Here is a 922,746-nt window from a genome sequence, read left to right as displayed (position 1 = left end):
TGCAAATACGGAATGACTGATACTGTAGGGCTATTAATTAATTCTTCTCGTGGAGTTATTTATGCTTCTAACGGAACTAATTTCGCTGAAGCTGCTACTACAAAAGCTGAGGAGCTACAACAACAAATGGAAACTATCCTAAAATAAAAGAAAGCCAAGGTTAATGACTCCTTGGCTTATAATTAATTCAAATAACTACATCAAATGAAAACAAAAATTTAATGTAATTAGCTTCTTATTCTATTCACAACTCTTTTAATTTTGATCACTTGGTGTTATGTTTGGATTTGCATTAATTTCTGCTTGAGGAATTTTAAAAATCCAATCATCATTTAAAGAAGGTTTTTCTATCTGATAAGCTCCCTGATAAAGTACCGCTGAAGCACCTGAACCTCCATTAGCTCCATGATCTATCCCTTCATCCCAACGGATTTTATCTGTGTATCCAAACCCTTCTCCCCATAATTCTACTCCTCTTTGAAACTTAATATGATCCATTAAAGATTCTTGTGTATTATAAACTGTTACATCATAAGCACTATCACGCTCTTCACCTAATGGTTTTAAAGCATTTTGTGCTCCTGTAATATCATTCATCATTGCTTTTGCTTCAGCTTCAATTAAATACATTTCTGAGGCACGCATATAAATTATATCATCAGGATCAATAGATCCAGGATTCTTATTCTTCAATTTAAAATGCATATAAGGATGTTGGTTAAAACTATTCGTAATACCATACTCTGAATTTATTTCTGCTCTTCTGGCATTATATGCATCTAGATCACTTGCATAATTAGGGTCTCTTGGCAATCCAGTATCTGAATCAAGCCCTCCTTCATTGTTTGCCGCAGAAAAATTCGTATTAGGTGCGTCAATTATGAATACATCTTTTCTATAATCTGTATCAGGAATTGCATCAACCAACCTTCTGTCAGCTATTTTTGGATTATTTCTAATTTGACTTCCATTAAAAGTATTACTAGCTAGATAAAAGTATGAACGGAAAAATGTTGTTTCTGTTTGAATAACATTACTTCCCCAAATAACTTCCGAAAGGTCATTTGAATTAAATCCTGCTTTCCATTCTGACTCATTCATTAACGGATAATTTTGACGTGCGGCCACAGCAGCATCAGCAGCTGTTTGCCAATCTCCTTTAGAAAGAGCCCATCTAGCTTTCAATCCATAAGCTACATCTATATTCAACTGGGATTTTACTTCTGGGCCTCCTGATGGTCTTGTTGATCCATTTTCAAAAGCACTAATAGCAGCATCTAAATCTAGCTCTATTTGATTATAAATCTCTTCAACTGTTGATCTTGGTTCGCTAGTAAACGGTGACTCTGAAGAAAAAAGTAAAGGCACGCCTGGGTCACTACTAGGATTACCTATTAAATACCCTCTAGCATAATGCTGCACCAAAGATAAATATGCATAAGCTCTATACGTATAAGCTTGCCCTAAAATTGAATTTAATGCCGGGGTTTCTGTTAAGTTTCCTTCTAGAATACCATTAATCAACAAATTTGCATGTAGAATAATATTATATCGATGATACCATAATAATTCGTTCGTTAGTGATGTTGGTTGTGTATGTGAATTCCACTGCATTTCTGTTCTCCAACCTAAATTATTAGCATTAGCACTATGAATTAATCCTCCAGATAAATTATCTCCTAATGGAACCCAATAATGATTTCCTGCTCTTTGAGAGTCTCCTCCTGGGAATATTGTTTGTGACTGAGAGTATAAGCCCCTATGCACTCCATCCAGTACTAACTGCATATTTGTTTCGTTCGCTAGTGCATCAGATGCAGAAATAGCATCTGTTGGAGTTCTCTCAAGAAAGTCTTCTTTACAAGATGTTATCGAAATAAGTATAACAGCTATTGATAAGTATTTTAATTTATTTAACATAATGATTTTTTTTAGAATGAAACATTTATACCAAAAGAAATAATTCTTGGAGGAGAGAAATCATCACCAGATGGCGTTCCTGCTAAATTATATTGAGGATCTAATCCTTTTCTCTTACTTTTTAAGAATAAATTTTCTCCTGATAAATTGAATCTTATATTATCCATTTTAAGTGATTCAACAACCTTTTTATCTAATGTATAACCTATGTTGACATTTTTTAATGCCCAAAAAGAAGCATCAGTTAAAAACCTGTCTGATTGAGTTCTAACCAAATCAGGATTTCCGTTTTCCAATCTTGGAACATTTGTTATATCTCCAGGTTGTTTCCAGGCATTCAATATATCTGGATGTAAAGATCTTCCATAACTACCACTATGCATCATTGATGAATATGCGTTATCCAATACTTTTCCTCCTACACCATAAGTTACTAAAAAATCAAAAGTGATATCTTTGTATGTAATCTTACTTAAAACTGAACCTAAAAGATCAGGTACTGAAGAGTCTCCTGTATATGCTCTTTCTGTATCCTGCCAATCATTTGTTGTTTCATGATTTCCATTCGCATCTAAGACAGGAACACTTTCTCCATTTTCATCTTGCTCATACATATAAAATAACTGATCTCCATTATCAGGATCTACACCAGCAGTTCTTAATAGAAAGTAATCAAATCTTGACCTACCTTCAGCCCAACGTTTTGATCCATTTATAAACGGGTCTGGTAACTTTGTTATCTCATTTTTAAATGTAGAAGCCTGTAGTGTTAAATCCCACTTAAAATTCTCTTTGTTGAAAAGATGAGTTGTTAAGCCCAGCTCCCAACCAGAGTTAAACATATCACCTGCATTTACTGGAACTTCATTTAACCCATTACTTGGCGCAATTGGTAAGAGGTAAAGTAAATCTGTTGAATTTTTCTTATAATATTCAATAGAACCATCTAAAAAATTATCGAACAAGGCAAACTCTAGTGCTACATCAAAGTTCTCTATGGTCTCCCATTGTAAATTCGCATTCCCTATATCTGTAAAAATAATTGCTGGATTAGCTGCATTGGATGTAATTGAAAATCGAGCTTGTGAAAGATAAGAATCTAGCAAATCATCATTTCCTACTTCCCCGTAAGATGCTCTTAATTTTAATCCATTTATGAAAGAGACATCTTTCATAAAACTTTCTTGGTCGATACGCCAAGAAGCTCCTACGGAATAAAAAGTACCCCATCTTTTATCCATATCAAACACAGAAGATCCATCACGTCGAACAGAACCGCTTAGATAATATTTATTATCATAATTGTAGTTAGCTCTAAAAAAGTATCCTTCAATTGCCTTATCAAAAGTTGCTCCATCCAAATCTACAATATTTGAAAAATTAGCAAATTCAAAAATTCCATTAGCTGCTTGTATTGTAGCAAGTCCTTCAATATTAGAGATAGACCTTTCAAAGCTCTCATGTCCTGCAAGTAAGTCTAAATTGTGGCTACCAAAACTTTTAACATAAGTTAAAATTTGATTAAAGTTTTCTACTTCTCTTCTTCCTCTATCTTCACTCAGTCTTCCATCTGGTTGAGCATCACCAATAATTGCATTTTCATATTCTCTTTCAAATAATTCATTAATATCTCTACCGTAAGTTACTTTTAAATTAAGCCCTTCTAAAAGCTTTATATCTCCATAAAACCTAAATCCATAAGTATTATCCTTATCGCTTTCATTATTAAGTAACAATTCTTGAAGTGCGTGACGCCCTTGGTTAGTTGGTCTAGAACCTATATTATACTCCGGGAAACCTTCACCTGAGTCAAAAACTGGATTTCCAAATTCGTCTCTTACAATATTCCCTTGCAAATCATTTACATATACTGGGTAAACTGACCCCATACCTAATGCAAAACTAAATGGGTTTACAATGCTTCCTGTTCCTGCAGAACTAGGTCCTCTTGCTTCTGTAAGAGCAATATTAGCACTTCCTCCTATTTTTATACTTTCACTCACATCAAAATCAGCATTCAATCTTGCTGTTATACGCTCAAAACCTGAAGTAACTACATAACTCTCCTCATCCAAATATGAAGCCGAAAAAAACACTGTATGATCTTCACCTCCTGCAGATATACCAACATTATAGTTATTTCTAAAGCCTGTTTGCTGCAATTCATCAAACCAATCAAGGCTCTTATATATAACTCTCGCACTAGGATTTAACCTACCGTCTGCTCCAACAATTTCATCGTTTGGTACATTAAATGGGTTGTAACCTAATTGATTATAAATATTTGCACTAGCAAATGCTGGATCTCCTCCTCCAGCACTAGAGTTTTTTAGAGCTTCCCACATTACCTCATAGTACTGACCAGGTGACACCTGATCGTATGTGCGGACTCCATTTGCTACAACTCCAGATTGAGCTGTCAGATTAACTTTTACTCCTCCTTTTTTTCCTTTCTTGGTCGTAATAATTACAACTCCATTAGCTGCTCTGGAACCATATAATGATGTAGAAGATGCATCTTTAAGCACAGTAAAAGACTCTATATCTTCTTGATTTATTGTATTTAACTCACCTTCATATTGAATACCATCAACTATAAATAATGGGTCAGTATCTCCATTTAATGTACCTACACCACGAATTACAATATCTGGTGATGCTCCTGGGCCTGATGATGATGTGAATTGAACTCCAGTTGCACGACCTTCAATAGCTGCGATAGGTGATGTTACATTACGTGTAGCTAAATCTTTAACTCCTAAAACACTTGCTGAACCTGTAAATGCTTCTTTAGTCGTCGTACCATAAGCTACAACTACTACTTCATCTAACAAGTTAGCATCTTCCTCCATTTTAATATTTAAAACAGAAATAGCTCCAACTATTCTTTCAACAGTTTTGAGCCCCACAAAACTAAAAACAAGTATATCTCCTTGATTTACTTTTATGGTATATTTACCATCAAAATCTGTTTCAACACCTCGATTAGTACCTTTAATAACAATACTAACACCTGGCAATGCCCCCGTTTGGTCGGTTACAGTTCCAGTAACCGTTTTTTCTTGTGCTAAAATTGACATACTTATAAGTATGAACATTAGCAATAGGTAGTTTTTTAATTTCATAAACTAAATCTTTTAGACTTAAAACTCTTATAACAAGAGCCTTAAAATTGATATCTTATAAAATTAACAAAACATTAAAACAAACACTACAAAACAACTATTTTAACATATAAAAAGTTAAATAATTAACAAAAAAACATTAAAAACACTAAAAGACAACAAAAAAACAATTAACTAAACAATAACTGGTGCTTAAAAAAGAAAAAAGTCAAGGTTAATGACTCCTTGACTTATATAATTAATTCAAATAATTACACCAATGAAAACAAAGTTGGTATAAGTTAGCACAAATGTATTAAGCTTAACTCTTCGTTATTATAACTTTGATTTGAATTACCTTTTTTTTGAATTGAAAAACAATTTCTTTAATATGAAAAGGGCTGAGTTTTAAAACTCAGCCCTTTCTTTTTTAGGGGAATGTCTATTCCTGTAAGAAAAAATTGTTTTCCCTAAAGAAATTAATTTATAAATGGATTATTCTGAACTTCAGATTGTGGAATTTCTAAGGTAATTCTATTATCATTATACTCAATCGATTCACCTGCTAAATACACGTGGTTTTCTCCTCTTGTTAATGTTTCTTTATTACGCTTTAAAGCCAAATAGCTTTTACCTTCTCCCCATAATTCTATACGAGTTTGTAAGTAAATTTCATCTAAAAGATCTTGACCAGATAGCGCATCTATGTATGCATAATCAGCTGCATTGTCAAATCTTTGAGCTAATATATCTTTCAAACGATTTTTAGCATCGGCTTCTAAGCCTTCTTTTGCTGCCATTTCAGCTGATAAAAGATACATTTCGTCAACTCTCATGTAAATATAATCTGCCTCAATATTTCTTTGACCTCTGAATTGTTTATTGGCGTCATAAAACTTATTAATTGGCATTAAATAGCTACCAGATGTAGGGTCATTATCAAATTGGGTTTTTCTTACATCATTTTCTTTAATCACATCATATAAACCTTTATCTATTTGTTTTTTGTCACCAAAAGACTGATAACTGAATGTATAATAATCCATTTGTCCCCACCATGATACTAAGTCTAATCCGTTATCTAAAGTAATATCTACTCCCCACATCCAACTTGGGTTAGTATAAACATCATTAAAACCTCCAACTACTTGAGTTTTTGAAGTAATAGGGTATTTACCAGAGTTAATAACATTTTCTGCCAATTCTCTTGCTCTTGTAATATCTGTGGCCTCACCTCTTGCTGCATATACATAAGCTAATAAACCTTCTGCTACTTGTTTGTTAATTTGATATTTTCCATTTGAGTTAAAAGAATCTAATAAAACTACAGCTTCTTCTAAGTCTTTAATCATTTGCTCATAAACTTCAGCTGTAGTACTTTGCTCTTTTGCACTTGAGTTTGCTACTGTATATATTGGTAAAACTTTAGAGTTTGGTTCATACTCTTTAATATACAATTGACTTAAATAAAAATATGCATAAGCTCTCAATGCTTTAGCTTGTCCCATAGCATCTCTATTAGCATCAGTGATAGCAGCATCATTTCCACCTAAAGACCTTATAACAAGATTACTACTATTGATTATCCTGTAATAATATCTCCATGCTATATAATTGGGAGTATTAAAAGTAAAGTCTTCGGTAGCCAATAACTGAGCAACATTACTATATCTGTTGTATACATTAGCTGCTAAAGCAAGATCACCTGATAACATATCAGACACCACATCATATCCTTTTTGCCCATAATCTTCATGAGCTTCAGTCCCACCAGTCTCAGTTTGAAACATTGTTTCGTACACACCTCTAAGCGCTCCTTCAAGAACATTAGGATAGATTTCACCTGTTTCTGCAACATCTTCAACAGAAATATCTTCTGATGGTGTTTCTATTAAAAGTTCTTCGCCACAGCTAGATATTGTAAAGGCTAAAGCTGTTATAGCAACTGATTTTATATATTTTTTTAGTATCATATTTCTATTTTTTAAAATTTAGCTCTTACTCCAAAAGTTATTGTCGTTAATGGTTGATAACGGTAAACATCTGAAGAACCAGTTTCTGATGTAGTTGGATTAAAACCATCTCTTTCACTCAATAAGAATAAATTATCTCCAGATACCCAAAAGTTTAATGACTTAACTCCAGATTTTTCTATTAGGTTAGAAGGAATTGTATATCCTAACCTAACATTACTTAAAGACAAATAGTCTGTAGATGTAATAAATCTTGAAGAACGAGAATTTACTTGTACATTTCTATCACTAATTAATCTTGGAACATCAGTAACATCTCCTGGATTCTTCCAACTATTTCTAATATCTGTATGCCAGTTGTTTGCTCCTATTTGATCATTATCCATTAAACCAGCGTACACATTATCATAAGAATATCCTCCTAAACTATAACCAAATAATGTACTAAGTGTAAAGTTGTGATATTTAGCATTGAATCTAAACGCACCTCTTATTGTTGGAATGATAGATTTATCTAGATACTTTTGAGTAGCATCACTATATTTACTCGTTGTTGTTTTACTTATAGACTTATCTGGGTTTAATGCTTTGTATTCATATAAACTTCCAATACCTTCTCCATCGTCTACAGTTCCATTATTGTTAGCATCATGATAATATTGTGTCCATAAAGGATTACCTGTTTGAGAATCAACTCCAGCCCATTCTCTCATGTAGAAATCGTAAATCCCTCTACCTTTAGCTCTACCGTAAGCTCCAGAGATATCTAATAATTTTCTTTCATTATTAGCTGGATCAATCGGCATTTGTGTTAACTCGTTGTCATACATTTCTCCGTTAACCCCAAAATTTAATTTAAAGTTTTCTTTTTCTACTAAACGAGCAGTGATATCAAACTCTAAACCTGAGTTTCTTAATTTACCATCATTTACATCTAAAATAGCATTACCTGTAGATGGAGCTAACCTAGTTTCAAAAATTAAATCTTCTGTATTTTTAATATAATAATCTACAGAACCATCAATAATATCGTTAAATAATGTAAACTCTAAACCTGTTTGAAACATTTTTGATGTTTCCCAAGTTAAGCTAGGGTTTTGAATTGCGTTTGGACGTAAAGAGATTTCTCCTCCTAAGTTACCAATTGTATAAGTATCTTGACCTGAATAAATATCAACACCTGCTTGATCTCCTAAAATACCATAACTCGCTTTTAACTTTAAGAAATTAACGAACTCAACATTATTCATGAAATTTTCCTCAGACACTACCCATGAAGCTCCTACAGAACCAAATGTACCCCATTTTTTCTGAAAGAATCTAGATGAACCGTCTCTACGAATAGCTCCAGATAAATAGTATTTTCTTAAATAATTATAAGAAACTTGACCAAAATAACTTTCTAAAGCTGTTTTTGTTTTGTATCCTGTTGGCGGAGAAGATACATTAATATAATTATTCGCATCTGTTATCCCATTTTGTAAATTAACTATAGTGTTTTTACTTAATGTACTTATCTCATACTCTCTTTGATTAGTTTCATGAGCTGCTAATGCTGAAATGTTATGATCTCCAAATGATTTATTATATCTAAAAATATTTAAAAAGTTCTGTGTTAAAGCACTTGACTTCGTTTGATAAAGAGTACCATTTTGTTTAACTGCAAAACCATAAAAAGGATTTTGAACATTATTATAAATTCTACTGTAATGTTGAGCTCCATACTGAGTTTCAAACTCCAAACCTTCAGCTAAATCTACTTTAAAAGAGAAATTTCCGTTTAAAGAGTGACGTTCAGCTCCAACATAGTTGTACATGGCATCACCAATAGCATTGGTACCTCCACCAAAACCTCTATCTCTGTAGTCATATTGATTACCACCATATTTAGAATCCTCTATAAAATCTCCATTAGCATCACGTTTAAACAAAGGATAAATAGAAGGAATGTTATCTGCATACCAGAAAATACTTCCAGAATCTTCTGATTGTCCATTCTGAATACTTTTACTTAAAGTATAACCTACATTGGCCTTGGCTGTTAACCACTCTGCAGGCTTATGTGTTAAATTTAACCTTGCAGCATATCTCTTATAACCAGAGTTTACAGAATAACCTTTATCGTCCAAGTATCCAAAAGAACTAAAGTATTTAGTTTTATCATCTCCTCCACTCATTTTAATGTTAGCCTCTGTTCTTATAGAAGGTTGAAAAGCATAATCATTCCAATCTTCAGGAGTATATTTTCTAGTTAAACCTGGCCTAACTTTACCTGTAAGTGGGTCTATTATTTGAGACACATCTGTTGTGTTAAAATAATTAAAAGCAGCAGGTATTCCTATTTTATCAGAAAATAGATTTGTATTTGCATAAGCTACTGCATCTGTAGTAGGATCTATATCTAAACCTCTATTAGCCATTGCTTGCCATGATAACTCTAAATACTCATCTGGCGATTTAATTACATCATATCTTGGTAAAAACTGAAAATTCACACCTGTTTTTAAATCAACCTCTACAGAAGTAGCTCCTGATTTACCAGACTTAGTTGTAATCATAATTACCCCATTTGCACCTCTAGAACCATAAATAGCAGTTGCAGAAGCATCTTTCAATACAGTAGTAGATGCAATATCTGATGGGTTAATAGAGTTTATTGAACCTGAAAAAGGTACTCCATCTACTACATATAAAGGATCTCTATTTCCATTAACCGAGCCAAAACCTCTAATACGAATAGTCGCTACAGTTCCTGGTTGACCAGATGTATTGATTACATTAACACCTGCCACCTCTCCAGCTAATGCTTGAGAAACATTAGATACACTTTTTGCCTCTAAATCTTCAGTCTTTACAACTTTAGCTGTTCCCGTAAAAGATTGTTTTGTAGTTGTTCCATAACCAACAACTACTATTTCGTCCAATATGTTAGTGTCCTCTTTCATCAAAATATTTAGTTCTGAAGCTGCTCCTACAACTCTTTCAGTAACTTGCATTCCAACGAAACTAAAAACTAAAACATCTCCTGTCTTTGCTTTTAATGAATACTTACCATCAAAGTCTGTTTCAGTACCTATGGTCGTACCCTTTAAAATTACATTTACACCAGGTAAAGGTCCTGCACTATCAGACACCACACCAGTGATTTTTTTCTCCTGCGCGTTCATATTTAACATAAAGCTAAAAAAGAACAATACACAGATCACATTTTTAAAATGTAGATTCATAAATTATTAAATTTTTATTAATTAACAGTTGTAAATCTAAAGGCTATAAGTTTTTGTTAACACCCATTTGAAGCTAACACCCTTTAATTTGATGTGAAAAAACATTTTTAAGAAGTCAGCAACAAACCATCCAAAAACAACCAAATGTTAATTAGTGTTAATTTTTTTTTAAACCTCTTATTTTAATTGAATTTTAGAAAGGTTCTTCTTTATTTTTGCGGTTCGTTTTTATTTAAATAATAAGTAAATCCCCCTTCTATTTACTAATTATAATCAGACTATAAGCTTTAACAAATAATTAAAGTTTTAATATTCATTTAACTAAACTTTAATAAATTAAAAGTTAGGGTATCCCCTAGTTTAAGCTGTTATAGCTACAAGAAAACAAAATGTATATGAAAATATCAATTCTAATCGTTGACAACGAAAAAGCTGCTCGATCTAGATTTAAAAAATTAGTGAGTGACTATAATTTCGTAGAAATTGTTGGTGAATGTTCCAATGGTTTGGACGCTATTAAAAAAATAAATAATTCATCCCCTGATGTTGTCTATCTTGATACAAAGATTAATAATATGACAGGATTTGATATTATTGAAAAAATAACCTTACCAAAAAAGCCTATTTTTATCTTCACTGCTTCTTCTAACGAGCATGCTGTAAAAGCCTTTGATTATTTTGCTTTTGACTATCTTTTAAAACCTCTAAAAGAAGATAGATTTTATGCTTCTATTAAAAAGGTAATAGATTATAAAAAAATAGAAAAGCTTTCTAGTTTAGATAACATCTTAGATCTTGTAAAAGAAAAAACTCCTATCGAAATGCCTGTGAAAGGGACTAAGATTAATATCAAATCTGGGAACAAAATAATTTTCTTAGAACGAAACGCTATTAAGTATATATCTGCCTCGGGGTACTATGTAGAAATTTTCACTACAGACAACAAAAAGTATTTACTACGTGAATCTTTATCTAGTATAATTAAAAGGCTAAACTCTAACCTTTTTATTAGAATCCATAGATCTACTATAATTAATTCTAATTTTATTGATGAGATCATCACTTCCAATTATGGTGAAACAGATGTAAAAATCAACGATAATAAAACTTTTAGAGTAAGTAAGAGTTATAAAAAAGATTTTCAAGAGCTAATGGGAGTTAAATAATAACTCTTTCTTTTCTGAATTCTTATTTTTGCTTAATGAGCATTGATAAAAAACACGAAAGAATAATTTCATTAGTCCCAAGTCAAACAGAACTTTTAGTTGATTTGGGACTTGAAGAGAATATAGTCGGGGTAACTAAGTTCTGTATTCATCCCAAACATCTTTTAAAAACCAAAACTATTGTTGGTGGTACAAAAAACATAAAAATTGATAGAATTAAAAATCTTCAACCTGATATTATATTGTGTAATAAAGAAGAAAACACAAAAGAAATAGTTGAAGCTTGTCAACAAATAGCATTTACACATGTCTCTGATATTTTTACCCTTAGCGATTCCTTAGAATTAATTTCTTTATATGGAAGTTTTTTTGAGAAGCAAGTTGAAGCTGAAAAGATGATCAATAACTTAGAGTCAAAAATAATTGACTTTAAGAAGTTTATTGAAAATAAAAAAAGTAGAAAAGTAGCTTATTTTATTTGGAGAAACCCTTGGATGGTTGCAGCAAGTAATACGTTTATAAACCACCTGTTAGAATTAAACAAGTTTGACAATGTTTATGCTAACGCAAAAAGGTATCCAGAAGTTAATATAAAAGATATTCTTAAGAAAAAACCAGAATTAATTTTACTTTCTTCTGAACCTTTTCCTTTCAAAGAAAAACACATTACTGAAATTAAAGAACATACCAGTAACTCAACGCCTATATTAGTTGACGGTGAATACTTCTCTTGGTATGGTAGCAGACTGTTAAAAGCTTTTGATTACTTTAAGGAATTACACAGCAGGACTTGACATATCTTCATCTAAATATTTTATTCTATTTAGCTTTTCTAATATCTTCATTGCTTTGAATGCTGAGCGATCACTTTTACACTCATCTTCATATTTATAATCGTTAGCTGTCTCAACCAATCTACGATATCTCTCTTCAAGATGTTTTCTATATCTACGTAATTGATTAATTCTTGACATTTCTAATTGGGTTAACACGGATTATAAATATACATATTTATTTGATTTACAACTATATAAAAAAATAAATTAAATATAAAATGGGGAAAATTCCTATTTTTAATATTATTAATAACAAAAAAAAGCTCTTGATTTCTCAAGAGCTCTTTAATTCTATTTATTATCCTGCAAAGCAAAAACCTGTCGTAATAACGCTGTATCACGCAATCCTACTTTATTACGTATACCTTTCTCTTCAACAGCAATCATTGTAAATACTCCTTCCAATGCTTCAGTAGTTACATAGTCTGTTAAATCTGGATTTACTTTTTTTACAAATGGAATACTATTGTATTTTGATATTAAGTTTGACCAAATTTTATCAGCTCCAACCTTAGCAAATGAGTTTTTAATTACTGGATTAAACTCACTATATAAAGCTGTTGTTGTTTTTCCTTCTAAATAAGAAGTTGCAGCATTATCTGCCCCTAATAGAATATTTTTGGCATCTGCAAACGTAATTTCCTTAACAGCATTTACAAAAATTGGTGTAGCCGTTTTTACAGCATCTTCAGCAGTTCTGTTGATTGCCTTTAAACCTTCATCAGCTAAATTACCTAAACCTATTTTTCTCAAACCTTTATCAACTGCTTGTAGTTCCTCTGGCAATAAAATTTTCACCAAATCATTTTTATAAAAACCATCTTTTGAAGTTAACTTGGTTACTTGATGCTGAATACCATTATCTAATGCTTGACGTAGACCATTACCAATTTGTTCTTGTGTTAATAATCCACCTTGTGGTAATTGATTTACTACTTTTTGCAACTCTGCACATCCCATAAAAGTAAGTGCAATAAAGAATACTGTAATTTTTTTCATGTTTACTTGTTTGATTTTATCTATACTTTAGAAACAATAAACTAATTATTGTCACATTTATTTGAAGCTGTCAGTATTTTTATCATATCCATACGGACAATGTTTACATCCACTTTTACAACAATACCCACGTCGTAAATGGTATGCTTCTTTAAAAACCCTATACCCTTGTTCATTCGTATAATACTCATCGGGCGTAGGCTTTAATATCTTATTTCTCATGTTACAAATATCATAAAAAAATACGTTAAACAGACTTTGTATTTCTGCCTAACGTATTTACATTTATCTTAAAAAACTAAATCTTACTTTTTAGCATTAGGAGGATACTCCGCCATTATCTCTGCTACAAACTCTTTAATACGAGCTTCTTTTCTTTCTACACTACTTGTACTCAAAGCTCCTGTCCCTATTCCTTGCCAAACTAACTCTTTTTTATCAGCATCTAACAAATCAATAAATAATGTTCCTTCTGTATATTGAGAAACCGTTACTGGACTCGGACCATAATACCATGGATAGTAAAAACCTCCATAATAATTATCATTTACATTAATACGCTCACGAGACTTAGTAAATAAACTCACTAAAACATCTGGCGTTGCTGATTTGGTCATTCCCTTAGCCATTAATTCAGCTTCAATAGCACGCATAATACGTTTCTTATCTAAATCAGAAATTGGAGCTTTATCTATTCCAGTTTTGTAAAACGCAAATGTTTTATATTGATTAAAATCAGTTTGAGTATCATAATCAGTAACTACTCTTACCGAACTACATGAAGTAATTAGTAAAGCTACGATTGGCCAAAAAAGTAATTTTAAATTTTTCATTTTCTTAGGATTTACATGTTTTCTAATAATGCATCATCTACTAAGTTAGGAAGTGTTACTTTTAGTTTCTTTTCAACTTCCATGGCACGTTTAATAGCAAAAACAGCTTCGTCATTTCGTGCCCAACTACGTCTTGCTATTCCGTTATTCACATCCCAGAAAAGCATTGATTTTAAACGTCTTGATGCATCTTTAGAACCATCAAGAAGCATGCCAAATCCACCGTTAATTACTTCTCCCCAGCCTACACCACCTCCGTTGTGGATAGAAACCCAAGTAGCTCCTCTAAAACTATCTCCAATTACATTATGAATCGCCATATCTGCTGTAAAACGAGAACCATCATAAATGTTTGAAGTTTCACGATAAGGTGAGTCAGTTCCAGAAACATCGTGATGGTCACGTCCTAATACTACAGGTCCTATTTTTCCTTTCTTAATTGCTTTATTAAAAGCTTCGGCTATTTTCATACGTCCTTCAGCATCTGCATATAGAATACGTGCTTGTGAACCCACTACTAATTTATTTTCTTGCGCTCCTTTAATCCACTGAATGTTATCCGCCATTTGCTGTTGGATTTCTTCAGGAGATTTTTTCATGATTTTCTCTAACACCTTGCAAGCAATAGCATCCGTTTTAGCTAAATCTTCTGGTTTTCCTGAAGTACATACCCAACGGAAAGGACCAAAACCATAATCAAAACACATAGGCCCCATAATATCTTGTACATAACTAGGGTATTTGAACTCTCTTCCTAAAGTTGGATTTGGATTCATTACATCAGCTCCTGCTCTACTTGCTTCTAATAAAAAGGCATTTCCATAATCAAAGAAATAAGTTCCTTTTGCTGTGTGCTTATTAATTGCTTTTGCATGACGACGTAAGGTTTCTTGCACTTTCTCTTTAAACAATTCAGGATTGTTTGCCATCATTTCGTTTGATTCTTCAAACGACATATCTACAGGATAGTATCCTCCTGCCCAAGGATTATGTAACGACGTCTGATCTGAACCTAAATCAATATACACATCTTCTTCTGCAAACTTCTCCCAAACATCCACTACATTTCCTAAGTATGCTAATGAAATAACTTCTTCATTCTCTTTTGCTTTTCGAACACGTGCTACTAACTCATCTAAATCAGTAATCTTCTCATCAATCCACCCTTGATCTAAACGAACCTGTGTTATTTTTGGGTTCACCTCAGCACAAACTGTAATACAACCTGCAATGTTTCCTGCTTTTGGTTGCGCTCCACTCATTCCTCCTAAACCAGCAGTTACAAATAAGTTTCCTTTTGGTAATTTACCTATTTTTCTAAATCCGTTTAACACAGTAATGGTTGTTCCATGCACAATTCCTTGTGGACCGATATACATGTAACTTCCTGCAGTCATTTGCCCATATTGTGTTACTCCTAAGGCATTAAACTTCTCCCAATCATCTGGTTTTGAATAATTAGGAATCATCATTCCGTTCGTTACTACTACTCTTGGCGCATCTTTATGCGATGGAAATAACCCCATCGGATGTCCTGAATACATTACTAAGGTTTGTTTATTTGTCATTTCAGACAAGTATTTCATGGTTAATAAGTACTGTGCCCAGTTAGAAAATACTGCTCCATTACCACCGTAAGTAATTAATTCGTGAGGATGTTGTGCTACAGCATAATCTAAATTATTTTGAATCATTACCATAATAGCTTTTGCTTGCTCAGATTTCCCTGGATATTCTTCAATAGGACGCGCGTACATTTTATAATCAGGACGGAAGCGATACATATAAATTCGTCCGTACTTCTCTAGTTCTTCAGTAAATTCAGGTAATAATTCTTCGTGATGTTCTTTATCAAAATAACGCAACGCATTACGTAAAGCTAACTTCTTTTCTTCTTCAGTTAAAATTTCCTTACGTTTTGGTGCGTGGTTTATCGTAGTATCATACTCCTTTTTTGGAGGTAATGCAGTTGGTATTCCTTGTTTTATTTGTTCTTTAAAAGTCATTTTATACGGTTTTTAGTTTCCAGTAAAAGATGAAAACTTATTAATTTTAAATCTGTTGATAATCGTAAAAATGAAGAAACTATGGATAACGGATATCTGCTCTGTGATACTGAGCTTCAATCCTCTTTTTATATTTTAAAGTTAAAAAATCCATCTTCTTTGAAGTTTGCACAAATATAAGTTTATACTGTTAAAAACTGCATCTTTAAAAAGTATAAATTTTTCTTCTTTTTGTATTTTTTCTGTTGTGCTAACAATAAATTGTACCTTTGGTAAGTTTATTGCATGAACGGGTTTATGATATTTATTTCAAAACATATAATACCAAAAGGATTTTCTGGAATGACATTGTATCCTTTTATCTTTTTAAAAAGAGAAGATTTAAAAGGTGATCCTGTTTTAATAAACCATGAAAAAATTCATTTAAAACAACAATTAGAATTATTGATTGTTTTCTTCTATCTATTTTATTTTTTAGAATGGTTTATCAAGCTATTAATTTACCGTAATACCTCAAAAGCTTATAGTAATTTAAGTTTTGAACGTGAGGCCTACCAAAACGAACATAATTTAGATTATATCACTACTCGAAAAAGGTGGGCGTTCCTATCCTATTTATAATTGTTAAAACATCCCGCTATTTTTTAAGATTTCCGTAAATTGCGTACCCGAAAATTAAGACAATTTACGAATGGAACAAACAACTCCCTATAAACCTAAACACAAAGTACGAATTGTAACCGCAGCTTCCTTATTTGACGGACACGATGCTGCCATTAATATTATGCGCCGAATTATTCAATCTACAGGGGTTGAAGTTATTCACTTAGGGCATGATAGAAGTGTGGAAGAAGTGGTTAACTGTGCTATTCAAGAGGATGCGAATGCTATTGCTATGACTTCGTATCAAGGTGGACATAATGAGTACTTTAAGTACATGTACGATTTATTGCAAGAAAAAGGAGCTGGACATATTAAAATATTTGGTGGTGGTGGCGGAGTAATTCTACCTGAGGAAATCAAAGAATTGATGGACTACGGAATTACTCGTATTTATTCACCTGATGATGGTCGTGAATTAGGACTACAAGGAATGATTAACGATTTAGTTCAACAATCTGACTTTGCTATCGGAGATTCACTAAATGGTGAAGTAAACAAATTAGCAGATAAAGAAGTTGGTAGTATTGCACGTGTAATTTCTGCTGCAGAAAACTTCCCAGAAGTTGCTAAAGACGCTTTAGATGCTATTCACGAAAAAAATAAAAATTCTAAAACCCCTGTTTTAGGAATTACAGGTACAGGTGGTGCTGGTAAATCGAGTTTAGTGGACGAATTAGTTCGTCGTTTCTTAATTGATTTTCCAGAAAAAACTATCGGATTAATTTCTGTAGATCCATCAAAAAGAAAAACAGGTGGAGCTTTGTTAGGTGACCGTATTCGTATGAATGCGATTAACAATGAACGTGTATACATGCGTTCTTTAGCAACTCGTCAATCGAACTTGGCTTTATCTAAATATGTAAATGAAGCAGTTGAAGTTTTAAAAGCTGCAGAATTTGATTTAATTATTTTAGAAACTTCAGGTATTGGACAATCAGACACTGAAATTATTGAGCACTCTGATACCTCTTTATATGTAATGACACCTGAATTTGGTGCGGCTACACAGTTAGAAAAAATCGACATGCTTGATTTTGCTGATTTAGTAGCTATTAACAAATTTGATAAAAGAGGAGCTTTAGATGCTTTACGTGATGTAAAAAAGCAATACATGCGTAACAACAATTTATGGGATGTTCATATGGATGACATGCCTGTTTTTGGTACGATTGCATCTCAATTCAACGATCCAGGAATGAATTCGCTATACAAAGCGATTATGGATAAGTTAGTTGAAAAAGCAGGAGCTGATTTACAATCTACTTTTGAAATTACAAAAGAAATGTCTGAAAAGATTTTTGTAATTCCACCAAGTAGAACGCGTTATTTATCTGAAATTTCTGAAAACAACCGTGCTTACGATAAAAAAGTTGATGAGCAAGAAAAAGTAGCTCAGAAATTATATGGAATCTATCAAACCATCTTATCTGTTATTCCAAACGAAGTAACAGAATCATTCCTTACCAAAAACGGAATTGACCAAGATGAAATTCAGAAACAAGTTCAAGAAGAAGAGCAACCATTTGTAAAATTATTATTTGCTCAATTTGATAAAGTAAAACTAAATCTTGACCCACATAACTGGGAAGTTATTTTAAATTGGCAAGACAAAGTAAAAAAATACAAAGATCCTATTTACTCGTTCAAAGTACGTGATAAGGAGATTAAAATAGAAACACACACAGAATCACTTTCACACACACAAATTCCGAAAGTAGCTTTACCTAAATATCAAGCTTGGGGAGATTTGTTACGTTGGAATTTACAAGAAAACGTACCAGGTGAGTTTCCATATGCTTCAGGATTATACCCATTTAAGCGTACTGGAGAAGATCCTACACGTATGTTTGCTGGTGAAGGTGGACCAGAGCGTACCAACCGTCGTTTCCACTATGTGAGTTTAGGGATGCCTGCAAAGCGTTTATCTACTGCTTTTGATTCGGTTACTTTATATGGTAATGATCCAGGACACAGACCTGATATTTATGGTAAAATTGGTAACGCAGGTGTATCTATTTGTTGTTTAGATGATGCTAAAAAATTATATTCTGGTTTCGATTTAAGTCATGCTATGACTTCTGTTTCTATGACTATTAACGGTCCCGCTCCTATGTTATTAGGATTCTTTATGAATGCTGCGATTGATCAGAATTGTGAGAAATACATCAAAGAACACAAGTTAGAGAAAAAGGTAGAAGCAAAACTTAAAGAATTATACGACGATAAAGGTTTAGAGCGTCCAAGATATAACGGCGAACTTCCTGAAGGTAATGATGGGTTAGGATTGTTATTATTAGGTATTACCGGTGATCAAATTTTACCTGCGGATGTTTATGCTGAAATTAAAGCAAACACTTTAGCACAAGTACGTGGTACGGTTCAAGCAGATATTTTAAAAGAAGATCAAGCACAAAATACGTGTATTTTCTCTACGGAATTTGCATTACGTTTAATGGGTGATGTACAAGAATATTTTATTGAGAAAAATGTCCGTAATTTCTACTCTGTATCTATCTCAGGGTATCATATTGCGGAAGCTGGTGCTAATCCAATTACACAATTAGCCTTAACCTTAGCAAACGGATTTACCTACGTAGAATACTACTTATCAAGAGGAATGGATATTAATAAGTTTGGACCAAACTTATCATTCTTCTTCTCTAATGGTATCGATCCTGAATATGCTGTAATTGGTCGTGTGGCACGTAAAATATGGGCAAAAGCTTTAAAACACAAATACGGAGCGAACCCAAGAGCACAAATGCTAAAGTATCATATTCAAACTTCTGGACGTTCTTTACATGCTCAGGAAATTGATTTTAATGATATTCGTACAACATTGCAGGCGTTGTATGCAATTTACGATAACTGTAACTCGTTACATACAAATGCTTACGACGAAGCAATTACAACACCTACAGAAGAATCTGTACGTCGTGCGATGGCAATTCAGTTAATCATCAATAAAGAATTAGGATTGGCTAAAAATGAAAACCCAATTCAAGGTTCATTTATTATTGAAGAATTAACTGATTTAGTTGAGGAAGCAGTATTAACGGAATTCGATAGAATTACGGAACGTGGTGGTGTTTTAGGAGCGATGGAAACCATGTACCAACGTTCTAAAATTCAAGAAGAGAGTTTATATTACGAAACGTTGAAACATACGGGTGAGTTCCCTATTATTGGAGTAAACACCTTCTTAAGTTCTAAAGGTTCTCCAACGGTTACTCCACAAGAAGTTATTCGTGCTACCGAAGAGGAAAAACAATTCCAAATCAAAACGAAAGAAAACTTAAACAAAGCACATGAAGATAAAATAGAACAACTTTTATCTGAAATGCAATCTGCTGCTATTAACAATCAAAACCTTTTTGAAAAATTAATGGATGCTACTAAAGTTTGTTCGTTAGGTCAAATTACTTCTGCTTTATTTGAAGTAGGAGGTCAATATAGACGAAACATGTAGCAAACAATGTTTACAGATAAATATTCAAAGCCTCACAGAGATTTCTGTGAGGCTTTTTTTGTTTATAAAACTGTTTTGTTTTCAACACTAATTTCAGAACCTTCTAGTAAAAATACAGAGCTAGGTTTTTGACTCTGTAAAAAAGAAAAATGCTCTCCATAAGTAGCAGGAAAATCAACATCTATTTTGTAATCTGTCACTGGATAATACTTCCAAGTTGGATGTTTCACTTCGTACTCAGTTGTTCCATTTTTATCCTTAGCATATCCCCAATAATGCTCTGCTATGAATTCAATTTCAGTATAGGGTTTAATCGGAGCTGATTTAGATTCACTTTCAACTGAAACCGAATTCCTCTTTTTATTTATATCCCATTGATAAGACACTTTAAACTTATCATCTTTCTCAGTCCAACTATGTTTCATAGGTAATGTTTGGTAATTTTCCTTATAAATTGTGTTTGCTACTAATGTGATTGCCGGTTTTGGTACTATCTCTTTTATAAAGACTACTCCTCTTTTACCTTCTCTTTTCACATAAAACCGAAGATTCACTTCTTCAAAATTTACATGAAAAGGAATTTTTACCCCTAATAATTTTGTATTTAAAAACATGAAACCAACAACACTTATATAACATTTGTTTTCATAAAAATCTAATTCAGTTCCTTTAGGTATATAATCTTTTAGTACTTCTGGATTTACCTCATAATTCACCATGACCAATTTTCGCCATTCTGCTTTTAAAAAACTCATATAATACTATTTTAATTAAACCATATATTCCAAGTTATTGCACTTATATATACCCAAAAACATGTAAAAAAAATGTGAACAACAGTTTCAAAATTTTTACCTTTCCATAATTGTGGAGAATACACGAATAATTGTATAAATAATCTAATAGACCAAAAAATCGCAAAACAAAGTATGATTTTTCTTCCCAAATTTGTCTCTATCAATTCTTTACTTTCTAACACTAAAATACTTCCCATTAAAAACACTGTTAGTGCAATAAAAAAAGTATGAACCATCATCATTTGTCTATTCATTAGACTAAGATCCTTTAATTCATCTTTCCAATTGAAATATTTTGGAAAAACAACATGTATTAAAGCCAAAAACATTAACAAATATCCTATAATCTTTAAATGAACTTCCATAGTAATTTTTATTTTTCATTATTTTTTTCAAGAACAAAAACCGACATAAACGGTGTGAATTTTATCTCTTCTTCTAGTTTGAGGTTACCTTTACCAAATACACTCATCCAAGTTTTTCTTGAAAAAAAATGCATAAACCCTACTGTAAAAGCTAAAAAATTAGGTAAATCTCTAAGATGCTCTACGACCAAAGCTTTCCCTCCATTTTTTAAAACCCTAGAACATTCATTAAAAAAAAGTTCTTTCTCCTCATTAGATCTAACCTCATGAGCTGCAGAGAGTAAAAACAAAATGTCTATAGATGAATCTTTTAATGGAATTTTATCTGTACTAATCGATTTAGTTTCTGGATATACCCTACTCACTTTCCTTGCTCTTTTTATGGCCTGTTCAGTATGTCTTGTTTGGTCGTAAAAATCAAAAACCTGCAAATTTGATGATTGAAACTTATTTTTTAAAATGAAACTAGTCTCATCAAAACCTGCATTAATATTTACAAGGTTATTATTACCTTTTAAGTTGATATTATCTACCCACTTAAAATCATAGTATTTCGAAAAATCATATACATAAGCAGACACTAGCAAGGGAGTTAACAATCCATATATAATAATTACAACTAAAAACCACTTCAGGTAATCATTATAGCTAAATAAATAGTGTCCCAAAAAAACCGTTAATAAAGCTATTAAGCCAATGTAATAAAAATGCCTATTAAAACTAAGTATGTTTAATACTCCTTGAAACTTTCTTCTTCTTATTTCCATAATTCAATTTTCCCTTTTTTCCAGTAGTATGGAACATTTTTAATAATAAATGAGTTAGCAACTCTCACATTTTTTAATCCAAGGTCTTTTATAAATGAAAAATTATAATCGACAATTTCAATAGGCTTTGGTTTCCAATTATTTCTTACTCCTTCAATTATTAATACTTCTTTTTTAGGCTTATTATATGTAAAAGTAAATGGTAAAGGCCCCGCAAAGCGCCTTGCTTCTTTCCAATCAGAAAAAGGCGAAAACTTTGGTAATGACACACCACTTCCTTGATCCTTAAACACTATTTTAAAATCTGATTTTTTTGAGCTAACACTTATTTTACTATCTAGTTTAGTCTGCTCAATATCAGAAGTTGTGTAGTTATAATGAGTAAATAAGTTACCTGCGATTTCCATTCTTTTACTATTCGTTTCGGATTTTAAAATATACAGTCCCCTTAATTTTCTTCCTTTTGAATTGGTATATCTCACAAAAATGCGATAGCCAATTAAAAAGAAATCATTCCCTAAAATTTTCGGAAACCCTTTTGGTCTCAAATTTTTAGTTTGCACCATAGCTACTGCTAAAAAAGCCCACTTATTATTAAAAGTGTCTAAGTCCAAACATTCAGGAATAAAGTCTTCTAAATGTTCCTTTGGTACTGCAAAAGCTGTAACAATTGAAGTTTCAAAAAATGCTTCAACAGCAAATGGATGGTTTTTTAGTATCTCCTTCATATTACTGTATTTTAGGGTTTAGCTTAAATTCATTTACATAAACTATAAATACAAACAAAGCAGCAAAAACTAAATTAAGCTTACCCCAGAGTAGTAAGTCTGAAGCAATCATAAACTCAATTATATTCATTATTGAAACAATTGCAATCTGTATTATTGCATTTAACTTTGACCTATAGCTTGATATAATCCATATAACCATTATTACTTCTGACACACCTATCATTAGCGTTAACTCTCTTGAATAGTCATTACTTACAATTTCTCCTACTATTTGTTGATGCCTTGGAACTAGATTAAAAACTTTACAAAAGAGTCCATTAATCAACCAAACACAAGCAATTAAAAAAGTTAGTACTGTATAAATAAATCTTCTGTACATATTAAATTTTCAGAAATTATTGAAAGTTTGTGTTTAAATTTTTTTACTTTTTTATCATTTTGGTAAAGTTAGATAACAACCAATGCTCATCAGCTTTAATTGCTTTCTCCAAAATACCATTTACTGTTTTAGTGACTGATGATAAATCATTCATCACTTTTTTAAAGGCTTCTGCCTCTTCAGAGTTTTCTTTAACATCCTCTTGTAGTTCATCTAACACTTTTAAAACAGGTTCAATTTCCCTTTTCTTACGCTCTTTCGTTACCTGCTTAAATAGCTCCCAGATATCCTTATCTGCCACAAAAAATTCTTTTCGCTCCCCAACTACAAACTCTTTACTTACAATTCCCCAATCAATTAAAGCACGAACATTCATGTTTACATTTCCTCTAGAAATTTTTAAGGTTTCCATAATTTCATCGGCAGAAAGAGGCTTTGTAGACACTAACAGCAACGCATGTACTTGTGCCATGGTCTTATTAATACCCCAGCTGGTAGCTAAACTACCCCAGGTATGAATGTATTTTAATTTTGCGTCTTCTAATTTCATGTCACAAATATATAATAAAATATTAAACTTTCAATAATTACTGAAAATAAAATATTTTAAATTTTTATTTAATCTCTTGTAATAATTTTACTTTTCAGAATACATATCAAGAAAACCAAATTTTGAGTAACGATTTTTATATAACATCCATTTTACCACATGCTGGTATTATTATTAAAATATGTAGAGCTTATACGGACTCTCAAGAAGATTTTGAAGACTTTTATCAAGAGGCTTGTTTACAAATATGGAAGAGTAGAGATGCTTTCCAGCACAAGTCAAAATGGTCCACTTGGATATACAGGATTACGCTAAATGTTTGTTTAACCTTAGCGAAGAGAAATGCTAAAAAAGAATATTCTTTAGAGAAAACTCCTAATTTATCAGAAGATAATAAAGCTTTTCAAAACGAAGATTTAAACTTGTTATACGATGCTATTAAAAAATTATCTGAAGTCGACAGAGCGATAATTTTACTGCATTTAGAAGAAAATCCTTACAAAGAAATTGCTGCAATTATTGGAACTAGCGCTAACAATATTGCAGTACGCATTAACAGAATTAAAAAACAATTAAAAATATTATTAGATGGAAAAATCAATTGAAAAAAGATGGAATGAAGCTTTTGTTGACGAACAATCATTAATAGCTCCAAAAATTAACGATATATACAACAAGAAGTCTAAATCGGTCATTAACAAGATTAGAAGAACCTACGAGTTTGACAATAAAGGGTTACTACCTATGGCAGGAATTGCAGTTATTGGGGGTATCCTTTTATCTGAAACTATTATTGGTGCATACGGTGCTTTTTTAATCTTAAGCTTGTACTTTTTTAATACAAGATTATTGAAAAGGTTTAAGACTATTGATGTTAAATCTGACAACCTAACGTATTTAAAAAATTACAGGAGTGTAATTAACTCGGTATCTAAAGCCACAAAAAAGTTATTTATTTTTGCAATTCCTCTAGCCATTGTATCAATTTTCGCATTGGCCTATGGGGTAAAAGAGCAAAGCTTTTTATCTAATTATATTTCTAGCGAAACTTCCTTCTTAGGCATCTTAGGAGTTGGACTTATGGTGGCTATAGCTACTGCAATGATTGGTTATTTTGTATATACCATTTCAACCAAAGTTTTATATCACAGCCTTATTTCAAAGCTCGATGATATTATTAAAGAATTGGAAGAATTAAAAAATTCTTAATCAATTATAAACCAGAGTTGTTATTAACAATTCTGGTTTATTTTTTTGTTCTTGTTCGCTTACGAAGTTTAAAAATTCTATCATCGTAATAGGCTTTCAATTCGGCTACAAATGACATTGGATTTTCATAGGTTGTTAAAACTTTATACGTATAACTCTCCAATAAATCATTCAATACTTTTTCTAATCGCTCAACTTCTTTTACTAAATATGAAGTACTATTGGTTGTTTTTTGAATTAGCGAAATATCTTTATCAAAACATATAGTCGTATTACCTCCAAAAATATGCGCATGAAAAGCTTCTAACTCTTCTAAACTTCCGTTCTGGTATATTTCAATAAGTTTTGTGGTGGTTTCAGTTGCTTTCTCTTGTTCGTTTTCTTGCATCGAAAATTTATCAGGGTGTACATACAACATTGCCTCTTTATACAATCTTTTCTTCTCTTTTTGATGCTCTCTTTCTTGTGTTACTCGTTCTTTTGAAACAGGAACGACTTGAGTAACTTCCTTATAATTTTTACCTTTTCTTTTTTGTGCTAACCTTTTCTCTTTTTTAGCTTTCTTTTGTTGCTTAAACAACATTACCAACTCCCTTTCTTCTACAATTAAATCAGAAATCTCATTACGTAATGATTGTTCAAAAGGAAACAACTTAGTTTCAACGGAAATAATTTCAGTCTCAAGGTTTTTAACTCTCTCTTCCAGTCTTGAAACTTCATCTGACTTAGATTCTGTAGGAAAGTTTTCTTTACTCATGTGTAATAAACTTATCGCTTCCTTTGTAAAATAGTTAATCCTACTCGTATTTTTTCATACGGAACTTGTTCTCCTAAGAACTCAAAATATGGTTTTAAAGCGGTTTCATTTTTCAAAACTTTTTTTGCGTTTGCTACTAACGCTAAGGTATCCGCTTCTATAAATTCGTCTAAACTCACATCTTTTCCTTCTAAATATAGCTTGGATAAATGAGAAAAAATGGTGGTAGGTTTTAATCCGCGGTTTTCGGCTATTTCATCAACCGTAAATCCTTCTTTATACAACTTAAACGTTTCTAAAGTAGTGTCTTTTTTAGTTCGTTTCTTTTCGTTTAAAAAAGTTTTAATCTCTTCCATAAACTCAGCCCCATAAACTTCTAGTTTTCGTTGCCCTACTCCACTAATTGCTAAAAACTCTTCGTCAGATTCTGGTCTTTCATTTTCTATTTCTCTAAGAGTCGCATCATTAAACACCAAATAGGCTGCAATATCTTCTTCTTGAGCAATGCGATAACGTAGCTTTCGCAAACGTTCAAATAACGTATCCTTAACTGCTTTTTTCTTTTTCTCTTTTGTTACCGTTTTTACTTCTTTTGTAAGCTCTACTGGTGTTGTTAATTGTACTTTTTCACCCTCAAAAAGCACTTTATTTGAAAACTCAGTTAGTTGCAAACTATTATTTAAATGAAAAGCAATTTGACAATACCCTTGATTGGTTAACTGAATTAAATAATGTTGCCAATCTCTCCAAGAAATATCATTCCCTACACCATAGGTTTTTAGCTTATCGTAATTCTTATCTAAGACAGTCGCATTTTTGGCTCCTCTTAATACATCAATTACGGTTCCCATAGCTTCTTTTCCTTGTAATCGATAAATAGCCGAGAGTCCTTTTTGCGCAATAACAGTTCCATCAAAAAACTGAGGCGGGTTTTTACACACGTCACAGTTTCCACAATTTTCTTCTATCAGTTCACCAAAATAACTCAACAGTATCTTTCTTCGGCAAACTGTAGCTTCTGCAAACTGCTTCATACGTTCTAATTTTGCCTCTTGCACTTCTTTATTTCCTGTATTTTCTATAAACTGGCGTAACTGAATAACATCTGCATAACTATGAAATAATAAAGCCTTTGCTGGTAATCCATCACGACCTGAACGTCCAATTTCTTGATAATAGCCTTCTATATTTTTAGGCATGTTATAATGAATTACCCAACGAACATTCGATTTGTCAATTCCCATTCCAAAAGCAATGGTAGCACAAATTACCTCGCAATCATCTTTGATAAAATCTTCTTGTGTTTGAGCTCTTTCTTCAAATGATAATCCAGCATGATACGCTTTTGCATCGATGTTATTTTGTTGTAATTTACTAGCTAGTTGCTCTGTAGCCTTTCTACTCAAACAATAAATAATTCCTGCTTCATTAGGTCTTCTCTGAATAAATTTGATGATCTGCTGCACTCTATCGTTCGCAGGACGCACTTCTAGAGCGATGTTCTCTCTATTAAAAGAACTAATAAACTGTGTAGCATATGGTACAGCTAACTGTTCTAAAATATCTTGTTGCGTAGCTTTATCAGCCGTTGCTGTTAAGGCTACAATTGGAGTTTCTGGTAGCGACTTTTTCAAAAATGCTAATTGTTTGTAGGAAGGACGGAAATCGTGTCCCCAAGCAGAAATACAGTGTGCCTCATCGACTGCTATGCAACTTATATACGATTGGTTTAGTACGTTTTGGAGTAATGATAAACTTTCTGGTGCTACATATAATAGTTTTATGCTTTTTGAAGCTATTGCATCGAACACTTCTTGCTGTTCTTGGGTAGATTGACTACTATTAAAAAAAGTTGCGGGAATTCCGTTTGCTTTTAAACTATCTACTTGATCTTTCATCAAGGCTATTAACGGAGAAATAACTAAAGTAACACCTTCAAAAAATAAGGCTGGTAGTTGATAACAAATAGACTTCCCTCCCCCTGTTGGCATAATAACCAACGTATCTTTTTTTGCTAATATATTTTCGATAATAGCTTGTTGCTCTAAACGAAAACTATCGTATCCAAAATTTACCTTTAATTTTTCTAACAATTCTTGTTCTGTAATCTGCATCATTTGGCAAAAATAGGAATAAAAAAGGCTTAAACTTGCTCCTTATTTTTAATCAAATATAAAAAACAATACAACTCGCCTAATTTTTTATTTATTTTTTTATATATTACACCATTAAAACACAAATTTTATGAAAAAAATTACATTTTTATTAATTGCTATAATCACTTTTAATTTCTCTGTTAACTCTCAGACAAAAAAATTAACCATTAAAGTTACAGATGAGAACAATAAGCCTATACCTGGAGCTATTATTCTTTTTGATAATGTGAGGCAAAAAAGTTGGACTAATTCAAAAGGTATATTTAAAACAAAAATAAAAGAACACCCAAAGGAAATAACTGCCTTCTCTCCTAAAATAGGAATAAAAAAAATTAGGTATGCTGGTCAAGATGCTGTTTATCTAAAAATATTAAAAGGTAAGGACAAAAACCTTATTTCTGTTGATAATGACCATAATACGGTTACAGCTAATGCTTTTCAATATAGAAACATATATGACTATCTTAGAGGAAAAGTGCCCGGTGTTAATATTGTAGGTAGCACAATTACTATACGAGGAATCAATACAGTAAATGGTAACTCTACTCCTTTATTTGTTTTTAACGAAATTATTATTAGTCAAGATAATTTTTCACAAATTGTTCCCACAGATATAAAATCTGTAAGAATACTTAAAGGTCCTGAATCTGCTAAGTACGGTATAAGAGGTGCTAATGGAGTTATAGAGGTTACCAGTAAATAAAAGACTACTAAGAAAATAAAAAAACTGAGTTTTATTAACTCAGTTTTTTATTATTACAAATCCTTTAACAACACCTCAACTGCTTTTTTTAATTGAGCATCTTCTCCTCTATCCTTCCATCCTGGTGCATTTTTTACTAAATAATCTGGTACTGCTGGGGCTTCGTTCTCCATATTCTTTCCTGATTTTTTTACATACCACGCTCTAAATGGCATACGAATCATTCCGTTTTGCAAACGTTTACCTCCTGTAGAAATTACTGCTCCAAAAGTTGGTTGTCCTACTAATTTCCCTAAGCCTAAATTTTTGAACGCGTGCGAGAAAATCTCTGCATTTGAATAACTATTTTCATTACATAAAGCTACCATAGGCTTTGTATTTACTGATAAAATAGCTCGCTCATTAAATGGATAATTTCCTTTAAATTTTTGATGATTTTTTAAACTTTTTGCTGCTCCTCTTGGTACTGTATATGCATGTTGATCTACATTTAACACAGCCATTAATCGGTCTGTAGTCCAACCACCACCGTTATAACGTACATCAATTACAATTCCTTTTTTACCATACCCACTTGCTTTTAGTTCACGTTCAAAACGTTCAAAACTTGGCATGTTCATTCCTTGAATGTGAATATATCCTAATTGACCATTTGAATACTCATCTACCAATTTCTTTCTAGAATTTACCCATTCTTCATATTGCAGCTTTCTTAACGATCTTTCTGGACGTAACACTAAATCTTTACCATTATCTAAACTCAATAAAATCTCTTTTGATTGTGTATTCTTTAGTAAACTATAAAAATTCGTATTCTTTTTAATTTCTTGTCCGTTAACAACTGTAATAATATCTCCTACTTTTAATTTACTTGTAGATTTATCTGCTACTGAATTTGGTAACACATAAGAAACCTTAACTCCTTTTTTAGTATTTTCTACTTCTAAACCTAATACTCCAACCTTATCATTTGTATTTCTTGGCGCACTTCCACGGTAGCCCATGTGACTCGCGTTTAATTGTCCTAGCAACAAATTAAACATATATGTGTAATCTTGTTGTGTAGTTGCTGACAATACCCATGGCTTATATTTTTTCACCAAGGCATTCCAATTATAACCATGAAATTCTGGATCGTAAAAACCAGCGGTTAATGCTCGTATACCTTCTTCAAAAACCTGCTCAAAAACTTCGTCTCTATGGGTAGTATACGTAGCACTGTGAGGTAAATTTGTTACTTTATCTGACTTAGTGTTTAATTCAGCTAATCTTCCTTTTAAAGTAAAGTAAATTTTCCCTTTGTTTTCAGTAAAGTTTCTTGCGTTGGCTACACCTTTAACTAATTTTGGTTTGCTACCGTCCCATTTAACTTTATATGTACTTCTTTTTTCTGTAGCAGGGTTAGTTGCTGAAAAATAAATAAAATCACTATCAGCACTAAATACTGGACTATACTCATCATCTTGTAAAGAAGTAACCTGTACTAAACGATTATAAATTTTGTCCTCATCTATTTTTACTACTACTTCTTTTTTCTTCTTTTTCTTTCCTTTTTTTGCATCTTTCTCTTTAGAGGATTCTTCTTTCTTCTCAGGATAATAAGCTCCTTCTTCGTGATCTAATTTTGACTTTTCCCAATCTGACTTTTCTAACCAAACCATCCATACATCATAATTAATTCCGCTTCTGTTTGATAAAAATGCTAACTTTTTTCCGTCAGCACTCCAAACTGGATTGCGGTCACTTCTTGGATGCATCGACACATTCATTTTGGTAGATGGTTTTTCAATTGACTGAATAAAAATTTCACTATCAAAATTTAAATCTTCTTGAGAATACGCTACGTACTTACTATCTGGACTCCATGAAACTCCCTCTGCTGCTGCCCATGAGTTAGAGTATTCTTTAGCATTTGTTATTTTACCTTTTTTAACATCAGCAATCATTAAAATTCCTCTTCCTACCTGGTAAGCTATCTTCTTTCCATCAGGAGAAACTAAGGAATATTCTATATCTTCTTTATTATTGGTAAGCTTAGTAATTTTTGTTTTTAAACTACGGTGTAATCCTACTAAAGTATCTGTAGAAACGGCACTATACAATTGATAAACTCCATCTCTATCAGAAGAAAAAACAACTGTTTTATCGTCTAACCACTGTGGATTAATATCTCTATAAGGATGCTTGCTTACATTGTTTGAACGCTTCTTTTCCTTATTGTTTTCCTTAACAAAGATTTCTCCTTTAATTTCTAAAGCTACATTTTTACCATTTGGTGAAACCGCATAATTACTGATGTCTCCTGAAACTGTTTTGGTTTCTTCTTCTTCAAAACGATTGTCTGAAACAATATCTAAATTAACTTTTTGAGTTTTCCCATTTACTAATTTGAACGTATCAGCTCCACTAGTATAAACAATTACCCCGCTGTTACTTACCGAAAATGTCTGTACACCATCTTTAGTTTGTCTCGTTAATTGAGTAGCTGTTCCATCAGCAGTTCCATTTGATGAAATTACTTGCTTATAAATATTATAACGTCCACTTTTTGCACCTATATAATATAAATTTCCGGCTGCATCCCAAGCTGGAGAATGATCGTTCTTATTACTTGTTGTTATTTGGTGATATTTTTTTGTTTCTGTATTGTATATCCAAATGTCACGTTGTGCAGAACCAGTATAATCTTCACGTGCAATACGACATGCTCCTTTGGTAAAAGCAATTAATTTTCCACTTGGTGATACGGAAGCCATTTCTCCATAAGCAGTTAATAAACGACGTGGTGTTTCTCCTTTTTCATTAACTACATACATTTGTTTATCCCACTCTGGACCTCTTAATACACGGCCTGTAGTAAATACAACATCTCCTTCTTTTGTCCAATCCGTAGGTGTATTTGTTGTTGGATAATATGTTAACTGTTTAGGAACTCCTCCTTTTACTGAAGTTACAAATACATTATCATTTCCTTTTCTATTTGATGAAAATGCAATTTCAGTTCCATCTGTACTCCAAACAGGGTTGCTTTCGTAACCTTTATGAATGGTCAACCTTTTTGTTTGCTGATTGTTAAAGTTATATAGCCAAATATCGCCATAATAACTGAATGCCATTTGAGAAGCATCAGGGCTTATCACAGGCTTACGAATTAACGTATGTTGCGCAAATAAAAAATTACTTGCTATTAAAGCCACCCCTAAGAATATCTTTTTAGTCATGTTGTTTGATTTTTTAAATCCCCAAATTACTTCATTATGACTAAAACTCTAATAAAATTAGGAATATATTAACAGTTCTTAACAGTTTTCACAAAATCACCAATTCCTTCAACTCCCTTTTTTTCTAGCTCTTTTATAAAAGCTGAACCAATAATTGCTCCGTTTGCATATTCACAGGCAGTAGAGAATGTTTTATGATCTGAAATACCAAAACCAACAATAAGCTTACTTTGTAAATTCATCGCTTTAATTCTTTTAAAGTAGTTGATTTGTGCTGATGAAACTTCGCCTTTAGCACCTGTAATAGATGCTGAAGCAACTACATAAATAAAAGCATCTGATAAAGAGTCTATCTTACGGATACGTTCATATGATGTATGCGGTGTAATTAAAAACACATTCGTAATTCCGTAGTTTTTGAATAACTGCTGATAATGATTTTCGTATTCAACCATTGGTAAGTCTGGAATAATTACCGTATCAATGCCACAGTCCTTTACTTTTTGACAGAATTTATCTTCTCCATATTTAATAATCTGATTCAAATAGCCCATTAATACCAAAGGAGTTGTATTTGAATCTTTAATCGACTTTAATTGCTTAAAAACAACATCGAGATTCATACCATTTTTTAAAGCGACATCACTACTATGCTGAATGGTTGGACCATCAGCCAATGGATCAGAATATGGCAAACCTACCTCAATAAAATCTACACTGCTTTTACCTAACTCTTCAATAATTTTTGTGGTATCGTCTAATTTTGGAAAACCTGCTGTAAAGAAAATTGATAATAGATCGTTTTCTTTTTGATTGAATATATGTTGAATTGAGTTCATTTCTAATAGCTTTTAGCCATTAGCCAAAGGCTATTAGCTTAAATGTTTTATATACGTTTCTAAATCTTTATCTCCTCTTCCTGATAAATTTATCACCACAACTTGATCTTTTTGTAAACTCATTTTTGGTAATACCGCTAAAGCATGTGCACTCTCTAACGCAGGAATAATTCCTTCTATTTTTGTTAGTTCGTAGGCTGCATCTAAAGCTTCCTTATCAGTAGCATTCATAAACGTTGCGCGTTCTGTTTCATGTAAATAGGCATGTAAAGGACCAACTCCTGGATAATCCAATCCTGCTGAAATCGAATACGGTTCTACAATTTGTCCGTACTCATCTTGCATTAAAATGGTTTTACTTCCATGAATAACTCCTACTTCTCCTAATTGTGATGTCGCAGCACTTTCTCCAGAATTCACTCCTAATCCTGCTGCTTCAACTGCAATTAATTCAACTTCTTCATCCTCTAAATAATGATAAAAAGCACCAGCAGCATTACTTCCTCCTCCTACACATGCTATAATGGTATCTGGATTCTCTTTCCCTGTTTGCTCCTTTAATTGGATTTTCATTTCTTCTGAAATTACTGCTTGTAAGCGTGCTACCATATCTGGGTATGGATGTGGGCCCACTACAGAACCTATTAAATAATACGTGTCTGGGTGTTGAATCCAATAACGAATCGCTTCATTGGTGGCGTCTTTTAAGGTTTTACTTCCACTCGTTGCAGCGACTACTGTTGCTCCTAGCATTTTCATACGTGCTACATTGGGTGCTTGACGTTTAATATCGGTTTCTCCCATAAAAACAACACACTCTAAGCCCATTAATGCACACACTGTTGCTGTAGCCACTCCATGCTGGCCTGCCCCAGTTTCTGCTAAAATTTTAGTCTTCCCTAAATGTTTTGCTATTAAAATCTGACCAATGGTGTTATTTACTTTATGCGCTCCTGTATGATTTAAATCTTCTCGCTTTAAATAAATAGTCGCTCCGTACTTCTCTGATAATCGTTTTGCTAAATACAACGGACTCGGACGACCAACATAGTGTTTTAATAAGTCTTTATATTCTTGCTGAAAAGCTTCAGACTCTATAATTTGTATATAATTGTCTTCTAACTCTTTTACATTTGGGTATAACAATTCCGGAATAAATGCTCCTCCAAATTGCCCATAATACCCGTTATTATCTGGTTGAAATTTCATATGATTAGCTTTTAGCTGTTAGCTTTTGGCAATAAGCCTTAAACTGTTCTATTTTTTTTACTGATTTTATTCCTGGTTTTGTTTCAAACTTGCTGTTCACATCAATGGCATAGCAATACTTAGATGCTGACGTTTTAAAAAACATGGTTAACTCATCCACTTCTTCCAAACCTATTCCACCGCTTAAAAAGTACCCTTTTGTTGAATTATAATCTTTTAAAACTTGCCAATTAAATGTTATCCCATTTCCTCCTCGCTCTTTTCCTTTAGTATCAAACAAAAAGTAATCGACTATTTCTTCGTACGGTTTTAAAAGCTCAAAATTGAATTCTCCTTTAATTCCAAATACTTTGATGATTTCTACTTTTGGTAGATATTGTTTTAACTCTTTAATATACGCTACAGATTCATCTCCATGTAACTGAACTGCTTCTAACTGATATTCTTCAACTAATGAAACTACTATTTCTACATATTCATTTACAAAAACGCCTACTTTTTTGATTCCTTTGGGTAGTTTCGGAATGATACCTTCAAAATTTCTTGGAGATTTTTCATAGAAAATAAAACCTAAATAGTCAGGTTGTAATTCAGCTACTTGCTGAATATTTTCTACGAACTTCATCCCGCAAACTTTTAATTTCATATTATCTAATTTGATCGATAAATTCTTGACAGGCTTGTCCAGGGTTATCTGTTTTCATAAAATTTTCTCCTATTAAAAAACCATGAAAACCATGTTCTTTTAACCCCGTAATAATTCTTGGATCAGAAATTCCACTTTCAGAAACCTTCACAACAGTATCAGGAATTTGATTTGCTAAGTTGATAGAATGTTCTAAATCAACTTCAAATGTTTTTAAGTTTCTATTGTTAATTCCTATAATTTTATTGTCTAAATCTCCAATTTTATCTAAATCTTCTTGGGTATGTACTTCGTACAATACCTCTAAACCTAAATCATTTGCTAATTGTCCATAGTTTTTTAATTCTTGTACTGTTAAACAAGTAGCTATTAACAAAACAATATCGGCTCCAATAGCTTTTGCTTCCACGATTTGAAATCCGTCAACAATAAAGTCTTTTCTCAAAATTGGTTTTTGTTGGTTAGTAACTCTCGCTTCCATCAAATCTGCCATGGTTCCTCCGAAGAAAGAAGTATCGGTTAAAATAGATTGCGCTGCTACATTGGCATCTAAATACCCGTTGGTTACTTCAGCAACTGTTGACTTATCGTTGATAATTCCTTTGGAAGGTGATTGACGTTTAAACTCGGCTATAATTCCTGTTGAATATGGCTCTAACAATGATTTTTTTAACGAGATTGGTTGTCTTTTAAAATTTGGACTCTCCACCAGTTTTTTAACTGCAACCTCAGCTTTTATTTTTGCTACTTCTTGTTTTTTAAAGGCTATTATTTTATCTAGTATTGTCATATAATCAATTATGATTTTTTAATATTTTGTCATTTCGAGTGATTTTCTACTTTAGTAGGAAATTGTATCGAGAAATACTTGTTCTCAGTACTAATTTATTCGTTCCTTATAAATTCAATCGAACTGACACTCTTCAGTCTTAGTTTACTAATTTCTCTAACGATTCTTTCGCTTTTAACCCTAATAAAGATTCTTTTGCTTCTTCAAAAGCAGTTTCAAAACTCTTCTCTTTATCAAAGGTTTTTAAAGCAAAAGCAGCATTGGTTAATACCACATTGTTTTGTGCTTCAGTTCCTTTTCCATTTATAATATTCACAAATATTTCGGCAGCTTCTTTCACTGTGTTTCCTCCAAAAATGGCAGATGGTGCAATTTGTTGTTGTCCTAAATCGGACGGGGAAACTTGTTGCTCTGCTTCTTTTGTAAATAATTTAAAATCTCCTGTGAGTGAAATTTCATCATACCCGTCTAGTGCGTGTACCACCCCATAATTCACATTTGATAGCTGTAACATATAATTGTATACTCTGGCCACTTCTAAATTGAACACGCCTACCAACTGGTTTTGTGGTCGACTTGGATTTACCAACGGTCCTAACATGTTAAAAAATGTTTTTACTCCTAATTCTCTTCGGATGGGAGCCACTACTTTCATCGCTGGATGAAATAATGGGGCGTGTAAAAAACAAATGTTCGCTTCTTCTAACTGTCGTTTCAAAGTAGTTTCGTCATTCGTAAAATTATACCCTAAAAACTCCAGCATATTAGAAGATCCTGAAGCTGAAGAAACTCCATAGTTCCCATGTTTAGCCACTTTATGTCCTGTTCCTGCTACGATAAATGAGGTTAATGTTGAAATGTTAAACGTGTTTTTTCCATCACCTCCTGTTCCACATAAATCAATGGTGTTAAAATCTGATAAATCCACTTTTATTGCTAATTCCAACAAAGCTTCTCTAAACCCTGACAATTCATCAACTGAAACTGGACGCATTAAAAACACTGTAATAAATGCAGCTATTTGTGAAGCATTGTATTTTTCTTGAGCAATGTTCATCAACACTTCTTTAGATTGTTCTTTCGTTAATCGTTTTTGTTCAAATAAGGTGTTTAGTATTTTTTTCATGTGAATAGCTTTAAGCTTTTGGTTTTTGGCTTTTCGCCAGATCAATAAAATTCTGAATCATCTTTTTTCCTTCTGGAGTTAAAATACTTTCTGGATGAAACTGTACTGCTTCAATAGCAAACTCTTTATGGCGTAACGCCATAATACTTCCGTCTTCATCAATTGCAGTTACTTCAAGTTCCTCTGGAAAATTAGTATGAGAAGCTATCCAAGAATGATAGCGTGCTGCTTCAAATGTTTCTGGAATACCTTTAAAGGTTGTAGTGTCTTTTTTAGTCACTTTCATTTCAGTAGCAACTCCATGAAATACATCGTTTAAGTTTTCTAACTCCCCACCAAAAACTTCAGTAATTGCTTGTAAGCCCAAACACACACCAAAAATTGGAGTTTTACCTGCATAGGTTTGTATAGTTTCCTTTAATATACCTGCTTCATCAGGAATTCCTGGTCCTGGTGACAGAATAATAGCATCGTATTTTTTAATTTCTTCTACTGAAATTTCGTCGTTACGATATACATCAGGTAACTTCCCTGTGATATCTTCTACATAATGTACCAGGTTGTAGGTAAATGAATCGTAGTTATCTAAAATTAGTATATCCATCTTATATGTTTTCTGCCAACACTAATGCTTTTTTTAGTGCTGCTAATTTGTTATTTACTTCTTGTAGTTCGTTTTCTTCTTTTGAATTGATAACAATTCCTGCACCTGCTTGATAAAATAAAGTATTATTCTTACTTACAAAAGAACGAATTGCTATGGCTTGATTTACATTCCCGTTCAACCCGATAAATCCAACACAACCTCCATAAAACCCACGAGTTTGATTTTCATACCTATCAATCAACTCCATCGCTTTATATTTAGGTGCTCCACTTAGCGTTCCTGCAGGAAATGTATCGCCTACAATTTCTATCGGATTTCCTGTAATCTTTCCTGTTACTGTAGAAACTAAATGAATTACATGACTAAAATACTGCACTTCTTTATAAGTTTCAACCGTTACATTAGTAGCATGCTTGCTTAAATCATTTCTGGCTAAATCCACCAACATTACATGTTCAGCATTTTCTTTTGGGTCGTTTGCTAATTCTTTAGCCAACTCCCTATCTTTCTCATCATCTCCAGTTCTCCTAAAAGTTCCCGCAATTGGGTTAATAATTGCCTGACCTTCTTCTATTTTAATTTGTGCTTCTGGTGAAGACCCCATTAACTTAAAACTTCCGTAATCAAAATAGAATAAATAAGGTGAAGGGTTTATAGAACGTAATGCTCTATATACATTAAATTCATCACCTTTAAACTGTTGCTGAAATTGACGTGACAATACTAATTGAAAAACATCTCCTCTTTTACAATGTTCCTTTGCTTTGGTTACACTTTCCTTAAATTCTTCATCTGTTATATTCGAAGTTTCTTCCCCTTGAAAAGCAAAGTCGTATTTTGCAAAAGATTGAGAATTTACCAAATTTTCAATTTCTGATAATCTAGACTCTTCTCCTTCAGGAATATTTTCTATCAATATCATTTCGTTCTTAAAATGATTGATTGCTACTATAAATCGAAAAAAACTATATTGTAATAATGGAATTTCAGAAGGTGCTTTTTTAGAACTAAATCGAATAGTTTCAAAATATTGTACAGCATCAAAAGTAGTATAACCATACAATCCATTAAATGATTTAATCTCCTCTGAACATTCTACCGAAATAACATTACTATAGGCATCAAACTTCTCATAAAAATCTCTTTGAATAGCTACTCTTTCTAATTCTTCTTTTTGGTAAGACAATACTAACTGATCATTTTCAGCTTTGATTATTACTAAAGGTTCTATACATAAAAATGAATAGCTATTTTCTTTACTATGATAATCTGAACTTTCTAACAGCAAACTATTTGCATATTTATCTCTTGTTCTTAAATACAAGCTAACTGGCGTAACCATATCTGCCAATTGTTTTTTTGCTATTGTTTTAAAAGTAATTTTTTTCATTTCATTTAATTTGTAAAAACAAAAAAGGCTTATCATGAGATAAGCCTTTTCGTTGTATTATAGATATAACAGTATGGTCTCACTAACGTAAGTTATGAGTTTTCCACCACCAGTTATTTAATTGTTGATTCATCATTATGCTACAAATGTATAAAGTGATTTTGATTTTACAAACTTTTCTTTCAAATTATTTATTACAACTAAAAAACAGTAAGCTTATTTGAGCAAACTAGCAACAACAAGTTTCATTTTAACACAAAAACAACATTTATAGTTTTAATTTATAATTATATTTAATTTTTACCTTACAATTAAAAAACATTCCTCTGTTATTTGTACCAGAAATAAACCAAAAAGAATAGAATTAAAAAATATTATTATGTGTGGAATTGTATGTGCGTTTGATTTAAAACAACCTTCAGATAAACTGAGACCTCAATTATTAGAAATGGCTAAAAAAATTCGCCATAGAGGTCCAGATTGGAGCGGGATTTATAGTGATGAAAAGACAATTATGGCACATGAGCGATTAGCAATTGTTGACCCTGCCTCTGGACAACAGCCTCTATTTAGCCATGACCGTAGATTTGTTTTAGCTGCTAATGGAGAAATATACAATCATAAAGAAATAAGAAAACAACTTAAAGAACAACATGAGTTCTTAACAAAATCTGACTGTGAGGTGATTCTTGCACTTTATAAAGAAAAAGGTGTGGAGTTTTTGGATGATTTGAACGGAATTTTTGGTTTTGCCGTATACGATTCTATAACCGACGAATATCTAGTAGCTCGAGATCACATGGGAATCATTCCTTTATACATGGGATGGGACATGCATGGTACTTTCTATGTAGCTTCTGAATTAAAAGCTTTAGAAGGAGTTTGTAACAAAATTGAAGTATTTCCTCCGGGTCATTATTACACACGTGAAGATGGTTTACAAAAATGGTATTCTCGTGACTGGATGGAATATGAAGCTGTTAAAGACAACCAAACTTCTATTGATGAAGTTCGTGATGCGTTAGAAGCTGCTGTACATCGTCAATTAATGAGCGATGTCCCTTATGGAGTATTATTATCTGGAGGCTTAGATTCTTCTATTACCTCTGCTATTGCTAAAAAATATGCTGCTAAACGTGTAGAATCTGGTGATAAAGATGCTGCTTGGTACCCTCAATTACACTCATTCTCTATTGGTTTAGAAGGATCTCCTGATTTAGCTGCTGCTAAAAAAGTTTCTGAATATATTGACACTATTCATCATGAAATCACTTTTACCATTCAAGAAGGTTTAGACGCCATTCGTGATGTAATTTACAACTTAGAAACCTACGATATAACTACAGTTCGTGCTTCTACACCTATGTATTTAATGGCACGTGTTATTAAATCTATGGGAATAAAAATGGTACTATCTGGTGAAGGTGCTGATGAACTTTTTGGAGGATACTTATACTTCCATAAAGCTCCAAACTCAGAAGAATTTCACAAAGAAACAGTTAGAAAATTAGATAAGCTATATCAATACGATTGTTTACGTGCTAACAAAAGCTTAATGGCTTGGGGAATTGAAGGTCGTGTTCCATTCTTAGATAAAGAGTTCATGGATGTTGCAATGCGTATTAATCCAGAAGACAAGATGATTAACGGTGAGCGCATGGAAAAATGGGTATTACGAAAAGCCTTTGAAAGTTACTTACCTAAAGAAGTAGCTTGGAGACAAAAAGAGCAGTTCTCTGACGGTGTTGGCTACAACTGGATTGATACCTTAAAAGAAGTTGTTGAAGCTGCTGTTACTGATGAAATGATGGCAAATGCTTCACATCGTTTTCCCATCCAAACACCAATAGCAAAAGAAGAATATTATTATCGTTCAATATTTGAAGAACATTTTCCTAGTGAAACAGCTGCTTTAACAGTACCGTCTGTTCCTTCAATTGCATGTAGTACACCTACTGCATTAGCCTGGGATAAAAGTTTTCAAAATCAAAACGAACCTTCTGGTAGAGCTATAAAAGCTGTACATGAAGACGCATACTAAGAAAAATTCTTAGTTTTTTTCAAATTTTAGTTGTGAATAAAATCTCGCTTTTTGCGGGATTTTTTTATACAAAAACTTAAAACTTTGTTAAACTAAATTCTCTGAATCATTTTTTATAGTAATAAGAACAATTTTGATAACACTTTTATTTTTTTGACAGTAATTTTGTTCTTCCTCAAAACCGAATTATTACTCATACTCCTCGTTTTATTTAACAACCACTAAAACTTAGTATTATGAAGAAATTTGTATTTGGTTTACTTTTCCTAGGTCTAACCAGCCTGGTACATTCCCAAAGTAATGGAGTCGCTAAAAATATTATTTTAGAGCCCGTTACCATTAAACCTTTAAACCTAAGCTATCTTAACGAAGTTCAACACAAGGACACACCTGAACTAGTCAAAAATCTAGAAAATGAAGCCGCTAGATATGACATTACAGAAGACCCTATTTTTGATAGAGAGTTTGAAGCTTATGAAGTTATTTTCAGAACAAAAAAAGAAGGAGGAACAACTGGACTAATAACAGCTACTTACGACTCTAATGGTAAAATTATGAGTTCTATTGAACGTTATAAGAACATACTACTACCTAAAGTAGTGAGAACAGCTATTTTAAACAAGTATCCTGGCTGGATAATACATAAAGATGTTTACCTTGTTACCTACAGAAACAACAGTAAATCAAAAAAAGTATTTAAAGTTCAAATTAGAAAAGACGGAAAACGAAAAAATTTAAAATTAGATTATGATGGTAATATTCATTAAGAAATAAGTTTCCTTTATAACGACATAAAAAAGTATTTTACTAAATTGTAAAATACTTTTTTTTAGTGTTTTTCCCCTTTTATTTGGGATTTTCCTTCTTTCCTTTAAAGCTAGCAACTTTTCAAGTTACTATTTATTAACTTTACATATGTCGGTTTATTTAATACAACATATAACGAATAACAGCACTGCTATTGACTTAGCTATTGCTTTTTATTCCAAACTGCAACAAACTCTTCTTAAAAGATGTATTAACTGTTGGATTGACCGTAAAAAAAATAGTGTTTTTTACCTTATAAAAGCTTCTGATAAAAGATCAATACAAAAACTATACTATAAATCTATTAATTTACGTCCCTACAAAATTACCTCAGTTAACAACCATTTAGTTTATGCTTTCTTAAAGAGTGTACAGCAGCTTAAAGCAATACAATCTAAGTCATTCTACCCTCCCAAAAAACATTCAGTTATTTTTTTAGCTAAAACATTCAATAAAAAAACATTCTTACTAAACAAAGCAAAAGCCCTTGAGTCCATATCATTTAAAAAATCTATTATTCAAAACTTAATCACCTCTTACAAAGGGAATCAAATAGAGGACAATGAATACATTACAGCTTCATTTCACTCTTTTAAAAATGCTTTAGGCTGCACTGTTTCTATATTAGATAAACTAAATAAAAGAGCAGATAACACTTCCACTAAAATCATTTTATACACATCATTACACAACAATAAAGAAACTACCTTTACTCAAACAATTCCTAAGCTTACAAAACTACTCTACCTTATAAAAAAGAAAGAACAACTTATTATTTCTTCAAAAACAACAAACATGCATCCTTCACTTTCTAACTTAAAAAAAATCTACTGGCTAACACCCGAAAAAGAATCCTTTATATTGTCATTAATAGAAATACTTTCAAAAAACTATCATAAACCAAAATTTAAAGTTTCTGACATTTGTAATTTAATGATGATGTCTAAAACTAAACTGTACAGAAACTGTAAAGACATTACTGGAAAATCTATTAACCAACTACTGAAAGAATTTAGACTCTTAAAATCTATAGACTCTATAACAATGAGTTCATCTGCTATAGGCCAAATTTCGACAGATGTAGGCTTTAACAGCAACTCTTACTTTTCTAATTGTTTTAAGAAAAAGTTCGGCATGTCTCCAAAAGAGCTTTCAAAACAAAAAAACTCTCTAGGTTTTCCTCACAACATACAACTATCATAATCAAAACATTTTAAAATAAAAAAAGCACCCTGAAAATTCAGAATGCTCTTTCATTTACTTATCCTTTACTTTTTAATTTGGCGCAACATAAAAAGGAGATAAGTTTACCTTAGCATTTCTTCTAGCACCATAATAATTATAGTAACTCTTATTTTTTTCAATTGTATAAAATGAATCTACATAATCATCATTATTAGTATACCAACTATCTGGCATGGCTTGAAGTATAGCTCCTGCAACTTGGCCTAAAACACTAACCCAAGGCTGGGTTGAAACTGCTCCTATAATTTGAAAAACTCCATTTACAATAGCAGAAACTAAATCTTTATAATTTGTGTTATCATCTTTTTCAAACAGCTGAATATTTGCAGCTTGATATTGATAATCATCCCAAAACAATAATATTTGATTTGGATAATAATCAGTGTCATCATGATCTAAATAATACATAGGTATTACCTTTATTTCTGGATTATTTTGATCATCTTTAATCCCTGATGTTACTGCATATACCTCAGCAGCACCACTAATCCATGGCTCTTCATCGTCATTTAATCTTATTTTATCTAGTTTTGTAGTTTCTAACCCTACATTTCTAGCAGATTTAGCACTTAAATCTAATGAAGAGTTTGAAAATCTGTTATTTTGAACTCCATTTTCTTGAAGGTACTTATTCATATAAATCACCTCTCTTTTTAAAGTTTCAAAACCATCAGTTTCTATAACTATAACTGTTTGACTAGGAGCTTCTTTTGGATCAAGATAAACTACTTCTTTATCTATCGTATAAGCTTCAACTCTTTTCCAAGTTTCCTCTTCTCCTTCTGGAGCAAAAGAAAACAACACATTAGAAAAATTTTCTACCCTTTCTCCATTGTGCATCCAAACTTCTAAAATCTCTATCTTTTCTGGAGCATCTTCTTTAGATGCCCTACCTTCCAACATCGTTGTTTTAGACCTTAGTTTTTTATACGATTCTTCATTACTCACAAAATCAGAAGTCTGTTCTAAAATTTTAGCCATACCTACACTTGGTTGTTGATTATTCAACAATTCAAGAGTCTTTTCTTTAAAGCTTTGATTTTTCATCAAATCAATAAACTGCATTGTAATTTCTTTCTTGTTTACTGAGTTTGATAACTCTTCTTGAACAATATTCTCAGAGTTTCCAATTAACTCTTCTGAATTGTTACAGCTCATAAACAGCATTGAAACAAACAATGCTCCTAATAAAATTCGGGGGTTTTTCATTTTTAAAAAAATTTAAATTTATTAATACTAGATTCAATATTAACAAAAAACACAATAAAAAACTTAAAAAATGTTAATTTTTTACATAAAAAAAACATAACCAAATAAAATACATATATAAATGTATTTTTTTAACACTAAATAAATAACTTAATAACTTACCGCTAACAAAAACGTATTTAAAGACCTGTAAGCTACTTTACTAAAGAAAAATTTACTACAGTTACTCCGTTTTCTCCAAAATTTAATTTAAGGAGGTTTTTAGCCTTTTTAAGAGCTTTTTATTTTTCAAAGCAATGTTGATAAATCCTAGCAAAAACCTCTTAAAAACTTTATTTTAAGGTTTAAAAATTGTAAATTTGTATGATACAAATAGTCGCTTTCGAGCGATTTTTTTATGATAAAGATTTTAATTTAACTCTCTTTATAATGAGCGAAGAAAAAAAACATAATTATTCTGCCGATAGTATTCAGGCACTAGAAGGAATGGAGCATGTACGTATGCGTCCTTCCATGTATATTGGAGATGTTGGAGTGCGTGGTTTACACCATTTAGTATACGAAGTTGTAGATAACTCTATTGATGAAGCTTTAGCAGGTCACTGTGATGAAATATCTGTAGACATCAATGAAGACAACTCAATCACCGTAAAAGATAACGGACGTGGTATTCCTGTAGGAATCCACAAAAAAGAAGGAGTTTCTGCACTACAAGTAGTAATGACCAAAATTGGTGCTGGTGGTAAATTCGACAAAGACTCTTATAAAGTTTCTGGAGGATTACACGGTGTTGGGGTTTCTTGTGTTAATGCACTTTCTGACCATTTAACTGCAACCGTACACAAAGAAGGGAAAATTTGGCAACAAGAATATGAGCGAGGAAAGACTTTATATCCAGTAAAAACTATTGGTGATACTGATTTTACAGGAACCATTGTTACTTTTTTACCAGACAGATCAATCTTCCAACAAACTACCGAATACAACTACGATACCTTAGCTACTCGTATGCGTGAGTTAGCATACTTAAACAAGGGTATTACTATTACTTTGACAGACAAACGTAATAAAGATGATGAAGGTAATGATATTGTTGAAACATTTCACTCTGAAGAAGGTTTATCTGAATTTGTTAAGTTCTTAGATGGGACAAGAACTCAGATTATTCAAGATGTAATTTCTATGGAAGGTGAAAAAAACGGCATCCCTGTAGAAGTTGCAATGGTTTATAATGATTCATATGCTGAGAACTTACATTCATACGTAAACAACATTAACACACACGAAGGAGGTACACACTTATCAGGTTTCCGCCGTGGTTTAACACATACATTAAAAAAGTATGCTGATGAGTCTGGTTTACTTAAAAATGTAAAATTCGAAATTGCTGGTGATGATTTCCGTGAAGGACTTACTGCAATTGTTTCTGTAAAAGTAGCAGAACCTCAATTCGAAGGTCAAACAAAAACAAAGTTAGGTAACCGTGAAGTAAGTGCTGCTGTATCACAAGCAGTTTCTGAAATGTTAACAGATTACTTAGAGGAAAACCCTAATGACGCTAAAACCATTGTTCAAAAGGTAATCTTAGCAGCACAAGCACGTCATGCAGCACGTAAAGCTCGTGAAATGGTGCAACGTAAAACAGTAATGAGTATTGGTGGTTTACCTGGTAAATTATCTGACTGTTCAGAAACTGACCCTAAAGAATGTGAAATCTTCCTTGTAGAGGGTGACTCGGCAGGTGGTACTGCAAAACAAGGGCGTGATCGTAACTTTCAAGCAATTCTTCCTTTAAGAGGTAAAATCTTAAATGTAGAGAAAGCAATGCAACACAAAGTTTTTGAAAACGAAGAAATCAAAAACATGTTTACCGCATTAGGAGTTACTATAGGTACAGAAGACGATCCTCGCGAGTTAAACTTATCTAAGTTACGTTACCATAAAGTAGTTATTATGTGTGATGCCGATGTTGATGGTTCTCACATTGCTACTTTAATTTTAACATTCTTCTTCCGTTACATGCGTGAAATGGTTGAACAAGGGTATATTTACATCGCTACTCCTCCTTTATATTTAGTTAAAAAAGGACAAAAACGTGAGTACGCATGGGATGACAATCAACGTGATTTAATAGCTCAAAAAATGGGTGGATCAGTAACTATTCAACGTTATAAAGGTCTTGGAGAGATGAATGCAGAACAATTATGGGACACTACCATGAACCCTGAGTTTAGAACATTACGACAAGTTACTATTGAGAACTTAACAGAAGCAGATAGAATTTTCTCTATGTTAATGGGAGATGAAGTTCCGCCACGTAGAGATTTCATAGAAAAGAATGCAAAGTATGCTAATATTGATGCATAAAATATTTTCTTAACTTTAAAAAAGCTCAATAATATTATTGAGCTTTTTTTTATTTTATATTTTTACCCCTTAAAACAACACCCTCATAATTATGAAAAAAATTCTTTTACCTCTTTTAACTTTAATGGTAAGCTTTAGTCTTAAAGCTCAGGAGTTAGAAACTATTTTATTAGCAAAAGAAGATGCTTCTAAACTTACACAAGCATATATTAACCCCACAATGAAAGGTTTAATATACAGCTCTAATAGCGGTTGGTATCATACAGCTAAAGTTCATAAAAAATTTGGTTTTGATATTACTATAGGGGCTAGTGGTTCATTTGCCCCTTCTAAAGATGACATCTTTGATTTAACAAAATTAGGTTTATCAAATAAAACAACTTACTCAAACAATACATCTCCTTCTATTTCAGCAGAAGAAAGTATCCCTGCAACTACCGTAACATTTAACAGCACTGTTGCTGGTCAAAATGTTTCTGCTAATTTTACAATGCCAGGAGGAGAATCTTTTGATATAACACCTTCTCCAATGGTTCAAGTTGGATTAGGACTTCCTTTTAAATTAGAAGCTATGTTACGTTTTGTACCTAAGGTTGGTTCAGACGATGTAAAAGCTGGTTTATTTGGTATTGGTCTTAAAAAAGAAATTACAGATTGGTTTGGACCTATGGATAAAACACCTTTACATATATCTTTATTAGCTGCTTATACCAATATGAGTGTTGACTATACAATAGGTACAGCAACAGGGCAAGTATCAACAAATAATGGTTTAACTGAGTTTAAGCTTAACTCCTACACTATTCAAGCAATTGCTTCTTTGAACTTACCTATCATAAATTTTTATGGAGGAGTAGGTTACAATGGAGGTAACACAAAATTAAACGTATTAGGTGATTACACACTAACATACCAAACAAATACAACACCTTCTATTCCTGTTCAAGAAACTGTCAAAGACCCACTATCTCTTTCAAACAATACAGGTGGTTTTAATGCTACACTAGGTACCCGACTAAGCCTAGGCTTCTTTAAAATTTTTGGAAGCTACACTTTACAAGAGCAAAACACTTTAAATGCAGGTATTGCTTTTAGCTTTAGATAAGACTCACTTTATAAAATGCATAATAAAAAATCCTATTTATCTAAATAGGGTTTTTTTAATGTTTATATTCGCACCTAATTTTTATTTTAATAAAATTTTAACCTCTCAATTTTTAAGCGTTATGAAAACAAAAATTATTTCATTCTTTTTATTATTAACTACTATATTAAGCTATAGTCAAGAAGAAGAAAAAGAAAAATCAGGAAACGGAAAAGATTTATTCAGTAAAGTTTATACACATTATTCTGAAAAAAGAATTTCTTACATCACTTTAAAAGACGGTACTGAAATTATAGGCCACAAAAGAGATGTAGACAGAAAAAAAGGCCAAATTTACTACATCAAAATAAAGAATAAGGAAACTGGTAAAAAATTAAAATTCGATTCAGACCAAATAAAAGAAATGTATTTATACCCTAGTGGAATTCAAAAAGCTTTTAAAACATTAAACCATGTTTATGATGCTAGACAATGGGAACGCTCTGACCTTAACAATGATGTATTAAGACAAGGATATATATATTTTCAAAACAATAAAGTTTCTCTTAAAAATCGAAAAAAAAGTAAAGAATATTTAATGCAATTGGTAAACCCTGCTTTCGCTAAGTATATTGAAGTATATGGTGATCCAAGGGCAAAATCAACCACAAGGCTTGGAATTGGTCCTATAAGTGTCGCTGGTGGATTAGCTAAATCTTATTATGTTAAAAAAAATGATGAAATTTTTTGGTTACAAAAAAAGAATTTAAAAGACAATTATGATAACCTATTCGGTGACTGTGAAGAGTTTAAAAAGAAATACCCAAAAAAGAAGTTAAAATGGAGATACTTTAGTGAATACATTTCAGAATACACTAAAATGAAATCAAAAGCATAAAAACATTTATTCAAAAACCCGTTGAAATATCAACGGGTTTTTCTTTTATATCCATAGCCAAATCGCTATTTTTGTGCATCTTGTGCGGATTCCGCACTTATAAACATAATTAATTACAAAAAAACATATATAAAATGAAAGTAACGGTTGTAGGAGCAGGTGCTGTAGGTGCAAGTTGTGCTGAGTACATTGCTATTAAAAATTTCGCTTCTGAAGTTGTTTTAGTTGATATTAAAGAAGGTTTTGCTGAAGGTAAAGCAATGGACTTAATGCAAACTGCTTCTTTAAATGGTTTCGATACTAAAATTACAGGAACTACAGGAGATTATAGTAAAACTGCTGGATCAGACATTTGTGTAATTACTTCAGGAATCGCTCGTAAACCAGGAATGTCTCGTGATGAATTATTAGGAATCAATGCTGGTATCGTAAAATCAGTAGCTGCTAGTTTAGTTGAACAATCTCCTAATACAATTATCATCGTAGTATCTAACCCAATGGATACAATGACGTATTTAGTACACAAAGCAACTGGATTACCTAAAAACAGAATTATTGGTATGGGTGGTGCTTTAGACTCTGCTCGTTTTAAGTACCGTTTAGCAGAAGCTTTAGAAGCTCCAATTTCTGATGTTGACGGAATGGTTATTGGTGGTCACTCTGACAAAGGAATGGTACCTTTAACTCGTTTAGCTACTCGTAACTCTGTTCCTGTATCTGAATTCTTATCTGAAGAAAGATTAGAACAAGTAAAACAAGACACAAAAGTGGGTGGTGCTACCTTAACAGGTTTATTAGGCACTTCTGCTTGGTATGCTCCAGGTGCTGCTGTATCTGGTTTAGTACAAGCAATTGCTTGTGACCAAAAGAAAATATACCCTTGTTCTGCTTTATTAGAAGGAGAATATGGTTTATCTGACTTATGCATCGGAGTTCCTGTTGTGTTAGGAAGAAACGGAATTGAAAAAATCGTTGAAATCAACTTAAGCGAAGAAGAAAAAGCTGCTTTAACTTCTTCAGCTGAAGCTGTTAAAAACAACAATACTGCTTTAACTTTCTAAGAAGTTAGCACTGTATAATATAAAAATCCTGAGTAGTCTTATTACTCAGGATTTTTTTATAAACTTTTGTTAAAATTCCGATAACTGTGTAAGATTTTGCCAATATAAACGTCTTTATAGTAGAGAAGCATTAGTAGTGTTTCTTTTCATAGTTTTTCATAGCAATTTTCCCACTTCATCCTTGAAGTGGGTTTGTTTTTTATACTATTAAACTGCTTGTTGTACTACTTCAAACAATTCTCCACCTTCACATTTAATTACTTTTTGTTTAAACTTTACAATCAACTGATAATCGTGTGTAGCCATTAAAATTGTCTTTCCACTTTGGTGAATTTCATTTAACAATTCCATTACCTCTAGTGAAGTTTTTGGATCCAAGTTCCCAGTTGGCTCATCTGCTAAAATTAATTCAGGATCATTTAATAACGCTCTGGCAATTGCTACACGTTGTTGCTCACCTCCTGATAACTCAAAAGTTTTTTTATAGTACTTCTCCTTCATTCCAACCTTATCTAAAACCTCATGAATTTTATCTTTCATTTCATTTTTGTCTTTCCAACCAGTAGCCTTTAATACAAACTCTAAATTCTCAAAAACATTTCTATCATTTAATAATTTAAAATCCTGAAAAACAATTCCAAGCTTCCTTCTTAAAAAAGGAATATCCTTCTCCTTCATTTGCTTCAAGTCAAAATCAACTATACTACCCAAACCACGTTGCAAACGTAAATCTCCATACAAGGTTTTTAACAAACTACTTTTCCCACTCCCTGTTTTACCAATTAAATAATAAAAGTCCCCTTTATTCAAGGTAAAATTTACTTTTGACAACACTAAATTGTCTTGTTGATAAATATCTGCATTTTCAAGGTGTAAAACAGGATTTTCCATGGAGTATAGTTTTTTACAAATCTAAAATTTTATAACGTAATTCTGTAACATTTCTTACTTTTGATAAAAAGTCTCCCAACAAAAATAAAAAACTAACGTTATAGTTTCTAGATAACTAAAAAATATGAGATTTAACTGTTTCAAAAAAAGCTGCTACTTATTTCTTTTTTTAACCATTACAACAGCGGTAATAGCGCAAGAGTCGGCTGTAAATACTGATGCAAATGCCGATTTTCATAAAGCAATACGTTTATACAATAATAAAGCATACGCTGCTTCTCAAGAAGTTTTCCGTAGAGTTTCTCTAAACTCTGAAAAACATCATAACTTAAAAGCTGATGCTGATTATTACGATGCTATGTGTGCCATTAAACTGCAACAAGACGATGCTGATTATAGAGTTAATCAATTTGTAGAAAATTACCCATACAATAATAAAAAAGAGAAAGCATTTTTAAATGTTGGTAATTATTACTTTGCTAATAGAAAAGCTGCCCATGCCCTAAAATGGTATCAAAAAGTAAACGAAAAACTATTGAGTCCAGAAGAAAAAAATGAACTCAATTATAAAATGGGATATGCACTTTTAGTTTCTAATTATCTAAGAGATGCCAAATCTCGTTTTCAAACCTTGTTAGGAAATCCCATTTATGGTAACGATGCTCGTTATTACTACGGTTATATTGCCTACAAACAAGAAAACTTTGGAGAAGCAGAAGACAATTTAAGTCAACTAGCAAACGATGCTACCTACCAAGCTAAAGCAAACTATTACATTTTAGATATTAGTTTTAAAGCTGGGCGATTCGATAAATCAATTCAAATTGGAGAGCAATTATTAAAAACTACAAAGGACAAAAAAGAGATTTCTGAAATTTCTAAAATTGTAGGGGAAAGTTATTTCAACCTTAAAAAATATGAAAAAGCTATTCCATACTTAAAAGCCTATAAAGGTAAAAATGGTCGTTGGACAAACACCGATTACTATTATTTAGGTTATGCTTATTATCAACAAAAAGATTACGAAACTGCTGTTAGTAATTTCAATAAAATTATTGGAGGAAATAATAAAGTAGCACAAAATGCTTACTACCATTTAGGAGAATGTTATTTAGAACTAGATAAAAAAACGGAAGCATTAAACGCATTTAAAAATGCTAGCGAAATGGATTTTGATGCTCTAATTACACAAAGTTCTTCTTTAAATTACGCTAAATTAAGTTATGAAGAAGGAAACCCATATGAAAGTGTTCCAGATGTTTTAAAAGGTTTTTTAGCTAAATACCCTACATCTCCTAACGCTGCTGAAATTAGCAATTTGTTAGTTACTTCATACTTACACCAGAGAGATTACCAAGGTGCTCTAGACTTTTTAAATACTTCAGAAACTCCAGAAAGTAAAAGTATTATAAATGAAGTTTCTTTATACAGAGGTATTCAGTTATACAATGAAAACAAGATAACCAAAGCAAAACCATACTTTATAAATGCAACACAATCAGAAAACATGACTGTGAGTAATAAAGGGGCATATTGGTTAGCTGAAACTGAATATTCTTTAGGGAATTATCAAGACGCTCTTAAACACTTCTTATCCGTTACTGATAAAGATATTAAAGAGGCTAAAATGTTAAATTACCAAATTGGATACACAAACTTCAAACTAAAAAGCTACCCTAATGCTGCAAAATATTTTCAGCAATTTTTAGAACAGAATCTTGATGATAACGATTTGAATGATGATGCTTCAAATCGTTTAGGAGACTCTTTTTACGCCTCAAAAAGTTATACAAACGCTATTAAAGCATACAATAAAGTAATTCAAGAAGGAGGTGTAGGATCAGATTATGCACAATATCAAACAGCTATGAGTAATGGTTTCTTAGGTAAAAACGATGTAAAAGTTCAAAACCTTCAAACCCTAATTAGTGATTATGATGGTTCTCAGTTAAAAGATGACGCTTTATTCCAATTAGCAACAACTTACACAACTATGAACAATGCTTCAAAAGCTCAAAAAACTTATGAAAATCTACTAACCAATCACCCAAAAAGCAACTACGTTCCAAACGTACTGTTACGTCAAGGGTTATTATACTATAGCAACAACAATAATAGAAAAGCCATTGAAAAGTACAAAGAAGTCGTTGCGAAACACCCAAATTCAAACGAAGCAAAACAAGCAGTAAGTAATGTTAAAAACGTATATATTGATATAGGTAAAGTTGATGAATATGCTGCTTGGGTTAAAAATGTAAGTTTTGCCAATGTTACCAATGCTGAACTAGATAATGCCACTTATCAATCTGCTGAAAACAAATTCTTAGAAAACAACAACAATAAAGCTATTGAAGGCTTTAATAAATATTTACAGCAATTCCCTAACGGAATTAATGCTTTAAAAGCTCATTTTTACTTAGCACAAGCCTATAACAACTCTAAGCTATTCGATAAAGCTATTCCTCATTATACTTATGTAAACAAGCAAACTAAAAGTGAGTTTACAGAAGAATCTTTAACCAAGTTAGCTAATATCTATTTACAAAAAGAAGATTGGAACAACGGTATTTTAGTACTTCAACAATTGGAAAAAGAAGCTAACTATCCGCAAAACATCATTTTTGCTCAAAGTAATTTAATGAAAGGATATTACAAAAAAGAAGATTATACAAATGCTATTGCCTATGCTGAAAAAGTATTAGTTAAAGGAAAGGTAGACACAAACATTGCTGAAGATGCTAAAATCATTTTAGCTCGCTCTTCGTTTAAAAACAATGACTTTTTAACTGCTGAAGAATATTTTAACGAAGCTAGTAAAAAAGCTACTGGTGAACTGAAAGCTGAATGTTTATACTACAATGCTTTCTTTTTACATGAGAATAAAGAATATGAAGCTTCTACCAAAGCTGTACAAGATTTAATTGCCAATTATTCATCATACAAATACTGGGGAGTAAAAAGCTATATAATTATGGCAAAAAATTATTATGCCTTAAAAGATGCGTATCAAGCAACATATATCTTGGAAAATATCATCAAAAACTTTACACAGTATAAAGATGTAATTGAAGAAGCAAAAAATGAGCTTCGTACCATTAAAAATAAAGAAGCAAAAACAAACGAATCAGTAACTACCCAAAACTAAAATTTGTTAATAACAAACGAAAGTTAAATGACTAGATCGATGAAAAAGCACTTAAGTTTACTTGTTTTATTTGTAATAGCATATACAAATGCACAAGAAAAAAATGTTACCAATAAAGCTAAAGACACTATTATAAAAACAGAAGTTGTAAATGTTGTAACTTCATATGTTCCAAAAATTACTGATGCCTTTAAAATAAAACAAAAACCAGTAATTGAACACACAAAAGAAACTCAGAAAAAAGCTTTAGAATACCAAATATTTTCAGTTCCTGTTGCTTCTACCTTTATTCCTAAAAGCGGAACAATGAAAAAGGTAGACTTGGGTAAAAGAGAAAAGCTATACCCTAACTACGTATCGGTTGGATTTGGAAACGTCCTTTCTCCTTTTTTAGAAGCCTATGTAAGACGTAGCGAAAGCTACAATAGCGAATTGGGGGCTCATTTAAAATTCTTATTATCATCTGACCCCGTAGCAAATACTGAATTAAGTAGTACTTTTTATAATATTGACTTAAACTTAAACTACACTCAACAAGAACGTTATTTTCAATGGTCAGCAGGTTTAGATGCTGAAAAAGACAAATACAACTGGTACGGTTTACCTACAAATATTACGTTTACAGAAGCTACTTTAAGTGCTATTGAAGAAGCACAAAGTTATAATCACATAAAAATATTTGGTCAAATAAAACCTGATGATTCTTTTTTAGAAGAAGCTAATGGATCAATCGCTTTTTTCTCTGACTCATTTGAAACTGCTGAATTTTTAGTTGATGGTAATGCACAATTTCGTTTTCCTTTAGATAATTTTCATCGCCAATTAAACGATTTGTATGTAAACACAACAGTTAACTACTTAGGAGGCTCTTATGCCTATGCATATGACGCAATTACTCCTATAGATTATAACTTCATTACACTAGGAGTACATCCAACTTACAAATTCAATGTACAAGATTTAGCTATTCAATTAGGAGCAAAAAGCTATTTTTCAATGGATACAGAGAATAGCGAAAACAACTTTTTTATCTATCCTGATGTAGAGATTTCATATCCTATCATTAAAGAATTAGCAAATGTATTTGTTGGAGCATCTGGTGATTTAACCACAAACATGTATCAATCTTTTACAGATGACAACCCATACTTATCTCCTACTCTTGACATGAGACAAACTAATAAAAAGTTTGATGCTTTTGGAGGGATTAGAGGTAAACTAAACCATCAATTTAGTTATAATGCAAAGGTAAGTTATGCTGATATTGAAAATAATCCATTTTTTGTATTGAATCAATCAAAATCAGATGGTTCTAATATTGCTGGAACTAACGGATTTACATTCTACGGATATGAATATGGAAACTCTTTTAAAGTTGTGTATGACGATATTAAACTGATGACCTTCTTTGGTGAAGTTGCCTTTGATGGTATTAAAAACCTTACTATTGGAGCTAATGCTCAGTTCAATAAATTTACCTTAACCAATGAAACAGAAGCTTGGAATACCCCTGAAATAAAAGGTGAAATCTTCGGAACTTATAAAACCAACAAATGGTTTGCAGGCGCTAACTTATACTTTGTTGGAAGCCGTAAAGGAAGAGCCTATGATGTTTTACCTGCCGATACTTTTACTTCTACAGATTTGAAAAGTTATTTTGATGTGAATTTTAATGGTGGATATCATTTTGACGATTCGTTCTCTGTTTTCTTAAACTTAAATAATGTTCTAAACAACAGCTACCAACGATTCAATAACTTTAACGTACAAGGATTTCAGGCAATGGGAGGTTTAACTTGGAAGTTTGATACGTTATTCTAAGAATTAAAATATAAAACTTACATTTAGGGTGTTAAAAACTAATACCCTAAATGAAAAAACTAACCTTTTTATTATTTACAAGTATTGCTTTTGTTACTTGTAAAACAGAACAAAAACAGGCTACAACTACTTCGAAAAACTATACTGAAGTAAACTACCAACAAGATTCTACACAAATAAAAAAACTATTTAGCACAGCACTTACCGAAGGTAAATCATACGAATGGTTACGCGATTTAACACAAAACATTGGAAGTCGTTTATCAGGATCAGAAGGAGCAGCTAAGTCTGTTATCTGGGGAGAAAAGCTAATGAAAGAAGTTGGTTTAGACTCTGTTTGGTTACAACCTGTAATGGTACCACATTGGGTTCGTGGAGAAAAAGAAGTAGCCAACTACAAATTTAAAGGAGAGGAAATTAATGTTCCTATCTGTGCTTTAGGAGGCTCTATTGCAACCCCAAATGAAGGAGTTACTGCAGAGATTATTGAAGTAAAAAACATAGAGGAAGCTAAAAAACTAGGAGATAAAGCCAACGGAAAAATTGTGTTTTTTAACGGTGCTTTTGACAATACACTCATCAATACCTTCCAAGCTTATGGTGGTTGTGTAGGACAACGTTATGGGGGAGCCGCTATAGTTGGTAAATTTGGTGCTAAAGCAGTTATCGTACGATCTATGACTAACGGAATCGATGATTATCCGCACACAGGTTCTATGGGCTATGGGGATATTCCTGAAGAAGAATATATTCCTGCTGCTGCTATTAGTTCTCGTGCTGCTGAAAATCTGAGCAAGCATTTAAAAGAAAAACCAACTTTACAATTTCACTTTAAACAAAGTTGTAAAAACTTACCTGATGCCCCTTCACATAATGTCGTAGGAGAAATTAAAGGAAGTGAATATCCTAATAAAATTATGGTCATAGGTGGACATTTAGATTCATGGGATTTAGGTGACGGTGCTCATGATGACGGAACAGGGATTGTACAATCTTTAGAAGTAGCATATCTATTAAAAAAGAATAATATTCAACCAAAAAATACAATCCGTATTGTATTTTTCATGAATGAAGAAAATGGTTTACGTGGTGCAACTGAATATGCTCGTTTAGCCAAGGAAAATAACGAATTTCATATTGGAGCTTTAGAATCTGATGCAGGTGGACACACACCTAGAGGTTTTTCTATTGATGCTAATGAAAGAAACTTACAGCTTGTACAAAGTTGGAAAAAATTATTAGCTCCTTACGGTTTACACGATATTACTGCTGGAGGCGGAGGTGCAGACATCGGGCCTTTAAAAGACGACCATGTTACCTTGGTAGGCTATCGTCCAGACTCACAACGCTATTTCGACTATCATCATGCTGCTACTGATACATTTGATAAGGTAAATAAACGCGAATTAGAATTAGGTAGTGCATCTATGACCAGTATTGTGTATTTAATGGATAAATACTTATACAATGAAGAAGCTTTAAAGCCTTAAAAAAGTATAAGATGAGTGGTAGATTAAACAAAGAGTACTTTGAAACTAAAAGAAAGTACAAAGAGGATTATAGAAAAAAGAAATTTACTTTAAAAAAGCCATCTTTAATTTAATTATCACCTTTGTTATAATTGTCTTATATAATCTTTTTAATAACTATTTATCTAAGAAGACTGAACAGAATAAAAAAGAAAACTCTTCATACTTATATATTAATCCAGTAATAAACTCAGTTAATGAATACATTAATATTAGTTCTTAGAATTATATTCGGAATATTTTTTGCTTTTGCAGGAATTATGCACTTTATAAAGCCTAAAATTTTCAATCGATTTATACCTAATTTCCTACCCAAATTAGTTGTAAATTATATAGCTGGCTTATTAGAGTTAGCTATTGGTATTGGATTATTAATTAATCAAACTACAAAACAGGCAGCTCTAGCAATGTTTATACTAATGTTGATTTTTTTACCAATCCACATTTGGGATGTTTTCAGAGACAAACCTGCAATTGGATCTAAGAAAATAGCCATTATTAGAGTACCTCTCCAATTTTTATTATTATACATTGCTTATTTAATTTACACATACTAATGAAAAAAACACTGCTCCCTCTACTTGCTTTCAGTTTATTATTCTCTTGCAAACCGCAAGAAAAAGTAGATACTATTGTTATTAATGCTCAAGCTTATACCGTAAACTCTAATTTTGATACAACAGAAAGTTTTGCTGTAAAAAACGGAAAATTTGTGGCTCTAGGAACCAACAAAGAAATACAAGAAAAATACACAGCAACGAATCTTATCGATGCAAAAAACAAACCTGTCTACCCTGGATTTATCGATGCACATTGTCATTTTTACGGATTAGGATTACAACAACAAAAAGCCGATTTAGTTGGAACAGAAAGTTATGACGAAGTACTTCAACGTTTAGTTGATTTTCAAAAAGAAAAGAACACTACTTACATAACTGGGCGTGGTTGGGATCAAAACGATTGGGAAGTAAAAGAATTCCCTACCAAAGAAAAACTAGACAGCATATTTCCTAATATACCTGTAGCTATTCGTAGAATTGATGGCCACGCAATGTTAGTAAACCAAGCTGCAATTAATTTAGCAGGAATTACTACTGAATCAAAAATTGATGGTGGTGAATTTATAAAAAAAGATGGAAAATTAACTGGAGTGCTTATTGATAATGCAATGAACTTTATCAATAATCCGAAACCATCGAAAAGAGAGCAGATTCAAGCGTTAAAAGATGCTGAAAAAATCTGTTTTGATTTAGGATTAACCACAGTTGACGATGCAGGGTTAAACAAAGAGGTTATTGAACTAATCGATAGCTTACAACAATCTGGCGATTTAAAAATGCGTGTATATGCGATGATTTCTAATAATCAAAAAAATCTTGATTATTATCTTAATAAAGGAATCATTAAAACAGATAGATTAAATATTCGCTCTGTAAAAGTATATGCTGATGGCGCATTAGGTTCACGAGGAGCTGCTCTTAAAGACGAATATTCTGATAAAAAAGGGCATTTTGGTGCTTTGGTTAATTCGTATGAAAATCTACAAAAATTAGCGAAAAGAATTGCTGCCTCTGAGTATCAAATGAACACACACGCTATTGGCGACTCTGCAAATTATATAATGCTAAAAACTTATAATGAAGTATTGAAAAACAAAAATGATAGACGTTGGCGTATTGAGCACGCTCAAATAGTAGATACAAAAGACTTTAATCTATTTAAAAATGTGCTTCCATCTATTCAACCAACGCATGCTACTTCAGATATGTATTGGGCAGAAGACCGTGTAGGATCAGATAGAATTAAAGGAGCTTATGCTTATAATGACTTATTAAAAGAATACGGAAAAGTTGCCTTAGGAACTGACTTTCCTATTGAACACGTAAGTCCATTATATACATTTTATGCAGCAACCATCAGAAAAGATTTAAAAGGATATCCTGGAAAAGGCTATCAAATGGAAAATTCTTTATCTAGAGAAAATGCTTTAAAAGGAATGACCATTTGGAACGCTTATGCAAACTTTGAAGAACAAGAAAAAGGAAGTATCGAAGTTGGTAAGGTAGCTGATTTTATCATCTTAGATAAAGATATCATGACGATTGATGGAAAAGAAATTCCAAATACAAAGGTTTTAGCAACCTATATAAACGGAGAAAAAGTAAATTAAAAATGCATCTTTTTCTATTCGTTGTAGTCTGATTTATAAAATCAACAAATAATGACACAACTACAGCGAAAACAACAATTTTACAAACAATTAACTTTAGCTAAAAAGGCACTTAAAAGTAAACACTTTCAGGTGTCTTTTTATCATTTAGAGAATGCTCACATTTTAGGACAAAAACATGTTTACAGGCACACTTTATCTCATTACTGGATGTTAGTTTACGGAATAAAAACATATAGTCTTAAAGAAATTGTTGGCCAATTTTTCAGAATTATAGCTTCAATTTTATTTACTTTAGTTTGGGTACCTATAGGAAATACAGGCGGTTCTAACATATCTGCAATTAAACCTATTCCTATTAGAAAAGAACTTCAAAAATATTTTTGACAATAAATGCATCTTTTTACACTTTTTTTTGTCTGTTATATGAAAACAAAAAACAGATAATATCATGAAAAATAAAAATCAATGTACTTGTACTTGCGAAGGATGTAAAACAGGTGACTGCTCAAATTGCACATGTGAAAACTGCACATGTAACAACTGTAACTGTTAATTAAATCAACTTTTAAAATTCTTGTCACTCTGAATACAATGAAAACAAAATATTCTTTTTATTCAGCGTGGCATTTTTCGTAAATTTATACTATGACAACGCAACAAGTTTGGAAAAAATACGCAGATGATGTAAAGCACTTTATTTTAAGTAAAGTGAAAGACATTACTGTGACTGATGATTTGCTACAAGAAACATTTATTAAAGTTCATACGAAACTTCATACCCTAAAGGATATTACTAAATTAAAACCGTGGATTTTTACAATTGCTCGTAATACTATGATGGATTACTTCAAAAGCACTAATCAAACAGTTGAATTAAACAATTTTGAAACTCAAATAGATGAAAAAGAGCACGAACATACCGAAAAAGATTGCTTGCGCGGTATCTTACAAAGCTTACCCAAAAAATATAGAGATCCACTGTTTTTATCAGACATAAAAGGCTTAAAACAACAAGAAGTCGCTAATACTTTAAAACAAAATTTACCTACTACAAAATCTCAAATTCAACGTGCTCGTAAATTGATTGCACAAGGTTTTATGGATTGCTGTGGATTTTCACTTAACGAAGAAGGAAAGTTAGTAGGTGAAATTCAAGACAAAGAAGATTGTAAAGTTTGTAAGTAAGTTATATATTCAACTTTTCTTCTAACTTATTTTTTAATTATGATTTCGTTCTTTATCAACTTTTATCGCTTTTGCAAACTTGTTTTTATAGGTATTAAAAAAGATACTGAATTTAGATATTTATTCTTTTTCCTTTCTATTCTACTAACGAGTTCTACCATATTTTATAACAAAATTGAACATTGGGAAGTTGTAGACTCCTTATACTTTTCTGTAATGACGATGGCAACCGTAGGTTATGGAGATTTTGTCCCTACTCATAATATTAGTAAAATATTTACAATAATATATACCTTTTTGTCTATCGGAACATTTGTTGCTTTTACTGCTAAAATTGTTCAGTTTACTCTACAAAAAGACAATCAAAAAACACCTTTAGGTAAGCTAACTTCAAAGTTTAAAAATAAGAATCAGTAGTTTTTTAAAACTTTCGTAACTTTGTGTAAATTCAACACTAAATGAAGATATCACAAAATATAAAAGTTGCTGTAGATGCTGTTGTTTTTGGCTATCAACAAAAAGAACTCTCTGTTTTATTAATAAAAAGAGGCATTGAACCTTTTAAAGGAGCTTGGGCATTACCTGGTGGATTAGTTTTAGAAAACGAATCACTAGAACATGCTGTTGAAAGAGAACTATTGGAAGAAACTGGAGTAACTATTGATTATCTTGAACAGCTGTATACTTTTGGAACTCCAAAAAGAGACCCAAGAAATAGAGTTATTTCTGTTACTTATTTTGGATTAGTGAGCCCCAATCATTTTAAAATCAGTGCGAATACAGACGCTGCTGAAGTGCAATGGTTCCCTATTCATGAATTGCCCAAATTAGCGTTTGACCACAATCTTATTTTAACCACAGCTTTACAAAGACTTCAAAACAAAATAAACTACCAACCTATTGGTTTTGAACTACTAAAAAAAGAATTCCCTTTTTCTGATTTAGAAAACCTTTATCAAACTATTCTTGATCAGAAAATTGACCGACGTAATTTCAGAAAGAAAATTATGAGCTTCGGAATACTTACTGAAACAGACAAAATACACCAACCATCTAGTGGTAGACCTGCGAAACTTTTTAAGTTTAATGCTAAAAAATACAAAGAACTAGAAAAGAAAGGATTCCACTTCGAAATTAAGTTTGCGTAAAAAAAACACTAAAACATTTTTTATTTTAAAAAACTGAATTATATTTGTGTAAAAATTACGCAATATGATTTTAAACTTAGATAAAAACTTTACTCCTTACGGAACAGAAAACAATATAGACTATAATTTCTTTACTTTTTCAGGAGGGGAACCGCATATTAAAATCATTTCTAAACTAGAAAAGGTAGCAGAAGTAACGATTACACATCGCATTCAATCTTTTAATGACATGGGTACGTTATTATTGGCTACCAATGCGCTCAAAAATATGGGAATAAAAAAACTACATGTTGTACTTCCTTATTTTCCTGCTGCACGTCAAGATAGATTAATGGTATCAGGTGAACCTTTATCGGTAAAAGTATATGCAGATATTATAAATGCACAAAACTTTGAGTCGGTAATTGTTTTAGACCCCCATTCTGAAGTAACTCCTGCCCTATTGAATAACTGTAAAGTTATCGATAACCACAAGTTCATAGAGCATATTACAAAACAATTATCAGACAACTTACTTCTAATTTCACCAGACGGAGGCGCTTTAAAAAAGATTTATAAAGTTGCTGCTTATCTTCAAAATTATGAAGTAGTAGAGTGTTCAAAAAGTCGAAATGTTAAGACTGGTCAACTAACAGGTTTCAAAGTATATGCTGATGACCTACAAGGAAAAGATTGTTTAATTGTGGATGATATTTGTGATGGAGGGGGTACTTTTTTAGGGCTAGCTAAAGAACTAAAAGCTAAGAATGCAGGAAACTTATACTTAGCGATAAGTCACGGAATATTTAGTAAAGGTTTTGATGAACTTGAAAAACACTTCACCAAAATTTTTACAACAGATAGTTTTAAAACTATAGAAAACGATAATTGTATACAGATTAAACTGGGAAAATTGCTATAAAAACCAAAAAAATTGATATGAAAATTAAAATTATAAAAGGTGATATTACCAAAATAGAAACTGATGCAATAGTTAATGCTGCTAATTCAAGTTTATTGGGTGGAAGTGGTGTTGATGGTGCTATACATAGAGCTGGTGGTTCAGCTATTTTAGAAGAATGCCAACAAATAAGAAACAAGCAAGGCAAATGTAAAACAGGAGAAGCTGTAATTACAACCGCTGGAAACCTTCCTGCTAAAAAAGTTATATATACAATAGGTCCCGTGTATCAAAAGGGAGAAAATAAAGAAAAAGAATTACTAGCAAATTGCTACAAGAACAGCATGTTACTTGCTAAGAAAAATCATTTACAATCTATCGCTTTTCCTAACATTAGTACAGGAATTTATCGTTTTCCTAAACAAATAGCAGCTGAAATTGCTATTAAAACAGTTAAAAGTAATCCTATTTTAGAGGAGGTAAATTTTGTTTGTTTTGATAACGAAAACTATACGATATATAAAAAATTATTAAATAATGAATAATATCAACTATATAAAAGGAGACGCAACCCTACCAAAACAAGAAGGTAATAAAATTATTGCTCATGTTTGTAATGATATTGGTGGCTGGGGAAAAGGTTTTGTTATGGCCATTTCAAAAAGATGGAAAACTCCAGAAAAAGCGTATCGTAACTGGTATAAAACTAAAGAAAATTTTAATTTAGGAGAAGTTCAATTTATACAAGTTGAAGACGATCTATGGATTACAAATCTTATAGGGCAACACAAAATTAGAAAAGATGAAAATGGTAATCCTCCAATTCGTTATGAAGCTATTCAACAAGGATTACAAAAAGTATATAATAAGGCTAAAGAGTTAAATGCATCCGTTCATATGCCAAGAATTGGCTGTGGATTAGCTGGCGGAACATGGGATAAAATAGAACCATTAATAACAAAAGAACTGATAAAAAAATCCATTTCCACCACAGTATATGATTTTGACTAAAAATCTAAATTATGAATGAGAAAAATACAAAAAGAATAAGTAAGTTTTTAAGCCTTATACTAAGGCATCAACCTGAAAAAATTGGTTTAAAATTAGATAGCAGCGGATGGGCTTCAATAGAAGAACTTTTGAACAAATCAAGTAACAACGGAGTTACTTTTACAAAAGAAGAATTGGGGTTTATCGTAAAAAACAACGACAAACAACGATTTTCATTAAATGAAAATCAAACAAAAATAAGAGCAAATCAAGGACACTCTTTAAAAAATGTAACAATAGTAACTGAAATAAAGACTCCTCCTCCATATTTATATCACGGAACAGTAGCTAAGTTTATTCCTTCAATAAAAGAAAACGGATTACAAAAAATGAGTAGGCAACATGTTCATTTGAGTTCTGACTCAGAAACTGCTAAAAAAGTAGGTAGCAGAAGAGGTAAACCTATAATTTTGACTGTTCAATCTGGTGATATGCATAAAAAAGGATATGAGTTCTTTTTATCTGATAATGGAGTTTGGCTAACTAATCTTGTTCCTACTGAGTTCATTGATTTTGAAGATTTATAATAGATATGAGAACATTAGTCATTGGTGATATTCATGGAGGCTTAAAAGCCTTACCCCAAGTTTTAAAAAAAACCAAAATCACTATAGAAGATACCTTAATTTTTCTTGGTGATTATGTAGATGGTTGGAGTGAGTCTGCACAAGTCATTGATTTTTTAATAGAGTTAAACAAAAAGCATAAATGTATTTTCATTAAAGGAAATCATGATTTGTGGTGTGAAGATTGGTTGAGAACTGGTGAAGGTGAAACCATTTGGCTAGTACATGGTGGAGAAGAAACCAAAAAGAGTTATGAATCTTATTCAGAAGAACAAAAACATGAACATCTAGCATTTTTTCAACAAATGAAACCTTACCATATCGATAGTAAAAATCGTTTGTTTATTCATGCTGGTTTTACCTCTATGCATGGAGTTGAAAAAGAAACTTTCAAATTAAATTATCATTTTGATAGAACCTTATGGGAAACTGCTTTAGCTACTGATAAAGATTTGCCTAAAGAATCAGAGTTATACCCTGAGAGGTTCACACACTATTCAGAAATATACATTGGTCACACACCAACTATACGCTATAATTCATCAACACCTATAAACGCTTTAAACCTATGGAATATTGATACTGGCGCTGCATTTACAGGATATTTAACAATTATGGATATTGACAGTAAAAAGTTTTGGCAAAGTGATCAAGTAAAAACTTTGTATTCAAACGAAAAAGGAAGGAATTAAAATAAAAATTAAGAAAAATTTTTGCTTATAATTTAATTTGCGTAAATTTGACGCAAATAAAATAACAAACTATGAATCCATTATTATATACAGACGGTTATAAAGTAGACCACAGAAGACAATACCCTAACAATACCACGTTAGTATATTCAAACTGGACCCCAAGAAAAAGTAGAATTCAAGGAGTTGAAAAAGTAGTTTTTTTCGGACTACAATACTTCATTAAAAAATATATAATTGAAGATTTTCAAACCAACTTTTTTAACAAACCAAAAGAAGAAATTTGCAAACAATACAGTAGAAGAATTAATAACTATTTAGGTGAAAACTCTGTAGGTATTGAACACATTGCTGCTTTACATGATTTAGGATACATTCCAATGGTTTTTAAAGCATTACCAGAGGGTGTTGAAGTTCCTATCAGAGTACCAATGTTTACTATGTATAATACATTACCAGAATTCTTTTGGTTAACCAATTACTTTGAAACTTTATTATCTACCACTGTTTGGTTACCATGTAATTCAGCAACCATTGCAAAACAGTACAGAAAAATATTAGACAAATACGCACAAGAAACCTCATCTGTTCCTGAAATGGTAGATTGGCAAGGGCACGACTTTTCTATGAGAGGAATGGCTGGTTTAGAAGCTGCTGAAATGAGTGCTGCTGGTCACCTATTAAGTTTTACTGGAACAGATACTATACCAGCCGTAGACTTTTTAGAAAAGTATTACAATGCAGATTCTGACAACGAATTAATTGGAGGTTCCGTTGCGGCAACTGAACACTCTGTAATGTGTATGGGAACTAACAGTGGTGAGGAAGAAACTTTTAAAAGATTAATTACTGAAGTATATCCAAACGGTATTGTTTCAATAGTTTCTGATACTTGGGATTTATGGAAGGTTCTTACCGAATATTTACCGAATCTAAAAGAAGAAGTATTGGCTAGAGATGGGAAAGTAGTAATTAGACCAGATAGCGGGGATCCAGTGGATATTATTTGTGGAAATCCTAACGGTAAAACTGAAGCAGCACAAAAAGGAGTTATACAACTACTTTGGGAAGTTTTTGGAGGAACAACCAATACAAAAGGATATAAAGAACTTGATAGCCATATCGGAGCTATTTATGGCGATAGTATTACCCTTGAAAGAGCAACACAAATTTGTGAACGCTTAAAACAAAAAGGATTTGCTTCTACTAATGTAGTGCTAGGAATTGGTTCTTTCACTTATCAATACAACACCAGAGATACTTTTGGATTTGCTATGAAAGCTACCTACGGAGAAGTAGATGGAGAGGGAAGAGAAATTTTTAAAGATCCAATTACCGATGACGGAACTAAAAAATCTGCCAAAGGATTATTAAAAATAACTTTAGAAGATGGAGAATACAAACTCAACGATCAGGTAAGCTGGGATGAAGAACAAAAAGGCGAGTTACGAGAAGTTTTTAAAGACGGAAAATTGTTAGTTGATGAAAAACTAAGTGAAATAAGACTTCGTACAAAAAACAGTGTGTTAGAGCTTACAGAGTAGTATTAAAAAGCAGGAGTTAAACTCCTGCTTTTTTTATTAGAACGCCCACTAAAAACACTATATATCAACACATTAAAAACCATTCAATTTGCTTAACTCTTGATTTTTTCATATCTTAAATGCAACTAAAAAAGAAACTTATGACAGATCAAGAACAGAAAAGATTAGATACAATGAATTCCGTTTTAGTTAAGATGGAAGACATTAAAAACACGCAAAAAAGTTTAATTGAAAAAATTGGTATGGTTGAAGTTCAACTATTCGATATTCAGTCAAAAGATTTAGACAAAGAACTCGAAAATGTAATGGTAAGAGCTTCTGACACCTTAAAGATTATAAAACAAGCTACCGAAGCTTTTGAAATGAAACGAAATCGTTTAGAAAACGAAGCATAAAAAAAATCCGCTTAATAGCGGATTTTTTATTTTATCGTCTCTTCTTTTTAAAACCTTTATTCTTTCTTCTAGAAGGTTTTGATGGTTTATACGTTACAGTATCATCAAATGTATTTTTAGTTTTTCCTGCTTTATTTTTTCTCCAAGAAGTGTCTTCTGGAAGTAATTTTTTCAATAAATCAGTACGACCAACTTTGTTCAATGTATCTTTAATCCACTTTTTGTTTTCCTTTTTATACCAAAAGAAAAATTTATGTTGATCTTCCTTCTCCTTTTTAGTTTTCGGAGTTTTTACTTCTTTTAAAGTATAAGGATGGTATCCACTGTAATAAATTACCGTAGCAACCGTCATCGGTGTTGGTGTAAACCCTTGTACTTGCTCTAACTGGAAGCCCATATCTTTGGTCTCAGCAGCTAAATTTGCCATATCTTCCGCCTCACAAGCAGGATGACTAGATATAAAGTAAGGTATTAACTGAAGTTTTAATTTCTTTTTAATATTAATACGATCGAACCTATCTTTAAATAAGTGAAAATACTTAAACGAAGGCTTACGCATTAACTTTAATACTGGATCAGATGTATGCTCAGGAGCAACTTTAAGTCTACCTGAAACGTGTTTAGTCATTACCTCTTCAGTATATGCATCTAACTCTTTTGGATCAGCATTTTTATTGAATTCAGGCACTAACATATCGTGTCGAATTCCACTACCAATAAATGATTTTTTCACCTTCGGATGTGCATCAACAGCTTGATATAACTCAGTTAATGGTTTATGTGAGGTATCTAAATTACTACAAATTACGGGTGAAATACAAGACGGAGCAACACATTTGTCACAAATCGATTGTACTTTACCTTTCATTTTGTACATATTCGCCGATGGTCCTCCAATATCAGATAAGTACCCTTTAAAGTCATCCATTTGGGCAACTTGATCCACTTCCTTTAAAACAGACTCTTGACTTCTACTCGCAATAAATTTTCCTTGGTGCGCTGAAATAGTACAAAAACTACACCCTCCAAAACATCCACGGTGAATATTAATAGAAAACTTAATCATTTCAAACGCGGGTATTGGTCCACGTTTATTATACTTTGGATGTGGTAATCGTGTAAAAGGTAAATCGAATGAAGCATCAATTTCTTCCTCTGTCATTGTTGGAAACGGCGGATTAATCATCAGCTTTTTATTCCCTACCTTTTGAAAAATACGACGTGCATATAATTTGTTCGACTCCTGCTCTATCACTTTAAAGTTAGAAGCATAAGCTTTCTTATCTTTCAAACAAACTTCATGCGAACTAATTTCTACATCGTCCCAGTTCTTATTTTTCGGAGTTTTCTCATCTTCTTCTAATAAAACAGCAGTCTGCTTAATAGTTTTTAAACTCGAAAATGGCACTCCTTTTTGCAACAACTCCACAATTTCTCTTAGTGGCTGCTCACCCATTCCATATACCAACATATCGGCTTTAGAAGTTTCTAAAATCGTTGGTAATAATTTATCAGACCAGTAATCGTAATGTGTAACACGACGTAGCGAAGCTTCTATTCCTCCAATTAACACAGGAACTTCTGGAAACTTTTCTTTTAAAATTTTAGAATATACTGAAGTTGCATAATCAGGTCTGAACCCTTTATCTCCATTAGGAGTGTAGGCATCTTTATCACGACGACGTTTACTAGCCGTGTAATTACTTACCATCGGATCCATACAACCACCTGTTACTGCAAAGAATAACCTTGGAGTTCCTAACTTCTCAAAATCTTGCAAATTGTCATGTACACTTGGTTGCGGAACAATTGCCACACGCAAGCCATAACTCTCTAAAATACGCCCAATTACTGCAGGACCAAATGATGGATGATCTACGTATGCATCTCCACTGAATAGGATTACATCTAATTCATCCCATCCTCTTAACTTCACCTCCTTTTTTGTAGTCGGTAACCAATCTGAAAGTCGTCTTATTCTCATGCCGCTGCAAAGGTACGGGGTTTTATTTACACTACAATACAGTAAAAAACTGAAAACTACATTATAAACACAACTAACAAGAAAAATAAACTCATAATTTTTAACTAGATTTATTCCCTAATTAATTTAAATAAAAACCCAAAATGAAAAAAAACATTACTTTTCTATTACTATTATTTTTATCACTTCAAGCCTTTTCTCAAATACAAACTGAAAAAATTATCCCTCCTGCTAAAGGAAAGTCTGTAATTTACTTTCTAAGAACGACTGGTTTAGGAGCTTTAATGAACATTAGGTATTTTGATAAAGAAGATTATCTAGGAAGATTTAATGGTGTTAACTATTTACGTTATGAATGTGATCCAGGAGAAAAAGTATTTTGGATTAAAGCTGAAAACATTGATGTGTTAGAAGCTAATTTAGAAGCTGACAAAGTTTATTTAGTTGAAACTAATGCTGTAATGGGAGCTTTTTCTGCAGGTGCGAAATTTAAACTAGTTGATTTCAACAAAAAGAATCAAGTTAAAAGAATTAATAAGCTTTTAGAAAAAAAAGAACCTAAAACTTTTACTCAAGAAACTCTAAATGAACAATTACAGAAAATGAAAGATGTTGTAAACAAGGGGTTAAAAAAAGTAAGAAAAAAAATAGAGCGTAAAAAAACGACTAAGTTATCACCTAATATGAATTATGAAGTATAAACTACTCACACCATTTAGTTTAACTTCCCTTTAACAATTAATTAAGATAATACCGAAAGTAGTTTTACTAATTTCCGCCCTTATTTATTCAATTAATTTTTACAATGACTAAAAAAATACTTTCAACTATTTTAATGGTATTTCTTGCTTTAGGAGTTTCTTTGAATGCAGAAGCACAACGAAAGAAGAAAAAAAACGCAAAAAAAGAGACTACCACTAAAAAAGACAAACCTAAAAAGGGCGGTATACAACCTTACGAAAAAGTTGTTACCAAAAAACACAAAACAGACGAAGGTTTGTTTAAAGTTCACTCAAAAGACTCTAAATATTTATTTGAAATTCCAGATTCTCTTCTAAACCGAGAAATGCTAATGGTTACCAGAATAGCCAAAACAGCTAGCGGAATTGGTTTTGGAGGTGGAAAACAAAATACACAAGTGTTACGTTGGGTAAAAAACAAGAAACAAATTTTACTAAAAGTAGTTTCTCACAATGTTGTAGCAGACACTATTTTACCAGTACACGAAGCCGTTGTAAACTCTAATTTTGAACCTATCTTATATGCTTTTCCAATCAAAGCATTTAGCAAAGACTCAACAGCTACTGTAATTGATGCTAGTCCACTTTTTGAAGGTGATGTAAAAGCAATTGCTTTCCCTCAAAGAAGTAGAAAACGCTATAAGATTTCTAAAATGGATAAAAGCAGGTCTTATATAGATAGAATTAGTAGTTATCCTCAAAACATAGAAGTTAGAAACGTTAAAACATACATTGCAGGAAATCCGCCTTCAAATTCAAGTGTAGGTTCTGTAACTATGGAGTTAAGTAACTCTATGATTTTACTTCCTAAAACCCCTATGAAAAGACGTTATTTTGATGAGCGTGTTGGGTGGTTTACTAGTTCTCAAACAGATTATGGTTTAGATGCTCAGAAAAGTAAATCAGTTACCTACTTAGACAGATGGCGTTTAGAAGTAAAAGATGAAGACCTTGAAAAATTTAAAAGAGGTGAATTAGTAGAACCTAAGAAACAAATTGTATACTACATTGACAGAGCTACACCAAAAAAGTGGCGTAAATATATTAAACAAGGTATTGAAGATTGGCAAGTTGCTTTTGAGGCTGCTGGATTTAAAAATGCAATTATAGCTAAAGATGCACCTAGTAAAGAAGAAAACCCAGATTGGAGTCCTGAAGATGTACGTTATTCTGTAGTTCGCTATTTAGCATCTCCAATTCCAAATGCAAACGGACCTCACGTTAGTGATCCTCGTTCTGGAGAAATTTTAGAATCAGACATTAACTGGTACCACAATGTAATGACCTTATTACACAACTGGTATTTTGTACAAACAGCAGCTATTAATCCAGAAGCAAGAACAAATAAGTTTAAAGATGAAATTATGGGACGTCTTATTCGTTTCGTTTCTTCTCACGAAGTTGGACATACACTAGGACTCCCTCATAACATGGGAAGCTCAGTTGCTTATCCTGTAGACTCTTTACGTTCAGCTGAATTCACTAAGAAAAATGGAACTGCTCCTTCAATTATGGATTATGCTCGTTTTAACTACGTAGCACAACCAGAAGACAAAGGTGTGGCATTAATGCCTAATATTGGTCCTTACGACAAGTATGCTATCAATTGGGGGTACAGACCAATCTTATATAAATCTGCTAAGGAAGAAAAATCTGTATTAAATAAGTGGATTAAAGACAAAGCTGGAAATCCTGTTTACAGATTCGGACACCAACAAGTTCGTAACATTATTGATCCTAGTTCACAAACAGAAGACTTAGGAGATGACGCTATGAAAGCGAGTGCTTATGGTATTAAAAACCTACAACGTATTTTACCTCGTTTAGAAGAGTGGACTACCGAAGATGGTGAAACCTACGAAGAACTTAAAACTATGTACGGACAAGTAGTTGGACAGTTTAACAGATACATGGGACACGTAAGTTCTAATATTGGTGGTGTATATGAATACTTTAAAACTGCCGATCAAGATGGTGCTGTATACATTCACGTTCCAAAAGAACACCAAAAAAGAGCGTTACAATTTGTAAATGATGAGTTATTTAAAACTCCAAATTGGTTAATTGACGAAAATATTATTAGTAAAACACAACACTCAGGTGTTATTGAGCGTATTAGAGGTTTACAAGTACGAACGTTAAATAGAGTTTTAAAAACTGGAAGATTAACACGTATGATTGAAAACGAAACACTGAATGGTAATAAAGCTTACACACTTCTTCAAATGATGGGAGATTTACGCAAAGGTATTTGGAGTGAAGTATATGCTAACAAAACTATAGATCCGTATCGTAGAAACCTACAACGTGCACATTTAGACAGATTAGACTTTTTACTAAATAAAGCGAAAGATCAAAAAGCTGCTAAAAGCGACAGAGGTTACTTTAAGCAAACAGCCGTTACTATTAATCAATCAGATATTAAACCTGTAGTAAGAGGAGAATTAAAACGTTTACAAAGAGATATTAAAAGAAGTATTCCTTCTGCTCGTAACACCATAACTCGTTACCACTTACAAGATGCGGTAGATAGAATAGACACTATTCTAAATCCAAATAAATAATTTTTCTTAAATAACAGCAATCTAATAGGTTGCTGTTATTTTTTTTACATTTACCTTCCATCTACTAAAAAACTATAATGAAAAAAAACTTACTTCTATTATTTATACTAGCAATCTCATTTGCTAGCTGCACAAAAAAAACAACAGCAAAGAAAGCTGAAAAGACAGAAAACACTTACGTAAAAGACCATTACACTAAAAAAGAGGTAAAAATTACAATGAGAGATGGCGTAAAACTTCATGCCACTATCTACTCACCAAAAGACACTAGTAAAACCTACCCTATTTTGTTACAACGTACTCCGTATAGTTGTCAACCTTATGGAGAAGATAAATTCAGAAAAAAAATTGGTCCAAACCCAGTTTTAATGAAAGAGGGTAACATTATCGTATATCAAGATGTTCGCGGACGTTGGATGAGTGAAGGAGTATACGACAACATGCGTGCATACATTCCAAATAAAACAGAAAAACAAACCGATGAAACTACAGATACCTATGACACTATTGATTGGTTAGTTAATAACGTAGCAAACAATAATGGTAAGGTAGGTACATGGGGAATTTCATATCCTGGTCACTACGCTACTGTTTCAACCATTGATGCGCATCCAGCTTTAAAAGCTGCTTCACCACAAGCTTGTATTGGAGATTTCTTTTTTGATGATTTCCACCATAACGGAGCTTTCTTATTGAGCTACTTTAAAGCCATTTCTTTATTTGGTACATACAAAGATCAACCTACCGATTCTGCTTGGTACTCATTTCCTGATATGAAAACTCAAGACCAATATCAGTTTTTCTTAGATAAAGGACCTCTTAAAAACTTAAACGAATATTTTCAGTACGATAAGTTAGATACCAAAGTTGTTGAAAATAAAGAGCGTATTGATGATTTCTTTTGGAAAGAAATTGTAGAGCACCCTAATTACGACTCAGTATGGCAAAGTAAAGGAATCATTCAACATTTAGATAAAGTCCCTTCTACTGTAGCCACGATGATTGTTGGAGGTGAATTTGATGCTGAAGACTTGTATGGTCCATTAGAAACCTACAAAAACATTGAAAAAAATCAACCAAACAACTATAATACAATCGTTTTCGGACCTTGGGATCATGGCGGATGGTCTAGAAATAAAGTAGCTAACAAAGTTGGTAACTATTACTTTGGAGATTCAATCTCTTTAAAATTTCAAAAAGAGGTAGAAACAAAATTCTTCAATCATTTCTTAAAAGGTGATGGTTCTAAAAACTCAGGATTACCAGAAGCCTATGTTTTTGATACAGGTAAAAAAACGTGGAAATCTTACGATGCATGGCCACCAAAAAATGCTCAAAAACAAACATTTTTCCTTTCAGAAAACCAAGAATTAACAGCAACTCAAAAAGGAAATAACAAGGTTAGTTTTATTAGTGACATTAAGCGACCTGTACCTTATTCAGAAGACATAAAAACGGTATTCACTCCACGTAAATATATGACAGACGATCAGCGTTTTGCTGCACGTAGACCTGATGTTTTGGTATATGAAACAGATGTATTAACCGAAGACTTTACACTTGCGGGTGATATTTTAGCAAAACTACAAGTAGCTACCACTGGTTCTGCTGCCGATTGGATTGTTAAAGTTGTTGATGTGCATCCTGCTGATCTAAAAAATGACAACAAAGAAATGCAACCACATTTAAAATTGAGCAACTATCATTTAATGGTACGTAGTGAAGTAATGCGTGGACGTTTTAGAAACAGTTTTTCAAGTCCAGAACCATTTACTCCAAATAATAAAACAGCTGTAAATATTAAACTACAAGATGTTTTCCATACGTTTAAAAAGGGACACAAAGTACAAATACAAGTGCAAAGCACTTGGTTTCCTTTAATTGACTTGAATCCTCAAACCTATGTAGACAATATTTACAAAGCAGATGAAAAAGACTTTAAAACACAAACACATTCTGTATTTACTGACTCTAGTATAGAGTTTACAGTCTTAAAATAATAGCAAACTTTTTCTATTTAAAAACTTACAATACCTAAGAGTATTGTGAGTTTTTTTATGCTCTTTTAGCTATTTCTGTCTTAAAATTTAATTCTACTACCTCTAATAACAAACCTCTAAGCTCAAAATGAAAAAAATAATAATTCTAACAATTTTCATTCTTTTTAATAGTTGTAATTCAAAAAAGACTAAGCCTTTAACTACAGAAGAAATAAACAACATTGTAAACAAAGAGGTGAATAATTTTTTAAAACCTCCATATACCTCTTTATCTTGTGTTCTATACATAAATGGAGTATCACATCAATTTCACTTCGGTGAGTTAATTGATAAAAGTAAAGCAACCAATGAAACCCTATATGAAATAGGGTCTTTAACCAAAACCTATACAGGGTTATTACTTTCTCAAGCTGTTTATGATAAAAAAGTTAATCTTGAAAATAACATACAAACATATCTACATGACAGTTACCCTAACTTAAAACTACACAATAATGCTCCTATAACCTTACGTCATTTAATAACTCATACTTCTGGACTTCCTCTCAACATTAATTGTACAGACAACAATGCTCCTGTAGAAGAACAAATTAAATGTTTTGAGTCTTTTACCAAAGAAGATTTCTTTACCAAATTAAAAAACATAAAACTAACTCACGCAACCGGAAAAGATTATAACTATTCAAATGCCGGAGTACAACTTGTTGGATATATATTAGAAAACGTTTATCAGTTATCTTTTCAAGAACTATTAGAAAAATACGTTTTCTCTCGTTCAAAAGAACAACAAACAAGCTATAACACAAACAACAAGCTTCCTGTTTTAAAAGGTATGAATAATGAACAACAACCTATGCCTTTAATAAACAGTTTTTACAAGCATGCAGGAAGTTTGGTTTCCTCTACAAGCTCAATACAAAACTACCTTAAAATGTATTTAGAAAGTAATGACCCAGTTATAAAACAAGCCATGAATAAGTTAGCTGGTAACAACCAACATGGTAGAGCCTATGCTTGGAATACTTATAATTATGATAGCCACAAAAAAATGCTTTATCATAATGGCGGAACTTTTGGTCATTCTTCTTGGGCTGCTCTTTACCCTAACCAGAAAGTTGGCATTTTTTTAGTAACAAATAGTATTAATAATCAATCTCAAGGTGATTTAAACGAGCTTTCTAACAAAATAATTGATAAAGTTATAGAGTAACGCAACCTTTTTACAATCTATACATCTATTTTAAAATATATAGACTATAAAGCAAATAAACCTCTCACTCAACTAACACATAAACAACTGAACAACAACACAAAAACACTAAAAACATCAATATTTACCAATTACAAATATTAAAATATTCCCCTATATTTAACATACTATAAAACAAGCTTACTTATGAAAAACCTTATACCTATACTTCTTAGTGCCTGCATAGCAATTTCAGCATGTTCTAATAAAAAAGATAAAAAAACTCCTATAAACAAAACAGTTACTACTGATTCTGTTCAAAAAATATCAACTGTAACTTCGAAAAAAACAATTACTGATGCTTATTTCAAAGCACATGGAGTTGAACCTTTTTGGAACTTAACCATTTCTGATAACATGATTAAGCTAAAAACACTTCATGATTCAGACTCTATTCTTACACCGCATACAGAACCTATCTATGCTCAAGACAGTAATGTAAAAATGTATAATTTACAAACTGAATTAGCTGAGGTTCGTATTCAAATTAATCAAATGGAATGTATCAATGCTATGTCTGGTAAATCATTCCCTTACTCGGTAACTATTAACTATAAAAAAAGAAAAGATACTGATTACACTACCTTAGAAGGGTGTGGGCAATACATCACTAACTATCGATTGCACGATATCTGGGCATTAGAAGAATTGAATGGCGTAAAAGTTAGTAAAGAAGATTTCGGAAAAGAATTACCATATATAGAAATAAACACTACTAAAAACACCTTTATGGGAACTTCAGGGTGTAACAGAGTTACAGGTAAACTTTTTTCTGAAAGAGAAAGAATTCGATTTACCAATATTGCCTCAACAGAAATGTTATGCCTTAAAGGAGGTGAAAAAGAACAAGAATTTACTAAAGCCCTAGCAAGTACCATTTCTTATAAAATAGCAAACAACCGACTAACGCTTTTAAATCCTGATAAAACCTTATTAGTATTCAAAAAAGTAGACTAACTAATTAAACTATAAAAAATGAAAAAGATAGGATTAGTAGGAGGTATTAGTTGGACCTCAACCTTAGATTATTACAAATACATAAATGAGGGAATCAACCAAAGGTTAGGTGGCTTAAGTTCTGCCGAATGTTTAATTTACTCACTAAACTTTTCAGATGTTCAAAACAAAGGGTGGACAAACTCTTTTGATCTAATTTATAATGCCTGTACAAACTTAGCATCTAGTAATGTAGATGCTATAGTTTTAGGCGCAAATACAGCACATTTATTTGCTGATGAAATTCAATCAAAAATTAATATTCCAATTATCCATATTGCAGAAGCAACTGCTAAAGAAATAAAAAAAGAAAAGCTGAGTAAAGTAGGGTTATTAGGAACAAAGTTCACAATGGAAATGGACTTCTATAAAAACAAACTAAAAGAAAACAATATTGAAACCATTATTCCATCTGAAAAAAAAGACATCGAAGAAATACAGCATATTGTAAAAAATGAGCTTGGGAAAGGAATTGTAACCAGCCAGTCTAAGCTAAAATTTAGACGATACGCAAATGATTTAATAGAACAAGGAGCAGAAGGAATTATTTTAGGTTGCACTGAAATCCCTATGTTAATTGAACAAAACTATTTTGAATTTCCTGTATTTGACACCACCAAAATACACGTTAAAAATATTATTGATTTTGCTTTAACATAGCTTACTAATCATTATAAGAAAAAGCTATAAAAGACAATAAAATAACTATGCTATTACCTCCCTAATAGGCATAATTTTCAATAGGTTTGATACACTAACACTTTATAAATCTAACCGATAATGAAAACTGGAATAATAACTGGGTGCAGTAGAGGAATTGGATTTGCTATTGCTAACCTATTAACTGAAAACCTCAACTATAAAATTATTGGAACCTCTACTTCAGGAACTTCTCCTATTACAAAGTCAAATTTTGAAGCCTATCAGCTAAATCTTTCAAAAAGTGATTCCATAGATAATTTTATAAAAAAAATTGAAAACACCAAGATTGACTTTCTTATTAACAATGCTGGTATCTTATTAGAAAACTGGAACGATGCATCCATAAACATTGAACAATTAAAACAAACGTTTAATGTAAATTTATTTGGAACAATTGAAATAACCGAAAAATTAATTCCTAACTTTAAAAAAGATGGACAAATAGTTAATATTACATCTGACTGGGGTTCTTTTAGCGAAAAGAATTTTGATGAATTTCAACCTCATTATAAAATGTCAAAAGCTGCTTTGAATATGTACACAAAGCTATTAGCTAAAAGACTCGAAAAACAACAGATAATTGTTTCTGCTCTTGACCCTGGATGGACACAAACCGATATGGGAGGAAATGAAGCTTCTAGAAAACCTAATGATGTTGCAACAGATGTTAGAAATTTAATAACTAACAATTCTAAGAGTGGATATTTTTGGCATCAAGGAAATATCAGAGAATGGTAAAACACTAATTAAAGTTAATTCAAAATTTAAAAGCTACCAAGATGACACTAAACGAGATTGAAATTAAAACATCTGATATAAAACCTGTTAAAGCTTTTTATAAAAATATCATGGAGCTTCCAACTACACAGATTGATAGCAAATCGATATGTGTCAAAGCTGGTAAATCCTATTTAAAATTCATAGAAGACTCTGAAAAAAACTTACCCGCATATCATTTAGCTTTTAACATCCCCAAAAACAAATTGCAAGAAGCTATAAACTGGTCAACAAACAAGTTTGAATTTATAAAAAAAGAAAATGAGGAATTCATTACCAACTTCGAGAATTGGAACGCCTATTCAGTATATTTTTTTGATGCCGTTGGAAATATATTAGAGTTTATTGCTAGACACGATTTGGATAATGCTACTACAACGCAGTTCAATAGCAATCAAATCTTAAATATAAGTGAGTTTGGAATTGTTAAAGACCAACCTGATGTTTATGGAAAATATTTAATTGACACCTATGGACTACATATATTCGAAAAAAATCATAATAGTGAAACATTTACAGCTATTGGCGATGACAACGGATTATTAATCATCGTTAAAACTAACAGAAACTGGTATCCTACACAAACCCCTTCTAAAGCTAGTTGGGCAAACATTAAATTGAGCTACTCAGGCACCGAAACAATTTTAAAGATAAGAGAGTAAAGTTCGTTTAAATATTAAAAAACCTCTTAAAAGCATTATTTATAGGATTCTTGTACTCTTTTTATTTTTATATTTGGATAAAAAAGTGTTCTTATACTTCCATATCGTTAGTATAAAAACACTAAAAACATTTATATAAATAAGTTATAGGTAAATTGATTACACAATACAGAGCCGAGCAAAAAACAAAAAAAATGTTAGTCTAATGAAAAGAACAACAAAGAAAATCAAGAAAATTAAAAAAGATTTAAGCGATCGATCATACCATTCTCGACATAAAAGACAAGCCTTAAAGATTTTAAAAGACATTGAATCTGTTAAGGGTAAAACCGATAGTAAAATAATTGAGTTAGCAGATAAATATGCCAAAGATGTACTAGGTTCAAAAAAATTTGCCCCTTGGCTATATGTTTACAGTGCTATAAAGGGAGAATTTGTGGAAGGCTGGATACCTGATAATTATTATGGCAGAGTATTAGTACCCAAACTTAAAGGGAATTATGGTAAAATTGCAGATTATAATTCTCTAACAAATAAATTTTTTAACTGTTCCAATTTCCCCAATATAGTTTATTTTTCAAATGGACTTTGGTTATCTACCAGGTATGATGTTCTATCTAAAACTGAAGCTTTAAATATTATTAGTAATGAAGATTCAATGTTATTGTTTAAAACGGACAACTCTAGTCAAGGTAAAGGAGTACATTTTCTAAAAAAAGAGGACTTAACTATTGAATATTTAGAGTCCCTAGGTAATGGTGTATTGCAAAGATATATAAATCAACATCCTTTTTTCCGAGAAATATCTCCTAATTCTGTGGCCACTGTAAGAATTACTAGTGTAATCAATAATCGTGGTGAGGTTTCAATAAATGCTTGCTATTTACGAGTAGGTAGAAATTTTGATACACACGTTAAATCTAGTTCCCATATTAGAATTCCTATAAATCTAATCACCGGAGAATTAGACGAATATGGTTATTCAACAAAATGGCTTAAAATAAATGAGCATCCTGATACCAAATTTATTTTTAAAGACAAAAAGATACCTCACTTTGATAAATTTCTTTCAACTGCAGTTAAGTTTCATAAAATGGTTCCATTTGCAATTTGTATTGGCTGGGATATGATAATAGATACTAATAATGAAATACAAATTATGGAATGGAATGGATCACATAACGATATTAAGTTTTCAGAAGCTACACAAGGTCCTTGTTTTTCAAATTTAGGGTGGGATAAATTATGGAAGAAAAACTAGAATAATAAACCTATTCATAACAATACCAATAGTTCAACGTGACAAACGAATATAAAGCAAAACATATTAACCCTTGCGTGATTTCTTTGTATAACTGGAATTACCAGTGGGTTCTTATCTATTCGAATCCACTCATAATTATACTCTAATACTACTACACTAAAATAGTAGCTTTAATCTTTTTACTGATAGCTATAAGAGAGTAGTAACATTCATTTGAAAAAATCATAATAGTGAAACATTCACAGCTATTGGCGATGACAACGGATTATTAATCATCGTTAAAACTAACAGAAACGGGTATCCTACCCCCCTTCTAAAGCTAGTTGGGCAAACATTAAATTGAGCAACTTAGGCACCGAAACAATTTTAAAGATAAGAGAGTAACGTATATTTAAATAACATAAACATCACCTATAAACAATATAAACAGGCTAAAAGCCCATTTGTATATGTCCTCTTGCATAAGCAATTATTGGTATTTAAAAATTAAAGCGACGTTCCACCATCAACTATAATCTTCTCATTTCTTAAAACTTGTGATTTATCTGAAAGTAGAAATTCAACAATTGGAGCAATATCTGTTGGCTGAACAATTCTACCAATAGGAGAAGTACTTGAAAAATGTTCTAAAAGATTATCAATAGCCTCATCACTCATCCCTGATTTTTTCTGAATTGGACTCTCTGTAACACCAGGGCTCACAACATTTACTCTAATTCCTTTATCTGCAAGTTCAATATTTAAAACTCTTGCTATACTTTCCAAAGCAGCTTTACTAGCTGTATATACACTTGTATTAGAAAAAGATTTAAAAACAACAATAGAAGTATTTAAAACAACACTTGAAGGATTTTTAAGAATTGGAATAAATTTTTGAACTGTAAAAAAAGCTCCTTTAAAATTAATGTTCATTGTTTCATCAAATAGTTGTTCAGAAGTTTCTTCAAAACTAGAAGCTTTAAAAATACCTGCGTTTACAAACAATCCATCAATCTTTCCAAACTCATTTTTAACTTTAGCTACTAAATTATCAATCTCAACTAATGAAGATGTGTCTGATAAAATACCTACTGAATTATTTCCTAATTCAGCAACAGCTTTATCTAAATTCTCTTTCGTTCTTCCTGTTATTATTACTCTATAATTTAAATTTAACAAGTATTCTGCACAAGCAAAACCAATCCCTGATGTTCCTCCTGTAATTACTATAATTTTATTATTCATCATATGTTTTTTTTGCAAAATTGGCGAATAACTTTACATTTGACAAGTACTTACCTTTTGGTAAGTAACTGACCTGCAAGTCGGAAAAATGTATTTTTATATGAAAACAGAAGAAAAAATAATTGAAAAAAAATATCAGCAAGCTAAAGAGTGTCCAATAACCATATTTATGGAACAAATTGGAGGAAAATGGAAACCTGTAATCATTTGGCTTTTACTTTTAAACGAAGTAATGAGGTTTAACGAACTAGATAAAGCTATTGATGGTATTAGTCAAAAAATGTTATCTCAACAATTAAAAGACCTCGAAAAATTAAACATAGTAAATAGGAAAGTATATCCTGTAATCCCTCCTAAAGTTGAATACAGCCTAACTAAAAAAGGAAAATCTTTAAAAGAAAACTTAACTATGATAATGGAGTGGAGTAATAAAAACCTAAGATAAACTTCACAAACTAAAATACTATTAGTCAAGCTACCACAGCTCTTATTTTTCTGTGTTAAAAACACATTCATTATAATAACTTCTATACAATAAAAGCCTTAGTTAAGAAAATTATCCATTCATTAACGATAATTATCCATTTTAAACCATTGCTTTCTTCATCAACTTTGTAACGTCAATATTGACATACAATTTTAATAATAGAAAAAATGGAAAATATAACTGCAACAGGATTTAACGTTCCTACAAGAAATGAAGTATCTCAAACCAATAAAGAGATATTTGACAGTTTAAACAACGCATTAGGTTTTGTACCAAACTTATATGCAACCATAGGGTATTCAAACAATGGTTTAAAAAGATTTTTAGACTATCAAAATGCTAAAACATCTTTAACCAATAAAGAAAAAGAAGCTGTAAACCTTATTGTAAGTCAAGTAAATGAGTGTATCTATTGTCAAAGTGCACATTTAGTACTGGGGAAAATGAATGGATTTAATGATGAACAATTATTAAATATCAGAAAAGGAGGAAGTGAAAACGCGAAACTAAATGCATTGGTAAAATTAGCGGCTGATATTACTCAAAACAGAGGTAGAGCTAAAAATGAAAATGTAGAAGACTTCTTTGCTCAAGGGTATACTAAAGAAAACCTTGTAGATCTAATACTACAAGTGAGTGATAAGACAGCTATGAACTATTTACACAACCTTACTAAGGTACCTGTAGATTTTCCTTTAGCTGAAACTATTTAAATAAAATAAGGAAATATGATTTTCATATTTCCTTCATTTTCAACCTTTAACCTATTTAGAAATGAATAAAGAAGAAAAAAAATATCCGCTCCCACCATTTACTTTTGAATCTGCACTTGAAAAAGTACAAAAAGCAGAAGACGCATGGAACTCCAAAGATCCAATACAGGTATCAAAAGCATACACCATAGATTCTGAATGGAGAAACAGAACACAATTTATTAATGGACGAGAAGAAATTGTTACCTTTTTAACCAAAAAATGGGAAGAAGAAAAGCATTATAAACTAAAAAAAGAGCTTTGGGGTTTTAGAGGAAATAGAATGGCTGTTAGATTCGAGTATGAATTTCAAGATAAAAACGACCAATGGTACAGAGCATACGGTAACGAAATTTGGGAGTTTAATGAAAATGGACTTATGCAAAAACGCTATGCCAGTATAAACGATTTAAAAATTGCAGAAAACGAAAGAAAACTTATATAAAACATTCTATCATGATGCAAAACAACAACTTCACCCTCATTAATTCGCAAACGGGTAATCTTGCATTTAAAATATATCATTTAGAAAAAGGAAATCCTTTTGATCATATTCAAAGACTAAATTATTATTCGCTTATTTGGATACAAAAGGGTAAAGGAATACTCAAAGCTGATTTTTCCGAATACGATTTTAATGAGAACACGTTGTTGTCTTTTTCACCTTATCAACCGTTTATGCTTTCTCCTAAAACAGATATCAGTGGCGTAATAATTCATTTTCATCCTGATTTTTTCTGTATTCACAAACATCATAAAGACGTTGCTTGTCATGGAGTCCTATTTAATAATATTTACAGTTCACCAATGGTTCAAGTTGAAGAAAAAACTACTGCTAATTTTGAAATGATAATAGAACAGTTCAAAGACGAAATAAAAAAGTCTGCTTTAGCCCAATATGAATTATTAATCTCCTATTTAAAAATATTTTTAATAACAGCCTCAAGACTAAAAACGGCACAACAAACCAAAGAAAACACAGCAACAAATAATACCGAAGAACCTCCTTTCATTTTACAGAATTTAAAAAACTACATTGAAACACATTACAAAACAAAACATTCTGCTAATGAATATGCTAAAATGCTAGCAATTACACCAAAAGCTTTAACAAAACTCACCAAAACCCACTTCAACAAAACTTTAACCAACTTAATCTCAGAACGCATCATTATTGAAGCTAAAAGAGAGTTATACCTAACCAATAAAACTATCAAAGAAATTGCATATGAGTTAGGCTATGATGACCAATACTATTTCAGTAGGTTTTTCAAAAAAAATGTAGATATATCTCCACAACTTTACAGAGAAACCGTTGGCTTTAATAAAGCTTCAGCTGGTTAAAAGAATCAAACTGCTTAAGCTTTTATTTTATACTTTAAAAAAGCACTTTTATTCCTTAATATTACTACATAAGAACATCAATAGTACATATATAAATTAGTTATTAGTAATTTGAAAATGTTTTGCTATTAAACTCACGTGTTAGAATCTACTGACAATTTAATCGCTAAAACAATTTTTTCAACATTAAAACTAACTAAAGCTATGTCTAATCAAACCACTATTAAAGGAGATGTATCGTTTAACCAATCTAATAATGTTACTGCAATTGTAAAATTGTGGGAGGCAAATAATAAAGAAGCAATTGGTGAGCATATCATTTCATCTGAAGCAAAAGGTAAATTCACCATAAAAGCAACTCCTAAAGCAAAAGACACTGTTCTCTACATCACTGCCGAACTACAAAATTCTAAAGTAGTGCTACTCTCTGTACTGTCACCTAATTTTGAAGAAGACATTACAAAAAAAGGCATTGTTGTAAATGAGTTAACTACAGTAGCCTCTGCTTTTACCTGTGCTCAATTTTTTAACGGACTTCAGTTAACTGGGAGTCTACATGGAATAAGAATTGCCGCTAAAAACACTCCTAACCTTATCAATCCTGTAACAGGCAGTTATGGAGAAGTCTTAATGGATCCTTTTAACATCACACAAAACGAAACACTAGCGCGATTAAATACATTAGCAGCATTAATCGCAGCCTACGGAACGGTAGAGATTGAAGGATACAATTGGAAGGAAAATTTCTTGAAGCACACAACTCCATTAGGAGGTAAAAAACCACAAAATACTGCCGAAGCTATAATTGGTGTCGCCCAATCTCCTTGGCTGTATCCAGCAGATTTATTTCATCTTTTTGACAAAGCCTATCCATCACCAGAAGATGGTTTCCCTGCCAAACCCAATAGCAAAGTTCCTACAAGTCGACGCAATGCTCCTTTTGTACCATATTTAAGTTTTGCTCCAGAAGATTTCGCCATGATTTTAGCTTTTGGTCAAGGGGGAATCTGCGCTCCAGGAAAACTTTCTCTTGATAAAGAAGGAAACTTATGGACAGGTCTAAACTGGATGCCAGGAGCTCAAAATGGTGTATACCAAGGTATCGGTGGCGGACTTGTAAAGTTGGACTCTACAGGAAAACTACTATCTCCACCTGTAACTGGTTACACAGGTATGAATGTTGATGGTGCAGGTTGGGGTACAGCTGTTACCAAAGATGGCACTTGTTGGGTAACAAGTTTTAACGGAGCTATTGGTGTGTATAAACTAGAAGACGGTTCACCAATCGTTGAAAAAGTCCCTGAACACTTAGCTGAAGCCTTAAATGAAATTGGAGGCTTGCAAGGTATTGGAGTAGCTCCGAATGGTGATATTTGGATTGTTGGAACCTCATCTAACATCATGCTACATTTTCCTGAAGGAGACCTTACCAAAGGTAGAGTTGTTATAAATGAAAAACTCAATGAATCACTTTCTGCTCCGTTTGCGGCTTCCATAGACACTAACAATCGTGTATGGATTAGTAATACCAATGGTGTATCGTTGGTTCGTTATTCTCCTTCTGAAAAAAACAGACCTGTAGAACGTTTTATTCTTGCAGGTGGCGGACGCGGTGTTGCTTTAGATTCCAAAGGAAATTGTTGGGTAGCCTGTAATACGAGTCCAGACTTTCCTCATACCACTACTACAGACGGTGTTTCTATTATTGAAGGGTTTGCACTTGGATATCCGCATTTACAACAAACAGTGGGACGCAAACATAAAACAGGTTCCGTTTTTATGATTCCTGCGGATGCTACACCTATAGACACGATTGATAAAATTACCCACAAATCTAATTTAACACCTTACGGAGATGGGGAACTAAACGCACCTTGGGGAGTATCTATTGATGGAAATGATGATGTTTGGGTTGCCAACTTTATGGGGAGAGGTGTATCGTTTATGGCAGGTGCTTCTCCAACTGGACGTACCGAAGATTTTACTACAGGAGAGGTGATTCACACCATTCATTCGGGGAGTATACAAATGCTGACCGATGTAGTTGTTGACCAAGCAGGAAACCTTTGGTGTGCCAATAACTGGAACTTACCTCAAACGGTAATGGAAGCAAAACCTGACCCTGCCTATTCTACTTGGGGTGGTGGCTCTGGGGTCGTAGTTGTTTACGGAATAGCCAAACCTGCTCAAACTCCACTTGCTGGTCCTGTGAGTGCTGTTTAAAACCTATAATACTAAATAAGCGTCTTTAAAACAGACGCTTATTTAGTATTTCTTCAACACTTTTTTTAGATTCTTCTTCTCTTTTATCTTTATATTTGGATAAAATAGCACGTATATAAACAACTTATGTACAATTCAAACCAATCGAAATAGAATTAAAACTCAATGAAGATCTTTTTGAAACCTGCCTTGTCAATCCTGACACTTTTAATATTGAATCTTAACAATACTGTCTTTGCACAGAATCAAAGCATTAAAAATCTAACTACCGATGATATAATCGAGAACACCATTTCTACTGAGGAGCAGCACACTTATGCTGTTCAATTAGAAAATGGTATGGCAATCACCGGAAAGGTTGTTCAAAAAGGGATAGATTTGGTTATCGATGTATATTCCCCTACAGGTGAGCTTTTATATCAAGTTGACAGTCCAAACGGAAAAGAAGGAGAAGAACCGATTGACCTTACTGCGAATCAATCTGGTTTATACAAGTTTATAGTTCATTCTCTCGATAAAGATGCTAAAAAAGGTAACTACACTTTAGAAGTAGAACAGATTTTGAGCTTTCCAGAAAACACTAAACGTATTACCAAAAAGGAGCTTCCAACAGAAACACTATACAAGCTATGGGAATCTACACTTAACGATAACAACGCTATTGATAAATTTGTAGCCAGCCATACTGAAAGGCATATTATTGAACCAATTGAAGGTGATAATGTAAATATGTTAGTCACCTATTTCTGTGTGCCAGATAATAATACAGAATATGTAATGTTGAGCGGTGGCCCTGATTTTTTGGGACTTCGATTTCAACGATTACCAAACACAAAACTCCATTTTGTTACGCAAAAAGTTCCTAATGATGCTCGCTTCAATTATGGTTTCAATTATTTTAATTTAGATAAATATGGTCCAAACAAGGAAATTGAATCTAGAAGTGTTAAACACGCTTATGATGGAACTATTGAAATGCCAAATGCCCCTGAACAAACTTACATTTCAAAAAGAGAAAATATTAGCAGAGGAATATTGTATCCAACATTAATTAAAAGTAAAATTTTAAATCAAGAACGAAAAATATCTATTCACACACCTGCTAATTACGATTCAAAGAAGCCTCATAATTTATTAATAGTTTTTGACGGAGAATCATACGGATCAAGACCAAATCGTAGGTCAAGAATACCTACTCCAACTATAATTGACAATCTAATAGCGGACAAAAAAATCTCACCTACTATCACTGTTTTAGTATGGTCAATGGGTAGCCGTAGTAAAGATTTGGTAAACGAAAAATTTGGAGACTTTATTGCAACTGAACTCATTCCTTGGGCACGTGCAGAATACAACATTCATCCTAAATCAAGCAAAGTTATTTTAGCTGGTTCAAGTCGTGGTGGCTTTGCAGCTAGTTATATCGCGTTTAGATATTCAGATGTAATAGGGAATGTTCTTTCCCAATCAGGATCTTATTGGATTAAAGGAACTAAAGATGAAAATCATTGGATATATCCAGAAAATAATGGAAAACTAATCAATTTATACAAACAGAGTAAACGATTACCTATTAAATTCTATATGGATATAGGTTTATATGATGCTGGTGCATCAATGCTAGGAATGAATAGACAGTTTCGAGATATCCTTGAAATAAAAGGTTATGAAGTAGATTATCATGAATTTAAAGGAGGACACAATTACTTGAATTGGCGAGGAACACTTTCAGATGGGTTAATATCCTTAATTGGAATAGAGTAAAACATAAAACTAAAACAGAAATATGATACCATTTAATGATTTATTACTATTTGGATTAGCAGCATTAATAATGGTGCTTTCACCTGGACCGAATATGATTTATTTAATCTCAAGGTCTTTGTCACAAGGAAAAAAAGCTGGAATCGTTTCTCTTTTGGGAGTAATGTGTGGGTTTTTATTCCATATACTTATGGTGTCTTTTGGACTTACTGCAATATTTTTTGCTGTCCCTTATGCTTTTGTAGTAGTTAAGTTTCTTGGAGTAGGATACTTATTATATTTAGCTTATAATACCGCTAAATCTAAAAATAAAATTTTTGACGCTGACCAAAACTTGAAATCGGACAAACCTCTTAAGCTATTTAATATTGGACTTTTGACAAATATCCTAAATCCAAAAATGGCTGTATTTTATCTTTCTTTTTTTCCTCAATTTATAAAGCCTGAACATGGTTCTATCTTAGGTCAAAGTTTTCAACTCGGAATTACACAAATACTAATAAGTTTTTTAGTTAATTTTTTGATTGTTATATCTGCTGCTAAAATGGCAAATTGGTTCTCGAAAAAGCCAATTTGGTTAAGAATACAGAAGTGGTTTATGACTTCAGTATTAACTGGACTTGCTGTAAAAATGGCTTTGACAAAAGCGAAATAAAAAAGCCAGTATGTAACATACTATAAAATTAATTGCTAAACTACTTCACTATTCATAGCTGAAACCAATTACAACCACTTCAAAAACTCCTCTCTAGGAATTTCTTACCCCTATACCTAAATGTATTTATTATACTCTTTTTATTTTTTTTATATTTGGATGAAAAAGTGCTATTATACCTCCATATCATTCGTATAAAAACACTAAAAGTACTTATATAAACAAGTTGGCAATAATTGAAAATAAATGAAATTTGAATTAATTGGAAAATATAAATCCTTAACTGATTTCAAAACACCTTCTTTAGGAGATTTTTGTGTGGTAACAGGGTTAAATGGGACTGGAAAATCTCAGCTTCTTGAACTTTTTAATCAACTTCAAAACAAAGTTGAATTCACCCAAAATTCGGGTCAATTAAATTATACAATTCGCTTGCTTTCTGATGATTATTCCCCGGGGGTAATTAAATACATTGCATACAATGGTCTAAATCCATCAAACCTTGGGTCAATGAACAAACAATCTTATTACCAAATAAAACGGCAAATAACTCAAGGACTTAAACAAGGCAGAAATAGGAATTTTCAACGAAAAAATATAGCAGAAAAAATTGCTAAAAATTTAGGAAAAGAGTTTTCGGAACTTAACGAGAAGGACATTCTAGACTATTCCTTTTCTCATGAAGATTTAGGAATTGCAGATATTTTTCAAACCAATCTGGGACAACTATTCTACAACTACGCCTATAACAGAGAAAAGAATAACTATAGAAAATATAGGAATTCACAAGGTGCAACTTATGATGTGCTTACAGACGAAGAATTCAATGAAAAAAACATTAATCCATGGGAACTAATTAATAGGTTTCTAATAAAATCTAAATCAGACTATTTTGTTGAAGGAATCAAAGAAGAGAATTTTGATGAAAGCATGACTATAACTCCAGAGTTCATAAACCGTATTACAAATGACCGTGTTCAAGTAAACGCTTTGTCTAGTGGAGAACGAGTTATTGTTTCTTTAGCTTTCTGCTTATTTAATATTGAACTAGCTGAAAGCAATATTTATCCTAAAATTCTTTTGCTTGATGAGCCAGATGCGCCACTTCACCCTTCAATGTCAAAGGAATTTTTAGATGTTATTTATGATGAATTGGTTATAAATAAAGGTATTAAAGTAATACTAACTACTCATTCTCCATCAACGGTTGCGCTTGCAAGAGAAGATAGTATATTCTGCATGTCCAAAGTTGGAGAAAGATTTGAACAAGTTGACAAAGACAAAGCCTTGAGTGTATTAACAGAAGGCTTAAACACAATTAGTATTCATTACGAAAACAGGCGTCAAGTATTTGTTGAAAGTCCTTATGATGTTGTTTTTTATGAAAAATTACATCATAAACTAAACACACATTTAACACCTGAGATATCTTTGACTTTTATTTCCTCTGGGGAAAGTAGAACAGATAAACATGGGCAGAAAGTATCAAATTGTGAACAAGTAAAAAATATTTGTAAAACCCTTAATGAAGCAGGTAATAAATCAGTCTGGGGAATTATAGATTGGGATAATGAAAATGAACCAGAAGAATATTCATATATAAAAGTTTTAGGGGACAAAACTAGATATGCAATTGAGAATTACATATTTGACCCTATCCTTTTAGCAGCATTACTGTTAAGAGAAAAACTTATAGAAAAATCTGATTTGGGGTTGACTGATGAGCAAAACTATATGGATATAGGCCACATGGATAATACTCAGCTTCAAAGTATATCAAATGTTATAGTGTCCAAAATTGGAGAACAAGTTAATCCAACTGAGAATTTAGATGAAATTGCTATTACTTATGTAGGTGGATCGGAAATTAAAATTCCTAACTGGTATCTAATACATCATGGGCATGAACTTGAAGGTAAAATTCTGACAGCGTTCCCAGGATTGAATAAGTTAAAAAAAGACAAGGAAGAGTTACTAAAACTTGAAATGATTGATAAAATAATAGATGATATGCCAGGTATGATACCAATGGACATTTTGGAAGCTTTGAAATTTATTCAATCATGATAAAAACTATTGCCAACAATATGTATAGTGCATAGCACCCTGCGGGATGCTACGACACCATACATGAAACGTTGTAACCAATTTCGTCCATACACATGACTAAGGAACTAAAAAATGATTTAATAGTAATAATTATATTATTTATCGGAGCATTGTATTTGTTTCTAAACCCTGGAAAAATAAATGAAACCGAACTTAAACAAATCGCAGGAATATTAGAAAAAAAACCTGAATTATGTGAGGATTGTGGAAATATGGGAGACAATAATATTCGATTCAAATTAAAAACACATCCATTTGAATTTGACATTGAGGGTTATTCTTATGACAATATTAATAACAAAGAAAAATTTCTATCATTAAAAAAAGGAGAACCACTAATAATTTTAGTTAGAAAAGAAAGAACAACAAGAGAGAAAATCAATCGTGATATTGATTGTTTTGATATTCGCTCTCCAAATGGTTTAATTTATTTAAAAGTATCAGAAGTCAACAAATACTACAATAACTCTTGGAAATTAATTCTATCTATTGGTTTTCTGTTTATAATAATTGTATTGTTAAAGAAAATAAAAATAAAAAAAATTGAAAACTAAATATCATTTATAACCACCTCAAAAACTCCTCCCTAGGAATTTCTCTCGCGCCTAAACTTGCTAGATGGTCGTTATATACTTGACAATCGATGAGTTTGTAGCCTCCATTTTTCGCTAAATGGATAAACGCAACTTTGCTCATATTACTTACTTTGCTAAACATACTTTCACCACAAAACACACCGTTTCCTAAATCTACTCCATACAAACCTGCAACCAGTTTGTCATCTATCCATACCTCAATAGATTTTGCATAGCCTTTGTCGTGTAAGTTTATATAAGCATCTTCCATTTCATCGGTAATCCAAGTACCTAATTGATCAAAACGATTGATGTGTCGACAATTAAAAATAACATCATCAAAAGCTTTATTTTCCGTTATCGTAAAACCGCCTTTTCGCAATACCTGTTTCATCGATTTGGAAATCTTCACTTCCTCAGGAAACAACACCATACGCTCCCATGGAGAATACCAAACAATGGGCTCCCCTTCATTAAACCACGGGAAAATTCCATGTTGGTAGGCATACACCAATCGTTCAGCCGATAAATCACCGCCCAAAGCCAGTAAACCATCATCAGTAGCCAACTCATACGGAGGAAACTCTATTTTTTCAGAAAGCCAAATCATTCGTTACATTCTTTTTTACAAAAATACTATATCCGTGAATTCAACATAAAAGTTTTATTAATAAAAACGTGGTATAGTCGCCATCAGCGAAGTTCGTTGGCATTTCCTCAACACAACGGAGCCATCAGCGAAGTTCGCTGACATTTCCTCAACACAACGAAACCATCAGCGAAGTTCGCTGGCGTTTCCTCAACACAATGAAACCATCAGCGAAGTTCGCTGGCGTTTCCTCAACACAATGAAACCATCAGCGAAGTTCGCTGGCGTTTCCTCAACACAACGAAACCATCAGCGAAGCTCGCTGGCGTTTCCTCAACATAACGGAACCATCAGCGAAGCTCGCTGGCGTTTCCTCAACACAACGGAGCCATCAGCGTAACGCGCTGACGTTTCCTCAATAAACTCTTAAAACAAGGTAAGTCCTAACAAATAAATTACGCTACCTACCACCATTGCAATTAACGTGTAGGGTAAAATTTCTTTTGCTTTTAGTTTTGTAATTCCTAATAAGGGTAATGCCCAAAAAGGCTGTAACATGTTAGTTATTTGATCTCCATATGCTAGTGCCATAATTGCTTTAGGTAACGGAACCCCTAATTTTAATGCACTTTCTACCACAATAGGACCTTGTACAACCCACTGTCCTCCCCCACTCGGTACAAAAATATTGACCAAACCAGCACTAAAAAAGGTAAATATGGGTAAGGTCGTTGCCGTTGCTATAGACACGAAAAAATCAGAAATTAAAGTAACCATTCCCGTACTTTTCATCACACCCATAATACCAAAATACAATGGAAACTGAATTAAAATTCCAGAAACATCACTAATTGACTCTCCCACAGCATTGGTAAACTTTTTAAAACTTCCGTGTAGCATAATTCCTAATCCTAACATAAAAAAGTTAATTAGGTTAGGTGTAATTTTCAACTGCTGAATGTCTGCCCAATAACGATAACCAAACGCTACTAAAATCAACACACCAAAAGCAATAGCTAACCACTGAGAACTATCTAGTTTTTCTGCTTGAGTGCTAACCTTTTCATCGGTATGCATTTTATATTCTGGTAAATTAATCGCTGTAGGAGTTGCTTTCTTCCCTAAAAAATAAAAGGTTGCCGATACCGCAGCTACTACCACGAAAAAAATCAGCAAATTCCACCAACTAAAAATCGTTTGAGAATAATCAATCACATCAGGTATTTGAGCTAAAACCTCATCCGAAGAAACCGATTGCATAATACTTTTTATATGCCCACTCTCATTAATTTTTATGGGTGCCGACCCAGAAATTCCACCATGCCAAACCATCAAACCCATATAACCCGCCGCTCCAATAATTGGATAATTTAATTTGATATTCTGTTGTTGCGCATGTTCTGCTACTTTACGTGCCAATAAAGCACCAAAAATGAGTCCTAACCCCCAATTAAAGAAAGCTACCAACATAGTAGTACAACTTACAATGGCTGCACTATTTGCTGTGTTGGTACAGAATTTTGTTACTTTTAAAATTAAATTACTCACAGGCTTACTCAACACCAATACATGCCCTAATACCAAAATCAACATCATTTGATAGGCAAAAACGAGTAATCCGTTAGACCAAATTCCGTTTTCCCAAAATTGTAAAACTTCTAAAGAATAGGTAACTACAGAGCTTTCTTCTGGTTTTGTAAAAAACAGTGCTAATAAAAGAGTTACCAGTGTTAATAATATAGCGATGGTAAAAGGTGAGGGTAAATATTTTTTAAAAACATTTTCTATAACCTGCGTAATTTTCATAGTATAGGGTTTGATTTGCTAAAATAATTAAATAGACTGAATCTTATTTTAACTAGTTTTGCAGTATGGTAAAAGAACTTCAATTACGTGTTAATTTAGTAGAAGAACGCAAAGACAATATTTTACAGCTAAAAGCTGCTAAGAAGCTAGGTATTAATATAGCTGATATTACTAGCGTAAAAGTGTTACGTAAATCGATAGATGCACGTAAAAAAGAAGTTATTTTTAACTATAAAGTAGCGGTATACATTAACGAACCACAGCCAGATACTCCTGATTATATTTTTGAATATCAAGATGTATCAAATGCGAAAGAAATTCATATTGTAGGTTTTGGTCCTGCAGGAATGTATGCAGCACTTCGTTGTATTGAGTTAGGATACAAGCCTATTGTGTTAGAGCGTGGTAAGAATGTACAAGATCGTCGTAGAGATTTACGTGCTATTAATCAATTTCATGAGGTAAACCCAGACTCTAACTATTGTTTTGGTGAAGGTGGTGCAGGAACGTATTCTGACGGAAAGTTATATACAAGAAGTTTAAAGCGTGGTGATGTTCGTAAAATATTTGAAAACTTAGTATATCATGGTGCTACCGATCAAATTTTAGTCGATGCACATCCGCACATAGGAACTAACAAACTTCCGAAGATTATTCAAAATATTCGTGAAACGATTTTAAAACACGGTGGAGAAGTTCATTTTGAAACTCGTGTTACTGATTTTATCGTTAAAAACAACAAGCTACAAGCTATACAACTCCAAAACGGAACGGAAATGGCTGTGAATGCTGTTGTTTTGGCTACTGGGCATTCTGCAAGAGATATATACGAGCTATTGCATAAAAAAGACATTTTACTGAAAGCAAAGTCGTTTGCTATGGGAGTTCGTGTAGAGCATCCGCAAGAAATTATTGATCAAATTCAGTATAGTTGTTCAGGTCAACGTGATGAGTTATTACCTGCTGCTGCATATAGTTTAGTTCATCAAGTTGGAAACCGTGGAGTGTATTCATTCTGTATGTGTCCTGGTGGATTCATTGTTCCTGCGGCAACTGCCAATGGTGAGGTAGTAGTAAACGGAATGTCGCCTTCGCGTCGTAATAACAAGTTTGCAAATTCGGGTATTGTAGTTGAAATTAATGTTGATAAAGACTTACCGAAGTATGAGAAATACGGAGTTTTAAAAGGCTTACAATATCAAAAAGATTTAGAAAAGTTAGCCTTTAACGCAGGTGGAAGAAGTCAAGTTGCCCCAGCACAACGTTTAACTGACTTTGTGGAAGGTAGATTATCTTCTTCTTTAAATGATTGTTCGTATCAACCCGGATTGAATTCTTCTCCGCTACATTCGTTACTTCCTAAATTGATTGGAAGTAGATTACGTAAAGGTTTTGCTGCTTTCGGGCAAAAGATGCACGGTTATTATACTGCGGAAGCCAACATTGTTGGGGTGGAGTCTAGAACCTCATCACCAGTAAATATTCCGAGAAAAGAAAACCTTGAACATCCACAAATTGAAGGGCTCTTTCCTTGTGGTGAAGGTGGTGGTTATGCGGGTGGTATTATTTCGGCTGCTATGGACGGTGAACGCTGTGCTGAGGCTGTCATTGCAAACCTGTAATAATTAACAAATATTTGTTGGTGTAATTTCCAATTACCTCGTACTTTTGCTATTCCTAAAAATTAGAGGCTTTTTTAGCGATGAGTAAAAAGAATAAAAAAAATAACAAAAAGAAAATAGATAAGCCGCATTATAAACGTTTACACAACTACTATAATCGCACTGGTTTTTACATGTTCATTTGGATTAGCTTGAAAAAAGCTTTTTGGCCAATTGTTGGAGCTGTTGTTGGTATATTATTATTTAACAAGTATGTTTATAATATTAACGATGGTTTACAACATATGACCGAAACTTTTTCTAGAACGGGAGTTTTAGTTACTTTTTTTATTTCTGAAACAATTTTAGGATTAATTCCGCCAGAGATTTTTATCGCATGGTCTAAGAAAACAGCCGACCCTATTGTAAATATTTCTTTGTTAGCTACCTTATCTTATTTAGGAGGTTTGTGTGCTTATTTTATAGGTAGGGCTTCTTTAAAGATAGATTCTGTAAGAAATTACTTAGAAGTTAAAATGGCTAAAAACCTTAAAAACACTAGTAAATGGGGTGGATTTTTAATTTTAGTAGGTGCACTATTACCACTACCTTTTGCTATTAGCTGTTTAACTGCTGGTATGATTAAATACCCTTTTAAAAATGTAGTTTTTGTAGGCTTATTTCGTTTTGCTCGTTTTGCTATTTATGCATGGGCTATTTTTTCGGTAGTAAATTAACTTAAAACAATTATGGGACTAACTAACAACGACATTTTTAAAAAGCTACGAGTAGCACATAAATTAAGAGATACTGATATTATTGAAATCTGCGCTTTAGTTGATTTTAAAGTTTCTAAATCGGAAATCAACGCAATCTTTAGAAAAGAAGATCATCCTAAGTATGTGGAATGCGGAGATCAGTTTTTACGTAACTTTTTAAACGGATTAATTATTCATTTAAGAGGTCCGATGCCAGAAAAAAAGCCAACAAAAAAGTAACCACACCACTAACACTTATATAATTAAAAAACCTTCTGATTGAATCAGAAGGTTTTTATTTTCCCCTTAAATTTCTCAATCAATAATTATTTATTGAATGATTATGATACAAATATATAACTGTCTTTTGGTACATTAAAAGGGATATCCGTAAGTATAAATGTAGTTTTCCGCAAAACAAAAAAAGAGCGCAAATTTTGCGCTCTTTTTGTATTCATAGTTTTCTAAATATTCTTAGAATGGTAAATCATCTGGTTCGTTAGCAGATAAATCTGGAGCTGGCTCAAACTGGTCAGCTGGTGGAATGTTTTGTGAAGCAGCTTGTGCTAAGTTTTCAATTCTCCATCCTTGAATAGAGTTGAAGTATTTAGCTTCTCCTTGTGGGTTAATCCATTCTCTTCCTCTTAAATTAATAGAAACCTTTACATCTTGCCCTACCTGATAACTGTTTAATAAATCACATTTATCTTGAATAAATTCAATTAATAACATTTGAGGATATTGCTCATCAGTAGTTACTACTAGTTCACGCTTTCTAAATCCGTTAGACCCAAATGTTTGTGTCTCGTTAATTAATTTAATTTTTCCTATTACTTCCATTTCTTATCTATTTAATTAAAAGTACCTTCCAAGCACTTTCTACATCATTGTTTTGTAAATACTCTTGTGCAAAAGTATGTTTTTTTTCAGTTGAAATACCCACAAATTGTGAATGTTCTTTCGCAAAGTTATTAACAGCTTCTTCTGTAGGTAGCTGTTCTACATTGCCTAACATACCTAAATTGTTTCCTGTTAATACTGTACTGTTTTTTATTTCAGCAGGTATTTGGTCTACTCCAATTCCTAAGGTAGTTAATGGTTTTGGAATTTCAAAAAAACCATCTCTAGCTCTACTGTAATAATTCCCTCCTGCTCTGGCTACTAAGTCTATTTTATGTTGGTCTATACTACCATCTTCTGCTAACACATCTTCGTTTACATGTAGTTTTACTACCTCACAAACAATTAAGTTTCCTGCTCCACCTTCTTCACCTGTGTAAATAATGTCTTTTACTTTACACTCAAATTGTACAGGAGACTCCGCTACTCTAAACGGCTTTACCTCATCTGAAGGTAACATTGTAAAACCAGCTTTTATAAACTCATTTACTCCTTTTGGGTACATGGTACTACTCAACGACATTTGCTGAACAATATCGTAATTTACAATATTAATAACCACTTCTCTGGTTGCTTCAGCATTGTCTAACGTATGTTTGGTTTTATTTCCTCGTACACTACGTGCTGGAGAAAAAATCATAATTGGTGGGTTTGCCCCAAATACATTAAAAAAACTAAATGGTGATAAATTTGGGTTTCCATCTGCATCTACAGTACTTGCAAAAGCAATAGGTCTTGGAGCTACAGCTCCTAATAAATATCCATGAAGTTTAGAAGTTGGTATATCTTTAGGGTTTATTGATAACATTCTGTATAATTTTAGTGTAAATATACTACCTATTTATAAATTTAGTTATTCTAGATAATAGTTTATATTTGATTGATGGTTTTTTTTAGAAACACTTATTGGGTAAAACGTATTGCTATTAGTATTTCATTACTTATCGTTTTATTTATTTTATGGAATACCTACGTGTTTTTTCAAAAATTTAAAAAAGATGAACGTGCTAAGATGGAGATTTATGCCACTGCTATTAAAGAAGTGGTATCTAACCCAAACTCAGATGGTAACTTTAACTTAGTAAACAAAGTTTATGAAACCATAGAGAATATTCCTTCTATTTTAGTTGATAAAGATGGACAGATAAAGCAGTTCCATAACTTAGATTCTATAAAATCTACAGACCCAAAGTATCTTCAACAGCAATTGAGCATTATGAAAAAACAGAATGAACCAATTGCTATAGAGTACTTAGGTATTAAAGAACATATTTACTACAGAAACTCTGATCTTTTATACAAACTTAAATACTACCCGCTCGCCTTAGTACTAATTTTAGGGTTATTCCTTACTATTATTTACATGGTGTACAAGTCTAACAAAGTTGCTGAACAAAATAAGTTGTGGACAGGAATGGCTAAAGAAACTGCGCATCAAATAGGAACACCGCTTTCTTCTTTATTAGGTTGGATAGCTATTTTACGTGCTGAGGATGTTAGCAGTGATTATGTTGATGAAATTGAAAAAGATGTGCGACGCTTAAATACCATCGCAAATCGTTTTTCTAAAATAGGATCTCTACCAGAGTTAAAACCTTACAACGTTGTATCCATTACTAAAGCTGCTTATGACTACTTAGAAAATAGAAGTTCTAAACAAATTTCTTTTTCTTTTACTACCGAAGCAGAAGAAATTCGCGCCAACCTAAATACCGAGTTATATGGTTGGGTAATAGAAAACTTAATTAAAAATGCTATTGATGCTATGCAAGGTAAAGGGAGTTTATCTGTTAGCATTAGTAAAAGTTCTAAGAATGTAAAAATTCTAATTACTGATACTGGTAAAGGAATTCCTAAAACACAGTTTTCACAAATATTCAACCCAGGGTTTACCACAAAAAAACGTGGTTGGGGACTTGGTTTATCGCTCTCTAAACGTATTATTGAAGATTACCACAACGGAAAAATACACGTATTAAAATCTGAAATAGGAAAAGGAACTACTTTTGAAATTTTATTGAATAAGGTTTAGTAATTCCTTCTCTCCTATTTAATGTTACCTTAATTAATAACCAACTCTGTTGTTACTGTAATTTCTTTTGATGAATTCTCATCTTTTAACTTAGCTACCAACTTACATGGATTGCTAATTTTCCCCTTAGAGAAACTAATTTTTGCTGTTAATTGGTTTTCTAAAGCTTTAGGGTCAACTCCTTCCTTATAAGCACTCAATAGGTTCGGGTTAGAAATGATCTTACCTCCTTTATTATCTGAAAGTTCAAGTGAAAAAACAGGAAAAACTTTGTTATCGCTTAATTCTAATCCTTTTGCCCCTTCAATTATTAAAATAAATAAGTGTTCAGGACTTATATTTTTATCGAAAACTGGTTGTTTAAGCGTCTCATTCCACAAATAAATATTTGTATACTCAATATCATTATTTGTTATTTTAAGTAAATCGTTTTCCTTTATAGTAAATGGTAATTCATAGTTGAATTTCCCTTCTCCTTTTTTATCCCATATTTGTAAATAAGCCTTATACTTTTCGTTATTTTGATATGCTAATGCTGCTCTAAAATTAGCTTGTAACTTAAGAGGAGAAAGCGCTGTTCCATCAGTTATATTCCCTAATAAATCAGGATTAGATAGCACAGTATCTTTTTCATTTTTAACAATATACATTGAAAGTCCTGGATAAGTCTTTTCATCCAGTTTTGTTAATCCAGTAACATTGTTAAAAACTAAATTTACTTTTTCGCCAAAAACAAATTCATTTCTCTTTTCAACTTTACCATTAACTTCTATAAGTACATCATCAGACCCTAATCCGTCTCCTCTTGAATATGCTCCTGTTATTAAATCTTTATTTGCTGATTGATTAAATTGACAAGAACTAAATAGTATAGTAAATGTTAATAAAATTAGTATGATAGTTTTCTGCATTAATTTTTCTTATTTGGTTATTTTATCTTTTATATTTATAATCTCGCTGAAATAAATAATGACTCAATTATTCAAAACTCTTAGCAATTTCTTCTGCTACTGCTACAAACTCTTCATTTGTTAATTTTTCTTTCTTTACAAATCGGATGTCCTCCATGGTTTGTAATGGAATTAAATGCACATGTACATGAGGTACTTCTAAACCAATTACACTCATTCCCACACGTTCACATGGAATGGTTTTCTCAATCGCTTTGGCTACTCTATAAGAAAAAGACATTAATCCATCGTACTCTTCTTTCGATAAGTCAAATAATTTATCTTCCTCTCGTTTAGGAATAACCAATGTATGTCCTTTTGCATTTGGGTTGATATCTAAAAAAGCAAAATAGTTATCGTCTTCTGCTATTTTGTATGATGGAATTTCTCCGTTTATAATCTTTGTAAAAATACTTGCCATGTTTTTTTATTTAATTTTACAGTAAAAATAAAAAAGAAATCGGGTTCTAGCGAAGCTAAAACCCGAATAAATCTTTACTCTTTTATATTTGTTCTTTTCTCTTATCGAGAAATCTCCATAACTTCAAACTTCATAATTCCGTTAGGTACTTGTATTTCGGCTACATCACCTACTTTTTTACCTAACAAACCTTTACCTATTGGTGAGTTTACAGATAATTTTCCGTTTCTTACATCACTTTCACTATCTGCAACAAGTGTGTAGGTGAACTCCATTCCGTTAACCGTATTTTTAATCTTAACTATTGAGTGAATTAAGATTTTAGACATGTCCAACTGACTTTCATCAATAACACGAGCATTAGCTACTACATTTTTTAGCTTAGCTATTTTTGTTTCTAATAATGATTGCTCTTCTTTAGCAGCATGGTATTCTGCATTCTCACTCAAATCTCCTTTATCACGAGCATCCGCTATTTCTTGAGAAACACGTGGTCTTTCTACTTGCTCTAAATGTGCTAACTCTTCTTTAAGTTTCTTTAATCCTTCTTCCGTATAATATGATACATTACTCATCTCTTCTCTCTTTTTAAAATCAACAAACTTTTATACGCTTTCCTTAACGTTTTATAAGAAGCATATAACTTTTCTTCCTAGAACCCTGAGGGTTAAATTTAAAAATCCCACGCCGTTAGGAATGAGATTGTCTTACAAATGTACAAAATATTTGTAACTTCGTTGCGTTACAATAACAACTTCTATACTAAAAAATGAAAAAAATATTTTATTTATTTCTTGTTATAATTTGTTTTAGCTGTAGTGATAACACTCCTATTAACAATTGCTTTTCTGGAATAAAAATGAATGCTATTATCGATTTATCGCTTCCAGAATTTAGCGGTTTATTAGTTCCTGGAGGAGAATCTCAAAATGTAATACAAGGGAGAAATGTTTTTATTTTTAGAACAGGAACCTCTGGTTACAGAGCTTTTGACCAGCAATGCCCAGAGCAAAACTGTAACTCTTTAATGACTTTTAACGGAGTAGAGATTACCTGCCCTTGCGATGATAAAAAATACAACTACCTTTCTGGTGGTGCTCCTTTAGACGGTGAAGGTTGTAATGCATTAATGTATTTTGTTACTCCCATTAGTAACAATCAGTTAAGAATATCTCGTTAATACTATTTGTACTAACAATTAGATTCTTATTTTTGCAGCAACAACAACACAATTAACACATTTATCGTGAAAAACTACTTTTCTTCAAACTTTAAATTGGGTGTTCTAGGAGGCGGCCAATTAGGAAGAATGTTACTTACCGAAACGCAAAAATTCGATATCTATACTGTTATTTTAGACGGAAACGCTGACGCTCCTTGCGCTCAGATATGTAACGAATTTCATCAAGGAGATTTATTGGATTATGATACTGTTTACAATTTTGGAAAACAAGTAGATTTGTTAACCATAGAAATTGAAAACGTAAATATTGATGCTTTAGATGCTTTAGAAGCTGAAGGGTTAACTATTTTTCCAAAGCCTAAAAACTTAAGAACTATTCAAAATAAAGCACATCAAAAGGTGTTTTATCACGACAACAATATCCCTACTGCTGACTTTTCTAGGTTTACTTCTTTAGAAGAGTTAAAACACGCTATTAGCAACGAAGCGGTTACGTTTCCTTTTGTATGGAAATCTGCTCGATTTGGATATGATGGTAATGGGGTAAAAATTGTTCGTGCCATCAGCGATTTAAAAAATCTCCCTACTGGTGAGTGTATTTCTGAAAAACTAGTTCCTTTTAAAAATGAATTAGCTGTTATTGTTGCAAGAAATGCAAGCGGGGAAACCAAAACCTATCCTGTAGTTGAAATGGAATTTCACCCAGAAGCTAATCAAGTAGAATATGTAATTTGTCCTGCAAGAATTGAGGATACAGTTGCCAAAAAAGCGCGCGAAGTTGCTTTAAAAGTTGCTGATGCTTTTGACTTTGTTGGGTTATTAGCTGTGGAAATGTTTCAAACTGAAGATGACAACATCTTAGTAAACGAAGCTGCTCCAAGAACTCACAATTCAGGGCATTATTCAATTGAAGCAAGTTATACCAATCAATTTGAACAACATTTACGTAGTATTTTAAACCTTCCTTTAGGAAATACCGAAAGTAAAGTAGCCGGAATTATGGTGAACTTAGTTGGTGCTGAAGGCTATACTGGTGATGTAGTATATGAAAACATCGAAGAAATTTTAAAGATTGACGGAGTTACCCCTCACATCTACGGAAAAAAGACAACCAAACCTTTCCGTAAAATGGGACACGTAACTATTGTTAATGAAGATATAAATGAAGCGAGAAAAGTCGCTCAACAAGTAAAAGAAACTATTAAGGTAATAGCAAAATAACCTCTCGACTACGCTCGAGATGACAAAAACATAAATTTATGGTAGGAATTATCATGGGAAGCGATTCAGATCTTCCAATTATGCAAGAAGCAATTGATATTTTAGAGAGTTTTGATATTCAAGTAGAAGTAGATATCGTATCTGCACACAGAACTCCTGAAAAATTATTCGATTATGCTAATAATGCACACAAGCGTGGTGTACAAGTTATTGTTGCTGGTGCTGGTGGTGCTGCTCATTTACCTGGAATGGTAGCTAGTATGAGTCCGTTACCTGTAATTGGAGTTCCTGTAAAAAGTAGAAACTCTATTGATGGTTGGGATTCTGTTTTATCTATTCTTCAAATGCCAGGAGGTGTTCCTGTGGCTACTGTAGCTTTAGATGGAGCAAAAAATGCGGGTATCTTAGCTGCTCAAATTATTGGAGCTTCTGACAAATGTGTGTTAGACAAAATAATCGCTTATAAAGAAGGCTTAAAACTGAAAGTTGAAAAAGCTTCTGAAAGAGTAAAAAAATAAGTACCTTAGTACAATATTAACTTGAAGACCTCACAGATTTTTTATTTGTGAGGTTTCTTCAATTTTTTAAACTAAATTTTCATGACTAAAAATCCACTTTTACAAGATTTTAATACGCCCCCTTTTTCTCAAATTAAAGAAGAAAATTATAAACCTGCTATAAAGGAAGCTATACAAATAGCAACAAATGAAATTAATGCTATTGTAGAGAATCCTGAAGCTCCTACTTTTGAAAACACTACGGTTGCTTTAGATAATACAGGTAATACGTTAGATAGAGCTACTTCTATCTTTTTCAACTTAAACTCTGCTGAAACAAATGAAGAAATTCAAAAAATAGCGAAAGATATTTCGCCTTGGTTAAGTGAGTTTAGAAACGACATGATTTTAAATGAAGAATTGTTTAAACGTGTAAAAACCGTATACGATCAATTGTCTGATTTAAACCTGACTCCTGAACAAGAAATGTTGTTAGATAAGCAATACAAAAGTTTTGCGCGTAACGGAGCAAATTTAAATGAAGCTGACAAAGCTGAGCTTCGTAAAATTGATGCTGAGTTAGCAAAATTATCATTACAGTTTGGAGAGCATGTATTGGCTGAAACCAATGCTTTTGAATTATTAATTACCAATGAAGATGATTTAGCAGGCTTACCAGAAAGTGCTAAAGAAGCTGCTAAAGAACTTGCCAATTCAAAAGGTAAAGAGGGTTGGATGATTACCTTAGATTATCCAAGTTATATTCCTTTTATGACCTATGCTGATAATAGAGAATTGAGAAAAAAGTTATCCATCGCTTTTGGTAAAAAAGGATTTCAACAAAATGAATATAACAATGAACAAGTTGTAAAAGACATTGTAACCCTACGTCATAAACGAGCTAACCTATTAGGTTATAAAACCCACGCTCATTTTGTATTAGAAGAGCGTATGGCTGAAACTCCTGAAAAAGTTATGGAGTTTTTAAATGAGCTATTAGAAAAGGCCAAACCTGCTGCACAACGTGAGTTTAAAAACTTAGAAGCGTATGCTAAAAAATTGGATGGAATTGACCAACTGCAAAAATGGGACGGTGCTTACTATTCTGAAAAACTAAAAAAAGAGTTATTTAACTTAGATCAAGAGTTACTAAAACCTTACTTTAAGTTAGAAAATGTAATTGATGGTGTGTTTACTGTTGCTAACAAATTGTATAATTTACAGTTTGAAGAAATAGACACTATTGACAAGTATCATGAAGATGTAAAAACGTATGCTGTAACAGATACCGATGGTAATTTTGTTTCGTATTTCTATGCAGATTTTCATCCAAGACCAGGAAAACGTAATGGTGCGTGGATGACTTCTTATAAATCACAATACATTAGTAACGATACTAACGAAAGACCTCAAGTATCTATCGTTTGTAACTTTACCAAACCTACGCAAACTAAGCCTTCTTTATTAACTTTTAACGAGGTTACTACCTTATTCCACGAGTTTGGTCACGCCTTACACGGAATGCTTGCCAATACGACTTATAAAAGCTTATCAGGGACTTCTGTTTCTTGGGATTTTGTAGAGTTACCTAGCCAAGTTTTAGAAAACTGGTGTTACGAAAAAGAAGCGTTGGAGTTATTTGCAAAACATTATGAGACAGGTGAGGTTATTCCTATGGAATATGTTGAGAAAATTAAAGAATCTGCAAGTTTCCATGAAGGAATGCAAACCCTGCGTCAATTAAGCTTCGGATTATTAGATATGTCTTGGCACTCTGGAGATTCTCCTGAAACAATTACTAATGTTAAAGAATTTGAAACGAATGCTTTTGCAGAAACTAAATTATATCCTGATGTAGCAGAAAACTGTATGAGTACTTCTTTTTCTCATATTTTTCAAGGCGGATACTCAGCTGGATATTACTCTTACAAATGGGCAGAAGTGTTAGATGCTGATGCTTTTGAATATTTTAAAGAGGAAGGTATTTTTAACAAAGAGGTTGCTGATAAATTTAAAAACAATGTATTATCTAAAGGAGGAACAGAAGAGCCTATGGAATTATACAAACGTTTTAGAGGAAGAGAGCCAAAACCAGATGCTTTATTAAGACGCGCTGGATTGATTGACAAGAATTAATACAATTACATTTCAATATTTAAAATAGTCCTTTTTTATAAGAAAGGGACTATTTTTTTTAGAAAAAATTAACACAATTTCACATATAAAAAGTTTGCTCAGCCCTTACTTTTGTTTCCCTACAGTTATAAAAAATGAGCTTGAATAAAAATAGCATATTTAGTAAAATCGCCTCTTTGTCTTTGGTGGTTCTTCTTATGCTTCCTATTCTTATAAAAGCTGCCCATCATCATGAAAATGAAGCACACCATCATAACTGTAAAGAAAAATCTACTCACTTACACGAATCGGTAAACGACCATTGTGATATTTGTTATTTTTCTTTTGCTTCATTTGATGTACCTACACAAAATTTCTCACAAGCTTTAGCTATTCTTCCTAGTAAGGCAATAATAGATAATTACAAATCAATTATCTTACCTTCTTACCACTCTCTGAATAGAAAGCTTAGAGGACCTCCTACAAACTTGTAACATATTATTTTTAGAACATTTATACTCTTTTTATAAGAGTGTGTATTTATGTAACCCTAAAACTAGGTTTTGCACTGTAATTACATATACTTACTCCTATTTATAGTCGTGTGTTCTAAATTTATTTAATCAATAGTCGATTTTTTCTATTTCGGCTAACACAATTCGTTTTTAAATTCTGTTTACAATGACAAAACAAAGCTTAGGTGCTTTATTTTGTGTATTGTTTCATGCAATTCTTTTTAGTCAGAATACCAGTTCTGTTACTATTAAGGTAATTGATGGAACAACACAAAGTGAGTTACCCAATGCTCACGTGAGTATTGGTTCAAAGCACGCGTACACAAATACTAAAGGAAATAGTAGTTTTTACAAACTTTTAAACAAAGAGTATCTCTTAACTGTTACTCATGTTGGGTATGTTACTTATCAAAAAAACATATCTCCTACTAACTCAGTAATAATTATCCCTTTAACACAAGACAATTCAGTGTTAAATGAGGTGGTTATTGCACAAAACCCTAAAAAAACACTAACAAAGTTCTCCAGTAATACACAAAGAATTGATGTTGGTTTTTTAGAGAAAAATAGAGATAATAGTTTAATGCAAACCCTTAAAGATATTCCAGGGGTTAGCACAATTACTATTGGTTCTGGTCAATCCAAACCTACTATTAGAGGTTTAGGTTTTAATAGAGTTGTTGTTGTTGAAAATGGTATAAAACACGAAGCACAACAATGGGGAGCTGATCATGGTTTAGAAATAGACCAATATAATATTGATAATATTGAAGTTACTAAAGGAGCCGCTTCTCTGCTCTATGGTTCTGATGCAATATCTGGTGTAATTAGCCTGAAAAATAACTTACTACCTGATGTTAATTCTTTTTCAGGTGAACTAAACCTTACTAACAGAAGTAACAACGATTTTTATGGAGTTTCTTTGGGAGTTAAACAACGTTATAATCATTGGTATTACAAAGCTAGAATAACTCATGAAGATTATGGCGACTATAAAGTTCCTACCAAAAAAATCACGTACGATAATTACATTTTTGACTTGCATAAAAATTACTTACGTAACACAGCAGGATACAATCATAATGTTGGAGTTTCTATAGGTTATGTATCAGATAATATTAGCTCTATAACTTCTTTTAGTAATGTAAATTCTAAAAATGGTTTTTTCGCTAATGCACATGGTCTTGAAGTGAGAACTTCTAAAATAGAGTACGATGCTGACCATAGAGATATTGATTTACCCCATCATAAAGTCAATCATTTTAAAATAACGAATAATACCAGTTTTCTATTCCCCAATTACACGTTAGATGTTGAGCTTGGGCTTCAAAATAATCATCGTGAAGAACACTCAGAACCTGTTCCGCATGGTTATATGCCCAAGCCGTCATCTACAATGGAACGCTTGTTTAAGAAGAACACTTACAGTCTTAATGCAAAAAGTCAATTACACTATTTTGAAAAACATAAAGTTACCACGGGTATAAACTTAGAGTATCAAGATAATACTATTGATGGCTGGGGATTTCTTATTCCTGAATATACTCGTTTTACAGTTGGGGCTTTTGTGTACGATCAAATAAAACTCAACAACAATTTATATTTAGATGGTGGTGTACGCTACGATTATGGCGTAATAAAAACACAACCCTATTACGAATGGTTTTTATCTCCTGTTACTGACGAAAACGGAAATACTACTCAGCAACAACTACAGCGTTCAGAAAGAAAGAATTTAACTTTTGGAAGTTTTAGTGCTTCAGCTGGATTAAGTTATGGACTTAAAAGCACATCATATAAAATAAATATAGGTAAGAGTTTTAGAATTCCACTAGCAAACGAATTGGCTTCAGACGGAGTAAATTATCACATGTACCGATATGAAGAAGGAAACCTTGATTTAGAGCCTGAAAGTTCTTATCAAATAGATGGAGAATTTAAAGCAAATTATAATAAAGCCTCTATTCAAATCACACCTTTTGTCAATTATTTTGATAATTATATTTATTTAAGTCCAACCCCTGAGTATTACGAAACACTTCAAAAGTACCAATACAGTCAAAGTCGTGTTTTTAGATATGGTGGTGAAATTATGATTCAATATGAACCTACTGATAAATTATCGATTACGGGTTCTTTAGAATATGTAAAAGCAAGGCAGTTAAGTGGAAAAAAGAAAAACTTCACACTTCCTTTTTCTCCTCCGTTAACAGGAGTTGTTTCGCTTGAGTATACATTGAATCCTTGGTTAACTTTTGGCGGCACTAAACTATTCTCAAGTATACGATTGGTTTCGGATCAAAACAATATTGTACCCCCTGAAAAAACGACAGAAGGGTATTCTTTAATAAATATTGGTTTGCATACGAGTGTAGATCTTTTCTCAAAAAAACAACCTCTTAAAATTCAAGGGAGGTTAAATAACATTTTAAACAACAAAGTATTCGACCACACGAGTTTCTATAGACTTATAGAAGTTCCTGAGCCTGGAAGAAACTTTTCAATAACAATTATACAAACATTTTAATCATTTAATTTTTTTAATCATGAAAAACACATTTAAAACAGCAATCTTATTTTTTGTAAGCCTTTTAATTATTTCTTGTAGTGATGAAGATAACATACCAGAAACTTTTGATGAAAACATCAATACAGAACGTTTTAAAAGCATGGAGTTAGGTAATTCTGATTTTGTTTTACCACAATCAAACGTAGATGTTCATATTGAATTTGACTACGAAGGAACTAGTAAGGTTTCTAAAATTTATTTTGATGTTGAAGCTTTTGATGTTCCTAAAGTCAAGACAGGTGAGTTAATTTGGGAATTAAAGAATCATTTAGTTCCTGTTGATAGTTATGAAGGTCAATTAAACCCTCATATACATTACCATGTATATTTTGATGAAGAGAACAAATACACTCCTTCTTTTACACCTGCTGAAGGAGTTTATAAGTTTAAAATTACAGTTGAACATGAAGACGGAACTAAAAGTGCCATTACTAAAAAGTTACACATTATTCAAAAATTTAAAGACTTAGAAATTGGTGATAACAACTCAATCGCCTTTGGAAAAGATGAGTTACATACCGAATTTGAATATGTTTCTGGTAATAATACTGTTACTGAAATTAAATACGAATTTTGGTTCAAAGAATGGAGAGAAGGTCAAAATGTTGAAGTTGGTAAGTGGGATAAAGTAATTAATGTTTTACCTAAAGAATTGTATGAAGGAGTTAAAAACCCGCACATACATTATCACTACGATTTAATTTCTGGAGCTCCTGTAGGAAGCTACTGGTTAAACATCTATGCGAAAGAAAGTGGTGAAAGCGAAACTGTAAAATTGTCTATTCCAATCGAAATTAAATAATTATAACAAAAAGGCTACTTGTTTCTCAAGTAGTCTTTTGTAACAATAAACTATTATGAAATTATTAAAAATAACAAGTGCTTTTCTTCTATTAATCTTATTAAATATAGGTTGTAGTAGTGAATCTGAAGAACCAGATACAGAAAAGCCAACTATTACCATAAATTACAACGAAGGTTTTCCCAAGTCGTGTACTGTATTAGAAAAAGGGAAAGAATATACCATACGCGTAAAAGTGTCTGATAACATTGCATTGGCTACTTACGCTATAGACATTCATCATAATTTTGATCATCATACACACGATGATCAAGGCTCTAGTTGTGAGTTATCTCCTATAAAAGATCCTGTTTCTCCTTTAATTTTTATGGAAAACTATACTATTGATAACAATCGTAAAGAATATGAGGTAGTGCAAAACATTACAATTCCTACTGATATTGATTCTGGCGATTACCATTGTCAAATTTCTGTAATTGATGTTACTGGATGGCAAAGTAGAACCTCAGTAGATATTAAAATTAAATAAGTTCTATTTCTTATTCTTTTCTTCAATCCACTTGCTCATAAATTTTGTAGCCTGTAAGGTTTGATGTTGCAACAAACTTCCAAGAAAATTTTGTGTACGATGTGTTTCAAGGTTTTCTTGGATTTCTTTTATTTTGTTTACAAAAGAAAAAGCTATTTTTTCTTTATCATATATCGAATTGATAATTGCAATTCCTTTTTGTTGAGACTTTTTCCAAAGAATATCATAAGTATACAGCTCTATAGCTTTGTTGGCAAACTTCACAAAATCATCTTCTATAAATCCGTTCCAAGGTAAATTTCCATGCATGCCTTCTGCACCTATTGAAGTAGTAACACTTGGAGTACCACATTCCATTGCTTCTGTTAATTTCCCTTTAATCCCAGCTCCAAAACGAATTGGCGCTAACACTACTCTAGCACTTTTAACTACTTCGAGTGCATCTTCTGCAAAACCTTTTATAATAAATCCTTCTTTTGGTTTATGCAATTGCTGAATTTGCTGCGTAGCATAGGCTCCGTAGATATGCAATTCTGCCTCTGGTAATTGCTTTCTTATCGTTTTCCAAATTGTTTTTAATTGTAAAACAGCATCGACATTTGGAGCATGAAAAAAGTTTCCTATAAATACAAAATGTTTTCGTTCTTCAAACGACTTCCATTTTTTTACTACTTTTTCGTCAATTGAACTCAATAAAAAAGGTAAATGATATAGTAAAGATTCATCAACTTTAAAAACGTCTTTCAATAACTGCATTTCGTAGGTTGAAATAATCAAACTCATATCACAACGTAAAATAGCAGCGATTTCTCGTTTTGCTTCATCCGACTTCAATAATGCTTCTGTAGAAAATTGTTTTCTTTTTTTTAATTGTTGATGACGTGTTTTACGTAAAAAATGTAAATCTTCTGTATCTAAAACTCGTAAAGCTTTCGGGCAATATTCTGCTACACGCCAACCAAATTGTTCTTCCATCATAAAACGATCGAACAACACAACATCTGGTTGCTGTTCTTTTATAAAATCATCAAAAGAACTTGAATTTAATTCAATCGATTTCTCCTCAACTCCTAACTCTACTAAGTTTAAAGAGTTTTCAGTTTTTTGGGCAGGTGTTGCAAAAGTAATGGTATAGTTTTGGTCTTTAAAAACATTAAGTAACTGTAACATTCGGTTACCAGCTCCTGTAGTTTTTTCTATCCAAACATATCCAATTATTAAAAGTTGTTGCATTAATTTAGTTCGCTAGCTGCATTTTGTAATCTCCTTGTACACTTTTAGCCCAGTTAATTACTTGCTCAACTTCTTCTTTAGTTAAACGAGCATCAGCGTGTGTCCAAGTATAAGAATCTAATGGCATTTTTCCTTTTTCTACTTCCTCCCAAACTTCTTCCATTTTATGTTCTTTTCTTTTTAAGGAATAAGTAGTCCATTCAGAAAAATTCAATTCTTCTTTTCCATGGTTTACGTGGTCAGCTAACCAATAGTTAACTGGTGTAATACTACTATACCAAGGATAACGAGTTGAATTACTGTGACAATCAAAACATGCTGTTTTTAATATTTTGTGCACCTGATCATTTGGTTTGGTTTCTTTTATAAAAGCTTCAACTGTAGTTATTTCTCCTTGATTTTTTTCTGGTTGAAAAAACTGCGCTATTACCAATAGTATTAATAAGAATCCTATAATTTTTTTGAAAATTTTCATACAACGAATTTAAGTTTTAAAGATATGAAAACTAATTTTATCGACAAATAATTGTATTTTTGTGCTTCATTATTTATGAAAAAATAAAACACAACTCATGAAATACGATTTAATCGTTATTGGTTCTGGTCCAGGAGGGTACATTGCTGCTATCAGAGCCGCTCAATTAGGTTCTAAAGTTGCTATTATCGAAAAATACTCGACTTTAGGTGGAACTTGTTTAAATGTTGGATGTATTCCTTCAAAAGCTTTATTAGATTCTTCTCATCATTACTATGATGCAGTAAATCATTTCGAAGAGCATGGTATCTCTGTTGAGAAGCCTTCTTTTGACTTCGGAAAAATGGTAGCTCGTAAAGCAAATGTAGTAGAAACTACTACTGGAGGTATCAAATATTTAATGGATAAAAACAATATTGAGGTTTACGAAGGTTTAGGTTCTTTTGAAGATGCTACTCACGTAAAAATCACTAAAAATGATGGTACTGAAGAAGTAATTGAAGGTACTAACATTATAATAGCTACTGGTTCTAAACCATCTTCTTTACCTTTTATTACTATTGATAAAGAGCGTGTAATAACTTCTACTGAAGCTTTAAAACTTCCTGAAGTTCCTAAGCACTTATTAGTTATTGGTGGTGGTGTTATTGGTTTAGAGTTAGGTTCAGTTTATAAGCGTTTAGGTGCTGATGTAACTGTTATCGAGTATGCTCCAACAATTACTCCAACTATGGATAAAGATGTTTCTAAAGAACTTACTAAGGTTTTAAAGAAACAAGGTATGAAAATTAATGCTAGCCACGGTGTAACTTCTGTTGAAAGAAATGGTAACGAAGTTGTGGTAAAAGCTACTAATAAAAAAGGTGAAGAGGTTACTTTTACTGGTGATTACTGTTTAGTTTCAGTAGGTCGTCGTCCGTATACTGAAGGATTAGCTTTAGAAAAAGCGGGTGTTAAAGTTACTGAAAGAGGAATGGTTGAAGTAAATGATCATTTACAAACGAACGTTTCTAACATTTATGCTATTGGTGATGTAGTTCGTGGAGCTATGTTAGCACATAAAGCAGAAGAAGAAGGTGTGGTTGTAGCTGAATATTTAGCTGGACAAAAACCTCACATCGACTATAACTTAATTCCTGGTATTGTTTACACTTGGCCAGAAGTAGCGGCTGTTGGTAAAACTGAACAAGAATTAAAAGATGCTGGTGTTGATTACAAGTCTGGAAAATTCTCTATGCGTGCATTAGGACGTTCTCGTGCAAGTGGAGATACTGATGGATTTGTAAAAGTATTGGCTGATAAAAATACAGATGAAGTATTAGGAGTTCATATGGTAGGTGCTCGTGTAGCTGACTTAATTATGGAAGCAGCTGTAGCGATGGAATACAGAGCTTCTGCGGAAGATTTAGCTCGTATTTGTCATGGACACCCAACATACTCTGAAGCTGTAAAAGAAGCAGCTAAAGCAGCTTGGGATGGACAACCATTAAATGCTTAATAAAAAGCTTTAAAATATACTTAAAAAAGCAATCTCGTTTGAGGTTGCTTTTTTGTTTTCGTTTGATTCTTAACCTTTTTTAAATTAACTTCGTTAACGTTAAATATAAACCATTAAACTGGGTTTATATACCTAAACTATTAGCTCATGGCTGAAATAGCAAAATGTTGGATTTGTAATAAAAAAGCAGACTCTGGTGAGCATAAATTTAAAGCTTCAGATTTAAAAAGAACTTATGGAAAAAAAATTAATGGAATATACTATAGAGGTGAGCCTCACGAAATAAATAGCTTTAAAGATTCTTTTCTAAAGTTTGAAAAAGTCATTTGTAAAAACTGCAATGAATCTAGGACAAGACCACATGACGATGCTTATGATGAATTTATAAAATACACAGATTCTAACTATGAAAAACTTTTTCATGATAAAACTATAGATTTTAAAGATATTTATGGTGTTAATTGGTTTGAATCTAAAAAGAATTTATATAGGTATTTTTCCAAACACGCAGGTTGTAAATTAGAAACTGGTGAATTAGACACAAACACATTAACAAAAAAACTAGCAAACTTTATTAATGGGGATAGCAAAATGGATAGTTTAGTAATTCAGTTCGAAATTAAGCCATTTGTAAAAGAATATGTTACTCAGTTTAATAAAATAAACAGGTATACTCACTTATTCAATGGAAGTACACTTTTTTTTGGTGAATCTTTCGAGCAAATAAATTATGGTGGATGGTTATCAAAAAACTGGATTACTACAAATTGGATTGTTGGTAATTTTAAAAATTCTCAGATAATTAATAAGCAAATTGAAAATTTAATAGTGAAAAAAGACTACTCAAAATCATTTGAAACTTGTAAAGATTTTAACGAACTTATTACCTATTTAGAATACGGTGATATGTCAACAATTAATAGTCAAATTAAACATTTTAAAAGTATTTTAAAAATAAATACTGGCAACACATAAACTTTTCATACTTTTAAAAATATAATAAAAAATCCCGAACTAAATAGTTCAGGATTTTTATTTGTATGACTTTATTTCTTATTGAATTCCGTAGAAAGAACTCATGTTATCTTCAATATCAGACGCTTTTTTAACCGCCTCATACATCTGGAAGGTTTTGTTCTGTCTTTCGTTAGCAATACGCTTTCTGTACGTATCGTAGTTTGGTAATGCTGTTGGTAATTCTTTCTTTTCAACAACAAAAGCAAACACCCCTTTATCTCCTACTACATTTTTAACTATTTCGTTCTCTTTTGCGTTAATCATTGCTCCTACTACTTTTGGTTCGAAACCTACACCTGAAATTGTTGGTGATTGTAAGTTTACATCTGTAGCAGTTCTAACTGTTTGACTTACTGATTTAGCAATTTCATCTAATGTTGAACCACTAACTTTATCTTCAATCATTTTTGCTTTACGCTCGTTTGTTAAGATAGGGCGCACACTTGCAGTTGCTTTGTCTACTGGCATTAATCCTTTTTCAGTTTTTGCAGTTAATACAGCTACTACATATCCACCTTCTACATCAAAACGTTTAAAGTCTCCTTCGTTTACTTCTTTTTCAAATGCCCAAGTAATGATTTGTCTTTCACGACCTACACCTGGTACATTTTCATCTAAAGACTTTAATCCTACCGCTGGTAAAGAAGTTAAGTTCTTTTCTTTTACAGCTTCTTCAAAATCTTTTCCATTTGCTAATTCTAACGCTAATGTTTCAGCATTTTGGAATACTGTATTTTCTGTTTCTTCTGAAGCTTCTATCTTACGTCCAAAAGTAGCTAACTTTACTACTGGTTGGAAGTTCTTTTGACCATCTATTTTAATTACGTGAAATCCGAATTGAGATTTTACAACTCCCATATCGCCTTCTTTTCCTTCAAAAACAAAGTCTCTGAATGATGGTACCATTCTATTATAAGCAAACCAATCATAGAATCCACCTTTTTCAGCAGAACCTTGGTCTGATGACATTTCTTTAGCTAAATCTGCAAACTTAGATTTATCAGCTTTAACAACAGCTAATAAACTATCTGCAGTCTTCTTAGCTTCTTCTTCAGTTTGAACAACTGTTGCATCAGCACTTGCAGAACCAACAAAAGGAATTAAAATATGACTTGCTTGTGCAGAATCTGGTAATTGTTTTACTTCTGTAATTTTAGATAATTTAAAGAATCCTGCATCTTTATATGGTCCAAAAACATCTCCTTCTTTACCATTGAAAACTTCTTCGGCAATTACTTGAGGGACTTGAATTTTAAACTTGTAGTTATTATCTAATCTTAAATCAGATTCGTTTTCTTCTAAAAACTCACTATAGTTTGTAGTATTTTTTAATCCTTTTACAGGAGTGTTGTTTATTACTGAATCATCAATTAATTTTGCTACGTTAGCTTTAATAGCTTCTTCATCTTCTGTAGTAGGCTCTATATTAAACTTTACAAAGTTAATATCTCTTGAAGCTTCTACTTGAAAAGCGTCTTGATGCTGGTTTATATAATTTTGAACATCACTTTTCTTTAATGTTACTAAACTATCTGCAATTGTAGTATATGGTACATATACATACTTGCCTGATACTTTTGTGTTTTCAGTGAAATACTTAGATTCTCCCTCTTTTAAAGAAGCTCCTAAGCCAGCAGCAACTAAGTTATCGTATGTTGTTTTTTCTATATTGCTTTTTATAGAAGCCATATATTTTTGCCAAGCACCCCATTCTTGTCCATTTTCTTCTTTAATGGTAGCTAAGTGCTCTTTTAACTTATTTTTATCAAAAATCCCTGAAGTTTGGAATCTAGCGTCGTTTTGAATTACTGGAGTTTCGTATAAGGCATTTAAGATATCTGCATCCCCAACTGTGATTCCTGCTTCTTCTAATTGCTTTTTGTATATTTTTTGACGGATTAAGTTATTCCATACTGCTTTTGCAGCCTGCATCTCAGACATATTATTTCCTGTTTGTGCTTTGTAAGCATCTAGAGCTTCAGCAAACTCTTGACGAGAAATGGCTTCGCCATCAACTTGTCCTATTTCGTTTACTTTGCTTGCGCTAAAAAAGTCTGATATTGTAGAAGGGTCTAATACAAAAGCAAAAAGTGCTAAACCAATTACAAGAATTAAGAACATTGAGCGTTCTCTAATTTTCGATAAAATTGCCATACGTAATTTATTTTATTAACAGTGTGCGAAAATACAATTTCACATTAAATAATGCAATGTTTTTTTACGCTGTTTTTGAGGGAGTTCTAGGCAAAAGAAGGAAAATTAATCTTCTTTACCAGTTACTTTAAAATAAATGTCATCAATCTTGGTTGCACTTACTTTTAAGATTTTAATTTGAAAGTTTTCTATATATAAAACCTCGTCTTGTAGTGGTATTGTTTCAGTATGGTTTAAAATAAAACCTCCAATTGTTTCATAGGCTTCTTCCTTTGGAATGCCTAGGTTATACTCTTCATTAAGGTAGTCAACTTCTAAACGAGCTGAAAAATTAAACTCATTTTCACTGATTCTTTCTTCTAATAATTGTTGTGTATCGTGTTCATCTTCAATTTCACCAAATAATTCCTCAACAATATCTTCAACAGTAATAATACCTGAAGTACCACCATATTCATCAACTACAACGGCTATACTTTTACGTTTTTTTATTAAATTATTAAGTACATCGTTAATAATCATAGATTCTGGCACAAACTCTACTGGTAACAAAATTGCCTTAATAGTTCGTGGTTTCTTAAAAAGCTCAAAAGCATTTACATAACCTAAAATATCATCTAACGAGTTTTTATAAACCAAAATTTTTGATAAACCTGTTGTTATGAATATTTTTTTTAGATTACTTACTGTCTCGTGTAAATCAACCGCTACAATTTCAGTTCTAGGCACCATAATTTCACGAGATTTTACCTTGTGAAACTCTAAAGCATTTTGGAATATTTGAATTTCAGAGTCTACCTGTTCTTCATCATTTCCTGCATCTAATTGTTCTGAAATATAGTTTCCAAGCTCCTCTTTACTAAATTCGGTTTGAATTTCATCTTCTTTTGTACGGAAAAAAACATGCAAGAAAAAATCTGAAATTTTAGTAATTACCCATGTAACTCCATAAAAAACAACATAAAAAACATAAGCAGGTATAGCAAAAAACTTAAGCATTTCATTTGCATAAATTCTAAAGATAGCCTTAGGCAAAAACTCAGCTGTTACCAAGATAATTACTGTTGAAATAAGTGTTTGTGTTAGTAAGCTTATATCAGATAATACATAATTTACAACTGTATAGTCTGAAGGTAAAAAGGATTGGAACCATCCCATCAACAGCTCTCCCATGAAGTAACTATAAATTACTAAAGCTACATTATTACCTACTAGCATAGTGGTAATAAACTTTGAAGATTTTTCAGTTAACTTGGTTAGAATTTTAGAAAGTATTCCATCCCCTTTTTTCTCTAACTCTATGTGAAGTTTATTTGCTGAAATAAAAGCTATTTCCATACCAGAAAAAAAGGCTGAAAATAAAATAGAAGTAAGAATAATTAAGAGTTCGGGTTGCATTAACGTTCTTTGTTTCTTTTTTCTACTTTTCTTCTAAAATGTCGTTTAAAGAAGAAAATTAATATGATAAAGATAGCAAATCCAAACATAATAAACGCTTCTTGTCTATCAGAATTCCATTTCAAAATTCCTTCAACAAAAAAGATTACTCCTATAATTAAGTATCCGTATTGTAAATATTTCCAAAGTGCGTTCATTATATATCTTTTTGTGTTGTTTCTATATCTCCTGTAATATCTTTAGCTATCCACTTACTCAAATCTTCGCTCGACTCAAATCCAAAGCCATTAATTTCAGATTCTGGAGTTGTAAACCGAAAACCATCTTCTGTAAAAAAGTAGTGTTCATTTTGGTCCCAGAATAATTGATTAGTTTCTAGTTTTGTTTGATTCGTATGATTTGTAATAACCACATTTCCTCTTATTTCAGATACTTTTGTTTTGTTGTAGGTTAAAGCATAGTTTCCTGAAATTGTTGTTGAGTCTGTCCCTGTTTTATCAATTGTTACAATTTCAATTCCTTTAGGAAACTCACTATATGGGTGTTCTTTTCTATTAGAGTAATCATAAAAAACAGGTGCTTTTGTTTTTGAACTTATTCTTCCTGAATCTTTATGAACATGATAGATATTTATTGCCGAACCTACTGGTAAATTTTTATCAGCCAAAAAATCTCGCACCTCTTTTTTTGAATTGGTACAAGAAAAAAACATTGCCACCAAAAAAATGGTAGCAATGCTATTGTATATATGTTTTGCTCTTTTAAGCATTAACTTCTATTAAGGTACACGAACAGTTTCTCCAATCCAACATCCAACTCTATAACTAGCTCCTGAAGACATTCCTTTTTGGAAAATTAACTTTTTAGATGGTACATTCTTTTTGTAACTAGAAATATATCTTCCAGCTCCACATCCTGGGTCAACTTTTTTAGCTTTTAAAGCCTTATTTAAAGCTGCTACATACACCATTCTTTTTTCAAACTCATCGCTACCACAAGAGTTAGCACTTCTTTGGTATAAACTTGCAATGAATAAATATGCTTTACCCATATTAGGGTTGTACTTTAATGCTTCGTAAGCTAAAGCTCTAGCTCTACTTCCTCCAGCACTTTGAGCTTCTCTTAACTTGTACTTAGCCTTTTTAAACGGATCTGTTTCTAAGTCAAACGCTTTCTTTCTCATTTTAGCTGCACCAGCATTATCTCCATTTTTGGCTAAAACTCCTGCTAAGAAGTTATATGCATCTGCAGACTGAGTTACCTTAGCATACTCATTTGCTAACTTTTCAAATAAAGGGTCTGTTTGACATTCTTTATTATACATTCTTGATACTGCTCTTTTTAACCAAACACCATCAGTTTTGTTTTCTTCGAAATCTCTAGAGTAAATAGGTATTAATCTTTCACATGTTGCTATCTTAGAGATTTTTGCATCTAAACCTCCTTCAACTTTACCTAATAATCCTGAGTTAATTGTATAAGCTCTTAAGTTTCTTTTCTCTCTAGAAGTAATTGTTCCTACAGAATCTTTCTCCTGTAATTTTGCAATCTTCTTACTGTAATCTTCTAACTTTTCTTCTACAGATTCCATTACATCATCATAGGTATCAAAAACTTTTTGAGGATTAGAGTCTTGATATTTATCCGATATCATTTGGAAGTATAAAAAGATATTTTTTACTCCCATATCTTTTGGAGAGATATCGTAAGCCTTCTTTAAGATTTCAAAAACTTCATCATCTGAAGCTAATTTATTTTCTATTAAAAAATCAGCATAATCACTATGTGCTTTTGCTGGGTCTTTATCTGGAAAATTAGCCAACCTTGTTTCATATACTTTCTTAGCTAAAACAGGATCTTTCAAGTTTTCAGCAACTTTAGCTCCATATTTATAGATATTAATAGATAATGAAGCACAATTATCTAACAAGTACTCTAAATTAGGTTTTGCTTGGGCATATTTCTTAGTTGTAGCATCTCCTTTAAAAAGGTTATACTTGATATGACATTCTTGGCTTGCTTGCGCTTTCGCTCCATTTACGGCTACAAACAAAAATAATCCTGTTAGTAAATACGTAATTTTTTTCATCGTTCTCAGTTTTTGTTAATCTATTTTATTCTTATGGAACCACTTAAGACTATTCAAAGATAAACTTAATCTTACATTAAAGTAGTTTTCTTTTATTAAGTTATTGTTAGTCGTTCCTCTTTGCCCGTACTCAAATCCAACATTTACGTTTGATAATTGTCTCGGTAATGGCAATCCTAATCCAACATTTATGCCAAAGTCTTTTACAGAAGTAAAATTATCAGTAGTTTTCACTAATAATCCTGTATCTTCAAAACGCAAACCAGCTCTATAGGTTACTCTATCCCAATAACTTGATATTGAATTAATTTTTGGAATAAAATATCCTCCTATTGCAAACTTACTTGAGTCATCGTATTTATGTGATGATCCATTAGCTATGAAAACACTATTACTTCCTAAAGCACTCTGGAACTCTTGATTCACTTCTACATACCATTTATTTTCTTTTCCTAGACCAAAACCATAAGCACTTTTTAGAGGTACATTTATATTTCCGTCTAGAGATCTATTAAATAATTCGTCTCTTGGAATCTCTTGCCCAGATCCACTAAACGATAATGAGTACATCTTCTCTGATCCTCTTGCAGATAAATCTGTAGTCATTGTGAATGATGCACCTGTAGATAGTTGTAATTTATTTTTTAGTTCTGTTTTATATTGTAACCCTAACTTAAATTGCCCTCCTCTAATATTGAAAGACTCTTCATGTTTAGTTGCTAAAGCTACATTAGCTCTCTGATTTAAAACACTATTTTCTATGTTTCCAAAAATAAAACTTGCTTCTGCTCCTACAGACAAGCCTTTGTATGCATACATACCAAAACTTGCATATATCTTGTTAGCCCCTCCTTCTCCTGTAAATAAAGTAACGTCATCGGCGTTAGCATCATCTAACAAAGAATACCCCACAGATGAAAAAGGTTGTAAACCGACAGATAATCCTGCTTTTTTTCCAATAGGAAATCCTAATGAAATATATCTTAAACTTGTTGAGTTTCCTGTTTGAGAAGCATCTTGTTCCTTAACAGTTAAAAAAGTTAAGCTACCTCCTATTGCATAGGTTGCAGCCCTTAAATCAGCATTTGACGCTGGGTTTGTAAAATTTAGGTGATGATAATCTTTCATTGCAACACCAATACCTCCCATAGAAGCTTGTTCTACTGTTACTGCCTCAAAATTTTCACCAATACCAAAATAAGAATATGGTGAAGCACTGTTTCTTTGTGCTAATATTGCCGACGTAGTTAGTACAAAAACTCCTAATATAAATCTCTTAATCATTCGCTAAATTGTGTATCAAAATAGTATGTAACCCCTCCAAAACAAAATTTGGATGGGCAAATATGACACTTTTTAATTGTTTTGACAAAAAATATGTATCCCCTCCTGTTAAAACTACTGTTAAATCTGGATATTTTTTTTGATATTGTGCTATAATTCCGTCTATTTCATTACAAACTCCATTGATAACTCCTGAATGAATTGAACTTTCTGTATCAACACCAATAAAGTTTTCTACTTCTCTTGTTTCTAGTAACGGTAACTTTGAAGTAAAATTATGTAATGCTTTATACCTCATAGCTATCCCTGGCGAAATAGCGCCTCCTAAGTACGCTCCTTCTTTTATAATAAAATCGTAGGTTATGCATGTACCTGCATCTAACACTAACACATTTTTATTTGGAAATGCATTTATAGCTGCTGATGCCAATGCAATTCTATCAACTCCTAATGTTTTTGGCGTTTTATATAAATTTTTAAATGGAACTTTTGTGTTTGAATCCAAAAAAACTGGATTCAAAAGTTCTGCTATTTTTTTCGTTTCCTCATCTGTAAAATTAGCTACAGATGACACAATACTATGCGAAATTGAAAAATTTGAAATTATTTTTTTTAGTTCTGGAATTATATTTACTTTTTCAAAAGTAAAGACTTCTTTAATAGTATCTGTTTCAAAAACAGCTACTTTAACTCTTGTATTGCCTACATCAATAATTAAGTACATATTTCATTTCTTAGAGCTTGTAAATTTACGGCACATTTTTTTAAAGCTTTTACTTTGTATAATTAAAAAACGATTGTATATTTGCATCCGCTTAACGAAAGTAGCAACTGGTGCCTTAGCTCAGTTGGTAGAGCAAAGGACTGAAAATCCTTGTGTCCCTGGTTCGATTCCTGGAGGCACCACAATAAAACTCGTAGCGCTTGTTACGAGTTTTATTTTAAAGATGTTACTTTTTTAAGCTATGACTGGTGCCTTAGCTCAGTTGGTAGAGCAAAGGACTGAAAATCCTTGTGTCCCTGGTTCGATTCCTGGAGGCACCACGATAAAAACCCGAACAAATTTGTTCGGGTTTTTTAGTTAAAAAAAGTAAAACATCCATAGCTACAACACTTATCACTACAATTATTTTAAACATCAATTCTTGCTCCTATCATCAAAGGAGTGTAAACTTTTATTTCAATTTTAGCAGTTTCAGTACACATAAAACTAAAGGGTTCTTGTTAAAACCTTTATTAAATATAGCTTATAAGTACTTGCTTTTTTAAAAGCTTATATATAATCAAATTTTCTTTAATCATTTTTGTAGTTATATATTTGTTTATTTTTAAATTGGTCATGTTAAAACAAGACCTATTAACACTTTTGTAAGGCCTTATCATATCTTAAAGATAACAATGAAACACGAAACACGCTATTTATGTATCTCTCAACATTGTTGAGTATTGATGCTTCTCTTATGAGTAAGGTTGAAAGAAAAAAATTGCAAAACATGAAAATATTAATCAACTCATTAAGTTTTTTGCGCTACATGCAGTAAACGTTATAACGCTTTGGTTAACAGATCAAATCTATACTCTTGCTGTTAATGTTAATCAGAGTTAAGCATTAAGCGTTTTAAAAGTTGTGATAAATGAGTTAAAATAAAACAAGAATGAATAACACCAAATCTCGCTGGTTACAAGATTTCAGAAGGTTTGTCCCCTTAAAAAGTCAATTTTTCCTTTCAGGTAATATTAAGGATTTTCAGTTACTGAAAAACGATTTTGGCACCTACAGTTGGCATCGATTAGAAAATGTAATAGACTCGGAATTAAAAAGCATGGGCTATGCACATGTGATTTACTACAATCCATTGACTGGTTTTGATATTCCTTTTTTTACAGAAACCCCAGAAGACAAAAAAGCTCTTTTTCAAAAACTTCAAATCCCACTTCAACAAGAAGGTGTCTATAACGACTTACAAACCTTTAATACCGTATTACAAAGGATTATTCACTATCCTGATGAACCCATTGGCTTGATTGTCGATTTCGCCTCTCAGTTTTTAATGAACCCTGAAAATCTGGTAAAAGCAGAGCACGATTCATTTAGTATGGCTCATATTTTATCTCAAACTACAGAAACCAGACCTTACGGCAACCCTCCAAATCCTTATTATAATATCGTAATTTGGATAGTAGATAAAGAAGGTGATTTGCCCGATTGGATGGTAGTTAACAACCCAAAAATAAGACATATACCTATTGGAAAACCCAATCATATTGCTCGTAGAAGATTAGTGCATCCAATTATAGAGAGCTTAAGTAAAGACAAAAACAATGTAGATGCTATAGTTACTGAATTTGTAGACGAAACCGAAGGCTTATTACTGTTAGACTTAGTAGCAATTATAGAGTTAGCTAGGTCAGAAACTATACCAATTTCCATGATTGCAGATGCAGTACGACGATACAAAGTGGGTGTAACTGAAGACCCTTGGATGAAAATTGAACGTAGCAAAATTGAAAACGGTGAAGCTTATATCAAAGAACGTGTAAAGGGGCAAAACCATTCCGTACAACATATTATGGATATTGTAAAACGGGCCATCACTGGAGTGGGTAACTCTAAAAAAAATAACCGTCCAAGAGGTGTGGTTTTCTTAGCAGGACCTACTGGTGTTGGGAAAACCGAATTGGCTAAGACCTTGACCAGTTTATTATTTGGTGATGAAAGTGCTTATATTCGGTTTGATATGTCCGAGTTTAGCGCTGAACATTCAGATCAACGGTTAATTGGTGCTCCTCCAGGATATGTTGGTTATAATGTTGGTGGCGAACTCACCAATGCTATCAGAGAAAAACCATTTAGTGTAGTCTTATTTGACGAAATTGAAAAAGCACACCCTAGAATATTAGATAAATTTCTTCAAATTCTAGACGACGGAGTACTTACGAGTGGACGAGGTGACACCGTTTATTTTTCTGAAGCACTGATTATTTTCACTTCAAACCTAGGGATTTATAAAAATTCGACTACAGGTGAACGATTACCAAATGTAACTTATGAAGATAGTTTTGAAACAGTTGAAAAGAAAGTACGACATGAAATCGAAAGCTATTTTAAGTTTGAACTCAATCGACCTGAACTACTCAATAGAATTGGAGACAACATTATTATTTTTGATTATATACGTAAAGATGTTGGTGAAATGATTTTTGATATGATGATGAAAAATAATATTAAAGGGATTCAAAAACAATTGGGTATTATACTACATATTCATCCCGAAGTAATGCAAACGCTAAAAGAATTATCTGTTGCTGATTTGAATAATGGCGGTAGAGGTATTAGAAATAAAATTGAATATCATTTTATCTCACCTTTTTCCAGAGCTTTATTCACATTAAATCCAAGTAAAGGAGAAACGATAGAAGCAACTTCTATTTCTTTTGAAAACCGAAGCACTACCATTCATCTAAATAAAAAATAATCGAATGGATATAAGAATCTCACGTTTACATTTTCCAGTAACTACACTTGGCCCAGGACAAAGAATTGGCATCTGGTTCCAAGGGTGTTCTATACATTGTGAAGGCTGTATTTCAGCAGATACCTGGCAGTTCAACAGCAATTCGATAAATATAAAAGAAGTGACAAATCTACTAAAAAAGTGGCTTCCAAAATGTGATGGCATTACTATTTCTGGCGGCGAACCTTTTGATCAAGAGCCTGCTTTAGAAGAGTTACTAAAATTTCTTAAGTCTTATAAGCTTTCCGTTCTAGTATATAGCGGATATTCTTTTCAGAAGTTAAAAAATAAAAAAGTTATACAAGAAGAATTGATTGATGTGTTGATTTCTGAACCTTATGACTATACAAAAACTCAAACCCAAGCCTTATTAGGAAGTGATAATCAACAAATTCATTTTCTTACTGATTTAGGAGAACAAAGCTTTACTAAATACTTGGGCAAAAAACCCGATAAGAAATTGGACATACAGTTTGATGATCAGACACTTTGGATGGCGGGTATACCTATTAATGGAATGAATAAAATAACGGAAAGCTTTCGGAAAAATGAAGTTGAAATAACTGACACACAATCGGTAATAAAGCAAAACAAGAAATGAAATACGTACGACTTTGCCCTGCATGTAATAGTGAACGACCAGTAACTGAAATGTATTGTCAAAATTTAATCGGTAATTCACCTTGTAGTTGGTTATTGATGAATGTGCCCCAAACTCCAGTTGGCGGCCGAGTCGAAATTCAACATGAAGCTGAAGAATCAATCAAACGATTTTGTAAAAACGAGCATGAAGTTGGAGAAGACGATTTTATGTGCATGGAATGTGGTGCTGATATTCAAGAGTTAACAGTTCAGGAAGAAGAAACTATTAAACAAATAGATTCATATACCATTATTGAATCTGTCGAGATTTCAGGAGCTACTAAAGAATGTTTTTTAGTTAAGGATACTGATGGTAAACGCTTTTTTTTAACTTATTATCATGAAAATTCTGAACCTGATAAAGCAATTTATGATGTACTACACCGAGCAGATGTGGATCATATTGCACAATTGGTTAAAACAGGCTATTGTAACAATCGCTTTTTTGAAGTTTCAGAACATATCCAAGGAGGATCTCTCAATGATTTAGGATATATCAAAGAAAATAGAATTGAAACTCTGGTAAATGAAATTAGTCGAGCACTTCGAGATTTCTCAGAAGCGGGCTTTAGGCATCGTAATCTATGTCCCAAAAACATTCTCATCCGTGACAATGAAACCTTTGATTTGGTGATTATCGATTACAGTTCTGCAAGATTATCAGATTATGACCTCGATACCGATACACCTTTACAATTAACCAGATATACAGCTCCGGAAGCTATAATTGGTGGAGTAAGTCCTGCTTCGGATTGGTGGAGTTTAGGAATGATAGTTTTAGAGCAAACTACCAAAGGAACATTCTTTCAAGGTATCAATGACAAAGCATTTATGATCCATTTGGTAACCAGAGGTGTTCAAATTCCAGAAGGCATTGATGAACGTATACTTTTATTACTAAAAGGTTTGTTGTGTAGAGACCCTCTAAAACGATGGCGTTGGGAACAAGTGGAAAAATGGTTGAATAAAGAATACGTTGCACCTCCTATAGAAGTTACTCTTGAGGTTGATCATAAAAACGAAAAAACTATACAACTCGGAGATACATTCTATACCAATGTAAGCTATTTTGCACTTGCAGCAGCTGAGGAGAATAATTGGGAAGAAGGTTTGGCTTTATTTACTTCGGGTGAAATTTCAAATTGGATAAAAGAAACCCTTGGCGAAGGTAAAATAACTGCTACTATCAGAAATTTGCGTTCTAAAGAGAATATTGATTTAGAATGGCGATTTTCATTAGCTTTAATGCACCTCAATGAAGCTTTACCGCTTACTTGGCGAGGACAAATTATTATTCCTGCTTGGTTGCTTAGCAACCCTACACTCGCTTCAGAACTTATAGCAGGAGACATTCCTGATTATTTGGATACTCTTTCACGCGAAAAATGGTTGGTCAACCTTAAAAGTAGAAAGCAAAATGTATTACATAAAGCAAAGAGTTTGGATATTGAATTAGATTGTGATAAGTTCAAGATCAATTCTCTAAGCACTTCTAGGGTGCGATTAAAATCTGAATTAAATCTTTTACGTCAAATTTATCCTGATGCCAAAAACATCAGTCTATCGGATTTAATGGGAGACATCCGACTCAGTGAAGAAGATTTAATACTAGTTTTAAGCGCCCAACAGGATCAATTTATCCCCTTAGAGCAATTGATTAAAGATGCCTCTAATTTGGCGATAAAAATAAAAATTGAGTCTAATGAAAGCTTTTTCCGAGAGGTTCTAATAAAACCCAGATTAGAGATTTACGAATCACTACATGAACATTTAGAGGGCTTTTCGCAGAGTAATAACGACCACTTAAATCGTTGGGCAGATCGTTTCAGAATAGAAAGGCGACTACCAATATTGCAATCGATTTTGTGTTTATCAATTCCCAAAGAAGAATGGGTCATCCCACCTAAGCATGAATACGCGTCTAGCTTATTGAATTTTTTTGAAAGAAAGATTATTCATACTGCCTCCAGAGGACCTTTGGTAAGGTTAATTATTTCTAAACATTCCCCTCGTTTAGATTTAAAAGCATTAGGTACACCCTTAAAACCTTCTGAAAAACTACTCAATAGTATTATTAATCGCTCATCAAGTACGGAAAAAATAGACCCACTAAGTTTCAGTCAAGACCCATTACTTAGTTACCGAACAAGAAGATTAGCTTTACGAACAGCAAACTTTAAGCGCGATACAGGTTTGGATTCTTTGTATTTAGGATTTCCTTTTTTAATTAATCAGTTCAAAAAAAACAATCGCCCCCGAATCTTGCCTATTATCCTATGGCCAATTACACTGGATTTTAAAAACCGTTCAAATCCTACATTAGAAATTGGTTTTGACAAGGTTCGTGAAGAAATCCGACTGAATCCAGCACTTTCAAGTTCCTTAGAGGCTGAGGAATACAAAAGAATAACACAAATTTATCAAGAGATTTTAAGTAGACAATCTTTAAGTATTTCAGAGGTTATAGATGCTTTCGGTTCATTTGTCAAATCTAAGGCTTCAAAGCTTGTTACTCATCCAGAAATCACTTATATGATGGAAAATACAGGTTTGGAACTACATGGCTCTGGAGTGATTTTTAATGCTAATTTTACAGGTCAATCAATTAGTGAAGATTTGCGTTTGCTTCAAAAACTACCACATTCGGGAACGGCTATGGAACCAATTTTAAGAATCCACACACCACAAATACCCGAATATGAGCCTATACAATCAGAAAACAATCGCTTTACTGTAGTAAATGTAGACCCTTCACAAGAACGCGCAGTAATACATAGTCGGTTAAAACCTGGTATTGTGATTGAAGGTCCTCCAGGTACAGGGAAAAGTCAGACAATTGTCAATATTATTTCCGATTGTATTGGAAGGAAAGAAAAAGTATTAGTAGTCTCTCAAAAAAGAGCAGCAATTCAGGTAATTATGAAGCGCCTGGAAGCCGTAGGCCTAGACAAAAGAGCACTCTCTATCACTGATATTACCAAAGACAGGCAAGAAATTATTCGGAGTATTCGCGAACAGGTTTCTTTAGATTTAAACGAATCCGAACAACAAAATATACTTAAAAAAATTACATTTAAACGAAATGATCTAACCAAACAAATAGACAGACTGGAATCGGAATTAAATACAATCTCTAAGGAGATTCATGTACCTGATGAGCAAGCAGGCGCAAGTTATCGAAACATTTTATCTGAACTCATTGAAATTCAAGACAATGATTATATTGATATTCCTGAAGCACGGAATTTTTTAGAAAACATTTCAGCAGATGAATTGAATATTCTTGAAACAGAAATCAGCACGTTAATACATGATTGGCTACCTTCGAAATATGAAGATAATGCACTCTCTAATTTAAAAATTACACAATATGATGACGCTACAAAAAAAGTAATTAAACAAAATATAGAACGATTTAATGAGGTTGAAACAAAAAGAGTAGACTGTATAAAACAAACCACAGGTGTCTATGATAATGAACACGCTCAATTCTATAGAACATGGTTGTATAAAAACGAACAAAAACTCCTAAATATTACTGATAAAGAGGCCAAAAATACTAAAATTTGGTTTGATTTGATTTGGGATGAATTCAATGAAAAATCCATTGGCGATGATATTCTTAATGATTTGAAAAGATTATTGGAAGATCTCAAAAATTTGATTTTCAACTATAAAAAAGTCAATTTTTCTATTTTTTTAATACAATCTGGAGATGAAACTCTAGAAAAAATAATTCAAGCTTGTGATAATCACCTAAACAAGTCCATTTTTAAGTTTCTTAACCCTTTAACATGGAAACATCAGTTTCGATTGAAAAAAATTCTCAAAAAATTTAAACTTAATACTAATAAAGAAAGTATAAACCGACTAAAAACAAATTCGGAATACGAAATTACTTTTAGAGCATATCGAAATCACTTTAATAATGTATTAAGAAAATTAAACAACACAGTAGAGCCTAATACCGAACCCAAGTTTCTTGCTGTAAAAATTAGTGGTAAAATTAACGAACTATTGGAAACGATTGTTTTAGCAAAAGCACTAAAACAATGCCCTCTAAAAGACGAAGCTAAAAAAGTTTTGAAATCTGGTAAGAAAGTCGAGTTTCAGAACTTTATAAGAGAGTTGAACAATGCCAATAAACGTTTTGAAAAAAGACAAGAATCATACGAAAAACTGACAGACCTAAAACAATGGTTAGAAGATTCTAGTTTTAAAACTTTCCTTTCAAACATAAAAAATAACGATGTAGATTTGTCGGTTATTCAGATGATGTCTCAGGACATTAACCACTTTATTCCATATCAAAAATTCAGGATAAGACTAGGAGGTAAACCTCAACAAGACATCACTTTACACCTTTTAACTATTCTTAGAAATTACGAAGAGCAAATTGCTCAATATACTTCAGAACATTGGTCTAAAATTATCCGAAAAACAATACGACGAGAAGGTTTGTTGGGTTGGAAACAACGTATTGAAAAGCAAACACCAGCCTTACTAATGGCTGATAGTGATATTGACCAAAATGTACAATTACTGGAAAATAATTTGGCTGAAATAAAAGCATTAAACAAAGAATTACTTACCCTAAACTATGATTTTGAAAAAATTGGCTCAAAATCACGATGGCACAGCATTACGCGACTACGAGGACAGAACTATAAAAAACTTCGAGAATTTATTCATTTAGGTGACGATTTAGGTTTAATGGATATTCGTCCAATTTGGTTGATGAGTCCAGAGGTAGTTTCGCAAGCCTTACCATTACAAGCAGGGTTGTTTGATGTGGTAATTTTTGATGAAGCCTCTCAAATGTTAATCGATCATTCTATTCCCTCACTTTATCGTGCAAAACGTGTAATTATAAGTGGTGATGAAAAGCAAATGCCTCCGGCAAATTTCTTTGGTCATAAAATGGATGATGACGAAGGTGAAGGTTTAAATATCGAACTCAGTGAGGATAATTCAGAAGAAGAGTTAACACTATACGAAGAGGCTTGGAATAAAAAAGAAGTCAAAGATTGTCCAGATTTATTGACATTAGCCAAAACGGTTCTTCCCACCACAACACTTCAAATTCATTATCGTTCTCAATACAAAGCACTTATCAACTTTTCCAATCATGCCTTTTATTCTGGTCAATTACACATTCCTGCTTATCATCCCAAAAACGTAATTGAAAAAACAAAACCACTAGAAGTCATTCGAGTAAATGGTATTTATAATGAACAAACCAACGAAACTGAAGCTGAAGTACTAATTGAATACTTATCTAACCATTGGCAGTTGCCCGAAAATGAAATTTTAAGCACAGGTATTGTAACCTTCAATAAAAAGCAGGCAGATCTTATAGAAGATAAAATTGAAGAAAAAGCACTTTCAGATGAAGTCTTTATGGAAGCTTTAAATCGTGAACGTAACAAACAACAAGAAGGTGAAGCCATGGGCTTTTTTGTTAAGAACGTAGAAAATGTTCAAGGAGATGAACGCGATATGATTTTGTTTAGCACTACATTTGGTTTTAATAAACAAGGAGTTTTCCGCCGCAATTTTGGAGCCCTCGGTCATCGTGGAGGAGAAAGGAGACTCAATGTAGCTATTACAAGGGCAAGACATAAAGTTGTTATTGCCACTTCAATGCCCATTAAAGATATTTCTGACATGCTTTCCACAGGACGATCTCCATCAAAACCAAGAGATTATATTCAGGGTTATTTGAAATATACTGAAACACATTTTGATAATCAGATAGAAGTTGCTAATCAATCATTAAAAAGACTTTCATTAAGAAAAACCAAAGAAAGCAAAGCATTAAAAAATGATGGTTTTAAAAATACTGTTAAAAACTACATTCACAGTTTGGGCTATGAAACCGTAGAAAATAATGATAACAATGTTTTTTATTTGGATTTAGCCATTGAAGACAAAAAAACAGGAAGGTTTGTAATTGGGGTTGAATGCGATGTACCTCACAATCCATTACTTAAAAATGCAAGACATCGTGAAATATGGCGTCCATTGATTTTGAAGAAATCGATTCCTCATATACATAGAACTACCTCTTATAAGTGGTTACAAGATACAGAAAATGAAAAATTAAGGCTGAAACACGCCATAGAAAATGCTTTAAACATAACACCATGAGCGGACCAAAAGTTATACGAATCGTTACCCCAGCAGAGCGAAAATTGATAAAGCAAAGGTGGTTAACTCGATTAAAAAACAAAATAGAACAAGTGAAGGCTTATGCCATCAAACACAATATGTTTACAGAAGAACTTCAAGCTGCTTTGAATGAAACATTGGAATATTACCAAAATATTTCAGAAGATGATTATAGAAAAATAGAGCGAGAAGTTTCTGGGCAAATTGAGTTTCTAGATAAGGAAAAGAAGAATTTGGTAAAAAAAGTAGTTAAAATTAGAACATCTAAATGGGAATCATTTAAGAACCTAAAGAGTACACATAACGAATTACGTTTCTTACTTAAAAAGAAAAGTATTGATTTTCAAGATTTCGACACTCCATCAAATATAAATGAAATAAAAGAATACCGTGAAAAAGTAGATTATTTGTACAGCCTTTTAAAAGAAGCTTATTTTGACTCTCAAACATTAACAGATGAACAAAAAGCTATTCAAGAACGATTATCTTCTGGTGAAAGCTTGCTATCTGTGCAAAAATGGCGTTCCGATCGTCCTAAAGTGGTTTCCAGACTAAAAAAGTTGGAAAACGCATTGAAGAAAATGTATATTTCTGAAATTTCTCAGAACAAAATACAGGAGTTTATGGATCGTTGTACCGAATTAGATGAAGAAGCCCCTAATTACGATTTGTTATTGGATTCATTAACTATCCAGGTAGCCGAATTCAGTAAAAATCAATTAGCATTACGAGAAGCTAAAGAAAAACTTAAAACAGCCGTTGACCAATTGGAATCTTTAGAATTGAACCTGAATTTTATTGATAAATGGATGGTATTACTTAATTCAAATAATCTAGATGATATAAAAAATGCCTTCGAAAAAGCTAAATATTTATATGCTGAAATTTCGGAGAAAATCATTGTTGAAACCCGACGAAAGGCTATTAAAAAGGCATTGCAAAATGCAGGTTATGAAGTTAATGACACAATGGAAACTGCATGGGTTGAAAACGGAAGTTTAGTAGTAAAGAAAGCAAAAAGTTCGTTATATGGCGTAGAGTTTATGAGCCCCAAAAACCTAAGTCGTATCCAAGCACGAGTTGTTGCCGATAAAAACAGAAGTCACGAACGTAGCCCAAACCTCGATAAAAACCAAGAGGAAGTTTGGTGTGATGAATTTCATGATATCAAAGCTATTTTAGAAAGTCAGAATTTGTCTATTGTTATAGATAAGGCTGAAGAAACAGGCTTAGTAAAATTAAAAGAAGTTACTCTAGGTGGTAGTTATGTAAAAAAAGAAGTTAAAACAAAGAAAAGAAAAAAGCTTTAAATTTAATAAATCGATGCTCAAACCTTTATACAGCATTGTGACAACATATTACTATTTTAGAGAAAAAATAGAACGATAATGAAACTCGGTAAATTACCGAGTTTCATTATTTATTTTAACTTAAATTTCATTTCTACTGGCAAATGATCTGATGCTTGTCCGAACTCATTTAACACACTTCCTTCTACATACTCTATAGAATCTTCAGTATAAAAAATATAATCAATACGTTCTACTGGATTTTTTGTATCAAATGTATTTTCAGGATTTTCAACAAAAAAGGCTGCATTTCCTACTCCATTCATTGCAAACATTTTTCTAACAATAGCCTCTTTATCTCTTGCTTTTGAATTAAAGTCTCCTAACAAAATAGTTGGATATTCTTTTTTATACTTATTAAAAAGATTCAATACATATTCAAATTGACGTACTCGTGTTGTTTTGTCAAAAGCTTCTAAGTGTAGATTTATAACAACTACTTCTTTTCCTCCTAAAATAACTTTTACCACTTGTACCAATCTATCTAAATACAACGCATCTCTATAAAATGGGTTGTCAGCTACTCGCTCTAAAACTATGCGCTGATAATCTTTTAATTCGTATTTACTCAAAATTGATTGACCTGAAACTATTTTACCAAAATGCATGCTTGGCGGCCAATATGGAAACGGCACATAGTGTTCATCCCAATTTATACCTCTTGCCACATAATTATAACCTAATTCTGCTAATTTTTCTTCTTGGTTTACTTCATAAGATCTTGCTGCATTATAATCGACTTCTTGAAGAGCAATAATGTCTGGATTCACTTTTTTAACCTCTGTAAGCACCTTTCTTAAGTTTGAATCAAATAATTCTTTAGGTTTTGCTATTGCTCTGTTATTTGTCATTCCGCTTAAATAACCAATATTATAAGTTACTATGCTGTAGATAGAATCATTATCAGTCGTATTAGTGTAGTCATGTGTAATAACTTTGGCATATTCTGCTTCATCCATTGTTGGGGACGATGCCCAGAAAAAAAAGATTGCAAACAATCCTACAGCTAGTAGTAAAAACCTTAAAACAATTCTAAAAAATGACTTCATAAAAAATTAAAAAAGTGTTAAAAACGATTTCAAATTTAAACTTTTTTAATCTGGAAAGGTCTTAGAAGCGTAAATAATTAAAGAACCTTAAAATTTAATAACATGCATAAATTACTAACAATATTAATTTTAGCAGTAGGTTTTACTGTTACCACTCAAGCACAAAAGAGCGATAAGGCTAAACATGAAGAATTAAGTACTGAGCAAAAAACAGAACTAGCTGTAAAAAAAATGACGCTACAACTTGATTTAACCGAAGCTCAACAAAAGCAAATTAAACCTTTAATAGCAAAACAAGTTGCTGAAAAACAAAAAATGTGGGCTAAAAGAAAAGCCATGAAACAAAGCGGTAAAAAGGCTACAGCTGATGAACGTTATGCTATGAAAAGTAAAATGTTAGATAAGCAAATTGCTCATAAAAGTGAAATGAAACGTATTTTAAACGAGCAACAATATGAACGTTATGAGAAAATGACTTCAAGAAAAATGAAAAGACATCAAAAAAAGGGTGATCATAAAAAGTTCAGAAAAGGAGAACACCATAAAAAGCATCAAGAGGAAAAATAAGCTAAACCTCTTAATAAATTAGTTTTTGATTGAAAAAAGCTCGGTTTTGGAAACAGAACCGGGCTTTTTACTTTTCAATTACTCTTTAAACCAACCTGAATATTTAACATAATTATTAGCAATCCTGTCAATTTCTCCTGAAATAAGTTCTTTAGAAATATCTTTTACTTTTTTTGCTGGTACTCCTGCATAAATGCTCCCACTTTCAATATGCGTATTTTTAGTTACAACTGCCCCTGCTGCTATTATAGAGTTTGACTCTACTATACAATCGTCCATTATAATACTTCCCATACCCACCAACACATTGTCGTGAATAGTACATCCATGCACTAAAGCATTATGACCAATGGAAACATTATTTCCGATAGTAGTTGGTGATTTTTGATAGGTTGCATGTATTACTGCTCCGTCTTGTACATTTACTTTATCTCCCATTTTTATATAATGTACATCTCCACGAATTACTGCATTGAACCATACACTACACTCTTTTCCCATTTGTACATCACCTACAATAGTTGCGTTTTCTGCGATGTAACAATCTTCTGGAATTTGTGGGTGTTTTCCTCTTACTGATTTTATAATTGGCATAGTTTTATTTAAAATATGATAATAAATTTGCTTTTTTAGATGCGGAAACCATAATCTCTTTTCCGTTTGACAATATTACGCTTCCTCCTTTTCCTTTTTTATATTTTGAAATTTCATTCACATTCACTAAAAACGATTTATGTACCCTCACAAAAGAGTTATCTTTTAAGGCTTCTTCAAAATATTTTAGTGTTTTACTCACTAATTTTTTAGAGTTCTCAAAATATATTTCAGTATAGTTATCATCTGCTTTACAAAATAAAATTTCATTTACTGCTACTACTTCAAATCCATCTTGCTGCGGAATGGTTATCTTTCCATTTACTTGATGTATGGCTTTTGGCATTAACACAGTAGTTTCTAACTCATTTTCTTTTTCTTTAATTTCTGTTACAATGCTTACTGCCTTAATTAGCTCATCTATAGAAATTGGCTTTAACAAATAATAGGTTGCTTGATTATTTAACGCCTCAATGGCATAATGATCGTAAGCAGTTACGAATACAGTTTCAAAGGTTTGGTTTTCTACTTTTTCTAACAAATCAAAAGCATTTCCAAAAGGCATTTCTACATCTAAAAATACCAAGTCTAACTCGTGTTTTTCAATTAACTTTTGTGCTTCTTCAATATTGCTTGCTTCTCCTAACAATTCAACATTAGGACAGTATTTAGCTATATAATTTCGTAGAATATCTCTACTTATTTTCTCGTCTTCAACTATAATTGCTTTTATTTTCATCGCTAATTTTCGTCTTTTTTTAGTGTCAATTCAACCTTAGTCCCACTTCCGTCCTCAAAAACATTAGAAACCATCACAGATATTTTATCTTGATACATATCGTTCAGAATAGCAATTCTATTTTTAATAGTACTCATTCCTTTTGATTTCTGTTTGAGTTGATTTTTTGTCTTCATTTCTATTGATTTCTCCCTTCCTATTCCATCATCTTCTATCAAAATTGTGATAGACTCATTATTTTTAGGAAACATAGAAATTTGAAGTTTTCCTTTTTCTTTTTTATATCGAAGCCCATGCCAAATAGCATTTTCTATATACGGTTGTAGTAACATTGGTGGAATAGAGTATTGCTCCAGCGGTATACTTTCTTCAATATGGATGTTGTAGTCGAACTTATCCTTAAAACGGTTATGTTCTAATTTAACGTACAATTCTAACAACTCAATTTCTTTAGTCAATGGTATAAAATCTTCATCTGAATTTTCTAATACAGAACGCATCAACACTGAAAATTCTGATAAATATCGATTTGCACTTCGTTCATCATTTACCGCTATAAAACTATTTACTGAGTTTAATGCATTGAAAATAAAATGCGGATTCATTTGTGAGCGCATCGATTTTAATGCCAATAAATTGTTTGCTAATTTTTGTTGCTTGTTGGTTCTAAACATAAAATACACTAACAGAATCATCAATAAAAAACCTCCTATTAATGAATAAATAATCCATTTTTGGCGTTTATTACTTTCTTGGATTAATTGTTGGTCTTTATATGCTAAATTAATTTTACTGTCTGCTAATTTTTTGTCTTTTTCTAAACTCGCTATTCTGTTCTGATTATCAGAAATTCGCTTACTAAAACGTTTTACCTGCTGAATTTCCTGCTCTTTTCTCGAATACAACGTATCTACCAGCGTTACATAATTTTGATAAGTTTTTAAGGCTTCTGTATAATCTCCTACTGTTGCGTATACTTCTGATAAGCGCTTAGTAGCATCTTTTTGAATGATTAAATCTTTGTTTTTATCAGCATCTGCAATACTCTTTTTTAAATATGGAATTGCTTCTTCATATTCAGATTTTTGCATATATGCATTACCTATTTTATAGTTGATTTTTTGTGAGGTAATTGAATCAACTAACGATTCGTTACTCTCCGCCTCTACAACTATATCATCTGCTTCTTTTAAGCTCTCTTTTCTCAACTGAATTTCTTCGTCGTATCGTTGAGATTTGTTATAAAAATCGGCTACTTTTTGCTGTTCCTTTAACGAACGTTTCTTGTTCTCTTCAGATGCTAATTTTAAAGAATTCTTAAAATATCCATCAGCTTTTTGTGTATTTCCTTGAGCGGCAAAAACTTCTGCTAGTTTAGAATTTAAATCTGTTATTTTAGGAGTGATTAAGTTCTTTTTCGCAATTTCTAATGCTTTTTCATAGTTTGTTTTAGCCTTGTTATAGTTTTTTTGAACTAAATACACGTCTCCTAACCCCTGATATGCAGTTAAACGCAAGTAATTATTTAATACTCCGCTTTGTAAACTTTGCAAATAGTTTTGTTCACTACTACTATAATCTTCAGATAAAAATGCTGCTTTAGCCAATTTCAGACGAATTCTGGGCGAATTCACTTCTTGTAAAGAAATTTGATAATTCTCAACCGCTAAATCGTACTGTTTCCAGTAAAAATATACATCTGCTAATTCTTTGAATACATTTGCTCTTTGGCTTTTATTAGGGTTTGTCAACAACGTTTTTTCAACAAAAGACAAACTTTTATCAATATTTTTCTTTTTATAAAACTCAACTGAGTCTAAATATTGTGAGTATAAGCTTACTTGCTTTCTTTTACTATAAGAACTTAGTTTTGATTTTCTTTTGGATGTAAATCCTTCAACTTCTACTTTTATATCTTCATCATCTTTAATTGTATAAAAAACACGATTAAAATTAGGATGTGACACTTCCAATTGGCTTCCTGCTGTTGCTTTTACAGTATAGTTTCCCGTTATTTCAGAAAACCGGAAAGTTCGTCCGTTTACTTCTACTCTCGCATCTTTAATGGGACGATTTGTTTCCTTACTCACCACTTGAACTTTTACTGAAAATTCTTTCGATAGTTCTTTGCCTACTTGAGAGTATACTTCTGAAAACCTCAGTAAAAGTATAGGGAGTAATAGTATGTAAAAAAGTTTCTTCATTCTTTATTTCTTACTGTAAACATACTCACAAAATACCATACAAAAAAACGGTTAACTCTCTAAAACACTATAAAAAGTAGTTAAAAAATGAGGCTTACTCATTTAACTTATCATTTCCCTAAACAAAATAGCTTGTTCACTCATTCTTGATTTTTTAAGAAAAAAGTTGGGGGTAGTTTTGAATAGAAATTAACACCAATCAAACTTTTTACCAATTAATAACTAAAAACAAAAATTATGAAAACGCACGCATTCAAAGTATTTTTCTTTTGCTTAGTACTACTAACAACAACTACGTTTGCTAATGAAAATCAACGTACAAGAAAAGTAAAAAAACAAACCGTTAAAGTTGCATTATTACTAGATACAAGTAATAGTATGGATGGACTTATCAATCAGGCAAAAGCACAATTATGGGAAATTGTAAACGAACTATCGTATGCTAAATGTAACGATACCACACCTAACTTAGAAATAGCTTTGTACGAATATGGAAACTCAAATTTATCTTCTAGAGAAGGTTATATCCGACAAGTTTTACAGTTTACTAGTGATTTAGATGAGATTTCTGAGCATCTTTTTTCTTTGAGTACTAATGGTGGTAGCGAATATTGTGGTCAAGTAATACAAACGTCACTAGATGAATTAGATTGGGGAGCTAATAAACGTGATTTAAAAATGATTTTTATTGCAGGAAATGAACCTTTTACTCAAGGAAAAATTAATTACAGAGATGCTATTACAAATGCTAAAGAAAAAGATGTTACCATAAATACTATTTTTTGTGGTGATTATAACCAAGGTATTACTGGAAGATGGCAAGACGGAGCTATTTATGGAGGTGGTGATTATATGACTATTAATCAAAACAAGCATATTGTACATATTGTAACTCCATACGATAACGATATTATTATTTTAAACAAACGCTTAAATGACACCTACATTCACTATGGTTCTTATGGATATTCTAAACATAGCAATCAAGCAAAACAAGACATGAATGCTGAAAGTTTAGATGAAGCTGTAGTAGTTAAACGTGCCGTAACCAAAAGTTCTAAATTATATAAAAATGCAGAATGGGATTTGGTAGATGCTTCAGAAGAAAAAGAAATTGATTATAGTTCTTTAAAAAAGAAGCAACTTCCTAAACAGTTACAAAACAAATCTGCCAAGGAAATTAAAGTGTATGTTGAAAAGAAACGTAAAGAACGTGCTGAAATTCAGCAAAAAATTCAAGAGTTAAATAAAAAAAGAAAGTCTTATGTAGCAAAAAAACAACGCGAAAGTTCTAAAAAAAATGAATTAGAAAGTGTTATGATTAAAGCTATAAAAAAACAAGCAAAAAAGAAAAATTACTCTTGGTAGTTTTGATTGGGTTTGGTTAAGTTGAAGCGGAGTTTTACTCCGCTTTTTTATGTCGTCATTCCTACCAACGAGAGGAATCTCATTCAAAGAAACAGTAAATATTTTTTATAAACAGAATCAAAGCCCTTCAGATTTCTCACTTCCGTTACATTACAGTTCGAAATAATATTTCGTTTATTTTACTAGCAAATCTTGACCAATACTAATGTTATTGTCACTTAGTCCATTTACTTCTTTTAATCGTTGTACCGAAATATTATATCGTCTCGATATAGAATACAACGTATCTCCTTTTTGAACTTTATGAGAACTTGTTTTATAAGTTGGTGTTTTCGCTGCTAGAGAACCATCTCGTCTTACTCTATCGTATTTATCTAGATTGTACTTTCTAATAATAGATATTAATTTTTGAGGATATTTTCTGTCCGTTGCATATCCTGCTCTTTTTAACCCATAAGCCCAACCTTTGTAATCTGTATGTCTCAACCTGAATAAGCTTGCATACCTTTTACGAGTTAATAAAAACTGAGAGTGATCTTCATACGATGTTTCTGGATATTTATATTTTCTAAAACATTCTCCTTTTTCATCATCATCGTGAGTTACACTATGCCCTTGCCAACCTCTATGACATTTAATTCCAAAATGATTGTTTGATCTAAGAGCTAATGCACTTCTACCACTTCCTGATTCTAATACTCCTTGTGCTAAGGTGATACTAGCAGGAATACCATGTTCGTGCATTTTCTTAACCGCAATTGGCGCAAATTTTTGAATATATGCTTCGGTATGATTTGTAGTAGTTGATATTGGTTTTTGTATTTGCTCTAACTGTGGTAACTCAGGCATTTTTTCTTCTCTAGGTTCTAAAACCACCTCATTTGGTGTACTCTTTACTACATTTTTACCTGATCCACAACTTGTCAATATTACAGTACACACTGCTAAAAAAACTACCTTTATTCTCATTAAACCTTTATTAACTCTTGATTTTTATTCTTTAATTTTTGATTTACTCCTGCTATTCCTTGTAAACCTCCTGTATGAATTGCCAGTATTTTACTGTTTTTCGGAAATGTATCTTTTGCTACTAAATCTAATATTCCAAATAACATTTTTCCTGTATAAATAGGATCTAGTAAAATACCAGTTTGCTCTTTAAATTCATTTATAAAACGGATTAACTCCTCTGTATATTTTCCGTAGCCTCCAAAATGATACTCATTTTGCAAACTCCAATACTCATTCTTGTTTATAAAAGGTTTGATTTCATCTACTAAAAAATCACCTTTTAATGCAGGAAATCCTATTATTTTTTGATGTTTTTTAGCTGAATTTATCAATCCTGAAATTGTTCCGCCAGTACCTACTGCACAACAAATATAATCGAATTTTTCATCTTCATTTGTTAAAATTTCTTCACAGCCTTGTACCGCTAAAGCATTCGTTCCTCCTTCAGGAACCAAATAAAAATCACCAAACTCATTTTTTAACTGATTGATGAATTCTTCAGAAGTTTTGTTTCGGTAGGTTTCTCTTGTAATAAACTTAAACTGCATACCATTCTCGTATGCATTTCTCAAAGTTTCATTTTGAGAAAGCGTCTTAACTAAGTCTTTACCTAATTCATCCCCTCTAATAATTCCAATGGTTTTGAATCCTGCTATTTTTCCTGCGGCAGCAGTAGCTGCAATATGATTAGAATAGGCACCTCCAAAGGTTAACAAGGTTTCTTTTCCTTGTCGTTTTGCTTCTTCAATATTGTACTTCAGTTTTCTGAATTTATTCCCTGAAACAAATGGGTGGATAGTGTCTTCCCTTTTTACAAAAAGTTCAATTCCTTTTGTTTTTAAAATAGTCAAATGAATTTGTTGATTCTCTGGTATGGAAATTTCTAGTTGAAACAGCATTTTAAAAAGTTATCAACGCAAAAATAAGCCTTTAATCTATTTCTAGTTTATATCCTACTCCATGAATGTTGGTTATTTTTATGGATGTGTCTTCTTTTAACTTTTTACGAAGTTTAGAGATATACGTATCTAAACTTCTTCCGACTACTACCCCGTTATCTTCCCAAACTCTTTTGGTTAACTCTTCACGTTTTATAATTTCATTAGGTCTACTGATAAGAATTTCTAGCAGCTCACATTCTTTTTTAGATAAACTGATTTCTGTAGCCTGCTTTACTAACTTGTTCTGTTCTGGGTAAAACTCAAAAATTCCTAAGCTTACTACATTCATTAAGTTATTAGTTGTCGCTGTTTTATTTTTCCTCTTTTTTTGATACACAACACCTACAAATACAATTATTAAAACCAGTAATCCATAAAAAATAAACTGATTATTATTTGACGTGCTTATTTTAAGAAATTGAACTTCTATAAAATAACAGTTAGTAGGCAACACCCTTCCTTTGCAAGGGATTATTGCTTTTTCTTCTTTTTTCTGCATTTCGTAGCTATACCCTACTTCCTCATTATCACAATTTTTAACCTCTAGAATGTAATTTGTTGGAAAACTTGACTTTTTAAAACTTCTATTCACTAAAGTTACCAAACCATCTGGTTCAATCCTCAAATTGTTTTGAAAACTTAGCTTAAAGGTTGATTCACTCAACTGTTGTACAGGTAAAACTAATGAAGTAGTATCTTCATTGCTTAGCAATAACTGATGTCCTACATTTCGAAGTGAAACTTTTACACGTTGTGAAAAATTTTCCTTGGTTGTACACGAAGTAAACAGCATTATTACAGTAAATAGGGTTAACCCTATTTTGGATATTATTAAATTAAAGCTCTTACTCATACTATTTACAAATATCCTACTTTTCAATTGCTTTAGACGAGAGTTGACATTTCTTTTACACTTTTTTGACATTTTTTATCTCTCGTCATTGTGACCAGAGGGAAAACACTTACTGTCATTTCGACTGCAAGGAGAAATCTCATTAATAAAAGTAACTCAAAACCTTAAGATTTCTCAGTCGCTCATAAAATCGCTTATTCGAAATGACATTATTTTACTATATTGAAACTCGAAAATTGAAATGTATAAAATTGCTGAAATCTCCACTTATCACATCATAACGCAGGGATAACAGAACTTTTATTTCTTTTATGACATGTTGTGCGTAATATTGACCATCAAAATTTATCAGAATGCAAGAAAGAGATTGGCTAGAAAAACTTTTCCAAAAATCGCTAGAAAAAGCTAGACCTGGTTTCGAATATACTGATGAAAATATTGAGAAATTATCTGAAATCATTGAAGAATCAATGCCCTCGATAATTACAATGTTTGAAAAACAAGTTCACAAGAAATCAAAAACGATTCTCAAACAAAACAGAAAGGATATTTCAAAATTCAGGAAGAGACTAAATAAGACTTGGAAATCTGCAATTGACCAATTAGAAATCTTCATCTCATTTAATTTAGAATATGGAGTTATAGTGTCCGATTCATACAGACAAGAAAATCCAAACGATGTTAAATTTGAAACTCTTTTAAGATTACACGCAAGGTCATGTCAAATAGCTTGTGAAATACTGGAATTAATTAAAGGAGGTTTTGCTGATGGAGCAATGGCTAGATGGAGAAGTCTGTATGAAATATCAGTTCTCGCAAACTTTTTAGAAAAAGGAACAGAAGAACTTTGTCAAAGATACTTGGACTACTATTTCGTAGAAAATTATTTTGAGACATTAGAGTATCAAAAAAATTGTGAACGACTTGGATATGAACCGCTTTCAGAAGAAGAAATAGAAGAATCTAAAAATTTGGTCGAAGCACAAAAGGAGAAATATGGAAATGATTTTGGAAAACTTTATGGCTGGGTTGGAGATATTCTTCCTAAAAGAAAATGGAATTTTGCTGGCATAGAAGAAACAATAGAGTTTAAATATATGCGCTCATTCTATAAAATGGCCAATAATTCTGTACATTCTGGCGCAAAAGGATTTATATTCACACTTGGACAGTACGACAGTAATGAAGTAATGTTAGCCGGACCGAGTAATTATGGTTTTGCTGACCCTGGACAAAATACAGCGTTTTCTCTTTTTCAGACTACTTTAACATTATCAGAATTCGATACTTATTTGGAAGACTCTTTATATATAAAAATCGGAATGAATATGTTAGATGAGTTAAGTGAAGAATTTGTTAGAATACAGAAGAAAATAGAAGCAGAAGAAGATGAATTAAGAAATACTACGCACAACAACGTATATAAAAAATAGCGGTTTAATCGCTTAATTGGAAGAAAATAAATAAATTAAAGGTCAGTTATAAACTAAAAATTAGTGCATAAAATCCGTTACTTTTCATATACAAGACCGTTGTACACCATTTGAAAAAATATGAAAACCACAAAAACATACTTTTCGATTATTTCTATATTCTTAACAATAAATCTATGTGCAGCTCAAACTGAAAGTCATTTTAAACACTACCCTTTTGAATCAATTCAAGTTCAAGCTGATTCAATACATCAATTTGTACTTAAAGCAATATCAGGAAACACTAGTAATAAAAATGAATGGGAAAGTAAATTTTTTGATGCTTTTCCAAGCTCATACGCAATTATGGACTCTATTTTCGGCTATAAAAATAAACCAGCACCTCTATATCTTTCGAAAATTCCTCGAAAAGTTAAATCTTATGTAAGCTCAGACTCACACATAGGATTTTTCTGTCAATTAAAATCAATTCCTACCGACAAATACTATAATAAATATGTTAACATCTGTATTGATGGATATTGGCAGGCTGACAAAATAAGAGAAGCATTTGGTTTTGGACTACATTTGTACTATAATTCCAAACCTGCTTGTAAAGCTCTTTCAAAAAAGTCTGATTCGGAAATAAAAAGTGTCTTTAGATTCATCTTTGATGGACCATATCCTGACAATGAACAGAATAAACACTTTTATAAAATGCTTCTACCAGTAGTAAAAGCTGAAAATGAAAGGTTATCCAAACTGTTGACACTCTCTTTTAACGAATTGATAAAAGAAAATCACGAGCATTAAATAAAAAACGGTGTACAACAAAATGTATAATTAATTGCGGCTGAATTTCCTAATCGGAAATTCAATCTTATTAATTATCTTTCCACATCAACGTAAAACGACTCGCGTCCTTTTCACGCAAAAAATCATACACAAATACGTTAAAAACCAGCTACCTGCTCCTCTACTTGCTCCCACTCTTCCATCAGTTCGTCTACTTTTGCTTTTTTAGCTTTGTAGTTTTCAAAGAAATTAGGACGTGAAGACACTTCATCATAGTTTTGAGCTAACTCTAAATCTATTTTTTCTATTTCAGCTTCTAAATCTGCGATTTGTGTTTCAATTTTATTCAGCCTATTTTTTAACTTTTTAAGCTCCTTTTCTTGTTCTTTAGATAGTTGATAGGCTTCTTTTTTAGAAGTATCCTTTTCTGCCTTTACTACAGTTTTTTTCTCAGCATCACGTAAACTTTCCATTTTGTGTTGCTCTAAGAAATAATCAATATCGCCTAAATATTCTTTTATTTCTCGGTCTTTAAATCCGTAAACAGTAGTGGTTAATCCTTGTAAGAAATCACGGTCGTGAGATACAACGATTAAGGTTCCATCAAAATTTTGTAGTGCTTTTTTCAGTACATTTTTTGAGGCAATATCTAAGTGGTTGGTAGGCTCATCCATTATTAGCACATTAAAAGGCGACAATAACAGCTTGCACAATGCTAAACGATTCCTTTCTCCCCCTGATAGTACCTTTGCTTTTTTGTCTACTGCTTCTCCACCAAACAAAAAGGCTCCTAACATGTCTCTCACCTTTACACGATTGGTATCATTCGCAGCATCTTCCATAATTTCCAACACTGTCTTCTCAGGTGGTAATTCTTCCGATTGATTCTGAGCAAAATATCCTATTTCAACATTATGTCCTAGCTTAAGATTTCCTTCAAATGGAATTTCTCCTACCATCATTTTGGCTAAAGTAGATTTTCCTTGTCCGTTTTGACCAACAAAAGCAATTCTGCTATTACGCTCAATCAATAAGTTAACATCCTTCAACACCTCTTTTTCGCCGTAGCTTTTAGCTAAATCCTCTGCTTCAACTATAATTTTACCAGGTTCTTTCGAAATAGCAAAGCGGACATTCATTACTGCATTATCGTCCTGATCTACTTCAATACGTTCAACCTTATCAAGTTTTTTAATAAGGGATTGTGCCATGGAAGCTTTGTTGGCTTTAGCTCTAAACTTCTCAATCAGCTTTTCAGTGTGTTCTATTTCTTTTTGTTGATTTTTTTGCGCTTGTAATTGCTTTTCTTTGATTTCAGCTCGTAACTTTAAAAACTCTGTATATGGCTTTTTATAATCGTAAATTTGTCCTAAAGAAATTTCTATAGTACGGTTGGTTACATTATCCAAAAACATTTTATCATGCGACACTAGTACGATGGCTCCTGCATAGTTTTTTAAGAAGTTCTCTAACCAAATAATAGATTCAATATCTAAGTGGTTAGTGGGCTCATCAAGTAATAAAATATCATTATTTTGTAAAAGTAATTTTGCTAACTCAATACGCATACGCCAACCTCCAGAAAACGTATCTGTTAGTTTATCAAAATCTTCTCGTTGAAATCCTAGTCCTTGTAAAATCTTTTCAGTTTCACCCTGATAGTTGTATCCTCCTAGTAATTCGTAACGTTCAGTTTTTTCATTTAAATCAATAATTAACTGATTGTATGCTTCACTTTCATAATCGGTTCTTTCAGCTAATTGTCTGTTTATCTCGTCTAACTCTAACTCAATTTCTTTTATTTCAGTAAATGCTTGGTAAGCTTCTTCTAAAATAGTTCTTCCGTGTACAAAATCAATATCCTGACGTAAAAAACCAATACGTACATCTTTATCAAACGCTAACGTCCCTCCACTGCTCTCAATATCTTTTGATAGCACTTTTAGTAAAGTAGATTTTCCTGCTCCATTTTTTCCTATCAATCCTATTCTATCTCCTTTTGTTAGTTTAAAGGTGATTCCTGAGAACAAATCTGTTCCCATAAATGAAACTGATACATCGTGTACGTTTAACATATTTTTAGCAAATTACTTTGGTTTTGTAACTAGAGTTACAAACGAGAGTTTTATTTTTGTTGAAATTTGTGCAAACTTACAAAAAGCAAATAGTTAATTGAACTTAATACCTAGAAGAAATGTTTGGAAAAGGAAGTAAACTGTATAGTATTTTTAATAATAAATGTCCTCGTTGCCATGAGGGAAATTTTTTTAAATACAAGCTTAACTTCAACCCGAAAAAAGTTACAACTTTACACGAAAATTGTCCTAAATGTAATTTAAAATATATGATGGAACCTTCTTTTTTCTTTGGTGCCATGTACGTAAATTATGCACTTGCCGTGGCTCTTTTTGTTGCTATTTTTATTATTGCTAAAATGTTTATTGGCTTATCAATTTTGCATAGTTTTATAGCTATAATAGTTGTTTCATTAATATTAACACCTATTACACTAAGACTTTCAAGAATTATTTGGATAAACCTTTTTGTGAGTTATAAAAAGGACGCTAAAGAATTACAATCAGAAAAATAATTCTACGAGGAATAATCTTACTATTTCCTAAAATATAACAATATAAAAAGGTTCGTTATTCAACGAACCTTTTTATATTTATTTCTTTATCCAATTCTTCACCCTTTTCTAGATGATTGAACAAGTTTTCGGCAACTGTTGGTGCAATCATTACACCTCTCGTTCCTAAACCGTTTAAAACAGCTAATTTAGGGTATTGTGGATGTTTTCCTACTAGAGGTCGTCTGTCTTTTACCGTAGGACGTATTCCTGCTGATTGTTCGATAACGGTATATGGAACCGATATTATTTTTTGTAGTTTTTCTTTTAATTCTTTTCTACCCTCTACAGTTGGAATAGAAGTTTTGTCTGTCCAATTAAAAGTTGCTCCTACTTTATAAGTATCATTACCTAATGGCATAACAAAAACACTTCCTTTTAATAAAAAATCTATTTGTAGTTCGGGAGCATGAATTGTTATGGTTTCTCCTTTAGTTCCATTTAGAGGCAAATAATTAAAAAATGGATTTTTCTTCAAACCAAACCCTTCACTAAACACTATTCTTTTTGCCGTGATGTTATCATAGCTGACTTTATCTTCTAAAATCTCTACTTTTGAATAGTCAAAAGCTTTCTCTACGAGACTTTTTAATAATTTGATATATTCTTTATAGACTTTCACTAATAAAGGCGTGTCAACTCTCCCTGTACCCTTTAGTTCTCCAAATCCATAGTCTCCTATAACTCCTTTGATTTTTTCTTTTGAAATTTTTGGATTCATATAGTAAGACAACATAGGTTTATCAGAAGCTATGAACCAATTATTTTCATCTCCTACACTGGTGAATACTTTTTTAGTGGTAAATTTATAATCTAAAGTAACTTGTAACTTTTCTTCTAATTCTTGATAAAAAGGAATTGCTTTTTCTAATTGTTCATGCCCATTCCAAACCGGTGTAAATCGTTTTAAAATTACAGGATTGTATACTCCACCAGCAACTACAGAAGAAACTTGTGAGTTGTTTTCAAAAACTATAAAGCTTTTATTATTTTTAATTAATTGTTCTGCAAAAGCTATTCCTGATAAGCCTAAACCAACAATAATATAATCTACCTCTTTATTCATAGTTCAAAAGTACTATTATTACAACAAAAAAGAGCTTGCAATGCAAGCTCTTTTTTGTTTATATAGAAAGGAATATTAATAATTCCACATATCCATTTCTCTATTACGGATACCTTCTTTAATTCTATTTGCTTCTAACAACTGGAATAAAGAGTTTCCACGAACATAATCTTTTATAGATCTATCTCCATAAATATTCTCTTCTTTCAAAATAGTTGAGTTAAAGCGTCTTGCATTTAACAAGTTATCATAAGAAAGTGGTTGTGCTGAATTTTCTGGATTAAATACTTTTGATTCATGTAATGTTTGTCTAGCTGCTGGGAAAAACACCCAAAATAGCTCATATACATTTTCACTATCATCAATTTCTTCTACTCCCATTACCTGTACATCTGGCCCCATAGGTGCTAATGCTAATAAACGATACTTTAATTCACCTTGACGTTTGTCAAAATACCAAATACCTTTTAGCATATATCCTTTGATATCTTCAGATTTTACAAAATAAGGATCTATATAATCTCCATTTTGACGTTCGTTATACGTCATCATTTTAACCTCTTCCATTCCTATTTTAGTAGTAAAATAAGAGTCATTATAAACCTCTGTTATTTCACCATTTTTAATACCTTTTAAAAGAGTATCAAATAGAGAACGTCTAGTTAACCCAGCATTCATAGTATCAATTGGGTAGTAATAAGGAAGATTTATTTTTTGGTTTAAATCTACATACTCCCACACCACTTTAGACCACAATACATCTCTATCACTAATATAGCCATAAGGAAGTGGTTTGTCATCTTCTGAAGCGATTTGAGCTTCAGATTTAACTCCAATTTCATCTACCTTTTTAGCATTTAAAAGGTTAGCTTGTGCACTTGCATAGCTTGTTGCCGCAAACGCGAATAAAACCATATAAAAACGCTTCCAATTCATACTTTCTTATTTTACTTATTAATTTGTAATTTCTACACTAACAGGCAATACTTTCTTGATTCTATAATTAGATCCAGAAACTGATGCTTTGATATCAAAAATCGTAATAACATCATGTCTTCTTGCCTTACTAATTGCTGCTTTTGCTCTAGAGTTTAAACCTCTTCCGCTTACAGGGATTGCAACTTGACCTGGTACTTTAATTTTAAAGCTAGATACGTTTAGTTTTAAATCGAATAAGAAATCTGGTAAACCTGCAGCAACACTTATTCTTCCTAAACTTGCTTTGGGCATTTTTACAGTACCATATTGACCTCTTACCATACCTACAGCTGGTGGTATGTCTTTAATTCTAAATTTCTTAACAGAACGTACACCTTTTGATGCTCCAGTTGGAGTTCCTGTAACTACGATGTTAACTTCACTTCCTTTACCTGGATACATAGTATACTTATCTCCTCTAACTCTTTTTAATCCTGGAGCTCTTGCAGAAACTTTGTTTCCTGGTACTCCTGGAATAGAGATAGTTAACGGGTTAGCTAAACCACGATATACCACGTTCATTTTATCTGCAGAAACTAAAGCCTCATTTGGTCTAGGAATTACTGCATAAGCTCCTTTGATATCTATCTTTACAATAGAATCTCCTTCTTTAAATTGGAACTCTCCTTTTAACTCCTTATCTCCAACATTTCCTGCTGGTCCATCTAAAATTACCTGCCCTGCTTGAATTTTTTCTTGCTCAACTTCTTCATCGTTGATAATAACTTTTTCTGCAGTTAAATTAGGGTCTTTTTTACCTAATACAATTCTACCAGATAAGTTTTCTCCTGGATAATAAGCACTCTTGTCAAAAACAACCATTGCTTCATACTTGGTCATAGACACAGCACTTTGTAACTCTCCTTGTAATAAAGCTGTTAAAGCATCAGATTCAGTAGCTTTAATATCTGCTTGAATTTGAGTTAACTTAGTTAAAGATGCAATTAAAGGAAATCCTTCAAAATGATATTTTAACCAGTCAATTTTCTTACCATCTTTATTTTCTACTTTATCAGTATTAAAACGAGCAGCTATAACACCTGCTACTTCTGTACCTTCTAAAGCAGTTACTGCATCATTTCTGAAAGCATCTATCTTAGCAACAAACTCTTGTCCTGCTTTTGATATTTTACCCCCTTTAAAGAATAGCTCATCTAAAAACTTAGACTTATCCATTGTTTCATATGCTTGCTTATCTTCTAAATCACCAGTCATCTGGCTTTTTAAATCTCCTACATAAGCATATAATTCATCTGCAGCTACTTTTAACTTATCAGTTTTCTCTTTAGCTTCACCATATTGTTTAGCTTGTTCAGCTGCTTTTTGAGCTAACGTTTCGTAAGCTGTTTTATTTTTCTCAGTAGCCTTTTCGTTTGCTACTGTTAACTTTTCATTCATTAATCCAAAGGCTGATAATACCTCTTTACTCATGTTCATTGCTAACATTGCAATAAACACTAAGTACATAAGGTTAATCATCTTCTGCCTTGGTGATAGTTGTCCTCCTGCCATATTAATTAGTTTGTTTAGTTAATAAATTAGATAAACTAATTAATTATTTGTTAGACATTGCAGTTAACATTCCTCCATAAACTCCATTTAATGAAGATAAGTTTGTTGCTAATGACTGCATTTGCTCTTGTAAACGTTGAGAATTTTCTACCATAGCAGAATTTAAATCAGCTTGTTTACTAGCATTTTCTACTTGTGTTTGATATAAACTATTTAAAGACTCCATTTGAGCTGCTGCTCTAGACATTTGCTCATTATAGCTATTAGTAGCTGAAATTGATTGAGAAGCTGAAGCTAATGGCTCTACTGCTCCTTGGAAGTTTTTAATGCTATCTCCTAAACGAGATACTAATTGAGCATCTAATTTAGCTTCACTTAAGATATTATCTAATTTTTGAGATAACATGCTTTGTGCTTCTTCTGGAGATGCTTCTTTACCTTTTTTACCTCCTAATGATTGACCATCTGCTAACTCTGGGTATACTTTTGTCCAATCTAAATCGTCTTCAACTGCTTCAAACGCTGACAATGCGAAAACTGCTGCTTCAACAATCATACCTACCATTAATACTTCATTTCCAAAAGGCCAGTGTAAAATTTTAAATAATGCTCCAATGATAACTACTGCGGCTCCTAAACCGTAAGCCATATTGAACATTTTCTTCGTTGATTTTGATTGTGCCATAATTCTTGATTTTTAAATTTTGGGGATTAATATTTATTCTTGTTTTCTTGTTAATTACTTTTATTGGTACCTAAATAATCTTGTACTGTTCTAAACCCGATATAACTTCTTGCTGTATCTGCATATTCCCAATCACGAGAACTTACTTCTAAAAAGTATGCTACATCTTTCCAAGATCCTCCACGGATAATCTTTCTTCTGTTTTCTTTTATCTCTACGTTAGGGTTCATTGTAGATCCCATGTAGTAAGACATTTGGTTATAAGCTGTATTTGTCCATTCAGAAACATTACCTGCCATATTAAACAGTCCGTACTCATTAGGGTTGTATGACATAGCTTCAACTGTATATAAAGCACCATCTGCAGCATAATCACCACGAACTGGCTTAAAGTTGGCTAAGAAACATCCTCTATCGCTTGTTGTACTTGGTCCCCCCCAAGGGTATTTACCATAGTCTAAACCACCACGGGCAGCATATTCCCATTCAGCTTCAGTTGGTAATCTGAATGCTGGTACTAAACCTAATTTTTTTCTTGATCTTTGGAAGTTGTTTTTTGTTTGAGTTCTCCAGTGACAAAATGCTTTTGCTTGATTCCATGTCACTCCAACCACAGGATAGTTTTCATATGCCTTGTGTCCAAAGTATTCTTGATGCATTGGATCATTATATGAATAGTTAAAATCTTTAATCCATACTGTTGTATCTGGGTAAACATTAATAACCTCGTCTCTTAAGAAGTCTTTTCTATTTTTACCTGTTCTAGCTGCAGCTTCATTATCGAACCAGTAGTATCTATAGTTTAATAACTTTGTATTGAATGTTCTAATTCCATTTAAAGCTTCATCTTTCTTTATATACAGAGAATCCATTACTTCTACATAATCTGCATCAGGATACTCTTGAGAATCCCAAATAAGTTCCTCTTCCCAATTTAATGGCTTCAAAGAGTCTAACCCTTCTCCTAACTCGTAGTAATTTTCACGCATATATTTTTCATACGGAGTTTCATTTACTGTATCTTTTGATCCAAAAGCGTATAATTGAATTCCTTGTGCGTTTTTACCTGTACTAGCTACATCATCTCCTCCTAAAGAAGCAAACTCTGCCTGGTAGGCTAATTTAGTTCTTGTAATAGAGTCTCTTACCCAATGAACAAATGCTTTATACTCACTATTCGTTATTTCTGTTTCATCCATATAAAATGGTTGTACAGTAACAGTCTTAGTTGGGGCGTTCATAGCTCCCATAGGATCTTCATCTTGTTTACCCATAGTAAAAGATCCTCCTGGGATTTTAGCCATTCCATATGGTTTCTCCGCAAACCATTTTCTTTTAGACTTTACTCCTACCAATTCTCCTCTATCTCCACTTGAACCACAAGAGTAGATGATAGATGCTAACAATGCAAGTACTGTTATTTTTTTCATATTATATCTTTCTTATAAAAGAGGCGTAAACCTATTATTTTTTTTATTAAAAAACAATTACGAGTTATTATTTTTTACAGAACATACAACTTTCTCCTAAACAAGCTTTTGTAATGCTTTATACCACCTCTCTGGTGTTTTTTGCTGCAACGCTTGTTCATAATCTCGATAGTTACATGGTATTAACGCATGTCTTTTGTGTTTATTATTCGATATTAAATTTATTTCCATCCACCAACGACCACTTTTATCACTTTTATAAAAGTTTATTGGGTCGTCATCATTCAAAAGCACCGTAAATTTCTGATAACTTTCTTTTGTTGCAAATGGGTAATCTTTAGCTCTTGAATTCACTCCTTCTATGAAGTACCAAATTATTTGAGCTATTAAATTTGCTGTTTGACTATTTGAGTCTAAATTACTGTTATACTCATATATACCAAAAGATGTTACTTTATCACTAATTCCTGCATAACGTGCAATGGCACATATTTCCTCTCCATAAAACCCATTAGGTGAGGCATTTTGATTAGCAGGGGCTTCACTTTGTCGAACACTACCTATGTCTATACTTACAACATCTGCATCACGCATTATAGGTTCAACCAACGTCACATCTTTCACCTGTCCTAACCTATAAGCATCGAAATACAACTTATCTAGTAAGTTAATTTCTTCTTGTGAGTTAAAGTATGTTTGATAACCAATATTACTAAAATTAAATAAATTGTTTGGTTCTTCCATAACAATTCTACTCACATATGATCTTGAACTTAGCTCTTCTTCTATAGTACCTAAATCAAATCGACTGTCTACAGCTACTAAATTCACTGTTTGCTCTAACTCATCATAAGCTCTATAATTCGCATAAGTTAAATCTTGTCCTCCACCAATTATTACTGGAAGTATATTTTTTTTCAGTAAGGATGCTACTGATGATTTAACAGCAAAATAGGTATCTTCTAAAGTATTACCTTTTTCTATATTCCCTAAATCAACTATTGTTGTATGCCAATTCCCAGGAAATAGTTGATACAAGTGCTTACGAATTTCATGTAGTTCTTTACCACTACCAAAATTATTTACTGCACCTCTATCATCTTTTACCCCTAAAATAGCTATAGAAACCTCTGTCAAATCTGGAAAACCATCTTGAACAGTATGAAGTTGAATATTTCTTCCCAACGCAGAAGATGGCTGTAAAACTACGTGAGCAGCTACAGAATCTTCAATAGGTGTAAAGAAGTCTATATTCATTATAAGGGGGAATTTAAGTGTCGCAATATACTAAACTATTTTTTTTCTGAAAGCTTCTTTATTTTTTTTTGGCAGCTTTCTTTTTGGTTGCTTTTTTCTTTGGCATTTTTGCCTCTATTATTTTAACAGCCTCTTCTTGTGTTAGTTTTTCTATTTCTGTGGTTTTAGGGAGCTCTACTTTTATCTTTCCTTTTATCACATTAAAACGTCCCCAACGTGCTTTCTCTACGCGAATACCAACTTCTTCAAAGTTGTGAATTAGCTTTTCACGCTCTTTTCGTTTTTTATCTTCTATTAATTCTTCTAAATCTGCCTGACTTAAATTATCAAAATCGTATTTTTTATTTACGTTGATAAAAATAGAATTCCATTTAATAAAAGGTCCAAAACGTCCAACTCCTTTTTGAATTGGCATACCCTCATATTCTCCAATAGGAGCATCTGCTTTCCTTTTTGCTTCAATTAACTCAATAGCTCTATCCATGTCTACAGACATTGGATTTTCACCTTTATCTAACGATACATATTTACCGTCAAATTTAATATAAGGCCCAAATCTTCCATTAGCTACAACAACCTCTTTCTCTTCGTAGTCTCCTAATGTTTTTGGTAACTTAAACAAATCCATCGCTTCTTCATAGGTTATGGAATTCATTGTTTGATCTCCTTGTAAACTTGCAAAACGAGGCTTTTCTTCATCCGTTGCTTCTCCTATCTGCACCATTGCTCCGTAACGTCCTAAACGCACATAAACATTCTTACCACTCTCTGGATCAACCCCTAATAAACGCTCTCCTTTTGCTCTTTCTGCATTTGCGGCAACATCTTCTACAACAACATGAAAGTTTTTATAGAAATCTTTAATCATTGCTGTCCAGTCTTCTTTTCCTTCAGCAATTTCATCAAATTCATTTTCTACTTTAGCTGTAAACCCGTAGTCTAAAATAGTATCGAAATTAGCAACTAGGAAATCATTTACAATATTTCCAATATCTGTTGGAACTAACTTTCCTTTATCAGAACCTACCTTCTCAGTTAAAACTTGCTCTGATACTTCTTGATTTGCTAAACTTAACTGCGTATAATTTCTTTCTTTTCCTTCTACGGTGCCTTTCTCAATATAATCTCTTCTTTGAATAGTTGAAATGGTTGGTGCGTATGTAGAAGGACGACCTATACCTAACTCTTCTAAACGCTTTACTAAAGCTGCTTCTGAAAATCTTGCTGGTGGTCGTGTATATCGTTCAGTTGCTGTAATTAACTCATTAATTAATGGCTCTTTAACCTCCATTCTAGGTAACATTCCTGCTTGTTCCTCTTCTTCATTATCGGTACCTTCTAAATATACTTTTAAGAAACCTTCAAAAGTGATTACCTCTCCGTTTGCAGTAAACTGTTTCTTATTCTTATCGTTGTCTATTTTTACCACGGTACGCTCTAACTGAGCTTCGCTCATTTGTGAAGCTAACGTACGTTTCCAAATTAAGCTATACAATCTTGTTTGATCATACTCACCTGTAATTTCGTGATTCTCCATATTTGTTGGACGAATCGCCTCGTGAGCTTCCTGTGCTCCTTTTGATTTTGTTGCATAATTACGTGGCTTACTATATTCTTCCCCATAAGAAGCTATAATTTCTGCTTGAGCTGCATTCTTTGCATCATCAGATAAATTTACACTATCTGTTCTCATGTAGGTTATTAACCCCGCTTCATACAAACGTTGCGCTACCATCATAGTTTTAGCAACAGGAAAGCCTAATTTCCTTGATGCTTCTTGCTGTAACGTAGATGTTGTAAATGGCGGTGCCGGAGATTTTTTTGCAGGTTTTTTTTGTAAATCAGCTACAGAGAATTCTGCTCCTAAACAAGAGTTTAAGAAATCTTCTGCTTCTTTTTTTGTTGAGAAATTTTTTGCAAGCTTTGCTTTAAACTTTTTCCCTTCTGCATTTATAAATTCTGCGTCAACTCTGTAAGAAGCTACTGGTGTAAAATCTTCAATCTCTCTTTCACGCTCCACAATTAAACGTACAGCTACCGATTGCACTCTACCTGCTGACAGACCTGGTTTAACTTTTCTCCATAAAACAGGAGACAATTCATACCCCACTATTCTATCTAACACACGTCGTGCTTGTTGTGCATCAACTAAGTTATAATTAATTGTGCGTGGATTTTCTATTGCTTTTAAAATTGCATTTTTAGTAATAGAGTTAAAAACAATACGTTTAGTGTTTTCATCTTTCAACTTTAATTGTTCCGCTAAGTGCCATGCTATAGCCTCTCCCTCGCGGTCTTCATCGGATGCTAACCAAACAGTTTCTGCTTTCTTTGCTAAGTCTTTAAGTTTCTTTACCACCGCTTTTTTATCAGTAGAAACTATATACTTCGGTTTGAAATCTCCTTCTACATCTACACCTAACTCTTTAGATGGTAAGTCTGCAATGTGTCCGAAACTCGATTCAACCTGAAAGTCCTTTCCTAAAAACTTCTCTATCGTTTTTGCTTTAGCAGGTGACTCAACTATTACTAAATTTTTTGCCATACGTCTTATATCTCTTATCTCATTTTACACCTTATTAATATAGGCATAATTCGGTTTGCAAAAGTATATAGTTTTTTTTTAATGGGTTATTTTTAACAAAATTTTACTTTTTCTTAAAAAAACTATCCATGTCAATTTGTCACAAATTACACTTTTTGGTTGTATCTTTGCAGCCTATTTTAGTACGATTTAAGGATTTATGGAACACGTAGAGAAAGTAATTGATGAGAAAAAACAAGGAAAAGCCCTTGTTACAGAACACAAAGAAGGAAACAGCAAAAAGCTTTTTATAGAAAGCTATGGTTGTCAAATGAATATGAACGATAGCGAAATTGTGGCGTCAATTTTAGCTGAACAAGGTTTTAACACCACACAAAACTTGGAAGATGCAGATCTTGTACTGGTTAACACCTGCTCTATTCGTGAAAAAGCTGAAACCACAGTTCGTAATAGACTTCAAAAATACAACGCTGTTAAAAAAACAAACCCAACGATGAAAGTTGGTGTGTTGGGTTGTATGGCTGAACGATTGAAAGAGAAATTTTTAGAGGAAGAAAAAATCGTTGATTTAGTTGTAGGCCCTGATGCATATAGAGACTTACCTAACTTAATTGAAGAAGTTGATGCTGGTCGTGATGCTGTAAATGTAATTTTATCAAAGGAAGAAACATATGCCGATGTTTCTCCTGTTCGTTTAAACTCTAATGGAGTTTCTGCATTTGTTTCAATTACTCGTGGTTGTGATAATATGTGTACATTCTGTGTGGTTCCTTTTACTCGTGGTCGTGAGCGTAGCCGTGACCCAAAGAGTATTATTGAAGAAATCCGTAGTATGCAAGAAAAGAACTTCAAAGAAATTACTTTACTAGGTCAGAATGTAGATTCTTACTTATGGTATGGTGGCGGATTGAAAAAAGATTTTAAAAAGGCTTCGGAATTAGCACAAGCTTCTGCTGTAGATTTTGCACAATTATTAGATATGTGTGCTACTGAATTTCCAAAAATGCGTTTTCGTTTTTCTACATCGAATCCGCAAGATATGACTCTGGATGTAATTCATGTTATGGCTAAACACCAAAACATTTGTAAATATATTCACTTACCTGTTCAAAGTGGAAGTAACAATATGTTAGAAGCTATGAATCGTCAACATACTCGTGAAGAATACATGGAGTTGGTTGACAATATCTACAAAATTGTTCCTGAAATGGCTTTAAGTCAAGATATGATTGCTGGTTTCTGTGGAGAAACAGAAGAAGACCATCTTGACACCTTAGACATGATGAACTATGTAAAATATAGCTTCGGATTTATGTTTGCATATTCAGAAAGACCGGGAACCTTAGCTGCTAAAAAAATGGAAGATGATGTTCCATTAGCTATCAAAAAACGTCGTTTACAAGAAATTATCGACCTACAACAAGAACATAGTTTATACAGAGCTAAAGAACATGTAGGAAAAATTCAGGAAGTTTTAATTGAAGGAACTTCAAAAAGAAACGAAAATGAATGGAAAGGTCGTAATACACAAAATACCGTTGTTGTTTTCCCTAAGGAACATTATAAAATGGGAGATTTTGTAAATGTAAAGATTGAAGATTGTACTTCTACAACCTTAAAAGGTAAGGCTGTTGGGTACTCAGACAATAATTAATTTTTAGAAAAAAGAGTCTAAAGGAAAGAAAAAAAGACACAATCTTTTCTCTCTATTCTTTTTTTTCTATTCTAAAGAAAGAAATGGAAAATTTACAAGCTATAAAACAACGCTTTGGCATTATCGGTAACGATGTGCAACTAAATCGCGCTATTGAAAAAGCGATTCGTGTTGCCCCTACCGATATTTCAGTACTTGTTACTGGTGAAAGTGGTGTTGGAAAAGAAAATATCCCAAGAATTATTCACCAATTATCACACAGAAAACATGCAAAATATATTGCTGTAAACTGTGGAGCAATTCCTGAAGGAACTATTGATAGTGAATTATTCGGGCATGAAAAAGGAGCTTTTACAGGAGCTACACAAACAAGGAAAGGCTATTTTGAAGTTGCTGATGGTGGTACCATCTTTTTAGATGAAGTTGGTGAATTACCTTTAACTACTCAAGTACGTTTATTACGTGTATTAGAAAATGGAGAATTTATAAAAGTAGGCTCTTCTCAAGTACAAAAAACAAATGTTCGTATTGTAGCTGCAACCAACGTAAATATGCACGAAGCTATTTCTAAAGAGAAGTTTCGTGAAGATTTATATTACCGTTTAAGTACTATAGAAATTCCGCTACCTCCTTTAAGAGAACGTGGAGAAGACATTCACTTATTATTTAGAAAATTTGCTGCGGATTTCGCGCAAAAATATCGAATGCCTACTATAAGACTTGATGAAAATGCAGTAAAAGTTTTATTGAACTATCATTTTCCTGGTAACATTCGTCAATTAAAAAACATTGCTGAACAAGTATCAATAGTTGAAGAAGATAGGCTAATTACACCTGAAAAACTAATTCAATATTTACCTGAAAACCGTAGTAATCTACCTGCTGTTGTAGGTGGCAGAACTACAAGTCAATCAGACTTTGCTAACGAACGAGATATCATGTATAAAATCTTGTTTGATATGCGTAATGACATTAATGATCTAAAAAAGCTAACGCTAGATTTAATGCAAAACGGAGACTCTGAACAAGTACAAGAAGATAATCATCGTTTAATCGAACGCATATATCAAGATCAAGATTTATCGGAAGCTTCTAACATAGAGGTTGTACAAATACCAAAATCTACGTCTCACCAAAGTGAGTATGATTATGCAGAGACCATTGAAGAAGATGAAAGCTTATCATTACAAGAAAAAGAAATTGAAATGATAAAAAAGTCTCTTGAAAAAAATAACGGAAAGCGTAAATTAGCTGCTAAGGAGCTAGGAATATCTGAAAGAACTCTATACAGAAAAATTAAACAATATGATTTATAATCTATTTGTTTACTTTTACAACTCATCCAATTTTAAATGAAAAAAACTCTTTATATAATATCGTTATTTATTGGTTTAACAACTATTATTGGTTGTGGAGCATATTCTTTTACAGGAGGTAATACTGGTAATGCAAAAACAATTCAGGTTGATTTTTTCCCTAACCAAGCTCCTTTAGTAGAACCAATACTTAGTCAAAAATTCACACAAGACTTACAAGATTTATTCACTCGTCAAACTAATTTAACCTTGGTTAATTCTGGTGGTGATCTACATTTTTCTGGTGAAATTGTTGATTATCGTATAACACCTATGAGTGCAACAGCTCAACAAACAGCTGCTCAAAACCGATTAACAATTACAGTAAATGTAAACTTTATAAACGCTTTAGAAGAGAAAGATAATTTTGAAAAACGTTTTTCTTTTTACTACGATTACGGAGCAAACCAACAACTAACTGGAGGAGTTTTAGAAACTGCCTTGGATGAGATTCTAGAGCGTATTACACAAGATATTTTTAATGCCTCAGTGGCAAAATGGTAATTTTTGAATAAGGATACATACATACAGTTATTAGAAAAGCCTGAATTGATTTCGCAAGAACATCTTTCGGACATCTCTGCAATTATTCAAGAATATCCTTATTTTCAATCTGCTAAAGCGCTACGTTTAAAGATTTTAAAAAATCAAGAAAGTTATAAATACAACAACGAGTTAAAAATAACGGCATCTCACACCAGTGATAGAACTGTTTTATTTGATTTTATTACTTCAAAAGCTTTTAAAGAAACTCCTAAAAAAGAAGAAAAAACCAGTTTAAAAGATAAAATTCTTCCAAAAAGAAAACAAACAAAAGTTTCAGCTGTGGAGGAAGATTTAGCTATTGGAAAACCACTTTCTTTCACACAAAACGAAACTTTTTCTTTCAATCAATGGTTACAACTTTCATCAAAGAAAGCTATTGTAAGAACTTTAGACAATCAACCTTCAGAAAAGCAAATAAAAGAAGTACCTGTTAAATCTGAACATGAAGCTATTATTGATCGTTTTATTGAAACTGCTCCAAAGATTTCTCGTCCTAGCAAAACAAATACCTCAGATATTAAGATATCCGAAAATCAACAAAGTAACCAATTAGCTACCGAAACCTTAGCTAAGGTATATTTAGAACAAAAGAAATATGACAGTGCTATTCAAGCATATAAAATATTAAGTTTGAAATATCCAGAAAAAAGTGGTTTCTTTGCAGACCAAATTAAAAGAATACAAATTTTACAAAACAATAAATAGATGACAACGTATACTTTACTTTTAGTTTTAATATTGATTGTTGCAATAGCATTAATCTTAATTGTAATGGTTCAAAATCCTAAAGGTGGAGGATTATCTTCATCATTTGGAGGCGGTGGAGCTCAAAATATTGGAGGTGTACAAAATACAAATAGCTTTTTAGACAGAACTACTTGGACATTAGCTATTACTATGTTTGCTTTAATTTTATTAGCAAACTTCGCTATTCCAAGAGGTAATGCAGCTGACGCTCCTCAATTAAATGAAACTTTAAACAATATTGAAACTACAACTACGCCTGCTACACCAGCAGCAACAGATACTGCTAAAGATAGCGCTCAGTAGTTTTTCACAAAAAAAATATAAAATGCCAACGTAAATGACACGTTGGCATTTTTTTTATGCATTAGCCTAATCTATTAGAAAAATTGTCAGCTAAAATCTAATGGCATAATTTCTGACAAAACTTAACCAGTAAAAATTAATTTAATCAATCAAAATATATAAAATGGGATTAAACATTAAACCTTTAGCAGACAGAGTTCTTGTTGAACCAGCTGCAGCAGAAACTACTACAGCATCAGGAATCATCATCCCTGACAACGCAAAGGAAAAACCACAAAAAGGTACTGTCGTAGCCGTAGGAAACGGAACAAAAGAAGAGCCTTTAACTGTAAAAGTTGGTGATACTGTTTTATACGGAAAGTACGCTGGTACTGAGCTTAAATTAGAAGGAAAAGATTATTTAATTATGAGAGAAAGCGACATATTCGCTATTATCTAAAATTTCTTTGCTATTAGCTTTTCGCTACTAGCCAATTAAACAAAATTTAAAAACTAAGCCAAAAGCTATATGCTAACGGCTAAAAAACTTAAACAAACATGGCAAAAGATATAAAATTTGATGTAGACGCTCGCGACGGATTAAAACGTGGTGTAGATGCATTAGCTAATGCAGTAAAAGTAACTTTAGGACCTAAAGGACGTAACGTTATTATTTCTAAATCTTTCGGAGCTCCTCACGTAACAAAAGATGGAGTTTCTGTTGCAAAAGAAGTAGAGCTAGAAGACGAGTTAGAAAACATGGGGGCTCAAATGGTAAAAGAAGTAGCTTCTAAAACTAACGATTTAGCAGGTGACGGTACTACTACTGCGACTGTATTAGCACAAGCTATTGTAAAAGAAGGTTTAAAAAACGTAGCTGCGGGTGCTAATCCTATGGATTTAAAACGTGGTATTGATAAAGCTGTAGCTGCTATTACTGAAGATTTAGCAAAGCAATCAAAAGAAGTTGGTGATTCATCAGAAAAAATTAAGCAAGTAGCTTCAATTTCATCTAATAACGATGCTGTAATTGGTAATTTAATTGCTGAAGCATTTGGTAAAGTTGGAAAAGAAGGTGTTATTACTGTTGAAGAAGCTAAAGGAACTGACACGTATGTTGATGTTGTTGAAGGAATGCAGTTTGACCGTGGATATTTATCTCCATACTTCGTAACAGACGCTGATAAAATGATTGCTGATTTAGACAATCCTTATATTTTATTATTTGACAAAAAGATTTCTAACTTACAAGAAATTCTTCCAATTTTAGAACCTGTTGCTCAATCAGGAAAGCCATTATTAATCATTGCCGAAGATGTTGACGGACAAGCTTTAGCTACTTTGGTAGTTAACAAATTACGTGGTGGATTAAAAATTGCTGCTGTAAAAGCTCCAGGGTTTGGTGATCGTAGAAAAGCAATGTTAGAAGATATCGCTATTTTAACTGGTGGTACTGTGATTTCTGAAGAAAGAGGTTTCTCTTTAGAAAATGCAACTTTAGATTTATTAGGTACTGCTGAAACAGTAACTATTGATAAAGATAATACTACAATTGTTAACGGTTCTGGTGACGAAGCACAAATCAAGGCTCGTGTAAACCAAATTAAAGCACAAATTGAGACTACTACTTCTGATTACGATCGTGAAAAATTACAAGAGCGTTTAGCGAAATTAGCTGGTGGTGTTGCTGTATTATATGTTGGTGCTGCTTCTGAAGTAGAAATGAAAGAAAAGAAAGACCGTGTTGATGATGCTTTACATGCTACAAGAGCTGCTGTAGAAGAAGGAATTGTTGCTGGTGGTGGTGTTGCCTTAGTGCGTGCTAAAAAAGTATTAGAAACAATTACTACAGAGAATTTAGATGAAACTACAGGTATTCAAATTGTAAATAGAGCTATCGAATCTCCTTTACGTACTATTGTTGAAAATGCTGGTGGTGAAGGTTCTGTTGTAATTAATAAAGTTTTAGAAGAAAACCAAAACTTTGGATATGACGCTAAGTCTGAACAATATGTAGACATGTTAGAAGCTGGTATCATCGATCCGAAAAAAGTAACTCGTGTGGCTTTAGAAAATGCTGCTTCAGTAGCAGGAATGATCTTAACTACTGAGTGTGCTTTAGTAGATATTAAAGAAGATGCTCCTGCTGGTGGCGGAATGCCTCCAATGGGTGGTGGAATGCCAGGAATGATGTAATGGCGAATCTCCATAGATAGATATAAGAAACCTCGAGACATGTCTCGAGGTTTTTTTTGGAGCGATTTTTGATGCTAAATATTTAAATATTAAAATTTATACTATGAAAACAAAAAATTATTTATTACTATTTATTACTTTATTATCTTTAAACTTATTTGCTCAAGAAGGAAAAGAATCAAAGAAAAAACCAAAAGAATCAATTGAAATTATAATTGACAACAATCAAGTCAAATCAAACCAGTTACTTTTAGATTTTTTAAAAAGCAACTCAAGAGTTAGTAGTCGTAAGTTGAAAAAGTTAATTAACACACAGTTAAACTCTAACTTTACTCGTATTGACAATTCAAGTACATTAAATGTATCTAGAAAATTTGGACAAAATTCTCCTGTGACTTCATCTACAGTAACAAAGATTTTTCTAGATAATGAACTCGTACTAGGAAATGGTATTAACAGACTTTACCGTCTACAAGATATCAGAATGAGTAAAGTTAAAAAAATCACTAGGTCAGTTATGGTTGATAAAGAAATACACATTTATAAGTTATAATAAAAATAGTAGATCTGTTAACATTATAAAACTCGAGAAATTCTCGAGTTTTTATTTTTGTACATATTTATATTTTTCTCTCCACAACATAATCAATCATTTGTAATAAAGAGTCTTTATAATCTGAATCAGGGTAATTATTGAGAATAGCCAATGCTTTGTTTTTATAATCGTGCATTTTGGCAGTAGTATATTCTAGTCCACCATTTTCTTTTACAAAAGCAATAACTTCTTTTACTCTTTTTTTGTTTTTATTATGCTTTTTAACCGAATTGATTAACCACGATTTTTCTTTTTGTGAACAAGTATTCAATGTATAAATTAATGGAAGTGTCATCTTTTGTTCTTTGATATCAATTCCTGTTGGCTTTCCTATTTTATCCTCTGTATAATCAAACAAATCATCTTTAATTTGAAAGGCAATACCAATATACTCTCCAAACTTTCTCATTTGTTGAACAGTTTCATTATTTGCTCCAACCGATGCGGCACCTATACCACAACAAGCTGCTATTAACGTAGCTGTCTTTTGACGGATGATTTCAAAATAAACCTCCTCTGTAATATCAAGTTTACGAGCTTTTTCAATTTGTAATAATTCTCCTTCGCTCATTTCTCGAACAGCTATAGAAATCAGTTTTAACAAATCGAAATCTTCATTATCTATAGACAACAATAGTCCTTTAGAAAGTAAATAGTCACCTACTAAAACGGCTATTTTATTTTTCCAAAGCGCATTAATTGAGAAAAAACCTCTGCGTCGATTACTATCATCAACTACATCATCATGCACTAAGGTTGCTGTGTGAATTAACTCCACCACAGATGCTCCTCTATATGTACGCTCATCAAAACCGCCGTTAGAAACCATTTTTGCAACTAAAAACACAAACATAGGTCGCATTTGTTTTCCTTTTCTACGAACTATATAATAAGTTATTCTATTTAATAATGGAACTTTAGACAACATCGAGTCTTTGAACTTAGTTTCAAAGAGTTCCATTTCTTTAGCAATCGGAAGTTTTATTTGCTCTACTGGCTTCATATTAGTGAACAAAAATAAGAATAAATAATGTTTACTTTTGATTTTAAAAAAAATATGAAACATTTAAAGACAAGAGGACTTATTTTTCTTATAATCTGTATCTCTTTTATATCATTTGGTATTTATATTTCTGACAGTAATCAGCGTTCTTGTTTAGGTAACCCAATTATTTTACCATATACTTTTTTAGGTGTTCCTTCTATATTTTTATTGGGAATATTAGATGTAATTGTATTAGCTTTCTCAAAAAAACTAAAACTTTACAAAGCTATCTTTAACTTAAGTTTAATGCTACTCTCTTTTCTTATCGTTTTTTTGTTTATGTAAGCCTAAGATTTATTTGCTAATTGCCCACAAGCTGCATCAATATCTTTTCCTCTAGAACGACGTACATTTACTACAATATCGTTCATTTCTAAATTAGAAATATAATTATTTAAAGCTCTATCTGAAGCTTGCTGAAACTCTCCATCATCTATTGGGTTATATTCAATTAAATTGACTTTACAAGGAACATAACTACAGAATCGAACCAATGCATCAATATCTTCTTTTCTATCGTTAATTCCATTCCAAACAACATATTCATACGTTATTTTTCGTTTTGTTTTTTCATACCAATATTCTAATGATTCTTTTAAGTCTTTTAACGGAAAAGTAGAGTTAAATGGCATTATAGATGTTCGAACTTCATCAATAGCAGAATGTAAAGAAACAGCTAAATTAAAACGCACCTCATCATCTGCCATCTTTTTAATCATTTTAGGTACACCAGAAGTTGATACTGTAATCCTACGAGCTGCCATTCCTAAGCCTTCTTCTGAAGTTATTTTATCAATAGCTTTAATTACATTATTGTAATTCATTAAAGGTTCTCCCATTCCCATAAAAACAATATTTGATAATTTATGGTTATGGTATAATCTGCTCTGTTTATCAATTGCTACAACTTGATCGTAAATTTCATCTGCATTCAAATTACGCATACGTTTTAAACGAGCTGTTGCACAAAACTTACAGTCCAAACTACAACCTACTTGACTAGATACACAAGCAGTAGTACGTTTTTCAGTAGGAATTAAAACTGACTCTACAATTAACCCGTCATGAAGTTTAATTGCATTTTTAATAGTACCATCATTACTACGCTGCATTGTATCAACTTCAATATGATTGATTACAAAGTTTTCATCAAGCATTTTTCTTGTTGCTTTAGATAAACTTGTCATATCATCAAACGAATGTGCTGCTTTATGCCATAACCATTCATATACTTGGTTACCACGAAAAGCTTTATCTCCGTTTTCAACAAAAAAATCACGAAGCTGTTCTTTGGTTAATGCGCGTATGTCTTTCTTCTTTAGTGTCATCTAGTACAAAAATACACAAAACCTCACAAGTAACTTGTGAGGTTTTGTTAATGGTTTAAAAAACTATTTTATAAAATTAACATCGCATCTCCGTACGAGTAAAATTTATATTTTTCTTTTATTGCTTCTTGGTATGCTTCCATAACAAAATCGTGCCCTGCAAATGCAGATACCATCATTAACAATGTTGATTTTGGTGTGTGGAAGTTTGTCACCATACAATTAGCTATACTAAAATCATATGGAGGGAAAATAAACTTGTTAGTCCACCCTTCAAAAGCGTTTAATTGGTTGCTTGAAGACACTGATGATTCAATCGTTCTCATCACTGTAGTACCTACTGCACATACTCTTTTCTTATTAGCAATAGCATTATTCACCATATCTGCACTAGCTTGTGGAATAACAATTTGCTCAGAATCCATCTTATGCTTTGATAAGTCTTCAACCTCAACTGGGTTAAAGGTACCTAAACCTACATGTAACGTTGTTTCAGCAAAATCTACACCTTTAATTTCTAAACGTTTCATTAAGTGTTTAGAGAAGTGTAAACCTGCAGTTGGTGCTGCTACTGCTCCTTCGTGCTTTGCAAAGATCGTTTGGTAACGGTCTTCATCTTCTGGCTCTACCTCACGTTTAATGTATTTTGGTAATGGAGTTTCTCCTAACTCGATTAATTTCTTTCTGAATTCCTCATAAGGACCATCAAATAAGAAGCGTAATGTTCTACCACGTGAAGTAGTATTATCAATAACCTCAGCTACTAAACTCTCATCGTCTCCAAAGAATAACTTATTACCTATTCTTATTTTTCTTGCTGGGTCTACTAATACATCCCACAAACGATTTTCAGCATTTAACTCACGTAATAAAAATACTTCAATACGAGCTCCTGTTTTTTCCTTGTTTCCGTACATACGGGCAGGAAATACTTTCGTATTGTTTAACATCATTACATCTCCTTCATCAAAATAATCGATTAAATCTTTAAATAGTTTATGCTCGATTTTTTGTGTGTCACGGTGCAATACCATTAATCGTGCTTCGTCTCTGTGCTCTGAAGGATATTCTGCCAATAATTCTTTTGGCAATTCAAAATTAAAATTTGATAATTTCATTTGTAAAATTTTCTTAACGATGGCAAATATACAATTTCAACATAGGGGTTGTCAAGCGATTGCCGTATTATTTTATGGTAACATTCTGAATTCCTACACTAAGCATATCTTTCCAAAAATTTCTATATGATTTTGTTACTACTTCAGCTTCTAAAATTTCAATAGGAACTTTTAATGCTAGTGGTGCAAATGCCATCGCCATTCGGTGATCATTATAGGTAGCTATTTGAATGCTTTCTTTAATTTCTGAAGATGATTTTAAATGTAAACTTTCATTCGTTACAGAAATATCAGCTCCTAATTTTGTTAACTCCTCACGTAATGCTTCTAAGCGATCGGTTTCTTTAATTTTTAACGTATGTAATCCTGACAAATCACAAGCAATTCCTAACCCGAAACAAGTAACTGCAATAGTTTGCGCTATATCTGGTGCATTTTTTAAATCTTGCTCTAATACTTCTGAGTTATGCTTTTTTTCTTTTGTTAAAAGAATTGAATTTTCTTCAAAAACAGTAGTTACTCCAAAATGTTTATATATTTCTGACAAACAACTATCTCCTTGTAGACTATCTTTTTTATAAGCTGATAATTTCACAGAAGAACCTACTTCGCTCAACGCTATAATCGAATAAAAATAAGATGCCGAACTCCAATCAGACTCTACAACTACTGTTTGCTTTTTTACAGCTGATTTTGGTTTGATTTTTATAAGCTGTCCTTCAAATTCAGCCTTAATTTCTAATTGATGTAGTAACTGTAAAGTCATGTTGATATAAGGAACCGAAGTAATTTCTCCTATCAATTCAATTTCCAATCCTTTTTCCAGGCTTGGAGCAATTAGCATTAATGCTGAAATGTATTGACTACTTACATTTCCATTAATTGAAACTTTATCCTTTGTTAGTTTTTTCCCTGATATTTTGAGTGGCGGGTATCCTTCTTTTTCAACGTACTCTATATCTGCTCCTAAATTGCGTAAAGCATCAACTAAAATTTGTATTGGTCTGTTGTGCATACGGTCTGAACCCTGCAATATTTTTGTAACACCTTCTTGTGTTGCGAAAAAAGCAGTTAAAAAACGCATCGCAGTTCCTGCATGTCCAATGTCTGCAACTGTATCATCAGAAGTTAACGCTCCTTGTAAATGGTGTGTATCATCAGAATCTGATAAATTTTCTATCTGTAAATCGGGATATAATTGCTGTAAAATCAGTAATCTATTTGATTCACTTTTTGACCCTGAAATCGTTATATGAGTACCCGAATTAAACTCTTCGGTTTTTAATCTTAAATCCATAAAAAACTACTTCGTTTTTTTATTTACAATGTATATACTGTAAATAAGTGCGATTACAACTTTACTTAACCAAAAGCGAATCCACTGTTTATTTGCGAAATGTACATTGTATACAGTTTCAAAGTCTCCTGAAAAAATAGCTCCTCCTGTTTTGAATAATAAAGAAAAGACAGCTACTATTATCAAAAATGGGGTTCCTACTTTTAAAACATTAATCCAAAAACTTCCTTTTTGTATATTTTTTATGAGACTCATTTATTGTAGTTTTTTGTTATTATGATGACGATCGTGATCTCTCTTAGTTTTTATATCTAGCTTCTTATCAAATGCCTCTTGTAAGTTTACTCCTGTTTGATTTGCTAAACACAATACCACAAACATCACATCTGCTAACTCTTCTCCTAAATCTTTGTTTTTATCACTTTCTTTTTCGCTTTGCTCTCCATAACGACGCGCAATAATTCTAGCTACCTCTCCAACTTCTTCTGTTAGTTGCGCCATATTTGTTAACTCATTAAAGTAACGTACTCCGTGATTTTTAATCCAATCATCTACTTGTTTTTGTGCGTCTTGTATATTCATGCTTTCTACTTTCTTATTAAATATTCAAAGATAAAAACTTCTATTTCTTATTTGATTCGCCAAGGCGGATTTTTTCTGTATTCGTCTGCTTTATACAGAATTAATTTATTTCCATCAGGATCTAACAAATGAGCTTCTCTCCATAACCATCGTTGGTCTATTGGTAACTGAGTGAACTGAATTCCTTTTTGTTGTAATTCTTCTACTAACTCATCTAAATTATCATCTTCAAAATAGAGAGTAACTCCTTCTCCCTTGGATAATTTTCCTACTTGATGAATTGAAAACGTTGCTTCTCCATCTGGTACTTCAAAACGAACATATCTAGGGCTTGCATCTACGATAAGATGCAAGCCTAGTTTTTTATAGAACTCTACAGATATATTCACATCAATAGAAGGTATCGTTACTTGATTTAAGTTCATGCGATTACTTTTTCTCTTTTTACAATTCTTACTAACATTAACAAGAACAATACTCCAATGGCTGATAACACAATCATAAAATTCCAAGTATTATCAAAACCAATATTATCTATTAATTGCATACCTGAATTATGCCCAAAAATATGTGACATTGAGAACGCAATGCTATAATATGCCATGTATTCTCCTTGATTTCCTTTTTTTGCACGCTCCATCACAAAAGCATTTGAAAAAGGAAATGCAATCATTTCTCCTATAGTCATCAGTAACATTCCTACAATTAAAATTCCTACCCAACCTGTTAAGTTTATTACTACAAAACTTAGTCCTGTTAGTAACAGTCCAAAAAACATTAAAAACTCTTTGGTATACTTACTTTCTTCTAACCATTTAATAAGTGGCATTTCTAATAAGAATATAAAGAACCCGTTAAGCCCCATTAACAAACCTATTTCTAACTCTGTTAAATGATGAACGTCTTTATAATATAAAGGCATTGTAGAAAAGTATTGCAGGAAAATAAATCCGAAAACAAACATTCCTACAAAAAACACCCAAAAAGCCTTATCTGAAAATACTGATTGTGGATTCTCTACTTTTGTTTCATCTAACGCTTTTGCTTTCTTAGGATTTAATACATTTACCAGTAAAACTGTTGCCAAAATACAGGTAACTCCATCTACCCAAAACAATCCACTATAATCTAACGAGGTTATAATTAATCCTCCAACGGCAGGACCTGCTGAAAAACCTAAGTTAATTGCTAAACGAATTAGAGTTACTGAACGTGTTTTATTTTCTGGTTTACTGTAAGTACTTAATGCAACAAACATAGCTGGTCTAAATGTATCTGCTACTAACATTACTAAGAAAATACCTAAACAAAAACCTGCAAAAGTATTTACGAATTGTAACGCTATAAAAAGGATTCCTGTCAAAAACAGGCTAGTTTTCATCACCTTATAAAAACCTATTTTATCCGTTAGCTTACCTCCTAACCAAGACCCCAATACAGACCCTAACCCGAAACAAGTCATAATCCAGCCCACATCTTTTAAAGTAAAATTTAAGCTTTTTGTTAGGTACAATGATAAAAACGGAATTACCATAGTTCCTGCTCTGTTTATCAGAGTTATTAATGAAAGCCACCAAACTTCGTTTGAGAGCCCTTTAAAGGTGTTTAAATAGTTAAAGTAGAGTTTTTTCATATAATTAAAGTTTAGTGGTTGTTTTAGTTATAAAAGTAAAAAGTCCGACTTTTCAGTCGGACTTTTTGTAATCATTATATTTTATATAAACATAGCTATAATACATACATTGCCCGATCGTTTCTGTGTCTTACCACAGTCGATTTACATTGCTTATATGTATTAAAAATTGTCATTGTTGTAATTTTATGGTCGTAAATCTATAAAAAAAACAAATAGGTTTTACAAAAGACTCTATATTTTATTTTTCTTACAATTATCGATACTCTTAAAAGCTTTATTTTAACCGTTCATCTACAGTAACTTTCATTTAATCTTAATTTTTGTTTTTCTTTCAACATCTACTTTATCTTTGATAATGTAAATGAAACATAAAGTAAATCTCGCCGAACGAATAGAGATCCCTAAAAAGAAACATTTACTGAGTTATATCAACAAAACATTACAGAATTTTAGATAAGTATGCTTACCTAAAATTCTGTAATAGTTTTTTATCATAATAACTAAAGTATTTCGTAAAGAATAGGTTTACTAGGTGTAGCATCGTTTTCAAACGGCGCTACCATCAAGTTTAAAAAGTAAGTTCCATCCTTTATTTTATTGGATACATATATAAATTCAGTTATAGTTGACTGCATTCTAATTTCTCCTTGTGTATTCCAAAAAGCATTATGTGCTAACAATTTTCCTTCGTCTTTTTCTTTGTCTACCGATGGTAAATCTATTAATAAGTGCTCAATTCCTTTTTCTCGAAGATAAATCGCTGCTTCTTCTAACAAATAAGTTGGATTTGTATTTGAATAACGCATCGATTTTTTGTCTGATAAGTTCGGTAAAGTTCTGATGACTATTGCATCACGCTTTTTATTTCCTATAACATTTTGTAATTGTTTTTTTGAAATTACAAAATCCTTATTTTTTAATTGTTCTGGAGCGATAGTCACTACTTCTGCTAAAAAGAAAAATTTTGATAGCTCTTTATTTACTGAATAAACTTCTTCTGTTATATGGCCAACACATTCGGTATGTGTAATATGTGAATGCGGATTAAACTGTATATTATTAAAATTTACATCAGCGCCTTTTTGTACACTTCCTACCCAATCTCCATCGGAAACGGGGAAAATTTTCGGATCATCTAAATACCAAGCATTTACATTTTCCTTAGAAGTGTCAATAGCTATGGATATATCTAACGGTTTTGATAAATCTATTTTGTGTTTTCTTGAGTTGTATTCAATTGTTGCTATCATACTCAAATATACCTAAATTATGAATAACTCACTAGCCAACCCATCTGCTAAGAACTTTCCTTTTGAAGTTGTTTTCAAAACCTTCTTAACATTGTTATCAGAATCAGGTTGGTTCAACTCATTCTCTATAACCAATAGACCTTGATTAATAAATTTCTCGGCATTTTTAAGGAGACTCTTTCTGAATTCTTCTCCAAATTCTTGCGTGACTTTTTCTAACGACACTCCCCAAATGGTTCTTAACCCTGTCATTAAATATTCATTAAACTGATCTTCCTTAGTGAGTTTCTCTTGCTCTAAAGGGAGTTTTCCTTCTTGAATTGCTTTGATATATTTTGCATTGTTGGCTACATTCCAACTACGATGTGTTTTATTGAACGAATGTGCTGACGGACCAATTCCTATATACTTTTTCCCTAACCAGTAACTTGTATTGTGTTTTGAAAAATAATTAGGTTTTCCAAAGTTGGAAATTTCGTAGTGAACAAATCCATTTTTAGCGGTTTCTGCTACCAGAATATCAAAATGTTCTTTGGCTACAGCTTCATCAACATCTGGATATTTTCCTTGTTTGATAAAGGAGTCTAAGGCTGTTTTAGGCTCTACTGTTAATGCATAAGATGAAATATGATTGATTCCAAAATCAAAAGCAATTTGTAAGTTTTCTCTCCAACGTTCATTACTCATATTCGGGACTCCGTAAATCAAATCAATGGTAATATTATCAAAGTAGCGTGTCGCTAAAGACAAACAGTTTTTTGCTTCTTTTGCATTATGAGCACGATTCATGAGTTGTAAGTCTTCTTCAAAAAAAGATTGAATTCCAATACTTAATCGGTTAATTAAAGTCTTAGATAATTCAATTATTTTTTCTTCTGATAAATCATCTGGATTAGCTTCTAAGGTAATTTCTGGATTTTCTAAAACGGTATAATTTTGATAAATTATATCAATCAACAATTGTAACTCGTCAATCGACAACAGGCTCGGTGTTCCTCCTCCAAAATAGATAGTTTTTATGGTTTCATTTAGAAGTTCTTCTTTTCTTGACTCCAATTCTTTTACCAAGCAAGATACCAACTCTTCTTTCTTTTTTAAAGAGGTAGAAAAGTGAAAATCGCAATAATAACACGCTTGCTTACAAAACGGGATATGTAGATAAATTCCTGCCAAATTATTTCACTTTTCCTGGGTTCTGCTTTACAAACGCTGCCCAACCTGTATAGTTCTTACCTCCTACTTTAGTTCCTGAATTATAGAAATGGCACACCGCTGCTGCTAATCCATCTGTCGCATCTAGGTTTTTAGGGAGTTCTTTTAAGTTCAATAACGACTTTAACATCAAGGCTACTTGTTCTTTACTCGCTGTCCCTTTTCCTGTAATTGCCATTTTAATTTTCTTAGGTGCGTATTCGGTTACAGGAATTTGTCTTGACAATCCTGCTGCCATGGCAACACCTTGCGCACGTCCTAATTTTAACATTGATTGTACATTTTTACCAAAAAAAGGAGCTTCTAAAGCTATTTCATCTGGATGATAAGTATCAATCAATTCAATAGTACGTTCAAAAATAATTTTGAGTTTTAAATAATGATCATCATACTTTTTTAAAAGTAGTTCATTCATCTGCACAAACTCCATCTTTTTCCCTACTACCTTTATAATTCCAAACCCCATAATGGAAGTTCCTGGGTCAATCCCTAATATAATTTTTTCTGTCTTCAAACTTCAGGTTATTTAACCTCTAAAGAGGTAAATTTAAATGTGTTTCCATCAAACAGTCCTTTGTCTGATAGCTTTAAAGATGGAATTACCAACAATGCCATAAAAGATAAGGTCATATACGGAGCTCGTAATTTACTACCTAATTGTTTTGCCATTACATCCAATTCTGCATAGGCTTTCCCTATTTCAACCGCTGGTTTATCTGACATAATTCCTGCTACTGGAAGAGGAACTACTTTTTCTTCGGATTCAGTTACCGCACAAACTCCTCCTTTATTCTCTATCAATAAGTTTACTGCCTTACAAATCAATTCATCGGATACTCCTACTGCAATAATATTATGTGAGTCATGACCAACAGAACTTGCTATGGCTCCTTCTTTTAGTCCGAAGTTTTTAATAAAGGCTATGGATGGTTCTGCACTTTCATAACGGTTTACTACCGTCATTTTCAATACATCATTCTCTACATCTGAAACTAAATTTCCATCTTTTATTAAAGAATCCGCCTCTATTTCATTCGTCACTAATTCTCCATCTAAGGCTTCAATCACTCGAATTTTTTCAGATGCTGAATGAAACTCAAAATCAGCAATATTTTTTTTATCAGTATCAAAATTATTTAGTAATTCAAAGTCTACATGTTGTACGAATGATTCTCCTTTTTCGGCTACTAATTTCCCATTGATATAGGTTTGTAACACCTTAAACTTTTGTAAGTCTTTTACTACTATAAAATCAGCATCATCTCCTTCGTTTAAAGTTCCTACATCCAAATTATAATGTTTTACTGGATTGATACAAGCAGCTTGTAATACTTTAAAAACATCTATTCCTTTCGCTACTGCACGCTCACATAATTGGTTGATATGTCCTAATAACAAATCATCTGGGTGCTTATCATCAGAACAAAACATCATGTTCTCATAATATTTAGGAAGTAAATCAATCAGTGCTTCGAAGTTTTTTGCAGCACTTCCTTCTCTAATGATGACTTTCATTCCTTTTTGTAATTTTTCTAATCCTTCTTCATAAGTGAAACATTCATGATCGGTATAAATTCCTACTGCTATGTATTTATCTAGATCCTCTCCTCTTAATCCCGGTGCATGTCCATCTACTGGTTTGTTATAATGTTTTGCCCAAGCTATTTTTTTCAAAACTTCTTCATCTTGATAAATTACTCCTGGATAGTTCATCATCTCTGCTAAATATTTGATATCAGGATTCTGCATCATTTTTTTGATGTCTTCTGAATCAATTACCGCTCCTGCACTTTCAAAAGAAGTTGCTGGCACGCATGATGGCGCTCCAAAATTGAATTTTAACGGAACTTTCTTTCCGTTTTCAACCATAAAGTCAACTCCTTTCACACCTAGCACATTGGCTATTTCATGTGGGTCAGATACCGTAGCTACGGTACCGTGAGTTACCGCTATTTTTGCAAACTCCGATGGCACTAACATCGAGCTTTCAATATGAATATGTGCATCTATAAATCCAGGTAAAATATAATTTTCTGAAGTGTTTTCTACCTCTCTAATTTGTATAATCTTTCCTTCTTTAACCTCAACTTCTCCTTTAAAGATTCGTTTATTTTGTATATCGACTATATTTCCCTGTACAATCATGCTAAAATTTATTTACTGCTAAAATACTGAGTATTTTTCATAAAAAAAGCATCCATAGTGGATGCTTTCTTAGTATTTATGTTTTAAAGGTTACGCTATTGGTCCACCTTTAATAATTTCCTCACTTGCCATTTCTTCAAACTGAGCAAAGTTCTTTCTGAATGAATTAGCTAACTCCATAGCTTTTGCATCATAAGCATCTTTATCTGCCCATGTTTGCTTTGGATTTAACACTTCATCAGGAACATTTTCACAAGTAGTTGGCATTGATAATCCAAAAATTGGGTGTTGTACAAATTCAACGTTTTCTAAATTACCTTGTAAAGCTTCAGTAATCATAGCACGAGTGTACTTTAATTTCATTCTGCTACCAGTACCGTAAGCACCACCTGTCCATCCAGTATTAATTAACCAAACGTTTACTCCTGCTTCTTGCATTTTCTTGCTTAACATTTCAGCGTAACGTGTTGGGTGTAATGGCATAAATGGAGCTCCAAAACAAGCTGAAAAACTTGGTAATGGCTCATTAATTCCAGCCTCAGTACCTGCTACTTTTGCTGTGTATCCAGAAATAAAGTGATATGCTGCTTGACCTGGTGTTAATTTAGATATTGGAGGCAATACTCCAAAAGCATCTGCTGTTAAGAAGAAGATGTTCTTTGGGTTTGCACCTTTAGATGGTGTTTGAATATTTTCAATGTGATAAATTGGATAACTTACACGTGTATTTTGTGTAATTGATGTATCAGCAAAATCCACATTTCCTTTATCATCCATCACAATATTTTCAAGGATTGCTCCTCTTTTAATTGCTCCGTAAATTTCTGGTTCTTTCTCTTGAGATAAGTCGATTACTTTTGCATAACAACCACCTTCAAAGTTAAAGATTGTGTTTTCAGCAGTCCAACCATGCTCATCATCACCAATTAAACTACGATTTGGATCCGTAGATAAAGTAGTTTTACCTGTACCTGATAACCCGAAGAAGATAGCTGTATCACCATCTTTACCAACGTTTGCAGAACAGTGCATTGGTAATGTGTTTTTAAATACTGGTAAAATAAAGTTTAACGCAGAAAAAATTCCTTTCTTAATTTCTCCTGTGTACCCTGTACCTCCAATTAATGCTACTTTTCTAGTAAAATTTAAGATAGCAAAGTTGTGTTGGCGTGTTCCATCTACTTCTGGATCAGCCATAAAACCTGGAGCGTTTACTACTGTCCATTCTGGAGAAAAGTTTTTTAACTCCTCTGCTGTAGGACGTAAAAACATGTTGTGTGCAAACATGTTACTCCAAGGATATTCGTTTACAACACGAATGTTTAGTTTGTAATCTTCATCTGCACATGCATAACTATCACGTACAAATACCTCTTTATTTGATAAATAGTTTGTTACTTTATCGTATAGCTTGTCAAATTTTTCTGAATCGAAAGGGATGTTTATATCTCCCCACCAAACTTGGTCTTTAGTTATATCGTCTTTAACGATAAAACGATCCATTGGAGAACGACCTGTAAACTCACCTGTTTTAACAGCCAATGCTCCAAAACTAGTTTCTACTCCTTGTTCTTTTTCAATAGTGATGTCGTGTAACTCGTCTGAAGTTAATTGATAACGAACCGTAGCGTCTTTTATTCCTAAGTTATCTAACGATATCGTTTTCGTATCAAGATTTGTCATCTTAAAAGATTTTAGTTGTGTTTAATTTTGGACAAAAATAGTTCTTTTTGATTAAAAAGATGAATGATACAAAGATTTTATCAACTTTAACTTTTAATAACTTTTTTTAAAAAGCTATATGTTAATAGGCTCCAACCCACAATTAATAGTATTCCTCCTAAAGGTGTTATAAACCAAATTGCTTTTGCAGGAACATTAGCTAAGTAAATTAAATATATCGATCCTGAAAACAATAAAATCCCTGCTATCAAGAAATAACTAATTCTGTTCTTTTCTTTGTTTGTAAACTCAGTAAACATGTTTACAAAAAGTAATAATAGTACATGAAAAAACTGATAGCGTACAGCGGTTTCAAAACTCTCTAAAGCTTCTGGTGTTAATTTCGTTTTTAAAGTGTGGGCTCCAAAAGCTCCTAAAATAACAGCAACGACTCCTAAAACCCCTGCTATTGTTAAATTTTTATACATTTTTATAGTTTTTGTTTAAATTTAAACTTTTTTAGCGATATTGTCGCCTCAAAATTTATTGATAACAAAAATACATTATAATGAGAAATATATTGATAATTGGTGCTGGTAGGTCAAGCTCTTCACTTATAAAATATTTATTAGATAAATCTTCAGAAGAGAACCTACATATAACTATTGGTGATGTTTCATTAGAAAGTGCTCAATCTAAAGTTAACAATCATTCAAACGCTACAGCAATTCAATTAGATGTTTTTAATGCAGAAGAACGCTCAAATGCAATTCAAAAAGCAGACATTGTTATTTCAATGTTACCCGCTCGTTTTCATATTGAAGTAGCTAAAGATTGCATTACTTATGGTAAACACATGGTTACTGCCTCATATATTTCTGATGAAATGAAAGCTTTAGATGAACAGGCTAAAGCTAAAGGGTTAGTGTTTATGAATGAAATTGGTCTTGATCCAGGAATTGACCACATGAGTGCTATGCAAGTTATTGATCGTATAAAGGAACAAGGAGGAAAAATGTTATTATTTGAATCTTTTTGTGGTGGATTGGTTGCTCCTGAAAGTGATACTAATTTATGGAACTATAAATTTACTTGGAATCCTAGAAACGTTGTATTAGCAGGTCAAGGTGGAGCTTCAATGTTTATTCAAGAAGGAACCTATAAGTATATCCCATATCAAAAACTATTTAGAAGGACTGAATTTTTAACTATTAATGGTAGTGGCAAGTTTGAAGCCTATGCTAACCGAGACTCTTTAAAGTATAGAAGCATTTATGGTCTAGAAGATATTAAAACCATGTATCGTGGAACTATTCGTAAAGTTGGTTTTTCTCGTGCTTGGAATGTATTTGTTCAATTAGGAATGACTGATGACACGTATACTATTGAAGACTCTGAGAATATGAGCTATCGCGATTTCACAAATCTTTTCTTAGCTTATTCTCCTTCTGATTCTGTAGAGTTGAAATTCCGTTCATATGCAAAGATTGATCAAGATGATTTAATGTGGGATAAATTTTTGGAGTTAGACATCTTCAACCCAAATAAAAAAGTAGGATTGAAAAACGCAACTCCTGCTGAAATTTTACAAAAAATATTGATGGATTCTTGGACCCTTGAAGCCGAAGATAAAGACATGATTGTAATGCACCATATTTTTGGATACCAATACAAAGAAGACAAGTTCCAAATAGAAAGTAGTATGGTTATTAAAGGTGATGATCAAACCTATACTGCAATGGCAAAAACGGTTGGTTTACCTGTAGCCATGGCTACCGTACGTATTTTAAATAATGATATTACAACTCCCGGTGTACAATTACCAATCAACAAAGAAGTATACGAGCCAATTTTAAAAGAGTTGGAAGATTACGGAATTAATTTTGTTGAAAAAGAAGTACCTTATTTAGGATATAATCCTGAAAGCATAAAAGGGTAAAACCTTTCTAAACTAACACAAAAGGCATCAATGTATTTGGTGCCTTTTTCTTTTAAAACTAAATAGAGTCTTTATAAAGTTAGTATTTTTACCTTTAAATACTACACTAGGATATGGCTGAAAGCATTTTAAAAAATCATATTAAAAGTTACACAAATCTTTCAGAAGAAGAATTAACTGAAGTACTTTCATTTTTTGACTGTCAGTCCTACAAGAAAAAAGAAGCTTTATTACCAACAAGTAACCGTTGTGATAAACTATTTTTTGTTGCTAAAGGTTGTTTACAATTATATTTTATTGATGATTTAGGCCACAAAAAAACTACACAATTTGCTTTGGAGAATTGGTGGCTAACTGATTTTTTAGCTTTTCAAAATCAAAAACGCTCTAACTTTACTATAGAGGCAGTTGAAAACTCTATAGTTTTATCAATCTCCTTTTCGAAATACAATGAATTATTAAGCAAATTCCCATTACTAGAAAAATATTTTAGAAGCATCTATGAAACAGCTTACGGAGCTGCTTTAATGCGCTTAAAATACATAAACAGCTACTCTAAGGAAGAAATGTTTTTTAGATTTAGAGAAGACTTCCCAGAGTTTGTACAACGAGTTCCTCAATATTCATTAGCCAGCTTTTTAGGGTTAACCCCTGAATACTTAAGTGAAATTAAAAGAAAGTAACATTTCTTAAGCTAGTTTATTTTTTACTGAAATCTTCTTAACTACCTTTGTACTTATATTAATTTAAGGGCATAATAGCATTATGAAAAATATGAAAAAAATCGTCGTTGTTGGCGGCGGTTTTGCTGGATTAGAACTTATAAAAGGATTAGGAAATTCAGAAAATTATCAGATTATTCTAGTAGATAGTAACAACTACAATTTCTTTCCTCCTTTAATCTACCAAGTATCCACAGGTTTTATGGAGCCATCTGCAATTAGCTATCCATTCAGAAAAATTTTAAGAAAATTTAAAAACGCCCGTTTTCGACTTGGCACCCTTGAAAAAGTTGTCCCAGAAGAAAACAAAATTGTGGTAAGTAATGGAGATATAGAGTATGATATCTTAGTAATGGCTACCGGTACAGAGACTAATTTTTTTGGAAATAAAAGCATTCAAAAGTATAGTTTACCTATGAAAACTATTAGTGATGCCTTATCTCTTAGAAATGTAATTTTAACTCGATTTGACCGTGCTACTAGAATCCACAATCCAGAGGAAAGAAAAAAGTGTTTAACTTTTGTAATTGCAGGAGCTGGACCTACTGGAGTTGAACTTTCAGGAATTTTGTCTGAAATAAAAACTTCTATCATCATAAAAGATTACCCCGAACTAGACAAAAATGACTTTGGAGAAATACATCTTATTGATGGCCAAAATTCTGTTTTAGCTCCAATGTCTAAAAAAGCACAAGAATACACTTCTAAAAAATTAAGTGAATTAGGTGTTAAGCTAACAATGAATACAATGGTTAATGACTTTGATGGCGAAACCGTGTATTTATCAAACGGAGAAGAAATACATACTAAAAACCTTATATGGGCAGCTGGTGTATCTGCAAAAACATTTGATGGCTTTTCAGAAGAAAGCTTTGGTCCTGGTAGAAGACTAAAAACAAATCAGTTTAACCTTGTACACTCATATGATAACATCTATGCTTTAGGTGACTGCGCCTTAATCTTAGGTGATAAAAACTATCCTAACGGACACCCACAATTAGCGCAACCAGCATTACAGCAGGCAAAGAACTTAGCTAAAAACCTTAAAAGGAAAGATGATAACTGGAAAACTTTCCAGTACAACGACAAAGGATCTTTAGCTATCATTGGACGAAATAAGGCTGTACTTGACTTCCCTGGTCAAAAACAATCCTTAAAAGGTTTTGTTGCTTGGCTAATTTGGATTTTTGTACATATCATGGGGCTTGTAAATTTTAAAAACAAAGTAAGAACTCTATACAACTGGTTAGGCTACTACATATACAAAGACCAATATTTTAGAATGATTATTAAACCTACTCAAAGAGATACTAAATAAAGTACGCATGAAAAATTTAAGTATTATCACACTACTAATTTTTACAATTATTACTGTTAGTTGTAATTCAGAAAAATCGAAAACAGATAACAAAGCTGAAAAAGTTGAACAAGTTCTATCTCCAAATGATACACTAACTAAGCACCTAAAACCATTTAATCCTGATCTACCAACTATTGGACTTTTAATGTTTAACGGAGTTTTACAAGGAGAAGTTATAGCAACGTCTGATGTTTTTGGTAAAGTAGACAAAAAAGGCAAACAACTTTTTAATGTAGTTACTATAGCTGAAACAGCTAAACCAATTACTACTGAAGAAGGAATGCATTTTGTTCCTGACTATACTTTTGATAATTGCCCTAAACTAGCAGCTTTATTTGTACCAAGTGCTTACGACATGTACGCACAAGTACACAACAATAAAGTTGTAGATTTTATAAAAACAAAAAATCAAGAGACCCAATACACTGTTAGTAATTGTGCTGGTGCTAATTTAATTGGTAAATCTGGCATAGCTGATGGTCATAAAATTGTAACATGGATTGGTGGTGGTGAGCAACTACAAAAAGATTACCCTAATTTAAAAGTTCAAAACGACAGTTTGGTAACTTTTATTAAAGATGGTAAATTTTTATCTTCAAACGGAAATTTAGCAAGTTATATTTCAGCTTTAGAACTACTCGAAATTATGACAAATACTGAACATAGAAAATTTATTGAAAGCTACTTATATCTGGATCAACTTAAAAACTGGGAAAAATAACAAAATTTAAAATCTTGTTAAAACTCAAGAAGCATCAGTATACTGATGCTTTTTTTATTACCAGTTCTAAAAAAATAATACATACATTTACCCCGATAAGTTCTTTACATACTTCATCAACCGGAAAGGTTTTACTTAGCTGTAGATTAATAGGGAATCGTGTGCAAATCACGAACTGTCGCGCAACTGTAAGTAACACACCAAAGGTTTTTATCCTAGAGTATCCACTGCCAAAAGCGGGAAGGATGATAAAAACTGTTATAAGTCAGGAGACCTGCCTATTCGGATATTGACAATGCTTTCGCGATTTGAAGCTTTTGGGTCATACCAATGATATATTTTAACGCACACTTTCTTCTATGAAATGCTGTGCTTTTTGGTATGTCATTATTTTTCCTCAAACATCACATCGTTTTTTAGCATTGCGAAGCATCTAAAAGAGCTTTTAAAATTAATGTTTAATTATAAAAGTTAAAAAGAAATGCAAACGCACATTCTTGGCTATCCGCGTATAGGTAGCAACAGAGAACTCAAAAAAGCCTGCGAGCAATATTGGTCGGGCAAAACTAGTTTACAGGAACTTCTTGAAACAGGAAAAAACATCTGTCAACAAAACTGGAAAACACAACAAGAAGCAGGAATAGACCTTATTCCTTGTAATGATTTTTCTTATTACGATCAAGTGTTAGATATGACACTTACTGTTGGCGCAATTCCTAAACGTTACAATGAAGTAGCTTTAAAAACTTCAAACCCGGAATTGGATCTTTATTTTGCCATGGCAAGAGGATATCAAAAAGATGATCTTGATATCACTGCTATGGAAATGACTAAATGGTTTGACACAAACTACCATTACATCGTTCCAGAGTTTTATAAAAATCAGGAATTTAAACTATTTTCTAACAAAATTATTAATGAGTTTGCTGGAGCCAAACAAGCAGGTGTTAATGCTAAACCTGTAATTATTGGTTTAGTTAGTTACCTCCTTTTAGGTAAAGAAAAAGAGGACGGTTTTGATAAATTAGATTTAGCCTCAAAACTACTTCCTGTATATATTGAAATTTTACAAGAGCTTCAAGTACAAGGTGCTGAATGGATTCAATTTGACGAACCTTTTTTAGCATTAGATTTAAACGAAAAAGCCAAAGAAACATATCAATTTGTCTATAATGAGATTAGGAAAAAGTTTCCTAATCTAAAGTTTATAGTCACTACCTACTTTGAAGGTTTAAAAGATAATCTCTCATTAGCTAATACACTTCCTATAGACGCTTTACACATCGATTTAGTTCGTTGTGAAGAACAATTAGATGATGTATTGAACACAATTACTGAAAACAAAACTTTATCATTAGGTATTGTAGATGGTAGAAATATTTGGAAAAATGATTTTGAAAAGTCCTTGCAACTCATTCAAAAAACTACAGATAAATTAGGTTCTGACAGAGTTTTTATAGCTCCTTCTTGTTCCTTATTACATTCTCCATGTGATTTAGATTTAGAGACATCTTTAGACAGCCAAATTAAACAATGGCTTGCTTTCGCTAAACAAAAACTCACAGAGGTAAGTTTGTTAAAAAAGTTATCTGAAAGTACGAATGATGAAACTGTTTTAACTGCTTTTGAAGAAAACAAAAAAGCTATAGCTAGTAGAAAGTCTTCTACATTAATTCACCACAATGATGTAAAACAGCGTGTTAATGCCGTTACTAAATTAGATTCTCAAAGAAAAAATGACTTTTCGGTTCGTAAAGAAGCACAAGAAAAAGTATTAAACTTACCTTTATTTCCTACCACAACTATTGGTTCATTCCCTCAAACCAAAGAGGTTAGAAGCTGGAGGGCTCAGTATAAAAAGGGAAATTTAAGTAGTGAGGAATATAGATATTTACTTAAAAAGGAAACTCAAAAAACCATTCAATGGCAAGAAAAAATAGATCTTGATGTATTAGTTCATGGTGAATATGAACGAAATGACATGGTAGAGTATTTTGGAGAACAGCTTGCTGGGGTTACTTTCACTAAAAAAGGTTGGGTTCAAAGTTATGGTAGTCGTTGTGTAAAACCTCCTATTATTTATGGCGATGTATACAGACCTCATCCAATGACTGTTTATTGGTCGCAATATGCTCAATCTTTAACTGACAAATGGGTTAAAGGTATGTTAACTGGCCCAGTTACTATTTTACAATGGTCGTTTGTTCGTAATGATCAACCTCGCTCAGTTACTTGTAAACAAATTGCGTTAGCTATTCGCGATGAAGTTGCTGATCTTGAAAAAGCAGGTATCCGAATTATTCAAATTGATGAACCAGCTATAAGAGAAGGACTTCCTTTACGAAAATCAGGCTGGGAAAATTATTTAAGATGGGCTGTTGAAGCTTTTAAAATTTCATCTTGCGGTGTAGATGACGCTACGCAAATACATACTCATATGTGCTATTCTGAATTTAACGATATTATTCAGAACATTGCTGATATGGATGCTGATGTTATTACTATTGAATGTTCACGCTCTCAAATGGAGTTACTAAACGCCTTTGCTGATTTTAAATATCCAAATGAAATTGGTCCTGGTGTTTATGACATTCATTCTCCTAGAGTTCCTTCTACCAAAGAAATGGTTGAACTCTTACACAAAGCTCAAAAAGTTATTCCAGCTTCTCTACTTTGGGTAAATCCAGATTGCGGTCTTAAAACTAGGCATTGGGATGAAACTGAAAAAGCATTACTTGCTATGGTTTCAGCTGCAAAAGAAGCTTCATTAAACTACAATACTAACACCTTAGAAACTGTAAACTAATAACGGTTTAAAAAGTGCCTGAATACTATCATGTTCGGGCACTAATCATACTAAAGAAATAAAAAATGACCACTGAAGAAAAAATAACACAATCGGAAACACGAATTTTCAAAGCCGTATTTCCAAATACAACCAATCATTATGATACACTGTTCGGAGGAACTGCCATGCAATTAATGGATGAAGTTGCTTTTATTACTGCAACACGATTTTGCAGACAAAAAGTTGTAACCGTAAGTAGTGATAAAATTGATTTTAAAAAACCTATTCCTGCTGGAACTATTATTGAGTTAACAGGAAAAGTGAGTTATATTGGTAATAAAAGTTTAAAAGTTACCGTTAAAATTTTTACTGAACAGATGTACTCTCAACATAGAGAAAAAGCCATCGAAGGTGAGTTCACTTTTGTTGCGATTGATGAAAATAAAAACCCAATAGCAGTTATAAAAACAGATACAGAGGAACTACATTGTTCACAACAAGAACAAAATTAAAGCTTCGAAAATGTAACCATACAAAAGGTTACATTTTCAAATAAAAATCTTTTGTAAGATTTATATAGGCATCAGTATACTGGTGCCTTTGTGTTTCTATAATTAATTCTTCTTCTTGTATAGAACTTTCAGTAAACGACAGCTCTAATAAACTACGTTTAACTTCAGTGGTAGGAGTTCCTTTTACTCGACAAACTCTGTTTAAGTATAAATTATACTTTTTAGCTAGCTTGATAAAATCCGCTTCTTCTTTGAATGGTATAATCGTTGAAAATCTTCCATTTTCGGACAATATTTCACTCACTCCTTTTAATAAGTCTTCAAAAGACAACGAACTCGTAAATCGTGCTTTATTTCTCGCAACATCTTCTGTTTCGTAGTTATCGGTATAAAATGGTGGGTTGGATACAATTATATCATACTCTTCTTCTTCCTCAGACATTTCTTCTGCAAATTCCACAAAAGAAGCATTGTAACAAAAGAGCCTATCCCCCCAATCTGATTGCTCAAAATTCTCTACAGTTTGTTCATAAGCATCTCCATCCACCTCTACCGCATCAATCGTCATGGCGTCACTTCGTTGTGCTAACATTAATGAAATAACACCTGTACCAGAACCAACATCTAGCATTGTATCTGGATAATCTCCTAAATTACACCATGCACCTAACAATACTGCATCGGTACCAACTTTCATTGCAGTTTTATCTTGATGTACCGCAAACTCTTTAAATTGAAATGGTTTCATTTATAAAAATCTTCCAAGGATTTTTTCTGCATTGAAAAACAAATACAATACAATAATTAATAAAATTACTAAGAACAATCCTCTTTTAGGATTTCCTCTTTTTCGATTACCGAAACGTCTTTTAAACTCCATCTGTTTGTTTTCTAATTTTTACCCCGATTACTTAAAGTATTACTTCCTAACTTTAGTTCTACAAAGCTTTTAGCTGCGCTGAATATTACTCGCCTACTTTCGTAGCTCGTAACATTTCTCTTTTTCCTGGAGGCCCAGGTAAGCGCTCTACATCAAACCCTACTGCTTGCATTGCTCGTCGTACACTTCCTTTAGCTGAGTAAGTTACTAAAACCCCTTCTGGTTTTAACGCAGCAAACATAATTCTAAAAATATCTTCTGTCCACAAGTCAGGTTGTACTCTTGCTCCAAAGGCATCAAAATAAATCAAATCAAATTGATTTTCATCAGTAATTTCAGCAAAAAACTGTTTACGCTTAGTCAATGAAAAATTAGGAGTAATATTGTGCTTTTCTTCCCAAGAAACTTCGTGAATTTTATCAAAAAGGTCTTGTTTGTCTCCTGCCTCTAACTCTGAAACATAATTTAGTTTCTCTACTTCTTCCTTGGCTACTGGATAAGCTTCAACCCCAACGTAATCAATATTTATATCTGCTTCTAAAAGCGTAATAAAACAATTGAGTCCTGTACCAAAACCTATTTCTAAAATAGAAACACTTTTAGTATCTACATACTTTAGTCCATTTCTAATAAATACATGATATGCCTCTTGTATTGCGCCATGCTTAGAATGATATTGCTCATTCCAATCTGGTAAATGAATGGTTGTAGAACCATCAGACGTTATGATAATTTCTCGTTTTATAACTAAACTATTTAATCAGTAACTTTTTAATTCTTGGTATTGGTCCTGTGCAAGTTGTTTTATGACAAGCAATACAACTGTTTACTGCTTGGTTAAAATTTTGTTTTAAAGAATCTTTTGATCCCGAATACACTTGCTGTAAATTTTGAATATACTGTTTTGAAAAAGCTTCAAAACTTACATTCCTATCTGCTGGATCAGTTAAAACTGCAGAGTGAATATTCAAGTAATTTTCAGGAAATTCACCTATTGATTCTCCTTCTAGAATCTTATTCTTAATTGTCATATTTCCTTCATACATAGCATTCATTAAAGCTGCCATTTCTGAAGATTGATACATAATAAGTTCTTCTTTTTGTTCTTCCTTTTTCTCTTTACAAGAAAAAAGCGCCAAAGACATCAATAAAACAATAATTAATTGTTTCATTATTTCTTCATTAATACTCCATCTGCCTCAAAAGCATAGGTATATTTTGGTTCTGTAATTTTTGCTATTTCTTCTTCCGATTTTCCAGCGTCTTTGGCATAATGTTGTAATTCATCTACAGAAATCTCAGTAACAAAAGCTTTACCATTTACTATCACCTCTTTATTATCTGCATTTAAAGGCATAAAAAAACCGTAATCTTTAAAACGTACCATTGATTCTTGTTTTTCACCCAAATCTAACTTCATCCAACATCCCTTTTTCTTACATACCTCATTAATTGTTGAAGTGAATTTTATGTTTAGGGTATCTCCTTTTTTTAAATTTTTGAATTTAGTTCGCATTTCTTCAGCAGAAATAGCATCTGCATCTGAAATTTCTTCTCCAAATGATGCATATTCTACTTTTTGTTCTTTAGCATTGTTTACATCAGGTTTTTCATTCTTTTTTTCAACCTTACAAGAAATAAATGCTATGCTCAAAACCATAGCAAAAACTAGTAGTCTTTTCATTTTCAAAATTTTAAAATTAACATTCAACAAATATACTTATATTTCTTCTAGCAAGGTGCTAAACTTAAAATATACCACTAGATTTCGTATCTTCGTGGCACTTCTAAAAACAACAACACAATGAATATTGATATTGAGCTTATAAAAGAGTCAAAAATAGATAAGATAGATTTTAACAACTTAGCATTTGGTCGCACTTTTACTGACCATATGTTAGTCTGTGATTTTGCCGACGGAGAATGGAAAACACCAAAGATTATGCCTTACGGGCCTTTATCTTTCGAACCTTCGGCTAGAGTTTTTCATTACGGACAAGCTGTTTTTGAAGGAATGAAAGCTTACAAGGATGATAATGATGATGTGTTTTTATTTCGTCCAGATGAAAACTTTCATAGAATTAATAAATCTGGCGCTCGCTTAGCGATGCCTCCAGTTCCTGAAAATGTATTTTTTGAAGGGTTAAAAAAACTTCTTGAGTTAGACAATGCTTGGATTAAAAAGGGTATTGGAAACTCATTATATATCCGTCCATTTATTATTGCTTCTGAAGGTGCAATCGCTGCTTCTCCTGCTGAGGAATACAAGTTTATTATTATTTGTTCGCCTGCTCAAGCATATTACGCTGGTGAGGTTCGTGTTCTTTTTGCTGAAAAGTATAGTCGTTCTGCTGATGGAGGTGTTGGATTCGCAAAAGCTGCTGGTAACTATGCAGCACAATTTTATCCTACCAGTTTAGCACATAAAGAAGGGTATCAACAAATTGTTTGGACAGATGCTAATACACATGAGTATCTTGAAGAAGCTGGTACTATGAATATCTTTTTTAGAATAGGAGACAAACTTGTAACTGCCCCAACTAATGATCGCATTTTAGATGGAGTTACTCGTAAATCAATCATTCAGCTTGCTAAAGATTATGATATAGACACTGAAGTAAGAAGAGTGTCGGTTGCTGAAATTAAAGAAGCAGCAAAAAAAGGGGAGCTAAAAGAAATTTTTGGTTCTGGTACTGCTGCTGTAATTAACCCTATAAAAGGTTTTAAACATCAAAATGATTCTTTTGAACTACCTGAAATAAGTGATTCTTATGCTTCTTTCTTTAAAGAAAAACTACTTAATATTCAGTACAACAAATTAGAGGACAAGCATAACTGGAGAGTTAAAATTTAATCATTTCATTTAAAAAAGCTATATTAGTAAACAGAATTAGGTTATTTTAACAAAAAATTCTAAAGAAATGAGAAATATTATACCTGCTTTATTATCGATAGGAGTTGGTTTTGCTATTTCATTTTTTGGATTAGATTTTTATTCTGATTCATTAGAAAATGAAAATAATATCATAGCTCAAAGTAGTGAGGTTACTGCTCCTGTAGAAACTTCTTCTGAGGAAGAAGAGGAAGCTCCTGTAGAAAACTTAACTGTTAATGAATCTTCAGCTAACTCAGGTTCAATTGACACTGAAAATATTCAGAAAAGTTTTGACAACTGGGAATCTTACACAAAGGAAAACATTGATTTAATGTCTACTTTTATTCCTTTAGATGATGAGGGAGCTGTTATGGAAAAAGGAATCTTTTTAACCTTGCTTCGTACTGGTGCTTACATCCCTGTTAAATCTGAAAAAGATGGTAAAGTACAATATCAACTTACAGGTATTGATAATTCTGCAGACGAAAAAATTAAGAAATCAATTGTTAGTAAAGCTTCAATAGCACATCAGTATTTTAAAATGGAGGGTAAAAAACTTCCTGATTACAATTTTGTTGATTTAAAAGGTAAAGCACACAATAAAGCGGATACAAAAGGAAAATTGTTAGTAATTAAATGTTGGTTTATTACTTGTAAAGTATGTGTTGAAGAGTTTCCTCAATTAAATGAACTTGTAGACAAGTACAAAGATGATAAAATAGAGTTTGTTAGTTTGGCTTTTGATAAAAAAGATGAGCTTGTTGAGTTTTTAGAAACTAAAGAGTTTAAATATCCAACTATTCCTGAACAAAAGGATTATATGGCCAAAAAACTAAAAGTAAAACAATATCCTACTCATTTAATTGTAGATGCTAATGGTATTATTATTAAAATGGTTAGTAATGTAAAAACATTAACATCAGAATTAGAAAGAATTATGGGTAAATAAATAGAAAAACAAAATGTAAAAAAGCTCCTCAATGAGGAGCTTTTTTTATTTATTTAAAATTTCTTTAATGTTTGGCTTAAAGTAATTAGGTCCTTTCAACACTTTTCCATCTTCACGATAAATAGGCTTACCATCTTCCCCTAACTTGCTCATATTACTTCGTTGAATTTCATTGAATACTTCTTCAATTTTATGTTGCATTCCATGTTCTATTATAGTTCCACATAAAATATACAGCATATCTCCTAAAGCATCTGCTACCTCAACCAAATCATTATTTTGAGCAGCCTCTAAATACTCTTCATTTTCTTCTTTCATTAAATTAAAACGAAGTAAGTTTCGTTCTTCTCCAATATTCGCTGTTGGCTCATTTTTTATTCCTAACCCAAATGCTGAATGAAATTCATGTACTGCTTCAATTCTTTTTTTCATTTCTTATAACTTATATGATTTGTAACTCTGTTTTTACTTTTTGAAAATTAAATCTCGTCCAATCTTCAATATGACTCTTAATCCCTTCTTGTTTAAAGTCTGATAGATTTTTATTTCTAATTCCTAGGAAATTTACTCCTAAGTTTTTGGCAGTTCTTAAATCCCAAATACCATCCCCTACCGAAATAATATTTTTAAATTCTTGAACTTGAAAATAGTCTCTTGCTTTGTTAATTGCTGAGTTTACTATTTCTTCTCTTGTAAACAAATTATTTGAGGCTTCTACTAAATTTGGTACAAAATTTATATTTGCTTGTTCTAATTTAATCAGCGCTGGTTTTAATAAAGATCCCGTTGCAAAACAAATAGCATAATCGGTTTCTTTCATAAAGAAATCAACTATTTCTCCCGCTCCTTGTATCTCTTCTGTTTTTGTGAAGGACAATAATAATTCTGTCATTTTTTCCTCAAACTCAGGAATGAAAGAAAAATTAAACGTTGAATTAAAATTAACTTCGTAATTCTTTTTTAAAATATAACTATCAGTCACATTCTCATAGCTTTTCCAGTCTTGATTAACCTTAGTTATCCCAAAACTTTTCATTGCTTCTACATATGCTTCTTGATGATGGTTTTCACTTTTAGTTAATGTATCATCAATATCAAACACTATTAAGTTTTCTTTCTTCATTATGTTGCCATTTTTAAAACTCTTGCTGGCACAACTTTTAGCACCCAAGCTATCAAGCTCCATCTTTTTGAGATATAAGCTACTCGTTTTTTTCGTTTTATTGCTGAATATATTTGATTAACCGCTTTTTCTAGAGGTACCATCCAAAAAATACCATCGCCTAACGCCATTGCTGTATCCACAAATCCTGGACGTACATCCGTAATAAACACTTTCTTTGTTTTGATCGATTTTGTTTTAATATACAGGCTCTCTAAATATGCTTTTTGATACGCTTTTGATGAGAAATAATCTGGAGCTGCTCTATTTCCTCTAATAGATGCTATAGATGAGATTCCCACTAAATGACCAAAACCTTGTTTTTTAAATAATTTATAAGCTAAAGCATATAGTTTTGTTACTCCTAAAACATTCGTGTTTATGGTTTGTTCTTGTTTATCCCAGTTCAACTTTGGGTTTACAAAACCAACTCCTGAAGACTGTATCACTAAATGAACTTCTCCTAATTCTTCTACTATCTCATTAAACACTTTTTCAACCTCATCTACTTGCTGTATATCATTTTGCTTAATGAGTACTTGACTTGGATGTTTTTTCTTCAGCTCTTCTAGTTTTTCGAACCTTCTACCTGTTACCGCTACAATATAATTTTCTTGTATTAGTTTTTCTACAAGCCCTTTTCCAATACCTGAAGTACCTCCAAAAATAATTGCTGTTTTAGTTTTCTTCATTCTAAAATCATTCTTTAACTTTGCTAAAAATACAATTTTATGTTTATACTTATTGCTGCTAAAATGTTTACTACGGGCAGAATCATTTTTGCTAGTTTATTTGTAATAGCTTTTATTATTTTGATGTTTTTTAGCTACAAAAAGGATGCTAAAAACAATAAGAAATATTATCAAAATGCAGCTATTTATGTGGCAATAGGAATTGCAGTAGTAATTGCATTATTATTCTTATCAAAACTACTAACAAGGTAATTCTAATTCATTTTTGATATTTCACTTAATTTTGAGTGGTCTAATACAGTATTACCTTCTTCATCGAAATAAAATGATGATGTATACTTCACATCTACTTCAAGAGAAGAGAAATTGTACGAAGTAATTTGATATACTTTTTGCCCAAAAGATTCTTCATGATATTGCATTAAAACATAAAGAACTCCGTTTAATTCACTTATTTCTTTGTTTGAATATTTATGTAACGGACTTTTCTCATCTATTTCATGTACAACTGTCCATACGGTAGGCAAATACATAATTTTACTTCTTTCCAGTTTGAGCTCATAAAATTGTCGTTTGTATTCTCCATTCATTTTTTTTTCAGATAGTGATAAGGTTACTGTTATTTCAGGCTCTATCATTACTGTTTTACGACGATTCATTAACCTAAACATTAATGCTCTTCCTTCTTTAAAATCTCTTAAAATTAAATTTTCACTAAAACGGATAGATGCTTTTGCTTTTGAAAAACGCCCATATAACAATCCTGTAATAAAAGAAAAACTTAACAAACCAATCATTGCCTCAAAAGCTGCAATAACATTTGCTGCAATACCTTTAGGAGCGATTCCTCCATACCCTACTGTTGTTAGGGTTTGTGCACTAAAGAAAAATCCATTTAAAAGATCGTCCAAAAAATTGCCTTTTGAAGGTGTTATTTGTTCTATCCCAATAAACACATATACAAATGCAAAAAGAATATTCAATAGCGAATACCCAATGAGGATAAATACAAAAAATTGCCACCACGGTAATTCTATAAAAAAAGCATACAAGTCATCAGCTCCAAACCTTCTGTTTGCATGAACAACATTAGAACTACCATCTGCATTTATTATTCTTTGAGCATTACTACTGGAGCTATAACCTAAACCAGGATCTTTTACTTTTTTTGCCATTTATCTTTTATTAATCTCTCTAAAAATACAAAACCGATTCTAATCAGAATCGGTTTTGATATTTTCAACTATTTTAAAACTTAATTTCTTAGTTTTTTACTGGTAAGAAGTTATAGTTTTTAGCATAGAAGTTCATTTGCTCTTCAAAAGTTTCTGGTTGCTTGATTTTAATATCAGTGATGTTTCCATCAGCATCTGTTACTGGCTCTAATACAGGATTTACAAATCCGCTGTAAGGAGCAGATGTAAACTGTGCATTACGATCTAAAACTTCTTTATGAATATCTTGATCTACTTTTACTCCGTAACCTTCTACTAATGCTTTTGCCGCTTCAAAATCTCCTTCTGATTTAATTCTTTGCGCTTCTTTTAATAAACGTCCAAATATCTCACGAAGTTTCTCATAATCGTTGATATTATAAAAAGTTTTTCCATCTCTGGTAACTTTTTCAATTACATTATCTTTTGCTCCTTGCTCAAAAGCCCAAGCTGAAACCCATTGACGGTTTACCATGTGGTCTTCTTCAATATCATCTCCTAAGTTAATTCTGATTAACTGAGTCATTAATCCATTTCTGATATACCCGTCATAAGCAGCTTTACCAACTTTTTGCCAGTCATCAACTAATCCTAATTCTTGTAATTTAGGATCCATTAAATAATACAGCCCAACTAAATCTGCTCTACCCTCTTCCATTGTAGAAGCATAATTTTTTAAAGTTTCTTTTGGCTGCCCAATTCCTTCATTAATTACACCTGAAGCATGTCCAATCACCTCGTGTAATGCTGTGTGTAATTTATCTGCTAACTTACCATACTTAATTTCTAAATCGATTTCTTCTTGATCGTTAGCAAATTCTTTTAAACGTCCAGTTCCTCCAGCATTATTATATGAACCTATAATATTTCCTAACGATACTGATTTAGAACCGTGTTGTTGACGAATCCAGTTATTGTTTGGTAAATTCACTCCAATTGGAGTACTTGGCGACGCATCTCCTGCTTCACCTGCAACATTTACTGTTTTATATGAAACTCCTACAACATCTTTCTTTTTGTGACTTGGATCTAACGGAGAATTATCTTCAAACCACTGTGCGTTATCCGATAATACTTTCATTTTTTTAGACATATCAAAGTCTTTGATTTGTACGATTGTTTCGTACGAACCTCTATACCCTTTAGGATCATTATAAACTTCAATAAAACCATTAATCCAATCAATGTTTCCTTCTGTAGATTCTACCCAAGCAATTGCATATTCATCCCAAGTATGTAAATCTCCTGTTTTATAGTATTGGATTAACAACTCTAATGTTCTGGCTTGCTTTTCGTTTTCTGCTACTTCTTTTGCTTTTTCTAACCAATAAATAATTTTATCGATTGCTTGTCCGTACATTCCACCAGACTTCCACACTTTTTCAACTAGCTTTCCATCTTCACGAACTAATTTAGAATTTAATCCAGCCTCAATTGGTTGCCCTTCTGGTCCTTTATCAGCTTTCGCATAAAACTCTTCTACATCTTTACTAGTAATATCAGCTCCGTAAAAATTTACTGCTGATGCTAATACATTATCTACTCCTGCTTTTTTGTTTACTTTTTTAACATCTTTATCATTGAAAATAACGTCTAATGCTTCAGCAGATAACTCAGTATTAGTTTCTTTTAATAACGTTTCTAAGTATTCTTTAGAAAACGTAGGCTTTAACTTATCGTTAGAATAATGATGATGGATTCCGTTTGAAAACCATACTCTTTTTAAATAAGTTGTAAACGCTTTAAAATCTTCGCTTTCTTTATCTCCTTTAAAGTTACTATTGATGTTTTCTAAAGCTGCTCTAATTTCAAGGTTATGACGGTAGTTTTGATCCCACATAATGTCACGTCCAGATAAACCAGCCTGAGTTAAATAGTACACTAACTTCTTTTCTTTTAGTGTTAACTCATCAAACCCTGGAATTTGATAGCGTAATACTTTTATATCAGCAAATTGCTCAACAACATACTCAAACTCTTTTGCCTTTTTTTCTACTACTTTAGGCTCTTTTTTTGCATCTACACCACAAGAAGTTAATACTCCTGCTGCTGCAAATACACAAAGCATTTGTTTTAGTTTCATTTATATAGTTTTTAATTTATTTTTTTGAATGCTAAAATTACGAAATTTAAACTTCATGGTATCTAAAACAGTCCGTTGTATGGTCATTTACCATTCCTGTTGCTTGCATATGCGCATAAATTACAGTTGAGCCAACAAACTTAAATCCTCGCTTTTTTAAATCTTTTGAAATAGCGTCAGAAAGCTCTGTGGTAGCCGGAACCTCTTCTTTCTTTTCAAACTTATTTGTTATTGGTTTACCGTTTGTAAAATCCCAAATATATTTTGAGAACGACCCAAACTCCTCTTGCACTTTTATAAACAATTGTGCATTAGTTATTGTAGCTTTTATCTTTAATTTATTCCTTATAATCCCTGCATCTTGAAGCAACTCTTCATATTTATCTTCAGAGTATTTTGCTATTTTTTTGTAGTCGAAATTATCAAACGCCTTTCTAAAGTTTTCTCTTTTCTTTAAAATCGTAATCCAACTTAAACCTGCTTGAAAGGTTTCTAATATTAAAAACTCAAACAATTTATCATCATCATATACGGGTACCCCCCATTCATTATCATGATACTCAATATATAATGGGTCATCACTAACCCAAAAACACCTTTTCTTCATTTTCTATTATTTAATGCAGAAAATTACTGTTAAACAAGTTAAAAATCAATTAAAAATGGAATAATTTTTGCACTTTTATAATTACAAATCATACTGATTATGAAAACCTTACAACGCATTATATTTCTTAGCATTATCGGAATTTTGTTATGGTCTTGTAGTTCTACTCCTATAAAAAATGCTTCAAACACTCAACAAAAAGAGGAACCTGTTGTAATTGCTAATGATAGTTTAGAATATGAAATTATAATTATAGACCCTGGTTTTACTACCTATTTAAACAGTATTGCTAAACCAGAAGGCTTTTATTCACAACAATATCTCGAAAATAAAAACCGCCTTTATGTAAATACATGGAATTATCGAGCTAGAAATCCTCTACAGTTTAATTCAAACATTTATGAAAATATAATTGATTATAGTCCACACGTTGATTATGGTTATGAGGTAAACTATAAACTTTTTAATTATTTTGAGTTCGCACAACGAAAATATCGCATGAATTTAGGTGTAGGAATAAATCGCTGGAACTAGCAAAATCTTAGTAAAAAGGCGTCTTTCTAAAAACTGTATATTTGCTCAAAAAAATTAACCATACAACATGAAGTTTTTAAGAAATTTACTTGCCTCTATTCTTGGCTTTTTTATTGCCATTTTTTTACTTTTTGTATTCTTTTTTGCTATAGCTTCTATCGTTGGAGCTGAAGAAAAAGTTGTTGTAAAATCAAACTCGGTTTTAGAATTAGATTTATCAACTCCTATTAAAGATTATGCTCCAAAAGAAAACAACCCTATTGCAGAAGCTTTAGAATTAACAGATGAAAAGTTAGCTTTAAACAAGATTATAAATGCTATTGAAAATGCAAAAACAGATGATAAAATAAAAGGAATAAGTATTAAAACACCTTTTATAAATGCTGGTATTGCACAAATACAAGCTATACGAAACAAAATTGAAGAGTTTAAAGAGAGTGGAAAATTTGTATATGCCTACAATGATATTTATACTCAAAAAAATTACTACCTAAGTTCTGTTGCTGATAGTTTATTTTTAAACCCTATTGGTGTTATTGATTTTAGAGGTTTATCTACCGAAATTTTATATTTTAAAGATTTTGAAGATAAGTATGGGATTAAAATGGAAGTTGTTCGCCACGGAAAATATAAAAGTGCTGTAGAGCCATTTTTAGAAAATGAAATGAGTGAAGCTAATCGTGAACAAACTACTTCATTTTTAAAATCTATTTGGTCAGAAATTACAGATGACATTAGTAAAAGTAGAAACATTTCTATTGAAAAACTAAATCTTATTGCCGATAATTATAATGGAAGAAACGTTACCGTAGCTAAAGAAAACAACTTAATTGATGCTTCTATTTACGAAGATGAGTACAAAGAAAAGTTGGCTATGGGTTCTGATAAAAAAGTAAATACAATTTCTATTGAAGACTATATTAGCTCTGGTAAAGGAAGGATTTCTTCAACCGCTAAAGATAAAATTGCCGTAATCTATGCACAAGGAGACATTATTTACGGAGAAGGTAGTAAAGATTTTATCGGTCAAGGAATTATTAATAAAGCCATTAGAAAAGCTAGAAAAGATACTAATGTAAAAGCTATTGTACTACGTGTAAACTCTCCTGGAGGTAATGCATTAGCTTCTGAACTAATATGGCGCGAATTAGAACTTACTAAAAAAGAAAAACCTATAGTTGTTTCTATGGGGAATTATGCTGCTTCTGGAGGTTATTACATTGCTTGTAACGCAAGCAAAATTTTTGCAGAACCAACTACAATTACTGGATCTATTGGAGTTTTTGGAGCAATTCCTAACTTTAGTCAATTTACAGATAAAATAGGTATTAACGCAGAACAAGTTTCAACCAACAACAGTCCTTCTTACAGTGTTTTTGAACCAATGAATAAGAAGTTTTACGATGTTACAAAAGAAGGAATTGAGGAGATGTACACTACATTTGTAAACCGTGTTTCAGCTGGACGTAATATGACCTTTGAACAAGTTAATGAAATAGCACAAGGAAGAGTTTGGACTGGTAAAGAGTCTATTAAAAATGGCTTAGTAGATCAATTAGGGGGATTAAATGACGCAATTAAAGCTGCTGCTGAATTAGCAGAACTTGAAAACTACAAAGTTCGTAATTATCCTAATTACAAAACTGATTTAAAAGAAACTCTAAAGTTCTCTCCATTTATGAAAGCTTCAAAAGAAGAAATACTTAAAGAAACTTTGGGTGATGAGAACTACCAATTATACTATAATATTCACAAAATGAAAAACCTAAAAGGAATTCAAGCTAGAATACCCTTTATATTTCAAATGAAGTAAAAAACTAAAAAGCCTCGACAATGTCGAGGCTTTTTAGTTTTAATAGTTTAATTTACTCATAACTATAAGTTGTGTTTATAGCAATTGACTCCTCTCCACCAACTGCTAATCCTTTTCCCGTTAATGGGTAACCATCTGAATCATAAGTATAATCTATTGTTAAGGTACCTACAACTTTATCATCTGCATCTTTATAAATAATTTTCGTTACGTTATTTAATGGTAATAATTTCCTAGCTTTTATTATTTCTGAAGCTTGAGGGTTTACACCGAAACTAACATCAACCCCATCTAAAATCTCTATAACTCCTGCGGCCTCTAAAGTAGAAAAATACATATTTGGCTTATTGTCATAAAACATTTCAGCTGTATAACTTTCAATAACATTCATTTCAGTTTCCCAGTCATAAACCTCTACTTGAAATAAAACTTTACTAGGATTTTTGTTAGAATCATATTCTAATGTTATTCCTGTGTCATAAATATTATATGGTGATTGATACAACTCTTCTATTGAAAGACTTTCTGATGGATCGCTATCTGCAGTTACTTTGATAGTATTCCCATCATTGTTATAGTTTATTAAAGTAGCATCTGTTCCGTTTGTTCCAGAAACGCTTACTAATTCCTTTTCAGCATTATACATAAACTGAGTAGTAATTGTTTCGCTTTCTTGGTTAGTGGCAGCAATACTTTTTAATCTTTTCTTTTTAGCTTCCCCGTTGATTTCATCAAAATCATCAGAAGCAGAGCTACTACATGAGGTTAATAATGCCATTCCTAATCCAATTGCAAAAACATACTTTAATTTTTTCATTTTTTGTAATTTTTAATGAACTCATTTTTATTATTCAAGCAAAAACTAAGCACCTCCCCTTACATACATAAAGTCCTTTAAGACAATAAAAATGAGTAAACGAAAAAACAGCAATTTTTAGCAATTTGAAAAATATAAAAACAAGTTCGGTTTATATTGTTTTTAAATTTCATACAAAAATAACTGTATAAAAAAATACCTGCAATAAAAATTACAGGTATTTTCAAATTATATTTTGTATTATTTCTTACAAACCGAAATTCTCTTTTACTTTAGAAACATAATCTAATTTTTCCCAAGTAAACAATTCAACATCTAAGGTTACACTTTCACCATTCGGCTGCGTAAACGTTTTAGAAACTACTTCATTAGTTCTTCCCATATGTCCATAAGCTGCTGTTTCGCTATACATTGGATTACGTAACTTTAAACGATCTTCAATAGCGTGTGGACGCATGTCAAAAATTTCAGAAACTTTTTGAGCAATCTCTCCGTCAGTTAAGTCAACTTTTGATGTTCCGTAAGTATCCACAAAGATCCCCATTGGCTCCACTACCCCAATTGCATATGATACTTGAACTAGTACCTCATCAGCAACTCCAGCAGCCACTAAATTCTTAGCTATATGACGTGTTGCGTATGCAGCAGAACGATCTACCTTACTTGGATCTTTTCCTGAAAAAGCTCCACCACCATGTGCTCCTTTTCCTCCATAGGTATCTACAATAATTTTACGACCTGTTAACCCAGTATCTCCGTGTGGTCCTCCAATTACAAACTTTCCTGTTGGATTGATATGATACTTGATATCATCATTAAACAATGCTTGAATTTCTGGAGTTAATTGTGCTTTAACTCTAGGAATTAAAATCTCTACAATATCTTTTCTAATTTTTGCTAACATAGTTTCGTCATCAGCAAAATCATCGTGCTGTGTAGAAACAACGATTGCTTCAATACGTTGCGGCACATTATCATCAGAATATTCAATTGTTACCTGACTCTTAGCATCTGGACGTAAATAAGTAATTTCCTTATTTTCTCTACGTATCGCTGCTAATTCTTTTAAAATTATATGTGATAAGTCTAACGCTAATGGCATATAATGCTCAGTTTCGTTTGTCGCATACCCAAACATCATTCCTTGGTCTCCAGCACCTTGCTCTTCTCTAGATTCTCTATCTACTCCACGACTAATATCATCTGACTGTTCATGAATTGCAGATAACACTCCACAAGAATTTCCATCGAACATATATTCACCTTTAGTATATCCAATTTTGTTAATTACTTCACGAGCAATTTTTTGAACATCTAAATAAGTAGAAGACTTCACCTCCCCAGCTAATACTACTTGTCCCGTTGTTACCAATGTTTCACATGCTACTTTAGAATCTGAATCAAAAGCTAAAAAATTGTCTATTAAAGCATCAGATATTTGATCTGCTACCTTATCTGGATGTCCTTCAGAAACACTTTCCGAAGTAAAAAAATATGACATAAATACTTCTTTTTAAAATTTAACTATAAAGAAAAAACTTGGATTGCTGAGTCGCTAAAAGGAGTAGAAAATTACTGCTTTAGCATTTTTTATTCTGAACTCTTGTTCCATGAGGTTGCAATCAGTCAAATTTTTCCTCAAAAATATTCGGCAAAGTTATAGATTATTTTACACACTTAAAAACAAACTTACAAGTAAATAGAAAGTATTGATATTATGATAATAAAAAGTAATTTTTGTAAAATTGTATTGGTAAAATATTTGTTTACATTTGTACTGTACAAATAAGAAAGTAACTTAGATAAAAACATAAATAAAATGGCATTAGAAATTACAGATGCTTCTTTTGAAGAAGTAGTATTAAAATCTGACAAACCAGTATTAGTAGATTTTTGGGCAGCTTGGTGTGGACCTTGTAGAATGGTATCTCCTATCGTTGATGAAATTAGTAATGAATACGACGGTAAAGCTGTAGTTGGTAAGGTAGATGTAGATGCAAATCAAGAGTTTGCTGCTAAATACGGTGTAAGAAACATCCCTACTGTATTAATTTTCAAGAATGGTGAAGTTGTTGACAAACAAGTAGGTGCCGCTCCTAAAAAAGCATATACTGATAAAATTGATGCTGCTTTATAATATATAAATAGTATTTTAATTTGATATTATAGAAAAGGTTTGGCTATTGCTAAACCTTTTTTTTATCTTCGAAATTATATGATTGATCTTAAAAATACGACTTCTGAACTAAAAAACCTCGAATTACTGGCTAAGCAAGTAGTAGAAGGTTTTATAACAGGTATGCACAAAAGTCCGTTTCATGGATTTTCGGTTGAATTTTCTGAACACAAACTTTATAATAAAGGAGAAAGCACTCGACATATTGACTGGAAGTTGTTTGCTAAAACTGAAAAACTATACACCAAAAAATATGAAGAAGAAACGAATCTTAGGTGTCATTTAATCATCGATAACTCAGCTTCTATGCATTATCCTATCAGTAAAAATCAATCCGTCGATAATTTAAATAAAATTGGTTTTTCTACAGTTGCTGCAGCTTCTTTAATGGATATTTTAAAAAGACAACGCGATGCTGTTGGGTTAAGTATTTACTCAGACACTTATGAGTATTATGCTCCTGAAAAAGGAAGTGAACGTCACCGTAAGATGTTATTACACCAATTAGAGCAATTACTGTCGTCTGAATCTACCTCTTCTACAGAAACCTACCAATACTTGCATGAAATAGCTGAAAAGATCCACAGGAGGTCTTTAATCTTTTTATTTACGGATATGTTTCAAACAACCAAAAATGAAGAAGAGCTTTTTAATGCTTTACGACATTTAAAATTTAATAAACATGAAGTAATCTTGTTTCATACCTACGATAAAAAAACAGAGTTTTTATTCGATTTTGACAATACACCAAAAAAATTTGTGGATGTTGAAACTGGAGAAGAAATAAATTTATATACTGAAAATGTACAGCAAAAATATCAAGAATTAAGCAGCACTTTTTTCAATAACCTAAAAAACAAATGCTTACAATACAAGATAGACTATGTTCCTGTAGACATAAATGAGGGCTATGATAAAGTACTTACCTCTTACCTTATCAGTAGACAGAATTTTTTATGAAATAACTCTTTTTTATTTAAAAAAAGGTTATATATTTGCATCCGCTTAGAGCAACGGTCTGGTAGTTCAGCTGGTTAGAATACATGCCTGTCACGCATGGGGTCGCGGGTTCGAGTCCCGTCCAGACCGCTAAAGTTTCTCTAAAAACATACAATATATTGCTTCAAGCAACGGTCTGGTAGTTCAGCTGGTTAGAATACATGCCTGTCACGCATGGGGTCGCGGGTTCGAGTCCCGTCCAGACCGCAAAAGCTTCTCTTTTTAGAGGAGCTTTTTTCTTTTTTACATTTTTTCAAAAAAAAGTTTGGTTTAGTTAAATTTATTTCTAAGATTTGTCCTGTACAAAGAACACAAATACAATGATGTTACAAAACGTATGGCAAGGTTTCTATTTTTACTTTTACTTTTTTAGTAAGAGACGAGACTTTGTATCATATTGTTAACCTAACAAAAAAACATATACCCAATCAAAGTCTCGAATTTATCGAGGCTTTTTTTTTGATTAAAAATGAAAGAAATAGCCATTCAAGGAATACAAGGAAGCAACCACCATATTGTTGCGAACAACTACTACGGAGAAAACATCAACCTACACGAATGTTTATCTTTTGATATATTAGTTGATAGTCTTTTAAGCTTAAAAAGTGAGCAAGCAGTTATGGCGCTAGAGAACACTATTGCAGGTTCAATCATACCAAATTATGCTTTAATTGATAAACATGATTTACATATTTCTGGAGAGTATTATCTACCTATACATCATCATTTGATGGCGCTACCTAACCAAAAAATTGAAGATATTACTGAAGTTTGCTCACACCCAATGGCTTTACTACAATGTAAAGAGTTTTTCAAACAGCATAAACATATAAAACTTGTTGAAGACGTTGACACCTCTGCAGTCGCAAAAAGAATTGCAGAAAATCAATTAAAAGGTGTTGCTGCAATTGCACCAAAAATGGCAGCTAATATTTTTGGTTTATCAATTATTGAAGATGAAATTCAAACTATTAAAAATAACGCAACTCGCTTTGTATTTCTTCAAACAAGCCTTCCTAAAAACGGTAAAAATGAAATTAACAAAGCTTCATTAAAATTTGAATTAGACCATAAAAGAGGAAGTTTAGCAGCAATGTTAAACGTAATGAGTGATTGTAAATTAAACCTTACCAAAATACAATCATTACCAAAAATTGAAACACCATGGAAATATGCTTTTTTTGTTGATGTAACCTTTGGCAAATATGAAGATTATGAAAAAGCAAAGACTATAATTCAAATTATGGCAGAAGAATTTAAAATATTAGGTGAATATAAAAACGGAAGATCATGATACAGTTTGCTAATCGATTACAAACCGTACAAGAGTACTACTTCTCAAAAAAATTACAAGAAGTACGTCAATTAATTTCAGAAGGTAAACCAATTATAAACATTGGTATTGGTAGCCCTGATTTACAACCTCCAACATCAGTATTAAAAGCTATTCAAGATAGTTTACAAGATACTGGAGCACATAGCTATCAGAGTTATCAAGGTTTACCAGAGTTTAAACAAGCGGTTGCTAACTTTTATCAGAATAACTATAAAGTTTCCATAAATCCTGCCAACGAAGTACTTCCTTTAATGGGAAGTAAAGAAGGGATTATGCATATTTCATTAGCCTTTTTAAACGAAGGAGATCAGGTATTGATTCCTAACCCAGGATATCCAACCTACAGTTCTGTAACCAATTTATTGGGAGGAGAACCTATTTTTTACGATTTGGAAGAAGCTACTAACTGGCAACCTAACTTTGATGCCTTAGAAAAACTAGACACTTCAAAAATAAAGTTAATGTGGGTAAATTATCCGCATATGCCAACTGGTGCAGATGCAACCAAAGAAACTTTTAAAAAGTTAATTGACTTTGGAAAGAAGCACAATATTGTTATTGTAAATGACAATCCATATAGCTTTATACTGAATGAACACCCTCAAAGTATTTTACACATTGAAGGAGCTAAAGACATTGCTATTGAATTAAATTCGGTTAGTAAATCATTCAATATGGCGGGATGGCGTGTTGGAATGCTACTTGGAAAACCTGAATTCTTAACTGAAATTTTAAAAGTAAAAACTCAAATGGATTCAGGGATGTTTTACGGAATCCAAAAAGGAGCAACAAAAGCTTTAGAGTTAGACAAGAATTGGTTTGTACAATTAAACAACACCTATAAAAAGAGACAAAAACTAGTATTTGAACTAGCAGAAAAACTAGGATGCACCTACGATAAAAACACCTCAGGAATGTTTGTTTGGTGTAAACTTCCTGAAGGAAAAACGTCTGAAGAAATGATTGATGAGTTATTATATAACAAGCACATTTTTACGGCTCCAGGAACCATCTTTGGCAGCCAAGGTGAAGGATACATCCGTTTTTCATTATGCGTACCAGAAGAAAAAATAAAAGAAGCAATCAACAGAATATAATGAATGTATTTATCATAGGTTTAGGATTAATCGGCGGAAGTTTTGCCCTAGATATTCAGCAAGCATTTAAAAATGCAACTATCTACGGAATTGACTCCAATGAAGAACATGGAGATCTTTCTTTAGAAAGAGGGATCATCCATCAAAAAGCGGTATTTTCAGAATTATCAAATGCAGACATTGTTATTATCGCCATTCCTGTAGATGTTTCACAAGAAGTAATTTTGAAAACATTGGATATTATTTCAGATGATTGTTTGGTGTTTGATGTAGGCTCGACTAAAGAACAAATTTGCAATGTTATTAAAAATCACCCGAAGAGAAGAAATTTTTTAGCTACGCATCCGATTGCTGGAACAGAGTTTTCAGGACCCAATGCAGCTTTGATAAATTTATTTAGAAACAAGACTAATATTATTTGTGAGGTAGAAAAAACTGCATTCAAATTACAAGAAAAAGCATTAGACATATTCTCAAAATTAGGAATGCGTATTCGATATATGGATCCAAAATCGCACGATAAACATATTGCATATGTATCACATTTATCACATATCAGTTCTTTTATGTTAGGTAAAACTGTCATCGAAAAAGAGAAAAACGAACGTGATATTTTTGATATGGCTGGTAGCGGATTTGCCTCAACAGTACGATTAGCTAAAAGTTCACCAACAATGTGGACTCCTATTTTTGAACAAAACAAAGAAAATGTTATTGAGTCTTTAAATGAATATATTCATAACTTACAACAATTCAAAACCTTATTAGAAGAAAAGAATTTTCCAGAAATCTACACAGAAATGGAAAACACAAATTATATAAAACAGATTTTAAACGGAATTTTAGAGGGAGTACCTCAACAATAGAAACTCAAATGGAGAATACAAAAGAATTAAGAACGTGGTTAGATGCCTTCGGATTAGGACACCCACTAGTAATTGCAGGGCCTTGTAGCGCTGAAACTGAAGAACAAGTATTACAAATTGCACACGAATTAAAAAATACTGATGCTACTGTATTAAGAGCTGGTATTTGGAAACCTCGTACCAGACCTGGAAATTTTGAAGGTGTAGGCGCTTTAGGGTTAAAATGGTTACAAAAAGCCAAACAAGAAACGGGAATGTTAATTGCTACTGAAGTAGCTAACAAAGATCACGTAAAGTTAGCTTTAGAACACGATGTAGATATTTTATGGATTGGTGCTCGTACCACCGTAAGCCCATTTATCGTTCAAGAAATTGCAGATGCTTTAGAAGGAACTGATAAAATTGTATTAGTAAAAAACCCTGTAAACCCAGATTTACCATTATGGTTAGGTGCTATTGAACGTTTATATGCTAAAAACATTAAAAAATTAGGGGTTATTCATAGAGGATTCTCTACATATGAAAAAACTAGATACCGTAACAACCCTGAATGGCAAATCCCCATTGAATTACAAAATCGCTTTCCAGATTTACCACTAATTTGTGACCCTTCACATATTGCTGGTCGTCGTGATATTATTTTTGATGTTTGTCAAACTGCTCTTGATTTAAACTTTGATGGTTTAATGGTTGAGACTCATTACGATCCTGATAATGCTTGGAGCGATGCCGCACAACAAATTACACCTAAATCATTAATTCAAATGATGATTGATTTAAAAGTTAGAAAAGCTACCGATACTGAAACTGAGTACAGAAACGCTTTAAATACCCTACGTACTCAAATTGATGTAGTTGATCATCAATTAATTGAAATGTTAGGTAAACGTATGAAAATAGCAGATTCAATTGGTAAATTGAAAAAAGAGAAAAACGTTGCTATTTTACAAACCAAGCGATGGAATGAGATACTAGGCAAAATGATTTTAGAAGGTGATGAACGTGGCTTAAGTGAAGAATTTGTACTTAAAATGTTCAAAGCAATACACCAAGAAAGTATCAATCACCAAGAGAAAATTATTAACAGTTAAATATCTAAAAGACCGCTAACAAAATAGCGGTCTTTTTTATTCTATTTATTGTATTTTCATCCGACCAAACTTAAAAGAATGAAACCTATCCATACTATTGATGATGTAATAAACATATTACAAGACATCATTAATGAATCTATAGAAAACAAAAGTCCATTAGGCTATTTTGCTGCTTTATACCAAAAAGTAACAATAAAAGTAAAAGAAGGCATACAAAGCGACTATTTTGATGATAACCAACGAATGGAAAAACTCGATATAATTTTTGCTAAAAGATACATAGATGCCTATTACAATTACAAAAATAATACACCTATCACTTCTTCTTGGGAAAAAGCTTTTAGCATAGCTAATAAGTATTGGTATATAGTCTTACAACACTTATTAGTTGGTATGAACGCACATATTAATTTAGATTTAGGAATAGCAGCAGCAGAAGTTTCCAAAGGGCAAAACATCCAAAACTTACATGGTGACTTTAATAAGATTAATGAAATTTTATCCTCTTTAGTTAATGATGTTCAAGATGATTTAGCCAAAGTATATCCTTTTTTAAAGAAAATTCTTATCTGGACTAAAGATGTTGATGATTTTTTAGTTGATTTCAGCATGGAGTTAGCAAGAAATGGTGCTTGGGATTTTGCTGTAGAATTAGCCAACACACCAACTAGTAATTTTGAAAACACTATACATAAAAGAGATATTAAAATAACTGAAAAAGCTGATTTAGTTATTTCTCCTGGTTTCATACCTAAAATAATTTTCATGATTATTAGAATCTCAGAAAGAGGAACAGTAGCTCAGAAAATTAACGATTTAACAGATTAAACAATACTAAAACATTCAATTTTTATTCTCATCTTTGTTCTATGACAGGAACGGTTTATAAATCTACAGGAAGTTGGTATTGGGTAAAGTCTGAAGGCGAACTATATAAGTGTCGCATTAAGGGAAAGTTTCGAATCAAAGGAATTAAAAGTACCAATCCTATCTCAGTGGGTGATATTGTTGATTTTTCATTAGAAACCAAAAATGATGAGGAAACAGGCTTAATTACCAATATCCACGAACGAAAAAATTATATAGTTCGCAAATCGGTAAACTTATCTAAGCAAACTCATGTAATTGCTTCTAATATTGATCAAGTATTTTTATTAATTACTATTGACAACCCTCCTACTTTTACCACATTCATCGATCGTTTTTTAGTTACCGCTGAAGCCTATTCAATTAAAACTATATTAGTTTTTAATAAGATTGACTCTTACGAAATTGAGCAACGAGCAGAAATTATGTATCTAAAAGACATTTATGAAGCTATTGGTTACGAATGTATAGAAGTTTCTGCTACTCAAAACATCAATATTGATAAAATCAAAGCATTAATGACTGGTAAAGTAAGTATGTTTGCGGGGCATTCTGGTGTTGGAAAAACCACCTTAGTAAATGCTATTGAACCTTCCTTAGACCTAAAAACAAAAGAAATTTCTGAACAACATAAGCAAGGACAACATACTACAACGTTTGCAGAAATGTTTGATTTAAGTTTTGATGCTCGTATTATAGACACTCCCGGAATTAAAGGTTTTGGTGTAGTTGACATGGATAAAGATGAATTAGGTGATTATTTTCCTGAGTTTTTTGCTTTAAAACAAAACTGTAAATTCAATAATTGTATTCATGTAAACGAACCACAGTGTGCTGTTAAAGAAGCTCTAGAAAATGAGGAAATTGCTTGGTCTCGTTATAAAAGTTATCTACAAATTTTAGAAGGAGAAGACGAACACTACAGAACTGATATTTGGGAATAACACTATTAAATTAGTCTACCATATCCAAAAATCTACAACCTCCAACAATCTATATAAAATGAAAATTGTAATTCAACGCGTTTCAAAAGCTAGCGTTACTATTGAAAATAAAAAAGTAGCCGAAATACAAAGTGGTCTTTTAATTTTACTTGGAATTGTTAATGAAGATACTCAAGAAGATATTAAGTGGTTATCAAACAAAATAACTAACCTCCGTATTTTCAATGATGATGAAGGTGTTATGAATAAATCAATTAAAGATATCAATGGAGATATAGTTGCTGTGAGTCAATTCACCCTACATGCTTCTACTAAAAAAGGAAATCGTCCTAGTTATATTAAAGCTGCTAAACCTGATATTGCTATTCCTTTATATGAAAAATTTGTTCAACAGGTTGAAGTTGATTTAGGAAAAAAAGTACAAACTGGTCAATTTGGAGCTGACATGAAAGTGGAATTACTAAATGATGGTCCTGTAACTATCATTATAGATTCCAAAGATAAAAAATAATTTCCATGGGAATTATTTTTAATTATATTTGTACCTGATTAATAATCATTATTAAAAACACAAAAATGAAAAAAACAATTTTAGCTATTGCTTTTATTGCAATTGGAGCAGTTTCTTGTAAGACAGAAAAAAACAAAGCTGCTGTTAGCGACGAAGTTAAAGAAGTTGCAAAAACAGAAAACATCATCAATACTTATAAAGCTAATGTTGCAGAATCAACTGTAACTTGGAAAGGAAGCAAGCCTACTGGTTCTCACAACGGTGTAGTAAGTTTAGAAAAAGGAACTTTAGAGGTTGAAAACGGAAACGTAAAATCTGGAGAGTTCATTATCGACATGACTACTATTGTTTGTGAAGATTTAGAAGCTGGAAATGGTAAAGAAAAATTAGAAGGTCACTTAAAAGCAGGTGATTTCTTTGATGTTGAGAAATTCCCAACTGCTAAATTTGAAGTAGCAAGTTCTGAATTAAAAGACGGAAAAGTACACGTTACTGGAAACTTAACTCTTAAAGATGTTACTAAGAGCATTACTATTCCTGCTACTGTTACAGAAGCTGACGATATGGTAACTTTTAAAAGTGATGTTTTTTCTATTGACAGAACTGACTTTGGTGTTACATACAAGTCTAAGAAAATTGACGCTGCTTTAAAAGATAAGTTTATCAACGACTTAATGGAAATTTCTTTTGATATTAAAGCTAAAAAATAATTTTAGTTTTTAAGAATTAAAAAGGGTTGACAATTGTCAACCCTTTTTTTATGATTTTATAAATTCTTCCACTTCAAATAATTCTTTAAAGTGTTTTAGAATTTTTTCTTTCACTTCTTCCTCTGAAACCTTTTTACCTAATTCTGCTTCCATTGAAGTTACAGCCTTACCACGTATTCCACAAGGAATAATATTATCAAAATAACCTAAATTGGCATTTACATTCAAAGCAAAACCATGCATAGTAACCCACCTACTTGCTCTAATTCCCATAGCGCAAATTTTTCTTGCAAATGGTGTACCTACACCTAGCCAAACACCAGTTTCGCCTTCACTTCTTTCTCCTTCTAACCCATATTCAGCAATTGTTAAAATAATTGATTCTTCTAACAAACGCAAATACTTATGAATATCAGTAAAAAAGTTTTCTAAATCTAAAATTGGATAGCCTACAATTTGCCCTGGACCGTGATAAGTTATATCTCCTCCTCTATTAATTTTATAAAAAGTTGCTTCTTTTTCTTTAAGCTTCTCTTCATTCAATAATAAATTATTAATATCTCCTGACTTACCAAGGGTATAGACATGCGGATGCTCAACAAACAAAAAGTGATTTGGCGTTTCTATTTCACTACCACCACTTCTTCTTTCTCTTTTTAGTGACACTATTTCATCTAAAAGGTTAGTTTGGTAATCCCACGTTTCTTTGTAATCTTTTCTTCCTAGATCACTAATTCTTATTTTTTTATTCATAAATTGTACCGCTAAACTACCTTACAAAGGTAGGGAAATTTAAAGTTTTACTGTTATAAACTAAACGTATATCAATTACAAAAATCATGTTTAAAAAAAGTACCCTTCCTTTTTTATTTGCTTTCTATTTTTCAATAGCTAATTTGTTTTCTCAACAACTATGGACAAGAATTCAAAAAGATGCTATTGCTCAACAGAAGAAAGAAGTTTTCAATACTAATTCTTTGCCTAAAGAATATATTTTGATGAGTTTAGATTTAGATAACTTTAAAAATATATTACCAAACTCTTTATCTAAAAACACCTCTAATTCAAAAATCATTCAACTTCCTAATGCTAATGGAAAGTTAGAAAGATTTTCTATAAAAGAAACCTCTTATTTAGCTTCAGGATTGGCTGAAAAATTCCCTATGATTAAGTCTTTTTCTGCACAAGGTGTTGACAACCCTTCTTCTTCTGCTAAAGTAAGTATTGGGAAAGATGGGGTTCATGCTATTATTTTTTCTGCAAATGAAGGCACTTCATACATAACCCCTTATACAAAAGATTATAGAGAGTATATTGTTTACAAGAAAAGTAGCTTAACACCTTCTAAAGATGAATTTTTGTGTAAAGTTGAAGACGTTATACAAGACGAAAATATATCGCCACGCCAAAGAAGGAATGCTAATGATGGTAACTTAAGAACTTATAGAATGGCTATAGCTTGTACTGGTGAATATGCTCAATTCCATATAAACAATCAAGGAGTATCACCAACAGCTAGTAACGCAGAAAAAAAAGCGGCTGTATTATCTGCTATGAACACTACTATGACTCGTGTAAATAGTGTTTATGAAAGAGATTTAGCAGTAAGAATGATTATCGTAGATAATAATGATTCCTTAATTTTCTTAGATGCTGACACAGATGGATTAACAAATGATAGTGCTGGAACCTTGATTGATGAAAGTCAAGCAAAATGTGATGATATTATTGGAAATGCTAATTATGATATTGGACATACATTTAGTACTGGTGCTGGAGGGCTAGCTCAATTAAATTCTGTTTGTGTTACAAACTTCAAGGCTCAAGGGGTTACAGGTAGAAGTCAGCCAATTGGTGACACCTTTGATATAGATTATGTTGCACATGAAGTTGGACATCAATTTGGAGCAACTCATACATTTAACAATTCTTGTGACGGAAATAGAAGTACTAATACAGCTGTTGAACCTGGGAGTGGTTCTACAATTATGGCTTATGCCGGTATTTGCTCACCTAACGTACAAAGTGTGAGTGACGATTATTTTCACGCTGTTAGTATAGCTCAAATGTGGAGTCATGTACAAGGATCTGGAAGTTGTGCTACCTCAACAAGTACAGGAAATAATGCTCCTACTGCTAATGCAGGAAACAATGTAAGTATTCCTAAATCTACTCCATTTATTTTAAAAGGACAAGCTACAGATGCTGACGGAACATCTTCATTAACGTACTCTTGGGAGCAAATCGACAATGAAACAGCAACAATGTCTCCATTATCTACTAATACTGGTGGACCAATGTTCAGGTCATTACCTCCTTCTTCATCTTCTGACAGATACATGCCTGCACTTTCTACCGTATTGAGCGGTAATACTTCTACAACATGGGAAGTTTTACCTTCTGTGGCAAGAGAGCTAGACTTTGCATTAACGGTAAGAGATAATAATTCTGGTGGTGGTAGTTCGGATAGAGATGATATGAGAGTAACAGTTACTGATGCTGAAGCTTTTACCATAACAAGCCCTAATTCTACTGTAGATTGGGGAGCAGGTTCTACACAAACCATTACTTGGAGCAAAGGAACATCTGACCAAGATCCTATTAACTGTGCTAATGTTAATATAAAACTTTCAACAGATGGTGGTCTTACATTCCCTATTACCTTAAAAAGTAACACACCTAATGACGGTTCAGAGGATATTGTTATACCTGACAACCCTACTACAAGTGCTAGAATATTAGTAGAGGCAGCAGATAATATTTTTTATAACATAAACAACGCCAACTTAACAATTTCCCCTACTTCTCCTACTTATTCAATAGTTAATAACACAGGAGACATGTCCGTATGTAACATAGGTACAAATGAACTAGTTTTTGATTTTGACTATAATACCTTATACGGTTTTAACGATACCGTAAATTTATCTTACTCAGGAGCTCCTGCGAATTCTGTAGTAGCATTAAGTAACTCTACAATTAATAGCAGTGGAAAATTCACCTTAACTGTAACAGATCTTACAAAGGTTACTAAAGGAGATTACACAATTACTGTTACTGCGACATCAGGCTCAATAACTAAATCTGTAGACATACTATTAAACGTAAATGATGGTCTTTGTAATTCTTCTGGTAATATTGTATCTCAATTGAGTATAACCAACGTTACCTTTAATAGCATTAATAACAACTCAAATAAAACAAATGGATATTCAGACTTTACTAGTCAAAACACAGACGTTGTTAGAGGTGAAAACTATAATTTAACTACCTCTATCAATACTGATGGAAATAGTAATATAAAAACATTTGCTTGGATTGATTGGAACCAAAATTGTGTATTTGATATTGATGAAACTTATAATTTAACCTCATCTAGCAGTCTCTTAATTACAGTTCCTGAAGGAATTCCTACAGGTTCTACAATTATGAGAGTTTCTACAAAGTTAGACAGTGACCCAAATTCTTGTGAACTGAGTTTTAATGGTGAAGTAGAAGATTACACTATTACAGTTTTAGAACCTACTTTCTCTATTTCAAATACTACTGGAGACTTATCTGTATGTAATCAATCTACAAACGAAATAAGTTTTGATTTTGATTATACCGCTTTATATGGTTTTAATGAAACTGTTAATCTTTCTTATTCAGGAGCACCTACAAACTCTACTGTAACAGTGAACCCTACTAGTATGAGTAGTAATGGAAAATTTACCTTAACAGTAACTAACTTAACGGATGTTGCTACAGGAGATTATACAATTACTGTTACCGCTAATAGTACCTCAATGACCAAATCGGTAAATACACTTTTAAATGTAAACAATAGTCTTTGTAATTCTTCTGGTAATACTGAATCTCAATTAAGTATTACAAATGTTACTTTTAACGGCATCAATAATAATTCTGATAAAACAAATGGGTATTCAGATTTTAAGTCAACAACGACTCAAATAGTTAGAGGTGAAACCTACGATTTAACAACCACTATCAATACAGCAGGAAACGATAACATAAATACATTTGCTTGGATAGATTGGAATCATAATTGTACATTTGATACTGATGAAACTTATGAAATAGTATCTAACAGCGTTTCTATAAGGGTTCCAGAAAATGCTCCACTAGGGGCTACAACTATGAGAGTTTCTACAAAACAAGATAGCAATCCGAATTCTTGTGGGTTAAACTTTAATGGTGAGGTAGAAGATTATACTGTAATGGTTGAAGAGAGTTTTGCCACCGATAATACTTTATTTGATGATTTACTTACATATCCTATCCCTTCAAACGGAGAATTTACAGTAAGTTTCAAGGTAAAAGATAAAGAATTAACAGTTATTAGACTTTTTGACTTTAGAGGTAGATTAATAGAAACTCAAAAGTTCTCAACCATCTCTAGTCAATTTAATGAAATAGTGCAACTTACAAAAGCTGCTAGCGGACTATATCTTTTACAAATTGAAAATGCAGGAAAGCTAGTAACTAGAAAAATAGCTATTAGATAATTTTTTAAAAACTAAATAAAAAAAGCAGTCAAATTTGACTGCTTTTTTTTTGTTGTATTACAAGTTATACTTTACTGTAAACATGGCGACTCTAGGCTGAATTACATACGAAGAATTACTTACATAAATATCATTACTACTATTCTGATTTAGCCCTCTTGAATTTAATAGATTTGTTATCCCTATTTTATACTCCCATTTACTATCTTTCTTTTGATACGTTAAATCTGCTCTTAAAAAACTATAATTATCAATTGTTTCTCCATTATTAAGTACTCTGTTATATGTATATTTTGATGTAAAAATAAATTCTTTTAAGAAAAAAGCATCGAAATTTATATATGGACTATGTGTTGTAAAAGTATTTTCTACCCCTCCAATATCTGAGTTATTGATAGACACATTATAACCTACATCAAAATTCGGAGCTTCTTTAAAGTTTGTACTAAATTTTGAGGTATATGTTTGTGAAAATGTTTTAGCTAATCGATTTCTTGTTTCATTCGTTTGACGATCAGTAATTAAACTATTCGATTTTCCATAAGATACATTTCCTCCTAATCGCAGCTTAAACTTTCTAAAGCTCTTTTGAAAGTTTGCTCTTGCTGAAATAGACTCATCAGGAAAAGCAGAGTTTACCGAAGTTCTTACTTGATTAACATCAATAAACTCTGTATTACTCTTAATTTCTTTAATACGTTTACTATAGTTAATTGACCCAAAAACATTGGTGTAATTAAACATATTAAAACTAAAATAATTCAAATTTATGTTATGGTATAATGAGTTTTCAAGAGTTCTATTTCCTGAATATAAGCTATTGTAATTATTAAAAACATAACCTTCTGCTAACTTATTTACATCAGTAAAACTAGTTTGCATAGCATAGTTTAAACGTAGTGTTTCAGATTTTTTTAAGTTAATTTTCACAGAAGCATCTGGCAAAAATTTAGTGAAACTATTTTCATAAACCGACCCTAACTGAGTGTTTTTTGACACATAGTTATGTAATGTAAAACCTTGATTAAAGGTAAATATTCCAGTAATAAACTTATAATGTAAACCAACATACAAATCATCAAAAGAAAAATCAACGTTATTTATTGTTGAGGGTTCTAAAACTTCATTTTTATTACCGTCTAAAACCTCAAAAATGGTAGAGTTAAATTGCTGATTACTCAAAGTAGATCCTAGTGTAACATTTAAATTACTTTTTGAGTTTAACACATAATAGTAATCTAGTTTTGCATCCAGTTTATTTGTTTTTATTCTTTTATTCTGACCTACATTAAATAAATTATGATCTCCTGGATTAGGATTAACATTGGTTAATGACAACAAGTTATAAAAAGATAACTTTTCCAGTTCAGCATTATAAAACGGATCTTCATTTTGCCATAAATGCTGTGCTTCAAAAGCAAAAATATTTTTATCGTTTAGCGTATAATAGTAGTTTAAATTTTGATTAATAGAAAAAGGACTTTGCTCTGAAATTTGATTAATCGGTACAATTTCATCATCTGCATTTAAATATGTTCTTGATGACATTGTTGATTGCAATTGTTCTTGTTTAGATACTTTTGCAAAAATATCGTAATCTAATTGATTATTTGCATTAGGCTTATAACTAGAACTCAACTTAAACAATCCTAAATCACTTATTTGATTTATTTGATCCTTTGTTTTTTCTGTATTAATATATTTTATTGAAGATGGATTGTTTTGATCATATTCAGATATACTATTTTTATCAATCCCTGCATTGGAATATAAACGCTCGGTGGTTTCTTCCATATCTGTTTCATTTCCTGAGTAGATGGCAAACCCACTAATATCCCAAGTTTTTTTTGGAGAATAGCTAAAGTTTAAGGCTCCAAATTTTGATTCAATTTCTTTCGCTCTATTATTTCTTAAGGTTAAAAAAGCAATATCATTAGATCCTACATTAAAGTTTGTTCCGTTATTATCTCCAAATTGCCTAAAACCTCCAGTAAATTTAAAATAGTCTCTCATTGTAAAAGGTACTTCTCCAATATTATTTACATCAGTTATAATATTTAAACTGTACTTCGGACTATAATAAAACAACTTTGGATGAGCTATATATCGACTATCTTCCATAGCCAATCCTAAACCAGCCGAAATTTCACCAAACCAAAAGTTCTTTTTTCCTTCTTTTAACTTAATATTTATAACTACGTTATCCTCATTATCGGTAACACGACTCATTTGCCCTACTTCACTATGGTTTTTGAGTACTTGGACTTTATCTACTGCATTTGCAGGAATGTTTTTAGTAGCTAATTTAGAATCTCCGTCAAAAAAGTCTTTTCCTTCCACCATTACCTTTTTTACAGTTTTCCCCTCTACTTCAATTTCACCATCGTCGTTTACCTCAACTCCGGGTAACTTTTGAAGTACATCCCCTAGTTTTTTTTCCGTTCCACTTTTAAAACTATCTGCATCATATACTATTGTATCCCCTTTAACAGTTACAGGCATTTTATAAGTAATATTTACTTCATCTAAACTATCGTCTTCTTCTAAAACAAGGTCTTTAAATAAATTATTATCTTTTGTTTCTACATCAACTTCTTCTGTTTTCAAACCTATATAACTTACCTTTATGCTATAAGTAGTATTTTGAGCTAGGTTTAACTTATAATTGCCTTTAGCATCTGTAAAACCATAAGAGTCTAGTTTTTTAGTAGTTTTATTAATAGCAATTACATTCGCCATTTCTAGTGGAGTTCCAATACTATCTTTCACAACTCCTTTCAGTGTAACTTGGGCATTAGTAACCCATGTAGCTATGAATATAGCTATGAACAATATTTTTTTCATTACTTGATTTTATTATTAAGTAGGTTGTCTTTAAAACCATAACCCTACAGTAAATAAGAGCTAGAGTTTAAATTTAATACAGGAAGACTACCCTTGTATTTCTATTTGAAAAGAGTTTCCGTCTTTACTTTTTCGTCTGTTTTTAAAGCGTTCCATCATATCCTTAGTATGTTCATCCATTATATCATCAAACTCTTTTTGAGTAACTTTCTTCCCCTTTTTAGGCTCTTTTATTTCTACTTTTTCTGACGGATTTAAAACAATTTCTGTGCAGGCAATCGTTTGTTTTCCGTCTTGTACCTCTAAAATCAATCCTGGCAATCCCCAAAACTGCCCTGGGCCATTGCTAATAGGTATTTCAGGTGTATACCATGCTACGGTTTCAATAGTTACTTCTTCTTTTTTCTCTTCTGTTTCTCCATCTGTCATAGACATTGAAGTTCTGGTCTCTTTTCTAGTTTTAGTAGCTTTATAGCAAGTATAATTTCCAATGTTCTTAGTTTCCCCTGTCATTTTCCAATCAAAATTCTCTAACTTATCTTTTATTAAAAAACGTTTACCACTAATCTCCGTTTTGTTTATATAGCTTTTACTCTTTATGTTTTTATACAAAACATCAGTTCCACCTCCACTACCCATCACTTGAATTTGTATCCCTGCTACTTGAGCTTGTGGTGATGAAAGCTTTTTATTTTGTTTGTATGTAGATGTTGACTTATCGAAGTTTAACGTATATGTTTGCTGCAATTGCTTCATTAATTGTGCTTGTAATTTTTTTTGCATTTCAGAATTTGAAGCTCCTTTACCATTATCTATTTTAAGATCAACCTTTCGATGTGTCTTATAAATAGCTTTTCCTTGGAAGTTTTGTGAAAACATTGATGCACTTAGCAACAATATTAATAATGTGATATTTCTCATTTCTTTAGTTTTTATATTCAACACTACAAATATGCTTAGTGATATTATCTTTTTGAGTTAATGAGTGTTAACGAGTGTTAACCGATATTTTTTATTCACTATAACACTTTATCTTTGAAACATGAATACAAAAAAACACCGCTGGATATTATATTTAATTAGCGCTACAATTGTTGTTACAATTTTGATACAGTTTTACTGGAACTACAAAAATTACCAACAAAACAAGCAACGTGTTATAAATGAAATTCAATTAAGTTTAGACAATGCTGTTGAAGAGTATTACGCTGCTTTAACCAAGCAAAACTTTTTTGCAATAGTAGAATCTGATGAAACAACTTCTAAAAATAATTTGAGTGACAAAAACATTTGGAAAGAAGTTTTCTCTTCCCAGATCGATAAGAAAAAGGATAGTATACAATTTAAAGTTTCCTCTTTTGATATAAAAACTGACAGCCCCAAAGAATTCAAGAAGATGAACTCCTATTTTGTTGACTCGCTTCTTAATGACGTGAAGCTTGAGATTAATGACTCCACTACTAAAAAGTATTCTAAAATTACCCAGATTACTCAATTTAATAAAGACCATACATCTGGTATCCATCTTGATTCTTCAGGAAATAAAGAGGTAAAAGTTTTTAAAGGTAAAAAAGCTACAGACAGTCTTAAATTAATAAAAGGACTACAAACCATTTATATTTCTGTTCAAAATGACTCTTTAGATCATGTAAAATTGGATTCAATTATAAAAAAGCAATTAACAACTAAAGGCATTTCAACTCTTTTCTACTTAAACCATTTTAAACATGATACGTTATTTTACTCTTCAAAAAAAGAAGGAACACCTACTCTAGACCTACAAAGCAATGCTAAGTCTACTTATGTTAAAAGTGACGAAAAACTATCCCTTTTATACGATAATCCTTCAAATGAAATTCTTAAAAGGAGCTCAACAGGAATTATACTATCTCTTTTACTTTCACTGGCAGTTGTAACAAGCTTATTTTACCTATTAAAAGTTATCAATCAACAAAAAGAACTAGCTGAGATTAAAAATGATTTAATTAGCAATATTACTCACGAATTTAAAACACCTATAACTACTGTTTCAACCGCATTAGAAGCTATTAATAATTTTAATGCTATAAATGACAAAGAAAAAACAAAAAAATACATTTCTATTTCATCTGTACAGATAGAGAAATTACATTTAATGGTTGAAAAATTATTAGAAACCGCTACTCTTGATAGTGAAAAATTACTTTTAAAGAAGGAGTCTATTAATTTAGTTGAACTGATAGAAAACAATGCTAAAAAGCATCAGTTTACCAACTCAAAAAAAACAATTCAATTCTCTTCAAACAAACCTGAAATAATCACAGATATTGATATATTTCATTTTGAAAATGCTATTTCAAACTTATTGGATAATGCTATCAAATATGGCGGAAACAAAATAGAGGTACATATTAACCAAGTATTAAACGCTATTGAAATAACTGTAGCAGACAACGGTAAGGGAATTGACAAAAATCAACAAGAAAAGATATTCGATAAGTTTTATCGTATCCCAAAAGGAAACACCCATGACGTTAAAGGCTTTGGTATCGGTTTATATTACACTAAAAAAATTATTGAAAAGCATGGCGGGACCATAGCACTGACTTCAAAACCTAATAACACCCTTTTTAAAATTGTTCTAAGTTATGAGTAAGATTATCAAAGTTCTATTAGCAGAAGATGAGCCTAGTTTAGGACAAATTGTAAAAGAAAGTTTAGAAACTAGAAATTTTGAAGTTTTTCATGCACTTAATGGTGAAGAAGCTTATGAATTTTACCAAACTAACTCTCCTGATATTCTAGTTTTAGATGTAATGATGCCAAAAAAAGATGGTTTTACTCTTGCTAAAGAAATACGACAGGAAAACAAACACCTTCCTATTATTTTTTTAACTGCAAAATCGCAAGCTAAAGATGTTGTTGAAGGTTTTGAACACGGTGGAAATGACTACCTTAAAAAACCATTTTCAATGGAAGAACTGATTATTCGCATTCACTCACTGTTAAACAGGGTTGAATTAAAAAAGAACTACGATGCAATTAGCATTGGAAACTATACTTTTAATTACACGAAACAACTGTTGTCTTTTGATGATGATATTAAAAAACTAACACACCGTGAATCTGAATTACTATTCCATTTACTACAAAAGAAAAATGAAATTTTAGACAGATCTTTTATATTGAAAAAACTATGGGGAGATGACGATTTTTTTAATGCTCGAAGTATGGATGTCTTTATTTCTAAGTTACGAAAGAAACTAAAACACGATGAAAATATTCAAATTGTAAATGTAAGAGGTTATGGTTATAAATTGATCTGTTAAATTGTTTATGAATTCCTTTTTTTATGTAATTTTACCCTCCCCTAATCTGGCAGTGCCAGCGATATTAAAAAACATTTTACACAGACAATTATGCACGTAGCAATTGCCGGAAACATTGGCGCGGGTAAAACCACTTTAACAAAATTATTAGCAAAACACTACAATTGGGAAGCTCATTTTGAATCAGTTGACGAAAATCCATATTTAGACGATTTCTATGGCGAAATGGAACGTTGGTCTTTTAATTTACAAGTTTACTTTTTAAATAGTCGTTTTCGTCAGGTACTAGAGCTACGTAAATCTGGTAAGAAAATAATTCAAGACAGAACTATTTATGAGGATGCACATATTTTTGCTCCTAACTTACATGCCATGGGATTAATGACTAATAGAGATTATAGCAATTACTCTTCTCTATTTGAATTAATGGAAAACTTGGTAACCCCACCAGATTTATTAATTTATTTACGTGCTGATATTTCTACATTAGTAGGTCAAATTCATAAACGTGGTAGAGAATATGAAAACTCTATAAGTATTGATTACTTAAGCCGATTAAACGAACGTTATGAAGCTTGGATTAGTCAATATACCAAAGGAAAATTATTAATTATTGATGTTGACAATTTAGACTTTGTAGACAATCAAGAAGATTTAGGCTATATCATCGACAGAATAGACTCTCAAATAAACGGATTATTTTAAGTCTTAAAAACTTAAAGCTACAATAAACAAACCCTTTGCTTTCAAACTAAAGAAACAAAGGGTTTTCTATTATCTCTATACTTTTCGTAAAGCTTAAAAAAACTCTCTTTTAGAACAAACTAATTACTACTATTTAAAGACTGCTATAATTTTAAAATTGTACCTCCCTTTTTTATAAATAGTCACGTAGTCACCTTACTTTTTATTATCAAATAGCTAATATTTGCGACAATTCATTTAAGAAACTTGTTAAAAAACAAGCCTTTTAACTTCTATTAGTTTAATGATTTACAGGTAGCTGAAAATGTAATCTTTAAACTTAAAAAAAGAAATAGAGTAAGCAATTAATCTAAAATTAATAATTATGAAGAAAACATTTTTTTTACCAAAAGGATTAGAGAAGTTCTCAGACTTACAAACGGACAATTTAGACCTTATTAAAGGAGGTGCTATTTATGTTGAAGAAGAAGTTTATTACCCTACTAGTGGTGGAGGAAGAGTATGTCCTGACGGATTAGTTTGGAGTGATAAGCAACAAAAGTGTGTTAGATTTATAGAAATGGATGCTGAAAAAGAAGTATCTAAACTATAGAACAACTTATAATAATCTTTTCAAGGAAATTGTATCTCTATATAATTTCCTTGTTTTAATCAACATCATTTCAAATTATGAACTTTAATTCTTTAGCCATAAAAATTGCTAGCAGGTGCAATCTTAATTGCTCATACTGTTTCATGTACAACCTAGGAGATACTACCTACAAAAACCAGCCTAAATTTATGTCTACTGAAGTAGTTGATAATATCATTGAAAAAACCAAAAACTACATAAAAAAATATCAGAAAAAAGAGTTTTCTTTTATTTTTCATGGAGGAGAGCCTCTACTTGCTTCCAAAGATTTTTATATAAAATTTGTTAACAAGGTGAAAGAAATTCAAAACGAGCTTACCGATGTTTCTTTTTCATACGATTTACAAACAAATGGTGTTCTTTTAGATAAAAGTTGGATAGAACTATTTAAAAAACTAGACATTTACCCTAGTGTAAGTGTTGATGGAACAAAAAAAGCACACGATATGTATCGAGTAGATCATAAAGGAAATGGCAGCTACGATACAGTTTTTGAAAGTGTTAAATTATTAAAAAATGAAATGAATTTTGCTGATATAGCTTGTGTAATTAACATTAAAGAAAACCCAAAAGATATTTATGATAGCTTTAAAGAAATGAATGTTAGTTATGTAAATTTTTTAATTCCTGACTACACACATGACAATTTCCCTTTCGATAAAGACAAAACCTTAATGGCTGATTGGTTAATTAATTTATTTGACATTTGGATTAAAGATACGAAGCGATTTAAAATCCCATTATTTTTAGGCTTGTTAAACTCTCTAATGAGAGTTAATGAAAAAGCAAAAAACGAATCAACCGTTTTAGTTATCGAAACTAATGGAGAAATAGAGGCTATTGACTCTCTTAAAGCTTGTGGTCACGGTTTTACTAAAACGGGACTCAATATTAAAAAGAACAATTTTCAAGATATACAACATACCTCTTTAGGTAAATTATACTTTAACGATTTCAACACAAAGCTTTGTACACAATGCTTAGAATGTCCATTAAATGAAATTTGTAAAGGAGGGAGATTAGTTCATCGTTATAGCAAAAAAAATGGTTTTAATAATCCTTCAGTTTATTGTAATGACTTAATTAAGCTAATAGCTCATATACAAAAGTTCTTTATATCTTGTTATCCAGAACTGCATAAAAAAGAGAATATCGAACCAATAAAACCAATTGAAATTACAAATTATCTTTCAACTTTTGCTCAAAGTACTGATACACCATACAAAGAAGAATTGGAAGCTTTCTCTAAGAAAAATAAAGCACTAGCTATCTAATTGTATTAAACCAAATTTCTTTTAAACTCACTTAGCAGTATAGCTGTAGCTGTGGCGACATTTAAACTTTCAGTTTTCTGTAAATCACCAAACCTTGGAATAGTTACACTATTCTTTACGATCTCTGCAACTTTAGGTGAAATTCCATTTGCCTCATTTCCCATTACTAAAACTGCTTTTTGAGGTAATGATGTAGTATATACATTATCTCCATGCATGTCTGCCGTATAAATAGGCAATGAAGTGTTTGTTAAAAACTCAGGCAAGTCAACATATGAAATCTTAACTCTTGTTAACGACCCCATACTAGATTGTACAACTTTTTGGTTATAACAATCAACTGTATTCTTAGAGCACACTAATTCAGAAACCCCAAACCAATCACATAAACGAATAATTGTTCCTAAGTTTCCAGGATCGTTAATTTCATCAAGAGCAACTATAAAATTACTCCTATCAATTTCTTTTTCTTTAGGAATCTTAAATACCCCTAAAACTTTATTTGGTGTTTTTAGGGTACTTATCTTTTTTAGTTCTTTTTCAGAAATCAAAGTAACCTCAACATTTTTAGAAGAAATAAATAACTCATCTGTAGTATACAGCTGTTCTAGTTCTAAAGAAGAGGCTAGTAATTCTTTAACTACCTTTACCCCTTCTGCAACAAATAATTGATGCTTTTGCCTATACTTTTTTTGCTGTAAACTAGTTATTAACTTTATATTGTTTTTAGATAAACTCATTAAATTGTTTTTAACACTCTAAAACCACTAAAAAATAGTATTTTTGATTCTTAATACGAGGCGTAAAGTTAATGAAAAAACTTTCTTTCTTCTTTTTATTAGTAGTCTTATTCAGCTCTTGTAGCACGATTAAATATGTTAAAGAAAACGAGTTATTGCTAGCCAAAAACACGGTATACATTGACAGTGTAAAAAACTCAAGCGAAAATATTACTGAGCTATTAATACAACGTCCTAATGCTAAGGCTCTAGGTATGCCTTTATCATTACATTTTTATAATTTAGGTAACCCAGAAGCTCCGAAAACACCAAGCGAATGGGCTAAAAAGCACCCAAAAACCTATAACTTTTATAAAAATGTTTTTTCCGAAAAACAGAGTATTGCTGTAGCTAAGACATTTATAGGATTTAATAATTGGTTTATAACTAGTGGACAAGCTCCAATTATAATTGATGACAAAAAAACCAATAGGACTGTAGATAACTTAAAAGCTTACTTCCAAACTGAAGGATATTTTAGAGCAAAAGTTTCTTCAAAAAAAGATACTATCGGTAAAAAGAAAGGAGAAATTAGTTACCATATTACAAAAGGAAATCCTTCTTACCTTGACACTATAAAAACCTTTATTACATCACCAGTTTTAGACTCTCTATATCAGATTTCAAAAAACAAAAGCTATTTAAAATCTGGAGACCATTATAAAAATGACAACTTTATAAAAGAGGCTAATCGACTTGTAAAACTTTTCAGAAACAAAGGAATATATCAATTCAATGAAAACTATATTTCATTTGAAAATGACACTTTAAAAAATTATGAAAAAACTGATGTAGATATTAATATTTCTGACAAAACTGTCCCTTTTCAAATTCAGAGAGTAAAAAAAGTAAATGTTTTTACCGATTATACCTACAACACAAGAAACTCTGAACACAATGATACTACCTCTTATAAAGGGATTAACTTTTATGCACTTAAGAAGTTAAAATATAACCCTAAGTATTTATCACAATCTCTATTTATAAAGCCCAATACAGTATATAGTGATTCATTAAGGAATTTAACTCGTACACATTTAAGAGGCCTGAAAAATTTCAAAGCCACTTCTATTCGATATAGTGAACTAAGTAAAAATGAGCTAGAAGCTAATGTGTATTTAACTCCCATTGAAAAATATACTTTAGGATTTGAAACTGAACTATCACGTTCAAACATCCGTAACTTTGATGTTTCTTTAAAGTTTTCATTAACAAATAGAAATACTTTCAAAGGAGCTGAACTTTTTAAATTATCAGCTTTTGGGTCTTACTTCAACTCCAATAATGGTCCTGGTTGGGAAATTGGTTCTGATATTTCATTAGAAGTACCTCGCTTTATGGCTCCTTTCGGGCTAAATAAACTAGTACCCAAAAGAATGTTTCCAAGAACTAAGTTTTATTCAGGAATTGGAATTCAAAAAAATATTGGTTTAGATAAACAAAACATATCTGTTGGAATAGATTACAAATGGGACTATGACAAGAAAAAGTCTATTCAATTGGAGTTATTAAACACTCAATATATCAGAAACTTAAACGTTGACAATTATTTTTCTATTTACAATTCAGAATATCGAAAATTAGCTGAAGTTGCCGAAATTTATGACCCTTCATATTCTTTTCCTGATAACACACCTAGTAGCTCTAATGAGATAATTAGTTTTGTTTCAAATGTGCTTACTGATGCTGATTTTGCAGCTTCAAACCCTACTGAATTTCAAAATGTTTTAAACCTTGCTAACAGGTATAACATTGTGACTTCTGACTTTTTAATCCCTGAGATAGCATACGGTTATACCTACAATAATCAAGAAAGCATTAAAGACGCTAGCTTTTCTTTTTTTAAGTTCCGAATCGCTAATTCAGGGAATATCATGGGGCTTCTATCTAAAAAAACAAACAGTTCCGGTCAAAAAACCGTATTCAAAATCCCTATCGCTCAATACTTTAAAACGGATATCGAATACAAAAAATATTGGGATTTAGGTGATAACAATGTATTAGCACACAGAACTTTTCTTGGAGCTATTTTTACTTACGACAATTCTGGTGTTCCTTTTTCTCGTAGTTATTTTGCAGGAGGTTCTAACGATATACGCGCCTGGAGAACATACGATTTAGGACCTGGTACAAGAGCACCTGTTCTTGAGTACAACATAGGAAGTTTAAAGTTTTTAACTAGTTTTGAGTACCGTTTTGATGTTTTTGGTTCCTTAAAATCTGCATTATTTGTAGATGCAGGAAATATCTGGGACATAACTAATACAGAATTTGTTGATGACCCAGCTAAATTTAATGGTTTTAAATCTTTAAAAGATATAGCTGTTGGAGCTGGTTTCGGACTTCGTTATGACTTTAAGTTTTTAATTGCTAGATTAGATTTAGGATTCAAAGCACACGAACCATACTTAACTAATAATAAGTGGTTTCAAAACTTCAATTTCTCTAACTCAGTACTAAATATAGGTATTAATTACCCCTTTTAACAAAGTACTTTCTGTTAAAAATTTATCGCAACTTGTATAAAAAAGTGTAGATTTGTTCCGTAATTTATGTAACACACTACTAAACAAATAAAAAATGATTAAACCTGGAGTTGCCACCGGAAAAGAAGTTCAAGAGATTTTTGAATTAGCAAAACAAAAAGGCTTTGCATTACCAGCTGTTAATGTTGTAGGATCAAACACTATTAATACTGTTTTAGAAACAGCTAAAGAACTTAACTCGCCTGTAATAATCCAGTTCTCAAATGGAGGTGCTCAATTCAATGCAGGTAAAGGCTTATCAAACGACAACGAAAAAGCTGCTATTGCAGGTGCAGTAGCTGGTGCAAAACATATACATTTATTAGCAGAAGCATACGGAGTTCCTGTTATTTTACATACCGATCATGCTGCTAAAAAATTATTACCTTGGATTGATGGTTTATTAGATGCTAGTGAGCAATTTTATAAGGAAACAGGGAAGCCTTTATATAGTTCTCACATGATTGATTTGAGTGAAGAACCTATAGAAGAAAATATCGAAATTTGTAAAGAATACCTTGCTCGTATGAGTAAAATGGGAATGACTTTAGAAATTGAATTAGGGATTACAGGTGGTGAAGAAGATGGTGTTGATAACTCTGATGTAGATGTATCTAAACTATATACTCAACCTGAAGAAGTAGCATACGCTTATGAAGAATTAATGAAAGTAAGCTCACAATTTACAATCGCTGCTGCTTTTGGTAATGTACATGGTGTATACAAACCAGGGAATGTAAAATTAACTCCTAAAATATTAAAGAACTCTCAAGAATATATTTCAGAAAAATATAACGTTCCTCATAATACGATTGATTTTGTATTCCATGGAGGATCAGGTTCTACTTTAGAAGAAATTCGTGAAGCTATTAGCTACGGAGTTATTAAAATGAATATTGATACAGATTTACAATATGCATTTACAGAAGGTGTTCGTGATTATATGAAAGAAAAATCTGCATATTTGCAATCACAAATAGGTAACCCAGAAGGTGATGATGTTCCTAATAAAAAATATTACGATCCTCGCAAATGGTTACGTGAAGGAGAACAAACTTTTAAAGCTAGATTAAAGAAAGCTTTTGAAGATTTAAATAATGTGAATACATTATAATATTCTTTGAAAAAGGAAAACCAAACAACTAAAGAATAAAAAACTAAATTATGGCTTGGTTTAAACGTACAGACAAAGGGATTCAAACCCCAACAGAAGAAAAAAAAGACACGCCTAAAGGCTTGTGGTATAAAACCCCTAGCGGAAAAATAATTGATACCGACGAATTAAAAAAGAATTTATACGTAAGTCCAGAAGACGGATACCACGTACGTATAGGTAGTAAAGAGTACTTTGAAATCTTTTTTGATGACAATAATTTCAAAGAGTTAGATCCAAAACTATCTGCTAAAGATCCTTTAAAATTTGAAGACACTAAAAAGTATCCTGAAAAACTAAAAGCAGCTCAGAAGAAAACAGGTTTAAAAGATGCTGCACGTGCTGCCGTTGGTAAATCAATGGGAAAAGATTTAGTAATTGCGTCGATGGATTTTGCTTTTATTGGTGGATCTATGGGAAGTGTTGTTGGTGAAAAAATAGCAAGAGCTATTGATTACTCTATCAAAAACAATATTCCTTTTTTAATGATTTCCAAATCAGGAGGAGCCCGCATGCAAGAAGCCTTACTTTCTTTAATGCAATTAGCCAAAACTTCTGCAAAACTAGCACAATTAGCAGAAGCTAAAATTCCATACATATCTTTATGTACCGATCCAACTACTGGAGGAACCACAGCTTCATTTGCCATGTTAGGAGACATTAACATTGCAGAACCAAATGCTTTAATTGGATTTGCAGGACCACGTGTAGTAAAAGATACAACTGGTAAGGATTTGCCAGAAGGTTTCCAACGTTCTGAATTTTTGTTAGAACATGGATTCTTAGATGCTATTTACGAACGAAAAGACTTAAAAAAACAGGTAAACCTATATTTAGATTTAATACAAAACCAACCTGTAAGAGCATAACAAAAAAGCTAGCGTTTGCTGGCTTTTTTGCTTTCTAACTTTTTCGTTATCATTCCAAAAAATAATCGTACATTTGCAACTTCAATGTAATAGCATTGAGTACATAATAATCATTTAAATAATATTGGCATGTATTTAACAAAAGAAGTTAAAGAACAAATCTTCGCAAAACACGGTAAAGGAGCAAATGATACTGGTACTGCTGAAGGACAAATCGCGTTATTTACGCACAGAATTAACCATTTAACTGAGCACTTAAAAAGAAATCGTAAAGATTTTAACACAGAGCGTTCATTAGTACGTATGGTAGGTAAGCGTAGAAGCTTATTAGATTATCTTAAGAAAAAAGAAATCAACAGATATCGTGCGATTATTAAAGAATTAGGAATTAGAAAATAATTCTACAGAAAAAGAGGCTCTATAAATGTGCCTCTTTTTTATTTTAAACTAAATAGTATTTCTGACTAACAACCAGAAATTTATATATAAAAAGCTCAAAATTACTAACAACAATTTTGATTTTCCATTGGAGCAACAACAACACAACAACAAAAAAACGAATTAAAATTTAGAAGAATTAATTTATGATTCCAAAAGTATTTAACCAAGTCATAGAGCTTGGAGATGGAAGAACCATCACATTAGAAACAGGAAAATTAGCAAAACAAGCAGATGGTTCTGTTGTTGTAAGAATGGGAGATACAATGTTATTAGCAACAGTTGTATCAGCAAGAACTGCAAACCCAGGTATTGACTTTTTACCATTAACGGTAGATTACCGTGAAAAATTTGCCGCTGCAGGTCGTTACCCTGGTGGATTTATGAAGCGTGAGGCACGCCCTTCAAACGAAGAAATTTTAACAATGCGTTTAGTAGACCGTGTATTACGTCCACTTTTCCCAAAAGATTATCACGCTGAAACTCAAGTGATGATTCAATTAATGTCTCATGACGAAGAAGTAATGCCAGACGCTTTAGCTGGTTTAGCTGCTTCTGCTGCTATTCAATTATCAGACATTCCTTTTGAAACACCTATCTCTGAAGTACGTGTAGCAAGAATTAACGGAGAATTTGTCATCAACCCAAGTTACACTCAATTACAAGAGGCTGACATTGATATGATGATTGGTGCTTCTGCTGACTCTGTAGCTATGGTAGAAGGTGAAATGAAAGAAATTTCAGAAGAAGAAATGGCTGACGCAATTAAGTTTGCACACGAAGCGATTAAAGTACAATGTGCTGCTCAAGTTGCTTTAGCAGAAGCTGCAGGTAAAAAAGAAACTCGTGAGTATGAAGGTGAAAGAGAAGATGAAGAATTAGCTCAAAAAATTCACGATGCGGCATATCAAAAATGTTATGATATTGCTAAAAAAGGTACTTCTAAACAAGAAAGAGGTTTAGCTTTTTCTGAAGTCAAAGAAGAAATTACCGCTACGTTTACCGAAGAAGAATTAGAAGACTTTGGAGATTTAGTTGGAAAATACTTTAACAAAGCACAAAAAGCTGCAGTTAGAGATTTAACTTTAAACGAAGGTTTACGTTTAGACGGACGTAAAACTACTGATATTAGACCTATTTGGTGTGAAGTAGATTATTTACCAAGAACTCATGGTTCTTCAATCTTTACACGTGGAGAAACTCAAGCGTTAGCTACTGTTACTTTAGGTACCTCTAGAGATGCTAACATGGTAGACTCTCCAACATTACAAGGTGAAGAAAAGTTCTACTTACACTATAACTTCCCTCCTTTTTCAACTGGTGAAGCACGTCCTTTAAGAGGAACGTCTCGTCGTGAAATTGGTCACGGAAACTTAGCTCAAAGAGCTTTAAAAGGAATGATTCCTGAAGATTGTCCATACACTGTTCGTGTTGTTTCTGAAGTATTAGAATCTAACGGTTCATCTTCAATGGCAACTGTTTGTTCTGGTACTATGGCATTAATGGATGCTGGTGTTCAAATGAAAAAACCAGTTTCTGGTATTGCAATGGGATTAATTTCTGATGGTGATCGTTATGCTGTATTATCTGATATTTTAGGTGATGAAGATCACTTAGGTGATATGGACTTTAAAGTAACAGGTACTGCTGACGGTATTACTGCTTGTCAAATGGATATTAAGATTAAAGGATTATCTTATGAAATCTTAGTAAATGCATTAAAACAAGCTCGTGATGGTCGTTTACACATCTTAGAGAAATTAACTGATACTATTGAAACTCCTAACGAAGATGTAAAAGCTCATGCACCTAAAATGGTGAATAGAGTAATTCCTAACGATTTAATTGGAGCATTTATTGGACCTGGTGGAAAACACATCCAAGAGTTACAAAAAGAAACAGAGACTACGATTGTTATTAACGAAGACCCTGTTACAGAAGAAGGAATCGTTGAGATTTTAGGAACAAACCAAGAAGGTATAGATAAAGTTATAGCTCGTATTGACTCTATGATGTTTAAACCTGAAAAAGGTTCTGTATACGAAGTAAAAGTTATAAAAATATTAGATTTTGGTGCTGTTGTTGAATATACAGAAGCTCCAGGAAACGAAGTTTTATTACACGTTAGCGAGTTAGCTTGGGAACGTACAAACAACGTTACAGATGTAGTGAACATTGGTGATGTTATTGATGTAAAATACTTTGGTGTTGATCCTAAAACTCGTAAAGAAAAAGTTTCTCGTAAGGCATTATTACCTAAACCTGAAGGTTATGTAGCTAGACCACCTAGAGACAATAACAGAGATAATAGAGGTCGTGATAATCGTAACCGCGATAATCGTCGTGATGATAGAAAACCTAGACAAGATAAAAAAGAGTCTTAAGATTCAATTTTTAGATATAAAAAAGCAACCTAATTAGGTTGCTTTTTTTTGTTTTTATATACGTCTTAAAAAGAAGAAAGGCTGCTAAAATTAGCAGCCTTTAACTTAGAGTTGTTTCAGATCATTCCCCAATAATCATATAAAAATCTTACTCTATAAAGAAATCCACTACTATAACAGTTAAAAAATAAAATACCCTACCCTTTTTTGAAAAATTTATTTAAATAAAAAATCTTTTTTTAGCTTTTGTTTTTTTAGTTTTAGTTTTCTTTGCATCCCATTCATGAAAATACAACGAATTACATATATTTCTATAGGAACCAATCAAGGTAATAAGCTTGATAATATTCAACAAGCAATTAACTTGATTGCCGATAAAGTAGGTGCTGTATTAAAAGTAGCGTCTGTATATGAAACTGCTTCATGGGGGTTTGACAGCAATAACTTTTATAACACTTGTATTAAAGTTTCAACATATTTACCACCAGAACAACTAATACTTAGGTTACTTTCTATAGAAAAAGAGCTTGGAAGGACTCGAAAAAACTCTGAAAGATATTCTGATAGGTTAATTGATTTAGATATTTTATTATTTGATGATGAAATTATCTTCTCTAAAACCTTAATCGTACCGCATCCAAGAATGTTAGAACGTAAATTCGCTTTAGTTCCATTGGTTGAAATTGCTCGTAATGTTATTCATCCAATAGAAAAAAAGCATTTATATATTTGTTTGGAAAATTGTGCAGACACTTCAGAAATTACAAAGCTTGATATAAAATTAGAAAGACCAATTCCTATTACTGAGAAGTATAATTATATCGCTATTGAAGGTAATATTGGGGCTGGTAAAACATCATTAGCCAATATGATGTCTGATGAATTTAATGCTAAAATTGTCTTAGAGCGTTTTGCAGACAATCCTTTTTTACCAAAATTTTATAACGATAATGAACGCTATGCTTTTCCTTTAGAAATGAGTTTTTTGGCAGATCGATACCAACAACTTTCTGATGATTTAGCGCAGTTTGATTTATTTAAAAACTTTATTGTTTCTGATTACTACATTTTTAAATCGCTCATTTTTGCACAAGTCACCTTGCATAGTGATGAATATAAATTGTATAGAAAAATGTTTGATTTAATGTACAAAGAAATCACAAAGCCTGATTTGTATGTGTACTTATACCAAAACACAGAACGTTTACTAGAAAACATTAAAAAGCGTGGACGCGATTACGAGCAAAATATAGAAGCGAGTTATTTACAAAAAATCCATGATGGGTATAGCAACTTTATCAAAACACAACCTGACTTAAATATTCTAATTGTTGATGTTTCTGATTTAGATTTTGTAAACAACCCAAATGACTATGAAACTATTATTAGTAAAATAAAAAATTATAACGCATAAAAAAAGCAGCTTTTAAAAGCTGCTTTTTTTATTTCTGAATTAATTCTAATTTTTCAGCAAAGTAGTCACAAAAATCACGCATGGTTGCACTCATTTTTTCATCGTTTGTAGCTCTTTCAAAAGAATTTGCCATAGACACTAAGGTTTGATGAAAAAACTGCTTCATTTCATCTACAGGCATATCTTTAGTCCATAAATCCATACGCAATGTATCTTTTTGTTTATGATCCCAAACAGATAGCATAATTGCTTTTGAAGCTTCATCTTTTATACCTCCGTCTTCTGCGTTCCAAGTAATTTCTTCTGGAATTCTGTTTTCGTCTAACCCTACTTTAAATGTTATTTTTGATGTATGCTCTATCGCCATTATCTTTTTGGTTTATATCTTGAGTTTTTGAAGATTTCCTCTTCACTTGTTTGTAATAATTTATGCAAAGATACATCATTCTTTTGCATGTACGAACGTACGATTTGCCAACCAATCCACTCTCCTATTCTTCCTGGTGATTGACTATCCTCTTCCATATAAAACTTAGAAAAAGGAGCTAAATCTAAAAAGCGTTTATCAACATCTTTGCTTGTACTGTACAACAAATCTTTTTCTACAAAATACATCCATATTTGTTCTTCATTTCTCTCTGCCCAATCTAATTTTGTTTGTGAGTATCCTATTTTCAAGGCATCTGATGTGTTTGGTAAATAAGCATCTAACAAATACATTTTTTTCCCTCTGTAAATCATTTTATCAATAAAACTCCTTGCCATACTAGGTAACATTTGTTTACCAACAATAGCTTTAGCAACATCAACTACGATGTGTTCTTTGGTATTATTTTGTTTTACATATGCTGGATAATCATTATAAAACTCATGTTCTTTTCCTAAGTAAGAATCTAAAGAAATCAACAATAAGCTATCCGTATATACAATTCTGTTATTATAATCGATGTTTGTTAGCATAGTAATCACTTTAGGACTTACAAATCTTGGATTGTAATATTTAACATGCTTAAAAAGAGATCTTAATTGCCCTTTTTCTTCTTCTATATCAGGAAAAACCTTTTGAGTTTCAGCAAATAACTCTCGTTCGTCTTTATTATTAATCTTGTTCACCCAAACACTATCAGGCTGTGGAGGAAAAAGCATCGGATACTTTTCTTTTGTTTTATTTAATTCGTTTGGTTTAGTTGTATAAAAATCAACATCAAAGCGTTCTAAATTAATATTCACATTAATATTAGACACATCTACACCTAACTTGTTACTTTCATCATTTTTACATGAAATATTTATAAAAACTAAGACAACTAGGGCTAAAATTTTTCTCATGAACTTTAGTATATTTACATTCTAAATTACAACGTCGAAATTACTAAATTAGTTTTTACCACTTAACTGTAAACTCTTAAAATATCACAAAAATGAACACTCCTAAGGTTGCTGAACATATTATAAATTGGTTAAAAGATTATGCTACTAATGCCAAAGTGAATGGTTTTGTTGTAGGAATTTCTGGTGGTATTGATAGTGCTGTTACCTCAACTTTGTGTGCAAAAACTGGTTTACCTACATTATGTATTGAGTTACCGATTCATCAAGCTAAAAATCAAGTAAGTAGAGCATTAGACCATATAGACTGGTTAAATAACAAATTTGATAATGTTTCAATGAAACAAATAAATTTAACTCCTGTATTTGATAGTTTAGTAAATTCATTACCTCCTGTTGAAAGTGAAGAAAAACGCTTTATGGCTTTAGCCAACACTAGAGCAAGATTGCGAATGACTTCTTTATATTATTTTGCTGGTTTACATGGTTTGTTGGTTGCTGGAACTGGAAATAAAGTAGAAGATTTTGGCGTAGGTTTTTATACAAAATATGGTGATGGAGGTGTTGATTTAAGTCCTATTGCTGACTTGGTAAAATCTGAAGTATATGAAATAGCAAAATATCTAGGTATAAATAATGATATTATAGTAGCTCCTCCAACTGATGGTTTATGGGGTGATGATAGAACAGACGAAGACCAAATTGGAGCTTCATACGATGAACTAGAATGGGCTATGGAAATGCAAGATGCAGGAAAAACTGAAAGTGATTTTTCTGGTAGAGAGTTAGAAGTGTATAAAATATACACTCGTCTCAACCGAATTAATCAGCATAAAATGATTCCTATTCCTATTTGTGAAATTCCTAAAGACTTAAAGTAAATTAACCGACATCATTTGTCGTTTAATTTTTTGGTAAGCACTTTTTTTGTGCCCGTTAGAAATATTAAAAGGTAATATAACTAGCAACCTAAGTAATTCTAGAATTTGTAGCAACTTTCTCATTTTTTCTTTTATTTCTTGTTCTTTTCGCTGGTAAAGTTACAAAAAAAATGTTAAGAATGTTAAAACCCTAAATAATTAGCAGTTTATAAACCTTAGATTACACGGTTTAGTTTTTCAAAAAGGCGCTTTTTTAATCCTGTATAATTACTGATTTCTTCTAGGTTAGGAACTGCTTTTTGTTCTTGACTTTCTTGCATAATCTCTTTAATTTTCTCTTCAATTAAAACTCTACGCAAGTTTAAAATAGCATCGGTAACTAGCTTTGGAAGAATTTTAACTGTCTCTGTTACAAAAACCTCTTTACGCTCCCAATCGCTTAAATTGTACTTTTCTTCATCCATTAAAATATTAGTTACTAAACTAGATATTTGAGGATTTTCATGCATTACCAAATGATCTACTTTTATTTTTTCATCTTGATTTAATTGATGAATTAACTCATAATAAGTTAATCTAAATATTTCATTGGTAAACTCTATTTCGTCTTCTTGTAAGTTTAAATACAGCTCGTTTGATACCGTATTCTGGTATTCTTCTTTTTCTAAAAACGGGCGTCCTCTTTCGTCAACTGCCTCTACCCAGTTTACAAAATCAACAATCTCGTTACCATATAACAACAAAATCCTGATTACTTCTTTTTCAAGGATATTTAATTGATTGATGTTTTGTTGCAACTTCCCTTTTCCTCCTTTTATAGCTTCCATTGAAGCTTGTCCTTGCTCTTGAAAATATTCTGGAGGTGGTTGATTAGCGTCTTGTCCTACACTGCTCTTTCTCGTTACTGTCGCACCTTTTTTTAGTAACTGTGCAAGCTCACTAAATAGTACTCTTTCAGAAATATCCATAATACGTGCGCATTCTTGCACATACACTTCTCTCTGAATACCATCAGGAATTTTAGAAATACTCGTAACAATATCTCTAATTAATCCTGCTTTTTTAACAGGGTCGTTCGCTGCTTCCTTCATTAATAAAGAAACTTTAAACTCTATAAAGTCTTGTGACTTCTCTTCTAAATACTGTTTTAATTCAGCATTTGAATGCGCTTTGGCAAAACTATCAGGATCTTCTCCTTCTGGAAAAGCCACTACCCTTACGTTCATTCCTTGCTCAAGAATTAAATCAATTCCTCGAATTGAAGCTCTAATTCCTGCTGCATCACCATCAAAAAGTACGGTTATATTTTGTGTTAATCGGTTTACTAAGCGAATTTGATCAGGTGTTAATGCTGTACCTGAAGACGCTACTACATTTTCAATACCAGATTGGTGAAACGAAATTACATCGGTATACCCTTCTACTAAAAAACAATTATCTTCTTTAGCTATTTCTTTTTTGGCCTGATATAGACCGTAAAGAATTTTACTCTTATGATAAATATCACTCTCAGGTGAATTCAGGTATTTTGCGGCCTTTTTATCGTTAGTAAGTATTCTACCTCCAAAACCTAAAATACGTCCAGACATACTGTGAATAGGAAACATCACACGCCCTTTAAATCGGTCGAACTTTCTATCTTCTGCTCCTCCTTCTTTTACAATCGTTAAACCAGTAGATTTTAAGTATTTTAAATCATAACCTTTAGCCAACGCTGCTTTGGTAAAATTATCCCATTCGTCTTTACAATATCCTAAATCGAACTTTTCAATAGTGTCTTCTCTAAATCCTCTTTCTTTAAAGTAAGATAAACCAATAGCTCTTCCGTTTTGTGTATTCATTAATACATCATGAAAGTAGTCTTTAGCAAACTTTGAGACCAAAAACATACTTTCTCGTTCATTCATTTGCTGCTTTTGCTCATCAGACTGCTCGGTTTCTTCTATTTCAATATTATACTTTTTGGCTAACCAACGTATCGCTTCAGGATAAGTATAATGCTCGTGTTCCATTAAAAATGAAATTGCATTTCCTCCTTTTCCTGTACTAAAGTCTTTCCAAATTTGTTTTACTGGCGATACCATAAACGAAGGGGTACGTTCGTCTGTAAAAGGACTTAAGCCTTTAAAGTTACTTCCCGACTTTTTTAATTGCACGAATTCTCCTATCACTTCCTCTACTCGGGCGCTCTCAAAAACTCTATCTATGGTTTGTTGGGTTATCATATACTATAAAATACGGCTAACAAATATACTACTAGTTTTAAAAGTTAGCTTATTGTTATAAAACTCTTGGCAAATTTAATTTGCTAAAAACATATAATTACATAATTTTGGCAAAAATTCCCCTTATGATGAAAACAATTATCCCCCTTTGTTTTGCAACACTTTTTGCATTTAACATTTATTCACAAGAAACTATTCGAATTCCTGATATTGGTTTAGAGGAATGTTTAATCAATTTAAAAATTGACTCTAACGGTTTAAACGGTAGTATTACAATTAGTGATGCAGAATATGTTACTAACTTAAATGTTAATGATCCTGTTACAAACAAAGACTTACCTAATGTTTATTCAAAAATTAAAGATTTAACTGGTTTAGAAAGCTTTCCTAATTTAAGACGTTTGGATTGTTTTGGTAACGAGATTAAAAAGATTGATTTATCTCAAAGCTCTTCAATAAGTTTCTTAAACTGTAGTGAAAACAAAATTGAGCGCTTAGATGTTAGTAAGAATCATAACTTAACCTATATAAGTTGCGATTATAACAAATTAACCTCTTTAATACTTGGTGAAAACCCAAATATTCAAAGCTTATATGCTAGTTACAATCAACTTACTACGTTAGACGTATCAAACTGTCCTAACTTAGAAAGTATGGATGTTACAGGTAACAAGATTAAAACTATTATTGTTAGTGAAGAGCAATTAGCTAACATTCCTCAAGGATGGTATAAAGACGAAAAAACCACTTATGCGACAAGTAATGGTGTTGTTGCTGACAACAAGGTTACAGAAGAGATTGTTGTAGAACAGGCAGAAAAAAAGATTGTAGAAACTGAAACTACAGAAAATGAGCCTAAAGAGGTTAAAAAACCTGTACAAAAGTATGCTGAAAGCTTTAAGCAACTAGTTATTTCTGAATATGAAAAAAGTGTTTTAAATGAAAAATACTTAAAGCAGATAAGAGAAGATCTTATGTATAAGTATGATATTAAAGATGAAGAAATTACTAAATGGATACAGCAATATAGTAAGCTTCATAAAGCAGAATAACACCTTAGTTTATAAAATAAAAAAGCCATCAAAATTTGATGGCTTTTTTATTTCTCTCAGTAAATATTTTTAAGATGCTGCTCTTAATTTTTTTAATGCTGACTTTGTTAATTTCGACTCTGCATATTCTTTTGTTACCTTAAATTCTTTTTCATCAGAACTTGGCATATCAAACATTGCATCTGTTAATATAGCTTCACATAACGAACGTAATCCACGTGCTCCTAACTTGTATTCTACTGCCTTATTAACAATAAACTGTAATGCCTCTTCGGTCATTGTAAACTCAACATCATCCATTGAAAACAACTTAGTATACTGTTTTATAATTGAGTTTTTAGGCTCTGTTAAAATAGCTCTAAGTGTTTTTTCATCTAACGGATTCATATAACTTAATACTGGTAAACGACCAATAATTTCTGGTATCAAGCCAAAAGATTTTAAATCTAAAGGTGTAATGTATTGTAATAAGTTATCGTGATCTATTTTATCTTCTTCTACCGAAGCACTATAACCAACCGCTTGCATATTTAAACGCTTGCTAATAAATCTATCTATTCCAGAAAAAGCTCCTCCGGCAATAAATAAAATATCTTTGGTATTTACTTCAATAAACTTTTGTTCAGGATGTTTTCTTCCTCCTTTAGGAGCTACATTTACAACTGCTCCTTCTAATAGTTTCAGTAAAGCTTGTTGCACTCCCTCACCAGAAACATCACGTGTAATTGATGGGTTATCTCCTTTACGAGCTATCTTATCTATTTCATCAATAAATACAATACCTCTTTCAGCTTTTTCAACATCGTAATCAGCAGCTTGTAACAAACGACTTAAGATACTTTCAACATCTTCCCCTACATAACCTGCTTGTGTTAACACGGTAGCATCTACAATAGAAAATGGTACGTTTAGCATTCTTGCAATTGTACGAGCTACTAAGGTTTTTCCTGTTCCTGTTTCTCCTACTAAAACGATGTTTGATTTTTCAATCTCTACCTCATCTTCATCATCTCTAGTTTGTAACAATCTTTTATAGTGATTGTACACTGCTACAGACATGGCTCTTTTAGTTTGATCTTGCCCTATGATATATTCATCTAAAAAAGCTTTAATTTCTCTTGGCTTTTTTAAGGTAAGATCTTTTGATAAATCACTTGTTTTAGCTTCAGCTATTTCCTCTTCTACTATTCCATGAGCTTGCTCTATACATTTATCACATATATGTGCATCTAAACCTGCGATTAATAAATCGGTTTCTGGTTTTTTACGCCCACAAAAGGAACATTGTAAATTTTCTTCTTTCGACATCTTATCAGCTTATTGCCAACAGCTCACTGCTATTAGCTGTTTTATTATTTTCTAGTTAAAATTTCGTCTACCATACCGTAAGCTTTTGCTTCTTCGGCTTTCATCCAATAATCTCTATCAGAATCTTGGTTTACTTTTTCTACTGTTTGACCTGAGTGCTTTGATATTATTTGGTACAACTCATCTTTTAATTTTAAAATTTCACGAGCTGTAATTTCAATATCAGAAGCTTGTCCTTGTGCTCCACCTAATGGTTGGTGAATCATGATACGAGAGTGTGGTAACGCTGAACGTTTTCCTTTTTCTCCTGCACACATTAACACAGCTCCCATAGAAGCGGCCATACCTGTACAAATTGTAGCTACGTCTGGCTTAATAAATTGCATGGTATCGTAAATACCTAAACCAGCGTATACTCCACCTCCTGGTGAGTTGATGTAAATTGATATATCTTTATTAGCATCTACACTTTCTAAGAATAATAATTGTGCTTGAATTACATTAGCTACTTGATCGTTAATTCCTGTACCTAAGAAGATAATTCTATCCATCATTAAACGAGAAAAAACATCCATTTGAGTAATATTCATTTGACGTTCTTCCATAATGTATGGAGTTAAGCTACTAGTAATTTTTCCTAAATAGCTGCTATTTATTCCGTGATGCTTTGTTGCGTATTTTTCGAACTCTTTTCCGTAATCCATTTTTAAAATGTTTTTGGGTTATAAAGATGTAAATATAAGAACTATTTCGTTAGTATTTTGTTACAGTTAATGGCTAAAAAAACCTGAATGTACATTCAGGTTTTTATTTATAACATCAGTAATTAACTGTTACTTGTATACTTCTTTAATGAAATCTTCGTAAGAAACTTCTTTTGTGTCAAAGCTCATGTTTTCTTTATAAAAAGCTAATAATTTTTGAGAAATTAATTGCTCTTGTAAACGACGTGCTTCATCTTGGTTTTGTAAGATTCTTCCTGCGATATCATCTAATTCTTTTTCTTCTGGATTCATGTTTCCAAACTGAGCCATTTGAGCTCTAATAAATCCTTTTGCATAGTCTACTAACTCTGCATAGTCTAATTTAATATCGTTATCCTTCATAATCTTTCCTTCGATTAATTGGTAACGTAATCCTTTTTCAGACTTGTTGTATTCTTCAACAGCTTGTTCAGCAGTTAACTCTTTTTCTCCAGCAGTTTGTAACCACTTTTGTAAGAACTCAACTGGTAAATCAAACTTAGTACTATCAACTAAGTTCTCAGTAATTGCATTTAACAATTGTTGATCTGCTTGTTGTTGGAACTGCTTTTCTGCGTCTTCTTTAATTTTGTCTTTTAATTCAGTTACAGTTTTTACACTTCCGTCAGCAAATAATTTATCAAATAACTCTTGGTCTAATTCTGCTGGCTCTATTTCAGTAATTTCTTCAATAGTAAATGTTACAGGAATGTCTAAATCGTGAACCTCATCGTGAGATACTCCTAAAGCTCCTTGTAACTTGTGCTCGTCTTCAAATAAGTTTTTAGTTTTTAATTCTAAAACGTCTCCTACTTTAGCACCTACAAACTTTTTTAAGTTTGTTTTTCCTTTAATATCTTTTACAGAAATTGTAGATTTTTTGTTGATTTCTTTCTCTTCGTTTACGAAAGTACCAGTAACGTTAGTTTCTTCTGTAGCTTCGTCTTTAGCTGACATTTTACCGTAACGAGATTGAATGTTTTCAACTTCTTTTTCGATTAACTCGTCAGTAGCAACAATGTTATATTGAGTTACTTTGTTTTTTGGCTTTAAGTTTACATCGAACTCAGGAGCTAATCCTAATTCGAACTCAAAAGAGAATTTATCAGCATCCCAATTGAAATCTTCTTGAACTCTTGGTAATGGATTACCTAAGATATCTAACTTCTCTTCAACTAAGAATTTGTTTAACGACTCTTGTAAAAGCTTGTTTACCTCATCAATCATTACTGATTTTCCGTATTGCTTCTTTACCATTCCCATTGGTACATGACCTTTTCTAAATCCAGGAATGTTCGCTGATTTACGGTAATCGTTTAATACTTTTGTTACTTTATCTTGATAATCTTCTGCAACAATATCAACTTTTACAACTGCATTTAATGCATCTACGTTTTCTTTTGTTATATTCATCTTAAAAATCTGTTTCTTAAAAAATCGGGTGCAAAATTACTACTTTATTTATTGATAACCAAGACTTTTAGCTATAAGAATATTATCTTTTTTACCTCCCTTATTTTCTAGTTTTTAATGTTTTAGGTTACTTATTCGTCTCCTTCTTTTAATAGCGAAAACATTAATGATCTGAAAATTGACAGCAATACACTGAACAAGAGCGCTGTAAAAAATCCGCTAACTGCAAATCCTGACACTAGTTTATCTGCCAATAATATAATTACTGCATTAATTACAAATAAGAATAATCCTAGTGTAACGATGGTTGCAGGCAATGTAAAAAACACTAGTAACGGACGCACAAATAGGTTTAACAAAGCAATTACTACCGCTACAATTACTGCGGTTGTATAACTTGCTACGGTTACTCCTGGTAAAATATTTGCCAAAACAATTACTGCCAATGCAGTTAATAATACTTTTAAAAATGTTTTCATTTTTCTTTTTTATTTAATTGGTTATGAATTATAAATTTACTCTTTTTCACTGAAACTATTAATTCGTAACACCTCATATACTTCACCACAACCATACCAAAAACAGAAACCTGCTGTTTTGGCAGGTTTAAAAACTTTTGTTTGACTCTTTTTATTAAGTAACTACTTTTGTTAACTACTAAAGTTTACACAAAAAACACCCTTAAGATGAAACAGAATAAATATAATGATAATGATTTTTTTGAGAGTTATGGCAAAATGCCTCGTTCAATTGACGGCCTAAACTCCGCTGGAGAATGGAGTGTTTTACAAAAAATGCTACCTGATTTTCTAAATAAAAATGTACTTGATCTTGGTTGTGGGTATGGGTGGCATTGTATTTATACCAAACAGCAAGGTGCCAAAAATGTAACTGGAGTTGATTTATCGAAAAAAATGATAGATAGAGCTATAGAAAATTCAAAAAAACTGGCAATTAATTATATACAAACAGCCATAGAAGACATTAACTTTAAATCAGAAGAATTCGATATTGTAATTAGTTCACTTGCATTCCACTATTTAAAAGATTTAAAACCTGTTTTTAACAAAATAAATAAAACTCTAAAAAAAGGAGGTAGTCTTATATTTTCTATGGAACACCCTTCATTTACATGTAAGCCAGAACAAAATTGGTTTTTAGATGAAAATGAAAATCGATTGCATTGGCCTTTAGACAACTATCAAGACGAAGGAGAAAGAAAAACTAATTTTCTAGGACATGAAGTAATTAAATATCACCGAACCTTAGAAACTATAATTAATACAGTAATTAAATCGGGTTTTGATATTCAAGAAATTTCTGAACCGAAACCTTCTGAGCTAGTTTTGGAAAAATACCCAGAAATGAAAGATGAAATGAGAAGACCTATTTTCATCATAATTTCTGCTGTAAAAAATAATTAAGCTACTTATTAGCCCATATAAAATGCTCAAAAAACACTTAGCCTCATATAACATTCTTACTAAAGAAGAAATAGACAACTTTGTAAATTTAGTTAGGTATAAAAAACTTAAGAAGGGAGATTTTTTTATTCAAGAAGGAAACACTTGTAAAGAAGTTGCTTTTATAGCTTCAGGTATTTTTAGATCCTTTTATCATTCGTCTGACGAAAAAGAAGCTACCTATTGTTTGTTATCAGAAAATTCGTTTGTTACTGCATATTCATCGTTCATCTCTCAAACAAAAACTAACGAGAACATTCAAGCGTTAACCGATGCTGAACTATACAGCATCTCCAAAGAGCAATTTGTTGCTCTAGAAAATTCAAGTACTAATTGGTTACGTCTTTTTAAAACATTTGCTGAGCAAGAATATATAAATCTTGAAAACAGAATTTTTGTGTTACAAAATGAAAGCGCTGAAAACCGTTATAAAAAACTACTAGAAACACACCCTAGCTATTTACAAACCATACCACTGCAATATCTTGCTTCTTATTTAGGAATTACACAACGGCATTTGAGCCGAATTAGAAAATCGGTTTTTTATTAGACAATTGTCCTTTTTAAGCTTGTAAAACCACCCGTACTTTGCTTCATAATCTTAACTATATTATGAAGAACATTTTATTAATAAACGGACACCCAGATAAAGAAAGTTTTAACCATGCACTAGCCGCTTCTTACAAAAAAGGTGCTTTGGAAACCAACGCTACAATTGAAGAAATTACTATTGCTGATTTAAACTTTAACCCAACTCTTAAATATGGTTACCGAAAAAGAACTGAACTTGAACCTGATTTATTAGCCTCTTTGGCTAAAATTAGAAAAGCCGATCATATTGTTTGGGTTTTTCCTATTTGGTGGGCAGGCTACCCTGCGATAATGAAAGGTTTTATTGACAGAGCTTTTTTACCAGGAATTACTTTTCAGCCTGTTGAAGGAAAACCTTTTCCTGAAAAGCTTTTAAAAGGTAAAACCTCTCGACTCATTATAACTTCAGACACACCTAGTTGGTATGATTATCTTTTTATGAAAAGACCTGCTATTAGACAGTTTAAAAAAGGAACATTGGAGTTTTGTGGTATTAAACCTGTTAAAACCACTTTCCTATCAGTAATAAAAGATTCAACCATAGAACAAAGAAATTTGTGGTTAAGTAAAGTATATACACTAGGTAAAAACCTACAGTAACAAACTTAACTCTACAAGCTAAAGAATGTTTTTAGCTTGTAGAGAATTAAAAGCTTCTTCTTTTTTAAATAACTTTGCTAAAACTTCAATTAAAAACCTAAAATGGATACTAGCAAAATTGTAACCTCAATAAAAGTTACCGACTTTAATCAAAATGAAGTTGATTTACTTGAAAAGTATGCTAACAAAATTCTATTATTGTTATTTTACAACAATGCTTGTTTAGGTTGTACAGGAAGAGCTATTCCATTAGCTTATAAATTTAAACAAACCTACAAGGATATTGAAGTTATTGGTATTCATAGTAATTTTAGCAGTAACAATGTTACTAAAGATGATATTCTAAGTATTTTTACTATAAACAAGCTCCCTTTTCCTATTTATATAGACAACAATCATAAAATGTATGATTTTTTTAACTCGGAAGGAACACCACAGTGGATATTGTTAACTCCTGACGGTGAAGTATATCGATCTATCTTTGGTTCGCAAGACAACGCGCAAAATAGATTGTATTATGCTTTGGAGAGTTTAACTGAAAACGAAGATTAACTTTTAAAGTAACCGTTAAGTTTTTATTTCCTTAAGACTTCTGAAACCTGTGTTGCTATCGCCTCTTTTACTTCTTTGTCTTCTAACAATAAATGTATTAGATTATCTTTTACCTTGCTTTTTATATCTAGCAAGTTATATTTAGATGCAGGTTCGTTAGCTTTATCTATATTGTTAAGAAACATTTCCTCTTTACCCGTAAGCAACCAAGTTGGATTTATCTCTGGAAAAGAATGTAGAATTTTGTTTAACACATTACTTTTAAATGACGATTTTCTTCTTATTGCTGTTCCAATAGAATTGTTAGACACATCAATAATCTCCTCAAAAGACCTAATATTTAACCTTTTATAGTTAATTATTTCTTCTACTCTCTTATAAGTTTCATCTACAAAATCGCTCATTGAAAAATAACTTTTTTCTAAATTTTATTTAATTTTGTTTTCGTATTTAGATTTTTGTTTGTATTTTTACTTCGTAATAAGTACAGGATACGTACAAATATAAATTAAAAAGTGCTATCAACTTCTAAAAAACAATTTGAGTTTTTATGATAACTGCTATACAACGAAAAGAATTAGAAAAAATAAAACCACCTAAATACCGTGAAAAGGTAAAAAACTACTTAAGCAAGAATGGTCATAATTTTTCTTTAGAAACTATACAAAAGGTATATTCTGGTAAAAGAAAAAATTTAACTATTGAAAAAGCTATTGTAGTTGTTTTCCATAGCTATATGAAAGACCAACAAGCTATAGATAGCAATATAAATAGCTTGATTAATGAAATAAACAGTGATTTCCCTTAATACATTTTTTGTTTTTCGCCGGGGGGCGAGTATTTTAAGCGAGGGACTAGGGATTAACAAATTCCTCCTCGCTTTTTATTTTAGAAAAGTTATAGCTTCTTTATAAAAATCCTTTGGATTTTCAGCATGTAGCCAGTGCCCAGCATTGGCTACAGTTTTTATTACTGCTTTTGGAAAGTGTGCTTGAATTAACGGCTCATCTTCTTTTGAAATATATCCTGAATTTGCTCCGCGTAAAAATAACGTATCTCCTTCAAAAACCGTAAAAGAAGGCAACGCTACCCCTACCTCACTGTTATTTTCTGTTAACGATTTTAAGTTAAAACGAAATGCTAATTCATCTTTTGTTTTTCTATAAACGTTTTTGGCTAAAAATTGACGAATTCCTTTTTCTGGAATTAACTCAGCCAGTTTTTCGTCTACCAACTTACGTGAGGTTTGCACTGAAAAATCTACAGAGTTTAGAGCTGCTAAAATCTCGTGATGATGTGGCGGATACATTCTTGGTGAAATATCTGCCACAATTAGTTTATTTACTAACTCAGGATATTCGGTTGCGAACAGCATTACTGTTTTTCCCCCCATAGAATGTCCTAACAAATCTACTTTTTCTAGATTATGATGTTGAATATAATTGTACAAATCACCAACTAACAATTCATAGTCAAAAGCATCTACATGGAAGCTCCTTCCATGATTTCGTTGATCTATTAAATGCACTTCAAAACCGTCTTCTGCAAATTTATTAGCATGTGATTTCCAATTATCACCCATACCAAAATATCCATGCAAAATAAGCAACGGCCGTCCTTCTCCAATTATTTTTGAGTGTAATACTTCCATAGTTATTGCAAACGATGTAAATACATATTCACTACATTTTCTAGACCTAAATACAAACTTTCTGAAATTAATGCATGTCCAATAGACACTTCAGCCAAATGAGGAATATTTTGTTTAAAAAATTGAATATTATCTAAACTTAAATCATGACCTGCATTAACTCCTAGCCCTACTTCATTTGCCAATATAGCTGCTTCTGCGTACACTTTTACAGCTTCTTTATTTCCTTTTTCGTACTGCGTTGCAAATTCTTCAGTATACAACTCAACTCTATCAGCTCCTGTTTTTGCAGCAGCTTCAATTAGTTTTAAATCGGTATCAATAAAAATTGATGTTCTAATTCCTGCTTCTTTAAACTCAGCAATCACATCTTTTAAATACGATTGATGTGTTATAGTATCCCAACCAGCATTAGACGTAAGTTGATCTACACTATCAGGAACCAATGTTACTTGTGTTGGCTTAATTTCTAACACCATTTGCTTAAACTTATCAATTGGATTTCCCTCAATATTATATTCAGTTGTTACAATTGATTTTAAATCATAAGCGTCTTGATAACGAATATGACGTTCATCTGGTCTTGGGTGAATTGTGATTCCTTCTGCCCCAAAATCTTGTATATCGGCTGCTACTTTTAGTAAATTAGGTACGTTTCCACCTCTAGAATTACGAAGTGTAGCTATTTTATTAATATTAACACTTAACTTTGTCATGCTATAAAATTAGGCTACAAAGGTAACGCATTCCAACATTTTAAACTATATTCGTAGTAATGAAAATCAACGATTTTATATTAAAAGAAATTAAAGCACTCTCACTAAACAGCACTGTAAAAAGTGCTCAAAGTCTGTGTAATGATTTGCCTATAACCCATATTCCTGTTGTTGAAAACAACAGACTGGTAGGTTGTTTGCCTGAAAGTGACATTCAGACTATAGAAAATAAAAATCGTACACTTAGAGAGTATTCGTACTTATTAGATCATTTTTACACAAATGAAAATGCTACTTTACTCGATTTAATTGCTTTGTTTGCTGATAATGATTCGAATTTAATTCCTGTTCTTGATAAGAACTTGCATTATGTAGGATATTATGAATTAAGTGATATTTTAGATGCTTTTGCAAACAGCCCTTTTTTACACAACGAAAGTGACACTTTGATTATTGATAAGAATAAAACAGATTATTCTATGAGTCAAGTAGCACAAATAGTTGAAGCTAGTAATGGCAAGCTATTAGGCGCATACATTTCTTCTGAAAATATAAATAGTGTTGAAGTTACTCTTAAAATTGTTTCAGAAGAGATGAATGAAATCATTCAAACATTTCGCAGGTACGGTTACAATGTTATCACTCAACATGAAGATGATTTTTATTTAGAAGAACTAAAAGATAGAGCTGCCTATCTAAGAAAGTACTTAGATATGTAATTTTTTCAATAACCAAACAAAACTCCAGAAGTGAAAAAAGTCGCTATTTACGGTCAAGCTTATACCACACTTGCAGAGAAAGAAGTAAAAATTCTTTTAACCATTTTAGAAAAACATAACATTGTTGTTTTTTTTGAACAACAGTTCTATAATTTATTTGTTGAAAATAATTCGCTTAACAAAAAGTACCCCACCTACGCACACTTTAATGACTTATCAAATACTTTTGATGTGATGTTTACCATTGGCGGAGACGGTACTATTTTAAGAGCTGTTACCTACATTAGAGATTTAGATATTCCTATTATGGGTATTAACACTGGACGTTTAGGTTTTTTGGCTACGATTCAAAAAGACCAGATTGAAGAAGCAATTAACTTAATGCTAAAAAAAGAGTACACACTTCAAGAACGTTCTTTATTACAAATAGAAACATCTCCTGCTACAGAAGATTTTACAGAACTTAACTTTGCACTTAATGAAGTTACTATTGCTAGAAGAAATACGACTTCTATGATTGGTATTAAAACCTCATTAAACACAGAGTATTTAACAAATTATTGGGCTGATGGATTAATTATAGCAACTCCAACGGGTTCTACAGGTTATTCGCTTAGCTGTGATGGGCCTGTTATTTTACCAAATTCAAAAAGTTTTGTTATTACTCCTATTGCACCGCATAATTTAAATGCGCGCCCAATGGTAATTCCTGATGATACTGATATTCTTCTGGAAGTTAGTGCTAGAGAAAAAGATTTTTTAATCTCCTTAGATTCTCGAATTACGACAGTTCCATTGGATACTAAAATAAAAATACAAAAAGCTCCATTTACCATAAAAAGTGTTTTACCAAAAAATCAATCTTATTTGAATACCTTGCGTGGGAAACTTTTATGGGGAGAAGATGTACGAAATGAATCGTTATAACGATAGTAATTACAATAAAAACGTAAAAAAAAAGTTAATCAAAAAGACGGATTATTAACTTTTTAAAGCAAATTCAATTCCCTATATTTGCACGCTATTTTACAATGAGAGGACTTATTTTATTAATATTATTGGCTTGTGTAGTAACACCATTACAATCACAAACACACGAAATTGGTTTTTTTGCCGGTGGTTCTAACTATGTTGGTGACATTGGTAGCACCAACTATATACAACCCAATGAGTTTGCAGGCGGACTTGTATACAAATACAATTTAAACCCTAGAATTGCCTTAAGAGGAACATATACATATATTCCTGTTTCTGGTAACGATAATGATGCCGATAATGCTTTTCGTCAAAATAGAGGTATTAGCTTCTCAAATACTATTCATGAGTTTGCTGCTGGAGTAGAATTTAATTTCTTTGATTACAATATCAACGATTACAGAACTACATTCACTCCTTACATATTAGCAGAAGTTGCTGCTTTTAATTATAAAAGCCCAGAACCAACTTCTTCTAGTAATACAATTCTTTTAAAAAATAAATTTTCTTATACTGTACCTGTAGGTATAGGACTTAAAGGAAGGTTAACAGATAATTTTGCTATTGCATTTGAAACAGGTGTACGATTTACATTTGTAGACGATATAGATTTTACAACAGATAGAATAAACTCATTAGACTTTGGAGGTAATGGAAACGACTGGTATGTATTCTCAGGAGTTTCTATTGTATATACCTTTGGAAGACCGCCTTGTTTTGGTGGAATAGCAGAATAATTATGGAAGAAAAACTACAGCGCATTAACTTACAAAAAGTACCAAACCACATTGCTATAATTATGGATGGTAATGGTAGATGGGCGAAAGGTAAAGGGATGCAACGTGTTTTTGGACATAGAAATGCTTTAACTGCCATTAGAGAAACTGCTGACACAGCTTCTGAACTGGGTATAGAGTTTTTAACTTTATATGCTTTTTCTACCGAAAACTGGAACCGTCCAAAGTTGGAAGTAGATGCTTTAATGAGCCTACTGGTAACTACCCTTAAAAAAGAACTCCCCGAATTTCAACGTAAAAATGTTAGAGTTAACGCTATTGGTAACTTAGCTAATTTACCAAGCAATGCTCAAAAAGTATTAAACAAAGTTATTGATGCAACTAAAAACAATACAAAAATTACTTTAACCTTTGCTTTAAGCTATGGTTCAAGAGAAGAAATTGTTAATGCAATCAAAAACATTTCAAAAAAAGTTGTTAATAACGAAATAGAAATTGAAAAAATTAACGAGAAAATTATAAATAATCATTTATATACGTTTAATTTGCCCGACGTTGATTTAATGATACGTACAAGTGGGGAACAAAGAATAAGCAATTATTTACTTTGGCAAATGGCTTATGCTGAACTGTATTTTACAGATGTATTATGGCCTGACTACAGAAAAGAACATCTTTATGATGCAATAATTGATTATCAAAACAGAGAAAGAAGATTTGGAAAAACCAGTGAACAGATTGAAACCAATGAATAAATATTCGTATTTACTAGTATTTTTTATCACCCTTTTTGCGGTGAGTACTCAAGCGCAAGACACAACTCCTAAAGACAGTATAACTTCAAATGTTATTTCCTATGAAAAAGGAAAAGAGTATATTTTAGGAGGTATAACCGTAACTGGCTTACAAAAATTTAGTGAACAAACAGTAAGAATATATACTGGTTTAGTAGAAGGTCAACCAATTAAGTTACCTGGTGACAAACTTACGAGTGCTATTAAAAAGTTATATGAAAGTAAACAGTTTAGTGAGGTAGATGTATACTTATCTAAACGTGATGGTGAAACTGTGTACCTTCAATTTGACGTAACTGAATTACCTCAGTTAACTACTGTTACTATTTCAGGAGTAAAAAAATCACAAATTAAAGAGATTAAAAAAGAAACTGAATTAAAAAAAGGAGCTATGGTTACAGACAATCTTATTGTAACCACTCGTAACTTTATTAAAAAGAAATATACTGATAAAGGTTTCTTAAAAACAAAAGTTTCACTAGACACAAAAAGAGACACTTCTGATGTTAATACTGTTAGCATGGCTATTTTTATTGACAGAGGTGACCGTATAAAAATTAAAGAAATTAATTTTACTGGTAATGAAGCTATGTCAGACGCTTCTTTACGAGGTGCTATGAAAAACACCAAACGTAAAATTTTTGGTCGTTTTTGGAAAGCATCTAAATATATTTTAGATGATTACAAAGAAGATTTAAAAAGTATTCTTGAAAAGTACAGCGAAAATGGATATCGTGATGCTAGAATTTTATCTGATAAAGTAGTTTGGAATGATGACAACACCATAAACCTTGAAATTGAGGTTGAAGAAGGTCGTCAATACCGTTTTGACGAAATAATTTTTATTGGTAATAAAGAATATACTGATGAATTCTTAAGTAACATTTTACGAATTGATAAAGGAGATATTTATAACGGAAAAGTTTTAAAAGAACGTATTTCTGGAGACGGTACACCTACTTCTCAAGACATTCAAACATTATATCATAATAACGGTTTCTTATTTTCTCAAGTAAATGCTGTAGAAACTAAAGTAGAAAATGACTCTATTACAGTTGAAGTCCGTATTAGAGAAGATGAACCTGCAACTATAAAGAAAGTTACAGTGACAGGAAATGATAAAACAAACGACCATGTAATCTACAGAGAACTACGTGTTAAGCCTGGTGACTTATTTAGTCGCCAAAACATTATTAGATCTATTCGTGAAATAGGACAATTAGGTTTCTTTGATACAAATGTAACTCCAGATGTTAAGCCAGATTACCAAAATAAAACAGCAGATATAGATTTTTCTGTAGTTGAAAAAGGAGGTAGTCAAATTGAATTACAAGGTGGTTATGGCGGTGGTTCCTTTATTGGTACCTTAGGGTTGTCTTTTAACAACTTCTCTGTTAGAAACATTTTCAACAAAGAAGCTTACAAACCTCTTCCTATGGGAGACGGACAAAAGCTATCTTTACGTTTACAAGCTAGTAGAACATACAATACCTATAGTTTCTCTTTTACAGAACCATGGTTAGGAGGTAAAACACCACAATCATTATCTTTTTCTGTATACTTATCAAACCAGTACCGTTTTGATTACACAACTTATGATGTAAACAAAGATGAAAGTTTAAGTATTATTGGTGCATCTATAGGTTTAGGAAAGCGTTTAAAGTGGCCTGATGATTATTTTACACTTTCTCAAAACATTAGTTACCAAAGAATTGAGTTGCAAGATTACGGATATAGAGTAGGTTCTTCAAACAATATACTTAGTCAAGGAGATTTAAATAATTTGGCATATACATTTGCACTGAGTCGTAATTCAGCTGGACCTAGTTTAATTTTCCCTACTTACGGTTCTGAATTTACAATAAAAGCTAAAGCTACTTTCCCTTACTCATTAGTAAACGGAAAAGACTATACTGAACCAACAAATCCAACACCTGATGAGCGTCAAGCTTATTTAGCTGATAAATATAAGTGGTTAGAGTACTACAAAATTTCTGCAAAAGGGAAGTGGTATACTTCTTTAGCTAATAAGTTAGTATTAATGTCTAATTTTGAGATGGGTTATTTAGGTTCTTATAATGATGAATTAGGTTTAACCCCGGTTGAAAGATATTTCGTTGGTGGTGATGGTATTGCTCAAGGACAATTGGATGGGCGTGAAACAATAGGTTTAAGAGGTTATGAGAACAATCGTATATCTTCTCTAGATGGAGGAGCTATTTATAATAAATTTCAGTTAGAATTACGTTACTCTATTACAGATAAACCCTCTGCTTCAATTTATACAGTAGGATTTTTAGAAGCGGGTAATTCTTATGACAATTTTAGCGAGTTTAATCCGTTTAAACTAAAACGTTCAGCTGGAGTAGGTGTTCGTATATTTATGCCTGCATTTGGATTATTAGGTATCGATTTTGCACATGGTTTCGATCCGTTACCTGGATTAAATGAAAAATCAGGTTGGCAAACGCATTTTATAATTGGAAGACAGTTCTAAAATCATGCATTTATAATGCGTCTAGGTTTTGGCACGGTTTTTTCTAAACACATTATACAAGATGAAAAAAAATATTTTATCAATCGTTCTTTTACTTGTTACAAGTATAACCGTTGCCCAAAAAAATCAACGTATCGCTTATATTGATATGGAGTATATTCTTCAAAGTATCCCTGCATATTTAGAAGCTCAAAACTCATTAGATGCTAAAGTTGAAAAATGGAAAGCTCGATTAGACAAAGAAGCTCGTGCTATTGAAGTTTTAAAAACTGATTTAACTAACGAAAAAGCCATTTTAACCAAAGATTTAATTGAAGAGCGAGAAGAAGATATTTCTATCAAACAAGAATCTTTGAGAAGATTAGAATCTTTATATTTTGGCCCAAATGGTGATATGTATAATTTAAGAAAACAATTAGTTAAGCCTGTACAAGACCAAGTATATAACGCTGTACAAACAATTGCTTCTAGAAAAAAGTACGACTTTGTTTTTGACAAATCTGGAGATTTAGTTATGCTATATTCCAACAAAAAACACGATATTAGCGACCTTGTTGTACAAATGATCAATATAGATCAAAGAAGGCAAGCTAAGAAAGATAAAATTGAAGCTAAAAAGTCTTTACTTAAGAATGACAATTTAAGTGACGAACAAAAAGAAAGAATAGCAAAAAGAGAAGAATTAAAAAAGAAAAAAGAAGCTGATAGACTTGCTAAGATTAAACAAATTGAAGAAAAAAGAAAGCAACGTTTAAAAGAGAGAGCTGATAAGAGAAAGCTTTTACAAGAGAAAAGAAAAGCCCTATTAAAAGCTCAAGAAGAAGCTAGAAAGAAAAAAGAAGAAGAAACAAAAGAGAACAAATAAATCAAGAATAAAATAACATTAATTAAATTAAACAAAGATGAAACATTTAAAAACGTTATTATTAGTTGCAATTTTTACGATTGGATTAGGTGGTGTGGCAAATGCACAAAAAACTGCACATATTAACACTGATAAATTATTAGCTGAAATGCCTGCTACAAAAGCTATGAAAGCAGAGTTAGAAAAGCTAAACAAAACATACCGTGACGACATTGAAACAATGTATAAGAAACTAGAGGCTAAAATGAAAAAATATGAAGCTGAAGGTAAAAGTCAAACACAAGAAGTGAACCAAAAAAGAGCTGTTGAAGTTCAACAAGAAAGATTAAGAATTAGTCAAGCTGAACAAGCTGCTGGTAAAGAAATGCAAAAGAAATACCAAGAGAAGACTATTCCTATTTTAAAGAAAGCTGAAGATGCTATTAAAGCTGTTGCTGCTGAAAAAGGAATTATCTATGTTTTAGATGCTGCTCCAGGTAAAGGTTTAATCGTTTACGATAAAGGAGAAGATATTTACGATGCTGTAAAAGCTAAATTAGGATTCTAAAAAAGAATACATATATTTATATAAAAATCCTGCTGTTTAAACAGCAGGATTTTTATTTTTGTTATAAGTATGAAAACTATTGCACAACAACCTATTGGTATTTTTGATTCTGGTATTGGTGGTACATCTATATGGAAAGAAATCCACCAACTTTTACCTCAAGAAAACACTATTTACTTATCAGATAGTAAAAATGCCCCGTATGGTCAAAAATCAACACAAGAAATAATCGACTTATCGATTAAAAACACTGAGTTTTTAATTCACAATGGAGCCAAAATTATTGTTGTTGCTTGCAATACAGCTACTACCAATGCTATTGAATACTTAAGGAGTAATTACAAGATTCCTTTTATAGGTATAGAGCCTGCTATTAAACCTGCTTCTTTAAATACAGAAACAGGTACTGTTGGCATACTTGCTACAAAAGGTACTTTAAATAGTGCCCTATTTGAAAAAACTACTTCTAGTCTAAATGATGAAATAAACATTATAGAACAAGTTGGTGAAGGGTTAGTTGAACTAATAGAAAATGGTAAAATATACTCTGATGAAATGACCTTTTTATTAAAAAAGTACATAACACCTATGTTAGAAAAAAAGTGTGATTATATTGTTTTAGGTTGTACGCATTACCCATATTTACTACCCCAAATACAAAAAATTACTGGAAATAAAGTTAAAATTATAGACTCAGGTGAAGCTGTTGCTAAACAGGTAAAAAATGTTTTATCACAAAATGGCTTACTAAACCTGAATAACGAGCTTCCTAGCAACACTTTTTATATTAATAAAGATAAAACTGTTTTAGAAACTATGCTTACAGAGTATAAAGAAAGTAAAATTAACTTCCTTGACTTTTAATATGTGAAACTTCCATTAATATTAGGACAAGCCGCAGCTCTTCTCTTTATACAGAATAAATTTATTCCCAAAGATAATTGGTGAAATCCGCCATTTGAAAAAACAATATCACCTGTTTGTTGTGTATATGTATAAGCAAACATCCAATTTTTGTAATTAACTCCTACTATAGGTGTTATATATTGAGAATCTCCAAAAACATTTCCACCAAAACTTCTTCTATAAGATAATGCGGCCCATAATTGAGCTGCACTTAAAGTTTTATATACTTTAAAGTTTATATCTGCTATCTTTTCTTCTGTTTGTTCTTTATATTGAAACATTAATGATGGTTCGAATTGTAGCTTTTCCTTATCTCCGAAGAAATAGCCAGCTCCTAAAATATAATTCCTAAGATTATACGATTCAAAATCAGGATTTAGATTATTTTTTGCTGATAAAAAAAGGTTTTTTACTGTAAGATAAGATGACAATCCGTTTTTATGATATGCCATACCAAAGTCAGCATTAAAATAAAAATCACTTTCTATAACTTGGCTCACAGCTGGATCATTTACAAAAGTTCTTTGGTCTCTCTCATTTTGAACTACAGAAAAAGATAATCCAAAGGATAATTGATTAAAAAGGTTTTCATTACCCATGTCAATATGGTACGCATAAGTTCCTTGTATACCTTTTTGTGAATGATATCCATTTTTATCATTAAAAAGAATTACTCCTAATCCTGTGTTAGAGTATTCTCCTAATTTAGTATGAAAACTCGCTGTTTGTAAAGCAGGAGCATCATCTACTCCTAACCATTGTTGTCGTGCAGTTAATCTTATTTTTCCACAATCACCAATACCTGCAGCAGCGGGATGCAATAAATACACATTGTCTGATAAATAATCAGCATAAATTGGTAGTGTTTCTTGTCCTGAAACTCTGAAAGTCACACATAATAATAAAAAAGCAATAGTAGCAATTCTTCCCCCCATAGATTTTTAATAATAGTAAAAGAACTCCAAATATAGTTAAGAGATATTATATTTTATGTTAAATTTTGTAAATAAGATATATTTAAGCTTAAATTCCCCTTGTATAATCAATTTTTTTTCTTAAATGTTGTAGGGCTAACATTTTTTACTTCTTTAAACTTCCTATTAAAGTTAGATAAATTATTAAAACCACATCTATACGCTACAGAACTAATTGGCAAACTCTTATCTGAAGTTAATAATTTGCATGCATTCTCTATACGTAACTCATTTAAAAAAGTGAAATACGTTTTATTTGTTCGTTGTTTAAAATATCTACAAAAAGCATTAGGTGTCATGTTAGCCTTTTCTGCAATCTTGTATAAATCTATATTCTTATCAAAGTTATTTATTGTGTAGTCCATTACATTTTGCATTCTCTTACCTTCATTATCAGTGTATCTCCTTGGATATACAAAACTTGCCAGCTCAGTTGTTTTTGAGTTTACTACTATTTTTAAAACTTCAAGCAGCCCTATAAATCGATTAAGATTCGTAGATTTTTGTAAACCTAAAAATATCTTCATCACTTCACTTCTATTTTCAACAAGTTTAAATCCTGATATTGATTTTTCAAAAAAAGTGATTAACTCTTTAAAGTCATCCAATAAAAAAAAGTCTTTCCCAAAAGAACTCTTTGTAAAGAATAATGAAATCATGAAAGATTCTTTTATAACAGAAGCATCACTTTTAAAAACATGTGGCAAGTTACTTCCTATAACTAGAACATCTCCCGATGAATATTTGTTTATTCTATCACCTACAATTAACGTTCCTTCTCCTTTTACAATAACACATAACTGAATTTCTTCATGTTGATGGAACTTATCATAAAAATACTTCTCTCTATCTTCTTGATAAATTAGTCCAATGTTTTGAGTTTTTGGTATTTTAAAGGGTAAAACTTTCATTGATAAATTGCTATTCTTATTCAAAAATATGCAAATACTATTAATATAATAAAACAAATACATTATATAGGTTAATATAGTATTGCTATATGGTAATTTCAAGTTAAAACTCTCTTTATCTTACACATAACTTTGTAATGAAAAAACAATATTACAATGAGTATAAATTGGAAAGGTGTAATGCCAGCGGTTACTACAAAGTTTACAAATGATGATACTTTAGACTTAAATATGTTTGAAGTAAATATTAAAGCACAATTGGAAGCAGGCGTGCATGGAATTGTTTTAGGAGGCACCCTAGGGGAAGCCAGTACATTATCTGATGATGAAAAAAGAACACTAACTAGAACAACCGTTAACTTAGTTAACAATCAAGTTCCTGTTTTAATGAATATTGCTGAACAAACTACCAAAGGAGCTATTGAAGCTGCTCAAAAAGCGGAAGAAGATGGTGCTAAAGGTTTGATGATGCTTCCTCCTATGCGCTATAAAGCAGGAGATAGAGAAACTGTTGAATATTTTAAAGCAGTAGCTAACAATTCATCACTACCAATTATGGTATACAATAATCCTGTAGATTATAAGATTGAAGTTACATTAGATATGTTTGATGAGCTTTTAAAATGCAATAATATAGAAGCTGTTAAAGAATCAACCAGAGATATATCAAACGTTACAAGAATTAAAAACCGTTTTGGAGATCGTTTAAAAATAATGACGGGTGTTGATACTTTGGCTTTAGAAAGCTTATTGATGGGTGCTGATGGTTGGATTGCTGGTTTGGTTTGTGCTTTCCCAAAAGAAACTGTGGCTATTTATGAATTGCAAAAAGCAGGCCGCATACAAGAAGCATTAGAAATATATCGTTGGTTTTTACCATTGTTAGAATTAGATATAAATCCTAAATTAGTACAAAATATTAAGTTAGCAGAAGTGGCTACAGGTATTGGAACTGAAAATGTACGAGCTCCACGATTACCTTTAATAGGTGAGGAACGTGAACATGTTTTAAATGTAATAGAAGCTGGATTAAAAAACAGACCAACACTACCTGATTATAAAGCTTTAGCTACTTACTAATTAACTCTCTACCTCATTAAAATATGATTACAGGAAAAAACTATATAGGAAATCAATTATCAGCCTTAGGAAACAAAACTTATAAAACTTTCAACCCTGAATTAAATCAGGAAAATAAACATATCTTTTCAGAAGCAACTCAAGAAGAAATTAACCAAGCTGTCAATTTAGCCTCAAAAGCGTTTGAAGAGTATAGAACTGTTTCAGGTGAAAGAAAAGCTGAGTTTTTAAATGCTATTGCTGATGAAATTTTAGCCTTAGACGATAAGTTAATACAGACTTATTGTTCTGAATCTAGTTTACCAGAAGGGCGCGCTAAAGGAGAACGAGGAAGAACCGTATTTCAATTACGTTCATTTGCTGATTTAGTTAAAGATGGTTCATGGGTAGAAGCTACTATTGATACTGCTATACCTAATAGAGAACCAAACCCTAAATCAGATTTACGTAAAATGAATATTCCGTTAGGTCCTGTAGTAGTTTTTGGGGCTAGTAATTTCCCTCTTGCTTATTCTACAGCAGGTGGAGATACTGCAGCTGCTTTGGCTGCTGGTTGTCCTGTAATAGTAAAATCACATCCAATGCATGCTGGTACTGGTGAACTTATAGCTTCAGCTATTATTAAGGCCGCAGAAAAAACTGGAACGCCTAATGGTGTTTTTTCTAACTTAAATTCAAGTGGCATTGAAGTGGGGCAGCAATTAGTTTCTCATCCAATTATAAAAGCTGTTGGTTTTACTGGAAGTATTAGGGGTGGTAGAGCTTTGTTAGACTTAGCAGCAAAACGTGAAGAACCAATTCCTGTATTTGCAGAAATGGGCAGTATTAACCCAGTAATTATGCTTCCAAAAGCATTACAAAACAGAGCAGAAAGTTTAGCAAGTACTTATGCGAATTCTATTACTCTCGGGACAGGGCAATTTTGCACCAACCCTGGGTTAATTCTAGGAATAAAGAGCGATAGTTTAGATAGTTTTATTAACTCATTAGCTCATAAAATTGTAGAGATTAACCCTAGTTGTATGCTGCATCCAAATATTATTGGAGCATATGAGAATAATAAAACCAAAGCTCTTACTCAAGAAGGCTTAACTATAGTAGCTAAATATAAAGAAAAAACTCAACCTAACTATGCTTCGCAAGTAGTTACAACTGTTGAAGGAAAAACATTTTTAAATAATCCAACCTTACATCAGGAGGTATTTGGACCATACTCTATAGTTGTGCAATGTGAGAATGAAGAACAATTAGAAGAAATTATTTCAAATTTAGAAGGACAACTTACTGGAACTGTAATTTCAGATGATAATGAAGTAGTAAACTACCCTACTGTAATTGCTACCTTACAAAACAGGGTTGGAAGAATTATTTTTAACGGTGTCCCTACAGGAGTAGAAGTTTGTCCATCAATGGTACATGGAGGCCCTTATCCAGCATCTACAGATAGTAGGTTTACAGCTGTAGGAGTTAATTCAATTAAACGTTGGGTACGTCCTTTTAGTTATCAAGATTGGCCCAACCATATATTACCTCAAGAACTAAAAAATGAAAACCCTTTACATATTTTACGTTCTGTTAACGGTACACTAACAAAAGGAGAAATAATATAACAAAATTTAATAATTTCTTTAGAAAATATCTGACTCCAAAGCCTTACTTTTGGAGCATCTAAAGAAATTGAAATAAAGCCAGCTTCGTCTTTCCAAATAGAAAAATTTGAAGGGTTTTTTCTACTACAGAATACAAGCTGGCGATTCAATTTTAAGATGAAAAAAACTTTTTTTTGCGTTGACGCACATACTTGCGGAAACCCTGTTAGGGTGGTTGCTGGTGGAGGTCCTAATTTAATAGGAAGCAACATGAGCGAAAAACGTCAACACTTCCTAAAAGAATATGATTGGATTCGAAAAGGTTTAATGTTTGAGCCTCGCGGTCATGATATGATGAGTGGTTCAATTTTGTTTCCTCCTCATAATCCAGATAATAATTTTGCTATTTTATTTATTGAAACTTCTGGATGTTTACCTATGTGTGGACATGGAACTATTGGTACAATAACCATTGCTATTGAGGAAGGATTAATTACACCTAAAGTTCCTGGAAAAATTAAAATGGAAGCTCCCGCTGGTTTGGTTGAAATTGAATACCAACAAACTGGTAAAAAGGTAGATTGGGTTCGTTTAACGAATGTAAAAAGCTATTTAGCTGCTGAAGAACTCACCATAGATTGTCCTGAATTAGGAGAAATCACTTTTGACGTTGCTTATGGCGGAAATTATTACGCAATTGTAGACCCTCAAAAAAACTTTTCAGGAGTTCATGATTTTACTGCTTCTAAAATTATTCAATACTCTCAAATTGTTAGAGATCGTATTAATAAAAAGTATTCTAATATGTTTATCCATCCTGAAAATGATACAATTAGAGATGTAACACATATGTTATGGACAGGAAATCCAATTGATCCAACCTCATCAGGAAGAAATGCGGTTTTTTATGGTGATAAGGCAATTGACAGAAGTCCGTGTGGTACAGGGACCTCAGCACGTTTAGCTCAGTTATATGCTAAAGGAAAGCTACAACTTGATGAAGAGTTTATTCATGAAAGTTTTATTGGAAGCAAATTTATTGGTAGGGTAGAAAAAGAAACTACTTTAGATGGTAGGTTAGCAATTGTTCCGAGTATTCAAGGATGGGCTAAAGTATATGGATACAATACTATTATTATTGATGACGAAGACGATCCTTATGCTCATGGTTTTCAAGTCATCTAATATTTTATAAGCAACGAAATGTCATCTTGAGCGTAGTCGAGAGATCTTTTATGAGTAAAGAAATTATAATTATCGGTGGTGGAATTATAGGTTTAAATTCCGCATATTACCTTCAAAAAGAAGGACACAAAGTAACTGTAATTGAAAAATCGGATTTTTCATCAGGAGCTTCATTTGCTAATGCAGGTATTATTACTCCTAGTCATATAGTTTCTTTAGCAGCTCCAGGGATGATTTCCAAAGGGCTAAAATGGATGCTTAGTTCTACTAGTCCATTATCTATTAAACCTCGTTTAGATTATGATTTCTTACAATGGGCTTGGTTTTTTAAAAAATCTGCAACACATACTAAAGTTGCTGCTTCTATTCCTGTTATTAAAGACATTAATTTATTCAGTAGAGAATTATACGAAGAAATAAAGGCTTCAAAAGATTTTGACTTTCATTATCAGCATAAAGGATTGATGATGTATTATAAAACTGATAAAATGGGAGAAGAAGAATGGAATGTTGGAAAGCTTGGCATAAAAGAAGGGTTGAAAGTTGAACATTTAACTAAAGAAGAAACTCAAAAACTCGAACCTAATATTCAATTGAATATTAAAGGAGCTGTATATTACCATTCTGATGCTCACATGACTCCAAGTGAATATATGAAGCAATTAAAAATGTATCTAGAACAAAATAATGTTACCTTTTTGTCTAATGAAGAAGTTCTAGATTTTCATGTTTCTAACAATACAATAAAATCAATCAATACAAAAAACAACACGATTGTTGCTGATGAATTTATTTTAACCACTGGGTCTTGGACACAGAAACTAGCTAAAAAATTAGGAATCAATATTCCTGTGCAAGCTGGTAAAGGTTATCGGATTAATGTAAAAAACGATACTGGCATTACAATTCCTGCCATTTTAACGGAAGCTAAAGTTGCAGTAACTCCAATGAATGGATTTACACGTTTTGGAGGTATGATGGAAATTACTGGCATCAATAACAAAATAAACAAGAAGAGAGTAAATGCTATCGTTAACGCTAGTAAAAGTTATTACAACAATTTAAACATCAGTCAAAAAGAAATAGATAATGTTGAGAGTGGCTTACGTCCTTGCTCCCCTGATGGTTTACCTTACATTGGTAAGATTTCAAATCTTAAAAATGTAACTATAGCTGCAGGACATGCAATGATGGGCTGGAGCCTAGGGCCTGCTACTGGTAAATTAGTTTCTGAAATTATCGATGATAAAAAAACAAGCCTAAATATTACTCCTTTTAATGTTGAACGTTTTAACTAAATTAAAAACTCAAGAAACTAAAATAATAGCTCTTGAGTTTTTTTAAAACAAACAATAAAAAAACAGATTTTTAAATGTCTTTTACGTATACTTTATCTATAAACTTAGAAATCAAAAGTCTAGCAACTCCCATGTAACTAAGCTTAAACTTAACCTTATCACCTACTTTATACTTTATTTTTCCTGATTCATCTTTATTCAATCCTACATCAATTACTAACATATCGGAAGTTATCCCAACAAAAGAAATGTCTTTATCTTCAACTTCAATATCATCTTTATCTACATCTAACAAACCAAAATCTAAGATAGCCTTGTAAGATGTTTCTTGTATATCACTTTCATCATATTCTGAGGTATGACCAATACTAGCTTCACTAATAATACCATCAGGCACTATTTTCTTTTTTTCTAACTCTATTACGTTGGCATAAAACTCAAATGTTTCCGTGTGTAAATCTTGAAATCGTTTATTTTCTAAAGGGCTTACACCGAAAAAGGCAGCTTCTCCAATTCTAAAATGATTAATGTCTTTCGGAACAACTTTATTTTCTACCAATGGTAATGTAATTGATGTTCCTCCTGAAACATATTTTAGCTCTTTATTAAATTTTGCTGATATAAGTTCTTTATATAACGATAATTGTAATAGCTTATCATATGTAGGTTCTACTCCATACATACACCCTAAATTCGATCCTATACCTATTACTTCAATATTAGACAACTCAAAAACCTGCTCATAAAAATCAAGTATATCTACTCTCTTCACTCCTTCTCTCAACTCTCCGAGTTCAATCATAATAATAATTTTATGAATCTTGCCTTTCTTTTTTGCAGCCTTATTTAAGTTCTTAATAGTAGATAGTGAACTATTTAAAGAAATATCTGCATACTCTACCACATCATCTGCATAAATATTGGCTGGAGGCTTTATATATATCGTTCGTAAATCTGGGTTTACTTCTCTTAGATTACGTAAACTGGTTAATCTAGAGTCTCCGATTGAGTTTATTTTTTCGGTTACATCTGGAGTTAAAATTGCTTTTAAAAATGTTTTATCCCCTGAGAAAACTTTTGTTACCAAACTCCATTCTATATGGTTTTTCTCAAAAAAGTTACTTAGTTTTTTTATGTTGTCCTTTATTCTTTCAGAATATATAATTAATTCTGCCATAATTATTTTGTTATTATTCTTGGTAAATTCTCAGGAAGTCGTGTTAATAATTCATAATTAATGATTTGTATTGAATCGTTGAATGATGAAACTGTTATTTCAACATCACCTTGACTTCCAATTAATACAACCTCATCTCCTTTTTCAATAGTATCGGCATGTGTTATATCCACCGCCATCATATTCATATTAATAGTTCCTATTATTTTATGTCGTTGTCCTCTTATTAAAACTTTTCCTTTATTACTTAAAGAACGACTGTATCCTGAGGAATATCCCACAGGTATAATTGCTATCTTAGTTTCTTGATTTGTAAAGTACGATGTACCATAACCTATAAATTGACCTGCCTTTATAGTTTTAACATCCATTACTTCTGTTTTCCAAGATATAATTCTTTTTAGCGGGTTTTCTACAATTTTCTCTTTGGTTAAATAATGGACCAATATTTCTTTTGTTGGAAAAAAACCAAACTGTAAAATACCAACTCTTACCAAGTCTAACCTTGTAGTTGGATATCTTATTGTAGCTGCTGAACTTGCTAAATGATATGTTGGATTAAATAAATCAAGTTCTTTTATTCTCTTTCTTACATTTTTAAATTTTTTCTTTTGATCAGTTATCCTTTTGTAATTTGATATACTTTCTGCTCCAGCTAAATGAGAACAAACTCCTTTTACATCAATAAACTCATTTTCCTTTTCTATATACTTAAGAACTCTTGTTGCCTCTTTTGGAATAAATCCAGTTCTATTCATTCCTGTTTCTATTTCTAAATGAATTTTAGCTCTTCTTTTTACTTTTTTTGCCGCTTCTATTGCTTTCTGAAGTCTATTTTCTTCAAAAACAAAAAACTCTATACCGTTTTCCACTGCCCATGGCAATTGACTGTTTTCAATCATACCCATTATCATAATGGTTACATCTTCAAAAGGTAGTGTTTTTTTTACATCAAAAGCCTCATTTGCATCAGAAACACTAAAATGTCTTACGCCATACTTATATGCTAACATGCAGTAAGTTTTAATACCATGACCGTAAGCATTACCTTTTACTACCGATGAAAAAACAGTTGTCTCTCCTATTATTCCACGTATAAAATTGATATTATTTTTTATAGCTGATTCAGATAATTCTAAATACGATGTATGAGTCATTATTGTTGAATTTCTTTTAAAATATTATAAAATAATTGTGCTCCTATTACTGTTATTTCATCAGGAAAATCATAATCTGGATTATGCAACGCTGGTGTATCTTTTCCAGCTCCTAGTCCAAATATGGCTCCTTTAAACTGTTGCGTAAACAGTCCGAAGTCTTCTCCCCATTTAAACGGAGTATTTATTTCATTAATTAATAAATCTTGTTTTTTTGCAGCCTTTTTAATGTACTCAACAGCTTCTTTATTATTTTTATTTGCGTAAAATTCTTCAAACCAAGAAGTATTGATACTCAATCTTTCTTTCTCTTCGAGTTTTTGAAGTAATTGTTCAAGGTTATTCTGTTTTTCTTTCATTAAACTTGTACTCCAACTTCGTAATGTAAGGTGTACTTCTCCATATCCAGCTGATACTCCATAAGCTTTTTCTCCCATAGTTACGTGCACGGGAGTAGCTAAAAAGAAATCGGAATCTTCTGGTATATTTTTAGTTTCTTGTCTTACAAAATGAAGAATTTCAGCAATAGCATTAGCTGGATTGTATCCTTTTTCTGGTTCTGCTGCATGCGCTGTTTTTCCTTCTAAAGTAATTACAACACTTTTTACATTGCTAGTAAACTCGTTCCCTTTTACAACTATTTCTTGTTTAGTAAAACCTGGTAAATTGTGTAATGCAAAAGCATAGTCTATATTGAGTTTTTTAAAAGAAGAATCTTCTAAAACTGATTGTGCTCCCCTTCCATTTTCTTCTGAAGGTTGAAATAGCAATACTACTTTTCCTTTAGACAGTGGTTTTTCTGTAAGAAGCTTTGCTACTCCTAGTAATATTGCTGTATGCCCATCGTGTCCACATTTATGTGAGACTCCTTCATTTAAAGATTTATGTTCAAAACTATTTATTTCTTGAATAGGCAACGCATCAATGTCTGCCCTAAGCATAACTGTTTTTCCCTCTTTATTTCCATTAAAAATTGCTAACAGTCCTGTTTTAGCTACTGGTAATACATCACAAGAGGTATGCTTTTTTAAAAAAGCTTGTATTCTTTTCTTAGTTTCATATTCTTCTTCAGAAACTTCAGGAAACTTATGCAATTCTTTTCTAATCTTCTCTAAAGTATCCTTTAGGCTTTCCATGTTTTTTGGTTGTTAATTAACTGAATTATTGAAAATACGATGGCAGATAGTGTAATTCCAAAGAAATTTGCATCTAAGCCAAAAGGTAATTTTACTTCTATAATAATTAATAACAAAGTGGTCAACCCTCCTGAAATCATAGCATAAAAGGCTGCTATAGGCGAAGGTTTTTTTAACAATAATGTTCCTAAAACAGGAACTAATAAACCTGATACCATAAAAGCATAGGAATACAACATCAACTCTAATACATTTTGCATTTTTGTTGCTAATACAATGGCTAAACCTCCTATTAAAAAAGTTATAAGTTGTGAGTTTTTTATACTAATACTCTTCTTGAAATACCCAAAAATGTCTGTTGTTAGGTTTCCTGATGCTGCCATTAAACAACTATCTGCTGTAGACATAATTGCTGAAAAATAAGCTGACATCATTAAGCCCATTAAACCTACTGGTAAAATACTTCTTAATAACAACGGAAGCCCTAACTCTGCATCTAGTTCTACTCCTGGTGCATAACCTATACTAGCAAACATTCCTTGTTCGTAAGCTACTCTTGAAAATAATCCTAAAGCAACTCCCATAAATGCCATTATTGGATATTCAAACAGCCCTGCAACTCTCCATGCCTTTTTAGCTGTTTTTTCATCTTTACAGGCATAAATTCGTTGATACAAAGTCATTCCAACAAACCAAATAGGTACAATGGTAATTATCCAGTTAAACATATCTATAAACGAAACGTTTGTTAGTGATAAAAAACTGGCTGGTAAAATTCCTTTTATTCCGCTCCATCCTCCTACTTCTATATAACCAATAGGTATTCCAATGCCTATTAATCCTACCATTAGGATTATCCACTGAATTGTATCTGTATAAATTACAGCCTTAATTCCTCCTATAACTGTATACACAACAGCTATAACTCCCATAATTAAAACTGCTTTTGTTATAGATATTGATGGAAATGTGGCCGATGCTAGTTTTGCTCCTGCTAAAATTTGTGAACTTGTGAAGCCGATATAACCTATTAGCGAGATAATTCCTGCCATTAGTGCCACTTTCGCATTGTAGTGAAATGCTAATGATTCTGGAAATGTTAAAAAGTGATGTTTCTTAGCGATAGGGTATACTTTAGGGATCAAAAAAACGGCGCTTATCCAAGCACCTAATAACCCTGTAAAAAGCATCCAGCTACCGGAGAGTCCCATTAAAAAACCAAGACCTCCTAAGCCAATAGAAAAACCTCCTCCAACATCAGTTGCGACAACAGATAGTCCTATATGACCTGCTGACATATTTCTTCCTCCTACATAGTAATCGTCTTTTGATTTGTTTTTATTCATGAAGTAAACTCCTACTCCAAGCATAAAAACCAGATATAACACAAATATTAATAGATCAATAAAATGTATATCCATATCTTACTTTTCCTGCTCTAATAAAAACTGCTCTTTGTACTGAGCCTTTTTTAATTGCTCCCTTCTACTTACAGATGGTTTTGTATATTCTTTTCTTTCTCTTATTTCTTGTAATACTTTTGTATTTCTATATTTTCTTCTATAGCGTTTAATCGCTCTGTCGATGTTCTCACCTTCTTTTACCTGTATTATTAACATATTATATATTTTTAAATTATTATCGCTGTTTTAATTCAATTAAATAAAGTCGAAACTATCCTAAATAAGTTTGTAACACTTTGGTTCTCGATCTTTGTTTAAGTCTTCTAAGCCCTTTTTCTTTAATTTGGCGTACACGCTCTCTTGTTAAGTCAAAAGTTTCTCCTATTTCAGTTAAACTCATAGGTCGGTAATTTTCCAAACCGTAAAATAACTTTATGATATCTGACTCTCTTGGAGATAGTGTTTCTAAACTTCTACTGATTTCTAATTGCAAAGATTCTTGCATTAAATCTTTATCTGGCTTAGGTGCTTCTGAAGCTCTTATAACATCATATAAATTTGATGTTTCTCCTTCTTTTAAAGGGGCGTCCATGGAAATATGTCTACCAGAGTTTTTCATAGACTGCTTTACGTCAGAAACTGTCATATCTAAAACTTTAGCTATTTCTTCTGGTGTTGGCATACGTTCATTACTTTGTTCAAGCTTAGAAACTGCCTTGTTAATTTTACTTATACTCCCTATTTTATTCAATGGCAAACGAACTACACGAGACTGTTCTGCTAAAGCTTGTAAAATAGATTGACGTATCCACCAAACTGCATACGATATAAATTTAAACCCGCGTGTTTCATCAAAACGTCTTGCTGCCTTCACTAATCCTATATTTCCTTCATTAATTAAGTCAGAAAGTCGTAAACCTTGGTTTTGGTATTGTTTTGCTACCGAAACAACAAAACGTAAATTCGCATTTACCAAAGTCTCTAATGCTCGTTGGTCTCCTGCCTTGATTTTTTGAGCTAATTCAACCTCTTCATCTGCAGTAATCAAATCAATCTTACCAATTTCTTGTAAGTACTTCTCAATAGATTTCGATTCTCTATTGGTAACTTGTTTTATTATTTTTAACTGTCTCATATTATCTCTTTAGTCTCATTTCTAAATACGGGGTAGTAAATCCTAGTTTCTCGTATAAAAACTTAGCTGGATTGTCTTTTTCTACATGTAAAGCAATATCTCCTTTACAGTTTTCAATAGCATGTGTCATTATTTTTCTTCCAATTCCTTTTCCTCTATATTCATTGTGCGTAGCTATGTATACTAAAATATTCTCTGGTATGTACTCATCCATTCCTGTTTTATTGATTACCACCGCACCTACAATTTCACCTTTATCTTCTATCGTAAAAACATACCCACCTAATCCTGTTCTCTCTTTTGCTGCATAATCTATTGCTTTACGAATTGCTGATTTTTCATCTCCATATTTTTCAAGGTGTTTGTATAAAAAGTTAGTTACTCTTTCTATTTCTAAAGGGGTTATACGATTAAATGCATCGTAAGTTTTTATTGTCATAATTTTATTTTTATAAAAAAGAATAGGTATGTAATAATTATAAGTTTCTTTAGTTCATTTTTATTGAAACTTAAATAGCAGTAAATACAAAACCTATTTTTTGGTGTTTGTCTTTTAATGCAGAATACTTTTTTTCGAAAAGTGTACGATTATCTATAAATCGATATTCGTAAGGTCAAAAAAAACATTTTATAAATCTATTTTTTACTGGCAAATAGTTCTACAAAGTGTTTTTAAATATATTAGAGAGTCTTCTCTCAAAAGGAGAAGCTATTATAAACTTAATTTAGAACCCTGGTGGGATAAATTTGTCCGATTGGTTGCGGAACACAAGGTAGTTGAATGTAAAAACTCGTTGATTTTTTTTCTCGTGTGTAGTATCTACCATATCGTACAAAGATACGAATTTTATGGATAATTTCAAAACAGCTACTGTAAAAGAACCTCTTACATTATTTTGTACGATTCTACCAAAACTTAACTTAACAAAAAAGCACCTTAGATTTTTCTAAAGTGCTTTTTGTTTATAATATAATTTTTAATTACTTTTTAAAATTGGTAATTCCATTTTCAAGCCAATTGTAGTACTCATCTACATCTGGTGTGTAGGCTATCGGATCAATTATATTTGATTCATCGTGATTCATTAATACATAAAATGGTTGTGAGTTTGCTTTATATTTAATGGTTTGCATTTCACTCCATTTTTGACCAATGTATTTTAATTTCTTTCCAGGATTTAACTTAGATTCAACCACTTCATCTTCTTCTAATGGTCTTTTGTCATCTACATATAAAGAAATTAACACTACTTTGTTTTTTAGCACATCTAAAACTTTTGGTTTTACCCAAACGTTTTGTTCCATTTTCCTACAATTTACACAAGCATGTCCTGTAAAATCTAGCATTACAGGTTTTCCTACTTTTTTAGCATAGGCTAATCCTTTATCATAATCATGAAACGACATGATATCATGCGGTGGCATTAAGTGTGCTCCTTCAGGTAAACTTTCATGTCCATTTTCTTGACCTCCTGAACTTACAACTGCTTGTTTAGTAAAACCAACTCCGTAAGGTGATTCACTGTAATGTTGTGGTGGTGGAAAAGCACTAATTAAGTTTAACGGTGCTCCCCATAGTCCTGGAACCATATATATAGTAAAAGACAATACTACCAGCCCTAAGCTTAATCTTCCAACCGAAATATGACTGATTGGGCTATCATGTGGTAACTGTATTTTTCCGAATAAGTAAAATGCTAAAGCTCCGAAAATAGCTATCCAAATAGCAATAAACACTTCTCTTTCTAATAAATGTAATTGTAATACTAAATCTGCATTTGATAAAAATTTAAATGCTAAAGCTAATTCTAAGAAACCTAAAACTACTTTTACAGTATTTAACCATCCTCCGGATTTTGGTAATGAATTTAGCCATCCTGGAAAAGCTGCAAACAATGCAAATGGTAGTGCAATAGCTGAAGAGAACCCTAACATTCCTATAATTGGAGCTACACCTCCTTTTGAGGCAGCTTCTACTAACAAAGTTCCTACAATTGGCCCAGTACATGAGAAAGAGACAATTGCTAAGGCTAATGCCATAAAAAAGATTCCGATTAATCCTCCTCTATCGGCTTGCGAATCTACTTTAGTCGCCCAAGAACTTGGTAAGGTGATTTCAAAAGCACCTAAGAAAGACACAGCAAAGATCACCAAGATTAAAAAGAAAATTATGTTAAACCAAATGTTAGTTGACAGTGCATTTAAAGCACTTGCTCCAAAAATAAAGGTAACTCCAGAACCTAACAATACATAGATTACGACAATGCATAATCCATAAATAATAGCATTTCTTATCCCTGCCGATTTACTTTTACTTTGTTTAGTAAAAAAGCTTACTGTCATCGGTATCATTGGAAATACACATGGAGTTAATAATGCGGCAAAGCCTGATAAAAAAGCAATAAAGAAAATAGCCCATAAACCTTTCTTTTCTTCTTTTTTAATTTCTTTTGAAGCTACTTTATCTGTTGTTTTTGTTTCATTTGCTGTACCTGTAGAAGCTTCAGTAGCCGTTGTTAAATCAAATGCCAAGTCTACTTCTTTTGGAGGTAAACACATCTCATCAGTACAAGCGATAAACTCCACAAAAGCGTTTATTTCTTTTACACTAGTATCTACTATCTCTATTTCTTGTTTAAAAACGGCTTTGTGTGCAAAGGATTTAATATTCATTCCTTCTTCACCAAAAAGTGTTGTAAACTTAATTTCTCCTTCAGGCTCTGTAGTATTTCCTACAATTTTAATTTTTCCTCCGTCATCATCATACGTAAAAGTTGTTGGAATAGGTCCTCCACTAGGAACTTGTTGTGCGTACAAATGCCAACTTCCTTGAATTGTTGCTGTACTAACTAGGTTATAATTTGTTTCAGAAACTTTCTCTACACTTGTTTTCCACTCTATTGGATTATGAATTTGGCTCATTGCCGAAAACCCAATGGTAAAACAAAGCAAAAATGCTAGTATTCTTTTCATCATATCAGGGGAAAAAGGATTAATTTACATTAAAAGTCAATTCTACTTCTTTTGGCGGCAGGCAATTCATTCCTGTACATACCATATATTCTACTGCTCCTTTAACAATAAACTTCTCTGTCGTTTTTAAACGAATTCTCTGAGTAAAAGTAGCTTTAGTGTCGAAATACTTTATTTTCATTTCAAAAACTGGATCATTTACTACATGTCCTGCTTCTTCTTTGGTATTTCCTTTTTTCAAGTATTTGGTATCTCCATCAAAAGTAAATAGAGTCGGAATTGGTCCTCCTTTTGGAATTTCTTGCGAATATAAATGCCAATCTTTTTGAATTGTTGCGGTAGCTACTAGCTCTGCTTCTTTATCGGATATCTTTTTTACAGAAGTAGTCCACTTTACTGGATCATGTACTTGAGCAAATGCAGAAGTGCAAACAACCAGCAACAGAGTTAAAAGTAATTTTCTCATTGTTTTTATTTAGTTGCGTTATCTTAAACCTGTAAATGTAATGCCTTTATTTGCTAAAACACAAAAGATTAAAAAAAGTTTAACATTAGCAACTAAATACAAAAACGAAAAAAGGCTTTCGATTTCTCGAAAGCCTTTGCTTAGTAGCGGGAACTGGACTCGAACCAGTGACCTTCGGGTTATGAGCCCGACGAGCTACCTACTGCTCTATCCCGCGATTTGCGATTGCAAAGATACGTATTTTTCTTTGTTCTATCCAAATAAAAAGCTAATAATCCTTAGTTTGATTCTAAAGAACTGATATACACCTTAACAAACTAAATAGAAAAAACAACAATACCCTAAAAACACTTCCTAATGAAATATTATAAAGGATATATAACTAGATTATGCTATAATAACAGAAGAAAAACTAATACTTATGTTAATACAATTCAGTAACATGTATTTTAACAAGAAGGAAGGTGGTTTTAGATTTTCTGAGACTATAAATAAAAAAAGCTTTCGATTTCTCGAAAGCTTTTACTTAGTAGCGGGAACTGGACTCGAACCAGTGACCTTCGGGTTATGAGCCCGACGAGCTACCTACTGCTCTATCCCGCGATTTGCGGTTGCAAATATACATTCTTTTTCTTGTTCTACCCAAATAAAAAAGCTTTTATTTTTACATGAATATATCCACCTAAATAACAAGCAGCTAAAAAATAAACACTTCTTGCATAAAACAACCTATCTTTGCACTATGACACATAAAGCAGGATTTGTAAATATTATTGGAAACCCAAACGTTGGTAAATCTACCTTAATGAATGCCTTAGTAGGTGAAAAGCTATCTATTATTACTTCAAAAGCGCAAACTACTAGACATCGTATTTTAGGTATTGTAAATGGAGATGATTATCAAATTATTTTTTCTGATACTCCAGGAATTATAAAACCTGCTTATCAGCTACAAGAATCTATGATGGATTTTGTAAAATCTGCTTTTGAAGATGCCGATGTACTTATTTACATGGTAGAGGTTGGTGAAACCGCCTTAAAAAATGAAGCTTTTTTCAATAAAATCATCCACAGTAAAATCCCAGTTATTTTACTACTAAACAAAGTTGACAAATCGACTCAAGAAGAAGTTGAAGCTAAAATTGAATATTGGAAAAAGAAAGTTCCAAACTCATTTGTATATGTAATTTCTGCTCTTGAAAACTTTAATGTAGATACCGTTTTTTATAAAATTATTGAGCTTTTACCAGACTCCCCTCCTTTTTACCCAAAAGATCAATTAACCGATAAACCTGAACGCTTTTTTGTGAATGAAAAAATTCGTGAAAAAATTCTTCAACACTATAAAAAAGAGATTCCTTATTCGGTGGAAGTTGAAACCGAAAGTTTTGTTGAAGAAGATAATATTATAAAGATCCGTTCTGTTATTATGGTAGAGCGTGAAACACAAAAAGGAATTATCATCGGACATAAAGGAAGTGCTATCAAACGTGTTGGAACAGAAGCCCGCAAAGACCTTCAACATTTTTTTGACAAAAAGGTTTTCTTAGATTTACATGTAAAAATTAATAAAAACTGGCGTTCTAATGAACGTCAATTAAAACGATTTGGATATAAAGATTAACTCTTTTTAATTGTTCGTAACAACTGTTTAGTATATTCTTTCAGTTCATCCATTTGTTTTTTTCCTGTAGCTTTACCTAAGCTACCAACTAAGTACAGTGCTACCCAAACAATGGGTAAAACAACCAACATTACTATAGGCAACATGGTGATTTTTTTTAACGACCAATTACTATATGCTATAATCGCAAAAATTACAAAAGCTGTCCCTACCAAAAAGTGCAAAAACATAAAAAAAGTCCAAACTTGAGGTTTAGGACCAAACAATCCTTTTATGTTTGATGAAGTTTCTGAAATCTCTTCTATTTCAATATGTAACTGTGGAGACCATAAATGTGATTCTTTTTCTGGCACATCAATTACTACATGATTATCTACAACCTTCATTTTATACTTAGAAACATCGTTTAAATGCTTCTTTATTTCTTCTAATAAAACCTGAGAACTTATCTCATATTCTAATTGAAAACGAGGTTTTAAAAAAATCTGATTATATAATTTATCATCCATTAAATAAAAGATTAGGTGCCAACAATATAGCAAAAACTATATACTATCTAAAAATCATTACAAATCATATACTAAATTGTATCTTTGCACAAATTTTTTGCAAAATGAGTATTATTGCGATTGTAGGAAGACCAAATGTAGGTAAATCCACTTTATTTAACCGACTAGTAAAACGTCGTGAAGCTATTGTTGATTCTGTTAGCGGAGTTACAAGAGATCGTCATTACGGAAAATCTGAATGGAATGGAAAAGAGTTTTCTGTAATTGATACTGGTGGTTACATTGTTGGTTCTGATGATATTTTTGAAGGAGAAATACGTAAACAAGTTCAGTTAGCTATTGATGAATCTGATATTATTGTTTTTGTAGTTGATGTTGAACAAGGTATTACACCTATGGATGCTGAAGTTGCTAAAATTTTACGTCAGGTTGAGAAACCGCTATTTATGGCTGTAAATAAAGTTGACAATGCAATGCGTGATGCTGATGCTGTTGAATTTTACAACCTTGGGCTAGGAGACTACTATACTATTTCTTCTATTAATGGAAGTGGAACCGGAGAATTATTAGACGCTATTGCGGAAGAAATTCCTGAGCCTGAAGAAGACGAAGAAAAACAAGACGAATTACCTCGTTTTGCTGTAGTTGGACGTCCAAACGCAGGAAAATCATCATTTATTAATGCTTTAATTGGTGAAGACAGAAACATTGTAACCAATATTGCAGGAACTACAAGAGATTCTATCGATACAAAGTATAATCGTTTTGGATTCGAATTTAATTTAGTCGACACAGCTGGAATTAGAAAAAAATCTAAAGTAAAAGAAGATTTAGAGTTTTACTCAGTAATGCGCGCTGTACGTGCAGTCGAACATTGTGATGTTGCTGTATTAGTTATTGATGCTACTCGTGGTTTTGAAGGACAAGACGAAAAAATATTTTGGTTGGCCGAAAAAAACCGAAAAGGAATTGTCATTTTAGTAAATAAATGGGATTTGGTTGAAAAAGAAACCAATACTATGCGTGATTTTGAGGCTAAAGTTCGTCAGGCAATTGCTCCTTTTACAGATGTTCCTATCGTATTTATTTCAGCATTAACAAAACAACGTATTTTCAAGGCTATTGAAACTGCTGTTGAAGTTTTTGAAAACAGAAAACGTCGTATTCAAACAAGTAAGTTAAATGAAACGATGTTGGAGATTATGGAACATAATCCGCCTCCAGCAACAAAAGGTAAATTTATAAAAATAAAGTACTGTATGCAGTTGCCAACACATACACCTCAGTTTGCTTTCTTTGCTAATTTACCTCAATATATTAGAGACCCTTACAAACGTTATATTGAAAATCAATTACGCGAACATTATAACTTTAATGGAGTGCCAATTAGTATTTATTTCAGGCAAAAATAATTTTTAACAATATTTAACTATCAGAAAGTAGTTTTTTCTTTTTATTTGTAGCTCTTTGAAAATCATATTGCTATAAACAATGAAAAAACTACTTTTTATTTTCACCCTATTACTTACAAGTTCTATTTTTTCTCAATCCTACCCGTTTAAAATTACTGGTACAATTAACTCTGAAAAAGACAAAACCGTTATAGAGGCTGCTACAGTTCATGTAGAGAAAGCTAGAGATAGCTCTATCGTTACCTATACCATTTCAAACGACAAAGGAAAGTTTTCTTTAGAAGGAAAGTCTTTTAGCAAAGATGTAAAACTCTTTATTTCTTATGTTGGTATGGATAGTTATTCTAAATCAATAGAACTAGACAAAACCTCTAACCTTAATTTAGGTACAATTTTTTTAAAGGAAGAAAGTAACTTACTTAGCGAGGTAGTTATACAATCAAGAGCACCAATTACAGTAAAAAAAGATACTTTAGAGTTTAATGTAAAATCTTTTAAAACTAAAAAAGATGCTAATGTTGAAGATCTTTTAAAGAAGCTTCCAGGTGTTGAAGTAGATGAAGATGGAAAAATTACTGTAAACGGAAAAGAAGTCAATAAAATTTTGGTTAACGGAAAGCCTTTCTTTGGAAACGACCCAAGCATTACCACTAAAAACTTAACCAAAGATATTATTGAAAAAGTTCAAATTACCGATACTAAATCTAAATCAGAAGCTTTTACTGGTGAAAAAGGAGATGCAAATAATAAAACCATTAACCTTACCATAAAAAAAGAAAATAATAAAGGTTGGTTTGGTAGAGTATCTGGTGGTGCTGGTACCGACAAACGTTTTGAAGGAGCTGCAATGGTAAATCGTTTTGACAACAACCAACGATTTAGCGTATTAGCCAGTACAAACAATATTAATTCCCCTGGTTTTAGCTTTGGAGAAATTCAAAAAATGTTTGGAGGTAGTAATATTTGGTTTGGAGGAGACGGCGGATTTAGCGTTAACGGAAGGCGTTTTGGTGGTGGTAGCGGTATTATAAAGTCAAAAACCGCTGGTGCAACTTATGCTGACGAATTTGGTAAAGGTTTAGACGTAAATGCTAATTATTTTTACTCTGGAAGCAACTCTAACAATGAATCAAAAAGCAATAGAGAATACACGCTTCCAGACAGGAAGTATTTTTCTAACTCCACTACTACTTCTGATGATGAAAATCACAATCATAGTTTTGACACTGATTTTGACATTGAAATAGATTCTACATTCTTAATCAACATTAAACCTACTTTTGTATTTAATAAAAGAGAAGGAAGTAGTCTTAGGCAAGAAGAATCCTTAGATAAAGACAATACCCTTACTAATAACTACGTGAGCTCTGCCTACTCTAAATCAGAAGCTAACAATTTTCAAAACAGATTAGATATTACTAAAAAATTAGGGGCAAAAGGTTCTTTTATTAAAGCCTCAATAACTAATCGTATCGATAAAGCAGATACCGAAGAAATTAACAAGTCTACCATTGAAACTTTTGGTAGCAATCCCGATATCGAAAATAGAGACCAAAAAAGTACTATTGAAAACAACTTGATAGGACTTACCACAAACTTAACCTATCGTTTCCCTTTGATTGCTAAAAAATTCTTTTTAGATACTAAATATAGTTATCAACGTGATGAACGAGAAAACAAGGAAAACACCTTTGACTTCAATTCAACAACACAACAGTACAGTGACTTTAATACAGGTTTGAGTTCTGACTTTACCTATAATGACATTACTAAAACACCATCATTAGAATTGGTATACAGAACTAAAAAATGGCGTTTAAATTTAGGTACTGGTTTTGTAAACAGAACATTAGAAAACAATGATAAATTACGTCCTGAGTTAAGTTTAAAAAAAGAATTTAATAATTTAGATTTAGACGCTAGTTTTAGATATCGATTTGACTCTAAAGCTTCTATTTATTTTGATTATCGTTTAAACAACAATGCCCCTAACATTAATCAAATACAGCCCTTTTCTGATGTAACCAATCCTTCTAACATTATTACAGGTAATCCAAATCTAAAACCCTCTCAAAATCACGGAGCATACATCAACTTTAACAAATTTAACTGGCAAGCTCGTACTGGTTTTTGGTTTTATTTAAGTGGTACTCTTTATCAAAACCAAGTAATAACTAATACTTTTATTGATGATGATTTAGTAAGAAACACTACTTATGAAAATACAGATGGTGGTTATGACTTTTGGGGAGGTGGTAGCTACAGTAAAAAAATAAAATTAGATTCTATTGTAAGCCTTCAACTTAGAGCTGGTACAAATATTAGAGCTAGTAAAAATTTCAACATTTTAAATGACATCAAGGAGGGAGCTAAAACAACTTCAATAAGTCCTGTTTTTAGAGCTACTTTAGATTGGAATAAGATCGCTTCTATTGAAGGAAACTATAATATTTCCTTTTCAAATACTAAATACGACATAAACACAAATCAAAATCAAAATTTCACTAGACATTCTGTTAACATAAGAACAAAAACTACTGTTCCTAAAAAATTAGAATGGAGAAATGATATTCGTTACACATACAATCCTAACGTAATTGGATTTAATAAATCTGCTTGGTTTTGGAATGCTACGCTTGCCTATTCGGTCTTAAAAGATCAAGGTACTATTAACCTAAAAGCTTATGATTTATTGAGTCAAAACACCAATGCTCAACGAAGAGCTACTTCAAATTATATAGAGGATTCTGAGAGCACCGTATTACAACAGTATTTTATGCTAGGCTTTAGTTGGAAATTTAATAGTTTAGGTAAAAAGGGGAAAATAAAAAATTACGATTTTCATTTTTAATCGATACAATGATAACCAAACAAAAAGCTACTATTAATGTTAATAGTAGCTTTTTGTTTTTTGAAAGGTAACAACAATAAAAACGACTACTTGCTTACAATTTTGTAAATTTGTATAGATTCATTTTTTTTCATTCTATGAACATAAGACGAACAAAAGACATTCAAAATATTGAGCTTCCTTTTAAACTTAAAATAAGTTTTGAAAAAATAGTTGCTTTGTTTCAAAAATATGCTGCTAAAGAACAAGAAAAGCATCCATATCATGAATCATCTAAAAAGATAGTTCGAGAAGCAAACAAAGCTCCTGAATTAATTAATGGTTTTTCTGATGAATCTACATTAGAAAAGTATCAAGACACTATTGAGATGTTACTTGAACCATTATTCCCAGAATTATTATTAGAGAATGAAATTAAAGCGGTTAGTATTCCGTTTACTTTTACATCTTTTAAATTTACTAGTCGATTTGAAAAGATTTTACAAAATGCTGGAGATGACTACGAATTAAAAGTTCGTAATTTTGAAAGTGATTTAATGTATAAATACGCTTGTAGTATTATATTAACTGAGGTATACAACTACTCTATCAACGTAAAACGTCCTTTCTATTTTGATATTCCTGATAAAACAACCAATACTATAAAGAATTATCGTGCTGCTTTTAATGCTGACTTCATGGAGATTTCACCAACCGAAAACGCTCCAAAAATAACAGAAGAAGACATTAAGTTTTTACTCGATAATTTTGATGATATTGATGTTTGGAAAGAAAAATTCCCTCCTGACTCATATATTTTTAAAGGGTTTGGGATAATGAATTTATTTGATGTTACAACCGATGAAATTATTTCAGAAATAAGAACCAGTCTTATAAAAAAGGATGATGACTTAGTTACTACATTACAAGAAATTTTTCGCAGATTCTTTGAAATAAATGACTTATCATTAGGATTTTCTATTTTCGAAACAGATTCAAACAACTTTAACTCATCTCACATAAACAAAGAAGAAAGCCTTGTTTTAAACTATGAAAAAGATGTTTCTTGTGATTGTATTTTTTGTAATTATGTTTTAGAAAAGCTTTTTATAAATAACGAAACCCTTGCTATTTCTGATGTAGAAAAGTATGGTAAACAAACTGAGAACAAAAATTTTTACCAACGTTTAAAAGACAAAAACATAGGTAGTATTATTTTAGTTCCAATACAAGCATCCACTAAAAATAGTCTCGCTATTATTGAGTTTGCTTCACCAAGACCTTTTGAATTAAACTCAATCAACCAAAATAAATTACAAGATTTAATTCCGTTATTTAAAATTGCTGTTGATCGTTTTTCTGAAGAACATCAAAATATATTAGAAGCCACAATTCAAGAAAACTACACTTCTATTCACCCAACAGTAAAATGGCGTTTTTATGAGGCTGCTGAAAGATTTCATATAGAATCATATGAAACTAAAGAAAAGGTTAAAATTGAAGATATTGTTTTTCCTGACGTACACCCTTTGTATGGTCAATCAGATATTAAAGGGTCATCTATTGCCCGAAATAAAGCTATTAAAGAAGATTTAACCACTCAACTTTCTTTAGCTATTTCCGTATTATTGGAAGCCTGTAAAGTTGAAAGCCTTCCTATTTATAAAGAATTACGATTTAGAGTTGAAGAATATTTGTCAGAAGTAAAAAAAGGATTAAAAGCTGGCGATGAAATAGCTATTTTAGACTTCTTAAAACGTGAAATCTATCCTGTTTTTAATCATATAAAAACGGTTAATAAAGACTTAAGTTCCTTAGTCGAATCATATATTAGTCGTTTAGATCCTAACTTACAAGTAGTATACGAAAAACGTAAAGCTTATGAAGATAGTGTTACTTTGCTAAATGATAAATTGGCTTCTTTTATTGATACTAGACAAAAAGAAGCACAACAAATGTTTCCTCATTATTTTGAACGTTATAAAACAGATGGTGTTGAGTATAACATGTACATAGGACAGTCATTAACAAGAGAGAAAAAATATGACGACTTATACTTATACAACCTTAGGTTATGGCAGTTACAAGTAATGTGTGAAATGGAGAATGTAGCCTTAAAAGCAGCTGAAAAGATGGAGCATAAACTTAGAGTAGCTTCGTTAATTTTAGTACATAGTAATCCATTAGCAATAAAATTTAGAATGGATGAAAAACAGTTTGATGTTGATGGTGCATACAATATTCGTTACGAAATAATTAAAAAACGTATTGATAAAGCTCACATTAAAGGAACCGAAGAACGACTGACAGTTCCTGGTAAAATAGCAATTGTATACTCTCAAGAAAAAGATGCTGAGGAGTATTATAAATACATCAAATACTTACAATCTAAAAACCTATTGGGTAATGTAGAGAAGTTAGATATTGAAGATTTACAAGGCGTTTCAGGATTAAAAGCATTACGTGCAGAGGTTATCTACAATAAAAACTTTGATACTGAAAAAACAATGACTATTGACGAGCTCATCCAAGAGTTTAAATAGTTTTTATAATAACACAGAAACTACTTCTGCTACTTTTGATGCTTGTTCTTGTATATAAAATGCAATTGCAAAAGCTACTACACTTACTAAAATACCAATCATAAAAACGGTATACGTAATTCGTAGTAACTTATATTTTCTATTTAAAACTAACCCTAAGAAATATAAATCTTTGGTAAGAGAACCATACAAATAATCGCGGTCTTTCATCATTTCACTCATTGCCCAATCAAAATCAGGCAACTGCATTTGATGAAAATTTCCGAAGAATAATAAATTTACTTTTTTATTTGCCACATCTTCCTTGGTAAACTTCCCTTCGGTAACATTGGGTCTCGTTGCCAAAACTGATAACACTATTGATATTACTGTGAAAAACACAAAAATTATGGTAGGTGTTATTAAGTAATGATTTGACGGGTTATCTAACTTTGGAATTAACGTAGACAATGTCATCGAAATTATAATCGCGTTTACAGACAGTAAAATATTTGCTTTCGTATCTGCAATGTCACTTAGCGTTATATGATTACGAAGCGCTACACGAAACATAGTTTCAATTCCTCTCTCCGGTAATTCAATCTTATTTTTTTTGTATGCTAATTCTTCTTTTTTCTGTTTTAGTTTAGCTGCTTCTTGTACTTCTTTTTGTTTTCTCTTCAAAAGCTGAGCTATATTTTTACTCTTCTGTTTTTCCCATAATTTAGAAGCCTTACTAGTATAAAAACGATGCTTTGTTAAAAAATCAAGATTAGAATCATCCCATTCAACAGTTTTTATCTTTCTCTCACTTACTAATTCTCTCTCCTTTCGTAATAACTCGTTAAAATCGGTATAATTTTTACTTCCAACATGAGAACAATCAGCATCTCTCAACACTTTTTCTAATTTGGTCACAGGCTTAGCTCCCATTTTTGTTGAAGCTATTAATTTAGACACTTCATCAATAACACCTTCTTTAACCTCTTTATTTTTTAAGAAATCAGCAGCTATTTTTGTACTCTCCTCTTCATGGTTTTCAGGATTAACTGTATATCCAACATCATGAAACCATGCTGCTAAAGTTAAAACTTGTTGCTGTTCTTCTGAAAAGCCTTCCCCTTCTATTAACTCAAGTGATTTTTCAACTACTCGTTGCGTGTGAGCTATATTATGATATACAAAGTTTTTATCTAATTTCTCACTTAGTAAATCAATTACAAACTGCTCTGTTTCTTGTATCAAACTATTCATGAAAAAGGTTTTTGCTAAAATAATAAATTATTAACCAGTATTAATTTTTAATAAAGTGATAAAAAAGTGTATTTTTAAAAGAGTTTTTTCACACAAAATGACACACGAACTTAAAGAAATTATAAGACAAGCTACCATAAATCAACAACAAGGCTTACAGAATGTTTTAGCAACGGTTGTAGATTTAGACGGCTCTTCTTATAGAAAGCCAGGAGTTAGAATGTTACTTTCTTCTGACGGAAAAATAATTGGAGCTATTAGTGGAGGCTGTGTTGAAAAAGAAGTACAACGTAGAGCTCAATCGGTTTTTGAAAACAACAAACCTAAGGTAATAACCTATGATGGTCGTTATCGTTTAGGTTGTGAAGGAATATTATATGTTCTTTTAGAACCTTTTAATCTTTCAACTAAATTTATTGAAGCTTTCTCAGAAAATAATATTCAAAGAGCATCGTATAACATTACATCTTTCTTTCTAAAAGAAGATGAAGCATACGGGAATTTTGGTTCTATAATTCAATTTAACAACCAACAAAGATTTTCTTTCAACAAAGATTTTTATTCTGAAAAAACAGACCATTTAACTACTTTTAAACAAACCTTACAACCACTATTTCGCCTGCTTATTATTGGTGGAGAACATGATGCTGTAAAACTATGTATGCAAGCAACTCAATTAGGATGGGAAGTTGATGTAGTTACCTCTATAAAAGATCCAAAAGAGTTAGCCGACTTTCCTGGTGCTAAATCGGTGGTTTCACAAACTCCAGAAGTAATTCAGCTTTCACATGTAAATAACAATACTGCAGTTGTTATTATGAATCATAATTTTACATACGATTTACGTTGGTTGATTAAATTACAAGAGCAAGACCCTGTTTACATTGGTATTTTAGGCGCTGCTAAACGACGAGAAAAACTATTTAATGAACTATTTGAATTTTCACCCGATATTACTGATGATTTTTTAGAAAAAATTCATACACCAGCTGGTTTAAACATTGGAGCTGAAACTCCTGAAGAAATTGCGTTATCAATCTTAGCAGAAATATTATCTGTAATTCGTAACAAAGAAGTGTTTTCTCTAAAAAAGATTACTGGACGAATCCATAACTAGTGCGATGCAAAAAACAGCAATTCTCATATTAGCTGCTGGAAGTGCTTCTCGAATGGGAAAAATGAAACAATTACTTCCTTATAAAAGCACTACGTTACTAGAATGGGTTATTCAACAAGCTCAAAAATCAATAGTTAAAAATGTATTTTGTGTATTAGGAGCTAATAAGGATACTATTGAAAAACAACTTACTTCAAATACCATTAAAATCATTTACAATCCTAATTATGAAAGCGGATTAAGTACTAGCATCGTAACAGGAATTGATTTCTTACAAAAACATAACTTTGACAATGCCTTAATAATGCTAGCAGATCAACCTCATGTTACTTCTGAGTACTTGAACTCGTTGATTGAAGTTTCAAAAAAGAACCCTTCTAAAATAATTACCTCTAACTACCAAGGTAGTGTTGGAGTCCCTGCCATTTTTCCGAAAAAATATTTTAATGACTTGTTAAATCTAGAAGGTGATAAAGGAGCTAAGAATTTCCTATTACAACATAACAGTAATGTTCTTAAAATTAATTCCCATCAAAACTTACTAGACATTGATACTCCTGAAGACTATCAGCATTTACTAAAGCAATAATTTTAGCTCAAAAAGCCTTATTTTTACATAACCAAAAAACAAAACATGAACTTAACCAAGTTTTGCATGTATCTAACTATAGCTGTTATAGTTAGTGGTTGTGCATCTTATAAAGCTAAGTACGCAGATAAAACTTCTCCAAGAACAATTCAAACAAATAAAGAATTGGTACACTCCTTTTATTTAATTGGAGATGCTGGTAATGCCGAAATGGGACAGACCACACCTACTCTAAAATATTTCCAAGAAAAGTTAGCTAAAGCAACTAAAAATGCTACTACCTTATTTTTAGGAGACAATATATACCCATACGGAATACCTAGTAAGAAACACAAAGATAGAGCCCTAGCTGAACATCGCTTACAAACACAAATTGATGCTTTGCAAGACTTTAAAGGAAAAACAATTTTTATTCCTGGAAACCATGACTGGTACAATGGTGTTGATGGCTTAAAGCGTCAAGAAAAAATGGTAGAGAAAGCTTTAGGTAAAAATTCGTTTTTACCTGAAGGAGGTTGCGGACTAGATAAAGTAAAGATTAATGAAGACCTAACTTTAATTCTTATTGATAGCCGTTGGTTTATTATGGACTGGGATAAAGAGCCTAAAATGAACGATAATTGCGATATTAAAACTCGTGAACGTTTTATTCAAGAGCTATCTAGTTTGTTCAAAAAAAACAGGTATAAAAATGTTGTAGTTGCAGTGCATCATCCTTTATATAGCAATGGTCCTCATGGTGGAAGCTTTTCAGTAAAAGACCACATGAAACCAGCACCAATTTTAGGTACATTGAAAAATGCATTACGCTCTCATGCAGGGATTCAAACTGATATTTTTAATAAAAACTACAGCGATTTTATTAATCAAATACAAGCAGTCTCTGATGATTTCACAGACAATATTGTATTTGTTTCTGGTCACGACCACAACTTACAATACATAGAACAAGACGGATTTAAACAAGTAATTAGCGGTTCGGGCTCAAAACAATCGGCAGCCTTAATTGGTTATGGTGCACAATTTACTTACGGTAATCACGGGTATGCTAGATTGAATTATTACAAAGACGGTTCAGCTGTTATTGAATACTACGCTGCCAATACCAAAGACGGACATAAACTCTTGTTTAGTAAAGAAATTGTAAAACCAAAACAAACAAAAAACTATTCAAATTTTCCTGAATACGAAGAACACAAGAAGTTTATAGAAACCTCTATTTACCCTCCTGAAGCTACTGATATTAGTGGTTTTCATAAATTTATGTGGGGAGATTTAAATAGAGACAAATACGGAAAAACAGTAAAAGTTCCTGTATTGGAATTAGAAAATGTTTTTGGAGGCTTAACTCCTATTCGACGAGGAGGTGGTAATCAAACAAATTCGTTACGATTAGAAAACCCTGAAGGTAAACAGTACGTATTACGTTCAATGATAAAAGACGGAAGTCGTATTATGGGAGGTATTTTAAAAGGAACGTTTTTAGTTGATGTGGTTCAAGATATTTTTACAATGTCTCACCCATATGCTGCTTTTGTACTTCCTGATATGGCAGACGCTGTAAGTATTTATCACACCAATCCAAAGCTATATTACATGCCTAAACAACCTGCTTTAGGAAAACATAACGACATCTTTGGAGGGCAGTTATACCTATTAGAAGAACGACCTGCTGGAGACCGTAGTGAATTAGACAACTTCGGAAATTCAGATGATATAATTAGCACATTTGATGTCTTAGAGAAAATCAGGAAAAACGGTAAACATTCAATCGACCAAGAATGGGTAATTCGTTCGCGTTTGTTTGATATGGTAATTGGTGATTGGGATAGGCACGAGGACCAATGGCGTTGGGCTTCTTTTAAAACTGAAGATGGTAAAAAATATTACCGTCCAATTCCTAGAGATAGAGATCAACCTTTTTCTAAGTTTGATGGAGTTATGATTCCTCTATTTCAACAATTTGCGCCCTTAGTAAAGAACATGCAAACTTTTGATAACGATATCAAAAACATGAAGTGGTATAATAACTATGCTCGCTTCTTTGATGCTGCCTTTTTAAATCAATTAACACTTGATGATTGGAATAAACAAGCTGAATATATTCAACAATATTTAACCGATGAAGTAATTGAAAAATCAATTCAACAATTACCAAAGGCTATTTATGATATTGATGGAAAAGAAACCATTGCTAAAATTAAGGCTAGAAGGAATAAATTAAAAGAAATTGCTAAACGTTACTACACCAAACTAAATAAAGTTGTACATGTAGTTGGTACAGATAAAGATGATAAATTTATCATCAAACGTTTAAATGATGAGGAAACTAGTGTTGTTGTTTTTAGAAAAGAAAATGAAATCTACAACCGTGTTTTCAAAACAAAAGAAACTAAAGAAATACAGATTTATGGTTTAAATGGAGATGATGAGTTTTTAATTTCTGGTGATGTACATGATGGAATTTTATTGCGAATCATAGGTGGTCAAAATCACGATGTGTATACCGATAAATCATCCGTTGCTGGCTGGGGGAAGAAAACTAAAATCTACGATTTTAAATCAAAGAAAAATACCATAAATCCGAGTTCTGAAACTGCGGATTTACGTTCGGATAGTTATTTAAAAAACACCTACGACGCACACGACATCAATAACAATACAACTATTGTTTTTCCTAGCTTAGGAAGTAACCCAGACGATGGTTTCTTTTTTGGTGCTTCGGTAACATATACACAACAAGGATTCAAAAAACGTCCTTTTGCAAACCAACATACTTTAGCAGCAAACTACTACTCTGCAACTGGTGGATACGATTTAGAGTACAATGGTGAATTCACTGAACTAATTGGTAGCTGGAGCTTGCATGTACGTGCTAAAGCCACAAGTGATAATTATTCTTTTAACTTCTTTGGATGGGGTAACGAAAGTGTTTACGATCAAACTTTTGATTTAGATCACTATCGTGTTAAAAAAGAAGAAATAAGTTTTTCTCCTTCGTTATTAAAACGATTACGAGGTGGAAGCATTTTTAAAATTTCAGGAATTATTGAATCGATTGAAGTGGAAGATACTCCCAATCGATTTATCAATAATTTTGATAACCAGCCTACCGCTATTTTTGATACTAATTATTTTTGGGGTGGTGAGTTTAACTTTAATCACAACCGAGTAGACAATAGCAGTTTCCCTACCAAAGGTATGAATTTCGATTTAACTGTTGGAGCTAAAGCCAACTTAGAAGATTTCGACAGACGTTTTGGTTACATTAAGAGTTCTTTGGCTATGTATCAAAACCTAGTATTCAACCGTTCATTAGTTTTTGCTTCTGAAGTAGGGACTCAAATCAATGTAGGAAATCGTTTTGAAGTTTACCAAGCGGCTACTTTAGGTGGTGAACGTAGTTTACGTGGATTTAATAGAGAACGTTTTTCTGGAACTCAAAGTTTTTATCATAGTAACGATTTACGTTTGCGTTTTGGACGTATTCGTACAGGAATTATTCCTATGAAAATTGGTGTTACTGGCGGATTTGATTATGGTCGTGTATGGTCTCCGTATTCTCCAAATTCAAAGAAATGGCATACCAGTTATGGTGGTTCTTTATGGTTAAGCGGAATCGACTTGTTCACAGCTAATATTTCATACTTTAAAGGAAACTCACAAGAAGACAGAGTAGCTTTAAGTATTGGTTTTTCTTTTTAATTCTTAAAAAAATATGACACAACAAATTGTATTAATTACAGGCGCTTTATTTGGTATGTTCGCTGTAATATTTGGTGCTTTTGGAGCACATGCTTTAAAGAAAGTTTTAAATGAAGAGCAATTAAAATCATTTGAAACAGGTGTAAAATATCAAATGTACCACGCATTGGTTTTATTATTTGTTGGAGGTTATTTTGACGCTCCTAGTTCGGCAATATATTACGCTTTTGTAGTTGGAATTATACTTTTTTCCTTTAGTATTTATGGCTTGGTATTATCAGGTGCAAAAGGTAAAAAAATGAAGTTTTTAGGTCCTATTACTCCTTTAGGAGGTTTACTACTAATTGTTGGGTGGGCACTTTTAATATATAACATAAGCCAAACCATACACGGTTAATATGTATGGTTTAGCTAACATGGATAAACAAAAATCATATTGTTAGTCAACACCCTGAGCGTCGCTGATTATTCTATCTATAAATTCAGTTTTTATATATAATTGTCTTGCTAAATTGTAAAGTACATCAACTTCAGAAGCATCTATACTTCCATCAGCATAAGAAATAATAGATAAATCTCTTAGAATATTTAGTTTTTGCATTACAGAAATTACAATATCTAGCTCTTTGGCTAACGCTATAATTTCATCAATAATGTCTTGCTCTGTTAATCCTTTAATGGTTAACATACATTGAGCAAAAACCGATGGTGACACAACACTACTCAAAGCTTGTATTTCAGAATCATCCACAACACCATCTGCCTTTGAAATCATATAACCTCCTAAGAACATAAAGCGTTGAATTTTTTCTGAATGTTCAGTTTCATTTCCTAAGTCTTCTGGCTCCATCAACGACATAATTCGCTGTATTTCTAACTCCATCGCTTCCTCTGTTATTTCTCCATTAATTGCTGGATTAAATAACTCATATGTCTTACTCTTATTGAATAACTCTAACGCTTTAATACGAAGTGGACTGAATGGGTGACTACTGTACCAATCTGAAGGATCGTGCGTGTCGTCATTTAAAACTTCTTCTAAATCTGAAAACTGATTAATGTATTCGTTCAATTTAAAATCTAAAGAATTAGAAGTTACTCCCGATGATAATTTAAAGAATGTTCTTGCAGCTGCTTCAAAACTCTTACAACATAATAAACCTGCTCTATCGGCACTAATTTCTGCGTTACGATTCCATGCATATAACTTCATGGCATGAATTGGTGCTAAATCGTTAGCTCCTTCGTCTAAAATATGTTTTACAGGATAGTTAAAGTGCTCAAATAATACATGCCCAATTTCATGCCCAATAACAAAAGCTAATTCGTCTTTACTAAAACGCTCTAAAATTCCTGAAGTTAAAATAATGTATAATTTATCTTCATCTGGCGGATAACACGATGCATTAAATTTATCTTCTTGATACACGAAAAACTCAATATCTGCTTTTAGTTTCAATACCTCTTTACAATGGTTCCCAATTTCATGAAGTACAGGAGCTAACATTTTTGTTAATCGTAAACTTGATTTTAGCAAGTGTCTTCTCGACTTAAAAACGGGGTTGTTTTCTTTTATTCTTTCTAAAGTTTTTTGAATCAACTCATCTTCTTGAAACTTTAAAACATAATCTCGATCACCGTCATAAACCAAAGCATTTAAATCAATTTCTGCTCTAGAATTATCGTATACCTCTTGAATGTTTTCAGTAACATTTTTAAGGTTTAACTCGTTAATTTCTTCAATACGCTTTGTGTATTGTTCTGCTAATTCTTTTGCTATATTTTGAAAATGAACACTTGCTTGATGGATTAAATCGTTGTCACCATTTTGTTGAGCAAGATTCAAATCCTCCATCATTTTATTTTGCGCCTGATTTAACGCTTCTTGATGTTCTTTTTCTAATTCTGATAATGTGGTAGATTGGTACATACTTTTTTCTTTTTTAAGCTCCTACTGGAACTATTGAGTTAGACAGTTTTAGTAATCTTCCTTTTAGGTCAAAAATTCCTAAAATTTGATCCTCTCCTTTTTTAGCAACAATATTGTTTCCTGATACCTCAACCTCATATCCTTTTTGAACTAAATAGCAAAACAATGCGTGCTTGTGTTCAAAATCCATACGAGTTATTGTTTTTGAGAAGTGTGAACAGATTAAAGCCGGAATATTTATCTCTTTTTCATCCACTACATCAGTATATAGTAATACATATACAGTTAGCCCTTTAAAAGGTAATGGAGCATAACAACTTGCTTGGTTTACCCCTGTTGCTACAAATGAGAAATAATGACCAGGATCGTGTTCTGTTTCTATTTTTGATGATAGTAAATCTTCTATTCCATGACGTTCACCAAGAGCTTTCATTTGTAATGAAGCTTCTAAAAATTGTTCTGGAATACCACTTTGTTTATTTGCCCAAGCCCACAACCATGATTGTTCATTATGAGAGTAGGTTCCTAATACTTGCATTTTAAAGGTAAGATCACCATAAGTTACCGTTCCTTGATGCATATCACAATTCCATGGTAAGTCTTCAACAATATCAGCTAAGTTATCTTGCTTTTCAAAAGCTAAAGCTACATATTGATTGTGCAACTGAGGTAAACTTAATTTTATAGTGTTATCTACCTTTCCTCCTACAATGTTATTAGGGTTTTCTGTACTTTCAACACTAGCTTCGCTTCCTGCAAATTCTTCTAAATGCGTTTCTAAAAGATGTACAATTCTTTCCGTTTTTTCTTCCACTTTGTCAGCATTCATAATTGGGCTGTGATTAATGGTTAATACCCCATCTACAAAAGTGATTGCTCTTTCTAAATTATGCTCGTTGTTTTCATTAACAATCTTTACTTCTTTTAATCCATTTTTTAGCAACTCTCCCCCAATTTCATCAATGTTAACTGCTTTGATAGCTTCTATTAACGGTTGGAAATATATTTTTGGAAACGTATCATTGTAAAGGTGAGAAAACTTATCTTCTACCAATGTATCCCAAACTATGTTTAACGATACGTTAAATCCTGCTTTATTATTTATTTCCGCTTCTAATGCTGGAAATGATTCGTTTTTAAATGTTTGAACTGCTCTTTTTTCTTTAAGACCCATTTTTTAATAATTTTATTATTCTACAATACTTTTTCTATCTTTTCAATAAAAAGATTCTCTAATTCTTTTGGCAATACTTTAGTAATTTCAATACCAATTTTTAATACACTTCCTTCTCTAGTTACCTGTAATGTTCCTGTATTAGTAATAGCAACTGTTTCTATTTCTTTCCATGCTGCTAACCCCATTTCATCCTCTACTATTAACTGTTTTGCTTTTAATAAGCTTGCAATAACATCTTTACAATTTAATCGAGCGTTTACTTCTTGTAATGCTGATTTTTCAAATGATAAATTAATCGTTGCCTCTAACAAAGGTTCTTGCTCAAGAGTCCATCTTTTTAATTGTAAAACACTTATGGGATCTTCTCCTAATGGACGACTAATATTTCCTTTAGATAATGAAACTGCTATTTTTTTAGGATGCTTAATTCGTAAAACAGATACCTCTTGAAGATCGAAAAACAATACTTCTTGTTCTTCGGTTTTTATACACACAAATGTTTGATATTCTTCTTTGGTAATGTCTACTATAAAGCCTTCTACATAAAGTCCGTTTTTTAGTGATAAAGCAATTTTTAATTGCTTTTTTTCTCTAAACAAACCCTGAATTATAGCTGCTGGCGATTGCGCTTTAAATTGATTGATATAATCTGTTTCCATAGCAATTTTATTTTTTTGGTATGAAATTACTAGACTATAAATTGTTTTCTAATAAATCAACAAGTGCATCTGTTCTATCTTGAACTTTATCTGCATTTAAAATTGGACTATGATTTACTTGTAAAACCCCTTCTTCAAAGGTGTAAGCATGTGTTGGATTGTGATGATCGTCTCTATTGGTAATAACCACTTTTTTTAACGATTCTGTCAATGCTTCTTTCCCCATATCATCTGTAGTTATGGTAGAAAAGGCATCAATAAGTGGTTGGAAGTAAATTTTAGGATAACTGTCATCATATAAGTGTAAAAACTTATCTTCAAACATGGTTTCCCACTCTACATCAATTGTTACATCAAAACCTGCTGCGTCGTTTATTTGTTGTTTTAAAGCAGGATATTTTTCTTCTTGAAAAGTTTTTGTGAATCTTTTTTCTTTAAGTCCCATATGATTGTTTTTTAAGGTTACTTTCAATTATTTACCTCAAAATTACATGGAACTTTAGCGCTATTTTAATGAGTTTTATATGTGTTACTTCTTATTTTGTATTCGTATTAAAATTCTCTAAAAACTGTTTTAAATATGTTTTTTTTCTTGATGATAAAGGAACATTTTCGCCACTTGATAACTTAACTGTATTGGCACTTACTGAAGCTAAATATTTTATATTAATTAAGTGAGATTGATGTACTCTAGCAAAGGCATGTGTACTTAAAATATTTTCGTAATACTTTAAGTTTCTAGCACTCATTATTTTTTTATCTGTGGTATAAAAAAGCGTGTAACTTCCGTCTGATTGACAACGTACAATATCATCTACATGTAAAAAATGTTGCTCTTCGGTAGTTTTAATAAGCAATGTTTTTTGAGCCTCTTTTTTATCAAACTCATTTATTTTACTTAGTGCTTGCGTGTACTTTTTCTCTTTTTCAAAGTCCGCTCTAAAACGTTCTATGCAAGCATTTAATTCGTCAGAATCTATAGGTTTCAATAAATAATCTACCGTATCAAACTTAATGGCTTTTATTGCAAATTCATCATACGCTGTGGTAAATATCATTTTAAAGTTTATGGTTTCTAAGGCTTCTAATATTTGAAAAGCATTTCCTCCAATCAACTCAATATCTATAAACACCAAGTCTAAATTATTGTTGCTTAAAAAATCTATAGCTTCATCTACATTATCAATTTTAGCTACAATTTCTATATCTTTTTGCGTGTATTGCAACAGTTTTGTTAATGTGTTTAGCGCATTAAACTCATCTTCTATTATAGCAGCTTTTATCATTTTATAACTTTAATTTAAATACAACTTTTGTTCCTGATGGGTGTCCATCCTTATCGTGTAAATCTTCTATGGTAAAAGATTTTTCTTCTCCTTTATTTCTTATCTGTAGTCTTTCAATAAAAATATCGGTAGCGTGTAAATCTTTTGCTATTTTTTCTTGACTCTTTTTTTGCTTCCTTCCTACTCCATTATCTTCAATTTCAAAAAACAGTTCTTCACCTGTTTTTCGAATGTTTAAGTTCAATATTCCTCCTGATTTCTTTTCTTTTAAACCATATTCAATAGCATTTTCAACAAAAGGCTGCAACAACATAGGCGGTACTTTTACTTGTTTTGTATCACAGTTTTCAGAAATATTTATATGATAACTAAAACTATTATTGAAACGTAGCTGTTGTGTGTCTATGTAATTAGAAATCATAGCTAGTTCTTCTTCTAAGCTAATTTCTTCTTTTCGAACATAATCAAAATTTTGTCGAATAAGTTTTGAAAACTTAGCTATATAGTTTGATGATTTTACTGGGTTTCCTTCTAAAGTTATATTCTGAATCGCCGCTAAGGTGTTGAATATAAAATGCGGATTCATTTGAGCTCTTAGCAAACGTTGTTCTAATTTTGAAGCTTTATTAGCCGCTCTTAGCTTATTATTATATCCAAAAAACAATGCTATAATTAAAATAAGTACTAACGATACAATTACACTAATTCCTAACCACCAATTTTGTTTGTTTATTTCTTTTTGATGGGTTAATGCTATTTCTTTTTCTTTAATTTTATAGTTCACATTAGCAAAATGAAGAAGTTTTTGGTTTTGCTTTTTACTCTTAACCACTTCTATACTATCTCGTATAATTTGATGGTTTAATGCTTTTTGGTACTGCTTTTTAAGAATTGCTATTGATATTAGCTTATCTCTTATTTCTAGTTCTTCAGAAAGGTTGTTTTTACTTTTGTAAATTGACATGGCCTTGTTGTAATTTACCGCTGCCGAATCTAACTTATTAGTTACTAAAAAAAGGGTTCCTAAACCTTTGTATGGAGCTCCGTTAATTGTTTTAATTTTTTGGTTAAGTTTTACTGCACCTCGTAAAAACTTCTCTGCTTCTTCAAAACGTTTTGCTTCCAAATACGTGTATCCAATATTATTAAGAACACTTACGATAGTTTTTGGGTCTTTCGCTGACTCACCCAAGGCTAATGCTTCTGAAAACTGCTCTAAGGCTTTGTTATATTGCTTTAACATTAAGTAAACACCAGCAATATTACTTTTAATTGCTATAATTGAATTAGGATCATTTGGGTCGGTAAATAATTCTTCAGACCTTTTTATGTAAAACAATGCCTGTTCGTAATCTTTTAATATAAAATGAAGATTAAATAGTTGATTATTTGCCTTTGCTTGTAGTCGGGTGTTTTCTATTTTTTCGCCTATTTCTAAAGCCTCTAACGCATACTTTTGAGCATCTTCTAGCTCATTTAGCTTCATACAAGTAGCACTTAATGTTATTAAGCTCCTTCCTTTATTATAATCATCTTTAAGGTTTGTAAATAATTTATAGGTTTCTAAGTGTATGTTTTTTGCCTCTATTAACTTATCGTTCAGGTAAAAAAGTTCTCCTTTGCTAAACAACAATAAAGCCCTGTTTTTAGAATTTTGTTTCTTTTCTAATAAACTATCTATTTTTCTTAATCCTTCTTTTGGTTTTTGTTGAGAAATACTATCAACAGCTAATAAATATTCTTGTAAATCTTTATCTACATCATTTCTTTTACAGGCTGAAAAAACTAAAAGGGTACAGACGATATATAAAAAGTAGCTTCTTTTAAACAATGGCATTTTTTTGTAAGTAATTAGCCAACTAAAATAATTATATATTTTCATTTCACCTCCTTATCCACCACTTTAACAAAACGTTTATAAAATAATAGTATGCGTTTATAAAACACCTAAAAGCCAGCCCCAAATTTCTAAGATATTTGACTAAAAAATTAAATTATTAATAATGAGTACAGTTGAAACTATAGAAGAAGTTATTAAAACAGGATCTTGTAATTTAACGAGTTTTGAAAAGATTGAGGAAATTTCTAAACCAAAGGTTAGTATTGATGGGGCTTATCTTTTAATTTATAATTGGCCAGACGATCCCAGTGGTGCTAACACTACTATTCACGTTGATCTTACCTATTTATTTATACATAACGACCAAGAATACAAAGCTGTAACAAGAACAAAGTTTTATGATTTTGATGTTGCTAAGTTTGAAAACTTACCTAAAAAATACTTTATAACCGAATATCATAAATTAGTAGAGCAAGCTTTGATATTATCTAAACAAAAAATAGAAGAAAAATTTGAAGAGCCTTTAAGCTCTATTATTCCATTTAGTTTTAACCGAGAAGATTCTATTTTATTAGCTATAAATGCAGGATATTCTAGACAGATTGATTACGTATAGGCACCCAAACTAGGTGTTGATGATTCCCCTAACTCTCTCAGTTATCAATGTGCATACATTGGTAACTGATTTTTTAGTCCTTTAATACAAATTCATACAGTTTACTGCTTCCTATTTTATCAGCTTCATCTGTTATATAAAGAGTTCTTTCATCTTTAAAAGTAACACCTTCTTTTTGAGAAATATGATTGAATGTGTGTTCTTTTACGTCTCCACTAAAAAAATCGTCTCCGTTAAAATTGGTAAATACTAATACAGATTGATGTGTTAGCAAAACCACTTTTTGTTTATCTGGTGATATTGCTGCTGCTGTTATTGCACAATGAACATCGTTACAGTTTACATACTCTGATATATACTGAGCTGTATAATCACCTTTTGTAGCTGGAACTTTGTATAACATTGTTTTTCCGTGCTTATTTTTAACTCTACTTTTTGTAAAAATATATAGAGCTCCATCTTTATAAATTAAAGACTCTGCATCAAAAAAACGGTCTTTCTTTTTAGGTGGAAACTTGGTTTGATTAGGGTATGAAAACTTTATTTTTTCTACCTCTATATTCTCTCCTTTTAACAAATCTTCTTCCTTAATTTTTAGAATTACTAAATTCTTTCTTTTGTTATTATTGTTTCCAAAATCGGCAATATATATGTTTCCATCGTCGTCAGAAGTTATGTCTTCCCAATCGTGGTTTTTTACTGCTAGTACTCTTTTTTGCAACATCTTACCTTGGTCACTAACTTTAAACACTTTAGCTGCATTACCACTATCGTTATGCATCCATAACATGTTTAAGTCGTTGCTTTTCTCTACTCCTGAAACTTCTTTTAAATCTCCCGATAAATACGACACTAGCTTCAGTTGTCCATAATTGGTACAACTGGTAATTAATAAAATGGTTAGAAACAGGAAGAGTAGCTTTTTCATAAAAATCAAATACTTTATTTGTAAAAATACTGAATTAGTAACTCTTTTTATATTTTCTTTTCTACAAAAAAGGCTCCTGAGTTATTCAGGAGCCTTTGATATGTTCTTATAATATATAATTAAAAGGTTACTGTTTTCCCTATACTATTTGAATAGGTTTTATTGGTAACAGTATCAACAAAGTTCCAATCAGTTTGTATACCTGCAGCTATTACTGTAAGTTTCATATATCCTCTTTGAGATAAATTACCGTATTGTAAATCGTCTATTAACAAGCATAATGCAGCTTCTAAATCTGTTGCAGACGCTCCTAAATAGGTTTCTAATCCTGGTGACGATACTGAGCTTGTAGCTACCTCTACTGCTACTTTTTCTCCTGAATTATCTTTTAAATCGCTATACCACGCATTGTGAGTATCTCCTGCTAGTACTACTACATTTTTACTTTTAAAGCTTGCTAAAATACGTTCTCTTTCCATAAAATAGCCATCCCAAGCATCTAAGTTATATGGTAATACCGTTTCTATTCTTGCTTTTTCTTCTGCTGTTAAAGTAGGATCGTTTTGTAAAGCTCTTGTTTTAATCGTTACCAACTCTGTAATAGAGGTTTTAAGCAAACTAAACGTTTCTTCACTTGCTGATCCTGTAGCAGATACTTCTGCCAATAGTTTAGCTAAGAGTGTTAATAGTTCGGCAGGAATTAACATTTTTCCCATTAAAACTTGCTGTCCTATAATTTGCCACGTACTATTACTAGCTGCTAATTCACTTTCTAACCATCCTAATTGGGTAGTTCCTAAAAGTGTACGTTGCGGATTTAACCATGCTTGTTGAAAAGCTGCTGAATCAAATGCTCCATTTTCACCGTAAAATGCTGAATATTCTAGCTGCTTATCTCTTCCAATAATACGCGTATCTAACATAATTAAATCTACCAAACTTCCAATTTTCAAGTTTCTGTAAATAATTGAATTATCTACAAGATTCGTCATGTTAGGTAAGTATTCGCTGTATGCTTTTAACGCACTTTGTTTTCTTGAAGTAAAGCTTCCTTCATCTTCTTGATGGTTTTCAGCTCCGTCTTTATAAGTATCGTTTGCTACTTCATGATCGTCCCAAACACAGATAAAAGGTTTTCTTCTATGTAACTCTTTTAATTGCTCGTCTGAACGATATTGACGGTAACGAGTACGATAATCATCTAACGAAATAATTTCTCCTTTAGGCTCAGGTGTTCTAAACGAACCGTAAGTGTTCTCACCATACTCATAGATATAATCTCCTAGATGGATTACAACATCTGCATCAGATTTTTTTATCTCTTCGTATACGTTAAAGTAACCGTAAGCAAAGTTTGCACAAGATGCTACTGCTAACTTTACTTCACTAATTGATTCGCTAAATGTTAGGGTTTCTCCTACTGGTGATGTTGCTTTATCGTCAGCACTTACAAAACGGTAGTATAATTTTTGTCCTGCATCTAAGTCTTTAATTTCAACAGCTACAGTAAAGTCTCTTGAAGCATCGGTAGTTACTTCTGCTTGACGAACAACATCTTTAAAATTTTTGTCTTTTGCTATTTGCCAAATTAAGGTTGCCGAAGTTTGTTTGGTGTTATAACGAGTCCAAATAATAACTTGTGAGTTTGTAGGATCAAAACTAGCAACGCCTTGCTCAAAGTTTTTCTCTGCTAAGTTATCTGGAATTGGTAATTCATCAATATCATCATCTTTACAACTAATAAAATTAGGGACTAAAAGTAGTCCTCCAGTTGCTAATAATGAGTTTCTTAAAAAGCTTCTTCTTTTAATGTTAGTCTTCATACGTAAGGGTCATTTAATTTCCCTGCATAAGTACTATTTCAACATTGCTTTAACGTTAACTAACCTTTACTAAATAAATGAAGTTACTACCAACCTCCAGTAGCGCCACCGCCGCCAAAGCCGCCGCCGCCGAAACCTCCTCCGAAGCCTCCACCACCTCCGAAGCCTCCTGACGATCCTCCACCGAAGCTTCCTCCGCCAAAACCGCCTCTTCCTGCGTTGCTTAAAATAATGGTTTCTAAAATACCTCTTGCAACATCTGATTTCCTGTAGCCTCTTCCACCACCACGGTTTCCTCTACTACCGCTTGAAATAATGATAAAAAATACTATAAGAATGATGATAAAGATAATAAAGCTAAAATCTGTTTTTTTAGATTGTTTTCTAGAGCCTTTATATTCACCACTCATTACCTTAAAAACAGCATCTACTCCACTGTTTAACCCAGCGTAATAATCGCCTTGTTTAAAGTAAGGGATGATGTCGTACTCTATAATTTGTCGAGAAACATAATCGGTTAATAAGTGTTCGGTTCCATAACCTGTTCTGATGGTTATTTTACGATCATCTTTTGCCAGTAACATGAACACTCCGTTATCCTGCTCTTTGCTTCCTCCTATTCCCCATTCATGCGCCCAATTGGTAGCTAAATACCCTATTTCTTCACCTTCGGTTGAACTTATAATTGCCACTACTACTTGTGTTGAAGTAGTATCAGCATATTTAATTAGCTTATTTTCTAAACTTTTCTTTTGATTGGGTGATAAAAGGTTGATATAATCGTAAACACTTGTTTGCTCTTTAGGTGTATCAGGAATTTGATACCCTTGTGAGAAAAGAGTGTGTCCGCTTAAAAATGCAATAAAAAAAAGAACAACTTTTAAGTTCTGCAACTTGTTTGTTCTTTTATATAATGACGTTAATTTTCTTATCATGTTTCTTCCTTCTGTGAAGGTTTTAGCCTTTTGATATTTCATTACTTAGCTCATCTTCATCATCGGTAGTCCAAGGGAAATGAGCCTTTAATTCTTTTCCTGCTTTCAGCACACCATCTATAATTCCTTGTTTAAAGTTTCCTTGTTTAAACTGATTTTGGATGGCTTCTTTAGTTGTTTCCCAAAAATTTGTAGGAACAACTGCATTAATACCTTCATCACCATAAATTACAAACTTATGATCATCAACAGCAATGTATATTAATACACCGTTTCGCTGTTGGGTATTAAACATTTTAAGCATTTGAAATACTTCTAGCGCTCGGTCATAATGAGAAACCTCGGTAGTTTTTTCAATATGTACACGAATTTCACCAGAAGTACTTCGTTCTGCTTGCCTAATAGCTTGAACGATTTCCTCTTCTTCTTTGGCAGTAAGAAAATCTTCTACTTTAGACATATTTTTTAGAATTTAAAATCTACATCAGGAGCATTTTCTGAACCTGCATCTGATTTGTAACGCGTCATTTCTGTTAAGTTAAACATACCTGCTAGCATGTTTCCTGGAAACATTTTAATGTGCTTATTGTAAACATTTACAGCTTCGTTGTAACGATCACGTGCTACATTAATTCTATTTTCTGTTCCTTCTAACTGACTTTGTAATTCTAAGAAGTTTTTGTTTGCTTTGATATCTGGATAACGTTCTACAGACACTAATAACTTAGATAAAGCTCCGCTTAACCCTGTTTGTGCTTGTTGAAACTGTGCCATTTTTTCTGGCGTTAAATCACCAGCATTAATATTTACTGAAGTTGCTTTTGCTCTTGCATTAATTACGTCTGTTAACGTGCTTTTTTCAAAATCGGCAGCTCCTTGTACAGTCTTAACTAAATTACCAATTAAATCGTTTCTTCGTTGGTAAGAACTCTCTACATTAGACCATGTAGTTTTAGCATCTTCTTGGTATGTTACTGCTGTATTATAAAATCCTTTCGCCCATGAATAAATTCCAAATACTAGAACTCCTATAATAATTAAAGGCACTAACCATTTTTTCATAATTTTTGATTTTTTGTAATTATAATTGATTTTTGATTTTTATTAACTCTGCTTTTACAGTTTCTAATCTACTAATAATTTCCTGATTATTTAAGACTCCCTCTGGGTTTTTCTTTAGTTTTTGTTTTGCTCCATCTAAAGTAAATCCTCTTTCTTTTACAAGGTTGTAAATAATTTTAAAGTTTTTTACGTCCTCTTGTGTAAACAACCGATCGCCTTTGGCATTTTTTTTAGGATTGATAATTTCAAACTCTTTATCCCAAAATCGTATAAGTGAGCTATTCACCCCAAAAGCTTTTGCAACTTCTCCTATTTTGTAATATCGTTTATCGGGTAAGTCTACATACATTTTTCACAGCTTGTTACGTGTTTAGTCATACGACTGACCTTTTTGTTGTGAAGCTTTTTGCATGGCTGCAAACTCTTCTGGAGTTAAATCTCCGTAATAATAGTAAATAGGGTTTACAGGTCTTCCGTTTTTATGCACTTCGTAGTGTAGGTGTGGTGCTGCCGAACGACCAGTGTTTCCTACATAACCTATTAAATCACCACGTTTTACTTTTTGTCCTCTTCTGGCTAAAATTTTACTCATGTGAGCATAAATGGTTTGGTATCCATATCCATGATCTATATAAACCACTTTACCAAAAGTAGAACTTCTGTGCGCTTTTTTAACAATACCATTTCCTGATGCAAAAATTGGTGTACCTGTTGGCGCAGTAAAATCCATTCCGTTATGCATACGCCACGACTTTAATATAGGGTGTAAACGCATTCCATAACCTGATGCCATTCTTTTTAAGTCTTGGTTTTTTACAGGCTGAATAGCAGGTATTGAAGCTAACATTTTTTCTTTTTCTTTGGCTAGCTCAACAATCTCATCCAACGATTTTGATTGTACTACCATTTGTTTTGATAAAATGTCTAACTCCTTAGTTACTTTCTTTACCATTGAACTATTATCAAAACCGTCTAAGTGTTTATATCTGTTAACACCTCCAAAACCAGCTTTTCTTTGCTCTTCTGGTATTGGGCTAGCCTCAAAATATGTTCGGTAAATATTGTTATCTCTTTCTTGTAAATCGGTTAAGATTTCAGCGCTTTCTTCCATTTTTTTTGAAAGTAACTCATAATGTAATTTTAAGTTTTCTAATTCTCTCTTTTGAGCTCGCTCTTTTGGAGACATTAAAAACTGGCTAAAACCTATAAAACCAAAAAAAGCAATTAATAAAAAACTAAGTAGCCCAAAAAAAGTTTTCTTATACTTTTCACTTCTTTTAACCTCTATCTTTCTATATGATAAAGTGTCTGGGTCATAATAATATTTTACTTTTGCCATAATGCTAAATGTACTATTTTTGTGCTTTTTAAATTAAGCATCCTTAGAGGGGATGTACAATTTGAAAACTCACAAATTTACAAAATCTTTTAAAACTTCTTTTTATAAGCAGTTTTTTAAACATATTTTAACAAAATCCAGATACCCAGAGTTGTATGAAATCTCAAGATATTAGAGCTAAATTTTTAGATTTTTTTAAATCAAAACAACACGAAATAGTTCCTTCAGCACCAATGGTGTTAAAGAACGACCCTACTTTAATGTTTACCAACGCTGGTATGGTGCCATTTAAAGAGTTTTTCTTAGGAAACTCAACTCCTAAAAATGGTAGAGTTTCTGATAGCCAAAAATGTTTACGTGTTTCTGGTAAACATAATGACTTGGAAGAGGTTGGTTACGATACTTACCACCACACCATGTTTGAAATGTTAGGTAACTGGAGTTTTGGTGATTACTTTAAGAAAGAAGCTATTGCTTGGGCCTGGGAATTATTAACTGAAGTTTACAAAGTAGATAAAGACATTTTGTACGTAACTGTTTTTGAAGGTGATGAAAAGGACGGTACAAAAATGGATCAAGAGGCATACGATATTTGGAAGCAATACATTGCTGAAGATCGTATCTTAATGGGTAATAAAAAGGATAACTTCTGGGAAATGGGCGAGCAAGGTCCTTGTGGTCCGTGTTCTGAGATCCATGTAGATATTCGTTCTGCTGAAGAAAAAGCTAAAATTGATGGTAAATCATTAGTAAACGAAGATCACCCTCAGGTTGTTGAAATCTGGAACTTAGTATTCATGCAATACAATCGTAAAGCAGATGGTTCTTTAGTTGAACTTCCTGCGAAACATATTGATACTGGTATGGGATTTGAGCGTTTATGTATGGTTTTACAAGGTGTTCAATCTAATTACGATACTGATGTATTTACTCCTTTAATTCGTGAGATAGGAACAATTACTGGTGCTAAGTACGGAAAAGATGAAAAAATTGACATTGCTATTCGTGTAATTGCCGACCACGTTCGTGCTGTTGCTTTTGCTATTGCAGACGGTCAATTACCAAGTAATAATGGTGCTGGTTATGTAATACGTAGAATTTTACGTCGTGCTATTCGTTATGGTTTTACTTTCTTAAACCAAAAAGAGCCTTTTATTTATAAGTTAGTAGAAACTTTAGCATACCAAATGGGAGGTGCATTTCCTGAAATTAGAAAACAAAATACTTTAGTACACAATGTAATTAAAGAAGAAGAAACTTCTTTCTTACGCACATTAGATCAAGGGTTATTATTATTAGACCAAGTTATAGCAACTACTAATGGTAAAACTGTATCTGGTAAACGTGCTTTTGAATTATATGACACCTATGGGTTCCCTTTAGATTTAACGCAGTTAATTGCTCGTGAAAAGGGGTATGAAATTAATGAAGAGGAATTTAATGCAGGTATGAAAGCTCAAAAAGAGCGTTCTCGTGCAGCTTCTGCAAGTGAAACTGGTGATTGGGTTGTTTTACTAGACGATGATGTTGAAGAATTTATTGGATACGACATACTAGCTACTAACGTAAAACTTACTCGTTACAGAAAAGTTAGTACCAAAAAAGGTGGTGACCAATATCAACTGGTATTCAACATGACTCCTTTTTATCCAGAAGGTGGTGGACAGGTTGGTGACAAAGGATATATTGAATCTCCTAATGGTGATATTATTTACGTGCTTGACACCAAAAAAGAGAACAATGTTATCATTCACTTTACTAAGAATTTACCTAAAAACTTAAACGAAACTTTTAAGGCTGTTGTAAATAAAGAACATAGAAGTTTAGCTGCTAGTAATCACTCGGCTACTCACTTATTACACCAAGCTTTACGTACTATTTTAGGAGATCATGTAGAACAAAAAGGTTCGTTGGTTAGTCCTGATTATTTACGTTTTGATTTTTCTCACTTCTCTAAAGTAGACAATGATCAATTAGAGGCTGTTGAGGAATTTGTAAATGCTCGTATTCGTGAAAATCTTCCATTACAAGAGCAAAGGAATATACCAATGCAACAAGCTATTGACGAAGGTGCTGTAGCTTTATTTGGTGAAAAATATGGTGATAGTGTTCGTACCATTCGTTTTGGGCAATCGATGGAATTATGTGGAGGTACGCACGTACAACAAACTGGTGATATTTGGTATTTCAAAATAAAATCGGAAGGTGCTGTTGCTGCAGGAATTAGAAGGATTGAAGCAATTACTAATGTAGCTGTTGGTAATTATTTTGAAGATGTTGAGCGTAATTACGATGCTGTAAAACAGTTATTAAAGAATCCTAAAGATGTAACCAAATCAGTTAGTAGCTTACAAGACGAAAATGCTGCTTTAAAAAAGCAAGTTGAGCAACTATTAAAAGATAAAGCTAAAAACATGAAAGGCGAACTTAAAAACCAATTACAAGAGGTAAATGGAGTTCAGTTTTTAGCAACTAAAGTAGATTTAGACCCTAACAGCATTAAAAACTTATTATTTGAGTTAGGTGGAGAAATTAACAATTTATTTGTGGTATTTGCTACTGCCCCTTCTGCTGAAAAGGCTATGTTAACTTGTTATATTTCTAAAGACTTGGCTAATGAAAAAGGATACGATGCTGGAAAGGTTGTTAGAGAATTAGGAAAACTAATCCACGGTGGTGGTGGTGGACAAAATTTCTTTGCAACCGCTGGTGGTAAAAACCCTGGAGGCATACCAAAAGCATTAGAGAGAGCAAAAGACTATATCGCTTAATACATACTAAAAAAGGTTCAGAAAATTCTGAACCTTTTTTATTGCAGTGCATTTTTATATGTACTTATCGCTCGTTCTCTAGCAAACTTGTGTTCTACCATTGGTTGCGGATAGGTTAGCTCATCAAAGTCTTTTACCCACTTTCTAACATATTGTAAGTCTTTATCAAACTTTTTTAACTGTGATTCTGGGTTGAATACTCTAAAATATGGGGCTGCATCGCAACCCGTACCTGCTGCCCATTGCCAATTCCCATTATTTGCTGACAAGTCATAATCCAACAGCTTTTCTGCAAAATACGCTTCTCCCCAACGCCAATCTATTAATAAATGTTTGCATAAAAACCCAGCAGTAATCATTCGTACTCTGTTATGCATGTATCCTGTTTCATTTAACTCTCGCATGCCTGCATCTACCATAGGATACCCTGTGTTACCTTCACACCATTTTTTAAACTCTTCTTCGTTGTTCCTCCAAGGAACTGCATCGTACTTTTGTTTGAAGTTCTGGGTAACTACTTTTGGAAAGTGATATAAAATCTGCATAAAAAATTCACGCCAAATCAGTTCACTTAAAAAAGTTTGGTTGGTTTTTAAAGCAAATCGAACCATTTTTCGAGTACTTACCAATCCGAAACGCAGATATGGCGACAAGTATGAAGTTTTATCTTCAGCAGGAAAATCTCTCACCTCATCATACGAATCCAAATTAGATAAGTTATATTGTTTTACTTTAATTGTACTTTCTTCAAAACCTATGGAAGCTAATGATGAAAATTCAGATGAAAACTGATAAAAGTTAACAAAGTCGATCGTAAAATCTTGTGTATCTTTCTTTTCAGAAAAGTTTTGCAACCATTTGTTTTTATAGGGAGTAAAGACCGTATACGGAGTTCCATCGTTTTTCAAAACTTCGTTTTCTTCAAAAATTACTTGATCTTTAAAAGCATTAAATATTATTCCTTTTGATGTTAAAAAGTCAGCTATTTCCTTGTCTCTTTTAATTGCGTAAGGTTCGTAATCTTTATTTGTGTAAACTCCCTGAATCGTATATTCTTCTAGAAGTTCCCCCCAAACTTCTAAAGGCTTTCCTTTTTTTATTATAAGAGATGATTGATGTTTTCTTAACTCTTTATCTATCTTTTGTAGCGTTTGATAAATAAACGTTACACGCGCATCATTTTTAGGAAGATTTTCTAAAATATCTTCATCAAAAATAAATAATGGTATTACCTTATGACCTGATTGTAGGGCTTCATGTAGTCCTTTGTTGTCTTCTAAACGTAAATCTCGACGAAACCAAAAAAACGATACTTTATTTTCCATTAAATAATTTTTCTAACGTACTGTAACGATGTTCAAAAATTCCTTTTAACTGCCTTTTTATAAAGATTGACTGGGCTATGTGTCCTAAAAAACCAAAAGGTATTTTGTATGATATTTTGTCTTTCATCAATGTTTTTCCATTTGGCAACTCTTCAAACCAGTGTTCGTGATGCCACATGCTATAAGGACCGAATCGCTGTTCATCTATAAAAAACTGTTGTTCTTTTACTTGTGTTATTTCAGTAACCCAACTAGACTTAATGCCTGGTAAAATCCCTACTTTGTAGGTAATTATTTGCCCTGCATACGCTTTTTTATCAACTTCAGAAGTAATTTGAAACCCCATATGTGAAGGAGTTATTTTTTGTAAGTTTCCTGGAGAACTAAAAAAACCCCACGCTTGCTGTAACGGAACGTTTAAAGTTTGCTCTGTTGATAAAGTATAAATTCCTGAATGTTTTTTGAAATGAATCATTATAACAGTTTGGTGATTTTCTTACTCATTGGTTTGGTGATTGAATAAAAAACATCAATTAGCCTTCCTTCTTCATCTACCAAATATTTTTGAAAATTCCATTTTACTGAAGAACTCATTTTTCCATTTTTCTCTTTTTGTGTTAACCATTGATACAACGGGTGTTGATTTTCTCCTTTAACCTCAATTTTTTCTGTCATAGGAAAATCTACTCCATAGGTTACACTACAAAATGATTGAATTTCTTTTATTGTTCCTGGTTCTTGCCCTCCAAATTGATTACATGGTAAACCTACAATTACTAACTTATCTTTGTGTTTTGAGTATAGTTCTTGTAAACCTTCATACTGATTTGTAAAGCCACATTTTGATGCTACATTTACAAATAGTATTTTCTTTCCTTTAAATTGATTAAGGTCTAATTTTTTTCCATCAATTCCCTCTATTTTTATATCGTATAACGATTCTTTAGGAGCAACTGTTTGTGCTTTTCCTGAAAAACTAAATAATGCCATGATTAAGAATATTTTTACTGTGTTCATTTTATTGAATTGCTATTTTTATTATTTCTAACGAAAATTTTTCGTCTTTTTTGTTTCCTATTAAAACTGCTACTTCTTTTATTTGGTTAGCAGAAAAATTACCAAAGCTTAACTTTCTACCTCTAAAAGCGGGATAAAATCCTTTTAGTGGTAGTACAATTTCTTGTTCTTGTTTGTTGGTTCTGAATGCTTGCACATAAGAATAACGTTGAGATTCGTCTGACTTTAATCGTAATTGATATTGCTTATCATCTCCTTTTACTCTTAATATAATTTTTGAATGTTGGTTATTTAAATTTATAGCTGTTGACATTTTGGTCATAGCAAACCCTCCATTATTCTCAGTTGAAACTCTTCCTGAGAAAACAAGATTTCCTTCATTATTAATCTTAACGGATGAATTAGAAACGCCGCCCATTACAGTATCGTTAGTGATATACCACTTTTGTGTGTTGTTGTCTTTGTCAAAAATTATAATTTCATCATTCAAACACATAAGAAAACTTAGAATTAAAAACCATTTCATTTTCTACATTTTTACACTTACAATTCCAGCATCAATGGGAATTATTTGTCCTGTCATTGACGCAGCTCCGTCTGAAAGTAAAAAGGTTACTAATCCTGCTACTTCTTCTGCTTTTAAATATTTTTTTAGCGGATGCCTGTTTTGTAAACTTTCTTGTTGTTTTTCATTTCGTAATAAACGAGCAGCCAATGGTGTATCGGTTACTGTAGGAGCAACGGCATTAAATCGGATTTTAGTTGCATATTCTGCCGCTAATGATTTTGTTAGTCCTTCAATTGCTGATTTACTAGTTGCGATACTTGCATGAAAAGGCATTCCTAAAAACGAAGCTACAGTACTAAACAACACAACGCTTCCATTATTTTTTGTCAAAGCCCCTTCATAAGCTTTCAGTGTTTTAATTGCTCCTATTACGTTTATTTCTAAATCAGCTTGAAAATCAGCTATTTTTAATCTTGAAAATGATTTTAAATTAATGCTTCCTGGGCAATATACCAATCCATGTACTTCCTCTAACTCTGGAAGTTCATCTTTTGTTATATCACAAGTGTAATGTGTTATATGTTGATGAGTTTCTGGTTGGGTTCTACTTATATTGATAATTTTATGAGTGTCTTTTAAATCATCAATAATTGCTTTACCAATGCCGCTACTGCCTCCTACTACTACAATTGTTTTCATAATTACGCTTTTATTAAATGATTAATCATTCCTTTAAATACAAATGCGTGAAAAGGTAAAACGCTATACCAATACATTCTCCCCCAAATTCCTTTGGGTCTAAAAATGGCTCTTTGATGTAGCTTACCTTTTTCTATTTTAAATTCTAACCATGCTTCACCAGGCAACTTCATTTCAGCAAATAAAATCAATCGTTTATTTTTTTTATCTGCTAACAATACTCTCCAAAAATCGAGTGGGTCTCCTGGTTCTAATTCTGTGGGATGTCTTCTACCTCTTCGCAATCCAACACCTCCAAAAAGTTTATCCACGTATCCTCTTATCTTCCAAAGAGAATTAAACTTGTACCACCCTGTTTCTCCTCCGATGCTCCAAATTTTGTGTAATGTATTCTCCTCGTTTTGTATTTCTCTAACTCTTATATCTTTAAAACAACCGTATTGAGGTATTTGTATATGTTTTGCCAATTGATCGTGAAAAACTCCACTACTCATGGCATCTTTCCAACTAGAAATTACTTCGTTTTGCTCTATTTTTTGAAATGCTAATGCTACTGCTTCTTTATAGGTTATGGGCTCTACATTAAGTAACGTATTAATGCTACTTGGTTTGGCGATTACTTCAACCTTCATACTATCCACTAGGGCTTGTGCTAGGTTAAAAGATGTGGATGTTACAAAATACAACCAATAAGAAGATAGTTTTGGTGTTAATACTGGAAGTGTATAAATGTATCTTTTAAACCCTCTTATCTCTGCAAACTGTAACAACATTTCCTTATAAGTTAATATCTCAGGACCGCAGATGTCAAAAGATTTATTGTAGACCTCTTTAACTTGTAAACTATTTTCTAAAAAGGCTAATACATCTCTAACTGCAATAGGTTGTGTTTTCGTTTTTAACCATTTTGGTGTTACCATTACAGGAAGCTTTTCTACAATATCTCTTATAATTTCAAAAGAAGCACTTCCACTTCCTACAATAATTCCTGCTCTAAAGGTCGTTAAGGCATAACTATTTGATTGTAATTCTTTTTCTACTTCGTATCTTGATTTTAGGTGCTTGGACAGCGAATTGTCATTAACTATTCCGCTTAAATACACCACTTGCTTACAATTAGTAGGTTCTACTAGTTTTTTAAAATTCTGTGCACAGGTTAATTCTAAGTTTTCAAAATTTTCTGATGTCGTCGCCATCGAATGAATTAAATAGTACGCAGCATCAATATCTTTGGGAAAAACTGTATTTTCTGTATTTAAAAAATCTACTTTTATAAAAGTAACATTCGGATTATTTTCAAACTCATCTGGTATTCTATCTAAATCACGAACACAACAGACTAATTGATGGTTATTTTCTAGCAACCTAACAATTAATCGTTTTCCTATATAACCTGTTGTGCCTGTAACTAAGATTTTCATTCCTTTGGTCTTTGATATGATAATCTTGTATAGTTTTCTGCAACCATATAGGTATCTAATCCATTAATTGCAGCTACTTTTTCTTTGGATAGATTTAAAAAACCATCTTCTGAAAGCATATTGTCGTTAAAATACAAATCAGTAACTTCTCCCAGAACTAAAATAGTTCCGTTAGCTTTTATATGATGTTCTTCTAAAAACTTCATTCCTATTTGTAAGGGTGACTCTGCTACAAATGGAGCATGAAAGTTATTTTTAAATTCTTCCGAAAGTGTTGTTTTATCAAATTCTGAAATTTCTGACGGATATTTAGCTGAGGTATGATGTGCCTCTTCTATCATTACTTCATTAATAGCATTAATTGTGTAGTAACCCGTTTCTTTGATATTGTTATATGTGTTCCTCACAACGGTTGTAGGACGCAATACAAAACCTAGTATTGCTGGACTTGAACCATAATGCACTACAGAGCTAAACACCGCTACATTGGTAATATCGTCATTAGATTTTGTCGCAATAAGATTTGCTGGTTTATAACCAGAAATACTATTCATCAAATTTATTTTATAAAGATGAGGAAACTCGTCTATTTCTTGACGCGTAATGTGCATTATATCGTATTAAAGTTATCAATTTTTACCTTATTCGCCTTTAAGTCATGCATTAAGTTATACAGACCAAAAAATGTTCGATTGATGTAAATAAAGTGTTTTGACCCTCTATTTCCGTTCATCTTTTTTAGTTCTGTACTCTTGGCATATTTTTGACCTAAATCAGCTATTTTTCCGAAGAAAATCTCATCAGAAAAATCAAATTCTTCTTGCTGAAAAGGTTGTGTAAAGAGTGATAACATCTCATAAAAAAGCGACTTAAAAAAGGTTATTTCTTCTGGAGTATCGTCTTTTCTTAAAATTTCTAACTCATACAGTTTGCTTTCAAAGAAGGCTGGATTATCTATATTCTCTCGTTTTGCTAATTCAAAATAAGGCACATAAAAACTTTCAGGAACTTCTTTCATGCATCCAAAATCAATTACAATAAGTTTGTTTGATTTGGATACTAAAAAGTTTCCTGGATGCGGGTCTGCATGTACTTTTTTTAACTTGTGCATTTGGTACATATAAAAATCCCACAAAGCCTGCCCTAGTTTATTTGCAACATCTTCAGTTTGTTCTTCTTTAGTAAATTCTGACAAGTGAACCCCATCCATCCAGTCCATCGTTAAAATTCTATCTGATGACAAGTCTGGATAGTAGCTTGGGAATTTTAAATTTGGAATATGTTTACATGCATCAGCAATTTCATTACTCTGAGCTAGCTCTAATTCATAATTAGTTTCCTCTAAAAGTTTGTCTTCAACTTCTTTGAAATATTCGTCAGAGCCTTCACCTTTAATGTTAAACATTTTCATTGCAATGGGTTTTACCATCGCTAAATCGGTTGAAATACTATCCGCTACTCCAGGGTACTGAATTTTTACAGCTAACTTTTTTCCGTCTTTCGTCGCTTTATGAACTTGTCCTATACTTGCTGCATTTACTGATTCTGCTGTAAACGTATCAAAAACTTCATTAGGTGTTTTGCTGAAGTATTTTTTAAATGTTTTGGTTACCAAAGGTCCTGATAATGGTGGTACTGAAAACTGAGATAATGAGAATTTTTCTACATAAGCATTGGGTAAAATATTTTTTTCCATGCTTAGCATTTGCGCTACTTTTAATGCTGATCCTTTTAATTCTTTTAATCCATCGTAAATATCTGTAGCATTATCTTCGTTGAGCTGCTTTTTAGCTTCCTCTTCTGATTTAGTGATTTTGTTACCGTAATATTTAGCATAATTTACACCTACTTTTACTCCTGTTGAAACTAGTTTTGTAGCTCGTTCTATTTTTGAGGTTGGTATTTTATTTAGCGTTTTCATACCATTGGTGATTTTTCTTTCCACAAAAACTTTGCTAAATCAATCACACTTTTCACAGGTGCTATTTGCTGAATATCAAAACTTGCTTTGACTGATTTTTCTATAAAAAGATCTGTTTTTTCAAAATTAGGTGATTCATCATCTATCCAAAATTTTAAGATCATTAATAACTGCATCCAATATCCTTCTGCAACAGTTTTATCTTGAATTTTATTTACTTTTTCATTTTTAAAGTCAATTTTTTCAAGATCTAATCCGTTTACAAAATCAATAAATTCTACTCGCAACTCTTTCAATACAGATAATCTTGAAAAGTCGGTTTTCATTTCCTTGAATTGTAACAACACGTACGATCTGTTAGCTGTTAACAGTTCAAAAAAAGTAAAGTAAAAACTTAATAGTTTATCTTTTGATGAATAGTCTTTGTATGCCTCTGTTTTATGCAATAAGTGAATAGTTTCTTTAGCAAAAACTCCGAAAATAGCTTTTTCTAAACTTTCAAAACTTGAAAAATGTTTGTAAAAATCTGCCTCTTCAAAGTTGTTTTCTTGCGCGAAAGAAAATATGGAGTTTGGTTTACCTGCTGATAGTACAGCGTTCATATACCATTCTATTATTTTTTCTTGAGTTATGTTCTTTTTTTTTGCCATGATTTAATTGTTTAATACGATGTATGCGTTGAGACTAGTTGCAATCGTCATCCATATTAGATATGGAAGAATAAATAGTGTGTACCATTTTACTTTTTTTAAATACTCAAAAGTGAAATAACCTACGAGTATCCACAATAAAGCGATTACTACTAAACCTAGTTTTGTTAAATGTTGATTGAAGAAAATATAATTCCAGCTTACATTTAAAACCCATTGGTCTATATATAAAATGAGTACTTTTTTGTTTAAAAATTCATGTTGAAAACTCACTCTAGTCATATATACAGAAAACAATACCATAATGGTTGTCCATGCTGCTCCAAAAACCCATCCTGCCGGTGTCCATGGAGCTTTGTTTAAAGATAAATACCAATCTGTTCTTGGCCCTTCGTTCATTAACCAAACTCCAATAGCTAAAGCTGAAAAATTAGCTATTAGGAATATTAAAAATCGTATGTATTTATTTTCTTTCAAGTTTTTTTCTTTTTAAAGAATTGAAGATTAACTGCACTGAAAACAACATTGTAAATGCATAAAAAATGTCTTCAAAGGGTATGGTGAAAATTCTAAATCCTAAGTTTTCTGAATTGTTATACCAAACAACTGGTTCTTCTATAAAACTTCCTGTTAAAATTCCATTAACGATTAAGAAAGGAACTAATATTACCAAGAAGCTTGGGTAATATTCTTGTAACGTATTCAAATGATATTTTAACGCATAGCCCAACAGCAATAAGAATAGTATAAAGTTAACTGTTGTATACCATTTTCCGAAGTTAAAAATCAATAATAAACTCACTAAAACTATGAGTAAAAAGCTTATGATTACTGTCATTGACTTTGACATTTTAAACTTTGGAAATAAAAATTTTAATGCTTCATGTGTAAATAAACACGCATAGGGTATACAAAAGAAGAACATCCATTCTTCTATTGGCATGTGCAGTAATTTTAAGGATAAATGGTAATCTGAGTTAAATCCCCACACTCCTATTTGCGTAAACCAACTGTCCCAAATCAAAAAAAACAAGGCGACTAATAAAATACTAAGCGCTGCTTGTTTAAAATATTGTATAAAGTGTAATTTTTTTTCAAAAACACTATATAATAGCGGAATACTTAAACTACCTAGGTTTAATATTAGATACAAATACTGACTCACTGTCTTTTATTAAAGTATTTAAAGGGCACAAACAACATACCGAAACATTCTCCGTCGTGTTTTCCCAAATGTTTGTGATGAATTTTATGTGCTTTTCGTAATCCTTTTAAGTATTGGTTATTTGTTTTGTCAAACCACTTAAACCTTCTGTGAATTAATACATCGTGTACCAAGAAATAAGCTATACCATAAAATAATATCCCCAGACCTATAAAGAACAAAACATTTAATTCTGGATGAATTCCAAAGTAAAAAAGCGACATACTAGGAATAGCAAAAACCACAAAAAAGGCATCGTTCTTTTCAAACACATGTGGATATCCTGGTTGATGGTGATCTTCATGTAAATACCATCCAAAACCATGCATTACATATTTATGAGTACACCAAGTAACTCCTTCCATAACAATAAATGTTAGTGCAGTAACTGCTATGTAAATTGCTATATTCATAATGATGTATTGTTAATTATATATGTATGTAAATAATTTGTACTGTCTTTTTTTTGGAGTTCTTCTTTTAAAAACTGTTTATCTTTTTTTATAGAAGATTTATATCCTAAAATACTTGGTGTATTTTCTTGTATTACTAAACGAACATATCTTAAATGAATGTTGTTAGGATTCTTTGAAATTAGTGTTTCTAGTTTATGCTTTTCTGTATTAAAAACTTTCAATTTACTCCACGGCATCATTTTATATTTTGCCTGTTTCATTTGTAAAGAAATTACGTAGGCTTGTATACTTACTTCTTTACTGTTTTTATATTTTTTTATGTAAGATAACTCTGCTTCTTTTGTAGCTAATTCATGGTACTCTATAACAAAATTAGGTGCATTATTGAAGCCTATAATCGACATAAAAAACAGTACTCCTAAGATACCACTTTTTATCATATTAAATTCAATTTATACCTTACATAACTTCTTGCTAGAAGATTAATTTTCATAGGGTTTGAAATTCGAATTCTAGTATCCATAATTTTTGTTGAAGGCGTATCTTGTAGCTTCTTTAACAACTTTTTATAATATCTATACGCCATGTAAACTCCGAATTTTGCTTCAACTGGCAGCTTTAAAATACCGTTTTTATAAGCAAAGTCAAAATCGTCTTCTATTTCTTTAATAATCGTATTTTTTCCTTCCGCACTTAAATCCCCAAAATTGATATTTGGAAAATAAGACCTATTCAATTCATTAAAATCTTCTTTTAGATCTCTTAGAAAATTCACTTTTTGAAATGCTGATCCTAAACGCATTGCAGGCTCTTTTAGCTCCTCGTATTTTTGCTGATTTCCATTTACAAAAACCTTTAAACACATTAATCCAACAACATCTGCAGAACCGTATATATATTCATTATACTCTTCTGTAGTTGTATATTCTGTTTTGTACAAATCAGCTTTCATGCTTTTTAAAAACGACTGTACTAAATCATCAGAAATTTTATATTTATTTACAGTATGTATGAAAGAGTTTAGAATAGGGTTTAAACTAATTCCTCTATTCTTCGACTCGTAATAATCTCTTTCAAATTTTAGTAATAATTGTTCTTTATCATACTCATGGAAAGAGTCTACTATTTCATCCGCAAAGCGTACAAAACCGTAGATATTATAAATATCAGCACGTATTTTTAGTGATAACATCTTCGTGGCTAACGAAAACGAGGTACTATACTTTTGAGTTACTAACTTACTACATGCGTAAGAAACCTCATCAAACAATTGTTTCATCTTTGTACGTTTTTAAAATTAAATCTGAAGCTATTTTTCCTGAAATTAAAGACGGGGGAACTCCTGGTCCTGGTACTGTTAACTGCCCCGTAAAGAACAAATTCTTTACTTTTTTACTTTTTATTTTTGGTCTTAAAAATGCTGTTTGTGTTAAAATATTCGCCAATCCGTATGCATTTCCTTTGTAAGAATTGTATTCCTTAACAAAGTCATTCACACAAAAGCTTTCTTTAAAAAGCACATGCTCTTTTACTGATTGATTTGTTAATTTCTCTAACCTTTCTATTATAATATTAAAATAGCGCTCTCTTAGCTCTGGAGTATCTTCTATACCAGGTGCTAATGGAATTAAAAAAGTAGCAGCTTCTTTTCCATTGGGCGCAAAAGAACCATCTGTTACTGAAGGAAAGCTCGCATAAAACAATGGTTCTTTTGGCCAACTAGGAACATCATATATTGTTTTTGCATGCACATCAAAATCTGTATCAAAAAAAAGAGTATGATGGCATACATTTTTTAATTTCTTATCAAAACCTACATAAAAGAGTAATGATGATGGTGCAAATATTTTTTTATCCCAGTAACTTTCAGAATATTGTCTTAAATATTTAGGAAGTAGTGTTTCTGTATGATGGTAATCTGCCCCGCTTAACACTACATCAGATTCCATTAGTTTTCCATCTACCGCAACACCAATTGTTTCTCCCTTGTCATTTACTACAATTTCTTCAACATTTGCATTGGTTTGAAATTTCACACCTAAGCTCGTAGCTAAGGTAGTCATGGCCTCAATTACTTTGTACATTCCTCCTTTAGGATGCCATGTACCTAAGCCAAAATCAGCATAATTCATAAAATTGTAAAAAGCAGGTGTATTACTAGGCTTTGCACCTAAAAACAATACTGGAAACTCTAAAATTTGAATCAGCTTCTTACTTTTAATTTTCTTTCTTACTTCATGTCTAATGGTAGAAAAAAACTGAAATATTTTACCCATAGTAACTGGAGTTACTAATTCTAAAGGAGAAACACCAGGTTTATAAACTAAATCATTTATAGAAACATCATAATTGTATTTTGCTGATTTTAAAAAAGACTTCAGGTGTTTTGAACTTCCCTTTTCTTCTTTTTCAAAAACCTCATAAATCTCATCTAATGTTCCTGGAATTATAATTGAATCTTTTTCTCCAAAGTACACTTCATAAGCCGGATTTAATCTTTCTAATTTGTAGTAATCTGATGGCTTCTTACCAAAATCTGCAAAAAACTTTTCAAAAACATCTGGCATCCAATACCATGTAGGACCTATGTCAAAAGTAAACCCTTCTCTCAACAATTGTCTTGCTCTCCCACCAATGGTAGCATTTTTTTCTAACACAGTTACTTCATACCCAGCCTTGGCTAAATAACATGATGCCGACAAAGAAGAGAATCCTGAACCTATTATGTATACTTTTTTTTTCAAATTATTTCTTATAAATATAATTAAATTAACTACGAGTGAAAATATTTTTTCACTCGTAATCAACACATTACTATAAAACTAAGGTAAAAGAACACTATCTACTACATGGATTACTCCATTAGTTCCTTGCACATCGGTTAAAGAGATTACAACAGATTGCCCTGAACTTGTATCTAATTTAGCTCCGCTAGATAAATCAACTGTAACTATACTGCCATCAAACATTGTGATTTCTTGATTATCACTTAATTCATCTGACTGTACATTTCCTCCCGCAAACACATGATACTTTAATACTGCTTCTAATGTTGCAATAGGAATATCTGCTAATGAATTCCAAGAATCATTACTATCTAACAATGCTTGAAATGCATCATTTGTAGGAGCAAAGATTGTATATGGTCCATCCTCTTTTAATAAAGAAACAAAATCTGTAGTATGACGGCTATCTGTTAACGCTGCTACCAAAGAAGTAAAACCACTATTATTTAACGCTAAGGTCACTACATTAGCTGGCAACATTACTTTATCTATTGTGTGTATAACTCCGTTTGAGGCCATAACATCTGTAGCAATTGGTTTTGAATCTCCATTGAACTCCACTGCCCCATCAACTTCTACTTGTAATGACAACATCTCATCATTTGGACCTGTTGATAAGGTATTCACATAAGTGTTAGATAAATCTGCCGCTTTTACTTCACCACTTATCACATGAAATAACAATACCGACTTTAATGTTTCTACTGGAATATCATCTAATGAATTCCATGAGTCATTACTATCTAACAACGCCTGAAATGCTGCATCAGTTGGAGCAAAAACAGTAAAAGATCCATCAGCTTGTAATGCTGATACTAAATCAGCTTTTTGCAAAGCTGCAACCAAAACACTTAAATTGGAATCTGCAACTGCTACATCAACTATATTCTTTGTTTTTTCTATTACTGGGTCATCATCACTACATGATGTTAATAAACCAAAACTTAAAAACAAACCCAAAAACAACACCGAGGTCAAATTCTTTACTTTCATAATTTCACACTTTAAATTATTGCTTACTCTTATTTTTTATAGTCTACTTTTCAGCTTCGGTAGACTTTGTTTATTTTATATTAAAAAACATTAAACAAAATTAGTTTCATTAAAAAAATATGTCTTGAAAATCAAAACATTAGTCAAAATTACATTTTTTGTTTAACAAAAACAAATAAAAGATAAACAAAATTAAGTTACTCAAAAAAAATTAGAACTGATTTAAAAATATTTTAAGAGAAGAATACACTGTTATTTTAGCTTTAAAATCTATACTATCAACAGCCATCGCTTTGTTTCCTATAGCTATCAATTCATGGTTAGTGTTTTCAAGTACAGCTTCAATTTCTGAAAAATATTCTTCTATTTTATCATCATAAGGCTGAACTGTCATAGATGTAATAAAACAAACTTTCGATTTACTTTTAAAAAAACAATCTAAATTATCTAAAGGTAGACTTTGCCCTAAATAAATCGTGTTATACCCTCTTAGTATAAGCTCATAATTTAGGTACATTAACCCTAATTCATGAATCTCATTTTCAGGTAGGAACAACACATAACTCGTTTCTGAATTATTATTAGAATACTCTAATTTCTCTATGTTAATTTGAATTTTTTGGACAATTAAATTCGAAATAAAATGCTCATGCGCTGGCAACAACGTGTCTGTTTGCCACAACAACCCTATATGATTCAAGAAAGGTACAAAAACATCTTTGAAGATTTCTCTAAACGTTTTTCTTTTAAGCAACCTATTGTAAGCATTGTTAAATAACGTTTTATCAAATTGAAACATTGCCAACTTAAAAGAGTTTATTGCTTCGTCATTTACAGCCATTTTAAAAGCCAACTCTCTAGCCTTTAAAACAATTGTATCATCAGACATTTCAGCAATCTTAGAAATCTTTATATTGTTTTTATTCAACAACACTACATTAAGCAACTTCTGTAAGTTCTCAGAAGAATAATAACGAATATTTGTATCTGTCCTATCAGGTGATAACAGATTATATCGTTTCTCCCAAATTCGAATAGTATGGGCCTTAATTCCTGAAATGTTTTCCAGGTCTTTAATTGTGAAAGTAGATTTTATATTGTTCAATTTATTCTAAATTCTTTTGAACAAAGATACAAATTTTCATAAACTACAAACTTATAGTGCTTCTTATGAATATTTTATACTTATTTTTGATGGTTATTTTTCTCAAAAATCATGAATTTTCAGACACAAGTACCACTTACAAAACAAAAACATAATCAAATTAATTATCAATCCAAATTATTATTACTTGGTTCTTGTTTCTCTGAAAATATTGGTAATAAACTTGATTATTATAAGTTTCAGTCAAAACAAAATCCTTTTGGTATTTTATTCCATCCTAAGGCTATTGAAAATTTAATTATAAAAACCCTAAACAAAGAAAAATATACTGACAAAGATGTTTTTTTTCATAATGAACGCTGGCACTCTTTTGAAGCACATTCAAGTTTAAGCGCTATAAATAAAAATGAATTATTAAACAGCTTAAACTTATCCATACAACAAACTTTTGAACAATTACAAAACACTACACACCTCATTATTACACTAGGTACCGCATGGGTATATCGAGAAATTATTTCGGATACTTTAGTTGCTAATTGTCATAAAGTTCCTCAGAAAAAATTTTTAAAAGAATTATTAAGTGTTGACGAAATTTCTGAAAGCTTACAAGCTATTAGTTCTCTTGTAAAATCAGTTAATAAAAACATATCGGTTATTTATACAGTATCACCTGTTCGTCATCTTAAAGATGGTTTTATAGAGAATCAACGAAGTAAAGCACATTTACTTTCAGCTATTCATGAAGTAGTAGAACCAAGAAGTGCTATTTACTATTTTCCTTCGTATGAAATTATGATGGACGAGTTACGTGATTATCGTTTTTACAATGAAGATATGATTCATCCTAATAAAACAGCTATTAATTATATCTGGAAAAAGTTTAAAGAGGTTTGGATTATGGAAGATTCATATCAAACCATGCAACAAGTTGATACCATTCAAAGAGGATTAAACCATAAACCCTTTAATCCAAACTCTGAAGCACATCAGTTGTTTTTAAAAAAGCTACAACAAAAAAAGGAAACACTTTTACAAGCATTTCCTTTTATAAATTTTTAATCTTTATATATTTATTTTACTAAATATTGATCTACATTTTGCCATGGACCACCGTTGATTACATCAACCCCATGGTTTTGTAAAAACTGTGCTGCTTGCCCGCTTCTACCTCCACTTCTACATACTGCTATTACTGGCTTATCCCACGATTTAATTTCCTCTACATTTGTAGGAATCGTAGCTAACACAATATGCTTAGCTCCTTCGCTATGCCCTTCATTCCATTCCGCTAAAGTTCTCACATCTAACACAATCGCTCCTTTAGCTAAATATTCCTGTATTTCGTTACTCATATTCTTCTTTCTAAATAAATTAAATAATCCCATGTTATACTTCTTGGTAATTTTCCAACAAAAGTAAACCGTTTTCTATTAACGTAGTGTAACTCTTGTTACTTTTCATGTTTTCAAGATATTCACGTAACGTTTGTTTTATTGAAAAATTGTTTAGCGTTGCCAATTCTAACAATTCTAACGGCAACAACCAATCATTTTTAAACTTCGATTTTACTTCTGTAAAAATTCCCTCAATATCTTCTTCAGAAACCATGCCACCCTCTCTTAACTCTCTTACTCTGTCATACAAACCATACAACTTTCTATCTGAATCAGAATATTGAATTTTATGCGTTTTAGTTTCCGATACTTTTCCTACATCTCCAAATGAAGCTACATCAGCAGATCCAGCAAAAGCCGACACTACCTCAACACCAACTGCCATATCGTACACTCCCCAATCTGGGTGAAATAATAATGTGTCACCATGAGTTACAGTACAGTTTTTAAAGGAAATCAATAAAATTCTACCTCTTAAATCTCTTGTTCCTGTTATAACTTCTCCAACTACTTTTACCCCTCCTTCAAATTCTAACGTAACTTGTTCTCCTTCGTAAATTCCATACGCTTTTAAATCACGCGGACTCATATTTTCTATCGGAATATTAATTCCTTTTAACTTTCCTATTGGACTACCAAAACCTTCAGCATGATAATTTATACCGTGACTTATTAACTCTTTATCTCTATTTGCTAAGGCAGTAGGTCCTGTAGTTTGTACATATATAGCTTTGTTATTCTCTTCTGTTATTACATTTGTAAAAACACCTGATATCTGAATACCAGTACTCAACTCAATAGTTCCTAAATTTTTAGAGTCTATTAGTTTTTCTATTCCTTTTAATCCTCCAGTTCGTATCGCCATTTTATTAGCAAACTGCTCCAACACCAAACTTAAATGAGCAAAATCTGGCGTAACAAATAATTGAGGTTGAGGTTTTGTAATATCAAAGCTTACATTAGCAGCATCTAATGTATATGGAACTTTTTCTACTTCATCTTTCATACACCATTTGCTTTCTCCTATAGAAGATAACAATCCAGCTCCATAAATTTTCGGATCATCAAGAGTTCCTATCAATCCATACTCAACTGTCCACCAATGTAGATTTCTTATTTGAGCCATTTCTGAAAGCTCTCCCATATTATCTTGCAACCACTCCACTTTTTCTTGCGCTTCATCAATTTCTTTTTGAGTAGAATTTGGATCTTCTTTTAAGATAGATAACAAACGAATGGCTTCATACATTTCGTAATCTTTTGCTGAAGAAATCGCTTTCGCTCCAATTTCTCCGAAACGACGTAAATACTCAGCATATTCTGGGTTTGCTATAATTGGCGCATGCCCTGCAGCTTCATGAATAATATCAGGAGCAGGCGTGTATTCAATATGATCTATAGTACGCATGTCAGACGCAATCACTAACACATTGTATGCTTGGAACTCCATAAAAGCATTTGGTGGTATAAAACCATCAACAGATACTGCTGCCCAACCTATTTCTTTTAAAATACGGTTCATTCCTTGCATATGAGGAATTTTCTCTACTGAAATACCTGTTTTTTTCAATCCATCTAAGTACGAAGCATGCGCTACTTTCCCTAAATAATCTACGTTCATACGCATTACATAACGCCATACTGCTTGGTTCTGAGCAGTATATTCATCGTACGGTTGTTTTACCACAAATTTATGTAAGTGTTTGGGTAACTTCTTAGTAACTTCGTTTAATTCAAAGTGAGGCTCCATAATGTTGTTTGTTTTGCTGTGTAAATTTAAGTTTTTTATAGTTCACAAAAAATTGATATCCGTTAAATTATATATTTTGTACTTTTACTTTCGGGACTAATAAAACAACTTATTGATGAAAATTAAAGGAGGCTTAAAAACTCGTTTACTTATAGGCATAGCTATAGTTGCTTTTGCTTATTTACGTAAATGCAGTCAACAAGAGGTAAACCCTTACACAGGAAAAACACAAGCAGTTAGCTTATCTCCAGAACAAGAAATCGCTATCGGACTACAACAAGCTCCTGTAATGGCTCAACAGCATGGAGGTTTATATCCTAACGAAAATGCTCAAGCACTTGTAGACAAAGTTGGTGCAAAACTTGTAAACAACACGGTAGCTAAAAAATCTGGTTATCAGTTCGATTTTCATTTATTAAGAGACGAAAAAACTATTAATGCTTTTGCTTTACCAGGCGGACAGGTTTTCATTACTCATGCTCTGTTTTCTCAACTAAAAAACGAAGATCAATTAGCAGGAGTTTTAGGACATGAAATTGGTCATGTTTTAGGAAAACATTCTAATGAACGAATTACTGATGCAAATTTTTGGAAACTTTTAACCATGGGAGCTTCTGTTGGTGCTGATTTAGGACAATTAGCTAATAATATTGGACAACAAACTTTGTTAAAGAACGGTCGTGGTGATGAACTAGAAAGTGATGAATTAGGCGTAAAATTAATGATTGATGCGGGTTATAATCCTGAAAACTTAATTGGAGTAATGGAAATTTTAAAAGCTGCAGCAGGACCAAATAGAATTCCTGAGTTTCAAAGTACGCATCCTGATCCTGAAAACAGAATTGAGAAAATTAAAGAGGCTATTCGTAAGTATAAAAAGTAATGTTGTTATTGTAACGTTTCATTAATTAAATATACTAATAATTACATCTTAAAATTATTTGCTATGAGTTTTGGTTTTGGCCCTGCATCAGATATGAACAAAACTGTTCAATACCTTAAAAGAAACAAACCTAATACATTAAAAAAATTAGGTCAACTTACCAATGAAAATAATTACACTATAACGGATAAAAAAGCCTCTCAAAAACAACTTAATGAAATAAGAAAAAAAGTAAAGAAAGAAAACCAGAAAGCTTTACTTAAAAAAATATTGTTTTTCACTCTTTTTCTTATTTTTTTAATTTACTTTATATACTTTTAAAAAATTTGCTATGAGTTTTGGTGGAGCGGTATCTGCAATGATAACCAGTTTAAAAAACAATAAAAGAAAAAGAGTTAGTGCTTTTGATAAACTAGAACGATTTCAAAAAGAAAACAGTGATAAATTATATTTTGATAGGTGTGCTAACAAAAAGGAACTTGATAAAATACGCCTACAAACCTTAAAGAAAAATAAAACTCAATACATTAAAAATAGCATTGGCATCCTCATAATCTTCTCTATACTAATATACATTGCTTTTGTTTTTGTGAATTCCTAAAATATTCCCCAAAAATCTTTCTTACTTTTGCAGTGCAACACACAACAAATGAACAAGAAAGTAATTTTAATGATTTTGGATGGATGGGGAATTACCCAAGATCCAAAAGTATCGGCCATATACAACGCTAAAACCCCATTTATAAATTCGTTATACGATAAATTCCCACATGCACAGTTAAGAACTGATGGCGAACATGTTGGTTTACCTGTAGGACAAATGGGAAATTCTGAAGTTGGGCATATGAATTTAGGTGCTGGTAGAATTGTATATCAAAACTTAGCTAAAATCAACAAGGCTGTAAAAGATGGAACTTTAGCACGAGAAAAGGAACTTCTAAACGCTTTTGAATATGCAAAGGCCAACAGTAAAAATGTTCATTTTTTAGGATTGGTTTCCAATGGAGGAATTCACTCTCATATTGACCATCTAAAAGGGTTGCTGTCTGCAGCTAACAATATTGGTTTAGATAACGTATACCTACATGCTTTTACTGACGGACGTGATTGCGATCCAAAATCAGGAAAATATTTCATCAACGACATTCAAGAACATATGCAAGAAACTACGGGTGAATTAGCTACAATCACTGGTCGTTACTATGCTATGGATCGTGATAATCGTTGGGAACGTGTACAGCTTGCTTACGATGCTTTAGTGAATGGAGAAGGCTCTTTTTCTTCGGATGCTTCAACTAGCATTCAACAAAGTTATGATTCTGATGTTACTGACGAATTCATCAAGCCTATAATTATGATTGATGAAAACAACCAACCAAAAACTACAATTAAAGAAGACGACGTTGTTATTTTCTTCAATTTTAGAACCGATAGAGGACGTCAATTAACAGAAGCTTTAAGTCAAAAAGATTTTCCTGAGTTCAACATGAAGAAATTACCATTGTATTTTGTTACTATGACAAATTATGATGACACGTTTAACAATATTCATGTTATTTACGACGGAAAAAACATTGAAAACACCTTGGGTGAAGTATTAGAATCAGCAGGAAAAAGTCAAATTAGAATTGCTGAAACAGAAAAGTATCCACACGTAACTTTCTTTTTCTCTGGCGGAAGAGAAGAAGAATTTAAAGGAGAAAAACGTTTATTATGTCCGTCACCAAAAGTAGCTACTTATGATTTAAAACCTGAGATGAGTGCTTATGAGATTCGAGATGCTATTGTTCCTGAACTACAAAGCGGTGATGTAGATTTTGTGTGTTTAAACTTTGCAAATGGTGATATGGTAGGACATACAGGAGTTTTTGAAGCTGCTGTTAAAGCCTGTGAAGCTGTTGACGACTGTGTAAAAGATGTAATAACCACAGCACTAGATAATGACTACACTACTATTTTAATTGCAGATCACGGAAACTGTGAAACAATGATTAACCCAGACGGAACACCACATACAGCACACACCACCAACCCTGTTCCTATGATTTTAATTGACAAGGAGTTAAAATCAATAAAAAGTGGTATTTTAGGCGATGTTGCTCCAACTATTTTAAAACTGATGGGCGTTGAGCAACCTGAAGAAATGACACAACATTCGCTTATTTAAAAATAAATTTTATGAAAAAAATCGTATACTTTTTTGTAACCTTACTTATTGTTTCTTGTGCATCGACACCTAAGAACCTAGCAACAAAAAACGAAAATGGAAATTTAGTTGGTATTGCCACTAAAAAAGACTTTCAGCAAGAACCATATGGGAGTGATTGGTTCAACGATTTTTATTCATATTACGAAACAGACAAAAGTACCGTAGAAAAACTAAAACCATACTTAAAAGACATAAAAATAAAAGGGTTTATGGGAACTTGGTGTGGAGACAGCAAAAGAGAAATTCCTAACTTTTACAAAATTTTAGACGAAGCAGAATTCGACTATAAGAACCTTGAATTGGTTACTGTAAACCGTCAGAAAAAAGCCAACGGATTAGAAGAAGGCTTTAATGTAATTCGAGTTCCAACCTTTATCTTTTATAAAGACGGAAAAGAAATTGGTCGTTTTGTAGAACACGCTATTGAAGATAGCTCTGTTGAAGAAGATTTCTTAAAAATACTATCTGGTCAAGAATACAAACATCCATATCAAAAATAACTGTAAATTTGCGCCTCAATATTTTTACCATGATTAAACCAAAAACTAGAGAAGAAATTGAATTAATGCGCGAAAGTGCTTTAGTAGTATCAAAAACTTTAGGTATGCTTGCTAAAGAAGTAAAACCTGGAGTTACTACATTGTATCTTGATAAACTTGCCGAAGACTTTATTCGTGAGCAAGGTGCCATTCCTGGTTTTTTAGGCTTGTATGATTTCCCAAACACTCTTTGCATGAGTCCAAACTCACAAGTAGTTCACGGAATCCCAAATAACACACCTTTACAAGAAGGTGATATCATTTCTATTGATTGTGGCGCTATAAAAAATGATTTTTATGGAGATCATGCCTATACGTTTGCTGTAGGTGAAATTGCTCCTGAAACTCAAAAACTACTTGACGTTACTAAAGAGAGTTTATATGTAGGTATTCGTGAATTTAAAGTAGGAAACCGTGTTGGAGATGTAGGATTTGCTATTCAAAACTTCACTGAAAAGCATGGCTATGGTGTTGTTCGTGAATTAGTAGGTCACGGATTAGGACGTAAAATGCACGAAGATCCTGAAATGCCTAACTATGGACGCAGAGGACGAGGTAAAAAATTTATTGAAGGTATGGTAGTTGCCATTGAGCCTATGACAAACTTAGGAACACAAAAAATTCGCCAACACAGTGACGGATGGACCATCACTACTTTAGACAACAAACCTTCTGCCCACTTTGAGCACGATGTAGCTATTATTGATGGTAAACCTGAGTTATTATCTACCTTTAAGTATATATACGATGCGTTAGGTATTGAAAGTAATGAGGAAGACGAATTCAGACAACAACCATTAGTCTTATAATTTGTGTCTTTATTTAAAGTAATATTAAATACAATTCCAAGACCAATTTTAATTAAAGTTAGCTATATAGCTAGACCTGTAATTGCTTGGTGGTTAAAAGGGGATAACTTTACAGATCCAATTGACGGAAAATCATTCAAGAAATTTTTACCTTACGGATATGGAATTCAACGTAAAAATGCACTTTCTCCTTCCACCCTTTCACTAGAAAGACATCGTTTAATGTGGCTTTTTTTACAACAGGAAAGCAACTTCTTTACTTCCGATAAAAAGTTAAAAGTATTACACATCGCTCCTGAGCAATGTTTTTTAGATCTTTTTAGAAAACAGCAAAATTTAGAGTACACAACATCCGATTTAGAATCACCTATAGCAGATGTAAAAGCAGATATTTGCGATCTTCCTTTTGAAGACAACTCTTTTGATGTGGTGTTTTGCAATCATGTATTAGAACACATTTCTGACGATACGAAAGCAATGCAAGAATTGTATCGTGTAATGAAAGTTGGTGGGTTTGGTATTTTTCAAATTCCTCAAGATTTAAGTAGAGAAGTTACTTTTGAAGACAATTCGATTACAGACCCCAAAGAGCGTGCAAAAATATTTGGCCAGTATGACCATGTTCGCGTATACGGTCGTGATTACTTTAACAAACTACGTTCTATAGGTTTTACAGTTGATGAAATAGACTACACAAAAAAAATCGCTCCAGAAAAACTAGAACGATTTGCTTTAATGAAAGGCGAAATTTTGCCTGTATGTTATAAAAATTAATTAGCATACTCTGCTAACTCATTTGCTTCATTATGATATAGTAACACCACCTTTAACTCTGGGTGTTCTTCTAAAAATACTTTTGTTTTCTCTAGACCCATTGCTAAAAAAGCAGTAGCATAAGCATCTACATCAGCGCAATCTCCTTTTAAACGAACTGACACGCTTAATAAGTTACTTTCCTCTGCCAATCCTGTCTTTGCATTTACCGTATGTACTATTTTTTTCCCTTCAGCATTTACCTTGTATTTTCTATAATTTCCAGAAGTTGCCATTGACTCGTTATCCAATTCAATTACTTTTTGAATAGAGCGTGTTCCGTCAACATTTGGTTTCTCAATGGCTACTTTCCATAATTTTCCATCTTTTGTCCCTCTAGCTCTAATCTCACCTCCTATTTCTACTAAATAATCATGAATATTTTTTGATTCTAAAAACCTTCCTACCACATCAACACCATAACCTTTAGCAAAAGCATTTACATTAAACTCTATATCTGAGCTTTCTCTATAAACTTTTCTATCCTTTAAAGAAACTTTATCAAACCCCACATGTTCCATTAAGGCTGAAATTTCCTCAGTAGTTAGATTCTTTTTCTCCTTACCTGACCCAAATCCATATGCATCAATCAACCTTCCTATAGTTGGATCAAAATACCCATCAGTTTCATTATAAATTCTTTTAGCTTTTTCAAACACTTCAACAAACATATCATCAACAACTATTGTACTATCTCCTTGATTAATTTTTGAGATATCAGAAGTAGGCATATACGTTGACAATGATTTATTTACCAAAACAAACAGACTATCAATGGTTTTTTGATAGTCTTCACTACTCACATAAGTAATATGGTAAGTCGTTCCAAAAACAGCTCCTTGAAGCTTCGTTATATTTTGTTTTTTTTCTTCTTTACAAGCTATTACTAACAATAATAAAACTAATAAAAGCGTTATCCTTTTAATCATCTTTAAAAATTTAGTCACAAAAATAATGCTTTCACACTTCATAAAAGATTGTTAATTCTCTTTTTTGTGTCTTCATTTTTATAAATTTGCTTAACTATTAATAAATACATCTAAAAAAAATCAGAATAAAATGAGAAAAATATTTTTATTCCTTACTGCTTCAATTTTACTAGCATCATGTGCTTCAACAAAAGAGTTAGAAGCTATTAAAGCTAAACATGAACAAACGAAAGAAGAGTTATTAGCTGTAAAAGCTAACTTAACAAAATGTTTAGTTGAAAAAGAAAATTGTGAAGACAAAGCATTTTCTTTAGAGTCTAGAGTAACAGAATTAAAGAAAGATAAAGAAAATACGTTACAACAAGTTGAGAATTTAACTGTATTAACTCAAGGTGCTAATGACAACATTAAGGAAACACTAGCTCAATTAAGTAAAAAAGATAAATACATCAACAAAATTAGAGAAGCTGCTTCTAAGAAAGATTCTTTAAACTTAGTAGTTGCATTCCACTTAAAAAGAGAATTACAAGACGGTATTGATGATGAAGACATCGAAGTTAATGTTGAAAAAACAGTAGTATTTATTTCAATTTCTGACAAGTTATTATTTAAAAGCGGAAGTTACACTATTAACGACAAAGCTTCTAAGGTGTTAGAAAAAGTTGCAACTGTAGTTAACGGACAACCTCAAATGGATGTAATGGTTGAAGGGCATACAGACAACACTCCTGTTTCAGCTGGATCAGCATTGAAAGATAACTGGGGCTTAAGTGTTTTACGTTCTACTGCTATTGTTCGTGAGTTACAAGGAAAATATAATGTAGCTCCTGAAAGGTTAATCGCAGCTGGTAGAAGTAGCTATGTTCCTTTAGTAGAAAACAACAGTCCTGCTAACAAAGCTAAAAACAGACGTACAAAAATCATTATTTTACCAAGGCTAAATCAATTCTTTGATTTATTAGATCAAAAAGTAGAATAGTTTTTAAACATATAGATTAAAAAGCGTGCCATGTGCACGCTTTTTTTATACGTTTTGCTTAGCTAAAATAAATAGTAAAAAAATTAAACTAACACGCTATTTGTCAATCAAATAATTAATCGTACATTTGCAGACCTTTTTAAAGGATAAAATTAAATTATTAATAAACAAAAACTAATCGTGTAATTATGAACACATTAAGTTACAAAACAGTATCAGCTAATAAAGCTACCGTAAACAAAGAGTGGGTTTTAGTTGATGCGGACGGGCAAACATTGGGTCGTCTAGCTTCTAAAGTTGCAAAACTTATTAGAGGTAAGTACAAGCCAAATTATACTCCTCACGTAGATTGTGGAGACAACGTTGTTATTATCAACGCTGAAAAAATCAACCTAACTGGTAAAAAGTGGACAGATAAGTCTTACATCCGTCACACAGGTTACCCAGGAGGACAAAGATCATTAACTGCTACAGAAATGTTCGAAAAAGATCCTACAAGATTAATCGAAAAAGCAGTAAAAGGTATGTTACCTAAAAACCGTTTAGGTAGCGCGTTATTCAAAAATTTATATGTTTACGCAGGTACAGAGCATGGTCAAGAAGCTCAAAAGCCTAAAACTATTAACCTTAACGATCTTAAATAATTATGGAAACTGTACACAAAATAGGTAGAAGAAAAACAGCTGTTGCACGTGTTTATGTTTCTCAAGGAAGTGGAAACATCACTATCAACAAAAGAGAGTTTAAAAACTATTTCACTACTCCAACTTTACAATACAAAGTTCAACAACCTTTAATGTTAACTGAAAACTTAGAGGCTTACGACATTAAAGTAAACGTATATGGTGGTGGTGTTACTGGTCAAGCTGAAGCTATTCGTTTAGCAATTACTAGAGCATTAGTATCAATTAACGAAGAAAACAAAGCTGTATTAAAACCAGAAGGATTATTAACTCGTGATCCAAGAATGGTTGAACGTAAGAAATTCGGTCAGAAGAAAGCACGTAAGAAATTCCAGTTCTCTAAACGTTAATATTTTACTGAACTTGTTTCAGTATTTAAATGTTTCGAGACTGTTATTTATAAATCAATTTTTAACAGTTTAGTATCTAAATATTTCAGACTTAATAACTACTGAAATATTGCGAAAACAGAACGTAAACACATTTATTAAAATGGCAAACATTCAAGAATTATTAGAAAGTGGTGTTCACTTTGGACACTTAACTAGAAAGTGGAACCCTAACATGGCTCCATACATTTATACAGAGCGTAATGGTGTTCACATCATCGATTTGTACAAAACTTCAGCTAAAATTGACGAAGCTTCTGCTGCGTTACAAAAAATAGCTAACTCAGGACGTAAAATCTTATTCGTTGCAACTAAAAAGCAAGCTAAAGATATCGTTGCTGAAAAAGCTAAAGCTGTAAACATGCCTTACATTACTGAGCGTTGGCCAGGTGGTATGTTAACAAACTTCGTTACTATTCGTAAAGCCGTTAAGAAAATGACTGCTATTGATAGAATGAAGACTGATGGTTCTTTTGATGCATTATCTAAAAGAGAAAAATTACAAATTACTCGTCAACGTGAAAAATTAGAAAAGAACTTAGGTTCAATTTCTGATATGACTCGTTTACCAGGAGCTTTATTTGTAATTGATGTAAAGAAAGAACACATTGCTGTTGCTGAAGCACAAAAATTAAACATTCCAATCTTTGCAATGGTTGATACAAACTCTGATCCAAGACCAATCGATTTTGTAATTCCTGCAAATGATGATGCTTCTAAATCTATCGATAAAGTATTATCGTATGTAACTGATGCAATTGCTGAAGGCTTAACTGAAAGAAAAGCTGACAAAGAAAAAGCTAAAGCTGAAAAAGCAGCTGACGCTCCAGCAAAAGAAGAAGCAAAATAATTTTTAATTTAAAGGTTTCATTACATTGAAACCTTTAAATTTTTACAACTTTGTACAACAATATATTTACAACTAAAAAATAACGATAGAAATGTCAGTAAAAATTAGCGCTGCAGACGTAAAGAAATTAAGAGAAACTACCGGAGCTGGTATGATGGATTGTAAAAAAGCATTAGTAGAAGCTGAAGGTGATTTTGATAAAGCTATTGAAATTTTACGTAAAAAAGGACAAAAGATTGCTGCTAAAAGAGCGGATCGTGAGTCTACTGAAGGTGTAGCAATCACTAAAATTAGCGATGACAACACATATGGTGTTGCTATCGTATTAGCATGTGAAACAGATTTCGTAGCTAAAAACGATTCATTCAAAGCTTTAGCGCAAGAATTTGTTGACATCGCTTTTAACCACAAAACAAAAGAGGAGTTTTTAGCTGCTGATTTTGGTGGTGTAACTGTTGCTGAAAAATTAATCGAGCAAACAGGAGTTATCGGTGAAAAAATCGATATCACTGCTTTCGAAAGAATTGAAGCACCATACGTAGGAGCTTATACTCACGTTGGAAAAATTGCTGCAATGGTAGGTTTAACTGCTGTTGTAGATAACGCTGCTGAGTTAACTAAAGACTTAGCTATGCAAGCTGCTTCAATGGGAGCAACTTCTTTATCTTACAAAGATTTTGATCCTGCTTATGTAGCTTCTGAAACTGAAGCTAGAATTGCTGCGATTAAAAAGGACAACGAAGAATTAGTACGTTTAGGTAAAACTTTAAAGAACGTTCCTCAATTTGTTTCTCGTTTACAATTAACAGATGAAGCTTTAGCGAAAGCTGAAGAAGAAGCTAAAGAGCAATTAAAAGCTGAAGGTAAACCAGAACAAATCTGGGACAAAATCTTACCAGGTAAAATGGAAAGATTTATCTCTGACAATACAACTTTAGATCAAGAACAATGTTTATTAGATCAAAAGTTTATTAAAGACGAAAAGAAAACTGTTGCAGAATATGTTTCTACTTACGGTGACGTTGAAGTTAAAAACTTCGTAAGAGTTACTTTAGGATAATTCTCAACAACAATTTTATATTAAACCATCCAATTTTCGGATGGTTTTTTTTTATGTCTTAAAATTAGAATAAAAAAAATATGTAGCTTTGCACAACTTTCAACAAAACAAATGCAATACAAAAGAATTCTTTTAAAATTAAGTGGTGAGGCACTGATGGGTGAACGTCAATATGGTATTGACCCAAACAGACTTAAAGAGTATGCCCAAGAGATAAAACAAGTTATAGATAAAGGAGTAGAAGTAGCCATTGTTATTGGTGGTGGAAATATTTTTAGAGGAGTTGCTGGTGCTAGTCAAGGTATGGACCGTGTACAGGGTGACCATATGGGAATGTTAGCTACTTGTATTAATGGATTGGCTTTACAAAGTGCCTTAGAAGATCAAGGAATTCACACACGTTTACAAACTGCTATTGAAATTAAAGAAATTGCAGAACCTTATATAAAACGTCGAGCTAATCGTCACTTAGAAAAAGGACGTGTAGTAATTTTTGGTGGAGGAACAGGAAATCCGTATTTTACAACCGATACAGCAGCTGTTTTAAGAGCTATTGAAATTAACGCTGATGCTATTTTAAAAGGTACACGTGTTGATGGTATTTATACAGCCGATCCCGAAAAAGATAAAGATGCTGTTAAATATGAAAACATTACCTTTAAAGACGTTATTGAAAAAGGTCTGAAAGTAATGGACATGACAGCTTTTACATTAAGTGAAGAAAACAAATTACCAATTATTGTTTTTGATATGAACAAGCAAGGAAATCTTTTAAAGCTTGTTTCTGGAGAAAACATTGGAACAATAGTTGATAACGAATAAACCGAAAAGTTACCCTCAACCTATTTGAGGTTTTTAAATACGAACAAAATGAACGAAGAGATTGATTTTATTTTAGATTCGACTAAAGAGGCAATGGACAAAGCTATTAGCCACTTAGAAAAAGAGTTAGTAGGAATTAGAGCCGGTAGAGCAACTCCTGCTATGCTAAGCACAATTATGGTTGATTACTACGGTTCTCAAACACCATTATCGCAAGTAGCAAACGTAAATACTCCTGATGCTAGAACTATATCCGTTCAACCATGGGAAAAAAATATGTTACAAGAGATCGAAAAAGCTATTATGCTTGCAAATATCGGTTTCAATCCTATGAATAATGGAGAAAACATTATAATTAATGTGCCACCGTTAACTGAAGAGCGTCGTAAAGGCTTAGCTAAACAAGCTAAAGCAGAAGCTGAACACGCAAAAGTTGGAATTCGTAATGCTCGTAAAGATGCTAACAACGAAATTAAAAAAGTTGATATTTCTGACGATATGAAGAAAAATTCTGAAGCTGAAGTTCAGAAATTAACTGATGATTATGTGAAAATAATCGACGAAAAGTATGCTGTTAAAGAAAAAGAAATTATGACTGTATAATTTCTTTTAAGAAATAGTTAAAAAAGAGCATCATATGACGCTCTTTTTTTCGTTTAATTCATTCATTTAGCATAACTTTGCTGAAATTTTTTTTGGATGACTTTTTGGACTAAAATCGCAGGGTTCTTATTGCGAAATCGTTACTTAGTTTTAATTACTATTGCTATAATTACAGGACTTTTAGTCACTCAGATGAAATATATGCGCTTCTCCTATACAGAAGCCAACTTACTTCCTACCGATCATGAGGTAAACATTGAATACAACAAATTCTTAGAGATTTTTGGAGAAGAAGGTAATCTCATCATTTTAGGCGTAAAAGATTCTACAATATTTACACCTGCTAAATTTAATGCATGGAATAAACTTGTTAAAGATTTAGACAGTTTACCACAAGTAGATTTTACTGTTTCTGTTGCTGATGTTCAGCAATTAAAGGCCGATAGAAAAGAAAGAAAATTTGTCGTTGAGCCACTGTTTGAAGAAGCTCCATCTACTGATGAAGAAATTAAAAACATAAAGAAGCAACTTTTTGAGAAACTTCCTTTTTATAACAACTTATTATACAATGACAAAGGTACTTTACAAACAGCCATTTATTTAAATAAGGATATTGTAAACACTCCTATTCGTAAAGATTTTGTTTTTGATGTTTTAATACCAACTATAAAATCTTTTGAAAAAGACAATAAAATAGATGTTCGTGTTTCTGGTATGCCTTACATAAGAACTCTAAATTCTCAGAACATTACTGATGAAATGGGAATTTTTGTTATTGGTGCATTATTAATAACAGCTATTATCTTTTTCTTCTTTTTTCGTTCGTTTAGAGCTACATTTATTACGCTACTCGTAGTAAGTATTGGAGTAACTTGGGCTTTTGGTTTCATGGGATTATTCCGTTATGAAATTACCGTGCTATCAGCGTTAATTCCGCCTTTAATTATCGTAATTGGTGTACCGAATGCGGTTTTCTTAATAAACAAGTATCAACAAGAAGTAAAAAAACACGGAAATCAAGCAAAATCATTACAACGTGTAATTTCTAAAGTTGGTAATGCTACATTAATGACCAACATTACTACTGCTTCAGGTTTTGCAACTTTTATATTTGTTAAAAGCAGGCTAATGCGTGAGTTTGGTGTTTTAGCATCTGTAAATATCATTAGTATTTTTATTCTAGCATTATTAATCATTCCGATTATATACAGTTTTATGCCACTACCGGAAAAAAAGCATTTAAACCATCTAGAGAAAAAATGGATGGGTAATGTTGTTTCTTGGATGGAACGTATGGTAAAAAAACAACGAATTGCTATTTACATTACTACAGTTTCAATAATCATTTTTAGTATGATTGGCCTATACATGATTCGTGTATCAGGAAGCTTGATTGAAGATATGCCTAAAGGAAAGCAGTTTTATAAGGATATTAAGTTCTTTGAATATGAATTTGGAGGAATTATGCCTTTAGAAATTTTAATTGACACTAAGAGAGAAAAAGGTGTTATGAAGCTTTCTACATTAAAAAAGATGGAAAAGCTTAATGAAACTATTGAAACTTTTCCTGAATTATCAAAACCTATATCTGTTACAAATCTTGTAAAATACTCTAAGCAAGCCTACTATAACGGAAATCCTAAGTATTATCAACTACCAACAAGTCAAGAGAAGAGTTATATTTTCTCATATACTAAAAACTCTGATAGTAACTCTGGTATGCTGAAGAACTTTGTAGATAGCACAGGACGTTACGCTCGCATAACTACGTTTATGAAGGATATTGGTACCGATAAAATGGACATTATCCAGGATCGATTACAGGCTGTAATTAACAAGCAATTTCCAGGTGAAAAATTTGACGTTTCATTAACAGGTAAAGCATTAGTATTTTTAAAAGGAACTAACTATTTAATTAAAAACTTGGTTATATCTCTATCGTTAGCGATTATATTAATCTCAATATTTATGGCATGGATGTTCCGTTCGCCACAAATGATATTAATCTCACTAATACCTAATATGCTTCCACTACTAATTACAGGTGGGTTAATGGGATTCTTTGATATCCCTATAAAACCTTCAACTATTTTGGTGTTTAGTATAGCCTTTGGTATTTCGGTAGACGACACTATTCACTTCTTAGCAAAATATAGACAAGAATTGCTAGCAAATAACTGGAAAATAAAACCCGCTGTATACTCAGCTTTAAGAGAAACAGGAGTTAGTATGTTCTATACTTCAATAGTCCTTTTCTTTGGCTTTTTAGTCTTTACAGTTTCTAGCTTTGGTGGTACTATTGCATTGGGAGGTTTAGTTTCTATTACATTATTGTTAGCCATGGTTTCAAACTTACTATTGTTACCTTCTCTCCTACTTTCATTCGAGAAAAAGATAGCGAACAAAAAAGTTTTAAAGGAAACTAAATTCAAAATATTACCTCCAAAAGAAGATAAACAAGACTAGTATTAGGATAATTATACTTAGTTTACAAATGCTTGCTTTTCTATTAAATTTAATGAATAAAAGTTAACTCTTTATTCTTGTGTCTCTTTATTGCTAATTAACAGCAAAAAAGTATCTTTGCTTGATTTTATTGAAGATATAAAGACATGAAAAGAAGTAGCGTTAAAGATTTATTACAATCTGACAAATTTTTACAAGAAGTACACGTAAAAGGATGGGTAAGAACTTTTAGAAGCAATCGTTTTATTGCTCTAAATGATGGTTCTACTATAAATAATATTCAGTGTGTTGTAGATTTTGAAAATACCGACGAAACTTTATTAAAAAGAATAAATACTGGAGCTGCTGTTAGTATCCAAGGTACTTTAGTAGAAAGTCAAGGTAAAGGTCAAACAGTAGAAGTTCAAGTAAAAAATTTAGAAATTTTAGGAGATTCAAATCCTGATGAATATCCAATTCAGCCTAAAAAACATAGTTTAGAGTTTTTACGTGAAAATGCACATTTACGTGTAAGAACTAACACTTTTAGTGCTGTAATGCGCTTACGTTCTGCATTATCATTTGCAGTACATCAGTACTTCCAACAAAACGGATTTTACTATGTAAATACTCCTATTATTACTGGTTCTGATGCTGAAGGTGCTGGTGAAATGTTTAAAGTAACTCAATTTGAAGCAAACAAAGCTCCTGTAAACGAAGAAGGTGAAATAGACTACTCTAAAGATTTCTTTGGAAAAGAAACTAACTTAACTGTTTCTGGTCAATTAGAAGGTGAAACCTATGCGATGGCATTAGGTAAAATATATACTTTCGGGCCTACTTTTAGAGCTGAGAACTCAAATACAACACGTCACTTAGCAGAATTCTGGATGATTGAGCCAGAAGTAGCGTTTAATGATTTAGATGCTAATATGGATTTATCTGAAGACTTTATTAAGTACGTATTACAATATGTGCTAGATAACTGTAAAGATGATTTAGCTTTCTTAGATAATCGTTTAGCACAAGAGGGAAAAACAAAGCCTCAAGCGCAACGTAGTGAAATGGGCTTAATTGAAAAATTACGATTTGTTGTAGACAACAACTTTAAGCGTGTAAGCTATACAGAGGCTATTGACATTTTAAGAAACTCTAAGCCTAACAAAAAGAAAAAATTTCAATTCCCTGTTAACGAATGGGGGGTTGATTTACAATCTGAACACGAACGCTATTTAGTAGAAAAGCACTTTAAGTGTCCTGTAATTTTATTTGATTATCCAGCAAATATAAAAGCGTTTTACATGCGTTTGAATGAAGATGGTAAAACCGTTCGTGCCATGGATGTTTTATTCCCTGGAATAGGTGAAATGGTAGGAGGTTCAGAAAGAGAAGAACGTTTAGATGTTTTAAAAGAAAAAATGGCTGAACTAAATATTCCTGAAGAAGAGTTATGGTGGTATTTAGATACTCGTAAGTTTGGTACCGCAGTACATTCTGGTTTTGGTTTAGGTTTTGAACGTTTAGTTTTATTTGCAACAGGAATGAGCAATATTCGTGATGTTATTCCTTTTCCAAGAACACCACAAAACGCTGAGTTTTAAAAAAATCATAAAACTTATAAATATCAATCGTCATTCCTTTACGAATGACGATTTTTTTTGTCCTATTTCATATCTTTGTATATATGCTAAAACAAAGTTTACATCAAAAATTACTTCAAAAATTATCTCCACAACAAATACAGTTGATGAAGTTAATTCAGTTGCCTACGCAAGCTTTTGAAGAACGTTTGAAACAAGAAATTGAAGAAAACCCCGCATTAGATACTGGTAAAGACGAGCCCGAAAATTTTGAGGATAGTTTAGCCAATGATGTTGATTATGACGATTCGGGTAATGAAAAAATAGATGCTGAAGATATAAACATTGATGAGTATTTAAGCGATGATGAATATCCTAGTTATAAAACACAAACCAACAACTATTCTTCAGACGATGATGATAAACAAATTCCTTATGCAGCAGGTACTAGCTTTCATCAATCATTAAAAAATCAATTAAACACTTTTAGAATCGATGAAGAAGAACGTGCTATTGCTGAATTTTTAGTGGGTAGTATAGATGATAGCGGATATATTCGTAGAGATATTATTGATTTAGTTGATGACCTAGCCTTTACTCAAAATGTTTTTACTACTGAAGAAAAAGTACAAGATGTTTTGGTAAATGTTGTTCAAAAGTTAGATCCTACTGGTGTTGGTGCTTTAAACTTGAAAGAATGTTTAATTATTCAATTAAAAGCTAAATCTGAGAATGAAAGTAGAGCATTAGCTATAAGAGTTTTAGAAGAAGCTTTTGATCATTTTGTTAAAAAACACTACAAGAAACTTTTAGAAAAATTCAGTATTTCTGAAGAACAATTAAAAGATGTTATTAGCGAAATAAGCAAACTAAACCCAAAACCAGGAAGTTCATACGCTGGAAATAATAAAATTGCAGAGCAAATAGTTCCTGATTTTTCAATAAAAATTATTGATGGCAACTTAGATTTAACTTTAAATGCTCGTAATGCTCCAGAATTACATGTTTCTAGAGAGTATAATAACATGCTAAAAGGGTATCAAGACTCTAAAGAGAAAACTAAATCTCAAAAAGATGCTGTACTCTTTATAAAGCAAAAGTTAGATGCTGCAAAATGGTTTATTGATGCGATAAAACAACGTCAACAGACACTTTTAGTAACCATGAATGCTATTATGCATCGTCAGGAAGAATATTTTTTAACAGGAGATGAGCGTAAGCTTAAGCCTATGATCTTAAAAGATATTGCCGATGAAATTAGCATGGATGTATCAACAGTTTCTCGTGTTGCTAGTAGCAAATATGTTTCTACACCTTATGGTACAAAATTGATTAAGGAATTCTTTTCTGAATCGATGAAAAATGACCAGGGAGAAGATGTATCAACTAGAGAAATTAAGAAAATATTAGAAACTGTAATTAAAGAGGAAGACAAACGAAAACCTCTTACTGACGAAAAATTATCTAAAATTTTAAAAGAAAAGGGGTATCCTATTGCAAGAAGGACTGTTGCAAAATACCGTGAACAATTAGACATTCCTGTCGCAAGATTACGTAAAGAGATTTAATGCGTTGGCATAAATTCATATCAACTATTCTTCATCCTATTGTAATGCCTACTATTGGGATTATTCTGTATTTCCTACTTTCACCAATAAATTTAAACAAACAGCAGCAATACACAATATTAGCAATAGTTTTTGTTGCTACATATCTTATACCAATGCTTCTACTTGTTTTCTTAAAGTCTATTGGCTATATAAAGTCTTTTCGAGTACACAGCATCAACGAACGAAAATTCCCTATTTTTTTTATGATGACTTTATTTTTGATTTTAGGAAAAATGTTTGCTAGCATGGGTATTGTAAAAGACATTAGCTACCTGTTTTACGGAACTGTATTTGGTTTAGGCTTTATTTACTTGCTATTTCCTTTTAAAATTAAAGGAAGCCTTCATTTATTATCCATGGGTGTTGCAGTTGGATATTTCTTATTGTTTCAACAAATACAAGCTGTTTATATACTCCATATAATTATATCGTTTATTTTCTTGTCTGGTCTTCTAGCAAGCTCAAGGCTGCATTTAAAAGCTCATACTGTTAGAGAAGTGTATCTTGGTTTTTTTATTGGCTTAATAGCTCCTTTTATGGCTTATTATGTGTTATAGAAGATAAAAACTTAAACCAAGTTTAACTATTTTACTATTTATTGGCTTTCCATTCAAGCTAACATCTTTAAACATTGGTGATAAACCATAATATACATGAAAATTAAATGTACCGTAACCTGCGGATAAAGTTAAACCTGTTTGCCATTTATTATATTTCTCAGCATTTGAAAAACTAACCTGACCTGTTGGAGAATCATATCTAAAGCTATTACTTATATTATAAGAGACTTTAAAACCTGCATAAAAACGCCAAAATGAGTATGTATTTGCATCTGAAGATCGCCATCTAAATTGGATAGGCACCTCTAAATTGTGTAGCTTTATTTTATTAGATGTAATATCAGGGTCAGTTTCATACTCTTTTACATTTCCATCTAATACTTTTAATTCATGACTAAATGAATCATAGTTATACCCTAATCCAATGGCAATAGCTGTTTTACCTTTTCTATTTAAAGGAATGTCTTTCATATAACCTAACGCCAACCCGTATGAGAATCCCGTTCTGCCAAGTTCTTCGGGTTGATCTTGTAATAAGTTGTATGTAATATCAATATACAGTTGATCTTCCCAATATTTGTCACCCAACTGTAAAGAATCTTTCTGACTAAAAATATTTAGAGACAGAATAAAAACAAAAAAACTTAAAATGTACTTCATAGATAATTATCTAACGATAAATATACCTTTTTTGTATAAAAAAAGAGCAATCATTAGATTGCTCTTTTTGTTTTATTTAAAAGTAATTACTTCTTAATAACATCTCCTTTATGCGTAGATAAACTTAATTTAAGAGCGTTAACATCTCTTAACTTTTCACGAATATCGGCTAATGTACCTACACTCGATTCTCTATCTGCTTTTATAGAAGTTGTCATAAAAGGTACTTCTGCTTCAGAAACATTATCTCTTTCAAGATATATAAACGAAGGTACTTCATCTGGAGTAGCTATTTTATCGTTTAATTGTATTCTGTTATATCCTGTACCATACTTTGGGTCTTTAGCTTTACCAACATAAATTGTACTCACTAAACTTTTACGCTCAAGCTTTTTTACTTCACTTGCACTTGGTAAACGAGGTGAATCAATTTGTAAATCTGTTTCTCTCATGGTAGTAGTTACCATGAAGAAGAATAATAACATAAAAACAATATCTGGTAAAGATGCCGTAGATACTGCTGGCAATCCTTTTTTCTTCTTTTTAAATTTAGACATACTCTATTGTTTTACTATTATTGAACATTTGTTGGGTCTGTATCAGAAATAATTTGAGGGTAACTCGCCTTAATATCTTCAACTTTCTTTCTTAATGACTCATCTTTTCTTGCACTGTCTTTAAAAGCTTGTTCTAACTCAGTAAAGCTCATACCATATTTTTCTTGGCATAATCTGTTACGTAATTCAGTATAAGCTCTTAACAACTCATTTTGTACAGCTACATACGTACCATACTCAGTACCTCTATCACTCTCAACAGAGATTACTGCTTTAGTTGGATGATCTGATGATTCTGGATCTTTATCACCTTTACAGTAATTACAAGTAGTTCCTACTTCCATTCCTGGCATTGGGTTACCAATACCACCACCGTTATCAATAAATTTAATAGCAGCATCTTTTAAGTCTTTCAACTCCATCGCCTGATCTTCAACTAAAAGTTGATTATTTCGGTTGATGCTAACTTGAAAAATATTTTTTTCTTTAATAATTGGTGGCTTCACATCAGTTTTTTCAGCTAACTTTTTAGGGATACCTGAATCAACATCCATTGTAGTTGTTACAAGGAAAAAGATAAGTAGCAAGAAGGCAATATCTGCCATCGAACCTGCATTAATTTCTGGGTTTTCTCTTCTTGCCATATTAACTTACGATTTAACGATTCCTTTTAATAAATCCCAAACAAAGAATGCACCAGCAATTCCTCCTAGGATAATGCTATATGTAATTCCTGTTCCTACCCATTTAGATGTACTTCCTTGAGCTGCTAATTCTCCTCCATCTGCTCCTATTACTTGTGCATCTGAAGACAAGAAATAAGATACAGCAAAAAGAACTGCTAATGCTAAAACACCTAATAATACCTTTTTTAATGCTGCAGGGTTTTTAAACATCCCCCACATTGAGGCTGCAACTGCTGTTACTACCACTCCAATCAATAACCAGTAAGAATAAGTTACTAAAGGAGAAACAGCACTTGATACTGCTTCTACATCTTCTTTATCTATTCTTGCTACATTTAAGAACAATGCAGCACCGATTAGTGAAATTGCAGCTACTAGTAATGTTAATATTTTACTATTCATATTGATTGATTATTTTTTATACTTAGCTAATAAATCGATTAAAGAGATAGATGCGTCTTCCATGTTGTTAACGATACTATCAATCTTCGAAATAATGTAGTTATAGAAAATTTGTAAAATAATCGCTACGATAAGACCAAATACTGTTGTTAATAATGCAATTTTAATACCACCTGCTACTACTGCTGGAGAGATATCGTTTGCTACTGCAATTTTATCAAACGCTTCAATCATACCAATTACAGTACCCATGAATCCTAACATTGGTGCTAATGCGATAAATAAAGATAACCAAGAAACGTTTTTCTCTAATAATCCCATTTGTACTCCACCGTATCCTACTACAGCTTTTTCAGCAGCATCTAATCCTTCATCAGCTCTTTCTAAACCTTGGTAAAAGATAGAAGCAACAGGACCTTTTGTATTTCTACAAACTTCTTTAGCAGCTTCTACACCACCTGAACTTAATGCTTCGTCAACGCTAGCTACTAATTTTTTAGTATTAGTTGTAGCCATGTTTAAATAAATAATTCTTTCAATTGCAATAGCTAAACCTAATATTAAGGCTACCAATACAATTCCCATAAACTTAGGGTCTCCTTCAATAAAACGTTGCTTTAACTCTTGGTGAAAAGTTTTCTCAGCTTCTTGAGCATAAGTTGATTGAATAGCTCCTAAAAACATAAATCCTGTAATAGTTAGGATATTTACTACTTTTTTCATTTTGTTATAATTAATTTTAAATAGTTAACGGGTTAAAAATACAAATTTTACCATGAAAAACTTAATTTTTTATAAATAAGTGATTCTTTACTTGTACTTATTACGCTTTTAATTTTACAGAGTGGCAAGTAACAAAAAAATGTTGGTACATTAAAAAAAATCTATAGGATTTCTATTAACCACACCTTTTTTAACTCTTTTCTATAGTATTTCAAGCAGTTACAAACACAAAATTAACGATTTATTTACAAACTACGCCATTTCTCCTCTTAGTGGTGTTTGAAAATAATGCGTAAATTCTTCTTTTGAAAGCTTTTCTCCTAACAAATACATCATTTTAGCAATGGCTGTTTCTGTTGTAATATCCTTACCATCAACAATACCAATACGTTTTAATTCTGAACTTGTTTCATAATGTCCTAAAATTACACTTCCTCCTTTACATTGAGTTACATTGACAATATAAATTCCTTTGCTTACCGATTCCTCTAATAAATCAACAAACCATTTTTCGGTTGGTGCATTTCCTGATCCGTAAGTTTCTAAAATAATACCTTTTAAATCCGGAATATTCATAAAACTTCTCACTACAGACTCTGTAATACCAGGAAATAACTTTAAAATAGCTACGTGATTATCAAGGTTCTTTCTTACTACTAAATCACTTTGATTTTCTTTAGGTTTAAGTAATAATGAATAATTAAAGTTTAAATGCACTCCGCTTTCTGCTAGAGGTGGATAATTCATAGAAGCAAACGCTTCAAATTGTTCAGCATTTATTTTTGTAGTTCTATTAGCTCTGTATAGTTTATACTCAAAATATAACCCTACTTCCTGAATAACAGGTTTACCATTTTCATAGGCTGATGCAACTTGTATAGATGTAATTAAATTTTCTTTAGCATCTGTACGTAAATCTCCTATGGGTAATTGTGATCCCGTAAAAATCACAGGTTTTTGTAAATTTTCAAACATAAAGCTTATTGCTGACGACGTATACGACATGGTGTCTGAACCTGTTAGGACTACAAATCCATCAAACTTGTCATAATTATCAGAGATTATTTCTGCTATTTGTATATAATAAACTACACTCATATTAGAAGAATCAATAGGTTCGTCAAAAGATATCGTATTAATTTCACAATTAAGCTGCTGTAATTCTGGAATTTTACTTGATATTTGACTAAAATCAAACGCTTTTAATGCGCCCGTATTATAATCTTTAACCATACCAATAGTTCCGCCTGTGTAAACTATTAAAATTTTAGGTTGATTTGCCATTTTGACATTTTTTTATACCGTTAATAATTTGGAATAATTTATGTTGTAAATTTAACCAACAAAAATGACACAAAATTTTAAAACTATATAGATTATGATAGGATTTTATATTCTAATTGGTATTATATCTCTTTTCAGTTGGTTAGTGAGTAATACGTTAAAAAGCAAGTTTAAAAAATACTCTCAAGTTCATTTACGAAACGGAATGAGTGGTGCCGAAATTGCTCAAAAAATGCTAGTTGACCATGGAATTTCTGATGTACAAGTAATTTCTACACCAGGTAGGTTAACAGATCATTATAACCCACAAAACAAAACTGTAAACTTAAGTGAAGCTGTATACAACCAACGAAATGCTGCCGCTGCCGCAGTTGCTGCACACGAGGTTGGACATGCAGTACAACATGCTAGAGCTTATCAATACTTACAAATGCGTTCTAAGCTAGTACCTATGGTAAGCATTACCTCACGTTTTTCTCAATGGATGGTAATTGGTGGTATTGCTTTTGGTGCTGCTTCTGGTAGTACGGGTATTGGTTTTTATATAGCACTAGCTGGTTTAGCTTTTATGGCTTTAGGTACTATTTTCAGCTTTATAACCTTACCTGTTGAATATGATGCAAGTAATAGAGCCTTAGCTTGGTTAGAGAATAAAAACATGGTTACTCGTGAAGAATTAGCTGGATCTAAAGACGCTTTAAAATGGGCGGCAAGAACATATTTAGTAGCTGCTCTAGGTTCTTTAGCTATGTTATTATATTGGGCTTTACAAGTTTTAGGTAATAGAGATTAATTTTCAGTGTATTATATACAGCTTGAAAATGTAACAACAATTAAAAAACCATTTTGATAAAATCAAAATGGGTTTTTATTATTCTCTTCTCTACGATCTTTACTCTAAAGACTAGTCATTCAGCTTCAATACTGCCATAAACGCTTGCTGTGGAATTTCTACGTTTCCTACTTGACGCATACGTTTCTTACCTTTTTTCTGCTTTTCTAATAATTTACGTTTACGAGAAATATCTCCTCCGTAACATTTAGCCGTAACATCCTTACGTAAAGCTTTTACCGTTTCACGAGCAATAATTTTTGCTCCAATTGCTGCTTGAATAGGAATATCAAATTGTTGTCTTGGAATCAGTTCTTTTAACTTCTCACAGATACGTTTTCCTATTGAATACGCATTACTATCATGTAATAAAGCTGAAAGTGCATCAACAATTTGTCCGTTAAGTAACATATCTACACGAACTAATTTCGATTTTTGCATTCCTATTGGATGGTAGTCAAACGATGCATAACCTTTAGACACCGTTTTTAATCTATCATAAAAATCAAAAACGATTTCTGCCAATGGCATATCAAAAATTAATTCAACTCGCTCTGGAGTTAAATAGGTTTGATTTACAATCTGTCCTCTTTTTTCAATACAAAGTGACATTACTTGTCCTACAAAATCAGCCTTGGTAATAATTGAAGCTTTAATAAATGGTTCTTCTACTCTATCTAATTTTGATGGATCTGGTAAATCTGATGGGTTATTTACGATAATAACTTCATCTGGATTTTTCTTCGTAAATGCATGGTAACTTACGTTAGGTACTGTAGTAATTACCGTCATATTAAATTCACGCTCTAAACGCTCTTGAATAATTTCCATGTGTAACATTCCTAAGAATCCACATCGGAAACCAAAACCAAGTGCTGCTGAACTTTCTGGTTGAAATACCAATGAAGCATCATTTAACTGGAGTTTTTCCATCGAAGCACGAAGCTCTTCATAATCTTCAGTATCTACTGGATAAATTCCAGCGAATACCATTGGTTTCACATCCTCAAACCCTTCAATTCTATCTGTAGTTGGATTTGCAAAATCTGTAATAGTATCACCTACTTTTACTTCTTTTGCTGCTTTAATTCCTGTTATTAAATACCCAACATCACCTGTTTTTATTTCGTTTTTTACAACTTGACTTAATTTCAAAGTTCCTACCTCATCTGCTCCATACTGTCTACCAGTAGCCATAAACTTTATTTGTTGATTCTTTTTGATAGAACCATCAATTACTCTAAAGTAAGTTTCAATCCCTCTATATGAATTGTATACTGAATCAAAAATCAATGCTTTTAAAGGTGCATCAGGATTTCCACTAGGCGCAGGAATTTTTTCAATAATCGCTTTTAAAATATTATCTACTCCAAAACCTGTTTTTCCACTTGCGTGAATTACATCTTCTGGCTCACACCCTAACAAATCAACAATATCATCTGTTACTTCTTCAGGGTTAGCTGAAGGCAGATCTACTTTATTTAATACTGGAATAATTTCCAAGTCATTTTCTAACGCTAAATACAGGTTAGAAATAGTTTGTGCTTGGATACTTTGTGCCGCATCTACAATTAATAATGCTCCTTCACATGCTGCAATAGAACGAGAAACCTCATAAGAAAAGTCTACGTGACCTGGAGTGTCAATTAGGTTTAGTATATAATCTTCACCTTCATAAACATAATCCATTTGAATGGCGTGTGACTTAATGGTAATTCCACGCTCACGTTCTAAATCCATGTTATCAAGTAACTGATTTTGTTTTTCACGCTCAGTAACTGACCCCGTATAGTCTAACAATCTATCTGCAAGGGTACTTTTACCATGGTCAATATGTGCAATAATGCAAAAATTTCTAATGTTCTTCATCAATATAAAGTTTCTCAAGCCATTTCTAGATATGCAACATAAACTTTTGTTTACTCAATACCTATCATGGATTCATTCGTCGTAATTCTAACTACTTGTAATTTGCAAAGATACTTTATTTGCAGGCTACTACAAACAAAATAAATAGCGAAAATTAAACATCATTTTTAACTTATTTAACTAAGTATACCACCACATATACCTAATCCGATTATCAGATATAAAACTGCTAGTATGTAAAATATTTTTGAGGCTGTTTTACTTTTTTTTCTAATAGCTGCTCCAATAACAGCTAGTAACACGGGTGGACCAAACATAATTAAACCTATAATTACGAATAAGCCTGAAAGATCGCCTACTTCTAAAAATACCATATCCTTTTTCTTATATTTCTTGTCTTAACTTTTCTAAATATTCTTTTTTATCATCTCTATAAAAGAGATTCATTGTCTCAAAAGGAATAATTTTATTGTCTTTATCTACTATGTGTACACATGATTTCTTTACCGCTCGTACATCAAAATTATAAGCATCAATAAATTGCATGATTATAACTCTAAATAAATTGTCATATCCTAACTCTGGCGCATCAATATTTGGTAAACAACACATTATTGATTTTAAATTTTCTTCTGCTACTTCAACAGAATTCCCTGTACTAAATAAATCTATCATTTTTCCATGCAAGGCTTCATCTTGCTCGTAAATAATCGTGTTTTTACTATTATCTAATAAGTCGTTTGGATTAATATAGCGTGTTAACGGAAACACTTCTCCTCCCAACTTAAGAGCATACCCCATTACCAAAGCATCAGGGTTACAAGGTACTGGAATTAAATCGTCAGTATTGAAAACATCAGTTTGTTCCATGATTTTTCTTCTGACTTCTGTAAGCGTCATTCTATCTGTTTCTGGATTAAAACTTTCTAACCTTCCAGCTATTTGTATTGGTTGAAAAGTAACTCCTCTCACACATTTTTGCTGCAAGGCATAATCGATAATTTTCCCTATTTCGTGATCATTTAACCCTTTCTGAAGAGTTACTACTAAAGTTGTTGATAAATTTAACTTATTTAAGTTATCAAGTGCTTGCTTACGAATACTATTTAAATCTGCTCCTCTTAATTCTTTCAGCACATTATCTTCAAAAGAATCGAACTGTAAGTATACTTCAAAATCTGGTGTATACGTTTTCAAACGTTCTGCAAAAGCAAGATTTTTAGCTATTTTTATTCCGTTTGTATTTAACATTAAATGCCTAATTGGAAGCGATTTTGCGTAATCTAAAATTTCCCAAAACTGTGGATGTATAGTTGGTTCTCCTCCGCTAATTTGTACCACATCGGGTTCTTTCTCATTTTTCACCACAGCATCTAACATCGCTTTTACTTCTTCTAAAGTTCGGTGGCGTCCATAAGTAGGTGATGAGACAGCGTAACAAGTAGGGCAAGTTAAGTTACACCTGTCCGTAACCTCAACAACAGTCAAGCACGAATGTTGTTCATGATCTGGACACAAACCACAATCGTAAGGACATCCATAATCTGTTTTTGTGTTAAACGTATAAGGCATCTCACTAGGTTTGTTGTAATTTCTGATATTTTTATAATACTCAATATCATCAGCTATTAACACTTTTGAATTTCCATGTTCTCTACAGCGTTTAAGCATATAAACCTTGTCATCTTCAAAAACAATTTTTGCATCTACTCTTTTTAAACATTCAGGGCACAAGCTCAATGTAAAATCATAGTAGTTATATTTTCTTTCTGGCATTTTTTATTTTTAGAATTATAAATTTTGTGTAATATACATAACAAACTATACATAGTATTTGAATAGTACTTAACCCTAACACAAAAAAGGTATTGGGTTTTAAAAACTCTATACAAAAGCGAAAACCAAAGTATGCCAACATAAAAATCTTAAAAAGTTCTCCTGATTGTAATTGGCATTTCCTTTGTATGTATTTTAAACTGATAAACAACATTATTAAAAACACTAATTCATATAATGCAACTGGATGCCTTAACACTCCATCCCCTAAATCCATACCTAAAAAAGAAGTAGTTTCAATTCCATAGGTAAACTCATTAATTCCTGAAAGAAAACACCCTATTCTCCCTATAAAAATTCCAGTAATTATTGGCAATACAAACAAGTCACCAGATGATTTCGTTTCTCCTATTATTTTTTTCGCAATTTCTACACCTAATAAACCTCCAAATAAACCTCCCATAATAGTTTTTACATTCAATAATTGAATGATGTTTCTTGCTGAAAAAGTTACTAAAGGATTTTCTAATACTCCTACTATACGAGAACCAATAAAAGCTCCTACAGCAGCTCCTAAAATAATTGACAATCTGTTATTAGAAGAAATATAATCTTTCCTTTTTTTACGTAAAAAAACATAATAACGAAAAGCTAAAAAGAATGCTAAATATTCTAAAATAAGATGAATATTAACCGTGTGACCGAACAAAATGGGCTCAAAAGGTAGTTTCAATAAAAAAGTTTGTGAGTTAAAAGACGAAATATACGTAATTACTCAAAAAAAAGTAACTTTGCAGCATGATAAAAATAGGTAACATAGAACTTCCTGATTTTCCGCTATTGTTAGCGCCAATGGAAGATGTGAGTGATCCACCGTTTAGAGCTTTATGTAAAGAAAACGGTGCTGATGTAGTGTATACTGAATTTATTTCTTCGGAAGGATTAATTCGCGATGCTGCTAAAAGCGTAATGAAATTAGATATCTACGAAAAAGAACGTCCTGTTGGAATTCAAATTTTTGGTGCTAATCTAGACTCGATGTTACGTTCTGTAGAGATTGTTGAAAAAACAAATCCGGATATTATTGATATTAATTTTGGTTGTCCTGTTAAGAAAGTAGTTTCTAAAGGTGCTGGAGCTGGAATTTTAAAAGATATTGATTTAATGGTTTCTCTTACTGAGGCCATGGTTAAACACACAAACTTACCTATTACTGTAAAAACTCGTTTAGGTTGGGATCATGATTCTATTAGAATTGTTGAAGTTGCCGAACGTTTGCAAGATGTGGGATGTAAAGCTATCTCTATCCATGGACGTACACGTGCTCAAATGTATAAAGGTAATGCTGACTGGGCTCCTATTGCTGAAGTGAAAAATAATCCTAGAATGCATATTCCTGTATTTGGAAATGGTGATGTTGATTCTCCTGAAAGAGCTATGGAAATGCGTGACAAATATGGACTAGATGGTTGTATGATTGGTCGTGCTTCTATTGGATACCCTTGGTTTTTTAATGAAGTAAAACATTATTTTAAAACTGGTGAACATTTATCTAAACCAACTATTTCTGAACGTGTTGATATGGCACGCCGTCATTTAGAAATGGCTATAGATTGGAAAGGTGAACATTTAGGTGTTGTAGAAACGAGAAGACACTACACAAACTATTTTAAGGGAATTCCACATTTTAAAGAGCACAGAATGAAAATGGTTACTTCTGATGATCCTAAAGATGTTTTTGCTGCGTTTGACGAGGTACAAACTAAGTTTGGAAATGCAACAATTCCTGAAATAGGATAAGTTAACGTTTTATCGTTCAATAAAACTTTTTGAAATTCTAGAACTTGCAATTTTTGCTGCTAAATATCCTAAAGCTGAAATTGTAACAACTACTACTAGTAAGTTTAACCACTTAAACTCTACTGGGTATGCTAAATTTTGTGTAATCATTAACAACTCAAAGCGTTGTTGCATTAATACAATAATTACACCTAGAACAATTCCTATCCCCATTCCCACGAGTGTTAACAAGAAACCTTGTAATACAAATATCTTTTTTATATCCTCTATACTACTTCCTAAGTTAAAGAGAGTTTTTAGATTTTGACGTTTATCAATAATCATCATGATAATTGACCCTATCACATTAAACAAAGCAATAGCTACAATTAACGTAAAAATTAAATATGAGATAAAGTTTTCAGTATTTATTACTTTATAATACAACGTATTTAACTGTGTACGTGTTTGTACCTTTAACTTATCTCCTAAAATCTTTTGTAAATCCTCTTGGAATGTATCGAGATTTACACCTTCTTTTAAGCGTAACTCAACTCCTGTTATTTGGTTATTATCGTAACCTAATAACTCTTGTGCAAGTGATGCCTCAGTAAATACATATTTATTTTGAAATTCTTCAGATCCTGTATACACACCTACTATTTGTGTTGAAACCGATCGAAAAGCATTATTTGCATTGATAAATCCTTTTCCTGGTTTTGGCACTAAAATTTGAAGTGCTTCACCAAAATTAAAAATACCCAACGATAGTTTATAAGATATTCCATATCCTACTACTGCCGTATTTTTATATTCTTCATCAATCCAAGTACCTACTGTTAGCAAAGAATCTGTCGGAATAATTTTTGAGTAATTTGAATCAACCCCTTTAATTTGGGCAATATGCTCTTTATCTTTATACTTTAAAAAAACACGTTCTTCTACTACTTTTGAAGCAGCATCTATCTCTTCATTTTGTTTTAAAACATTATCTATTTCTTGTGTATATTGGAAAGATTTTCCTTTAGAAGCCGTAATTTTTATATCTGGATCTGATGCATTAAGTAATGAATCACTAAAAGTTTTTAATCCTGAAAAACCAGACAATACAACAAACAAAGCCAAGGTACCTACTACAACACCAAAAACAGCTATTGCTGTAATAATATTAATTGCGTTGGTACTTGTTTTAGAAAACAAGTATCGTTTAGCTATGTATAAAGAAAAGTTCAAGCATTAATAAATTTAGCTAGCCAATGTAACAAAAATTATTAACGTTTTTGACGACGAGGCAAAACATCTGGATTTTTTATTGGGTCGACATCTTCTCCTTTTAAAGACTTGTCAATATCCTCAATATAATCCAAACTATCATCTCCAAAGAACAGCAATTCTGGCATTCTTCGTAATTGATTTTTTGTTCGTTGTGCTAATTCATGACGAATTAAAGGTGTATTAGATTTTACTCCTTCAATAATTTCGTCTCTTTTTTCTGAAGGGAATACACTTAAGTATACTTTTGCCACTCCCAAATCGGCAGTAACCGAAACTTTAGAAACCGATATAATCACTCCCTTCATTCCATCTTGAGCAGCACGTTGTAAAACGTCTACTAAATCCTGTTGCAACACTCCTGCTATTTTTCGCTGTCTATTTGTTTCTTCCATGTTGCAAATTTAAGCATAAAATTACGGAGTGTAAATTTTATTTTTTATCGCATACATAACCAAGCCTACTCTATTTCTTACATTTAACTTTGTAAATAGACTGTCTCGATAACCATCGATTGTTTTTGGACTTAAAAACATTTTTTCAGCTATTTCTTTATACGTCAATTCCGAGCATGCAAGCTTCATAAAAGTTATTTCATTGTCTTTAAAGGCAAAGTTATTCCTTGAATTTTTCCCTGAAACGGAATCTAACAATAGCGTGGTAACATTTTTGGTGTGATAAAATCCGTTATCCATCATTTCTAACAACGCTTTCTCTAGGATTTCTTTTTTGGTATCTTTTAACAAGTACCCTACAGCACCAGCTTTTAACATTTTTAAAATAGTACCATCAGCATCTTCTACAGACAATGCCATAACATGTACTTGTGGGTAGTTATTCACTATCCACTCTGTAGTTTCAATACCGTTCATCACTGGCATATTTACATCTACTAAAACTAAATCTGGTATGTTTTTAGGCGATGCCAAAAACTTTTCTTCGACTTCTTTACCATTTTTGCAAGTGTAAAGCACCTTAAATTTATCAAAAGTATTTACCATACCTTCAATAGCTTGTGACAATAACGTATGATCATCTACAACAACAACTGAGTATTTCATAATTTTGTGGGTTATATTGGTTATTAGTTGTTGGGGAAATACACTAAGGTTCTTTAAATATAGTAATTTATTATTAAACTTGTGCCTTTTTGGGGCTCTGACATAAACTTAGTCTCTGCGTTAATTAGCTTGGCTCTGGCTTTTATGTTTTGTAATCCTAAACCTTTTAACCTCACTCTTTCCATGTCAAAACCTACCCCATTATCTTGAGCTTTTACCTCTATTGATTCTTCTTTATAAGTTAAAAAAACTTCCAGTTTAGATGCTTTAGAATGTTTTATAGTATTAGAAAAAAACTCTTGAAGAATTCTAAAAATAACTATTCCATGTTTTTGGTTAACCTCTTGCTCTTCTCCTGTAATTGTTAATTTAGCATCAATATAGTTTAACCTATTAAACCGCTCTACTTCTAAATTTAATGCATCTTTTAATTTTATATTATTAATAAAATCTGGGTTAATTATTTTTGACAACGCTCTTACTTCCGTTAAGCTTTTTGCTATAATTTCAGAGATTTCTTCCATACTTTCAGGAGAAGCGTGTTGTAACTGTATTTTAGCTAAAGTTAGGAGTTGCCCTATATTATCATGCAACTCCCAACTAATATTCCTTAAAGTCTCTTCTCTTATTTCTATTTGAGTCTCAGCAATTTCTCTTTCGTATCGTTTTTTATTTTTATCTCGTTCTTGTAGCAACTTGTTTTTTCTATTTTGGAAAACCGTAAACAATGTCACTAAAAAAACAATTATTATTATTATTACAATTGTTGTAACTATTAATATCCTACCTTCCTGCTGCTCCATATTAAACCAAAAGATATAATAATATTCATTAAAACAATTAACGCATGTAAGATAGGTACTAGATCTCTATTTTTCATATAACTCCAAAAGCTAAAAAATGGAATGGCTGGTAAATGAAAAACAAGAAATCCTACTGAAACCCAAAATGGTAACAGCTTTTTATAATTTACAATCTCATTTGATAATAATAACTCCCTTAAGTACAAAAAAATCAAACCTCCTATACACAGAGATCCTAACATAGCAGTATAATGCATATAATTTTTATCAAAAAAAGTCAATCCCCATAGAATTACAAGTAATACTAGTAATACATAGACAATTTTCAAATATTTTTTTTCTTTTAAAACGCTCCTAAATAGAATAAATACTGTAAAGTAAGAAAAGATAGCATAATAATGGTAAAGCCTAAAATTTGCTCCTCTAATACTACTCAAATACGTCCCTATTAATTCAACAACAAAAGTAATAACTAGATATAATGTTAATACCTTTATAAAAAATGTTCTTTTTTTCAATAAAAGAATACTGCTTAATAAAGCTGCTAATAATTGTGAATATAAAGGTGCGTCAAATAGATGCATAAAATAATTATTTATTAATTGGCGTAAGGTGGTTCTAAATGCCCATAATTACCTGCCCCACTTAACAACTCATCATCTTGAGGTGAAGCAAACATAAACCCAGCTTTATTTTCTCTCACTGTTTTTACTCTATAGTTATAATCATCTCTCTTCCCTTTTTCAAACTCTTCTCTAGTATTATATATCCATTTATATCCATGCTTTGCCAGCATTTCTTTAAACGTTACTAATTTTCCTTGTTTTGCGGATTGCACAGGGTCAAAAGCTATTTGCTTTCCATCAATTGTAGTCGTAGGAATATAAATTAGACTGCTATAGCTTTTACCTGTATCCTTATGATTTTCTTTAGCTGTAGATATAAAACTGATTCCTGTTATTTTAATTTTTGCTTTTTTACTTAGGTTTTCTACGTGCCCCAAATACTTTTTAAATTGCACAAAGTCAAATGTGTTAGCACGTGTATCTTCATATCCTAAAGCTTCTTCTAGTGGCGCAATTCTTGTTCTATCATAACTTGATAGCATTTGAATAACTTCCTTATAGTTTAGCATTTCTTTTGTTCTTCCTTCATCAGAGTAACAAAAAGTACCTTCTGGCACTTGAGACTGCCAATCGTCACAATCACATTTATTGCCATTTATCTTATCACATGAAATAGCAAAACTCATTACAAGAGTTAACAATAATAATTTAAGTTGGTTAGTGTTTTTCATAATAAAATTGATTTTTTGATTTTCTAAATATAACGGCTTATTTCTTAATAAAAAAAACGGAATTACTCAGAAACCCTTTAAAACCTGAGTTATCAACTAGTTATTTATCCTTCCATAACCCACAAACAGGAAAAACCCCTAAACCATACAAATGTTTTAACTCTTGTTTTTTCATGGCATATACTCTTGTTTTTTTCTTTTTAAAAGTTCAAAACCTTCTACATATAGTTACGATGTAGAAGGCTTTATTATTATCTAATAAAAATCTTTTATTAATCTGCGTATGGTGGCTCTAAACTGCCCCAGTTACCAGCTCCACTTTCAGTATCTCCTTTCTGTTCTCTGTTTAGCAAATTTGATTTTAACTCTTTAGTTATAGTATTACGGTTTTCATAATCTTCTTTACTGTCATATACCCAATTGTAACCATAGCTTCCTAGCATTTCTTTCATGGTTACAATTTTATTTTCAGAAGAAACTTCAGGAGCAAAAGCTATATTTCTACCGTTAATTTCAGTCGTAGGCATAAACATTGTTGTTTGATAATTTGGAGTTCCATGGCTTGTTGATTCTGGATACGACGCCGATACTATATTAATACCTGTTAGTTTTATTCCTTTTTCTTCAGATACTTTTTTCATATATGCTAAATATGTTTCTAAAGTTTCAATAGTATAAAAGTTAATGCGAGTATCTTCATATCCCAATGCTTTTTCCAAAACAGGCTTTCTTGTTTCATCATAATGTTCCAACATAGCCACCATTTCTTTATACATAAGCAAATTTTGTGGTTTTGCAGTTTTTACTGTTTTTTCTACCAATACGTCTTCTGTTTTATCTTGACTACAAGATACTAGGCATAAAATTGCACTCGCCATTAATGGCAATACATAATTTTTCATTTTTATAAATTTTTAAATTAAACTTTTGTGCTATTGATACTTTGACAAAAACCGGTGTACCTTCGGAAATACATAAAACAACCTGTAATACAAGATTGTAGAGAAGTGATTTTTATTAAATTTTTCATAGCATTTCAAATCTAATAATAATAATAATAATAACTATACAAAACAAAAACTTTTATTCCCTAAAATACACAGGAGAAAAATCTCCTTTAAAACCTAGGGCTATCACAACACTTTTACAGTTCTACTCCTCGAAAATCTACTCTAAATTTCATTCAACTTTGCCTTCAGTTATTTCGAAATACTAGGCGAACACCGAAAAGCCTAATTATAAACAGAGTAGGTACACAAAATAAAAAATATGCCAAATTTAGTTCCAGAATTAAACAGTTTAGACTTCAACGTATATGTTGGAGGTCCTTTACAGGCTGCAATACAAGCACAAACAGCAGCTTCTATGGCCACTGTAAATTTTATTAAAGAAGTAGGTTTTGAAAAAGACAATAACCCTGCTAATCCAGATTCATTACGTTATGTTGATTTTCAATATGAAAAATCAGTACCTAACCCTGATTATGATTCAAGTGAAGCCATTGGTCCTGAAAATCAAAAATTCATAAAAAGTGAAATTGAAATCAAAGTACCATTTTTAACAATGCTTACCATTCCATCAATTCGTATTGATGAAGTAAACATTGATTTTAATGCGCGCTTGAGTTCTACTGAAACAAGAAACGTATCGTCTGAGTTTGCAGCTAGTGCAGAACTAGGAATCAATTACAAAATTGTAAACTTTAAAGCTTCTGCATCTTACAAAAGAAACACATCTCAAGGCGTTAAGGTTGATAAAACATATAATCTTGGGGTAAAAGTTCGTGCCGTAAACGACGAATTACCTGAAGGGTTAAGTAGAATTTTAAATATGCTAGAGGACAGTATTGCTGCTGTAGCTTAACATTGATAACGAGGTTGTACCGTACCAAACCGTACAACCTCTTTTTAAAAATTTTTATTATGATAAATTTAAATGAATATTTAGGGGGAATCGCCACCAGCATTGCAGAAGCACGTTTAATGTCTGATTTGAAATCTTTAGAGATTGCTGAGAAGTTTTCACGTCATGAACTCTTGAAACATTTTTCTATTCCTCGTTTTAAAGCACAAAATATTGAACTCACCATTCCTGTAGCAATTGGAGAATTAGAAGAGGCTTATGAAGCCGATTACGAACCTATTGATAATGTTGCTTTCAATTCACAAACCTATACAATTTTAAAAGATGCTTCAAAAATTACTTCTTTTGACAGAAAAACGTCTACTATACTTCGTTCAGTAATAGCACAAAGAACAGATGAACTTGAAAAAAATATAAAAGCAACTGGTGAAATCGATCCTGTATTATCAAGATTTTCACAACAATTATCTGAAGAGTTTATCTCTATTTATAATGAAAAAGTTAGTTACGATGTATTGGTTAAAAAACTTAATTCAGAATTAAGACCATCTATTAAAAGTAGACAAATAACACAAAAAAACACGAAAGTTATTGTAGAAGCTCATAAACTAAACGAAATCAAACCTGAAAATATAGTTCAGATTAAAATGACTTTAAATGAAGAAGGTATGGAGTGGTATACTTCAGAAAATGAAGATGGTGTAAGAGAAACCAAACTATTACCAGAATAGTTATGAGAAAATCAATTACAAAAATAACCAATCAACTCAAAACTCAATTGAATGAAATACATGAATTGGCGAATCAAATTGAGAAAAAAAATACACAAAGCACTAAAAATATTCGCAATTGGTTGTTAGCTACTGAAGAAGTTTTAAAAGCACTCAACTTACCAGAGTCATCAAAATTTGCAGTTAAAAGAGCCATGTTAAGTTCATTTATCCCTGATAGTAGAAATAAGAAAAAAGAGACTCTACAATTAGGAGCATCAACATTAACAGAAGCTCAACAAGACTTATGGGAAGTATACACTCCCTATGCTACCATTTTAGATAATTCAACAACCTTGATAGAGCAACTTTTAGCAGTAATTTACCAAACCAAGCAGTTTAAATACGATACAAATGAAGATTTTACGCAATTTCTAGAACAAGTTTGGAGGTTTTGCTGCAATCATGAACAACTTAAAGGAATTAGCTCACAAATACTTTCAATGATAAATCAATCAGACGTACTTATTATTATGGCTGAAAAAATAGCAATAGAAAGTTTATAGATAGTTCGCTATATTTTTTACTTTTACGTTATGAACAAAATTGAACATATTGGTATAGCCGTTAAAGATTTAGAAAAATCTAACTCGTTATTTGCTTCTCTTTTTGGAGAATCTCATTATAAAATTGAAGAAGTTGCTAGCGAAGGTGTAAAAACTTCATTTTTTAAATCTGGCCCTAATAAAATTGAATTATTAGAAGCTACAAAGCCCGAGAGCCCTATAGCAAAGTTTATAGAAAAAAAAGGAGAAGGAATTCATCACATTGCTTTTGCAGTTGATAACATAAAAGAAGAAATTAAACGTTTACAAGGTGAAGGTTTTACTGTTTTGAATGAAACTCCTAAAAAAGGAGCCGATAATAAACTAGTAGCTTTTTTGCATCCTAAAACTACCAATGGTGTACTTATTGAGTTATGCCAAGAGATAGAAGAATAGGAACAGTTTAAAAATTAAATATTTGTATCTTGCAACGCCTTAAAATCAGTATTTACTAATGACAACCTCTTTTGATTCTTTTCAAAAACGCCGATTACAATCTTCATACATATCAGTAGTAGTAAGTATTGCTTTAGTACTTTTTATGATTGGTGTTTTAGGTTTAGTTCTTTTAAAATCAACAAAAGTTGCGAATCACTTTAAGGAAAAAGTAGTTATGACGCTTTTCTTAAAAGATGAAGTAGCTGATAAAAACATTAAAAGTCTTAAGGAATCAATTAAAAAAGAGACGTTTGTTAACAAGGTTGTTTATATTTCTAAAGAAGACGCTGCCAAAGAGTATAAAAAAGATTTAGGTGAAGATTTTTTACAGTTTTTGGGAGATAATCCCTTAAAAAATGGAATTGACATTTATCTAAAAGCAGATTTTGTGACTCCTGAAAAAATGAGTGAACTTGAAAAATCTTTTGATAAAAACAAGTTTGTTGCAGAAGTAAGCTATGATAAACCATTAGTGCAATTACTTACCAAAAACATCCAACGCATTAGTTTTTGGCTGTTAGTATTGAGTGGTTTTTTCGGGTTAGTTGCTATTATTTTAATAAACAGTTCCATCCGATTGTCAATTTACTCAAAACGATTCAACATAAAAACCATGCAAATGGTTGGTGCTACTAAGAGCTTTATTCGTAAACCTTTTATTTGGCAAAGTATTAAGCTAGGATTATTAGGTGCTTTTATAGCAATAAGTGGATTAGGTATTTTAATTTATTATGTAGATAAATACATCCCTACATTAGAACTACTTACAGACTATGTTGCTTTAGGTTATGTAGCTGGAGGAGTTATACTTGTTGCTTTTTTTATTACATGGATTAGCACTTTCTTTGCTACACAACGATTCTTAAATTTACAAACCAACGATTTGTACTACTAAAATATTTATGAAAAAAGACAATTCACCAAAACAAGAATTTCTATTCGGTAAACGAAACTATATCATTATGCTTATTGGTATTGCTGTAATTGCCTTAGGGTTTATTTTAATGGCAGGCGGCGGTAGTGATGATCCTAATGTATTTAATCCAGAAATATATAGTTGGCGTAGAATTCGTTTAGCTCCTACCTTAGTAATTATCGGATTGGGTATAGAAATTTATGCTATTTTTGCCAATCCTAAAAAATAAGCATGGATTTATTAGAAGCAATTATTCTTGGAATTATCCAGGGTCTTACTGAATTTTTACCCGTTTCCTCTAGTGGTCATTTAGAATTAGCAAAAGCTTTATTTGGAGATACTTCTGTACCTCAAGAAAGTTTGACATTTACTGTGGTTTTACATGCTGCAACAGCATTAAGTACTATTGTAGTATTTAGAAAAGAAATTGCTGAGATTTTTAGAGGTTTATTTCAGTTTAAATGGAATGAGGAAATGCAATTTTCTGTAAAAATTATTCTTTCTATGATTCCTGCTGTAGTAATTGGGTTAACCTTTGAAAAAGAATTGGAAAGCTTTTTTGGAGGGAAAGTTTTATTAGTAGGTTTTATGCTTTTAGTAACTGCTGTACTACTTTTATTAGCTGATAAAGCTAAGAACACTAACAAAAGTGTTTCTTTTAAAAGTTCAGTAATTATAGGAATCTCTCAAGCAATTGCCATGTTACCTGGAATTTCACGTTCAGGAGCTACTATTTCAACATCTGTATTATTAGGTGTAGACCGAACTAAAGCGGCTCGTTTTTCATTTTTAATGGTGGTACCTTTAATTTTAGGCAAAGTTGCTAAAGATATTTTAAGTGGTGATATTAATTTTCAGAGCTCAGAGATCGTTCCATTATCTGCTGGATTTGTTGCTGCTTTTATCTCAGGATTATTAGCGTGTACTTGGATGATAGCCTTAGTTAAAAAGAGTAAATTATCATACTTCTCATTATACTGCGCTATTGTAGGTTTAATTGCCATTGGCTATTCTTTATTTTTCTAGATGACTGCAGAAGATTACAAAAACGGACAAGTTTTATTGATTGACAAACCTTTAGAATGGACTTCTTTTCAAGTAGTGAATAAGCTACGCTGGCATATCCGTAAACGTTTTGATATTAAAAAAATTAAAGTAGGACATGCTGGAACGCTTGACCCTTTGGCAACTGGTTTGTTAATTATTTGTACTGGTAAACAAACTAAAAACATCAACGAGTATCAGGGACAAGTAAAAGAATATACAGGTACGTTTGTTGTGGGGGCTACAACGCCAAGTTACGATTTAGAAACAGAAATCAACGAAACGTTTCCTATAGAACATATAACAGAAGAGTTACTGCATAAAACTACGGAGCAATTCACAGGAAAAATTCAGCAAAAACCACCAATTTTTTCTGCCATTAAAAAGGATGGAAAACGTTTATACGAGTTGGCTCGTAAAGGTGAAACTACAGAAATTAAAGCTCGTGAAGTAGAAATCAATGAGTTTGAAATCACAAAGATTGATTTACCAAATGTTGAATTCAGAATTGTATGTAGTAAAGGAACTTATATTCGTTCTATTGCCAACGACTATGGAGTTGCACTAAATTCTGGAGCACATTTATCTGTATTACGAAGAACCAAGATTGGAGATTTTTCTGTAGATAATGCTCAGAGTGTTGATGAGTTTATAGAAAACTTATAAAAATCGGCTATACCAACTTTCTGTAATAGGTACTTCCCAGTAATTTTCTAATTCTATTTTAGTTTGTACTAAATTATCAAAAACTATTGTTTTAGCTGATACAGACTTCTTTTTAAGCAACTTTTTAAATTCTTTGACGTCTTTGTACTGAATAAATTCTCCTTGCTTAAAACACACATTCATTTTGTCTAACAACTCTACTCTATATTCTTGTTGTAGTTGTAAAATAAATGCTACTTGTTTATCAATATCTGCATTCGTTAATATTGAACCTTCTTCGACAGAAAAAATAATAAAACGATTATATTTCAGCTCAAAAGAAGCTTTGAAGTCAGTATCTTCAGACTTCCATCCATCAATAAAGCCTTGTAACTTTTCTTTTAGCCCGTCAATTTCTTGCGGATAAAATTTTCGACTTGATGGATATACCCAAACTTTTGCCTCTTCTGATAAACTACTGAATTCTACAAACATATTTATTCCTTATGGACGCAAAGATACAGAAAACAATTCCCCTTTTTGACAAAAACAAAAAGGGGAATTTCTAGCTTTTTTATGCACTATATTACTGAAGCATTGACACTAAATCTTCTTGTGTATTTTCTCCTTTATTTTTGTTATACCAAACTTGTAAATCTGTTTTAAAGTCAGCATCCAAACTACCATGTTTTTCTTTATAATCAACAACCATTTTAGTTGCTGTGGTAGGTCTTGGTCCCCATGTGTTGATTACTTCGTTCTCCTGATTTAAAGCAATTAACTTAGGTATTGATCTTCCTCCATTCGTTAAAAATTTATCCATCAACTCTAAATTTTCATCTCGTAAAACTAGTTTTAAATTGATGTTTGGATTTTCTTCTGCTATTTTATTAATTACAGGTAAGTTTTGTGCTGCATCACCACACCATCCTTCAGTTAATACTAACCAAGTTTGTGGTTCTTTTACATCTTTAATTTTAGCAAGTGTCTCTTTAGTAAGTTTTACGGTTTTATCTAAACGTTTCATACGTTTATCATTTAACTTACTATAGTTTAATAAATCATCTGATTGATTAGGTCCTGTAGATTTTCCTTGCGACAATAAATCACTTACTAAGTCTCTATATTCATTATAAGACAGTGCCTTTTCTAAGCTATTTTGAATAATTTTTTTCATCGTAAATATATTGTTATTACAAAAGTATTTTATCTATAGTGAACCTTAGGTAACCTAAGTTACAATTCACTATAAAACTTGAATAACATAGACGAAAACACAAATACAACCTTACACTTCAGCTGACTCTTGAGCTTTTGCTTGTAAATTGGTAATAATATCTTTAGTCATAGAAGCTAAATCAAACTGATGTCTCCATCCCCAATCTTTTCTTGCTGCTGAATCATCAATTACTTGAGGCCAACTGTCAGCAATTGCTTGTCTAAAGTCTGGATTATACGTAATGGTAAACTCTGGAATGTATTTTTTAATTTCAGTAGCTATTTCAGCTGGTGTAAAACTAATTGCCGCTAAGTTGTATGAAGTTCTTGTTTTAATATTCTTCTCATCTGCTTGCATTAATTGGATAGTCGCATTAATAGCATCGTCCATATACATCATTGGCAAACGTGTATTTTCTGATAAAAAGCACTCAAAAGTTCCTTTTTTCAATGCATCAAAGTAAATATCAACAGCATAATCAGTCGTTCCTCCACCTGGCAAAGTTTTCCAGCTTATAATTCCTGGATAACGGATGCTTCGTACATCTACCCCATATTTATCGTGGTAATAATTACACCAATGCTCTCCTGCTACTTTACTTATTCCATAAACTGTAGAAGGCTCCATGATTGTTTGCTGTGGTGTATTCATTTTTGGTGATGTTGGTCCAAAAGCAGCCATTGAACTAGGCCAATATATTTTTTGAATATGCTTTTCTCTAGCTAATTCCAATACCGCTAACAACGAAGTCATGTTTAAATCCCAACCTTTTAATGGATATTTTTCTGCTGTTGCAGATAACATTGCCGCCATTAAATACACTTGGGTTACTTTATATTTTTGAACAACACTTAAAATTTGCTCTTGGTTGGTAGCATCGATGATTTCAAAAGGTCCAGAACTCATCATTTCTGCATTTCCTTCTCTAATATCGGAAGCTATTACATTATCTGCTCCATAAATAGAACGCAATTTTTGGGTTAATTCTGTTCCTATTTGCCCGCAAGCTCCTAAAATTAATATCGTTTCACTCATTTTAAATTATTCAAAAATAGATGTTTGCAAAGTTATTAAATTTAAGATTTCGCAAAAAGTATTTATTCTTTTTTAACTATCTACAAAAGAGACTGCTAATCTACTGATTTCAAACTTCTAATTTAATTCTACAAAGAATGCCAAGTAAAATATGTACTTTTATCGCTTAATTATTTTATTAAAATGAGTCGTTTTTTATTTGTTATTGCTTCATTCTTTGTTTTAGTTACTTCTTGTAAAAAAAAGAGTGAGCAAAAAGAAGAGTTACCAACTAAAACTGAAATGAATATTTCGGTTAAGCATACTGATTACTCTAAAATAAATGAAAAATATGTTAATGAAATTAAACCTTGGAAAGAGTATTTTATAGTTGAAGATTTTTTACAAGAATTACAAAACACAACTCCTACAGAAGCTTTAAACAATGCTTTAGAACTAAAAACACTTACCAAGCAATTTAAGGATAGTTTAAATATAGAATCGCTTAAAACACCTGCTTTTAAAGCACGTATTAATGTTTTTGAAAATGAGACTTTACGTTTAGCAGACATGACTTTTATTCCGTCAATATCTGCGAATCAGGTTAACAGTCAGGTTGAAAAAATTATGATGCTTTTTAGTAGTGTTAACGATAAGATTAATACAGTTTACACTAAGAAAAAGTTTGACAGTGAAATAAATCTTGATAGCCTATTTAAGAATCAATAGTTTTTAAGGCTTCGTATATTAAACTACTTTCAAACCCTCTGTATAAAAGATAATCAGCAATTTTCTTTTTTCTTTTGAAATGGTTTGTTTCAGAAACTGATGCATTCTTTTTTTCGACCAAATTATATAAGGTTTTGATATACTCCTCTTCGTCGATTTCTTTCAGAGCTGATTTTATGTTATAAGCGGAAATATCTCTAAATTTCAATTCTCTAACGATTCGGTCTTTTCCCCATTTTTTAATTCTGAATTTCCCTCTAGCAAAACTTTTTGAAAATCGTTCCTCATTCAGGAAATTGTGTTCTAATAAGTGTAATAAAATATGTTCTCTTGCTTCTGGAATTAAGTTATAATCTTTAAGTTTTTTCTCTACTTCTTTATGACATCGATCTTGGTAAACACAATACTGCTCAATCTTCCTTTTTATTTCTTCAACTGTAAAAACCGGTTTGCTCATAGCACGAAAATATAAATTCTATTTCCATTGATTCAAAAAAGAGACTACCTTTTCTTTATAACTAGCGCCTATTGGAATTTCTTTTGAATTTATTTCAATATCGTTAATTGTAAAAGCAGATATTTTATTCGTATTGATAATATAAGATCTGTGTACTCTTAAAAAATTACTATTTAATTTTTCTTCAATATCGCTTATCTTATACTTAGTTACAACACGTTTATCATTAACTGTATGAACTTTTACATAATCTTTTAAGCTCTCTATAAATAATATATCTCCAATAAAGACTTTGTGGTACTTACTTCCTGATTTCAGTAACAAAAACTCTTCTGTGTTTTCGTTTTCTTTGGTTATAGACATATCACTCTCCTTTATTGACCTCAAAAAGCGATCTACAGCTTTAAAAAAACGCTCAAAAGTTATTGGTTTTAATAAGTAGTCTAGCACTTCCAAATCATAACTTTCAAGAGCATAATCTCTGTAGGCTGTTGTAAAAATTGTTTTTGGTGGGTTTTTAATTGTTTTTAAAAAGTCTATTCCTGTAATATTAGGCATTTTTATATCTAAAAACAGTAAATCTATTTCTTGAGAACTTATAACTTCAAATGCTTTAAGTGCATTGTCACAGCTCCCCACTATTTCTAGTGCCGGTATTTTTGAGATGTGATTCTCTATTAATTCTCTTGCTAAAGGCTCATCATCAACCACTAAACATTTTACTTTCATCAACTACTTAATTTGAATAAATCTTTAAAACTACCTTAAATTCATTTTCTTCATTCTCTATTATCAAACTATATTGGTCTTGATAGATTAAATCTAATTGTTTTCTAACGTTTGACAAACCTATACTCTCTTTTTTGAGAATATAATCTTTGGAAACTGTATTAGAAATTTTAAAGTTAAAACTATTCTCTATGCTTAAAAGCTCAATTTTAATTTCCGGCGACCCACTATCTTCTCCTGCACCATGTTTAAAAGCATTTTCAACTAACGATAACAATATCAATGGTGGTATTTTGATGTCTTCTTCTACATTATTTATCAAAGAAACTTTTAAACGTGAGTCGTACCTTAGTTTTTCTAACTCTATATAATTTTCTATCAATTGTATTTCATTAGAAAGTAACACAAACTTAGTATTACATCTATACAAGACATAATCTAACATTTCTGATAGTTTACCTATTGAGGTTGGTGTTTTGGGCGAGTTACTCAAAGACAAACTATAAATATTATTAAGAGTATTGAATAAGAAATGTGGGTTTAATTGTGCTTTTAATGTTTTTAATTCTGCTTCCGTTTTTTCTTTTTCAAATACTAGTTCTTTTTCTTTAACTCTTTTATAATCCAGAAAATATTTTACAGAAAGGAAAACCAAAGTTGTTAAATACATATTTGGAATATAACCAAACAACAACTTTTTCCAATCAGTTAAAATCTCCAAAAGGGGCTCTTGTGTAAAAACTCCTTTTCTTATTAATGTTTCTCCTACATGCACAACCAAAACCCTGTTGAACGCTGCTAATAAATATGTTCCTATTAAAAACAAAACAACTGTAATTATATATTTTTTCTTCAATAAAAACTTCGGAATAACATAATAAGCTATGAAATAGGATATAATTATCTTGGGAATCAAATGACATAGAGACATTACAAAGGTTCCTAAAAAAGAAAACTCTTCTTGATATATAAGTGAATCTTTAGGAAAATCTAAAACAAGGAACACACACCAAAATAGTATATGTTGTAATACTCTACTCTTTGAAAAAAAAGTAATAATGGCTGTTCTTATCATCATAGTTCGTAAAGATATAAATAGCTTTAGTATTTATAGTACCAAATCGACAAACTAGAGCTTTTACATCCTGAATAAAGCTTTTTCAAGCCTTAATTTGCTTTTCTATTAAATAATCCTCAATACGTCGATTATTTGTAGTACTTCATCTATTATGGCAAACCCGCATGCCTTTTAAATTCATCTTTGCTACATAATTCAAATATTAAGTAATAATGAAAAAGCCTTTATTTACTCTTCTACTATTTATTTCTATTCAGTTATCTGCTCAAATAACACTTACAGGTAAAGTTGTAGAAAGAAACACCAAACAACCTTTAGAATTTGCCACTATAATTTTAACCAATCCAACAACAAACAAAGTTGTTGCTGGAGAATCTACTAATAGCCAAGGAGAATTTTTAATGAATATTAAAAAAGGTCAGTATAATATTAAAGTGGAGTTTATTGGTTTTAAAAATCATTCAATAAACAATATTTCACTAACCAAAAACCAATCACTTCAAACTATCCTTCTTCAAGAAGACTTACAAGCCTTAGATGAAATAGAAATTACAGCCGAAAAATCTACCACGGAGTACAAACTAGATAAACGTGTATTCAATGTTGGTAAAGATTTAGTTTCTAAAGGTGGTTCTGTTAATGATGTTTTAAATAACGTTCCGTCAGTAAGTGTAGATATTGAAGGAGGTATAAGCTTACGTGGCAATCCGAATGTTCGTATTTTAATTAACGGAAAACCTTCTGTTTTAACAGCAAACAACGGCTTAGAGTCAATTCCTTCCGAAAACATAGAAAAAGTTGAAGTAGTTACCAACCCTTCCGCTAAGTATGATGCTAGTGGAACAGCTGGAATCATCAATATTATCTTAAAAAAAAATAAAAGTGGTGGTTTTGGTAGCTCTTTACAGCTAACTACTGGAATTCCTGATAATCATAATATCAACTACAATATGAACTACAAAAAAGAGAAATTTAATTTATTTTCTAATATTGGATATCGTTATATGTCTTTCGATGGAAATGGGTACTTGAACAGAACTAACCTCGATAATGGGACAGTAACCTCTTACTCTAACAGAGTTACAAATACTACTAGAAGCCGTAGTACTTTTAATCTTTATTTTGGAAGTGATTATTACATTAATGATAAAAACACCCTTACTCTAAGTTACTACCATAGAAACAATACAAGTAAAAACAAAGTTGATTATACTTTTAATTTTTTAGACAACACGCAACAAACAGATAGCATTCTTACTACACAAGAATCATATAGAGAGCCCCAAAAGGCAAATCAAATTGAACTAAATTACGTAAAAACGTTCGCCAAAAAAGGACAAAAATTTACTGCTAATTTTCAATATGATTTTTGGAATGATGACGAAAATGAATTAGTTAAAGAACAACAACAATTTCCTACAACTTCGGCTATAAATATTCTACGAAGTAGAGATATAGAAAGTAGTAAAGATTTTTTATTCCAATCTGACTTTAAACTACCTATTATTGAAAAATCACATTTAGAAATGGGAATAAAAGGAGAAATTAGAAACATTGATAGTGATTATAAAGTTTGGGATAATGCTGTTATAATTGATAGTTTAAACAACTTATTAAAATATAATGAGCGTATTTATGGAGCTTATATTCAATATGGAAACAAAAAAAATAAACTTCAATACTTATTAGGCTTACGTGCTGAACATGCCAATACTGGAAGTACCGATAGAAACAATCAATTTAAAACTAGTAAAAAGTATACTGATTTATTTCCTACTGCCCATTTTACATACAGCTTTAATCAAGCTACTAATTTGCAATTAAGTTATAGTAGAAGAATTAGACGCCCTAGTTTTTGGCACTTAAACCCTTTTGGTGGAATTTCTGATCGAAGAAACATACGCGTAGGTAATCCTGATTTAAACCCAATGTATACAAACTCTTTCGAATTAGGTTTATTAAAAAGATGGAGTAAATTCACCTTAAACCCTTCTATATATTACCAACGAACTACTAATGTGTTTGAAACTTTGGTTGTAACAAACTCTTTTGGAGCTTTAATTTCCAAACCTATTAACTCAGGAACTGAAAAAAGATTTGGTGCTGAATTAGCCATTCGATATTCTCCTTATAAATGGTGGAGACTATCTAGTGAATTCAACTATTATTCTTTCGACCAAAGAGGAATATATACTGTTGATGACAACACATGGTCTACTCGTTTAAACTCTAGAATGAAGTTTTCAAGATTAACTATTCAATCTAGCATAAATTATCTTGGAGAAAGACAGAGCGGACAAATATTTTCTGAAGCTCAGTATAGAGCTAACATCGGAGTAAGTAAAGACTTTTGGAATGACAAAGCTACACTTACTTTAAACATGAACAATATTTTTGATTCTAGAGTAAGTAAACAGTTAATTACTGGTGAAAACTACATCGCAACAAGGTATAACAAACCTGTTGGTAGATACTCTTCTGTAACTTTTACTTATCGATTTAACAGAACAAAAAAGGACAGAGATCGATTACCTGATTAATTATTGTTCTACACAATTAAAAAAGGGTTAAAAGTAATTTACTTTTAACCCTTTTTACAGTTAACAAAAAATCAATTATAAAACGCTACGTAACCACATTTTAAACTTAGTGATTAGGTAGAATAATATCGGTACTACAATTAATGTCAAGAAAGTTGCTATGAATAATCCATAAATAACAGTCCATGCTAATGGACCCCAGAAAATTACATTATCCCCTCCAACATATATATGTGGATTCAACTCACTAGCTAAGGTAAAGAAATTAATATTTAAACCTGTTGCTAATGGAATTAACCCTAAAATGGTTGTGATTGCCGTTAAAAGTACTGGACGTAAACGTGCTTTTCCTCCTCTAATAATAGCTTCTCCTAAAGTATGTACATCTACAAACTCATCAGAAGACAATCCATGTTCTACTTTTTTACGATCAATTAATAACTGAGTATAATCGAGCAGTACTACCCCGTTGTTTACCACAATACCTGCCAACGAAATAATTCCCATCATAGTCATCATAATTACGAATGGTTTTGCCGTAATAATTAATCCTCCAAATACTCCTATTAAACTCAAGAAGATTGCTAGCATGATGATTGCTGGCTTAGAAACTGAGTTAAACTGGAAAATTAAAATCAAGAAAATTAATCCTAAACCTCCAAAAAATGCTTTCATTAAGAATGCCATCTGTTTGTTTTGCTCTTCAATTTGTCCTGTATAGTCAACTTTTACCGAATCTGGTTTTTCAGTAAATGTCTTCATTTCATTTTGAATTTTTGAAACAATCGCTGCAGCATCTGTATACCCTGGTGCTAAAGCAGAATATACGGTTACCACTCTTTTTACATCTTTATGCTTAATTGCACTAAATCCTGAGGTATTTGTTTGTTTGGCTACTGCCGATACAGGAATTTCTTTGATCGTTCCTGAAGACATATCTCTAAAAGTAATTTTCTGATTAAAAATTGCACTTTTATTATACCTGTTTTCTTTATTAAAACGAACATAAATATCATAGTCATCACCATCTTCTTTGTAAATACCCGCTTTAGAACCAAAAATAGCATTACGCAATTGGTTTCCTACTTGCGATGAACTTACTCCTAATTCTCCTGCTTTTTTACGATCAACATTTACCAACATTGATGGTTTAGATTTGTTTACATCAATCTTTAATTCATCAATACCTGCAATACTTTTTGAGTTGATGAAATCTCTCATCTTTTCTGCAGTATTGATTAATTCTGCATAATCATTTCCTTCTAGCTCAATATTAATAGGATATCCTGCTGGTGGACCTACCGCTTCTTTTTCTACTGAAATTTCTAATCCAGGGTAAATCCCTCTTAATGCTTCAGTAACTTTTCTTTGTAACTCTTTACTATCAGCTCCTCTACGGTATTTGTATTCACGCATTGAAGCAGTTATTTTTCCTTTATGAGGCATTTCTGCAGTTGAACCTCCATCTGTTTGTGGATTTCCAGAACCAGCTCCCACCTGAGACACTACACTCTCTACTAAGAAATTATAACCATTATCAACATATTCTGGTGAGTTTAATACTTTATACACACGTTCTTCCAAATCTTTCATTATCAGATTTGTCTTTTCAATATCAGTTCCTTGTGGATATTCGATATAAACAATAATCTGGTTTGGTGTGTTATCTGGGAAAAATTCAACTTTTGTACGTTGACTTCCTATTGAAGCTCCAAAACCTCCAAAAGCGATAAACAATAAGACTAAAGTGCCTAAAGAAATAATGTATGGTCTCCAGCCTCTTAGAGCTCCTCTTAACATTTTTTCATAAAAACGCTCCCAACGTGGCAACACTGTATTTTGAAAACGATTTGCCCAAGGGCGTAGAGCTAATCTGTAAATCCACAACATAATCGCTGTAAAAATCATTACAGTTCCCAATGCTCTATAAGTTCCCCCTAATAGCGCTATTAACAATCCTATCACTGCCATTACTGACGATAAGATAATAATACGTCTTAATGGCATATTTTTATCTTCAACACTCATAAACTGTGACACTAACACTGAGTTAAAAAATATTGCCACAAATAATGATGAACCTAATACCACAGATAATGTTACAGGGAAATAAATCATAAACTGCCCCATAGTTCCTGGCCACATTCCTAACGGAATAAAAGCTGCTACTGTTGTTGCTGTAGAAATAATAATTGGAAATGCAATTTCTCCAATTCCTTTTTTAGCAGCTTCAATTCTAGGCATACCTTCATCCATTAAACGGTATACGTTTTCAACAACCACAATACCATTATCTACCAACATTCCCAGTCCCATAATTAATCCAAAAAGAATCATGGTATTCATGGTATATCCTAGCCAACTCAATATCATTAATGACATAAACATTGACATTGGTATCGCAAATCCAACAAATAAGGCATTTTTAAACCCTAAGAAGAACATTAGTACTAATACTACTAAAATTACCCCAAAGATGATGTTATTTACCAAATCATCTACCTGACCAATAGTTTTTGAAGATTGATCGTTAGCTATGGTTACTTTTAAATTACTCGGAAATATATTGGCTTTGGTATCTTCTACTATTTTCTGAATTTTTTCAGCAGCCTCTACCATGTTTTTCCCTGAACGTTTTTTTACATCCAGCATTACTACTGCTTCTCCAAACTCACGAGCATAGGTAGTTTTATCTTTATCTTTAAAAGAAACCTTTGCTATGTCTTTAAGGTAAATTGAATTTCCTTTTTCTGATTTTACTACAAAATCTTGTAATTCTTGTGGATCTTCAATTTCTCCTAAAATTCTAACAGTACGTCGTTGTCCACTAGCAATTAAATTACCTGCAGACATTGTTAAGTTTCCTCCATTAATTGCATTAATTACATCTTGGAAACTTACTTGCGCTGCCATCATTTTGTAAATATCAACTGCTACCTCAACTTCTTTTTCTTCAGCACCACGGATATCTACTTTTTTTATTTCTTGTAAATCTTCAATTTCGTCCTCCAAATACTCACCAAATTCTTTTAATTTATCTACTGGGTAATCTCCCGAGATATTGATATTTAGAATTGGCATTTCTTCAGAAATACTTAGTTCAAAAACATTTGGTTCTACTTTAGCTCCGTTAAACGTAGGCCAATCTTCTCCAGACGTTTCTTGATCTATTTCATCTTTTACTTTTTGTTTAGCTTGATCTACTGATATGTTTTCATCAAACTCAACAACCACCATTGAATAGTCTTCTTGAGATGTAGAGGTTATTTCTACTACATTACTTACCGTTTTAAGTCTATCTTCTAACGGATCGGTAATTAACTTCTCTATGTCTTCAGCTGTATTTCCTGGATACAGAGAACTTATATAAATTTTGGTTTCTCTAATTTCTGGGAAATTTTCTCTTGGCATACTTAAAAAGGCAGAAATACCTGTTATAAGTATCATAACCATCATTACGTAGATAGTTGTTTTATTATTTATTGCCCAAGAGGATAAACCAAACTCTTTATCTACTTGTTTTTTTTGTTTTTCAGTCATTAGACGGATAATTTTTGGTGTCTTATTTTGCTTCTTCTGAAAGAGTTAATACCTTAACCTCTTGTCCGTTTTTTACACTACGAGCTCCTTCTTCAATAATTTTTGTTCCGTTTTCAATTCCGCTTAGAACTTCAATAATATCTCCTTGTGTTTTTCCTGTAGTTATAATTGTTTGTTTAGCGGTTCCTACCTGATCTTTTAAGTCTTCTACCACATACACATATTGTTCTCCATTAGCATTTTCTGAAATAATACTTTGAGGAATTAAAATTGCTTTCTCATTTGAGTAATCATTGATTTTTAACTTAGCTGTTAAGTTTGGTTTTATGCTTCCATCTTTATTTGGAACTTCAACTTCTACTTTAAAAGTTCTGTTTGCTGGATTAATAAAGTTACCTGCTTGACGAATTTTAGAAGTTAACTTTTCTCCTAATACTGGAAACTCAACCTCAACATTTTTTCCTTTCTTAATAGAAGTAATATAGCTTTCAGGTACATCTGTTTCGATATACATGTTTTTTAAGTTTACAATTCTGAAAACTTCAGACCCCATTCCTGGTGCTACTACTGTTCCTTGCTCTTTTATTACATCATCAATTACTCCTGAAAAAGGTGCTGTAATTACCGATTTTGCTAACTGTCTTCTTAATTGACTAACCGCGTTGGTTTGTGCTTCATAGTTAGTTTTAGCTTGTAAAAACTGAATTTCAGATCCTATTTTTTGTTCCCACAAACGTTTTTGACGTTTATATGTTGTTTCTGCTAGTGCTGCTTGTGCTTCTATTTGAGCTAATTGATTAGCTAAACCTCCATCATCAATTTTCGCTAAAGTTTGTCCCTTTTTAACATACTGCCCTTCTTTTACGTAAATACGTGTTAAAAGCCCTGGCATTTCAGGATAGATAAGTACATTTTGCTTTGTTTGTACTGCTCCTTGTAATTCTAAATAGTGATCAAAAACCTCTTCCTTAGCAGAAAGCACTGTAATTAATGGAACTTTTTTATTGGTATCTAACTCAGAAATTTTATCGTTTAAAACCTTAATTTCATCAGATAGTGTTTGCATTTGTGTGTCTAACGATGCTTTTTTCTCTCTAATTTTCGCTAAATCATTAGATGCTATTACGTCTTGTACAGACTGCTCTTTTTTACCTCCACATGAGGCTAAAAGCAATGTAATTGCGAATAGTGAATATATTTTTCTCATTATAGTTGATTTTATTTTAGTGGTATGTTTAATGCGTTTTCTAATTGTGCTTTTTTAGCAATTACGTTTAACATTGATTGTACGTAATTGTTTTGCTGCGTGTATAACTGATTTTGTGCTTGTAGCAAATCAAAACTTGAAGAAATTCCTTCAAAAAACTTTACTTGTTGCTTTTTTTCTATTCGCTCAGCTAACGCTAAATTTTTCTTAGCTGTTTCGTAGTTTTCAATTCCTAATTGATACTCACTTTTAGCTCTCTCTACCTGTAAGTTTAGCTTCTGCTTTGCTTCTTCTAATCGTATATCTGCATTTTCTAATGCTATTTTTGCTTGTGCTGTTCTAGAGCTTCTTCCAAAAGAACTGAAAATAGGCACATTTAATGTAACTCCAAATAACGAATAGTCAAACCATTTTTGATTACTGTCTAAAAAGTTAAAATCGTCTGAGTTAGCATTAGCACCATAGTTTATAAATGCTGATAAACTAGGTAAAGCTTTACTTTGTTCTAACTTCATTAATAAACGCTTACTTTCCCTGTCGTTTTGAGCTATTTTAAAATCAATATGGTTATCGATATTAAATTGGGTAGCTAACAAACTTAAGTCGGTGTTATCAATAACTAAATTATCTAATGTAGAGGTTAATGTTAATTTAGTTTCAATTGAGTTTCCTAAAGAAACATTCAACATTTGATATGCTATTTCCTTTAGTCGTTCAGCATTTCTTAAGTTACTTTCTACATTACCTAAAGTGATTTGTAATTGTTCTACATTTTCTAACTCTGTTAACCCATTATCATAAGTCTTTTGAGTTTCATTCAAGTTTTTCTCTAGTACTTTTTTATTGTTCTCTAAAATCTCAATTGATTTTTCAGTAACCAATACATTTCCATAAGCATTAATAACAGCTTCGCGTGTTGCTAATTCTGTTTTTTCTTTTGCTTGCTCAGAGATTTTCAAATATGTTTTTGCTGATTGTAACCCTACCAAATACGAACCATCAAAAATTAACTGAGATAACGTTACCGATGCATTCATTGTTTGTTTTGTTCCAAATCTTAAAGGAATAAAACCTGTTGGTGTTGTTACCTCATTACCATTTCTTACAACCCCATCAAAATATTCTTCAACAATATCTATTGTACTTTGAGTATTATCAAAAGCTGCAACAGGCAGTAAAGACACTTGCTGTTTTATCCAGTTTTGATACTCTACTTTACCATTAATTTGTGGCAAACCAATAGTGGTAGTTTCCCACTTTTTCTTTTTAGCTGCTTCTATATCATTTAAGGACACTTTATTGTCGTAACTGTTTTTTATAGCATAATCAATTGCTTCTTGCATTGACAAACTCATTTCTTTTTCTTGAGCAATGATATACCCTGTAAAAAAGAACACAAATACACCATATATGTATTTCCTCATTGTTTTTAGTTTTTATTTATTTTTCTTAATTGTTTTTCTAATTCTTCTACTCCTTTTTGAGTTGCTATTGCTCTAATATGATATTCTAAAATTTCATATTCAATTTCCATAACCTCTTGCATGTCGTTACTATACAATTCGCTTTCAAACACACCAAAAACAAGTGTGAAATAAAAATTGACTAAAAGCTCACCTTTTATGTTTGCTCTATACAAACCTTGTTCAACTCCTTTTTTTAAGTTGTCTACATTACAATCTCTAAACATACACACCTCTCGTTCTATTAGTTTTGTATACGTTTCCGGATAGTATTTTTTTAATTGATACATTGGTGAAGTTTTTGCATTTTTAAACATTTCTTTAAAAATTGCTTTCACTGCAAACTCTTCTTCAACTGCATTATAGTTTTGGCTTTTCACTGTATCAATCGTTTCGCTAATTGTATTATGAACCGATTCTGTACTAGCATCTACCAAAGCTGTTTTATTTGAAAAGTACTTGTACAATGTTTTTTTAGACATCCCAAGTTCTTTCGCAATATCATCCATCGTTGTGCTTTTAAACCCAAGGGTTAAAAACATTTCTCCTGCTTTATTAATTATTTTATCTCTCATAATTGTTTGCAAATGTACAACAGGAAACTCTAGAAACAAAAAAAGTTTCCAGAGTTTTAATCTTTTTTTAACATTACGTTATAGTTAAAATTTATCTTTACCTTATTTTTACAAAAAATTTCAAATTTGGACATATTATCATATCAATCAGACTTTATAACTTTTTTAGAATCTCAAAAATTTTCAAGAGAGCCTAAAAACCTTTATGAACCAGTAGACTACATACTAAGATTAGGCGGTAAAAGAATTAGACCAATCTTAACCTTAATTGCTGCTGATGTTTTTTCAAACGATTATGAGAAAGCATTACCAGCTGCATTTGCTGTAGAAGTTTTTCATAACTTTACTTTAGTACACGATGATATAATGGATGATGCTCCTTTAAGGAGAGGAAAGGAAACTGTACATGAAAAATGGAATATAAACACAGGGATATTATCGGGGGATGCTATGCTTATTTTAGCATATCAATACTTTGAAAACTATGAACCTGAAATTTTCCAAAAACTAGCACAATTATTTAGTAAAACTGCTTTAGAGGTTTGTGATGGTCAGCAATTAGATGTTGATTTTGAAACCAGAAATGATGTAACTATTGATGAATACATTAAGATGATTACATTAAAAACTTCTGTTTTAGTTGCAGCTGCTTTAAAAATGGGTGCTATTGTTGCGAAAGCTGATGAAGAACAAGCTCAACACTTATACAACTATGGATTAAACCTAGGAATTGCTTTTCAGTTACAAGATGATTACTTAGACACTTTTGGCGATCCTGAATCTTTTGGTAAACAAGTTGGTGGAGATATTATAGAAAACAAGAAAACATACCTTTATTTAAAGGCTTTAGAAGTAGCAAATGGTACTGACAAAGACGATTTATTAAATCTTTATAACGGAAAACAAAAAAATAACACTGAAAAAATAGCTACAGTTTCAACTATTTTTAAGGAGAATAACATACCAGAAGAAACACACAAACTTATTGAGTACTATACAGATAAGTCTTTCGAAAGCTTAAATTACCTTAACATTTCTGATAAGCACAAAGAAGGCTTACGTGCTTTTGGTAAAAATTTAATGAGCAGAAAAGTGTAAAAAAATAGGTTTTTATTTAAAAAAGTTTTTATTTTTGCAATCCAAATTTAACGGGTCCTATAGCTCAGTTGGTTAGAGCACCTGACTCATAATCAGGGGGTCCATGGTTCGAGCCCATGTGGGACCACCTTTAAAGCATCAACATTTAGTTGGTGCTTTTTTGTTTTTACTAATTACTTAAAAAAAGGATTCTATTAATTTTTAATTCATCTTTTTTTCAATCATTCACCAAACCAAAAACTACAGACAACTCATTTTCAACACCAAAAAAATAAAAACACATATTTTTTTCGTATCTTTAAGTCACTCCTCGAATTTTTTTTTCTAAGAATAAATTATCAATTTACTAGCGATTTAATTTTACAGTATAACCAACGTGTTGAATTAATCAACAACAAACAGACAGAATGAAACAAAACTAACACTTACAACTCTTCATTAGTTATAGCACTCTCAGTAAATCTTTATCGCACAAACTTTATAGAGATGACTACTAAAGAAACCGAACTTAAAGAAAGTATAGGCTTATTTGCTACAAAAAAAGAGCCTAGGAAATCTTTCGCTACTTATCAAAGAAATCAAAATAAATTCTACCTCAGCACTCTAAACTTAATTGATAGAAAAGCAGCAATTATGCTAAAAGTAAACGCTACAATACTTTCAGCATCTGTTATTTTCTTTAACTATATTACCGAAATTCACTTCGGTATTAAAATTGCAGTTATTCTAATTATAACATCGTTTACTTCTTTAATATTCTCCATATTAGCTTCTAAACCTAATAGTTTAGCCTTTTACAAGAGGTTTAAAAGAGATGTTGTTTCTAAATACAAGAAAAGAGAAGAAAACCTTTTTATGATTGGTATGTCTAGCGGTAAAACTTTAGAAGAGTATGAAAAAGCTTACAACAAAGTTTTAAATAGTCAAGAATTACAAATAGGGAATCAAGTTCGAACCATGTTTTTATTAGAAAAAGAAATGAAACGTGGTTATTTTTATTTAGAACTAGCCTATAGTAGTTTTTTAATAGGACTTCTTATTTTAATTATAGTACTCTTTTTTGCTAATGTTTAAGTTTTTTCAATAAAAGCTTCTATTCTTTCATTATCAATAAAAACTCAAGCCCCTATATTAAACTCACTATTTAAAAATGACAAATATCATTGAAAACAAACCTATTAATCAATATTTTAGATTAAACTCAACTAATTATTTTTATCATGAAAGTACTTGTATATAGTTCCAAAAGCTTTGAAATACCTCACTTAAAAAAAGCTAATAAAGAAAAGCTTCAGCTAACATTCTTAAAAGAAGCTTTATCATTAAAAACAGTGACATTAGCTAAAGGATATGATGCAGTATCTATATTTGCAGCAGATGAAGCTGACTCCACTATCATAACAAAATTGGATAGCTTAGGAATTAAGTATATAACTTTAAGATCGGCAGGATACGACAATGTAGATCTAAAAACTGCCTCCAACCTCAATATTAAGGTAGCTAATGTACCTGCTTATTCTCCTTATGCTATTGCTGAACACGCTACTGCACTTTTGCTAGCTTTAGATAGAAAGTTGATTGAGTCTAACAAGCGTATAAGTAATTTTAACTTTGCTCAAGAGAACCTTATTGGTTTTGATTTAAACAACAAGACAATTGGTATTGTTGGAACGGGAAAAATAGGCTCTATTATGTGTAAAATTATGCATGGTTTTGGATGTAAATTATTAGGACACGATATTAAAGAGAATAAAGAGCTTGTTGATACTTATCAGTTACAATATGTATCTTTAAAAACTTTATGCAAAAAGGCTGATGTTATTTCTTTACACACACCTTTAACTAAAGAAACCTATCATCTAATTAACAGTGACTTGATTTTTGAAATGAAAAAAGGTGTTATTATTATCAACACAGCCAGAGGTGCCGTTATTAATACAGAACATATAATAGTAGGATTAGAAAACGGAAAAATTGGAGCTTTAGGCATTGATGTATACGAAAAAGAAAAAGGTATTTTTTTTAGTAATGACTCTCAAAAAGCTCATGAGGATAAGCTTTTAGTAAAATTAATAGCTATGCCAAATGTACTTATTACTGGCCACCATGCCTTTTTAACCAATGAAGCAATAACCAATATTGCTAGCACTACTATTTACAATCTAAATTGTTGGAATAACAAAAAAGCAACAGAAAACGAACTCAGTTACAAAGTTTTTAAATAAGAACCTTATTTCTTATAAATATTATTAAAATATTTTTTTTGCCTGTCTTTATCTAAGATTTCCAAATCGTATCTTATCTTTATTTTTGTACCAATTGGCGCATAATAATAAATAACCCAAGCATCTGCCTCCCTTGTTCCAATACAACCATGAGAATACGCTTTTCCTAAAGTTATAGGGTTTGTTGTTGGATGTATCATTTGCCCATTACGTATACCATTTATTTCTGTTTCAATAAAAGGAATTTGAGGTAGCTCAGTTCTTTTATCATCATCTCTTTTAGTAGTAAAATACTCATGATTATTAACTGGATTTACATAACGTGGTTTTCGAACATAATTCACAATAAAACCTTTACCTGTCTTCGTTTTTAAATCCTCTATCCTGTCAGACATTTTTAAGTATTTTTTTTCATTTCTTCCTACTCTTATAGGAAAGTCATATAACTTTAGAGAATCTTCATATATTCTAAGTTTAAATTCAGGAATATTAATATCTATACTTGTCTTTTGAAAAGAATTAAGCACCTTTTTTGCTGCCGTAGAATCAGGGATTACTATTAATGATCCCATAGGCAAGACAATCATTTTTTTCTGACTAAAAACAAAAGAATCCATAGCTTTCATCCTATAATAATCAGTATTTTGAAGTGTATCTATAACCCAAGGGTTTGACCTAACTAAGAGATGCTCTGTCAACGTATAAGGAACTAATGAATCATACTTTTTGACAATAGAATCTATATACTCAAAATAATTTTCTACAATAATGTTGTTACAAACTTTAACCATAATTGGTAATGTAGATTGAGCTATAGCTTTATCATCAATTGCTTTTCCCTTTGAAATAGTGTTTTCATCTCTTAAAAGACAAACCTTTAAGGTAATCATGAATGCAAGGGTAAAAGTAATTTTTAATATCTTAGACATGCTTTGTTGTTGACCTTTATACTTATCGTTGTTATTTAATAAAGATAAGTTCTCTAGTAACTTTGTTAAATGATAATTATCAATTTATAGCTTTCTTTAAACTTGCCGCTTGTTTAAGTATAAATTGATTGGTAAGCACCTCTCTCGCTTTATCATAACCAATAGTGAAAATTTCATCAAGATGTTTTTTATCAAAAATACCATACTTACTTATTTTTTTTGATGAAATTACCAGAGTACAATCATTAAATTTTGCATAATCATCCTTAAAATATTTAAGTCTAAAAGCACGCTTCATAACGTTATGAGAATATTTTAATTCTTTAATGGTTACAGGACTGAAACCATTTACATAACTCCCTATTATTATATCGCATTGCGGTTTTAATAACCCTACTGGAAAATTATTAAGTGTTCCTCCATCTATATAATAAGAATTGTTAATTTTTACGGGAGCAAAAACACCAGGAAAAGCTGCAGATGCCAATACAGGTCTTATAAGCTCTCCTGCGTTAAATGTTTTTAGAATTCCTTTTAAAATATCTGTTGCTGTAATTACTAATGATTTTTCAAGATGGTTAAAATTATCTTCCTTTAAATAAGCATTAAACTGTTTATAAAACTTTTCAGTATCAATAAGCCCAGGCTTTCTATATGCATATTTTTTAATATCTAATATTTGAACACTTTTAAAAAACTCTAACATATCTTTCCAGTCATAACCATAAGCATATAATGAGCCGACTACAGCTCCTACACTAGACCCTGAAATATGTGTTGGAAAAAGCCCAAACTCTTCTAAAGCTTTTATCGCTCCAACATGAGCAATACCTCTACTACCTCCACCTGAAAGAACTAACCCTATACTCATAACACATTTACTTAAAATTTATACTTAAATTTATAATCAAAATATTTTATTTGAAATGATATCTATCAGTTTCTTAATATGATTTTTATCATTTTAAACACCTTTTGATCAATATATATTTAATAATAACATTAAACTTAACTTATGCTACGCTTTGATATCTTAACTAAGCAGCTAAAGTCATTTTTTATAGAAATTGGAGAATTAGTATTTTTTACAGCTCGTTTCTTTAAAGAAGCTTTTAAACGTCCTTTTGAATTAAAGGAACTAATGTTACAATGTTATCAAATAGGTTATCGTTCGTTACTATTAGTTAGTATTACTGGTTTTATAATAGGTTTAGTTCTTACTTTGCAAACTCGCCCAACTTTAATGGAGTTTGGTGCTGTATCTTGGATGCCTTCTATGGTTGGTATTTCAATTATAAGAGAAATAGGCCCTATAATCACTGCTTTAGTATGTGCAGGTAAAATAGGTTCTGGTATTAGCGCCGAATTAGGTTCTATGCGTGTTACCGAACAAATAGATGCTATGGAAGTTTCTGGCATAAATCCTTTTAAATATCTAGTAGTTACCCGAGTTTTAGCCGTTACTCTCATGCTCCCTTTACTAGTAATTATAGCTGATACTGTTGCTTTGCTTGGGTCTTTTTTAGTTGAAAGCACAAAAGGAGATGTCTCTTTTATTTTGTATTTTAATCAAGTATTTGATGCTATAAAGTTTGGAGACGTAGTTCCAGCTACAATAAAGTCCTTTTTCTTTGGAGCTGCAATAGGAATTATTGGTTGCTTTAAGGGGTATAACTGTAAAAAAGGAACTGCTGGTGTTGGTAAAGCTACAAACACAGCTGTTGTAACTGCTTCTTTATTACTTTTTATTATTGATTTTATAGCCGTTTTTGTAACTGATATCTTTTTTGAATTATGACAAATACCCTTAACAAAAAAGTAGTTCTAGAAATTAAAGACTTATACAAAGCTTTTGGAGACAACCATGTGCTTAATGGATTTAACATGAGCCTTTATGAAGGTGAAAATTTAGTAGTCATGGGAAAATCAGGGTCTGGAAAATCGGTTATGATTAAATGTTTAGTAGGTTTAATGGAAGCTGATGAAGGGATTATTTCAGTGATGCATCACGATATAACCAAACTAGACCAAGAGGCTTTAGATATTTTACGAACCGACATAGGTTTTCTATTTCAAGGTAGCGCACTATATGACTCTATGACTGTCCGTGAAAATTTAGAATTTCCATTGCGAGGTCGTACAAGAAAGAATAAAAAATTAATTAACACAGAAAAACTGGTTGTTGAAGCTTTAAAAAATGTTGGATTAGTCCACACAATAGACATGATGCCTTCTGAATTGTCTGGAGGTATGAAACGACGAATTGCTTTAGCACGAACCCTTATTCTACAGCCAAAAATTATTTTATATGACGAACCTACAAGTGGACTGGACCCTATTACTGCGAAAGAAATTATTATCTTAATGCAAGATATTCAAAAGAAATACAACACATCATCGCTAATTATTACCCACGATGTAGATTGTGCACGTGTTATTTCAGATAGAATGATCTTACTTATTGACGGTATTGATTATGCTACAGGAACATTTAAAGAATTATCTAACTCTGAAGATCCTAAGATTAAAGCTTTTTTTAAATAAAAATTATGAAAACAACAAACTCACAAAAATTTAGGTTAGGATTATTTGTATCTATAGGTACAATTCTTTTTGTTTTTGCTATATACCTCATCGGGCAACGTCAAAGTATGTTTCAAGAAAACTTTACTATTAGTGCTTACTTTCAAAATGTTAATGGATTACAAAACGGAAATAATGTTCGTTACTCAGGAATAAACATAGGGACTGTAAAAGACATAACTATGATTAATGATTCTACCATAAAAGTAAATATGGTAATTGATAAAAAAATAGCCATTCATATAAAGAAAAATGCTGTTGCAACTATAGGTTCTGACGGGTTAGTTGGGAATATGATTGTAAATATCGTTCCAGGAAAAAAAACAGAAGCTTTAATTAAAAATGGAGATGTCATTAGGTCTTATAACAAAATTGGAACAGATGATATTTTAAACACCTTAAGTGTTACCAATAAAAATGCAGCAATACTTACTGCCGATCTCTTAAAAATAACCGACAAACTATTAGAAGGTAAAGGTACTTTAGGAGTTTTACTGAACGATACCATTATGGCAAAAGACATGAAACAGTCTGTTAGCAACTTAAAGAAAATAAGTTACCAAGCATCTAGTACAATTAATGAATTAAACCAAGTTATAACTTCGTTAAAAACAGACGACGACACCGTTTTAGGGGTGTTAATTAATGATTCTATTTCAGGTAAAAAATTAAAATCTATCTTAAATAACATTGATGCATCAAGTGTAAAAATTGATAGCCTTGTAGAAAATATTAATGTTTTGGTTGATGATTTTAACTCAAGTAAAGGAGCTTTTAACTACATCACTAAAGACACCTCTTTGGTTAACAGTTTAAAATCCACACTTCAAAATATAAACGAAGGAACAGAAAAATTTAATGAAAATATGGAAGCTTTTAAGCACAACTTTTTAACAAGAGGATATTTTAGAAAATTAGAAAGACAAAAGAAAAAAGCCGAAAAGAATAAATAACTTGTTCTGCCCCCTTCAAGCAATATTATTCTTTCTTTTTTGAATCATCTTTTTTAAAACCAATTTTCCTTCTTGATTCTTGGTCTTTTCTTTTTAACTCCGCTTCTAACCTTTTATACCTACTTATATCTTTAATCGTTACAACCACAGCGGCAATATAATTTTCATTATCAATTATAGGTCTTCCACTCAACAAAACCCTTCTAACTTCATTCGTTTCTTTGTTCATTAATAACACATCAATATCGTTAGTTATTTTACCTTCTAAGGCTAGTTCAGCTGGTAGGCTTTGAACAGGAAAAACCTTTCCATCATATGAGTTTAGCACTTTAAAATGATCCGAAAAGTCAACAGATATTTTTGAATCATCTTCTATACCAAAAAGCTCATTAGCAACCTCGTTAGCCAATATAACCTGCTTATCAGTATTGGCAACTAACACACCATCACTAATGTTTTCTATAATCATATTCAACTTTTGCTGATTCTCATACAACTCATTAATTCTTTTTTCACTCTCTTCTTGAAGTAATAAATCTTTAGTAATATCTCTAGCTACAGCATACAAGGTTCCTGTGCTTGTATCTGAAGTGGCATTCCAAGACAACCATTTAATACTTTTATCCTTGCAAATCCATCTATTATTAAAACTTACTAAGTTCGCGCCTTCTTCTAACTTTTTAATTGCCTTTTCAGTCTTTTCAAGATCTTCAGGAAAAATATAGGTAGCAAACGGAGTATTCAAAAGTTCTTCAGCTGTATACCCTAAAAGATTACTTAAAGAAGAATTAACTTTTAAAAACTTCTCATTAGATGCTATAACTAAGCTATCTGTAGAAATATTGAAAAAAGTATCCGCCTCCTTTTGCGATTCCATAATTGTCTTTCTTTCTGTAATATCTGTAGAGATACTTCCAATAGCATATACCCTATTAGAAATATCAAACAAAGGAAATTTTACTGATAAATATGTATGCTTTCCGTCTGACTGCTCAATCTCCTCCTCCATTTGAATTTCTTTTCCCAGCTTCAAAGCCTCCAGGTCAGCGTCAAGATACCTATCTGCTAATTCTTTTGGTAAAATGTCGTGGTCCGTTTTTCCTATTAAATCTTTATCATATACTTCAAAAATTGACTGATACTTCTTATTCACCAGCATATACTCGCCATTTATCTTTTTTACTGATATAGCATTTGTTGTATTGTCAATTATTGAGTGTAATAGTTTTTGACTTTTTAAAAGTTCTTCTTCCGATTTTTTTTTGGCTTTTAGTTGCTCTTTTAAAATAAAAAAAACTGTTGTTAACATTCCCAAAATAACAACTATCAACCCTAATGAAACCCAATTCCAAAAACCATTATCAGTAGTAAAATTTATTAAATAAACAACACCTAAAGCTATAACCATAATACTATTTATGATATAGCCATATAAATTTTTTCTTTCCATTGGGATCTTCATTTACATATGACATTTAACATACTAATATATTGAATTTTAAAAACATAAAAAATGACAACCATCAATTAAACCACTATTTTTAGTAAACTTAATCCCTTTTTCCCAATTTTATTAGTCTGATATATATCATTTCAAACAACTAAAATTCTTTTTACTTTTCAACATCCTTCTTTTACTGATTTACAGTATAAAATAATTATTAATGAATTTTTAATATCATGAAAAAATCAATATTTCTTTTACTCGCTCTAGGAATACAAATATTAGTTAGTTGTAACTCTAAACCTGATGTAGAAAAGCTACTTAAAGAGCGTGAAACAAAATCTGAAATATTCAAAGCTATTACAGAAAATCATGACTATATGACTGAGTTTATGGAAACAGCACATAATAATGAGCACGCTATGCAAATGATGATGAATAAAGGAGTGATGATGAATAATATGCACGGAAATAAAAATATGATGCATCAAATAATGAATGATAGCACTCAAGTGGATAAAATGTTACAAATGATGCTTCAAAGGGGAATGATTAATTATGAATGTATACAATCTTGCATGAAAAAGATGAACTCCAAAGAGGTTATGGATGAATAAAAAATAGTAAACTTTAAAATAACAATCATGCTTCATTATAAATACACCTTTGACATACATGTTATATGGTGGTTCATATGGATTATTTTCATTATAGGACTTTTCATAGTATCATATAGCACTCAGAAAACAAAAAAAGATAATCCGTTAAATATTTTAAAAAAGCGTTTTGCAAAAGGTGAAATATCAAAAGAAGCCTACGAAGAATATAAGAGAATATTAGGGTCTGACCAATAAAGTAAAATTAAACTAATTGACAAAGCAGATGAAAAATACTAAAATAAATTATCAGCAACGAGAGTTTCACATCTTTGTAGCACAAGCATTTCCTCTCCTTATTAAGTCAAAAGAAGAAGGAGATAAAGAAACTTTCAACACATTAATACTAAAAATTTTACCAAGTATTAAAAAGTATGTTAATCAAAGACTAGTTGCTGCGATTAGCAAGGGACACTTTCCTAAAAACAAATACAATGCTAATGATTTTATCGACCAGTTATTTGTAGAAGTCTATGAAAACATTAATGAAGTAAAAAAAGCAGATAATTTTTATTTATGGCTATTTAAAAAAGCAGACCAATTACTTGAAAACACCATTGAAGAAGAAGAATTTGATGAACTTTTTTTTAAGAACATTGACGATTTCTCTAAACCTGAATGGAATGAGATGGAAGAAAAGTTTAGTGCTGACGCTGAAGGTGATTTATTAATGATGGATGAACTTGACGACAGTTCTTACCATAAAAATAATTATACATTAAATCATGTTTTTGTTAAAGATGAAGAACAAAACTATATTGATAAGCTTGATAAAGAATTGGATGAAACTACAACCCAAAGACATATACAGATGATTCTGCATAAATTACCAACAAACATGCAGTCAGTCTTTGAACTTTCTTCTAAATACAAGTTTAACCTAGACGAAATATCTACAATTAAGGGAATTACTAAAGAAAAAATTAGTAAATTAATAGAAGACACTAGGAGTAAATTACGCAAAAGTTTTTTCAGCAGATACTTAAGTTAATTTCAAAAAAAATAATCTTTTAGTAAGAGATATCTATTTTCTATTAAAGTTTAGCTTTTGCTTTTATATCGCTTTGTTTTCACAGTTAATCCGCATTAGTAAACTTACAAGCCAAATAAAAATCTACATATTAAACAAAACCACCTAACTCTTACCTCGAAAGAATCTTGACTTTTACTTTAATTTTAAGTAATTTAATACCTTTAAAAGCTAACTTAACTTACAATGTTCCAACAAGGTAAAGATATTTTTGAAGTTCTTCTGGGTTCAATTTCTGAAGGTGTTATAGTAGTTGATAGCCATCAAAACATTGTTGAAGTAAATGATGCTACTAAAAAAATGTTTGGCTATGACAAAGAAGAACTCATAAGACAACCTCTTAACATTTTAATTCCCAAAAACTACCATAAAGAGCACCAGAACCATGTTAAAAACTTTATGAAACAACAAGAATCAAGACAAATGGGTCAGGGCAGGGATATTTTTGGTGTTCGTAAAAATGGTAGTGTATTTCCTGTTGAAGCAGGACTTAATCCTTTTTCTGTTTATGAAGAGAAATATGTCATGGCATTGGTGATAGATATTTCAACTCGTAAAGAACAAGAACAAAAAATTAGATCATTAAATGAAAATTTAGAAGAAAAAGTTTCAAAAAGAACTCATGAATTAAAAAACATGGTTCTTGCTTTAGAAGCAGAAAATAAAAAACGTATTAAAGCTGAAGCGAAAACTAAGTTAGCTCTAAAAAAAGAAAAAGAACTTAACGAATTAAAAACAGGCTTTTTATCACTAGTTTCCCATGAATTCAAAACTCCATTAAGCGGTATTTTAACATCTGCTATATTATTAAGTAAGTACAAATTAACAGAACAGCAAGATAAACGCGATAAACATATTAAAATTATATCTGACAAAGTACACTACCTCAATAACATTTTAAATGATTTCTTAACAATCGACAAACTAGAAAAAGGTAAAATTAGATACTCTCCAAGCACTTTTAAATTAAGTAAAATAGTAAATGAAGTGGTTTACAATGCTAATATGATCTTAAAAGAAGGACAAAAAATAAATTACCCAGAAAACATTGATTCTTTCTCTTTATATCAAGATGAAAAAATTGTAGAATTGGCTTTATCTAATTTAGTACATAATGCTATAAAATATTCTTCCGAAAATACTCAAATAGATATTAGTATCACTCAAGATAATACCAAAACCACATTCAAAGTAAAAGATAACGGCATAGGTATTCCTGCTAAAGATCAAAAAAACATATTTAACCGTTATTTCAGAGCTGAAAATGCTCTACTAACTCAAGGAACTGGTATTGGGCTAAATATTGTTAAAAACCATATGGAAAATTTAAATGGTAAAATTTACTTTGATAGTACAGAACTAAACGGAACTATTTTTACAATAGAACTACCTAACACTGTTAAACTATGAAAAAAGTCTTACTAATAGAAGATGATGCTACTTTAAGAGAAAACACCTCTGAGTTACTAAAGCTCTCAAACTATGAGGTAATTACAGCTTCTAACGGAAAAACTGGTATAGACAAAGCAATTGAAACACTTCCTGATATAATTATTTGTGATATTTTAATGCCAGAAGTAGATGGTTATAGTGTACTTCAAGAGCTAGCAAAACAAAGCAATACTAAATATATTCCTTTTGTTTTTTTATCTGCAAAGACAGAACGACAAGACATAAGAAAGGGCATGAATATGGGAGCTGACGACTATCTTACTAAACCTTTTAATGAAGACGAGCTTATAAACACAATAGAAAGTCGTATAGCAAAAGCTGCAATATTAAAAGACAAAAGAAAAGTACTTAAGGGGGGGGGGTAATATGTAATAAAGAAGAAATACAAAATTTAAATGATTTAAAGTTTTTTTTAAAAAACAATGGCACTACCTTTAATTATAAACAAGACGACATTATTTACAGAGAAGGAGATAATTCAAACTTAATTTTTTTAGTTATAAAAGGGGTTGTCAAATCTTATAAGTTTGATGAACGAGGTAAAGAGCTAACTATGGCGCTTTACAAAGAAAATGACTTATTCGGTTACACTTCTTTTACTCATAATATTCCATATCAAGAAACAGCAACAGCTATAAAAGACACCCAAATAATAGGCCTCACTAAAAGTAAACTTAAAGATATTCTAAATAAAAATCATAAAGTTACTTTAGAACTCATGGAACTTTTAACAAATGATCTTAAAGGAATGAAAAGTCAATTATTACAAATGGCATATAGCTCTGTGCAAAAAAAAACCGCTTTAACTATTCTTAAATTTGCTGAAAAACTAAACAACAAAACAGAAGATCCTATAAACATTTCTCGAAGCGACTTAGCCAGTGTTGCTGGAATCGCTACCGAAACCTTAATTAGAGCAATGTCAAACTTTAAAAAACAAGGTATAATTAAAATTGAAGGACGAAACATTAAAATTATAGATCTACAAAAGCTCCAACATATTTTAAAATCTTTTTAACCTCTACACAGTTATGACCAATATCATTTCCTATGAGTATTTTTCCTTTTAGGTTTGTTTAGGCTAAGAGAGGTTTAAAATGAAAAATATCTTATTTCTAACAGATTTTTCCGAAAACTCATGGAATGCATTAAAATACGGAATTAGTTTTTTTGCTGAAAGAAACTGTAGTTTTTACATACTACATGTTAACAACAACATTCTTGACTTTCAAAAAGACAACATCCTACCTTTATCCAAACAAAATGACATAGAGGAATTATATACAAGACCAACAAAAAAACGCTTAAAAGAAATATTAAAACGAATTTCCAGAGAGCTATTTCATAATAAAAACCATAAGTTTTATACACTTACCAACTACGGTTTTTTTGTAGAATCTGTTCGCAAACATGTTTTAGAAAAAAAAATAGATTTAATAATTATGGGAGCTCAAGGAGCTTCTGTTTTAAAAGAATATATTGTTGGAAGTAATACAGGCGATGTTATTACTAAAGTAAAATGTTCTACGCTAATAATTCCTAAAAACGCAACATATTCAGGATTAAAAGAAATTGCCTTTCCAACAGATTTTGCTATTTCTTATGAAATAAGTGTTTTACAGCCTATTTTAGATATTCTAAAGAACAACAACTCTTCCTTACGAATCTTACATATCGGTCAAAAAGAAGAACAATTAAATACAGATCAAAAAACACATAAAGACCTTATAAGTGATTTTTTTTATGGTTTCAATTACACATATCATTATTTAACCAATACAAAGGTAGAAAAAGGAATACAGTGTTTTGTTGAGAGCAGAAATACAAACCTTATTGCAATGGTAGCAAAGAATTTAAACTATTTCCAACAAATTCTATTTCATTCTAAAACAGAACATATTAGTTACCATACTAATATTCCTTTTCTTGTTCTTCACGAAGAATAAACAAAAGTTAAACACTTAAAAAACTAGAAAAACACTATTATTTGAACTGATATTTATCATTCTTTATACTACATAAAATAAATATCTTTAGCTACCTAGTATTAAAAGTAAACTTTTACATGGATGCACTTACAAAAAATGCTATTCAAATCCTTAAAAGTCGTTATCTTTTAAGAAACAAAAAAGGAGAGTTAATAGAAACTCCTGATGAAATGTTTATGCGGGTAGCACAATGTATTTCAAGTTGTGAAAAAAAAAGTACTTTTTACAGAAAGCAATTTTATCATCTTCTAAAAAGCTTAAAGTTTCTACCCAATTCTCCAACACTTATGAATGCCGGAACTAAGCAAGGACAATTAAGTGCCTGTTTTGTCTTACCTATTGAAGATAACTTAGATAGTATTTTTACTACTTTAAAAAATGCTGCTTTAATCCATCAAAGTGGTGGTGGAACAGGCTTTAACTTCTCTAAACTGCGTCCTAAAAAAGATTTAGTAAGCTCTAATAGTGGAACCTCTTCAGGTCCTATCGCTTTTATAAAAATGTACGACACCGCTACAGAATATGTAAAACAAGGAGGCAAACGAAGAGGAGCTAATATGGGGATTCTTAATATTAATCATCCTGATATTGAAAAATTCATAACATCAAAGTCTTCAAAAAAAGCAATTGAAAACTTTAATATTTCAGTAGGAGTTACTGATGCTTTTATGCATGCTCTAAAGAACAATCAAAGTTGGGAATTAATTAACCCTAGAACAAACAAAGTTACCAAAACAGTACCTACACAGTTTCTTTGGAATCTTATTATAAAAGAAGCTTGGAAAACAGGAGACCCTGGAATCATTTTTTTAGACACAATAAATAAACATAACCCAACTCCATCTATTGGACCTATAGAAGCTACTAATCCCTGCGGAGAAGTACCTTTATTAAGTTTTGAAAGTTGCAATTTAGGTTCTATTAACCTTTCTAAAATGGTTATTAAAAAAAATAGTTATTACACTTTAGATTGGAATAGTTTATCAAAAACCATTCAACTTGCCATTCGTTTTCTAGACAATGTTATTACAACTAATTATTATTTACTCCCTGAAATTGAATCTATTGTAAAAAACAATAGAAAAATTGGCTTAGGCATCATGGGATGGGCTGAACTCTTAATTTTACTAGAAATTCCTTATGCTTCAGAAAAAGCATTAAATTTAGCAGATTCACTTATGCTCTTCATTAAGAAGGAAAGCTACCAAGCTTCTGAAAATTTAGCGAAAGAAAAAGGTGTATTCCCTAATTGGAGTAAAAGTACTTTTAGCAACATTCCCTTAAGAAATGCTACCTGTAATAGCATTGCTCCAACTGGCACTATTTCTGTAATTGCTAATACATCGTACTCTATTGAACCTTTATTTGCTTTGGCATACAAAAGAGTTGGTATTCTTGATAATCAAACTCAAATTGAAATAAACGAGCTATTTATTCAAAAAATGAAAAAATCAGGGCTTTGGAACAATGAACTAAAAAATGAAGTTTTAAACAATGGAAGTATTCAAAATACAGACACAATTCCTCTACAAATTAAAGCTATTTTTCAAACTAGCTTAGATATTCCTTGGCAATACCATTTAAAACATCAAAAAAAATTTCAAGAACACACCGATAATGCTGTATCTAAAACTATTAATTTACCTGAACAAACTACTGTTAATGAGATTTCAAAAATTTATAAAACAGCTTGGGAATATGAACTTAAAGGTATTACCATTTATCGGTACGGATCTAAGAGCAATCAAGTATTACAAAAATGTAATTTAAACACAAGTAAAAACTGTTAGTGTAGTTAATCTGATATATATCATTGCCTACATTCATTTTATGATATATTTTTAGTAAAATAACTTAAAAATGATGTCATGAAAAAAATATTAATTCCTACAGATTTTTCAGAAAATGCGTGGAATGCCATAGTATATTCCTTACAATTATTTAAGGACGAAACCTGTACTTTTCATTTATTAAACACATATACTCCAATTATTTTTCAATACGACTATACAACTGTAAGCTCATCTCAGTATAAGTTAGTTGATACCATGAAAAAAGTATCCGAAACTAAACTCAAAGAAGTTTTAAAAAGAATTCAAAATCAATTTAATAACCCTAAACATCATTTTTTATCCTCTTCAGCATTTAACACACTTCCCTTAGAAGTTAATGAGCTTAGTAGTGATAATACAATAGATATGATTGTTATGGGGACTAAAGGTGCCTCTGGGGTCAAGGAGGTTTTGTTTGGTTCTAACACAATACATGTTTTAAAAAACGCTAAATGCCCTGTACTAGCAATCCCTAGTGAGTTCTCTTTCGAAACTCCTCATGAAATATTATTCCCTTCAGATTATGAAATTAATTTTCAAGAAAAACACATACAACCTATAGTAAATATTGCTTCTATATATCATTCTAGAGTTAATATCTTAAACGTAAGATATGACAGTAATTTATCAGAAGAACAAGAACGAAATCGCAAAATGCTAGAACCTTTTTTTGAGCATATAGCTCTCCTTTTTCATGACATAAAAAATCAAAGTGTAACAGGAGCCATTGAAAACTTCCAATTAAAAACACGCGTAAACTTATTGGTAATGATTAATAATAAGCATTCATTTTTTGAAAATTTATTTTTCAAATCAAAAATTAACCAGATAGGGTTTCATTTAAACATTCCTCTTTTAGTTATTCCTAGTTAAAAAACACATCCTACACTAACAAACCACCTCTTAACACACATAACAAACTGACAATTATCATTTTAAAAAAAACATTTGATACGTAATTTAGTTGTCCAAATTAAGTTTAACACAAAAATTAACGATTATGTCACTTATTAAATTTAACGAAAAAAGAAGAGGGTTACCTTTATGGACTAACGGAGGTTTAAGAAACTTTCTAGACATTGATGATTTTTTTAACACTAACTTCTTTGAAGAAGATAGTTTAATGCCCGCTATGAATGTTAAGGAACAGGATGACAACTTCGAAATCGAGTTTGCCGCTCCAGGATTCTCAAAAAAAGACTTTGAAATAACTATTGATAACAATGTACTTAACGTTTGCGGAGAGAAAAAACATGAGGTTGAAGAAAAAGAAGAAGACTTTACACGTAAAGAGTTTAGTTACAATTCATTTAAAAGATCTTTAAGCTTACCTGAATCTATCAACACAGATCAAGATATTAAGGCTAGTTACGAAAATGGTATTTTAAAACTAAACCTTCATAAAAAAGAAGGAACAAAGCAAAAACCTAAAAAAATTATTGAAATCCAATAAAAAAAAACAAAAGTAGTATTAATACTACTTTTGTTTTTTTATCATATTCTAAAAATAGGATTAAGTATGAGAACCACTAATTCTTATTTTAGTTAAAGAATTCAACACTCAAAAGCTCTTCTTTTTTGAAAACCCCTTTTTAATCAGTATCTTTGCACTCTTATGATAAAAAAACTCAAAGACAAAAAGAATAAACGAGTATTCAGTTTTAACTTTTTAGTTTTTAGGAATCAATCAGATAAATTCATTCCTCCTTCAAAATAATTACCATTTTTTTAAGCTAGAAAGAGTTTTCTCTTATCCTTTCACTTGAAAATGTGCTTTTACGAGTACACTTTCTTCACACTTATTAATATCAACAATGAATTTCACAAAAAAAAGCCTAGTCTTAGTTGCTTTTTCTTTTGTTACAGTTATGTTTTCACAAGAAAAGCCTGAGGTTAAAATTGGCGGAGCACTTCGATTTAACTACAACCTATCTTCTTGGAAAGACGGTCAAAAAAAACGTGGAGGCGATTTCGGTTTCGACGTCTTTAGAATTAATGCTAAAGCAAAATACAAAGGAATAAAGCTAAATGCTGAATATCGCTTTTACTCACAAAGTTTTGGAGGTGGCATGCTTAAACAAGGCTGGTTAGGGTATGACTTTAACGAAAAAGACAACATTCAATTAGGATTAACACAAGTGCCTTTTGGTATTACTCAATACAATTCTCATAGTTGGTTTTTTGGTATTAATTATTACCTAGGACTAGAAGATGACCATGATATGGGGGTAAAGTTTACCCATAAGGGAAAAAAATGGGAATACGCCTTAGCTTTTTTTAAAAATGCTGAAGAACTTAATTTTGGAAGCAACTCTGATGTTTCTGATAGCCGATACTCTTACGATGTTGCATCAATAGACATTGATGGGGATGGGAATCTAGATTTAAGATACAAGGAAACAAACCAACTAAATGGTAAGGTAAATTATCACTTCGGTAACAAAAGTATTCAACATAAAATAGGATTTTCTGTACAATATGGAGGTCTTTATAATTTAGATACTGAAGATACATCTAGCCATCATGCTTTTGCCTTACACTATCAACTAAACGCAAAAAACTTTGATGCTAAAGCACAAGTATCTACCTACAAATACAATACAAAGAATACTACTTATAACGATCTTATAGCCTTAACTGCTTATGGAGCTCCTTACCTTACTGCAACAGAAGCTACCACATATACTTTAGGCGCTGCTTATACCTTCCCTGTAAAATGGAAACCTATTTCTAGTATACAAGTTTATAACGACTTTGGTTACATGGATAAAGCAGCTGTTGATTTTGAAGACAGTTTAATGAATGTATTTGGTTTCTTAGTAACTGCTGGTAATGTTTATACTTATATAGATTTTGCCGCAGGAAAAGATCATCCTTGGTTAGGCCCAGTATGGACAAATGCTTTAGCAAACGGAACACCTAATGCTGATTGGGACATGAGATTTAACATAAATATCGGATACTATTTTTAATAGCATAAAACATTAACACATGAAAAAAGCAAAAAAAATAATTAGAAGTGACGAGCGGAAATCAATCTTTGGACTCGAGGTTAACGGTCCTGTATTCTTTACTTCTTCTATAGTAATAATACTAAGTGTAGCTTTAACTTTACTTTTTAAAGAAAGAGCCCAATCATATTTTGATACAGCGCAGAGTTTTATAGCCAACAAAACTGGCTGGTTATTTATCTTAGCCGTTAACATCTTTGTTGCCTTTATGCTTTATTTAGCTTTTAGTAAATATGGAACTTTACGTATTGGTGGGGCTAAAGCAAAACCTGAATTTTCAACTACCTCTTGGTTTTCTATGCTCTTTAGTGCTGGTATGGGTATCGGATTACTTTTTTGGAGTATTGCTGAACCTGTTTATCATTTATCTTCACCTCCTCTAGCTGACCCTAATACCGCTGCTGCTGCTAAAGAAGCTATGAATGTTACTTTTTTACACTGGGGGCTACATGCTTGGGGAATTTATGCTTTGGTTGGTTTGTCTTTAGCTTATTTTACATACTCTAGAGGACTCCCATTAACAATTCGCTCTGTATTCTACCCTTTTTTAGGAGATAGAATTTATGGTAGAATTGGTGATGTTATAGATATTTTTGCTGTTTTGGCTACTGTTTTTGGACTAGCAACGTCTCTTGGACTAGGTGTTAAACAAGTTGCTGCTGGTTTAGAGCATGTTTTTGGTTTAGATTCAGGTATTTCATTACAAATATGGCTAATTGTCGGAATTACATTAATAGCCACCATTTCAGTAGTTTCAGGAGTTGACAAAGGAGTAAAGTTTTTAAGTGAAATGAATATGCGTATCGCTGTACTTTTATTACTTGCTGTAGTAATTTTAGGCCCTACTATTTTCATCTTAAAATCATTTGTACAAAACACTGGTAGTTATGCAAACGACTTAATCAATCTTTCTACATGGGCTGAAGCCTATACTGGAACGGAATGGCAAAACTCATGGACTATTTTTTACTGGGGATGGTGGATTGCTTGGTCTCCTTTCGTAGGTATGTTTATAGCTCGTGTATCTAAAGGAAGAACTATTAGAGAATTTATTCTTGGAGTATTGATTGTTCCTACATTAATTACCTTATTTTGGATTACGGCTTTTGGAGCAACTTCGTTACATGAAATTTTAGGAGGAGACCCTACTATTGCAGAAGGGGTGAATGATAATGTTGCTACCGCTCTTTTTGTGTTTTTAGAAGACTTCCCATTTTCAATGGCTTTAAATATTATCGCTATTATACTTATTGCTAGTTTCTTTGTTACCTCATCAGATTCTGGTTCTTTGGTAGTTGACAGTTTAACTTCTGGTGGTAAAATTGACGCTCCTGTAGGTCAAAGAATATTTTGGGCTCTTGCAGAAGGTGCTGTAGCCGCTGTATTATTATTAGGCGGAGGTTTAAAAGCTCTTCAAACAGCTTCTATTGCTACAGGTCTTCCTTTTACCTTACTTTTGTTATTAATGTGTTACTCTCTTTTTAAAGGATTAAGAGAAGATTATAAGGAATACCTTAAACGCTTAAACCAAAAAGAAAAGGAAGAATATCAGGAAACTGTAAAAAGATTAATAGATTCGAAAAAACAAAAATCTTAAATTATGAAAATTAAAAATATACTAGTAGCCTTAGACCTTTCTGAACTAGATGTTACACTTATTAAGTACTGTAGCATGCTCGCTAAAAACCATGAAACAGAAAATGTATATTTTATTCATAATGTAAAAAAGTATGAAATAAGTAATTTATTTTCTGAACAGTTAGAAAACATAAGTATTGAAGACATTATTGAGGAAGAGTTAGATAATAGTATTAGCAAGCACTTTGATAGTGATTGTAATTACGAATTATTAGTTTCTGACGATGCTTACACAGAAAGTTTAATTAGTTATGTTGCCAATAAATACCACGCTGATTTAATTATTTTAGGTAATAAAAACACCTATAAAGGTTCTGGGTCTGTTTCAGGAAAGTTATTACGAATGGCAAAGTGTAACATTCTTTCTATTCCTAAAGAAGCTAACCTTAATCCAGAAAACCTAATGGTTGCAACCGACTTTTCTTCAGCTTCTCTTAAAGCTTTTAATACAGCTTCATCTATCAACAACAAGAAAAAATCTATTTTAAAAGCATTAAATGTTTTTAAAATTCCTCAGCTATTTTTCCCTTACATAAAAGTAGATAAGGCTCGTGAGAAAGTAGAAAGACATGTTGATTTACAGTTTGAAAAACTACTTCATAAAACAAAAGCCTCAAACATAGAAACTATTAAAGCTTCAGCAGGTGAAGATAGCATTCCTGAAAAAATAAGGGCAATTGCTGAAAAAGACAAAACTGATATTTTGTTTGTTGCAGACAAAGGTCATAACAACTTTACTTCTCTTTTAGTAGGAAGTGTTACAGAAGAGTTGTTTACTCATGATTTACATGTCCCTTTATGGGTAGTAAAGCGTTACATCGCTTAAATTATAAAATAAAAACGGAGTTCAATATTGAACTCCGTTTTTATTTATTATTGATTTAATCCTTTTTTTTCTGACTTGGCTATCTTTTTTACGGTAGTAAAAAGCGTTTGTTTTAAATTTTTATATTCTTTTAAAAATTCACTAAACATTACTATTAACTTTCTATGTTCATTCTTGTACACTTCTTCCTCTACTACTTCATCAACTCCATCTACCATTACTTCTAAACCTCTTTCATGAGCTTCAACAAGTTTGATTAACTCTTCCGTTTTTTTTCTTGAACTACTCAACAGTTCTACTATTTTAGTTGTTTTTTTAAATTGGTCTGGTGCTATAAGCTCAAAAATATATTTTCGTATTAAGTCCTCAAAAAAGAGTTGTTCATCTTTTAAAAATGAAAGTTCAGACAACCATTGTTTTGACGTTAAATGCATATCTTCTGCACTTAACCATTCTACATATTTTAAGTGTGTTTTTGTTGTTTTCATCGAGTTAGTTTTTAGGTTAAACTTCTATATCATTAACTCTTTTATAGCATGTAATTTTGGAATACATACATTCCAATTGTTTTCTCTTTGTATTTTCAATCTAAAAGCATCTAAAGCCGTTTGTTCACCATGTATAAGAAACACTTCTTCAGGTATGTTTTTAATATCACTTAACCAATTTAACAAGTCTCCTTGGTCTGCATGTGCAGATAAACTTTCTATGCTCTCTACTCTTGCTTTAACAGGAAAGTACCTTCCATAAAACTTTATTTCATGACATCCTTCTTGCAACTGCCTTCCTCTTGTTCCTTCTGCTTGATACCCTACTAATAAAACTGTTGTTGTTGGTTCATCTATTAGTTGTTGTAAATAAGTTAAAACTCTACCTCCTGTTACCATTCCACTTCCAGCAATTATTATTTTCGACCTAGGGTCATCAATAGTTTCCCATGTTTCTCTATAAGATTCAATAATATTTATATGGTTACACATTGCTTCGTATTCATTCATGGGTAGTTTATGCCATTGTGGATACCTTTTAAAAACCTCCAAAACATTATTTCCCATTGGGCTATCAACAAAAATTGGTATGCTTGGTATTTTATTTTTCTTATACAGCTTCCATAAAACATACATTAGCATTTGTAATCGCTCAACAGCAAAACTAGGAATGATTAAATTTCCTTTATTTACAATTGTTTCTCTGATTAACGCTGATAAAATTTCTTCTATATTTTCTTTTGGATGTAACTTATGACCATAGGTACTCTCTATAAAAAGATAATCTGCCCATACTGGTTTTTTGGGAGCTTCTAGCAGATAATCATTCACTCTTCCTACATCTCCAGAAAACACAAATCTTTTTTCATTGATATTTAATTCTATAAAAGTAGCCCCTATAATATGCCCATTGTATTGAAATCTGTAAGAGATTTTTTCAGAAAAAGAAACCCATTTCCCTTCTTCTTCAACTTGAAATAAGCTCATGGTGTTTTCTGCTTCAGTAACTGTGTAAAAAGGTAATACTGGATTATGTTTACTATAATTTTCTTCGGCAGCTTTTTGCGCTTCTTCTTCATGGATTTTAGCACTATCTCTTAAAATAATTCCTGCAATAGCCAATGTTGGAGCTGTTCCTATAATTCTACCTCTAAACCCTTGCTTATATAACCGTGGTAAAAACCCCACATGATCTAAATGTCCATGAGTTAATAACACAACATCTATTTTTTCAACATCAATAGGAAGTTCAGCCCAGTTTAATTCTCTAAGCTCTTTCAGACCTTGAAACATGCCGCAATCAATCATAATTTGCTTTCCGCAAGCTTCAATCAAAAACTTTGAACCTGTAACTGTACCTGCTGCCCCTAAAAAATGAACTTTTGCAAAATTTAGCATATTACTTCCTTTTTAAGCACTACACAATTGTTGTATTTCAGATAAAATTCTAGTTTTTCTCGTATCTGAAACACCTAAATGATCTAAATAAAAGCTATCTTTTATCAACTCTCTACAAAGCACTACATCTCTATTCAATAAAAACTGTTTCTCCCTTTTAGTTAAGAGTGTAGAAACTGTTATTGGATATAATCCTAGCCTATCAATTATATCTTTTAGGCTATTTTCTTTCGGGTAGTCCCAACTTAACAGATACAACCCTGCACAATTACCATATTGTGTAGCGTCTTCTGTAAATCGGGTATTTGTTACAACCCAACCTTGAGTTAGCGTTGTTTTATGCTTATTAAAAGTATTCCAATAATTTCTAACATCATTATATCTGGAATGTATATATAAAGGAACTTTTACATTACACACAAAGCCTTGTTCACTATGAAACTTACACTCTACAACAGTAGTTTCATTATTCTTATGAGCTAACACATCAACCTCGTGTTGTACACACTCACCTTGCAAAATTTCTCCTACTTTTACCTTATACCCTGAGTATTTTAAAACTGCTGCTATAAAATATTCAAAGGGATAACCTGTAGGTCCAAGTTCGTATATTGCTTTTTTAAGTTTATACTTTGAAGCAAATACATTCTTTTTTTTCTTTAGTAAAGCAAAGGCTCTATTATAAATTTCTTTAGTTGTTATTCCTTCGTACAATTCACCTTGAACTATTTCTATAATTTCTGAAACTAAAGTATCATCTGCCCCAGTTCTTTTAAGTGACTTTTTTAATTTAGCTAAAGAAAACTCTACAACTTCACCAGAAGCTTTTACTATTGTTATTTTATTCGGACTAGTTTCCATTTTTAAAGAAATCTCTAACTAAAGCCTTTACTTGGTTGTCTGTCATACTATCAACTCTTTGCACTTTTTTAACCTTTGCATTTAATTCTTTATGAGAGTTTTCTAACTCTTTCTTAAATTTTTCAAAAGTTTCAGCAGGACCAAAAATGGCTAATGAATCAGCATTGTTAACTTCTTCTGCTAGCTCATTAAAATATCTTTTTGTTTGATGCTTTTCTCTTTCTAAATACTTACTATCCTGAACCACGTCTTGCGGACCTCCCTTAAATCGAGTTCCAGAGCCTCCGTGAATACGAAACGTTTCTATATTAGAAGGTATCGTTTTCATGTTTTCTGTTCCATTTTCAATGGTTACAACAAGAGCTTTCTCTTTATCTAACCAAACTCCTATGTTTTTCATTGTTTTGTTTTTTAGTTTCTTAAATCATGTAACACCAACACAGGTACCTTTAACTTATACCCTATTTCCTTTACTAATGGTTTAGAAAATATAGTATCAAAAAATGCGTGCTTTTTATTTATAAAAGCTACCATATCGCTTTCTCTACTTTCTACAAAACATTTTATTGCTGTAGACACTGTTACACAAGATAATGTATGAAATGAAAATTTTAACCCTTCAAAATATTCACTCAGCATTTCTTTGTGTTCTTTTTGATTTTCATCTATATCTCCATTATTAGTATTATGTAATACTCTTAAAGATGCATTACAAGCTCCAACTATATCTATTAAATACTCTAATTCTCTTTTTTTATAATGTGTTCTGTAACTCGTAGGAAAAACAATTTCTTTGGGTATTTGCTTCTTAGCTTTTTTTGGTACTACTAAAACAGGACAATTACGAATCTTCTCCATTACCTGTATTGCATTACTACCAAATACAGAACTACTATCATTAGTTAATCCTTTCGTTGCCATTACAACCATTTCTATATCTTTTTGTTCCACTATTTCCTCAGTTGCACTCAATAGTGATTTATTTTCCAGAGAGATATAATCAAACTCATGAAAAGGATTTCCTTCTTCTTTTGACGCTATTAATTTTGATATTTTATTCAGTCCTTCTAATGATTTTTTCTTTGGCTCATCGTACCCTTTCTCTCCTGGCTGAGGAGGAACCAAATCCTCTATTAAATTATATGTTGTTTTAAAAACATTTAACACATAAAAGCTACATCTTTCAGTTCTAAAAAGCTCTAAAGCATATGCGATTGCATTATATGATGCTTCAGAAAAATCGGTTAGTAGTAAAATCTTTTTTTTCATTTCGATTAAAATTCAGTTAAAAAGGAACCATACCATAAGCCTCATTCAACAAAAACAACCCTAAGAAAAACAACAACACATATATGGCCTGTATAAACTTTAAATTGGTTTGTTTTAGCAGCTTAATAGTTTGCTTAGGAAAAGTAAATAGGATAACACCTTTAATTAAAGCCAACCAACCAAATAGAGTTACTAACAATTTAATATTCGCCTCCCATATATTATGAGCCAATACATTAAGTAAGCCTATTATAATTGCAAACAATGAAAGAATAATTAAAAACCGAGCATCCTGTAAATTATCAACTATTTGTTTTACTCTTTTAGGATTAAAACTTAGTACAAAGAAGAAAATAATACAGTACCATCCCCAGAACTTTAGTAAAAAGACTGATACATCCATAACTTATTAATTTACACCTTACCCAAAGATACAAATATAACTTGTTGATTTTCATGACTTTTATCATGAAAACAATTAATAATCATATATTAAAGTGCTTATTCCTGAAAAACACTTCTTTTTTCTGGGTGTTTTTTCCCTTTATACATGATTCGTAAAGTATTAAATTTACTAGCTTTAAAAATTAACCTAACTTATAAAATGAAAAACAACAAACCCTTCTTTATTTTAATGCTTATTACTGCTTTTATTTCTTCTTGCAGTATTCTCAAAACAGCTCCTTACGATCAATACTCATTTCAAAAAACTATTGAAATAAAAATAGACGCTAACCAACTCATAGAAAAAGCTGAAAACTCTTACCAAGACAATATTAAAGAGATTGAAGAGCTACAAAACGAGATTGCCAAAATTGTTGAGTACGAAAAGTACAAACCTAACAACGAGATAACCCATAAAATGTGGTTATTATTAGCAGACCAAGACAAAAACTTACTTGCTGGCTTTTTAAAACGATGGAAAGAAAAAGACAAGCTTTCACCTTTTTTTATTACTGAGGCTAAAGGACAAATAACTGAAGCTCTCAACCTTTTACTACAGTATGAAAGTAAAAAAGAGCCTGCTACTAAAAATCAATTATTACAACTTCTTTCAAACAATTAATCTGCTATGGATTTCGAAAAAATATTACAAGAATTAAAAAAATCATTAGTCTCATTATTTAGTGAAAAGTTTGGTGAGTTTTCACAAGAGTCAAAAAAAGACATTGAACTATTTTTAAATGAATCAAAAGACAAACTAGAAAGATGGGCCTCTTTATTAGCACAAGGTAAACTTACCTTAGAAGATTTTGAATGGCTAGTAGAAAGTCAAAAAGATTTATTTAAAATGAAAACTTTACAAGCTGCTGGGATATCAAAAATAAGCTTAGGACATTTTAAAAACAAAGTTGTTAAAACTATTGTTAGCACTATAAAAACCTTAGTTTTTTAAACATAAAAAGACCATGAATATTTATTTGTTCATGGTCTTTATTTTTCCTTGACGTTCTTCAACTAAAAATTTGGGGTTTTCTTGAAATTTCTTCCATAGAGATAGTAATTCTTTAAAAATAGGCATTTCAGTAGCTCTATCTCCGTATTGAATAATTAGATATGACAACAAGTTATAACAGGCTGTATACTCTCCACAAGCAATAACAGTGTTTAACATATCATTTACTTTATCTTTTTTCGTAAACCATAAAGTAGTACCAAATGATGTACTTTTATGTGAATTTTTAATAATTGCTTCACTTATTTCTCCTGTATGCTTCATTATCTCATCCCAACCTCTCTCATTCTCTGGTCGAGTTGTTTGATTTCCTGAAGCATCTTTACATCGTAACTCATACACTGTAGATGTAATTATTTTATTAGGAAAAGTACTATAAATAGCATTTGCGTGTTGTCTTCTATCATTTTTAAGAAAAACCACACTTGCCATGCGAACCAAAGACTTCGCTCTGTTAAGTATATAAAAGCCTACTCTTCTTGGTGGTAAATACAATCTTTGATCTACACCTGTTTCATTTTGCATTAATTTAGATAATGAGAAAAACAAAAAATGAATAAATACCAAAAAAGCTAATATTACAACGCTTATCGTATACCAAACCATCATTTTTTGCACTCCAAAAAATACAGTAGCTATCAACACAAACAATAAAGTAAAAGCACTAGATACATAAGACACATATTTACTAAACCATGAATCGGAAGCAAACTTAAAGCCTTCTCCAGGATATGGTGAAGAAACATCGCACAAGAAATATAAATCATAACGTTCGGGTTTCCCTTCACATTGATTCTGTGCTTCTGACACAAAAACAGAAGCTCCTTGATTATCTACAATACCACCATCCATCAAACCTACCTCTTCTAAATCATTGTGCTTTGGAGTAAAGTCATACGGAAACCCCATCGGCTCAAATCCTCCTGGAAAAGCTGTGGAAGCTGCGATTACATCTCCTAACTTTATATCATCTATTACTCCTTTATATTTGCTATGTACCTTTCCGTTTCCAAACCTTTTTTGATTCCCTTTAATATTTTGAAATCTAAACTGATGTGTACTATCAAAGTCCGTAGCATTAAAAACGACTCTTTCTAAGTGTGTTTTACCTTGACTTATTACATCTTGAACTTGCCCTAACGTTGCTTGATTTGTTAGTTTATTATATTCTATAGCAAAGGCATTAATCGGATTCTTTCTCTTGTGCTTATTCTCTGGCTGATTCCAAATTAACTGCCATCTTAAATGACTCAATGCATTACTTGTCAACTCATCTTTTGCTAACCATTTATAGTATTCATCAAAAAAAACTTGAAAATATTTTCCTTCAATCTGTGATTGTGCGTACTTAACCCCAGTAATTGTCCCTCCAGAAACTGTAGAAATTGCTTTTACATTTTCTAGCAATCCTACTTTTTCTAATAACGATAATGTTCCTAAAGAAAAACAAGCTGCTCTATATCCTCCTCCAGAAAAACATAAGGCTATAGACTTAAATACCTCCATAGTTTTAATGCAATTTTATTCTTTTTATAATTTCAATCTATTCTCTTAAACTATGAAGTCTAGCAACGTATTTACCAATTACATCAAATTCCAAATTAACTTTAGTACCTATTTTAAAGGTTTTAAAGGTTGTATGTTCATATGTATATGGAATAATAGCTACACTAAACTCATCCTTTTTAGAATTTACCACCGTTAAACTCACCCCATTAATTGTAATTGAACCTTTTTCAATAGTAACATTTGTACAATCAAAATCATATGAAAAAGTAAACACTGTACTTCCTTCTGCATCTTCTATGCTTTTACATCTACCTGTTCCATCTACATGACCTTGTACAATGTGTCCATCTAATCGAGCTCCTAACTTCATTGCTCTCTCAAGATTTACTTCATCTCCTACTTGTAAATCACCAATATTCGTTTTGTCTAACGTTTCTTTAATCGCTGTAACAGTATACTCATCCTTATCAATTGCTACAACTGTTAAACAAACACCGTTATGTGCTACACTCTGATCTATTTTTAATTCATTGGTTATTGTACTTTTTATTGTGAGGTGTAAATTTTCTTTTTCACGCTCAATACCTTTAACAATTCCAAGAGTTTCTATTATTCCGGTAAACATTCTATAAAAATTTAGTTACTTTTGTTAGCATCAAAAATACAACTTTACCTACGAAAGTAAACTATGGATAAAGCTAACAAAATTATTGTCGGAATTTCGGTTGGGGACATCAACGGAATTGGTATCGAAATTATCTTAAAAACATTTGAAGACAAACGAATGCTTGATTTTTGTACTCCTGTTTTATTCGCTTCAAACAAACTAATTTCATATCATAAAAAGGCTTTAAGACTTAATACTAATATCCATGGAATTGCTTCTTTAGACAAACTTGTACATGGAAAGGTTAATTTATTAAATAGCTGGAAAGAAGAAGTTAAAATAGATTTAGGTAAGATTACTGAAGATGGAGGTAAATTCGCCTTAAAATCATTACAAGCCGCTGTTGGAGCTTTAAAAAAGAATCAAATAGATCTTATTGTTACCGCCCCTATTAACAAAGAGAATATTCAATCTGAAGAATTTAAATTCCCAGGTCACACAGAGTATTTAGAAGAAAACTTTGATGGAAAAAGCTTAATGATTTTAATGACTGATGAATTACGTATTGGTTTAATTACGGGTCATATTCCTGTATCTAAAGTCGCAGAAGCAATTACTCCAGAACTGATTAAGTCTAAAGTTGAGATTATGTACAACTCATTAAAACAAGATTTCAACATTAGTAAACCTAAAATTGCAATATTAGGGTTAAATCCACACTGTGGTGATAATGGAATAATTGGTACTGAAGACGACGAAATTATCCGCCCAACGATTACAGAAATTAAAGAATCAGGTAAGTTAGTTTTTGGTCCGTATGCATCCGATGGTTTTTTTGGTTCAAAAACCTATGAACAATTTGACGGAGTTTTAGCCATGTATCACGATCAAGGTTTAGCTCCTTTTAAAGCTTTATCGTTTGGAAATGGTGTAAATTTCACTGCTGGTTTGAGCAAGATAAGAACCTCTCCTGACCATGGAACTGGATTTGATATTGCTGGTAAAAATAAAGCCAACCCTACGTCTTTTAAAGAAGCCTTATTTACCTCATTACAAATATTTAAGAACAGAAAAGAGTATCAAGAACTTACAAAAAACGCATTAAAAGCAAAATAGTTCATTTTTTTTACTCAAAACATAAAAGTAAAAACATTTTTTATATCTTTGCACGCTCAAATTGATAGTTGTAGATGAAAGACTTAAAACAATTCAACATACCTTTTGTAGGTTTAAAAGAAGGAAGTCATTTGTTTGAATATCAAATTGACAAAACGTTCTTTGAAGCATTTCAGTTTGACGAGTTTAACAACACCAACGTAAAAGCTGATATTACATTTGTTAAAAAAAGTACTTTATTGGAACTATCTTTTAACATAAACGGAACAGTTAATGTTCCTTGTGATATTACTAACGAGTTATTTGATTTACCAATTAATGGTAATTTAAATTTAGTTGTTAAGTTTGGACCTGAGTTTAATGATGAACACGATGAAATTTTGATACTTCCACACGAAGCTTATCAAGTAAATGTATCTCAATACATATATGAGTTAATTGTGTTATCAGTACCTAGCAAAAGGATACATCCAGATGTTGTTGATGGTACTATGCAGTCAGATGCTTTAAGAAAATTAGAAGAATTAAGAATAAACGAAGAAAAAACTGTTGAGGAAGAATCAACAGACCCTAGATGGGATAAATTAAAGGATTTACTAACAGATAAATAAGACATAAAATGGCACATCCAAAGAGAAAAATATCTAAAACTAGAAGAGATAAGAGAAGAACTCACTATAAAGCTTCTGTACCTCAAATAGCTGTTGATCCTACAACTGGAGAAGCTCATTTATACCACAGAGCTCACTGGCATGAAGGAAAACTTTATTACAGAGGTCAAGTAGTATTAGAAAGTGCTGCTGCTGAGGCTTAAAAACTAGTTTAAAAAATTAAAAAACCCTCTACTTTGAGGGTTTTTTTATGTTTTTACATCAAAAAATACTCTTTTTGATGTTTTTTTCTATAAAAAAGTGAAATAATTTTCATTACTTTGAAAACTCGTTTTACTACAAAACAAACAACTATGACTAAAATAACTGCAGCTATAACAGCGGTAGGAAAATATATTCCAGAATATGCTCTAACCAATAAAGAGCTAGAAACAATGGTGGACACCAATGATGAATGGATAACTACCAGAACAGGAATCAAAGAAAGAAGGATTTTAAAAGGTGAAGGTCTTGGAACTTCTTTCATGGCTATAAAAGCAGCAGAAGATTTACTTCAAAAATCAAACACAAAACCTGAAGATATCGACATGGTAATTGTAGCAACCGCTACTCCAGATATGCCTGTAGCTTCAACAGCTGCTTATACTGCATCTAAGATAGGAGCAGTAAATGCTTTTTCTTACGATTTACAAGCTGCTTGTTCTAGTTTTTTATATGGTATGTCTACTGCCTCAAGTTATATTGAAAGTGGTCGATATAAAAAAGTATTGTTAATTGGTGCCGATAAAATGTCATCAATTATTGATTATAGCGATAGAGCTACTTGTATCATATTTGGTGATGGTGCAGGTGCTGTTTTATTTGAGCCTAATAACGACGGTTTAGGGTTACAAGATGAGTATTTAAGAAGCGACGGAATTGGTCGTGAATTCTTAAAGATTGATGCAGGTGGATCAATTTTGCCAGCATCAGAAGACACTGTTAAAAATAAACAACACTTTGTTCACCAAGAAGGGAGAACTGTATTTAAGTTTGCTGTTTCTAACATGGCTGATGTTTCTGAAAAAATGTTAACCAGAAACAACTTAACAAAAGATGACATTCAGTGGTTAGTACCACATCAAGCTAATAAAAGAATCATCGAAGCTACTGCGAATAGAGTTGGCTTAGAAGATGATAAAGTAATGATGAATATTCATAAGTACGGAAATACTACTTCTGCTACTTTACCGTTATTGCTTGCTGACTATGAAAAAGAGTTGAAAAAAGGAGATAATTTAATTTTTGCTGCATTTGGTGGTGGCTTCACATGGGGAGCGATCTACTTAAAATGGGCATATAACTCATAACTAAACAACTAAAATTTAGGAAAATGGACATTAAAGAAATTCAAAGTCTTATAAAATTTGTAGCTAAGTCAGGTGCAAGTGAAGTAAAGCTAGAAATGGAAGATATTAAAATCACCATTAAAACTGGAAGTGATACTCCTGAAACTACTATTATTCAAGCTCCTGCTCCTGCAGCAGCTCCACAAATGATAGCCCCTGCTCCTGCTGCACAGCCAGCTACTCCAGCTGCAGCCCCAGTAGCAGCTGAAACTACAGACGACTCAAAATATGTAACTATAAAATCACCTATCATTGGTACTTTCTACAGAAAACCTTCTCCAGACAAGCCTAATTTTGCTGAAGTAGGAACAGAAGTAAAAGTTGGTGATACTGTTTGTATCATTGAAGCAATGAAGTTATTTAACGAAATTGAATCAGAAGTATCTGGTAAAATCGTTAAAGTATTAGTGGATGATTCTTCTCCTGTAGAATTTGATCAACCATTATTTTTAGTAGACCCATCATAATTTTTGGTTTAGAAGTTTTAAGTTTAGAAGTTTAGTTAAATGCTAAACTCTTAAACAACTAAACCCAATAAACTCATAAACTAAAAGACATGTTTAAAAAGATATTAATTGCCAATAGAGGCGAAATCGCGCTACGTGTAATTAGAACCTGTAAAGAGATGGGTATTAAAACAGTAGCTGTATATTCTAAAGCAGATGCTGAAAGTTTACACGTACGATTTGCTGATGAAGCTGTTTGTATTGGACCTGCTCCAAGTAGCGAGTCTTATTTAAAAATGGATCGTATCATTGCTGCGGCAGAAATCACAAACGCTGACGGAATTCACCCAGGATATGGTTTCTTAGCTGAAAATGCTAAATTCTCAAAATTATGCGAAGAGCACGAAATTAAATTTATCGGAGCTTCTCCTGAGATGATTGATAGAATGGGAGATAAAGCAAACGCTAAAGCTACCATGAAAGCTGCTGGTGTACCATGTGTACCAGGTAGTGATGGTGTAATCACTACTTTTGAAGAGTGTGAGAAAATCGCTGTAGAAACAGGATACCCTGTAATGTTAAAAGCTTCTGCTGGAGGTGGAGGTAAAGGAATGCGTGCTGTTTGGAAAGCTGAAGATTTAAAAGATGCTTGGGATTCTGCGAGACAAGAATCTAAAGCAGCATTTGGAAACGATGATATGTATATGGAGAAGTTAATTGAAGAGCCTCGCCATATCGAAATTCAAGTAGTAGGTGATGCTTACGGTAAAGCTTGTCACTTATCTGAAAGAGATTGTTCAGTACAACGTCGTCACCAAAAATTAACTGAAGAAACTCCTTCTCCATTCATGACAGAAGAATTACGTGATGCTATGGGAGCTGCTGCTGTTAAAGCTGCTGAGTACATTAAATATGAAGGTGCTGGTACGGTTGAGTTCTTAGTAGATAAACATCGTAATTTCTACTTTATGGAAATGAATACTCGTATTCAGGTAGAGCACCCTATTACAGAAGAAGTTGTTGATTACGATTTAATTCGTGAGCAAATTTTAGTTGCAGCTGGTGTGCCAATTTCTGGCAAAAACTACAAGCCACAATTACACTCTATTGAATGTAGAATTAATGCAGAAGATCCATATAATGGATTTAGACCTGCGCCAGGAAAAATAACCTCTTATCATGCGCCAGGTGGTCATGGTGTTCGTATCGATACTCACGTATATGCAGGGTATATGATTCCACCAAACTACGATTCAATGATTTCTAAGTTAATTGTTACTGCACAAACTCGTGAAGAAGCGATTAACAAAATGAAACGTGCATTAGATGAGTATGTTATTGAAGGTGTAAAAACAACTATTCCTTTCCACAGACAATTAATGGATCATCCAGATTACGTAGCTGGTAATTATACCACTAAGTTCATGGAAGATTTTGAAATGGAAAAATAACATATTTCAACATAGAATAAAAAAATCAGTGAGTAACTTCACTGATTTTTTTATTTCATAAATTCGCATAATGAATTTTTTATACAATTTACTTCTTGCCTTAGTATCTATCTTACTTCCAATTGTAGCTTTGTTCAACAAAAAAATAAAGCTGTTTTACCAAGGGAGAAAGGAAACATTTTCTAAACTCGAAAGTATTTCTAAAACTGATAAAGTAGTTTGGTTTCATGCTGCTTCTTTAGGAGAATTTGAACAAGGTAGACCTATTATTGAGGAGTTGAAAGAACTCTATTCAGACTATAAAATTGTGGTTACATTTTTTTCTCCTTCAGGATATGAGATCAGAAAAAATTATCCATTAGCCGATGTTATTTGCTATTTACCTTTGGACACTAAATCGAACGTTAAAAAATTCATCAAACTAGTGCATCCTGATGTAGCTATCATGATTAAATATGAGTTTTGGCCTAACCTCCTTTCTGAATTAAAAAAGCATGGTGCTCCTACAATTTTAATTTCAGGAATTTTTAGAAAAAAACAATCCTTCTTTAAGTGGTATGGAGGTTTTATGCGTGAAAAATTGACAGCGTTTAATCACTTTTTTGTGCAAAACGAAACTTCTAAAAACCTATTAAATTCTATTGATTTTCAAAATGCAACCATTGCTGGTGATACTCGGTTTGATCGTGTATATGATATTTTACAACAAGACAACTCTTTAGATTTTATTTCTGAGTTTAAAAACAATCAGTATACCGTAATTGCTGGAAGCACTTGGAAAGAAGATGAAGAATTGATTATCAATTACATTAATAATAACGCTACCGATGACGAAAAGTTTATTATTGCTCCACACAACATCAACCAAAAACAGATTAAAGAACTACAGAGCTTAATCAATAAGAAAACGATTCTTTTTTCTGAAAAAGAAGGAAAACTGCTATCCAATTATCAAGTTTTTATAATTGACACAATTGGGTTGCTTACCAAAATTTACTCTTATGCTGATGTAGCTTACGTAGGCGGTGGACTCGCTACTGGTTTACATAATATTTTAGAACCAGCGACATATGGTGTTCCTGTTATTTTTGGTGGTAATAAATACAATAAGTTTCAAGAAGCAATTGATTTACTTGAAATAGGAGGTGCAAAGACCGTTACAAATACTAACGAATTTTCTAGTAATTTTGCTTTATTGAAATCAGGCAAAAAACTAAGAGAGCAAATGGGGAATGTTAACCACAATTACATTTTAAAAAATGTGGGGGCAACAAAAACCATTATCACTTATTTAAAAAACATATTATAATGGATTTTATATTACAACCATGGCCTTGGTATGTATCTGGGCCACTTATTGCTATAGTACTTTTTTTGTTTTTTTACTTCGGAAAAAATTTTGGGGTATCAACCAATTTAGAAACTATTTGTACCATGGTTGGTGCAGGTAAAGTTTCTGATTATTTTAAGAAAGATTGGAAAGAACGTGATTGGGCTATTGTCTTTTTAGTTGGTTTATTAATTGGAGGTTATATCGCTATTAATTATTTATCTGCTACACCAGGAGTTCATTTAAACCCTACCACCGTTAACGAATTAGCGGAACTAGGTTTTGCTGATGCTGGAAAAACGTATGTTCCAAACGAGATTTATAGTATAGAAAACATGTTGACTTTAAAAGGTTTCGCAATTTTATTGGTTGCAGGAATTTTAATTGGTTTTGGAACGCGTTATGCTGATGGTTGTACTTCTGGACATGCTATTACAGGGTTAAGCAGCTTTCAATTGCCTTCTTTAATTGCTGTAATTGGTTTTTTTATTGGTGGTTTAATTATGATTTGGGTGCTATTCCCTTTAATATTTGGTTAAGATGAAGAATTTGAAATTTTTAGTTATAGGTATAGTTTTCGGAATTATTTTGTCTAAATCTGAAGCAGTTTCTTGGTATCGAATTTATGAAATGTTCAAGTTTCAATCTTTCCACATGTATGGTATTATTGGTTCTGCTGTAGTTATCTCTGCTATATTTATGTATTTCTTTAAAAGTGGAAAAATTAAAGATTACTTAGGAAACCAAATTAACATCAAAGAGAAAAAGAAAGGTTTTATTAGAACTTTAGTTGGTGGTACTATCTTTGGATTAGGTTGGGCATTAGCAGGCGCTTGTCCTGCTCCTATTTTTGTTTTGATTGGACAAGGAATACTCCCAATGATTATTGTACTCTTAGGAGCTCTTATAGGAGCTTTTATTTATGGTGTAATAAGTAAAAAATTACCTCATTAAGCTTTAATCTTTCAATAGTAAAGGTTCAAAGACACCAGAATTAGTATTATCCACCACTTTCCAATTATAAATTTTAGAGAGTTGGTAAATCTTTGATAATTCTTCAAACAAACGAGTTTTAGCATCCTTTTGTAGTTGAGAAACTGTTATTGTCGATTTAATCTTTTCAATAGCTTTAGCGTTCAGCTTATTTAGCTCTTGTTTAGAGAAGGTATTGAACTGACTTTGTTGCAAATCGAAATATTTAATGTCTGGAGAAATTAGAACTTCTTCTTTAGGAATTTTATTGATGATAATTTGTTTACCAACACTATCTATTTGAATTTCTAGTTCCGATAAATCATACCCCACCTCAACCTTAGCGTTTACTGAGAGCATTGCTTTCTTTTCAAAGGTAACGTATCCATAGAAATACTTTTTTGCATCAGTAAAGCTATACATTTCAGAAAAATTCCCTTCTGAAACCACCAACTTACTTAGATTCTGAATTCCGTTTAAAACCACCTGAATTTCTTCTTCCTCATATTTTTTTTCCTTTTTTTCGTACCAGAATTTAGCAATTAAAAACCCTAGTGCAAAAACAGCAAGATATTTTAGTAAACGCATTAATTTCTTTTTCTATAAATATAGGAAAAGTATTTAAAGTGTTTTTATGAAGCTTGTTTTGTTTCTTTTTCTTCTTTAGGAAATGCTTGCTTATTAAATAAAAATAGTAAAGCTACTCCTATAGTAATCCAAGAGTCTGCTCCGTTAAAAATAGCATTGAAAAAGGTAAAACTTTCTCCTTCATAAATAGGAAAATATAGCATGTCTACTACTTTTCCGTGAAACAATTCTCCATATGGATTATCTGAAAAAAGTGTAGCAACATTATGGTAAGAAGAATCGAAAATTACACCATAAAAAACAGAATCGATAATATTACCTACTGCTCCTGCTAAAATTAGCGCTATCGCAATAATAACGGCTGTATGCGCTTTTTTCTTGATAGATTGCCACAACCAATACACAATACCTGTAACGGCAACAACTCTAAATAAAGTTAAGAATAATTTTCCTGCTTTACCACCAAATTCAAAGCCCCACGCCATTCCGTTATTTTCTGTAAAATGAATTCTAAACCAATCATTGAAAACAATAACTTCTTCTCCTAATTGGAAATGTGTTTTGATATAAATTTTACTGATTTGATCAATTAAAATTGCCAAAATTACGGTAAGTATTGCGATGTGTTTTTTAGACATTTTTTTTATTTAATGGAAACAAAAATAAGAAAACTATTTTTATGTTTTTCTTCTGATTTATAGAAAGAAAAAGACCAATAGTCTTTGAGGCATATTGGTCTTAAACTTATTGATTAAAAAAGGAAATTACCCTTTTAACCAAGCTTTTCTTAATTCTTTTTGCTTTTGTGTTGCATTAGGATCATCCTTTAAACTAGTTCCTTTGGTGTATGATTGAGTTAAAGTTGTTTTAATAATTACCTCTTTACCATCTCTTTCTAGTTTTACCTCAACTTCGTTTCCTGGTTGCCACATAAACATTTTCGTAAAAATCTGGTTTGCACTTTCCTTTGTTACTGCTACTCCATCAACCTCTTTAATTGCATCGTTAGGTTGTGCTCCATTTTCAGCCCAAAAGCTATTATCTTTTACTGCTTCTGAAAATCTGATTGTTTTTGTCGCTTGGTCTGCTCTAACAATCATAGCTCCATCATTTTGGATATAATTTGTTTTTACTTTTGATTCATTCAACACTAATCCTGCCTTTGCAAAAAACTCATTATAATTAATTGGTGTGCCTTCTACTACGTGTGTGTTCAAAAACGCTCCTATTGAAGGGTATGTCATTTCTGTAATTTCTTCAATTAACTTATCATCCTCGAATGGTTTATTTTTTCCATATTTTAATGATAATTCTTTCATTAATGACAACACGCCTCTATTTCCATTACTTTCTTCACGCATTAAAATATCAATACACATACCGATTAAAGCTCCCTTTTGGTAAACATTATAATACTGAGAAGCATAAGGCTCATCTAATACATTTTCACTCATTTTAGTAAAACTCATAGAATCATTCATAGAAGATGCTGTTTTAATTTTACCCATAATTTTACTGTAAAATTCATCTTCTGTTACTAAACCTTGATTTACTTGAAATAATGTAGCAAAGTATTCTGTAATTCCTTCATACATCCATAAATGTTTAGAGAATGTTGGTTGATTGTAATCGAAATAATGTACGTCTTCTGAATGCACACTTAACGGAGTTACGATATGGAAAAACTCATGAGATACTACATCTATCATACTTTTTGCTAATGCTTCATCTGGCATTGCTTCTGGTAATACTACTACGGTTGATGTATGATGTTCTAAAGCTCCAAATCCTTTAGGTGCTTTTTCAGTTCCATCAGATAGATATAAATAAATATCGTAACGAGCAGTACTGTTAACACTTCCTAAGTATGCTTTTTGTGCTTGCATCATTTTCTCCATAACTTTTTTAAGCTTTTCTGCTGAGTGCTTTTTGTTTGGAGAGTATACACTTAATACAATTTTAATATCACCTACTTTGAACTCTTCTACATCTAGTTCTCCGTAAAACATCGGGTTGTCTGTAATATCAAAATAACGTGGAGCAAAATAGCTTGAAGTTAAAGTTGAACCATCTTCGCTTGTTTTTGTTCCTACTTCTTGTAATGCAGAAGTTCTTTTAAAATTAGTAGGCGAAACAACATCTAACTTATATTGATTATTTTTTAATGAATCAAAATACCCTACAAACCCGTGAAGATTTAATACATAGTTAGTAGATTCTATATTGGTTCCTGCTGGTGAAAATGGGGTTTCTCCTCCAATTCCTCCTGAAACTTCCATATCAAAAGTATCGTTTACCAAATAGGTTACTTTATCTAATTTTTGGGCATTGGTAATTTCCCATGTATTGGTGTCAACTTTTGTTGCTTCTAATTCGTTTCCTTCATAATCTAAAGCCTTAAAACTATCTACATATTTACCAAAATCACTTACAGAATAAGTTCCTTGAACTACTCTTGGTAACCTATATGTTACTTTTTCAACTGTAAATCTACCTGGATTGACTGTTACAGGTACTTTATCATTGTCAACCTTTGTTAAATCTAAGGTTGTTGCTATTGGGGTTTGAACAGCTAAATCGTTTGTTGCTTTTTTTGTGGAATTACAGCTTATTAATAATAATGCTGCAATGGCTGCGGTTAGTATGCTTTTGTTCATTTCTTAGTTTTTAATTAACCATTAGACAAAGTAACTTATGTTTTGTTACGTGTAATTATTATAAAATTTTGTTAATTACTCTAATTCTATGTTTATGTTGGCATGAATTGAGTTTATGGTAAGTTTTTTAGAAGTTGATGGAGTTTCTTGAGAGAACGGAGATTCTTTTTTCTCTCCATTTATAAGAATTGTTCCGTTATTGGTTTTTAAGTTTAACGTACTTTTTGAAGTTGTTTTTGCAAATACATTTCCTTGAAAAAGACGCACATTTACGTTCCTTTCAATAGTATTCAGTTTTATATTTCCTCTTTCAATATAAACATCTAAATCTCCAGCGTAACTTTTTGAATTAATTCCAATAGTTTTTCCATAAATACTTATATGTTTGTTTTTAGGAACTTTTATAATAGCCCTAGCTCTTTCTAGTCTTCTTGTTATATATTTTCGAAAAACTTCATTTTTTAGTGTTGGAATATTTAACTCAAATGCTATTGTAATGACTTCTCCTTCTTTTTTGAACAGTATATTATGTGTATGTGGGTTTTCATCAAGTAAAATTACTTCTAACTCGTTACTCTTTGAATTTTCTATTACAATATCGTCTAACCCGTGAGTAACTACTTCGAGTTCGTTTACTAACATTTTTCTCTTCTGTATTATTTTTTCTTGACAGTAAAGAAATTGAACACTTATTAGAGTATATAATAATAGATATTTTTTCATACAAAAAAAGCCTCTAAAAGAGGCTCTATTTATTTTAACTTTAAAAGTTATTGTTTTCGTTTTGCTTCGATACTTAAAGTAGCGTGTGGCACTAGCTTTAAGCGTTCTTTTTGAATTAGCTTACCTGTAACTCTACAAATACCGTACGTTTTATTTTCAATACGAACTAAGGCATTTTTTAAATCACGAATAAACTTTTCTTGACGAATAGCTAGCTGCATATTTGCTTCTTTAGCCATTGTATCTGAACCTTCTTCAAAAGATTTAAATGTTGGCGATGTATCATCGGTTCCATTATCTGAACCATTTTTATACGATGCTTGTAACAGTTTTAAGTCTTCTTCAGCTTTTTCAATTTTCTTTTGAATGATTTCCTTAAACTCTAGTAAATCACTATCTGAATATCTTATTTTAACATCATCCATAATGCTATATTTTTTCAATTAACATTCTACTTTTAATGGCATCAAACTCAATTTCTGTACCATTTTTTAAATCATCAACAAAAACTAATTCATTTGTTAATGTTTCTGCTTTAATGTAGTTTTCATTTGCCAATACCGATTCTCTTAAATCATCAGCTTGTAAAATGGTTAATTTTATTTTATCGGTTACTTCTAAACCTGTGTCTTTTCGTGCGTTTTGAATTCTATTAACTAATTCTCTTGCCACACCTTCTTTGCGTAATTCGTCGTTTATTGTAACATCTAAAGCAACTGTTAACCCTTCTGCATTGGCTACTAACCACCCTTCGATATCTTTCGATGAAATCTCCACATCAGCGGTTCCTAAAGTAATCAATTTATCGTTAATTTCCACAGAAATTTCACCTTCTTTTTCTATCTTGATGATATCATCTTGTGTAAATCCTTGTATCTTATTAGCTATCAACTTCATATCTTTACCAAACTTAGGCCCTAAAGCTTTAAAATTTGGTTTGATTTGTTTTACTAAAATCCCTGAAGCATCGTCTAATAACTCTATCTCCTTAACGTTAACTTCTGATTTTATTAAGTCTGCTACTGCTAAAATTTCTTCCTTCTGCGTTGCATCCAATACAGGAATCATAATTTTTTGTAACGGTTGACGTACTTTAATTTTTTCTTTAGCTCTTAAAGATAGTACTAATGAAGATATTGTTTGTGCATTTTCCATTTTACGCTCTAACGACTTATCTACTAAATCAGCATTATATTTAGGAAACTCTGCTATATGTACGCTTTCAAAACTTTCTTTTCCTGTAGCTTTTATTAAATCTTTATACAAACGATCCATAAAGAAAGGTGCTACTGGAGAACCTAATTTAGCTACCGTTAACATACAAGTGTATAACGTTTGATATGCTGAAATTTTATCTTGTGCATATTCTCCTTTCCAGAAACGTCTTCTACATAAACGTACATACCAGTTACTTAAATGATCTTGTACAAAATCAGAAATAGCTCTAGTTGCCTTGGTTGGTTCGTATTCTGCATAGAATTTATCTACCTTTTGAACTAACGTGTTTAATTCAGATAAAATCCAACGGTCTATCTCCGGTCTTTCATTAATAGCTATTTCAGCTTCACTATAGGTAAAGTTATCAATGTTTGCATATAAAGAGAAGAATGAATACGTATTATATAAAGTTCCAAAGAACTTACGTTTTACTTCTTCTATTCCTGCTAAATCAAATTTTAAGTTATCCCAAGGATTTGCATTCGAAATCATGTACCAACGCGTTGCATCTGGACCAAATTCAGATAATGTAGTAAATGGGTCTACTGCATTTCCTAAACGCTTTGACATTTTTTGTCCGTTCTTATCTAACACTAATCCGTTAGACACTACATTTTTATATGCTACTGAATCGAATACCATTGTTCCGATAGCATGTAATGTATAGAACCATCCACGAGTTTGGTCTACTCCCTCTGCAATAAAGTTAGCTGGATAACTTTCTTTATTATCAATTAATTCTTTGTTTTCAAATGGATAATGCCATTGTGCATATGGCATAGAACCAGAATCAAACCAAACATCAATTAAATCGCTTTCACGCTTCATTGGTTTTCCTGAAGCAGAAACTAAGATAATTTTATCTACTACATTTTTGTGTAAGTCAATTTTATCATAGTTATCTTCTGACATATTTCCTACTTCAAAATCAGCAAAAATATCTTCAGACATTACGCCAGCATTAACTGACTTTTGAATCTCTTCTTTTAATTCAGCTACAGAACCGATACAGATTTGCTCTGTTCCGCCTTCAGTACGCCAAATTGGTAATGGAATTCCCCAAAAACGAGAACGTGATAAGTTCCAATCATTCGCATTTTTTAACCAGTTACCAAAACGTCCTTCTCCTGTTGATTTTGGCTTCCAGTTAATAGTTTCGTTTAAATCGAACATTTTATCCTTTACATCGGTTACCTTGATAAACCAAGAATCTAATGGATAATATAAAATTGGTTTATCCGTACGCCAACAGTTTGGATAACTGTGCACATATTTTTCAACTTTAAAGGCTTTGTTTTCTGTTTTTAGTTGAATTGCTAATTCTACATCTACCGATTTTTCTGGAGCCTCACCATCTGTATAGTATTCATTCTTTACATATTTACCTGCATATTCTCCCATTTCTGGGCGAAATTTCCCTTGTAAATCTACTAGTGGAACTGGGTTTTCATTTTCATCTAACACCAACATTGGCGGCACTTCTGGAGTTGCTTGTTTTGCAACTAAAGCATCATCAGCACCAAATGTTGGGGCTGTATGTACGATACCTGTACCATCTTCGGTAGTTACAAAATCTCCTGAAATTACTCTAAAAGCATTTTCTGGATTTTGATATGGTAAAGCAAATGGTAATAATTGCTCGTATTTAATACCTACTAAATCTTTTCCTATAAATTCTTTTACAACTGCATATGGAATTTGCTTATCTCCTTCAGCATAATTTGCTAATTCCGCTACATCTTCTACTTGATTAAACTTCTTCCCAGCAAATTGTTTTGATACTAAGTTTTTAGCCAACACCACTTGAATTGGCTCAAATGTATATTGGTTGAATGTTTTAACTAAAACGTATTCTATTTTTGGCCCAACCGTTAATGCTGTATTCGATGGAAGTGTCCATGGTGTAGTTGTCCAAGCTAAAAAGTGTACATCTCCATCAACTTGTAAAAAGTCTGGTAATGTTTCTTTTATCGTTTTAAACTGAGCTACTACTGTAGTATCTGTAACATCTTGATAAGTTCCTGGTTGGTTTAACTCATGTGAGCTTAATCCTGTTCCAGCTTTTGGTGAATATGGCTGGATTGTATACCCCTTATATAATAAATCTTTATTATAGATTTGTTTTAACAACCACCAAACCGATTCCATATATTTTGGTTTATAGGTTATATATGGATCTTCCATATCTACCCAATATCCCATTTTTTGAGTTAGGTCGTTCCAAATATCGGTATAACGCATTACAGCTTTTTTACATGCTTCGTTATATTCTTCAACCGTAATTTTGGTTCCGATATCTTCTTTAGTGATTCCTAATTCTTTTTCAACTCCCAATTCTACAGGCAAACCATGCGTATCCCAACCTGCTTTACGCTTAACTTGGTATCCTTTTTGGGTTTTATAACGACAAAAAATATCTTTAATGGCACGTGCCATTACGTGATGAATTCCTGGTAAACCGTTTGCTGAAGGTGGTCCTTCAAAAAACACAAATGGTTCGTTTCCTTCACGTGTAGTAATACTTTTTTCAAAGATGTTGTTTTCCTCCCAATAGTTTAATATTTCTTCTGCTACTTTTGGTAAATCCAATCCTTTGTATTCAGTAAACTTCTTACTCATTTTGTCGGTTTATTAATTGAATGTGCGAAATTACGTATTTTCTTGTAATTGTTGAATTTGAGACATAAAAAAACACCTCAAATTTGAGGTGTTTTTTACATAATTCTTAATTTTATCTGAACATATTAACTAATCCCACGTTCTTTTTTAATTTGTTCGTAAGCTGCTTGAATTTTTTGAAATTTCTCGTTAGCTCCTTTTTTATGCTCTTCTCCTAAGTTTTGTAACTTATCTGGGTGATGTTTTTTAGCCATTCTTCTGTAGGCTTTTTTTACTTCATCGTTAGTCGATTCTTTCGTTATCTCTAGCATTTTATAAGCTCCATCAGACTCATCATAAAACATTGCTTTTATTGATGAGTAATCATATTCATTGATATATAAATAGCTTGCTATTTTTCTAATTTCTTCTTCCTCTACACTAGTTACTTGCCCATCTGCTTTTGCTATTCCAAACAAAAAATGTAATAATTGTAATCGCGTAGCATGCGACATATACTGACGTATTTGTAAGCAAACTTGGCGTGTAGATATTTGTTTTTTTATAATTCCATTGAATAGCTTGAATGCGTGATTTGCTCGTTCTTTACCATACATTTTCACAAAGTAAGCACGAACATAATCTAACTCTCTCTTATCTATTTTTCCATCAGATTTTATAACTACTGATGCTAATATTAGCAAGCTTATTTCGAAATCACCTGATGTAGCTCTTCCTCTTCTTGGTTGACCTCCAGTCTTTTTTTGAAATTCTTGCTGTTCTTGTACAAAATCTTCTACAGAAATTCCATCAATAAAACTTCCTACAGCAAACCCAATTATTGCTCCTATTGGCCCTCCTAATGTAAAGCCAGCTCCAGCTCCAAGCCATTTTGCAAATTTTCCCATTGTTTGTTTTTTAGAGGCTACAAAGATAAAACATTACCAATCTATCTCCATACTTATTTCGGGTTGATTGTTGGCACGAAAAGAAGTATCTTTGCCTTAAATTTTTAATTCAAAAATATGTATCCAGAAGAATTAGTAAAACCAATGCGCGATCAATTAATCGATGCCGGTTTTGAAGCTTTATATACTGCTGAAGATGTTGACAATGCTTTAGCCAAAGAAGGAACTACGTTAGTAATGGTAAACTCTGTTTGTGGGTGTGCTGCAGGTACTGCAAGACCTGGTGCTATCGCTTCTTTAGGAGCAGATAAAACTCCTACGAACTTAACTACAGTTTTTGCAGGTGTAGAGAAAGAATCTACAGCGAAGGCAAGAGAATATATGATTCCTTTCCCTCCATCATCTCCTGCAATTGCTTTATTTAAAGATGGTAATTTAGTACACATGTTAGAGCGTCATCATATTGAAGGACGTTCAGCACAAGCTATTGCTCAGAATTTAGCCGCTGCTTACGAAGAGTTTTGTTAATCTTTTTTAAGACACAAGATTTTTAGAATAAAGACAAAAAATCCAGCTATTTGCTGGATTTTTTTATTTTGAGATTCTTCATACAAAATTCAGATTGACTCTTTGATCTTTCTAAAAAAATGTCTTGATTCTTCTATCTAACAGCAAAGCGGTCTTGTTTCTCCGCTACACCTTCTTAATCACATTAGTTACAACTCCCCAAATAATAAAGTTGTTTTCTTCAGTGATTTTTATAATTGGATAATCTGGATTTTCAGGTTGTAGCCAAACTTCACTACCTTCAACTCGCAGACGCTTTACAGTAAACTCACCATCTAAAAAACATACTGCAATTTTATTATTGGTTGGAGGAATACTTCTATCAATTACTAGCAAGTCATTGTCGTCCAAACCTGCACCAATCATCGATTGTCCGCTTACTCGAGCAAAAAAAGTAGCTTCTTTATTTCTAATAAGTTCTTCATCTAACGAAATACGCGTTTCCCTGAAATCATCAGCAGGAGAAGGAAACCCTGCAGAAATACCTGTATCCATTAAAATAGCTCCTTCGCTTTCATTTAACTCTTTTGGCAAGAAAAAAGTCAATGCTTCTGATGCTTTTACTGGCTTTAATTTTCGTAACATCTTATTGTTTGTTATTTAACTAAACTTATTTTACCTTAATAATATCGTTAATATTTGTAGTGTATTTGGGCGATAATCGTTCTTGACGCATCTTCCAAGTACGTTGTAAATCTTGATTGGCTAATTTAATCTTATCTGCTTTATAAGTCTGATTAATTTTATCAATCGCACTCATTAAAGAGGCATGCTTCGGATTTTCTCTTGCAAACATATCTATCTGATAATTATCTGAAGGAACCAATCCTGTTACAATTACTCCTGCTCTTTTATACTTTATTCCTTCTTTAAAAATAGTTGTTACCGCTTGTACTGCACTTTTACTTATTGTTAATGTGGAATTTGTTGGATATGGAAACACAACTGTTTTACTCACTCGATGTTGTTCAGTATCTTTTTTATGATAATCACTTCGTAGCAAAACAATCACCATATGACAACTAGAGTTTTGTTTGCGTAATTTTTCTGCACAACTCACTGCAAAGGTTGAAATTCTTTCTTTAATATTATCTAAGTCAGAAAATGTATATTCAAAACTTCGGGTTGTTGCTATTGCTTTCTTATTAGTAGGTTCATCTAATTCTATTTTCGAATCTCCTTCTAAATCTTTTTTTAACTTCCAGCCTGTTATAGAAAGATTTTTCAATACCCAATTATCATCTAACTGGGTAAAATCGTATGCCTTTTTACATCCTTTGGCGAGCAACCTCTTCTGTATACCTCTACCAATTCCCCAAACACTTTCTATAGGAGTCCACTGTAATGCTTTGATTCTTTTTTCTTCGGAATTTATTACATACACTCCTCCTGTTTCTTTTGGAAATTTACGAGCTATTTTATTGGCTACTTTACTTAACGCTTTTGTTGGTGCAATTCCTACACAGGTTGGAATCCCTGTCCACTTCAATAGTCTTTCTCTAATTTCTTTTCCGTAGGAATTAAAATCATACTCATCAAAACCTTTGAATTGTAAAAAAGCTTCATCAATAGAGTATACTTCTACATCTGGAGAAAATTGCTCTAGAATTTTCATCACTCTAGCACTCATATCGCCATACAGTGGGTAGTTTGAAGACAACACTGAGATATTGTTGTTTTTACAAAATTGATCCCACTTAAAAATTGGTGCCCCAAATGGAAGTTGTAACTTTTTTGCTTCATCACTCATTGAAATAACGCAGCCATCATTATTACTTAAAATGGCTACTGGTTTTCCTTGCAAATTCGGATTAAAAACCCGTTCGCAAGAAGCATAAAAGTTATTACAATCTACCAACGCATACATAACTGTAAAGGTACAGAATATTGAAAAAATGAACTCTAACTAACTTTCCTTATTTTTGTTTCATGGTTAGAAAATTAAAAATTGATGGAATTGATAAAATCATTATCAAACGCCTTGTTAAAGATGCACGTACTCCTATTTTAAGCATTGCTCGAGAAGTGGGTATATCTGGTGCTGCTATTCATCAACGGTTACGAAAATTAGACGAATCGGATTTAATTGATGGTTACAAAATGATATTAAACCCAAAAGCATTAGGGTACACTACTACCGCTTTTGTTGGTGTTTTTTTAGATTCTTCTAGCCTATACTCTTCAGCAATTAAACGTTTAAAAGAAATTCCTGAGATTGTAGAAAGTCACTACACTACTGGTAACTATGCTATTTTCATTAAAATACTATGTAAAAACAATGAAGACTTAATGCATTTGTTAAATAAGGATATTCAAACCATAAAAGGGGTTTCAAGAACCGAAACTTTTATATCTTTAGACCAACAAATAGATCGACAAATAAAAATTTAAAAACCCCGAATGAACGATTTTATCTTCTACTTTAAAACAGGCTTGTTTCATGTACTAGATTTTAAAGCCTATGACCATATTTTATTCTTAATTGTATTAGCTGTTGTATATCAATTTAAGCAGTGGACAAAAGTTTTATGGTTAATCACTTTATTTACTATTGGACACTCGATAACCTTAGCACTTTCAGCTTATGGAATATTAAATGTCCGAGCAGATTTAATTGAATTTCTAATTCCATTAACCATTTTTATTACTGGATTAATGAATGTATTAACTGCTAAAAAGGCATCAGTAGGAAAAGAAAATCAGAATTTATTTTTTGCTTTATTTTTCGGATTAATTCACGGACTTGGTTTTTCCAACTATTTTAAAATTATGATTGGAAAAACTTCTGATAAGTTTTTACCATTATTAGAATTTGCATTAGGTGTAGAAGTAGCACAAATTATCATTGTATTAGGAATTTTATTAATTGGTGCTTTAGTACAATCAATCTTTAGTGTAAACCGTCGCGATTGGATTTTAATCATGTCTTCTATCGTTATAGGGTTTGCTTTACAAATGATGTTTGACCGAGTTTTTTGGTAAAAAATTAACGACTAACTAACTCAAATCTAACTACCTTAGCTTATCTAAGAAAAACCACACTGAAAATTTTGAAGAAAAAACAATTAAAATATGACATTGCCTATTTAAAAATGGCAAATGAATGGGGACAACTTTCTCACTGTATTCGTAAAAAAGTAGGAGCCTTAATTGTTAAAGATCGAATGATTATTTCTGATGGTTATAATGGTACTCCTTCTGGTTTTGAAAATTATTGTGAAGATGAAGAAGGATACACCAAATGGTATGTACTACATGCCGAAGCCAATGCTATTTTAAAAGTAGCTTCTTCCACACAATCGTGTAAAGGTGCTACTTTATATATTACTCTTTCTCCTTGCCAGCAATGTAGTAAATTAATACATCAAGCAGGAATAAAACGTGTAGTATACGCCCAAGCATACAAAGATCGATCTGGATTGGATTTTTTAGAAAAAGCAGGTGTTGAACTGACGTATTTACCTTATGAACAAGAATAATCTACCTATATATTTATCTATTGCTGTAATTTTCGGTATTCTTATCGGAACCTTTTTTAGCAACGGGAATTCAAGTAACCTTATTGGAAAAAGCTCATCAAGCGAACGTAAAATAAAACGCTTGATAGACTATATTCAAAGTGATTATGTTGATGATGTAAATACTGATGAATTACTAGATGGAGCGATTGCCGAAATGCTAGGTAAATTAGATCCACATTCAGTATATATTCCAAAGGAAAACTTACAACTGGTTACTGAAAACATGCAAGGTAACTTTGTTGGTATTGGTGTTCAATTTAGGATGATTGGTGATACCATAACAGTTATTGAACCTATTAAAGGCGGACCAAGTATTGAGGCTGGTATTAAAGCAGGTGACAGAATTTTGCTTGCAGATAAAGATACGCTGTACGGAAAAAAATTACAAACTTCCCAAATAATGAAAGCTTTAAAAGGGAAGCCAAACACCAAAGTAAACTTACAGGTTTACAGGAAAACCAACGATAGTATTTTTGACATTACTATTAATCGAGGTAAGGTAAATATTAAAAGTGTTGATGTTGCTTATATGCTAAACGATAGTATTGGTTATATAAAGTTAGATCGTTTTGCTCGTAACACTTATATTGAGTTTAAGTCTTCTCTAAACAAACTACTAACCAAAGGAATGACAGATTTAGTTCTAGATCTTCGTGGAAATGGTGGTGGCTTTATTGATATTGCTAATGATATTGTTGATGAGTTTTTGGAGGATGAAAAGCTGATTGTATTTACAAAAAATAATAAAGGTGATATTGTAGAATCTTTCGCTACTGATAAAGGAGATTTTGAAAATGGCGGATTGTATGTTCTGATTGACGAAAATTCTGCTTCTGCTTCTGAAATTGTGGCTGGTGCTTTACAGGATAACGATAAAGGTATTATTATTGGCCGTCGTTCTTTTGGAAAAGGATTGGTGCAACAAGAAATGGATTTAGGAGATGGTTCTGCGGTGCGATTAACTACTGCTAGGTATTACACTCCAACAGGGCGATCTATTCAAAAACCTTATAAAAAAGACACAGATTCAGAAGAATACAGTCACGATTTTGAACTTCGATTAGAAAATGGGGAGTTATTTACCAAGGATAGTATTAAAACTGTTGATAGCTTAAAATACACAACTCCTAAAGGAAAAGTAGTATATGGTGGTGGTGGAATTATTCCTGATTATTTTGTAGCAGTAGACACCTCAGCATATATTCCTACAATATTCTTCCGTCCTTTAAATGATTTTGCTTTTTCGTATGTGGACGATAATCGTAAAAAATTGGCTTCACTAACTGTTGAAGATTTTATTAGCAATTTTGATGAAGACAATAAAGTTTCTAACAAATTCTTAGCAGAACTTAAAGACTTCAGACTTTCTGAAAGAACAAAAAATCAGCTTCGTATTAACTTAAAAGTATTGATAGCTCGTGAACTTTTTAGCGATGAAGGTTTATATAAAGTAGACCAACAAGATGATAAAATGTTACAAAAAGTGTTTGAGTTAGAGCAAAAACAAAATGAATAAAAGTATACTTAAACTCATCGGGGGTATTACTTCAATAATATTGACTTATGAATTCTTTAGTTTTATTATAGAGAACTTCATCCATGGATGGAATACCCCTAACTAAAATCTCTTTTTAACCTAAATTTTAGTTTTAGCATTACTTTGTTATATACATAATAGTAAATTTGTACTACATGTAAATTAATAAAGAGTACGCTACAACGAATGAAAAAATCTGCGAACACAAGAGCAACTATTTTACAACAAGCTTTTGAACTTATTTATAAAAAAGGATATCAATCTACCAGCATCGATGAAATAATAGCTACTACTAAAGTTACAAAAGGTGCTTTTTATTATCATTTCAAGAATAAAAAGCAAATGGGAATTGCTGTTATTAAAGAGATAATACAACCAAAAACCATTGACTTATCTATTTGCTCTCTTTCTTCTTCTCCTAGTTTATGCGATTCTCTATACGTAATGATTGAAGAATTACTTTTACACAACTCTTTTCTTACTATAGAATATGGTTGCCCTCTAGCCAACTTAACTCAAGAAATGTCTCCATTAGACAATGACTTTAAACAGGCTCTTAACGAAGTAAAATCGCTATGGACAGATGCTATTTCTAGTTCTATAATCAAAGAACAACAAAATAACACCTTAAACCCAAGTATTAACGCTGAAGAAGTTGCTGATTTTATTATAGCTAGCTATTGGGGAGCTAGAGCTTTAGGAAAATTAAGCAATAAGACAGATACTTATACCCATCATTTAAAGCAATTAAAACTTTACTTAACTGGTTTAAAATAATATTAGACTTAAAAAACATACTAGTTAGTATGTTTTTATTTTATATTTGCTTTTTTCGAAAAAAATAAGCAATGCAAATACATAATAACCATAGTCCTTCTGTACTCAACAGAAAAGAAGTTCAACAATTTAAAAAACTCTTAATTACTTCTAAATTAAAAGAAACTTATGCTAAGTTTTTATATAAAACTGGCATTAAGTCTAAACTAGATTTTGACATTAACACTATTGGAATTCCAGACTCTAAACTATCTAAACTAGCTTTAGAAGAGGCAAATGAGTTATGTAACCCGATACTTTTATACCATTCTTATAGAACCTTTTTTTGGTCGGCCGGAATTGCTCTTTCAGAAAAATTACATTACGATAAAGAATTACTTTTTGTATCATCAATGCTGCATGATATTGGTTTGACTGATTCTCACAACCATGTATGTAGTCAACAATGTTTTGCTAATTATGGCGGTTCTTATGCTGATGATTTTGTAAAGAAAAATGACACTGAAAATAAAGCTACTATTATTAAAACGGCTATTGATATGCACTTATATCCTTCAGTAGACAAAAAGAAGTTTGGTAACGAAGCTTATTTACTATCAAAAGGGGCAGCTATGGATGTGATTGGTTCACACTGTTTCCAAGTTCCCACTCCTTTTATTAAAGAAGTTCATAAAACTTATCATAGAAATGGTTTCAAAAAGGATATAATAGAAACTATGGAAACACTGAATCATAAAGAAAATACCAGAGCTGATATTTTGTACAAAATGGGGTTTGCCTCTATGGCTTCAAAAAACATTTTAGATTCTAAAAAGTTTAGTTCTTAGGTTTAAACTTCGCTTCCCTCTTACTCTTATACACTTCTTCAATGGTTGGGTTTTGAGGGCAGCTTTTAACCTGTTCAAACTCATCTCCAGCTTTTACAAAACCTGTTTGTAGTATTTTAAAATAGACTCCTGGTAAATTTTGTTGCCAAAACTGTTTTACAATTTTCATATCATTGAAACGCACACCAAGTTTCATGCATGGTTGACGCGGCTTCGTTACTTCAATAATAACTTCTCCCACTTTAAAAGTATCTCCCACGTGCAATTGACTTTCCTCTAAATCCGAAACAGTCAAGTTTTCACCAAACATTCCAAGTTCCCAATCTAAATTTGGATATAACTCTTTCCAATATGCATAATGTTTCTCTGAATAAGCATACACTGCTTGGTCTATTCCTCCATGATACTTTCTATCACAAATAGCATCATCTTTTACTTTTTCTACATCTAAAAAAATAGGAGTTTCAACAGGAAACTTAAAAATACCTGTCGTTACAGTTTTTCCTTTCCAATCAATTTCTTTTCTTTCTCCAATGTTAGTAGCTACAATCTTCATTTTATTTTTTTTATTCAATTAAGAAATCTTCTAATACATCCGCTATTTTTCTATTGTCTGATAGCTGTGGGATTTTATTCTGACCTCCGAACTTCCCTATGGATTTCATATACTCGTGGAAACCTCCTTTTTTCACTTTTCTAATGATTAGAGGACGTAAAATTTTACCTTCAATTAAATCGAAGTAATATACATTTTGCTCTTGCATAGAAGCATCAATTTTAGATGCTAACTCATCCAAATTCTCTGGTTCATTTTCAAACTCAATAAACCACTCATGATATGGTAATCCACTTTCAGGGTTTACTTGAGGAGCAACTGTAAACTCACTCACATTAACCTCTGTTCCTTTTATAGCGTCGTTTAATGCTTTTTCAACCTCTTTACCTATTACATGCTCCCCAAAAGCAGAAATAAAGTGTTTTATACGTCCTGTTACTTTTATTCTGTAAGGCTTTAACGAAGTAAATTCAACAGTATCACCAATATTATACCCCCATAAACCAGCAGAAGTGTTTAAGATAATAACATAGTTTACTCCTAACTGAACGTCTTTTAACGATATTCTTGTTGGGTTCTCATCAAAAAATTCATTTGCTGGAATAAATTCATAAAACATTCCTGAATTTAATTGTAGCAACATACCTTTTTCAGTTTGCGAATCTTGATATGCAATAAATCCTTCGGATGCAGGGTATAACTCTACATAGTCTATTTTTTTTCCTATCAACGCTTCAAACTTATTCTTGTATGGTTCAAAGTTTACTCCACCATACACAAAGAAATTAAAGTTAGGGAAGAGTTCGGAAACATTCTTACCTGTTTTCTCCTTCAAACGTTCAAAATACATTTGTACCCACGACGGAATTCCGCTTATCACCGTCATATTCTCTGGTAATGTTTCCTCAACTACTTTATCTACTTTTGTATCCCAATCTTCAATACAGTTGGTTTCCCAACTCGGTAAACGGTTTTTTAAGAGGTAATTTGGAACATAATGTGCTGCTATTCCACTTAAACGTCCTAATTTTACTCCGTTTTTATCTTCCAAAACTGGACTTCCTTGTAAAAAAATCATCTTCCCATCAACAAAACTAGCATCGTTTGTTTCTGTTATATAAAACAACAAAGCATTTCGAGCTGCTTTAATGTGTGTTGGCATGGATTCTTTACTTATAGGAATGTATTTTGCTCCTGAAGTTGTTCCTGAAGTTTTAGCAAAATACAATGGTTTTCCTTTCCATAAAACATTTTCTTCTCCTGCTACAACTCTATCTACATAATGACGTAAACCTTCATAATCGTTAATTGGAACTCTTTTTTTAAAATCTTCATAATTATTGATTGATATAAAATCGTGATCTTTCCCAAATGCTGTTTTACACCCTTCAGTAACCAAATATTCAAAAACTTTTTCTTGAGTTTTGTGTGGGTTGTTTGCCCATTTATATACTTGTTTACGAACAATTTTCGCAAATGGAATTGCTAGTATTGATTTTATGCTCATTCTCTTTTTTCTTTTTTACTGAAAATCTATATAGTTTGTTGGATTTACTGGAAACCCGTTATTCCACAACTCAAAATGTAAATGAGGGCCAGTGGTTAGTTCTCCTGTAGAACCTACGCTTGCGATTGCTTCTCCCGATTTTACAACATCTCCTTGTTGTTTTAATAAGGTTCCGTTATGCTTATAAACTGAAATAAACTCGTTAGAATGTTGTATGGTTATTACATATCCTGTTTCTGCTGTCCATTCTGCTAAAATAACCGTACCATCTGCTACTGCTTTTACTGGTGTACCTGTTTTTGCTACAATATCAATAGCATAATGTTTATCATTAACATCAAATGGTTGCGAAATGCTTCCTGTTAATGGGGAAAAGAATACATTTTTAACTCTATTTGCTCCTCCATTATACAAAGGAAATAAGTCTTTACTCTCAACTTTTTCTCTAAACAAAGAATCCTCCTTTGATGCTTGTAATTTACTTTCATCAAAAGCTATCGTTTTCATTTCTTTTGTTATAGAATCTATTTTTTCCGGCTCTATTTCTCCTGTTAAAACAGGTTTTAAAGCTTTAGTATAACCTTCAAGAACTGATAACCTAGTTTTTAGCGAATCTGTCTCATATGTTAATCGAGTGGCTTTCTTTTTTAAAGCTGTTGAAGAATATCCTGGTATATATTCTCGTATACCTGTAAATGCAATTAACAAAGTAGTAAGTACAATAAGAAGTATAGAAAACACTCCTCCAAATACAAAAACGTTTAATCGTGATAATTTTAAAGAAAACCGTTCTTGAAACGTATCTTCATTTATAATTACTAAGCGATATTTATCCGTAAGTTTTTGTTTAAGCTTTCGCTTTTTTATTTTTTTTGCCACGTTTTATACTTGTTTGGATTTCAAATATACAACGAAAAAACGGCGAAACTATTTTTTATAAAAATTCATCTCATCTATATACTTCCACACCTTATCAGACAACAAAGGTTTGCAGTTTTTTCCTTCATTTATAGCATTGCGAATCATGGTTGAAGATATTTGTACAATGGGAGCTTCTACTCTATGAATTTTTTTGTGATCTTTAAATTGATTCTCTACCACGCCGTTTGAAACTCTGGGGTAAACATAAATATCATAATCTTCTAAAATAACTTCATAGTTCTTCCATTTGTGTAAACTTTTCAGATTGTCTTCTCCCATAATTAAGCTAAACTTATAATTAGGAAATTTCTCTGAAATATGAACTAACGTATTTATCGTATAGTTTGGTTGCGGTAGCTTAAACTCAATATCCGATGGTTGAATTTTCTCATATTCCTCAGTTGCTAAATACACCATTTCTAAACGATGATGATTATCTAGCAAAGAACTTTTCTTTTTAAAAGGGTTATGAGGCGTCACTACCATCCAGATTTCATCTAAATCTGAGTTTTCAACTAGGTGATTGGCTATAATTAAGTGCCCAATATGAATTGGATTAAAAGTTCCGAAGTATAATCCGATGTTTTTCATATTAATAGATACTAGACTTATTCTTTATCCGTTTTTCACTTCCTTTTCTATTCCTAAAAAATCATCTACTAAATCTTCTGCCTCTTGTAAAGCTACAGGTAAATCGTAGTTTTTGATGATTTTATCAAATTGTGGTGCTGTTGCTAACTCTACTGATGCTTTAGCAATACGCATGTTAATTTTATCTTCGCTTTCAGTACTTCTTTTCTTTAAACGAATTTTCAATTCATCAACACTAGGTGGTTTTACAAAAACGGCTAAGGTTTCTTCAGGAAATTTCTTCTTAATACGTAAACCTCCAACTACATCAATATCAAAAATTACATGTTTTCCTTGTGACCAAATTCGTTCAACTTCAGTTTTTAACGTTCCATAAAAATTATCTCTATAAACCTCTTCCCACTCTAAAAACTCATCGTTTTTTATTTTTTGCTTGAACTCTTTTGCTGATATAAAATAATAATCTTTTCCATCTACTTCTTCTCCTCTTGGTGCTCTAGATGTAGCAGAGATAGAAAACTCTAAATTAAAACGTTCTTGTGCCAACAAATGGCGTACAATAGTGGTTTTACCTGAACCTGATGGTGCTGAAAACACAAATAATTTCCCTTTAAACTCTTTCGACATTCTTATAAAACGTTTAAAATTTGCTCTTTTATTTTTTCTAACTCGTCTTTCATTTGGATGACTAATTTTTGCATTGGTGCAAAATTAGCTTTTGATCCTGTTGTATTGATTTCTCTTCCAATTTCCTGTACAATAAACCCTAATTTTTTTCCATTAGAATCTTGAGTAGCTAATTGTTGTAAGAAATATTCTAAGTGATTAGCTAAACGAACTTTTTCTTCGTTAATATCTAACTTTTCTAAATAGTAGATTAATTCTTGTTCAAAACGATTTTCATCAACCTCAACTTTTAAATCAGTCAACGCTTTTTGTAAACGCTCCTTAACATGCTCAATTCTATCACCGTCTAACTTTTTTACCTCTTCTAAAGCTGTTTGAATATTTAATATTCTTATTTTAAAGTCTTCTTCTAACGATTTTGCTTCGTCAGTTCTATATTGGATAATTTCTTTTAAAGCTTCATCAATATGGGCTTCAATTTGCTTCCATTCTTCTTCATCTAACTCTTCACGTTCAGTTTTTAATGCGTCTGGCATTCTAACAGCCATTTTCATCAACTCAACATCATCAGAAGTTCCTACTTGAGTTACATTTCTTAATTGTTGCATGTACTCTCGTACCACACCTGTATTTACAGTAGTTGAAGTTTCATCTGCAGTCATTTCTACATAAATAGAAAAATCTACTTTACCTCGTACTAAATTGCTTGCTAGTTTTTTTCGAACACTTAGCTCCTTTTCTCTGTAATATGAAGGAATTCTTGTATTTAAATCTAAATTTTTACTGTTTAAAGATTTAATTTCGATTGTTACTTTTTTAGAGGGTAAATGTAGTACGGATTTACCGTAACCCGTCATTGACTGTATCATAACTTCGGTTTAATAATCCGCAAAGATACGTTTATTTATTGGGAGTTTCTGTTGGGCGTTTAGTTACTAAAAACACTCCTAAAAAGATTAATAGTGCTGCCCCTATTTTAACCATATCTAGATGATCGCTTCCTACTATTAATGCATAAATAGCCGCTACTACAGGTTGCAAATACATAAAAACACTTACTGTAGTTGGTTTAAGTTTTGATAATGCAAATAAGTTAAACAAGTACGTAATACAAGTTGTAAATAATACCACAAAACCTGCTTTTAAGAAAATTGATATTGGCATTGTTTGCCATTGTACTTCTAACAATTCAAAAAAGCCAAAAGGAAGTACCATTATTAACCCGAAAAGATATAACCACTTTACAAAAACAATTGGATTATACTTTGCTATTAGTTTTTTGGTAACAACTAAATACATACCATACGATGCTGCATTAATAAATACTAAAAAATTTCCTAAAACCATGTTAGTTGCATCACCTTTAAGTGGGTTTCCATAAGCTATTAAAATTATAGCTCCTACCATACCAACAACAACACCTACAATTTTTCTTAAAATAAGTTTCTCTTTTAAAAGAATACTCGCAAAAATTAGCACTAAAATAGGCGTAGTTACCATCATTACCGATGCATTGATTGGTGTAGTATAACTTAGTCCTTTAAAAAAGGTTAGCATGTTAAAAGCAATTCCAAAAAAAGCAGCCATTGCCACTCTTTTATAATCTTCTTTTTCAATAGACGGTGCTTTTACAAAAAGTCCTAATAACCAAAAAATTATAGCAGCTCCCCCAACACGAAGTAATATAAAACCAAAAGGTTGAATATACCCTTCCATTACTTCTTTGGCTACTGTAAATGTAACTCCGTAGATAAGTGTCGCAATAGATGCCGCAGTAAGTGCTAACGCTCTTTGGTTCATTTTTATGGTTTTAAAAACAGGTGCAAAGATGATGATAATTTTATTCTTTTTTACTACTATTTTATCCTACACTCTTCTTTAAATACCTACTTATATAAATTAAAAAAGCACTGCAAATGCAGTGCTTTTCCCTTTGGTTGATTAACTTTTGATTAGTCCACTAAAGGTGGTATTCTTAATACTTGTCCTGGATAAATTTTATCAGGATGAGTAAGCATTGGTTTGTTTGCTTCAAAAATTACTGGGTACTTCATAGCATCACCATAAAATTCTTTTGCAATTTTACTTAATGAATCTCCACTTACTACTGTATGGAACTGAGCCATAGCAGCTTCTTCGATAACCTCAACCTCTTTAACTGTCATGTTATCTTCTACAGAAGCAATACCTTCTGTATTTCCTACTACTAAAACTACTTTTTCTTTAGTAGCTAAATCTTCTGCTACTCCTGCTACTGTAGCTTTATCATCATCTACATTAATAGCTAAATTTTCAACAGAAAGCTCCAGTTTATTTACAGCATCTACTAATTTTGCAGCTTTATCAGCAGCTTCTTCTTCAGTTGTTTTTCCGATACCGAAAACTTTTGCTCCGGCATTTTTAATAAATGAAAAAATTCCCATTCTCTTTTTTGATTTTTGTTAATATTCTTTTTACTATCTGACTAATATACAATTTTTATACCAGCTTTTTTATTCTACAATAATTTTAAAAGAGTCTTTTTAAAACTAAAAAAGCACCCAAATTTGGGTGCTTATTCTATTATGTTTATTGTCTACTCTTTACTAAAAGAATTCCAACCTTGTGCTTTTAACTCAATTTCCTGATTAGCACGTGTTACCAAATTCATTCCTTCGTTTTCCTCGGTAATATGACCAATAACTGTTAAGTTAGGATTTCCCTTTATTTTATCATAATCATCTATAGAAACCGTAAATAATAACTCATAATCTTCTCCACCACTTAAAGCTATCATCGTACTATCCATATTAAACTCTTCAGAAGTAGAAATTACTTGAGGGTCTAATGGCAACTTGTCTTCATAAATCTTACATCCTGTTTTACTCTGTGTACAGATATGCATAATTTCAGAAGATAATCCATCAGAAATATCAATCATAGAAGTCGGTTTTACTTCTAACTCCTCCAATAACTTAGGAATATCTTTACGCGCCTCTGGCTTTAACTGACGTTCTATTATATAGGTATATTTATCTAAGTCTGGTTGATTTTGAGGGTTTACTTGGAAAACTTGCTTTTCACGCTCCAATACTTGTAAACCTAAATACGCACCTCCTAAATCTCCCGAAACAACAATTAAATCAGTAGCCTTAGCTCCATTTCTATATACAATATCTTCTTTGTTCGCTTTACCAATAGCTGTAACAGAAATTAAAATTCCTTTTGTTGAAGATGTAGTATCTCCTCCAACTAAATCTACTTTATATGTATCACACGCTAATTGTATTCCTGCATATAATTCTTCTATAGCTTCTAATGGAAAACGATTAGAAACTGCTATTGACACTGTAATTTGTTCTGCATCAGCATTCATAGCATATACATCTGATAAATTGACCATTACCGCTTTGTATCCTAAATGCTTCAAAGGCATATAACTCAAATCGAAATGTACACCTTCTACTAATAAATCAGTAGTTATTACAGTTTCTTTATCTGACGCACTAATTACAGCTGCATCGTCTCCCACACCTTTAACTGTTGAAGAATGATACATTTTAAAATGCTTTGTTAAATGGTTAATTAACCCAAACTCTCCAAGCTCAGCTAACGAAGTTCTTTCTTGATTTTTATCTTCTAACATGCTGCAAAGATAACGACTAACTAACAAAAAGAACTATTTTGCTTAAGGTAATCTATACAAAATAAAAATAGGGTTTTGCAGTTTTTGTATGTTATATAAATAGTTAATTACTTAATTTAGTGTTTTTAAACCCCGATTTATGAAAAACTTTAAAATTCTATTTGTTTTAGCTGGAATGTTGTTTTTAACATCATGTTCTTCTTCTTCAAATGAAGATCCTGTAAAGGATCAGGATAACGACGGTATTGTGGATACTCAAGACAACTGTCCAGCAACCGCAAATCCAAACCAAGAAGACGCAGATGGTGATGGCATTGGTGATGTATGTGATGATAATACCCCTACTAATAAAAAACCTTGTGAAAATGGAATGGCAGATGGTTTTCCTTGTAATGGTTACGACCTCCTATTAAATATCCCTGTAAACACGTTTAATGCAGCAGAAGTAAATGATAGCTGGGGATGGACAGACCCAACAAGTAATAAAGAATACGCTATTGTAGGTTTAGATAATGGAACTGCTTTTATTGACATAACTGACACTGAAAACCCAGTATATTTAGGCAAACTTCCTACTCCTACTATTAGCAGTGATTGGAGAGATGTGAAAGTATATAATAATCATGCGTTTATCGTTGCCGACAATAACCAAGGAGATACTGGACATGGCATGCAAGTGTTTGATTTAACTAGATTAAGAAACGTTACCAATCCTCCCAACACATTTACAGCAGATACACATTTTACCGATTTTGGAAAAGCGCACAATATTGTAATTAATGAAGATACTGGTTATGCATATCCTGTAGGTACTGATAGAACTGGAACGTATAAAGGAGGCCCTTTATTCATCAATATCCAAGACCCTAAAAACCCTGTAAGTGAAGGCGGTTGGGGAACTGATAATTATAGTCACGATGCTCAGGTAATTACTTATAATGGACCTGACACCGATTATACTGGTAAAGAAATTTTGATAGGAAGTAATGAAAATGAAGTTGTAATTGTTAACATTACCGATAAATCAAACCCTGTAACTATTTCTAAAATTTCATATGCAAATGTAGGATACACCCATCAAGGTTGGTTTACTCAAAATCAACAATATTTTATCTTAGGAGATGAGTTAGATGAACAAAAGTTTGGTAACAATACAAGAACAATTATTTTTGATTTTTCCGATTTAGATAATCCTAAACAACATTTTACTTATAATGGACCTACCAAAGCAATCGACCATAATTTATACGTGAGTGGAACTACTCTTTATTTAGCTAATTATACTTCGGGTATTCGTTTTATTGATATTTCAAACATTGAAAGTAAAAGTATTACTGAAGTAGCTTATTTTGATACCCATCCAGAAAATGACAATGCTAATTTTAATGGAGCTTGGAATGTATACCCTTTCTTTAAAAGTGGTAAAATTGTTGTAAGTGATATTAACAGAGGTTTATTTATTCTTAAAAAACAATAAATGCTCAAGCAACTTTCAGTATTACTTTTCGTATTAACCATTATTTGTAGTTGTAGCAAAGATGATGGCATACATTTTAATTCCTCATCAAAAGCCCCTGAAGTTAGCTTAATTAAAACTCTTGGAGGTTCTGTAAACGAAAGTGGCAGAAGTGTAATAAGTACTTCCGATGGCGGTTATATTGTCGCTGGATATACTCAGAGCATTGATGGAGATATAGAAACCACCCAAAATACAATTCAATATGATTTTTGGGTTTTAAAATTCAATGTAAGCGATAACCTTCAATGGCAAAAGACTTACGGAGGTTCAAAAGACGACAAAGCATTTAAAATTATTCAAACAAATGATAATGGCTTTGCTATTGTTGGCTACGGAAAAAGTGATGACGGAGACGTAGATTCAAACGAAGGGTTTGATGATGTTTGGATTTTAAAACTAGATAGCAATGGTACAATAGTTTGGAGAAAAACTATTGGTTTCTCTGGAGCTGATCAAGGTTTTTCAATCATTCAAACTTCTGATGGAGGCTATTTTATCGGGAGTATTCTAGACGTAACAGCATCTGGAGGTTTAGGAAATTCAAAACAAGCAGCAAAGCATGCTGGGGGTGACTACTGGGGGATTAAGCTTAATCCTAGTGGAGATATTGAATGGAGAAAATATTTTGGAGGAACAAACACTGATACTTGCTACGATGTAGCAGAAGCTACTAACGGCTATCTATTAATTGGCTCTTCTGACAGCAATGATGTAGACATAAAAAACAACAAAGGCTCTTACGACTTTTGGATTGTTAAAACTGACAAAAGCGGAAATTTACTTTGGGAAAAATCTTTTGGTGGTACAGAAATTGATGAAGCTAGAGCAATAACAAAAACTAATGATGGGAACTTTATTATTGTTGGGGATACACGTAGCTCTGATAAAGATATTTCCCAAAACAATGGTGGTGCTGATTTATGGGTAATCAAAATAACAAGTCAAGGTGAATTACTTTGGCAAAGAAGTTATGGAGGTTCTAGTTTTGATGTTGGTCGATCAATTAAAAAAACATTAAACGGAGATTTTTTAATATCTGGAAGTTCTAGAAGTGCTGACAACAGCTTTATCAATAAAGGTCAAAATGACGCATTAATTATGAAAATTGATTCAAATGGAGACCTTCTATGGCAAACAACAGTTGGAGGTACAGAAATAGATTTTTGTTACGATGCTGTTGAATTAACAAACGGAAATATTATTGCTGTGGGTGAAAGCAGTAGTAATAATCAAGATATAACAACAAACAAAGGTTTTTCAGACCTATTAATTATCAAACTAAAATAATAAATGAAATATTTTTTAACTTTCTTTCTTAGTGCATTACTTTTTTCTTGTAGCTCAGATAATGATGAGTCTATCAAAGAAGTTTCAGTAAAACTAAAATTTAGTCAAAACTGGGATGGAACTGTAATTGAAAAATCTGATTTAGAGAACACCGAGTTCACCAACAAAACAGGAAGTAAACTTTCTATAAGCAGACTACGCTATTTAATATCACGCATTAGTCTTGTTAATGGAGCAGGAGACACAACCAAATTTGATAGTTATAAATTAATAGATGTAAGTAAACCAGACAGTATAACCTATGCTCTTTCTAAAAAAGTATCAGAAGGAAGTTATAAGCTACTTTTTACTTTCGGTTTCAATAATGATGATAATAAAAGCGGAGTATATCCAGACCTAAACTCTGCTGATTGGAATGTACCAGATATGATGGGTGGAGGATATCACTTCATGCAACTAGATGGTAAATACAAAGACACTTTAGGGGTAGAAAATCCGTACAATTTTCACGCTGTAAGAGCTTACGACAAAGAAAAAGACTCTATCCTAGATACTTCTTTTGGAGTTGAAACTGGTTCTATTCTCTTAAAAAGCAATGCTACTATAGAAGTTAAAATGAATGTAGCAGGGTGGTTTAAAAGTCCTAATGACTGGAATTTAAACGACAAAAGCATTAATTTAATGCCTGATTTTGAAGCTCAGAAAGAAATATCAGAGAACGGTAAAAGCGGTGTATTTAGTTTAGGAGCTATTTCTCAATAAAAATAAAATGACACAAAAAAGTATATATCTTTCTTTATTGCTACTCCTTTTAATCAGTTGTTCTTCAAAAGGAGAAGAAGAAAGTATATACACTCCTGTTCCCGCTAGTTTAGAAATCCCTGAATTATTTCAACAAAAATTAATCGCTCCTGTTATTCCAACTAACAACCCTTTAACAGAAGAAGGCATAACACTTGGTAAAAAACTTTTTTTTGATCCAATTTTATCTAGAGACAACACACAATCTTGCGCTAGTTGTCACAATCCAAAAAATGCTTTTACAGATGACGCTCGTTTTAGTGAAGGGATTGACGGTAAATTTGGAACACGAAACTCAATGCCGCTATTTAATTTAGCTTGGAACTTTGACGAACGTTTTATGTGGGATGGAAAAGAACTCAGTATAGAGCGTCAAGCATTCTCACCTGTTCGTAATCCAATTGAAATGCATAGCGATTGGAAAAATGTAGCTAAAAAATTACTAGAACACGCTGAATACCCCACACTTTTTCAACAAGCTTTTGGAACATCTAAAATAGATTCAACCTTAGTTACCAAAGCAATTGCTCAGTTTGAAAGAACCTTAATTTCAGGAAACTCAAAGTTTGATCAATACCTTTTAAGCAAAGTAGAACTAACACCTGAAGAACAAAATGGATTTAATGTGTTTATGGATGAAACCAGAGGAGACTGTTTTCATTGCCATGGGAGTGATAACAATCCTTTATGGACAGACAATAACTTCCATAACAACGGTTTAGACGAAACTTTTGCCGACTTAGGTTTAGGTGCTGTTACTGGTGACCCTAACGATAATGGAAAATTTAGGAGTCCATCCTTACGAAACTTAAAATTCACAGCACCATATATGCACGATGGACGATTTGCTACTTTAGAAGAGGTAATTAACCACTACTCTGAAGGATTAAAAATATCTTCTACAATCGATCCTCTAATGAAAAAAGCGAATCAGGGAGGAGTACAACTTTCAGATAAAGATAAAGCAGACTTAAAAGCTTTTCTTTTGAGTCTTTCTGATGCTAATTTTGTAAACAATCCTGATTTCCAACAATAATCTTCTAACAATCAGTTAGTAGAATTATAGTATAGACAATTTTTATCGCTTAATAACTATATTCATTTCAAAAAATGATATAAATCATATTTTGTCATTATCTTTGCAGTCACTTAGATTTAATCTATTTAAACGATGATAAAAGTTTCAGACACAGCAAAAAAGAAAGTCATTGAACTAATGACTGATGACGGATTTGATACTACAACCGACTTTGTTCGTGTTGGAGTGAAAAGTGGCGGTTGTTCAGGATTATCATACGACTTAACTTTTGACAAAACCCAACAAGAAAACGATAAGGTTTTTGAAGATAACGATGTAAAAATTGTTGTTGACAAAAAGAGTTTTTTATACTTAGTTGGAACAACTTTAGAATATTCTGGAGGTTTAAATGGTAAAGGATTTGTATTTAACAATCCTAATGCTAACAGAACTTGTGGTTGCGGAGAGAGTTTCTCTCTATAAGCCTATACATCACAAAAAGAATACAAAAAACTGATGAGTAAATACACCGAGGACGATTTAAGAGAAGAATTAAAAACCAAAGAGTACGAATATGGTTTTTATACTGATATTGAAAGTGAAAAGTTTCCTAATGGGATAAACGAGGATATCGTTCGTGCCATTTCTAAAAAGAAAAATGAGCCAGAATGGATGACTGAATGGCGTTTAGAAGCTTTTAGAATTTGGGAACAAATGGAAGAACCAGAGTGGGCTAATGTTACCTATAAAAAACCGAGTTTTCAAGATATTTCTTATTACTCAGCACCTAAAAAGAAACCTAAATTAAACAGTTTAGATGAGGTAGACCCTGATTTGTTGGCTACTTTTGAAAAGTTAGGAATTTCTTTAGAAGAACAAAAAAGATTAGCTAATGTAGCAGTTGATATTGTAATGGATTCTGTTTCTGTAGCTACTACTTTTAAAGAAACGTTAGCTGAAAAAGGAATTATTTTCATGCCTATTTCTGAAGCGATTCAAGAGCATCCAGAATTAGTGAAAAAATATATAGGTTCTGTTGTACCTCCAACAGACAACTTTTATGCCGCATTAAACTCAGCAGTATTTTCTGACGGATCTTTCTGTTACATTCCAAAAGGAGTTCGTTGTCCAATGGAATTATCTACTTACTTCCGTATCAACGAAGGAGGAACTGGTCAATTCGAACGTACCTTAGTTGTTGCTGATGAAAGCAGTTATGTTTCTTATTTAGAAGGATGTACTGCTCCGCAACGTGACGAAAACCAATTACACGCAGCAGTAGTAGAACTAATTGCTTTAGACGATGCTGAAATAAAATATTCAACAGTTCAAAACTGGTTCCCTGGTGATTCAGAAGGAAAAGGTGGAGTTTTTAACTTTGTAACCAAAAGAGGTTTATGTGAAACCAACGCTAAGATTTCTTGGACACAAGTTGAAACAGGTTCAGCAATTACGTGGAAATACCCTAGTTGTATTCTTAAAGGAAATAATTCAGTAGGTGAATTTTATTCAATTGCAGTAACTAACAACCATCAACAAGCCGATACTGGTACCAAGATGATTCACTTAGGAAAGAATACTAAGTCAACCATTATTTCTAAAGGAATTTCAGCAGGTAAATCACAAAATAGTTACCGTGGTTTAGTACAAGTAAACACTAGAGCTGAAAATGCTCGTAACTTCTCTCAATGTGATTCTTTATTAATGGGTAATGAGTGTGGTGCACATACTTTCCCTTATATCGAAGCTAAAAATAAATCAGCTCAAATAGAACACGAAGCTACTACAAGTAAAATTGGTGAAGACCAATTATTCTATTGTAATCAACGTGGTATTGATACTGAAAAAGCTATTGCATTAATTGTAAACGGATTTAGTAAAGAAGTACTAAACAAGTTACCAATGGAATTTGCTGTAGAAGCACAAAAACTACTAGAAATTAGTTTAGAAGGAAGTGTAGGCTAACCAAAACCGCAATAAAATGAAAAAAATATTTTTATTAGCTCTTATAACTATTGTTACATTTAGTTGTAAAAATGCTAAAAAAGAACAAACCACAGAAGAAAAAACAGTTGAAAAGCCTCAAGTAAAACTTCATGTTTTAGATGGTGGTTCAATTTTAGTTAACAAACTTGAAGTTTTTTCTCAAGATACAACATACACAGGGCAGTCTAAACAATTTTCAGATGCTTACTATGTAATATCTCATCCTAAAGGAAATTTAATGTGGGATGCTGGTTTACCTGAAACCTTAATTGTAGACGAACCTTTTACAGAGCCTTCTGGTACTTTTACTTTACAACGTAAAGATTCATTAAAAAACCAGTTAAAATCTATAGGATTAACTATTAACGATTTTAAATACTTTGCACTATCTCATCCTCATTTCGATCATACTGGTCATGCAAATTACTTTAAAAATGCAACGTGGTTGGTTCAAGGGAATGAATATGATTTTATAACTAATGACTCTGCAAAAGTTAAAGACCCTGACACCTATAACTCTATTAAGGAATTAAAGAATGTTGAAAAAATTAATGGTGATTATGATGTTTTTGGAGATGGTACAGTAGTTATCAAATATATGCCAGGTCATACAATTGGTCATCAAGCTTTATATATTGAAGCTGGTTTGGAAAAACCAATTTTATTAACAGGTGATTTATATCACTTTGAAGAAAATAGAGAAACTAAAGGTGTTCCTTCATTTAATTACAATGTTGAACAAACTCTAGAAAGCATGAAAAAATTTGAAGCTTTCGCTAAAGAAAAGAATGCTGAGGTGATTATTCAACACTCACCAAAAGATTTCAAAAAATTACAAAATCTATTAAAAAAGTAACTATACAGTAATGTTAAAAATAGAAAACTTACACGCACAGGTAGAAGATAAAGATATTCTTAAAGGAATTAACTTAGAAGTAAAAGCAGGAGAGGTTCATGCGATTATGGGACCAAACGGTGCAGGTAAAAGTACCTTATCATCTGTAATTGCTGGTAATGAAACTTATGAAGTAACTTCTGGTTCTATTGAGTTAGAAGGTGAAGATATTAGCGAATTAGCTCCTGAAGAAAGAGCTCATGCTGGTGTATTCTTATCTTTTCAATATCCAGTAGAAATACCTGGTGTTACTGTTACAAACTTTATTAAAACAGCAATTAACGAATCACGTAAAGCTCAAGGTTTAGAAGAAATGCCTGCTAAAGATATGCTTAAGAAGATTCGTGAAAAATCAGAATTATTAGAAATCGATCGTAAATTCTTATCTCGTTCTTTAAACGAAGGATTTTCTGGTGGAGAGAAAAAACGTAATGAGATTTTTCAAATGGCAATGTTAGAACCTAAATTAGCTATTTTAGATGAAACTGATTCTGGTTTAGATATCGATGCTTTACGTATTGTTGCTAATGGAGTTAATAAATTAAAATCTAAAGATAACGCTGTAGTAGTTATTACTCACTATCAACGTTTATTAGATTATATCGTTCCTGATTATGTACATGTTTTACACGATGGAAAAATCGTTAAAACTGGTGACGCTTCTCTTGCTTTAGAGCTAGAAGAAAAAGGATACGATTGGATTAAAGAAGAGGCTAATAGTTAGAAAAGTTGAAAAGTAAAAAGTGAAAAGTTGCCTATAAAACAAGCTTCTTTTCAGCTTTACAAACTTTTATACTTTATAAACTTTACAACTAAAAACAATGGAGTTGAGAGAAAAAATATTATCATCATACGTAGCTTTTGAAGACAGTGTAAACATCAATTCAGATTTACACGAAATAAGAACAAAAGCACTACAAAATTTTGAAAAACTAGGCTTTCCTACTAAAAAGTTAGAAGCTTGGAAATACACTTCTTTAAATTCAATTTTAAAAGAAGATTATAGTATATTTCCTGATAGAGATGCTTCTGTAGAGTTTGCTGATGTGAAAAAGTATTTCATTCACGAGATAGACAGCTATAAAATAGTTTTTGTAGATGGAAAATACAGCTCTTTTTTATCAACTACTACCCATGATGGAAAAGATGTTTGTTTATTATCTGCTGCTTTTTCAAAAGAAAAGTACAAACCTGTTGTTGAAAAATACTTTAACAAAATAGCAAAACAAGATAATTTAACATCATTAAATACTGCATTTGCTACTGAGGGTGCTTTTATTCACATTCCAAAAAATGTTGAAGTTGAAAAACCTATTCAAATAATTAACTTTACTACCGGTAAAGAACATGCAACTATGTTACAACCACGTAACTTAATTGTAGTTGAACAAAATGCACATGTTCAAATTATTGAACGCCACCAAAATCTTAATAACAATGCTGTTTTAACAAATGCTGTAACTGAAATTTATACAGATACACATGCTACAGTAGATTATTATAAGATTCAAAACGACAATAATGATGCTTCTTTAGTTGACAATACATATATTGAACAACAAAAAGAAAGTACTTGTTCTGTACATACATTTTCTTTTGGTGGAAATATTACTAGAAACAACTTAAACTTCTACCAAAAAGGAGAACATATAAACTCTATTTTAAAAGGAATTACTATTATTGAAGGAAAACAACATGTTGACCATCATACATTAGTGAATCATATAGAGCCTAACTGTGAAAGCCACCAAGATTACAAAGGTATTTATGCTGATCGTTCTACTGGTGTATTTAACGGTAAAGTTATTGTTGAAAAAGAGGCCCAAAAAACTAATGCTTACCAGCAAAACAATAATGTTTTAATTAGTGATAAAGCAACGATAAATGCAAAACCTCAATTAGAAATTTTTGCTGACGACGTAAAATGTTCTCATGGTTGTACTATCGGTCAATTAGATGATCAAGCATTATTTTATATGCAACAAAGAGGTATTCCTAAAAAGGAAGCAAAAGCGCTATTAATGTATGCCTTTGCTAATACTGTTTTAGAAAGTGTTAAAATACCAGAGGTTAAAAAAAGAATTACCAAATTAATTGCCAACAAATTAGGTGTTAACATTGGTTTTGAACTATAAAACAAATAAAAAGGCATTATTAACATAATGCCTTTTTAATTCTTTAAATGTTATGAAATCTAAGTTTTTTAAAAACTTATCAATTCCCTACCCTTATTTATTTCATACCAAAAGAAACCTTATTATTGCTTGTGTATTAAGCATAATTATATTCTTAATTAATTATTACTCGCCGCAAAACACAAGTATTAGCAATGTATTTTTAGTAAACAAACTTTATGCTTGTTTATCTGCTAGCTTCGTTACTTTTTTAAGCATCTTATTTTTTACTGAACTTGTCCCTAAAGTTTTTTTTACTGCTGAAGTTAAAGAAAGCTGGAACACTGTTAGAGAGTTTTTCTTTACGCTAGGAATACTTATTTCTATCGCTCTTTTTCAAAACAGTTTTTTATATCCATTAAAAAATGTTTCTAATAGTAACTTTTTTTTAAGCTTAGTTAATACTTTTATTTATGTTATTTTAATAGGTACCGTACCTATATTTATCATTATTTGGGTAAACTATGTTATCATCTTAAAAGAGAATTTAAGAAGTGTTAAAGCATACAATAAAGAGCTAGAAAAAGAATTAAAACAGAAAGACAAAAATGTTGTTTTATCGATAAAAACGAATAATGTAAATGAAACATTAATTCTTGATTTGACTACTTTCTTATTTGCTAAATCTGAGGGGAACTATGTAGACATTTACACTAAAAATATTAATTCGGTAGATGTTAAACCTTATAGAATATCTATTCAAAAACTACTTAATAGTTTGTCCGATTACTCTTTTATTTTAAGTACACATCGTTCTTATATAATCAATATTAAAAACATAAGAAGAACCTCTGGAAACGCAAGAAACTATAAAATTTCATTTCCCGATGTTTCACATGAGGTTCCTGTATCAAGAAGTAAGTTTAAATTATTTAAAGAGGAGTTTGACAAGTATTATAAATAGATATGTTTTTATAACATATACCCTACTCCCATACCAAAAAACAACCTTGAATCAAAGTCTCCAGGCCTAAACCTTCCACTATCAGTAATTCCTTTTAACGAGCTCCAAATATCAAAAGTTACTGTTACCCTATTAAAAGTATAGCCTAAAGAATTTACCATTCCGTAATTAAAATAAGAATATGAGTTTTTAAACTTCTCATAAACGTTTAAATGGTCTATATATAAACTCCCTTTAGATTTTAAATTTGTATACCCTAAAAAAGGTTGAACCGACATATAAAACCTCCTTTTATTAAATGGATAAAAACTAAAGTCAAACAAACCAACAAAAGATATATCTCTTGTATAGCCACCTACATGGTTTGTGAACATGTTTTCTTCTTCATTTATAAAACTATTTTGATACCCTGCACCGACCATTAAAGTTATTTTTTTACTTTCTAAAATCTTTCTTTTTGCCTTAAAAACTAAACCATAATGTTCTCCAAAACTTGCATTGATTATATCAGTTGTGTAACCTAATTCTAATTTCCACTTTCTAGTAGTATTAGATTCTTGAGCATTCATCATAAAACAACTCAATAATAGTATATATAAGATATTCTTCATTTTATTATTCAATAATTTGTAATCCTTTTTTAAATCCTTGTATTGGGCTATTTCTATGTGAAGTATCTTCAAACCTTTCATAACTAAAATTAAAATCATTATAGTTACTAAGCTCAAGTTGTTTTGTTAAAGCTTGAAAAGATGCATTCATACCAACTCCTTCTAAGTCTCCCATAGACATATAAATACCTTTTCCGTTTAATAAATTCAATTCCTTAGCATTGATCTCTAAATCGAAAATAAAAGAGTTATACCACATTAAATTTGGGCTTATCACTATAGCATTATTAAAAGGATTTTCTTGCTCCTCTTGCATCATTACATACAAAGCGAAATATCCTCCAAGGGAATGTCCATAGATTGTTTTTGTTAAACTCATTATTTGGTAATCTTCCTCAATTTTAGGTATTAACTCAGAGTTTATAAAGTCTATAAATCTCTTTGCTCCCCCTGAATCTCCATCAAAATCTCTATCATACGGATAAGAATAGTCAGTTCCCCTTTCATTATCATCAGCATAACCAATGCTTATAATAATAATATTCTCTTTGTTTTCTGAACTTATTATTTGCATACACTCATTGTAATAATCGTCACCATCTAGCAAATAAACTACATGATAATTTTTGTTTACATCAACTTCTTTAAGGCTTCCTATTTTAACATCATATTTAAAATTTGTTGACTTTGATTTTATTGTGAAGTTTTGCTGTTTTATGTTAGAAGGTAAATCTTCTTCAATACAACTAGCAAAGAAAAAGAGTATAAAACTTAAAAATAAGATTGGTCTTTTTGTGTAAGAATACGTAATCATTTTTGATATTTTTATTTATTAATCCACATCAAAAATATCTGACCTGTATCCTCTCATATACAATGAAAGCTCCTATGGTATGAAATGCTCCCTATTTGTGACAAAAGGACTCTTTTATGACAAATAACACTAACTAAAATCATTCATTTAGCTGTATAATTTGTTTTTCTTATCTTTAAAAGAAACAATTCTATTATGAACAACTCACTTAAAACAATTGCTTTTATTTCTGGAATAGTAATTTTAGCATACGGAGTATACACTCTTTTTAAACCTGAAACTCAAATTTCTATCGGTGATGTAGATCTAATAGAAGCACAAGACAACACCAACTCATATATTACTATTGCTGTTGGTATTATTATTGTTGCTTTAAGTTCAATTATAGGAAAAAAATAAAATTTCTATTTTCTTAAATCAAAAACCACCTTTTTCAGGTGGTTTTTTACTTCTATAAAATTTTATGTAATGAATTAAATCAGTCTACGTCAAAAGTACCGTAAACTAATTTATTTACTTAAAATTTAAAAAATGCGAAAAACAATTACCCTCACTTTAACATGTTTACTACTTTTCGTAAGCATCCAATCACATGCACAGACTGATGTATATGATGCTCTTTTAAAAACCTACGTTAGCTCTGAAGGAGATGTAGATTACAAAGGGCTGAGAAAAAACCGTGCTCTATTGGATATCTATATCAAGCATTTAGAAAATACTATACCTAGTGACAAATGGTCTTCAAATGAAGCTAAAGCTTTCTGGATAAACGCCTACAATGCATATACTATTAAATTAATTTTAGATAGTTATCCTTTAAAGAAAATCACTGACATAAAGCGTAAAGGAAGAAATGCATGGAAAATTCCATTTGCATCAGTTGGTAAAAAATTGTACTCACTTGACTACATTGAACATAAGATACTTAGAAGATGGTATGACGACCCAAGAATTCATGTTGCGTTGAACGCCGCTTCTAAATCTGGTCCTAGGTTTGTAAACTTTGCTTTTACCAAAAACAATGTAGAAAATGAGTTAAAGAACCTAATGAAAGCTTTTATAAATGACTCTACAAAAAATAAAATAACCTTAACCAAGGTTGAAGTATCAAAAATATTTCAATGGTACCAAGAAGATTTTACTTCTCGTAATACCTTAGTTGATTATATTAATAAATACTCTGATATTAAAGCTAATGATAATGCTGAAGTTGTGTATTTAGAATACGATTGGAACTTAAATAGTAAAGAATAATTTCCCTTATTACACATATTAAAAGCAATGAAAACAATAATTGTTTTCGTTGCTTTTTACACATGTTGATCTATTAAAATTGTATTTCCATCAGGATCAAAGAAAACGATACTTGCAGGCCCTTTAGTATCTTTATCTACTTCTCTTTTTAACTTGATATGGTTTTCTCTTAAATGCTTTTGAATGTCTCTTACATCATCAAAATCATCTAACGTGTTTGCATTTTCATCCCAACCCGGATTGAAAGTGAGAATATTGTTTTCAAACATTCCTTGAAACAACCCAATTAATGAGTTTCCGTTTTTCATAATCAAATAATTCTTCTCTAACTCACCTGCAAAAACAGTAAACCCAAGCATTTCATAAAAATCTTTGGATTTATCTATGTCTTTAACTGATAGACTGATTGAAAAAGCCCCTAATTTCATAATCTTATATTTTTAATTTCTCTCTTCAAAAGGTATAATAATTCCTTTTTCCACATAATTTTTAAGTCCATTTAATAACAATGCCCAACAATAAGAGGAATGCTTAAAATGATTGTTTTGTTCTACCCAACCTTTATGAAAAAAATGCACCCAAGTTACTCCTTCATCTTTTTCAAACAAGTCAAAACCGAAAGTTGTTGGATTCCAGTCTTCATCCGACTTTGTCATTTTTATATAAAAAGATTCATTTTTTTTATACTTAACTACTTCTCCGTACCAATTATATGGTTCTCCAAAGAAAAAATTATATTCTGCTCCTAACTCAGGTACTCCACTACATTTTAATGGCCACCAATGAACCAAATCACCTGGGTTAGTAATTGCTTTAAAAACCTTATTAGATAACTCTTTTATAGGAAAGTTATGGTAAACAGTAAACCCTTCTTCAGTAACTTTCATAATCAGTTGATTTTATAGCTATTAAAGTTACTAAAAATTTAAACAAAAAAAATCCTGCACTTTAGTACAGGATTTCATATCTATAAAACCAAATTTTGGTTTACATTTCTAAAGCTTTCTTAGGATTGTTATCCATTAATAATTCTACTGGGTTTTCTAATGCTTCTTTTACAGCTACTAAGAAACCAACAGATTCTTTACCATCGATAATTCTATGGTCGTAAGATAATGCTACATACATAATTGGCTGAATCACTACTTCTCCATTCACCGCCATTGGACGATTTACAATATTATGCATTCCTAAAATTCCACTTTGTGGAGGGTTGATAATTGGTGTAGATAACATAGAACCGAATACTCCACCGTTTGTGATTGTAAACGTACCACCTGTCATTTCATCAACCGTAATTTGTCCATCACGAGCACGTAATGCTAAACGTTTTACTTCACTTTCAACTCCTCTAAATGTTAAGTTTTCAGCATTTCTAATTACTGGTACCATTAATCCTTTAGGACCCGATACAGCAATAGAAATATCTTGGAAATCGTGACTTACTTTGTAATCTCCATCAATCATAGAGTTTACATCTGGATACATTTCTAAAGCTCTTACTACAGCTAATGTAAAGAAAGACATAAATCCTAAACCTACACCGTGTTTTGCTTTAAACTCTTCTTTATACTCGTTACGTAAGTCAAAAATTGGCTGCATGTTTACTTCGTTAAACGTAGTTAACATCGCAGTTTCGTTCTTTACAGAAACTAAACGTTGTGCCACTTTACGACGTAACATAGATAATTTTTTACGCTCTGTACCACGAGACCCCATTCCAGGAGTTCCCATTGAAGGCACTGCTTTTACAGCATCTTCTTTTGTTACACGACCGTCTTTACCTGTTCCTTTAACATCAGATGCACTAATTCCTTTTTCAGCTAATACTTTTTTAGCTGCTGGAGACGCTGTACCTGTAGCATATGTTTCTTTAGCTGGTTCAGCTTTAGGTGCTTCTTTTTTCTCTTCAGTTTTTGGTGCTGCTGCTTTAGGTGCTCCTGCTCCTTCTGGTTTTGCAGCATCCATATCAATATGACAAACTACTGCACCTACTGCTACTGCATCACCTTCTTCAGCTTTTAAAGTGATTATTCCACTTTCTTCCGCAGGCAATTCTAACGTTGCTTTGTCAGAATCTACTTCAGCAATTGGTTGATCTTTCTCAACGTAATCACCATCTTCAACTAACCAAGTTGCAATTTCTACTTCTGTAATTGATTCCCCCGGAGAAGGAACTTTCATTTCTAAAACCATCAGTTCTAAATTTTATATATCTGAATTATTTTATTTCTTTTATTTGGGCGTTCCCTATCGGGTCGGGCTTTTCGCGCTACACGGTAGCTTACTTCAATCCCTAACGCGTTTATTTTTTAATCAAAAACCTTATCTATAATAGCTTGATGACGTCTTTTAAAACGTGCACTTGAACCCGCTGCTGGTGCCGAACGATACTCTTCCGAAGCACATTCTAACCTAGCTAATTCAAAACGTTCTAACATATAACCCCAAGCTCCCATATTTTTTGGTTCTTCTTGTGCCCAAACGTAACGCTCTACATTTGGATACTTATCCATTACCTCTTTGATTTTATCATTGTGTAATGGGAATAATTGCTCTATACGAACTAAAGCTACATCTTCTCTTCCTAATTTTTCACGCTCAGCTAATAAATCGTAATAGAATTTACCTGTACAGAACACCATTTTCTTAGCTTTTGATGTATCGATAGTATCATCAATTACTTCTTGGAAAGTTCCATTAGCTAAATCTTCAATAGGATTTACAGCTTTTGGTAGACGTAATAAACTTTTTGGTGTGAAAACAATTAATGGTTTTCTAAAATCACGCTTCATCTGACGACGCAAAATATGGTACATGTTTGCTGGTGTAGAACAGTTTGCTATTGTCCAGTTATCAGTTGATGATGATTGTAAGAAACGTTCTATTCTACCTGATGAATGCTCTGGCCCTTGACCTTCGTATCCATGAGGTAATAACATTACTAATCCATTTTGTAACTTCCATTTATCTTCTGCCGAAGAAATATATTGGTCGAACATGATTTGTGCTCCGTTGGCAAAATCACCAAATTGAGCTTCCCAAATAGTTAAAGTATTTGGAGCTGCCATTGCATATCCGTAATCAAAACCTAACACCCCGTATTCTGATAAGTGAGAGTTATAAATTGTCATCTCTCCTTTATTCTTAGGGTTCGTATTTAATAAATTAACACGCTCTAAAGTTTCTTCATCACGCATAATTGCATGACGGTGAGAGAATGTTCCTCTTTCTACATCTTCTCCAGAAATACGAACATCATATCCTTCTTCTAATAACGTACCGTATGCTAAGTTTTCAGCTGTTCCCCAATCTAACAAATTATCTTCAAAAACCATTTTTTCACGTCCCTTTAAGATACGTTCTGCCTTACGAACAAATTTATGTCCTTCTGGTGTTTTTGAAATAACTCTTGCAATTCCTTTTAAGTCTTCTACCGAATAAGTTGTATCTACAGGTTGTAACATTTCTTGCAATTGCTTGCGTACAAACCCTTCCCATACATCAGGCATGAACTCTTGAATCTTAGACGTTTCTTTCTTTTTAGACTCTGTAAATTCAGCTTCTAAGTGCGCCTTAAATTCATCTGTAATCTTTTGTAAGTAGTCCGCTGTTATACTTCCTTCTTCAATTAATTTATTAGCATAAATTTCTCTTGCATTTTTGTGCTTAGAAATTGCTTTATATAGTTTTGGCTGTGTAAAACGTGGTTCATCACCTTCGTTATGACCATACTTTCGATACCCTAATAAGTCAATAAAAATATCTTTATTGAATTTCATACGATATTCAACTGCCATTTCCATTGCGTGGCATACCGCTTCTGCATCGTCTGCATTTACATGTAGCACTGGAGATAACGTTACTTTTGCTACATCAGTACAATATGTACTTGAACGTGCGTCTAAGTAATTAGTTGTAAAACCAACTTGGTTATTTACCACAATATGAATAGTACCTCCTGTTTTGTAACCATTTAATTGTGCCATTTGCACAACTTCATATACTATTCCTTGAGCCGCTACTGCCGCATCACCATGTACTAAAATTGGAAGTACTTTATTTTCGTTCCCTTCGTAATCTTTATCTATTTTAGCCCTAACAATTCCTTCTGCAACTGCATCAACTGTTTCTAAGTGAGATGGATTTGGAACTAAATTCATCTTCATCTTTTGTCCTCCTTGATATGCTTTGCTTAAAGTTAAACCTAAGTGATATTTAACATCTCCATCAATTTCTTGATCTTCAAAATCTTTCCCTTCAAACTCACTAAATAAATCGCGAATTGGCTTTTTGAAAATGTTTACCAAAGTATTTAAGCGTCCACGGTGTGCCATTCCTAACACACACTCTTCTACTCCGTATTCTTCAGCTGCGTCTCTTAACGCTACACTTACTCCTGGGATTAACGTTTCACCTCCTTCTACAGAGAATCGTTTCTGCCCAACATATTTAGTTTGTAAAAAGCTTTCGAAAGTTGATGCTTGATTAAGCTTCGTAAGAATGTATTTCTTAGACTCTACATCATAACTAGGGTGGTTTGCATTTTTATTCAAACGCTCGTTCCACCATTTTAACTCTTCAGGGTTTCGTACATACATGTACTCTACTCCAATACTTTCACAGAAAACAGATTTTAAATAATTTATAATTTCTGCTAAACTTTTAGGTCCTATACCTAAAATTTCTCCTGCACTAAAAACAGTGGATAAATCTGATTGATTTAGTCCAAAGTTCTCAATATCTAATGTTGGAGTGTATGTTCTTCTATTTCGTACTGGGTTTGTTTTGGTAAACAAATGACCACGGGTACGGTAACCATTGATTAAATCGATTACTAAAAACTCTTTACGTACTTCTTCAGGGACTTCTACCGAAACTTCTTCATCTGTTAATGAGTAATTCTCGTTAGCCAAATCATATCCTTGAAAAAAACTTCTCCAACTTGGTTCTATCGCATCAGGATTTTTTTGATATTGTTCATACAAATCACCTATAAAACCTGCATGTGCTGCGTTTAAGAACGAAAACTTGTCCATATATTTTGTTATACTTTTCTATCTATAAGAATAATGGTGACAAAAGTACAACTTTTACGAAAAATACCATTCCTTTTTAGTCTAATTTTAAACTCTTTAACGAGTATTAGCTTTTTGTTAAATTTCAGTTAAAAGGATAATTTTTAAAAAATAAATTACTGAAATTCAGAAATAAAAGATTTTACTTGTACTTTTTATCAAAAATAATTTGCAGATATAAAAAAAGCACTTAAATTTGCACTCGCATTTTAAGACAAGCATGTTTTAAATTCCTCCTTAGCTCAGTTGGTTAGAGCATCTGACTGTTAATCAGAGGGTCCTTGGTTCGAGCCCAAGAGGGGGAGCAAAGGCAACGTAGAAGCCGATAATTTCTACAATACATATATATTGTTCTATACGAACATTCCTCCTTAGCTCAGTTGGTTAGAGCATCTGACTGTTAATCAGAGGGTCCTTGGTTCGAGCCCAAGAGGGGGAGCAGAAAAGCAAAAGCCAATCTATAAATAGATTGGCTTTTTGTTTTAACTAAACTTAAACTTCACGCAGCTGCCTTGTCTACTTAAAAAATAAATTTGACCGCTGTGTTCTTACATATTCAAAAATTAAAGAAACAATAGTTTTTAATGTTATTGAGCACTCCAACCCCCATCTAAGGCAAATGAGGTTCCTGTTATGGTTGAAGAACTGTCTTTTGCTAACAACAAAGCCATATCTGTAATTGTTTCCAACGAAACAAATTCTTTTACCGCTTGTTTTTTTAGCATTACTTTCTCTACAACTTCCTCGGCAGACATATTATGTGCTTTAGCTTGGTCTTTTATTTGACCTTCTACTAAAGGCGTTTTTACATATCCTGGACAAATTGCATTACACGTTATGTTATATTCAGCTCCTTCTAAGGCTAATACCTTAGTCATACCTATTACACCATGTTTTGAAGCCACATACGCTGTTTTAAACTCAGATGCTCTTAAACCATGAACAGACGAGACATTAATAATTCTACCAAAATTCTGGTTTTTCATAAATTCCCATGCTTTTTTAGAAGCATAGAAAGCAGCATTCATATTAATAGCAATGATATTTTCGTACTTATTATTTGGAAAATCTTCTATTGGGGCAACATACTGTATTCCTGCATTGTTAACAAGTATATGCAACATTCCGAACTTCTTTATTGTTTGCTCAATTAATTTCTCAACCTCATCTGCAACGAGTAAATTTGCATTTGAAAAAGAAACTTCTACACTATACTTATCTCCTACTTCTTTAGCTATGCTAGCCCCATTAGCCTCTAAGCCATGAAACATAATACTGTAACCTGCTTTGGCAAAACCTTCTGCAATACCTAAACCGATACCACTAGTACTACCCGTTATTAATGCTACTTTATTCATAGTTTAAAAAATTTTCGAGTATTTTATTAAATTCCTTTGGCTGATCTATAACTGTTCCATGTCTTGAGTTTTTAATGATACTCAATTCTGCATTAGGCATCCTTTTAACGTATTCTTCTTTAAACGAAACGGGAGTATAGTCCATATCGGAAGCTACAATTAGTGTTCTAGTTTTAATTTCTTTTAATTTATCTCCCAAGCCCCAATTCATTAGTGTAACAAATGAATTATAATACGCATCATAATCATTCTTCTTACATCGTTCTTCAAATTCATTTCTCATATTAACCTGAGTATCTTCAGGAAACATATTATAAGCTATTTCTTTTGCTAAAGCGCTTAGTCCTTTTGTTTTTAAAAACTCCGTTCTGTTATTCAATAGATCTTCTCCTATCTTTCCCATATTGTTAAAATCTGGACCACTATTTACAATCACCAAGTTCTTTATTTTTTCAGGGCAATCGTACGCTAATTGAAAGGCAACAGCTCCTCCCATAGAAAACCCTACAATACTAGTTTCTTCTATTTTTAAAACATCCAACAACTGCTTAATATCCTCAGTCATAAACCTTACTCCATAATCCTTAGAAGGAATGGATGTTTTTCCATGCCCCCTAAGATCTACTACCACAACACGATATTTTTTTGAAAAGAAAGGAACTTGCGCATCCCAATCTGCCTGGGTAGAACCTAACCCATGAAGAAACAAAAGAACTTCGCCTTTTCCATATTCTTCATAATTAAGCTCTATTTTATTTACTTTTATTTTTGACATACTCTATAGGCTTAATTGATTGGCTTTATTTTTTCTTAAACGCATTGAAATTATATTTCAACTCGAATGAAATTAACCTTCCTATTTCTGGTGAAGCAACAAACTCTCTTATACTCGCATCAAAAATATTACTAACATTAACCCCAACTGAAACGTTATCGTTTAGATTATATCCTAGGTTTGCATCTACAGTAAAGCCACCTAACGGACCATAGTTCCAAGTTCTTCCTACACGAGCATTTTCCACAATTTCGTTTACACCATCCCCATCCAAATCTTGTGTTTTTGAGGCTACATTAATCCCTGAAAAGAAGTCATAATCTTGCACCCAACGACCAAAAAGAGCTCCGTATAGCTTCTTCCCTCCATAATGCAAGCCTAAGCTAAGTTTATTTTCTGGTGTATTAATAGGTAGTTCACTTTCTAAGACAACTCCATCCAAATTACCATCATTCCCTAGGTCATCTTTATCTAAACTTCTTCCGAAGTATGAGTAATTTAACGACGTTCTAATCGCATCAGTGAAATAATAATTCAAACCTAGATCAACCCCATAAGTATCTACATTTCCAAAATTACTATACGTTAATAAAAACGGTGAAGCACTAGCCCCTGCTGAAACCTCATCAATAGGTTGTTCCCCCATATGAGTTACGTAATTTCCATTAGCCGCATCAACTATATTACGTAACGGACTAATGAAATTTTCTGACATATTGTAGTAGGCACTAGCATCGATAAAAAACTTATCCGACAGCTTTCCATTAAATCCAAATTCAAAAGAATTAATAGTTTCTACTTCTAACTTATCTATTTTAGTACCGTCCGTTAATGTAAATCCTTCACCGTTTCCTAACACTAACCCCCCAAATAAATTCCCCTTTAAGTTTAATATTGAAGGTACAGCCATACCTCTACCATAGGTTAACCTAAACGTACCCGCATCAATAGTTTTTGTTATTGCTGCTTTTGGTAAAAAGTTGGTTCCGTATAAATCATGGTTATCCAATCTTACCCCTGCTAGAAATTTCCAACCTGAATCTAATTTATATTCAAATTGACCGTACACTCCTTTTTGGGCTATATCTATAGATCCCTCTTGATCCAACAAATAAGTCCCTTTAGAGTCAGCCATATCCAATTGATACTGCACTCCAGTTGTTAAGTAAAAATCACCCCAATTATTATTATACTGCGCCTCTGCATTAAACCTCTCTGAAGCATCTTTAAACAACGCTCCTCTTGGTATAGCTACCCCATATGCAGGCACCCATTGTTCATATAATGCTCTACTCCAAGATTCTTCTTCAGAAAACCCATTTTCAATAAACGATACATAGTTTTGTGTACGTTGATTAATTGCGTATGTATCATCCGTTTTACTCCATGTATAGTATGCATTAGCAAAGAAGTTCTTAGACACATACTTCAGTTGAGCAATATCTAATGTCCAGTCTTTAATTTGGTTACGTCCTGCGTTGGTTACAGCTAAATTGGTATTATTACTATGCCCATAATATGCTGTTATTTCAGAACTTGTATTAGGTCTAAAATACAGAGAAGCTCCATATTTTAAAGCATTAAAATCACGATCTAGGTTTTTCTCTCCATATGCTTTAGTTCCCACATAAACACTATCTACATACTCAAACTCTGTTCCTTGTGTACTTTCTAAATGAATTTTATATGCAAACTTATCACTTAACACCTGTGCGTGGCGTAATCTTCCTGTAATTACATTTTGACTTCCTGCTCCAAATGCAATTGTTGTTCCTTCTGAAGTTCTTGGGTTTTTAGTTATTGTACTTACTAAACCATTGTGCGCATTTGGACCATATAATGTACCATTAGGGCCTAATAAAATCTCAACACGCTCAACATCATCTTTGGTTACTGTTGAAAAAGAACCATAAGGCAACCCTGTAGCTATTAACATAGAAACTCTATCATCAGTCATTTGTAAGTTTTTGGAGTTAAAAGCAGAGTTAAATCCGCGAATATTTATTCCTGTTCCTAAAACTCCACTACGTACAAAGTCAACCCCTTTTTGTCTTGCTGCTAATTCTCCAATATTAAAACTTGGAAAGTCTTGAATATCTTTAGCATTAATAACACTAACTGTAGCTGGAACTTCTGTCCTTTTTTGCGGTTTTTTATTTGCAGTTAAGATGACTTCATCTAAAACACTACTTGCTTCTTTTAAAGAAGCATTTAATTCTACTTTCTTTCCACTTTCAACAGCAACTGTTTTTACTACACTTTCAAAGCCTACAAATGAAATAGACACATTATAAGTTCCTTTTTTTATATTTTCAATTGCAAATTTCCCATCAAAATCTGTATCAATTCCCTTATCTATACTTTTAATATATACTGTGGCACCACCCAAAGGAACTCCGTTAACATCTGTAATTACCCCTTCAATACTCCCTGTACTTTGAGCTTTAACAGCTAAGGAAGTTATTAAGACTAAAAAGAAAAATAGTTTTTTCATAAGTTTAGATTGTTATTAAGTTTGTTTCTCTCGCAATCTATTGGTAAATAGAGAATAAACTATTTTAAAAACAAAAACTACAAAGTGTGACTTTTTACTTTACTAAAGTTTTTTCTTTCAAAAACAAACAAAATTTCCTTTTTTAAAAGAGATTTACTCAATATGTGACTTTAGTTTAAAAAATGCTTCAGGTAAATTATCTGAAAGCTTATTTATCACCTTAAACATTAGTTGTTTTTGGTTGATTGTAGGTTGAATATTTTCTAAAGGTTTCTTTATTTCCTCTAGCAAACGACTAGAGTTTATCTTTCCTTCCATATATCTTGATAGTGAAATACTCCATGATATATTAGGAACGTAATTATTTTTCTTTTGACGTTCTTTCTCTTTTTCTATCAAGTTAAATTTTGAAGCTAATTTTAATACTTCTTCGTATTTTTCTTCTGTGACTAATACATTTATATAGGACGTAAAAAAGTGATGCCAACGATGTTTTAATACTTCATTTTTATGCTTTCTTAAAAATGTTCTTGCAGTAGCTTCTGCTTGTTTATACTTATGAAGTTCGGAAAGTACACGTACTTTATAAGAACAGTACCCTATTTTTTGATGATAGTTATGTATTTCTTTATACAAACTTTCATACTTATGAAGTAAATCGAAAGCTTCTTCTGGGTTATTATTTCTTAGTAAGATAGCCACCAAGTTATTCAAATACATGAGTGTATCATTATTATTCTGTCGAATTGATAAGTATCCATAAAACTCTGCTTCTTTAAACTCATTTTGTTTAGAATGTAACAAAACCCTACTAGCGTAATAGTTAGAAAGTAAACGTCTGGAATACATTTTACCTTGACTGAAGTATTCATCAATTTGATCAAAGAGCAACTTTAACTTATCATTCTCGTTGTAATTTGTATACATAAAAGCGAGTAAAACAAAGGATTGATACCGATTTTTACCGTCAATAGACTCATCTTTAAATACCTGTAAAAGCCATTTTTCTAAATGCTTTGTTTCAATATTATTTAATGTATACTGATTGGTAATATCTGTAGTTGCTTCATACAGTTTTTCATGTATTTCTTTTGAAGTTTTATAATGCGTTTCGTATTCTTTTAAGAAGTTTGCCACAATTTTATGGTCTTTATAACGCATTCGAACTAAGAGGTAAGATTTATACTCTTTGGCTAATGTGTATAAGCTTTGAAAATTATACTCTATTGTTTTATATGTTACTATATATTGAAGGAATTCTTTTTCTTCTTGAGATGTAATTGCATCGGTTAAAATTTTCTTTTTTAAAGACATTAACCAATCTATTGTAACATCAACATCTATGCTTGCTAACTTTTTCTGTGTCCAATTTTTTATATATGAATACTTACGTTTATCAATAGAAGTATTAAAGGCTATAGTCTTATGTTTAGATAGTGCATTTTTAACTATCAGATTACTTATTTCTTGTTTTTCTTTGCCCTTAAATTGATAAACTGTTTGAAGATATTTCGCCTCATTTGGCAAAATAGTTTTACTAAATTCAGTAAATTTCTTAAGTTTTGTTTTCATTAATCACTTTCTACAAATTCCTGTATGAGCAAGTTAACTTTTTCAGGCTTTTCAAACTGAGCAAAATGCCCACAATTTTCTACATACTTAACAGTAACGTTTTTAATTTTATCCACAGCTATATTTCCTACATCTTGAATAGTTAATTTAGGATGTAAATATCTATTCGGAATTAACATATCTTTATTTCCAAAAACAACTAAAGTTTTTTGAAATATTTTCTCCAAATCTTTATGTACAGGATCATCTAACATTCCGTACACGCTTTTTACAATTGCTTCACAATGTGCATTAAAGTCTGACGCTTGTTTAATTCGAATACGATCTTCAATCATTTTTGAAACCTCTTTTGGTTGCTCATAAAAGTTTAGTGCATAATTTTTCATTATCTGATCATCTGTCGTGTTTTTAATCACTTCAGCTGTATAAACACTTTTAAGAATATTTCCTTGTGCTTCTGAAAACTGCTCTAATCCTGCTGGAGCTATTAACACCAGCTTTTCAATAACCTCTGGATGCATCAATACTAACTTCATACTTGCTTGTCCTCCCATAGAATGCCCAACTAAAATTATATTTTTAAGCCTTTTCTTTTTAATAAACTTATATATTATATCTGCAAAAAACGTAGGAGTGTAAATACCTTGAGGTTTTGAAGATTTTCCATGCCCAGGTAAATCGACTGCAATACAGGTGTACGTTTCTTTAAGAGCTTCTATATTTTTGAACCAAGCATCAGCATTACTACTTAAACCATGTAAAAAAAGTAAGGTTTTGTCTCCCTTACCTTCTTTAAGATAAGTCATTTCTATATCATCAACTTTTACACATCGAGTTTTAAATTCATATGCTGAAAGAAGCTTTTTCATTGATTTTTTTGGGTTTTGTGCAAGCACTATAATAGTACTTGTTAATATAAAAATTAGTGCTAAACCTAACTGTTTCATTTTTTTTATATTTTTATTGAGTTATAATAACGTAACAAGTCTTTTCTTGAAACTTTCCCCACACTGGTTAAAGGTATCTCATCTAAAAAGAAAATATACTTTGGGTGCTTATAAGATGCTAATGTTTTTTTTAGTTGAAGTCTCACTTTTTCTACTGTAATATTTTTATTTATAACAGTAACAAAAGCAATTCCTGTTTCACCCCATTTCTTATCTTTAACACTCAGAACTACTGCTTTTTTTATCTCATTTAAAGACTCTAAGTGCGCTTCTATTTCTTGCGGATAAATATTTTCTCCACCCGATATATACATATCGTTTTTTCTTCCCTTTACATATAAATACCCATCTTCATCCTTATAAACATAATCTCCTGTAAACAACCACCCTTTTTTAATATTATTACTTGTTTTCACTGAGTTATTCCAATAACCTGGGGTCACAATCTCTCCTCGAATACACAATTCACCAACTTCATTTACTCCTACTTCTTTTCCTTTCTCATCAACAATTTTTGTATCTAGGTAAAAATTAGGTTTTCCGATAGAATTAGGTTTCAATGCGGCCATTTTATGATGCAGTGAGGTAATACTAGGACCAGCTTCAGTTAAACCATATCCCGGTCGAATATAAATATTCTTTTTTTGCTTCCAATATGACACTAATTCAGGTGGTACTTTTTCTCCTCCTGAAATAATATATCTTAGTTCCTGAAGTCCAACTTTTTTAAAAACAGCTGTTTTTTGCATCATTAACAGCATGGTGGGAAGAGCTAAAAATAGACTCATTTTATTCAACTCTAACAAACACAACACCTTTTCTGCATCAAATTTTTCTAACATTCCTATATGTCCTCCTTTGTGCAACAGCGGTGTTACAAAAACATTCCATCCTGAAGTATGGTAAGGAGGTAATGTGTTTAGCGTAGAGTCTCTAAAAGTAATTCCTAATTGCATAGAGGTGTTCAAGCTATTCCAAAACAACATTTTATTAGTATATACAACACCTTTAGGGTCTCCTGTTGTTCCTGACGTATAAAATATAAAGAGTGGGCTATCTTCTTTAATTTTATATCCTCTTTTTAAAATTTTTATTGTTTTACTCTGATAAAAATATTTTACATCATTCATTAAAAGAGTAGAAGTTTCACCTAATTCCAACCCTTCAACCTTATCTGTAAAACTCTTACTATATATAAATAGACTTGGAGTACAGTCAGACACTAATCTTTGAAGTTCACTTATAGAAAGACGATAATTTAAAGGTACTAAGACAACTCCCATTCGTTGACAAGCAACAAAAAGCACAATAAATGCTAAACCATGCTCTGCTAAAACAGCAACTCTATCTCCTTCTTCTAACCCCATTTTTGTAAACTTAACAACTAACTTATCAGCATATGTATCTAAGCTACTATATGTGTAACTTTCATTAGTGTCATACGATGTCAGTGCTATCTTACTAGGTGTATAATCTGCCCACTTAGCTATCCAGTTTAACATATTTTAGAGTTTTTTCAAATCCAATTTATAAAAAATAAAACCAACAATAAGTGATGCTACTATGCCAAAAGCTGCAGATACTCCTGGGTTATTCACTGGTTCTTGCATGTAAGGAGTGATTCTTCCGTAGTAAATACCAAAATGTACCACAATAGCAGTTATACTTGCTATAAAAACGGATCTTGTTGACACGTTTTTCAAAAAAGTCCCGAACAAAACAGGTACAAAGGCTGCTGCAAAATAAGCGTACACTCCATTTTGAGCAAAAATAGCTACACTTACATCTGGACTTTTAATTTGCTGCCAACTCAATAAAAAACTTACAACTCCTAAGAGAATAATTACAATCTTGTTTATTGTTATTGTATTGTTGCTAATTTGATCTTTAAATATTGGTTTTAGTATATCTGATGTAATTGTTATTGACAACGATTGTATTAGACTCTCCAAAGTAGAAAGTCCTGCAGAAATAAGTCCCACAACTATAATTAGGCCTACTCCTACAGAAAACTTACTCACAACATACGTTGGTATAATTTCATCCATTTTTATTGGCCTCCCATCAACAGTTAAATCAGGGAAACTAATTCTCGCATATAGACCTACAATTACCACTAAAAAAAACACAACCATAAAGACAATTCCACTAAACAAGTATTTATTAATTTTTGAAGCATCTTTAAGCAAAAGTGATTTAGTTATGATATGGGGTTGACAAACAATTGCTACTCCAATAACTATTTGTGCTACTATAATTTCAAAATAATCACGAAATAGAAAACTCGTTGTGTTGGTTGTTTTGGTTAGGTTTGGATCTATACTAGATAATTTATCCATAAACCCTCCTATTCCTTCATCAAAAAAATGATATCCCGAACCTATTAAAATCAGAGCTACTATAAACATAATAATAGCCTGAATTGTATTCGTATATACCATAGAGTTAGCTCCTCCAAACATCATATACCCAAAAACAAATATTGTGATTGCCATTAACACATAAAAAGGATCAGTATTTAAAGCTTTTGAAATAACTTGTGTAAGCCCTACATTAATCAACACAATAAACGTAATTAACAACAGCGCTATAATTCCGAAGAAAAAAGCATAACTTTTACTATCATATCGCTTTCCTATCCATTGAGCCATGGTAGTTGCTTTTACCGTACTACCATACTTTGCAAATCCTTTTGTAAAAACAATTAACGAAATAAATGCTGCTATTGGCAGAACGATTGCAAAAGAAATTACTCCTGAAATACCATATAATGCAATAAACCCAGGATTGATAATAAAGGTGGCTGCACTCGTCATAGAAGCCGCTAATGACAACCCTACAACCCAAGATGGAAATCCTAAATTACCAACAGCATAATCTTTTATGTTCGTGTTTTTTCGCGCTCCTCTTATTACAAAATATAAAATTACAGCAGCATACACCGCCAACAAAACATACATGTAAGTTACTAACCTTTCTGATGCTATCATAAATTATAAAATCTGTTTAAAAACAAATAAAAAAACTTTAAACTAGTAATGTTGATAAATTTAACTTTATTCAAGTGAGACTTTTAACTAAAAAAGAACTTTAACATTTAATTTTTATTTAAAAATAAGCAAATAAAATAGTGAGACTATTAAAAATAAACATTCTAAGCACAAAACTTTTCTAGCTAAATAAATACAATATTAAAAAAGGCTTCTTTATTTTTACACTATGCAATTTCCTAAGAAACTACAGCAAAAAATTTCACAACGAGTAGCACAAAACTCTCTAAGAAAGCTCGGTAAAGAAAACTCGCTTATCGATTTTTCTTCAAATGATTATTTAGGGTTTGCTAAATCTGAAGTTATTTTTAATAAAACACATCAATTTCTAGTTGATAACAACAGTAAAGTTAATGGCGCAACGGGTTCTCGCCTACTTTCAGGAAATCATAAACTCTATACTGAAGTTGAAAAACAACTAGCAAAGCTTCATAATTCTGAAACAGCTTTAGTTTTTAACTCTGGTTATGATGCTAATATTGGCTTTTTTGCTTCTGTACCTCAACGTGGTGACATTATTTTATATGATGAATTTATTCATGCTTCAATACGAGACGGCATACAACTATCTAATGCGAAATCATTTAAGTTTAAGCATAACGATTTAACTCATCTTGAAGAGCTACTAAAACGAATTCATCAGAATGACTTAGAAGTTTATGTGATTACTGAATCTGTTTTTTCTATGGACGGAGATTCTCCTGATTTAGTAACCATATCACAGATAACCAATAAACATACTAATGTACATTTAGTTATAGATGAAGCGCATGCCTTAGGTGTTTTTGGTTTTGGATTAATTCAAAAACTGCAATTAGAAAATGCTGTTTTCGCAACAATTATTACCTTCGGAAAAAGTTTAGGGTGTCATGGAGCAGCTATTTTAGGAAGTGAACAATTACAACAATATCTTGTAAATTTTGCCCGTAGCTTTATTTACACCACAGGGTTATCACCTCATGCTTTAGCTACTATAAAAATTGCTTACGACGAATTATCTATCAGCAATTCCAAAGAACAACTGCAACAAAACATTCAGCATTTCATTTCAGAATCAAACAGACTACAATTAAGTTTTATTGAAAGTTCTTCTGCCATTCATTGTTGTATTATTTCTGGAAATGAGCGCGTAAAGAACATCGCTCTACAATTACAACAAAACGCATTTGATGTAAAACCTATTTTATCGCCTACCGTTCCTTTAAATCAAGAACGTTTACGTTTTTGTTTACACGCATATAATTCTAAAGAAGAAATTACCGATGTTTTAGAGAAGCTTGCTACTTTTGTTTAAAAAATAAGATGCAAGATAATTACACCATTTTGGCAGTTTTCGAATACTCATCCGAAGCACAAGTAGCAAAGGCTAAATTAGATTCGGAAGATATTAGAACTATGTTAATGGATGAAAAAACAATAGATTCTGACCCGTTGATTAGTCAAGCTATTGGTGGAGTAAAATTACTGGTACACAACAATGATTTAGAAAAAGCTGCTACTGTTTATAATGAAATAAGAGAATACACAAAGGATGAAAATGGAAATAACATTCATTGTCCTAAATGTAATTCAACAAAAATATTAGTTGCCGATTTACAACGTAAAAATATCTTTTTTATGCTCTTTCCTTTTTTTGAAAGCAAAAAATTAATCTGCAACGATTGTAAAACAATTTTCAAATGAAAAAAAAATATTTTATTACAGGAATTTCAACTGAAGTAGGAAAAACCGTGGCTTCTGCCATCATAACTGAAGCTCTAGAAGCTGATTATTGGAAACCTATTCAGTCGGGAGATTTAGAATTTTCTGACACTCATAAAGTTGAAAAACTCATTTCAAATTCAAAAACTGTTTTTCATCCAAACTCATATGCTTTACAAACACCTATGAGTCCACATGCAGCTGCAGAAATTGATGGAATTACCATTGATGTCGACAACATAAAAGAACCTTCAACAAAAAATCATTTAGTTATTGAAGGTGCGGGTGGACTATTGGTTCCTTTGAATGATAAAAACACCTTGTTAGATGTTATAAAACCAGATTATAAAGTAATCGTTGTTTCTCGTCATTATTTAGGAAGCATTAATCATACCTTACTAACAGTTAACTTACTGAAAGAAAAAGGCTTTGATGTTGCTTTGGTTTTTTCTGGAAACGAACACAAAACCACCGAAGATATTATCAAGAAAATGACTAAGATTCCTGTAATTGGGCGTATTGAAGAAGAACCTTATTTTGATAAAAATGTGATTAAAGAATACGCTGAACTATTTAAAGATAAGCTATAAATGAAACCTGCTACTGCAAAACATCTTTGGTCTTTCCCTCTTATCTTTGGTTTTTTAGGAGCTATCATAGGGTTGATCTTGCGGTATGCTTTTACAGGAGGCATTGCTAATTTCCCATTTAAGTTTGTATTACACTCCCATTCTCATATTATGTTATTGGGATTTGTTTTCAATGCTTTAATTGTATTACTTTTTACACGATTTACTAACGGAATTGATAAAATTTCTTACCGACTCTATCTTGCATTACAAATTTGTGTAGCTATCTTGTTAATTGGGTTTATCATTCAAGGCTATGCTTTGGTTACCATTATTTTTTCTACCCTACACTTATGGATTAGCTATTGGTTGCTACTACGATTATGGAAACGTTTGCAGGGTAAAGAATCAGATTTAACATTAATTAAAACAGGAATTGTTTTTCATTTTATTTCATCAATTGGCCCTTATGCTTTAGGTCCGCTAATGGCTATGAAAATGCAAACTTCTCCTTGGTATCAACAAGCTATCTTTTTTTATTTACACTTCCAGTATTTTGGTTCACTCTTTCTTTGGATGCTTGCAGTACTTTTTCAAAAAACAACAATTAAGATTTCAAGAAATCAAATTACTTTAATTACTACTTCCTTAGTATTATTGTATACTCATTCATTAAAATACAACTTTAATCATTTAGCTATTCAAATTACAGAAAGCATTGGTGCAGGAATTTTAATCATAACAGTTTTCAAGCTTAAAAGTTCATATTTACAGCAAAAACTACAATACCGATTGTTTTTTGGCATTTTATTACTTGTTGGTATTTTAAACTGTTTCGGTAGCATTCCTTATTTTTCAAATTTGGTAATAACCAACAGATATATGCTCATAGCTTGGTTACATCTCCTTTTTTTAGGAATGTACCTACCTTTTATTTGGATAGAATTAGGTCAGAGCATTCATAAAACCGTCTGGATTCTTTACGCCTTTTTTATACTCACTTCAGAACTTTTTTTAGTTTTTCCAGCATTTTTCTCTGAGTTGTTTTCAACCCCAATTATGTGGCTATTGTTTATTGCCTATTTCGGAGTAGTTTTATCTATTTCTATTGTACATTTGACAACTCTTTTTCAAAAGAACAAAACGTATGAACTTACAAGAACGCGATAAAAAACATTTGTGGCATCCACTAAAACAACACCAAACACACCCTGATAGTTTAGGAATTGTAAAAGCAAAAGGGTGCATATTAACTGATGAGCACGGCAATGAATATATCGACGCAATTTCCTCTTGGTACACCTGCATGTTTGGTCACTGTAACAATTTCATCACCAGTCGTGTTTACCAACAAATGCAAACCTTAGATCAGATTATGTTTAGTGATTTTACTCATGAACCTGCGGTAAAATTATCAGAAGAATTGATCAAAATTCTTCCTGAGAATCAAAATAGAATCTTTTTTAATGATAATGGGTCTACTGCTGTAGAGGCGGGAATTAAAATGGCTTTGCAATACTATTTTAATAAGGGAGAAAAACGCAACACTTTTATTGCTTTTGAAGACGGGTTTCATGGCGATACATTTGGAGCCATGTCTGTTTCTGGTTTATCTGTGTATAATGGACCTTTTGAAGATTTTTTGATGGATATTCAACGAATTCCTGTTCCGAATGGAGAAAACAATGAGGCTATTGCACAAAAATTACAAGAAATCATTTCAGAAAATAAAGTCGCTGGATTTATTTACGAGCCTTTAGTTCAAGGAGCAGCTGGGATGAAAATTCATAAGGCCAAAGACCTAAACAACATCTTGGAAGTTTGCAAAAGCAATAATATTCTTACCATCGCTGATGAAGTAATGACTGGTTTTGGAAAAACAGGCAACAATTTTGCTTCTGATGAAATTACTACCAAACCAGATATTATATGTTTAAGTAAAGCCTTAACAGCTGGTTTAGTTCCAATGTCTATCACTTCTTGTACTGAAGAAATTTACACTGCTTTTTTGGATAATGATATTTCTAAAGGTTTTTTTCATTGCCATACTTATTCTGCAAATCCAATAGCTTGTAGTGCTGCACTAGCGAGTATTGAGCTATTGAAAACTCAAGAAATCCAGGACAATATTCAGTTTATTGAAAAGTCTAATAAAACTTTTGCCAAAAAGATAGAAAGTCATCAAAAAGTAAATTCAACAAGAGGTAAAGGAGTTATTTTAGCTATTGATTTAAACACCAATTCTGGTCGTTATGGAACGTTGCGTGACCAGCTTTTAAAATCTTTTATGAATGAAGGAGTTTTTTTACGACCATTAGGAAACACCGTTTACATTCAACCTCCCTATGTTATCACAAAGGAACAACTTAACAAAATATATACAACCATAGAAAAGGTTCTAGATAGTCTCTAGAACTTTTTCCTTTTCTAATAAGTTAATTTCTTCTTGAGTTTCTTTAATGTGAACGTATAAATCTTCATAAATCCATTCACCATCTACTTTAATACCTCTAACAATTAAAGTACCTTCTCCTTTATCACCTCTTATAGAAATAGAAAAATCTACATTTCCATCGTCGTTAGTAAGAGAAATATTTCCAGAGGGAATTCCGTATTGTTCAATCGGTTCTCCTAAATTCTCTATAACCAGTTTGTTTTTAGATGCTTGTTCAATAGCATATTCAACAGGGGTTGAATTTGTCATTATTTTTGACACTCCAAAAAATGCCGCCCCTACACCTAAAACAATTAATAAAATAAAGCCTAAACATCCTGTTAATGGTATAAACCACAACCAATTTCTTCCAAACCAACTTTTTTGTCTTTGTTCACTCATAACCTTAATAATTTTATACCAAGATAAATATTTTTATTTTCTTTAGAATACTTGATTTTACCTTTATTTTTGCTGAAATTTTATCGTGTTGAAAGAACTCATCTCAATAACATCATTTGCTTCTGTTTCTGCCTTAGGAAGTACTCCTGAGAAAATTTGGGAGCACTATCTAAATAATCAACATTTTTTAAGTTTTAAAGACTTTGAAGATTCCAAAGCATGGGTAGCACAATTATCTGATGAAGATAAACATGCTATTGAAGATGTTAGAAACTCTGACAATAAATACAAAAATTTAGATCCGTCTGTTTTGTACACCCTTTTTGTTGCTAGAAAAGCAATGGAAAAAACCGATTGGAAAGCTTCTGACAACTTCGGAATTAATATAGGTTCTTCTAGAGGAGCAACTTCTTTGTTTGAGAAATATTATAAGGAGTTTTTAGCTACAGGCAAATCATCTACCTTAAGTTCTCCAACCACTACTTTAGGGAATATTTCTTCTTGGATAGCACATGATTTACAAAGTAACGGTCCTGAAATTTCACATTCTATAACTTGTTCAACAGGATTACATTCTTTGTTAAATGGAGTCGCTTGGTTACAATCAGGAATGTCAGAAAAATTTATGATTGGTGCTAGCGAAGCTTCACTAACTGATTTTACTATTGCCCAAATGCAGGCATTAAAAGTGTACTCTAAAGAAATTAATGAATACCCTTGTAAAGCTTTCGACCTTAACAAAACTAAAAACACCATGGTGTTGGGAGAAGGTGCTTCGGTATTTTGTTTAGAGAAAGGAACTAAAAAAAATGCTCTAGCTTTTATTGAAGGTGTAGGATATGCTACTGAAGTTTTGAAACATAATACTTCTGTAACAACAGATGCAGAATGTTTTCAAAAATCAATGAAAATGGCTTTAGGAACAACCTCTCCTGATGAAGTGGATGCTATCGTAATGCATGCCCCAGGAACCATTAAAGGAGATCAGTCAGAAATTAATGCGATTCAAAAAGTATTCTGTAACAAAACTCCTTTTTTAACTACTAATAAATGGAAACTCGGTCACACTTTTGGTGCTTCTGGCTTGTTAAGTTTAGAGTTAGCAATGTTAATGATACAACATCAACAAGTAATTGAAGTTCCTTTTGCTGAACCTCAACAAACTCCAAAAAAACTCAATAAAATACTAGTAAATGCTGTTGGTTTTGGAGGAAATGCTGTTTCCGTTTTAATAACATCAAAAAACACATAAAACTAATTGAAGAAGACAATTCTTCTTCCAAAGAAAAATAAGACTCATAAAATTCCGCTTTCGAAGCGGAATTTTTTATTTTTACCACCACAAACAACTCGAATTTATGACTGATATTAGACACGATTGGACGAAAGAGGAAATTCTAGAAGTATACAATAAGCCTTTAATGGAGCTTTTGTACGAGGCTTCAACTATGCATAGAAAATACCACGACCCAAATACAGTACAAGTAAGTACATTAATTTCTATAAAAACTGGTGGGTGTTCTGAAGACTGTGGATACTGTCCGCAAGCAGCACGTTATCACACCAATGTTGAAGGAAATGATTTGATGACTGTAAACCAAGTTAAGGCACAAGCTTTACGTGCTAAAGAAGGTGGATCATCAAGAGTTTGTATGGGTGCAGCTTGGAGAAATGTAAAAGACGGACCAGAATTTGACCAAGTGTTAGAAATGGTGCGTACTATTAACAAGCTAGACATGGAAGTTTGTTGTACGTTAGGAATGGTAACTGAAAACCAAGCAAATCGTTTAGCTGAAGCTGGTTTATATGCTTACAACCACAATATTGATACTTCTGAAGATTATTACGATGATGTAATTTCTACACGTGCTTTTAAAGATAGAGTAGACACTATTGAAAACGTGCGTAAAACAAATGTAACTGTTTGTTCTGGAGGTATTATTGGTATGGGAGAATCGTTAGAAGATAGAGCTGGAATGCTTGAAACTTTAACTCGTTTTTCTCCACACCCTGAGTCTGTGCCTATTAACGCATTAGTGGCTGTAGAGGGTACTCCGTTAGAGGAGCAACCTCCTGTTAACATTTTTGAAATGGTTCGTATGGTAGCTACTGCTCGTATTGTATTGCCAGACTCACAAGTACGTTTATCTGCAGGTAGAACGCAAATGAGTAGAGAAGGTCAAGCAATGTGTTTCTTTGCTGGAGCTAACTCAATTTTTGCAGGTGATAAGTTATTAACTACTCCAAATCCTGACATCAACGAGGATATGAAAATGTTTGAAGATTTAGGTTTAAATACACAGAAGCCTTTCTTTAAACATGAACAAAGAGAGTCTGTTGAAGCTAAAGATTCTCAATATGAAGCTTTAGGTGAAAAACCAAAATGGACGAGACCAGATCATAAGATTGAGCGTAACGAACAAAAAAAGCAAGAGGCTAAAGAAGTAAGAGCCTAATTAGATAAAAATAACCGTCAAATTAATTTGACGGTTATTTTTTTATCATTTTAATAAATAGTTCCATTCCTTGTCGGCTTCCATAAGAATTGTGACAAATCTCCATACTTCCTTTAAAATACGGTGTAAAATATTCTTCATATTCTCTTTTACTCCCTCCAAAAGGTGGATGGTCTTCATTTAGTACTGCATCAAACAGCAAACCTATTAACTTTCCTCCATCATTTAGTAATTCATGTACTTTTTGTGCATACTTTGACCGTAGTTTAGGATTTATAGCGCAGAAAAAAGTTTGCTCAATTATCACATCAAAAGTTCCTTTTAAATCAAAAAAATCAGCGTGAATTAAATTTTCCTTTGGGAAGTTAGGAACTCTATTTTGTATTCTTTTTAAAGGTTCTTCAGCAATATCAACTACAAAAACATTCTTAAATCCTTTGTTGAATAAATATTCCGCTTCGTATGAATTACCTCCCCCAGGTATTAAAATTCGATGATTTTTATCTTCTAATTGATTAAAATATTCTTTTAACGGATTTGATATTTCTCCTAAATCCCATCCTGTTTTATTATGTAGGTACTTATTGTTCCAAAATACTTCTGATAGCTCTATCATTTCTTCTTACTTTCATTTTCACAAATTTAGAAATAATATCATGTTTTATGATAAAAGAGCTTGATTGTAGAAAAAAAGCGATGTTTAAAACATCGCTTTTTATTAGAAGTCAAACCCTATGTAAAACTGCCAGACTCTATTTTTGGGTTTATCTTCATCATAAATATCATTTAATCCTAAATGGTATCTTACTCCTAAACTTACTCCACTATTTGTTTTAAAACCTCCACCAAAATTCAATCCCCAATCAAAATTCCTAGGATCAAACTCTTTTGAAGTATCATACAGAATAAAGCCACTATCAAAAGTTTCTTTGTGTGCTATTGAAAGTCCTATTTGAGGTCCTGCTTCTAAAAAAAAGTTTTCGGAAGGATATAGTTTCATCATTAATGGAAAATTAATATAGTCTAACTCTTGCTTATAAGTACCACTTCCATCTATAATTTTATACCCTTGTTGTGAATACAGTAATTCTAATTGTAGTGAAACATTACTCCTTATGAATGACTCTCCATAAAAACCTATATGGAATCCGTGTAGCTGTTCCGTTTCAGAATCTCCATTAAAACTCACTGCAGACAAGTTATACCCTCCTTTAATACCTGCCTTGGACTTTTTACTACTATCTTGTGCAACTACTGATGCACTAATCATTGCTATAAATAATATTACTAACTGAATTTTTTTCATCTTTAATCGATTTAATTTTACAATCTATCTTCCTCCATTAGCTTGTAAATCTGCTATACATTGACTATCTAGTTTTGGGATTTGATTTGATGAGAATAAATTTCCAATACCTTGACTAGTTTCTGCTGCCCAATACATTAAACAGCTTTCTTCATTACAGTGTTTTGGATGGTCTGCATCTTCATGATCTGTTTGTAAAGGAGTTCCTAAATTTGTAAGTCCTAGAATATGACCAAATTCATGATGAATTACACTAGATTCTAATAAGCTTCTTTCTGGTTCAAATGTACCATTACTTAGTTCTCTTATAGTTTCTTCAAAAATTACAAATGACGTATTATAATATGCAGTACCTAAAATAAAAGAAGAATCAGAATCTTTTGAAGATTTACCATTTACAAACAATACCCAAACTGCTATAGTATTTTGTGTATTATAATAAGTTCTGTACTGGTTTTCTATAGCTACAATGTCATTAATTGTATACACCTCTTTTCCTGTTACAGGTATTGATTTTACATGTAACTCTACTCCATTTGATTTAAAAGTTCTTTCTTCAATAAAACTCTTAAAATTGTTCTTTGCTTCTTCAGTAGGTTCAAAGCCTTCCACATAAGCTAGCTCTACGATCGTTTTTTTATAAGTATTATCTGATAACAAATCATTTGCTGAAGCTCCCGTGGATTTCCTGTTCTCTTTTACAACCTCAACACCATTATTAATTATTGATTCACTTTCTGTAGAACATGCCCAAAATAGAACACTTAATAGTAAAACTATAAAAAACTCTTTTCTCATTATTATTCCTTTATCTTACTTACGTAATTTTAATATCAATGGTTTTTAAAACCTTAGGCCACTACTAGAGCAGCCATAAAGTTTCAAAATCAACGAATTTAAGAGGTCTTTATATCTTTTTAAATGTTAACGTTACTGAACTGTCTGTTTTACTTTGTAGTGTTAGTAAAGTACTTGTATAAGTAGTTACTACCCACTCATTATTTAAAGCACTTATAGCTGTTCCGGTTCCAAACTGAACCTCTAAAAGAACTCTTGTATCTGATTCTACATCATACTCCCCTTCAATGTTTTCTAAAGTTGTGTTTACAATATTTCTTGCTATTAATTTCCCTTCATTTGTAAACTCTATAGTATATGCAGCGTATTCTTCTGCCTTTTCTACTCCAGCTTCTATAAAGCTTTCTACCTTAAATTTAGCTTTACTGATAATGGTTTCTAATTCGTCAGCTGCTTCTTCTGCTGCTTCCTCTTCCTCTTCATAAGTAGTACACTCTTCAACAGCATCTTCAAATTCAGAATCGCTATTTATTTCCATAGAACTACCGTTGCTTAGAGTTACAATTATTGGGTACTTCACAGAGAATAACTCATTTGAGCCTAAATCATCTACAAAATTGTACAATTGTTTTTCTGATTCAATTACAACAGTACCTGTTTGTTCTAAATTAATATCGTAGGTTAACATTGATATTGGAAATTCTATTTCTGCACAAGAGATAGCATCTTCCATTTCATCTGATGCTTCATCACATTTTCTATTTAATTCTTCCAATTCTGTTTGTGAAGTAATAGTTACTTCTGTATAGTTATTTAACTTTACTGTAATTGGAAAATTAAAAACTACTGTATCATCATCATCATTAAATTCGTCCATTATTTCAAGAACCAAATTATAATCTAATTCATTTATTATAGTTACCTCTTTTCCGTTTATGGTTGCTGTTATAGGAAACAATAACTCAGCACATGAATTTCCATCTAAAAAATCATCTTCTGATCCATCGTTCATACCTGTTCTTTTATACTTCTTTGCGGTTTCAGATGTTGGGGTATTTGCATTTGGATTTGTACCTATTTGTTCGTTTTCTTCAGATTGACATGAAGTAAGAATTGTCAAAGTAGTTAATGCTATTATGGTTAATATTTTTATCGTTTTCATCTTAATTAGTTTTAATTTTTTAAACATTTATTTTTTGAGCTCTTTCTGTCCTTTAGAAAACTATAAATCGTTTTACCCTACCTTTGTTTTCGATTTTTTTTCTATTTTAACTCTATAAAAGCATTCATATGACTAAAAAATCACTGTGTAACGAGGAAGACTTTAACGAGTTTTATAAAACTAATATTCAATTCGTTACCAACTTCTCATCTTATAAATCCAATGATAAAGATACTGCCCTAGATTTAATACAAGAAGCTTTTTTAAAAATGTGGGAAAAATGTTCAGAAATATCATATGAAAAAGCAAAATCATACTTATTTACCAGTGTAAACAACCTTTTTTTAAATAAATTAAAGCATGAAAAAGTTGTTTTAAACTATGCTAAAAACGCTCCTTATTTAGATATAAATAATCAAAGTCCGGAATACTTACTAGAAGAAGAAGAATTTAAAAACAAACTAAAAAATGCTATTGAAAATTTAACAGAGGCTGAACGAGAGGTTTTTTTAATGAATAGAATAGATGGTAAAAAATATAGAGAAATTGCTGAGTTACTAAATATCTCACAAAAAGCCGTTGAAAAAAGGATGTCTTCAGCTTTAAAAAAATTAAGGTCAAAAATAGAATTATTGTAAGGGTAGGGAAATTTACTTCTTTATTGTCTAAAAGTTAGTTAAGCATAAAATGAAAGATGAACAATACATATTAAAATGGTTAAACGGAGAAATCTCTGATGAAGAGCTGTCTCTATTAAAACAAGATAAAAGTTTTAAAAATCTTGAAAAAATAGCACATTATTCTTCTCACATAAAAACTCCTAAAGTAGATATTGATAAAGCTCTTAAAGAGTTTGAACTAAAAAAAGCTACTTCTAAAAAAAGCAAGGTTATTCCATTAAGTTATAAGAATTTTTATAAGTATGCAGCAGCTATTATTGTTTTATTGGTTTCTTCTTATTTTTTATTCTTTAATAACGCAGTGAACTTTAGTACGCAATATGCGGAAACAAAAACCTTTAATTTACCAGATGATTCTGAAGTTGTTTTAAACGCTAACTCTACCATATCTTTCAACAAAAAGGATTGGAAAAGTAGTAGAAATTTACAACTTAAAGGAGAAGCATTTTTTAAAGTTAAAAAAGGAGAGTCTTTTACCGTAAATACTTCTGTTGGAAAAGTTACAGTTTTAGGAACTCAATTTAACGTTAAAGAAAGAAATAATTATTTTGAAGTAAAAACCTACGAAGGTTTAGTTAGTGTAAACTATAACAACTCACTTATTAAATTAGCTAAAGGAAAAATATTTAAAGTTACAAATGGTAAAATTGACACTGTAAACACCTTTAACATTAATAATAAATCTTGGTTACAAGATGAGTCTAATTTTAAAAGTACTCCTTTACAATTTGTGCTAAATGACATACAAAACCAATATGGTTATGTTATAAAAACTAAAGATGTAAATTTAGAGCAGCTTTATACTGGTGGTTTTACTCATAAAGACATAAATGTAGCTCTGCAAGCAGTTACAATTCCTTTGCAATTATCGTATAAAATAGAAGGAAAAAACATTACTATATACAAGAATGGTCAATAAAAAAACTACTTTTTTATTTCTTTTCCTATTTACCTTTGCTATCAAAGCACAGGATGTTATTACCAAAACTTTATTAAAAGACGTCTTAATTGAAATTGAAAAAAAACATCAGGTAACTTTTACTTATTCCGATAAGGATTTAGAAAGTGTATACATTACAAAACCTGATAATACTTTATCATTATCTGAAACTATAAGTTACTTAGAGTCTGTTACCATCTTTAATTTTAAAATTTTAGATAATCGGTTTATTACTATATCATACTTAGAAAAGAAAATTCCTATTTGTGGAACAATAGTAGACAGTAACACACTTGAACCATTAGTTTTAGCAACTATTTTAGTTAATAATACTCATAATGGAACTACATCTAATAGTAACGGAAAATTCAATATCAACTCAGTTTCTGTAAATGCAAATGTTTCTATTTCTTACGTTGGATACAAATCTATTATACTACCAGCAAAAGATTTATTCTCTCAAAACTTATGTAAAGAAATACACCTAGAAAGTTTGTCAGAAGAGTTATCAGAAGTAATTATTCCTAACTTTTTAACCACTGGTCTCCAAAAAAACATTGATGGAAGTACTGTTTTAAAAACTAAAAAATTCGGAATTCTTCCAGGTTTAATAGAACCTGATATTTTAAAAACGATTAAAGTACTTCCTGGTGTGGAAAGTGTTAATGAAAGTGTATCGAATATAAATGTTCGAGGTGGAACAAACGATCAAAATTTAATGCTTTGGGATGGAATTAAGATGTACCACACAAGTCATTTTTTTGGTCTAATCTCTGCATATAACCCGTATTTAACAGAAAAAGCTACTGTAACTAAAAACGGTACTAGTACAAAGTTTAGCGACGGTGTTTCTAGTACTGTTAATATGCAAACAAACAATAAAGTTACTGATACGTTTTCCGGCGGCGCTGGTTTTAATTTATTAAGTGCTGATGCTTTTGTACAAATTCCTTTAACTAAAAAACTTGGAGTTCACGCTTCGGTAAGAAGGTCTTATACAGATTTTTTTGATACCCCTACCTATGACAAGTATTTTAGTAGAAGCTTTCAAGAAAACTCTATAGCTTCCAACAAAGAAAATGAAGCCTCAACTGATTTCTATTTCTATGATTATTCTTTTAAAGTCTTATACGATATTAATCAAAATCATTTATTAAGAGCTAACTTAATAAATATAAAAAACAATTTAGAATACACAGAAGAATACACTAACAATGGAACTACAATAGAAGAAAACAGTAATTTAAAACAAGAGAATCTTGGTGCTAATATTAGCTGGAATGCCACTTGGTCACCCGAATTTTCTACAGAACTCTCTACTTTTATTTCTGATTATAAAATAAATTCGGCAGATTTTAACAAAGAGACTGATCAATTTCAAACACAGTTTAACAATGTTTTAGAAACTGAAATTAAATTTATTATAAATCATTGTTTTTCAGACACTTTTCAACTTACTAATGGTGCTATTTTTAATGAAATAGGTATTGCTAATAAAACAACTGTTAATGCTCCTGACTTTTCTAAATCTGTAAAAGAAGTTTTACTTAAATCTGCATTTTTTTCTGAAATAACGTATAATAAAAATAACACTTATGCTAGAGTTGGTTTTCGTGCCAATTATTTTCACGATTTCAATAAACTCATCATTGAACCAAGAATTAATCTGAGACAACAGCTTAGTAATAGTATTTTTTTTAAGTTGGAAGGAGAATTCAAAAACCAAACAACTACGCAAAAAATAGATTTTCAAGATAATTTTTTAGGTATTGAAAAAAGAAGATGGGTACTGGCTGACAATGATAAAACTCCTATAATTAAAAGTAAACAATTATCTTTTGGAACTGAGTACTCTAAAAACAACCTACAAATTGATGTTACAGGGTTTTATAAATTTGTTAATGGTATAACTGTTGCCAATCAAGGTTTTTATAACAATGTGCAAACACTAAACTCTATAGGAGACTACAAAATAAAAGGCGTTGAATTTTTAATTAATAAAAAAACTAAAAAGTTTAGCAGCTGGCTGAGTTACACCTTTGCTGAAAACAACTATACTTTTAAAACCTTTACTCCTGATACTTTTCCTAGTAGTTTAGATATTACACACTCTTTTAGTAGTGCTATAAACTATGATATTACAAATAACATCAAACTATCTTTAGGTGCTGTTTTACGATCTGGCACACCATATACAAAACCTGTTGTAGATAATGAAACCATACAAGATGGAAATAGAATTATAGTAAATTACGATACTCCAAATAAAGAAAGACACTCAAACTTCTTTAGGGTTAATGCTTCTGGAAGTTATAATTTTAATATTTCAAAAGGCCTAAAATCAACTGTAAGAATTGGCTTTACCAATATTACCAACAGAAGAAACATTATAAACACCTACTATGTTGTTGATGAAAATAATACTGATAATGCTAAAGAGATAAATACCTATTCATTACCTTTTACACCAAATATTAGCTTCAGAATTAACTTTTAAAACCCACTCAGGTTTGAGTTAATTTTTTAACACTGTTAACTCAAAAAAACATCATAACATTTTCTTAACTTTGCTTCTCGAAAAAATTGAATGTATGGGATTACAGTTGCAACAAATAGACAGAGTAGAAACCATTACTAAAGAAGACTTTATTAAAAATTACTTCAAACCTCAAAAGCCTGTAGTTATTGAGCGTTTTATTGAGGATTGGCCAGCATATTCTAAATGGTCTTTAGAATATATGAAGGAAATAGCAGGTGATAAAACTGTTCCTTTATATGATGACAGACCTGTGGATTATAAAGATGGGTTTAATGAGCCTCATGCAACCATGAAAATGAGTGAATATGTAGATTTACTAAAACGTGAGCCTACTAAGTTCAGAATTTTCTTGTGGAATATTTTAAAGGAAGTTCCTCAATTACAGAAAGACTTTACTTTTCCTGACTTTGGTTTGCGCTTAATGAAAGGATTACCAATGTTATTTTTTGGTGGACGTGATTCATATACATTTATGCATTATGACATTGATTTAGCCAATATTTTCCACTTTCATTTTGAAGGAAAAAAGAAATGTATTTTGTTTGACCAAAAACAGAATAAATTCTTGTATAAAATTCCGCATTCGTTAATTACTCGTGAAGATATTGATTTTAACAACCCAGATTTTGAAAAGTGGCCTGCACTAAAAAATGCAAAAGGTCATGTTGCTGAACTTGAGCATGGTAATGTTTTGTATATGCCTGAAGGTTATTGGCACTATATGCGTTATGTTACTCCTGGTTTTTCAATGAGTTTACGTGCTATTGCTCGTAATCCTAAAAATTTAGGAAAGGCCGTTTACAATGTTTTTATTATGCGTACGATAGATAATGTTATGCGCCGTATTAAAGGTCAAAAATGGATTGACTGGAAAAACGAACAAGCTGTTGTTAGAACAAATAAAGCTAATAATATAGCATCATAAAAAAAGCGCCGACTGGCGCTTTTCTTTTATCTTTATTTTCCAAAGAGTCTTTGAAAAAAACTTTTAGTTTTGGTTTTAGTCTCTTGAAATTCTTCGTTAGCATCTTCTGCAAAATCGGCTATATGTTCACCAGCTTCTCCTGCAACTTCTGAAGCTTTTTCAGTTATCTTTTCTAATACTTCTTTAGCTTCGTTAGTTAATTCGTTCGCCTTTTCCTTACTTTTTTGAATTGATTCGTCGGAAATAATTTCTTCAACTTTTTCTTTTACATCTTCAACTATATCTACCAAGTGTTCACTTGTTTCTCCAGCCAACTCACTAGCTTTCTCTGTTATGTTATCCATAACTTCTTTAGCTTTATCTAAGTTATCCTTTGAATTTTTATCGTTAGACATAGTGTAAGTATTAAAAAAAGAATGTTTAGAACCAACCTTTTTGATTTACTTGATAAGTTTCAATAAACTCTTCGTCAGATTTTGTTAAATAGATGATTCCTTCTATTAAGCCAATAATACTTGTTATAAAACCTCCAAAACCACAAGTCAACACTGTTAATAAAAGCATTATAACTCCTTCCTTTGTATATCCTAGTACAAATTTATGAATACCTAGTGATCCCAATAAGATTCCTAAAACACCAGCAATAACCCTTTTACTTTCTTGATTAGGAACAGTATTCCCATTTTCATCAATTACATTCATTTTTTTATCTTTTTATTTATTAGACGGTGCTAAATTTATAAAAAAGCTTCGTCTTTTGGCTCCCATAACTCAATTTTATTTCCATCTAAATCTACAATCCATCCAAACTTTCCATAATCGTACTCTTCTACTTTGTCCATAACCGTAACACCACTTTCTTTTAACTCTTCCAACAATTCTTCTAAATTTTCTACTCGATAGTTAAACATAAAGTCTTTTTTAGACGGTTCAAAATAGTTAGTATCTTCTGCAAACGGACTCCATTGGGTAGACGCTTTTTTTCCTTCATTATCTTTCCACCAAAAGGTACAACCCCAATCATCTGTATTAAAACCTAGGTTATTTTTATACCATTCTTTTGTTGCTTTTGGATCTTCTGTTTTAAAAAAAACACCTCCTATTCCTAGTACTTTACCTTTTTTCTTCATTTTATTTCTTTTTTACGACTGATTCATAAATAGAAATCCATTCATCTACAGTCATTTTTGTACATAATTCAGTAATTAATTCATACGGAATATCATCTAACTTTTTAAAACGAATACAGCTCTTCCCCATATCTAGTTTTCTTTTTGAATATTTAGGATATTCAGATACAAACCAATCGTGTAACTCTTTTTTAGCATAAATCCCGCTATGATATAAGTTGATTGAGTTTTTTTGTGAGGCTAAATTTATAAAAGGAAGTGGTAATTTAGGATCGCAATGATAGCCTTCAGGATATTTTGAATGTGGAACATAATACCCAATCATATTATAATTGATTCCTTCTTCAAATCCTTCTGGCAAGTTTTCCTTAATAAGATTACTAAGCTTTTGTAAAATTTCTTGGCGTTCTTCAGGAACTTGAGAAATGTATTCTTTTATTGATGATGCTTCATATTTCATGTAACATGAATTTGAAGCATCAAGTTAGCAAAATTTTTCTCGATAATCGAGTATTAAAAACCTTTAGCTATTATAACTTATAAAAACATTAAGTTCTTATTCTCTTTTTTAAAATTTCTCAATGCGATAGTTTTCTTTGATTTTATCTACAATAGTTTGCGCTAGCTTTTCTTTACTTTCTACGGTCCAACCAGCAACGTGTGGAGAAAGCAATACATTTTCTGCATTTATTAAATACTGAAATGCCTCAGGCATTTTTTGATTAGTAAATAGATTTTCGAAAGATTTTTTCTCATACTCCAATACATCTAAACCTGCTCCTAAAACTTTTCCTGATTGTAAAGCCCCAACCAAATCTTTTGTCACTACTGATTTTCCTCTGGCTGTATTTAACAACCAAAAAGGTTTAGAAAAATTATTGATAAAATCTGAGCTCACCATTTTCATGGTAAGTTCTGTTTGTGGGGTGTGTAAACTTAAAACATCAACCCTTTTTTGAAGCTCATCTAAAGAAACTTGTTGAGCATTTTCATCACCTACATTTGGTTTAATATCGTAGCAAATCACTTCAACATCAAAGCCTCTAAGTTTTTTAGCAAAGGCTTTTCCCATATTACCATAACCTATGATTCCAACAGTTTTTCCATCTAATTCTATTCCTCTATTTTCTTCTCTCAACCATTTTCCTTCTCGTACTTCTTTATCTGCTTTATTAAGCTTATTAAATAAAGAAAGTAGCATTCCTAAGGTATGTTCTCCGACTGCATTTCGATTTCCCTCTGGTGCTGATATTAAACGTACTCCTTTCTTTTCTGCATAATCACAATCAATATTTTCTAAACCAGCTCCTACTCGCCCTATAAATTTAAGGTTTGTTGCTTTATCTAAAAATTGTTTGTCTATGGTAAATCGACTACGAATAATAATTCCGTCATACTCGTGAATTTTATCTTCAATTTCTGATTTTGAAGAAGTATAGTCCTCATAATTTTCAAAACCTAAACTCTTTAGTTGATTTATTAAAAGAGGATGATTCGTATCTAAATGAAGTATTTTCATTAAAATAGATTATTAGATGGTTGGATATTTAGAATTTTTGATAGTTATATTTAGCTTAATGTTGAATTGAATTTAGACATCATTTTCACTACACTCATTAAAGTTTCTGTATAATTTTCTAAATCAGTTTTAGAGATAAAACCCAAATCATAACTAAGTAATAATTGAGTTTCAACCTCATAGCATGAGCCTAATGCAATTACCAGAAACCTAGCAAAATCTTTATTGGATGTTCTTGAGCAACCTTCAGCTATATTTGAGGGAATAGATACTGAAGCTCTTCTCAATTGAGAAACTAATCCGTACTTTTCATCTTCAGGAAATTTTGATGTGAGTAAATAAATGTCTTTGCAAAAAGATCTACTCACTTGCCAAAATTTAAAATCCTTATATCTATGCATCTCTTAACTTCTAGAAATCGAATAATCCAACTATCTAAAAATCTAAATTAATATTGTTCTTCTTCGTTTGGAAAGTCTTGATTTTTCACATCAGTAATATACTGCTCAAAAGCATTAGTCATTTCTGTATGTAAATCTAAATACCTACGTAAAAAACGAGGATTAAACTCATGTGTCATTCCTAACATATCATGCATCACTAACACTTGTCCATCAACACCTCCTCCTGCTCCAATTCCTATTACTGGAATTGTTAAAGCTTCTGCTACTTTTTGTGCTAACTTTGCTGGAACTTTTTCTAATACAATAGCAAAACATCCTAACCTTTCTAGCATTAAAGCATCTTTCATTAATTTTTCTGCTTCTTCTTCCTCTTTTGCTCTTACTGTATAAGTTCCAAACTTATAAATAGACTGTGGAGTTAATCCTAGGTGTCCCATTACAGGAATACCTGCATTTAAAATTCGTTTGATAGAGTCTTTTATCTCTTTACCTCCTTCTAATTTTATTGAGTGCGCTCCACTTTCTTTCATGATTCGAATAGCTGAGCGTAATGCTTCTTTAGGATCTGATTGATAGCTACCAAAAGGTAAATCAACCACTACTAAGCAACGATCAATTCCTCTTACTACAGAACTTGCATGATAAATCATTTGGTCTAATGTAATAGGTAATGTAGTTTCATGACCCGCCATTACATTTGACGCTGAATCTCCCACTAAAATTACATCTATTCCTGCACCATCAACAATTTTTGCCATGGTATAGTCATAAGCTGTAAGCATTGAGATTTTCTCTCCATTTGCTTTCATTTCAACAAGAGATTTAGTGGTAATTCTTTTATATTGTTTTTTTGCTACTGACATTTCTTTTGTTTTATGGATTGTAAAAATACATAATTATTTAGTGGTTTTATTTATTATGAACCTTTAAGCCTTTCGTTTTTTACTTTTTTAACCTCGTTAATCTTCTGTTAATTATACTTTATCCGTTTATTTTTTTAATAGTTTTACCTAGCTAAACTAAACTAACATGCAAAAGATTTTTACTTTACTAATCGTTTTTGTTCTTACAACTATGGTAAGTGCACAAGAAAACTCAGAAAAAAAAGCCATTAAAAATACTATTGAAACCTTTTTTGAAGGATTACATAAAGGTGACAGTACATTAGTAAGTTCTACTCTTAATTCTACAATTAACATTCAAACTACTTTTACAAATAAAGAAGGCAAAAAAGTTTTAGTTACCGAAAGTAAAACCAAACTACTTACTAATATTGCTAATAAAAAACCTGAACATACTTATTTAGAAAAATTATTATCATGGGATATTAAAGTAGATGGTAATTTAGCTTCTGTTTGGACACCTTATGAGTTTTATTTAAACGATAAGTTTAGTCATTGTGGAGCAAATTCTTTTCAGCTTTTCAATAATAATGGAAAATGGGAAATCATATACTTAGTTGATATGAGACGTAAAGATAATTGTGAAGCTCTTAAGCAGTAATCTTTATGAAAAAAATTGGATTTCTTTTTTTATTTATTTCCTGTTTTGGTTTTGCACAAAAACCTGAATTATTCCTTCCTGAATTATTTAATGGACTACCTAATATCAGGGATTTTTCGATGAGTAAAAACCAAAATGAATTTTATTTTACTGTTGAAAGTTATTTAAAAGAATACTCTTTTATAGCCTATTCAAAAAAAGTAAATGGAGAATGGAAAAAACCCGAGGTGGTTAGTTTTTCCGGACAATACAAGGACTTAGAACCATTTTTATCTCCTGACGGATTAAAACTTTTTTTTGCTTCTAATAGAAAGAACAATGATTCAGGAGAGGTAAAAAAAGATATGGATATTTGGTATGTAACACGAAAATCTTTGTCTGATAGTTGGTCTAATCCTATAAATGTTGGTTCAATAATTAATACTTCTGCCAACGAATTTTATCCTTCAGTAACAGAAAAAGGTGATTTATTTTTCACAGCAGAGTATGAAAATTCTAAAGGCAAAGAAGATATTTATGTAAGTAAGCTTGTGGATGGAAAATATACTACGCCTGTTTCTCTTGGCTCTGGAGTAAACTCTGATAAATACGAGTTTAATGCCTTCGTCGCTCCAGATGAAAGCTTTATAATTTTTACTTCTTACGGAAGAAAAGACGATTTAGGTAGAGGTGATTTATACTTAAGTAAAAAAGGAAATAATAACAAATGGTTGCCTGCTAAACACTTAACTAACCTCAATTCAAAAAAACTGGATTATTGTCCTTTTGTAGATTTTACAAATAATAAAATTTACTATACAACTAGCAAAAGTGCTATCACAAATAAATTAAATGAAAAGAAAAGCTTTGAAGAAATAATTGATTTTATTAAAAACGCCCCCAATGGACTAAGTAGAATTTACGTTACTTATTTCCCCAAAAAATAACTTATCTTTGATTTAATGAATCTAACAAATCCATCAAATACTTTATCTCCTGATAAATGGGTAGACAATTATGCTGATTACCTGTTTAATTATGCTGTTGTGCGTGTAAATAACTCTAATGTTGCTAAAGATTTAGTGCAAGAAACTTTTTTTGCAGGATTAAAGTCTGCAAAGAATTTTGAAGGAAAATCCACTGAACGAACATGGTTAGTTTCAATTTTAAAAAGAAAAATAATAGATTACTATCGAAAAATAAACTCAAAAAAAGGACAAGCTGAAGTTAGAATGAGTTTTTATGATAGTGGTGAAAATCAAGGTAGTTGGATTGAAGAACGAGTACCACAAACTTGGGGTAATGATGCTGATAAGGATATTGAAAATGAAGAATTAAAAGATCAATTAGATAAATGTATTGATAACCTTCCTGAAAAATATGCCATGGTTTTTAAAATGAAAACCATACAACAGTTTGAAACTGAAGATATTTGTAAGGAGCTAAATATTTCTCCGTCAAACCTATGGGTTATCATTCATAGAGCTAGAACACAATTGAGAAGCTGTATGGAAAAAAATTGGTTTAATAAGTAAAAATACAATGTTTAAATTTTTTAAAATTACATGTGATGAAGCCACAACCATTTGCGATAAAAGTCAATATGGAGAAGCCTCAGTATATGAAAAATTACAACTTAATTGGCATTTGTTTGTGTGTAAAGTATGTGCTTTATACTCTAAACAAAACAAGAAGATGTCACAAATTTTGAAAGTAAAAACTAATAACTGTAATAAAGATAAAGCTTGTTTGTCAAGCAAAGACAAGCAGGAATTAAAAGAACAATTAAGTAAACTTAATTAAACAATTTTGGTTTTTTAAAAAAACCATTTTTTGATTTTTTGTTAGATTGAAACGGAATTTATTATAGCAATAAATTCCGTTTTTTTAATTTTGCGCATTAAAAACAACCCACATGCATTTTTTACCTGAAGAATTAGATAATTATGTTGTTAAACATTCTCAAGCTGAACCAAAAATACTACAAGAATTAGGTAGAGAGACTTGGCAAAAGGTTTTAAACCCTCGTATGTTAAGTGGAGCTTTTCAAGGAAGGGTTTTATCTATGATTTCAAAATTAATTCAGCCCAAATCAATTTTAGAAATTGGTACTTACACTGGGTATTCTGCTTTATGTTTAGCTGAAGGATTATCTAAAGAAGGAAAACTTTATACAATTGATAAAAATGAAGAATTGGAAGAACTTCAATATAAGTACTTTCAAAAATCTGATTACAAAGACCAAATAACACAATATGTTGGTAATGCTATAGATATTATTCCCACTATCGATTCTAAATTTGATTTAGTATTTATAGATGCTGACAAGTCTAATTATGTAAATTATTTTCATCTAATTATTGAAAAAATGAATAAAGGAGGAGTAATTTTATCTGACAATGTCTTATGGAGTGGAAAAGTTGTTGAAGAACTAGACCCTAAAGATACAGATACTAAAATTCTTTTAGAGTATAATAGAGTTTTAAATGAAGATAGTCGCTTAGAAACAGTATTACTACCCATACGAGACGGATTAACTATTAGTAGAGTTATTTAAAAAGAAAGAGTAAACCAAAAAGGTTTACTCTTTCTTTTTAAAATATGTTTTTAATTATAAGTTAATCTTTCAGCTACAAATAATTCTTTTTCGTAATCTTTAATAAAAGCATCTATTTGTTCTTTTTTTGTACCAGGAACACAAATAATATGTGCCATTTTGTTTTCTGATGCTAATTGATACTTTTTACATAAAGCTTCAGAAGGTTTCTCTAAAACTACTGTAAGCGCCTCATTATTTCTCCATGTTTTAACTCCTATCTCTTTTAACCTTTGCTCTGTATACGCTGCTAATTCTTGAGACTTTCTAGCTCTTGTAATTAGACCATCTTTCCCGTATTTTTCAATAAAAGACCATAATAATAATGGAGTTAAACCATTTCTTGAACCTGTAATGGTTGTGTCTAAAGTTCCAACATAAGAAACTGAGTTTACAATTCTATCTCTATGCTTTCTTTTTGCTAAAACAATTCCACAGGGTATTGGTCCACCAATAAATTTATGTCCAGATATAGAAATACTATCAATCCCTTCTGCAAAATCAAACTTTGGTTTAGGGTCGACAAAAGGAGCAATACATCCTAAAAATGCTGCATCACAATGGATATAATAATCTTTAATAGCATATTTTTTGATAATACCTTTAATTTTATCTAAATCATCTACAGCTTCAGTCATTGTTGTACCTATGTTTAAAAAGAAAACTGCTGGTTTATCTCTATGAAGAGTTATAAGACTTTCTAGATCATCATAATCTATCTCACCATTATCTTGACTTCTCACTACTATATTCTTTAAATTTAGTAGGTGTAAATTCTTTTTAACACTATAATGTGTAGACTCGCTATAATATACTACAGGATTATTAAAACTTTCTCTAGCCAAATACAGGCCATAAAGATTTCCTTCTGTTCCTCCATTCGTAACATATCCCCATACATCATTAGTTGAAGATGATAATATATCAGCGAAAAAACTAATGACTTCTCTTTCTATATCCTTCGTGTCTATTGATAAAGTTGAAGGAGATTCTGGGTCCCCGACATTATTGATACATAAATTTAAAAAAGGTGCAAATTCACTGTAGTTAAAATCTTTTGCTAAAGGATAACCTAAAAAATTAGATGAAGCCTCATTAATTCTGTTATAAATTTCATTTATTCTACTCATATCTACCTGTTTTAAATGTTATTAAATCACTTAACAAATATACTTTTAAAGAATAAAAACCTACTTAAAACACTTAAACAAAGAAAAAAATAACTATTTTTAACTATTAAACAGCAATTAAAACTATTAACAACATTAAAAGTGTTTTAAAACAGAAAAACTTACCATGGAACAACTAGATAATGTGGATAAAAAACTATTAGATGAGCTGCAAAAAGACTGCAAACAATCCATTAAACAACTAGCAAGTAAAGTAAACCTGTCTATTACTCCAACTCATGAGCGAATAAAAAAGATGGAATTAAATGGGATTATAGATAAGTATGTTGCCTTATTAAATTTAGAAACCATTGATAAAAATTTAATTGTGTATTGTCAAGTAACACTTGTTAAACATCAAGAAACTGCTTTTAAAGAGTTTGAGGATTATATGTCTAAAATAGATGAAATAGTAGAAGTATCTTATATAGCTGGAGTCTATGATTTTTTACTAAAAGTTGTTTTAAAAGATATGAACGAATATCAAGATTTTGTGTTAAAAAAATTATCGCAGTTAGAAGTTATTTCAAATATTCAAAGTTCATTTGTCATGAAACAGGTAAAGAACACCACAAAAATAGAAATGGTGTAGTTTGCAAACTACACCATTTCTATTTTTTAACGATTCCTTTTTATAGGACCTGTAAAATCATCTATATTGTCTTTAACTTCGTTCACTTCCTTATTAATATCTCTCACAAAATCCGTATCTATACCTTGATTTTTTGCACTATCATTAATTTCTTTTTTAATGTCATTAGTAGCATCTTTAATTTGACGCATACCTTTTCCAAGCCCTCTTGCTATTTCCGGAATTTTATCCGCTCCAAATAACATGACTACTATCAACAGGATTACAAAAATCTCTGGTCCTCCAATAAATAAAAATATTCCATTCATCACTGCAAAGATAATTAAATTCAATCTGGTATTCTTTACTGAATAAAAAAAAGCCAAACAATATTTGCTTGGCTTTTTATTTTTATACTTAAAACGAATTAATCTGCAAGAATAATCGCTTTATTGTCTTTCATTTCTATGGTTCCAGACTTAATTTTTAAAGTCAAAATTTTATCATCTTCTGGTAACCTTTCGATGCTTCCATGTAAATCATCAAAAACTAAATGCTCTTGAGTATGTACATGTACTTTTACTCTTCCTTCATTTAAAATAGACACCACTGGTGCGTGATTATTTAACATTTGGAATTCTCCATTTACACCTGGCACTACTACAGAATCAACTTCAGATGAAAATAAGATAGCTTCTGGTGTTACAATTTCTAAATACATACTTTAATGCTTTAGGCTTTAAGCTTTTGCTTAAGGCAATTAATTACGCTTCTGCTAACATTTTCTCTCCAGCATCAATTGCTTCTTGAATTGATCCTTTTAAGTTGAATGCAGCTTCAGGATACTTGTCTAATTCTCCATCCATAATCATGTTGAATCCTTTGATAGTATCTTTAATATCTACTAATACACCTGGTATCCCTGTAAACTGCTCTGCTACGTGGAATGGTTGAGATAAGAAACGTTGTACACGACGAGCTCTGTGAACTACTAATTTATCTTCTTCAGATAATTCTTCCATACCTAAAATTGCGATAATATCTTGTAATTCTTTATAACGTTGTAAAATTTCTTTTACTCTTTGTGCACAGTTATAGTGTTCATTTCCTAAAATATCAGCAGTTAAAATTCTTGAAGTAGAATCTAATGGATCTACTGCTGGGTAAATACCTAACTCTGCAATCTTACGAGATAATACAGTAGTAGCATCTAAGTGAGCAAATGTTGTTGCTGGTGCTGGATCCGTTAAATCATCTGCAGGTACATAAACTGCTTGTACAGATGTAATAGAACCTTTTTTAGTAGAAGTAATACGCTCTTGCATTGCTCCCATTTCTGTTGCTAATGTTGGTTGATAACCCACCGCTGATGGCATACGACCTAATAAAGCCGATACCTCAGAACCTGCTTGAGTAAAACGGAAGATATTATCAACGAAGAATAATACGTCTTTTCCTTGAGCTTCACCAGCTCCATCACGGAAATACTCAGCAATTGTTAATCCAGATAAAGCTACACGAGCACGTGCTCCAGGTGGCTCATTCATCTGACCGAATACGAAAGTTGCCTTTGAATCTCTCATTCCTGGTTTATCTACTTTAGATAAATCCCATCCACCATCTTCCATAGAGTGCATGAAATCATCACCATATTTGATAATTCCAGACTCTAACATCTCACGTAATAAATCGTTTCCTTCACGAGTTCTTTCTCCAACTCCTGCAAATACAGATAAACCTCCGTGTCCTTTTGCAATGTTGTTAATTAACTCCTGAATTAATACTGTTTTTCCTACTCCTGCTCCACCAAATAATCCAATCTTACCTCCTTTTGCATAAGGCTCAATTAAATCAATTACTTTAATTCCAGTAAATAACACTTCGGTAGAAGTTGATAATTCTTCAAATTTTGGAGCTTGACGGTGAATTGGTAAACCAGCTTCACCTTCTTTAGGTAAATCTCCTAATCCATCAATAGCATCACCTGTTACATTAAATAAACGACCGTAGATATCATTACCTATTGGCATTTGAATTGGGTTACCAGTAGCAACTACTTCTTGCCCTCTTTGTAAACCATCAGTTGCATCCATAGAAATGGTACGAACTGTATCTTCACCAATGTGTTGTTGAACTTCTAAAACTAAAGTTGAACCGTCTGCTTTTTTAATTTCTAACGAATCATAAATCTTTGGTAATTCAGCATTTTCTGTATTAAACTCAACATCGATTACTGGACCAATAATTTGAGAAACTTTACCTGTTATTGTAGACATTACTATATGTAATTAAAGTTATTTTATTTACTATATGAGTTTTAACTCATTTTTTCAAGGTGCAAAGGTAATTTTTTTAGTGGAATTTAAAAAACCTTTCGAAGTATTTTTCCATAAAAAAAAGCCTCACGAATGTGAGGCCTTTATTGATGTTATAATTGTAATTAAATTACTTTACTAATTTAATCTCAACACGTCTGTTTTCAGCTCTACCAGCTCTTGTCTTGTTATCAGCAATTGGGTAGTCTTCACCAAATCCAGCAGAAGTTAATCTTTTTGAATCGATTCCTCCTTTAGTGATTAAGTAATCTAAAACAGCTTTAGCTCTTTTTTCAGATAATCTTTGGTTTAAAGTGTTAGATCCTGAACTATCAGTGTGACCTTGAATGCTAAAGTTAGCTTTAGGGTACTCCTTCATAATTCCTGCGATTAAATCTAATTTACCAGTAACTCCTTTTCTGAATGAAGTTTTACCTGAGTTAAAGTAGATAGCTCTTGCGAACTCGTTTAATTTCTTAACAGCTTCTTCTTTGATTACTACTTCAGGACATCCGTTGTTAGATGCTACACCTGCTTCGTTTGGACATTTATCATCTTTGTCTAATACTCCGTCTCCGTCAGTATCTGGCCAAGGACATCCGTTGTTAGCAGCTGGACCAGCTTCGTTTGGACACTTATCTTTTCCGTCTACAACACCGTCTCCGTCAGCATCAGGACATCCGTTGTTAGCTTTAGTTCCTTTTTCAGTTGGACAAGCATCATCTTTATCAGCGATACCATCACCATCAGCATCAGGACAACCATTTAAAGCAGCTAAACCAGCAACTTCTGGACAAGCATCGTCAGAATCTTTGATTCCGTCTCCGTCAGTATCAGGACATCCGTTGAATTCTTTTAATCCAGCAACTTCTGGACAAGCATCATCTTTATCATATACTCCGTCTCCGTCAGTATCTTTTCCTCCGAACTTAAATACTAAACCAATTGAGTGTTGGAAGTGATCTCTTACTTTATCAGCAAATTCTTTCTTTCCTCCTGTTTGGAAATTTAAACCTAAGTTATCGTTAAACCAAACGTTGAATCCAGCACCAGCATTTAACATACCTTCACCTTCATCAGCTAAAGAAGTATAACCTCCACCAACGTATACATAAGGATCCCACCAACCAGTGTTACCTACTAAGTTGTTTAAGTCATACTTTACGTTAGCATCGATAGCCCAGTAAAGCTCATCCATATCATCTTTTGTACGGAAAGTCTCAATCTTGTTTAAAGACCCTGCTAATTGTAAAGTAAAACCATCGTTTAAATATCTATCAACAGTTACTCTTGAAATTGATGGTAAGATATTCCAGTCACTAGTACCGATATAATCTTTAGCATAATCTCCAAAATCTGAAGGGATCCTAACGTCTACTGCGTTAACCCCGAAACCAACCGCCCAAGGGTTGTCTGAATCCTGTGCGCTAACGTTTACAGCAGCAAACGCAAATAAAGCCATCACAGCTAATTTTAATTGTTTCATTATTAAAAATTTAAATTAAAAGTTCGTTTATATATTACGCAAATGTAAGTTGTTCAAACTTATTTACAAAAACAAATCTACAAAAACTTACAATAAAAGCAAGTTTTTGAACGACTATTTTATATCACTTTCAACTCTTTTCCAACCTTGATAAATGCGTTTATTGCCTTATCTAAATGTTCTTTTTCATGAGCTGCTGATAATTGAACTCGAATTCTTGCTTGCTCTTTTGGAACTACAGGATAAAAGAAACCTATTACATAAATTCCTTCTTCTAATAACTTATTTGCCATAGTTTGCGACAGTTTTGCATCATACAACATCACTGGCACAATTGCTGCATCAGCTCCTACTAAATCAAAACCTGCTTTTTCCATTTCTTCACGGAAATAGTTTGTATTCCATTCTAATTTATCACGTAATGTAGTATCATTAGATAATAAATCAAATACTTTTAATGAAGCTCCTACTATTGCTGGTGCTAATGAGTTTGAAAATAAATACGGACGTGAACGTTGACGTAAAATTTCAATAATTTCTTTTTTACCTGTAGTATATCCTCCCATGGCTCCTCCAAGTGCTTTTCCTAAGGTTCCTGTAACAATATCTACACGATCCATTACATTTTTCAATTCTACAGTTCCACGCCCTGTTTTTCCGATAAACCCAGCCGCATGACATTCATCCACCATCACCATAGCATCATATTTATCTGCTAAATCACAAATTTCATCAAGCTTTGCTACAATTCCGTCCATAGAAAAAACACCATCAGTTACAATAATTTTAAAACGATGCCCTTGTTTGTTTGCTTCAATTAACTGTTCCTCTAAAGAAGCCATGTCATTGTTATTATAACGATAACGTGCTGCCTTACACAAACGAACTCCATCAATGATAGATGCATGATTTAAACTATCAGAAATAATAGCATCCTCTTTAGTTAACAAAGGCTCAAAAACTCCTCCGTTTGCATCAAAAGCTGCAGCATATAAAATGGTATCTTCTGTAGTATAGAAATCAGCTATTTTTTGTTCTAATTGTTTGTGAATATCTTGTGTTCCACAAATGAAACGTACAGACGACATTCCAAAACCATGTGTATCCATGATATCTTTTGCCGCTTGAATTACTTCTGGATGATTTGACAATCCTAAATAGTTGTTAGCACAAAAATTAACTACTTCTTCTCCTGTAGATATTTTAATCACTGCATCTTGTGATGAAGTAATTATACGCTCTGACTTATATAATCCAGCATCTTTTATATCCTGAATTTCTTGTTGTAATTGTTCTTTTATTTTTCCGTACATAATTTATGTTTGAAAGTTGTTTGCTATAAAAGTTCAAAGTTAGTTGTTATACTTCTTCAACCAAAATTTCTTCGTCAATATATATAAGTAGTTTTTTCAATACCTTAAAATTCAACGTTTGTAATACTCTTCCATATCGCAATAATTGCTGATGATATGCTTTAGACGGTTTTCCTGTTTTATAATCAATAATTACTGCTTCGTTACCTTGATTAAAGATCAACCTGTCTGGGATTACTATTTGCCCATCAACATCTACAATTTCTCTCTCGTTAAACACTACAACTTCTTCAGAAAAGTATTCTTTTAATTTAGAATGATTTACTATTTGCTGTATGCTTTTTATTACTTCAGATAATTTTTCTTGAGGCAAAATCCCTTGTTGTTCATAACGATAAACAACCTTTTCAATATCATCTTTTGTAATAATTTCTGCCATCATTTCATGAATCAAATTACCAAACTCAATAGCTTTACCTTGCTCGGTATCCCACAATTTTGATGCACTTGCTAACATGTGAATATTATGTTCTTTCCACGGTGTGGATATAAAACCTTCTTGTATTTGAACTCCTGATGTTTTCTCCTTTAAAACACTTACCCTTTCTTTATTCCCAAAGGAATATTCTAAAACCTCATCACTCCATTCACCAACCTTTTTTAGATAGTTAATAAATACTCCTGAGTAAAAATTCGTGTTTTCTTCACCTTTGGATGAAATTTTCCTTTCTGTTACAATATATAATTGCTCCACAGCTCTTGTAAGTGCTACATATAATAAGTTGAAATTATCTAGCTCTAACTCTTCTCTTTGTTGCTGGTAAATCTCAGAACCTCTATCATTCACATAACTCAAATCTTTATTGAAAGGAACGAGTAATTCTTTAAATTTGTCATAATTCCCTGGCAATTCATTTAACCAAACTTTAGGATTTATTTGTCTATAAACATCTAAATCATACGGAAAAATAACTACTGGAAACTCTAGCCCTTTTGATTTATGAATTGTCATTACTTGTACAGCATTCCCACTTTCTGGAGCTACAATACTTAATTTATCTTTTTTCTCTGACCAATAATCTAAAAATTCTTGAATACTTGTTCCTTTTCGTTGTTGTTCCAGAACTACATCTAAAAAAAATTGTACATAAGCATCTGAATAAGTGACTAATTGAAATCCTCTAATAATTTCCTCTATTTTTTCGTAAAAAGGTAACTGATGAAACATCGACAATTCAAAGGATGTTTCATAATCTTTTAATTCTTGAAAAATAGCTTTATTAGACTGATGTATTAACTTAGCTATAAACGAATGCTTGTCTTCCAAGACCTTTAAATGCTCATGTAAAAAATACAACATTTCTAAACAGGTTTCTTTATCGTTTGGATGCTGAATTATCTGTAGCGTGTTTACTATAAAGTTGACTTTTGAACTGTTTTCTAATAGTAATGTTTCTGAAGAAACTATATCAATTCCATTTTCAGATAAGTAATTCGCTACTGTAATTCCATCTTTCTTTTTACGAACTAGAATACAAATTTCATCTAGCGAAAATTCAGTCTCTAAACTTTTAACAAGTTCTAAAATCTTCTTCGGGTATTTATTTTTCTCTTGCTCCTTATCTTCTTCTTTTTCTAAAAAAGATAGTGAGACAAAGCCTCCTTTTTTAGTTGTTGTTAATTGTTTATTTCCTTCAACAAACAATTGTTTGTAAGAGTCATTCTGTAAGAAATTTGCAGTATGTTGAAAAAACTGATTATTAAAGTTAATCACCTCAGCATAACTTCTAAAATTGGTTTCTAAGGTTTTTACTTCTTTAGAAATTTGAAATGGGTTATCTTTTTCTGAACCTAATCCTATAAATTGTTCTGATTTACCTCCACGCCAACGATAAATTGCTTGTTTTCCATCACCTACCAATAACAAATTACTATTTTCTTGTGCTAATGCATTATCTATTAGCGGAATTAAATTTTGCCATTGCAAGGTTGATGTATCTTGCATTTCATCAATAAAATAATGCATAAAACGCTGCCCAATTCGCTCATAAATAAAAGGTGCAGGTTGGTCTTTAATATTTTCCGAAATTAGCTGATTAAATTCAGCATTCAATCTTAAATTATTTTCTTCTTTTAAATGTGTTAATTCTTGATTGATATTGTTTAAAACCGCTAACGGAATAATACTTTTCAATGCTAGTTTATTCATTGAAAACTGTTGATATAATTGTTCCGATTCTGTATACATCTTTAGTAGTTCTGGTAAAACTCCTTCAATAGCAGATTTTACATCTTCTGGTTTTGACTTGGAATAAAAATTACTCTCCTCAATTCGCTCTCTTAATTTGCTTTGATCAAAAAACTTTGCTTTTTCAGGATTACTGGCTAGTGCTACAAAATGATTTGGCAACATCGATCGATAAAAATCTTTATGATCTAACTTTACTGATTCAATCACTCTCAATGCTTCATCTCCAACCTCTTTCCATCTGTTTTTTATATGTATTTGGTGTTTTGAAATCTTGGTTTTTAAATCGGTAAAATCAGCAAGTTGTTTATCAGCTAGTTTTTTAAAGTGCTTAGTATCATCTTCATTCAATAAAATTTTGGAAAACTCGTTTAATTCACGAGAAATATCCCAAGATTTATCGTCATCTGCCTTATCAAGCGAAAAATCTATCAATAATTTAGTCAATGTTTCATCACTTCCTATTTTTGAAATTAGCACATCTACTGCTTCATTTAATAAAGAAACAGCATCCATTTCCACTTCAAAATTTAAAGGCAATCCTAAATCGTAGGCAAAACTTTTAATTATTTTATGTGTAAAACTATCAATTGTTGTGATTGAAAACGCAGAATAATTCCGAAGAATTTCATTCAATATCTTCTTACTTCGATCTTTCACTACGGTTCTATCAAGTGAATTTTCTTCTAGGATAATTTCTAGCAAGTCATTGCTTTTTCCATCAGCAAAATCTTGTAGATTGTCCAACACACGCTCTTTCATTTCTCCTGCTGCCTTGTTGGTAAACGTAATTGCCAATATTTTTTGAAAACGGAAAATATCTTCAGACCTTAGTAAAACTTTTAGGTACTCTTTTACTAGAGTAAATGTTTTACCACTACCCGCAGAGGCGTTGTATACTTGAAAAATAGATGGTTGCTGCACTAATTAAATTTTATGCAAAATACAAAAAGCTAAACAGGATTTGTTTAGCTTTTTAAGTTTATTATTATTTAATCTCTACCCTAAACCAACGTCTAAAGACATCATTACTATAAATCCACCTATAAAACCTAGAGTTGCAATGTCGGTATATTTGTCTCGTTGGGTTTCTGGAATTACTTCTTCTACCACTACAAAAATCATTGCTCCTGCAGCAAACGCCAAAGCATATGGTAAAATAGGTGTAAAAAACGATACTGCTACTGCTCCTAAAACTGCTGCTACTGGCTCTACAATAGCTGACAGTTGTCCGAACCAAAAACTTTTAAAACGACTTATTCCCTGTCTTCTCAAAGGCATAGCTACCGCAAATCCTTCTGGAAAATTTTGAATTCCGATACCAATAGCTAATGAAATGGCAGCAATAATCATTTCTGTTTGCTCAACTCCTACCATTGTTGAAGCAGCTCCAAACAAAACACCTACAGCTAATCCTTCTGGAATGTTGTGTAAAGTTATTGCCAAAACTAGCAAAGTGGTTTTATGCCAATCTGTTTTTACACCTTCCACTTCATGCTCTTTAAAGTTTATATGCAAGTGAGGCAACAACTTATCCATCCCAAATAAAGCCAACGCTCCCAGAGCAAAACCTATTGCTGAAGGTAATACTTTTACAAATCCTTCTCCTGGACTGTTATCAATTGCTGGTGCTAACAAACTCCAAAAACTTGCCGCAACCATCACTCCTCCTGTAAAACCAAGCATTCCATCTAAAACGGCTCGGTTCATTTTTTTAAAAAAGAAAACTAATGCTGCTCCTAAAGCAGTTAAACCCCAAGTAAATAATGAAGCATATAACGCTGCTTGAATAGGGTGTTCTTTCCCAAAACTAACTAATTGATTAAATAAATCCATTTATAAAAATATTGTCTCTTTAACGTGGTTTTTGAATATATAAGTTACTTGCTATTTTGTTAGATACAGAAAGTGTTTTACCATCCATCTCTATGACTAAAGAACCATCAAAAGGTTCTTTTTCGACTACTTTTATTTGTTTTCCTAAGGCGATTTCTTGTTTATCTAGAAAACGCAAAAATTCTGAAGAGCTATCGTCAACTCCAACACAAACTCCTATTTCATTTTTCTTTAAAGTAGACAACAAGCTTTTTTCTATTATTTGCAGGTTTCCTTCTTTATCTGGAATAGGGTCTCCATGCGGATCTCTTTTTGGATAATCTAAAAAAGCATCCAGCTCATTAATTAATTTTGGAGACTTTATATGCTCTAATTGTTCCGCTACTTCATGCACTTCATCCCAAGAAAAGTTTAGTTTATCTACTAAAAAAACTTCCCATAATCTATGTTTACGAACAATATTCGCAGCTGTTTTTTTTCCAAAATCAGTTAACGTTACTCCCTGATACTTTTTATAACTAACAACATTTTTCTCTGATAGTTTTTTAACCATATCAGTTACTGAAGACGCTTTTGTATCTAGCTTTTTTGCTATTGCATTTGTACTGATTCCTTTTTTATAATCAGCCGCTAAATGATACATTGTTTTTATGTAGTTTTCTTCAGATTGACTAAACATTATGATTTTTTTAGGTATACAAATATATAGTTTTTGATTTAATTAAACATATTTTTAGTCTAGACTAAAAAATAATTTATATTTGCATAAAATTTTAATTTAAAAACTGTTCAACAGGAAACCATTTTCAACATGAGAAATCATATTGCCATAGCAATTATATTATTATCAAGCATTGTAAACGGACAAGTAATTAAAGGAAAAGTTACTTCTTCTTCAGGAGAAACCATTCCTTTTGTTAATGTATTTATAAAAGGAACAGATATTGGGACCACCACAGATGAGTCTGGAAACTATACATTAGAAACAACGAAAAATAAATTCGTTTTAGTTTCTTCAATGATTGGTTTTATATCAGAAAGAAAAACTGTTACCCTACACTCTTCTCAAGAAAAAATAGTCAATTTCACATTGATTGAAACTGCAGAAATTTTAGATCAAGTTACTGTCACCGGGACTCGTACCGATAAACGCAGAACTAATAGCCCAGTTATAGTTAATGTAATTAATAGTCAAACCTTGGCTGATGTACAAGCATGTAATTTATCAGAAGGTTTAAAGTTTCAAACTGGTTTACGTGTAGAAACCGATTGTCAGACTTGTAACTACACGCAACTTCGTATGAATGGATTAGCTGGCGGATATTCTCAAATTTTAATTAATGGGCGCCCCATCTTTAGTCCACTAACTGGATTATACGGATTAGAACAAGTCCCTACAAATATGATTGAACGAATAGAAGTTGTTCGTGGTGGTGGGTCTGCTTTATATGGCTCGAGCGCTATTGGAGGTACAGTAAATGTTATTACGAAAATTCCGAAAAAAAACAATTACAGTATCGGCTATACCTATCAAAACATTAAAGGAGCTTCAGATCACATAATTTCTGGAAATGCTACTATAGTAAATGAAGACAGAAACGCTGGTGCTTCATTTTTTATTAATAATAGAAAAAAAGAATTGTACGATGCTAACGGTGATAACTTTTCTGAATTACCTGAATTAAAGAATAATTCATTTGGAACTAACTTATTTTTCCTTCCGACAGATAATCAAAAGATAGAAGTGAATTTTAGTAAAATGAATGAATACCGTTATGGTGGAGAAATGGTTTATAAAGCCCCTCATTTTGCAATGCAATCGGAAGAACGTGTTCATGATGTTTATGTAGGAAATATTGATTATCAAATTAACTTTAATGATGACAAAAGCTCTATAATTTCTTATTTCGCTACACAATATACCGACAGAGAACACTATACTGGAATTCGACCAGACGTTGGCACTGATGAAGATACTAAGCACTTGGCTAAACCTCCTTATGGTAACTCAACAACTACTACTTTTCAAGGAGGGTTACAATTCAATCATCAATTAGAGAAGTTTTTAGGAGGAAACAATGTACTAACTTTAGGTGGTGAATTTGTACAAGATGATGTTTTTGATGTTATTGATGCATACGAATACAAAGTAGATCAATTAACTCAGAACTTTGGATTCTTTTTCCAAAGCGATTGGGAAATAAACAAACAATTAAATTTACTAACAGGTATTCGTTACGATAATCACAAATTAAATGCTTTGAAGCAAAACGGGACTGAAAAAGCTATTGTAAATAATGTTGCTAGTCCACGAGTATCTTTACTGTTTAAACCTTTTGAAAACACACAAATTAGAGGAACTTGGGGAACTGGCTTTAGAGCTCCACAAGCTTTTGACACCGATTTACATATTGCTTTTGCTGGTGGTGGAATTTCACGGGTACTACTATCTGACGACTTAAAAAGAGAACGTTCTAATAGTTATACCTTATCTTTTAATTATGATAAACCTACCGAACATTATATTTACGGATTCACTTTCGAGAGTTTTTATACTAACCTAAAGGATGCTTTTTACTTAGAATCTATTGGAGAGGATGAATTTGGTGAAGTTTTTGAAAAAAGAAATGGTGATGGCGCCGTAGTTAAAGGAATTACTTTAGAAACACGCTTCAACTATGATGGTATTTTACAATTAGATGCAGGTTTCACCTATCAGTCTAGTAAGTACAATTCAGCTGTTAACAATTCTGACGAACTTCCTTTAAAAGAAGAGTTTTTACGCACTCCTAATACCTATGGATATACTACAGCAACCTATACACCAAACCAAAAATTTAAGACAGCTTTAAATTTAGTATATACAGGTAGTATGGAAGTACTGCATTTAGCTTCTCCCCAAAACCTAACAGCAGATGAATACTTCAACTCTCCTTCTTTTTTTAATTTAGGGATTAACAGTAGCTATACTTTTAATATAGAAAAATTAAATACTAACCTAGAGTTTACCGCTGGTATTAAAAATATTTTTGATGCATATCAATCAAATTTTGACGTAGGTAAAGAACGTGACAGTAATTTTATCTACGGTCCCGCTACACCAAGAACCTTCGTTTTCGGCTTAAAACTCTCTAGTAATTAATATTTAGGTAACATACATTTCTTTGGTTAACATTTAAGAAACATTCTAATAATACAATAGTAATTTCTAACTAACATTAGGTTTACAATACCACATCACTTTTGCAGGGTATTTAAGAACACAAGTTAGTTAGAATGAAAAAAATAATAATTATTACTCTTTTAAGCCTTTGCAACTTTGCTTTTTCGCAAAGTAAAGGAACTGTAACGGGGACTGTAACAGATAAAGAGATGAGTGGCGAGGCATTACCTTTTGCTAATGTCTTTATTAAGGGAACTTCAATCGGGGGGACAACCGATATGGACGGTAAGTACACGCTTAGTGTACCTGCAGGAAATCAAACTATTGTTTTTAGTTTTGTTGGTTATCAAACAGTTGAAAAATCAATATTAGTAAAAGCAAATGAAACAATTACAATTAATCAGGACTTAGGTGCAAATGAAGGGGTTGCATTAGATGAAGTTGAGATTAAGGCTTCTACTAGTAAAGATAAGGCTAGTGCTTTATTATTAGAACAAAAGAAGGCAACAGTAATAAAAGAAAGTATAGGAGCAGAAGAGCTTTCTTCAAAAGGTATTTCTGATGCTGCAGGTGCTGTTTCAAAAATATCTGGTGTTTCTAAACAAGAAGGTTCAAGTAATGTATATGTACGTGGTTTAGGAGATAGGTATTTAAACACAACGATGAACGGTCTTTCATTACCTTCTAATGATATTGCCAAGAAAAACATAGACCTAAACTTATTTCCATCTGACATCATTCAAAACGTATCAATTAGCAAAGCATATTCATCAAACTTTTACGGAGACTTTGCTGCTGGTAATATTGACATTTCTTCTAAAGAATATAGAGGTAATGGATTTGTAGAAGTTAGCATTGGATCTGGTGTTAATTCTAGAGCTATGGGAGAAGACTTCAGAAAAAGTGAAGGGACTGGTAATTTTGGTTATTACAATCGTTTTAAGCATAACCCTTTTGCTGTAGTTCTTTCACACGGTGTTGACCCTGTAAATGCGGGGAGTCCAATTAACAATTCTATTGGTCTGAACGCTGGTAAGTCATTCGATTTTGAAAACGGTAGTAGATTAAGTCTTTTTGGTACTGCTTCATTCAGCAGAGACTTTGAATACAGAGAAGGACCTGTCGTAGACTTTACAAATGTATTTAAGAAAGAATATCCTAATGCAAAAGAATACGAGTATTCTACTTCAACAACTGCAATGCTAAGTGCTTTATATAGAATTGACGACAATAATAAAGTTAAGTTTACATCTTTATTTTTAAATAACTCTGGCGATGAAGTAGGTTATTATGGGTTTAAAGGCTTAGGTAAAAACAGGGACGCTTTGAATAATACTGATGAAGGTTTTTATCAAATGAACGTTCAATACAATCAGGACTTAGTTTTTGTTAACCAATTAACTGGAGAACATAAGTTCGAAGACAATAAACTTAAGTTAAGCTGGGGAATTGGTTATAACAATGTATTTGCTCATGAACCAGATAGAAAGAGAATAAGCTTAGAAAATTTTCAAAATACTTTAGATAACGATCCTAATACAAATGCCATATTTTATACAAATAACTCATTTGACAACCAACGTTATTTCCAAAAAATTATTGATGAAGAATTAAACAGTCGAGTTAATTTAGCTTACCAAGCTACTGACAACCTAACTTTAAATTTTGGTTATAATGGTAGAATTAAAGAAAGAGACTTTAATAATATTAGGTATGGTTATGATATTTTAGATTCAAAATATGAAGTTTCTGATGTAAATAATTTTAACAGTATTTTCAATATTAATAATGCTCAAATTTTTAAAAACCAAACAGGAAAAATCTTTAAACTAGATGTTTTCAGAAAGTTACCTGGTTTTGAAAACAGCAACATCGCTAGTTTACCTGGTTTATATGAAAACACTTACAATGGTACATTAAAAATACATGCAGGATATATTTCAGGAGAAATTAAGTCTGGTGAAAAATGGGTGTTTGTTCCTGGTATTAGAATAGAGTCTTTTAACCAAGAAGTTACCTACGACGTAATCAACATTAACCCTAATGACCCTGGTTTTAGAAATGCATCAGAAACATTTTTCTTACCTAGCTTAAACGTAAAATATGCTGTAAACGAAGATCAAAACTTACGTTTCAATTTCAGTCAAACTGTATCTGTGCCAGAATTTAAAGAAGTTGCTCCTTTTATTTACGAAGGAATTGGACAAAGAATTGGAGGTAATCCAGATTTATTAGATAACCCTTCATTTTCAAAAATCTTCAACTTAGATTTAAAATACGAATGGTTTATTTCAAGAGATGAATTATTATCCATCGGAGCTTTCGGTAAACAAATCAACGACCCAGTAAACTTAGTAATTGCAAATAGTGCCGCTGGTAACCAACGTTACTTCAGAACTGGAGATAAGGCTACTGTAGCAGGTATTGAAATTGAAATGCGTAAAAACTTAGTTAAAGACGAAGATGATGATACTGTAATGTCTGCAGGTGTTAACTTCACCTACATGCATACTGATCAGGACTTAAAAAAAGAAATTAAAGGAGTATCAGGATACGCTACAACATTTAACAGAGATAGTGATGAGTTACAAGGAGCCTCTCCTTTCTTAGTTAATGCTAACTTAAACTACACTCCAACTCAGTTTAAAAACTACAAACCTATCACATCATTAGTGTTTTCTTACTTCTCAGATAGAATTCATGCTTTAGGAGCTGGTGAATTAGGGAATATTATTGAAAAAGGAGTGCCTACAGTGGATTTTGTTTGGAAAAACAAATTCGGTGAAAACTGGGAAGTTGACTTAAAGGCTAAAAACTTACTAGATCCATCTATAAAAAGAGTTAGAGAAAATACTTCAATTGGAGATGTAACTCTATCTGAATACAAAAGAGGAACTAATATAAGCTTAGGACTTAAATACAAATTTTAACAAAAATAAACTCAATAAAAGAATACAATTAAACTTTAAAACAATGAAAAATAATTTTTTATTAGGATTAGCTTTAGCAGCTACGTTATTTGCTTCATGTGGGGATGATGATACAGCAGATATTATTATTAATGATAACAGTGTTACAAATAACACAAATAATAGTGGAGGTGACTCAGACAATGACAATGTTGTTGAATTGAAAGGAAACTATACTACTGATTTAACATTAGATGCTTCTAAATCATACACAATAACAGGACCAACTATATTTGAAGATGGTACTACTTTAACAATTCCTGCTGGAACAGTTATTAAAGCTGCAGCTACTGGTGCAGATGTTTATTTAGCTATTTCTCAAGGAGCAAAGATTATGGCCGATGGAACTTCTAGCCAACCAATTATCTTTACTTCTAGCGCTACTACTCCTAATGCAGGTGACTGGGGAGGATTAATCTTATTAGGTAAAGCTCCTATTAACTCTGTAGCTGGTGGTACTGCTACTTCAACTTCTGAAATCGCAAGTTTACCTTACGGTGGTGATACAGCTGATGACAACTCTGGAACTTTACGTTACGTAAGAGTTGAATATTCAGGGGGAAAAGCTGATGGACAATCAGAAAACAATGGATTCTCTTTCTACGGAGTTGGTAATGGAACAACTGTAGAGTACATCCAAATGTTTGAAGGAAAAGATGATGGTGTAGAGTTCTTTGGAGGAACTGTAAATGTGAACAATGTATCTGTTGTTAATGCTGAAGATGATTCTATCGACTGGACTGAAGGATACTCTGGTACTATTACAGACGCCTATGTAAAGCATGGTACTGATCACGATAAAGGAATTGAAGCTGACGGTTACAATACTGATATAGGAAACTTATCTAGCCCTAAGTTTTTCTCTAAGCCAACAGTAACTAACTTAACTATTGAAGGATTAGGTTCTGGAACTGCAAATGAAGCTATCCGTTTAAGAGCAGGTACTCAAGGTATTTTTAACAATATTTTATTAATCGGTTTTGCTGAAGGATTTGATTTAGATGGTGATGCTGCTGACAACCCAACTGGTAATGGTGTTACTTCTGGTGACTTAAAAGCTACTGATGTAAAATTTGAAGATGTTACTGTTAAAGTAAAAAATGATACAGGTGTTACTTTTACTGATGCTGATTTCGTTACTGAAAATGCTACTGCAACTGGTACAGACTATGCTACCTGGGGAGCTGGATGGACTAGACAATAAAACTTACATCCCCTAACAATAAAAAAACCGAGCATGTTGCTCGGTTTTTTGTTTTATAGTTTATTTACTTTTTAGTAATCTGTTGTTAACTCATAAACAAGGAAAAATCTTGATTTTTATAAGTGATTAATTATAAAATATATAAACTATGAAAAAAAAATTATTCCTTTTAGCATGCTTATTGTCACTACAAGTTTTTTCTCAATCTTATAATTCTCACGTTTTCTATTCAAGCTCTAGAGCTTTAGGAGATTTCAATAAAGAAATGGTTGAAAACATTCCTTGTGAAGAGACATTTGATTTTCAAGATTTAATTGGTAGGTTTTATGTGAACATTCAAGACTCAACACCTTTAGAACCTAACAAGTTCTACTTTTTAGATTTCGGTCAGGGCTTCAATTACTATTATTTAACATCTTCAAGAGTTGGTGAACATTCAGATGAAGATTACAGATTAAGCCTTCCTCATTCAATAACTCAAGTATCATGTAGAAGCACTCCTTTGCCAAAACAAATAAAAAGTTTTAAAGTAAATCAAGCACACTATAAAAATTTTTCAAGAAATACTACTTTTGAATACGAATACGAAATTCAAGGTGATTATAGAGGTAAAAATAATAGTGGTAATAATGATATTACTATCTCTATATACTACAACAGTGTCAATCAAAGTAACCTGATAACAAAAACTGTATGGGAAATGGATGAAGAGTTCTTCCCCATTTTAACCAAAAGAGAACCATGGGGAACTAGCTTTATTGACTATGACACCGACCCTGAAAGAAAATTTTATTTGAAATTTGAATATGCTGGTAATTCAGAGATACTTACTTATACGGTTCCTAAAGATACTAGAGATTTTGATGGTGATGGGGTACAAAACTGGCAGGACAACTGCCCTAACCAAGCAGGTCCTTCTTCTAACAATGGGTGTCCTCTTGGTAATCCTGATTTTGTAATTGTAAGCATATCTATTGATGCAGGTGGTTTAACCACAAATACCAACGATGATAATTCATTAACTCTTAGAGAAAATCAAGACCATAAATTCTGTGTGAATATTAAAAACACAGGTGCTGTAACTGGCACAATCAACAATACAGCTTTAATCTTAACAAATAATTCCGACTTAAGTAAAGCTAGTATTGTATCAAACCTCCCATATCCTAATTCATCTTTAACTATCTCTCCTAACCAAACAAAAGAAATGTGTTCAGAAACATATATAACAAATACTTATTTAGGAAATAATCTCACCAATTTTTATTATTTACATGCTATAGCTGACTATGATAATAACACCTCTGAATCTAATGAAGACAACAACCAAGTCTATGCTAGTGTTAACTCCTCTTCTTCTAAATCCCCTACCCAGTTGACTATCCATGATGTAAACGGGAATAAGGTTAAAGAAACTACTATCAACAACAAAACAGAAGAAACTGATGTTATTAAAAGCCTATCTGAAGGTTTCTATTTTATTGATAAAGACGGTAAAAAAAGTAAAATTTATAAAAAGAACTAATATCCTTTCTTTAAACAAAAAAACCGAGCAAATTGCTCGGTTTTTTTTATTTATTCTTTTACATCGGAAAGCTTATATAAAAAATCTTCTAGCTTTTTTAATTCTTTTGGTGGGTTACCTGCATCAAATGTGCTTGACCTATATTCCTTATCAGCTATTTTAATAGTGAATTCAGCATGCAAAGCCCCATCTGTTATTCTTTTTTCACTTGGCGCCTTTAAATCGCTTATTTTATCTAAATTCAACTCATTAACTATCCTTTTTAGCTCTTCTAACTGTTCTTTAGTTACTTCTTTAGTTCCTTCCTTTTGATACGTTTTGTATGATAATTTATTTCCTTCAATAGTTAACTGCACCAAACTTCCCCTTGTTTGAGCTTCATAAGCTATTTTATCAAACTCTTTTGTTTTATTCTGTGCTGCACAATTCATCATTAATAAAAACACTACTGGTATTATTATTTTTAAGTATTTCATCTATTCTTACTCTTTAGTTTATGATAATAAAAAGACGCTCTTTTAAATAAAGAACGTCTTAATATATGAATTTCGTATTAAAACAGACTAGTCTGCCATAGTAGCTCTAAATCCTCCTGGAGCAAATACTGCATCCATTCTAGCTTTTTGACCTTCTGTAAACATATACATACAGCTATCGTCAGAATAATCCATAAAGTTCATCGTCATATTAGCACTACCACACTCAATTACAGGGTAAGTAGGACATCCTCTACTATTTCCATCAGCGTCTGGAGTATCAGCAACAAAATCGCTAGCACCACATCCACCATCACCCCAAATGTGACGTAAGTTTAAATAGTGACCAACTTCATGCGTAGCCGTTCTTTGGTTACGACCAACAAAACTATGTGCTAAAACTACACCGTCTGTAGACCAGCTACCTCCTGGAAATTGTGCGTACCCTAAAATTTGCCCTCCTCTATATGGCATAACGTTTACAATCCAGATATTTAAAAACTCTTGTGGATTTACAACATCACTACCTCCTGAAGAAGTAAATTTCATTGAATCATCTGGTCTCCAGCTTCTCTTTTTTGTATTTTGAACTCTAACTACATCCTCAATAACAAAATCGATATTTACATTTGCTTCAACTCCTGCAAACTCAGCAGGCATTGCTCCTCTGTTAGGATTCTGCATATTAAAGTCTTCGTTCAATGCATCAATTTGGTCTTGCAATACCGATAATGATAAATTTTCACTTGCTTGACGATAAATTACATGATAAACTACTGGTATTTGTATTTTTCCATTTACTAACCTAGCTTGGACATCTCCAGATTTAACTTTTTGTAAGTAAGATGCTGTAAAGTTTTCAATGCTTTCCATTTTGCTCTTTAAACCAGGGTCATTAGCCATATTTGCTTCTAGAACATCGTTAGCAAAACATTGCTTTTCTGCTTTTTGCAGCGTTGTTACATCTGCTTCAGGTTCTAAATCTGGGTTTTGTTCATTTGTTTGACAACCTACTAAAATTCCAGCAGCGATTGCCATGGTAAGAAAAATTCTTTTCATGTTGTGAATGTTTAAAAATTAGTATTAGAAACACTAAAAAGTGTTGTTTGTTTTGTTAAAAAACTACAAACAAAATTCTTTTAAAGAAGATAAATTGTTAATATTTTATTATTTAAATAATAATTTGAAGGGTTTTTTAACGATACGCAATATATAATTTTCAACACACAATTAAAATTTTTTTTTCTTACTCATTTACAACACCTTAGTCCCTTTAAACATCACTTGCGAGAAATAAAAGACAATGCTCTCTTTTTTTAAACATCTAATAATGAAAACAGTAAAAAAAGTCATTTTTAATCATCAAGTACAAAAAAAGGTGCCCAATTGGGCACCTTTTTATTTTATATTTAAAGTAAGCGATTACTTAAGTTTCTTCTTAACTGCAACTTCAGTGTAAGCTTCTAATGTATCCCCTTCTTTAATATCGTTATATCCTTTTATTTGAAGACCACAATCGTATCCTTTAGTTACTTCCTTAACATCGTCTTTAAAACGCTTTAATGAAGCTAATACGCCATCATGAACTACAATTCCATCTCTAATTACACGAACTTTAGAATCTCTTGTAATTTTTCCTGTCATTACCATACATCCTGCAATGTTACCAATCTTAGAAATTTTATAAACTTCTCTTATTTCTACATTACCAAGAACTTCTTCTTTCATTTCAGGAGATAACATTCCTTCCATTGCATCTTTCAGGTCATTGATAGCGTCATAGATGATTGAATAAGTTCTGATATCAACTTCCTCTCTATCTGCTACCGAACGTGCATTTCCTTGCGGACGTACGTTAAATCCAACGATAATTGCATCTGAAGCTGTTGCTAACAATACATCAGATTCTGTAATTGCTCCAACTCCTTTATGAATTATATTTACTTGAATTTCTTCTGTAGATAATTTTTGGAATGAATCTGTTAAAGCTTCTACCGAACCATCCACATCTCCTTTTAAGATAATATTTAATTCTTTGAAGTCTCCTAACGCAATACGACGACCAATTTCTGCAAGTGTTAGTGTTTTTTGTGTTCTAACTGATTGCTCACGTTGTAATTGAGAACGTTTAGCTGCTATTTGCTTGGCTTCACGCTCATCTTCAAATACATTGAACTTATCACCTGCTTGTGGCGCTCCATCTAATCCTAAAATTGATACTGGTGTAGAAGGTCCTGCTTCTTTTACTTTTCTTCCTTTATCATCAAACATAGCTCTTACTTTACCACTATGCTTTCCTGCTAAGATATAATCTCCAATTTTTAATGTACCTGCTTGTACTAATATTGTAGATACATATCCTCTACCTTTATCTAATAAAGCTTCTACAACAGCCCCGTTTGCATTCTTATTAGGGTTTGCTTTTAACTCTAATACTTCAGCTTCTAATAATACTTTTTCTAATAATTCATCAACCCCTTGTCCTGTTTTAGCAGAAATTTCTTGTGATTGAATATTACCACCCCAATCTTCAACTAATAAGTTCATAGAAGAAAGTTGTGTTTTAATATTATCTGGATTTGCGTTAGGCTTATCTATCTTGTTTATTGCGAAAATAATTGGAACTCCTGCTGCTTGTGCGTGAGAAATTGCCTCTTTTGTTTGTGGCATTACATCATCATCGGCAGCTACTACGATAATTACTAAATCGGTTACTTGAGCTCCACGAGCACGCATTGCTGTAAAGGCTTCGTGACCTGGTGTATCTAAGAAGGCAATTTTTTGATCTCCAACATTTACAGCATAAGCTCCAATGTGCTGAGTAATACCTCCTGATTCCCCTTCAATTACATTCGCATTACGAATATAATCTAATAATGATGTTTTACCGTGATCTACGTGACCCATTACTGTAATAATTGGAGCACGAGTAACTAAATCTTCTGGTTTATCTTCTGTTTCTTCAATAGATTCCTCTACTTCAGCTCCAACAAACTCTACTGTATAGTTAAATTCTTCAGCAACAATTTGTAATGTTTCAGCATCTAGACGTTGATTCATTGTTACCATCATTCCTAGCATCATACAACTAGAAATAATTTGAGTAACTGGAACGTCCATCATCGTAGCTACTTCACTTACTGTAACAAATTCTGTTACTTTTAACACCTTACTTTCAGCTTGTGCTGCTTGTAATTCGGCTTCACTTTGCTGACGGTGAGCATCTCTTTTATCTCTACGGTATTTTGCACCTTTTCCTTTTTTAGATTTTCCTTGAAGTTTTTCTAAGGTTTCTCTAACTTGTTTTTGGATTTGTGCTTCTGTTAACTCTTCTTTTGGAGCGGTATTTTGTCTTCTACCTCTTTGACCTCCTCGGTTTCCACCTCTTTGGCCTCCGCGGTTTTGACCTCCTCTATTATTTCCTTGAGGTTTTGCTCCTGAACCTGGGGCTCCTGGTTTGCTAATTCTCTTACGTTTCTTCTTATCTCCGTCTGTCTTAGCTTCTGGTTTTTTCTTTTTTGGTCTTTCGAATTGTTTTAAATCAATTTTTTGACCTGTAAAGTTAGGACCATCTAATTTCTTGTACTGAGTTTTAATTTTCTCAGCATTTTCTGGAGTAACCTCAGTTTCTTTTTCTGATTGCTTCACCTCTTTAACCTTTTTTTCAACAGTCTTTTTTACTTCTTTAGGCTGTTCTTTTTTCTCTTCCTTTTTAGGAGTATTAACTGTTTTTGCTTTTGGCTTTTCTATTTTTGGAGGCTCTGGCTTTTTCTCTTCTACCTTTACTGGTTCTTCAACTTTTTTAGTTTCTTGAACTGGTTGAACAGGTTCTTCTTTCTTAGGTTCTTCTACCTTTTGCTCCTCTTTTTTTGCAGGTTCAGATTTTGCTTCTTCTGGTTTTTCTTCTACAGCTTTACCAGTTTCAACATCTATTTTACCTACAGTTTTAAGTTCTAACTTTTCTGCTTTGGCTTTTAAAACTTCTTGTTTTTTAGCTTCTTCTTCTAATCGTTTTCTTTCTTGCTCTTGCTCTAATTGCTGACGAATTGCCTCTTTCTCTTTTTTCTTTTCTTCGCTAACTTCTTTAGAGGCCACCTTTTTAGATTTATCAGTTTGAAAACCATCAAATAAAATTTGATATTCTTTATCTGATATTTTGGTAGTAGGGCGAGCTTCTATCTCATAGCCATTTTTAGCTAGGTGTTCTACAGCTCTATCTAAAGAAATGTTTAGTTCTCTTAAAACCTTATTTAGTCTTAATTTTTTGCCTTCAGCCATATATTGTTTTATACTTTTTATTGAAAAAACACACTTTACACGTAATACGCATAGTTATGCTTTTTTTCTACTTTTTGCTAGATTTTATATGGATTTCCCACAAAGGAAACTAGCTTCCTTACTATATTTAGTCTTCGAATTCTTCTCTTAAAATTCGTTGAACATCTAAAATTGTTTCTTCTTCTAAATCGGTTCTCTGTACTAGCATTGACACGTCTTTTTCTAAAACACTCTTTGCTGTATCTAAACCAATTTTCTTGAATTCTTCAATTACCCAAGCTTCGATTTCATCTGAGAATTCTGTTAACTCTACATCTTCTTCTTCTATTCCTTCTCTTTGAACATCTATTTCGTAACCTGTTAATTCACTTGCTAAACGAATATTAACACCAGCTCTACCAATTGCTTTTGATACTTCTTCTGGTTTTAATAAAACATTTACACGTCCTTTTTTACCATTCTTCTCTTCTTCATACATTTCAATGTCTACAGAAGTTACTTTTGCTGGACTTAATGCTCTTGCTACAAATAACTGCTCGTTCTTTGTATAATTGATTACATCAATATTTTCGTTTCCTAATTCACGAACAATACCGTGAATACGAGAACCTTTTACACCAACACAAGCTCCAACAGGGTCAATTCTATCATCATAAGAATCTACTGCTATTTTTGCTTTGTCTCCAGGAATTCTTGCAACACCTTCAATAGTAATTAAACCGTCGAAAACTTCAGGAATTTCTTGTTCAAATAATTTTACTAAGAACGCTGGCGAAGTTCTTGATAAAATAATAGCTGGTTTATTACCTCTTAACTCTACTGATTTTATCACTCCTCTAACTGCATCTCCTTTTCTAAAGAAGTCAGAACGAATTTGTTCACTCTTAGGTAAAACAATCTCATTTCCTTCGTCATCCAACAAAATTACAGCATTATGACGAATATGGTGCACTTCTGCACTATAAATTTCTCCTTCTAAGTCTTTAAATTGCTTGAAAACGTTTGTACTATCGTGTTCATGAATTTTAGAAATTAGGTTTTGACGCAATGCTAAGATAGCACGTCTACCTAAATCTACAAGCTTTACTTCTTCAGAAACATCTTCACCAATTTCAAAATCTGGCTCTATTTTTCTTGCTTCTGATAGTTCAATTTCCTCATTATCGTCTTCAGACATTCCATCTGCTACCACCACTCGGTTTCTCCAAATCTCTAAATCTCCTTTATCTGGGTTGATAATGATATCAAAGTTTTCGTCAGACCCAAACCTACGTTTTAAGGCTGCACGAAATACTTCTTCTAGGATAGACATTAATGTTACTCTGTCTATACTTTTATTATCTTTAAACTCCGAAAATGATTCTATTAACGCAATATTTTCCATTTCATTCTCTAATTAAAATATGATCTTCACTTTTGCTTCTTTAATATCTTGATACGCTAGTGTCTTTGTTTTCTCTACCGTATGCTTCCCTTTACCTATTGGTTTAGGTTCTCTTGCTTTCCAAAACAAGGTAATAGTATCTTCTGTTACCTCTGTTAAGGTTCCTTCAAATTCTTCAGTTGCTGTTTTAACTTTTAGAATTCTGTTTATGTTCTTTTTATACTGACGCTTAACTGTTAATGGTTGAGCTATATCAGGGGTTGTAACTTCTAACGAAAAATCTTCTTCTTCTCTATCTAAATTATGCTCTATATTTCTACTAATACGAATACACTCACTTAGAGGTACACCTGAGTCACCATCTACTATTACTTTTATTTTATTGTCTGCCAAAAACTGTAAATCTATTAAATATAATGATTCGTTTTCTTGTAAGGCTTCTTGTAATAATTCTTTAACTCGTTCTTGATTCATCTTAGGTATAAAAAGAGGGGACTCTCGTCCCCTTCATCTATCTGATTAATAAATTTGCTGCAAATATAGTAAGTTATTCATTAACACACAAATATCTTTTATTTGTTAATTGTTTTTTCGTATATTTAAGAAACTATCTCTCTTTAAATCTTCTTATTATGAAAAAAATACTAGTCCCAATCGATTTTTCAAAACCTTCGGAATACGCTTCGAAGCTAGCCTCGACAATAGCTAAAAAAGCTAATAGCGAAGTTCATCTACTTCATATGGTTGAACTTCCTACTGGATTTGTAGACATGGGCTCAGGAACTAACTTTAGTATCCCTGAAAGCATGTTGTATATTAGAAAAGTTCGTGACAGAATGCTTGATTACAAAAAACAGTTTTTTCCAAAAAACAACAATATCAAGCATGCTATCAGGTTTCAAACTCCCTTTGATGGAATTCAAGATTACTCTAAAAAAATTGGAACAGATCTTATTATTATGGGAGCCAAAGGTCACACAAACTTAGAAGAGATTCTTATAGGTTCTAACACTGAAAAAGTTGTAAGAAATTCTGAAGCCCCTGTTATTGTTACTAAAAAAAATGGGGATCATTTCGTTCCTAAGAATCTTGTTTTTGCTTCAAGCTTTAAACCTGATAAAACCAAAGCTTTTGAACGGTTTTTAGACTTTGCTCAAAATTTTGATAGTAAAATTAACTTATTAAAAGTAAACACACCTCAAAAATTTGAAAACACTCAAGAAACCAATAAACGAATTAAAAAATTTATCGAAAAGTATGATTTAAAAAACTACACTATTAATGTTTATAACGATTCTTCAATCGAAAAAGGAATTTTAAATTTTTCAAACAAAATAAATGCAGATATTATTGCTTTAGCTACTCATGGAAGAAGTGGTTTGTCTCATATTTTTAATGGAAGTATTACAAAGCATTTGTCTAAAAAGTCAATAAAGCCAATGCTTACTTTCAAGGTTTAAAAAAACTTTTAATAAAGAAGAAACGCTAAGATAATTATCTTAGCGTTTCTTTTGTTTGGTTAGTTCAAGTTTCAAAAGGTATGTTTAGAGAAGCCTTTTAGTCAACCTCTCTAAACAATTCCTACTCATAATTCAGATTACTTTCTTTTCTTAGGTCGCATTGCTATAATTTTCTTATTAACAACACCTCTACTTGTAATCATTCTAACAATTAAAGCTTGATTTTGAACATTTGACAAGTCAATGATCATTTGCTCTTTAGTTCCTTTGATATAAGAATTATTTTCAACTCTTTTTATCATAATACCATTCATAGTATAAATCTCGATAGCCACATTGGTATCAAACTTATAACTATACTCTACTGTTAGCTCATTTTCAAATGGTACTGGGTAAGCACTAAAGCTTAGTGGCTCCTGAATTTGCTCTTCAACAGGTGCATCACATGGTGCTACAGAACCACCTGGAGTATAAGTTCCTCCATCATCTTCAGATGGAACACATCTACAAACTTCTTCACAAGTTACCGCATGTGCAATTACATATATTGGTCCACTAGCTTCTATAGGTCCTACTGTATAATTGGATACATAATCTAACTTTTTAGTATTAAAATTATATTGTCCAGGCGCTACAGTTTCTTTACCATTCTTCGCAGGATATTTCTCACACCCTATATACACATGTGCTACGCTCATTACATAACCTTCAAATAGATTATACTCCACCGATACATAACCATCTAAGTAAGTAACCGTTACTTCTCCTGTTTGATCACCTTTTGATGGATCACATTGTGCTGCTCCAGTATATAACGGTATAGTATATATGCCCTCTTCAGCAAAATAATTTGTCCAACCCCAACGGTTAAAGCCATCATCTAAGAAACATGTATAATTATCAGCTCTCGCAAATGCAGTTCCACAATTTTCAAACAAATCTGTTTTGTTTGACATTGTAACGGTTTCCGTAACTTTATTACCACAATCGTCTGTAGCAGTAAATACATAATCTGCATATGTAACACAACTTTCTTCTCTTATATTAGTCGGATACGCTACTAAATCACCACCAGCTGAACAATTGTCTGTCCATCTCGCATTCAACACTTCTGGTAATTCACCATTACATAACTCCAAACTTTCTGGTAAATCAACTATTACAGGATCAGTTTCATCGTACATTCTAGTTACACGGATTACTACTTCTGCTGCTGGGTTGCCACAATCATCTGTTGCATTGAACGTGTAGTCTCTGTATTGTGTACAGCCGTCTTCGCCTGTCATTACTTCTCCGGCTACTCCGTTTAGGCTTCCTGATTTCTCGCCTCCGATGCCACAGTTGTCTGTCCAAGTAGTACTTACCACTTCTGGCCATGCTTGGTTACATTCTTCTAGCATGATATCGTCTTGGTCGGCAATCACTGGCGCGGTCTCATCGTACATTCTGGTTACACGGATTACTACTTCTGCTGCTGGGTTGCCACAATCATCTGTTGCATTGAACGTGTAGTCTCTGTATTGTGTACAGCCGTCTTCGCCTGTCATTACTTCTCCGGCTACTCCGTTTAGGCTTCCTGATTTCTCGCCTCCGATGCCACAGTTGTCTGTCCAAGTAGTACTTACCACTTCTGGCCATGCTTGGTTACATTCTTCTAGCATGATATCGTCTTGGTCGGCAATTACTGGAGCGGTTTCATCGTACATTCTAGTTACACGGATTACTACTTCTGCTGCTGGGTTGCCACAATCATCTGTTGCATTGAACGTGTAGTCTCTGTATTGTGTACAGCCGTCTTCGCCTGTCATTACTTCTCCAGCTACTCCGTTTAAACTTCCTGATTTCTCTCCACCGATGCCACAGTTGTCTGTCCAAGTAGTACTCACCACTTCTGGCCATGCTTGGTTACATTCTTCTAGCATGATATCGTCTTGGTCGGCAATTACTGGCGCGGTTTCATCGTACATTCTGGTTACACGGATTACTACTTCTGCTGCTGGGTTGCCACAATCATCTGTTGCATTGAACGTGTAGTCTCTGTATTGTGTACAGCCGTCTTCGCCTGTCATTACTTCTCCGGCTACTCCGTTTAGGCTTCCTGATTTCTCTCCACCGATGCCACAGTTGTCTGCCCAAGTAGTACTCACCACTTCTGGCCATGCTTGGTTACATTCTTCTAGCATGATATCGTCTTGGTCAGCAATTACTGGCGCGGTCTCATCGTACATTCTGGTTACACGGATTACTACTTCTGCTGCTGGGTTGCCACAATCATCTGTTGCATTGAACGTGTAGTCTCTGTATTGTGTACAGCCGTCTTCGCCTGTCATTACTTCTCCGGCTACTCCGTTTAGGATTCCTGATTTCTCTCCACCGATGCCACAGTTGTCTGTCCAAGTAGTACTCACCACTTCTGGCCATGCTTGGTTACATTCTTCTAGCATGATATCGTCTTGGTCGGCAATTACTGGCGCGGTTTCATCGTACATTCTGGTTACACGGATTACTACTTCTGCTGCTGGGTTGCCACAATCATCTGTTGCATTGAACGTGTAGTCTCTGTATTGTGTACAGCCGTCTTCGCCTGTCATTACTTCTCCGGCTACTCCGTTTAGGCTTCCTGATTTCTCTCCACCGATGCCACAGTTGTCTGTCCAAGTAGTACTCACCACTTCTGGCCATGCTTGGTTACATTCTTCTAGCATGATATCGTCTTGGTCGGCAATTACTGGAGCGGTTTCATCGTACATTCTAGTTACACGGATTACTACTTCTGCTGCTGGGTTGCCACAATCATCTGTTGCATTGAACGTGTAGTCTCTGTATTGTGTACAGCCGTCTTCGCCTGTCATTACTTCTCCAGCTACTCCGTTTAAACTTCCTGATTTCTCTCCGCCGATTCCACAGTTGTCTGTCCAAGTAGTGCTTACCACTTCTGGCCATGCTTGGTTACATTCTTCTAGCATGATATCGTCTTGGTCGGCAATCACTGGCGCGGTCTCATCGTACATTCTGGTTACACGGATTACTACTTCTGCTGCTGGGTTGCCACAATCATCTGTTGCATTGAACGTGTAGTCTCTGTATTGTGTACAGCCGTCTTCGCCTGTCATTACTTCTCCGGCTACTCCGTTTAGGCTTCCTGATTTCTCGCCTCCGATGCCACAGTTGTCTGTCCAAGTAGTACTTACCACTTCTGGCCATGCTTGGTTACATTCTTCTAGCATGATATCGTCTTGGTCGGCAATTACTGGAGCGGTTTCATCGTACATTCTGGTTACACGGATTACTACTTCTGCTGCTGGGTTGCCACAATCATCTGTTGCATTGAACGTGTAGTCTCTGTATTGTGTACAGCCGTCTTCGCCTGTCATTACTTCTCCGGCTACTCCGTTTAAACTTCCTGATTTCTCGCCTCCGATGCCACAATTATCTGTCCAAGTAGTGCTTACCACTTCTGGCCATGCTTGGTTACATTCTTCTAGCATGATATCGTCTTGGTCGGCAATTACTGGAGCGGTTTCATCGTACATTCTGGTTACACGGATTACTACTTCTGCTGCTGGGTTGCCACAATCATCTGTTGCATTGAACGTGTAGTCTCTGTATTGTGTACAGCCGTCTTCGCCTGTCATTACTTCTCCGGCTACTCCGTTTAGGCTTCCTGATTTCTCGCCTCCGATTCCACAGTTGTCTGTCCAAGTAGTGCTTACCACTTCTGGCCATGCTTGGTTACATTCTTCTAGCATGATATCGTCTTGGTCGGCAATCACTGGGGCAGTCTCATCGTACATTCTAGTTACACGGATTACTACTTCTGCTGCTGGGTTGCCACAATCATCTGTTGCATTGAACGTGTAGTCTCTGTATTGTGTACAGCCGTCTTCGCCTGTCATTACTTCTCCGGCTACTCCGTTTAAACTTCCTGATTTCTCTCCGCCGATTCCACAGTTGTCTGTCCAAGTAGTACTTACCACTTCTGGCCATGCTTGGTTACATTCTTCTAGCATGATATCGTCTTGGTCGGCAATTACTGGAGCGGTCTCATCGTACATTCTGGTTACACGGATTACTACTTCTGCTGCTGGGTTGCCACAATCATCTGTTGCATTGAACGTGTAGTCTCTGTATTGTGTACAGCCGTCTTCGCCTGTCATTACTTCTCCGGCTACTCCGTTTAGGCTTCCTGATTTCTCGCCTCCGATGCCACAGTTGTCTGTCCAAGTAGTACTTACCACTTCTGGCCATGCTTGGTTACATTCTTCTAGCATGATATCGTCTTGGTCGGCAATTACTGGCGCGGTTTCATCGTACATTCTGGTTACACGGATTACTACTTCTGCTGCTGGGTTGCCACAATCATCTGTTGCATTGAACGTGTAGTCTCTGTATTGTGTACAGCCGTCTTCGCCTGTCATTACTTCTCCGGCTACTCCGTTTAAACTTCCTGATTTCTCGCCTCCGATGCCACAATTATCTGTCCAAGTAGTGCTTACCACTTCTGGCCATGCTTGGTTACATTCTTCTAGCATGATATCGTCTTGGTCGGCAATTACTGGCGCGGTTTCATCGTACATTCTGGTTACACGGATTACTACTTCTGCTGCTGGGTTGCCACAATCATCTGTTGCATTGAACGTGTAGTCTCTGTATTGTGTACAGCCGTCTTCGCCTGTCATTACTTCTCCGGCTACTCCGTTTAGGCTTCCTGATTTCTCGCCTCCGATTCCACAGTTGTCTGTCCAAGTAGTGCTTACCACTTCTGGCCATGCTTGGTTACATTCTTCTAGCATGATATCGTCTTGGTCGGCAATCACTGGGGCAGTCTCATCGTACATTCTAGTTACACGGATTACTACTTCTGCTGCTGGGTTGCCACAATCATCTGTTGCATTGAACGTGTAGTCTCTGTATTGTGTACAGCCGTCTTCGCCTGTCATTACTTCTCCGGCTACTCCGTTTAAACTTCCTGATTTCTCTCCGCCGATTCCACAGTTGTCTGTCCAAGTAGTACTTACCACTTCTGGCCATGCTTGGTTACATTCTTCTAGCATGATATCGTCTTGGTCGGCAATTACTGGAGCGGTTTCATCGTACATTCTGGTTACACGGATTACTACTTCTGCTGCTGGGTTGCCACAATCATCTGTTGCATTGAACGTGTAGTCTCTGTATTGTGTACAGCCGTCTTCGCCTGTCATTACTTCTCCGGCTACTCCGTTTAAACTTCCTGATTTCTCGCCTCCGATGCCACAATTATCTGTCCAAGTAGTGCTTACCACTTCTGGCCATGCTTGGTTACATTCTTCTAGCATGATATCGTCTTGGTCGGCAATTACTGGCGCTTCATCATCTGCTGTAACTGTAAATGTTCTTTCACAAGAAACTACTTGTTCACATTCATCAGAGACTTCATATCTTAAAACAATACTTCCCCCACAAGTATCTGGCGCTTCAAGAGTATTTACATCAACTTCATTTTCTCCTATATAATATTTCTCTACTACTGTTCCATTTCCTCCTGAAGTTGAAAATCCAGATAACCAAGTAGTAAAAGCACTATTAATATCTTCTTGTGAAGTACATTCTGGTATTGTTTGGTTTTCTGGACAAACTTGATTCAAAGGAATTAAAGGCTCTCCATTCACCTCAAAATCATCTTCTGCCGTACAACCAAAAACTCCTGGAGCAAACTCTAAGGTTGCTGCTACACTATACGTCCCTGCTTCAGTTACTTCTAAAGTGTTTCCTGTTTCTCCTTCTAATTCTTCTCCGTTTTTATACCACACATACGTAAAGGTATTTCCTTCTGGAGTTGCAGTTGCTGTTAATGTAATACTGTCTTCTGTACATCCTAAATCTTCACCTTCAATTTCTACTGTTACTTCAGGTGTATCTGCTAAACTAAATGGCCCCGCTAAATCTTTTAACTCTGCGGTAAATGAATCTGAAGACCTTGTTTTTACAATTACACTTCCTAACGGACTTATACAATCTATTCCAGGAGTACTACTTGAATCAAAACCTAATGCTGATGCATTAATTGCTATTTCTGCAAAAGTAGTTTGAGAGTAGTCAGACACTATATTTCCTCCTTTATTAATTGTTCCCCAAGGCCCTGCTGGCACAGGACCAGCGTCATTTACCTGAGAAAATACTGCATCTGGTGCTCCTTGTCTTAATTGTATTTCTGCATATCCATAATTTCCTGCTCCATCACCACCATCATACTGTATATACCCATTATTGTCTTGTTTAAACTCAAATGGTCTAAAAGGCAACGTGTTATGTGTATCAAAATAAGAATCTGGAACCCCTACTAATTCAACCCAAACAAATAGTTTGATTATTGCGTTAGCTCCTCCATTAGCATAATTAACAGAAAGGATGATATCTCCATGTTGTAGTACTGAACCATCTGGATTAAATACATATGGAGTTCTTCCTCCTGTAGCTGATAAGTCCACCTCTGATTGAATAGTTCCACCTACTAAGTTTACTTTTTCTCTAAAATATTCGAAGTCTAAATAGCTATCTCCACTATCATTTCTTGTTGAGGCTCCTAAAAAAGCCCATTCATCTGTTCCCACAGTAGCTCCTTCTCTTCTTAAGTGTCCAAAAACATCTATAATATCATTTTTTTGAGGTACTGAGGCATCAGTAATTGTCCAAGTATTTGGGTTATCATTGTTTTTATCTGACCCTCCTGTAAATACATTTGAATCTGTATTATTACCTTGAGCATTCTGATCCCTGATAAATACAGCATCTATCCACAACCTTCCATCTACAACTGTGTAAATAGGAACACTCATTCTTATTTCAGCAGAAGCATTATCGTCTACTAATAGATTTGCTGTAACTGCTGTTGGTGTTTCGTCTATCACCCCTTTTCCTGAGTCTCCTAAAAACCAATCGTCTGTTCCAAATGGGAAGACTGCTCCATTTGGAAAGGATACTATTCCTGAATACACATCAGCATCAACACCAAAGTTGGCCTGAACCGTTGTTTCTGTATTTACTAATTGTGCATTTACTGCATTTGTTGAAAACAAAAAAAGCACGACAAGAAAACCCGTCATACTATATAGGTACCTTTTAAAACCTTCATCAATGCAGTTTTTTAACGTTTTTAACCCTCTCCTTTTACAGGCAGGTTCTGTATCATTAAGCAACATATTGTAATATTTTACATGGTATTATTCTTTAATTTTATGTTATTAAAGGGGTTACACATCTAGCTGACATAAGAAGCAAATCAGCTGTAAAACATCTATTAAAGAGGTTGTTAAATAACTAAAAGTATTAATCTTTCGTTTTAAGAGAGGTTACAATATAAAGAGGTTAAAAGGGATTTTTTGTTGAGAGGTTACAAAAACTCATGTAAGAAATATGAGTTAGGAGAGCAAAGTTAATCAATTAACACTTATTTAACAACTTCACTTACAGACACTAAAAAGAAAAAGGGGTTTTCCCCCTATATCTAAAATCACTCCTTTAAAGTCATTTAATAGCTACGGAGCTATTGTTTATTGAATTAAAAAGCTTGATCTTTTTTCAGGTAAAATACTTAATTACTAAGGTTTTTTATTGATTTCTTTGTACATTTCAACCAAACCTTCAGCTTCTTTTCGAGCACTCCAATTTTCTTCAATTTCTTTTCTAGCACTACTTCCTAAACTAGGAAGCTTATCATTTATTAGGTTCGTAATTATTTCTTGAAGTTCTGCTGTATTTCCTGAAGTAAACAAGTATCCTGACTTTAAATTTGTTATTAGTTCAGAATGTACTCCAACATTTTTTGTTGCTACTACTGTATTTCCGCACGCCATTGCTTCAGCACAAACTAAAGAAAACCCTTCTGTAAAAGATGGTACTACCGAAATTTTAGCTGCTTGATAATAAGAAACAATATCTAAAGTTTCATCAATAAAATAAACCTGATTTTCTACTTTATTTTTTTTTGCTATAGCTTTTAATTCTTCTAAAAATGGTGGTTTATCTACTTTCCCTACAACAACCAATGCCCAGTCTTTATTTTTTTGTAATTCAGGTGCTACGGCTTCTAATAATACTATTTGTCCTTTCGCCTTTCTCACTCTTCCTGCGCAAAGGATAATATTCTTTTGAGCAATGTTACTTAACTTTTTTTCTGGATTAGGAATAAAAAGGTTTGTATCTACACCATGCGGTACCTTTACGTTAGATATCCCTAAACTCTTATGCATTGAATTTGTTAACGTAACAATCTCATCTGATTTCTTAAGTAAAAACTTAGTAAAACCAGACGGTTCTGTTTCAGCATGTCTTGTAGCTACTAGTTTGAATTTTGCTCCTAAAGCTCTATACCATAGCATTTTTAAAATCTCATTGTTACGATGACAATGAACGACTATATTTTCTTTGGAAAACAGTAACTTTTTTAACTGAGAAACTGTAATTTTTTCTCCTTCTATACCATACCCATACAAATAAGTCGTACACAACCTCTTTAATTCAGGAAGTATATTTTCAATACTTCTTGTTACACCTGTTCTTCGTTTATGAAAGTGAGTATGTATAACTATGAGATTAGAATTCATTTAAGCAAATCTTCTTTCAATGATTTCCAACAACCTATTTTCATATTCTTCCTTCTCCGACCAGTCATAATCTGGTTTTATCATTTTATTGATAAACTTTTTCGCTTCTTTTTCTGTTTTAATAGTATTTAATTGAGATACTACTCTGTTAAAATCGTTTTGATCTCCATTAAACAAATGTTTAACAAAAGCAATTCTATCATTCAAATCAATTTGAATTGTAGTTTGAAAATGGTCATTTAATGATTTCTTAGGAGCTGCCTTAGTGAATAAGTCTGTCATAACATCAACCGAAATGGTATCTTGTAACTCATCTTCTAAAGTTGGAGTTTTTCTTTCCCCAACATCTTTTACATCATTTTTTACATCATCAGCATCTCCATGTAATAGTTCTTCTAACTCATCAAAAGGCTGCTCAATAATTTCATTAGTAATTATTTCTTCATTAATTCCTTCTATTACTTTTTCAGCTATTTCATCTGCTTCTTGCTCAAACTTTTCTTTTAAGTCTTCTTCTAAGTGATGTACTTTTCTATCTTCTAAAGGTTCTTCCTTTTGTACCTTTTCTTCTACAGACTTTTCTACTTTTTCTTCTTCTTGAATTGATTGAATTGGTTGTTCCGTCTTTTCTATATCAGCACCTAAATCACCTATAACCTCTTCCTCTACACTTACCTCTTCTACTTTAGGCAAAATTTCTTCCATCGTTTCTGCCTGCTTTTTTTCTTCAGCAAGTAAAACTTCTTTTAACAGCTCTTCTTTGGTTTTTGTTGGATTTGGAGTGTTATTTATATATTCTTCTACATACGCTAAAACCGAAAGTTTTTCGTAAACCTCATATGCTTTTTGTTTTAACTCAAACACATCTTCTCTATTTTTCATCTGTAAGATACTGTGTGCTAAACTGGTTAAATCCGATGCTAGTTTTTTGTGCATAAGTTGTTGTTTGAATTTAATTTTTGCTGTTAAATTTTAATAAATTTGTTCCTCATTCGAAAGTAATACAAAAATCAATAATTAGAGCTTAAAATTACAAAATGTTTCTTGAAAATACAGTAAATCATACAGAACAATTTGGTTGGATTGAGGTAATTTGTGGCTCAATGTTTTCGGGGAAAACCGAAGAATTAATTCGTAGACTTAAACGTGCGCAGTTTGCTAAACAACGTGTTGAGATTTTTAAACCTTCTGTTGACACAAGGTACGATGATGAGGAAGTAGTATCTCATAATGAAAATAGAATTCGCTCTACACCAGTTCCTGCATCTTCAAACATTAGACTATTAGCTAATGATGTTGATGTTATTGGAATAGACGAAGCACAGTTTTTTGACGACGAAATCGTAGCTGTCTGTAACGATTTAGCCAATAGAGGAATTCGTGTTATAGTAGCTGGTTTAGATATGGATTTTAAAGGAAAGCCGTTTGGACCTATGCCTGCATTAATGGCTACCGCAGAATATGTTACTAAAGTTCATGCTGTATGTACACGTACAGGAAATTTAGCCCACTATAGTTATAGAAAAGCTCAAAGTGATGACTTAGTACTTTTAGGCGAAACTCAAGAATACGAACCACTAAGTAGAGCTGCTTATTATAAGGCTATGAAGGAACACGAAATGCATAATAAAAAAGAACGTAATAATGAACAGTAATCACGTAACCGTATTAGAAATTGATGCTAAAGCTGTACTACACAACTTAGCCTATTTTAAACAGAAGCTACAGCCTACAACAAAAATATTAGTTGTTGTTAAAGCTTTTGGTTACGGAAGTGAGTCTACAGAGGTTGCCAAAATCGTACAAGATCATGTTGATTATTTTGCTGTTGCTTATTCAAGTGAAGGAATAGCTTTGCGCGAAGCTGGAATTTCAACTCCTATTTTAGTTCTAAATCCACAAATTCAAAACTTAAAAGATATTGTAAAATATCGACTTGAACCTAGTTTGTATAGTTTCAAAATATTTGATGCTTTTTTAAAACTTGCTGATGAAGAACCTTTAATGAACTACCCTATACACTTAAAATTTAATACAGGGTTAAATCGATTAGGGTTTTGGCATACTGATGTTCCTACCATTGTAGCAGAGCTAAAAAAATCAAATAACGTAAAAGTTGAGTCTATATTTTCTCATTTAGCCGCTAGTGAAGACCCTCGTGAGCAAGAGTTTACTATTGGACAAATCAACAACTTTGCTTACATAGTAAAACAAGTTTATGAGCACTTAGGATATCAACCTATGATACACATCTTGAATACATCAGGAATTATCAATTACCCACAAGCTCAATTTGATATGGTACGCCTAGGAATAGGTTTATATGGTTTTGGAAATAATGAACAAGAAACCGCTCAACTTAAAAACACACACACGCTTAAGTCTATAATTTCTCAAATCAATATAGTTCAACCAGGAGAAACAGTTGGATACAATAGAGCTTTTGTAGCTAGTCAACCTACACGAAGTGCAACAATCCCTATAGGACATGCTGATGGTATTTCAAGAAAACTAGGAAATAAAAATGGATTCGTTTTCATTAACAATCAACCAGCACCTATCATTGGGAATGTATGTATGGATATGATTATGGTAGATGTTACTAAAATTGATTGTAAAGAAGGTGATGAAGTTATTATTTTCAATCATCAACAACATGTAGAATATATGGCTCATAAATGTGAAACTATTTCATACGAAATACTTACTGCCTTATCTCAACGTATAAAAAGATTGGTGAAAAGTTAATTTTTTTATACTTTTCAATTCAATTAACTATTTAAAATTCAAAAATATGGGAATGCTCAAAGAGTTTAAAGACTTTGCAATGAAAGGAAATTTAGTAGACATTGCAGTAGGTTTTGTAATGGGTGCTGCTTTTAAACAAGTAGTAACTTCTTTTACTGGAGGAATTGTTTCTCCTTTAATTGGACTTATTTTCAAGGCTGATTTTAAAGACGTAAAATACATTCTTAAAGAAGGTGTAGCTGATGAGGCTGGTAAAATAACAGGAGAAGTTGCTATAATGTATGGTGAGTTTTTAACCAATGTTATCGACTTTATTATTGTAGCTTTTGTAATGTTTATGGTTGTAAAAGCTGTAAATGCTATGAAGAAAAAAGAAGAACCTGCACCAGAAGCTCCAAAGGGACCTAGCCAAGAAGAGTTATTGGCAGAAATTAGAGATTTATTAAAAAAATAATCAATTAAATACTTAATAAAAAAGCTCGCAATTGCGAGCTTTTTTATTTTTGATAATTTCATTTATACATGCTTTCCTTTATTCCAACCATGTTTTCCTAAATATTGTTCTCCACTTTCCACTGCACCATCTTCTATACTTGTTCCCATAGAATCATTCCAACGGTTTAAATACCCAAAGAGAGAAATTACGCCTAACATTTCAACAATTTCACCTTCTTCCCAGTATTTATATAATTCTTCTTTAATTTTTTCATCCACCATATTCGGAACCATAGAAGCTGCTAATGAAAAATCTAATGCTGCACGCTCCGCATCAGAAAAAGCTGGATGTGTTTTATATTCCCAAATATTATCTAGTTGTTCTTGTTCTGCACCATAACGTTCTGCGGCACGAATTGCATGAGCTTGACAATAACGACAACCCGTAGCATTACTACTTACCCAAGCAATCATTCTTTTTAATGCTGAAGTTACACGACCATGATTTGCCATAACTGCCTTATTTAAATTGATAAAAGCTTTGGAAATTTCTGGACGTCGTTGCATGGTTAACACTGAATTAGGGCAAAAACCTAATGTTTCATTATAAAAATCGGATAGTTGTTTGGTTTCAACATCGTGGTTTGGATCTAAAGGAGTTACTAAAGGCATAGATTTATTTTTTAAGTTTTTAATACTAACTTTTTACTGTAAGTTTGTGTTACTATTTAAATGTATTAAGTCGAAATATACATTGACTTACTTACGCAATAAACAAAAAATTATCAAGATATGGCAATAAACACAGTTACAACCGTTTGGAAAGAAAACATGCAATTTGAAAGTGATAACCCTAGTGGACATCCAATAGTTATTGATACTTCTGAAGAGCATGGAGGAAATAATACTGGTTTACGACCTAAAGCTATGATGCTTTCTTCTTTAGCTGGTTGTTCAGGTTTAGACATTGTTCCTATGTTAGAAAAAATGCGTGTTAAAATTGATGATTTTAAAATTGTTGTTACTGGTGAATTAACCGAAGAACACCCAAAATATTATCATAAAGTATTAGTAGATTATCATTTTTACGGAAGTGATTTAGATGAGAAAAAAATTAATAAAGCAGTAGATTTATCTATAGAGAAATATTGTGGTGTTATGGAAATGTTTAGAAAATTTGCTGATGTAACTACAGCTATTCATTTACATAACAACTAATTTATTTTTGATAAAATTGCTATGCGCTGGACATTAAAACCGCAACCAGACACCATTAAAGTAAAACAATTAGCTAAAGAATTAGCTATCGATACAACCTTGGCTAAAATTTTGGTACAACGTGGTATTGAAACATTTGATGAAGCTAAACATTTCTTTCGCCCTTCGTTGAGTGATTTACACAATCCTTTTTTAATGAAGGATATGGAAATCGCAGTACAACGCATTGAAACAGCTATTGCAAACAACGAAAACATTTTAGTTTTTGGTGATTACGATGTTGACGGAACTACAGCTGTTTCTTTGATGTCATCATACCTAAAAACAATTCATCCTAATATTGCAACCTATATTCCAGATCGATATGAAGAGGGATATGGTGTTTCCTTTCAGGGAATTGATTTTGCCGAAGATAACGGGTTTTCTCTTATCATAGCTTTAGACTGCGGAATTAAAGCTATTGATAAAGTTGCCTATGCTACCGAAAAAGGTATTGACTTTATTATTTGTGACCACCACAAACCTGGGAGTGAAATTCCTAAAGCAGTTGCCGTTTTAAATCCTAAGCAAATAGATTGTAACTATCCATATGATGAATTGTGTGGCTGTGGCGTTGGTTTTAAATTGATTCAAGCATTAGCTTCAAAAAGAAATCAAACTATTGAAGATTTAATTCCGTATTTAGATTTAGTAGCTACTGCAATTGCAGCTGATATTGTTCCTATGACCGGTGAAAATAGAGTGTTAGCTTATCACGGATTACAAGTTATCAATTCTCAACCTCGAAATGGTATCAAAGCCATTATTCATCAGTTACAAAAAAAAGAACTCACTATTACCGATGTTGTTTTCATAATCGCTCCGCGGATAAATGCTGCGGGACGTATGAAACATGGAAATTATGCTGTTGAATTGTTAACTGAAATGGATTTTGACTCGGCAATTGAATTTGCTTCAGCAATAGAAAAATTTAATTCAGATAGAAAAGAACTAGATAGAGCAATTACCCAAGAAGCTTTATTACAAATTGAAAATAACAACGAACAAGAAAATTACACCACAGTGGTTTTTGATGAAAACTGGCACAAAGGTGTTATTGGTATTGTAGCCTCTCGTTTAACAGAAACCTACTACAGACCTACTTTGGTCTTTACTAAAAGCGGTGATAAATTAGCTGCTTCTGCTCGTTCAGTAAAAGGATTTGATGTATATAATGCTTTAGAAGCATGTTCTGAGTTTATAGAACAATTTGGAGGACATAAATATGCTGCAGGTTTAACGCTCTTACCCGAACAATATGAAAATTTTAAAAATAAGTTCGAAGAAGTTGTTTCCGCTACTATCGAAAAAAGCTTATTAACACCTGAAATTACTATTGATGCTGAGATAGACCTTTCAGAGATTACCCCAAAATTCTTCCGTATTATTCAACAAATGGCTCCATTTGGCCCACTAAATATGAAGCCTGTTTTTACCACTACAGCTTTGAGAGACAATGGTTACGGAAAACAAGTTGGTGCTGATTCTAGTCATTTAAAATTAAATCTTATCTATGGTTCAGATCAAAAAACATATAATGCTATTGGATTTGGTTTAGGTAATAAAATATCTACCATTCAAAATGATTTTGATATTGCTTACACGTTAGATGAAAACACATGGAATGGTTATACTTCAATTCAACTAATGTTAAAAGATTTAAAGTAGCAAAAGCCCCTCTGTTTTTTTTATTTAGAATAATTCCAAATAAACTCATATATTTGTTATCGAAATAAATATAGTTATGGACGGAATTACTAAAATATACAACAACAACATAGGTATTTCTTTTCATTGGAAAGAAAACGATTCAAACTTAGTTCAATTAATATTTAGAGACACAGGCTTTCATTTAACTGAGCAAGAAATAGAGTTATTTTTAGACAAAGTAACTGATTCTAAGCTTCAAAAAAATTGCGCCACTTGTAGTAAAGGTAGAGATTGTAGATCCATCCTACTTCAAACCCCCTCAAATAAAGTTAGCATGGCAGTATCATCAGTTGAATTATGGCAAATAGACGACCTTTTAAAAGGGACTTTGTTCCAACTTAGAATGAATAATTATTTAAATGATATATGTAAAAATTAAAGAGGCTTGCAAAATTTGCAAGCCTCTTTAATTATTTATCTTCTTTAATCAAATACATATATACTGGGTAATGATCACTATACCCTCCTGTATACCTTCCATAAGAAAAGCTTCTGAAAGGATACCCTTTATAACGTCCACTCTTTTGGGTTAAAAAACGCTTATTAAAAATTCCTGACTTAAACATTTTGTATGTTGAAAAATCTTTTTTTCCATTGTCTAATAAAGGAGAGGTGAACATAATTTGATCGAACAGGTTGATATTATCTCTGTATCCAAGCGTATTAAATCCACGACGAAACATATCTTCATACGGATTATAAATATCACCTTCTTTTACATTCTTCTTTTTACTTTTAGTTTGCAAAACAGTTTTAAAGCTAGAGTTGATAGGATCATCGTTAAAGTCACCCATAATTAACACTTTTGGATTCGGATCGTTCAGCTTAATTTTTTCTATAATTTGCTTCACTTTATAAGCTGCTTTTTCACGCAATGGTCTACTTTTTGCCTCCCCCCCTCTTCGAGATGGCCAGTGATTTACAATAACATGTATTAATTCATCATCTAAATAACCTGAGACTAATAAAATATCACGTGTATAAACTTTTCTGTTTTCATCATAAATATTAGGGTTGAACGCCTCAAAATGAATTGGTTTGAAATAACGTGGTTGGTACAGCAACCCTACATCAATTCCTCTTTTGTCTGGAGAATCAAAATGGATAATACTATATCGCTTCTTTTTTAACCTTTCTGACGCTACTAAATCTTCTAAAACTTTTTTATTCTCAACTTCTGCTACACCTAAAATTGCAGGACTGGTCTTAGCCTTTTCTGCTCCTAATTGTAGGATAACCTCTCCCAGTTTATCAATTTTATCTATATAAACCTCTTCTTTATCTCCTTTCATCTCCATAATTGGACTTGCTTCATCATTCTTTTCAGGATCATTCTTAGTATCAAAAAGGTTTTCTAAATTATAAAAACCAACAGTTCTTATTTTATATTTTTTTGCTCCTTGTTGTGCATATGAAGAAAAAACAACAAGAGTTAAGACTAAAAGTAAAGCTATATTTCTCATTTAATAAATTTTACGCGACAAAAGTAAAAACAATTTTCAAGCCAAAACCTATAATTTACACAAAACTAGCTTTCATAACTTTAACTTAATATTAACATAACCATAATTTTCGTAATTTTGCCTCCCTTTTGCCGTAATTTCGGCTCTGGGAATTAATATATTCAAATATTTTATAAACAATCATTTATGAGAAATTTTACGATAACAATGTTATTGCTTTTTTCAGGTTTATTTGGCTTGAATGCGCAGAATATTGTAAAGGGGATCGTAATAAACGGCGATTCTGAACATCCTATGCAAGGTGTTTCTGTAAGTGTAAAAGAAGCTAACGTCACTAGTACTACAGACGCTAGTGGTGCTTTTATACTAAATGGTTTACCAAACGGAAGACAAATTGTAACGGTATCATTAAACGGGTATGAAACCCAAAACTTTCCAGTTGAACTATCTGGAAAAACATTAGATTTAGGCACAATCTTTATGTATGAAGATTTATCTGAAGATCAAGATTTAAGCACCATCACTATTACAGATGATGAGTTAAATGATGATACAAGTGCTGCTGATAACATTTCTGGTTTACTACAAGCTTCCAGAGATGTGTATTTACGTACTGCTGCTTTTGAGTGGAGTGGTTCATTCTACAGAGTACGTGGTTTAGATTCTGAAAACGGTAAAGTTTTAATTAATGGAATTGAAATGAACAAACTATACAACGGTAGACCTCAATGGAGTAACTGGGGAGGTTTAAACGATGTATTACGTAATCAAGAATTTAGTAATGGACTAACTCCTTCAAACTATGCTTTTGGTGGTGTTTTAGGTTCTACAAATATTAATACAAGAGCTTCTGAATATAGTGAAGGAGGACGTATTTCTTACGCTTCTTCTAATAGAAGTTACAACCACCGTCTAATGGCAACATATTCTTCAGGTTTATTAGCTAATGGATGGGCTATAACTGTTTCTGGTAGCAGAAGAGCTGGTAATGAAGGGTATGTTGATGGTACTTTTTACGATGCTAACTCTATCTTTTTATCTCTTGAAAAACAAATTAACGATGCTCACAGCTTAAACTTAACAGTGATTGCTGCAGAAAACGAAAGAGGTAAATCTTCACCAAATACTCAAGAAGTTTTTGATATTAAAGGAATTCGTTATAACTCTTACTGGGGAAATCAAAAAGGAAAAATGAGAAACTCTAGAGTTAAGAGATTATATGAACCAATTGTTATGTTGAACCACTATTGGAACCTTTCTGAAAATACTACATTAAACACTAATATTGGTTTTCAGTTTGGAGAAATAGGTAACAGTCGTTTAGATTATAATGGAGCCAACAATCCTGATCCAACATACTATAGGAAATTACCTAGCTGGTATTTATCAGATCCTAATGGACCTGATTATGAAAACGCATATAAATCATTAACTGGTTTCCAAAACGATGGTCAAATTGATTGGGATGAATTATATATTGGAAACGAAGGAAGCCCAGATAATGCTCGTGTAATTTTATATGAAGATAGAAACGATGATCAACAATTAACTGCTAACATGATTTTCTCTTCTGAATTAAACGAAAACATTGTATTAACTGCTAGTGGTGAATATAGAAAGTTAAAGTCTGAAAACTTTGCTTCTCCTATAGATATGCTTGGAGCCACAAGTTATTTAGATGTAAACACTTTTGGTAATACTTTTGAACAACAACAAAGTAACCTTTTAACTCCTAACAGAACAATTGGATTAGGAGATCGCTTTAAGTATAACTACATATTTAATTCTGAAGTATATGGTGGTTTTGCTCAATTACAATTCAAATACAATAAAGTTGATTTTTATTTAGCAGGACAAGCAAACAATACAACACACCAAAGAGAAGGTTTATTTCAAAACGGATATTTCCCAACTAACTCTTATGGCAAATCAGATAAATTAGATTTCTTTAACTATGGTGCTAAAGGAGGGCTAACCTATAAAATTTCTGGTCGTCATTTAATTGATGTAAATGGTGGTTACATTACAAAAGCACCATCTTTACGTAATTCTTTTGCAAACTCAAGAGCAAACAATGTTACTGTTGCTGATGTTGCTGAATTAAATAGCGAGAAAATATTATCTGGAGATCTTAGCTATATTTTCAGAAGTCCATTAATCACCTCAAGAGTTACAGGTTACTATACTGACATTAAAGATGCTACTGAAATTTCATTCTTCTTTGCTGATGGTATTGGAGGAGATACTTCAGCTTTTATCCAAGAAATATTAACTGGTATTGATAAGAGGCACTTTGGTGTTGAGTTCGGAATTGAAGCGCAAGTTACTCCTACAATTAAATTAAAAGGAGCAGCTAACGTTGGTCAATATACTTACAACAACAACCCAAATTTAGTTATTACAACCGAAAATGCCTCTACACCTGGATTTATCAATGGAAAAAGAGACATGGGAGCTGCTTCTCTTAAAGATTATAAAATCGCTGCAGGACCTCATAAAGCATACTCTTTTGGTTTTGAGTATAGAGATCCAGATTATTGGTTTGTTAGTGTTACTGCAAACTATATGGATGAAGCATATGTAGATGTTTCTCCTATTAGAAGAACTGCTAACTTTGTTAGTGATGCAGATGGAGCTGCTTTTGCAGATTACGACCCTATATTAGCGAGACAATTATTAACTCAAGAACAATTTGATGATTATATGGTTGTAAATGCTATTGGAGGTAAATCATGGAAAGTAGGAGATGGTAAATACATTGGTTTATTTGCTAGTGTTAGTAACTTATTCAACGAAGAATACAAAACAGGGGGTTTCGAACAAGGAAGAAATGCTAACTATCGTGAGCTACGCGACGATAATGCTAACGGAACACCAACTTTTGGAAATAAATATTGGTACGGTAGAGGTACTACTTATTTCTTAAACTTAAATTATAGATTCTAAAAAACACTCAAAATGAAAAAAATAAATTTATACAAGATTTTTGCAATACTTTTTATTGCAATTTCTGCTTCATGTGTTGACAATAACGATTTTGAATTACCAACTATTGGACCAGATAAACAATACGAAAACTTAAAGTCTTTAGACGAAATTATTGCTCAGTACAATGGTGATCCTGTAGAGTTTGTAGAGGACATTACTGTATATGGTTACGTAGTTTCTGATGACAGAGAAGGTAACTTTTTTAAATCAATCATTATTCAAGATAAACCAGAAAACCCAACTGTTGGTTTAGAAGTAAGAATAGATGACACTAATTTAGGGGCTCGCTACAATGTAGGTAGAAAAGTATATATCAAACTAAAAGGGCTTGCTTTAAGTAAATACTTTGCTTCTTTCCAAATAGGTGTTTTAAACGGAAATAGTACGGATAGAATTGACGCAAACGATTATATCGACTTTATTGATAGATCTTCTGAAATTGCTGAAATAGTACCAACCAACTTAACAATTGGAGAGTTAACTGATGCTCACATCAATACATTAGTTAAAATTGAAGGGTTACAATCTGAAGAAAAAGGTTTAACCTATGCTGACCCAGATCCTGATAATACTTTTTCAGTAAACAGGTACTTTACAAGTTGTGAAACTTTTGAATCTATTATCATGAGAACAAGTGGTTTTTCAACTTTTAAATCATATCCTATTCCTGACAAAAAAGGAAGTGTTACTGCTATTTTAGGAAAGTTTAGTAGCGACTATCAATTATACATTAGAGATACAAATGACGTTAACTTTACTGAAGAGTATGGTTGCAATAACAATCCTACTGATGCTTCTTTAGCTGAAGTAAAGGCATTATATACTGGTAGTGAAACTACTGTTACTCAAAACTTAAAGTTAAAGCTTGTAATTACTTCAGATCTTTCTACAGATAATATTTCAAATCAAAATGCATTTGCTCAAGATGCAACAGCTGGTATTGCTTTACGTTTTAGTGATGCTTACGATTTAAAATTAGGAGACGAAATAGAAATTACAGTTGGCGGAGCTAAATTAAGTGAGTATAATGGCTTATTACAATTAAATGTTTCTCCATCTAATATTCTTAGTACAACAGCTGGAACATTACCTACTCCTGAAGTAATTACTATAGCACAGGCTTTAACTGGTGATTATCAAGGAAAGTTAGTACAAATTGAAGGTGTGCAGTTCAAAGACAACACTAAAAATTATGACGGTAGTAATCTGCTAATTTCTGAATGTGACGGAGATGAATTAACAACTTTTGTTAGAGGTCAAGCTACTTTTGCTAACAACCCTGTGAGTGACAAAAGAGGAACTATTACAGGAGTAATGTCTGATTTTAATGGAGTTCAAATCTATTTAAGAAATGAAAGTGATGTAAACTTTACAGAAGACTATACTACTTGTGGTGGAGGTGGTAGTAGTACTACCAATACTGTTTTCTTTTCAGAATTAGCAGATCCTAACAATAATGCTAATGCTAGATTTATAGAATTATATAATTCTGGAACTGATGCCATAGATTTAACAGGATGGGTAATTAGAAGATACACTAATGGTAATCCTGAATCTACTTCATCAATAGATTTAACCGGTAGTACAATTAACGCTGGACAAGCATTTGTTATTGCTGCACAAAAAACTGCGTTTGAAACTGCGTTTGGTTTTGCTCCTGATTTAGCTGCTGACACTGGTGGTCCTGCTGATTCAAATGGTGACGACAACATAGAACTAGTTGACCCAAGCGGTAATGTAGTAGATGTTTTTGGTGTACCTGGTGAAGATGGTTCAGATACAAATCACGAATTTGAAGATGGTAGAGCTTATCGTAAAGCTTCTGTAACACAAGGAAATCCAACATATACATTCTCTGAATGGGATATATGGAATGACACTGGTGCAGCTGGTACAACTAACGCTCCTCAAGACGCTCCTGGTAATTTTACACCTGGAGTAAGATAATCTCTTTATCATAAAAAACAAAAAGCCCAAGTTTTTAAAACTTGGGCTTTTTTATTCTATGTTTAAAATTACTTTTTAACTAATTGTTTAGTATACGTTTTTCCTGTACTATCTAAAGACACAAAATAGATTCCTGCTGATAATTTTGAAACATCTACATTATTACTTCTAGAGCTCATTTTTATTTTTTTCAACAACCTTCCATTTGCATTATAAATAGCAACTTCTTTATTTTTCCACAACTCGTTATTTATCTGCAAAGTGATTGAGTTGTTTTCAACAGGGTTCGGAGAAAAAATAATTACATCTTTATCATTTACTAAAACTTGCCTTACATTTAAATTATCGGTTTTAGCACCACCACAGTTTCCAATATTATTCCATCCACTTGAAGTTCTCTCATACAAAACATTAAAATAAACAACTCTATCACCAACCTGATAGTTTTGAGAAGAATCATATTGAGGTACACCATCACAAATATCTGTGCTAGTACCTCCATCTCCTTCAATAATATTTAGAGTATAATCTTCAACCTCTCCATAATCAAATGAACCACAAGAAGAAGGAGTATTATTGTATCGCATAGACACTCTCATTCTTGTTACTCCTAATTTTGCAGTATTAGGTACAGTAAAGCTACCACTAACTGAATTATCAGTAGATGCACTTTTAATCCACACTTGCTCTCCGTTATCTTCAAAATCAGAATCCTGATTATAATCTATCCAAACAGCATATCCTTCTTTATAAACCGTCCCTGTCCATTTAGGTGTAACAGTTATTGTATTGGAACTTCCTTGCTCTATATCAGTTGAAATATTAGTAAAATCTTCATATCCATTTGTCGCTCCTGAATTATTATTAATTGACCCAAGTGTTACATTCTGAATATATTCATCATTTACATTATTTCCTTTTGAATCGCAATAAGTTGGTACACTTACACTTCCTTTACTTTTAGCTACCTCAATTAAGTACTCTAAACCAAGTTTAGCAAATTTTGCCGCATGCGTAGCATTAGCAGTTGGAAATCGATCAGATGTATCATTTACTGTATGAATATAAGGACTTGAACCATTAAATGATGCTTCAAAAGGGAAAGCTGCATCATATCCTTGTTGTGCCCAACTATAATGATCAGAACAACCGTAGTTACATCGTGTATAATCGTAAGTAAATTGATGACTTCCTGAAGTATTATAATGATCCATAAGACTTGCTAAAAAAGCATTAAGAGTACTGCTATTATAGCTATCATCAGAAATGTAGACATCTTTAGGTGATCCTTTATAATTTGTCATATCAAATTGCACGTATGATAACACATTAACATTTCTATTTTTATAATCTTGTGCAATCTCTTTTGAACCTCTTAAACCAACTTCTTCAGCAGCAAATGCCATAAACTCAATAGTTCGTTTTGGCTGAAAATCCATTTGAAAGAGTACTCTAGCCATTTCTGTAATTGTAGCAATACCAGAAGCATTGTCATCAGCACCAGGTGCATTTGTTTCTCTTTCTGGACTAACAGAATCGATATGACCTCCTATTATTACGTATTCATTTGGAAGATCACTTCCTTGAATTGTCATAACTACAGAAGGCATTGTAGTGCTACTATGGTTAACTATTCTAACACTAACGTCAGACCTACCGCTAGCCATTGTTTCCCATTTTTGCTTTAAATCTTGAACAGCTTGTGTAGCTTTTTGGGTTGTGTGATATCTAGTCCCATAATTTTCAAGTTCTACTATATGATTAGCAATATTTGTATTATTCACCAAACCTATGCTTTGATTTACAAGTTGATCTTCACTAATAGTATACGATGCTCTCTGCTGATGAGTTTTTTTACTTTGAAGTTTCTGAATGGTTTGTAAAGCTTCTTTTTCAGAAGATTCATAAATAAACCCGGGACCATGAGTTAAAATCATATGATGTAATTTTTCAGCTGCATGATGACTTAACTTTACAGCACTAAAACCATTTGTGGAGGAAAGAATCTTAATATCGGTAGGAGCAACTTTTTGTAGTTTTAAGGCATCTTTGGTTTCAATAGTACCATAAAACATTTTTTCTTGGCCGTGAACAATAGAAAAACTAAGGCACAGCAATAGTAACGAAAGTAGTAAATACTTTTTTTTCATTTTTGAAGGGTATTAATGTTAATTATAAATTTTCTTGTAAGTTATTAAAAATTAACATTATAGAACTAAAATATTTTTCACCTTCTTATTTAATCATAAACTTAACTTAATAGCTTACCTATTTTAACACTCAATAAATTTTGTTGTATATTTCATTTTTTTGCACCTTTATATGCGCATAAACTTCTACTACCAATGTCTTCAAATCATAGAATAAACAGAGCTTTTAAAAGAGCAAAGGAGCTACCATTAAATGAGAGTTCTAAATATATTTTATTTTCTGATTGCCATAGAGGTGACAACAGTTTTGCTGATGACTTTGCTCGTAATAGAAAAATATATCACTATGCCTTATCTCAATATTTACAAAAAGAATTCACTTATATAGAGTTGGGGGATGGTGATGAACTTTGGGAAAATAAATTTGTAAATATTTTCAATGCCAATAAATACATCTACCTATTACTTCAAAAGTTTCACCAACAAAACAGGTTATATTTTATCTGGGGAAACCATGATATGAATTATCGAAAGCCTAAAAATGTTGCTAAAAACTTTAATTCTTATTACGACACTATTGACGGAAAGAAAAAAGAGTTAATGCCAAATGCTTCTTTTTCTGAAGCAATTAAACTGGTACAAGAAGATGGTAAATCTATCTTCTTACTCCACGGTCATCAAGCAGATTGGTTTAATTATACTTTTTGGAAATTCAGCAGGTTTTTAGTTCGTGTTTTATGGCGACCTTTACAAATACATGGAATTAAAGACCCCACAAGTCCTGCTCAAAATTTTAAAGGATTAATAAAGGTAGAACGCCGTTTAGAAAAATGGATTATGAGTAATAATAACCAAATGATTATTACAGGGCATACACATCGCCCCAGATTTCCATCAAAAAACAAACTTCCACATTTTAATGATGGTAGCTGTGTACACCCTAGATGCATAACTGGTTTAGAAATTGAGAATAATGAAATAACTCTTATTAAGTGGCATGTAGTAACTAAAGAAGATGGTACTATGCAAATTACAAGATCTGTTCTTGAGGGGCCTAAAAAAATAACCGACTACATTTAACTTCGTAACTTTTTATTAACTCAAAACCCCACATCACATAACAGTTTATTAAATTATACTTAATATTTATATTAAAAAAAGAGAATACTTTTGATTCACCTCTAAAAGAGGAGTAGTCATTATAAATTTATTAGTTTTTGTCGACTATTTATTTGACTCACTATATACTGCCTTGAAAACAAGGCAGTTTTTTAATATTAGATTAACACTAAGTTAACATAAGGGTTAGTTATTTGCCGCGACAAAAACTAATAAACAACATCTAATGAACTATAAAACAGTACTTACGTCTGTAAGTATGTTTGTGTTACTCTACACACATGCACAACAAACAAACGCACCAAAATTTGGAAAGGGTATATTTAATCTAGTAGGAAAAGACAGTACTTGGTCTATGAATATGGGTGCTAGAATGCAATTTTTAGCAACAGCAGAATGGGATTCCAACAAAGATGGTTTATATAACCCAACATCTTCAATGTTAGTAAGAAGAGCTCGATTAAAATTTAAAGGATTTGCTTTTTCTCCTAAATTAAAATATAAAATGGAACTTGGATTATCTAATAGAGATATTAGTGGCGCTTCAGAACATACAGGAAACGCCCCAAGATATATTTTAGATGCAGTTCTAAAGTGGAACTTCCATCAAAATTTTGAATTATGGTTTGGACAAACCAAACTACCTGGAAACCGTGAACGTGTTATTTCTTCTGCTAATATGCAATTAGTAGATCGTTCTTTATTAAACAAACGTTTTAATATTGATAGAGATATGGGAATACAGTTAAGACATCATTTTAATTTATCTGATAAGTTTATTGTTAGAGAAGCTTTAGCTTTTTCGCAAGGTGAAGGAAGAAATGTTACCATAGGAAACCTAGGCGGACATCAATATACTGCTCATCTAGAATTTTTACCTTTTGGAAAGTTTGAAGGCAAAGGAGATTATATAGGTGGAGACTTAAAAAGAGAAAAAACTCCTAAGCTTGCCATTGGTATGAGTTATGACTTTAATGACAATGCCGTAAAAACCAGAAGTAACCAAGGTACTTATATGGTTAATGATGAAGGATACTATCAAACAAACATATCAACCTTTTTTATGGATGCTATGTTTAAATATAAAGGATTCTCTTTTATGGGAGAATATTCATACCGAGACGCCAAAGATCCTTTCGCAAAAAACTCAGATGGAACTCTTACTGGAGAAATTGTACAAGTAGGAAGTGGTTTAAACCTTCAATCAGGGTATTTATTTGCCAAAGACTGGGAAGTATCTGGTCGTTTTACTAACATTTCTTTAGACGAAAACATTACAGGAAAAGGAACTGAAAATCAATACACAATAGGATTATCAAAGTACATTGTTGGTCATAAATTAAAAGTACAAACCGATATTAGTTACTTAGATATAGCAACAGCTACAAATCAATTGATGTATAGATTACAGGTAGACATACACTTTTAAATGATAACATAAACATAACATGAGAGCGTTCTTGTGTAACTAAATTTGCAAAACTTAATTAAAAACTAAAAAATGGGAGATCCATATATTTTGATGCTAGTCGCTTTAGCTGTTTTAGCTATTGTAGACTTGGTTGTGGGAGTTAGTAACGATGCTGTTAACTTTTTAAATTCAGCAATTGGTTCTAAAGCAATTAAAGTAAGAAATATTATGATAATTGCGAGCGTTGGGGTGTTTTTTGGAGCAGTTACCTCAAGCGGTATGATGGAAGTAGCACGTAAGGGGATTTTTAACCCTAGCATGTTTATGTTCCAAGACATCATGTTTATTTTTATGGCTGTTATGATTACTGATATCTTACTATTAGATATCTTTAACTCATTAGGAATGCCTACCTCAACAACAGTTTCTATTGTATTTGAATTATTAGGGGCAGCTGTTTGTGTGTCATTAATTAAAATTGCAGCTAACGAAGCTCAATCAATTTCAGACATTTGGAACTACATTAATCATAAAAAAGCTATTCAGATTATAAATGGTATTCTACTCTCCGTAGTAGTTGCTTTTTCTGTTGGTGCAATTGTACAGTTCTTTTCTCGTTTAATTTATTCGTTTAATTTTGAAAAAAGAGCTAGTTACATCAATGCTTTATTTGGTGGTTTCGCAATTACGGCTATTACATATTTTATCTTTGTTAAAGGAATGAAAGGAACTCCTTTTTATAAAGATATAAAACATTTAGTTGAAGGAAACACACTTGTTATAATTGCTGGAGGCTTTGTTTTTTGGAGTGCTATATCTCAAGTATTAATCCATTTTTTCAAAGTCAATATCTTAAAATTGATTATTGGTGTAGGTACCTTCTCTTTAGCAATGGCCTTTTCTGGTAACGATTTAGTAAACTTTATTGGTGTACCAATTGCTGCTTGGAACTCATACCAAGCTTGGGAAGTATCTGGTGTTGCACCTGATGCATTCTCTATGGGAATTTTAGCTAAGAAAGTACCTTCTAACGTATGGTTATTATTATTAGCAGGAGCAGTAATGGTTGTCACTTTATGGACTTCTAGCAAAGCTAGAAATGTAATTAAAACTGGTATTGATTTATCTCGCCAAGGAGACGGACATGAAAAATTTCAACCGAACCCATTATCTAGAGTTGTAGTTAGAGCAGCTATGGGAGTAAACCTAGGTATTAGTGCTATTATACCTAAAAAGACTTTAAACTTTATCGATTCAAAGTTTCAAAAACCTGTAATTGAATTACCTAAAGACAAAACTTACGAAATGCCTGCTTTCGATTTAGTAAGAGCATCTGTAAACTTAATTGTTGCTGGTATTTTAATTTCTATTGCAACTTCAATGAAATTACCATTATCTACCACTTATGTAACATTTATGGTTGCAATGGGTACCTCTTTAGCTGATAGAGCTTGGGGACGTGAAAGTGCTGTTTATAGAGTTGCTGGTGTAATTAATGTTATTGGTGGATGGTTCTTAACAGCGATTACAGCTTTCTTAACTGCAGCTTTAGTAGCTTACTTAATTAGCTGGGATATGGTAATGATTCCTGTATTGTTATTAGTGGTTGCTCTTTTAATTGCAAGAAACACTTTACAACACAGAAAAAAATCTAAAGAAGAGAAGAAACAAGTACATATGGAGAGAGCAGAATTAATCACCATTAACGGTGTGATTGAAGAAAGCTCAGATCATATTGCTGGTGTTGCTCATCGTATTAATAAATTATACTCAAGCGTTGTAAAAGACCTTGCCACACACGATTTAGTTAAATTACGTAAAACTGATAAACACGTTACAAAACTAAATGATGAAATTGATAACTTAAAAGACGGTGTATTCTACTTTATTAAGTCTTTAGACGATACTTCGGTACAAGCAAGTAGATTCTATATTTTAATTTTAGGGTATTTACAAGACGTTGCTCAGTCTATTAGCTACATCTCTAGAGCTACTTACAAGCACGTTAATAACAACCATAAGAACCTTAAAAAAGGACAAATTAAAGATCTTAAAAGTATTGACAATACACTTTCTAAGCTATTAGCTGATATTGGTGATACTTTTGAAAATAGAAGTTTTGATAATTTAGGACATATTATCAACGAAAAGAAAGAGTTATTAAAAGATGTATCTAAATCTATAGAAAAACAAGTAGAACGTATTAGAACAGATGAAACAAGTCCAAAGAATACTACATTATACTTTAGTATTTTAATTGAGACACAAGATTTAGTATCTGGATTAATGAGTTTACTAGAAACATATGAAGAGTTTCATATCAGTACAAAAACAGCTGAAATAGAAGCTTAATCAAACAAAAAAAGCCGAGTTAATTAACTCGGCTTTTTTTATTTCTTATCTATATTAACTATTACTTCTTCTTCATAGGGCGCATCAAACCTTCTTGCGCAACTGAAGCTATTAATTTACCATCTCTAGTATAAATATTTCCACAAGCAAAACCTCTTGCTCCATTAGTATTAGGACTTTCAACAGAGAACAACATCCAATCATTAAAATCAAAATCACGGTAAAACCACATGGAGTGATCTAAACTTGCCATTTGTGTATTTCCAAAGTTGGCTACACTTGCATTTGGGTTTAAACAAGCTGTTAAAATATTATAGTCCGATATATAAGTTAATATTTGTTGTTTAATTCCTAGTGGTAAATCAGATGCTTCTCCTTTTAATTTAAACCAAACATCAACTACGGGTGGTAAATCCTTTCGGTCTAACGGATTTACAATTTGTACTGGTTTAAAATCAATAGGACGCTCAATACTTAAAAAGTCTTTCATTTTCTTTGGTAAAAAAGCTCCAAACTGATCCAACATATCTGTCCAACTCAACAACTCTTCTGGTTGTTTTAAGTCCTTTTTTATTGGCATTTGATGCTCATAACCATCTTCTTTTTTATGAAATGAACAGGACAAAATAAAAATTGTTTTATCATTTTGATGTGCTGTTACTCTACGCGTAGAAAAACTACCTCCATCACGGATGGTTTGTACGTTATATGTTATAGGTAACTCTAAATTCCCTGCTTCTAAAAAATATGAATGTAACGAGTGTAAAATACGTTCCTTTGGTGTTGTTCTATAAGCTGCATTTAAAGCTTGTGCTAATACTTGACCACCAAAAACATTTGGGCTTCCTATATCTCTACTTACTCCGTTAAAGTTCCCTTCACCTAAATCGTCAAGGGTAAGTATATTTAATAATTCTTGTGTGTTTTTCATTTGTTAATACAGTAAAGAGGATTTAATTCTTTATACTTTTTTTATTTTAAAAGGTTTTATTAACCTAAATTCTGTTGGCTGAATTCTATTCAAAAATAAACTTAAAATACGGTTTGGAATACTTTTTCTATGTCGTAAATAAATTGTTAGGTCTTGAGGTACTGCACCCACTGAACTTTTTATTTCACTAGCTGTTCTTCCAAAGTTTATGGCTTTTATATTTCTATCAATAGCCAATGAAATATAATCATACAACATTCTTTGATAAATTGCATAGGTTCTATTAACTGTATAATCAATCCCCACAAAATGCGCATCTAACGAGTTTTGATTTACCATTCCTGACAAAAATCCAACTAACTTATCTCCTAACCAATATACCTTAATAACATAATCATCTTTTAAGTTTTCTTTTAAACACATGTACGTTTCAATATTAAAGTACCCTAAATTAAAACTCGCCTTATTTGATACGTTCTTATATAGTAACGCCATTTCGGGCAATAATTGTTTTAAAGATTCAATTGTTATCTCTTCAGTTTGTATACCTGTACTCATTTTCAAAGCCTTTTTAGCTTTTACTCTATACTTTGTTTTTAATGCCGCTAAATAATCTTCAAAAGTATTCCAATTACTGTCTAATGTTAATACCATATTAGGGTCCACATTAAAAGAGTTATAACCAACATTATGTAGTGCATCAGTAATAAAAAGAGATTCGTTCACAAAATCTTTCAGCATAAAAGCATCTATTGTTTCTTTTGAAATGTCTTTTTCAAAGGCTATAATAGCTTTAGCTAATTGTTTTACTACTTCTTTCTTATCTTGATTAGGTTTTATAAAAATCCCATGTTCACCACTTACAAAAGTATTACCACATGTAAGTATTTTAAAGGGTTTTTGAGAAGACAATAAGTGTAATTTCCTCCCCATACAACGCATCCATTCTACAATCGATTGTAAATCGTTTTGAACACTATCTAAATAAAAATCAACTAACTTAATGGTAGCAAAAGCTATCGCTTCTTGCTTTTCATCAAACAATAAAATATAAGAAAACTGTATTTGTTTATTGTTCTTTTCTAGAGCCTCCAAATATTCTGGCTGAAGATATAAGTTATTTGTACACTGAAGCTCTTTCCAAACATTTTCAGGTATCTCCCTTACTGAAGAAAAGTAACATGTATTGGATGATTTTTTTTTACAGGATAAAATAATGTCAGCTTTTACGATTTGTATTTGTGTAAATTAGTAAAAGTTTGTCAAATACCTATAAATTATTTTAAGCTACTCCATTATTCCAAACAGGTACTTTTAAAAACCTACTTATTTTTACCATATCACTTAACAAATATTCTTTATCACCGTGATTCAGTAAGTTATGACGCTCTCCATTTTGAGTAACTAAATTAACTTCATAACAATAATAACCTCCTGACTTATTTCCTTCAACAAATTTTGACAATACTTGTAATGCATACACTTGTTGAAAAGGTATTATTTCACCATCAACTAATACTTTCCTTTTTTGTGAGTATAAAAATGCTTTGGCTCCAAAAGAAAATAATAAGAAAACACCTACTAATAAAAAAGGACCGCCTGAAGTAAAAAACATCTTTCCTCCATGCATAAATGTTAAAGGTTCTTTTGAAAATTCAAAAAATTCTATAAAAGACCAAACCACATAGTTTAACCCCATTAAAAGGAAACTCCAAGCTGCAAATTTCAAATAAGAGCTAGAGGTAATTTTATAACCAAAAGCTGTTTTTTGTAAGCGTTCACTTAAAAAATTACTTCCTGAGCCTTTAACAGCACTCCAAGAAATGTTTTGCCCAATAGCATCGGTTGTAAAGTCACCAAAAGAAAACTCTATTTGTTTATTGGTTGGTGAGTTTTTCTTTCTTTTTGCCCAATAACTAGAACCAAACATACCTATAAGCATAAAAGCTAATACCGCTAACATCCCACCAGTTTTATAGTAAGTATATCGTTGTTTACTTATACTTAACTTATGAACTGGAACAGTAATTTCAAGACGTTTTATATCATTTAAATCTTTTCTTGTGGGATTTGTAAGCTGTTGTAATGAGTCTAGTTCTCGTACACTTTGCTGTACTTCAATTTCTCTTTTATGAAACGCTTCGTACACGTTTTGTAACTGTGGAAATGCTACAAAAATGAAAATACCAATTGGAATTATTGCAAAAATCCAAGAATTGTTAAGGGATACTTTTTTCATATTTTATTTTTTTGGAAAGCAAATTTGAGAAAAGTTTTTGACTTTCTCACATAAAAAGAAAGCCTTTACATGCATGTAAAGGCTTTCTTTTAAACAATATTTTTAACTATTATTCACAAAAAGGAACTGTAAAAAATCCTTCTATTGAATTATCAGCACTTGAATTTGCTTTTATTTTTATGGTTAGTTCATTATTTGTAAATCTTACTACCTCCGCAACTCCTTGAAAAAAGTTTAAAGGGTTAGATCCTTTCTTACTAAAAACTACATTCACATTATCATAAGTTCCTAACTCTGCTTTCACATAAGTTGAAATCTCTAATTCATAATCAAAAATATCTGAACTACAATCTGCTTGTATATTGGTAATATGTACTGAAAGTTCATTATTTCCAGACATAAATGCTTTACCTCCTTCTGCCGTAAAACTTGTTCCAAATACGTTTCCTGATAATTTTGTGTTTGCAATTCCAGCTGGATCATTATCACTATCAGAACAGCTACTCATTACTAAAGTTAGGCACATCAAAACCGCATAACTAATTTTAAAAATCTTTTTCATTCGTTTAAATTTTAATTTGTTTTTACAAGGCGCGAATTTAGTTTAAAAATAAAAACCCACAAACAAATTAATTGCTTGTGGGCTTTTTATATTTATAAGGTTAGCTTACCCTACAATATTTATAATTTTCCCTGGGACAATAATTACTTTTTTAGGCTCTCTTCCTTGTAATTGTTGTTGTGTTTTTTCATGTGCCATGACCGTTTTTTCAATTTCGTCTTTACTCATATCTAACGGTAACTCTAAGGTAAAACGCATTTTACCATTGAAAGAAACTGGATAGTTCTTAGAACTTTCAACTAAATGCTTCTCTTCAAATTTTGGAAAAGCTACGGTTGCAATAGACTCATCATGTCCTAACTGACTCCATAATTCTTCTGCAATATGTGGTGCATACGGAGAAATTAACACTAACAATGGTTCTAAAATAGCTCGTTTGTTACATTTTAACGCTGTTAACTCATTTACTGCAATCATGAAAGTAGAAACGGATGTGTTGAACGAGAAGTTCTCAATATCTTCTTCTACTTTTTTAATCGTTTTATGTAAGGTCTTTAATTCGTCTTTCGTTGGTTCAGCATCAGAAACATTGATTCCATTTTCATCTGTAAATAATTTCCATAATTTCTTTAGGAAAGAATATACTCCTGAAATCCCTGAAGTTTTCCAAGGTTTTGTTTGTTCTAACGGTCCTAAGAACATTTCGAATAAACGTAAACTGTCTGCTCCGTATTCTTCACAAATTAAATCTGGATTTACAACATTGTATTTCGATTTTGACATTTTTTCAACCTCGCGTCCTACGATGTATTTACCATCTTCTAAAATGAATTCTGCATCTTTAAAATCAACATTTAATGGATGCTTTTTAAACGCTTCAATATCTAACTCATCAGAAGAATTTACTAAAGAAACATCGGCATGAATAGGTTGTACTATTTTGTCTCCTATTAACCCTTTAGAAACAAATGTATTTGTGCCTTCTACTCTATAAACAAAAGCAGAAGTTCCTAAAATCATTCCTTGGTTGATTAGTTTTTTAGCAAACTCATCTACTGGTAACAATCCTCTATCAAATAAGAATTTTTGCCAAAAACGCGCATATAATAAGTGTCCTGTAGCGTGTTCTGAACCTCCAATATATAAATCTATTTGTTTCCAATAGTCAACCGCTTCTTTACTTACAAACTCTCCTTCGTTATTCGAGTCCATATAACGGTTAAAATACCAAGAACTTCCTGCCCACCCTGGCATAGTATTCAGTTCTAACGGGAAAACAGTTTCGTTGTCAATCTTGCTATTTTCAACAACAGTATTTGTTGTTGTATCCCATGCCCAAACCTCTGCGTTTCCTAATGGTGGTTTTCCATCTTCAGTAGGTAAATATTTTTCTACTTCTGGTAATACAATTGGTAAATGCTTCGCATCAATCATTTGTGGCATTCCGTCTTTGTAATATACAGGGAATGGTTCTCCCCAATAACGTTGACGACTGAATACTGCATCACGTAAACGATAGTTTATTTTTCCGTAACCAAATCCACGTTTTTCTAATTCGTAGATTACGGTTTTCATTCCTTTTTTATAGTTTAAACCATCTAAGAAATCAGAGTTAGCTAATTTAATTCCATCTTTAGCATCGTTTGCTTTTTCAGAAATATCAACATTCGCAAAAATATTCGGAATCTCTAATCCGAAATGTTTTGCAAAATCGTAATCACGTTGGTCACCACATGGTACCGCCATCACCGCTCCTGTACCGTAGCTTGCTAATACATAATCACCAATCCAAATAGGTACTTGTTTTCCTGTAAACGGATGCAACGCATACGCACCAGTAAACACACCCGAAATGGTTTTTACATCTGCCATACGATCACGCTCAGAACGTTTTGCTGTAGCTTCAACATAGGCTTCTACCTCTTCTTTTTGCTCAGCAGTTGTAATTTTCGCCACTAAATCGTGCTCTGGAGCTAAGGTCATAAAAGACACTCCAAAAATAGTATCAGGACGTGTTGTGAATACGTCTATTTTAGCATCATGTCCATCAACATCAAAAGCAACCATCGCTCCTTGCGAACGACCGATCCAGTTAGTTTGGCTATCTTTTAATGGCTGTGGCCAATCAATATTTTGTAATCCGTCTAATAAACGTTGTGCATACGCAGAAATTCGCATAGACCATTGGGTCATTTTTTTACGAACTACAGGATGCCCTCCACGTTCTGAAACTCCGTTTACAATTTCATCGTTTGCTAATACTGTTCCTAGTGCCGGACACCAGTTTACTTCAGTATCAGATAAAAATGTTAAACGGTATTGTAATAGTACTTCTTGTTGTTCTTTGTCAGAGAAGTTTTTCCATTCTTCCGCAGAAAAAATAGTTATATCTTCATCAGAAACTGCATTTACATTCGTATTTCCTTCTGCTTCAAACTTTGCTACTAAGGTTGCAATATCTTCTGCTTTATCTGTGTCTTTATTGTACCAAGAATTGAACAGTTGAATAAAAATCCACTGTGTCCATTTATAATATTCTGGATTTGAAGTACGTACTTCACGAGACCAATCGAACGAAAACCCAATATTATCTAACTGACGACGGTAAGTTTTAATATTCGTTTCTGTAGTAATTGCTGGATGCTGCCCTGTTTGAATCGCATATTGTTCAGCAGGCAGCCCGAAAGAGTCATATCCTTGTGGATGCAATACATTAAACCCTTTATGACGCTTGTAACGTGCATAAATATCTGAGGCGATATACCCTAATGGATGCCCAACATGTAACCCTGCTCCTGATGGATAAGGAAACATATCTAACACATAATATTTTGGTTTATCAGAATTATTTTCAGCTTTAAATGTACCTTGATCTGCCCAGTACTTTTGCCACTTTTTTTCTATCTCTTGATGATTGTATTGCATTTGTAATCGCTTGTTTTAAAGGATGCAAATTTACAGTTATTGTTGATAAGTAAAAAGTTTAGTTCTTTTAATACTTTATAAAGACTTAAATAAACAAAAAACCTCACAAGCATTTAAGCTTTGTAAGGTTTAAAATTGAAATAAGAGAGTTTTTATATTGTACTAATGTGCTATGTACATCAAAATTACTTTTAACGTTACTACATACACATCATGATTATTAAACGCTATGTGCTTTTACTAATTCTTTTATTTGGTGTTATTCGCAAAATATTAATTGAGTTATTATAAAAACTGAAAAATATCCTTACTGCCTATTTTTGAGTAATAAGTGATTTAATTTCAGCCTCTAAAACTGTTAACATAACTTCATTAGCTTCTTTTTTAACTAGTTCTATTTTTCTAATTTAGGGAACTCAACAACTAACCTACTTATGAGCGAAAATATAACGACTTTAGATATTAAAGAAAAAGTATCTATCTTACTTAAAGACTCTATTGAACAATCTGAAATTGAAAATTTAATAAACGAAATACACACTTACTTTAAAGAATTAATTTTGCTCACTGGATTCGACAATCATATAGAGCACTTAGCCGCCATAACAACTGCAAAAGGAAAAGCTTTAGGATTAAATCATGCTGCACAATGTTTGCTAGATTACAAACGAACTGTAAAGTTTTTAAAAGCTATGGTAATGGCGATTAAAGAAAAACAACAAAATTACCCTAATGAAACGATCCGTGTTTTTTATGCTGGTTGTGGACCCTATGCTCCGTTTATTACTCTAATTGCTCCACTTTTTAGACCTGAAGAAATACAATTTTCTTTACTAGAAATTAATGATAAATCTTTAGAGTATGCTAAAAACCTTATAAAAAAACTGAAGCTTACTAATTATGTAACAAACTACTATACTGCTGATGCTGTTACTTTCAAAATACCTGAACCTGAAAAGTATCATATACTCTTTAGTGAAACGTTGGATGCTTTGTTATATAGAGAGTGCTATGTTCCTATTTTATTCAACTTGCTTCCTCAACTACCAAAAGATACCGCTGTAATTCCAGAAAATGTATTGATAAAAATGAGTTTAGCTACCGATCTTATTGCTGACACTAAGCATACACCTGTTGAAGTTGATACCATTTTAAATGTCAGAGAAGCTATTTCATTAAATATAGTAAACACAATAGTTCCTACTCAACTACCTGATAAAAAAGTAGCTGTAAAATCATTAAACATAGAACAGTACAATTACTTACTATTGGATACATTGGTACATGTTTATGGTGATATTTGGCTGACAAGAAATGAGTCTTCTCTAACAATTCCTCTTGAAATGGGAATTGAGCATCCTTTTCACTTTAATTCAATTATTTACACTTACCAAATGGATCCAGACATTGAGCTAAAGTACTCTTTAGAAAAGTAAAGTACTACTTAATAAAAAACCTCTCAAAAGAGAGGCTTTTATATTGTTAAAACTGATATCCAACAGAAATTTGAAAAGACCCGTTTTTAATATCAGGGTTTTCTTGAATTGCTGTTAGTCCTAAATTATATCGTGTTTGCAAAAATAAGCCTTGTTTAAATTGGTAACCTAAACCAAGGTTTGCACTCAAATCATAGTTTTCTACATCTGGATCTAAGCTTGTACCATCATTTGTTTTTAAAACATCATCTACTAAAAATGATATTTGAGGACCTACCTCAAGGGAAAAACCATCAACAATATAGTATTTAGCCATGACTGGTAACGAAATGTAATCTATTTTTAATTTATTTGCATCGTTTTCTGTCCCCATTTGTGAGTACAAAACTTCTGGTTGAATAGAAAATGAATCTGATAATTTCAATTCTACTAATCCCCCTGCATGAAGCCCCAATCTAGAATCGGTATTTAAATTATCTCCATGGATTGTAGCAACATTTAACCCTGCTTTAACTCCAAATTTAACTTGTTGAGCTTTAACTCCTGAAAATGCGATTATACATAAAATTACAAGTACTGTTTTTTTCATCATAATAGTTTTTAGTTTATACAGAGAAGTTTTGAAACAATCATCATGCCAATTTTCTTAATATTTTGTTGAAGCTTTTGTTATCCTTCTTTGTAAATTTCAACATAACCCACAAAAAAACAGGCATCTAAAATGCCTGTTCTTTTTTATATTTAATTATAATTATCCTTTTATAGGAACAGTAACAATAACGTTATCCCAACCAATGTACATGTTAAATGTATCGTCTTCTCCTTCAAAAACAATAGAAAAAGCTTCGATTGTTTCATCTGACTTAGTAGTAGGTGCAATAATTCTAGCTACATCTTCACTTTCACTATAAAAGTAAGACCCCCAAACATTCTTGGCTGTATTTAAAATAAGAGTCCATTCTTTTTCTCCAGGAATAGTAAATAATGTATATGTTCCTGCTTTTACTTTTTTATCTCCAAAAGTTACATCTTTATAAAATGTGATTTCTGCAGCTTCGTTTGCTCCTGTTCTCCAAACTTTTCCCATAGGAGCTAGTTTTGCTAAAGATCTTCCCTTTAATTGTGGACGACTATAAACAACTTTTACTTTCTTATCTGAAACTCTGTAACTACTTGGATAAGCAGCTGCATCCATTGGACTTTTATCTAAGCTTGCAAATTTTTGAGCCGCTACATCGTTTGTAAACACAAGTGCTACAGCAAATACGATAATTGATAAAATTGATTTTTTCATGTTCTTCTTTATTAATTGTTAATTGAGGATTTGTCACCAAATTTAAGAATCCTTACGTAAAATTTGCTCTTTTTTTAAAAACAATACTACTTTTAATCCTTAACAAAGCGGGAGTATATCTTCTTAAAAATTGTAATTCAAGTAAATAGCAGATCTGTATTTTACATCTATAGTTCCTTGTGCTAAATTTTGCTGTATGGGGTACATCGCCAAGGCTCCTACTGTTATTTTTTTTGCATTATACTCAGCTCCTAAACTAGAAAACAATGCATATCCTTCTGTATTTTTCACTTTTAATCCGAGCGTTCTATTACTTGCAAAGAACTCTCCTGAAACCCCTACCGAAGGTACAAAGCTATTTTGCTTATTATCTTTAAACATATAAAAAAAGGTACTATTAAAGTTAAATTGATTTCCAAATCGATATTCTTCCTTATTTGTTGTTTTTATATAATAATTAAGATAGTTTGTAATTCCAAAGTTATTTCTCTTATATACATACTGAATGTTGGTAATTACATCAGTACTCCCTGTTCCTAATTGAAAACTAGGGTTTATTGAATTATTAATTGCTTCATTATAAGTTCCTGTAGGCAACTTTAATCCTCCTCCTATTTTCAATATATGACTAGAAGAGATAACCTTGTCTTTTTCTTCTTTATAATTTCCTGTATTTTTATTTAAAACAGTATAGTTAATTAAAAAAGAAATATCTCCCAAACCTTCAATAGCTGTTGTTTTCTCCACATATTCTCTTGAATGAAAATGGAAAGGAACAAAAACTTGGGCTTCTAAATACTCTTTAATAATTGGAATTCTAGACCACACTTGTACTGTATTAAAATACTCATTTATAATTGGAGAGTTATTAAAAATTCCGTCTTTAGACTGGTATTTTTGATGTAAGTAACGTACTCCAATAAAATTATTATCTATAACTCCTCCCATTCCTAAACTACCTCCACTGTTACTACAACCACAAGCATCACAATCTAAAAATAGTTCGTAACGCTCAGGAAATGGGTTGATTGCTTGTATTTGTACTGAAATTAATACTATTAATATTGGTATTACTCTACTCAGCAAATCTTTTATCTGTGATAAACTCTTCATCTGTTAATGTTTTTAAAAAAGCTATAATATCTTCCTTCTCTTGTTCGTTTAATGATATTCCTGTTGTTCCATCCTCTTTTTTAAGAATTGGATCTAAGTTTTGAGTTTCTTGAACTCCTGTTGCATAAAAATTTAATACTGATTTTAGTGACCCAAATCGACCATCATGCATATATGGAGCGGTAAGTTCAATATTTCTAAGGCTTGGTACTTTAAACTTGTATTTATCATCTTCTAATAAGGTTACAGTCATTCTACCCAAATCGTTTATTTCTGGATTAACTGGTAAACCATTGTTTCTAAAAGCATCATCTGTAAATAAATCTGAAGTATGGCAAGAAGCACATTTTGCCTTAAAAAGCTCTAAGCCTTTTTTCTCTTGTTCAGAAAACTCTCCTCCTTTTTCAACCCGAACATATTTATCATACTTTGAGTTTGCTGAGACCATCATTAACATAAATTGAGACATCGCCTTAAATGTATTATCAGCGTTAACCTGCCCATCCTCAAAAGCTTGACTAAATAATTTTCGATAAGCTGCGTCTTGTCGTAGTTTTTCCAAAATATTGGTTACGGTTTCATCCATTTCAACAGGATTTGTAATAGGTATTATTGGAAATACATCTAAATGAAAAGCTGCTCCATCCCATGAAAACTGTTTGTGGAATGCCATATTTTGGACTGGTGGTGCATTTCTAGTTCCTTCTCTATCTTCTACTCCATGACTTAATTGATGTCCATGGTGTGTAAACGCAAACTTTTGCTGATGACAAAAAGCACAAGAAACCACTCCGTCTGAAGAAAGTTTTCCTTCATAAAAAAGTTTCTTTCCTAATTCAAAACCTTTTTCAGTTATTGGGTTTGAACTTAAATTATAATGTGGCTCAGGAAAATTGCTTGGTTTTTCAAAAGCTAGTTCTACATTAGTATACACCTCTTCTTTTTTACAACTAAAGAAAGAGCATACTAACAATACAATCATTAATTTTTTCATTACATAGGGTATTAGTAGCTAATTGAAAACAATTAGCCTATTACACTTAAAAAAAATCTAAAGAATAGAGCTCTCACTCTATTCTTTAGATTTAAATATTATTAATGATGATTTGTGTGGTGTACATGGTGAACCATAAACATCTCAGTATAATTCTCCGCAATTAAAGAAGCTTTATCTCCTCCCATAATAGTTGCTTCTTCTGAAAGTTTAATTTTAGATTTACCATCTAACATTGTATTAGCATCTACTTTAATATGTAATTGTGGTGATTGCTCATTGCTTACAATAACAACATCCATAGGTAATGTTACCTCTTTGTATAAGTCAACTGTCGTTCCTCTACTTGCAATATGAAGCATAAAAGGATTATCCGTTGCATTTTCTTTATAATTTCCTTCTAAAACTACGAACTTATACCCGGCTTGCCAGCTCCAAGTTAAATTGTAGCTTTCTGCTAAAGTCCAAAAGTCTTGTTGTACTGCTTGTCCTTCTATAAATCGTTCTTGATCTACACCAATTCCGAATTTAATTTTTGTATACTTTCCAGCAGGTACATCTTTAAGTGATATTTGAATTTTCTTAGGTTTATCTCCTCCTCCTTCACTTATTATAAAGTAACTTTCTTCTTTAGGATATACAAATTCCTCACCTTCTTCTGTTACAAGTACAAAGTTACTTACGATATAATCGAAAGAATTTATTGTTAATGTTTCTCCGTTTCCATTGGTGTAAGTTGAAGTACCTAACAAAAGTTTGTCTTCAGAAAAACCATTATCAAACTCTATTACTACTTCATTTTTCCCTTCTAATTTATCATTGATTATTTCATTATCACTACAAGAAGTGAACGCTATAGCCAAAGCTATGAAAGCAAATATTTTTTTCATCTTTTAAATTTTATGTACTACAGTACTTCTTTAACAATGCTGAGCATCATTAAAGATTTTACTTGTAAATTGTGTTTTTAATCTTGTTTTTATTTTACAATAGTCTACCATTTTGATTACGTTATTTGTAACCAATTAGTAGTAATTATAGCTAATTATGAAGATTAAATAATAGGAGGATGAAATACTTCTTGATTAAATAAGTAGTAATAATTTTTCTTATAAGAAAATGTTCCTTTCTCTTTTATAAACTGCTTTTCTTCTAAGTCTATGTTTAAGATAGAAACAAACCCAATAGGGTATTCTTCCATTGAAATTCGTAGTGATTTAAAATCGTCGTCTTGTTGTTTTTCAAGTTCCATCATTAACTGACACTTACCGTTACAGTTTAATTCTGGTTTATCTTTATTGATACATAAAACCTTTGATATATAATCATAATTTATTGCATACTCAACAAAAGGAGCTATTGGGCGCAACATGGCTATCATGTATAATGCAACAAAAAAATATATGCTTAGTTTCTTCAACAACAAAGAGGGCTTTTACTAGCGCAAAGATACTACTATCCCTACTGATAACCAACAATAAAATTTCACGTTTTTTGTTTTATTTTAATTTATTCTAAATAAAAAACTTATATTTGCACGGATTTTACGAAAAGATAATGATTGTTTTTTATACTGAAACCAAGAACGTTAGCTCTAAAACTTCTGTTAAGACATTACAGAAAACTACTACTTGTAGTTCTTCATGTGCAAGTAATTGTATTAAACCTAAAAGTAAATGCTGCAATAAGTATCAAAAGAAAGGAATTAATTGTAAAAGATGTCCTTTAACGTTTGATTTAAAAGCTGTCTCATAATTATAACGATTTCCCCCGTTTGTTTATATATCACAAACAAAAAGCCCTTAAAAGAAATTTCTTTTAAGGGCTTTTAATTTTATATACTATATTCTTTATGCTACTTTTAACAAAAAGTAATTTTTCTTACCTCTTTGTAGTAACACATATTTATCAGCAATAAGGTCTTTTGAAGTGATAACAAAGTCTTCACCCACTTTTTCCTTATTTACTGATATTGAGTTCTCTTTTAATGCTCTTCTTGCATCTCCATTTGATTTTAAGAAACCTGTTTTAGCGGCTAAAGCTGCAATCATGTCTAAGCCTTCAGCTATGTCTTCTGAAGTAACCTCAGCTTGTGGTACCCCATCAAACACATCTAAAAAAGTTTGTTCATCTAAGTTTTTTAAATCCTCAGCTGTTGACTTTCCAAATAAAATATTTGAGGCAGCTATTGCTTTATCTAACTCTTCTTTAGAGTGTACGAAAATTGTTACTTCCTCAGCTAATTTCTTTTGTAAAACTCTTTGATGCGGAGCTTCTTTATGCTCAGCAATTAAAGCATCTATAGTATCTTTATCTAAAAATGTAAATATTTTAATATACTTTTCTGCGTCTTCATCCGAAGTATTTAACCAAAACTGGTAAAATTTGTAAACTGATGTTTTATCTGCATCTAACCAAACATTTCCTCCTTCTGATTTTCCAAATTTTGAACCATCAGCTTTTGTAATTAATGGGCACGTAGCTGCAAATGCTTTTGCATCTTCACCAGGTGTCATTCTACGAACTAGTTCTGTACCTGTGGTAATATTACCCCATTGGTCAGAACCTCCCATTTGTAATTTACAGTTTAAGGTTTTATATAAGTGATAGAAGTCATACCCTTGAATTAATTGATACGTAAACTCTGTAAAGCTCATTCCGTTACCTGCTTCTCCTGTAATACGTTTTTTTACAGAATCTTTTGCCATCATGTAGTTTACAGTGATTCTCTTACCAACATCTCGTACAAATTCGATAAATGAAAAATCTTTCATCCAATCGTAATTGTTAACTAATAAAGGAGAGTTTTTAGCTCCGTTATCAAAATCTAAAAAGCGACCTAACGTTCTTTTTAAACCCGCAACATTTTTTGCTAAAGCTTCTTCATTTAATAAATTACGTTCATCTGATTTTCCTGTTGGATCACCGATCATACCAGTTGCACCTCCTACTAAAGCTATTGGTTGATGCCCTGCTTTTTCAATGTGAACTAGTAAAATAATTGGAACTAAACTACCAATGTGTAACGAATCTGCAGTTGGATCAAAACCAATATAAACCGATGTCATTTCTTTTTGAAGTTGTTCTTCGGTTCCTGGCATAATGTCGTGAATCATTCCACGCCATTGTAATTCTTCTACTAAATTCTTGGTCATTTTATTCTATTTTTAAAGAAGCAAAGATAAGTTTATCAACCAAAATAAACTAAATTCGCTTTATGATTTTAGTTACAGGAGGAACAGGTTTAGTAGGCTCACATTTATTATATCATTTAAGCCAAAAAAACGACAAGATTCGAGCTATTTTTAGAACTGAAAAAAAGCGTGAACATGTTAAAAAAATCTTTTCTTTTTATACCGATAATGTACAACAGTATTTTTCAAAAATTGAATGGGTACAAGCTGACATTACCGATACCCCTTCACTAGAGCCTGTATTTAATAACGTTACACAAGTTTATCATTGTGCTGCATTAGTTTCTTTTAATCCAAAGGATTATAGGAAAATGCGCCAAGTGAATATTGAAGGAACTGCTAACCTTATTAATTTTGCTATTAATGCTAATGTAGATAAATTCTGTTTTGTAAGCTCTATCGCTGCGGTTGGTAATGCTATTAATGGAAAACCTATTAATGAAGAAAATGAGTGGGTAGATGATGATGAAAATCATGGATATGCTATTACCAAGTATGGTGCTGAAATGGAAGTTTGGAGAGGTAGCCAAGAAGATTTAAATGTAGTAATTGTGAATCCTGGAGTAATTCTGGGTGGTGGCTTTTGGAATGAAGGTTCTGGGAAAATGTTTACCCAAATAAATAATGGCTTAACGTTTTACACAGAAGGCATTACTGGTTTTGTTGGAGTATATGATGTCGTAAAAGCAATGATAAACCTAATGGACTCTGATATAAAAAATGAACGTTTTATTCTTGTTTCGGAAAACAAATCGTTTAAAGATGTTCTATTAAGTATTGCTGATAATCTGAATAAAAAAAGACCTTCAAAGAAAGTTGGAAAACTGATTACTTCAATATTTTGGAGAGTGGATTGGCTTTTAACAAAACTTACAGGTAAAGAACCTTTGTTAACTAAAAACTCTGCTAAATCTGCACATAATAAATCGTTCTATACTTCTAAAAAAATTACAGAACAACTTGATTTTGAATTTGAGCCTATTAATAATGTAATTACTAGAGTTTCTAAAGAGTTTAAAAAGTAAATTACTTAATCTTCTTTAAGCCTTTTTTTTCAAACTCTCTATCTTCTCTTTTTATTAACTCTTTAGGAGCATCATCCAACAATAGTTCCTTATCTAAAACTGTATCTCTTTTTAGTTTGTCTCCTTTTTTAATTCCTTTTATTGAGTCTTGAACTTCCTGCTTTTTTCTGTATAAACTGTCTAATAAATCAATATTATTTTTTACTTTTTTTAAGATTTCTGCATACTCATCAACCTTAGAAGTATAATATGTATTACTAGCATCAAAACGAGTACTATCAATTCTATACTTTTCGTATACCAAAAACATATAGTTCTTTTCTCGTTTTAAAAATTTGTTTTTTTGATTTTTAGCAGAAGAGGCTATATACATATCAGTTAATAACGAAACCATAGAATCTTTCGGAATTAAGTTTTCAGGCTTTTTGTATATCGTATTACTAGTACACGACACCAAAAGCAAACCAATACATATGTAAAAAAAAGACTTCATTTATCTGTTAAATAATAATCGTTTTCCTTTAATTTCTTCGTTAAAAACTCCCTCGTTATACATTAAGTTTCCGTTTACAAATGTATGTGTTATTTGATTTGAAAACTCAACTCCTTCAAACGGTGACCATCCACATTTATACAGTAAACTTTCTTTATCTACTGTCCATTTTTTATCAGCGTCAACTAAAACTAAATCAGCATAAAAACCTTCTTTTATAAAACCTCTTTTTTCAATTTTGAAGATTTTTGCTGGGTTGTGACTCATCTTCTCTACCGCTTTTTCTATTGGCAACACTCCTTCTTTCACCTTTTCTAAAACAGCTGTAACTGCATGTTGTACTAACGGTCCTCCACTAGGTGCTTTTGTATATACGTTATCTTTTTCTTCTAAAGTATGTGGTGCATGGTCAGTTGCAATGATATCAATTCTATCATCTAACAAGGCTTTCCATAAACCATCTTTATCTTTTTGTGTTTTCACAGCAGGATTCCACTTAATGTGTGTTCCTTTTTTGTCATAATCAGCATCTGTAAACCATAAGTGATGTACACAAACCTCAGCAGTAATTTGCTTTTCTTCTAATGGAATATCATTTCTAAATAAATGCGTTTCTTTTTCTGTAGATAAGTGGAAAATATGTAAACGTGCACCTGTTTTCTTTGCTAATTCAATTGCTCTTGAAGAAGATAAATAACAAGCTTCTTCACTACGAATTAACGGGTGATATTTTACAGGAATATCATCTCCATATTTTGCTTTATACTCTTCTGTGTTTTTTCTAATAGTTGCTTCATCTTCACAATGTACAGAGATTAACATTTTAGTTGAAGAAAATATTTTCTCTAGAACCTCTTCATTATCTACCAACATGTTTCCTGTTGAAGAACCTAAAAACAACTTGATACCCGCAACATCTTTAGGGTTTGTTTTTAACAATTCTTCTAAATTATCATTCGTTCCACCAAACATAAACGAATAGTTTGCGTATGATGTTTTACTTGCAATATCAAACTTATCTGCTAATAATTCTTGAGTTGTGGCTTGAGGTACCGTATTCGGCATTTCTATAAACGATGTAATTCCTCCAGCAATTGCTGCCTTACTTTCTGTAGCAATATTAGCTTTATGTGTTAAACCTGGTTCACGAAAATGTACTTGGTCATCAATCATACCAGGAATTAAGAACTTTCCTTCCGCATCAACCATTAATACATCATCGGTAGGAATTATGTTTTCTCCTACCTCCTTAATAAATTCTCCTTCTATTAAAACATCGCCTTTAAAAACCTTGTTTTCGTTAACGATTTGTGCGTTTTTAATTAAATATGATTGCATGTTGTTATTTTGGTAATCCGTTAATTCTCATTTTTATCACACCGAAGACAGCTTCTTTAATGATTCCTTTGCTTAGCTTTGACTTTCCTAGGACTCTATCAGTAAAAATAACTGAAACCTCTTTAATGTTAAATTTATGCTTCCATGCCTTGTATTTCATTTCTATTTGAAATGCATAGCCTACAAACTTAACTTTATCTAACTTGATTGTTTCTAGCACTTTTCTTTTATAGCATACAAACCCTGCAGTAGTATCATGAATAGGCATTCTGGTGATTAGTCGTACATACTTTGATGCAAAATATGATAATAGAACCCTGCTCATTGGCCAGTTAACTACATTAACTCCCACCGAATACCTTGACCCAATAGCTACATCTACTCCTTCATTAGCGCATTCATTATACAGTCGAATTAAATCGTTAGGGTTATGTGAAAAATCGGCATCCATTTCTATGATATAATCATATTTATTAGAAATTGCCCATTTAAATCCATGAATGTATGCAGTACCTAAACCGCTTTTTCCTTCTCTTTTTTCAATAAAAAGTTGACTTGGAAATTCATTTTGTAAGTTTTCTACTATTGTTGCTGTTCCATCAGGAGAATTATCATCAACAACCAATACATGAAATACCTTTTCTTGACTAAAAGTTGCTCGAATAATAGCTTCGATATTTTCTTTCTCGTTATACGTAGGAATTATGACTAAAGCGTCTGACTTCATGTAATTTTCATATAAATCTGGGCAAAGATACACTTATTTATTACTAATTTTGTGTTAATTAAAAAGTATAAAAGCAATTGCAAGCAATAGAACGAATTACAAACCATGATAGTTGGATTACTTTAGTTATTGTATTGGCTATTGTTTTATTGGCTATGATGAAAGCGTTAAAACCTACTAAGTTATACGGGTATACTATTGCTTTTATAACTCCTGGTTTTTTTCATAAAAGAACCGAAGAAGGAGCTTCTTTTTTCACCCCTTTTAAATTGCTCTTATTTTCTTTTTCATCAATTGTTATTTCTCTGTTTCTATTCTTAATTTTAGTATCAGAGATATACTCTCATAGCTTTTTAGCTTTTTTAGGGTTACTACTATTTGTTATTCTGTATTTTTTACTTCGTTTTTTAATAGATTATGCTTTAGCAAACACTTTAGGTTTATCATCAATTGTTAGCTATTTTTTACATACAAAATCAGGTTATTTATATGTTCTTAGCATATGGTTACTTCCATTTATTATACTGTACCAATACACTTTTACAAACAAACTTTTTTTAGTTTATTCTTTCGGTATCTTGCTTATTTTTAGGGCTTTTTTAATTTTAACAAATAATAAAAAGCTTGTAATTAGCAAGTTGTTTTATTTTATTTTGTACTTTTGCACCCTTGAAATAGCACCGCTATTAATTCTTTATAAAACAACAACTACGTAATAAAGAGAAAGTTTATGAAAGTTAAAACTATTTTAGTCTCTCAACCTAAACCGAAAACAGAAACATCGCCATATTTTGATTTGGCGGAAAAGCAAAAGGTTAAGGTTGACTTTCGATCGTTTATTCATGTCGAGGGAATTCCTGTTAAAGAGGTTAGAGCTCAAAAGGTTGATTTAAACAATTACACAGCAATCATACTTACAAGTAGAAATGCTGTTGATCATTTTTTTAGAATTGCTGAAGAAATGCGCTTTACAGTTCCTGATGATATGAAGTATTTCTGCCAGTCTGAAGCTGTCGCTTATTATTTGCAGAAATACGTTGTGTACCGTAAACGTAAAATTTATGTTGGTAACAGAACGTTTCCTGAATTAACTAAATTAATTAAGAAACATAAAGATGAAAAGTTTTTACTTCCTTCTTCGGATAAGTTAAAACCTTTAATTCCTGATGAACTAGATAAACTAGGTGTAGATTGGAAACGAGCAGATTTATACCGTACTGTTGTAAGTGATTTATCTGACTTAGAAGATGTTTTTTATGATATTTTAGTATTCTTTAGCCCGTCTGGAATTGATAGTTTATTTAAAAACTTTCCTGACTTCAAACAAAATAATACTCGAATAGCCGTGTTTGGTAACACTACCATTAAAGCTGTTGAAGATAGAGGGTTACGTGTAGATATTGCTGCACCAACACCTGAAACACCTTCAATGACAATGGCTTTAGAAAAATATATTAAAGAAGCTAACAAGAAGTAATTTATTTGTTTTTAGCAACTTAAACAGCCATCAAAAATACTTTGATGGCTGTTTAAGTTTACACATGTAAGTTTAATTTAACTCTACCGTCAAAGGAGTCATACTTAAATTAAACTTATGATTTTTTTACTACTTTTTTTAGCTGCTAGTTTTCTTGCATATAGTAATGGAGCAAATGACAATTTTAAAGGTGTTGCTACGCTATTTGGATCAGGGACAACCAATTTCAAGAAAGCTATTAATTGGGCTACCTTAACTACCCTTTCTGGTTCTGTAGCAGCAATTTTTTTGGCAGATGAATTAGTAAAAAACTTCTCAGGAAAGGGTTTAGTTCCAAATGATTTGATTCAAACACCAATATTTGCCATATCCATCGCTATGGGAGCAGCTATCACCGTATTTTTAGCTACAAAAATAGGAATGCCTATTTCTACTACACATAGTTTAGTTGGAGCTTTATTTGGCACAGGAATTATAGCTGTAGGTAATACTTTTAATTTTAAATTACTGATTAGTACTTTTCTTTTCCCTTTAATTGTTAGTCCTTTAATAGCTACCATTTTAAGCCTAATCGTTTATCTTATTTTTAAGTTTATACGAAAACAAATTCCAAGCTTAAATAAAAATAACCCAACTTTATTTAGCTTTTCTTCTGTAAAGATCTTAAATAGTTTACATTATTTGAGTTCGGGTGTTGTTAGTTTTGCTAGAGGATTAAATGATACTCCGAAAATTGTAGGTTTGTTAATTATTGCCAATAGCATTGACTTAAAATGGAGTATGATATTAATTGCAGTAACTATGGCTTTGGGCGGATTGTTAAACGCAAAAAATGTAGGTGAAACTATGAGTAAAAAAATTACTAAAATGAATTCTGGTCAAGGGTTTACTGCTAATATTGTTACTGGGCTACTTGCAACTACTGCCAGTATACATGGCTTACCTGTTTCCACTACACATGTATCCGTTGGCTCTTTGTTTGGTATAGGAACTGTTACCAAAAAAGCTAATTACAAAGTGATTACTAACATTTTACTATCGTGGATACTTACTTTACCCATAGCAGCTATTATAAGCGCGGTAATTTTTAAAATCTTAGAAATAATTTAACTAATTTATATTTTGTAATTGCTACTTTTAGATTCTTTATGGACAAGTACATAGACATTATAAAAAACTCATATACTGGTTACTGGAATTACATTAAGCAGTCAGTACTTATGGAGTTAAACTGGGAGAATTATTTTTATGGTTTAATCATAATTTCTCTTGTTGTTTGGGCATTAGAAATTGTGTTTCCTTGGCGTAAAAACCAACCTTTATTTCGTAAAGATTTTTGGCTGGATACTTTTTACATGTTTTTCAATTTCTTTTTATTAAATCTTATAGTCCTTATTGCTTTATCAAACACAGCAGAGCAGTTATTTAATGATATCCTTGGTCTAGTTGGTTTATCAGTTGCTAGTTTTCAATTGTTTGATATTAATACATTTCCCTATTGGGCAAGAATCACCGTATTTTTTATCATTATTGATTTTGTACAGTGGTTCACACATACTTTACTCCACAGATATGAATTTTTATGGAACTTTCACAAAGTACATCATTCCGTAAAACAAATGGGGTTTGCAGCACACCTTCGTTATCACTGGATGGAACCTGTGGTATACAACTCAATGAAATATATTCCGCTAGCTATTATGGGCGGATTCACAGCACAAGACGTTGCTATTGTTCACTTTTTCAACATTACTATTGGACACTTAAATCACGCCAATATTAATTGGGATTATGGTTGGTTAAAGTATATTTTAAATAATCCTAGAATGCATATTTGGCATCATGCTAAAGAGCTTCCACCAGAAAGAAGAATGGGTGTTAACTTTGGTATTACACTAAGTATATGGGACTACATTTTTAAAACCAACTACATTCCTTACAATGGACGTGATATTGAGTTAGGTTTTGACGGGGATGAAAAATTCCCAAAAGACTTCATCCACCAAGAACTCTATCCTATAGGAAAGAAATAATGTTTTAAGTCTTTTTTAACCTATTACTTCATACTTTCAATAAGCTATTTTACTACCAATTTGTATCTTTAGCTTTTTAAAAACAAACAAATGAAGTACATAAAAATTCTATTCTTATTTATTGTCGTTCAAGTTACTGCACAACAAGGTGGCATGTGGATTCCTTCGCTTTTAGAAGGAATGAACGAACAAGAAATGACCTCTTTAGGAAGTAAACTTACCGCAAAAGACATTTACGATGTAAACAACTCAAGTTTAAAAGATGCTATTGGGCACTTTAATGGAGGTTGTACTAGTGAAGTAGTTTCTCCTGAAGGATTAATTTTAACCAATCACCACTGTGGTTTCGGACAAATTCAATCACACTCATCTTTAGAAAACGATTATTTAAAAGATGGTTTTTGGGCAATGAGTAAAAAAGAAGAATTGCCTAACAAAGGTTTATATGTTGAGTTTATTGTTCGTATTGACGATGTAACTACCAAAGCTTTAAATGGAGTTAACAACGCAATGACTGAACGTGAAAAACAATCCACTATTGATAAAAACATCAATGAAATTACTAAATCAGTAAAAAAAGAGACTTGGCAAAATAGTAAGGTAAAGCCTTTTTACAAAGGAAATCAATATTTCTTATTTGTTACTGAAAAATTTGAAGATGTTCGTTTAGTAGGAGCACCACCAAGTAGTATTGGAAAATTTGGTAGTGATACAGATAACTGGGTTTTCCCACGTCATACGGGAGATTTTTCATTATTCAGAATTTATGCTGATAAAAACAATCGTCCTGCTAAATACAGTAAAGACAACGTTCCTTACAAACCAAAGCACTTTTTACCAGTTTCTTTAGACGGAATTGAAGAAGGTGATTTTACTATGGTTTTTGGATTTCCAGGTCGTACTAATGAATATTTACCAGCCGTTGCTATTAAGCATATTACACAAGAATTTAACCCAAGTAATATTGCTATTCGTGAAGCTGCATTGAAAGAAATTGATGCACAAATGAAAGCGAGCGATGCTGTTCGTATTAAATACGCTTCAAAGCAAGCACGTATTGCAAACGCTTGGAAAAAATGGATTGGTGAAAACTTAGGTATTAAAAAAAGTAATGCTATTGCAGAGCGTCAAGCTTTTGAAGCTACTTTCAAAAAAGCATTAAAAGAAAAAGGGTTAGAAAAAAACTACGGAAATATTCTTCCTGAGTTTGAAAAGTTATATGCCGATTTTGCTGATATCAATATTAAAAGAAGAAATTTTATTGAAGTTTTCTTGGTGACTAACGAGTTAATGCAAATGACTTTTAGAGCGTATCAATTAGAACAGGTAGCCTTAAATAAACCTGAAAAATTTGAAGATGCAAAAACTTCATTAATCAATAGAATTAAAGGAATTCATAAAAACTTTGATGTAAATGTAGACAAAGGTGTGTTTAAAAATGTGATGCCTTTATACAATCCTACTAATGTAGATGCTTCTATTTACGACAAAACAAGTTTTATTGATTTAGACAAAGCTTTACAATTATTAGAAGGTGATGCTAAAAAGGTGGTTAAAAACTTAAACAAGGATGCTGCTTACCAATATGCAAAACCTATGATTGAAGAGTTTTATACTAAAATCAATCCTGAGTTTCAGCAAAAAAATCAGCCAATTACAACCTTACAAAAAACATACATGAAAGCATTAATGGAAGCGTTACCTAATGCACGCTATTTTCCAGATGCTAACAGTACTTTGCGTGTTACTTACGGTCAAGTTCGTGGATACTCGCCTAGAGATGCTGTATACTATAATCCTGTAAGTTATTTAGACGGAGTTATTGAAAAGTATGTTCCTGGAGATTATGAATTTGATGTTCCAAAAAAATTACGTGATTTATACGACGCTAAAGACTTTGGGCAATACACTGATAAAAACGGAAAAGTACCTGTATGTTTCTTAGGAACTAACCATACCACAGGCGGTAACTCAGGAAGTCCTGCTATTGATGCACATGGAAACTTGATTGGTTTAAACTTTGACCGTGTATGGGAAGGAACGATGAGTGACATGAATTACGATCCAGAAATTTGTAGAAATATTATGGTAGATGTTCGTTATGTATTATTTATTGTTGATAAATATGCAGGAGCAAAGCACTTAATTGAAGAAATGAAATTAGTACACCCTAAGAAAAAATAAACTATTTTTCTACGTAGAAATAACTCAAAAAGCGAGGTTTGTATTTTACAACCTCGTTTTTTTATACAAATAAACAAACCTTGGAGATTGGACTCTTGGCTATCGTCCTGCGATTAAAAATATTGACCTATCCCAAATACAAATCCTTTTGATGCATTCTTTGTAAGTCCATGTCCATAATCAATTCTAAAAACTGCATTGAATATTTTTTTATTAATAAAACGCAAACCAATACCAGAATACATTCTAACATTATCACTATTTACAAAATCGCTTAACGCTCCTCCAGGCTTTCGCCAAGTTCCAACATCAGTAAAGACATTTCCTTGCAAAACAAACCATTTTTTTTCATACAAAGTATAGCGATACTCTGTATTTAAAACAATGCTTCCTGTACCTCTATCAACTAAAATACCAACGCCTCTTAAATTTAAATTATTATCTAAAGCGAATGGAGCAAATGGAGTATCATTATTAGATGACAAACCAACTCGTAATCTATTTGCCCAATTTCCTTTTTCACCTAGTCTTTTAAAGTAAAATAAGTCATTCCAAAAAATTAAAAAGTCATTTTGATATTTATTCTCCGATGTTACATATTGTCCATGAAACTCATTTTTAAACCCGTTGATGTATTGATAATGATAATCTAAATTATCAAAAGTATAAATTAGCTTCAACAGTTTTTTATCTATGTTTAACTCAGTTGGAACATCCGATGAAGTACTTCCGTTTAAATAATTATACTTTTCCTTAAAAAAGTTAATTCCAAATTGGAACTGATTTTTAAAATCGTGCTGATATAAAGCCAAAGCTTCATAAGAGATATTCTGATATTTATAATTAGCTGATTCATCATCAAAATACAATGGTTCTTCACTTGTCCAGTTTTGATGATTTAATGCTAACCCCCATTTTGCTGAAAACAATGTGGGAGCTCTAAAGTTAACTCCGTAAGAATCAAATCCGTTGTATTGATAAAACCCACCTAAAACAATATTTCTTCCTAAAAAATTATACTCACCAACTCCAATTCTGTAAGCCAGTTTTTGATTAATTGTTTTGTGAAAGTTAATTTCAGGAATTATTGTAAAGTTCTCTTCTACCGTTACAACAACATTACATTTATTATCAGAACATGATGCTTTAAAATATGCATTAGAAATTGCTGGTAAGCGCTTTAAGCGAGTCATATCATTCTTCAGTACAATTGAATCAAGTACATTATTTTCTTTTGAACTCAATATCCTCCTTAAAACATGTTTTTTAGTTTTTTTGGCTCCTAAAAAAGTGATTTTTTCTATTCTTCTTTCTTGTGAATAGCTGTTTACAGACAACCAAAACACTGCAAAAATTATTGTTTTTAGAAGAAATAAGTGTTGCTTATCATACTTCTTACCTACTACTTTCATACATCTTTTTTATAGTCAATTCTGCTGGTTTGTTTTGTGGTGTAAACCGATTGTTCTCTTGACCTCCTACTTCTTTATGATTATGAAACCATTTCCAAACAAAACCGCCAGCAAACCAATCTTCTTTCCAAAACTGATTATACAGAGCTTGTAATGCTTTTTGTTGATTTTCTAAATTTACATCTCCTTTAATTCTTCCTGAGTTCCATGGTTCTTTCCCTGTAAAATTTACACTTCTATACCCGTACTCAGTGAATAGAACAGGTTTCTTGAACTTACTTTGTACCTGAATAACTTCATTTTTGTGCGGTTGCCATCCTCTTTCTAAATCTGTTATACTTGGAGATTTCTGATCACTTAACGGAAAATAAGCATCAATTCCTATAAAGTCTAAATCTTTCCAAAAACTTACTCGCTTAAACTCATCCCAGTTTGCAGCATAAGTCAATTTCCCTGAATATACTTTTCTGATTTTTTTTATGAGTTTTTGCCAATACTGAGGTCTGTTTTTCACAAACTGCTCCAATTCTGTACCAATACAAAAAATTTCTGCATTTATTTCTTCTGCTACTTTGGCAAAAGCAAGAATGAAATTCTCATAAGACTCCTCTAACTCCATCCATTTAGCTTCAGAATTCATTTTTATAGCTCCTGTATAAACACCATTCCAAACCCAAATTTGTGGTTTCAACATAATCTTTATCTTACTTTGTTGAAACTCTCTAGCATATTGTTTTACGCCTTCTTTTGTTTCTCCAAACCATTGATTTTTGGAATTGTAAATTACTTTAGGAGATGATAAATTTTTAACAAAACCAAAAGGCATTAGTGTAACATAATTTGCTGATACCTTTTTTACATCATCAATATGTTGGTTTGTTATTTCTTTTGAAGAAGCAACAAAACTAATTCCGTTTATCTTTTTTGACTGACTCGTACAAGAGCTACAAAAAATGATTAAACTTAATAAAAAGAGTTTTAGAGTTTTCATTACTCCTCTAATTTACTATTTTTAAAATAATGCTCGGATTCCTAAATTAAAACTTTGTCCTAAGCCATTGTTTGTTCCTCTAACAAAATTACTATACAATACTTCTAAGTTTAAAGTCTTAGTGATTTGATATTTTCCTCCTAAACCTAAAGCTGTATAATCTTGTGTAAAATCTCCAAACCTTTGTGAATGCTGTGTAAAAGCCAAAACTGTAGACTTTTCATTTGGAAAATAACTAAAGAAGATTCCTGGAGCTAATAAAAAAGTATTGTTGGCAAAACTATCCTCATCCCCAAAATTATACTCTGTATTTAACTCTGTAAACAACTGCCATTTTCCATTAGAAAAAGTATAATCATAAAAGAATCGATTTTGAAAAGTCCAAGCTGTTTGATCCAAAAACACACCATTTTCTGTTTCATTGCTAACTAAAGGAATATGTACTGCTGATTGAACTGAAAAGTTTCCTACATTTTTTAATGGTTGGAACTTAATAGCTGGTGCAAATGATGTAATTCCTTTTCTCTCTGTATTTGGATTGTCTTTTAAACTGAATACTGATAATGCTTGGCGACCACCAATTGTATTAGAACGAAACTCAATAATTGCTCCTATATTAATACGATTGTTTTCCGAAATTCCTGTAAAGGCTTCCAACGTTGAAGTAAAGTAGTTTTCTCTTAACTTTGATTTATTATTACCATTGGCATCAGCAAATTTTGTTTCTGTATACAAGTTATTAAACCATTTAATATCCCATTGTCCATTGTTTAAAAGCTTAGATGGTGTATACGTTTGAATGTTTGATTTTTCTACTTTATCTTCTTGAGCATTTGAAATTTGCACTACCAAAAAGAATAAAATTGAAAAGCTTATTAACTGTCGTTTCATATGATGAATTTTATATAAATCATAGGTCGCCTTAAAAAAACTCCACTTACAAAACCCTTTTATTTAAAATGATTCTAAATTTAACTCCTTCATTAAGTTCTTAACTTTAGCAACGACCTAAACTGCAAATCAACATTTATGGAGCACGTTGTTATTATTGGTAATGGAATTTCTGGAGTTACAGCCGCAAGGCATATCAGAAAATTATCAGACAAAAAAATTACCATTATTTCTTCTGAGACTGATGAGTTCTTTTCAAGAACTGCTTTAATGTATGTGTACATGGGACACATGAAGTTTGAACATACACAGCCATACGAATCTTGGTTTTGGAAGAAAAACAGAATCAACCTTAAAAATGGTTTTATTTCAAAAGTATATTCATCAGAAAAGGAGGTAGAGTTTAGTACCGGAGAGAAATTGTCTTACGATAAATTAATTATTGCTACCGGTTCAAAGCCTAACAAATTTGGTTGGCCTGGTCAAGATTTAAAAGGTGTTATGGGAATGTATCATAAACAAGATTTAGATGCTCTTGAAAAATACGCCCCAAATAATGATGTGTGTAAAAGAGCTGTAATTGTTGGTGGAGGTTTAATTGGTATTGAACTTGCCGAAATGCTTCATAGTAGAAATATTCCTGTTACCTTTCTAGTTCGTGAAAATAGTTTTTGGGACAAAGTGTTACCCAAAGAAGAATCTGCCATGATAAATCGTGAAATTACAGAAAATCATATCGATTTACGATTAGGCGTAAACTTGAAGGAGATAAAATCAGATGAAAACGGACAAGTTGAATCTGTAATTATTGAAGAAACCGGTGAAGAAATACCTTGTAATGTTGTTGGTTTGACTGCTGGTGTTTCTCCAAATGTTGATTTTTTAAAAGGCTCGGAAATTGAGCTTGGTAGGGGAGTTAAAGTCAATCGTTTTTTAGAAACCAACATCAAAGATGTGTATGCTATAGGTGATTGTGCAGAACAACACGAAGCAATTGGTTTACGTCGTCCTATTGAAGCTGTTTGGTATACTGGTAGAATGATGGGGGAAACTGTTGCGCAAACTATTTGTGGCAACCGAATTGAATACAAACCAGGTCATTGGTTTAACTCTGCAAAATTTATTGATATTGAATACCAAACCTATGGTTGGGTATGGCCGCAACCTAAAGAAAATGAAGCTCATTTTTACTGGGAACACGAGAGTGGTAAAAAATGTATTCGAATTAACTATGATAAAAACACGCAAGAATTCCTTGGTATAAATACATTAGGAATACGAATGCGTCATGAGTTTTTTGACAAAGTTTTGAATGAGAAGCAATCTGTAAACTATGTTTTAGAGCATTTAGCAGATGCCAACTTCGACCCTGAATTTTACAAACTTCATGAGTCAGAAATTGTGGCAAAATTCAACAAAGAAAACAACACCAATATTCAATTAAAAAAGAAAAGCTGGAAAAGAATTTTCAGTAGAGTTTAAAATGAGAATAATAAAGCAAACAGGGTTACTACTATTCTTAATAGGGTTAATCATTTTTTCAGGAGTAATTTTTACAGGCTCTTTTAATTTAAGTCAATCAAAATTAGACTCATTCATTACTGAAAAAGGGTATAAAAGTGAAATTATAAAAGATGAACTTAGCAAAGCCATCGTTACCGATGAAAGCTTAAATATTTTTGAGTTTTCTAGCCGAGTTAGAAATGCTTACGAAGCATCTAACAATCATTACAATACTCTAATTACTAAATACGATACTGAAAAGAACTGGGATAAAAAAGGTGAACAATACCAATATTTAATTTATGGCAAACCCCATACGTTGAGTTATGAATTAGCTAAAAAATCAGGTAATGGTTTTGTTAAAAACAACTCTGGCTTGTTATGGTTACTCACTTTTGGTTTAGGTATTTTCGGAGCGCTATTATTTATACTTCCTAATTTCATTTTACTAGGGCCTAAAGGAATAAAAAACAACGGCATTTATTTAGAAGCAAGCACAAACCGTGGTTGGATAGCTTGGTTAGTTTTAATTTATCTGGTAGTATTTTACTTATTACTTTATTTTTTTCCTGACTATGTTGTTAACTGGACCTTTATATTAGATCCTATTAGTAAGTTTTTAAACGGTGGAGAAGCAAGTCAGTGGTTCGTATATGGTTTTTTATACTGTGTAATTATGCTTACCATGGGAGTAAGAATGTATATAAAATACAGACACAATAAATATCAAGTTATTAGAACAACTTCTGTATTATTCTTCCAAATTGTATTTGCCTTCCTTATTCCAGAAATAATGACCAGTTTAAATATGCCTGGATATGATTTTAAAAATGCTTTTCCGTTAGACTATGATTTCTTTTTTGAGTGGAATTTAGATAGCTTAAGAAACAGTGGAGCTATTGGTTTATTTATTTTAGTTTGGGGTATAGTACTTACACTTATCATTGTTCCTGTAATGGTATATTTCTTCGGAAAAAGATGGTATTGTTCTTGGGTTTGTGGTTGTGGTGGTTTAGCAGAAACTTTGGGTGACCCATATCGCCAGCACTCTAACAAAAGTTTGAATGCATGGAAGCTAGAACGTTGGTTAATACATAGTGTTTTGGTATTTTCTTTAGTAATGACCATTGTAACGTTATACTGTTACTTTACTGGAGCACAATCTTTCCTTGGAATTAATTCTCAATGGATTAAAGACACGTATAGCTTTTTAATAGGTGCTTGGTTTGCAGGAGTTATTGGTACTGGATTTTATCCAATTTTTGGGAATCGTGTTTGGTGTCGTTTTGGTTGTCCGTTGGCCGCTTATTTAGGAATTGTTCAACGTTTTAAATCTCGTTTCAGAATTACTACTAATGGAGGACAATGTATTTCTTGCGGAAATTGTTCTACGTATTGTGAGCAAGGTATTGATGTGCGAGCATACGCCCAAAAAGGAGAAAATATTGTTCGTGCAAGTTGTGTTGGATGTGGAATTTGTTCGGCGGTATGTCCTCGTGGAGTTTTAAAGCTAGAAAATGGTCCAGAAAAAGGGCGTATTAATCCAACAGAAATTTTATTAGGTAACGATGTAGATTTAATGAAATTAGTGAATGAAAAATAATGTTTTCATAGTATGCTTTTTTGTTACTTTCTCTTTAGTAGGACAGAAAATATATCATAAATCATTCTATGAAAACGGAACATTAAAGAAAGAAGGTTGGCTTGAAAATAATCAGAAAACCGATTATTGGATCTTCTATTATAAAAATGGAAACATAAAAAAAGAAGGTAGATTTAAAAGTAATCTTCCTGTAAAATACTGGTACTTTTATCGTGAAAATTCTTCTAGAGAAAAGGAAGGGCACTTTGTTAATGGTATTCAAAGCAAATGGTGGATTTTTTATAGTAAAAAAGAAAACACTTATCAAAAGTGTCAAATCAAAAACAATAAAAAAAACGGATACTGCTTATTATACAAGAAACATAAATTAACAAAAGCTGTAAAGTTTAAAGAAGGAGTAAAGTTAAAAGAATGGAATAATTTGTCTTCTTTTGCAGAAGAAAACAATCTCAACGACTTAAAATAATAAATGAATCCACTTATAAAAGTTATCATCCCCGCATATAACGAACAAGATTCAATTGTACATGTAATTAATGATATTCCCTCTTTGGTAAACGAGGTAATTGTTATTAGTAACAATTCAACAGATAACACTGAAGTTAATGCTAAAAATGCAGGAGCTACTGTACTCACCGAAGATAGAAAAGGCTACGGTTACGCTTGCTTAAAAGGAATGGAGTACATAGCTTCATCTTCTATAAAAAACCCAAACAACAAACCTGATATTATTGTTTTTTTAGATGGTGATTATTCTGATTACCCTGAACAACTCACCGAACTTATAGCTCCAATAATAAATGATGATATTGATTTTGTAATTGGTGCTCGTGTACAACGACTACGAGAAAAGGGTTCTATGACTCCTCAACAAGTTTTTGGTAATTGGCTAGCAACCTTTTTAATGAGATTATTTTTTGGTGCAACTTTTACAGATTTAGGTCCTTTTAGAGCCATTAAGTACGATAAATTACTTGCTTTAAACATGGAAGATAAAACGTATGGTTGGACAGTAGAGATGCAATTAAAGGCTTTAAAACAAAAATTATCTTATACAGAAATTCCAATGAAATATAGAAATAGAATTGGCGTTTCAAAGGTTTCAGGAACTGTAAAAGGTAGTATATTAGCCGGCATAAAAATTTTAGGTTGGATCTTTAAATATAGCTTTAAATAATGGTCTTAGAATACATAATAATTACGCTATACACTATATCACTAGTACTTATACTGCTATACGCTATAGCACAGTTAAATCTACTTATCAATTATTTAAAAGCTCAGAAAAAAAAAGAAAACATCCCTACATTAGATGTATCTGATATTAACAAAGTTCCGTATGTAACAATACAGTTACCTGTTTATAATGAACTTTATGTAATGGAGCGTTTATTAAACAACATTGCCAAGTTAGATTATCCACACGAAAGGTTAGAAATTCAAGTATTAGATGATTCTACTGATGAATCAGTTGAGAGTACAGCTGCACAAATTAAAGAGCTTCAAAAAACAGGTTTAGACATTCAACATATTCGACGTGAAAATCGTCAAGGTTTCAAAGCTGGTGCTCTAAAAGAAGGACTTAAAACGGCTAAAGGAGAATTCATTGCTATTTTTGATGCTGACTTTTTACCTAAAGAAAATTGGTTACTGGAAACCGTTCCATATTTTAAAGATCCTGAAATAGGGGTAGTACAAACTCGTTGGGGACACATTAATAGAAACTATTCAACCTTAACAAAAATTCAGGCCTTTGCTTTAGATGCACATTTTACACTGGAGCAAGTAGGTAGAAACAGTCAAGGACATTTTATCAATTTTAATGGTACTGCGGGTATTTGGCGTAAAGAATGTATATATGATGCTGGAAACTGGGAGGGTGATACATTAACTGAGGATTTAGATTTAAGCTACCGAGCTCAATTAAAAAACTGGAAGTTTAAATATTTAGAGAATGTAGTTACTCCTGCTGAATTACCTGTAGTTATTAGTGCTGCTCGCTCTCAGCAGTTTAGATGGAATAAAGGAGGGGCAGAGAATTTTCAGAAAATGTTAAAGAGGATTATTACAAGTTCTAATATTCCTTTTAAAACAAAACTTCATGGAACGCTACACTTACTAAATAGCTCTATGTTTACTTGCATATTTTTAGTTGCTGTTTTAAGTATACCTATGCTATATATTAAAAATGAATACGCTCATTTAAAAATTTACTTTTTAGTAATGAGTTTTTTCATTGTAAGTACCTTTATTTTCTTTATTTGTTACTGGTTTATGTATAAAAGAACTTATGGTGGCGGCTTTTGGAATTTTATCAAATATATTGGTGCCTTTTTTGCTTTTTTCTCTATTGCTATGGGCTTCTCTTTACACAATACGATTGCTGTATTGGAAGGTCATTTAGGTAAAAAAAGTGAATTTGTAAGAACACCTAAATTCAATATTAACTCTTTAAAAGATAGTTGGAAAAACAATAAATACATTCGTAAAAGGCCTTCTTTACATGTAATTATAGAAGGTTTGTTAGCTTTATACTTTGCTTTTGGTATGTATAGTGCTTTTACGGTTGGTGATCAGGGTGGAGATTTTGGTTTGTTCCCTTTTCACCTGATGTTATTTGTTGGCTTTGGATACGTCTTTTTTAAATCCATTTTCTCAAAAGCTTAGATGCCTTTTTTAAAAAAATATAGCTCAATTATGCTAACATTTGTTAGTGTAGTGCTGTATTTTTTATTTGCTTATACAATTGAACGTACTGAGTTTAATAAGTTACTTTTTATATGGGTTGCCTTATTTACTTGTTATTTTGGTCTTTTACAAAATAAGCAGTTATCCTTTGTACATTTAGCTGGTATTGCTGTTTTATTTCGATTGGCTTTCTTTTTTGCTATCCCTAATTTATCACAAGATTTCTATCGCTTTATCTGGGATGGTCGTATGATTTTAGAAGGGTTAAACCCTTATTTATCCTTGCCTCAAACATTTATTGAACAAAACAGCTATCCCATAAACCAAGCTAAGGAGTTATATGGAGGAATGGGGGCTTTGAATGGTAGTCATTATACCAACTACCCTCCAATTAATCAACTTTGTTTTTTAATAGCTGCTCTTTTGGCTAAAAATAGCATTATTGGAAGTGTTGTTGTAATGAGAGTATTGATTATTTTAGCTGATATAGGTATTTTATACTTCGGAAAAAAAATTTTAGAAAGGCTACAGTTACCTGTTAAAAACATTTTTCTATATATTTTAAATCCTTTTGTGATAATTGAACTTACTGGAAACTTACATTTTGAACCTGTAATGTTATTTTTTTTGGTTTGGAGCATTTATCAGTTACAGCAACAAAAATGGTTTTCAGCAGCTATATTACTAGCTTGTTCTATTTCAGTTAAATTAATTCCTTTACTCTTTTTACCCTTATATTTTCAATGGTTTGTAAAGAATGATTTCTCATTCCTTAGAGGTTTCAAAAAATTAGTATCCTTCTACGTAACTGTAATTTTTACAGTCATTTTACTTTTTCTTCCATTTTATTCTTCTGAATTAGTTTCAAACTACATGAACTCTGTTGGCTTATGGTTCAGAAATTTTGAGTTTAATGCTAGTTTTTACTACTTAGCGAGAGAAATTGGTTATTTATTTAGAGGCTATAATGAAATAGCTATTATTGGTAAGATTATACCTATTGTTACTATTTTCTTTTTATTGATTCTTACTTTTTTCAAAAAAAACAAGTCTGTAAAACAGTTAATTGTAAGCATGCTATTTGCTTTATCATTCTATTATTTTTTAACAACAACAATGCATCCTTGGTATATAGCAACGCTTTTAATTATATCGATGTTTACCCAATATCGTTATACTGTTTTGTGGAGTTTAGTAATTATATTAAGTTATCAAGCATACGCTAACTCTCCATGGAAAGAAAATCTTTGGTTAATTACTTTGGAGTATCTAATTCTGTATACTTACTTTATTTGGGAAGTTTTTATAAAAAGAAAACCCACTCAAAATTGAGTGGGAAAAATTGCTATGAAAAAGAAAAAGAAAGTGGTTTTAAAACCACTGTTCAAATATAAATAAGATTTTTCTTTTCACAAATGTTTTTTTTATTTTTTTTACTTTTTTAAAACTTTACCTTAAAGTTTTCTTAACTCATTGTCTTCCAACATGTATTTTTCTCCACTTTCTGGACATATAGCCAAACCATCTTTATCAAAAGTTAAACGATGTCCGTATTCGCTAATCCATCCTATTTGTTTCGATGGATTTCCTACAACTAAAGCGTAGGGTTGCACTTCTTTAGTTACCACAGCTCCTGCCCCTATAAAAGCATACTCTCCAATATTATTACCGCACACAATTGTTGCATTTGCTCCTATACTTGCGCCTTTTTTAACAATTGTTTCTAAATACTGATCTTGTCTTTTTATTGCACTACGTGGATTAATTACATTTGTAAAAACCATAGAGGGCCCTAAAAAAACATCGTCTTCGCATGTTACTCCTGTATATATGGAAACATTATTTTGAACCTTAACATTATTTCCTAAAACAACTTTTGGTGACACCACAACATTTTGTCCAATATTACAGTTGTTTCCAATAATACAATTAGGCATAATATGGCTAAAGTGCCATATTTTTGTTCCATTTCCAATTTTACAACCGTCATCTATAACTGCTGTTTCGTGTGCAAAAAAAGTTTTGTCTGTATCCATATATAACAAAAATAAAAAAAACTCAACCAGTTGGTTGAGTTTTTAATTTTTATTCTACCCTAAAAGTAATAGGCAAAGTATATTTTACTTTTACTTCTTTATTATTCTATTTACCTGGAATAAATTTTGGTATTTTATTTACAACCCTATCAGTTTCATTTTTTAATTTGTAATGTGGAGCTCTAATTTTAACATCAACTACATCTCCTTTTTTATCAATAATAAATTGAGTTATTATTTTATACTTTCCTGAGTTTAATCCTACTTCTTGTGCTAATTCAGAATTAAAATTACGTTGTATATGCTGTTGTATTTTTCTTTCAAAACATTTTATGTTTTCTTCTTCTGATAGTCCTTCACATCCTTTAAAAACAGGTGTATTTTGAACATTGTTAATTGAAACTGGATCATCGTCTTTATCAACTACCTCTTCTTCTTTTACCTGACTTAGTGTTGCAACATCTATAGAACCATTATCTACAGGTAAATCTATTACAGTGGTGTTTTCCGTATTATTATCTACCACTTCTGGTTTAAATACTTCTTTAATTACGCGCTCTTGCTTTGGCTTTTCTATTTCTTTTACTTCTCTTTTTACAATAACGGGAGTGTCAAAAGTATAAACTTTCTCATAAACTTTTGCATTCGTAGGTTCAACTATTGCTACATCTTTAGGTGTTTCGTGTTCTAAAACAAGAAAAACTACAAACAAAGTTAGCACCAAACCTAACTGTGTAAAAATAGTTGAGAATTTTTCTAATTGCTTTTTAGCATGTTTCTTAGGTGTTTTCATAGTATTAAATTTTTATGTTAATACTATGTTAAAAACAAGAAACATGCCAATAAAAAAGGCAATCCATATGGATTGCCTTTTTTTATATTTTATTAAAGTTATTACTACTCTACATTAAATGTAATTGGTAAAGTATAACCTACTCTTACTGCTCTACCTCTTTGTCTACCAGGTTTCATTTTTGGTATCTTTCTAGCAACTCTTTCTGCTTCCTTCTTTAATCTTGGATGCGGAGCTCTAGCCATTACGTTTGTGATAGAACCATCTTTATCAATCTTAAATTGAACATAGATTCTTTTCTTTCCTGGAGATAAACCTAACTCATTAGCAAGCTCTGCATTAAAGTTACGTTGAATATGCTTTTGTAACTTTTTGTTTAAACATGCTTTCTTTTGAGCCTTTGTTCCACTACAACCTGGAAATACAGGAACTTCCTCAATAATAGCAAATGGTACATCTTCTACTACCTCTTCTACTTCTTCTACTTCTTGAATATCTTCTACCTCTACAGCTTCAGATTCATCAGTTTCAGTTGATTCAATAATAGTTTCTTCAATCTCTTCCTCGTCTTCTACTACTTCAATTTTTTCAGGAGCTGGTGGTGGAGGTGTATTTGGTTTTGGTTTTGGTGGCTCAATTTGAAGCTCGATAGTTTCCTCTTCAATATCAGAAGCCATGTTAGCCATACCTAACTCTCCATACTCTTTATCATATGTCTTATTCTCAATAGCAACATACGTTACAAATAAAGCTAAAACCAAACCTATTTGCATAAATAGTTTACTATAGTTCTCTAAGTTTGATTTTGGATTTTTCTTGATTTCCATCCTAAATGTTTTTAATAGTTCGCTAATTTAATTAATTTATTTCAACTTTTACAAGCTTAATCTTTAAATAGCTTTATTTTTCTTAAAAAAAGAGTTGTAAACTATGAAAGCTATTAAAATACCAGTCGTATTTGCCACTATATCTAAAATCTCTCCTGATCTATATGACGTGGTTGTACCTTGTAAAACCTCAATAATTATGCCGTAAAAAAAACAACAAAAAACAATTATATATTTATTAATTTTTGTTGTTCTTGAAGCTAGCAACCATACTAAACTTAACACAAAATAAGCGAAAGCATGTTCTAACTTATCTATATGGTTAATTTGTATAGGAGCCTTTCCTAGTTTGATTAAACTAATAATAGCAATACTTATGGTTATTAGTATTGCTATTATAATTATTAGTTTATCCTTTAATAAGTTCTTGATATGCTTCAGCACTTAATAAGTCTGCTACTTGTGAATCGTCTGATAATTTTACCTTTATCATCCATCCATTTCCATAAGGATCTGAATTTACTAATTCTGGCTCATCTTCTAACGCTTCATTAAACTCTACTACTTCTCCTGATAAAGGCATAAAAAGGTCTGAAACTGTTTTTACTGCTTCTACAGAACCGAAAACTTCTTCAGCATCTAATTCCTCATCTAATGTATCAACATCAACGTATACGATATCTCCTAACTCTCCTTGTGCAAAATCAGTAATACCAATAGTTGCTACACCGTTTTCTACTTTAACCCATTCGTGGTCTTTGGTGTACTTTAATTCTGATGGAATGTTCATTGTAATGATTTTTTATTGTGTTTGTTTTAATTTCCTAAGTTGTATACTAAATTAATTCCTGCATTAATAGATTGTCTTGGGAAAGTTGTAGAAACTGCGTATTCAAACGTTTGGTGATTATAATAAAAAGATGCTGTTAAATTGCTACTTAAATTATAGTCGGCAATAAATTTTAATCCAAATAATTTCTCGCCTCCAGTAATCTGACTATTCTCTTCATCTACACTTCTTATCAACGTTAAATTGTCTCTTAACGAAATATCAGCTCTTAAATTTATATCTCCTTTTAAGGTTTCTTTCTTTCCTGTAAATCTGGTGACAAATTTAACATCTCTAATCTTATATCCAAATCCTAAAACATATTCTGTTCCTTTAATATCTGTTAAAGTATTGTTGTTAAAATTTAATGTTAAAGATCTGTCTCTTCTTATCTCTCCTTTGAATGAAACTGAATTTTTCATTCTAAAATCAACTTTTATTAATGGTGAAAACTCATCAATTAAAGTTGCCGACGAAATTAAGAGTTCTGATTGATAATTACCAGAAGTATTTGTATTTGTTGGTGTATTTGAATCGTACTGTAAATTATTGGTATAATTACCTATTGTATACGAAGACTTATAGCCATGCGATAAGGTAAACGAAGTAAAGTTTTTCTTAAACCACTTATACTTCATAAATCCATTATAACGTAGTGTCCAGTTAGGAATTGGTATGTTTTTAAAGATTCCTGTACTTACTGAATTTGGACTATTTCCTGAATATGCTGCAATAAATGCTGGTAACATTGCTTGTTGTCCATTTTCCTTAAACCCAGGATTATTATTGTTTCGATCAGAATCGTTTGCTGCTATTCCTCTTTCGGTAGCTATTCTATCTGAAATTGTCCTTCTATAATCTAAGAAATTTTGATACAACGCTTCATTATCGGTAAAAATAGTTCCTAACATAAAATGACTAATACTATAATTACCAGTTTCAAAAGGTTTAATATTTGGGTCTTGTTCAAAACCTCCGCTACCATTTGAAACTACATCTAACTGTTGCGTTAAATTACTAGTCTGAATTCTATTCCCGCGTAAATCAATAGTTAAATCTCTAAATGGTTTTACAGATACATTATAGTCTAGCTTTTTATATCTCGTTTTTGAGTAATTCTTACTATAATATTCATCTCCAGCATTTCTAGTAATCAACCATCCATTCTCTATAGCCGTATTTAAAATATCTGTTTGACTACCAAATACAAATCCTAATGTTGGTGCTAAACCTCCGTCAAAGCCATTTCTTCCTAAGAACCCAACTGAAGGTTTATATCCTTGTAATAACGTTCCGTTGTTTTGAGAATAACTAATCTTTGCTCTTTTTACAGAAGTTAACACATCATATACTCCCTTTCCTAATTTCTGTCCAAAAGTAGCTTTCTTTTTAAGTTTTGCTTTTTGGGCTACTTGACTTCCTCCTAATGTAGCTGTTCCTTTTTGAGTAGGTTGTTTTTTAGTTCCCTTTAACAAAAGTTTATCTACACCTATAATTTTATAAAAACGACCAAAATCTATATTTGTATTTAAGTTGTGTGTGTTGGCATTTTGAATCATGTTTCCAACTTGCTCAATATAACTTTGCGATCCAGCCTTCCAATCAAAATCAGCGGTATAACCATAATCTGCATTGATAAAATTCAAGAACGGGAACTTATCTAATGGTAGCTTATAAGTTGCGTTTAACTTCTGATGATAATTATCGGGTCTTCCTATACTGAAAAATTGATCGTAAACTTCTAATTGTTCATCTTCACCAAAACTATCATATATATAATTGTTTGTTGCATTAAAGTTTAATTGTAGCGATTTGGTTAAATCAAAACCAATTGTATAATCCCAATTAAATAAAAATCTTCGTTGAATTAACTCAGGCTGTGCAGGTAAAGGGTTTACAGGGTCAATAATTAGATTTCTAGATTGCTGACTATTATAGTTTCTGTTAATTCTTGAGTTTAATGCTATTGTTTTTGGTACTGGATTAAAGTTTAGATCTCTTATAAATTGTAAGTATCTACTTTTAAATCCTTCTGATTTTTTAAATGGTTCTATATTAAAAGGAACGAATGTAAAATTATAACTAGCACCAGCCATTACATTTTTATTTACATAACTTTCAATATTATAATCTTTATGAAACTCTTCACTATGTGCATAAGAAGCAGAGAAATTCTCTACATCATAAAACTTAGGTTTCTTCTTACTTTCTGGATTTCTATTCTTTTTTACATTGATAAAACTAATGCTTTTTCTTCTTGTATAATCTTGAGCATTTTTACTATTTGGGTTTTTATCAATTGCGTCTTCTAATTCTACGTCTTGGAATTGTGGATCGTATTTTGGATCTCTAAATTCTTCTCCATAGCTGTAATTCATCGGCACTTGCATGTTCCATTTTTTAGGCATCATTTTACCTAACTGAATATTTGTAGCTACGCTATATTGTTTTATTTCTTCAATACTTCTTTGTTGTACACGGTCTTCTACATTACCAAAACCTATAGTTGACATTCTTCCTGCTAAAGACACATCCATCACATCGGCCATATTAGCATCTGCATTTACCACAGCTGCCCATCCTCCTTTATTATCAAAACCAACAGCACGTAATTCATTAAACCAAACTTCAACAGTTTTGTCATCGGCTACAGTATTTTTCACCCCTAACATTACAGTTCTTACTTGTGCTAATGTTGGATTACCTCTTACAGAAATTTTTAACCCATTAGAACTTGTTGACGAATATACATCAGTAAGATTACTGCCCGTAGGTCTTTCAATTTTTAAGTTAGCTAATTCTTCTAACGGAATATCTAAATTATTTTCTTTAGGCCAAACATCTAAAGATGATGCATTTGATGTAGATATTTTTAATGGCTTTTCTACTTGGTAATAGTTATCGTTTAAATCTGTACCTAAACGTATAATAGCAACCATTTCATCATCATTAGCTCCTGTTGCGCTATTTTGGTTTTCAGCATGTAAAAACATACGTAGTTTTTTATACCTACGCATATCAATACTAATATTTTTATAAATCGTCCTTACTTCATCTGCTTCTAAGTCAGTTACCTTTAAAGTTACTGATTGCTCATTTTGACGTTGAATTCTATTTGTTCCTTGTAAACGTTCTCTTTGAATTCCTGGTGGTAACTTATAACGATCTTGATTTTGCTCAATACTTACTACACCTACCTCAAACTTGTTTAATTCATCTGCGTCTAAATCCTCAGAAGGAATACTTGTATCTGGTAATGTTTTTGTGTAACGTCTCCAGTCTCCTCTTACCAATTCTAATTCTCCAAAACGTAATACTACTGGCATTTTGAATTGTGTTAAAAACATTCGTATAAAACGGATACTATTAAAATCTGTAATTCCATTAATTTTCTGAGCATCAGTAACATTTCTAACTGGTATTCTAAATTGATACCATTTAGTGCTTCTTGTTGCTCCGTTTAAAAGTGTTACATTTTGTGTTTTAACATCAATAATATGATTTTGTCCTAATACTAAATCTGTTTTATTTAAAGAAACCTCATACTCAAAGTAACTATTTACAGGATTCATTGTTTGATCCTTATTAATATCTTCTGTATCTGGGTAAGTGGTAGATGATGTCGGATAAGATTCTCCTGATTGACTTGCTGTGGGTGAGTTACCTTCAGTTCCGTTAAAGTTTTTATATCTAGATAAAACTGATGGGTTGGTACTTTCAATAGCTCCACCTCTGAAAAACTGGAAGTTATCTCCAGCAGGGTCATCTAATCCTGCAAATGCAGGGTACTTTGCTCTTTCCTCCTCATCGTTTAATCCATCTAAACCAATATCTTGATTTGTTCTTGCATCATTACTAGAGTCAAAAGCATACAAAATAGAAGGGTTTATAGGTGTATCTCCCCAAATAGATGTTTGAATGTTACCTCCGTCTGCCTTTTGTCCATCAGCAGGTAGTCCGTTTTCATACTGCTTTCTACCATCTTTTAATATATCTTCAGAAACATTACCTAAATTAATGAATAATTTACCTACTTGGTTTGTTGGATCATTTGGATTAATTCCAGCTGGTAGACCTTCTTCAGTTGTAATTGAGTAATTTTCATACGGATCCATTAACCAAAACTGGATATACTCAACATTTGCTTGTTCAAAATTGTTTGTAGTTAACGATCGCATAATACCTCCCCAACGCTCCTCTGCTGTAACAATATTTGCATTCTCATTATAGTTATACGGACCTCTTTCTGCTGGGTAATAAGCTAAATCTAAGGTTCTAACTAAATTTTGCTGCGTAATATCAAGATCTGTATTCGGAAATAATTCATTATAGCGAATTTGACGTACCTCGTCTCTAGACAGTTCATTTTCATCAATATTATCTGGTCTATTTCCACTACCATAAAATAGTTGATCAATATTATACCAAGCTAATTTTCCTCTTTTATAATTGTACTCTAAACCAAAGGTTCCTCCATCAAACCCTTGTGATTCTGGTGTACTTGCCAAAAACCATTGTTGTGGTGAATTTAAATTGATGGGAATTTGTGAAGCTTCAAAATCATCTAAATACGAAGTTGCAGTACCATCTACATTAATTCCACTAGGAGATCCTGGTAATAAATAAGCCATATCTGCTCTAACCGAAACATTCGACAGAGCTTCAGTTTCAACGAAAGGTAATTTATTTGCTAGTTTTGTTAAATATGGTACTTCAGAAGAGTAATCTAAGTTTAAACCTAACATGATATTATCTATAGGTTCTCCTCCTAAATTAACTTTTGGCGTAATTGGTTTTTCACTAACATTTAAAAAAGTTCCACCTAAAATAAAATCTTCAGAAAAACGGTGTTCAACATCTATTCCTATAAATGTTTTTCTTTGCTGATTAAAAAATGTATTGTTTTCTACAGATGCATTAATTGGTATTCCAGATGCTTCTAAGCCCGGGTCTAAAATTTGTACACGACCTAACTGATAATCTACCACATAATCTATTCCTTCAACCAATTGTCTTCCTCCAGCAGTAACTCTCACCGAACCTCTAGGTACATTAAAAGCTCCAAGAGAAATTCCTCTACTAGTTTCTGACTTAAAATACCCTTTTAAGAAGAATTTGTCTAAATTCTGATACTCATTTTTTGCTTGAATTTTTGTAGTTAAATACAACTCTTCAAACACATATTTATCTTGATCTGCTGGATTGGTAAGTTCATCTTTTAAATCATTACCAAATGGCTCTGGCTCTGGAAATAGAATATAACCTCTTTCAGAATTTACTGTAATTCCCTCAACATAATCAAAGAAACCATCTCCATTGGGAACTGCATATTCACTTTGGTCTAATTTATCTAAGTTTAAAATACGTAATAATGGCTTGTCTGTTACCCCCGGCGTTTGTGCTTTTTGCAGAGTATTTTGTAACGTACCAGTTTCGTCATCACGATACAATAACTCAAAACGAAATCCATCGCGCTGTAATGGAAAAGCCCCTAAAGCGTATACGTTTTTCATCATCAGCCTCCAAGTTGGAAAAGCTTCTGTATCATCTCCTGGCCTTGTTGTATTTAATATTTCACTTCTTAATAACTTAACTGCAATATTTGCTGGTGCTACAACTCCATCGTTTGAAAACTCTCCTACTTTAAATACTGTTTCTCCATTAGAAGCTCCAACTACAGTATACTCAAAAGCTACCGCTAAAACTTCTCCATCGTTTAACCTTCTGTTTAAAGAGATAAAACCTAATTGTGAGTGCAATTTAAATTCGTTGGGTTGTAATCTACGAGCATTTTGCAAATATGTGTAGTTAAATCCTTGTCGTGCTGGTACTCCTATACCGTTAATAGCAGCATCAATAGTTGCTACATCTCTAATTCCTCCTGAGTTTGCAGCTAGTAATGAACTTAAGTTATTCACTCCATTATATGGTATAATTTCAGAGTTAACAGATATAGCTCCTGGTGTTGTTGTTATTTCAGCTGGATTTACCTCATTTGCATCTTCTGATTCTCCTAAATCGGCAAGAGCTACAATACTACGATAATCGCTTACATTTTGGTTTCTATTTGTTACCCAAACTTCAACTCTTGTTATATTTATAGGGCTATTAATTAATGGATAATTCTCTAAAGCCTCTTTATAATTTTCTCTAAAGTATTGTGATAAAAAGAAGTGTCGATCATTGTCATAATCTGAAGCTCTTAATTCAAATGGTTCAATTGTTGCCCCCCCTTCTGCTACTACTGTTTTTGATTGTGAATTTTGTTGCGAAAAAGCAGCAGTTACATATGTTTTACCGAACTGTAATTCTGTTTTTACCCCAAATAACGATTGTGCTCCATTAATAAGCGAGTTTTTAATTGGCATACTAATATTACCCGCCTCTATATTTCTAATAATATCATCTTCAGTAGGAGTATATTCTAGCTTTATAATATTTTGAAAATCGAAAGTTGATTGAGTATCATAGTTTGCTGTTACTGTTAATCGTTTACCTACTTTAGCCTGTAAACTTGCACTAATTTGTTGATCAAAATCAAATGTAAAACTGCTTTGATTCTCTACAGAAATTTGAGGGTTTTCATTATTTTGATATACTCCTCCAAGTTTAATATTAATCTGCCCTGTTGGGTTTACCTCAACAGTGTTACCTCCAAAAACGGATTCAAAAAACTTAGAGTTTACATAGTATTTAGGTAATAAATTTTTACGTGCTGCTTCGTTTCCTTTCTTTTTAGGATTAGTAGCATCTACTTTTTCTTTGAAGTAATCTTTTAAATCATTTTTTAAACGGTACTCATTATACTCTTTAGGAGTCATAAAAATAGGTGTACCTACATAATAGTCTCCTATTTTTTCAACAATCATAAATTTATTTAACGCCTTGTCATAAGTAACTACTTTTTGAGTAGGGTTATTTAAGTAAAGTGTTCCGTTTTGATTGTATTTAAAATTATATTTAAGGGGAGTTACAGTATCTTTTTTAACAGCGTTAGTGCTATCTTTTTGAGTATTTTGCGAAAACGAAACAACACTTACTAAAACAGTAAGCACCGTAAGTAATCTATTCATAACTGCTTTTTCCAACCTTTTTTATAAGTTTTTTAACGCCTGTTTTATAAGTTTTTCAACACTTGCATCAGGTGTTTCTTTTAATATATTCCCTATTACCTTGTCAGCTTGCTTTCTTGCAAACCCAAGAACCTCTAAAGCAGATAACGCTTCTTCTTTATTTGTATTGTTCTGTACCACAGAAACTTCGTCAACGTCAAAGGTTTTTAATACCTTATCTTTTAAATCAACAATAACTCGTTGTGCAGTTTTAGCTCCAATACCTTTAACTGTTTGAATCAGTTTTACATTTTCAGAAGCTATTGCTTGCGAGACTTCTTGTGAAGTCATTGAAGAAAGCATTGTTCGTGCAGTACTTGGACCTACACCTGAAACCGAAGTTAGTAACCTAAAAACTTCTCGTTCAATTTTTGTTGAAAACCCAAATAAAGTATGAGCGTCTTCTCTAATAGATAAGTGTGTATACAACAACACATATTCATCGTTTGGTAATGATGAATATGTGTTTAAAGAAATATGCATTAAGTATCCTACTCCATTGCAATCTACAACAGCGTATGTAGGATTTTTTTCCACAAGTTTTCCCCTTATTTGTGTTATCATCCAGCTATTTTTTCTATTTGTCTAAAATAGACAAAATTATCTTTTAAAAAAATTTCTCTTAACCTATTGAGAAACTTTGTTTTTAGCTTTCATTTCCTTGTTTTGAGCATCTACAACTGCTACTGCAGCCATATTTACCATTTCATCTACACTTGCCCCCAATTGCAAGATGTGTACTGGCTTGCTCATTCCTAATAAAATAGGTCCTATAGTTTCTACTTCATCAACAGCTTTCATTAACTTATAAGTTATGTTGGCTGACTCTAAATTAGGGAAAATTAGCACATTTGCTCTTTTACCATTTAATTTAGAGAATGGAAATTCTTTTGCTAATAATTCTGGATTCAAAGCAAAATCTGCTTGCAACTCCCCATCTACCAAAACATTAGGATAATGGCGGTGAATGTAAGAAACTGCTTCTCTAATCTTAGTTGAACTTTCGGCTTTTGATGATCCAAAATTTGAAAACCCTAACATTGCAACATTTGGTTTCATTCCAAACATTTTAGCTAATACAGATGTTAACTGTGTAATTTTAGCTAAATCTTTTGCCGTTGGATTAATATTAATTGTTGTATCTGCTAAGAACATAGGTCCCTGCTTTGTTAACATCATGTTTGTTGCCGCAACCCTTGTTACTCCTTGATCTTTTTCAATCAATTCTAACATTGGCTTCACTACAGAAGGATATGGTCTTGAATATCCTGTAATTAACGCATCTGCCTCACCAGAATTAACCATCATTGCAGCAAAATAATTACGTTCACGCATCCATTTTTGAGCTTCTAAAAAGGTAACCCCTTTACGCTGCCTTGATTTCCAAAATATTTCAGCATATCGGTTTCTTCTTTCTTCCTCTTCATCAGTTTTAGGATCAATAATCGGTACATCAGCATCAAATCCTAACTCCGTTTTCAACTCTAAAATAATTTCTCTTCTTCCTAATAAAATCGGTTTTCCAATTTTTTCTTCATACACTCTCTGTGCTGCTTTTAATACATCTAAATGATCTGCTTCAGCAAACACTAACCTCTTAGGGTTCTTTTTAGCTCTATTGTGTAGTAATCGTACTTCTTTACTTCCTGTTCCTGAACGATCCATCAACTCTTCACGGTACTTATCCCAGTCATCAATTGGTTCCTGAGCTACACCTGAATCCATCGCTGCTTTTGCAATTGCTGGTGGAATTTCATAGATTAATCTTGGATCAAACGGTTTTGGAATAATATATTCTTTCCCAAAAGAAAGGCTTACTTCATCGTATACAATATTTACTTGCTCTGGTACAGATTGCTTCGCTAAATCTGCTAATGCATGTACCGCTGCCATTTTCATTTCTTCATTAATCTTCTTAGCACGAACATCTAACGCTCCACGGAAAATAAAAGGAAAACCTAATACATTATTCACTTGGTTAGGATGGTCTGACCTTCCGGTTGCCATTATAATATCGTCTCTTGTCGCAATTGCTAAATCATATTCAATTTCTGGTTCTGGATTAGCCATTGCAAAGACAATAGGGTTTTTCGCCATTGATAACAACATCTCAGGAGATACCACATTTCCTTTTGACAAACCAATAAACACATCGGCATTTAACATTGCTTCTTCTAAAGTATTTACATCTTGATCTGTAGCAAATTCCGCTTTTTGTGATGTTAGGTTATCTCTATCTTTTCTGATAACACCTTTACTATCACACATAATTACGTTTTCTCGACTCGCTCCTAAGGCTAGATATAAACGTGTACATGAAATTGCTGCAGCTCCTGCTCCATTAACAACAATCTTTACATCCTTAATATCCTTTTCATTAATTTCTAATGCATTTTTTAAGGCTGCGGCAGAAATAATTGCTGTACCATGTTGATCATCGTGCATTACAGGAATGTCTAATTCCTCTTTTAATCTCCTCTCTATTTCAAACGCTTCAGGTGCTTTAATATCTTCTAAGTTAATCCCTCCAAAAGTTGGAGCTATAGCCTTAACAGTTTCCACAAATTTATCTACATCTGTAGCATCTACTTCAATATCAAAAACATCAATATCCGCAAAAATTTTAAATAGCAGTCCTTTACCTTCCATTACTGGTTTAGATGCTTCAGGACCAATATCTCCTAGTCCTAAAACCGCTGTTCCATTTGAAATAACAGCTACTAAGTTGCTTTTTGATGTATATTTATAAACGTTGTTTTTGTCTTTAGCTATTTCTAAACAAGGCTCTGCTACTCCTGGTGAATATGCTAACGATAGATCGTGTTGAGTTGCATATTTTTTGGTAGGTACTACTGCTATTTTTCCCGGCTTCGGCTTAGCATGATAAAGTAGTGCTTCATGCCTTTTTCTAGAATCTCTCATAGGTTCGTTCTTGTTTGTTTGAACTTACAAATATACATTTTGTTATGAAGTAAAAAGAATTTGTAACCTGATAAAAGTCATATTTCGTCTTTAAAAATTTCCTGAATTTTGCTCTAACCTTAAACCAAATAAAAAATGGAAACTACACAAAGACACATTATTGACGAAGAAGTACAATGGGACAAAACAAAAACTATTGTAAGTAAAACTGATATTTATGGAACTATTTTATATGCTAACGATGTTTTTTCTAACACCTGTGAGTATAGTACTATTGAGTTAGTTGGTGAGCCTCATAACATTATTCGTCATCCAGACATGCCTAAAGTAGCCTTTAAAGTATTGTGGGATGCCCTTAAAAAAGGCGAAAACTTCCATGCTATTGTTAAAAACCTAACAAGAACAGGTAGATATTACTGGGTTATTACCGATTTTACTATTGATAAGGATGAGGATGGTAAAATTGTTGGATATACAGCCAGAAGAAAAGCTGTTCCAGATGGAGTTGTAAAAAAGATTGAGCCTATATACAAAACACTTTTAGATATTGAAAAACTAAAAGGTGAGAAAGCAAGTGAAATGTATTTTGATGCCTACTTAAAAGAAGAAGTTGGTAAAACTTATAATGAATTTGTGGTTGATCTTTTTAACGAAGAACTTTCTAAAGAAGAAGCTGAGAAAGTTAAAAACGAAACAAATCCTTTAAAGAAAGGTTTGAATTGGTTCTTCTTTGGAGAAACAAATCCAACATAAAATTTATTATTTCCCCTAAATAATCCTCTTAAAGAACTTTTAAATAGGGTTGAAACACTTGTTTCAACCCTATTTTATTTTAAAATAAAAAGTCTACATGATACTTTCTTTTAAAAAAATAACACTATCCTATTATTTTTAAGCAAAAAACAACACAATACAATCACTTAAAAACCAGTATTTTAGATTAAATAAAAATTACTTCTTTTTTACAGTTTTTAACCTAACTAAAACCTAAATCAAAACATCCTCCTGCTCCAAAAACCTTATATTTGCTGATTATTTTTAAGTAAACCACCCCGAATAACTATTAAAACAAAAAAAATGCACACAAACAATGCTCTAAGACCTTCCAAAGTTATAGATGAGGAAGTAAAATGGGACAAGTCTAAAACAATCATTAGTAAAACAGACCCTGCTGGAACTATTTTATACATGAACGATACTTTTGAAGAAGCTTCGGAATACAATAAAATAGAACTTATTGGAGAGCCTCACAACGTGATTAGGCATCCTGATATGCCTAAAGTAGTTTTTAAAGTATTATGGGACAACCTTAAACAAGGAAACAACTTCCATGCTATTGTTAAAAACTTAACAAGAACAGGTAGATACTACTGGGTTATTACTGATTTTGATGTAGAAAAAGATGATAACGGAAAAATCACTGGGTATACAGGAAGAAGGAAATCTTTACCTGAAAATGTTGTAAAAAAAATAGAGCCTTTATACAAAACGTTATTAGAAATTGAAAAAATTAAAGGTGAAAAGGCAAGTGAATTATATTTTAATTCATATTTACAAGAAGAAGTTAACTCTTCGTATGATGAATTTGTTGTAAACTTATTTGAAGGAGAAAGTGCTGACACAAAAGAGGCTGACAAGAAAGAAACTCCTGCAAAAGAAAGCGGAATGATTAAAAAGGGACTTAATTGGTTCTTCTTCGGAGAAACAAACCCTAAATAATTTTCAAAAAACATAAATAAAACCGCTTTTAAAAGCGGTTTTATTGTTTTATAAAGTCAATATTTCTTAATAATCCTGAAAACTTAGTACGCTTAACTGCCGATTTTTTGAACACTTTACTAAAGGTTTCTTGTGTTAACTCTTGCCAGTCACGTTTATTCATTTGTAACAAGTTTTCTTGAGGTGAAAATAGACTTTCTTCATGTGGTTGTGAAAAACGATTCCACGGACAAACATCTTGACACACATCACAACCAAACATCCAATCTTGCATTTCTCCTTTAAATTCTGACGGAATTGCATCTTTTAACTCAATTGTTAAGTACGAAATACATTTACTACCATCAACCGTATTGTTAGGTAAAATAGCTTGTGTTGGACACGCATCAATACAACGAGTACAGCTACCACAATGGTCTGTCTTAAAAGGTTTATCATATTCTAATTCTAAATCGATAATTAATTCAGCTAAAAAGAAAAACGACCCTTGTTGTTTTTGAATTAACAACGAATGTTTTCCATTCCAACCCAATCCTGACTTTTGCGCCCATGCTCGTTCCAAAACAGGTGCTGAGTCTACAAAACAACGACCAGAGACTTCTCCTATTTCATCATTTATTAACTGTAACAATTCACGTAATTTTCCTTTTATAATATGATGATAATCTTGACCGTAAGCATATTTCGAAATCTTATAACTTCCTTCTTCCTGAACTTCCGAAGGAAAATAGTTGTACGACAAAGAAATTACTGATTTTGCTCCATCAACCAATAAACGAGGGTCTAAACGTTTATCAAAATGATTTTCCATATAATGCATTTCACCATGATACCCATTTTGTAACCATTTTTCTAAACGAGGTGCTTCTTCTTCTAAAAAGTCAGCTTTTGCAATACCACAACCTAAAAAACCCAAACGTTTTGCTTGTGTTTTTATAAAATTTGAGTATTGCTGTTTCTTATTCAAAATACGTGTTTTTAACAGCGCAAAATTACCAAAAGAAAAATTATAATTTTATTCACTTTCTATTTACAAATAAATGTTGAAATTTGTTCGTTAGTATTACATGACAAACTTTATTCATAATGAAAAAGATATATAAAATATTATTAGGTATTGTAGTTTTTTTCTTCATCCTTTTGGTTAGTATCCCCCTACTATTTCAAGATAAAGTGATGAACTTGGTAAAAACTACCATTAACAACAACGTAAATGCGAAAGTTGATTTTAGTGATTCTAGCTTAAGCTTACTTAGAAATTTCCCAAATGCATCAGTTCAATTATCTAACCTTACGGTAATTAATAACGCTCCTTTTGAAGGTGATACTTTAGTATATGCCAAAGAGGTAAACTTAGCATTAAAACTTACTGAGCTTTTTAAGGCTTCATCCGAGCAGCTAAACATCAAATCATTTACTATCGATGATGCTTTAGTAAATGTATTAGTTGATAAAAAAGGAAATGCCAATTATGATATTGCTAAACCTTCTGAAACAGAAGACACAAAAGATGAAGAACCATCTACTTTCGGGCTATCTATTAATTCATACGCTATTAACAATGCTAGGATAAAATACAATGATGAGCAAGGTAAATTAAACCTTGAACTAACCGAATTAAATCATAGTGGAAGTGGTGATTTCTCTCAATCTAATACAGAGTTAGACACACAAACATCCACTTTAGTTTCTTTTGGAATGGACGGTAATTCTTATGCTAAGAATCAAAAAATAGAGTTAGATGCTATTTTGGGAATGGACTTAACTAACATGAAGTTTTCTTTCTTAAAAAATGAAGCTAAGTTAAATAACCTTCCATTGGTATTTGATGGTTTTGTTCAAATAAACGAAAAAAACCAAGAAGTTGACATTAACTTTAAGACTCCTTCGTCTGACTTTAAAAACTTCTTAGGGTTAATTCCTGAAGCCTACACTAAAAGTATTGCCGGTGTAAGTACCACAGGTAATTTCAGCGTAAACGGAAAAGTAAATGGAATTATTGACGATAATCATATTCCTAAGTTAGATATTTCTATGAAGTCAAGTAACGCTTCATTTAAATATCCTGATTTACCTAAAAGTGTTCAAAACATTAATATTGACGCACAAATAAAAAATACTACTGGTAAAACCGAAAATACGTTTGTTACTATTAATGGTCTTTCTTTTAAAGTTGATCAAGATACTTTTTCTGGAAAAGGAAATATTTATAACCTAACTACCAACCCTAAAGTAAATGCTAGTTTAAAAGGTGTTTTAAACCTAGCTAATATAAACAAAGCGTATCCTATTGATTTAGAAAATGAGTTAAGTGGGATTTTAAAAGCCGATTTACGCACAGAATTCGACATGAAAGCTATTGAAAACAATACTTTAAGTCGTATAAAAAATAACGGAAAAATGGAGGTAAGTGACTTTGTTTTTTCTTCAGAAGATGTTGTTAATCCACTTCATATTAAAAATACAATTGTCAACTTTACACCAGGTACCGTTAGCTTAACTAAGTTTGATGCTACTACTGGGAAAAGTGATTTAAATGCTACTGGAACACTTAAAAATTTACTAGGGTTTTTACTTTCAGATAAAAAGTTACAAGGGAACTTCAAGTTAAATTCTAACAAGTTTTATGTTAGTGACTTTATGCAAGAAAACCCTGAAGCTATTGAAAATAAAGAAAGTGATTCCAAAAAAGATACACCAACGGAATCTTTAAAGATTCCTGCATTTTTAGACTGTGCCGTTTCTGCAAACGCTAAAACTGTATATTACGATAATTTAACCCTACAAAATGTAAGAGGTACGCTTCTTTTAAAAGATGAAAAAGCCATATTACAAAATATGAATGCTGGTATTTTTAATGGTCAAATTGCTTTAAACGGAGAGGTTAACACACAACAAAAGAAACCTACTTTCGATATGAAATTAGGTATTAAGTCTTTCGATATAGCACAATCATTTACCAATTTAGATTTACTACAATCAATAAGTCCTATTGCTGGTGCTATGAACGGTAAATTAAATTCTGACATTGACTTAGCGGGGAGTTTAAATGATGATTTTACTCCTAACTTAGCTTCTGTTTCTGGTAAAGCACTTGCTGAATTATTAACAACCAGTATCAATCCACAAAAAACGAAAGCTTTAAGTTTATTAAATGATAAGTTATCTTTTATGGATTTATCAAAACTAGATTTATCTGATATTAAAACACACCTGTCTTTTAAAGAAGGTAAAGTGGTGGTAAAACCATTTGATTTAAAATATAATGATATTGGTATTACTGTTGGTGGTAGCCATGGTTTTGATAAAACAATGAACTATAATGTTACGTTGAATGTTCCTGCAAAATATTTAGGTAATGAAGCACAAGGACTACTTTCAAAATTAAGTGCTAAAGACCAACAAAACATTACTGTTCCTGTTACTGCTAGTATTGCTGGAAACATGACTAACCCTTCTGTAAAAACAGATTTGTCGTCATCAGTTACTAAGTTAAGTCAGCAATTAGTTCAGCTACAAAAAGACAAACTGGTTAACAATGCTATAGGTGGATTATTAGGGAATAAGAAGAAAGATAGTACTAGCACAACCAACAAAAAGGAAGAAACCGTTAAAAAAGTAACGGATGTTTTAGGTGGTTTGTTCGGAAAAAAGAAGAAAAAACAACAAAAAGACACTGTTAAATAGTCTTTTGTAACATTTTTTATTTTTCGTAGTCTTACATTATATTAAGAGAACTTTGTAAGTTATTTAACACTTCTTAAATACACTTTACAAAGTTCTTCTTTTATGTTTGTTACCAACAACTAACTGACTATGAAAATTATAACTACATTTTTATTTCTAATATGCTCTTCAATAACCTTTTCTCAAATTACAGGAAAGGTAACCAATACTAAAAACCAACCTATTTCTTTTGTAAGTGTCTATTTAGAAAATACTATAACAGGCACTACATCCAATACAAATGGTGACTATGAGTTAGCCTTTAACTCAATAGGACAGCACACAGTAATATTTCAAATGTTAGGTTATAAAACCATTAAAAAAACGGTTGAAATCAACTCTTTTCCTTTTATACTAAATGTTGTTTTGGCTGAAGAAGAGGTTACCTTAGATGAAGTGGTTGTTTCTTCTGAAGAAAACCCTGCTAACAAAATTATTAGAAATGCTATTGCTAATAAAGCTAAAAACACAGATAAGTTTGCTGAGTATACTGCCGATTTTTACTCTCGTGGTTTGTTTAAGGTAAAAGATTTACCGAAGAAGTTTTTAGGACAAGACATTGGTGATATGGGCGGTGGACTAGACTCTACCCGAAGTGGTGTGGTATACCTTTCTGAAACGGTCTCAAAAATCGCTTTCCAAAAAAGACCTAAAAACTTTAAAGAACATATTATAGCTTCAAAAGTTAGCGGACAAGACAACGGTATTAGTTTTAATCAAGCAGAAGAAGTAAATTTTAACTTTTATGAAAATTCTTTTGATTTGGCTGATGTTAAAGTTATTTCTCCTATTGCAAATGGTGCTTTTGGTTATTACAATTATAAACTAACGGGTGTTTTTTATGATAAAAACGGAACACTAATTAACAAAATTCAACTTTTACCAAAACGTAAAAATGATCGGGTTTTTAGTGGATTCATCTATATAGTTGAAGATGATTGGGCTGTTTATGGTGCAGATGTTATTGTTACTGGCGCACAAATAAGCTTGCCTATTGTAGATTCTCTACATATTAAACAGAACTATAATTTTTCTACTAAAAACAAAGCTTGGGTGCCCGTTACTCAAACCATAGATTTTAAAGCTGGGTTATTTGGGTTTCATTTTAACGGACGCTTTTCTGCTGCTTATTCTAACTATAATTTTAATCCTAATTTTACTAAAGATACTTTTGGTAACGAAGTGCTTTCGTTTGCAGAAAATGCTACTGAAAAGGATTCAGTATATTGGAATAAAATTCGCCCTGTAACTTTAACTTCTGAAGAAATATCGGATTACAAATTAAAAGACAGCATAAAAACCATTCGAAAATCGAAGAAATATTTAGATTCGATTGATACAAAAAACAATAAATTTAAACCCTTGGATATTCTTTCTGGTTACACTTATCAAAATTCTTATAATAAGTGGTCGATAAGCACTTCTTCTCCTGTTGAAAATCTTAACTTTAATACGGTGCAAGGATGGAATTCTTCTTTAGGTATTAACTACCGAAAATCACTTAACAAAAAAGGAAAACGTTTTAGTATTGGGGCTGATATTAATTATGGTTTTTCAGAGAAAAAAGTGCGTCCTACAGCCAACTTTAACTATCGCTGGAACAATACTACACGACCTGTTTTAACAATTTCTGGAGGAATAGCCACACCACAATTTAACCCAAAACAGCCTATTTCTAAGTTTTGGAACACAATAAGTTCTATTGGTTTTGAAAGAAACTATTTAAAAATTTACGAGAAAACGTTTGCTAAAGCATCCTTTTCTAAAGAAGTCACTAATGGAATACGTATGTTTTCTTCTTTAGAGTTTGCAGATAGGAAACCATTATTTAACACGACTAATTATGTAATGTTTCCACAAGATGATATAGATTATACTTCTAACAATCCGCAAAACCCTGCCGATTTTTCAACAGGTTTTACACCTCATCAAATGTGGACTTTTTCTTTAGGAGCGAACATTAATTTTGGACAAAAATATTTATCATATCCTGATGGAAAATACAACATTCCTAGTCGTAAGTACCCATCACTATACATTGGCTATCAAAAAAACTTCGGATCAGGAAATTCTGAGTGGAATTCAGATGTGGTTTTTTCTCAATTGTATCAACAAATAAATTTAGGCAACTGGGGTGAATTTGCTTACAAAACGAAAGGAGGTATGTTTTTAGAGAAAAAAGACATTCCGTTTATAGATTATGCTCATTTTAACGGAAATCGCTTGTTAATAGCTCCAAAAGACAACTATTTGAACAACTTTTATCTGCTTCCATATTATAAGTTAAGTTCTAATGATAAATACGCTGAGCTCCATGGAGAATATAACTTTAAAGGAGCATTATTAAGTAAGGTTCCTTTGTTAAACAAACTTAACTTTCATCTAGTTACTGGAGCAAAAGGATTATTTACTGCGGGTAACAAACCTTATTCTGAATTTGCTATTGGTTTAGATAATGTTGGTATTGGAAAGTGGCGTTTTTTACGTGTAGATTTTGCTCGCTCTTACTTTAACGGAAAACATGAAAACAGAGTTGTTTTCGGTATAAAATTGTAGATTTGTTATATGAAAATAAGCATTCTATTTTTCGGCATGGCAACAGATTTAGTTGATAGTTCTTCATTAGAAATTGAACTTCCTAACAAAAGTACTGTTGCTAACTTTAAAGAATTTCTTTTATCAGAATTCCCTGAGCTACAAAAAATGAGTTCGTATGCTGTAGCTATTAACGAAAGTTACGCTACAGACGATATACTCATAAAAGAAAATGATGTAATCGCAATTATTCCTCCAGTTAGCGGAGGATGATATTCAATGTAGTAATTTGAAAATTTGATAATGTCTCAATTTTACATTTATACATTGCTACATGAGAACGTTACCCCATTGTTGTTATACGGTTTCTTGTTTAAGATATTTTCCGACAAAAAATGTTCCGAAAGGTAAGATAGAAAGTAAACAAACAATTCCGAAAGTTTTACCATTCCAGTTTAGCTCATACTTTAACATGATTGCTAACACTATGTATCCTACAAATAATAATCCGTGAGGCATACCCAACATTTTTACATACTCTGGATTTCCTTGTAAATATTTAATTGGAACCGCTATAAAAAGTAATAAAATATAAGATATTCCTTCTAATAAACTTACTAACTTAAAAAAATTAATCATTGAATTTTTACTTAAAAATTGGTTAGCAAAGATACTGAAATATTACGTCCTGCAGCTGAAACTCCAGAAGCAAATTCCTTATAATGTTCATCAAATAAGTTAGACAATTGCGCTTGTAAAGCTATGTTTTTTGTGAACTGGAATTTACCGTATAATCCAACAGTCATCCAACTAGGACTTCCGTAGTATTTATCAATATCTTCGGTAGCATTCGCGTTAACAATTGGTGTTTGTTCATGGTTATCAATACCTTCAGTTATATTATAGTCTGAAATATCTTTTTTCGCATTAAAAACTAAATTAGCACCTCCTTCAAACTTGTTGTTTACATAACTTAAATCAAAACGACCAAATAACGGTGGAATAGACGACATTGGTTCGTTAGTATCATAAGTTTTACCATAAGTATAAGTAACAAACCCAGAAGTATTCCAGTTTCTATGTAGTTTACCTTGATAACTTACTGTGGCACCAGTAACATATGCTGTTCCTTTATTTACATTAGCAACAATGGCTCCGTCTTCTCCATCATATTCGATAGTTGAGCTTCCATTCAGCTCAAAACTCTCTCTATAGATGTAGTTATTCAATAAAGTATAATACACATTTGCCCCAACTCTAAATTTTCTATTATTAAAATATTTTTGAGCACCTATTTCAACATTATATGCATGTTCTGGTTTTAAACTAATATTTGGTATAGTTACTTTTCCGTTCTTCTCTCTTATCTTTCCTACATCATCAATGTTTGGTGATCTAAAACCAGAAGATAATACTGTATTTAACTGCCATGTTTTATTAGGCTTGTATACATACCCTATAGTTGCTGTTAATGATTGATTATCTAACTGAATATCATTTTGAGGAATATCAATAAAAGTTTCGTCCAACCACTTTGCTTTCAATACTGTATTTGTTCCTCTAATTCCTGTGTTTAATGTTGATTTGCTATTAATATTTTGACGGTAATCTACATAAAAAGCAGAGCTCAAATAACTACTTCCTCCATCAGGGTAACGCGACTGTACTGTAAAATCTCCATCAAAGCCAATTATGTTATTATCATTAACTCGTAACGTTTTTCCGTAAGAATTAGATTCCACATCATTGTAAGTTACTTCAATTCCATATCCTAAATTTCTATTTTCTGCTAACGGTACTGTAAAATCTCCATTCAAACTAAAAGCATCCACACTTTCTTTTCTGTAAGATCTATCTAGGCTTCCAAACTTTCGTTGAATACGACTTTCTTTTATATTTTGATAAGCTAAAGTGATGGTTCCATTATCCATCCACTTTTTCTTTGGGTTGATAATTAACTGCGGAGAAATCAACAAACGTTCTTGAGGTCCGTAATACCATTCAGCAAATTTTAAACTTCCTTTTTTCAATTCATTTAACTTATCAAAACGAGGTATATCAGAAGAAGTTGAATATTGAATGTTTAATTTAAAATCTGTATTTTTTGAAAAAGGCACATAAAACTTTTGCAATACATCTGTTTGACTGTAACCTGTATTTCTTTGTAAATTTTGGTCAGAGTTAGCAACTGGCGTATCACTATAAAAAGTGTTTGTATTATTGGAGTAATAAGGAACCTTTCCCCAATTATCAAAGCCATGAGAACGATTTTCTCCCATCTTTAAGTCTCCAAAATTACTATGAGCTATACTTGTAAAAGATGCCCATTTTTTAAATCTTAATTCAGCAGAAACCACATTGGTTACTTCATTATTTGCTGAACTATATCGCAAAAATGTATTTCCTTTAATTTCACTACCTTTTTCCGATAGTTTTGGGGTTTTGGTATAATAGTGAATAACCCCACCTAATGCATCAGAACCATAAATTACTGACGACGGACCAAAAACAACTTCTGTTCTGTCTAATAAATTTGGAGCTACTGTTATTGAGTTTTGTAAGTGTCCTTTTCGATAAATTGCATTGTTCATACGAACACCGTCAACTACCAAAAGAACTCGGTTACTTTCCATTCCGCGTAAAACAGGACTTCCTCCTCCGAACTGTGATTTCTGAACTTTTATCCCTGGAACACTCGCTAATAAATCTGCTGATGTTTGTGGTGATAATTTCTCTATTTCTTTTGAAGATACTACCGCAATTTGTTCTGCAATACGATTAGTTTTTTCTCTGTTTTTAAAAACAGAGACAACTACCTCATCTAATTGTTCTGAGTTTTTTGATAAATAAACATGGTAGTTATTCTTTTTTATTACTGATTTTTTTTCTTGATACTGAGCATATGACACATGGGTAAACGTAAGCAACTCATTTTTCTTAAAGTCAGAAATATCAATTTTTCCTAATTCATCACTTACCGCCGATGTTGTTTTATCTTTATTAAAAACAGCAACAGCCTCTACAGGCTTACCTGTTTCAGCATCAATAACAGTAATGGTTTGAGAAAAAATTGTGGTAACAAAAAGTAAAAAAAATACAGTAATTCTGTGTTTCATATTAATTAAATACGGTTTCTAAAATATCTAATGATTTAGGTTTTCTAAATCCCTCCAAGTGTAATTCATAATACTGAACTATAATTCGGAGAATAATTTGTCTTTCTTTTTTTGAATAAGAAATTGAGTTAATCACATCAAAATTTATGCCTAACAAGCTTTTAAACAGCATTATTTCTTTTCCTGAAATCGTTAATTTTTCATATTCAGTATCAGTAAAACTTCCTTCTAACAAATTAAATGCTGTTTTATCAATATTGGTTGTATCTGGATAAAAGCCTAAATACTTAGATAAATTTAATAAAAATAGTAAGTGAAAGTTTGCAACCTCATCATGTGTATCTAACCAAATTAAAGATGTTTCAATATAACTGTATAAAGGATTATTTTCTTCCTCTTCTTGTAAAATATATGATAACACTTCTGATAAAAACAGTACAATTGATTGTTTTACTATAGAGGTATAAATGGTTTCATACGGATGAATCACTTGCACTTCTTTAATAGAATGTAACGAGCTTTTATTGCTGTGATTTGCAGTAAGATTTAATTGTGTTAGTGGTTGAAAGTGCGCAGGCTTTAACTTTCCTTTTTTTGATTTTAGCACTCCTTTTATCATGTACGACTTTACTCCTTCTTGTAAAGTAAAACATTTTACAACCAAACTAGTATCTCCATATTTAAGAGAGCTTAAAACAATGGCTTTTGTAGTAATTACTGCCATTTAACCAAGTTTAACTATTAAAATCATTAATCAAAGATATACCAATAATATCAACAAAAATAGTACATTCGTGTAAAATTGATTCCTTTAGCATGGCAACAGAGATAGAGCGAAAATTCTTGGTAAAATCTACTGAGTTTAAACAAGAAGCTTTTCAAAAAAACTACATAAAACAAGGTTTTTTAAATTCAGATAAAGAAAGAGTAGTACGAGTTCGTTTAAAAGACGATACTGGTTTTTTAACCATTAAAGGACCATCAAATGCTAATGGAACTACTCGATTTGAATGGGAAAAAGAAATTGATAAAAAAGAAGCTGAAAGTCTTTTTGATTTATGTGAAAAAGGTAGTATTGAAAAGTATAGATATTTAGTAAAAATTGACAGTCATACTTTTGAAGTAGATGAGTTTTTAGGAGACAATAGTGGATTGCTTATTGCTGAAGTTGAATTAGAGAATGAAAATGAAAGTTTTACAAAACCTGAGTGGTTAGGTAAAGAGGTTACTGGAATTACCAAATACTACAACTCCAACCTAAGTAAATTACCTTATAATAAGTGGTAAAAAGCTGTTTGAAAAATTTTCAAACAGCTTTTACTCCCCTAATTAAAACTCTTTTCTTATTTTTTTAGAATACTAAGAGTTTTTACTTGTTTTTCTGACTGTATCTTTAACAAATACATACCTTCTTTCTTTAGTATACTTTCATCTATTAATATAAATGTAGAAGGGGATTGAATCTCTTTACTATGTACATGTCTTCCCAATAAATCATACACATCTAATCGAATAGCTCCATCTTTTGAAATACTGGAAATATCAATTTTTGTTTGTGTTACAAATGGGTTAGGTATTGCAGAGATAACTCCACTATTATTTAACTTTTCATCGTTAGGTCCTACAACTCCACTTCTTGTTACTGTTGTAATTGGCAAATTGGCCGTTTTATTGTAAGCATAATCTGTCAACGTATAAGATAATCCATCGTTTGCTACCAAAACATGAAACCATCCATAGTGTATGTTTCCGTTTATTTTAAAAGTAAACCCGATAAAACCAGTCTTTCCATTCCAAGATGTATAATTGGACGAGCTAATTGTATAAGGACTAGAGTTTGTTATAAAGTTACTTGGCGTTCCAACAGAAACCCCTTCTGCTAAATAAGACACGTTACTAGTTGTTCCTTCACAAACAATATTTTTATTGTAAGTTTCTAATCGCACTGAGTTGCTAGTATACCAAGCTCCATAATCTGCATCGTCTCCTACTTCAATTCTAAAAAACTTCCAAGGATCACTTGAGGTTACCGTTAGGTCATCTATATCAACATATACAATATCATCATTTGTACTACACGGTTCACAAGAACCTCCACAGTCAACTCCTGTTTCATCTCCATTTTGAATTCCATCACTACAGTTTCCATCACCAATAACAACCTTATAATCCTCTACCTCTCCATAACTAAACGATTCACAAGACGTAGGTATACTGTTATATTTCATAGACACTCTCATTCTAGTATCTCCTGAAATTGCTGAACTAGGCACAGTAAATTGCCCTGTTACTGAAGTATCTTTTGACGCTGCTTTACTCCAAACTTGCTCACCTGCATCTATAAAATCTCCGTCTTGATTATAATCAATCCAAACACTATATCCTTCAGAATAAACAGTACTACTCCAGCTTGGTGTTATGGTTATTGTATAATCTCCTCCTTTTGATAAGTTAGTTGATACTGTAGGTGTATAATCTTCATATCCGCCACTTGATCCTGACGAACTATTACTAATGCTATTTAATTCAACTTTACTAATGAATTCATCATTTACACTCTTTCCGTTGGAATCACAATATACCACTGCACAAGGCTCACAAGAACCACCACAGTCTACACCAGTTTCATCTCCATTTTGAATTCCATCGCTACAAGTAGCCCCTGTATTTCCATCCCACACTTTACTTCCAGCTTTGATTGCTCCAAAAGGTTCTGTACTATATGCATAATCTAGTAACGTATATGACGTGCCGTCATTGTTAACACTAACTCTGAACCAACCGTAATTAGTTTTTCCTGTGTATAATTCTAATTGAAAACCTATATAAGCAGTTTTACCATCCCAAGAGGTATAACTTGCATTTCTAATTACATGCAAATCAGGATATGCGCCTCCATCAACCCAAGAACTTTGTTGATCAATCACTGTATTCAACTCAATTGGTTTCACATTTCTAGTTCCGGATTGACATACTAATGCCTTTTTATATGTTTCTAATATTAATGAGTTATTCTCATAAAAAGTTCCAAACCAACTACTACTAGCGCCATCTATTGCAAAAAACGTCCATGTGTTTCCTGAATTAGCTATGTAATCTTGGTTATCAAAATACACCACTTTATAAGGATCATAAAAAGAAAAATCAAACGTTACTTTACTAGAGTTCAAAGAGGATGTTCCTCCAGAAATTGCAGCATCTTTAAACGTAATAGAACCAGTCGTATTATTTGATTTAGAATGATTTGTTACTTGTCCTATAAATTTTACACTTAATGTTTTATTATTAAGTACAGTTACTTGAGCTGACAACCCTTGAGGAAGATTAGCATCAAAATGAGTTCCAGAAGTTAAACTTCCTGAAGAAACTGAGAAAGTAGCTCCTTCAATAGATATGTTTTTGGTCTCATCAACTATTGAACCATCATTTGATAATGCTTCTTCTACCGTAGTAGAGTCTACTATTAGAGATGCTCCATTTAAATTTACTCCTGTAGCCGTTAGGTTTGCAGGTTGCCACAAAGGCTTACGGGCTGGATGCTGTAATGCTGTAAGCATTCTATCAATTTGTCCTTGTGTAAACATTTTTCCACAACCAGCAGCAGCATCGTACCCCATGTAGTTTTCATAATTAATTAAATTACCACAATCACTTGCTCCAACCGTACATCCATCATCTCCTGAATTAGAATCTTCTTTTGGAGTATCATCTACATAATCTCCATTTGGGTCATTACACCCACCTTCAAACGTATGTATAAGGTTTAACCAATGACCAAATTCATGCGTTAATACCGAAGCAAACTCTTTATCCGTATTCCCATGAATGTATCGTCCATTATAAACTACTCTAGCAGTATTATTATCAGACATTGCAGTATTTGGATACCATGCAACGCCAGAATTTGTTGCGCTTCCATCAGCATATAAGTCTCCCATAATGTATACATTCATATACTTATAGTTATCCCAAGCGTCTGCTGAAATTTGATCGTCATAACCACCTCCGTTTCCATATCCTGATTTTTCTGGATAAAAAACCACGCCATTAGTACTACCTCCGTTAGGATCTATCTTTGCTAAAGCAAATCTAATACTAAGAGTACCTCTTCTTCCTGAAAAAACAGGGTCAACGGTATTAAAGTCATCATTAAGTCCGTTAAAATCCTCATTCAATTTATCTAACGCAACTTTTATTTTATCATATGTTACAGTTTGTCCGTGCTGAACTGAACCATAAACATGTACAACCACTGGAATGGTATAAGTCTCTCCAACTTTATTAAAAAGTGAAGTTTGTTTTTTTCTAACTACATTTTTTGTGTAGCTGTTAAATTTGTCAAATTCTTTTTTTGATTCGGGGTATTTTAAAAATACCTTTTGATTTTCACTTGTAACCTTACAGTCTTGAGCTGGCGCAGTCTCAACACAGAAAAACAACAAAAAGAAGAAGGGTAACAAAATATTCTTTTGTCTCATAATTGATTGATTTTAAATTACTTAAAACAAACCTACAGTTATAAATCAAATCAATTTGATACAATACTAACCAATACAAACAATAAATTACCTATAACAAGTTTTTTAACTTTAATTTTACAGATATTTTATTTTTTTACCGTAAAAAGTTAGTCAATAAAGAAAATAGCTAAAAAATGACTCAAACTACCCAACAATACAAAAACATGGAAGGTTGCATGACTATACTTTATTTTTTTTAAGGAATAGAAAATAGCTCCAACGGTATAAAAAACTCCACCAAGAAAAAGATACGACAACCCTTCATTTGATAAATTTTCCATTAAAGGTTTTATTACAAAAACAACTTGCCATCCCATTAATAAGTACAACGCAGTTGATAGTTTATCAAACCGTCCTGTAAAAAATAACTTTAATACAACTCCGGTAATGGCAAATAACCAAACAAAAATAAACATATACCAACCTAATTTTGATGGTAATACAACTAAACAAAATGGAGTATATGTTCCAGCAATTAATACATAAATAGCTGCGTGATCAAAAATATTAAGTCTCCTCCTAAGCTTAGGTTTTTTTGCAGCATGATAAAAAGTAGATGCTGCATATAAAATTACTAAACTCAATCCGTAAATACAGAAACTAGCAGCTTTCCAAAAGTTATGATAACTTAGTGATTTTTGGATAAGAAAGGGAAGAGCTACTATACTTAGTAGCAAACCAAACCCGTGAGTAAGGATGTTTAATCTTTCTTCTTTTTCGCTATAAAAGTGATTTAAATTCTCGCTCATTGTTAGGTCGATTAGTATCCTTCATATACAACTCATCATTTATTAATTCATTGTATATCACATCATATGTTTCTTCTTTAAGTTTTTTCTTATCCTTAGCTTTTAAGTTATCCGTTTCAATAAATGCGCATTGTTTTACTCTAAGTATTCCTGGAGATCCTTTAAAAAAATCCCAAGAAAATAAACGTTTTCCATCATAATACACTTGAGGAACAATCGGTATTTGGTGCTCGATAGCTAAGCTAAATGCTCCGTTTTTAAACGGTGCTAAAACAATGTTTTCAGCAGGTACTAATCCTTCAGGAAAAATAGCAACACTTGTTCCATTCTTTAACCTACTATGAGCTTCTTCGTATACTCTTTTTCGGCTTTCTAAATCACTTCTATCAACTACAATAACCACTTTTTTGTAAAAGAAACCAAAAATTGGAAATTTTGCTAATTCTTTGTTCCCAACGAAAACTATTGGGTTTTTACTCATAGCTATTAGAATCCATGGATCTATAAATGACGCATGGTTAGCACAAAACATATAACTTTTGTTTCGATCAATTTCTTGCTCTTTTTCAACTTTTAATCGGAACCCCATTCCGTAGATTAAAAAATAAGCCCATGCTCTTACCACCTTCCAAAAAACTGGATAATACTTTTCATCTGAAGTTAAAACCAGCATAAAAGGCGCCATTATTAATATTGAAACTACAATTAGTGTGTAGAACCAAACACGCCAAATAAAACGAATAGGAAAAAATATATACTTCAATTCTTCTAAATTATAATCAACTAACTAACCTTGTACTTCTTCTATCAAAAAAATTTAGTATCAAGGTTCCCCTAATATGCGAATGTAGTAATTTCTTTTGTTTGATAAATTTTAAGCTTATTTTTGCTCACTTAAGCAAGCACTTATTTAAAAACATTTCAAAACAGACTTATGTCAAGAATTTTAACAGGAGTACAAAGTACAGGAACCCCACATTTAGGGAATTTATTAGGAGCAATTTTACCTGCAATTGAAATGGCAAATGATTCTAAAAACGAATCGTTTATTTTTATTGCCGACATGCATTCTTTAACACAGATTAAAGACGGAAACGAATTGCGAGAAAACACCTATAGTGTTGCGGCTACTTGGCTTGCCTGTGGTATTGACATTAATAAAACAGTATTTTATCGCCAAAGTGATATTCCTGAAGTTACTGAATTAACTTGGTATTTAAGCTGTTTTTTTCCATACCAACGTTTAACATTAGCACATGGTTTTAAAGATAAAGCTGATCGTTTAGCTGATGTAAATGCTGGGCTATTTACATACCCTATGTTAATGGCTGCGGATATTTTATTGTATGATGCTGAAGTTGTTCCTGTAGGAAAAGATCAATTGCAGCATTTAGAAATGACACGCGACGTTGCTAACAGGTTTAATAATATTGTGGGTGAAACTTTAGTTCCACCTCAAGCAAAGATAAATGAAAACACAAAATTAGTTCCTGGAACTGATGGTGAAAAAATGAGTAAATCACGAAATAATTTCATCAACATTTTCTTACCAGACAAGAAGTTACGTAAGCAAGTTATGGGGATTCAAACAGACAGTAAAGCTCTAGAAGATCCAAAAGATCCAGATACTGATAATGTTTTCGCTTTGTATAAATTATTAGCTTCTGAAGAGCAAATAGCTGAAATGCGTACTAATTATGAAAATGGAGGTTATGGCTACGGACATGCAAAACAAGCTTTATATGAATTGATTATCGATAAGTTTGCTGATGTACGTGCTAAGTATAATCACTATATGGAAAACCGTAATGAAATTGATGAAGCTTTAGCTGTAGGTGCAGAAAAAGCTCGTTTAATTGCCAAAGATGTACTACAGAGAGTTAGAGAAAAGATAGGATACTAATTATATATCATCTAGTAAATAAGTCATTTTATCCTTAAAAAATCAGGAGTATATCCCTATGAAAAAAAGGGAATAGGTAACCTTTGTTAGTTGTGTTTTTTGATAGTTTTACACTACTATTAACCTCAAACTAACATATTATGCCACATTATGCACAAGGAACTACAGGATGGACAAAATTGAAAGGTTATCAAGCTTTATGGGATCCTAAAATTGATTTGGGTAAGTTTTACTTTACGACATTTCAGGGGAAAAGACAAGAAACTCCATATATGACAGCTGATAATTTTGCTAGAGTAATTGATATTCTAAGAAATGAAACTCCAGTATATGGAAACGCAACTACTGGCTCTGTAACCACGCAAGGAGAACTTGTTGGTGAAGAGGAGAGCTAGGAGGTTTAAATATCATAATTAACTAAACCCAGAATAAATTTATTCTGGGTTTTTTATGCTTATTTTTATAAATTCACAACATGAAAAAATTATTAATTTTAGTATTCTTAGGAATCGTTGCCTGTAGTACTCCAAAAGAAAAAACACAAATAGTAGAAGCTTCATGCGGTCAATGTAAGTTTGGTTTAGATAGCCAACATGGCTGTGATTTAGCTGTAAAAATAGATGGACAAGCCTATTTTATTGATGGTGCACACATTGATGATTATGGTGATGCCCATGATAAAAATATCGGTTTTTGTAATGTTGTTAGAAAAGCAGAAGTTACTGGAAAAATTGAAAACGGAAGGTTCAAAGCTACCTCTTTTAAAATAATTGAAGAATAGTTTTAAACAAAAAAGATAAAAAAACCGAAGTAATTACTACTTCGGTTTTTTAATTTTAAATTCTATTCAAGTTATGGAGCTGGATTCGGAATAGCTTTGTGCACCGCTTCTATCTCTTCTAAAATAGTATCAGACAATTCAATATTAATAGAATTAATATTCTCTTTTAACTGACTCATTTTTGTAGCTCCAATAATATTGCTCGTTACAAATGGCAGCTGATTGATATATGCTAATGATAGTTCAGTTAACGTTAATCCGTGTTTATTCGCTATTTTTTGATACTCTAAAACTGCTTTTTCCGAGCCTTCATTTTTATATCGCGCAATAAAACGTGGAAATAAAGTTCCCCTTGCTCCTTCTGGAGTTTTTCCATCGATATATTTTCCTGTTAATACTCCTTGTGCTAATGGAGAGTACGCTAACAAACCTATATTTTCTCTCATCGAAACCTCAGACATTCCAACTTCATACCCTCTATGAATTAATGAGTATGAGTTTTGAATTGTCACCATTCTTGGTAAACCATGTTGTTCTGCAGTTTGTAAGTATTTCATCGTTCCCCAAGGTGTTTCGTTAGACAAACCAACGTGTTTAATCTTTCCTTGTTTCACAAAATCATTCAGCGTTTCTAAAATTTCTATATGCTTTTCAGCTTCTTCTGCAGAGGTTTTATACGGATAATCACGTACCCCAAAACAATTTACACCACGATCTGGCCAATGCAGTTGGTATAAGTCGATATAATCGGTTTGTAAGCGTTTTAAGCTACCTTCAATTGCTTCACTTATATTCTTTCTATTGAAACCACCTGTTCTAATATGAGCTGTGTAATCACCTCCACCTGCTATTTTAGACGCTAACACTACTTTCTCTCTATTTCCTGTTTTTTTGAACCAAGAACCTATAATTTTCTCAGTTGCCCCATATGTCTCTGGAGTCGCAGGTACAGAATACAATTCCGCAGTATCAAAAAAGTTCACCCCTTGTTCTAAGGCATAATCCATTTGTTCATGACCTTCGGCTTCTGTATTTTGTCGTCCCCATGTCATAGTTCCTAAACAAATTTTTGAAACTTTTACATCGGTATTGGGTAGTGTTGTATATTTCATATTATTCTGTAATTATTAAAGGCTTACTTTACTGCAAACCAATAGTCATTTCGAAAGAGTTTCGATTGAGAAATCTTTAACTTGAAAGTTACTTCCTTAATGAGATTTCTCGCTACCGCTCGAAATGACGAATTATTTTAAAATTGCTTCAATTCCTGGTAAGGTTTGTCCTTCTAACATTTCTAACATCGCTCCTCCACCTGTAGATACATAACTCACTTTATCCGCAAATCCGAATTGTTTTACAGCAGCAACCGAATCTCCTCCTCCTACTAACGAGAAAGCTCCATTTTTAGTAGCTTCCGCAATCGCATTTCCTAAACCAATAGTTCCTTGGGCAAATTTTTCCATTTCAAAAACACCTAAAGGCCCATTCCATAAAATCGTTTTAGACTTTGCGATAACTTCAGCAAACTTTTCAACAGTTTTAGTTCCACAATCTAACCCCATCCATCCATCAGGAATTTCATTCGTGTCTACTACTTGTGTATTGGCATCTTTTGAAAAAGCATCTGCAATAACTGCATCTACTGGTAAATGAATTTCTGTATTGTTTTCTTTTGCTTTGGCTAATATTTCCAAAGCCAACTCTAATTTATCGTCTTCAACTAATGAGTTTCCAATTTTTCCTCCTAAAGCTTTGATAAACGTAAATGTCATTCCTCCACCAACAATGATATGATCTACTTTTTCGATAATATTTTCAATCACTCCAATTTTAGACGACACTTTTGCTCCTCCTAAAATAGCCGTTACTGGTTTTTCTGAATTGTTTAATACTTTATCAATACTTTCAATCTCTGTTGCTAATAAGTTTCCGAAGCATTTATTTTCTGGAAAAAATTGTGCAATAATTGCAGTAGAAGCATGCGCTCTGTGTGCTGTACCAAAAGCATCATTTACATACACATCTCCCCATTTAGACAATTGTTCAGCGAAAGTAACATCTCCAGATTTTTCTTCTGAATAAAAACGTAAGTTTTCTAATAATAAAACCTCACCACTTTTTAAGTTTGTAACCACATCTTCAACAGTTGAACCAATACAGTCATCTACAAACTTAACTTGTACACCTAATACTTCTGTTACCTTACTAACAATATGACGTAACGAAAATTGATCTTCTTTTCCTTTTGGACGCCCTAAGTGAGACATTAAAACACAGCTACCACCATCTTCTAATATTTTTATAATAGTTGGTTTTGCTGCTTGAATTCTTGTATCGTCAGTTACTTCAAAAGTATCGTTTAATGGCACATTAAAATCTACACGGATTAATGCTTTTTTATTTTCAAAATTGAAATCGTTCAATGTTTTCATCTTAAGTTGTGTTCTGTTTCAGCTAACAAAAATAATTATTTAAATCTGATTGGTTTCTATTCTTTTTGAGCTTTCAATCTTATATCTTTGTTAAACTTACATACTGGAGATTATGAATACAACTTCTATAAAAATAACTTCGGATAAACTTAACCTACAAGATTGTTACAATTTTGTAGATGATCCTTCTTGCGGTGGAATTGCTGTTTTTGTAGGCACCGTTAGAAACGCTACGCAAAATAAGGAAGTGACTCAATTAGATTTCTCTACTTATAAACCAATGGCCATAAAAGAAATGCAAAAAATTGCAGATGCTGCCTTAGAAAAATTTGGTGTTACCAAAATTGCCATTCACCATGCAGAAGGTTTGTTAACTATTGGTGATATTCCTGTAATTATTACGGTTTCTTCTCCACACAGAAAAGCTGCTTTTGAAGCTTGCCAGTATGCTATTGACACCTTGAAAGAAACAGTTCCTATTTGGAAAAAAGAATTTTTTGAAGATGGTGAGGTTTGGGTAAATGCACATCCTTAAAAATGTTATATTTGAAATGAAGTCATTTCTAACAACGTAAAATGAATGTGAGAAGTTTTACATTGGGGCATTAGCTCAGTTGGCTAGAGCGTTTGACTGGCAGTCAAAAGGTCATCGGTTCGACTCCGATATGCTCCACTATTTTTTTTATCATGATTGAATTTACTACGGCTACTAACCAAAAAGATTTGCTTCAGATATTGGAATTGCAACAACAAAACTTACCCGAAAAATTATCAGAAACAGATAAAAAAAACAAGGTTTTGTTACCGTTCGTCATGATTTAGAAATACTACAAAAAATGAACGATGTACACCCGCATATCATTGCTAGAAATGATGGTAAAGTCATTGGCTATGCTCTTTCAATGTCTAAAGATTTTAGAAATGACATTCCTATTCTCATCCCTATGTTTGACGAGATAGATACAACTTCAAAAGGAGCTAAACCGTATATTTTAATGGGGCAAGTATGTATAAACAAAAACTTTCGTGGAAAAGGTGTTTTTAGAGGATTGTATACTAAAATGAAAGAAGAATTCACTGGAATATACCATTCTATTATTACTGAAGTAGATGAAGAAAATATGCGTTCAATGAATGCGCACAAAGCCATTGGTTTTAAAACGTTAAAAACCTACAGAAGTAACAATCATGACTGGGAAATTATTTATTTAGAGATTTAATAAGGTAAATCGGTAGGCTCAATAAAATTGATTGTCGGGTCGTATAATTCCGTTAACAGATTCTTTATTTCAGCCATAAATTCTTCTAATTTTTCTTGTGTAATGGAATTATCAGGCTTTCGGTAGTTGGATGAAAAATTCATTTGTAAAAAACCACTTTTTAAGTTTTTAAACGAAATTATTCCTGCTGCTAATGGTTTTTCAAAATTAAACTGTGTGTATTGCGTATACAAAAACGCATACAGCATCACCTGAATAGCTTTGTGGTACTTTAAATCTCGTATAGTTTCAAAATCGAGTACTTTTAAGTTTGTACTATCCACCATGCCTGTTTTATAATCGATAATTCTAGTAACTCCATTGAGCTCATCAATACGATCTACAATTCCTTTTATTTTTATAGGAAAGTTAATTCCTTCAACCATAATTTCTGAAGATAACTCTTGCTCAGTAGCCACTACTTTCAGTTCATTGTTTTCGTCTTTTAAGAGTTGTTTTTCTTTAGCTAAGAAATTCTCTACAAAACGATTCGCAACTTCAAAAATCAATCGATTCTTTCCTGTGGTTAAATCTCCATTTTTAAAATGTTTTGAGAAATAAAAAGTTACGAGTTCTTTTGTTTTTTTCTGCATATTCTCAACATCTCCTGCTTGCAGAAATTTACCTTCAAAGGGTTTATATAATTCTTCCAAGGTATCATGCACAACAGTTCCCATAGTATTTGCAGCAACCGTTTCTTCAACGTCGTCTAGTTCATTAATTTTTAAAATTTTCTGCTTGTAAAAAGCAATCGGATTATACAAATAATTAGTTAATGCTGATGGAGAAATTCCTTTTTGAGCTAATTCTTGTAAGCGTTCTAATACTTTTTCTTCTTTTTGAATTTCTTTTAACTGCACAGGTGATGTTACTACTTTAGGACTTATAATTTTTTCTGTAATATCATCTCGCATCATTTCTAACTGCGTTACAAAACGGCTTTTCTCTCCACTTCCAAACACATCATGCTCTGTATTATACAAAATGTAAATATTTTTTGCACGTTGTAGTAATCTAAAAAAGTGGTACGAGAAAAGTGCATCTTTTTCTCTATAGGTTGGCAATCCAAACTCTATTTTTACATCAAAAGGAATAAAAGTGTTTTGCTGTTGATTGGCTGGTAAAATCCCTTCATTTACTGAAGTTATGATTACATTTTCAAAATCTAACACACGTGTTTCTAACACTCCCATTAACTGTAATCCCTGTAATGGTTCTCCCTGAAAGGATAAACTTTCTGACTGGATTAATTGTCTAAAAAATTGATGCAAAGTTTTTAAGTCTTGTACATAACCAAATTCATTATGTAAGTTTTGCAGCTGAGTAAACGCGGTGTAAAAACGGAATAAATATTCTTTTTCTAGTTCATTCGCATTCTCTTTTAGCAAATTAATCAACTCTATTATTCTGTTTAAAAATTCACTAATTGATGAAAACGGATTAAAAACATTCTTTGTAATTTTCTTTATTTCTTCACTTACAGGGGATAAAAAAGTAACTATTTCTTCTTGACTAACAAATGTGTTATTTTCTTTGGCTACAGCTTCTGAAATTACATCTGCAATATTCTTTTCTTCATTTAACTGAAGTAGTGTATAAATTGTTGCGTCTTTTACTAACCTGACTACATCTTTATGATAAAAAAGGTTTTCTTCCTTCTTTTCTAACTTTTCTTGATTGATAAATAAATGAAAGATTGCAAAAACTAAACTTGTTGTAGGAATATCTTTTAGCGGATATCCCATTGTAATATTTACCGCATTTACGGTTTCTGGTAATGAATTTAAGGTAATCGGCAACAGTGTTTCATCTGCCAACACCAATGCTGTGTTATTATAATTAGGAAGTTTGGCTAAAATTTCACCTGCATATTTTATCTGTGTAATGTTTTTAGAGGCTCCAATTACTTCAATATGTTTCTCTTCTGAAAAGTACTCTTTAATAGTTTGAATTGGGTATTGTTGATAGTATTTCCAGCGAGTTTTGTACTTTCTTAAAAAACTTCCTGCTTGGTGTTGACTCTCATAAAACGTTTTATCAATATCCCAATAGGCTTCTGCTTTTCCGTTTAATAAGAATTGTTCAAACAAGAACTCTTCCGCAGCATTTAAAGCATTAAACCCTATAAAAAAGTACTTTTTTTTATGATTTTCACTAATGAAGTTTTCTACTTTTTTGGTTGCTTCTCTATACAAAACTCCTTGATATCCGATATTATTTTCAAGTAAAAACTGATAAAAAGCATCATAATATTTGTTCAACTTTTCCATGAAAGCAAAATGATCTTTCATCAGTTCAGTTTCTTGAAACTCTCCTTTTACCGACCATTTTCGTAAGCGATGTATATCGCGTAAATACACAAAGATTTCTCGTGTATTGATTAAATGCTGATCGATTTCATTAAAGTCTTGTAACACCGTAAATGCCCAAGATGAAAACACATCAAACGAATCAGGATTTTCTTCTTGCTCTTTGTAAATGGTATAAAAATGGAAAAGAAGTTGAACAGCATCTATCTTTTTCATTTCAGAAATTTCTTCAACGAAATCACCAATATTTATAATTTCTGGTAAGAAGCCTGCAGAAATTTTATTTTTAAACGTTTCTTTTACAAAAACTCCCGCCCTTTGTGAAGGCAGCACAAACACAACATTCTCAAACGATTTGGTGCTTTGTAAAATAGTATCTAACGTTTCTGAAATAAAAGACTGCATTTTTTATAAAATGATTTTAGCTTGAATCGAAAGTACAATTTTTATCCTATTTTTGAGAGTACAAATAGCCTATATTCATGAACACAACGAATCACTTAAGAGTAGCTTTGATTCAATCGGATTTAATTTGGGAAAATCCAACAGCAAACAGAAAACAATTTGAGGAAAAAATAAACAGTTTGACTGAAGATATCGACTTAGTTATTTTACCTGAAATGTTTACTACTGGTTTCACTATGAATGCTTCGGATATTGCTGAAACTATGGAAGGTGAAACAGTACAATGGCTACAAAATTTAGCTCAAAAAAAATCTATAGCTATTACTGGTAGTATTGTTATTCGTGAAAATGACCATTTTTACAATCGATTGTTATTCTTGCATCCTTCAGGAAAAATAGACACCTATGATAAAAAACATACGTTTACCCTAGCGGGTGAACATGAGGTTTTTTCTGCAGGAACTAATAGAATTATAGTTGACTATAAAGGCTGGAAGATTTGTCCGTTAATTTGTTATGATTTGCGCTTTCCTATATGGGCTAGAAATACTGAAAACTATGATTTATTGTTATATGTGGCGAGTTGGCCTAAACCGCGTATTGAAGCTTGGGATAGTTTATTAAAAGCACGTGCTATTGAAAACATGAGTTACACCATTGGTATGAATAGAGTAGGAGTAGACGCCAACGGTTATGAATATACTGGTAATACGGTTTGCTATGATACTTTAGGAAACTGTTTAGCTAAAAATAATAAAGGAGATGAAGAAATATTGGTTGTTGAATTAGATAAAGATGAACAAATAAAAACTCGTAATCGATTTCAATTCTTAGATGATAGAGACGAATTTATACTTCAATAAAAAAGCAACCTATTAGGTTGCTTTTTTATTTTTATGCAGGAATCATCCATTTAAAATTGAATTTTGTATCCGGTACTACGATACGTTCAGTGATTCGGTACATTCTGTCTGGTAATTTCATTAAGAAATCTCGTGCTTTTTCTGCTTCTGGAGTTAGATTAGTAATCTTATCTATTTCCCAAGCTTCATTTAGTTTTCTTACGATATCAACATAATCAAAACCAGTGTACACACCTATTCTTTGCGCAACGGTTGAAAAATCATCAAACAGACTTCCTTTCTCTCCAAATGACTCTCTTAAATGCATTGCAGGCATTACAATTTTATGCTTCATCATGTGTTGAAACGCTAACATCATTTCACTTGGATCAATCTTAAAGATTTCTTTTACAAACTCAGTATATGCTAAGTGGTGACGCATTTCATCTCCTGCAATAATTCGAGACATTTTTGCCAAGGCTTTGTGTCCTTTTTTCTTTGCTATTTTAGCAACGTTTAAGTGCGAAACATACGTTGCTAATTCCTGAAAACTTGTATACACAAAGTTTTTGTAAGGATCGGTAGCCGTACCAATATCAAATCCGTCAGCAATTAAGTGTTGTGTTGATACTTCTACCTCACGCATGTTTACTCTTCCAGATAGGTATAAGTACTTATTTAACACATCTCCATGACGGTTTTCTTCAGCGGTCCAAGCACGAATCCATTTTGCCCAACCATTATCTGGTTGTTGTGTTACTCCATCTAAGTCTAATAACCAAGATTCATAAGTTGGTAAAGCTTCTTCGGTAATAGTATCTCCTACTAAAACCACCCAAAAATCATCATCAAGCTCTTTTGATAGTTCTTGAATCTCTTTTACTTCTTCTATAAAAGAATCTTGTTGTGAATTGGGTAAAAAATCGGTTGGTTGCCAAATTTTTTCAATTGGCATTAAGAACTTGTCTACAAAACTGTCTATATTTTTTTCCAGCGTTTGCATTACTTCCTTTCGAATGTTTTGTATTGACATAATTTACTTTAAGGGTTTATATTTATTGTTGTTTGTTTTCGTTTAGTATATCCCAGACTTTACAGCTGTTTCTGTTTTCAAAATTAACTCATCAAACGGTAAACTGCCTACTTTTATTGGTTCGTGGGTTTTTATCTTTATCGGGCTTCCAATTCCTAACGGGAATTTTCCGTATTTAAATACTTTCCACGAGTTATTAATTGATATTGGAACAACATAAGCTTCTGGATTGTATTTAGCTATCATTTTAAGCCCATTAACAGAAAATGACTTAGGTTTTCCTGTTCTACTTCTTGTTCCTTCCGGAAAAATAGCCGCAGACCATTTATTCTCATTTATGCGTTTCGCAAATTTTCCTAATTCTGACAATGCTTGTTTGGCGTCTTTTCTATCAATTAAAGCCGCTCCTCCATGTTTTAAATTGAAGGAAATACTAGGGATTCCTTTTCCTAGCTCTTTTTTTGATACAAATTTTGGGTAGTGTTTCCTAAGATACCAAATAATTGGCGGAATATCAAATGTACTTTGATGATTTGCGACAAAAATTAAGGTTGTATTTTCTGGTAAATCCTGTTTATTTTCAAACTGAACTCTAATTCCTAATATCAATAATGATTTTATAAGGAACCAATTCATAATATTTACTACGTTCTGGTGTCCTTCTTGTCCAAAGAGCTTAAGACCTAACCATTGTAATGGATGAAAAATTAATAATAAAGAAAAAAACACCAATGCAAAGATTGATGAGAGTATATAACTTAAAACCTTCATTCTATTAGTTGTTTTGTTATTTGCTTAGTCTTTTATTTAATAAGTTAATCATACCGATTTCATTATTAAAACATTACTAGTGCGCAAAAATAGAAAATCCCGCGGAAGCGGGACTATAATTTTATCTTAAAACCAATTGCTCCAAGGAATTCTTGCGAGAATTAGTACTAAAGCTAAACCATAAAAGATGGTAAAGGTTTTAAACTTAGCTTCGCTTTTTACTTGTTTTTTATGTTTTGACCAACCTATAGTGATTAACACGATGGCAATTATCATGGTTAATGGGTGCTCAATAGCCAATAGTCTTGCCATTGGTTCTTTCATTACTTCTCCTCCATTAGCTTTTAAGGCCTTATACCAAGGGGACATAAAATACCATCCTAAACCTATTAATAGTTGAATATGAGTTGTAATTAAAGTAAACAACCCTAAACGAAACTCTTTATGGGTAAATTCTTTTTTTTGTACTAATCCTATAATAGCATTTACAACAGTAAAAATTAAAACTGCCAATACAATATATGCCCAATAAGAGTGCAAAGTTTTCATCATGATTTTATACATTTTTAGTTAGTGTAAAAATACTGAATTTTCTGCATAAAAAAACCACCTCAATTGAGGTGGTTTTTGAATTTATTTTTTCTTAAAGTTTGACATTAAAAAGTATAAGTCAACCCTAAGTTCCAAGTTCTACCATAACCAAAAAACACTCTGTTAGAAGTATTAATACCATTCCAAGTTGTATCTCCAGGACGAGCAGCATTATTTGTATCTGCTTCTGAAATGTATAACTCATCTGTTAAGTTATTTACGTTAAAACGTAACCCTAAAGAGTTATCATTCTTAAAAGTATACTTGTACGAAATTCCAGCATCAGTTAATGAATAACCAGGCAATTTTAATGATTCAGAATCCTGAGAAGTGAATCCATCTGCATCAATAGATCCATACAAGTTGGCTACATAGAACTGGCTGATATCAAACTTCAACCCTTCAGTGATTTTATAATCAAACCCTAGTCTGAAAGTAGTATGAGGTACATCTCCAACTTTTTTATCTTCCAAGTACAATGTTTTCTCTTGTTCCACTCCTCCTACAATAATTGGGTTATTAGATTCATCAAAATAAGTTGCAACAACATCAGAACCATACTCATAATTACCGATTGATCCCATTAAGTTAACTGTTAAGTTACCAAATTTAGCTGTTGCCTCTAACTCAACTCCCATATGAATTTGCTCAACTCCTTGTAAATTAGCTGTCCCTCTAATATCATCTCTATCATCACTAGGTGTATTATTAATATCAAATTCACCAGATGCTGTCAAAAATCTATCTTTCCAAGATGTTCTATATAAGTTAATGTTTACGTTATAGTTTTCGTGTCTAAAACCATACCCTACTTCAAGGCCTAAAATTTTTTCGTTGGTTAACCCCTCACTTACAGTATTAGAGTTATAATCTGGGAAAACAGCATCAAATAAAGGTTGCTTAGAATAATAACCTGCATTTGCAAACACATTGTGTTGTTCATTTATATTCCAATTAATTCCACCTTTAATATTACCTCCCCAAAGGTTTTGCCAATCCGATGCCTGCTCTGGGTCAGAATCTAAATAGTTAAAGTAATCTATTCTTTGGAATCCTTGACGAGAAACTGCTCCTTGAATAAATGCAGAGATATTATCTTTACTATACTCTAACTGAGTAAAAGCTCCCATCCAATTTACTTTTCCGTCATTATAATAATCTATTTTTTGTTCATCATCTACACTTTTGAAAACATTCCAAATATTTGAAATTTCTGGAGCGTATGTCTCAGTAATTACAGCTCCATCAGGGGTATTTATATTATCATAATCAACATAACTATCAGCTCCCATTAAATCAACTAACCTCCTATAGTGAATTCCTTTGTAAGTTCTTAAATCAACTCCAAAATCCAATGTTAACTCATCAGTTAGTTTAGTATTGAAGTTTGAAATTGCTCCAAACCAGTTATGAGAATTCATCGAAGATCTTTGAGAAATACCGTTATCACTTCCGTATTTACCTTCACCTGTAGGATGACCATCATTACCTGTATTAACATACGCTCCATTGAATTGACTTCTCATAGTAGGGTCGTTATATTGTCCTCCACCAAAATCAACTACCTCTTCTCCTCTGTTCCATCTTATAATATCATCAATGCGAACTAAACCATTTTCATCTTTTAATTTAGATCCAAAAGACTGATTTCCATTAATACGTCCAATAGACCCAACTGATCCTCCTCTCCCTAAAGAGGCATATAATACTGTAGACAATTTAGAATTATCGTTTATTCTCCAATCCCAGTTTAAAGAAGCAACAGGCTTGTGGTAAAAGTTCCCACTAAAAGTTTCTTCTTTACCGTTTCTATACCCCCAATCAGAGTTATACTTCCTGTTAGGGTCAACTCCATCACCATAATTAATATAATCATTTAATGAAGGTGCATAACCTCTACCGTTATGCCTTTGAGGAGCTCCTGTTACCGTGAACTGAAAGTCGTGATTTTCATTAGGTTTGTAACCTAAAGCTAAGTAGAAATTATATCCTTCAAACTCAGTACCATCAACATAACCATCTCCAGCCACTCTACCGAACAAAGCTGAAACAGATAAACCATTTTCTAACAAACCTGTATTGTAAGAAACGGTTGTTTTTAAATAATTATCATTTCCTACACTAGCATAAACTCTACCTCCTTCTTTTTTATCAGCAGAACTAGTTAATACGTTTATAGTACCACCAACAGAAGAAATAGCTAATTTAGAAGACCCTAAACCTCTTTGCACTTGCATAGCAGAAGTTACATCAGATAGACCAGCCCAATTAGACCAATATACCCAACCATTTTCCATATCATTAACAGGCATCCCGTTAATCATAACAGCTGTATTTCTTTGGTCAAAACCACGAATATTAATTCTTGAATCACCAAAACCACCACCTTGCTTTGTTGCATAAACAGAAGGAGTAGTATTTAAAATTTCTGGAAACTCCTTAGATCCAAGTTTTTCTTGAATTTCTTCAGATTTAATAGTAGATACAGCTACTGGAGTTTTTCTATCTTTTGCAATATCAACAACCCCAGTGATAATAACCTCTCCTAATACATTGGAAGGCTCTAAAGCAATAGTTCCTAAATCAGAAGCTCCAGAAAAAGACACTTCTTTGTTAGTATACCCAACAAACGATACTACTACTGCTCCTGTGTTTGAGCTAGCGTTTAGTATAAATTTTCCATCAAAGTCAGTTGCTGAACCGTTTGTAGTCCCTTTTACTACAACGTTAGCTCCTGGTAATGGTTCCCCCATTTCGTCAACTACTGTACCAGTAATTTTTGTTTGACCTAAAACTGTAGCTGTTACAAAGAACAAAGCTACAAGTAATACATTTTTAAATGTTTTCATTTTTTAATCTAATTGTTATTAAATGCAGGTGCAAATATCCTGCTTTTCATTAGTGCTAATATTAACTTAATGTTAAGTTTTAACAATAAATTAAGACCCTACAACATCTAAAAAAAGCTATTTAACACTGAAAAACAACACATTACACCCAACCTTAATTGTTAATAAAACCTATATATAGGTTAAAAAACGTAAAAGAGATACGATTAGGTAGAATTTAATCGTTTATAAGTTTTTTTTGGGCTAGTTCTTTTCCTAATTCAACACCAAATTGATCGTATGAGAATATATTCCATAAAACTCCTTGAGTAAAAATTTTATGTTCGTATATAGCTAAGAGCATTCCTAAAGAATAAGGTGTTAATTTTTTAAAAGTTATTGAATTACTAGGGTGGTTACCATTAAACACTTTATAAGGTAAAAGTGTATTTATTTGGTTTAGTTGATTATTAACCTTTAATTCTAAATGAGCTTCTTCTTTAGTTCTTCCAAAAGCTAAAGCCTCTTGTTGAGCAAAACAATTTGCGAGTAACTTTTCGTGATGTTCTTCTAAACTATGTAAAGACTCTTTAAATCCAATAAAATCAACTGGTATTAATTTTGTTCCATGATGCAATAGCTGCATAAAAGCATGTTGTGAATTCACTCCCGTTCCTCCCCAAACAATAGTTCCTGTTTGGTAATCAACTCTATTTCCATTTCTATCAACATCTTTACCATTGCTTTCCATCACAGCTTGTTGCAAGTAAGCTGGTAACCTCTCTAAGTACTCACTGTAAGGTAATACCATTTCTGTTTCTGAACCAAAGAAATTATTATACCAAACACTTAAAAAAGCTAATATAACTGGTATGTTTTTATCAAAGCTTGTAGTTCTAAAATGCTCATCAATTTTTTCAGCTCCTCTTAACAGTTTTTCAAAATTATCAAAACCTAAGGATAAAGAAATCGATAGACCTACAGTTGACCAAAGTGAAAATCGACCACCAACCCAATCCCACATAGGGAATATGTTCTTTTTGTCAATTCCAAAATTTTCAACAGCTTTAATATTACATGATACAGCTACAAAATGCTTAGAAACATCAAAAACAGTAGCTGATTTTAAAAACCAATCTCTTATTGTATTAGCATTATTAATTGTTTCTTGAGTTGTAAAACTCTTAGAAACTACAATAAAAAGCGTTGTCTCTGGATTTATCTTTTTTAAGACTTCAAAAACATGATCTCCATCAATATTTGACACAAAATGTGTGTTGAGTTTATTTTTGTAGAATTGTAATGCTTCTACAACCATTTTAGGTCCTAAATCTGATCCACCTACACCAATATTAACTACATCTGTGATGGGTTTTCCTGTATACCCTTTCCACTTTCCTGAAATAACTTTATTACTAAAGGCTTTCATCTTTCGTAAAGCTGTTTTAATTTTAGGCTTTACATCTTTACCATCTACAAAAATAGGAGCATCAGAACTACTTCTTAAAGCTGTGTGTAATACTGCTCTATTTTCCGTAACATTAATTTTATCTCCTGAAAAGTACTTTTCAATAGCATCTTTTAATTTGACCTCTTCAGCTAAGGAAACTAACAAATCAATTGTTTCTTGGGTTACTCTGTTTTTAGAATAATCCACAGACAATTCGTCTAAACAAATAGAAAACTCATCTTTTCTATTTTTATTCTTACGAAACAGTTCCTTTAACTCATAACCTTTCGCCTCATTAAAATGTTTTGTTAACCTCTCCCAAGCATTAGTTCTTGTAGGATTTATATTCTGTAATGGCATAATTAATGTGTAGCTAAAATTTCTTTTTCTTTAAATGAAAGTGGTTCTGGTTGTGGTAATTTTATACTGTCTAATTGTCTTTTTAATGGTTTTATATATTCTAAATATGTGGGTTTTATTTTAGGATCTAAAGGTTCTGCTGAGGGTAATTTTTCACGAAACGGATCCACTTGTCTTCCATTTTTCCAAAAACGGTAGCAGACATGCGGACCACTGGTGTTTCCTGTCATACCTACCCAACCAATAATATCTCCTTGTTTTACATAATCGCCAACACGCACATTACGCCTTTTCATGTGTAAATATTGTGTTGTATAAGTACCATTATGCTTTATTTTAACATAGTTTCCATTCCCTCCCCTTCTCGCAGATTCTACAACAGTACCATTTGCTGTAGACATAATTTCCGTTCCATACCTAGCTGCAAAATCAGTTCCTTTATGGGCCCTCACTCTGTTACCATAAAGTTTTATTCGCCTTCTTAAATTATAACGTGATGATATTCTGTATTGAAATTTAATTGGAGATTTTAAAAATGCTCTTCGTAGCATGTTTCCTTCTTGATCGTAATATTCAGGAATTTTTTTTATTGAATCGGCTACATATCTGTACGCATACAAATCTTCTCCATTATGCTTAAAAATAGCAGCTTTTACTTTACCATACCCAACAAAGGTTGTATCGTTTATAAACTTTTCTTCAAAAATTAATTTAAATGTATCTCCTTTTTGTAAACGATAAAAATCTAGTGTCCAAGCATAAATATCTGCTACTGTGTTGGTAAGTGTTGGTTTTAACTGTAAACTATCCATTGTTATGGATAAATTAGAGTAAATCTTACCTGCTATTTCTTTTTCAACAGTCTTAATCTTTTTTCTATGTTTATATGCAGATATTATAGAATCTTTAAAATCGATAATAGTAGCTTCTACTTTGTTGTGTTTATAAATAAAAACCTGTGCTTGATCTAAACTGTCTTTTGAAGCTAAAATTGTGTACGCTTTTCCTGATCGTATCCTTCTTACATCAAAAGTATCTTTAATTCTGGTTGCTATTTCGTTAATTTTAGGATACATTACATGATGTCTATCCATAATTACCCCAAAACTTTCTCCATTCTTTATAGTATCGTTAATAACCTTATAATTATCTAAATTAAAACCATAAGCTATAATAGGCTTTGGTTTTTCTATTTTGATAGGTTCTTGTACGACTACTTTCTTTTCTTTTTTACATGAAAAGAAAAGACATGAAATAATGAATGTAAGAATGAATTTTTTCAAAAAAAAGCTGCTTTAAATTTGAGTTTATGCGCAAAAGTACAAATAAATACTATTTTTCCTCCCACTTTAACAATTCTTAAACAGCTTATATAGTTTTTTTAATCTACAACTATTTCAAAAGGGTTTGCTAATCCTTTATAAGCATCTAATTCTGCACGTAATGATCCAACGGCTAAAGAAGCTTTCATTTTTATTGGTATTTTATTGTCATCTGCTGAAATCCAAATAGTAACACTTTCTTTTGCTTTAAAAACTCTACCGGCTTGAACCAATGGTCTAAATTTTTGTGTTTTAACCTTACCAAACTTTGTTTTTAATGTTTCGTGCCCCAAAAATCGTAATTTAAACGGGTAACTTTTATTATCGAAAAACATATCAAGCTTGATTTCATCTCCTTTTCTTAAGTTTTTGGTATTCTGACTTCTTAAAAAATAGAAAGTAGAAATCATGTCTTGAGGTGATCTAACAGAAATTAATGTATCTTTTTGCTTACGGAAATCTTGAACGTACGCTGTGTTTTTTTTATGATTAAAGGTTATATGACGATTCTTTTTATGACCTCCTTCATCTATTTTTCTTTTGAATAAATAAGGTTGCACTTTGTCAATTCCAAAATAACTTTCATACCTGTCTTCAACCTTAAAAAACCAACTTATAACACCCGTTGTTTTACCTGTTCCTACAGCATGTAGTACTTTTTGGTTATTTAAATTCTTTTCTTTTAACTGTAAAACTGCTGTTCCTGCTTTTAAAAACCCACTATAGCTCATATCAAAACGAAGCCATTCTCCGCTCTTATAAGCTGTTGGTTTACTTTGTGCAAAAAAACTTTGTGCAACTACTAAAAATGTAAAAAACAATATTCTTTTTCTCATAATGTTCAAACTTATGAAAATTGATAGACAATTACCGTTCCAAAAATTAAAAAAAGCTGTTTAACAGAATATTAAACAGCTTTTATCTTATAGTTACTAGAATTTAAAACGTTCCCCAGTTTTCTAATTCTTCTTGGCTCCATAGGTATGGAAAGAAAATTCTTCTTTGATATTTTGGGTGCAAATATTTACGCCAATTACTACCTCCTGTGGCTTCTAGGTCTCCATCGCTTCCTCCTAAATATTTCCCAGCTGCATTATAATGTGCCATTACCCATTTAACATTTACAGTATAATCGTAATGACGCATTGCTTTTATTAGCTCTTCATTTTCTTGAACTTCTTCAGGTAATTGCTTGAATTTTTTTGAAAGGTTACAGTCATTATAATCTTCCATAAAATCTATAAATTCACCCATATACTTTTTCTCAAACAAATTTAATAAAGTTGTTTTTTGACCTGTTGTATAATTTTTACCTGCTGCTTGCCAGTATAAGTGATCATAGGCATTTTTAAATGATGAATTTCTATCAATTGTATCTCGATAACGTGCATCTATCAAATTAATAAGGTCTGTAGAGGCAAATTCAATTTTACGGTATTGTGCACTTTGAAAACCACTTGCAGGCGTTAGTGTATTGCGGAATTTTAAGTATTGTTCTACATCCATTCCGTCACCCATAACTGTAAAAGAACTACATAACATATCAAAATAACGACTGATACGCATTAAGTGTTTTGAGAACTTATCTGCTGTAATTTCTTCTGCTTTTGCTACTTGGTCAATTTCCCACAAAATCATTTTAAACAACAATTCATTCACTTGATGATACATGATAAAAACCATTTCATCTGGCAACGTAGTTCTAGGAATTTGTAGTCCTAGTAGCGCATCTGTTTGTATATAATCCCAATAGGTTATAGGCTCACTCCAAAGCAACCCTTCTAACATTGCTTCAACAGGAACACCCAATTTATCGTATTTTTCTTCTATTGCTTTTAATATTTCTTCTTTACTCATTTGTTTGTTCTTTTATAATTGTTCTACATTCTTACTCTTTAGCTTAAGTAAGTTTTATGAGAAAGGAGATTTTATATTTAAATACCTATTTTGATTCATCATATAAATAATAAAAAACCAAGAAACAAGGCAATTTATACTGTCTTGAATCTTGGTTTTTGATTTGCTTTATCTTATAAAATAAATTTTTACAGAGTTCCTCTTAATTCTTGCTCTCTTTCAATCGACTCGAACAAAGCTTTAAAGTTCCCTGCTCCAAATCCGCGAGCTCCCATACGTTGAATGATTTCAAAGAACAAGGTCGGACGATCTTCTACAGGTTTTGTAAAGATTTGTAATAGATACCCTTCTTCATCAGCATCGATCATGATTCCTAAAGATTTTAGCCTTTCAATATCTTCTCTTAACTCGTGACTAAACTCTTCTAATCTTCCTGGAACTGCTTGATAATATGCTTCTGGTGGAGTTGACAAAAACTCTACTCCTTGAGATTTTAATTGACTTACTGTTTTTATAATATCATCAGTAGCCACAGCTATATGTTGTACTCCTGCACCTTCATAAAAATCTAAATATTCTTCAATTTGAGAACGTTTTTTCCCCTCAGCTGGTTCATTAATTGGAAATTTAATTCTTCCGTTTCCATTAGACATTACCTTACTCATTAAAGCCGAGTATTCTGTATGAATTTGTTTATCATCAAATGATAAGAAGTTTTCAAATCCCATCACATCTTCATACCACTTCACCCAAACGTCCATTTGGTTCCAACCAACATTACCTACCATATGATCGATATATTTTAAACCTGCTGCTGGTGGGTTATAATCTGATTCCCATTTTTTGAAACCTGGTAAAAACGTTCCGTTATAATTTTTACGCTCTACAAACATATGAACAGTTTCCCCATAAGTATAAATCCCTGCTCTTACAACTTCTCCGTGTTCGTCTGTTTCAACTGTTGGCTCCATGTATGATTTTGCTCCACGTGAAGTTGTTTCTTCATATGCTTTTCTTGCATCTTCAACCCAAAGTGCTACTACTTTAACTCCATCTCCATGTTTTACAATATGATCATTAATTGGAGATTTACTGTTTAATGGAGTTGTTAAAACTAATTTGATTTTATCTTGTTTTAACACATAACTTACTTCTTCTTTAGATCCTGTTTCTAATCCTTTGTATGCATATGATTGGAAACCGAATGCAGTTTTATAAAAGTGTGCTGCTTGCTTTGCATTTCCTACATAAAACTCTACATAATCTGTTCCTAAAAGTGGTAAGAAGTCTTGTGCTCCTTCAAATATTTTTTCTAAACCGTAGTTTACTGATTTTATTTCTTTTGACATTTCTCTCTATTTTGAAAATTTGATAATTAGTTAATTTGAAAATTGAATTGACACATTTTCAAATTGTCACATTGATATACTGAACTACTCTAACCAAGATTTATAATAATCTTCATCAGCTATTTTCATAGCTTCTTCAGTTACTTTTAATGGTTTAAAAGTATCTACCATTACCGCTAATTCTTCGGTTACTGTTTCTCCAATACTTCTTTCTGCTGCTCCTGGGTGTGGTCCGTGAGGAATTCCCGCTGGATGTAAAGAAATATGTCCTGCATCTATATCATTTCTACTCATAAAGTCTCCGTCTACATAATACAATACTTCGTCAGAATCAATATTACTATGATTGTATGGAGCTGGTATTGCTTCTGGATGATAATCGTATAAACGAGGTACAAAACTACAGATTACGAATGCATCTGTCTCAAATGTTTGGTGTACTGGAGGCGGTTGATGTATACGACCTGTTATTGGTTCAAAATCGTGAATTGAAAAAGCATATGGATAGTTATATCCATCATACCCAACAACATCAAAAGGGTGTGTTGCGTATACCATTTCAATAATTTCATTTTGTTTTTTCACATTAATAACGAAGTCTCCTTTTTCGTTATGTGTTTCTAGTTCTTCTGGTCTACGAATATCACGCTCACAAAATGGTGAGTGTTCTAATAATTGACCAAACCAGTTACGGTATCTTTTTGGAGTGTATACTGGACGATAAGATTCAACGATAAATAACCTGTTATCTTCTGTATCAAAATCCAATTTATAAATTACTCCGCGAGGAATTACTAAGTAATCACCGTATTTAAATTCTAAGTTACCTAACATAGTGCGTAATTTCCCAGTTCCTTTATGGATGAAAATTACCTCATCTGCATCTGTATTTTTGTAAAAGTATTCTTTGGTAGACTCTTTTGGAGCCGCTAAAATGATATTACAATCAGAGTTGGTAAGTACTACTTTTCTACTTTGTAAATAATCATTTTCTGGTGCTACTTGAAACCCTCTAAAACGATACGATTGAATATTGTTTTCTTTTGCTACCTTAGGCGCTATCGAATATTGCTTACGGATTTCTTTGACCATTGTTGGTCTATATTCATGGTAACTATTGGTAGACATCCCGTCAAAACCAATCGTACCAAATAATTGTTCGTAATATAAACTTCCGTCTTCTTTACGAAACTGAATATGTCGCTTGTGTGGAATTTTTCCTAATTTATGATAAAAAGGCATCTTTTCTTAATTTGATAATTCAACAATGTGTTAATCTAACAATTAACTCTCTTTCTTTATTAGTCTATTTATTCTACTCATTATAGTAATGACTAACTCCTAAAATCAATCAATGATAGCTACTCCGGATTCCGTTTTATCATGAACTTTAAATGCGCTAAAAGATCTTTCCAATGCATTTTAATAGGTTTTTAGTTGCGTTTTACAAATATACCAAATTTAAAAAGATGTTGATATCTCATTAAATTTCAAAATTTTAGATTTTTTTATTTAAAATTAATCTAAATAAATTTTGATACTTAACCTCTCTGAGATACATTTGCGATATTAAATAATTTTTATTAAATCTAAATAAGAAATAAATGAAGGGCTTTTTAACAACAGTCATCCTGTTTCTAGGAATATTAAATTCAGTAGCACAAGGGGGAAAGATTAGTGGTACTGTATTAGACAATAATAACGACCCTTTAATAGGTGTTAACATACTTATTGAAGGAACTCAAAAAGGGGTGCAAACCGACATTGATGGTAAATTTACAATCCCTATCTCCAAAAAAGGAGAAATAACATTGATAGTATCCTATATTGGTTTTAAAACTAAAAATGTAAAAACTAATAGCAATACACAAAACTTACAAATTACCTTATATGAAGGTAACGAAATACTTAACGAGGTAACTGTTGACACTCATAGAAAAAACAAGTTTTCTAGAAAAAAGACTGCTTATGTAGCAAAACTACCTTTAAAAAACATTGAAAATGCACAAGTATATAGCACAGTAACTAATCAGCTATTGGTTTCACAGTCTGTTACAAGCTTTGAAGAAGCCTTAAAAAACACGACTGGAGTTGAAAAATTATGGTCTTCAACTGGTAGAAGTGGAGATGGTGCTGGTTACTATTCTATTCGCGGTTTTTCTGTTCAACCACAATTAGTTAATGGTGTTCCTGGAATTACAAATGGTTTTATTAACCCTGATAATGTAGAAAGAATTGAGGTTATAAAGGGGCCTTCTGCCACTTTATACGGAAGCACTGTTACATCATATGGAGGTTTAATTAATATAGTTACCAAAAAACCTTATAAGGGAACTGGCGGAAATATTACTGTTGGTGGTGGTTCTTTTGGTTTTAAAAAACTAACGGTTGACCTTAATACTAACCTTGAAGAAAATGAAAATATCTCATTACGATTAAACGCAGGTTATCAAACACAAGATAGTTTTCAAGACGCTGGTTTTAGAAAAGCTTTATTCTTAGCTCCTGCTATATCTTATAAAGTAAATAATCGATTGACTTTGAATTTTAATTATGAATTGTCATCGACAGATCAAACAAATCAAACTTTTCTATTTTTAAACAGAGGAGCTCCTCTTACCGTTAAAAATTTAACAGAGCTAAATTACGACAGAGAGAAATCGTTAACAAACAACGACATTTCTATTAAGAACCCTAATCAAAATTATAGAGGTGAAGCTGCTTATAAAATTACCGATAACTGGTCTTCTCAAACAATTGTAGCTAGTAGTAACACAAAATCAAAAGGATATTACACCTACTTATATAATGTTCAAGATGATTTATTTGGATTATATGCTCAAAAAACAGACGCTTCTACTAATACTCTTAGTTTACAACAAAACTTTACAGGAGACTTTAAGCTAGGTTCTGTTAGAAATAGAGTAGTAGTTGGTGTTGATTATTTAGAGTCACAAATTATAGATAATGGTTCTGGTTATCGTGGAATTAATGTTGTAAACCCACAAGGACAACTAATTCCTGTACCTCCTGCTTTTGGCTTTGCTAATTTACCAACAACAAGAGCAAGTCTTGATACTGTTTTAGCTAATGTTGACAGGTCAAATTCTGATATAAATCAAAATGTTCTTAGTGGTTATCTTTCTGATGTAGTAAACATTTTACCTGAACTTTCTGTAATGGCTGGAGTTCGTTATGATCGATTCAATTATAGAGGTGATGCAAACGACTCAAGCGATGACGAAAAAGAATATACTAAATCAACCTTCTCACCTAAGTTCGGAATTGTTTACCAACCAATTTTAGATCAACTATCTGTTTTTGCTAATTATCAAAATGGATTTTCTTACGTGAATCCAGAAAGAGTTCCTGTAGATATTTCTAACCCTAATGGAGCTACTAAGATTCAATCATATGATCTAGAACAAGCTAATCAGTTAGAGTTTGGTGTAAAAACAAACTTACTTAATAATAAAATAGAAACCACTTTAAGTTATTATAACATAACTGTAAAAGATAAGGTTATGGGGACGGGGGCTAATAAACAACAAGATGCCACTGTTAAAAGTGAAGGTTTTGAACTAGAAGTAAACGCAAACCCAGTTAACGGATTAAACTTACGTGGAGGTATTAGTTATAATGACGCAAAAGTTACTGAGTCGAAATCAAGGCCTGATTTAGTAGATCAACGATTAGCTGAAGCAGGACCTGAAACTTCTTACAATTTTTGGGCTGATTATAAATTTCAAGACGGTTTTGTTAAAAACCTAGGGTTAGGTTTTGGATTTAACGGTGCTAGCAAATACAATACTATGGTAGGATACCCATCGGTAGGAGAATTTTACTTACCAGCCTATACTATTTTTAACGCTTCTATTTATTATGAAGTCGATAAATTTAGAATTAGTGTAAAAGGGAACAACTTAACAGACAAAGAGTACTATACAGGATGGAGTACTTTAACTCCTCAAGCTCCAAGAGCCTTCTTGGGTACTGTTAGTTATAAATTTTAAATATGAATAGCTATTTGAATTATTAAATGTTGCAAACACAAAACTCTGAACTTTTATGTTCAGGGTTTTGTTCTTTGATTAAACCACTATGAAAACAGTTACTTTTCTTATTATTTTCCTCGGATGTTATGCTTTGTATAACACTTCTGAAAAAGCTTATTTATCAAATACTTTTTCTTTGCAAAAATGGTTTCAGTCTCATAAACATTTTACTAATATAATTGGATTAATCTTCCTATTAGTAGGTTTATTATTATCAATCACTTTTTTTAGACTTTCAGCTGGAATTATTACTTGGATTGTAGCTATCTCTCTATTTTTAAGTCTTATCATTCTCATTACTCCTTTAAGAATGATAAACTATGCTTTTTTAACTGTCTTATTTACGTTAACTTTTTTAATAGAACTCATTTTTTAATATGCCTGCTAATTCTAAATATTTAAACCAATCACCTTGGCAGCAGTTCGCAAAAATCTCTGCTGGTCTCATTGGTGGATACATCATAAGTGCTCTACTACATATGTGTTTAGTTTTATGGCTACCCAATCCAAAAGAAGTACTAATAACCTCTATTTACACCATTTTTATTGTTTGGGGCGCTTTGTTAGTTGTTCCTTACTTGTTTAAAAATGGATGGAAAGTTTGGATTTTATATCTCATAATTTCAATAATCCTATATGTAATTTATTACTTCGGAAATCAACAAAATCCATTTGTATAATGAGTAACAGAAATTACAATGTATTTTTCAATACACATACGGTTAGCGGTATTGTTATAAGTGTAGCCTTATATGTTATCTTTTTTACAGGTGCTTTTGCTCTTTTTAAAGATGAAATTGAAGCTTGGGAAGACGGTAAACATTCACAAAATATTGCTAGAGAAAATATTGATTATGATTCTTTATTAAAAAAACTCTCAGAAAACCATCATTTAACGAGTAGAGATATTCGTTTTTACTTAGGGCATAAAAGCGACAACATCTATGTCTTAACCTCAGCTGCTAAAGACACAGTAAATATTCCTGATGAAGCAAAATATCAAAACTATCAAGCTATAAATATTCATACTGGTGAAACAGCTAGTTATGTAGAGAAATATGGTTTAGGAGAGTTTTTATACCGTTTACATTTCTTTACACAAATTCCTACTATTGGAATTTACCTTGCCGGTTTTGTATCCTTATTCTTTTTGTTTGCCATTGTTACTGGAGTGATTGTGCATTGGAAAAAAATTATTTCAAACTTTTACCAGTTCAATCCCAAAATTGCTTTAAAAAGAGTCTGGACAGACGCACATACAGCATTGGGAATTATTGGACTTCCTTTTCAGTTTATGTACGCTGTTACTGCTGCTTATTTCTGTTTAAGTTTATTTGTTTTACTTCCTGCAAACTTTTTATATGGTGGTGACCAAGATAAACTAATGGAAGATTTACGCCCCGACCGTACATCGTATGAATGGATTGCTAAAACAGACAAAGAAATTCCTAGTGTCAATAAATTTGTAAAAGAAAATGCTAACCGCTGGTCTCATTTTAATTCAAATTATGTTTTAATTAAAAACTATGGTGGTACTAATATGAAATACTGCTTGATTGGTGAGCTGGATTATAAAGAACGCTTTTTAAGTTCAGGGATGATATTTTATGATTTTGAGACTGATAAAACTTCGATTGTAAGAAACCCTAATGAAAGTAAGTATACAGATGACATCCAGCTTTCTGTAAGTCGCTTACATTATGGTAATTTTGGAGGTGTTGCTGTAAAAGTTATTTACTTTATTCTAGCACTTATTACTTGCTTTGTAATTATCACGGGGGTATTAATCTGGATTGAAGCTCGCAATAAAAAAAGCATGAGCTTAAAGCAACGCTTATACACAGCCAAGGTAGGACATATTTATCTTGCTATTTGCTTGTCATTATTTCCTGTTATCGCCTTATTTTTCTTGGTCGTAAAATTATTACCAGCAACTTATCAAACTCAAAAAATGAGCATTTTATATACTTGGTTTTTTGCTGTTTGGTTACTAGCAACCCTCTACTTTAGATTTAAGCGAAATAATTATTTCACAAACAAAACTACTTTGTTGGTAGGTGCTATTCTTGGTTTTTTAGTTCCGGTTGCTAGTGGTATTGTTTCCAATAACTGGATTTGGAACACCTATAAAGCTAAGCAATTTGATATTCTTACAGTTGATTTATTATGGATAGGTATTTCAGTTACTGCGCTATTCATCTACCTTAAAATTAAACCTGAAGCAAAAGCTAAAAGTGCTTTTACAAAACACCCTATAGATTATAAAAACCGTAAACAGTTATTAGCTGAAGAAGCACAAAAGACAGCTAAAGATTTAACTAACGAGAAAAAACAATTATTAAACAATAAAAACCACATACCTATGAGAACAAAAATTATAATCCTTTGGATATTTTTAGCAATTGGCTGGATAGTTCACCACATTTACGGACTGTTCAATATATACTACAATGAAACCTTAGTAATGGAAGGCGCAACTGGTGAAGCTCCTTTTATACATCACATATATCGTATCTTATTTGAAGGAATGTGTTTGCTTTTTGGTTTATTAACTATTGAAATTTCTAAGAAATGGTTTAAAGTAACTTCAATCGTATGGGCAAGTATTGCTGGTTTGTATAACGTATATCATTTCTTTGAGGCTATCTTACATGAGTCAAGTAATGTTTCTGAGATATTTATGCTTCTTCTGGTTGCTATTGCAAGTGTATTTTTAATTATTAATATTTATAAATGGATTAAAGATATTTAATATACAATAAGCTTAATCTACATTTCCTTAGTCCCCCAATTTTATGGAAATTGCTATAGCCAAAGATGAAACATTACAGTTACAAAAAATACTACAGTTACAAAATAAAAGTATAAACTGTGGTATAACAACCTATACCTATACAGTTAATGCTGCCTATGGTAATGGAATTATAACTAGTTACTATTTTGATGGTTTATTAATTACTATAATAAATGCTAAGTTTAAAAAAGATTTTCTTTTTACCTCAGATCATAACTTAAGTTCTTTAGAACTATCTGTTTTAATAGAAGGGGAAAAGATTATTCGTTTTTCTGATTTCAAAAACGACCTTATTCTTGAAAAAAATGAAAGCTGTCTTCTATACAATAACAATGAAGATAATAAAGCCTTTTTTTACAGAGACAAACCTATAAACGAAATTAAAATTAGCATGTATGATTCTTTCATACAAAAACATCAAATGCAAGCTCTTTTGTCCAATGATAAGGCGCTTGGTTTAAAAAAAACAGAAATCTTTACTCAACAATTAACTTCTAATATGGAGAAAGTTGTTAATGAAGTACTTCTTAATTCACAAAAAGGGTTACTTAAACGTCTTTTTTTAGAATCAAAAACTTTAGAATTACTACATCTTCAATTAGCTATTCGTACAAAAAAAGCGAGTAATTCTAATGAGAATATTCTTAAGAAAATATATAAAGTAGAAGCTATACTTCAAACGAACCTACATGAACAGATATCTATACAGCAACTTGCTCGTAAAGTATTACTGAATCAAAATGTTTTAAAAAATGAGTTTAAAAAATTGTTTGATGAAACTATTTTCAATTATGCTAAAAAATTAAGAATGGAGAAGGCTAAAAACCTATTGACTCATACTCAAAGACCTATTTATGAAGTAGCTGATATGGTAGGGTATAAAAACCCTACTCATTTTACAGCTGCTTTTAAAAAGTTTGAAAAAGTTACTCCTAAAGAGTTTAGAAAGAATTATTCTCCCCCTTAAAAGCTAGAATCTAATTTTATTATTCTTTTATTTATTAAGTTTATTTAACCAAGCTTCATTCCTGTACTCTCTTGCTTTTTTTCCTCCATCAATATGGTTCCAACCTGGAGGCATAAAAACATATTTTACTTTATCTATTAATCTCGGTGCTTTTTTAACATCTAACCATAATTCTTTCCATAGTAGAAACTGTACATCCCATAGGCTTTCACTATTCAATTTGTCATGCATAATTCCATATTCAATCTTTTCATTATCTAATTCTTTTTGAAAAGTTTTAAATAAGCGATCCCAAATACTAAAGGTTTCGCCATAATTTCTATCTAAATAGATATGATTTTTAGCATGATGAACCCTATGAACTGAAGGTGTAATTAATATCTTATCCAACTGTTTCTGCTTTCCAATAACTTTTTCGTTTATATGCGTTAGCGTAGCATATAATCTTGCTATGGGCTCAATTACAAAAATCATTAATGGATGAAATCCTACTATTGGAAGCCATATAAAATTAAACGGAGTAAAAAACACATCAAAGATTGATCCTCGAGCAACTACCGTTAAATTCATTTCTTCTGCTGTATGATGCACACCATGAATACACCATAAAACTCGAACTTTATGCCCTAATAAATGAATAAAAAACACTGTAAAATCGTACAATAAGTAAGCCGCAACCCAGACATACCATTGAAACCCCAAGGTAAACAATCTGTTTTCATACAACCAAAACATGCTAGCTACAATAAACACTTTTGATAATAAAAAATATGGAATACTTTGCACTAAATATGATACAATACTAACGACTCCTTCTTTGTTTTTTTCTACATAACTTGTTACTATAAGAATTCCCCATTCAACTAGCATTAAAACAAGTACTATTATACTCATATGTTCTAATTGACCTACAAGTACTTTTATAGATGATAAATCCATTTTTTAATTATTCTTATAAAAATTATTCTTTAAAAAAGCACACACTTGTGCTACTGCTGCTTTTGAAGCTTCGGTTTTTCTAAGAGCATTTAGTACTATAAAATCGTGTATTGTTCCTCCATATCTTGTTGATATAACTGGTACTTTAGCTGTTCTTAATTTTTTTGCATACGCTTCACCTTCGTCTCTTAGCACATCATATTCCGCCGTTATTAAAAAGGTTTTAGGTAAATTTTGAAGTTCTTCTAAACTTGCTTTTAAAGGAGTTACAGTTGCTAATGATTGCGTGCTTTTATCAGGAGCATATACTTCCCAAAACCATTTCATGGTAGCTCTAGTTAAATAATGCCCTTTAGAAAATCGTTCGTATGATTTGGTGTTTAAATTAGCATCGGTTACAGGATACAACAATACTTGTCCAAGAATTTTAGGAGTTCCTTTTTCTTTTGCCTTCATTGCTACAACAGTTGCCATGTTTCCTCCTACACTGTCACCACCAACTATAATTCTGTTTGAGTCTAATCCATAGTTTTTCCCATATTTTGACATAAATAAAGCTGCCGCATACCCTTCTTCATTTGCTACAGGATACTTTATTTCTGGTGCTCTTGAATATTCTACAAAAACAACTCCTACATTTGCTTTTAAAGCAATATCTCGCATTAATCGTTTGTGTGTTTCAAAGCTATTAAACACCCATCCTCCTCCATGGAAATATACTAATATTGGAAGCAATTTTTCAGCCTTTTTAGGCTTTATGATTACAGAATTTACTCTTCTATCTCCTTCTTTAAAGGAAACTTTTGTAAAAGTTACTTTATCATAAGTTAAGGTTGAATCTTTTTGCATGTTTTCCATTGCTAGCCTTCCCACATCCAGAGGCAAATCTTGTAATGATGGGCCTTGATAAGAATGGATAACTTCTAAAAATTCTTGAACAGTAGGATCTAATCCATAGCTTCCTGCTAATCTTGCTTGCGCTGTAGATTTAAGCTGCAATAAAACAACAGCAATAATTAATAACTTCCTCATACCTATGCTATTTGTTGTGTTACCCTTGTTTTTTTACTCCTCTTAGCAACCTTGTATTTGTTAAACAGATATAATAAACTGAAAGTTCCTAAGTTTATAACTAACATAATGGCTAAAACCATTGGTTCGTTATAAGCTGAAAATTCTGTAAACGCTAACAACCAATAAATCAACACCCATTGTATCATATAAAAAGAGGTAACATTCTTGCTACAGTAAAAAAACAATCTGCTTACGTAATTGTTCTTAGGCAGATTTCGTTCTATTAAATAATACAACCAGAAAAGAACTAAGATACACCCCATTAATCCCATACTTCCTCCTGGACCTAAATGATAATAATCTCCAAAATGGTATTCATAATTATAATCACACAGTAACTTTCCTGTTACGAGAAAAACGATGCCTATATACAACATTGGTCTGAATAAAGATTTATCAGCATTTTCAGGTGCTTCTTGGTATCTTAATCCTAAATACAGTCCCATCAGAATAAATGAAATCCACGGAAATAAAGGAAAGTATACATCAAAGTTATCACCCCAAATAAGGTTTAAAACATAATCTACCCCAGGAATTCCTAGTTGAATACCACTTACAATCTTTGAAAGCCACATAACGACCAGTACTATAAGTATGAGCATGTTTTTATTCTTAATTAAGAACTTAAACGACAGGCCTATTAAAAATAATGATATACCTATTAATTGAAACATATCACCTTTTAAGAAGTAGTTTAACATGCTATACGGATTACTTACTTGAAGCCCGCTTGCCTTTACAAAACTTTCTGGGAAACCTCCAAAAAACAAAAGAGGTACTATAAATCTTAAGAAGTTTAAAACGTATCCTAAAGTAATTATGAATAATGCTTTTTTAAGGATTCCTTTTCTATTTGAATTTCTTGAGAATGCAAATGATATCCCCATTACAATAAGGAAAACCGGTGATCCTCTTTCTAATATCTGAGCTATATTTCCAGTTATCGAGTTTTCCCAAGTATCCATACTTGAAAAAATCATCATCACATGTACTGGAATCATAATAAGAACACTAAATCCTCTTACAAAGTCCACAGCTCTTACTCTATTTTGTTTTTCCATTTAATTCTTTTTAAATTCTATATTTTTTAAGCTATTATTTTTACTGCTGTCTCTTCTTTTTTAAATTTTGCTAGTGGATTCTCTAGAGTTCCTTCCAATTTTAAGCTTTCAATTGGATCGGCTAAACTCAACATTTGTTTTGTATTACTTAATTGTAATCTGTTTAAGCAGCAACGATCAAACTCATTAACAAACAAATCGTATCGCTCATATTTTTCTGAAAACTCTGAATGCTCTCCCTGATACTCATACACACATTCTGCCACCAATTCCCAGAAATTTTCTTCTGAAAAGTTTGTGTAACTGTCTAATTGTTGTGCCATAAAACGGAAAAAGCAATCAAAAACATCTGTGAAAATTGTTAGTATTTTCATTGTATCAGAAGTTTTAGTAAACAATCTTTTGGCATGCTCTGGCAAGTGCATTGCTTCATTAAAAACAATCACTTCTTCAGTAATGTCTTTCATTAATACATATACTGGTGTGTTTTCTTCTAATACTAGAATAAGGTTTTCTCCATGTGGCATAAACACAAACTCGTACTTATAAAAGCAATGTAATAGAGGTGTTAAATAAGCTTTTAAATAACGTTGAATCCATGTACCTGTATCATAAGGAGATGCTTCTATTAAAGCGGTTAAAAATGATTTTTCTTGATAGTCTACATGCAATAAAGCAGCCATCGTAAGTACTCGTTGGTTAGAGCTTATTTTTGTAAACGGACTCTCTCGCCACAAGGCTGATAGCATTTTGTTATGCGGATTCGTTTTACCTAATGCCTCATAATAGTGATTATAATATCCTACCGTTGCCACTTCTCCCAACATGGTAAATCCATTGTTTTGTAAATATGTGTCGTCTACCAACAAACCTGTTATCCATTGGGTAATATGCGGCGTACTTTGCATGTAATAAGGAGAAAGTCCACGCATAAAGCCCATGTTTAAAATTGACAACGCTGTTTTTGTATACAGTTTTTCTGGATGTGAAGCATTAAAGAGTGTTCTGATAGATTGTTGAGCTGAAAAGTCATCATCGCTTTCACCTAGCAAAATGATGTTTTTTTGAGCAATATCCGCCCCAAAAACAGCTATGATTTTATTTTTCCATTGCCATGGGTGTACTGGTATAAAAATGTAATCTTCTGAAGCAACATTATGTTTTTTCAAGACTTCTTTAAATGAACTCACTTTTTCTTCACCTAATTCATTTTCTAGAAGTTTTTCATACTCATAACCTTTAACAGCTGTGTAAGCCGCATACTTTTTATGAGCTGCAATCCAAATGAGTTTAAATGATTGATTACTTTCTGGCGAGTATCTATGATAATCGTCTATATTAAATCCGATTCTACCATTATTAGCTACGAAACATGGATGTCCTTCTGTCATCGCATGCTCTATTTCTTGAAAGTTTTTTTCGGCTAATTCACTTGCTGAAAATTTTTTGTTCGTGTATTTATATGCTGCACCAGAAAGCGTGCTCGTTATTTCTTCTAAATAAGTTGCTAAAAACTCGTTAGGGATACCTAAGGTATTTTGGAATTCCGTAATAAAGTGCAGTGCATCTAGGTAAACTTCTTCTGATGAATTATTCTTTTTGACAATGCTCTTTGCATCGACCCTCCAATGGTCGAGTAAATATTTCTTCGCCTTAAAATGATATGTAAACTCCTTATTATCAGAAATGATTTGATATACACATCCATGAACTTCTTCTGAAATAAATTCAGGAATTAAAATAAGCTCATGTGAAAACTCACTGATTGCTTTTTTTATTAATTGACGATTTACAAAACTCCATACTTCAGGTTGTAAATGTGCTATATTATTTGTCATGTTGTTCTAGTTTGGTTAAAGCTGATTGGTACATCTCTCTTGTACAAAAAGCTAAGACCGCTTTTTTATGAGGTAACTCAACTTCTTTTTGGTATTCAAAACCTGCTTTTTTATTTAGCATATGAATTTTTTCATTATTCACATCGGGTTCTACAACAATTCTTTCCACTTGTGGTAAGCTGAAAAAATAATCGATAATGGTTGAAAACACATGCCATGTAAACTGTGGTATTCTTCTTTCTACTGGTGCTACCAAAACATGCATTCCGTAATCGTTTTCTTGTGCATTGTAATAGTTTGTTATGATGTCTTCTGATGCTTTGTACAACTCCATTAAAAATACAGGAGTATCATTTAACATTCCTATATAACTATGATGATATGGATTGTTTTCAATTTCTTGATATTCTGCACCCACTTCTTCTAAAGACTTATTTAACATCCCCCAATATTTTGCATAGGGTTGTGTTACCCAACTATGCAACATTGGTGTATCTGTTTCCAGTTGAAATGGACGAATACTGATTACCCCCAATCCCTTAATTTCTTTACTAAATACTTTTTGATGTGTTTGAACCATAGTTATACTTCCTGAGTTTTAAATGCTGCTATCGGGTTTTTTAACTTTCCTGCAAATTGGAGTAGGGCAACAGGGTCATCTAAATCAATCATTTGTTTGTGATTATTTAATTGCAGTCTATTTAAACACGAAAGCTTAAAGTCTTCAGCAAACAAATCATACTGTTTGAACTTATTTGATAATTCTGGAAACTGTTCTTGATATTCCTGAATATTTTCTGCTACCAACTCCCAAAAACGGTGCTCGCTGTAATTAGCATGTTCCTCTAAAATTGGTGCTAAAAAGCGGAAGAAACCATCAAACATATCTGTAAAAATTGATAATAGTTTTACGTCTTCTGGAACTGGAGCATACATTCTCTTCAAGTCTTCAGAAAGTTCAACTTCAGGATTTAAAATACATGCTTCTTCAGTAATATCTTTTAATAAAACATATACCGGAATGTTATTTTCTAATACCATGATAATGTTTTCCCCATGTGGCATAAACACCAAATCGTACTCATAAAAACAGTGTAACATTGGACTTAAATACGCCTTTAAATAGCTACGCAACCAGTTGTCTATTGAAATACCAGAGTCCTTAATAATTTCTGGTAATAATGCTTTTCCGTGATTGTCTATATGTAATAATGCAGCCATCGTTAGTGGTTTTTGGTTCTGTTTAACTACTGAATATGGGCTTTCTCTCCATAACGACGCTAACATTTTATTATAATCATTGTGTGAACCAAACTCTTCAAAATATGGATTCACATAGCTTACCGAGCCTATTTCACTTAACATCCTAAATCCGTTTGCCTTTATATAAGCATCGTTATATAATAGGTTTTCTAACCAAACCGCCATTTTTGGAGCTGTTCCTAAATAATACAATGGTAACCCTCTCATAAAGCCCATATTTAGAATAGACAATGCCGATTTCGTATAAAATTTCTTCGGATTGGTTATATTAAATAAGGTTCTTATGGATTGCTGCGCTAAGTATTGATCTGGTCCGTATCCTAGGCAGATTAAATCTCCTTTGGCTACTTCTGAAGCAAAAATTGTAGCTAATTTGTTAAACCACTGCCATGGATGAACAGGAATAAATAAGTAATCCTTTGGACTAAAGCCTTTTTCTTCAATTATTTTATTGAATTGTGCTATGGTATCGGCGTCTAACTCTTTATGTACTAAGGTTTCATAAGGCAATGTCTCTATTGCTGAATACACTGCTTTCGCAGTATGCCCCGCCAACCATAATAACGAAAAAGAGTTTCCTGCTTCAGGTGCATACGAACGATAATCGCTACTATCAAAACCTATTCTACCATTATTTGCTACAAAACCTGGGTGCCCTTCAGTCATTGATTGTTCTATCGTTTGAAAATCGGCTGTTGCTAATTCTTCGGCTGTAGGATTTCCTTTTGTAATCTTAAACGCACTTCCGTATAGCGTACTTATGATTTCTTCTAAATACACTGGCATTTTTTCATCAGCAATTCCCAGCGCTTTTCTAAACTCTTTTATAAAAGTGATTGCATCAACCTCTTCTTCAACGTCTTTTACATACCTTCTTATAGAACTTTCATCAATCATCAAATGATTCAAAGCCATTGGTTTTGCTTTAAACTCATATTGAATTTCTGTATTATCTGCATGAACTTTATATAACTTATATCCGCTATTTAGTTCTTGAATTACTTCAGGTTGTATTAGTAGTTCATGTAAAAACTCACACAATGCTTTTTTTACTAATAATAGATTGGCTTTTTGCCAAATTTTGGGTTGTATATGTTGTGTTGATTGTTGTGGAGAAACCACATTATCTAAAGTATTCATGGCACTTCTTTTTGATGGTGAAAAGGATTGGATTTTTTGTTGGTAATTAGTTTTGGTTAAAAATGCTAATTGTGCTGTTTTGTTAGGTAGTTCTATTACATTTCCTAGTTGAAAACCTATGCGTTGGCACAGTGCAAACATTTTTTTGTTTCGAATATCTGGCTCCACTACTATTCTGTTAATAGTTGGGTTTGTAAAAACAAAATCCATGATTGCTCGAAACATAAACCATGTAAAGTTTGGTATTTTAGTGATTTTTGGCGGTGCTACAATAATGTGTACTCCACAATCGGATGCTTTAGCTTTATAAAAATCATTAATAATATCTAGTTGCGGATTGTAGCGTTCTACTATAAATGCGGGTTCGTTATGAAACATTCCTACAAAAACATCGTAATGTTTTGGTGCAACAAGTTGGGTATATTCTTCTTCAACTTCTTCTACCGTTGCATTTTGCATTCCCCAAAAAACAGCATATTCTTGAGTTACCCATTGTTGTAAAAAAGCACTGTCTTTTTTTACTTGAAAAGGACGAATGGTAATCGTTCCGAAGTCTTTATAATCTTTTGAAAAAACTATGGTATCTGTAGTTATCATAATTTAGGCTTTAGCTAGTTGTTTATGTACTTTTTTTACTGATTTAAAAACCATAAAGTACAAGACAAGTGTTAATACAAAACCTCCTAAGGCAATGACAAACGGTATACGTAATCCGAAACCTTCTATTATAATTCCTACATTTAATGATGCTAAAAGCACACCTAAATTTTGAAAGAAATGGATTTTGCTATAATCTACTGAGTAGGATTCTGGTGTGCTTAATTCGAATAATAAAATGTCGAATTTCACGACTCCTTGAAAAATTGCCCATCCGTAAATAATTCTTCCTAAAACTACTGATGCTTCATTGGGTATTCCTTGTAATACAAGTCCAATTAACCCAATACACAAAGCATTGATAATTCCTTCGTGTCCTTCTGATTTTCGTTTGTTGTTAATCCACAAGGCTACCAATGCTACAAAACCAGGAATGGCATATATAGTACCAGAAACCAATTTGCTTTTATACATTGAAAAACTTTCCCAGTACGTTGAAAAGAAAGGTCTGATTAAAAAATCACTGAAGTATAGTATTAATGTGATTAGACCTAGCTTTAAAATAAATCCTTTCGGAATAAGCTTTTTATCGGTAACAGCTGGTTCTTCTGAAATAATTAAATCGGTAGCGTATTTTTTACTTTTTAATAAATAACCGCTCATAGCCATTTGAATAAAGTCTCCTGCTGCCATAATTAAAAAAATACTACTCGGATTTATATAGTCCACCGTTATTCCTCCTAATACAGCTCCTAAAATTCCACCTAAATGCACCACTACAGAAAGTAACCCAATTGTACTTGGGTGTTCTTCTTTAGTAATAATCTTTAAAATGTAAGGGTAAACTAACAAGTAACTTCCTTTAAATAACACCATGACAAGTGATATTATCCAAAAATTTATGTATGATGTAGTGTAATAGCAATACAATGCTAATACACCTGCAATTGCTTGGGTGTATACTAAAATATTTAATTCTGATACTTTTTTAGAAACATATGCCCAAAATGGAAATGCAATCATTACCATAAAACAGATGGCTGCAAAGTAGTATCCTACATTTTTAGGATTCGTGATTCCGAAGCGAAGCTCAAAAAACTGCGGATAAAATGGATGCAGTAGGTAATCACTTACTACTGCAACCAACGTCATTACAATTAAAAATGTTTTTAGCTTCATATTCTTAAGCAAAAACATTGAGTTCTATTTCTTCCTCTTGCGTTACTTCAAATTGTTGAAACGCTATTTTTTGCTCAATAGGATAATGCTCTACTCCTGTTATCTCTTTGATAATATATGAGTTTTTATAAGCAGCCATACCTAAATCGGGTGTTACAAAACCGTGGGTGTGCAACTCTACATTCTGTACAAAGATTTCGTTGTGATTTTTATCTATGCTGTAATTGCGCTGTACATCGAATCGATCTTGATAATCCCATAAAATCCTGTTTGAAATTCCCTCTATAAAATCAGGTAATTGATATTCATAACCTGTAGCAATAACTAATCCGTCAGTTTTATGTTCAAAATATTTGTCTTGTTCTACCTGATGAAGCTCAAGTTTAATACCTTCATCTGATACCTTGGTGGTTTTCAATTCAGAATTGGTGCGTAATGAAACTTTTAATGGTTCTTTTGACACTACTCTTTTTGCGTACAAAGTATCGTGAATAGCCCCTATTAAATCTTGATTGATTCCTTTGTATAAATGTTTTTGATTTTTAATAAGTGCATCTCTTTTTGATGCTGGCAAATTGAAAAAGTAGTCAACATACTCTGGTGAGGTCATTTCTAGCGTTAGTTTGGCATATTCTAACGGGAAAAAACGTGGTGAACGGGTTATCCAATTTAGTTCATATCCTTTAGTATCTATTTCTTGTAATAAGTCAGAAAATATCTCAGCAGCACTTTGTCCGCTTCCTAATACCGTTATCCTTTTTTTATTTTGTAATTGTTCTTTGTTAGGTAAATATTGTGATGAGTGAACAGCTACATCTTTCAACTTTTTACAACAAGCAGGAATGTAAGGTTGTGTTCCTGTTCCTAAAACCAGTTTTTTTGCTTTATAGATTTTAATTTCCTGTGTTTTTGTACATACACTCGTAACTACATAAATTCCTTCTTTTTGATTGTAGTCTACATTCGTAACTTCTGTATTAAAATATATATTAGAAAGCTTGCTAATTACCCACTGACAATAGTGGTTGTATTCATTTCTAAGTAGCAAGAAATTCTCTCGTATGTAAAAAGAATAAATTCTTCCTTGTTCTTTTATATAGTTAAGAAAACTAAAAGAGCTTGTTGGATCGGCAAGTGTTACCAAGTCTGCCATAAAAGGTACTTGTAAAGTGGTGTCTTCTAACAACATTCCTGGATGCCAATCAAATTTATCTTTTTTATCAAGAAAAACTCCATTTAAACCTTCAATAGGTTCTGATAAACATGCTAATCCTAGGTTAAAAGGACCTACTCCGATGGCTATAAAATCTACTATATTATTCTTCATCTTTTTTAGTTTGTAGTTTTGTATTGTTCTCCCGTAGTTTTAATCATTTCTATAATATTTAGGAGATTGTTAATTGTATTTTTCGGATTGAGTAAGGTAAATTTCAGATAGATATTACCATTTAACTTTGTACTTGCTACTGATGCTTTCCCAGCTTTGTATAAAGTATTCTTGATATATAAATTAATCGAGTTATGAATAATATCTTCAGCTATACCTTCTGCTTTATATCTAAATACTAGTGTACTTAGTTCTGGTACATGAGCAACTTCAAAACATTCTTGATCTCTAATGCTTTCATATACTTCCTTTGTTAAAGAGTGTACATCTTCTAAGTAATTAGCAATAGTTTTTGTTCCTAAAATTTTTAAGGTTAACCAAACTTTTAGGGCATCAAATCGGCGTGTTGTTTGGATTGATTTTTCTATAAGATTTGGTCGCTCTGGATCTTTATCTTCAATAGGGTTTAAGTAGTCTGCATAGTAAGATACATACTTAAAATGTTGCTTGTTATTAACTAAAAAAGCGCTACAACTTACAGGTTGAAATAAGGTTTTATGAAAATCTATAGTAATAGAATCAGCTAAATCAATACCTTTAAAATACTTTTCGTGGGTATTCGTAAGCGCAAAAGCACCACCATAGGCACCATCTGCATGCAACCACATGTTGTGTTCTTTGGCAATCTTCTCTATAGTTTGTATTGGATCAAAACTACCATAATCGGTAGTACCTAATGTTGTTACAACTGCTATTGGAATATTACCTTCTTGTTTTGTTTTTTCTATAGCTAACACCAATTCATTTGCATCCATCTGCATTTTCTTATCAACTTTTACGGGTATAACAGCGTCATAGCCCATACCTAACAAAGCGGCACTTTTTTGAATACTGAAATGTGCTTTTTCTGAACAAAAAACTCTAAACCTACTTATTTCATTACTCCATCCATGCTGTTTAATATTAATTCCAAAATGTTTGAAAGCATAGTTATCTCGAGCCATCAATAGCCCCATGAAATTAGATTGTGTTCCTCCGCTTGTAAAAACACCATCTGAATTATTTGAAAGCTTAAATACGTTGGTTATCCATTGAATAACTTCTTGTTCTATAAAAGTTGCTGAAGTACTCTGATCCCATGTTTCTACTGCAGTATTGATTGTGGTTGTAATCATTTCTGCTATGATTGATGGTAAGGTAATTGGGCAATTTAAATGTGCTACGTAAGTGGGGTTATGAAATGCTATTGCATTTTTTATATACAAGTTATTCAACTCTTCCAAAACACTATCTATAGGTTGTGTTTCTTCTATATTTACCAGTTTCGCTTGTTCTTTATTTGCTAAAATTTCTTCAAGGTTATCTCCTTGATAAAAAGTTCTTTTGGATAGAAACTGTTGAATATAAGTGGTTGTTTTCTGAATATACTCTTCATACAACTGTGCAGATTCATCACTAAACAAATAACTATTTAATGACAATTCTTTTAGTGAAGGGCTAGATTTAAGAATCATTTATTTTTATTTAGTCTTAATAATTTAAAGCAAAAGTATATTCAGACCAAACAAACTAAATGACGTAAATGGAATTTAAAATGACGTAAATAGCATATTTTACAAAAAGAAAGCGCAGTATTTTAGTGTATACTAAATACTGCGCTTTAAAAACTTTATTTTTTTGTTCTTAGCTCTCTGGAGCTAACTCTACTTCTAAACCATCTAAATCGGGGGTCATTTGTATTTGACAACCTAATCGGCTATTATCTTCTACATAAAAAGCTTCAGCTAACATTGCCTCTTCATCATCTCCCATTTCTGGCAACTCATGATCTGATTTTACATAGCATTGACATGATGCGCACATTGCCATTCCACCACAAATGCCAATGGTTCCTTCGGGAGCTAATTCGTACGAACGAACTACTTCCATTAAGTTCATAGCCATATCTGTTGGTGCTTGTACCTCGTGCGTTACTCCATCACGGTCGGTAATTTTTATCGTAATATCTTGTTCCATTGTTCTTCTAATAATAATATACCCCTAACATTTCATATATCGGAGTTACTGCCATAATAAATATTAAAATAAAAACCACTGCTTTTACCCAAACAGATGTTACTATTTTTGAAGGCATTAACTCTAACCCTAAACTTTTTTCTTGCAATAAAACATCTTTTGTTTGATATATCGGAGTCTCTTCTAGTTTAACATCTGTACTTGAACTTGATTTTTTTTCAATTAGACTATAATAGATTGATAATAATGAAATTAATATAATTACACCTATACCAAATACAAATAAATCAAATCCATTTGGAGTTTTGTTTATAAAACCAAAGCAATCTATAATAAAAAAGAAATTGGAATTTAAAGTCATAACTAAATTTTTTCCTAAAAATACAAAAACTAACAAGTTTCTTGTTCTTTTAATTGTTTTCTTAACACCTTGGCTCTTTTATCTTCTCCATCATGGGTCCAGCCTGGTGAATTGAATATATAATTGAGTTTATCACTCCATTTATCAGCTCTTTTTACATCCTTCCAAATAGCACTATACTCATGTGTTGCCACCTTTACAGGATTAAAAGTTTCAATGTTTACGGTTAATCCATATACTGGTTTATCAATTTCTTTTAATTCTTCAGAAAAAGTACCAAACATACGATCCCAAATAATTAAAATACCAGCATGATTACAGTCTAAATAACGAATATTAGATGCGTGATGCACTCTATGATGCGATGGTGTATTGAAAATTAATTCAATAGATTTTGGAAGTTTATCTACCAACTCTGTGTGCACAAAAAACTGATATATTAAGCTAATTCCCATCATAGTAAACATCATTAACGGATCAAAACCTAATAACGGAATCCACATCCAAAAGAAAAATTTATGGATACGCTCTCCAACTCCTTGACGTAGTGCTGTTCCTAAATTCATATGTACAGATGAATGATGTGGTACATGACCTGCCCAAAACAAGCGTACCTCATGGTTTAAGCGATGAAACCAGTAATAAGCAAAATCATCAACAAGTAACAATAAAATCCACGCCCACCATTGACGTTGTACAATACCTTTTAATGGGCTAATTTCATACAAGTAGAAAAACGCTACAAAAGCTAAAATCTTTGGAATAAATTCAACAATAGCAGAAAACACCATCATTAACATAGATACTCCCGTGTCTTTACTATTATATTTTTCTTTTGCTATTCGGTATTCTACCAACATAGAAATGAAAAATACAGGTAAGGCGAAGTACAATAATTTGTCTTCTGATAATTGCTGTATGTATTCAGTTAATGTCAATATTTTTATTAGTTCTTATATAAACTCAATGTTTCTTTTACAAAGTTTGTTTTTCCTAAAACATAGGCTCCTCTATCGTTTCTATATTTTGAAGCTAATTCAATTTTTAGTTTTTCATATTCTTTTGCTCTATCAGGATTTTCAATTAGGTAATCTCTAAACTTTAACTGATCACACATTACATTATCCTTTGGACACATATGAATATGAAAAATTTGCTCTTTTTTTCCTTCAAAATTATATCCCTTTGCGAAAGACATATACGCTGCTATATCTTCTCGTGCTGGAACTTCAAAGAAAGAATACCCTAACTTTTCAAATTGTTTTATTAATTCTTTATCAAATAAAAACTCTTTTGGAATCTCAATAAACAAGTCAACATAATTCTTTGCTTTTATGTTGGGAATTGATGTACTTCCAAAATGTTCAATTCTATTAAAATATGAATTATCTATATGCAGAAGTATGCGTTGTTTCTCCTCTTCAAAAATATACTTCCATTTGGTATTATGCTCAGATAATTCTATAGGGAAGAGTATATTCCAGTCTTCCCTTGTTAAATCGTATAATGTTCTTTTCACTAATTACTTAGTTAATCGCTTTTACTACTGCTTTTGGTGCTTCTTTTCGAGTACCATCAAATCCATCTACTCCACCAACAGTTGTGTATTTCATCACATATTTCTTATCTGGGTGAATGCGTTTATATGCACTCTGACACATTAACGTTGCTTCGTGGAATCCACATAAAATTAACTTTAATTTTCCAGGGTATGTATTCACATCACCAATCGCATAAATTCCTTCTACATTCGTTTGGTAATCTAAAGCGTTATTTACTTTTATGGCATTTTTTTCTATTTCTAATCCCCAATTGGCTATTGGTCCTAATTTTGGAGATAGTCCAAATAACGGAATAAAATGCTCACAAGGTAATGTAAACGGTTCTTTATCTTTTTGCTCTACTAATACACCTTCTACCTTTTCTTCTCCTACAATACCTTTAACTTCTGCTGGTGTAATTAGCATTAGTTTTCCTTCATTCTTTAATTCTTGTACTTTATCAACAGAGTCTAAAGCTCCACGGAACTCATTTCTTCTGTGAATTAAAGTTACAGATTTTGCTACATCAGTTAAGAAAATAGACCAATCTAAAGCAGAATCTCCACCACCAGCAATTACCACGTCTTTACCACGATAAATTTCTGGTTCTTTAATCATGTATTCCACTCCTTTATCTTCAAAATTAGCAATATTTGGAATAGGTGGTTTACGTGGTTCAAAACTTCCTAAACCTCCCGCAATTGCTACTACTGGTGCTTGGTGTTTTGTTCCTTTATTGGTGGTTACGATAAACGTTCCGTCCTCTTGCTTCTCAATAGTATCAGCGCGCTCACCTAAGGTAAAACCTGGTTCAAATTGTTTAATTTGTTCCATTAATTTATCGGTCAAATCTCCAGCTAAAATCTCTGGATATGCTGGGATATCGTAAATTGGCTTTTTGGGATAAATTTCTGAACATTGCCCTCCTGGTTGTGGTAAGGCATCAATTAAATGACAACGTAATTTTAATAATCCTGCTTCAAAAACCGTAAATAATCCTGTAGGTCCTGCTCCAATAATTAATATATCTGTTTGTATCATTTTATAACAAAATTCTCTTATTTATACCGAGATTCCTGCCTTTTGATATAAGACAGGAATATGTATGCGTTAGTGATTGAGTGGCTTGTTTGAGCTCTCCCAATTTTTTAATTGGGAAGCGAGTAACGAAAGCACGCCCGAACGCCCAAAATTAAAGTAATAGTCTAGCTTAAAACCTGACTTTTATCAGTTAAGCTACATTAATTACTTCTGTAATTTCTGGTGCGTATTTTTTTATAGTTGCTTCTACTCCGTTTTTCAAGGTCATTTGATTGACTGAACAACCGCTGCAAGCTCCTTCTAATTGTACTTTTACTGTACTGTCTTCTATAGATAATAGTTTAATATTACCTCCATCACTTACTAAAAAAGGTCGGATTTCTTCCAACGCTTTTTCTACGTTATTTCTTATGTCTGCTGTTGCCATAACTGCTTATTTTGAGCTACAACCACTCATGGTAGTAATTCGTACTACTTCTGTTGGTGGTAAGTTTGCATTTCTTTTTAATAGTTGCGAAACCATTTCTTTGGTTACCTCTGTAAAAGCTTCTGCTAGTGGTGTGTTTTCTTGTAAAGCTACTGGATGTCCAACATCTCCTGCTTCACGTATGCTTTGTACTAATGGTATTTCTCCTAAGAAACTTGTTTCAATATCTTCGGCTAAATTTTTAGCGCCTCCTTCTCCAAAAATATAATATTTATTGTTAGGAAGTTCTGCTGGTGTAAAATACGCCATATTTTCAACGATACCTAATACTGGTACGTTAATACTTTCTTGTTTAAACATTGCTACTCCTTTTTTAGCGTCTGCTAAGGCAATGTTTTGCGGTGTACTTACTACAACTGCCCCGTTAATTGGCACTGCTTGTACTATTGATAAATGTACATCTCCTGTTCCTGGAGGTAAGTCAATTAATAAGAAATCTAACTCTCCCCAATCTGCATCAAATATTAGTTGATTTAATGCTTTTGAAGCCATTGGTCCACGCCAGATTACTGCCTGACTTGGGTCGGTAAAGAAACCTAGTGATAATAATTTTACTCCGTAACTTTCAATCGGCTTCATTTTTGAACGTCCATTTACGTTTACCGCTAATGGCTTTTCTCTTTCTACATCAAACATTAAGTGCTGTGATGGCCCATAAACATCGGCATCTAACACCCCTACTTTGAATCCCATTTTTGCTAATGAAACAGCCATGTTTGAGGTAATAGTAGATTTTCCTACTCCACCTTTTCCCGAAGCTATAGCAATAATGTTTTGAATATTAGGAATTTCTTTTCCTCTAATTTGATTTGGGTTTTCTTTTTGTTGAACTTCCACCTTCACATTCACTTTTACATCGATTTTTTGATCAACGTGTTGGTGAATAGCCTTCATTATCTCTACTTCTACTTTCTTTTTGGCTTGTAATGATGGGTTTGCTATAGTAACATCAACAATAACTTCATCTCCAAATGTAACTACATTGGTTATATTTTCGTTTTCTACTAAACTTTTACCTTCTCCTGGTGCTGTTATCGTTTCTAACGCTTTGTATATATCTTGTTTTTTAAAACTCATGTTTTATGCTATATGCTTTAAACAGCAAGCGATAAGCTTGTTGCTTATTTTTATTTAATCTTAACTGCAAAGATACGTTTTAGCCCTCAGAAAATAAAGTCTTTAGATTGGTAATATTTATAGGTTGATAAGTTGGTTTTATAGAGAAGTTTTATGTTGAATTGTCTTTCCGAAATCAACCAAAGTAAAGTTTAGTTTTTTCTTAAAAAACTAGGATATGTAGCCTTTTTGAAATCCATAAGTTAATAATGCTTCATACGGGCTCCCTTCTAAGTTTAAAAGCTTTGCAAATGCTGGTTCAGTTTTGAGTCCTTGTTGCTTTAAGGCTATAATTTTAGATCTAAATACTTCTCCTTCTTTTAACAACACCTGATATTCAATAAGCATATGTAGGTATGAGTCTTGCTCTTCTGGTAGTTTATTTTGTACAAAAATTTCTATTGGAAAGGTTTTATACTCAAGTGTAATAATTGTTGTTTTTAAGTTTTTGTATGATGGAATTGTTTTTATTTCAAACTCAGGGAGTTTTCCATATTTCTCACTCACAAATTTTACAATATCTTCGTGATTTTCACTTTGACAAATAATGTCTAAATCACTTGATTCTACATTAATATCGATAGGTATTGTGCCTACTAAAATAGGATTGAAGTTTTTTAATAGTTCAAAAAGATTCAATTCTAATAATACTTTATAAGCTTCTTTTTGACGGACAGTTCCTTCTTTTAAGTATGTTATATCTTTGAAGTTTATCACAGTTCTTCACTTGGATTCCAGAATACCTTTTCAAAGTCTTGAATTTGATTCTCAACAACTTCTATCCCTTCGCTTTCTAACAATTGTTGCATGAGATTTGTCCCATCAAAATGGTGTTTTCCTGTTAACAGTCCTTTTCTGTTTACTACTCGATGTGCTGGTACTTCTTTTTCTGAAGAGTTATTCATTGCCCAACCTACCATTCTTGCTGAACGTGCTGCTCCTAAATAGGTTGCTATAGCTCCGTAGCTTGTAACTCTTCCATGCGGTATTAAACGCGCTACTTCGTACACTTTTTCGAAGAAATTTTTATCTGCCATGTGGTAAAGATAGCTTTCTTTTAGAATTAAATTGGAATATATGAAGAACACCTAAAACAAAAAATCCTGCTAATTAGCAGGATTAATAGTTTAATTTGAATTTTATATAGGTAATCGGTTTTCCGATTTCTAAATATTGTTTCTCGTAAAATGTTTGTGTTCCTGTTACTTCTTCAGGGCTGTACACATTTTTATAAACATCGTGATTAGCATGTAAAATTTCGTGACCTTCTCCATGCAATAAACCTAAAGTGTAACCGTGCATGAATTCACTATCGGTTTTTAGGTTGACTGTTCCTTCTGAATTTAAAATGCCATGGTATTTCTTTAAAAACTCAGAATTCGTCATACGGTGCTTAGTACGCTTATACTTAATTTGTGGATCTGGGAAGGTTATCCAAATTTCAGAAACTTCATTTTCAGCAAAAATATAATCTACTAACTCTATTTGAGTTCTAATAAAAGCTACATTTTCCATGTTATTTTCTAGCGCTGTTTTAGCTCCTCGCCAAAATCGTGCACCTTTAATATCAATTCCAATAAAGTTTTTATCAGGATTTTTTTCTGCTAAAGCAATCGTATATTCACCTTTACCACAACCTAGCTCTAAGACTATTGGGTTGTCGTTTTTAAAAAAAGTGTTCCACTTTCCTTTATAAGAAAAGTCCTTGATTACTTCTTCTCGTGTTGGTTGAATAACGTTATCAAACGTTTCATTTTCTCTGAAACGTTTTAGTTTATTTTTACTTCCCAAAGTGTATAGAAATTAGGCTCTATCTTCTGTTCCTTCTCTTTGAAAACGAGCAGCTTCTTTCATCCAATAAGCAAATAACACTAATAGGATTAATAAAAAGAACCAGTTTACGGCGTTTGAAGTCCACCAACCTGCATCTGATTTAGCTATTGTTAAGCGTAACCAATTGAATGGTGCAAATAAAAAGTCGGTAAATAAACTACCAATCCATCTAAAAATATTGCCTGCTATCATATCTTAAGTATCTTTACAGCTGCAAAAATATAAAAAGAAACAATGTTAGCCAATTTTTTCGGTAAATCTAAACCTATAAATTTTATTGTACTGTTTGCACTATTCTTAGGGTATTTTGTTTTAAGTATTTTTTCTAAAGAATTATCTTTCAACCTTGTTAAGGAACTTGGTTGGTTTTTAGTCGTTTTTTCGGTGTATAATTTTATTATTGCTAAGAACTTATTAACCTACGATAACTCTTTTGCTTTTTTATTTTTTGTGATATTAATTGGTTTTTTTCCTGATACCATACAAATAAATAAAACTTTTTACGCCAACTTAACTATACTTCTTTTTTTACGAAAAGTATATAGCTTACAGTCTTCTAAAAATATTCTTCATAAGTTATTCGATGGTGGTTTGTGGCTTGGAATTTCATTTTTAATAGAGCCTTATGCTCCTTTATTACTGATATTACTTTACTTGTCTATATTTTTACACCAACGTTTTACCTATCAAACATTATTAACACCTGTAATTGGTTTTTTCGCCCCTGTTTTTCTGTATTTCACTTACTATTTTTGGTATGATAACCTTGAAAAATTTTGGTTGCTTTTTGATTGGAATTTTTATCCTGATTTAAGCTTTTATTCTCATGAAAAGTATTTGTTCCCTATTCTTTTTATAGTTTTCTTTTTAGTCGCTTCAATCATTTTAAAAAGTCCCAAGGCACTTGCTGTTAAAAATAAATTTAGAAAAAACTGGATATTAATTCTTACCCATCTTACCATTACTACAGCTATTTTACTTTTAGTTCAAGATGGCTCTGGAAGTGAGTTCTTGTATGTGTTTTTTCCTGTTTCTGTTATTCTTGCAAACGGAATAGAGTTTTTTCAAAAGAAATGGTATGCTGACGCTATTATTATCTTATTCTTAATAGCTTCTTTTACTATAAGTGCTATTGTATAAACTACAGTTTTGCTCCGTAAGCTAAATCTCCTGCATCTCCTAAACCAGGAACTATATAACCTTTATCGTTTAACTTCTCGTCAATATCAGCAATCCATAATGTAGTACTTTCTGGTAAGTGTTTAGCAACATATTCTACACCTTCTACAGAACCAATAACCGAAGCTATAATTATTTCTTTTGGTGTTCCGTATTTTTTTATTCCTTCATAAACCTCAACCATAGAACGCCCTGTTGCTAACATTGGGTCTACTAATAATAATGTTTTTCCGTCAATAGAAGGTGATGCAAAGTACTCTACCACTATTTCAAATTCTTCATCGTTATTAGGGTGATGACGGTATGCTGAGATAAATGCATTTTCTACATCATCAAAATAATTCAACATTCCATTGTGTAATGGTAACCCTGCTCTAAGGATAGAGCATAAAACTATATTATTTGCTGGTAATTCTACCTTTTTTGTTCCTAAAGGTGTTGTTATTTCTTTTGTTTCATAATTTAACTCTTTACTTAATTCGTAGGCTAAAACTTCCCCTATTCGTTCAATGTTTCTACGGAAACGCATAGAGTCTTTTTGAATTGAGACATCTCTGAGTTCAGCTAGGAATTTATTAAGAATAGAATTTTGTTTGGCTAAGTGATGAGTTTTCATGAAGTGTATTCTTTTTTGTGCTCTACAAAAGTAACGGATTTTATCAAGCTTTTATAAAGTTGGTTAGTGCTTTTAATAGTTCTTCTTTTGCTTCAACATGGCTCATGTGTCCATTTGGCAATGCAATTAATGAGGTATTGGTTCTCTTTGCTTCTTCTTCAACAGTAGCATAATTTAATATTGGATCATTTTTCCCTGCAATTATTAACCTCTTTTCTATTGTTTGTAAAACAGCTTCTTTGTTTTTACGCAAGCGCATTCCTTCTGTAGCTGCAATGTACCCTCTAACAGGTGTTTTTAAGGCTTCTTCTCTTATTTCCTCTATTTCTTCAGACAGCTGTGAGCGCATATTTTCTGCAAATAAGTTACTGATTGACATTTTTACTAACGTTTCATAGTTTTCTTTTGCCATCTCAATAACTCTAAGTCTCAATTTTTTTCTTTCTTCACTATCTGCTTGAGATGTAGAGTTCATCAAACAAACTCCTTTTACGTTTTTCAGATATTTTTCTGCAAAGGCTAAAGCAACATACCCTCCCATAGAATGTCCTACAAAAATGGCTCGACGGATTTTTAACTCTTTTAACACTGCTTTTACAGCATCTGCCATTTCTTCCATCGAATGTACATATCCAATACACCCTGTTTTTCCACTTCCTAATAAATCAACACAAACTATTCTGTACTTTTTAGATAATTCTTTACTTATACTACTCCACATCGTAGAGTTCTCTAAAAATCCATGGAGCAATACTATAACACTTCCTTTTCCTTCATCAGTAAAGTAAATATTTGTGTTTTTAAATTCTATACTGTTTTGCATTAGGCAAAAATATGTATCTTTCATTTGTAATCTCATCAAATAATTGCTAAAATGTTGATTTCTCCTTTTCAAAACCTTTCTAAAAAACAAGAGCGAAATCTTACGATTTTTCTTATAACTTCTACATTAATTCTTATACTTTGTATGCTTTATTTGGATAGTTTTCTAAAAAATGAAGTATGTAAAAATGGTATTATAAGCTTTGAATTAGCAAAAGACATTGCAATATCTGAGAAATATATTAATTCTTGGAACGAGACTTCTAAAATTGCTTGCGGTATTAGCTTAGGGCTTGATTACCTTTTTTTAATTTCATATTCTTTATTAATAGCTGTTTTTATTCATAAGCTTAATAAGAAACTTTGGAAAGACTCTTCTTTATACAGCTTTGGAGTAATCCTTATATTTTCTTTGTTTTTTGCTGGTTTTTGTGATGCTATAGAAAACGTTGGGTTAATTAAATTACTAATGGGAAGCACGAAACAGCTATGGAGTTCTATTGCTTATTTTTTTGCTATACCTAAGTTTGTTTTTATTGCTATTGGAGTACTTTATATCCTTTTCAATTTTGTTTATTTGTTATTTATAAAACAAAACAAATGAAATTCTCAAAAGAAACTTTAATTACCGGCTTTGCTTTATTTTCTATGTTTTTTGGAGCTGGTAATTTAATTTTGCCTCCTTTTTTAGGAAAGAGTGCTGGTAATTTATGGTTTTTGGTAACTGTTGGTTTTTTTATTACCGCTGTTTTTATTCCTATGATAGGTATTTTGGCTCATGCCAAACTACAAGGTACTATGTACGATTTTGGTAAAAAAGTATCTCCTACTTTTAGCTTTATATATTGCTTTGTTGTATACACCATTTGTATTGCTTTGCCTGCACCTAGAACTGCATCGGTTACTCATGAAATGGCCATTGCTCCTTACTTTAACAATAGTAGTTCTTTAGTTACAAGTACAATTTATTTCGGACTTGTTTTTCTTTTCACCATGAACCGATCAAAAGTACTAAACCTACTCGGCAAATTTTTAACACCTCTTATTATATTCATTTTATTGGCTATTATTTTTGTTGGAATTTTTACAGCTCCAGACATAATAAATCCAACTACGCTTAAAGCTCCTTTTGTTGATGGTTTACTAGAAGGGTATCAAACTTTTGATGCCATTGCCTCTATAGTTGTTGGTGGTGTTTTAGTTGTTTCAATGAATTTTAATACAAATACAACTTTTGAAGAGAAAAAAGAACTAATTACCAAAGCTGGTTTTATTGCTGGGTTTGGTTTGTTAATTATTTATGCTGGTCTTATTTATAATGGTGTTTTATTTAGTTCTACTTTTTCTGAAAATGCTAACAGAACAGAAATTTTAAACTCTTTAAGTAACCAAACTTTAGGAAATATTGGAAGTATTTTTCTTAGTGTTTTAGTCGCTTTAGCATGTTTCACAACAGCCGTTGGGATTATTACTGGTACTTCCGATTATTTTAAAGGCATTAACAATAACTCTCAAAACGTTTTTACAATTACTGCTATTATTGGATGCATATTAGGGATTGCTGTTGGTCAATTTGATGTAAAATATATTATCAACATTGCTTTGCCTGCTTTAATGTTTATTTACCCTATTACTATTACATTAATTGTACTGAATGTACTTCCAGAAAAATACACCTCAACTTTAGTTTTTAAAATTGTAGTAGGAGTGACTTTCTTATTTAGTATTCCAGATTTTCTAGGTTACGTTATTAACCCTAGTTATTTAACTGAAATTAAAAATAATATTCCTTTTGCTAATCATAATTTAGGATGGGTATTACCTGCTATATTGAGTTTTACATTTGCTAATTTGATTAAAAATAAAAAGTAACTCGTAGTAAACTACCTCGGAGCAAGCTCACGAGGCATTTATAGAAAAAAGCTCTTGATTTTCGAGGCAAGCCTCGGGGTATTAAACCCTTTGGCGGTGCCAATAAAGAATACTTACTTATAAACTAAAAAAGCTCGCAATTGCGAGCTTTATATTTTTTTAAATGAGTATCCTTAAAAGCGATACCCTAAGTTTATTCCTACTCTAGGTACAATTGAACGAGCCTCTGAAGTAAATAGATTTCTACCTAAACCTCCATATATATCAAGTACAAAACCTCCTGAAGAAACATATTTTGATCCAAAAGCTAACCCTAAAGCTCCATCTGTATATTCCTTAAAAGTATTAGGCGAACCATCAAGCTCTATTTCCCTTTCTCCTGTATTTATCCCCATAAAAACTTCACCGAAATAGTTCCAATTGCTATTGTTTGTAAAATAATGGCGGAAAAACGGAGTAAACATTCGTTCTTCGTTGTATCTAAAATCTGCTGATCTTTTTTCAAAGTTAAATAACGCTGAAATACCAATTGAGGAACGATCGGTAGTATAATATTCATACGATACTTCTAAGGTTTTAAAAGCTAATGCATCTAGTAAATCTACTTTTACCTCTTGCTGTGCATAGGTAAAAGAGCTAACAAAAACCACAGCTGCTAATAATATTTTTTTCATTTGAATTTTTACTATTTATAATTTATGTATTGCCTACAAGTATAATACCACAAACATACATTTTTTATAAAAAACTGTATGGTAAATATACTTTCTCTCTTACGAGCAGTTACAGTTTGTATCGCAACCGTTATTTTTTTTAGGCTTAAAAAAGAACTTTTTAACTAAAAAAATAACTGCTCCACAAACAACCGCATATGTTAAAACTTCTTGCATTAACTTAAAATTTGATAGGCTATAAATGCTGATAAATATGCCAAAACCCCCATACTTACTAATTGAACCGTTGGCCACTTCCAACTTTTAGTTTCTCTTTTTACAATTGCTAACGTTGCCATACATTGCATTGCAAACGCATAAAACAACAATAAAGAAATTCCTGTAGCAAAATTAAACCTCTTCTCTCCTGTGTCAGGATTTATCTCTGATGCCATTTTTTGTTTGATAGTAGTCGTATCTTCTCCGTCGTCTTCTACACTATAAATAGTTGCTAACGTACCAATAAACACCTCTCTCGCAGCAAAAGAACTAATTAGTCCAATACCTATTTTCCAGTCATAACCTAAAGGCTTAACAACTGGCTCTATTGTTTTTCCTGCTATTCCTATATATGAGTTTGCAAGTTTAGCTGAAGCGACTTTTTTAGCTAGCTCTTCTTCTGATAATTGTTGATTTGCTACATTTTCAACTACATTTTTCTCTGCATTTTCAAAAGACGAAGGACCATGTGATGCTAAAAACCATAATACTATTGAAATTGCTAAAATGATTTTTCCTGCTCCAAAAACAAATGCTTTTGTTTTATCTAACACATCATAAAACACATTTTTAACTGATGGTATCTTATAGTTAGGCATCTCAACTACAAAAAGCGAGTTATTTTTTATCTTCAATGTCTTATGTAACACATATGCTGCGATAATTGCAGCCGCAAATCCTAAAATGTATAAAGCCAACAGGGTAAAACCTTGTAAACTAAAAAAACCAAACAACTTAGTATCAGGAATAATTAAAGCTATTAAAATAGCATACACAGGTAATCTTGCGGAACAGGTTGTAAATGGTGTTACCAATATGGTAATTAATCGTTCTTTCCAACTACCAATAGTTCTAGTTGCCATAATTGCTGGAATAGCACATGCTGTTCCTGAGATTAAAGGAATAACACTTTTACCACTCATTCCAAAGCGACGCATAATTTTATCCATCAAAAATACCACGCGGCTCATATATCCTGTTTCTTCAAGAATGGATATAAAAAGAAATAAAATAGCTATTTGAGGAATAAAAATTACAACTCCACCAACTCCAGGAATAATTCCATCAGTTAATAAATCAGTAAACATTCCTGCTGGTAATTGTGCTTTTGTAAACTCTGCAATATTGGCAAACAACCCATCGATAAGATCCATAGGTGTAGACGCCCAATCAAAAATAGATTGAAATATTAGCAATAACAATCCGAAGAAAATAACATACCCAAATATTTTATGAGTAAATACTCTATCTAATCTACTGCGTATATCTGTCGCTTTAGAAGCATCTATCTTATACGTTTTATTTAAAACAGCGTTTATTTGCTGATATCTATATATCGTTTCTTTATGCTGATATTTTTTCTGCTTTGTAATTTCACCTTCAAACTCTTTTATTGCTTCTTTTTCTGAAGAAGAAAGTAATGGAGTGTGATTTTTAGTTAACATCATCCACAACTCATACGAAGTAAACTCTTTACTCACCGTAGCCAATCGGTCAAAGTAAGTTGTATCAATTTTTTTAGATAGTTCGTTAAAATTTGAATGTACTTTTAACGATTCATAATTCGCTACTACCTCTTTTAAATCGTCAACACCTTCATTTGTTCTTGCCGACATTAATACTACTTTAGTGTGTAACTCTTTTTCTAAAGCAGGTATGTCAATAGAAATTCCTTTTCGCTTTAATTGATCCGCCATATTTAACGCTAAAATCGTCGGAACTTCTAAATCCTGAATTTGTGAAAACAGTAATAAGTTTCTTTTTAGGTTTTCAATATCAGCAACTACAACAATTACATCTGGCTTTTCTTCTTGGTGTGTAGTCATCAAAGCTTTTAAAACAATGCTTTCATCTAAAGAAGTTGGGTTGATACTATAGGTACCTGGCAAATCAGTAATCATTGCACTTTTACCTTCTGGCAACTTACAAATTCCTTGTTTTTTATCAACGGTAACCCCAGGATAATTCCCTACTTTTTGGTTTAACCCTGTTAGCTGATTAAATAACGATGTTTTACCTGTATTAGGATTTCCAATTAAAGCTACATTAATACGATTACTCATCAGCTATAGTTTTATAATTGAAATTTGACTAGCTGTTTCTTTTCGAATCGCTAAATGACTTCCATTTACGCATATATACATAGGATCTTTTAGTGGAGCAATTTGAAGTAACTCTACTTCACTTCCTGGTAAACACCCCATTTCTAATAACTTCAGTGGAATCTTATCTAAGCACTCTTCAGATATAATTCCTTTTTCCCCTAAATGTAACGATGCGATAGTACTCAAAAGATATATTTTTAGCTTGCAAATATACTAAAATAGAATCGTTCTAAACAGTATATCAAAACAATATATCATTTATTTACAATAGGTTGTTCTCTTTGTTTGATGTCTTATATTTGTGGTATGACTTTCGACGATATTATTGGGCAAGAACACATCAAAAAACACTTACAGCAATCAGCTGAAAACAATAGAATTCCGCATGCACAACTCTTTGTTGGCAAAGAAGGTAGCGGTACTCTACCTATGGCTATTGCCTACGCTCAATTTCTATTGTGTAATTTTTCTGACAACCCAGAAGCTTGTAATATAAAATGTAGTAAACTACAACACCCTGATTTACATTTTGCTTTTCCAGTGACTACAAATGACTCGGTAAAAAAACACCCTGTTAGTAATTTGTTTTTAGAGGATTGGCGTTCTTTTATTGAAGAGCAACCTTATGGAAGTTTATTTAATTGGCTACAACATATTGGTGTTGAAAATAAACAAGGTCAAATTGGTGTTGATGAAGCAGAAGACATTGTAAAAAAGCTACAATTAAAATCGTATGAAGGTGGCTTTAAAGTAATGATTATTTGGATGGCTGAAAAAATGAATGTTGCTGCCTCTAACAAATTATTAAAACTAATTGAAGAACCACCAAGCAAAACTATTTTCATTCTTATTACTGAAGATGAAGAACAAATTATAAACACTATAAAATCTAGATGTCAGGCTTTACATTTCCCTTCATTAAGTGAAAGTGATATAGCTAATAATCTAGTTCAGCAAGAAGGTGTATCAGAAAATGAAGCTGTAAAAATTGCTCATCAATCTGAAGGAAACTACAACAAAGCTCTGCATGTTTTAAACAATAATTCAAACGACTTAGTTTTTGAGCAATGGTTTATTACGTGGATTCGAGCTGCCTTTAGAGCTAAAGGAAATGCTGCCGTTATTCAAGATTTAATAGGATGGTCAGAAGAAATTGCTAAATCTGGTAGAGAGACTCAAAAACAATTTTTACAATATTGTTTACAGTTTTTTAGACAAGCCTTACTTCTCAACTACGGAACTCCAGACCTAGTGTTTTTAGAAACAAAATCTGCAAACTTTGACCTCTCTAAATTTGCTCCGTTTATTCATAGTGCCAATATTTTAATTATCGAAAAAGAAGTAGGCGATGCTCAATATCATATTGAAAGAAACGGAAATGCTAAAATTATTTTGTTAGATTTATCTATTAAACTAACGCGTCTTCTACACACCAAAGAAGAAAAAATTCAATCTTAATCATGAAAACAAAACATATAATTACCGCGCTTATTTTCGGAATACTTTTTGTTGCTTGTAAACAAGAAAAAAAAGAACCTTTATTACAAAAGTATTTGGTTGGTAGCTGGGAAACTACATATTTAAAAATTGAATATTTAACTGCTAACGAAACCGATAGTACTTCTGTTTTTGAAGATGATTTTAGTAAACCTAATTCAGGAAAAGCCCAGTCTACCTATAACAACGATGGCACTTTTTCTGCTTGGTTTGTACAAGCTGACGGAAAAAAAGTTGGTGAAACAGATGGAAAGTGGGAAACAAGTGGCGATAGTCTGTTTGTTGATTACCCTTATTTAGGAAAACAAGTACAAGCTTGGTATAAAATTACACAAACAAACGACGGATTTAGTGCTATATCTACTTATGATTGGGATAATGATGGAGAAACAGATGACACTTTGCTTATGAAAACTAAAAAAATTGAGTTATAAAATTGCGTATTTTCAATAACATATCACTTCGAATTAGAATTTTTTTGTCAATGATACTTTTAGTGCTATTGGCATCAATTTTAATTGTAATCGTTACTATTTATCAATATGACGAGCAAACAAAAGATTATAATACTGCGCGTTTTGAGCGTAAAGAATTCTCTACAAAACAAGATATTGAAATAGAGCTTAAGCGTAGAACCACATACCCTGTAACTACAGAAAACCTATCCAAAATTTTTCAAGATAGAATTTATGACATTGCTTATGTTCATAAACTTACTATCTCTATGTACGACATGGATGGAAAGTTACTAAAATCTTCTATTCCATATAATTTCGACAAAAAAGAAGGTCAAAACTTAGCCAATGAAACTGTTAGAGATTTAGCTAACAATTCAAATCATAAAATTTTTAAGAGTAGATCCGAAAAGGGTATTACTTACCAATCTTCATACACCTATATAAATGACCCTCGTTTTAAGAGGATTGGTATTTTAGAGCTACAAATAGCGCAAGATAACGAAGAGCAAAAACACGAACTAAGAGAATTTATTTCTCGCCTATCATTAGTTTATCTACTAATGCTTATCATTGCCATTATTTTAGCTTACTTTTTATCAACCTATATCACACGATCAATTCAAACCATCTCACAAAAAATAAACGAGACACGTTTAAATAAGCGTAACGAAAAGATTACCTTAAACTCTGCCAGTTCAGAAATCAACTCTTTAGTTGCCGCTTATAACAACATGATTGATCAATTAGAAGAAAGTGCTGTAAAACTGGCTCAAAGTGAGCGAGAACAAGCTTGGAGAGAAATGGCTAAACAGGTGGCTCACGAGATTAAAAATCCGTTAACACCAATGCGCTTATCAGTACAAAGTTTTGAGAGAAAATTCAACCCAGAAGATCCTAACATCAAAGAGAAAATGTCTGAATACAGTGAAACACTTATTCAACAAATTGATGTTATGAGTTCTATAGCTTCTGCTTTTTCGGATTTTGCTAAAATGCCTACACAACGCCGAGAAAAACTGAATGTAGTTGATATTGTTAAACATTCTTTAGATATTTTTACTGAAGACTACATACATTATTTTCCTCAAGAAAAAGAGCTATACGCTAGTTTAGATAAAACACAATTGATACGAATTGTTACCAACCTAGTTAAAAACTCAATTCAGGCAATAAAAGACACTGATAAGAACCCTAAAATAGAAGTCAAAGTTGCTTCTGAGGGGAATAATGTTAAGATAACAGTTTCTGATAACGGAAAAGGTATTAGTGAAGAAAATAAAGAGTTAATTTTCGAACCTAAGTTCACTACTAAAACAAGCGGAATGGGCTTAGGCCTTTCTATAATAAAAAATATAATTGAAGCGTATGACGGTACAATTTCCTTTACCTCAACTAAAGGAGTTGGAACTGTTTTTACTGTAATATTACCTAAAACATAAACATAGTATGAATTTTGAAAATATTTTAGTTGAACAAGCTAACGGATTGGCAACTATTACAATTAACCGACCAAAAAAACTAAACGCTTTAAACAAAGCTACTATTGAAGAACTTCATAATGCTTTCAAGGATTTGGAAGAAGACAGTGTTGTTAAAGTAATTATTATCACAGGAAGTGGAGAAAAAGCATTTGTTGCTGGGGCAGATATTTCTGAGTTTGCACATTTCTCTGTTGAAGAAGGAGGAATGTTAGCTAGAAAAGGACAAGAAATCTTATTTGACTTTGTTGAAAACCTATCTACTCCAGTTATAGCTGCTGTAAATGGTTTTGCTTTAGGTGGTGGATTAGAGTTAGCAATGGCTTGTCATTTTAGAATAGCTTCTGATAATGCTAAAATGGGCTTACCTGAAGTTTCTCTAGGGGTTATTCCTGGTTATGGTGGTACACAACGCTTACCTCAATTGGTTGGTAAGGGAAAGGCAATGGAGTTAATAATGACAGCAGGTATGATTTCTGCTGACGAAGCTAAAGAAGCTGGGTTGGTAAATCATACAACTTCACAAGAAGAGCTTTTACCTTTAGCTGAAAAGATTGCTTCAAAAGTTATGCGCAACTCTTCAGTTGCCATTAGCGCAGCAATTAAAGCTGTTAACGATAATTTCAAAGATGGTGTAAATGGTTTTGAAAGCGAAATTACAGAGTTTGGGAATTGTTTTGGCACCGAAGATTTTAAAGAAGGAACCACCGCCTTTCTAGAGAAACGTAAACCTGATTTCCCAGGAAAATAATACCTTTTTTAAAGAATATTCTACATAAAAAAATAGCATCTAAATAGAATTTAGATGCTATTTTTACAATAAGGGGATTACATTAATAAAATGGGGGTTATTAACTGAAGCAAATATATACTAAATTCAATAACATCCAAATTTTAACGTAAACTTTTTATTAAAACAACACAATCTTTACATTATTAATATAATAAACACTAATTTTCTCCATTCCATTCTTTATAGAATTGTTCTAAAAAACCTTCCATATAAGTATGCCTTTGTTCTGCAATTGATTTTCCTGTAGTAGTATTCATCTTATCTTTTAAAAGCAAAAGTTTTTCATAAAAGTGATTAATTGTAGGCGCTGTAGACTTTTTATATTCTTCTTTAGTCATGTTTAAATTTGGGGTAACCTCTGGATTATAAAGCTCCCTGTTTTTAAACCCTCCGTAATTAAAGCAACGAGCTATTCCTACAGCTCCAATGGCATCTAATCTATCAGCATCTTGAACAACATTTAACTCAGGAGAAGTGAAGTTTTGTTTAAAGTTTCCTCCTTTAAAAGAGATATTAGTGATGATTTTTTCTATATGAGTAATTATTTCTTCTGATACTTGTTGACTTTCAAGAAAAGCTCTTGCTTTTTGCGGACCAACAGTTTCATCTCCATCATGAAATTTACTATCAGCTATATCATGTAACAATGCTCCTAAAGAAACCACAAATTCATCAACTTTTTCATCTTTTGCAATCAACAAAGCATTTTTATAAACTCGTTCAATGTGAAAAAAATCATGTCCGCCTTCTGCTCCTTGTAAAGTTTCTTTTACAAACTCAATGGTGTTTTGTATTATTTGTTCTTTGTTCATTATCCAAAAATAAAAATCCTGTACTTATAAGCACAGGATTTTAAAAGTATTATTATAAATTATTTTATGCAGTAACAGATGGTTTAACCAAATTGTTAGCTACTAAATATTCTGCTATTTGAATAGTATTAGTTGCAGCTCCTTTGCGAAGATTATCTGCAACAATCCACATGTTTAACGTATTTGGTTGAGATTCATCTCTTCTAATTCTACCCACAAAAACCTCATCTTTATTATTTGCTAAAATAGGCATAGGGTATACATTGTTTTGTACATCATCTTGTACAATAACACCATCAGTTTTACCAAGTAACTCACGTACTTTTTCTAGTTCAAAATCATTTTCAAACTGAACATTTACAGCCTCAGAATGCCCTCCTGCTGTTGGAATTCTAACTGCTGTTGCTGTAACTGCGAAAGAATCGTCTCGTAAAATCTTTTTAGGTTCTTTTACAAGCTTCATTTCTTCTTTAGTATATCCGTTTTCTAAGAATACATCGCAATGAGGTAATGCATTTCTTCCTATCGGATGTGGATATGCCATTTCTCCTTCAACTCCAGCCTCTTCATTATCTAATTGCTGAACAGCTTTTACACCTGTTCCTGAAACTGATTGATACGTTGAAATCACCACGCGTTTCATGTTATATTCTTTATGTAACGGAGCTAATGCCATTACTAACTGAATAGTAGAGCAGTTTGGGTTTGCAATAATCTTATCTTCACTAGTTAATACATCTCCATTGATTTCCGGAACTACTAGTTTTTTGTTTGGATCCATTCTCCAAGCAGAAGAATTATCAATTACTGTGGTACCTACTGCAGCAAACTTAGGAGCCCATTCTAATGAAGTATCTCCTCCAGCAGAAAATAATGCAATATCAGGTTGCATCGTTACTGCGGTTTCCAAACCTACTACTGTATAATTTGTTCCTTTAAATTCTATTTTATTTCCTACCGAACGCTCTGAAGCAACAGGAATTAATTCTGTTACTGGAAAATTACGTTCTGCTAAAACTTGTAACATTACATTACCTACCATTCCGGTAGCGCCTACTACTGCTACTCTCATCTTTTTACTATTTGAGTATAAAATTAATTGTTTGTATGTTACAAAGGTTTAAAAAAAACAAATTGGTTGTATCTTAATTGTGTAAAAAAATACGTTAAAGTTTAAAATTATATCACTTTTGATTAAAAAGTGTTGTTTTAAACAGTAAAACTCAAAAAATCAGTACATTTGCACCGATTTTTTATTAAAATCATAACATATTTGTTTAACTTAAAAAAGTATAGCATGCAACTGTACAACAAGTTAAGCGCTGAAGAACGCGCTAAATTAATAGACGATGCGGGTAAAGACCGTATTACCATTTCATTCTATCAATATCATAAGATAGAAAATCCAACTTTATTTAGAAATAAATTATTCCTTGAGTGGAATGAGCTAGATGTTTTAGGAAGAACGTATGTTTCTTACGAAGGAATCAATGCTCAAATATCTGTACCATCTGAAAACTTTTTAGCTTTAAAAGATCAGTTAGATAGTATTTCTTTTTTAAATGGAATTCGTTTGAATGTTGCCATTGAACACGACAACAAATCCTTTTTAAAACTAAAAGTAAAAGTTCGTAACAAGATTGTTGCTGACGGATTAAATGACGACACTTTTGATGTTACTGATAAAGGAGTGCACCTAAATGCAAAAGAGTTTAATGAAATGCTAGCAAACCCTAATACTGTTTGTGTAGATATGCGTAATCATTACGAAAGTGAAATTGGACATTTTGATGGGGCTGTAACTCCAGATGTAGATACGTTTAGAGATTCTTTAGATATTATTGAAGAAGATTTAAAAGACCATAAAGAAGACAAAAACTTATTAATGTATTGTACTGGTGGTATTCGATGTGAAAAAGCATCTGCTTACTACAAACATAAAGGTTTTAAAAATGTTTTTCAGTTAGAAGGAGGTATTATAGAATATACACGTCAAGTAAAATCAGAAGGTTTAGAGAACAAGTTTTTAGGAAAGAATTTTGTTTTTGACCATAGAAGAGCTGAAAAGATTTCTGATGATGTAATTGCTAATTGTCACCAATGCGGAAAACCTTGCGACACCCATACTAACTGTGCTAACGAAGGTTGTCACTTACTATTTATTCAGTGTGATGAATGTGCTGAGAAAATGGAAAACACCTGTTCTCCTGAATGTCAAGACATCATTCATTTACCATACGAAGAACAAAAAGAATTGCGTAAAGGAAAACACGCAAGTAATAAAATATTTAAAAAAGGACGTTCAGAAGCTTTAAAATTTAAAAAGTAATGCAAAAGATTGAGTTAATGGCTCCTGCTGGTAATTTTGAATCGTTACAAGCTGCTTTAGATAATGGATGTGATTCTATATACTTTGGTGTAGAGCAATTAAATATGCGTGCTCGAGCGTCTATCAATTTTACCTTAGATGATTTAGAAGAGATTTCTCGTAGATGTACTGAGAAAAATGTTCGTACGTATTTAACATTAAATACTATTGTATACGATCATGATTTATCTATCGTAAAAACCTTAATCAAAAGAGCTAAAGAAGCTAATATTACTGCCGTAATAGCTATGGATCAAGCTGTAATTGCAATAGCTAGAGCTGAAGGTATGGAGGTTCATATTTCTACTCAAATTAATATCACCAACATTGAAACAGTTAAGTTTTATGCTATGTTTGCTGATACTGTAGTATTGAGTAGAGAACTAAGTTTACGTCAGGTAAAAAAGATTACAGAGCAGATTGAAAAAGAAGAAATCAAAGGGCCTTCTGGTCGTTTGTTAGAAATTGAAATTTTTGGTCACGGAGCACTTTGTATGGCGGTTTCTGGAAAATGTTATATGAGTTTACATTCACATAATTCATCAGCAAACAGAGGTGCATGTAAACAAAATTGCCGCAAAAAATATACGGTAATTGACCAGGAATCTGGTTTTGAAATGGAATTAGACAATGAATATATCATGTCTCCAAAAGATTTATGTACCATCGATTTCTTAGATCAGGTTGCAGATGCTGGAATTAAAGTATTGAAGATTGAAGGTCGTGGACGTGCACCAGAATATGTAGCTAAAGTTATTAAGTGCTATCGTGATGCTATTGATAGTTTATATGACGGAACCTACGATAAAGAGAAGGTGATTAGCTGGATGCAAGAACTGGAGAAAGTATACAATCGTGGTTTTTGGAATGGCTATTATTTAGGACAAAAGTTAGGTGAGTGGAGTAAAGAACCTGGTTCGCATGCTACTCAAAAGAAGGTGTATTTAGGAAAAGGAATGCACTATTTCCCTAAAGCAGAAGTTGGAGAGTTTAAGATTGAAGCATACGATTTAGCAATTGGTGATACCATTTTAATTACAGGGCCAACAACAGGTGCTCAAGAAATGGAATTAAAGAGCATGTTTGTAAATGACAAAGAAGCACAAACCGCTACCAAAGGTGATGAAGTTACGATGAAGTTAGATTTCAGAATTCGTCCTTCAGACAAATTATATAAAATTGTAAAAACCGAATTTGCTAAAAACTAATGGTTGTAATTACCTTACAAAGAAACAAATGTATTGGCTGTAATTATTGTGTTGAGTTAGCTCCGGCACAATTTCAAATGTCTAAAAAAGACGGGAAATCAGTTTTATTACATTCCGCAGAAAAGAAAGGTTTCTTTACTATAAAATCTCACGACGACAGTATTTTTGAAGCTGCTCACGAAGCAAAAAAAGCTTGTCCGGTGAAAATTATTGAAGTAAAACAAGTATAGTTTTAGAGAAAAGACCGCTTCGCTGTTAGAAAAAAGAATCAAGACTAACAAAAAGCTCTCTTACGAGGGCTTTAGTTGTTTTAAAAAAAGCTGTAATTTTATCTAAAATAGATAGCATGTCTGGAGAAATGAATTTATCAGTTCTTATTAAAGAAATGAAACCTTTTGTAAACAAAGGAGAGTATGTTTTTACTTCGGTACAGGAAACATCCAATATCCATACAAAAGATATAATTGGAATGTTTAAAGAATTGGAAGGAATGACTTTAATTCTGGAAAAGGAAGTTGCAGATAATTTAGGTTTAGATTACAGTTTTAAAGCATCCTGGATTACTTTAAAAATTCATTCTGCTTTAGATGCGGTTGGCTTAACCGCTGCTTTTTCTTCAGAATTAGCAAAACATAATGTAAGTTGTAATGTTGTTGCTGGTTTTTATCATGATCATATTTTTGTAGACAAAAAAGACGAAGCAAAAACTATTGATGTTTTAACCAATCTATCGAAATCAGTTTAGCTTGTATTCATGGAATTACAACCTCCTTTTCGTAAAATTATTCATGTGGATATGGATGCTTTTTATGCATCTGTAGAGCAATTGGATAATCCTGAATTGCAAGGAAAACCTGTTGCTGTTGGTGGTAGCGAAATACGTGGTGTGGTTTCGGCGGCAAGCTATGAAGCTAGAAAGTTTGGGGTTCGTTCTGCAATGAGTGGAGTATTAGCAAAACAAAAGTGTCCGCACATCATTTTTGTACCTCCTAGATTTGATCGCTACAAAGAAATTTCCTCAAAAATTAGAAAAATCTTTTACGATTATACCGACTTGGTAGAGCCTTTATCTTTGGATGAAGCTTATTTAGATGTTACTGAAAATAAGAAAGGAAATCCATCTGCTAGTATGATTGCTCAAGAAATTCGTCAGCGAATTTGGGAAGAATTAGAATTACGAGCATCCGCAGGCATCTCTATCAATAAATTTATAGCTAAGGTAGCTTCTGACATTAACAAACCTAATGGACAAAAAACCATCAATCCAGAAGAAGTTATAGAGTTTCTAGAGCAATTACCTGTAAATAAATTTTATGGAGTAGGAAAAGTTACCGCTGCCAAAATGCACAACCTTGGCATTTTTACAGGTTTGGATTTGAAACAAAAATCATTAGAAGAACTCAGTAAATTGTTTGGAAAATCAGGAGTGCATTATTACAATATTGTTAGAGGTATTCATAATTCGGAAGTGAAGCCAAATCGCGTTAGAAAATCAATTGCTGCCGAAACTACTTTTCGAGAAAACTTATCTTCAGAGGTTTTTATGTTAGAGCGTCTTGATAAAATTGCTGACGAATTGGAACGTCGAATGAAAAAATCGAATACCAAAGGAAAAACAGTAACTCTTAAAATTAAATACAGCGATTTTACGCAACAAACCCGTAGTAAAACTACCACCCATTACCTTCAGCTAAAAAAGGAGTTCTATCCTATCGTAAAAGAGTTATTATACCAAGACACACTTAACAACTCTGTCCGTTTATTAGGCATTTCTTTTAGCAACTTAAATACAGAGAAAAAAGAACCTGTTTGGGTTCAATTGCGTTTTGATTTTTAAAGTATTGGTATTTTCAACGAAACTTTGGTTCCTTTCGGATTTCCTTCTTCGTCAATTATATCTGTATAAATTAATGAATAGTTATTTGCATACTCATTAGCAAAGTTTCGCAATCGTTCTTTAGTTAAATCTATACCTATAGACCTACGATTTAACGATTTGTTTTTTCTAATTTTCATAGCAGCATCCCTACCAATTCCATTATCTACAATATCAATTTGTATAAACTCATCTGATATTTTTGTAACCGATAATGAAACTTCTTTTTTTCCTTTCTTAGATGAAAGTCCATGCCAAATAGAGTTTTCTAAAAAAGGTTGCAATATTAATGGTGGAACTTTTATCCTTTCTATGTTTACATTTGGATCAATATTTTCAATGTAATTCACTTCATTTGATAATCGAATGTTCTCGATACTCATATATAAATTCATTGTTTTTAGCTCTTCACTTAACGTTACTTCCTTAACAGATGAAGACTCCAAAATGCTGCGAATTAGTTTTGAAAATTTATTTAAATAATATACTGCGTTCTTCTGTTCATTATTTATAACATAGAGCTTAATAGAGTTTAACGCATTAAATACAAAATGCGGATTCATTTGAATTCTTAAAGCTTCCTGTTCTAGCATTAATATTTTCTTGTCATTATTTAATAAACGTTGCCTATACATAGAATATAACAACACGCCTAATAACGCTATAGAAACTAATGCAATAATTAAAACATTTCTATTTCGTAATAATTTTAGTTTTGCTATTTCATTCTCTTTTGCTAAATTTTTTATCTTATTTCTGCTTACCTCATTATCATATTTATTAATAAGGTTGTTTACGTATAGTATATTTTTATCATTAAACGTTTTACGCTCTCCTTCAATAGCTTTCTTATAAAAACTATACGCTTTTTCATAATTTTTTTGTTTCTCATACAGCTCAGACAAGTGCAAGTTAGATTGATTAATTCCTGAAGGAATTTTATGCTTATTAGCTACCTCTAAACCTTTTTCTAAATATACTTTTGCTTTATCTAAACTATCTAACTTTAATTGTACGTTTCCAAACGTAACATACACATCAGATGTGTAATATTGGTTTCCTATTTCCTCAGAAAGATCTACCACTTCACTTATATAGTTGTACGCTTCCTCATACTTTCCTTGCAGTAGTAAAACATTACTAATACTATTATGACAAATAACTTTTCCTATACTTGAGTTATTCTCTATATTATATTGTAAAGATTTATTATAGTGTTCTAACGCAGCATCTATATCTCCTAAATTTTGAAAAGCAAGCCCCATATTTTGGTGATTAATAGCCAACCCTCTTTTGTCTTCAGTTTTTTCTTGAATTAAAATTGCTTTTTTAAACTTTTCTAAAGCTAGTTGGTATTGCTTAAGAGCCAGATAAATATTACCAATACTATTGTTTGATATACTTATGCTTATTTTAGTATCAACATCTGGAATCTCAATTTTATCCGCTAATTCGAGTGCCATTTGATGATAATTTAAGGCATTTCTAATCTTATCTTGCCTTCTATATACAACTCCTATTTGATTGAGTGTAACAATTTCTGCATTTACGTCCTCTATTTCTCTTGATAACTCAAGAGCTTTCATATAATTCTCTATTGAACTATCAAAAAAAGAGTTGTTTCTGTAGTGCCTTCCTAGTAAGTTATAAGCATATACCTCACCTAACCTATACTCTTTTTTTTGACTTTCACTTAAAAGAAAGTCTATATCTTCTTTATTAAATCGTTTACGTTGAAAAAAACGATATAAATCATAATAATCATCTATCTTTTTTTCTATTGCCAGCTGTATTAAATTATCTACGTTCTTCTTCTCTTCTTGTGAAAAACAAGAAAACGATACATAAAATAAAAAGATGATTATAATTAATTTTTTCATTTAAAATTTTTCTAAGAAATCCGATTTTCTTTGTCTAGAAACAGGAATTTTATGGTTATTTTCTAATACAACATAACCATCAGACTTTAAAAACTCTTTTATTTTATTTAAGTTAATTATATATGAATTATGTATTCTAAAAAAATGATCTTCTGGAAGAAGTAAATTTATTTCTTTTAGTTTTTTTGTAACTACAATTTTCTTATTCGCTCCAGTAGTATAGATTGTTGAATAATTACCATCAGACTCTACAAATAAAATTTCATCTTGAGATAAAAAGACTAGTTTACCATCTGTATTAATAGTTATTTTTCTTCTATTGAATTTTTCATTAAAGCTTGATAATATTTTTTCAACCTTTTCGGTATTATTATTCTTCTTATAGTGTTGTTTAACTCTACCTATCGTTTCCTCCAAATCATCAGAATCAATAGGTTTAAGGAGATAATCTATCGCTTGATTCTTCAATGCCTTAATTGCATATTCATTATATGCTGTTGTAATAATTACGGCAAAATCTTTATTCTCAATTTTCTCTAACAATTGAAAACCATCCATCGTGGGCATTTCAATGTCTAGAAAAAGACAATCAATACTATTCTCATTTATAAACTTAATTGCTTTCTCAGCAACCGTGAATGTTTCTATGATTTCTATATCATTCCCAAAGCTTGATAGTTCCCAAGAAAGTCCCTGTATTGCTTTTGGTTCATCATCAACTATAACTGCTCTTAACATTTCATGTACATTTATATCAAATGTAACAGATAATATTTTAAAAATAAAATGTAACTAATACGATTTTAGCAAAAAATCAGTTCAAAACTATGTCATAAACATATTTTTTTACCATTTACACAAAAAAACAAACCATTTATACATCCTTTACATTAATAAACGTTCTTTTATATGATATTTGCAGTGTAATACACAAGGGGAATCATATTGATAAATTGGGGGATTAATCAATAATGATATTAAGTTATGAAACACCACTTTAAAGTGGTGTTTTTTTTTATATAAATTCTAATGTTCGTTTATTTATATACACAAAAAAGCTCAACTAAATTTAGTTGAGCTTTTTATCTTATCCTAATCAGTTAGTTTCTTAAGCCTCAAATGGAGTTACAGAAACATATGATTTATTATCTCTTTTCTTTTGGAATTTTACAACACCATCAACTTTAGCATGTAAAGTATGATCTTTACCCATGTAAACATTTTCACCTGGATTGTGTTGAGTTCCTCTTTGACGAACAATAATGTTACCTGCAATAGCAGCTTGTCCTCCAAAAATCTTTACTCCTAATCGTTTCGATTCTGATTCACGACCGTTCTTCGAACTACCGACACCTTTCTTATGAGCCATCTTTGTAAGTTTTTAAAGTTAATTATTTACTTAATGCTTCAATTAATTCTGCTTTCTTTAAAGAAGTGTATCCTGTAATACCTTGTTCTTTAGCTAAAGCTTTTAATTCTGCTACAGTCATTGAACTTAAATCCTTCGATTCTTCTTTTGCTTCAGCCTTAGGAGCTTCTTTCTTAGCAGCTGCCTTTTTTACTCCTGACGCAGAAATTCCTTCGATTTGAATTTCAGTTAAATACTGTCTGTGTCCATTTTTCTTTTTGTAACCTTTTCTTCTTTTCTTTTTGAAAACGATTACTTTATCACCTTTTAAGTGACCTAAAATCTTTGCAGTTACTCCTGCACCTTCTATAGCTGGGGCGCCAATAGTTACGTTTCCTTTATCTTCAATAAGCATTACATTATCAAAAGTTACTTTTGATCCTTCTGCTTCTGGTAAACGGTGTACGTATACTTTTTGGTCTTTTGCTACTTTAAATTGCTGCCCTGCTATCTCTACGATTGCGTACATACTATTTGTTTTGCGTTTATACTTTACTCACACTTCCTTAAATAAAAATGCGGGTGCAAATATACATTTTTTACTTCAAAAAAAAATGTATTACTCAGAAAATTACTCTTTTAGCATAAAAAAGGTTTATTTTTATTATTTCAACTGTAACAAATACTATAACTTCACGTCAAATACACGAAAATCATTAAAAATTAAATTTCAATCAATGAGAAAAAGAGTTATCACTCTAGCTTCAGCTTTGTTGTTAGGCTTATCGGCTAATGCACAAAAAGTTGAGTTTGAAGAGTACGATTTAAGCAACGGAATGCACGTTATTTTGCATCAAGACAATTCTGCTCCTGTTGTTACTGTTGGAGTAATGTACCATGTAGGGTCTAAAGATGAAGAGAATGGGAAAACAGGAATGGCGCATTTTTATGAGCACTTGTTATTTACCGGAACTAAAAATATTGGCCGTGGTGAATGGAATAAAATTGAAGCTGCCAATGGTGGAACTGGTAATGCTAACACTAACTGGGACAGAACCTACTACTACGAAACATTCCCTTCTAATAACTTACAGTTAGGTTTATGGATGGAATCTGAGCGATTATTACATCCAATTATCGACCAAAAAGCTGTAGATACTCAAAACGAGGTGGTAAAAGAAGAAAAACGTCAACGTATGGATAATGCTCCTTATGGGAAAATTATATATGGAGATGTATACAGCCATATTTTTGACAAGCACAATTATGGTAGACCTATGATTGGTTACATTAAAGATTTAGATGCCGCTAAACTGAGTGAATTTCAAGATTTTTACAACAAGTGGTACATGCCAAATAATGCTGTGTTAGTTGTTGCTGGTGATTTTGAAAAAGCTTCAACTAAAAAGTTAATTAAAGATTATTTTGAGCCAATTCCTGCAAGAAAGCTTCCAAAAAGAGACAAGGTAGTTGAGCCTGAAAGAGCTAAAGAAAAACGCGTAAAAGAATACGACTCAAATATTCAATTGCCAGCTATTTTATTAGCACACAAAACTCCTTCAATGAAAGAAAGAGACTCTAAAGTATTGGATGTAATTTCTACTATTTTAAGTAACGGAAAAAGCTCTAGATTGTATAAAAAACTAGTTGACGATAAGAAAAAAGCATTACAAGTATTTTCTTTTGCTCGTAACCTAGAAGATTACAGTGTTTACAACATTGGAGCTATTCCTTTAGGAAAAACATCTTTAGATGATTTAATTAAAGAAATGGATGAAGAAATTGAAAAACTTCAAACAGAGTTAATTTCTGATAGAGACTTACAAAAGGTTCGTAATAAATTTGAAAATCAGTTTGTTGCTTCAAATTCTAGTGTACAAGGTATCGCTAACTCTTTAGCAAGAAATTATATGTTAGTTGGAAACACTAATCAAATTAACAAAGAGTTAGAAGTTATCAACTCTATTACTAAAGAAGAAATTAGAGACGTTGCTAAAAAATATTTAGCTAAAAACCGTCGTGTTGTTATCGAATATTTACCAAAAAAGAAATAATCATCTAAACTGAATTTTAATGAAAACGAAAATATTTTCAATTATCACAATATTATTTCTATCATTAACTGTTTCAGCGCAGATTGATAGAACCCAACAGCCAAAACCAGGTCCAGCTCCTAAAATTAACTTAGGAACTCCTAAAAAGTTTGCTTTACCTAACGGATTGCAAGTTTTAGTGGTTGAAAATCATAAATTACCAAGAGTATCTGCTACATTAACCATTGATAACCCACCAATGTCTTATGGAAATAAAAAAGGTGTTGAGGGCTTATTAAGTGGAATGCTTGGAACAGGATCAAAAAACACTCCTAAAGCAAAGTTTGATGAAGAAGTTGACTTTTTAGGAGCTAACATCTCTTTTTGGGATGAAGGAGCTAGAGCAAGTTCATTATCTAAATACTTTCCAAAAGTATTAGGATTAATGGCTGATGCTGCTTTTAACCCTGTGTTTACTCAAGAAGAATTTGATAAGCAAATGAAGCAATCTCTTGACGGTATAAAAAACAACGCTAAGAGTGTTAAAGCTATTGCTAGTAGAGTTGAAAACGCATTAACGTATGGTAAAAATCACCCTTTTGGAGAGTTTACCTCTGAAGAAACGTTAAAAAATGTTACGTTACAAGATGTTAAAGACTTATACAACAAAACGTATAAGCCTAACAACGCATACTTAATTATAATTGGTGATGTAAACTTTAATGAAATTAAATCACAAGTTAAAGACTTATTTGGAACTTGGAAAAAAGGTGATTTAGTTACTCAAAAATTACCAAAAGTTGAAAATCCAACAACTACTGAGATCAATTTTATTGATATGCCAAATGCTGTTCAGTCTGAGTTATCTATTATTAACGCAGTAGATTTAAAGATGAACGATAAAGACTACTATGCTGCTTTATTAGCTAACCAAATTCTTGGTGGAGGCGGTACTGGTAGATTATACAAAAACCTTCGTGAAGATAAAGGCTACACTTATGGAGCTTATTCAGGAATCGGATCAAGTAGATATGCTTCTCGTTTTAAAACAACTGCATCTGTAAGAAACATGGTTACTGATAGCGCTATGGTTGAAGCGATGAAAGAAATCAACAAAATCCGTTACCAAAAAGCAACTCAAGAAGAGTTAGATATAGCTAAAGCTAAATACATTGGGAACTTTGTTCGTAACGTTGAGAAGCCTCAAACAGTAGCTTCATATGCTTTAAATATTTTAACAAACGACTTACCTGCTGATTATTACAAGAACTACTTAAAAAACATTAATGCTGTAACATTAAACGATGTACAAAATGCAGCAATTAAGTACTTCAAAGGAGACAAAGCTCGTATTATTATTACAGGTAAAGGAATTGATGTTTTAAAGAATTTAGAAAAAACAGCTGATTATAAAATCAACTATTTTGATAAAAACGGAAATCCTACTGAAAAACCTGCAATGAGTTTACCTATTCCTAACGGTGTTACAGCATCTAGTGTAGTGGATGATTATTTTAAAGCTATTGGAGGAAAAGATAAAGTAGCAAACGTAAAATCTGTAATGATTACTTCTAATGCTGCAGTTCAAGGAATGCAATTAAGTTTAGTTCAAAAAAATGCTACTCCAAATAAATCTTCAGTTATCGTTTCTATGATGGGTAATGTGATGCAAAAAGTAGTTTTTGATGGAACTCAAGGATATCAAGAAGTTCAAGGTCAGAAAAAAGAAATGACAGGTGACGAATTAGAAGAAATTAAAAATACTGCTGCTCCTTTTGCTGATAAAGCATATAAATCTGGAACTTTAGATAGAATTGAGCCTATAGACGGAAACAATGCTTATGTTATTAAACATGGTAAAAAAGAAATTTTTTATGATGTAAAGTCTGGATTAAAGGTTAAAGAGGTAAAATCTGCTAAAGGACCACAAGGAGAAATAAAAGTACCTGTTGTTTTTTCAGATTACAAAGAGGTAAACGGAATTAAATTCCCTCATAAAATGATTCAAAAGAATGGACCAATGACTTTTGAGTTCATTACAAAAGAAATTAAAATTAACGAAGGGGTTTCTGATGCTGATTTTAAATAAGTATTAGACCTAAGTCTATAAAAAATGAAAGAGCCAAAATGCAATATTTTGGCTCTTTTTATTTTAAGTAATTTTAAAACTATCTAGCTTTATTTACCAACCAAACTCCAAACAAAATAATCCCTCCTGCCAGTAACTGTATTAAGCTTAGCTTTTCTCCATCAACAATTCCCCAAATTACGGCAACCGCTGGAATTAAATACGTAACTGAAGCTGCAAAAACAGGAGATGATAGATGTACCATTTTATTAAATAGTACTTTTGCTATTCCTGTTCCCACTACTGCTAAAACAGTAATATAACCTAATGCTGAAGTTGTTTCTTCTGTTACTTCAAAAGTTGAAAAGAATCCAGAAAAAGCTAAAACTATAAACGCTGGTATTATCAATAATAAAAAGTTTCCAGTTGTAATTGCCAGTGCATCTAAATCATCTAAATACTTTTTAATCATATTTACATTAAACGCATATCCTATTGAAGCTATTAGTATTAAAACAGCATACCAATAATTTTGATTCGGATTTAATTCAGCTCCTTTCAAAATAAGAATTAAAGTCCCTGCTAACCCAATTAAAACTCCGTAAAACTGTTTTCTTTTAAAAGTAAACCCAAACACCAACGCTCCAAAAATAAACGTATTAAAAGGTGTTAACGAGTTTAAAATAGCTGGTATAGAACTATCTATTTTACTTACAGCAAAAGCAAACAAAAACGCAGGAAAAAAAGTACCCAAAACTGCTGTATATGCAACATATTTCCAGTGCCTCTTTTCTATTCTTTTTAAGCTTTTAAATCCAACTAACAGTAAAAAAACTGCTGTGATTAGCATTCGTAAAGCACCTACTTGAATTGGAGTTAACCCAATTAATGCTTTTTTCATTAAAATAAAAGAGCTTCCCCAAACTAGCGAAAGCACTATTAAAAACAACCATTTTTGTTGTTGACTATTCATTCTCAGTTAATTTAAGCACAAAAGTCGTTTATTTCTGTTTTTAATTTTGAATTTATTGATAAATTTGCTGAATAACTCAATAAATAAAAATGATGAAAATTCATAAAATATTATTTGCATTAGCTTTTGTTAGTTTTTTAGCTGTTGGATGTAAAAATGAAGCTAAAAAAGAAGAGGCTACCAAAGAGCAAAAAACAGAGGTAGCTGCTGACGCTAAAGAACTTTCTTTAAGTATTTCAGGGATGACTTGTGAAATAGGTTGTGCTAGAAAAATAGCTTCTGACTTAAGCAAGAAAGAAGGTGTTTTAGAAGCAAACGTTGTTTTTAACGACAGTATTGCAACTATAAAATACGATGCTAACAAAACAAACAAAGCGGATTTAATTGCTTTTGTAGAAGGAATTGGTAGCGGAGACATGTATAAAGCTTCTGAAGCTACTAAAAAAGCTGATAAGAAATCTTGTGACGCTGATTGTAAAAAAGAATGCTCTACAAAAACTAAGGCTGAAAAAAAGGCATGTAAAGAAGATTGTACTATGGCATGTTGTGCTGAAGCAAAAAAAGCATAATTGTTAATTTAAACAATACCGAAAGCTCCTAAATTAGGAGCTTTTTTTATGCCTTTTAAGTATCTTTGCTAAAACTTTTCATCAAATGAAGAAACATTTTCCTCTCATTGTAAAAATCTCGTTGATTGCTGTATATGTTATTTTTTTAGCTGGTTCTGTTGTTCGTATGACAGGGTCTGGAATGGGATGCCCTGATTGGCCAAAGTGTTTTGGTTATTACATTCCGCCAACTTCTGAAGAACAAATTACTTGGCAACCTGATTCTGAATACAAGAAAGGAATGATTATCGTAAAAGACGAAGCACTATTTGTAGCAGGTCATGATATTAAAACTTCTGAAAAGTTTAATGCCAACAACTGGGAAAAATACACTAAACATAACTACGCTAAATTTAATAAGTTTCATACCTGGACAGAGTATATTAACCGATTAAGTTCTGCTTTAGCAGGAATTCCTTTTTTGTTTTTAATTTTTGTTTCTCTTAAGTTTTGGAAAGAAAACAAACAAATAACACTTCTATCATTTGGTGCTTTCTTCTTGATGTTATTTGAAGCTTGGCTCGGTAAAACTGTTGTAGACTCTAACTTAAAACCAACTATAATTACCATTCACATGGTTGGTGGTTTAGTTATTGTTGCTTTGTTGTTATGGTTATTGTATATAGTTTCCGACCAAAAGAAAACATCTTATAAATACAATTCACTGTTTAGTAAATTAGTAATTCTTTCAGCTATATTTTCATTAATTCAAATTGCCTTAGGAACTCAAGTTCGTCAATTTATTGATGAACAAGTAAAACTACATGGATTTGAAAACAAACATTATAGTTTGATGGATCCGAACATTAAATTTTATATCCACCGTTCATTTACTATAGCTATTGTATTGGTAAACCTTGGATTATTTTACTTAAATCAGGTGAAAAATTTAGGTTACAAGTTAGTAAACTGGATTGTTGCTTTAATCTTTTTAGAAACGATTACAGGTATTTTAATGTACTATGCTGAATTCCCTCTAGGAACACAAGCTGTACACTTGTTATCGGGCGCTATTCTGTTTGGATTACAGTTTTATTTGTGGTTACAGAGTAGAAAGTAATTTAATTAAACAACTATGCTTCTCCGTTTGGTAGAATATAAGAAGTCTTTTTTGTAGATAAATTAATATTAAACCTTATTAATGAGTTTCCTCCATCCATAACTCCATACCATTCCTCCAGTGACCCTAACTCAGGACATTCACCATCAGTCCAAGAAGCATTTGTTAGCACTCTTTTGTTTCCTATCTTATCAAGATAAGGAGATAAAATATACCCATACTCTTTAAAGTTTGGGAGTTTTTTCAATCTATATCCTCCTCTATTCAAATTGCTATTGAACTCAATAAAAGCTTTTTCAATTAACTCATCAATTAAGTCAATATCTTCTTTAGTTAGTTTGTATTCCTTCAAGGAATTATAATACTCATTGTTTAAAGTATCTTTTGAAAAAATACTTTTCAACTCATTAATTGACCTTTCTTCAAAACACATCTTACGATTACAATTAAAGAGAAGAAGTACAAAAAACATAAAGCCAACTTTTCTCATCAATAAGCAATTTTAAAATTTAACATATCAATTTTTCCATTCCAAGGTTTCCATCATATGAATCATATCTTTTTTGATGTATTCAACTGCTGGCAAAATAGAATCATAATTTGGTTTGGTATAAAAGAATAAAGACCCTTTTAAAAAGTGTTTAGAGCTATCTGTTGCATGAAATTGCACTTGTGAAGCAGCGTTACCTAGAATTTGGTATAAACTTCCGTAAACTTTTGTATTTGGATTTGCATATTCTACTGGAGCAGTAATTTGATCTGCTTTAATGGCGTGTTCAAATACTAGTTTCTCAGATTCTATTAATAACTCTCTTAAATTTCCTTCAATAGGACGATACGTAATATCTACCGATGCTTTTAAGCTTGGATACTCAACTTTCATCCAGTTTTTAGGCAAATCTTTAGTTTTAGCTATTTCAGCTGTTTCAAACGTATATGGTTTATTTAGGTTTTCTTTTTTATAAGTTTTATCAGGATATTCTAAACTTAGATAGCCTTTTGGTTTAGGTAAGGTTTCCTCACCACAACTTATTAAAAATATTGCTGATGCCAGCAAAAATAATTTACGCATTTCGGGTAACTTTTACTTGTTTTATACGTTTTTTAGCCAACGCTTCAATAGTAAACGTATAATTACTGAAGTTTATTTTTTCACCTTTTTTAGGAAACTTTCCTGAGACTTCTAAAATAAAACCAGCTATGGTTTCACTTTCTCCTTTAGCCTCTTCAAACTTTTCCTCATCTTCATCTTCTAAGACACGGCAAAAATCTTTAATGGTTATTTTTCCTTCAAAAATATAATTATTTTCATCAAGTTTCGAATAAGTTAGGTCTTCATCATCAAATTCATCATTAATATCTCCTACAATTTCTTCTATTACATCTTCTAATGTTACAATTCCACTAGTTCCACCATATTCATCAACCACAATAGCTAAGTGCTTTTTCATTTCTTGAAACTCCACCAATAAATCGTCCAACTTTTTATTTTCTGGAACAAAAAAAGGTTCTCTCAACAGTTTCTGCCACTTAAATGTTTTCTTGTTTAAATGCTCTAATAAGTCTTTGGCATATAAAACACCAATAATATTATCTACATTCTCATGATACACTGGGTTTCGAGAATATCCATTTTTTAAAATAGTTTTTAACACATCTTCATAACTAGTGTCATCAGCAATAGCACACACATCTGTTCGAGGCTTCATAATTTGTACAGTTTCAGTATTCCCGAAACTTACAATTCCTTCTAAAATCTTTTGTTCTTCTTTAGTCGTTGCATCATCAGATGTTAACTCTAATGCTTGCGACAAACGTTCTACAGAAAGATTATTATTCTTATTTCCTAGCTTGTTTTCAACAACACTTGTTAATCTTATAAGAGGAAGACTTAATGGGGTTAACAAAGTATTTAATACTTGAATAGGCTTAGCCATAAACTCTGCAAATTGCAATGATTTTCTGCTAGCATATACTTTTGGCAATACTTCACCAAACAATAAAATTAAAAAAGTAATGAGTACTATCTCTATAAGAAAAAGGACAGATACGTTAAAAAAGTAAAAGTTTAATTCGTAATCTAACCCCTCAAACAAAACCTTACCAATACTTGCAAAAAGTAACACGATAAGGATATTGATAAAGTTATTAGTGATTAAAATAGTTCCTAATAATTTTTTAGGATCATCGAGTAGTTTTACCACTATATTTTCCTCTTTAGAATTTGCGGAAAGCTCGTCTAATTCAGTTTGTGAAATTGAAAAAAAGGCAACTTCAGTTCCTGAAACTAACGCTGAGCAAACTAATAATAAAAGTAATAATAAACAGTTGATGGTAGTCAACCAGTCAAAACTTGATAATAATAAAAGTAAAGGTTCGGGTTCTGGGTCCAATTTTTAAAATTTAATTAAACTAAAATGGTAAATCATCATCTTCTTCACTAGCTACACTTGGTGGTGTAGGATTAGGGTTCCCTTGAGTTGGTGCTGTGTTTGGTTGCGTATTATTTGGATCTTTTTTTGTTGATAAGAACGTCATATCTTGTACATGAATTTCAGTTGTGTACCTTTTTTGTCCATCAACCTCATATTGACGTGTTTTTATACGTCCTTCGCAATACACACGATCTCCTTTGGTCAAATATTTTTCACAGATTTCAGCCAACTTATTACGCACTACTATATTATGCCATTCAACATTTGTTATTTTCTCTCCAGTTTGACGATTGGTATACGTTTCATTAGTTGCTAAAGGAAAACGACCTATTGAGTTTCCTCCTTCGAAATAATGCATTTTTACCTCATCTCCTAAATGTCCTATTAAAATAACCTTGTTTATTGTTCCTGCCATAGCATTATAGTTTTGTGTAAATCAAATATACAAATTTTAAGATTCTTTGTTTAAATATTCCTCTAAAAACTTATCAATTAACACAGGTACTGGGTGCTCTTTAACTGTTCTCCAGTCTATAGTTCTTGTGTTTACACCTATAGTTTTTACTACCCAAAACTTAGTAATTAAATGCTGATGCGATAGTTTATGAATAATATCTTCTTTATTGAAAAGAGAGATTGTGGTTTCATTTGGAAAAAGCCTAACAAACTGCTCACTTTCTATTAATTTTTCTTCACTTATAGTCTTTTGTGTTTCTATCAGAGGAAATTGATAAAGCCCTTGCCAAATACCCTTACCTTTTCGTTCTTCTAAAACAGTTTCATTCTCTTTTGTTACTGGAACTAGGTAATTAAAATATCGCTTTTTTACCTTTATCTTCTTTTCTTTAACAGGAAGCTCTTTTACTTTATTCTCTGCCAAAGCCATGCAACTGTCAGCTAGTGGACACTTATCACATAAAGGTATTTGAGGTTTGCAATGTAACGCTCCAAAATCCATTATAGCTTGATTATATACTCCTGGTTGCGATGCATCTATTAGAGTTTGTGCTAATTCTTTAAACTCTTTTATCCCTTTAGTAGAATTAATTGGGGTATCTATACCAAAAAAACGAGAAAGAACCCTATAAACATTACCATCAACAACGGCAACTGGCTCATTATAACAAATAGAAGCAATTGCAGAAGCAGTATAATCTCCCACTCCTTTTAATTTAAGTAACTCTTTATATGTTTTAGGAAACACTCCATTTAATTCATTTGCTACAAACTTAGCTGTAAAATGTAAGTTTCTTGCGCGTGAATAATAACCAAGTCCTTGCCACAACTTCAGTACTTCACTTTCATCCGCTTTAGCTAAATCAAACACTGTTGGAAAAGTTTCTGTAAACTTTAAAAAATAAGGTAAGCCTTGTGCTACACGTGTTTGCTGTAACATAATTTCACTTAACCAAACCCGGTATGGATCCTTAGTTTTTCTCCAAGGAAGCTCTCTTTTATTTTGTAAATACCAGTATACTAGTTGCTTAGCTAAAATCATTTATGTAAATTGTGAGCGCAAAATTAGTATATTTAATTTAGATATTTTTATTCTTATTTTTTTCGGAATAGATTAATTATCATATATTTGCACCCTCAATTTTTTAAAAGAAAACAAACAAAATATATTTATAATGACAAAAGCAGATATCGTATCTAAGATTTCAGATAAGAGCGGAATTGAAAAAGCGGATGTTTTAGCGACTGTTGAAGCATTTATGGAAGAAGTAAAAGATGCATTAGAGAATGGTGATAATGTATATTTAAGAGGTTTTGGTAGCTTCATTATTAAAACTAGAGCAGAAAAAACTGGTAGAAACATTTCTAAGAATACAACTATCAAGATTCCTGCACACAACATACCTGCTTTTAAACCTTCTAAAGTGTTTACTGAAGGGGTAAAAACAAAAGTAGCTGTAAAGTAATTAAAAAAGTATTAACCCAAAACCTTTACCTTTAAGGTTTTACAAAACATTTTAACTATGCCAAGTGGTAAAAAAAGAAAGAGAGCTAAGATCTCTACACACAAAAGAAAGAAAAGAGCAAGAGCAAATCGCCATAAGAAAAAGTAAGCATTAGCTTACTTTTTCGTTGCTTTTATAAGTTACGTTCATTGACATTAAGGTTTTAACACCTTAAAAATGGTATAAACATATACCTGTTTACAAATTTTAATCCGTCTTCGTAAATTTTACGTTGGCACAAAACCATATTCAGAATGAAAACAGAATTAATAATTCGTTCCAATTCTTCTGATATTGATTTCGCCTTACTAAGAGATGGTAAACTTATTGAGTTAAACAAAGAAACAAGCGACAATAATTTTTCAGTTGGGGATATTTTTCTTGCCAAAATAGGAAAAGTGATGACTGGTTTAAATGCCGCTTTTGTAAATGTTGGATACCCTAAAGATGGTTTTTTACACTACCACGATTTAGGTCCACAAGTACAATCTTTAAACAAATTCATTAAGAAAGTAAGCACAGGTAATTACAAAGAATTCACTTTAAAAAACTTTCGCTTTGAAGAAGATATCAACAAAGATGGGAGTATTAACGACGTACTAAAATCAGGTCAAAATTTATTAGTACAAATTGTAAAAGAACCTATTTCTACCAAAGGTCCGCGTATTAGTTCGGAACTTTCTATTGCAGGTAGATTTTTAGTTTTAGTTCCTTTTTCTAACCGTATATCGGTATCGCAAAAAATAGCAGATCCGAAAGAAAAGGAGCGTTTAAAAAAATTAGCAAAAAGTATCAGACCAAAAGGGTTTGGACTTATTTTACGTACTGTTGCCGAAGGTAAAAAGGTAGCAGAACTTGACAAAGATTTACAAAACTCACTTGACCGTTGGAAGACTATGTGTAAACGCATAGCTAATAACAATACTCCAACAAAAATATTAAGTGAGTTAAACAGAGCATCTTCTATCTTAAGAGATGTAATGAACGATTCTTTTACAAGTATAGTAACCAATGATGAAACTCTTAAGGTTGAAATTAAAGAGTACTTACAAGAAATATACCCTGAAAAGGAAAATATTGTAAGGCACCATCGTTCTGATGTACCTATTTTTGAAAAATACGGTATTGAGCGACAAATAAAAACATCGTTTGGTAAAACAGTTTCAATGAGTAAAGGAGCATATTTAGTTATTGAACATACCGAAGCTTTGCATGTTATAGATGTAAATAGTGGTAATCGTTCTAACAAATCCTTAAACCAAGAAGAAACTGCCTTAGAAGTCAATTTAATTGCTGCCAGTGAAATAGCTCGTCAATTACAGTTACGAGATATGGGTGGGATTATTGTTGTTGACTTTATTGATATGAAGTCTGCTGAAAACAGACAGAAATTATATCAACATTTAAAAGATGCAATGTCTTTAGACCGTACTAAACATAAAATTTTACCTCCAAGTAAATTTGGTTTAGTTCAAATTACAAGACAACGTGTACGACCTGAATTAGAGATAAAAACACGTGAACCAAACCCAAATAAAAATGGAGAGGTTGAAGCTCCTATTGTTCTTTTAGACAAAATAGAAGCAGAATTAGAACGCATATTAAATAGCGGTAAAAAATATAAAGAAATCACATTAAATGTGCATCCGTTTATAGCTGCTTATTTAACAAAAGGCGTTAACTCAATCCGTTTTAAATGGTTTGTTCAACATAAAAAGTGGATTAAAATATTACCTAGAGATGCTTACCAGTACTTACAATATAAGTTCTATTTAAAAAAGAATAAAAAAAGTAAGTAAGGCAATCTTATTATGAAATAAAAATCCCGTATCATCTGATACGGGATTTTTTTATCTCTAAAACCAAAAGCCAAGGTTAAATAACCAGTAATGCTCCGAATGATCTGGAGACCATGTGTACTTTAACTCTATAGGTCCTAAAAATGTTTCTACACTATATCCAACAGCATATCCTGACTTAGTATTTTTAAACAAATCACCATCCTCAAATATATCCTCTTCTACACGTGCATAATTAGCTATAAACATTGCATAATGCTTTTTATACACTTCATAACGTAGATTAAACTCTGATCTTAAATAAGATTGATTATTTAACCCGCCAGTATCATAACCATACATTGGAATGAAGTTATTAATATAGTTTTGATTATAACCTCCTAAATGATAATCAAATATTTCAAATGATTTTTTTCCTAGCGTATATCCTGCTTGAGAAGTATATTGAAATGTTAGTTTATCGTAAAAAGTTGTTGCAAAGCCTAACGTTCCGCCTAATTGAGAAAACTGATGAAAAGGTTCGCTATTTTCTATTAATTCATCTAGCCTATTGTTTCTATCGGACCATAAGAACCATTTAAACCCTATATCTGCATAAAAACCTTTCTTTGGGAACATTTCTTTATCATAGGTATCTAACTTTAAGAAAGCATAGGTATTTATGTAATTACTATTATCAAAAAAGTCTTCTTTACCTTCTGTTGAAATATTTTTTGTACTTGCATTAATATTTTTATGTTCTGCACCTACACCTATGGCAAATTTTTTATCAAATGTTGTTTGTAGGTATAACGAAGTTGAGAAATCTCTATATTTTCCATTTATAAGGCCTGTATCATATATAAAATCGCTGTTAAATACATTATACCTTGTTCTAAAACCATAACTTGGTAATAGGCCATTATCAATAAAATACTCAACGTTATATCTAATTTTGTCCCCTACGCCAACATCCAAAGAAAATTCATCATTTTGAAAAAGCATTTTTTTATGATTGTAGTTTAATAATACTGCTGATTTATAAAGTAAATCATAGTGTAAACCTAATCTTAAATACGATTGTATTTTTTCTTCTTTAACGGTTAGTTCAAGCTTTTTTCCTTGAAAAGATTTTTCAAAATGATAATCAATTCTTTTAAAGTTTTTTGACGCTGTAAGTGTATTAATTTTTTTAGAAATTTCTTTATATGAAACACTATCACCTTCTCTTAACTGTAACTTTCCTAAAATATAGTTATTTGTGTAGTTTTTATTTCCTTTTATAATAATTCTATCAACCAAAAACCTTTTTCCTTTAGGTGATATTTTAGAGATTTTCTTTTTTTTAGGTTGCATTTTTGCAATACTATCAAAAACTACCCTGTACTTTTTTGCTGTTTTTTCTCCTTCTGCTAAAATTTCATTCTTTACATCAAATGAAATCACACTGTAGTCTATAACATTTGGTCTTATATAAATGTCTAATAATTCTACCTGTTCATCAGACTTTTTATACATCTGAAAATTAATAATCTGTAACAATAACGAAGCTACAGACACTAATTCTTCTCTTTTTAACAACTCTCCTTGTACGCTAACACCAATAACAATATCTACGTCTTTTTTTTTCATTACATCAACAGGGAAATTGTTTACAACTCCTCCATCTACCAATAACTTTCCATCAATATCCACTGGATTTAACAACGAAGGAAACGCAGCACTTGCCCTTAAAGCTAGAGGTAATGATCCGCTTTCTAAAACTTCTTCTTCTCCTGTTTCAATATTAGTTCCTATACAATAAAAAGGGATTGGGAGCTTTGAAAAGTCAGTAACCTCATCAACAGGAGCTAATAACTCTGTTAAAAAATTAAGCACGTTTTGTCCTTTTGATAAACCTAAGGGCAACCCTAAATTTCCTTTTTTAATGGGTAAAGAAATAGCATATTTTTCTCCATGTTCTTTTCTAAAAAAAGGCTTTTCTCTTCTAGAAACTTTATCTTGTAACAAATCCATAAAATCTGTTTCAAGAACAGCTTCTTCAATTTGTTCCGCTGTATATCCAGAAGCATACAGTCCACCAACAATAGCTCCCATACTTGTACCACCAATGTAATCTACCTGTACTCCTGCTTTTTCGAGTTCTTTTAATATACCAATATGCGCAATTCCTTTTGCTCCACCTCCACTAAGCACCAGCCCTACCTTGGGTTGATCTTGTGCCAACATATATGCTGGTAGTAATAATAAAATTAGCAACTTTTTCATTCTTCTTTTTTTTGATAGTGTTTGTATATTTTTTGAGCTCTAGCATTTCCAACCACTTCTTTTAATTCTTCAAAAGTGGCAGCTTTAACTCTTTTAGCTGATTTAAACTTACGTAATAAATTAGTGATGGTTTGCTTTCCTATATCAGGAATTTGTTCTAATTCTGATTGTATTGCACTTTTACTTCGTTTGTTTCTATGGAAAGTAATTCCAAAACGGTGTGCTTCATTACGTAGATATTGAATAATTTTAAGCGTTTCAGACTTTTTATCTAGGTATAACGGAACTGGATCTCCAGGATAAAAAATCTCTTCCAGTCTTTTTGCTATACCAATAATGGCTATTTTTCCTCTTAAACCTAAAGCATCTAAACTTTTTAAAGCAGAGGATAATTGCCCTTTACCCCCATCAATAACTATTAATTGTGGTAAAGGTTGTTCTTCGTCTAATAATCGCTTATACCTTCGGTATACGACTTCTTCCATCGATGCAAAATCGTCAGGACCTTCTACTGTTTTTATATTAAAGTGACGATAGTCTTTTTTACTTGGTTTTCCATCTTTAAAAACCACACACGCAGCAACTGGATTTGTTCCTTGGATATTTGAGTTATCAAAACATTCAATATGGCGTGGTTCTTTTCCTAATCGTAAATCTTTTTGCATTTGCGTCATAATTCTTTTTACATGACGGTCTGGATCTACAATTTTTATTTGTTTAAACTGTTCTTGACGATAAAACTTTGCGTTACGTTCAGACAGTTCTACAATACGTTTTTTGTCTCCTAATTTTGGTATTGTAACTTTAACATCTTTACCCACATTCACTTTAAACGGAACGAAAATTTCTCTTGACAAAGAATTAAAGCGCTGACGAGTTTCAATAATAAATAACTCAAGAAGCTCCTTATCTGTTTCCTCTAGTTTTTTCTTAATCTCTGTGGTATAAGATTGCACTATTGAGCCATTCATTATTTTGAAAAAGTTTGCATATCCATGAGATTCATCAGAAATGATAGAAAACACGTCTACATTATTTATAGACGGGTTTACAATCGTTGATTTTGCTTGATAATTCTGTAAAGACGCTAATTTTTCTTTGATTTTTTGTGCTTCTTCAAACCGCATATCTGCAGCAAAGTCAAGCATTATTTTTTCAAACTGCTGTAAACTCTCTTTAAAGTTTCCTTTAATAATATTTCTAATAGCTCTTATATCATCTAAATAATCTTCCTCAGTTTGATACCCTTCACATGGTCCTTTACAATTTCCTAAGTGATATTCTAAACAAACTTTGTATTTATCAGCATCAATTTTTTCTTGACTTAAATCATAATTACACGTTCTTAATGGATACAACTCTTTAATTAAATCTAACAACGCATGCACTGTTCGTACATTTGTATAAGGTCCAAAATACTCTGACCCATCTTTAACAACTCTTCTTGTAGAAAATATACGTGGAAATCGTTCCTTTTTAATACAAATCCATGGATATGTCTTATCGTCTTTTAATAAAACATTATATCGAGGTTTATATTTTTTTATTAGATTATTTTCAAGTAGTAATGCATCTGTTTCTGTATCAACTACCACATGTTCTATTCGAACAATTTTTTTTACTAAAACTCGCGTTTTACCATTCTCATGATTCTTAGTAAAATAAGACGAAACTCGTTTCTTTAAATTCTTCGCTTTCCCAACATAAATAATCGTGTCATCTTTATCAAAATATTGATAAACTCCTGGCAAATTTGGTAGTGTTTTTATTTGAAGTTCGAGTGATGTTGGCATACAACGAAAATACGATTTTATTAAAAGATATTTGTTGTAATGCTTTACATTTATCCTTTTCAATTAAAAATGCAACAACCTCAAGATTTTTACAATAAAGAGCTGAAAGATTTAGCTGTTCAACTTTCAAAAATAAATAGTAAAATAACCTTTATAAGAATACTCAGGCTATTTGTTTTTTTAGGCTTTTCTTTTGGAGTTTATTTAACCTTCCATCAAACCTACATACCATTTATAATTGGATTTATTGGAGTTTTACTCTTTGCTATTTTAGTTATACAACATCAACATATAAAAGAAAAACGTACCATTCTTCAACTTAAAAAAGACAAAAATCAACTAGAAATTGATGTTCTTAATGGTCGTTTTGAATCACTTCCTGAAGGAACAGAGTTTACAAATTCTACCCATTATTATAGCAATGACATTGATTTATTCGGAAAGGGATCCTTTTTTCAATATATAAATAGAACTGCAACAACCAATGGTAAAAAATTACTAGCTTCCTTATTAACTAGTAATTCAATTTCTTTTATTGAAGAAAAGCAAAAAGCACTTAAAGAATTATCTGAAAAGATTCATTGGCGACAACATTTTACTTCACTAGCACATTTAGTTTCGTCAACCACTCAAGAATCCTCAGTGATCACAAAATGGTTAATCAACTATGAGTCAAAACTAGCAACTGCTTTAAAATGGGTTTCTATGTTTTTTTCAATCATTTCAATAACTTTAATAGTCTTATTGGTTTTTAACGCTATTCCTTTTTCAGTTGTTTTAATTTGGTTTTTTATCGGTCTAACAATTACAATCTTCCATATTAAAAAAACACAACATATTTACACCTCATCGAGTAAAGCTAAAGATACTTTTAAACAGTATTATTTGCTTCTGGAACAAATTGAAAAAGAAACTTTTACTTCTGCTCTTCTAAAAGAAAAGCAACAAAAAATAGCTACTAAAACAAAAAAAGCTTCTGTTATTTTTAAAGAGTTTTCTAAAATTTTAGACACTTTCGATCAACGTAATAATATTGTTATTGCTATTATTGGAAATGGCTTGTTTTTATGGGATATTACCCTTGCTATAAGAGTAGAAAAATGGATTCTTTCCTATAGAGAAACTACCGATGAGTGGTTTAACGTTGTAAATTTTTTCGATGCTTATAACTCTTTTGCCAATTTCGTTTTTAATCATCCTACTTTTACTTTCCCTACTCTTCAAAAAGAAAACAACGGTATTATTGCTCAAAACCTTGGACATCCACTTTTGAAATCTTCAAAAAGAGTTGACAATGATTTTACGATTTCTAAAGGGCAATTTTTTATTATAACTGGTGCTAACATGGCAGGAAAAAGCACATTTTTGCGTACCGTTTCCTTATCCATAGTCATGGCAAACTGTGGGCTGCCTGTATGCGCCACTAATTATCAATACACACCTATAAAATTAATTACAAGTATGCGAACATCTGACTCATTAACCGAGGATGAGTCTTATTTTTATTCGGAACTAAAACGGTTAAAATTTATTGTTGACACTATTGAAACCGATCGCTATTTTATTATTCTTGATGAAATTTTAAAAGGGACAAACAGTAAAGATAAAGCATCAGGCTCTAGAAAATTTGTTGAAAAACTTACACGTTCAAAATCTACTGGAATTATAGCTACTCACGATGTAAGTTTGTGCGAACTCGCCAAAGAGTACCCTCAAATACTTAATTATTATTTTGATGCTGAAATTGTAAATAATGAATTGTTTTTCGATTACACCATAAAACCTGGAACTTGCAAAAACATGAATGCTTCTTTTCTCCTTAAAAAAATGAGAATTGTGTAGGCTTTAATTTGGGAACGTCTGTATTATCTTTCAACAAAACCATGACATATGACAGGAAAAATTGATTGATTAATCCGTACCTTTACACTATGAGCAAACTCATAGATAATTTTGGAAGACAAATCAACTACGTTCGTTTAGCAGTAACCGACCGCTGTAACTTACGTTGTCAATATTGTATGCCTGCTCAAGGAATTGATATTGTACCTCGTAAAGAGCTACTTACCTACAAAGAAATGTACCGAATAATTCGAGTACTTACTGAGTTGGGTGTTAACAAAGTTCGTTTAACAGGAGGAGAGCCTTTTGTAAGAAAAGATTTTGTTTCTTTTTTAGAAATGTTGTCTTATAATGACTTGTTAGATGATATAAATATTACAACAAACGGAGCTCTTATTTCTAAACATATCAAAACAATAGAAAACCTTAAAAAGGTAAAAAACATTAATTTAAGTATTGATAGTTTACATCCTGAAAAGTTTGCTAAAATTACTCGTAGAGATGTTTTCCCAGAAGTATATAAAACGTTTGAATTATTAGAAAAAAGTTCGTTGAATTTGAAGTTAAATGTAGTTGTGCAGTCTGGATTTAATACTGATGAAATTAACGATTTTGTAAAGCTTACTAAAGATAAAAACATTGCCGTACGTTTTATTGAAGAAATGCCTTTTAATGGTAAAGGACAACGAAACTCGGAAGAAGTTTGGAACTACAATAAAATCTTAGGTGAAATTCAGTCTCAGTTCACTGTAACTAAGCTACCTTCAAAAAAATCATCTACTTCTAGAAATTTTTCTATAGAAAACCACAAAGGAACTGTAGGAATTATTCCTGCATTCACCCGTACTATTTGTAATGATTGTAATCGAATTAGAATTACCTCAACTGGAACTTTTAAGAACTGTTTGTTTGATGATGGTGTTTTTAACTTGCGTGACTTTATTAGAAATGGTGCAAGTAATGAAGATTTAAAAGCCTTGTTTTTATCATTGATAAAAGAAAAACCTGAAAATGGTTTTGTGGCTGAAGCAAATAGAAAAGGAAACGTAACCGAAAGTATGAGTACCATTGGAGGATAGACTAATGAAAAAATAGTTTAATGAGTTAATGTAGTAATAGAAGTTTCAGTATTTAAAATGCAAACTAAAGACTAAACATTAAAAATTTAAAACTAATTAATGATTACAGTAGAAGAAGCAAAACATATAATTTTAGAAAACACACAAGATTTCGGAATTGAAGAAGTTCCGTTTTTACAAGCTATTGGAAGGGTTTTAAAAGAAGATATTGTTGCTGACAGAGATTTCCCTCCTTTCAACCGAGTGGCCATGGATGGTATTGCAATCAACTATCGTTTTTTTGAGCACGGTATTCGCGATTTTAAAATAGAAGGAATCCAAGCTGCTGGAAGTCCACAAAAAACACTGGATAATGCAGCCAACTGTTATGAGGTTATGACAGGAGCTGTATTACCTAAAAATACTGATACGGTAATTCGTTATGAAGATATTGATATTAATACACAAATAGCTACAGTTAATGTTGATGAGATCAAAGAAGGACAGAATATTCACAGAAAAGGTTCCGATAAAAGTAAAGGTACAGTTCTAATAAAAAAGAACACTATAATTTCCGCTGCTGAAATTGGAGTGCTGGCTACAGTAGGTAAAGCTACTGTAAAAGTTGCCAAACAACCTAAAGTAATGATTGTTTCTACTGGTGATGAATTGGTTGATGTAAATGAAAATCCGTTAGACCACCAAATTCGTAGAAGTAATGTATATACGTTAGTTTCCTTATTGAACAATTTAAAAATTCCAGCAGAAACAGCCCATATTACTGATGAAAAATCAATTTTAAAAGAAAAAATTGAATCGTATTTAAAACAATACGATGTACTTCTATTTAGCGGTGCTGTAAGCAAAGGAAAGTTTGATTTTCTACCTGAAGTTTTAGATGAATTGGGCGTTCAAAAATTATTCCACAGAGTTTCGCAACGACCTGGTAAACCTTTTTGGTTTGGCACCACAGACAACTGCAATGTGTTCGCTTTTCCAGGAAACCCAGTTTCAACTTTTGTAAACTGTATGGTATATTTTTACCCTTGGTATTTAACATCGGCAGAATTACATTCTGAAGAAAAAACAGCAATTTTAGCAGAAAACATTACTTTTAAACCTAACTTAAGCTGTTTTATGCAAGTAAAATTAACTTCTGAAAATGGACAAGTATACGCAACACCAATACAAGGAAATGGTTCAGGCGATTTAGCTAGCTTGGTAGAAGCTGATGGCTTTATAGAACTCCCCAAAACCGAAGAAATAGAATTTAAAAAAGGAAGTGTTTTTCCGATACTAACGTATCGAGTTTAACTAAAAATTAAAAACTCAACATTTAAAATTTATACAGAGTGAGTAATTTTTCCCACATAAACGAACAAAACCAACCTAAAATGGTAAATGTTTCTGATAAAAAAATCACGAAACGTATAGCCATTGCTAAAGCTACTATGTTTTTAGGTTCAGAAATTGTGAGTCATTTTACCAATGATGAACTCATCACTAAAAAAGGGCCTGTTTTTCAAACTGCTATTATTGCCGGAATTCAAGCTGTGAAAAAAACTTCTGATATCATCCCAATGTGCCATCCTTTGTTAATCAATGGTGTGGATATTGACATCAATATTATAGACGACGAGCATGTGGAGGTTTTTTGTAAAGTAACCATCGAAGGTAAAACAGGAGTAGAAATGGAAGCTCTTACTGGAGCTTCAGCAACTTGTTTAACTATTTATGATATGTGTAAAGCTATCAGTCAAAAAATGGTAATTAAAGAAGTAAAGTTAGTAGAAAAAACAGGTGGAAAATCAGATATAAAAAATGGATAAGAAGCATACTAAACATACAAACTTAGTTAAAAAACATAATGATAATTTTGCTCCTAATGAAGTAGCTATTTTAGGAACTAAGTGTGGGGTTATCGCTGATTTAGTTCATAACGTTTCAAAAAAATTGTCAAACTATAACTTAGGATATTTTGATGCATCACATGCTAAAGATGTTGAGCAAAATACACTAACTGAATACACCTTTCATCATGAAGGAAATTTACAAATAAATACTTCTTCACCTGTAAACAAGTACGAACAACGTTTACAGTTTTACAATCACGATTTTGTCTTTATTAACGGAAATCATTACCAAGGAGCAAAACAAATTTTAATTTTAGATGATGAAAAAGAAGCCTCAGTAAAAAAACGACTAGACCAATTAACAAATATTCAGTTTGTAGTTCTATTGAATGAAAATTCAACCTATTTTGATTGTTTACTAAAACGTTTTCCACATATAAAAAACATTACTAGCTACACAATTGACCAAGTGGATGAAATTACACAGCATATTCAAAATTTGATTGAAGAATATATCGCTCCTGTGAAAGGTTTAGTATTAGTTGGTGGAAAAAGTACTCGAATGGGTAGTGACAAATCAGAATTAAGTTATTTTGGAAAACCTCAAAAACAATACGCTAAAGAGTTATTAGAAAACTGTTCTTTAGACACTTTCTTTTCTGTTCAAAAACCTTCTGAAAAAGAAAATGAAATTCACGACACCTTTTTAAACTTGGGACCTTTTGGAGGTATCTGTTCTGCTTTTCAAAAGAATCCAAATACAGCTTGGTTAGTGCTAGCAACTGATGTTCCTTTTGTAAATAACGAACTTATCTCTTTACTTTTACAGAAAAGAAACCCAAGTAAAGTTGCTACAGCAATCAAAGGAAAAAACAAAGAATTTCCTGAACCATTAATTACCATTTACGAGCCAAAGGCTTACGGAAAACTACTTCAGTATTTAGCGCAAGGGTATTCTTGCCCTCGTAAAATGTTAATTAACTCTGATGTAGAAATTATTGAAGTTGATGATAACCTTATTAGAAACATTAACACTCCTGAAGAGTTTAAAGAAGCGATTCGTTTTATAAAAAAGTCATAAGTTTCTTTTTCTAAACTCTGTAGGCGTCATTTTTATCTTCTGCTTCTAACCTCTCTTGATTTTGAAACGTTTTCTTTTGATCTGTTAAAATTTCTACTTCTATTTATTTTAGTATTGGATCTTGACGAATTCCCTCTACTTTTATAACTTCTTTTATCTCTATTTGTTGCACTTGTAGAACGTTCTCTAGAATATCCTCTTGTACTTTTTGTTTGAACATTTCTTTTAGATCTATTGTACGTTCTTGTAGGTCTATTATATTTTGATGTTCTAGTATTAGATTTCTCAGCTACCCTATTTCTGTTTCTTTCTCTTGTACTTGGAGTTCTTCTTGAAATAGAATTATTACCTCCTCTTTCTCTAGAAACTGTTCTAGTATTTCTTGCTACTGTGCGAGATCTATTTCTGCTATAATCTCCATTATTATTTGCTACTCTAGAATTCTCTCTAGTATTTTCACGATAGTTACGATCGTTTCTTTGATACATTGTTCTTCTATGATCTTTCGATCTAAAATTCACATTTCTCGCATTGGTAAGCCTACGCCCTCTGTTAAAATTTCTTACACTATTCCCTGGCCTATAATAACTACGGTTTCTATATGACCTATTGTAATACCCATCATAATAATTGTTTCTATATACCGAATACGAATACCTATATGGAGAATAGAATCTTCTATATGGGCGATTCCAAACCACGCACCTATCAACTACAGGGGCTGCAAAATATCTGTGAAAAGGTCTATACACATAATATCTATTAAAGCTGTTGATATATCCAGTACAATTTAAGAAGTTCCCATAACTATTATAGTGAACAAACAACCCACCAACTCGAGATACTCTTCCCCAACGATTATATCTAATATACACATCACCTGCCTGTACTATTCTACCATAATGATCATAAAAAATTGGAATATCTTCAATTTGAACTACCGCACCATAATCATCATATTGTACAAATGGATCATAATTGTAGCCTGAATTAAAACTTATATTTACTCCAGGAGCATTAAAATTAATATTAACTCCTCTTCTTGAGCCATTCAAATAGAAATCGAATTGACCATCTGGATACACAGCAAATTCAATACCTGCTTCTGTAAAAATGAATGATTTCCCATAATTGGAATACCCTTCACCAGCATAAGCGGCTGATTCTGATGCGTTAATCGTAAATGACGTTAGTAAAAGTCCAGTAAGTAGTAAAACAAAATTTTTCATACGATCTGATTTTAAATGTCTATCATTTTTTGATACACAGTTAAATATTACCAAGTAACATGCCAAAAATTAAAACTATGTAGAAATTATATTTTAAAATAGAATAAAAACTTGAGCATGTTTTTAAGTACAAAACAGTTTCCTTAGAAAAGAAAACCACAACAAACAGAACCCTATTAATTGGATTTTTTATGAAACTCGTGAAGCATTAAATAAAAACTCTATACAAATTGAATAATTTCAAAATAAAAAAGCCGAGTTAAAAACTCAGCTTTCTAAAATTTGTACCAAAGGTGGGACTGTGTATTAAAAAATCAAAAAACTTAACTATCTAGTTTTCAATCGTTATTATTTACAATATTTAGGTAAATATACCCTTTTTTGACACAAATTTGACACGTGTCTTTTACCTTTTTTATAAAAAACACCCTTTAATTATTTTTTACATTCTCTTTTATATATTTTTTGTATTATTTATACTCACTATAAAAATAATAATATAAAAACCTAAATATCAAAAACTTAGACTGAGTATAAAATGAATATAAAAGTGAGTATAAATTTCTATGAGTATAAAATTTGTATTCATTAAATGGTTGTTTCTTCTGGAATACATTTTTTGTAAAAAATAGGGAAATGAAAGAATTTGTAAAAACCCGTTTGAATCTTTATAATTTTTATGATACTTTTATAAGGAAGAAAAATTGCTTTTAAAAATTGCTGAATCATAGTCGTATAAAAAACAATTATTATTCCGCATATCCTTCCAAAAAAGGAAACTATAAAGCTAAAATATACGCATATAAACTAGTTAGCTACTATTTCTTACTTCATTTTAAATTCAATCAAATTATTGATGTTTTTTTAAAAATGAATGAATATTCATTTTTTTTATATCTTTGTACCCTAAAACAAAACATCATGACTAAACTTCAAAAAAGTATAGATAAACGAAACGCTCTTATAAAAGCAACCATCGAATTAGTAAATAACAATGGTTTCCATGCCACTCCTATGAGTAAAATTGCAAAAATGGCAAATGTCTCACCTGCAACTATCTATTTATATTTTGAAAATAAACAAGACTTGGTTAATCAAACGTATTTAGAAGTAAAAACGAAATACACAGATTTTGTTTTTAATACCTATGATGAGAATACATCAATTAAAACAGGCTTCGAACTCATCTGGAAACGAATTGCGGAATTTAATATTAATGAATGTGAATATTCATTTTTTTTAACCCAATGTAATAACACGCCAATAATTGATGAGCCTAGTAGACAAGAAGGTATAAAACACCTACAACCTCTACTCGATCTATGGAAACGAGGAAAGGATGAAGGAGTTATTAAGCCCATTTCAGATTATATATTATATGCCTATTCGATAAATCCCATATCAAGTTTAATGATGGCACAAAAACTAGGTCAATTTCAATTGACCAAAGCAAATACCGAAGAAGCATTTCTAACAGCTTGGGACAGCATAAAACTCTAAAAATGAAAAAAACAGCAATTATATTAGGTGCGACTGGTTTAACAGGTTCTATACTTTTAGAAAAACTACTAAATGATGATAGGTATAAAACAATCAAATTGTTTTCCAGAAAAGAAATTGATGGGCTGCCCTCAAAAGTAAAACAGTTTGTTGGAGATATTTTAGAGTTAGATAACTTCAAGAAGGATTTCACTGCAGATGAAGTATTCTGTTGCATTGGTACAACAGCCAAGAAAACACCAGACAAACAACTATACAAAAAGATAGATTTTGGAATTCCGGTTACTGCCGCAAAACTTGCAAAGGCAAATGGAATGCCTGTGTTTTTAGTCATTTCTTCATTAGGCGCAAATGCAAAAAGCTCTATTTTTTATAGCCAAACAAAAGGTGAAATGGAACAAGCTGTTCTTTCAGAAAAAATTGAAAAGACACACATTTTACAGCCTTCTATTATTGGTGGTGACAGACAAGAGAAACGTATTGGAGAAAAAATAGGGTTGGTTTTAATTAAACTTCTACAACCTTTATTCTTCGGGAAATTAAAGAAGTATAGAATTACAGAAGCTGAAGATATTGCACAAGCTATGATCAACTTGGCAAATTCAAATTCAACAAAAACAATAATTACATCTGCTAGTATCAACTTACTTGCAAAAGGAAAACCTACTCAAAAATAAAACCTTATGGAAAAAAATTTTAATAAAACAAGTACCATTCAAAACATATTGAGAATCTTGTTAGGTGTTTTTATGCTCTATGCAGGAATAGGACATCTAACGTTCCTTAGGACAGAATTTCAGGCACAAGTTCCCACTTGGATCACAACAGATGAAGCGTTTATGGATTTTATAGTGTTAGCATCTGGTGTGGTAGAAATTATTTTTGGTTTACTAATGATTTTGGGAGGTAGATTAAAAATCAAAACAGGTATTGCATTAGCAATATTCTACATTCTTATTTTTCCTGGAAATATTAATCAATATGTAAATGAAATTGATTCTTTTGGCTTAAATACGGATAGGCAAAGGTTAATAAGATTGATTTTTCAACCCGTTTTAATTGTCTGGGCTTTGTGGTCAACAGGAGCACTTAAATATTTAATATCAAAGAAAAAAAATAGCAATAAATAAAAAATTAAAAAAATGGAATTATTAGACAAATTAAACTGGAGATATGCTGCAAAAGCAATGAATGGCAAAAAAGTATCTCAAGATAAAATTGACAATATTATCGAAGCAGCTCGTTTAGCTCCTACATCAAGTGGTCTACAACCTTTTGAAATAATTGTAGTTAAAAATCAAAAAATTAAAGAACAAATTAGACCAATAGCTTGGAATCAATCTGTAATAACCGACTGCTCTCACCTGCTCGTTTTTGCTGCTTGGGACACCTATACAGAAGATAGAATTAACTATATGTTCGATTTAACAAACGAGATTAGAGGATTTAAAAACGAAGGTTGGGAAAACTACCGACAAAAGTTATTACAAATGTATCCGCAACAAGATGCAGAAGTAAACTTTAATCATGCTGCCAGACAAGCATACATTGCATTTTCACAAGCTATTACAGCTGCTGCCTACGAAGGCGTAGATGCAACACCTTTAGAAGGTTTTGACGCTGATAAGTTAGATGAAATATTAGACTTAAGAGCGAAAGGTTTGCGTAGTGCAGTAATGCTACCCATTGGTTACAGAGATGCCGATAGCGATTGGTTGGTAAATCTTGTAAAGGTTAGAAAAAGCACAGAAGATTTAGTAACAGTAATTGAATAATCAATATACTATAAAAAATTAATAAAAGAAGATGAACAATTTTGAATTTAAAAACCCAACCAAAATTATTTTTGGAAAGGACACAATAGAGAAACTAAAAGAAGAAATTCCTACAGATGCTAAAGTATTATTACTTTATGGTGGAGGTAGTATTAAAAAGAATGGCATATACGACCAAGTAAAAACGGCATTAGCAAATGTTGATATAACTGAGTTTGGAGGTATTCCTGCAAATCCAGAATATGAAACATTAATGGAGGCTTTAAAAGTAATTAAAGCCAAAAATATCACCTATTTATTAGCTGTTGGTGGTGGTTCTGTAATTGATGGAACTAAATTTTTATCTGCAGCGGCAATATACGATGGAGACACGCCTTGGGATATTTTAACTAAAAACATTAGAACCGAAAAAGGAATGCCTTTTGGAACTGTTCTAACATTGCCAGCAACAGGCTCTGAAATGAATTCTGGAGCTGTAATTACACGTAAAGAAACCAAAGAAAAGCTAGCTATGGGTGGACCTGGTTTGTTTCCGCAATTTTCAATTCTAGATCCTGAAGTCGTAAAATCAATTCCGCAGCGTCAATTGGAAAATGGTTTAGCCGATGCTTTTACACATGTTTTAGAGCAATATATGACCTATTCGGTAGATGCTAAACTTCAAGATCGTTTTGCTGAAAGCATCTTACAGACTTTAGTTGAAATTGCACCAAGTGTGTTGAAAGATGACTTTGACTATAAAGCGGCTTCTAATTTTATGTGGAGTTGTACCATGGCATTAAACGGATTAATTCAAAAAGGAGTGCCTACAGATTGGGCTATTCATGCAATGGGACACGAATTAACGGCTTTATATGGTATAGATCATGCAAGAACATTAGCTATCATAACAGAAAGTCATTACACATATAATTTTGAAGCTAAAAAAGAAAAATTAGTACAATATGGTGAACGCGTATGGAATATTACAGAAGGAAGTGTTGACGATAAAGCCTATGCAGCTATCGAAAAAACAACTGAATTTTTCAAAGCTTTAGGAATCGACACTAAACTGTCTGATTACACAAACGAATACGAAGGTACAGCAGAAGAAATTCAAAAGCGTTTTACAGATCGTGGTTGGACAGGACTTGGAGAACATCAGTCATTATCACCAGAAAACGTAGAGAAAATTGTAAAAATGGCTTACTAACGTTAATTATGAAACCATTAAAAATAATAGCATTACTGCTAACGGTTGTTACAGCATCAAGTTGTAAAGACACAAAAAAGGAAACACCTCCTGAAAAAGTTTCAGAAGAAAAAATTGAATTACAAAAACAAAAAGAAATGAAAATATTATTTGTATTAACATCTCACGATAAATTAGGAGATACAGGGGAAAAAACAGGATTTTGGGTTGAAGAATTTGCAAATCCGTATTACACCTTATTAGACAAAGGAGCAGTTATTACTATTGCAACACCCAAAGGAGGCGCTGCACCAATAGATCCTAGTAGTGATTCGCCAGATGCTGCAACTAAAGATACAGAACGTTTTAATAACGATGCTGAAGCAAAAGAAAGAATTGCAAACACAAAAGTATTGGCAGATATGAATCCGGACGATTTTGATGCTGTCTTTTATCCAGGAGGACATGGTCCATTATGGGATTTAGCAAACGATCAAACATCCATTGCATTAATTGAAAAATTCAATAGTCAAGAAAAGCCCATTGCCTTTGTATGTCATGCCCCAGCTGCACTAAAAAGTGTAAAAAATGCAGATGGCACGCCTATAGTAAGAGGTAAAAAAGTAACAGGTTTTACAAATACTGAAGAAGAAGCAGTTGGACTAACTAATGTTGTACCATTTTTAGTAGAAGATATGTTGATAGAAAACGGAGGAATCTACTCTAAAAAAGAAGATTGGGCATCTTATGCTATTCAAGATGGAAATTTAATTACTGGTCAAAACCCAGCTTCATCAGAATTGGTAGCAGAATTATTATTAAAAAAATAAACAATATTATTGAATAGTTATTATAAATAAACAGTAGCTAACAATGTATAAACTTGAAACGACAATTATATGAAAGAAATAAAATATCCGAAATCATTTTCACATATTGGGATCACAGTTCCAAATATCAGGGAAGCCGTAAAATTCTATTCCGAAGTTATGGGATGGTACGTAATTATGAAACCATCTATAGTAAAAAAAGAAAGTGATACAGCAATTGGACAAATGTGCATTGATGTCTTTGGGGATAATTGGGAAGAGTTTGAAATCGCTCATATGTCAACTTCTGACGGAATTGGAATTGAGCTTTTTTCGTTCCCTCACGGAAAAAAAGAAGCACCTGAGTTTAACCCTTTTAACACAGGGCTTTTTCACTTTTGTGTTCAAGACCCAGATATCGAAAATCTTACTAAAAAAATAGTTGAGGCTGGTGGTAAACAGAGAATGCCAATAAGAGAATATTATCCAAATGAGAAACCATATAAAATGGTATATGTAGAAGATCCATTCGGAATTGTTTTTGAAATCTACACGCATAGTTATGAATTGACATATTCTTCGGGTGCTTATTCAAAATAAAAACAGTAGCTAACAATGTATAAAAGCAATAGCGGTTTGGGTCTTAATTCAAACCGTTTTGCTTTTAATTAAGTATCTTGTTATCCGAAAGTTGCTGCGTTTGAATCCGCTACTGCCCTTATACTAACCGTTGTGCATAATGCAAAAAATCGTTCTAAAATTCAACATTTGAACTAAAAAAGCCAACCGCACAAACAGCACATTTATTTTTTTTGCCAACGCGAAATGCCAACGCTAAAAAAATAAAAGAGCTGTTTTTCGCCAATGCTCGAAAAAAATGATACATTAGGAAAATGCAAACCGAAGAAGAAATCCTAAAAATAAAAAAAGTAAAAAACACCGCAGTCAGAACTGTCGTTTTACGACATCTTTTGAGCCAAGAAAAAGCACAATCGTTGAAAGATATAGAAAACGCATTGGCATATACGGACAGAAGTTCGATTTTCAGAACGCTGAAAACATTTGAAGAAAACAAAGTCATCCACAGCATTGAAGATGGTTCTGGAATGACCAAATATGCGGTTTGTGCCAAAGGCTGTAACTGCGACCCAAAGGATTTGCACTATCATTTTTATTGCACAAACTGCGATAAAACATTCTGCCTTTTTGATGTTCCTATTCCCAAAATTCAACTTCCCGAAAACTTCAAACTACAACAAGCAAATATGGTCGTAAAAGGTCTATGCGATAACTGTAACAAGTAATCTTTGCAATCGAGTTGCAGTAAAAGGAATTTACATTTGCACTATTCTTAAAAACAGAATTAGCAGATGACAAAAGCATTTTTAACTTCATTTTTCTTCGTTATATCATTTATTTCTTTCGCACAGAACAGCGACATTTCTATTTTCATTACAGATTCGGAAACCAACGAACCATTACTTGGAGCAACAGTTTATTTCGAGGAGCTTGAAAAAGGAGCGGTAACAAATTTTGACGGAATTGCCACATTTACGGAAATCCCTAACGGCAACCAAACCATAAAAATTTCATACGTAGGTTTCAAAACCATAGAAACAGCTATTGTAGTCGGCACAAAAAAAACGTTCACTTTCAAACTTGAATCTGGAGGAAATGAATTGGACGAAGTAGTCATACAATCTTCAAGAAGTACACGAACTGTTAGAAAAATTCCAACTCGAATTGAATTTATCGGAGCGGAGGAATTAAGCGAAAAAGCAGTAATGAACCCAACCAATATTTCAATGGTACTTCGAGAAAGTACAGGAATACAGATGCAACAAACTTCGTTAAGTAGCGGAAATACCAACATTAGAATTCAAGGTCTCGATGGACGCTATACACAACTTTTGAGAGATGGATTTCCACTTTATGGCGGTTTTTCCAGCGGTTTGAGTATTTTACAAATTCCGCCATTGGACTTAAAACAATTTGAAATAATAAAAGGAAGTTCATCAACGATTTATGGTGGTGGAGCGATTGCAGGTTTGATAAATATGGTTTCCAAAACACCAGACGAAGAACCTGCTTTGGATATTATGTTGACACAAACCCAAGCTCTGGGAAGTACAGCAAATGTATTTTACAGCAAACGGAATGAAAAATTTGGTGTTTCACTTTATGGTTCAGGTCATTATCAAAAAGCGTATGACCCAGAAGATGATGACTTTAGTAACTTGCCAAAAACAACTTCGATTTCATTCAACCCAAAGTTCTTTTATTATCCATCGGAAAAAACAACATTTTGGTTTGGCTTAAACGGAACGTATGACGACAGAATTGGTGGCGACATCACAAAAATTGAAAGTGGCGAAAATGGCGTCCATCAATATACCGAAGAAAACGTATCGAAAAGATTGAGCAGTCAATCGGTTTACGAAACTCAAATAGATTCCGTCAGTTCATTAACTATCAAAAATAGTATCTCGTTCTTCGACAGAGAACTGACCATTCCCGATTTTACATTTGACGGTAAACAAACCAATACATTCACGGAAATAAACTATCAAAAGTCAGCCAATAAAACTGATTGGATTTTTGGTGCAAACCTATATACTTCTGATTTTGATGAAAATGATAATGCAACTTTGCAACGCGACCAAACGGATATAACTTATGGAGCATTTGTAAATAACATTTATGACATTTCGGATAATTGGATTTTGGAAACAGGATTCAGAACAGATTACAATACCGATTTTGGCTTTTTCCCGCTTCCAAGAGTTTCATTGCTATACAAAAACGATAGCGGATTTTCCAGCAGAATTGGTGGTGGTTTAGGTTACAAAATTCCAGATATTTTTACAGAAGAGGCGGAATTTATCAATTTTGAAAATGTACTTGGTATTGATAAATCTTCACTAAATGCGGAACGTTCTTACGGTGTAAATCTTGACTTCAACTATCAAACACGTTTATTTGAAACCATTGGTTTTTCTATTAATCAACTGTTTTATGTAACTGCGATTAATGATGCATTACTGTTAAATTCAACTGATAATGGATTTTTCCAATTTGAGAATGCAACAGATGAAATTTTGAGCAAAGGTGCTGAAACAAACATCAAGTTTACCTATAAAGATTTTCGTTGGTTCTTGAATTATGCACTCATTGACACAAAATTGAATTATTTGGCTGGAAATCCACAAAAACCGCTAACTGCAAAACACAACGCAGGAAGTGTTTTGATGTACGAATCTGAAAAATGGCGAATCGGTTATGAAACGTTTTACACAGGAAAACAATTTTTGTCCAATGGAACTGAAACAACTGACTTCATAACAATGGGTTTTGTGGCAATGCGAAATTTTAAATGGGGAACAACGTTTGTGAATTTTGAAAACTTTACGGACAGAAGACAAAGCAGGTTCTCGCCTTTAGTTTTGCCACCACACGACAATCCAGAATTTCCCGAAATTTATGCACCAACAGACGGTTTTATATTTAGCGTTGGAGTAATAATCAAACCTTTTGGAAACGAAGATGACGACTAAAATGAACAAAACGATATTTAAAATCAATCAAATGGATTGTCCTTCCGAGGAAAATCTTATACGAATGAAATTGGACGGAATTCAAGAAATCAAAAATCTTGATTTTGACATTCCAAACCGAAATCTGACCGTTTTTCACAACGGACAGGCAGACCAAATCGAAAATTCGATAATCGAATTAAAATTAGGCGGAAAGAAAATTTCGACCGAAGAAACCAACGAAAAAGATTTTGAAGAAAACACCAACCAAAAAAAGCTACTTTGGATTGTATTGGCAATAAATTTTGTCTTCTTCATTATCGAAATGACAACAGGACTCATCTCGAAATCAATGGGATTGGTTGCCGACAGTTTAGATATGCTTGCGGACAGTTTCGTGTACGGGATTAGCTTGTTTGCGGTTGGCGGAACGTTAATTAAGAAAAAACGGATTGCAAAAATTGCAGGCTATTTTCAGATAACCCTTGCGATTATCGGATTTGTTGAAGTGTTGAGAAGATTTTTTGGAGCCGAAAAACTTCCCGATTTTTCAACGATGATTATCGTGTCGATTTTGGCACTTATCGCAAACGGAATTTGTCTTTACATTTTACAAAAGTCAAAGAGCAAAGAAGAGGCACATATGAAAGCAAGTATGATTTTTACTTCCAATGACGTGATTATCAATTTGGGAGTAATAATTGCAGGAATTTTAGTGAATTGGCTAAATTCCAACAAACCTGATTTAATTGTTGGAACAATCGTTTTTATAGTGGTAATACAAGGTGCATTTCGGATTTTGAAATTAAGTAAGTAATCGGAATTGCCAACGCTGAAAGCCATACACATTTACAGTCGCTCAAGCCATCACACCACCAAAACTGTAAAAGAGTATGTCTTGCCAACGCTCACTTTAGAACTAAATAACAAACATCGGAATACCAAGCAGAACGTGAAAAGCACTATGCACAACAACGTATATAACTCATAGCTAATTAGTTACATAAACGAAGTTAAGACATATTTGCGAGGTCGCCAAATTTTTAAATTTGATTATATTTGAGAAAAAGTAAATATAAAAATTTAAAAATTTGGCTTGTGCTCAACCGAAAGAAAACAGCTATTTTGCACGCTACGAGCCATATACAAGACCGTTGTGCCCAATTTGACGAAAACTCATAATTCAAACAAAATTTAGAAAAAAATAGAACATTCCATATTTTTGGACTAAATTTGTCCTAAACATTTTGTCGAAAAATATGGTTACTACATTTGGAGAATACATTAAGCAGCGCAGAACTGAATTAGGTTTCCCTTTAAGAAAGGTTGCTTCACATTTAGATATTGACACTTCCACTCTTGGAAAAATTGAACGTGAAGAAAGAGTTTTGTCAGACGAGTTAATTCATTTATTAGCAGAAGTTTTAAAAACAGAACAAAAAGAATTATTAAACCATTATTATTCTTCAAAAGTCATTCAAGAACTTAAAGATTATTCAGATTATAAAGACGTTTTAAACATTGTCAATGAACATATGGATTTATATGTTTCAAATCAAATACGTCTTTCTTTTCAAAAAAAATGGACTGAAAAAGAATTTGAAAACCCAAAAAGTACAACACGAGTTGCTACACTTTTTTCAGGAATTGGAGGAATAGAGTACGCTTTTAAAAGACTTAATTTGAATACGGAAATTGTATTTGCAAGTGACATAGATAAATATGCAAAACAAAGCTATTTTGCTAACTACGACATTGACGAAAGTAGATGGTATGATGATGTAAAAGACGTTAATGGGAGAAAATATAAAGGAAAAATTGACCTTTTAGTTGGCGGAAGTCCTTGTCAATCATTTTCAATGGTTGGAAAAAGAAAAGGGTTTAAAGACACTAGAGGAACATTGTTTTATGAATTTGCAAGAATTGTAAAAGAAAGCCAACCAAAAGTTTTCATTTTTGAAAATGTAAAAGGTTTAATAAATCACGACAAAGGCAATACTTTTGAGACCATAAAAGCAACTTTTGACGAACTTGGTTATAAATATTTTTATCAAGTTATGAATGCTAAAAATTATGGAATGCCTCAACATAGAGAACGTATTTTTGTAATTGGTTTTAAAGACAAATCAATAAATTTTGAGTTTCCTGAACCAATTGAACTAGAACATAAAATGCAAGATTTCCTTGAAGATTACACAGATAGCAAATATTATCTAAAAGAAAAAGGAGTGAAATTTGTTACAAGTTCAAAAAACAGAAAAAAAAGATACACTCAAATAAATGGAGAAATTGCAATTTGCCAAAAGGCAAATCAGCAATTTAATTGGCACGGAGATTTTGTTTTTGAAAGTCAAGACAAAAAAGAATTTGACGAATTTATTTTTGATGTAAATGAAGTTGAGGAAAAATATTATCTATCTGAAAAAACAACAAAATATGTTCTTTCAGAAGGTACTAAAAATTTCAAAACAAGAATAAAAACAGATTTGGAAGTCGCAAGACCTCTTTTACAATCTATGCACAAAATGCACAGAGCTGGTGTAGATAATTATGTAACTCACAACAAAGGAAGAATTAGAAAATTAACACCTAAAGAATGCTTACGATTAATGGGGTTTAGAGATGATTTTAAACAAGTTGTTAGTGACACACAAATGTATCGTCAAGCAGGAAATAGTATCGTTGTGGACGTTCTAATTGCAATTTTAAAACAAATGGATATTACAAAATTTACAGATAAATAAATGGAAATAAATATTTTAGGAATAGATTACAAAGTAATTGATGCAAAAGAAAAAATTACTATAGCAGACTCATTTGTTTTAACTGCAAATAAAATTGGTACAGCTCACGGAGAAGGTAAATTATACGTTGGGAATGAAAATGATGAAACACTTGATTTTTTTGGTCAAAGAGGTTTTATAAACAATTGTTTCCTATTAAAAAAAGACTTAATTGAGTATTTAAATGACTGTAAAGCTGAATACAAAAATCCTGAACAACCATATCAAAAACCTGAAAATCTTCCGGAGCTTTGGGATGAAAGAATAGACAAAGTAAAAGGATTTGATGAGATTCTACCATTTACAATTTCCGACCAAACCCAAATTGCAGGACCAAGAGTTTACGTCAACACAAAAGACCCAAACTATAAAATAATTAGAGAGATTGCTCTACCAAACATTAGTTATCTTTCAGTACTGAAATTGGAAAATGATGCAAATGAAATCGTTTATTATTTTAAACCATTTGTAGATTATTTTGGAGATTATGAGCATTTAGATTTTGAAAGAGAAGAACAAGAAGAGAAAATAAAAGGAGAAAATATTCCAAAAGAGGAAAAAGACAATTTAATTAGAGCAAGAAAAGGTCAAGGTAAATATCGAGAAAAACTGCTTGAACAATGTCCTTTTTGTCCAATTACATTAATTTCTGATGACAGATTATTAATTGCAAGTCACATTAAACCTTGGGTAAAATCGAATGATATTGAAAAAATAGACCCTAAAAATGGATTTATGTTGACACCAACTTATGATTTCTTATTTGACAGAGGTTATATAAGTTTTACAGATGATAAGAAAATAATTATTTCACCTTGGTTATCAAAAATGACTTGTTCAAAATTGAACATATCAAATGACAAAACTTATTCACTTTTACCAACAGAAGGCAGAGAGAAATATTTAGAATATCATAGAACAAAATTACTGAAAAGATAAAAAAAACTGGGCGCAACAACGTATATAAAAAATAGCGGCATAATCGCTTAATTGAAAGAAAATGAATAAATTAAAGGTTTGTTACATTCCGAAAAGTTAGTGTGTAAAATCCGCTACTTTTCATATACAAAACCGTTGTGCCCAATATCAAAAAACCTCTAGATGAAAATTGACATTCATGTACATACAAGGAAAATAAAGTCCGGTGATGCTCCGACAAGGAATATTGAAAAAGAGGAATTTGTTGAAATATTAAGCAATACTGAAGTAAGTATTCTAGCAATTACCAATCATAATCATTTTGACATTCAACAATATGAGGAATTTAGAGATGGAGTTGAAACGCATTGCAAAGTATGGCCAGGAATTGAACTAGACATTTTTGAAAATGGCAAAAGGTCTCATTTAATAGTAATTTGTAATCCGAAAAACTACCAAGATTTTGATAAAGCTGTTAGTGAAATATTGCATGAAGCAAATCCTGACACTTTCACTATTTCACTAGAAGAAACCGTCAAGAAATTTGACTCGTTAGACTGTATTTACATAGCCCACTATTTCGTAAAAAAACCAAATTTAGGAGATAAAGAAATAGAAGTATTAACGGATTTGGTCTCAAATCCCAAACGAATTTTAAAAGAGGCAACAAACTCTATTTCAGCAGGAATATATATTAGTCATGGACACAACTCTATTTACGGTTCAGATGTACATGATTGGAATAACTACATAAAACAATCACAGGATTTACCTGAACTAAGACTACCTGTTGAAAGTTTTGAGCAATTTTGTCTTTTACTTGAAAAAGATGAATCTACTATAAACACAATTTTGAATAAAAAGTCCAAAGAAAGTGTTGAGCTATGCCCATTTAAAAGTGACCCTTTTGAAAAAATCACTTTAGATATTTACTCTGACATCAATATTATATTCGGTAGTAAAGGGACAGGTAAAACGGACATATTAGAATCTCTATCTAAACACTATAATAGTAAAGGGCATAAAACATCAGTGTATAAATCAAATGACAACCATTTAAATACAGTATTTGACATTAAAGGTAATTTATTCAACTGCAATGCGCTTGATATTGGATTTGATGAATGTATTGAAGAAATAAAGTTTTTAAAGGAAGTAACTGAAGAAAAAGTAACAACTCTAAACAAATATGATTTACATTTCTCTTTTCAGGAAACTAATAAAATTTCGAAAAAATTAAAAATCAAGAATATTGCATTAGCAGATGAAGCGCAATCTGAAAGAATTCTTGAAGAAATTTCTGAAATCCTTGATAGTTTTAAGTCATTTAATAATTATGTAAATGAAGATTCGGACATACCAAAATATGTTGATGATGAATTAATTAAGGAACTTGGGATTTTACTTGATAAAATACTCACGCAACTAAAAGATGGAACTGAACAGAACTTTATAGAAAACAAAAGCATTAATTTACTTAACGGAATTATTTCTTGCTTTACTAATGAAATTGCAAAAAAGACTAATCAACCACCAAAACCATCGAAAACAGGATTTTTAGATTATTCAAGAAACCGCATAAAAATTGAAAGAGCTTCCAAAAAGATTATTAAAATAATAAATCAACCGATAAATGCTATTGAGGAGTACGCTGGAAGTCTTGGTGATAAAGGGGAATTAATCTGTAAAACAAATTTAATTTTTCAAAATGGCACTTTCTCAAATGGAGACTATTCGCCAGTAAAACATGTTTATAAAACACCTCAAAAAGAATTTGCAAATGCCGTAGTTGCTATTTCTAAGCACATTCATTCAATTGAGCTATTTACAAAAATCACGGAATTAAATGAAATTGAAAACATAAACACAATTAGTTCGGTGAGTGAATTACTTCAAAAGTACAAACATTTTACTCTTAATGGAACGATTTATAGTCCTTCAAACGGAGAATCTTCAATGATTTTGTTACATAAAGAGCTTGCAGATGATAAGGAAATTTATTTAGTAGATGAACCAGAAAAAAGTCTTGGAAATGATTACATAAATGACGTTATAGTACCTTTAATAAAGGAAAAAGCTCTTCTTGGGAAAAAGGTTGTCATAGCAACACATGATGCAAATATCGCTGTGAGAACTTTACCATACAATTCGATTTATCGTTTACACGAAAAAGGAAAAGGGTATACTTTAACAGGCAACCCTTATTCAAATTCTTTGAATTGTATTGATGGATTAAAGCCAAGTCTTGATTGGAAAGAAATTAGTATGAAAACTTTAGAAGGTGGTAAAGACGCCTTTGGAGAAAGAGGAAAAATATATGGAAACTAAAAAAGCTACTATTAAAAGAGAAGAACCACACACCTATTTGGTTCTTGAAGTTGGAGATAATCCAATCCAAATCACATTGACAGATGACAATCCAAACAATGTTAAATCTGCATTTAATCTAATATTAAAAGAATTAAAAAAAGGAGTATTCCAATTTGAATTGGAAGATGAAAATTCAGATTTGTATAATAATATTTGTGTTGAGTATCTGAACCAATTAAATTCTGAAATTAAAATAATACATGCTGAATTAGAAGAATACGAATTGACAGAAAATGAATAAAATACTGGGCACAACAATGGCTATAAGTAATTGCAAACCCACGCAACTCCTCATAGCCGAGACCGTTGTGCATAATGTAAGCCAACCGCAAAAACTGACCGAATTGAATAAAATACCGAATAAAATAAAATATTTGATTGGCGGAATTTCTGCTTTGATATTCTTCCTCTTCTTTTTTGGAATAATTAATCCATTTGGACTTAATGACTATCTTCAAAAGATTACAGGATGTTTTTTTGGACTTAATTTTAATAATCTGGACTATTTTGCCATTTCGTCGATTCCAATTTTCGGAATGTTATTAAATTCAAAACGAACAGAATTTAAACCAACCGACTTAATAAAAGACATTTTAATAATAATTCTTTTCGTATTTACTACAGTCGCAATCGGACTTTATATATTGACCTTTATTGGGAAACCTGACAATCCTTTAATACCACAATATTTAATAAGTGAACCGTTCTTTTTATACTCAACGATCATAATCGGAATTGGAATTGGACTGCCATTTTTGTTAATAAATCGGACTGAAAAACTGGATAAAATAAATGAAACCGGAACTTAAGACGTGTATAATTAATGGCTAGTTCAAGCCTACTTACGAAAATCCTCGCGGATTATCTATTCGGTTTTTATTTGCTAAATTAGGTGCTTAAACACGCCACTAATCATACACAAAACCGTTATGCATTATTATGAAAAGTGCACTAAGAAATAATGATTTTAATTTTACTTTCAATACTTCAAAAGGTTATGTATTGATGAAATTTATCACTTTAATCTTCTTTTGTGGAACCGTGTCATTAATTTTTATGTGCTCAATTGGAGTAACTGAAGTAATCGTGATTTCGTTAACTACAATTGGAATAATCCTCCACTTTAAAGACCTTTTATCTATTTTCTTAGGAAATGATACTTTAAAAATTTCAAGTGTCGGAGTTTGGAACAAAAGAATTGGATTAAAAAAATGGAACGAAATTGAATACGTAAAAATAGATTCCTTAAAATTCTCAAGGTTTTATACGAGCGTATATCTTCTGATTTTTAAAAAAAACGTCAGTCAAAAAATTAAAATCAACATTATTGGAATTAAAGATAAAGACCAATTGATAGATTTAATAAACAATTTAGAATTAAGAAAGATAAACCGATAATAACAATTGCTAACTTAAGATGTATAACCGCAATTACGGCGGATTCGACTACGTCCGAATCCACTCGGAATTGCTACGTCTGTGCTAAACCGAAAATCATTAACTTTAATCCCGTAACTGACGGTTATACGAGCCGTTGTATGTAATTAAGAAAAAACTGAATTGAACAATTAAAAACCTATAACTGAAAAAGAGCTACACTCTGAAATTTGAAGGAAAAATTACTAGACAATAGAGTCCTCCAATAAATCTATAAAAAACAAACAATTTTTATTTTTAAAACTATGTTCAACTTTTTAAAGAGAAAAAAAATTGGCTTATTGAACAGAGTCAAATATATCTCAAAAAATAAATCTATGAATTTTCAAATGAATGTTTATAAAAATGAGAATCTTGATTTTCAAATGACGAGAAAAGATTCTTTAAAAAAATTCAACTTTACTATAAATAATAGTTTTCTAAATAATGATATCGTTTATTTTTTAACTTTTGGTTCTGACAGAGATAAAGCTGAAGGAATTGAAGAAAGATTCTTGTCTTCTTCACTTTATAAAGAATCTGAAAAAGTTGACTTATTAGGTGGAACATATTTAATATTCTCTAAAAACGACTATAGTTCTATTATTCAGAAAATTACCCAAATAGGAAAAGAAATTTATAGATATGATTATAATGAATCAGGTGTTAATTTTAATGAAATATTGTAACGTTAACAAAAAACTACATACAACAATGGCTCCTATGAAAAGCACTAGTCCAGTTGTCTAAAGTTATTATATTTATTTTTAATTCTTACATAATAATAATTTTAGGGTGTTGAATTGTTGATAATTCCGAAGAATTATCAACAATTCAACACCTTATAACTTGCTCCGCATCCTATATGTAATCAACTCTCTTGAGTCGTCACCAGCATCTGTATGATTATAAATTATAATAAACCTGTTCACTTGCTATAAATTGGTTCTACTATGGTAAAAAGAAATATAGCCGTTAAACATTCAGATGACAACTATTCATTTACAAAAGCATATAAATTATTCATTGATTTTGCACGTGAATTAATAAAATCCGAACCGAATAAAAATTCAGCAAACTAAATGTCAAGTATTATGTTTTATTTACTCGACAAATAATTAAAATGTTGTACATTTGTTTTTCAATGAAAATAGCTCAAAAAATAGAAAAACAAATTAAAAAGATAAAAGATGGTACGACTTTTAAGTACCAACAACTTTCTATTGAACCAAAAGAATATAGTGCAGCTACGAAAGCAATAGAGCGTTTAATTGAAAAAGGAATCATCAAAAGAGTTTCAACAGGTGTTTTCTACAAACCTAAACAAACTATTTTTGGCGAATTAAAACCAAAAGAAGAAGAGTTATTGAAACCTTATTTGTTTCAAAACAACAAAAGAATTGCTTACATAACAGGTGTTTCCTTATACAACCGAATGGGTTTAACTACTCAAGTACCAAGAACTATAAAAATTGCAAGTAGAGATAAACGCATAACTGTATCAGTTGGAAATATTAAAGGAAATCCTGTAAAAAGTTATGTAGATGTTACAGATAAAAATTTCTATCTGTTAGAAATTTTAGATGCCCTCAAAGATTTTAAAAAAATACCAGATTTAGACAAGAATTCAGGAATTAAAATTATTTCAAATCAACTAAAAAAATTAAGCGAAAAAGAGATAAAACAACTTATTGACTGTGCTTTACCTTATCCACCAAGAGTAAGGGCTTTTTTAGGTGCCTTATTGGAACAAATAGGCTTTTCTGTTGAACTGAAACAATTAAAAAAGAGTCTAAATCCACTTTCCGAATATGATTACGGAATTAATAAAAAAACACTACCAACAATAACAAACTGGAATATTAAATGAAGCTACACGAAAACAAAGAACTATTCCAAGATGCTATAACTGCAACTTCTCAACAAAAAGGAATTCCAGAAATTTATATTGAAAAAGATTATTGGGTAACTCTTGCTTTGCATGCCATTTTCAGCAATGAAATTGGGAAAGAAACTGTTTTCAAAGGAGGAACTGCACTATCTAAATGTAATCAACTAATCGACAGGTTTTCAGAAGATATTGATTTAGTAGTTTTAAGAAAGGATGGAGAGACAAACAATCAATTGAAATCTAAAATCAAAAAGATTTCAAAATGTGTTACTGATGTGATTCCAGAAATAGAAATTGATGGAATAACTCACAAAATGGGTATGATACGGAAAACTGCTCACAGTTATAAAAAGAGTTTTGATGGAGATTTTGGACAAGTAAGAGACAATATCATTGTAGAATCTACTTGGCTAGGACAATTCGAGCCATATACTACAGGAACAGTATCATCTTACATTTATGAAATGATGTTGAAAGCTAACCAACAAGATGTCATTAATCAATACGAAATGAATCCTTTTGATGTTTTAATATTAAGTACCAAAAGGACTCTATGTGAAAAAATAATGAGTTTAGTTCGCTTCTCTCAAACAGAAGACCCCATAAATGATTTGAGCAATAAGATTCGACATACTTATGATATTCACATGATGTTAAAAGATGATGAACTCAACTCATTTTTCAATTCTACAGCATTTGACGTAATGCTATTAAAAGTTGCCAATGATGATGTGCAAAGTTTTAAAAACAATAATAATTGGTTATCAAACCATCCAATAACCGCAATATTATTTTCAGACACAGAAAACACTTGGAATCAAATCAAAGACACTTATGAAACCCGTTTTAAAGAATTAGTTTTTGGCGAGTTTCCATCAGAAAATGAAATAATGAATACCATAAAAGTAATTGCTAAAAGACTAAAAACAGTTGTGTGGAATATTGAAACGGAAAAATAGCCAACACTATAAGCCATACACATTTGCAGTTCGCACTAGTCAACGATTCATCAAAAACTGCAAAAAGAATATGCCTTTGCCAACGCTAATAAAAAAATAACAAAGTTATCAGACGGTACAGTAAATTCAAGTTAAAACTTTATAGATAAACCCGCAAAACACTAGCTTTCCCTCCAAATGGTTAATAACCATATATTAGTTTGCCTTTTATAATTTTTCCTTGCGTTTTGCGGTTATTCATTTTATTATAAAACGGCTTAATTTTTAATCCTTTCTCACTATTTTACAAATTTCATTCTCATGTTTAGGCTTTTGAATACAAAAAATTCAATTTTTTCATAAAAATTACGAAAGATTCACAGGATTTAAAATCAACTGTTTTACCTTTTGCGCTGAAAATTGCGTTTTTATGCTTCAAAATTTAAGTTAAGCCTAGAGGTGTTTTCGTTGAAATTTCATTTTTACTTAGACTTTTCCTTCTATATTTAATCTCATGAGTATAAAATTATACTCATGAATATAACTTATTTAGAGTTTTCTGAGTTTATACTCAACTTTATACTCGATATAAAGAAATGAAAACCAATTAATTAAACACAAAAAAATACAACTGAGTATAAAAAATATAATTTTTTTATAAAAATTACTACAAGCGTATTAAAAATGAAAATCTGCGTTTTTTACTATTGCGTCAAATGTTGCGTTTCTTTGCGTATAAGTTTCTGTCATTTTTAAATCATGATGCCTTGCTTGATTACGTACTTTTATAGAGGGAACTCCACTGTTTAACAAATCAGTAATTCCAGTATCTTTTAAAGAATACCATTGATACTTTTTCTCAATTTTATACTTATTTCTAAACTTCGTCCATTCATCAGAAACCTTTTTAGGAGGTATTTGTTCTTTTCCTGATTCAAAATTGTTTTTAGAGAATAAATAGTAGTCTGGTTTAGCCCCTTCTAAATGTTTTAAAAGCAAAGGAAATAATGAGTTCGGTATTGTAACATTATCAGATTTTTTGTTTTTCGAATTTTCTCCTGATATAGTAATAAACCCTTCTTTTAAATTAACATCACTTACTTTCAATTTTGTTAATTCTGTTCTCCTAATAAAGCAATAGTATGTACACATACATAAAACATAATAATTAAAGTTTGTTCTCTTTAATTCTTTTAGTTTTTCCTTTTCTTGCGTTCGCAAAACTTCACGCACCTTCTTTTGTTGCGGTTTAGGTTTTATAAGTTCTGCTGGATTTTGTTTGATATAACCTTTAGATCTACACCAAATGAAAAAAGTATTTAAAAACTGAAGATAATTATTATAGGTTCTCGGGCTATAATTCTTTTCTAAGTACAAATAATCTAAAAAAGCATGAACAAAAGTATTATCTATTTCTATCATGAACTTTACTGTTCTGTTTTTTTCTTTCATAAATAGACCAAGCATTTTTAAATAAGATTTATAGCCATTTAAGCTTACTTGACGTTTAATTCCGTCTTTTACTTCTTTCTCTTGGACTAACAAAAAAGTATCTACGCAATCTTGATAAGACTTATACTGTGTGCTTTTTTCTTCATAAAAAGGAGACCAACCATGTTCTAACTTACTATTAATAGCTGCTACCATTTTTTTTGCATAACGCAACCTCTCTGTTTTGTTGTTGAGTTTAGGAACACGACTTCTGAAACGCTTAAACTCCTCCTTTGCAGGAACTTTAGCATAATAAACAATAATCCAGTCTTGATTTTGGCGTAATTCCGCTGGTTTGTAGTCTACAAAGATTTTCGCGGAATTTTCTTTTTTAAGTTTTGACATTTTTTTTATTACCCTTCATTTTCAACGATTTGAAAGGGAATAGTTAAATGACTCAATTTTGACACAGCTTTTTTACCTTTTTTAAGATAAACCACTGATTCTGTGCTCATAACACAGTAATAGTACCAAAGGTGGGACTCGAACCCACACGCCCTTGCGAGCATCGGATTTTGAATCCGACGTGTCTACCAATTCCACCACTTTGGCTTTTGGAGAGTGCAAATCTATAAAATATTTCATTTAAAATATCTTTTAAACTCTTAAAATAGTTTTATTTTTGCCTCAACAACAACACTAACTAAAAATATCTTTTTGTAAATGGCTACAAATCAATTAAGCCCAAAAATCTTTGCGTGTTCACAAAGTGTCGAACTAGCAGAAGAAATTGCCAATGCTTACGGAACCAAACTAGGAAATGTAATTACTACACATTTTAGTGATGGTGAATTTCAACCTGCTTTTGAAGAATCAATTAGAGGACGAAGAGTTTTCATTGTAGGATCAACTTTTCCATCAACTGATAACTTAATGGAAATGTTATTAATGTGTGATGCTGCTAAACGTGCTTCTGCAAGACATATTACTGCTGTAATGCCTTATTTTGGTTGGGCTCGCCAAGACAGAAAAGACAAGCCCCGTGTGGCAATTGGAGCTAAACTAGTAGCTAAATTGTTAGAAACTGCTGGAGCCACTAGAATTATGACCATGGATTTACATGCTGATCAAATTCAAGGCTTCTTTGAAAAACCAGTAGATCATTTATTTGCTTCTACTATCTTTTTACCATACGTTAAAAGTTTAAAGTTAGATAACTTAACTATCGCTTCACCTGATATGGGAGGGTCTAAAAGAGCGTATGCCTATTCCAAATACTTAGAAAGTGATGTTGTTATTTGCTATAAACAACGTCAAAAAGCCAATGTAATTTCTCATATGGAATTAATTGGTGAAGTAGAAGGTAAGAATGTTATTCTTGTAGATGACATGATTGATACTGGAGGAACACTCACCAAAGCAGCTGATTTAATGATGGAGCGTGGTGCCAAAAGTGTACGCGCTATTTGTACACACCCAATTCTTTCTGGTAATGCTTATGAAAGAATTCAAAGCTCGCAATTAACAGAGTTAATCGTTTCAGATACAATCCCTTTAAAAAAGAACATATCTAAAATAAAAGTTGTATCTTGCGCCACTTTATTTGCTGATGTGATGCATAAAGTTCAAGACAATACATCTATCAGTGATCAATTTTTAATGTAAATAAATTTAATAAACAAAGTAATGAAATCAATTACAATCAAAGGATCTCAAAGAGAAAGCGTAGGTAAAAAAGCAACAAAAGCCTTACGTAATGCTGGAAAGGTTCCTTGCGTATTATACGGAGGAGACAAGCCTGTTCACTTTTCAGCTGAAGAAAAATCGTTCAAGCCATTAGTATATACTCCAGACGTATTTACTGCTACGATTGAATTAGATGGTGTAACATATAATGCTGTGTTACAAGATATACAGTTCCACCCAGTACATGATAGCATTTTACACGTAGACTTCTATCAATTATTTGAAGACAAAGCTGTAACTATGGATATTCCTGTGCGTTTAGTAGGATCTTCTAAAGGTGTTATGGTAGGGGGTGCTTTACGTCACAACTTACGTAAATTAAAAGTAAAAGCATTACCTGCTAACTTACCAGATTTTATCGAAGCTGATATTACTGAGTTAGAAATTGGTAATAAATTATATGTTACTGAGTTAAAGAATGATAAATATACTTTCTTACACCCAGACAACACAGTAGTTGCTCAAGTTCGTATGTCTCGTAATGCTGCTAAAGCAGCTTCTGAAGCAGAAGCATAGACCGCAATACTATAATCATACAAAAGCGTTACCATGTGTAGCGCTTTTTTTATTTTTGATGTATGATTTTTAGAACTTTTTTTAAAAGATTATTTGGTTTTTCTACAAAACAATTAACAGAGAAAGAAGACAATTTTATGAAGAAATTTTTAATTGTAGGCTTAGGTAATATTGGTGAAAAATATGACAATACACGTCATAATATTGGCTTTAAAATAGTAGATGCTTTCGTAAAAGAACATGAAGGTTCTTTTGAAACTGAAAAGTTAGGTGATATAGCTAAACTTAAAATAAAAGGTAAGACTGTAATCGTTTTAAAACCGAATACTTATATGAACTTAAGCGGAAAAGCGGTTAAATACTGGATGCAAAAAGAAAACATTCAAGTTGAAAACTTATTAATTATTACCGACGACTTAAATATTGATTTCGGAAAGGTTCGTATCAAAGGAAAAGGAAGTTCTGGAGGGCACAACGGACTAAAAGATATTCAAGATAAATTTAACACAGGTGCTTACCCACGTTTTCGCTTTGGTGTAGGAGCTGAATACAGTAAAGGTCGTCAAGTAGATTATGTTTTAGGAGAATGGAATGCTGACGAGGAAAGTGCAATGATTGAACGCATCCCTTTTTCTGTAAAAGCGGTTACCTCTTTTATTACAGCTGGTTTAGCTAATACCATGAATGAGTTTAACGGAAAATAATTAAACTTTACACCGTTAACTCATTAAAAAAATTAATTATCAGAAGCATACCACTCAGCAAAACTAGTATCTGTTTCCTGTAATTTAATGGCATGTAGTTTGATATTTTCAGGAAGTCTGTCTTGAATTTTCTTAGCAAAATCAATCACCATCATTTCACTTGTTGGCTGATAATCTACTAGAATCACATGATGCCCTCTATTTTTTAGCTCCTGTGCCAACTCAACATGAGGTGTGTTTTTGTTAAACACTGTAGCATGATCAAATACATCAACAATATCCTCTTTTACAATCTTTTTTAGATCTCCAAAGTCAATTACCATACCGTATTTAACATTATTTGTATCTGTAATTGGAGAACCAATCACAGTAACAGAAAGCTTATAACTATGTCCGTGAACATTTTTACACTTTCCGTCATAACCATACAGCGCATGCCCAGTTTCAAAAGTGAACTGTTTGGTAATTCGAATCTTACTCATAAATTTTCTATTTATAAAGAAGCGATAAAATAACCTTTAAAAAGGTTATTCCTCTACGTTTGTTGTGGTGACTCTTATTTTCTTTTAAACCTTTTGTTTGCTCTATATTTATTAAAAAAATAAATAACTGCAACACCTGCTGCTAAAATAGCGAAGAAAGAATTTCCCATTTTAATACTTGTTTTATTCGCCAAAAGTACGAATTTGCTTTACAACTTTTGTTAAAATCCACACAAAACCTACTGAAACTACAGCACCTATAAATACCGCTAATATAGGATTATGTGCTATCCATTGTCCTACTTCATATCCTGCTTTATAGGCTGTAGAACTTTTTTCTTCTTGAATTAAAAACATTATTATTTCTTAAATTTTTCTAACGCTTTTTTAGTAAACTCAGACAAAACTAACTTACCTGATGTCTCAGCTCTTTCTATTAACAGCTCTTCCCAATGCTCAGTTCCTTTCCATAAGGCTCTTTTCATTTCTGCTAATGCTTCAGGGTTATAAGATGCTAACTTTTCTGATAAAATTTCAATCTCTTTGTCTAATTCACCTTGTGTTTCAAAAACACGGGCGTACAAGCCTTTTTCTTTTGCCCAATATGCACTTTTCCAACTGGTAGCATCTAAGGTTAATTCTGCTAATCCACTAACGCTTATTTTGCGTTCTACGGCTGGCGCAATTACAAACGGACCAATACCTATTGTAAATTCAGAAAGTTTAATAGAAGCGTGCTCTGTGGCTAATACATAATCACAAGCGGCTGCTAAACCAACTCCGCCTCCAACTGTTTTTCCTTGTACTCTTCCAATAATTAGTTTCGAACATCTACGCATAGCGTTGATTACATTCGCAAAGCCAGAAAAAAAAGCTTTTCCGTCTTCTAAATTATCAATCGCCACCAATTCGTCAAAAGATGCACCAGCACAGAAAGCTCGCTCTCCTTCTGATTTTAATACAATTACCGACACCTCATCACTCGTTGAAAGTTTATCAAATTCATTAGCTAAACGTTCTAGCAACACACTTGGAAAAGAATTACTTGCAGAGTGTCCAAATTCTACCGTTGCAATCTTGTTTTCTATGTAGGTGTATAAACTTCCGTTTTCTCTAGTTGTAGTCATTTGTTTTTCTTGTTTCTTCAAAATTACATTTTTTGAGCTAGGGGTAAAAACTTTCTTCTAAACTTAACAATTAATGGAGTTCCTCTCGCAATCATCCACAAGAAAAAAGCTATCCAAATAGCATAGAGTTTATACCCAAGAGAGTCAAAATATAATAATGTAGGAACAAACACTAATCCTGTTGCTAATAACAAAACATTTCGTAGAAATTTCATTTCTCCCATTCCTTTGAACATTCCGTCATAAATAAAAGCGATTGAACATATAGGTTGCATGATTAAAATAACCCAAAAAGTATTGTAAAACTGTTCTAAAACCTCTGGTTCTTTAGTGAATACTTTTCCTATAAATTGATATAAAACAAACCCCACAACGGCTAATAATAATCCGAAAAGGAATCCGTATTTAATTAATCTATTTCCTAAAATTACCAATGTTTTATAAGCTTTAGCACCCAATAATTTACCTGATAAAATATTTCCTGCAGAAGAATATCCATCAATCATAAAAGCGCCTGTAAGCCATAAATTGAATCCGATGGTATAGGCTGCAATGTAGGCATCTCCATAGTCGGTAGCATAAGAAGTTCCAAAGTACAATGCAACATTTAGTGCTATCGTTCTTACGAAAAGATTCAACACCATTACGATGAATTTTGGAATTTCAGTATTAAATGGCAAGCTAAATTTTAATGAAATATCTGTCTTTTTTAATAATAATACAGCAGAAATTATTGCCATCGTAACTTGTGCAACAACACTTGCATACGCTGCTCCTTGAATATGCATAGCAGGAATAAAACCTTCTACTCCGTAAACCAAAACAACGTCTAGTACAATATTAATAAACGTTCCAATGAGTGCAATTACCATCGGATAATAGGTGTTTTGCAAACCTCTAAATGTACCAAAAACAGCGATGGTAAAAAGCGTAAACGGGAATCCGAAAACACGGATTTTATAATACTCAACCGAATAATCTAAAATGGTTCCAGAAGCATTGTAGAGCTCAAAAATTTCTTTAGCAAAAGGATAACTCAATCCTAAAATAACCGCACTTACGCCTAATACAATAACAATAGCTTGTGCGGGTAAGTTTTTAATTTCATCAAGTTTATTAGCTCCTAAATATTGTGAAACGATAGATGATATTCCACTACGTGTTTGCCCAAAAACCCAAATTAACATGGATAAAAAAGCTCCTACAATACCAATAGCAGCAATACTTTCAGTAGCGTTGTACTCTATATTACCTACAATAGCTAAATCTGTAGTAGAAAGTAAAGGTTCTGCCACCCCTGCAATTAATGCAGGCATTGCTAGTTTATTTATATGCTTAAAACTAATATCGTGTTGCAATACGTTTACTTTTTAGTCAACATTCGTTTAATTTCATTCAGCTTCATAAGCGCTTCAATTGGTGTTAAGGTATCAATATTAGTGGTTAAAATTTCTTCTCGAATATCTTCTAACAACGGATCATCTAACTGAAAAAAGCTCATTTGCATATCTTCGTGCTGTGCTTCTTTCAAGGTTTCTTTAACCTCTTTGTGTGAATGTGAGTCTTCTAACTCTTTTAGAATTTTGTTTGCTCTATGAATTACCATACTTGGCATTCCCGCTAATTTTGCTACATGAATACCAAAACTATGATCGCTTCCTCCTTTTACCAATTTACGCAAGAAAATAATGCTATTATCTAACTCTTTTACCGATACATTAAAGTTCTTAATACGCTCAAACGTCGAAGTCATTTCGTTCAGCTCGTGATAGTGTGTTGCAAATAACGTTTTTGCTTTCGAAGGGTGTTCGTGTAAATATTCCGAAATCGCCCAAGCAATAGAAATTCCGTCGTAGGTAGACGTTCCTCTTCCAATTTCATCTAACAATACCAAACTACGATCGGAAATGTTATTCAAAATAGAAGCTGTTTCATTCATTTCTACCATAAATGTAGATTCTCCCATCGAAATATTATCACTAGCACCTACTCTGGTAAAAATCTTATCCACCATACCTATTCGAGCATTTTGTGCAGGTACATAACTTCCCATTTGTGCTAACAACACAATCAAGGCTGTTTGACGTAAAATTGCTGATTTACCTGACATGTTAGGACCTGTAATCATAATAATTTGTTGCTGATTACGGTTCAAGACAACATCATTGGCTATATATTCTTCACCAATTGGTAATTGTTTTTCAATAACTGGGTGACGACCATTTTTGATTTCAATATCAGTGCTGTCATCCATTAACGGACGCACATAATTATTCTCGGTAGCTAAGGTTGCGAAAGATTGTAAAGCATCAATCTTAGCCACATTTTGTGCATTTTGCTGTACAGGTTGTACAAAACCAATAATATACTGTACTAACTTGGCAAAAATCTCTGTTTCTAACTGCTGAATCTTCTCTTCTGCTCCTAAAATTTTAGCTTCGTATTCTTTTAACTCTTCAGTAATATAGCGTTCAGCATTCACTAAGGTTTGCTTACGAATCCACTCTTCTGGAACTTTATCTTTATGCGTATTTCTAACTTCAATATAATATCCGAAAACATTATTAAAAGCAATTTTTAAACTCGGAATTCCTGTACGTTCTGTTTCACGAGCTAGCATGGTATCTAAATACTCTTTTCCAGAGTTTGAAATGTTACGTAATTCATCCAGTTCTTCTAAAACTCCACTAGCAATCGCATTTCCTTTATTAATATTTACAGGAGCTTCTTCTAAAACTGTCTCAGTAATTTTATCAATCAGCGTTTTGCAATCGTGCAGTTGTTTTCCTATTTCTTGAACTGCTTTGTTCTTACTTTTTTCTGCGGAATCTTTTATTGGAAGAATCGCTTTTAACGAGTTTTTCAACAAAATTACTTCCCGTGGAGAAACCTTACCCGTAGCAACTTTCGATATCAATCGTTCGATATCAGAAATTTGTTTTAATTGGTAGATTACAGTTTCAGAAAAAGTATCGTCATCAATTAAAAACTTTACTAATTCATGTCGTTGTTGAATTTGAGCTAAATCTTTTAATGGAAGCGCTAACCAACGTTTTAACAAACGCCCTCCCATAGGAGAAATAGTTTTATCAATTACATCCAATAACGAAACCGAGTTTACCGAATTTCCACCATATAATTCTAAGTTTTTTACGGTAAAGCGATCCATCCACACATAATTATCTTCCGCAATTCTACTGATAGATTGTATATGTTCTATTTTGTTATGTTGTGTTTCCGATAAGTAATACATTGCTGCACCACCTGCTACAATTCCATATTCTAACTCTTCAACTCCAAATCCTTTTAATGTTTTTACCTTAAAATGATTTCGAAGCAATTCATCTCCATAATCTTTTTGAAACACCCAATCATCCAAATAAAATGCATGAAAACGATTTGTAAAAGCTTCTAAAAATCGTTGCTTATGTTTCTTTTCAACCAAAACTTCACTAGGTGTAAAATTTTGTAAAAGCTTATCTATATATTCTTCATTTCCTTGCGCGATGAGAAATTCCCCAGTTGACACATCTAAAAACGAAACTCCTAATAGCTTTTTCCCAAAATGAACTGCTGCTAAAAAGTTATTCGACTTCGATTGTAACACCTCATCATTTAGAGCAACCCCAGGGGTTACCAACTCCGTAACTCCACGTTTTACAATCTTTTTAGTCATTTTTGGATCTTCCAACTGATCGCAAATAGCAACACGCAATCCAGATTTTACTAACTTTGGCAAGTAAGTATTTAAGGAATGGTGCGGAAAACCAGCCAACGCTGTTTCACTCTCACTACCACTTCCTCTTTTGGTTAAAATAATACCTAAAACTTTGGATGCTTTTATAGCATCTTCTCCAAAGGTTTCATAAAAATCGCCTACTCTAAATAACAACATCGCATCCGGATATTTTGCTTTAATTCCGTTATACTGTTGCATTAATGGAGTTACCTTTTTTGCCTTTGTTTTTGCCAAATTTCTAGATTTTTTGGGTTAGTTTTGCGAAGATAGAAAAGTTTAGAGTTTCTTTTGTTTCAAGTTATCCACAACTTTAAACTTTTGAACCTGAAAACCACTTTATGAGAAAATTAAAAAACAGCGAACTAGGCAGGAAAACAGTTGAGGAGTTTAAACAAACAAACAAAACTCCTATTATAGTAGTATTAGATAATATACGTAGTTTGAATAATGTAGGCTCAGTTTTTAGAACTTCGGATGCTTTTTTAATTGAAAAAATTTATTTGTGTGGTATTACAGCAACTCCACCTAACAAAGAAATTCATAAAACTGCTTTAGGTGCTACCGAATCGGTAGATTGGGAATATGTTGAAAACACCATGGATTTGGTTGAAAAGCTACAAGCGGAAAATGTAAAAGTTCTATCCATAGAACAAGCAGAAAATAGTACGATGTTAGATACTTTTACTCCTGAAACTGATCAAAAATATGCAGTTGTATTTGGTAATGAAGTAAAAGGTGTACAGCAGGAGGTAGTTTCTGCTTCTGATGTTTGTATTGAAATTCCGCAATTAGGAACTAAACACTCGCTGAATATTTCGGTAAGTTGTGGAGTCGTGTTATGGGATTTATTTACTAAAATGAAAAATTAACGTCATTACGAGGAACAATAGTGACGAAGTAATCTGCTTGTTTAGAGTTTATAATTCAAAGGTTGCTTCACTTTAGCCCGTCTTGAGCGACAGTCGAAAGATTTGCAATGACGATATCATTCTTTTAAAAGTAGAATGTTAAATTTTTGACTTTCTCCTAAAAACCTACTACATTAGACACTTGATTACCCCCATCCCCAAGTATTATTTTATAATTAAAAACCCTATTTAATATGGAAAACAAGTACTTAAAAGAAACCGCAATGAGTTTGAACCCAGATGGAGATAATGAAACAATAACTACCGATACTGGCGGAACGGATAGTCCTAAAACTGATACTGGTGGTAGTGGTGGTAGTGATGGTGGTGATTAAGTTTAAAATTACTTAGTCAACTAATTAATCTTACATACAACTTAAAAGTAAAACCATTACTTTTGAAAAGTAATGGTTTTATTTTATGACTAGTGATGAAACGTTTCCTCTATATTCTTCTATTTTGCTCTTCTTTTCTGTTTTCTCAAGAAAACAAGGACTATTTCTCTAAAAGAGACTCACTAATAGAAGCTGGAAGACAGGCTTACTTTAGTAATAACCTTCCTTTGTTAAAAAAAATCACCACACGAGTCGATTCTTTTCACAAAGAAACAAATGATTCTATTTTACTTGCCAAGTATTATCATTTTAAAGCTCTGCAAAATAAGCTTACTTATACTAACGACAGCTCTTTTTACTATTACCATCTTTCAAAAGATATCTCTAAAAAAATAAATGATTCTTTAGCAGTTGGAAGACGTTTGTTAAGTTTAGCTATATTACAAAGAGAAGCCAAAGATTATCGTGGTGGTGAAATAAGTTTAATTGAAGCTTTGCAATATTTAGAACCCATACAACCTTCTATTTATTTAGAACGTGTATATACTAACTTAGGGCTTATTTCTGAAGAATTAGATCAAAAAGACGATGCCATACAGTACTATGCAAAAACATTAAATATTAATAAAAGAACTAAAGACAAACGAAGCTACACATTCACTAACAACAATTTAGGCTTGCTTTACCAAAAAAGAAACAACCATAAAAAAGCTATCTCCTATTTTAATAAAGGTTTATCTCAAGACAGTATCAAAGAAAAGTACCCTACTCAATATGCTTTATTATTAGAAAATTTGGCTGCTAGTAATTTTTTATTAGGTAAAAAAGAAAATGTACTGAGACAATATAATAAAGTTCTAAGGATAAGGGAAAGAGAAAAGGATTTTACAGAATTAAGCACAACTCATATAAACTTGGCAGATTATTACAAAAACCTTAATCAAACTAATAAAGCCCTGTTTCATGCCAATGAAGCTCTAAAATATGCCAAACAAACACAGAATAATAAACGCTGGCTAGAGTCTTTAATAAAACTTTCAGACTTAACAACTGGTGATAAATCAAAACAGTATTTAGAAGAGTACATTACCTTGAATGATAGCTTATTTCAAAACGAACGTAGGTTAAAAAACCAGTTTGCTAAAATTAGATATGAAACCGATAAGAAAGAAAAAGAAAATGTAGTTTTAAAAACCGAAAATCAACAAAAGCAAGCAGAAATACTTTATCATAAACAACAAAAAACAATAGGTTGGTTAGCTGCTGCAATTGGTCTTTTGCTATTTGGTTTTAGTGTGATGTTTTATTTTCAACGTAGAAGAAAATTATTATACCAAGCACAACTACAACAAGTACAAGTAAGAGAACATGAACGCAAACAAATTGCTAAATCTTTGCATGATGAGGTAGCAGGAGACCTACGCTTACTACATCATAAGTTAGAAAAGTCCAATTTATTAGAGGAAGCTCAAAAATTAGATGCAGTAAAAGAAAATGTACGTAATTTATCGCATCAATTGAGTAGTGTTAGTTTTAATAAAGTTTCTTTTAAAAATCAAATTATTAATTTAGTGAGTGATTATTTTGAACCAGATTTTAAAATAAAGCTAAATGGATTGCAAAACTATAATTGGACTACTGTTGATAATTCTATAAAACGTCTACTCTACCTAAGTACTCGAGAAAGCATACAAAATTGTAAAAAATACGCAAAGGCAAGTAAGATAATTATCAATTTTTCTGTACATAAAAAATACGTACATTTGGATATTATTGATGATGGTATTGGTTTTGATACCAACATTAGTAAAAAAGGAATTGGTTTACAAAACCTACAAGAACGCATTGAAGAGTTAAACGGAACGTTAACCATTAATAGTGAAGTAGGTAAAGGAACCCAAACCGATATTCAAATACCCCTAAATGGCTGGACAAACAAAAATACTTTTAGTTGATGACCATCAGTTAATTCTTGAAGGAATTCTTTCGTATTTGAAAGATATAGATGGTTTAGAAATTGAAACGGCAAATTCATGTGACGAAGCTTTTTCTAAAATAAAATCAAGTTTAAGCGAAAATCCATTTCATATTGTTTTTACCGATTTAAGTTTTGACAATCAAAACAAAAATGTTGTTTTAGATGGTGGCGAGTCTTTTATAAAATCTATCCTCAAAGAAGAAATTCCAATTAAAGTAGGAGTAATTACAGGGCATTCTGAAACTAACAGAATTTTTAATGTAATACATAATTTAAACCCTTCTGCATATATCTTAAAAGGTAAGTGTAGCACTGACGAATTGACCTTTGCTATTCAAAAAATGTTGAAAGGGGAAGTATATTACACCCATGAAATTCATCAAAAACTATTAAAGAGAGCCTTGGTAGAAATACAAATGGATGATATTGCTGTTCAAATTTTAAAAGAACTTCCTAAACATGCTAAGATTTCTAATCTAGAAGGTTTAATTAAAAAAAGTGATGGTTCATTAATAAAAGTCCGTTCTATAGAAAGTAAACTATCTAAGCTAAGAACTGACCTACAAGCCAATAATAACACAGACCTTGTGTTAAAAGCAAAAGAATTAGGAATTATAGATTAACTCTTATTGCGGAAATACGCATTTATTTTTACGGTTATCCCTTTTTATAGATTATAAGTAAAGAATACTTTCGCAAAAGAATTCAAAACCATTGTTGGGAAGAATCTTGAAAGAGAGAGAATATAAAAAAAGCCTTTAGATATCTAAAGGTTTTTTTGTTTGAAAACGGTTTCCTTTTGTGTTTTGCGGAAAACCACACTTTTTTTTGCGGAAATACCCTTTTTTAACCTTTAATCTCTCCTTACATTTGTAACATCTTCTTTTCAAGATTAATTGAAAAAAGACATTTAAGGGGAATAATGAACCTTCTAGAAATTCTAGAAGGTTTTTTTTATGCTCTTTCGGAAAATTACACTTTTAACTTCGGAAATCCCGTTTTATACCTCTGATTATCAGCATATCTTTGACATGTTCATTCTTTAATGACAATTAATTTAAGGGGAATTAAATTATTTTAAAAATGGGAAAATTACTACTACGCAAGACGAGCAAAGGTTTAAACACTTTACTTTCAGTATTAGCTGAATTTGGTAAAGGAGCCGGATATGCTTTGAGACACTAAAAGTTAACTAACCAAACTTAAACGTGTAAACCTTCTAGAACTTCTAGAAGGTTTTTTTTATTACATATGACTAAAATTGTAAATTAGGCGTTCAATCATTTTATGCCTAAATGACTCAAAAATATATTATTGCTTTAGACCAAGGAACAACTAGCTGTCGTACAGTTATTCTTAATAAAGAAGAAAAAATTATTGCAAAAACTCAAGAAGAGTTTCAACAAATATTTCCTCAACCTGGTTGGGTAGAACATGATGCTAATGAAATTTTACAAACTCAGTTAAAAACCTTACAACAAGCTCTTGAACAGTCCAAAATATCACCTTCAGAAATAGCAGGAATAGGTATTACTAATCAGCGTGAAACAACTGTTGTTTGGAATAAAAATACAGGTGAACCAATATACAATGCTATTGTTTGGCAAGACAAACGAACTGCTGACACTTGCGAATTACTCAAGGAAACTGGACTCGAAAACTATGTGCGTAAAACCACTGGATTAGTAATTGATAGCTATTTTTCAGCTACTAAAATTCATTGGATTTTAAATAATGTAGATGGAGCTCAAGAAGATGCTGAAAAAGGAAACTTGTTATTTGGAACCATAGATTCTTGGCTTTTATGGAACCTAACCAATGGAAAAGTCCACGCTACTGATTATAGCAATGCTTCGCGTACCATGTTATACGATATAAAAAACTTGTGTTGGGATAAAACTTTAGTAAAAGAGTTAAACATTCCAACTTCAATGTTGCCTGAAGTAAAACCTTCTTCTTATCATTTTGGAAATTATAAATTAAACGGAGTTCAAATTCCAATTGCAGGTATTGCAGGAGATCAACAATCTGCCTTATTTGGACAAGCATGTTTTAAAAAAGGGGAAGCTAAAAACACTTACGGTACTGGATGCTTTATGTTGATGAACACAGGTGAAAACTTAGAATATTCTGAAAATGGTTTGATTTCTACTATTGCTTGGGGAATTAACAACAAGGTGTATTATGCTCTCGAAGGAAGTGTTTTTGTTGCTGGTTCTGCAATTCAATGGTTACGTGATGGACTACAAATTATCAATAGCGCAGAAGAAAGTGAGCTTTTTGCTGAAAAAGTTACTGAAGAAAACCCTGTTTATGTGGTTCCTGCTTTTGCTGGATTAGGTGCCCCGTATTGGGATATGTATGCACGAGGAGCAATTTTCGGTTTAACTCGTGATACTGGAAAAAACCATTTAATTAAAGCTACTTTACAATCGTTAGCTTATCAAACCAAAGACATTTTAGACGTTATGCAAAAAGATAGTATGCTACAACTTTCTTCTTTAAAAGTTGATGGTGGGGCTTGTGTTAATAATTTATTGATGCAATTTCAAGCAGACATCTTAAATGTAGATGTGGAACGTCCTGAAGAAATTGAGACCACTGTAATGGGAGCTGCTTATTTAGCTGGTTTCTGTGTTGGTTTTTGGCAACAAAACGATATTATTAATAAACGAAAAATAGATAAAACCTTCACTCCTTCTTTTTCTAAAGAAAAAAGAGAAAAGCTATATCGTACTTGGCAAAAAGCTGTTGAACGCACTAAAGATTGGATTGACTAAAAATAAAGAATTATGGCTAAGTTTTACGACAAAATAACAAATCGAGTTCAAAAATTTATTGAAGCTCAAAAGATGTTTTTTGTTGCTACAGCAGCAAAAGAAGGAAGAATTAATCTTTCACCAAAAGGAATGGACACCTTTAGAGTACTTAACGAAAATAAGGTTGCTTGGTTAAGCGTAACAGGTAGCGGAAACGAAACCTCAGCACATTTGCTAAACGACAATCGAATAACTATCATGTTTTGTGCTTTTGAAGGTGCTCCAAACATACTCAGGCTATATGGAAAAGCTGAAGAAGTTCTTCCTACTCATGATAAGTGGAGTAATTATGCTAATTTGTTTCCTAAGCTTCCAGGTACTCGTCAAATATTTGTTGTTTCTGTAGAAAGTGTGCAAACCTCTTGCGGGATGTCGATTCCTTTTTATGAATACCAAGGAGAACGAAATCAATTAAATGATTGGGCTACTGAAAAAGGTGAAGAAGGAATTAAACAATATTGGAATGATAGAAACCAAACTAGCATTGATGGGTTAAAAAGTGGCTTTGATTCTTAACTTTCTTTGCTTATAAGGTTTTTAATTTGAACACTAAACCTAATTTATGATCGTTTTAACTATCAACACATTAACAATATACGCTGCAAAACAATTATTATACTATGAAAAAAAGCCTCCTATCTTTAACAGTTTTCCTTACTCTATTTTTAATATCCTGTACAAAAGAGGAGTCTAAGGTAATTGAAGAACCTTCAGAAAATATCTTGTTTTTTGATGACTTTGAAAGAGGTGACTTATCTCAAACAGAAAATAATGTTAACTACGGTAGCAGTACCTACTCATCTGTTTCTAATAAAGTAAAGAAAGATGGAGAGTATTCTCTTCAGTTTTACTATAAGGGCGGATCATCAGGAGAAGATGCTTTTGCTGAGCAAAGAATATCATACCCAAATACTGGAGAGTTATGGATAAAATATGACCTTTACATTCCTAATAATTATACCCATCGTAAAGAAAACTCAGCTAGCAATAATAAATTTTTAGCTGTTTATAAAAATGATTATCGTTCTCCAGGTTTTCAGGTAAATTGGTCATTATCTCCAAATAATACTGGAGGTTCTAATTTAACCTTACATAGATACAGAAATGGAACCGAGCAACCAAGTATATCACCTTCAGGGGGCTTAGGAACTAATTTTATTACCGAAGACGATCATGGAAAATGGATTCACATTATGGCTAGAGTTAAAGCTCCAAGTAATGAAAATGCTACTGATGGAGTAATGCAACTATGGAAAAATAATGTTCTGGTTTGTAATGAAACAGCACTTAACATGTATGGTGGTATTGATGAAAACTTTATGAGCGAAATGTATTTAATGGGCTGGTCGAACTCTGGATACTTAGAGGATACTATTTTTTATATAGATAATCTATCTTTAAATTACTCTGCATTTTAACATAGAATACTTAAACATTCATAAACTAAACAATACTAAATAAATAGAATTTAAATCAAACTAGTTTTTACGGTTTCGATACATTATTAAAAGAGGAAACATCTTTCTAATCTATTTTATAAAATCTCTTCATTTTTTTCAAAACCCTGATAAAAATCATGTTTTAACTTAAACTATGCTTGTATTTTTGAGACAATAAAGTATAAGAAGAAATGGTAGAATTAATGAACATCCCAATGGTATCTTGGACAAACGGAACCATTATGATGATTATTTTCGGTTTGGTTTGTATAGGTTTAGTAACCGCTCTTTTAATTCTTGTTAATGGTGGCAAGAAGAAAGAGTAGGTAAATTTTAGTTTTAATAGTTGATTGAAGAAGCACTCTTTAATAATGTGTTAGTGGTTTAACGTTTGAGTGCTTCTTCTTCTTTTTTATTTAAATGCATTTAATCCTGTGATATCTAATCCTGTGATTAATAAATGAACATCATGTGTTCCTTCATAGGTTATTACACTTTCTAAATTCATTGCATGTCTCATAATTGAGTACTCTCCAGAAATTCCCATTGCTCCTAACACTTGTCTTGCTTCTCGTGCTATTTTTAATGCCATATCAACATTATTTCGCTTCGCCATAGATATTTGAGCAGATGTTGCACGACCTTCGTTCTTCAGTACTCCCAAACGCCATGTTAACAACTGTGCTTTGGTAATTTCAGTAATCATTTCAGCTAGTTTTTTTTGTTGCAACTGAAATTGACCTATTGGTTTTCCAAATTGTGTACGTTCTTTCGCATAACGTAACGCCGTATCATAACAATCCATCGCAGCACCAATAGCTCCCCAAGCAATACCATAACGCGCAGAGTCAAGACACAACAAAGGTGCTCCTAATCCTGATTTATTTGGCAATAAGTTTTCTTTTGGAACTTTAACATTGTCAAAAATTAACTCACCTGTAATTGATGCTCTTAACGACCATTTGTTATGAGTTTCTGGTGTAGAAAAACCTTCCATACCACGTTCTACTATCAAACCATGAATGCGTCCTTCTTCGTTTTTTGCCCATACAACTGCTACGTTACAAATTGGCGCATTTGAAATCCACATTTTTGCTCCATTCAATAAATAATGGTCTCCCATATCTTTAAACTTGGTTTCCATTCCTCCAGGGTTACTTCCATGGTTCGGTTCAGTTAACCCAAAGCTTCCCATCCATTCACCAGAAGCTAATTTTGGTAAATATTTTTGTCTTTGTGCTTCGGTTCCGTAGTTATAAATAGGCCCCATAACAAGAGAAGACTGTACTGAAGCAGTAGATCGAATTCCACTATCACCCCTTTCTAGCTCTTGCATAATTAACCCGTAAGAAATTTGATCTAACCCTGCACCTCCATACTTTTCAGGAATATAAGACCCGAAGGCTCCTACTTCTGCCAATCCGTTAATTAATTCCTTCGGAAATTCTGCACGTTGTGCATACTCTTCAATAATTGGAGATAGGTTTTTCTTAACCCATTCGCGAGCTGTGTTCCGAACAAGTTTATGTTCATCGGTTAATAAATCGTCTACTTGATAATAATCTGGGGCTTGAAATAAATCAGACTTCATAAATATATTTTAAAATTAATTTTACTAATTGTATAAGAGAAGTGTAAAATTAATCGCGGTTTGATTTTATGTGGTTTCTTAAAAGAATTGTTTCAAAAATACTTAAAAAAATGGTTATTAGTGCAGGTTTGCGTATGTTTGTACTAATGAGATTTACTTTAGGAAAAGAGGAGCGTTTAAAAAGCAAAAAGCTCATAGGAAGACTATATGAGGAGGGAAAGGTGATAAAAGTTTTTCCACTAAGAATGGTATATATACAAACCGAACACACCTCTAAATTCCCTGCACAAGTTGGCGTTTCTGTTCCTAAACGTAACTTTAAAAAAGCCGTGGATAGAAACCGTATAAAACGGTTACTTCGCGAAACATACCGTAAAGAAAAGCATACTATTTATGAGACTGTAGATAAACCGTATGTGTTTATGATTTCTTATCTTGCAAGAGATGAATGGAAATATGCCAATTTAGAGCATAAAATGAAGAAATTATTAACACAGTTTATTACAGAAGTTACTCAAGATGAAAAATAGAAAATTCCTTTTTTTTGGTTCACTCATTGTAATCTCTCTTCTCTTTTCTTTTCAATCTCGTTTTTTTGAGATTGCTAAACAAATTGAAATTTACAACAACCTTTTTAAAGAGTTAAACATTAATTATATTGATGAAATTAACCCAGGAGATTTAACTGACAAAGCGATAAAAAACACGCTTAAAAATTTAGATCCTTATACCAATTTTTATAACGAACAAGATGTTGAAGATGCGCGTATTCGTCGTGAAGGTGAATATGGAGGTATTGGTATCTCTACATTTTATACTAAAAAAGGAATTGTCGTTTCTGAAGTTTACAAAGGTTTTTCGGCTGATAAAGCTGGCTTAAAAGCAGGTGATATTATTACCAATGTAAATGGACAAGAATTAAATACCTTAGAAAGAAGTCAGTTTTCTCAAATGCTAAAAGGAGTACCAGGAAAAGAGCTTTCTTTAAAGGTAGAAAGGAATAACCTTACAAAAAGTGTTTCTGTAAAACTTGATAAAGTTATTTTAGACCCTGTTCCTTTTTACGATATGATTGATAACGAAACAGGATATATTGTTTTAACACGATTTATCAGTCAAAAAGCTACCGAAAGTGTTGTAAACGCATTTGGTGACCTAAAAAAAAGAGGAATGAAAAAATTAGTGTTTGACTTAAGATATAACCCTGGAGGCTCTTTATTTGATGCAATAAACATTACTAATTTATTTATTCCTAAAGGCTTGAAAGTTGTAGATACTCGTGGAAAAACTCAAAAAAACAGTAGAACTTATAAAACAAATAGAGAACCTTTAGATGCTGAAATTCCTATTGTAGTATTAATAAATGGTCGATCGGCTTCTGCTTCAGAAATTGTTTCTGGTGCTTTACAAGACTATGACAGAGCTGTAATTATGGGTGAGCGTTCTTTTGGAAAAGGACTGGTGCAACGTTACTTTGATTTGAGTTACGGAACACAAATGAAAATCACAATTTCTAAATATTACACTCCTAGCGGGCGTTGTATTCAGGAATTAGATTATGCTAATAGAGATTCAAAAACAGGAAAAGTACCTAAGTTTTCGGATACTACTCTTAATGAGTTTACAACTCAAAATGGACGAAAAGTATACGATGGAGGTGGTGTAACTCCTGATGTAGAAAGTGAATTTTCTAAAAAAAACAAAGAAACAGATGAATTACTAAAATCAAAAGCTATTTTTAATTTTGTAACTGATTTCACACATCAAAACCCTAATTTATCTGCTGAAAACTATACTTTCTCATCTACAAACTTTAATCAATTTAAAGAATATTTGCTTCGTAAAGACACCGCTTTTGTATCTAAAGAAGAAAAACTTTTCCAAGAAGCATATGAATCAGTAGAAAACAATAATAAAATTACTTCAGAATATAACACGATTATCCAACAATTAAAAGCCACTAAAGTTGCTAAAGTTTTAGTAAATCAAGATATTTTATCAAGAGAAATTGAAAATGAAATTGTTGAACGTTATGCATATAAAGAAGGAATGTATAAGCATTTATTTAAAAATGATATTACTATAAAAAATGCCGTTAACTTGCTAAATAGCCCTAAAAAATATAGCAGTATTTTAAAAAAATAGCTTCTTTAACATAATTTGTATATTTGTACTTTAAAAACATATGTCAAAACCTATCCTAAAAGAACGTACAAGAGCCCAAGAATCTACAAATGCTATTGAGCGTTTATACATTTCAATGCGACACTTATTTAGTCGCGGTTTTTACAAGCCAATGGGTGTTTCTGGTGAAACGTTACGTAAATCACTTTTATCTTTACGTCCAGAAATTTATGGTTCAATTGCAGAAAATAAAACTGAATTAAACGGACTGGTATACGTTATTGAACGTTTACCTGAAGGAATTGAAGAATGTCAGTTTATTTATTTAACTGCCGATGAAGGGTATCGTAACTCTAAGTTCAAGGCAATTATTCCTCCTAAAAGACGAAGAAACTGCTATCGTATTGACAAGAACCAAATGAATATTGAAATTACCAGAGGACGATCTGAAATTTACGATATTCTTACACACTTGACATTTTTATTTATTGAATCTCATAAAATTAAAGACCGTGTAGTTTTTAATAATGGTGAAAGTTTTATTCGTGAATGGTTACAACTAGAAGATATTGTAATACATAATAAAACCCTTACCGATGAGGAAAAAGATGTAATTGTTGTACATCTTGGTAATATTTTAGGAAGAACTTATGATGAAGTATATGATGCATACAACACGTTTGCAACAGAAGAGAATCCAAATAGGTTTTTCCATCTAATTTATTGGTTAGGTAAGCTTGCTATTAATGAAGCTTTATACGACCAAAAACGCTCTATAAAATTCAGTTCTGTTTTAATTGAAGAAATTGGACACCATTATTATGGAGAAATATGGGCTAACAACATTAAAAAAGTGTTGTTAGACAATGGGTTAATAGAACGCCCTATTCATATAATTAGTGCAAACATGCACAGTGTAATGAATAGTATTTATGCCCAAAATGCTTTACCAAAAGAAGCTAAAAAACATAAAGATTTTCAACTTTTTGAAGTATTGAGTAATAACAACAGTAGCGCTTTACAATCTGCCGTTAAAAATTATGCTTCAGAAAACGGGTTAATTTACATTAAAGATACTTCAGGAACCAACATCAATGTTCAGGTAATTGATACTGGAAAAATTGATTTTGAAACAAATTCTTTTAACAAAGTTAACTCTGTTGGAGAAGATCCTGTAATTATTGTAATGGATTATGCCTTTGGTGAGCAAGCTTTTGAAACTATGGACGAATTGTTAAAGCCATACAAAACAAAAGGAGATAAAATTCATCTAGATGTTCAGTCTGTTTCGATTATGGGTAAAGCTGGTATTTTAGAAGGTGGTAAAGGAGATATTATGATTCCTTCTTCACATATTTTTGAAGGTACTGCTGATAATTATCCATTTAAAAATGAATTATCAAAAGAAGATTTAGAAGGTTTTGGTGTTCAGGTTTTTGATGGAGCTATGATTACTGTATTAGGAACATCATTACAAAATAAAGATTTATTACGATTCTTCCATGATTCTACTTGGGATGTAATCGGACTAGAGATGGAAGGAGCGCACTACCAAAAAGCGATTCAATCTGCCTCAAAAATTAGAGGTAATATTTCAGAAAATGTGAAAGTACGCTACGCTTACTACGCTTCTGATAACCCGCTTGAAACTGGTGCAACACTTGCTTCTGGTGGACTTGGAATGAGCGGAGTAACACCAACTTATGCTATTACACAAAAAATACTAGAGCAAATATTTTAGAAAAACTATACGTCATTGCGAACGAAGTGAAGTAATCTGTCTATTAAGAACTCACATCTTAAAGATTGCCACGCTTTAGCCTGTCTTAAGCGACAGCCAAAAGGCTCGCAATGACGAATTTTTAATATTTTCTATCCCTCCCCTCTTTTTCTTATTTTATATTTGCACTCACAATACAACAACACACAACAATGAATATTCTAATTTTAGGTTCGGGCGGTAGAGAGCACGCCTTTGCTAAAAAACTTTCAGAAAGTACTAAAATCAACAACCTTTATGTTGCTCCTGGTAACGCAGGAACTGATGCAATTGCTAAAAATATTGCAATCAATCCAACTGATTTTACACAGGTAAAAGAAACTGTTTTACAACACGATATCAATATGGTAGTTGTAGGTCCTGAAGCTCCTTTAGTTGAAGGGGTTCATGACTTTTTCTTAGCAGATGAAGAATTAAAAAACATTCCTGTAATTGGACCTAAAAAAGACGGTGCTTTGTTAGAGGGAAGTAAAGATTTTTCGAAGCAGTTTATGGAAAAACACAATATTCCTACAGCTCGCTACCAATCTTTTACTACTGATACTTTAGCTGAAGGAAAAAAATTCTTAGAAACTTTAGATGCACCGTATGTATTGAAAGCGGACGGATTAGCTGCTGGAAAGGGTGTTTTAATTTTAAATGACTTAGAGGAGGCAAAAGCTGAGTTAGAAGAAATGCTTTCTAATCAAAAGTTTGGAAGTGCTTCATCAACTGTAGTTATTGAAGAATTTTTAAAAGGAATAGAATTATCTGTTTTTGTATTAACGGACGGAAAGAATTATAAAATTCTACCTTCTGCTAAAGATTACAAACGTATTGGAGAAGGTGATACAGGACTAAATACAGGCGGTATGGGAGCTATTTCTCCTGTTCCTTTTGCAACGGATGATTTTTTAACGAAAGTGGAAGAGTTGGTCGTTAAACCAACAATAGACGGTTTACAAAAAGACGGAATAGATTATAGAGGGTTTATTTTTATCGGATTGATGAACGATAACGGAAATCCATCTGTAGTTGAGTATAATGTTCGTATGGGAGATCCTGAAACTGAAGTGGTGTTACCACGTATTCAATCAGACTTACTAGATTTATTTGAAGGTGTGGCAACGCAAACCTTAGGAGATAAATCATACGAAGTTACCCCACAAACAGCAACGACTGTGATGTTAGTTTCGGGTGGATATCCTGAAGCTTATGAAAAAGGAAAAGAAATTACAGGTTTTAATACTGTAGATGATTCTATCGTTTTTCATGCAGGAACCACTTTAAAAGACGGTAAAGTTGTTACGAGTGGTGGGCGTGTAATGGCAATTACTTCTTTTGGAGATTCTATAGAAGAAGCCTTAGAAAAATCGTATAAAAGCATTGACAAAATAGCTTTTGATAAAATGAATTATCGAAAAGATATCGGATTCGATTTAAAATAATAATAATAAAAAAGGAGTTGATTATCAACTCCTTTTTTTATTTCATTGCCTTTTCTAGTGTAAAAGAAAACTCAGAGCCTTCTCCGTGTACACTCTTTAAAAGTATTGTTTCATTATGTGCTTCAATAATGTGTTTTACAATAGAAAGCCCTAAACCTGAACCTCCTTGTTCACGCGAACGACTTTGATCTACACGATAAAATCGTTCAAATAAACGAGATATGTGCTCTTGTTTTATTCCTTCACCGTTATCATTTATTTTAATAATAAGTTTATGCTGATTATACGGTTCAACACTCACTGTAGTAATACCTCCTACTTTTCCGTACTTAATAGAATTTACAACAAGATTTATAAGTACTTGTTCAATCCTTTCTATATCTCCTTTTACCAAATGAGGAAAGTCATACACTTTATCAAAACGTAGTGTAATATTTCTCTTTTTAGCCTTCATTTCAAACAAATCGAACACATTTTGAATCAGTTCAATAATATTGAACGTTTGTATGTTCATTTTCATTCCCTCAGTTTCTAACTTAGCAATCATATCTAAGTCTTTTACAATTGAGGTTAACCTCTCCACTCCTTTGTTTGCTCTTTCTAAATATTTTTCAAGAATTTCTTTGTCATCGGCAGCACCTTCAATAAGCGTTAAAATATATCCTTGTACAGTAAAAAGTGGTGTTTTAAGCTCATGAGCCACATTTCCTAAGAAATCGCGACGAAATGAGTCTCTTTGGGTTAAATTCGCTATCTCTTCACTCTTTCCTTCAACGTATTCTTGTACACTCTTAGTTAGTGCTTCTACATCTGTTGTTACTTTTTTTCGCTTTAAATCGTTAACATCTAAAATAGAAATATCTTCATACATCTTTTTTACTCGTTGGTAAATAAAGTGTTCTGCTCTGTATTGAATTACAAAAAAAGAAACAATAAACATTGCTACTCCAAAAATAACAATGGTTACAACACCTAGGCTATTTAATAAAAGTAAATACGATAATACTGCAATAACTATAGATAATAGTGTTGAGTATAATGCCGACCAGAGTGCGTAGTTATAGGTTTTTTTTATTTTTTTCATCTGTTTTTTCTATTATTCTTTTAAATTTCAGATGTAATTCGCCATTAATTATCTTGTGAAGTATCAAGAATTATTATAGCTCATTTCATGATAAAAAAATAGATTGCTAGCTAGCAATCTACTTATTAATTTTTGAGTTTAAAAATTATTTGTCTGTTTCGTCTAGCACAAACTTGTATCCAACTCCTTTTACCGTTTTAAAATAGTGGTCTCCTATTTTCTCACGGAGTTTACGTATGTGTACATCAATTGTTCTTCCTCCTACAACTACTTCATTTCCCCAAACGCTATCTAAAATAACTTCTCTTTTAAATACTTTTCCTGGTTTTGAGGTTAAAAGTGAGAATAGTTCAAATTCCTTTCTTGGTAAAGATATTTTTTCTTCTCCTTTGAAAACTACATACTCGTCTCTATTGATTACAATATCTCCAATTTTTGTAGTGGTATCCGCTTTTTCTTCTGTCTTTAAACGACGTAATAAAGATTTAACTTTACTTATTAGTACTTTTGGTTTTACTGGTTTAGTTATATAATCATCTGCTCCAGCATCAAAACCTGCTACTTGTGAGTAGTCTTCTCCTCTAGCGGTTAAAAAAGAAATTATAACATCTTCGAGAGGTTTTATATTTCTAATTTTTTCACACGCTTCGATACCATCCATTTCTGGCATCATAATATCTAGTAAGATTAAATGTGGAGTTACTTTTTTTGCTGTTTTTACAGCTTCTGCACCATTGCTTGCAGTAAAAACCTGATACCCTTCTGATTTTAAATTGTATCCTACAATTTCTAAGATATCTGGTTCATCATCAACTAGTAAAATTTTAATGTCGCTAGTGTTCATTATTCATTTTTATTGTGTTACCCAAAAGTAATCATAAAAAAGTAAACCCTTTGTATGCATGCTTAACTTAACGTTCATTTAATATTTACTAAACTTTTGCTTAAAAGAAATAAGGAATAATCTTTTGCTTTTCATTTTTTGCAGTTTTTGTATCTTTAGACAAATTGTTTCCTATGAAAATTATTTCTTCCCTTGGAGAAATTACTTCCAAAGCCAAAGATGCCTTTAAACGATTTCCTATAACCCTTTCATGGGCAATAGTAGGTACGTTGTTTACTTTATTTACAATTGAAGCAAATACTTTTGACAATGCTTTTAACGGTAAGGTTATTTTAATTTTTATTCTAGGAATAAGCTGGTTAATTGCTACTCGTTTTTTTGAAGAACAGTTTAAAAAAGATAATACCTGGGTATTTTTGCTAACTCTCGGTTTTCTAATCTTATTTTATTTTAGTGTTGATATTCATGGCTCAGAGATTCATCAAAACTCTATCACCCGTTTTGTGCTTTACTTTATAACTGGACATTTACTTGTAATGGTTGCTCCTTTTGTATTTAGTTGGAATAAATCCGCTTATTTTAATTATTTAAAATCTGTTTTTATAGCACTCTTTAGAAGTTTATTTTTCTCCTTGATATTATATTTAGGTATTGTGTTAGCATTACTTGCTATAAAACACTTGTTTAATATTAATTTTAAAGGAGAACGTTTTTTTCAGGTTTTTGTGCTTTGTATAGGAATTGTAAATACATGGATTTACCTTTCTGATTTTCCTAAAGATGTTCATAACCAACTTGCTATTAACTACACCAAAGCTTTAGAAGTACTGGTTAAATATATCTTAATTCCATTAGTAATTTTATACCTCATCATTTTATATGCCTATAGCTTAAAAATAGTAATCAATTGGAACTTACCTAAAGGATGGGTTTCTTATTTAGTTATTGCCCTTTCCTTTTTAGGATTTATCGTTCAAATACTTATCAACCCTATTCAAAAAACTATAGATTCTCGCACAATTAAAAAATTTCATCCATGGTTTTATTATTTGTTATTACCTTTAATAGCCTTGCTTTTTGTAGCTATTTTCAGGCGTATTAACGAATATGGCATTACCGAAAACCGTTATTTCGTATTTATTTTAGCTAGTTGGATCTTAGCCATGACCTTATACATACTTTTTAGTAAACGTAAAAAAATTAAGGTCTTTCCTTTTAGTTTAGCTGTTATTTCTTTTCTTATTTCTTTTGGTTTTTGGGGTGCTTTTTCGATATCAACAAAGAGCCAACTTCTTCAATTTGAAAAAGTGTATACAGACATTAAAAATGATAATTTCACAACCACTTTTGAAAAGAAAAATCAATTACGTTCTATCGTTAGGTATTTAAATAATAAACATGAATTAGATAAAGTAGAAAGTATTTTAGGCTATAATCCAAAAACAGTATTTAAAACCGAAAGTAATTGGCAACTACAAAATAAATTAATGGATAGTTTAAATATTAAAGTAACTAACAATCCTTATAAAGGATACCAAAACAATTACTATAATGTTGACGAACAAAACTTAACCATTAGCACCAAGAACTACGATGTTTTAAAAAAAATATTTCTTAATCGTTACAATAAAGAGAATATAATTCAGGGATATCGTTTTTATTTGAGTGAAAAAACAAATACTATTAAAGTTTTAAAAGGTGATACTTCTATTGGTGAAATTGATTGCTCTGGTATGATTAAAAAACTTAAATCCCAAGAAAAGAATTACAATATATCACCTAATTTAATGACAGTTGAGCATCATTTTAAAACACTAAGTGTAAAGTTTATTTTTAAAAGTATTAGCTTATCAAAAATAGATGATGATGCTTCCGAAAATTATTTATCTAACGCTGATATTTATACTTTAATTAAAGAAAAAAATGCTGAATAAACTTAACCTACAAAACATCTTGTTTTTAGATATCGAAACGGTTCCTGAAGTAGAATTTTTTACTGATTTATCTACTGAAATGCAAGAGTTATATGCTTTGAAAACACAATACCAACGTAAAGATGAATTTACTCCTGAAGAGTTTTATCATCGAGCAGGTATTTGGGCTGAATTTGGAAAAATAATCTGTATTTCTGTAGGGTATTTTGTAGAACGTAAGGGGGTAAACCAACTCCGGGTTACTTCTTTTTATGGTGATAATGAGCATAAACTTTTGGTTGATTTTAAAAATTTATTAGATACACATTTTAACCATCCAAACCATCTATTATGTGCACACAATGGTAAAGAATTTGATTTTCCTTATATCGCACGACGTATGATTATCAATCGAATTGACTTACCTAATAAACTCAATTTATTTGGTAAAAAGCCTTGGGAGGTTCCGCATTTAGATACTTTAGACCTATGGAAATTTGGCGATTATAAACACTATACTTCTTTAAAATTACTTACCGCTATTTTAGGAATTCCGTCACCCAAACAAGATATTGATGGAAGTGAGGTTACTAATGTTTATTACCAAGAGAAAAACCTATCACGTATTGTTGAATATTGCGAACGAGATACCGTAGCGGTAGCTCAGCTTTTATTGAGATTTTTAAATAAACCTTTGGTTGATGAAATTGATATTATAAAAGTGTAATATCAACCTATTCTCCTTCCAATTTCATTGAAAGTTCAAACCAACGTTCTTCTTTTTCTTCTAAACTTTCTATAATTTCTTGTAGCTCTAAAGATTTTTCATTGATATCATCCATCGCTATTTCTCCGTTGGTGAATTGCGCTTCTAATTTTACTTTCTTCTTTTGTAACCTTTCAATATCAACCTCTAATTGACCAAACTCTCGTTTTTCGTTATAACTTAACTTTCCTTTCTGAGGTGTTTTTTCTTGCTTTTCAGCTACTTTCTTCTCTTCTTTAGGTTCTGGTAGCAAAGAGCTTTCATATGCTCTGTAATCAGAGTAATTTCCAGGAAAATTTTCTACTTCTCCATTTCCTTTAAAAACAAATAAGCCATCAACTATTTTATCCATAAAATAACGGTCGTGCGATACTACCATTAAGTTCCCCGGGTAATCCAATAAGAAGCTTTCTAATACATTTAGGGTTACCACATCTAAATCGTTGGTAGGCTCATCAAGAATTAAAAAATTAGGGTTTTGAATCAAAACAGCACACAGGTACAAACGCTTCTGTTCTCCTCCACTTAATTTTTCGACAAAATCATATTGTTTTTTTCTATCAAATAAAAAGCGTTCTAATAACTGAGCTGCAGAAATTCTTCTTCCTTTGGTTAACGGAATTTCTTCTCCAAACTCTTTAATAACTTCTATTACTTTTTGCCCTTCTTTTATTTGGATTCCTTTTTGAGTGTAGTAACCAAATTTTACCGTTTCTCCAACAATTACTTTACCTCCATCTACAGGAATTTTGCCTGTTAGTATGTTTAAGAAAGAGGATTTCCCTGTTCCGTTTTTTCCGATGATTCCTATACGTTCTCCACGTTTAAAAACATAGTCAAATCCATCTAAAATAACTTTATCTCCAAAATTCTTTTTTAGTTTATGAAGCTCTACTATTTTACTTCCTAAACGCTCCATGTTAATTTCTAACTGAACTTCATGCTCTTTTCTTCGTTGGTGTGCTTTTTCTTTAATTTTGAAAAAGTCATCTATACGTGATTTAGATTTGGTCGTACGTGCTTTTGGCTGACGACGCATCCAATCCAGCTCTTTTTTAAACAAGCTTTTTGCTTTGCTTAAGTTTGTTGCTTCTAAAGCTAATCGTTCTTCTTTGTTTTGAAGGTAATATGAGTAGTTTCCTTTGTATTTGTATAGTTTTCCGTTATCTAATTCTATAATCTCATTACACACACGTTCTAAAAAATAACGATCGTGTGTTACCATGAATAAGGTTATTTTTTCCTTAGCGAAAAATGCTTCTAACCACTCAATCATTTCCAAATCTAAATGGTTAGTTGGTTCATCAAGTATTAATAAATCAGGTTTATTAATTAGAATGATTGCTAACGACAATCGTTTCTTTTGTCCACCAGAAAGCTTTCCTACTTTTTGTGACAAATCATCAAGCTTTAACTTAGAAAGTATTTGCTTGTATTGTGTTTCAAAATCCCACGCATTATGCTGTTCCATCAACTCAAATGCTTTTTGATAGGTTTCAGTATCATCAGGATTTTCTAATGCTTTTTCGTATTGCTGAATAATAGGAAGGATGGTATTTTCTGTAGAGAAAATAGTTTCTTCTATAGTTAAGTCGGGATCCAAATCATCATCTTGTGCTAGATAAGCAATATTAATTCCTTTTCTACTGATAACTTGGCCTTCATCTGGTGTATCTTTTCCTGCAATAATGTTTAAAATAGAGGTTTTTCCACTACCATTTTTAGCAACAAAAGCTATTTTTTGGTCTTTATTAATTCCAAAAGAAATATCTTCAAATAAGACCTTTTCGCCATACGATTTTGCTATGTTTTCTACTGATAGGTAATTCATTCTCTAAAATTTTATGCAAAGAAACAAAAAACCCGAGCAATTGCTCGGGTTTTGTTATAATTAAAAGAAAAGCTATTATTTCTTCATTAATTTAATGGTTTCTGATTTTTTACCATCGTTCGCCTCTAATAAATAAATTCCTGTTTTTAAATTAGAAACATTTACAGTACCATTAACTGTTTTTCCTGTTAATACAACTCTACCAATTGTATTTGTTATTTTATAACTTACATTTTCGTTGCTTCCAAATTTTACATTAACATTACTTATTGCTGGATTTGGGTATGCTGTTAAGCTCGATTTTGCTTCTCTATCTAATGGTTCAGCAAACTCATCGCTTGTACCTGATACTGCTACTGAAGATGATGAGTTAACAATATTAACTGTATAATCTTCTACTTCTCCATCTGCAAAAGTTTCACAAGCTGTTGATGCTCCGTTGTACTTCATAGATACACGCATTCTTGTTTGTCCTAATAACGCGCTTGATGGAATAGATATGTTTGCTGATCTATTTGCTGCTGTACTAGAAGAACCTAAAGATGTTTGTTCACTACTTTCAAAAGTTCCGTTACGGTTATAATCAATCCAAACCGTAAAATACTCAGTATATGAAGAACCACTAAATCCTGCACTTACAATGATTTGGTTTGTTGTTCCTTGAGTAACTGTTGCAACTTTATTCGTGAAATCACCATACCCTCCATTTGCAGAAGTTGTATTTGTCATTCCTCCAAAAGAAACATAATCTATCCATTCGTAAGTAACTCTATTTCCTTTTGAAGAACAATAGCTAACAACATTATCTAATGTAGTTACATTTACCGTATTACTTGCTGAAGAAATATTTCCTGCTGCATCTTTTGCTTTTACTGAGAAAGTATAAGCTGTATTAGCTGTTAACCCTGTTACATTGTAAGATGTTGTTGTAACAGTTGTTAATTTAGTTGCTCCTTGATATACGTCATATCCTGTAACACCTACATTGTCTGTTGATGCTGTCCAAGATAAAGTTAATGTAGTTTGTGCAACGTTTGATGAAGCTAAACTACTAGGTGCAGTTGGTGCTTGAGTATCTGCTATTGCAGCTCCAATATTTACTGTATAGTCTTCTACTTCACCATAAGAGAATGATGCCTCACAAGCTGTTGGTGTTGCATTATACTTCATAACGATTCTCATTCTTGTTGCTCCATCTAAAGCTGAACTTGGTACTGTAAACGATGTGCTTACAGGAGTATCTTTAGATTTAGCTTTTGTCCACACTGTTTCTCCTGCATCAGAAAAATCTCCATCTTGGTTGTAATCAATCCAAACACCATACCCTTCATCATAACTACTTCCTGTCCAAGTTGGTGTAATTGTAATTGTATTTGATTTTCCTTTTTCTAAATCTGTAGAAATTGCAGTATGATCAGAGTATCCGTTTCCTCCTCCTGAAGAATTATCGATACTTCCTAATTGAACTCTTCCAATATATTCATCAGAAACACTATTACCCTTAGAGTTACAGTATGTAATTGTTGCGGCTGTAGTAGTAGCGTTTGCTGTATTACTTACTGCTGAAATATTTCCTGCTGCATCTTTTGCTTTTACAGTAAAAGTATATGCTGTACTTGCTGTTAATCCAGTTACATTATATGAAGTAGTTGTTGAACTTCCTATTTTAGTTGCTCCTTGATATACATCATACCCTGTTACTGCAACATTATCTGTTGAAGCTGTCCAATTTAACGTTAAAGTTGTTGCTGTTATAGAGCTTGCTGCCAAACTAGTTGGAGCAGACGGTGCTTCAGTATCAGCAGCAGCATTACTAGTAAATGAACCTGTAAACACTCCTCTACCGTATGTAGAAGCAATTACTTTATTTGTTGTATGATCTCCACTTACATTCCAATAATCAAATGAAGTAACACTAACATCGCTCATTCCATTATATGCTTGATTCCAGTTAGGGTTTGCATCATTAAAATTAGATGTTGACCAAACTCCTAATTGAGTTGCTAAAATAGCTTCAGTTCTGTCTAATGGATTTTGTAAAATATCTCTTACAGGAATATTTGGTAAGTTTCCTTCTTTGCTTACCCAATTTGCTCCTCCATCTGAAGTAGCCCAAACACTTGTTACCCCATAGTTATGTATTGTTACAAAAATATCATCTTCAGTAGCTCCAAATCTTACTGAAGATACCGAACCAACAAAAGGTGTATTTATGTTTGACCATGTAGCATTAGAATTAGTAACGTTTGTTAACTTTAATAGTTTACCATTCGCTAATCCTACAAACCATGCATTATTTGTAAAAGGAGATGCTTGAAAAGCTGTTGGACTTGCGTCTAATAATGCATTTGTAATATTTCCTTTTGAATTTGATGCTACATTAATACTCAATATTGAATTAGCAGAACTTGTTGATGCATTTGATAATAGACGATTTGCATCATTATCATACCCCATAGGGTTTACAAAATCTCCTGTGTTTTGATCACTTGATAACGTTGTTGCTCCTCCTTGCTGTCTACCTAAACCATTCCAAGGTAAGCTAAACCTATATATTACATTATTTACATACGTAGCAATCATATAGTCTCCATCTTTATCAACGAAAGTGTAGAATCCGTCACCATCGCTTAATTGAGTAGAGCTATTAATTCCTGCGACTGCATTTCTAAATGCTTGAGTACCGTTATCTTGAGCACCTGCACTAAAAATTCCATTAACATCACCTGCTCCATCAGGACCAATACCTGCTTTTACAAACTGAGTTACATTATAACCTTTGTTTCTTACACTAATTGTACTTCCAGAATTTCCTGAATAATAGATTCCTCCATCATTTCCGAATAATATTTTAGAAGAGTCGTTATTTCCAAAAGCCATTGAGTGTTGATCTGCATGAACATTTTGATGACCAAAACCTCCGTACCAGTGTGATAATTGAGACCATGAAGAACCTCCGTTTGTGGTTTTAAATAAATCGATACCTCCAACATATACGATATTGTCATTCGTTGGATCTGCTTCAATTACTAAGTCATAAAACGCTTGTCCTCGACAAAAATCGTTTGCCGAAATGTTTGTATCAGCATCATTTGGTAATGATGTTGCACTTGCTGTTGAAAAAGCATTGGTAGTTTTATAAATATGAACAGGCGCTGTACTTGTTGTTCCTTGCGTTAATGCATAAATCTTATTTGCATCAGTAGCAGACGGTTCAATTTCTACTCTATTAGATTCAGTTAATGGGGATGCAGCTGCTTCTGTCCAAGTACCTCCATTTGTAGAGCTAAATACTCTACCTCCACCTTCTCCTAAGGCAGAAGCAATAGTACCCATCCATAAAGTATTGTTAGCACTTACTTCTAAATCATTAGCTATATAATAGTAGTCTTTTCCTCCAAAAGTATACTTCATATTAGCAGATTCTATTCTACTCCAATTCGCCCCGTTATCTGTAGAACGGTACAATCCTGCTGATTGTAATCCTAACCAGTTTCTAGGACTAGAAGAATCTCCGTACACGTGTGCTCCTACTGCAACGAATAATTCTGTTGAAGTTCCATTATCCCATGCTAATACATCGTTTACGAAATGAACTCCTGATAAGAAAACATTACTTGCATTGTAATTAATAATTGCATCTCCTGCTGCTGGTATATTAACCGCATTCCATGTTGTACCTCCATCGGTAGTTACATAAACACCGTTTCCTACCACATCACCTGCTGTGTATTGTTCTCCTGTACCTACATACCATCTGTTAGAGTTTCTTGGATCTACTGTGATAGAAGTTACAGATAAATTTCCTGGTACATTTTGTACTCTTGTCCATTGTGAGTTAGCATTACTGATATCAGTATTTTTCCATAAACCTCCACTTACTCCACCTGCATATACAGTGTTATTTGTAGCGTCATTTGGATCAAATAAAACAACTCTTGTACGCCCTCCTACATTATTAGGTCCTCTTTCTGCCCAAGAATTTCCATTGTCTCCAGGACTTTTTTGTTGTGCTCTCTTTTTCAACAGATCTTCTCTTAATCCTGCTAAACTTCCATCTTCCATTTTTCCTGTAGCTGGATTCATGGTGAGTAACTGCATTTGATCAAAATACCTATTAGGTGGTAACCCTCTAAGTTTTCTTTCTTTTTTCCCCCATTTTAACGATTCATTTAAAGGACTTTCCTTTAAAAAAGTACTATGTACTTTACGTTGTTCGGCCAGTTTATCAGCAACATCTTGCTTTTTAAGATAATCTGAACCAATAATTGAAACTGCTGCAACAGACAGCCCTCCAATTAGAAATTTAAACTTTTTGTTCATTTGAATCAATTTAAGTTGAATAATTAAGTTTTTATTTCCTAGTTCTTTTACAATTCTACCTTTTCTTTATCATTCACACCTTTTGAATAGACTCATTTTTAACCCTTTACAAACTAATTTTTAATAGTTTAGCCACCCCTAGCTAAGTCAAAGATTTTATTCTCAATGGTATTTTACAATTTAAAACAAGCAAAAGCCTGAGTAAAAAACTCAGACTTTTGTTTTTCTTTAATGTTTTTAAAAACTTACTTTTTAAACAATTTAGTTGTAAGCAGTTTTTGTCCATCATTTACCTCTAAAATGTACATTCCAGTATTTAACTTTGAAACGTCTAGATTAGAAGATTTTAAACGACCTTCTTTAACTACTTTACCTATAGTATTTATAAGTTTATAATTTATTTTCTCTGCTTTTGAAGCTAGTTTTATTTGTATAAAATCTACCGCAGGATTAGGATATGTTAATAAATCTAAGCTTTCTTCATTTCCTATTGCTTCTCCACTAATATTTGCTGCAAAACCAGTTATTGCAGCTACTGAAGAACCAGAAGAAATATTAACGGTATAATCTTCTACCTCACCATAGGTAAATGTTTCACATGCTGTTTGAGCACTGTTATACTTCATAGAAACTCTAAGTCTTGTAGTTCCTGAAGCATTTGATGGAATTGTAAAATCTTCATAAAGCTCACCAGCACTTGAAGAAGAACCACTTAGTACTACTTCAGTGTCTTCAAAAACACCATCCTTATCATAATCAATCCATGCTTTCCAGTACTCAGTATAAGAAGAACTACTAAATCCAGCACTTACATATAATCTATTAGATCCTGGAGCCACATTCATTGTTAGGTTTGTATAATCTTTATAACCACCATCGTTTCCTGTGTTATTGTCAACTCCTCCCATAGAAACTCTATCAATCCATTCGTAAGAAGAATTATTTCCTTGAGAAGCACAATACTCTACTGCTGATACTTCTTTTGTTGTAAATGTTGCTGTATTACTCGATGCTGAAACATTTCCTGCAGCGTCTTTAGCTTTTACTGTAAAATTATACGTTGTATTTGCAATTAATCCAGTTAAGTTCATTGATGTACCACTAACAGTTCCTGCACTTGTAGCTCCATTAAATACCTCGTAACTAGTTACTCCAACATTATCTGTAGACGCTGTCCAACTTAATGTTGCTGTTGTTTCTTCAATATTAGATGCAGTTACTGAAGAAGGCGCTGTTGGTGCTTCTGTATCTGGTGTAGCATTTGTAATATTAACTGTATAATCTTCTACTTCACCATAAGAGAATGTTGCTTCACAAGCTGTTGGTGTAGCATTATATTTTAATACAATTCTCATTCTAGTAGTTCCTTGAGTTGCTGAAGCTGGTACTGTAAATGATGTACTTACAGGAGTATCTTTCGATGCTGCTTTCGTCCAAACTGTTTCTCCAGAATCAGAAAAATCTCCATCTTGATTATAATCAATCCATACTCCATAACCTTCACTGTAAACAGTACCTGTCCATTTAGGAGTAATAGTTATTGTATTAGAATCACCAATAGATAAATCAGTTGAAATTGTAGTGAAATCAGAATATCCTCCACCTCCATCAGAAGTATTATCTATACTTCCTAATTGGACTCTTTCAATATATTCATCAGCAACACTATTTCCTTGTGAAGAACAATAATTAAGTGGTGGTGTTCCTGTTGTTGTTACATTTAATGTTGCTGGTGTTCCTGTTCCGCCTGTTGTACATTTTGCTGCTACTGATACTGTGTATTCTGTTCCGCTTAATAATCCTGTAGCGTTAAATGATGTTCCAGATACATTTGTTGTATTTCCTCCAATGGTTACATCGTAAGAAGCTGCTCCTGAAACTGCCGTCCAGGTTATTGTAAACCCATTATCACCAATATTTGATGAATTTAAGTTTGTTGGTGCTGCTAAAGCACAAGTTTGTACAAACTCTTCTCCTACATTAACTGCATAAAAAGCATTCGTTGTAGAAATTACCTCTTGAGAGTTTGCTCCGTATAAATCTGTAGCAGCTTGAATAGCTCCTGTTCTTGCATCAGCAAAAGTTGAACTTGCTGATAAATAGTTAGCTTCGGTACGATAAGCAATTTTAGCTGCTTTTGTTATACCTATTCCTGTTACATTATAGTTATCACTTGCATCGTTTGTTCCAGACCCACCAACTGATAGTAAATAAAACCATTTATTTAAAACTCCTGAGTTTGTATGAACTCCACAGTAATCATTAAATCTTGTTGGTGTTCCACAGTTAGGGTTCTTCCAATAAGTTCCTCCATAAGTATCTGGTTGCCCTTGTGATTTTGGATCGTTCATAGAACGTAAAGCAGCAGAACCACTACGTCTGTCTATTTCATCTCCTATTAACCAAACTGAAAGGTCTGGGTTTAAATCGTTTCCATTTCCTTTTGCAAAATGTTCAACAGCTGCTCCCCAAATATCTGAGAAACCTTCATTTAAAGCTCCTGATTCTCTTTGGTATGCTAAATTTGCTGTATAAGTACATACCGCATGCCCTATTTCATGGGCAGCAACATCAATAGAAGTTAAGGCATCAAAGTTACCATTTCCTTCTGTTCCATTCGAAGAACCATCTCCATAAGACATTACAGAACCATTCCAAAAGGCATTATCATAGTTAGTATCAACATGTACATAGCTTCTAATTTGAGCTCCACTGTTATCATAACTATTTCTGTTATGTTTTTGTAAAAAATACTCATAGGTCATCATTGCTCCCCAATGAGCATCTAACGCTGCATCATCTTTGTTAGCGCTATGTTCTGCTGTAGTCCAATTATTATCATTATCAGTAAACTGATCGTAATTTGTAACATATGGATATGTAGAACCTGGTGCTTGGTTTTTTGCGTCTCTGGTGTAAATTTTTCTTCCAGAATCACTTAAAATGTAGTTTCCTCCACTTAGTGAAGTTTCAATAGTTCTTGTACCACTATAACGAGTTTGTGCAGTACCTGATGCAAACGCTGCTGTTATAGCTTCTGTAGCTTTTTTACTTTTTTTAGCATGTTCCGTAAGTTCACCTACATGACCAAATTCATCTAAATGCTTAATAATAGCATTGTAAAATAATGCTTCTCCTGTGTGAGCATCTATATATAAATAACCTCTGCTAAGTGGTTTTGTAGCAAAGATGTCAAATTTATAAGCTAATCTTGGTTCTTTTTTTCCAATTACCTCTCTAGGAAGAATTAATAACTCCCCTTCTGGTTTTTTATAGTTATCCATTTCTTTAGCAGCATCAGGAAATTCCCATAAATACTTTTCTGCTCCTGTGTGTGATAAAGCTTTTTGAAATGCTTGAGCTTTTGATAGCTTAGGGATTACTTTTACTTTTCCAACATCATAAAATTCACCATTCATACTCATTAAAGCACCATTTTTTGCATGTGCTGTATACGTAGCAAATTCTACTTTTATTCCTTTAAATTTTTGTTGAAATTTTTCATGTGTAAAGCCTAAATCATCTCTATTTGATTTAATTTTTTGTAAGCCATCATTTTTAAATAGCTTTAATTTTTGTCTAATTAAATCTGGTGCTTTTTGTAAAGACACCTTTGAAGATTTGTTGAACTTAACGTGTTTTAACTCTCTATTTTCTTGGGCGTTTATGGTATAAACTCCTGCGAATAGAAAAGCAGATAAAAACACAGTTCTTGCATAATTGTGTTTCATTTTTGAAGGGTTTAGTTAATTGATTTTAATTAAAAAGCCTGAGAAATAACTCAGGCTTTTGTAAAGTTTATTTTTTAAATACCTTAGTAGTTAGTAGTTTTTGACCATCATTAACTTCTAAAATATACATACCTGTATTTAGTTTAGAAATATCGATGCTTGAAGAATTTAAGCGACCTGCTTTCATTACTCTACCAATTGTATTTACAATTTTATAAGTCATATTATCAGCTCTAGAGGCTAATTTTACTTGTATAAAGTCTACTGCTGGATTAGGATATGTCATCAAGTCTAAACTATTTTCATTTCCTAATCTTTCTGCATTTACACTAACTGAAGATTCTTGTCTTGTACTAGAAACAATATTTACTGTATAGTCTTCTACTTCTCCATAAGTAAATGTTTCACAAGCTGTTTGAGCAGCATTATATTTCATAGAAACACGCATTCTTGTCGTTCCTAAAGTTGCTCCTGCAGGAACATCAACTGTAGATGTTAAGTTATTTGCACTTGATGAAGATCCTGTTACAACTTTTTCACTGCTCTCAAATGTTCCATTTTGATTAAAATCAATCCAAACAGCCCAATACTCTGTATATGAAGAACTACTAAATCCTGCACTAATAGTCATTTGGTTTGAACTTCCTACTGCTAAGGTTGCTGTTTTTGAAGTAAAATCAGCATATCCTCCATTATCTCCAGTTGCATTAGTCATTCCTCCTAACTCAACATTATCAATCCATTCATAAGAAGAGTTATTTCCTTTTGAGTCACAGTATGAAACTGAGTTTGATAAAGTTGTTACGTTTATTGCACTACTAGACGCAGAAACATTTCCTGCTGCATCTTTTGCTCTTACTGAAAAAGTATAAGTAGTAGCTGCTGTTAATCCTGTTACATTCATTGTAGTTCCTGTTACAGAACCAATATTGCTAGTTCCTTGATAAACATCATAACCAGTTACTCCAACGTTATCAGTAGATGCTGACCAGTTTAATGTTAAAGAAGTTTGTGTTACACTAGAAGCTGCTAAGTTTGTTGGCGCTGTTGGTGCTGTTGTATCTGCTGTTCCTGCTCCAATTACTACTGTATAGTCTTCTACTTCTCCATAAGAAAATGAAGCTTCACATGCCGTTGGTGTTGCATTGTATTTTAAAACTATACGCATTCTTGTTGCTCCATCTGTAGCAGAAGCTGGTACTGTAAAAGATGTACTAACTGGTGTATCTTTAGAAGCAGCCTTTGTCCAAACAGTTTCTCCTGAATCAGAAAAATCTCCATCTTGATTATAATCTATCCAAACACCATATCCTTCGTTATATACAGTTCCTGTCCAAGTTGGTGTAATAGTGATTGTATGAGAAGTTCCTTTTGCTAAATTAGTTGAAATTCCTGTATGGTCAGAATAACCGTTTCCTCCTCCAGTACTGTTATCAATAGTTCCTAACTGTACTCTTCCAATATATTCATCAGAAACACTATTTCCTTTTGATGAACAATAAGAAATTGTTACTTCAGGAGTAGTAAAAGTTGAAGAAGCACTATATGCTGAATTTGAACCATCAGAACATTTACTACGTACTTGTACTTCATACTGAGTAGATGCTGATAATCCGCTTAAAGATGTTGATGTTCCTGAAACCGCATTAGTTGTCCATGATGAAGTTCCTGTTTGACGATATCTTACATCGTATGTAGCTCCTGAAACTGCTGTCCAAGATACTGATGCTCCTGAAGAAGTGATACTAGATACAGTTACACCTGTTGGTACCGTTGCTGTACATGAAGTAGAACCTCCTGTTTTATCTGATAAAGCTAAACTTCTACGTACTCCTCCTGACTCTAAAACAGCACGCATTCTATTTTTTTGACCTAAAGTAAATAGGTTCATACAAGTATCATCAGAGTAATCCATGTAGTTTTCAACCATATCTGCTGATCCACAAGAAGAGTGACTTGAAGCACATCCGTAGTTTGCAGCATCAGATTCTGGAGTATCAGAAACAAAATCGTCAACACCACAACCACCATCACCCCAGATATGTCTAAGGTTTAAAAAGTGACCTACTTCGTGAGTAGTTGTTCTTCCTTTGTCAAATGGAGATGATAAATAGAAACCTGATCCTTTATCTGAACTACCAAAATATTGAGGTCCCATAACTACTCCATCGGTAGCAGCACTACCTCCTGGGAATTGTGCATACCCTAAGATTCCACCACCAATATTACATACCCACATGTTAAGGTACTCAGAGGTATCCCATGGATCTACTCCTCCTTGTGATGATTTTTTCATCGCATCGCTAGTCCCCCATGAAGTTTTAGATGATGATTTTCTTGTAATACCTGTTGTTGGATTACCATTTGGATCTACTTGAGCTAAATAAAATTCTATTTCTGTATCTGCTGCTTGAGACCATTTATTTGTTTTGTCTGAGTTCGTTCTTCTGTAATCTTCATTTAAAACATCTATTTGTGACTGAATTTGTGCCACACTGATGTTTTCTTGAGAATTACTGTAAATAACGTGTACAACTACTGGAATTTGAATAATACTTCCTACAATTTTTCCTTGGAAGTTCTTCTTTTCTGCAATTCTTTTTTGAGTAAAAGACTCAATTTCTTGCATTTTGCTTTTTAAAGAAGGATTAAGGGATTGTCTGTACTCAAGATTTTCCATTGAGTGACAGTTTCTTTTTTCTTGGGCATACGAAGCACCAACAAAAAATAAGCACAGAAGTGCTAGGGTAATTTTGTTTTTCATTTTTGAAGGGTTTTTAGTTGAATTAATAAAACTTTAAGAGCCTTTTTTGAGCTTAAACCTCAAATAAAAACTCTTAATTATTTGTTAAAACATTGACAAATATATAAAAAAAGATAAAAAAAGATGCTTTTTAGGTAGTTAATTAACTGTTTATGTTTCTTTTATAAAACCAAAACAACCCTTTATCCCAGTTAAACACTAGGTTTTTTAGGAAAGAAAAAAAGATAATCTATTACTACTTACCTATCAAACAGTTAAGATAAATCCGCTTTCTGAAAACGCATAATGGAAATATAAATTGTATTTTTATTAAAATTTTATGATTAATGCTTGAAGTTAAAAACTTAGAAATATCTTTTAAAAACTCTCAGCCTTTAGTTCAACAAGTTTCTTTTAGTGTTGAAAAAAATAAAACACTAGGAATCGTAGGAGAGAGTGGTAGCGGTAAATCAATAAGTTCTTTAGCTATTTTAGGATTACTTCCTAAAACTGCTACAGTGAAAGGTGATCTATTTTTTAACCAACAACCTTTATTAGGTTATAATGAGCAAGATTATCAAAAAATACGAGGAAATCAAATCGCGATGATTTTTCAAGAACCGATGAGTTCTTTAAACCCAACTCTGACTTGTGGTATTCAAGTTGCTGAAATGTTACAGCAACACACACAGTTATCTAATCAAAAAATTAAAGAGAAAGTTATTTCTTTGTTTTCAAAAGTAAAACTTCCAAGACCTGAGGCTATTTATAATTCATATCCGCATCAAATAAGCGGCGGACAAAAGCAGCGTGTAATGATTGCCATGGCAATTTCTTGTAAACCTCAACTTTTAATTGCTGATGAACCTACTACAGCACTGGATGTTACTGTACAAAAAGAAATAATTTCTTTATTAAAAGAATTACAACAAGAGTTTGAAATGGGAATTATTTTTATTTCTCACGATTTAGCATTAGTTTCTGAAATTGCAGATTCTGTCGTTGTTATGCATAAAGGAAAAATAGTAGAGAAGGGAAGTGCTAATCGTGTTTTTTTAGATCCAAAAGAAAATTATACAAAAGCTTTAATCAATTCAAAACCAAACACAAAAAAACGACTTAAAACTTTACCTACAGTTAGTGACTTTATCAACGAAACTATAGATTCTACAATTTATACAGATGAAGAACGCAATGCTTTTCATCAAAAAATATACAAGCGCCCTCCTTTGCTAGAAATTGTAAATTTGCATAAAGATTTTATTAGTAATGCTTCATGGTTTTCAAAACCCGCTGTTGTGAAAGCAGTCAATGATGTGTCTTTTAAAATTTATGAAGGAGAAACATTAGGGCTAGTAGGAGAGAGTGGATGTGGAAAAACCACTTTAAGCAGAACTATTTTACAACTAGAAAAAGCCACCTCTGGAAGTGTTTTATATAAAGGGACTGACATTACTAAACTTTCAAAATCGACTTTTAAAAAACTTCGAAAAGAAATTCAAATTATATTTCAAGATCCGTTTTCATCCTTAAACCCAAGAATTACTGTGGGTAATGCTATTTTAGAACCAATGAAAGTTCACAATATTTTAGAGTCTAACAAAGAGCGAAAAGAATATGTGTGTGGTTTGTTAGAAAAAGTAGGTTTAGAAGCAACTCATTTTAATCGTTATCCACATGAATTTTCTGGAGGACAACGTCAACGTATAGGAATTGCTCGTGCTATTGCTTTACAACCAAAACTAATTATTTGTGATGAATCTGTTTCGGCTCTGGACGTGTCTGTACAAGCTCAAGTATTAAATTTATTAAACCAATTAAAATCAGAATTTAATTTTACTTACATATTCATTTCTCATGATTTATCTGTCGTAAAATATATGGCCGATCAATTAGTTGTAATGAACAAAGGTAGGGTAGAAGAGATTGCTGATGCAGACGAAATTTATCAACATCCAAAGACAAAATATACCCAAACATTAATCGAAGCCATTCCAAAAGGGCTATAACTTTTTTCACTGCGTTATTAATGGTATATTGCACCGTTAAAAACGAAAAGAGAGAATATGAAGATTATAGTACCAATGGCTGGAATTGGGTCTCGTTTAAGACCCCATACGTTAACAACTCCTAAGCCATTAACAGTTATTGCTGGTAAATCAATTGTACAGCGATTAGTGGAAGATATTACTTCTGTTGTAGACCAACCTATAGAGGAAATTGCTTTTATAATTGGACCTGCTGCAAAAGGATTTCCTGCAGATACAAAAGATAAATTAATAAAAATAGCAGAAGACTTAGGTGCAAAAGGTTCTGTATACGTACAAGAAGAAGCATTAGGAACTGCACACGCTATTTACTGTGCTAAAGAATCATTAGGTGGTTCTTGCGTTGTCGCTTTTGCTGATACATTATTTAAGGCTGACTTTACCTTAGACGCTAATGCTGATGGAGCTATTTGGGTGAAGCAAGTAGAAGATCCAAGCGCTTTTGGTGTGGTAAAATTAAAAGACGGTTTTATTACTGATTTTGTTGAAAAACCTAAAGAATTTGTCTCAGATTTAGCAATTATTGGTATTTATTACTTTAAAGATGCTGACAAGTTACTTGAAGAAATAAAATACTTAATTGATAACGATATCAGACCTTCTGGTGAATATCAATTAACTGAAGCTCTTGAAGCTTTAAAAGTAAAAGGAGCTAAGTTTATTCCTGGTAAAGTAAATACTTGGATGGATTGTGGTAAAAAAGACCCAACTGTAGATACTAACAAGCAAGTTTTAGGTTTTGAACAAGCTAATGGCAACAATTTAGTGTCTGAAGACGTTGTATTAGAGAACGCTGAAATTATTCAGCCATGTTATGTTGGAAAAAATGTAGTGTTGAAAAACACTAAAATGGGACCTTTTGTTTCAATTGGAGAAAATAGTGTTGTTGAAAACTCAACAATAACAAACTCTTTAATTCAAACAAACGTGCATATTTCAAATGCCAATTTAGATAATGCAATGATTGGTAACCACGCAAAATACAATGCTAATTATACATCGGTAAGTATAGGTGATTATACAGAGCTTACATAAAATCTCAATAAAAAAGAGAAGAAAGGAGAGAGAGAAAATTATTTTTTCTAAAGTGATACTGTCTTTTTTCTTTCTTCTTTTTTCTTTCTTTCTAAACGCTCAAGATAGCATTCCTGCATCAGTTAATACAGCTGAGAAAAACAATATAGAGTTTCAACAACATTTTTTTAAAGCACTTTCAGACAAAGCTATTTTTAACTATCAAAAAGCTATACAAAGTCTAGAAAAGTGTAACAGAATACTTCCAAATAACAAAGCTGTTTTATTTGAACTTTCTAAAAACTATGAAAAGTTAGGCAGAAACCCTGAAGCTTTAACCTATATTGATTTAGCTTTAGAATTAGAACCAAATAATGTTTGGATGCTTGAACACAAAGTTTTTACTTTAAGAAAGTTAGCTAATTTTTCTGATGCCATTATTGCTCAACAAAAAATAGCTGCTACGCACCCTAAGAAAAAACAATTACTTGTTTTTTTACACTTACAAAACAAAGACCTTCCGTCTGCTAAAAAAGTATTGGCTGAATTAAAAGAAGCTAAATTATTAAACAGCAGACTTCGTTCTATTGAAAGAAAAATAAATGCTCGAAAAACAACTGAAGAGCAACCAACAAAAATTACTGAGAACCTTAGCCCTAAATCGCTTTTCGAAAAAGAAAAATCCTATAAAAATTTAAAAGCTTTATTAGATAAGTTGGCTGCTGACAACGATGCTGACTTGTTAAAATACAGTGAACAAGGTTTATCACTTTTTCCTGCGCAACCTTTCGTATATTTAATGAATGGAAAAGCGTTTAACAACAATAAAGATTATAAAAAAGCATTAGAAACCTTACAAAACGGCATTGATTTTGTTATTGATAATAATGAAATAGAAGCCAAGTTTTACTTAGAAATGTCTAAAGCTTACCAAGGGTTGAATAATATTAAAAAAGCCAATTCTTATAAAAACAAAGCTGAAAAGATTTTAAAATAAGTTTCGTTAGCACAAATTTTATGAAATATACCACCTTATTAGTTATATTATTTTTAGGATTAACCTCTTGTAAATCTACCAAAAACGTTACTGGTGATGTCGCTATTAAAGAATTGTCGGCACGCAAAGTAGCTAAAAAACATATTGCTACAAGTTTTGACAAAAAAACAGTAGATGCTCGTCTAAAAGTTAATTACAAAAACAATAAAGAAAGTTTAGGTTTTTCAGTACGAATGAAAATAAAAAAAGATGAAGTTATTTGGTTAAAAGGAACCAAAATCATCTCTATTTTTAAAGCTAAAATCACCCCAACAAAAGTTCAGTTTTACTCTCCATATGAAAAGAGTTATTTTGATGGAGATTTTATGATGCTAAAAAAGCTATTAGGAACTGATATTAACTTTCAACAATTACAAAGCATGTTATTAGGGGAAGCTCTAATGGATGTAAAATCTGAGCGTCAAGAAGTTCAAATTCAAGAAAAATCATATCAGTTATCTCCTAAAAAACAACCTGTTTTATTCGATTTGTTTTTCTACATAAACCCTAAACACTTTAAGCTAAATAAGCAGTTAATTGTAAACTCGTTGAAAGATCAACGCTTAGATATTAGTTACCCAAAATATCATAAGAAAAACACTACTTTTTTCCCTGAGAAAATTAACATAAAAGCTAAAGAAAAAAATAAATTTACTATTATTGATATTACTACACGCTCAGTAGAATACGATACTAAACTAAATGTAAGTTTTAATATTCCTAACGGATACAAAGAAATTCAATTATAATTATGAAGTACCCTGTTTTTTATATCTCTTTTTTATGCCTGTTTTTTGTAGGAATTTCTTCTTTTGCTCAAAGTAGGAAAGAGCTAGAAAATAGGCGAAAGAAACTAAAAAATGAAATAGAGCAGGTTAATAATCTTTTGTTTAAAACAAAGAAAAAAAAGAGCAGTGCTTTAGATGATTTAAAAGACCTAAACCAAAAAATTGGTGTTAGAGAACGCTTAATAGAAACTATTGAGTTAGAAACCAAATTACTTTCAAAAGAAATCAAATCTAACGAGCAACAATTAAAAAAATACAACGACGAACTAGCTGAATTAAAAAATGACTACCGAGATATGGTAGTTAAATCTTATAAAAGTAAATCGCAACAGAGTAAAACCATGTTTTTATTGTCTTCTGAAAGCTTTTACCAGGCCTATAAGCGCTTAAAGTACATGCAACAGTACAAAGACTACAGAAAAAAACAAGGAGAAGAAATTATCGTAAAAGCTAAAGAGGTAGAGCAATTAAACGATTCACTAACTGCTCAAAAAAAATCAAAAGAAGCTTTACTTTCTGACGAGAAAAGTCAGAAAAAAGAAATTGAAGACGATAAGAAAAACCAAGAAAAACTCATCTCTAAAATTAAAAAAGAAGAGAAAAAATACAAAAGTGACTTACAAAAGAAACAACGAGAAGAAAAAAGAATTGCTGCCAGAATTGATAAGTTAATTAGAGATGCTATTGCCAAAGCAAATAAGGGTAAAAAAACAACAAAAGGTAAAACCAAAAGCTCTGGTTTTATTTTAAATGCCGAAGAAAAAGCTTTACTTGCTAACTTTGAACAAAATAGGGGTAATTTACCGTGGCCAGTTAAAGGTGTTATTACACGAAAATATGGAGTTCAACCACACCCTACATTTCCTGGAATTAGCATCAACAGTCACGGGTTATATATTGCAACCAAAGCAAATACCGATGTAAAAAGTATTTTTAACGGGAAAGTTTTGGTTATTCAATTACACTCTGATGGAAGAAAATCAGTTTTAGTACAACACGGTAACTATATTTCTGCCTACAATAAGTTAAAAGAAGTTTATGTAAAAAAAGGTGATGCTGTTAAAACTGGCGACAAACTAGGAAAAGTATTTACTAACAAAGTAACAGGTAAAACACAGCTTAGTTTTATGTTGTATAAAGACCGAAACCGATTAAATCCTGCTAAGTGGATTCGTTCATAACACCATAACAAGAACATTAATAAATTTTATTTTTAAATTGTAATCAAATTTAAACGTGTGAAAAACGCATCAAACTTTATTATTGTAACCGTAGCAATTATTGCAACATTGGTTATTGGAAAAGGAATTTTAATTCCATTTGTTTTTGCACTTATTTTTTGGTTTTTAACACGTGAAATTCGGAAAACCATCTATAAAATTCCTTTTGCTAAACGTTTTATTCCTTTTTGGCTAAGTAATGTATTTGTTTTTACGCTTATAATTTTAGGTTTTGGTTTTGTTTCGGAAATAATTACCAATAGTATTTCAAATTTAACCACTTCGTACTCAAAATACGAACCAAATGTTGATGCTATTATAAAACGTTTAGACGCTTATTTTCATATCGATATTATTAAGTCATTACAATCGGTTGTTGGAGATTTCGATTACGGCTCTGTTTTAGGCGATATAGCGAACGGAATTAGTAGTTTGCTAGGAAATACCTTTATGATTATTATTTATGCCTTATTCATCTTCTTAGAGGAAAGTAATTTTAAAAAGAAGTTGCAAAAAGTGTTTATGAGTTCTCAAAACAATCCTAAAAGCTTTCAATCTATCTTAAAAAAGATTGAAGACTCTATTTCAAACTATTTACGACTAAAAACCTATGTTAGTTTATTAACTGGTATCCTTAGTTATTTTGTATTGTTGTTAGTAGGGGTAGACGGAGCTCCATTTTGGGCGTTTCTTATCTTTTTATTGAATTATATTCCTACTATAGGATCGTTAATAGCAACTGCTTTTCCTGCGATATTTTGTTTAATTCAATTTGGAGAGTTTCCTCCTTTTTTAGTCGTTTTATTTGCAGTTGGAAGTATCCAAGTAGTAGTTGGTAATGTTGTAGAACCTAGAGTTTTTGGAAAATCGCTAAATTTAAGTCCGTTAGTTACTATACTTTCTTTAGCTGTTTGGGGAGAAATATGGGGAATAACAGGAATGATACTTTCAGTTCCTATTACGGTAATTATGATTATTATCTTTTCTCAGTTTGATAAAACAAAAAACATTGCCATTTTCTTATCTGAAAGCGGCAATGTTGATGAAATATAAACTGTTTTAATCCATAAAAATAGATTTCAACTCTATTGCTTCCTTAGGATCCATTTTTCCTGCTAAAACCAAGCTTAATTGCTTTCTACGTAAAGCTGCTTCATAACGCTGCTTTTCTAATTCAGTTTCTGGTTCAATTTGAGGAATTGGCACTGGTTTTCCTGTTTCGTCAACAGCTACAAACGTGTAAATTCCTTCATTTACCTTGGTTTTTTCACCAGATTGACGGTCTTCAATCCAAACATCTACATAAATCTCCATTGATGATTTAAAAGCACGTGAAACCTTTGCTTCTAAAGTTACCACACTTCCTACAGGTACCGATTTGGTAAATGCTACGTGGTTTACAGAGGCTGTTACTACAATTCTTCTCGAATGACGGCGCGCAGCAATACTACAAGCTCTATCCATACGAGCTAATAATTCTCCTCCAAAAAGGTTATCTAAATAATTTGTTTCTCCTGGTAAAACTAAATCGGTAAGTACAGTTAACGATTCTTTTGGTGATTTTGCTCTCATCAATTAAATTTTGCTGCAAAGATACAGCAACAAAAAAATCTACCTAAAATAAATGCAGATTATTTAGCCAATAACCAAGCGTCTTCGCTTACTGATTCTTTAATAATTTCTAAGGCTTTTCTAGCTTCAACCTTAGTTGCATAACTTGCAAAAGCTACTTGAGTTAACCCTAATCCATTCTTCCCAACAATAGAAGCATCATAACCTTTATCTTGTAGTTCAGCTAATTTATTTTCAGCATTGTGCTCTTCTTGAAAAGCTCCTGCGATGATATGAAAGTTTCTAGCTTCTTTACTTACGTTTAAGTTAATGGTTGGTAACGGGTTTTCAATTACAAAAGTTGCTGATTGAATTTTCTTCTCAACAGCTTCTTCTTGGTTTGCTAATACTTGTTGTTGTTGATTTTGAACACCATTCCATCCTGCATAAGCAATTCCGATAAAAACAGCCGCTGCTGCAGCTCTTCTTACATATAACGGAATTGTTCTTTTGTTTTCTTCAGTAGTAGGTAATGATTTAATTGTTACTTCTTTTACTCTTTCTACAGATGGTGTTGAAACCTCAGCCAAACCAAAAGATTCAGTTAAAAAGTTACTTGATAGGTTAGGCTCAAAAACAACTTGCTTAGCTTCATTTAAAGACAAACTTCCTACAGAAGCAACAGTTACACTTGTTGTTTCCAACTTCTCATTCCATTGTGCAACTTCCTCAGCAATAAAAGTAACAGCTTCTTCAAAAGAAATATTTTTACTCGAAGCTATATAATTAGCCAATAAACCATCATTATGCTGTAAATATGCGTTAAACGTTAGTTGTTTTTTTGGCGGATAAAAAGTGTGCGTAGTAGTATTTACTCTAGCTCCAATTTTATTCGTTACAAATCCTCCAAAATTAGGAACAATTACGCAATCGTATCTATATAATAAATCGTTAATGTAGTTGGCTAATGTCATAATAACAAATATAGCTTTTTAGTACATTACTTTCAAGTAATCTTGTAATTTTTATTAACAGTTTTTTGTATATTGATACTCAAATTATTGCTATATGAATTCAGAAAAATTGCTAGCTATTCTACGGTTACAGGCAACAAAAAACGTAGGTGATATTTTGGCAAAAAAGCTAATTACCTCCGTAGGAAGTGTTGAACAAGTGTTTTTAGAGAAGAAAAATACACTACATAAAATTAACGGAATTGGAACTCATGTAACTCAACATCTCTTTGATGAAAACAACCTAAAAAGAGCAGAAGAGGAACTAACATATATTCAACAAAACAACATTTCTTTTTCGTATTTTTTAGATGAAGATTACCCACAACAACTAAAGCATTGCATTGATGCTCCTATCTTACTTTTTAAAGATGGAAACCTCAACCTAAAAAACAATAAAATCATTTCAATTGTAGGAACTCGGAAAATGAGTTCGTACGGACGCGATTTCTGTAATCAACTTATTGAAGATTTAAAAGATTATAATCCTATAATTGTTAGTGGATTTGCTTACGGAGTAGACATTTGTGCACATAAAGCCGCAATAAAAAACAACTTACAAACTATTGCTGTATTGGCACATGGGTTGGATGAAATTTATCCGAAAACTCATAAAAAATATATTCATCAAGTAAATGAAAATGGTGGACTTATTACTGAGTTTTGGCACGATGAGCAACCTATGAGAGAAAACTTTTTAAAACGAAATCGCATTGTAGCAGGATTATCAAAAGCGACCATTATTATTGAATCTGCTGAAAAAGGTGGCTCATTAGTTACTGCTGATATTGCCAATTCGTACAACCGAGATGTATTTGCTCTACCTGGTAGAGCTACTGATGTATATAGCAAAGGATGTAATAATCTCATTAAAAATAATCAAGCACATTTACTCACTTCGGCTCAAGATATTATAACAATGCTCAATTGGGATCTACGGCAAGCTGCCGTACCCAAACAAAAAGAATTATTTGTTGAGCTTAACTCTATCGAACAAAAAATACACGATTATTTACAACAAAACGGTAAACAGTTATTAGATGTTATTGCTTTGGATTGTAATCTTCCTACTTATCAATTATCATCTATTTTAGTTCAAATGGAATTAAAAGGGGTTATAAAACCTTTACCGGGAAAAATGTTTGAAGTTTAGTACCTTTGAGGCATGTCAGAATATAAACTCATATCACAAAAAAAACCTGCTTTTCCAGTTAATAAAAAACTAGGAAACTACTTGAAAAGGCATAACAGAACTATAAAAATTCCTATTTTTTATGATGATTTGTTACGTTTTCAAGGAGCAGTTGCTGTGTATGATAAACACGATAATGATACGTTGTGGATACGTGTTTTTTACAATGAGTTTGAGCGAGCAGAAATTGATTTATATCTAAAAAAAGTATACAACATCTTACATTCTAATGGTTCTGACGCCAGTATTAAACACTTAAATGTTGATGCTATCGACTTTTGTACGTTTGGTAACTCAAAACCTTTTCGTATAAAAATTCGAAATATTTTAAATGATAACTACACTTATTTTTACGTAAAAAGAACCGATGCTTCTCGTATTTACGGACTAGAGTTAGAGGATATTTTATCACCTTATAACTTAAACTTTTTGGTATATGAAGATACACTCATAGAAGAGCACATATCAGGAATTCCAGGAGATGTTTTTATCAACGATTATTTAGAGGATTGTTTAGATATTGAAAAAGCACAACTAGCTAAAGAATTTGTAAAATTTAACGAACGTTGTATGATTCGTTTGTTGGGTGATATGCGTTCGTACAACTATGTTGTAGTACCTACACACGATTTTGAAAATGTGGTATATAAAATTCGTCCGATAGATTTTGACCAGCAGTGTTATGAAGGAAAGTTTAAAGTGTATTATCCACAGTTTTTTAAAGAAAATTTAAAGCTAGTTCAATTGGTAGGAGACAAGCTTACTTCAGAATCTATTGAGCAATATCAAATAGAAGAACGATCAATTGTTGCTAAAAGAATTTTAGGATCTCGTTCTCGATTAAACCGCTTGCTTGCTGCTATGAAATCAGATAATATTTCTACTCCTAAAAATATCGAACAATTAAAATCGGAAATTTTTGAGTTTACTGGTGATATTAATTTTAGAGATAGTGACGGTATGGGAGAGGTTTTAGATAGCGCACTAACTTTTGTTCGTAGAAATTATGAAGATGTAAGTATGAAAACCATTATTCAGCAGCAGCAAAGAATACATTAGCCTTTTCTACTTCGAATACTTTCAATAATTACTGTTGTTAAAATCAGGCTTCCACCAATAAACGTATTCCACGTGGGAACTTCGTTTAAGAAAATAAATGCTAACAAAATTCCGAAAACAGGCTGAATGCTACTTATTATGCTTGCAGTTGACGCGGTGAAAAACTGTAAGGAATATACCATCAAACTATGCCCGATAGCGGTAGTTAACAACGCTAATAATAACAAATAGGGGAGTTGTTCCTGAAATCCTGAAACATCCATAAAAAATAGAACTGGAACTAATAAAACTGTAATGATTACGGTTTGGTAAAACATCAACATTACTCCGTTGTATTGTATTACGTATTGCTTTAATATTAAAATTCTTATAGAATACGATAGGGCAGAGAGTAAGCCAAACAATACTCCTTGAACTTGAGTGTTTTTAATATCAAACTCAGGAGCTAGAATATACAGTCCTAGTAAAACCATTAGACCTAATACAATGTGAATTGGGTTGAATTTTATCTTTAAAAATAGCGGTTCTAAAAAAGCAATCATTACCGGAAAAGTGTACAACGACAACATTCCAATGGCTACATTAGATAGTTTTAACGCGTAGAAATACGTAATCCAATGTGCTCCCATAAAAATTCCGCCCATTAAAAACGGAAACAAATGTCTTCTTGATTGTATGGTTAAATCAATCTTTTTAAATCGACAAAACACGTATAAAATTACCATAGCAAACACCGAGCGAAACCACACAATAACTTCTGAAGGCATTGCAATATATTTACCTAGTACTCCTGAAGTACTGATAAATAACGTAGCTAAAATAATTCCTGATAGATTTTTTGCGTGATTGGTTTGCATGGATGTAAAAGTATGTCATTTCGACCAGAGGGAGAAATCTCTTTTAAAAGGAGTAATTCTTAATCTTAAGGTTTCTCGCTACCGCTCGAAATGACGTTTTGTTTATTCTCGTCATTGCGAGCCTTTCGACTGTCACTCAAGACAAGCTAGTGCGTGACAATCTTTGGTCATGAGTTTAATTGTCACATCGAGTGAATTTCTTTTTCGATAGAGGAAAGAAATTTGTATCGAGATGCATATAAGCTAGTTCTCGATACAATTTTCACTCATTCTAATCGTGAAAACCACTCGAACAGACAGAGCTTAATTATTAAACTTCTTCTTTGCTAAGTTCGGTAGTTTTTCAAACTCATTATTTATGAGAGCTTCCTTTTTTGCTCTAGACCATTTTTTTATTTGTTTTTCTTTTTCAATAGCCATTTCTACGTTGGTAAACTCACAATAAAAAACTAATGAAACAGGTCTTCTTTTTGAAGTATAACTATCTTTAAAAGTTCCTTTTTGGTGTTGAAATATTCGTTGAGAAAGGTTGGAAGTTACTCCTGTATAATAACTTTTATCTGAACATTGTAATATGTAAACAAAATATATTTTCACTTTAAAACTTATCAACAAATTAGTTACTTTTTACAAAAATGATAATTCTTTATTCCGTCATTGCTAAGTGAGCATACCAATATTTTGGTTGTGAGCTTAATTGTCACATCGAGTGAATTTCTTTTTCGATAGAGGAAAGAAATTTTGTGTCGAGATGCATATAAGCTAGTTCTCGATACAATTTTCACTCATTTCAATCGTGAAAACCACTCGAACTGACAGTTTCTTTGTATCGTCATTACGACCCCGAAATATCGGGAGTAGTAATCTTTTAATCATGAAGTTTCCAACAGACAGATTACTTCGTCGTATCCTCCTCGTAATGACACTTTTTTTCGTCATTGCGAACGAAGTGAAGCAATCTCTAAATCGTGAGTTTCTAATAAACAGATTGCTTCGTTCGTTCCTCACTCGTAATGATGTTTTACACTTTCTGTAAGGTTTCTAACGCCTTATGTACACTATCAATTTTTATAAAAGTGATGAGTAAACGTAAACCGTTTTTGGTTTTCTTTTCTTTCATTACACAACTCTTCGGATTTTGCTGTACGTACCTCAACATCTTCGTAAATGCTTCCGTTTGATAAAAAGCACTTTGTTGATCGGCTACAAAATATCCTATTAATCGTTTTTGTTTTAAAATCACCTTTTCTAAACCTAATTCTTTCGCTAACCATTTAATACGAACACTGTCTAATAAATCGGCCACTTGTGTTGGATATTCTCCAAAACGATCGATAATTTCAGTTTCAAAAGTTTGCAATTCTTCTTCTGTAGTTAAGGCTCCTAATTTGTTATACAAACTCAAACGTTCGGTTACCGAATTCACATAATCATCTGGGAATAGAATTTCAAAATCGGTATCTATTTGCACCTCTTTTACATACTCTTTCGGTACATTTTCATCCACAGGATATAAGTCTTTAAACTCATTTTCCTTCAGTTCTTCAATGGCTTCTTGTAAGATTTTCTGATACGTATCAAACCCAATATCGTTTATGAATCCACTTTGTTCGCCTCCTAACAAATCTCCAGCACCACGAATTTCCAAGTCTTTCATGGCAATATTCAATCCGCTTCCTAAATCAGAAAACAGTTCTAATGCCTGAATTCGTTTACGTGCATCATCGGTCATGTGATGATACGGTGGCGTAATAAAATAACAGAAGGCTTTTTTGTTCGAACGTCCTACACGACCACGCATTTGGTGCAAGTCAGACAATCCGAAGTTATTTGCATTATTAATAAAAATCGTGTTGGCATTTGGTACGTCCAATCCACTTTCAATAATCGTAGTAGAAACTAGTACATCAAACTCATTGTTCATAAAGCCAAGCATGAGTTCTTCTAACTTTTTTCCTTCCATTTGTCCGTGCCCAATGCCAATTTTTGCATTCGGAAGTAAGCGTTGTAACAATCCTGCTACTTCTTTGATGTTTTCAATACGATTGTGGATAAAAAACACTTGTCCTCCACGAGAAATCTCATACGAAATCGCATCGCGAATGGTTTCTTCACTAAAGCGAATTACATTGGTTTCTATGGGGTGACGGTTAGGTGGTGGCGTTTTAATCACCGATAAATCTCGCGCCGCCATTAAACTGAATTGTAAGGTACGCGGAATTGGGGTTGCTGTTAAGGTTAGCGTATCTACATTTTCTTTAATCGTTTTTAACTTGTCTTTCGCTGCTACTCCAAATTTTTGTTCCTCATCAATAATCAACAATCCTAAATCTTTAAACTGAACTGCTTTATTGGTTAATTGATGTGTTCCTATCACTATATCTACACTTCCATCGGTAACACCTTCTAACACGCCTTTGCGCTGTTTTGTGGTTCTAAAACGGTTTAGGTAGTCAATGGTAACCGGAAAATCTTTTAATCGCTTAGAAAAGGTTTTAAAGTGCTGAAACGCTAAAACCGTGGTTGGTACTAACACTGCAACTTGTTTTCCGTTATCTACCGCTTTAAAAGCAGCTCTAATGGCAATTTCTGTTTTTCCAAAACCAACATCACCACACACCAAACGATCCATGGGTTGTTCTTTTTCCATATCGGCTTTTACTTCTTGGGTAGAAGAGAACTGATCGGGTGTGTCTTCGTATAAGAAACTTGCTTCCAACTCGTGTTGCATGTGCGTATCGGGTCCGAAAGCAAATCCTTTTTGCAGTTTTCGTTTTGCGTATAACTGAATTAGGTTGAATGCAATATGTTTTACGCGGGCTTTGGTTTTTTGCTTGACTTTTTTCCAAGCATTCGACCCTAGTTTATATACTTTAGGCGGTTTTCCGTCTTTTCCATTGAATTTTGATATTTTGTGTAGCGAGTGAATGCTCACGTATAAAATATCGCGGTCGCCATAAATTAACTTGATGGCTTCTTGCTTTTTACCTTCGACATCTATTTTTTGCAATCCGCCAAACTTTCCAATACCGTGGTCAATGTGGGTTACATAATCACCTACGTCTAATTTGGTCAATTCTTGTAGGGTGATGGATTGCTTTTTCGCGTATCCATTCTTCAATCGGAATTTGTAATAACGTTCAAAGATTTGATGATCGGTATAACAAACAATTTTATTGTCTAAATCTACAAACCCTTGATATAACGGAAACACAATGGTTTCATAGGAAACTTCTTGTTCACCATCGTCAAAAATATCGTGGAAACGCTGTGCTTGCTTGTCGTTAGAACAGAAAATATAATTGGTAAATCCTTTGGCTGAAAATTCATTAAAATTCTGAATTAACAGGTCGAATTTTTTGTTGAAAGAGGGCTGTGGATGCGTATCGAAACGTATCTCGGTAAGATCTTTCGTCTCTGCTAGAGATGACAAGTGCGCTAATGTAAATTCTTGTAATTGATTTTTAATTAACTCACCGTTGCAAAACAGTTCTTCTGGTTTTGCGTGTTTGATTTCTGTAGATAGTTCGTTGAACGACAATTCTGCTTTTCGGTAGAATTTGTCTAACGAATCGCTTAACAAGTCTACATTTTTAACAAAAACAGCCGTTTTAGACCAAATATATTTTAAAAAGCTTTCTCTGCTTTCTTCCAACGCTTTGTTTTCTACATTGGGCATAATGCTTACTTTCTTCAGTTTTTCTTTAGAAAGTTGCGTTTCTACATCAAACGTTCGGATGCTGTCTACCTCATCACCAAAAAACTCAATACGATAGGGTTCATCGTGAGAAAACGAAAACACATCGATAATTCCACCACGTACCGAAAATTCTCCTGGTTCGGTTACAAAATCAACGCGTTTAAAATGGTATTCGAACAGTACTTCGTTGACAAAATCGAGCGATACTTGCTCACCTACGGCTACTTTTAGCGTGTTTTTTGCCAATTCTTTTTTGGTGACTACTTTTTCGAACAGGGCAGTGGGGTAGGTAACAATAATCGCAGGTTTTTTTCGAGAATTGATACGGTTTAACACCTCTGAACGCAGCAATACATTGGCGTTGTCGGTTTCTTCTATCTGATAGGGTCTGCGATACGAACCCGGATAAAACAACACATTTTTATCGCCCAATAACTGCTCTAAATCGTTTAGATAATAAGCAGCTTCTTCCTTGTCGTTACAAATTAACAAGTAAGGTTTATCGGCTTGTTTAAAAGTTTCAGAAATGACAAAAGACAACGAAGAACCGACCAAATTCGTAATTTGAAAATGGTGTGGATCTTGTTGAAGCTGATTTACAATCTGTTTTACATTCTCAGATTGTTGGTATTGGTTTACAATTGCTTGCTTGCTCAACGTACAAAAATTTTACGCAAATGTACGAGGTTTATTTTTTGTGTGGGAGTTTTGTTTAATGACTAAAAGCGCTGTTTTTTATATTCATTTTAATAACCGATCCTTTATTCAATTGGTTTTATTAATTTTTCATTGATATAATTTAAGTGAAATTCAATTCCTTCGGTTGCTTTATTAAAAGTTTCATCTGAGTTTTCAAAAGAAGCAAATAATAATGTTTGTGCTTTTTTATAAGTAGATAATTCTTTTAAAAAGTTAGTGAAATCAGAAATTGACATATCTTGTTGTTTTGGTTCATCAAACATTAATAAATTTGGATGATTACCTTTTTTTTCAATAGATGTTTTATATAAACTACAGGTGTATGCCCAAATACTTCTCACAAAATCACTAGCGGAAGAATCAAACCTAATGTTATAAAATAAATTATCATTTGGCTTTTTTGCTAATGGTAAATAGTTTTCATCTGATATTGCAATATCGTTTATAGTTTTACTACTATAATTAAATTTACTTAATAGAGATTTGAAATTGTTAGTTAGCGATTTTAATTTAATAATGTCATTTGGTGAAAAAGTATCCGTTTTAAGTTTTTCCTGTTCTTCTAATATTTTTTTCCACTTAGCTGAAAGAGAAGATAATTCATCTTTTAATTCTGAAAAATCCTCTAAATACTTAGAATAGAACTCAATCTTTTTCTTTAAATTAAGTCTGTACTCTATATCAATTATTGAAGGAAGTCTTTCGTCTGAGATTAGTTCTTTTTTCAATTCTCTGATTTGGCTTCTCAAATTATTCTGTAAACCTCTTAGTTCTTTTAACCTTTTACTTTTAGTCATAATTTTTGATTCCAAACTTTCAATATTTACTTCAAGCATTTTAATTTGAGCGGACAAGAAGCTTATATTATCTTCTAGTCTCATAGGTACTTGTTTTACAGATAGAGGTAGTAGAGAATCATTTATTTCTTGATTACAAGAAGGGCAAATATTTTCAGAAACTTTTAAATCAATTTCAGCTCCCATTTTTTGAACTTTAAAAGCACCTTTGTTTTTTCTTAAATCTTCATTTAAATTTTCTAATTGGTAATTGAAGTTGCTTAATTTTTGATTATCAAAAGTTAATTCACTAGATATCATTTCCACATCAAAGCTGATTTGATTTAATTTCTCTTCATTTATTTTAACCTGAGTTTCGTTATCTCCAATTTTGTCTTTTACTGAAGTTCTTTCATTTTGATTTAAAGTCTCCAACTCTTCAATCATTAAATCTAAATAGTTTGAAATTGAATAGTCTGATTCATCTTTTGAGAGTAAAATATTTATTTCATTAAGATTATTAATGATTATCGGAGATTGTGATAAACCAATCAATTTTCCGCCTCCCTTTTCGGCAAACCTTTCGAATCTTTTCGAGAGGTTTAGCCAATCATTTTCAAGAATCCTTTTTGTAATACCTAATTCCTGCTTTTTCATTTTATTGCCGTAAACATCCATATCTAATATGAATTCTACAATGCGAGCTTCTTTATTGTTTAAACCATAAATAGGCATTGAGGCAAAAAAGTCTGACCATCCAGATTTTTGTTCAATTATAAAACTAGAAGCAATTTGTTGAATATATATTTTACGTAAATCACCTTTGTTAGTCAATACTTTTGGAAGTTCCCAGTTTAAAAATTCTTCTAAATAAAGATGAAATCCATAATTTACATCAGAAGCTCCTCCATTATCGTGTATAAACATTGGACGGCTTTCTAAGGTTTCGTTAACTAAGAGGCTTCCAAAATATACATCTATTAATTGAGATTTTCTGTTAGGGTTTTGAACAAACCTACGGATTGTTATTATATCTCCATTTGAGTTTTCAATTTCTAATAAAACAAAAGATTGAAGTACACTGTGAAAGGTATTTTTAGGGTATTCAACTTGGTCTTTTAAAACGGATTGCATTGTTTTTTCAAATCTACCGCCAATCAATTCTTCAAAACCAAGAGCATAAACAATAGCTTGAAACAAGCTACTTTTTCCGCTAGTATTATTACCTCTAACAATATTTAATCCTGACTTAAATGAATGGAAAGCACCATAAAGACCATTATTGGTATTTACTTCTATTTTTATGTTATTTATTTTAAGCATTTTGGTTTTTCCATTTTTTATATATTGAATCAATACGGTTATCTGTGATTTTTCTTTTACCTAAGAATTTTAAAAAGTCAATTTCTTCATCTAAAAATTGCGGGTTTTCTAAAATTTTTGAACAAAACTTTTCTCCTTTCCCTAATAACTGATACTTTCCATTTGATATTGAACAAATACCTTCGTGAACAGAATAGTTTAACGCTCGGTTTAAACTAGGCTCAATTCCCCACGTTTTTGAACTTTCAGTATAATTACTAAGAACAAAGTTTTTAAGTGAATTTTTGTTTTCATTACTTTTTAATGCCCAATTAATTAAATGAAGTTTTAATAAACTTGATTTTGAACCTTGACAACAAATCTTTAATATTAGGACAATTAATGCAATAGAATAAGAAGGTCTGTATTCAGGTGGAATAGATATGGGTTTCTTTGAGAATGTTATTTTTTCAGCGTATAATTCCATTTTATTCAAAGTTAATTGGACACCTGAAAATCCAGTCGGCTAAAGCCCAATTTGTTAGTTTTAAAATCATTTGCGGAGCTAAATTTTTAAAAGAATTTTGCAGTTCATTTTTTAATAAACTTCTGAAATCTTCATATAACTCACTAGGTTTCTTCGAGTTTGTAATACACCTTTCTTCAATTTCAGATTCTATTACGCTTGTTATTTTTAAAAAATTCTCATAACCCACAGGATAATCTTCTTCCCATTTTGTTAAGATACTTTTACCTTCTAAAAAATGTTCTACATTTAAATCTACTAGCTTATCTAGTTTTAAGTCGTAATTAGGAGAAGAACTATTTAATCTATGAGCATTTTTATTTTGTGAATTTTCAATTAATGAAATTTTTGAATCCTTCCATTTTAATTTTTCATCTGACTCTATTGAATTTTCAGGGATTACATCAATTTTAATATTAGAATTTTCAATAGCTGTTTTTAAGAAAGGATGCAGAAAGCTAATGTCTTCAAATATTACTTCAAAATCATCATTGTCAATTATTGATAAATTCCAGCTTTTTACTTCATCTCTTTTTTGTGAACAATGTTGTACAATATCATTTTTAGCATATTGAGGGGTTACGAAATACCATTTTTTAATTTTAGTAGTTCCAAGTGCCTTTTTTAATTGTTCTTCGTGAATTTTAAGTTTTTTTAAATCTTTAGAAATTTTATCTCGTTGTTTTTCATAAAGCTCCTTAGCAGAATAATGTTCATCAGGACAGTAACATTGAAAAACTTTTCCCGTTCTTGTAAAACCTTCAATTCCATAATCTCCTGGAGTTGCTTTAATTTCTTGATAAGACTCTTCTCTGAAATTATTTTTAAAACATAATTGGGAAACACTTTCCCATTTGTTGCCATCAAAAGTTCCGAATTCTGTTCTAATCATTTATTCTGTTTTGATTTTTTTTACATTGACTATAAATAGTTTATATCTATGTAAAACACATCGTTATACTTCTAATAGATAGTCTTATTAAAAATATCTTTTGTTTTCTTTTTTATTACCAAAATTAATTGTGTACAACAACAATCCTTTACGGTAATCCATAAAGAAGTGTTTGTTGTTACTTTTTAAATAAAAAAATAGTTGAGATAAGGGGTAGTACTACTTTTTGTTTTTTAGCGTGTTAAACATAGTAAAAAAAGAGGAGGGAGGCAAGGGTTATTTATTTGTGTGTGAGTTTGTAAGGGTGTTTGTTGCTTTAGAGAGTATTTGTAACTCCCATGAGTGAGATTTCTCCCCCTGGTCGAAATGACAACCTCAACGTCATTTCGAACTGGAGTGCAACGGAGGTGAGAAATCTTATTCTTGTGTATTGAGCACTTTCAAGTGTATTTGTAACTCCCCTTAGTGAGATTTCTCCCTATGGTCGAAATGACAATACACCATGCAACCTCAACATCATTTCGAACTGGAGTGCAACGGAAGTGAGAAACCGAAAGGTTCAGCGGAGCTAAATCTTACAGTCGCATGTTAGGTACTTTAAAGGGTATTTGTGACTCCCATGAATGAGATTTCTCAGTCGCTCATAAAATCGCTTCTTCGAAATGACAGTAGTAATAAAAAGTATTGCTTAAAAAACCTCATTATTCAAAAAGTGCCACTCAGGATTAAAACTATTAATCAAATTTTCTTTCTTTTCTCTGCGCCATTTTTTCAATTCTTTTTCTCGGTGAATTGCTTCGTTTGCGCTCTCGAAAGTTTCATAGTAAATCAAATAATAGCAGTTGTACTTTCCTGCAAAGGATTTTTTAGCATGTTCACTATCAAAATAATGTTGCGATAATCGTTTTTGAAGGTTGTTGGTAACACCAATATATAACGTGGTCTTATTCTTATTTGTAATGATGTATACAACGTAATTTTCTAGCATTTTTCTTTTAAAGATATAAAAAATTATAAACGTCATTTCGAAGAAAGTGACGACTGAGAAACCGCAAGGTTCAACGGAGCTAAATCTTACAGTCCCGTTTTAGGTACTTAAAGAGTATTTCTAACTCTAATTAAAAAGATTTCTCCCTGCGGTCGAAATGACAACTCAAACGTCATTTCGAACTGGAGTGCAACGAAAGTGAGAAATCTTACAATCGCGTGTTAGGAACTTTAAAGGATGTTTCTAACTTCCGTGAGTGAGATTTCTCGCTATCGCTCGAAATGACAGTACATTTTTTCCTTATGAATAACAATCGCTCCAACTCGTGCTAACTGACTTACAAAATCAAATACATCCATTAATTCCCAAGTAGGAGTGAGGTGGCTTTGTAGTTCATCAAAACTTATGGTTTCTCCTGTGTTTAGTTTTTCTATAATTGTGCTTAGTTGTGAGTTATTCCTAACTACAACTTCGTTTCCTCTTGCCATGATACAGGTTTTCTCTGTGTTTTCTGTATGTAACAACAACGGAAAAATAGTTTTTCCTGTAATTTGAAATGGTGGATTGGGTACTCCTTTGTTATTTTGAAGTATTGATGGATTTAAAACTCCTGCGTTACTTTTTAGTTTGGTTATGTATTTTGTAAGTGCATTTTTGTATTTATTTTCCCATGTTTTTGGGTTTAATAAGCCATTCCAATCCAATTCTTCATTTGTAATATCTACGGGTGATAAGTACCCTACTTTTGGATTTTTAGTTAACTCTCTTGAGGCTATTTGTGTAGCAATTGTTTTTTCTAAGTAGTCTCTAGACGGATTGATATAATCCATTACCACACTCAGCGAAAACTCATCAGTTTTTGCAATATGATACACCTGATGTGGAATAAACATGGTCGATTTTTCTTTTAACGGATATTTTGTGGATGTTGGTAACATTGCTTCTACCTCGTGGAACACTTTGGTATGGTGTTCTATTTGGTTGTATTCTTCAATATCCCAAGTGTAAAAACCTTTATCATTTGGGCCTAAGTGAAACAAAAAACCATCTTCTCCTTTAGCATCTTTATGAATTCCGAAAGGGGTAAAACCATAATTTCCCATAAAAAACAAAAAAGAAAGTCCGCCCAACGGCATACCTGCTTTTTGGAGTAGTGGGGCAACTATATGGCACATTCTCTCTGTAAACTCATTACTAAACGTTTCTAAACTATTGAAAACAACTCCGAATTTTTGATCTCCAAAGAGTTTTATACACCACTGTTCAATAGTTTCATTTTCTTTGGGTCTGTTCGCAGTCATTTCTTCTGCAATTCCATTTTGAAGCTCGTGGTTTATGTATACTTTAAGCCCTTTGTGTAATTCTCCTTTGTCTAAAAACCGATTGATGATGTTTTTTAATTCTTGTTTCAAAAAGGTTACATCATCATTAGAAAGTATATTATCTATTGATGTTGGTTTGGTAAGTTCTTGTGAGTTTTGGTAGAGTTTTTTCCAAGTTTTAGAATTCTTCTCGTTGTTCATAGGCTGGTTTTAAAACTTCTGTCCATAAAAATAAGGTATTTTGAAAATTATTTTTATGCTTTCATTCCCTTATTTTAATCAGTTATACCTGCTCAACGTTATTTCGAAAGAGTAGGTGACCTAAGTAATCTGTTAGTTGGAAACACACGATTTAAAGATTGCTTCACTATCGCTCGCAATGACGATGACAAGTTAAAACATAAAAAAGCTGCCTAAACAGACAGCTTTTTTGTTTTTTACATCGTTTCTGAAGCGTTTAAGACACTTTCTGTAGCATCTCTTACAATCCTGGATGCATCTTCTAAAAAGGGTTTTAAAACGTTTGTAGCTTCTTCAGATTCAGAAAGCATTTCTATCAATTCTACACGTTTATCTACTGAGAAGTTTTGTGATAGGTCAAACAGTTTTTCTGCACCTAAAGCAATAAACCAATTTATTGAGGTTTCACTATAATCATCAAGCGCTATATCTGCAATGTATAATGGGTTTATTTCTAGAGAATCTAAAAGATTTAGTAAGTATGTAAATGCTGCTTCTTTATACTCATCTTCTTCTGATTTTTCTCTTATTTCTTCTAAACTAACTTCTTTTTCACGTACTTTCATTCGTAAAAATGCTTTGGTGAAATCTCTCGTTAGCATTTGGGTTCCTTCAAGACTATGGTTTGCAAAAAGTTTGATAAAACGATGTTGTTTTTCCTCTGATAGCATCCAAATAAATTGCTGAATTGTCATCGCTGAATAATTTCTATCATAGACGTTGAAATCTTCTTTTTTAAGCATTTTATTACATAGTGATGTCATATCTGCGTAACTCACCTCATCATTTAAATACTTTTGTAATTTAATAACTAACAATTCAACATCTTCCGTATCGGTAGTTTGGTTACGAATGGCGCTTAAAATTGTATCTGTATCTATTTCTTCGGGAAATAACACAAACTGACCAAAAGGTAACAATACTTTTTCGGGTGTTATTTGTGAGTCTTCAAATCTATGGTCGTTATACTCTTTATCTAGTTGTAAAATAACGAGTTTTTCTCCTTTCTTTTGGAGTAATTGAACTTGGTTGTAATCGTTAATTTTTGTAGAAAGATTGGTAACTGCATTTGGATGAAATGATATTGGTAATTTCTCTAAAGCACTAATTTCTTCATTCTCGTTATTGTAATGATTATGATAACTTTTACATGTATTGTCGTCGTATACAGATAGTCTTTTATACCATGGTACTAAATTTACTTGAAACAATTTACCTAGTGTTTCTTTAAATGCTTCTGGCTGGTTAAAAGGAAAACGCTCATTTTGTAGTGATAAGTCGATAAAATATTCAATTCGTCTATTTGCTTCGATGTAATGCATTCCTTCGTCTAAGGCTATTGCACGTTTTTTATCCATTACATCAAACATACTAGTTGCTGTACTGTCTATTTCATTATACTTATCTAACCATACTAAATAAGGAGCTTTATCTCCTTCCCAACTATTATGAAACTCTTTTTGAGCTACTACCATTTGAAAAGCAATACTTTGCGCTTTAGGCACTCCATTTCTTTCAATTCTGTCGTAAAAATCAATTTCTTTTATAGGCTTCTCAAATGTGTAATCATATTCATCGTCTGCGCTTATTTTTGCTAAAAATTGTATTACTCTTTGCGGAGCTAAGGCTATCCACAATTTCCATAATCGTTTTCCTTGTTTTTGACTTGGTAGTGGCATTTGCGATAACCAATAACAAATAAGTACAGTACGTTGGTTGTCTTCGTAGGCATTATCGAATAAATCGTACTTTTTTTGTTTAGCACTTGCTTCTTCTTTTTTGTCTACTCGTAAGACTTTTTTAAAGGTTTTTAATGCTTCTTCTTCTGTTAATGTAGTGTTTGCATCTGTGATATAAGCTAAAGCTTGCTCTTTGATAGTATCTAAGTCTTTATACTTTTCATCAATAGGGTTTACCAATGATTCTTTTACCATTTTAGCCATCAGCGCCCAAACGTTTTCATTGATATAATTAAATAAATCTTGGGTATATTGATCACCTACACGTTGTTGAAAGTCTTGAAAGAGTAGGTGCGTTGCTAAAGCACAACAGCCTATGTTATCTTTTGGCCACCAAGAGCAATCGCGACGTTCTCTTTTTTCTTCAAAAACAAAAGCTGCATCGTCAAAATTCTTTTTACTTAGTTTTGTATCAAGATCTGCAAACTCTTGTAATACTTCTATTATGATGTTTTTTTCGTGCTTTTCTTTTTCTTCAAGTGTTGCTTCTTTTGAAAGCTGAGAATAGTAACGTTGCTGATATTCCTCAACAGTTAATAAAGGATCATTTTTAGTTACAATTTCTTTAATATCGTCATCAAACGGTTTTTTACCAAATGCGTAATAGAATACATCTAGTATACGTAAATACATAGCGTTACGTACTTGTTGCCTTTGTTCTACTTCAGTATCCTCTGCTGCGCCAGTTGGTCGTGTTTTGATTGTAAGGATTAGACCGTTTTGATAAATTTCTTCAATATCTTCTTCTTCAAACGATAATAGTTCTGCTGTAACATCACTAATAATATTTTCTAGAGATTCACGAACTTCATTTTCATCACGATAACCACCTGTGAAATACATCATTCTTAAGTGCATAACACGAGCATGCTCTTTAGCCAAAGGTAATAAATCAGTCTGAGGTAAATCTTTTAAGGCATCTTTATGTTGACCTGTTTGCACATATTTCCAAAGATCTGCACCGCGATTTAGGTGTAAGATTAACTCTTTTACACTTTTTAACCCATCTCCATATTCATAATTATCAAAATAGGCTTCTCTTTCTTCGTCTTCGTCTTTTTCTCTTTGTGCCTCTTCACTAATTTTACTTAAAGGTTTTTGAAGTGTATTTTTTATATTTTTTTCTAAATCAAGTGCTTCATTTTCTAAAGTGTCTTCAATAAAATGTTCTTGTAATACCTCTTCATTATCCTCTATCGACTCTGCCCATTCTTCAGCAACCACTACTAAGCTGAAATAAATATCTAATACAGGGTGTACTTCTTCTGGGTCACTATCACTATAAGGTAATAGTACTGGTTCTTCTATTAATCGTTCTTTAAGTGCTTGTTTAAAATAGTTATATTCTTCTGGATTTGCTTTTAAATAATTTCCTAATGATTCTTTTTGTGATGTTGCAATAGCTTGTCTAAAATAACTATTATCACACCAAATAAAAGCTTTAATCATAGGTCTGCTCCATCCATTTATTCCGAATAAATCGCGTAAATATTCTTCGTAACCAACAGCATGTTCGTCATCCCAATAAGGGATTAAAAATTGCGATAGTAAGTAAGTATAACTAGCATTTGTTCGTGCGAGCATATAGAGAGCTTCAATACCAAAAACACGCATATCGTCTATCCATAAATTCCAGGTATCATTAAAGCGTCTACTATATGCTACAATTGCTTTTGCTGTAGTAACAACTGCTTCTTTTAATGAAGGATACTCCAGTGCAATGGCAAAAAAGAGTACTTCAGAAATATAAATTTCATCAGTATCTCCAATATGTTCTGGGTAATAACCTGAACCTCCATCTGGTCCCATGTTCAGTGCGCTTTTTACCAACTTTTGATTGTTGGTGTCTGCTACTTGAATACGACGTTGAGTATCGTTTTCAATAATTTTAAACTCTACATCGAATACTTGGTTTATGACTGCTTTGTTGCTGTCTAATAACTCTTTGTACTTTGCTAAAGCTTCTTTAATAGAGGCTTCATTCCCTAAATAAAAAGGAATGATTTGATGCTTATCAAATTGATTCATTTACAATAAAATTTTTAGTTTTCTTTTCAATTTTTTTGAGAAGAGTGACTGAATAGAAACTACAGCAATGTTTTTGCAATTCTTTTTTAAGGCTGAAGTAATTAACAATCGTGGGGAACTCTGCGCAAAACTCTACACAAATTTACGTTTTCGATCAGATTTTATACTTAGTAGGAGCTAAATTTTACAATACTTTAACAGATGAAAAAAGTGGCGTTTTTGCTAGTTATTTAATTTTGAATTAAATACGATTTTAAAGTTAAATTTCAGTTTTGATAGGATTTTTACTACTAAAGTTTTGACAGATTTCTTCTTACAATCGAAATGACAAATGAAGGATAAAACTACTTAAATATTACTATCTAATTTACAAACATTTACCTGATTCAAAATCTTCTTTAGTAATTGGCTTTCCATTCATAGTATCAGTATCCCAGTCTTGCGAAATTAACCATACACCACTCTTTTTATTAAGTAACACGTGAAACCTTCCGTATACAATACGTGGTTCTTTGTCTTTTTCAGTGTATATAATTCGGTAATAACCTACTTCGTAACCAGTACTTCCTTTGTAAGTTCTTTGATTGAAACAAAAATCTATTTGTCTTTTCTTAGTCGTTAGTTTTTGATATGATGTTTGTACCGATGTTTTGTATTCTTCTCCTATGCGAATTCCATACTTATTAACTCTTAAAACATCATTAGTATGTAAACTATTAAATGTATTCCAATCTCTAGCTTCAAAAGATTTTTTAAATGGTTGCCATATTTGTTGATTAACCTCTTTTTCTATTACTTCATTATTTTGTGAAAAACTAAACGTAACCGAAACTAAAAAAATTAAAATAGTATATACCGTTTTCATTTTTGATAAGATTGAAAATTCATATGCTACAAGTTAGTAATTTTAAAAACGAAAAACTAAATTAAGATTTATTGATTCTTTTCGTGTGTTCTATAAATACCCTCTATTAAGGTTTTATTTTTATGTGTTTTTTTATTAAAACCTCCATAATCGCTATTTTAAAGAATAAAAAAACACTAGTATAAACATTTGTATTAACTAAAAATAAAAACTCTTTAAAACACCTAAAAAATAGCTGTTTTTTATTAGTAGTTTTTATATGTTTTTAAATTATAATAAGAAAAAATAATACTTTGTTTTTGGTTAGAATTGTTAACTTTCGGCGGTATTTATGTGACTTTATTTAAACTTTGCTTCTAAATAAATACCACTTACTTTCAATCTAAAAAAAACAAAAAAATTATGTCTATATCAGATTTATATTCAACCGGAAAACATAAACAAGAAATAGGGCACTTTGCTAGTGTAGTAAAAATTGCTGAGACTGATGGAATTATTTCAGAAGGAGAACAGTTATTATTAGACAGAGCTGCAAAAAAATTAAATATTAGTGAAGAGGAATATAAGCTAATCTTAAAAAGTCCTGAAAAATACCCAATAAACGCCCCAGTAAGTTACGACGAGCGTATTGAGCGCTTATATCGTTTAACAAGAATGATTTTTGCTGATGAAGATGTAGCCAAAGAGGAAGTTGGCATACTTCGTAAAATTGCAGTAGCTTTGCATTTCTCTGCTGAGAATGCTGAGAAAGTTTGTGATGAAGCCGTTCATTTAGTTTTAAACGATAACGACTTAGATGATTTTACCGCAGCTATTAAAAAGGTGAATGCCAATTAATTTAATTATACTAAAAACTTATTAAACCAGTTATTACTCTAAACACTTATCTCCCGATGAAACATAAAATTTTATTCATAGCAATCTTTACTTGTTTAACAACATCCGTTTTTTCTCAAAACTTAAACGACTCTTGGCAAATAGGTGTAGGTTTCGGAATAACGAAATTTAGTGAAAGTGATGCCGCATTTATTGGTGATCAATACTTATTTCAAGTACCTACTTTAAGTTTAACCATGCCTATTGGTGATCGTTTTTCTTTAGACGGTGCTATGTCTTTTAATACTATTGATGATGTTGGTTTTATTAAAAACTCGGCAAAGTATTTTTCTATGGATGCTTCGTTTCGTTATAACTTGAATGCTATGTTTAACAAGTTTGCTCCGTATGTTTTTATAGGAGGAAGTGTAGTTGACTCTGAACGTAAAATGACACCTACTCTTAATGTTGGTGCTGGTGGAATTTACTGGGTTAGCGATAATATTGGTATTAATCCGCAATTATATTATAAACACTCTTTTGAAGGTTACGAAAGTATGCGTTCACATATTCAAGGAACTTTAGGTGTTGTATTTAAATTAAACTGGAATAATGGCGGTGGTAATAATGGTCGTAATGCTGCAAAACATTTAGGAGGATGTATGTTTTAAACCTTCTTATTTAATATAAAAAAAGCCGCTTAAAAAGCGGCTTTTTTATTTTTATGATAATGCGTTAATCGCGTTTTGTATTCTTGTTATGGTAGTTTCTTTACCTATCATTGTCATGATATCAAACAAATCTGGTCCTGCCAATTTACCTACTAAACTCAAACGAAGTGGTTGCATCACTTTACCAAATCCTATTTCTTTTGAGGTAATCCATCCCTTAATTTCAGTTTGGGCATTTTCAATTGAAAAATCTTCTATTTTAGAAATTACTTCTACTAATTCTTGCATTAACTCACTTGTAGTGTCTTTCCATTGCTTTTTAACCGCTTTTGCATCGTATTCTGAAGGGTTTTGATAGAAAAAGCTAGATAACTCCCAAAAATCAGCTACAAACGTTGCACGCTCTTTTATTAACGAAACTACTTTCTCTGTACGATCTTTATCTGTAGTTATACCTTTTTCTTCAAGAATAGGCAAGAATAACGCTGTAAGTTCTTCGTTAGATTTTTGCTGTAAATACTGCTGATTAAACCATTTGGTTTTATCTGGACTAAACTTAGCTCCTGATTTACTTACGCGCGCTAAATCGAACGCTTCTGTTAGTTCTTTTAAACTAAAAATTTCTTGTTCTGTTCCAGGATTCCACCCTAAGAATGCTAACATATTTATAAATGCATCAGCAAAATAACCGTCTTCTTTGTATCCACGTGAAACATCTCCTGTTTGCTCATTTGTATATTCTAACGGAAATACTGGAAAACCTAACTTATCACCATCTCGCTTACTTAATTTTCCTTTTCCTACTGGTTTTAAAATTAATGGTAAGTGTGCAAATTTTGGTGCTTTCCAATCAAACGCACGATATAATAACTCATGTAGTGGGAGAGAAGGTAACCATTCTTCACCACGAATTACATGCGAAATTTCCATTAAATGGTCATCTACAATATTTGCTAGGTGATAGGTTGGCATACCATCAGATTTAAACAATACTTTATCATCTAAAGTGTTTGTTTCAACTTTAATCGTACCACGTATTTCATCTTGTAAAATCAACGTTTCATCTTGTGGTGTTTTAAAACGAATCACAAATTTTTCTCCTGCACTAATCTTAGCCGTAACTTCATCAGCAGAAAGAGCTAACGAATTATTTAACTTTTGACGATTATGCCAATTATAGATAAACGTTTTTCCTTGCTCTTCGTGATTTTTTCGATGTGCATCTAACTCTTCAGCTGTATCAAAGGCATAATATGCCCAACCGCTTTCAATTAACTGATCGGCATATTTTTTATACAAATCTTTACGTTCTGACTGACGATAAGGTCCGAATTTTTCGTTTTTACCTGGGCCTTCATCGAATGGAATATTACACCACTCTAACGAATCGATGATATATTGTTCTGCATTGGCTACATAACGAGTTTGATCCGTATCTTCTATACGTAAAACAAAGGTTCCGTTATGTTTTTTAGCAAATAAATAATTGAATAAAGCAGTTCTTACACCACCTATGTGTAAAGGTCCTGTTGGACTCGGAGCAAAGCGTACTCTTACGTTCTCAGTCATTTTTTTATTGATTTGAAAGCGCAAAGATAGTTTTATGTTAATAGAAAAGAAAAAGGAGGAAAGAGAAAAAAGAAAAAAAGCGAGTTAAACTCGCTTTTAAAATAATTTTTATGAGTTATCTGGAACACATGCACAAGCTGTGAAATCATACACGTAACCCACATCACAAGGCTCAAGAGGAAAGCATCCTCCATTTCCTTTAATTATCTTTTGTTCCTTTTTACTAAGTAATTTACCAGTTTTTGAAATGTTCTTTAACATAATTTTTAAATTTATAGATTAATATAAAAAGCGAACCTAAGTCCGCTTATTGTTTCTTAGCACATATCTTGTTTACAATCATAAAAACAAGCACTAAACTCTTCCTTAGTTTGAAAATTTTGTGATCTACAAAAATCTACACAAACCGAACAAAAAATTAGAGAACCTCCATTAATAAGTTTTTGCTCTTTTTTGTTTAGCGTACTACCTAAATTTGAAATATTCTTCAACATAAAATGTTTTAAGATATTTGACAATAACCCCAATAACAAAAGAAACGTTCATTTTCCATTCCTGGGTAAGAATTAAGAATATCACAATCGCTATTTGAAGAGCATTGCATAGTTCCTCCGCCAAAACCACCATTAATGTTTTTTTGTTCTTTTTTGTTTAGGGTACTACCTAAGCTTGAAATGTTTTTTAACATCTTTAAAGTTTTTAAAATTAGTACTAGCAATTTAATTCAACTTTTAAGACTCTTAGTTGATTTTTCCTTATAAAAAGTAAGGAAAAACCTTACTTTTTAGATTCTTTTTTTAATTATTTATATTGGCAATAGCCATGGAAGCAGTACATGTCTCTTCTTGGACAATCTTGGTCGTATCTACATCTGGTAAGTCCAAAACCTCCGTTAATATTTTTTTGTTCTTTTTTGTTTAGGGTAGTACCTAAATTTGAAATGTTTTTTAACATCTTTTAAAGTTTTTAAATTAGTACTAGCAATTTAATTCAACTTTAAAAATTCTTCAGTGATTTTGCCTTACAAAAGGTAAGGATAATCCATACTTTTTTAAAACTTATGATATAATCCAAAACTCAAAGCTGGAGCTTTGGCAACATTTCTTCCAGCAAAGGCTCCGCCAAATCCTACATTAACACCAAATGATTTATTAAACTCTCCAATAAACTTGAATCCAAATGCAGCATAGCTTTGATTATTTACATACAAACCTGTAGCTAAGTTTTCTTGAGGTAACACAACATCACCATTTTTTAAAGAAGCAACACCATCTAAAAAACCAGCTATCCATAGCCAATTTAAAGCTTTATACCCTATTTCTCCTCCTAGTTTATAGTTAGAACTATAATCATTTGTTCTAATATCAAAACCCGTAAAAGCCTGTATATACCATGAATCAAATCCTCTTCCTGTTAAAAATAACGGTGTAAATGTCCATGCATCGTAACCACTTCGTAATCCTGAATTTTCTAGATAGGTACTTGTATTTACTTCTATAGAAAGTTGTCCTGAAAGCAACCACTTATTGTTAGAAAAGTTGTGTTTTATTCCTAATTGGATATTTCCTAACAAGGTTTCTGAAGCTTCATCGATAGTAAAAGAAGGAAAAATTACAGACATATCTTCTGTAAAGTCACCTGTTTTTACCATTTTTAAAGGAACGTTAGCAAATAATGTTGTTTTATCTGTTACACCATATTCTCCATATAATTGAAATGTATTGTCGGTAATTTCTCGTTGAGGCTTATAATCTGGATTACCATAAATTTTATCATAGCTTCCAATTGAGGTAAATGATGCTTGAATATATCCTTCGTTTTTGTTTTTTGTCCACGGACTTTGAGAAAAAACATTAAGTGTAATTAAAAATAATACTGGTATAACTAGTTGTTTCATGCTGAAAATATTTTTTAGTTAGTTTACAAAAGCTTTTGTTCCTTACAAAAAGTACTTATTATTTGAACTACACTTCATAAAAAAAGCAGCATTTAAATAAATACTGCTTTCATACATTTTCTGGATCTTAGCTTATACAACACAAACCATCTTGTATAATTCCTGAACAACTCATTCCATAAGGCGTATCAAAAGCACATGGATTTCCTTCGCCACGACCAACATAACCGTTTCCTCCCGGATAACTTTCATAACACCCTGTTATATCACACTCGTTATTTCCTGAAAAGAAACCTCCATTAATATTTTTTTGATCTACCTTATTAAGCAGAATACCTAAGTTTGAAATGTTTTTTAACATCTTTAAAGTTTTTAAAATTAGTACTAGCAATTTAATTCAACTTTATATACTCATCGTTTTTTTTACCTTATAAAAGGTATGGTAAATCCTTATTTTTTCTTCAAATAACGTATTTAAAGTAGTTTATTAATGAAATATGAGTGTTTAAATAAATCTTTAACTAAGATTTCCTCATAAAACATGTATTTTTATACTTAGATATGGGAGATTTTAATAAAATACAACAGAAACTAGAGCTGTTTAGTAAGAAATTTTACACTAATGAATTGATAAAAGGAAGCATTTTATTTGTTTCGTTAGGATTGATTTATTTGCTATTTACACTCTTTATTGAATATTTTTTATGGTTAAAACCAACTGCTAGAACTATTTTATTTTGGTTATTTATTGCAGTAGAAGCATTCTTATTTTTCCGTTTTATTTGTTTTCCTATTTTTAAAATAGTGGGGCTACAAAAAGGAATTTCTTTTGAAGAGGCTTCTAAAATTATTGGAAATCATTTTCCTGAAGTAAAAGACAAACTATTAAACGTTTTACAATTACAGCAAAACAATCAGCAATCTGATTTATTAGCTGCAAGCATTGAGCAAAAATCAAAAGAATTACAGCCTGTTTCTTTTAATAAGGCCATTGACTTTAGTAGAAACAAAAAGTATGTAAAATATGCTTTAATTCCTTTCTTAATTTGGGGAATTTCTATGCTTACAGGAACTTCTAGTAAACTTTCACAAAGTTTTAATCGTGTAGTAAATCATTCAGTAGCATATAACCCTCCAGCTCCTTTTTATTTTAATTTAACAGCAAAAGATTTAAGTGTTATTAAAGGAAAAGATATAACCGTTTACTTACAAACAGAGGGGGAGGTAATACCTCAGGAAACCAAAATTCATTTTAATAATCAACAATACTTTATGGAAAGTGAAGGAAATGGTTTGTTTTCATATACGTTTTCTGAAGTTCAAAACCCTATTACTTTTTATGCTAGTGCCAACGGAATTGAATCTAATGAGTATAGTATAACAATTATTAAAACTCCATCTATTCAAAATATAGCATTAAACTTAACTTACCCTTCATACATAGGTAAAGCTTCTGAAACGATTAACAACACCGGAAACTTAAATGTTCCACAAGGAACAATTATAAAATGGGACATAAAAACTTCTGAAACCGATACAGTTACCTTCATAGAAAAAGAGAAAAGAACAAATTTTAATCAAAAAGAAAACAACGAATTTGAGTTTACAAAACGTGTTTTAAATAATACAAACTATCAAATAACTACATCTAACAAAAATCTAACAGATTACGAACAACTACAGTTTTCTATTAATGTGACTAAAGATGAATATCCAACTATTAATGTAAATTCAAATATTGATAGTATTTCAAGAGGAAATGCACAGTTTGTAGGTCAAATTGCTGATGATTATGGTTTTAAGAGGTTAGAATTGGTTTATTATAATAAAAAAAATAATCAAAACACTGATAATCAGTTAATTAATATAAATAAAGAAAATATTCAAACCTTTTATTTTGAGTTTCCTGGAAGTTTAGATTTAAAAGAGGGAATAGACTATGAAATGTACTTTCAAGTATACGATAATGATATTGTAAATGGTAGTAAAAAAGCCATGAGTAGAAAGTTTAACTATCGACAAAAAACGGAGGAGGAGATAGAAGAAGAACTATTACAAGAGCAAAAAAACTACATTGAAAACATTACTAATTCATTAGATCAGCAACAAAAAAGTAAGAAAGATTTAGAAAAGATTCAGTTTGATTTGCAGAATAAGAAGAATATTAACTGGAATGATCAAAAGAAAATTCAAAATTTAATAAAGCGTCAGGAGCAATACAAGCAAATGATGCAACGTCAAACGCAAAAATTACAAGAGAATTTTTCTGAAAAGAAAGAAGAAAATGAAACCTTAGAACAGAAAAAAGAAAACCTTAAAAAACGTATTGAAGAACTTAAAAAGTTAGAAAAACAACAAAAATTACTAGACGAATTAAACAAGCTAGCAGATAAATTAAAGAAAGAAGATTTAATTAAAAAGACAAAAGAACTAGCGGAACAAAATAAACAACAGGAGCGTAGTTTAGAACGTATCTTAGAAATGACTAAGCGTTTTTATGTTGAACAAAAAATGAATCAGTTAGCAAACAAGCTTGATGATTTATCTAAAAAACAAGAAGAGTTAAGTAACAAAGAAACTAATAAGGAAGAACAACAACAGATTAATGAGGAGTTTCAAAAAGCGAAAAAAGAATTAGACGACTTAGAAAAAGATAATAAGAAGTTGAAACAACCCATGGAAATGCCTTCTATGGAAGATTTAGAAAAACAAGCTCAAGAAGAATTAAATAAAGCAGAAGAAAACTTAGAAAAAAATAACGCTTCTGAAACTAAAAAAAGTCAGAAAAAGGCTGCTAAAAAAATGCAGCAAATGAGTCAGAAAATGCAACAATCTATGCAATCAATGAGCGCTGAAATGGAAGAGGAAAACATGGAAGGTTTGCGTCAAATTTTAGAAAACCTTATTACATTTTCTTTCGACCAAGAAGCTTTGATGAATGAGTTTTCTTCCTCAAATTCATCACATCCTAACTTTGGTAAAAACCTTCAAAAACAACATCAACTTAAAACCTATTTTGAGCATATTGATGATAGTTTATTTGTGCTTTCTATGCGTGTTCCTAGCATCTCATCAAAAATACAAGATCACTTAGCACAAGCTCATTATAGTTTAGATCAATCTTTAGAAAACTTTGCAGATAATTATTTTCAGACTGGTATATCAAATCAACAATATGTTATGACCTCTGCTAATACATTGGCAGATATGTTAAGTAATACTTTAGATGCTATGCAGAACCCTAAACCTGGTAATGGAAAAGGGAAGGGAAAAGGAAAATCATTTAGTTTACCAGACATCATTCAAAAGCAAAATGAATTGATGGAAAAGATGAAACAAGGTATGCAAAAGAAAAACCAAGGGAATCCTAAAAATGGAAAAGACGGTAAAAATAAAGGTGAAAAAGAAGGACAAAACGGTGAACAAAGTGATGATTTGGATGGTGAGTTATATCAAATTTATAAAGAACAATCTCAACTAAGAGAACAATTAGAAAATGCTATTAAAGAAGGTAATGGAGGTAATGGTAATGCTAAAAAAGCATTAAAAGAAATGGAACAATTAGAAAATGAAATTTTAGAAAAAGGGTTTACTCAAGAAAGCATTAATAGAATGCAGCAATTAAACTATGAATTACTTAAATTAGATAAAGCAACTTTTGAACAAAATAAAGATAAGCAACGTAAATCAAATACCAATTTACAGGAGTTTAATAACAATACTACTAAAGAATTGAAGTTTAAAAAGTTGTTTTATAACCAAACAGAGATATTAAACAGACAATCACTACCTTTGCGCCAAAATTACAAAAAGAAGGTTCAAGAGTACTTTAGCCTTCCAAAGGATAAAAAATAACGTATTAAAAAGCCTCTAGATTATATAAATACTATTGCTTTTTAATTAAGTTTTTAAGACATTAATAATAGTATTTGATATAAAGAAATGATTGCATTTAATTACGAAACCGAGTTTCAATTAAACAATGAAAAAAACACTTCTAAATGGATACAGGAATGTATTGAAAAGGAAGATTTTGAATTAGGAGAAATCAACTATATTTTTTGTGACGACGCTTATTTACATAAAATAAATATTGAGTTTTTACAACACGATACCTTTACTGATATTATCAGTTTTGATTATACGTTAGGTAAATTAGTTGGTGGTGATATTTTTATTTCTGTAGAAAGGGTAGAGGAAAACGCTAAAGAATTTAATACTTCTTTTGAAAACGAATTACACCGAGTGATAATTCATGGTGTTTTACATTATATGAAATACAAAGATAAAACTGATGAAGAGAAGCAAATTATGCGCTCTAAAGAAAATGAATGTTTAGAAATTTTAGATAAAAAATAAAAAGAGTTCCACGTGGAACTTACTATAAAAAATGAGTTTATTTAATACAACATACGATGTAATTGTAGTAGGAGGTGGACATGCTGGTAGCGAAGCAGCTGCAGCAAGTGCAAACATGGGAGCACACACTTTGTTAATTACAATGAACTTACAAAACATTGCTCAAATGAGTTGTAATCCTGCTATGGGTGGAATTGCAAAAGGGCAAATTGTACGAGAAATCGATGCATTAGGAGGTTATAGCGCTATTGTGACTGACAAGACAGCTATACAGTTTAAAATGCTTAATAAATCAAAAGGACCTGCTATGTGGAGTCCTAGAGCACAATCAGACAGAATGCAGTTTGCAGAGTGCTGGAGAACAATGTTAGAACAAACAGAAAACTTAGATTTTTATCAAGATTCTGTTAATGGATTATTGTTTGATGGTGATACTATTACAGGAGTTAAAACTGCTTTAGGTTTAGAAATAAAAGCTAAAACTGTAATTGTTACAGCTGGTACTTTTTTAAATGGATTAATTCATATTGGTGAAAAAACATTTGGTGGTGGTAGAGCAGGTGAGGGAGCTTCAACTGGTATTACAGAAGATTTAGTTACTAAAGGTTTTGAAGCTGGCAGAATGAAAACAGGAACTCCACCTCGTGTAGACGGACGCTCTTTAGATTACTCTAAAATGACTGAACAACCTGGTGATGATTCTCCAGAAAAATTCTCTTATTTACCAATAACAAAAACATTAACAAAACAACGTTCTTGTTACCTTACTTACACCAATCCAGAAGTACACGATTTACTTCGTGAAGGTTTTGAACGTTCTCCAATGTTTAACGGTAGAATTAAATCAACAGGACCTCGTTATTGTCCTTCTGTAGAAGATAAGATTAATCGTTTTGCAGAAAAGGAGCGTCATCAAATATTTGTGGAACCAGAAGGATGGAACACAGTTGAAATTTATGTAAACGGATTTTCAACATCACTTCCAGAAGATATTCAAGATAAAGCAATACGTGCTATCCCTGGATTTGAAAACGTAAAGTTCTTTAGATATGGTTACGCTATAGAATATGATTATTTCCCACCTACTCAATTAAAACATAACTTAGAAACTAAGTTAATTAATAACTTATTTTTTGCTGGTCAAATTAATGGTACAACAGGTTATGAAGAAGCAGCAGCACAAGGTTTAATGGCTGGTGTAAATGCAGCTTTAAAAACCCAAAATAAAGAACCATTTATCTTAAAAAGAAGTGAGGCTTATATTGGAGTTTTAATTGATGATTTAATTACTAAAGGGACAGAAGAGCCATATAGAATGTTTACTTCACGTGCTGAGTATAGAACATTATTAAGACAAGATAATGCCGATTTACGTTTAACAGAAAAAGCTTATAAATTAGGGTTAGCTTCTCAAGAAAGAATGGATAGGGTAGAAGAGAAGAAAAATAAAACTCAAAACTTAATCGACTTCATTACTAAATTAAGTATTACGAAGGAAGATGTTAATCCGATTTTAGAAAGTAAAAATTTAGCAACAATTAATCAATCTATGAAATTGTATAAAATTGCTGCTAGACCTCAATTAACTTTTTCTGATTTTAGATCTATTGATAAGCTTGAAAACTATATTAAAGAAAATGGAATTGATAATGAAATTATAGAACAAGTTGAAATCCATTTAAAATACTCTGGTTATATCGAAAAAGAAAAGAATAATGCAGATAAATTAAATAGATTAGAAAACGTACCTATTCCTTCTACATTTGATTATAGCAAAGTAAAGTCTCTATCATATGAAGCAAGAGAAAAATTATCTAAAATACAACCTACTTCAATTTCACAAGCGAGTAGAATAAGTGGAGTTTCACCAAGTGATATTTCTGTCTTACTTGTTTACATGGGTAGATAAATTCTAATTTAGATTTACAAAAAATAAAATGTTCCATGTGGAACGTTTTATTTTTTTATGTATAATTGTTTAACCAAAAACCAATGTTCCACAAGGAACACTCAACACAATTTATTAATTTGATTTCAGAAAAAGAGTTCTACAAGAACTTAAAACCTTTTTTAAACTGTATTGACCATACAGTATCAAAAGAGAGTTATGAGGTTATGATAAATGAAGATTACGATATGTTAGTAACTTCTCCTGTACCTAATAACTTAGAAAAATACTATGCTAGTGAAGATTATATTTCACATACGGATAGTAAGACTTCTCTTTTTGATAAAACATATCAATTTGTAAAAAACTATACTTTAAAGAAAAAACTAAAATTGATTAATTCTTTTAATACAGAAGACAAATTAATTTTAGATGTTGGTGCTGGTACAGGTGATTTTTTAAAAGTATGTGAAAATGGTGGTTGGGAAATTACAGGTGTTGAACCATCTGAAAAAGCAAGAATTTTTGCTAAGAATAAAAACATACATCTTTTAGAAGATCTTTCAAAAATAGAAAACAAACAATTTGATGTTATTACACTTTGGCATGTCTTAGAACATATTCCTAATTTAACGGAATATATAAAGCAATTAAAATTGCTTTTAAAACCAAACGGAGTTTTAATTATTGCTGTTCCAAATTATCAAAGCTTTGATGCAAAACACTACAAAGAGTTTTGGGCTGCTTATGATGTTCCAAGACATTTATGGCATTTTTCAAAAACATCAATTTCAAAAATATTTTCTTTGGTTGAAATGGAAGTTAAAAAAACACTACCAATGAAATTTGATTCTTTTTATGTTTCTTTACTATCAGAAAAATATAAGACAAAAAAATCAAGACCAATTCAAGCTTTTTTAACAGGATTAAAGTCAAATGTAAAGGCAAGTCGTTCTGGTGAATACTCTTCTTTAATTTACATCATAAAAAATGTATAAAACTCAATTTAAAGCTATTTTAACTAGTTTTTTACATTATAATATACAAATACCTTACTAAAATTAAAAAACCTCTTAAAAATCGATTTTTAAGAGGTTTTTTAATAACTAAATATTATTATTTAATAATAATAAAATAGTTTTTATCTATTTAATAAATATACTGCTAAAATTGCGATTATAAAGTAAACTGCTAATGTCATAGCACCAGCATAATCCTTTGCTAATCGTTGACCAATTAATAAAAAGATTAATGTTACTGCTGATAATTCTGCTCCTATTAAAGCTATATTATGATTACCTGTTGTTGATAAATGAAAAATTCCAACAAACATTAAAGCACCAGCTAATAATTCCATAGCTAAAATTACTGCCAATAAAAGAGGTACTGAGTTTTTTAAAGGAGAATCTTTAAAGTGTCCTTTAATAAAAGATAAGTTTCCTTTCCAATCTGTTACTTTGTCAATTCCTGATTGTAAAAAAGTAACAATTAAAAAAAGTAGAATTAAAATTTCTGTTATGCTTTGTTGTATAAGTTCCATATAATTGATTTTTTACAAATATAATTTTTAAAAAAGAATTGTAACAATTCAAATAAAATTCGTCTTATAAATATCTACTATTAAGTAGTATCTTTATCAAAAAAAATTACTAACATTTTAAAAATTAAAAACTATGTCAATTTACATGTATCCGGTAATTGTTGTCGGTATTCTAGTATTCTTATCATTATTCTTTATTGTTAAGCAACAAACTGCTGCAATTGTTGAACGTTTTGGTCGCTTTCAAAGCATTCGTCACTCTGGTTTACAATTAAAAATTCCTATTGTTGATAGAATAGCAGGTAAACTAAGCTTAAAGATTCAACAGTTAGATGTAATTGTTGAAACAAAAACCTTGGATGATGTATTTGTGAAATTAAAAGTTTCTGTACAATATAAAGTAATTCGTGATAAGGTATATGATGCTTTTTATAAACTAGATTATCCTCATGATCAAATTACATCTTATGTTTTTGATGTAGTACGTGCAGAAGTGCCTAAAATGAAGTTAGATGATGTATTTGTTAAAAAAGATGATATTGCAATTGCTGTAAAAACTGAATTAAACGATGCAATGGCTGATTATGGTTATGATATTATAAAAACTTTAGTAACAGATATTGATCCTGATGCACAAGTAAAGGCAGCAATGAACCGTATTAATGCTTCTGAACGTGAAAAAATAGCAGCACAATTTGAAGGAGATGCTCAACGTATTTTAATTGTTGAAAAAGCAAAAGCTGAAGCTGAAAGTAAGCGTTTACAAGGGCAAGGTATTGCTGATCAACGTAGAGAAATTGCTCGTGGTTTAGAAGAATCTGTAGAAGTATTAAATAAAGTTGGTATTAACAGTCAAGAAGCATCTGCATTAATTGTTGTTACACAACACTATGATACTTTACAATCTATTGGTGAAGAAACAAACAGTAACTTAATTTTATTACCTAATTCACCACAAGCTGGTAGTAATATGTTGAATGATATGGTAGCGAGCTTTACAGCTAGTAATCAAATTGGTGAGGCTATGAAGAAAGCACAAGAAAATAAAGACAAAGAATAATTATGATATTATCTACTACACCATCGTTAGAAAATAAACCTGCTAAAGAATATTTAGGTGTTGTTACAGGTGAAACAATTATAGGTGCGAACATTTTTAAGGACTTTTTTGCCGGTATTAGAGACATAGTAGGAGGTAGGTCTGGATCGTATGAAAAAGTTCTAAGAGAAGCTAAAGAAATAGCTATGAAAGAGATGTCTGAAAGAGCTCAAATGTTAGGAGCTGATGCAGTTGTTGGAATTGACTTAGATTATGAAACCGTAGGTGCCAATGGAGGTATGCTTATGGTTACTGCTTCTGGAACAGCCGTAAAACTTTAATTAAATAAAAAACCGAAACATTAAATGTTTCGGTTTTCTTTTTATAATAGATATCTTATTTCTTATCTTCTACTTTATCTGTTTTTTCTTCATCTTCATTTTTAGTAGCATCTTTAAATTCTTTGATACCTGTTCCTAAACCTCGCATTAATTCAGGAATTTTTCTACCTCCGAATAATAATAATACTAATGCAACGACAATAGCTATTTGCCATGGTCCGATCATTCCTAAAAATATAGTAAGTAAATTCATTTTTATTAAATTTTGCGCAACAAAGATACGAAATTAACTTCGGTGTTCAATTACTCCACCAATTACTTTTTTGTCTCTAAATACTTCTGGTTTTCCTTTGTAAAAAATTGAACCACCAAACGATACTTTAGCATCTAATGTTTCTCCTGATTGTACCTCTACTTTAGATCCAGATCCAGCTTTTACAGTGGTCATTTCTTCTACTAATAATTTATATCCATGATACATTCCACCTAAATCAGCATTTACATTTTGATTCTTAGTTGCACCAGAAAGCCTAATTACAGCTCCTGAAGAGCTTTTTACATTCAAATGCTTAACATTAACTACAAGGTTAATAAAAGCTCCTTCTTGAGCTCTAATTTCAACTTTTTGCTGTTTAATGTCTTTACCTGTAATCGTTGCTCCTTCATTGGCATCAATAATTGATAAAGTTTTATTGTAATATAATGTTGCTTTTACTTTACCATCGGCAGTAGTTTCAGGGAATCTCAATAATATTTTTAGAGTAGTTCCATCCAACTTAATTTTAACCTTATCTGTTTTTTCACCAGTAACTATAATTTTAGAAACATCAGATTTAACAAGTTTTAAATCTATTCCATTATACACTTTTACAATTGAAAAGTCTCCTAAATTCTTAGTTATGGTTGTTTGAGCTGATGCTAAAACGGTCATCAAAAACAAACTTAATATTGCTAACTTCTTCATAATAAATTCCATTAGTTAATTGAGTATAACCAATAATTATACCAATACTATAAAGTAAAATCTTAATTTTTATTGTTTAAAACTGTACAAATTAGTGTGAAATAAGGTTGAAATCAAGGTGTTTACGTTCCAAATCGGTGTGTTTAACTTTTACTACTACTTCATCACCTAATTGAATCATATTCTTGGTTGATTGTCCAATCACAGCATATTGTTTTTCGTCAAAGATATAATAATCATCTTTAATATCTTTTATACGAACCATACCTTCACATTTATTAGATTTGATTTCAACATAAATTCCCCATTCAGTAACACCAGAAACTACTCCCTCAAATTCTTGATCTTTATGATCTTGCATGTATTTAACTTGCATGTATTTGATAGAATCTCTTTCTGCTTTTGATGCTAATTCTTCCATTTTTGAAGAGTGTTTACATTTCTCTTCATAAATTTCAGTTTTTGGTGAATTTCCACCATCTAAATAGTGTTGTAATAAACGATGTGTCATCACATCAGGGTAACGACGAATTGGTGAAGTAAAGTGGCTGTAATAATCAAAAGCTAAACCGTAGTGACCTATATTTTGTGTAGTATATTCAGCTTTACTCATTGAACGTATTGCTAAGGTTTCTACCATATTGGCTTCTCCTTTACCATGAACGTCAGATAATAATTTATTTAAACTATCAGATGTTTTTTGACGTGTTTCTGTGTTGATTTTATATCCAAATTTGCTAACAATATTCTGTAATGAAGCTAATTTTTCTACATCTGGTTCATCATGTACACGATATACAAATGTTTTCTTACTAGGTCTTCCTGCTGATAACCCAACAAATTCTGCTACTTTTTTATTTGCTAATAACATAAACTCTTCAATTAATTTATTAGCGTCTTTAGCTTCTTTAAAGAAAACACCTGTTGGATTAGCATTTTCATCTAAATGAAACTTAACTTCAACTCTATCAAAAGAAATAGCTCCAGATTTCATACGTTTTTTACGCATCTTTTTAGCTAATTCATCTAGTTTTAATGTAGCTTCAACAATGTTTTCGTCAACTTCATAAGCTTCTCCTGTTAAAGAAACATCAGCTGGAATAATATTATTCTTATTTTCAATAATTGATTGTGCTTCTTCATATGCAAAACGTTTATCAGAATATGTAACTGTTCTTCCAAACCATTGGTTAATAACTTGTGCTTTGTCATTAATTTCAAAAACTGCTGAAAAAGTTAGTTTTTCTTCATTTGGTCGTAAAGAACAAACTCCGTTACTTAACATTTCAGGAAGCATTGGTACCACTCTGTCAACTAGATATACAGAAGTAGCTCGGTCGTAGGCTTCGTCATCTAAAATAGTTTTAGGCTGTAAATAATGAGATACATCGGCTATATGAATTCCTATTTCATAATTACCATTTTCAAGTTTTGTAAATGATAAAGCATCATCAAAATCTTTAGCATCTTTTGGATCAATTGTAAAGGTTAAATCACCACGCATATCTCTACGTTTAGCAATTTCTTCATTCGTAATTTCAATAGGTAATTCTGATGCTTCTTTTTCTACTTCTGCAGGAAATTCATAAGGTAAACCATACTCTAATAAAATAGAATGGATTTCTGTATCATGATCTCCTGGTCTTCCTAAAACTTGAGTAATTTTTCCAAAAGGGTTTTTAGAATTCTCTGGCCAATCAGTTATTGTAGCAACAACCTTATCACCATCTTTTGCTCCGTTTAATTTACTTTGAGAAATAAAAATGTCTGCATACATTTTAGTGCTATCTGGTATAACAAATCCGAAATTTTTATTCATTTGTAATACACCAACAAATTCAGTTTTTGCCCTCTCAATAATTTCTACAACATCGGCTTCAAGTTTATTACTTCTACGCTTTTTATATACATAGGCTTTTACAGTATCGTTATGTAAACCTTTACCTAAGTTTACTGAAGGAACAAAAATGTCATGTTCAAAATCATCACAAATAAAATAGGCATTACCATTAGAAGTAGCGTCAAGTGTACCTACATGATATTTACGGTCTTCATTTATTTGATATTTACCTCTATCAACTTCTTTAATCTTTTTATTTGCGGTTAATTCTGCTAGTTTCTTAATAATTTGATTCTTACCATCAGTATCAGAAACTTTTAATTTGGCAGCAATCTGTTTATAATTGTAGTATTTATTACTGTCTTCGTTAAGTATTTTGAAAATGTTTCGGGTAAGATCTTTAATTACTTTACCCTTTTTTTTGTAGATTTTTTTCTTTCTAGTCATTAATCTTTCGTCTTATTTAAATTTTTACCAAAGTACAAATAAAATTAATGCTAGTTATTTAAATAACTGTTATAAATTCATTTTGTACTTTACCGCTCTTTATTTAATGTATTTGTATGAATAATTCTTGGTTTGTTATTGTGAATCCCGTTGCTGGTAATGGTAAATTCAATAAATATTGGTCTGAAATTCAACAGGAATTAAAGTTTAATAACATAACTTATGAGTATACAAAAACAGAATATTCAAATCATGAAAAATTAATTGTTCAACAAGCTATTAAGAAAGGTTATAATAAAATAATTTCTGTTGGTGGTGATGGCACTTTACATCACGTTATTAACGGGATTATGTCTCAAAACACAATAAATTCAAAAGAAATAACAGTTGCAGTTATCCCTTTAGGTACTGGTAATGATTGGATTAAAACTTATAATATACCAAAAAATATAAAAGCTTCAGTTAATTTAATAAAACAGGAAAATACTGTTTTTCAAGACATTGGTTATTTAGAATTAGCTAATACTACTTCTTATTTTAATAATGTTGCAGGTATTGGCTATGACGGATATGTTGTTAATAAGTTGAATAAATTGAAGAGATTTGGACCTATTGCATACTTATTAAGCGGTATAGCAGGTTTATTACTCTATAAAAAAACTACTTTTAAAATAGCTATTAACAACAAAATCATTGAAACAAAGTGTTTAATGACTTTATTTGGTATATGTAAGTATTCTGCAGGGGGTATGCAATTAACTGATTTTAAAGACTCTAATAATGGTTTATTTGATATAACAATCGCTAAAAATCTATCATTTTTGGACTTATTATTTTCAATAAAGAAATTATATAATGGAAAGATTCTTCAGCATAAAAAGGTAGAAACACTTGTAGCTAACTCTTTGTTAATAACTCCAAAAAACAAAAACGATCTTCCTTATATTCAAGCAGATGGAGAGTTAATAGGAAGAGGACAAGTAAAAGTAAATATCATAAAAAGTGCTATTCGAATAGTAATTCCTTAAAAAGTTAAAAAAAACTTAATAAAACTGTAACATTTCTTAAACTCATCCGTCTTTATAATAAGAAAGTCGTTATAAATGAAAAACTTACGCAAAATAATAGCGCTGTTTATTTTTATATTTATTACAGGAATTATCGTTACTGTAATAAGTGTAAACACGACTTTAAACAAAAAAACTCCATCAGAAATAGTAACTAAAGATACTATTTACCTTATGAAAGCATCTGAAAAAGCTGTATAAGCCTTTTTCTTTCACTTATTAGCACTTATCAACAAACGTAGTATTTAAACCTTATTTTTCGCAATTTGCCTAAGCATAACTAAAAAGGGAAACTATCTTCTTTAGTTCTAGTTCTTACAACTCAATTCATATTTAATAGGAAAGTCTTTTGAAATTTAAACTTGTAAAAAACTGTTATTAACATATTATATTATTAATAAAAAAGATTTTTAAAATTTAAAAAAAGAAATGATTGTTATTATAGTCTGTTAATATGTAGAATAAAAAGTGGATTTAATTTTTGGTGATGTGACTTATTAAAATAAATAAACAAGTTATTAGTTAAATAAAATCTTAAAAATCAACTATAAAATAGAGTTATTAACAAAAGTTATAAACAGCAATTCACTAAAAATTATGAATAGTTAATTTTCTTTTCAATGTAAAAAAAGGGTTAATTTAATGTTGATAAATGTTCATTAAAATCTCAAAAAAAAAGTTGCATAATTAATTCTTGTTCTTGTATTGTAAAAAATATCTAGAAAATCAAATTTTCTTTTCAGAATCTACTACTAGTTCTTAACAATTAGTTAATGTAGTTTAACCTCTTAATTTTAAAGAGGTTATTAAGAATGCTAAAAAAAGCATTGTTAATTACTGTTGATAACCGTGAATAACTGTATTTTTGTAACTCACAACTGAATTAAAATCAACAAATTATGACAATCGCTGTAGGAAATGACCATGCAGGTACCGAATATAAGTTTGAAATTGTTAAACTTTTAGAAGATTTAGGACATAAAGTAATCAACTTTGGTACAAATGAAACTGATAGTATGGATTACCCAGATACAATTCATCCAGCTGCTGAAGCTGTGGAGACAGGACAAGCTGAAATGGGAATTATTTTATGTGGAAGTGGTAATGGAGCACAAATGACTGCTAACAAGCACCAGGGAGTTCGTGCTGCTTTGTGTTGGAACAATGAATTGGTTGAATTAACACGTCAGCATAATGATGCTAATATTTTAACAATTCCTGCGCGTTTTGTATCGTTACAACAAGCCTTAGGTTTTGTAAAGATTTTCCTATCTACTGAATTTGAAGGTGGTCGTCATGCTAACAGAGTAAATAAAATAGCTTGCTGTTAATGAATTTTACAGTAAAAACATTTCAAGAATTAACAACTTCAGAATTATATGAATTACTTCAATTACGTTCTGAAGTTTTTGTTGTTGAACAGGATTGTGTTTATCAAGATATTGATGGTAAAGATCAAAAGGCATTACATGTTATAGGTGTAAAAGAAGGAAAAATAATAGCTTATACACGATTGTTTAATAGTGGTGAATATTTTGATACACCTAGTATTGGTAGGGTAGTGGTAAAAGAAACGGAACGTAAATATGGTTACGGACATGATTTGATTAAAGTGTCAATTAAAGCTATTGTTGATAACTATAATGAAACAACTATTACCATTTCTGCACAAACTTATTTGCAAAAATTCTACGAATCTCACGGATTTAAACAAGTAGGGGAAGGATATTTAGAAGATGGGATTCCGCATATTAGAATGGTAAAGGGGTAATTATTTTCTAATTAAAGCAAAAGCACCATTTTTAGTTTCTCCATTAGTAAAGATTATTTGGTACCAGTAAGTATTACTAGCTAATGGTTTTCCGTTATATAAGCCATTCCAACCAACTGTATTTGGTTTTATTTTGCCAACTATTTTACCAAATCTATTAGTAATATAAATATATTTAATAAGATTGTTATTAGCGTTTACAACCCAAGTATCATTATCACCATCGTTGTTTGGAGTAAAGAAATTTGGTATAGTAATATTTTTTTGTTCAATAGTGATAGTAAAACTACTTTCATTATTACAATTTAAATTGGTTGGATTAGCATTATAAATAAAAATTGTTTGTGATGAAGTTATAATATCTCCAGAGATTAATTGATTTCCATTTCCTTTAGATTCAGTATAATAATTTCCGTTTGTTAGATTAGGTAAAGTAAATTCATTAAAAGCAAAAACATCATTTAAAATATCAACATCAGGTGAATTATTAATAGTAATTTGAAAAGAGGATTCATTAAAACAAGAAGGATTGTTAGGATCTTCATTGTATATAAAAATTGTTTGTGATGAAGTTATAATGTCTCCAGAGATTAATTGATTTCCATTTCCTTCACTTTGTGTATAATATTTACCATTAGATAAATTAGGTAAAGAGTAATTATCACAGGTAATAACATCATTAAAAGTATCTACTGTAATAGTACATGTAGTTTTATTACATTCTGATTCATTATTAATAAAAGTAGATGTAGCATCAATAGAAATCCAATTTACTTCACTAAAATTTTTATCATCAACAAGAATACAATCCAAATTATTATTTGTTGTATTAAAACTGTTTCCTGGTATATTTTGATTAGCACCATTTCTTAAGTCTAAAAAAGTGAGTTTATTGTTAGATACAACGAAGTAATTTATTTTTGGATTATTAGATAAATCTAATGACTCTAAATTTCCATCAGGAGCATAGAATTCTTCTAATATATTATTATTTGATACATCTATACTAGTAAATAAATTACCTCCACAACTTAATCTTTTTAAATCTTTATTTAATGATAAACTTAATTGATTTAGTAGATTATGTTCACACCATAAAAGATATAGATCTAAGTTCCTAGATATGTCTAAATCCTTTATTTTATTTAGAGAACACACCAATCTTTCTAACTTGATATTATCACTAACATCTATTTCATCAAGTAAGTTATCACTACAAAATAGATCAATTAATTTTAAATTATTACTAATATCTAGTGTTGTAAGATTATTCTCTGATATATTTAAATGTGTTAAATTTTTAAGGTTATCGAGATTTATAGAGGTAATAGAATTAGTATAACATATAAGTTTTGTTAAACTCTTAAAATCTTGTATACCTGTTAAGTCAGCAATATTTTTTTCTTGAATTTCTAATTCTAGTATATTTTCAATATTACTAGTTAACACATAGTCATCTAAAGGACCAGAATCATATCCAAGGTTTATTAATTCTTGTTCAAAATTATCATCGGGTACATAGGTTAATAGAGGAGTGGCACAATTACTACTAAACACAGAGTTGTCATCAATATCTATCCAATTAGTTTTACTATAATTTTCATTATCTACCTGAAAACAGGTTAAATTAGGATTACCAATACAAGAAAATTGAGTAATAGATGAATTATTACCGTTTTTAAAATTTACTTTTTCTAAAATTCCGTGACTTAAATTAAGTTGTTCAATTTTAATATTTTTTGATAAATCTAATTCTGTAATACTAGAATTTCCTATTGCTAAGTCTCTTATATTTATGTTATTGGATAAATCGATTGAATTTACACTAGTGTTAATACAGTGAAAATTTTCTAGTTTACTATTATTTAAAATATTCAAATTTTGAAGCATTGAATCACTATAAATACGTAAATCTATCAAATTGGTATTACTAGAAAGATCAATAGTCACAACTTCATTTAATTCAATAGTTAATTTTTCTAAAGCGATAAAGTCTTCAATACCCTGTAAGGATTTTATTTCCCATATATAAGTAGCATTTCCTGATATTGATAGGTCGGTTACAGTACTGATATTATTAGTAGGAACATAGTTATCCAAAGGACCAGAATCATAGCCTAAATCAATTAAATGTTGTTCAAAACCATCATCGGGAACATATGTATTTTGTGAGTAAGAAAATATGGAGAAAACAGAAAATAAAGTAGGTAATATTTTTTTCATTAGCTTTTTATAAAGCTGTAAAAATAATAAACTAAATCAATTCCTCAACTTCTTTAACTTCCCCAACTTGCATATTACCTAATAAAATATCACCTACACGAACACGTACTAAACGTAACGTAGGAAAACCAACAGCAGAAGTCATTTTACGTACCTGTCTAAATTTTCCTTCAGTTAAGGTAACTGATATCCAAGGTGTAGGACCATGACGAGCATCGCGAATTTTTTTAGAACGTTCAGGTAAATCTGGAGTATCAATTAACTTAACTTTACAAGGTTTGGTTTGATATTTTTTTCCATCAAATCCAATTTCTACTCCTTTTTGTAATTGTTTAACGGCCTCTGAAGTAATAGCACCATCTAATTGAACATAATATTCCTTTTCAACTCCGCCTCTAGTAGTAATAAAATCACTTACTTTTCCATCAGTTGTTAATAACAATAAACCTTCCGATTTTGCATCTAATCTACCTACAGCCATAGTTCCTTCAGGAAAATCATGTAATTCTCCTAACAATTTATGTTTACCTCCTTTTTTTTGATTGGTAATAAATTGTGATAAAAAACCATAAGGTTTGTAAATCATGAAGTGACGATGGGTTGACATCTTTTCTTTTTTTTAAGAAGCACAATATTACAAAATGTAACATAAAAAGATAGGATATTAAAGCTAGTTTTTCATAACTTAGCCGTTCTTATTACTTAAAATAATTAGCACGATTTATGGCAGCAGATAAAGAAAAGGAAGCGAAATTAAAAGCGCTTCAACTTACACTAGATAAGTTAGATAAAACGTACGGTAAAGGAACCGTAATGAAGTTAGGAGATAGCCAAGTAGAAGATGTAGATGCAATATCGTCAGGTTCTTTAGGATTAGATTTAGCCTTAGGAGTAGGAGGGTATCCTCGTGGAAGAATTATAGAAATTTACGGACCAGAATCATCAGGTAAAACAACTTTAACAATACATGCAATTGCAGAAGCACAAAAAGCAGGAGGTATTGCTGCTTTTATTGATGCAGAACATGCTTTTGATCGTTTTTATGCTGAAAGTTTAGGTGTGGATGTTGATAACTTAATTATTTCTCAACCAGACCATGGTGAGCAGGCTTTAGAGATTGCTGATAACTTAATTCGTTCTGGAGCTATTGATATTGTTGTTATTGACTCGGTTGCAGCATTAACACCAAAATCTGAGATTGAAGGTGAAATGGGGGACTCTAAAATGGGACTTCATGCACGTTTAATGTCACAAGCCTTACGTAAATTAACAGGTACAATTAGTAAAACAAACTGTACTGTTATATTTATTAACCAGTTACGTGAAAAGATTGGAGTTATGTTTGGTAACCCAGAAACTACAACAGGAGGTAATGCTTTAAAATTCTATGCATCTGTTCGTTTAGATATTCGTCGTAGAACACAAATTAAAGATGGCGATAAGGTAATTGGTAACAGTACTAAAGTTAAGATTGTAAAGAATAAAGTAGCTCCACCATTCCAACAAACTGAATTTGATATTATGTATGGTGCAGGAATATCAAAAGTTGGTGAAGTTTTAGATATTGGAGTAGAATATGGAATAATAAAGAAAAGTGGTTCATGGTTTAGCTATGGAGACACTAAATTAGGTCAGGGTAGAGATGCTGTTAAAGGTGTTATTAAAGACAATCCTGAATTAATGGAAGAGCTAGAAAATAAAATTAAAGAAGCTATTGAAAATCAAGAATAAGTAATTTAAATTTAAAGTTCAAACTATTACTATTTTTAAAAAGCTGTTCTGTTTATTAGAGCAGCTTTTTTTATTAATAAGATATGATTAGAATCTCAAATACCACACAATTACAAGAAATTAAGGTTGAAGATTTTGAAGTTCTGAAAACCTTAATGAACGATGTATACAAAGCAGCATATAAACATTTTTGGAAAGATGCAGGAGAATGGTATGTTCAAAGTCAATTTTCTAAAATTAATCTAAAAAAAGAATTATCAGAAGATAAAACAAGCTATTACTTTGTTCTTTTTAATGCAGAAATAGTGGGTGTTTTCAGAGTCTTGTGGGATAAGAAACTCTTAGGACTAGAGAATAAGAAGTCATTAAAACTCCATCGAATTTATTTACATCAAAATACTCAAGGTAAAGGAGTTGGTAAAGAGTTGTTAAATTGGTTAGAAGAAGAAGCTAGAAAAAAACAATATGAATTAATATGGTTAGATACTATGGATGAGCAACCGCAAGCTTTTGAATTTTATAAAAAACTAGGGTACCAATATTATTCACATTGTTTTTTAGATTTTGAATTATTATTTGATGAAGTTCGAAAAATGAGTCAAGTATATAAAAATATTACTTAAACTCCAGTACTTCCAAAACCACCAGCACCACGTTCAGTTTCATTTAAAACAGTTACTTCTTGCCAGTTTACGCGTTCGTGTTTTGCAATAACTAATTGCGCAATGCGTTCACCATCATTTACAATAAATTCTTCATTAGATAAGTTCACTAGAATTACACCAATTTCACCACGATAATCTGCATCAACAGTACCGGGAGAGTTTAATACAGTAATTCCTTTTTTAGCAGCTAATCCACTACGTGGTCGAACTTGAGCTTCATATCCAACAGGAAGCGCAATAAATAATCCAGTTTTTATAATAGCTCTTTCTAAAGGTTTTAAAGCAATAGCTGCATCTATATTAGCACGCAAATCCATACCTGCAGAACCCTCGGTTTCATATGCTGGAGTTTGGTGTTTAGATTTGTTTATAATTTGTACATTCATGTGTTCTTGATTTTCAATTTTCAAATATAATAACCTTTAAGTTTAGAGAGTCGTTTATAGATTTCTTAATTTTGTAATACAAACAAATACTACTTATGAGCAATCAAACTAGAATAGCCGTTTTAGGAGGTGGAAGTTGGGCAACAGCTATTGTTAAAATGTTATCTGAAAACTTAGAAACTATTGGTTGGTATATGCGCAGCATTTATGCTATTGAACATATTAAACGTAACAAACATAATCCTAGTTATTTAAGTTCTGCAGAATTACACCCAGAGCAATTAGATTTGTCTGAAGATATAAACCATATTATTGAAAATTACGATGTGTTAATTTTTGCTATTCCTTCAGCTTTTTTAAACGCAGAATTAGAAAAACTAACAACATCTTTAGAGAATAAAGTTATTTTTTCTGCTATTAAAGGAATTGTTCCAGAATCAGGATTAATTGTTGGAGAACATTTTCATTCACTATATAATATACCATATGAAAATATTGGAGTAATATCAGGACCATGCCACGCAGAAGAAGTAGCAATGGAACGTTTATCGTATTTAACACTGGCTTGTCAAGATGAAAAAAAAGCAAAAAAGCTTAGCAAAGCTATAGCAGGACGTTATATTAAAACCAAAATTTCAGATGATATTATTGGTACCGAATATGCAGCAATGTTGAAAAATATTTATGCCATAGCAGCAGGAATTGCTCATGGTTTAGGTTATGGAGATAACTTTCAAGCGGTATTAATGAGTAATGGTATTCGTGAAATGAAACGCTTTATTAAAAAGATTCATAAAATGAAGCGAAACATCAATAACTCAGCATATTTGGGTGATTTATTAGTTACTGGATATTCAACATTTAGTAGAAATAGAATGTTTGGAAACATGATAGGAAAAGGCTACACTGTAAAATCTGCTATGTTAGAAATGAGTATGGTTGCTGAAGGATACTACGCAACAAAAAGTGCATATAAAATTAATCAAAAAAATAAAGCTAAAACTCCTATAATCGACGCTGTTTATAACGTTTTATACGACAAGAAAGAAGCGAAAGATGAGTTTTTAAAGTTAACAAATAGATTAGATTAGTTGTTTGCATTTGTACAAATAATCCTTCTTAATAAAAATTAAGAAGCCCCATCAATCGCTTCTATAATTGAGTTGTGTATAGGTCTTGTAACAAGATACAATATCGACAAATTTAGTTTAAAAATCTGATTAACAAAGATTTTAATTAAATATATTACAAATTAAAAATATAGTATAAATTCACTATTAATTGTATTTTTGTTACTTTTAGTTTAAAACTAAACAAACATGAAAACAATTCAAGAAGCTGTTGAAATCACCATCAGAAAAACTCCTTTTATAGAAGAAGCTCTAAATGAGAAGCTAATTAATGTATCATCGTTAGCAAGAGAAATTTTACCAGAAGTTTCTAAACTGTTAAAAAAAGAAGTAAAAGTTGGTGCAGTTATGATGGCTATTAATAGGTTATCTCCAGCAAATGAATTAAGAGTTCGTAAAAATATAAAACGACTTGCATTGAATTTGGGAGACGTAATTGTACGCTCAGATTTATGCGATTTTACTTTCAAAAATACTACGTCGTTATTAAAAGAAATTGCTAAAATTTTAAGTAAATCTGCAGATAGTAAAGATTATTTTTTAACGGTTTCTCAAGGTATTTTTGAAACAAATATTGTTACAAGTAAAAACTTAAAACCTTTTGTTGAAGAAATTTTTAAGAAAGAAGCTTTAATAAATAATGTGAATGACTTAGCTTCTATAACCATAAAACTTCCAAAAGGAAATCTAGATCAATCAGGTATTTATTATTTTATTTTAAAACAATTTGCTTGGGCAAATATTGCTGTACAAGAAGTAATTTCTACGACACACGAAATGACCATAGTGGTAAAAGAAAGAGATGTTAATGAAACATTTGCCATTTTAATGGACTTGAAATTAAATTAATTTATGGAGAAAAAAGACCCCTACGCATCCCTAAGAATCAAAGAGTTTAATATTTTTCTTTTAGTACGCTTTGCCTTAGTATTTGCATGGTCAATGCAATTCATTATTATCGAATGGCAAGTATACAGTATTACTAAAAATCCATTATCGTTAGGAATCATAGGTTTAATGGAAGTAATTCCAGCAGTATCCATGGCATTATTTGCAGGTCATATTGTAGATCAAAAAGAAAAGAGAAATCTATTAGCCTTGTGTATTGGTTTATTTTCACTGATTAGTTTGGGACTGTTCTTTTTAACATTGCCTAGTTTTATTGAAGGCTGGAATAAAAACACAGTACTTTACGCTATTTATGCTTTGGTATTTTTTGGTGGATTATTACGTTCGTTTTTCGGACCTACTATTTTTTCATTAATAGCTTTAATAGTACCTAAAAAGCTATATCCAAATGCAGCTACTTGGAGTAGCTCAACATGGCAAATAGCTTCTGTTTTAGGACCAGCTTTTGCAGGGTTAACCATTTCATGGATTGGAGTACATTGGTCGTTATGTATTGTCTTCGGATTAGTATCAGTATCATTTCTAACAGTATTTTTCATTAAAAAGAAACCAATTTTAAATCCTAAAATTGGTGAGCCAGTAATGAAAAGTTTAAAAGAAGGAGTTCGCTTTGTGTATAAGACAAAAGCTATTTTAGGAGCACTAACCTTAGACATGATTTCGGTACTGTTTGGTGGAGCGGTAGCATTATTACCAGTATATGCTCAAGATATATTAAAAGTAGGGCCAGAAGGTTTTGGTGCTTTACGTGCTGCACCAGCCATAGGAGCCTTTTTAACTATGCTGATAACTGCTTATATACCTATAAGCAGAAATGCAGGAATGAAGCTTTTAGCAGCTATATTTGGCTTCGGAATTTGTATTATAGTATTTGGTTTATCAACCATTTTTTGGATTTCTATTGTAGCTCTATTCTTTAGCGGTGTAACCGATGGAGTTTCGATGGTAATTCGCCAAACTATTTTACAATTAAAAACACCCGATCATATGCGCGGTAGAGTAGCTTCAGTAAACTCTATGTTTGTTGGTTCTTCTAACGAATTAGGAGCTTTTGAAAGTGGTGTAACAGCAAAATTAATGGGAACAGTAACGGCAGTAGTTTTTGGTGGAACTATGACCTTAATTACAGTTGTTACCACAGGAATTGTAAATCCAACGCTTAGAAAGTTAGATTTAACGAAAGATTTAGAAGAGCACGAGAGAGAAGAATGATAGGTTGGTTTTGTACATACAAGATATAAAAAAGCCCAGAAACTCAGTTTCTGGGCTTTTTTAGTATGATTTTTTAAATCAATTACGACATATCGAAATAATTGATCTTTGTAATTTTTTTAGTTGCTTGATCAAAAGCGATATTAATAAAAACATCACAACTATCACATTCAGCATATAAAATACTTTTAGAGCCATTTCTACCAGTACTTAAGGCAACTTCACCTAGTTTACTAATAGGATCTCCTATAGTTACTGTAATCCCTTTAATTGTAAAGGTAGCTTCACTATTTAGAACATCTAAAGATTCAATATAAGGCTTTCTACCTGAAGTAGAAAAATCAAGTTTTAACCCATTAAATCTAAAATAGTAGTAAAAACCATTATCTTCAAAAGAAGTAGTTGCACCTAATAAAGATTCTACTTTTGCTTGTTTTCCAAAGGTTTTTTTTATGTCAGTTAAAGCAACATTATTTATCTTAATATTATCAAAATCTGAATTAGAAATAATATTAGTTTGACTTTTTGCTATAAGAGTGGTTAATAGAAAAAATACAAGTACTAGTTGTTTCATATTACTTAAAAAATTAATTGTACAAACCTTTTACGTAGCCAATTTTAGCAGTCGCCAAAGATATGATACTCGTTTAATTTTACGTATAAGAAACTAGTTAAAATTTATGGTTAAATCTATTTTCTTGTCTAATTCTTGTTGGTGCTTTAAAGTTGTATTTTTGTCCCACTTAAAACGGTTTGTAAATTCCTGAATAACAAGGTTTTTATACGAGTCAACACTAGGTTTATCAAAAAACAAACGACCAGTTCTTCGCATAAAAAAGTCGGTAGGAGTACAGGTCATTTCATGTTTTATAGTAAACCACACCTCAGCTTTTAATAAACGTTCTTGTAAATTTTCTTCATTTAACTCATCAAACTTATCTAAAATAAGTTCTGTTTGTTTACCATAGTTATGCACTAAATAACTGGCATCTTTTTCAGAAAAACCGAATGGTTTTATGCGTTTATAAATCTGATTTATATATAATTTTACCGATTTATAATTTTGAAAAGGTCCTCCTGATAAAACGATTTCTTCAGTTTGAATTGAATCAAATTCAACGTCAAAACGTCTTTTCATTTTTTTAGCAACAATATCAACGATACGCTCTGCCATTTTTCTATAACCTGTTAATTTTCCTCCAGCAATTGATATTAATTTGGTGTCGGACACAAAAATTTCATCTTTTCTAGATAATTCTGAAGCTGATTTTCCTTCTTCGTGAATTAATGGACGTAATCCTGCCCATGAAGACTGAATATCATCAATAGTTAATTGAATATCTGGAAACATGTTATTTACTGCTTCAATTAAATATAAAGCATCAACCATTGAGGTTTCAACGGTGTCTTTATCTTGTTGATAATTGGTATCGGTAGTTCCAAAATAAGTTACTTTTCCACGAGGAATAGCAAACATCATACGGCCATCAGGAATATCAAAATACACAGATTGTTTTACTGGTAATTTTTCATGCGGAACAACTAGGTGAACTCCTTTGGTTAAATGCAAACGCTTTCCAATTTTTGAATTGTTTATTTGACGTAATTCATCTACCCATGGCCCCGCTGCATTTACTACATATTTAGCTTTGATATCATAACTTTCATCAGTAAAAGCATCTGTTACTTTAGCACCTACCACACGTTTGTTTTCATAGATAAACTCATCTGCACGTGTGTAGTTCAATATTTGAGCATCGTATTGACTTGCTGTTTTTAAAACTTCTATAGTTAAACGTGCATCATCAGTACGATATTCAGCATAAAAACCAGCACCATTTAAAATATTCTCTGGTAACAAAGGCTCTTTTTCTAAGGCTTCTTTTTTATCAAGCATTTTACGTTTATCGTCTCCTTCAACAGAAGCTAAAACATCATAAACTTTAAGTCCAATAGATGTTAACCAAGAACCGTAAGTTCCACCTTCAATTAACGGTAAAATCATTTTTTCAGGAATTACCAAATGTGGTGCTAGTTTATGAACAATAGCGCGTTCGGTACCTACTTCTTTTACCAACCAAAAATCAAACTGTTTTAAGTAGCGTAAACCTCCATGAATTAATTTGGTAGATTTGCTTGAAGTACCCGAAGCAAAGTCGTTTTTTTCAATTAAAGCGACTTTCATTCCGCGTGATGCTGCATCTAAAGCAATACCTGCACCAGTAATACCGCCACCAATTACTAGAATATCAAATTCGGTAGTTTGTAATTCTTGTTGAATGTTTTTTCTATTGAAAGAAGAGAAATTATTCATAGAGCTGTTTTTATCAACCAAAAATAAGAATAAAAAGAAACGATAAGTATAAAAAAAGAGCTGAAATTATCAGCCCTTTTATGAAGTCGCCCCCGCAACTATTAAATCTAAACTAACGATTCAATTTTTTCCAATTAACATCTGCTTGTTTTTTGAGCTCTTCAGGGTTTTCTTTTAACCACATTTTTAAAGTATTGGTTCCCCAAGAGTTATAAAATAAATACAATTTACCATCTCGTATTTCAAAAGTTTTCGGATCAATATCCACCTTTTCACCAGTTTTACCAATGGCATAAGCACAATATCCACCATATTGAGGATTGTATTTTTCAGGGTTTTTTAGGAAAGTAGCTAAATTTTCTTTTGACGAAAAACGAAAGGAAACGTTATTATATTTAGTTGTAAATTTTTTATTTCCTTTTTCGGCTTTATGATTAAAATAACTTACCACATCATAGCCTTTAGCGACTACTCCGTTTTTAGTATTGTATTCTTGTGAGAAGACAATAGTTGAAAAAAACAGAAAGAAGATGAAAAAATGTTTCATGTTAATCTTTTTTATGTTTTAATTCTTCCCAGTTTATATCGCCCTGAGCTTGTAATTTTTTAGTATCACCATTTTTCCAATCATCAAGTTTACTAGAAATCCAAGAACTATAAAAAAGGTATAGTTTACCATCTCTAATTTCATAAGCTTCAGCATCAATATACATTTTTGTTTTTTTAGCAGCTACAGCATAAGCACAATATCCACCATATTGAGGAATGTATTTTGTTGGATTTTCTTTAAATAGGGATAAGTTTTTTTCTGAGGAAAACTTGAATTTTGCTCCGTCATATGTTGTTTGAAACTTCTTTTTTCCTTCTACGGGTTCATCATTTGTAAAGTAAGAAACAACATCATAACCTTCGGCTACGTAGCCTTTTTTGGTATTATAATCTGTTTTTTGAGCATATAACGCAGTAGAAACTACTACTAAAAGTAGTGTAAAAAAGTTTTTCATTGTTTGTAGATTTTGAAGGTAGTCGACAAAAAACAATAAACATTACAAATACAATCATAAATTATTTAATAATTGCCAAGGCTGTTGAATTTTACCGTTTCTAATAGGTAAAATTTCTCCGAATTGTAAAAAACAAATTCACTTTGGTGTGGTCTTAAGAACACAAAATCATCTACCTGTAAAGACTCACTTTTCGGGATGTTAATCATAGTTTGGTTGGTAGAAGCACCAAATAAATTATTTTGTTTTATACCTTTTGGATAGTAATAATCAGCTTTCCAAAATCCACCGTAAATAAAAGCTGACTTTTTTGTAAAAAATTGTTTTAGCTTTTCTAAACCTGGTAGTGTTGTATTTGAAAAAGTCTTTAAAATAGGAGTAGCTATAAATGCTGCTGGTTTATAGTTTTTTAAGGAAGGAATGTCAAACGCTGTAGGTTTTACAAAACATGAACCAATAGCAATATCGTTTATTGGAGAATTTTGTTCTTTATGCAATTTTAAGGTAGGGCTTCCAGCTCCGTTAAAGGTTAAGTTATTATTCCATAGTTCTGGAAAATCATTTTTAATTAATTTTTTGCATTGCTCGTAAAATTGATTTGCTAAATGTGATGCTTTTTTTTGAGAACGAATAATCTTTGGAAGTTTTACCACATGTGGATCATAGCCCATAAACCCTGAAAATTCCACAAAGTCTTGATTGTTTTCAATGAGTGATAGCCCTTTTGTTAAACTTTTTAATGAAGAAAATCCACCACGGTGTAAGCCCACATCAATTTCAATGTTTAATCGCAATTTTTGGTTGAGTTGTTTGGCTAAATTAATGTATTCTTCAATTCGTTTTTCGGTATCTATCAACCATTGAATTTGTGTAAAAGGATTAAATCCGTTGTGTTGTTGAGGTAAGTTGTTATAAAAATATTCTACGGTTTTTATAGGCATAGGTTTACCTAATAAAATATCAACTTTGTTATTTAATCGAGAAGTTAAATCGGTTAAAAAAGGTTGATGAAATACCATCAACTTATTAGAGTTTGTTTTTTGTAAGATATAATCAATCAATTGAACTGAGGGCAATGATTTTACTACAACTCTTAGTGAAGCATCGTTTCTAAAATTAGAAAGTGTTTCAGCTATATTTTCATCTAAAATATCTAAATCAACTAACAAACAAGGAATGGCTCGTTGGTAGTTTTTTAGTTCTTTATTTAGGTTTTTAAAATAAGCATCCATAGTATTAAATACCTAATAGTTTTTGAATATACGGGTTCACAAAGATATTTTCTGGATCATGTTCTTTTCTGAAAGTCATAAAATCTGTGAATTTAGGATATATTCTTGCGATATCATCAGTGGTAAACGTATTCATTTTACCCCAGTGAGGTCTTCCGTCATAGGCTTTAAATACTTCTTCTAAAGCAGCAAAATAAGCACTACTATCCTTTTTATTATATACATGGCATGCGATATAAGCAGAATCTCTATTGTAAGCAGGACTCATGTATACATCATCACCTTTAACCCAGCGATTTTCAATAGGAAAATGAATATTAAATTTCTTTGAATTTACAATTTTTTGCACATCTTTAAATACATCTTGATAAGTTTCTGCCGGAATATTGTATTCCATTTCATGAAATTTTACCCTTCGTTGTGTTGCATATACTTTATGACTGTGATATACTTTTTTTACGTTACTAATACTGGCTGCAGTGATGTTAGCTACTGTTTTGTTTTGTGAAGGAAAAACTTTAGCATACTCACACATGAGTTTAAAAACATAGTTTTCGAGTACATATTCGGTCCAATAATTGAAAAAGTTTACTTTATCAGGCTCAGAATCTTCTACAATGTTTGAAGTTTTGGTCCAGGCAGTATTTGTATAAGGAATCCAATAAAACTCAAAATTTCTATTTTGAGAATTTCGTTCATTTAAAGTTGCTAAAACATCACTTAATTTCTCTTTTTTGTTTTGAAGTTTTAGTTTGTAAATTGGTACACATTGTAAAGTAACTTCTGTAATAACTCCTAAGCATCCTAAAGATACTTGAGCAGCTTTAAATAGTTCTGTATTTTTTGTGGTGGAGCACTCAATAATTTCTCCTTTCCCATTCACAAATTTCAACCCAATAACTTGGTTACTAATAGATTTAAGTCCAATACCCGTTCCATGTGTTCCAGTACTTATGGCACCTGCAATTGATTGAACGTTGATATCGCCCATATTTTCCATGGCTAACCCTTCTTTAAAAAGAAGTTCTCCTAATAAAGAAAGTTTCGTTCCTGCTTTTATAGTAGCTTGATTTTTTTCTTTATTAATTGAAATGAGTCCTTGAAAATTATCGAGAGTCACCAATATTTCATCAGTACTACATAAAGAAGTAAAAGAATGTCCAGAACCAATAACTCGAATTTTTTGGTTAAACCGGATTGCTTTTAAAACAAGTTGTTGTATTTCATTTTCCGAATGAGGAAATGCAACTGCAGATGGATTCCACTGTACATTTTCTGCCCAGTTTTTCATAATACCTTGAACTAATAGAGGTTAATAGCAAGGTAAGATAGCAAAAAATAAAAAAGGATTATAAAACCATTAAATTACAACCACGAATATCAGAGTTATCAAAACGACCAATAATTTCAAAACTGTTGTCTTGATATACTTTTCCTAAATCTTGTGTAGCGATGAAAGAACAAGAGTTATAGTTAGCTAAATCAATCACATTAATTCCACCAGATCTTCCTTTAGGTAAAATAGTTAAGGCATCTTCTGTATCACGAGTTAATATTTGCATCCAAGGAGGACAGTTAAAAATACCGTTTCCTTTTGAATACCCTTGACTTAACAACTCTGTCATTCCATATTCAGAATGAATTGTATTTACACCAAAACCATTACTTAAAATTGTGTGTAATTCGTTACGAATAAGTTCTTTTCTTCTTCCTTTCATTCCACCAGTTTCCATAATAATGGTATTGGATAGATTGAATTCATACTGCTCAATTAAATCTAATAAAGCAAAAGAAACACCAATTAATAATACTTTCTTGTTTTGTTTATCTAATTGTATGAGTTTTTTAGCAAGTTCGTCAAGGTTATTAAGATAAAAACCACTTTCAGAATGGTTAGAACGCTCAATTAAATCATCAACCATATAAATTAAAGAAGATCCTTTTCGCTCAAGGTAATTAGGCAGTAAAGCTAACACAACATAGTCTTCAATATTTCCGTAAAAATGCTTAAAACCTTTTAAGTAACTGGTTTCATACCAAGACAAATCAGTAACTAAATGTTTACTAGTTGTACTTCCCGTAGTTCCAGAGCTTGTAAAAATTTCTTGGATTTCACCTGTTGATGAAAGTACTTCTCTAGTTTTAAAAAACTGAATAGGTAAGAACGGAATTTGTTCAATAGTATGTACATCGGATGGGTGAACGTATATCAAATCGCAAAAAGAACGATATACTCTGTTATTTTTAAACTGATGTTTAAAAACTTGCAGTGCAGTTTTATTAAAATCTTCTGTAGACTGTATGTTAAAAATGGTGTTTTTCATAAACTTTTACAAAAGTAAGAGTATTCGACGCAACCTTTTAAACTTTTTTTCATCTAGTATATAAACCATGGAAAATTAAAATAATAATAACCCCCAATTATATATGTCATGAAAAAAATTTTAATCCTTTTTTTAAGTGTATTTACGTTTTATTCTTGTTTAGATGATGACGGCCCTAATGTTAGGTATGAGTTTTTAAAGGTTGATAGTGCCACAACCCCTGAAAGTTTTACATTCGGAGAAGTTGATACAATTAAGATAAAGTATACGTTACCCAACAGCTGCTACTCTTTTAATGGTTTGTATTACCAAAAAGTAGATACAACTAGAATTGTAGCTGGTACAGCAATAGTAGCTCTTGATGTTGCTTGTACTGAAGAAGAGAGACAAGAAGAATATGCTTTTCCTGTTGAGGCAACTCAAGAAGAAGATTATGTTTTTAAGTTTTGGAAAGGTAAAAATACTGAAGGAGAAGATGTATACGAAGAAGTGGTAATTCCAGTAAATTTGTAACATCAATTTAGAAAAACTCATACAAGGATGCTGTCATCAAAATATCACAGCGCAAGCTCAAGTTTACCAGTTGTTTTCTGGTAAACTTTTTGCGCTGTGTTTAAAGTACTCTCGTAATTATCAAGATGCGGAAGATACGTTACAAGATAGTTTTTTAACTATTTTTAAAAAGATGCCTCAATATCAACATAAAGGATCTTTTGAAGGATGGATGAAGAGAATAACCATAAATACAGCATTACAAAAGTATAGAGAAAAATCACCTTTGCATTTAGTTTCAGAAGCACCTGATGATGAAATAGTAGAAGAAGTGGAGCTTGAAACTGAAAAAGTGAATGTTGATATTTTATTAGAACTAATTCAAAGTTTACCGGACAGGTATCGTTTAGTTTTTAACTTGTATGTGTTAGATAATTATTCACATAAAGAAATAGCAGAGTTATTAAATATTTCTGTAGGAACATCAAAATCAAATTTATCAAGAGCAAGACAGATATTGAAAAATGAAATGGAACTATATCAAGCAAAAGAGGAAAAAGCATAACTGATGGAAGAAAAAAACATCGATAGACTGTTTCAAGAAAAATTTAAAGATTTGGAGGTAACTCCAAATGAAAGAGTATGGAATGCTATTGAAGAAAAGCTCCAAAAAAAGAAAAAAAATCGAGTTTTTCCTATTTGGTGGTTTTCAGGAGGGGTTGCTGCTGTGCTTGTTTTTGGGCTTTTATTTTATCCTTACGTTAAGGATGAAGAAAATATAGAGGATATAGATGCTATTATTGTTGAAACACCTAAGTTTGCACCCGAAAAAAAATCGAGTAAAAAAGAGGAGTTAAAAGACAATTTATTAAAAGAGCCAACAGAAGAAAATATAGAAGAAACACTTATTGTAAAAAAAGAAACGAAAAAGAAAAATGTATTGAAAGAAAAGCTTCATGAAAATGAAGTTTTAACCGCTAATCATGTTGTGAAGGTTAGCAAAAAAGAGTTGCATGGAAAGGATAGCAACAACACGTCAAGTAGAGTAGTTGAAGGGGCTTTGCTGGATAATAATGATGTTGTGAAACAAGTGCAACTTACTGGCAAGCTTGAAAATAGCTTGCCAGTTTTTAAAAAGAAAGAAAATACCTTTTTGAAAAAAGAAAATGATACGATTAATCAGGTTCTGAAACCTAAAAAAGACTTTTTAGCAGTTGTAAATGGTGAAGAAGAAGAAAATGAAGAGGAAAAAATAAATAAACTATGGACCGTTTCACCAACTGTAGCGGTATTAAACTCAAATTCGTTTTCTAAATCATCTCCAATAGACGCAAGTTTATCAAATTCAACAAAAGGAAATACAAGCTATTCGTATGGAGTTCAAGTAGCATATCAGTTGAATAAAAAATGGACACTTCAATCTGGAATACATTTACAGGAAATGGGATTTTCTAATAATAATGTAGCTGTAAACCCAGTAAAATCAAGTAGTTCTAATGTAGCTTTTAGTTCAGGAGAAAGTTACGCGCTAAATGATACTTCTCAAACAGGTTTTAGTACAAGCTCTGTATCTATAAGTTCAGGAAGCCTCGATGGTGAGTTGAATCAAAGTTATGGGTATATTGAGGTTCCAGTAGAAGTTAAGTATAGTGTATTGGAAGGAAAAAAGTTAAAAACACAAGTAGTTGTTGGTTTTAGTTCCTTGTTTTTAAATAAGAATGATGTGAATTTAAAAACAACTGCTTTTTCAACTTCAGGAGAAGCAAATAACTTAAATGACATTAACTTTAGTGGAAATTTAGGGATAGATCTTAATTATAGGTTCAGTAAAAAATGGTCTTTAAATATTAACCCAATGCTAAAAACCCAGTTAAATACATTTAAAAATGATTCAAATGGGTTTCAGCCCTATTTTATAGGTGTTTATACAGGTTTAAGCTACCAGTTTTAATCGTTATAAATCTTAATAATTAAATCACCTTTATCGTTCATTGAAGCTCTGTACATACCGGCGGTATTAAACTCAAAAGACATATTACCATTTTTATCCAAGGCAATTACACCACCAGTTCCACCAAGCTTGGTTAATTTGTTTTGAATAACATCTTTAGTAGCTTCTTTTAAAGATTTTTGATGATATTCCATTTGAGCAGAAATATCATAAGCTACTTGAGAGCGTATAAAGTATTCACCCCAACCAGTTGAAGAAACACCACAAGTTTTATTATTTGCATAGGTACCCGAACCAATAATAGGAGAATCTCCAATACGTCCCCAACGTTTGTTAGTCATTCCTCCTGTAGAAGTTCCCGCAGTAATATTTCCATTTTTATCTAAGGCCACACAACCTACAGTACCAAACTTACTATTTTTAATATCAGCATCATAAAAAGAAGCTTCTTTATCATCATGATCTAATGCTGTTTTTTCTTTGTCTTTAATTCGTTGTAAAGATTTAAAGCGATTTTCAGTATAAAAATAACTCGGGTCTACAATTTCTAACCCTTGTTCTTTAGCAAACTGAGAAGCACCAGAACCAGATAACATAACATGATCTGAGTTTGTCATTACTATTCTAGCAGCTTCGATAGGGCTTTTTATATCTTTTACTCCAGCTACAGCACCAGCGTTCAGTGTTTTTCCATCCATAAAAGAAGCATCTAATTCATTAGTTTCATCATGCGTAAACACAGCACCTTTTCCTGCATTAAACAAAGGAGATTCTTCCATTACTTGAATGGTTTTTACAACAGCATCACCACTAGAACCACCATTTTTTAAAATTTCATATCCAGTTCTAATTGCTTCTTCCAACTTAGTTTTGTAAGCAGTTTCTTTTTCTGGAGTCATGTTCTTTTTTAGTATAGTTCCAGCACCTCCATGAATAATAATTGCAAATTCATTTATAGGAGTGTCTTTTTGTTCATTAGAAGTTTTTTTTGGTGCATCACATGCTGACGAAATCAACAGTAAAGAAAGTAGTAGATAAATGTTTTTCATGACTATTTGTTAATTTTTAAACAAAAACAACACTGTTTGTTTAATTTATTAATTGTAAAATTATTCGTAGTTTTGAGCTTTAAATTTAAACAACTAAAATTACAATATAAAATATGGCAGATTTTGGTATCAAAGAAGCATTAGCTACTTTAGGATTAAAAGAGATAAATGAAGGAACCTCAACAGGTTCAGTAAACTTTTCAAACGGTGAAATTATAGAATCATATTCACCAGTAGATGGAAAGTTAATAGGAAAAGTAAAAGCTTCTACCAAAGAAGATTACGAAAAAGTGATGGATGCTGCTACTTCAGCATTTAAAAGCTGGAGAACAATGCCTGCACCTCAACGTGGAGAAATTGTACGTCAATTTGGAAACAAATTAAGAGAGTTAAAAGAGCCGTTAGGTAAGTTAGTTTCTTATGAAATGGGAAAATCTTACCAAGAAGGTTTAGGTGAGGTTCAAGAAATGATTGATATCTGTGATTTTGCTGTAGGTTTATCTCGTCAATTAAACGGACAAGTAATTCCTTCAGAAAGACCAGGACACGTAATGAGAGAGCAATGGCACCCATTAGGAGTTGTTGGTATTATATCTGCATTTAACTTCCCAGTTGCTGTTTGGTCTTGGAACACAGCTTTAGCATGGATTTGTGGTAACGTATGTGTATGGAAAGGTTCAGAAAAAGCACCTTTATGTTCAGTTGCTTGCCAAAATATTATAGCTGAGGTTTTAAAAGCTAACAATTTACCAGAAGGAATTTCTTGTATTGTTAATGGAGATTACAAAGTTGGTGAATATATTACTGAAGATGCACGTATTCCTTTAGTATCGGCTACTGGTTCTACAAGAATGGGACGTATTGTTGGTACTAAAGTTGCTGAGCGTTTTGGTAAGTCTTTATTAGAATTAGGAGGAAACAATGCAATTATCATTACTCCAACTGCTGACTTAAAAGTAGTAGTTCCTGGAGCTGTATTTGGAGCTGTAGGTACTTGTGGTCAACGTTGTACTTCAACACGTCGTTTAATCATTCACGAATCTGTATACGATAAAGTAAGAGATGCGATTGTTGGAGCTTACGGTCAAATTAAGATTGGAAATCCATTAGATGAAAATAATCACGTTGGACCATTAATTGATAAAGATTCAGTAAATACTTATTTAGCTGCTATTGAAAAAGCAAAAGCTGAAGGAGGAAACGTATTAGTTGAAGGAGGCGTTTTAGAAGGTGAAGGTTACGAAAGTGGTTGTTATGTTAAGCCAGCAATTATTGAAGCTGAAAACCATTTTGAAATTGTTCAACATGAAACATTTGCTCCAATTTTATACTTAATGAAGTATTCAGGAGATGTTGAAAACGCTATTGAATTACAAAACGGAGTTGCACAAGGATTATCTTCTTCAATCATGACAAGCGAAATGAAAGAAGCTGAAAAATTCTTATCATTTGCAGGATCAGATTGTGGTATTGCTAACGTAAATATTGGTACTTCTGGTGCTGAAATTGGTGGAGCTTTTGGTGGTGAAAAAGAAACAGGTGGTGGACGTGAGTCTGGATCTGATGCTTGGAAAGTATACATGCGTCGTCAAACAAATACTGTAAATTACTCTGATGAATTACCTTTAGCACAAGGAATTAAGTTCGATTTATAAGAAAGCACAGAGTTTTCAAAATATAAAAAGTCTCATCATAACGATGAGACTTTTTGTTTTTAACTAAGTTGGTGGCTATATTATTTTTCTAAAGCAGCAGCAATAACTGTATAAGCTTCATGCGCTTTCGACATTTTAGCATATTCTAAAGCAGTATATCCTCTTTCTGATTTTACTTTTAATTTTGCTCCACTATCAATTAATAATTGAACAATATCTGCTTTGTTATATCTAGCAGCAAACATTAAAGGAGTTAATCCAGTAGATTTTCTGTTAATATCTGTTCCGTTTTCAACCATAGCCTTCACAGCTTCAAAGTTTCCGGCTCTAATTAATTTACAAAAAGTACTTACGTTAGGGTATTCTAGGCTAGTTTTAACAGGAGCTTCATATGAAGTTGAAGCAGCAGTAATAGTTCCGAAAGATAAAGCGATTGCTAAAGCAGTTAATACAAATTTTTTCATGATGTTAAGTTTTTATTTTAAGATTAGGTTACAGCTAAAAGACGCCTGTAAAAACAAAACGTTTCAAGAAATATGCACACTTAACAATTATTTAAGATAAGGTCTTAAAAATCTCTTAACAGATTAAATATTTTTTAATAAATTAACAATCAGTAATTTAATTAACTATTAACCGAATAATAAAATCATGAATTGGTGTATATTAATTTCAATAGCAGTAGCAATAATTACCGCTATTTTAGGCTATTTACTAGGAAAGCTATCAAGTAAAAACATTAAGAAAGATGAAATAGTTCTCTTAAAAAATAAAATAGCAAAGTTAGAATCAAGTTTAAGAAACTGTAAAGAGAGTAAATCGGTATTAGAAACCGATTTAAAATTAGCAAAATCTAATATGGCACCCTCTATATCTGAAGAACAAAGAACATTTAATATAAATGAAGTTAAAAAGGTTTTTGGTAAAAAAATAAAAGAGAATGATTTAAAAATAGTAGAAGGAATTGGGCCAAAAATAGAAGAGCTTTTTCATAATTTTAATATCAATACCTGGAAGTCGTTAGCAGAAACATCTGTAGAAAAATGTCAAGAAGTATTAAAAAGCGGAGGAGATCGTTATAGAGCTCATAAACCTAATACATGGCCTAAACAAGCAAAATTAGCTTACGAAGGTAAATGGCAAGAGCTAAAAAATTGGCAAGACGATTTAGACGGAGGAAAGTAAAAGATTATAAATAAATGATAAAAATCCCTTGTATTTTATAAGGGATTTTTTCTTGTATGTTTATTATAAAACAAAAAGAAATAATAAGTTTAGAATTTTCTTTTTTTATGAATTTAGAAATTCAAATCAATATTTATGACTTTTTTTTATTTTTTTAGTGTTATCAATTGTATTTATTAACGATATGAAAAAAACAACAAGCTTATCACTTCTTCTTTTTATACTTTTACTAGGTATAGGGTGTAGCAAAAACTCTAAAAAAATAACAAAAGAGAGTACGGATTTAAAAGATTACACAAAGTATGTAAACCCTTTAATTGGAACCAGTAAAATGGGACATGTTTTTCCAGGTGCAACTGCTCCTTTTGGCATGGTACAATTAAGCCCTCAAACAAATTTTGAGGTAATGTTTGATGAAGATGGGAGGTATAACAAAGAAACATATGAGTATTGTGCAGGATACCAATATAAAGACTCAACCATTATTGGTTTTGCACATACAAACTTTAGTGGAACAGGGCACGCTGATCTTGGAGACTTTTTAGTAATGCCAACTACTGGTGATTTAGTTTTAGATCCACTAAAAACGAAAGAAGGAACCAAAGGTTTTTACTCTACTTTTTCACATGATACAGAAAAAGCTTCTCCTGGGTTTTATGAGGTAAACTTAGATAGTTATAATATTAAAGCAGAGCTTACTGCAAGTGAACGTGTAGGTTTTCATCAATATACGTTTCCAAAATCAGACAACGCACACATTATTCTAGATTTAGTATACAATGTATATCATCATGACAACAAAAATGTATGGACATTTATCCGTGTTGAAAATGATTCGCTGGTAACAGGCTACAGACAAACAAAAGGATGGGCTAGAACAAAAAAAGTGTTCTTTGCTATGGAATTCTCTAAACCATTTAAAAGTTACGGACATAAAAAATACAATAAGGAAACCTATGATGGTTTTTATAGAAAGTTTAAACAAAATGAAAATTTTCCTGAAATGGCAGGAAAAGATATTAGAGCCTATTTTAATTTTGATACTGAAGAAGGAGAGAAAATTAAGGTAAAATTTGCTTTATCTCCTGTAAGTACTATTGGAGCACTTAATAATTTAAATACTGAAATTCCTAATTGGGATTTCAATAAAACAAAAGAAGAAACTAAAAATAAGTGGAATAAAGAGCTTAGCAAAATTGATGTAGAAACTATTTCAGAAAAAGATAAAACAACATTTTATACGGCATTATATCACACAAATTTATCTCCTATTATATATGAAGATGTTGATGGAAAATACCGTGGATTAGATCAAAATATTTATACTTCAGAAGGATTTATAAACTATACTATTTTTTCTCTTTGGGATACCTATAGAGCGTTACACCCGCTATATAATATTACCCAACCACAGCGAAATAACGATATGATTAAGTCGATGTTAGCACATCATGATCAAAGCGTTCATAAAATGCTACCTATTTGGAGTCATTATGCGAATGAAAACTGGTGTATGATAGGTTATCATGCAACCTCTGTAATTGCAGATGCGTTAGTAAAAAACGTAGGAAATTTTGATGTAAACCATGCACTTAAAGCTTCAACTAATACAGCTACTGTTAGGTATTTTGATGGAATAGGAGATTATATGGATTACAAATATGTTCCAGAGGATAAAAGTGGTTCATCTGTTTCAAAAACACTAGAATATGCCTATAATGATTGGTGTATTGCTCAAATAGCTAATAAAGTAGGAGATAAGGATGTAGAAAATGAGTATTTAGCGAGAGCTGAATATTATAAAAACGTGTATGATCCAACGATAGGTTTTATGCGTCCTAAGTTATCTAATGGAAAGTTTAGAGAGAGTTTTGATCCGATGGATACCCATGGTCAAGGTTTTATTGAAGGAAATGCATGGAATTATGGGTTATACGTGCCTCAAAACATTGATAATATGATTGAAATGATGGGAGGTAAAGAAAAATTCAGTAAGCAATTAGATGAGTTATTTACAACCGAAATAGATGATAAATATATCGCACATCATGAAGATATTACGAGAGATGGAATTATAGGTAATTATGTTCATGGTAATGAACCAGGACATCATATTCCGTATTTATATAACTGGACGGGACATCCAGAAAAAACACAACAACGTGTTCGTATGATTATGGATACCATGTATGCAGATACTGTAGAAGGTTTATGTGGTAATGACGATGCGGGGCAAATGAGTGCATGGTATATTTTTAGTAGTCTAGGTTTTTACCCAGTAACTCCAGGATCGCCATACTATGCTTTGGGAAGCCCAAACATAAAAGAAGCGACGATTCATTTAGAAAATGGAAAAACGCTTAAAATTATGGCAAAAAACCAAAGTAAAGAAAATGTGTATGTAAAAAGCGTGACCGTTAATGGTAAAAAGTTAGACAACTTTTTGTTAAGCCATCAAGATATTCTGAATGGAGGTGAAATGGTCTTTGAAATGAGTAACAAATAAACAATATAAGTCCCTCGCAAAAAAGCGAGGGATTTTCTTTTATCTTTGTTTGTAACAACTAACGTTACTATGAAAATTATCGATCTATCCAAACCTATTCAGTATAACAAACAAGATCCTTGGTTTATGAAAGTTAAAATAAAACATAAACCACATCATAAAGCAAAATGGCTAATTAGAATACTAGGATTACCATTCAAGCTTTTTCCTAAAAACTTTACAGGATGGGCAGATGATACAATTCAAAAAATGGGAGTACACTCCACAACTCATATTGATGCACCTTGGCATTATTCTCCAACAGTTAATGGAGAAAAAGCAAAAACGATAGATGAAGTTCCGTTAGATTGGTGTTTTGGAGAAGGTATTGTGATTGACATGAAACATAAGGTAGATTTTGATCCAATCACAGTTGAAGATATTCAACAATTTTTAGAAGAAAATCAGCTAGAAATACAACCAAATATGATTGTATTGATTAAAACAGGACGCGATAAATTTAACGGAACAAAAGACTTTCATAAAAAAGGTACTGGAGTAAGTGCAAAAGCAACTGAGTGGTTGATTGATCAAGGAATTAAAGTGATGGGAATTGATGCTTGGGGATGGGATTTACCACTTCCGTACATGATTCAAAAAGCAAAAGAAACTAATAATTCTGAATTGTTCTGGGAAGGGCATTTAGTAGGACAAAACAAGGAGTATTGTCATATGGAACAATTGGTAAACTTAGATGTATTACCGTTAACTGGATTTAAAGTAGCGGTGTTTCCGTTAAAAATTGTAGGAGCTTCAGCTGCTCCAGCAAGAGTGGTTGCTATGTTAGAATAAAAAAAGATGAAAGATATTAACTTCATATTTTTACTATTAGCTCTAGTAGCTGAAGTTATTGGAACAATAGGTGGCTTCGGATCATCAGTTTTCTTTGTTCCGTTAGGAAATTTTTATTTCGATTTTTATTCTGTTTTAGGGCTTACAGCTATTTTTCATTTGTCGAGTAATGTGAGTAAAATCTTTTTGTTTAAAAAAGGGTTAGATAAGAAGTTGTTGATAAACATCGGAATTCCTTCAGTCGTTTTTGTGATTTTAGGAGGAATATTATCAAAACATCTAAACAGTACATATTTAGAAATATTTTTAGGACTGTTTTTAGTTGCATTTAGTGCTTTCTTCCTGATTAAAAGTAAGTTTACTATTTCTCCAAACAGAAAAAATGCCATTGTAGGAGGTTCTTTTTCAGGGTTTTCTGCTGGATTGTTAGGTACCGGTGGAGCTATTAGAGGTTTAACTATGGCAGCTTTTAATTTAGAAAAAAGTGTGTTTATAGCAACTTCGGCTTTTATAGATTTTATGATTGATTTTTCAAGAACATTTGTCTACTACAACAACGGTTATATTCATGACCATGATTTAAAATATGTGCCTTTTTTATTCGTAATAGGGCTAGTAGGGTCATTTTTAGGAAAGAAAATATTAGCATATATACCACAGTCAAAATTTAGAAAACTGTCGTTGTCTTTTATTCTATTAATTGGAATAGTTACAATTGTACAATTAGTGTTGAGGTAATTAAGTACTTAGATTAGTTTTATATTCTTAATAATGTTATTTTCAAAAATGACGCAACCTTTTATATAAATAAACATCTAAGTATTAAAAGGTAAACCAAAAAAACATGAAAAATAAAATTTTACTTTTATTAGCAGTTAGTCTTATGTTCTCATGTAGCAACAACACAGAGGGTTTAAAAACAGAATTGATAGGAAAATGGAAATTAATTGAGATTTTAGCAGATCCAGGAGATGGTAGTGGAACTTTTGAACCAGTTAGAAGTAATAAAACTATTGAATTTAAAAGTAATGGAACATTAACAACTAATAATTCTTTATGTGATCCATACTCAGATGAAATGATAAGTTCAGGAACCTATGAAAACAATACTATAACTACTGGTTGTCAGGATCCTAATATAGCTACGATTTTTTTTGAATTAAATAATGAGTCTTTGATTTTAAACTTTATTTCTAATGAAGGATATTCTCAAAAGTTTGAAAAGATAAATTAAACAATCTAATTATATTTCACTTTACGTATTACTCGCATAGCTTCTTTGTATTTAATATAGGTGGTTTTATCTTCTAAGTTTTTGATATAATTTTTTGCTTTTTTAAGTTGCAGAGGAGCACTTTCAAAACCGTTTAAATAACAAATTAAATAGGAGGTGGGTAATCGATATACATCTTCATGTTCAATAACCGAAAGTGGTTTCTTTTTTACAATTTTAGCAACAATACTATTATTGTTTTTATAAATAAGCTGTAAAATATCGTTATGATACTGAGGAGCTTCAAAGAGAAATTCGGTAACAATGTCATGCTTTCCGTTATCTTTAAAATTGATAATCGTTTTTTCTAACGGATAACGTTTTTCACTCTTATCAATCCCTAAAACAATGTACTCAGTAATAATAAATGATTGTTCGTTATAATTAATTTGTACATCATCTAACGAAGAAAAAAACAAACGTACTTGTTCGTTTACTAATTCAATATCAACTCGTGTAAAAAACTCCTCATTATTTATAATCTTTTTCTTTCCAGCCCAACAAAGCACAAACTGTTCGTTAAACACCTTGTATTGCGGATTATATTCTGGTTTATGCCTTTCAATAAAATCAAAAACACCATCAAGTGTGAGTTGTATATTATTACTTGCATTCTTTTCAATAGCTTCAACAATAGCCTTGTTATTGTTTTTAATAATAAAGTTTTTCTCAGCAGGCATAGAGTTACTGCCTCTACGATAAAAAATTGTTCCTCTACGATACTTCCAGGCATTTTTAGATAAAGAGGTAATTAATTTGGTAGGATAAATAGTTACCAAACCAATTACCTTATGACGTTGTAAACGAGGAAAAGGAACGTTTTCATACTCTATTTTAGGTGGGTTATTCAGATAAGCATTTACTAAATTTTGAATTTTACTATCATCATAAAAATCTACACCAATAATTTTATTTTCTTCATCTTCAATACCAATAACAATATAAGAATTATTGTTAGGGTTTGAATTAGAAAGGGCGCAAATGTGTTTTATAAACTTAGCTTTTCCTTCTTTAGAACCTAAGGATAACTTTTGCTTTTTATCATAAAAACTATTCTCATCGTTATGAGACAGTAAGTTTTTAATTAAAAGACGTTTGTTAATCACAACTTAAGCATTTTTGTTCACAATAGTTGCACTAGCTTGGGCTGTTGGATATACAATTAAATCTTCAATATTAACATGGTATGGACGTGTAACTACAAAGTGAATAATATCTGCAATATCTTCAGGTTGTAGTGCTTTGTAGCCTTGATATACGGTTTTAGCTCTTTCAGAATCTCCTTTAAAACGAACGTCAGAAAATTCTGTTTCTACCAACCCAGGATGAATAGCGCTTACGCGAATATTATGTTGATTCAAATCTATACGCATTCCTTTATTTAAAGCGTTTACAGCAAACTTTGATGCACAATACACATTTCCATTAGGGTACACATCTTTTCCTGCAATAGAACCAATATTTACAATAAAACCGTTGTTACGTTCTACCATTTGAGGAATAATTGCTTTTGAAACATATAAAAGACCTTTTACGTTTCCGTCAATCATAGCGTCCCAATCGTCAATATTTCCATTTTGAATGCTATCTAATCCATGAGCATTACCAGCATTGTTAATAAGAATATCAATATGTTTAAATTCATCAGGTAAACTATTAATAGCATTTTGTACTTCTTCATTATAACGAACATCAAACTGAAGTATATGTACTTTGGTAAATTGAGATAGTTCTTGTTGAAGCTTTTGAAGCTTTTCTATACGTCTACCACAAATAATTAAGTTAATGTTATTCTTAGCAAAAATTTGAGCGGTTGCCTTACCAATACCTGAGGTTGCTCCTGTAATTAAAGCAGTTTGTTGCATGGTGTTTTGTTTTGTATAAAGGTAAAGTTTTTTATGTTAAGCCACTATTATAAAATGAAAAACCGCCCCTTACGGAGCGGTTCCTTTTAGTTGGCTACTACACCAACCAAAAATCAACTAACCAAACTTTATTTTTATTTCCTTTTCGGAACTGTTTCTCTTTCTATTTTAGTACGCTTTCTACCACTATTTCTTACAGCTGGTTTAGCAGTACTTGTTTTTTCTCCTTTAAGATATTGTATAAAACCTCTTCCAGAAAAAACATATGTTGTTTGTGAACTAACATGGTATAACCTTATTGTTTCGTCATTTATAACGGTTAAATCAAACTCTTCAGTATCTCCGTTATCATAATTAAGTGTTAAATATTTTAAATTTTCTTCACCTTGAACATCACGGACTATATAGCTCCCTTTAAAGTCCCAACTTATGTAATCAATATTTGTGCCAAAAGGGTCGTGAGACGAGTAGAATGTTACATCATTTTCAGGAGTAAACTGTAAATAATTTTCATAATCAAATGGGTTTTCAACACCATTAAATCTTTCAGTTCTTTCCCAAGCTTCAAACTCTTGTAAAAAATACTCAATATTGTCGTAGAACAACATGTCATAATCAAAAGTGTTTACTTGGTAACCTACTAAATAATAACTGACATTCTGCGATAAATCATCAATTCTAATTTCATTACTAGAAAGTTGTACCACGTCAAATTCAAAGTATCCATCTATATCATGACGCGTTTCTAAAACGGTTCCATAGGTTCCATAGTTACCTACAGCTATTCCAAAACCATTCCCTGTTTTACCAATATCTACAATATTGTTATTTGCATACATGGTTCCGTTTAAAAAAGAAATGGTAAATGCTCTAGATAAAAAAGGAACTTCTCCACTACCTGTTGTTCTGTGATAATCTACATACCATAAATCATAACTTGAAATATATTCGTTTAATGAAAAACCATCATCTACAATTTCATTTCTTACAACACACGACGTAAGTGTTACACTACTAATAAGTAGTACTAAAAGTAATTTTATACGTTTCATAAGCATTCGTTTTATGGTTATGCTTATAAGTTTTCAAATTACGTGCCAAAAATAAAAACACCTCAAAAAAGAGGTGTTTCAAACTATTTTATGTTAAGATCTTTATTGCATAAAAACCTTATCTTTTTTTACAATGTTTTCTATTTTAACGTAGTATGTTTCCTCTCCTTTTATATAAGAAATCATTGCTTCATTCTCTTTTAACTCAAAAGGAAATTTTTCTTCTGAAACATTAGGAGTATTTCCAAACTCTTTTTTAGGATCCGCATGTAAAATCATATCTTTTCTATCATTAGATGAGGTTTTATAACGTGCAGCTATATATTGTTTGTCGTTATGTTGCTCAATAACAGCTTCAGTTATCTTGTTTTGAAAATATACTTTTTGAAAATTGACAGGTTTTTCAGCAGTGAAATTGATAATTAAGTTAGTAGAATTATAACTACCTTTTACTCCTCCTGTTACATGAGAATAACTTGCCGATTCTATTTTGAAAGGATGATTATTTTCCATTTTTACACTTGCGCATTTCGTAAAGCTTAAAGCTAAAATTAAGATTCCAATTAATTTCATAGAGTTGTTTTTTAATGTTTAAATTTAGACATTCAAGGAGTGTGCCAAGTCACAAATATAATCAGATTTATATGATATTGAATTTCAGTTACTGGGAACTAAAAGAATGGTTTACAAATATTGATTTTACTGTAGTAGGAAGTGGAATTGTGGGATTAAATTGTGCGCTACAGTTACGAGAAAAACACCCCAAGGCAAAAATTATAGTTTTAGAAAAAGGAGTGTTACCACAAGGAGCTAGTACTAAAAATGCAGGTTTTGCTTGTTTTGGAAGCTTATCAGAATTAATCGATGATTTACAAACACATACAGAAGAAGAGGTTTTTAACTTGGTAAAAAAACGATGGGAAGGATTACAGCTTTTAAGAACTACGTTAGGTGATAAAAACATCGATTTTCAACAAAATAAAGGTTATGAATTGTTTTTAACAAACGAGTTATATGAATCTTGTTTGTATAAAAAAGAAACAATTAACAAGCTTTTACAACCATTATTTAATTCAGATGTTTTTACGGTAGATTATAATAAGTTTAGCTTTCAAAACATCCATGAAAACTACATAACCAATCAATTTGAAGGTCAGATTGATACTGGTAAAATGGCTGCAAAGTTGTTAGAAAAGGTATTGTCTTCAGGAATAAAAATTATTAACAACATTCAAGTTGAAAAATTTATTGAAAGCAATGAGCAAGTAGTGGTTGAAACAAACCAAATTGCATTTAACACAAAAAAGCTATTTATTGCTACTAATGGTTTCGCAAATCAATTGTTAAATGAAAATGTAAAACCAGCAAGAGCACAAGTATTAATTACGAAGCCAATTAAAGATCTACATATCAAAGGAACTTTTCACTTAGATAAAGGATATTATTATTTTAGAAATATTGATAATAGAATTTTGTTTGGAGGAGGAAGAAACCTTGATTTTAAAGGAGAAGAAACGACTGAATTTGGACAAACTACGCTTATTCAAAACAAACTAGAAGAAGTCTTAAAGACAACAATTTTACCAAATACTAAATTTGAAATAGAGCATCGTTGGAGTGGAATTATGGGAGTTGGAAATCAGAAAAAAACTATTGTAAAACAGCTTTCAAGTAATGTGTTTTGCGGAGTTCGTTTAGGTGGAATGGGTGTTGCTATAGGTAGTTTAGTAGGCAAGGAATTAGCTGAACTTATGGATTAATGATGTTTACATGGGTAAAATTAATATAAAAGAGGAATTATATAAACAATGTGAGTTGTATGTAAACAAACGTTTACAAACTGTGGAAGAAACAATTACCTCTCATCAAAAAGCTTTGCAATCTGAAACAAAAAGTTCAGCAGGAGACAAACATGAAACTGGTAGAGCAATGCTACAGTTAGAAATGGAAAAAGCGAGTCAACAACTTAGTGGAATTGCTCAAATGAAAGAAACACTAGCTAAAATTAATACAGATACAACTTCAAAAGTAGCTCATTTAGGCAGTGTTGTTACAACTACCTCAACTATTAATTATTTTATTAGTGTAAGTGTAGGGTTGTTAATTGTAAAAGAAAAAAAATATTTTGCTATTTCTCCATCTTCACCAATAGGTAGGTTAATTTTAGGGAAAAAGGAAGGAGAATCTTTTGAGTTTAATGGGGCAAAAAACATCATAAAAGAAATTTTTTAGAAAAAAAGTAGGGTAAAATAAAAGTTACTTGTTTTAGTTCTGGAAAGGTTGTTATAACCAGAACAGAAAAAGAAGCTATAATACACTTTTATCTTTTGGTGTTTAAGACGGTAAGGGTGTATTTTTTTTAGAAAAAATAATTTATTTTAAGATAGTTGAGTAATAATTATTGAGATAGTTATTATTGGTTTAAACAGTCTCTTTTAACTTAAATGAGACTGTTTTTTTATGTTCAATATTTTCAAAGTGATTTATAAAAATTGATTGGTTATTGTATGCAACTTCTATTAACCAGTACCCACCCTTAAAGTAAGATTTCAACACAGTTCCTTCTAGTTTTGATTTTTCTTTAGTAATCTCAAGTAAACTAGGGTAAAGTAGTAATGTTTGTTTGTTAATAGTAAGCTCATTTACGTCATCAAACAAAGAAGCAATGTATTTTTCCTTCGGATTTTTATATAGGTTTGAAGGGCTATCATGGGCAATAATTTGATGATTACGAATTACCATCATAGTATCAGCAAAAGAAAGTGCATCATTCCCGTCATGTGTTGCTACAATACAAGCAATATTTTTCTTTTTTAAATATGTAAATAGCCGTCTTCTTAACGAGTTCTTTTTAAAGTTATCTATTTGACTAAAAGGTTCATCTAACAATAATAATTCTGGTTCTTTAGCTAAGGCTCTAGCAATAGCTACTCTTTGTTGCTGTCCACCACTTAAGTTTTTAACTTTTTCGTTTGCCAATTCGGTCATTTCAATAACTTCAAGAAGTTCTTTTGTTCTTTCTTCAGCTTCTTTTGGGTAAAACCTAGATAAAAACTTCTTAATATTTTCACTTACTGATGTAAAAGGCATCAAATCAAAATCTTGTGCGACATATTTAAAAAAATCCATTCCTGGAACTAAATGATGCTCAGGGCCTAAAATTTGAATATCATTCCAAAATAAATCCCCTTTATCAATATCAATTAGACCATATACAATTTTTAAAAGAGTAGATTTTCCACATCCGCTTTCTCCCATTATACATAAATGTTCTCCTTTATGTAAAGTAAAATGGATGTTTTCTAAAGTTTTTTCTTTTGATGGATAGGTAAATGAAATATTGTTTACTTGTAGCATAGGTGCAAAAATACATAAAGGACTAAGATAAATTATAAACATGATTTTTCATTTCAAGTTTCTCTCTAAACATTCTTTTTTTAAGAATTAGACCTAGGTATATTTGTTATAAATGGAATGAAAAGTTTTTTTAAAAAAAAATGCAATAGAAAAGAAAAAGTACGTCTTTATAATTGAGGAGCTCAAAGAAAGCCTGTAAATGAACCAAGAAACGGAAAATAAAAAGAAATTAAAAGCCTTTTTTGATAAAGAATATAGTGCTCTTAAGTCTTATGTTGGAACTAAAATTAAACAAAGTATTCATCAAGATGCAGAAGATATTATTCAAGAAGTTGCTTTAAAGTTGTTTTCTGGAGTAAGTGGAAATTCACCTATAAACAATGTAGCTGGCTTTGTTTATAGATCCTTAAAAAATAAAATCATTGATAATTTAAGAAAAAAGAAATACGAATCTTCTGCTTCAGATATTGATGAAATGAAACTGATTGAATTTACAGAGGTTTTATATGGGTCTCCTGATAATGCATATTCTGAAGTAATGAAAAAGGAGTTAGAACTAAAAATAATGAATCTTAAACCAGTATATAAAGAAATAATTATAGCTATTGACTTTGAAGGATACACATATAAAGAACTATCAGAGGAACTTGAAATACCTGTTGGAACATTAATGTCTAGAAGACATAGAGCGTTAGGAATACTACTGAGGAAAATTGAAAACAAAAAATAAAAAAATGGAAAATTTGTTTAAAGAACGAAAAGATGGAGAATCTCCAGGAATATTTGTAGGAAGAATAATATTCGGAATAATTGCTGTTTTAGCGCTTGCAATACTTTTTGGATATGCAATTATGTGGCTTTGGAATAACCTTATACCAGAGATTTTCGGATTACCAGTTATTAACTATTGGCAGGCAGTAGGGCTATTTATTTTAGCTAAAATTTTATTTTCATCTAGTGAGTGCGGTGGAAAACAAAAATCAAAGAAATATTCAAGCAAAAGAAGAAAACACAAATTCAAATCACATTTTGAAAAAAACTGTAAAGGAAATTTTTCAGATTGGGAACATTATGATAGGTTTTGGGAAGAAGAGGGGAGTGAAGCTTATCAAAAATATATAGACAAATTAAATAAAGAAACGGAACAAGAATAAAAACCAGAGAGTTATGAAACTATTCATCTATGGAACCGATATTGACACAAAGAAAAAAGAAGATTCTATACGTCAATTATTCAATCAAGATAATAATATAATTAACGTATCAATTGATCTTGAGGATGTTGATAATGTTTTAAGAATAGAGGCAACAGATATTACAACGGAAGCTGACATTATAAATAAGGTAAAAGAGAAAGGGTTTAACTGTATGGAATTAGCAGATTAAACATAAAAAAAACCGACATTATTTAATGTCGGTTTTGTTTTTTTAAGCGCTTCTTTCTACGTAGCGTATAATACTTTTTGCTACATCTTTCCCAGTTGCTTTTTCTATACCTTCTAAACCAGGAGAAGAATTAACTTCTAAAATTAATGGACCTCTATCTGATTGTAACATATCTACACCAGCGATACCTAATTTCATTACTTTTACAGCTTTTAAAGCAGCGTTTTCTTCTTCATCTGTTAATTCTATAATTTCTGAAGTTCCTCCTCTATGTAAGTTTGATCTAAACTCTCCTTCCTTTCCTTGACGCTTCATAGCTCCAACAACAACTCCATCTACTACAAAAACACGGATATCTGCTCCTTTAGCTTCTTTGATATATTCCTGAACAATTACACGTGCCTGTAAGCCATTAAAAGCCTCTATAACAGATTCAGCTGCTTTTTTAGTTTCAGCTAATACAACACCTAAACCTTGTGTTCCTTCTAAAAGCTTAACAATTAAAGGAGCTCCACCAACTTTTTTAATAATTTCAGAGGTGTCTTTTGAATAATTGGTAAAAACGGTTTTTGGAAGCCCTAAATTCGCTCTAGAGAGTACTTGTAAACTACTTAGTTTATCTCTAGACCTAACTAATGCTTGAGATTCTACAGCAGAAAACACCTTCATCATTTCGAATTGACGTACAACAGCAGTACCATAAAAAGTAACTGAAGCACCAATACGTGGGATAATAGCATCAACATCAGTCACAAGCTCATGATTGTATACTATAGCAGGCTTCTTTTTTTCTATTATAAGATCACATTTGGTATGATCTAATACGACCATTTCATGACCTCTTTTTTCGCCTGCTTCTACTAAGCGTTTGGTTGAATATAATTTTGAGTTTCTAGAAAGAACAACAATTTTCATTTTTTATATTTCTTTTGAAGTGATGTTTTTTTGTGAAACATCCACAATAAATTTTTTGTTTAAAAATTTTCTACCAATTAATACTGGATAATTCATTTTACCTCTATCTGACAACGATAGTTTTATTTTATATTTTTTACCATAAAAAATAGCGGACGTAGAAACGACATATCTTTTTTGTTTCTTTCCGTTCGAACTTCTTATACTTTTAACTTTATATTTTGTTGTTTGGAGCAATTTATTGTTATATTTTTCTGTTTTTGGACATAATAATATAAACTCTAATACACCGTCTTTTTCTTCAATATGCTTGCAATGTATTGCAGAAGTATAGGCTCCTGTATCAATTTTTACTGGTAAATCTTCTATTTCCCAGTTTAAAAAGGATATCTTTTCAATCCTTCCAATTAGTCTCATTCTTTTAAAATTAAGGAGGGCGAATTACTTACTATTTTTTCAAATACACAATATTTGCTATTAATTTTTGAAAATAAAAAAAACCAGCGTGAAAACGCTGGTTTAAAGGTACTTATTTTTTAATTGAATTTACCAAATTCTTACACGATCTTCTGGTTTTAAGTACATTTTATCACCTTCTTTAACATCAAAAGCTTCATAGAAAGCATCTACGTTTTTAAGAGGCATATAAGCTCTGTACTGTCCTGGAGCATGAGGGTTTGTCATGATTAAGTTTTTTAATGCTTCATCACGCATTTTAGTTCTCCAAATAGTTCCCCAAGAAAGGAAGAAACGTTGTTCAGGTGTAAATCCATCAATGTTTTCAGGACGACCATTCTTTTCTAAGAAAATTTGTAATCCTTCATAAGCAGCTTGCACACCACCTAAATCACCGATATTTTCGCCTAACGTAAATTCACCGTTTAAATTCATACTATCAATAGCAACGATATCGCTAAACTGCTTTATTAATTTGCTTCCTGCTTCTTTGAACTTTTCAGAATCTTCTTCTGTCCACCAGTTTTTTAAGTTTCCATCACCATCAAAACGAGCTCCAGAGTCATCGAAACTATGTGAAATTTCGTGACCAATAACAGCTCCAATTCCTCCATAATTTACAGCTTCATCAGCTTTGTAGTTATAGAAAGGAGGTTGTAAAATTGCTGCTGGGAATACGATTTCATTATTTACAGGGTTAAAGTAAGCGTTTACTGTTTGAGGAGACATTCCCCACTCAGTTCTATCCACTTCTTTACCTAACTTAGCCATATCTTTTTCAAAGTTCCATTTACGAACGTTTACGGCATTGTCAAAATATGTACCACCTTCATCTAACCCTTTAACAAGTAAAGCTGAGTAGTCTTTCCATTTATCAGGGTATGCAATTTTAACAGTTAATTTGTGTAATTTTTCTAAAGCTTTTTCTTTAGTTTCAGCACTCATCCAAGGTAATTGCGCAATACGTTTTTCAAAACCTAACATTACGTTATCAATCATTTCCTTAGCTTTTTGCTTCGCTTCAGGTGGAAACTTTTCATCTACATATAATTTACCTAAAGCCTCACCAATAGCTCCATTTAAGTTTGCTAAAGCACGCTCGTTTCTTGGGCGTTGTTGTTTAGCACCACGCATTTCTTTGCTATAAAACTCCCAATTAGCTTTTTCTAAATCGGTAGATAATAAACCTAATGAGTTGTTAATAGCATTCCAACGTAATGATAATTTAACCGTTTCAATAGGACTATTCTTAAGCACATCATTCATTGCTTTGAAGTAACCTGGATCTGTAACAATAATCTTTTCAAGACCTTTAGAACCATCTAAACCTTCAAGATCAACACCAATTCCTTTTAAATGAGCTTCCCAATCAATTACAGGAGCTAATTCAGTTAATTCAGCAAGAGTCATTGGGTTGTAAATTTTACGAGTATCTCTACGTTCTTCTTTTGTCATTCTAGGTTCAGCTAAACTCTTTTCAAAAGCAACAATAGTTGCTGCATTCTTTTTAGCTGTAGCCTCGTCATCACCAAACTCTTGTAACATTTTAGCTACAAAAACTTCATATTTTTCAAGCTTGTCTTTTACCTTTTCATCCACATAGTAATCTCTTGATAAACCAAGTCCACCAGCTCCCATGTAACCAGCATTCATACTACTGTTCTTAAGGTCGTTAAACACGCCAAAACCATAAAAACCAGCGCCTCCATAAGGAGCCATGTTAGTAATGAATGTTTGTACGTCGTTTAAATCTTTAATTTCTTCAATTTTTTCAAGAAAAGGTTGTACTGGAGCTTTACCAGCTTTGTTTCTAGCTACGGTATCCATAATGGTTTCGTAGTAGTTTACTGCTTTTTCTTGGTCAGAATCTATTTCTTTTCCTTCAGCATCTTTTACTTTTGGGAAGTTACCTTCTTCAATAGCTTTATTTAAAATAGCTAATACATCTTTGGTAGTAGTTTTTCTTAACTGATTAAAACCTCCCCAAGAAGTTTCGTCAGCTGGAATTTCAGTATTGTCAATCCAAGAACCGTTAACATATCTAAAGAAATCATCGGTTGGTTTAACCGAAGTATCCATGTTTTCTAAAACAATTGCCTGTACTTTTTCTTCAGGCTTTTTGTCTGTTTTACACGCAATAACCCCTAAAGAAGCAACAGCAGTAGTAAACAGTACTTTGTGAATGGTTTTCATTTTTAATGTTTTTTGAATGAGTTTTAATTTTAACAAACTACCTCGAGATTTTGTCCCGAGGTAGTAAATTTACTCTAATAAGAGTCTGTTTTTATAAAAATGTTACAGTTTTTAACTTTTTATTTTAGATTTTGGAGCATTTGGTAATGTTTCAAATCCCATGTTAAATAAAGTAAAACCAAAAATATCAGCATACTGCTCAATAGTTTTTGCTACAGGAGTTCCTGCCCCGTGACCAGCATTTGTTTCAATTCTAATCAAAACAGGATTGTTCCCTTGTTGTTTTTCCTGTAATTCAGCAGCAAACTTAAAACTATGAGCTGGTACAACACGATCGTCATGATCTCCTGTTGTTACCATAGTTGCAGGGTACTGAGTACCTTCTTTTACATTATGTACAGGTGAATATCCTTTTAAGTATTCAAACATTTCTTTACTCTGCTCAGAAGTCCCATAGTCATATGCCCAACCTGCTCCTGCTGTAAAGGTGTGGTAACGTAACATGTCTAATACTCCAACTGCAGGTAAAGCTACCTTCATTAAATCAGGACGTTGAGTCATAGTGGCACCTACCAACAAACCTCCGTTAGATCCTCCTCTAATAGCTAAGTAATCAGATGAAGTATAGTTTTCTTTGATTAAGTATTCAGCAGCAGCAATAAAATCATCAAATACATTTTGCTTTTTTAATTGCGTACCTGCATCGTGCCATTTTTTACCATACTCTCCACCACCACGTAAGTTAGGTACAGCGTATACACCACCTTGTTCCATCCAAACAGCGTTAGCAATACTAAAACTAGGAGTTAAGCTTACATTGAATCCACCATAACCATATAAAATAGTAGGGTTTTTACCATTTAACTCTAATCCTTTTTTATAGGTAATAATCATAGGAACTTTTGTTCCGTCTTTTGAAGTATAAAATACTTGCTTACTTTCATAGTCATCTGCATTGAACGAAATAGCAGGTTTCCAGTATAATTCGTAAGTTCCATCTTCTGGATTGAACTTGTATGAAGAACTTGGAGTATTGTAGTTGGTAAAAGAGAAATATAATTCTTTTGCATCAGTTTTTCCTCCAAAACCACCTGCAGAACCTACACCTGGTAATTTTACTTCACGGATTAATTTCCCATCAAAATCATATTGTAATACTTTAGAAACTGCATCTACCATATACTTTGCAAAGAAATATCCAGACCCTGTTGATGGAGATAATACATTTTCAGTTTCAGGAATAAAATCTACCCAGTTTTCTGGCGTTGGGTTTGCAGCATCTACAGTAACAATTTTCTTGTTAGGTGCATTTAAGTTAGTTACTAAGTATAACTTACTTCCTTTACTATCAATAACACCAGTGTCGCTATCAAAATTGTTAATGATAGGTGTTAGTTTGCTATTAGGATCTGTTAAATCCTTAATAAATAACTTGTTTCCTGAAGTTGAGGTTGAAGCAGATACAAATAGGTATTTGTTATCCTCTGTTAAATATCCACCAACATAACGGTGTTTTTCTTCTGGAGTAGCTCCAAAAATAACTTCATCAGAACTTTGAGGAGTTCCTAATTTGTGGAAATATAATTTATGTTGATCTGTTTTTGCAGATAACTCACTTCCTTTAGGTTTGTCGTAACTAGAATAGTAAAAACCTTCGTTTCCTCTCCAAGCAATTCCAGAGAATTTTACATCAACTAAAGTATCTTCTTTAATTTCTTTGGTTTCTGCATCCATTATAATTACCTTTCTCCAATCACTTCCTCCTTCAGAAATTGAATAGGCTACAGTTTTTCCGTCTTTGGTAAAACTTACCGAGCCTAATGATGTAGTTCCATCTTCAGCAAACGTATTAGGATCTAAGAAAACCTCTTCTTTACCATCTTTATCCTTTCTATATAAAACATATTGATTTTGTAACCCGTTGTTTTTATAAAAATAAGTATAATCACCTTCTTTAAATGGAGTTCCTACTTTTTCGTAGTTCCATAACTCAGATAAACGATTTTTTAATTGTTCACGATATGGAATTTTGTCTAAGTAATCGAAAGTAACTTCGTTTTCAGCTTTTACCCAAGCTTCAGTTTCAGTACTTCTATCGTCTTCTAACCAACGATAGTTATCGGTTACTTTAGTTCCAAAATATTCATCTACAACAGGTTTTTTAGTTGTTTCTGGATAACTCACACTAATATTGTTTTTAGGTTGCTTTTCTTCTTTACAAGAAACTAAAATAGTTCCTGCACAAATAATGGGAAGAAGGATTTTTTTCATGATTAAAAAAATTGGTTAATTAGACCAAAGTTAGAAGAAAAACATTCACAGCAATTTATTTTAAGATGACTTTAACAAAAAGGCCCTTGTAAATCTATTGAAATAAAAACGACTACCTTTACATAATTATAATATAATAAGCATGACTGAAAATTTAAACAAAGAAGCTTTTTTTAAAAAGGTTTTTAACTATGAAGAAAATAAAGAATGGAAATTTGAAGGAGATTTACCTGTAATAATTGATTTTTATGCTGATTGGTGTGGACCATGTAAAGCACTTGCTCCAGTTTTGGAAGAACTAAGTACAGAGTATGATGGAAAAATTAATATTTATAAAATAGATACAGAAGCAGAACAAGAATTAGCAGCTGCTTTTGGAATAAGAAGTATCCCTTCTATGTTATTTTGTCCTGCTAACGATGATCCTCAAATGGCTCATGGAGCATTGCCAAAAAAACAAATTGAACAGATAATTGAAGACGTTTTAAAGGTTACGAAATAACCAAAAAAAACAAGAAAATTAAGGTTTAAAAAGTGACACATTTTGTGTCACTTTTTTTATGTTGAAACACAAAATAAGAAACTCAGTGAGTATCACTTATCAAGCGTTTTTTTTAATTTTAAAACATTGATTTATAAGTTTTTGTAAAAACTTAAAAATATTGTAAATTGAAGAAGGAAAAGTAATTTGTTAAAAACTTCAAGGGATTTGTGAATAAGTATAGCTTTCAGAATTTAGCAAATTTTCCAATCTTTGTTTCTATACTCAGGGAATAAAAATAACACACTAAAAAGAGCTTAAAAAGCATGGCATCGATTGAACCAATTTTACAAGAAAATAAAGACAGATTTGTAATTTTTCCAATTCAACATAATGACTTATGGGAATGGTATAAAAAGCAACAAGCTTGTTTTTGGACTGCTGAAGAAATTGATTTACATTCAGACTTAACAGACTGGAATTCTAAACTAACAGACGATGAGCGTTACTTTATTAAGCATGTTTTAGCATTTTTTGCCGCATCTGATGGAATTGTAAATGAAAATTTAGCAGAAAACTTTGTAAACGAAGTTCAATATTCGGAAGCAAAATTCTTTTATGGTTTCCAAATCATGATGGAGAATATTCATTCTGAAACGTATTCATTATTAATTGATACGTATATTAAGGATGAAGAAGAGAAAGATAGATTATTCAAAGCAATTGAAGTTTTTCCAGCAATTAAAAAGAAGGCAGATTGGGCTTTAAAATGGATCGAATCTGATTCGTTTGCTGAGCGTTTAATCGCTTTTGCCGCAGTTGAAGGAATTTTCTTCTCAGGGTCTTTTTGCTCAATTTTCTGGTTAAAGAAACGTGGGTTATTACCTGGATTAACATTCTCAAATGAGTTAATCTCTCGTGATGAGGGTATGCACTGTGATTTTGCTGTACACTTACACAACAATCACTTAGTAAATAAAGTGCCAAAAGAAAGAATAAGAAATATTATTATATCAGCTTTAGATATTGAAAGAGAGTTTATTACCGAGTCTCTACCTGTTAGTTTAATAGGTATGAATGCAACGTTAATGACGCAATATTTAGAGTATGTTACCGATAGACTACTTTTAGAATTCGGATGTGAAAAAGAGTATGAGTCTACCAATCCATTTGACTTCATGGAAATGATTTCTTTGGAAGGGAAAACTAACTTCTTTGAAAAAAGAGTATCAGAGTACCAAAAAGCTGGAGTAAAATCAGGTGGTACAGGAAGCATCAGCTTTGATGCAGATTTTTAGGAACCAATAAGCTGCTATTTCCCCTACATGCAGTATTACTCAGCTAGAGCACTTTTTTCAGTGCTTTAGCGTTATAATCGTTTCAAAAGAAACAAACAAGTATTAACATTTTACATGTTGTCATAAACAACTATGTTTTGGCGACGCTATTAACCAAAAAAAACAATATCAATATGTATGTAGTAAAAAGAGACGGCAGAAAAGAGCCTGTGATGTTCGATAAAATCACAGCAAGGGTTAGAAAAATGTGTTATGGATTAAACAATATTGTTGATCCAGTAAAAGTAGCAATGCGTGTTATTGAAGGACTGTATGATGGGGTAACTACTTCTGAATTAGATAATTTAGCAGCTGAAATTGCTGCGACAATGACGACTGCGCATCCTGATTATGCGAAATTAGCAGCTAGAATTGCCGTATCTAACTTACATAAGAACACCAAGAAATCGTTTTCGGAAACAATGACGGATTTATACGAATACATTAATCCACGTACAGGAAATAAAGCTCCTTTACTAGCAGATGATGTGTATAAAATTATCATGGATAATGCTGATAAATTAGATTCAACAATTATCTATAGCCGTGATTTTAACTACGATTATTTTGGTTTTAAAACATTAGAGCGTTCTTACTTATTAAAATTAAACGGAAACATTGTTGAGCGTCCGCAACAAATGTTAATGCGTGTTGCTATAGGTATACATAAAGAAGATATTGACGAGGCAATTGCTACATACGAATTAATGAGTAAAAAATATTTTACCCATGCAACGCCAACGTTATTTAATTCAGGTACGCCAAAACCACAAATGTCGTCTTGTTTCTTACTACAAATGCAAGATGATAGTATTGATGGAATTTATGATACTTTAAAACAAACAGCTAAAATTTCACAATCAGCTGGAGGTATCGGTTTATCTATTCACAATATCCGTGCTACTGGAAGTTATATTGCAGGTACTAACGGAACATCAAATGGAATTGTACCTATGTTACGTGTATTTAACGATACAGCTCGTTATGTAGATCAAGGAGGAGGAAAGCGTAAAGGTTCATTTGCAATGTATTTAGAACCATGGCATGCTGATATTTACGATTTCTTAGATTTAAAGAAAAACCATGGTAAAGAAGAAATGCGTGCACGTGATTTGTTCTACGCTATGTGGATTTCAGATTTATTCATGAAGCGCGTACAAGAAGATGCTGATTGGACATTAATGTGTCCACACGAATGTCCACATTTATATGATACTTATGGTGAAGAGTTTGAGCGTTTGTATACAAGTTATGAAGCTGCCGGAAAAGGAAGAAAAACTATTAAAGCGCGTGATTTATGGGAGAAAATCTTAGAATCACAAATAGAAACAGGTACTCCGTACATGTTATATAAAGATGCAGCAAACCGTAAATCAAATCAAAAGAATTTAGGAACAATTCGTTCTTCAAACTTATGTACTGAGATTATGGAATATACTGCTGAAGATGAAGTAGCGGTATGTAACTTAGCATCAATAGCAATACCAATGTTTGTTGCTGAAGATGAAAACGGTAATAAGTTTTTTGATCATCAAAAGCTATTTAAAGTAACTAAAAAGGTAATCCGTAATTTAGATACGGTAATCGATCGTAACTATTATCCAGTAAAAGAAGCAGAAAACTCAAACTTCCGTCACCGTCCGGTAGGGTTAGGAATTCAAGGGTTAGCAGATGCTTTTATCATGTTACGTTTACCGTTTACTTCTGAAGAAGCAAAGAAATTAAATCAAGAAATTTTTGAAACCTTGTATTTTGCTTCTGTAACCTCATCAATGGAAGTTGCTAAAACTAAAGGAGCTTATTCAACTTACAAAGGATCTCCAATGTCACAAGGAGAGTTCCAACACAATATGTGGGGAATTAAAGATGAAGAATTAAGTGGTCGTTGGGATTGGGCGAAGTTACGTAAAGATGTAAAAAAACATGGAGTTCGTAACTCATTGTTAGTAGCACCAATGCCTACAGCATCTACTTCTCAAATCTTAGGAAACAATGAAGCTTTTGAACCATACACTTCTAATATTTATACACGTAGAGTATTATCAGGAGAGTTTATTGTTGTAAACAAACATTTACTAGAAGATTTAGTAGAGCTAGGTTTATGGGATAATAATATGAAGGAAGATATTATGCGTGCAAACGGATCAATTCAACATATTGAAGCAATTCCACAAAACTTAAAAGATTTATACAAAACTGTTTGGGAAATGAGTATGAAAGATATTATCGATATGGCACGCCATAGAGGATATTTTATCGATCAATCTCAATCGTTAAACTTATTTATGCAAGATCCTGATTTTGCGAAGTTAACTTCAATGCATTTCTATGCATGGAAATCTGGATTAAAGACAGGAATGTATTATTTACGTACAAAATCTGCTGTAAATGCGAAGCAGTTTACGTTGAATGTAGAAAAGAAAGAAGAAGACAAACCAATGAGTCCTGAAGAATTTAAGGCTATGGTTGAAGCTTCTAAAAATGCAGAAGGTCCAGATGACTGTTTAATGTGTGGATCTTAATTAGAATTAAATTAAAAGTGATAAAGAGAAGTCGAAAGGCTTCTCTTTTTTAGTATTTTCGAAAAAATTTTTTACTCATAATGATGAACTGGGAACAACTCCTTTCTTTAAAACGTTTTGGTGATATCCAAAAACGCGAACGTGCAAAACAAGATGAAACTCGTTTAGGTTTTGAGGTAGATTTTGATAGAATCATATTTTCGTCAGCTTTTCGTAGCTTACAAGATAAAACACAGGTAATTCCATTATCAAAAACTGATTTTGTCCATACACGCTTAACACACAGTTTAGAAGTGTCAGTTGTTGGACGTACGTTAGGACGTAGAGTGGGTAAGGAGCTGTTAGAACGTCATCCACACTTAAAAGAATTAGGATATACTTTTAATGATTTTGGTGCGATTGTGGCTGCTGCATCTGTAATGCATGATATAGGAAATCCGCCATTCGGACATTCAGGAGAAAAAGCCATTGGAGAATACTTTAAAACAGGGAAAGGATTTCAGTATAAAAACAAATTAACCGATTCGGAGTATCAAGACTTAATAGATTTTGAAGGGAATGCAAACGGGTTTAAAATTCTTACAGAAAACAGAGAAGGAGTTCAAGGTGGCTTGCGTTTATCGTATGCAACTCTAGGAGCTTTTTTAAAGTACCCTAAAGAGAGTTTACCAAAGAAACCAACCAATCATATAGTAGATAAGAAATACGGCTTTTTTCAGTCAGAAAAAGATGCTTTTTTAGATGTAGCTCAAGATTTAGGTTTATTAAAAAAAGAATCTGAAGGAATTTCTTATTACCGACATCCGTTAGCGTATTTAGTAGAAGCGGCAGATGATATTTGTTATACAATTATCGATTTTGAAGATGGAATCAATTTAGGTTTAATTGAGGAAGATTATGCCTTAGAATACATGATTAAGTTGGTGAAAGATACGATTGATAGCAAAAAATATCATTCATTACAACACACTAAAGATCGGGTAAGTTATTTACGAGCTTTAGCCATAGGAGTATTAATTAATGAAGCAGTGACCATCTTTTTAGATAATGAAGAAGCTATTTTAAATGGAACATTTGACAAAGGATTGTTAGATAAGTGTAAATATGAAGCACAGATTAATGATATTATTAAAATAAGTGTTGATAAAATTTACAGAAGCAAAGAGGTTGTTGAAAAAGAAGTTGCAGGATATAAAATTATTGCAGATCTTCTAGATGTTTTTGTAACGGCTTTGAATAATAAGTTTGATAGTAGACAATCTAATTATGATAAGTTAGTATTGAATTTAATTCCACAAGAATACCAACAAGAAAAAGAGAGTTTATATGATAGAATTATGCAAATTTCAAGCTATGTTGCAGGTTTATCAGATGGATATGCTATACGTTTACACAGAAAAATAATGGGGAATATTAGTTAGAAAGTGTTAAATAGTTGGTTTTTTTGTTTAAAAAACAAGTGTTTGGTGTATTATTGCTAATAATAATTAGGGTAAATTAAAAATTATCTGTTATAGTATTCATCAACTACTTTATTATGAATAAAAAAATACTTTTTTTTAGCTTTTTAATTATAGCTATATGCAGTGTTGTTTTTAAAGTTTCAGTTAATAATGAGACGGAAATTGATAAACTAAGAAAGCAGCATGCAAAAATATTAAAAGAACATCCTTTTCAAAAAACAGGAAAACTTCCTAAGAAAAAAAGAAAAGCGCAAGGACTGCCCCCGAACGCTTATTTTGAGCAAAAATACTTGAATGAAATCAATCCTAGTACAGGAAGAACACACAAAGAAAATGTTTATAAACTTCAAGAAGAACTAAATAAACGAAGAATTGGACGAAAAGTACCTGGTGATGCCAATAATGCTTGGGTAGAAAGAGGACCAGATAATGTTGGAGGAAGAACACGAGCACTTTTGTTCGATCCAAATGATGCTACGAATGAAACTGTTTTTGCAGGAGGAGTTAGTGGAGGCTTATGGAAAAATACAAACATATCAAACCCAGATTCTAAATGGGTTCGTGTAGGAATACCTGAAAACTTAGCAGTATCATGTATAGCTGGAGATCCAAATGACTCAAAAACCTTTTATGTAGGAACTGGAGAGTCGTATGTAAACGGAGATGTGAATGGAGATGGTTTATGGAAATCTATAGATGGAGGAAATTCTTGGTCAAAGGTGCTAGGAGGAGTTACAGGAGAAACCTTTCTAGATACAAATTCTAAATTAACAGTTAATTCACCTGCCGAAATAGGAGGAGATTATATCTCAGTATTAACAACTGCTTTTGGAGGAGATATTACAACACCTATTACAAAAGATTTAGTTTTAGTAATAGATGGTACAGTTCCAACAGAAGATGGTTGTGATGCTATTACAAATGCAGCTGAATTAAATGGAAAAATAGCAGTTATTAGAAGAGGAACTTGTAATTTCTCAGTAAAGGCCAAAAATGCTCAAGATGCAGGAGCAGTTGCTGTAATCATAGTAAATAATGAAAACACAGCTCCTTTTAACATGGCAGCAGGTGATGGGTCGGAATCAGTAACTATTCCGGCAGTAATGATAAACCAAGAAATAGGTGATGCTATAATAACGAAGTTATCTACAGGTTCTGTAAATGGAACGTTAACAAAATTAAAAGAGGATGCTACGAATTCTACTATAGTTCCAGGAATACAACACATAAACGATATTGTAATAAGAAATAACTCTGGGGTTTCTGAAGTTTATGTAGCAGCAGGAGAAGCAGGGTACATGAGCACTGTCTCATTAGGAGGAGATAGCATTGGTGTTTACAAATCAATTAATGGTACGGACTTTATCAAAATAAACCTTCCAAAAACATCAGGGGGAAATCCCTATGAACCAAATAACTTAGAAGTTGCCTCAGATAACTCAATCTATTTAAGTACTACAAGAAGCTTTACTTTTGGAGATGGAGGAGGAGCTATTTTAAAGTCGACTGATGGAGAAAATTTTAGTTTAGTTCATTCTATTGAAAATGGACTTAGAACGGAAATAGCATTATCACCTACTAATGCAGGAACGGTATATGTTTTAGCAGAAGTTAATGATTCTGAAGCGCCAGTAAAAATTTTAAAAACGAAAGATAGCTTTAATACAGTTAATGAAACAACATTACCAAATGATGCGGATACTGATATAGAAGCTAATGATTTTACCAGAGGACAAGCTTTTTATGACTTGTTAATAAAGGTAGACCCTAATGATGAAAATACGCTATATGTTGGAGGAATCGATTTATTTAAATCTACTAATGGAGGGAATAATTGGCAACAAATTTCAAAATGGTCAAATAATAATGATTTAGCCTTATTAGGAGCTTCTTTGGTTCACGCAGACCACCATGGGTTGGCATTTGCTTCTTCTAGTAGAATGGTATTTGGTAATGATGGAGGAGTTTATTTTTCTAATAATTCAGGTTCTACGATAGATGCTAGAAATAATAACTATAACACGTTACAATTTTATACACTTGGTGTAGCACCTACTACAGCTTTTGATGGTAAAGAATATTTTTTAGCAGGAGCACAAGATAATGGAACTCAGTTAGTAGAGGAAGCGTCAGAAGGAGTTAATAGTTCTATTAGAGCTTCAGGAGGAGATGGAGCTGCTAGTTTTTTCGATACAGATGGAACAGATAAATACTTTATAACAAACTATGTATACAATCAAGCAATTTCATTGTATAATTATGCAACAAATAAATGGATAACCATTAATGATGAAAATGCTCGTAATGGAGATTTTATAAATCAAGAAGAGTTAGACTCTAACCTTAATATTTTGTATTCAAACTATTCTGCTTCTATAACTCCAGGGATAAGAAGGTACTCAAATATATTAACTGATGGTTCAGTTGAAAAGACTTTATTAACAAACGTATTAATGAATATAGGACCTTCTGCATTAAAAGTTTCACCTCACACGACTGCTTCTAGTAAATTATTTGTAGGGTTAAAAAACGGGAGATTACTTAAAGTAGAAAACGCAAATGTAGGAGTAGGAACGTGGTCTAATATTACAGGCCCTGACTTTGTTGGTTCAATATCAGATATTGAGTTTGGAGAAACAGAAAATCAAATTTTTGTTACAATGCATAATTATGGGGTAAAAAATATTTGGTATTCTAATGATGGAGGAGAAAATTGGGTAAGCAAAGAAGGTAATTTACCTGATATTCCAGTAAAAGCAATATTACAAAACCCATTAAGTAAAAATGAAGTAATTATAGGTACGGATTTAGGTGTTTGGAAAACGAATAATTTTAATGAGGCATCACCTATTTGGACACAGTCCTATAATGGTATGAGTAATGTTCCTGTTTTAGATTTAGATTTGCGAGATGATAATACTGTTTTTGCGGCTACTTATGGTAGAGGTGTTTTTTCAGGAAAATTTACTTTTGATGTTAATGGAGATGAAGATGGAGATGGTGTGTTGAACGGAGTTGACAACTGTCCTAATATAGCAAACCCAGATCAAGCAGATACCGATAATAATGGAATAGGAGATGTTTGCCAAGATACTGATGGAGATGGTGTTTTAGATATTAACGATAATTGTCCTGATAAAGCGAATCCAGATCAAACAGATACTGATAATAATGGAATAGGAGATGCTTGTCAAGATAGCGACGGAGATGGTGTAATGGATGATGTGGACAATTGTTCAACAACAGCAAATGCTGACCAAGCAGATGGTAATGCAGATGGAGTAGGAGATGTTTGTGATACTAGTTACAAGAATGCTGATAATATTTCGATCAAAACTACATCAGAAACATGTGCTGATGAAAACGATGGGAAAATCACTGTAAGCGTTAAGCAAACTTTTGTAAGTTATACTGTTACAGTAAAAGGAACCTCAACAGATGTATCTGAACAATTAACAACGGAGTCAATAACATTTTCAAACCTAGTACCTGATGTGTATGAAGTGTGCGTTAAGGTGAATGATAGAGATGATTATGTGCAATGTTTTGAAGTTCAAATAAAAGAAACAAGCACAGTTTCATTAAAAGTTGCTAAAAATAATGCATCGAAAGGATATACAATAAATGTTACATCGGGTACAGCTCCTTATAACGTTTATTTAAACGGAAACTTAATAGATACATTTAATCACTCAACGTTTGATATAAATGTTCAAAGGAGTGGTGTTTTAGAAGTTAAAACCGCTAAAGAATGTGAAGGAAAATTTAAAACAGTTATTGACAATATTTTCCTTAAGAAAAATCCAGTTTCAGAATCTATTGATTTATTAGTTCCTAACGATGCTGCCTCAACTATTGAGGTTATGGTTTATGATGTTACAGGAAAAGTTGTATTAAAAGACAAGGTTAACAAACAGGGTAATGAGTTATCTATTCCTTTCGATAAGTTTAAATCAGGAATTTATATCCTAAAACTAGGAACAGATGAAGTAAACACATTTAAAATATTAAAATAATGAAAAGAGTACTTAAAGCACTAGGATTATTTTCAACAGCACTTTTATTTAGTTGTGGAGGTGGAAGTAGTAATGATGGCGGAGGAGAGATTGCTAATGAAGCACCAACGAAGGTAACCCTAACTTACCCTACACAAAACTTACTATGTATTGATAATAGTATTCCTTTCGATTGGAATGATGCTACAGATCCAAATAATGACAACATTAGTTATAAAATAGAGATAGCAACTAATAGAGAGTTAACAAATATTATTAAAACTCAAACCGCAGTTGTGTCAAACATAACTATCACTTTAGATAAAGGACTGGCTCATTATTGGAGAGTAACAGCAGTTGATAGTAAAGGAAAAGAAGGAGATCCATCGGAGGTATTTGCCTTTTACACTAAAGGAGAAGGAGAAACAAATACTGCACCATTTACAGCTGAATTAGTAAAACCAGAGGATGAAGGAATTATATCTGGAACTACTGTAACCCTTGAATGGAAAGGAGCTGATTCAAATACTGGAGATACATTAACCTATGATGTATATTTTGGAGAAGATGCAGATCCAACAACAATAAAAGAAGAAAACTTAAGCACTACTAGTATAGAAGTGGATGTTGAAAGTGGTAAAACATATTACTGGAAAGTAAACACTAAAGATAATTCAGGTGCTAAGTCAATAGGACAAATTTGGAGTTTCACTATAAACTAAAAGAGTTTTTAAAATAAAAAAGCGATGCAAAATAGCATCGCTTTTTTATTTTATATAATTATTTTTTTAAGTGTTTCTCAGCTACTTTTTCAAGTTCGTCGTACCAGTTTTGTCCAAATTTTCTTATTAAAGCTTGTTTTACAAATTTGTATACAGGAACACTCAACTCTTTTCCTAAAGAGCAAGCATCATCACAAATTTCCCATTTGTGGTAGTTTACGGCAGCAAATTCACTATAATCTTTTACACGAACAGGGTATAAATGACAAGAAACAGGTTTTTTCCAATCCACAATACCTTGGTTATATGCTTCTTCAATGGCACATAAGGCAGTGCCCTTATCATCAAAAATAACATAGGCACAATCAGCATCATTAATTAAGGGAGTTTCTAGTTCACCAAAATCACTAGTAACCCAAGTACCTTGCTTTTCAATTGCTTCAATTCCTTCTTTTCGTAAAAACGGTTTTATCTTAGGGTAAATTTCCTCTAAAATTGTTGTTTCCTCTTTTTCAAGGGGTGCACCTGCATCACCATCTATACAACAAGCTCCTTTGCATGCAGATAAGTTACAGACAAACTCCTTTTCTATAAGGTCTTCTGAAACTATTGTTTTTCCTAATTGAAACATAATTTGTGTTTAAAATTGGAAGTTTGTATTAACTTCCCGTAAATTTAAATGCAAAAATACTAGATTGTAACATTACTTATATAATTTTGCACGCGAAAATATATCAACTATGGACTTTAACTTCAAAGAAATTTTTACTGCCTTTATGGTATTGTTTGCGGTAATTGATATTGTTGGAAATATTCCTATCATTATTGATTTACGTAAAAAAGTAGGACACATTCAATCAGAAAAAGCTTCTGTAATAGCAGGATTTATTATGATTCTGTTTTTATTCTTAGGACAGCGACTATTAAATTTAATAGGTATAGATGTACATTCATTTGCAGTAGCAGGTGCATTTATTTTATTTTTTCTAGCATTAGAAATGATACTAGGAATCACTCTTTATAAAGAAGATGATGAGGAAGCATTAAGTGCAACTGTTTTTCCTTTAGCTTTTCCATTAATAGCAGGCCCTGGTAGTTTAACAACACTACTTTCATTACGTGCAGAATTTAATCTTGAAAATATAATTGTAGCAGTTTTATTAAATGTAATCGTAATATACATTGTATTGAAAACTTCTACAAAAATTGAAAAAGTAATTGGACCAAACGGAATTAAAATTATTAGAAAAATATTTGGTGTAATTTTATTAGCTATAGCAGTTAAATTATTTGCAGCTAATTTTAAAATGTTGATAGCGTAATATGATTTTTGATGTACTTATTGTAGGAGGTGGAGTATCAGGTATGCAATGTGCCTTAGTTTTAGGTTCTGCACTTAATAAAGAATATGCTAAAGACAAAAAAGTAGGTATTATAATACATCAGCGTTCATCTCATCTACAAGATGCTCTTTTTAACAATGTTCTTGGTTTGGTTCCTGGAACTTTAGGAAAAGATATTTTAAAGGAAGGTAGAGGTCAGTTGGAGAAGTTATACCCTGAGGTATCTCAAATTGAGAATGAAAAAGTAATAGCTGTTTTTGAAGAGGAAAATAGGTACAAAGTTGTTACAAATAAAAATGAATATTACAGTAAAAATGTAGTTATTGCGCTCAATTATTCTAAACCTTTTGATATAGCAGGGTTAGAGCAATATGTAGAACGTCATATTCGTGCAAATGCAATGAAGGACAGAATACAACTACGTAATTTTAATCATTTAATTAAAGAAGGGTTATATGTCTGTGGAACTTTAGCAGGTTGGAGAAGTCAGTTTGCAATAGCAGCTGGTAGTGGAGCAAGTGTAGCGACAGATATTTTGACTATATGGAATGATAATGTACCTACCAAAGTACACGATAAACATAAAAAAGACTAATTATTTAATATAAATCATGAAGAAAGTAATAGGAGTAATAGCAATGTTAGCATTGTTTATTAACTGTGGGGGAAGTGACAGTGAAGTTGTACCAGCTGAAGATAAAGTTGTAGCTGTTGATGATTCTTTTGAAGCAGAAGAAAATAAAGAGACTGTATTGCCTAGTTTTTTGGTAAATGATACATATACATCTGGAAAGGTAAAAATAACTTTTGAGGCTTCCTCAGCAAGAAATGGAACCATTACACAAACAAATAATATATTTAAGTATAAACCTGCAACAAACTTTGTAGGAACAGATTCTTTTAAGTATACAATTTGTAGTACAATTACACCAAGTAATTGCTCCACTGCTACAGTAATTATTGATGTAATTGCTTCTACTAATGGAAATTCAGGAGGTTTCAATATTCCTTCTGAATTATCAGAATATTATAAGGACGTAGATTTCACTTTAACAGGAAGTTCTTTAAAAGATGTTTTAGCCACTGAAATTATAGATAGTCATACTACCTTCTTAGACTATACACCAGATGTTTGGAATGTATTAAAACAATCAGATTTAGACCCTACAGACAATACTAAGGTGGTTTTAATTTATGGTTATGACGATACAGATGGTAATTATGTAACAGATAGAACTCGTAGTAAAGAGACAAATGGCGGAAATACAGGAGACTGGAATAGAGAGCATGTGTTCCCAAAATCACTAGGAACGCCTGATTTAGGTACATCTGGTCCAGGAGCAGATGCACATCATTTAAGACCATCAGATGTGAGTTTTAACTCTCAAAGAGGAAATAAACTGTTTGCTACTGGTTCTGGAAATGCAGGAGATGTTTCTGGAAACTGGTACCCAGGTGATGAATGGAAAGGTGATGTAGCGCGTATGATGATGTATATGTACTTACGTTATGGTAGTCAATGTTTACCAAAAAATGTAGCTGTAGGATCTGTTGTAGCGTCAGATAGTAATATGGTTGATTTGTTATTAGAGTGGAATGCTCAAGATCCTGTTTCAGATTTAGAAATACAACGAAACAATATTGTTGCTAATGAACAAGGAAATAGAAATCCATTTATTGATAACCCTTACCTAGCTACAGTAATTTGGAGTGGTAATGAAGCTGAAAATACTTGGAAATAAAGTATAAGTAAAATTAAAAATGTAAAAGCCTGAGTATATACTCAGGCTTTTTTGATTTAGTAATAGATAGTCCCCCACAGATTATCATATTGTAATCATTGGTAACAAATGTAGCTTCTTTCTATTCTTTTAAATTAAAAAAAGGCATGAGTGTTTAAATATTAAGCATAAAAAAAACCGAAGCACTAGCTTCGGTTTTTTCTATATAAGTAAGGTTGTATTTTATCCTTTAAAACTCGCTTTTAAGAACTCAGAGTTCATACGAGCAATGTTTTCTAAAGAAATTCCTTTAGGACATTCAATTTCACAAGCTCCAGTATTTGTACAGTTACCAAAACCTTCTAAATCCATTTGAGCAACCATGTTTTTAACACGCTCAGTAGCCTCTACTTGACCTTGAGGTAATAAAGCATATTGTGATACTTTAGCTCCCACAAATAGCATTGCAGAAGAGTTTTTACAAGTAGCTACACAAGCACCACAACCAATACAAGTTGCAGCATCCATAGCTTTATCAGCATTTTCTTTAGGAACTAAGATAGCATTTGCATCTGTGGTGTTTCCTGATGTGTTTACAGAGATATAACCACCTGCTTGTTGAATTCTTTCAAAAGAACCCCTATCAACTACTAAATCTTTAATTACCGGGAAAGCAGCAGCTCTAAATGGCTCAATTGTAATCGTGTCGCCATCGTTAAACATACGCATGTGTAACTGACAAGTAGTTACACCACGGTCTGGTCCGTGTGCTTCACCGTTAATGTACATCGAACACATACCGCAAATTCCTTCACGACAGTCGTGATCAAATGCTACAGGTTCTTCACCAGTGTTTACCAATTGTTCGTTTAATACGTCCATCATTTCTAAGAAAGACATATGCTCAGAAATATCGGTCACCTTATATTCGACCATTTTTCCTTTATCACTTGCGTTTTTTTGACGCCAAATTTTAAGTGTTAAATTCATAATTCTCTCTTATTTGTATGAACGTTGTTTTAATTCAATATCGTTAAACTCTAATTCTTCTTTGTGTAAAACAGCATCAGCTGGTTCACCTTTATATTCCCAAGCAGAAACGTAAGCAAAATTAGCATCATCACGTTTTGCTTCTCCTTTTTGAGGTCCATCTAATTCAACAGACTCTTCTCTAAAGTGACCTCCACAAGATTCTGTTCTGTTTAAGGCATCTTTAGCGAATAATTCTCCAAGCTCTAAGAAATCAGCAACTCTTCCTGCTTTTTCTAATTCTGGGTTCATTTCATTCGCATCTCCTGGAACAGTTACGTTTTTCCAGAAGTCTTCGCGTAACGCTTTAATTTCAGCCATAGCTTCTTTTAAACCTTGTTCGTTACGTGCCATTCCACATTTTTCCCACATGATTTTTCCTAATTTCTTGTGGTAATAATCTACAGAATGTTCTCCTTTATTATTGATGAAGAAATCGATACGATCTTTAACCGCTTTCTCAGCTTCTTCAAACTCTTTAGTCTCAGTAGAAATTTTACCTGTACGGATATCGTTAGATAAGTAATTACCAATTGTATAAGGTAATACGAAATACCCGTCAGCTAAACCTTGCATTAATGCAGAAGCTCCTAAACGGTTAGCTCCGTGATCAGAGAAGTTTGCTTCACCAATAGCATAACAACCATCAATGGTAGTCATTAAGTTATAATCTACCCAAATTCCACCCATTGTATAGTGAGTTGCAGGATAAATCATCATTGGTGTTTTATATGGATTGTCATCAACAATCTTCTCATACATTTGGAATAAGTTTCCGTATTTAGCCTCTACTACTTTTTCACCTTCCTCAATAATTTTTTCTTGAGTAGGGTTTTTAATTCCGTGTAATTTACATTGCTCTTTACCGTAACGTTCAATCGCCGATTTAAAATCTAAGTAAACAGCCTCTCCTGTAGCATTTACACCGTAACCAGCATCACAACGCTCTTTTGCAGCACGAGAAGCTACATCACGAGGTACTAAGTTACCAAAAGCAGGATATCTTCTTTCTAAGTAGTAATCTCTATCCTCTTCAGCAATTTGAGTTGGTTTTAATTTTCCTTCTCTAATTGCTAATACATCTTCCATTTTCTTTGGAACCCAAATACGTCCATCGTTACGTAACGACTCTGACATTAGGGTTAATTTAGATTGATAGTCACCTGAACGAGGAATACAAGTTGGGTGAATTTGCGTGTAACAAGGGTTTGCAAAGAAGGCTCCTTTTTTATGAACTTTCCAAGCTGCTGTAGCGTTAGAACCCATTGCGTTAGTTGATAAGAAATACACATTTCCGTATCCACCAGAAGCAATTACTACTGCGTGTGCAGAGTGACGCTCAATTTCACCAGTAACTAAGTTACGAGCAATAATACCACGAGCTTTTCCATCAACAATTACCAAATCTAACATTTCATGACGATTGAACATTTCAATCTTACCACGAGCAATTTGACGGTTCATTGCTGAATAAGCTCCTAATAATAACTGTTGACCAGTTTGACCTTTCGCATAAAAAGTACGAGATACTAATACCCCACCAAACGAACGGTTATCTAATTGTCCACCATAATCACGAGCAAAAGGAACTCCTTGCGCCACACATTGATCGATGATGTTTGCAGAAACCTCAGCTAAACGGTAAACATTTGCTTCACGAGAACGGTAATCTCCACCTTTTACTGTATCATAAAATAAACGGTAAAAAGAATCACCATCTCCTTGATAGTTCTTCGCTGCGTTAATACCTCCTTGTGCTGCAATAGAGTGTGCACGACGAGGTGAATCTTGGTAAGCAAAAGCTTTAACGTTGTATCCTAATTCTGCTAAAGTTGCAGAAGCAGAACCACCCGCTAAACCAGTACCCACTACTATAACGTCAATTAAACGCTTGTTAGCAGGATTTACCAAGTCAATTTTATCTTTATAAGTTGTCCATTTATCTTTTAATGGACCTTTTGGAATTTTTGAATCTAAAGTTGCCATACTTGTTGCGTATTAGTGATTGAAATGATGAAATAATGCAATAATTACGAATCCTAACGGAATTAAGATTGCGTAAAGCTTACCAAAAGTTTTCAATCCTTTAGTATATTTATTATTTGCTCCCACAGATTGGAAAGCAGAATTAAATCCGTGTAATAAGTGTAATGCTAAGAATACAAAAGCAATTACATAAGCACCAACTCTAATAGGGCTTAAGAACTTGTGTTGTAATTCGTGGAAGTACCTAAACTCACCATCGTGTAATCCACTCCAATCACCTTGAATAAATTTGGTGTTGATTTCAGGAAACCAAAAATCGATAAAGTGTAATACAATAAATGCTAAAATAGCAGCTCCACTGTAAATCATGTTTCTACTCATCCAAGTAGAATTTGCAGCTCCGTTATTTTTAGCATAGCTAACTTTACGTGCACTTTTGTTTTTAATTTCTAAGATGAATCCCATTACAAAGTGAAACACTACACCAATAATTAAAACTGGTTGCATTACATATTGAATTAACGGATTCGTCCCCATAAAGTGCGACAATTTGTTAAATGTTGCTCCGTTATCTGGAAAAATCGAAGTAATGTTAATTGCAAAATGTTGTAATAAGAAAAACATCAGGAAGAATGCCGAAAGTGCCATGGCAAACTTTCTTCCGATAGAAGATTTTAGTAATCCGCTCATTATTTTGTTTGTTGATTAAATAATAGCACAAATTTAAGAGGATGACAGTACTTGAACAAACTTTACGAATTGTTTTCTTAAATATTTAGAATGGGTTTAAATAGCGCTCTAAAAAACTATTTTCTCTAATATTTACAGGGGAAAGAATGAGAGTGAGCTAATGGTTTTTGGTGTAAACACCTTTAAAAACCATATTTTCTAAACGTTAAATTAACTCTAGGTTTTAAATATTTAGGGTTTTCGGGTAAGCTATGTTCGTAGTATTCTTGACAGCCTTCTTCCATAACTAACAAACTTCCGTGCTTTAAAAGTATGTTGTTTTCAGCCATCGTTTTGTTTTCTCGGATATAAAATAAACGTTCTTCACCTAAACTAATTGAAGGAATAATATCAGTGTTTCCAAAAGCCATTTTATCTGAATGATAATCAATACCAGAGTTTCCATCAGGATAATAAATACAAACACAAGTTTTAAACTCCTGTTCAGTATGTTCTTCAATCTGTTTTTTTATAGGTAGCATATATTTTGGCCATACCATAACGTTTCCCCAAGCTGATTTTGGAAAAATATTTTTCTCTACCAAATCAGAGTCAACAAACATTAATTTACCAAAGTTGTATTTAACTACATCACCAGAAGGAAGTTTCATTTCCATCATATTTGTGAGGTCAGAGAGGCTTGTTAATTGCTTAAATAACTCTGTAGCATCTTTTTCAGTTAAAAAATTAGGGCTGTAACTGATAACATTGTTAATATTAGTTGACATTTTATATTGTTAGTTGATGGTTAAGTTTAGTATTGATGCCAATTCTTCAGGTTTTTCAAGAGGAACCATATGACCACAATTCTTAATCATTATATATGTTCCTTTTTCAGTTTTATTGGCAAACTCTTTTAGTTTTTTTTGGTTGATAAGCGCATCATTTTCAGCAGCAATAAAAAAGATAGGGATGTTTAAATTTAAAACTTCTTGTGAAATATTTAATCTAGTTGAGGTTGCTTTTAACTGACGAAGTAGTACATCTTTTCCTAAATCAGCATCCATTTTTTTAATAATAGAAACAATTTCAGAATTATTGTAATTGTTAGGATGTAGAAATTGTTGAACTCTTGCTTGAGAAATTCCTTTATAAGTATGCTTTTCTAAAAAGTCAATAGTGCTTTTTCTTAGTTGAATTTCTGAATCACTCAATCCATCAGTGTTAGCAGCAACTATAACTAACTTTTTTACTTTTTCAGGATAGTGAACACTAAAGTTCATAGCAGAAAACCCACCTAAAGAAAACCCAATAATTGTAGCAGGTTCTTCAATATGATTTAGTATAATCTGATTAATTTCTTCAAAAGAAGTTGCTGGAGTTATATCGATATGTACTGGAAGTATATTTTTTAGTTTAGGAAAAACATGTTGCCATAAATCTACTGTACACATGGTACCTGAAATTACATATACTTTTTGCATTTACCTTTTGTAATTTGAATTAATTAAGCATTTGTTGTTTTCCCATTTTCCGACTAGTGATTTTTTAGGAATCATCTCATTATTACAAGTCAGAAAATTACCGTTTCTATCTTTTTTAATAATTTTTAATTTTCCTTGAAGTATAGCATTGATTACTCTGTAAATCAATCCGTTTTTAGGGAGGTTACCACCTTTTTTGGAAAGTGTTAAACCAACCTCGTTATTAAATAAATCCATTTCTGAGGAAATTTTATCAGGAATAACACCGTCTTCTAGTTTTCGTTCTTTGTATGTTTTGTAGTTGTCTTTTTCATGGGCTTTACCAAGTGAACGAGCAGCATTTTCTCCAATTTCTTGTTGTAATAAAGCCATCCAAAAAGCGTGACGAAAAGCATCTACTTGTCCACCTGCGTAATCCCCGTCTAGTAGGGGAGAAGCTCTTAAAGAGTCACTTACTCTTGATGCTTCACGTGAAACAATAAAAGCTTTTTTAGCTTTAAAAGGGTGGAGTAGTACCCATGTTTTTTGAGCTCCTTGTAGTTTTTTAAATTGTTGCCAGTTGGATTGGGCAGTGGTGTAAAAAGGGAGTAAAAGAACTAAAAAAAGCAGTTTTTTAAGCATAAAGTTAATTTTTGCCACTAATTTGCTCTTCTAATTCAACAATTTTACTTTCTAAATCGTGTAATCTATCATAAACATCAACAGGTTCAGGCATTTGTTTAGACGCGAACATAGTAACATACCAAACCTCCATAATTTCTTCAGCGTTTATGGTATAAGTAGGGTAGTTGCCATCTTTATTATCACTTTTTAAAATAAGTTTACCTCTTTCTTCTATTCTATTAATTACACGTTTTAAAACAATACCATCATTCTTACTTACAATTACATATACACGACCATCTTTAATATCATGTAAATTCTCAACATACTTTCCAAAAACTAGATCTCCATCAAAAAAAGTACGCACCATAGAGTTTCCCTGTACTTCAAAACAACGAAAGGTACCATTATTAAGATGAGGCATATTAAAAGAAGGAAGTTGTTCTATGTAATTTGAATCACCATAACCATTTAAATAACCAGCTCTTGCTTGTATAGGAACATAAACCACGTTTTCATTACCTGAAGAATTCACAGAAACAACATGAGGAACTCCAGGATATGTTTGAATATTGCTGGATTCAGTTTTTAACATTATGTCACTTTTTCCAAATAAATAGTCGGGGTTTATGTTGAATTCATTAATAATAGATGTAAGAACATCGTAACCAGGTTTTGTTTTTTTTCTACTACCGTCAGATTGAGGTCTCCCATTAATAATGCTATCTATAGTGGTTCCAGTAACACCTATTTTTTTTGAAAAAGAAAAGTTATTTAAGTTGAAAGCATCTCTAATTGCTGCTATTTTTTCGGAAATTCCCATAACATTTTATGTTTTTACATATTGCAAAAATAATTAAACTTTTGTTTGTTTAAGTATGTAATATGTTTTATATTTGCATCGTTAATGAATTGCTAATATACAAAAAAATTGTAATAATCAAACATTTGTGTGGTTTTAGCGATTGTGTTTTTAAGATTTCAACTTGATTTTCTTCACTTTTTTGAAATCTATACTCGTTTATTCAAACATTTTTTTGAATAAAACCAAAAATCAAGAAAAAAGAACTGTTAGAAAAGCAACTAAACAGGGCTCTTTTTGAGCTTGATTAAGAATTAATTAAATTTTATAAAAATGAGTAAAAAACCAATCAAATCAAACCTATTTAGGTTTGTAACATTACGTAGTCCACAATTAATTGAAGACAAAGAAATCGGGTTTGTTTCGTTTCCAGAAGAAAAAAAAGCAGAAAGTTTAGCTTTTCAAGCAATACAAGGAGCTACTACAGATGAAGAAAGAAAAACAGCTTTAAAAGGGGCTTACAGTACAAGTTTTACTCCGATAAATAGTAGACTTGAAATTAAAAATTTACATCCAGAGTTATATCAGTTTTCTGGGTGGTTAATGCGCAATAAGAATGTGTTATCGTATGCTAGTATTGAAGCTAATTTGAATGCAGCACAAGAACTTACTGTAAGCGAAGAGTTTGTGTTGTGGGAAAATTTATTTCATCAAACAATTGACAAAGAGTTAGTTGCTGTAAGAGAAGCGTTGATACAAGTATTAGTAGCAAATAAGTTTTTAAAAGTATTTAATGCTTTTACGAATAGTTTTACGGAAGGTACAGAAGGGGAAATTGTTTTTACTGAAGAAAATGAAAAAGAATTTCTGCGTTTAGCGAACGCAAGTGTTATTGTACCTAAAGAGGTGATTATTGCTGCGCAAAATGAGTTTTCTTATACAGAACCCGTTATTTCAAAAAGTTCACAAGACTATATGCAGTCTCAGTTAGAGGCTGCTTTAGCAAAAGACAGAATTCAATTGCATGAAGCAACATTGAAAGAATTAGAACAAGCAGAAGTAGTTTATAAAAAAGCAGAAAATTTACGATATAAAACAGAACTTAAAGCCTACGATGCCACTATTAATCAATTACAAGAAGAAGCAATTCCTGAAATTCAAACAGTATTTTATGCTGATACAGGTTCTACAAGACAAATAAAAACGTATCCTGATTTACAATTGCCAAAGTTTGAGTTTGAAAGTGCTTTAGAGATTGATAGAGATATGGCGACAACAAGCTTATCTACAGAAACATTAAAGATAATAAACTCTGATAGTTTGAGTGTATATGACACCTTTGATGAAGTAAAGCCGATTTTAAGAGATCGAATTAAAAAGGATTATCAGTTAGTGTACGATGCTGCTCCTCAAGAGGCTCAAAAAATGAGTGTAGGAGATACCACAGTAACGTTAAATGCCATGAGAGGAGCGCAGTTGTATTCGTATTCAGGAAATATAAAACCAGCTGTTTTACTAGATAGGTTTGTGATGTCTATGAGTATCTACGTAGGTTATTCGAATGCGCTTGTAAAAAGTGCAAGCTATCAATTACAAGATGAGCTTGGAACTACCATAACAGGAAATACTGTAAAAAAACTATCAAGTAACAATAATTTGTTAAACCTCCAATTTTTCCCTAGCGGAGAAATCTTTACACAAGGAGAGCATATCTTCTCAGGCGAGCTAACTTTAAGTAATGATGTCAAGATACAGTTTAGCTCATCAATATATATTACAGGAAATTCACCAAGTTTTGAGGATAGATACTATGAGCCTATTAAGTTAGGAGAGTTAGAGCGTTTTGGTGTGTATTCAGGGATTGGAACCAAAGCTATAGATGGCAGTGAAACTATTACAGATGAAAATACGGCAATAGATACTGAAAACACGGTGTTGTATGGAGTGTCTCAATTAGGGATTGCTGATTTTAGACGGGTAGAGCAAGAGGTGTGTTGTTATGTGCCAGGTGAAGTGTCGCATATTGAAAATATTATGGCACGTGAATATAAAGAGCGTTCTACAAGAAATCTAAATGTATCAGAACAAACCACTGAAAGAACTTCAGAAAAAGAAGTAGAAAACTTAACCGATACAACCTCTACTGAGCGTAATGAGTTACAAAGTGAAGCGTCGTCTATAGTAAATAGTGATAATACTACTAGTTTTGGGGCAAATGCAAGTGTTAGTGGTAAGTTTGGAGGTACAAGTTTTGCTGCTGGAACTAATTTTAACTCTTCATCTTCAAACTCGACTTCCAATTCAAATTTACAAGCGCAAACCTATGCGCAAGAGGTAACTGAAAGGGCTATGGAGCGAGTGGTGCAAAAAATTAGTACAAAACGTACGTCTCGTATGTTGCGCGAATTTGAAGAAAACAATACCCATGGTTTTGATAACAGAAAAGGCGATAAGCATGTTACAGGAGTATACCGTTGGGTAGATAAGATTTATAAGAATAAGTTGATAAATTATGGTAAGCGCTTAATGTATGAATTTGCGTTACCAGAACCTGCAAAGTTTTATATCGAATCATATTTAAAAAACAATGATGGAGACGAAAAGACAACAGAAGGGCTGATTATTCCTAAAAAGCCAGTACACCCTAGTAAGTTGTCTAAAAAGATTGAAAAATCTTCTGATTTGAATGAAGATAATTATGCTAATATTTTATCTCAATATGGGGTTGAGCATATTAATTATCCTGAAGAATATATAACTATAGGTAAATCTTTTAAATTAGATTTTCGATTAAACAAAGGAAATAATGGTAGTCAGGAAGGGAGTTCTTTAAGTGAAGAGATAGAGATTTTAGATGGATATGAGACAGAATCATTTAAAATGAATGGTGCAATTTATTCGCATCAAGTTGACGATGATGATCATGGGAAAATAAGGGTTACTATTGGGGATGAAACTATGACTCAAAAATATAAGAGTGGAGAGTTTACATTGAAAAAAAATATAAATGTTATAGATAGCTTACCTGTTTCTGCTTCTACTAGTGATGTTATGTCAGCGAGTTTTAATGTTGTTGTTAAATGTAAGAGAACAGATGAAAGATTCAGAAAATGGCAAAATGAAACATATAAAGCTATCATGGAAGCATACAGCGAGCGTGTATTAGCATATAATGATTTTATACAGTCTCAAAATCAAGAAAACCAACCTAATGAAAAGAAAAAAGAGTTGAGCTCTCAAATCAATCGTAGTATTGAAAAACGTGAGCTAAAACGTATTGCTATAAGTTTAATGAAGCATAAAAATGTAGAATTTGCTCGAGATAACTACGATGGTGAAAGTTCTAAAAACATTGCAAGGGTACCAGAATTCCAAACACATGCTGAAACAGTTAAGTTTTTTGAACAAGCATTTGATTGGGAAATTATGGCGTATACATTCTATCCTTATTTCTATGGAGCAGAAGGTAGTTGGGATGCTAATTTTGAGTATAACGAAGGTAGCGACCCTGTTTTCCAAGCTTTTTTACAAAGCGGTATGGCAAGATCTGTAGTACCTGTACGTCCAGGTTTTGAAGAAGCTGTAAACTGGTATATGAAAACTGGTGAAATTTGGAATGGTCAAGGTATGGTTACCGATATGGATGATGATTTATATGTTTCTGTTGCCGAAGAAATGCAAACCATTGAAGGTGAAGTAGAAGGTACTTGGGAAACTCGTGTACCAACAACCTTAACCGTGTTACAAGCAGATTCTGTAGTATTAAACGAAGGAGGTTTGCCATGTAATCCAGACTGTGAAGGTCAAGGCTTATTTGATGTAAGTACTTATAAAATAGGAGATGGACCAGATGGTGTAGATTACGATATTGTGGGCGATACCAACAATGTAGCATAAGTGCAGTAAAAATGTTTGTTTAACAAACATTTTTCTATACACACAGTCACAAACCTCACCTGTAAAAAATCAATAAAACGTATTGTATTTGTTAGTTCCTTCCTCTTTTTTGTGAAGAGGAGGGCTGGGTGAGGTTTGTTTTTTACTAATCATAAAAAATAAAAAATATGCATGCTCATGAATATGGAAGCAAACATTTTAAATACAAAACCAATTTTAAAGGTTTGGTCGTGTTTTCAGATGTTCAGCAACAAAAAATAAAAGAAACAGCAGTTCCAAGCCCCAATATATATGTAGAAATAGAAAAAGGAGTAATTACTTCAGATAAATGGTTACTTCATTTTAATAGTCGATTGTCTGGTGAATATGGAGATTTTTTTCTAGAAAATAATCCGCCCTATGGACAAATTAGTAAACTAGAATATGAAGAAAATGATGAAAACTTTGCATTTATTCAAAATACCATTGTTGATTTTCAAAACGGAACATTGCCTTATTATAAAATTAATGAGAAGTTTTATATCCAACTTGATAATAGTATCGATTTAGAGGAGGTAATTGTAAATGCAAATCCATCGCCAACACCTAGAAAGGTAAAAAGTATCGAGTATGACGCTTTTACCTCCTTGTTTATTTCTGAAGATGGAGCGCAATTATTACAAGCTTATGAAGCGATACAAAGTGTAAGTGCACACGAGGTAGTTATTTTTATTGAGCGTAGCTCGGGAAGTAACCTTTTCGGAACAGTGTTCAGAATAAAAAAAGGGAAAAATGTAAGTTCTCTTATAGAAACGAACAGAATTCGCATAGCGGAAATTGCCAGAGCGTATGGTGTAGATGTATTTACGAACGAGCTAAGTAAAATGCTGGAACAAGAACTTAAAAAGAAAGAAGAAAGCGATTTTTACTTGGTCTTGGCAAAAGGTGGGCAAGTGGTGCGTTGGGGAGCGGATGTTACCTTAAGTAACTTGTCTAAATTCTTAAAAAACTCAGGCGAAGAAATAGGTAAGTTACAGTTAGGTGAAAACTATTGGAAAACAACGGTAGACGAAAAAGAGAACTCAAAATACAATCCGTTATTACCCAAGCTTAATATTAATGAGAGTTTTTCTTCCGAGGAATTGGCAAATTCAATTTATAAAAATTATGTAGTTCCTATTGAAGTCCCTATTGTAACGTTTGCAGAGCGATTTAATAAACATTGGTTGTTTAAAGAGCTTATGCCTTTTAAAAGTGAACGTATTACCAAGTTGTTTAAGCAAGTACCAGGTATACTTAAAGAGTTTTTAGATGGTGTAAAAGAAAACGCACAAAACACCTACAATTTTATTAACGGATTGTTAGTAGGGCTTATTAATAGTATAATTGACTTCTTTAAATCTATCTTTGATATTTTAGCTATTTTGGTAGATGTTTTAAACGGCGTTATCCAAACAGGAAAGTTCTTTGAAAAACCAGGTCATTACCTACGGTTATTAGCAGAAGGCTTTGAAAACCTTATCGATTTAGTACTCAGTACTTTTACATTAGCAAACCTAAAAGCGTGGATGCAGTTTTTAATAGAAATGCCTATAATAACTGCTAAACTATTAATAGTTTTATTAGCTAAGGCATCTAATACAAAAATCAAGATAGATCCAGGTGCTTTAGGGTATTATATAGGTTTTATTGTTGGTTTTATCGCTTCAGAAGTAGTACAATTTATTGCCACTGGAGGAACAGCTAATATAGCCAAAGCAACCAAAGCAGTATTAAAATCGTATCAAGAGTTAGCGAATGTAGTAGCTAAAAAAGTGGTAAAAACAGCAGAAATAACAGTAGATGTAGTTTTAGCTGCGATTAGAAAGCTTAAAGAATTTGCTAAAAACTTTGCGAAACATTTAGATGATCTTAAAAAATGGATTAGTGAGTTGGTTGTTAAGTTGGTAAACGTGGCTAATCAATTATTTAAAGGCTTCGAAGCAGCTTTAGAATTGTTGTATGATTTAGGAGTTGTTATTTTTGAGAAACTAGATCCTAACACAGGAAAAGTTTTAGTAGGTCCTGATGGAGTTATTTATACTATTAAACAAGGAGATAAAACCATTTTAGAAGGGACTGAAGATGCTATTAGGAAATTTGCTAAAAAAATAGATGAAATTCGTTCTAGTGGAGGGAGTAGTAAAAAGAAAGTTCAAGAGTATTTGGATGAATCAGCAAAAAGAACTTATTCAAAACTATTAGGTAATTCTCCTTTATATGGTTTTAAAAGCTTCGGACAACTAAAACAGTTTGGAATACAGATATTTAATTTTTTCTCAAAAAAAGGATTTAAAAACATTGAAGTTTTTATGCAAGGAAGTTCAGTTACAGGGAGAAGTTATGAAACAGGAAAAATTTTTGATACTGGCCGGAAAAGTGATTTTGATATAGCTGTCGTTAGTGAAAAATTACTTGATTTGGCTAAAAGTAAAAAGTTGGCTAAAGAGACTCATCCATACTCTTTACCGTTAAAGTTTAAAGATATGAAAGAGTTAGGTTTTAGTGATTTTGTTTTAGCTTTACAAAAACAATATGGTAGAGAGGTTAATTTTAGATTTTATAAAAGTCTAGAGGAGTTAAATAGAAAAGGAAAATCATACAGAATTAAATTTTAAATTATGGAGCAAAAAAAAATGATTTATACAATTTTTGGATATACTCAAAAAGATGAAGCTAAATTAGCTGAAATTCTTTCAGAAAAATTAGAAATAGAATTAGTTAAAGATGAAGATTTTTATGAGGATGAAGGTCCCTATGTTTTTTTTGGAAAAGAAAAGAGTTTAGTTGATTATTTATGTATTAAGAAGCAATTTAGAGTAGGTGATTCTTGGGATAATGATTATCATAAAATTTGTCCTTGGGCTGTTGAGATAAATTTTACTAGTCTATCAAGTTTTGAAAACACTTCGCGAGCAGAAAAGGTAAGAGAGCTTTTAAAGGATGTTTCTGAAATTAAGGAAATTGATTTTTCGGAATGGAATACAGATGTTTAACATGTGATAATTAAGTAAATTATGATTACAAAAGAAGAGGCTATATAAAATAGCTTTAGAAGTTTTAAAGAAAGAGAATATTGAGTATTCCAGTATAGATGATGTTAATGACATTAGATTTGAATCTAAAGAAGAATTAGAGTATCCCATTCCAGTTGGAAAATTTAAAGGAGAAAAAATAGGTCTTTTTATCGTGACTTATGGTGAGTGTTGGAGGCTTGAAGAACGAAGCATGTTTATAGATATAAATGTCGAAACAAGGGAGGTTTTATATATTACTACTCCTCATGATTTTATAGAATTGGGATAGAAAAACTCTTTTAAAGGTTCTTTAATAGGATTTAAGAGATAGAAATAAAAACCGCCTAAAATTTTAGGCGGTTTTTTCTTTTTGTAAAAAGTTATAGAAAATTTTCAAGAATACTTCTAAATTAAAACATAACACAAAATATTTGTAATTTGTTTTGTTTTTAGTTGTAATATGTTGTATATTTGTCTTGCTTTTCTAACAGTTCATTGTTATTTATTAATCTTTAATGTAAGCAGAAACGAAAAAAGTTATGATTAACCCCTTTCAGGTCTAGGAAAAAGAAAAAGAATCAACAACTTACAAGTTTTGTCTGCAAGCGCTTTAAAAAAATTAAACATTTGTATGAATAATTTAATATCAGTAGCGTTATCGCAATACGGAGTCAAAGAGGTGAAAGGCTCAAAAGATCATCCTCAAATTATAAACTATTTTACTTCATTAGGTTTTGATGGAGGAAAATTTAAAGATGAAACCGCTTGGTGCAGTGCCTTTGCAAATTGGGTAGCTAAAAAAGCAGGTTATGAACACACAAACCAGCTAACAGCACGCAGTTGGTTGTCGGTAGGAAACTCTACTACAAATCCAGAACCAGGAGATGTGGTGGTTTTATGGAGAGAAAACCCTAATAGCTGGAAAGGACATGTTGGATTCTTAATTAAAGAAACCAGACGATATGTATACCTATTAGGTGGTAATCAAGGAAATAGTGTAAGTATTAAAGCATATCCTAAAAACAGGGTATTAGACTTTAGAAAACTAAAAAAGAATGGATAAATTTTCGCATTTCATTTTTTGGTTGCTTGCTTTACTGTCGCCTTTAAATGGAGTGTTAACTACCATGATGTTACTAATAGTAGTTGATTTTATTACAGGAGCCTATGCCTCTTTAAAATTACAAATACCTATAAAAAGCGAACGAATTGGACATACCATTTCTAAGTTTGTTATTTATAATTTGGTAATAATATCAGCTTATTTTTTAGAAAAACACATTGTAAATGAAGTTCCTTTTTTAAAAATAATAGCAGGATTTATAGCTATTACCGAAACAAAGTCAATTTTAGAAAACTACAACAAAATTTATGGAGTAAACCCCTTTAAAGCATTGCATAGTTTGTTAAAACAAGCGGGTATGCAAAGTACCTTAGAGCAAACAACCGAAAAACAAAAAAACAACGACAAAGAAAAAGTTTAGTCGCTAACACTCTTTTTAGCGTCTCTTTTTTATCAAAAAAAAATTTAAAAACGATAAAAAAGAACAAAACATGAAACAAAACAAAGAAACATTAAAGCAATTTTTTGAAACAGGCGACAAGCCAACACAACAACAATATTCTGATTTAATTGATAGTTATATCGACGCCAAACAACCTGAAGGAGAAGCGAACCGTAGGTTTGTAATTGATGAAACAGGAGAAGTAAATGTTGCTTCTGAGCAGCAGGTACCAGAATATAGTTTATCCCCAATTTCTGGAACCAATACCGTTGATTTATTAAAAGACGGAGTAAGCGTTTCACAAATAGACTTAACACCATATTTAGATAATACAAATTTAGCACGATTGGTATCAGGAACTGTTGATACTAATGGATTGGCAACCTTTACACGAGATGATAACTCTACTTTTACAGTAGACCTAAGTAATTTAAAGGATAGCCCTACATTACAACAGGTAACAGATAGAGATAATATAACATCTAATGATTTAGTTTTAAGAGATTTAAATTCTAATTCAAATCAAAAAATTGTATTTGAGACCTTGGGCGACAATTATTCTTTTGAACAAACATCAGTAGATCAAGAAGGACAGTCGATTACTGAATTTTTTTTAAAGAGAAATAATTTAGATGTTATGAAATTTCACTCTGATTCTGGAGCACCTCTTCAGGGATTTACAACACTAGAAACACCTTTAACTATAAAAGGAAATAGTCTTTATGGATTAAATATAGTTTCTCCGAATGGTATAAAGAGTTTTAGGATGAAAGTACCTGATACGAATACGGATAATGTATCAATTTTAAATGTTCCTGACGGAGATGGAACAATATCTAGATTAGAAGATATACCACAAATACAAGCGGGCTCAAATATTACCATTGATAATACAGACCCTTTACAACCAATAATTAATGCAAGTGGAGGAAGCATGTCAATAACAGAAGGAAGTTTTACACCAACTTTTATAACAAATGGTTCTTCATTTTCAGCAACAGTATATGGTGCAGATTATTATATAATTGGAGATAGGGTATTTGCAGACATTGAATTGAGAAACGTTTCCTCAGATGGACAAGCTAGTGGAGGAAATATAGAGGTATCGCTTTCGGGTATTTCTTCATTAGTAACGAGGCATGGAGCAGTAGGGTCAGTATTTAATAAAACGACAAAAGAAAGTTATAACTGTATGATAGATTGGAATAGTAATAAAATTTTGGTTCCAGATAATGTATTAAGTTCAGGGGAGTTATTATTATCAATTAACTATAAGCAAGGGGCGCAATCAGTTTAAAAAGTTTTTTAAAAAAAGTCTAGCCCCTAACAAAAACAGTTTTTAGCGGCTCTTTTTTATCAAAAAATAAAAATTTAAAAACGATAAAAAAGAACAAAAATGAAACAAAACAAAGAAACTTTAAAACAATTTTTTGAAACAGGCGATAAGCCAACACAACAACAATATGCCGATTTAATTGATAGTTATATCGACGCAAAACAGCCTGAAGGAGAAGCGAACCGTAGGTTTGTAATTGACGAAACAGGAGAGGTAAGTGTAACTTCTGAGCAGCAAACACCTGAATATACGTTGTCACCAATTTCTGGAACTAATACTTTTGATTTATTAAAAGACGGAGTAAGTGTCTCACAAATTGACTTAACACCGTATTTAGATAATACCAACCTAGCACGTTTGGTAAGTGGAGAGATACAAGGAAATAACCTTATTGTTAAAAGAGATGATGATAGTGCTTTTAGTATTGATATATCTTCATTAGTAGGGGCTATTGGAACAGAGTCATCAGTTATAGAAACTACCTATAATGACTTATTAAATTTAATATCAACAAATAGCTTGGTGCCAAATCAAGAATACTCTTTTGATTTTAAAAATATCTATAAACAGATTGATACAGATATTATTAAGCAAGATTCACCTGTTGAAAAACTAGTTGTAAAAGCAGAAACTAATAATACTTTATCTTCTACAGCAAGAAGTTTAACTTATGTAAATGATGAAGTTGAATATGATGTATCTAATGTAACATTTGATGGAGTAGATGAGGTAAACAGTCCTGTAACAAATATAGCTAACCAAGGAACTATTTTGAATAGGATTGACAAGGAATTAGAAATTGAAACTCCTTACGACTTTAGAACAGAAAAATTTGTAAGATATAAAGGTTCAATACCTGTATATGATTCATCAATTAGTTATCCTAGATATAGCTTAGCAAAAGCTCCAGAAGATTTGAGTTATGTTAGGGTAGCTTATAAAAATGACAATTCTTCTGCAGGTGACAATATAAATAATTTATTTTATTGGAATAGGCAACCTTTTGGTACTACAACTACTTTTTTTGAAGACTACAATTACACAAAAACTAAAGCTTACATGAATATTGTTATTGATGTAAACGACTCACAAGAATATTTAACTTTTGCAAATACACCTACACCAACCAAAGAACAGGCTTATAAGGTAAAATTATATAATAAAAATATTGTTATTAAAACGAAAGCTTTTGATTGTGAGATAAAGTATGTTAATTCAGAATATAATGATGGAGTTACTATAACCAATTGTTCAGAAGTTAGATTGATAATAGGTAAAAATGAAACAAGTTCTTCAGCAGCTTCTGGTACAGTTTTTTTAGGTAGTATAACAGGGGTGCAAAAAAAACTGGTGAATATAAGTGGGAATACAGTAGTTTTTAAGTTGAGTAACTTAGAGATACTTAATGGAGAAACAGGGTTAAATAAGAGTATTGATAGTTTACCTGATTTATTTATATCTTATGGTTATATTAATAGTATAAACAACTCCACGTTTCTTAAAAGTGATAATGTTAGCAATAGAGCTAGAATAACGGGTACTATTGTAAGAAGAAGTTTAAGTGGAATATTTAAAGGAGACATAGGTTCTTGTTACTTTATTAATGATATAAGAAGAACAACTTTTAATAACACAGTAAGCGGCTTTACTTGTTTTGCTGAGTTATATAATGTAGTTTTTAATGGAAAAGTAAACTCTTTTAAAATTCAGTTTGATGAAAGTACATACGTTCCTGTTAGTGAGTCTTATACTAATTTAGTTACTTTCAAAGAATGCATATTCAATACTTCGATAGATGATTTTGAAATAGTTTATTCTAAAAGCTCAAATCATAAGGTAAGTTTTTGGGATGCTAAGTTTAATGTAAAAGAATTAACAGGCAGGTTAAATATACCTTCAGTAAGTGCATACAGCGGGGATAAATATAATTACAACTTTAATTTTACTAATTATTATAAACAACCAGATGATAGCATAGATTTATACTATCAAGATATTGATGCTTCAGGTGTTGCAACAATGGTAAAGTTTGTTCCTCAATTAGTTTAATAGGAAGAGTAATTAAAAAATAAAAAGTCTAGCCACTAGCAAAATATAGTTTTTAGCGGCTCTTTTTTATCAAAAAAAATTTAAAAACGATAAAAAAGAACAAAAATGAAACAAAACAAAGAAACTTTAAAACAATTTTTTGAAACAGGTGACAAGCCTACACAACAACAATATGCCGATTTAATTGATAGTTATGTTGATGCTAAACAACCAGAAGGAGAAGCGAACCGAAGGTTTGTAATTGATGAAGCAGGAGAAGTAAGTGTAGCTTCTGAACAACAAGTACCTGAATATACATTGTCACCTATTTCTGGAACCAATACCGTTGATTTATTAAAAGACGGAGTAAGCGTATCACAAATTGACTTAACACCGTACTTAGACAATACCAACTTAGCGCGATTGGTATCAGGAACAGTCGATGCTAATGGATTGGCAACGTTTACACGAGACGATAACTCTACGTTTACAGTAGATTTGAGTAATTTGAAAGATAATCTTACGTTGGAGCAAGTAACAGATAATGATAACATAACTTCGAATGATATTATTTTAAAAAAAACCGAAGCTAACTCAACTCAAAGTATTGTTTTTGATACGGCTTCACAAGATTATAAAATAGAACAAGAAACAATATCAGACTCTAAGGGAGGTAAAACAATTTTACGAGTAAAAAACGATGAAAGTACTTTGTTAGAAATAGAGCCTAATAAAATATCATCATTTACAGCTTTAAGAGCAGAAACAGTAAGTAATCAACTTACTTTAAAGAACACTTTAAGTGATCAAGTAGTACAAATAAATGTCCCAAATAATTCAACAGGGAGTTGTATATTACAGACTCCTGATAAGTCTGGTACTATTGCTTTAACAAATGATATTCCACAACTACAAGCAGGAACAAATATTACCATTGATAACACAGATCCTTTACAACCCATAATTAATGCGACAGCAGGCAGCGGAGGAGCTACTGATTTATCATACGATGCAGCCACAAGAACATTAGCATCTAGCACAGGAACAGATGCAGTTTTGCCTTTAGCAGATGGCACCAATGCAGGCTTACAAAAAGCGAATTTTTATGAAGAAGGGACTTTTTCACCGACATTAACTGCGTCAGGAGCGAGTTATACATTCACAGGTACAGGTAATTATGTAAGGACTGGTAATTTAGTGGCTTACACTATTTACATGACATTTATTAATACAACAGGAACACCTACTGGAGATATTGTAATTGGAGGGTTACCTTTTGATAGTGTAGCAAATACTTCTATTGTTAACATAGGAAGGTTTACAGGTTCAGATATTTCTTCTGAAAATGAAGGGAAATTAATGGCATTTGTTGATGGAGGAACAAATAAGAGGATATTATTCAGAAGCAATTTACATAGTAATTTCTCTGATGCAAATTTTACTTTTACAAATAACGGTCTTATAATGCTTTCAGGAACATACATAACAAACGTATACACCCCATAACCCAAAACAAAGTCTAACCACTAACATTCGTTTTTAGAGGTTCTTTTTCTAGTAAATTTTAGTGTTTTGTGTCATTTCGACAAGGTACGAGGAGAAATCTCATTTTTAAGAGGTTTCTCGTCACTCATTCTTCGCTCTTTGGACTGACAAACATTTTTCTAATACCAGTTATGATTTCAAGTTGTAAATGGTATAAACTCTAAAACAAAATAGATGAATTTTTTTAACCATAAAACCGATAGGTTACTATTGGGTGTCATTATAATGCTGTTATTTATCAATCTTTTTAACAAAAGAAACCAAAAAGTAGCACCTCAAGAACCTAAAATAACCGTGGTAAAAGACACTGTTTGGCAAACTAAAATAGATACGTTTAAAGTACAAACCATGAAATACCAAAAAGTGTATGTGCATAAAAATGATGTAACCAATGTTGTAAAAGACACCATTTTTATCAAAGATACTACCGACTATGTAGCCGCAAAAATATATCGAGATACCTTAAAAAATACCGATATAGAAATTTATAGGTACGATTTGGTACAAGGAAAATTGTTAGACAGCCAACTATCGTACAAACTCAAAGTACCCCGAGAGATAACCATTACCAAAACGATTGAGCATCCAAAAACCTATAGAAGTGGCTTGTATCTCTTTACCGAAATAGGGGGAAACCCACAAACCTTTGAGAACCTCAGTTTCGGATTGCAATACAACCGAAAAGGAAAATGGTTTGCTAGTTATCGAGTAAACATCAACCAACTTAATCAACCTAACCATAATGTAGGTGTAGGGTATCGGTTGTTGAATTAATAGAATTAATTTTCAATCATAGAAGTTGAAAATTCGTTTTAAAACCCGAATAGTTTATAATTTGGGTTTTAAGACGAATTTTAAGTTTTAAAAACTTGTCAGCTCTTCCTGTTTTTTTCGACAAACGATAAAACTATGTATAAATGGCGGTACAAGATATTCAAAACTATTCCTATCAAAATATTTTTTCGTTACAAACAGTTCAGTTTGAAGAATTATGTGTGGTAAACTCACCACAGCAAATAGATCAATACAAAGTATTTTGGATAAAAGAAGGAACAGGTAGATATAACATCGATTTTAAAAGTTATTCTTTTGAAGATGGAGTATTGTTTTTTTTATCACCAGGGCAGGTATTTTCAGTAGAATCAGAAAAAATTAAAGAAGCTTATCAACTTAGTTTTACTAGAGATTTTTATTGTATTCAAACTCACGATGCTGAGGTATCGTGTAATGGAGTATTGTTTAATAATATATATGAAACACCTTTTGTAGTACCTTCAGAAAAAGAAACGCAAAAATTAGATTTTATTCTTCAAAACCTAATAGAAGAGTTTGAGTTAGAAGAAACAGCCCAATACGATATGCTACAATCGCTTTTAAAACAGTTTATTGTATATTCTGTACGTATAAAAAAAGAAAAAGATGTTGTAAAAGAGAGTGTAGAAACCAAACTTTTTAAAGATTTTAGTTTATTAGTAGAACAAAACTTCAAAAAGATACACCGAGTTACAGGGTATGCTTATCGGTTAGGTTTATCACCAAAATCCTTAACCAAACACCTTCAAAAAATAGGAACGGAAACTCCAAGCGACTTTATAAAAAACAGAATTATTACCGAAGCAAAAAGATTGCTACTCTATACTGATAATTCTATTAAAGAAGTTGCTTTTGATTTAGGATTCAATGATCCTGCGTACTTTTCTCGATTTTTTACAAAATCTACAGGGCAATCGCCAAAACAATTTAAAAGAAGCTATAGCTTATAAAAGAAAAAACCACGCAACGCGTGGTAAACTACACAACTAATAAAGTTTTTTGTTACACTAATACAAACAACCTTTTTTCGACGAGATAAAAGTACTACAGTAAACATGTTAATGCGTTACCTGTACTTTATGAAACCGTGAATAAAAAGCTAGCTTTTTGTAAGAAAATTGTTAGCAAAACAGTATGTCCAAGTTTTAAGAACCTTTGTCCATTTTTTAAGGTTTATTCCTGTCGCACCTTTGTACCAGAATTCAAAAACAACGAATTATGAGAACAGAAATTAACCAATGCCCTAATTGTTGGGGATACCAAGAATACGACGAGCAGTTTCCAGAAAGAGAATTATGTAACTGCGAAAAAATAAACTAAAAATAGAATCTTAAAATAGTAAAATTATGAGTACAAGAATTGAAACGTTGAATCCAGAGATCACAACAGGAAAATCAAAAGAATTGTTTGATGCAGTTCAAAATAAGTTAGGATTTATTCCAAACCTAATTAAAGTAATGGGGAATTCACCAGCTCTTTTACAAAGTTATTTAAGCTTAGGAGAATTAAACGGAAGTGGAAACTTTTCAAACAAGTTTAGAGAGCAATTAGCTTTAGTTATTGCAGAAGAAAATGAATGTAACTATTGTTTATCTGCACACACAGCTATAGGAAAAAATAATGGTTTATCAGAAGAAGAAATTGAACAAAATAGACAAGCTGAGGCTTCTGATGCTAAAACCAAAGCAGGTTTAAAATTTGCACAAAGTGTTACAAAAAACAAAGGAAATGTGAGTTCAGCAGAAATAGCTGAGGTAAAAGCAGCAGGATATAACGACGGAGATATTTTAGAAATCGTTTTAAATGTTGTTGCAAATACCTTAACAAATTATGTAAACCATATTGCAGAAACCGAAGTTGATTTTCCAAAAGTAGAAGCAGGAAAATTTAAACAAAACGCATAAAAAACGAATAGCTCTTGTAGCTTTATTAACAGAGTGTAGTTATGGGGTTTTGGTTGCAAAGCTATTCGTCTTAAAAAAAAGTAAAACCATAAAAATCAATAAAAATGAAAAAAGTAGTAGCTATTTTAGTATTATTAGTAGGATTTGTATTTACAGCAAATGCACAAAAAGCAAAAACCATTTTTTTAGAACAAACAAAAGGAAAATTCACTCAAAAATCGTTAACCCTTTCAGAAGGAACTTATGTTTTTGAAATTTCAAACAAGAATGTAGGACATGATGTAGGTTTTGTATTAGCGCCAAAGGGAAAAACAGATGAAAAGCATCATATAAAAAATGCATACGTAACATCTTTGGTAAAAAACAATAGTAAGTCAAGTTCTAAAAAAGTAGCCTTAACAAAAGGAGAGTACGTTTACTTTTGCCCGTTGAATCCAACACCTCAATACACATTAACGGTGAAGTAATAATTAAAATTTGATTAATAATTTTAAAGAGCCCTTATTTAGGGCTCTTTTGTGTTTTTTAATAAAAAGAGATTTCATTTATTCAACACGTGAAAACATGCTTCCTAGTCCGTCGTAATTATTATCGGAAATCTCTAAGACGTTAGGTTTTGTAACTCTAATGATTCCTGACAGTATAATTCCAGAAATTTGTTGGTCGTCAGATAGTTGTATAAACCTTTCTTCTTTATTTGAATAAATAGCTTTTTTCATTGTTAGAGTATAGGTACCTTTCAAAGTTTCTTTACCATCTTCAAAAATTGAAAACTGATAGTTTTTTTCTAAGGTAAGTTGTACTTTTTTACCAAGTGACTCAGGAGTTTTATGAATGTGGTTTCCAAAACCACCATCGGTATTGGTCCAATTCCAAGTTCCGACCAAATCGGAATTATCAAATTTGTTTATTTGGCTAGAAGCACATGAAATCAATGCAAAAGCAAATATGTAAAGTAGGTTTTTCATCGTGAAGGGTTTTTGTTTACTTTTTTATTTTTTGCTCTCTTCCAATTAGAAAATATAAAACAGCACCAAAAAAGTTAGCTAATAAAACAACGAGAATCCAAACAATTTTATTGTTTCCTTTAAACTCACTTTTTAAAATATCAACAAGAGCAATAATTGTTGGAATAATTCCAATTAAAATAATTAAGATTAAAATTAGTTGCCATACTCCAATCATTTCTAAATAAGTCATCATCATAACAATTTTTTAAACACTAAAAATAGTAAAAAACAAGAAAAACAAAAACGTCATTAAAATTTCCAAAAAAAGGAGTTTTAATGACGTTTTAAAAGTATGGGAAATGATACTATTTATTCATAAAATCTTCTATTTCGTCAGCTTCAATAGGTATGTTGCGCATTAAGTTGAATGGCTCACCTGTTTCTTGAACAACAACATCATCCTCTAAACGAATACCAAAACCTTCATCAGGAATATAAATACCAGGTTCAACTGTAAATACTTGGTTTGCTTGCATTGGCTCATGTAACAATCCGTAGTCATGCGTATCTAGCCCCATGTGGTGAGAAGTACCGTGCATAAAATACTTTTTATATGCTGGCCAGTTAGGATCTTCGTTTTGAACATCTGCTTTGTCTAATAACCCTAAACCTAATAATTCCGAAGTCATTAATTTACCAACTTCAACGTGATACTCAGCCCAAAGAGTTCCTGGAACTAACATTTTTGTCGCGTCATTTTTTACACGATTTACAGCATTATATACCTCTTTTTGTCTGTCTGTAAAACGCCCAGAAACAGGAATTGTACGAGACATATCTGATGAATAGTTAGCGTATTCAGCACCAACATCCATTAAAATTAAATCACCAGCTTTACATTGTTGGTTATTTTCAATGTAGTGTAACACGTTAGCATTGTTACCAGAAGCAATAATTGGCGTGTAAGCAAATTTCTTAGATCGATTTCTGATGAATTCGTGAATGTATTCTGCTTCAATTTCGTATTCCCAAACACCTGGTTTTACGAAATCTAAAACGCGTCTAAAACCTTTTTCAGTAATATCACAAGCCTTTTGAATTAAATCAATTTCAATTTGATCTTTTACAGAACGTAAACGTTGTAAAATAGGATTGCTTTTTGCTACTGAATGTGCAGGGTATTTGTTTAATAACCATTTTGTAAAACGAGCTTCACGAGTTTCAGTTTCAATATTTGCACGATAGTGCTCGTTGGTATTAATATAAACGGTATCGGCTAAAGCCATCATTTCAGCTAATACTTTTTCTAAATCTTGTAGCCAATGTACGTTTTTAATCCCACTAGTTTCTAAAGCCTTTTCTTTGGTTAGTTTTTCACCTTCCCAAACAGCAATATGCTCATTAGTTTCACGTAAAAATAGTACTTCACGTAAATTTTCTTTCGGAGAATCAGGAAATAAAATTAAGATACTTTCTTCTTGATCAACACCACTTAAAAAGAAAATATCACGATGTTGCTCAAAAGGTAAAGTGCTATCAGCACTTACAGGGTAAATATCGTTTGAGTTAAAAACGGCTAAACTATTATGCTTCATTTGAGTCATAAAGTTTTTGCGATTTTTTATAAATAATTGACTGTTTATTGCGTCGTACTTCATAATGATTCAATTAAATTGATAAGATTCCCTCAAAAATACGGAAAGAAACTGTGCAAATATTAGCCATTTGGCGCTAATTTATATTTTTTCGAATTCTACTCATATGTCGAGTAGAAATTCCTAAAAATGAAGCCAAATAATGTAGTGGAACTTCTTGAAGTAATTTGGGTTCGTTTACGAGCAGTTTTTTATAACGTTCTTCAGGAGTTAAAGTCAGCAGGTCAATACGGTAATCGTCAATTAAAAAAATTTGATTTTCTATAAAGTTATAATAAAATTGATGAAAAGCCTTGTTGTTTTTCATTAGGTGTTTAAAGTCATTAATTTTTAAACCCCAAAGTTTACAGGCGCTTAATGCTTTTATATTTTTAGGGGATGGAGTTTGTTGTAAAAAACTCTTTAAGGATGAGGCGAATCCGTTTCTTAAAGCTAAATAGGTGGTTTTTTCTTGTCCAGAAACGGTAACAGCGTATTGTAAAATACCACTTTCTACAAAACAGAAATACCGACAAGCTTCTCCTTTTTTCACTAAAAATTCATTTTTTGATAAGGAAAACTCTTTAAAACAGTCAATAATTTCTGGAATTAACGTGTTTAAGTTTTCATCATTTATGATGTTTTGTATGCGCTGTGTAATAGCTTTTTTAGAAGCGTCCATTTATGGAAATAAATTTTAGCTTAAAAGTATAAAAAAAGGATGCTTTTTACAGCATCCTTTTTAATAATTTATGTTGAGTGAGTTATTCTAACTCAACCGTCCCCATATCTGTATTTTCTCCTAATACTACAGTAACTTCTTCAACTGTTTTAGCAGTTAATCCAGAAGCTTCATCAGGAGTAAAAGTTACGCTATAAGTGCCAGCAGGTACTCCGTGTAACATAAATTTACCTTCTTCATTTGTTAAAGCAGTGATAGGTTCTTCGGTACCAGAAACAGCACTAACCTCTACTTGATACTCAAATGGGTTTACCATTCCAGAAATAGCACCAGAAGCAGCTTCAGTAGTTACTCTAATAGTTGGCTTTAAGCTGTAATCACCAGTACCTTCAACTACGATTGACTTATCAACCATAAAGTCTAAGATAAACGTGTACTTTACACCACCTACTAAATCTTGGTGTACGTTTAATTTTAATCCTGATTGTTGTGCGCTTGGGGTTGCTAATGGATACGTTTCTCCATCTACTACAATAGAATTGTTTTCACCTAAAACTAAACGAATTTGCCCAATTTTACCAGCAGGAATTTCAGTGTCTACTAATAAAGCGTCAATTCCACCTGTTAACTCAAGTAAGTTGTATACTTGTGGAGTAACGTTTCCAAGGCTTTGCCAACCATTTTCTTCGTCTCCGGCGTTAATCATAACATCCTGTACGTCGATGTTTACTTCATCGTAATCTCCAGGAGCATCTACTAAGCGAACTGCTACTTGAGACGTTTGGGGGTCGTCACTAGAACAGCTAACAAATGCGGTAAAAAAAGTTGCCAATGCAACTAGTAATAAAACATGTTTTTTCATAATTATTGGTTTTTGTAATACACAATAAATATAACAATATTTATACCAAAATATTGTTTCACTTAGTGAGTAAAGTGTCAAAAACATTGATAATTAAATAGATAAAATATTATTTTATTAACTCTTAAGATGGTTTGTTGTTATTCCTTCTATTACGGTTATTTCGTTTTCTAGGTGTATGTTTTTTTGAACTTTCTGTTGAGGTTTTTTTGTTTTTTTTCTTTGGATTAGAAGATGTTTTAAACGGTTTTTTAGCAGGTTTATTTTTAGGTTGCTGCTTTGGTCGTTCAGTTTTAACTTCATTTTTTATAGTAGATAAATCAAACCCTTCTAACTCGGAAATAGTGATTTTTTGTCCTAATAACTTCTCAATACTTTTTAAATAAGTTTCTTCTTCTTGAGCTACTAATGAAATAGCTTCTCCACTAGCACCTGCTCTTCCTGTTCTACCAATTCGGTGTACATAATCTTCAGGAACATTTGGAAGTTCAAAATTAATAACATGTGGTAGCAATGGAATATCTAACCCACGTGCAGCAATATCAGTAGCTACCAAAACACGGATAGAGTTGTCTTTAAAACCTTTTAAGGCTTTAGTTCTTGCTCCTTGACTTTTGTTTCCGTGAATAGCGGCGGCAGAAATTCCTCTTTTAATTAGTTTTTCAGTCAATCTATTAGAACCATGTTTAGTTCGAGTAAAAATTAAAACTTGACTCCAATTTCCTTTTGAAATTAATTGACCAACTAATTCGGTTTTCTTGCTTTTCGGAACTTTGTATAGTTTCTGATTTACTTTTTCAGCAGTCGTATTTTCAGGAGCTGCTTCAACCATCACAGGATTGTGTAAAATACCTTGCGCTAATTTTTTTATTTCTTTTGAAAAAGTAGCTGAAAACAATAAATTTTGACGTTTTTGAGGTAAAAAAGAGATGATTTTTTTAATATCTCGTAAAAAACCCATGTCGAGCATTCTGTCTGCTTCATCTAAAACTAAAACATCTACACGTTTTAAAGAAAGTTGATTTTGTTCGTGTAAATCTATTAATCTACCAGGCGTAGCTACCAAAACATCAATTCCGTTTTTAAGTGTTGCTATTTGTGAACTAGGTTTTACTCCGCCAAAAATAGCGGTAGATTTAATATTTAAATGTGTACTGTATTCGCGCACATTATCATATACTTGTGCAGCTAACTCTCTTGTAGGTGTTAGTACCAATGCTTTGATTGGACGATATTTTGGATTCTTTTTTTCTGATATGTTTTGTAAAATAGGCAAGGTAAACCCTGCTGTTTTACCTGTTCCGGTTTGTGCAGAAGCTAATACGTCTTTGCCTTCTAAAATAACTGGAATTGCTTTTTCTTGAATAGGAGAGGGGGTTTCATACCCTTTTTCGGTTACAGCTTTCACTAAAGCTTTTGATAAACCTAACGATGTAAATGTCATATATAATTCTTCAGTAGTATCTAAAGAAAATACTACTATGAGCCAACAAAGGTACTGCTATTTTATTGGGCTTCGGATATAAATAAAAAAGACGCCTTATTTAGACGTCTTTTTTTTAAAGTTTTAATATGTGTTTAACTTTTAGCCATGGCGCTTTTAATAACACCAACAATAACTAGTAAAACAGCTCCACCAACACCACTGGCTGCAATGTTACCGATAATACCAGAAATATCAATATTTAACATTCCTAGTAATTGAGCTCCTAGCCCCCCACCTAAAATCCCTACAACAGAGTTCCAAAGGGTACCTAAAGAAAACTTTTTTAACAATGCACCAGCAAGATTACCACCTACTGCTCCACTTAATAAGCTAATAAGAAATTCCATAATTTATAATTTTTGATTAGTTAATTGGAATTAAAGTAAGTAAAAATTAACGGATAAAACAAATAAAATCAGATTGTTATATTTTGCCTAAATGAAATAAAGCGTCGCCCATATTAATAATAGGGAAGTTGTTTTTAGCAATAATATAACCGTCATAAGGAGACTTTACTGAAAAATTTGTTTCTCCATAGGTATCCATAATATGTCCTAAAATCTGTCCTTTTTTTACTTTTTCTCCATTGTGAACAATAGGAGTAAATAAGCCCGCAACTTTAGCTCTAACCCATTTGTGTTTATTAATGTGTATTGAAGTTGGGTTTTTAGGTATTTCTATACTTTCTTTTACCATTTTAAAGTGTTTTAAAATACGAAGAGTTCCATTAATACCTTGTTGAATAGCTTTTTCTTCTAGTCTTAATGATTCTCCTCCTTCATATACAATTACAGGAATATTGTTTTTATAGCATTGATTTCTAAAAGATTTTGGAATAAGTTTAGAACCAAACATAAAAGGAGCATTAAAAATATTGGCTAGCTGAAGAGCTCTATTATCTTCAGGAGTATATCGTATTTGCGGAAAGTTGTTTCGTTGTTCTCCTCCTGTATGGAAATCAATAGCAAAATCTACATTATTTGTAATTTCTTTCATTAAATAATATGCCATTCTGCTTGCCAAAGAACCGGTTTTTGAACCAGGAAAACTTCTATTTACATCTTTGCCATGCATATCGCGAGACATGTTTAAAAAACCAAAAATGTTCAATAATGGAACTACAATAACACAACCACGATGAATTTTGTACGATTTATCAATTAACATTCTACGTACTAATTCAACACTATTTACTTCGTCACCATGTAAACCACCTTGTAGTAGAATAGTTGGTCCTAATTGGTCACCATTAAAAATATACACAGGAATTTCTATTAGAGTTCCTGTAGGCAATCTATCAATAGGAATTTTAATTAATTTAGATTCACCTAAACCAATTTTTTGTCCACGAATTTCTATGATTCCGTTTTTAAAATTTTGTTCGAACATTTTTCTTCTAAAAATTTAATAATAGCCTTAGCAATATTATCCTTGGTGTAAGCTTCAATTCCTTGTAATCCAGGAGTCGAGTTAACTTCAATTAATAAGGGACCTCTTTTTGATCGTATCATATCAACGCCAGCAATAGGAAGTTCTAAGTATTGAGCTGCTTTAATAGCTATTTCTTCTTCTTCAGCAGTTAAAGTAACCTTGTGTCCACTTCCACCTTTATGAATATTAGAACGAAAATCTTCCTTCAATCCTTTACGTTTCATAGAAGAGACTACTTTACCATTTACAACAAAAGCACGAATATCTTCACTGTTACTTTCTTTTATAAACTCTTGAAGTAAAATGCTGGTATTAGTTCCGTGCATAGTATCTATGATAGACATAGCAGACTTTTTACTTTCAGCCAAAATTACACCTGAGCCATGTGTTCCTTCTTGTAATTTAATAATTACAGGAGAGCCACCTAATAAATCTATTTGCTCACCAATATTTTCAGCATCAACAGAAAAAACAGTCTGAGGAATAGGAAGTTCATTTCTGCTCATTATTTGTAAAGTACGAGCTTTGTTCTGTGCATCAACAATACCTAAATAACTAGCGGTACTATATACCCCATTCATTTCAAATTCTTTTACAACGGTAGCACCATGTTTCATAGCAGAAACACCTATTCTAGGAATAATTATATCTGGAATATCAATAATATTTTTGCCTTTATATATAATAGCAGGCTTACCATCACCAAGTTTTATAGAACATTTTAAATGGTTTATAATTTCAACTTTATGTCCACGACGACGAGCTTCTTTGTATATTCTTTGTGTTGAATAAATTTGGTCACTAACAGAAAGAATAAAAATAGTCATAGCCTAAAAATTTTGAGGTTAAACAAAGCTAATAATTTTTTTGTTTGACAAGAGCTTCAAAAAGAAGTCTCTCAATATTCTGTTAATTTTTTTGAAATACTATTAGCTTACTGTATTTTCACTTCTTCTAAACCAAATTATAATGAGAACCTTAGCCAAAGTTTTTATAGCTTTATTTCCGTTTACTGTAGTTGCACAGCAGCCTACATCAGCAGAAAAAATACAGCAAGCTTTACAACAAAAGAAAGCTTTAATAACAAACTCCACCGTAAAAAATATACCGTTTAAAAACATTGGACCTACAGTGATGAGTGGACGTGTGGTGGATATTGATGTAAATCCAGAAAATACTACAGAGTTTTATGTAGGATATGCTTCAGGAGGAGTATGGCATACCAATAATAACGGAACTACTTTTACTCCAGTTTTAGATAATTCTCCAACACAAAACGTGGGTGATATTGCTGTAGATTGGAAAAATGGGACAATTTGGGTAGGCACAGGAGAAAACAATTCTTCTCGTTCGTCATATGCTGGAATTGGAATTTTAAAATCTACCGATAAAGGTAAAACTTGGGCAAACGTTGGATTACTTGATTCACATCACATAGGGCGTATTTTAATCAACCCAAACAATCCTGATGAGGTAATTGTTGGATCTATTGGTCATTTATACTCATCAAACAAAGAAAGAGGAGTTTTTAAAACCACTGATGGAGGAAAAACTTGGGCAAAAACCTTATTTATTAATGAAAACACAGGGATTATAGATATTCAACCAGTACCAAATAACTTCAATATTTTATATGCTGCTGCTTGGGAACGTGAACGTAAAGCATGGAATTTTGATGGAGATGGGAAAAATTCTGCAATTTATAAATCGACTGATGCTGGAAATACTTGGACTAAAATTTCTGATAATAATGGTTTTCCAAATGGTAAAGGAGTTGGTAGAATAGGATTAGCCGTATATGACGAAAACACAGTATACGCTTTTCATGATAATCAATTCCGAAGAAAAAAAGACTCTACTAAAAGTGGAAAAGGATCTGGTGCTCTGACAAAAGAAGAACTTGCATCAGTTTCAACTGATGAGCTTTTAAATATGAAAGACAAAAAATTGAATTCATATATCAAAATGAATGGTCTTCAGGAGAAATATCGTGCAGAAAATATCAAACAAATCATTCGCTCAAGCCCAGGAGAAATAAGACCAAGTGATTTGGTTGGTTACTTAAAAGATGCTAATGCTGCATTATTCGATACTCCAGTAATAGGAGCTGAGGTTTTTAAAACTACCGATGGAGGAAAAACTTGGAAAAAAACACATGAGGGTCATTTAGATGATTTATACTATTCGTATGGATATTATTTTGGAGAAATTCGTGTTGATCCGCAAGACCAAAATGGAATCTATGTATTGGGAGTTCCAATTTTAAAATCGAAAGATGGTGGAAAAACATTTACATCTATTAGTAAAGAAAATGTGCATGCTGATCATCAAGCATTGTGGGTAAATCCTAAAAAACAAGGACACTTAATTGATGGGAATGATGGTGGGTTGAATATTTCTTATGATGACGGTAAAAGCTGGATTAAATTAAATGAACCAGCTGTTGGGCAGTTTTACACTGTATATGCCGATAATCAGGAGAATTACAAAGTGTATGGAGGGATGCAAGATAATGGCGTTTGGGTAGGAAGTCACAATGCAAAAATTGACAAAAGTTGGCATCAAACAGGAAAGAATCCTTATGAAAGTTTAATGGGAGGTGACGGTATGCAAGTTGCTGTTGATGATAGAAACCCAAACATTGTGTATACAGGATATCAATTTGGAAACTATTATAGAATAGATAGAGCTACAGGAAAACAAACTTATATTCAACCAAAACCAGAAAAAGATAAACCAGCATATCGATTCAATTGGCAAACTCCTATTCAGTTATCAAAACATAATCAAGACATCTTGTATTTAGGAGGAAATAAGTTACACCGCTCACTAAATAAAGGTGATAATTGGGAAGAAATCTCAGGAGATTTAACCAAAGGAGAAAAGGAAGGAAATGTAGCTTACGGAACATTAACCACCATTTCTGAAAGCCCATTTCAATTTGGACTAATCTATGTAGGTTCTGATGATGGATTGGTACAGGTGACTAAAAACGGAGGAGGAAGTTGGGAGAGCATTTCAAATTCTTTTCCACAAAATTTATGGGTAAGTCGTGTAATAGCTTCAAAATACAAGAAAGAGCGTGTATATGTTACGTTAAACGGGTATCGTTTTGACGATTTTACTCCGTATGTATACGTTTCTGATGATTATGGAAAAACATGGAAAAACATCAGTAATAATATTCCAACTTCTGCGGTAAATGTGATTAAGGAAGACCCTAAAAAAGAAAATGTTCTATACTTAGGAACCGATAACGGATTGTATGTTTCTTTTAATCAAGGTTCAACATGGGAAGCTTTTAGCAACGGATTACCAAATGTTGCAGTACATGATTTAGTAATTCAACCTAAAGCAAAACATTTATTAGTAGGAACACATGGGCGTAGTTTATACAAAGCAAATATTACTTCTTTACAAGAATTTGATAATAAAGAAGCTATTTTCAGTATTAAGGATATTAAGAAAAGAAAATCTTGGGGTAGTTCTTGGAGTAAATGGTTAGAACCAAATACACCAAAAATTACAATTCCGTTTTATGTAAATGCAGATAAAGAAGTTGTATTAGAAGTATATTCAGATAAAGTTTTGGTAAACACTATAAAAACGAATGCAACAAAAGGATTTAATGAAGTAATATATGATGTTTCTTTTTCTGAAAAAGGAAGAAAAAAGTACTTAAAGAAACACAAAGATGCTGAGGTAAAAAAAGCAAAGAACGATAAATACTATTTGCCAAAAGGAAAGTATAAAGTAACGATGGGTGAGTTAAATCAAACATTTGAAATAAAGTAGTTTGTAACATTTTTTAATTTTTTGACTCTTATAAATAAAAACTAAAAGTATTTATGAGTAAGCCATTAAATTATACCTGTCCGAAATGTAATAATAAAACCTATGAAGTAGCTGAAATGAGGGCTACTGGAGGGACATTGTCTAAAATTTTTGATGTACAAAACAAAAAGTTTACGAGTGTAACATGTAAAAGATGTAGTTATACTGAGTTTTACAAAGCGAGAACGAGTGCTTTAAGCAACATATTCGATTTCTTTACGAATTAATAAACACGTCATTTCGAACGAAGTGAGAAGTCTTATTATTTTAAGAAATGAATAATATTGTTAAGGTATTTTACGATTATTGAAAAAACACGAAGAATGCTTTTAAATAAGTAAACATTGTTATTTTTGCGGCATGGGAATTATACGTGTAAACGACATTCGTATTTTTACGAATCACGGATGCTTAGATGAAGAAGCAAGAATAGGTTCGGAATACCGAGTAGATATCGAAGTAAAAGCCGATTTACAAAAATCAGCACAAACTGATGATTTGGTTGATACGGTAGATTACGTGCATTTGAATCAAATTGTAAAAGAAGAGATGGCAATCCGGTCTAAATTATTAGAGCATGTTGCCCAACGAATTTTAGATAGAATTTTTAAAGAAATACAACTGGTTGATAAAGCGGAAGTTAGCGTAGCAAAAATTAACCCACCAATTGGCGGAAATGTTGCTGAGGTAGCAATTGTTTTATCAGATGTGCGTAAAAAGTAAAAAAAGCTTGCAAAAAAAGATAAAAGCTGTAAATTTGCAGTCCTTATCAATATAAGGTGTCGTGGCCGAGTGGCTAGGCAGTGGTCTGCAACACCATCTACAGCGGTTCGAATCCGCTCGACACCTCTAAAAGCTCAGCAATTATTGCTGAGCTTTTTTGTTTAATTCTATTTGAGGCATTTGTTGTTGCCATAAATCGTAATATTTTCCTTCAGCAACATATAGCTCTCTATGATTTCCTTGCTCTAAGACGTTTCCTTTATTTAACACCACAATCTCATCAGCATTAATTACAGTGCTTAATCTATGAGCAATAATGATAATAGTTTTGTTTTCTTGACGTAGCCTTTCTACAGCTTTTTGAATATAGTTTTCTGAAGTAGAATCTAAAGATGAAGTAGCTTCATCTAAAACGAGTACTTCAGGCTGTTTGTACAAAGCTCTAGCAATGGCTATTCGTTGTTTTTGACCCCCTGATAAAGTAGCTCCGTTTTCTCCTAAATAGGTATTAAAACCATTAGGTAAGCTTTCAATAAACTCTAAAATACCTATAGACTTACAAATTTCAATAATTAACTCCATGTTGGGAGCAAAATCACCAACAGCAATATTATCAACTACATTTCCAGCAAACAAATCTATTTTTTGAGGTACAACACTTACTAACTCCCGTAAACTTTCATGTTGAATATATTTTAAGTCTAAATCTCCCAGTGTAATATGTCCTTTTTGGATAGGATATAAGTTTTGCAACAGTGAAATTAAGGTTGATTTCCCTGAACCACTCTCACCAACAATGGCGGTAATATTCCCTTTTTTAATTTTTAAATTAAAGTCTGTAAAAACCTGTACTCTTGTTCCGTAACGAAAAGCTACATTTTTAAACTCAATATCTCCTATTTTTTCTTTTGTAAGAACCACTTTTTCTGTGTTTTCTTCACGTTCTAAATCCATAATTTCAAACAAACGATCCGCAGCAATTAAAGCGTTTTGTATTTGTTTGTTAGCACCTATCAAACTAGCAACAGGATTCATAAAGTAGCCAATAATAGCATAAAAAGACATCAACTCACCAGCCGTTATTTGTCTTTCAATTACAAAATAAGACCCACTCCATAATAAGATTATAGTAAACAATTGTGCAATAAAAGTAGTTGAGGTTCCTGAAAAAATCGAGTTTAAAGCCGATTTATAACCTATGTGTAACAAACTTATAAAACGTGTTTCTGTTTTTATATTGGCAAAACTTTCTAAACCAAAACGCTTTATAGTTCCTACTGAGTTTAAAGACTCTACCAATTGACTTTCTAAATCAGCTGAACGCTCCATTATTTTACGTTCTGTTTTCTTATTAAGTTTGTTGATGATGAAATATACTGTTAAATAGAAAGGAACTACTAACAACATGATTAAGGCTAACTTCCAATGATACATGAACATTAAACCAAAAGAGAAAAATAAAATAAGAATGTTTACTGTTAAACTTAACGACACTCCGTTGATAAAAGTTCTAATTTTTACAGCATCATTAATACGAGAAATAATTTCTCCCACTCGCATGGTATCAAAAAACTGTTGAGGTAGTTTTAATAAATGTTTGTAGTAGCCTAAAATTAATCGAGCATCAATTTGTTGCCCTGTTTTTATTAAAAATACATCTTTATACACCCCGATAATTATTTGTACAGCTAGTAGCGCAAGCATTATAATACTGAGTAAGTTCAATAACTTAGTATTACCGCCTACCAATACATAATCTGTAATTTTTTGTATGTATATGGATGTTGAAAAACCTAAGAGGGTATAAATAACAGCACCTATTAAAGCTTGTAACAAAACAAACTTGTGAGGCTTTAGTAAAAACCAAAAACGTTTGATTACAGACACCTTTTCATTACCTGCTGAAAACTCTTCTTTAGGTAGGAGTAAGACCAAAATACCTGTCCATTCTTTTAAAAAGGCCTCATGTGTTTTTTTATGGATTTTCCCATCACCTGGATCCATAATTTTTATGTACTCTTTGGTAACTTCGTAAATAACCACATAATGCTGTAACTGTTCTCTAACAATTACATGGGCTATGGCTGGTTTAGGTATTTTAAACAAACTATCGAGCTCACCACGAACTCCTTTTGCTTCAAAACCTAGTTTTTCAGCAGCTTCTATAAGACCTAATACATTAGTCCCTTTTTTGTCGGTACCTGCATATTGGCGTATACGAGCAATGGGAAGTTGTAACTTATAATGTGCTGAGATAGATGCCAAACAAGCAGCACCGCAGTCGGTAATATCGTGTTGTTTTATGGTAATTTTTGCCATTCTTTTTCAATTTAGAAAGACAAAGAAAGGAGTGTTTAGCGCAATTTGATTGCAGGCAAGGTGATTTTTATAAAAACAAATTAGTTTTTAAATTTAGTAATCAGTTTTATACTCAATATGCTCTTAAATAAAAGAACATTAAAAGAGAGAAGTTTATATTTTCTCCCTTTTTAAATACTTGTTAATTGGGTATGTGTAAGGTAAATTGTACTTGTGTTTCTTACAGAGTACGCAATAAAGTGTAAGAACAATTACTTAGCGATTAATTTACCCAAAACTTCTCCTTTGTCAAAAGCTATACCTATAGCTAAAAATACTAAAATAACAACAAAAAGAATAATGTAATAATGTTTAGGTTTAAGTTTTCCCATATTGGAGGTATTATATATTTTATACATGATATTCAAAGATATAAAAAACCATTAATTAATGGTTTTTTATATCTGAAATCTTGAAAGTTTTACTAAGCTAATGCTTTTCCTAGCTCTTCTCCCTTTTCAAAAGCCCATTCCATACCTGCCCCTACAAGAGCAGCAGCAGAAATTATTACAGGCCATGGAATACCTCCGTTAATTTTATTCATTTCTTTTAATGAAATTTCTTTTACTTTATATGATTCTAATTTTTTCATAATTTGAGTTTTTAATAATTTTTAAATTTCCCACTGACCAGATTCAACCTTTTCTTTTACATAACCATAAGCAACACCAGCCCAAAAAGCTGAAGCAATTAGACCTAAGACACCTCCGTCAGTTTTTCTAATTTCTTTCGAGTTGAGTTCTTGAACATCAAATTTTTCTAAATTTTTCATTTTTTCATTTTTTAAATTAAACAAAATAATTAAGCATAAATTAATTCTTTAATGTCTTCAATGTCTATATTGGTTGCTACATAATAAGTTAAAGCAGAGCCTAAAATTACGCCAATGAAACCACCATTACATTCTTTGAGAGTATGGTTTTCCAACTCGCTAACATTATAGTTATTTAACCTTTTCATAATTAAAATTGTTTTTATTAGTATTTAAATATTTGGTTGCGAAAACTTCAGTATAAAGTTTAGTTTCACAATCCATATCAAAACCAACCTAAATATGTGCACCTATTTGTTTGTTTTGATACTACAAGTATAGCCTCGTTCACTGCAACTAACTTGCGATGTGTAAATTATTTTGTAAAAAGTAACTACCGCCAAATATTTGAGTTACCTCGTTATTGGTTAGTACATTTACTGAGATAGATACTTGTAAATCAAAATCATCACAATAGTAGTAGGTTTTTCTACTTCTACTGTAACAGATATTCGCATTGTAATCTTTTAATTGCTCTACTAATAGATGTACAGAACGTTGACTAATTTGTAATAAGTTAGCCAATTCTTTAGGTGTTCCTGTGTTTTCGTTGGTAATTAGGTTGTGCAACTGTTGTAAGCGTTCTAGTGTTTTTAAATTTTTCATACTTCTTTCTTTTTCTATATGTTGTAGCCAGTTCTCGATACAATTTTTAGTGGTTGAGCCTTTCGGCTATGCTCAAGATAAACTAAAGTCGAAACCACCAAAAATTACTCAAACTGACATGTTATTAATTGTTAGCTGATAATTGAGTGCTAGGATTCAACCAATCGTCCATTTTGTCGTAGAGTAAGTCAAATAAAGAACGTTCTGTGAGTTCAAAACGAGCATTTACCAACATCCCTTTTTTTAGCTGTCCTTTAAAGCCATTTTTTAAGGCTAAAAAACGTTGGTTTAAAGAACATGCTACCCTAAACATGGGCGTATCGTTTACCATTTGTATGTCGTTTCCTATTTCTAGTATGTTTCCTGTTGCTAATCCCCACTGGTTATAATTAAAAGCACTTACTTGAAAATTTACCTTGTTTTCCTTTTTTAGCAACCCAATATCACTTGGGTTTATAAAACATTCAACAATCAAATCAGATTTTGGTGATATTTCAGCGAGTTGTGTACCAGAAGGAATAAAACTTCCTTTTTCAATTCCTTTCACATTTAATAAAGTACCCGAAACAGGGGCTTTTATAATTGATAAATTAGTACTCTCTTGTAGTTGAGTATGATTGTTTTCTAGCTCTTTTAATTGATTTTGATAGTCTACCAATTGTGATTGCCAATTGCTAACTTGTTGTTTTTTATATTGATAAATAGCATTCAGCGCCAAATCATATTCCAATTGATTATTATTTAATTCAACTTTAGCAATTACTCCTTTTTTAAATAATTGTTGATTCCGTTTATAATCATCTTTCAATTTTTTAAAGCGAGTACGTAACTCATTTAATTTTTGTTGGTAAAAATTATATTCTTGTTGATATTTTAACGAATGTAATTGAATATCGCGCTTTTTGTTTTTAGATAAAACTTCTAAATCGTCAATAAAAGTTTTAATTTCATGCGTTTGACTCTCAATGTTTTCAATTTTTTGAGTAATAGCTAAATTGTTTACCAGTAATAAGGTATCTCCTTCATGTATTTCTTGATTGTTTTTAAGTTGATGGAAAATAACTTTTCCACTGGTACTGTTTTGTAAAGAAATACGTTCTTTATCTGGACGTATTAGTCCTTGTGAAGTATTGTAAATAGTTACTTTAATAAAAGGTAAAGAGGTTATGGTAACTACTAAAGTTACTAAAAAGACACTATAAATAATTTTACTTTTGTTGGTGTGCTTAAACTGATGCACTTCGGTACTGTTTTCAATAATTTCTTTTGGAAATATTTGTTTGCTCATAACTTTTTTAAAATAAAAACCCCTTTATTTCTGAGAACAAAAAGTAATAATAAAGGGGTGGTTTTTCTTTTTCACGTATAACTTTCCCTGTCTACGAATACACTGCAAACCAACGCAAAATAAATGCAGTAAAAAATCCATATATAGCGGTATTTATAAAAAAATGGACGTTATTTATAAATTTCGAGTTAGAATTTTGTTAGTTTTTGTTTGGCTTTTAGCAATTTAACTGTTTTATGAGCTTGTCTTAATAATAACTACATTTGCAAGGATAAAGACACTAAAAAATTGACTCAAAAGAAGAGAATACCATATAAAATTTATGATTCTTATTGTTTAAGAACCCCGTTATTTTCCTTTTCCGATTATAAAGACTTAATAGAAAGAAAAGAGGTTTTAGAAACAGACTTTAGAAATTTGTTGCAAAACAAAATTTTTGAAGAGGCTTTATTTTTAGCTTCTCCTGAATTAGTAGGACAAATTCAGAAATGGAAAAATCAAGAAGTTTTTGATGAGAAGAAAAAACAAAGGTTAGAGCTAACAATATTAAAATACTTTACAAGAATAGCTACTCGCTGCACTCCTTTTGGTTTATTTGCTTCTTGTTCTCAAGGGAATTTTAGTGATAAAACATCAATTCAATTAGCAGCAGTAGAAGACTACAAAAGAATTACTCGTTTTGATACTACTTTTTTAGCAGAATTATTTTTAAAATTAATCAAGGAAGATGAAATTAGAAAACAATTACTGTTTTTTCCGAACACAAGTTTGTATAAAGTAGGGGAACATTACAGATATGTTGAGTATATAATACAAAACAAAAAAAGAGAGTATTCAATTGAAGGAATTAAGTTTTCTACATATTTAGAAGAGGTGCTCAAAGCTGCAAAAGAAGGACAAACAATTACAGCGTTAGCAAAAGTACTTGTTAGCGATGATATTGAGCTGTTAGAAGCAAAAGACTTTATTGAAACGTTAATTGAGCATCAAATTTTGGTGTCTGAACTTGAACTTACTGTTACAGGAAGCGATTACTTTTCTAATTTAATAAAAAGGGTTTTTGAGATTTCTGAGGATAAAGTAATCAAAAACAACCTTGAAGAGTTGTCAAAGTATTTAGAAAAAGTTGATGAATCTTTTGAAAATCCAATTGCTAGATATAAAGAAATTGAGAAGCTAACCAAGAAACTAGTTTCAAAAAATGATGCTAAATATTTATTTCAAACAGATACTTTTTCAAGTACAATTGAAAACAAATTAGATAGAAAGCTTAAAAATAATTTATACAAAGCGTTAAGAATTTTTAATAAAATGACGTTGCGTTCGGCAAATGGAAGGCTAGAAGACTTTAAAAGAGCTTATACAAAACGTTACGAAGGTGAATGGTTACCGTTAAGTTTAGTGTTAGATGTTGAAACAGGTATTGGTTATGGAAAAAAAGAAGAAAACAACACTCCTTTTTTAGACAAAATGGTAAACATCCCAAAAAAGAAAAGATATGAACATATAGTTTGGACAGATGTAGATATTATTTTACAAGAGAAGTTATTTGATGTATTGACTGAAAGAAGCATAGCAATTAGATTAACGGATCAAGATTTTGAAAGAATAGAAGAAAGGTGGGACGATTTGCCCGATACGTTTTCGTCGATTATAGAAGTGTTTAAGAGTTCAAGTGAAGAAAAACTTTATATAAAAGGAACTGGAGGTAGCAGTGCTATAAACTTATTAGGTAGGTTTGGTCATGGTAGCAAGGAGTTGTCAAAACACATAAATAATATAGCTGAAACTGAAAAAAATCTAGAAAAGGATAAAATTATAGCTGAAATAGTACACTTGCCAGAAGCTAGAACAGGAAATATCTTACAACGTCCCAACTTTAGAGATTATGAAATTCCCTATTTGGGAAAACCCAGTGTAGCTGAAGAAAGACAAATTCCCCTAAGTGATATTTTAGTTACAGTAAAAGGCGATGAGATTAAACTTTTTTCAAAAAAGCTAAATAAAGAAATAATTCCAAGATTAGGGAATGCACATAATTACAGTAATAGTACATTGCCTATTTACCATTTTTTGTGCGAATTACAAACTCAAAATAAAAGAGCTAGCATAGGGTTTAGTTGGAATGCAACTTTTTTGAACCTGCCTTTTTTACCAAGAGTAGTATATAAAGATATTATTTTTTCTAAAGCTAGATGGAACCTTCAAACCGATAAGTTAGATAAAATATTAAAAAGTAATGACTTCTTTAAACAAATGGTTGATTGGAAAAAGGAGTTGCAATTACCTAATTATGTAGAGTTGGTTGAAGGAGATAATAGACTACTTATTTATTTAGAAAATAAAACTTCGTTTCAAATGCTGTATAATGCAGTTAAAAGAAAAAAGAATTTTGTTTTAGAAGAGTTTTTATTTACTGATGATGAGCTTGTAAAAAGAGAAAGTATGTCTTTTTGTAATCAATTTGTAGTGTCTTTTTATAACAATAAAACTGGTCGTTGAAAATGAAAGTTGCAATAAAAAGAAATTTTTTTCCAGGAGAAAAGTGGGTGTACTACAAAGTGTATTGTGGAAAAGAAGTAGCAGACAATGTGTTGTTACAATGTGTAAAACCTTTAGTGACACTTCTTTTTGAAAAAAAGCTTATAAATAAGTGGTTTTTCATTCGTTATGCCGATCCTGAAAACCATTTACGAATTCGTTTTCATTTAAATGAAACCAAAAATATTGGGAGTGTTATTTTAGAATTCCAAAAACACATAGCGTCTTTTATTGAAACCAAACAAGTTTGGGATGTTCAATTAGGAACCTATAAAAGAGAATTGGAACGCTATGGGAAAAACACGATTGCCGATGCAGAAACTTTTTTTTACAGAGATAGCGAAACAGTTTTAGACCTTATTGAACAAATGATTGATGATAAAGAAAGGATTATTTACACACTTAAATACCTAGAGCAAATTATAAGCACCTTCAATTTTTCAAAAAATGAAGAATTGTTGTTTTTAGAACGGTATAAAAATCAATTTCAAAGAGAGTTTAATGTTGATAAGAGGATGAAAAAGGAGATGAATTTGATGTATAGCGAGGTAAGTGAAACACCTTTAAACATAGAACCAGTTGTATTAAGTGCTCCACAAAAAAAACTAATAAAAGATTTCATAAACAAAGCAGTAGAGAAAAAGTTATTGGTTTCTTTAGAAAGTTTAGTAGGAAGCTTGATTCATATGTCTGTAAATAGAATATTTAAAAGTAAGCAACGAATGTATGAAATGGTAGTATATGATTTTTTGTATAAGAAATGTAAAAGAAAATTAGTTGAGTAATGAAACCGACATGTTTAAAATCATCATTAAACACACAGCGGAATAATTATTTTAAACATCAAAGATTACGCATGACCTTTGAAAAACAATAAAATAAACACATGAGAAATAATAAAATAAATACATATAAAAAACAGATTACACTATTCTTTTTCTTGTTTTTATTCATAAGTTCTTTTGGGCAAAGTAAAGTTGATACGCTTTCAAGTAAAACCATGGAAGAGTTGTTTTCTTATTATGAAAGAACCGAAAATAAAGAGGATAAAATACGTTATATAAAGGCATTTTTGAGTGTTGCTAAGAGAGAAAAAAACAGAAAAAGAATCGCTGCAGGTTATTATGTGTTATCTGGTTTGTATGATGATGAAAAGGTGTTGAAGTATAGTGATAGTGTTATTAATTTAATGTCCAAAAAAAGTATAAAATACTACCCTTCTTGGTCTTATTTAACCAAAGCATATTATTATCAAGATAATTACCAATATGATGATGCTATAGATAATTATTTGCTGACAATTAAATATGCAAAAAAACATAATAACGAACCATTAATAATAAGTACTAAATATAGTATAGGAGGACTTAAAAGAAAACTGAAAATGTATGATGAAGCTGCTACTCTAGTTAAGGAAAATTTAGAGTATGCTAAAAAGAACAACTTAAAAAAAGGAAGTTTAATATCTACTATTGAGTTGGCAAATCTTTATACAGAATCAAAACAGGTAGATTCAGCTCAATACTATATTAAATCAGGAAAAAAACTATCATTGAAATTAAAAGATACTTTAATGTATCATCATCTAAACATGAATCAAGGTATAGTTGAGTGTCATAAAAAGAATTATAGTTTAGCTTTAAATTTGCTTGAAAAAGAAAGATCTTTTTTTGAAAATAAAAATTTAGACAATTATTTAATATATATCTATTTCTACCTTGGTAAATCTTTTGAAGGAATTAAGGACGAGAAGGAGAAAACTGAGGCATTTAAAAAGGTTGATTCTTTATTTCAGATTGAAAAACCAATTTTTCCATTTATAAGAGAGGCCTATGAGAGTTTAATAAACAAATATAAAAAGGAGAATGATTTAAAAAACCAACTCTTATACATTAATAAACTTATTAAATATGATAGTGTTATCAATCATAATGAAAGGTATTTGAATAGAAAAATTTACAGAGAATACGATATTCCAAAATTAAAATCCGAAAAAGAAAATGTGATAAAACAGATGAAGAAAAACAACGCTTTTTTTCATTCTATTATTATAGTTATTTCTCTAGTAGTAGTTTTGTTATTGGTTCTCTTTATTTATCAATATCACAAGAAGAGAGTTTATAAGCAAAGGTTCGAGGAGTTAATTAATTCTAAGGAAAAGAGAACTGTAAAAATTGTAAAAACTAAAAAAGAAAACATTAATGTACCAAAACAAATTAGAGAGATTATTTTAGAAGGACTAGGTGAGTTTGAAAAAGAGCAAAAATTTATTATTAATAACATTACATTAAGTTCCCTAGCAAAAGATTTAAATACCAATACTCAATACCTTTCAAAGGTGGTTAATTATTATAAAGATAAATCTTTTTCAGCATATTTAAGTGATTTAAGAATCTCCTATATTGTAGAGAGGTTAAAAAAAGATGTTGTTTTAAGAAAGTATACAGTAAAAGCTATAGCTAAAGAGGCAGGTTTTAATAATGCAGAATCATTTTCAAAAGCATTTTATAATTTAAATGGTATAAAACCATCTTATTTTTTAAAGGAGCTTGAAAAAAAAAGATATTAATTAGTCTATTTTTATAAATATTGGTTAATTTATATCCTTGGTTTGATGGTTAAAAGATGATAACTGTGTTTTTTTGTGTTTAGTTTATTATATAAATTAAGATAAAATGAAGAAAACAAAATTAACATTAGAAAAATTTAGAGTTTCCAGATTAACTAACTTATCAGTTATTAAAGGAGGAGGAAGAACAGATGGAACAATTTTAGTAACTAACGACAGACCCAGATGTAACGACTTTTCAGATAATCCAGTAAAAGGAAATTAAATTTTTATTTTTGAGGTGTATTAAGAAGACTATTTACTTCTAAAATAATAATAAGGTAAAACATTAATGTTTTACCTTATTTATAAGTCTACCAAATTATGAGGATATTAAAATACATATTATTAGTTTTTGTTTTTTTTGGGTGTGTCTCTAGCAAATTTGAGCTAATAAAGAGTGGAGAAAGATTATATTCTAAAAAGAGAGATAAATTAAATAACAGAGAACAATTAAAAAACTGGCACATCAAGGATGTAGAATTAGACACTTTATCTGGCATAAGTTTAAATAGAGCATATGATAGTTTGTTGTTAGGTAAGAAAGGAAGAGAAGTTGTTGTTGCTGTGATTGACATGGCCGTTGACGTGAATCATAAAGGAATTAAAAAGTTTTTATGGAGAAATAAAAAAGAAACAGCTAACAATAATATTGATGATGATAAAAATGGATACGTAGATGATATTAATGGATGGAATTTTTTATCTAATAATCAGGGAGGAAATAATGAATTTGTAAATTATGAATACACACGTTTGATAAGAAAATTTGAACCATATTTTGAAGGCAAAGACTCAATTCGATTATCTATAAAAGACTCTTTAAATTATATTGTTTACCAAAGAGCAGAAAAAAAATATAATCAAAGACAGAAGTATGCAAAAGAGGAGGTTGATTATATTAATATGGTTATTAAAGGTAAAACACAAGCAGAGGACGAACTGAGGAAGTATTTTAAAGATAAAGAATATACTATTAAAGATTTAGATAGTGTAAAAAAACGATACCCTGATAATAAAGTTTTACAAAAGATGGCAAATAGGAAGTCTAACTTTATTAAATGGGGGTATACTGATGAATATGTTGCGGATTATAAATTGAAGACAGAGGAAAGGTTAAAGAAACTATTAAATTTAAACCATAATGATAGAAGTGTTCAGGGAGATAACCCAGAGGACTTGAAAGATATTAAATATGGAAGTCCTTTGTTTAGCAATGTAAACACGAAGCTACTTGATCATGGAACTAAAATGGCAGGGGTTATTGTTAATGTGGGGCAAAAAGAAGAAATTAAAATAATGCCTTTAGCAATATCGGCTTATGGAGATGAACATGATAAAGATATAGCTCTAGCTATCCGTTACGCTGTTGATAATGGTGCTAATGTTGTTAATATGAGTTTTGCAAAAGAGTTTTCGTTGCATCCAGAATGGGTATTAGAAGCTATTAAATATGCAGAACAAAAGAATGTATTGATAGTAAATGGAGCAGCGAATGATGGAGAAAACATAGATGGTAAAGAGAATGCCTGGTTTCCTAATGATCATGGGTATTTTGACTATACTGAAGTTTCTGATAATTTTTTAAAAGTAGGATCCTCAGGACTATATTTAGATGAGAAATTAAAATCCTCATATAGTAATTACGGAAAAAGGGAAGTGGATCTTTTTGCTCCTGGTGAGTATATATATACTACTACTCCAAATAACGAATTTGATTTTATACAAGGAACCTCAGCTTCAACTGCAATCACATCAGGTGTAGCGGCATTAATCTATTCGTATTATCCGAGCTTAACAGCCTCTCAAATAAAGCATATTTTAATGGATTCTGGTTTAGAATATACTTTTGAAGTGGGTACGCCAACAAAAGAAGATAAAAATAAAACAACACCTTTTAACCAATTATCAAAATCAGGGAAGGTTTTAAATGCGTACAATGCTTTAATTATGGCAGATAGCATTTCTGGAAACTAGGCACTTTTTGTTTTCCTTAACAAATTAATTCGCTAAAATTCTGCATCTTTGTAGTTATGCGAATTTATCCGATAGAAACAGGGAATTTTAAGTTAGATGGAGGCGCTATGTTTGGCGTAGTTCCGAAAACGATTTGGCAAAAGACAAATCCAGCCGATGAAAACAACATGATCTCAATGGGCATGCGCTGTATGCTAATTGAAGATGGTGATCGTTTAACACTGATTGATACAGGTATTGGTAATAAGCAATCCGATAAATTTTTTGGATACTACTATCTATATGGAGACTTTTCATTAGACACTTCTTTAGCAAAATATGGTTTCCATAGAGATGATATTACCGATGTGTTTTTAACACACCTACATTTCGACCATTGTGGAGGAGCAATCCAATGGAATAAAGACAGAACAGGGTACGAACCAGCTTTTAAAAATGCACGTTTTTGGAGTAACCAACGTCATTGGGACTGGGCAGTACACCCAAATGCGAGAGAAAAAGCATCTTTTTTGAAAGAAAACATCTTACCCATTGAAGAAAGTGGACAATTAAACTTTTTACATCTAAATGCAAAAGATTATGTTGGGTTTGATGTACTGTTTAAAGATGGACATACCGAAAAACAAATGCTACCGAAAATAGAATATCAAGGAAAAACATTGGTGTTTATGGCAGATTTATTGCCTACAGCAGGACATGTTCCTTTACCGTATGTAATGGGGTATGATACCCGACCTTTATTAACTTTAAAAGAAAAAGAAGCTTTTTTAAACGAAGCAGCCGATAAAGAATTTTACCTGTTTTTAGAACACGATGCATACAACGAAGTAATAACAGTAAAGCATACAGAAAAAGGAGTTCGTTTAAAGGAAACATTTAAGTTTACAGATATTTTTAATTAAGATAGAGATTATGAGAGTTTTAAAGCCCGTATTTTATTCGGCAATTGCAGTGGTTACCTTAGCTAGCTGTAAGACAATAAGCAAAATCCCTGTGCCAGCAGGTAGTAATACCGTAGTGAATATTCCAGCAAAAAAAGCTGAATTGACAGACTATGAGAAAGAAAACTGGCAACATTTAGACTTGGCTACAGATACAATTCCAGGAATGAGTGTAAATAAAGCGTATGAGTTCTTAAAAGGAAAAAAAAGCGTCCAAGTGGTAGTAGGAATTGTTGATTCGGGTACTGATTTAAAACATGAAGACTTAGTTGATGTAGCTTGGGTAAATACTAAAGAAATAGCTGGAGACGGAATTGATAATGATAAAAATGGTTATGTTGATGATATCAACGGGTGGAATTTCTTAGGAGATGCTTACAAAGAGCATTTAGAGTATGAGCGTATTTTGATGAGGCCTTCTATAGCAGATGCGAAAACCCTAGCAGAAGCAAAAGCGTATCAAGCAGAAAAAATTAAGGAGGCAAAATCTAATGAACAACGTTATAGTCAGATCTTAGCAGCAGTTAGTAAGTCAGATGAAGAGTTAACGAAATATTTTAATAAACCTGATTACACTATTGAAGAAATTGAAGCAATTAATACTTCTAACTCTAATTTACTTTTAGCTATAGAAACAGCTAAAAGAATGAATGGTTTTGGACTATCTTTATCGAAAGCTAAAAAAGAGATAACAAGTTTACTAGATAAAGCTAAGAAAACAATAAAAGGAGATAACTTAAAAATAGATTACCGTACAGTAGTTGGAGACGATGCTTATGATATTAATGACAAACCAGGTTACGGAAACGGTAATACAGGTCATACTGTGAAAGATGAAGCACACGGTTCTCATGTATCAGGAATTGTAGGTGCTACTCGTAATAACGGAAAAGGTATGAATGGGGTTGCTGCTAATGTTAAAATTATGGCAGTACGTTCAGTTTCTGATGGAGATGAGTACGATAAAGATGTTGCTTTAGGTATTCGTTATGCAGTAGATAATGGAGCAAAAGTAATAAATGGTAGTTTTGGTAAAGGTTTTTCTCCTAATAAAGAATGGGTTTATGACGCGATTAAGTATGCAGCATCAAAAGATGTTTTAGTTGTTATTGCAGCAGGAAATAGTGGTAAAAACATTGATGTAGAAAAAACCTTCCCTAATGATACTCCAGATTTAGAGAATGAAATTACAGACAACGTATTAACAATCGGAGCAATGAGTGCAAAGTATACTGAAGAATTACCAGCAACTTTTTCTAATTATGGTAAAAAGAATGTTGATGTATTTGCACCAGGGGTGAAAATTTATTCTACATTCCCAGATAATACATATGAATCGATTAGTGGAACTTCTATGGCGTCTCCAGCAGCAGCAGGAGTTGCAGCATTAGTGCGTTCTTACTACCCTGAGTTAACGGCAAGTCAAGTAAAGCATATTTTAATGAACTCTGGAACTAAGATAGATTTAGAGGTTGTTAAACCAGGAACCAGAGATGAGATGGTACCTTTCTCAGAATTATCAGTATCAGGACGTGTTGTAAATGCATACAATGCAGTTAGAATGGCTGATAGAATGGTAAACGGAAGAAAGTAATATAATATTTAGATAGATTAAAAAAAGAGCATTGTTATTTGATGCTCTTTTTTTGTTATAACAAGTATCATGCAGCTAGAATTTAACAAAAAAACACAGGAATTAACAATTAAAGATGAAGTACCAATGCATTCATGGTTAATAATCTCTTTGATGTTAATTAATGGAATTAATATGGGAGTTCAGTTGTATTTAATGAGTTACAAAAACAATGAAACTCTTTTTGTTTTTATGTTTTTACTTGCAGTAGTTTCAGTAGTAGTAATATTTTATTACATGGTAAAAAGATCATGGAAATCTAAATATCATCTTAATGAAATTGAAGGAATAGAAACAAGAAAAGTTTATGGGAAAGAACGAATTTTTCTAAAATTACATAACGGAAAAAGACGTAGTTTTCCAGTGTTAAAAAATGAAAAAGAACTAAGTGATTTTAAGAAAACACTAATCTCAATGGGAATTAAACTAGTTTAATATGAAGAAAATAATCTTAAACCTTTTATTGTTACCGGTTATTTCTTGTGCTACAGTAAATAGTACAACTAACAAAACCATAACAAAAACAAAAGTACACAAACAGTCTAACAGAGGGTATTGGCAACAACATGTTGATTATACTATGGATATTGATATGAATGTTAAAACATATCAATACAAAGGAACACAAAAATTAGTGTACACAAACAATTCACCTGATGTATTAAATAAAGTATTTTATCACTTATACTTTAATGCATTTCAACCAAACTCTCAAATGGATGTTCGTTCAAGAAACATTAAAGATCCAGACAGAAGAGTAGGAGATCGCATTAGTAAGCTATCACCGTCAGAAATAGGGTACATTAAAGTTAATTCATTAAAACAAGATGGGTCGATAGTAAAACACGAGACTGTTGGAACGATTTTAGAAGTAACGTTAAATAAATCAATTCAACCAGGAGAAAGTGTAACGTTTGATATGATTTTTGATGCACAAGTACCAAAACAAATCCGTCGTTCTGGGCGTAATAGTGCAGAAGGAGTTGCTTTGTCAATGACACAATGGTATCCTAAAATGGCAGAATACGATTTTGAAGGTTGGCATACACCACCATACTTAGGAAGAGAATTCCACGGAGTTTGGGGTAATTTTGATGTAACACTTCATATTGATAAAAACTATGTAGTTGGAGGAACTGGATATGTGCAGAACCCGCAAGAAGTAGGTCATGGTTATGAAGACAAAACGAAACCATTAAACGCACCTTCAGGAGATAAATTAACTTGGAAGTTTACAGCACCAAATGTGCATGATTTTACTTGGGGAGCTGATCCAGAGTTTATTCACGATACGTATAAAATGGATAACGGAATCGACTTACATTTCCTATACAAGAAAACATTAGATGCGGATTATTTAGAGAACTGGAAAAAACTACAACCTAAAACAGCTGAGTTAATGAACTACTTCAGTAAGCATATAGGTCAGTATCCATATAAGCAATACTCAGTTATTCAAGGAGGAGATGGAGGTATGGAGTATGCAATGTGTACATTAATTACAGGACAACGTAAATGGGGGAGCTTATTTGGTGTAACAGCACACGAATTAGCACATACTTGGTTCCAATTCTTATTAGCAACGAACGAAAGCAAGCACCCTTGGATGGATGAAGGGTTTACAACCTATATTTCAAACAAAGCAGAAAATGAAATCTTAGGAGAAGGAAAAGAAAACCCGCATGCTGGTTCTTACAGAGGATACAATTATGTGGTAGGTAATAATATTGAAGAGCCTTTAACAACGCATGCTGATAGGTACCATACAAATACAGCGTATGGAGTTGCGAGTTATTCTAAAGGAAACATTTTCTTATCTCAGTTGGAATATGTTATTGGAAAAGAAAATGTAGCAAAAACGTTGAAGAAGTATTTTGAAGATTTTTCTTTTAAACATCCAACCCCAAATGATATCAAACGTACTGCTGAAAAAGTTTCAGGACTTCAGTTAGATTGGTATTTAAATGAATGGACGCAAACAACACATACTATTGATTACGGAATTAAAGCAGTAAACGGAAAAGAAATTACCTTAGAACGTATTGGTCAAATGCCAATGCCTATTGATGTTGAGGTTACGTATACGGATGGTTCAAAAGAATCATTTAATATTCCGTTACGTATGATGCGTGGAGAAAAACCAACTAATGCTACAGTTATTACCGATTGGACTTTTGCACATCCAACCTATACTTTTACAACTAAAAAGGGTGTAAAGTCGGTTGAAATTGATCCATCTAAATTAATGGCAGATGTAAATCAAGCAAACAATTCGTACAGTAAGTAAAACTTAGTGATAATAAATACTAAAAACGGAAAATCTATATAGGTTTTCCGTTTTTTATTATAAAAAATCTAATCCATAATTTTCTTTGTGTAATTATCTCATAGATTCTATGTAATTTTGTTGCTTAAACCTTTTAAGTAGCTCTTAATTAATTATGTTTTAAAAGAGAATTACATAAGGTTATAAATAGAACACGTACATAATTTATAAAGATGTCAGAAGAAAAGAAATCATTGAATTTTTTAGAGCAAATTGTTGAAGAAGATTTGGCAAATGGAATGCCAAAAGAAAATTTGCGTTTTCGTTTTCCACCAGAACCAAACGGATATTTACATATAGGACATACAAAAGCTATAGGTATTAGTTTTGGTTTAGGAGAAAAATACAATGCTCCAGTAAATCTTCGTTTTGATGATACAAACCCAGCAAAAGAAGAGCAAGAATATGTAGATGCTATTAAGCGTGATGTAGCTTGGTTAGGATATCAATGGGAAAAAGAATGTTATTCTTCTGATTATTTCCAACAACTATATGATTGGGCAGTCCAATTGATTAAAGACGGAAAAGCATATGTAGATAATCAATCTTCCGAAGCTATGGCTGAGCAAAAAGGAACGCCAACGCAACCAGGAGTCGCAGGTCCGAATAGAGACAAAAGTGTTGAAGAAAACTTAGATTTATTTACACGTATGAAAAATGGTGAGTTTGAAGAAGGATCTCATGTGTTACGTGCTAAAATAGATATGGCTTCACCAAATATGTTAATGCGTGATCCTATCATGTACCGTATTTTAAAGAAAGAACACCACCGTACAGGAAGCAATTGGGTAATTTATCCAATGTACGACTGGACTCATGGTGAAAGTGATTATATAGAACAAATATCTCACTCATTATGTTCATTAGAGTTTAAACCTCACCGTGAACTGTATAATTGGTTTAGAGATAATGTGTATGAGTACAGTCAGTCAGAATACCCATTACCACCAAAACAACGAGAGTTTTCACGTTTAAACTTAAGCTATACAGTAATGAGTAAGCGTAAGTTGATGAAATTGGTGGAAGAAGGAATTGTTTCAGGATGGGATGATCCACGTATGCCTACTATTTCAGGGTTACGTCGTCGTGGTTATACACCTGCTTCTATCCGTAGTTTTGTGGAAACAGTAGGGGTTTCTAAACGTGAAAATGTGATTGATGTGGCGTTGTTAGAGTTTAAAATCCGTGAAGATTTAAATAAAACAGCAAATCGTGTAATGGCGGTTTTAGATCCAGTAAAAGTGGTAATTGATAATTACCCTGAAGATCAAGAAGAGATTTTAATTGCTGAAAACAACCCAGAAGATGAAAACTCAGGAACAAGAGAAGTTCCATTTTCAAGAGAAATTTATATAGAGCGTGAAGACTTTAGAGAAGAAGCAAACAAAAAATTCTTCCGTTTAAAATTAGGAAAAGAAGTTCGTTTAAAGAATGCTTATTTTATCACAGCTAATAGTGTAGAAAAAGACGAAAACGGAAACATTACTGTAATTCACTGTACGTACGATCCATTAACAAAATCAGGAAGCGGTACAGAAGAAAGTAAACGTAAGGTAAAAGGGACATTGCATTGGGTGTCGGTAAAACATGCTGTAAAAGCTGAGGTAAGAGCGTATGACAGACTGTTTTCAGATGAGGCACCAGACAGTCATAAAGACAAAGACTTCATGGAATTCTTAAACCCTAGTTCTTTAGAAAAAATTACAGCTTATGTTGAACCAAGCTTACAAACAGCACAAATTGGAGACCGTTTTCAGTTTCAACGTTTAGGATACTTTAATGTAGATGACGATTCGACATCTGAAAGTTTAGTATTCAATAAAATTGTTGGGTTACGAGATAACTGGGCAAAAAAGAACAAATAGTACCTAAAGACATAAAAACAAATAAAAAATGCTGCTTTTTAACTTAAAAGCAGCATTTTTTTTAACAAAAAAATCAATTTTCACTTTTCATTAGAATATGTATCTTTACAGATTAAGTATAGTTGTTATAAAGTAAATTTTATGCAGCTGAAAATCAAATAATAAAAATGTTTTTTGATACTGTAAATATCACAGGTTTAAAAAATATTTCAAAAAAATATACTATCGTATGAGTTGTAGCAGTTGCTCAACTAACAAAAGCGGTGTGCCAAATGGCTGTAAGAGTAACGGAAATTGTGCAACAGGCACATGTGGAAGTGGAAATAAACTCGCTGTTTTTGATTGGTTATCAAATATGACTTTACCTTCAGGTGAAGCACCATTTAATATTTTTGAAGTCCGTTTTAAAAATGGACGAAAACACTTTTATAAAAATCCTGAAAACTTAACTCTTTCAATGGGAGATGTGGTTGCGGTTGAAGGATCTTCAGGGCACGATGTTGGTATTGTTTCTTTAGCAGGAGAGCTTGTAAGAGTTCAAATGAAAAAAAGAAAAATTACTGCAGATAGTGATGAAGTAAAGAAAGTTTACAGAAAAGCCTCTCAAAAAGACATTGATGTTTGGCAAGAAGCCAGAGGAAGAGAGCTAGAAACACAACGAAAGGGAAGAGAAATTATTAGCCGTTTAGGGTTGAAAATGAAACTTTCTGATGTTGAATATCAAGGAGACGGAACTAAAGCTACTTTTTACTATACAGCAGATGAACGTGTAGACTTTCGTCAGTTAATTCGCGATCTAGCAAGTGCTTTCTCTATTCGTGTAGAAATGCGTCAAGTAGGAATGCGTCAAGAAGCTGCTCGTTTAGGAGGAATAGGTTCTTGTGGTAGAGAACTATGTTGTTCTACTTGGTTAACTGATTTTAGAAAGGTAAATACCGCAGCAGCTCGTTATCAACAGTTATCACTAAACCCACTAAAATTAGCAGGACAATGTGGTAAGCTAAAGTGTTGTTTAAACTACGAATTAGATACGTATTTAGATGCACTACAAAGCTTCCCTAAACAAGATAAAGTACTAAAAACAGAAAAAGGAGATGCTGTTTTCGTTAAAATGGACATCTTCAAAAAGTTACTTTGGTATACCTACAAAGAAGAAAGCTTTAAGTGGTATAAACTATCGTTAGACCAAGTTCAAGAAATTATAGAATTAAACAAAAATAATGAACTTGCGTTACCGTTAGAAGAATATGAATTAGAGATAACCGAAGAAGTTTCAGTTGACTTTGAAAATGTTGTTGGCCAAGATAGTTTAACGCGTTTTGATACGCCTAAAAAAGGACGTAAAAATACTAGACGCAGAAAAAGAAAGCCAACAGGTAAAAAGGAAGAAAATAAACAACCTCCTGCAAATAAAAGACAAAGGAAAAAGCCACAAGGAAAACCAACCAAAACTGAAGGAGGGCAAAAAACGGAAAAAAAGAGAGTTGATAATAGGAAACCAAGACCTAAAAACAACCCAAAGACTAGAAAGCCTAAACCAGAAAATAAAACAACTGATAAAGCACAAGGGCAACAAAAGAAACCAAGACCCCCTAGAAAAAAAAATAACAATCAACGTAAAAAAAACAATAGCGATAATAAAAATAACACCAATAATGAAAAGTAAAATTGGCATCTTTTTTTTAGTAGCTATGCTATTAGCTTCATGTGACTCAAATAGTGAATTTGATAACTATGTTACACTTCCAAAAAGTGCATGGAATAAAAAAAACACAATACAATTTACATTTCCAATTAACGATTCCATTGGTAAGAAAAACCTTTTTATAAACCTTAGAAATAATAAGGATTATGCGTACAGTAATCTTTTTTTAATTACACAAATGGATTTTCCTGATGGACAAATAATCATAGATACTCTGGAATATGATATGGCTGATGTTACAGGAAAGTTTTTAGGGCAGGGTTTTACTGATATTAAAGAAAACAAACTTTTTTATAAAGAAAACATAACGTTTCCCCGCAAAGGAGAATATACCTTTAAAGTTCGACAAGCTATGCGAAAAAATGGAGAAATAGAAGGGATTGAAGAACTAGAAGGAATAACTCATGTAGGGTTTAGAATTGAAAAAATAAAGTAATGACAGAGAAAAAAACAACAAATTTTAGCAAGTACATTAAATGGTTTTGGGGAATCATTTTAGGAGGTTTTTTATTTATTAGCCTGCTATTTTTACTAGCTTCTTGGGGAGTGTTTGGGGTATTGCCAACTTTTGAAGAGTTAGAAAACCCAGAAAATAATTTAGCTACAGAAATTATTTCATCAGACGGTAAAACTTTAGGAAAATACGCTGTTGAAAATAGAACACCAATAAAATATAAAGATATTCCAGAAAGCATGGTTAAAGCGTTAGTTGCAACAGAAGATGAGCGCTTTTATGAACACTCAGGAATAGACTTTAGAGGAACAGCAAGAGCTGTTTTAAAACCAGGAAGTGGAGGTGCGAGTACAATAACCCAACAGCTAGCAAAAATGCTGTTCACAGGAAAAGCTTCTCGAAACATTTTTAAAAGAGTACTTCAAAAAGTAAAAGAATGGGTAGTAGCTGTAAAGCTAGAACGCCAATATACCAAAGAAGAAATCATAACCATGTATTTAAATAAATACGATTTCTTAAATCAAGCGGTAGGAGTACGTTCGGCAGCTAGAATTTATTTTGGAAAGGAACCAAAAGAGCTAGATGTAGAAGAATCTGCAATGCTAGTAGGAATGCTTAAAAACTCTTCTCTTTTTAACCCGTTAAGAAGGAAAGAGATGGTAAAACAACGAAGAAATGTTGTTTTAAAACAAATGACTAGAAACGAGTTTATTACTCAGCAACAAAAGGACTCATTACAAAAACTAGGTTTAGGACTTAATATAAATAGAGAAGGGCATAGTGATGGTTTAGCAACATACTTTAGAGAGCATTTGAGAAGTATTTTAAAAGAGTGGGTAAAAGAACATCCAAAGCCAAACGGAGAAGAGTATAATATCTATAGAGACGGATTAAAAATTTATACAACAATAGATTCTCGTATGCAAAAGTATGCTGAAGAAGCAGTATATGAGCACATAGCAAACCTTCAAACATATTTTGATAAGGAACAAAAAAGAAATAAAAATGCTCCTTTCTATGATATAAACAAAAAGGAAATAGAGAAAATTATAAGAAGAGCAAAACAAAATTCAGATCGTTATAAGCGAATGAAAGCAGCAGGGAAATCTGAAAAAGAGATAGATAAGGTCTTTAATACAGCTACCGATATGCGTATTTTTACATGGAAAGGTGAACGTGATACGGTAATGACCCCTTATGACTCAATACGTCATTATAAATATTTCTTACGTTCAGGTTTGGTATCTATTGAGCCTCAAACAGGTCATATTAAAGCTTGGGTAGGAGGAATAAACCATAGATATTTTAAATATGATGCAGTAGAACAACAAAAGCGTCAAGTAGGTTCTACATTTAAACCTTTCGTATACGCTACGGCAATTAACCAGTTAAAAATGTCACCTTGTGATAAATTGCCAAATACTCCTTACACTATTCCTAAGGAAAAATACGGAATGCCAGAAGATTGGACACCTAAAAATGCAGGAGGAAAATATGGAGGTGAATTAACGTTAAAAGAAGCTTTAGCAAAATCAATAAATGTAATTACAGCACAATTAATTGATAAAGTCTCACCTATAAATGTAGTTAGACTTGCAGAATCTTCAGGAATAACATCTAAATTAGAGGCAAATCCGTCTATCGCATTAGGAGCAATTGACTTATCTTTATTAGAAATGGTAAGTGCATATTCAACCTTTGCCAATAAAGGGTTACGTGTAAGTCCGCTAATGATTACACGAATAGAAGATAAAAACGGTACTGTTTTAGAAGAGTTTGTGCCAGAAACTAAAGAGGTATTAAGTGAAGAATCTGCTTATGTAATTTTAGATTTAATGCAAGGGGTGACAAGATTAGGTTCAGGAGCACGTTTACGATCAACTTGGACATCAGGAGGAGATGCAGTAACAGGTTTTCCTTATAAATTTACTAACCCTATTGCAGGTAAAACAGGTACAACACAAAATCAATCTGACGGTTGGTTCATGGGGATTGTTCCTAATTTAGCAACGGGTGTTTGGACAGGAGGAGAAGACAGGGCTACACACTTTGCAGGACTAAGATATGGACAAGGTGCGACTATGTCATTACCAACATGGGCTATTTTTATGAGAAAGTGTTATGAAGATAAAACATTAGATATTAGTCAAGAAAGTTTTGAAAAACCTAAAGATATAAGTATAAATTTAGACTGTTCAAAAGTAGAAGAACCAAAAGAAGGAGAGGAAGAAGAAACAGCGCCAGACGATACAGATTTTTAGTATATTATAAGATGTTTAATCACTTAGTAAGCAAAGCTTAAAAACAACAACTATAATGATAAATAAAAAAGTAAATAACGTACAAGAAGCATTGCAAGGTGTACAAGATGGAATGACCTTTATGTTAGGAGGATTCGGTTTATGTGGAATACCTGAAAATGCTATTGCTGAGTTAGTAAAAATAGGAGTAAAAGAAGTTACTTGTATTTCTAATAACGCAGGAGTTGATGATTTTGGCTTAGGGTTGTTATTACAAAATCGTCAAATAAAGAAAATGATTTCTTCTTATGTAGGAGAAAATGATGAATTTGAACGTCAAATGTTATCTGGAGAATTAGAGGTTGAGTTAACACCACAAGGAACTTTAGCAGAAAAATGTAGAGCAGCACAAGCAGGTTTTCCAGCATTTTATACGCCAGCAGGTTATGGAACAGAGGTAGCAGAAGGAAAAGAAACTCGCGAGTTTGACGGAAAAATGTATGTGTTAGAACCAGCATTTAAAGCAGACTTTGCTTTTGTAAAAGCATGGAAAGGAGATGCTGCTGGAAACTTAATTTTTAAAGGAACTTCAAGAAACTTTAACCCCAATATGTGTGGAGCAGCCACAATAACAGTTGCTGAAGTTGAGGAGTTAGTCCCAGTAGGAGAACTAGATCCAAATCAAATTCATATTCCAGGAATTTTTGTACAACGCATTTTCCAAGGAGAAAAGTATGAGAAGAGAATTGAACAAAGAACTGTAAGACAAAGAAGCTAGTTATGTTAGATAAAAACGGAATAGCGAAGAGAATCGCAAAAGAAGTAAAAAACGGATATTATGTAAATCTTGGTATTGGAATACCAACATTAGTAGCCAACTTTGTTCGTGATGATATTGAAGTAGAATTTCAATCAGAAAATGGAGTGTTAGGTATGGGACCTTTTCCTTTTGAAGGAGAAGAAGATGCTGATATTATCAATGCAGGAAAACAAACTATAACAACTATGCCAGGAGCTAGTTTTTTTGATTCTGCTACTAGCTTTTCAATGATTCGTGGAAAACATGTTCACTTAACTATTTTAGGAGCTATGGAAGTAGCTGAAAATGGAGATATAGCAAACTGGAAAATACCAGGAAAAATGGTAAAAGGTATGGGAGGAGCGATGGATTTAGTAGCATCTGCCGATAACATTATTGTAGCAATGATGCATACCAACAAAAGGGGAGAATCAAAGCTACTTAAAAAATGTTCATTACCATTAACAGGTGTAGGTTGTGTAACAAAAATTGTAACAAACCTAGCGGTATTAGAAATTAAAGACAATAAATTTCACTTATTAGAAAGAGCTCCAGGAGTATCTGTAGAAGAAATTCAAGCAGCTACAGAAGGAACTTTAGTAGTCGAAGGAGACATTCCAGAAATGGATATTTAACAAAATTATAGGATTAAAAAAAGACGTAAAGCACTATGCTTTACGTTTTTGTATTTTAAAAAGTAGATGAAAATAATCTCATACAACGTAAACGGAATTAGAGCAGCATTAAAAAAAGGATTTATCGATTGGTTACAAGCAGCAAATCCTGATGTAATATGTATTCAAGAAACCAAAGCACATAAAGAACAATTAGATGTAACAGAGTTTGAAAACGCAGGCTATCCACATCATTTTTGGTTTTCAGCAGAAAAAAAAGGGTATTCATCAGTTGCAATTTTCTGTAAAGAAGAACCAAAACATGTAGAGTACGGAACAGGAATTGAATCAATGGATTTTGAAGGAAGAAATCTTCGTGTAGATTTCGATGAGGTTTCAGTAATGAGTATGTATTTGCCTTCAGGAACTAATAGTGCTCGATTAGACTATAAATTCAACTACATGGATGAAATTCTAGACTACGCTACAGAGTTAAGAAAAGAAATTCCTAACTTAGTTATTTGTGGAGATTATAACATTTGTCATGAAGAAATAGATATCCACAACCCAAAAATGAAAGGTGTATCTGGTTTTTTACCAGAAGAACGAGAGTGGTTAGGAAAATTTATTAATAGTGGATTTATTGATAGTTTCCGTCACTTACATCCAGAAAAGCAAGAATATTCTTGGTGGAGCTACCGAGCAAATGCAAGAGCAAATAACAAAGGTTGGCGTATTGATTACAACATGGTAACCGAAACATTAAAAGATAAAATTTCAAGAGCGTATATTTTACCAGAAGCAAAACATTCAGATCATTGCCCAATTGCTGTTGAATTAGATTTATAAAACCAACATGAAGAAATTACTAACACTACTCCTTTTTACAACTTCTATTTTTGCGCAACAACCTGTTGATAGCTTATTCGTAGCTAAAGACAGTGTTAATGTTGTAGTAAATGATTCTATAAACCCAACACAAAACCAAGAGTTATTTTCTACGGAAGATTTAAAGATGATTGATAGCTTATTAATTGAAGAAAAGTTTAACTCATCGTTGTTTGACAGTATTCAATACGTAATTAATGATAAAGACATTTTAGGTAATACAACCACAATTCTTACGACCGACTTATTAAAGAAAAGGCTACAAGATTTAAATGTAAAAACACCATTTCATTTAGAATATAATCCTGCGTTAGAAAAAGTAATTAACAGTTATTTAAAGTATCGTAAAAAATACTATCCAGCCTTAATGGCTCGTGCTCAATATTATTTCCCAATGTTTGAGCAATACCTAGATCAATATGATATTCCGTTAGAAATGAAATATTTGGCTATTGTAGAGTCAGCGTTAAGACCAGACGCACGATCTTGGGTAGGAGCTACTGGCTTATGGCAGTTTATGTATGGAACAGGAGTTCAGTTTGATTTGAAAGTGAATTCATATGTAGATGAACGTCAGGATCCTGTAAAATCAACAAAAGCAGCCTGTCAATACTTAAGTCAATTATATAAAATTTTTGGAGATTGGGATTTAGCCTTAGCTGCATATAACTCTGGACCTGGAAATGTATCAAAAGCGATAAAGCGTTCAGGAGGGTATAAGAACTATTGGAATATTCGTCCATTTTTACCTCGTGAAACAGCAGGTTATGTACCAGCATTTTACGCAACGATGTATATTTTTGAATACGCAGAAAAACATCACATTTACCCTGAAGCACCAAAAATTTTCAACTTTGAAACAGATACGGTTCGTGTAAAAAGAACTATTAGTTTTGATCAGATTTCAGAAAAAACAGGAATTGATTCTGATTTATTAGCTTTTTTGAATCCGTCGTACAAACTAGACATTATTCCGTATGTAAAAGAAAAAAATTATGCAGTTCGATTACCTCGAAGAAACTTAATGGACTTCTTAGAAAAGGAAAAAGAAATTTATGCCTTAGCAAATGAAGATGATGCTAAAAGAGAGAAACCATTACCAAAGTACTTTGAAATGGATAAACGCATTCGTTACAGGGTTCGAAGTGGAGATTATTTAGGTAAAATAGCTAATAAATTCGGGGTGCGAGTAAGTGATATTAAACGTTGGAATGGTTTACGAACACATCACTTAAAAATAGGTCAAAGATTAAGTGTTTATCCTAAAAGAATGGCTGTTCCAAAAAAGGTTTCAAAGAAAAAATATAAAACACCAACAGGCAAGCATGAGGTGTATGTTGTTAAAGAAGGAGATTCATTATGGACCATTTCAAAAAAGTATCCATCAGTTTCTGTTGAAGAAATTAAAAAATGGAACAATATTTGGAGTGTTAAAAGTTTGAAACCAGGAATGAAACTTAAAATTTTTAAAAGTTAAAAAACAACTACTAAACACCACAAACTATGAATAAACTAATAGCATTATTTGCCCTAATTTTTATAACAGTTTCGTGTAAAAATAATGGAGGAAAAAGCGACTATGTTTTACCAACATCAAATGGAAACACCAATAAAATATTGGTAGTGATTAAAGGAAATGATTGGGAAGGTAAAATTGGTGACGAAATCCGTTCTGTTTTTGGAGAACACCAAGTAGGTTTACCACAACCAGAAACACTACTTTCTGTAGGTCAAATAGACCCTGTTGGGTTTAATGGATTTATGAGGCATGCAAAAGCCGTTTTAATTCTTAGAGAAGGAGAGAAAGAAAAAATTGAAGTAGAAAAAAACAAGTATGCTGAACCTCAAATATTAGTTTACGCAACAGCCAAAAGCAAAGGGGATTTGGTAGATTTAATTCGAAATAGAGGAAAAGAAATAATTAAGTTATTTAAAGATGAAGATGTAAGGTTTACTCAAAGAATCTTTAAAAAAGAAAAACTGGATGAAAGTAAGTTTCAAACAATTAAAAATTTAGGGATTACATTAACCATTCCTGAAAGATTTAAACTAGTTGAAGATACAGGAGACTTTTTATGGTTACGCCAACACTTAAAAAGTGGAATTGCTAGAGGAGATGGAACGAACAATATTTTAGTATATAGTTATCCATTAGAAGATGAAAGTAAAGTGGCCGATAATATTACAAGAATGAGAGATACAATCGGTAAAAAATATATTCCAGGAAGTAAAGAAGGGATGCACATGATTACCGAACAAGCGTATACACCATTTACTTTTGATGCAGAGATTGATGGAAAAAAGGCCTTTGAAACAAGAGGTAAATGGGAAGTGAAAAATGATTTCATGGCAGGACCATTTATCAATTATACAGTAATTGATAAGGAAAACAAACGTGTTATTGTGTTTGAAGGATTTACTTACGCACCATCAGTAAATAAAAGAGATTTTATCTTTGAGTTAGAAGCGATAGCAAAATCGTTAAAAATTAAATAAGAAGAATATTACTTCATAAGAAACAAGTAAAAGCATTAAACGTAAGTTTGGTGCTTTTTTTGTTATATTTGATTGACAACCAAAACTTTATAATCTTATGAAATTTAATTTTTTAATTACAGCAATTGCTGCCTTAGTACCTATGGTAATGGGTTTTATTTGGTACGGACCTATGTTGTTTAAAAACGCTTGGATGAAAGAGGTAGGTTTTACCGATGAATCTATGAAAGGCTCAAATATGGGGCTCATTTTTGGTTTAGCTTATGTGTTTAGTTTTTTGTTAGCTTTTATCTTACAAACATTAGTAATCCATCAATGGGGAGTGCAATCAACCTTAATGGGAGAACCGGGTTTTGTAGAACAAACAGGGGGAGCATATGCCTACTTTCAGGAGTTTATAGCCAACTTTGGAGACCGATTTAGAACATTTAAACATGGGGCGTTACATGGAACTATGATAGGTTTACTAATTGGTTTACCTATTTTAGCTACACAAGCATTATTTGAAAGAAAAAGTGTTAAGTATGTAGCTATTAATGCTGGTTATTGGATTATTACATTAGCCTTAATGGGAGGAGTAATTTGTCAATGGGCATAATAAACTTCTTATAAGAATATATTAAAAAAGCATCAATTTTTAAATTGGTGCTTTTTTTATGTAACAAAAAACTGTAGAAAAAGACAAATAAGATAATCAACCAAATACAAAACCAAATGATTGCACATTTTTTAAAGTTAGAGTGGAAGCAGTTTTTTCGCTCCTCTTATTTCGGAAAAAGTATTGCACTAAAAATTATCATGGGCTTTTTTGCATTGTATATGCTAGTTTCATTTTTAATGATAGGAATAGGAGGGTATTTTTTCATAAAAAAAGAATATCCAAATACAGACCCACTATTTCTTGTTAATGGTCTTCTTGTTTTTTTACTACTGGGAGATTTAATTTTTCGCTATTTAATGCAAAAATTACCAGTACTAAACATTAAGCCGTTTCTAAACTTACCAGTAAAAAAAGAAAAGTTAGTTCATTTTGTATTAGGTAAATCAGCTTTATCGTTTTTCAATATAATGCCACTGTTTTTTTACGTGCCTTTTTCAATAGTACTAATAGGTGAAGGTTATGATATTATGGGGGTTTTAGGATGGTTGTTTTTAATGTTAATGCTGGTGTTAAGTGCTAACTATGTAAATTTTCTAATCAACAAAAATAATTATGCACTAGGAGCAATGATTGCTGTACTAGCGATATTGTTTTTTGCAAATAAATACCAGCTATTTAATGTAAACGATGTATTTGCACCTGTTTTTCAATCAGTATATAATTTTCCTGCATTGTCTTTAATAGGAATGGTTCTATTGACAGGTTTATATTATGTAAACTTTAAACTATTAAGAGAAAAAGCATATTTAGATGATGCCATAAAAAGTAAAGAAGAAGTAGCTAAAGAGTCAAATTTATCTTTTGTTGATAGACTAGGAGATGTAGGACCATTTATAAAAAATGATATCCGTCAAATATGGAGAAATAAACGAACTAAAACAGTGTTTTTTATGTCGTTTTTATTTCTTTTCTATGGAGCTATTTTCTTTGGAGAAGAAACTTATCGAGAAAAAATGCCAGCTTTCTTAGTATTTGCAGCAATTTTTGTAACAGGAGGTTTTACATTAAACTATGGTCAGTTCATCCCAGCATGGGATAGTGAGTATTATAAAATGCTTATGAGTCAAAACATTCGTTATAGAAAGTTTTTAGAAAGTAAGTGGTATTTAATGGTTGTAGTATCAGGAGTGTTATACCTTTTAAGTATTCCTTATGTTTATTTCTACGGATTAGATATTTTTTTAATGATAACCGCTGGGGCAATATTTAATATAGGGTTTAATTCACTCTTTTTGTTATTTGCAGGTTCTTTTAACCGAAAACGTATAGACCTAAATAAAAGTGGGTTTTCAAACTATCAAGGAACCAGTGCAACACAATTTTTAATAATAATTCCAATAATGGGAATTCCTATGTTCCTATTCTGGATTTTCAACAAGTTTGTTAGCTTTAATGCTGGAGTTTTAGCAATTGCTATTGCAGGAGTACTAGCATTAGCGTTCAAAAATTACTTTATGAATTTTATAGAAAAAAGATACATTAAAAGTAAGTACGCAGTAATACATGCATTCAGCCAAAAATCATAACCAACTAAAAAACCAAACAAAATGATATTTATA

836 protein-coding genes, 12 tRNA genes, 1 pseudogene and 1 riboswitch (2 of these 850 running past the window's edge) are annotated in these 922,746 nt (G+C 31.9%); of the genes and pseudogenes, 436 read left to right on the top strand and 413 right to left on the bottom strand.

The genetic code is table 11. The annotated features are described in order from the left end of the window. Positions 1–147, top strand: partial view of an orotidine-5'-phosphate decarboxylase gene (pyrF, locus tag VCM48_RS13800; RefSeq protein ID WP_482270893.1) — the final stretch only. The gene continues 666 nt to the left of window position 1, outside the view; the window shows 147 of its 813 coding nt (coding positions 667–813); its start codon lies off the left edge, out of view; it ends in the stop codon at positions 145–147. Between the two features lie 108 nt (positions 148–255). Here the strand turns inward: pyrF and VCM48_RS13795 are convergent, their stop codons facing one another. The 4 genes from VCM48_RS13795 to VCM48_RS13780 form a co-directional block, all read right to left on the bottom strand. Further along, positions 256–1,920 (bottom strand): RagB/SusD family nutrient uptake outer membrane protein, encoded by a 1,665-nt coding sequence (locus VCM48_RS13795; RefSeq protein ID WP_482270892.1) that lies wholly within the window; start codon positions 1,918–1,920, stop codon positions 256–258. Positions 1,921–1,931: 11 nt separating this feature from the next. After that, positions 1,932–5,018: a SusC/RagA family TonB-linked outer membrane protein gene (locus tag VCM48_RS13790; RefSeq protein ID WP_482270891.1), complete on the bottom strand. Its 3,087-nt coding sequence runs from the start codon at positions 5,016–5,018 to the stop codon at positions 1,932–1,934. A gap of 485 nt (positions 5,019–5,503) precedes the next feature. Continuing rightward, positions 5,504–6,997, bottom strand: a complete 1,494-nt coding sequence (locus VCM48_RS13785) for a RagB/SusD family nutrient uptake outer membrane protein (protein ID WP_482270890.1) — start codon at positions 6,995–6,997, stop codon at positions 5,504–5,506. A gap of 11 nt (positions 6,998–7,008) precedes the next feature. Beyond that, a complete protein-coding gene (locus VCM48_RS13780; RefSeq protein ID WP_482270889.1) occupies positions 7,009–10,164 on the bottom strand; it encodes a SusC/RagA family TonB-linked outer membrane protein in 3,156 nt (1,051 codons plus the stop codon). Between the two features lie 455 nt (positions 10,165–10,619). Between VCM48_RS13780 and VCM48_RS13775 the strand changes: the two genes are divergently transcribed. Beyond that, positions 10,620–11,390 (top strand): LytR/AlgR family response regulator transcription factor, encoded by a 771-nt coding sequence (locus VCM48_RS13775; RefSeq protein WP_482270888.1) that lies wholly within the window; start codon positions 10,620–10,622, stop codon positions 11,388–11,390. A 35-nt stretch (positions 11,391–11,425) separates the two neighbouring features. Beyond that, positions 11,426–12,184, top strand: a complete 759-nt coding sequence (locus VCM48_RS13770) for an ABC transporter substrate-binding protein (protein WP_482270887.1) — start codon at positions 11,426–11,428, stop codon at positions 12,182–12,184. On the opposite strand, the gene VCM48_RS13765 is transcribed toward VCM48_RS13770, so the two are convergent. The 5 genes from VCM48_RS13765 to VCM48_RS13745 form a co-directional block, all read right to left on the bottom strand. Then, positions 12,167–12,364 carry a hypothetical protein gene (locus VCM48_RS13765; protein ID WP_028890610.1) on the bottom strand — a complete coding sequence of 66 codons (198 nt, stop codon included), beginning with the start codon at positions 12,362–12,364 and terminating at the stop codon, positions 12,167–12,169. The two genes, VCM48_RS13770 and VCM48_RS13765, sit on opposite strands and share 18 nt — an antisense overlap. A gap of 153 nt (positions 12,365–12,517) precedes the next feature. Further along, positions 12,518–13,225, bottom strand: a complete 708-nt coding sequence (locus VCM48_RS13760) for a DUF4197 domain-containing protein (protein ID WP_099216008.1) — start codon at positions 13,223–13,225, stop codon at positions 12,518–12,520. A gap of 57 nt (positions 13,226–13,282) precedes the next feature. Next, positions 13,283–13,447 (bottom strand): C1orf53 family protein, encoded by a 165-nt coding sequence (locus VCM48_RS13755; RefSeq protein ID WP_159432107.1) that lies wholly within the window; start codon positions 13,445–13,447, stop codon positions 13,283–13,285. Positions 13,448–13,530: 83 nt separating this feature from the next. Continuing rightward, positions 13,531–14,058 (bottom strand): DUF4136 domain-containing protein, encoded by a 528-nt coding sequence (locus VCM48_RS13750; RefSeq protein ID WP_482270886.1) that lies wholly within the window; start codon positions 14,056–14,058, stop codon positions 13,531–13,533. 11 nt (positions 14,059–14,069) lie between these two features. Continuing rightward, positions 14,070–16,064 carry a urocanate hydratase gene (locus VCM48_RS13745; RefSeq protein WP_482270885.1) on the bottom strand — a complete coding sequence of 665 codons (1,995 nt, stop codon included), beginning with the start codon at positions 16,062–16,064 and terminating at the stop codon, positions 14,070–14,072. Positions 16,065–16,361: 297 nt separating this feature from the next. Here VCM48_RS13745 and VCM48_RS13740 point away from each other — a divergent pair, with 297 nt between their 5' ends. Together VCM48_RS13740 and VCM48_RS13735 are read left to right on the top strand one after the other, a co-directional pair. Further along, positions 16,362–16,685: a hypothetical protein gene (locus tag VCM48_RS13740; RefSeq protein WP_482270884.1), complete on the top strand. Its 324-nt coding sequence runs from the start codon at positions 16,362–16,364 to the stop codon at positions 16,683–16,685. A 70-nt stretch (positions 16,686–16,755) separates the two neighbouring features. Continuing rightward, positions 16,756–20,196 carry a methylmalonyl-CoA mutase family protein gene (locus VCM48_RS13735; RefSeq protein WP_482270883.1) on the top strand — a complete coding sequence of 1,147 codons (3,441 nt, stop codon included), beginning with the start codon at positions 16,756–16,758 and terminating at the stop codon, positions 20,194–20,196. A gap of 62 nt (positions 20,197–20,258) precedes the next feature. Here VCM48_RS13735 and VCM48_RS13730 read toward each other — a convergent pair whose 3' ends face one another. From VCM48_RS13730 to VCM48_RS13710, 5 genes are all read right to left on the bottom strand, one after another. Continuing rightward, positions 20,259–20,951, bottom strand: a complete 693-nt coding sequence (locus VCM48_RS13730) for a YqjF family protein (protein WP_482270882.1) — start codon at positions 20,949–20,951, stop codon at positions 20,259–20,261. 415 nt (positions 20,952–21,366) lie between these two features. Continuing rightward, entirely contained in the window at positions 21,367–22,125 is a 759-nt protein-coding gene (locus VCM48_RS13725; protein ID WP_482270881.1) for a methyltransferase domain-containing protein, read from the bottom strand. Beyond that, a complete protein-coding gene (locus VCM48_RS13720) occupies positions 22,116–22,853 on the bottom strand; it encodes a DUF2071 domain-containing protein (RefSeq protein WP_482270880.1) in 738 nt (245 codons plus the stop codon). Before VCM48_RS13720 ends, VCM48_RS13725 begins: the two co-directional genes overlap by 10 nt. Before the next feature lies 1 nt (position 22,854). Then, complete coding sequence (locus VCM48_RS13715; RefSeq protein WP_482270879.1) at positions 22,855–23,235, bottom strand: DoxX-like family protein; 381 nt, start codon at positions 23,233–23,235, stop codon at positions 22,855–22,857. Positions 23,236–23,278: 43 nt separating this feature from the next. Then, entirely contained in the window at positions 23,279–23,785 is a 507-nt protein-coding gene (locus tag VCM48_RS13710; RefSeq protein WP_121146053.1) for a GbsR/MarR family transcriptional regulator, read from the bottom strand. Between the two features lie 122 nt (positions 23,786–23,907). On the opposite strand from VCM48_RS13710, the gene VCM48_RS13705 reads away from it, so the two are divergent. Together VCM48_RS13705 and VCM48_RS13700 are read left to right on the top strand one after the other, a co-directional pair. Then, a complete protein-coding gene (locus VCM48_RS13705; protein WP_274639268.1) occupies positions 23,908–24,390 on the top strand; it encodes an RNA polymerase sigma factor in 483 nt (160 codons plus the stop codon). Continuing rightward, positions 24,374–24,994: a hypothetical protein gene (locus tag VCM48_RS13700; protein ID WP_482270878.1), complete on the top strand. Its 621-nt coding sequence runs from the start codon at positions 24,374–24,376 to the stop codon at positions 24,992–24,994. The genes VCM48_RS13705 and VCM48_RS13700 overlap by 17 nt, the downstream gene beginning before the upstream one ends. Before the next feature lie 37 nt (positions 24,995–25,031). On the opposite strand, the gene VCM48_RS13695 is transcribed toward VCM48_RS13700, so the two are convergent. After that, entirely contained in the window at positions 25,032–25,751 is a 720-nt protein-coding gene (locus VCM48_RS13695) for a hypothetical protein (RefSeq protein WP_482270877.1), read from the bottom strand. 11 nt (positions 25,752–25,762) lie between these two features. Then, positions 25,763–27,865 (bottom strand): DNA helicase RecQ, encoded by a 2,103-nt coding sequence (gene recQ, locus VCM48_RS13690; protein ID WP_482272228.1) that lies wholly within the window; start codon positions 27,863–27,865, stop codon positions 25,763–25,765. A gap of 130 nt (positions 27,866–27,995) precedes the next feature. Here recQ and VCM48_RS13685 point away from each other — a divergent pair, with 130 nt between their 5' ends. Next, the gene (locus VCM48_RS13685) at positions 27,996–28,610 is read left to right on the top strand and encodes a TonB-dependent receptor plug domain-containing protein (RefSeq protein WP_482270876.1); all 615 of its coding nucleotides are present in this window, start codon (positions 27,996–27,998) and stop codon (positions 28,608–28,610) included. Between the two features lie 53 nt (positions 28,611–28,663). Here the strand turns inward: VCM48_RS13685 and VCM48_RS13680 are convergent, their stop codons facing one another. From VCM48_RS13680 to VCM48_RS13645, 8 genes are all read right to left on the bottom strand, one after another. Then, on the bottom strand, positions 28,664–31,831 hold the full coding sequence (locus tag VCM48_RS13680) for a S41 family peptidase (protein WP_482270875.1): 3,168 nt from the start codon (positions 31,829–31,831) through the stop codon (positions 28,664–28,666). Positions 31,832–31,899: 68 nt separating this feature from the next. Beyond that, positions 31,900–32,670: a tryptophan synthase subunit alpha gene (gene trpA / locus VCM48_RS13675; protein WP_482270874.1), complete on the bottom strand. Its 771-nt coding sequence runs from the start codon at positions 32,668–32,670 to the stop codon at positions 31,900–31,902. Positions 32,671–32,703: 33 nt separating this feature from the next. Then, complete coding sequence (gene trpB / locus VCM48_RS13670; protein WP_482270873.1) at positions 32,704–33,879, bottom strand: tryptophan synthase subunit beta; 1,176 nt, start codon at positions 33,877–33,879, stop codon at positions 32,704–32,706. A gap of 4 nt (positions 33,880–33,883) precedes the next feature. Next, a complete protein-coding gene (locus VCM48_RS13665) occupies positions 33,884–34,525 on the bottom strand; it encodes a phosphoribosylanthranilate isomerase (protein WP_482270872.1) in 642 nt (213 codons plus the stop codon). A 1-nt stretch (position 34,526) separates the two neighbouring features. Continuing rightward, positions 34,527–35,315 carry an indole-3-glycerol phosphate synthase TrpC gene (gene trpC / locus VCM48_RS13660; RefSeq protein WP_482270871.1) on the bottom strand — a complete coding sequence of 263 codons (789 nt, stop codon included), beginning with the start codon at positions 35,313–35,315 and terminating at the stop codon, positions 34,527–34,529. Between the two features lie 139 nt (positions 35,316–35,454). Beyond that, positions 35,455–36,441: an anthranilate phosphoribosyltransferase gene (gene trpD, locus VCM48_RS13655; RefSeq protein WP_482270870.1), complete on the bottom strand. Its 987-nt coding sequence runs from the start codon at positions 36,439–36,441 to the stop codon at positions 35,455–35,457. A 10-nt stretch (positions 36,442–36,451) separates the two neighbouring features. Then, on the bottom strand, positions 36,452–37,045 hold the full coding sequence (locus VCM48_RS13650) for an anthranilate synthase component II (RefSeq protein ID WP_482270869.1): 594 nt from the start codon (positions 37,043–37,045) through the stop codon (positions 36,452–36,454). A 1-nt stretch (position 37,046) separates the two neighbouring features. Beyond that, a complete protein-coding gene (locus VCM48_RS13645) occupies positions 37,047–38,438 on the bottom strand; it encodes an anthranilate synthase component I family protein (protein WP_482270868.1) in 1,392 nt (463 codons plus the stop codon). 379 nt (positions 38,439–38,817) lie between these two features. Between VCM48_RS13645 and asnB the strand changes: the two genes are divergently transcribed. The 3 genes from asnB (at position 38,818) to VCM48_RS13630 (ending at position 42,489) form a co-directional block, all read left to right on the top strand. After that, positions 38,818–40,479 (top strand): asparagine synthase B, encoded by a 1,662-nt coding sequence (gene asnB, locus VCM48_RS13640; RefSeq protein ID WP_482270867.1) that lies wholly within the window; start codon positions 38,818–38,820, stop codon positions 40,477–40,479. A 236-nt stretch (positions 40,480–40,715) separates the two neighbouring features. After that, the gene (locus VCM48_RS13635) at positions 40,716–41,246 is read left to right on the top strand and encodes a hypothetical protein (RefSeq protein WP_482270866.1); all 531 of its coding nucleotides are present in this window, start codon (positions 40,716–40,718) and stop codon (positions 41,244–41,246) included. Between the two features lie 148 nt (positions 41,247–41,394). Next, the gene (locus VCM48_RS13630) at positions 41,395–42,489 is read left to right on the top strand and encodes a helix-turn-helix domain-containing protein (RefSeq protein ID WP_482270865.1); all 1,095 of its coding nucleotides are present in this window, start codon (positions 41,395–41,397) and stop codon (positions 42,487–42,489) included. Between the two features lie 72 nt (positions 42,490–42,561). Here VCM48_RS13630 and VCM48_RS13625 read toward each other — a convergent pair whose 3' ends face one another. After that, positions 42,562–43,740, bottom strand: a complete 1,179-nt coding sequence (locus VCM48_RS13625) for a DUF3103 family protein (protein WP_482270864.1) — start codon at positions 43,738–43,740, stop codon at positions 42,562–42,564. A gap of 429 nt (positions 43,741–44,169) precedes the next feature. Between VCM48_RS13625 and gyrB the strand changes: the two genes are divergently transcribed. From gyrB to mdh, 4 genes are all read left to right on the top strand, one after another. Further along, complete coding sequence (gene gyrB / locus VCM48_RS13620) at positions 44,170–46,107, top strand: DNA topoisomerase (ATP-hydrolyzing) subunit B (RefSeq protein WP_482270863.1); 1,938 nt, start codon at positions 44,170–44,172, stop codon at positions 46,105–46,107. A 91-nt stretch (positions 46,108–46,198) separates the two neighbouring features. Beyond that, complete coding sequence (locus tag VCM48_RS13615; protein ID WP_482270862.1) at positions 46,199–47,212, top strand: DUF6588 family protein; 1,014 nt, start codon at positions 46,199–46,201, stop codon at positions 47,210–47,212. A 121-nt stretch (positions 47,213–47,333) separates the two neighbouring features. After that, positions 47,334–48,089, top strand: a complete 756-nt coding sequence (locus VCM48_RS13610) for a hypothetical protein (RefSeq protein WP_274639251.1) — start codon at positions 47,334–47,336, stop codon at positions 48,087–48,089. A 134-nt stretch (positions 48,090–48,223) separates the two neighbouring features. Then, a complete protein-coding gene (mdh, locus tag VCM48_RS13605; RefSeq protein ID WP_274639250.1) occupies positions 48,224–49,150 on the top strand; it encodes a malate dehydrogenase in 927 nt (308 codons plus the stop codon). A gap of 207 nt (positions 49,151–49,357) precedes the next feature. Here mdh and VCM48_RS13600 read toward each other — a convergent pair whose 3' ends face one another. After that, the gene (locus tag VCM48_RS13600) at positions 49,358–50,041 is read right to left on the bottom strand and encodes a cell division ATP-binding protein FtsE (RefSeq protein ID WP_274639249.1); all 684 of its coding nucleotides are present in this window, start codon (positions 50,039–50,041) and stop codon (positions 49,358–49,360) included. 124 nt (positions 50,042–50,165) lie between these two features. Between VCM48_RS13600 and VCM48_RS13595 the strand changes: the two genes are divergently transcribed. From VCM48_RS13595 to VCM48_RS13520, 16 genes are all read left to right on the top strand, one after another. Next, complete coding sequence (locus VCM48_RS13595) at positions 50,166–53,186, top strand: tetratricopeptide repeat protein (protein WP_482270861.1); 3,021 nt, start codon at positions 50,166–50,168, stop codon at positions 53,184–53,186. Positions 53,187–53,225: 39 nt separating this feature from the next. Then, a complete protein-coding gene (locus VCM48_RS13590; protein ID WP_482270860.1) occupies positions 53,226–55,007 on the top strand; it encodes a TonB-dependent receptor in 1,782 nt (593 codons plus the stop codon). A gap of 50 nt (positions 55,008–55,057) precedes the next feature. After that, positions 55,058–56,497 (top strand): M20/M25/M40 family metallo-hydrolase, encoded by a 1,440-nt coding sequence (locus VCM48_RS13585; RefSeq protein WP_482270859.1) that lies wholly within the window; start codon positions 55,058–55,060, stop codon positions 56,495–56,497. Between the two features lie 236 nt (positions 56,498–56,733). Beyond that, on the top strand, positions 56,734–57,093 hold the full coding sequence (locus tag VCM48_RS13580) for a DoxX family protein (RefSeq protein ID WP_482270858.1): 360 nt from the start codon (positions 56,734–56,736) through the stop codon (positions 57,091–57,093). Then, complete coding sequence (locus tag VCM48_RS13575; protein WP_482270857.1) at positions 57,093–58,706, top strand: amidohydrolase; 1,614 nt, start codon at positions 57,093–57,095, stop codon at positions 58,704–58,706. Before VCM48_RS13580 ends, VCM48_RS13575 begins: the two co-directional genes overlap by 1 nt. A 51-nt stretch (positions 58,707–58,757) precedes the next feature. Next, a complete protein-coding gene (locus VCM48_RS13570; protein WP_482270856.1) occupies positions 58,758–59,093 on the top strand; it encodes a DUF3703 domain-containing protein in 336 nt (111 codons plus the stop codon). Between the two features lie 261 nt (positions 59,094–59,354). After that, positions 59,355–59,894 carry a sigma-70 family RNA polymerase sigma factor gene (locus VCM48_RS13565; RefSeq protein ID WP_482270855.1) on the top strand — a complete coding sequence of 180 codons (540 nt, stop codon included), beginning with the start codon at positions 59,355–59,357 and terminating at the stop codon, positions 59,892–59,894. 39 nt (positions 59,895–59,933) lie between these two features. Further along, entirely contained in the window at positions 59,934–60,311 is a 378-nt protein-coding gene (locus VCM48_RS13560) for a potassium channel family protein (protein ID WP_124589225.1), read from the top strand. 41 nt (positions 60,312–60,352) lie between these two features. Further along, entirely contained in the window at positions 60,353–61,042 is a 690-nt protein-coding gene (locus VCM48_RS13555; protein ID WP_415269209.1) for an NUDIX domain-containing protein, read from the top strand. Between the two features lie 64 nt (positions 61,043–61,106). Next, positions 61,107–61,943, top strand: a complete 837-nt coding sequence (prs, locus tag VCM48_RS13550; protein ID WP_482270854.1) for a ribose-phosphate diphosphokinase — start codon at positions 61,107–61,109, stop codon at positions 61,941–61,943. 17 nt (positions 61,944–61,960) lie between these two features. Continuing rightward, positions 61,961–62,467 carry an O-acetyl-ADP-ribose deacetylase gene (locus VCM48_RS13545; protein ID WP_482270853.1) on the top strand — a complete coding sequence of 169 codons (507 nt, stop codon included), beginning with the start codon at positions 61,961–61,963 and terminating at the stop codon, positions 62,465–62,467. Next, complete coding sequence (locus tag VCM48_RS13540; protein WP_482270852.1) at positions 62,460–62,933, top strand: macro domain-containing protein; 474 nt, start codon at positions 62,460–62,462, stop codon at positions 62,931–62,933. The genes VCM48_RS13545 and VCM48_RS13540 overlap by 8 nt, the downstream gene beginning before the upstream one ends. Positions 62,934–62,944: 11 nt before the next feature. Further along, complete coding sequence (locus VCM48_RS13535) at positions 62,945–63,499, top strand: RNA 2'-phosphotransferase (RefSeq protein ID WP_482270851.1); 555 nt, start codon at positions 62,945–62,947, stop codon at positions 63,497–63,499. A 5-nt stretch (positions 63,500–63,504) separates the two neighbouring features. Then, a complete protein-coding gene (locus VCM48_RS13530) occupies positions 63,505–64,230 on the top strand; it encodes a metallophosphoesterase (RefSeq protein ID WP_482270850.1) in 726 nt (241 codons plus the stop codon). Between the two features lie 71 nt (positions 64,231–64,301). Continuing rightward, a complete protein-coding gene (locus VCM48_RS13525) occupies positions 64,302–65,774 on the top strand; it encodes a nicotinate phosphoribosyltransferase (protein WP_482270849.1) in 1,473 nt (490 codons plus the stop codon). 140 nt (positions 65,775–65,914) lie between these two features. Further along, complete coding sequence (locus tag VCM48_RS13520; protein WP_274639234.1) at positions 65,915–66,169, top strand: hypothetical protein; 255 nt, start codon at positions 65,915–65,917, stop codon at positions 66,167–66,169. A gap of 31 nt (positions 66,170–66,200) precedes the next feature. On the opposite strand, the gene VCM48_RS13515 is transcribed toward VCM48_RS13520, so the two are convergent. Continuing rightward, positions 66,201–68,153 (bottom strand): YgiQ family radical SAM protein, encoded by a 1,953-nt coding sequence (locus VCM48_RS13515; RefSeq protein WP_482270848.1) that lies wholly within the window; start codon positions 68,151–68,153, stop codon positions 66,201–66,203. A 143-nt stretch (positions 68,154–68,296) separates the two neighbouring features. Here VCM48_RS13515 and VCM48_RS13510 point away from each other — a divergent pair, with 143 nt between their 5' ends. The 9 genes from VCM48_RS13510 (at position 68,297) to VCM48_RS13470 (ending at position 79,104) form a co-directional block, all read left to right on the top strand. Next, positions 68,297–68,854 (top strand): hypothetical protein, encoded by a 558-nt coding sequence (locus tag VCM48_RS13510; protein WP_482270847.1) that lies wholly within the window; start codon positions 68,297–68,299, stop codon positions 68,852–68,854. 104 nt (positions 68,855–68,958) lie between these two features. Next, positions 68,959–71,457 carry a zinc-dependent metalloprotease gene (locus VCM48_RS13505; RefSeq protein WP_482270846.1) on the top strand — a complete coding sequence of 833 codons (2,499 nt, stop codon included), beginning with the start codon at positions 68,959–68,961 and terminating at the stop codon, positions 71,455–71,457. A gap of 77 nt (positions 71,458–71,534) precedes the next feature. Next, a complete protein-coding gene (locus VCM48_RS13500) occupies positions 71,535–73,457 on the top strand; it encodes a CocE/NonD family hydrolase (protein ID WP_482270845.1) in 1,923 nt (640 codons plus the stop codon). A 127-nt stretch (positions 73,458–73,584) separates the two neighbouring features. Further along, positions 73,585–74,667 (top strand): serine hydrolase domain-containing protein, encoded by a 1,083-nt coding sequence (locus tag VCM48_RS13495; protein WP_482270844.1) that lies wholly within the window; start codon positions 73,585–73,587, stop codon positions 74,665–74,667. 186 nt (positions 74,668–74,853) lie between these two features. Further along, positions 74,854–75,663: an META domain-containing protein gene (locus tag VCM48_RS13490; RefSeq protein WP_482270843.1), complete on the top strand. Its 810-nt coding sequence runs from the start codon at positions 74,854–74,856 to the stop codon at positions 75,661–75,663. Positions 75,664–75,681: 18 nt separating this feature from the next. Beyond that, positions 75,682–76,362 (top strand): aspartate/glutamate racemase family protein, encoded by a 681-nt coding sequence (locus VCM48_RS13485; RefSeq protein ID WP_482270842.1) that lies wholly within the window; start codon positions 75,682–75,684, stop codon positions 76,360–76,362. Between the two features lie 120 nt (positions 76,363–76,482). Then, a complete protein-coding gene (locus tag VCM48_RS13480) occupies positions 76,483–77,142 on the top strand; it encodes an SDR family NAD(P)-dependent oxidoreductase (RefSeq protein ID WP_274639227.1) in 660 nt (219 codons plus the stop codon). 41 nt (positions 77,143–77,183) lie between these two features. Next, positions 77,184–77,843 (top strand): VOC family protein, encoded by a 660-nt coding sequence (locus VCM48_RS13475; protein WP_482270841.1) that lies wholly within the window; start codon positions 77,184–77,186, stop codon positions 77,841–77,843. Between the two features lie 205 nt (positions 77,844–78,048). Then, positions 78,049–79,104, top strand: a complete 1,056-nt coding sequence (locus VCM48_RS13470) for a sugar-transfer associated ATP-grasp domain-containing protein (protein ID WP_482270840.1) — start codon at positions 78,049–78,051, stop codon at positions 79,102–79,104. Between the two features lie 489 nt (positions 79,105–79,593). Here the strand turns inward: VCM48_RS13470 and VCM48_RS13465 are convergent, their stop codons facing one another. Next, a complete protein-coding gene (locus VCM48_RS13465) occupies positions 79,594–80,331 on the bottom strand; it encodes an SDR family oxidoreductase (protein ID WP_482270839.1) in 738 nt (245 codons plus the stop codon). A gap of 100 nt (positions 80,332–80,431) precedes the next feature. On the opposite strand from VCM48_RS13465, the gene VCM48_RS13460 reads away from it, so the two are divergent. From VCM48_RS13460 to VCM48_RS13420, 9 genes are all read left to right on the top strand, one after another. Next, complete coding sequence (locus VCM48_RS13460) at positions 80,432–80,776, top strand: winged helix-turn-helix transcriptional regulator (protein ID WP_121146088.1); 345 nt, start codon at positions 80,432–80,434, stop codon at positions 80,774–80,776. 209 nt (positions 80,777–80,985) lie between these two features. Continuing rightward, positions 80,986–81,531 (top strand): carboxymuconolactone decarboxylase family protein, encoded by a 546-nt coding sequence (locus tag VCM48_RS13455; protein WP_415269222.1) that lies wholly within the window; start codon positions 80,986–80,988, stop codon positions 81,529–81,531. 61 nt (positions 81,532–81,592) lie between these two features. After that, positions 81,593–82,015: a DUF1348 family protein gene (locus VCM48_RS13450; RefSeq protein WP_482270838.1), complete on the top strand. Its 423-nt coding sequence runs from the start codon at positions 81,593–81,595 to the stop codon at positions 82,013–82,015. An 11-nt stretch (positions 82,016–82,026) separates the two neighbouring features. Further along, positions 82,027–82,914: a helix-turn-helix domain-containing protein gene (locus VCM48_RS13445; protein ID WP_482270837.1), complete on the top strand. Its 888-nt coding sequence runs from the start codon at positions 82,027–82,029 to the stop codon at positions 82,912–82,914. A gap of 204 nt (positions 82,915–83,118) precedes the next feature. Beyond that, a complete protein-coding gene (locus VCM48_RS13440) occupies positions 83,119–85,137 on the top strand; it encodes a hypothetical protein (RefSeq protein WP_482270836.1) in 2,019 nt (672 codons plus the stop codon). Between the two features lie 165 nt (positions 85,138–85,302). Beyond that, on the top strand, positions 85,303–86,901 hold the full coding sequence (locus VCM48_RS13435; protein WP_482270835.1) for an alpha/beta hydrolase: 1,599 nt from the start codon (positions 85,303–85,305) through the stop codon (positions 86,899–86,901). 22 nt (positions 86,902–86,923) lie between these two features. After that, positions 86,924–87,556 (top strand): LysE family translocator, encoded by a 633-nt coding sequence (locus VCM48_RS13430; RefSeq protein ID WP_482270834.1) that lies wholly within the window; start codon positions 86,924–86,926, stop codon positions 87,554–87,556. Positions 87,557–87,802: 246 nt separating this feature from the next. Continuing rightward, entirely contained in the window at positions 87,803–89,623 is a 1,821-nt protein-coding gene (locus tag VCM48_RS13425; RefSeq protein WP_482270833.1) for an AAA family ATPase, read from the top strand. 95 nt (positions 89,624–89,718) lie between these two features. After that, complete coding sequence (locus VCM48_RS13420; RefSeq protein WP_482270832.1) at positions 89,719–90,219, top strand: hypothetical protein; 501 nt, start codon at positions 89,719–89,721, stop codon at positions 90,217–90,219. A gap of 7 nt (positions 90,220–90,226) precedes the next feature. Here VCM48_RS13420 and aat read toward each other — a convergent pair whose 3' ends face one another. Beyond that, positions 90,227–90,850, bottom strand: coding sequence for a leucyl/phenylalanyl-tRNA--protein transferase (gene aat, locus VCM48_RS13415; RefSeq protein ID WP_482270831.1), 624 nt, complete (start codon positions 90,848–90,850; stop codon positions 90,227–90,229). Positions 90,851–91,255: 405 nt separating this feature from the next. Then, positions 91,256–92,635 carry a short-chain fatty acid transporter gene (locus VCM48_RS13410; RefSeq protein ID WP_482270830.1) on the bottom strand — a complete coding sequence of 460 codons (1,380 nt, stop codon included), beginning with the start codon at positions 92,633–92,635 and terminating at the stop codon, positions 91,256–91,258. A 65-nt stretch (positions 92,636–92,700) separates the two neighbouring features. Between VCM48_RS13410 and VCM48_RS13405 the strand changes: the two genes are divergently transcribed. The 3 genes from VCM48_RS13405 to VCM48_RS13395 all read left to right on the top strand — a co-directional run bounded on the left by VCM48_RS13405 (position 92,701) and on the right by VCM48_RS13395 (position 95,234). Beyond that, positions 92,701–94,257 (top strand): NAD(P)/FAD-dependent oxidoreductase, encoded by a 1,557-nt coding sequence (locus tag VCM48_RS13405; RefSeq protein ID WP_482270829.1) that lies wholly within the window; start codon positions 92,701–92,703, stop codon positions 94,255–94,257. Between the two features lie 80 nt (positions 94,258–94,337). Next, positions 94,338–94,973, top strand: coding sequence for a YqaA family protein (locus VCM48_RS13400; RefSeq protein WP_121146097.1), 636 nt, complete (start codon positions 94,338–94,340; stop codon positions 94,971–94,973). 12 nt (positions 94,974–94,985) lie between these two features. Then, on the top strand, positions 94,986–95,234 hold the full coding sequence (locus VCM48_RS13395) for a DUF1456 family protein (RefSeq protein ID WP_299036180.1): 249 nt from the start codon (positions 94,986–94,988) through the stop codon (positions 95,232–95,234). 234 nt (positions 95,235–95,468) lie between these two features. On the opposite strand, the gene VCM48_RS13390 is transcribed toward VCM48_RS13395, so the two are convergent. Together VCM48_RS13390 and VCM48_RS13385 are read right to left on the bottom strand one after the other, a co-directional pair. Then, positions 95,469–95,834 (bottom strand): DUF3127 domain-containing protein, encoded by a 366-nt coding sequence (locus VCM48_RS13390; protein WP_125068815.1) that lies wholly within the window; start codon positions 95,832–95,834, stop codon positions 95,469–95,471. Positions 95,835–95,841: 7 nt separating this feature from the next. Further along, positions 95,842–96,702 carry a flavin reductase family protein gene (locus VCM48_RS13385; protein ID WP_482270828.1) on the bottom strand — a complete coding sequence of 287 codons (861 nt, stop codon included), beginning with the start codon at positions 96,700–96,702 and terminating at the stop codon, positions 95,842–95,844. Between the two features lie 75 nt (positions 96,703–96,777). Between VCM48_RS13385 and VCM48_RS13380 the strand changes: the two genes are divergently transcribed. Further along, positions 96,778–97,926 (top strand): sensor histidine kinase, encoded by a 1,149-nt coding sequence (locus VCM48_RS13380; protein WP_440120871.1) that lies wholly within the window; start codon positions 96,778–96,780, stop codon positions 97,924–97,926. A gap of 29 nt (positions 97,927–97,955) precedes the next feature. On the opposite strand, the gene VCM48_RS13375 is transcribed toward VCM48_RS13380, so the two are convergent. From VCM48_RS13375 to greA, 3 genes are all read right to left on the bottom strand, one after another. Continuing rightward, entirely contained in the window at positions 97,956–98,837 is an 882-nt protein-coding gene (locus VCM48_RS13375) for a hypothetical protein (RefSeq protein WP_482270827.1), read from the bottom strand. 67 nt (positions 98,838–98,904) lie between these two features. After that, a complete protein-coding gene (locus VCM48_RS13370) occupies positions 98,905–99,297 on the bottom strand; it encodes an HIT family protein (RefSeq protein ID WP_482270826.1) in 393 nt (130 codons plus the stop codon). A gap of 101 nt (positions 99,298–99,398) precedes the next feature. Beyond that, the gene (gene greA, locus VCM48_RS13365; protein WP_099215937.1) at positions 99,399–99,872 is read right to left on the bottom strand and encodes a transcription elongation factor GreA; all 474 of its coding nucleotides are present in this window, start codon (positions 99,870–99,872) and stop codon (positions 99,399–99,401) included. 194 nt (positions 99,873–100,066) lie between these two features. Between greA and VCM48_RS13360 the strand changes: the two genes are divergently transcribed. The 8 genes from VCM48_RS13360 (at position 100,067) to VCM48_RS13325 (ending at position 108,728) form a co-directional block, all read left to right on the top strand. Further along, entirely contained in the window at positions 100,067–100,477 is a 411-nt protein-coding gene (locus VCM48_RS13360; protein ID WP_440120868.1) for a Rieske (2Fe-2S) protein, read from the top strand. 66 nt (positions 100,478–100,543) lie between these two features. Beyond that, entirely contained in the window at positions 100,544–101,701 is a 1,158-nt protein-coding gene (locus VCM48_RS13355; protein ID WP_482270825.1) for a 5-(carboxyamino)imidazole ribonucleotide synthase, read from the top strand. Positions 101,702–101,739: 38 nt separating this feature from the next. Beyond that, positions 101,740–102,219, top strand: a complete 480-nt coding sequence (gene purE / locus VCM48_RS13350) for a 5-(carboxyamino)imidazole ribonucleotide mutase (protein WP_099215934.1) — start codon at positions 101,740–101,742, stop codon at positions 102,217–102,219. 81 nt (positions 102,220–102,300) lie between these two features. Further along, positions 102,301–104,334, top strand: a complete 2,034-nt coding sequence (locus VCM48_RS13345; RefSeq protein ID WP_482270824.1) for a M3 family metallopeptidase — start codon at positions 102,301–102,303, stop codon at positions 104,332–104,334. Positions 104,335–104,468: 134 nt separating this feature from the next. Next, positions 104,469–104,807, top strand: coding sequence for a hypothetical protein (locus VCM48_RS13340; protein ID WP_124589293.1), 339 nt, complete (start codon positions 104,469–104,471; stop codon positions 104,805–104,807). A gap of 187 nt (positions 104,808–104,994) precedes the next feature. Then, positions 104,995–107,355, top strand: a complete 2,361-nt coding sequence (locus tag VCM48_RS13335; protein ID WP_482270823.1) for a TonB-dependent receptor — start codon at positions 104,995–104,997, stop codon at positions 107,353–107,355. A 19-nt stretch (positions 107,356–107,374) separates the two neighbouring features. Continuing rightward, on the top strand, positions 107,375–108,199 hold the full coding sequence (locus VCM48_RS13330; protein WP_482270822.1) for a hypothetical protein: 825 nt from the start codon (positions 107,375–107,377) through the stop codon (positions 108,197–108,199). Positions 108,200–108,254: 55 nt separating this feature from the next. Further along, positions 108,255–108,728 (top strand): DUF4625 domain-containing protein, encoded by a 474-nt coding sequence (locus VCM48_RS13325; protein WP_482270821.1) that lies wholly within the window; start codon positions 108,255–108,257, stop codon positions 108,726–108,728. Between the two features lie 3 nt (positions 108,729–108,731). On the opposite strand, the gene VCM48_RS13320 is transcribed toward VCM48_RS13325, so the two are convergent. Continuing rightward, the gene (locus VCM48_RS13320; protein ID WP_482270820.1) at positions 108,732–109,961 is read right to left on the bottom strand and encodes a glycosyltransferase; all 1,230 of its coding nucleotides are present in this window, start codon (positions 109,959–109,961) and stop codon (positions 108,732–108,734) included. A gap of 4 nt (positions 109,962–109,965) precedes the next feature. Beyond that, positions 109,966–110,436 (bottom strand): heme-binding domain-containing protein, encoded by a 471-nt coding sequence (locus VCM48_RS13315; RefSeq protein WP_482270819.1) that lies wholly within the window; start codon positions 110,434–110,436, stop codon positions 109,966–109,968. A 97-nt stretch (positions 110,437–110,533) separates the two neighbouring features. Here VCM48_RS13315 and lpdA point away from each other — a divergent pair, with 97 nt between their 5' ends. After that, a complete protein-coding gene (lpdA, locus tag VCM48_RS13310; RefSeq protein ID WP_482270818.1) occupies positions 110,534–111,934 on the top strand; it encodes a dihydrolipoyl dehydrogenase in 1,401 nt (466 codons plus the stop codon). A 147-nt stretch (positions 111,935–112,081) separates the two neighbouring features. Beyond that, complete coding sequence (locus VCM48_RS13305; RefSeq protein WP_482270817.1) at positions 112,082–112,909, top strand: hypothetical protein; 828 nt, start codon at positions 112,082–112,084, stop codon at positions 112,907–112,909. A gap of 78 nt (positions 112,910–112,987) precedes the next feature. On the opposite strand, the gene VCM48_RS13300 is transcribed toward VCM48_RS13305, so the two are convergent. The 7 genes from VCM48_RS13300 to VCM48_RS13270 form a co-directional block, all read right to left on the bottom strand. Next, complete coding sequence (locus VCM48_RS13300) at positions 112,988–115,105, bottom strand: peptidylprolyl isomerase (protein WP_482270816.1); 2,118 nt, start codon at positions 115,103–115,105, stop codon at positions 112,988–112,990. Positions 115,106–115,210: 105 nt separating this feature from the next. After that, positions 115,211–116,503, bottom strand: a complete 1,293-nt coding sequence (locus VCM48_RS13295; protein ID WP_482270815.1) for a hemolysin family protein — start codon at positions 116,501–116,503, stop codon at positions 115,211–115,213. Next, the gene (locus VCM48_RS13290) at positions 116,503–116,700 is read right to left on the bottom strand and encodes a hypothetical protein (RefSeq protein WP_330487512.1); all 198 of its coding nucleotides are present in this window, start codon (positions 116,698–116,700) and stop codon (positions 116,503–116,505) included. Before VCM48_RS13290 ends, VCM48_RS13295 begins: the two co-directional genes overlap by 1 nt. Then, complete coding sequence (gene lptC / locus VCM48_RS13285; protein WP_482270814.1) at positions 116,700–117,272, bottom strand: LPS export ABC transporter periplasmic protein LptC; 573 nt, start codon at positions 117,270–117,272, stop codon at positions 116,700–116,702. Before lptC ends, VCM48_RS13290 begins: the two co-directional genes overlap by 1 nt. Before the next feature lie 9 nt (positions 117,273–117,281). Then, the gene (locus VCM48_RS13280; RefSeq protein ID WP_274639196.1) at positions 117,282–118,592 is read right to left on the bottom strand and encodes a tetratricopeptide repeat protein; all 1,311 of its coding nucleotides are present in this window, start codon (positions 118,590–118,592) and stop codon (positions 117,282–117,284) included. A gap of 15 nt (positions 118,593–118,607) precedes the next feature. Next, complete coding sequence (bamG, locus tag VCM48_RS13275) at positions 118,608–119,876, bottom strand: BamG family beta-barrel-assembly machinery protein (RefSeq protein WP_482270813.1); 1,269 nt, start codon at positions 119,874–119,876, stop codon at positions 118,608–118,610. Continuing rightward, positions 119,869–120,600: a type III pantothenate kinase gene (locus VCM48_RS13270; protein ID WP_482270812.1), complete on the bottom strand. Its 732-nt coding sequence runs from the start codon at positions 120,598–120,600 to the stop codon at positions 119,869–119,871. The genes bamG and VCM48_RS13270 overlap by 8 nt, the downstream gene beginning before the upstream one ends. Before the next feature lie 109 nt (positions 120,601–120,709). On the opposite strand from VCM48_RS13270, the gene VCM48_RS13265 reads away from it, so the two are divergent. The 6 genes from VCM48_RS13265 to VCM48_RS13240 all read left to right on the top strand — a co-directional run bounded on the left by VCM48_RS13265 (position 120,710) and on the right by VCM48_RS13240 (position 131,514). Beyond that, a tRNA-Phe gene (locus tag VCM48_RS13265) sits at positions 120,710–120,782 on the top strand. Between the two features lie 65 nt (positions 120,783–120,847). Then, positions 120,848–120,920 (top strand) — tRNA-Phe (locus tag VCM48_RS13260). A gap of 611 nt (positions 120,921–121,531) precedes the next feature. Further along, on the top strand, positions 121,532–123,352 hold the full coding sequence (locus tag VCM48_RS13255) for an AAA family ATPase (RefSeq protein WP_482270811.1): 1,821 nt from the start codon (positions 121,532–121,534) through the stop codon (positions 123,350–123,352). A gap of 4 nt (positions 123,353–123,356) precedes the next feature. Continuing rightward, positions 123,357–123,992 (top strand): 4Fe-4S single cluster domain-containing protein, encoded by a 636-nt coding sequence (locus VCM48_RS13250; RefSeq protein WP_482270810.1) that lies wholly within the window; start codon positions 123,357–123,359, stop codon positions 123,990–123,992. Continuing rightward, positions 123,989–130,183: a protein kinase domain-containing protein gene (locus VCM48_RS13245; protein ID WP_482270809.1), complete on the top strand. Its 6,195-nt coding sequence runs from the start codon at positions 123,989–123,991 to the stop codon at positions 130,181–130,183. Before VCM48_RS13250 ends, VCM48_RS13245 begins: the two co-directional genes overlap by 4 nt. After that, entirely contained in the window at positions 130,180–131,514 is a 1,335-nt protein-coding gene (locus tag VCM48_RS13240; RefSeq protein ID WP_482270808.1) for a coiled-coil domain-containing protein, read from the top strand. The genes VCM48_RS13245 and VCM48_RS13240 overlap by 4 nt, the downstream gene beginning before the upstream one ends. A gap of 110 nt (positions 131,515–131,624) precedes the next feature. On the opposite strand, the gene VCM48_RS13235 is transcribed toward VCM48_RS13240, so the two are convergent. After that, entirely contained in the window at positions 131,625–132,602 is a 978-nt protein-coding gene (locus VCM48_RS13235; RefSeq protein WP_482270807.1) for an endonuclease/exonuclease/phosphatase family protein, read from the bottom strand. Positions 132,603–132,704: 102 nt separating this feature from the next. Between VCM48_RS13235 and VCM48_RS13230 the strand changes: the two genes are divergently transcribed. Beyond that, positions 132,705–133,169, top strand: coding sequence for a Spy/CpxP family protein refolding chaperone (locus tag VCM48_RS13230; RefSeq protein WP_482270806.1), 465 nt, complete (start codon positions 132,705–132,707; stop codon positions 133,167–133,169). Positions 133,170–133,247: 78 nt separating this feature from the next. On the opposite strand, the gene VCM48_RS13225 is transcribed toward VCM48_RS13230, so the two are convergent. The 3 genes from VCM48_RS13225 to VCM48_RS13215 are packed head-to-tail and all read right to left on the bottom strand — an operon-like array spanning position 133,248 to position 136,706. Beyond that, positions 133,248–133,763 (bottom strand): gamma carbonic anhydrase family protein, encoded by a 516-nt coding sequence (locus VCM48_RS13225; RefSeq protein ID WP_274639191.1) that lies wholly within the window; start codon positions 133,761–133,763, stop codon positions 133,248–133,250. Positions 133,764–133,767: 4 nt separating this feature from the next. Continuing rightward, entirely contained in the window at positions 133,768–134,502 is a 735-nt protein-coding gene (locus VCM48_RS13220) for a LytR/AlgR family response regulator transcription factor (protein WP_482270805.1), read from the bottom strand. Positions 134,503–134,504: 2 nt separating this feature from the next. Further along, on the bottom strand, positions 134,505–136,706 hold the full coding sequence (locus VCM48_RS13215) for a tetratricopeptide repeat-containing sensor histidine kinase (RefSeq protein WP_482270804.1): 2,202 nt from the start codon (positions 136,704–136,706) through the stop codon (positions 134,505–134,507). A 237-nt stretch (positions 136,707–136,943) separates the two neighbouring features. Here VCM48_RS13215 and VCM48_RS13210 point away from each other — a divergent pair, with 237 nt between their 5' ends. Continuing rightward, the gene (locus VCM48_RS13210; protein WP_482270803.1) at positions 136,944–138,074 is read left to right on the top strand and encodes a vWA domain-containing protein; all 1,131 of its coding nucleotides are present in this window, start codon (positions 136,944–136,946) and stop codon (positions 138,072–138,074) included. A 174-nt stretch (positions 138,075–138,248) separates the two neighbouring features. On the opposite strand, the gene VCM48_RS13205 is transcribed toward VCM48_RS13210, so the two are convergent. The 3 genes from VCM48_RS13205 to VCM48_RS13195 are packed head-to-tail and all read right to left on the bottom strand — an operon-like array spanning position 138,249 to position 140,879. Beyond that, positions 138,249–139,043: a glucosaminidase domain-containing protein gene (locus VCM48_RS13205; protein ID WP_099215909.1), complete on the bottom strand. Its 795-nt coding sequence runs from the start codon at positions 139,041–139,043 to the stop codon at positions 138,249–138,251. Continuing rightward, positions 139,043–139,984, bottom strand: a complete 942-nt coding sequence (locus VCM48_RS13200) for a 1-aminocyclopropane-1-carboxylate deaminase/D-cysteine desulfhydrase (RefSeq protein ID WP_482270802.1) — start codon at positions 139,982–139,984, stop codon at positions 139,043–139,045. The genes VCM48_RS13205 and VCM48_RS13200 overlap by 1 nt, the downstream gene beginning before the upstream one ends. A 31-nt stretch (positions 139,985–140,015) precedes the next feature. Continuing rightward, positions 140,016–140,879 (bottom strand): winged helix-turn-helix domain-containing protein, encoded by an 864-nt coding sequence (locus VCM48_RS13195; RefSeq protein WP_482270801.1) that lies wholly within the window; start codon positions 140,877–140,879, stop codon positions 140,016–140,018. Positions 140,880–141,232: 353 nt separating this feature from the next. Here VCM48_RS13195 and VCM48_RS13190 point away from each other — a divergent pair, with 353 nt between their 5' ends. Next, positions 141,233–142,312, top strand: coding sequence for a DUF5677 domain-containing protein (locus VCM48_RS13190; RefSeq protein ID WP_482270800.1), 1,080 nt, complete (start codon positions 141,233–141,235; stop codon positions 142,310–142,312). A 120-nt stretch (positions 142,313–142,432) separates the two neighbouring features. Next, positions 142,433–143,104 (top strand): hypothetical protein, encoded by a 672-nt coding sequence (locus VCM48_RS13185; RefSeq protein WP_482270799.1) that lies wholly within the window; start codon positions 142,433–142,435, stop codon positions 143,102–143,104. A gap of 140 nt (positions 143,105–143,244) precedes the next feature. Here VCM48_RS13185 and VCM48_RS13180 read toward each other — a convergent pair whose 3' ends face one another. Beyond that, on the bottom strand, positions 143,245–145,161 hold the full coding sequence (locus tag VCM48_RS13180; RefSeq protein ID WP_274639182.1) for an ABC-F family ATP-binding cassette domain-containing protein: 1,917 nt from the start codon (positions 145,159–145,161) through the stop codon (positions 143,245–143,247). A 119-nt stretch (positions 145,162–145,280) separates the two neighbouring features. Between VCM48_RS13180 and VCM48_RS13175 the strand changes: the two genes are divergently transcribed. Then, positions 145,281–145,676: a DUF983 domain-containing protein gene (locus tag VCM48_RS13175; RefSeq protein ID WP_482270798.1), complete on the top strand. Its 396-nt coding sequence runs from the start codon at positions 145,281–145,283 to the stop codon at positions 145,674–145,676. Between the two features lie 55 nt (positions 145,677–145,731). On the opposite strand, the gene VCM48_RS13170 is transcribed toward VCM48_RS13175, so the two are convergent. The 7 genes from VCM48_RS13170 to topA all read right to left on the bottom strand — a co-directional run bounded on the left by VCM48_RS13170 (position 145,732) and on the right by topA (position 155,188). Next, positions 145,732–146,781: an NAD(P)/FAD-dependent oxidoreductase gene (locus tag VCM48_RS13170; protein WP_482270797.1), complete on the bottom strand. Its 1,050-nt coding sequence runs from the start codon at positions 146,779–146,781 to the stop codon at positions 145,732–145,734. Between the two features lie 75 nt (positions 146,782–146,856). Continuing rightward, positions 146,857–147,717, bottom strand: coding sequence for a type IX secretion system ring subunit PorN/GldN (gene porN / locus VCM48_RS13165; protein WP_440120839.1), 861 nt, complete (start codon positions 147,715–147,717; stop codon positions 146,857–146,859). 18 nt (positions 147,718–147,735) lie between these two features. Beyond that, positions 147,736–149,271, bottom strand: coding sequence for a type IX secretion system motor protein PorM/GldM (gene porM, locus VCM48_RS13160; protein ID WP_440120838.1), 1,536 nt, complete (start codon positions 149,269–149,271; stop codon positions 147,736–147,738). A gap of 43 nt (positions 149,272–149,314) precedes the next feature. Further along, positions 149,315–149,956 (bottom strand): type IX secretion system motor protein PorL/GldL, encoded by a 642-nt coding sequence (gene porL / locus VCM48_RS13155; RefSeq protein WP_274639177.1) that lies wholly within the window; start codon positions 149,954–149,956, stop codon positions 149,315–149,317. A 50-nt stretch (positions 149,957–150,006) separates the two neighbouring features. After that, positions 150,007–151,386 carry a T9SS ring complex lipoprotein PorK/GldK gene (porK, locus tag VCM48_RS13150; protein WP_274639176.1) on the bottom strand — a complete coding sequence of 460 codons (1,380 nt, stop codon included), beginning with the start codon at positions 151,384–151,386 and terminating at the stop codon, positions 150,007–150,009. Positions 151,387–151,482: 96 nt separating this feature from the next. Next, a complete protein-coding gene (locus tag VCM48_RS13145) occupies positions 151,483–152,643 on the bottom strand; it encodes a formimidoylglutamase (protein ID WP_482270796.1) in 1,161 nt (386 codons plus the stop codon). A gap of 58 nt (positions 152,644–152,701) precedes the next feature. Further along, positions 152,702–155,188 (bottom strand): type I DNA topoisomerase, encoded by a 2,487-nt coding sequence (gene topA, locus VCM48_RS13140; RefSeq protein ID WP_482270795.1) that lies wholly within the window; start codon positions 155,186–155,188, stop codon positions 152,702–152,704. Between the two features lie 199 nt (positions 155,189–155,387). Between topA and miaB the strand changes: the two genes are divergently transcribed. From miaB to VCM48_RS13100, 8 genes are all read left to right on the top strand, one after another. Continuing rightward, entirely contained in the window at positions 155,388–156,842 is a 1,455-nt protein-coding gene (miaB, locus tag VCM48_RS13135) for a tRNA (N6-isopentenyl adenosine(37)-C2)-methylthiotransferase MiaB (RefSeq protein WP_482270794.1), read from the top strand. An 83-nt stretch (positions 156,843–156,925) separates the two neighbouring features. Further along, positions 156,926–158,158: a sigma-54 interaction domain-containing protein gene (locus VCM48_RS13130; protein WP_274639172.1), complete on the top strand. Its 1,233-nt coding sequence runs from the start codon at positions 156,926–156,928 to the stop codon at positions 158,156–158,158. Positions 158,159–158,194: 36 nt separating this feature from the next. Beyond that, positions 158,195–158,701: an LptE family protein gene (locus VCM48_RS13125; RefSeq protein ID WP_274639171.1), complete on the top strand. Its 507-nt coding sequence runs from the start codon at positions 158,195–158,197 to the stop codon at positions 158,699–158,701. A 3-nt stretch (positions 158,702–158,704) separates the two neighbouring features. Further along, a complete protein-coding gene (locus VCM48_RS13120) occupies positions 158,705–159,448 on the top strand; it encodes a hypothetical protein (RefSeq protein WP_482270793.1) in 744 nt (247 codons plus the stop codon). Further along, positions 159,449–159,793 (top strand): preprotein translocase subunit SecG, encoded by a 345-nt coding sequence (secG, locus tag VCM48_RS13115; protein ID WP_047788559.1) that lies wholly within the window; start codon positions 159,449–159,451, stop codon positions 159,791–159,793. Positions 159,794–159,956: 163 nt separating this feature from the next. Continuing rightward, on the top strand, positions 159,957–160,232 hold the full coding sequence (locus tag VCM48_RS13110) for a co-chaperone GroES (protein WP_274639169.1): 276 nt from the start codon (positions 159,957–159,959) through the stop codon (positions 160,230–160,232). 98 nt (positions 160,233–160,330) lie between these two features. Further along, positions 160,331–161,968: a chaperonin GroEL gene (gene groL, locus VCM48_RS13105; RefSeq protein ID WP_274639168.1), complete on the top strand. Its 1,638-nt coding sequence runs from the start codon at positions 160,331–160,333 to the stop codon at positions 161,966–161,968. Positions 161,969–162,071: 103 nt separating this feature from the next. Then, on the top strand, positions 162,072–162,521 hold the full coding sequence (locus VCM48_RS13100) for a hypothetical protein (RefSeq protein WP_482270792.1): 450 nt from the start codon (positions 162,072–162,074) through the stop codon (positions 162,519–162,521). Between the two features lie 67 nt (positions 162,522–162,588). Here VCM48_RS13100 and VCM48_RS13095 read toward each other — a convergent pair whose 3' ends face one another. The 14 genes from VCM48_RS13095 to VCM48_RS13030 all read right to left on the bottom strand — a co-directional run bounded on the left by VCM48_RS13095 (position 162,589) and on the right by VCM48_RS13030 (position 176,326). After that, a complete protein-coding gene (locus VCM48_RS13095; RefSeq protein ID WP_274639166.1) occupies positions 162,589–163,566 on the bottom strand; it encodes a polyprenyl synthetase family protein in 978 nt (325 codons plus the stop codon). 329 nt (positions 163,567–163,895) lie between these two features. Continuing rightward, a complete protein-coding gene (gene rlmN, locus VCM48_RS13090; protein WP_274639165.1) occupies positions 163,896–164,936 on the bottom strand; it encodes a dual-specificity RNA methyltransferase RlmN in 1,041 nt (346 codons plus the stop codon). 68 nt (positions 164,937–165,004) lie between these two features. Further along, on the bottom strand, positions 165,005–166,054 hold the full coding sequence (queA, locus tag VCM48_RS13085) for a tRNA preQ1(34) S-adenosylmethionine ribosyltransferase-isomerase QueA (RefSeq protein WP_274639164.1): 1,050 nt from the start codon (positions 166,052–166,054) through the stop codon (positions 165,005–165,007). Positions 166,055–166,121: 67 nt separating this feature from the next. Further along, entirely contained in the window at positions 166,122–167,351 is a 1,230-nt protein-coding gene (locus tag VCM48_RS13080; protein WP_482270791.1) for a 3-phosphoshikimate 1-carboxyvinyltransferase, read from the bottom strand. A gap of 6 nt (positions 167,352–167,357) precedes the next feature. Further along, on the bottom strand, positions 167,358–167,606 hold the full coding sequence (locus VCM48_RS13075; protein ID WP_274639162.1) for a hypothetical protein: 249 nt from the start codon (positions 167,604–167,606) through the stop codon (positions 167,358–167,360). Next, positions 167,607–167,933 (bottom strand): nucleotide pyrophosphohydrolase, encoded by a 327-nt coding sequence (locus VCM48_RS13070; RefSeq protein ID WP_073182681.1) that lies wholly within the window; start codon positions 167,931–167,933, stop codon positions 167,607–167,609. A 47-nt stretch (positions 167,934–167,980) separates the two neighbouring features. Then, complete coding sequence (locus tag VCM48_RS13065; RefSeq protein ID WP_482270790.1) at positions 167,981–168,358, bottom strand: VOC family protein; 378 nt, start codon at positions 168,356–168,358, stop codon at positions 167,981–167,983. Beyond that, the gene (locus VCM48_RS13060) at positions 168,355–169,566 is read right to left on the bottom strand and encodes an MDR family MFS transporter (RefSeq protein ID WP_482270789.1); all 1,212 of its coding nucleotides are present in this window, start codon (positions 169,564–169,566) and stop codon (positions 168,355–168,357) included. The genes VCM48_RS13065 and VCM48_RS13060 overlap by 4 nt, the downstream gene beginning before the upstream one ends. Before the next feature lie 503 nt (positions 169,567–170,069). Beyond that, positions 170,070–170,819 carry a cyclase family protein gene (locus VCM48_RS13055; protein WP_482270788.1) on the bottom strand — a complete coding sequence of 250 codons (750 nt, stop codon included), beginning with the start codon at positions 170,817–170,819 and terminating at the stop codon, positions 170,070–170,072. Between the two features lie 12 nt (positions 170,820–170,831). After that, positions 170,832–171,992: a radical SAM family heme chaperone HemW gene (hemW, locus tag VCM48_RS13050; protein WP_482270787.1), complete on the bottom strand. Its 1,161-nt coding sequence runs from the start codon at positions 171,990–171,992 to the stop codon at positions 170,832–170,834. 1 nt (position 171,993) lies between these two features. Beyond that, complete coding sequence (ruvC, locus tag VCM48_RS13045; protein WP_099215880.1) at positions 171,994–172,545, bottom strand: crossover junction endodeoxyribonuclease RuvC; 552 nt, start codon at positions 172,543–172,545, stop codon at positions 171,994–171,996. An 8-nt stretch (positions 172,546–172,553) separates the two neighbouring features. Then, positions 172,554–174,176, bottom strand: a complete 1,623-nt coding sequence (gene ade, locus VCM48_RS13040; protein ID WP_482270786.1) for an adenine deaminase — start codon at positions 174,174–174,176, stop codon at positions 172,554–172,556. A 90-nt stretch (positions 174,177–174,266) separates the two neighbouring features. Further along, entirely contained in the window at positions 174,267–175,859 is a 1,593-nt protein-coding gene (pckA, locus tag VCM48_RS13035; protein ID WP_274639154.1) for a phosphoenolpyruvate carboxykinase (ATP), read from the bottom strand. Between the two features lie 86 nt (positions 175,860–175,945). Further along, positions 175,946–176,326 carry a DUF423 domain-containing protein gene (locus VCM48_RS13030; protein ID WP_482270785.1) on the bottom strand — a complete coding sequence of 127 codons (381 nt, stop codon included), beginning with the start codon at positions 176,324–176,326 and terminating at the stop codon, positions 175,946–175,948. 80 nt (positions 176,327–176,406) lie between these two features. Between VCM48_RS13030 and VCM48_RS13025 the strand changes: the two genes are divergently transcribed. The 6 genes from VCM48_RS13025 to VCM48_RS13000 all read left to right on the top strand — a co-directional run bounded on the left by VCM48_RS13025 (position 176,407) and on the right by VCM48_RS13000 (position 183,880). Next, complete coding sequence (locus tag VCM48_RS13025) at positions 176,407–177,777, top strand: saccharopine dehydrogenase family protein (protein WP_482270784.1); 1,371 nt, start codon at positions 176,407–176,409, stop codon at positions 177,775–177,777. Between the two features lie 113 nt (positions 177,778–177,890). Next, positions 177,891–178,460, top strand: coding sequence for a Crp/Fnr family transcriptional regulator (locus VCM48_RS13020; RefSeq protein ID WP_482270783.1), 570 nt, complete (start codon positions 177,891–177,893; stop codon positions 178,458–178,460). Between the two features lie 82 nt (positions 178,461–178,542). After that, positions 178,543–179,817, top strand: coding sequence for an NAD(P)/FAD-dependent oxidoreductase (locus tag VCM48_RS13015; RefSeq protein WP_482270782.1), 1,275 nt, complete (start codon positions 178,543–178,545; stop codon positions 179,815–179,817). Positions 179,818–179,824: 7 nt separating this feature from the next. Beyond that, positions 179,825–180,580: a DJ-1/PfpI family protein gene (locus VCM48_RS13010; protein ID WP_482270781.1), complete on the top strand. Its 756-nt coding sequence runs from the start codon at positions 179,825–179,827 to the stop codon at positions 180,578–180,580. 109 nt (positions 180,581–180,689) lie between these two features. After that, a riboswitch (cobalamin riboswitch) is annotated at positions 180,690–180,876 on the top strand. A gap of 185 nt (positions 180,877–181,061) precedes the next feature. After that, positions 181,062–183,386 (top strand): 5-methyltetrahydropteroyltriglutamate--homocysteine S-methyltransferase, encoded by a 2,325-nt coding sequence (metE, locus tag VCM48_RS13005; RefSeq protein WP_482270780.1) that lies wholly within the window; start codon positions 181,062–181,064, stop codon positions 183,384–183,386. Between the two features lie 65 nt (positions 183,387–183,451). Continuing rightward, on the top strand, positions 183,452–183,880 hold the full coding sequence (locus VCM48_RS13000) for an acyl-CoA thioesterase (protein WP_482270779.1): 429 nt from the start codon (positions 183,452–183,454) through the stop codon (positions 183,878–183,880). A gap of 28 nt (positions 183,881–183,908) precedes the next feature. Here the strand turns inward: VCM48_RS13000 and VCM48_RS12995 are convergent, their stop codons facing one another. From VCM48_RS12995 to VCM48_RS12980, 4 genes are all read right to left on the bottom strand, one after another. Then, on the bottom strand, positions 183,909–184,628 hold the full coding sequence (locus tag VCM48_RS12995) for a tRNA1(Val) (adenine(37)-N6)-methyltransferase (protein WP_482270778.1): 720 nt from the start codon (positions 184,626–184,628) through the stop codon (positions 183,909–183,911). Positions 184,629–184,845: 217 nt separating this feature from the next. Next, positions 184,846–185,505 (bottom strand): tRNA (5-methylaminomethyl-2-thiouridine)(34)-methyltransferase MnmC2, encoded by a 660-nt coding sequence (mnmC2, locus tag VCM48_RS12990; protein WP_482272227.1) that lies wholly within the window; start codon positions 185,503–185,505, stop codon positions 184,846–184,848. A 7-nt stretch (positions 185,506–185,512) separates the two neighbouring features. Next, positions 185,513–185,932 carry a hypothetical protein gene (locus tag VCM48_RS12985; protein ID WP_274639144.1) on the bottom strand — a complete coding sequence of 140 codons (420 nt, stop codon included), beginning with the start codon at positions 185,930–185,932 and terminating at the stop codon, positions 185,513–185,515. Further along, complete coding sequence (locus VCM48_RS12980) at positions 185,932–186,444, bottom strand: DUF4920 domain-containing protein (RefSeq protein ID WP_482270777.1); 513 nt, start codon at positions 186,442–186,444, stop codon at positions 185,932–185,934. Before VCM48_RS12980 ends, VCM48_RS12985 begins: the two co-directional genes overlap by 1 nt. Before the next feature lie 120 nt (positions 186,445–186,564). Between VCM48_RS12980 and VCM48_RS12975 the strand changes: the two genes are divergently transcribed. Together VCM48_RS12975 and VCM48_RS12970 are read left to right on the top strand one after the other, a co-directional pair. Beyond that, a complete protein-coding gene (locus VCM48_RS12975) occupies positions 186,565–187,614 on the top strand; it encodes a branched-chain amino acid aminotransferase (protein ID WP_482270776.1) in 1,050 nt (349 codons plus the stop codon). Positions 187,615–187,681: 67 nt separating this feature from the next. Beyond that, positions 187,682–188,584, top strand: coding sequence for a TlpA family protein disulfide reductase (locus VCM48_RS12970; RefSeq protein WP_482270775.1), 903 nt, complete (start codon positions 187,682–187,684; stop codon positions 188,582–188,584). Positions 188,585–188,629: 45 nt separating this feature from the next. On the opposite strand, the gene VCM48_RS12965 is transcribed toward VCM48_RS12970, so the two are convergent. Genes VCM48_RS12965 through VCM48_RS12955 form a run of 3 tightly spaced genes read right to left on the bottom strand, consistent with a single transcriptional unit; the run spans position 188,630 to position 190,438 of the window. Beyond that, positions 188,630–189,016: a pyrophosphohydrolase domain-containing protein gene (locus VCM48_RS12965; RefSeq protein ID WP_482270774.1), complete on the bottom strand. Its 387-nt coding sequence runs from the start codon at positions 189,014–189,016 to the stop codon at positions 188,630–188,632. A gap of 10 nt (positions 189,017–189,026) precedes the next feature. Then, on the bottom strand, positions 189,027–189,707 hold the full coding sequence (locus VCM48_RS12960) for an HAD family hydrolase (RefSeq protein ID WP_482270773.1): 681 nt from the start codon (positions 189,705–189,707) through the stop codon (positions 189,027–189,029). Beyond that, positions 189,707–190,438: an SDR family NAD(P)-dependent oxidoreductase gene (locus VCM48_RS12955; protein WP_482270772.1), complete on the bottom strand. Its 732-nt coding sequence runs from the start codon at positions 190,436–190,438 to the stop codon at positions 189,707–189,709. Before VCM48_RS12955 ends, VCM48_RS12960 begins: the two co-directional genes overlap by 1 nt. A gap of 39 nt (positions 190,439–190,477) precedes the next feature. Here VCM48_RS12955 and VCM48_RS12950 point away from each other — a divergent pair, with 39 nt between their 5' ends. Next, the gene (locus VCM48_RS12950) at positions 190,478–190,690 is read left to right on the top strand and encodes a hypothetical protein (protein WP_237270910.1); all 213 of its coding nucleotides are present in this window, start codon (positions 190,478–190,480) and stop codon (positions 190,688–190,690) included. Positions 190,691–190,692: 2 nt separating this feature from the next. On the opposite strand, the gene VCM48_RS12945 is transcribed toward VCM48_RS12950, so the two are convergent. The 3 genes from VCM48_RS12945 to VCM48_RS12935 form a co-directional block, all read right to left on the bottom strand. After that, positions 190,693–191,613 (bottom strand): ion channel, encoded by a 921-nt coding sequence (locus tag VCM48_RS12945; RefSeq protein ID WP_482270771.1) that lies wholly within the window; start codon positions 191,611–191,613, stop codon positions 190,693–190,695. A gap of 88 nt (positions 191,614–191,701) precedes the next feature. After that, positions 191,702–193,735, bottom strand: coding sequence for a dipeptidyl-peptidase 3 family protein (locus VCM48_RS12940; RefSeq protein ID WP_482270770.1), 2,034 nt, complete (start codon positions 193,733–193,735; stop codon positions 191,702–191,704). A gap of 46 nt (positions 193,736–193,781) precedes the next feature. Continuing rightward, entirely contained in the window at positions 193,782–194,342 is a 561-nt protein-coding gene (locus tag VCM48_RS12935) for a DNA-3-methyladenine glycosylase I (protein ID WP_274639136.1), read from the bottom strand. 99 nt (positions 194,343–194,441) lie between these two features. Between VCM48_RS12935 and VCM48_RS12930 the strand changes: the two genes are divergently transcribed. Next, a complete protein-coding gene (locus VCM48_RS12930; RefSeq protein WP_482270769.1) occupies positions 194,442–194,876 on the top strand; it encodes a DUF6146 family protein in 435 nt (144 codons plus the stop codon). A 67-nt stretch (positions 194,877–194,943) separates the two neighbouring features. Then, positions 194,944–196,689 (top strand): signal peptide peptidase SppA, encoded by a 1,746-nt coding sequence (sppA, locus tag VCM48_RS12925; RefSeq protein WP_482270768.1) that lies wholly within the window; start codon positions 194,944–194,946, stop codon positions 196,687–196,689. 52 nt (positions 196,690–196,741) lie between these two features. Here sppA and VCM48_RS12920 read toward each other — a convergent pair whose 3' ends face one another. Beyond that, positions 196,742–197,506 (bottom strand): hypothetical protein, encoded by a 765-nt coding sequence (locus VCM48_RS12920; protein WP_482270767.1) that lies wholly within the window; start codon positions 197,504–197,506, stop codon positions 196,742–196,744. 247 nt (positions 197,507–197,753) lie between these two features. After that, positions 197,754–199,007 (bottom strand): methionine adenosyltransferase, encoded by a 1,254-nt coding sequence (metK, locus tag VCM48_RS12915; protein WP_482270766.1) that lies wholly within the window; start codon positions 199,005–199,007, stop codon positions 197,754–197,756. A 318-nt stretch (positions 199,008–199,325) separates the two neighbouring features. On the opposite strand from metK, the gene trxA (VCM48_RS12910) reads away from it, so the two are divergent. The 12 genes from trxA (VCM48_RS12910) (at position 199,326) to VCM48_RS12855 (ending at position 208,106) form a co-directional block, all read left to right on the top strand. After that, positions 199,326–199,643 carry a thioredoxin gene (gene trxA, locus VCM48_RS12910; RefSeq protein ID WP_028892415.1) on the top strand — a complete coding sequence of 106 codons (318 nt, stop codon included), beginning with the start codon at positions 199,326–199,328 and terminating at the stop codon, positions 199,641–199,643. A gap of 78 nt (positions 199,644–199,721) precedes the next feature. Next, positions 199,722–200,642 (top strand): DUF58 domain-containing protein, encoded by a 921-nt coding sequence (locus VCM48_RS12905; protein WP_482270765.1) that lies wholly within the window; start codon positions 199,722–199,724, stop codon positions 200,640–200,642. A gap of 55 nt (positions 200,643–200,697) precedes the next feature. Then, positions 200,698–200,771, top strand: a tRNA-Asp gene (locus VCM48_RS12900). A 43-nt stretch (positions 200,772–200,814) separates the two neighbouring features. After that, positions 200,815–200,888 (top strand) — tRNA-Asp (locus VCM48_RS12895). A 262-nt stretch (positions 200,889–201,150) separates the two neighbouring features. Continuing rightward, the gene (locus VCM48_RS12890; RefSeq protein WP_482270764.1) at positions 201,151–201,975 is read left to right on the top strand and encodes a prephenate dehydratase; all 825 of its coding nucleotides are present in this window, start codon (positions 201,151–201,153) and stop codon (positions 201,973–201,975) included. Beyond that, positions 201,972–203,114 (top strand): pyridoxal phosphate-dependent aminotransferase, encoded by a 1,143-nt coding sequence (locus tag VCM48_RS12885; RefSeq protein ID WP_482270763.1) that lies wholly within the window; start codon positions 201,972–201,974, stop codon positions 203,112–203,114. Before VCM48_RS12890 ends, VCM48_RS12885 begins: the two co-directional genes overlap by 4 nt. Continuing rightward, entirely contained in the window at positions 203,114–203,980 is an 867-nt protein-coding gene (locus VCM48_RS12880; RefSeq protein ID WP_482270762.1) for a prephenate dehydrogenase, read from the top strand. Before VCM48_RS12885 ends, VCM48_RS12880 begins: the two co-directional genes overlap by 1 nt. An 8-nt stretch (positions 203,981–203,988) precedes the next feature. Further along, a complete protein-coding gene (locus VCM48_RS12875) occupies positions 203,989–205,071 on the top strand; it encodes a bifunctional 3-deoxy-7-phosphoheptulonate synthase/chorismate mutase type II (RefSeq protein ID WP_274639127.1) in 1,083 nt (360 codons plus the stop codon). A 78-nt stretch (positions 205,072–205,149) separates the two neighbouring features. Continuing rightward, on the top strand, positions 205,150–205,902 hold the full coding sequence (locus VCM48_RS12870; protein WP_482270761.1) for a DUF5995 family protein: 753 nt from the start codon (positions 205,150–205,152) through the stop codon (positions 205,900–205,902). Between the two features lie 41 nt (positions 205,903–205,943). Next, on the top strand, positions 205,944–206,885 hold the full coding sequence (gene rsgA, locus VCM48_RS12865; protein WP_121146160.1) for a ribosome small subunit-dependent GTPase A: 942 nt from the start codon (positions 205,944–205,946) through the stop codon (positions 206,883–206,885). Between the two features lie 58 nt (positions 206,886–206,943). Beyond that, entirely contained in the window at positions 206,944–207,396 is a 453-nt protein-coding gene (dtd, locus tag VCM48_RS12860; RefSeq protein ID WP_482270760.1) for a D-aminoacyl-tRNA deacylase, read from the top strand. A 65-nt stretch (positions 207,397–207,461) separates the two neighbouring features. Beyond that, positions 207,462–208,106 (top strand): YceI family protein, encoded by a 645-nt coding sequence (locus VCM48_RS12855; RefSeq protein WP_440120796.1) that lies wholly within the window; start codon positions 207,462–207,464, stop codon positions 208,104–208,106. Between the two features lie 48 nt (positions 208,107–208,154). Here VCM48_RS12855 and lipB read toward each other — a convergent pair whose 3' ends face one another. Continuing rightward, on the bottom strand, positions 208,155–208,859 hold the full coding sequence (lipB, locus tag VCM48_RS12850) for a lipoyl(octanoyl) transferase LipB (protein ID WP_482270759.1): 705 nt from the start codon (positions 208,857–208,859) through the stop codon (positions 208,155–208,157). A gap of 86 nt (positions 208,860–208,945) precedes the next feature. Here lipB and VCM48_RS12845 point away from each other — a divergent pair, with 86 nt between their 5' ends. Next, complete coding sequence (locus VCM48_RS12845; RefSeq protein WP_482270758.1) at positions 208,946–212,614, top strand: reprolysin-like metallopeptidase; 3,669 nt, start codon at positions 208,946–208,948, stop codon at positions 212,612–212,614. Between the two features lie 57 nt (positions 212,615–212,671). On the opposite strand, the gene VCM48_RS12840 is transcribed toward VCM48_RS12845, so the two are convergent. After that, entirely contained in the window at positions 212,672–215,458 is a 2,787-nt protein-coding gene (locus VCM48_RS12840) for a carboxypeptidase-like regulatory domain-containing protein (protein WP_482270757.1), read from the bottom strand. A gap of 87 nt (positions 215,459–215,545) precedes the next feature. Then, the gene (locus tag VCM48_RS12835; protein WP_482270756.1) at positions 215,546–216,379 is read right to left on the bottom strand and encodes a GLPGLI family protein; all 834 of its coding nucleotides are present in this window, start codon (positions 216,377–216,379) and stop codon (positions 215,546–215,548) included. A 121-nt stretch (positions 216,380–216,500) separates the two neighbouring features. Between VCM48_RS12835 and VCM48_RS12830 the strand changes: the two genes are divergently transcribed. From VCM48_RS12830 to VCM48_RS12810, 5 genes are all read left to right on the top strand, one after another. After that, a complete protein-coding gene (locus VCM48_RS12830) occupies positions 216,501–218,093 on the top strand; it encodes a sensor histidine kinase (protein ID WP_482270755.1) in 1,593 nt (530 codons plus the stop codon). Continuing rightward, the gene (locus tag VCM48_RS12825; RefSeq protein ID WP_482270754.1) at positions 218,086–218,766 is read left to right on the top strand and encodes a response regulator transcription factor; all 681 of its coding nucleotides are present in this window, start codon (positions 218,086–218,088) and stop codon (positions 218,764–218,766) included. The genes VCM48_RS12830 and VCM48_RS12825 overlap by 8 nt, the downstream gene beginning before the upstream one ends. 90 nt (positions 218,767–218,856) lie before the next feature. Then, positions 218,857–219,471: a deoxynucleoside kinase gene (locus VCM48_RS12820; protein ID WP_099215844.1), complete on the top strand. Its 615-nt coding sequence runs from the start codon at positions 218,857–218,859 to the stop codon at positions 219,469–219,471. A 364-nt stretch (positions 219,472–219,835) separates the two neighbouring features. Next, positions 219,836–220,063: a hypothetical protein gene (locus VCM48_RS12815; protein ID WP_482270753.1), complete on the top strand. Its 228-nt coding sequence runs from the start codon at positions 219,836–219,838 to the stop codon at positions 220,061–220,063. A gap of 77 nt (positions 220,064–220,140) precedes the next feature. Next, positions 220,141–221,376, top strand: coding sequence for a radical SAM protein (locus VCM48_RS12810; protein WP_482270752.1), 1,236 nt, complete (start codon positions 220,141–220,143; stop codon positions 221,374–221,376). 5 nt (positions 221,377–221,381) lie between these two features. Here the strand turns inward: VCM48_RS12810 and VCM48_RS12805 are convergent, their stop codons facing one another. Beyond that, complete coding sequence (locus VCM48_RS12805) at positions 221,382–222,116, bottom strand: TrmH family RNA methyltransferase (protein WP_482270751.1); 735 nt, start codon at positions 222,114–222,116, stop codon at positions 221,382–221,384. A 71-nt stretch (positions 222,117–222,187) separates the two neighbouring features. Here VCM48_RS12805 and tamL point away from each other — a divergent pair, with 71 nt between their 5' ends. From tamL to folK, 6 genes are all read left to right on the top strand, one after another. Further along, on the top strand, positions 222,188–224,641 hold the full coding sequence (gene tamL / locus VCM48_RS12800; RefSeq protein ID WP_482270750.1) for a translocation and assembly module lipoprotein TamL: 2,454 nt from the start codon (positions 222,188–222,190) through the stop codon (positions 224,639–224,641). A 94-nt stretch (positions 224,642–224,735) separates the two neighbouring features. Then, positions 224,736–225,794: a class II fructose-bisphosphate aldolase gene (gene fbaA / locus VCM48_RS12795; protein ID WP_482270749.1), complete on the top strand. Its 1,059-nt coding sequence runs from the start codon at positions 224,736–224,738 to the stop codon at positions 225,792–225,794. Between the two features lie 50 nt (positions 225,795–225,844). Continuing rightward, positions 225,845–226,702 (top strand): acetyl-CoA carboxylase, carboxyltransferase subunit beta, encoded by an 858-nt coding sequence (gene accD, locus VCM48_RS12790; RefSeq protein WP_274639113.1) that lies wholly within the window; start codon positions 225,845–225,847, stop codon positions 226,700–226,702. A gap of 129 nt (positions 226,703–226,831) precedes the next feature. After that, positions 226,832–227,101 carry a 30S ribosomal protein S15 gene (gene rpsO, locus VCM48_RS12785; protein ID WP_133534815.1) on the top strand — a complete coding sequence of 90 codons (270 nt, stop codon included), beginning with the start codon at positions 226,832–226,834 and terminating at the stop codon, positions 227,099–227,101. A gap of 185 nt (positions 227,102–227,286) precedes the next feature. Continuing rightward, positions 227,287–229,524 (top strand): polyribonucleotide nucleotidyltransferase, encoded by a 2,238-nt coding sequence (locus VCM48_RS12780; protein WP_482270748.1) that lies wholly within the window; start codon positions 227,287–227,289, stop codon positions 229,522–229,524. A gap of 283 nt (positions 229,525–229,807) precedes the next feature. Continuing rightward, on the top strand, positions 229,808–230,938 hold the full coding sequence (folK, locus tag VCM48_RS12775; protein WP_482270747.1) for a 2-amino-4-hydroxy-6-hydroxymethyldihydropteridine diphosphokinase: 1,131 nt from the start codon (positions 229,808–229,810) through the stop codon (positions 230,936–230,938). Between the two features lie 28 nt (positions 230,939–230,966). Here folK and gldC read toward each other — a convergent pair whose 3' ends face one another. Beyond that, positions 230,967–231,305 carry a gliding motility protein GldC gene (gene gldC, locus VCM48_RS12770; RefSeq protein WP_047788614.1) on the bottom strand — a complete coding sequence of 113 codons (339 nt, stop codon included), beginning with the start codon at positions 231,303–231,305 and terminating at the stop codon, positions 230,967–230,969. Next, positions 231,305–232,267 (bottom strand): gliding motility lipoprotein GldB, encoded by a 963-nt coding sequence (gene gldB, locus VCM48_RS12765; RefSeq protein WP_121146169.1) that lies wholly within the window; start codon positions 232,265–232,267, stop codon positions 231,305–231,307. Before gldB ends, gldC begins: the two co-directional genes overlap by 1 nt. A 92-nt stretch (positions 232,268–232,359) precedes the next feature. On the opposite strand from gldB, the gene nadE reads away from it, so the two are divergent. Further along, on the top strand, positions 232,360–233,148 hold the full coding sequence (gene nadE, locus VCM48_RS12760) for an NAD(+) synthase (RefSeq protein ID WP_482270746.1): 789 nt from the start codon (positions 232,360–232,362) through the stop codon (positions 233,146–233,148). Positions 233,149–233,363: 215 nt separating this feature from the next. On the opposite strand, the gene dnaG is transcribed toward nadE, so the two are convergent. Then, on the bottom strand, positions 233,364–235,373 hold the full coding sequence (dnaG, locus tag VCM48_RS12755) for a DNA primase (RefSeq protein WP_482270745.1): 2,010 nt from the start codon (positions 235,371–235,373) through the stop codon (positions 233,364–233,366). A 125-nt stretch (positions 235,374–235,498) separates the two neighbouring features. On the opposite strand from dnaG, the gene VCM48_RS12750 reads away from it, so the two are divergent. Continuing rightward, entirely contained in the window at positions 235,499–236,425 is a 927-nt protein-coding gene (locus tag VCM48_RS12750) for a leucine-rich repeat domain-containing protein (RefSeq protein WP_482270744.1), read from the top strand. A gap of 69 nt (positions 236,426–236,494) precedes the next feature. Here the strand turns inward: VCM48_RS12750 and clpX are convergent, their stop codons facing one another. The 4 genes from clpX to VCM48_RS12730 form a co-directional block, all read right to left on the bottom strand. Then, positions 236,495–237,733: an ATP-dependent Clp protease ATP-binding subunit ClpX gene (gene clpX / locus VCM48_RS12745; protein ID WP_274639106.1), complete on the bottom strand. Its 1,239-nt coding sequence runs from the start codon at positions 237,731–237,733 to the stop codon at positions 236,495–236,497. A 44-nt stretch (positions 237,734–237,777) separates the two neighbouring features. Beyond that, entirely contained in the window at positions 237,778–238,437 is a 660-nt protein-coding gene (gene clpP, locus VCM48_RS12740) for an ATP-dependent Clp endopeptidase proteolytic subunit ClpP (protein WP_440120777.1), read from the bottom strand. Positions 238,438–238,566: 129 nt separating this feature from the next. Beyond that, positions 238,567–239,889, bottom strand: a complete 1,323-nt coding sequence (gene tig / locus VCM48_RS12735; protein ID WP_482270743.1) for a trigger factor — start codon at positions 239,887–239,889, stop codon at positions 238,567–238,569. Between the two features lie 131 nt (positions 239,890–240,020). Further along, on the bottom strand, positions 240,021–240,368 hold the full coding sequence (locus VCM48_RS12730; protein ID WP_047788622.1) for a phage holin family protein: 348 nt from the start codon (positions 240,366–240,368) through the stop codon (positions 240,021–240,023). A gap of 207 nt (positions 240,369–240,575) precedes the next feature. On the opposite strand from VCM48_RS12730, the gene VCM48_RS12725 reads away from it, so the two are divergent. From VCM48_RS12725 to VCM48_RS12710, 4 genes are all read left to right on the top strand, one after another. Beyond that, entirely contained in the window at positions 240,576–241,313 is a 738-nt protein-coding gene (locus tag VCM48_RS12725; protein ID WP_482270742.1) for a class I SAM-dependent methyltransferase, read from the top strand. A 22-nt stretch (positions 241,314–241,335) separates the two neighbouring features. Then, positions 241,336–241,902, top strand: a complete 567-nt coding sequence (locus tag VCM48_RS12720; RefSeq protein WP_440120774.1) for a Crp/Fnr family transcriptional regulator — start codon at positions 241,336–241,338, stop codon at positions 241,900–241,902. Between the two features lie 62 nt (positions 241,903–241,964). Further along, complete coding sequence (locus tag VCM48_RS12715; protein WP_482270741.1) at positions 241,965–242,543, top strand: NAD(P)H-dependent oxidoreductase; 579 nt, start codon at positions 241,965–241,967, stop codon at positions 242,541–242,543. 102 nt (positions 242,544–242,645) lie between these two features. Further along, positions 242,646–243,095, top strand: coding sequence for a TlpA family protein disulfide reductase (locus tag VCM48_RS12710; protein ID WP_482270740.1), 450 nt, complete (start codon positions 242,646–242,648; stop codon positions 243,093–243,095). A 23-nt stretch (positions 243,096–243,118) separates the two neighbouring features. Here the strand turns inward: VCM48_RS12710 and VCM48_RS12705 are convergent, their stop codons facing one another. Next, a complete protein-coding gene (locus VCM48_RS12705; protein WP_274639098.1) occupies positions 243,119–243,499 on the bottom strand; it encodes a hypothetical protein in 381 nt (126 codons plus the stop codon). Positions 243,500–243,645: 146 nt separating this feature from the next. Here VCM48_RS12705 and VCM48_RS12700 point away from each other — a divergent pair, with 146 nt between their 5' ends. Continuing rightward, complete coding sequence (locus VCM48_RS12700) at positions 243,646–243,903, top strand: hypothetical protein (protein ID WP_274639097.1); 258 nt, start codon at positions 243,646–243,648, stop codon at positions 243,901–243,903. Positions 243,904–243,978: 75 nt separating this feature from the next. Here VCM48_RS12700 and VCM48_RS12695 read toward each other — a convergent pair whose 3' ends face one another. Then, a complete protein-coding gene (locus tag VCM48_RS12695) occupies positions 243,979–244,746 on the bottom strand; it encodes an alpha/beta fold hydrolase (protein WP_482270739.1) in 768 nt (255 codons plus the stop codon). Between the two features lie 2 nt (positions 244,747–244,748). Then, positions 244,749–245,462: a pyridoxine 5'-phosphate synthase gene (locus VCM48_RS12690; RefSeq protein ID WP_440120770.1), complete on the bottom strand. Its 714-nt coding sequence runs from the start codon at positions 245,460–245,462 to the stop codon at positions 244,749–244,751. Positions 245,463–245,521: 59 nt separating this feature from the next. On the opposite strand from VCM48_RS12690, the gene VCM48_RS12685 reads away from it, so the two are divergent. The 9 genes from VCM48_RS12685 to murI all read left to right on the top strand — a co-directional run bounded on the left by VCM48_RS12685 (position 245,522) and on the right by murI (position 253,460). After that, a complete protein-coding gene (locus VCM48_RS12685) occupies positions 245,522–246,181 on the top strand; it encodes a CBS domain-containing protein (protein WP_482270738.1) in 660 nt (219 codons plus the stop codon). 30 nt (positions 246,182–246,211) lie between these two features. Then, the gene (locus tag VCM48_RS12680; RefSeq protein ID WP_440120768.1) at positions 246,212–247,108 is read left to right on the top strand and encodes an NAD kinase; all 897 of its coding nucleotides are present in this window, start codon (positions 246,212–246,214) and stop codon (positions 247,106–247,108) included. A gap of 104 nt (positions 247,109–247,212) precedes the next feature. Further along, positions 247,213–247,893: a type IX secretion system protein PorG gene (gene porG / locus VCM48_RS12675; protein ID WP_482270737.1), complete on the top strand. Its 681-nt coding sequence runs from the start codon at positions 247,213–247,215 to the stop codon at positions 247,891–247,893. A gap of 2 nt (positions 247,894–247,895) precedes the next feature. Further along, on the top strand, positions 247,896–248,648 hold the full coding sequence (locus VCM48_RS12670; RefSeq protein WP_274639091.1) for an isoprenyl transferase: 753 nt from the start codon (positions 247,896–247,898) through the stop codon (positions 248,646–248,648). Continuing rightward, positions 248,641–251,184: an outer membrane protein assembly factor BamA gene (gene bamA / locus VCM48_RS12665; RefSeq protein ID WP_274639090.1), complete on the top strand. Its 2,544-nt coding sequence runs from the start codon at positions 248,641–248,643 to the stop codon at positions 251,182–251,184. Before VCM48_RS12670 ends, bamA begins: the two co-directional genes overlap by 8 nt. A 15-nt stretch (positions 251,185–251,199) precedes the next feature. Next, the gene (locus VCM48_RS12660; protein ID WP_420802976.1) at positions 251,200–251,331 is read left to right on the top strand and encodes a DUF3173 family protein; all 132 of its coding nucleotides are present in this window, start codon (positions 251,200–251,202) and stop codon (positions 251,329–251,331) included. Next, positions 251,291–252,049 (top strand): OmpH/Skp family outer membrane protein, encoded by a 759-nt coding sequence (locus VCM48_RS12655; protein ID WP_420802980.1) that lies wholly within the window; start codon positions 251,291–251,293, stop codon positions 252,047–252,049. The genes VCM48_RS12660 and VCM48_RS12655 overlap by 41 nt, the downstream gene beginning before the upstream one ends. Before the next feature lie 37 nt (positions 252,050–252,086). Next, positions 252,087–252,596, top strand: coding sequence for an OmpH/Skp family outer membrane protein (locus tag VCM48_RS12650; protein WP_274639088.1), 510 nt, complete (start codon positions 252,087–252,089; stop codon positions 252,594–252,596). A 69-nt stretch (positions 252,597–252,665) separates the two neighbouring features. Beyond that, a complete protein-coding gene (murI, locus tag VCM48_RS12645; RefSeq protein ID WP_274639087.1) occupies positions 252,666–253,460 on the top strand; it encodes a glutamate racemase in 795 nt (264 codons plus the stop codon). On the opposite strand, the gene VCM48_RS12640 is transcribed toward murI, so the two are convergent. Both VCM48_RS12640 and VCM48_RS12635 read right to left on the bottom strand, forming a co-directional pair. Beyond that, positions 253,457–254,437, bottom strand: a complete 981-nt coding sequence (locus tag VCM48_RS12640) for a PorP/SprF family type IX secretion system membrane protein (RefSeq protein ID WP_482270736.1) — start codon at positions 254,435–254,437, stop codon at positions 253,457–253,459. The two genes, murI and VCM48_RS12640, sit on opposite strands and share 4 nt — an antisense overlap. Before the next feature lie 107 nt (positions 254,438–254,544). After that, positions 254,545–255,387 (bottom strand): AraC family transcriptional regulator, encoded by an 843-nt coding sequence (locus VCM48_RS12635; protein WP_482270735.1) that lies wholly within the window; start codon positions 255,385–255,387, stop codon positions 254,545–254,547. A gap of 156 nt (positions 255,388–255,543) precedes the next feature. Here VCM48_RS12635 and VCM48_RS12630 point away from each other — a divergent pair, with 156 nt between their 5' ends. The 4 genes from VCM48_RS12630 (at position 255,544) to VCM48_RS12615 (ending at position 260,539) form a co-directional block, all read left to right on the top strand. Next, positions 255,544–256,467 carry a dihydrodipicolinate synthase family protein gene (locus tag VCM48_RS12630; protein ID WP_482270734.1) on the top strand — a complete coding sequence of 308 codons (924 nt, stop codon included), beginning with the start codon at positions 255,544–255,546 and terminating at the stop codon, positions 256,465–256,467. A gap of 23 nt (positions 256,468–256,490) precedes the next feature. Beyond that, positions 256,491–258,077: an aldehyde dehydrogenase (NADP(+)) gene (locus tag VCM48_RS12625; RefSeq protein ID WP_482270733.1), complete on the top strand. Its 1,587-nt coding sequence runs from the start codon at positions 256,491–256,493 to the stop codon at positions 258,075–258,077. Between the two features lie 156 nt (positions 258,078–258,233). Continuing rightward, positions 258,234–259,241, top strand: coding sequence for a 4-hydroxyproline epimerase (locus tag VCM48_RS12620; RefSeq protein ID WP_482270732.1), 1,008 nt, complete (start codon positions 258,234–258,236; stop codon positions 259,239–259,241). A gap of 50 nt (positions 259,242–259,291) precedes the next feature. After that, entirely contained in the window at positions 259,292–260,539 is a 1,248-nt protein-coding gene (locus VCM48_RS12615) for an NAD(P)/FAD-dependent oxidoreductase (protein ID WP_482270731.1), read from the top strand. A 70-nt stretch (positions 260,540–260,609) separates the two neighbouring features. Here the strand turns inward: VCM48_RS12615 and VCM48_RS12610 are convergent, their stop codons facing one another. The 11 genes from VCM48_RS12610 to VCM48_RS12560 all read right to left on the bottom strand — a co-directional run bounded on the left by VCM48_RS12610 (position 260,610) and on the right by VCM48_RS12560 (position 270,589). Next, positions 260,610–261,716, bottom strand: coding sequence for an alanine racemase (locus tag VCM48_RS12610; RefSeq protein WP_274639080.1), 1,107 nt, complete (start codon positions 261,714–261,716; stop codon positions 260,610–260,612). 2 nt (positions 261,717–261,718) lie between these two features. Next, entirely contained in the window at positions 261,719–262,873 is a 1,155-nt protein-coding gene (gene alr / locus VCM48_RS12605) for an alanine racemase (RefSeq protein ID WP_482270730.1), read from the bottom strand. Then, positions 262,873–264,009 (bottom strand): amidohydrolase, encoded by a 1,137-nt coding sequence (locus VCM48_RS12600; RefSeq protein ID WP_482270729.1) that lies wholly within the window; start codon positions 264,007–264,009, stop codon positions 262,873–262,875. The genes alr (VCM48_RS12605) and VCM48_RS12600 overlap by 1 nt, the downstream gene beginning before the upstream one ends. Then, positions 263,997–265,355, bottom strand: coding sequence for a sodium:solute symporter family protein (locus VCM48_RS12595; protein WP_440120757.1), 1,359 nt, complete (start codon positions 265,353–265,355; stop codon positions 263,997–263,999). Before VCM48_RS12595 ends, VCM48_RS12600 begins: the two co-directional genes overlap by 13 nt. A 78-nt stretch (positions 265,356–265,433) precedes the next feature. Further along, on the bottom strand, positions 265,434–265,628 hold the full coding sequence (rpsU, locus tag VCM48_RS12590; RefSeq protein ID WP_099215800.1) for a 30S ribosomal protein S21: 195 nt from the start codon (positions 265,626–265,628) through the stop codon (positions 265,434–265,436). A 55-nt stretch (positions 265,629–265,683) separates the two neighbouring features. Continuing rightward, positions 265,684–266,547: a sigma-70 family RNA polymerase sigma factor gene (locus VCM48_RS12585; RefSeq protein WP_274639076.1), complete on the bottom strand. Its 864-nt coding sequence runs from the start codon at positions 266,545–266,547 to the stop codon at positions 265,684–265,686. Position 266,548: 1 nt separating this feature from the next. Then, positions 266,549–266,986, bottom strand: coding sequence for a GNAT family N-acetyltransferase (locus tag VCM48_RS12580; RefSeq protein WP_164723427.1), 438 nt, complete (start codon positions 266,984–266,986; stop codon positions 266,549–266,551). 542 nt (positions 266,987–267,528) lie between these two features. Further along, the gene (locus VCM48_RS12575; RefSeq protein ID WP_482272226.1) at positions 267,529–269,520 is read right to left on the bottom strand and encodes a protein-disulfide reductase DsbD family protein; all 1,992 of its coding nucleotides are present in this window, start codon (positions 269,518–269,520) and stop codon (positions 267,529–267,531) included. Positions 269,521–269,539: 19 nt separating this feature from the next. Then, positions 269,540–269,986, bottom strand: a complete 447-nt coding sequence (locus VCM48_RS12570) for a protein-disulfide reductase DsbD domain-containing protein (protein WP_482270728.1) — start codon at positions 269,984–269,986, stop codon at positions 269,540–269,542. Between the two features lie 144 nt (positions 269,987–270,130). Continuing rightward, positions 270,131–270,203 (bottom strand) — tRNA-Met (locus VCM48_RS12565). A 313-nt stretch (positions 270,204–270,516) separates the two neighbouring features. Then, positions 270,517–270,589: transfer RNA gene (locus tag VCM48_RS12560), tRNA-Met, on the bottom strand. A gap of 112 nt (positions 270,590–270,701) precedes the next feature. On the opposite strand from VCM48_RS12560, the gene era reads away from it, so the two are divergent. Further along, positions 270,702–271,610: a GTPase Era gene (gene era, locus VCM48_RS12555; RefSeq protein WP_274640744.1), complete on the top strand. Its 909-nt coding sequence runs from the start codon at positions 270,702–270,704 to the stop codon at positions 271,608–271,610. Here the strand turns inward: era and VCM48_RS12550 are convergent. Further along, complete coding sequence (locus tag VCM48_RS12550) at positions 271,607–272,119, bottom strand: GTP-binding protein (protein ID WP_482270727.1); 513 nt, start codon at positions 272,117–272,119, stop codon at positions 271,607–271,609. The two genes, era and VCM48_RS12550, sit on opposite strands and share 4 nt — an antisense overlap. Before the next feature lie 104 nt (positions 272,120–272,223). On the opposite strand from VCM48_RS12550, the gene der reads away from it, so the two are divergent. The 3 genes from der to VCM48_RS12535 all read left to right on the top strand — a co-directional run bounded on the left by der (position 272,224) and on the right by VCM48_RS12535 (position 278,904). Continuing rightward, the gene (gene der, locus VCM48_RS12545) at positions 272,224–273,531 is read left to right on the top strand and encodes a ribosome biogenesis GTPase Der (RefSeq protein ID WP_482270726.1); all 1,308 of its coding nucleotides are present in this window, start codon (positions 272,224–272,226) and stop codon (positions 273,529–273,531) included. A gap of 79 nt (positions 273,532–273,610) precedes the next feature. Then, positions 273,611–276,382 (top strand): outer membrane beta-barrel protein, encoded by a 2,772-nt coding sequence (locus VCM48_RS12540; protein WP_482270725.1) that lies wholly within the window; start codon positions 273,611–273,613, stop codon positions 276,380–276,382. A gap of 137 nt (positions 276,383–276,519) precedes the next feature. Then, positions 276,520–278,904 (top strand): GAF domain-containing protein, encoded by a 2,385-nt coding sequence (locus VCM48_RS12535; RefSeq protein ID WP_274640748.1) that lies wholly within the window; start codon positions 276,520–276,522, stop codon positions 278,902–278,904. Positions 278,905–278,907: 3 nt separating this feature from the next. Here VCM48_RS12535 and VCM48_RS12530 read toward each other — a convergent pair whose 3' ends face one another. Then, positions 278,908–280,137 carry a Pycsar system effector family protein gene (locus VCM48_RS12530; RefSeq protein WP_482270724.1) on the bottom strand — a complete coding sequence of 410 codons (1,230 nt, stop codon included), beginning with the start codon at positions 280,135–280,137 and terminating at the stop codon, positions 278,908–278,910. Between the two features lie 97 nt (positions 280,138–280,234). Between VCM48_RS12530 and VCM48_RS12525 the strand changes: the two genes are divergently transcribed. The 4 genes from VCM48_RS12525 to VCM48_RS12510 all read left to right on the top strand — a co-directional run bounded on the left by VCM48_RS12525 (position 280,235) and on the right by VCM48_RS12510 (position 285,945). Continuing rightward, complete coding sequence (locus VCM48_RS12525) at positions 280,235–281,254, top strand: XdhC family protein (protein ID WP_482270723.1); 1,020 nt, start codon at positions 280,235–280,237, stop codon at positions 281,252–281,254. Between the two features lie 4 nt (positions 281,255–281,258). Further along, on the top strand, positions 281,259–281,843 hold the full coding sequence (locus VCM48_RS12520) for a nucleotidyltransferase family protein (protein WP_482270722.1): 585 nt from the start codon (positions 281,259–281,261) through the stop codon (positions 281,841–281,843). Positions 281,844–281,909: 66 nt separating this feature from the next. Continuing rightward, positions 281,910–285,548: a ShlB/FhaC/HecB family hemolysin secretion/activation protein gene (locus VCM48_RS12515; RefSeq protein ID WP_482270721.1), complete on the top strand. Its 3,639-nt coding sequence runs from the start codon at positions 281,910–281,912 to the stop codon at positions 285,546–285,548. Between the two features lie 13 nt (positions 285,549–285,561). Next, positions 285,562–285,945, top strand: coding sequence for a DUF423 domain-containing protein (locus tag VCM48_RS12510; protein WP_482270720.1), 384 nt, complete (start codon positions 285,562–285,564; stop codon positions 285,943–285,945). A 42-nt stretch (positions 285,946–285,987) separates the two neighbouring features. Here VCM48_RS12510 and VCM48_RS12505 read toward each other — a convergent pair whose 3' ends face one another. The 6 genes from VCM48_RS12505 to VCM48_RS12480 all read right to left on the bottom strand — a co-directional run bounded on the left by VCM48_RS12505 (position 285,988) and on the right by VCM48_RS12480 (position 292,482). Then, complete coding sequence (locus VCM48_RS12505) at positions 285,988–287,478, bottom strand: M48 family metalloprotease (RefSeq protein WP_482270719.1); 1,491 nt, start codon at positions 287,476–287,478, stop codon at positions 285,988–285,990. A gap of 13 nt (positions 287,479–287,491) precedes the next feature. Next, complete coding sequence (locus tag VCM48_RS12500) at positions 287,492–288,652, bottom strand: DUF6882 domain-containing protein (RefSeq protein WP_482270718.1); 1,161 nt, start codon at positions 288,650–288,652, stop codon at positions 287,492–287,494. Positions 288,653–288,672: 20 nt separating this feature from the next. After that, positions 288,673–289,314: a hypothetical protein gene (locus VCM48_RS12495; protein ID WP_482270717.1), complete on the bottom strand. Its 642-nt coding sequence runs from the start codon at positions 289,312–289,314 to the stop codon at positions 288,673–288,675. A 34-nt stretch (positions 289,315–289,348) separates the two neighbouring features. Next, positions 289,349–289,759 carry a hypothetical protein gene (locus VCM48_RS12490; protein ID WP_482270716.1) on the bottom strand — a complete coding sequence of 137 codons (411 nt, stop codon included), beginning with the start codon at positions 289,757–289,759 and terminating at the stop codon, positions 289,349–289,351. Positions 289,760–289,850: 91 nt separating this feature from the next. Next, complete coding sequence (locus tag VCM48_RS12485; protein ID WP_120186253.1) at positions 289,851–290,600, bottom strand: LytR/AlgR family response regulator transcription factor; 750 nt, start codon at positions 290,598–290,600, stop codon at positions 289,851–289,853. Position 290,601: 1 nt separating this feature from the next. Beyond that, complete coding sequence (locus VCM48_RS12480) at positions 290,602–292,482, bottom strand: tetratricopeptide repeat-containing sensor histidine kinase (protein ID WP_482270715.1); 1,881 nt, start codon at positions 292,480–292,482, stop codon at positions 290,602–290,604. A 121-nt stretch (positions 292,483–292,603) separates the two neighbouring features. Here VCM48_RS12480 and VCM48_RS12475 point away from each other — a divergent pair, with 121 nt between their 5' ends. After that, positions 292,604–293,056 carry a hypothetical protein gene (locus tag VCM48_RS12475; protein ID WP_482270714.1) on the top strand — a complete coding sequence of 151 codons (453 nt, stop codon included), beginning with the start codon at positions 292,604–292,606 and terminating at the stop codon, positions 293,054–293,056. A gap of 73 nt (positions 293,057–293,129) precedes the next feature. Here the strand turns inward: VCM48_RS12475 and VCM48_RS12470 are convergent, their stop codons facing one another. The 7 genes from VCM48_RS12470 to VCM48_RS12440 form a co-directional block, all read right to left on the bottom strand. Further along, a complete protein-coding gene (locus VCM48_RS12470; RefSeq protein WP_482270713.1) occupies positions 293,130–293,984 on the bottom strand; it encodes an SdiA-regulated domain-containing protein in 855 nt (284 codons plus the stop codon). A gap of 119 nt (positions 293,985–294,103) precedes the next feature. Continuing rightward, positions 294,104–295,807 (bottom strand): alkaline phosphatase D family protein, encoded by a 1,704-nt coding sequence (locus VCM48_RS12465; protein ID WP_482270712.1) that lies wholly within the window; start codon positions 295,805–295,807, stop codon positions 294,104–294,106. 86 nt (positions 295,808–295,893) lie between these two features. Further along, a complete protein-coding gene (locus tag VCM48_RS12460) occupies positions 295,894–296,784 on the bottom strand; it encodes a TPM domain-containing protein (RefSeq protein ID WP_482270711.1) in 891 nt (296 codons plus the stop codon). Further along, complete coding sequence (locus tag VCM48_RS12455) at positions 296,765–297,202, bottom strand: TPM domain-containing protein (RefSeq protein ID WP_099215775.1); 438 nt, start codon at positions 297,200–297,202, stop codon at positions 296,765–296,767. Before VCM48_RS12455 ends, VCM48_RS12460 begins: the two co-directional genes overlap by 20 nt. A gap of 5 nt (positions 297,203–297,207) precedes the next feature. Further along, positions 297,208–297,804, bottom strand: coding sequence for a LemA family protein (locus VCM48_RS12450; protein WP_415414118.1), 597 nt, complete (start codon positions 297,802–297,804; stop codon positions 297,208–297,210). Positions 297,805–297,823: 19 nt separating this feature from the next. Then, complete coding sequence (locus tag VCM48_RS12445) at positions 297,824–298,153, bottom strand: MerR family transcriptional regulator (protein WP_047790038.1); 330 nt, start codon at positions 298,151–298,153, stop codon at positions 297,824–297,826. Positions 298,154–298,174: 21 nt separating this feature from the next. Then, the gene (locus VCM48_RS12440; RefSeq protein WP_099215773.1) at positions 298,175–299,143 is read right to left on the bottom strand and encodes a M23 family metallopeptidase; all 969 of its coding nucleotides are present in this window, start codon (positions 299,141–299,143) and stop codon (positions 298,175–298,177) included. A gap of 155 nt (positions 299,144–299,298) precedes the next feature. On the opposite strand from VCM48_RS12440, the gene alaS reads away from it, so the two are divergent. Then, complete coding sequence (gene alaS, locus VCM48_RS12435) at positions 299,299–301,914, top strand: alanine--tRNA ligase (protein ID WP_274640768.1); 2,616 nt, start codon at positions 299,299–299,301, stop codon at positions 301,912–301,914. Between the two features lie 38 nt (positions 301,915–301,952). Here the strand turns inward: alaS and VCM48_RS12430 are convergent, their stop codons facing one another. The 17 genes from VCM48_RS12430 to VCM48_RS12350 form a co-directional block, all read right to left on the bottom strand. Further along, on the bottom strand, positions 301,953–303,239 hold the full coding sequence (locus tag VCM48_RS12430; RefSeq protein ID WP_482270710.1) for a cryptochrome/photolyase family protein: 1,287 nt from the start codon (positions 303,237–303,239) through the stop codon (positions 301,953–301,955). Then, positions 303,229–303,714, bottom strand: a complete 486-nt coding sequence (locus tag VCM48_RS12425) for an SRPBCC family protein (RefSeq protein WP_482270709.1) — start codon at positions 303,712–303,714, stop codon at positions 303,229–303,231. The genes VCM48_RS12430 and VCM48_RS12425 overlap by 11 nt, the downstream gene beginning before the upstream one ends. Next, positions 303,714–304,256: a glutathione peroxidase gene (locus VCM48_RS12420; protein ID WP_274640771.1), complete on the bottom strand. Its 543-nt coding sequence runs from the start codon at positions 304,254–304,256 to the stop codon at positions 303,714–303,716. The genes VCM48_RS12425 and VCM48_RS12420 overlap by 1 nt, the downstream gene beginning before the upstream one ends. 1 nt (position 304,257) lies before the next feature. After that, positions 304,258–304,782, bottom strand: coding sequence for a CIA30 family protein (locus VCM48_RS12415; RefSeq protein ID WP_482270708.1), 525 nt, complete (start codon positions 304,780–304,782; stop codon positions 304,258–304,260). Between the two features lie 3 nt (positions 304,783–304,785). Next, positions 304,786–305,463, bottom strand: coding sequence for an SDR family NAD(P)-dependent oxidoreductase (locus VCM48_RS12410; protein ID WP_482270707.1), 678 nt, complete (start codon positions 305,461–305,463; stop codon positions 304,786–304,788). 2 nt (positions 305,464–305,465) lie between these two features. Further along, positions 305,466–306,884: an SDR family oxidoreductase gene (locus tag VCM48_RS12405; RefSeq protein WP_482270706.1), complete on the bottom strand. Its 1,419-nt coding sequence runs from the start codon at positions 306,882–306,884 to the stop codon at positions 305,466–305,468. Next, positions 306,881–307,438, bottom strand: a complete 558-nt coding sequence (locus tag VCM48_RS12400; RefSeq protein WP_482270705.1) for a flavin reductase family protein — start codon at positions 307,436–307,438, stop codon at positions 306,881–306,883. Before VCM48_RS12400 ends, VCM48_RS12405 begins: the two co-directional genes overlap by 4 nt. 56 nt (positions 307,439–307,494) lie before the next feature. Then, a complete protein-coding gene (locus tag VCM48_RS12395; RefSeq protein WP_482270704.1) occupies positions 307,495–308,805 on the bottom strand; it encodes an ABC1 kinase family protein in 1,311 nt (436 codons plus the stop codon). Then, entirely contained in the window at positions 308,802–309,455 is a 654-nt protein-coding gene (locus VCM48_RS12390; RefSeq protein ID WP_028892317.1) for a TetR family transcriptional regulator C-terminal domain-containing protein, read from the bottom strand. Before VCM48_RS12390 ends, VCM48_RS12395 begins: the two co-directional genes overlap by 4 nt. Positions 309,456–309,458: 3 nt before the next feature. Beyond that, positions 309,459–309,932: a TspO/MBR family protein gene (locus VCM48_RS12385; protein ID WP_482270703.1), complete on the bottom strand. Its 474-nt coding sequence runs from the start codon at positions 309,930–309,932 to the stop codon at positions 309,459–309,461. Next, positions 309,919–310,620, bottom strand: coding sequence for a lycopene cyclase domain-containing protein (locus tag VCM48_RS12380; RefSeq protein WP_482270702.1), 702 nt, complete (start codon positions 310,618–310,620; stop codon positions 309,919–309,921). The genes VCM48_RS12385 and VCM48_RS12380 overlap by 14 nt, the downstream gene beginning before the upstream one ends. Further along, positions 310,617–311,072, bottom strand: coding sequence for a sterol desaturase family protein (locus VCM48_RS12375; RefSeq protein WP_482270701.1), 456 nt, complete (start codon positions 311,070–311,072; stop codon positions 310,617–310,619). Before VCM48_RS12375 ends, VCM48_RS12380 begins: the two co-directional genes overlap by 4 nt. Beyond that, a complete protein-coding gene (locus tag VCM48_RS12370; protein WP_482270700.1) occupies positions 311,069–311,515 on the bottom strand; it encodes a hypothetical protein in 447 nt (148 codons plus the stop codon). Before VCM48_RS12370 ends, VCM48_RS12375 begins: the two co-directional genes overlap by 4 nt. After that, positions 311,512–312,354, bottom strand: a complete 843-nt coding sequence (locus tag VCM48_RS12365) for a phytoene/squalene synthase family protein (RefSeq protein WP_482270699.1) — start codon at positions 312,352–312,354, stop codon at positions 311,512–311,514. Before VCM48_RS12365 ends, VCM48_RS12370 begins: the two co-directional genes overlap by 4 nt. Continuing rightward, on the bottom strand, positions 312,338–313,819 hold the full coding sequence (locus VCM48_RS12360; protein ID WP_482270698.1) for a phytoene desaturase family protein: 1,482 nt from the start codon (positions 313,817–313,819) through the stop codon (positions 312,338–312,340). Before VCM48_RS12360 ends, VCM48_RS12365 begins: the two co-directional genes overlap by 17 nt. 78 nt (positions 313,820–313,897) lie before the next feature. After that, positions 313,898–314,854, bottom strand: a complete 957-nt coding sequence (locus VCM48_RS12355) for a fasciclin domain-containing protein (protein ID WP_482270697.1) — start codon at positions 314,852–314,854, stop codon at positions 313,898–313,900. Between the two features lie 211 nt (positions 314,855–315,065). Then, positions 315,066–315,959, bottom strand: a complete 894-nt coding sequence (locus tag VCM48_RS12350) for a MerR family transcriptional regulator (protein WP_482270696.1) — start codon at positions 315,957–315,959, stop codon at positions 315,066–315,068. A 111-nt stretch (positions 315,960–316,070) separates the two neighbouring features. Between VCM48_RS12350 and VCM48_RS12345 the strand changes: the two genes are divergently transcribed. Then, positions 316,071–317,021 carry a GSCFA domain-containing protein gene (locus tag VCM48_RS12345; protein WP_482270695.1) on the top strand — a complete coding sequence of 317 codons (951 nt, stop codon included), beginning with the start codon at positions 316,071–316,073 and terminating at the stop codon, positions 317,019–317,021. Positions 317,022–317,032: 11 nt separating this feature from the next. On the opposite strand, the gene VCM48_RS12340 is transcribed toward VCM48_RS12345, so the two are convergent. Both VCM48_RS12340 and VCM48_RS12335 read right to left on the bottom strand, forming a co-directional pair. After that, a complete protein-coding gene (locus VCM48_RS12340; RefSeq protein WP_099216052.1) occupies positions 317,033–317,314 on the bottom strand; it encodes a rhodanese-like domain-containing protein in 282 nt (93 codons plus the stop codon). 34 nt (positions 317,315–317,348) lie between these two features. After that, positions 317,349–319,106 (bottom strand): aromatic amino acid hydroxylase, encoded by a 1,758-nt coding sequence (locus tag VCM48_RS12335; protein ID WP_482270694.1) that lies wholly within the window; start codon positions 319,104–319,106, stop codon positions 317,349–317,351. Between the two features lie 115 nt (positions 319,107–319,221). On the opposite strand from VCM48_RS12335, the gene VCM48_RS12330 reads away from it, so the two are divergent. The 6 genes from VCM48_RS12330 to VCM48_RS12305 all read left to right on the top strand — a co-directional run bounded on the left by VCM48_RS12330 (position 319,222) and on the right by VCM48_RS12305 (position 324,320). Beyond that, a complete protein-coding gene (locus VCM48_RS12330) occupies positions 319,222–319,989 on the top strand; it encodes a M48 family metalloprotease (RefSeq protein WP_482270693.1) in 768 nt (255 codons plus the stop codon). Positions 319,990–320,320: 331 nt separating this feature from the next. Next, a complete protein-coding gene (locus VCM48_RS12325) occupies positions 320,321–320,590 on the top strand; it encodes a hypothetical protein (protein ID WP_274640789.1) in 270 nt (89 codons plus the stop codon). Positions 320,591–320,638: 48 nt separating this feature from the next. After that, positions 320,639–322,156, top strand: a complete 1,518-nt coding sequence (gene gpmI / locus VCM48_RS12320) for a 2,3-bisphosphoglycerate-independent phosphoglycerate mutase (RefSeq protein WP_482270692.1) — start codon at positions 320,639–320,641, stop codon at positions 322,154–322,156. 11 nt (positions 322,157–322,167) lie between these two features. Further along, entirely contained in the window at positions 322,168–322,698 is a 531-nt protein-coding gene (locus tag VCM48_RS12315; protein WP_482270691.1) for a thioredoxin family protein, read from the top strand. A 29-nt stretch (positions 322,699–322,727) separates the two neighbouring features. Beyond that, positions 322,728–323,546: a type I methionyl aminopeptidase gene (gene map / locus VCM48_RS12310; RefSeq protein WP_440120707.1), complete on the top strand. Its 819-nt coding sequence runs from the start codon at positions 322,728–322,730 to the stop codon at positions 323,544–323,546. 3 nt (positions 323,547–323,549) lie between these two features. Beyond that, positions 323,550–324,320, top strand: coding sequence for a class I SAM-dependent methyltransferase (locus VCM48_RS12305; protein ID WP_482270690.1), 771 nt, complete (start codon positions 323,550–323,552; stop codon positions 324,318–324,320). On the opposite strand, the gene VCM48_RS12300 is transcribed toward VCM48_RS12305, so the two are convergent. Beyond that, positions 324,317–325,288, bottom strand: coding sequence for an FAD:protein FMN transferase (locus tag VCM48_RS12300; RefSeq protein ID WP_482270689.1), 972 nt, complete (start codon positions 325,286–325,288; stop codon positions 324,317–324,319). The two genes, VCM48_RS12305 and VCM48_RS12300, sit on opposite strands and share 4 nt — an antisense overlap. Positions 325,289–325,418: 130 nt before the next feature. Here VCM48_RS12300 and VCM48_RS12295 point away from each other — a divergent pair, with 130 nt between their 5' ends. The 11 genes from VCM48_RS12295 to VCM48_RS12245 all read left to right on the top strand — a co-directional run bounded on the left by VCM48_RS12295 (position 325,419) and on the right by VCM48_RS12245 (position 336,866). Beyond that, the gene (locus VCM48_RS12295) at positions 325,419–326,267 is read left to right on the top strand and encodes an OmpA/MotB family protein (protein ID WP_274640795.1); all 849 of its coding nucleotides are present in this window, start codon (positions 325,419–325,421) and stop codon (positions 326,265–326,267) included. A gap of 188 nt (positions 326,268–326,455) precedes the next feature. Next, a complete protein-coding gene (gene rplM, locus VCM48_RS12290; protein ID WP_274640796.1) occupies positions 326,456–326,911 on the top strand; it encodes a 50S ribosomal protein L13 in 456 nt (151 codons plus the stop codon). A 2-nt stretch (positions 326,912–326,913) separates the two neighbouring features. Next, positions 326,914–327,300 (top strand): 30S ribosomal protein S9, encoded by a 387-nt coding sequence (rpsI, locus tag VCM48_RS12285; RefSeq protein ID WP_028892298.1) that lies wholly within the window; start codon positions 326,914–326,916, stop codon positions 327,298–327,300. A gap of 142 nt (positions 327,301–327,442) precedes the next feature. Continuing rightward, complete coding sequence (gene rpsB / locus VCM48_RS12280; protein ID WP_274640797.1) at positions 327,443–328,189, top strand: 30S ribosomal protein S2; 747 nt, start codon at positions 327,443–327,445, stop codon at positions 328,187–328,189. Positions 328,190–328,280: 91 nt separating this feature from the next. Further along, a complete protein-coding gene (gene tsf / locus VCM48_RS12275) occupies positions 328,281–329,249 on the top strand; it encodes a translation elongation factor Ts (RefSeq protein WP_274640798.1) in 969 nt (322 codons plus the stop codon). A 111-nt stretch (positions 329,250–329,360) separates the two neighbouring features. Then, positions 329,361–330,071, top strand: coding sequence for a UMP kinase (gene pyrH / locus VCM48_RS12270; RefSeq protein ID WP_125065931.1), 711 nt, complete (start codon positions 329,361–329,363; stop codon positions 330,069–330,071). A gap of 48 nt (positions 330,072–330,119) precedes the next feature. Then, positions 330,120–330,674 (top strand): ribosome recycling factor, encoded by a 555-nt coding sequence (gene frr, locus VCM48_RS12265; protein ID WP_440120704.1) that lies wholly within the window; start codon positions 330,120–330,122, stop codon positions 330,672–330,674. A gap of 96 nt (positions 330,675–330,770) precedes the next feature. After that, positions 330,771–333,140 carry an efflux RND transporter permease subunit gene (locus tag VCM48_RS12260; RefSeq protein WP_482270688.1) on the top strand — a complete coding sequence of 790 codons (2,370 nt, stop codon included), beginning with the start codon at positions 330,771–330,773 and terminating at the stop codon, positions 333,138–333,140. A 146-nt stretch (positions 333,141–333,286) separates the two neighbouring features. Next, on the top strand, positions 333,287–334,720 hold the full coding sequence (gene asnS, locus VCM48_RS12255) for an asparagine--tRNA ligase (protein ID WP_482270687.1): 1,434 nt from the start codon (positions 333,287–333,289) through the stop codon (positions 334,718–334,720). An 83-nt stretch (positions 334,721–334,803) separates the two neighbouring features. After that, positions 334,804–336,267 (top strand): RNA polymerase factor sigma-54, encoded by a 1,464-nt coding sequence (rpoN, locus tag VCM48_RS12250; RefSeq protein ID WP_274640802.1) that lies wholly within the window; start codon positions 334,804–334,806, stop codon positions 336,265–336,267. Next, a complete protein-coding gene (locus tag VCM48_RS12245) occupies positions 336,267–336,866 on the top strand; it encodes a hypothetical protein (RefSeq protein WP_482270686.1) in 600 nt (199 codons plus the stop codon). Before rpoN ends, VCM48_RS12245 begins: the two co-directional genes overlap by 1 nt. On the opposite strand, the gene VCM48_RS12240 is transcribed toward VCM48_RS12245, so the two are convergent. The 6 genes from VCM48_RS12240 to VCM48_RS12215 all read right to left on the bottom strand — a co-directional run bounded on the left by VCM48_RS12240 (position 336,861) and on the right by VCM48_RS12215 (position 341,181). Further along, the gene (locus VCM48_RS12240) at positions 336,861–337,529 is read right to left on the bottom strand and encodes a porin family protein (protein WP_482270685.1); all 669 of its coding nucleotides are present in this window, start codon (positions 337,527–337,529) and stop codon (positions 336,861–336,863) included. The two genes, VCM48_RS12245 and VCM48_RS12240, sit on opposite strands and share 6 nt — an antisense overlap. 86 nt (positions 337,530–337,615) lie before the next feature. Next, complete coding sequence (locus tag VCM48_RS12235; protein WP_099215733.1) at positions 337,616–338,086, bottom strand: ExbD/TolR family protein; 471 nt, start codon at positions 338,084–338,086, stop codon at positions 337,616–337,618. A 17-nt stretch (positions 338,087–338,103) separates the two neighbouring features. Continuing rightward, positions 338,104–338,730: an ExbD/TolR family protein gene (locus VCM48_RS12230; protein ID WP_274640805.1), complete on the bottom strand. Its 627-nt coding sequence runs from the start codon at positions 338,728–338,730 to the stop codon at positions 338,104–338,106. A 6-nt stretch (positions 338,731–338,736) separates the two neighbouring features. Beyond that, entirely contained in the window at positions 338,737–339,174 is a 438-nt protein-coding gene (locus VCM48_RS12225) for a hypothetical protein (protein ID WP_099215732.1), read from the bottom strand. Between the two features lie 9 nt (positions 339,175–339,183). Next, positions 339,184–339,897 carry a MotA/TolQ/ExbB proton channel family protein gene (locus VCM48_RS12220; RefSeq protein ID WP_099215731.1) on the bottom strand — a complete coding sequence of 238 codons (714 nt, stop codon included), beginning with the start codon at positions 339,895–339,897 and terminating at the stop codon, positions 339,184–339,186. 252 nt (positions 339,898–340,149) lie between these two features. After that, on the bottom strand, positions 340,150–341,181 hold the full coding sequence (locus VCM48_RS12215) for an asparaginase (RefSeq protein ID WP_482270684.1): 1,032 nt from the start codon (positions 341,179–341,181) through the stop codon (positions 340,150–340,152). Positions 341,182–341,275: 94 nt separating this feature from the next. On the opposite strand from VCM48_RS12215, the gene VCM48_RS12210 reads away from it, so the two are divergent. Next, positions 341,276–341,974, top strand: coding sequence for a zinc metallopeptidase (locus tag VCM48_RS12210; protein WP_099215729.1), 699 nt, complete (start codon positions 341,276–341,278; stop codon positions 341,972–341,974). A gap of 111 nt (positions 341,975–342,085) precedes the next feature. Here the strand turns inward: VCM48_RS12210 and lepA are convergent, their stop codons facing one another. From lepA to VCM48_RS12195, 3 genes are all read right to left on the bottom strand, one after another. After that, positions 342,086–343,882 carry a translation elongation factor 4 gene (gene lepA, locus VCM48_RS12205; protein WP_047789984.1) on the bottom strand — a complete coding sequence of 599 codons (1,797 nt, stop codon included), beginning with the start codon at positions 343,880–343,882 and terminating at the stop codon, positions 342,086–342,088. A gap of 384 nt (positions 343,883–344,266) precedes the next feature. Then, positions 344,267–345,658, bottom strand: a complete 1,392-nt coding sequence (locus VCM48_RS12200) for a radical SAM protein (RefSeq protein WP_482270683.1) — start codon at positions 345,656–345,658, stop codon at positions 344,267–344,269. Then, positions 345,639–346,391 carry a prolipoprotein diacylglyceryl transferase gene (locus tag VCM48_RS12195; RefSeq protein WP_482270682.1) on the bottom strand — a complete coding sequence of 251 codons (753 nt, stop codon included), beginning with the start codon at positions 346,389–346,391 and terminating at the stop codon, positions 345,639–345,641. Before VCM48_RS12195 ends, VCM48_RS12200 begins: the two co-directional genes overlap by 20 nt. Positions 346,392–346,456: 65 nt before the next feature. Here VCM48_RS12195 and dusB point away from each other — a divergent pair, with 65 nt between their 5' ends. Further along, the gene (dusB, locus tag VCM48_RS12190; protein WP_482270681.1) at positions 346,457–347,458 is read left to right on the top strand and encodes a tRNA dihydrouridine synthase DusB; all 1,002 of its coding nucleotides are present in this window, start codon (positions 346,457–346,459) and stop codon (positions 347,456–347,458) included. 9 nt (positions 347,459–347,467) lie between these two features. Here dusB and VCM48_RS12185 read toward each other — a convergent pair whose 3' ends face one another. From VCM48_RS12185 to VCM48_RS12155, 7 genes are all read right to left on the bottom strand, one after another. Beyond that, complete coding sequence (locus VCM48_RS12185; RefSeq protein ID WP_482270680.1) at positions 347,468–348,670, bottom strand: ABC transporter permease; 1,203 nt, start codon at positions 348,668–348,670, stop codon at positions 347,468–347,470. Between the two features lie 38 nt (positions 348,671–348,708). Beyond that, complete coding sequence (gene rbfA, locus VCM48_RS12180) at positions 348,709–349,104, bottom strand: 30S ribosome-binding factor RbfA (protein WP_047789979.1); 396 nt, start codon at positions 349,102–349,104, stop codon at positions 348,709–348,711. A gap of 21 nt (positions 349,105–349,125) precedes the next feature. After that, positions 349,126–349,770: a response regulator transcription factor gene (locus VCM48_RS12175; RefSeq protein ID WP_440120693.1), complete on the bottom strand. Its 645-nt coding sequence runs from the start codon at positions 349,768–349,770 to the stop codon at positions 349,126–349,128. Positions 349,771–349,823: 53 nt separating this feature from the next. Continuing rightward, positions 349,824–350,465: a sensor histidine kinase gene (locus VCM48_RS12170; RefSeq protein WP_482270679.1), complete on the bottom strand. Its 642-nt coding sequence runs from the start codon at positions 350,463–350,465 to the stop codon at positions 349,824–349,826. A gap of 80 nt (positions 350,466–350,545) precedes the next feature. Continuing rightward, complete coding sequence (locus tag VCM48_RS12165; protein ID WP_274640813.1) at positions 350,546–351,157, bottom strand: hypothetical protein; 612 nt, start codon at positions 351,155–351,157, stop codon at positions 350,546–350,548. A 14-nt stretch (positions 351,158–351,171) separates the two neighbouring features. After that, on the bottom strand, positions 351,172–351,870 hold the full coding sequence (locus tag VCM48_RS12160) for a hypothetical protein (protein WP_482270678.1): 699 nt from the start codon (positions 351,868–351,870) through the stop codon (positions 351,172–351,174). 272 nt (positions 351,871–352,142) lie between these two features. After that, on the bottom strand, positions 352,143–352,772 hold the full coding sequence (locus tag VCM48_RS12155) for a hypothetical protein (RefSeq protein ID WP_482270677.1): 630 nt from the start codon (positions 352,770–352,772) through the stop codon (positions 352,143–352,145). 367 nt (positions 352,773–353,139) lie between these two features. Between VCM48_RS12155 and VCM48_RS12150 the strand changes: the two genes are divergently transcribed. The 8 genes from VCM48_RS12150 to truB are packed head-to-tail and all read left to right on the top strand — an operon-like array spanning position 353,140 to position 358,112. After that, entirely contained in the window at positions 353,140–353,733 is a 594-nt protein-coding gene (locus tag VCM48_RS12150) for a DUF2589 domain-containing protein (protein ID WP_482270676.1), read from the top strand. Between the two features lie 59 nt (positions 353,734–353,792). Further along, positions 353,793–354,464, top strand: coding sequence for a hypothetical protein (locus VCM48_RS12145; protein WP_482270675.1), 672 nt, complete (start codon positions 353,793–353,795; stop codon positions 354,462–354,464). Positions 354,465–354,466: 2 nt separating this feature from the next. Next, the gene (locus tag VCM48_RS12140; protein WP_482270674.1) at positions 354,467–355,009 is read left to right on the top strand and encodes a hypothetical protein; all 543 of its coding nucleotides are present in this window, start codon (positions 354,467–354,469) and stop codon (positions 355,007–355,009) included. Positions 355,010–355,039: 30 nt separating this feature from the next. Then, positions 355,040–355,444, top strand: a complete 405-nt coding sequence (gene mce, locus VCM48_RS12135; protein WP_099215711.1) for a methylmalonyl-CoA epimerase — start codon at positions 355,040–355,042, stop codon at positions 355,442–355,444. Between the two features lie 58 nt (positions 355,445–355,502). Further along, on the top strand, positions 355,503–356,381 hold the full coding sequence (locus VCM48_RS12130) for a cell division protein FtsX (protein WP_482270673.1): 879 nt from the start codon (positions 355,503–355,505) through the stop codon (positions 356,379–356,381). A 7-nt stretch (positions 356,382–356,388) separates the two neighbouring features. Then, positions 356,389–356,631, top strand: coding sequence for a DUF3098 domain-containing protein (locus VCM48_RS12125; protein WP_047789969.1), 243 nt, complete (start codon positions 356,389–356,391; stop codon positions 356,629–356,631). Positions 356,632–356,633: 2 nt separating this feature from the next. Next, on the top strand, positions 356,634–357,428 hold the full coding sequence (locus VCM48_RS12120; RefSeq protein ID WP_273694389.1) for an undecaprenyl-diphosphate phosphatase: 795 nt from the start codon (positions 356,634–356,636) through the stop codon (positions 357,426–357,428). Further along, complete coding sequence (gene truB / locus VCM48_RS12115; protein WP_482270672.1) at positions 357,429–358,112, top strand: tRNA pseudouridine(55) synthase TruB; 684 nt, start codon at positions 357,429–357,431, stop codon at positions 358,110–358,112. On the opposite strand, the gene VCM48_RS12110 is transcribed toward truB, so the two are convergent. The 3 genes from VCM48_RS12110 to VCM48_RS12100 all read right to left on the bottom strand — a co-directional run bounded on the left by VCM48_RS12110 (position 358,107) and on the right by VCM48_RS12100 (position 360,345). Further along, positions 358,107–358,586, bottom strand: a complete 480-nt coding sequence (locus tag VCM48_RS12110; protein ID WP_482270671.1) for an ABC transporter ATPase — start codon at positions 358,584–358,586, stop codon at positions 358,107–358,109. The two genes, truB and VCM48_RS12110, sit on opposite strands and share 6 nt — an antisense overlap. A 91-nt stretch (positions 358,587–358,677) precedes the next feature. Continuing rightward, positions 358,678–359,268: a thioredoxin family protein gene (locus VCM48_RS12105; RefSeq protein WP_099215705.1), complete on the bottom strand. Its 591-nt coding sequence runs from the start codon at positions 359,266–359,268 to the stop codon at positions 358,678–358,680. 111 nt (positions 359,269–359,379) lie between these two features. Further along, entirely contained in the window at positions 359,380–360,345 is a 966-nt protein-coding gene (locus tag VCM48_RS12100) for an NAD-dependent epimerase/dehydratase family protein (protein ID WP_482270670.1), read from the bottom strand. Between the two features lie 183 nt (positions 360,346–360,528). Between VCM48_RS12100 and VCM48_RS12095 the strand changes: the two genes are divergently transcribed. Then, positions 360,529–361,053 carry a hypothetical protein gene (locus tag VCM48_RS12095; RefSeq protein WP_482270669.1) on the top strand — a complete coding sequence of 175 codons (525 nt, stop codon included), beginning with the start codon at positions 360,529–360,531 and terminating at the stop codon, positions 361,051–361,053. Here VCM48_RS12095 and VCM48_RS12090 read toward each other — a convergent pair. The 3 genes from VCM48_RS12090 to VCM48_RS12080 are packed head-to-tail and all read right to left on the bottom strand — an operon-like array spanning position 361,040 to position 363,317. After that, positions 361,040–361,510, bottom strand: coding sequence for a regulatory protein RecX (locus VCM48_RS12090; RefSeq protein WP_440120680.1), 471 nt, complete (start codon positions 361,508–361,510; stop codon positions 361,040–361,042). The genes VCM48_RS12095 and VCM48_RS12090 overlap by 14 nt on opposite strands. An 18-nt stretch (positions 361,511–361,528) precedes the next feature. Continuing rightward, complete coding sequence (locus VCM48_RS12085; RefSeq protein WP_440122818.1) at positions 361,529–362,239, bottom strand: LytR/AlgR family response regulator transcription factor; 711 nt, start codon at positions 362,237–362,239, stop codon at positions 361,529–361,531. Positions 362,240–362,246: 7 nt separating this feature from the next. Further along, the gene (locus VCM48_RS12080) at positions 362,247–363,317 is read right to left on the bottom strand and encodes a sensor histidine kinase (RefSeq protein ID WP_482270668.1); all 1,071 of its coding nucleotides are present in this window, start codon (positions 363,315–363,317) and stop codon (positions 362,247–362,249) included. Positions 363,318–363,529: 212 nt separating this feature from the next. Here VCM48_RS12080 and VCM48_RS12075 point away from each other — a divergent pair, with 212 nt between their 5' ends. Next, entirely contained in the window at positions 363,530–365,857 is a 2,328-nt protein-coding gene (locus tag VCM48_RS12075; RefSeq protein WP_482270667.1) for a TonB-dependent receptor, read from the top strand. Between the two features lie 75 nt (positions 365,858–365,932). Here the strand turns inward: VCM48_RS12075 and VCM48_RS12070 are convergent, their stop codons facing one another. From VCM48_RS12070 to VCM48_RS12055, 4 genes are read right to left on the bottom strand one after another with little or no spacing between them, the layout of a single operon-like run. Next, positions 365,933–369,397, bottom strand: a complete 3,465-nt coding sequence (locus VCM48_RS12070) for an efflux RND transporter permease subunit (RefSeq protein WP_482270666.1) — start codon at positions 369,395–369,397, stop codon at positions 365,933–365,935. A 22-nt stretch (positions 369,398–369,419) separates the two neighbouring features. After that, positions 369,420–370,604 carry an efflux RND transporter periplasmic adaptor subunit gene (locus VCM48_RS12065; protein ID WP_274640828.1) on the bottom strand — a complete coding sequence of 395 codons (1,185 nt, stop codon included), beginning with the start codon at positions 370,602–370,604 and terminating at the stop codon, positions 369,420–369,422. Positions 370,605–370,615: 11 nt separating this feature from the next. Next, positions 370,616–372,028, bottom strand: coding sequence for a TolC family protein (locus VCM48_RS12060; protein WP_274640829.1), 1,413 nt, complete (start codon positions 372,026–372,028; stop codon positions 370,616–370,618). A gap of 5 nt (positions 372,029–372,033) precedes the next feature. After that, positions 372,034–372,642 carry a TetR/AcrR family transcriptional regulator gene (locus tag VCM48_RS12055; protein ID WP_274640830.1) on the bottom strand — a complete coding sequence of 203 codons (609 nt, stop codon included), beginning with the start codon at positions 372,640–372,642 and terminating at the stop codon, positions 372,034–372,036. Between the two features lie 126 nt (positions 372,643–372,768). Here VCM48_RS12055 and VCM48_RS12050 point away from each other — a divergent pair, with 126 nt between their 5' ends. The 4 genes from VCM48_RS12050 to VCM48_RS12035 all read left to right on the top strand — a co-directional run bounded on the left by VCM48_RS12050 (position 372,769) and on the right by VCM48_RS12035 (position 375,965). Beyond that, positions 372,769–373,740, top strand: coding sequence for a polyprenyl synthetase family protein (locus VCM48_RS12050; RefSeq protein WP_482270665.1), 972 nt, complete (start codon positions 372,769–372,771; stop codon positions 373,738–373,740). A gap of 53 nt (positions 373,741–373,793) precedes the next feature. Continuing rightward, a tRNA-Ile gene (locus VCM48_RS12045) sits at positions 373,794–373,867 on the top strand. Between the two features lie 359 nt (positions 373,868–374,226). Next, positions 374,227–374,814 (top strand): Pycsar system effector family protein, encoded by a 588-nt coding sequence (locus tag VCM48_RS12040; RefSeq protein WP_274640960.1) that lies wholly within the window; start codon positions 374,227–374,229, stop codon positions 374,812–374,814. Positions 374,815–374,960: 146 nt separating this feature from the next. Then, on the top strand, positions 374,961–375,965 hold the full coding sequence (locus VCM48_RS12035; RefSeq protein WP_482270664.1) for a 2-hydroxyacid dehydrogenase: 1,005 nt from the start codon (positions 374,961–374,963) through the stop codon (positions 375,963–375,965). Between the two features lie 5 nt (positions 375,966–375,970). On the opposite strand, the gene VCM48_RS12030 is transcribed toward VCM48_RS12035, so the two are convergent. Beyond that, positions 375,971–376,894 (bottom strand): L,D-transpeptidase, encoded by a 924-nt coding sequence (locus tag VCM48_RS12030; protein ID WP_482270663.1) that lies wholly within the window; start codon positions 376,892–376,894, stop codon positions 375,971–375,973. A gap of 79 nt (positions 376,895–376,973) precedes the next feature. Next, a complete protein-coding gene (locus VCM48_RS12025; RefSeq protein WP_274640957.1) occupies positions 376,974–377,765 on the bottom strand; it encodes a patatin-like phospholipase family protein in 792 nt (263 codons plus the stop codon). Between the two features lie 144 nt (positions 377,766–377,909). On the opposite strand from VCM48_RS12025, the gene VCM48_RS12020 reads away from it, so the two are divergent. The 3 genes from VCM48_RS12020 to VCM48_RS12010 are packed head-to-tail and all read left to right on the top strand — an operon-like array spanning position 377,910 to position 380,430. Beyond that, positions 377,910–378,692, top strand: coding sequence for an MlaE family ABC transporter permease (locus VCM48_RS12020; RefSeq protein ID WP_274640956.1), 783 nt, complete (start codon positions 377,910–377,912; stop codon positions 378,690–378,692). Then, positions 378,689–379,438 carry an ABC transporter ATP-binding protein gene (locus VCM48_RS12015; RefSeq protein WP_274640955.1) on the top strand — a complete coding sequence of 250 codons (750 nt, stop codon included), beginning with the start codon at positions 378,689–378,691 and terminating at the stop codon, positions 379,436–379,438. Before VCM48_RS12020 ends, VCM48_RS12015 begins: the two co-directional genes overlap by 4 nt. Before the next feature lie 5 nt (positions 379,439–379,443). Beyond that, positions 379,444–380,430, top strand: a complete 987-nt coding sequence (locus VCM48_RS12010; protein WP_274640954.1) for an MlaD family protein — start codon at positions 379,444–379,446, stop codon at positions 380,428–380,430. Positions 380,431–380,455: 25 nt separating this feature from the next. Here VCM48_RS12010 and VCM48_RS12005 read toward each other — a convergent pair whose 3' ends face one another. Continuing rightward, positions 380,456–381,880 (bottom strand): PAS domain-containing protein, encoded by a 1,425-nt coding sequence (locus VCM48_RS12005; RefSeq protein ID WP_274640953.1) that lies wholly within the window; start codon positions 381,878–381,880, stop codon positions 380,456–380,458. Positions 381,881–382,110: 230 nt separating this feature from the next. Here VCM48_RS12005 and VCM48_RS12000 point away from each other — a divergent pair, with 230 nt between their 5' ends. From VCM48_RS12000 to VCM48_RS11945, 12 genes are all read left to right on the top strand, one after another. Continuing rightward, positions 382,111–382,491, top strand: coding sequence for a hypothetical protein (locus tag VCM48_RS12000; protein ID WP_482270662.1), 381 nt, complete (start codon positions 382,111–382,113; stop codon positions 382,489–382,491). 265 nt (positions 382,492–382,756) lie between these two features. Next, a complete protein-coding gene (locus VCM48_RS11995) occupies positions 382,757–383,521 on the top strand; it encodes a sigma-70 family RNA polymerase sigma factor (RefSeq protein ID WP_482270661.1) in 765 nt (254 codons plus the stop codon). 225 nt (positions 383,522–383,746) lie between these two features. Next, complete coding sequence (locus tag VCM48_RS11990) at positions 383,747–384,970, top strand: PAS domain-containing sensor histidine kinase (RefSeq protein WP_482270660.1); 1,224 nt, start codon at positions 383,747–383,749, stop codon at positions 384,968–384,970. After that, a complete protein-coding gene (locus VCM48_RS11985; protein WP_482270659.1) occupies positions 384,967–385,377 on the top strand; it encodes a response regulator transcription factor in 411 nt (136 codons plus the stop codon). The genes VCM48_RS11990 and VCM48_RS11985 overlap by 4 nt, the downstream gene beginning before the upstream one ends. Then, the gene (locus tag VCM48_RS11980; RefSeq protein ID WP_482272225.1) at positions 385,377–386,030 is read left to right on the top strand and encodes a Crp/Fnr family transcriptional regulator; all 654 of its coding nucleotides are present in this window, start codon (positions 385,377–385,379) and stop codon (positions 386,028–386,030) included. The genes VCM48_RS11985 and VCM48_RS11980 overlap by 1 nt, the downstream gene beginning before the upstream one ends. Before the next feature lie 79 nt (positions 386,031–386,109). Continuing rightward, positions 386,110–386,958 (top strand): universal stress protein, encoded by an 849-nt coding sequence (locus tag VCM48_RS11975; protein ID WP_274640948.1) that lies wholly within the window; start codon positions 386,110–386,112, stop codon positions 386,956–386,958. 119 nt (positions 386,959–387,077) lie between these two features. Continuing rightward, the gene (locus VCM48_RS11970; protein WP_482270658.1) at positions 387,078–388,790 is read left to right on the top strand and encodes an adenosylcobalamin-dependent ribonucleoside-diphosphate reductase; all 1,713 of its coding nucleotides are present in this window, start codon (positions 387,078–387,080) and stop codon (positions 388,788–388,790) included. A 78-nt stretch (positions 388,791–388,868) separates the two neighbouring features. Beyond that, entirely contained in the window at positions 388,869–389,705 is an 837-nt protein-coding gene (locus tag VCM48_RS11965; protein WP_482270657.1) for a universal stress protein, read from the top strand. A gap of 127 nt (positions 389,706–389,832) precedes the next feature. Further along, complete coding sequence (locus VCM48_RS11960; protein ID WP_274640945.1) at positions 389,833–390,285, top strand: Hsp20/alpha crystallin family protein; 453 nt, start codon at positions 389,833–389,835, stop codon at positions 390,283–390,285. A 361-nt stretch (positions 390,286–390,646) separates the two neighbouring features. After that, positions 390,647–391,804 carry a hypothetical protein gene (locus VCM48_RS11955; protein WP_274640944.1) on the top strand — a complete coding sequence of 386 codons (1,158 nt, stop codon included), beginning with the start codon at positions 390,647–390,649 and terminating at the stop codon, positions 391,802–391,804. 19 nt (positions 391,805–391,823) lie between these two features. Beyond that, complete coding sequence (locus VCM48_RS11950; RefSeq protein WP_274640943.1) at positions 391,824–393,440, top strand: BCCT family transporter; 1,617 nt, start codon at positions 391,824–391,826, stop codon at positions 393,438–393,440. Between the two features lie 3 nt (positions 393,441–393,443). Continuing rightward, positions 393,444–394,307: a universal stress protein gene (locus VCM48_RS11945; RefSeq protein WP_440120667.1), complete on the top strand. Its 864-nt coding sequence runs from the start codon at positions 393,444–393,446 to the stop codon at positions 394,305–394,307. Between the two features lie 47 nt (positions 394,308–394,354). Here the strand turns inward: VCM48_RS11945 and VCM48_RS11940 are convergent, their stop codons facing one another. The 6 genes from VCM48_RS11940 to VCM48_RS11915 are packed head-to-tail and all read right to left on the bottom strand — an operon-like array spanning position 394,355 to position 398,726. Continuing rightward, positions 394,355–394,795: a hypothetical protein gene (locus VCM48_RS11940; protein ID WP_440120666.1), complete on the bottom strand. Its 441-nt coding sequence runs from the start codon at positions 394,793–394,795 to the stop codon at positions 394,355–394,357. A gap of 24 nt (positions 394,796–394,819) precedes the next feature. Next, a complete protein-coding gene (locus VCM48_RS11935) occupies positions 394,820–396,193 on the bottom strand; it encodes an MBL fold metallo-hydrolase RNA specificity domain-containing protein (protein WP_482270656.1) in 1,374 nt (457 codons plus the stop codon). Positions 396,194–396,205: 12 nt separating this feature from the next. Beyond that, positions 396,206–397,054: a restriction endonuclease gene (locus tag VCM48_RS11930; protein WP_440120664.1), complete on the bottom strand. Its 849-nt coding sequence runs from the start codon at positions 397,052–397,054 to the stop codon at positions 396,206–396,208. Continuing rightward, the gene (locus VCM48_RS11925; protein ID WP_482270655.1) at positions 397,044–397,454 is read right to left on the bottom strand and encodes a hypothetical protein; all 411 of its coding nucleotides are present in this window, start codon (positions 397,452–397,454) and stop codon (positions 397,044–397,046) included. Before VCM48_RS11925 ends, VCM48_RS11930 begins: the two co-directional genes overlap by 11 nt. A gap of 11 nt (positions 397,455–397,465) precedes the next feature. After that, positions 397,466–398,323 (bottom strand): universal stress protein, encoded by an 858-nt coding sequence (locus tag VCM48_RS11920; protein WP_482270654.1) that lies wholly within the window; start codon positions 398,321–398,323, stop codon positions 397,466–397,468. 16 nt (positions 398,324–398,339) lie between these two features. Continuing rightward, on the bottom strand, positions 398,340–398,726 hold the full coding sequence (locus VCM48_RS11915) for a hypothetical protein (RefSeq protein ID WP_274640936.1): 387 nt from the start codon (positions 398,724–398,726) through the stop codon (positions 398,340–398,342). 201 nt (positions 398,727–398,927) lie between these two features. Between VCM48_RS11915 and VCM48_RS11910 the strand changes: the two genes are divergently transcribed. Together VCM48_RS11910 and VCM48_RS11905 are read left to right on the top strand one after the other, a co-directional pair. Beyond that, the gene (locus VCM48_RS11910) at positions 398,928–399,389 is read left to right on the top strand and encodes a hypothetical protein (RefSeq protein WP_482270653.1); all 462 of its coding nucleotides are present in this window, start codon (positions 398,928–398,930) and stop codon (positions 399,387–399,389) included. A gap of 6 nt (positions 399,390–399,395) precedes the next feature. Further along, the gene (locus VCM48_RS11905; protein ID WP_482270652.1) at positions 399,396–399,719 is read left to right on the top strand and encodes a hypothetical protein; all 324 of its coding nucleotides are present in this window, start codon (positions 399,396–399,398) and stop codon (positions 399,717–399,719) included. A gap of 21 nt (positions 399,720–399,740) precedes the next feature. On the opposite strand, the gene VCM48_RS11900 is transcribed toward VCM48_RS11905, so the two are convergent. Together VCM48_RS11900 and VCM48_RS11895 are read right to left on the bottom strand one after the other, a co-directional pair. Further along, on the bottom strand, positions 399,741–401,285 hold the full coding sequence (locus VCM48_RS11900) for a patatin-like phospholipase family protein (protein ID WP_482270651.1): 1,545 nt from the start codon (positions 401,283–401,285) through the stop codon (positions 399,741–399,743). Positions 401,286–401,322: 37 nt separating this feature from the next. Next, complete coding sequence (locus VCM48_RS11895) at positions 401,323–401,913, bottom strand: riboflavin synthase (RefSeq protein WP_482270650.1); 591 nt, start codon at positions 401,911–401,913, stop codon at positions 401,323–401,325. 63 nt (positions 401,914–401,976) lie between these two features. On the opposite strand from VCM48_RS11895, the gene pdxA reads away from it, so the two are divergent. The 9 genes from pdxA (at position 401,977) to VCM48_RS11850 (ending at position 409,191) form a co-directional block, all read left to right on the top strand. Then, a complete protein-coding gene (pdxA, locus tag VCM48_RS11890; protein ID WP_482270649.1) occupies positions 401,977–403,011 on the top strand; it encodes a 4-hydroxythreonine-4-phosphate dehydrogenase PdxA in 1,035 nt (344 codons plus the stop codon). A 74-nt stretch (positions 403,012–403,085) separates the two neighbouring features. Next, positions 403,086–403,622 carry a YceD family protein gene (locus VCM48_RS11885; protein WP_274640930.1) on the top strand — a complete coding sequence of 179 codons (537 nt, stop codon included), beginning with the start codon at positions 403,086–403,088 and terminating at the stop codon, positions 403,620–403,622. Positions 403,623–403,630: 8 nt separating this feature from the next. Then, positions 403,631–403,825, top strand: coding sequence for a 50S ribosomal protein L32 (gene rpmF / locus VCM48_RS11880; protein WP_047789948.1), 195 nt, complete (start codon positions 403,631–403,633; stop codon positions 403,823–403,825). Between the two features lie 150 nt (positions 403,826–403,975). Then, entirely contained in the window at positions 403,976–404,971 is a 996-nt protein-coding gene (locus VCM48_RS11875; protein WP_099214636.1) for a beta-ketoacyl-ACP synthase III, read from the top strand. Between the two features lie 23 nt (positions 404,972–404,994). Then, positions 404,995–405,477: an acetyl-CoA carboxylase biotin carboxyl carrier protein gene (gene accB, locus VCM48_RS11870; RefSeq protein WP_440120655.1), complete on the top strand. Its 483-nt coding sequence runs from the start codon at positions 404,995–404,997 to the stop codon at positions 405,475–405,477. 89 nt (positions 405,478–405,566) lie between these two features. Then, positions 405,567–406,907 (top strand): acetyl-CoA carboxylase biotin carboxylase subunit, encoded by a 1,341-nt coding sequence (gene accC / locus VCM48_RS11865; RefSeq protein ID WP_099214638.1) that lies wholly within the window; start codon positions 405,567–405,569, stop codon positions 406,905–406,907. 70 nt (positions 406,908–406,977) lie between these two features. Next, the gene (locus VCM48_RS11860) at positions 406,978–408,216 is read left to right on the top strand and encodes a 3-deoxy-D-manno-octulosonic acid transferase (protein WP_482270648.1); all 1,239 of its coding nucleotides are present in this window, start codon (positions 406,978–406,980) and stop codon (positions 408,214–408,216) included. Further along, positions 408,216–408,776 (top strand): YeeE/YedE family protein, encoded by a 561-nt coding sequence (locus VCM48_RS11855; RefSeq protein WP_482270647.1) that lies wholly within the window; start codon positions 408,216–408,218, stop codon positions 408,774–408,776. Before VCM48_RS11860 ends, VCM48_RS11855 begins: the two co-directional genes overlap by 1 nt. 1 nt (position 408,777) lies before the next feature. Continuing rightward, on the top strand, positions 408,778–409,191 hold the full coding sequence (locus VCM48_RS11850) for a DUF6691 family protein (RefSeq protein ID WP_482270646.1): 414 nt from the start codon (positions 408,778–408,780) through the stop codon (positions 409,189–409,191). Between the two features lie 3 nt (positions 409,192–409,194). On the opposite strand, the gene VCM48_RS11845 is transcribed toward VCM48_RS11850, so the two are convergent. The 7 genes from VCM48_RS11845 to VCM48_RS11815 all read right to left on the bottom strand — a co-directional run bounded on the left by VCM48_RS11845 (position 409,195) and on the right by VCM48_RS11815 (position 417,901). Next, positions 409,195–409,797 (bottom strand): DUF4230 domain-containing protein, encoded by a 603-nt coding sequence (locus tag VCM48_RS11845; protein WP_482270645.1) that lies wholly within the window; start codon positions 409,795–409,797, stop codon positions 409,195–409,197. 44 nt (positions 409,798–409,841) lie between these two features. Beyond that, positions 409,842–410,435 carry a lipoprotein signal peptidase gene (locus tag VCM48_RS11840; protein WP_099214644.1) on the bottom strand — a complete coding sequence of 198 codons (594 nt, stop codon included), beginning with the start codon at positions 410,433–410,435 and terminating at the stop codon, positions 409,842–409,844. Between the two features lie 126 nt (positions 410,436–410,561). After that, complete coding sequence (locus VCM48_RS11835) at positions 410,562–412,454, bottom strand: M61 family metallopeptidase (protein ID WP_482270644.1); 1,893 nt, start codon at positions 412,452–412,454, stop codon at positions 410,562–410,564. A gap of 75 nt (positions 412,455–412,529) precedes the next feature. Next, positions 412,530–413,177, bottom strand: coding sequence for a DUF4097 family beta strand repeat-containing protein (locus VCM48_RS11830; protein ID WP_482270643.1), 648 nt, complete (start codon positions 413,175–413,177; stop codon positions 412,530–412,532). Positions 413,178–413,224: 47 nt separating this feature from the next. Next, a complete protein-coding gene (locus tag VCM48_RS11825; RefSeq protein ID WP_115900129.1) occupies positions 413,225–413,602 on the bottom strand; it encodes a TraR/DksA family transcriptional regulator in 378 nt (125 codons plus the stop codon). A 4-nt stretch (positions 413,603–413,606) separates the two neighbouring features. Further along, positions 413,607–417,014, bottom strand: a complete 3,408-nt coding sequence (gene ileS / locus VCM48_RS11820) for an isoleucine--tRNA ligase (RefSeq protein ID WP_482270642.1) — start codon at positions 417,012–417,014, stop codon at positions 413,607–413,609. 125 nt (positions 417,015–417,139) lie between these two features. After that, entirely contained in the window at positions 417,140–417,901 is a 762-nt protein-coding gene (locus VCM48_RS11815) for a TerB family tellurite resistance protein (RefSeq protein ID WP_274640919.1), read from the bottom strand. A 117-nt stretch (positions 417,902–418,018) separates the two neighbouring features. On the opposite strand from VCM48_RS11815, the gene VCM48_RS11810 reads away from it, so the two are divergent. Beyond that, positions 418,019–418,429, top strand: coding sequence for a BrxA/BrxB family bacilliredoxin (locus VCM48_RS11810; protein ID WP_099214649.1), 411 nt, complete (start codon positions 418,019–418,021; stop codon positions 418,427–418,429). A gap of 165 nt (positions 418,430–418,594) precedes the next feature. Here the strand turns inward: VCM48_RS11810 and VCM48_RS11805 are convergent, their stop codons facing one another. Next, a complete protein-coding gene (locus VCM48_RS11805) occupies positions 418,595–419,053 on the bottom strand; it encodes a LexA family protein (RefSeq protein ID WP_099214650.1) in 459 nt (152 codons plus the stop codon). Between the two features lie 25 nt (positions 419,054–419,078). Continuing rightward, on the bottom strand, positions 419,079–420,335 hold the full coding sequence (locus VCM48_RS11800) for a Y-family DNA polymerase (protein WP_482270641.1): 1,257 nt from the start codon (positions 420,333–420,335) through the stop codon (positions 419,079–419,081). 62 nt (positions 420,336–420,397) lie between these two features. Here VCM48_RS11800 and VCM48_RS11795 point away from each other — a divergent pair, with 62 nt between their 5' ends. The 6 genes from VCM48_RS11795 (at position 420,398) to VCM48_RS11770 (ending at position 425,130) form a co-directional block, all read left to right on the top strand. Further along, entirely contained in the window at positions 420,398–420,859 is a 462-nt protein-coding gene (locus VCM48_RS11795; RefSeq protein ID WP_047789927.1) for an Lrp/AsnC ligand binding domain-containing protein, read from the top strand. Positions 420,860–420,868: 9 nt separating this feature from the next. Beyond that, positions 420,869–421,450, top strand: coding sequence for a HupE/UreJ family protein (locus VCM48_RS11790; protein ID WP_099214652.1), 582 nt, complete (start codon positions 420,869–420,871; stop codon positions 421,448–421,450). A gap of 65 nt (positions 421,451–421,515) precedes the next feature. Continuing rightward, positions 421,516–421,947, top strand: a complete 432-nt coding sequence (locus VCM48_RS11785; protein ID WP_047789925.1) for a deoxycytidylate deaminase — start codon at positions 421,516–421,518, stop codon at positions 421,945–421,947. Beyond that, the gene (locus VCM48_RS11780) at positions 421,934–423,505 is read left to right on the top strand and encodes a S41 family peptidase (protein ID WP_482270640.1); all 1,572 of its coding nucleotides are present in this window, start codon (positions 421,934–421,936) and stop codon (positions 423,503–423,505) included. Before VCM48_RS11785 ends, VCM48_RS11780 begins: the two co-directional genes overlap by 14 nt. Before the next feature lie 207 nt (positions 423,506–423,712). Continuing rightward, complete coding sequence (locus tag VCM48_RS11775) at positions 423,713–424,303, top strand: TetR/AcrR family transcriptional regulator (protein ID WP_482270639.1); 591 nt, start codon at positions 423,713–423,715, stop codon at positions 424,301–424,303. Positions 424,304–424,374: 71 nt separating this feature from the next. After that, complete coding sequence (locus tag VCM48_RS11770; protein ID WP_482270638.1) at positions 424,375–425,130, top strand: HD domain-containing protein; 756 nt, start codon at positions 424,375–424,377, stop codon at positions 425,128–425,130. Here the strand turns inward: VCM48_RS11770 and VCM48_RS11765 are convergent. From VCM48_RS11765 to thiL, 9 genes are all read right to left on the bottom strand, one after another. After that, positions 425,120–425,686, bottom strand: coding sequence for an MOSC domain-containing protein (locus VCM48_RS11765; RefSeq protein ID WP_120186534.1), 567 nt, complete (start codon positions 425,684–425,686; stop codon positions 425,120–425,122). The two genes, VCM48_RS11770 and VCM48_RS11765, sit on opposite strands and share 11 nt — an antisense overlap. Before the next feature lie 10 nt (positions 425,687–425,696). Then, complete coding sequence (locus tag VCM48_RS11760) at positions 425,697–427,193, bottom strand: GH3 auxin-responsive promoter family protein (RefSeq protein WP_482270637.1); 1,497 nt, start codon at positions 427,191–427,193, stop codon at positions 425,697–425,699. A gap of 15 nt (positions 427,194–427,208) precedes the next feature. Next, positions 427,209–428,072, bottom strand: coding sequence for a M23 family metallopeptidase (locus VCM48_RS11755; RefSeq protein WP_440120634.1), 864 nt, complete (start codon positions 428,070–428,072; stop codon positions 427,209–427,211). Positions 428,073–428,120: 48 nt separating this feature from the next. Continuing rightward, positions 428,121–428,705: a nicotinate (nicotinamide) nucleotide adenylyltransferase gene (gene nadD, locus VCM48_RS11750; RefSeq protein ID WP_482270636.1), complete on the bottom strand. Its 585-nt coding sequence runs from the start codon at positions 428,703–428,705 to the stop codon at positions 428,121–428,123. A 24-nt stretch (positions 428,706–428,729) separates the two neighbouring features. Then, positions 428,730–429,332 carry a guanylate kinase gene (gene gmk, locus VCM48_RS11745; protein ID WP_482270635.1) on the bottom strand — a complete coding sequence of 201 codons (603 nt, stop codon included), beginning with the start codon at positions 429,330–429,332 and terminating at the stop codon, positions 428,730–428,732. A 2-nt stretch (positions 429,333–429,334) separates the two neighbouring features. Then, positions 429,335–430,201, bottom strand: a complete 867-nt coding sequence (locus tag VCM48_RS11740) for a YicC/YloC family endoribonuclease (RefSeq protein ID WP_482270634.1) — start codon at positions 430,199–430,201, stop codon at positions 429,335–429,337. A gap of 31 nt (positions 430,202–430,232) precedes the next feature. Beyond that, complete coding sequence (locus VCM48_RS11735) at positions 430,233–431,132, bottom strand: DMT family transporter (RefSeq protein WP_482270633.1); 900 nt, start codon at positions 431,130–431,132, stop codon at positions 430,233–430,235. A gap of 152 nt (positions 431,133–431,284) precedes the next feature. Beyond that, positions 431,285–431,755 carry a peptidoglycan-binding protein LysM gene (gene lysM, locus VCM48_RS11730; RefSeq protein ID WP_099214664.1) on the bottom strand — a complete coding sequence of 157 codons (471 nt, stop codon included), beginning with the start codon at positions 431,753–431,755 and terminating at the stop codon, positions 431,285–431,287. Positions 431,756–431,907: 152 nt separating this feature from the next. Beyond that, positions 431,908–432,957: a thiamine-phosphate kinase gene (gene thiL / locus VCM48_RS11725; RefSeq protein ID WP_440120627.1), complete on the bottom strand. Its 1,050-nt coding sequence runs from the start codon at positions 432,955–432,957 to the stop codon at positions 431,908–431,910. Positions 432,958–433,096: 139 nt separating this feature from the next. Here thiL and VCM48_RS11720 point away from each other — a divergent pair, with 139 nt between their 5' ends. From VCM48_RS11720 to VCM48_RS11675, 10 genes are all read left to right on the top strand, one after another. Beyond that, a complete protein-coding gene (locus VCM48_RS11720) occupies positions 433,097–434,434 on the top strand; it encodes a choice-of-anchor B family protein (RefSeq protein WP_482270632.1) in 1,338 nt (445 codons plus the stop codon). Further along, positions 434,435–435,763 (top strand): hypothetical protein, encoded by a 1,329-nt coding sequence (locus tag VCM48_RS11715; protein WP_482270631.1) that lies wholly within the window; start codon positions 434,435–434,437, stop codon positions 435,761–435,763. 3 nt (positions 435,764–435,766) lie between these two features. Further along, positions 435,767–436,525, top strand: a complete 759-nt coding sequence (locus VCM48_RS11710; RefSeq protein ID WP_482270630.1) for an MbnP family protein — start codon at positions 435,767–435,769, stop codon at positions 436,523–436,525. Positions 436,526–436,532: 7 nt separating this feature from the next. After that, entirely contained in the window at positions 436,533–437,600 is a 1,068-nt protein-coding gene (locus tag VCM48_RS11705) for a cytochrome-c peroxidase (RefSeq protein WP_482270629.1), read from the top strand. Between the two features lie 135 nt (positions 437,601–437,735). After that, positions 437,736–438,065 carry a HesB/IscA family protein gene (locus VCM48_RS11700; RefSeq protein WP_099214669.1) on the top strand — a complete coding sequence of 110 codons (330 nt, stop codon included), beginning with the start codon at positions 437,736–437,738 and terminating at the stop codon, positions 438,063–438,065. 33 nt (positions 438,066–438,098) lie between these two features. Further along, entirely contained in the window at positions 438,099–439,547 is a 1,449-nt protein-coding gene (gene sufB, locus VCM48_RS11695) for a Fe-S cluster assembly protein SufB (RefSeq protein ID WP_274640902.1), read from the top strand. A gap of 16 nt (positions 439,548–439,563) precedes the next feature. Next, positions 439,564–440,424 (top strand): N-acyl homoserine lactonase family protein, encoded by an 861-nt coding sequence (locus VCM48_RS11690; RefSeq protein WP_274640901.1) that lies wholly within the window; start codon positions 439,564–439,566, stop codon positions 440,422–440,424. Positions 440,425–440,434: 10 nt separating this feature from the next. Continuing rightward, positions 440,435–441,187 (top strand): Fe-S cluster assembly ATPase SufC, encoded by a 753-nt coding sequence (gene sufC, locus VCM48_RS11685; protein WP_274640900.1) that lies wholly within the window; start codon positions 440,435–440,437, stop codon positions 441,185–441,187. A 97-nt stretch (positions 441,188–441,284) separates the two neighbouring features. Beyond that, on the top strand, positions 441,285–442,598 hold the full coding sequence (sufD, locus tag VCM48_RS11680; RefSeq protein ID WP_415269417.1) for a Fe-S cluster assembly protein SufD: 1,314 nt from the start codon (positions 441,285–441,287) through the stop codon (positions 442,596–442,598). A gap of 52 nt (positions 442,599–442,650) precedes the next feature. Continuing rightward, on the top strand, positions 442,651–443,541 hold the full coding sequence (locus VCM48_RS11675; protein WP_482270628.1) for a LytTR family transcriptional regulator DNA-binding domain-containing protein: 891 nt from the start codon (positions 442,651–442,653) through the stop codon (positions 443,539–443,541). An 8-nt stretch (positions 443,542–443,549) separates the two neighbouring features. Here the strand turns inward: VCM48_RS11675 and VCM48_RS11670 are convergent, their stop codons facing one another. Together VCM48_RS11670 and VCM48_RS11665 are read right to left on the bottom strand one after the other, a co-directional pair. Further along, positions 443,550–444,152 carry a hypothetical protein gene (locus VCM48_RS11670; protein ID WP_440120619.1) on the bottom strand — a complete coding sequence of 201 codons (603 nt, stop codon included), beginning with the start codon at positions 444,150–444,152 and terminating at the stop codon, positions 443,550–443,552. Positions 444,153–444,156: 4 nt separating this feature from the next. Continuing rightward, positions 444,157–444,966 carry an alpha/beta hydrolase gene (locus VCM48_RS11665; RefSeq protein ID WP_482270627.1) on the bottom strand — a complete coding sequence of 270 codons (810 nt, stop codon included), beginning with the start codon at positions 444,964–444,966 and terminating at the stop codon, positions 444,157–444,159. A gap of 195 nt (positions 444,967–445,161) precedes the next feature. Here VCM48_RS11665 and VCM48_RS11660 point away from each other — a divergent pair, with 195 nt between their 5' ends. Both VCM48_RS11660 and VCM48_RS11655 read left to right on the top strand, forming a co-directional pair. Beyond that, complete coding sequence (locus tag VCM48_RS11660; RefSeq protein ID WP_440120617.1) at positions 445,162–445,365, top strand: hypothetical protein; 204 nt, start codon at positions 445,162–445,164, stop codon at positions 445,363–445,365. A gap of 132 nt (positions 445,366–445,497) precedes the next feature. Beyond that, positions 445,498–446,220 (top strand): DUF547 domain-containing protein, encoded by a 723-nt coding sequence (locus VCM48_RS11655; protein ID WP_274640894.1) that lies wholly within the window; start codon positions 445,498–445,500, stop codon positions 446,218–446,220. A 56-nt stretch (positions 446,221–446,276) separates the two neighbouring features. Here the strand turns inward: VCM48_RS11655 and VCM48_RS11650 are convergent, their stop codons facing one another. The 4 genes from VCM48_RS11650 to VCM48_RS11635 form a co-directional block, all read right to left on the bottom strand. Then, positions 446,277–446,648 (bottom strand): VOC family protein, encoded by a 372-nt coding sequence (locus VCM48_RS11650; RefSeq protein ID WP_274640893.1) that lies wholly within the window; start codon positions 446,646–446,648, stop codon positions 446,277–446,279. 12 nt (positions 446,649–446,660) lie between these two features. Continuing rightward, positions 446,661–447,107 carry an SRPBCC family protein gene (locus VCM48_RS11645; RefSeq protein WP_274640892.1) on the bottom strand — a complete coding sequence of 149 codons (447 nt, stop codon included), beginning with the start codon at positions 447,105–447,107 and terminating at the stop codon, positions 446,661–446,663. A gap of 100 nt (positions 447,108–447,207) precedes the next feature. Further along, positions 447,208–448,416: a 2-oxoglutarate dehydrogenase complex dihydrolipoyllysine-residue succinyltransferase gene (odhB, locus tag VCM48_RS11640; protein WP_482270626.1), complete on the bottom strand. Its 1,209-nt coding sequence runs from the start codon at positions 448,414–448,416 to the stop codon at positions 447,208–447,210. A gap of 116 nt (positions 448,417–448,532) precedes the next feature. Beyond that, positions 448,533–451,259 (bottom strand): 2-oxoglutarate dehydrogenase E1 component, encoded by a 2,727-nt coding sequence (locus tag VCM48_RS11635; protein WP_482270625.1) that lies wholly within the window; start codon positions 451,257–451,259, stop codon positions 448,533–448,535. 270 nt (positions 451,260–451,529) lie between these two features. Between VCM48_RS11635 and VCM48_RS11630 the strand changes: the two genes are divergently transcribed. Beyond that, positions 451,530–451,603: transfer RNA gene (locus VCM48_RS11630), tRNA-Asn, on the top strand. A 60-nt stretch (positions 451,604–451,663) separates the two neighbouring features. Continuing rightward, positions 451,664–451,737, top strand: a tRNA-Asn gene (locus VCM48_RS11625). 148 nt (positions 451,738–451,885) lie between these two features. Here the strand turns inward: VCM48_RS11625 and VCM48_RS11620 are convergent. The 7 genes from VCM48_RS11620 to VCM48_RS11590 form a co-directional block, all read right to left on the bottom strand. Beyond that, positions 451,886–452,656, bottom strand: a complete 771-nt coding sequence (locus VCM48_RS11620) for a 3-hydroxybutyrate dehydrogenase (RefSeq protein WP_482270624.1) — start codon at positions 452,654–452,656, stop codon at positions 451,886–451,888. Further along, complete coding sequence (locus VCM48_RS11615) at positions 452,649–453,431, bottom strand: alpha/beta fold hydrolase (protein WP_482270623.1); 783 nt, start codon at positions 453,429–453,431, stop codon at positions 452,649–452,651. The genes VCM48_RS11620 and VCM48_RS11615 overlap by 8 nt, the downstream gene beginning before the upstream one ends. Before the next feature lie 25 nt (positions 453,432–453,456). Beyond that, positions 453,457–455,925, bottom strand: a complete 2,469-nt coding sequence (locus VCM48_RS11610; RefSeq protein WP_482270622.1) for a TonB-dependent receptor — start codon at positions 455,923–455,925, stop codon at positions 453,457–453,459. A 153-nt stretch (positions 455,926–456,078) separates the two neighbouring features. Beyond that, positions 456,079–457,497, bottom strand: coding sequence for a hypothetical protein (locus VCM48_RS11605; RefSeq protein WP_482270621.1), 1,419 nt, complete (start codon positions 457,495–457,497; stop codon positions 456,079–456,081). After that, positions 457,497–458,444 (bottom strand): alpha/beta fold hydrolase, encoded by a 948-nt coding sequence (locus VCM48_RS11600; RefSeq protein ID WP_482270620.1) that lies wholly within the window; start codon positions 458,442–458,444, stop codon positions 457,497–457,499. The genes VCM48_RS11605 and VCM48_RS11600 overlap by 1 nt, the downstream gene beginning before the upstream one ends. A gap of 5 nt (positions 458,445–458,449) precedes the next feature. Beyond that, positions 458,450–459,946, bottom strand: a complete 1,497-nt coding sequence (locus tag VCM48_RS11595; protein WP_482270619.1) for a class I adenylate-forming enzyme family protein — start codon at positions 459,944–459,946, stop codon at positions 458,450–458,452. A gap of 3 nt (positions 459,947–459,949) precedes the next feature. Next, on the bottom strand, positions 459,950–461,434 hold the full coding sequence (locus VCM48_RS11590; RefSeq protein WP_482270618.1) for a sodium:solute symporter family transporter: 1,485 nt from the start codon (positions 461,432–461,434) through the stop codon (positions 459,950–459,952). Positions 461,435–461,663: 229 nt separating this feature from the next. Between VCM48_RS11590 and VCM48_RS11585 the strand changes: the two genes are divergently transcribed. Genes VCM48_RS11585 through bioA form a run of 5 tightly spaced genes read left to right on the top strand, consistent with a single transcriptional unit; the run spans position 461,664 to position 466,177 of the window. Then, complete coding sequence (locus tag VCM48_RS11585) at positions 461,664–462,788, top strand: aminotransferase class I/II-fold pyridoxal phosphate-dependent enzyme (RefSeq protein ID WP_482270617.1); 1,125 nt, start codon at positions 461,664–461,666, stop codon at positions 462,786–462,788. An 8-nt stretch (positions 462,789–462,796) separates the two neighbouring features. Further along, positions 462,797–463,177: a putative signal transducing protein gene (locus VCM48_RS11580; protein ID WP_274640881.1), complete on the top strand. Its 381-nt coding sequence runs from the start codon at positions 462,797–462,799 to the stop codon at positions 463,175–463,177. Then, positions 463,174–463,785: a dethiobiotin synthase gene (bioD, locus tag VCM48_RS11575; RefSeq protein WP_482270616.1), complete on the top strand. Its 612-nt coding sequence runs from the start codon at positions 463,174–463,176 to the stop codon at positions 463,783–463,785. Before VCM48_RS11580 ends, bioD begins: the two co-directional genes overlap by 4 nt. Next, entirely contained in the window at positions 463,786–464,934 is a 1,149-nt protein-coding gene (locus VCM48_RS11570) for a hypothetical protein (RefSeq protein ID WP_482270615.1), read from the top strand. It begins immediately after the preceding gene. Continuing rightward, entirely contained in the window at positions 464,912–466,177 is a 1,266-nt protein-coding gene (gene bioA, locus VCM48_RS11565; RefSeq protein WP_482270614.1) for an adenosylmethionine--8-amino-7-oxononanoate transaminase, read from the top strand. Before VCM48_RS11570 ends, bioA begins: the two co-directional genes overlap by 23 nt. Here bioA and VCM48_RS11560 read toward each other — a convergent pair. After that, entirely contained in the window at positions 466,163–466,600 is a 438-nt protein-coding gene (locus tag VCM48_RS11560) for a cytochrome c oxidase assembly factor Coa1 family protein (protein WP_274640877.1), read from the bottom strand. The genes bioA and VCM48_RS11560 overlap by 15 nt on opposite strands. A gap of 88 nt (positions 466,601–466,688) precedes the next feature. Here VCM48_RS11560 and VCM48_RS11555 point away from each other — a divergent pair, with 88 nt between their 5' ends. Both VCM48_RS11555 and bioB read left to right on the top strand, forming a co-directional pair. Further along, a complete protein-coding gene (locus tag VCM48_RS11555) occupies positions 466,689–467,852 on the top strand; it encodes a beta-ketoacyl synthase N-terminal-like domain-containing protein (protein WP_482270613.1) in 1,164 nt (387 codons plus the stop codon). A 106-nt stretch (positions 467,853–467,958) separates the two neighbouring features. Beyond that, a complete protein-coding gene (gene bioB / locus VCM48_RS11550; protein WP_440120596.1) occupies positions 467,959–469,056 on the top strand; it encodes a biotin synthase BioB in 1,098 nt (365 codons plus the stop codon). A gap of 34 nt (positions 469,057–469,090) precedes the next feature. Here bioB and VCM48_RS11545 read toward each other — a convergent pair whose 3' ends face one another. From VCM48_RS11545 to VCM48_RS11530, 4 genes are all read right to left on the bottom strand, one after another. After that, positions 469,091–469,672, bottom strand: coding sequence for a methyltransferase domain-containing protein (locus VCM48_RS11545; protein ID WP_482270612.1), 582 nt, complete (start codon positions 469,670–469,672; stop codon positions 469,091–469,093). Positions 469,673–469,774: 102 nt separating this feature from the next. Then, complete coding sequence (locus VCM48_RS11540; RefSeq protein WP_482270611.1) at positions 469,775–470,362, bottom strand: porin family protein; 588 nt, start codon at positions 470,360–470,362, stop codon at positions 469,775–469,777. Between the two features lie 24 nt (positions 470,363–470,386). After that, complete coding sequence (locus VCM48_RS11535) at positions 470,387–471,160, bottom strand: membrane metalloprotease (RefSeq protein ID WP_482270610.1); 774 nt, start codon at positions 471,158–471,160, stop codon at positions 470,387–470,389. 109 nt (positions 471,161–471,269) lie between these two features. Beyond that, positions 471,270–472,322, bottom strand: a complete 1,053-nt coding sequence (locus VCM48_RS11530; protein ID WP_482270609.1) for a hypothetical protein — start codon at positions 472,320–472,322, stop codon at positions 471,270–471,272. Between the two features lie 128 nt (positions 472,323–472,450). On the opposite strand from VCM48_RS11530, the gene VCM48_RS11525 reads away from it, so the two are divergent. The 4 genes from VCM48_RS11525 (at position 472,451) to VCM48_RS11510 (ending at position 477,406) form a co-directional block, all read left to right on the top strand. Further along, entirely contained in the window at positions 472,451–472,960 is a 510-nt protein-coding gene (locus VCM48_RS11525) for an RNA polymerase sigma factor (protein ID WP_482270608.1), read from the top strand. A gap of 49 nt (positions 472,961–473,009) precedes the next feature. Next, on the top strand, positions 473,010–473,921 hold the full coding sequence (locus VCM48_RS11520; RefSeq protein ID WP_482270607.1) for a FecR family protein: 912 nt from the start codon (positions 473,010–473,012) through the stop codon (positions 473,919–473,921). Continuing rightward, positions 473,911–476,439: a TonB-dependent receptor gene (locus VCM48_RS11515; RefSeq protein ID WP_482270606.1), complete on the top strand. Its 2,529-nt coding sequence runs from the start codon at positions 473,911–473,913 to the stop codon at positions 476,437–476,439. Before VCM48_RS11520 ends, VCM48_RS11515 begins: the two co-directional genes overlap by 11 nt. 94 nt (positions 476,440–476,533) lie before the next feature. After that, a complete protein-coding gene (locus VCM48_RS11510) occupies positions 476,534–477,406 on the top strand; it encodes a cupin-like domain-containing protein (RefSeq protein WP_440120589.1) in 873 nt (290 codons plus the stop codon). Between the two features lie 32 nt (positions 477,407–477,438). Here the strand turns inward: VCM48_RS11510 and VCM48_RS11505 are convergent, their stop codons facing one another. From VCM48_RS11505 to panB, 7 genes are all read right to left on the bottom strand, one after another. Further along, the gene (locus VCM48_RS11505; RefSeq protein ID WP_482270605.1) at positions 477,439–477,801 is read right to left on the bottom strand and encodes a hypothetical protein; all 363 of its coding nucleotides are present in this window, start codon (positions 477,799–477,801) and stop codon (positions 477,439–477,441) included. Positions 477,802–477,826: 25 nt separating this feature from the next. Next, the gene (locus VCM48_RS11500) at positions 477,827–478,108 is read right to left on the bottom strand and encodes a TM2 domain-containing protein (protein WP_440120587.1); all 282 of its coding nucleotides are present in this window, start codon (positions 478,106–478,108) and stop codon (positions 477,827–477,829) included. Positions 478,109–478,143: 35 nt separating this feature from the next. Beyond that, positions 478,144–478,536 carry a VOC family protein gene (locus tag VCM48_RS11495; protein ID WP_274640863.1) on the bottom strand — a complete coding sequence of 131 codons (393 nt, stop codon included), beginning with the start codon at positions 478,534–478,536 and terminating at the stop codon, positions 478,144–478,146. 1 nt (position 478,537) lies between these two features. Next, positions 478,538–478,996, bottom strand: coding sequence for a DUF1801 domain-containing protein (locus VCM48_RS11490; RefSeq protein ID WP_482270604.1), 459 nt, complete (start codon positions 478,994–478,996; stop codon positions 478,538–478,540). A 108-nt stretch (positions 478,997–479,104) separates the two neighbouring features. Continuing rightward, positions 479,105–480,055 (bottom strand): 2-hydroxyacid dehydrogenase, encoded by a 951-nt coding sequence (locus VCM48_RS11485; RefSeq protein WP_482270603.1) that lies wholly within the window; start codon positions 480,053–480,055, stop codon positions 479,105–479,107. 50 nt (positions 480,056–480,105) lie between these two features. Further along, complete coding sequence (locus tag VCM48_RS11480) at positions 480,106–480,423, bottom strand: four helix bundle protein (RefSeq protein ID WP_482270602.1); 318 nt, start codon at positions 480,421–480,423, stop codon at positions 480,106–480,108. An 80-nt stretch (positions 480,424–480,503) separates the two neighbouring features. Beyond that, positions 480,504–481,322: a 3-methyl-2-oxobutanoate hydroxymethyltransferase gene (gene panB, locus VCM48_RS11475; RefSeq protein ID WP_440120583.1), complete on the bottom strand. Its 819-nt coding sequence runs from the start codon at positions 481,320–481,322 to the stop codon at positions 480,504–480,506. 166 nt (positions 481,323–481,488) lie between these two features. Here panB and VCM48_RS11470 point away from each other — a divergent pair, with 166 nt between their 5' ends. The 5 genes from VCM48_RS11470 (at position 481,489) to VCM48_RS11450 (ending at position 484,498) form a co-directional block, all read left to right on the top strand. Continuing rightward, positions 481,489–481,962 carry a nuclear transport factor 2 family protein gene (locus VCM48_RS11470; protein ID WP_482270601.1) on the top strand — a complete coding sequence of 158 codons (474 nt, stop codon included), beginning with the start codon at positions 481,489–481,491 and terminating at the stop codon, positions 481,960–481,962. A gap of 5 nt (positions 481,963–481,967) precedes the next feature. Further along, positions 481,968–482,888 (top strand): TolB family protein, encoded by a 921-nt coding sequence (locus VCM48_RS11465; protein WP_482270600.1) that lies wholly within the window; start codon positions 481,968–481,970, stop codon positions 482,886–482,888. Positions 482,889–482,903: 15 nt separating this feature from the next. Further along, positions 482,904–483,476, top strand: a complete 573-nt coding sequence (locus VCM48_RS11460; RefSeq protein ID WP_482270599.1) for a sigma-70 family RNA polymerase sigma factor — start codon at positions 482,904–482,906, stop codon at positions 483,474–483,476. Positions 483,477–483,483: 7 nt separating this feature from the next. Continuing rightward, positions 483,484–483,744, top strand: a complete 261-nt coding sequence (locus VCM48_RS11455; protein ID WP_274640855.1) for a hypothetical protein — start codon at positions 483,484–483,486, stop codon at positions 483,742–483,744. A gap of 112 nt (positions 483,745–483,856) precedes the next feature. Continuing rightward, the gene (locus tag VCM48_RS11450; protein ID WP_482270598.1) at positions 483,857–484,498 is read left to right on the top strand and encodes an O-methyltransferase; all 642 of its coding nucleotides are present in this window, start codon (positions 483,857–483,859) and stop codon (positions 484,496–484,498) included. Positions 484,499–484,548: 50 nt separating this feature from the next. Here VCM48_RS11450 and VCM48_RS11445 read toward each other — a convergent pair. Next, a pseudogene (locus VCM48_RS11445) lies at positions 484,549–485,670 on the bottom strand (histidine decarboxylase); the annotation flags it as partial. Between the two features lie 163 nt (positions 485,671–485,833). Between VCM48_RS11445 and VCM48_RS11440 the strand changes: the two are divergent. Next, entirely contained in the window at positions 485,834–486,298 is a 465-nt protein-coding gene (locus VCM48_RS11440; protein ID WP_482270597.1) for an Lrp/AsnC family transcriptional regulator, read from the top strand. Between the two features lie 26 nt (positions 486,299–486,324). On the opposite strand, the gene VCM48_RS11435 is transcribed toward VCM48_RS11440, so the two are convergent. The 8 genes from VCM48_RS11435 to VCM48_RS11400 form a co-directional block, all read right to left on the bottom strand. Then, positions 486,325–486,606 carry a Sec-independent protein translocase subunit TatA/TatB gene (locus VCM48_RS11435; protein ID WP_274640964.1) on the bottom strand — a complete coding sequence of 94 codons (282 nt, stop codon included), beginning with the start codon at positions 486,604–486,606 and terminating at the stop codon, positions 486,325–486,327. 98 nt (positions 486,607–486,704) lie between these two features. After that, positions 486,705–486,998, bottom strand: a complete 294-nt coding sequence (locus VCM48_RS11430) for a FoF1 ATP synthase subunit delta/epsilon (protein ID WP_274640851.1) — start codon at positions 486,996–486,998, stop codon at positions 486,705–486,707. 43 nt (positions 486,999–487,041) lie between these two features. Further along, positions 487,042–488,553 (bottom strand): F0F1 ATP synthase subunit beta, encoded by a 1,512-nt coding sequence (atpD, locus tag VCM48_RS11425; protein WP_482270596.1) that lies wholly within the window; start codon positions 488,551–488,553, stop codon positions 487,042–487,044. Between the two features lie 169 nt (positions 488,554–488,722). Beyond that, positions 488,723–490,078: an OmpA family protein gene (locus tag VCM48_RS11420; RefSeq protein WP_482270595.1), complete on the bottom strand. Its 1,356-nt coding sequence runs from the start codon at positions 490,076–490,078 to the stop codon at positions 488,723–488,725. 119 nt (positions 490,079–490,197) lie between these two features. Further along, complete coding sequence (kbl, locus tag VCM48_RS11415; protein WP_482270594.1) at positions 490,198–491,391, bottom strand: glycine C-acetyltransferase; 1,194 nt, start codon at positions 491,389–491,391, stop codon at positions 490,198–490,200. Between the two features lie 46 nt (positions 491,392–491,437). Further along, on the bottom strand, positions 491,438–494,563 hold the full coding sequence (locus VCM48_RS11410; RefSeq protein WP_482270593.1) for a UvrD-helicase domain-containing protein: 3,126 nt from the start codon (positions 494,561–494,563) through the stop codon (positions 491,438–491,440). Positions 494,564–494,638: 75 nt separating this feature from the next. Next, positions 494,639–495,475: a ZIP family metal transporter gene (locus VCM48_RS11405; RefSeq protein ID WP_482270592.1), complete on the bottom strand. Its 837-nt coding sequence runs from the start codon at positions 495,473–495,475 to the stop codon at positions 494,639–494,641. Positions 495,476–495,494: 19 nt separating this feature from the next. Beyond that, positions 495,495–496,154, bottom strand: coding sequence for a metal-dependent transcriptional regulator (locus VCM48_RS11400; RefSeq protein WP_440120574.1), 660 nt, complete (start codon positions 496,152–496,154; stop codon positions 495,495–495,497). 132 nt (positions 496,155–496,286) lie between these two features. Between VCM48_RS11400 and VCM48_RS11395 the strand changes: the two genes are divergently transcribed. From VCM48_RS11395 to VCM48_RS11380, 4 genes are all read left to right on the top strand, one after another. Beyond that, complete coding sequence (locus VCM48_RS11395) at positions 496,287–498,617, top strand: TonB-dependent receptor (RefSeq protein ID WP_482270591.1); 2,331 nt, start codon at positions 496,287–496,289, stop codon at positions 498,615–498,617. Positions 498,618–498,751: 134 nt separating this feature from the next. After that, entirely contained in the window at positions 498,752–501,568 is a 2,817-nt protein-coding gene (locus VCM48_RS11390) for a TonB-dependent receptor (RefSeq protein WP_482270590.1), read from the top strand. 43 nt (positions 501,569–501,611) lie between these two features. Beyond that, complete coding sequence (locus tag VCM48_RS11385; RefSeq protein ID WP_482270589.1) at positions 501,612–502,811, top strand: multidrug transporter; 1,200 nt, start codon at positions 501,612–501,614, stop codon at positions 502,809–502,811. Positions 502,812–502,959: 148 nt separating this feature from the next. Next, on the top strand, positions 502,960–504,336 hold the full coding sequence (locus VCM48_RS11380; RefSeq protein WP_482270588.1) for a thrombospondin type 3 repeat-containing protein: 1,377 nt from the start codon (positions 502,960–502,962) through the stop codon (positions 504,334–504,336). 50 nt (positions 504,337–504,386) lie between these two features. On the opposite strand, the gene VCM48_RS11375 is transcribed toward VCM48_RS11380, so the two are convergent. From VCM48_RS11375 to rimP, 5 genes are all read right to left on the bottom strand, one after another. Continuing rightward, positions 504,387–504,812, bottom strand: coding sequence for a hypothetical protein (locus VCM48_RS11375; RefSeq protein ID WP_482270587.1), 426 nt, complete (start codon positions 504,810–504,812; stop codon positions 504,387–504,389). 87 nt (positions 504,813–504,899) lie between these two features. Beyond that, the gene (locus tag VCM48_RS11370) at positions 504,900–505,871 is read right to left on the bottom strand and encodes a zinc metalloprotease (RefSeq protein ID WP_482270586.1); all 972 of its coding nucleotides are present in this window, start codon (positions 505,869–505,871) and stop codon (positions 504,900–504,902) included. A gap of 363 nt (positions 505,872–506,234) precedes the next feature. Further along, positions 506,235–509,090 (bottom strand): translation initiation factor IF-2, encoded by a 2,856-nt coding sequence (infB, locus tag VCM48_RS11365; protein ID WP_482270585.1) that lies wholly within the window; start codon positions 509,088–509,090, stop codon positions 506,235–506,237. Positions 509,091–509,217: 127 nt separating this feature from the next. Further along, on the bottom strand, positions 509,218–510,474 hold the full coding sequence (gene nusA, locus VCM48_RS11360; RefSeq protein WP_274640837.1) for a transcription termination factor NusA: 1,257 nt from the start codon (positions 510,472–510,474) through the stop codon (positions 509,218–509,220). Positions 510,475–510,486: 12 nt separating this feature from the next. After that, positions 510,487–510,948: a ribosome assembly cofactor RimP gene (gene rimP, locus VCM48_RS11355; protein ID WP_482270584.1), complete on the bottom strand. Its 462-nt coding sequence runs from the start codon at positions 510,946–510,948 to the stop codon at positions 510,487–510,489. 158 nt (positions 510,949–511,106) lie between these two features. On the opposite strand from rimP, the gene VCM48_RS11350 reads away from it, so the two are divergent. Next, positions 511,107–511,934, top strand: a complete 828-nt coding sequence (locus tag VCM48_RS11350) for a universal stress protein (protein ID WP_274640835.1) — start codon at positions 511,107–511,109, stop codon at positions 511,932–511,934. A gap of 137 nt (positions 511,935–512,071) precedes the next feature. On the opposite strand, the gene VCM48_RS11345 is transcribed toward VCM48_RS11350, so the two are convergent. The 3 genes from VCM48_RS11345 to VCM48_RS11335 all read right to left on the bottom strand — a co-directional run bounded on the left by VCM48_RS11345 (position 512,072) and on the right by VCM48_RS11335 (position 521,452). Continuing rightward, on the bottom strand, positions 512,072–519,112 hold the full coding sequence (locus tag VCM48_RS11345; protein WP_482270583.1) for a hypothetical protein: 7,041 nt from the start codon (positions 519,110–519,112) through the stop codon (positions 512,072–512,074). A 399-nt stretch (positions 519,113–519,511) separates the two neighbouring features. Further along, a complete protein-coding gene (locus tag VCM48_RS11340; RefSeq protein WP_482270582.1) occupies positions 519,512–520,516 on the bottom strand; it encodes a glycosyltransferase family 4 protein in 1,005 nt (334 codons plus the stop codon). Then, entirely contained in the window at positions 520,517–521,452 is a 936-nt protein-coding gene (locus tag VCM48_RS11335) for a hypothetical protein (RefSeq protein WP_482270581.1), read from the bottom strand. 101 nt (positions 521,453–521,553) lie between these two features. Here VCM48_RS11335 and VCM48_RS11330 point away from each other — a divergent pair, with 101 nt between their 5' ends. Genes VCM48_RS11330 through mscL form a run of 3 tightly spaced genes read left to right on the top strand, consistent with a single transcriptional unit; the run spans position 521,554 to position 523,718 of the window. Continuing rightward, on the top strand, positions 521,554–522,171 hold the full coding sequence (locus VCM48_RS11330) for a thymidine kinase (RefSeq protein WP_274639055.1): 618 nt from the start codon (positions 521,554–521,556) through the stop codon (positions 522,169–522,171). Continuing rightward, complete coding sequence (gene alr, locus VCM48_RS11325; RefSeq protein ID WP_482270580.1) at positions 522,161–523,264, top strand: alanine racemase; 1,104 nt, start codon at positions 522,161–522,163, stop codon at positions 523,262–523,264. Before VCM48_RS11330 ends, alr (VCM48_RS11325) begins: the two co-directional genes overlap by 11 nt. A 52-nt stretch (positions 523,265–523,316) precedes the next feature. Then, positions 523,317–523,718 carry a large-conductance mechanosensitive channel protein MscL gene (mscL, locus tag VCM48_RS11320; protein WP_274639067.1) on the top strand — a complete coding sequence of 134 codons (402 nt, stop codon included), beginning with the start codon at positions 523,317–523,319 and terminating at the stop codon, positions 523,716–523,718. Between the two features lie 62 nt (positions 523,719–523,780). Here the strand turns inward: mscL and VCM48_RS11315 are convergent, their stop codons facing one another. Then, positions 523,781–524,371: a carboxymuconolactone decarboxylase family protein gene (locus tag VCM48_RS11315; RefSeq protein ID WP_028891788.1), complete on the bottom strand. Its 591-nt coding sequence runs from the start codon at positions 524,369–524,371 to the stop codon at positions 523,781–523,783. A gap of 120 nt (positions 524,372–524,491) precedes the next feature. Here VCM48_RS11315 and VCM48_RS11310 point away from each other — a divergent pair, with 120 nt between their 5' ends. The 3 genes from VCM48_RS11310 (at position 524,492) to VCM48_RS11300 (ending at position 527,045) form a co-directional block, all read left to right on the top strand. Beyond that, positions 524,492–524,917: an OsmC family protein gene (locus VCM48_RS11310; RefSeq protein ID WP_482270579.1), complete on the top strand. Its 426-nt coding sequence runs from the start codon at positions 524,492–524,494 to the stop codon at positions 524,915–524,917. A gap of 21 nt (positions 524,918–524,938) precedes the next feature. Next, positions 524,939–526,624, top strand: a complete 1,686-nt coding sequence (gene recJ / locus VCM48_RS11305; protein WP_482270578.1) for a single-stranded-DNA-specific exonuclease RecJ — start codon at positions 524,939–524,941, stop codon at positions 526,622–526,624. A gap of 76 nt (positions 526,625–526,700) precedes the next feature. Further along, positions 526,701–527,045 carry a hypothetical protein gene (locus VCM48_RS11300; RefSeq protein WP_482270577.1) on the top strand — a complete coding sequence of 115 codons (345 nt, stop codon included), beginning with the start codon at positions 526,701–526,703 and terminating at the stop codon, positions 527,043–527,045. 31 nt (positions 527,046–527,076) lie between these two features. On the opposite strand, the gene VCM48_RS11295 is transcribed toward VCM48_RS11300, so the two are convergent. Continuing rightward, on the bottom strand, positions 527,077–528,129 hold the full coding sequence (locus VCM48_RS11295; RefSeq protein ID WP_482270576.1) for an endonuclease/exonuclease/phosphatase family protein: 1,053 nt from the start codon (positions 528,127–528,129) through the stop codon (positions 527,077–527,079). 186 nt (positions 528,130–528,315) lie between these two features. On the opposite strand from VCM48_RS11295, the gene VCM48_RS11290 reads away from it, so the two are divergent. Together VCM48_RS11290 and VCM48_RS11285 are read left to right on the top strand one after the other, a co-directional pair. Then, complete coding sequence (locus tag VCM48_RS11290) at positions 528,316–531,075, top strand: carboxypeptidase-like regulatory domain-containing protein (RefSeq protein ID WP_482270575.1); 2,760 nt, start codon at positions 528,316–528,318, stop codon at positions 531,073–531,075. 12 nt (positions 531,076–531,087) lie between these two features. Next, positions 531,088–533,064 (top strand): DUF5689 domain-containing protein, encoded by a 1,977-nt coding sequence (locus VCM48_RS11285; protein ID WP_482270574.1) that lies wholly within the window; start codon positions 531,088–531,090, stop codon positions 533,062–533,064. Between the two features lie 68 nt (positions 533,065–533,132). On the opposite strand, the gene VCM48_RS11280 is transcribed toward VCM48_RS11285, so the two are convergent. Continuing rightward, positions 533,133–535,214 carry a M20/M25/M40 family metallo-hydrolase gene (locus VCM48_RS11280; protein WP_482270573.1) on the bottom strand — a complete coding sequence of 694 codons (2,082 nt, stop codon included), beginning with the start codon at positions 535,212–535,214 and terminating at the stop codon, positions 533,133–533,135. Positions 535,215–535,409: 195 nt separating this feature from the next. Here VCM48_RS11280 and VCM48_RS11275 point away from each other — a divergent pair, with 195 nt between their 5' ends. From VCM48_RS11275 to VCM48_RS11265, 3 genes are all read left to right on the top strand, one after another. Continuing rightward, positions 535,410–536,294, top strand: a complete 885-nt coding sequence (locus tag VCM48_RS11275) for a metallophosphoesterase (protein WP_482270572.1) — start codon at positions 535,410–535,412, stop codon at positions 536,292–536,294. A gap of 265 nt (positions 536,295–536,559) precedes the next feature. Further along, on the top strand, positions 536,560–537,762 hold the full coding sequence (locus VCM48_RS11270; RefSeq protein ID WP_482270571.1) for a porin: 1,203 nt from the start codon (positions 536,560–536,562) through the stop codon (positions 537,760–537,762). Between the two features lie 72 nt (positions 537,763–537,834). Beyond that, positions 537,835–540,096, top strand: coding sequence for an inorganic phosphate transporter (locus tag VCM48_RS11265; protein ID WP_274639044.1), 2,262 nt, complete (start codon positions 537,835–537,837; stop codon positions 540,094–540,096). A gap of 61 nt (positions 540,097–540,157) precedes the next feature. On the opposite strand, the gene VCM48_RS11260 is transcribed toward VCM48_RS11265, so the two are convergent. The 5 genes from VCM48_RS11260 to leuS form a co-directional block, all read right to left on the bottom strand. Next, positions 540,158–541,027, bottom strand: coding sequence for an acyl-CoA thioesterase (locus tag VCM48_RS11260; RefSeq protein WP_440120553.1), 870 nt, complete (start codon positions 541,025–541,027; stop codon positions 540,158–540,160). A 30-nt stretch (positions 541,028–541,057) separates the two neighbouring features. Next, positions 541,058–542,122 carry a GNAT family N-acetyltransferase gene (locus VCM48_RS11255; RefSeq protein ID WP_482270570.1) on the bottom strand — a complete coding sequence of 355 codons (1,065 nt, stop codon included), beginning with the start codon at positions 542,120–542,122 and terminating at the stop codon, positions 541,058–541,060. 187 nt (positions 542,123–542,309) lie between these two features. Next, the gene (locus VCM48_RS11250; protein WP_274639041.1) at positions 542,310–543,266 is read right to left on the bottom strand and encodes a hypothetical protein; all 957 of its coding nucleotides are present in this window, start codon (positions 543,264–543,266) and stop codon (positions 542,310–542,312) included. Positions 543,267–543,375: 109 nt separating this feature from the next. Then, positions 543,376–543,828 (bottom strand): hypothetical protein, encoded by a 453-nt coding sequence (locus VCM48_RS11245; protein ID WP_099276567.1) that lies wholly within the window; start codon positions 543,826–543,828, stop codon positions 543,376–543,378. A 105-nt stretch (positions 543,829–543,933) separates the two neighbouring features. After that, a complete protein-coding gene (gene leuS, locus VCM48_RS11240; RefSeq protein ID WP_482270569.1) occupies positions 543,934–546,753 on the bottom strand; it encodes a leucine--tRNA ligase in 2,820 nt (939 codons plus the stop codon). Between the two features lie 434 nt (positions 546,754–547,187). Between leuS and VCM48_RS11235 the strand changes: the two genes are divergently transcribed. Beyond that, positions 547,188–548,189 carry an SAM-dependent methyltransferase gene (locus VCM48_RS11235; RefSeq protein WP_482270568.1) on the top strand — a complete coding sequence of 334 codons (1,002 nt, stop codon included), beginning with the start codon at positions 547,188–547,190 and terminating at the stop codon, positions 548,187–548,189. Positions 548,190–548,235: 46 nt separating this feature from the next. On the opposite strand, the gene VCM48_RS11230 is transcribed toward VCM48_RS11235, so the two are convergent. From VCM48_RS11230 to tyrS, 7 genes are all read right to left on the bottom strand, one after another. Next, on the bottom strand, positions 548,236–548,778 hold the full coding sequence (locus tag VCM48_RS11230) for a porin family protein (RefSeq protein WP_482270567.1): 543 nt from the start codon (positions 548,776–548,778) through the stop codon (positions 548,236–548,238). Between the two features lie 162 nt (positions 548,779–548,940). Continuing rightward, positions 548,941–549,483 (bottom strand): DUF2911 domain-containing protein, encoded by a 543-nt coding sequence (locus VCM48_RS11225; protein WP_482270566.1) that lies wholly within the window; start codon positions 549,481–549,483, stop codon positions 548,941–548,943. 123 nt (positions 549,484–549,606) lie between these two features. Continuing rightward, positions 549,607–550,596, bottom strand: coding sequence for a transporter (locus VCM48_RS11220; protein ID WP_482270565.1), 990 nt, complete (start codon positions 550,594–550,596; stop codon positions 549,607–549,609). Beyond that, positions 550,559–551,590 carry a cytochrome-c peroxidase gene (locus VCM48_RS11215; protein ID WP_482270564.1) on the bottom strand — a complete coding sequence of 344 codons (1,032 nt, stop codon included), beginning with the start codon at positions 551,588–551,590 and terminating at the stop codon, positions 550,559–550,561. The genes VCM48_RS11220 and VCM48_RS11215 overlap by 38 nt, the downstream gene beginning before the upstream one ends. 101 nt (positions 551,591–551,691) lie before the next feature. After that, a complete protein-coding gene (locus tag VCM48_RS11210; protein WP_482270563.1) occupies positions 551,692–552,480 on the bottom strand; it encodes an MbnP family protein in 789 nt (262 codons plus the stop codon). Positions 552,481–552,644: 164 nt separating this feature from the next. Then, positions 552,645–553,010 (bottom strand): hypothetical protein, encoded by a 366-nt coding sequence (locus VCM48_RS11205; RefSeq protein ID WP_147431701.1) that lies wholly within the window; start codon positions 553,008–553,010, stop codon positions 552,645–552,647. Positions 553,011–553,440: 430 nt separating this feature from the next. After that, positions 553,441–554,745 carry a tyrosine--tRNA ligase gene (gene tyrS / locus VCM48_RS11200; protein ID WP_482270562.1) on the bottom strand — a complete coding sequence of 435 codons (1,305 nt, stop codon included), beginning with the start codon at positions 554,743–554,745 and terminating at the stop codon, positions 553,441–553,443. 62 nt (positions 554,746–554,807) lie between these two features. Here tyrS and VCM48_RS11195 point away from each other — a divergent pair, with 62 nt between their 5' ends. After that, complete coding sequence (locus VCM48_RS11195; RefSeq protein ID WP_482270561.1) at positions 554,808–555,809, top strand: SDR family oxidoreductase; 1,002 nt, start codon at positions 554,808–554,810, stop codon at positions 555,807–555,809. Between the two features lies 1 nt (position 555,810). Here VCM48_RS11195 and VCM48_RS11190 read toward each other — a convergent pair whose 3' ends face one another. From VCM48_RS11190 to VCM48_RS11180, 3 genes are read right to left on the bottom strand one after another with little or no spacing between them, the layout of a single operon-like run. After that, the gene (locus VCM48_RS11190; RefSeq protein ID WP_482270560.1) at positions 555,811–556,302 is read right to left on the bottom strand and encodes a DUF4296 domain-containing protein; all 492 of its coding nucleotides are present in this window, start codon (positions 556,300–556,302) and stop codon (positions 555,811–555,813) included. Then, positions 556,303–557,640 (bottom strand): dihydroorotase, encoded by a 1,338-nt coding sequence (locus tag VCM48_RS11185; protein ID WP_482270559.1) that lies wholly within the window; start codon positions 557,638–557,640, stop codon positions 556,303–556,305. It abuts the gene before it with no gap. A 4-nt stretch (positions 557,641–557,644) separates the two neighbouring features. Next, positions 557,645–558,367, bottom strand: a complete 723-nt coding sequence (locus VCM48_RS11180; RefSeq protein WP_482270558.1) for a polyprenol monophosphomannose synthase — start codon at positions 558,365–558,367, stop codon at positions 557,645–557,647. 77 nt (positions 558,368–558,444) lie between these two features. Here VCM48_RS11180 and VCM48_RS11175 point away from each other — a divergent pair, with 77 nt between their 5' ends. From VCM48_RS11175 to VCM48_RS11155, 5 genes are all read left to right on the top strand, one after another. After that, positions 558,445–559,083 carry a DUF4271 domain-containing protein gene (locus VCM48_RS11175; protein ID WP_420802974.1) on the top strand — a complete coding sequence of 213 codons (639 nt, stop codon included), beginning with the start codon at positions 558,445–558,447 and terminating at the stop codon, positions 559,081–559,083. Between the two features lie 14 nt (positions 559,084–559,097). Beyond that, positions 559,098–559,844, top strand: a complete 747-nt coding sequence (locus VCM48_RS11170; protein ID WP_274639028.1) for a uroporphyrinogen-III synthase — start codon at positions 559,098–559,100, stop codon at positions 559,842–559,844. Between the two features lie 117 nt (positions 559,845–559,961). Next, the gene (locus tag VCM48_RS11165; RefSeq protein WP_482270557.1) at positions 559,962–560,954 is read left to right on the top strand and encodes an inorganic phosphate transporter; all 993 of its coding nucleotides are present in this window, start codon (positions 559,962–559,964) and stop codon (positions 560,952–560,954) included. A 38-nt stretch (positions 560,955–560,992) separates the two neighbouring features. Continuing rightward, positions 560,993–561,877, top strand: a complete 885-nt coding sequence (locus VCM48_RS11160) for a sterol desaturase family protein (protein ID WP_482270556.1) — start codon at positions 560,993–560,995, stop codon at positions 561,875–561,877. A 90-nt stretch (positions 561,878–561,967) separates the two neighbouring features. Next, entirely contained in the window at positions 561,968–564,061 is a 2,094-nt protein-coding gene (locus VCM48_RS11155) for a S46 family peptidase (protein ID WP_482270555.1), read from the top strand. Positions 564,062–564,174: 113 nt separating this feature from the next. Here the strand turns inward: VCM48_RS11155 and VCM48_RS11150 are convergent, their stop codons facing one another. Genes VCM48_RS11150 through VCM48_RS11140 form a run of 3 tightly spaced genes read right to left on the bottom strand, consistent with a single transcriptional unit; the run spans position 564,175 to position 567,355 of the window. Continuing rightward, positions 564,175–565,473 (bottom strand): POTRA domain-containing protein, encoded by a 1,299-nt coding sequence (locus VCM48_RS11150; protein ID WP_482270554.1) that lies wholly within the window; start codon positions 565,471–565,473, stop codon positions 564,175–564,177. Continuing rightward, positions 565,457–566,464 carry a glycoside hydrolase family 113 gene (locus tag VCM48_RS11145; RefSeq protein WP_482270553.1) on the bottom strand — a complete coding sequence of 336 codons (1,008 nt, stop codon included), beginning with the start codon at positions 566,462–566,464 and terminating at the stop codon, positions 565,457–565,459. Before VCM48_RS11145 ends, VCM48_RS11150 begins: the two co-directional genes overlap by 17 nt. Before the next feature lie 21 nt (positions 566,465–566,485). After that, positions 566,486–567,355 carry a transporter gene (locus VCM48_RS11140; RefSeq protein ID WP_482270552.1) on the bottom strand — a complete coding sequence of 290 codons (870 nt, stop codon included), beginning with the start codon at positions 567,353–567,355 and terminating at the stop codon, positions 566,486–566,488. A gap of 138 nt (positions 567,356–567,493) precedes the next feature. Between VCM48_RS11140 and VCM48_RS11135 the strand changes: the two genes are divergently transcribed. Genes VCM48_RS11135 through VCM48_RS11110 form a run of 6 tightly spaced genes read left to right on the top strand, consistent with a single transcriptional unit; the run spans position 567,494 to position 574,481 of the window. After that, a complete protein-coding gene (locus VCM48_RS11135; RefSeq protein ID WP_482270551.1) occupies positions 567,494–568,837 on the top strand; it encodes an NAD(P)/FAD-dependent oxidoreductase in 1,344 nt (447 codons plus the stop codon). A 1-nt stretch (position 568,838) separates the two neighbouring features. Further along, positions 568,839–570,461, top strand: coding sequence for a 4Fe-4S binding protein (locus VCM48_RS11130; RefSeq protein WP_482270550.1), 1,623 nt, complete (start codon positions 568,839–568,841; stop codon positions 570,459–570,461). Next, positions 570,451–570,927, top strand: a complete 477-nt coding sequence (locus tag VCM48_RS11125; protein ID WP_440120530.1) for a toxin-antitoxin system YwqK family antitoxin — start codon at positions 570,451–570,453, stop codon at positions 570,925–570,927. Before VCM48_RS11130 ends, VCM48_RS11125 begins: the two co-directional genes overlap by 11 nt. A 3-nt stretch (positions 570,928–570,930) precedes the next feature. Further along, the gene (locus tag VCM48_RS11120; RefSeq protein WP_274639018.1) at positions 570,931–571,638 is read left to right on the top strand and encodes a glycosyltransferase family 2 protein; all 708 of its coding nucleotides are present in this window, start codon (positions 570,931–570,933) and stop codon (positions 571,636–571,638) included. Next, a complete protein-coding gene (locus VCM48_RS11115; RefSeq protein WP_274639017.1) occupies positions 571,638–573,128 on the top strand; it encodes a cellulose synthase family protein in 1,491 nt (496 codons plus the stop codon). The genes VCM48_RS11120 and VCM48_RS11115 overlap by 1 nt, the downstream gene beginning before the upstream one ends. Before the next feature lie 30 nt (positions 573,129–573,158). Continuing rightward, positions 573,159–574,481 carry an MptA/MptB family glycosyltransferase gene (locus VCM48_RS11110; protein ID WP_420802973.1) on the top strand — a complete coding sequence of 441 codons (1,323 nt, stop codon included), beginning with the start codon at positions 573,159–573,161 and terminating at the stop codon, positions 574,479–574,481. Positions 574,482–574,603: 122 nt separating this feature from the next. On the opposite strand, the gene VCM48_RS11105 is transcribed toward VCM48_RS11110, so the two are convergent. The 8 genes from VCM48_RS11105 to VCM48_RS11070 all read right to left on the bottom strand — a co-directional run bounded on the left by VCM48_RS11105 (position 574,604) and on the right by VCM48_RS11070 (position 587,668). Further along, entirely contained in the window at positions 574,604–575,185 is a 582-nt protein-coding gene (locus VCM48_RS11105; protein WP_274639015.1) for an acyltransferase, read from the bottom strand. Between the two features lie 106 nt (positions 575,186–575,291). After that, positions 575,292–575,978, bottom strand: coding sequence for an energy transducer TonB (locus VCM48_RS11100; RefSeq protein ID WP_482270549.1), 687 nt, complete (start codon positions 575,976–575,978; stop codon positions 575,292–575,294). A gap of 104 nt (positions 575,979–576,082) precedes the next feature. Beyond that, a complete protein-coding gene (locus VCM48_RS11095; RefSeq protein WP_274639013.1) occupies positions 576,083–576,805 on the bottom strand; it encodes an energy transducer TonB in 723 nt (240 codons plus the stop codon). A 63-nt stretch (positions 576,806–576,868) separates the two neighbouring features. Next, positions 576,869–577,249, bottom strand: a complete 381-nt coding sequence (locus VCM48_RS11090; protein WP_274639012.1) for a VanZ family protein — start codon at positions 577,247–577,249, stop codon at positions 576,869–576,871. Beyond that, positions 577,215–577,595: a glycine cleavage system protein GcvH gene (gene gcvH / locus VCM48_RS11085; protein WP_047787900.1), complete on the bottom strand. Its 381-nt coding sequence runs from the start codon at positions 577,593–577,595 to the stop codon at positions 577,215–577,217. The genes VCM48_RS11090 and gcvH overlap by 35 nt, the downstream gene beginning before the upstream one ends. Before the next feature lie 26 nt (positions 577,596–577,621). Then, entirely contained in the window at positions 577,622–584,707 is a 7,086-nt protein-coding gene (gene sov / locus VCM48_RS11080) for a T9SS outer membrane translocon Sov/SprA (protein WP_482270548.1), read from the bottom strand. 21 nt (positions 584,708–584,728) lie between these two features. Continuing rightward, positions 584,729–585,310 (bottom strand): Holliday junction branch migration protein RuvA, encoded by a 582-nt coding sequence (gene ruvA, locus VCM48_RS11075; protein ID WP_482270547.1) that lies wholly within the window; start codon positions 585,308–585,310, stop codon positions 584,729–584,731. A 63-nt stretch (positions 585,311–585,373) separates the two neighbouring features. After that, a complete protein-coding gene (locus VCM48_RS11070; RefSeq protein WP_482270546.1) occupies positions 585,374–587,668 on the bottom strand; it encodes an NADP-dependent malic enzyme in 2,295 nt (764 codons plus the stop codon). Between the two features lie 135 nt (positions 587,669–587,803). On the opposite strand from VCM48_RS11070, the gene VCM48_RS11065 reads away from it, so the two are divergent. Beyond that, a complete protein-coding gene (locus VCM48_RS11065; protein WP_482270545.1) occupies positions 587,804–588,421 on the top strand; it encodes a PAS domain-containing protein in 618 nt (205 codons plus the stop codon). A 324-nt stretch (positions 588,422–588,745) separates the two neighbouring features. After that, a complete protein-coding gene (locus tag VCM48_RS11060; RefSeq protein WP_274639007.1) occupies positions 588,746–589,387 on the top strand; it encodes a PAS domain-containing protein in 642 nt (213 codons plus the stop codon). A 40-nt stretch (positions 589,388–589,427) separates the two neighbouring features. Here VCM48_RS11060 and queG read toward each other — a convergent pair whose 3' ends face one another. Beyond that, positions 589,428–590,354 (bottom strand): tRNA epoxyqueuosine(34) reductase QueG, encoded by a 927-nt coding sequence (queG, locus tag VCM48_RS11055; RefSeq protein ID WP_440120521.1) that lies wholly within the window; start codon positions 590,352–590,354, stop codon positions 589,428–589,430. A 119-nt stretch (positions 590,355–590,473) separates the two neighbouring features. Between queG and VCM48_RS11050 the strand changes: the two genes are divergently transcribed. From VCM48_RS11050 to moaD, 3 genes are all read left to right on the top strand, one after another. Continuing rightward, entirely contained in the window at positions 590,474–593,074 is a 2,601-nt protein-coding gene (locus VCM48_RS11050) for an AsmA family protein (protein ID WP_482270544.1), read from the top strand. Positions 593,075–593,203: 129 nt separating this feature from the next. Next, the gene (locus VCM48_RS11045) at positions 593,204–595,669 is read left to right on the top strand and encodes a DUF5686 and carboxypeptidase regulatory-like domain-containing protein (protein WP_482270543.1); all 2,466 of its coding nucleotides are present in this window, start codon (positions 593,204–593,206) and stop codon (positions 595,667–595,669) included. Positions 595,670–595,678: 9 nt separating this feature from the next. Continuing rightward, on the top strand, positions 595,679–595,921 hold the full coding sequence (gene moaD, locus VCM48_RS11040) for a molybdopterin converting factor subunit 1 (RefSeq protein WP_482270542.1): 243 nt from the start codon (positions 595,679–595,681) through the stop codon (positions 595,919–595,921). Between the two features lie 84 nt (positions 595,922–596,005). Here the strand turns inward: moaD and VCM48_RS11035 are convergent, their stop codons facing one another. Genes VCM48_RS11035 through recO form a run of 3 tightly spaced genes read right to left on the bottom strand, consistent with a single transcriptional unit; the run spans position 596,006 to position 599,488 of the window. After that, the gene (locus VCM48_RS11035) at positions 596,006–596,287 is read right to left on the bottom strand and encodes a DUF3817 domain-containing protein (protein ID WP_274639002.1); all 282 of its coding nucleotides are present in this window, start codon (positions 596,285–596,287) and stop codon (positions 596,006–596,008) included. A gap of 11 nt (positions 596,288–596,298) precedes the next feature. Further along, complete coding sequence (locus VCM48_RS11030; protein WP_482270541.1) at positions 596,299–598,764, bottom strand: TonB-dependent receptor; 2,466 nt, start codon at positions 598,762–598,764, stop codon at positions 596,299–596,301. A gap of 1 nt (position 598,765) precedes the next feature. Further along, positions 598,766–599,488 (bottom strand): DNA repair protein RecO, encoded by a 723-nt coding sequence (gene recO / locus VCM48_RS11025; RefSeq protein ID WP_482270540.1) that lies wholly within the window; start codon positions 599,486–599,488, stop codon positions 598,766–598,768. A 92-nt stretch (positions 599,489–599,580) separates the two neighbouring features. Between recO and VCM48_RS11020 the strand changes: the two genes are divergently transcribed. Next, positions 599,581–600,051 (top strand): CYTH domain-containing protein, encoded by a 471-nt coding sequence (locus VCM48_RS11020; protein WP_482270539.1) that lies wholly within the window; start codon positions 599,581–599,583, stop codon positions 600,049–600,051. A 56-nt stretch (positions 600,052–600,107) separates the two neighbouring features. Here VCM48_RS11020 and VCM48_RS11015 read toward each other — a convergent pair whose 3' ends face one another. The 3 genes from VCM48_RS11015 to VCM48_RS11005 form a co-directional block, all read right to left on the bottom strand. Beyond that, the gene (locus tag VCM48_RS11015) at positions 600,108–603,242 is read right to left on the bottom strand and encodes a M43 family zinc metalloprotease (protein WP_482270538.1); all 3,135 of its coding nucleotides are present in this window, start codon (positions 603,240–603,242) and stop codon (positions 600,108–600,110) included. A gap of 149 nt (positions 603,243–603,391) precedes the next feature. After that, complete coding sequence (gene trhA, locus VCM48_RS11010) at positions 603,392–604,033, bottom strand: PAQR family membrane homeostasis protein TrhA (protein WP_482270537.1); 642 nt, start codon at positions 604,031–604,033, stop codon at positions 603,392–603,394. Continuing rightward, positions 604,005–604,796, bottom strand: coding sequence for a lysophospholipid acyltransferase family protein (locus VCM48_RS11005; RefSeq protein ID WP_482270536.1), 792 nt, complete (start codon positions 604,794–604,796; stop codon positions 604,005–604,007). Before VCM48_RS11005 ends, trhA begins: the two co-directional genes overlap by 29 nt. 171 nt (positions 604,797–604,967) lie before the next feature. Here VCM48_RS11005 and trpS point away from each other — a divergent pair, with 171 nt between their 5' ends. The 3 genes from trpS to VCM48_RS10990 all read left to right on the top strand — a co-directional run bounded on the left by trpS (position 604,968) and on the right by VCM48_RS10990 (position 606,717). Continuing rightward, entirely contained in the window at positions 604,968–605,936 is a 969-nt protein-coding gene (gene trpS / locus VCM48_RS11000; protein WP_482270535.1) for a tryptophan--tRNA ligase, read from the top strand. A 140-nt stretch (positions 605,937–606,076) separates the two neighbouring features. Further along, entirely contained in the window at positions 606,077–606,331 is a 255-nt protein-coding gene (locus VCM48_RS10995) for a hypothetical protein (protein WP_115899774.1), read from the top strand. Between the two features lie 80 nt (positions 606,332–606,411). Continuing rightward, on the top strand, positions 606,412–606,717 hold the full coding sequence (locus tag VCM48_RS10990) for a DUF6370 family protein (protein ID WP_482270534.1): 306 nt from the start codon (positions 606,412–606,414) through the stop codon (positions 606,715–606,717). 71 nt (positions 606,718–606,788) lie between these two features. Here VCM48_RS10990 and VCM48_RS10985 read toward each other — a convergent pair whose 3' ends face one another. Then, the gene (locus tag VCM48_RS10985; protein WP_482270533.1) at positions 606,789–607,829 is read right to left on the bottom strand and encodes an NADP(H)-dependent aldo-keto reductase; all 1,041 of its coding nucleotides are present in this window, start codon (positions 607,827–607,829) and stop codon (positions 606,789–606,791) included. A 132-nt stretch (positions 607,830–607,961) separates the two neighbouring features. Then, positions 607,962–609,149: a phosphoglycerate kinase gene (locus VCM48_RS10980; protein ID WP_482270532.1), complete on the bottom strand. Its 1,188-nt coding sequence runs from the start codon at positions 609,147–609,149 to the stop codon at positions 607,962–607,964. 112 nt (positions 609,150–609,261) lie between these two features. On the opposite strand from VCM48_RS10980, the gene VCM48_RS10975 reads away from it, so the two are divergent. The 3 genes from VCM48_RS10975 (at position 609,262) to VCM48_RS10965 (ending at position 610,369) form a co-directional block, all read left to right on the top strand. Continuing rightward, positions 609,262–609,684, top strand: coding sequence for a molybdenum cofactor biosynthesis protein MoaE (locus VCM48_RS10975; RefSeq protein WP_482270531.1), 423 nt, complete (start codon positions 609,262–609,264; stop codon positions 609,682–609,684). A 64-nt stretch (positions 609,685–609,748) separates the two neighbouring features. Continuing rightward, positions 609,749–609,822: transfer RNA gene (locus tag VCM48_RS10970), tRNA-Ala, on the top strand. A gap of 163 nt (positions 609,823–609,985) precedes the next feature. Beyond that, positions 609,986–610,369 (top strand): GNAT family N-acetyltransferase, encoded by a 384-nt coding sequence (locus tag VCM48_RS10965; RefSeq protein WP_482270530.1) that lies wholly within the window; start codon positions 609,986–609,988, stop codon positions 610,367–610,369. Here the strand turns inward: VCM48_RS10965 and VCM48_RS10960 are convergent. Continuing rightward, entirely contained in the window at positions 610,366–613,122 is a 2,757-nt protein-coding gene (locus VCM48_RS10960) for a PD-(D/E)XK nuclease family protein (protein WP_482270529.1), read from the bottom strand. The genes VCM48_RS10965 and VCM48_RS10960 overlap by 4 nt on opposite strands. Positions 613,123–613,199: 77 nt before the next feature. Between VCM48_RS10960 and VCM48_RS10955 the strand changes: the two genes are divergently transcribed. Further along, complete coding sequence (locus VCM48_RS10955) at positions 613,200–613,985, top strand: amidohydrolase (RefSeq protein WP_482270528.1); 786 nt, start codon at positions 613,200–613,202, stop codon at positions 613,983–613,985. A gap of 31 nt (positions 613,986–614,016) precedes the next feature. Here the strand turns inward: VCM48_RS10955 and VCM48_RS10950 are convergent, their stop codons facing one another. The 10 genes from VCM48_RS10950 to VCM48_RS10905 all read right to left on the bottom strand — a co-directional run bounded on the left by VCM48_RS10950 (position 614,017) and on the right by VCM48_RS10905 (position 626,767). After that, positions 614,017–614,997 (bottom strand): acyl-ACP desaturase, encoded by a 981-nt coding sequence (locus tag VCM48_RS10950; protein WP_482270527.1) that lies wholly within the window; start codon positions 614,995–614,997, stop codon positions 614,017–614,019. A 42-nt stretch (positions 614,998–615,039) separates the two neighbouring features. Next, the gene (locus VCM48_RS10945; protein ID WP_482270526.1) at positions 615,040–615,768 is read right to left on the bottom strand and encodes a lysophospholipid acyltransferase family protein; all 729 of its coding nucleotides are present in this window, start codon (positions 615,766–615,768) and stop codon (positions 615,040–615,042) included. Positions 615,769–615,894: 126 nt separating this feature from the next. Then, positions 615,895–616,317, bottom strand: coding sequence for a hypothetical protein (locus VCM48_RS10940; RefSeq protein ID WP_273693727.1), 423 nt, complete (start codon positions 616,315–616,317; stop codon positions 615,895–615,897). A 107-nt stretch (positions 616,318–616,424) separates the two neighbouring features. Then, positions 616,425–619,208 carry a TonB-dependent receptor gene (locus VCM48_RS10935; RefSeq protein WP_274638986.1) on the bottom strand — a complete coding sequence of 928 codons (2,784 nt, stop codon included), beginning with the start codon at positions 619,206–619,208 and terminating at the stop codon, positions 616,425–616,427. Between the two features lie 217 nt (positions 619,209–619,425). Continuing rightward, entirely contained in the window at positions 619,426–620,997 is a 1,572-nt protein-coding gene (gene pgi / locus VCM48_RS10930; protein WP_482270525.1) for a glucose-6-phosphate isomerase, read from the bottom strand. 2 nt (positions 620,998–620,999) lie between these two features. Next, positions 621,000–622,280, bottom strand: a complete 1,281-nt coding sequence (locus VCM48_RS10925; RefSeq protein WP_482270524.1) for a peptidoglycan DD-metalloendopeptidase family protein — start codon at positions 622,278–622,280, stop codon at positions 621,000–621,002. Positions 622,281–622,378: 98 nt separating this feature from the next. Beyond that, on the bottom strand, positions 622,379–623,155 hold the full coding sequence (locus VCM48_RS10920; RefSeq protein ID WP_124587729.1) for a DUF3108 domain-containing protein: 777 nt from the start codon (positions 623,153–623,155) through the stop codon (positions 622,379–622,381). A 103-nt stretch (positions 623,156–623,258) separates the two neighbouring features. After that, positions 623,259–624,176, bottom strand: coding sequence for a tryptophan 2,3-dioxygenase family protein (locus tag VCM48_RS10915; RefSeq protein WP_099214810.1), 918 nt, complete (start codon positions 624,174–624,176; stop codon positions 623,259–623,261). A 188-nt stretch (positions 624,177–624,364) separates the two neighbouring features. Further along, a complete protein-coding gene (hppD, locus tag VCM48_RS10910) occupies positions 624,365–625,525 on the bottom strand; it encodes a 4-hydroxyphenylpyruvate dioxygenase (RefSeq protein WP_099214811.1) in 1,161 nt (386 codons plus the stop codon). A gap of 84 nt (positions 625,526–625,609) precedes the next feature. Then, positions 625,610–626,767: a homogentisate 1,2-dioxygenase gene (locus VCM48_RS10905; RefSeq protein WP_482270523.1), complete on the bottom strand. Its 1,158-nt coding sequence runs from the start codon at positions 626,765–626,767 to the stop codon at positions 625,610–625,612. A gap of 362 nt (positions 626,768–627,129) precedes the next feature. On the opposite strand from VCM48_RS10905, the gene VCM48_RS10900 reads away from it, so the two are divergent. The 5 genes from VCM48_RS10900 (at position 627,130) to VCM48_RS10880 (ending at position 633,341) form a co-directional block, all read left to right on the top strand. Continuing rightward, positions 627,130–629,538 (top strand): TonB-dependent siderophore receptor, encoded by a 2,409-nt coding sequence (locus tag VCM48_RS10900; protein ID WP_482270522.1) that lies wholly within the window; start codon positions 627,130–627,132, stop codon positions 629,536–629,538. Between the two features lie 88 nt (positions 629,539–629,626). After that, positions 629,627–629,956 carry a hypothetical protein gene (locus VCM48_RS10895; RefSeq protein ID WP_482270521.1) on the top strand — a complete coding sequence of 110 codons (330 nt, stop codon included), beginning with the start codon at positions 629,627–629,629 and terminating at the stop codon, positions 629,954–629,956. Between the two features lies 1 nt (position 629,957). Next, the gene (locus VCM48_RS10890; RefSeq protein WP_099214815.1) at positions 629,958–630,260 is read left to right on the top strand and encodes a hypothetical protein; all 303 of its coding nucleotides are present in this window, start codon (positions 629,958–629,960) and stop codon (positions 630,258–630,260) included. Continuing rightward, positions 630,260–632,332: a PepSY-associated TM helix domain-containing protein gene (locus VCM48_RS10885; RefSeq protein WP_482270520.1), complete on the top strand. Its 2,073-nt coding sequence runs from the start codon at positions 630,260–630,262 to the stop codon at positions 632,330–632,332. Before VCM48_RS10890 ends, VCM48_RS10885 begins: the two co-directional genes overlap by 1 nt. A gap of 43 nt (positions 632,333–632,375) precedes the next feature. Beyond that, positions 632,376–633,341, top strand: a complete 966-nt coding sequence (locus tag VCM48_RS10880; protein ID WP_482270519.1) for a helix-turn-helix domain-containing protein — start codon at positions 632,376–632,378, stop codon at positions 633,339–633,341. A gap of 27 nt (positions 633,342–633,368) precedes the next feature. On the opposite strand, the gene VCM48_RS10875 is transcribed toward VCM48_RS10880, so the two are convergent. The 20 genes from VCM48_RS10875 to VCM48_RS10780 all read right to left on the bottom strand — a co-directional run bounded on the left by VCM48_RS10875 (position 633,369) and on the right by VCM48_RS10780 (position 652,346). After that, the gene (locus tag VCM48_RS10875; RefSeq protein WP_482270518.1) at positions 633,369–634,280 is read right to left on the bottom strand and encodes a sterol desaturase family protein; all 912 of its coding nucleotides are present in this window, start codon (positions 634,278–634,280) and stop codon (positions 633,369–633,371) included. A 3-nt stretch (positions 634,281–634,283) separates the two neighbouring features. Continuing rightward, positions 634,284–635,312: an alpha/beta hydrolase gene (locus VCM48_RS10870; protein ID WP_482270517.1), complete on the bottom strand. Its 1,029-nt coding sequence runs from the start codon at positions 635,310–635,312 to the stop codon at positions 634,284–634,286. Between the two features lie 2 nt (positions 635,313–635,314). Beyond that, positions 635,315–636,415, bottom strand: coding sequence for a heparan-alpha-glucosaminide N-acetyltransferase domain-containing protein (locus VCM48_RS10865; RefSeq protein ID WP_482270516.1), 1,101 nt, complete (start codon positions 636,413–636,415; stop codon positions 635,315–635,317). A gap of 26 nt (positions 636,416–636,441) precedes the next feature. Then, positions 636,442–638,253: an IucA/IucC family protein gene (locus tag VCM48_RS10860; RefSeq protein ID WP_274638971.1), complete on the bottom strand. Its 1,812-nt coding sequence runs from the start codon at positions 638,251–638,253 to the stop codon at positions 636,442–636,444. Next, complete coding sequence (locus VCM48_RS10855) at positions 638,243–638,833, bottom strand: GNAT family N-acetyltransferase (protein ID WP_482270515.1); 591 nt, start codon at positions 638,831–638,833, stop codon at positions 638,243–638,245. The genes VCM48_RS10860 and VCM48_RS10855 overlap by 11 nt, the downstream gene beginning before the upstream one ends. A gap of 2 nt (positions 638,834–638,835) precedes the next feature. Continuing rightward, positions 638,836–641,253: a GNAT family N-acetyltransferase gene (locus VCM48_RS10850; protein ID WP_482270514.1), complete on the bottom strand. Its 2,418-nt coding sequence runs from the start codon at positions 641,251–641,253 to the stop codon at positions 638,836–638,838. A gap of 3 nt (positions 641,254–641,256) precedes the next feature. Next, the gene (locus VCM48_RS10845; protein WP_482270513.1) at positions 641,257–642,432 is read right to left on the bottom strand and encodes an MFS transporter; all 1,176 of its coding nucleotides are present in this window, start codon (positions 642,430–642,432) and stop codon (positions 641,257–641,259) included. A 4-nt stretch (positions 642,433–642,436) separates the two neighbouring features. Continuing rightward, complete coding sequence (locus VCM48_RS10840; RefSeq protein ID WP_482270512.1) at positions 642,437–643,759, bottom strand: lysine N(6)-hydroxylase/L-ornithine N(5)-oxygenase family protein; 1,323 nt, start codon at positions 643,757–643,759, stop codon at positions 642,437–642,439. 5 nt (positions 643,760–643,764) lie between these two features. Next, positions 643,765–645,273, bottom strand: coding sequence for a pyridoxal phosphate-dependent decarboxylase family protein (locus tag VCM48_RS10835; RefSeq protein WP_482270511.1), 1,509 nt, complete (start codon positions 645,271–645,273; stop codon positions 643,765–643,767). Positions 645,274–645,442: 169 nt separating this feature from the next. Continuing rightward, positions 645,443–645,775 carry a 2Fe-2S iron-sulfur cluster-binding family protein gene (locus VCM48_RS10830; RefSeq protein ID WP_120185967.1) on the bottom strand — a complete coding sequence of 111 codons (333 nt, stop codon included), beginning with the start codon at positions 645,773–645,775 and terminating at the stop codon, positions 645,443–645,445. Positions 645,776–645,782: 7 nt separating this feature from the next. Next, positions 645,783–646,136, bottom strand: coding sequence for a hypothetical protein (locus VCM48_RS10825; RefSeq protein WP_482270510.1), 354 nt, complete (start codon positions 646,134–646,136; stop codon positions 645,783–645,785). Between the two features lie 29 nt (positions 646,137–646,165). Then, positions 646,166–647,074 carry a sterol desaturase family protein gene (locus tag VCM48_RS10820; protein ID WP_482270509.1) on the bottom strand — a complete coding sequence of 303 codons (909 nt, stop codon included), beginning with the start codon at positions 647,072–647,074 and terminating at the stop codon, positions 646,166–646,168. A gap of 8 nt (positions 647,075–647,082) precedes the next feature. Continuing rightward, complete coding sequence (locus VCM48_RS10815) at positions 647,083–647,655, bottom strand: GrpB family protein (protein WP_482270508.1); 573 nt, start codon at positions 647,653–647,655, stop codon at positions 647,083–647,085. A 7-nt stretch (positions 647,656–647,662) separates the two neighbouring features. Next, positions 647,663–648,718, bottom strand: a complete 1,056-nt coding sequence (locus tag VCM48_RS10810) for an NAD(P)/FAD-dependent oxidoreductase (RefSeq protein ID WP_274638963.1) — start codon at positions 648,716–648,718, stop codon at positions 647,663–647,665. Positions 648,719–648,908: 190 nt separating this feature from the next. Continuing rightward, entirely contained in the window at positions 648,909–649,145 is a 237-nt protein-coding gene (locus tag VCM48_RS10805; protein ID WP_099214828.1) for a NifU family protein, read from the bottom strand. Between the two features lie 6 nt (positions 649,146–649,151). Next, positions 649,152–650,282 carry an Mrp/NBP35 family ATP-binding protein gene (locus tag VCM48_RS10800; RefSeq protein ID WP_482270507.1) on the bottom strand — a complete coding sequence of 377 codons (1,131 nt, stop codon included), beginning with the start codon at positions 650,280–650,282 and terminating at the stop codon, positions 649,152–649,154. Positions 650,283–650,492: 210 nt separating this feature from the next. Further along, positions 650,493–651,038: a DUF4269 domain-containing protein gene (locus VCM48_RS10795; RefSeq protein WP_482270506.1), complete on the bottom strand. Its 546-nt coding sequence runs from the start codon at positions 651,036–651,038 to the stop codon at positions 650,493–650,495. After that, complete coding sequence (locus VCM48_RS10790; protein ID WP_073182287.1) at positions 651,035–651,358, bottom strand: MGMT family protein; 324 nt, start codon at positions 651,356–651,358, stop codon at positions 651,035–651,037. Before VCM48_RS10790 ends, VCM48_RS10795 begins: the two co-directional genes overlap by 4 nt. Positions 651,359–651,440: 82 nt before the next feature. After that, complete coding sequence (gene trmB, locus VCM48_RS10785; protein WP_482270505.1) at positions 651,441–652,112, bottom strand: tRNA (guanosine(46)-N7)-methyltransferase TrmB; 672 nt, start codon at positions 652,110–652,112, stop codon at positions 651,441–651,443. Between the two features lie 12 nt (positions 652,113–652,124). Continuing rightward, a complete protein-coding gene (locus VCM48_RS10780; RefSeq protein WP_274638958.1) occupies positions 652,125–652,346 on the bottom strand; it encodes a DUF6341 family protein in 222 nt (73 codons plus the stop codon). Between the two features lie 42 nt (positions 652,347–652,388). On the opposite strand from VCM48_RS10780, the gene VCM48_RS10775 reads away from it, so the two are divergent. Beyond that, the gene (locus tag VCM48_RS10775) at positions 652,389–653,294 is read left to right on the top strand and encodes a DUF6427 family protein (RefSeq protein WP_482270504.1); all 906 of its coding nucleotides are present in this window, start codon (positions 652,389–652,391) and stop codon (positions 653,292–653,294) included. 1 nt (position 653,295) lies between these two features. Here the strand turns inward: VCM48_RS10775 and upp are convergent, their stop codons facing one another. Next, the gene (gene upp / locus VCM48_RS10770; protein WP_482270503.1) at positions 653,296–653,949 is read right to left on the bottom strand and encodes a uracil phosphoribosyltransferase; all 654 of its coding nucleotides are present in this window, start codon (positions 653,947–653,949) and stop codon (positions 653,296–653,298) included. A gap of 43 nt (positions 653,950–653,992) precedes the next feature. After that, on the bottom strand, positions 653,993–654,772 hold the full coding sequence (locus VCM48_RS10765; RefSeq protein ID WP_482270502.1) for an alpha/beta fold hydrolase: 780 nt from the start codon (positions 654,770–654,772) through the stop codon (positions 653,993–653,995). Positions 654,773–654,925: 153 nt separating this feature from the next. On the opposite strand from VCM48_RS10765, the gene VCM48_RS10760 reads away from it, so the two are divergent. Next, positions 654,926–655,375, top strand: coding sequence for a hypothetical protein (locus VCM48_RS10760; protein WP_440120472.1), 450 nt, complete (start codon positions 654,926–654,928; stop codon positions 655,373–655,375). Next, positions 655,372–656,643: a branched-chain amino acid transport system II carrier protein gene (gene brnQ / locus VCM48_RS10755; protein ID WP_482270501.1), complete on the top strand. Its 1,272-nt coding sequence runs from the start codon at positions 655,372–655,374 to the stop codon at positions 656,641–656,643. Before VCM48_RS10760 ends, brnQ begins: the two co-directional genes overlap by 4 nt. A gap of 173 nt (positions 656,644–656,816) precedes the next feature. On the opposite strand, the gene VCM48_RS10750 is transcribed toward brnQ, so the two are convergent. From VCM48_RS10750 to VCM48_RS10740, 3 genes are all read right to left on the bottom strand, one after another. Next, a complete protein-coding gene (locus VCM48_RS10750) occupies positions 656,817–657,317 on the bottom strand; it encodes a hypothetical protein (RefSeq protein ID WP_482270500.1) in 501 nt (166 codons plus the stop codon). Positions 657,318–657,532: 215 nt separating this feature from the next. Then, positions 657,533–659,638 carry a ferrous iron transport protein B gene (gene feoB / locus VCM48_RS10745; protein ID WP_482270499.1) on the bottom strand — a complete coding sequence of 702 codons (2,106 nt, stop codon included), beginning with the start codon at positions 659,636–659,638 and terminating at the stop codon, positions 657,533–657,535. 3 nt (positions 659,639–659,641) lie between these two features. After that, on the bottom strand, positions 659,642–659,866 hold the full coding sequence (locus tag VCM48_RS10740) for a FeoA family protein (protein WP_274638949.1): 225 nt from the start codon (positions 659,864–659,866) through the stop codon (positions 659,642–659,644). Positions 659,867–659,986: 120 nt separating this feature from the next. On the opposite strand from VCM48_RS10740, the gene VCM48_RS10735 reads away from it, so the two are divergent. Genes VCM48_RS10735 through VCM48_RS10720 form a run of 4 tightly spaced genes read left to right on the top strand, consistent with a single transcriptional unit; the run spans position 659,987 to position 663,864 of the window. Then, the gene (locus VCM48_RS10735) at positions 659,987–661,138 is read left to right on the top strand and encodes a DNA polymerase III subunit (protein WP_482270498.1); all 1,152 of its coding nucleotides are present in this window, start codon (positions 659,987–659,989) and stop codon (positions 661,136–661,138) included. Positions 661,139–661,140: 2 nt separating this feature from the next. Continuing rightward, positions 661,141–661,611 (top strand): hypothetical protein, encoded by a 471-nt coding sequence (locus VCM48_RS10730; protein WP_274638947.1) that lies wholly within the window; start codon positions 661,141–661,143, stop codon positions 661,609–661,611. 50 nt (positions 661,612–661,661) lie between these two features. Further along, positions 661,662–663,074 carry a sensor histidine kinase gene (locus VCM48_RS10725; protein WP_274638946.1) on the top strand — a complete coding sequence of 471 codons (1,413 nt, stop codon included), beginning with the start codon at positions 661,662–661,664 and terminating at the stop codon, positions 663,072–663,074. 7 nt (positions 663,075–663,081) lie between these two features. Beyond that, entirely contained in the window at positions 663,082–663,864 is a 783-nt protein-coding gene (locus VCM48_RS10720) for an enoyl-CoA hydratase/isomerase family protein (protein ID WP_482270497.1), read from the top strand. Between the two features lie 200 nt (positions 663,865–664,064). On the opposite strand, the gene VCM48_RS10715 is transcribed toward VCM48_RS10720, so the two are convergent. Continuing rightward, positions 664,065–664,718 carry an HD domain-containing protein gene (locus VCM48_RS10715; protein WP_482270496.1) on the bottom strand — a complete coding sequence of 218 codons (654 nt, stop codon included), beginning with the start codon at positions 664,716–664,718 and terminating at the stop codon, positions 664,065–664,067. Between the two features lie 64 nt (positions 664,719–664,782). Next, positions 664,783–665,790 carry an aspartate-semialdehyde dehydrogenase gene (locus VCM48_RS10710; RefSeq protein WP_482270495.1) on the bottom strand — a complete coding sequence of 336 codons (1,008 nt, stop codon included), beginning with the start codon at positions 665,788–665,790 and terminating at the stop codon, positions 664,783–664,785. Between the two features lie 225 nt (positions 665,791–666,015). Between VCM48_RS10710 and trhO the strand changes: the two genes are divergently transcribed. From trhO to dinB, 5 genes are all read left to right on the top strand, one after another. Beyond that, positions 666,016–667,047: an oxygen-dependent tRNA uridine(34) hydroxylase TrhO gene (gene trhO, locus VCM48_RS10705; RefSeq protein ID WP_274638942.1), complete on the top strand. Its 1,032-nt coding sequence runs from the start codon at positions 666,016–666,018 to the stop codon at positions 667,045–667,047. Further along, positions 667,047–668,294 carry a peptidase U32 family protein gene (locus VCM48_RS10700; protein ID WP_482270494.1) on the top strand — a complete coding sequence of 416 codons (1,248 nt, stop codon included), beginning with the start codon at positions 667,047–667,049 and terminating at the stop codon, positions 668,292–668,294. The genes trhO and VCM48_RS10700 overlap by 1 nt, the downstream gene beginning before the upstream one ends. Then, positions 668,294–668,524, top strand: coding sequence for a ferredoxin (locus tag VCM48_RS10695; RefSeq protein WP_440120463.1), 231 nt, complete (start codon positions 668,294–668,296; stop codon positions 668,522–668,524). Before VCM48_RS10700 ends, VCM48_RS10695 begins: the two co-directional genes overlap by 1 nt. Positions 668,525–668,640: 116 nt before the next feature. Continuing rightward, positions 668,641–669,039, top strand: a complete 399-nt coding sequence (locus VCM48_RS10690; RefSeq protein WP_274638940.1) for an ACT domain-containing protein — start codon at positions 668,641–668,643, stop codon at positions 669,037–669,039. Between the two features lie 9 nt (positions 669,040–669,048). After that, entirely contained in the window at positions 669,049–670,131 is a 1,083-nt protein-coding gene (dinB, locus tag VCM48_RS10685) for a DNA polymerase IV (protein ID WP_482270493.1), read from the top strand. Here dinB and VCM48_RS10680 read toward each other — a convergent pair. The 4 genes from VCM48_RS10680 to rplU all read right to left on the bottom strand — a co-directional run bounded on the left by VCM48_RS10680 (position 670,128) and on the right by rplU (position 673,927). Then, entirely contained in the window at positions 670,128–672,050 is a 1,923-nt protein-coding gene (locus VCM48_RS10680) for a tetratricopeptide repeat-containing sensor histidine kinase (protein WP_482270492.1), read from the bottom strand. The genes dinB and VCM48_RS10680 overlap by 4 nt on opposite strands. Then, on the bottom strand, positions 672,051–672,788 hold the full coding sequence (locus VCM48_RS10675; RefSeq protein WP_274638937.1) for a LytR/AlgR family response regulator transcription factor: 738 nt from the start codon (positions 672,786–672,788) through the stop codon (positions 672,051–672,053). 370 nt (positions 672,789–673,158) lie between these two features. After that, complete coding sequence (rpmA, locus tag VCM48_RS10670; protein ID WP_028891690.1) at positions 673,159–673,419, bottom strand: 50S ribosomal protein L27; 261 nt, start codon at positions 673,417–673,419, stop codon at positions 673,159–673,161. A 22-nt stretch (positions 673,420–673,441) separates the two neighbouring features. Beyond that, positions 673,442–673,927, bottom strand: a complete 486-nt coding sequence (gene rplU, locus VCM48_RS10665) for a 50S ribosomal protein L21 (protein ID WP_274638936.1) — start codon at positions 673,925–673,927, stop codon at positions 673,442–673,444. Positions 673,928–674,135: 208 nt separating this feature from the next. On the opposite strand from rplU, the gene VCM48_RS10660 reads away from it, so the two are divergent. Together VCM48_RS10660 and VCM48_RS10655 are read left to right on the top strand one after the other, a co-directional pair. Next, the gene (locus tag VCM48_RS10660; RefSeq protein WP_274638935.1) at positions 674,136–675,452 is read left to right on the top strand and encodes a M16 family metallopeptidase; all 1,317 of its coding nucleotides are present in this window, start codon (positions 674,136–674,138) and stop codon (positions 675,450–675,452) included. A 19-nt stretch (positions 675,453–675,471) separates the two neighbouring features. Continuing rightward, positions 675,472–677,520: an insulinase family protein gene (locus VCM48_RS10655; protein ID WP_482270491.1), complete on the top strand. Its 2,049-nt coding sequence runs from the start codon at positions 675,472–675,474 to the stop codon at positions 677,518–677,520. 79 nt (positions 677,521–677,599) lie between these two features. Here the strand turns inward: VCM48_RS10655 and VCM48_RS10650 are convergent, their stop codons facing one another. After that, positions 677,600–678,472: a DMT family transporter gene (locus VCM48_RS10650; RefSeq protein WP_121146409.1), complete on the bottom strand. Its 873-nt coding sequence runs from the start codon at positions 678,470–678,472 to the stop codon at positions 677,600–677,602. A gap of 89 nt (positions 678,473–678,561) precedes the next feature. On the opposite strand from VCM48_RS10650, the gene VCM48_RS10645 reads away from it, so the two are divergent. Both VCM48_RS10645 and VCM48_RS10640 read left to right on the top strand, forming a co-directional pair. Then, positions 678,562–679,041, top strand: coding sequence for a cation transporter (locus tag VCM48_RS10645; RefSeq protein WP_482270490.1), 480 nt, complete (start codon positions 678,562–678,564; stop codon positions 679,039–679,041). Positions 679,042–679,126: 85 nt separating this feature from the next. After that, positions 679,127–680,140 (top strand): COX15/CtaA family protein, encoded by a 1,014-nt coding sequence (locus tag VCM48_RS10640; protein ID WP_482270489.1) that lies wholly within the window; start codon positions 679,127–679,129, stop codon positions 680,138–680,140. Positions 680,141–680,153: 13 nt separating this feature from the next. Here the strand turns inward: VCM48_RS10640 and VCM48_RS10635 are convergent, their stop codons facing one another. The 5 genes from VCM48_RS10635 to mutY are packed head-to-tail and all read right to left on the bottom strand — an operon-like array spanning position 680,154 to position 684,073. After that, positions 680,154–680,630, bottom strand: coding sequence for a hypothetical protein (locus tag VCM48_RS10635; protein WP_482270488.1), 477 nt, complete (start codon positions 680,628–680,630; stop codon positions 680,154–680,156). A gap of 27 nt (positions 680,631–680,657) precedes the next feature. Further along, positions 680,658–681,212 (bottom strand): gliding motility lipoprotein GldD, encoded by a 555-nt coding sequence (gene gldD / locus VCM48_RS10630; RefSeq protein ID WP_482270487.1) that lies wholly within the window; start codon positions 681,210–681,212, stop codon positions 680,658–680,660. Beyond that, the gene (gene gldE, locus VCM48_RS10625; protein ID WP_274638929.1) at positions 681,205–682,533 is read right to left on the bottom strand and encodes a gliding motility-associated protein GldE; all 1,329 of its coding nucleotides are present in this window, start codon (positions 682,531–682,533) and stop codon (positions 681,205–681,207) included. Before gldE ends, gldD begins: the two co-directional genes overlap by 8 nt. 19 nt (positions 682,534–682,552) lie before the next feature. Then, entirely contained in the window at positions 682,553–682,990 is a 438-nt protein-coding gene (locus VCM48_RS10620; RefSeq protein ID WP_274638928.1) for a single-stranded DNA-binding protein, read from the bottom strand. A 36-nt stretch (positions 682,991–683,026) separates the two neighbouring features. Continuing rightward, positions 683,027–684,073, bottom strand: coding sequence for an A/G-specific adenine glycosylase (gene mutY / locus VCM48_RS10615; protein ID WP_482270486.1), 1,047 nt, complete (start codon positions 684,071–684,073; stop codon positions 683,027–683,029). A 133-nt stretch (positions 684,074–684,206) separates the two neighbouring features. Between mutY and VCM48_RS10610 the strand changes: the two genes are divergently transcribed. Both VCM48_RS10610 and VCM48_RS10605 read left to right on the top strand, forming a co-directional pair. Continuing rightward, the gene (locus VCM48_RS10610; RefSeq protein WP_047787990.1) at positions 684,207–684,497 is read left to right on the top strand and encodes an HU family DNA-binding protein; all 291 of its coding nucleotides are present in this window, start codon (positions 684,207–684,209) and stop codon (positions 684,495–684,497) included. A 293-nt stretch (positions 684,498–684,790) separates the two neighbouring features. Beyond that, entirely contained in the window at positions 684,791–686,335 is a 1,545-nt protein-coding gene (locus VCM48_RS10605) for an Rne/Rng family ribonuclease (protein ID WP_099214862.1), read from the top strand. A gap of 57 nt (positions 686,336–686,392) precedes the next feature. Here VCM48_RS10605 and VCM48_RS10600 read toward each other — a convergent pair whose 3' ends face one another. Next, positions 686,393–688,582, bottom strand: a complete 2,190-nt coding sequence (locus tag VCM48_RS10600) for a patatin-like phospholipase family protein (RefSeq protein ID WP_482270485.1) — start codon at positions 688,580–688,582, stop codon at positions 686,393–686,395. Beyond that, a complete protein-coding gene (gene uvrC, locus VCM48_RS10595; RefSeq protein WP_482270484.1) occupies positions 688,579–690,375 on the bottom strand; it encodes an excinuclease ABC subunit UvrC in 1,797 nt (598 codons plus the stop codon). The genes VCM48_RS10600 and uvrC overlap by 4 nt, the downstream gene beginning before the upstream one ends. Positions 690,376–690,444: 69 nt before the next feature. Here uvrC and VCM48_RS10590 point away from each other — a divergent pair, with 69 nt between their 5' ends. The 5 genes from VCM48_RS10590 to VCM48_RS10570 all read left to right on the top strand — a co-directional run bounded on the left by VCM48_RS10590 (position 690,445) and on the right by VCM48_RS10570 (position 696,209). Continuing rightward, a complete protein-coding gene (locus VCM48_RS10590; protein WP_274638924.1) occupies positions 690,445–692,217 on the top strand; it encodes a MutS-related protein in 1,773 nt (590 codons plus the stop codon). Between the two features lie 89 nt (positions 692,218–692,306). Beyond that, entirely contained in the window at positions 692,307–693,296 is a 990-nt protein-coding gene (gene moaA, locus VCM48_RS10585) for a GTP 3',8-cyclase MoaA (protein ID WP_482270483.1), read from the top strand. Between the two features lie 99 nt (positions 693,297–693,395). Next, positions 693,396–694,589 carry a molybdopterin molybdotransferase MoeA gene (locus VCM48_RS10580; RefSeq protein WP_482270482.1) on the top strand — a complete coding sequence of 398 codons (1,194 nt, stop codon included), beginning with the start codon at positions 693,396–693,398 and terminating at the stop codon, positions 694,587–694,589. A 38-nt stretch (positions 694,590–694,627) separates the two neighbouring features. Continuing rightward, positions 694,628–695,104 carry a cyclic pyranopterin monophosphate synthase MoaC gene (gene moaC / locus VCM48_RS10575; protein ID WP_482270481.1) on the top strand — a complete coding sequence of 159 codons (477 nt, stop codon included), beginning with the start codon at positions 694,628–694,630 and terminating at the stop codon, positions 695,102–695,104. After that, positions 695,097–696,209 carry an NTP transferase domain-containing protein gene (locus VCM48_RS10570; protein WP_482270480.1) on the top strand — a complete coding sequence of 371 codons (1,113 nt, stop codon included), beginning with the start codon at positions 695,097–695,099 and terminating at the stop codon, positions 696,207–696,209. The genes moaC and VCM48_RS10570 overlap by 8 nt, the downstream gene beginning before the upstream one ends. A gap of 32 nt (positions 696,210–696,241) precedes the next feature. Here the strand turns inward: VCM48_RS10570 and VCM48_RS10565 are convergent, their stop codons facing one another. Beyond that, a complete protein-coding gene (locus tag VCM48_RS10565) occupies positions 696,242–697,438 on the bottom strand; it encodes a hypothetical protein (protein WP_482270479.1) in 1,197 nt (398 codons plus the stop codon). 921 nt (positions 697,439–698,359) lie between these two features. Between VCM48_RS10565 and VCM48_RS10560 the strand changes: the two genes are divergently transcribed. From VCM48_RS10560 to VCM48_RS10470, 19 genes are all read left to right on the top strand, one after another. Continuing rightward, positions 698,360–698,938, top strand: coding sequence for a TetR/AcrR family transcriptional regulator (locus tag VCM48_RS10560; RefSeq protein ID WP_090294699.1), 579 nt, complete (start codon positions 698,360–698,362; stop codon positions 698,936–698,938). A 2-nt stretch (positions 698,939–698,940) separates the two neighbouring features. Next, positions 698,941–699,615, top strand: a complete 675-nt coding sequence (locus VCM48_RS10555; RefSeq protein ID WP_090294701.1) for an NAD(P)H-binding protein — start codon at positions 698,941–698,943, stop codon at positions 699,613–699,615. Between the two features lie 6 nt (positions 699,616–699,621). Further along, positions 699,622–700,068 (top strand): DoxX family protein, encoded by a 447-nt coding sequence (locus VCM48_RS10550; RefSeq protein ID WP_299032872.1) that lies wholly within the window; start codon positions 699,622–699,624, stop codon positions 700,066–700,068. A 12-nt stretch (positions 700,069–700,080) separates the two neighbouring features. Next, positions 700,081–700,713 (top strand): NAD(P)H-dependent oxidoreductase, encoded by a 633-nt coding sequence (locus VCM48_RS10545; protein WP_090294707.1) that lies wholly within the window; start codon positions 700,081–700,083, stop codon positions 700,711–700,713. A gap of 31 nt (positions 700,714–700,744) precedes the next feature. Next, positions 700,745–701,905: an iron-containing alcohol dehydrogenase gene (locus VCM48_RS10540; protein WP_090294709.1), complete on the top strand. Its 1,161-nt coding sequence runs from the start codon at positions 700,745–700,747 to the stop codon at positions 701,903–701,905. Positions 701,906–701,913: 8 nt separating this feature from the next. Continuing rightward, positions 701,914–702,714 carry a type 1 glutamine amidotransferase domain-containing protein gene (locus tag VCM48_RS10535; RefSeq protein ID WP_482270478.1) on the top strand — a complete coding sequence of 267 codons (801 nt, stop codon included), beginning with the start codon at positions 701,914–701,916 and terminating at the stop codon, positions 702,712–702,714. A 69-nt stretch (positions 702,715–702,783) separates the two neighbouring features. Next, on the top strand, positions 702,784–703,293 hold the full coding sequence (locus VCM48_RS10530) for a lactoylglutathione lyase family protein (RefSeq protein ID WP_121848452.1): 510 nt from the start codon (positions 702,784–702,786) through the stop codon (positions 703,291–703,293). Positions 703,294–703,586: 293 nt separating this feature from the next. Next, a complete protein-coding gene (locus VCM48_RS10525) occupies positions 703,587–703,997 on the top strand; it encodes a Fur family transcriptional regulator (protein ID WP_034647249.1) in 411 nt (136 codons plus the stop codon). A gap of 66 nt (positions 703,998–704,063) precedes the next feature. Beyond that, the gene (locus VCM48_RS10520; protein WP_482270477.1) at positions 704,064–706,247 is read left to right on the top strand and encodes a TonB-dependent receptor; all 2,184 of its coding nucleotides are present in this window, start codon (positions 704,064–704,066) and stop codon (positions 706,245–706,247) included. Between the two features lies 1 nt (position 706,248). After that, positions 706,249–707,043, top strand: coding sequence for a cation efflux transmembrane domain-containing protein (locus VCM48_RS10515; RefSeq protein ID WP_192463696.1), 795 nt, complete (start codon positions 706,249–706,251; stop codon positions 707,041–707,043). Between the two features lie 442 nt (positions 707,044–707,485). Beyond that, positions 707,486–708,970 (top strand): DNA cytosine methyltransferase, encoded by a 1,485-nt coding sequence (locus VCM48_RS10510; RefSeq protein ID WP_482270476.1) that lies wholly within the window; start codon positions 707,486–707,488, stop codon positions 708,968–708,970. Further along, positions 708,971–709,948, top strand: coding sequence for an HNH endonuclease (locus VCM48_RS10505; RefSeq protein ID WP_482270475.1), 978 nt, complete (start codon positions 708,971–708,973; stop codon positions 709,946–709,948). It begins immediately after the preceding gene. 162 nt (positions 709,949–710,110) lie between these two features. Beyond that, positions 710,111–712,255: a hypothetical protein gene (locus VCM48_RS10500; RefSeq protein ID WP_482270474.1), complete on the top strand. Its 2,145-nt coding sequence runs from the start codon at positions 710,111–710,113 to the stop codon at positions 712,253–712,255. Further along, on the top strand, positions 712,224–712,538 hold the full coding sequence (locus VCM48_RS10495; RefSeq protein WP_482270473.1) for a hypothetical protein: 315 nt from the start codon (positions 712,224–712,226) through the stop codon (positions 712,536–712,538). Before VCM48_RS10500 ends, VCM48_RS10495 begins: the two co-directional genes overlap by 32 nt. Next, entirely contained in the window at positions 712,531–713,106 is a 576-nt protein-coding gene (locus tag VCM48_RS10490) for a hypothetical protein (protein ID WP_482270472.1), read from the top strand. Before VCM48_RS10495 ends, VCM48_RS10490 begins: the two co-directional genes overlap by 8 nt. Before the next feature lie 130 nt (positions 713,107–713,236). Then, entirely contained in the window at positions 713,237–713,695 is a 459-nt protein-coding gene (locus VCM48_RS10485) for a hypothetical protein (protein ID WP_482270471.1), read from the top strand. Between the two features lie 356 nt (positions 713,696–714,051). Then, positions 714,052–714,402 (top strand): hypothetical protein, encoded by a 351-nt coding sequence (locus VCM48_RS10480; RefSeq protein WP_482270470.1) that lies wholly within the window; start codon positions 714,052–714,054, stop codon positions 714,400–714,402. A 455-nt stretch (positions 714,403–714,857) separates the two neighbouring features. Continuing rightward, positions 714,858–715,583 carry a DUF6088 family protein gene (locus VCM48_RS10475; RefSeq protein WP_482270469.1) on the top strand — a complete coding sequence of 242 codons (726 nt, stop codon included), beginning with the start codon at positions 714,858–714,860 and terminating at the stop codon, positions 715,581–715,583. Continuing rightward, complete coding sequence (locus VCM48_RS10470; RefSeq protein WP_482270468.1) at positions 715,580–716,563, top strand: nucleotidyl transferase AbiEii/AbiGii toxin family protein; 984 nt, start codon at positions 715,580–715,582, stop codon at positions 716,561–716,563. The genes VCM48_RS10475 and VCM48_RS10470 overlap by 4 nt, the downstream gene beginning before the upstream one ends. A 657-nt stretch (positions 716,564–717,220) precedes the next feature. Here the strand turns inward: VCM48_RS10470 and VCM48_RS10465 are convergent. Both VCM48_RS10465 and VCM48_RS10460 read right to left on the bottom strand, forming a co-directional pair. Continuing rightward, positions 717,221–718,378, bottom strand: coding sequence for a tyrosine-type recombinase/integrase (locus tag VCM48_RS10465; protein ID WP_482270467.1), 1,158 nt, complete (start codon positions 718,376–718,378; stop codon positions 717,221–717,223). 123 nt (positions 718,379–718,501) lie between these two features. Next, a tRNA-Leu gene (locus VCM48_RS10460) sits at positions 718,502–718,585 on the bottom strand. Positions 718,586–718,696: 111 nt separating this feature from the next. On the opposite strand from VCM48_RS10460, the gene VCM48_RS10455 reads away from it, so the two are divergent. From VCM48_RS10455 to pth, 3 genes are all read left to right on the top strand, one after another. Next, positions 718,697–719,638: a ribose-phosphate pyrophosphokinase gene (locus VCM48_RS10455; protein WP_482270466.1), complete on the top strand. Its 942-nt coding sequence runs from the start codon at positions 718,697–718,699 to the stop codon at positions 719,636–719,638. 21 nt (positions 719,639–719,659) lie between these two features. Next, positions 719,660–720,235: a 50S ribosomal protein L25/general stress protein Ctc gene (locus VCM48_RS10450; RefSeq protein WP_274638909.1), complete on the top strand. Its 576-nt coding sequence runs from the start codon at positions 719,660–719,662 to the stop codon at positions 720,233–720,235. 137 nt (positions 720,236–720,372) lie between these two features. Further along, on the top strand, positions 720,373–720,939 hold the full coding sequence (gene pth, locus VCM48_RS10445) for an aminoacyl-tRNA hydrolase (RefSeq protein ID WP_482270465.1): 567 nt from the start codon (positions 720,373–720,375) through the stop codon (positions 720,937–720,939). A 32-nt stretch (positions 720,940–720,971) separates the two neighbouring features. On the opposite strand, the gene VCM48_RS10440 is transcribed toward pth, so the two are convergent. The 5 genes from VCM48_RS10440 to mutS form a co-directional block, all read right to left on the bottom strand. Continuing rightward, positions 720,972–721,421: a 6-pyruvoyl trahydropterin synthase family protein gene (locus tag VCM48_RS10440; RefSeq protein WP_274638907.1), complete on the bottom strand. Its 450-nt coding sequence runs from the start codon at positions 721,419–721,421 to the stop codon at positions 720,972–720,974. 183 nt (positions 721,422–721,604) lie between these two features. After that, the gene (locus tag VCM48_RS10435) at positions 721,605–721,778 is read right to left on the bottom strand and encodes a hypothetical protein (protein ID WP_440120384.1); all 174 of its coding nucleotides are present in this window, start codon (positions 721,776–721,778) and stop codon (positions 721,605–721,607) included. 2 nt (positions 721,779–721,780) lie between these two features. Continuing rightward, entirely contained in the window at positions 721,781–722,548 is a 768-nt protein-coding gene (locus VCM48_RS10430; RefSeq protein ID WP_482272224.1) for an enoyl-CoA hydratase/isomerase family protein, read from the bottom strand. A 23-nt stretch (positions 722,549–722,571) separates the two neighbouring features. Further along, the gene (locus VCM48_RS10425) at positions 722,572–723,906 is read right to left on the bottom strand and encodes an MATE family efflux transporter (protein WP_482270464.1); all 1,335 of its coding nucleotides are present in this window, start codon (positions 723,904–723,906) and stop codon (positions 722,572–722,574) included. 5 nt (positions 723,907–723,911) lie between these two features. Then, the gene (gene mutS, locus VCM48_RS10420) at positions 723,912–726,521 is read right to left on the bottom strand and encodes a DNA mismatch repair protein MutS (RefSeq protein ID WP_482270463.1); all 2,610 of its coding nucleotides are present in this window, start codon (positions 726,519–726,521) and stop codon (positions 723,912–723,914) included. A 104-nt stretch (positions 726,522–726,625) separates the two neighbouring features. Here mutS and VCM48_RS10415 point away from each other — a divergent pair, with 104 nt between their 5' ends. The 8 genes from VCM48_RS10415 to VCM48_RS10380 all read left to right on the top strand — a co-directional run bounded on the left by VCM48_RS10415 (position 726,626) and on the right by VCM48_RS10380 (position 734,092). After that, the gene (locus tag VCM48_RS10415) at positions 726,626–727,156 is read left to right on the top strand and encodes an RNA methyltransferase (protein ID WP_482270462.1); all 531 of its coding nucleotides are present in this window, start codon (positions 726,626–726,628) and stop codon (positions 727,154–727,156) included. Positions 727,157–727,389: 233 nt separating this feature from the next. Further along, entirely contained in the window at positions 727,390–727,530 is a 141-nt protein-coding gene (locus VCM48_RS10410) for a hypothetical protein (RefSeq protein WP_482270461.1), read from the top strand. A gap of 95 nt (positions 727,531–727,625) precedes the next feature. Then, entirely contained in the window at positions 727,626–729,485 is a 1,860-nt protein-coding gene (locus tag VCM48_RS10405; RefSeq protein WP_482270460.1) for a tetratricopeptide repeat-containing sensor histidine kinase, read from the top strand. Beyond that, positions 729,454–730,131, top strand: coding sequence for a response regulator (locus VCM48_RS10400; RefSeq protein WP_099214882.1), 678 nt, complete (start codon positions 729,454–729,456; stop codon positions 730,129–730,131). Before VCM48_RS10405 ends, VCM48_RS10400 begins: the two co-directional genes overlap by 32 nt. A 672-nt stretch (positions 730,132–730,803) precedes the next feature. Then, positions 730,804–732,288: a glycerol kinase GlpK gene (glpK, locus tag VCM48_RS10395; RefSeq protein ID WP_482270459.1), complete on the top strand. Its 1,485-nt coding sequence runs from the start codon at positions 730,804–730,806 to the stop codon at positions 732,286–732,288. Between the two features lie 12 nt (positions 732,289–732,300). Further along, positions 732,301–732,843 (top strand): pyridoxamine 5'-phosphate oxidase family protein, encoded by a 543-nt coding sequence (locus tag VCM48_RS10390; protein ID WP_482270458.1) that lies wholly within the window; start codon positions 732,301–732,303, stop codon positions 732,841–732,843. A 104-nt stretch (positions 732,844–732,947) separates the two neighbouring features. Beyond that, positions 732,948–733,745, top strand: coding sequence for a heparin lyase I family protein (locus VCM48_RS10385; protein ID WP_482270457.1), 798 nt, complete (start codon positions 732,948–732,950; stop codon positions 733,743–733,745). A gap of 212 nt (positions 733,746–733,957) precedes the next feature. Then, positions 733,958–734,092 (top strand): hypothetical protein, encoded by a 135-nt coding sequence (locus VCM48_RS10380; protein ID WP_274638895.1) that lies wholly within the window; start codon positions 733,958–733,960, stop codon positions 734,090–734,092. A gap of 86 nt (positions 734,093–734,178) precedes the next feature. Here the strand turns inward: VCM48_RS10380 and VCM48_RS10375 are convergent, their stop codons facing one another. Beyond that, positions 734,179–735,357: an acyl-CoA dehydrogenase family protein gene (locus VCM48_RS10375; RefSeq protein ID WP_099214886.1), complete on the bottom strand. Its 1,179-nt coding sequence runs from the start codon at positions 735,355–735,357 to the stop codon at positions 734,179–734,181. 110 nt (positions 735,358–735,467) lie between these two features. Here VCM48_RS10375 and rnpA point away from each other — a divergent pair, with 110 nt between their 5' ends. From rnpA to purD, 4 genes are all read left to right on the top strand, one after another. Further along, positions 735,468–735,887, top strand: a complete 420-nt coding sequence (gene rnpA / locus VCM48_RS10370) for a ribonuclease P protein component (protein WP_482270456.1) — start codon at positions 735,468–735,470, stop codon at positions 735,885–735,887. Further along, positions 735,877–737,502 (top strand): S41 family peptidase, encoded by a 1,626-nt coding sequence (locus tag VCM48_RS10365; protein WP_482270455.1) that lies wholly within the window; start codon positions 735,877–735,879, stop codon positions 737,500–737,502. Before rnpA ends, VCM48_RS10365 begins: the two co-directional genes overlap by 11 nt. 40 nt (positions 737,503–737,542) lie before the next feature. After that, positions 737,543–739,222 carry a DUF6909 family protein gene (locus tag VCM48_RS10360; RefSeq protein WP_482270454.1) on the top strand — a complete coding sequence of 560 codons (1,680 nt, stop codon included), beginning with the start codon at positions 737,543–737,545 and terminating at the stop codon, positions 739,220–739,222. A 191-nt stretch (positions 739,223–739,413) separates the two neighbouring features. After that, complete coding sequence (purD, locus tag VCM48_RS10355) at positions 739,414–740,688, top strand: phosphoribosylamine--glycine ligase (protein ID WP_482270453.1); 1,275 nt, start codon at positions 739,414–739,416, stop codon at positions 740,686–740,688. Between the two features lie 37 nt (positions 740,689–740,725). Here the strand turns inward: purD and VCM48_RS10350 are convergent, their stop codons facing one another. Together VCM48_RS10350 and VCM48_RS10345 are read right to left on the bottom strand one after the other, a co-directional pair. Continuing rightward, a complete protein-coding gene (locus VCM48_RS10350) occupies positions 740,726–741,772 on the bottom strand; it encodes a sensor histidine kinase (RefSeq protein WP_482270452.1) in 1,047 nt (348 codons plus the stop codon). 145 nt (positions 741,773–741,917) lie between these two features. Beyond that, positions 741,918–742,616 (bottom strand): response regulator transcription factor, encoded by a 699-nt coding sequence (locus VCM48_RS10345; RefSeq protein WP_482270451.1) that lies wholly within the window; start codon positions 742,614–742,616, stop codon positions 741,918–741,920. A gap of 173 nt (positions 742,617–742,789) precedes the next feature. Between VCM48_RS10345 and VCM48_RS10340 the strand changes: the two genes are divergently transcribed. After that, complete coding sequence (locus VCM48_RS10340) at positions 742,790–744,550, top strand: DUF4153 domain-containing protein (RefSeq protein WP_482270450.1); 1,761 nt, start codon at positions 742,790–742,792, stop codon at positions 744,548–744,550. Beyond that, positions 744,540–745,256 (top strand): 3'-5' exonuclease, encoded by a 717-nt coding sequence (locus VCM48_RS10335; RefSeq protein WP_482270449.1) that lies wholly within the window; start codon positions 744,540–744,542, stop codon positions 745,254–745,256. Before VCM48_RS10340 ends, VCM48_RS10335 begins: the two co-directional genes overlap by 11 nt. A gap of 7 nt (positions 745,257–745,263) precedes the next feature. Here the strand turns inward: VCM48_RS10335 and VCM48_RS10330 are convergent, their stop codons facing one another. From VCM48_RS10330 to VCM48_RS10315, 4 genes are all read right to left on the bottom strand, one after another. Next, positions 745,264–747,126, bottom strand: coding sequence for an ABC-F family ATP-binding cassette domain-containing protein (locus VCM48_RS10330; protein ID WP_482270448.1), 1,863 nt, complete (start codon positions 747,124–747,126; stop codon positions 745,264–745,266). 75 nt (positions 747,127–747,201) lie between these two features. Next, entirely contained in the window at positions 747,202–751,449 is a 4,248-nt protein-coding gene (locus tag VCM48_RS10325) for a GEVED domain-containing protein (protein ID WP_482270447.1), read from the bottom strand. Positions 751,450–751,694: 245 nt separating this feature from the next. Next, positions 751,695–755,180: a M4 family metallopeptidase gene (locus tag VCM48_RS10320; protein WP_482270446.1), complete on the bottom strand. Its 3,486-nt coding sequence runs from the start codon at positions 755,178–755,180 to the stop codon at positions 751,695–751,697. A gap of 67 nt (positions 755,181–755,247) precedes the next feature. After that, a complete protein-coding gene (locus tag VCM48_RS10315; RefSeq protein ID WP_482270445.1) occupies positions 755,248–757,944 on the bottom strand; it encodes a GEVED domain-containing protein in 2,697 nt (898 codons plus the stop codon). A 326-nt stretch (positions 757,945–758,270) separates the two neighbouring features. Between VCM48_RS10315 and VCM48_RS10310 the strand changes: the two genes are divergently transcribed. From VCM48_RS10310 to VCM48_RS10285, 6 genes are read left to right on the top strand one after another with little or no spacing between them, the layout of a single operon-like run. Beyond that, the gene (locus VCM48_RS10310) at positions 758,271–759,932 is read left to right on the top strand and encodes an ABC transporter ATP-binding protein (RefSeq protein WP_482270444.1); all 1,662 of its coding nucleotides are present in this window, start codon (positions 758,271–758,273) and stop codon (positions 759,930–759,932) included. 57 nt (positions 759,933–759,989) lie between these two features. Further along, entirely contained in the window at positions 759,990–761,006 is a 1,017-nt protein-coding gene (locus tag VCM48_RS10305) for a sugar phosphate nucleotidyltransferase (RefSeq protein ID WP_482270443.1), read from the top strand. A gap of 52 nt (positions 761,007–761,058) precedes the next feature. After that, positions 761,059–761,982: a tetratricopeptide repeat protein gene (locus tag VCM48_RS10300; protein ID WP_482270442.1), complete on the top strand. Its 924-nt coding sequence runs from the start codon at positions 761,059–761,061 to the stop codon at positions 761,980–761,982. A 20-nt stretch (positions 761,983–762,002) separates the two neighbouring features. Next, positions 762,003–762,770, top strand: a complete 768-nt coding sequence (gene lolB1 / locus VCM48_RS10295) for a lipoprotein insertase outer membrane protein LolB1 (protein ID WP_274638880.1) — start codon at positions 762,003–762,005, stop codon at positions 762,768–762,770. 2 nt (positions 762,771–762,772) lie between these two features. Further along, entirely contained in the window at positions 762,773–763,990 is a 1,218-nt protein-coding gene (locus VCM48_RS10290; protein WP_482270441.1) for a murein hydrolase activator EnvC family protein, read from the top strand. Between the two features lie 57 nt (positions 763,991–764,047). Beyond that, positions 764,048–765,082 carry an AI-2E family transporter gene (locus VCM48_RS10285; protein WP_164723401.1) on the top strand — a complete coding sequence of 345 codons (1,035 nt, stop codon included), beginning with the start codon at positions 764,048–764,050 and terminating at the stop codon, positions 765,080–765,082. 6 nt (positions 765,083–765,088) lie between these two features. Here the strand turns inward: VCM48_RS10285 and VCM48_RS10280 are convergent, their stop codons facing one another. Continuing rightward, positions 765,089–765,601 (bottom strand): acyl-CoA thioesterase, encoded by a 513-nt coding sequence (locus VCM48_RS10280; protein WP_099214905.1) that lies wholly within the window; start codon positions 765,599–765,601, stop codon positions 765,089–765,091. Between the two features lie 59 nt (positions 765,602–765,660). Continuing rightward, positions 765,661–766,554 carry an HU domain-containing protein gene (locus VCM48_RS10275; protein ID WP_482270440.1) on the bottom strand — a complete coding sequence of 298 codons (894 nt, stop codon included), beginning with the start codon at positions 766,552–766,554 and terminating at the stop codon, positions 765,661–765,663. Between the two features lie 94 nt (positions 766,555–766,648). On the opposite strand from VCM48_RS10275, the gene dprA reads away from it, so the two are divergent. Together dprA and VCM48_RS10265 are read left to right on the top strand one after the other, a co-directional pair. Further along, positions 766,649–767,746: a DNA-processing protein DprA gene (gene dprA, locus VCM48_RS10270; protein ID WP_482270439.1), complete on the top strand. Its 1,098-nt coding sequence runs from the start codon at positions 766,649–766,651 to the stop codon at positions 767,744–767,746. Between the two features lie 12 nt (positions 767,747–767,758). Continuing rightward, the gene (locus tag VCM48_RS10265; protein WP_099214909.1) at positions 767,759–768,844 is read left to right on the top strand and encodes a hypothetical protein; all 1,086 of its coding nucleotides are present in this window, start codon (positions 767,759–767,761) and stop codon (positions 768,842–768,844) included. Here the strand turns inward: VCM48_RS10265 and VCM48_RS10260 are convergent. The 10 genes from VCM48_RS10260 to VCM48_RS10215 form a co-directional block, all read right to left on the bottom strand. Further along, on the bottom strand, positions 768,841–769,701 hold the full coding sequence (locus VCM48_RS10260; protein WP_274638874.1) for a DMT family transporter: 861 nt from the start codon (positions 769,699–769,701) through the stop codon (positions 768,841–768,843). The two genes, VCM48_RS10265 and VCM48_RS10260, sit on opposite strands and share 4 nt — an antisense overlap. A gap of 303 nt (positions 769,702–770,004) precedes the next feature. Continuing rightward, positions 770,005–770,298 carry a GIY-YIG nuclease family protein gene (locus VCM48_RS10255; protein WP_435253924.1) on the bottom strand — a complete coding sequence of 98 codons (294 nt, stop codon included), beginning with the start codon at positions 770,296–770,298 and terminating at the stop codon, positions 770,005–770,007. A 424-nt stretch (positions 770,299–770,722) separates the two neighbouring features. Further along, positions 770,723–774,058 carry a transcription-repair coupling factor gene (gene mfd / locus VCM48_RS10250; RefSeq protein ID WP_482270438.1) on the bottom strand — a complete coding sequence of 1,112 codons (3,336 nt, stop codon included), beginning with the start codon at positions 774,056–774,058 and terminating at the stop codon, positions 770,723–770,725. Positions 774,059–774,162: 104 nt separating this feature from the next. Further along, the gene (locus tag VCM48_RS10245; RefSeq protein WP_482270437.1) at positions 774,163–776,199 is read right to left on the bottom strand and encodes a hypothetical protein; all 2,037 of its coding nucleotides are present in this window, start codon (positions 776,197–776,199) and stop codon (positions 774,163–774,165) included. Next, positions 776,192–776,665: a hypothetical protein gene (locus VCM48_RS10240; protein ID WP_482270436.1), complete on the bottom strand. Its 474-nt coding sequence runs from the start codon at positions 776,663–776,665 to the stop codon at positions 776,192–776,194. The genes VCM48_RS10245 and VCM48_RS10240 overlap by 8 nt, the downstream gene beginning before the upstream one ends. A 1-nt stretch (position 776,666) precedes the next feature. Then, a complete protein-coding gene (locus tag VCM48_RS10235; RefSeq protein ID WP_482270435.1) occupies positions 776,667–777,596 on the bottom strand; it encodes a hypothetical protein in 930 nt (309 codons plus the stop codon). 688 nt (positions 777,597–778,284) lie between these two features. Further along, positions 778,285–778,584, bottom strand: a complete 300-nt coding sequence (locus VCM48_RS10230; protein ID WP_482270434.1) for a GIY-YIG nuclease family protein — start codon at positions 778,582–778,584, stop codon at positions 778,285–778,287. Positions 778,585–778,853: 269 nt separating this feature from the next. Next, positions 778,854–780,107: an RNA methylase gene (locus tag VCM48_RS10225; protein ID WP_482270433.1), complete on the bottom strand. Its 1,254-nt coding sequence runs from the start codon at positions 780,105–780,107 to the stop codon at positions 778,854–778,856. Positions 780,108–780,343: 236 nt separating this feature from the next. Beyond that, complete coding sequence (locus VCM48_RS10220; protein WP_482270432.1) at positions 780,344–783,913, bottom strand: hypothetical protein; 3,570 nt, start codon at positions 783,911–783,913, stop codon at positions 780,344–780,346. Between the two features lie 367 nt (positions 783,914–784,280). After that, the gene (locus VCM48_RS10215) at positions 784,281–784,778 is read right to left on the bottom strand and encodes a hypothetical protein (RefSeq protein WP_482270431.1); all 498 of its coding nucleotides are present in this window, start codon (positions 784,776–784,778) and stop codon (positions 784,281–784,283) included. 402 nt (positions 784,779–785,180) lie between these two features. Between VCM48_RS10215 and VCM48_RS10210 the strand changes: the two genes are divergently transcribed. Together VCM48_RS10210 and VCM48_RS10205 are read left to right on the top strand one after the other, a co-directional pair. Beyond that, the gene (locus tag VCM48_RS10210; RefSeq protein ID WP_274638866.1) at positions 785,181–785,615 is read left to right on the top strand and encodes a tellurite resistance TerB family protein; all 435 of its coding nucleotides are present in this window, start codon (positions 785,181–785,183) and stop codon (positions 785,613–785,615) included. A gap of 56 nt (positions 785,616–785,671) precedes the next feature. Continuing rightward, positions 785,672–786,265 (top strand): transporter family protein, encoded by a 594-nt coding sequence (locus VCM48_RS10205; protein WP_099214918.1) that lies wholly within the window; start codon positions 785,672–785,674, stop codon positions 786,263–786,265. 51 nt (positions 786,266–786,316) lie between these two features. On the opposite strand, the gene gltX is transcribed toward VCM48_RS10205, so the two are convergent. The 6 genes from gltX to VCM48_RS10175 form a co-directional block, all read right to left on the bottom strand. Next, on the bottom strand, positions 786,317–787,834 hold the full coding sequence (gene gltX, locus VCM48_RS10200) for a glutamate--tRNA ligase (protein ID WP_482270430.1): 1,518 nt from the start codon (positions 787,832–787,834) through the stop codon (positions 786,317–786,319). A 108-nt stretch (positions 787,835–787,942) separates the two neighbouring features. Next, positions 787,943–788,095, bottom strand: coding sequence for a hypothetical protein (locus tag VCM48_RS10195; RefSeq protein WP_274638864.1), 153 nt, complete (start codon positions 788,093–788,095; stop codon positions 787,943–787,945). Positions 788,096–788,336: 241 nt separating this feature from the next. Then, the gene (locus VCM48_RS10190) at positions 788,337–788,522 is read right to left on the bottom strand and encodes a hypothetical protein (protein WP_274638863.1); all 186 of its coding nucleotides are present in this window, start codon (positions 788,520–788,522) and stop codon (positions 788,337–788,339) included. A 113-nt stretch (positions 788,523–788,635) separates the two neighbouring features. Beyond that, on the bottom strand, positions 788,636–788,788 hold the full coding sequence (locus VCM48_RS10185; RefSeq protein ID WP_274638862.1) for a hypothetical protein: 153 nt from the start codon (positions 788,786–788,788) through the stop codon (positions 788,636–788,638). A 97-nt stretch (positions 788,789–788,885) separates the two neighbouring features. Beyond that, positions 788,886–789,731 carry a hypothetical protein gene (locus VCM48_RS10180; RefSeq protein WP_482270429.1) on the bottom strand — a complete coding sequence of 282 codons (846 nt, stop codon included), beginning with the start codon at positions 789,729–789,731 and terminating at the stop codon, positions 788,886–788,888. A 127-nt stretch (positions 789,732–789,858) separates the two neighbouring features. Then, complete coding sequence (locus VCM48_RS10175) at positions 789,859–790,092, bottom strand: hypothetical protein (protein WP_274638860.1); 234 nt, start codon at positions 790,090–790,092, stop codon at positions 789,859–789,861. Positions 790,093–790,292: 200 nt separating this feature from the next. Between VCM48_RS10175 and VCM48_RS10170 the strand changes: the two genes are divergently transcribed. The 4 genes from VCM48_RS10170 to VCM48_RS10155 all read left to right on the top strand — a co-directional run bounded on the left by VCM48_RS10170 (position 790,293) and on the right by VCM48_RS10155 (position 796,976). After that, positions 790,293–793,586, top strand: a complete 3,294-nt coding sequence (locus VCM48_RS10170; protein WP_482270428.1) for a DUF4175 family protein — start codon at positions 790,293–790,295, stop codon at positions 793,584–793,586. An 87-nt stretch (positions 793,587–793,673) separates the two neighbouring features. Next, entirely contained in the window at positions 793,674–794,090 is a 417-nt protein-coding gene (ybeY, locus tag VCM48_RS10165) for an rRNA maturation RNase YbeY (protein WP_482270427.1), read from the top strand. 31 nt (positions 794,091–794,121) lie between these two features. Further along, positions 794,122–795,999, top strand: coding sequence for a tRNA uridine-5-carboxymethylaminomethyl(34) synthesis enzyme MnmG (gene mnmG, locus VCM48_RS10160; protein WP_482270426.1), 1,878 nt, complete (start codon positions 794,122–794,124; stop codon positions 795,997–795,999). An 83-nt stretch (positions 796,000–796,082) separates the two neighbouring features. Next, on the top strand, positions 796,083–796,976 hold the full coding sequence (locus VCM48_RS10155; protein WP_482270425.1) for a class I SAM-dependent methyltransferase: 894 nt from the start codon (positions 796,083–796,085) through the stop codon (positions 796,974–796,976). Positions 796,977–797,119: 143 nt separating this feature from the next. Here VCM48_RS10155 and VCM48_RS10150 read toward each other — a convergent pair whose 3' ends face one another. Beyond that, positions 797,120–797,518, bottom strand: a complete 399-nt coding sequence (locus VCM48_RS10150) for a DoxX family membrane protein (RefSeq protein ID WP_274638855.1) — start codon at positions 797,516–797,518, stop codon at positions 797,120–797,122. A gap of 133 nt (positions 797,519–797,651) precedes the next feature. Here VCM48_RS10150 and VCM48_RS10145 point away from each other — a divergent pair, with 133 nt between their 5' ends. Further along, positions 797,652–798,578, top strand: coding sequence for an SPFH domain-containing protein (locus tag VCM48_RS10145; protein ID WP_274638854.1), 927 nt, complete (start codon positions 797,652–797,654; stop codon positions 798,576–798,578). Between the two features lie 2 nt (positions 798,579–798,580). Then, positions 798,581–798,898 (top strand): heavy metal-binding domain-containing protein, encoded by a 318-nt coding sequence (locus tag VCM48_RS10140; RefSeq protein ID WP_274638853.1) that lies wholly within the window; start codon positions 798,581–798,583, stop codon positions 798,896–798,898. 55 nt (positions 798,899–798,953) lie between these two features. Here VCM48_RS10140 and VCM48_RS10135 read toward each other — a convergent pair whose 3' ends face one another. From VCM48_RS10135 to rnr, 3 genes are all read right to left on the bottom strand, one after another. Next, positions 798,954–799,151, bottom strand: a complete 198-nt coding sequence (locus tag VCM48_RS10135) for a Sec-independent protein translocase subunit TatA/TatB (protein ID WP_274638852.1) — start codon at positions 799,149–799,151, stop codon at positions 798,954–798,956. A 33-nt stretch (positions 799,152–799,184) separates the two neighbouring features. Next, entirely contained in the window at positions 799,185–799,862 is a 678-nt protein-coding gene (locus VCM48_RS10130) for a head GIN domain-containing protein (protein WP_274638851.1), read from the bottom strand. Between the two features lie 91 nt (positions 799,863–799,953). Continuing rightward, entirely contained in the window at positions 799,954–802,149 is a 2,196-nt protein-coding gene (gene rnr / locus VCM48_RS10125; RefSeq protein WP_482270424.1) for a ribonuclease R, read from the bottom strand. 116 nt (positions 802,150–802,265) lie between these two features. On the opposite strand from rnr, the gene VCM48_RS10120 reads away from it, so the two are divergent. The 4 genes from VCM48_RS10120 to VCM48_RS10105 all read left to right on the top strand — a co-directional run bounded on the left by VCM48_RS10120 (position 802,266) and on the right by VCM48_RS10105 (position 804,987). After that, positions 802,266–803,177, top strand: coding sequence for a diacylglycerol/lipid kinase family protein (locus tag VCM48_RS10120; protein WP_482270423.1), 912 nt, complete (start codon positions 802,266–802,268; stop codon positions 803,175–803,177). Positions 803,178–803,252: 75 nt separating this feature from the next. Then, positions 803,253–803,417, top strand: a complete 165-nt coding sequence (locus VCM48_RS10115; protein WP_482270422.1) for a hypothetical protein — start codon at positions 803,253–803,255, stop codon at positions 803,415–803,417. A gap of 698 nt (positions 803,418–804,115) precedes the next feature. Continuing rightward, complete coding sequence (gene rpiB, locus VCM48_RS10110; protein ID WP_124587888.1) at positions 804,116–804,547, top strand: ribose 5-phosphate isomerase B; 432 nt, start codon at positions 804,116–804,118, stop codon at positions 804,545–804,547. Continuing rightward, a complete protein-coding gene (locus tag VCM48_RS10105) occupies positions 804,547–804,987 on the top strand; it encodes a GNAT family N-acetyltransferase (RefSeq protein ID WP_482270421.1) in 441 nt (146 codons plus the stop codon). The genes rpiB and VCM48_RS10105 overlap by 1 nt, the downstream gene beginning before the upstream one ends. On the opposite strand, the gene VCM48_RS10100 is transcribed toward VCM48_RS10105, so the two are convergent. Further along, positions 804,988–807,210 (bottom strand): T9SS type B sorting domain-containing protein, encoded by a 2,223-nt coding sequence (locus VCM48_RS10100; RefSeq protein ID WP_482270420.1) that lies wholly within the window; start codon positions 807,208–807,210, stop codon positions 804,988–804,990. Positions 807,211–807,241: 31 nt separating this feature from the next. Beyond that, on the bottom strand, positions 807,242–807,817 hold the full coding sequence (locus tag VCM48_RS10095) for a pseudouridine synthase (protein WP_482270419.1): 576 nt from the start codon (positions 807,815–807,817) through the stop codon (positions 807,242–807,244). A gap of 116 nt (positions 807,818–807,933) precedes the next feature. Between VCM48_RS10095 and recA the strand changes: the two genes are divergently transcribed. Both recA and VCM48_RS10085 read left to right on the top strand, forming a co-directional pair. Further along, positions 807,934–808,941, top strand: a complete 1,008-nt coding sequence (gene recA / locus VCM48_RS10090) for a recombinase RecA (protein ID WP_125066330.1) — start codon at positions 807,934–807,936, stop codon at positions 808,939–808,941. An 83-nt stretch (positions 808,942–809,024) separates the two neighbouring features. Further along, a complete protein-coding gene (locus VCM48_RS10085; RefSeq protein ID WP_482270418.1) occupies positions 809,025–809,564 on the top strand; it encodes a GNAT family N-acetyltransferase in 540 nt (179 codons plus the stop codon). On the opposite strand, the gene dut is transcribed toward VCM48_RS10085, so the two are convergent. Continuing rightward, positions 809,561–809,992, bottom strand: a complete 432-nt coding sequence (gene dut / locus VCM48_RS10080; protein ID WP_482270417.1) for a dUTP diphosphatase — start codon at positions 809,990–809,992, stop codon at positions 809,561–809,563. The two genes, VCM48_RS10085 and dut, sit on opposite strands and share 4 nt — an antisense overlap. A 95-nt stretch (positions 809,993–810,087) precedes the next feature. Here dut and VCM48_RS10075 point away from each other — a divergent pair, with 95 nt between their 5' ends. The 3 genes from VCM48_RS10075 to VCM48_RS10065 all read left to right on the top strand — a co-directional run bounded on the left by VCM48_RS10075 (position 810,088) and on the right by VCM48_RS10065 (position 813,243). Then, entirely contained in the window at positions 810,088–811,083 is a 996-nt protein-coding gene (locus VCM48_RS10075; RefSeq protein ID WP_274638840.1) for an NAD(P)H-dependent glycerol-3-phosphate dehydrogenase, read from the top strand. Positions 811,084–811,311: 228 nt separating this feature from the next. Further along, complete coding sequence (locus tag VCM48_RS10070) at positions 811,312–811,971, top strand: hypothetical protein (protein ID WP_099214943.1); 660 nt, start codon at positions 811,312–811,314, stop codon at positions 811,969–811,971. 3 nt (positions 811,972–811,974) lie between these two features. Continuing rightward, the gene (locus VCM48_RS10065) at positions 811,975–813,243 is read left to right on the top strand and encodes an MFS transporter (RefSeq protein WP_482270416.1); all 1,269 of its coding nucleotides are present in this window, start codon (positions 811,975–811,977) and stop codon (positions 813,241–813,243) included. A gap of 82 nt (positions 813,244–813,325) precedes the next feature. Here VCM48_RS10065 and VCM48_RS10060 read toward each other — a convergent pair whose 3' ends face one another. The 7 genes from VCM48_RS10060 to VCM48_RS10030 form a co-directional block, all read right to left on the bottom strand. After that, complete coding sequence (locus tag VCM48_RS10060) at positions 813,326–813,817, bottom strand: hypothetical protein (protein ID WP_482270415.1); 492 nt, start codon at positions 813,815–813,817, stop codon at positions 813,326–813,328. A 93-nt stretch (positions 813,818–813,910) separates the two neighbouring features. After that, positions 813,911–815,557 (bottom strand): glycerol-3-phosphate dehydrogenase/oxidase, encoded by a 1,647-nt coding sequence (locus tag VCM48_RS10055; protein ID WP_482270414.1) that lies wholly within the window; start codon positions 815,555–815,557, stop codon positions 813,911–813,913. 112 nt (positions 815,558–815,669) lie between these two features. Continuing rightward, complete coding sequence (locus VCM48_RS10050) at positions 815,670–816,104, bottom strand: YHS domain-containing (seleno)protein (RefSeq protein ID WP_482270413.1); 435 nt, start codon at positions 816,102–816,104, stop codon at positions 815,670–815,672. 1 nt (position 816,105) lies between these two features. After that, a complete protein-coding gene (locus VCM48_RS10045) occupies positions 816,106–816,561 on the bottom strand; it encodes a YHS domain-containing (seleno)protein (protein ID WP_121146480.1) in 456 nt (151 codons plus the stop codon). Between the two features lie 65 nt (positions 816,562–816,626). Further along, positions 816,627–817,793, bottom strand: coding sequence for an alanine racemase (locus tag VCM48_RS10040; protein ID WP_482270412.1), 1,167 nt, complete (start codon positions 817,791–817,793; stop codon positions 816,627–816,629). A gap of 4 nt (positions 817,794–817,797) precedes the next feature. Continuing rightward, positions 817,798–819,084, bottom strand: coding sequence for a D-arabinono-1,4-lactone oxidase (locus tag VCM48_RS10035; protein WP_482270411.1), 1,287 nt, complete (start codon positions 819,082–819,084; stop codon positions 817,798–817,800). A 58-nt stretch (positions 819,085–819,142) separates the two neighbouring features. Continuing rightward, complete coding sequence (locus VCM48_RS10030) at positions 819,143–820,117, bottom strand: LuxE/PaaK family acyltransferase (protein ID WP_482270410.1); 975 nt, start codon at positions 820,115–820,117, stop codon at positions 819,143–819,145. A 108-nt stretch (positions 820,118–820,225) separates the two neighbouring features. Here VCM48_RS10030 and VCM48_RS10025 point away from each other — a divergent pair, with 108 nt between their 5' ends. Genes VCM48_RS10025 through VCM48_RS10015 form a run of 3 tightly spaced genes read left to right on the top strand, consistent with a single transcriptional unit; the run spans position 820,226 to position 822,560 of the window. After that, positions 820,226–820,630: a hypothetical protein gene (locus VCM48_RS10025; RefSeq protein WP_274638831.1), complete on the top strand. Its 405-nt coding sequence runs from the start codon at positions 820,226–820,228 to the stop codon at positions 820,628–820,630. Next, positions 820,623–821,174, top strand: coding sequence for an RNA polymerase sigma factor (locus tag VCM48_RS10020; RefSeq protein ID WP_313812724.1), 552 nt, complete (start codon positions 820,623–820,625; stop codon positions 821,172–821,174). Before VCM48_RS10025 ends, VCM48_RS10020 begins: the two co-directional genes overlap by 8 nt. Before the next feature lie 3 nt (positions 821,175–821,177). Continuing rightward, positions 821,178–822,560: an outer membrane beta-barrel protein gene (locus VCM48_RS10015; RefSeq protein ID WP_482270409.1), complete on the top strand. Its 1,383-nt coding sequence runs from the start codon at positions 821,178–821,180 to the stop codon at positions 822,558–822,560. On the opposite strand, the gene VCM48_RS10010 is transcribed toward VCM48_RS10015, so the two are convergent. Then, positions 822,557–823,609, bottom strand: a complete 1,053-nt coding sequence (locus VCM48_RS10010) for an isoaspartyl peptidase/L-asparaginase family protein (RefSeq protein WP_482270408.1) — start codon at positions 823,607–823,609, stop codon at positions 822,557–822,559. The two genes, VCM48_RS10015 and VCM48_RS10010, sit on opposite strands and share 4 nt — an antisense overlap. Before the next feature lie 113 nt (positions 823,610–823,722). Here VCM48_RS10010 and amaB point away from each other — a divergent pair, with 113 nt between their 5' ends. Next, a complete protein-coding gene (amaB, locus tag VCM48_RS10005) occupies positions 823,723–825,264 on the top strand; it encodes an L-piperidine-6-carboxylate dehydrogenase (protein ID WP_440120313.1) in 1,542 nt (513 codons plus the stop codon). Between the two features lie 80 nt (positions 825,265–825,344). Here the strand turns inward: amaB and VCM48_RS10000 are convergent, their stop codons facing one another. Further along, positions 825,345–825,728, bottom strand: coding sequence for an ankyrin repeat domain-containing protein (locus VCM48_RS10000; RefSeq protein ID WP_274638827.1), 384 nt, complete (start codon positions 825,726–825,728; stop codon positions 825,345–825,347). Between the two features lie 187 nt (positions 825,729–825,915). Between VCM48_RS10000 and VCM48_RS09995 the strand changes: the two genes are divergently transcribed. The 5 genes from VCM48_RS09995 (at position 825,916) to VCM48_RS09975 (ending at position 831,020) form a co-directional block, all read left to right on the top strand. After that, a complete protein-coding gene (locus VCM48_RS09995; RefSeq protein ID WP_274638826.1) occupies positions 825,916–826,449 on the top strand; it encodes a hypothetical protein in 534 nt (177 codons plus the stop codon). A 184-nt stretch (positions 826,450–826,633) separates the two neighbouring features. Continuing rightward, entirely contained in the window at positions 826,634–828,955 is a 2,322-nt protein-coding gene (locus tag VCM48_RS09990) for a GH92 family glycosyl hydrolase (RefSeq protein ID WP_482270407.1), read from the top strand. A 69-nt stretch (positions 828,956–829,024) separates the two neighbouring features. After that, positions 829,025–829,786: a cyclase family protein gene (locus VCM48_RS09985; protein WP_274638824.1), complete on the top strand. Its 762-nt coding sequence runs from the start codon at positions 829,025–829,027 to the stop codon at positions 829,784–829,786. Positions 829,787–829,792: 6 nt separating this feature from the next. Further along, positions 829,793–830,524 (top strand): sulfite exporter TauE/SafE family protein, encoded by a 732-nt coding sequence (locus VCM48_RS09980; RefSeq protein WP_274638823.1) that lies wholly within the window; start codon positions 829,793–829,795, stop codon positions 830,522–830,524. 145 nt (positions 830,525–830,669) lie between these two features. Then, the gene (locus tag VCM48_RS09975) at positions 830,670–831,020 is read left to right on the top strand and encodes a hypothetical protein (RefSeq protein ID WP_482270406.1); all 351 of its coding nucleotides are present in this window, start codon (positions 830,670–830,672) and stop codon (positions 831,018–831,020) included. Between the two features lie 5 nt (positions 831,021–831,025). On the opposite strand, the gene VCM48_RS09970 is transcribed toward VCM48_RS09975, so the two are convergent. From VCM48_RS09970 to VCM48_RS09955, 4 genes are all read right to left on the bottom strand, one after another. Next, positions 831,026–832,165 carry a DUF5929 domain-containing protein gene (locus VCM48_RS09970; RefSeq protein ID WP_482270405.1) on the bottom strand — a complete coding sequence of 380 codons (1,140 nt, stop codon included), beginning with the start codon at positions 832,163–832,165 and terminating at the stop codon, positions 831,026–831,028. Between the two features lie 3 nt (positions 832,166–832,168). Further along, positions 832,169–832,924 carry an SDR family NAD(P)-dependent oxidoreductase gene (locus VCM48_RS09965; RefSeq protein WP_482270404.1) on the bottom strand — a complete coding sequence of 252 codons (756 nt, stop codon included), beginning with the start codon at positions 832,922–832,924 and terminating at the stop codon, positions 832,169–832,171. 134 nt (positions 832,925–833,058) lie between these two features. Then, the gene (locus VCM48_RS09960) at positions 833,059–833,976 is read right to left on the bottom strand and encodes a hypothetical protein (RefSeq protein WP_440120305.1); all 918 of its coding nucleotides are present in this window, start codon (positions 833,974–833,976) and stop codon (positions 833,059–833,061) included. A gap of 102 nt (positions 833,977–834,078) precedes the next feature. Then, positions 834,079–834,549 carry a hypothetical protein gene (locus VCM48_RS09955; protein WP_482270403.1) on the bottom strand — a complete coding sequence of 157 codons (471 nt, stop codon included), beginning with the start codon at positions 834,547–834,549 and terminating at the stop codon, positions 834,079–834,081. 77 nt (positions 834,550–834,626) lie between these two features. Between VCM48_RS09955 and VCM48_RS09950 the strand changes: the two genes are divergently transcribed. Together VCM48_RS09950 and VCM48_RS09945 are read left to right on the top strand one after the other, a co-directional pair. Next, positions 834,627–835,736, top strand: coding sequence for an NAD(P)/FAD-dependent oxidoreductase (locus VCM48_RS09950; protein WP_482272223.1), 1,110 nt, complete (start codon positions 834,627–834,629; stop codon positions 835,734–835,736). Between the two features lie 10 nt (positions 835,737–835,746). Next, the gene (locus VCM48_RS09945) at positions 835,747–836,208 is read left to right on the top strand and encodes a 3-oxoacyl-ACP synthase (RefSeq protein WP_440120303.1); all 462 of its coding nucleotides are present in this window, start codon (positions 835,747–835,749) and stop codon (positions 836,206–836,208) included. Positions 836,209–836,397: 189 nt separating this feature from the next. Here VCM48_RS09945 and VCM48_RS09940 read toward each other — a convergent pair whose 3' ends face one another. Next, positions 836,398–837,333 (bottom strand): ABC transporter ATP-binding protein, encoded by a 936-nt coding sequence (locus VCM48_RS09940; RefSeq protein ID WP_482272222.1) that lies wholly within the window; start codon positions 837,331–837,333, stop codon positions 836,398–836,400. A gap of 199 nt (positions 837,334–837,532) precedes the next feature. Here VCM48_RS09940 and VCM48_RS09935 point away from each other — a divergent pair, with 199 nt between their 5' ends. The 3 genes from VCM48_RS09935 to VCM48_RS09925 are packed head-to-tail and all read left to right on the top strand — an operon-like array spanning position 837,533 to position 838,719. After that, positions 837,533–838,063, top strand: a complete 531-nt coding sequence (locus VCM48_RS09935; protein ID WP_482270402.1) for an RNA polymerase sigma factor — start codon at positions 837,533–837,535, stop codon at positions 838,061–838,063. A gap of 4 nt (positions 838,064–838,067) precedes the next feature. Then, a complete protein-coding gene (locus VCM48_RS09930; RefSeq protein WP_482270401.1) occupies positions 838,068–838,487 on the top strand; it encodes a hypothetical protein in 420 nt (139 codons plus the stop codon). 13 nt (positions 838,488–838,500) lie between these two features. Then, complete coding sequence (locus VCM48_RS09925; protein WP_274638814.1) at positions 838,501–838,719, top strand: hypothetical protein; 219 nt, start codon at positions 838,501–838,503, stop codon at positions 838,717–838,719. A 42-nt stretch (positions 838,720–838,761) separates the two neighbouring features. On the opposite strand, the gene rimK is transcribed toward VCM48_RS09925, so the two are convergent. The 4 genes from rimK to VCM48_RS09905 form a co-directional block, all read right to left on the bottom strand. After that, entirely contained in the window at positions 838,762–839,634 is an 873-nt protein-coding gene (rimK, locus tag VCM48_RS09920) for a 30S ribosomal protein S6--L-glutamate ligase (RefSeq protein WP_482270400.1), read from the bottom strand. Between the two features lie 3 nt (positions 839,635–839,637). Next, positions 839,638–840,051, bottom strand: coding sequence for an ATP-dependent zinc protease family protein (locus VCM48_RS09915; protein ID WP_047788093.1), 414 nt, complete (start codon positions 840,049–840,051; stop codon positions 839,638–839,640). 129 nt (positions 840,052–840,180) lie between these two features. Next, positions 840,181–842,283, bottom strand: a complete 2,103-nt coding sequence (locus tag VCM48_RS09910) for a M13 family metallopeptidase (protein ID WP_482270399.1) — start codon at positions 842,281–842,283, stop codon at positions 840,181–840,183. A 111-nt stretch (positions 842,284–842,394) separates the two neighbouring features. Continuing rightward, positions 842,395–844,554 carry a prolyl oligopeptidase family serine peptidase gene (locus tag VCM48_RS09905; protein ID WP_274638810.1) on the bottom strand — a complete coding sequence of 720 codons (2,160 nt, stop codon included), beginning with the start codon at positions 844,552–844,554 and terminating at the stop codon, positions 842,395–842,397. 142 nt (positions 844,555–844,696) lie between these two features. On the opposite strand from VCM48_RS09905, the gene trxA (VCM48_RS09900) reads away from it, so the two are divergent. From trxA (VCM48_RS09900) to VCM48_RS09875, 6 genes are all read left to right on the top strand, one after another. Beyond that, on the top strand, positions 844,697–845,056 hold the full coding sequence (trxA, locus tag VCM48_RS09900; RefSeq protein ID WP_274638809.1) for a thioredoxin: 360 nt from the start codon (positions 844,697–844,699) through the stop codon (positions 845,054–845,056). Positions 845,057–845,361: 305 nt separating this feature from the next. After that, on the top strand, positions 845,362–846,333 hold the full coding sequence (locus VCM48_RS09895; RefSeq protein WP_274638808.1) for a ribonucleotide-diphosphate reductase subunit beta: 972 nt from the start codon (positions 845,362–845,364) through the stop codon (positions 846,331–846,333). A gap of 173 nt (positions 846,334–846,506) precedes the next feature. Further along, positions 846,507–848,894 (top strand): ribonucleoside-diphosphate reductase subunit alpha, encoded by a 2,388-nt coding sequence (locus tag VCM48_RS09890; RefSeq protein ID WP_274638807.1) that lies wholly within the window; start codon positions 846,507–846,509, stop codon positions 848,892–848,894. A gap of 83 nt (positions 848,895–848,977) precedes the next feature. Further along, positions 848,978–850,315 carry a deoxyguanosinetriphosphate triphosphohydrolase gene (locus tag VCM48_RS09885; protein ID WP_482272221.1) on the top strand — a complete coding sequence of 446 codons (1,338 nt, stop codon included), beginning with the start codon at positions 848,978–848,980 and terminating at the stop codon, positions 850,313–850,315. Between the two features lie 116 nt (positions 850,316–850,431). Next, positions 850,432–854,373, top strand: a complete 3,942-nt coding sequence (locus VCM48_RS09880) for a thrombospondin type 3 repeat-containing protein (protein ID WP_482270398.1) — start codon at positions 850,432–850,434, stop codon at positions 854,371–854,373. Beyond that, a complete protein-coding gene (locus VCM48_RS09875; protein WP_482270397.1) occupies positions 854,373–855,074 on the top strand; it encodes a hypothetical protein in 702 nt (233 codons plus the stop codon). The genes VCM48_RS09880 and VCM48_RS09875 overlap by 1 nt, the downstream gene beginning before the upstream one ends. A gap of 58 nt (positions 855,075–855,132) precedes the next feature. Here VCM48_RS09875 and VCM48_RS09870 read toward each other — a convergent pair whose 3' ends face one another. After that, entirely contained in the window at positions 855,133–855,705 is a 573-nt protein-coding gene (locus VCM48_RS09870) for a DUF3109 family protein (protein ID WP_408028688.1), read from the bottom strand. Between the two features lie 109 nt (positions 855,706–855,814). Here VCM48_RS09870 and VCM48_RS09865 point away from each other — a divergent pair, with 109 nt between their 5' ends. Genes VCM48_RS09865 through VCM48_RS09855 form a run of 3 tightly spaced genes read left to right on the top strand, consistent with a single transcriptional unit; the run spans position 855,815 to position 858,159 of the window. Then, positions 855,815–856,396 carry a MarC family protein gene (locus VCM48_RS09865; RefSeq protein WP_274638803.1) on the top strand — a complete coding sequence of 194 codons (582 nt, stop codon included), beginning with the start codon at positions 855,815–855,817 and terminating at the stop codon, positions 856,394–856,396. Position 856,397: 1 nt separating this feature from the next. Further along, the gene (locus VCM48_RS09860) at positions 856,398–857,012 is read left to right on the top strand and encodes an FAD-dependent oxidoreductase (RefSeq protein WP_482270396.1); all 615 of its coding nucleotides are present in this window, start codon (positions 856,398–856,400) and stop codon (positions 857,010–857,012) included. Positions 857,013–857,028: 16 nt separating this feature from the next. After that, positions 857,029–858,159, top strand: coding sequence for an endonuclease (locus VCM48_RS09855; RefSeq protein WP_482270395.1), 1,131 nt, complete (start codon positions 857,029–857,031; stop codon positions 858,157–858,159). A 222-nt stretch (positions 858,160–858,381) separates the two neighbouring features. Here the strand turns inward: VCM48_RS09855 and VCM48_RS09850 are convergent, their stop codons facing one another. The 7 genes from VCM48_RS09850 to VCM48_RS09820 form a co-directional block, all read right to left on the bottom strand. Beyond that, positions 858,382–859,128: a succinate dehydrogenase/fumarate reductase iron-sulfur subunit gene (locus VCM48_RS09850; RefSeq protein WP_274638800.1), complete on the bottom strand. Its 747-nt coding sequence runs from the start codon at positions 859,126–859,128 to the stop codon at positions 858,382–858,384. Between the two features lie 9 nt (positions 859,129–859,137). Continuing rightward, entirely contained in the window at positions 859,138–861,153 is a 2,016-nt protein-coding gene (locus tag VCM48_RS09845) for a fumarate reductase/succinate dehydrogenase flavoprotein subunit (RefSeq protein WP_274638799.1), read from the bottom strand. Positions 861,154–861,165: 12 nt separating this feature from the next. Further along, entirely contained in the window at positions 861,166–861,843 is a 678-nt protein-coding gene (locus VCM48_RS09840; RefSeq protein WP_274638798.1) for a succinate dehydrogenase cytochrome b subunit, read from the bottom strand. 182 nt (positions 861,844–862,025) lie between these two features. Next, a complete protein-coding gene (locus VCM48_RS09835) occupies positions 862,026–862,610 on the bottom strand; it encodes an alpha-ketoglutarate-dependent dioxygenase AlkB (RefSeq protein WP_482270394.1) in 585 nt (194 codons plus the stop codon). A 9-nt stretch (positions 862,611–862,619) separates the two neighbouring features. Beyond that, entirely contained in the window at positions 862,620–863,306 is a 687-nt protein-coding gene (locus VCM48_RS09830) for an alpha/beta fold hydrolase (protein ID WP_482270393.1), read from the bottom strand. Continuing rightward, positions 863,307–863,927 (bottom strand): DUF6973 domain-containing protein, encoded by a 621-nt coding sequence (locus VCM48_RS09825; RefSeq protein WP_482270392.1) that lies wholly within the window; start codon positions 863,925–863,927, stop codon positions 863,307–863,309. Positions 863,928–863,931: 4 nt separating this feature from the next. Further along, a complete protein-coding gene (locus tag VCM48_RS09820) occupies positions 863,932–864,732 on the bottom strand; it encodes a S24 family peptidase (RefSeq protein ID WP_482270391.1) in 801 nt (266 codons plus the stop codon). 312 nt (positions 864,733–865,044) lie between these two features. Between VCM48_RS09820 and VCM48_RS09815 the strand changes: the two genes are divergently transcribed. From VCM48_RS09815 to VCM48_RS09760, 12 genes are all read left to right on the top strand, one after another. Then, positions 865,045–868,608 (top strand): hypothetical protein, encoded by a 3,564-nt coding sequence (locus VCM48_RS09815; RefSeq protein WP_482270390.1) that lies wholly within the window; start codon positions 865,045–865,047, stop codon positions 868,606–868,608. Between the two features lie 167 nt (positions 868,609–868,775). After that, a complete protein-coding gene (locus VCM48_RS09810) occupies positions 868,776–871,244 on the top strand; it encodes a hypothetical protein (RefSeq protein WP_482270389.1) in 2,469 nt (822 codons plus the stop codon). Positions 871,245–871,247: 3 nt separating this feature from the next. After that, the gene (locus VCM48_RS09805; protein WP_408028676.1) at positions 871,248–871,622 is read left to right on the top strand and encodes a hypothetical protein; all 375 of its coding nucleotides are present in this window, start codon (positions 871,248–871,250) and stop codon (positions 871,620–871,622) included. 652 nt (positions 871,623–872,274) lie between these two features. After that, positions 872,275–872,706: a TIGR02594 family protein gene (locus VCM48_RS09800; protein ID WP_124587963.1), complete on the top strand. Its 432-nt coding sequence runs from the start codon at positions 872,275–872,277 to the stop codon at positions 872,704–872,706. Next, on the top strand, positions 872,699–873,127 hold the full coding sequence (locus tag VCM48_RS09795; protein WP_125066381.1) for a phage holin family protein: 429 nt from the start codon (positions 872,699–872,701) through the stop codon (positions 873,125–873,127). Before VCM48_RS09800 ends, VCM48_RS09795 begins: the two co-directional genes overlap by 8 nt. A 70-nt stretch (positions 873,128–873,197) precedes the next feature. Further along, positions 873,198–874,445: a hypothetical protein gene (locus VCM48_RS09790; RefSeq protein ID WP_482270388.1), complete on the top strand. Its 1,248-nt coding sequence runs from the start codon at positions 873,198–873,200 to the stop codon at positions 874,443–874,445. A 99-nt stretch (positions 874,446–874,544) separates the two neighbouring features. Further along, positions 874,545–876,533 (top strand): hypothetical protein, encoded by a 1,989-nt coding sequence (locus VCM48_RS09785; protein ID WP_482270387.1) that lies wholly within the window; start codon positions 874,545–874,547, stop codon positions 876,531–876,533. A gap of 105 nt (positions 876,534–876,638) precedes the next feature. Beyond that, positions 876,639–878,018 (top strand): hypothetical protein, encoded by a 1,380-nt coding sequence (locus VCM48_RS09780; RefSeq protein WP_482270386.1) that lies wholly within the window; start codon positions 876,639–876,641, stop codon positions 878,016–878,018. A 213-nt stretch (positions 878,019–878,231) separates the two neighbouring features. Beyond that, positions 878,232–878,831, top strand: a complete 600-nt coding sequence (locus tag VCM48_RS09775) for a hypothetical protein (protein ID WP_482270385.1) — start codon at positions 878,232–878,234, stop codon at positions 878,829–878,831. A 143-nt stretch (positions 878,832–878,974) separates the two neighbouring features. Further along, positions 878,975–879,820, top strand: a complete 846-nt coding sequence (locus VCM48_RS09770; protein WP_482270384.1) for a helix-turn-helix domain-containing protein — start codon at positions 878,975–878,977, stop codon at positions 879,818–879,820. Positions 879,821–880,216: 396 nt separating this feature from the next. Continuing rightward, a complete protein-coding gene (locus VCM48_RS09765) occupies positions 880,217–880,774 on the top strand; it encodes a carboxymuconolactone decarboxylase family protein (RefSeq protein WP_482270383.1) in 558 nt (185 codons plus the stop codon). A 104-nt stretch (positions 880,775–880,878) separates the two neighbouring features. Then, positions 880,879–881,241: a plastocyanin/azurin family copper-binding protein gene (locus tag VCM48_RS09760; protein WP_482270382.1), complete on the top strand. Its 363-nt coding sequence runs from the start codon at positions 880,879–880,881 to the stop codon at positions 881,239–881,241. Positions 881,242–881,319: 78 nt separating this feature from the next. On the opposite strand, the gene VCM48_RS09755 is transcribed toward VCM48_RS09760, so the two are convergent. From VCM48_RS09755 to VCM48_RS09715, 9 genes are all read right to left on the bottom strand, one after another. Then, positions 881,320–881,742, bottom strand: a complete 423-nt coding sequence (locus VCM48_RS09755) for a hypothetical protein (RefSeq protein WP_482270381.1) — start codon at positions 881,740–881,742, stop codon at positions 881,320–881,322. Between the two features lie 16 nt (positions 881,743–881,758). Then, on the bottom strand, positions 881,759–881,977 hold the full coding sequence (locus VCM48_RS09750) for a PLD nuclease N-terminal domain-containing protein (RefSeq protein ID WP_440120276.1): 219 nt from the start codon (positions 881,975–881,977) through the stop codon (positions 881,759–881,761). A gap of 112 nt (positions 881,978–882,089) precedes the next feature. Further along, a complete protein-coding gene (locus VCM48_RS09745) occupies positions 882,090–883,382 on the bottom strand; it encodes an aminopeptidase P family protein (RefSeq protein WP_482270380.1) in 1,293 nt (430 codons plus the stop codon). A 73-nt stretch (positions 883,383–883,455) separates the two neighbouring features. Then, positions 883,456–884,040 (bottom strand): Crp/Fnr family transcriptional regulator, encoded by a 585-nt coding sequence (locus VCM48_RS09740; RefSeq protein ID WP_124587983.1) that lies wholly within the window; start codon positions 884,038–884,040, stop codon positions 883,456–883,458. A gap of 82 nt (positions 884,041–884,122) precedes the next feature. Then, positions 884,123–884,902, bottom strand: coding sequence for a DUF4382 domain-containing protein (locus VCM48_RS09735; protein WP_274638780.1), 780 nt, complete (start codon positions 884,900–884,902; stop codon positions 884,123–884,125). Between the two features lie 124 nt (positions 884,903–885,026). Then, positions 885,027–886,346 (bottom strand): DEAD/DEAH box helicase, encoded by a 1,320-nt coding sequence (locus VCM48_RS09730; RefSeq protein ID WP_482270379.1) that lies wholly within the window; start codon positions 886,344–886,346, stop codon positions 885,027–885,029. A 134-nt stretch (positions 886,347–886,480) separates the two neighbouring features. Next, the gene (locus VCM48_RS09725) at positions 886,481–886,735 is read right to left on the bottom strand and encodes a hypothetical protein (RefSeq protein WP_274638778.1); all 255 of its coding nucleotides are present in this window, start codon (positions 886,733–886,735) and stop codon (positions 886,481–886,483) included. A gap of 76 nt (positions 886,736–886,811) precedes the next feature. Beyond that, complete coding sequence (locus tag VCM48_RS09720) at positions 886,812–887,777, bottom strand: succinylglutamate desuccinylase/aspartoacylase family protein (protein ID WP_482270378.1); 966 nt, start codon at positions 887,775–887,777, stop codon at positions 886,812–886,814. After that, a complete protein-coding gene (locus tag VCM48_RS09715; protein ID WP_482270377.1) occupies positions 887,744–888,646 on the bottom strand; it encodes an ATP-grasp domain-containing protein in 903 nt (300 codons plus the stop codon). The genes VCM48_RS09720 and VCM48_RS09715 overlap by 34 nt, the downstream gene beginning before the upstream one ends. A gap of 142 nt (positions 888,647–888,788) precedes the next feature. Between VCM48_RS09715 and VCM48_RS09710 the strand changes: the two genes are divergently transcribed. The 4 genes from VCM48_RS09710 (at position 888,789) to VCM48_RS09695 (ending at position 892,502) form a co-directional block, all read left to right on the top strand. Then, positions 888,789–891,614, top strand: coding sequence for a VPS10 domain-containing protein (locus VCM48_RS09710; protein ID WP_482270376.1), 2,826 nt, complete (start codon positions 888,789–888,791; stop codon positions 891,612–891,614). A gap of 53 nt (positions 891,615–891,667) precedes the next feature. Further along, complete coding sequence (locus tag VCM48_RS09705) at positions 891,668–891,880, top strand: zinc ribbon domain-containing protein (protein WP_274638774.1); 213 nt, start codon at positions 891,668–891,670, stop codon at positions 891,878–891,880. Between the two features lie 133 nt (positions 891,881–892,013). Next, complete coding sequence (gene folB, locus VCM48_RS09700) at positions 892,014–892,376, top strand: dihydroneopterin aldolase (protein ID WP_482270375.1); 363 nt, start codon at positions 892,014–892,016, stop codon at positions 892,374–892,376. Positions 892,377–892,431: 55 nt separating this feature from the next. Next, a tRNA-Cys gene (locus VCM48_RS09695) sits at positions 892,432–892,502 on the top strand. Between the two features lie 15 nt (positions 892,503–892,517). Here the strand turns inward: VCM48_RS09695 and VCM48_RS09690 are convergent. The 6 genes from VCM48_RS09690 to VCM48_RS09665 form a co-directional block, all read right to left on the bottom strand. Continuing rightward, positions 892,518–894,695 (bottom strand): peptidase domain-containing ABC transporter, encoded by a 2,178-nt coding sequence (locus tag VCM48_RS09690; protein ID WP_482270374.1) that lies wholly within the window; start codon positions 894,693–894,695, stop codon positions 892,518–892,520. Positions 894,696–895,158: 463 nt separating this feature from the next. Beyond that, positions 895,159–895,326: a bacteriocin gene (locus VCM48_RS09685; RefSeq protein ID WP_167712560.1), complete on the bottom strand. Its 168-nt coding sequence runs from the start codon at positions 895,324–895,326 to the stop codon at positions 895,159–895,161. Between the two features lie 21 nt (positions 895,327–895,347). Beyond that, positions 895,348–895,506 carry a hypothetical protein gene (locus tag VCM48_RS09680; protein ID WP_281979526.1) on the bottom strand — a complete coding sequence of 53 codons (159 nt, stop codon included), beginning with the start codon at positions 895,504–895,506 and terminating at the stop codon, positions 895,348–895,350. A gap of 29 nt (positions 895,507–895,535) precedes the next feature. After that, on the bottom strand, positions 895,536–895,694 hold the full coding sequence (locus VCM48_RS09675; RefSeq protein WP_482270373.1) for a hypothetical protein: 159 nt from the start codon (positions 895,692–895,694) through the stop codon (positions 895,536–895,538). Positions 895,695–895,842: 148 nt separating this feature from the next. Further along, a complete protein-coding gene (locus VCM48_RS09670; RefSeq protein WP_167712557.1) occupies positions 895,843–896,151 on the bottom strand; it encodes a DNA-binding protein in 309 nt (102 codons plus the stop codon). A gap of 124 nt (positions 896,152–896,275) precedes the next feature. After that, positions 896,276–897,439 carry an HlyD family secretion protein gene (locus VCM48_RS09665; protein ID WP_482270372.1) on the bottom strand — a complete coding sequence of 388 codons (1,164 nt, stop codon included), beginning with the start codon at positions 897,437–897,439 and terminating at the stop codon, positions 896,276–896,278. A 288-nt stretch (positions 897,440–897,727) separates the two neighbouring features. Here VCM48_RS09665 and VCM48_RS09660 point away from each other — a divergent pair, with 288 nt between their 5' ends. The 21 genes from VCM48_RS09660 to VCM48_RS09560 form a co-directional block, all read left to right on the top strand. Beyond that, positions 897,728–899,941 carry a lantibiotic dehydratase family protein gene (locus VCM48_RS09660; RefSeq protein ID WP_482270371.1) on the top strand — a complete coding sequence of 738 codons (2,214 nt, stop codon included), beginning with the start codon at positions 897,728–897,730 and terminating at the stop codon, positions 899,939–899,941. A 2-nt stretch (positions 899,942–899,943) separates the two neighbouring features. Then, a complete protein-coding gene (locus tag VCM48_RS09655; RefSeq protein ID WP_482270370.1) occupies positions 899,944–900,765 on the top strand; it encodes a thiopeptide-type bacteriocin biosynthesis protein in 822 nt (273 codons plus the stop codon). A 101-nt stretch (positions 900,766–900,866) separates the two neighbouring features. After that, the gene (locus VCM48_RS09650) at positions 900,867–902,549 is read left to right on the top strand and encodes a helix-turn-helix domain-containing protein (RefSeq protein WP_482270369.1); all 1,683 of its coding nucleotides are present in this window, start codon (positions 900,867–900,869) and stop codon (positions 902,547–902,549) included. 106 nt (positions 902,550–902,655) lie between these two features. Beyond that, positions 902,656–902,814, top strand: coding sequence for a hypothetical protein (locus VCM48_RS09645; RefSeq protein WP_482270368.1), 159 nt, complete (start codon positions 902,656–902,658; stop codon positions 902,812–902,814). A gap of 98 nt (positions 902,815–902,912) precedes the next feature. Next, positions 902,913–904,565: a S8 family serine peptidase gene (locus VCM48_RS09640; RefSeq protein WP_482270367.1), complete on the top strand. Its 1,653-nt coding sequence runs from the start codon at positions 902,913–902,915 to the stop codon at positions 904,563–904,565. A 56-nt stretch (positions 904,566–904,621) separates the two neighbouring features. Beyond that, on the top strand, positions 904,622–905,467 hold the full coding sequence (locus VCM48_RS09635) for an MBL fold metallo-hydrolase (protein WP_099215003.1): 846 nt from the start codon (positions 904,622–904,624) through the stop codon (positions 905,465–905,467). A 10-nt stretch (positions 905,468–905,477) separates the two neighbouring features. Beyond that, positions 905,478–907,100: a S8 family serine peptidase gene (locus VCM48_RS09630; protein WP_482270366.1), complete on the top strand. Its 1,623-nt coding sequence runs from the start codon at positions 905,478–905,480 to the stop codon at positions 907,098–907,100. Between the two features lie 69 nt (positions 907,101–907,169). Next, the gene (locus VCM48_RS09625) at positions 907,170–907,574 is read left to right on the top strand and encodes a hypothetical protein (protein WP_482270365.1); all 405 of its coding nucleotides are present in this window, start codon (positions 907,170–907,172) and stop codon (positions 907,572–907,574) included. Position 907,575: 1 nt separating this feature from the next. After that, on the top strand, positions 907,576–909,426 hold the full coding sequence (locus VCM48_RS09620) for a M1 family metallopeptidase (protein ID WP_482270364.1): 1,851 nt from the start codon (positions 907,576–907,578) through the stop codon (positions 909,424–909,426). A gap of 212 nt (positions 909,427–909,638) precedes the next feature. Then, on the top strand, positions 909,639–911,330 hold the full coding sequence (locus VCM48_RS09615) for a glutamine--tRNA ligase/YqeY domain fusion protein (protein ID WP_482270363.1): 1,692 nt from the start codon (positions 909,639–909,641) through the stop codon (positions 911,328–911,330). Positions 911,331–911,559: 229 nt separating this feature from the next. Then, positions 911,560–912,996 (top strand): PSP1 domain-containing protein, encoded by a 1,437-nt coding sequence (locus VCM48_RS09610; RefSeq protein WP_274638767.1) that lies wholly within the window; start codon positions 911,560–911,562, stop codon positions 912,994–912,996. Continuing rightward, positions 912,986–913,471, top strand: a complete 486-nt coding sequence (locus VCM48_RS09605) for a gliding motility lipoprotein GldH (protein WP_274638766.1) — start codon at positions 912,986–912,988, stop codon at positions 913,469–913,471. Before VCM48_RS09610 ends, VCM48_RS09605 begins: the two co-directional genes overlap by 11 nt. Then, the gene (locus tag VCM48_RS09600; protein ID WP_482270362.1) at positions 913,471–915,750 is read left to right on the top strand and encodes a penicillin-binding protein 1A; all 2,280 of its coding nucleotides are present in this window, start codon (positions 913,471–913,473) and stop codon (positions 915,748–915,750) included. Before VCM48_RS09605 ends, VCM48_RS09600 begins: the two co-directional genes overlap by 1 nt. A 55-nt stretch (positions 915,751–915,805) precedes the next feature. After that, complete coding sequence (locus VCM48_RS09595; RefSeq protein WP_274638764.1) at positions 915,806–916,507, top strand: CoA transferase subunit A; 702 nt, start codon at positions 915,806–915,808, stop codon at positions 916,505–916,507. Between the two features lie 2 nt (positions 916,508–916,509). Continuing rightward, entirely contained in the window at positions 916,510–917,163 is a 654-nt protein-coding gene (locus VCM48_RS09590) for a 3-oxoacid CoA-transferase subunit B (RefSeq protein ID WP_125066419.1), read from the top strand. A gap of 66 nt (positions 917,164–917,229) precedes the next feature. Then, the gene (locus tag VCM48_RS09585; RefSeq protein ID WP_274638763.1) at positions 917,230–917,991 is read left to right on the top strand and encodes an exodeoxyribonuclease III; all 762 of its coding nucleotides are present in this window, start codon (positions 917,230–917,232) and stop codon (positions 917,989–917,991) included. A 7-nt stretch (positions 917,992–917,998) separates the two neighbouring features. Further along, positions 917,999–919,507 carry a lytic transglycosylase domain-containing protein gene (locus tag VCM48_RS09580; RefSeq protein WP_274638762.1) on the top strand — a complete coding sequence of 503 codons (1,509 nt, stop codon included), beginning with the start codon at positions 917,999–918,001 and terminating at the stop codon, positions 919,505–919,507. Positions 919,508–919,533: 26 nt separating this feature from the next. After that, positions 919,534–920,526, top strand: a complete 993-nt coding sequence (locus tag VCM48_RS09575; protein ID WP_274638761.1) for a DUF4837 family protein — start codon at positions 919,534–919,536, stop codon at positions 920,524–920,526. A 97-nt stretch (positions 920,527–920,623) separates the two neighbouring features. Next, a complete protein-coding gene (locus tag VCM48_RS09570) occupies positions 920,624–921,124 on the top strand; it encodes a DUF1761 domain-containing protein (protein WP_273694097.1) in 501 nt (166 codons plus the stop codon). A gap of 116 nt (positions 921,125–921,240) precedes the next feature. Next, positions 921,241–922,713, top strand: a complete 1,473-nt coding sequence (locus tag VCM48_RS09565; RefSeq protein ID WP_482270361.1) for a DUF5687 family protein — start codon at positions 921,241–921,243, stop codon at positions 922,711–922,713. 21 nt (positions 922,714–922,734) lie between these two features. Next, positions 922,735–922,746, top strand: the 5' end (the start) of a protein-coding gene (locus tag VCM48_RS09560) for an ABC transporter ATP-binding protein (protein WP_482270360.1). Its footprint extends 684 nt past the window's final position; the window shows 12 of its 696 coding nt (coding positions 1–12); it begins with the start codon at positions 922,735–922,737; its stop codon lies beyond the right edge, outside the window.

It is taken from the genome of Tenacibaculum sp. DPLXC6, assembly GCF_056815515.1.
Note: the sequence above shows the minus strand (reverse complement) of the source record. Positions and strands in the feature narration are given on the sequence as shown.

Bases quoted from the DNA above. Each gene is read 5' to 3' on its own strand.
- VCM48_RS11335 (WP_482270581.1), bottom strand. From the start codon at position 521,452: ATGCACAAAAAACTAGCATCGGATTTAACCAGTTTAGCACACAGTATC.
- VCM48_RS12540 (WP_482270725.1), top strand. From the start codon at position 273,611: ATGAAAAAACTACTTTTTATTTTCACCCTATTACTTACAAGTTCTATT.
- VCM48_RS13065 (WP_482270790.1), bottom strand. From the start codon at position 168,358: ATGAACTTAAATCAAGTAACGATACCTTCTATTGATGTGAATATATCT.
- VCM48_RS10410 (WP_482270461.1), top strand. From the start codon at position 727,390: ATGGAAAACAAGTACTTAAAAGAAACCGCAATGAGTTTGAACCCAGAT.
- VCM48_RS13680 (WP_482270875.1), bottom strand. From the start codon at position 31,831: ATGACTAAAAAGATATTCTTAGGGGTGGCTTTAATAGCAAGTAATTTT.
- VCM48_RS10180 (WP_482270429.1), bottom strand. From the start codon at position 789,731: ATGAAACAACTAGTTATACCAGTATTATTTTTAATTACACTTAATGTT.
- trxA (WP_028892415.1), top strand. From the start codon at position 199,326: ATGGCATTAGAAATTACAGATGCTTCTTTTGAAGAAGTAGTATTAAAA.
- VCM48_RS10955 (WP_482270528.1), top strand. From the start codon at position 613,200: ATGAACACAACGAATCACTTAAGAGTAGCTTTGATTCAATCGGATTTA.
- VCM48_RS10195 (WP_274638864.1), bottom strand. From the start codon at position 788,095: ATGTTAAAGAACATTTCAAAAACTGGTAAATTACTTAGTAAAAAGGAA.
- pyrH (WP_125065931.1), top strand. From the start codon at position 329,361: ATGCAATACAAAAGAATTCTTTTAAAATTAAGTGGTGAGGCACTGATG.
- VCM48_RS10040 (WP_482270412.1), bottom strand. From the start codon at position 817,793: ATGGATGCTTATTTTAAAAACCTAAATAAAGAACTAAAAAACTACCAA.
- VCM48_RS10210 (WP_274638866.1), top strand. From the start codon at position 785,181: ATGTCTATATCAGATTTATATTCAACCGGAAAACATAAACAAGAAATA.
- VCM48_RS10980 (WP_482270532.1), bottom strand. From the start codon at position 609,149: ATGAAAACATTGAACGATTTCAATTTTGAAAATAAAAAAGCATTAATC.
- lpdA (WP_482270818.1), top strand. From the start codon at position 110,534: ATGAAATACGATTTAATCGTTATTGGTTCTGGTCCAGGAGGGTACATT.
- VCM48_RS11830 (WP_482270643.1), bottom strand. From the start codon at position 413,177: ATGAAAAAATATCTATTATTATATACTCTAATAAGTGTTCAATTTCTT.
- VCM48_RS10275 (WP_482270440.1), bottom strand. From the start codon at position 766,554: ATGACATTAGCCAACTACATTAACGATTTATTATATAGATACGATTGC.
- VCM48_RS10415 (WP_482270462.1), top strand. From the start codon at position 726,626: ATGAGAAAATTAAAAAACAGCGAACTAGGCAGGAAAACAGTTGAGGAG.
- recJ (WP_482270578.1), top strand. From the start codon at position 524,939: ATGCGCTGGACATTAAAACCGCAACCAGACACCATTAAAGTAAAACAA.
- VCM48_RS13780 (WP_482270889.1), bottom strand. From the start codon at position 10,164: ATGAACGCGCAGGAGAAAAAAATCACTGGTGTGGTGTCTGATAGTGCA.
- VCM48_RS11465 (WP_482270600.1), top strand. From the start codon at position 481,968: ATGAAAAAAATTGGATTTCTTTTTTTATTTATTTCCTGTTTTGGTTTT.
- uvrC (WP_482270484.1), bottom strand. From the start codon at position 690,375: ATGCCAACATCACTCGAACTTCAAATAAAAACACTACCAAATTTGCCA.
- VCM48_RS09710 (WP_482270376.1), top strand. From the start codon at position 888,789: ATGAGAACCTTAGCCAAAGTTTTTATAGCTTTATTTCCGTTTACTGTA.
- ruvA (WP_482270547.1), bottom strand. From the start codon at position 585,310: ATGATAACACAAATAAGGGGAAAACTTGTGGAAAAAAATCCTACATAC.
- VCM48_RS13695 (WP_482270877.1), bottom strand. From the start codon at position 25,751: ATGAGTAAAGAAAACTTTCCTACAGAATCTAAGTCAGATGAAGTTTCA.
- VCM48_RS10225 (WP_482270433.1), bottom strand. From the start codon at position 780,107: ATGAACAACGAGAAGAATTCTAAAACTTGGAAAAAACTCTACCAAAAC.
- VCM48_RS12835 (WP_482270756.1), bottom strand. From the start codon at position 216,379: ATGAGAAATATCACATTATTAATATTGTTGCTAAGTGCATCAATGTTT.
- VCM48_RS13180 (WP_274639182.1), bottom strand. From the start codon at position 145,161: ATGTTAAACGTACACGATGTATCAGTTTCATTTATGGGAACAGATTTG.
- VCM48_RS11230 (WP_482270567.1), bottom strand. From the start codon at position 548,778: ATGAAAAAAACAGTACTTGTAATTTTATGTATAATCGCATTTTCAGGA.
- VCM48_RS10995 (WP_115899774.1), top strand. From the start codon at position 606,077: ATGCCACATTATGCACAAGGAACTACAGGATGGACAAAATTGAAAGGT.
- VCM48_RS10640 (WP_482270489.1), top strand. From the start codon at position 679,127: ATGAAGAAACATTTTCCTCTCATTGTAAAAATCTCGTTGATTGCTGTA.
- VCM48_RS10470 (WP_482270468.1), top strand. From the start codon at position 715,580: ATGAAGCTACACGAAAACAAAGAACTATTCCAAGATGCTATAACTGCA.
- VCM48_RS11960 (WP_274640945.1), top strand. From the start codon at position 389,833: ATGTCACTTATTAAATTTAACGAAAAAAGAAGAGGGTTACCTTTATGG.
- thiL (WP_440120627.1), bottom strand. From the start codon at position 432,957: ATGTTAGAAGATAAAAATCAAGAAAGAACTTCGTTAGCTGAGCTTGGA.
- porL (WP_274639177.1), bottom strand. From the start codon at position 149,956: ATGGCACAATCAAAATCAACGAAGAAAATGTTCAATATGGCTTACGGT.
- VCM48_RS13110 (WP_274639169.1), top strand. From the start codon at position 159,957: ATGGGATTAAACATTAAACCTTTAGCAGACAGAGTTCTTGTTGAACCA.
- rimP (WP_482270584.1), bottom strand. From the start codon at position 510,948: ATGAATCAAGAACGAGTTAAAGAATTATTACAAGAAGCCTTACAAGAA.
- VCM48_RS11525 (WP_482270608.1), top strand. From the start codon at position 472,451: ATGACTAAAAAATCACTGTGTAACGAGGAAGACTTTAACGAGTTTTAT.
- VCM48_RS11790 (WP_099214652.1), top strand. From the start codon at position 420,869: ATGAACGATTTTATCTTCTACTTTAAAACAGGCTTGTTTCATGTACTA.
- rnr (WP_482270424.1), bottom strand. From the start codon at position 802,149: ATGACTAGAAAGAAAAAAATCTACAAAAAAAAGGGTAAAGTAATTAAA.
- lepA (WP_047789984.1), bottom strand. From the start codon at position 343,882: ATGAAGAACATTAGAAATTTTTGCATTATTGCACATATTGACCATGGT.
- VCM48_RS11580 (WP_274640881.1), top strand. From the start codon at position 462,797: ATGCAAGATAATTACACCATTTTGGCAGTTTTCGAATACTCATCCGAA.
- VCM48_RS10855 (WP_482270515.1), bottom strand. From the start codon at position 638,833: ATGGTTCAAACACATCAAAAAGTATTTAGTAAAGAAATTAAGGGATTG.
- VCM48_RS10965 (WP_482270530.1), top strand. From the start codon at position 609,986: ATGAACGATGTACACCCGCATATCATTGCTAGAAATGATGGTAAAGTC.
- VCM48_RS10550 (WP_299032872.1), top strand. From the start codon at position 699,622: ATGGAAAAAAATTTTAATAAAACAAGTACCATTCAAAACATATTGAGA.
- sppA (WP_482270768.1), top strand. From the start codon at position 194,944: ATGAAGTTTTTAAGAAATTTACTTGCCTCTATTCTTGGCTTTTTTATT.
- VCM48_RS13020 (WP_482270783.1), top strand. From the start codon at position 177,891: ATGGCTGAAAGCATTTTAAAAAATCATATTAAAAGTTACACAAATCTT.
- metE (WP_482270780.1), top strand. From the start codon at position 181,062: ATGCAAACGCACATTCTTGGCTATCCGCGTATAGGTAGCAACAGAGAA.
- VCM48_RS10120 (WP_482270423.1), top strand. From the start codon at position 802,266: ATGAATAATTCTTGGTTTGTTATTGTGAATCCCGTTGCTGGTAATGGT.
- VCM48_RS09605 (WP_274638766.1), top strand. From the start codon at position 912,986: ATGAAAAGTAAAATTGGCATCTTTTTTTTAGTAGCTATGCTATTAGCT.
- VCM48_RS12005 (WP_274640953.1), bottom strand. From the start codon at position 381,880: ATGGAAAGAAAAAATTTATATGGCTATATCATAAATAGTATTATGGTT.
- infB (WP_482270585.1), bottom strand. From the start codon at position 509,090: ATGGCTGAAGGCAAAAAATTAAGACTAAATAAGGTTTTAAGAGAACTA.
- VCM48_RS10990 (WP_482270534.1), top strand. From the start codon at position 606,412: ATGAAAAAATTATTAATTTTAGTATTCTTAGGAATCGTTGCCTGTAGT.
- VCM48_RS10450 (WP_274638909.1), top strand. From the start codon at position 719,660: ATGAAATCAATTACAATCAAAGGATCTCAAAGAGAAAGCGTAGGTAAA.
- VCM48_RS12855 (WP_440120796.1), top strand. From the start codon at position 207,462: ATGAAAAAAACAATTTTAGCTATTGCTTTTATTGCAATTGGAGCAGTT.
- VCM48_RS09960 (WP_440120305.1), bottom strand. From the start codon at position 833,976: ATGAAACGTATAAAATTACTTTTAGTACTACTTATTAGTAGTGTAACA.
- VCM48_RS10865 (WP_482270516.1), bottom strand. From the start codon at position 636,415: ATGGAAAAACAAAATAGAGTAAGAGCTGTGGACTTTGTAAGAGGATTT.
- VCM48_RS11185 (WP_482270559.1), bottom strand. From the start codon at position 557,640: ATGCAATCATATTTAATTAAAAACGCACAAATCGTTAACGAAAACAAG.
- VCM48_RS12600 (WP_482270729.1), bottom strand. From the start codon at position 264,009: ATGGAAAGCCTAAAGGATACTTTAGAGAAGATTAGAAAAGAATTGCAT.
- VCM48_RS12485 (WP_120186253.1), bottom strand. From the start codon at position 290,600: ATGATAAAAGCTGCTATAATAGAAGATGAGTTTAATGCGCTAAACACA.
- VCM48_RS11450 (WP_482270598.1), top strand. From the start codon at position 483,857: ATGCATTTTTTACCTGAAGAATTAGATAATTATGTTGTTAAACATTCT.
- VCM48_RS09705 (WP_274638774.1), top strand. From the start codon at position 891,668: ATGAGTAAGCCATTAAATTATACCTGTCCGAAATGTAATAATAAAACC.
- VCM48_RS09845 (WP_274638799.1), bottom strand. From the start codon at position 861,153: ATGGCAACTTTAGATTCAAAAATTCCAAAAGGTCCATTAAAAGATAAA.
- VCM48_RS13750 (WP_482270886.1), bottom strand. From the start codon at position 14,058: ATGAAAAATTTAAAATTACTTTTTTGGCCAATCGTAGCTTTACTAATT.
- VCM48_RS11390 (WP_482270590.1), top strand. From the start codon at position 498,752: ATGAAAAAAATAATAATTATTACTCTTTTAAGCCTTTGCAACTTTGCT.
- VCM48_RS09855 (WP_482270395.1), top strand. From the start codon at position 857,029: ATGAAGAAAGTAATAGGAGTAATAGCAATGTTAGCATTGTTTATTAAC.
- VCM48_RS11915 (WP_274640936.1), bottom strand. From the start codon at position 398,726: ATGGATGTATCAGTCTTTTTACTAAAGTTCTGGGGATGGTACTGTATT.
- VCM48_RS12805 (WP_482270751.1), bottom strand. From the start codon at position 222,116: ATGAGTTTATCTAAAAACAATATAAAGTTAATAACTAGTTTACAGCAA.
- VCM48_RS09715 (WP_482270377.1), bottom strand. From the start codon at position 888,646: ATGACTATTTTTATTCTTTCTGTTAGTGACCAAATTTATTCAACACAA.
- VCM48_RS13645 (WP_482270868.1), bottom strand. From the start codon at position 38,438: ATGAAAAAAATTACTTTTAAAACAATAGCAAAAAAACAATTGGCAGAT.
- VCM48_RS13745 (WP_482270885.1), bottom strand. From the start codon at position 16,064: ATGACTTTTAAAGAACAAATAAAACAAGGAATACCAACTGCATTACCT.
- VCM48_RS10190 (WP_274638863.1), bottom strand. From the start codon at position 788,522: ATGTTAAAAAACATTTCAAGCTTAGGTAGTACCCTAAACAAAAAAGAA.
- VCM48_RS11060 (WP_274639007.1), top strand. From the start codon at position 588,746: ATGCACACAAACAATGCTCTAAGACCTTCCAAAGTTATAGATGAGGAA.
- VCM48_RS13430 (WP_482270834.1), top strand. From the start codon at position 86,924: ATGATACCATTTAATGATTTATTACTATTTGGATTAGCAGCATTAATA.
- VCM48_RS10690 (WP_274638940.1), top strand. From the start codon at position 668,641: ATGTCTGGAGAAATGAATTTATCAGTTCTTATTAAAGAAATGAAACCT.
- VCM48_RS10360 (WP_482270454.1), top strand. From the start codon at position 737,543: ATGTCAAAACCTATCCTAAAAGAACGTACAAGAGCCCAAGAATCTACA.
- VCM48_RS11845 (WP_482270645.1), bottom strand. From the start codon at position 409,797: ATGCGTTTACTAAAATATCTTGCTGTTTTTGCACTAGGGTTTTTAATT.
- VCM48_RS12070 (WP_482270666.1), bottom strand. From the start codon at position 369,397: ATGACTGAAAAACAAAAAAAACAAGTAGATAAAGAGTTTGGTTTATCC.
- secG (WP_047788559.1), top strand. From the start codon at position 159,449: ATGACAACGTATACTTTACTTTTAGTTTTAATATTGATTGTTGCAATA.
- VCM48_RS11050 (WP_482270544.1), top strand. From the start codon at position 590,474: ATGAAAAAGATATATAAAATATTATTAGGTATTGTAGTTTTTTTCTTC.
- VCM48_RS10045 (WP_121146480.1), bottom strand. From the start codon at position 816,561: ATGAAAAACTTTTTTACACTACTTTTAGTAGTAGTTTCTACTGCGTTA.
- VCM48_RS10735 (WP_482270498.1), top strand. From the start codon at position 659,987: ATGACTTTCGACGATATTATTGGGCAAGAACACATCAAAAAACACTTA.
- VCM48_RS13295 (WP_482270815.1), bottom strand. From the start codon at position 116,503: ATGCAACCCGAACTCTTAATTATTCTTACTTCTATTTTATTTTCAGCC.
- VCM48_RS10605 (WP_099214862.1), top strand. From the start codon at position 684,791: ATGAAAACAGAATTAATAATTCGTTCCAATTCTTCTGATATTGATTTC.
- VCM48_RS12455 (WP_099215775.1), bottom strand. From the start codon at position 297,202: ATGTCTAAAGTAGAAGATTTTCTTACTGCCAAAGAAGAAGAGGAAATC.
- VCM48_RS12700 (WP_274639097.1), top strand. From the start codon at position 243,646: ATGATAACTGCTATACAACGAAAAGAATTAGAAAAAATAAAACCACCT.
- VCM48_RS13315 (WP_482270819.1), bottom strand. From the start codon at position 110,436: ATGAAAATTTTCAAAAAAATTATAGGATTCTTATTAATACTATTGGTA.
- VCM48_RS12345 (WP_482270695.1), top strand. From the start codon at position 316,071: ATGAATTTTCAGACACAAGTACCACTTACAAAACAAAAACATAATCAA.
- VCM48_RS12325 (WP_274640789.1), top strand. From the start codon at position 320,321: ATGAGTTTTGGTGGAGCGGTATCTGCAATGATAACCAGTTTAAAAAAC.
- VCM48_RS13255 (WP_482270811.1), top strand. From the start codon at position 121,532: ATGAATAACACCAAATCTCGCTGGTTACAAGATTTCAGAAGGTTTGTC.
- VCM48_RS09675 (WP_482270373.1), bottom strand. From the start codon at position 895,694: ATGAAAAGGTTAAATAACTATAATGTTAGCGAGTTGGAAAACCATACT.
- truB (WP_482270672.1), top strand. From the start codon at position 357,429: ATGACTGCAGAAGATTACAAAAACGGACAAGTTTTATTGATTGACAAA.
- VCM48_RS12930 (WP_482270769.1), top strand. From the start codon at position 194,442: ATGAAAACCTTACAACGCATTATATTTCTTAGCATTATCGGAATTTTG.
- VCM48_RS12340 (WP_099216052.1), bottom strand. From the start codon at position 317,314: ATGAGTAACGAAATACAGGAATATTTAGCTAAAGGAGCGATTGTGTTA.
- bioD (WP_482270616.1), top strand. From the start codon at position 463,174: ATGAAAAAAAAATATTTTATTACAGGAATTTCAACTGAAGTAGGAAAA.
- VCM48_RS09835 (WP_482270394.1), bottom strand. From the start codon at position 862,610: ATGTCAACTAATATTAACAATGTTATCAGTTACAGCCCTAATTTTTTA.
- VCM48_RS13470 (WP_482270840.1), top strand. From the start codon at position 78,049: ATGAAAAGAACAACAAAGAAAATCAAGAAAATTAAAAAAGATTTAAGC.
- VCM48_RS09850 (WP_274638800.1), bottom strand. From the start codon at position 859,128: ATGAATTTAACACTTAAAATTTGGCGTCAAAAAAACGCAAGTGATAAA.
- VCM48_RS11650 (WP_274640893.1), bottom strand. From the start codon at position 446,648: ATGAAATTAGGGGCTTTTTCAATCAGTCTATCAGTTAAAGACATAGAT.
- VCM48_RS12705 (WP_274639098.1), bottom strand. From the start codon at position 243,499: ATGAGCGATTTTGTAGATGAAACTTATAAGAGAGTAGAAGAAATAATT.
- VCM48_RS10765 (WP_482270502.1), bottom strand. From the start codon at position 654,772: ATGCAAAACAGTATAGAATTTAAAAACACAAATATTTACTTTACTGAT.
- VCM48_RS12615 (WP_482270731.1), top strand. From the start codon at position 259,292: ATGAGTAAAGAAATTATAATTATCGGTGGTGGAATTATAGGTTTAAAT.
- VCM48_RS12720 (WP_440120774.1), top strand. From the start codon at position 241,336: ATGCTCAAAAAACACTTAGCCTCATATAACATTCTTACTAAAGAAGAA.
- VCM48_RS12575 (WP_482272226.1), bottom strand. From the start codon at position 269,520: ATGAAAAGAATACTAGCATTTTTGCTTTGTTTTACCATTGGGTTTTCG.
- VCM48_RS10170 (WP_482270428.1), top strand. From the start codon at position 790,293: ATGGGAGATTTTAATAAAATACAACAGAAACTAGAGCTGTTTAGTAAG.
- VCM48_RS11250 (WP_274639041.1), bottom strand. From the start codon at position 543,266: ATGAAAAAAGTATCCCTTAACAATTCTTGGATTTTTGCAATAATTCCA.
- VCM48_RS10900 (WP_482270522.1), top strand. From the start codon at position 627,130: ATGAAGGGCTTTTTAACAACAGTCATCCTGTTTCTAGGAATATTAAAT.
- VCM48_RS13585 (WP_482270859.1), top strand. From the start codon at position 55,058: ATGAAAAAACTAACCTTTTTATTATTTACAAGTATTGCTTTTGTTACT.
- VCM48_RS11595 (WP_482270619.1), bottom strand. From the start codon at position 459,946: ATGTTAAACTGGATAGCTAAGTGGGCAGATTATACACCTAGTAAGATA.
- VCM48_RS12230 (WP_274640805.1), bottom strand. From the start codon at position 338,730: ATGGCAAGAAGAGAAAACCCAGAAATTAATGCAGGTTCGATGGCAGAT.
- VCM48_RS09725 (WP_274638778.1), bottom strand. From the start codon at position 886,735: ATGGAATTTCTTATTAGCTTATTAAGTGGAGCAGTAGGTGGTAATCTT.
- VCM48_RS13445 (WP_482270837.1), top strand. From the start codon at position 82,027: ATGATGCAAAACAACAACTTCACCCTCATTAATTCGCAAACGGGTAAT.
- VCM48_RS13300 (WP_482270816.1), bottom strand. From the start codon at position 115,105: ATGGCAATTTTATCGAAAATTAGAGAACGCTCAATGTTCTTAATTCTT.
- VCM48_RS11290 (WP_482270575.1), top strand. From the start codon at position 528,316: ATGAGAAATTTTACGATAACAATGTTATTGCTTTTTTCAGGTTTATTT.
- VCM48_RS10380 (WP_274638895.1), top strand. From the start codon at position 733,958: ATGGTAGAATTAATGAACATCCCAATGGTATCTTGGACAAACGGAACC.
- VCM48_RS11300 (WP_482270577.1), top strand. From the start codon at position 526,701: ATGGACGGAATTACTAAAATATACAACAACAACATAGGTATTTCTTTT.
- dut (WP_482270417.1), bottom strand. From the start codon at position 809,992: ATGAATGTACAAATTATAAACAAATCTAAACACCAAACTCCAGCATAT.
- VCM48_RS13210 (WP_482270803.1), top strand. From the start codon at position 136,944: ATGAAAACGCACGCATTCAAAGTATTTTTCTTTTGCTTAGTACTACTA.
- VCM48_RS09625 (WP_482270365.1), top strand. From the start codon at position 907,170: ATGCAGCTAGAATTTAACAAAAAAACACAGGAATTAACAATTAAAGAT.
- VCM48_RS13460 (WP_121146088.1), top strand. From the start codon at position 80,432: ATGAAAACAGAAGAAAAAATAATTGAAAAAAAATATCAGCAAGCTAAA.
- trpS (WP_482270535.1), top strand. From the start codon at position 604,968: ATGTCAAGAATTTTAACAGGAGTACAAAGTACAGGAACCCCACATTTA.
- VCM48_RS11110 (WP_420802973.1), top strand. From the start codon at position 573,159: ATGCTAACATTTGTTAGTGTAGTGCTGTATTTTTTATTTGCTTATACA.
- VCM48_RS12065 (WP_274640828.1), bottom strand. From the start codon at position 370,604: ATGAGAAAAATATATTCACTATTCGCAATTACATTGCTTTTAGCCTCA.
- VCM48_RS11540 (WP_482270611.1), bottom strand. From the start codon at position 470,362: ATGAAAAAAATTCAGTTAGTAATATTATTTATAGCAATGATTAGTGCA.
- VCM48_RS10230 (WP_482270434.1), bottom strand. From the start codon at position 778,584: ATGCTAGAAAATTACGTTGTATACATCATTACAAATAAGAATAAGACC.
- VCM48_RS13345 (WP_482270824.1), top strand. From the start codon at position 102,301: ATGACTAAAAATCCACTTTTACAAGATTTTAATACGCCCCCTTTTTCT.
- VCM48_RS09880 (WP_482270398.1), top strand. From the start codon at position 850,432: ATGAATAAAAAAATACTTTTTTTTAGCTTTTTAATTATAGCTATATGC.
- VCM48_RS13000 (WP_482270779.1), top strand. From the start codon at position 183,452: ATGACCACTGAAGAAAAAATAACACAATCGGAAACACGAATTTTCAAA.
- VCM48_RS09860 (WP_482270396.1), top strand. From the start codon at position 856,398: ATGATTTTTGATGTACTTATTGTAGGAGGTGGAGTATCAGGTATGCAA.
- VCM48_RS12120 (WP_273694389.1), top strand. From the start codon at position 356,634: ATGGATTTATTAGAAGCAATTATTCTTGGAATTATCCAGGGTCTTACT.
- VCM48_RS09775 (WP_482270385.1), top strand. From the start codon at position 878,232: ATGAATTTTTTTAACCATAAAACCGATAGGTTACTATTGGGTGTCATT.
- VCM48_RS12970 (WP_482270775.1), top strand. From the start codon at position 187,682: ATGAGAAATATTATACCTGCTTTATTATCGATAGGAGTTGGTTTTGCT.
- VCM48_RS12975 (WP_482270776.1), top strand. From the start codon at position 186,565: ATGAATATTGATATTGAGCTTATAAAAGAGTCAAAAATAGATAAGATA.
- gyrB (WP_482270863.1), top strand. From the start codon at position 44,170: ATGAGCGAAGAAAAAAAACATAATTATTCTGCCGATAGTATTCAGGCA.
- VCM48_RS12425 (WP_482270709.1), bottom strand. From the start codon at position 303,714: ATGATTCATTTCAAAAAACATTCAGGAATTTATACTTTATCAACAGAG.
- odhB (WP_482270626.1), bottom strand. From the start codon at position 448,416: ATGGTTTTAGAAATGAAAGTTCCTTCTCCGGGGGAATCAATTACAGAA.
- VCM48_RS11220 (WP_482270565.1), bottom strand. From the start codon at position 550,596: ATGAAGAGTTTATCACAGATAAAAGATTTGCTGAGTAGAGTAATACCA.
- VCM48_RS11805 (WP_099214650.1), bottom strand. From the start codon at position 419,053: ATGTTACGAAAATTAAAGCCAGTAAAAGCATCAGAAGCATTGACTTTT.
- VCM48_RS11720 (WP_482270632.1), top strand. From the start codon at position 433,097: ATGAAAAACTTTAAAATTCTATTTGTTTTAGCTGGAATGTTGTTTTTA.
- VCM48_RS12945 (WP_482270771.1), bottom strand. From the start codon at position 191,613: ATGGCAAAAAAAGTAAAAGATCCTGGTTTAGGTTATAGCTCCAGTAGT.
- VCM48_RS12470 (WP_482270713.1), bottom strand. From the start codon at position 293,984: ATGAAAAAGCTACTCTTCCTGTTTCTAACCATTTTATTAATTACCAGT.
- recQ (WP_482272228.1), bottom strand. From the start codon at position 27,865: ATGCAGATTACAGAACAAGAATTGTTAGAAAAATTAAAGGTAAATTTT.
- VCM48_RS13770 (WP_482270887.1), top strand. From the start codon at position 11,426: ATGAGCATTGATAAAAAACACGAAAGAATAATTTCATTAGTCCCAAGT.
- VCM48_RS13225 (WP_274639191.1), bottom strand. From the start codon at position 133,763: ATGCCAATTATAAAATCAGTAAGAGGAAAACACCCACAAATTCCAGAA.
- VCM48_RS13790 (WP_482270891.1), bottom strand. From the start codon at position 5,018: ATGTTCATACTTATAAGTATGTCAATTTTAGCACAAGAAAAAACGGTT.
- VCM48_RS10775 (WP_482270504.1), top strand. From the start codon at position 652,389: ATGTTAGCCAATTTTTTCGGTAAATCTAAACCTATAAATTTTATTGTA.
- VCM48_RS10435 (WP_440120384.1), bottom strand. From the start codon at position 721,778: ATGTTTTTAATTCAAGAAGAAAAAAGTTCTACAGCCTATAAAGCAGGA.
- VCM48_RS10385 (WP_482270457.1), top strand. From the start codon at position 732,948: ATGAAAAAAAGCCTCCTATCTTTAACAGTTTTCCTTACTCTATTTTTA.
- VCM48_RS11645 (WP_274640892.1), bottom strand. From the start codon at position 447,107: ATGAAAGTTACTGAAGAAGGGTTTACTGTTTACCATAACTTTCCTATA.
- VCM48_RS09650 (WP_482270369.1), top strand. From the start codon at position 900,867: ATGAGAAATAATAAAATAAATACATATAAAAAACAGATTACACTATTC.
- VCM48_RS10985 (WP_482270533.1), bottom strand. From the start codon at position 607,829: ATGAAATATACAACACTACCCAATACCGATGTAAAAGTTTCAAAAATT.
- VCM48_RS09735 (WP_274638780.1), bottom strand. From the start codon at position 884,902: ATGAAAAAACATGTTTTATTACTAGTTGCATTGGCAACTTTTTTTACC.
- VCM48_RS12500 (WP_482270718.1), bottom strand. From the start codon at position 288,652: ATGGGTCTTAAAGAAAAAAGAGCAGTTCAAACATTTAAAAACGAATCA.
- VCM48_RS10790 (WP_073182287.1), bottom strand. From the start codon at position 651,358: ATGGCAGATAAAAATTTCTTCGAAAAAGTGTACGAAGTAGCGCGTTTA.
- VCM48_RS09865 (WP_274638803.1), top strand. From the start codon at position 855,815: ATGGACTTTAACTTCAAAGAAATTTTTACTGCCTTTATGGTATTGTTT.
- VCM48_RS13125 (WP_274639171.1), top strand. From the start codon at position 158,195: ATGAAAAAAACTCTTTATATAATATCGTTATTTATTGGTTTAACAACT.
- VCM48_RS12750 (WP_482270744.1), top strand. From the start codon at position 235,499: ATGATGAAAACAATTATCCCCCTTTGTTTTGCAACACTTTTTGCATTT.
- VCM48_RS10115 (WP_482270422.1), top strand. From the start codon at position 803,253: ATGAAAAACTTACGCAAAATAATAGCGCTGTTTATTTTTATATTTATT.
- VCM48_RS13755 (WP_159432107.1), bottom strand. From the start codon at position 13,447: ATGAGAAATAAGATATTAAAGCCTACGCCCGATGAGTATTATACGAAT.
- VCM48_RS13500 (WP_482270845.1), top strand. From the start codon at position 71,535: ATGAAAAAAAACTTACTTCTATTATTTATACTAGCAATCTCATTTGCT.
- VCM48_RS10655 (WP_482270491.1), top strand. From the start codon at position 675,472: ATGAAAACGAAAATATTTTCAATTATCACAATATTATTTCTATCATTA.
- VCM48_RS13515 (WP_482270848.1), bottom strand. From the start codon at position 68,153: ATGAGAATAAGACGACTTTCAGATTGGTTACCGACTACAAAAAAGGAG.
- mdh (WP_274639250.1), top strand. From the start codon at position 48,224: ATGAAAGTAACGGTTGTAGGAGCAGGTGCTGTAGGTGCAAGTTGTGCT.
- VCM48_RS12330 (WP_482270693.1), top strand. From the start codon at position 319,222: ATGAAAATTAAAGGAGGCTTAAAAACTCGTTTACTTATAGGCATAGCT.
- VCM48_RS10015 (WP_482270409.1), top strand. From the start codon at position 821,178: ATGGAAGAAAAAAACATCGATAGACTGTTTCAAGAAAAATTTAAAGAT.
- VCM48_RS13570 (WP_482270856.1), top strand. From the start codon at position 58,758: ATGACACAACTACAGCGAAAACAACAATTTTACAAACAATTAACTTTA.
- VCM48_RS09670 (WP_167712557.1), bottom strand. From the start codon at position 896,151: ATGAAAAATTTAAAAACACTAGAACGCTTACAACAGTTGCACAACCTA.
- VCM48_RS10070 (WP_099214943.1), top strand. From the start codon at position 811,312: ATGAAAACAATTCAAGAAGCTGTTGAAATCACCATCAGAAAAACTCCT.
- VCM48_RS11815 (WP_274640919.1), bottom strand. From the start codon at position 417,901: ATGGGAAAATTTGCAAAATGGCTTGGAGCTGGAGCTGGCTTTACATTA.
- VCM48_RS11930 (WP_440120664.1), bottom strand. From the start codon at position 397,054: ATGGAAACTAGTCCGAATAAAATAACAATAGTAAAAGCTTCTGGTGAA.
- VCM48_RS12375 (WP_482270701.1), bottom strand. From the start codon at position 311,072: ATGAATATAGCAATTTACATAGCAGTTACTGCACTAACATTTATTGTT.
- ileS (WP_482270642.1), bottom strand. From the start codon at position 417,014: ATGAGTAAGAAGTTTACTGAATACAAAGGATTGGATTTACCAAAAGTA.
- VCM48_RS10870 (WP_482270517.1), bottom strand. From the start codon at position 635,312: ATGAGGAAGTTATTAATTATTGCTGTTGTTTTATTGCAGCTTAAATCT.
- VCM48_RS09875 (WP_482270397.1), top strand. From the start codon at position 854,373: ATGAAAAGAGTACTTAAAGCACTAGGATTATTTTCAACAGCACTTTTA.
- rbfA (WP_047789979.1), bottom strand. From the start codon at position 349,104: ATGGAAGAAACAAATAGACAGCGAAAAATAGCAGGAGTGTTGCAACAG.
- VCM48_RS09915 (WP_047788093.1), bottom strand. From the start codon at position 840,051: ATGAGACTAATTGGAAGGATTGAAAAGATATCCTTTTTAAACTGGGAA.
- brnQ (WP_482270501.1), top strand. From the start codon at position 655,372: ATGAAATTCTCAAAAGAAACTTTAATTACCGGCTTTGCTTTATTTTCT.
- rsgA (WP_121146160.1), top strand. From the start codon at position 205,944: ATGACAGGAACGGTTTATAAATCTACAGGAAGTTGGTATTGGGTAAAG.
- VCM48_RS10825 (WP_482270510.1), bottom strand. From the start codon at position 646,136: ATGACTTTAAATTCCAATTTCTTTTTTATTATAGATTGCTTTGGTTTT.
- VCM48_RS09680 (WP_281979526.1), bottom strand. From the start codon at position 895,506: ATGAAAAATTTAGAAAAATTTGATGTTCAAGAACTCAACTCGAAAGAA.
- VCM48_RS11095 (WP_274639013.1), bottom strand. From the start codon at position 576,805: ATGGAAATCAAGAAAAATCCAAAATCAAACTTAGAGAACTATAGTAAA.
- VCM48_RS13630 (WP_482270865.1), top strand. From the start codon at position 41,395: ATGTCGGTTTATTTAATACAACATATAACGAATAACAGCACTGCTATT.
- VCM48_RS10695 (WP_440120463.1), top strand. From the start codon at position 668,294: ATGGTTGTAATTACCTTACAAAGAAACAAATGTATTGGCTGTAATTAT.
- VCM48_RS11380 (WP_482270588.1), top strand. From the start codon at position 502,960: ATGAAAAAAAAATTATTCCTTTTAGCATGCTTATTGTCACTACAAGTT.
- VCM48_RS10280 (WP_099214905.1), bottom strand. From the start codon at position 765,601: ATGAGAGCAAAATCACCAAAAGAATCGTTAACTGTACTTACCGATTTA.
- VCM48_RS13030 (WP_482270785.1), bottom strand. From the start codon at position 176,326: ATGTATAAAAATTTAACAATAGCAGGGGTTTTAGGAGTCGTTGCTGTT.
- VCM48_RS12840 (WP_482270757.1), bottom strand. From the start codon at position 215,458: ATGAAAAAAATATTGTTCATAGCTATATTCATAGCTACATGGGTTACT.
- VCM48_RS09925 (WP_274638814.1), top strand. From the start codon at position 838,501: ATGAAACTATTCATCTATGGAACCGATATTGACACAAAGAAAAAAGAA.
- sufD (WP_415269417.1), top strand. From the start codon at position 441,285: ATGGAGTTGAGAGAAAAAATATTATCATCATACGTAGCTTTTGAAGAC.
- VCM48_RS11455 (WP_274640855.1), top strand. From the start codon at position 483,484: ATGTTTAAATTTTTTAAAATTACATGTGATGAAGCCACAACCATTTGC.
- VCM48_RS13685 (WP_482270876.1), top strand. From the start codon at position 27,996: ATGAAAAAAATTACATTTTTATTAATTGCTATAATCACTTTTAATTTC.
- VCM48_RS13495 (WP_482270844.1), top strand. From the start codon at position 73,585: ATGAAAAAAATAATAATTCTAACAATTTTCATTCTTTTTAATAGTTGT.
- VCM48_RS13700 (WP_482270878.1), top strand. From the start codon at position 24,374: ATGGAAAAATCAATTGAAAAAAGATGGAATGAAGCTTTTGTTGACGAA.
- VCM48_RS09590 (WP_125066419.1), top strand. From the start codon at position 916,510: ATGTTAGATAAAAACGGAATAGCGAAGAGAATCGCAAAAGAAGTAAAA.
- VCM48_RS12935 (WP_274639136.1), bottom strand. From the start codon at position 194,342: ATGAAGAAAAGGTGTTTTTGGGTTAGTGATGACCCATTATATATTGAG.
- aat (WP_482270831.1), bottom strand. From the start codon at position 90,850: ATGATTTGGCTTTCTGAAAAAATAGAGTTTCCTCCGTATGAGTTGGCT.
- VCM48_RS13740 (WP_482270884.1), top strand. From the start codon at position 16,362: ATGATATTTATTTCAAAACATATAATACCAAAAGGATTTTCTGGAATG.
- VCM48_RS11590 (WP_482270618.1), bottom strand. From the start codon at position 461,434: ATGATAGCATCAGAAAGGTTAGTAACTTACATGTATGTTTTGTTGGCG.
- VCM48_RS12085 (WP_440122818.1), bottom strand. From the start codon at position 362,239: ATGAAAGTAAAATGTTTAGTGGTTGATGATGAGCCTTTAGCAAGAGAA.
- VCM48_RS10085 (WP_482270418.1), top strand. From the start codon at position 809,025: ATGATTAGAATCTCAAATACCACACAATTACAAGAAATTAAGGTTGAA.
- VCM48_RS09810 (WP_482270389.1), top strand. From the start codon at position 868,776: ATGCATGCTCATGAATATGGAAGCAAACATTTTAAATACAAAACCAAT.
- VCM48_RS11705 (WP_482270629.1), top strand. From the start codon at position 436,533: ATGACACAAAAAAGTATATATCTTTCTTTATTGCTACTCCTTTTAATC.
- VCM48_RS11405 (WP_482270592.1), bottom strand. From the start codon at position 495,475: ATGGATTTATTTAATCAATTAGTTAGTTTTGGGAAAGAACACCCTATT.
- VCM48_RS11210 (WP_482270563.1), bottom strand. From the start codon at position 552,480: ATGAAAAAAATATTTGCTTTCATAGCTTTGGCTATAGCGTTCACTTCT.
- VCM48_RS10290 (WP_482270441.1), top strand. From the start codon at position 762,773: ATGAAGTACCCTGTTTTTTATATCTCTTTTTTATGCCTGTTTTTTGTA.
- VCM48_RS12640 (WP_482270736.1), bottom strand. From the start codon at position 254,437: ATGGGGGGAAGAATTGCTACTATTGCTTTTTTATTATTATGTGTGACT.
- pgi (WP_482270525.1), bottom strand. From the start codon at position 620,997: ATGCCATTACAGAATATAAATCCTACAAGAACTAATGCTTGGGAGAGG.
- VCM48_RS12335 (WP_482270694.1), bottom strand. From the start codon at position 319,106: ATGGAGCCTCACTTTGAATTAAACGAAGTTACTAAGAAGTTACCCAAA.
- VCM48_RS10830 (WP_120185967.1), bottom strand. From the start codon at position 645,775: ATGGAACAAGATATTACGATAAAAATTACCGACCGTGATGGAGTAACG.
- VCM48_RS09930 (WP_482270401.1), top strand. From the start codon at position 838,068: ATGGAAAATTTGTTTAAAGAACGAAAAGATGGAGAATCTCCAGGAATA.
- VCM48_RS12035 (WP_482270664.1), top strand. From the start codon at position 374,961: ATGAAAGTACTTGTATATAGTTCCAAAAGCTTTGAAATACCTCACTTA.
- tsf (WP_274640798.1), top strand. From the start codon at position 328,281: ATGTCAGTAAAAATTAGCGCTGCAGACGTAAAGAAATTAAGAGAAACT.
- VCM48_RS11600 (WP_482270620.1), bottom strand. From the start codon at position 458,444: ATGAAACAGTTAGGTTTAGCACTAATTTTTATATTAACAAGTACTATT.
- VCM48_RS13590 (WP_482270860.1), top strand. From the start codon at position 53,226: ATGAAAAAGCACTTAAGTTTACTTGTTTTATTTGTAATAGCATATACA.
- panB (WP_440120583.1), bottom strand. From the start codon at position 481,322: ATGTCAGTAGCAAAAAAACAATATAAAAGAATTACCACTAAATCTCTT.
- VCM48_RS11935 (WP_482270656.1), bottom strand. From the start codon at position 396,193: ATGCTAAATTTTGCAAAAGTTCATTTTTTAGGGGCAGCAGGTACAGTT.
- VCM48_RS09745 (WP_482270380.1), bottom strand. From the start codon at position 883,382: ATGAAGTACGACGCAATAAACAGTCAATTATTTATAAAAAATCGCAAA.
- queA (WP_274639164.1), bottom strand. From the start codon at position 166,054: ATGAAATTATCAAATTTTAATTTTGAATTGCCAAAAGAATTATTGGCA.
- VCM48_RS11510 (WP_440120589.1), top strand. From the start codon at position 476,534: ATGGGATTACAGTTGCAACAAATAGACAGAGTAGAAACCATTACTAAA.
- VCM48_RS10245 (WP_482270437.1), bottom strand. From the start codon at position 776,199: ATGCTTAAAATAAATAACATAAAAATAGAAGTAAATACCAATAATGGT.
- VCM48_RS09935 (WP_482270402.1), top strand. From the start codon at position 837,533: ATGAACCAAGAAACGGAAAATAAAAAGAAATTAAAAGCCTTTTTTGAT.
- VCM48_RS10220 (WP_482270432.1), bottom strand. From the start codon at position 783,913: ATGAATCAATTTGATAAGCATCAAATCATTCCTTTTTATTTAGGGAAT.
- VCM48_RS10885 (WP_482270520.1), top strand. From the start codon at position 630,260: ATGAGTAACAGAAATTACAATGTATTTTTCAATACACATACGGTTAGC.
- VCM48_RS11605 (WP_482270621.1), bottom strand. From the start codon at position 457,497: ATGAAAACAAAACTTAAGAAATTTACTGAATTTAGTAAAACTATTTTG.
- VCM48_RS10305 (WP_482270443.1), top strand. From the start codon at position 759,990: ATGAAGATTATAGTACCAATGGCTGGAATTGGGTCTCGTTTAAGACCC.
- VCM48_RS10530 (WP_121848452.1), top strand. From the start codon at position 702,784: ATGAAAGAAATAAAATATCCGAAATCATTTTCACATATTGGGATCACA.
- mce (WP_099215711.1), top strand. From the start codon at position 355,040: ATGAACAAAATTGAACATATTGGTATAGCCGTTAAAGATTTAGAAAAA.
- nusA (WP_274640837.1), bottom strand. From the start codon at position 510,474: ATGGAAAATATTGCGTTAATAGAATCATTTTCGGAGTTTAAAGATAAT.
- VCM48_RS12125 (WP_047789969.1), top strand. From the start codon at position 356,389: ATGAAAAAAGACAATTCACCAAAACAAGAATTTCTATTCGGTAAACGA.
- VCM48_RS11260 (WP_440120553.1), bottom strand. From the start codon at position 541,027: ATGAAAAACACACAAGAATTATTAAATATACTTACCCTTGACGATTTA.
- VCM48_RS11925 (WP_482270655.1), bottom strand. From the start codon at position 397,454: ATGAAAAACATAGGAGTTTGGTTAGATAAAGAGAAAGCTCTTGTTGTA.
- VCM48_RS10525 (WP_034647249.1), top strand. From the start codon at position 703,587: ATGCAAACCGAAGAAGAAATCCTAAAAATAAAAAAAGTAAAAAACACC.
- VCM48_RS12670 (WP_274639091.1), top strand. From the start codon at position 247,896: ATGGAAGAAAAACTACAGCGCATTAACTTACAAAAAGTACCAAACCAC.
- VCM48_RS10330 (WP_482270448.1), bottom strand. From the start codon at position 747,126: ATGAATTACCTATCAGTAGAAAACATAGCAAAATCGTATGGCGAAAAG.
- VCM48_RS10545 (WP_090294707.1), top strand. From the start codon at position 700,081: ATGGAATTATTAGACAAATTAAACTGGAGATATGCTGCAAAAGCAATG.
- rpmF (WP_047789948.1), top strand. From the start codon at position 403,631: ATGGCACATCCAAAGAGAAAAATATCTAAAACTAGAAGAGATAAGAGA.
- VCM48_RS13340 (WP_124589293.1), top strand. From the start codon at position 104,469: ATGAGCTTGAATAAAAATAGCATATTTAGTAAAATCGCCTCTTTGTCT.
- VCM48_RS11715 (WP_482270631.1), top strand. From the start codon at position 434,435: ATGCTCAAGCAACTTTCAGTATTACTTTTCGTATTAACCATTATTTGT.
- VCM48_RS12400 (WP_482270705.1), bottom strand. From the start codon at position 307,438: ATGAATAGTATTTCTGGTTATAAACCAGCAAATCTTATTGCGACAAAA.
- VCM48_RS13730 (WP_482270882.1), bottom strand. From the start codon at position 20,951: ATGAGTTTTTTAAAAGCAGAATGGCGAAAATTGGTCATGGTGAATTAT.
- VCM48_RS12635 (WP_482270735.1), bottom strand. From the start codon at position 255,387: ATGAAAGTTTTACCCTTTAAAATACCAAAAACTCAAAACATTGGACTA.
- VCM48_RS10520 (WP_482270477.1), top strand. From the start codon at position 704,064: ATGACAAAAGCATTTTTAACTTCATTTTTCTTCGTTATATCATTTATT.
- VCM48_RS13565 (WP_482270855.1), top strand. From the start codon at position 59,355: ATGACAACGCAACAAGTTTGGAAAAAATACGCAGATGATGTAAAGCAC.
- VCM48_RS13600 (WP_274639249.1), bottom strand. From the start codon at position 50,041: ATGGAAAATCCTGTTTTACACCTTGAAAATGCAGATATTTATCAACAA.
- VCM48_RS11615 (WP_482270623.1), bottom strand. From the start codon at position 453,431: ATGTCAAAAATAAAAGTAAATAAAATAGAGCTTAATTATGAAGAATAT.
- VCM48_RS13095 (WP_274639166.1), bottom strand. From the start codon at position 163,566: ATGAAGCCAGTAGAGCAAATAAAACTTCCGATTGCTAAAGAAATGGAA.
- VCM48_RS11270 (WP_482270571.1), top strand. From the start codon at position 536,560: ATGAACTATAAAACAGTACTTACGTCTGTAAGTATGTTTGTGTTACTC.
- VCM48_RS12620 (WP_482270732.1), top strand. From the start codon at position 258,234: ATGAAAAAAACTTTTTTTTGCGTTGACGCACATACTTGCGGAAACCCT.
- VCM48_RS09825 (WP_482270392.1), bottom strand. From the start codon at position 863,927: ATGCTTAAAAAACTGCTTTTTTTAGTTCTTTTACTCCCTTTTTACACC.
- VCM48_RS13175 (WP_482270798.1), top strand. From the start codon at position 145,281: ATGTTTGGAAAAGGAAGTAAACTGTATAGTATTTTTAATAATAAATGT.
- VCM48_RS12010 (WP_274640954.1), top strand. From the start codon at position 379,444: ATGAAAACAACAAACTCACAAAAATTTAGGTTAGGATTATTTGTATCT.
- VCM48_RS11945 (WP_440120667.1), top strand. From the start codon at position 393,444: ATGAAAATTAAAAATATACTAGTAGCCTTAGACCTTTCTGAACTAGAT.
- VCM48_RS10465 (WP_482270467.1), bottom strand. From the start codon at position 718,378: ATGTCAAAACTTAAAAAAGAAAATTCCGCGAAAATCTTTGTAGACTAC.
- rpsI (WP_028892298.1), top strand. From the start codon at position 326,914: ATGGAAACTGTACACAAAATAGGTAGAAGAAAAACAGCTGTTGCACGT.
- VCM48_RS12145 (WP_482270675.1), top strand. From the start codon at position 353,793: ATGATAAATTTAAATGAATATTTAGGGGGAATCGCCACCAGCATTGCA.
- clpX (WP_274639106.1), bottom strand. From the start codon at position 237,733: ATGTCGAAAGAAGAAAATTTACAATGTTCCTTTTGTGGGCGTAAAAAA.
- prs (WP_482270854.1), top strand. From the start codon at position 61,107: ATGATTTTAAACTTAGATAAAAACTTTACTCCTTACGGAACAGAAAAC.
- VCM48_RS12690 (WP_440120770.1), bottom strand. From the start codon at position 245,462: ATGACAAAGTTAAGTGTTAATATTAATAAAATAGCTACACTTCGTAAT.
- sufB (WP_274640902.1), top strand. From the start codon at position 438,099: ATGAGTAAATACACCGAGGACGATTTAAGAGAAGAATTAAAAACCAAA.
- VCM48_RS10490 (WP_482270472.1), top strand. From the start codon at position 712,531: ATGAATAAAATACTGGGCACAACAATGGCTATAAGTAATTGCAAACCC.
- VCM48_RS12040 (WP_274640960.1), top strand. From the start codon at position 374,227: ATGACTACTAAAGAAACCGAACTTAAAGAAAGTATAGGCTTATTTGCT.
- porM (WP_440120838.1), bottom strand. From the start codon at position 149,271: ATGGCAGGAGGACAACTATCACCAAGGCAGAAGATGATTAACCTTATG.
- gmk (WP_482270635.1), bottom strand. From the start codon at position 429,332: ATGTCGAAAGAGTTTAAAGGGAAATTATTTGTGTTTTCAGCACCATCA.
- VCM48_RS13575 (WP_482270857.1), top strand. From the start codon at position 57,093: ATGAAAAAAACACTGCTCCCTCTACTTGCTTTCAGTTTATTATTCTCT.
- VCM48_RS12595 (WP_440120757.1), bottom strand. From the start codon at position 265,355: ATGAATAAAAACAAATCAAAAGACGATTACTATGTAGGAGGAAGAAAT.
- VCM48_RS12390 (WP_028892317.1), bottom strand. From the start codon at position 309,455: ATGGCAAAAAAAAAGAACATAACTCAAGAAAAAATAATAGAATGGTAT.
- VCM48_RS10730 (WP_274638947.1), top strand. From the start codon at position 661,141: ATGAAAACAAAACATATAATTACCGCGCTTATTTTCGGAATACTTTTT.
- VCM48_RS09665 (WP_482270372.1), bottom strand. From the start codon at position 897,439: ATGAGCAAACAAATATTTCCAAAAGAAATTATTGAAAACAGTACCGAA.
- VCM48_RS13205 (WP_099215909.1), bottom strand. From the start codon at position 139,043: ATGAGAATAAAGGTAGTTTTTTTAGCAGTGTGTACTGTAATATTGACA.
- VCM48_RS10610 (WP_047787990.1), top strand. From the start codon at position 684,207: ATGACAAAAGCAGATATCGTATCTAAGATTTCAGATAAGAGCGGAATT.
- VCM48_RS11985 (WP_482270659.1), top strand. From the start codon at position 384,967: ATGAAAAAAGTCTTACTAATAGAAGATGATGCTACTTTAAGAGAAAAC.
- porK (WP_274639176.1), bottom strand. From the start codon at position 151,386: ATGAAAAAAATAACAGTACTTGCATTGTTAGCATCTATCATCTACTCT.
- VCM48_RS12430 (WP_482270710.1), bottom strand. From the start codon at position 303,239: ATGGAAAATAAAGTATCGTTTTTTTGGTTTCGTCGAGATTTACGTTTA.
- VCM48_RS09585 (WP_274638763.1), top strand. From the start codon at position 917,230: ATGAAAATAATCTCATACAACGTAAACGGAATTAGAGCAGCATTAAAA.
- VCM48_RS10950 (WP_482270527.1), bottom strand. From the start codon at position 614,997: ATGTCAATACAAAACATTCGAAAGGAAGTAATGCAAACGCTGGAAAAA.
- VCM48_RS13540 (WP_482270852.1), top strand. From the start codon at position 62,460: ATGAATAATATCAACTATATAAAAGGAGACGCAACCCTACCAAAACAA.
- VCM48_RS09685 (WP_167712560.1), bottom strand. From the start codon at position 895,326: ATGAAAAAATTAGAATCATATAAAGTAAAAGAAATTTCATTAAAAGAA.
- VCM48_RS13330 (WP_482270822.1), top strand. From the start codon at position 107,375: ATGAAAAACACATTTAAAACAGCAATCTTATTTTTTGTAAGCCTTTTA.
- VCM48_RS13240 (WP_482270808.1), top strand. From the start codon at position 130,180: ATGAGCGGACCAAAAGTTATACGAATCGTTACCCCAGCAGAGCGAAAA.
- map (WP_440120707.1), top strand. From the start codon at position 322,728: ATGATTAAACCAAAAACTAGAGAAGAAATTGAATTAATGCGCGAAAGT.
- VCM48_RS11610 (WP_482270622.1), bottom strand. From the start codon at position 455,925: ATGAAAAAACTATTTTTCTTTTTAGTCTTAATAACTTCCTTAGCTGTT.
- VCM48_RS11885 (WP_274640930.1), top strand. From the start codon at position 403,086: ATGAAAGACTTAAAACAATTCAACATACCTTTTGTAGGTTTAAAAGAA.
- VCM48_RS11535 (WP_482270610.1), bottom strand. From the start codon at position 471,160: ATGAGAAAAGAGTTTTTTATAGTTTTACTATTAAGTGTTCTATTTTGG.
- VCM48_RS12075 (WP_482270667.1), top strand. From the start codon at position 363,530: ATGAAAAAGCCTTTATTTACTCTTCTACTATTTATTTCTATTCAGTTA.
- VCM48_RS13610 (WP_274639251.1), top strand. From the start codon at position 47,334: ATGAAAACAAAAATTATTTCATTCTTTTTATTATTAACTACTATATTA.
- clpP (WP_440120777.1), bottom strand. From the start codon at position 238,437: ATGGATTACGGAAAAGAGTTCGAAAAATACGCAACAAAGCATCACGGA.
- VCM48_RS13190 (WP_482270800.1), top strand. From the start codon at position 141,233: ATGCAAGAAAGAGATTGGCTAGAAAAACTTTTCCAAAAATCGCTAGAA.
- VCM48_RS12055 (WP_274640830.1), bottom strand. From the start codon at position 372,642: ATGAGAGATAAAATAATTAATAAAGCAGGAGAAATGTTTTTAACCCTT.
- VCM48_RS13410 (WP_482270830.1), bottom strand. From the start codon at position 92,635: ATGAAAATTACGCAGGTTATAGAAAATGTTTTTAAAAAATATTTACCC.
- accD (WP_274639113.1), top strand. From the start codon at position 225,845: ATGGCTTGGTTTAAACGTACAGACAAAGGGATTCAAACCCCAACAGAA.
- VCM48_RS11775 (WP_482270639.1), top strand. From the start codon at position 423,713: ATGAAAAAATCTGCGAACACAAGAGCAACTATTTTACAACAAGCTTTT.
- VCM48_RS13510 (WP_482270847.1), top strand. From the start codon at position 68,297: ATGAAAAAAAACATTACTTTTCTATTACTATTATTTTTATCACTTCAA.
- VCM48_RS10340 (WP_482270450.1), top strand. From the start codon at position 742,790: ATGAAAATTATTTCTTCCCTTGGAGAAATTACTTCCAAAGCCAAAGAT.
- VCM48_RS09635 (WP_099215003.1), top strand. From the start codon at position 904,622: ATGCGAATTTATCCGATAGAAACAGGGAATTTTAAGTTAGATGGAGGC.
- VCM48_RS13725 (WP_482270881.1), bottom strand. From the start codon at position 22,125: ATGGAAATAAGAAGAAGAAAGTTTCAAGGAGTATTAAACATACTTAGT.
- VCM48_RS12495 (WP_482270717.1), bottom strand. From the start codon at position 289,314: ATGGAAACAGATTATATCAATCAATTTAAAGCGCAATCGCCAGCAGCT.
- recA (WP_125066330.1), top strand. From the start codon at position 807,934: ATGGCAGCAGATAAAGAAAAGGAAGCGAAATTAAAAGCGCTTCAACTT.
- bioA (WP_482270614.1), top strand. From the start codon at position 464,912: ATGAACTTACAAGAACGCGATAAAAAACATTTGTGGCATCCACTAAAA.
- VCM48_RS12940 (WP_482270770.1), bottom strand. From the start codon at position 193,735: ATGAAACTAAAACAAATGCTTTGTGTATTTGCAGCAGCAGGAGTATTA.
- VCM48_RS11560 (WP_274640877.1), bottom strand. From the start codon at position 466,600: ATGAGTGAACAAAGACAAAAAAGTTGGTTTGGAAGAAATTGGTTGTGG.
- VCM48_RS11620 (WP_482270624.1), bottom strand. From the start codon at position 452,656: ATGAATAAAGTAGCATTAATAACGGGTAGTACTAGTGGTATCGGTTTA.
- trpB (WP_482270873.1), bottom strand. From the start codon at position 33,879: ATGAAATTTCAACCAGATAATAACGGGTATTATGGGCAATTTGGAGGA.
- VCM48_RS11125 (WP_440120530.1), top strand. From the start codon at position 570,451: ATGAAAAATAATGTTTTCATAGTATGCTTTTTTGTTACTTTCTCTTTA.
- VCM48_RS10935 (WP_274638986.1), bottom strand. From the start codon at position 619,208: ATGAAAACATTTAAAAATGTATTACTTGTAGCTTTGTTCTTTGTAACA.
- asnB (WP_482270867.1), top strand. From the start codon at position 38,818: ATGTGTGGAATTGTATGTGCGTTTGATTTAAAACAACCTTCAGATAAA.
- VCM48_RS12245 (WP_482270686.1), top strand. From the start codon at position 336,267: ATGCGTTGGCATAAATTCATATCAACTATTCTTCATCCTATTGTAATG.
- VCM48_RS12210 (WP_099215729.1), top strand. From the start codon at position 341,276: ATGATAGGATTTTATATTCTAATTGGTATTATATCTCTTTTCAGTTGG.
- VCM48_RS12080 (WP_482270668.1), bottom strand. From the start codon at position 363,317: ATGATGATAAGAACAGCCATTATTACTTTTTTTTCAAAGAGTAGAGTA.
- VCM48_RS10325 (WP_482270447.1), bottom strand. From the start codon at position 751,449: ATGAACAAAAAGTTTAAATTTCTAATTGGAGGGCTGTCTGTTGCAGCA.
- VCM48_RS11500 (WP_440120587.1), bottom strand. From the start codon at position 478,108: ATGAATGTAATTGATGAAAATGGGAATACTGTTCCTAATCAAGAAAGT.
- VCM48_RS11020 (WP_482270539.1), top strand. From the start codon at position 599,581: ATGGCAACAGAGATAGAGCGAAAATTCTTGGTAAAATCTACTGAGTTT.
- VCM48_RS12415 (WP_482270708.1), bottom strand. From the start codon at position 304,782: ATGAAATGGTTTTTAATTCTAAGTTTTCTTATGTGTTTGAATGATGAA.
- VCM48_RS11900 (WP_482270651.1), bottom strand. From the start codon at position 401,285: ATGGAGGTATTTAAGTCTATAGCCTTATGTTTTTCTGGAGGAGGATAT.
- VCM48_RS10065 (WP_482270416.1), top strand. From the start codon at position 811,975: ATGGAGAAAAAAGACCCCTACGCATCCCTAAGAATCAAAGAGTTTAAT.
- alr (WP_482270730.1), bottom strand. From the start codon at position 262,873: ATGACTCATACATCGTATTTAGAATTATCTGAATCAGCTATAAAAAAT.
- VCM48_RS10035 (WP_482270411.1), bottom strand. From the start codon at position 819,084: ATGAAAAACTGGGCAGAAAATGTACAGTGGAATCCATCTGCAGTTGCA.
- VCM48_RS09965 (WP_482270404.1), bottom strand. From the start codon at position 832,924: ATGCAACAAACTGCTTTAATTACAGGAGCAACCTCAGGTATTGGTAAG.
- dinB (WP_482270493.1), top strand. From the start codon at position 669,049: ATGGAATTACAACCTCCTTTTCGTAAAATTATTCATGTGGATATGGAT.
- lipB (WP_482270759.1), bottom strand. From the start codon at position 208,859: ATGAATAAAAAAATAAGAATTAGTGATCTAGGAAGAAAAGATTACAAA.
- VCM48_RS11495 (WP_274640863.1), bottom strand. From the start codon at position 478,536: ATGAAGAAAAAAGGTAAAGTACTAGGAATAGGAGGTGTTTTTTTTAAA.
- VCM48_RS10715 (WP_482270496.1), bottom strand. From the start codon at position 664,718: ATGAACAAAGAACAAATAATACAAAACACCATTGAGTTTGTAAAAGAA.
- VCM48_RS09615 (WP_482270363.1), top strand. From the start codon at position 909,639: ATGTCAGAAGAAAAGAAATCATTGAATTTTTTAGAGCAAATTGTTGAA.
- VCM48_RS11655 (WP_274640894.1), top strand. From the start codon at position 445,498: ATGCGAAAAACAATTACCCTCACTTTAACATGTTTACTACTTTTCGTA.
- VCM48_RS10535 (WP_482270478.1), top strand. From the start codon at position 701,914: ATGAAACCATTAAAAATAATAGCATTACTGCTAACGGTTGTTACAGCA.
- VCM48_RS12730 (WP_047788622.1), bottom strand. From the start codon at position 240,368: ATGAAAACATTTTTAAAAGTATTATTAACTGCATTGGCAGTAATTGTT.
- rlmN (WP_274639165.1), bottom strand. From the start codon at position 164,936: ATGACACTAAAGAAGAAAGACATACGCGCATTAACCAAAGAACAGCTT.
- VCM48_RS12980 (WP_482270777.1), bottom strand. From the start codon at position 186,444: ATGAAAAGACTACTAGTTTTTGCTATGGTTTTGAGCATAGCATTTATT.
- VCM48_RS13625 (WP_482270864.1), bottom strand. From the start codon at position 43,740: ATGAAAAACCCCCGAATTTTATTAGGAGCATTGTTTGTTTCAATGCTG.
- leuS (WP_482270569.1), bottom strand. From the start codon at position 546,753: ATGCAATACAATCATCAAGAGATAGAAAAAAAGTGGCAAAAGTACTGG.
- topA (WP_482270795.1), bottom strand. From the start codon at position 155,188: ATGGCAAAAAATTTAGTAATAGTTGAGTCACCTGCTAAAGCAAAAACG.
- VCM48_RS13635 (WP_482270866.1), top strand. From the start codon at position 40,716: ATGAAGAAATTTGTATTTGGTTTACTTTTCCTAGGTCTAACCAGCCTG.
- folB (WP_482270375.1), top strand. From the start codon at position 892,014: ATGGGAATTATACGTGTAAACGACATTCGTATTTTTACGAATCACGGA.
- VCM48_RS10060 (WP_482270415.1), bottom strand. From the start codon at position 813,817: ATGAAACAACTAGTACTTGTATTTTTTCTATTAACCACTCTTATAGCA.
- VCM48_RS10335 (WP_482270449.1), top strand. From the start codon at position 744,540: ATGCTGAATAAACTTAACCTACAAAACATCTTGTTTTTAGATATCGAA.
- VCM48_RS10505 (WP_482270475.1), top strand. From the start codon at position 708,971: ATGGAAATAAATATTTTAGGAATAGATTACAAAGTAATTGATGCAAAA.
- VCM48_RS11330 (WP_274639055.1), top strand. From the start codon at position 521,554: ATGTTTCTTGAAAATACAGTAAATCATACAGAACAATTTGGTTGGATT.
- VCM48_RS11990 (WP_482270660.1), top strand. From the start codon at position 383,747: ATGTTCCAACAAGGTAAAGATATTTTTGAAGTTCTTCTGGGTTCAATT.
- VCM48_RS11155 (WP_482270555.1), top strand. From the start codon at position 561,968: ATGAAGTACATAAAAATTCTATTCTTATTTATTGTCGTTCAAGTTACT.
- VCM48_RS09780 (WP_482270386.1), top strand. From the start codon at position 876,639: ATGAAACAAAACAAAGAAACTTTAAAACAATTTTTTGAAACAGGTGAC.
- VCM48_RS09655 (WP_482270370.1), top strand. From the start codon at position 899,944: ATGAAAGTTGCAATAAAAAGAAATTTTTTTCCAGGAGAAAAGTGGGTG.
- VCM48_RS10880 (WP_482270519.1), top strand. From the start codon at position 632,376: ATGGAAATTGCTATAGCCAAAGATGAAACATTACAGTTACAAAAAATA.
- VCM48_RS09600 (WP_482270362.1), top strand. From the start codon at position 913,471: ATGACAGAGAAAAAAACAACAAATTTTAGCAAGTACATTAAATGGTTT.
- VCM48_RS10840 (WP_482270512.1), bottom strand. From the start codon at position 643,759: ATGAAGAATAATATAGTAGATTTTATAGCCATCGGAGTAGGTCCTTTT.
- miaB (WP_482270794.1), top strand. From the start codon at position 155,388: ATGGAACACGTAGAGAAAGTAATTGATGAGAAAAAACAAGGAAAAGCC.
- VCM48_RS09980 (WP_274638823.1), top strand. From the start codon at position 829,793: ATGAAAGATATTAACTTCATATTTTTACTATTAGCTCTAGTAGCTGAA.
- VCM48_RS12610 (WP_274639080.1), bottom strand. From the start codon at position 261,716: ATGGCAGAATTAATTATATATTCTGAAAGAATAAAGGACAACATAAAA.
- VCM48_RS09755 (WP_482270381.1), bottom strand. From the start codon at position 881,742: ATGAAAAACCTACTTTACATATTTGCTTTTGCATTGATTTCATGTGCT.
- pckA (WP_274639154.1), bottom strand. From the start codon at position 175,859: ATGACAAATCTTGATACGAAAACGATATCGTTAGATAACTTAGGAATA.
- dprA (WP_482270439.1), top strand. From the start codon at position 766,649: ATGAATTCAGAAAAATTGCTAGCTATTCTACGGTTACAGGCAACAAAA.
- VCM48_RS13235 (WP_482270807.1), bottom strand. From the start codon at position 132,602: ATGAAGTCATTTTTTAGAATTGTTTTAAGGTTTTTACTACTAGCTGTA.
- VCM48_RS09815 (WP_482270390.1), top strand. From the start codon at position 865,045: ATGAGTAAAAAACCAATCAAATCAAACCTATTTAGGTTTGTAACATTA.
- VCM48_RS12550 (WP_482270727.1), bottom strand. From the start codon at position 272,119: ATGGATGATAAATTATATAATCAGATTTTTTTAAAACCTCGTTTTCAA.
- VCM48_RS10720 (WP_482270497.1), top strand. From the start codon at position 663,082: ATGAATTTTGAAAATATTTTAGTTGAACAAGCTAACGGATTGGCAACT.
- VCM48_RS11285 (WP_482270574.1), top strand. From the start codon at position 531,088: ATGAAAAAAATAAATTTATACAAGATTTTTGCAATACTTTTTATTGCA.
- VCM48_RS09630 (WP_482270366.1), top strand. From the start codon at position 905,478: ATGAGAGTTTTAAAGCCCGTATTTTATTCGGCAATTGCAGTGGTTACC.
- VCM48_RS12885 (WP_482270763.1), top strand. From the start codon at position 201,972: ATGATACAGTTTGCTAATCGATTACAAACCGTACAAGAGTACTACTTC.
- dtd (WP_482270760.1), top strand. From the start codon at position 206,944: ATGAAAATTGTAATTCAACGCGTTTCAAAAGCTAGCGTTACTATTGAA.
- VCM48_RS13400 (WP_121146097.1), top strand. From the start codon at position 94,338: ATGAGTAAAAAGAATAAAAAAAATAACAAAAAGAAAATAGATAAGCCG.
- VCM48_RS12000 (WP_482270662.1), top strand. From the start codon at position 382,111: ATGAAAAAATCAATATTTCTTTTACTCGCTCTAGGAATACAAATATTA.
- VCM48_RS11315 (WP_028891788.1), bottom strand. From the start codon at position 524,371: ATGCCTTTAGTAACTCCTTTAGATCCAAACCACGATGTTGAAACCAAA.
- rimK (WP_482270400.1), bottom strand. From the start codon at position 839,634: ATGAAAATTGTTGTTCTTTCTAGAAACTCAAAATTATATTCAACCAAA.
- VCM48_RS12625 (WP_482270733.1), top strand. From the start codon at position 256,491: ATGATTACAGGAAAAAACTATATAGGAAATCAATTATCAGCCTTAGGA.
- VCM48_RS09945 (WP_440120303.1), top strand. From the start codon at position 835,747: ATGGGTAAAATTAATATAAAAGAGGAATTATATAAACAATGTGAGTTG.
- VCM48_RS12020 (WP_274640956.1), top strand. From the start codon at position 377,910: ATGCTACGCTTTGATATCTTAACTAAGCAGCTAAAGTCATTTTTTATA.
- VCM48_RS11780 (WP_482270640.1), top strand. From the start codon at position 421,934: ATGAACAAGAATAATCTACCTATATATTTATCTATTGCTGTAATTTTC.
- VCM48_RS12175 (WP_440120693.1), bottom strand. From the start codon at position 349,770: ATGAAATACTCAGTTGTTGTTGTAGATGATCATACGTTATTGTCACAA.
- VCM48_RS12820 (WP_099215844.1), top strand. From the start codon at position 218,857: ATGCACGTAGCAATTGCCGGAAACATTGGCGCGGGTAAAACCACTTTA.
- VCM48_RS10540 (WP_090294709.1), top strand. From the start codon at position 700,745: ATGAACAATTTTGAATTTAAAAACCCAACCAAAATTATTTTTGGAAAG.
- VCM48_RS11160 (WP_482270556.1), top strand. From the start codon at position 560,993: ATGGACAAGTACATAGACATTATAAAAAACTCATATACTGGTTACTGG.
- VCM48_RS11440 (WP_482270597.1), top strand. From the start codon at position 485,834: ATGGAACAACTAGATAATGTGGATAAAAAACTATTAGATGAGCTGCAA.
- VCM48_RS13025 (WP_482270784.1), top strand. From the start codon at position 176,407: ATGAGAAATATATTGATAATTGGTGCTGGTAGGTCAAGCTCTTCACTT.
- rplM (WP_274640796.1), top strand. From the start codon at position 326,456: ATGAACACATTAAGTTACAAAACAGTATCAGCTAATAAAGCTACCGTA.
- VCM48_RS12830 (WP_482270755.1), top strand. From the start codon at position 216,501: ATGAATACAAAAAAACACCGCTGGATATTATATTTAATTAGCGCTACA.
- VCM48_RS10095 (WP_482270419.1), bottom strand. From the start codon at position 807,817: ATGTCAACCCATCGTCACTTCATGATTTACAAACCTTATGGTTTTTTA.
- VCM48_RS12585 (WP_274639076.1), bottom strand. From the start codon at position 266,547: ATGAGACAGTTAAAAATAATAAAACAAGTTACCAATAGAGAATCGAAA.
- VCM48_RS10750 (WP_482270500.1), bottom strand. From the start codon at position 657,317: ATGAAAAAAATATTATTAGCAGCTGTGGTTTTTGTTAGCTCTTTTACC.
- VCM48_RS10150 (WP_274638855.1), bottom strand. From the start codon at position 797,518: ATGGAACTTATACAACAAAGCATAACAGAAATTTTAATTCTACTTTTT.
- VCM48_RS12365 (WP_482270699.1), bottom strand. From the start codon at position 312,354: ATGAAACAATTGTTTGATGAGGTTTCTTACGCATGTAGTAAGTTAGTA.
- VCM48_RS12920 (WP_482270767.1), bottom strand. From the start codon at position 197,506: ATGAAAAAATTAAAGTATGTTTTTGCAATTGGATTAGGAATGGCATTA.
- moaA (WP_482270483.1), top strand. From the start codon at position 692,307: ATGAGCAAACTCATAGATAATTTTGGAAGACAAATCAACTACGTTCGT.
- VCM48_RS10215 (WP_482270431.1), bottom strand. From the start codon at position 784,778: ATGAAAACGGTATATACTATTTTAATTTTTTTAGTTTCGGTTACGTTT.
- VCM48_RS13795 (WP_482270892.1), bottom strand. From the start codon at position 1,920: ATGTTAAATAAATTAAAATACTTATCAATAGCTGTTATACTTATTTCG.
- VCM48_RS09720 (WP_482270378.1), bottom strand. From the start codon at position 887,777: ATGTTCGAACAAAATTTTAAAAACGGAATCATAGAAATTCGTGGACAA.
- VCM48_RS13530 (WP_482270850.1), top strand. From the start codon at position 63,505: ATGAGAACATTAGTCATTGGTGATATTCATGGAGGCTTAAAAGCCTTA.
- VCM48_RS13185 (WP_482270799.1), top strand. From the start codon at position 142,433: ATGAAAACCACAAAAACATACTTTTCGATTATTTCTATATTCTTAACA.
- VCM48_RS09620 (WP_482270364.1), top strand. From the start codon at position 907,576: ATGAAGAAAATAATCTTAAACCTTTTATTGTTACCGGTTATTTCTTGT.
- VCM48_RS09905 (WP_274638810.1), bottom strand. From the start codon at position 844,554: ATGAAAAAAATCCTTCTTCCCATTATTTGTGCAGGAACTATTTTAGTT.
- VCM48_RS12060 (WP_274640829.1), bottom strand. From the start codon at position 372,028: ATGAGGAAATACATATATGGTGTATTTGTGTTCTTTTTTACAGGGTAT.
- VCM48_RS09870 (WP_408028688.1), bottom strand. From the start codon at position 855,705: ATGTTTCAATTAGGAAAAACAATAGTTTCAGAAGACCTTATAGAAAAG.
- VCM48_RS11795 (WP_047789927.1), top strand. From the start codon at position 420,398: ATGGTTAGAAAATTAAAAATTGATGGAATTGATAAAATCATTATCAAA.
- VCM48_RS11955 (WP_274640944.1), top strand. From the start codon at position 390,647: ATGAATTTCACAAAAAAAAGCCTAGTCTTAGTTGCTTTTTCTTTTGTT.
- VCM48_RS09830 (WP_482270393.1), bottom strand. From the start codon at position 863,306: ATGCAAAAAGTATATGTAATTTCAGGTACCATGTGTACAGTAGATTTA.
- VCM48_RS09955 (WP_482270403.1), bottom strand. From the start codon at position 834,549: ATGAAATTAATTGGAATCTTAATTTTAGCTTTAAGCTTTACGAAATGC.
- VCM48_RS12110 (WP_482270671.1), bottom strand. From the start codon at position 358,586: ATGTTTGTAGAATTCAGTAGTTTATCAGAAGAGGCAAAAGTTTGGGTA.
- fbaA (WP_482270749.1), top strand. From the start codon at position 224,736: ATGATTAAACCTGGAGTTGCCACCGGAAAAGAAGTTCAAGAGATTTTT.
- VCM48_RS13250 (WP_482270810.1), top strand. From the start codon at position 123,357: ATGGATATAAGAATCTCACGTTTACATTTTCCAGTAACTACACTTGGC.
- VCM48_RS11920 (WP_482270654.1), bottom strand. From the start codon at position 398,323: ATGAAAAAAAAGATTTTACTACTAACCGATTTTTCTGAAGCATCATAT.
- feoB (WP_482270499.1), bottom strand. From the start codon at position 659,638: ATGAGTAATCGTATTAATGTAGCTTTAATTGGAAATCCTAATACAGGT.
- VCM48_RS13335 (WP_482270823.1), top strand. From the start codon at position 104,995: ATGACAAAACAAAGCTTAGGTGCTTTATTTTGTGTATTGTTTCATGCA.
- VCM48_RS13760 (WP_099216008.1), bottom strand. From the start codon at position 13,225: ATGAAAAAAATTACAGTATTCTTTATTGCACTTACTTTTATGGGATGT.
- VCM48_RS12460 (WP_482270711.1), bottom strand. From the start codon at position 296,784: ATGAAATATCAAAAGGCTAAAACCTTCACAGAAGGAAGAAACATGATA.
- VCM48_RS10365 (WP_482270455.1), top strand. From the start codon at position 735,877: ATGAAAAATAGAAAATTCCTTTTTTTTGGTTCACTCATTGTAATCTCT.
- gldD (WP_482270487.1), bottom strand. From the start codon at position 681,212: ATGCGTAAATTATTTTTGCTGGCATCAGCAATATTTTTAATAAGTTGT.
- VCM48_RS12140 (WP_482270674.1), top strand. From the start codon at position 354,467: ATGAGAAAATCAATTACAAAAATAACCAATCAACTCAAAACTCAATTG.
- VCM48_RS11195 (WP_482270561.1), top strand. From the start codon at position 554,808: ATGATTTTAGTTACAGGAGGAACAGGTTTAGTAGGCTCACATTTATTA.
- VCM48_RS10105 (WP_482270421.1), top strand. From the start codon at position 804,547: ATGAATTTTACAGTAAAAACATTTCAAGAATTAACAACTTCAGAATTA.
- VCM48_RS13555 (WP_415269209.1), top strand. From the start codon at position 60,353: ATGAAGATATCACAAAATATAAAAGTTGCTGTAGATGCTGTTGTTTTT.
- VCM48_RS11660 (WP_440120617.1), top strand. From the start codon at position 445,162: ATGAACAACTCACTTAAAACAATTGCTTTTATTTCTGGAATAGTAATT.
- VCM48_RS10645 (WP_482270490.1), top strand. From the start codon at position 678,562: ATGATGAAAATTCATAAAATATTATTTGCATTAGCTTTTGTTAGTTTT.
- VCM48_RS12960 (WP_482270773.1), bottom strand. From the start codon at position 189,707: ATGAAGAAAGAAAACTTAATAGTGTTTGATATTGATGATACATTAACT.
- VCM48_RS11150 (WP_482270554.1), bottom strand. From the start codon at position 565,473: ATGAAAGTAGTAGGTAAGAAGTATGATAAGCAACACTTATTTCTTCTA.
- VCM48_RS10390 (WP_482270458.1), top strand. From the start codon at position 732,301: ATGGCTAAGTTTTACGACAAAATAACAAATCGAGTTCAAAAATTTATT.
- VCM48_RS10400 (WP_099214882.1), top strand. From the start codon at position 729,454: ATGGCTGGACAAACAAAAATACTTTTAGTTGATGACCATCAGTTAATT.
- VCM48_RS11850 (WP_482270646.1), top strand. From the start codon at position 408,778: ATGAAGAATTTGAAATTTTTAGTTATAGGTATAGTTTTCGGAATTATT.
- VCM48_RS11015 (WP_482270538.1), bottom strand. From the start codon at position 603,242: ATGAGACAAAAGAATATTTTGTTACCCTTCTTCTTTTTGTTGTTTTTC.
- VCM48_RS09805 (WP_408028676.1), top strand. From the start codon at position 871,248: ATGGAGCAAAAAAAAATGATTTATACAATTTTTGGATATACTCAAAAA.
- alr (WP_482270580.1), top strand. From the start codon at position 522,161: ATGAACAGTAATCACGTAACCGTATTAGAAATTGATGCTAAAGCTGTA.
- purE (WP_099215934.1), top strand. From the start codon at position 101,740: ATGGTAGGAATTATCATGGGAAGCGATTCAGATCTTCCAATTATGCAA.
- VCM48_RS10185 (WP_274638862.1), bottom strand. From the start codon at position 788,788: ATGTTAAAAAACATTTCAAATTTAGGTACTACCCTAAACAAAAAAGAA.
- VCM48_RS13075 (WP_274639162.1), bottom strand. From the start codon at position 167,606: ATGAGTCTCATAAAAAATATACAAAAAGGAAGTTTTTGGATTAATGTT.
- VCM48_RS10895 (WP_482270521.1), top strand. From the start codon at position 629,627: ATGAAAACAGTTACTTTTCTTATTATTTTCCTCGGATGTTATGCTTTG.
- VCM48_RS13270 (WP_482270812.1), bottom strand. From the start codon at position 120,600: ATGTACTTAATTATTGATGTAGGCAATACAAGAGTTAAAGTAGCTGTT.
- VCM48_RS09575 (WP_274638761.1), top strand. From the start codon at position 919,534: ATGAATAAACTAATAGCATTATTTGCCCTAATTTTTATAACAGTTTCG.
- VCM48_RS13650 (WP_482270869.1), bottom strand. From the start codon at position 37,045: ATGGATATACTAATTTTAGATAACTACGATTCATTTACCTACAACCTG.
- VCM48_RS12965 (WP_482270774.1), bottom strand. From the start codon at position 189,016: ATGAAAAAAAGAATTGAAGCAGTACATGAATTTCATTCAGCATTTGGG.
- amaB (WP_440120313.1), top strand. From the start codon at position 823,723: ATGGCAGATTTTGGTATCAAAGAAGCATTAGCTACTTTAGGATTAAAA.
- VCM48_RS13775 (WP_482270888.1), top strand. From the start codon at position 10,620: ATGAAAATATCAATTCTAATCGTTGACAACGAAAAAGCTGCTCGATCT.
- der (WP_482270726.1), top strand. From the start codon at position 272,224: ATGAGTATTATTGCGATTGTAGGAAGACCAAATGTAGGTAAATCCACT.
- VCM48_RS10475 (WP_482270469.1), top strand. From the start codon at position 714,858: ATGAAAATAGCTCAAAAAATAGAAAAACAAATTAAAAAGATAAAAGAT.
- rpiB (WP_124587888.1), top strand. From the start codon at position 804,116: ATGACAATCGCTGTAGGAAATGACCATGCAGGTACCGAATATAAGTTT.
- trpC (WP_482270871.1), bottom strand. From the start codon at position 35,315: ATGACAATACTAGATAAAATAATAGCCTTTAAAAAACAAGAAGTAGCA.
- VCM48_RS10155 (WP_482270425.1), top strand. From the start codon at position 796,083: ATGTTCCACAAGGAACACTCAACACAATTTATTAATTTGATTTCAGAA.
- VCM48_RS10725 (WP_274638946.1), top strand. From the start codon at position 661,662: ATGATACTTTTAGTGCTATTGGCATCAATTTTAATTGTAATCGTTACT.
- VCM48_RS13395 (WP_299036180.1), top strand. From the start codon at position 94,986: ATGGGACTAACTAACAACGACATTTTTAAAAAGCTACGAGTAGCACAT.
- VCM48_RS10100 (WP_482270420.1), bottom strand. From the start codon at position 807,210: ATGAAAAAAATATTACCTACTTTATTTTCTGTTTTCTCCATATTTTCT.
- VCM48_RS09610 (WP_274638767.1), top strand. From the start codon at position 911,560: ATGAGTTGTAGCAGTTGCTCAACTAACAAAAGCGGTGTGCCAAATGGC.
- VCM48_RS12405 (WP_482270706.1), bottom strand. From the start codon at position 306,884: ATGAAAATCTTAGTTACAGGCACAACAGGTTATATAGGAAAACGATTA.
- VCM48_RS13595 (WP_482270861.1), top strand. From the start codon at position 50,166: ATGAGATTTAACTGTTTCAAAAAAAGCTGCTACTTATTTCTTTTTTTA.
- VCM48_RS11995 (WP_482270661.1), top strand. From the start codon at position 382,757: ATGAAAAATACTAAAATAAATTATCAGCAACGAGAGTTTCACATCTTT.
- VCM48_RS11690 (WP_274640901.1), top strand. From the start codon at position 439,564: ATGAAAAAAATATTTTTATTAGCTCTTATAACTATTGTTACATTTAGT.
- VCM48_RS12030 (WP_482270663.1), bottom strand. From the start codon at position 376,894: ATGTCTAAGATATTAAAAATTACTTTTACCCTTGCATTCATGATTACC.
- porN (WP_440120839.1), bottom strand. From the start codon at position 147,717: ATGAATTGGAAGCGTTTTTATATGGTTTTATTCGCGTTTGCGGCAACA.
- VCM48_RS09885 (WP_482272221.1), top strand. From the start codon at position 848,978: ATGAACTGGGAACAACTCCTTTCTTTAAAACGTTTTGGTGATATCCAA.
- VCM48_RS13505 (WP_482270846.1), top strand. From the start codon at position 68,959: ATGACTAAAAAAATACTTTCAACTATTTTAATGGTATTTCTTGCTTTA.
- VCM48_RS10635 (WP_482270488.1), bottom strand. From the start codon at position 680,630: ATGAGAAAAGTTGGCTTTATGTTTTTTGTACTTCTTCTCTTTAATTGT.
- trhO (WP_274638942.1), top strand. From the start codon at position 666,016: ATGCAACTGTACAACAAGTTAAGCGCTGAAGAACGCGCTAAATTAATA.
- recO (WP_482270540.1), bottom strand. From the start codon at position 599,488: ATGGCAGTAATTACTACAAAAGCCATTGTTTTAAGCTCTCTTAAATAT.
- VCM48_RS10025 (WP_274638831.1), top strand. From the start codon at position 820,226: ATGAAAAAAATTTTAATCCTTTTTTTAAGTGTATTTACGTTTTATTCT.
- VCM48_RS09985 (WP_274638824.1), top strand. From the start codon at position 829,025: ATGAAAATTATCGATCTATCCAAACCTATTCAGTATAACAAACAAGAT.
- VCM48_RS10440 (WP_274638907.1), bottom strand. From the start codon at position 721,421: ATGAGTAAGATTCGAATTACCAAACAGTTCACTTTTGAAACTGGGCAT.
- atpD (WP_482270596.1), bottom strand. From the start codon at position 488,553: ATGTCTACAATAACAGGTAAAGTTTCTCAAATTATTGGTCCAGTAATC.
- rplU (WP_274638936.1), bottom strand. From the start codon at position 673,927: ATGTACGCAATCGTAGAGATAGCAGGGCAGCAATTTAAAGTAGCAAAA.
- VCM48_RS12880 (WP_482270762.1), top strand. From the start codon at position 203,114: ATGAATGTATTTATCATAGGTTTAGGATTAATCGGCGGAAGTTTTGCC.
- bamG (WP_482270813.1), bottom strand. From the start codon at position 119,876: ATGATTAAGAGATTTATATTAGGAGTTTTTGTACTAACTACGTCGGCA.
- VCM48_RS12660 (WP_420802976.1), top strand. From the start codon at position 251,200: ATGCGTCTAGGTTTTGGCACGGTTTTTTCTAAACACATTATACAAGAT.
- rpsO (WP_133534815.1), top strand. From the start codon at position 226,832: ATGTATTTAACAAAAGAAGTTAAAGAACAAATCTTCGCAAAACACGGT.
- VCM48_RS12370 (WP_482270700.1), bottom strand. From the start codon at position 311,515: ATGATAAAAAGTGGTATCTTAGGAGTACTGTTTTTTATGTCGATTATA.
- VCM48_RS11170 (WP_274639028.1), top strand. From the start codon at position 559,098: ATGAAAGTTAAAACTATTTTAGTCTCTCAACCTAAACCGAAAACAGAA.
- VCM48_RS10565 (WP_482270479.1), bottom strand. From the start codon at position 697,438: ATGAAAAATTTTGTTTTACTACTTACTGGACTTTTACTAACGTCATTT.
- VCM48_RS11665 (WP_482270627.1), bottom strand. From the start codon at position 444,966: ATGATTACGTATTCTTACACAAAAAGACCAATCTTATTTTTAAGTTTT.
- VCM48_RS13195 (WP_482270801.1), bottom strand. From the start codon at position 140,879: ATGAGTAAGAGCTTTAATTTAATAATATCCAAAATAGGGTTAACCCTA.
- VCM48_RS10890 (WP_099214815.1), top strand. From the start codon at position 629,958: ATGCCTGCTAATTCTAAATATTTAAACCAATCACCTTGGCAGCAGTTC.
- tyrS (WP_482270562.1), bottom strand. From the start codon at position 554,745: ATGACCAAGAATTTAGTAGAAGAATTACAATGGCGTGGAATGATTCAC.
- rpsB (WP_274640797.1), top strand. From the start codon at position 327,443: ATGGCAAACATTCAAGAATTATTAGAAAGTGGTGTTCACTTTGGACAC.
- VCM48_RS10845 (WP_482270513.1), bottom strand. From the start codon at position 642,432: ATGAAGCTAAAAACATTTTTAATTGTAATGACGTTGGTTGCAGTAGTA.
- VCM48_RS09580 (WP_274638762.1), top strand. From the start codon at position 917,999: ATGAAGAAATTACTAACACTACTCCTTTTTACAACTTCTATTTTTGCG.
- VCM48_RS11135 (WP_482270551.1), top strand. From the start codon at position 567,494: ATGGAGCACGTTGTTATTATTGGTAATGGAATTTCTGGAGTTACAGCC.
- VCM48_RS11215 (WP_482270564.1), bottom strand. From the start codon at position 551,590: ATGAAAAAATTAATGATTGTATTGTTAGTATGCTCTTTCTTTAGTTGT.
- VCM48_RS11225 (WP_482270566.1), bottom strand. From the start codon at position 549,483: ATGAAAAAATCAATTTTATCAATTATCGTATTTGCTGTAGCACTTGTG.
- VCM48_RS13170 (WP_482270797.1), bottom strand. From the start codon at position 146,781: ATGAATAAAGAGGTAGATTATATTATTGTTGGTTTAGGCTTATCAGGA.
- VCM48_RS13060 (WP_482270789.1), bottom strand. From the start codon at position 169,566: ATGAAAAAACTCTACTTTAACTATTTAAACACCTTTAAAGGGCTCTCA.
- VCM48_RS11545 (WP_482270612.1), bottom strand. From the start codon at position 469,672: ATGATAGAGCTATCAGAAGTATTTTGGAACAATAAGTACCTACATAAT.
- VCM48_RS13580 (WP_482270858.1), top strand. From the start codon at position 56,734: ATGAATACATTAATATTAGTTCTTAGAATTATATTCGGAATATTTTTT.
- VCM48_RS13490 (WP_482270843.1), top strand. From the start codon at position 74,854: ATGAAAAACCTTATACCTATACTTCTTAGTGCCTGCATAGCAATTTCA.
- VCM48_RS10975 (WP_482270531.1), top strand. From the start codon at position 609,262: ATGAATACAACTTCTATAAAAATAACTTCGGATAAACTTAACCTACAA.
- VCM48_RS09995 (WP_274638826.1), top strand. From the start codon at position 825,916: ATGAATTGGTGTATATTAATTTCAATAGCAGTAGCAATAATTACCGCT.
- VCM48_RS10175 (WP_274638860.1), bottom strand. From the start codon at position 790,092: ATGTTAAAAAACATTTCAAACTTAGGTATTCTGCTTAATAAGGTAGAT.
- VCM48_RS12215 (WP_482270684.1), bottom strand. From the start codon at position 341,181: ATGGCAAATCAACCTAAAATTTTAATAGTTTACACAGGCGGAACTATT.
- VCM48_RS12890 (WP_482270764.1), top strand. From the start codon at position 201,151: ATGAAAGAAATAGCCATTCAAGGAATACAAGGAAGCAACCACCATATT.
- tamL (WP_482270750.1), top strand. From the start codon at position 222,188: ATGAAAAAACTTTCTTTCTTCTTTTTATTAGTAGTCTTATTCAGCTCT.
- VCM48_RS12725 (WP_482270742.1), top strand. From the start codon at position 240,576: ATGAAACAGAATAAATATAATGATAATGATTTTTTTGAGAGTTATGGC.
- VCM48_RS10480 (WP_482270470.1), top strand. From the start codon at position 714,052: ATGAATTTTCAAATGAATGTTTATAAAAATGAGAATCTTGATTTTCAA.
- VCM48_RS12695 (WP_482270739.1), bottom strand. From the start codon at position 244,746: ATGGAAGTATTACACTCAAAAATAATTGGAGAAGGACGGCCGTTGCTT.
- rnpA (WP_482270456.1), top strand. From the start codon at position 735,468: ATGGTTATTAGTGCAGGTTTGCGTATGTTTGTACTAATGAGATTTACT.
- VCM48_RS10145 (WP_274638854.1), top strand. From the start codon at position 797,652: ATGTCAATTTACATGTATCCGGTAATTGTTGTCGGTATTCTAGTATTC.
- nadE (WP_482270746.1), top strand. From the start codon at position 232,360: ATGAACACTCCTAAGGTTGCTGAACATATTATAAATTGGTTAAAAGAT.
- VCM48_RS12155 (WP_482270677.1), bottom strand. From the start codon at position 352,772: ATGAAAAATTATGTATTGCCATTAATGGCGAGTGCAATTTTATGCCTA.
- VCM48_RS12240 (WP_482270685.1), bottom strand. From the start codon at position 337,529: ATGAAGTACATTTTAAGTTTTTTTGTTTTTATTCTGTCTCTAAATATT.
- VCM48_RS09840 (WP_274638798.1), bottom strand. From the start codon at position 861,843: ATGAGCGGATTACTAAAATCTTCTATCGGAAGAAAGTTTGCCATGGCA.
- VCM48_RS11295 (WP_482270576.1), bottom strand. From the start codon at position 528,129: ATGAGAAATATAGCTTTACTTTTAGTCTTAACTCTTGTTGTTTTTTCT.
- VCM48_RS12510 (WP_482270720.1), top strand. From the start codon at position 285,562: ATGACACAACAAATTGTATTAATTACAGGCGCTTTATTTGGTATGTTC.
- VCM48_RS10800 (WP_482270507.1), bottom strand. From the start codon at position 650,282: ATGAGTTTTAAAAAACAAGATATATACAAAGCGTTAGAAACGATAACA.
- VCM48_RS11825 (WP_115900129.1), bottom strand. From the start codon at position 413,602: ATGGATGATGTTAAAATAAGATATTCAGATAGTGATTTACTAGAGTTT.
- VCM48_RS11245 (WP_099276567.1), bottom strand. From the start codon at position 543,828: ATGAAAAAGATTTTTAAAATTAGTTATGCGGTTTTGATGTGCCTAACT.
- VCM48_RS11835 (WP_482270644.1), bottom strand. From the start codon at position 412,454: ATGAACAAAAGCATACTAACCGCAGCCATTGCAGCATTATTATTAATA.
- greA (WP_099215937.1), bottom strand. From the start codon at position 99,872: ATGAGTAATGTATCATATTATACGGAAGAAGGATTAAAGAAACTTAAA.
- VCM48_RS13785 (WP_482270890.1), bottom strand. From the start codon at position 6,997: ATGATACTAAAAAAATATATAAAATCAGTTGCTATAACAGCTTTAGCC.
- VCM48_RS13465 (WP_482270839.1), bottom strand. From the start codon at position 80,331: ATGAATAATAAAATTATAGTAATTACAGGAGGAACATCAGGGATTGGT.
- VCM48_RS10240 (WP_482270436.1), bottom strand. From the start codon at position 776,665: ATGGAATTATACGCTGAAAAAATAACATTCTCAAAGAAACCCATATCT.
- VCM48_RS11855 (WP_482270647.1), top strand. From the start codon at position 408,216: ATGGATTTTATATTACAACCATGGCCTTGGTATGTATCTGGGCCACTT.
- metK (WP_482270766.1), bottom strand. From the start codon at position 199,007: ATGTCATATTTTTTTACTTCGGAAAGTGTTTCTGAAGGACATCCAGAT.
- VCM48_RS10500 (WP_482270474.1), top strand. From the start codon at position 710,111: ATGAAAATTGACATTCATGTACATACAAGGAAAATAAAGTCCGGTGAT.
- alaS (WP_274640768.1), top strand. From the start codon at position 299,299: ATGAAATCTCAAGATATTAGAGCTAAATTTTTAGATTTTTTTAAATCA.
- VCM48_RS10560 (WP_090294699.1), top strand. From the start codon at position 698,360: ATGACTAAACTTCAAAAAAGTATAGATAAACGAAACGCTCTTATAAAA.
- VCM48_RS10920 (WP_124587729.1), bottom strand. From the start codon at position 623,155: ATGAGAAAAAGAATATTGTTTTTTACATTTTTAGTAGTTGCACAAAGT.
- VCM48_RS13545 (WP_482270853.1), top strand. From the start codon at position 61,961: ATGAAAATTAAAATTATAAAAGGTGATATTACCAAAATAGAAACTGAT.
- VCM48_RS13535 (WP_482270851.1), top strand. From the start codon at position 62,945: ATGAATGAGAAAAATACAAAAAGAATAAGTAAGTTTTTAAGCCTTATA.
- VCM48_RS11345 (WP_482270583.1), bottom strand. From the start codon at position 519,112: ATGTTGCTTAATGATACAGAACCTGCCTGTAAAAGGAGAGGGTTAAAA.
- VCM48_RS10835 (WP_482270511.1), bottom strand. From the start codon at position 645,273: ATGATTCTTAAATCTAGCCCTTCACTAAAAGAATTGTCATTAAATAGT.
- VCM48_RS10875 (WP_482270518.1), bottom strand. From the start codon at position 634,280: ATGGATTTATCATCTATAAAAGTACTTGTAGGTCAATTAGAACATATG.
- VCM48_RS09940 (WP_482272222.1), bottom strand. From the start codon at position 837,333: ATGCTACAAGTAAACAATATTTCATTTACCTATCCATCAAAAGAAAAA.
- VCM48_RS10810 (WP_274638963.1), bottom strand. From the start codon at position 648,718: ATGATACAAACAGATATATTAATTATTGGAGCAGGACCTACAGGATTA.
- VCM48_RS09645 (WP_482270368.1), top strand. From the start codon at position 902,656: ATGAAGAAAACAAAATTAACATTAGAAAAATTTAGAGTTTCCAGATTA.
- VCM48_RS09760 (WP_482270382.1), top strand. From the start codon at position 880,879: ATGAAAAAAGTAGTAGCTATTTTAGTATTATTAGTAGGATTTGTATTT.
- VCM48_RS13735 (WP_482270883.1), top strand. From the start codon at position 16,756: ATGGAACAAACAACTCCCTATAAACCTAAACACAAAGTACGAATTGTA.
- dnaG (WP_482270745.1), bottom strand. From the start codon at position 235,373: ATGATAACCCAACAAACCATAGATAGAGTTTTTGAGAGCGCCCGAGTA.
- trpA (WP_482270874.1), bottom strand. From the start codon at position 32,670: ATGAACTCAATTCAACATATATTCAATCAAAAAGAAAACGATCTATTA.
- VCM48_RS12845 (WP_482270758.1), top strand. From the start codon at position 208,946: ATGTTTAAAAAAAGTACCCTTCCTTTTTTATTTGCTTTCTATTTTTCA.
- VCM48_RS09640 (WP_482270367.1), top strand. From the start codon at position 902,913: ATGAGGATATTAAAATACATATTATTAGTTTTTGTTTTTTTTGGGTGT.
- VCM48_RS09740 (WP_124587983.1), bottom strand. From the start codon at position 884,040: ATGGACGCTTCTAAAAAAGCTATTACACAGCGCATACAAAACATCATA.
- VCM48_RS13145 (WP_482270796.1), bottom strand. From the start codon at position 152,643: ATGAATATAGACTTCTTTACACCTATTGAAGATTCTGTAGCTGCTCAC.
- hppD (WP_099214811.1), bottom strand. From the start codon at position 625,525: ATGTCAAAAGAAATAAAATCAGTAAACTACGGTTTAGAAAAAATATTT.
- VCM48_RS11895 (WP_482270650.1), bottom strand. From the start codon at position 401,913: ATGTTTACCGGAATAATAGAAACTCTTGGAATTGTTAAAGGTATTGAG.
- VCM48_RS11710 (WP_482270630.1), top strand. From the start codon at position 435,767: ATGAAATATTTTTTAACTTTCTTTCTTAGTGCATTACTTTTTTCTTGT.
- VCM48_RS11970 (WP_482270658.1), top strand. From the start codon at position 387,078: ATGGATGCACTTACAAAAAATGCTATTCAAATCCTTAAAAGTCGTTAT.
- VCM48_RS13080 (WP_482270791.1), bottom strand. From the start codon at position 167,351: ATGGATTTAAGATTAAAAACCGAAGAGTTTAATTCGGGTACTCATATA.
- VCM48_RS11700 (WP_099214669.1), top strand. From the start codon at position 437,736: ATGATAAAAGTTTCAGACACAGCAAAAAAGAAAGTCATTGAACTAATG.
- VCM48_RS10140 (WP_274638853.1), top strand. From the start codon at position 798,581: ATGATATTATCTACTACACCATCGTTAGAAAATAAACCTGCTAAAGAA.
- VCM48_RS13380 (WP_440120871.1), top strand. From the start codon at position 96,778: ATGGTTTTTTTTAGAAACACTTATTGGGTAAAACGTATTGCTATTAGT.
- VCM48_RS10680 (WP_482270492.1), bottom strand. From the start codon at position 672,050: ATGAAAAAATTAATTATAATCATCTTTTTATTTTATGTATCGTTTTCT.
- VCM48_RS13290 (WP_330487512.1), bottom strand. From the start codon at position 116,700: ATGAACGCACTTTGGAAATATTTACAATACGGATACTTAATTATAGGA.
- VCM48_RS10050 (WP_482270413.1), bottom strand. From the start codon at position 816,104: ATGAAACATTTTTTCATCTTCTTTCTGTTTTTTTCAACTATTGTCTTC.
- VCM48_RS13015 (WP_482270782.1), top strand. From the start codon at position 178,543: ATGAAAAATATGAAAAAAATCGTCGTTGTTGGCGGCGGTTTTGCTGGA.
- rpmA (WP_028891690.1), bottom strand. From the start codon at position 673,419: ATGGCTCATAAGAAAGGTGTCGGTAGTTCGAAGAACGGTCGTGAATCA.
- ybeY (WP_482270427.1), top strand. From the start codon at position 793,674: ATGATTGCATTTAATTACGAAACCGAGTTTCAATTAAACAATGAAAAA.
- upp (WP_482270503.1), bottom strand. From the start codon at position 653,949: ATGAAAACTCATCACTTAGCCAAACAAAATTCTATTCTTAATAAATTC.
- VCM48_RS11585 (WP_482270617.1), top strand. From the start codon at position 461,664: ATGCAATTTCCTAAGAAACTACAGCAAAAAATTTCACAACGAGTAGCA.
- VCM48_RS11940 (WP_440120666.1), bottom strand. From the start codon at position 394,795: ATGAAAACAACAAAAACACACTTAAAATATGTAGAATGGTTAAGTGCA.
- VCM48_RS11340 (WP_482270582.1), bottom strand. From the start codon at position 520,516: ATGAATTCTAATCTCATAGTTATACATACTCACTTTCATAAACGAAGA.
- porG (WP_482270737.1), top strand. From the start codon at position 247,213: ATGAGAGGACTTATTTTATTAATATTATTGGCTTGTGTAGTAACACCA.
- VCM48_RS12580 (WP_164723427.1), bottom strand. From the start codon at position 266,986: ATGACAATAAAAACTTACGATGCATTTAATCGTATAACCCCTTTAGAA.
- VCM48_RS11275 (WP_482270572.1), top strand. From the start codon at position 535,410: ATGTCTTCAAATCATAGAATAAACAGAGCTTTTAAAAGAGCAAAGGAG.
- VCM48_RS10660 (WP_274638935.1), top strand. From the start codon at position 674,136: ATGAGAAAAAGAGTTATCACTCTAGCTTCAGCTTTGTTGTTAGGCTTA.
- bamA (WP_274639090.1), top strand. From the start codon at position 248,641: ATGAATAAATATTCGTATTTACTAGTATTTTTTATCACCCTTTTTGCG.
- sufC (WP_274640900.1), top strand. From the start codon at position 440,435: ATGTTAAAAATAGAAAACTTACACGCACAGGTAGAAGATAAAGATATT.
- VCM48_RS13520 (WP_274639234.1), top strand. From the start codon at position 65,915: ATGACAGATCAAGAACAGAAAAGATTAGATACAATGAATTCCGTTTTA.
- VCM48_RS10345 (WP_482270451.1), bottom strand. From the start codon at position 742,616: ATGAACACTAGCGACATTAAAATTTTACTAGTTGATGATGAACCAGAT.
- VCM48_RS13710 (WP_121146053.1), bottom strand. From the start codon at position 23,785: ATGAAATTAGAAGACGCAAAATTAAAATACATTCATACCTGGGGTAGT.
- VCM48_RS13450 (WP_482270838.1), top strand. From the start codon at position 81,593: ATGAATAAAGAAGAAAAAAAATATCCGCTCCCACCATTTACTTTTGAA.
- VCM48_RS09595 (WP_274638764.1), top strand. From the start codon at position 915,806: ATGATAAATAAAAAAGTAAATAACGTACAAGAAGCATTGCAAGGTGTA.
- VCM48_RS11675 (WP_482270628.1), top strand. From the start codon at position 442,651: ATGAAATCTAAGTTTTTTAAAAACTTATCAATTCCCTACCCTTATTTA.
- pth (WP_482270465.1), top strand. From the start codon at position 720,373: ATGAAGAAATTTTTAATTGTAGGCTTAGGTAATATTGGTGAAAAATAT.
- VCM48_RS13425 (WP_482270833.1), top strand. From the start codon at position 87,803: ATGAAATTTGAATTAATTGGAAAATATAAATCCTTAACTGATTTCAAA.
- VCM48_RS09690 (WP_482270374.1), bottom strand. From the start codon at position 894,695: ATGGCAAAAATTACCATAAAACAACACGATATTACCGACTGCGGTGCT.
- VCM48_RS13475 (WP_482270841.1), top strand. From the start codon at position 77,184: ATGACACTAAACGAGATTGAAATTAAAACATCTGATATAAAACCTGTT.
- VCM48_RS11490 (WP_482270604.1), bottom strand. From the start codon at position 478,996: ATGAAATATGAAGCATCATCAATAAAAGAATACATTTCTCAAGTTCCT.
- VCM48_RS10580 (WP_482270482.1), top strand. From the start codon at position 693,396: ATGATTACAGTAGAAGAAGCAAAACATATAATTTTAGAAAACACACAA.
- VCM48_RS13720 (WP_482270880.1), bottom strand. From the start codon at position 22,853: ATGAAGGAGATACTAAAAAACCATCCATTTGCTGTTGAAGCATTTTTT.
- VCM48_RS13320 (WP_482270820.1), bottom strand. From the start codon at position 109,961: ATGCAACAACTTTTAATAATTGGATATGTTTGGATAGAAAAAACTACA.
- VCM48_RS12150 (WP_482270676.1), top strand. From the start codon at position 353,140: ATGCCAAATTTAGTTCCAGAATTAAACAGTTTAGACTTCAACGTATAT.
- VCM48_RS10010 (WP_482270408.1), bottom strand. From the start codon at position 823,609: ATGAAAAACATTTATCTACTACTTTCTTTACTGTTGATTTCGTCAGCA.
- VCM48_RS09795 (WP_125066381.1), top strand. From the start codon at position 872,699: ATGGATAAATTTTCGCATTTCATTTTTTGGTTGCTTGCTTTACTGTCG.
- VCM48_RS11180 (WP_482270558.1), bottom strand. From the start codon at position 558,367: ATGAAGTCAGACGCTTTAGTCATAATTCCTACGTATAACGAGAAAGAA.
- moaD (WP_482270542.1), top strand. From the start codon at position 595,679: ATGAAAATAAGCATTCTATTTTTCGGCATGGCAACAGATTTAGTTGAT.
- lptC (WP_482270814.1), bottom strand. From the start codon at position 117,272: ATGCTTAAAAGAGCAAAACATATATACAATAGCATTGCTACCATTTTT.
- VCM48_RS10320 (WP_482270446.1), bottom strand. From the start codon at position 755,180: ATGAAACACAATTATGCAAGAACTGTGTTTTTATCTGCTTTTCTATTC.
- VCM48_RS12315 (WP_482270691.1), top strand. From the start codon at position 322,168: ATGAAAAAAATCGTATACTTTTTTGTAACCTTACTTATTGTTTCTTGT.
- VCM48_RS11760 (WP_482270637.1), bottom strand. From the start codon at position 427,193: ATGAGCATAAAATCAATACTAGCAATTCCATTTGCGAAAATTGTTCGT.
- VCM48_RS12165 (WP_274640813.1), bottom strand. From the start codon at position 351,157: ATGCATCTATTTGACGCACCTTTATATTCACAATTATTAGCAGCTTTA.
- VCM48_RS11145 (WP_482270553.1), bottom strand. From the start codon at position 566,464: ATGAAAACTCTAAAACTCTTTTTATTAAGTTTAATCATTTTTTGTAGC.
- VCM48_RS10405 (WP_482270460.1), top strand. From the start codon at position 727,626: ATGAAACGTTTCCTCTATATTCTTCTATTTTGCTCTTCTTTTCTGTTT.
- VCM48_RS11395 (WP_482270591.1), top strand. From the start codon at position 496,287: ATGAGAAATCATATTGCCATAGCAATTATATTATTATCAAGCATTGTA.
- VCM48_RS13010 (WP_482270781.1), top strand. From the start codon at position 179,825: ATGAAAAATTTAAGTATTATCACACTACTAATTTTTACAATTATTACT.
- VCM48_RS11840 (WP_099214644.1), bottom strand. From the start codon at position 410,435: ATGTCTAAAAAACACATCGCAATACTTACCGTAATTTTGGCAATTTTA.
- VCM48_RS10555 (WP_090294701.1), top strand. From the start codon at position 698,941: ATGAAAAAAACAGCAATTATATTAGGTGCGACTGGTTTAACAGGTTCT.
- VCM48_RS12100 (WP_482270670.1), bottom strand. From the start codon at position 360,345: ATGAGTGAAACGATATTAATTTTAGGAGCTTGCGGGCAAATAGGAACA.
- groL (WP_274639168.1), top strand. From the start codon at position 160,331: ATGGCAAAAGATATAAAATTTGATGTAGACGCTCGCGACGGATTAAAA.
- VCM48_RS12300 (WP_482270689.1), bottom strand. From the start codon at position 325,288: ATGATTAAAAGGATAACGCTTTTATTAGTTTTATTATTGTTAGTAATA.
- VCM48_RS11860 (WP_482270648.1), top strand. From the start codon at position 406,978: ATGAATTTTTTATACAATTTACTTCTTGCCTTAGTATCTATCTTACTT.
- VCM48_RS12090 (WP_440120680.1), bottom strand. From the start codon at position 361,510: ATGAGCAAACCGGTTTTTACAGTTGAAGAAATAAAAAGGAAGATTGAG.
- VCM48_RS11235 (WP_482270568.1), top strand. From the start codon at position 547,188: ATGAGCGAAAATATAACGACTTTAGATATTAAAGAAAAAGTATCTATC.
- VCM48_RS11190 (WP_482270560.1), bottom strand. From the start codon at position 556,302: ATGAAGTCTTTTTTTTACATATGTATTGGTTTGCTTTTGGTGTCGTGT.
- VCM48_RS09800 (WP_124587963.1), top strand. From the start codon at position 872,275: ATGAATAATTTAATATCAGTAGCGTTATCGCAATACGGAGTCAAAGAG.
- VCM48_RS13440 (WP_482270836.1), top strand. From the start codon at position 83,119: ATGTCTAATCAAACCACTATTAAAGGAGATGTATCGTTTAACCAATCT.
- VCM48_RS12445 (WP_047790038.1), bottom strand. From the start codon at position 298,153: ATGTATGTAGACTTACCCGATAAACGATATTACAAAATAGGAGAAGTT.
- VCM48_RS12420 (WP_274640771.1), bottom strand. From the start codon at position 304,256: ATGAACACAGTAAAAATATTCTTAATCATGGCATTATTTAGTTTTTCA.
- bioB (WP_440120596.1), top strand. From the start codon at position 467,959: ATGACTGATATTAGACACGATTGGACGAAAGAGGAAATTCTAGAAGTA.
- VCM48_RS11375 (WP_482270587.1), bottom strand. From the start codon at position 504,812: ATGAAATACTTAAAAATAATAATACCAGTAGTGTTTTTATTAATGATG.
- VCM48_RS09785 (WP_482270387.1), top strand. From the start codon at position 874,545: ATGAAACAAAACAAAGAAACTTTAAAACAATTTTTTGAAACAGGCGAT.
- VCM48_RS11035 (WP_274639002.1), bottom strand. From the start codon at position 596,287: ATGATTAATTTTTTTAAGTTAGTAAGTTTATTAGAAGGAATATCTTAT.
- VCM48_RS11045 (WP_482270543.1), top strand. From the start codon at position 593,204: ATGAAAATTATAACTACATTTTTATTTCTAATATGCTCTTCAATAACC.
- VCM48_RS13070 (WP_073182681.1), bottom strand. From the start codon at position 167,933: ATGAATATACAAGACGCACAAAAACAAGTAGATGATTGGATTAAAAAT.
- VCM48_RS11740 (WP_482270634.1), bottom strand. From the start codon at position 430,201: ATGATACAGTCAATGACGGGTTACGGTAAATCCGTACTACATTTACCC.
- VCM48_RS09765 (WP_482270383.1), top strand. From the start codon at position 880,217: ATGAGTACAAGAATTGAAACGTTGAATCCAGAGATCACAACAGGAAAA.
- VCM48_RS11115 (WP_274639017.1), top strand. From the start codon at position 571,638: ATGGTCTTAGAATACATAATAATTACGCTATACACTATATCACTAGTA.
- VCM48_RS11310 (WP_482270579.1), top strand. From the start codon at position 524,492: ATGGCAATAAACACAGTTACAACCGTTTGGAAAGAAAACATGCAATTT.
- VCM48_RS11385 (WP_482270589.1), top strand. From the start codon at position 501,612: ATGAAAAATAATTTTTTATTAGGATTAGCTTTAGCAGCTACGTTATTT.
- gldB (WP_121146169.1), bottom strand. From the start codon at position 232,267: ATGAGAAAAATTTTAGCCCTAGTTGTCTTAGTTTTTATAAATATTTCA.
- VCM48_RS11165 (WP_482270557.1), top strand. From the start codon at position 559,962: ATGATTTTTTTACTACTTTTTTTAGCTGCTAGTTTTCTTGCATATAGT.
- VCM48_RS11670 (WP_440120619.1), bottom strand. From the start codon at position 444,152: ATGAAGAATATCTTATATATACTATTATTGAGTTGTTTTATGATGAAT.
- VCM48_RS12570 (WP_482270728.1), bottom strand. From the start codon at position 269,986: ATGAGAAAATTACTTTTAACTCTGTTGCTGGTTGTTTGCACTTCTGCA.
- lolB1 (WP_274638880.1), top strand. From the start codon at position 762,003: ATGAAATATACCACCTTATTAGTTATATTATTTTTAGGATTAACCTCT.
- VCM48_RS12130 (WP_482270673.1), top strand. From the start codon at position 355,503: ATGACAACCTCTTTTGATTCTTTTCAAAAACGCCGATTACAATCTTCA.
- VCM48_RS13480 (WP_274639227.1), top strand. From the start codon at position 76,483: ATGAAAACTGGAATAATAACTGGGTGCAGTAGAGGAATTGGATTTGCT.
- VCM48_RS10205 (WP_099214918.1), top strand. From the start codon at position 785,672: ATGAAACATAAAATTTTATTCATAGCAATCTTTACTTGTTTAACAACA.
- VCM48_RS10650 (WP_121146409.1), bottom strand. From the start codon at position 678,472: ATGAATAGTCAACAACAAAAATGGTTGTTTTTAATAGTGCTTTCGCTA.
- VCM48_RS10915 (WP_099214810.1), bottom strand. From the start codon at position 624,176: ATGAGTAAAGAAGAAATATTAAAAGCAATAGAAGAAAAATACGATAAA.
- VCM48_RS12535 (WP_274640748.1), top strand. From the start codon at position 276,520: ATGAACATAAGACGAACAAAAGACATTCAAAATATTGAGCTTCCTTTT.
- VCM48_RS13325 (WP_482270821.1), top strand. From the start codon at position 108,255: ATGAAATTATTAAAAATAACAAGTGCTTTTCTTCTATTAATCTTATTA.
- glpK (WP_482270459.1), top strand. From the start codon at position 730,804: ATGACTCAAAAATATATTATTGCTTTAGACCAAGGAACAACTAGCTGT.
- VCM48_RS11435 (WP_274640964.1), bottom strand. From the start codon at position 486,606: ATGAATGGAATATTTTTATTTATTGGAGGACCAGAGATTTTTGTAATC.
- VCM48_RS12105 (WP_099215705.1), bottom strand. From the start codon at position 359,268: ATGAAAAAAATTATTCAAAATAGCTTAGAAAAGGCACTGTCTTATAAT.
- gldC (WP_047788614.1), bottom strand. From the start codon at position 231,305: ATGGCGATAGAGCATACATCAAAAATAACATTTAAAGTAGGGTTAGAC.
- VCM48_RS11470 (WP_482270601.1), top strand. From the start codon at position 481,489: ATGCAAAAGATTTTTACTTTACTAATCGTTTTTGTTCTTACAACTATG.
- VCM48_RS11905 (WP_482270652.1), top strand. From the start codon at position 399,396: ATGGATTTCGAAAAAATATTACAAGAATTAAAAAAATCATTAGTCTCA.
- VCM48_RS13215 (WP_482270804.1), bottom strand. From the start codon at position 136,706: ATGAAGAAACTTTTTTACATACTATTACTCCCTATACTTTTACTGAGG.
- VCM48_RS13405 (WP_482270829.1), top strand. From the start codon at position 92,701: ATGGTAAAAGAACTTCAATTACGTGTTAATTTAGTAGAAGAACGCAAA.
- VCM48_RS12225 (WP_099215732.1), bottom strand. From the start codon at position 339,174: ATGAATAGTAAAATATTAACATTACTAGTAGCTGCAATTTCACTAATC.
- VCM48_RS11485 (WP_482270603.1), bottom strand. From the start codon at position 480,055: ATGAAAATACTTCATTTAGATACGAATCATCCTCTTTTAATAAATCAA.
- VCM48_RS09990 (WP_482270407.1), top strand. From the start codon at position 826,634: ATGAAAAAAACAACAAGCTTATCACTTCTTCTTTTTATACTTTTACTA.
- VCM48_RS12465 (WP_482270712.1), bottom strand. From the start codon at position 295,807: ATGAAGACTAACATTAAAAGAAGAAGCTTTTTAAGAAACTCATTATTA.
- VCM48_RS12715 (WP_482270741.1), top strand. From the start codon at position 241,965: ATGAAGAACATTTTATTAATAAACGGACACCCAGATAAAGAAAGTTTT.
- VCM48_RS10600 (WP_482270485.1), bottom strand. From the start codon at position 688,582: ATGAAAAAGTTGCTAATTTTATTATTACTACCAGCATATATGTTGGCA.
- trhA (WP_482270537.1), bottom strand. From the start codon at position 604,033: ATGAGCGAGAATTTAAATCACTTTTATAGCGAAAAAGAAGAAAGATTA.
- VCM48_RS11965 (WP_482270657.1), top strand. From the start codon at position 388,869: ATGAAAAAAATATTAATTCCTACAGATTTTTCAGAAAATGCGTGGAAT.
- VCM48_RS11910 (WP_482270653.1), top strand. From the start codon at position 398,928: ATGAAAAACAACAAACCCTTCTTTATTTTAATGCTTATTACTGCTTTT.
- kbl (WP_482270594.1), bottom strand. From the start codon at position 491,391: ATGTACGGAAAAATAAAAGAACAATTACAACAAGAAATTCAGGATATA.
- VCM48_RS10260 (WP_274638874.1), bottom strand. From the start codon at position 769,701: ATGCAAACCAATCACGCAAAAAATCTATCAGGAATTATTTTAGCTACG.
- VCM48_RS09820 (WP_482270391.1), bottom strand. From the start codon at position 864,732: ATGGGAATTTCCGAAAAAATAGCAGCAATTAGAGATGCTTTCAACTTA.
- VCM48_RS11105 (WP_274639015.1), bottom strand. From the start codon at position 575,185: ATGGATACAGACAAAACTTTTTTTGCACACGAAACAGCAGTTATAGAT.
- VCM48_RS11800 (WP_482270641.1), bottom strand. From the start codon at position 420,335: ATGTATGCGTTGGTAGATTGTAATAACTTTTATGCTTCTTGCGAACGG.
- VCM48_RS12905 (WP_482270765.1), top strand. From the start codon at position 199,722: ATGATTGATCTTAAAAATACGACTTCTGAACTAAAAAACCTCGAATTA.
- VCM48_RS11765 (WP_120186534.1), bottom strand. From the start codon at position 425,686: ATGAAGATTGTAGCTACTAACATTGGAGAAAGAAAAGAAATTGATTGG.
- VCM48_RS10905 (WP_482270523.1), bottom strand. From the start codon at position 626,767: ATGCCTTTTTATCATAAATTAGGAAAAATTCCACACAAGCGACATATT.
- VCM48_RS09895 (WP_274638808.1), top strand. From the start codon at position 845,362: ATGGCATCGATTGAACCAATTTTACAAGAAAATAAAGACAGATTTGTA.
- VCM48_RS11265 (WP_274639044.1), top strand. From the start codon at position 537,835: ATGGGAGATCCATATATTTTGATGCTAGTCGCTTTAGCTGTTTTAGCT.
- VCM48_RS12260 (WP_482270688.1), top strand. From the start codon at position 330,771: ATGACTTTTTGGACTAAAATCGCAGGGTTCTTATTGCGAAATCGTTAC.
- purD (WP_482270453.1), top strand. From the start codon at position 739,414: ATGAATATTCTAATTTTAGGTTCGGGCGGTAGAGAGCACGCCTTTGCT.
- VCM48_RS13560 (WP_124589225.1), top strand. From the start codon at position 59,934: ATGATTTCGTTCTTTATCAACTTTTATCGCTTTTGCAAACTTGTTTTT.
- VCM48_RS11570 (WP_482270615.1), top strand. From the start codon at position 463,786: ATGAAACCTGCTACTGCAAAACATCTTTGGTCTTTCCCTCTTATCTTT.
- VCM48_RS11420 (WP_482270595.1), bottom strand. From the start codon at position 490,078: ATGAAACAATTAAAATTAGCTGTGATGGCTTTATTTGCGTTTGCTGCT.
- VCM48_RS13385 (WP_482270828.1), bottom strand. From the start codon at position 96,702: ATGTTATCAATAAACCCTAAAGATATACCAACTTCTAAACTTCATGGA.
- VCM48_RS11430 (WP_274640851.1), bottom strand. From the start codon at position 486,998: ATGTATTTAGAAATTGTAACACCAGAAGCTATCTTATTTTCATCTGAA.
- VCM48_RS10850 (WP_482270514.1), bottom strand. From the start codon at position 641,253: ATGATAACTACAGATACCATAGTTTTTTCAAAAGATTATAAAGACTTC.
- VCM48_RS10315 (WP_482270445.1), bottom strand. From the start codon at position 757,944: ATGAAAAACAAAATTACCCTAGCACTTCTGTGCTTATTTTTTGTTGGT.
- VCM48_RS10030 (WP_482270410.1), bottom strand. From the start codon at position 820,117: ATGAAAAACACCATTTTTAACATACAGTCTACAGAAGATTTTAATAAA.
- VCM48_RS12825 (WP_482270754.1), top strand. From the start codon at position 218,086: ATGAGTAAGATTATCAAAGTTCTATTAGCAGAAGATGAGCCTAGTTTA.
- folK (WP_482270747.1), top strand. From the start codon at position 229,808: ATGAAAATACAACGAATTACATATATTTCTATAGGAACCAATCAAGGT.
- VCM48_RS09770 (WP_482270384.1), top strand. From the start codon at position 878,975: ATGGCGGTACAAGATATTCAAAACTATTCCTATCAAAATATTTTTTCG.
- VCM48_RS13435 (WP_482270835.1), top strand. From the start codon at position 85,303: ATGAAGATCTTTTTGAAACCTGCCTTGTCAATCCTGACACTTTTAATA.
- gcvH (WP_047787900.1), bottom strand. From the start codon at position 577,595: ATGAACATTCCATCAGAATTAAAGTACACCAAAGACCACGAATGGGTT.
- VCM48_RS09730 (WP_482270379.1), bottom strand. From the start codon at position 886,346: ATGACATTTACATCGTTAGGTTTATCAAAAGCTTTAGTGAAAGCTGTA.
- VCM48_RS10350 (WP_482270452.1), bottom strand. From the start codon at position 741,772: ATGAAAAAAATAAAAAAAACCTATAACTACGCACTCTGGTCGGCATTA.
- VCM48_RS11735 (WP_482270633.1), bottom strand. From the start codon at position 431,132: ATGAACCAAAGAGCGTTAGCACTTACTGCGGCATCTATTGCGACACTT.
- VCM48_RS12530 (WP_482270724.1), bottom strand. From the start codon at position 280,137: ATGAATAGTTTGATACAAGAAACAGAGCAGTTTGTAATTGATTTACTA.
- VCM48_RS12810 (WP_482270752.1), top strand. From the start codon at position 220,141: ATGAACTTTAATTCTTTAGCCATAAAAATTGCTAGCAGGTGCAATCTT.
- VCM48_RS10130 (WP_274638851.1), bottom strand. From the start codon at position 799,862: ATGAAGAAGTTAGCAATATTAAGTTTGTTTTTGATGACCGTTTTAGCA.
- asnS (WP_482270687.1), top strand. From the start codon at position 333,287: ATGAAAAGAAGTAGCGTTAAAGATTTATTACAATCTGACAAATTTTTA.
- VCM48_RS13485 (WP_482270842.1), top strand. From the start codon at position 75,682: ATGAAAAAGATAGGATTAGTAGGAGGTATTAGTTGGACCTCAACCTTA.
- VCM48_RS09910 (WP_482270399.1), bottom strand. From the start codon at position 842,283: ATGAAAACCATTCACAAAGTACTGTTTACTACTGCTGTTGCTTCTTTA.
- VCM48_RS11810 (WP_099214649.1), top strand. From the start codon at position 418,019: ATGTATCCAGAAGAATTAGTAAAACCAATGCGCGATCAATTAATCGAT.
- rpsU (WP_099215800.1), bottom strand. From the start codon at position 265,628: ATGTTAATAATACAGGTAAAAGAAGGTGAGAACATCGACAGAGCGATT.
- sov (WP_482270548.1), bottom strand. From the start codon at position 584,707: ATGAATAGATTACTTACGGTGCTTACTGTTTTAGTAAGTGTTGTTTCG.
- VCM48_RS11770 (WP_482270638.1), top strand. From the start codon at position 424,375: ATGCAAATACATAATAACCATAGTCCTTCTGTACTCAACAGAAAAGAA.
- VCM48_RS10805 (WP_099214828.1), bottom strand. From the start codon at position 649,145: ATGGCAACAGCAGACATAAGAAATAACGTAGAAAAAGCGTTGGAAGAA.
- trpD (WP_482270870.1), bottom strand. From the start codon at position 36,441: ATGAAAAAAATACTAAACACCTTATTTGAACAAAAACGATTAACGAAA.
- VCM48_RS10265 (WP_099214909.1), top strand. From the start codon at position 767,759: ATGTCAGAATATAAACTCATATCACAAAAAAAACCTGCTTTTCCAGTT.
- VCM48_RS12995 (WP_482270778.1), bottom strand. From the start codon at position 184,628: ATGAAACCATTTCAATTTAAAGAGTTTGCGGTACATCAAGATAAAACT.
- VCM48_RS11635 (WP_482270625.1), bottom strand. From the start codon at position 451,259: ATGGACAAGTTTTCGTTCTTAAACGCAGCACATGCAGGTTTTATAGGT.
- ade (WP_482270786.1), bottom strand. From the start codon at position 174,176: ATGATTGTACAGGGAAATATAGTCGATATACAAAATAAACGAATCTTT.
- VCM48_RS12410 (WP_482270707.1), bottom strand. From the start codon at position 305,463: ATGAAAACAATTGTAGTAGTAGGAGGCAGTAGCGGCATTGGTAAAGCA.
- VCM48_RS13360 (WP_440120868.1), top strand. From the start codon at position 100,067: ATGAAAAAAATATTTTATTTATTTCTTGTTATAATTTGTTTTAGCTGT.
- VCM48_RS10430 (WP_482272224.1), bottom strand. From the start codon at position 722,548: ATGACTACAACTAGAGAAAACGGAAGTTTATACACCTACATAGAAAAC.
- VCM48_RS11370 (WP_482270586.1), bottom strand. From the start codon at position 505,871: ATGAAAAGAATTTTTCTTACCATGGCAATCGCTGCTGGAATTTTAGTA.
- VCM48_RS10135 (WP_274638852.1), bottom strand. From the start codon at position 799,151: ATGAATTTACTTACTATATTTTTAGGAATGATCGGACCATGGCAAATA.
- VCM48_RS10780 (WP_274638958.1), bottom strand. From the start codon at position 652,346: ATGATAGCAGGCAATATTTTTAGATGGATTGGTAGTTTATTTACCGAC.
- VCM48_RS10710 (WP_482270495.1), bottom strand. From the start codon at position 665,790: ATGAGAGTAGCAGTAGTAGGCGCTACCGGAATGGTAGGTAATGTAATG.
- VCM48_RS11280 (WP_482270573.1), bottom strand. From the start codon at position 535,214: ATGAAAAAAAAGTATTTACTACTTTCGTTACTATTGCTGTGCCTTAGT.
- VCM48_RS13665 (WP_482270872.1), bottom strand. From the start codon at position 34,525: ATGAAATTAAAAGTTTGCGGGATGAAGTTCGTAGAAAATATTCAGCAA.
- murI (WP_274639087.1), top strand. From the start codon at position 252,666: ATGAAAACTATTGCACAACAACCTATTGGTATTTTTGATTCTGGTATT.
- VCM48_RS10515 (WP_192463696.1), top strand. From the start codon at position 706,249: ATGAACAAAACGATATTTAAAATCAATCAAATGGATTGTCCTTCCGAG.
- VCM48_RS13280 (WP_274639196.1), bottom strand. From the start codon at position 118,592: ATGAAAAAAATTACGTATTTACTAACAGGATTATTTTTGTTTGTAGCC.
- VCM48_RS09890 (WP_274638807.1), top strand. From the start codon at position 846,507: ATGTATGTAGTAAAAAGAGACGGCAGAAAAGAGCCTGTGATGTTCGAT.
- VCM48_RS12515 (WP_482270721.1), top strand. From the start codon at position 281,910: ATGTATCTAACTATAGCTGTTATAGTTAGTGGTTGTGCATCTTATAAA.
- VCM48_RS13220 (WP_482270805.1), bottom strand. From the start codon at position 134,502: ATGAAAATAAAAGCAATTATAGTTGAAGACGAGAAAATAAGTAGAGAT.
- VCM48_RS12815 (WP_482270753.1), top strand. From the start codon at position 219,836: ATGAAGAAAACATTTTTTTTACCAAAAGGATTAGAGAAGTTCTCAGAC.
- VCM48_RS12475 (WP_482270714.1), top strand. From the start codon at position 292,604: ATGAGTACAGTTGAAACTATAGAAGAAGTTATTAAAACAGGATCTTGT.
- gpmI (WP_482270692.1), top strand. From the start codon at position 320,639: ATGAACAAGAAAGTAATTTTAATGATTTTGGATGGATGGGGAATTACC.
- accC (WP_099214638.1), top strand. From the start codon at position 405,567: ATGTTTAAAAAGATATTAATTGCCAATAGAGGCGAAATCGCGCTACGT.
- VCM48_RS10570 (WP_482270480.1), top strand. From the start codon at position 695,097: ATGGATAAGAAGCATACTAAACATACAAACTTAGTTAAAAAACATAAT.
- VCM48_RS13390 (WP_125068815.1), bottom strand. From the start codon at position 95,834: ATGGAAGTAATAGGAAAAATTAAATTAATTAACGAGACACAAACATTT.
- VCM48_RS12015 (WP_274640955.1), top strand. From the start codon at position 378,689: ATGACAAATACCCTTAACAAAAAAGTAGTTCTAGAAATTAAAGACTTA.
- mutY (WP_482270486.1), bottom strand. From the start codon at position 684,073: ATGATTTTAGCTAAGCAACTAGTATACTGGTATTTACAAAATAAAAGA.
- VCM48_RS12355 (WP_482270697.1), bottom strand. From the start codon at position 314,854: ATGAAAGTAAAGAATTTGACCTCGGTGTTGTTTTTGGGTTTGTTTTTA.
- gltX (WP_482270430.1), bottom strand. From the start codon at position 787,834: ATGACTGAGAACGTAAGAGTACGCTTTGCTCCGAGTCCAACAGGACCT.
- nadD (WP_482270636.1), bottom strand. From the start codon at position 428,705: ATGAAAAACATCGGATTATACTTCGGAACTTTTAATCCAATTCATATT.
- mnmG (WP_482270426.1), top strand. From the start codon at position 794,122: ATGAGTTTATTTAATACAACATACGATGTAATTGTAGTAGGAGGTGGA.
- VCM48_RS10055 (WP_482270414.1), bottom strand. From the start codon at position 815,557: ATGAATAATTTCTCTTCTTTCAATAGAAAAAACATTCAACAAGAATTA.
- mscL (WP_274639067.1), top strand. From the start codon at position 523,317: ATGCTCAAAGAGTTTAAAGACTTTGCAATGAAAGGAAATTTAGTAGAC.
- VCM48_RS13420 (WP_482270832.1), top strand. From the start codon at position 89,719: ATGACTAAGGAACTAAAAAATGATTTAATAGTAATAATTATATTATTT.
- VCM48_RS11950 (WP_274640943.1), top strand. From the start codon at position 391,824: ATGAAAAAAGCAAAAAAAATAATTAGAAGTGACGAGCGGAAATCAATC.
- VCM48_RS13230 (WP_482270806.1), top strand. From the start codon at position 132,705: ATGCATAAATTACTAACAATATTAATTTTAGCAGTAGGTTTTACTGTT.
- VCM48_RS09790 (WP_482270388.1), top strand. From the start codon at position 873,198: ATGAAACAAAACAAAGAAACATTAAAGCAATTTTTTGAAACAGGCGAC.
- VCM48_RS10590 (WP_274638924.1), top strand. From the start codon at position 690,445: ATGCAACAACCTCAAGATTTTTACAATAAAGAGCTGAAAGATTTAGCT.
- VCM48_RS10375 (WP_099214886.1), bottom strand. From the start codon at position 735,357: ATGAAGTCTGATTTATTTCAAGCCCCAGATTATTATCAAGTAGACGAT.
- VCM48_RS12295 (WP_274640795.1), top strand. From the start codon at position 325,419: ATGAGAAAAATATTTTTATTCCTTACTGCTTCAATTTTACTAGCATCA.
- rpoN (WP_274640802.1), top strand. From the start codon at position 334,804: ATGCTAAAACAAAGTTTACATCAAAAATTACTTCAAAAATTATCTCCA.
- tig (WP_482270743.1), bottom strand. From the start codon at position 239,889: ATGAATATAACAAAAGAAAACGTAGATGCATTAAATGCAGTTGTAAAA.
- pdxA (WP_482270649.1), top strand. From the start codon at position 401,977: ATGGATAAAGCTAACAAAATTATTGTCGGAATTTCGGTTGGGGACATC.
- VCM48_RS10235 (WP_482270435.1), bottom strand. From the start codon at position 777,596: ATGATTAGAACAGAATTCGGAACTTTTGATGGCAACAAATGGGAAAGT.
- VCM48_RS11975 (WP_274640948.1), top strand. From the start codon at position 386,110: ATGAAAAATATCTTATTTCTAACAGATTTTTCCGAAAACTCATGGAAT.
- VCM48_RS13375 (WP_482270827.1), bottom strand. From the start codon at position 98,837: ATGCAGAAAACTATCATACTAATTTTATTAACATTTACTATACTATTT.
- VCM48_RS12950 (WP_237270910.1), top strand. From the start codon at position 190,478: ATGTTTATACTTATTGCTGCTAAAATGTTTACTACGGGCAGAATCATT.
- VCM48_RS11065 (WP_482270545.1), top strand. From the start codon at position 587,804: ATGGAAACTACACAAAGACACATTATTGACGAAGAAGTACAATGGGAC.
- VCM48_RS11520 (WP_482270607.1), top strand. From the start codon at position 473,010: ATGAAAGATGAACAATACATATTAAAATGGTTAAACGGAGAAATCTCT.
- dusB (WP_482270681.1), top strand. From the start codon at position 346,457: ATGATAAAAATAGGTAACATAGAACTTCCTGATTTTCCGCTATTGTTA.
- VCM48_RS10620 (WP_274638928.1), bottom strand. From the start codon at position 682,990: ATGGCAGGAACAATAAACAAGGTTATTTTAATAGGACATTTAGGAGAT.
- VCM48_RS12095 (WP_482270669.1), top strand. From the start codon at position 360,529: ATGAGTCGTTTTTTATTTGTTATTGCTTCATTCTTTGTTTTAGTTACT.
- VCM48_RS10860 (WP_274638971.1), bottom strand. From the start codon at position 638,253: ATGACAAATAATATAGCACATTTACAACCTGAAGTATGGAGTTTTGTA.
- VCM48_RS10485 (WP_482270471.1), top strand. From the start codon at position 713,237: ATGAAAAGTGCACTAAGAAATAATGATTTTAATTTTACTTTCAATACT.
- VCM48_RS13100 (WP_482270792.1), top strand. From the start codon at position 162,072: ATGAAAACAAAAAATTATTTATTACTATTTATTACTTTATTATCTTTA.
- VCM48_RS10700 (WP_482270494.1), top strand. From the start codon at position 667,047: ATGCAAAAGATTGAGTTAATGGCTCCTGCTGGTAATTTTGAATCGTTA.
- VCM48_RS12220 (WP_099215731.1), bottom strand. From the start codon at position 339,897: ATGAAAAAAGTAGTAAATATCCTAACTATTACAGGATTTATGTTTTTA.
- lysM (WP_099214664.1), bottom strand. From the start codon at position 431,755: ATGGGAATTTTTTCATTTATTAAAAATGCCGGAGCAAAAGTTTTCGGT.
- VCM48_RS12440 (WP_099215773.1), bottom strand. From the start codon at position 299,143: ATGGCAAAAGTAAAATATTATTATGACCCAGACACTTTATCATATAGA.
- VCM48_RS11030 (WP_482270541.1), bottom strand. From the start codon at position 598,764: ATGAAACACAGAATTACTGTATTTTTTTTACTTTTTGTTACCACAATT.
- VCM48_RS10945 (WP_482270526.1), bottom strand. From the start codon at position 615,768: ATGAAGGTTTTAAGTTATATACTCTCATCAATCTTTGCATTGGTGTTT.
- VCM48_RS12525 (WP_482270723.1), top strand. From the start codon at position 280,235: ATGACACACGAACTTAAAGAAATTATAAGACAAGCTACCATAAATCAA.
- VCM48_RS12710 (WP_482270740.1), top strand. From the start codon at position 242,646: ATGGATACTAGCAAAATTGTAACCTCAATAAAAGTTACCGACTTTAAT.
- VCM48_RS11875 (WP_099214636.1), top strand. From the start codon at position 403,976: ATGACTAAAATAACTGCAGCTATAACAGCGGTAGGAAAATATATTCCA.
- VCM48_RS11400 (WP_440120574.1), bottom strand. From the start codon at position 496,154: ATGTTTAGTCAATCTGAAGAAAACTACATAAAAACAATGTATCATTTA.
- VCM48_RS09975 (WP_482270406.1), top strand. From the start codon at position 830,670: ATGTTCTCATGTAGCAACAACACAGAGGGTTTAAAAACAGAATTGATA.
- VCM48_RS12875 (WP_274639127.1), top strand. From the start codon at position 203,989: ATGGAGAATACAAAAGAATTAAGAACGTGGTTAGATGCCTTCGGATTA.
- VCM48_RS10960 (WP_482270529.1), bottom strand. From the start codon at position 613,122: ATGCAGTCTTTTATTTCAGAAACGTTAGATACTATTTTACAAAGCACC.
- VCM48_RS12450 (WP_415414118.1), bottom strand. From the start codon at position 297,804: ATGAAAAAATGGTTAGTGCCTTTAATTATTATAGGAGTTCTAGTATTT.
- VCM48_RS10000 (WP_274638827.1), bottom strand. From the start codon at position 825,728: ATGAAAAAATTTGTATTAACTGCTTTAGCAATCGCTTTATCTTTCGGA.
- VCM48_RS12025 (WP_274640957.1), bottom strand. From the start codon at position 377,765: ATGAGTATAGGGTTAGTTCTTTCAGGTGGAGGTAGTAGAGGTATTGCT.
- VCM48_RS12490 (WP_482270716.1), bottom strand. From the start codon at position 289,759: ATGGGACTTAAAGAAAAAAGATTCACAAAAACTTTTCAAGAAGAAAAA.
- VCM48_RS09750 (WP_440120276.1), bottom strand. From the start codon at position 881,977: ATGATGACTTATTTAGAAATGATTGGAGTATGGCAACTAATTTTAATC.
- VCM48_RS10455 (WP_482270466.1), top strand. From the start codon at position 718,697: ATGGCTACAAATCAATTAAGCCCAAAAATCTTTGCGTGTTCACAAAGT.
- VCM48_RS12955 (WP_482270772.1), bottom strand. From the start codon at position 190,438: ATGAAGAAAACTAAAACAGCAATTATTTTTGGAGGTACTTCAGGTATT.
- VCM48_RS13200 (WP_482270802.1), bottom strand. From the start codon at position 139,984: ATGCTGTTTCAACTAGAAATTTCCATACCAGAGAATCAACAAATTCAT.
- VCM48_RS12685 (WP_482270738.1), top strand. From the start codon at position 245,522: ATGAAAATCAACGATTTTATATTAAAAGAAATTAAAGCACTCTCACTA.
- VCM48_RS09565 (WP_482270361.1), top strand. From the start codon at position 921,241: ATGATTGCACATTTTTTAAAGTTAGAGTGGAAGCAGTTTTTTCGCTCC.
- VCM48_RS12235 (WP_099215733.1), bottom strand. From the start codon at position 338,086: ATGTCTAAATTTAAAAAGAAGAAAAAAGGATTGCCAGCAGTATCTACG.
- VCM48_RS11530 (WP_482270609.1), bottom strand. From the start codon at position 472,322: ATGAAAACGATAAAAATATTAACCATAATAGCATTAACTACTTTGACA.
- trxA (WP_274638809.1), top strand. From the start codon at position 844,697: ATGACTGAAAATTTAAACAAAGAAGCTTTTTTTAAAAAGGTTTTTAAC.
- VCM48_RS12630 (WP_482270734.1), top strand. From the start codon at position 255,544: ATGAGTATAAATTGGAAAGGTGTAATGCCAGCGGTTACTACAAAGTTT.
- VCM48_RS11120 (WP_274639018.1), top strand. From the start codon at position 570,931: ATGAATCCACTTATAAAAGTTATCATCCCCGCATATAACGAACAAGAT.
- VCM48_RS13765 (WP_028890610.1), bottom strand. From the start codon at position 12,364: ATGTCAAGAATTAATCAATTACGTAGATATAGAAAACATCTTGAAGAG.
- VCM48_RS10675 (WP_274638937.1), bottom strand. From the start codon at position 672,788: ATGTTAAGAGCAGTTATAGTTGATGATGAACCAAAAGCAATACAGGGA.
- VCM48_RS10075 (WP_274638840.1), top strand. From the start codon at position 810,088: ATGAGCAATCAAACTAGAATAGCCGTTTTAGGAGGTGGAAGTTGGGCA.
- accB (WP_440120655.1), top strand. From the start codon at position 404,995: ATGGACATTAAAGAAATTCAAAGTCTTATAAAATTTGTAGCTAAGTCA.
- VCM48_RS11070 (WP_482270546.1), bottom strand. From the start codon at position 587,668: ATGAGAGATTCTAGAAAAAGGCATGAAGCACTACTTTATCATGCTAAG.
- VCM48_RS10310 (WP_482270444.1), top strand. From the start codon at position 758,271: ATGCTTGAAGTTAAAAACTTAGAAATATCTTTTAAAAACTCTCAGCCT.
- VCM48_RS13455 (WP_415269222.1), top strand. From the start codon at position 80,986: ATGGAAAATATAACTGCAACAGGATTTAACGTTCCTACAAGAAATGAA.
- VCM48_RS11515 (WP_482270606.1), top strand. From the start codon at position 473,911: ATGGTCAATAAAAAAACTACTTTTTTATTTCTTTTCCTATTTACCTTT.
- VCM48_RS12870 (WP_482270761.1), top strand. From the start codon at position 205,150: ATGAAACCTATCCATACTATTGATGATGTAATAAACATATTACAAGAC.
- VCM48_RS12200 (WP_482270683.1), bottom strand. From the start codon at position 345,658: ATGCCAGAAAGAAAATATAACTACTATGATTTTACATTGAGCTTGTGC.
- VCM48_RS12520 (WP_482270722.1), top strand. From the start codon at position 281,259: ATGCAAAAAACAGCAATTCTCATATTAGCTGCTGGAAGTGCTTCTCGA.
- VCM48_RS11140 (WP_482270552.1), bottom strand. From the start codon at position 567,355: ATGAAACGACAGTTAATAAGCTTTTCAATTTTATTCTTTTTGGTAGTG.
- VCM48_RS13715 (WP_482270879.1), bottom strand. From the start codon at position 23,235: ATGTACAGAAGATTTATTTATACAGTACTAACTTTTTTAATTGCTTGT.
- VCM48_RS12480 (WP_482270715.1), bottom strand. From the start codon at position 292,482: ATGAAAATATATAATTATTTTAGTTGGCTAATTACTTACAAAAAAATG.
- VCM48_RS12395 (WP_482270704.1), bottom strand. From the start codon at position 308,805: ATGAAAACGCTAAATAAAATACCAACCTCAAAAATAGAACGAGCTACA.
- VCM48_RS12650 (WP_274639088.1), top strand. From the start codon at position 252,087: ATGAAACATTTAAAAACGTTATTATTAGTTGCAATTTTTACGATTGGA.
- VCM48_RS13525 (WP_482270849.1), top strand. From the start codon at position 64,302: ATGAATCCATTATTATATACAGACGGTTATAAAGTAGACCACAGAAGA.
- VCM48_RS11100 (WP_482270549.1), bottom strand. From the start codon at position 575,978: ATGAAAACACCTAAGAAACATGCTAAAAAGCAATTAGAAAAATTCTCA.
- VCM48_RS12505 (WP_482270719.1), bottom strand. From the start codon at position 287,478: ATGTACCAATCTACCACATTATCAGAATTAGAAAAAGAACATCAAGAA.
- VCM48_RS11130 (WP_482270550.1), top strand. From the start codon at position 568,839: ATGAGAATAATAAAGCAAACAGGGTTACTACTATTCTTAATAGGGTTA.
- VCM48_RS12780 (WP_482270748.1), top strand. From the start codon at position 227,287: ATGATTCCAAAAGTATTTAACCAAGTCATAGAGCTTGGAGATGGAAGA.
- VCM48_RS10940 (WP_273693727.1), bottom strand. From the start codon at position 616,317: ATGAAAACTTTGCACTCTTATTGGGCATATATTGTATTGGCAGTTTTA.
- VCM48_RS12160 (WP_482270678.1), bottom strand. From the start codon at position 351,870: ATGAAAAACACTAACCAACTTAAATTATTATTGTTAACTCTTGTAATG.
- VCM48_RS13305 (WP_482270817.1), top strand. From the start codon at position 112,082: ATGGCTGAAATAGCAAAATGTTGGATTTGTAATAAAAAAGCAGACTCT.
- VCM48_RS10510 (WP_482270476.1), top strand. From the start codon at position 707,486: ATGGTTACTACATTTGGAGAATACATTAAGCAGCGCAGAACTGAATTA.
- VCM48_RS13055 (WP_482270788.1), bottom strand. From the start codon at position 170,819: ATGATAGCAACAATTGAATACAACTCAAGAAAACACAAAATAGATTTA.
- frr (WP_440120704.1), top strand. From the start codon at position 330,120: ATGAACGAAGAGATTGATTTTATTTTAGATTCGACTAAAGAGGCAATG.
- VCM48_RS11505 (WP_482270605.1), bottom strand. From the start codon at position 477,801: ATGTCTAACGATAAAAATTCAAAGGATAACTTAGATAAAGCTAAAGAA.
- VCM48_RS11460 (WP_482270599.1), top strand. From the start codon at position 482,904: ATGAATCTAACAAATCCATCAAATACTTTATCTCCTGATAAATGGGTA.
- VCM48_RS11350 (WP_274640835.1), top strand. From the start codon at position 511,107: ATGAAAAAAATACTAGTCCCAATCGATTTTTCAAAACCTTCGGAATAC.
- VCM48_RS09570 (WP_273694097.1), top strand. From the start codon at position 920,624: ATGAAATTTAATTTTTTAATTACAGCAATTGCTGCCTTAGTACCTATG.
- VCM48_RS13245 (WP_482270809.1), top strand. From the start codon at position 123,989: ATGAAATACGTACGACTTTGCCCTGCATGTAATAGTGAACGACCAGTA.
- VCM48_RS13370 (WP_482270826.1), bottom strand. From the start codon at position 99,297: ATGGCAAGTATTTTTACAAAGATTATAAACGGAGAAATTCCATCATAC.
- VCM48_RS12985 (WP_274639144.1), bottom strand. From the start codon at position 185,932: ATGAAACAATTAATTATTGTTTTATTGATGTCTTTGGCGCTTTTTTCT.
- VCM48_RS13130 (WP_274639172.1), top strand. From the start codon at position 156,926: ATGGAAAATTTACAAGCTATAAAACAACGCTTTGGCATTATCGGTAAC.
- VCM48_RS13615 (WP_482270862.1), top strand. From the start codon at position 46,199: ATGAAAAAAATTCTTTTACCTCTTTTAACTTTAATGGTAAGCTTTAGT.